At 38.8% G+C, this 922,746-nt stretch carries 876 protein-coding genes, 11 tRNA genes, 3 other RNA genes, 6 pseudogenes and 2 riboswitches (2 of these 898 running past the window's edge); of the genes and pseudogenes, 544 read left to right on the top strand and 352 right to left on the bottom strand.

Translation table 11 applies throughout. From position 1 onward, the window contains the following. From nuoG to AC52J8_RS14635, 10 genes are all read left to right on the top strand, one after another. Nucleotides 1-1,460: the 3' portion of an NADH-quinone oxidoreductase subunit NuoG gene (nuoG, locus tag AC52J8_RS14680; protein ID WP_014205900.1), read on the top strand. The gene continues 1,225 nt to the left of window position 1, outside the view; 1,460 of the gene's 2,685 nt are visible here — the last part of the coding sequence; its start codon lies off the left edge, out of view; its stop codon occupies nt 1,458-1,460. Between the two features lie 3 nt (nt 1,461-1,463). Further along, nucleotides 1,464-2,480: an NADH-quinone oxidoreductase subunit NuoH gene (gene nuoH, locus AC52J8_RS14675; protein WP_004703499.1), complete on the top strand. Its 1,017-nt coding sequence runs from the start codon at nt 1,464-1,466 to the stop codon at nt 2,478-2,480. 18 nt (nt 2,481-2,498) lie between these two features. Beyond that, on the top strand, nt 2,499-3,041 hold the full coding sequence (gene nuoI, locus AC52J8_RS14670) for an NADH-quinone oxidoreductase subunit NuoI (RefSeq protein WP_002120012.1): 543 nt from the start codon (nt 2,499-2,501) through the stop codon (nt 3,039-3,041). Beyond that, a complete protein-coding gene (nuoJ, locus tag AC52J8_RS14665; RefSeq protein ID WP_014205902.1) occupies nt 3,041-3,559 on the top strand; it encodes an NADH-quinone oxidoreductase subunit J in 519 nt (172 codons plus the stop codon). The genes nuoI and nuoJ overlap by 1 nt, the downstream gene beginning before the upstream one ends. Continuing rightward, nucleotides 3,559-3,867, top strand: a complete 309-nt coding sequence (gene nuoK / locus AC52J8_RS14660; RefSeq protein WP_000529822.1) for an NADH-quinone oxidoreductase subunit NuoK — start codon at nt 3,559-3,561, stop codon at nt 3,865-3,867. The genes nuoJ and nuoK overlap by 1 nt, the downstream gene beginning before the upstream one ends. Continuing rightward, nucleotides 3,864-5,753: an NADH-quinone oxidoreductase subunit L gene (gene nuoL, locus AC52J8_RS14655; RefSeq protein ID WP_002120008.1), complete on the top strand. Its 1,890-nt coding sequence runs from the start codon at nt 3,864-3,866 to the stop codon at nt 5,751-5,753. The genes nuoK and nuoL overlap by 4 nt, the downstream gene beginning before the upstream one ends. A gap of 1 nt (nt 5,754) precedes the next feature. After that, nucleotides 5,755-7,353: an NADH-quinone oxidoreductase subunit M gene (nuoM, locus tag AC52J8_RS14650; protein WP_002120006.1), complete on the top strand. Its 1,599-nt coding sequence runs from the start codon at nt 5,755-5,757 to the stop codon at nt 7,351-7,353. A 2-nt stretch (nt 7,354-7,355) separates the two neighbouring features. After that, nucleotides 7,356-8,849, top strand: coding sequence for an NADH-quinone oxidoreductase subunit NuoN (gene nuoN, locus AC52J8_RS14645; protein WP_104075502.1), 1,494 nt, complete (start codon nt 7,356-7,358; stop codon nt 8,847-8,849). Between the two features lie 100 nt (nt 8,850-8,949). Beyond that, a complete protein-coding gene (upp, locus tag AC52J8_RS14640) occupies nt 8,950-9,585 on the top strand; it encodes a uracil phosphoribosyltransferase (RefSeq protein ID WP_002120045.1) in 636 nt (211 codons plus the stop codon). Between the two features lie 115 nt (nt 9,586-9,700). After that, nucleotides 9,701-9,994: a cold shock domain-containing protein gene (locus AC52J8_RS14635; RefSeq protein WP_032004297.1), complete on the top strand. Its 294-nt coding sequence runs from the start codon at nt 9,701-9,703 to the stop codon at nt 9,992-9,994. Between the two features lie 19 nt (nt 9,995-10,013). Here AC52J8_RS14635 and gigC read toward each other — a convergent pair whose 3' ends face one another. After that, nucleotides 10,014-10,898, bottom strand: a complete 885-nt coding sequence (gigC, locus tag AC52J8_RS14630) for a LysR family transcriptional regulator GigC (RefSeq protein WP_002120024.1) — start codon at nt 10,896-10,898, stop codon at nt 10,014-10,016. Nucleotides 10,899-10,984: 86 nt separating this feature from the next. Here gigC and AC52J8_RS14625 point away from each other — a divergent pair, with 86 nt between their 5' ends. After that, a complete protein-coding gene (locus AC52J8_RS14625; protein WP_002120057.1) occupies nt 10,985-11,746 on the top strand; it encodes a ferredoxin--NADP reductase in 762 nt (253 codons plus the stop codon). A gap of 48 nt (nt 11,747-11,794) precedes the next feature. Here AC52J8_RS14625 and AC52J8_RS14620 read toward each other — a convergent pair whose 3' ends face one another. Continuing rightward, a complete protein-coding gene (locus AC52J8_RS14620) occupies nt 11,795-12,214 on the bottom strand; it encodes a hypothetical protein (protein ID WP_014205905.1) in 420 nt (139 codons plus the stop codon). A 290-nt stretch (nt 12,215-12,504) separates the two neighbouring features. Here AC52J8_RS14620 and AC52J8_RS14615 point away from each other — a divergent pair, with 290 nt between their 5' ends. The 3 genes from AC52J8_RS14615 (at nt 12,505) to AC52J8_RS14605 (ending at nt 14,958) form a co-directional block, all read left to right on the top strand. Next, nucleotides 12,505-12,732 (top strand): hypothetical protein, encoded by a 228-nt coding sequence (locus tag AC52J8_RS14615; RefSeq protein ID WP_014205906.1) that lies wholly within the window; start codon nt 12,505-12,507, stop codon nt 12,730-12,732. 225 nt (nt 12,733-12,957) lie between these two features. After that, nucleotides 12,958-14,661 carry a mechanosensitive ion channel gene (locus AC52J8_RS14610; RefSeq protein WP_017481287.1) on the top strand — a complete coding sequence of 568 codons (1,704 nt, stop codon included), beginning with the start codon at nt 12,958-12,960 and terminating at the stop codon, nt 14,659-14,661. Nucleotides 14,662-14,787: 126 nt separating this feature from the next. Then, a complete protein-coding gene (locus AC52J8_RS14605; RefSeq protein WP_002120038.1) occupies nt 14,788-14,958 on the top strand; it encodes a hypothetical protein in 171 nt (56 codons plus the stop codon). 12 nt (nt 14,959-14,970) lie between these two features. Here the strand turns inward: AC52J8_RS14605 and AC52J8_RS14600 are convergent, their stop codons facing one another. The 5 genes from AC52J8_RS14600 to AC52J8_RS14580 all read right to left on the bottom strand — a co-directional run bounded on the left by AC52J8_RS14600 (nt 14,971) and on the right by AC52J8_RS14580 (nt 20,611). Continuing rightward, entirely contained in the window at nt 14,971-16,170 is a 1,200-nt protein-coding gene (locus AC52J8_RS14600) for a BaiN/RdsA family NAD(P)/FAD-dependent oxidoreductase (protein ID WP_086399074.1), read from the bottom strand. A 117-nt stretch (nt 16,171-16,287) separates the two neighbouring features. Further along, nucleotides 16,288-17,169, bottom strand: coding sequence for a 1-aminocyclopropane-1-carboxylate deaminase/D-cysteine desulfhydrase (locus tag AC52J8_RS14595; RefSeq protein WP_086399075.1), 882 nt, complete (start codon nt 17,167-17,169; stop codon nt 16,288-16,290). Nucleotides 17,170-17,233: 64 nt separating this feature from the next. After that, a complete protein-coding gene (locus AC52J8_RS14590; protein ID WP_086399076.1) occupies nt 17,234-18,361 on the bottom strand; it encodes an HlyD family secretion protein in 1,128 nt (375 codons plus the stop codon). A gap of 40 nt (nt 18,362-18,401) precedes the next feature. Beyond that, nucleotides 18,402-20,045: an MFS transporter gene (locus tag AC52J8_RS14585; RefSeq protein WP_086399077.1), complete on the bottom strand. Its 1,644-nt coding sequence runs from the start codon at nt 20,043-20,045 to the stop codon at nt 18,402-18,404. Beyond that, nucleotides 20,042-20,611: a TetR/AcrR family transcriptional regulator gene (locus AC52J8_RS14580; RefSeq protein ID WP_208753166.1), complete on the bottom strand. Its 570-nt coding sequence runs from the start codon at nt 20,609-20,611 to the stop codon at nt 20,042-20,044. Before AC52J8_RS14580 ends, AC52J8_RS14585 begins: the two co-directional genes overlap by 4 nt. A gap of 180 nt (nt 20,612-20,791) precedes the next feature. Between AC52J8_RS14580 and AC52J8_RS14575 the strand changes: the two genes are divergently transcribed. The 3 genes from AC52J8_RS14575 to AC52J8_RS14565 all read left to right on the top strand — a co-directional run bounded on the left by AC52J8_RS14575 (nt 20,792) and on the right by AC52J8_RS14565 (nt 22,082). Then, nucleotides 20,792-21,415 (top strand): LysE family translocator, encoded by a 624-nt coding sequence (locus AC52J8_RS14575; protein ID WP_068936154.1) that lies wholly within the window; start codon nt 20,792-20,794, stop codon nt 21,413-21,415. Nucleotides 21,416-21,577: 162 nt separating this feature from the next. After that, on the top strand, nt 21,578-21,766 hold the full coding sequence (locus AC52J8_RS14570; protein ID WP_214285100.1) for an NF038215 family lipoprotein: 189 nt from the start codon (nt 21,578-21,580) through the stop codon (nt 21,764-21,766). Then, nucleotides 21,747-22,082: an EF-hand domain-containing protein gene (locus AC52J8_RS14565; protein WP_202733360.1), complete on the top strand. Its 336-nt coding sequence runs from the start codon at nt 21,747-21,749 to the stop codon at nt 22,080-22,082. The genes AC52J8_RS14570 and AC52J8_RS14565 overlap by 20 nt, the downstream gene beginning before the upstream one ends. An 84-nt stretch (nt 22,083-22,166) precedes the next feature. On the opposite strand, the gene metG is transcribed toward AC52J8_RS14565, so the two are convergent. After that, the gene (gene metG / locus AC52J8_RS14560) at nt 22,167-24,233 is read right to left on the bottom strand and encodes a methionine--tRNA ligase (protein ID WP_208753488.1); all 2,067 of its coding nucleotides are present in this window, start codon (nt 24,231-24,233) and stop codon (nt 22,167-22,169) included. Between the two features lie 284 nt (nt 24,234-24,517). On the opposite strand from metG, the gene AC52J8_RS14555 reads away from it, so the two are divergent. The 3 genes from AC52J8_RS14555 (at nt 24,518) to AC52J8_RS14545 (ending at nt 27,370) form a co-directional block, all read left to right on the top strand. Next, a complete protein-coding gene (locus tag AC52J8_RS14555; protein WP_017386611.1) occupies nt 24,518-25,018 on the top strand; it encodes a hypothetical protein in 501 nt (166 codons plus the stop codon). Between the two features lie 145 nt (nt 25,019-25,163). Continuing rightward, nucleotides 25,164-26,354, top strand: coding sequence for an iron-sulfur cluster carrier protein ApbC (gene apbC, locus AC52J8_RS14550; RefSeq protein WP_199985127.1), 1,191 nt, complete (start codon nt 25,164-25,166; stop codon nt 26,352-26,354). Between the two features lie 143 nt (nt 26,355-26,497). Beyond that, nucleotides 26,498-27,370, top strand: a complete 873-nt coding sequence (locus AC52J8_RS14545) for a 5'-methylthioadenosine/S-adenosylhomocysteine nucleosidase (RefSeq protein ID WP_282463938.1) — start codon at nt 26,498-26,500, stop codon at nt 27,368-27,370. A gap of 32 nt (nt 27,371-27,402) precedes the next feature. On the opposite strand, the gene AC52J8_RS14540 is transcribed toward AC52J8_RS14545, so the two are convergent. Then, on the bottom strand, nt 27,403-27,969 hold the full coding sequence (locus AC52J8_RS14540) for a DUF2062 domain-containing protein (RefSeq protein ID WP_016802582.1): 567 nt from the start codon (nt 27,967-27,969) through the stop codon (nt 27,403-27,405). A 362-nt stretch (nt 27,970-28,331) separates the two neighbouring features. Here AC52J8_RS14540 and AC52J8_RS14535 point away from each other — a divergent pair, with 362 nt between their 5' ends. From AC52J8_RS14535 to AC52J8_RS14505, 7 genes are all read left to right on the top strand, one after another. Continuing rightward, nucleotides 28,332-28,925 carry a LysE family translocator gene (locus AC52J8_RS14535; RefSeq protein WP_032004285.1) on the top strand — a complete coding sequence of 198 codons (594 nt, stop codon included), beginning with the start codon at nt 28,332-28,334 and terminating at the stop codon, nt 28,923-28,925. Between the two features lie 114 nt (nt 28,926-29,039). Beyond that, nucleotides 29,040-29,609 carry a dCTP deaminase gene (gene dcd / locus AC52J8_RS14530; protein WP_003653416.1) on the top strand — a complete coding sequence of 190 codons (570 nt, stop codon included), beginning with the start codon at nt 29,040-29,042 and terminating at the stop codon, nt 29,607-29,609. A gap of 303 nt (nt 29,610-29,912) precedes the next feature. After that, complete coding sequence (locus AC52J8_RS14525) at nt 29,913-31,262, top strand: hypothetical protein (protein WP_039756282.1); 1,350 nt, start codon at nt 29,913-29,915, stop codon at nt 31,260-31,262. Between the two features lie 228 nt (nt 31,263-31,490). Beyond that, nucleotides 31,491-33,581 (top strand): hypothetical protein, encoded by a 2,091-nt coding sequence (locus AC52J8_RS14520; protein WP_208753168.1) that lies wholly within the window; start codon nt 31,491-31,493, stop codon nt 33,579-33,581. Between the two features lie 15 nt (nt 33,582-33,596). Continuing rightward, complete coding sequence (locus tag AC52J8_RS14515; protein WP_208753169.1) at nt 33,597-34,322, top strand: DUF6160 family protein; 726 nt, start codon at nt 33,597-33,599, stop codon at nt 34,320-34,322. Between the two features lie 32 nt (nt 34,323-34,354). Next, nucleotides 34,355-36,766, top strand: coding sequence for a DUF6160 family protein (locus tag AC52J8_RS14510; protein WP_214285101.1), 2,412 nt, complete (start codon nt 34,355-34,357; stop codon nt 36,764-36,766). A 161-nt stretch (nt 36,767-36,927) separates the two neighbouring features. Continuing rightward, entirely contained in the window at nt 36,928-37,881 is a 954-nt protein-coding gene (locus AC52J8_RS14505; protein WP_208753171.1) for a DUF6160 family protein, read from the top strand. A gap of 82 nt (nt 37,882-37,963) precedes the next feature. On the opposite strand, the gene AC52J8_RS14500 is transcribed toward AC52J8_RS14505, so the two are convergent. Beyond that, complete coding sequence (locus AC52J8_RS14500; protein WP_213069700.1) at nt 37,964-38,908, bottom strand: tRNA dihydrouridine synthase; 945 nt, start codon at nt 38,906-38,908, stop codon at nt 37,964-37,966. An 84-nt stretch (nt 38,909-38,992) separates the two neighbouring features. After that, the gene (locus AC52J8_RS14495; RefSeq protein ID WP_002120294.1) at nt 38,993-39,802 is read right to left on the bottom strand and encodes a cytochrome C assembly family protein; all 810 of its coding nucleotides are present in this window, start codon (nt 39,800-39,802) and stop codon (nt 38,993-38,995) included. A 140-nt stretch (nt 39,803-39,942) separates the two neighbouring features. On the opposite strand from AC52J8_RS14495, the gene ffh reads away from it, so the two are divergent. Next, entirely contained in the window at nt 39,943-41,355 is a 1,413-nt protein-coding gene (ffh, locus tag AC52J8_RS14490) for a signal recognition particle protein (protein WP_002120334.1), read from the top strand. A gap of 49 nt (nt 41,356-41,404) precedes the next feature. Here the strand turns inward: ffh and AC52J8_RS14485 are convergent, their stop codons facing one another. Then, the gene (locus tag AC52J8_RS14485) at nt 41,405-42,139 is read right to left on the bottom strand and encodes a pantothenate kinase (protein WP_005803245.1); all 735 of its coding nucleotides are present in this window, start codon (nt 42,137-42,139) and stop codon (nt 41,405-41,407) included. Between the two features lie 15 nt (nt 42,140-42,154). Beyond that, nucleotides 42,155-42,907: a biotin--[acetyl-CoA-carboxylase] ligase gene (locus AC52J8_RS14480; protein ID WP_019767930.1), complete on the bottom strand. Its 753-nt coding sequence runs from the start codon at nt 42,905-42,907 to the stop codon at nt 42,155-42,157. Nucleotides 42,908-42,937: 30 nt separating this feature from the next. On the opposite strand from AC52J8_RS14480, the gene AC52J8_RS14475 reads away from it, so the two are divergent. The 7 genes from AC52J8_RS14475 to AC52J8_RS14445 all read left to right on the top strand — a co-directional run bounded on the left by AC52J8_RS14475 (nt 42,938) and on the right by AC52J8_RS14445 (nt 53,534). Beyond that, nucleotides 42,938-43,741 (top strand): sulfite exporter TauE/SafE family protein, encoded by an 804-nt coding sequence (locus AC52J8_RS14475; protein ID WP_005803243.1) that lies wholly within the window; start codon nt 42,938-42,940, stop codon nt 43,739-43,741. Nucleotides 43,742-43,997: 256 nt separating this feature from the next. Continuing rightward, nucleotides 43,998-44,693 carry a GntR family transcriptional regulator gene (locus tag AC52J8_RS14470; RefSeq protein ID WP_002120391.1) on the top strand — a complete coding sequence of 232 codons (696 nt, stop codon included), beginning with the start codon at nt 43,998-44,000 and terminating at the stop codon, nt 44,691-44,693. A gap of 10 nt (nt 44,694-44,703) precedes the next feature. After that, entirely contained in the window at nt 44,704-48,153 is a 3,450-nt protein-coding gene (smc, locus tag AC52J8_RS14465; protein ID WP_086399086.1) for a chromosome segregation protein SMC, read from the top strand. A gap of 1 nt (nt 48,154) precedes the next feature. Then, nucleotides 48,155-49,201 carry a cell division protein ZipA C-terminal FtsZ-binding domain-containing protein gene (locus AC52J8_RS14460; protein WP_086399087.1) on the top strand — a complete coding sequence of 349 codons (1,047 nt, stop codon included), beginning with the start codon at nt 48,155-48,157 and terminating at the stop codon, nt 49,199-49,201. Between the two features lie 94 nt (nt 49,202-49,295). After that, entirely contained in the window at nt 49,296-51,335 is a 2,040-nt protein-coding gene (ligA, locus tag AC52J8_RS14455; protein ID WP_068613161.1) for an NAD-dependent DNA ligase LigA, read from the top strand. Nucleotides 51,336-51,587: 252 nt separating this feature from the next. Next, nucleotides 51,588-52,052 (top strand): heteropolymeric bacterioferritin subunit Ftn, encoded by a 465-nt coding sequence (gene ftn / locus AC52J8_RS14450; RefSeq protein ID WP_001214863.1) that lies wholly within the window; start codon nt 51,588-51,590, stop codon nt 52,050-52,052. Nucleotides 52,053-52,340: 288 nt separating this feature from the next. Continuing rightward, entirely contained in the window at nt 52,341-53,534 is a 1,194-nt protein-coding gene (locus AC52J8_RS14445; protein WP_079381147.1) for an MFS transporter, read from the top strand. A gap of 69 nt (nt 53,535-53,603) precedes the next feature. On the opposite strand, the gene AC52J8_RS14440 is transcribed toward AC52J8_RS14445, so the two are convergent. Continuing rightward, nucleotides 53,604-55,037, bottom strand: coding sequence for an alpha,alpha-trehalose-phosphate synthase (UDP-forming) (locus AC52J8_RS14440; RefSeq protein ID WP_197738941.1), 1,434 nt, complete (start codon nt 55,035-55,037; stop codon nt 53,604-53,606). Next, complete coding sequence (otsB, locus tag AC52J8_RS14435; protein ID WP_140157899.1) at nt 55,025-55,876, bottom strand: trehalose-phosphatase; 852 nt, start codon at nt 55,874-55,876, stop codon at nt 55,025-55,027. Before otsB ends, AC52J8_RS14440 begins: the two co-directional genes overlap by 13 nt. Nucleotides 55,877-56,232: 356 nt before the next feature. Between otsB and AC52J8_RS14430 the strand changes: the two genes are divergently transcribed. The 5 genes from AC52J8_RS14430 to bioD all read left to right on the top strand — a co-directional run bounded on the left by AC52J8_RS14430 (nt 56,233) and on the right by bioD (nt 60,888). Beyond that, nucleotides 56,233-56,964, top strand: coding sequence for an alpha/beta fold hydrolase (locus AC52J8_RS14430; protein WP_086399089.1), 732 nt, complete (start codon nt 56,233-56,235; stop codon nt 56,962-56,964). A gap of 93 nt (nt 56,965-57,057) precedes the next feature. After that, a complete protein-coding gene (bioA, locus tag AC52J8_RS14425) occupies nt 57,058-58,338 on the top strand; it encodes an adenosylmethionine--8-amino-7-oxononanoate transaminase (protein WP_208753173.1) in 1,281 nt (426 codons plus the stop codon). Nucleotide 58,339: 1 nt separating this feature from the next. Beyond that, nucleotides 58,340-59,497: an 8-amino-7-oxononanoate synthase gene (locus AC52J8_RS14420; RefSeq protein ID WP_086399090.1), complete on the top strand. Its 1,158-nt coding sequence runs from the start codon at nt 58,340-58,342 to the stop codon at nt 59,495-59,497. Then, nucleotides 59,494-60,243, top strand: a complete 750-nt coding sequence (bioC, locus tag AC52J8_RS14415; protein WP_086399091.1) for a malonyl-ACP O-methyltransferase BioC — start codon at nt 59,494-59,496, stop codon at nt 60,241-60,243. Before AC52J8_RS14420 ends, bioC begins: the two co-directional genes overlap by 4 nt. Next, nucleotides 60,244-60,888, top strand: coding sequence for a dethiobiotin synthase (bioD, locus tag AC52J8_RS14410; RefSeq protein WP_032063849.1), 645 nt, complete (start codon nt 60,244-60,246; stop codon nt 60,886-60,888). A 61-nt stretch (nt 60,889-60,949) separates the two neighbouring features. On the opposite strand, the gene rluB is transcribed toward bioD, so the two are convergent. The 5 genes from rluB to AC52J8_RS14385 all read right to left on the bottom strand — a co-directional run bounded on the left by rluB (nt 60,950) and on the right by AC52J8_RS14385 (nt 64,894). Continuing rightward, nucleotides 60,950-61,873, bottom strand: a complete 924-nt coding sequence (rluB, locus tag AC52J8_RS14405; RefSeq protein WP_002120431.1) for a 23S rRNA pseudouridine(2605) synthase RluB — start codon at nt 61,871-61,873, stop codon at nt 60,950-60,952. A gap of 41 nt (nt 61,874-61,914) precedes the next feature. Continuing rightward, complete coding sequence (gene scpB / locus AC52J8_RS14400) at nt 61,915-62,511, bottom strand: SMC-Scp complex subunit ScpB (protein WP_002120355.1); 597 nt, start codon at nt 62,509-62,511, stop codon at nt 61,915-61,917. After that, nucleotides 62,508-63,299, bottom strand: a complete 792-nt coding sequence (locus tag AC52J8_RS14395; RefSeq protein ID WP_017387236.1) for a segregation and condensation protein A — start codon at nt 63,297-63,299, stop codon at nt 62,508-62,510. Before AC52J8_RS14395 ends, scpB begins: the two co-directional genes overlap by 4 nt. A gap of 224 nt (nt 63,300-63,523) precedes the next feature. After that, nucleotides 63,524-64,141: an L-threonylcarbamoyladenylate synthase gene (locus AC52J8_RS14390; RefSeq protein WP_002120255.1), complete on the bottom strand. Its 618-nt coding sequence runs from the start codon at nt 64,139-64,141 to the stop codon at nt 63,524-63,526. A 90-nt stretch (nt 64,142-64,231) separates the two neighbouring features. Further along, complete coding sequence (locus AC52J8_RS14385) at nt 64,232-64,894, bottom strand: elongation factor P hydroxylase (protein ID WP_002120452.1); 663 nt, start codon at nt 64,892-64,894, stop codon at nt 64,232-64,234. Nucleotides 64,895-64,990: 96 nt separating this feature from the next. On the opposite strand from AC52J8_RS14385, the gene AC52J8_RS14380 reads away from it, so the two are divergent. The 6 genes from AC52J8_RS14380 to lysM all read left to right on the top strand — a co-directional run bounded on the left by AC52J8_RS14380 (nt 64,991) and on the right by lysM (nt 68,661). Then, nucleotides 64,991-65,551 carry a YceD family protein gene (locus AC52J8_RS14380; protein ID WP_002120393.1) on the top strand — a complete coding sequence of 187 codons (561 nt, stop codon included), beginning with the start codon at nt 64,991-64,993 and terminating at the stop codon, nt 65,549-65,551. Between the two features lie 74 nt (nt 65,552-65,625). Beyond that, complete coding sequence (gene rpmF / locus AC52J8_RS14375) at nt 65,626-65,811, top strand: 50S ribosomal protein L32 (protein ID WP_000290730.1); 186 nt, start codon at nt 65,626-65,628, stop codon at nt 65,809-65,811. Between the two features lie 151 nt (nt 65,812-65,962). After that, nucleotides 65,963-66,949, top strand: coding sequence for an ACP S-malonyltransferase (fabD, locus tag AC52J8_RS14370; RefSeq protein ID WP_002120357.1), 987 nt, complete (start codon nt 65,963-65,965; stop codon nt 66,947-66,949). Further along, a complete protein-coding gene (fabG, locus tag AC52J8_RS14365; RefSeq protein ID WP_002120395.1) occupies nt 66,946-67,680 on the top strand; it encodes a 3-oxoacyl-ACP reductase FabG in 735 nt (244 codons plus the stop codon). Before fabD ends, fabG begins: the two co-directional genes overlap by 4 nt. Before the next feature lie 84 nt (nt 67,681-67,764). Further along, nucleotides 67,765-68,001 carry an acyl carrier protein gene (gene acpP / locus AC52J8_RS14360; protein ID WP_001279871.1) on the top strand — a complete coding sequence of 79 codons (237 nt, stop codon included), beginning with the start codon at nt 67,765-67,767 and terminating at the stop codon, nt 67,999-68,001. 186 nt (nt 68,002-68,187) lie between these two features. Next, nucleotides 68,188-68,661: a peptidoglycan-binding protein LysM gene (gene lysM / locus AC52J8_RS14355; protein WP_002120434.1), complete on the top strand. Its 474-nt coding sequence runs from the start codon at nt 68,188-68,190 to the stop codon at nt 68,659-68,661. 44 nt (nt 68,662-68,705) lie between these two features. On the opposite strand, the gene AC52J8_RS14350 is transcribed toward lysM, so the two are convergent. Next, nucleotides 68,706-69,473, bottom strand: coding sequence for a hydroxymethylpyrimidine/phosphomethylpyrimidine kinase (locus AC52J8_RS14350; protein WP_016144494.1), 768 nt, complete (start codon nt 69,471-69,473; stop codon nt 68,706-68,708). A 97-nt stretch (nt 69,474-69,570) separates the two neighbouring features. Here AC52J8_RS14350 and AC52J8_RS14345 point away from each other — a divergent pair, with 97 nt between their 5' ends. Beyond that, nucleotides 69,571-70,245: an HAD-IA family hydrolase gene (locus AC52J8_RS14345; RefSeq protein WP_014205944.1), complete on the top strand. Its 675-nt coding sequence runs from the start codon at nt 69,571-69,573 to the stop codon at nt 70,243-70,245. A 58-nt stretch (nt 70,246-70,303) separates the two neighbouring features. On the opposite strand, the gene ribB is transcribed toward AC52J8_RS14345, so the two are convergent. Then, nucleotides 70,304-70,963, bottom strand: a complete 660-nt coding sequence (ribB, locus tag AC52J8_RS14340; protein ID WP_005070969.1) for a 3,4-dihydroxy-2-butanone-4-phosphate synthase — start codon at nt 70,961-70,963, stop codon at nt 70,304-70,306. 90 nt (nt 70,964-71,053) lie between these two features. After that, a riboswitch (FMN riboswitch) is annotated at nt 71,054-71,204 on the bottom strand. Nucleotides 71,205-71,380: 176 nt separating this feature from the next. Between ribB and AC52J8_RS14335 the strand changes: the two genes are divergently transcribed. Both AC52J8_RS14335 and AC52J8_RS14330 read left to right on the top strand, forming a co-directional pair. Beyond that, a complete protein-coding gene (locus tag AC52J8_RS14335; protein ID WP_060466117.1) occupies nt 71,381-73,165 on the top strand; it encodes a DUF2157 domain-containing protein in 1,785 nt (594 codons plus the stop codon). Then, a complete protein-coding gene (locus AC52J8_RS14330; RefSeq protein ID WP_086399092.1) occupies nt 73,162-73,722 on the top strand; it encodes a GDYXXLXY domain-containing protein in 561 nt (186 codons plus the stop codon). The genes AC52J8_RS14335 and AC52J8_RS14330 overlap by 4 nt, the downstream gene beginning before the upstream one ends. 45 nt (nt 73,723-73,767) lie before the next feature. On the opposite strand, the gene panD is transcribed toward AC52J8_RS14330, so the two are convergent. The 11 genes from panD to AC52J8_RS14275 form a co-directional block, all read right to left on the bottom strand. Beyond that, the gene (gene panD, locus AC52J8_RS14325; protein WP_002120296.1) at nt 73,768-74,148 is read right to left on the bottom strand and encodes an aspartate 1-decarboxylase; all 381 of its coding nucleotides are present in this window, start codon (nt 74,146-74,148) and stop codon (nt 73,768-73,770) included. 131 nt (nt 74,149-74,279) lie between these two features. Next, nucleotides 74,280-74,861: an aminoacyl-tRNA hydrolase gene (gene pth / locus AC52J8_RS14320; protein ID WP_002120328.1), complete on the bottom strand. Its 582-nt coding sequence runs from the start codon at nt 74,859-74,861 to the stop codon at nt 74,280-74,282. A 20-nt stretch (nt 74,862-74,881) separates the two neighbouring features. Beyond that, nucleotides 74,882-75,178 (bottom strand): 50S ribosomal protein L25, encoded by a 297-nt coding sequence (gene rplY / locus AC52J8_RS14315; RefSeq protein WP_002120443.1) that lies wholly within the window; start codon nt 75,176-75,178, stop codon nt 74,882-74,884. A 96-nt stretch (nt 75,179-75,274) separates the two neighbouring features. Beyond that, nucleotides 75,275-76,225 (bottom strand): ribose-phosphate pyrophosphokinase, encoded by a 951-nt coding sequence (locus AC52J8_RS14310; RefSeq protein WP_002120445.1) that lies wholly within the window; start codon nt 76,223-76,225, stop codon nt 75,275-75,277. Nucleotides 76,226-76,261: 36 nt separating this feature from the next. Then, a tRNA-Gln gene (locus AC52J8_RS14305) sits at nt 76,262-76,336 on the bottom strand. A gap of 91 nt (nt 76,337-76,427) precedes the next feature. Next, nucleotides 76,428-76,502: transfer RNA gene (locus tag AC52J8_RS14300), tRNA-Gln, on the bottom strand. 20 nt (nt 76,503-76,522) lie between these two features. Further along, nucleotides 76,523-76,597 (bottom strand) — tRNA-Gln (locus AC52J8_RS14295). A gap of 26 nt (nt 76,598-76,623) precedes the next feature. Next, nucleotides 76,624-76,698 (bottom strand) — tRNA-Gln (locus tag AC52J8_RS14290). Further along, on the bottom strand, nt 76,697-77,530 hold the full coding sequence (gene ispE / locus AC52J8_RS14285; protein ID WP_086399093.1) for a 4-(cytidine 5'-diphospho)-2-C-methyl-D-erythritol kinase: 834 nt from the start codon (nt 77,528-77,530) through the stop codon (nt 76,697-76,699). The genes AC52J8_RS14290 and ispE overlap by 2 nt, the downstream gene beginning before the upstream one ends. An 18-nt stretch (nt 77,531-77,548) precedes the next feature. Then, complete coding sequence (lolB, locus tag AC52J8_RS14280; RefSeq protein ID WP_005070955.1) at nt 77,549-78,127, bottom strand: lipoprotein insertase outer membrane protein LolB; 579 nt, start codon at nt 78,125-78,127, stop codon at nt 77,549-77,551. Nucleotides 78,128-78,131: 4 nt separating this feature from the next. Further along, nucleotides 78,132-79,841, bottom strand: a complete 1,710-nt coding sequence (locus tag AC52J8_RS14275) for a tetratricopeptide repeat protein (RefSeq protein WP_025468422.1) — start codon at nt 79,839-79,841, stop codon at nt 78,132-78,134. A gap of 88 nt (nt 79,842-79,929) precedes the next feature. Between AC52J8_RS14275 and hemA the strand changes: the two genes are divergently transcribed. Next, nucleotides 79,930-81,213 (top strand): glutamyl-tRNA reductase, encoded by a 1,284-nt coding sequence (gene hemA, locus AC52J8_RS14270; protein WP_032004255.1) that lies wholly within the window; start codon nt 79,930-79,932, stop codon nt 81,211-81,213. Here hemA and AC52J8_RS14265 read toward each other — a convergent pair. Together AC52J8_RS14265 and AC52J8_RS14260 are read right to left on the bottom strand one after the other, a co-directional pair. After that, complete coding sequence (locus AC52J8_RS14265; RefSeq protein WP_002120311.1) at nt 81,210-83,078, bottom strand: DNA primase; 1,869 nt, start codon at nt 83,076-83,078, stop codon at nt 81,210-81,212. The genes hemA and AC52J8_RS14265 overlap by 4 nt on opposite strands. A gap of 157 nt (nt 83,079-83,235) precedes the next feature. Then, entirely contained in the window at nt 83,236-84,399 is a 1,164-nt protein-coding gene (locus AC52J8_RS14260; protein ID WP_086399094.1) for an outer membrane protein assembly factor BamD, read from the bottom strand. Nucleotides 84,400-84,470: 71 nt separating this feature from the next. On the opposite strand from AC52J8_RS14260, the gene rluD reads away from it, so the two are divergent. The 3 genes from rluD to AC52J8_RS14245 all read left to right on the top strand — a co-directional run bounded on the left by rluD (nt 84,471) and on the right by AC52J8_RS14245 (nt 87,012). Beyond that, complete coding sequence (gene rluD, locus AC52J8_RS14255; RefSeq protein WP_005075271.1) at nt 84,471-85,523, top strand: 23S rRNA pseudouridine(1911/1915/1917) synthase RluD; 1,053 nt, start codon at nt 84,471-84,473, stop codon at nt 85,521-85,523. A gap of 10 nt (nt 85,524-85,533) precedes the next feature. Beyond that, nucleotides 85,534-86,271, top strand: coding sequence for a peptidoglycan editing factor PgeF (gene pgeF, locus AC52J8_RS14250; RefSeq protein WP_005070942.1), 738 nt, complete (start codon nt 85,534-85,536; stop codon nt 86,269-86,271). A 189-nt stretch (nt 86,272-86,460) separates the two neighbouring features. Next, nucleotides 86,461-87,012, top strand: a complete 552-nt coding sequence (locus tag AC52J8_RS14245) for a flavodoxin family protein (RefSeq protein WP_032004250.1) — start codon at nt 86,461-86,463, stop codon at nt 87,010-87,012. A 48-nt stretch (nt 87,013-87,060) separates the two neighbouring features. On the opposite strand, the gene smpB is transcribed toward AC52J8_RS14245, so the two are convergent. After that, nucleotides 87,061-87,537, bottom strand: coding sequence for an SsrA-binding protein SmpB (gene smpB / locus AC52J8_RS14240; RefSeq protein ID WP_002120348.1), 477 nt, complete (start codon nt 87,535-87,537; stop codon nt 87,061-87,063). A gap of 134 nt (nt 87,538-87,671) precedes the next feature. Between smpB and coaD the strand changes: the two genes are divergently transcribed. The 5 genes from coaD (at nt 87,672) to AC52J8_RS14215 (ending at nt 90,285) form a co-directional block, all read left to right on the top strand. Then, entirely contained in the window at nt 87,672-88,163 is a 492-nt protein-coding gene (gene coaD, locus AC52J8_RS14235; RefSeq protein WP_005070938.1) for a pantetheine-phosphate adenylyltransferase, read from the top strand. A gap of 1 nt (nt 88,164) precedes the next feature. Next, on the top strand, nt 88,165-88,428 hold the full coding sequence (locus tag AC52J8_RS14230) for a YfhL family 4Fe-4S dicluster ferredoxin (RefSeq protein WP_005070936.1): 264 nt from the start codon (nt 88,165-88,167) through the stop codon (nt 88,426-88,428). A 27-nt stretch (nt 88,429-88,455) separates the two neighbouring features. Beyond that, nucleotides 88,456-88,811, top strand: an RNA gene (gene rnpB, locus AC52J8_RS14225) — RNase P RNA component class A. A gap of 64 nt (nt 88,812-88,875) precedes the next feature. Continuing rightward, nucleotides 88,876-88,952: transfer RNA gene (locus AC52J8_RS14220), tRNA-Met, on the top strand. Nucleotides 88,953-89,100: 148 nt separating this feature from the next. Continuing rightward, nucleotides 89,101-90,285 (top strand): porin, encoded by a 1,185-nt coding sequence (locus AC52J8_RS14215; RefSeq protein ID WP_017399807.1) that lies wholly within the window; start codon nt 89,101-89,103, stop codon nt 90,283-90,285. 52 nt (nt 90,286-90,337) lie between these two features. Here AC52J8_RS14215 and AC52J8_RS14210 read toward each other — a convergent pair whose 3' ends face one another. Further along, nucleotides 90,338-91,318 (bottom strand): LysR family transcriptional regulator, encoded by a 981-nt coding sequence (locus tag AC52J8_RS14210; RefSeq protein ID WP_086399095.1) that lies wholly within the window; start codon nt 91,316-91,318, stop codon nt 90,338-90,340. 103 nt (nt 91,319-91,421) lie between these two features. Here AC52J8_RS14210 and AC52J8_RS14205 point away from each other — a divergent pair, with 103 nt between their 5' ends. From AC52J8_RS14205 to AC52J8_RS14175, 7 genes are all read left to right on the top strand, one after another. Then, entirely contained in the window at nt 91,422-92,534 is a 1,113-nt protein-coding gene (locus tag AC52J8_RS14205; protein ID WP_086399096.1) for a tartrate dehydrogenase, read from the top strand. A 20-nt stretch (nt 92,535-92,554) separates the two neighbouring features. Beyond that, complete coding sequence (locus AC52J8_RS14200) at nt 92,555-94,207, top strand: BCCT family carnitine transporter (protein WP_080749776.1); 1,653 nt, start codon at nt 92,555-92,557, stop codon at nt 94,205-94,207. A gap of 11 nt (nt 94,208-94,218) precedes the next feature. After that, on the top strand, nt 94,219-95,193 hold the full coding sequence (locus AC52J8_RS14195) for an alpha/beta hydrolase (RefSeq protein ID WP_044099498.1): 975 nt from the start codon (nt 94,219-94,221) through the stop codon (nt 95,191-95,193). A 42-nt stretch (nt 95,194-95,235) separates the two neighbouring features. Beyond that, nucleotides 95,236-96,351 (top strand): carnitine monooxygenase subunit alpha, encoded by a 1,116-nt coding sequence (gene cntA, locus AC52J8_RS14190; RefSeq protein WP_086399097.1) that lies wholly within the window; start codon nt 95,236-95,238, stop codon nt 96,349-96,351. Between the two features lie 63 nt (nt 96,352-96,414). Then, nucleotides 96,415-97,866, top strand: a complete 1,452-nt coding sequence (locus AC52J8_RS14185) for an NAD-dependent succinate-semialdehyde dehydrogenase (RefSeq protein WP_086399098.1) — start codon at nt 96,415-96,417, stop codon at nt 97,864-97,866. 47 nt (nt 97,867-97,913) lie between these two features. Next, nucleotides 97,914-98,870, top strand: a complete 957-nt coding sequence (gene cntB, locus AC52J8_RS14180) for a carnitine monooxygenase, reductase subunit CntB (protein ID WP_068929915.1) — start codon at nt 97,914-97,916, stop codon at nt 98,868-98,870. A gap of 157 nt (nt 98,871-99,027) precedes the next feature. Next, nucleotides 99,028-99,104, top strand: a tRNA-Met gene (locus AC52J8_RS14175). 43 nt (nt 99,105-99,147) lie between these two features. Here the strand turns inward: AC52J8_RS14175 and AC52J8_RS14170 are convergent. The 5 genes from AC52J8_RS14170 to AC52J8_RS14150 all read right to left on the bottom strand — a co-directional run bounded on the left by AC52J8_RS14170 (nt 99,148) and on the right by AC52J8_RS14150 (nt 104,603). Continuing rightward, complete coding sequence (locus AC52J8_RS14170) at nt 99,148-100,176, bottom strand: hypothetical protein (protein ID WP_086399099.1); 1,029 nt, start codon at nt 100,174-100,176, stop codon at nt 99,148-99,150. Further along, nucleotides 100,169-101,794, bottom strand: a complete 1,626-nt coding sequence (locus AC52J8_RS14165) for an NAD+ synthase (RefSeq protein ID WP_014205965.1) — start codon at nt 101,792-101,794, stop codon at nt 100,169-100,171. Before AC52J8_RS14165 ends, AC52J8_RS14170 begins: the two co-directional genes overlap by 8 nt. Before the next feature lie 385 nt (nt 101,795-102,179). After that, complete coding sequence (locus AC52J8_RS14160; RefSeq protein WP_086399100.1) at nt 102,180-102,740, bottom strand: hypothetical protein; 561 nt, start codon at nt 102,738-102,740, stop codon at nt 102,180-102,182. A gap of 162 nt (nt 102,741-102,902) precedes the next feature. Further along, nucleotides 102,903-103,355 carry a protoporphyrinogen oxidase HemJ gene (hemJ, locus tag AC52J8_RS14155; protein ID WP_002120291.1) on the bottom strand — a complete coding sequence of 151 codons (453 nt, stop codon included), beginning with the start codon at nt 103,353-103,355 and terminating at the stop codon, nt 102,903-102,905. 18 nt (nt 103,356-103,373) lie between these two features. Beyond that, a complete protein-coding gene (locus AC52J8_RS14150; RefSeq protein WP_002120440.1) occupies nt 103,374-104,603 on the bottom strand; it encodes a beta-ketoacyl synthase N-terminal-like domain-containing protein in 1,230 nt (409 codons plus the stop codon). A gap of 300 nt (nt 104,604-104,903) precedes the next feature. Here AC52J8_RS14150 and AC52J8_RS14145 point away from each other — a divergent pair, with 300 nt between their 5' ends. The 8 genes from AC52J8_RS14145 (at nt 104,904) to rimI (ending at nt 113,797) form a co-directional block, all read left to right on the top strand. Beyond that, nucleotides 104,904-106,223: an EcsC family protein gene (locus tag AC52J8_RS14145; protein ID WP_198912073.1), complete on the top strand. Its 1,320-nt coding sequence runs from the start codon at nt 104,904-104,906 to the stop codon at nt 106,221-106,223. A gap of 200 nt (nt 106,224-106,423) precedes the next feature. Continuing rightward, nucleotides 106,424-106,798 (top strand): 30S ribosomal protein S12, encoded by a 375-nt coding sequence (gene rpsL / locus AC52J8_RS14140; RefSeq protein WP_002050319.1) that lies wholly within the window; start codon nt 106,424-106,426, stop codon nt 106,796-106,798. Between the two features lie 160 nt (nt 106,799-106,958). Continuing rightward, complete coding sequence (rpsG, locus tag AC52J8_RS14135) at nt 106,959-107,429, top strand: 30S ribosomal protein S7 (RefSeq protein ID WP_001138055.1); 471 nt, start codon at nt 106,959-106,961, stop codon at nt 107,427-107,429. 177 nt (nt 107,430-107,606) lie between these two features. After that, nucleotides 107,607-109,745: an elongation factor G gene (fusA, locus tag AC52J8_RS14130; RefSeq protein WP_002120436.1), complete on the top strand. Its 2,139-nt coding sequence runs from the start codon at nt 107,607-107,609 to the stop codon at nt 109,743-109,745. Between the two features lie 95 nt (nt 109,746-109,840). Then, entirely contained in the window at nt 109,841-111,031 is a 1,191-nt protein-coding gene (gene tuf, locus AC52J8_RS14125) for an elongation factor Tu (protein WP_005065785.1), read from the top strand. 204 nt (nt 111,032-111,235) lie between these two features. After that, complete coding sequence (locus AC52J8_RS14120) at nt 111,236-112,117, top strand: metal-dependent hydrolase (RefSeq protein WP_086400219.1); 882 nt, start codon at nt 111,236-111,238, stop codon at nt 112,115-112,117. A 235-nt stretch (nt 112,118-112,352) separates the two neighbouring features. Continuing rightward, nucleotides 112,353-113,228 carry a metal-dependent hydrolase gene (locus AC52J8_RS14115; protein ID WP_002121736.1) on the top strand — a complete coding sequence of 292 codons (876 nt, stop codon included), beginning with the start codon at nt 112,353-112,355 and terminating at the stop codon, nt 113,226-113,228. Between the two features lie 107 nt (nt 113,229-113,335). Further along, nucleotides 113,336-113,797, top strand: a complete 462-nt coding sequence (rimI, locus tag AC52J8_RS14110) for a ribosomal protein S18-alanine N-acetyltransferase (RefSeq protein ID WP_086400218.1) — start codon at nt 113,336-113,338, stop codon at nt 113,795-113,797. On the opposite strand, the gene AC52J8_RS14105 is transcribed toward rimI, so the two are convergent. From AC52J8_RS14105 to trxB, 3 genes are all read right to left on the bottom strand, one after another. Continuing rightward, nucleotides 113,783-114,598, bottom strand: a complete 816-nt coding sequence (locus tag AC52J8_RS14105) for an arginyltransferase (protein WP_004703325.1) — start codon at nt 114,596-114,598, stop codon at nt 113,783-113,785. The two genes, rimI and AC52J8_RS14105, sit on opposite strands and share 15 nt — an antisense overlap. Before the next feature lie 18 nt (nt 114,599-114,616). Beyond that, nucleotides 114,617-115,348 (bottom strand): leucyl/phenylalanyl-tRNA--protein transferase, encoded by a 732-nt coding sequence (gene aat / locus AC52J8_RS14100; protein WP_005070905.1) that lies wholly within the window; start codon nt 115,346-115,348, stop codon nt 114,617-114,619. Between the two features lie 122 nt (nt 115,349-115,470). Next, on the bottom strand, nt 115,471-116,418 hold the full coding sequence (gene trxB, locus AC52J8_RS14095; RefSeq protein ID WP_005803159.1) for a thioredoxin-disulfide reductase: 948 nt from the start codon (nt 116,416-116,418) through the stop codon (nt 115,471-115,473). A gap of 269 nt (nt 116,419-116,687) precedes the next feature. Here trxB and AC52J8_RS14090 point away from each other — a divergent pair, with 269 nt between their 5' ends. Together AC52J8_RS14090 and rhtC are read left to right on the top strand one after the other, a co-directional pair. Then, nucleotides 116,688-119,741 (top strand): DNA translocase FtsK, encoded by a 3,054-nt coding sequence (locus AC52J8_RS14090; protein ID WP_208753174.1) that lies wholly within the window; start codon nt 116,688-116,690, stop codon nt 119,739-119,741. 151 nt (nt 119,742-119,892) lie between these two features. Next, nucleotides 119,893-120,513: a threonine export protein RhtC gene (rhtC, locus tag AC52J8_RS14085; RefSeq protein WP_086400217.1), complete on the top strand. Its 621-nt coding sequence runs from the start codon at nt 119,893-119,895 to the stop codon at nt 120,511-120,513. A gap of 41 nt (nt 120,514-120,554) precedes the next feature. Here the strand turns inward: rhtC and AC52J8_RS14080 are convergent, their stop codons facing one another. From AC52J8_RS14080 to yihG, 6 genes are all read right to left on the bottom strand, one after another. Beyond that, entirely contained in the window at nt 120,555-120,842 is a 288-nt protein-coding gene (locus AC52J8_RS14080) for a PA4642 family protein (protein ID WP_069035917.1), read from the bottom strand. A gap of 83 nt (nt 120,843-120,925) precedes the next feature. Further along, nucleotides 120,926-121,198 (bottom strand): cell division topological specificity factor MinE, encoded by a 273-nt coding sequence (gene minE, locus AC52J8_RS14075; RefSeq protein ID WP_000896934.1) that lies wholly within the window; start codon nt 121,196-121,198, stop codon nt 120,926-120,928. Nucleotides 121,199-121,200: 2 nt separating this feature from the next. Further along, complete coding sequence (minD, locus tag AC52J8_RS14070; protein ID WP_002121719.1) at nt 121,201-122,013, bottom strand: septum site-determining protein MinD; 813 nt, start codon at nt 122,011-122,013, stop codon at nt 121,201-121,203. Nucleotides 122,014-122,079: 66 nt separating this feature from the next. Then, a complete protein-coding gene (gene minC / locus AC52J8_RS14065; protein WP_005075304.1) occupies nt 122,080-122,808 on the bottom strand; it encodes a septum site-determining protein MinC in 729 nt (242 codons plus the stop codon). A gap of 120 nt (nt 122,809-122,928) precedes the next feature. Beyond that, nucleotides 122,929-123,975, bottom strand: coding sequence for a hypothetical protein (locus AC52J8_RS14060; RefSeq protein ID WP_005803142.1), 1,047 nt, complete (start codon nt 123,973-123,975; stop codon nt 122,929-122,931). A 16-nt stretch (nt 123,976-123,991) separates the two neighbouring features. Continuing rightward, entirely contained in the window at nt 123,992-124,918 is a 927-nt protein-coding gene (gene yihG, locus AC52J8_RS14055; RefSeq protein ID WP_017398885.1) for a 1-acylglycerol-3-phosphate O-acyltransferase, YihG family, read from the bottom strand. A 246-nt stretch (nt 124,919-125,164) separates the two neighbouring features. On the opposite strand from yihG, the gene AC52J8_RS14050 reads away from it, so the two are divergent. The 10 genes from AC52J8_RS14050 to AC52J8_RS14005 all read left to right on the top strand — a co-directional run bounded on the left by AC52J8_RS14050 (nt 125,165) and on the right by AC52J8_RS14005 (nt 135,171). Further along, nucleotides 125,165-125,818, top strand: coding sequence for a YiaD family glycine zipper/OmpA-like lipoprotein (locus AC52J8_RS14050; RefSeq protein ID WP_009390536.1), 654 nt, complete (start codon nt 125,165-125,167; stop codon nt 125,816-125,818). Between the two features lie 193 nt (nt 125,819-126,011). Next, nucleotides 126,012-128,051 (top strand): UvrD-helicase domain-containing protein, encoded by a 2,040-nt coding sequence (locus AC52J8_RS14045; RefSeq protein WP_005070868.1) that lies wholly within the window; start codon nt 126,012-126,014, stop codon nt 128,049-128,051. Between the two features lie 24 nt (nt 128,052-128,075). Continuing rightward, on the top strand, nt 128,076-128,528 hold the full coding sequence (gene dut, locus AC52J8_RS14040) for a dUTP diphosphatase (RefSeq protein WP_086400216.1): 453 nt from the start codon (nt 128,076-128,078) through the stop codon (nt 128,526-128,528). A 199-nt stretch (nt 128,529-128,727) separates the two neighbouring features. Next, the gene (locus tag AC52J8_RS14035; protein ID WP_086400215.1) at nt 128,728-130,146 is read left to right on the top strand and encodes a phosphomannomutase/phosphoglucomutase; all 1,419 of its coding nucleotides are present in this window, start codon (nt 128,728-128,730) and stop codon (nt 130,144-130,146) included. A gap of 15 nt (nt 130,147-130,161) precedes the next feature. Next, complete coding sequence (gene argB / locus AC52J8_RS14030) at nt 130,162-131,067, top strand: acetylglutamate kinase (RefSeq protein ID WP_002121716.1); 906 nt, start codon at nt 130,162-130,164, stop codon at nt 131,065-131,067. A 122-nt stretch (nt 131,068-131,189) separates the two neighbouring features. After that, the gene (locus AC52J8_RS14025; RefSeq protein ID WP_016144532.1) at nt 131,190-131,972 is read left to right on the top strand and encodes a GNAT family N-acetyltransferase; all 783 of its coding nucleotides are present in this window, start codon (nt 131,190-131,192) and stop codon (nt 131,970-131,972) included. 108 nt (nt 131,973-132,080) lie between these two features. After that, entirely contained in the window at nt 132,081-132,929 is an 849-nt protein-coding gene (locus AC52J8_RS14020) for a class II glutamine amidotransferase (protein WP_086400240.1), read from the top strand. Between the two features lie 251 nt (nt 132,930-133,180). Next, a complete protein-coding gene (locus AC52J8_RS14015; RefSeq protein ID WP_086400214.1) occupies nt 133,181-133,636 on the top strand; it encodes a bacteriohemerythrin in 456 nt (151 codons plus the stop codon). A 153-nt stretch (nt 133,637-133,789) separates the two neighbouring features. Next, a complete protein-coding gene (locus AC52J8_RS14010; RefSeq protein WP_347749224.1) occupies nt 133,790-134,857 on the top strand; it encodes an SLC5/6 family protein in 1,068 nt (355 codons plus the stop codon). Next, on the top strand, nt 134,857-135,171 hold the full coding sequence (locus AC52J8_RS14005) for an RnfH family protein (protein ID WP_086264827.1): 315 nt from the start codon (nt 134,857-134,859) through the stop codon (nt 135,169-135,171). Before AC52J8_RS14010 ends, AC52J8_RS14005 begins: the two co-directional genes overlap by 1 nt. Nucleotides 135,172-135,235: 64 nt before the next feature. Here the strand turns inward: AC52J8_RS14005 and AC52J8_RS14000 are convergent, their stop codons facing one another. After that, the gene (locus AC52J8_RS14000) at nt 135,236-135,634 is read right to left on the bottom strand and encodes an outer membrane protein assembly factor BamE (protein WP_002121740.1); all 399 of its coding nucleotides are present in this window, start codon (nt 135,632-135,634) and stop codon (nt 135,236-135,238) included. A gap of 111 nt (nt 135,635-135,745) precedes the next feature. On the opposite strand from AC52J8_RS14000, the gene fur reads away from it, so the two are divergent. After that, on the top strand, nt 135,746-136,183 hold the full coding sequence (gene fur, locus AC52J8_RS13995) for a ferric iron uptake transcriptional regulator (RefSeq protein ID WP_016141990.1): 438 nt from the start codon (nt 135,746-135,748) through the stop codon (nt 136,181-136,183). Nucleotides 136,184-136,252: 69 nt separating this feature from the next. Here the strand turns inward: fur and AC52J8_RS13990 are convergent, their stop codons facing one another. Together AC52J8_RS13990 and AC52J8_RS13985 are read right to left on the bottom strand one after the other, a co-directional pair. Next, a complete protein-coding gene (locus AC52J8_RS13990; protein WP_032037409.1) occupies nt 136,253-137,371 on the bottom strand; it encodes a PilT/PilU family type 4a pilus ATPase in 1,119 nt (372 codons plus the stop codon). A gap of 19 nt (nt 137,372-137,390) precedes the next feature. Next, the gene (locus tag AC52J8_RS13985) at nt 137,391-138,428 is read right to left on the bottom strand and encodes a type IV pilus twitching motility protein PilT (RefSeq protein WP_002121749.1); all 1,038 of its coding nucleotides are present in this window, start codon (nt 138,426-138,428) and stop codon (nt 137,391-137,393) included. Between the two features lie 126 nt (nt 138,429-138,554). On the opposite strand from AC52J8_RS13985, the gene AC52J8_RS13980 reads away from it, so the two are divergent. Then, on the top strand, nt 138,555-139,247 hold the full coding sequence (locus AC52J8_RS13980; RefSeq protein WP_208753176.1) for a YggS family pyridoxal phosphate-dependent enzyme: 693 nt from the start codon (nt 138,555-138,557) through the stop codon (nt 139,245-139,247). A 200-nt stretch (nt 139,248-139,447) separates the two neighbouring features. Here AC52J8_RS13980 and AC52J8_RS13975 read toward each other — a convergent pair whose 3' ends face one another. Both AC52J8_RS13975 and AC52J8_RS13970 read right to left on the bottom strand, forming a co-directional pair. After that, nucleotides 139,448-143,044 carry an AAA family ATPase gene (locus AC52J8_RS13975; RefSeq protein WP_208753177.1) on the bottom strand — a complete coding sequence of 1,199 codons (3,597 nt, stop codon included), beginning with the start codon at nt 143,042-143,044 and terminating at the stop codon, nt 139,448-139,450. Between the two features lie 9 nt (nt 143,045-143,053). Continuing rightward, nucleotides 143,054-144,322, bottom strand: coding sequence for an exonuclease SbcCD subunit D (locus tag AC52J8_RS13970; RefSeq protein ID WP_167564031.1), 1,269 nt, complete (start codon nt 144,320-144,322; stop codon nt 143,054-143,056). Nucleotides 144,323-144,486: 164 nt separating this feature from the next. Here AC52J8_RS13970 and AC52J8_RS13965 point away from each other — a divergent pair, with 164 nt between their 5' ends. Beyond that, a complete protein-coding gene (locus AC52J8_RS13965; RefSeq protein ID WP_197738940.1) occupies nt 144,487-144,960 on the top strand; it encodes an OsmC family protein in 474 nt (157 codons plus the stop codon). A gap of 75 nt (nt 144,961-145,035) precedes the next feature. Here the strand turns inward: AC52J8_RS13965 and AC52J8_RS13960 are convergent, their stop codons facing one another. After that, nucleotides 145,036-145,413: a VOC family protein gene (locus AC52J8_RS13960; protein WP_046812996.1), complete on the bottom strand. Its 378-nt coding sequence runs from the start codon at nt 145,411-145,413 to the stop codon at nt 145,036-145,038. A gap of 380 nt (nt 145,414-145,793) precedes the next feature. Between AC52J8_RS13960 and AC52J8_RS13955 the strand changes: the two genes are divergently transcribed. Together AC52J8_RS13955 and AC52J8_RS13950 are read left to right on the top strand one after the other, a co-directional pair. Beyond that, entirely contained in the window at nt 145,794-146,246 is a 453-nt protein-coding gene (locus AC52J8_RS13955; RefSeq protein WP_208753178.1) for an ABZJ_00895 family protein, read from the top strand. 83 nt (nt 146,247-146,329) lie between these two features. Then, nucleotides 146,330-147,235, top strand: coding sequence for a TIGR01777 family oxidoreductase (locus AC52J8_RS13950; RefSeq protein ID WP_208753179.1), 906 nt, complete (start codon nt 146,330-146,332; stop codon nt 147,233-147,235). On the opposite strand, the gene AC52J8_RS13945 is transcribed toward AC52J8_RS13950, so the two are convergent. Then, entirely contained in the window at nt 147,227-148,342 is a 1,116-nt protein-coding gene (locus tag AC52J8_RS13945) for an NAD(P)/FAD-dependent oxidoreductase (RefSeq protein WP_208753180.1), read from the bottom strand. The two genes, AC52J8_RS13950 and AC52J8_RS13945, sit on opposite strands and share 9 nt — an antisense overlap. A 25-nt stretch (nt 148,343-148,367) precedes the next feature. Then, nucleotides 148,368-149,381, bottom strand: a complete 1,014-nt coding sequence (gene hemB, locus AC52J8_RS13940; RefSeq protein ID WP_004748084.1) for a porphobilinogen synthase — start codon at nt 149,379-149,381, stop codon at nt 148,368-148,370. A 142-nt stretch (nt 149,382-149,523) separates the two neighbouring features. Between hemB and AC52J8_RS13935 the strand changes: the two genes are divergently transcribed. From AC52J8_RS13935 to AC52J8_RS13895, 9 genes are all read left to right on the top strand, one after another. After that, nucleotides 149,524-150,021 carry a thioesterase family protein gene (locus AC52J8_RS13935; protein WP_214285102.1) on the top strand — a complete coding sequence of 166 codons (498 nt, stop codon included), beginning with the start codon at nt 149,524-149,526 and terminating at the stop codon, nt 150,019-150,021. Between the two features lie 267 nt (nt 150,022-150,288). Further along, complete coding sequence (locus AC52J8_RS13930; protein WP_002121732.1) at nt 150,289-151,440, top strand: EmrA/EmrK family multidrug efflux transporter periplasmic adaptor subunit; 1,152 nt, start codon at nt 150,289-150,291, stop codon at nt 151,438-151,440. 6 nt (nt 151,441-151,446) lie between these two features. Further along, the gene (locus tag AC52J8_RS13925) at nt 151,447-152,970 is read left to right on the top strand and encodes a DHA2 family efflux MFS transporter permease subunit (protein ID WP_032057659.1); all 1,524 of its coding nucleotides are present in this window, start codon (nt 151,447-151,449) and stop codon (nt 152,968-152,970) included. Nucleotides 152,971-153,274: 304 nt separating this feature from the next. Continuing rightward, nucleotides 153,275-155,260 (top strand): gamma-glutamyltransferase, encoded by a 1,986-nt coding sequence (ggt, locus tag AC52J8_RS13920; protein ID WP_214285103.1) that lies wholly within the window; start codon nt 153,275-153,277, stop codon nt 155,258-155,260. Between the two features lie 160 nt (nt 155,261-155,420). Beyond that, nucleotides 155,421-155,780: a transfer-messenger RNA gene (gene ssrA / locus AC52J8_RS13915) on the top strand. A 175-nt stretch (nt 155,781-155,955) separates the two neighbouring features. Next, the gene (locus AC52J8_RS13910; RefSeq protein WP_496538845.1) at nt 155,956-157,110 is read left to right on the top strand and encodes a tyrosine-type recombinase/integrase; all 1,155 of its coding nucleotides are present in this window, start codon (nt 155,956-155,958) and stop codon (nt 157,108-157,110) included. Next, nucleotides 157,107-157,988, top strand: a complete 882-nt coding sequence (locus AC52J8_RS13905; protein ID WP_496538844.1) for an endonuclease/exonuclease/phosphatase family protein — start codon at nt 157,107-157,109, stop codon at nt 157,986-157,988. The genes AC52J8_RS13910 and AC52J8_RS13905 overlap by 4 nt, the downstream gene beginning before the upstream one ends. Then, entirely contained in the window at nt 157,985-158,461 is a 477-nt protein-coding gene (locus AC52J8_RS13900; protein WP_496538843.1) for a hypothetical protein, read from the top strand. Before AC52J8_RS13905 ends, AC52J8_RS13900 begins: the two co-directional genes overlap by 4 nt. Before the next feature lie 95 nt (nt 158,462-158,556). Then, nucleotides 158,557-159,549 (top strand): FRG domain-containing protein, encoded by a 993-nt coding sequence (locus AC52J8_RS13895; protein ID WP_496538842.1) that lies wholly within the window; start codon nt 158,557-158,559, stop codon nt 159,547-159,549. A gap of 6 nt (nt 159,550-159,555) precedes the next feature. Here the strand turns inward: AC52J8_RS13895 and AC52J8_RS13890 are convergent, their stop codons facing one another. The 10 genes from AC52J8_RS13890 to AC52J8_RS13845 all read right to left on the bottom strand — a co-directional run bounded on the left by AC52J8_RS13890 (nt 159,556) and on the right by AC52J8_RS13845 (nt 165,652). Further along, entirely contained in the window at nt 159,556-159,726 is a 171-nt protein-coding gene (locus tag AC52J8_RS13890) for a GntR family transcriptional regulator (protein ID WP_013198745.1), read from the bottom strand. Further along, nucleotides 159,727-160,449 (bottom strand): hypothetical protein, encoded by a 723-nt coding sequence (locus tag AC52J8_RS13885; RefSeq protein WP_496538841.1) that lies wholly within the window; start codon nt 160,447-160,449, stop codon nt 159,727-159,729. It lies immediately after the preceding gene. Next, nucleotides 160,442-161,215, bottom strand: coding sequence for a DNA translocase FtsK (locus AC52J8_RS13880; RefSeq protein WP_336016575.1), 774 nt, complete (start codon nt 161,213-161,215; stop codon nt 160,442-160,444). Before AC52J8_RS13880 ends, AC52J8_RS13885 begins: the two co-directional genes overlap by 8 nt. A 2-nt stretch (nt 161,216-161,217) precedes the next feature. Continuing rightward, nucleotides 161,218-161,463, bottom strand: a complete 246-nt coding sequence (locus tag AC52J8_RS13875; protein ID WP_077170192.1) for a hypothetical protein — start codon at nt 161,461-161,463, stop codon at nt 161,218-161,220. Between the two features lies 1 nt (nt 161,464). Beyond that, nucleotides 161,465-162,469: a hypothetical protein gene (locus tag AC52J8_RS13870; RefSeq protein WP_336016573.1), complete on the bottom strand. Its 1,005-nt coding sequence runs from the start codon at nt 162,467-162,469 to the stop codon at nt 161,465-161,467. After that, a complete protein-coding gene (locus tag AC52J8_RS13865; protein WP_336016571.1) occupies nt 162,466-163,587 on the bottom strand; it encodes an ATP-binding protein in 1,122 nt (373 codons plus the stop codon). Before AC52J8_RS13865 ends, AC52J8_RS13870 begins: the two co-directional genes overlap by 4 nt. A gap of 11 nt (nt 163,588-163,598) precedes the next feature. Then, entirely contained in the window at nt 163,599-163,925 is a 327-nt protein-coding gene (locus tag AC52J8_RS13860; protein WP_336016569.1) for a hypothetical protein, read from the bottom strand. Then, nucleotides 163,918-164,208, bottom strand: coding sequence for a hypothetical protein (locus tag AC52J8_RS13855; RefSeq protein ID WP_336016567.1), 291 nt, complete (start codon nt 164,206-164,208; stop codon nt 163,918-163,920). The genes AC52J8_RS13860 and AC52J8_RS13855 overlap by 8 nt, the downstream gene beginning before the upstream one ends. After that, nucleotides 164,208-164,648 carry a hypothetical protein gene (locus AC52J8_RS13850; protein ID WP_496538840.1) on the bottom strand — a complete coding sequence of 147 codons (441 nt, stop codon included), beginning with the start codon at nt 164,646-164,648 and terminating at the stop codon, nt 164,208-164,210. Before AC52J8_RS13850 ends, AC52J8_RS13855 begins: the two co-directional genes overlap by 1 nt. A gap of 215 nt (nt 164,649-164,863) precedes the next feature. Then, nucleotides 164,864-165,652, bottom strand: coding sequence for a LexA family transcriptional regulator (locus AC52J8_RS13845; RefSeq protein ID WP_086611670.1), 789 nt, complete (start codon nt 165,650-165,652; stop codon nt 164,864-164,866). A gap of 130 nt (nt 165,653-165,782) precedes the next feature. On the opposite strand from AC52J8_RS13845, the gene AC52J8_RS13840 reads away from it, so the two are divergent. The 54 genes from AC52J8_RS13840 to AC52J8_RS13575 all read left to right on the top strand — a co-directional run bounded on the left by AC52J8_RS13840 (nt 165,783) and on the right by AC52J8_RS13575 (nt 201,468). Then, the gene (locus AC52J8_RS13840; RefSeq protein ID WP_057070176.1) at nt 165,783-166,004 is read left to right on the top strand and encodes a hypothetical protein; all 222 of its coding nucleotides are present in this window, start codon (nt 165,783-165,785) and stop codon (nt 166,002-166,004) included. 8 nt (nt 166,005-166,012) lie between these two features. Beyond that, the gene (locus tag AC52J8_RS13835) at nt 166,013-166,369 is read left to right on the top strand and encodes a transcriptional regulator (protein WP_086355078.1); all 357 of its coding nucleotides are present in this window, start codon (nt 166,013-166,015) and stop codon (nt 166,367-166,369) included. Between the two features lie 60 nt (nt 166,370-166,429). Next, nucleotides 166,430-166,702 carry a hypothetical protein gene (locus tag AC52J8_RS13830; protein ID WP_086611668.1) on the top strand — a complete coding sequence of 91 codons (273 nt, stop codon included), beginning with the start codon at nt 166,430-166,432 and terminating at the stop codon, nt 166,700-166,702. Next, nucleotides 166,699-166,995, top strand: coding sequence for a hypothetical protein (locus tag AC52J8_RS13825; RefSeq protein ID WP_496538839.1), 297 nt, complete (start codon nt 166,699-166,701; stop codon nt 166,993-166,995). Before AC52J8_RS13830 ends, AC52J8_RS13825 begins: the two co-directional genes overlap by 4 nt. Then, complete coding sequence (locus AC52J8_RS13820; RefSeq protein WP_496538838.1) at nt 166,992-167,354, top strand: hypothetical protein; 363 nt, start codon at nt 166,992-166,994, stop codon at nt 167,352-167,354. Before AC52J8_RS13825 ends, AC52J8_RS13820 begins: the two co-directional genes overlap by 4 nt. Then, nucleotides 167,347-168,228: a phage replication initiator YdaU family protein gene (locus tag AC52J8_RS13815; RefSeq protein ID WP_496538837.1), complete on the top strand. Its 882-nt coding sequence runs from the start codon at nt 167,347-167,349 to the stop codon at nt 168,226-168,228. Before AC52J8_RS13820 ends, AC52J8_RS13815 begins: the two co-directional genes overlap by 8 nt. Nucleotides 168,229-168,230: 2 nt before the next feature. Next, nucleotides 168,231-169,031, top strand: a complete 801-nt coding sequence (locus tag AC52J8_RS13810) for a hypothetical protein (RefSeq protein WP_496538836.1) — start codon at nt 168,231-168,233, stop codon at nt 169,029-169,031. Further along, nucleotides 169,028-169,174, top strand: a complete 147-nt coding sequence (locus AC52J8_RS13805) for a putative phage replication protein (protein WP_496538835.1) — start codon at nt 169,028-169,030, stop codon at nt 169,172-169,174. The genes AC52J8_RS13810 and AC52J8_RS13805 overlap by 4 nt, the downstream gene beginning before the upstream one ends. Beyond that, nucleotides 169,167-169,490 (top strand): hypothetical protein, encoded by a 324-nt coding sequence (locus AC52J8_RS13800; RefSeq protein WP_350589618.1) that lies wholly within the window; start codon nt 169,167-169,169, stop codon nt 169,488-169,490. Before AC52J8_RS13805 ends, AC52J8_RS13800 begins: the two co-directional genes overlap by 8 nt. After that, the gene (locus tag AC52J8_RS13795; RefSeq protein ID WP_350589617.1) at nt 169,490-169,888 is read left to right on the top strand and encodes a DUF559 domain-containing protein; all 399 of its coding nucleotides are present in this window, start codon (nt 169,490-169,492) and stop codon (nt 169,886-169,888) included. Before AC52J8_RS13800 ends, AC52J8_RS13795 begins: the two co-directional genes overlap by 1 nt. Then, a complete protein-coding gene (locus AC52J8_RS13790) occupies nt 169,885-170,382 on the top strand; it encodes a hypothetical protein (protein ID WP_496538834.1) in 498 nt (165 codons plus the stop codon). Before AC52J8_RS13795 ends, AC52J8_RS13790 begins: the two co-directional genes overlap by 4 nt. Before the next feature lie 143 nt (nt 170,383-170,525). Then, nucleotides 170,526-171,275, top strand: coding sequence for a hypothetical protein (locus AC52J8_RS13785; protein WP_496538833.1), 750 nt, complete (start codon nt 170,526-170,528; stop codon nt 171,273-171,275). Between the two features lie 66 nt (nt 171,276-171,341). Continuing rightward, the gene (locus tag AC52J8_RS13780; protein WP_496538832.1) at nt 171,342-171,560 is read left to right on the top strand and encodes a hypothetical protein; all 219 of its coding nucleotides are present in this window, start codon (nt 171,342-171,344) and stop codon (nt 171,558-171,560) included. A 35-nt stretch (nt 171,561-171,595) separates the two neighbouring features. After that, the gene (locus AC52J8_RS13775; RefSeq protein WP_496538831.1) at nt 171,596-171,787 is read left to right on the top strand and encodes a hypothetical protein; all 192 of its coding nucleotides are present in this window, start codon (nt 171,596-171,598) and stop codon (nt 171,785-171,787) included. 67 nt (nt 171,788-171,854) lie between these two features. Then, nucleotides 171,855-172,154: a hypothetical protein gene (locus AC52J8_RS13770; RefSeq protein ID WP_151302897.1), complete on the top strand. Its 300-nt coding sequence runs from the start codon at nt 171,855-171,857 to the stop codon at nt 172,152-172,154. A 345-nt stretch (nt 172,155-172,499) separates the two neighbouring features. Next, nucleotides 172,500-172,778, top strand: coding sequence for a hypothetical protein (locus tag AC52J8_RS13765; protein WP_284089001.1), 279 nt, complete (start codon nt 172,500-172,502; stop codon nt 172,776-172,778). Between the two features lie 51 nt (nt 172,779-172,829). Continuing rightward, the gene (locus AC52J8_RS13760; RefSeq protein ID WP_496538830.1) at nt 172,830-173,258 is read left to right on the top strand and encodes a hypothetical protein; all 429 of its coding nucleotides are present in this window, start codon (nt 172,830-172,832) and stop codon (nt 173,256-173,258) included. Next, nucleotides 173,227-173,868 (top strand): putative metallopeptidase, encoded by a 642-nt coding sequence (locus AC52J8_RS13755; RefSeq protein ID WP_496538829.1) that lies wholly within the window; start codon nt 173,227-173,229, stop codon nt 173,866-173,868. The genes AC52J8_RS13760 and AC52J8_RS13755 overlap by 32 nt, the downstream gene beginning before the upstream one ends. Before the next feature lie 75 nt (nt 173,869-173,943). Continuing rightward, a complete protein-coding gene (locus AC52J8_RS13750) occupies nt 173,944-174,147 on the top strand; it encodes a hypothetical protein (RefSeq protein ID WP_199976251.1) in 204 nt (67 codons plus the stop codon). 54 nt (nt 174,148-174,201) lie between these two features. Continuing rightward, nucleotides 174,202-174,672 carry a DUF2280 domain-containing protein gene (locus tag AC52J8_RS13745; RefSeq protein ID WP_496538828.1) on the top strand — a complete coding sequence of 157 codons (471 nt, stop codon included), beginning with the start codon at nt 174,202-174,204 and terminating at the stop codon, nt 174,670-174,672. After that, nucleotides 174,662-176,089 (top strand): phage terminase large subunit, encoded by a 1,428-nt coding sequence (gene terL / locus AC52J8_RS13740; RefSeq protein WP_496538827.1) that lies wholly within the window; start codon nt 174,662-174,664, stop codon nt 176,087-176,089. The genes AC52J8_RS13745 and terL overlap by 11 nt, the downstream gene beginning before the upstream one ends. Then, nucleotides 176,086-177,528: a DUF4055 domain-containing protein gene (locus AC52J8_RS13735; RefSeq protein ID WP_496538826.1), complete on the top strand. Its 1,443-nt coding sequence runs from the start codon at nt 176,086-176,088 to the stop codon at nt 177,526-177,528. Before terL ends, AC52J8_RS13735 begins: the two co-directional genes overlap by 4 nt. 10 nt (nt 177,529-177,538) lie before the next feature. After that, nucleotides 177,539-178,642: a minor capsid protein gene (locus tag AC52J8_RS13730; RefSeq protein WP_269019122.1), complete on the top strand. Its 1,104-nt coding sequence runs from the start codon at nt 177,539-177,541 to the stop codon at nt 178,640-178,642. A gap of 9 nt (nt 178,643-178,651) precedes the next feature. Next, nucleotides 178,652-179,080: a hypothetical protein gene (locus tag AC52J8_RS13725; RefSeq protein ID WP_496538825.1), complete on the top strand. Its 429-nt coding sequence runs from the start codon at nt 178,652-178,654 to the stop codon at nt 179,078-179,080. A gap of 98 nt (nt 179,081-179,178) precedes the next feature. Next, on the top strand, nt 179,179-179,415 hold the full coding sequence (locus AC52J8_RS13720; protein WP_078224800.1) for a hypothetical protein: 237 nt from the start codon (nt 179,179-179,181) through the stop codon (nt 179,413-179,415). Nucleotides 179,416-179,436: 21 nt separating this feature from the next. Further along, nucleotides 179,437-179,652 carry a hypothetical protein gene (locus AC52J8_RS13715; RefSeq protein WP_078224801.1) on the top strand — a complete coding sequence of 72 codons (216 nt, stop codon included), beginning with the start codon at nt 179,437-179,439 and terminating at the stop codon, nt 179,650-179,652. Between the two features lie 52 nt (nt 179,653-179,704). After that, nucleotides 179,705-180,019 carry a Gp49 family protein gene (locus AC52J8_RS13710; RefSeq protein ID WP_078224802.1) on the top strand — a complete coding sequence of 105 codons (315 nt, stop codon included), beginning with the start codon at nt 179,705-179,707 and terminating at the stop codon, nt 180,017-180,019. A 115-nt stretch (nt 180,020-180,134) separates the two neighbouring features. After that, nucleotides 180,135-180,902 carry a DUF6651 domain-containing protein gene (locus AC52J8_RS13705; protein ID WP_496538824.1) on the top strand — a complete coding sequence of 256 codons (768 nt, stop codon included), beginning with the start codon at nt 180,135-180,137 and terminating at the stop codon, nt 180,900-180,902. 28 nt (nt 180,903-180,930) lie between these two features. Beyond that, nucleotides 180,931-181,884 carry a major capsid protein gene (locus tag AC52J8_RS13700; protein WP_269019125.1) on the top strand — a complete coding sequence of 318 codons (954 nt, stop codon included), beginning with the start codon at nt 180,931-180,933 and terminating at the stop codon, nt 181,882-181,884. Between the two features lie 66 nt (nt 181,885-181,950). Then, complete coding sequence (locus AC52J8_RS13695; protein ID WP_269019126.1) at nt 181,951-182,616, top strand: stress-responsive nuclear envelope protein; 666 nt, start codon at nt 181,951-181,953, stop codon at nt 182,614-182,616. A 4-nt stretch (nt 182,617-182,620) separates the two neighbouring features. Further along, nucleotides 182,621-183,010 (top strand): hypothetical protein, encoded by a 390-nt coding sequence (locus AC52J8_RS13690; RefSeq protein ID WP_269019127.1) that lies wholly within the window; start codon nt 182,621-182,623, stop codon nt 183,008-183,010. Between the two features lie 3 nt (nt 183,011-183,013). Then, nucleotides 183,014-183,382: a glutamate 5-kinase gene (locus tag AC52J8_RS13685; RefSeq protein ID WP_269019129.1), complete on the top strand. Its 369-nt coding sequence runs from the start codon at nt 183,014-183,016 to the stop codon at nt 183,380-183,382. A gap of 37 nt (nt 183,383-183,419) precedes the next feature. Continuing rightward, complete coding sequence (locus AC52J8_RS13680) at nt 183,420-184,133, top strand: hypothetical protein (RefSeq protein ID WP_496538823.1); 714 nt, start codon at nt 183,420-183,422, stop codon at nt 184,131-184,133. A 74-nt stretch (nt 184,134-184,207) separates the two neighbouring features. Continuing rightward, complete coding sequence (locus AC52J8_RS13675) at nt 184,208-184,597, top strand: hypothetical protein (RefSeq protein WP_496538822.1); 390 nt, start codon at nt 184,208-184,210, stop codon at nt 184,595-184,597. Between the two features lie 182 nt (nt 184,598-184,779). Then, a complete protein-coding gene (locus AC52J8_RS13670) occupies nt 184,780-185,148 on the top strand; it encodes an HK97 gp10 family phage protein (RefSeq protein ID WP_496538821.1) in 369 nt (122 codons plus the stop codon). Further along, the gene (locus AC52J8_RS13665) at nt 185,105-185,548 is read left to right on the top strand and encodes a hypothetical protein (protein ID WP_496538820.1); all 444 of its coding nucleotides are present in this window, start codon (nt 185,105-185,107) and stop codon (nt 185,546-185,548) included. The genes AC52J8_RS13670 and AC52J8_RS13665 overlap by 44 nt, the downstream gene beginning before the upstream one ends. A gap of 1 nt (nt 185,549) precedes the next feature. Further along, a complete protein-coding gene (locus AC52J8_RS13660; RefSeq protein WP_496538819.1) occupies nt 185,550-185,771 on the top strand; it encodes a hypothetical protein in 222 nt (73 codons plus the stop codon). Then, nucleotides 185,768-185,989, top strand: coding sequence for a hypothetical protein (locus AC52J8_RS13655; RefSeq protein ID WP_496538818.1), 222 nt, complete (start codon nt 185,768-185,770; stop codon nt 185,987-185,989). The genes AC52J8_RS13660 and AC52J8_RS13655 overlap by 4 nt, the downstream gene beginning before the upstream one ends. Before the next feature lie 97 nt (nt 185,990-186,086). Beyond that, the gene (locus tag AC52J8_RS13650) at nt 186,087-186,437 is read left to right on the top strand and encodes a hypothetical protein (RefSeq protein ID WP_496538817.1); all 351 of its coding nucleotides are present in this window, start codon (nt 186,087-186,089) and stop codon (nt 186,435-186,437) included. Beyond that, the gene (locus AC52J8_RS13645; protein ID WP_496538816.1) at nt 186,437-187,390 is read left to right on the top strand and encodes a phage tail fiber protein; all 954 of its coding nucleotides are present in this window, start codon (nt 186,437-186,439) and stop codon (nt 187,388-187,390) included. Before AC52J8_RS13650 ends, AC52J8_RS13645 begins: the two co-directional genes overlap by 1 nt. 52 nt (nt 187,391-187,442) lie before the next feature. Continuing rightward, nucleotides 187,443-188,360, top strand: coding sequence for a phage tail tube protein (locus AC52J8_RS13640; protein WP_150378108.1), 918 nt, complete (start codon nt 187,443-187,445; stop codon nt 188,358-188,360). Between the two features lie 70 nt (nt 188,361-188,430). Further along, nucleotides 188,431-188,946: a phage-derived protein YdaY family protein gene (locus AC52J8_RS13635; protein WP_150378109.1), complete on the top strand. Its 516-nt coding sequence runs from the start codon at nt 188,431-188,433 to the stop codon at nt 188,944-188,946. Nucleotides 188,947-189,292: 346 nt separating this feature from the next. Continuing rightward, complete coding sequence (locus AC52J8_RS13630; RefSeq protein WP_150378111.1) at nt 189,293-189,640, top strand: hypothetical protein; 348 nt, start codon at nt 189,293-189,295, stop codon at nt 189,638-189,640. Nucleotides 189,641-189,737: 97 nt separating this feature from the next. Further along, nucleotides 189,738-190,139 (top strand): surface-adhesin E family protein, encoded by a 402-nt coding sequence (locus AC52J8_RS13625; protein ID WP_150378112.1) that lies wholly within the window; start codon nt 189,738-189,740, stop codon nt 190,137-190,139. A gap of 98 nt (nt 190,140-190,237) precedes the next feature. After that, nucleotides 190,238-190,582, top strand: coding sequence for a hypothetical protein (locus AC52J8_RS13620; RefSeq protein WP_336016061.1), 345 nt, complete (start codon nt 190,238-190,240; stop codon nt 190,580-190,582). Nucleotides 190,583-190,671: 89 nt separating this feature from the next. Continuing rightward, the gene (locus tag AC52J8_RS13615) at nt 190,672-190,998 is read left to right on the top strand and encodes a hypothetical protein (RefSeq protein WP_496538815.1); all 327 of its coding nucleotides are present in this window, start codon (nt 190,672-190,674) and stop codon (nt 190,996-190,998) included. A gap of 97 nt (nt 190,999-191,095) precedes the next feature. After that, a complete protein-coding gene (locus AC52J8_RS13610; protein ID WP_150378115.1) occupies nt 191,096-191,413 on the top strand; it encodes a hypothetical protein in 318 nt (105 codons plus the stop codon). 121 nt (nt 191,414-191,534) lie between these two features. Next, nucleotides 191,535-195,632, top strand: coding sequence for a tape measure protein (locus AC52J8_RS13605; RefSeq protein WP_496538814.1), 4,098 nt, complete (start codon nt 191,535-191,537; stop codon nt 195,630-195,632). A gap of 47 nt (nt 195,633-195,679) precedes the next feature. Next, nucleotides 195,680-196,078, top strand: coding sequence for a hypothetical protein (locus tag AC52J8_RS13600; RefSeq protein WP_496538813.1), 399 nt, complete (start codon nt 195,680-195,682; stop codon nt 196,076-196,078). Next, nucleotides 196,078-196,584, top strand: coding sequence for a DUF1833 family protein (locus AC52J8_RS13595; protein ID WP_496538812.1), 507 nt, complete (start codon nt 196,078-196,080; stop codon nt 196,582-196,584). The genes AC52J8_RS13600 and AC52J8_RS13595 overlap by 1 nt, the downstream gene beginning before the upstream one ends. After that, a complete protein-coding gene (locus tag AC52J8_RS13590; protein WP_032052862.1) occupies nt 196,581-196,943 on the top strand; it encodes a hypothetical protein in 363 nt (120 codons plus the stop codon). Before AC52J8_RS13595 ends, AC52J8_RS13590 begins: the two co-directional genes overlap by 4 nt. Continuing rightward, the gene (locus AC52J8_RS13585; RefSeq protein WP_496538811.1) at nt 196,936-200,373 is read left to right on the top strand and encodes a host specificity factor TipJ family phage tail protein; all 3,438 of its coding nucleotides are present in this window, start codon (nt 196,936-196,938) and stop codon (nt 200,371-200,373) included. Before AC52J8_RS13590 ends, AC52J8_RS13585 begins: the two co-directional genes overlap by 8 nt. A gap of 117 nt (nt 200,374-200,490) precedes the next feature. Further along, the gene (locus AC52J8_RS13580; RefSeq protein ID WP_496538810.1) at nt 200,491-200,880 is read left to right on the top strand and encodes a hypothetical protein; all 390 of its coding nucleotides are present in this window, start codon (nt 200,491-200,493) and stop codon (nt 200,878-200,880) included. A gap of 42 nt (nt 200,881-200,922) precedes the next feature. Then, a complete protein-coding gene (locus tag AC52J8_RS13575; protein ID WP_496538809.1) occupies nt 200,923-201,468 on the top strand; it encodes a glycoside hydrolase family 108 protein in 546 nt (181 codons plus the stop codon). A 106-nt stretch (nt 201,469-201,574) separates the two neighbouring features. On the opposite strand, the gene AC52J8_RS13570 is transcribed toward AC52J8_RS13575, so the two are convergent. The 9 genes from AC52J8_RS13570 to AC52J8_RS13530 form a co-directional block, all read right to left on the bottom strand. Continuing rightward, nucleotides 201,575-202,516, bottom strand: coding sequence for an FRG domain-containing protein (locus tag AC52J8_RS13570; RefSeq protein WP_496538808.1), 942 nt, complete (start codon nt 202,514-202,516; stop codon nt 201,575-201,577). Nucleotides 202,517-202,824: 308 nt separating this feature from the next. Then, complete coding sequence (locus AC52J8_RS13565) at nt 202,825-203,310, bottom strand: hypothetical protein (protein WP_496538807.1); 486 nt, start codon at nt 203,308-203,310, stop codon at nt 202,825-202,827. Between the two features lie 53 nt (nt 203,311-203,363). Continuing rightward, nucleotides 203,364-204,029 carry a hypothetical protein gene (locus AC52J8_RS13560; RefSeq protein ID WP_496538806.1) on the bottom strand — a complete coding sequence of 222 codons (666 nt, stop codon included), beginning with the start codon at nt 204,027-204,029 and terminating at the stop codon, nt 203,364-203,366. Next, on the bottom strand, nt 204,029-204,250 hold the full coding sequence (locus tag AC52J8_RS13555; protein WP_396232996.1) for a hypothetical protein: 222 nt from the start codon (nt 204,248-204,250) through the stop codon (nt 204,029-204,031). Before AC52J8_RS13555 ends, AC52J8_RS13560 begins: the two co-directional genes overlap by 1 nt. 19 nt (nt 204,251-204,269) lie before the next feature. After that, entirely contained in the window at nt 204,270-205,565 is a 1,296-nt protein-coding gene (locus AC52J8_RS13550; protein ID WP_496538805.1) for a Y-family DNA polymerase, read from the bottom strand. Beyond that, nucleotides 205,562-206,059 (bottom strand): LexA family protein, encoded by a 498-nt coding sequence (locus AC52J8_RS13545; protein ID WP_304594540.1) that lies wholly within the window; start codon nt 206,057-206,059, stop codon nt 205,562-205,564. Before AC52J8_RS13545 ends, AC52J8_RS13550 begins: the two co-directional genes overlap by 4 nt. Nucleotides 206,060-206,200: 141 nt before the next feature. Continuing rightward, on the bottom strand, nt 206,201-206,728 hold the full coding sequence (locus tag AC52J8_RS13540) for a hypothetical protein (protein WP_496538804.1): 528 nt from the start codon (nt 206,726-206,728) through the stop codon (nt 206,201-206,203). An 8-nt stretch (nt 206,729-206,736) separates the two neighbouring features. Further along, a complete protein-coding gene (locus AC52J8_RS13535) occupies nt 206,737-207,594 on the bottom strand; it encodes a PIN-like domain-containing protein (RefSeq protein ID WP_496538803.1) in 858 nt (285 codons plus the stop codon). Nucleotides 207,595-207,668: 74 nt separating this feature from the next. Next, nucleotides 207,669-208,292 carry an SOS response-associated peptidase gene (locus tag AC52J8_RS13530; RefSeq protein WP_496538802.1) on the bottom strand — a complete coding sequence of 208 codons (624 nt, stop codon included), beginning with the start codon at nt 208,290-208,292 and terminating at the stop codon, nt 207,669-207,671. A gap of 524 nt (nt 208,293-208,816) precedes the next feature. Between AC52J8_RS13530 and AC52J8_RS13525 the strand changes: the two genes are divergently transcribed. From AC52J8_RS13525 to AC52J8_RS13515, 3 genes are read left to right on the top strand one after another with little or no spacing between them, the layout of a single operon-like run. Next, the gene (locus tag AC52J8_RS13525) at nt 208,817-209,419 is read left to right on the top strand and encodes a hypothetical protein (RefSeq protein ID WP_496538801.1); all 603 of its coding nucleotides are present in this window, start codon (nt 208,817-208,819) and stop codon (nt 209,417-209,419) included. 12 nt (nt 209,420-209,431) lie between these two features. Next, nucleotides 209,432-209,932: an ImmA/IrrE family metallo-endopeptidase gene (locus AC52J8_RS13520; protein ID WP_208753182.1), complete on the top strand. Its 501-nt coding sequence runs from the start codon at nt 209,432-209,434 to the stop codon at nt 209,930-209,932. Between the two features lie 8 nt (nt 209,933-209,940). After that, nucleotides 209,941-211,047, top strand: a complete 1,107-nt coding sequence (locus AC52J8_RS13515) for a beta family protein (RefSeq protein WP_208753183.1) — start codon at nt 209,941-209,943, stop codon at nt 211,045-211,047. A gap of 8 nt (nt 211,048-211,055) precedes the next feature. Here the strand turns inward: AC52J8_RS13515 and AC52J8_RS13510 are convergent, their stop codons facing one another. From AC52J8_RS13510 to AC52J8_RS13490, 5 genes are all read right to left on the bottom strand, one after another. After that, nucleotides 211,056-211,784, bottom strand: a complete 729-nt coding sequence (locus tag AC52J8_RS13510) for a sce7726 family protein (RefSeq protein WP_208753184.1) — start codon at nt 211,782-211,784, stop codon at nt 211,056-211,058. Between the two features lie 194 nt (nt 211,785-211,978). Then, nucleotides 211,979-212,263 carry a hypothetical protein gene (locus AC52J8_RS13505; RefSeq protein ID WP_208753185.1) on the bottom strand — a complete coding sequence of 95 codons (285 nt, stop codon included), beginning with the start codon at nt 212,261-212,263 and terminating at the stop codon, nt 211,979-211,981. A 636-nt stretch (nt 212,264-212,899) separates the two neighbouring features. Continuing rightward, complete coding sequence (locus AC52J8_RS13500; RefSeq protein WP_496538800.1) at nt 212,900-214,246, bottom strand: OprD family outer membrane porin; 1,347 nt, start codon at nt 214,244-214,246, stop codon at nt 212,900-212,902. A 78-nt stretch (nt 214,247-214,324) separates the two neighbouring features. Further along, nucleotides 214,325-215,710 (bottom strand): MFS transporter, encoded by a 1,386-nt coding sequence (locus AC52J8_RS13495; RefSeq protein WP_032048034.1) that lies wholly within the window; start codon nt 215,708-215,710, stop codon nt 214,325-214,327. A gap of 172 nt (nt 215,711-215,882) precedes the next feature. Continuing rightward, on the bottom strand, nt 215,883-216,827 hold the full coding sequence (locus AC52J8_RS13490) for a dihydrodipicolinate synthase family protein (RefSeq protein ID WP_000050876.1): 945 nt from the start codon (nt 216,825-216,827) through the stop codon (nt 215,883-215,885). 187 nt (nt 216,828-217,014) lie between these two features. Between AC52J8_RS13490 and AC52J8_RS13485 the strand changes: the two genes are divergently transcribed. The 9 genes from AC52J8_RS13485 to AC52J8_RS13445 all read left to right on the top strand — a co-directional run bounded on the left by AC52J8_RS13485 (nt 217,015) and on the right by AC52J8_RS13445 (nt 227,478). Then, nucleotides 217,015-217,905 carry a LysR family transcriptional regulator gene (locus AC52J8_RS13485; protein WP_208753187.1) on the top strand — a complete coding sequence of 297 codons (891 nt, stop codon included), beginning with the start codon at nt 217,015-217,017 and terminating at the stop codon, nt 217,903-217,905. A 136-nt stretch (nt 217,906-218,041) separates the two neighbouring features. After that, nucleotides 218,042-218,563, top strand: a complete 522-nt coding sequence (locus tag AC52J8_RS13480) for a sigma-70 family RNA polymerase sigma factor (RefSeq protein ID WP_080758527.1) — start codon at nt 218,042-218,044, stop codon at nt 218,561-218,563. Then, nucleotides 218,564-219,580: a FecR family protein gene (locus AC52J8_RS13475; RefSeq protein ID WP_208753188.1), complete on the top strand. Its 1,017-nt coding sequence runs from the start codon at nt 218,564-218,566 to the stop codon at nt 219,578-219,580. Between the two features lie 139 nt (nt 219,581-219,719). Next, nucleotides 219,720-222,893, top strand: coding sequence for a hemophilin receptor HphR (gene hphR, locus AC52J8_RS13470; RefSeq protein WP_275548691.1), 3,174 nt, complete (start codon nt 219,720-219,722; stop codon nt 222,891-222,893). A 192-nt stretch (nt 222,894-223,085) separates the two neighbouring features. Next, the gene (locus AC52J8_RS13465; protein WP_013198675.1) at nt 223,086-223,877 is read left to right on the top strand and encodes a Slam-dependent surface lipoprotein; all 792 of its coding nucleotides are present in this window, start codon (nt 223,086-223,088) and stop codon (nt 223,875-223,877) included. 79 nt (nt 223,878-223,956) lie between these two features. Then, nucleotides 223,957-225,447 (top strand): hemophilin secretion modulator, encoded by a 1,491-nt coding sequence (gene hsmA / locus AC52J8_RS13460; RefSeq protein WP_430516342.1) that lies wholly within the window; start codon nt 223,957-223,959, stop codon nt 225,445-225,447. 10 nt (nt 225,448-225,457) lie between these two features. After that, on the top strand, nt 225,458-226,378 hold the full coding sequence (locus AC52J8_RS13455; RefSeq protein ID WP_208753189.1) for a TonB family protein: 921 nt from the start codon (nt 225,458-225,460) through the stop codon (nt 226,376-226,378). A gap of 32 nt (nt 226,379-226,410) precedes the next feature. After that, entirely contained in the window at nt 226,411-227,010 is a 600-nt protein-coding gene (locus AC52J8_RS13450; protein ID WP_002062720.1) for a biliverdin-producing heme oxygenase, read from the top strand. A 27-nt stretch (nt 227,011-227,037) separates the two neighbouring features. Then, nucleotides 227,038-227,478 carry a YbaN family protein gene (locus AC52J8_RS13445; protein WP_496538799.1) on the top strand — a complete coding sequence of 147 codons (441 nt, stop codon included), beginning with the start codon at nt 227,038-227,040 and terminating at the stop codon, nt 227,476-227,478. A gap of 2 nt (nt 227,479-227,480) precedes the next feature. Here AC52J8_RS13445 and AC52J8_RS13440 read toward each other — a convergent pair whose 3' ends face one another. Beyond that, entirely contained in the window at nt 227,481-227,756 is a 276-nt protein-coding gene (locus tag AC52J8_RS13440; protein WP_000061143.1) for a hypothetical protein, read from the bottom strand. Nucleotides 227,757-228,077: 321 nt separating this feature from the next. Between AC52J8_RS13440 and AC52J8_RS13435 the strand changes: the two genes are divergently transcribed. Then, complete coding sequence (locus AC52J8_RS13435; RefSeq protein ID WP_014206013.1) at nt 228,078-228,785, top strand: YoaK family protein; 708 nt, start codon at nt 228,078-228,080, stop codon at nt 228,783-228,785. A gap of 149 nt (nt 228,786-228,934) precedes the next feature. Next, the gene (locus tag AC52J8_RS13430) at nt 228,935-230,848 is read left to right on the top strand and encodes an alpha/beta hydrolase (protein WP_064784306.1); all 1,914 of its coding nucleotides are present in this window, start codon (nt 228,935-228,937) and stop codon (nt 230,846-230,848) included. A gap of 55 nt (nt 230,849-230,903) precedes the next feature. Here AC52J8_RS13430 and AC52J8_RS13425 read toward each other — a convergent pair whose 3' ends face one another. The 7 genes from AC52J8_RS13425 to betI all read right to left on the bottom strand — a co-directional run bounded on the left by AC52J8_RS13425 (nt 230,904) and on the right by betI (nt 239,894). Next, nucleotides 230,904-232,238 (bottom strand): basic amino acid/polyamine antiporter, encoded by a 1,335-nt coding sequence (locus AC52J8_RS13425; RefSeq protein WP_496538798.1) that lies wholly within the window; start codon nt 232,236-232,238, stop codon nt 230,904-230,906. A 5-nt stretch (nt 232,239-232,243) separates the two neighbouring features. Next, complete coding sequence (locus AC52J8_RS13420) at nt 232,244-233,122, bottom strand: homocysteine S-methyltransferase family protein (RefSeq protein WP_130118744.1); 879 nt, start codon at nt 233,120-233,122, stop codon at nt 232,244-232,246. Between the two features lie 216 nt (nt 233,123-233,338). Further along, nucleotides 233,339-233,809, bottom strand: coding sequence for a hypothetical protein (locus tag AC52J8_RS13415; RefSeq protein WP_208753192.1), 471 nt, complete (start codon nt 233,807-233,809; stop codon nt 233,339-233,341). Nucleotides 233,810-233,900: 91 nt separating this feature from the next. Then, the gene (mqo, locus tag AC52J8_RS13410) at nt 233,901-235,541 is read right to left on the bottom strand and encodes a malate dehydrogenase (quinone) (RefSeq protein WP_032056881.1); all 1,641 of its coding nucleotides are present in this window, start codon (nt 235,539-235,541) and stop codon (nt 233,901-233,903) included. A 510-nt stretch (nt 235,542-236,051) separates the two neighbouring features. Beyond that, nucleotides 236,052-237,710: a choline dehydrogenase gene (betA, locus tag AC52J8_RS13405; protein WP_002117700.1), complete on the bottom strand. Its 1,659-nt coding sequence runs from the start codon at nt 237,708-237,710 to the stop codon at nt 236,052-236,054. Between the two features lie 95 nt (nt 237,711-237,805). After that, nucleotides 237,806-239,278, bottom strand: a complete 1,473-nt coding sequence (gene betB / locus AC52J8_RS13400; RefSeq protein WP_086400187.1) for a betaine-aldehyde dehydrogenase — start codon at nt 239,276-239,278, stop codon at nt 237,806-237,808. Beyond that, nucleotides 239,271-239,894 carry a transcriptional regulator BetI gene (gene betI / locus AC52J8_RS13395; RefSeq protein ID WP_005070763.1) on the bottom strand — a complete coding sequence of 208 codons (624 nt, stop codon included), beginning with the start codon at nt 239,892-239,894 and terminating at the stop codon, nt 239,271-239,273. Before betI ends, betB begins: the two co-directional genes overlap by 8 nt. Before the next feature lie 264 nt (nt 239,895-240,158). On the opposite strand from betI, the gene AC52J8_RS13390 reads away from it, so the two are divergent. The 4 genes from AC52J8_RS13390 (at nt 240,159) to AC52J8_RS13375 (ending at nt 245,360) form a co-directional block, all read left to right on the top strand. Then, nucleotides 240,159-241,781: a BCCT family transporter gene (locus AC52J8_RS13390; protein ID WP_086400186.1), complete on the top strand. Its 1,623-nt coding sequence runs from the start codon at nt 240,159-240,161 to the stop codon at nt 241,779-241,781. A 120-nt stretch (nt 241,782-241,901) separates the two neighbouring features. Continuing rightward, complete coding sequence (locus AC52J8_RS13385; RefSeq protein ID WP_086400185.1) at nt 241,902-243,968, top strand: choline transporter; 2,067 nt, start codon at nt 241,902-241,904, stop codon at nt 243,966-243,968. Nucleotides 243,969-243,979: 11 nt separating this feature from the next. Further along, nucleotides 243,980-244,594 (top strand): MarC family protein, encoded by a 615-nt coding sequence (locus AC52J8_RS13380; RefSeq protein WP_002117499.1) that lies wholly within the window; start codon nt 243,980-243,982, stop codon nt 244,592-244,594. Nucleotides 244,595-244,844: 250 nt separating this feature from the next. Then, nucleotides 244,845-245,360 (top strand): acyl-CoA thioesterase, encoded by a 516-nt coding sequence (locus AC52J8_RS13375; protein WP_005070756.1) that lies wholly within the window; start codon nt 244,845-244,847, stop codon nt 245,358-245,360. 130 nt (nt 245,361-245,490) lie between these two features. Here the strand turns inward: AC52J8_RS13375 and AC52J8_RS13370 are convergent, their stop codons facing one another. Beyond that, on the bottom strand, nt 245,491-245,691 hold the full coding sequence (locus tag AC52J8_RS13370; protein WP_000761577.1) for a hypothetical protein: 201 nt from the start codon (nt 245,689-245,691) through the stop codon (nt 245,491-245,493). 500 nt (nt 245,692-246,191) lie between these two features. Here AC52J8_RS13370 and AC52J8_RS13365 point away from each other — a divergent pair, with 500 nt between their 5' ends. After that, nucleotides 246,192-247,190 carry a CobW family GTP-binding protein gene (locus AC52J8_RS13365; protein ID WP_140157922.1) on the top strand — a complete coding sequence of 333 codons (999 nt, stop codon included), beginning with the start codon at nt 246,192-246,194 and terminating at the stop codon, nt 247,188-247,190. A 45-nt stretch (nt 247,191-247,235) separates the two neighbouring features. On the opposite strand, the gene dctA is transcribed toward AC52J8_RS13365, so the two are convergent. Next, on the bottom strand, nt 247,236-248,498 hold the full coding sequence (dctA, locus tag AC52J8_RS13360) for a C4-dicarboxylate transporter DctA (protein WP_086394370.1): 1,263 nt from the start codon (nt 248,496-248,498) through the stop codon (nt 247,236-247,238). A gap of 189 nt (nt 248,499-248,687) precedes the next feature. On the opposite strand from dctA, the gene AC52J8_RS13355 reads away from it, so the two are divergent. The 5 genes from AC52J8_RS13355 to pgaD all read left to right on the top strand — a co-directional run bounded on the left by AC52J8_RS13355 (nt 248,688) and on the right by pgaD (nt 253,657). Beyond that, on the top strand, nt 248,688-249,218 hold the full coding sequence (locus tag AC52J8_RS13355; RefSeq protein ID WP_005075397.1) for a YaeQ family protein: 531 nt from the start codon (nt 248,688-248,690) through the stop codon (nt 249,216-249,218). 86 nt (nt 249,219-249,304) lie between these two features. Beyond that, on the top strand, nt 249,305-249,643 hold the full coding sequence (locus AC52J8_RS13350) for an FKBP-type peptidyl-prolyl cis-trans isomerase (RefSeq protein WP_002117532.1): 339 nt from the start codon (nt 249,305-249,307) through the stop codon (nt 249,641-249,643). 243 nt (nt 249,644-249,886) lie between these two features. Next, nucleotides 249,887-251,881 (top strand): poly-beta-1,6-N-acetyl-D-glucosamine N-deacetylase PgaB, encoded by a 1,995-nt coding sequence (pgaB, locus tag AC52J8_RS13345; RefSeq protein WP_086400184.1) that lies wholly within the window; start codon nt 249,887-249,889, stop codon nt 251,879-251,881. Between the two features lie 13 nt (nt 251,882-251,894). Beyond that, on the top strand, nt 251,895-253,154 hold the full coding sequence (pgaC, locus tag AC52J8_RS13340; protein ID WP_002117710.1) for a poly-beta-1,6-N-acetyl-D-glucosamine synthase: 1,260 nt from the start codon (nt 251,895-251,897) through the stop codon (nt 253,152-253,154). 83 nt (nt 253,155-253,237) lie between these two features. Continuing rightward, on the top strand, nt 253,238-253,657 hold the full coding sequence (gene pgaD / locus AC52J8_RS13335; protein WP_044100554.1) for a poly-beta-1,6-N-acetyl-D-glucosamine biosynthesis protein PgaD: 420 nt from the start codon (nt 253,238-253,240) through the stop codon (nt 253,655-253,657). Nucleotides 253,658-253,759: 102 nt separating this feature from the next. Here the strand turns inward: pgaD and AC52J8_RS13330 are convergent, their stop codons facing one another. Beyond that, nucleotides 253,760-254,548, bottom strand: a complete 789-nt coding sequence (locus tag AC52J8_RS13330; RefSeq protein ID WP_197738938.1) for a crotonase/enoyl-CoA hydratase family protein — start codon at nt 254,546-254,548, stop codon at nt 253,760-253,762. Between the two features lie 247 nt (nt 254,549-254,795). On the opposite strand from AC52J8_RS13330, the gene pnuC reads away from it, so the two are divergent. Then, nucleotides 254,796-255,377 (top strand): nicotinamide riboside transporter PnuC, encoded by a 582-nt coding sequence (pnuC, locus tag AC52J8_RS13325; RefSeq protein ID WP_086400183.1) that lies wholly within the window; start codon nt 254,796-254,798, stop codon nt 255,375-255,377. A 74-nt stretch (nt 255,378-255,451) separates the two neighbouring features. Continuing rightward, on the top strand, nt 255,452-255,691 hold the full coding sequence (locus AC52J8_RS13320) for a hypothetical protein (protein ID WP_228715376.1): 240 nt from the start codon (nt 255,452-255,454) through the stop codon (nt 255,689-255,691). A gap of 45 nt (nt 255,692-255,736) precedes the next feature. Here the strand turns inward: AC52J8_RS13320 and AC52J8_RS13315 are convergent, their stop codons facing one another. After that, nucleotides 255,737-256,549: an IclR family transcriptional regulator gene (locus AC52J8_RS13315; protein WP_005075410.1), complete on the bottom strand. Its 813-nt coding sequence runs from the start codon at nt 256,547-256,549 to the stop codon at nt 255,737-255,739. 273 nt (nt 256,550-256,822) lie between these two features. On the opposite strand from AC52J8_RS13315, the gene AC52J8_RS13310 reads away from it, so the two are divergent. The 14 genes from AC52J8_RS13310 (at nt 256,823) to AC52J8_RS13245 (ending at nt 270,275) form a co-directional block, all read left to right on the top strand. Next, nucleotides 256,823-257,128, top strand: a complete 306-nt coding sequence (locus tag AC52J8_RS13310; protein ID WP_044100558.1) for a non-heme iron oxygenase ferredoxin subunit — start codon at nt 256,823-256,825, stop codon at nt 257,126-257,128. A 27-nt stretch (nt 257,129-257,155) separates the two neighbouring features. Beyond that, the gene (locus AC52J8_RS13305) at nt 257,156-257,455 is read left to right on the top strand and encodes a recombinase-like helix-turn-helix domain-containing protein (protein WP_005070730.1); all 300 of its coding nucleotides are present in this window, start codon (nt 257,156-257,158) and stop codon (nt 257,453-257,455) included. Between the two features lie 16 nt (nt 257,456-257,471). Next, nucleotides 257,472-258,539 (top strand): Rieske 2Fe-2S domain-containing protein, encoded by a 1,068-nt coding sequence (locus tag AC52J8_RS13300; protein ID WP_005070727.1) that lies wholly within the window; start codon nt 257,472-257,474, stop codon nt 258,537-258,539. Further along, on the top strand, nt 258,532-259,296 hold the full coding sequence (locus AC52J8_RS13295; RefSeq protein ID WP_086400182.1) for an SDR family oxidoreductase: 765 nt from the start codon (nt 258,532-258,534) through the stop codon (nt 259,294-259,296). The genes AC52J8_RS13300 and AC52J8_RS13295 overlap by 8 nt, the downstream gene beginning before the upstream one ends. An 11-nt stretch (nt 259,297-259,307) precedes the next feature. Then, nucleotides 259,308-260,237 (top strand): VOC family protein, encoded by a 930-nt coding sequence (locus tag AC52J8_RS13290; RefSeq protein ID WP_086400181.1) that lies wholly within the window; start codon nt 259,308-259,310, stop codon nt 260,235-260,237. Nucleotides 260,238-260,265: 28 nt separating this feature from the next. Next, the gene (locus AC52J8_RS13285; RefSeq protein ID WP_086400180.1) at nt 260,266-261,477 is read left to right on the top strand and encodes an NAD(P)/FAD-dependent oxidoreductase; all 1,212 of its coding nucleotides are present in this window, start codon (nt 260,266-260,268) and stop codon (nt 261,475-261,477) included. A 42-nt stretch (nt 261,478-261,519) separates the two neighbouring features. Further along, the gene (locus tag AC52J8_RS13280) at nt 261,520-262,743 is read left to right on the top strand and encodes an MFS transporter (RefSeq protein WP_017399048.1); all 1,224 of its coding nucleotides are present in this window, start codon (nt 261,520-261,522) and stop codon (nt 262,741-262,743) included. Between the two features lie 22 nt (nt 262,744-262,765). Continuing rightward, the gene (locus AC52J8_RS13275; protein WP_002117566.1) at nt 262,766-263,287 is read left to right on the top strand and encodes a cupin domain-containing protein; all 522 of its coding nucleotides are present in this window, start codon (nt 262,766-262,768) and stop codon (nt 263,285-263,287) included. Nucleotides 263,288-263,322: 35 nt separating this feature from the next. Continuing rightward, the gene (locus tag AC52J8_RS13270) at nt 263,323-264,147 is read left to right on the top strand and encodes an alpha/beta fold hydrolase (protein WP_086400179.1); all 825 of its coding nucleotides are present in this window, start codon (nt 263,323-263,325) and stop codon (nt 264,145-264,147) included. Nucleotides 264,148-264,162: 15 nt separating this feature from the next. Continuing rightward, nucleotides 264,163-264,957: an SDR family oxidoreductase gene (locus AC52J8_RS13265; protein ID WP_057086308.1), complete on the top strand. Its 795-nt coding sequence runs from the start codon at nt 264,163-264,165 to the stop codon at nt 264,955-264,957. Nucleotides 264,958-264,972: 15 nt separating this feature from the next. Further along, complete coding sequence (locus AC52J8_RS13260; RefSeq protein ID WP_032063609.1) at nt 264,973-265,764, top strand: aspartate dehydrogenase; 792 nt, start codon at nt 264,973-264,975, stop codon at nt 265,762-265,764. 13 nt (nt 265,765-265,777) lie between these two features. After that, nucleotides 265,778-267,244: an aldehyde dehydrogenase gene (locus AC52J8_RS13255; RefSeq protein ID WP_017387116.1), complete on the top strand. Its 1,467-nt coding sequence runs from the start codon at nt 265,778-265,780 to the stop codon at nt 267,242-267,244. Between the two features lie 38 nt (nt 267,245-267,282). Then, on the top strand, nt 267,283-268,923 hold the full coding sequence (locus tag AC52J8_RS13250) for a thiamine pyrophosphate-binding protein (protein ID WP_086400178.1): 1,641 nt from the start codon (nt 267,283-267,285) through the stop codon (nt 268,921-268,923). 155 nt (nt 268,924-269,078) lie between these two features. After that, nucleotides 269,079-270,275 (top strand): putative porin, encoded by a 1,197-nt coding sequence (locus AC52J8_RS13245; RefSeq protein WP_032005862.1) that lies wholly within the window; start codon nt 269,079-269,081, stop codon nt 270,273-270,275. Between the two features lie 61 nt (nt 270,276-270,336). Here the strand turns inward: AC52J8_RS13245 and AC52J8_RS13240 are convergent, their stop codons facing one another. Next, nucleotides 270,337-271,635 (bottom strand): MFS transporter, encoded by a 1,299-nt coding sequence (locus AC52J8_RS13240; protein WP_086400177.1) that lies wholly within the window; start codon nt 271,633-271,635, stop codon nt 270,337-270,339. Nucleotides 271,636-271,869: 234 nt separating this feature from the next. Here AC52J8_RS13240 and def point away from each other — a divergent pair, with 234 nt between their 5' ends. Next, entirely contained in the window at nt 271,870-272,352 is a 483-nt protein-coding gene (def, locus tag AC52J8_RS13235) for a peptide deformylase (RefSeq protein WP_016802807.1), read from the top strand. A gap of 179 nt (nt 272,353-272,531) precedes the next feature. Further along, nucleotides 272,532-273,854, top strand: a complete 1,323-nt coding sequence (locus AC52J8_RS13230; protein WP_002060167.1) for a glutaminase — start codon at nt 272,532-272,534, stop codon at nt 273,852-273,854. Here the strand turns inward: AC52J8_RS13230 and AC52J8_RS13225 are convergent. After that, nucleotides 273,821-274,609: an AraC family transcriptional regulator gene (locus AC52J8_RS13225; protein WP_086400176.1), complete on the bottom strand. Its 789-nt coding sequence runs from the start codon at nt 274,607-274,609 to the stop codon at nt 273,821-273,823. The genes AC52J8_RS13230 and AC52J8_RS13225 overlap by 34 nt on opposite strands. A 106-nt stretch (nt 274,610-274,715) precedes the next feature. Here AC52J8_RS13225 and AC52J8_RS13220 point away from each other — a divergent pair, with 106 nt between their 5' ends. Beyond that, complete coding sequence (locus AC52J8_RS13220) at nt 274,716-275,936, top strand: MFS transporter (RefSeq protein WP_086400175.1); 1,221 nt, start codon at nt 274,716-274,718, stop codon at nt 275,934-275,936. A gap of 66 nt (nt 275,937-276,002) precedes the next feature. Here AC52J8_RS13220 and AC52J8_RS13215 read toward each other — a convergent pair whose 3' ends face one another. Then, nucleotides 276,003-277,148 carry an aldose epimerase family protein gene (locus AC52J8_RS13215; RefSeq protein ID WP_086400174.1) on the bottom strand — a complete coding sequence of 382 codons (1,146 nt, stop codon included), beginning with the start codon at nt 277,146-277,148 and terminating at the stop codon, nt 276,003-276,005. A gap of 193 nt (nt 277,149-277,341) precedes the next feature. On the opposite strand from AC52J8_RS13215, the gene AC52J8_RS13210 reads away from it, so the two are divergent. Further along, nucleotides 277,342-277,788, top strand: a complete 447-nt coding sequence (locus AC52J8_RS13210) for a hypothetical protein (protein WP_005139903.1) — start codon at nt 277,342-277,344, stop codon at nt 277,786-277,788. Between the two features lie 11 nt (nt 277,789-277,799). Here AC52J8_RS13210 and AC52J8_RS13205 read toward each other — a convergent pair whose 3' ends face one another. Then, complete coding sequence (locus AC52J8_RS13205; protein ID WP_086400234.1) at nt 277,800-278,675, bottom strand: LysR substrate-binding domain-containing protein; 876 nt, start codon at nt 278,673-278,675, stop codon at nt 277,800-277,802. A gap of 184 nt (nt 278,676-278,859) precedes the next feature. Between AC52J8_RS13205 and AC52J8_RS13200 the strand changes: the two genes are divergently transcribed. The 4 genes from AC52J8_RS13200 to AC52J8_RS13185 all read left to right on the top strand — a co-directional run bounded on the left by AC52J8_RS13200 (nt 278,860) and on the right by AC52J8_RS13185 (nt 282,869). Continuing rightward, nucleotides 278,860-279,609 carry an SDR family NAD(P)-dependent oxidoreductase gene (locus tag AC52J8_RS13200; protein WP_017399062.1) on the top strand — a complete coding sequence of 250 codons (750 nt, stop codon included), beginning with the start codon at nt 278,860-278,862 and terminating at the stop codon, nt 279,607-279,609. Nucleotides 279,610-279,687: 78 nt separating this feature from the next. Continuing rightward, nucleotides 279,688-280,989 carry an MFS transporter gene (locus AC52J8_RS13195; protein WP_174724409.1) on the top strand — a complete coding sequence of 434 codons (1,302 nt, stop codon included), beginning with the start codon at nt 279,688-279,690 and terminating at the stop codon, nt 280,987-280,989. A gap of 19 nt (nt 280,990-281,008) precedes the next feature. Continuing rightward, nucleotides 281,009-281,854, top strand: coding sequence for a transketolase (locus AC52J8_RS13190; RefSeq protein ID WP_086400233.1), 846 nt, complete (start codon nt 281,009-281,011; stop codon nt 281,852-281,854). 10 nt (nt 281,855-281,864) lie between these two features. Beyond that, nucleotides 281,865-282,869, top strand: coding sequence for a transketolase family protein (locus tag AC52J8_RS13185; RefSeq protein ID WP_086400172.1), 1,005 nt, complete (start codon nt 281,865-281,867; stop codon nt 282,867-282,869). 78 nt (nt 282,870-282,947) lie between these two features. Here the strand turns inward: AC52J8_RS13185 and metH are convergent, their stop codons facing one another. Then, entirely contained in the window at nt 282,948-286,634 is a 3,687-nt protein-coding gene (metH, locus tag AC52J8_RS13180) for a methionine synthase (RefSeq protein ID WP_086400171.1), read from the bottom strand. 462 nt (nt 286,635-287,096) lie between these two features. On the opposite strand from metH, the gene AC52J8_RS13175 reads away from it, so the two are divergent. Both AC52J8_RS13175 and dsdA read left to right on the top strand, forming a co-directional pair. Continuing rightward, nucleotides 287,097-288,728, top strand: a complete 1,632-nt coding sequence (locus AC52J8_RS13175; RefSeq protein ID WP_005070664.1) for an inorganic phosphate transporter — start codon at nt 287,097-287,099, stop codon at nt 288,726-288,728. 165 nt (nt 288,729-288,893) lie between these two features. Beyond that, a complete protein-coding gene (gene dsdA / locus AC52J8_RS13170) occupies nt 288,894-290,228 on the top strand; it encodes a D-serine ammonia-lyase (protein ID WP_086400170.1) in 1,335 nt (444 codons plus the stop codon). Between the two features lie 47 nt (nt 290,229-290,275). On the opposite strand, the gene AC52J8_RS13165 is transcribed toward dsdA, so the two are convergent. The 5 genes from AC52J8_RS13165 to AC52J8_RS13145 form a co-directional block, all read right to left on the bottom strand. Continuing rightward, a complete protein-coding gene (locus tag AC52J8_RS13165; RefSeq protein WP_086400169.1) occupies nt 290,276-291,823 on the bottom strand; it encodes a hypothetical protein in 1,548 nt (515 codons plus the stop codon). 554 nt (nt 291,824-292,377) lie between these two features. Further along, nucleotides 292,378-292,542 (bottom strand): hypothetical protein, encoded by a 165-nt coding sequence (locus AC52J8_RS13160; RefSeq protein WP_000854552.1) that lies wholly within the window; start codon nt 292,540-292,542, stop codon nt 292,378-292,380. A gap of 109 nt (nt 292,543-292,651) precedes the next feature. Beyond that, the gene (locus AC52J8_RS13155; RefSeq protein WP_198912072.1) at nt 292,652-293,656 is read right to left on the bottom strand and encodes a formylglycine-generating enzyme family protein; all 1,005 of its coding nucleotides are present in this window, start codon (nt 293,654-293,656) and stop codon (nt 292,652-292,654) included. After that, nucleotides 293,653-295,329: an arylsulfatase gene (locus AC52J8_RS13150; protein WP_496538797.1), complete on the bottom strand. Its 1,677-nt coding sequence runs from the start codon at nt 295,327-295,329 to the stop codon at nt 293,653-293,655. Before AC52J8_RS13150 ends, AC52J8_RS13155 begins: the two co-directional genes overlap by 4 nt. Nucleotides 295,330-295,498: 169 nt before the next feature. After that, entirely contained in the window at nt 295,499-296,116 is a 618-nt protein-coding gene (locus tag AC52J8_RS13145) for a rhomboid family intramembrane serine protease (protein ID WP_002117778.1), read from the bottom strand. A gap of 158 nt (nt 296,117-296,274) precedes the next feature. Here AC52J8_RS13145 and nfuA point away from each other — a divergent pair, with 158 nt between their 5' ends. After that, nucleotides 296,275-296,913, top strand: coding sequence for a Fe-S biogenesis protein NfuA (nfuA, locus tag AC52J8_RS13140; protein WP_002117617.1), 639 nt, complete (start codon nt 296,275-296,277; stop codon nt 296,911-296,913). Nucleotides 296,914-297,078: 165 nt separating this feature from the next. Then, complete coding sequence (locus AC52J8_RS13135; RefSeq protein WP_086400167.1) at nt 297,079-299,118, top strand: ligand-gated channel protein; 2,040 nt, start codon at nt 297,079-297,081, stop codon at nt 299,116-299,118. Nucleotides 299,119-299,140: 22 nt separating this feature from the next. On the opposite strand, the gene AC52J8_RS13130 is transcribed toward AC52J8_RS13135, so the two are convergent. Both AC52J8_RS13130 and AC52J8_RS13125 read right to left on the bottom strand, forming a co-directional pair. Continuing rightward, nucleotides 299,141-300,148: a hypothetical protein gene (locus tag AC52J8_RS13130; RefSeq protein WP_086400166.1), complete on the bottom strand. Its 1,008-nt coding sequence runs from the start codon at nt 300,146-300,148 to the stop codon at nt 299,141-299,143. A 25-nt stretch (nt 300,149-300,173) separates the two neighbouring features. Beyond that, complete coding sequence (locus tag AC52J8_RS13125) at nt 300,174-301,199, bottom strand: alpha/beta fold hydrolase (RefSeq protein WP_197738937.1); 1,026 nt, start codon at nt 301,197-301,199, stop codon at nt 300,174-300,176. A 284-nt stretch (nt 301,200-301,483) separates the two neighbouring features. Between AC52J8_RS13125 and AC52J8_RS13120 the strand changes: the two genes are divergently transcribed. After that, nucleotides 301,484-302,098, top strand: a complete 615-nt coding sequence (locus tag AC52J8_RS13120; RefSeq protein ID WP_002117769.1) for a carbonic anhydrase — start codon at nt 301,484-301,486, stop codon at nt 302,096-302,098. A 35-nt stretch (nt 302,099-302,133) separates the two neighbouring features. On the opposite strand, the gene AC52J8_RS13115 is transcribed toward AC52J8_RS13120, so the two are convergent. Beyond that, nucleotides 302,134-302,757 carry an arylesterase gene (locus tag AC52J8_RS13115; protein WP_005129345.1) on the bottom strand — a complete coding sequence of 208 codons (624 nt, stop codon included), beginning with the start codon at nt 302,755-302,757 and terminating at the stop codon, nt 302,134-302,136. A 44-nt stretch (nt 302,758-302,801) separates the two neighbouring features. Between AC52J8_RS13115 and AC52J8_RS13110 the strand changes: the two genes are divergently transcribed. Both AC52J8_RS13110 and AC52J8_RS13105 read left to right on the top strand, forming a co-directional pair. After that, nucleotides 302,802-303,494: an ABC transporter ATP-binding protein gene (locus AC52J8_RS13110; RefSeq protein ID WP_005070633.1), complete on the top strand. Its 693-nt coding sequence runs from the start codon at nt 302,802-302,804 to the stop codon at nt 303,492-303,494. A gap of 3 nt (nt 303,495-303,497) precedes the next feature. Then, nucleotides 303,498-305,957 carry an ABC transporter permease gene (locus AC52J8_RS13105; protein WP_086611507.1) on the top strand — a complete coding sequence of 820 codons (2,460 nt, stop codon included), beginning with the start codon at nt 303,498-303,500 and terminating at the stop codon, nt 305,955-305,957. A gap of 1 nt (nt 305,958) precedes the next feature. On the opposite strand, the gene AC52J8_RS13100 is transcribed toward AC52J8_RS13105, so the two are convergent. Beyond that, the gene (locus AC52J8_RS13100; protein WP_086611505.1) at nt 305,959-306,768 is read right to left on the bottom strand and encodes a rhomboid family intramembrane serine protease; all 810 of its coding nucleotides are present in this window, start codon (nt 306,766-306,768) and stop codon (nt 305,959-305,961) included. A gap of 76 nt (nt 306,769-306,844) precedes the next feature. Between AC52J8_RS13100 and mtgA the strand changes: the two genes are divergently transcribed. Next, the gene (gene mtgA / locus AC52J8_RS13095) at nt 306,845-307,522 is read left to right on the top strand and encodes a monofunctional biosynthetic peptidoglycan transglycosylase (protein ID WP_002117784.1); all 678 of its coding nucleotides are present in this window, start codon (nt 306,845-306,847) and stop codon (nt 307,520-307,522) included. A 105-nt stretch (nt 307,523-307,627) separates the two neighbouring features. Beyond that, on the top strand, nt 307,628-309,706 hold the full coding sequence (gene ppk1 / locus AC52J8_RS13090; protein ID WP_002117516.1) for a polyphosphate kinase 1: 2,079 nt from the start codon (nt 307,628-307,630) through the stop codon (nt 309,704-309,706). A 58-nt stretch (nt 309,707-309,764) separates the two neighbouring features. Here the strand turns inward: ppk1 and AC52J8_RS13085 are convergent, their stop codons facing one another. Then, a complete protein-coding gene (locus AC52J8_RS13085) occupies nt 309,765-309,893 on the bottom strand; it encodes a hypothetical protein (RefSeq protein ID WP_081309849.1) in 129 nt (42 codons plus the stop codon). A gap of 57 nt (nt 309,894-309,950) precedes the next feature. Here AC52J8_RS13085 and AC52J8_RS13080 point away from each other — a divergent pair, with 57 nt between their 5' ends. Next, nucleotides 309,951-310,541, top strand: coding sequence for an SPOR domain-containing protein (locus tag AC52J8_RS13080; protein ID WP_198912093.1), 591 nt, complete (start codon nt 309,951-309,953; stop codon nt 310,539-310,541). 28 nt (nt 310,542-310,569) lie between these two features. On the opposite strand, the gene oxyR is transcribed toward AC52J8_RS13080, so the two are convergent. From oxyR to rubA, 4 genes are all read right to left on the bottom strand, one after another. Then, nucleotides 310,570-311,478 carry a LysR family transcriptional regulator OxyR gene (oxyR, locus tag AC52J8_RS13075; RefSeq protein WP_005070616.1) on the bottom strand — a complete coding sequence of 303 codons (909 nt, stop codon included), beginning with the start codon at nt 311,476-311,478 and terminating at the stop codon, nt 310,570-310,572. Between the two features lie 6 nt (nt 311,479-311,484). Next, complete coding sequence (estB, locus tag AC52J8_RS13070; RefSeq protein ID WP_017403152.1) at nt 311,485-312,429, bottom strand: esterase EstB; 945 nt, start codon at nt 312,427-312,429, stop codon at nt 311,485-311,487. Between the two features lie 52 nt (nt 312,430-312,481). Further along, nucleotides 312,482-313,663 carry a rubredoxin reductase RubB gene (gene rubB / locus AC52J8_RS13065; protein ID WP_044100605.1) on the bottom strand — a complete coding sequence of 394 codons (1,182 nt, stop codon included), beginning with the start codon at nt 313,661-313,663 and terminating at the stop codon, nt 312,482-312,484. A 94-nt stretch (nt 313,664-313,757) separates the two neighbouring features. Continuing rightward, nucleotides 313,758-313,922, bottom strand: coding sequence for a rubredoxin RubA (rubA, locus tag AC52J8_RS13060; RefSeq protein WP_000760495.1), 165 nt, complete (start codon nt 313,920-313,922; stop codon nt 313,758-313,760). Nucleotides 313,923-314,368: 446 nt separating this feature from the next. On the opposite strand from rubA, the gene AC52J8_RS13055 reads away from it, so the two are divergent. Then, nucleotides 314,369-314,809 (top strand): SRPBCC family protein, encoded by a 441-nt coding sequence (locus tag AC52J8_RS13055; protein ID WP_086400163.1) that lies wholly within the window; start codon nt 314,369-314,371, stop codon nt 314,807-314,809. A gap of 15 nt (nt 314,810-314,824) precedes the next feature. Here the strand turns inward: AC52J8_RS13055 and AC52J8_RS13050 are convergent, their stop codons facing one another. Further along, on the bottom strand, nt 314,825-315,313 hold the full coding sequence (locus tag AC52J8_RS13050; RefSeq protein WP_086400162.1) for a YqiA/YcfP family alpha/beta fold hydrolase: 489 nt from the start codon (nt 315,311-315,313) through the stop codon (nt 314,825-314,827). Nucleotides 315,314-315,569: 256 nt separating this feature from the next. Between AC52J8_RS13050 and lysS the strand changes: the two genes are divergently transcribed. The 5 genes from lysS to cysN all read left to right on the top strand — a co-directional run bounded on the left by lysS (nt 315,570) and on the right by cysN (nt 321,657). Beyond that, nucleotides 315,570-317,099, top strand: coding sequence for a lysine--tRNA ligase (gene lysS / locus AC52J8_RS13045; protein ID WP_002117806.1), 1,530 nt, complete (start codon nt 315,570-315,572; stop codon nt 317,097-317,099). Between the two features lie 185 nt (nt 317,100-317,284). Continuing rightward, nucleotides 317,285-318,727, top strand: coding sequence for a capsule assembly Wzi family protein (locus AC52J8_RS13040; RefSeq protein ID WP_086400161.1), 1,443 nt, complete (start codon nt 317,285-317,287; stop codon nt 318,725-318,727). A 253-nt stretch (nt 318,728-318,980) separates the two neighbouring features. Then, nucleotides 318,981-319,112, top strand: a complete 132-nt coding sequence (locus tag AC52J8_RS13035; RefSeq protein ID WP_002117520.1) for a hypothetical protein — start codon at nt 318,981-318,983, stop codon at nt 319,110-319,112. Continuing rightward, nucleotides 319,105-320,013 carry a sulfate adenylyltransferase subunit CysD gene (cysD, locus tag AC52J8_RS13030; protein ID WP_000140408.1) on the top strand — a complete coding sequence of 303 codons (909 nt, stop codon included), beginning with the start codon at nt 319,105-319,107 and terminating at the stop codon, nt 320,011-320,013. Before AC52J8_RS13035 ends, cysD begins: the two co-directional genes overlap by 8 nt. Nucleotides 320,014-320,043: 30 nt before the next feature. After that, on the top strand, nt 320,044-321,657 hold the full coding sequence (gene cysN, locus AC52J8_RS13025) for a sulfate adenylyltransferase subunit CysN (RefSeq protein ID WP_086400160.1): 1,614 nt from the start codon (nt 320,044-320,046) through the stop codon (nt 321,655-321,657). A 51-nt stretch (nt 321,658-321,708) separates the two neighbouring features. On the opposite strand, the gene AC52J8_RS13020 is transcribed toward cysN, so the two are convergent. Then, nucleotides 321,709-322,257 carry a DUF2239 family protein gene (locus AC52J8_RS13020; RefSeq protein WP_068529225.1) on the bottom strand — a complete coding sequence of 183 codons (549 nt, stop codon included), beginning with the start codon at nt 322,255-322,257 and terminating at the stop codon, nt 321,709-321,711. Nucleotides 322,258-322,479: 222 nt separating this feature from the next. Between AC52J8_RS13020 and AC52J8_RS13015 the strand changes: the two genes are divergently transcribed. After that, nucleotides 322,480-322,992, top strand: a complete 513-nt coding sequence (locus tag AC52J8_RS13015) for a hypothetical protein (protein ID WP_002117749.1) — start codon at nt 322,480-322,482, stop codon at nt 322,990-322,992. A gap of 42 nt (nt 322,993-323,034) precedes the next feature. On the opposite strand, the gene AC52J8_RS13010 is transcribed toward AC52J8_RS13015, so the two are convergent. From AC52J8_RS13010 to AC52J8_RS13000, 3 genes are all read right to left on the bottom strand, one after another. Further along, a complete protein-coding gene (locus AC52J8_RS13010) occupies nt 323,035-324,372 on the bottom strand; it encodes a CitMHS family transporter (RefSeq protein WP_086400159.1) in 1,338 nt (445 codons plus the stop codon). A 569-nt stretch (nt 324,373-324,941) separates the two neighbouring features. Beyond that, nucleotides 324,942-326,267: a polyamine export protein PaeA gene (paeA, locus tag AC52J8_RS13005; RefSeq protein WP_002117726.1), complete on the bottom strand. Its 1,326-nt coding sequence runs from the start codon at nt 326,265-326,267 to the stop codon at nt 324,942-324,944. Nucleotides 326,268-326,390: 123 nt separating this feature from the next. Continuing rightward, nucleotides 326,391-327,380: a LysR family transcriptional regulator gene (locus tag AC52J8_RS13000; RefSeq protein WP_004703082.1), complete on the bottom strand. Its 990-nt coding sequence runs from the start codon at nt 327,378-327,380 to the stop codon at nt 326,391-326,393. Between the two features lie 587 nt (nt 327,381-327,967). Here AC52J8_RS13000 and AC52J8_RS12995 point away from each other — a divergent pair. Continuing rightward, complete coding sequence (locus AC52J8_RS12995; protein ID WP_002117581.1) at nt 327,968-329,572, top strand: isocitrate lyase; 1,605 nt, start codon at nt 327,968-327,970, stop codon at nt 329,570-329,572. Nucleotides 329,573-329,627: 55 nt separating this feature from the next. On the opposite strand, the gene AC52J8_RS12990 is transcribed toward AC52J8_RS12995, so the two are convergent. Further along, nucleotides 329,628-330,098 (bottom strand): copper resistance protein NlpE, encoded by a 471-nt coding sequence (locus AC52J8_RS12990; protein WP_044100614.1) that lies wholly within the window; start codon nt 330,096-330,098, stop codon nt 329,628-329,630. Between the two features lie 187 nt (nt 330,099-330,285). Beyond that, nucleotides 330,286-330,609 carry a hypothetical protein gene (locus AC52J8_RS12985; RefSeq protein ID WP_496538796.1) on the bottom strand — a complete coding sequence of 108 codons (324 nt, stop codon included), beginning with the start codon at nt 330,607-330,609 and terminating at the stop codon, nt 330,286-330,288. 201 nt (nt 330,610-330,810) lie between these two features. Between AC52J8_RS12985 and AC52J8_RS12980 the strand changes: the two genes are divergently transcribed. From AC52J8_RS12980 to AC52J8_RS12945, 8 genes are all read left to right on the top strand, one after another. Further along, a complete protein-coding gene (locus AC52J8_RS12980; protein ID WP_197738936.1) occupies nt 330,811-331,686 on the top strand; it encodes an urease accessory protein UreD in 876 nt (291 codons plus the stop codon). Between the two features lie 101 nt (nt 331,687-331,787). Then, nucleotides 331,788-332,090 carry an urease subunit gamma gene (gene ureA / locus AC52J8_RS12975; protein ID WP_002117495.1) on the top strand — a complete coding sequence of 101 codons (303 nt, stop codon included), beginning with the start codon at nt 331,788-331,790 and terminating at the stop codon, nt 332,088-332,090. Nucleotides 332,091-332,101: 11 nt separating this feature from the next. After that, nucleotides 332,102-332,410, top strand: coding sequence for an urease subunit beta (locus AC52J8_RS12970; protein WP_086394401.1), 309 nt, complete (start codon nt 332,102-332,104; stop codon nt 332,408-332,410). Between the two features lie 37 nt (nt 332,411-332,447). Further along, on the top strand, nt 332,448-334,148 hold the full coding sequence (ureC, locus tag AC52J8_RS12965; RefSeq protein WP_005075501.1) for an urease subunit alpha: 1,701 nt from the start codon (nt 332,448-332,450) through the stop codon (nt 334,146-334,148). 70 nt (nt 334,149-334,218) lie between these two features. Continuing rightward, the gene (gene ureE / locus AC52J8_RS12960; RefSeq protein ID WP_017387150.1) at nt 334,219-334,701 is read left to right on the top strand and encodes an urease accessory protein UreE; all 483 of its coding nucleotides are present in this window, start codon (nt 334,219-334,221) and stop codon (nt 334,699-334,701) included. After that, nucleotides 334,688-335,353, top strand: a complete 666-nt coding sequence (locus tag AC52J8_RS12955) for an urease accessory protein UreF (RefSeq protein WP_086400158.1) — start codon at nt 334,688-334,690, stop codon at nt 335,351-335,353. Before ureE ends, AC52J8_RS12955 begins: the two co-directional genes overlap by 14 nt. Nucleotides 335,354-335,376: 23 nt before the next feature. Further along, on the top strand, nt 335,377-335,991 hold the full coding sequence (ureG, locus tag AC52J8_RS12950) for an urease accessory protein UreG (protein WP_002117800.1): 615 nt from the start codon (nt 335,377-335,379) through the stop codon (nt 335,989-335,991). A 9-nt stretch (nt 335,992-336,000) separates the two neighbouring features. Further along, complete coding sequence (locus AC52J8_RS12945) at nt 336,001-336,570, top strand: HupE/UreJ family protein (protein ID WP_496538795.1); 570 nt, start codon at nt 336,001-336,003, stop codon at nt 336,568-336,570. A gap of 42 nt (nt 336,571-336,612) precedes the next feature. On the opposite strand, the gene rsmD is transcribed toward AC52J8_RS12945, so the two are convergent. Beyond that, on the bottom strand, nt 336,613-337,164 hold the full coding sequence (gene rsmD, locus AC52J8_RS12940; protein ID WP_017387153.1) for a 16S rRNA (guanine(966)-N(2))-methyltransferase RsmD: 552 nt from the start codon (nt 337,162-337,164) through the stop codon (nt 336,613-336,615). Next, nucleotides 337,164-339,182, bottom strand: a complete 2,019-nt coding sequence (gene mrdA, locus AC52J8_RS12935; RefSeq protein WP_005802923.1) for a penicillin-binding protein 2 — start codon at nt 339,180-339,182, stop codon at nt 337,164-337,166. Before mrdA ends, rsmD begins: the two co-directional genes overlap by 1 nt. 235 nt (nt 339,183-339,417) lie before the next feature. On the opposite strand from mrdA, the gene AC52J8_RS12930 reads away from it, so the two are divergent. From AC52J8_RS12930 to AC52J8_RS12915, 4 genes are all read left to right on the top strand, one after another. Further along, complete coding sequence (locus AC52J8_RS12930; RefSeq protein ID WP_002117557.1) at nt 339,418-339,936, top strand: hypothetical protein; 519 nt, start codon at nt 339,418-339,420, stop codon at nt 339,934-339,936. Nucleotides 339,937-339,997: 61 nt separating this feature from the next. Next, on the top strand, nt 339,998-341,311 hold the full coding sequence (locus AC52J8_RS12925) for a DUF445 domain-containing protein (protein ID WP_005070566.1): 1,314 nt from the start codon (nt 339,998-340,000) through the stop codon (nt 341,309-341,311). 86 nt (nt 341,312-341,397) lie between these two features. After that, the gene (adk, locus tag AC52J8_RS12920) at nt 341,398-342,051 is read left to right on the top strand and encodes an adenylate kinase (RefSeq protein ID WP_002117671.1); all 654 of its coding nucleotides are present in this window, start codon (nt 341,398-341,400) and stop codon (nt 342,049-342,051) included. Nucleotides 342,052-342,122: 71 nt separating this feature from the next. Next, nucleotides 342,123-342,260, top strand: a complete 138-nt coding sequence (locus AC52J8_RS12915) for a hypothetical protein (RefSeq protein ID WP_349913188.1) — start codon at nt 342,123-342,125, stop codon at nt 342,258-342,260. A gap of 37 nt (nt 342,261-342,297) precedes the next feature. Here the strand turns inward: AC52J8_RS12915 and nth are convergent, their stop codons facing one another. Further along, nucleotides 342,298-342,987 (bottom strand): endonuclease III, encoded by a 690-nt coding sequence (gene nth / locus AC52J8_RS12910; protein WP_002117539.1) that lies wholly within the window; start codon nt 342,985-342,987, stop codon nt 342,298-342,300. Further along, a complete protein-coding gene (locus tag AC52J8_RS12905; protein ID WP_032037251.1) occupies nt 342,988-343,779 on the bottom strand; it encodes an RnfABCDGE type electron transport complex subunit B in 792 nt (263 codons plus the stop codon). It lies immediately after the preceding gene. Between the two features lie 272 nt (nt 343,780-344,051). Here AC52J8_RS12905 and gdhA point away from each other — a divergent pair, with 272 nt between their 5' ends. Further along, entirely contained in the window at nt 344,052-345,455 is a 1,404-nt protein-coding gene (gene gdhA / locus AC52J8_RS12900) for an NADP-specific glutamate dehydrogenase (RefSeq protein ID WP_496538794.1), read from the top strand. Between the two features lie 53 nt (nt 345,456-345,508). On the opposite strand, the gene AC52J8_RS12895 is transcribed toward gdhA, so the two are convergent. The 5 genes from AC52J8_RS12895 to AC52J8_RS12875 form a co-directional block, all read right to left on the bottom strand. Continuing rightward, nucleotides 345,509-346,618, bottom strand: coding sequence for an META domain-containing protein (locus tag AC52J8_RS12895; protein ID WP_496538793.1), 1,110 nt, complete (start codon nt 346,616-346,618; stop codon nt 345,509-345,511). A 168-nt stretch (nt 346,619-346,786) separates the two neighbouring features. After that, on the bottom strand, nt 346,787-347,563 hold the full coding sequence (locus AC52J8_RS12890) for a DODA-type extradiol aromatic ring-opening family dioxygenase (protein ID WP_496538792.1): 777 nt from the start codon (nt 347,561-347,563) through the stop codon (nt 346,787-346,789). 112 nt (nt 347,564-347,675) lie between these two features. Next, nucleotides 347,676-348,155 (bottom strand): 23S rRNA (pseudouridine(1915)-N(3))-methyltransferase RlmH, encoded by a 480-nt coding sequence (gene rlmH, locus AC52J8_RS12885; RefSeq protein ID WP_002054393.1) that lies wholly within the window; start codon nt 348,153-348,155, stop codon nt 347,676-347,678. 303 nt (nt 348,156-348,458) lie between these two features. Continuing rightward, nucleotides 348,459-350,888 (bottom strand): endopeptidase La, encoded by a 2,430-nt coding sequence (lon, locus tag AC52J8_RS12880; protein WP_002117591.1) that lies wholly within the window; start codon nt 350,886-350,888, stop codon nt 348,459-348,461. Between the two features lie 444 nt (nt 350,889-351,332). Beyond that, nucleotides 351,333-351,917, bottom strand: a complete 585-nt coding sequence (locus AC52J8_RS12875) for a 5-formyltetrahydrofolate cyclo-ligase (RefSeq protein ID WP_496538791.1) — start codon at nt 351,915-351,917, stop codon at nt 351,333-351,335. A gap of 223 nt (nt 351,918-352,140) precedes the next feature. Here AC52J8_RS12875 and AC52J8_RS12870 point away from each other — a divergent pair, with 223 nt between their 5' ends. From AC52J8_RS12870 to AC52J8_RS12860, 3 genes are all read left to right on the top strand, one after another. Further along, nucleotides 352,141-352,485: a hypothetical protein gene (locus AC52J8_RS12870; RefSeq protein WP_017387158.1), complete on the top strand. Its 345-nt coding sequence runs from the start codon at nt 352,141-352,143 to the stop codon at nt 352,483-352,485. Between the two features lie 112 nt (nt 352,486-352,597). After that, nucleotides 352,598-352,711, top strand: a complete 114-nt coding sequence (locus AC52J8_RS12865) for a hypothetical protein (protein WP_002117788.1) — start codon at nt 352,598-352,600, stop codon at nt 352,709-352,711. A 93-nt stretch (nt 352,712-352,804) separates the two neighbouring features. Then, a complete protein-coding gene (locus AC52J8_RS12860; protein WP_032063126.1) occupies nt 352,805-353,125 on the top strand; it encodes a hypothetical protein in 321 nt (106 codons plus the stop codon). Nucleotides 353,126-353,265: 140 nt separating this feature from the next. Here the strand turns inward: AC52J8_RS12860 and ssrS are convergent. From ssrS to AC52J8_RS12845, 3 genes are all read right to left on the bottom strand, one after another. Continuing rightward, nucleotides 353,266-353,450, bottom strand: a non-coding RNA gene (gene ssrS, locus AC52J8_RS12855) — 6S RNA. Between the two features lie 195 nt (nt 353,451-353,645). Continuing rightward, nucleotides 353,646-353,930, bottom strand: coding sequence for a cell division protein ZapA (locus AC52J8_RS12850; protein WP_002117766.1), 285 nt, complete (start codon nt 353,928-353,930; stop codon nt 353,646-353,648). Then, nucleotides 353,927-354,487, bottom strand: a complete 561-nt coding sequence (locus AC52J8_RS12845; RefSeq protein ID WP_002117619.1) for a hypothetical protein — start codon at nt 354,485-354,487, stop codon at nt 353,927-353,929. Before AC52J8_RS12845 ends, AC52J8_RS12850 begins: the two co-directional genes overlap by 4 nt. Before the next feature lie 64 nt (nt 354,488-354,551). Here AC52J8_RS12845 and AC52J8_RS12840 point away from each other — a divergent pair, with 64 nt between their 5' ends. The 5 genes from AC52J8_RS12840 to AC52J8_RS12820 all read left to right on the top strand — a co-directional run bounded on the left by AC52J8_RS12840 (nt 354,552) and on the right by AC52J8_RS12820 (nt 359,499). Next, on the top strand, nt 354,552-355,181 hold the full coding sequence (locus AC52J8_RS12840) for a UPF0149 family protein (protein ID WP_033848653.1): 630 nt from the start codon (nt 354,552-354,554) through the stop codon (nt 355,179-355,181). Between the two features lie 67 nt (nt 355,182-355,248). Further along, the gene (gene pepP / locus AC52J8_RS12835; RefSeq protein ID WP_496538790.1) at nt 355,249-356,571 is read left to right on the top strand and encodes a Xaa-Pro aminopeptidase; all 1,323 of its coding nucleotides are present in this window, start codon (nt 355,249-355,251) and stop codon (nt 356,569-356,571) included. Between the two features lie 31 nt (nt 356,572-356,602). Then, nucleotides 356,603-357,811, top strand: coding sequence for a 2-octaprenyl-6-methoxyphenyl hydroxylase (gene ubiH / locus AC52J8_RS12830; protein ID WP_086400150.1), 1,209 nt, complete (start codon nt 356,603-356,605; stop codon nt 357,809-357,811). Continuing rightward, entirely contained in the window at nt 357,808-359,040 is a 1,233-nt protein-coding gene (locus AC52J8_RS12825; protein ID WP_068611570.1) for an FAD-dependent monooxygenase, read from the top strand. Before ubiH ends, AC52J8_RS12825 begins: the two co-directional genes overlap by 4 nt. A gap of 207 nt (nt 359,041-359,247) precedes the next feature. Then, nucleotides 359,248-359,499, top strand: coding sequence for a hypothetical protein (locus tag AC52J8_RS12820; protein ID WP_002117665.1), 252 nt, complete (start codon nt 359,248-359,250; stop codon nt 359,497-359,499). Between the two features lie 38 nt (nt 359,500-359,537). Here AC52J8_RS12820 and AC52J8_RS12815 read toward each other — a convergent pair whose 3' ends face one another. Then, the gene (locus AC52J8_RS12815) at nt 359,538-359,939 is read right to left on the bottom strand and encodes a MerR family transcriptional regulator (RefSeq protein ID WP_057068554.1); all 402 of its coding nucleotides are present in this window, start codon (nt 359,937-359,939) and stop codon (nt 359,538-359,540) included. Nucleotides 359,940-360,004: 65 nt separating this feature from the next. Here AC52J8_RS12815 and AC52J8_RS12810 point away from each other — a divergent pair, with 65 nt between their 5' ends. Further along, a complete protein-coding gene (locus tag AC52J8_RS12810) occupies nt 360,005-360,646 on the top strand; it encodes a cation efflux transmembrane domain-containing protein (RefSeq protein ID WP_005075543.1) in 642 nt (213 codons plus the stop codon). Between the two features lie 55 nt (nt 360,647-360,701). Here AC52J8_RS12810 and AC52J8_RS12805 read toward each other — a convergent pair whose 3' ends face one another. After that, nucleotides 360,702-361,304 carry a LysE/ArgO family amino acid transporter gene (locus AC52J8_RS12805; RefSeq protein WP_002117603.1) on the bottom strand — a complete coding sequence of 201 codons (603 nt, stop codon included), beginning with the start codon at nt 361,302-361,304 and terminating at the stop codon, nt 360,702-360,704. A gap of 106 nt (nt 361,305-361,410) precedes the next feature. Here AC52J8_RS12805 and AC52J8_RS12800 point away from each other — a divergent pair, with 106 nt between their 5' ends. After that, nucleotides 361,411-362,301, top strand: coding sequence for a LysR family transcriptional regulator ArgP (locus AC52J8_RS12800; protein WP_005070528.1), 891 nt, complete (start codon nt 361,411-361,413; stop codon nt 362,299-362,301). A gap of 2 nt (nt 362,302-362,303) precedes the next feature. Here AC52J8_RS12800 and AC52J8_RS12795 read toward each other — a convergent pair whose 3' ends face one another. Further along, a complete protein-coding gene (locus tag AC52J8_RS12795; RefSeq protein WP_057062162.1) occupies nt 362,304-362,690 on the bottom strand; it encodes a hypothetical protein in 387 nt (128 codons plus the stop codon). Nucleotides 362,691-362,789: 99 nt separating this feature from the next. Further along, entirely contained in the window at nt 362,790-363,626 is an 837-nt protein-coding gene (rsmI, locus tag AC52J8_RS12790) for a 16S rRNA (cytidine(1402)-2'-O)-methyltransferase (protein ID WP_086400149.1), read from the bottom strand. A 209-nt stretch (nt 363,627-363,835) separates the two neighbouring features. Between rsmI and AC52J8_RS12785 the strand changes: the two genes are divergently transcribed. From AC52J8_RS12785 to AC52J8_RS12775, 3 genes are all read left to right on the top strand, one after another. Continuing rightward, a complete protein-coding gene (locus AC52J8_RS12785; protein WP_057085809.1) occupies nt 363,836-364,237 on the top strand; it encodes a YraN family protein in 402 nt (133 codons plus the stop codon). A gap of 79 nt (nt 364,238-364,316) precedes the next feature. Beyond that, nucleotides 364,317-365,024, top strand: a complete 708-nt coding sequence (locus AC52J8_RS12780; RefSeq protein WP_002117601.1) for a BON domain-containing protein — start codon at nt 364,317-364,319, stop codon at nt 365,022-365,024. A 3-nt stretch (nt 365,025-365,027) separates the two neighbouring features. After that, nucleotides 365,028-365,891: an alpha/beta hydrolase gene (locus AC52J8_RS12775; protein WP_014206106.1), complete on the top strand. Its 864-nt coding sequence runs from the start codon at nt 365,028-365,030 to the stop codon at nt 365,889-365,891. Nucleotides 365,892-365,919: 28 nt separating this feature from the next. Here AC52J8_RS12775 and nudC read toward each other — a convergent pair whose 3' ends face one another. The 3 genes from nudC to dnaQ form a co-directional block, all read right to left on the bottom strand. Further along, nucleotides 365,920-366,663 (bottom strand): NAD(+) diphosphatase, encoded by a 744-nt coding sequence (gene nudC / locus AC52J8_RS12770; RefSeq protein WP_005070517.1) that lies wholly within the window; start codon nt 366,661-366,663, stop codon nt 365,920-365,922. Then, nucleotides 366,663-368,306: a chemotaxis protein gene (locus AC52J8_RS12765; protein WP_086400148.1), complete on the bottom strand. Its 1,644-nt coding sequence runs from the start codon at nt 368,304-368,306 to the stop codon at nt 366,663-366,665. The genes nudC and AC52J8_RS12765 overlap by 1 nt, the downstream gene beginning before the upstream one ends. 130 nt (nt 368,307-368,436) lie before the next feature. Then, on the bottom strand, nt 368,437-369,816 hold the full coding sequence (gene dnaQ / locus AC52J8_RS12760; RefSeq protein ID WP_086400147.1) for a DNA polymerase III subunit epsilon: 1,380 nt from the start codon (nt 369,814-369,816) through the stop codon (nt 368,437-368,439). Nucleotides 369,817-370,049: 233 nt separating this feature from the next. Between dnaQ and AC52J8_RS12755 the strand changes: the two genes are divergently transcribed. From AC52J8_RS12755 to AC52J8_RS12730, 6 genes are all read left to right on the top strand, one after another. After that, nucleotides 370,050-373,265 carry a lytic transglycosylase gene (locus tag AC52J8_RS12755; protein ID WP_086400146.1) on the top strand — a complete coding sequence of 1,072 codons (3,216 nt, stop codon included), beginning with the start codon at nt 370,050-370,052 and terminating at the stop codon, nt 373,263-373,265. Between the two features lie 15 nt (nt 373,266-373,280). Next, on the top strand, nt 373,281-375,116 hold the full coding sequence (locus AC52J8_RS12750; RefSeq protein WP_197738935.1) for an extracellular solute-binding protein: 1,836 nt from the start codon (nt 373,281-373,283) through the stop codon (nt 375,114-375,116). Nucleotides 375,117-375,147: 31 nt separating this feature from the next. Next, nucleotides 375,148-376,200 (top strand): microcin C ABC transporter permease YejB, encoded by a 1,053-nt coding sequence (locus AC52J8_RS12745; RefSeq protein ID WP_197738934.1) that lies wholly within the window; start codon nt 375,148-375,150, stop codon nt 376,198-376,200. Next, nucleotides 376,200-377,210, top strand: a complete 1,011-nt coding sequence (locus AC52J8_RS12740) for an ABC transporter permease (RefSeq protein ID WP_086400145.1) — start codon at nt 376,200-376,202, stop codon at nt 377,208-377,210. The genes AC52J8_RS12745 and AC52J8_RS12740 overlap by 1 nt, the downstream gene beginning before the upstream one ends. Continuing rightward, the gene (locus tag AC52J8_RS12735; RefSeq protein ID WP_086400144.1) at nt 377,185-378,780 is read left to right on the top strand and encodes an ABC transporter ATP-binding protein; all 1,596 of its coding nucleotides are present in this window, start codon (nt 377,185-377,187) and stop codon (nt 378,778-378,780) included. Before AC52J8_RS12740 ends, AC52J8_RS12735 begins: the two co-directional genes overlap by 26 nt. 188 nt (nt 378,781-378,968) lie before the next feature. Further along, nucleotides 378,969-380,213, top strand: coding sequence for an NADH:flavin oxidoreductase/NADH oxidase family protein (locus AC52J8_RS12730; protein WP_086400143.1), 1,245 nt, complete (start codon nt 378,969-378,971; stop codon nt 380,211-380,213). 41 nt (nt 380,214-380,254) lie between these two features. On the opposite strand, the gene AC52J8_RS12725 is transcribed toward AC52J8_RS12730, so the two are convergent. From AC52J8_RS12725 to pyrC, 4 genes are all read right to left on the bottom strand, one after another. Then, nucleotides 380,255-382,369: a TonB-dependent siderophore receptor gene (locus tag AC52J8_RS12725; protein WP_086400142.1), complete on the bottom strand. Its 2,115-nt coding sequence runs from the start codon at nt 382,367-382,369 to the stop codon at nt 380,255-380,257. A gap of 174 nt (nt 382,370-382,543) precedes the next feature. Further along, nucleotides 382,544-382,619: transfer RNA gene (locus AC52J8_RS12720), tRNA-Glu, on the bottom strand. 18 nt (nt 382,620-382,637) lie between these two features. Beyond that, nucleotides 382,638-383,300 (bottom strand): ribonuclease T, encoded by a 663-nt coding sequence (gene rnt, locus AC52J8_RS12715; RefSeq protein WP_002117536.1) that lies wholly within the window; start codon nt 383,298-383,300, stop codon nt 382,638-382,640. Further along, nucleotides 383,285-384,319: a dihydroorotase gene (gene pyrC / locus AC52J8_RS12710; protein WP_005070491.1), complete on the bottom strand. Its 1,035-nt coding sequence runs from the start codon at nt 384,317-384,319 to the stop codon at nt 383,285-383,287. Before pyrC ends, rnt begins: the two co-directional genes overlap by 16 nt. Nucleotides 384,320-384,468: 149 nt before the next feature. Here pyrC and AC52J8_RS12705 point away from each other — a divergent pair, with 149 nt between their 5' ends. Next, nucleotides 384,469-385,731, top strand: a complete 1,263-nt coding sequence (locus tag AC52J8_RS12705; protein ID WP_069036846.1) for a GGDEF domain-containing protein — start codon at nt 384,469-384,471, stop codon at nt 385,729-385,731. A 61-nt stretch (nt 385,732-385,792) separates the two neighbouring features. Here AC52J8_RS12705 and argG read toward each other — a convergent pair whose 3' ends face one another. Beyond that, the gene (gene argG, locus AC52J8_RS12700; protein ID WP_014206117.1) at nt 385,793-387,151 is read right to left on the bottom strand and encodes an argininosuccinate synthase; all 1,359 of its coding nucleotides are present in this window, start codon (nt 387,149-387,151) and stop codon (nt 385,793-385,795) included. A gap of 224 nt (nt 387,152-387,375) precedes the next feature. On the opposite strand from argG, the gene AC52J8_RS12695 reads away from it, so the two are divergent. The 4 genes from AC52J8_RS12695 (at nt 387,376) to AC52J8_RS12680 (ending at nt 390,742) form a co-directional block, all read left to right on the top strand. Beyond that, the gene (locus tag AC52J8_RS12695; RefSeq protein ID WP_228149114.1) at nt 387,376-387,717 is read left to right on the top strand and encodes a hypothetical protein; all 342 of its coding nucleotides are present in this window, start codon (nt 387,376-387,378) and stop codon (nt 387,715-387,717) included. A gap of 128 nt (nt 387,718-387,845) precedes the next feature. After that, complete coding sequence (locus AC52J8_RS12690) at nt 387,846-389,876, top strand: NADPH-dependent 2,4-dienoyl-CoA reductase (RefSeq protein ID WP_016802556.1); 2,031 nt, start codon at nt 387,846-387,848, stop codon at nt 389,874-389,876. 85 nt (nt 389,877-389,961) lie between these two features. Beyond that, nucleotides 389,962-390,051 (top strand) — tRNA-Ser (locus tag AC52J8_RS12685). A gap of 367 nt (nt 390,052-390,418) precedes the next feature. After that, nucleotides 390,419-390,742 carry a hypothetical protein gene (locus tag AC52J8_RS12680; RefSeq protein ID WP_208753495.1) on the top strand — a complete coding sequence of 108 codons (324 nt, stop codon included), beginning with the start codon at nt 390,419-390,421 and terminating at the stop codon, nt 390,740-390,742. Nucleotides 390,743-390,753: 11 nt separating this feature from the next. On the opposite strand, the gene AC52J8_RS12675 is transcribed toward AC52J8_RS12680, so the two are convergent. Next, complete coding sequence (locus tag AC52J8_RS12675) at nt 390,754-391,854, bottom strand: M48 family metallopeptidase (RefSeq protein ID WP_197738933.1); 1,101 nt, start codon at nt 391,852-391,854, stop codon at nt 390,754-390,756. Nucleotides 391,855-391,874: 20 nt separating this feature from the next. Continuing rightward, entirely contained in the window at nt 391,875-392,963 is a 1,089-nt protein-coding gene (locus AC52J8_RS12670) for a YjgN family protein (protein ID WP_086400139.1), read from the bottom strand. A gap of 920 nt (nt 392,964-393,883) precedes the next feature. Between AC52J8_RS12670 and AC52J8_RS12665 the strand changes: the two genes are divergently transcribed. Next, nucleotides 393,884-394,429 (top strand): TetR/AcrR family transcriptional regulator, encoded by a 546-nt coding sequence (locus AC52J8_RS12665; protein WP_198912071.1) that lies wholly within the window; start codon nt 393,884-393,886, stop codon nt 394,427-394,429. Between the two features lie 140 nt (nt 394,430-394,569). On the opposite strand, the gene AC52J8_RS12660 is transcribed toward AC52J8_RS12665, so the two are convergent. Next, nucleotides 394,570-395,040, bottom strand: coding sequence for a hypothetical protein (locus tag AC52J8_RS12660; RefSeq protein ID WP_032063064.1), 471 nt, complete (start codon nt 395,038-395,040; stop codon nt 394,570-394,572). 299 nt (nt 395,041-395,339) lie between these two features. Between AC52J8_RS12660 and AC52J8_RS12655 the strand changes: the two genes are divergently transcribed. From AC52J8_RS12655 to AC52J8_RS12645, 3 genes are read left to right on the top strand one after another with little or no spacing between them, the layout of a single operon-like run. Next, complete coding sequence (locus AC52J8_RS12655; protein ID WP_002120578.1) at nt 395,340-396,011, top strand: CsgG/HfaB family protein; 672 nt, start codon at nt 395,340-395,342, stop codon at nt 396,009-396,011. A 17-nt stretch (nt 396,012-396,028) separates the two neighbouring features. Continuing rightward, on the top strand, nt 396,029-396,397 hold the full coding sequence (locus AC52J8_RS12650) for a DUF4810 domain-containing protein (protein WP_005070471.1): 369 nt from the start codon (nt 396,029-396,031) through the stop codon (nt 396,395-396,397). Next, complete coding sequence (locus AC52J8_RS12645) at nt 396,394-397,074, top strand: DUF799 domain-containing protein (protein WP_002120567.1); 681 nt, start codon at nt 396,394-396,396, stop codon at nt 397,072-397,074. Before AC52J8_RS12650 ends, AC52J8_RS12645 begins: the two co-directional genes overlap by 4 nt. 157 nt (nt 397,075-397,231) lie before the next feature. On the opposite strand, the gene AC52J8_RS12640 is transcribed toward AC52J8_RS12645, so the two are convergent. From AC52J8_RS12640 to AC52J8_RS12600, 9 genes are all read right to left on the bottom strand, one after another. Then, the gene (locus AC52J8_RS12640; protein WP_002120526.1) at nt 397,232-397,591 is read right to left on the bottom strand and encodes a hypothetical protein; all 360 of its coding nucleotides are present in this window, start codon (nt 397,589-397,591) and stop codon (nt 397,232-397,234) included. 364 nt (nt 397,592-397,955) lie between these two features. Continuing rightward, complete coding sequence (locus tag AC52J8_RS12635) at nt 397,956-399,314, bottom strand: amino acid permease (protein WP_086400137.1); 1,359 nt, start codon at nt 399,312-399,314, stop codon at nt 397,956-397,958. A 147-nt stretch (nt 399,315-399,461) separates the two neighbouring features. Further along, a complete protein-coding gene (locus tag AC52J8_RS12630; RefSeq protein ID WP_086400136.1) occupies nt 399,462-400,907 on the bottom strand; it encodes an NAD(P)/FAD-dependent oxidoreductase in 1,446 nt (481 codons plus the stop codon). Nucleotides 400,908-400,925: 18 nt separating this feature from the next. After that, on the bottom strand, nt 400,926-402,257 hold the full coding sequence (locus tag AC52J8_RS12625; RefSeq protein WP_086400135.1) for an APC family permease: 1,332 nt from the start codon (nt 402,255-402,257) through the stop codon (nt 400,926-400,928). Nucleotides 402,258-402,443: 186 nt separating this feature from the next. Beyond that, nucleotides 402,444-403,151, bottom strand: coding sequence for a cache domain-containing protein (locus AC52J8_RS12620; protein ID WP_078220384.1), 708 nt, complete (start codon nt 403,149-403,151; stop codon nt 402,444-402,446). Nucleotides 403,152-403,216: 65 nt separating this feature from the next. Further along, nucleotides 403,217-403,936 (bottom strand): FadR/GntR family transcriptional regulator, encoded by a 720-nt coding sequence (locus AC52J8_RS12615; RefSeq protein ID WP_001277426.1) that lies wholly within the window; start codon nt 403,934-403,936, stop codon nt 403,217-403,219. A 55-nt stretch (nt 403,937-403,991) separates the two neighbouring features. Next, nucleotides 403,992-404,762, bottom strand: a complete 771-nt coding sequence (locus tag AC52J8_RS12610; protein WP_086400134.1) for a nuclear transport factor 2 family protein — start codon at nt 404,760-404,762, stop codon at nt 403,992-403,994. 28 nt (nt 404,763-404,790) lie between these two features. After that, nucleotides 404,791-406,221, bottom strand: a complete 1,431-nt coding sequence (locus AC52J8_RS12605; protein WP_086400133.1) for a gamma-aminobutyraldehyde dehydrogenase — start codon at nt 406,219-406,221, stop codon at nt 404,791-404,793. A gap of 329 nt (nt 406,222-406,550) precedes the next feature. Continuing rightward, nucleotides 406,551-406,973 (bottom strand): Lrp/AsnC family transcriptional regulator, encoded by a 423-nt coding sequence (locus AC52J8_RS12600; protein ID WP_002001056.1) that lies wholly within the window; start codon nt 406,971-406,973, stop codon nt 406,551-406,553. Nucleotides 406,974-407,108: 135 nt separating this feature from the next. Here AC52J8_RS12600 and AC52J8_RS12595 point away from each other — a divergent pair, with 135 nt between their 5' ends. The 4 genes from AC52J8_RS12595 (at nt 407,109) to AC52J8_RS12580 (ending at nt 411,898) form a co-directional block, all read left to right on the top strand. Continuing rightward, entirely contained in the window at nt 407,109-408,344 is a 1,236-nt protein-coding gene (locus AC52J8_RS12595) for an aspartate aminotransferase family protein (protein ID WP_086400132.1), read from the top strand. Next, nucleotides 408,341-409,435: an arginine N-succinyltransferase gene (gene astA / locus AC52J8_RS12590; RefSeq protein WP_086400131.1), complete on the top strand. Its 1,095-nt coding sequence runs from the start codon at nt 408,341-408,343 to the stop codon at nt 409,433-409,435. The genes AC52J8_RS12595 and astA overlap by 4 nt, the downstream gene beginning before the upstream one ends. Before the next feature lie 397 nt (nt 409,436-409,832). After that, the gene (locus AC52J8_RS12585) at nt 409,833-411,296 is read left to right on the top strand and encodes an amino acid permease (protein ID WP_197738932.1); all 1,464 of its coding nucleotides are present in this window, start codon (nt 409,833-409,835) and stop codon (nt 411,294-411,296) included. A gap of 236 nt (nt 411,297-411,532) precedes the next feature. Beyond that, complete coding sequence (locus AC52J8_RS12580) at nt 411,533-411,898, top strand: hypothetical protein (protein ID WP_032037940.1); 366 nt, start codon at nt 411,533-411,535, stop codon at nt 411,896-411,898. Between the two features lie 51 nt (nt 411,899-411,949). On the opposite strand, the gene AC52J8_RS12575 is transcribed toward AC52J8_RS12580, so the two are convergent. Beyond that, on the bottom strand, nt 411,950-413,410 hold the full coding sequence (locus AC52J8_RS12575) for a coniferyl aldehyde dehydrogenase (RefSeq protein ID WP_086400130.1): 1,461 nt from the start codon (nt 413,408-413,410) through the stop codon (nt 411,950-411,952). 129 nt (nt 413,411-413,539) lie between these two features. On the opposite strand from AC52J8_RS12575, the gene AC52J8_RS12570 reads away from it, so the two are divergent. Next, nucleotides 413,540-414,610 (top strand): AraC family transcriptional regulator, encoded by a 1,071-nt coding sequence (locus AC52J8_RS12570; RefSeq protein ID WP_086400129.1) that lies wholly within the window; start codon nt 413,540-413,542, stop codon nt 414,608-414,610. A gap of 15 nt (nt 414,611-414,625) precedes the next feature. On the opposite strand, the gene AC52J8_RS12565 is transcribed toward AC52J8_RS12570, so the two are convergent. From AC52J8_RS12565 to AC52J8_RS12525, 9 genes are all read right to left on the bottom strand, one after another. Next, nucleotides 414,626-415,522, bottom strand: coding sequence for a DMT family transporter (locus tag AC52J8_RS12565; protein ID WP_086400128.1), 897 nt, complete (start codon nt 415,520-415,522; stop codon nt 414,626-414,628). A gap of 143 nt (nt 415,523-415,665) precedes the next feature. Further along, nucleotides 415,666-417,417, bottom strand: a complete 1,752-nt coding sequence (locus tag AC52J8_RS12560) for a tannase/feruloyl esterase family alpha/beta hydrolase (RefSeq protein WP_086400127.1) — start codon at nt 417,415-417,417, stop codon at nt 415,666-415,668. 33 nt (nt 417,418-417,450) lie between these two features. Beyond that, complete coding sequence (locus tag AC52J8_RS12555) at nt 417,451-417,840, bottom strand: PaaI family thioesterase (RefSeq protein ID WP_004702855.1); 390 nt, start codon at nt 417,838-417,840, stop codon at nt 417,451-417,453. Nucleotides 417,841-417,879: 39 nt separating this feature from the next. Further along, nucleotides 417,880-418,416, bottom strand: coding sequence for a DUF3237 domain-containing protein (locus tag AC52J8_RS12550; protein ID WP_025465198.1), 537 nt, complete (start codon nt 418,414-418,416; stop codon nt 417,880-417,882). A 58-nt stretch (nt 418,417-418,474) separates the two neighbouring features. Beyond that, the gene (locus tag AC52J8_RS12545; protein WP_197738931.1) at nt 418,475-419,725 is read right to left on the bottom strand and encodes an OprD family porin; all 1,251 of its coding nucleotides are present in this window, start codon (nt 419,723-419,725) and stop codon (nt 418,475-418,477) included. A gap of 82 nt (nt 419,726-419,807) precedes the next feature. Then, the gene (locus tag AC52J8_RS12540) at nt 419,808-420,947 is read right to left on the bottom strand and encodes an acyl-CoA dehydrogenase family protein (protein WP_086400124.1); all 1,140 of its coding nucleotides are present in this window, start codon (nt 420,945-420,947) and stop codon (nt 419,808-419,810) included. Nucleotides 420,948-421,021: 74 nt separating this feature from the next. Continuing rightward, the gene (locus AC52J8_RS12535) at nt 421,022-422,908 is read right to left on the bottom strand and encodes a feruloyl-CoA synthase (protein ID WP_171293814.1); all 1,887 of its coding nucleotides are present in this window, start codon (nt 422,906-422,908) and stop codon (nt 421,022-421,024) included. 81 nt (nt 422,909-422,989) lie between these two features. Next, on the bottom strand, nt 422,990-424,441 hold the full coding sequence (locus AC52J8_RS12530; protein WP_086400122.1) for an aldehyde dehydrogenase: 1,452 nt from the start codon (nt 424,439-424,441) through the stop codon (nt 422,990-422,992). 37 nt (nt 424,442-424,478) lie between these two features. Further along, nucleotides 424,479-425,318, bottom strand: a complete 840-nt coding sequence (locus AC52J8_RS12525; RefSeq protein ID WP_169538806.1) for a p-hydroxycinnamoyl CoA hydratase/lyase — start codon at nt 425,316-425,318, stop codon at nt 424,479-424,481. A 248-nt stretch (nt 425,319-425,566) separates the two neighbouring features. On the opposite strand from AC52J8_RS12525, the gene mhpT reads away from it, so the two are divergent. The 3 genes from mhpT to AC52J8_RS12510 all read left to right on the top strand — a co-directional run bounded on the left by mhpT (nt 425,567) and on the right by AC52J8_RS12510 (nt 428,140). Next, entirely contained in the window at nt 425,567-426,799 is a 1,233-nt protein-coding gene (mhpT, locus tag AC52J8_RS12520; protein WP_057068634.1) for a 3-(3-hydroxy-phenyl)propionate transporter MhpT, read from the top strand. Nucleotides 426,800-426,868: 69 nt separating this feature from the next. Further along, nucleotides 426,869-427,324, top strand: a complete 456-nt coding sequence (locus AC52J8_RS12515) for a MarR family winged helix-turn-helix transcriptional regulator (protein ID WP_017386391.1) — start codon at nt 426,869-426,871, stop codon at nt 427,322-427,324. Between the two features lie 123 nt (nt 427,325-427,447). After that, nucleotides 427,448-428,140: a GntR family transcriptional regulator gene (locus tag AC52J8_RS12510; RefSeq protein WP_005802836.1), complete on the top strand. Its 693-nt coding sequence runs from the start codon at nt 427,448-427,450 to the stop codon at nt 428,138-428,140. A gap of 43 nt (nt 428,141-428,183) precedes the next feature. On the opposite strand, the gene AC52J8_RS12505 is transcribed toward AC52J8_RS12510, so the two are convergent. The 5 genes from AC52J8_RS12505 to AC52J8_RS12485 all read right to left on the bottom strand — a co-directional run bounded on the left by AC52J8_RS12505 (nt 428,184) and on the right by AC52J8_RS12485 (nt 434,316). Next, on the bottom strand, nt 428,184-429,128 hold the full coding sequence (locus AC52J8_RS12505; RefSeq protein ID WP_086400121.1) for a PDR/VanB family oxidoreductase: 945 nt from the start codon (nt 429,126-429,128) through the stop codon (nt 428,184-428,186). 12 nt (nt 429,129-429,140) lie between these two features. Continuing rightward, nucleotides 429,141-430,217: an aromatic ring-hydroxylating dioxygenase subunit alpha gene (locus tag AC52J8_RS12500; RefSeq protein ID WP_069036816.1), complete on the bottom strand. Its 1,077-nt coding sequence runs from the start codon at nt 430,215-430,217 to the stop codon at nt 429,141-429,143. Between the two features lie 234 nt (nt 430,218-430,451). Further along, nucleotides 430,452-431,639 carry an OprD family outer membrane porin gene (locus AC52J8_RS12495; RefSeq protein WP_086400120.1) on the bottom strand — a complete coding sequence of 396 codons (1,188 nt, stop codon included), beginning with the start codon at nt 431,637-431,639 and terminating at the stop codon, nt 430,452-430,454. A 12-nt stretch (nt 431,640-431,651) separates the two neighbouring features. Continuing rightward, nucleotides 431,652-432,605 (bottom strand): formylglycine-generating enzyme family protein, encoded by a 954-nt coding sequence (locus AC52J8_RS12490; RefSeq protein ID WP_086400225.1) that lies wholly within the window; start codon nt 432,603-432,605, stop codon nt 431,652-431,654. Nucleotides 432,606-432,630: 25 nt separating this feature from the next. Then, nucleotides 432,631-434,316 (bottom strand): arylsulfatase, encoded by a 1,686-nt coding sequence (locus tag AC52J8_RS12485; protein WP_208753196.1) that lies wholly within the window; start codon nt 434,314-434,316, stop codon nt 432,631-432,633. A gap of 371 nt (nt 434,317-434,687) precedes the next feature. Between AC52J8_RS12485 and AC52J8_RS12480 the strand changes: the two genes are divergently transcribed. The 3 genes and pseudogenes from AC52J8_RS12480 (at nt 434,688) to AC52J8_RS12470 (ending at nt 439,796) form a co-directional block, all read left to right on the top strand. Beyond that, complete coding sequence (locus AC52J8_RS12480) at nt 434,688-436,034, top strand: MFS transporter (RefSeq protein ID WP_086400119.1); 1,347 nt, start codon at nt 434,688-434,690, stop codon at nt 436,032-436,034. Between the two features lie 31 nt (nt 436,035-436,065). Then, nucleotides 436,066-437,345: pseudogene (locus AC52J8_RS12475) on the top strand (OprD family outer membrane porin). Nucleotides 437,346-437,597: 252 nt separating this feature from the next. Continuing rightward, nucleotides 437,598-439,796 (top strand): OsmC domain/YcaO domain-containing protein, encoded by a 2,199-nt coding sequence (locus AC52J8_RS12470; RefSeq protein WP_032056762.1) that lies wholly within the window; start codon nt 437,598-437,600, stop codon nt 439,794-439,796. 64 nt (nt 439,797-439,860) lie between these two features. On the opposite strand, the gene choxAB is transcribed toward AC52J8_RS12470, so the two are convergent. The 4 genes from choxAB to AC52J8_RS12450 all read right to left on the bottom strand — a co-directional run bounded on the left by choxAB (nt 439,861) and on the right by AC52J8_RS12450 (nt 444,911). After that, nucleotides 439,861-441,531 carry a cholesterol oxidase gene (choxAB, locus tag AC52J8_RS12465; protein ID WP_086400118.1) on the bottom strand — a complete coding sequence of 557 codons (1,671 nt, stop codon included), beginning with the start codon at nt 441,529-441,531 and terminating at the stop codon, nt 439,861-439,863. A gap of 27 nt (nt 441,532-441,558) precedes the next feature. Further along, entirely contained in the window at nt 441,559-442,452 is an 894-nt protein-coding gene (locus AC52J8_RS12460) for an alpha/beta hydrolase (protein WP_086400117.1), read from the bottom strand. A gap of 72 nt (nt 442,453-442,524) precedes the next feature. Further along, nucleotides 442,525-443,379, bottom strand: coding sequence for an SDR family NAD(P)-dependent oxidoreductase (locus tag AC52J8_RS12455; RefSeq protein WP_086400116.1), 855 nt, complete (start codon nt 443,377-443,379; stop codon nt 442,525-442,527). A 44-nt stretch (nt 443,380-443,423) separates the two neighbouring features. After that, nucleotides 443,424-444,911 carry a flavin-containing monooxygenase gene (locus AC52J8_RS12450; RefSeq protein ID WP_086400115.1) on the bottom strand — a complete coding sequence of 496 codons (1,488 nt, stop codon included), beginning with the start codon at nt 444,909-444,911 and terminating at the stop codon, nt 443,424-443,426. A 135-nt stretch (nt 444,912-445,046) separates the two neighbouring features. Here AC52J8_RS12450 and AC52J8_RS12445 point away from each other — a divergent pair, with 135 nt between their 5' ends. After that, nucleotides 445,047-446,060, top strand: a complete 1,014-nt coding sequence (locus tag AC52J8_RS12445) for an AraC family transcriptional regulator (protein ID WP_086400114.1) — start codon at nt 445,047-445,049, stop codon at nt 446,058-446,060. A 43-nt stretch (nt 446,061-446,103) separates the two neighbouring features. On the opposite strand, the gene ttdB is transcribed toward AC52J8_RS12445, so the two are convergent. The 3 genes from ttdB to AC52J8_RS12430 are packed head-to-tail and all read right to left on the bottom strand — an operon-like array spanning nt 446,104 to nt 448,956. Then, a complete protein-coding gene (gene ttdB, locus AC52J8_RS12440) occupies nt 446,104-446,712 on the bottom strand; it encodes a L(+)-tartrate dehydratase subunit beta (RefSeq protein ID WP_086400113.1) in 609 nt (202 codons plus the stop codon). Further along, nucleotides 446,709-447,608, bottom strand: a complete 900-nt coding sequence (gene ttdA / locus AC52J8_RS12435; protein WP_000356537.1) for a L(+)-tartrate dehydratase subunit alpha — start codon at nt 447,606-447,608, stop codon at nt 446,709-446,711. The genes ttdB and ttdA overlap by 4 nt, the downstream gene beginning before the upstream one ends. A 49-nt stretch (nt 447,609-447,657) precedes the next feature. Further along, on the bottom strand, nt 447,658-448,956 hold the full coding sequence (locus tag AC52J8_RS12430; protein WP_086400112.1) for an MFS transporter: 1,299 nt from the start codon (nt 448,954-448,956) through the stop codon (nt 447,658-447,660). 238 nt (nt 448,957-449,194) lie between these two features. On the opposite strand from AC52J8_RS12430, the gene AC52J8_RS12425 reads away from it, so the two are divergent. Then, nucleotides 449,195-450,115, top strand: a complete 921-nt coding sequence (locus AC52J8_RS12425; RefSeq protein WP_086400111.1) for a LysR family transcriptional regulator — start codon at nt 449,195-449,197, stop codon at nt 450,113-450,115. Nucleotides 450,116-450,172: 57 nt separating this feature from the next. Here AC52J8_RS12425 and AC52J8_RS12420 read toward each other — a convergent pair whose 3' ends face one another. The 4 genes from AC52J8_RS12420 to AC52J8_RS12405 all read right to left on the bottom strand — a co-directional run bounded on the left by AC52J8_RS12420 (nt 450,173) and on the right by AC52J8_RS12405 (nt 454,569). Next, a complete protein-coding gene (locus tag AC52J8_RS12420; RefSeq protein WP_086400110.1) occupies nt 450,173-451,051 on the bottom strand; it encodes a class I SAM-dependent methyltransferase in 879 nt (292 codons plus the stop codon). Between the two features lie 113 nt (nt 451,052-451,164). After that, nucleotides 451,165-452,688 carry a flavin-containing monooxygenase gene (locus AC52J8_RS12415; RefSeq protein ID WP_086400109.1) on the bottom strand — a complete coding sequence of 508 codons (1,524 nt, stop codon included), beginning with the start codon at nt 452,686-452,688 and terminating at the stop codon, nt 451,165-451,167. 22 nt (nt 452,689-452,710) lie between these two features. Further along, the gene (locus AC52J8_RS12410) at nt 452,711-453,544 is read right to left on the bottom strand and encodes an SDR family NAD(P)-dependent oxidoreductase (protein ID WP_086400108.1); all 834 of its coding nucleotides are present in this window, start codon (nt 453,542-453,544) and stop codon (nt 452,711-452,713) included. Nucleotides 453,545-453,609: 65 nt separating this feature from the next. After that, entirely contained in the window at nt 453,610-454,569 is a 960-nt protein-coding gene (locus AC52J8_RS12405) for a metal-dependent hydrolase (protein ID WP_005070390.1), read from the bottom strand. A gap of 524 nt (nt 454,570-455,093) precedes the next feature. On the opposite strand from AC52J8_RS12405, the gene AC52J8_RS12400 reads away from it, so the two are divergent. After that, a complete protein-coding gene (locus tag AC52J8_RS12400) occupies nt 455,094-455,714 on the top strand; it encodes a TetR/AcrR family transcriptional regulator (protein ID WP_002163161.1) in 621 nt (206 codons plus the stop codon). 77 nt (nt 455,715-455,791) lie between these two features. Here the strand turns inward: AC52J8_RS12400 and AC52J8_RS12395 are convergent, their stop codons facing one another. Next, nucleotides 455,792-456,514 carry a pirin family protein gene (locus AC52J8_RS12395; protein WP_086400107.1) on the bottom strand — a complete coding sequence of 241 codons (723 nt, stop codon included), beginning with the start codon at nt 456,512-456,514 and terminating at the stop codon, nt 455,792-455,794. A 604-nt stretch (nt 456,515-457,118) separates the two neighbouring features. Here AC52J8_RS12395 and AC52J8_RS12390 point away from each other — a divergent pair. The 3 genes from AC52J8_RS12390 (at nt 457,119) to AC52J8_RS12380 (ending at nt 460,103) form a co-directional block, all read left to right on the top strand. After that, nucleotides 457,119-457,346: a hypothetical protein gene (locus AC52J8_RS12390; RefSeq protein WP_002163179.1), complete on the top strand. Its 228-nt coding sequence runs from the start codon at nt 457,119-457,121 to the stop codon at nt 457,344-457,346. 322 nt (nt 457,347-457,668) lie between these two features. Next, nucleotides 457,669-458,988, top strand: a complete 1,320-nt coding sequence (locus AC52J8_RS12385) for an NCS2 family permease (protein WP_005070381.1) — start codon at nt 457,669-457,671, stop codon at nt 458,986-458,988. A 116-nt stretch (nt 458,989-459,104) separates the two neighbouring features. Further along, entirely contained in the window at nt 459,105-460,103 is a 999-nt protein-coding gene (locus tag AC52J8_RS12380; protein ID WP_069122646.1) for an adenosine deaminase, read from the top strand. Nucleotides 460,104-460,147: 44 nt separating this feature from the next. Here the strand turns inward: AC52J8_RS12380 and AC52J8_RS12375 are convergent, their stop codons facing one another. Further along, nucleotides 460,148-460,705 (bottom strand): cytochrome b, encoded by a 558-nt coding sequence (locus AC52J8_RS12375; protein WP_065719128.1) that lies wholly within the window; start codon nt 460,703-460,705, stop codon nt 460,148-460,150. Nucleotides 460,706-460,942: 237 nt separating this feature from the next. Between AC52J8_RS12375 and AC52J8_RS12370 the strand changes: the two genes are divergently transcribed. Both AC52J8_RS12370 and rnhB read left to right on the top strand, forming a co-directional pair. Continuing rightward, entirely contained in the window at nt 460,943-461,332 is a 390-nt protein-coding gene (locus tag AC52J8_RS12370; protein WP_005076998.1) for a hypothetical protein, read from the top strand. A gap of 72 nt (nt 461,333-461,404) precedes the next feature. Beyond that, nucleotides 461,405-461,971, top strand: coding sequence for a ribonuclease HII (rnhB, locus tag AC52J8_RS12365; RefSeq protein WP_032056751.1), 567 nt, complete (start codon nt 461,405-461,407; stop codon nt 461,969-461,971). Nucleotides 461,972-462,038: 67 nt separating this feature from the next. Here the strand turns inward: rnhB and csrA are convergent, their stop codons facing one another. The 3 genes from csrA to alaS form a co-directional block, all read right to left on the bottom strand. Then, nucleotides 462,039-462,293, bottom strand: coding sequence for a carbon storage regulator CsrA (gene csrA, locus AC52J8_RS12360; RefSeq protein WP_005135492.1), 255 nt, complete (start codon nt 462,291-462,293; stop codon nt 462,039-462,041). A 246-nt stretch (nt 462,294-462,539) separates the two neighbouring features. After that, a complete protein-coding gene (locus tag AC52J8_RS12355) occupies nt 462,540-463,820 on the bottom strand; it encodes an aspartate kinase (protein ID WP_002115333.1) in 1,281 nt (426 codons plus the stop codon). A 65-nt stretch (nt 463,821-463,885) separates the two neighbouring features. Further along, the gene (gene alaS, locus AC52J8_RS12350; protein WP_039757442.1) at nt 463,886-466,522 is read right to left on the bottom strand and encodes an alanine--tRNA ligase; all 2,637 of its coding nucleotides are present in this window, start codon (nt 466,520-466,522) and stop codon (nt 463,886-463,888) included. 269 nt (nt 466,523-466,791) lie between these two features. Here alaS and AC52J8_RS12345 point away from each other — a divergent pair, with 269 nt between their 5' ends. The 5 genes from AC52J8_RS12345 to AC52J8_RS12325 all read left to right on the top strand — a co-directional run bounded on the left by AC52J8_RS12345 (nt 466,792) and on the right by AC52J8_RS12325 (nt 472,007). Further along, nucleotides 466,792-467,811, top strand: coding sequence for a type I glyceraldehyde-3-phosphate dehydrogenase (locus tag AC52J8_RS12345; RefSeq protein WP_086400106.1), 1,020 nt, complete (start codon nt 466,792-466,794; stop codon nt 467,809-467,811). Nucleotides 467,812-468,122: 311 nt separating this feature from the next. Continuing rightward, nucleotides 468,123-469,289, top strand: a complete 1,167-nt coding sequence (locus tag AC52J8_RS12340) for an ATP phosphoribosyltransferase regulatory subunit (RefSeq protein ID WP_014206187.1) — start codon at nt 468,123-468,125, stop codon at nt 469,287-469,289. Between the two features lie 63 nt (nt 469,290-469,352). Further along, the gene (locus AC52J8_RS12335) at nt 469,353-470,672 is read left to right on the top strand and encodes an adenylosuccinate synthase (RefSeq protein ID WP_002121613.1); all 1,320 of its coding nucleotides are present in this window, start codon (nt 469,353-469,355) and stop codon (nt 470,670-470,672) included. A gap of 122 nt (nt 470,673-470,794) precedes the next feature. Next, entirely contained in the window at nt 470,795-471,112 is a 318-nt protein-coding gene (locus tag AC52J8_RS12330) for a hypothetical protein (protein WP_002121533.1), read from the top strand. Between the two features lie 115 nt (nt 471,113-471,227). After that, entirely contained in the window at nt 471,228-472,007 is a 780-nt protein-coding gene (locus AC52J8_RS12325) for a M48 family metallopeptidase (protein WP_002121572.1), read from the top strand. Between the two features lie 54 nt (nt 472,008-472,061). Here AC52J8_RS12325 and AC52J8_RS12320 read toward each other — a convergent pair whose 3' ends face one another. Next, nucleotides 472,062-473,111 (bottom strand): NADP(H)-dependent aldo-keto reductase, encoded by a 1,050-nt coding sequence (locus AC52J8_RS12320; protein ID WP_063098424.1) that lies wholly within the window; start codon nt 473,109-473,111, stop codon nt 472,062-472,064. 159 nt (nt 473,112-473,270) lie between these two features. Then, on the bottom strand, nt 473,271-473,978 hold the full coding sequence (gene crp / locus AC52J8_RS12315) for a cAMP-activated global transcriptional regulator CRP (RefSeq protein WP_005070320.1): 708 nt from the start codon (nt 473,976-473,978) through the stop codon (nt 473,271-473,273). A 240-nt stretch (nt 473,979-474,218) separates the two neighbouring features. On the opposite strand from crp, the gene AC52J8_RS12310 reads away from it, so the two are divergent. The 3 genes from AC52J8_RS12310 to AC52J8_RS12300 all read left to right on the top strand — a co-directional run bounded on the left by AC52J8_RS12310 (nt 474,219) and on the right by AC52J8_RS12300 (nt 475,363). Then, nucleotides 474,219-474,338, top strand: a complete 120-nt coding sequence (locus AC52J8_RS12310) for a hypothetical protein (protein ID WP_078224862.1) — start codon at nt 474,219-474,221, stop codon at nt 474,336-474,338. Between the two features lie 78 nt (nt 474,339-474,416). Further along, a complete protein-coding gene (locus AC52J8_RS12305; RefSeq protein WP_002121528.1) occupies nt 474,417-474,839 on the top strand; it encodes an OsmC family protein in 423 nt (140 codons plus the stop codon). Between the two features lie 98 nt (nt 474,840-474,937). Further along, nucleotides 474,938-475,363: a GNAT family N-acetyltransferase gene (locus tag AC52J8_RS12300; protein WP_086400105.1), complete on the top strand. Its 426-nt coding sequence runs from the start codon at nt 474,938-474,940 to the stop codon at nt 475,361-475,363. Here the strand turns inward: AC52J8_RS12300 and AC52J8_RS12295 are convergent. Beyond that, on the bottom strand, nt 475,360-476,169 hold the full coding sequence (locus AC52J8_RS12295) for a M23 family metallopeptidase (RefSeq protein ID WP_032037804.1): 810 nt from the start codon (nt 476,167-476,169) through the stop codon (nt 475,360-475,362). The genes AC52J8_RS12300 and AC52J8_RS12295 overlap by 4 nt on opposite strands. Nucleotides 476,170-476,467: 298 nt before the next feature. Between AC52J8_RS12295 and clpB the strand changes: the two genes are divergently transcribed. After that, a complete protein-coding gene (clpB, locus tag AC52J8_RS12290) occupies nt 476,468-479,047 on the top strand; it encodes an ATP-dependent chaperone ClpB (RefSeq protein ID WP_086400104.1) in 2,580 nt (859 codons plus the stop codon). A 51-nt stretch (nt 479,048-479,098) separates the two neighbouring features. On the opposite strand, the gene AC52J8_RS12285 is transcribed toward clpB, so the two are convergent. Further along, nucleotides 479,099-479,593, bottom strand: coding sequence for a CinA family protein (locus tag AC52J8_RS12285; protein WP_086400103.1), 495 nt, complete (start codon nt 479,591-479,593; stop codon nt 479,099-479,101). 268 nt (nt 479,594-479,861) lie between these two features. Between AC52J8_RS12285 and AC52J8_RS12280 the strand changes: the two genes are divergently transcribed. After that, nucleotides 479,862-480,278, top strand: coding sequence for a hypothetical protein (locus tag AC52J8_RS12280; RefSeq protein ID WP_002121561.1), 417 nt, complete (start codon nt 479,862-479,864; stop codon nt 480,276-480,278). Between the two features lie 18 nt (nt 480,279-480,296). Here AC52J8_RS12280 and rlmKL read toward each other — a convergent pair whose 3' ends face one another. After that, on the bottom strand, nt 480,297-482,507 hold the full coding sequence (gene rlmKL / locus AC52J8_RS12275; protein WP_057074211.1) for a bifunctional 23S rRNA (guanine(2069)-N(7))-methyltransferase RlmK/23S rRNA (guanine(2445)-N(2))-methyltransferase RlmL: 2,211 nt from the start codon (nt 482,505-482,507) through the stop codon (nt 480,297-480,299). Nucleotides 482,508-482,746: 239 nt separating this feature from the next. Between rlmKL and AC52J8_RS12270 the strand changes: the two genes are divergently transcribed. The 5 genes from AC52J8_RS12270 to AC52J8_RS12250 all read left to right on the top strand — a co-directional run bounded on the left by AC52J8_RS12270 (nt 482,747) and on the right by AC52J8_RS12250 (nt 487,988). After that, a complete protein-coding gene (locus AC52J8_RS12270; RefSeq protein ID WP_086400102.1) occupies nt 482,747-483,091 on the top strand; it encodes a hypothetical protein in 345 nt (114 codons plus the stop codon). Nucleotides 483,092-483,215: 124 nt separating this feature from the next. Then, on the top strand, nt 483,216-484,232 hold the full coding sequence (locus tag AC52J8_RS12265; protein WP_002121555.1) for an aspartate carbamoyltransferase catalytic subunit: 1,017 nt from the start codon (nt 483,216-483,218) through the stop codon (nt 484,230-484,232). Between the two features lie 12 nt (nt 484,233-484,244). Beyond that, entirely contained in the window at nt 484,245-485,480 is a 1,236-nt protein-coding gene (locus AC52J8_RS12260; protein ID WP_005076972.1) for a dihydroorotase, read from the top strand. A 213-nt stretch (nt 485,481-485,693) separates the two neighbouring features. Continuing rightward, the gene (locus tag AC52J8_RS12255; RefSeq protein WP_086400101.1) at nt 485,694-487,115 is read left to right on the top strand and encodes an OmpA family protein; all 1,422 of its coding nucleotides are present in this window, start codon (nt 485,694-485,696) and stop codon (nt 487,113-487,115) included. Between the two features lie 93 nt (nt 487,116-487,208). Continuing rightward, nucleotides 487,209-487,988 carry a Rossmann-like and DUF2520 domain-containing protein gene (locus AC52J8_RS12250; protein WP_086400100.1) on the top strand — a complete coding sequence of 260 codons (780 nt, stop codon included), beginning with the start codon at nt 487,209-487,211 and terminating at the stop codon, nt 487,986-487,988. 14 nt (nt 487,989-488,002) lie between these two features. On the opposite strand, the gene AC52J8_RS12245 is transcribed toward AC52J8_RS12250, so the two are convergent. The 3 genes from AC52J8_RS12245 to trmB form a co-directional block, all read right to left on the bottom strand. Then, on the bottom strand, nt 488,003-488,629 hold the full coding sequence (locus tag AC52J8_RS12245; RefSeq protein WP_086400099.1) for a glutathione S-transferase family protein: 627 nt from the start codon (nt 488,627-488,629) through the stop codon (nt 488,003-488,005). A gap of 299 nt (nt 488,630-488,928) precedes the next feature. Further along, complete coding sequence (locus AC52J8_RS12240) at nt 488,929-489,303, bottom strand: hypothetical protein (protein WP_017386358.1); 375 nt, start codon at nt 489,301-489,303, stop codon at nt 488,929-488,931. A 172-nt stretch (nt 489,304-489,475) separates the two neighbouring features. Beyond that, the gene (trmB, locus tag AC52J8_RS12235; RefSeq protein WP_002121537.1) at nt 489,476-490,192 is read right to left on the bottom strand and encodes a tRNA (guanosine(46)-N7)-methyltransferase TrmB; all 717 of its coding nucleotides are present in this window, start codon (nt 490,190-490,192) and stop codon (nt 489,476-489,478) included. Nucleotides 490,193-490,337: 145 nt separating this feature from the next. Between trmB and AC52J8_RS12230 the strand changes: the two genes are divergently transcribed. Beyond that, nucleotides 490,338-492,776, top strand: coding sequence for an ExeM/NucH family extracellular endonuclease (locus AC52J8_RS12230; RefSeq protein ID WP_086400098.1), 2,439 nt, complete (start codon nt 490,338-490,340; stop codon nt 492,774-492,776). A gap of 207 nt (nt 492,777-492,983) precedes the next feature. After that, a complete protein-coding gene (locus AC52J8_RS12225) occupies nt 492,984-493,595 on the top strand; it encodes a glutathione binding-like protein (protein WP_002121577.1) in 612 nt (203 codons plus the stop codon). 60 nt (nt 493,596-493,655) lie between these two features. Here AC52J8_RS12225 and AC52J8_RS12220 read toward each other — a convergent pair whose 3' ends face one another. Beyond that, nucleotides 493,656-494,000: a hypothetical protein gene (locus AC52J8_RS12220; protein WP_002121546.1), complete on the bottom strand. Its 345-nt coding sequence runs from the start codon at nt 493,998-494,000 to the stop codon at nt 493,656-493,658. A gap of 172 nt (nt 494,001-494,172) precedes the next feature. Further along, nucleotides 494,173-495,738, bottom strand: coding sequence for an alkyl hydroperoxide reductase subunit F (ahpF, locus tag AC52J8_RS12215; protein WP_086400223.1), 1,566 nt, complete (start codon nt 495,736-495,738; stop codon nt 494,173-494,175). Nucleotides 495,739-495,997: 259 nt separating this feature from the next. On the opposite strand from ahpF (AC52J8_RS12215), the gene AC52J8_RS12210 reads away from it, so the two are divergent. Both AC52J8_RS12210 and AC52J8_RS12205 read left to right on the top strand, forming a co-directional pair. Then, nucleotides 495,998-496,216 carry a DUF1653 domain-containing protein gene (locus AC52J8_RS12210; RefSeq protein WP_032006575.1) on the top strand — a complete coding sequence of 73 codons (219 nt, stop codon included), beginning with the start codon at nt 495,998-496,000 and terminating at the stop codon, nt 496,214-496,216. A gap of 45 nt (nt 496,217-496,261) precedes the next feature. Then, complete coding sequence (locus tag AC52J8_RS12205) at nt 496,262-496,849, top strand: O-methyltransferase (RefSeq protein WP_032037833.1); 588 nt, start codon at nt 496,262-496,264, stop codon at nt 496,847-496,849. Between the two features lie 65 nt (nt 496,850-496,914). Here the strand turns inward: AC52J8_RS12205 and AC52J8_RS12200 are convergent, their stop codons facing one another. Together AC52J8_RS12200 and ahpC are read right to left on the bottom strand one after the other, a co-directional pair. Continuing rightward, a complete protein-coding gene (locus tag AC52J8_RS12200) occupies nt 496,915-497,130 on the bottom strand; it encodes a KTSC domain-containing protein (RefSeq protein ID WP_005070287.1) in 216 nt (71 codons plus the stop codon). A 194-nt stretch (nt 497,131-497,324) separates the two neighbouring features. Further along, nucleotides 497,325-497,888 (bottom strand): alkyl hydroperoxide reductase subunit C, encoded by a 564-nt coding sequence (ahpC, locus tag AC52J8_RS12195; protein ID WP_003652649.1) that lies wholly within the window; start codon nt 497,886-497,888, stop codon nt 497,325-497,327. A 352-nt stretch (nt 497,889-498,240) separates the two neighbouring features. On the opposite strand from ahpC, the gene hrpA reads away from it, so the two are divergent. Continuing rightward, the gene (gene hrpA, locus AC52J8_RS12190) at nt 498,241-502,098 is read left to right on the top strand and encodes an ATP-dependent RNA helicase HrpA (protein WP_086400097.1); all 3,858 of its coding nucleotides are present in this window, start codon (nt 498,241-498,243) and stop codon (nt 502,096-502,098) included. Nucleotides 502,099-502,193: 95 nt separating this feature from the next. Continuing rightward, nucleotides 502,194-503,300: a beta-ketoacyl-ACP synthase III gene (locus AC52J8_RS12185; RefSeq protein WP_060465968.1), complete on the top strand. Its 1,107-nt coding sequence runs from the start codon at nt 502,194-502,196 to the stop codon at nt 503,298-503,300. A gap of 100 nt (nt 503,301-503,400) precedes the next feature. On the opposite strand, the gene AC52J8_RS12180 is transcribed toward AC52J8_RS12185, so the two are convergent. The 7 genes and pseudogenes from AC52J8_RS12180 to benA form a co-directional block, all read right to left on the bottom strand. Next, a complete protein-coding gene (locus AC52J8_RS12180; protein ID WP_086400096.1) occupies nt 503,401-504,657 on the bottom strand; it encodes an OprD family outer membrane porin in 1,257 nt (418 codons plus the stop codon). A 44-nt stretch (nt 504,658-504,701) separates the two neighbouring features. Beyond that, entirely contained in the window at nt 504,702-506,060 is a 1,359-nt protein-coding gene (locus AC52J8_RS12175) for an aromatic acid/H+ symport family MFS transporter (RefSeq protein ID WP_086400095.1), read from the bottom strand. Between the two features lie 476 nt (nt 506,061-506,536). Continuing rightward, a complete protein-coding gene (benE, locus tag AC52J8_RS12170; RefSeq protein ID WP_086400094.1) occupies nt 506,537-507,730 on the bottom strand; it encodes a benzoate/H(+) symporter BenE in 1,194 nt (397 codons plus the stop codon). A 57-nt stretch (nt 507,731-507,787) separates the two neighbouring features. Then, nucleotides 507,788-508,573 (bottom strand): 1,6-dihydroxycyclohexa-2,4-diene-1-carboxylate dehydrogenase, encoded by a 786-nt coding sequence (locus AC52J8_RS12165; protein ID WP_086400093.1) that lies wholly within the window; start codon nt 508,571-508,573, stop codon nt 507,788-507,790. A gap of 21 nt (nt 508,574-508,594) precedes the next feature. Then, nucleotides 508,595-509,611: a benzoate 1,2-dioxygenase electron transfer component BenC gene (gene benC / locus AC52J8_RS12160; protein WP_086400092.1), complete on the bottom strand. Its 1,017-nt coding sequence runs from the start codon at nt 509,609-509,611 to the stop codon at nt 508,595-508,597. A gap of 52 nt (nt 509,612-509,663) precedes the next feature. After that, nucleotides 509,664-510,183 (bottom strand): annotated as a pseudogene (gene benB, locus AC52J8_RS12155) (benzoate 1,2-dioxygenase small subunit). After that, nucleotides 510,180-511,562, bottom strand: a complete 1,383-nt coding sequence (benA, locus tag AC52J8_RS12150; RefSeq protein WP_002119889.1) for a benzoate 1,2-dioxygenase large subunit — start codon at nt 511,560-511,562, stop codon at nt 510,180-510,182. The pseudogene benB and the gene benA overlap by 4 nt, the downstream one beginning before the upstream one ends. Nucleotides 511,563-511,684: 122 nt before the next feature. Here benA and AC52J8_RS12145 point away from each other — a divergent pair. Beyond that, nucleotides 511,685-511,796 (top strand): annotated as a pseudogene (locus AC52J8_RS12145) (hypothetical protein). 44 nt (nt 511,797-511,840) lie between these two features. Further along, nucleotides 511,841-512,800 carry a LysR family transcriptional regulator gene (locus AC52J8_RS12140; protein ID WP_017386346.1) on the top strand — a complete coding sequence of 320 codons (960 nt, stop codon included), beginning with the start codon at nt 511,841-511,843 and terminating at the stop codon, nt 512,798-512,800. Between the two features lie 49 nt (nt 512,801-512,849). Here AC52J8_RS12140 and AC52J8_RS12135 read toward each other — a convergent pair whose 3' ends face one another. From AC52J8_RS12135 to AC52J8_RS12105, 7 genes are all read right to left on the bottom strand, one after another. Then, nucleotides 512,850-513,731, bottom strand: coding sequence for a SphA family protein (locus AC52J8_RS12135; RefSeq protein ID WP_086400090.1), 882 nt, complete (start codon nt 513,729-513,731; stop codon nt 512,850-512,852). A gap of 185 nt (nt 513,732-513,916) precedes the next feature. After that, complete coding sequence (locus AC52J8_RS12130; RefSeq protein WP_069030557.1) at nt 513,917-514,978, bottom strand: NADH:ubiquinone reductase (Na(+)-transporting) subunit F; 1,062 nt, start codon at nt 514,976-514,978, stop codon at nt 513,917-513,919. 14 nt (nt 514,979-514,992) lie between these two features. Beyond that, complete coding sequence (locus AC52J8_RS12125) at nt 514,993-515,355, bottom strand: phenol hydroxylase subunit P4 (protein WP_032055522.1); 363 nt, start codon at nt 515,353-515,355, stop codon at nt 514,993-514,995. A gap of 59 nt (nt 515,356-515,414) precedes the next feature. After that, entirely contained in the window at nt 515,415-516,941 is a 1,527-nt protein-coding gene (locus tag AC52J8_RS12120) for an aromatic/alkene/methane monooxygenase hydroxylase/oxygenase subunit alpha (protein ID WP_086400089.1), read from the bottom strand. A 45-nt stretch (nt 516,942-516,986) separates the two neighbouring features. Beyond that, nucleotides 516,987-517,253, bottom strand: coding sequence for an MmoB/DmpM family protein (locus AC52J8_RS12115; protein WP_000049450.1), 267 nt, complete (start codon nt 517,251-517,253; stop codon nt 516,987-516,989). An 11-nt stretch (nt 517,254-517,264) separates the two neighbouring features. Beyond that, nucleotides 517,265-518,263, bottom strand: a complete 999-nt coding sequence (locus AC52J8_RS12110; RefSeq protein WP_086400088.1) for an aromatic/alkene monooxygenase hydroxylase subunit beta — start codon at nt 518,261-518,263, stop codon at nt 517,265-517,267. A 21-nt stretch (nt 518,264-518,284) separates the two neighbouring features. After that, a complete protein-coding gene (locus AC52J8_RS12105) occupies nt 518,285-518,572 on the bottom strand; it encodes a phenol hydroxylase subunit (protein ID WP_000193471.1) in 288 nt (95 codons plus the stop codon). A gap of 369 nt (nt 518,573-518,941) precedes the next feature. Here AC52J8_RS12105 and mobR point away from each other — a divergent pair, with 369 nt between their 5' ends. Then, nucleotides 518,942-520,612 carry a phenol degradation transcriptional regulator MobR gene (gene mobR, locus AC52J8_RS12100; RefSeq protein WP_086400086.1) on the top strand — a complete coding sequence of 557 codons (1,671 nt, stop codon included), beginning with the start codon at nt 518,942-518,944 and terminating at the stop codon, nt 520,610-520,612. Nucleotides 520,613-520,669: 57 nt separating this feature from the next. Here mobR and AC52J8_RS12095 read toward each other — a convergent pair whose 3' ends face one another. Then, entirely contained in the window at nt 520,670-520,870 is a 201-nt protein-coding gene (locus AC52J8_RS12095; protein ID WP_001985155.1) for a heavy-metal-associated domain-containing protein, read from the bottom strand. 166 nt (nt 520,871-521,036) lie between these two features. Here AC52J8_RS12095 and AC52J8_RS12090 point away from each other — a divergent pair, with 166 nt between their 5' ends. From AC52J8_RS12090 to AC52J8_RS12080, 3 genes are all read left to right on the top strand, one after another. Continuing rightward, nucleotides 521,037-523,508 (top strand): heavy metal translocating P-type ATPase, encoded by a 2,472-nt coding sequence (locus AC52J8_RS12090; RefSeq protein WP_086400085.1) that lies wholly within the window; start codon nt 521,037-521,039, stop codon nt 523,506-523,508. 75 nt (nt 523,509-523,583) lie between these two features. Further along, nucleotides 523,584-523,985 carry a Cu(I)-responsive transcriptional regulator gene (gene cueR, locus AC52J8_RS12085; protein ID WP_001020650.1) on the top strand — a complete coding sequence of 134 codons (402 nt, stop codon included), beginning with the start codon at nt 523,584-523,586 and terminating at the stop codon, nt 523,983-523,985. 27 nt (nt 523,986-524,012) lie between these two features. Continuing rightward, nucleotides 524,013-524,420, top strand: coding sequence for a GFA family protein (locus tag AC52J8_RS12080; protein WP_068563704.1), 408 nt, complete (start codon nt 524,013-524,015; stop codon nt 524,418-524,420). 607 nt (nt 524,421-525,027) lie between these two features. Here AC52J8_RS12080 and AC52J8_RS12075 read toward each other — a convergent pair. Together AC52J8_RS12075 and AC52J8_RS12070 are read right to left on the bottom strand one after the other, a co-directional pair. Beyond that, nucleotides 525,028-525,384 (bottom strand): four-helix bundle copper-binding protein, encoded by a 357-nt coding sequence (locus AC52J8_RS12075; RefSeq protein ID WP_005070246.1) that lies wholly within the window; start codon nt 525,382-525,384, stop codon nt 525,028-525,030. 458 nt (nt 525,385-525,842) lie between these two features. Next, complete coding sequence (locus tag AC52J8_RS12070; RefSeq protein WP_014206226.1) at nt 525,843-526,172, bottom strand: hypothetical protein; 330 nt, start codon at nt 526,170-526,172, stop codon at nt 525,843-525,845. Between the two features lie 441 nt (nt 526,173-526,613). On the opposite strand from AC52J8_RS12070, the gene AC52J8_RS12065 reads away from it, so the two are divergent. Together AC52J8_RS12065 and AC52J8_RS12060 are read left to right on the top strand one after the other, a co-directional pair. Next, the gene (locus AC52J8_RS12065) at nt 526,614-527,207 is read left to right on the top strand and encodes a LysE family translocator (protein ID WP_005802640.1); all 594 of its coding nucleotides are present in this window, start codon (nt 526,614-526,616) and stop codon (nt 527,205-527,207) included. 48 nt (nt 527,208-527,255) lie between these two features. Next, nucleotides 527,256-527,474, top strand: a complete 219-nt coding sequence (locus AC52J8_RS12060; RefSeq protein WP_075382614.1) for a hypothetical protein — start codon at nt 527,256-527,258, stop codon at nt 527,472-527,474. A 253-nt stretch (nt 527,475-527,727) separates the two neighbouring features. On the opposite strand, the gene xseB is transcribed toward AC52J8_RS12060, so the two are convergent. Together xseB and xseA are read right to left on the bottom strand one after the other, a co-directional pair. Beyond that, the gene (gene xseB / locus AC52J8_RS12055) at nt 527,728-527,922 is read right to left on the bottom strand and encodes an exodeoxyribonuclease VII small subunit (RefSeq protein ID WP_002119890.1); all 195 of its coding nucleotides are present in this window, start codon (nt 527,920-527,922) and stop codon (nt 527,728-527,730) included. Further along, a complete protein-coding gene (gene xseA / locus AC52J8_RS12050; RefSeq protein WP_086400084.1) occupies nt 527,912-529,177 on the bottom strand; it encodes an exodeoxyribonuclease VII large subunit in 1,266 nt (421 codons plus the stop codon). Before xseA ends, xseB begins: the two co-directional genes overlap by 11 nt. A gap of 255 nt (nt 529,178-529,432) precedes the next feature. Here xseA and AC52J8_RS12045 point away from each other — a divergent pair. Then, a tRNA-Met gene (locus AC52J8_RS12045) sits at nt 529,433-529,509 on the top strand. A 175-nt stretch (nt 529,510-529,684) separates the two neighbouring features. Next, nucleotides 529,685-529,918, top strand: coding sequence for a hypothetical protein (locus tag AC52J8_RS12040; RefSeq protein WP_002119938.1), 234 nt, complete (start codon nt 529,685-529,687; stop codon nt 529,916-529,918). A 152-nt stretch (nt 529,919-530,070) separates the two neighbouring features. Here AC52J8_RS12040 and AC52J8_RS12035 read toward each other — a convergent pair whose 3' ends face one another. Continuing rightward, nucleotides 530,071-530,742, bottom strand: coding sequence for an XRE family transcriptional regulator (locus AC52J8_RS12035; protein WP_002119885.1), 672 nt, complete (start codon nt 530,740-530,742; stop codon nt 530,071-530,073). 673 nt (nt 530,743-531,415) lie between these two features. Here AC52J8_RS12035 and AC52J8_RS12030 point away from each other — a divergent pair. The 3 genes from AC52J8_RS12030 to AC52J8_RS12020 all read left to right on the top strand — a co-directional run bounded on the left by AC52J8_RS12030 (nt 531,416) and on the right by AC52J8_RS12020 (nt 532,846). Next, nucleotides 531,416-531,670 (top strand): hypothetical protein, encoded by a 255-nt coding sequence (locus AC52J8_RS12030; RefSeq protein WP_017399420.1) that lies wholly within the window; start codon nt 531,416-531,418, stop codon nt 531,668-531,670. Between the two features lie 210 nt (nt 531,671-531,880). Then, nucleotides 531,881-532,270: a hypothetical protein gene (locus tag AC52J8_RS12025; protein ID WP_002119864.1), complete on the top strand. Its 390-nt coding sequence runs from the start codon at nt 531,881-531,883 to the stop codon at nt 532,268-532,270. 30 nt (nt 532,271-532,300) lie between these two features. Beyond that, nucleotides 532,301-532,846 carry a glycoside hydrolase family 108 protein gene (locus AC52J8_RS12020; RefSeq protein WP_068529566.1) on the top strand — a complete coding sequence of 182 codons (546 nt, stop codon included), beginning with the start codon at nt 532,301-532,303 and terminating at the stop codon, nt 532,844-532,846. A 96-nt stretch (nt 532,847-532,942) separates the two neighbouring features. Here the strand turns inward: AC52J8_RS12020 and AC52J8_RS12015 are convergent, their stop codons facing one another. Beyond that, on the bottom strand, nt 532,943-533,560 hold the full coding sequence (locus AC52J8_RS12015; RefSeq protein WP_017399418.1) for a LysE family translocator: 618 nt from the start codon (nt 533,558-533,560) through the stop codon (nt 532,943-532,945). Between the two features lie 239 nt (nt 533,561-533,799). Here AC52J8_RS12015 and AC52J8_RS12010 point away from each other — a divergent pair, with 239 nt between their 5' ends. The 4 genes from AC52J8_RS12010 (at nt 533,800) to AC52J8_RS11995 (ending at nt 536,901) form a co-directional block, all read left to right on the top strand. Then, the gene (locus AC52J8_RS12010; RefSeq protein ID WP_032006555.1) at nt 533,800-534,732 is read left to right on the top strand and encodes an LpxL/LpxP family acyltransferase; all 933 of its coding nucleotides are present in this window, start codon (nt 533,800-533,802) and stop codon (nt 534,730-534,732) included. 343 nt (nt 534,733-535,075) lie between these two features. Then, on the top strand, nt 535,076-535,291 hold the full coding sequence (locus tag AC52J8_RS12005; protein ID WP_005070223.1) for a cold-shock protein: 216 nt from the start codon (nt 535,076-535,078) through the stop codon (nt 535,289-535,291). Between the two features lie 222 nt (nt 535,292-535,513). Then, on the top strand, nt 535,514-535,738 hold the full coding sequence (locus AC52J8_RS12000; protein WP_002117453.1) for a hypothetical protein: 225 nt from the start codon (nt 535,514-535,516) through the stop codon (nt 535,736-535,738). Nucleotides 535,739-536,091: 353 nt separating this feature from the next. After that, on the top strand, nt 536,092-536,901 hold the full coding sequence (locus tag AC52J8_RS11995; RefSeq protein ID WP_017403101.1) for a pyrroline-5-carboxylate reductase family protein: 810 nt from the start codon (nt 536,092-536,094) through the stop codon (nt 536,899-536,901). A 15-nt stretch (nt 536,902-536,916) separates the two neighbouring features. Here the strand turns inward: AC52J8_RS11995 and AC52J8_RS11990 are convergent, their stop codons facing one another. The 3 genes from AC52J8_RS11990 to AC52J8_RS11980 form a co-directional block, all read right to left on the bottom strand. Continuing rightward, the gene (locus AC52J8_RS11990; protein ID WP_002117441.1) at nt 536,917-537,033 is read right to left on the bottom strand and encodes a hypothetical protein; all 117 of its coding nucleotides are present in this window, start codon (nt 537,031-537,033) and stop codon (nt 536,917-536,919) included. A gap of 178 nt (nt 537,034-537,211) precedes the next feature. Continuing rightward, entirely contained in the window at nt 537,212-537,697 is a 486-nt protein-coding gene (locus AC52J8_RS11985) for an Lrp/AsnC family transcriptional regulator (RefSeq protein WP_031944142.1), read from the bottom strand. A gap of 234 nt (nt 537,698-537,931) precedes the next feature. Then, nucleotides 537,932-538,606, bottom strand: a complete 675-nt coding sequence (locus AC52J8_RS11980) for an HAD family hydrolase (RefSeq protein WP_025466697.1) — start codon at nt 538,604-538,606, stop codon at nt 537,932-537,934. A gap of 191 nt (nt 538,607-538,797) precedes the next feature. On the opposite strand from AC52J8_RS11980, the gene AC52J8_RS11975 reads away from it, so the two are divergent. From AC52J8_RS11975 to AC52J8_RS11965, 3 genes are all read left to right on the top strand, one after another. Beyond that, nucleotides 538,798-539,565: a class I SAM-dependent methyltransferase gene (locus AC52J8_RS11975; RefSeq protein WP_039757575.1), complete on the top strand. Its 768-nt coding sequence runs from the start codon at nt 538,798-538,800 to the stop codon at nt 539,563-539,565. Between the two features lie 285 nt (nt 539,566-539,850). Beyond that, nucleotides 539,851-540,189, top strand: a complete 339-nt coding sequence (locus tag AC52J8_RS11970) for a hypothetical protein (protein ID WP_002117449.1) — start codon at nt 539,851-539,853, stop codon at nt 540,187-540,189. Nucleotides 540,190-541,051: 862 nt separating this feature from the next. Further along, nucleotides 541,052-541,612, top strand: coding sequence for a TetR/AcrR family transcriptional regulator (locus AC52J8_RS11965; RefSeq protein ID WP_086400083.1), 561 nt, complete (start codon nt 541,052-541,054; stop codon nt 541,610-541,612). Nucleotides 541,613-541,680: 68 nt separating this feature from the next. Here the strand turns inward: AC52J8_RS11965 and AC52J8_RS11960 are convergent, their stop codons facing one another. Further along, nucleotides 541,681-542,616, bottom strand: coding sequence for a metal-dependent hydrolase (locus tag AC52J8_RS11960; RefSeq protein WP_068930917.1), 936 nt, complete (start codon nt 542,614-542,616; stop codon nt 541,681-541,683). A 300-nt stretch (nt 542,617-542,916) separates the two neighbouring features. Beyond that, nucleotides 542,917-543,150, bottom strand: coding sequence for a DUF2171 domain-containing protein (locus tag AC52J8_RS11955; protein ID WP_086354909.1), 234 nt, complete (start codon nt 543,148-543,150; stop codon nt 542,917-542,919). Between the two features lie 249 nt (nt 543,151-543,399). Between AC52J8_RS11955 and AC52J8_RS11950 the strand changes: the two genes are divergently transcribed. Genes AC52J8_RS11950 through AC52J8_RS11935 form a run of 4 tightly spaced genes read left to right on the top strand, consistent with a single transcriptional unit; the run spans nt 543,400 to nt 546,410 of the window. Further along, nucleotides 543,400-544,413: an acyl-CoA dehydrogenase family protein gene (locus AC52J8_RS11950; RefSeq protein ID WP_140157921.1), complete on the top strand. Its 1,014-nt coding sequence runs from the start codon at nt 543,400-543,402 to the stop codon at nt 544,411-544,413. Then, nucleotides 544,401-545,195, top strand: a complete 795-nt coding sequence (locus AC52J8_RS11945) for a PIG-L deacetylase family protein (protein ID WP_086400081.1) — start codon at nt 544,401-544,403, stop codon at nt 545,193-545,195. The genes AC52J8_RS11950 and AC52J8_RS11945 overlap by 13 nt, the downstream gene beginning before the upstream one ends. Then, nucleotides 545,170-545,769 (top strand): class I SAM-dependent methyltransferase, encoded by a 600-nt coding sequence (locus AC52J8_RS11940; protein WP_086400080.1) that lies wholly within the window; start codon nt 545,170-545,172, stop codon nt 545,767-545,769. Before AC52J8_RS11945 ends, AC52J8_RS11940 begins: the two co-directional genes overlap by 26 nt. Further along, nucleotides 545,766-546,410, top strand: a complete 645-nt coding sequence (locus AC52J8_RS11935) for a glycosyltransferase family 2 protein (RefSeq protein WP_197738930.1) — start codon at nt 545,766-545,768, stop codon at nt 546,408-546,410. The genes AC52J8_RS11940 and AC52J8_RS11935 overlap by 4 nt, the downstream gene beginning before the upstream one ends. 3 nt (nt 546,411-546,413) lie before the next feature. Here the strand turns inward: AC52J8_RS11935 and AC52J8_RS11930 are convergent, their stop codons facing one another. After that, nucleotides 546,414-546,776, bottom strand: coding sequence for a DUF3592 domain-containing protein (locus AC52J8_RS11930; protein WP_086400078.1), 363 nt, complete (start codon nt 546,774-546,776; stop codon nt 546,414-546,416). A 242-nt stretch (nt 546,777-547,018) separates the two neighbouring features. On the opposite strand from AC52J8_RS11930, the gene AC52J8_RS11925 reads away from it, so the two are divergent. Further along, nucleotides 547,019-548,266 carry a mechanosensitive ion channel family protein gene (locus AC52J8_RS11925; RefSeq protein ID WP_005070199.1) on the top strand — a complete coding sequence of 416 codons (1,248 nt, stop codon included), beginning with the start codon at nt 547,019-547,021 and terminating at the stop codon, nt 548,264-548,266. Between the two features lie 87 nt (nt 548,267-548,353). On the opposite strand, the gene AC52J8_RS11920 is transcribed toward AC52J8_RS11925, so the two are convergent. Beyond that, nucleotides 548,354-548,758 carry a hypothetical protein gene (locus tag AC52J8_RS11920; RefSeq protein WP_086400077.1) on the bottom strand — a complete coding sequence of 135 codons (405 nt, stop codon included), beginning with the start codon at nt 548,756-548,758 and terminating at the stop codon, nt 548,354-548,356. A 133-nt stretch (nt 548,759-548,891) separates the two neighbouring features. Further along, complete coding sequence (locus AC52J8_RS11915) at nt 548,892-550,157, bottom strand: MFS transporter (protein WP_086400076.1); 1,266 nt, start codon at nt 550,155-550,157, stop codon at nt 548,892-548,894. A 111-nt stretch (nt 550,158-550,268) separates the two neighbouring features. On the opposite strand from AC52J8_RS11915, the gene AC52J8_RS11910 reads away from it, so the two are divergent. Together AC52J8_RS11910 and AC52J8_RS11905 are read left to right on the top strand one after the other, a co-directional pair. Further along, nucleotides 550,269-550,715, top strand: a complete 447-nt coding sequence (locus AC52J8_RS11910) for a winged helix-turn-helix transcriptional regulator (protein WP_033850501.1) — start codon at nt 550,269-550,271, stop codon at nt 550,713-550,715. 85 nt (nt 550,716-550,800) lie between these two features. Next, entirely contained in the window at nt 550,801-551,130 is a 330-nt protein-coding gene (locus AC52J8_RS11905; protein ID WP_001210983.1) for a hypothetical protein, read from the top strand. 217 nt (nt 551,131-551,347) lie between these two features. On the opposite strand, the gene AC52J8_RS11900 is transcribed toward AC52J8_RS11905, so the two are convergent. Further along, entirely contained in the window at nt 551,348-552,022 is a 675-nt protein-coding gene (locus tag AC52J8_RS11900; protein ID WP_086400075.1) for a hypothetical protein, read from the bottom strand. 236 nt (nt 552,023-552,258) lie between these two features. Here AC52J8_RS11900 and AC52J8_RS11895 point away from each other — a divergent pair, with 236 nt between their 5' ends. Together AC52J8_RS11895 and AC52J8_RS11890 are read left to right on the top strand one after the other, a co-directional pair. Next, nucleotides 552,259-552,825: a DUF6932 family protein gene (locus AC52J8_RS11895; RefSeq protein ID WP_086400074.1), complete on the top strand. Its 567-nt coding sequence runs from the start codon at nt 552,259-552,261 to the stop codon at nt 552,823-552,825. A gap of 4 nt (nt 552,826-552,829) precedes the next feature. Continuing rightward, nucleotides 552,830-553,744 carry a hypothetical protein gene (locus tag AC52J8_RS11890; RefSeq protein WP_086611680.1) on the top strand — a complete coding sequence of 305 codons (915 nt, stop codon included), beginning with the start codon at nt 552,830-552,832 and terminating at the stop codon, nt 553,742-553,744. A 64-nt stretch (nt 553,745-553,808) separates the two neighbouring features. Here the strand turns inward: AC52J8_RS11890 and AC52J8_RS11885 are convergent, their stop codons facing one another. The 3 genes from AC52J8_RS11885 to cysS form a co-directional block, all read right to left on the bottom strand. Next, nucleotides 553,809-554,285, bottom strand: a complete 477-nt coding sequence (locus tag AC52J8_RS11885) for a hypothetical protein (protein ID WP_086400072.1) — start codon at nt 554,283-554,285, stop codon at nt 553,809-553,811. Nucleotides 554,286-554,491: 206 nt separating this feature from the next. Next, nucleotides 554,492-554,567: transfer RNA gene (locus AC52J8_RS11880), tRNA-Gly, on the bottom strand. Nucleotides 554,568-554,630: 63 nt separating this feature from the next. After that, a complete protein-coding gene (cysS, locus tag AC52J8_RS11875; protein ID WP_086400071.1) occupies nt 554,631-556,052 on the bottom strand; it encodes a cysteine--tRNA ligase in 1,422 nt (473 codons plus the stop codon). A gap of 213 nt (nt 556,053-556,265) precedes the next feature. On the opposite strand from cysS, the gene AC52J8_RS11870 reads away from it, so the two are divergent. The 11 genes from AC52J8_RS11870 (at nt 556,266) to AC52J8_RS11820 (ending at nt 567,014) form a co-directional block, all read left to right on the top strand. Beyond that, complete coding sequence (locus tag AC52J8_RS11870; RefSeq protein ID WP_002122342.1) at nt 556,266-557,243, top strand: KpsF/GutQ family sugar-phosphate isomerase; 978 nt, start codon at nt 556,266-556,268, stop codon at nt 557,241-557,243. A 3-nt stretch (nt 557,244-557,246) separates the two neighbouring features. Then, nucleotides 557,247-557,786 carry a KdsC family phosphatase gene (locus AC52J8_RS11865; RefSeq protein ID WP_002122322.1) on the top strand — a complete coding sequence of 180 codons (540 nt, stop codon included), beginning with the start codon at nt 557,247-557,249 and terminating at the stop codon, nt 557,784-557,786. Nucleotides 557,787-557,823: 37 nt separating this feature from the next. Then, nucleotides 557,824-558,372, top strand: a complete 549-nt coding sequence (gene lptC, locus AC52J8_RS11860) for an LPS export ABC transporter periplasmic protein LptC (RefSeq protein ID WP_005070181.1) — start codon at nt 557,824-557,826, stop codon at nt 558,370-558,372. Continuing rightward, complete coding sequence (gene lptA / locus AC52J8_RS11855) at nt 558,356-558,904, top strand: lipopolysaccharide transport periplasmic protein LptA (protein ID WP_002122334.1); 549 nt, start codon at nt 558,356-558,358, stop codon at nt 558,902-558,904. The genes lptC and lptA overlap by 17 nt, the downstream gene beginning before the upstream one ends. Beyond that, nucleotides 558,904-559,647, top strand: a complete 744-nt coding sequence (lptB, locus tag AC52J8_RS11850; protein ID WP_002122331.1) for an LPS export ABC transporter ATP-binding protein — start codon at nt 558,904-558,906, stop codon at nt 559,645-559,647. Before lptA ends, lptB begins: the two co-directional genes overlap by 1 nt. A gap of 274 nt (nt 559,648-559,921) precedes the next feature. Further along, nucleotides 559,922-561,388 carry a TolC family protein gene (locus AC52J8_RS11845; protein ID WP_496538789.1) on the top strand — a complete coding sequence of 489 codons (1,467 nt, stop codon included), beginning with the start codon at nt 559,922-559,924 and terminating at the stop codon, nt 561,386-561,388. After that, a complete protein-coding gene (locus AC52J8_RS11840) occupies nt 561,385-563,526 on the top strand; it encodes a type I secretion system permease/ATPase (protein WP_086400070.1) in 2,142 nt (713 codons plus the stop codon). Before AC52J8_RS11845 ends, AC52J8_RS11840 begins: the two co-directional genes overlap by 4 nt. After that, nucleotides 563,523-564,719, top strand: coding sequence for a beta-barrel domain-containing protein (locus tag AC52J8_RS11835; protein WP_017399974.1), 1,197 nt, complete (start codon nt 563,523-563,525; stop codon nt 564,717-564,719). Before AC52J8_RS11840 ends, AC52J8_RS11835 begins: the two co-directional genes overlap by 4 nt. Before the next feature lie 93 nt (nt 564,720-564,812). After that, nucleotides 564,813-565,412, top strand: a complete 600-nt coding sequence (locus AC52J8_RS11830) for an IMPACT family protein (protein WP_032003907.1) — start codon at nt 564,813-564,815, stop codon at nt 565,410-565,412. Continuing rightward, nucleotides 565,405-566,016, top strand: coding sequence for a DapH/DapD/GlmU-related protein (locus tag AC52J8_RS11825; RefSeq protein ID WP_086400069.1), 612 nt, complete (start codon nt 565,405-565,407; stop codon nt 566,014-566,016). The genes AC52J8_RS11830 and AC52J8_RS11825 overlap by 8 nt, the downstream gene beginning before the upstream one ends. 155 nt (nt 566,017-566,171) lie before the next feature. Continuing rightward, nucleotides 566,172-567,014 (top strand): universal stress protein, encoded by an 843-nt coding sequence (locus AC52J8_RS11820; RefSeq protein ID WP_002115820.1) that lies wholly within the window; start codon nt 566,172-566,174, stop codon nt 567,012-567,014. Nucleotides 567,015-567,130: 116 nt separating this feature from the next. Here the strand turns inward: AC52J8_RS11820 and AC52J8_RS11815 are convergent, their stop codons facing one another. From AC52J8_RS11815 to mutS, 5 genes are all read right to left on the bottom strand, one after another. Then, the gene (locus AC52J8_RS11815; protein WP_002115787.1) at nt 567,131-567,799 is read right to left on the bottom strand and encodes an O-methyltransferase; all 669 of its coding nucleotides are present in this window, start codon (nt 567,797-567,799) and stop codon (nt 567,131-567,133) included. 137 nt (nt 567,800-567,936) lie between these two features. Then, on the bottom strand, nt 567,937-568,659 hold the full coding sequence (locus AC52J8_RS11810; RefSeq protein ID WP_005802595.1) for a D-Ala-D-Ala carboxypeptidase family metallohydrolase: 723 nt from the start codon (nt 568,657-568,659) through the stop codon (nt 567,937-567,939). 130 nt (nt 568,660-568,789) lie between these two features. Then, nucleotides 568,790-569,113: a ferredoxin FdxA gene (fdxA, locus tag AC52J8_RS11805; RefSeq protein ID WP_002051033.1), complete on the bottom strand. Its 324-nt coding sequence runs from the start codon at nt 569,111-569,113 to the stop codon at nt 568,790-568,792. A 344-nt stretch (nt 569,114-569,457) separates the two neighbouring features. Continuing rightward, on the bottom strand, nt 569,458-569,988 hold the full coding sequence (locus AC52J8_RS11800; protein ID WP_086400068.1) for a GNAT family N-acetyltransferase: 531 nt from the start codon (nt 569,986-569,988) through the stop codon (nt 569,458-569,460). A 61-nt stretch (nt 569,989-570,049) separates the two neighbouring features. After that, nucleotides 570,050-572,689, bottom strand: coding sequence for a DNA mismatch repair protein MutS (gene mutS, locus AC52J8_RS11795; RefSeq protein WP_086400067.1), 2,640 nt, complete (start codon nt 572,687-572,689; stop codon nt 570,050-570,052). A 403-nt stretch (nt 572,690-573,092) separates the two neighbouring features. Between mutS and AC52J8_RS11790 the strand changes: the two genes are divergently transcribed. After that, nucleotides 573,093-574,433: an aspartate aminotransferase family protein gene (locus tag AC52J8_RS11790; protein WP_032003241.1), complete on the top strand. Its 1,341-nt coding sequence runs from the start codon at nt 573,093-573,095 to the stop codon at nt 574,431-574,433. A gap of 122 nt (nt 574,434-574,555) precedes the next feature. On the opposite strand, the gene qhpR is transcribed toward AC52J8_RS11790, so the two are convergent. The 3 genes from qhpR to AC52J8_RS11775 all read right to left on the bottom strand — a co-directional run bounded on the left by qhpR (nt 574,556) and on the right by AC52J8_RS11775 (nt 578,300). Continuing rightward, nucleotides 574,556-575,590 (bottom strand): AraC-like transcriptional regulator QhpR, encoded by a 1,035-nt coding sequence (gene qhpR, locus AC52J8_RS11785; protein WP_496538918.1) that lies wholly within the window; start codon nt 575,588-575,590, stop codon nt 574,556-574,558. 308 nt (nt 575,591-575,898) lie between these two features. Beyond that, nucleotides 575,899-577,224 (bottom strand): HAD family hydrolase, encoded by a 1,326-nt coding sequence (locus AC52J8_RS11780; RefSeq protein WP_496538788.1) that lies wholly within the window; start codon nt 577,222-577,224, stop codon nt 575,899-575,901. A gap of 74 nt (nt 577,225-577,298) precedes the next feature. Then, the gene (locus AC52J8_RS11775) at nt 577,299-578,300 is read right to left on the bottom strand and encodes a phosphotransferase enzyme family protein (RefSeq protein ID WP_496538787.1); all 1,002 of its coding nucleotides are present in this window, start codon (nt 578,298-578,300) and stop codon (nt 577,299-577,301) included. A gap of 181 nt (nt 578,301-578,481) precedes the next feature. Between AC52J8_RS11775 and eat the strand changes: the two genes are divergently transcribed. Together eat and AC52J8_RS11765 are read left to right on the top strand one after the other, a co-directional pair. After that, entirely contained in the window at nt 578,482-579,897 is a 1,416-nt protein-coding gene (eat, locus tag AC52J8_RS11770; RefSeq protein WP_032056555.1) for an ethanolamine permease, read from the top strand. 158 nt (nt 579,898-580,055) lie between these two features. Next, entirely contained in the window at nt 580,056-580,682 is a 627-nt protein-coding gene (locus tag AC52J8_RS11765) for a hypothetical protein (protein WP_391486035.1), read from the top strand. Between the two features lie 170 nt (nt 580,683-580,852). On the opposite strand, the gene AC52J8_RS11760 is transcribed toward AC52J8_RS11765, so the two are convergent. The 3 genes from AC52J8_RS11760 to AC52J8_RS11750 form a co-directional block, all read right to left on the bottom strand. Further along, nucleotides 580,853-581,086 (bottom strand): hypothetical protein, encoded by a 234-nt coding sequence (locus tag AC52J8_RS11760; protein WP_024436173.1) that lies wholly within the window; start codon nt 581,084-581,086, stop codon nt 580,853-580,855. 340 nt (nt 581,087-581,426) lie between these two features. After that, the gene (locus AC52J8_RS11755) at nt 581,427-581,543 is read right to left on the bottom strand and encodes a hypothetical protein (RefSeq protein WP_119026689.1); all 117 of its coding nucleotides are present in this window, start codon (nt 581,541-581,543) and stop codon (nt 581,427-581,429) included. A 172-nt stretch (nt 581,544-581,715) separates the two neighbouring features. Further along, entirely contained in the window at nt 581,716-581,868 is a 153-nt protein-coding gene (locus tag AC52J8_RS11750) for a hypothetical protein (RefSeq protein ID WP_081404189.1), read from the bottom strand. Nucleotides 581,869-582,253: 385 nt separating this feature from the next. Between AC52J8_RS11750 and AC52J8_RS11745 the strand changes: the two genes are divergently transcribed. From AC52J8_RS11745 to AC52J8_RS11700, 10 genes are all read left to right on the top strand, one after another. Continuing rightward, nucleotides 582,254-582,574 (top strand): hypothetical protein, encoded by a 321-nt coding sequence (locus AC52J8_RS11745; RefSeq protein ID WP_086354891.1) that lies wholly within the window; start codon nt 582,254-582,256, stop codon nt 582,572-582,574. Nucleotides 582,575-582,804: 230 nt separating this feature from the next. Then, complete coding sequence (locus AC52J8_RS11740; protein ID WP_014206275.1) at nt 582,805-583,014, top strand: cold-shock protein; 210 nt, start codon at nt 582,805-582,807, stop codon at nt 583,012-583,014. 217 nt (nt 583,015-583,231) lie between these two features. Continuing rightward, nucleotides 583,232-583,381 carry a hypothetical protein gene (locus AC52J8_RS11735; protein WP_081410639.1) on the top strand — a complete coding sequence of 50 codons (150 nt, stop codon included), beginning with the start codon at nt 583,232-583,234 and terminating at the stop codon, nt 583,379-583,381. Nucleotides 583,382-583,477: 96 nt separating this feature from the next. After that, entirely contained in the window at nt 583,478-583,948 is a 471-nt protein-coding gene (locus AC52J8_RS11730; protein ID WP_372539009.1) for a hypothetical protein, read from the top strand. Between the two features lie 147 nt (nt 583,949-584,095). After that, the gene (locus AC52J8_RS11725) at nt 584,096-584,284 is read left to right on the top strand and encodes a hypothetical protein (protein WP_014206277.1); all 189 of its coding nucleotides are present in this window, start codon (nt 584,096-584,098) and stop codon (nt 584,282-584,284) included. A 630-nt stretch (nt 584,285-584,914) separates the two neighbouring features. Further along, the gene (locus AC52J8_RS11720; RefSeq protein ID WP_032064002.1) at nt 584,915-585,466 is read left to right on the top strand and encodes a TetR/AcrR family transcriptional regulator; all 552 of its coding nucleotides are present in this window, start codon (nt 584,915-584,917) and stop codon (nt 585,464-585,466) included. Nucleotides 585,467-585,667: 201 nt separating this feature from the next. Beyond that, the gene (locus AC52J8_RS11715; RefSeq protein ID WP_032064003.1) at nt 585,668-586,138 is read left to right on the top strand and encodes a hypothetical protein; all 471 of its coding nucleotides are present in this window, start codon (nt 585,668-585,670) and stop codon (nt 586,136-586,138) included. Nucleotides 586,139-586,453: 315 nt separating this feature from the next. Beyond that, complete coding sequence (locus AC52J8_RS11710) at nt 586,454-587,518, top strand: catalase family peroxidase (protein WP_032064004.1); 1,065 nt, start codon at nt 586,454-586,456, stop codon at nt 587,516-587,518. A gap of 12 nt (nt 587,519-587,530) precedes the next feature. Then, nucleotides 587,531-588,127: a cytochrome b gene (locus tag AC52J8_RS11705; RefSeq protein ID WP_347745986.1), complete on the top strand. Its 597-nt coding sequence runs from the start codon at nt 587,531-587,533 to the stop codon at nt 588,125-588,127. 340 nt (nt 588,128-588,467) lie between these two features. Then, nucleotides 588,468-589,772, top strand: coding sequence for an MFS transporter (locus AC52J8_RS11700; RefSeq protein WP_329759517.1), 1,305 nt, complete (start codon nt 588,468-588,470; stop codon nt 589,770-589,772). 86 nt (nt 589,773-589,858) lie between these two features. Here the strand turns inward: AC52J8_RS11700 and AC52J8_RS11695 are convergent, their stop codons facing one another. Beyond that, the gene (locus AC52J8_RS11695; RefSeq protein WP_017403077.1) at nt 589,859-590,296 is read right to left on the bottom strand and encodes a DUF2147 domain-containing protein; all 438 of its coding nucleotides are present in this window, start codon (nt 590,294-590,296) and stop codon (nt 589,859-589,861) included. Nucleotides 590,297-590,765: 469 nt separating this feature from the next. On the opposite strand from AC52J8_RS11695, the gene AC52J8_RS11690 reads away from it, so the two are divergent. From AC52J8_RS11690 to AC52J8_RS11680, 3 genes are all read left to right on the top strand, one after another. Next, a complete protein-coding gene (locus tag AC52J8_RS11690) occupies nt 590,766-592,763 on the top strand; it encodes an ATP-dependent nuclease (RefSeq protein WP_496538786.1) in 1,998 nt (665 codons plus the stop codon). A 5-nt stretch (nt 592,764-592,768) separates the two neighbouring features. Beyond that, the gene (locus AC52J8_RS11685; protein WP_329759515.1) at nt 592,769-594,625 is read left to right on the top strand and encodes a UvrD-helicase domain-containing protein; all 1,857 of its coding nucleotides are present in this window, start codon (nt 592,769-592,771) and stop codon (nt 594,623-594,625) included. A 482-nt stretch (nt 594,626-595,107) separates the two neighbouring features. After that, nucleotides 595,108-595,578: a Csu type fimbrial protein gene (locus AC52J8_RS11680; RefSeq protein ID WP_329759514.1), complete on the top strand. Its 471-nt coding sequence runs from the start codon at nt 595,108-595,110 to the stop codon at nt 595,576-595,578. 124 nt (nt 595,579-595,702) lie between these two features. Here AC52J8_RS11680 and AC52J8_RS11675 read toward each other — a convergent pair whose 3' ends face one another. Continuing rightward, nucleotides 595,703-596,731, bottom strand: a complete 1,029-nt coding sequence (locus tag AC52J8_RS11675) for a MerR family transcriptional regulator (protein WP_496538785.1) — start codon at nt 596,729-596,731, stop codon at nt 595,703-595,705. Nucleotides 596,732-596,918: 187 nt separating this feature from the next. Then, nucleotides 596,919-597,818 (bottom strand): LysR family transcriptional regulator, encoded by a 900-nt coding sequence (locus tag AC52J8_RS11670; RefSeq protein WP_125739024.1) that lies wholly within the window; start codon nt 597,816-597,818, stop codon nt 596,919-596,921. Between the two features lie 134 nt (nt 597,819-597,952). Between AC52J8_RS11670 and AC52J8_RS11665 the strand changes: the two genes are divergently transcribed. Beyond that, the gene (locus tag AC52J8_RS11665; protein WP_032038359.1) at nt 597,953-599,341 is read left to right on the top strand and encodes an amidohydrolase family protein; all 1,389 of its coding nucleotides are present in this window, start codon (nt 597,953-597,955) and stop codon (nt 599,339-599,341) included. 24 nt (nt 599,342-599,365) lie between these two features. Continuing rightward, nucleotides 599,366-599,824, top strand: a complete 459-nt coding sequence (locus AC52J8_RS11660; RefSeq protein ID WP_214288748.1) for a DMT family transporter — start codon at nt 599,366-599,368, stop codon at nt 599,822-599,824. 105 nt (nt 599,825-599,929) lie between these two features. Here AC52J8_RS11660 and AC52J8_RS11655 read toward each other — a convergent pair whose 3' ends face one another. The 4 genes from AC52J8_RS11655 to AC52J8_RS11640 form a co-directional block, all read right to left on the bottom strand. Continuing rightward, on the bottom strand, nt 599,930-600,628 hold the full coding sequence (locus AC52J8_RS11655) for a DUF1826 domain-containing protein (RefSeq protein WP_032038354.1): 699 nt from the start codon (nt 600,626-600,628) through the stop codon (nt 599,930-599,932). A gap of 154 nt (nt 600,629-600,782) precedes the next feature. Then, nucleotides 600,783-603,314 carry a TonB-dependent siderophore receptor gene (locus tag AC52J8_RS11650; protein WP_496538784.1) on the bottom strand — a complete coding sequence of 844 codons (2,532 nt, stop codon included), beginning with the start codon at nt 603,312-603,314 and terminating at the stop codon, nt 600,783-600,785. A gap of 58 nt (nt 603,315-603,372) precedes the next feature. Further along, the gene (locus AC52J8_RS11645; RefSeq protein WP_496538783.1) at nt 603,373-604,338 is read right to left on the bottom strand and encodes a FecR domain-containing protein; all 966 of its coding nucleotides are present in this window, start codon (nt 604,336-604,338) and stop codon (nt 603,373-603,375) included. Nucleotides 604,339-604,368: 30 nt separating this feature from the next. Further along, complete coding sequence (locus AC52J8_RS11640) at nt 604,369-604,875, bottom strand: sigma-70 family RNA polymerase sigma factor (RefSeq protein WP_141316225.1); 507 nt, start codon at nt 604,873-604,875, stop codon at nt 604,369-604,371. A gap of 363 nt (nt 604,876-605,238) precedes the next feature. On the opposite strand from AC52J8_RS11640, the gene AC52J8_RS11635 reads away from it, so the two are divergent. Both AC52J8_RS11635 and AC52J8_RS11630 read left to right on the top strand, forming a co-directional pair. Next, nucleotides 605,239-606,612, top strand: a complete 1,374-nt coding sequence (locus AC52J8_RS11635; RefSeq protein WP_496538782.1) for an EAL domain-containing protein — start codon at nt 605,239-605,241, stop codon at nt 606,610-606,612. Between the two features lie 144 nt (nt 606,613-606,756). Continuing rightward, on the top strand, nt 606,757-608,703 hold the full coding sequence (locus AC52J8_RS11630) for an acid phosphatase (RefSeq protein ID WP_086265105.1): 1,947 nt from the start codon (nt 606,757-606,759) through the stop codon (nt 608,701-608,703). Between the two features lie 188 nt (nt 608,704-608,891). Here the strand turns inward: AC52J8_RS11630 and AC52J8_RS11625 are convergent, their stop codons facing one another. Then, the gene (locus tag AC52J8_RS11625) at nt 608,892-609,650 is read right to left on the bottom strand and encodes an HD domain-containing protein (RefSeq protein ID WP_086400053.1); all 759 of its coding nucleotides are present in this window, start codon (nt 609,648-609,650) and stop codon (nt 608,892-608,894) included. Nucleotides 609,651-610,325: 675 nt separating this feature from the next. Between AC52J8_RS11625 and AC52J8_RS11620 the strand changes: the two genes are divergently transcribed. The 10 genes from AC52J8_RS11620 (at nt 610,326) to AC52J8_RS11575 (ending at nt 617,140) form a co-directional block, all read left to right on the top strand. Then, a complete protein-coding gene (locus AC52J8_RS11620) occupies nt 610,326-610,880 on the top strand; it encodes a TetR/AcrR family transcriptional regulator (RefSeq protein WP_086400052.1) in 555 nt (184 codons plus the stop codon). 181 nt (nt 610,881-611,061) lie between these two features. Then, complete coding sequence (locus AC52J8_RS11615; RefSeq protein ID WP_086400051.1) at nt 611,062-611,397, top strand: hypothetical protein; 336 nt, start codon at nt 611,062-611,064, stop codon at nt 611,395-611,397. Nucleotides 611,398-611,730: 333 nt separating this feature from the next. Next, nucleotides 611,731-612,435, top strand: a complete 705-nt coding sequence (locus AC52J8_RS11610) for a PA4824 family protein (RefSeq protein ID WP_086400049.1) — start codon at nt 611,731-611,733, stop codon at nt 612,433-612,435. Between the two features lie 175 nt (nt 612,436-612,610). Beyond that, nucleotides 612,611-613,168 carry a hypothetical protein gene (locus tag AC52J8_RS11605; RefSeq protein ID WP_032038331.1) on the top strand — a complete coding sequence of 186 codons (558 nt, stop codon included), beginning with the start codon at nt 612,611-612,613 and terminating at the stop codon, nt 613,166-613,168. Between the two features lie 2 nt (nt 613,169-613,170). Beyond that, nucleotides 613,171-613,863, top strand: a complete 693-nt coding sequence (locus tag AC52J8_RS11600; RefSeq protein ID WP_086400048.1) for a hypothetical protein — start codon at nt 613,171-613,173, stop codon at nt 613,861-613,863. A gap of 160 nt (nt 613,864-614,023) precedes the next feature. Continuing rightward, nucleotides 614,024-614,341 carry a hypothetical protein gene (locus AC52J8_RS11595; protein WP_005070099.1) on the top strand — a complete coding sequence of 106 codons (318 nt, stop codon included), beginning with the start codon at nt 614,024-614,026 and terminating at the stop codon, nt 614,339-614,341. Between the two features lie 174 nt (nt 614,342-614,515). Beyond that, the gene (locus tag AC52J8_RS11590; protein WP_005070097.1) at nt 614,516-614,710 is read left to right on the top strand and encodes a hypothetical protein; all 195 of its coding nucleotides are present in this window, start codon (nt 614,516-614,518) and stop codon (nt 614,708-614,710) included. A gap of 250 nt (nt 614,711-614,960) precedes the next feature. Continuing rightward, nucleotides 614,961-615,419, top strand: coding sequence for a hypothetical protein (locus AC52J8_RS11585; protein ID WP_017387211.1), 459 nt, complete (start codon nt 614,961-614,963; stop codon nt 615,417-615,419). A 311-nt stretch (nt 615,420-615,730) separates the two neighbouring features. Further along, the gene (locus AC52J8_RS11580) at nt 615,731-616,075 is read left to right on the top strand and encodes a hypothetical protein (RefSeq protein ID WP_086265097.1); all 345 of its coding nucleotides are present in this window, start codon (nt 615,731-615,733) and stop codon (nt 616,073-616,075) included. A gap of 120 nt (nt 616,076-616,195) precedes the next feature. Further along, entirely contained in the window at nt 616,196-617,140 is a 945-nt protein-coding gene (locus AC52J8_RS11575) for a DUF4424 family protein (protein ID WP_203079914.1), read from the top strand. Between the two features lie 129 nt (nt 617,141-617,269). Here the strand turns inward: AC52J8_RS11575 and AC52J8_RS11570 are convergent, their stop codons facing one another. Continuing rightward, nucleotides 617,270-617,872, bottom strand: coding sequence for an HvfX family Cu-binding RiPP maturation protein (locus AC52J8_RS11570; RefSeq protein WP_032038324.1), 603 nt, complete (start codon nt 617,870-617,872; stop codon nt 617,270-617,272). Nucleotides 617,873-618,035: 163 nt separating this feature from the next. On the opposite strand from AC52J8_RS11570, the gene AC52J8_RS11565 reads away from it, so the two are divergent. The 18 genes from AC52J8_RS11565 to AC52J8_RS11480 all read left to right on the top strand — a co-directional run bounded on the left by AC52J8_RS11565 (nt 618,036) and on the right by AC52J8_RS11480 (nt 641,054). After that, nucleotides 618,036-618,344, top strand: a complete 309-nt coding sequence (locus AC52J8_RS11565) for an HvfA family oxazolone/thioamide-modified RiPP metallophore (RefSeq protein ID WP_002122109.1) — start codon at nt 618,036-618,038, stop codon at nt 618,342-618,344. Between the two features lie 69 nt (nt 618,345-618,413). After that, nucleotides 618,414-619,277 (top strand): HvfB family MNIO-type RiPP peptide maturase, encoded by an 864-nt coding sequence (locus AC52J8_RS11560; protein WP_086611313.1) that lies wholly within the window; start codon nt 618,414-618,416, stop codon nt 619,275-619,277. After that, nucleotides 619,228-619,983, top strand: a complete 756-nt coding sequence (locus AC52J8_RS11555; RefSeq protein ID WP_086400045.1) for an HvfC family RiPP maturation protein — start codon at nt 619,228-619,230, stop codon at nt 619,981-619,983. Before AC52J8_RS11560 ends, AC52J8_RS11555 begins: the two co-directional genes overlap by 50 nt. A 2-nt stretch (nt 619,984-619,985) precedes the next feature. Beyond that, a complete protein-coding gene (locus AC52J8_RS11550) occupies nt 619,986-620,606 on the top strand; it encodes an RNA polymerase factor sigma-70 (RefSeq protein ID WP_005076757.1) in 621 nt (206 codons plus the stop codon). After that, on the top strand, nt 620,600-620,779 hold the full coding sequence (locus tag AC52J8_RS11545; protein WP_017400102.1) for a zf-HC2 domain-containing protein: 180 nt from the start codon (nt 620,600-620,602) through the stop codon (nt 620,777-620,779). The genes AC52J8_RS11550 and AC52J8_RS11545 overlap by 7 nt, the downstream gene beginning before the upstream one ends. Nucleotides 620,780-620,870: 91 nt before the next feature. Beyond that, complete coding sequence (gene mumR, locus AC52J8_RS11540; protein WP_014206319.1) at nt 620,871-621,782, top strand: LysR family transcriptional regulator MumR; 912 nt, start codon at nt 620,871-620,873, stop codon at nt 621,780-621,782. Nucleotides 621,783-622,126: 344 nt separating this feature from the next. Continuing rightward, complete coding sequence (locus AC52J8_RS11535) at nt 622,127-623,380, top strand: NRAMP family divalent metal transporter (protein WP_086400044.1); 1,254 nt, start codon at nt 622,127-622,129, stop codon at nt 623,378-623,380. A gap of 34 nt (nt 623,381-623,414) precedes the next feature. Next, nucleotides 623,415-624,179, top strand: coding sequence for a LamB/YcsF family protein (locus tag AC52J8_RS11530; RefSeq protein WP_000496072.1), 765 nt, complete (start codon nt 623,415-623,417; stop codon nt 624,177-624,179). Nucleotides 624,180-624,181: 2 nt separating this feature from the next. After that, entirely contained in the window at nt 624,182-624,997 is an 816-nt protein-coding gene (locus AC52J8_RS11525; RefSeq protein WP_086400043.1) for a putative hydro-lyase, read from the top strand. Nucleotides 624,998-625,029: 32 nt separating this feature from the next. Further along, entirely contained in the window at nt 625,030-626,616 is a 1,587-nt protein-coding gene (locus tag AC52J8_RS11520; RefSeq protein WP_086400042.1) for a 5-oxoprolinase subunit B/C family protein, read from the top strand. Next, the gene (locus tag AC52J8_RS11515; RefSeq protein ID WP_086400041.1) at nt 626,613-628,331 is read left to right on the top strand and encodes an acetyl/propionyl/methylcrotonyl-CoA carboxylase subunit alpha; all 1,719 of its coding nucleotides are present in this window, start codon (nt 626,613-626,615) and stop codon (nt 628,329-628,331) included. Before AC52J8_RS11520 ends, AC52J8_RS11515 begins: the two co-directional genes overlap by 4 nt. 303 nt (nt 628,332-628,634) lie before the next feature. After that, nucleotides 628,635-629,855 carry a chloride channel protein gene (locus tag AC52J8_RS11510; protein WP_017400097.1) on the top strand — a complete coding sequence of 407 codons (1,221 nt, stop codon included), beginning with the start codon at nt 628,635-628,637 and terminating at the stop codon, nt 629,853-629,855. A gap of 346 nt (nt 629,856-630,201) precedes the next feature. Continuing rightward, nucleotides 630,202-631,941 (top strand): ShlB/FhaC/HecB family hemolysin secretion/activation protein, encoded by a 1,740-nt coding sequence (locus tag AC52J8_RS11505; RefSeq protein ID WP_086400040.1) that lies wholly within the window; start codon nt 630,202-630,204, stop codon nt 631,939-631,941. Between the two features lie 46 nt (nt 631,942-631,987). Then, on the top strand, nt 631,988-637,684 hold the full coding sequence (locus AC52J8_RS11500; RefSeq protein WP_086400039.1) for a two-partner secretion domain-containing protein: 5,697 nt from the start codon (nt 631,988-631,990) through the stop codon (nt 637,682-637,684). Then, a complete protein-coding gene (locus AC52J8_RS11495; protein ID WP_032038301.1) occupies nt 637,685-638,209 on the top strand; it encodes an SMI1/KNR4 family protein in 525 nt (174 codons plus the stop codon). A 77-nt stretch (nt 638,210-638,286) separates the two neighbouring features. After that, on the top strand, nt 638,287-638,466 hold the full coding sequence (locus AC52J8_RS11490) for a hypothetical protein (RefSeq protein ID WP_228149112.1): 180 nt from the start codon (nt 638,287-638,289) through the stop codon (nt 638,464-638,466). Between the two features lie 138 nt (nt 638,467-638,604). Further along, nucleotides 638,605-639,627 carry a hypothetical protein gene (locus AC52J8_RS11485; protein ID WP_228149113.1) on the top strand — a complete coding sequence of 341 codons (1,023 nt, stop codon included), beginning with the start codon at nt 638,605-638,607 and terminating at the stop codon, nt 639,625-639,627. A gap of 860 nt (nt 639,628-640,487) precedes the next feature. After that, nucleotides 640,488-641,054: a TetR/AcrR family transcriptional regulator gene (locus AC52J8_RS11480; protein WP_086400038.1), complete on the top strand. Its 567-nt coding sequence runs from the start codon at nt 640,488-640,490 to the stop codon at nt 641,052-641,054. A gap of 51 nt (nt 641,055-641,105) precedes the next feature. Here the strand turns inward: AC52J8_RS11480 and AC52J8_RS11475 are convergent, their stop codons facing one another. Then, a complete protein-coding gene (locus tag AC52J8_RS11475) occupies nt 641,106-641,537 on the bottom strand; it encodes an SRPBCC family protein (protein WP_086400037.1) in 432 nt (143 codons plus the stop codon). A gap of 128 nt (nt 641,538-641,665) precedes the next feature. Next, entirely contained in the window at nt 641,666-642,598 is a 933-nt protein-coding gene (yddG, locus tag AC52J8_RS11470) for an aromatic amino acid DMT transporter YddG (protein WP_086400036.1), read from the bottom strand. 204 nt (nt 642,599-642,802) lie between these two features. Between yddG and AC52J8_RS11465 the strand changes: the two genes are divergently transcribed. From AC52J8_RS11465 to uca, 5 genes are all read left to right on the top strand, one after another. Next, nucleotides 642,803-643,753 carry a 3-hydroxyacyl-CoA dehydrogenase NAD-binding domain-containing protein gene (locus tag AC52J8_RS11465; RefSeq protein WP_086400035.1) on the top strand — a complete coding sequence of 317 codons (951 nt, stop codon included), beginning with the start codon at nt 642,803-642,805 and terminating at the stop codon, nt 643,751-643,753. Nucleotides 643,754-643,990: 237 nt separating this feature from the next. Then, nucleotides 643,991-645,154 carry a zinc-dependent alcohol dehydrogenase gene (locus tag AC52J8_RS11460; protein ID WP_086400034.1) on the top strand — a complete coding sequence of 388 codons (1,164 nt, stop codon included), beginning with the start codon at nt 643,991-643,993 and terminating at the stop codon, nt 645,152-645,154. A 186-nt stretch (nt 645,155-645,340) separates the two neighbouring features. Continuing rightward, nucleotides 645,341-645,436: riboswitch (guanidine-I (ykkC/yxkD leader) on the top strand. A gap of 28 nt (nt 645,437-645,464) precedes the next feature. Then, complete coding sequence (locus AC52J8_RS11455; protein WP_086400033.1) at nt 645,465-646,205, top strand: urea amidolyase associated protein UAAP1; 741 nt, start codon at nt 645,465-645,467, stop codon at nt 646,203-646,205. 15 nt (nt 646,206-646,220) lie between these two features. Then, entirely contained in the window at nt 646,221-646,874 is a 654-nt protein-coding gene (locus AC52J8_RS11450) for an urea amidolyase associated protein UAAP2 (RefSeq protein WP_086400032.1), read from the top strand. A gap of 2 nt (nt 646,875-646,876) precedes the next feature. Next, nucleotides 646,877-650,482, top strand: coding sequence for an urea carboxylase (gene uca / locus AC52J8_RS11445; protein ID WP_086400031.1), 3,606 nt, complete (start codon nt 646,877-646,879; stop codon nt 650,480-650,482). A gap of 40 nt (nt 650,483-650,522) precedes the next feature. Here uca and AC52J8_RS11440 read toward each other — a convergent pair whose 3' ends face one another. Beyond that, nucleotides 650,523-651,059 carry an NAD(P)H-dependent oxidoreductase gene (locus AC52J8_RS11440; RefSeq protein WP_086400030.1) on the bottom strand — a complete coding sequence of 179 codons (537 nt, stop codon included), beginning with the start codon at nt 651,057-651,059 and terminating at the stop codon, nt 650,523-650,525. Nucleotides 651,060-651,152: 93 nt separating this feature from the next. Here AC52J8_RS11440 and AC52J8_RS11435 point away from each other — a divergent pair, with 93 nt between their 5' ends. The 5 genes from AC52J8_RS11435 (at nt 651,153) to AC52J8_RS11415 (ending at nt 655,146) form a co-directional block, all read left to right on the top strand. Further along, nucleotides 651,153-651,518, top strand: coding sequence for a winged helix-turn-helix transcriptional regulator (locus AC52J8_RS11435; RefSeq protein ID WP_069031495.1), 366 nt, complete (start codon nt 651,153-651,155; stop codon nt 651,516-651,518). Between the two features lie 220 nt (nt 651,519-651,738). Continuing rightward, nucleotides 651,739-651,864, top strand: coding sequence for a hypothetical protein (locus tag AC52J8_RS11430; protein WP_001000625.1), 126 nt, complete (start codon nt 651,739-651,741; stop codon nt 651,862-651,864). A gap of 4 nt (nt 651,865-651,868) precedes the next feature. Next, a complete protein-coding gene (locus tag AC52J8_RS11425; protein WP_001118705.1) occupies nt 651,869-652,303 on the top strand; it encodes a CopG family ribbon-helix-helix protein in 435 nt (144 codons plus the stop codon). A 12-nt stretch (nt 652,304-652,315) separates the two neighbouring features. Next, the gene (atzF, locus tag AC52J8_RS11420; protein ID WP_086400029.1) at nt 652,316-654,127 is read left to right on the top strand and encodes an allophanate hydrolase; all 1,812 of its coding nucleotides are present in this window, start codon (nt 652,316-652,318) and stop codon (nt 654,125-654,127) included. After that, nucleotides 654,124-655,146, top strand: coding sequence for an ABC transporter substrate-binding protein (locus AC52J8_RS11415; protein WP_086400028.1), 1,023 nt, complete (start codon nt 654,124-654,126; stop codon nt 655,144-655,146). Before atzF ends, AC52J8_RS11415 begins: the two co-directional genes overlap by 4 nt. A gap of 51 nt (nt 655,147-655,197) precedes the next feature. On the opposite strand, the gene AC52J8_RS11410 is transcribed toward AC52J8_RS11415, so the two are convergent. The 3 genes from AC52J8_RS11410 to AC52J8_RS11400 form a co-directional block, all read right to left on the bottom strand. Next, entirely contained in the window at nt 655,198-656,079 is an 882-nt protein-coding gene (locus AC52J8_RS11410; protein ID WP_086400027.1) for an ABC transporter ATP-binding protein, read from the bottom strand. Beyond that, nucleotides 656,079-657,023, bottom strand: a complete 945-nt coding sequence (locus AC52J8_RS11405; RefSeq protein ID WP_086400026.1) for an ABC transporter permease — start codon at nt 657,021-657,023, stop codon at nt 656,079-656,081. Before AC52J8_RS11405 ends, AC52J8_RS11410 begins: the two co-directional genes overlap by 1 nt. Nucleotides 657,024-657,118: 95 nt before the next feature. Next, nucleotides 657,119-657,520, bottom strand: a complete 402-nt coding sequence (locus AC52J8_RS11400; RefSeq protein ID WP_086400025.1) for a hypothetical protein — start codon at nt 657,518-657,520, stop codon at nt 657,119-657,121. A 145-nt stretch (nt 657,521-657,665) separates the two neighbouring features. On the opposite strand from AC52J8_RS11400, the gene AC52J8_RS11395 reads away from it, so the two are divergent. From AC52J8_RS11395 to AC52J8_RS11250, 30 genes and pseudogenes are all read left to right on the top strand, one after another. After that, nucleotides 657,666-660,752, top strand: coding sequence for a DUF2345 domain-containing protein (locus AC52J8_RS11395; RefSeq protein ID WP_496538781.1), 3,087 nt, complete (start codon nt 657,666-657,668; stop codon nt 660,750-660,752). Then, nucleotides 660,752-662,323, top strand: coding sequence for a hypothetical protein (locus tag AC52J8_RS11390; RefSeq protein ID WP_086400023.1), 1,572 nt, complete (start codon nt 660,752-660,754; stop codon nt 662,321-662,323). The genes AC52J8_RS11395 and AC52J8_RS11390 overlap by 1 nt, the downstream gene beginning before the upstream one ends. Before the next feature lie 14 nt (nt 662,324-662,337). Next, nucleotides 662,338-663,351: a PoNe immunity protein domain-containing protein gene (locus tag AC52J8_RS11385; protein ID WP_086400022.1), complete on the top strand. Its 1,014-nt coding sequence runs from the start codon at nt 662,338-662,340 to the stop codon at nt 663,349-663,351. 135 nt (nt 663,352-663,486) lie between these two features. Further along, nucleotides 663,487-664,500, top strand: a complete 1,014-nt coding sequence (locus AC52J8_RS11380; protein WP_086611317.1) for a PoNe immunity protein domain-containing protein — start codon at nt 663,487-663,489, stop codon at nt 664,498-664,500. 279 nt (nt 664,501-664,779) lie between these two features. Then, the gene (locus tag AC52J8_RS11375; RefSeq protein ID WP_171293810.1) at nt 664,780-667,407 is read left to right on the top strand and encodes a type VI secretion system Vgr family protein; all 2,628 of its coding nucleotides are present in this window, start codon (nt 664,780-664,782) and stop codon (nt 667,405-667,407) included. A 1-nt stretch (nt 667,408) separates the two neighbouring features. Next, entirely contained in the window at nt 667,409-668,329 is a 921-nt protein-coding gene (locus AC52J8_RS11370; protein ID WP_086400020.1) for a hypothetical protein, read from the top strand. Next, a complete protein-coding gene (locus AC52J8_RS11365; RefSeq protein ID WP_086400019.1) occupies nt 668,322-671,039 on the top strand; it encodes a T6SS effector BTH_I2691 family protein in 2,718 nt (905 codons plus the stop codon). The genes AC52J8_RS11370 and AC52J8_RS11365 overlap by 8 nt, the downstream gene beginning before the upstream one ends. Nucleotides 671,040-671,049: 10 nt before the next feature. Next, on the top strand, nt 671,050-671,796 hold the full coding sequence (locus tag AC52J8_RS11360; RefSeq protein WP_080749965.1) for a putative type VI secretion system effector: 747 nt from the start codon (nt 671,050-671,052) through the stop codon (nt 671,794-671,796). Continuing rightward, nucleotides 671,789-672,539 (top strand): annotated as a pseudogene (locus AC52J8_RS11355) (putative type VI secretion system effector). The gene AC52J8_RS11360 and the pseudogene AC52J8_RS11355 overlap by 8 nt, the downstream one beginning before the upstream one ends. After that, nucleotides 672,532-673,264, top strand: a pseudogene (locus tag AC52J8_RS11350) (putative type VI secretion system effector). Before AC52J8_RS11355 ends, AC52J8_RS11350 begins: the two co-directional pseudogenes overlap by 8 nt. A gap of 51 nt (nt 673,265-673,315) precedes the next feature. Then, complete coding sequence (locus AC52J8_RS11345) at nt 673,316-674,092, top strand: putative type VI secretion system effector (RefSeq protein ID WP_086400017.1); 777 nt, start codon at nt 673,316-673,318, stop codon at nt 674,090-674,092. A gap of 16 nt (nt 674,093-674,108) precedes the next feature. Further along, nucleotides 674,109-675,014, top strand: coding sequence for a tetratricopeptide repeat protein (locus tag AC52J8_RS11340; protein WP_086400016.1), 906 nt, complete (start codon nt 674,109-674,111; stop codon nt 675,012-675,014). A gap of 684 nt (nt 675,015-675,698) precedes the next feature. Continuing rightward, complete coding sequence (locus AC52J8_RS11335) at nt 675,699-676,388, top strand: hypothetical protein (protein ID WP_032013146.1); 690 nt, start codon at nt 675,699-675,701, stop codon at nt 676,386-676,388. 16 nt (nt 676,389-676,404) lie between these two features. After that, nucleotides 676,405-676,908, top strand: a complete 504-nt coding sequence (tssB, locus tag AC52J8_RS11330) for a type VI secretion system contractile sheath small subunit (protein WP_005041656.1) — start codon at nt 676,405-676,407, stop codon at nt 676,906-676,908. Next, nucleotides 676,901-678,382, top strand: coding sequence for a type VI secretion system contractile sheath large subunit (tssC, locus tag AC52J8_RS11325; protein ID WP_032003316.1), 1,482 nt, complete (start codon nt 676,901-676,903; stop codon nt 678,380-678,382). Before tssB ends, tssC begins: the two co-directional genes overlap by 8 nt. A gap of 49 nt (nt 678,383-678,431) precedes the next feature. Continuing rightward, a complete protein-coding gene (locus AC52J8_RS11320) occupies nt 678,432-678,935 on the top strand; it encodes an Hcp family type VI secretion system effector (RefSeq protein WP_000653195.1) in 504 nt (167 codons plus the stop codon). A gap of 78 nt (nt 678,936-679,013) precedes the next feature. Beyond that, the gene (gene tssE / locus AC52J8_RS11315) at nt 679,014-679,490 is read left to right on the top strand and encodes a type VI secretion system baseplate subunit TssE (RefSeq protein ID WP_002048404.1); all 477 of its coding nucleotides are present in this window, start codon (nt 679,014-679,016) and stop codon (nt 679,488-679,490) included. Between the two features lie 16 nt (nt 679,491-679,506). Next, the gene (tssF, locus tag AC52J8_RS11310) at nt 679,507-681,318 is read left to right on the top strand and encodes a type VI secretion system baseplate subunit TssF (protein ID WP_045126447.1); all 1,812 of its coding nucleotides are present in this window, start codon (nt 679,507-679,509) and stop codon (nt 681,316-681,318) included. Beyond that, nucleotides 681,282-682,280, top strand: a complete 999-nt coding sequence (gene tssG, locus AC52J8_RS11305; RefSeq protein WP_086400015.1) for a type VI secretion system baseplate subunit TssG — start codon at nt 681,282-681,284, stop codon at nt 682,278-682,280. Before tssF ends, tssG begins: the two co-directional genes overlap by 37 nt. Beyond that, nucleotides 682,277-683,686, top strand: coding sequence for a hypothetical protein (locus AC52J8_RS11300; RefSeq protein ID WP_032003318.1), 1,410 nt, complete (start codon nt 682,277-682,279; stop codon nt 683,684-683,686). Before tssG ends, AC52J8_RS11300 begins: the two co-directional genes overlap by 4 nt. Nucleotides 683,687-683,716: 30 nt before the next feature. Next, entirely contained in the window at nt 683,717-687,538 is a 3,822-nt protein-coding gene (tssM, locus tag AC52J8_RS11295; protein ID WP_496538780.1) for a type VI secretion system membrane subunit TssM, read from the top strand. 37 nt (nt 687,539-687,575) lie between these two features. After that, entirely contained in the window at nt 687,576-688,535 is a 960-nt protein-coding gene (tagF, locus tag AC52J8_RS11290) for a type VI secretion system-associated protein TagF (RefSeq protein ID WP_086400014.1), read from the top strand. Between the two features lie 2 nt (nt 688,536-688,537). Next, the gene (locus AC52J8_RS11285; protein ID WP_086400013.1) at nt 688,538-689,305 is read left to right on the top strand and encodes an OmpA family protein; all 768 of its coding nucleotides are present in this window, start codon (nt 688,538-688,540) and stop codon (nt 689,303-689,305) included. Nucleotides 689,306-689,321: 16 nt separating this feature from the next. Beyond that, nucleotides 689,322-689,585, top strand: a complete 264-nt coding sequence (locus tag AC52J8_RS11280; RefSeq protein ID WP_004793184.1) for a PAAR domain-containing protein — start codon at nt 689,322-689,324, stop codon at nt 689,583-689,585. Nucleotides 689,586-689,733: 148 nt separating this feature from the next. Continuing rightward, complete coding sequence (tssH, locus tag AC52J8_RS11275; protein WP_086400012.1) at nt 689,734-692,415, top strand: type VI secretion system ATPase TssH; 2,682 nt, start codon at nt 689,734-689,736, stop codon at nt 692,413-692,415. Nucleotides 692,416-692,437: 22 nt separating this feature from the next. After that, nucleotides 692,438-693,532, top strand: a complete 1,095-nt coding sequence (gene tssA / locus AC52J8_RS11270) for a type VI secretion system protein TssA (RefSeq protein WP_032012867.1) — start codon at nt 692,438-692,440, stop codon at nt 693,530-693,532. 16 nt (nt 693,533-693,548) lie between these two features. After that, nucleotides 693,549-694,913: a type VI secretion system baseplate subunit TssK gene (gene tssK / locus AC52J8_RS11265; RefSeq protein WP_086400011.1), complete on the top strand. Its 1,365-nt coding sequence runs from the start codon at nt 693,549-693,551 to the stop codon at nt 694,911-694,913. Nucleotides 694,914-694,930: 17 nt separating this feature from the next. Continuing rightward, nucleotides 694,931-695,737, top strand: coding sequence for a type IVB secretion system protein IcmH/DotU (gene icmH / locus AC52J8_RS11260; protein ID WP_086400010.1), 807 nt, complete (start codon nt 694,931-694,933; stop codon nt 695,735-695,737). Between the two features lie 12 nt (nt 695,738-695,749). Beyond that, the gene (locus tag AC52J8_RS11255; protein WP_086400009.1) at nt 695,750-696,373 is read left to right on the top strand and encodes a hypothetical protein; all 624 of its coding nucleotides are present in this window, start codon (nt 695,750-695,752) and stop codon (nt 696,371-696,373) included. Nucleotides 696,374-696,380: 7 nt separating this feature from the next. After that, nucleotides 696,381-697,334, top strand: coding sequence for a M15 family metallopeptidase (locus tag AC52J8_RS11250; protein ID WP_044101466.1), 954 nt, complete (start codon nt 696,381-696,383; stop codon nt 697,332-697,334). Here the strand turns inward: AC52J8_RS11250 and AC52J8_RS11245 are convergent. Beyond that, the gene (locus AC52J8_RS11245; protein WP_086400008.1) at nt 697,331-698,188 is read right to left on the bottom strand and encodes a LysR family transcriptional regulator; all 858 of its coding nucleotides are present in this window, start codon (nt 698,186-698,188) and stop codon (nt 697,331-697,333) included. The two genes, AC52J8_RS11250 and AC52J8_RS11245, sit on opposite strands and share 4 nt — an antisense overlap. 147 nt (nt 698,189-698,335) lie before the next feature. Here AC52J8_RS11245 and AC52J8_RS11240 point away from each other — a divergent pair, with 147 nt between their 5' ends. The 4 genes from AC52J8_RS11240 to AC52J8_RS11225 all read left to right on the top strand — a co-directional run bounded on the left by AC52J8_RS11240 (nt 698,336) and on the right by AC52J8_RS11225 (nt 701,971). Further along, a complete protein-coding gene (locus AC52J8_RS11240; RefSeq protein ID WP_214285107.1) occupies nt 698,336-699,004 on the top strand; it encodes an ankyrin repeat domain-containing protein in 669 nt (222 codons plus the stop codon). 16 nt (nt 699,005-699,020) lie between these two features. Continuing rightward, nucleotides 699,021-699,503 carry a nucleoside deaminase gene (locus AC52J8_RS11235; protein WP_032056491.1) on the top strand — a complete coding sequence of 161 codons (483 nt, stop codon included), beginning with the start codon at nt 699,021-699,023 and terminating at the stop codon, nt 699,501-699,503. Continuing rightward, on the top strand, nt 699,503-700,684 hold the full coding sequence (locus AC52J8_RS11230) for a cyanate transporter (RefSeq protein WP_086400007.1): 1,182 nt from the start codon (nt 699,503-699,505) through the stop codon (nt 700,682-700,684). The genes AC52J8_RS11235 and AC52J8_RS11230 overlap by 1 nt, the downstream gene beginning before the upstream one ends. Before the next feature lie 129 nt (nt 700,685-700,813). Beyond that, nucleotides 700,814-701,971: a winged helix-turn-helix domain-containing protein gene (locus AC52J8_RS11225; protein WP_086400006.1), complete on the top strand. Its 1,158-nt coding sequence runs from the start codon at nt 700,814-700,816 to the stop codon at nt 701,969-701,971. 38 nt (nt 701,972-702,009) lie between these two features. Here AC52J8_RS11225 and AC52J8_RS11220 read toward each other — a convergent pair whose 3' ends face one another. Further along, complete coding sequence (locus AC52J8_RS11220; RefSeq protein WP_086400005.1) at nt 702,010-702,465, bottom strand: GNAT family N-acetyltransferase; 456 nt, start codon at nt 702,463-702,465, stop codon at nt 702,010-702,012. Nucleotides 702,466-702,577: 112 nt separating this feature from the next. Here AC52J8_RS11220 and pdxR (AC52J8_RS11215) point away from each other — a divergent pair, with 112 nt between their 5' ends. Further along, nucleotides 702,578-704,053: a MocR-like pyridoxine biosynthesis transcription factor PdxR gene (pdxR, locus tag AC52J8_RS11215; protein ID WP_086400004.1), complete on the top strand. Its 1,476-nt coding sequence runs from the start codon at nt 702,578-702,580 to the stop codon at nt 704,051-704,053. A gap of 274 nt (nt 704,054-704,327) precedes the next feature. Here pdxR (AC52J8_RS11215) and AC52J8_RS11210 read toward each other — a convergent pair whose 3' ends face one another. Beyond that, entirely contained in the window at nt 704,328-704,987 is a 660-nt protein-coding gene (locus AC52J8_RS11210) for an epoxyqueuosine reductase QueH (protein WP_068791266.1), read from the bottom strand. Nucleotides 704,988-705,441: 454 nt separating this feature from the next. Here AC52J8_RS11210 and AC52J8_RS11205 point away from each other — a divergent pair, with 454 nt between their 5' ends. The 3 genes from AC52J8_RS11205 (at nt 705,442) to AC52J8_RS11195 (ending at nt 706,972) form a co-directional block, all read left to right on the top strand. Further along, a complete protein-coding gene (locus AC52J8_RS11205; protein ID WP_005070027.1) occupies nt 705,442-705,735 on the top strand; it encodes a hypothetical protein in 294 nt (97 codons plus the stop codon). Between the two features lie 174 nt (nt 705,736-705,909). Further along, entirely contained in the window at nt 705,910-706,374 is a 465-nt protein-coding gene (gene soxR / locus AC52J8_RS11200) for a redox-sensitive transcriptional activator SoxR (protein WP_496538779.1), read from the top strand. Nucleotides 706,375-706,537: 163 nt separating this feature from the next. Further along, entirely contained in the window at nt 706,538-706,972 is a 435-nt protein-coding gene (locus AC52J8_RS11195) for an I78 family peptidase inhibitor (protein WP_031947948.1), read from the top strand. 101 nt (nt 706,973-707,073) lie between these two features. Here the strand turns inward: AC52J8_RS11195 and AC52J8_RS11190 are convergent, their stop codons facing one another. After that, a complete protein-coding gene (locus AC52J8_RS11190; RefSeq protein WP_496538778.1) occupies nt 707,074-707,667 on the bottom strand; it encodes a hypothetical protein in 594 nt (197 codons plus the stop codon). Nucleotides 707,668-708,137: 470 nt separating this feature from the next. On the opposite strand from AC52J8_RS11190, the gene AC52J8_RS11185 reads away from it, so the two are divergent. After that, nucleotides 708,138-709,517, top strand: a complete 1,380-nt coding sequence (locus tag AC52J8_RS11185; RefSeq protein WP_496538777.1) for an L-serine ammonia-lyase — start codon at nt 708,138-708,140, stop codon at nt 709,515-709,517. A gap of 44 nt (nt 709,518-709,561) precedes the next feature. Here AC52J8_RS11185 and paaZ read toward each other — a convergent pair whose 3' ends face one another. Next, nucleotides 709,562-711,664, bottom strand: a complete 2,103-nt coding sequence (gene paaZ, locus AC52J8_RS11180) for a phenylacetic acid degradation bifunctional protein PaaZ (protein ID WP_000892940.1) — start codon at nt 711,662-711,664, stop codon at nt 709,562-709,564. A 265-nt stretch (nt 711,665-711,929) separates the two neighbouring features. Here paaZ and paaA point away from each other — a divergent pair, with 265 nt between their 5' ends. The 16 genes from paaA to AC52J8_RS11100 all read left to right on the top strand — a co-directional run bounded on the left by paaA (nt 711,930) and on the right by AC52J8_RS11100 (nt 729,265). Further along, the gene (paaA, locus tag AC52J8_RS11175) at nt 711,930-712,868 is read left to right on the top strand and encodes a 1,2-phenylacetyl-CoA epoxidase subunit PaaA (RefSeq protein WP_004887791.1); all 939 of its coding nucleotides are present in this window, start codon (nt 711,930-711,932) and stop codon (nt 712,866-712,868) included. A 32-nt stretch (nt 712,869-712,900) separates the two neighbouring features. Continuing rightward, the gene (gene paaB / locus AC52J8_RS11170) at nt 712,901-713,191 is read left to right on the top strand and encodes a 1,2-phenylacetyl-CoA epoxidase subunit PaaB (protein ID WP_000389648.1); all 291 of its coding nucleotides are present in this window, start codon (nt 712,901-712,903) and stop codon (nt 713,189-713,191) included. Nucleotides 713,192-713,203: 12 nt separating this feature from the next. Then, nucleotides 713,204-713,959 carry a 1,2-phenylacetyl-CoA epoxidase subunit PaaC gene (gene paaC / locus AC52J8_RS11165; protein ID WP_086400001.1) on the top strand — a complete coding sequence of 252 codons (756 nt, stop codon included), beginning with the start codon at nt 713,204-713,206 and terminating at the stop codon, nt 713,957-713,959. A 16-nt stretch (nt 713,960-713,975) separates the two neighbouring features. After that, nucleotides 713,976-714,476, top strand: a complete 501-nt coding sequence (paaD, locus tag AC52J8_RS11160; RefSeq protein WP_086400000.1) for a 1,2-phenylacetyl-CoA epoxidase subunit PaaD — start codon at nt 713,976-713,978, stop codon at nt 714,474-714,476. Between the two features lie 23 nt (nt 714,477-714,499). Beyond that, complete coding sequence (gene paaE, locus AC52J8_RS11155; protein WP_086355191.1) at nt 714,500-715,561, top strand: 1,2-phenylacetyl-CoA epoxidase subunit PaaE; 1,062 nt, start codon at nt 714,500-714,502, stop codon at nt 715,559-715,561. Between the two features lie 8 nt (nt 715,562-715,569). Beyond that, nucleotides 715,570-716,343: an enoyl-CoA hydratase-related protein gene (locus AC52J8_RS11150; protein ID WP_086355190.1), complete on the top strand. Its 774-nt coding sequence runs from the start codon at nt 715,570-715,572 to the stop codon at nt 716,341-716,343. Further along, nucleotides 716,343-717,134, top strand: a complete 792-nt coding sequence (paaG, locus tag AC52J8_RS11145; protein ID WP_086355189.1) for a 2-(1,2-epoxy-1,2-dihydrophenyl)acetyl-CoA isomerase PaaG — start codon at nt 716,343-716,345, stop codon at nt 717,132-717,134. Before AC52J8_RS11150 ends, paaG begins: the two co-directional genes overlap by 1 nt. A gap of 2 nt (nt 717,135-717,136) precedes the next feature. Further along, nucleotides 717,137-718,675, top strand: a complete 1,539-nt coding sequence (locus AC52J8_RS11140) for a 3-hydroxyacyl-CoA dehydrogenase (protein ID WP_086399999.1) — start codon at nt 717,137-717,139, stop codon at nt 718,673-718,675. A gap of 12 nt (nt 718,676-718,687) precedes the next feature. Beyond that, on the top strand, nt 718,688-719,896 hold the full coding sequence (gene pcaF / locus AC52J8_RS11135; protein WP_086399998.1) for a 3-oxoadipyl-CoA thiolase: 1,209 nt from the start codon (nt 718,688-718,690) through the stop codon (nt 719,894-719,896). Nucleotides 719,897-719,936: 40 nt separating this feature from the next. Then, nucleotides 719,937-721,226, top strand: coding sequence for a phenylacetate--CoA ligase PaaK (paaK, locus tag AC52J8_RS11130; RefSeq protein ID WP_000377856.1), 1,290 nt, complete (start codon nt 719,937-719,939; stop codon nt 721,224-721,226). A 53-nt stretch (nt 721,227-721,279) separates the two neighbouring features. Further along, on the top strand, nt 721,280-722,245 hold the full coding sequence (locus AC52J8_RS11125) for a PaaX family transcriptional regulator (RefSeq protein WP_203079912.1): 966 nt from the start codon (nt 721,280-721,282) through the stop codon (nt 722,243-722,245). Beyond that, on the top strand, nt 722,232-722,837 hold the full coding sequence (locus tag AC52J8_RS11120; RefSeq protein ID WP_086611322.1) for a DapH/DapD/GlmU-related protein: 606 nt from the start codon (nt 722,232-722,234) through the stop codon (nt 722,835-722,837). Before AC52J8_RS11125 ends, AC52J8_RS11120 begins: the two co-directional genes overlap by 14 nt. 77 nt (nt 722,838-722,914) lie before the next feature. Further along, nucleotides 722,915-723,298 carry a PaaI family thioesterase gene (locus AC52J8_RS11115; protein ID WP_005041585.1) on the top strand — a complete coding sequence of 128 codons (384 nt, stop codon included), beginning with the start codon at nt 722,915-722,917 and terminating at the stop codon, nt 723,296-723,298. Nucleotides 723,299-723,548: 250 nt separating this feature from the next. Further along, nucleotides 723,549-727,121: an NACHT domain-containing protein gene (locus AC52J8_RS11110; RefSeq protein ID WP_086399996.1), complete on the top strand. Its 3,573-nt coding sequence runs from the start codon at nt 723,549-723,551 to the stop codon at nt 727,119-727,121. A gap of 725 nt (nt 727,122-727,846) precedes the next feature. Continuing rightward, a complete protein-coding gene (locus tag AC52J8_RS11105) occupies nt 727,847-728,395 on the top strand; it encodes a TetR/AcrR family transcriptional regulator (RefSeq protein ID WP_086399995.1) in 549 nt (182 codons plus the stop codon). Between the two features lie 225 nt (nt 728,396-728,620). Further along, nucleotides 728,621-729,265, top strand: a complete 645-nt coding sequence (locus AC52J8_RS11100) for a glutathione S-transferase family protein (protein ID WP_086399994.1) — start codon at nt 728,621-728,623, stop codon at nt 729,263-729,265. Between the two features lie 163 nt (nt 729,266-729,428). Here AC52J8_RS11100 and pobR read toward each other — a convergent pair whose 3' ends face one another. Further along, nucleotides 729,429-730,244 (bottom strand): IclR family transcriptional regulator PobR, encoded by an 816-nt coding sequence (gene pobR / locus AC52J8_RS11095; RefSeq protein WP_017385546.1) that lies wholly within the window; start codon nt 730,242-730,244, stop codon nt 729,429-729,431. A 141-nt stretch (nt 730,245-730,385) separates the two neighbouring features. Between pobR and pobA the strand changes: the two genes are divergently transcribed. Continuing rightward, the gene (gene pobA / locus AC52J8_RS11090; protein ID WP_496538776.1) at nt 730,386-731,600 is read left to right on the top strand and encodes a 4-hydroxybenzoate 3-monooxygenase; all 1,215 of its coding nucleotides are present in this window, start codon (nt 730,386-730,388) and stop codon (nt 731,598-731,600) included. A 148-nt stretch (nt 731,601-731,748) separates the two neighbouring features. Here the strand turns inward: pobA and alr are convergent, their stop codons facing one another. Continuing rightward, complete coding sequence (alr, locus tag AC52J8_RS11085) at nt 731,749-733,041, bottom strand: alanine racemase (protein ID WP_069036047.1); 1,293 nt, start codon at nt 733,039-733,041, stop codon at nt 731,749-731,751. Nucleotides 733,042-734,280: 1,239 nt separating this feature from the next. Between alr and AC52J8_RS11080 the strand changes: the two genes are divergently transcribed. The 7 genes from AC52J8_RS11080 to phnX all read left to right on the top strand — a co-directional run bounded on the left by AC52J8_RS11080 (nt 734,281) and on the right by phnX (nt 742,374). Then, on the top strand, nt 734,281-735,003 hold the full coding sequence (locus tag AC52J8_RS11080) for a UTRA domain-containing protein (RefSeq protein ID WP_086399293.1): 723 nt from the start codon (nt 734,281-734,283) through the stop codon (nt 735,001-735,003). A 91-nt stretch (nt 735,004-735,094) separates the two neighbouring features. Further along, nucleotides 735,095-736,132 (top strand): putative 2-aminoethylphosphonate ABC transporter substrate-binding protein, encoded by a 1,038-nt coding sequence (locus tag AC52J8_RS11075; protein WP_086399294.1) that lies wholly within the window; start codon nt 735,095-735,097, stop codon nt 736,130-736,132. A 22-nt stretch (nt 736,133-736,154) separates the two neighbouring features. After that, nucleotides 736,155-737,357, top strand: coding sequence for an ABC transporter ATP-binding protein (locus tag AC52J8_RS11070; RefSeq protein ID WP_086399319.1), 1,203 nt, complete (start codon nt 736,155-736,157; stop codon nt 737,355-737,357). Then, nucleotides 737,351-739,060 carry a putative 2-aminoethylphosphonate ABC transporter permease subunit gene (locus tag AC52J8_RS11065; protein WP_086399295.1) on the top strand — a complete coding sequence of 570 codons (1,710 nt, stop codon included), beginning with the start codon at nt 737,351-737,353 and terminating at the stop codon, nt 739,058-739,060. Before AC52J8_RS11070 ends, AC52J8_RS11065 begins: the two co-directional genes overlap by 7 nt. Nucleotides 739,061-739,162: 102 nt before the next feature. Further along, complete coding sequence (locus AC52J8_RS11060; RefSeq protein ID WP_496538775.1) at nt 739,163-740,317, top strand: TIGR03364 family FAD-dependent oxidoreductase; 1,155 nt, start codon at nt 739,163-739,165, stop codon at nt 740,315-740,317. 26 nt (nt 740,318-740,343) lie between these two features. Continuing rightward, a complete protein-coding gene (gene phnW / locus AC52J8_RS11055; RefSeq protein WP_025465525.1) occupies nt 740,344-741,531 on the top strand; it encodes a 2-aminoethylphosphonate--pyruvate transaminase in 1,188 nt (395 codons plus the stop codon). A 27-nt stretch (nt 741,532-741,558) separates the two neighbouring features. Continuing rightward, a complete protein-coding gene (gene phnX / locus AC52J8_RS11050; protein WP_309165082.1) occupies nt 741,559-742,374 on the top strand; it encodes a phosphonoacetaldehyde hydrolase in 816 nt (271 codons plus the stop codon). A 215-nt stretch (nt 742,375-742,589) separates the two neighbouring features. Here phnX and AC52J8_RS11045 read toward each other — a convergent pair whose 3' ends face one another. Together AC52J8_RS11045 and AC52J8_RS11040 are read right to left on the bottom strand one after the other, a co-directional pair. Further along, nucleotides 742,590-743,840 carry an MFS transporter gene (locus tag AC52J8_RS11045; RefSeq protein WP_002114364.1) on the bottom strand — a complete coding sequence of 417 codons (1,251 nt, stop codon included), beginning with the start codon at nt 743,838-743,840 and terminating at the stop codon, nt 742,590-742,592. A 61-nt stretch (nt 743,841-743,901) separates the two neighbouring features. Beyond that, nucleotides 743,902-745,053 carry an acyl-CoA dehydrogenase family protein gene (locus AC52J8_RS11040; RefSeq protein WP_005076627.1) on the bottom strand — a complete coding sequence of 384 codons (1,152 nt, stop codon included), beginning with the start codon at nt 745,051-745,053 and terminating at the stop codon, nt 743,902-743,904. A gap of 331 nt (nt 745,054-745,384) precedes the next feature. On the opposite strand from AC52J8_RS11040, the gene AC52J8_RS11035 reads away from it, so the two are divergent. Together AC52J8_RS11035 and AC52J8_RS11030 are read left to right on the top strand one after the other, a co-directional pair. After that, entirely contained in the window at nt 745,385-746,602 is a 1,218-nt protein-coding gene (locus AC52J8_RS11035; protein ID WP_005076625.1) for a CaiB/BaiF CoA transferase family protein, read from the top strand. A gap of 183 nt (nt 746,603-746,785) precedes the next feature. Beyond that, complete coding sequence (locus AC52J8_RS11030; protein WP_025465524.1) at nt 746,786-747,631, top strand: IclR family transcriptional regulator; 846 nt, start codon at nt 746,786-746,788, stop codon at nt 747,629-747,631. A gap of 65 nt (nt 747,632-747,696) precedes the next feature. Here the strand turns inward: AC52J8_RS11030 and AC52J8_RS11025 are convergent, their stop codons facing one another. After that, nucleotides 747,697-748,506: an enoyl-CoA hydratase gene (locus AC52J8_RS11025; protein ID WP_496538917.1), complete on the bottom strand. Its 810-nt coding sequence runs from the start codon at nt 748,504-748,506 to the stop codon at nt 747,697-747,699. Nucleotides 748,507-748,736: 230 nt separating this feature from the next. On the opposite strand from AC52J8_RS11025, the gene AC52J8_RS11020 reads away from it, so the two are divergent. Beyond that, nucleotides 748,737-749,708 carry an NAD(P)H-dependent flavin oxidoreductase gene (locus AC52J8_RS11020; RefSeq protein ID WP_016803125.1) on the top strand — a complete coding sequence of 324 codons (972 nt, stop codon included), beginning with the start codon at nt 748,737-748,739 and terminating at the stop codon, nt 749,706-749,708. 39 nt (nt 749,709-749,747) lie between these two features. On the opposite strand, the gene AC52J8_RS11015 is transcribed toward AC52J8_RS11020, so the two are convergent. The 6 genes from AC52J8_RS11015 to AC52J8_RS10990 form a co-directional block, all read right to left on the bottom strand. Continuing rightward, complete coding sequence (locus AC52J8_RS11015) at nt 749,748-750,920, bottom strand: MFS transporter (RefSeq protein ID WP_086399302.1); 1,173 nt, start codon at nt 750,918-750,920, stop codon at nt 749,748-749,750. A 64-nt stretch (nt 750,921-750,984) separates the two neighbouring features. Beyond that, nucleotides 750,985-751,827, bottom strand: coding sequence for an IclR family transcriptional regulator (locus AC52J8_RS11010; protein ID WP_000081480.1), 843 nt, complete (start codon nt 751,825-751,827; stop codon nt 750,985-750,987). Nucleotides 751,828-751,936: 109 nt separating this feature from the next. Beyond that, the gene (locus AC52J8_RS11005) at nt 751,937-753,142 is read right to left on the bottom strand and encodes a 3-oxoadipyl-CoA thiolase (protein ID WP_086399303.1); all 1,206 of its coding nucleotides are present in this window, start codon (nt 753,140-753,142) and stop codon (nt 751,937-751,939) included. Nucleotides 753,143-753,156: 14 nt separating this feature from the next. Then, a complete protein-coding gene (locus AC52J8_RS11000) occupies nt 753,157-754,680 on the bottom strand; it encodes a 3-hydroxyacyl-CoA dehydrogenase (RefSeq protein ID WP_140157902.1) in 1,524 nt (507 codons plus the stop codon). A 61-nt stretch (nt 754,681-754,741) separates the two neighbouring features. After that, entirely contained in the window at nt 754,742-755,503 is a 762-nt protein-coding gene (locus AC52J8_RS10995; protein ID WP_086399304.1) for an SDR family oxidoreductase, read from the bottom strand. A gap of 29 nt (nt 755,504-755,532) precedes the next feature. Continuing rightward, entirely contained in the window at nt 755,533-756,321 is a 789-nt protein-coding gene (locus AC52J8_RS10990) for an enoyl-CoA hydratase (protein WP_086399305.1), read from the bottom strand. Between the two features lie 311 nt (nt 756,322-756,632). On the opposite strand from AC52J8_RS10990, the gene AC52J8_RS10985 reads away from it, so the two are divergent. From AC52J8_RS10985 to AC52J8_RS10960, 6 genes are read left to right on the top strand one after another with little or no spacing between them, the layout of a single operon-like run. Then, entirely contained in the window at nt 756,633-757,787 is a 1,155-nt protein-coding gene (locus tag AC52J8_RS10985; protein WP_086399306.1) for an acyl-CoA dehydrogenase family protein, read from the top strand. A gap of 58 nt (nt 757,788-757,845) precedes the next feature. Beyond that, on the top strand, nt 757,846-759,129 hold the full coding sequence (locus AC52J8_RS10980) for an MFS transporter (RefSeq protein ID WP_017481548.1): 1,284 nt from the start codon (nt 757,846-757,848) through the stop codon (nt 759,127-759,129). A gap of 47 nt (nt 759,130-759,176) precedes the next feature. Further along, nucleotides 759,177-759,845, top strand: coding sequence for a 3-oxoacid CoA-transferase subunit A (locus AC52J8_RS10975; protein WP_000608696.1), 669 nt, complete (start codon nt 759,177-759,179; stop codon nt 759,843-759,845). Then, nucleotides 759,845-760,498, top strand: coding sequence for a 3-oxoacid CoA-transferase subunit B (locus AC52J8_RS10970; protein WP_021510325.1), 654 nt, complete (start codon nt 759,845-759,847; stop codon nt 760,496-760,498). The genes AC52J8_RS10975 and AC52J8_RS10970 overlap by 1 nt, the downstream gene beginning before the upstream one ends. Before the next feature lie 36 nt (nt 760,499-760,534). Beyond that, entirely contained in the window at nt 760,535-761,851 is a 1,317-nt protein-coding gene (gene dcaP, locus AC52J8_RS10965; protein WP_086399307.1) for an outer membrane trimeric porin-like protein DcaP, read from the top strand. An 18-nt stretch (nt 761,852-761,869) separates the two neighbouring features. Further along, nucleotides 761,870-763,087, top strand: coding sequence for an MFS transporter (locus AC52J8_RS10960; protein WP_086399308.1), 1,218 nt, complete (start codon nt 761,870-761,872; stop codon nt 763,085-763,087). A 20-nt stretch (nt 763,088-763,107) separates the two neighbouring features. Here AC52J8_RS10960 and AC52J8_RS10955 read toward each other — a convergent pair whose 3' ends face one another. After that, on the bottom strand, nt 763,108-763,557 hold the full coding sequence (locus AC52J8_RS10955) for a PaaI family thioesterase (protein ID WP_001984007.1): 450 nt from the start codon (nt 763,555-763,557) through the stop codon (nt 763,108-763,110). 305 nt (nt 763,558-763,862) lie between these two features. Here AC52J8_RS10955 and AC52J8_RS10950 point away from each other — a divergent pair, with 305 nt between their 5' ends. Both AC52J8_RS10950 and AC52J8_RS10945 read left to right on the top strand, forming a co-directional pair. Next, a complete protein-coding gene (locus AC52J8_RS10950) occupies nt 763,863-765,665 on the top strand; it encodes an acyl-CoA dehydrogenase C-terminal domain-containing protein (RefSeq protein ID WP_086399309.1) in 1,803 nt (600 codons plus the stop codon). A gap of 197 nt (nt 765,666-765,862) precedes the next feature. Then, nucleotides 765,863-766,666, top strand: coding sequence for a thioesterase family protein (locus tag AC52J8_RS10945; protein WP_197738925.1), 804 nt, complete (start codon nt 765,863-765,865; stop codon nt 766,664-766,666). Between the two features lie 61 nt (nt 766,667-766,727). Here the strand turns inward: AC52J8_RS10945 and AC52J8_RS10940 are convergent, their stop codons facing one another. After that, nucleotides 766,728-770,210, bottom strand: coding sequence for an indolepyruvate ferredoxin oxidoreductase family protein (locus tag AC52J8_RS10940; RefSeq protein WP_086399311.1), 3,483 nt, complete (start codon nt 770,208-770,210; stop codon nt 766,728-766,730). Between the two features lie 204 nt (nt 770,211-770,414). Between AC52J8_RS10940 and AC52J8_RS10935 the strand changes: the two genes are divergently transcribed. After that, nucleotides 770,415-771,356, top strand: a complete 942-nt coding sequence (locus AC52J8_RS10935) for a LysR family transcriptional regulator (RefSeq protein ID WP_069122879.1) — start codon at nt 770,415-770,417, stop codon at nt 771,354-771,356. A 251-nt stretch (nt 771,357-771,607) separates the two neighbouring features. Here the strand turns inward: AC52J8_RS10935 and AC52J8_RS10930 are convergent, their stop codons facing one another. The 5 genes from AC52J8_RS10930 to AC52J8_RS10910 are packed head-to-tail and all read right to left on the bottom strand — an operon-like array spanning nt 771,608 to nt 778,121. Continuing rightward, the gene (locus AC52J8_RS10930) at nt 771,608-772,510 is read right to left on the bottom strand and encodes a hydroxymethylglutaryl-CoA lyase (protein WP_069122882.1); all 903 of its coding nucleotides are present in this window, start codon (nt 772,508-772,510) and stop codon (nt 771,608-771,610) included. Next, the gene (locus AC52J8_RS10925; protein WP_068528616.1) at nt 772,507-774,498 is read right to left on the bottom strand and encodes an acetyl/propionyl/methylcrotonyl-CoA carboxylase subunit alpha; all 1,992 of its coding nucleotides are present in this window, start codon (nt 774,496-774,498) and stop codon (nt 772,507-772,509) included. Before AC52J8_RS10925 ends, AC52J8_RS10930 begins: the two co-directional genes overlap by 4 nt. A gap of 11 nt (nt 774,499-774,509) precedes the next feature. Next, nucleotides 774,510-775,313 carry an enoyl-CoA hydratase/isomerase family protein gene (locus AC52J8_RS10920; RefSeq protein ID WP_068528619.1) on the bottom strand — a complete coding sequence of 268 codons (804 nt, stop codon included), beginning with the start codon at nt 775,311-775,313 and terminating at the stop codon, nt 774,510-774,512. Between the two features lie 9 nt (nt 775,314-775,322). Further along, nucleotides 775,323-776,924: a carboxyl transferase domain-containing protein gene (locus tag AC52J8_RS10915; protein WP_068528622.1), complete on the bottom strand. Its 1,602-nt coding sequence runs from the start codon at nt 776,922-776,924 to the stop codon at nt 775,323-775,325. 24 nt (nt 776,925-776,948) lie between these two features. Then, entirely contained in the window at nt 776,949-778,121 is a 1,173-nt protein-coding gene (locus AC52J8_RS10910; RefSeq protein WP_029424157.1) for an isovaleryl-CoA dehydrogenase, read from the bottom strand. Between the two features lie 144 nt (nt 778,122-778,265). Between AC52J8_RS10910 and AC52J8_RS10905 the strand changes: the two genes are divergently transcribed. From AC52J8_RS10905 to AC52J8_RS10885, 5 genes are all read left to right on the top strand, one after another. After that, nucleotides 778,266-778,883, top strand: a complete 618-nt coding sequence (locus tag AC52J8_RS10905; RefSeq protein ID WP_002114305.1) for a TetR/AcrR family transcriptional regulator — start codon at nt 778,266-778,268, stop codon at nt 778,881-778,883. Between the two features lie 110 nt (nt 778,884-778,993). Continuing rightward, nucleotides 778,994-780,688 carry an AMP-binding protein gene (locus AC52J8_RS10900; protein WP_075382743.1) on the top strand — a complete coding sequence of 565 codons (1,695 nt, stop codon included), beginning with the start codon at nt 778,994-778,996 and terminating at the stop codon, nt 780,686-780,688. Nucleotides 780,689-780,761: 73 nt separating this feature from the next. Further along, complete coding sequence (locus tag AC52J8_RS10895; protein WP_069030717.1) at nt 780,762-781,433, top strand: class I SAM-dependent methyltransferase; 672 nt, start codon at nt 780,762-780,764, stop codon at nt 781,431-781,433. 276 nt (nt 781,434-781,709) lie between these two features. Then, nucleotides 781,710-782,993 (top strand): DcaP family trimeric outer membrane transporter, encoded by a 1,284-nt coding sequence (locus AC52J8_RS10890; protein ID WP_496538916.1) that lies wholly within the window; start codon nt 781,710-781,712, stop codon nt 782,991-782,993. A 100-nt stretch (nt 782,994-783,093) separates the two neighbouring features. After that, nucleotides 783,094-784,449, top strand: coding sequence for an MFS transporter (locus tag AC52J8_RS10885; RefSeq protein ID WP_086611326.1), 1,356 nt, complete (start codon nt 783,094-783,096; stop codon nt 784,447-784,449). Nucleotides 784,450-784,496: 47 nt separating this feature from the next. On the opposite strand, the gene AC52J8_RS10880 is transcribed toward AC52J8_RS10885, so the two are convergent. Continuing rightward, nucleotides 784,497-785,735 (bottom strand): SGNH/GDSL hydrolase family protein, encoded by a 1,239-nt coding sequence (locus AC52J8_RS10880; RefSeq protein WP_086399313.1) that lies wholly within the window; start codon nt 785,733-785,735, stop codon nt 784,497-784,499. 111 nt (nt 785,736-785,846) lie between these two features. Here AC52J8_RS10880 and AC52J8_RS10875 point away from each other — a divergent pair, with 111 nt between their 5' ends. Then, on the top strand, nt 785,847-786,752 hold the full coding sequence (locus AC52J8_RS10875) for a LysR family transcriptional regulator (RefSeq protein WP_086399314.1): 906 nt from the start codon (nt 785,847-785,849) through the stop codon (nt 786,750-786,752). Here AC52J8_RS10875 and AC52J8_RS10870 read toward each other — a convergent pair. Further along, nucleotides 786,745-787,047: a hypothetical protein gene (locus AC52J8_RS10870; RefSeq protein WP_078220641.1), complete on the bottom strand. Its 303-nt coding sequence runs from the start codon at nt 787,045-787,047 to the stop codon at nt 786,745-786,747. The two genes, AC52J8_RS10875 and AC52J8_RS10870, sit on opposite strands and share 8 nt — an antisense overlap. Nucleotides 787,048-787,952: 905 nt before the next feature. Between AC52J8_RS10870 and AC52J8_RS10865 the strand changes: the two genes are divergently transcribed. The 3 genes from AC52J8_RS10865 to AC52J8_RS10855 all read left to right on the top strand — a co-directional run bounded on the left by AC52J8_RS10865 (nt 787,953) and on the right by AC52J8_RS10855 (nt 789,111). After that, the gene (locus AC52J8_RS10865) at nt 787,953-788,099 is read left to right on the top strand and encodes a hypothetical protein (RefSeq protein ID WP_002114459.1); all 147 of its coding nucleotides are present in this window, start codon (nt 787,953-787,955) and stop codon (nt 788,097-788,099) included. A 266-nt stretch (nt 788,100-788,365) separates the two neighbouring features. Continuing rightward, a complete protein-coding gene (locus AC52J8_RS10860) occupies nt 788,366-788,794 on the top strand; it encodes a hypothetical protein (protein WP_086399315.1) in 429 nt (142 codons plus the stop codon). 95 nt (nt 788,795-788,889) lie between these two features. Continuing rightward, on the top strand, nt 788,890-789,111 hold the full coding sequence (locus tag AC52J8_RS10855) for a hypothetical protein (protein WP_002114549.1): 222 nt from the start codon (nt 788,890-788,892) through the stop codon (nt 789,109-789,111). 84 nt (nt 789,112-789,195) lie between these two features. Here AC52J8_RS10855 and surA1 read toward each other — a convergent pair whose 3' ends face one another. The 3 genes from surA1 to AC52J8_RS10840 form a co-directional block, all read right to left on the bottom strand. After that, on the bottom strand, nt 789,196-789,513 hold the full coding sequence (gene surA1, locus AC52J8_RS10850; RefSeq protein ID WP_000132045.1) for a surface antigen protein 1: 318 nt from the start codon (nt 789,511-789,513) through the stop codon (nt 789,196-789,198). 115 nt (nt 789,514-789,628) lie between these two features. Continuing rightward, nucleotides 789,629-789,856 carry a hypothetical protein gene (locus AC52J8_RS10845; protein WP_016141364.1) on the bottom strand — a complete coding sequence of 76 codons (228 nt, stop codon included), beginning with the start codon at nt 789,854-789,856 and terminating at the stop codon, nt 789,629-789,631. Between the two features lie 279 nt (nt 789,857-790,135). Then, nucleotides 790,136-790,612 carry a CinA family protein gene (locus AC52J8_RS10840; RefSeq protein WP_032062686.1) on the bottom strand — a complete coding sequence of 159 codons (477 nt, stop codon included), beginning with the start codon at nt 790,610-790,612 and terminating at the stop codon, nt 790,136-790,138. 315 nt (nt 790,613-790,927) lie between these two features. On the opposite strand from AC52J8_RS10840, the gene AC52J8_RS10835 reads away from it, so the two are divergent. After that, complete coding sequence (locus tag AC52J8_RS10835) at nt 790,928-792,346, top strand: iron-containing redox enzyme family protein (protein WP_086399316.1); 1,419 nt, start codon at nt 790,928-790,930, stop codon at nt 792,344-792,346. 41 nt (nt 792,347-792,387) lie between these two features. After that, the gene (katE, locus tag AC52J8_RS10830; protein WP_086399317.1) at nt 792,388-794,532 is read left to right on the top strand and encodes a catalase HPII; all 2,145 of its coding nucleotides are present in this window, start codon (nt 792,388-792,390) and stop codon (nt 794,530-794,532) included. A gap of 54 nt (nt 794,533-794,586) precedes the next feature. Here the strand turns inward: katE and AC52J8_RS10825 are convergent, their stop codons facing one another. Together AC52J8_RS10825 and AC52J8_RS10820 are read right to left on the bottom strand one after the other, a co-directional pair. Next, the gene (locus tag AC52J8_RS10825) at nt 794,587-795,465 is read right to left on the bottom strand and encodes an SDR family oxidoreductase (protein WP_000432004.1); all 879 of its coding nucleotides are present in this window, start codon (nt 795,463-795,465) and stop codon (nt 794,587-794,589) included. 139 nt (nt 795,466-795,604) lie between these two features. Continuing rightward, on the bottom strand, nt 795,605-796,006 hold the full coding sequence (locus tag AC52J8_RS10820; RefSeq protein WP_086399318.1) for a DUF6367 family protein: 402 nt from the start codon (nt 796,004-796,006) through the stop codon (nt 795,605-795,607). A gap of 474 nt (nt 796,007-796,480) precedes the next feature. Between AC52J8_RS10820 and AC52J8_RS10815 the strand changes: the two genes are divergently transcribed. Continuing rightward, nucleotides 796,481-797,800 (top strand): KGG domain-containing protein, encoded by a 1,320-nt coding sequence (locus AC52J8_RS10815; protein WP_150378167.1) that lies wholly within the window; start codon nt 796,481-796,483, stop codon nt 797,798-797,800. A 63-nt stretch (nt 797,801-797,863) separates the two neighbouring features. Here AC52J8_RS10815 and AC52J8_RS10810 read toward each other — a convergent pair whose 3' ends face one another. Then, nucleotides 797,864-798,097, bottom strand: a complete 234-nt coding sequence (locus AC52J8_RS10810; protein ID WP_002114518.1) for a hypothetical protein — start codon at nt 798,095-798,097, stop codon at nt 797,864-797,866. Between the two features lie 286 nt (nt 798,098-798,383). On the opposite strand from AC52J8_RS10810, the gene AC52J8_RS10805 reads away from it, so the two are divergent. Further along, entirely contained in the window at nt 798,384-798,995 is a 612-nt protein-coding gene (locus AC52J8_RS10805; RefSeq protein WP_005069871.1) for a LexA family protein, read from the top strand. Between the two features lie 70 nt (nt 798,996-799,065). On the opposite strand, the gene AC52J8_RS10800 is transcribed toward AC52J8_RS10805, so the two are convergent. Next, nucleotides 799,066-799,677 (bottom strand): LysE family translocator, encoded by a 612-nt coding sequence (locus AC52J8_RS10800; RefSeq protein ID WP_032056392.1) that lies wholly within the window; start codon nt 799,675-799,677, stop codon nt 799,066-799,068. A gap of 157 nt (nt 799,678-799,834) precedes the next feature. Between AC52J8_RS10800 and AC52J8_RS10795 the strand changes: the two genes are divergently transcribed. Continuing rightward, nucleotides 799,835-800,290, top strand: coding sequence for an Lrp/AsnC family transcriptional regulator (locus AC52J8_RS10795; protein WP_000376211.1), 456 nt, complete (start codon nt 799,835-799,837; stop codon nt 800,288-800,290). Between the two features lie 57 nt (nt 800,291-800,347). Here the strand turns inward: AC52J8_RS10795 and AC52J8_RS10790 are convergent, their stop codons facing one another. Then, nucleotides 800,348-801,964 (bottom strand): purine-cytosine permease family protein, encoded by a 1,617-nt coding sequence (locus AC52J8_RS10790; protein WP_002114289.1) that lies wholly within the window; start codon nt 801,962-801,964, stop codon nt 800,348-800,350. 195 nt (nt 801,965-802,159) lie between these two features. Between AC52J8_RS10790 and AC52J8_RS10785 the strand changes: the two genes are divergently transcribed. From AC52J8_RS10785 to AC52J8_RS10775, 3 genes are all read left to right on the top strand, one after another. After that, nucleotides 802,160-805,624 carry a hybrid sensor histidine kinase/response regulator gene (locus tag AC52J8_RS10785; protein ID WP_086398868.1) on the top strand — a complete coding sequence of 1,155 codons (3,465 nt, stop codon included), beginning with the start codon at nt 802,160-802,162 and terminating at the stop codon, nt 805,622-805,624. Next, entirely contained in the window at nt 805,621-806,580 is a 960-nt protein-coding gene (locus AC52J8_RS10780) for a response regulator transcription factor (protein ID WP_086398869.1), read from the top strand. Before AC52J8_RS10785 ends, AC52J8_RS10780 begins: the two co-directional genes overlap by 4 nt. Nucleotides 806,581-806,722: 142 nt before the next feature. Then, complete coding sequence (locus tag AC52J8_RS10775) at nt 806,723-807,007, top strand: GNAT family N-acetyltransferase (protein ID WP_496538774.1); 285 nt, start codon at nt 806,723-806,725, stop codon at nt 807,005-807,007. Nucleotides 807,008-807,111: 104 nt separating this feature from the next. On the opposite strand, the gene AC52J8_RS10770 is transcribed toward AC52J8_RS10775, so the two are convergent. Continuing rightward, the gene (locus AC52J8_RS10770; protein WP_081035431.1) at nt 807,112-807,225 is read right to left on the bottom strand and encodes a hypothetical protein; all 114 of its coding nucleotides are present in this window, start codon (nt 807,223-807,225) and stop codon (nt 807,112-807,114) included. A gap of 64 nt (nt 807,226-807,289) precedes the next feature. On the opposite strand from AC52J8_RS10770, the gene AC52J8_RS10765 reads away from it, so the two are divergent. From AC52J8_RS10765 to AC52J8_RS10745, 5 genes are all read left to right on the top strand, one after another. Next, nucleotides 807,290-807,949 (top strand): amino acid ABC transporter permease, encoded by a 660-nt coding sequence (locus AC52J8_RS10765; protein WP_198912069.1) that lies wholly within the window; start codon nt 807,290-807,292, stop codon nt 807,947-807,949. Further along, a complete protein-coding gene (locus AC52J8_RS10760; RefSeq protein WP_000418065.1) occupies nt 807,939-808,604 on the top strand; it encodes an amino acid ABC transporter permease in 666 nt (221 codons plus the stop codon). Before AC52J8_RS10765 ends, AC52J8_RS10760 begins: the two co-directional genes overlap by 11 nt. Nucleotides 808,605-808,606: 2 nt before the next feature. Beyond that, the gene (locus AC52J8_RS10755) at nt 808,607-809,338 is read left to right on the top strand and encodes an amino acid ABC transporter ATP-binding protein (protein WP_086611332.1); all 732 of its coding nucleotides are present in this window, start codon (nt 808,607-808,609) and stop codon (nt 809,336-809,338) included. Between the two features lie 31 nt (nt 809,339-809,369). Further along, nucleotides 809,370-810,230, top strand: coding sequence for a transporter substrate-binding domain-containing protein (locus AC52J8_RS10750; protein WP_086398871.1), 861 nt, complete (start codon nt 809,370-809,372; stop codon nt 810,228-810,230). 82 nt (nt 810,231-810,312) lie between these two features. Continuing rightward, the gene (locus tag AC52J8_RS10745) at nt 810,313-811,179 is read left to right on the top strand and encodes a cysteine ABC transporter substrate-binding protein (RefSeq protein WP_086398872.1); all 867 of its coding nucleotides are present in this window, start codon (nt 810,313-810,315) and stop codon (nt 811,177-811,179) included. A gap of 246 nt (nt 811,180-811,425) precedes the next feature. On the opposite strand, the gene AC52J8_RS10740 is transcribed toward AC52J8_RS10745, so the two are convergent. Beyond that, nucleotides 811,426-812,361 carry a LysR family transcriptional regulator gene (locus AC52J8_RS10740; protein ID WP_005047612.1) on the bottom strand — a complete coding sequence of 312 codons (936 nt, stop codon included), beginning with the start codon at nt 812,359-812,361 and terminating at the stop codon, nt 811,426-811,428. Between the two features lie 91 nt (nt 812,362-812,452). Between AC52J8_RS10740 and AC52J8_RS10735 the strand changes: the two genes are divergently transcribed. Then, nucleotides 812,453-813,091, top strand: coding sequence for a LysE family translocator (locus AC52J8_RS10735; protein WP_077165516.1), 639 nt, complete (start codon nt 812,453-812,455; stop codon nt 813,089-813,091). Between the two features lie 598 nt (nt 813,092-813,689). Here AC52J8_RS10735 and AC52J8_RS10730 read toward each other — a convergent pair. From AC52J8_RS10730 to AC52J8_RS10710, 5 genes are all read right to left on the bottom strand, one after another. Beyond that, nucleotides 813,690-815,651, bottom strand: a complete 1,962-nt coding sequence (locus AC52J8_RS10730) for a family 2A encapsulin nanocompartment cargo protein cysteine desulfurase (RefSeq protein WP_086398874.1) — start codon at nt 815,649-815,651, stop codon at nt 813,690-813,692. Continuing rightward, nucleotides 815,626-816,558 carry a family 2A encapsulin nanocompartment shell protein gene (locus tag AC52J8_RS10725; protein WP_003651215.1) on the bottom strand — a complete coding sequence of 311 codons (933 nt, stop codon included), beginning with the start codon at nt 816,556-816,558 and terminating at the stop codon, nt 815,626-815,628. Before AC52J8_RS10725 ends, AC52J8_RS10730 begins: the two co-directional genes overlap by 26 nt. A gap of 240 nt (nt 816,559-816,798) precedes the next feature. Continuing rightward, complete coding sequence (gene epsC, locus AC52J8_RS10720; protein WP_086398875.1) at nt 816,799-817,740, bottom strand: serine O-acetyltransferase EpsC; 942 nt, start codon at nt 817,738-817,740, stop codon at nt 816,799-816,801. 18 nt (nt 817,741-817,758) lie between these two features. After that, nucleotides 817,759-818,268 (bottom strand): rhodanese-like domain-containing protein, encoded by a 510-nt coding sequence (locus AC52J8_RS10715; protein WP_086398876.1) that lies wholly within the window; start codon nt 818,266-818,268, stop codon nt 817,759-817,761. Nucleotides 818,269-818,505: 237 nt separating this feature from the next. Further along, nucleotides 818,506-819,243 (bottom strand): SDR family oxidoreductase, encoded by a 738-nt coding sequence (locus AC52J8_RS10710; protein ID WP_086398877.1) that lies wholly within the window; start codon nt 819,241-819,243, stop codon nt 818,506-818,508. A gap of 125 nt (nt 819,244-819,368) precedes the next feature. On the opposite strand from AC52J8_RS10710, the gene AC52J8_RS10705 reads away from it, so the two are divergent. Continuing rightward, entirely contained in the window at nt 819,369-820,289 is a 921-nt protein-coding gene (locus tag AC52J8_RS10705; protein ID WP_086398878.1) for a LysR family transcriptional regulator, read from the top strand. 37 nt (nt 820,290-820,326) lie between these two features. Here the strand turns inward: AC52J8_RS10705 and yghU are convergent, their stop codons facing one another. The 3 genes from yghU to AC52J8_RS10690 form a co-directional block, all read right to left on the bottom strand. After that, complete coding sequence (yghU, locus tag AC52J8_RS10700; protein ID WP_086398879.1) at nt 820,327-821,187, bottom strand: glutathione-dependent disulfide-bond oxidoreductase; 861 nt, start codon at nt 821,185-821,187, stop codon at nt 820,327-820,329. Nucleotides 821,188-821,220: 33 nt separating this feature from the next. Further along, complete coding sequence (yfcF, locus tag AC52J8_RS10695) at nt 821,221-821,847, bottom strand: glutathione transferase (protein WP_086398880.1); 627 nt, start codon at nt 821,845-821,847, stop codon at nt 821,221-821,223. 120 nt (nt 821,848-821,967) lie between these two features. Beyond that, nucleotides 821,968-822,873, bottom strand: a complete 906-nt coding sequence (locus AC52J8_RS10690; protein ID WP_086398881.1) for a LysR family transcriptional regulator — start codon at nt 822,871-822,873, stop codon at nt 821,968-821,970. A 110-nt stretch (nt 822,874-822,983) separates the two neighbouring features. On the opposite strand from AC52J8_RS10690, the gene AC52J8_RS10685 reads away from it, so the two are divergent. Both AC52J8_RS10685 and AC52J8_RS10680 read left to right on the top strand, forming a co-directional pair. Then, nucleotides 822,984-823,415 (top strand): CidA/LrgA family protein, encoded by a 432-nt coding sequence (locus tag AC52J8_RS10685; RefSeq protein ID WP_086398882.1) that lies wholly within the window; start codon nt 822,984-822,986, stop codon nt 823,413-823,415. Nucleotides 823,416-823,427: 12 nt separating this feature from the next. Next, entirely contained in the window at nt 823,428-824,117 is a 690-nt protein-coding gene (locus tag AC52J8_RS10680; RefSeq protein ID WP_086398883.1) for an LrgB family protein, read from the top strand. Nucleotides 824,118-824,123: 6 nt separating this feature from the next. On the opposite strand, the gene pdxR (AC52J8_RS10675) is transcribed toward AC52J8_RS10680, so the two are convergent. Then, nucleotides 824,124-825,614, bottom strand: a complete 1,491-nt coding sequence (pdxR, locus tag AC52J8_RS10675; protein WP_086398884.1) for a MocR-like pyridoxine biosynthesis transcription factor PdxR — start codon at nt 825,612-825,614, stop codon at nt 824,124-824,126. 114 nt (nt 825,615-825,728) lie between these two features. Here pdxR (AC52J8_RS10675) and AC52J8_RS10670 point away from each other — a divergent pair, with 114 nt between their 5' ends. From AC52J8_RS10670 to madM, 11 genes are all read left to right on the top strand, one after another. Next, nucleotides 825,729-826,364, top strand: a complete 636-nt coding sequence (locus tag AC52J8_RS10670; protein ID WP_086398885.1) for an FMN-binding negative transcriptional regulator — start codon at nt 825,729-825,731, stop codon at nt 826,362-826,364. A gap of 42 nt (nt 826,365-826,406) precedes the next feature. Continuing rightward, nucleotides 826,407-827,000 (top strand): GNAT family N-acetyltransferase, encoded by a 594-nt coding sequence (locus AC52J8_RS10665; RefSeq protein ID WP_086398886.1) that lies wholly within the window; start codon nt 826,407-826,409, stop codon nt 826,998-827,000. A 166-nt stretch (nt 827,001-827,166) separates the two neighbouring features. Next, on the top strand, nt 827,167-828,846 hold the full coding sequence (gene mdcA / locus AC52J8_RS10660; RefSeq protein WP_086398887.1) for a malonate decarboxylase subunit alpha: 1,680 nt from the start codon (nt 827,167-827,169) through the stop codon (nt 828,844-828,846). After that, nucleotides 828,846-829,730: a triphosphoribosyl-dephospho-CoA synthase gene (locus AC52J8_RS10655; protein ID WP_086398888.1), complete on the top strand. Its 885-nt coding sequence runs from the start codon at nt 828,846-828,848 to the stop codon at nt 829,728-829,730. The genes mdcA and AC52J8_RS10655 overlap by 1 nt, the downstream gene beginning before the upstream one ends. A gap of 2 nt (nt 829,731-829,732) precedes the next feature. After that, nucleotides 829,733-830,032 (top strand): malonate decarboxylase subunit delta, encoded by a 300-nt coding sequence (locus AC52J8_RS10650; protein WP_025468447.1) that lies wholly within the window; start codon nt 829,733-829,735, stop codon nt 830,030-830,032. Beyond that, complete coding sequence (locus tag AC52J8_RS10645; protein ID WP_017481599.1) at nt 830,025-830,876, top strand: biotin-independent malonate decarboxylase subunit beta; 852 nt, start codon at nt 830,025-830,027, stop codon at nt 830,874-830,876. Before AC52J8_RS10650 ends, AC52J8_RS10645 begins: the two co-directional genes overlap by 8 nt. After that, nucleotides 830,873-831,700: a biotin-independent malonate decarboxylase subunit gamma gene (mdcE, locus tag AC52J8_RS10640; RefSeq protein WP_086398889.1), complete on the top strand. Its 828-nt coding sequence runs from the start codon at nt 830,873-830,875 to the stop codon at nt 831,698-831,700. Before AC52J8_RS10645 ends, mdcE begins: the two co-directional genes overlap by 4 nt. After that, nucleotides 831,691-832,299, top strand: a complete 609-nt coding sequence (locus AC52J8_RS10635; protein ID WP_086398890.1) for a malonate decarboxylase holo-ACP synthase — start codon at nt 831,691-831,693, stop codon at nt 832,297-832,299. Before mdcE ends, AC52J8_RS10635 begins: the two co-directional genes overlap by 10 nt. A 12-nt stretch (nt 832,300-832,311) precedes the next feature. Next, nucleotides 832,312-833,244 carry a malonate decarboxylase subunit epsilon gene (mdcH, locus tag AC52J8_RS10630; protein ID WP_032006717.1) on the top strand — a complete coding sequence of 311 codons (933 nt, stop codon included), beginning with the start codon at nt 832,312-832,314 and terminating at the stop codon, nt 833,242-833,244. Nucleotides 833,245-833,297: 53 nt separating this feature from the next. After that, entirely contained in the window at nt 833,298-833,699 is a 402-nt protein-coding gene (gene madL, locus AC52J8_RS10625) for a malonate transporter subunit MadL (RefSeq protein WP_002114391.1), read from the top strand. Between the two features lie 43 nt (nt 833,700-833,742). Further along, nucleotides 833,743-834,504 carry a malonate transporter subunit MadM gene (gene madM / locus AC52J8_RS10620; RefSeq protein ID WP_086398891.1) on the top strand — a complete coding sequence of 254 codons (762 nt, stop codon included), beginning with the start codon at nt 833,743-833,745 and terminating at the stop codon, nt 834,502-834,504. A 54-nt stretch (nt 834,505-834,558) separates the two neighbouring features. Here the strand turns inward: madM and AC52J8_RS10615 are convergent, their stop codons facing one another. The 5 genes from AC52J8_RS10615 to AC52J8_RS10595 form a co-directional block, all read right to left on the bottom strand. Then, on the bottom strand, nt 834,559-835,476 hold the full coding sequence (locus AC52J8_RS10615; protein ID WP_069140328.1) for a LysR family transcriptional regulator: 918 nt from the start codon (nt 835,474-835,476) through the stop codon (nt 834,559-834,561). Between the two features lie 100 nt (nt 835,477-835,576). Further along, nucleotides 835,577-836,995 carry an aminotransferase-like domain-containing protein gene (locus AC52J8_RS10610; protein ID WP_086398892.1) on the bottom strand — a complete coding sequence of 473 codons (1,419 nt, stop codon included), beginning with the start codon at nt 836,993-836,995 and terminating at the stop codon, nt 835,577-835,579. 93 nt (nt 836,996-837,088) lie between these two features. Next, nucleotides 837,089-837,223 (bottom strand): DUF2474 domain-containing protein, encoded by a 135-nt coding sequence (locus AC52J8_RS10605; protein ID WP_197738924.1) that lies wholly within the window; start codon nt 837,221-837,223, stop codon nt 837,089-837,091. Nucleotides 837,224-837,237: 14 nt separating this feature from the next. Continuing rightward, entirely contained in the window at nt 837,238-838,245 is a 1,008-nt protein-coding gene (cydB, locus tag AC52J8_RS10600) for a cytochrome d ubiquinol oxidase subunit II (protein WP_005076463.1), read from the bottom strand. After that, nucleotides 838,238-839,683, bottom strand: a complete 1,446-nt coding sequence (locus AC52J8_RS10595) for a cytochrome ubiquinol oxidase subunit I (RefSeq protein ID WP_000052002.1) — start codon at nt 839,681-839,683, stop codon at nt 838,238-838,240. Before AC52J8_RS10595 ends, cydB begins: the two co-directional genes overlap by 8 nt. A gap of 643 nt (nt 839,684-840,326) precedes the next feature. Between AC52J8_RS10595 and AC52J8_RS10590 the strand changes: the two genes are divergently transcribed. The 4 genes from AC52J8_RS10590 to AC52J8_RS10575 all read left to right on the top strand — a co-directional run bounded on the left by AC52J8_RS10590 (nt 840,327) and on the right by AC52J8_RS10575 (nt 845,804). After that, nucleotides 840,327-841,145 carry a hypothetical protein gene (locus AC52J8_RS10590; protein WP_086398895.1) on the top strand — a complete coding sequence of 273 codons (819 nt, stop codon included), beginning with the start codon at nt 840,327-840,329 and terminating at the stop codon, nt 841,143-841,145. A gap of 134 nt (nt 841,146-841,279) precedes the next feature. Further along, nucleotides 841,280-842,572 (top strand): acyl-CoA dehydrogenase family protein, encoded by a 1,293-nt coding sequence (locus tag AC52J8_RS10585; protein WP_086398896.1) that lies wholly within the window; start codon nt 841,280-841,282, stop codon nt 842,570-842,572. 179 nt (nt 842,573-842,751) lie between these two features. After that, nucleotides 842,752-844,143 carry an LLM class flavin-dependent oxidoreductase gene (locus AC52J8_RS10580; RefSeq protein ID WP_086398897.1) on the top strand — a complete coding sequence of 464 codons (1,392 nt, stop codon included), beginning with the start codon at nt 842,752-842,754 and terminating at the stop codon, nt 844,141-844,143. Nucleotides 844,144-844,337: 194 nt separating this feature from the next. After that, nucleotides 844,338-845,804, top strand: a complete 1,467-nt coding sequence (locus tag AC52J8_RS10575; RefSeq protein WP_086398898.1) for an MFS transporter — start codon at nt 844,338-844,340, stop codon at nt 845,802-845,804. A gap of 61 nt (nt 845,805-845,865) precedes the next feature. Here AC52J8_RS10575 and AC52J8_RS10570 read toward each other — a convergent pair whose 3' ends face one another. After that, complete coding sequence (locus AC52J8_RS10570) at nt 845,866-847,050, bottom strand: hypothetical protein (RefSeq protein WP_086398899.1); 1,185 nt, start codon at nt 847,048-847,050, stop codon at nt 845,866-845,868. 441 nt (nt 847,051-847,491) lie between these two features. On the opposite strand from AC52J8_RS10570, the gene tauA reads away from it, so the two are divergent. From tauA to tauD, 4 genes are read left to right on the top strand one after another with little or no spacing between them, the layout of a single operon-like run. Continuing rightward, a complete protein-coding gene (gene tauA, locus AC52J8_RS10565) occupies nt 847,492-848,532 on the top strand; it encodes a taurine ABC transporter substrate-binding protein (RefSeq protein ID WP_086398900.1) in 1,041 nt (346 codons plus the stop codon). A 9-nt stretch (nt 848,533-848,541) separates the two neighbouring features. Next, on the top strand, nt 848,542-849,336 hold the full coding sequence (locus AC52J8_RS10560) for a taurine ABC transporter ATP-binding protein (RefSeq protein WP_496538773.1): 795 nt from the start codon (nt 848,542-848,544) through the stop codon (nt 849,334-849,336). Next, entirely contained in the window at nt 849,333-850,202 is an 870-nt protein-coding gene (tauC, locus tag AC52J8_RS10555) for a taurine ABC transporter permease TauC (protein ID WP_078220682.1), read from the top strand. The genes AC52J8_RS10560 and tauC overlap by 4 nt, the downstream gene beginning before the upstream one ends. An 8-nt stretch (nt 850,203-850,210) precedes the next feature. Then, nucleotides 850,211-851,092 carry a taurine dioxygenase gene (tauD, locus tag AC52J8_RS10550; RefSeq protein ID WP_001099249.1) on the top strand — a complete coding sequence of 294 codons (882 nt, stop codon included), beginning with the start codon at nt 850,211-850,213 and terminating at the stop codon, nt 851,090-851,092. A gap of 67 nt (nt 851,093-851,159) precedes the next feature. Here the strand turns inward: tauD and AC52J8_RS10545 are convergent, their stop codons facing one another. Further along, a complete protein-coding gene (locus tag AC52J8_RS10545) occupies nt 851,160-851,894 on the bottom strand; it encodes an aspartate/glutamate racemase family protein (RefSeq protein ID WP_086398902.1) in 735 nt (244 codons plus the stop codon). Beyond that, nucleotides 851,894-853,360 (bottom strand): NCS1 family nucleobase:cation symporter-1, encoded by a 1,467-nt coding sequence (locus AC52J8_RS10540; RefSeq protein ID WP_086398903.1) that lies wholly within the window; start codon nt 853,358-853,360, stop codon nt 851,894-851,896. Before AC52J8_RS10540 ends, AC52J8_RS10545 begins: the two co-directional genes overlap by 1 nt. A gap of 401 nt (nt 853,361-853,761) precedes the next feature. On the opposite strand from AC52J8_RS10540, the gene AC52J8_RS10535 reads away from it, so the two are divergent. Continuing rightward, complete coding sequence (locus tag AC52J8_RS10535) at nt 853,762-854,502, top strand: GntR family transcriptional regulator (protein ID WP_086398904.1); 741 nt, start codon at nt 853,762-853,764, stop codon at nt 854,500-854,502. Nucleotides 854,503-854,551: 49 nt separating this feature from the next. Here AC52J8_RS10535 and AC52J8_RS10530 read toward each other — a convergent pair whose 3' ends face one another. Beyond that, complete coding sequence (locus AC52J8_RS10530; RefSeq protein ID WP_086398905.1) at nt 854,552-855,442, bottom strand: LysR family transcriptional regulator; 891 nt, start codon at nt 855,440-855,442, stop codon at nt 854,552-854,554. A 196-nt stretch (nt 855,443-855,638) separates the two neighbouring features. On the opposite strand from AC52J8_RS10530, the gene AC52J8_RS10525 reads away from it, so the two are divergent. The 3 genes from AC52J8_RS10525 to AC52J8_RS10515 all read left to right on the top strand — a co-directional run bounded on the left by AC52J8_RS10525 (nt 855,639) and on the right by AC52J8_RS10515 (nt 858,527). After that, nucleotides 855,639-856,325, top strand: a complete 687-nt coding sequence (locus AC52J8_RS10525) for a hydrolase (RefSeq protein ID WP_001043290.1) — start codon at nt 855,639-855,641, stop codon at nt 856,323-856,325. 109 nt (nt 856,326-856,434) lie between these two features. Next, nucleotides 856,435-858,309 (top strand): amidohydrolase, encoded by a 1,875-nt coding sequence (locus AC52J8_RS10520; protein ID WP_086398906.1) that lies wholly within the window; start codon nt 856,435-856,437, stop codon nt 858,307-858,309. Nucleotides 858,310-858,365: 56 nt separating this feature from the next. After that, nucleotides 858,366-858,527 (top strand): DUF1427 family protein, encoded by a 162-nt coding sequence (locus AC52J8_RS10515; protein WP_000784879.1) that lies wholly within the window; start codon nt 858,366-858,368, stop codon nt 858,525-858,527. Nucleotides 858,528-858,595: 68 nt separating this feature from the next. On the opposite strand, the gene arsC is transcribed toward AC52J8_RS10515, so the two are convergent. Continuing rightward, complete coding sequence (gene arsC / locus AC52J8_RS10510; protein ID WP_086398907.1) at nt 858,596-859,024, bottom strand: arsenate reductase (glutaredoxin); 429 nt, start codon at nt 859,022-859,024, stop codon at nt 858,596-858,598. Between the two features lie 84 nt (nt 859,025-859,108). Between arsC and AC52J8_RS10505 the strand changes: the two genes are divergently transcribed. From AC52J8_RS10505 to arsH, 4 genes are read left to right on the top strand one after another with little or no spacing between them, the layout of a single operon-like run. Then, nucleotides 859,109-859,438: a metalloregulator ArsR/SmtB family transcription factor gene (locus AC52J8_RS10505; RefSeq protein ID WP_086398908.1), complete on the top strand. Its 330-nt coding sequence runs from the start codon at nt 859,109-859,111 to the stop codon at nt 859,436-859,438. A gap of 4 nt (nt 859,439-859,442) precedes the next feature. Further along, nucleotides 859,443-859,916 (top strand): arsenate reductase ArsC, encoded by a 474-nt coding sequence (locus AC52J8_RS10500; RefSeq protein WP_086398909.1) that lies wholly within the window; start codon nt 859,443-859,445, stop codon nt 859,914-859,916. A 10-nt stretch (nt 859,917-859,926) separates the two neighbouring features. Next, a complete protein-coding gene (gene arsB, locus AC52J8_RS10495) occupies nt 859,927-860,973 on the top strand; it encodes an ACR3 family arsenite efflux transporter (protein ID WP_086266135.1) in 1,047 nt (348 codons plus the stop codon). Beyond that, complete coding sequence (arsH, locus tag AC52J8_RS10490; RefSeq protein WP_086398910.1) at nt 860,960-861,673, top strand: arsenical resistance protein ArsH; 714 nt, start codon at nt 860,960-860,962, stop codon at nt 861,671-861,673. Before arsB ends, arsH begins: the two co-directional genes overlap by 14 nt. A 57-nt stretch (nt 861,674-861,730) precedes the next feature. Here arsH and AC52J8_RS10485 read toward each other — a convergent pair whose 3' ends face one another. Then, nucleotides 861,731-862,633, bottom strand: a complete 903-nt coding sequence (locus AC52J8_RS10485) for a LysR family transcriptional regulator (RefSeq protein ID WP_068564295.1) — start codon at nt 862,631-862,633, stop codon at nt 861,731-861,733. Between the two features lie 101 nt (nt 862,634-862,734). On the opposite strand from AC52J8_RS10485, the gene AC52J8_RS10480 reads away from it, so the two are divergent. The 3 genes from AC52J8_RS10480 to ahpF (AC52J8_RS10470) all read left to right on the top strand — a co-directional run bounded on the left by AC52J8_RS10480 (nt 862,735) and on the right by ahpF (AC52J8_RS10470) (nt 865,563). After that, nucleotides 862,735-863,295 (top strand): chromate transporter, encoded by a 561-nt coding sequence (locus AC52J8_RS10480; RefSeq protein ID WP_086266134.1) that lies wholly within the window; start codon nt 862,735-862,737, stop codon nt 863,293-863,295. Next, nucleotides 863,295-863,816, top strand: a complete 522-nt coding sequence (locus AC52J8_RS10475) for a chromate transporter (RefSeq protein WP_000501457.1) — start codon at nt 863,295-863,297, stop codon at nt 863,814-863,816. Before AC52J8_RS10480 ends, AC52J8_RS10475 begins: the two co-directional genes overlap by 1 nt. A gap of 181 nt (nt 863,817-863,997) precedes the next feature. After that, complete coding sequence (ahpF, locus tag AC52J8_RS10470) at nt 863,998-865,563, top strand: alkyl hydroperoxide reductase subunit F (RefSeq protein WP_031946971.1); 1,566 nt, start codon at nt 863,998-864,000, stop codon at nt 865,561-865,563. Between the two features lie 53 nt (nt 865,564-865,616). Here ahpF (AC52J8_RS10470) and AC52J8_RS10465 read toward each other — a convergent pair whose 3' ends face one another. From AC52J8_RS10465 to AC52J8_RS10430, 8 genes and pseudogenes are all read right to left on the bottom strand, one after another. After that, complete coding sequence (locus AC52J8_RS10465) at nt 865,617-867,623, bottom strand: esterase/lipase family protein (RefSeq protein ID WP_086398911.1); 2,007 nt, start codon at nt 867,621-867,623, stop codon at nt 865,617-865,619. 116 nt (nt 867,624-867,739) lie between these two features. Beyond that, on the bottom strand, nt 867,740-868,678 hold the full coding sequence (locus AC52J8_RS10460) for an ABUW_2363 family tetratricopeptide repeat lipoprotein (protein WP_017399898.1): 939 nt from the start codon (nt 868,676-868,678) through the stop codon (nt 867,740-867,742). 105 nt (nt 868,679-868,783) lie between these two features. Further along, the gene (gene cysE / locus AC52J8_RS10455) at nt 868,784-869,596 is read right to left on the bottom strand and encodes a serine O-acetyltransferase (RefSeq protein WP_017403186.1); all 813 of its coding nucleotides are present in this window, start codon (nt 869,594-869,596) and stop codon (nt 868,784-868,786) included. Then, nucleotides 869,589-870,428 (bottom strand): RNA methyltransferase, encoded by an 840-nt coding sequence (locus tag AC52J8_RS10450; protein WP_197738923.1) that lies wholly within the window; start codon nt 870,426-870,428, stop codon nt 869,589-869,591. Before AC52J8_RS10450 ends, cysE begins: the two co-directional genes overlap by 8 nt. A gap of 14 nt (nt 870,429-870,442) precedes the next feature. Continuing rightward, on the bottom strand, nt 870,443-874,006 hold the full coding sequence (dnaE, locus tag AC52J8_RS10445; RefSeq protein WP_086398912.1) for a DNA polymerase III subunit alpha: 3,564 nt from the start codon (nt 874,004-874,006) through the stop codon (nt 870,443-870,445). A 198-nt stretch (nt 874,007-874,204) separates the two neighbouring features. Then, nucleotides 874,205-875,272, bottom strand: coding sequence for a type II asparaginase (locus tag AC52J8_RS10440; protein ID WP_014206524.1), 1,068 nt, complete (start codon nt 875,270-875,272; stop codon nt 874,205-874,207). Between the two features lie 670 nt (nt 875,273-875,942). Next, a pseudogene (locus AC52J8_RS10435) lies at nt 875,943-877,249 on the bottom strand (dicarboxylate/amino acid:cation symporter). Between the two features lie 474 nt (nt 877,250-877,723). Further along, nucleotides 877,724-879,154 carry a pyridoxal phosphate-dependent aminotransferase gene (locus AC52J8_RS10430; RefSeq protein ID WP_014206525.1) on the bottom strand — a complete coding sequence of 477 codons (1,431 nt, stop codon included), beginning with the start codon at nt 879,152-879,154 and terminating at the stop codon, nt 877,724-877,726. 239 nt (nt 879,155-879,393) lie between these two features. Here AC52J8_RS10430 and msrB point away from each other — a divergent pair, with 239 nt between their 5' ends. From msrB to AC52J8_RS10410, 4 genes are all read left to right on the top strand, one after another. Beyond that, nucleotides 879,394-879,813 (top strand): peptide-methionine (R)-S-oxide reductase MsrB, encoded by a 420-nt coding sequence (gene msrB, locus AC52J8_RS10425; protein ID WP_002114184.1) that lies wholly within the window; start codon nt 879,394-879,396, stop codon nt 879,811-879,813. After that, complete coding sequence (locus tag AC52J8_RS10420; RefSeq protein WP_002114194.1) at nt 879,810-880,295, top strand: glutathione peroxidase; 486 nt, start codon at nt 879,810-879,812, stop codon at nt 880,293-880,295. The genes msrB and AC52J8_RS10420 overlap by 4 nt, the downstream gene beginning before the upstream one ends. A gap of 8 nt (nt 880,296-880,303) precedes the next feature. After that, nucleotides 880,304-881,140: an AraC family transcriptional regulator gene (locus AC52J8_RS10415; protein WP_086398913.1), complete on the top strand. Its 837-nt coding sequence runs from the start codon at nt 880,304-880,306 to the stop codon at nt 881,138-881,140. Nucleotides 881,141-881,204: 64 nt separating this feature from the next. Further along, nucleotides 881,205-881,837, top strand: coding sequence for a LysE family translocator (locus tag AC52J8_RS10410; RefSeq protein WP_086398914.1), 633 nt, complete (start codon nt 881,205-881,207; stop codon nt 881,835-881,837). A 54-nt stretch (nt 881,838-881,891) separates the two neighbouring features. Here AC52J8_RS10410 and dapC read toward each other — a convergent pair whose 3' ends face one another. The 6 genes from dapC to AC52J8_RS10380 all read right to left on the bottom strand — a co-directional run bounded on the left by dapC (nt 881,892) and on the right by AC52J8_RS10380 (nt 888,683). Then, nucleotides 881,892-883,061 (bottom strand): succinyldiaminopimelate transaminase, encoded by a 1,170-nt coding sequence (gene dapC / locus AC52J8_RS10405; RefSeq protein WP_025469676.1) that lies wholly within the window; start codon nt 883,059-883,061, stop codon nt 881,892-881,894. 25 nt (nt 883,062-883,086) lie between these two features. Then, nucleotides 883,087-885,750, bottom strand: a complete 2,664-nt coding sequence (glnD, locus tag AC52J8_RS10400; RefSeq protein WP_000608324.1) for a [protein-PII] uridylyltransferase — start codon at nt 885,748-885,750, stop codon at nt 883,087-883,089. Nucleotides 885,751-885,777: 27 nt separating this feature from the next. Next, on the bottom strand, nt 885,778-886,995 hold the full coding sequence (gene purT / locus AC52J8_RS10395) for a formate-dependent phosphoribosylglycinamide formyltransferase (RefSeq protein WP_086398916.1): 1,218 nt from the start codon (nt 886,993-886,995) through the stop codon (nt 885,778-885,780). A 102-nt stretch (nt 886,996-887,097) separates the two neighbouring features. Continuing rightward, on the bottom strand, nt 887,098-887,487 hold the full coding sequence (locus AC52J8_RS10390; RefSeq protein WP_002133453.1) for a tautomerase family protein: 390 nt from the start codon (nt 887,485-887,487) through the stop codon (nt 887,098-887,100). 130 nt (nt 887,488-887,617) lie between these two features. Then, a complete protein-coding gene (gene ygaH, locus AC52J8_RS10385) occupies nt 887,618-887,959 on the bottom strand; it encodes an L-valine transporter subunit YgaH (protein ID WP_002133404.1) in 342 nt (113 codons plus the stop codon). A gap of 1 nt (nt 887,960) precedes the next feature. Then, nucleotides 887,961-888,683, bottom strand: a complete 723-nt coding sequence (locus tag AC52J8_RS10380; protein WP_001111398.1) for an AzlC family ABC transporter permease — start codon at nt 888,681-888,683, stop codon at nt 887,961-887,963. Nucleotides 888,684-888,804: 121 nt separating this feature from the next. Here AC52J8_RS10380 and AC52J8_RS10375 point away from each other — a divergent pair, with 121 nt between their 5' ends. Next, a complete protein-coding gene (locus AC52J8_RS10375; RefSeq protein ID WP_025464664.1) occupies nt 888,805-889,275 on the top strand; it encodes a hypothetical protein in 471 nt (156 codons plus the stop codon). A gap of 75 nt (nt 889,276-889,350) precedes the next feature. Here the strand turns inward: AC52J8_RS10375 and AC52J8_RS10370 are convergent, their stop codons facing one another. Together AC52J8_RS10370 and AC52J8_RS10365 are read right to left on the bottom strand one after the other, a co-directional pair. Next, nucleotides 889,351-889,689 (bottom strand): hypothetical protein, encoded by a 339-nt coding sequence (locus tag AC52J8_RS10370; protein ID WP_086398917.1) that lies wholly within the window; start codon nt 889,687-889,689, stop codon nt 889,351-889,353. 171 nt (nt 889,690-889,860) lie between these two features. Then, on the bottom strand, nt 889,861-890,568 hold the full coding sequence (locus tag AC52J8_RS10365) for a Crp/Fnr family transcriptional regulator (RefSeq protein ID WP_086399042.1): 708 nt from the start codon (nt 890,566-890,568) through the stop codon (nt 889,861-889,863). A 92-nt stretch (nt 890,569-890,660) separates the two neighbouring features. Between AC52J8_RS10365 and AC52J8_RS10360 the strand changes: the two genes are divergently transcribed. Beyond that, entirely contained in the window at nt 890,661-891,182 is a 522-nt protein-coding gene (locus AC52J8_RS10360) for an Mpo1 family 2-hydroxy fatty acid dioxygenase (RefSeq protein WP_086398918.1), read from the top strand. Between the two features lie 46 nt (nt 891,183-891,228). Here AC52J8_RS10360 and ychF read toward each other — a convergent pair whose 3' ends face one another. The 8 genes from ychF to AC52J8_RS10320 form a co-directional block, all read right to left on the bottom strand. Then, a complete protein-coding gene (gene ychF, locus AC52J8_RS10355) occupies nt 891,229-892,320 on the bottom strand; it encodes a redox-regulated ATPase YchF (protein ID WP_002050104.1) in 1,092 nt (363 codons plus the stop codon). Nucleotides 892,321-892,413: 93 nt separating this feature from the next. Continuing rightward, complete coding sequence (locus AC52J8_RS10350) at nt 892,414-893,073, bottom strand: methionine ABC transporter permease (RefSeq protein WP_002114258.1); 660 nt, start codon at nt 893,071-893,073, stop codon at nt 892,414-892,416. After that, a complete protein-coding gene (locus AC52J8_RS10345; protein WP_086398919.1) occupies nt 893,054-894,130 on the bottom strand; it encodes a methionine ABC transporter ATP-binding protein in 1,077 nt (358 codons plus the stop codon). Before AC52J8_RS10345 ends, AC52J8_RS10350 begins: the two co-directional genes overlap by 20 nt. Before the next feature lie 5 nt (nt 894,131-894,135). Further along, a complete protein-coding gene (locus AC52J8_RS10340) occupies nt 894,136-894,969 on the bottom strand; it encodes a MetQ/NlpA family ABC transporter substrate-binding protein (RefSeq protein WP_086398920.1) in 834 nt (277 codons plus the stop codon). A gap of 13 nt (nt 894,970-894,982) precedes the next feature. Continuing rightward, entirely contained in the window at nt 894,983-895,813 is an 831-nt protein-coding gene (locus AC52J8_RS10335; RefSeq protein ID WP_086398921.1) for a MetQ/NlpA family ABC transporter substrate-binding protein, read from the bottom strand. A gap of 14 nt (nt 895,814-895,827) precedes the next feature. Next, the gene (locus tag AC52J8_RS10330; RefSeq protein ID WP_086398922.1) at nt 895,828-897,240 is read right to left on the bottom strand and encodes an LLM class flavin-dependent oxidoreductase; all 1,413 of its coding nucleotides are present in this window, start codon (nt 897,238-897,240) and stop codon (nt 895,828-895,830) included. Further along, nucleotides 897,240-898,463, bottom strand: coding sequence for an SfnB family sulfur acquisition oxidoreductase (locus AC52J8_RS10325; protein ID WP_086398923.1), 1,224 nt, complete (start codon nt 898,461-898,463; stop codon nt 897,240-897,242). Before AC52J8_RS10325 ends, AC52J8_RS10330 begins: the two co-directional genes overlap by 1 nt. A gap of 12 nt (nt 898,464-898,475) precedes the next feature. Then, a complete protein-coding gene (locus AC52J8_RS10320) occupies nt 898,476-899,711 on the bottom strand; it encodes an SfnB family sulfur acquisition oxidoreductase (protein WP_086398924.1) in 1,236 nt (411 codons plus the stop codon). A 344-nt stretch (nt 899,712-900,055) separates the two neighbouring features. On the opposite strand from AC52J8_RS10320, the gene AC52J8_RS10315 reads away from it, so the two are divergent. The 5 genes from AC52J8_RS10315 to AC52J8_RS10295 all read left to right on the top strand — a co-directional run bounded on the left by AC52J8_RS10315 (nt 900,056) and on the right by AC52J8_RS10295 (nt 904,621). Next, a complete protein-coding gene (locus AC52J8_RS10315; protein WP_086398925.1) occupies nt 900,056-900,820 on the top strand; it encodes a glutathione S-transferase family protein in 765 nt (254 codons plus the stop codon). A 533-nt stretch (nt 900,821-901,353) separates the two neighbouring features. Continuing rightward, nucleotides 901,354-902,247, top strand: a complete 894-nt coding sequence (locus AC52J8_RS10310; RefSeq protein ID WP_014206541.1) for an amino acid ABC transporter substrate-binding protein — start codon at nt 901,354-901,356, stop codon at nt 902,245-902,247. 94 nt (nt 902,248-902,341) lie between these two features. Further along, nucleotides 902,342-903,184: an amino acid ABC transporter permease gene (locus AC52J8_RS10305; protein WP_002114400.1), complete on the top strand. Its 843-nt coding sequence runs from the start codon at nt 902,342-902,344 to the stop codon at nt 903,182-903,184. 2 nt (nt 903,185-903,186) lie between these two features. Beyond that, nucleotides 903,187-903,864 carry an amino acid ABC transporter permease gene (locus AC52J8_RS10300; RefSeq protein ID WP_002114551.1) on the top strand — a complete coding sequence of 226 codons (678 nt, stop codon included), beginning with the start codon at nt 903,187-903,189 and terminating at the stop codon, nt 903,862-903,864. 13 nt (nt 903,865-903,877) lie between these two features. Further along, nucleotides 903,878-904,621 carry an amino acid ABC transporter ATP-binding protein gene (locus AC52J8_RS10295; RefSeq protein ID WP_002114298.1) on the top strand — a complete coding sequence of 248 codons (744 nt, stop codon included), beginning with the start codon at nt 903,878-903,880 and terminating at the stop codon, nt 904,619-904,621. A 53-nt stretch (nt 904,622-904,674) separates the two neighbouring features. Here the strand turns inward: AC52J8_RS10295 and AC52J8_RS10290 are convergent, their stop codons facing one another. Further along, nucleotides 904,675-905,988: a DcaP family trimeric outer membrane transporter gene (locus AC52J8_RS10290; RefSeq protein WP_197738922.1), complete on the bottom strand. Its 1,314-nt coding sequence runs from the start codon at nt 905,986-905,988 to the stop codon at nt 904,675-904,677. Between the two features lie 343 nt (nt 905,989-906,331). Between AC52J8_RS10290 and AC52J8_RS10285 the strand changes: the two genes are divergently transcribed. Then, nucleotides 906,332-906,802 (top strand): Lrp/AsnC family transcriptional regulator, encoded by a 471-nt coding sequence (locus AC52J8_RS10285; RefSeq protein WP_002050132.1) that lies wholly within the window; start codon nt 906,332-906,334, stop codon nt 906,800-906,802. Between the two features lie 45 nt (nt 906,803-906,847). Here the strand turns inward: AC52J8_RS10285 and AC52J8_RS10280 are convergent, their stop codons facing one another. The 3 genes from AC52J8_RS10280 to AC52J8_RS10270 form a co-directional block, all read right to left on the bottom strand. After that, nucleotides 906,848-907,597, bottom strand: a complete 750-nt coding sequence (locus AC52J8_RS10280) for a YebC/PmpR family DNA-binding transcriptional regulator (RefSeq protein ID WP_002114471.1) — start codon at nt 907,595-907,597, stop codon at nt 906,848-906,850. 161 nt (nt 907,598-907,758) lie between these two features. Next, the gene (locus AC52J8_RS10275) at nt 907,759-908,304 is read right to left on the bottom strand and encodes a 1-acyl-sn-glycerol-3-phosphate acyltransferase (protein WP_032034782.1); all 546 of its coding nucleotides are present in this window, start codon (nt 908,302-908,304) and stop codon (nt 907,759-907,761) included. Nucleotides 908,305-908,490: 186 nt separating this feature from the next. Beyond that, complete coding sequence (locus AC52J8_RS10270) at nt 908,491-909,063, bottom strand: TetR/AcrR family transcriptional regulator (RefSeq protein ID WP_005076373.1); 573 nt, start codon at nt 909,061-909,063, stop codon at nt 908,491-908,493. 278 nt (nt 909,064-909,341) lie between these two features. Between AC52J8_RS10270 and AC52J8_RS10265 the strand changes: the two genes are divergently transcribed. Then, nucleotides 909,342-910,205, top strand: a complete 864-nt coding sequence (locus AC52J8_RS10265) for a heme oxygenase-like domain-containing protein (RefSeq protein WP_017481649.1) — start codon at nt 909,342-909,344, stop codon at nt 910,203-910,205. Nucleotides 910,206-910,374: 169 nt separating this feature from the next. Here AC52J8_RS10265 and AC52J8_RS10260 read toward each other — a convergent pair. Both AC52J8_RS10260 and AC52J8_RS10255 read right to left on the bottom strand, forming a co-directional pair. Continuing rightward, a tRNA-Ile gene (locus tag AC52J8_RS10260) sits at nt 910,375-910,451 on the bottom strand. A 1,113-nt stretch (nt 910,452-911,564) separates the two neighbouring features. Beyond that, complete coding sequence (locus AC52J8_RS10255) at nt 911,565-912,449, bottom strand: LysR family transcriptional regulator (protein WP_086398927.1); 885 nt, start codon at nt 912,447-912,449, stop codon at nt 911,565-911,567. Nucleotides 912,450-912,538: 89 nt separating this feature from the next. Between AC52J8_RS10255 and AC52J8_RS10250 the strand changes: the two genes are divergently transcribed. Next, entirely contained in the window at nt 912,539-912,976 is a 438-nt protein-coding gene (locus AC52J8_RS10250) for a PACE efflux transporter (protein ID WP_032003483.1), read from the top strand. A gap of 49 nt (nt 912,977-913,025) precedes the next feature. On the opposite strand, the gene AC52J8_RS10245 is transcribed toward AC52J8_RS10250, so the two are convergent. The 3 genes from AC52J8_RS10245 to AC52J8_RS10235 all read right to left on the bottom strand — a co-directional run bounded on the left by AC52J8_RS10245 (nt 913,026) and on the right by AC52J8_RS10235 (nt 916,312). Next, entirely contained in the window at nt 913,026-914,441 is a 1,416-nt protein-coding gene (locus tag AC52J8_RS10245; RefSeq protein ID WP_032034789.1) for a purine-cytosine permease family protein, read from the bottom strand. A 240-nt stretch (nt 914,442-914,681) separates the two neighbouring features. Then, entirely contained in the window at nt 914,682-915,146 is a 465-nt protein-coding gene (locus AC52J8_RS10240) for a hypothetical protein (RefSeq protein WP_069123051.1), read from the bottom strand. A 236-nt stretch (nt 915,147-915,382) separates the two neighbouring features. Beyond that, nucleotides 915,383-916,312, bottom strand: a complete 930-nt coding sequence (locus AC52J8_RS10235; protein WP_198912068.1) for a DMT family transporter — start codon at nt 916,310-916,312, stop codon at nt 915,383-915,385. Between the two features lie 94 nt (nt 916,313-916,406). Between AC52J8_RS10235 and AC52J8_RS10230 the strand changes: the two genes are divergently transcribed. Beyond that, nucleotides 916,407-917,258, top strand: coding sequence for a LysR family transcriptional regulator (locus AC52J8_RS10230; RefSeq protein WP_086398928.1), 852 nt, complete (start codon nt 916,407-916,409; stop codon nt 917,256-917,258). Nucleotides 917,259-917,312: 54 nt separating this feature from the next. Here the strand turns inward: AC52J8_RS10230 and AC52J8_RS10225 are convergent, their stop codons facing one another. The 5 genes from AC52J8_RS10225 to AC52J8_RS10205 all read right to left on the bottom strand — a co-directional run. Next, nucleotides 917,313-917,492, bottom strand: coding sequence for a hypothetical protein (locus AC52J8_RS10225; RefSeq protein WP_057070710.1), 180 nt, complete (start codon nt 917,490-917,492; stop codon nt 917,313-917,315). A gap of 559 nt (nt 917,493-918,051) precedes the next feature. Beyond that, nucleotides 918,052-919,071, bottom strand: coding sequence for a fimbrial protein (locus AC52J8_RS10220; protein WP_086398929.1), 1,020 nt, complete (start codon nt 919,069-919,071; stop codon nt 918,052-918,054). After that, nucleotides 919,068-921,608, bottom strand: a complete 2,541-nt coding sequence (locus AC52J8_RS10215; protein ID WP_471675478.1) for a fimbria/pilus outer membrane usher protein — start codon at nt 921,606-921,608, stop codon at nt 919,068-919,070. Before AC52J8_RS10215 ends, AC52J8_RS10220 begins: the two co-directional genes overlap by 4 nt. Nucleotides 921,609-921,663: 55 nt before the next feature. Further along, a complete protein-coding gene (locus AC52J8_RS10210; RefSeq protein WP_033849813.1) occupies nt 921,664-922,407 on the bottom strand; it encodes a fimbrial biogenesis chaperone in 744 nt (247 codons plus the stop codon). Nucleotides 922,408-922,480: 73 nt separating this feature from the next. Next, nucleotides 922,481-922,746: the end of a fimbrial protein gene (locus AC52J8_RS10205; protein WP_025465521.1), read on the bottom strand. The gene runs 271 nt beyond the window's last position; only the last 266 of its 537 coding nucleotides appear in the window; the start codon falls outside the window, past its right edge; its stop codon occupies nt 922,481-922,483.

Genomic DNA, 922,746 nt, shown 5'->3' with positions numbered 1-922,746 from the left:
CACCAGATTGGTTAGCTGAGCCTGTACAACGTATTGGCCAAGAAGCAAAATCTCCGGTTTACATTTTAGCTGCAACTCAAACTCGTCTTGCTGACGTTGCAACTGGTGAAGTGGTTGCTTCTCCAAATGACATCGCACGTTTAGGCTTTGCAGTTGCTGCGGCAGTGAATGGTGAGGTTGTAAGTGGTTTAGATGAAGATGCAAAAGCATTTGCTCAAACCATTGCTGACACTCTAAAAGCAGCAAACAAACCATTAATTATTGCGGGTACAAGCTTGCAAGATGCTTCTATTATGGAAGCTGCAGCACAGTTGACTCAGAACTTAGGTTCTAAAGCTGGTTTAAGTCTTGTAGTTCCTGAAGTGAACTCTATGGGCTTGGCATTGTTCGGTGGTTTAAGCCTTGAACAAGCATTTGCTCAAGACTACGACACACTTGTTATTGTTGAAAATGACTTGTTCCGTCGCTTACCAGCTGCACAAGTACAAGCTGCATTAGATAAAGCTGAAACAGTAATTGTACTTGATCACAGTGAAACTGAAACTGTGAAACAAGCTGATATCGTTCTTTCAGCAGCAAGCTTTGCAGAGGGTGATGGTACTGTTGTAAGCCAAGAAGGTCGTGCACAGCGTTTCTATCAAGTTTACGATCCAAGCTATTACAAACCTGAATATGCAATTAAAGAATCATGGCGTTGGTTACATGCCATTGAAACTGGCATTAAAGGTAAGGCTGTAGATTGGACATTGCTTGACGATGTAATTGAAAGCATCGTGAAAAATGTACCAGTACTTGAAGCTATCCAAGATGTAGCACCAGATGCGGGTTACCGTGTACATGGCTTGAAAATCGCGCGTGAACCACGTCGTTATTCAGGTCGTACAGCAATGCGTGCACCGTTATCGGTTCATGAGCCTAAACAGCCTACCGATCCAGATTCAGCATTAACATTCTCAATGGAAGGTTATGTTGGTCCGCAAAAAGCATCATCATTAGTACCATTTGCATGGGCTCCGGGTTGGAACTCTCCACAATCTTGGAACAAATACCAAGATGAAGTCGGTGGTCACTTAAAAGGTGGTGATTCTGGTGTTCGTTTATTCGATCGCTTGGCAAAACGTCCTGCACGTAGCTACGTTGCTCCAGTGCCAGTAGTTGCAAATCCTGAAAGTTTCCGCTTAGTTCCAATGCACCATATTTTTGGTTCTGGCGAATTCACCATTAAAACACCTGCAATGGAAACTCGTATTCCTGAAGCTGTGTTTGCAGTTGGCGAACAAGATGCAACTCGTTTGAACCTTCAAGAAGGTCAACGCATTACAGTAAAAGCAGGCGAAACGACTGTAAGCTTGCCGGTACAAGTAATTGAATATTTACCTACAGGTTATATTGGTTACCCAGTTGGTTTAGCACCAATGGTGTCGCTAGCTGAGCCTGTTTCAGTGGCATTAGGAGTGTAATTCATGAATCAAGAAATTATACGTCAAACGCCACTTTGGGCTGAGAACTGGCCGATTGCCTATGCTGTCGTTCAAGCAGTTGTGATTTTGCTTGTTGTAGTTTTAGTTGCAGCGTTGATGTCTTTTATTGAGCGTCGTTTACTTGCTTGGTGGCAAGACCGCTATGGTCCAAACCGTGTTGGTCCTGGTGGTATGTTCCAGATCGTTGCCGACATGCTCAAGATCATGTTCAAAGAAGACTGGACACCAAAATTTGCTGACAAACTTACATTCCGTTTAGCACCAGCTGTTGCAATGGCAACAGCGGTTCTTTCGTTCATGGTAATCCCGGTGAGTCCTTCACTGGGTGTTGCCGACATGAGTATCGGTTTATTGTTCTTCATGGCAATGGCTGGTATTGCTGTCTACGCAGTTTTATTTGGTGGCTGGGCTTCAAATAACAAATACTCGTTGCTTGGTGGTTTACGTTCAGCAGCTCAAACTATTTCTTATGAAGTGTTCTTGGGTATTTCATTGATGGGTGTGGTTGCAATTGCAGGCTCATTTAACCTTCGTGAAATTGTTGAAGCACAACGTGATGTTTGGTTCGTCATTCCACAATTCTTAGGTTTCTTGATTTTCGTAGTTGCTGGTGTTGCAGTAACTCACCGTCATCCATTTGACCAACCAGAAGCAGAACAAGAATTGGCAGAAGGTTACCATGTTGAATATGGCGGTATGAAATGGGGTATGTTCTTCGTTGCTGAATATGTCAACGTAGTACTAATCTCTGCATTGATCGTGACTTTATTCTTTGGTGGCTGGTTAGCGCCATTCAATTTAGAAATTCCATTTGTTCCACCAGTATTCTGGTTTGTGATTAAAACAGCATTTTTTGTAATGATGTTTGTATTGGCACGTGGTTCTTTAATGCGTCCACGTTATGACCAAGTCATGAACTTTGGTTGGAAAATTTGTTTGCCATTGGCGTTGGTCAACTTGTTAGTGACTGGTGCTGTGATTCTGATGAATCAGGCCTAGGACAGCAGGGAGTACAAAATGTATAAATTTCTAGCTGGATTCGGATCAATTGTACGTACGTTACTCATGGTGTTTAGCCATGCAACGCGTAAACGTGACACGATTTTATATCCAGAAGTTCCGGCTGAACAGATTGTGCCGCCACGCTTTCGTGGTCGTATCGTATTAACGCGTGACCCTGATGGGGAAGAGCGTTGCGTAGCATGTAACCTATGTGCGGTTGCATGTCCGGTTGGCTGTATCTCACTACAAAAAGCAGAAACAGAAGATGGTCGTTGGTACCCGGAGTTTTTCCGTATTAACTTCTCACGTTGTATTTTCTGCGGTATGTGTGAAGAAGCTTGTCCAACAACTGCGATTCAGCTCACACCAGACTTCGAGTTAGGCGAATATGTACGTCAAGACCTTGTTTATGAGAAAGAAAACTTACTCATTTCAGGTCCGGGCAAATACCCAGATTACAACTTCTACCGTGTAACGGGTATGGCAATTAACGGTAAAGAGAAAGGTCAAGCACAAAAAGAAAGTGCACCAATCGATGTACGGAGTCTATTACCATGATGTGGCCGTTTTATTTGATGGCACTCGTGGCCATCGTTTCTACGGTTCGTGTAGTGACTAACACGAACCCTGTACACGCTCTACTTAGTCTAATTGTTTCATTGCTTGCTGTTGCTGGTATTTTCATGATCGTGGGGGCGCCTTTTGCAGGTGCTCTTGAAATCATCGTTTATGCCGGAGCAATTATGGTTCTGTTTGTCTTCGTGGTGATGATGCTTAACTTAGGTCAACACACCGTTGAACAAGAACGCAAATGGCTTTCTTCAGATGCTTGGGCATATCCAGCACTCATGAGTTTCTTACTCGGCTTGCTTTTAGTTTGGATGCTTGGTGGTGAATACACCACTATTTCAGCACCGCTTGGGGCACAAGTGATTGGACCAAAAGTAGTTGGTCAAGCACTCTTTACTCACTATTTATTATTGGTTGAAGTTGCCGCGATGTTATTGCTAGCAGCCCTTGTTGCAGCATACCACTTAGGTAAACGTGAACCAGGTGCAGAAGAGGAAAAAGAATAATGGGCCAGATTCCTTTAGAACATGGTTTGATTGTTGCAACCATCCTTTTTGCACTCGGTTTTTACGGTGTAATGGTGCGACGCAACCTATTATTTATGTTAATGAGCCTTGAAATCATGATGAATGCTGCAGCATTGGCATTTGTTCTTGCGGGTAGCGTATGGGCACAACCAGATGGGCAAGTGATGTTCATTCTGATTTTGACCCTTGCAGCAGCAGAGGCATGTATCGGTCTTGCGATTGTCCTTCAGTTCTATCATCGCTTCCATCATTTGGATGTGGATGCTGCTAGTGAGATGCGCGGATGAGTTATTTATATCTAACAGTATTATTTCCGCTAATCGGTTTTATTTTATTGGCGGCAGGACGAGACAAACTCTCTGAAAATGTTGCAGCAGTTATTGGTGTAGGTTCTGTAGGTTTATCTGCATTATTTGCACTCATTGCTGGAATGGCATTTACCACGAGTGGTCAGCAAGTTTTTGTTCAAAACTTGTGGACATGGTTCAATGTTGGTGGTTTTGCGCCGGGCATTAGCTTACATTTAGATGGCTTATCTTTACTCATGATGGGCATGATCACGGGTGTTGGTTTCTTAATCCACATCTTTGCATCATGGTACATGCGTGGTGAAGAGGGTTATGCGCGTTTCTTCTCTTATTTCAACCTGTTTGTTGCAAGCATGCTTGTGCTTGTATTGGGTGACAACTTGGCGTTGTTATTCTTAGGTTGGGAAGGTGTAGGTCTTTGCTCTTACTTGCTAATCGGTTTCTATTATGCAAACCCTGCAAATGGTTGGGCTGCGATCAAAGCGTTTACAGTGACCCGCGTTGGTGACGTATTCTTGCTTATTGCTTTATTCTTGCTTTACCAACAATTTGGTACGCTGAATACTCAGTACATCGTTGAACACGCAGCAGAAGTAATGACGAAGAGTTCGTCACTTACAATCTGGACTGCATTAATGTTGTTCTTGGGTGCTGCTGGTAAGTCTGCTCAAATTCCATTGCAAACATGGTTGGCAGATGCGATGGCAGGTCCAACACCTGTTTCTGCATTAATCCACGCTGCAACAATGGTAACGGCTGGTGTGTACTTATGCTGCCGTCTATTCAGCGTATTTGAACTTGCTCCTGAAGTGATGCAATTCATTTCGGTAACTGGCGCGGTAACTTTGTTAGTTGCAGGTTTTGCTGCACTTGTACAAACGGACATCAAACGTATCTTGGCTTACTCAACGATGAGTCAGCTTGGCTATATGTTTATGGCTGTAGGTGCGGAAGCTTATCAAGCTGGCTTGTTCCACATGTTGGCTCACGCATTCTTTAAGGCATTATTATTCTTGTCTTCTGGTGCGGTTATTTTGGCTTATCACCACGAGCAAAATATTTTCAAAATGGGTGGTTTGTTCAAACGTAACAAATTCCTGTTTGCTTGTTTCGCGATTGGTGGCGGTGCATTAGCAGCGATTCCATTCTTGACTATTGGCTTCTTCTCTAAAGATGCGATTCTTGGTGAAGTTTGGGTACAAGGTCAATCAGTTGCTTTATATCACACCTTATATTGGGTGGGTGTAGCAGGTGCATTCCTGACTTCAATCTATACATTCCGTTTAATCTGGGTTGTATTCTTTGGTCAAGAAAACACGCCTTACCATGAAATTAAAGGTGCAACTTACTGGGCTCCGTTGGGTATTTTAGCTGTATTGTCTACTTTTGTTGGTGCGGTATTAAAAGCACCGGTAGCAGGTATTCTGAATACTGCAAAAATTCCTGAATTCCATGTCGCTGAACAATTTGTGGAAGGCATGCATGGGGCAGAGCACTTAGCAGTAGGTATTGCACTAGTTGGTCTAGTTGTTGGTATAGCATTATTTACATTTGCTTATGGTGCAGTGAAATCATTCGCTCAAACAAGTTTGGGTTCAGGTTTGGCACATATTTGCCGTACCGCTTTTGGTTTTGATGCATTGTATGACATCGTTTTTGTTAAACCTTATTTATTCTTCGCCAAAATCTTTGGCCGTGATCCGATTGACGGTTTGTGGTTAGTTCTTCCTGCGCTCGTGAAAGGCGGAAACAGTTTTACAAGCTCACGTCAAACAGGTTCATTGCGTGAATACGCATCAAGCATGTCACTCGGTGTAGTGGTGTTATTGATGATCTTGATCGTTATTCAGGTAGTGGGGAAATAAAATGGAAAACAATTTAATTTTACCCGCGCTGATCCTTGTTCCGTTCATTGCCGGTTTTATTTGTTGGTTAGTCGATAAGCTCGACAAAACTTTGCCACGCTGGATTGCTTTAATTGGTATGCTCATTACTTTGGGCTTAGGTCTTGCACTTTGGCAAAGTGGAACTTATAGCTACGAGTTGGGTTCTAAAATCCCAACTTGGTCTGCTGAGTTCTATTTACCGTGGATTCAATCACTCGGTATTGGCATTCACTTAGCTGTGGATGGCTTATCTTTACTCATGGTGTTATTAACAGCGTTACTTGGTGTACTTGCTGTTGGTTGTTCATGGGGTGAGATTCAAAAGAACGTTGGTTTCTTCCACTTAAACCTATTATGGAGTTTAGGTGGCGTTATCGGTGTATTCTTAGCGATTGACTTGTTCTTGTTCTTCTTCTTCTGGGAGATGATGCTTGTACCAATCTACTTCTTGATTGCGTTATGGGGTCATAAAGGTTCAAACGGTCGTTCACGTGTTTACGCTGCGACTAAGTTCTTCCTTTACACGCAGATCGCTGGTCTAGTGATGTTAATCGGTATCCTAGGTCTTGTAGTTTATGGCTACATGATGACAGGCATGATCGGTTTTGATTACAACTATTTATTAGCTGTAGCTAACCATTTACCTGCAGGCCTAGCATATGGTTTCATGATCTGTTTCTTCATCGGTTTTGCGGTGAAATTACCAGTATTCCCATTACACGGTTGGTTGCCAGATGCGCATGCTCAAGCTCCTACAGCAGGTTCTGTAGACTTAGCGGGTATCTTGATTAAAACAGCTGCGTATGGCTTGCTTCGTTTTGTTATTCCTTTCTTCCCGACAGCTTCTGCACAGTTTGCAGACATTGCGATTATTTTCGGTTTGATTGGTATTTTCTACGGCGCATGGTGTGCTTACCAGCAAACTGACATGAAACGTTTACTTGCGTATACGTCGATTTCACACATGGGCTTTATCTTACTTGCAATCTATGCAGGTAATATTTTGACCTTCCAAGGTCTAATGATCATGATGTTGGCACACGGTTTGTCATCAGCTGCATTGTTCATTATGTCTGGTCAAATCTACGAACGTTTACATACACGTGATTTACGTTTAATGGGTGGTCTTCGTGGCCAGCTTCAGTACTTGCCATTTTTCTTGATGTTCTTCGTTGCTGCTCTTGTAGGTGTACCAGGTTTAGGTAACTTTATTGGTGAATTCCTGATTTTGATGGGTTCATTTAATAAATATCCTGTCTTCACGATTCTTGCTTCTATCAGCCTTGTATTTGCAGGTTTATATGGCTTGATCTTGATTCACCGTGCTTTATTTGGTGAACCAAATCCTGAACAAAAGCAACATTACACTAGTCCATTGAAAGACTTATCTGCTCGTGAAGTTGGTATTTTGATGATTTGTGCGATTGGTCTCGTTTGGCTTGGTATCTACCCACAAACATTCTTGGATGTATCTCATTCAAGCATGCAGTGGTTGGTCAATAGTTATGTGCCAGTACAAGAAGTCGTTGAAACTGTTCAGCAAACAGCTACTCAACTTGACCATGTGGAGATCCAATAATCATGAACTTCACAGTATCATTCTCTACGCTTATGCCTTTAGCTCCGGTGATGATTGTTGCTTTGACAACAGTCGTCGTCATGCTGTTAATTTCAATTAAGCGTAATCATAATTTAATCGCAACAGCTTCTGTTGTCGGTTTAAACCTTGCTGCACTTTATATTTTATTTGCAGTATTTGGCGGTAAGTTTGTACCGGCAAATGTGATGGGCATGTTTATGGTTGATCCATTTACCATGTTCTATCAATTTATGATTTTGATTGCGGCATTGGCATGTTGTACTTTGTCTCATGCTTATATCGAAACTTATAAAGACAACCGCGAAGAGTTATACCTTTTGTTACTTGCTTCAGTAGCAGGTGCAATGTTGATGGTTGCAAGCTCTCACTATGCATCGTTCTTCATTAGCCTTGAGTTAATGTCGATTCCTGTATATGGCTTACTTGCTTATACTTATCAACGTAGTAACTCACTTGAAGCGGGTATTAAATATCTTGTACTTTCAGCGACAGCTTCTGCAATGTTGTTGATGGGTATGGCATATATCTATGCATATACAGGTTCGCTTTCATTCTATGATTCTGTACAAGCATTATTTGAAGCAATCAAACAGCCAATGGTGTTATTAGGTTTAGCACTTATTATCTTTGCTGTTGCATTTAAATTGTCGCTTGCGCCGTTCCATAAATGGACACCGGATGTATATGCAGGTGCACCAGCGCCAATGGCAACTTTCTTAGCGACTGCTGCTAAAGTTGCAACAATTGGTTTGTTCGTGCGCTATATGCTTGCTTCAGGCGCAATGATGGTGAACTCGTTAGTAACTATTTTGACGATCATTGCTGTATTGTCGATTTTAGTTGGTAACTTACTCGCTGTTCGTCAAGTTAACTTAAAACGTATTCTTGGTTATTCATCTATTGCTCACTTTGGTTATTTGTTAATTGCTTTAATTAGCATGACTTATGCGAGCTTGGGTAGCGTAACTGTATATGTGGTGTCTTATGTATTAACAACTATTGGTGCCTTTGGTGCAGTAGCGTTAATGTCTAGCCCATATAACAACGTAGATGAAGCACAAAGCCTTGCAGACTACCGTGGTTTATTCTGGCGTCGTCCAGTACTTACAGCAACTTTAACAGTCATGATGTTATCTTTGGCTGGTATTCCATTAACAGCAGGCTTCATTGGTAAGTTCTTGGTGGTAATGGCTGCTGTAACAACTCAACACTGGTTCTTAGCTGCAATGATTATTGTGGGTAGTGGTATCGGTTTGTACTATTACTTACGTGTGATGGTTGTAATGTATATGACACCACCAGAAACTCCTCGTATTGATGCAGATGCTCATTGGGGACAAAAAGTGGGTGGTTTAATGGTATTGGCTGCTGCTGCATTAGTTATTATTTTGGGTGTTTACCCAGATCCAATGATTAATTTGGCACTAAAAGCAGAAATTTTATCTCCATTACATTTCATGCTTTCACAACAGTAATTTTGGTGTACAAAAAAGCCTCCAAAACTGGAGGCTTTTTTTTATTGAGCGTTAAAAAAAGATTATAATAAATACGTTTTTATATTTTTAGGTAACATCTGTGGCCATTCAAGAAATTCGTCACCCACTTATTCGTCATAAATTAGGCTTGTTACGCCGTGCTGACATCAGTACTAAAAATTTCCGTGAGCTTGCTCAGGAAGTGACTATGTTATTGACTTATGAAGCAACAAAAGATTTACCAGTTGTGGATTGTGAAATTGATGGATGGGCTGGAACTGTTACTACTCAGCGTATTGCTGGTAAAAAAATAACGATTGTACCCATTTTACGTGCTGGAATTGGTATGTTGGATGGCGTACTTAATCTAATTCCAAGCGCAAAAGTGAGTGTTTTAGGTCTTGAGCGTAATGAGGAAACATTAGAAGTTCGCACGTATTACAAAAAATTAGTTCCGGATGTGGCTAATCGTCTTGCGATGATTATTGACCCAATGCTAGCAACGGGTAATTCGTTAGTTGCTGCTATTGATGTGTTAAAGGCAAGTGGTTGTAAAGATATCCGTGTTATGGTCTTGGTTGCTGCTCCTGAAGGTGTTGCTAAAGTTGAAGCAGCTCATCCAGATGTGCAAATTTATACGGCATCTATTGATAATGGCTTAAATGAACAAGGTTATATTGTTCCTGGCTTGGGCGATGCTGGCGATAAAATTTTTGGTAGTGTACAAAAAGATTAATTTTTTGAAATCGTAATAAAAAGAGACTTCATTCAACCGTATAATTTTAAAACGGAATCGTGAGTCTCTTTTTTATTTACCGCAACAACTGGATTGGAAAAGTAGGGGAAAGATCATGAAGCAAGAGTTTTATACTGGATGGGTAAAACAATATAACGCTGATAAAGGGTTTGGTTTTATTGAAACTAGTGAAGGAGATATTTTCTTTCATATTTCTGATTTCCCTGCATCAGAAGGCGAACCGAAAAGAAATGAAAAAGTGAAGTTTCTTGCCGCAGATAATCAGGGCAAATTTAAAGCGATCAAAATTGAGCGTGTTGACCCGAATCCTGCGAAAACCAAGAAAAATAAAATTGCAGATCACAATAAAGCGATCACAAGCGAATTGCTATCAAATTTTCGACGCTAATCAATGAAAAGATCAGGTTTTAAACCTGATCTTCACAGAATTGTAAGAATGCTTTGAGACCTGGCCCCTGATACTTTTGACGGTGTACCAGCATATAAAGCGGACGGGTAAGCTGCCAGAATGGTGTATCTAAAATTACTAATTGTCCCTTTTCAATTAAAGGTTCAATGGCTAGTTTAGAAATACATGACATACCTAAACCACCAGCAACGATTTTTAAAATTGCTTCATTGTGACCTAGGGTTAAGCGAATATTCGCGTCTGGCAGATCTTGCAATATCGCATTATCAAACACTTCACGAGTTCCTGAGCCTTCTTCACGTAAAATCCATTCGACTTGAAGAAAATCATGCGCTGTTAGAGGTCTATTTAAACGTGCTAAAGGGTGATTTGGGGCGCAGCAAACTGCAAGCTCATCATCACGCCAATGAATACATTGGAGTTGAGGTAAGTGACATGAGCCTTCAATTAAAGCTAAATCAAGTTGGAATTGATTGACTGCTTCAATCATTTGGCGTGTATTGCCCACTTGTAATTGCAAATGCGCTTTAGGGTGATGCTGTAAAAAGTTTGCCATTAAATCTGGCATGAGGTAATCACTAATCGTTAAAGTGGCCCCAATACGTAAATCAATGCTTTGCAATTCACCTTTTGCAGCTTGCTCAAAAGCTTCACAGCGACCTAATATTTCTAATGCTTGAGGCAATAGAAAACGACCTAAATCATTAAGCTGTAATCGTTTACCTAAACGATCAAATAGAGGAGCACCAAGGCCATCCTCTAAATCGGCTAAAGCCATACTTGCTGCACTTTGCGTCAGTCTGACCGCATCACTCGCTTTGGTGACAGTTCCTTCTTGAGCGACTGCTACAAAAACAGCCAACTGGCGTAATGTCATGCGCATGTTTAAAAAGCCTTAACGTTTAAAAGTATTCATTATTTCGGCTGTCATGCTAACATGAGCGCACTATTTCATGCCACGTTGAAATCATGTCAATTGAAAAATTTAGCGTAGAAAAAGTTTTATCTGTACACCGCTGGACTCCAACTCTTTTTAGTTTCACCATGACTCGCCCTGCACATTTTAAATTTACAGCGGGGCAATTCGCACGTATTGGGCTAAAAGTTGGAGAGGAACTCGTTGTTCGTGCTTATTCGGTAGTCTCGTCACCATTTGATGAAACGCTTGAGTTTTTTTCGATTGTAGTACCAGACGGTGCATTTACGTCAAATCTTCAACATTTAAAGGTAGGAGATGAGCTTTATTTAGAAAAAATACCTTATGGTTATTTGACTTTAGCTCGCTATCAACAACCTTTACCGCATGATTTATGGTTATTGGCAACAGGTACAGGTTTAGCTCCATTTTTATCGATGCTACAAGACTTCGATACATGGTCTAAATATCAAAAAATTAATTTGGTCTACAGTGTCCGTACCGCAGCTGAGTTAGCTTATGTTGATCGTATTCAAGAGATTGCTGAAACTTTTGGAGAAGGACATAACGGATTTAAATTTATTCCGATTATTACTCGAGATCCATCTGCGCCATTGCATGATCGTTTGCCGATTCTAATTGAAAATGGTGAATTAGAAAAATCTGCTGGTATAGAGCTGAATCCTGCCACAAGCCACGTCATGCTTTGCGGAAATCCGCAAATGGTAGATGACACGAAAGAGGCTTTAAAACGCCGTGGTTTGACGATGAACCGTCGAGGTGAGGGAAATATTGCGGTAGAAAATTACTGGTAATAAATTGCGGTGAAAACAACTTTATAATTAATTTTATGGATATGTTTATTAGTGGACAAACATATCCATAAATTCGCGAATTTCTGAAATTGCGCTATCTACATCGGTTGAAAGCCAAGTTGGCTCAAAAAGACCTGCATAATGTTCCAAACGATCTTGTGGAACGACTAAGCGAACAGGACAGTCTTCTTCTAGTAAGCGCCAAGGTAAAATCGGAACATCATTGTCTAGAAAAATATTGATATTACGAATATCAACAATCATGGCATTAATACAGTCAGGAAATGGCATGACGGAAAATTCTTCAGTACGACGACGAAAATACTCTAAATCACCCCATTTGAGTTCATAACTTGGTTTATTAAATTCAATAATACCAATGAGATGTTCGTCTCTCGTCTGATGTATATAACATTGATGTGTGACGTCAGTGTCGAGATCAAGTGTTACGTTTTGCTGACGATACATCATAAAATAGAGCAGCTTTAAAACAAGGGGGCTTATTATAGCCTATTTTATAAAAAGTAAGCGCTAAAACATATTGTATTACAAATAGAACCTTAAAGAAGCTCGAGCATAACTTGCCATTATTTTTTAATGGCTAAATATTTTTGCCTAAATTTTATACTGTTTTTATTATTTTAATAGTAGAGTTTTGCAAACACAGACACCTTAGCATAATGCTTTTTCACACAATGCAACAAACCAAATTGCTATGATGATTATAAAGTTAATGATAAAAGAAGAGGGGAAAGAAGATGCATGATTTTTCAAAACCACCTCATGTGACGAGTCCTGAAGAAACTGCGAAAAAAAGAAGATTGCCAGTTTACATTTTAATTATTGTTGGGCTTTTTCTTATTGCACTCATCGTCTACATGGTTGCTGATCACAGCAAAACGCCTAAAGAAGAAGCCGCTTTTCAACATGAGGCCATACCGCATGTTATTAAGAGTACTTCAGATTTGAATATCTATAAAGGGTAATAAGCCAACCAGTATATCTTGATAGAAAGCCTTTGGGATGTGACCTAAAGGCTTTTTTTGCAACCTTTTGCATCAATTTGTTGTATTTATGCAGAAGTGTGTTGATTAGAAAATACTCAAAACATAAGGTGAGATAGACCGCATTTATCGTCATTTTTAACAACGAATGGTGTTTTTCATAATTGATGGCACTGAAAAGAACATAACAATTGAGGACATAACAATATGAATGAATTTTTTGATGGGCCTCGCGGCGCTCAGTTTGATGCGATGTATTACTGGGATCAGTTTCATCCTATTTTAGCTGCAATCGTCATCTTACTGGTTGGCTGGATAATCGCTTTATTAGTTGCGGCAGGTGTAAAAAAACTTCTGCAAAAAGTAAATACCAATGCAAAATTATCTTCAGCAACTGGGCGTGCTCCAAACATAGAAGGTCTTATTTCAAAAGTCGTATTCTGGTTTATTCTAATCTTAGCTGTTGTCGCAGCTCTCAATGTACTTAACATTAGTGGAGTGAGTGGCCCGTTCAGCAATATGGTGAATCAGGTACTCGTCTATATTCCAAATATTATTGCTGCTGTTGTGGTGGGTTTTATTGGTTGGATCGTTGCTCGACTGGTGCGAGCGGGGGTGACCAATGTTTTATCCCGAACTCAACTCGATGATAAGTTAAGCAGTGAAGTGGGTGTAGGTGGAATTAGCCAGAATATTGGTGAAATTCTTTACTGGCTTGTATTGTTACTTTTCCTTCCGATTGTTCTTTCAATATTAGGATTAACAGGCTTACTGATTCCAGTTCAAAATATGGTAAATGATGCTGTAGCATTCTTACCAAATATCTTTATTGCTGGTGTTATCGTTTTTGTTGGTTATATCTTGGCAAAAATTGTACGCGGTATTGTTGAAGGTTTAGTAAATAGCTTAGGTGTTCAGGCTCAAGCTGAAAAAATTGGTCTTTTCAAAAGCTCTAACGTAGGCAAATTCTTAGGTTCATTTGTTTTCGCAATCATCATTATTACAACATTGATTGTAGCGTTTGAAGCTTTAGGGATTGAGACAATTTCTCAGCCAGCAACAGCAATGCTTAATGAAATCTTGCAGGCGATTCCAAACATTATTGCTGCTGGTTTAATTCTACTGGTTGCTTATATTGTTTCTCGTTTTGTTGGTCGCTTAGTAGCCGAATTAATTGCAGGTACAGGTGTTGATGAAATTCCTGCAAAGTTAGATGTACAACGCTTTTTAGGTCAAACTAAAGTTTCTAATGCAGTTGGCTGGTTAATTGTATTCTTTACTATGCTATTTGCAGTTTCTGAAGCTGCGGATCGTCTTGGTTTCGATCAAATTAGTGGTCTAATTGCAATGTTTATCCATTTCGGTGCAAACATTCTATTGGGCGCTGTAATCTTGGTTATTGGTTTCTGGCTTGCCAATGTGGTGGCGAACGTGGTTCAACGCGGCGAATATAATAGCTCGCGTTGGTTAGGTAGTTTAGTTCGTGTGTTAATTATTGGTCTCGTACTTGCGCTTGGTTTAAGAGCGATGGGTATTGCAGATTCAATCGTTAATCTTGCATTTGGCTTGACTCTAGGCGCAGTTGCAGTTGCTTTCGCTCTTGCATTTGGTTTAGGTGGTCGCCAACCAGCAGAAAGACTGTTGAGCGATTTGCTAGATAAAGCTAAAAAAGAAGCGAATGAACCGAATCCGCTTTATCAACCACCGTCTACTACCACAACGAGCAGCCCATCTGCTGGTAGCTCATCTGCAACTACGAGTTCGTCAACATCTACAGTTGCACCAACGACTACAACCTCACCATCAACGGTTTCATCTGATGCAAAACCAGCTGATTCTGCACAAGTAAATCCAGCAGAACCACCAGTAAATAAACCGTTTGGATCTACTGGAGAAAATGACGAAATTTAGTAAGTAAAACTAATTTTCAGATAAACCGTACAAAAAATCTTTGATTTTTGTGATAAGTTCGACCACTCTATATTGAGTGGTCGTTCTTTTTAAGCGTTATAAAAACAAATAAGTGAGGAAAATACGATGAAGAAACCAGGTCGTTTTTTAGCACCGATTGTCATTGCGGGAATTACGGTAGGTTTTTTAGCAAGTGCTTATAAATTTGTGTTTAACAAATCTAATTCATCAAAACAGGCAACAACTCATACACGTAATTCTGAAAAATCTTCAAATGATTCGAAAGCTTCAAATTAGCTTATTCATCATTTAAACATATTGTGCTGCTGCATAAGCAGAAGACCAAGCCCATTGGAAGTTATAACCTCCTAAATGGCCAGTCACATCAAGTACTTCGCCAATAAAAAACAATCCTTTTTGCTTTTTACTTTCCATGGTTTTGGAAGATACTTCACTTGTATCAACTCCACCTAAAGTAACTTCGGCAGTACGATAGCCTTCTGTGCCTGATGGTTTCACAGCAAAACCATGTAGTTGCTCGGCAATATGATCTAGCTGTGCATCACTGATATTACCAATCGCTATTTCGCTCTGCTCTGACCATATAAGTTGTTGTAGCTCTTGGATAATACTTTTCGCAGTAAACTCACTAAGAAGGGTGCGCAATAGAACTTTAGGTTGTGCTTTCTTTTTATCTTTTAAATAAGTTGCTAAATCTTGGCTTGGGAAAAAGTCAATTTTAAAACTTTCACCAGTGTTCCAATAGTTTGAAAGCTGTAGGGAACTTGGTCCACTCAAACCGCGATGCGTAAACAATAATGCTTCAGTAAAACTATTTTTCGAGTTACTTAGAGTCACATCTAAAGCATTGCCACTTAGGCGTGTAGTAACTTCTTTAATATGATCTGAAAAGGTAAACGGGACTAAACCTGCGCGAGTTGGGAAAACCGTATGTCTAAATTTTTGTGCCAGTTCATAGCCAAATCCAGAACCACCCAAAGTTGGAATGGATAAACCACCTGTAGCAACCACTAATGACTCACAGCTAAATCGGCCTTGGTTTGTGTGTACAGTAAAACCGCCTTTTTCTAATGGATCAATCTGTACAGCTTCACATTGAGTTTGGATATCAACGTTATTGGTTTTATCACATTCACTCACTAGCATCTCTAAAATTTCTTTAGCGCCGTTCAGCGTGAATAATTGCCCGTGTTTTCGTTCTTCATAAGCAATTTTATAATCACATACCAAACCGATAAAGTCCCAGTTGCTATAGCGTGATAGGGCAGAAATAACGAAGTGTGGATTATGAGAAATATAGTTGTTAGGCTCTACATAAAGGTTGGTAAAGTTACACTTACCACCGCCTGACATTAAAATCTTTTTACCAATTTTATTGGCTTTTTCTAAAATTAAAACCGAGCGCCCTCGTTTAGCAGCATGTGCAGCCAACATGAGTCCAGAAGCACCTGCACCTAAGACAATGACATCGACATGGCTGTTAGACATAAAAGGTTCTCGATTAATCTTGAAAATTAAAAAGGGGCATATACTATCATGCTGAGCCTTAGTCATGCTAAAGACATTTATCATGGTAGTGAACAATGCGACCTAAAAGCTAGTAAGTTATTGATGTGATTTATTTCTTATATCTGCCTGTAAACCACCAGAATGAATTGCCAAAATGCGAGTTCCTTCAGGGAAGTAATTGTTTTTGATAAGGTCAAACAGACCGAACATCATTTTTCCCGTATAGATCGGTTCAAGGGGCACAGCGTATTGTTCTTCGAAATTTTCTATAAATGCCAGTAAATCAGATGAAGTTTTCGCATAACCACCACAGCAATAAGCATCTGTCAGCGACCAATTCTGTTTTTTAGTCCACTGCATAATATCTTGTTGTAGAAAGTCGCCTTTTAATGCTGAAAATCCTAGAACCTTTTGATGAGAAGTACTTTGTTCAATTAAGCCTGAAATCGTTCCTCCAGTTCCAACGGCACAACAAATGACATCATAGTTTTGTAAATCGCTTTGACTGAGAATTTCCTGACATCCTTGTACTGCTAGCTCATTAGAACCGCCTTCAGGAATAATGAAGGTTTCAGGAAATTGATTGTGTAATTGTTGAAGGTAATTTGCATCATCCCTCAAGCGATATTCAGTGCGCGAGACAAAATGTAGATGCATTCCTAAACTTTGAGCTTTTGCCAAGGTTGGGTTAAGAGGCTGGGTTGCTAATTCTTCCCCACGAATAATGCCTACACTTTTAAAGCCAAAAAGATGAGCTGCATACGCAGTTGCTGCAATATGGTTTGAATAAGCCCCACCAAAAGTCAAAATGCCTGATAATGCTTGTTGTTTTGCGGCAAGCAAATTGTATTTTAATTTGAAAAATTTATTACCTGAGATTTGGGGATGAATTAAATCTAGCCGCTTAATGTCGAGATGCAGGGGATGGGGGAGTTGAATATGTCGATAAGGAACTGATTGAGCAATGTGATCAAACATTAGAAATTGAGAAAATAATGATTGATCACATTGTAACTTTTTAAATAGAACTTTAAAAAGCTGTTTACGAATTTGTATCGACAGAAGTAACCACGGACATGCCAGGACGTAAATGTTCCATTCCTTCCTGATTTGGATCAATAGTAATGCGTACGGCAATTCGTTGTACAACTTTAGTAAAGTTACCTGTCGCATTGTCAGGTTTTAACACACTGAACTCGGAACCCGCAGCAGGCGAGATCTGCTCAACATGTCCTGTAAATTTTTTGTGTTTCATCGCATCGACTGTAAACCATGCTTTCTGACCAATCCGCATATTGGCAATTTGGGTTTCTTTGAAATTGGCAATCACCCAAGTTTGCTGTGGAATGAGGTAGAGTAACTGTGAGCCTGCTGCTACATATTGCCCAACACGAGGGTTAACTTCACCAAGTTGGCCATCCATCGGAGCAACAATAACGCTATAGTCTTTGGTGGTTTGTGCTTGGTCTAACTGTGCTTTAGCACTTGAAACTTGTGCTTCTAAACCAGCTTCTGCAACCTGTGCTGTTTTAAGTGCTTCATTTGCAACTAACACATTGGCTTCTGCTTGCTTCAGTGCTGCAAGGTTATTTTCAGCATCTGCTGCGGCTTTATCTTGCTCAGATTTAGAAGCTGCGCCACTATTTCCTAGCTGTTGATAGCGTCTAAGCTGGGCTAAAGAAAGTTCATATTGAGCTTTGGCTTGATCCACTTTGGCTTGTGCCGCCACAATATCAGCTTGTTTCTGGGCAATGGATTGAGTTTGATTGGCTAAGGTATTTTTAGCTTGTTCAACTCCAGAAGCCGCCTGAGTTACTTTTTGGTCATAAGTAGTCGCATCAATATGCATGAGCACTTGACCTTTTTTGACATGATCAAAGTCTTTAACGACTACATCTTTAACGTAACCATTAATTTGGGACGATAAAATCGTGGTTTTACCTTTGACATAACTATTGTCAGTTTGCTGAACACTCGTTGCAAACGGCCCGATTCTCCAAGCCCATAAAATCACTAAAATACCGACAATAAGAACACCTAACATCCATAACAGTGTTGAGCGTTTTGTCGGAATCAGTTTACTTGCAGGTGCAGGTGCAGGTGCAGGTGTTGGCTCGTTGGCAGGTGCCTGAGCAGGTGTTGGTTCCGGTTTGTTTTGATCATCTGGCATATATCAATCTCAATTTCTATTTCATCAAATACGAAAGCCATTAAGGACGGCTAATTCCTCTGCGTTGTAGATATTTACTACGTGCAATATTAAATCCACCCCATAAGAGTAGGGCGACGGCAAAAATACCGTTTAAAGCAATAACATCATTGTAGGCACGCACTTGGGCTTCACGAGTGACCACTTGATTAAGTGAGCGCATGGATTGAGCTGTTTGTAATGCTGGGTCAGTAGTGGTGATGGATGCACTGCGTTGATAGGTGGAGAGCCTTTGAGAAACTAATGGATCGGATTGTTCTAAATCTTTAATAATCTCTGCCTGATAGTTTTGCGTACGATGTTGTTGATAGGTCGAGAAGAAAGAAGACCCAACAAGACCACCGAAAGTTTGGGTAGCAGAAAATAATACGATAAAGGTCACTACGTAAGATGGGCCTTTAGCAAGCGTTTGCGCAAAGCCAATCAGAAGCAGTGGGCCAATAAATAGACCACCAGCAAAACCGACTAAAAACTGACTTGCAAAGAAATTCACAGGTCGAACATCACTGGTTAGGTGATAATCTAGTCCACAAGCAACCAGAATGAGGAACTCTGCAAAAAGTAAGTGGAAGATAATTCGTTCGCGTGAAAAGGTAAGTGCACTAAAAAGTGTTCCGCTTAAAATCCCGACTAATATGACAACATAAAGTGGCACAAATTGGTCAGGACCCATTCCCATTGTTTTTAAGAAGTTAACAGCAGCATAGCTTTGTTCAGACATTAAAAGTCGAATAGCAAAAGCACCAAAAATGAAACGTAGGGTCGAAGAGGCGCCTAGCCAACGTGTCATAATTAATGGATTGGCACGATAGTGTTCATAGAGCAAACCTAAAACAACTAAGCTAAAACCTGCAATCAAGACATAAGCGAGCCATTCACTATTAAACCACCATAAAATTGGGCCTTGCGTGAGCACAATACACAAGCAGGCAAAACCTGGAGCTAGTAAAGCAAAAGTGAAAAAGTCTTGCTTCTCAAAAACATAAATTCTTAAGCTACGTGGTAACTTCAATGAAACGACCATGGCTAAACAACAAAGTGCTAAGCCGAGCTCAAAGGTATATAGAACAGACCAACTATCTGTATTTACGAGAAATGGAGAAATAATCCAAGCTAACGGCACGCCAAGTTGCTGAAAACCAAAGGCAATATATATACCTTTTGCCATGTCTGCTTTTTTAAAAGCTTGCATGGTGTAATACATACCTAAAGAGCTTAATGGCGCACCAGCTAAACCTGCCACAACCCGTGCGAATAGGGCCATTTCATAGGTATGCACAAAAATATGTAATACCAGAACTGCAATAAAAATCACGAGTCCTATTTCAGAAAATACTCTCAGGCCATACTGTTGACGAGCTTTAAATAAAATCAGGTTTGAACTGACATTTGCCATGACATAAGCAGCAGGCAACCAAGCCGCTTCGGAAGGTGTTAATCCATACTCACCTTGGATTAAAGGTAAATTTGCCGTAATAAAACCATTACTTAAGCTTGCCGAAAGGGCGATAAATAAACCAATAAAAAAGTAAATAAACCGCTTAGGTACAGAGTGTGCAATCGCTGCTGGTGAACCAGGTAAAGTCGGTTGCTCTTCTGGGGTCCAGTCGGGTGGTGTTTCTAAGTAACGAGGCGTTTTACTCATTCTATCCCTCGAATTTTTTGTATTTGAATACCATGAAATAGTAATTCAATTGCTCGTTTTGCTAAGCGAGTCTGTTCTTCTGGCTCATGTCCTTGAAATGAAGAACCCAACATTGCTGTGACCATTGCATAGTCATCGGCGGTCAGATCAGCTCGGCATAATTTTTGTTCTATCGCATTTTCAATCAGTGGGTTAAGTGCATTATTTCGCCGTTCATAAATTTTTAACATAATTGGATCTTGTCGATCAATCACTCTCCAAAAATCTTGCAAAATTGCAAGTTTAGGAAGTTGTGCAATATGTCCTTCAATTAAACGAAATAAACCATCCTCGAATTGTTGAAAATGAGCAGCTTTTTGCTCTAGCTGTGTAATCGCGCGTTCTAAAAGCGCGCTAATTAAAGCCTTGCGGTCACAAAAGTTACGGTAAAAAGTTGCTCTGCCTACGCCTGCATGGTCAATCACAACTTGTAATGGAACATTAATGCCATGAATACGAAAACATTCTTCGGCTGCATTGAGTAATTCATCCCGATTATGGGCAGCAATTTTTTGACGTTTACTCATGTCATTGGTTGGGGCGTTTTAAAGATCGATATATTTAACGGACATTTTTGTCCGTTGTGAAGATATAAATTGTAAAAAACATGAAAATTCAATTTTCATCATTTATATGTTTTCCGTTTTTATATGTGTCATAAAAAGCTGTTAGAATACCGCGCAATTGCATGATGCTAGGTCAATACAATGTTTGAGTCCCTTATTCCTCTTTTTTCAATTGCGATGGCATTGATGCTTGGAGCAATAAGCCCTGGGCCGAGCTTTATTTATGTAGCACAAAATTCAATTTCTAAATCACGTAAACATGGTTTGTTTACAGCTTTAGGCACAGGTACAGGTGCAGCTCTTTTTGGTTTTCTAGCTGTTATGGGGTTGCAGGCAGTTTTACTGGCAGTACCTTCTGCATATTTAATTTTAAAAATTGGTGGTGGGCTGTATTTACTTTGGTTGGCTTTTAAAATTATTAAACATGCCAAAGAACCAATTGCTATGGAAAATGATGGCAAATCAAAAATGACTTATAAACAGGCATATCGTTATGGCCTGATTACCCAGTTAAGCAACCCGAAAATTGCAGTTGTTCTAGCGAGTGTATTTACTGCTTTATTGCCAAAAGAAATCCCAAGTTACTACTATGTCGCATTACCAGTGATTTGTTTTATGATCGATGCAGGTTGGTACTCATGTGTTGCAATGCTGCTCTCTTCAGAGAAGCCTAGAACAATGTACTTAAAAGCAAAAACTGGCGTTGACCGAGTAGCTGGAAGCATTGTGAGCGTATTAGGTTTAAAATTAATTTTCTTCAAATGATAAGCCTTTAATTAAAATATCTAAAAAATCCAAAGCCAGCTATTTATAGTCTGGCTTTATTTTTGAGTAAAATATATACAAATTGAAATATCTTTTTTAGTACTTAAACATTTAAAAAGTGGTAACTTAATAAATAAAACAAAAAGAAATGAGGGTCACGTTATGAAAAAACTAATGGTGAGCATTTCTGTAGTTTTTCTCATCTTAACTACAGGATGTGAGATGAGAACCATGAGCAAGCAACAGCCAGCAAATGAGCGAACTATGAGCCTTGTTGGTACACCTGTTCATGAAAAAGATTACAAAATTTCTGATTTACAAGCCAATAATCATGAGCAATCCAACTATTAAGTTACTCACAGCTTGCATCACTTACTGCATTTTAAATGTAGTAAGTGCATGTGAGCCTGCATCTTTGGATTGGAAGCTTTTTCAGGAAAAATATGATGTAAATCATGATGGCTTGTATAGCTTAAAAGAGTTTCAACAGGTACAAGATTTCTATCCTTATCGTTGGCCTACTGATAAGCGTTTTCAGGGAGAGAATAAGCAAACAGAGCTATTTCATTATTTAGATAAAAATAAGAATGGCTATTTAACCAATGAGGAGTTGGGGAATATACACGTTTTACTTAGTAACCCTTGTGAAGGGCGGCCGTGGTCATAATTTAAATCTTCTTATAGATGTTCCTTGAAAATTTATAGTTAAAAAAAGCTCCCAATTTAGGGAGCTTTTTTATATGCAGGCGGATTAAGACACTTTATCACCAGGTTTCGCACCGCTATCTGGTGAAATAATGAAAATACCTTCACCATTTCCGGCAGCAAGTACCATACCATTTGAAATACCAAAACGCATTTTACGTGGTGCAAGGTTAGCAACCATAACAACCAATTTACCTTTTAGGTCTTCTGGTGCGTATTGGCTACGAATGCCACTAAATACATTGCGTGGTTCAGCTTCACCAACATCTAATGTCAATTGAAGTAATTTATCTGAACCTTCAACTGTACCAGCTTCAAGTACTTGAGCAACACGCAAGTCAACTTTTAAGAAATCTTCAATACCAATAATTTCAGCTTCACCCACTGCTGGAGCAGGGGCAGCTTTTTTCTCGGCAGCTTTGTCCTTTTTCGCCGTTGCTTTAGTTGCTTCTGGAGCAGGAGCACCTAAAAACTCTTTAGAAGCATCAACCATAGCTGCAACAGCTTTTGGATCAACACGCTGCATAAGCGGTTGGAACTGCGCAATCTCATGACTTACAAGAACTTGTTTACGTGACTCGAAATCGAAACTTTCAAGTTTTAAGAAATCTTGAACTTGCTTGGCCAAAGTTGGAAGAACTGGAGCCAAGTACACTGCAAGTTGACGGAATAAGTTGATACCCACAGAACATACATCAAGAACTTGTTGCTCTTGACCTTCTTGTTTAGCAAGTGCCCAAGGCTTTTTCTCATCAATATATTGGTTTGCACGGTCAGCTAGCGCCATAATTTCACGGATCGCCGTAGAGAATTCACGTGCTTCATATGCAGCAGCGATTGAATCGCCAGCATCAATAAAACTTTGTACTAACTCAGTTTCTGCACATTGAGCAGATAACGTATTATTAAAGTTGCTATTGATGAACTTCGCACAGCGGCTAGCAATATTAACGACTTTACCGACTAAGTCTGAATTTACTTTCTGAACAAAGTCATCAAGGTTCAAGTCAGAGTCTTCGACTTTATCTGAAAGTTTAGAAGCAAAGTAATAGCGTAAATACTCTGGGTTTAAATGCTGTAAGTAAGTCTCGGCCTTAATGAAAGTACCACGTGACTTAGACATTTTTTGTCCATTTACAGTCAAGAAACCGTTTACAAAAAGACCAGTTGGAGTGCGATAGTTCGCACCTTCAAGCATTGCAGGCCAGAATAAAGCATGGAAATAAACAATGTCTTTCCCAATAAAATGATAAACATCGTTTTGGCTGTCTTTTTTCCAGAAATCATCAAAGTTTAAGTCTGGGCGTTTAGTTTTGATGTAGTTTTCAAAACTAGACATATAACCAATTGGGGCATCTACCCATACGTAGAAATATTTATTTGGTGCGTCTGGAATTTCAAAGCCAAAATATGGTGCATCACGAGAAATATCCCAGTCTGCTAAACCAGCTTCAAACCATTCATCTAACTTGTTCGCAATTGAAAGAGGTAAACGTCCTTCATCACGCGTCCATTTTTGTAAATATTCAGAGAAGTTTGGAAGCTTGAAGAAATAGTGATCTGATGATTTTTCAACTGGTGTTGCACCACTTAAAGTCGAACGCGGGTTAAGTAACTCGGTTGCATTGTAAGTTGTACCGCACACCTCACATGAGTCGCCGTATTGATCTTCTGACTTACATTTTGGGCATGTACCCTTAATGAAACGGTCAGATAAGAACATCCCTTTTTCTGGGTCAAATAATTGAGTAACAGGACGAACTGCAATATTTCCAGCTTCACGGTTCTTAATATAGATATCTGTTGAACGTGCTTTGTTCGCATCGCTATGTGTAGAATCGTAATGATCGAAATGTACCCCAAAACCGTCAAAATCACGGATGTGTTCTTTTTGAACATTCGCAATTTGCTCTTCTGGGCTAATACCGTTTGCTTCGGCACGTAGCATAATTGCTGTACCGTGAGCATCATCCGCACATACATAAGTCACATCATGACCCATTGCTCGCATGGCACGAACCCAGATATCTGCCTGGATGTAACCGAGTAAATGACCCATATGAATTGGACCATTAGCATAAGGGAGGGCATTAGTGACTAAAATTTTACGCACGGATTTCATTCTCTCATTCGTATTTATAAGGTGGAAGATTTTAACTGATGCAGGGAGATAAGCAAAGATTAATAATCTCCAGCTTGGCATAAGCGATTTCTATTAAAATGGATTTTGGTCAGGCATGGTTTCTCTTTAGAACAGATAAACAAATCAAAAAATATTTGAATCTTCCTGTATTGTCTTTGTTTCAAATTGCAGTTACGGTCAGAAAATAAGCCATAACGATGTATAACTAATAACTTATTCAGGTAATTTTTTAATTAACTATGAGGATAACAACGATGACTACAGAAAATAAATTAGATGAATTAAAGGCAAAAGCGGCTGATGCAAAAGTACAAGGTGAAAAAGCTTTGGACGATTTAAAGGAAAATGTAAAAGAGAAGCAAGCTGCTGGTAAAGAAGCAGTTGAAGATAAGGTAGACCAATTAAAGGCAAAAGCAGCTGATGCGAAAGTACAAGGTGAAAAAGCTTTGGACGATTTAAAGGAAAATGTAAAAGAGAAACAAGCTTCTGGTAAAGAGGCTCTTGAGGAAAAAGCAACTGATTTAAAAGGTAAACTTGAGGATGCTCAGCATAGTCTACAAGATAAGTTTGATCATTTGCGTACAGAAGCAGCTCATAAACTTGACGATGCTAAAGCCAAAGCTGCGGAATTAAAGGAAGAGGCTGCTACAAAATTGGATGAGTTGAAAACACAAGCAACCGCAAAACTTGATGAGTTGAAGAAAACTGCAACCGATAAACTCAATAAATTAAAGAATCATGATTCTGCTGAATAAGCTGATTTAAACTAAAATCTGCACTCCTTACCTAAAAGATGAGATCTGAAGTTAGTAATTATTTATCCCAAGGTGAGCGAGTGCGGAGCAATACTGTTACACTATCTCCATTAAGCTGTAATGATCTGTTTTTGGAGTAAACAATATGTCTTGGCTTTCTTCATTAAAGTCCGTTTTTTCACCCGCACAAGAGGTGAAAGAAGATGAAATCCAAACCGTACTCCAAAATTATTTATTACCGGATTCAAAAGATGCTTTAAAGGAGCGTATTAGTCAGCTTCAAGTTCAGGGTCATGTATTACAACTTACGATTAATACCTTTCCTGATGAAAAAGAGCATTTGCAGCAAATTCATGATGATTTAGCGGGTGCATTAGAAAAGTGCGGTATTGAAGAACTTAATTTACACGTGGTTCAACAAAAGCGCCCTACACAAGAAAGTTTAAATTTACCTCCTGTACTTGACGCCTCACCTAAATCAGAACCAGATCCAAATAATCCACCGATTCAAAAAGCCGCTCCGCAACAAAGAGATGTTCCACTTCACCCTCGCATTAAGAATGTTATTTTAGTTTCATCTGGAAAGGGTGGCGTTGGTAAATCGACAACTACCGTCAATTTGGCGCTTGCCTTGCAAAAAATGGGTCTTAAGGTTGGGGTATTAGATGCTGACATCTATGGTCCAAGTATTCCCACAATGCTAGGAAACGCTGGCAAAACTCCACTTATTGAAAGTGAAAATTTTGTACCTTTAGATGCTTATGGTATGGCTGTGCTTTCTATTGGACATTTAACTGGTGATAACAACACACCTGTTGCATGGCGTGGACCAAAGGCAACAGGCGCTCTAATGCAATTGTTTAATCAAACACTTTGGCCTGATTTAGATGTACTCATGATTGATATGCCACCAGGTACTGGTGATATTCAGCTTACGCTTGCACAGCGTATTCCGGTTACAGGCTCAATCATTGTGACTACTCCGCAAAATGTTGCCTTGCTTGATGCCACCAAAGGAATTGAATTATTTAATAAAGTGGGTATTCCAGTATTAGGTGTCGTTGAAAACATGTCGACTCATATTTGTTCAAACTGTGGTCATGAAGAGCAAATTTTTGGTATCGGTGGTGGTGATAAGCTTTCCGAGCAATACCATATTCCATTGCTAGGCCGTTTGCCTCTCAATGCTCAAATACGTGAACATGCTGATCAGGGTAAACCTAGTGTTGTGGCAATGGATGATGCGGCTGATAGTTATATTGAGATTGCTAAAGCAGTCTGGCAGCAGATTGAAAAAATCCCTCAACGCACACGTGATGATAAGCGTATTTTCTAATTTATTAAAACCCGGCTTTAAGTCGGGTTTTTTATCATCTGATTAAAATAAAAAATTAAATTACTGAATCCTAATAACAAAGCTGAACTTGAAATTGGCATGTAGATTGCTACCTTACACTTTTTAAAAAGAAAGGTTAAAAAATGCAATTTAAGTATAGTTTGGGCGTAATCAGTTTATGTAGCGCTTTATTTTTAGTTGGATGTAACGATGACAACTCATCTGCTTCACAAACACCAACAGTTCAGGAACAAAAACAGAAGTTACAGCCGATCATTATTCAGGGTGCTTTACCCGTAGAGTCGGAAAAAATGGCTTCAAAATTAGAGAATAAGACTATTGAAGAAATTGGTGGGTGGAAATTCTGGAAGGGTACCTATAACGGTTATCCAATGATTATTTCTAAAACCCGCATGGGTATGAGTAACTCTGCCGCAGCAACTGCTCTAGCGATTGAGCGTTATAAACCGATTGCGATCATTAATCAGGGAACCTCGGGTGGACATGATCCTGATTTGCACGTTTACGATATTGTTTTAGGAAAATATACAACCAATATTGGTGCATTTAGAACTCCTAAACAGCCAGTGGGTGGTGGTTCAAACTCACTTACATGGGTTGAGGCCTTTGATGTTTTACCAACTCTGGAATCTGACCCAGAACCGATTGCAATACGCAAATTTGAAGGTGACCAAGAGTTGTTAATGGCAGCACATAAAGTCCGTTATGATAAAGGTGATGTGGTTGAAGGAACGATTGGTTCAGCAGATGTCTGGAATAATGAGCTAGATCGTATTCAATTTTTCCATCAACGTTATGGTACTTCTGTTGAAGAAATGGAAGCGGCTTCTGTTGCACAAATTGCAAGCCAGTTTAATGTTCCTTTCCTAGGCATTCGAATCTTATCTAATAATATTACCAATAACGGAGCTTATGACCCTGGTACAGGAGAGGCTTGCCAAGAATATGTGCTTAATGTGGCCGAAGAATATATGAAATCAAAACTACCGAAATAATGATTTAAACTTATGCAAGAAGAGTGAAGCTTTTATAAAACCTCTTCTTGCTTCTTTTGATGATGTCTACTTTTCCAGTTTTTAACAACCATCCAGCGCCAGAAAATTTCTGTGCATATATATAAAATAACAGCAAATACAAAAGCTTCTACAACAAGTCCAGTCATCAAGATTTTCGCAAGACTAAAATCAATATGGCCATGGCCGAAATGAGTAATCCAACGAGAAATCTGATGCAATACACCTAGCAGCATTTCTTTGTTAATCATATGCACATGAAAAATGTGTGCACCGAACCAAAATCCAATATATAGAATAGGAACTAATGTAAGCGGGTTACTTAACCACGCGAGCATCAAGCTAATTGGTAAATTTACTTCAAATAGCAATACAGCCATCACAATAAATACGCTGTGAAAAGGAATAGGCAGTAAACCAAAAAAAGTTCCGACAAAAACAGCTCGGGTAATTGATTTTCGATTGACATACCAAAGCACAGGATTAAGGGTTTTTTTACCAAAAATCCTTAGAAATTTCATATTTGAAACTTTCTCGGGGGAGGGAAGCCAAGATTGAAAAAAATGCTTTGCCATAATCATTAAGGGTAGTAAAGCGCGATGCTCTATATAAAAAATCAGAAACAATATATGAATTGAAACTTATTAAAAGCTTAAAATTTAAACTTACCAGTGCTATATATTTTTTATTATAAAGACTTTTGATGGAAAAATAGACTTAAAATAAAAATACTTATGTTACTTAACTCAGAATCTATTTGGAAAGTATAACAACTGACCGTAAAGTTTTCTTCTCAACTTTATGTGATAATTTTATAAATATTTGTTTTTATATACTTTATTTTTATTTTGAAAATAATTTGAAATACTTTGTCTTACAATTACCTTTTGCCTTGTGACAGGATATCTATTAATCTGAGATGACTATATTGTGAGGTCATTCAATGATTTCATGGCTTTTTATTGGCTTAGTAGCCACAATTTTACTTACTCCAGGCCCAACCAATACTCTGCTCGCTTCTTCAGGAGTACAAGTGGGTTTAAGGAAGTCAGTAAAACTTATTCCAGCAGAAGTTTTGGGTTATGTCATCTCTATTTCTGCATGGGGAATGCTGATTGGAAAAGTGTCTAGCACACTACCAATGCTGCCGCCTATTCTAAAGCTATTGAGCGCTTGCTATATTATTTTCTTAGCCATCAAGTTATGGCATACAGCAAATCAAGAAGTTGAATTAAATCAGCCAACGATTCGTGCTCGTGAGTTATTCTGCGCCACTCTATTAAACCCAAAAGCATTACTATTTGCCTCAGCAATTTTCCCAGTAGGTGCATGGAGTAATTTTCATATTTATTTAATTCATATGATGGCTTACTTGGCACTTATTACCCCAATTGCGTTGTTCTGGATTTTTTTGGGATCGGTTTTAGCATCTAAGAAAGTGGGTTGGTTAAATCAAACTAACTTGCAAAAAACTGCCTCGCTTGTTTTGGTCAGCTTTTCAATTCCAATTAGTTATTCTGCTTTACTGAACCTTTAAATGTACCGCTGAGCTATTCTTATTTGTTTGAGTAGCTTTGTGTTGTTTTCATAATTGGTTTTTTAAGTTAAAGTACGTCGAAATCAATGAATTTACCTTTTGGATAGAAAATACATGGCCATTAAGTCTGATCGTTGGATTCGCGAAATGAGCGAAAAACACGGCATGATTGAACCTTATGCAGAGAATCAAGTCCGTTTTGATGAAAATGGTGAAAAGTTGATTTCCTACGGGGTCTCTAGCTATGGTTATGATGTACGCTGTGCCCGTGAATTCAAGGTTTTTACAAACGTACATTCTGCAATTGTCGATCCAAAGAATTTTGATGACAAAAGTTTTATCGATATTGAGTCTGACGTTTGTATTATTCCGCCAAACTCATTTGCCCTAGCGCGTACAATTGAATATTTCCGTATACCTCGCAATGTGTTAACAGTGTGCTTAGGTAAATCGACCTACGCTCGTTGCGGTATTATTGTAAATGTGACTCCATTAGAACCTGAATGGGAAGGTCACGTTACGTTAGAATTTTCAAATACGACAAATTTACCTGCACGTATTTATGCTGGGGAAGGCGTAGCACAAATGCTATTCTTTGAAAGTGATGAAGTATGTGAAACCTCTTATAAAGATCGTGGTGGTAAATACCAAGGTCAAACAGGTGTTACGCTTCCTAAAACCTAATGTTTCCTAAATAAAAAGATTTTAAAAATAATGGGTCACTTAGGTGGCCCAATTTTATAAATAAAATTTTTGTGAGAAGCGCTTATCGGAATTATGATAAACGACAGTTTCCTTTTGTAAAAAATGATATAAAATGATCAATAATTGATTTGTTTTTTTGTTCTGCATCACAGAATTTAAAAGCAAATGTGGTTGATATAGGCTCTCTTTGATAATGTTTAGTTAAATACATGATCAAATGTAGATAAGCCAAATAAAAAGAAATTAAACAGGATTATGCCCCCACGGATACGGAGGTCGGCCATGCGACAGTTTACGTCTCTTCGAGTAGCACTTTTGACACTCGGAAGCTTATGTTTTTCTTCAGCTTACGCTGCTTCTACACTGGTGCCTATGTCTGATTCGGAACTATCAGCAACTCGGGGCCAAGCCCTGATGAGTATGTCTTATATTGCACCTAATGATTCGGCAAATCTGGAAAAATTGCGTGATAGCAGTAGTAATGTAGGATTTTATAAATTAGGTTTAGAGGCCGAGTTAGAAATTAATGCCAATATTCGTAAACTTCAGTTAGGTTGTGGTGGGATAAATGGTGCAGGCGGCTGTGATATTGATTTTGATAATGTTAGTTTAAGTGGTGTAGCAGATACACGCGAGGGCCGGGTAGCAAGCGATGCTAAACTGACAAATCCTTTTTTCGAATTGGCAATAAAGAACCCAAATAGTGCATCAACTCGTGAAGTAGCTGGTATTCGCTTGAGTGCTGAAGCAGTTGAAGGGCTTTTAACTATTGGCACAGAAAACTCAGCTACACCAAATGGTATTAATAGTTTAAGTGGTTATATGGTAGTAGCACCCCAAGTAGGTGCGGCGACTGTTGAGGCTGCACGCATCACGCAAACAGGTAGTCCTGCTTGTGGCGTATATCCATCTCCTTCGGGTTGTGGTGTTAACCAAGCAATTACAGGTAAAGCTAGAGGTGAAATTGCATTAGGAGCAGGATTTAATCTTGATTTCCAGACCAAGTCTTATGATATAACACTGTCCCCTACCCAAAAAGCACAGTTATCATTACCACAATCAATTGTATCCGGACACCGGATGAGCAGTGTAAATTTATTAGCCTCTGCTATAGTCAATGGTATTGATTTGTCGGGTACACTGGCAGCTGATGTTGATATCCTTGGGGGAATTACGTTAAATGGTAATCTTCGTGGGACCATTAATAATTTACCTGTAACAGTACCGTTGTTAGAAAATTTAGGTTATATCCATAAAATTGATTTGAGTGGTAGTCCATTATCATTATCGATGCAGGGACAAGATATACGTTGGCCTGGAACAGTATCAACAGCAATGCGTGGTTGGTGGCTAGAGTTATCAAATCCAATAGATATTGGTCGAATTGACCCGACTAATAGCGTCGTTATTAAAACAGATACTATTAGAGATGCACTTACTGAAGTGAGTAAAGAATTAACCCAGAATCCATTAAACTGTGGTTTCTTGGCTGTAAATTGTATTGGTGGTGATTTTAATGTTGGGACAAGGGATTTATCAAACGCGAGACCAGCAGTACTAGAATTACAGAATTTACAATTAGCTAATCAGTCTTTTGCTCCAAACTGCTACGGAAGTTTAAAATTCTGCTAAGTATGAATGCATAGTTTTAAATTTTACATTCATCGGAAAAGTAAGTTTTTAAGCTCTTTTTTTTGCATTCGTGCAAATATTGCGCATAATGGAAATGTGGAAGGGTTGGCAATATCTATTTGGATTTGCCTTCTAGTCTAGGGAGAAAAGGAAAAATTCACCTAGCATCAAGGATTGTTAAAGAAAAATAAATATGGTGCGCGGCATCGTATAAACAGGAAGGTCAAGATGACTACACTTAATTATACGGTAAGGTTTCAAAAAACCGTTCTGGCAAGTTTAATTGGCTTTTGTATAAGTCAGCCAAGTTTTGCTCTTGAAGAACTTTCTGATGCAGGTTTAAGTGAAACCACTGGTGAAGGTATTGCTATCTTGCCACAGAATACTTATATGGTATTTCGTGGAGCTGGAGCGAATGAAACTACAAACCAAATTTTAACTGACCGCACTAAAGATACGGGTTATATCAATTATGTACCCGTAGGTCCATTAAGTATGACTTCGGCAGACACCAATAAAAACGGTTCGGTTGATTCAGGTGACCGTGCAGTGGGTAAAGCTGATATTTATCTTTATGGCCTTGCTTTATCCAAATCTGATAATAATACTAATACACGTATAGCTTCTACTGAGGCAGCAGCAATATCAAGCTGGGGTACAGCTGTTAACCCTTGGATATTTAAAGTTGCAACTGAAAATTCAGTACCGAATTTTAGTGCAAATAATTGTACAGGTGCGACTGATCCTACTTGTCAATTAACCTATCTAGCTTTGGAAGCACCTTTATATGAGATTGGAACAAAAGATACGGCTGGTATAGATGCTTATAAGTTGAAACTAGGTCTATGGTCCGATATCTTTGTTCGAAATCCGAATAAAATAAATGGAGCAGCAGATCAATTTAATTATGGCGACTCAAATGGTTTAATTGGTACAAGTACTGATGCAACTCGTGCAAACCGTCTTCGTTTACAAGGAGTGTGGAATAACTTTAGCTTAAATGGCAGCCGTTTACAGCTTTTCCAAACATTAGGCGGAGCAACATCTGCTGGTGGAATGAGCCCTTTTTATAATAATACTTTGGGGGTTGCCGGAGTTATACGTTTGAATAGCGGAGACAGCAAGGATGTTAAGGCTATTACTACAAGTTCTCTAACTGAGGGATCTACTACTACTCCGTGGACTCTTATTCATGCAGGTGCTAATTCAACATTAAGTACAAGCACAACAGGTGATTGTAATAATGGAGGAACAGGAAGTTTTGGTACCTCAGCGGGATGCCGCTATTATGTAGAAAAACGTACACGTACAGATAGTAAAACTGCCACAAAAACGTGGGATGCTTCAGGTTTATCGAATGCTGGAGTTTTACGTTTGAGTACACGTGAAACGAGCGATAGTGGAAACCTTATCACACCTGCAATTAATGGTGGCGTAGCACCCACTTTTGATGCTAACGAGGGAGTTTACCTTTATAACCCAAATATAAATCTTGTATTAGGTACTTTGTACCAGCCTTTGATTTTAGGTTCTGATGGTAAAAACTTTAGTTTAGAAATTGCCCGTATTGCGAATAAACCAGAAATTTATAAACAAATTTATACTGACTATAGCGGTGTGGATACCTCTTATAAAGGCTCAACTTGTAACGTTTATCAATGTGGTAACCAACTAACTTTAGGCGGTAAAAATTATCAAGGCTATAATGCAACACACAGTAGTATTACCATTGGTACTGCCTTTAGTGAGGATGGCGGAAAAACTCTAAGAGCTTCAACCGATGAAGGAGCAGTAGGTATTTCGTTTGGTAAGTTAAATTCAGGTACGGTTTCACGAACAACTTATTCAAATCAGATGACTGAAGTACATTATAAACAACGTGGAGTAAATACTCAGACGTGGGTTCAGTCTTATAGTTGTACTCTATTTATTTGTGGTGCTGGTACAACAGGATATTTATATCAGTGGGAATATAATAATGGCTCAACACCTTGGGCAATTTTAGCTCCAACAACAAAGCCTGCTGATGCTACATGTTCTCCAACTATTGGTTGTAGTAGCACTTCTGGAACTACACCTATGTATGGTTCAATTGCAAACCGTGTTTGGGCAAACTCATCAGCTGTTTGGTTAACTGCAGCAAATAATGAAGTAAATAATTTAATTGGCGCTAATAATGGAATGACAGGTACAACTTTTCCAACATTAAATCAGGCGCCCACACCTGTTATAAATTCTAGCCCAATAAATAACCTGGGGTCTGCTGTCATTGACGGTGTTTTAATACAGCACTTGAAACTGACAACTAAAGGTCTATAAGAGGAGCAGAATGCTATGAAAAAAATAAGTACTTTAATCCTCGCTCTTTGTGCAACGGTCACTCATGCAGAGCTACAAACGTTAGATAATGAAGCATTACAGGCGATTAATGGTCAGGCGGGTGCTGATTTATCTTTAATGCTCAATTTAAACCAGACAGCTAACGGTGTATTTGACAATGGTAGTGGTGGTGTCTGTGAGAACGTAGAGTTTTGCCATATTGGCTTGGCAGTTAATAAGCGTTTTGTACAAGCAGATGCGAGTAAACCAAGTGGTTGGGCCGAAAATAGTGATAGTGGTAATAAACTTTGGCTCGTATTTAAAGGCGTACAAGGTACTTTAAATATTCAAAAAATAGGTTTGGATGGCGCTGATTTAAAGTATTTGGATAAAAACAATACTGAAATGATTAAGCCTGCTATTCAACTGAGTTTTAGTGCAGCACAGCCAATTTTAATTCGTAACTTTGGTTTTAATGCCTTATCAATTGAGCAAGATAACTTTACCAGCTCAACAACAGCGCAAGGTTCGAGTGCAAATATGTACGATTATGCATATTTCAAAAAACCAACTTATGCGGCGACTGCTAATAGTGCAAACCAGCAAGTTGCTACTGCAACACCATCGGCGTATGACCATGGACGTGAAACTGGTTTTATGGGCTTGATGATGAATGGGAATTTGGCTATCCAAGGAAAAGTCATGGTCTTTAGTTGTGATGGTAGCCATCCTCGTTGTTAAGGGTTAATGTAGATTTCAAAGGAACTGAAGTGATGAAAAAAAATAAAGAAAATCACAGCTCAAAGTTTATTTTAAACGCATTAACAACCAGCATGTTGTTAGTGAGTGGACATGCTTTTGCTTTAGAAGCTTTAACAGATGCTGACATGAGTGCTGTTAATGGGCAAGATGGGATTTCGATTCAAACGACGTTTAATGAAATCAATATTGATAATGCCTACTGGGATGATCATGCAGGTACACCTAGTAGTGCAGATCAGGTCTTAAGAGCTCAAGCGAGCGGGATAAAAGTTCAAAAAAGTAATGCATCTAGTCAGCCTTTAAGTACAAATTACCGTTTAGATGTAGGGAGTAACCCAACTACGGGTAAAACTGGACTCGACTTTTCTATGCAAAGCAGTCCATCACTTATAACTGTAAATAGTTTTAAAGTATGTAATACCTCTGCTACTTGTTCACCAACAATGGGCCAGCTGGCTATTCAAACGACTTCCCCTCTAAATTTGGCACTTACAACCCAAGATGGTCTATTTAATGCAAATAGTCAGTCAAGCATGACGCTTGGTATTAATAATGCCAATATTTATTTAGGGCAATTAGATGCTCGTAGTCAGCTAAATCAGTTAATTTTAAGAAATTTTAACTTTAATTTTGTCGGTAAAGGGGCCATGTTGATTGACCCAACTCGTGGCGTGGTTTTACAGACAAATACTGGAACTAACCTTGCTAGTGTGGGGCAAACTCCAAATAGTACCTATGGCTATGTTGATTTTAACCGTGTAGCAGATTCAGCTTCTGGTCTAACAGCAGGCACATATGTAGATAGTAGTGGAAAAGTAACTAATTCAGGTCTGAATATTGAGGTCATGTTAAGTTCTAATGTCGATAAAACTAACCCTTATGCTTTAGATGCAACCAATAGTCCCCAAAATGCGAAAGGTTTGATTCGTTTAGGTGCTAGTGGACGTATGGTAAATAGTTATTTACAAGTCCGTGGCATGGATGGTACGGCAGATACAACAATATTAGGTACAGCAAATACCGCTACAGGTACGGGCTCAAGTAATAGTATTTTAGGTAATTCTGGGATTGCCTTTCGTATGAAAGGTGAATTCACTAAAGATAATGACTCAATGCTAGGCTCAGATGGCAAAGCAACCACTTTAGAAATTGGTGGAGCAGGTCTGAATGCGTATGGTTTCGAATTTGGTAATTTAACGGGCCTTAACTCAGCTACGCGTGGTTATTTTGACAGCGGAAATATTTATTTAAATCTTGCTGATACAAAAACATTATTAATGCCAAACAACGTGACTTTAAATGCAATTCGTTTAGGGTCGGGTACTTTAACAACAGCTGCTGATTATCAACATAATATTCATCGTGATACGGTCACTAATCCGTTTAGCTTAATTCTTGCGATGCGTGGAGCAGAGTTTCAAGCATTTTCAAGACGCGGTCGTTTTACGACAAGTGCGAATGTTGCTGCTGCCAATCAGTTTGCAGACAATGGTGCGAATAACCAGTGGGGCTTAGCATTACCTTTTTATAACTTAAATGCTAACGCTGCTGTATATGGTTTAGATGCACCAGCAAATAGTGCTTATTACTATACAAAAGATGCAAATGGTAAGCCTATTCGAAATGCTGTGGCTACATCTGGAACCACTTCGCGTTTAGGTTTTGGTATTGCTGCTGGAACTACGGGACGTGATGCGACTGGAACTAAAACAACCTCAATTTTATTAATTGATGGTTCTCCAAATGCTAATAATGGTGGTAGTCCTACTGATTATTACATGGGCTTACGTAATATCGATATGTTCCTCAAAGGTAATGGAAGTATTGGTTTAGAAAATGGCAGTCTTAATATTAGTTTAAAAGAGATGCTACTTGCTTTATCAACAGAAATTGCAGCTGGTTATTTACCAGGGGCTAAATATAAAACTTGTCCAGCGACGGGTTCATGTACTTCACCTATCGATAATTTTGCAAAAAATAATGATGTCTTATTTGGACTAAAACTCCGTTTAGGTGGCGATCTTAACTTATCAATTGTGCCAAATAGTTCAATTGCAGATGGAAGTGCTTTAACTGTACTCGGCGATTTCACAGTGCCTGCGACAGCAACTGGAAATACGGTTCAAATTAGTGATCCGATTGATGGTTCTGCAATTGGTTTTGACAATATTACAGGAAAGCTAGCGTTTAATACCGCTTTGGTTGTGGGTAAAGATACAACAAGTGGTTTAGGTAAAGTTGGGGTAAATACAGCGGTTTATTTCAACCCTGATAAGAGTATTGACGGCGCGTTACGTGTTAAAGATATTAATTTCTATCCGCCTTCAACAGGAGCGGGAGCACGTTTAGGTGAGCTTGCAATTACGGGTGGACGTTTAAATAGTAGCTTTAGTATTGTGCCTAGAAATGGGGCTTTTAACTAATATAAAAAAGAGACGATTATCGTCACTTTTTTATATAAATTTTATTTTAGTGTGATTGGATTTGCATTCGTCGGGTTATAGAGATAATTGCTTTGTACTTGAATATTATTCTGATAGTCTGAACAAATAATAAGCGTTTGTCTCTTAAGGATTAGAGCGACATGAAGAATAAAAATATAGGATTTTGGCTGCTACTTGTCAGTAGTTCAAGTGTTTTTGCAATGCAACCTTTGGATGATCAAAGCCTTGCAGCAACGACGGGCCAAAATGGTTTAACTTTAGGAATTCAGGCCGATAAAGTTAAATTTAATCAAGTCGCACTTATTGATACTAACGGTATTGCTTCAACTTCTTATAACAGTAAGGCTGGTTTTGTCATTGCTGGAAACTCTACTAATCAAGTTCCTGGTATAGAGTTTATTAAAGCTGCTGTATCGGGTAATCCTTCTTTTAATATTGCAATGGATACCGATGCTGGGGGTGGAAATCCTTTTTTAAATTTAGCTATATCTATGGGAAATGATGTAAACGGAATTCGACTTCTACCTTTTTCAGTTTATTTAGCCCCAAGTACATCTTTATCTAGTCCATCCGATTATGCATTAACAAGTTATGCACCCAAATCAATTTTTAGTTCGGGAACGACAGTAAATACGGGTATAAAAGAAATCATTCGTTCTACTGGAAATCTAGATATTAACTTTGTACAAACCAATAAACCCCGTTTAAACATTCAACTGGGTCATGCTGCCCAGTCCGTCATGGTTAAATTTGGTGGGGCAATTCAATCTATTTGTTCTGCTGCTACGGGTTGTCCAATTACTTTAGTGTCCGATAATACAGGTGCTACATTTGGGTTTAAGTTTGCAGGAACAAATACCTCAACTGGTTTTGTGTTAGATGGTTTTTATGCAGGTGTTGAACCAACTGGATTAACTTTTGGGAATACAGGTGCATCTAGTAAATTTGATGCTTCACTTAATAATGTCACTTTAGGAAATATGGCTACTCAAAATACAACAACGTTTAATAATTTACCTAATGGCTCAATGGGGAGTTTTGGTGTCACTGGCGTTTCTGTAACTGACTTTAAAATGAAAGTAAGCGGCTTTTAAAAAAGAATAATAGCTTAACCTGAAATACGAAAGAGGGCAGTTGTGAAAACAATCGCCCTCTTTTTTCTAAGGTTATAGCGAGTTAAATAGTATCTGATCTGGTGTGTGCTAATTGTTGAACAATTTCATCTAAAGCTTTAATACGTTTCACCTGATCCCATAATTCTTTCGCTTGAGGATAGGCTTTGGTCATCATGCCTAACCACTGCTTATAACGACCAACCATCCCAATTTCTGTTTTTGCTTGACCGTTTAAAAAGCGAATTTGTAAGTCAACGAGTTGTTCCCAACTAAATAATGCTTCATCCATATTTTGGCGAATGCATTGGGTTAAATCTGGAGTCGTTACCGCACCACGGCCAATCATTAAGTCTTCACAGCCAGATTGTTGCTGACAGGCTCTAGCATCAGCATTGGTCCAGATTTCACCGTTAGCAATGACATTAATTTTTAAAGCTTCTTTAATAGGTAGAATTTTTTCCCAATAAGCTGGTGGTGTATAGCCATCTGCTTTAGTTCGAGCGTGTACAGTTAACCAGCTTGCACCTGCATCTTCGACAGCGTGGGCATTTTCCATTGTATGGTTTTCATCGAGGTAACCTAAACGCATTTTTGCTGAAACAGGAATATGAGCAGGTACAGCATCTCTCACTGCTTTAATCAGCAGATGTACCACGTCTGGTTCATCAAGAAGGACTGAACCACCACGATGTCGATTAACGGTTTTTGCAGGACAACCGAAATTAAGGTCGATTGCAGGTGCACCCAATTCAACAACTTTTGCTGCATTTGCTGCCAGCATATCTGGATTATTACCTAGGAACTGAACATGAACAGGGGTACCGGCTGCTGTTTTACCATCATTTTTTAGTTCAGGACAAAAACTATAATAGATGTGGTCTGGCAAAATACTGTCTGTAACGCGAATAAATTCGGTCACACACCAGTCGAAATCACCAACAGATGTGAGTGTATCCCGCATGATCGGGTCAGTTAAACCTTCCATTGGAGCGAGTATGAGTTTCACAGTCTGTGTCACCTGAGTAAAACGAAAACAGCGTTATACGGGATATGCATAACGCTGTCTAGTATCGATTAAATTATAATTTCTCTAGCGCCCTAAAATCATCTCAAGTACAAATTTACTGCCGATAAATCCAATCGCTAAAAGTACAAAACCCATTAAGGTAAAACGAATTGCTTTTTGGCCTCTCCAGCCAAGTTTGTAATGGCCGATCAGTAATGAGCCATAGATAAACCAAGAAATAATACTAAATACGGTTTTATGAGCGAGATGCTGAGCAAAGAAGCTATCAATTGTTAAAAAACCAAATGTAAGCGCAATCGTTAATAAAATGAAACCTGTAATGATTAGGTCAAATAATAAAGATTCCATCGCTTGAATTGGCGGGAGTAAGTTGACCCAGAAACGTTTTTTTTGTTTCTTTTTGAGTTCACGATTTTGGAACCACATCAAGATCGCATGTATGGTTGCCATCAGTAAAACTGCATAGGCAGAAAGCGAAAGAATGATATGAGTATCAAGTCCTAACGAATGCTGTTCAATAAATTGATCTGGTCGACTAAAGGCAAACCCTAAAATAAGACCAATAGCTGCGACAGGAATGCCTAACAAATTTAATGGCAGAATAGGGCGAAAAGTACTAAAAATTAAGCTTAACAATAACATAAGCCCTGATGTAAAAGACATCAGGTTAAATACATCGTAGTTAATTCCTGCTGGTGTAAGCATGGCATCGCATAAAACTGTGCCGTGCAGTACTAATGCCAAGATAGTAACAAAAGCAAATAACCATGAGTTTGGTTCACGTTTTGACATTAAACGAATAAACAGATACCAGAAAGAAGTGGTATATGCGATGAGTGCCAAAATTGTATAAACCAAGGGGAGGCTAATCATGTCAAACCTTTTTCAGGATTAATTCATCTATATAAGATATAAATTCGCTGCGAACTAAAGTATCCTATAGCATTCTATGCATAAATTTTCTATTTCGAGAAAGATTTTTTTGCAACTAGCCATTTTAAGCGGATTTTGCAATGTTTGATACCTTAACAGAACGACTCACACAGAGTTTAAGAAATGTTACTGGCTCAGGGCAGCTGACCGAAGACAATATTAAAGATACCTTACGTGAAGTACGTATGGCACTTCTTGAAGCCGATGTCGCGTTACCTGTAACTCGTGAATTTATCGCGAAAGTTAAGGAAGAGGCATTGGGCCAAGAAGTGATGACTCAGTTATCACCAGGCCAGGCATTTGTAAAAATTGTTTATGACGAACTCACCAAGATGATGGGTGAGGCGAATGAAACACTTGATTTAAGTGCGAAACCTCCTGTTGTAGTATTACTTGCTGGTTTACAAGGTGCAGGTAAAACCACAACTGCTGCCAAGCTGGCACGTTTCTTAAAAGAACGTCAAAAGAAAAAAGTAATGACTGTCTCTGCCGACGTTTACCGTCCGGCAGCGATTAAACAGTTAGAAACTGTTTCAAATGAAGTTGGTGCAGGCTTTATTCCTTCAGATCCTTCTGAAAAGCCAATTGATATTGTTAATCGTGCAATTGAACAGGCAAAAATCCAGTTTGCTGATGTATTGATTGTCGATACGGCAGGCCGTCTACATGTCGATGCAGACATGATGGATGAAATTAAAGAATTGCATGCAGCAGTTAAGCCGACTGAAACTTTGTTTGTGGTTGATGCCATGACAGGTCAGGATGCTGCAAATACAGCAAAAGCATTTAATGATGCTTTAGCACTTACCGGTGTGATTCTTACTAAAACTGATGGTGATGCACGTGGTGGTGCAGCGCTTTCTGTGCGTGCCATTACTGGTAAGCCAATCAAGTTCTTGGGTATGGGTGAGAAGCTTGACGCTTTAGAACCATTCCATCCAGACCGTGTTGCTCAACGTATTTTAGGCATGGGTGACGTACTTTCTTTAGTCGAAGAAGTTGAACGTAAAATCGACAAAGAAAAAGCCGAAAAAATGGCGAAAAAATTGCAAAAAGGCGGTAGCTTCAACTTTGAAGATATGCTGATGCAATTTGAGCAAATGAAAAAAATGGGCGGTATGATGGGCTTCTTAGACAAGTTGCCTGGCATGAGCGGTGCAGGAATTCAGCAAGCGATTGAGCAAGCGAACCCTGAAAAACAAGTCAAGAAGATGGAAGCGATTATCCAGTCAATGACTGTTAAAGAGCGCCGTAACCCAGACTTGATGAACCCAAGTCGTAAAAAGCGTATCGCGGCAGGTTGTGGTATGGATGTTGCTGAAGTGAATAAACTTATCAAGCAACAAGCACAAATGGCCAAAATGATGAAGAAGTTTGCCAATCCATCTGGTATGAGCAAAATGATGCGTTCATTAGGCAATATGCAAAAGCAATTTGGCGGTGGCGGTGGCGGAATGGGTCCACTGTTTGGTAACAACGACCAAAAGAAATAAATCCATAAAATAAAAGGCGCATATAGCGCCTTTTATTTTGTTGTGTATTTTAGTCTTTAGGATAATGAGCAATATATTGCTGTAGTCCTTTGAGTAAAAGGTCGGTTTCCACCACAGGCTCATATTTTTGTAAGAACTTGGCAAATAGTTTTGCATCACCACCAGTCAGCAGCAGCTTTTTAGGTGATTGCTGCATAATATTTTCAATGGTACTAATCAGGCCTAATAAAATACCGTGATGTACTGCATCTACAGTGTTATTACCCGGATTTAGATTGTCAAAAGCGGAGTCTGGAATTTTAATACCCTTGGTATTTTGAATAAGAGCATCTCGCTGCAAATACAAATTAGGCAGGATGTAACCTCCTAAATGCTGTTTACCTTGAGTTAGGTCAATTGTGAGCGCTGTTCCGCAACCAATAATGCAATAGTTTTCATCTGCTTGAGCTACAGCGAGTACTTGTAACCAGCGGTCAATTCCGAGCTGACTCGGGACTTCATAACCACACTGTAAACCTGCATATTCAGAATGAACTTTGGCAAAAATTACTGGAATTTCAAGCCATTTTAAAATCTGCTGAATACGTTGGTTATTTTCGGTATCGAGTACCGAAGAAATCCCGATTCGATGCAGGCCTTGATGCTTAAAGTGTTGAATTAAACCAAGTAATAAATCGGCAGGGGACTGTAAATGTAGCTCAGCTGCATGTTCAATAATTTGCTGATTTTCAGTAATCCAGTATTTTAAACGGGTGTTTCCGATATCAAGCCATAAACTTTTCATGGGGGAAATACCTGATTACTGAGTTGTTTGTGGTCTTAGGCGACCTTGATAAAACTGCTGTGGTTCTGGAGTTTCAAGAATTACTGCACCTTCATTGGAGATTCCAACGAAACGGCCATGTACCAGTCCCTGACTATGTTCAAACTGAACTAGCTGATTAATCCATGCCGCATGATGGTTAAAACGTCCCGCTAAATTGTAGCAGCCATGATCAAACCAGCGAGCAGCATTTTGAATGGCAACATAGAGCTCTGAAATTAACTCAAGACGACCCATTTGCTCTAGACCTAAATCCTCTAAAGAGGTAATTGGCTGATCACTATCAGTCACTGGTGGTGTTTTTAAATTAATACCTACACCTACAATAGCCTGATGCTGAGACAGTGGTTCGACTAAAATTCCACCCCATTTGCCCTGAGCACTATATAAATCGTTTGGCCATTTCACTTGCAAATTCAGCGCTTGTAACTGGGGGATTTGCAAAATATTCAGAGCAACTTCAAGTGCTAAGCGACCATCTAAGGGTGTTCGAGTTTGCACCAATGTGCTTAAATAAATGTTTCCTTCAGGTGAAATCCATTGCCGTTGATGTTGACCTCGCCCTTGAGTTTGTTGAGCACTGCAAACCAAGCCCGTTGTAATGCCTTTTTGGGCAATTTCACGAATATCATCATTGGTCGAAGTTGTGGTTGCTTTTAATAAAACCACTTCTGGAAGCTGGTTTTTTGCGCTTAAAAGTTGTTGTAGTTGGCGAGTCTCTAAATCCATGTTGAATATGAGCAGAGTGGTAAAACATTTATGGAGTTAATCATATATTTACTCATTGGCGCAATTGCTGGTTTTACTGCCGGATTGTTTGGAGTTGGTGGCGGACTAATTATTGTACCAATCCTCTATGTCGTTTTTACCCAATTGCACTACGATCCCGCGGTAATCATGCATATTGCAGTCGGAACATCGCTTGCAACTATTATCGTAACGTCTTTTAGTTCTGTTTCAGCTCATCATAAAAAGGGGGCGGTACTTTGGCCTGTTTTTCGTAATTTAGCGCCTGGGTTAGTGATCGGCTCATTTTTAGGGGCGGGCATTGCCGACCTGATGTCTGGTCAGCATTTGCAACTTCTTATTGGTATTTTTGCAGTTGTGATGGCCTATAGGATGTTTAAAGGAGCACATGTAGTTGTTGATCCAAATCGTCAGCTTCCTTCAACACCTATGCAATTCATGGCGGGTGGTGGCATTGGTATTGCCTCTGCAATTTTTGGAATTGGGGGAGGAAGTTTAACCGTTCCATATTTAAACCGTCATGGCGTGATCATGCAAAAAGCAGTCGCGACTTCTGCCGCTTGCGGTTTACCAATTGCAGTTGCTGGAGCGATTGGCTTTATGTGGTTTGGTGCAAAAGAACAAATCTCAGTACCTAACACGATTGGTTATGTACATATCTATGCGTTTATTGGCATTAGTGTCATGAGTTTTGTCACAGCGAAGTTTGGCGCAAAGGTTGCTCATGCGTTGTCGCCGCAGATGTTAAAAAAATGCTTTGCTTGCCTCTTAGTGGTGGTAGGCAGTTATTTTATTTATAAAGGTATTATGCACTAGAGACTAAAATCTTAAATTTATAAGACTGTGGTGTAAAAGCTTGAATTTTTAGGAATTTGAGCTTTTTTTATTTATAAAATATAAGAGCGTTCTAATCTTTTATTCATCTGATTTTGGTGTTGTTTTTAAATGAGTTGGCTTAAAATGCAATAAAATTGTCAGACAATGACATAGTTTTTAATCGATGGGATCAGTTAAAAACAAGGATGCGAAAGAAAAGCATGGATTAATGCATATAAAAAGTAGCGGGTGATTTATGAATCTCGAAGACACAGAAAGTCTTTCTGAGCAAATTGTCAAATATATTAGCGAACAGATCATTAGTGGCGAGCTAGTAGAAGGTGAACGTATTCAAGAACTACGTATTGCCAAAGAACTTGACGTTAGCCGAGGATCAGTTCGTGAAGCATTGTTATTATTAGAGCGTACTCATTTAATTGAGATTTTTCCACGCCGTGGGGCAATTGTTTCAGAAATGTCTGCACAACAAGTTAAAGCGTTGTTTGATACAAATATGATGTTACTGGGGCATATTGTACAACGCATGAGCGAAACATGGCGTGCGCATGAAGCAGATCAATTACAGTTGCTATTAGAGCAACTTCTTGAGCATGTCAAAGCAGGTGATATCGAAAAATTTTATGATGGAGTCTTCCAATATTTAGCTGAACAGCAAGATATGGTGGGTAATCCTTATCTAATGAAATTTTATAAAGAGTTATTACCCTCATTACGTCGTAGTTATTTTTTGACCTTAAATACCTCTAAGCGGGAACTACAAGAAGCATTTGCATTATTTAAACTCGTGACTGATGCAATTTTAATCCGAAAATCACAACAAGCCGCTTTATTTATGGAAGATTTTTGTCGACACTTACGTAACCTTGTGTTGGAATCGCTGACACGAATGAAACAGATTGAATTGGCTTGGGCAAGACGCTCACGCCGCTAGTTAGGGCATTATGCGTTTAAGCAGTTTAAAACTTTCCGGCTTTAAATCTTTTGCAGATAGTACAACCTTAAATTTTAAGGCTAACCGCACAGCAGTGGTTGGTCCAAATGGTTGTGGCAAATCCAATGTAATCGATGCAATCCGCTGGGTGATGGGTGAGTCAAACGCTCGTCAGCTCCGTGGTGGTAGCATGCAAGATGTTATTTTTACGGGGACTTCCAAACGTAAGCCCGTTGGTGTGGCCAGTGTTGAGCTACGCTTTGATAATACTTATGGAAAGTTGGGCGGATCGTATAATGCTTATAATGAGTTAGCTGTTCGCCGTCAGGTCACGCGTGAGGGTAAGTCAGAATATTTCTTAAATGGTACACGTTGTCGCCGCCGTGATATTACCGATATTTTCTTGGGAACAGGCTTAGGACCACGCTCATATGCGGTCATTGAGCAAGGCATGATTAACCGCTTGGTTGATGCCAAGCCTGAAGAAATGCGTGTGTTCATTGAGGAAGCCGCGGGTGTTTCTCGTTATCAGGCTCGTCGTCGTGAAACTTTGCAGCATCTTGAACATACAGAGCAAAACCTTTCACGCTTAGACGATATTGCACTAGAGTTAAAATCGCAGCTTAAAACGCTTAAGCGTCAGTCGGAAGCTGCGGTTCAATATAAAACTTTAGAAAGCCAGATTCGTACGCTCAAAATTGAAATTTTGTCTTTTCAGGCAGAGAAAAGTGTACGCCTACAAGAAGAATATACCGTTCAAATGAATGAATTGGGTGAAACCTTTAAATTGGTTCGCTCAGAATTAAGCACGATTGAACATGATTTGGAAGCAACCAGTGCTTTGTTTCAGCGACTTATTCAGCAATCTTCACCGCTACAACAAGAATGGCAACAAGCTGAAAAGAAACTATCTGAGCTGAAAATGACTCTTGAACAAAAACAGAGTCTATACCAGCAAAATAGTACGACTCTCGTTCAGTTAGAGCAGCAAAGATTCCAAACTAAAGAACGTTTACAGCTTTCTGAATTGCAACTTGAAACACTGAATAATCAGCTAGAAGAACAAACAGAAGCTTTAACTGGAGTTGAGCATACAGCGACGGAGGCTGAACAAAACTTTGCTGATTTACAATCTCAGCAGAAACAAGCACAACAACAGTTTCAGCAAGTAAAAGCTCAGGTTGAAAAACAACAGCAGCAAAAAATGCAGATGTCAGCTCAAATTGAACAGTTGGGTAAAAATGTTCAGCGCATTGAGCAGCAAAAAGAAACGCTGCAACATCAAGCAAACCAAATTCAATCGCATGTTCATGAAGATGAGCAGGGCGAGCTTGAGCAACTGCAACAGAAATTACTTGGCGAAATCGCGTCGCTTGAAACTGAAATTGAGCAACAATTACTGCATTTAGAGCAATCTCAACAGCAACATCAATCAAGTAAAAATCAGCAGCAAACGCTGAAAACAGAAATCCAAGTTTTATTATCAGAGCAGAAAAACTTAAGCCAGCTTGTTGCTAAACAAAATCCAAAGCAAAACCAAGATACGCTACGTTTAATGCAGGCTTTAGAGTTAACCGAGCAAGGTAAACCACATGCGCAGATTGTTGAGAAGTTTTTAGCAAAATGGTTGCAAGCTCATATTCTTGAGACTGAACAAGTCTTTCAAGAAGGAGTTGCCCGCCAGTTAAAACCTTCAGAGCAAACAAGTCAATTTAAAGGGAACTTGGCTTGTTTAAATGAGTGGATTGCATCGCCACAACTATCAATCTTTTCAAATGTAGCGATTGCACAAGATTTGACTCATGCTTTAAATGAACAAAAGCAACTGCAATATGGCCAGTCTATTTTGACTTTAGATGGTTATCATGTCGGGCAGGATTGGGTCATTGCTCTTATGTATGATGACGAAAGTCAAAGTGCGCAAGGTATGCTGAGCCACCGTATTCGTCTAGACGAAATTGAACAAGTTCTTCAAAAGCAGCAACCAGAATTACAAGTATTAGATCAAATTGTAGTTCAGCAAAAAGATGAGCTGGGACAGCTACAAGTTGACTTGCAGCAGAAACAACAAGTCATTAAACAAAAACAAAAAGACTTGCAACAGCTTGATGTGCAAATTGCCAAGCAACAAACCGCAGCACAAGCATTTTTACTGCAAAAACAGCAATTAAAAGATCAACTTGATCAGTTAGACATGCAGCTTGAAGAAGATGCAATGCAAAAAGACGATCTTGAAATTGATTTGCATGCATTAGCAATCAAGCTCGAAACCATTTTACCTGACTATAAAACTTTGCAATTTCGGGTAGAAGAATTAACAGAGCAGCTAGAAGAACAACAACAAGCCCTGCAACATCAGCAACAAGAACGTGAAATTTTACGCCGTAATAGCACGCAGACAACTCAACAGATTGAGTTGCTTGAAAAAGATATCTCATTCTTGCAGAGCCAATATCAGCAAATTGCAGCTCAAATGGAGCAAGCGAAAAAGTTTGTTGACCCTATTCAATTAGAGTTACCAAATCTTGAGTCAGAGTTTCAGCAACAATTTGCTCAAACTGAAAAGTTGCAAAAGAACTGGAATGAATGGCAGCTTGAACTCAATAGTGTGCAGGAAAAACAGCAGACTTTGACTGATCAGCGTCATCAATATCAACAAAAAGATGAGCAGCTTAGAGAACAACTTGAAGCGAAACGATTGGCATGGCAAGCAGCTAAGTCAGATCGTGAGCATTATCAAGAGCAGCTTAAAGAGCTAAATGCCGAACTCCAAACAGGCTTACAAATAGATTTAGCCGAGCACCAGCAGAAACTGGAAAAAGTACAGAAACAGTTTGAAAAAATTGGAGCGGTTAACCTTGCCGCTTCACAAGAGTTTGAAGAAGTTTCTCAGCGTTTTGATGAGCTGAGTCACCAGATTCAAGATTTGGAAAATACGGTAACTCAATTAAAAGATGCGATGAAAAGCATTGACCAAGAAACCCGTAAGCTGTTTATGACAACTTTTGATCAGATCAATCAGGAGTTGCAAAACCTGTTTCCAAAGGTTTTTAATGGTGGTGAGGCGAGTTTAAGTCTTGAAGATGACTGGCAATCTGGTGTTAAACTGATGGCAAGGCCACCGGGTAAGAAAAATAGTTCTCTAGCATTACTTTCCGGTGGAGAAAAGGCTTTAACAGCGTTAGCATTAGTATTTGCGATTTTTAGATTAAATCCGGCACCGTTTTGTGTACTAGATGAAGTGGACGCACCACTTGATGATGCGAATGTTCAGAGATATTGTAATTTGGTAAAAGAACTTTCTGAACATGTACAATTCATTTACATTACACATAATAAGCTGGCGATGACCATGGCAACTGATTTGTTGGGTGTGACCATGCCTGAACCGGGTACATCAAAATTAGTCACTGTCGATTTAGAACAGGCAAAAGAATACGGGTTAGTTTCGGAGTCATAGAATGGAAATCAATACGATTATTGGCATCGTTGTTGCCATTATAATTATGCTAATTGGCTTAAAAATGATTTTAAAAAAGCCAAACCATGCTGAACCCTCATTAGACAGTGATTTGCATATTAATCCTGATAGTAATCAACCGGTTATACCTAGGCACGTGAGAGATCAGCTTGAGAAAAATGAAGCTGAATCTGTAGCGGTGACTAGTGCAGAGCGAGTAGAACCGACTTTAAGCGAAGCTGCGCCGTCACAAGTACCTGAAACAAAACAGTCAGAAATTGAGACCGTAGAACCCGCTAAAGCAATTCAAACTGAACAAACTCAAGCAGTTGTTGAAAACGCTTCTGTAGAAGAAATTAAATCTGAACAAATAGTACCAAGCTCTACCATTCATAAAGATGGTTCAGTTGAATTGGTTGATACAGTTTCTGTTAAACCGGAAGCTGAAGCTTTAGCAAAAGAAAATTTGGAAGCTGAGAGCGAAAAAACTGAGCCTGAGTTGAGTTTAAATCCGAATATTGAAACCGCCGAAATTGCTGAGTTTGAAGGCGAGAGTAATATTCTGGATGTGCATTTACATGAACAGCAACGTTATGATGATGAAAGTGCATTAGCGATGGCTGAACAGATTATTGCGCTAAATGTTTATCCAAACCCTCGTCGTGCATTGTCTGGCGATAAAGCGCTTAAAGTGCTGTTGAAATATGGTTTACGCTACGGCGAAATGTCGTGCTTCCATCGTTATGAAAATACCGATGAGCCGAGTGTACTCATGTTCTCTGTATTGCGTATGACAGACAATGGACCAGCTGGTTTTGATCTTGAAACTCTATCTACTGAACAAGTTCAAGGGTTGGCATTTTTCCTTGCGCTTCCAAACAGTAAAGCCGTGACTGGTTTTGATATGATGGCGAGTATTGCAGGTTTAATTGCTCGCGAAATTGATGGCAAAGTTTACGATGAGAATAATCTTGAATTTACGCCACAGTTAAAAGAGCACTGGCGTCATCATGTGATTGATTATCGTCCGGCACAGGCAACCGCCTAGTTTTAATTTTTTACGTTCGTTGCGATAATTGCAACATATCTAGTCGCAGCTCAGGGTGGAGAAATTTCCACCCTTTTTTATGGTGAATAACATAATGGCAACAACTTCCGTGATCGAACAGATGCGTCAGCTTATTCAACTGATTGCAAAGCATAACCATGCCTACTATGTCATGGATCAGCCGACAATCTCGGATAGTGAATATGATCATTTATTTCACCAGTTAAAAGCTTTAGAAGAGCAATATCCTGACCTTGTTCAATCAGATTCACCGACTACAAAAGTAGGTGGACAAGCACTCTCTAAATTTCAAAGTGTGACTCATGTAGTTCCGATGCTTTCTTTGGGGAACGTTTTTAATCAGGAAGACTTGTTCGCATTTGCACGTCGTGTTGAAGAGCGTTTGCCTAATCAAAAAGTACAATACGAAGTCGAACTAAAACTTGATGGTCTTGCGATTTCTCTCTGGTATGAAAATGGCCTATTAGTACGTGGCGTTACACGTGGTGACGGAGAAACTGGTGAGGACATTACCCAGAACGTTAAAACGATTCGTAATTTGCCTAAAGTGTTACATTCAGATCACTTTGAAATTCCACGTTTGCTGGAAGTTCGTGGTGAAGTACTTATGCCAAAGTCTGGTTTTGAAAAACTCAATGCTGAACAGGAAGCCAAAGGCGATAAAACATTTGCCAACCCGCGTAATGCTGCAGCTGGTAGTTTAAGACAACTTGATCCTAATATTGCTGCGGCTCGACCTTTAGCATTTTATGCTTACGGCATCGCTCAATGTGAACCTAATCATGGCTTAACTACCATGCATGACAGTCTGCAATGGCTCACAAAACTTGGATTTGAAATTGCTGAACGTCAATATCTGTGTAATTCAATTCAAGAAGTACAGCAACGTTATGAGCAAATTCAGCAAGAACGTTCAGATTTACAAGTTGAAATTGATGGGATGGTTGTAAAGGTTGATGACTTAAAGCAACAACAACAACTTGGTTTTTTAAGTCGTGAACCACGTTGGGCAACTGCTTATAAATTCCCTGCACAAGCTGCATTAACTACGGTTGATCAGATTGATTGGCAAGTAGGGCGTACAGGTACTTTGACTCCAGTAGCGCGTTTAAATCCTGTGTTTGTAGGGGGAGTTACGGTTTCCAATGTAACTTTACACAACATTGGTGAGATCCATCGCCTAGATGTACGTGTTGGTGACACGGTGAGTGTTTATCGTACAGGCGATGTTATTCCTAAAGTAGAAAAAGTCTGGCCAGAATTCCGTCCTGTTGATGCTGAAATTGTACATTTACCTGAAAACTGTCCTGTTTGTGCTTCACCAGTTGTAATGCCTGAAGGGGAAGCTTTAGCACGTTGTTCTGGTGGACTGTACTGTGCTGCACAGCGTATTGAAGCGATTCGTCACTTCGTATCACGTAAAGCTCTGGATATTGAAGGCCTAGGCGATCGTTGGGTAGAGTCTTTATTACACCTCGATTTGCTCAAAGATGTTGCCGATATTTACCATTTGCACGAACACCGAGAAACTTTACTCGGGATTGAAAAAATGGGCGAAAAATCGGTACAAAATCTGATTGATGCGATTGAAGCCAGTAAGAAGACAACGCTTGCGCGTTTTATTTATGCTTTAGGAATTCGTGGGGTAGGTGAAACAACAGCTAGAATGTTAGCCAATACTTTCCAAACTTTGGAAGCGCTTAAAGCTGCTGATGTTGAAGCTTTAAAGAAAACACCAGATGTTGGTGATATTACTGCCGAATGGATTGCTGACTTTTTCTTGGCACCGCACAACATTGAAGTGCTTGATCGCTTAATTGCGGCAGGAATTCATTGGGATGCACCGACTGCACCAACACGACAGCCATTAAATGGCGAAAGCTGGGTGTTAACAGGCACATTGGAGCAAATGACCCGTGATCAGGCAACACAAATGCTACAAGCATTAGGGGCGCGTGTAAGCGGTAGTGTATCGAGTAAAACCAAATGTGTTGTTGCGGGCGAGAAGGCTGGTTCGAAATTAGAAAAAGCAGCAAAACTAGGTATTGCTGTTATGAATGAGACTGATTTCTTATCACTTATGGCGAGCTACGGGCAGACTTTAAGCGAATAGATCTACCGAAATAAGAACCATTGATTTTAGTTACAAATTTATAAATTGATGGTTTGAGCCATATTTTAACGCTTGTCTGGACTTATAAATTGGACAAGCGTTTCTTTTTGCAGAGGAAATTTAAATAACTTAAACTGCAAATGCGTATGTTTCTCATTTTAATTTGATAAAAATCATAAACTTAACCATTTTTTGTTTTGCAATCACTTTTAAGATTGCCCATAATAGTTCTCATACGATAGGAGATTTATTATGCGTGGCAATCCAGAAGTCATAGACTATTTAAATATGCTCATTGGCGGAGAATTGGCTGCCCGTGATCAATATCTAATCCATTCTCGTATGTATGAAGATTGGGGTTTAAATAAAATTTATGAACGTATTGATCATGAGATGCAAGAAGAAGCTTCTCATGCTGATGCGATCATTCGCCGTGTATTGTTTTTAGGTGCTAAACCAAACATGCACCGTGAAGATATCAATGTTGGTACAGACGTTGTATCTTGTTTAAAAGCTGATTTGGCGCTTGAATATCATGTTCGTGAAAAGTTAGCGACAGGTATCAAACTTTGCGAAGAGAAGGGCGATTACATTAGCCGTGATATGTTGCGTCAACAATTATCAGATACTGAAGAAGACCATACATACTGGTTAGAAAAGCAATTACGTTTAATTGAGTTGATTGGCTTGCAAAACTATATTCAATCTCAAATTTAATAAAAAACCCAGCTAAGGCTGGGTTTTTTATTGGCTCATTTTAATAAAATGAAGTCTTAACTTAGATGTTGTTTTTGTCAAATTGAACATATTCAAAGCCTTACTATATAAGGCTTTGGCAGTTACAAAAAAGTCAGAAAAATTGTATCGCACCCCCTGTTTTTTTTATGAAATTGTTTATAATTTCGCCAATAAAACCCTTGCCTAGAAATTTAATGAGGCAAGGGTTTTTCTATGGAAAATCGGTTGGTATGGATCGCCAATGATTTTATGGTGAGTTCGCGAAATATGTTATTTACCAAACCTGCTGTTCTAGATACAGCTACTCTCCTAAGCACACAGCGTCTTGCAACACGACTAAGCTTTTTTAGCTTAGGTTTTGCGACTGCAGCTTGGGCACCTCTTATTCCTTTTGCACAGCAACGTTTAAACCTAAATCATGCCGATTTTGGTTTACTTTTGCTGTGTATGGGTATCGGGTCAATGATTGCTATGCCTGCGACTGGTGCTTTAGTAAAGCGCTGGGGATGTCGTCCGTTAATTGCTTTGGCATTGATGTTGTTAATGGTTTTATTGCCTAGCCTTACGATGTGGAGCAGCATTGTGACGATGGCTGTAGCATTGTTTATCTTTGGATCGGCAGCAGGATGTCTTGGAGTAGCTATCAATTTACAAGCAGTAGTTGTTGAAAAACATAGTGTGCGAGCTCTTATGTCTAGCTTCCATGGAATGTGCAGTCTTGGTGGTTTAACAGGCGCTATGCTTGTGACAGCATTATTGGCAGTAGGGCTTTCACCCTTAATGAGTACGTTATCAGTCGTTATGATTTTACTTGTTATTGGTGGTGTTGCGATTCCTTCTTGTTTAACGTCTTTTGAACAGGATGAAAAGCCACATGAAGATACCACTCAAGCACCGAAAAAATTTTATCGTCCTGATGGCATTATTCTGCTTATTGGTATGATGTGTTTTATTGCCTTTTTATCAGAAGGTGCAGCAATGGATTGGGGTGGTATTTATTTAACAAGTAAATATCAGCTTAACCCTGCTTTTGCTGGTTTAGCTTACACTTTCTTTGCACTTAGCATGACCACTGGTCGTTTTGCGGGTCATATCTTGCTTAAGCAATGGGGTGAAAAAAATATTGTGACTTATAGTGCAATTGGAGCCGCTATTGGTATGGCTGTTATTGTAACGGCACCAGTGTGGCAAGTGGTTGTATTGGGTTATGCACTGTTAGGATTAGGTTGTTCTAATATTGTACCAGTGATGTTTTCTCGTGTTGGTCGACAAAACAATATGCCTAAAGCAGCAGCACTTTCTTTAGTATCAACAATTGCTTATACAGGTTCATTAAGTGGACCAGCTTTAATCGGTTTAATTGGGGAATGGACTGGTTTAAGTACAGTTTTAACAGGCGTCGCTGTATTACTATTTATTATTGCTTTACTTAACCGCTTTACATTAGTAAAGACAAATTAATTTATAAATAATAATCACCAAATAGCGAACATCGAGAAATTGAATTTCTCGATGTTCTTTTATTTAGATTTATAAAACCTGATAAATAGATTGATAATTATCTTGTAATAATCGTTGAGGCTTCATTAGTAAAGTTGGTGTCTTTTCTAAATCATCCAAGAAATTATTTCGCCAATGGGTAAGATCGGATGATGTTAATCCCTCTATCAATTGTTGATAACGATTAATACGCTCAGCTTTAGACATTTCTAAAGCCATTTTTAAAGCATCCATCATTGCCGCTCTATCTTGCGGGTCAACAATCAAGGCTTGAGACATCTGCTCAGCAGCACCAGCATATTTAGATAAAATGAGCACACCTGGATTTTCTGGCTCTTGAGCCGCAATATATTCTTTAGCCACTAGATTCATCCCATCACGTAGTGAACTGATCCAGCAAATATCTGAATGACGATAAATGTGCATGAGATTATGGTGCTGTACCGTGTCATAACAACAATCTACAGGTCTCCAGTCTTCATGCGCAAACTCTTCGTTAATTAACTCTAGCTTGGTTTTAAAACGTTGGTATAAGCGTTGATAAGCTGGAATATCGGTACGAGAAGGAATCGCCACTTGAAGATGTCGAACTAGGCCATGATATTCAGGGCTAGTTTCCAAAAAGGTTGCAAATGCATTAAATCTTTCGAGTAAACCTTTTGAATAATCAATACGATCAACTCCAATAATAGTTTTTTGTCGTGGAATTTCTTCAAAATTAAATACCGAAGAGGTCGCCAAATCTTGTTGTGCTTGTTTTTGTATAAGTTCAGGCTGAACACCAATTGGGTATGATTTAATTAATATTTGACGTTTTTTATAGCTAATACTGTTGCTTTGAATTTTTTGAGCTTCGAGTAAATTCAGGCAAGTCTGCATGCAGGCATTTTGGTCAATCTGAGTTTGTAAGCCAATAACATCATATTGGCTCAAGTCTTGAATTAACTCACGGGCTACCGGCATTTTGTGCCAGATATTCAGACTGGCAAAAGGAATATGTAAGAAGAAACCAATTTTGTTTTGCATGCCTAATTCACGGCAATAACGAGCAACACTAAAAAAGTGGTAATCGTGCACCCAAATAAGATCTTCAGGCTGAGCAAGCTCTTTTAGCTTTTGAGCAAATAAGCGATTAACCTTTTGATAGGTATTATATTCTTCTGCATCATATTCAATCAGATCATCTCTATGATGCATTGCTGGCCACAAAACTTTGTTAGCGAAACCACAATAATATTGGGCATATTGCTGATGAGTGAGAGGGCAGGTAATGTAGTCAATTCCTTGAGAATAAGCCTGCGCAAATTCTGGCGCTTCGCTATCGGTAATTTGCTGCCCATTCCAGCCTAACCAGATGCCGTTACTATCATTTAGTGCATCTTGTACAGCTACAGCAAGACCACCTGCTGAAGCTTTACCCGATGGCATACTTATTCTGTTCGATAATACGATTAATTTAGACATAATTTTTCTCCATTCTGATTTTGGCTATTTTTGACATATAAGCTTTTTATTCTGTTTTGAAATAAAAGAAGAAAATCCGCGACATTATCAATATCTTTTAATCTATATTTTGCTTGTGTTTCACCCGGACCTACTTTAATACTAAGGCCAGATTGCTGATTAATGTAAGTGAAACCAGATTCATCTGTTAAATCATCGCCTATAAAAATAGGTAATACAGCAGGTAAATTAAGATGATTTAATATGGTTTCAATTGCTCTACCTTTATCAGCTTGGTTTGGAATTAATTCAACAACAAATTTCCCTCTATTTATTTTTAAGTGGGGGTGATTTAAATTAATTTTCTGCATAATATTAATAGCATTATTTTCTAAATTAGGATTTTTACGATAATGTAAGGCAATAGAATATCCTTTATCCTCAATTAATAATTCGGGATATTTTTCAAAATTTTTGATAATATCTTGTTTTAATTTTTTGAAATTAATACTGCTTAAATCTGGTCGAATATAATTTCCTGAATTAAAATAAATATCTAAACCATGTAAACCAGCAATTGGAACTTCAATAGGATGTAGTAGTTTGCTTGCTGTATCTACATCACGACCTGTTACAGCTATAACAGGTATATTTAATTTAGTAATTTTTTTTATAGTTTCTAATGTGGCGTTTGGAATAAAACTATGCTCAGGATTAATTTGAAAGGGTGCTAGTGTGCCATCAATATCCAAAAATAAGCAGTAATTTTTATCTAAAGATAAGTTGTTTATAATATCATTGGGTGTAACAAAAGATGTATTTTTTTCTCTCCCATCAGATATTGTGTTTTGACTGTTCATATTAGCCTTCCTAATACTTTCTGATCAATAATTAATCTTCTAGCATTAAAATGAATTGATGAGTCATTTCTTTTAATAAAAAAACATAAGTATTAACATTAATTACATTGCATAATGGATTTATAGGCGAAGTGTGGAGTATGTTGTTTTTTGATTGGCTTCAATGTTTAGATAATTAAATTTTTGTATGTTTACTATGAATAATGCGAGTCTTATTTATCAATATATTTCAGAATATTATCTTATTATAAATGCTTAATTTTATGCTTTAAAATTTGCTTTTTATATTGATTTTAAAAGATATTTTAAACCGATAATATTATATAATCCTTATAAGGTTGGCTTTGGACAGGCATATGAAGTTACAAAATAAAATTTTATTAATTACGGGTTGGGGAGTAGGGGTGGAACCTTTGCAATCTCTAAAATTGCATTTGGACAAAAAGGGTTTTGAAACTCAACTTATTAATATTTTTGATATTTTAGATCGTAACTTTCAAGCACAGCTTAATTTAGTTGCTGAGGTTGATGTAGTAATAGGTTGGTCTTTAGGTGGACAGTTAGCAACTCAATTGGTTGACAACTTTTATCAACGAACAGGGCAAACTAAAACGTTAATTACGCTTGCTTCAAATCCTTGTTTTGTTGCACACCCTGATTGGCAAACTGCAATGCCTACTGATGTGTTTAGTCAATTTAAAGCTTCTTTTTTTCAAAACCCGCAAGCCACTTTAAAGCGTTTTTATTATTTAATTACACTCGGTTCATCTCAGGCCAAACAAGATTGGGTAAGGATACAAAATATAGCAAATCCGCCTTCAAGTGAGTTGTTATCAGTGGGTTTGAAAATGCTTGAACAACTAAATTTGGTAGATAACTTAAAAAGCTATCCAGGTCCGCAGCTTCATGTGTTTGCCGAGCAAGATAATGTCGTTCCTTGCAAAATTATTGAAAATTTCAAGAATATCACGACAGAAAACATGAATTATAAAGTGTTAGAAGGCGCTACTCATGCTTTTCCATATCTAGAAGTGGACCGAACAATTGAAGAAATCTGCCAATTTTTAACAATTCATCAGCAAAGTTAATAAGCTTTGGTTGATCTCGCAATTTTCTTTCATTCTTAACAGGTTTAACATGTGCTAAATGAAAGATTTAATTGCTGTTAAAGGGTATAGAGGATGACCGATAATTTTGATTTGGAACATATTTGGCATCCATATACCTCAATGACCCAACCTTTACCAACGTTTAAAGTTAAACGTGCCTATGGGGCAACGATTGAACTAGATGACGGTAAGACTTTAATTGATGGTATGTCGTCATGGTGGTGTGCAATTCACGGCTATAATCACCCTGAACTCAATCAGGCAGTGACAGATCAATTACAGAACATGTCGCATATCATGTTTGGGGGGTTAACTCATGATCCTGCAATTGAACTTGGAAAAATTCTTTTAAAAATTACTCCACCGAATCTCGATAAAATTTTCTATGCAGATTCAGGTTCGGTTGCCGTTGAAGTTGCTTTGAAAATGGCTGTGCAATTCTGGACAGCACAAGGCCAACCACAAAAAACAAATTTTATTACTACACGTTCTGGTTATCACGGTGATACATGGAATGCGATGTCTGTTTGTGATCCGGTTACAGGCATGCATCAAATTTTTGGTACAAGTTTACCGAACCGTCTTTTTGTAGCAGCTCCGCAAACCAAATTTCATGAAGAGTGGAACCAAGAAGATATTGCTGAGCTAGAGCAAGCTATTCAGCAAAATCATGAAAACCTTGCTGCACTGATTATTGAGCCGATTGTTCAAGGTGCAGGGGGGATGCGTTTTTATCATCCTGAATATTTACGTCAGGCGAAAGCACTTTGTGAACGATATAATCTGTTATTAATTTTTGATGAAATTGCGACTGGTTTTGGTCGCACGGGTAAGCTTTTTGCTTGGGAACATGCACAAGTTGAGCCAGATATTATGTGCATAGGTAAAGGGCTAACAGGCGGCTATATGACGTTATCTGCTACCTTAACGACAAAGCATGTTGCAGAAACCATTAGTCGCGGTGAGGTTGGGGTGTTTATGCATGGCCCAACCTTTATGGCCAATCCACTTGCTTGTGCGGTCGCTTTAAAAAGTACCCAATTATTAATTGAGCAAGATTGGCAGGCTAATATTGAGCGAATTGAACAACAGCTTAGCCAATATTTAACGCCTTTAAGTCAGCTTGATTATGTTGCCGATGTGCGAGTGCTGGGTGCAATTGGTGTAGTAGAACTCACCTTTAATGTTGATATGAAAACCTTACAGCAACAATTTGTAGACCGCGGAATCTGGATCCGTCCTTTTGGAAAATTGGTTTATGTGATGCCACCGTATGTCATTACGCATCAAGAGTTAAGCGATTTGCTCGAACAGTTGGTTGAAGTTGTTCAAACGATGCAGGGAGCGAATTAAGATGTCATTGCTTGATCATTTTTCTGCCGAATTAGATGAGTTAAAGCAACAAGGTAACTTTAGGCAATTTACCCCAAATGTGCAGCACGGACGTTTTATTACAATTCAAAATAAAACGATGCTCAACTTAGCTTCAAATGACTATCTCGGGTTGGCTGCTGATATCAATCTTCGTCAAGAGTTTTTAGATAGCTTTCCAATCGAGCGTAGCTATTTTAGTTCTTCATCTTCACGTCTATTAACGGGCAATTTTGACGAATATGAACAATTAGAAAATAGCCTAAGCCAAGCATTTGGTAGTCGGGCGGCACTATTATTTAATAGTGGCTACCATATGAATATCGGTATTTTGCCAGCTGTTGCTGATAGTAAAACTTTAATATTGGCGGATAAGTTAGTTCATGCCAGTATGATTGACGGGATCCGTTTATCTGGCGCTCAGTATGTGCGTTATCGACATAATGATTTACAACACTTGGAACAACTCCTCCAAAAATATCATGATGATGACAAGATTGAACGAATCATTGTGGTCACAGAAAGTATTTTTAGTATGGACGGTGATGAGATGGATTTAGCCGCTTTAGTTCAGCTAAAAAAACGTTTTGCTAAAACTATGTTATATGTCGATGAAGCGCATTCAATTGGGGTGCGTGGTCAGCAAGGCTTAGGGTGTGCTGAACAATATAATGTGATTCAGGAAATTGATTTTCTAGTCGGTACATTAGGCAAAGCATTAGCAGCAGTCGGTGGTTACATTATTTGTGATCCAATTATTAAAGATTATCTCATTAATAAAATGCGCCCACTTATTTTTAGTACTGCACAGCCACCGATTGTTATGGCATGGGCAAACTTTATTTTTCAAAAAGTATTACTCGCTCAATCTCAGCGTGAACACTTAAAAAATATTAGCCAATATCTTCAACAAGCTGTTGTACAGAAGGGCTACGATAGTCCATCGACCAGCCATATCATTCCAGTCATTGTTGGAGAGAGTCAAGCTGCTATCGATAAAGCAAAACAGGTTCAGGAAAGTGGTTTTTATGCTATGCCTGTGCGTCCACCAACAGTACCGAAAAATAGTTCGCGTTTGCGTATTTCTTTAACATCAATGGTGCAGCAACATGAACTTGAAGAATTGGTGAGTTTTCTGTGAGTTTGAATAAAAACTTAGTTGCCCAGCGTTTTGCCAAAGCAGGGCAAACCTATTCAGAGCATGCAATTGTTCAAAAACAAATTTGCCAAAATTTAACAGGTTTAGTTCAGCAGTTCTGCCCGCGTATGATGTCGCGTGTTTTTGAAATTGGTTGTGGTTCTGGCAATTTAACTCGTCTTCTTGCTACATCTTTTCAGTTTGAAGAGTTAATTTTGAATGATCTATATGCAGATGTGCAGCAACACTTTAGTCATCAAGAAAATTTAAAATGGTTGATTGGGGATGTTGAAACTTTAGATTTTCCCCAGCAGCTCGATATGATTGTTTCAGGTTCAGCTTTACAGTGGATGCAAGATTTACCGCACTTGCTCAAACGTTTTAATGAAGCTTTAACTGAGCGAGGTTGGTTATGCTTTTCAACATTCGGCTCTCAGAATTTAATGGAAATTAAAGAGCTAACAGGACAAGGTTTAAGTTATTGGTCAGTTGAAAATTGGAATAGTGCCTTAATTCAGGCTGGTTTTGAGATTTTGCATTTGTCAGAATCAGAAACTCAACTCTATTTCGATTCACCTAAAGCCGTGTTGCAACATTTAAAAGCAACAGGTGTAACAGCAACGGCGCAGCATCGTTGGACTAAGCAAACTTTACAACAGTTTTATCAAGATTATGATCGGTTTAAGTATGCCGAAGGATATTCCCTAACATATCATCCGATTTATTGTATTGCCCGGAGAATGAAGTAAATGAGTGGCCAGATCTATTTTGTGAGTGGGATTGATACCGAAATTGGTAAAACCTATGCGACAGGTTTCTTAGCAAAATTATGGACTGAGCAGGGTAAAAAAGTGATTACCCAAAAACTCATTCAGACAGGTAATACTGATATTTCTGAGGATATTGAAAAGCATCGTGAAATTATGGGGCAGGGTTGGTTTCAAGAAGATCATGACAAGCTAACCATGCCTGAAATCTTCAGTTATCCTGCTTCACCTCATCTTGCAACACGTCTTGATAACCGAGAAATTGATTTTCAAAAAATTGAAAATGCAACCAAAACATTGGCGGAGCGTTTTGAAATCGTATTGTTGGAAGGTGCTGGAGGCTTAATGGTGCCATTAACCACTAGTTTGCTTACCATTGATTATGTCGCTCAGCATCAGTTTCCCGTTATTTTAGTAACATCTGGTCGTTTAGGAAGTATTAACCATACTTTGCTTAGTCTTGAAGCACTTAAGTCTCGTGGGCTGAAGTTGCATGCCTTGGTTTATAATCTAAAAGATGAATCAAAAGATCCATTAATTTCTCAAGATACTTCAAATTATTTGAAAGATTATTTAGCTATTCATTTCCCCGAAGCTGAATGGATTGAACTGGCAAAAATGAATTAAGTTAAACGGCTATAAAAAACCGCTCAAATTTGAGCGGTTTTTTTTACATCTTTTTAATATCTTAGAATTTCTTCGAACCGCGGTTAAAACCAGTCGATTTACGTTGGTTCCCTGTGTTAACAGGAGCTTCTTTTTCATCATCACGACGTTGTTGACGTAAGTATCCGCCACGACGCGCAGCCATTGGTTTTTCAGTCATACGATCAGTACGGCGTTTTGCCATACCAAATAAACCTGTACCTTGACGTGGTTTTAACTCAACCGATTTGGCTAAGTTGTCGATGTCAGTTTTGTCGAGTTCCATCCAACGACCAGTACGTAATTCGCGCGGTAAAATAACTGTGCCGTAGCGTGTACGTAATAAACGGCTGACTTTAAGATCTTGCGATTCAAAAATACGACGTACTTCGCGGTTACGACCTTCTTTTACTACAACTTGGTACCAGCGGTTAATACCTTCACCACCAATTTCAGAGAATGATTCGAATTTGGCAGGGCCATCTTCGAGCTCTACTCCGTTGACCATGTTTTGGCGTAGTTTTGGCGTTACTTCACCCATTACTCGAACAGCGTATTCACGTTCGATTTCATTAGATGGGTGCATTAAGCGGTTAGCAAGTTCACCATCATTTGTGAATAGTAATAAACCAGTACTGTTAATATCCAGACGACCTACCATTACCCAGCGGTCATTGGCAATTTGTGGTAAATGATCAAATACGGTTGGGCGTTTTTCAGGATCATTACGTGAACAGATTTCACCCTCAGGTTTGTAATAAATCAGTACGCGACGACGAATTTCATCTTCAATCTGAAACTGAACTTTACGGCCATCAATGCGTAATTCATCGCCTGGTTCAATGCGCTCACCCACTTGGGCAACACGACCGTTTACACTCACGCGTCCTGCGGCAATAACCTCTTCCATATATCGGCGGGAACCTAATCCGATTCGCGCTAATACTTTTTGCAATTTTTCACTCATGACAGCACAACCTTAGACATAATGATCAACAGTCCACCTCTTTATGATTTCGGTGCATTTGCATCGAGAGCCATAAAGGCTTCCTTGGCGTTCTGTAGGGGAGGCAATTGGCCTAGAGAGGCTAGACCAAAAGCATTCAGAAACTGAGGCGTTGTAATTAGCAACGCAGGTCTTCCGGGTAAATCTCTAAAACCGGCTTCTTTAATCCAGTTCCAGTCAAATAGTGTTCTAAGAATCTGACTATTATTAGATACACCACGAATTTGTTCAATATCAGCTCGGGTAACCGGTTGATGATAAGCAATGACAGCCAGGGTTTCTAGTAATGAAGGCGACAGTTTTGTTGGTCGCTCTGGCCAAATTTGCGCAATAATACTACGATATTTAGATCTTACCTGAAAGCGAAACCCTTGTGCTGTTTCAATCAGCTCAATAGACCGACCATGTTGCAATAGCGCGAGCTGCTGCAAAAGCTGACGAAGCTGTTGTTTATTATATTGATTGTTAAATGCTTCTTTTAAGCGGGCAATTGAAACAGGCGCTTCACTGGCAAAGATAATTGCTTCAAGTTGTAATAAGACTTCATGATGTATGTCAGCTAATGACAAATCACTATTATTTTGTTCAAAACTACTCATATTGAAGATCCTTGAATTGCTAACGGGGCTTCAATACCAGTGGCAATAATTTTAATTTTCTGTTGGCGAGTCAATTCTAAAACTGCCATAAATGTAACAACCATTCCCATACGGCCTTGCTGGGGATTGAGTAATTCTTTAAAACTTAACACGTCACCAGACTCTAATTTCTCTTCAATATATGCAATACGTTCTTCGAGTAAAACAGGTTCTTGAGCGACAACATGGGTAATAGGTTCGGGGCGATTAAATACGCAGAACAACGCATCATGTAGCGCTGAGATATCGTAACCTTCATAAACAGGAGAGATATGCCCTAAGCTTACATTGGCACTAAATGTATCGCGCTCAAGAATTGGCATTTGACCTAAACGCTCAGCTGCTTGCTTAATGCGTAGATAGGTTTCAAGACGATCAATAAGCTCCTGCTTAGGATCTTTTTCAATACTTATAATTGTAGGTTTTGGTAGAAGTAGGCGAGACTTCAAGTCAGCCAATAAAGCAGCCATCACCATATAATCTGCTGTCAACTCGATATTTAAAGATTTCATGCTATCCATATAGGCCAAATATTGAGTCGCTATAGGAGCAATATCGAGTTGAATTAAATCGAAACCGTTTTTTTGAATCAGATAAATTAAAAAATCTAATGGACCTTCAAACCGCTCGAGCAAAATCTCAAATGCAGCTGGAGGTATATAGAGATCTTCTGGAATTTTGTCATGCCACTCATCTAAAACACGGATGTGTGGAGCGTCTTCCATGGATTGATGAAGTGATTGATTCATTACGATTATAAGCCACGCGAATTTTCAAAAGCATGAGACTTGTTATTCAAGTCCTAGACAGCTGTAAGTAGAAGAACAGCAGATAGTGAAAATCATTCTAAATGAATTGTGTCTTTTAATAAATTACTTAACGACTAAAGTGTAAAAAAAATCCAAAATAAATAAAGAGTATTTTTTTGAGTGATAATACTTTTTTTAAAACTATTGGTAAAAAATGTAAGTGCTTATTCAAAAGCACTTACATCGCCAACACCACGGCGGATAATTTCAGGATGTTCGCCCGATAAATCAACGATACTTGTACTGGTCAAGGTACCAAAACCTCCGTCAATAAATACATCAATTCGTTTATCTAACTGATTTTCAATATCGTAAGGGTCATCTAAAGGGTCTTCTTGCCCTGGTAAAATTAATGTACTGGTGAGTAGCGGCTCACCAAGTTCTTGTAATAAAGCCTGACAAATTGGATTACTCGGAATACGTAAGCCAATTGTTTTCTTCTTAGGGTGCATCAATCTACGAGGGACTTCACTTGTTGCAGGTAAAATGAACGTAGTAATAGCTGGTGTATTCGCTTTCAATAAACGATATGTCGCATTATCAACTTTTGCATAAGTTGCAATATCAGATAAGTCACAGCACATAATGGCATATTGATGTTTAGGTCCTAAGCCACGAATCTGTGCAATACGTTCCATGGCATTTTTATTACCGATTTGACACCCAATTGCATAGGCAGCATCGGTAGGGTAGACCACAACATCTCCAGCTCGGATACGTTCAACCGCTTGGGCAATGAGGCGTTGCTGTGGATTTTCAGGATGTACATGTAAATGCATCATATGTTAGAGACTCCATCACGCCAGTGTTAAAAATAATTATTAGGCTTTTTAAATGGCCTAGGCAAGCAATTAACGTAGCTTTTTTGTCAATTAATCAAGGAGTTCACGTTTAAATTCATTTAATTGTAAAGGTGTACCCGAACGTGTACATTGGCAAATAAAACCAATAAATGCTGCTGCATCACGTGGCAACTTAGCTTCACCCGAAAAGTAACGTTGCACTTGAGCATAAACGTTATCTTTAAATAGTTTGCCATCACCGCTATCACCTGTAAGGTTATCGAGTGAAACCCTAAATTTTCGGCCAAAAGATTGTGCAAATAACCATTCAATTGCTTGAGGCTTAATTTCTACTTGTTCAAATAAACTTTGCTGCTCTTGGGTGCGACCATCAGGTGCATACCAATAACCTAAATCTGGTAATAGACGTCTTTTTTCACCTGCAATAGACCAGTGACTAATTTCATGCAAAGCACTATTAAAGAAACCGTGAGCAAATTGGATCTTGGCTGGTTCTTTATTTGTCGCTGGAAAATATTCAGGTTCAAAATCACCACGAACTAATGTCACATTATGGTGGGAAAACCAGTGATTAAAGTGTAAAATAAGCCAATCAACTTGCTCAGACTCCGATTTTGAGCTTGACCATGGTGAGAGTTGCACTAGGTCAGGTACAAGAGTGTTCTGATGAGTTGAATGGGTGCAAACGAGTAATGAAGTGTTAACTTCAGGTTGCGGCTGCAACAGGTGCATTGCTTAATTTACCCCGAGTTCTGTCTAAAGAAGTGCAAAATTGTATCTTAATCTTTGACAGAGTACCGATGAATTTGTAGAATTGCCGCCTTAATTATGTCAGCAAATACCTTTCCGGCACAGATTGAGCCGTTTAAATGGGCTGAACAAGGCTTTACATGGTCAGGTCAACTGCCCTTGTCTCGCTTTGCTCGTATCGCTCGTGAAGCTGTTGGATCAATTGATAACCAATTGATCAACATAGACTGTAAGCTATCAATGGATGCATATCATCGCATTGTGTGGATGGACGGTCACATGGACACGAAAGTTCCAATGGAGTGCCAACGTTGTTTGGAACCTGTTGAAATGCCTCTTGTCTTGGACTTCCATATTGCATTAGTGGATGATGAGTCACTGATAGAGCGCTTGGATGAGGATGCTGATTTCATCGTTTTAGGTGAAAGTGAGTCTTCGACGAAAGGCGATTATGATACGCCTGCCTCGATTAACTTACTCGCATTACTAGAAGATGAACTGTTATTGTTGATGCCTTTATCTCCCAAGCATGATGCTTGTGAACATAAACATCAACCTACCATTCAGAATGTTGTCGAAGAAAAACGGGATAATCCGTTTGATGTTTTGGCAGGTTTGAAGGGTAAACTTAACTCATAATTTGTGTTATAATTATGAGATAAGACAACTGAATTTGTTCTGATCCATTTTTTCGATCTTTGTAAGGAGCCATCATGGCCGTTCAGCAAAACCGTAAAAGTCGCTCTCGCCGTGACATGCGCCGTTCACATGACGCTTTAACCGAGAATGCATTAACAGTAGACCAAGCAACTGGTGAAACTCATCGTCGTCACCACGTGACTAAAGACGGTTTCTACCGTGGTCGTCAATTATTCGCTAAAGCAGCTGATGCTGAATAATTGCATGATATGCATTAAGCGTGATGCTTAAGTATAGAAAAAATGGGAGCGAAAGCTCCCTTTTTTTGTTGTTTTTCGCAATTATAAATATATAAATAACATGTTAAATTTCCGCTCCAGAAATGAGTGAAAACCCAAAAAAGGATTTCTTATGTCTGCTAAACGTCTTGAACAAGTAGCTTTAGCCACAAAAACTGCATTTGTGTTTCCTGGTCAAGGTTCACAAAAAGTCGGTATGCTTGCTGAACTAGCAGAACAGTTTAGTGGGGTCGGGCAAACTTTTGCAGAAGCTTCAGATGCTCTTGGATTTGATCTTTGGCATATTGCGCAAAGTGGCGAAGGTCTCGACCAAACAGAAAATACCCAACCTGTGTTATTAACTGCCAGTATCGCTTTATGGCGTGTATGGCTTGATTTAGGTGGTCTGGCACCTAAATACCTTGCAGGACATTCACTAGGTGAATACAGTGCATTGGTAGCTGCAGGCTCTATGAGCTTGGCGGATGCAGTTAAATTAGTTAACTTGCGTGGCAAGCTCATGCAAAGTGCTGTACCTCAGGGTCAAGGGGCTATGGCTGCAATCCTTGGTTTGGCTGATGAAAAAGTGGTTGAACTTTGTCAAACCGTGAGTGCGTCAGGTGAAGGTTCTGTAGAAGCTGCAAACTATAATTCACAAGGTCAAGTTGTGATTGCAGGAAGTACAGCTTCTGTACAAGAAGTTATGGCTTTGGCAAAAGAGCAGTCAGCTAAAGCAATTGCTTTACCAGTGTCAGTTCCTTCTCATTGTTCGTTGATGAAACCTGCCGCTGAGAAATTTGCAGAAGCTTTGGAACAAACTGCCATTGAGCTACCTACCATTCCTGTAATACAAAATGTCAACGCGGGAATAGCTACCGATGTTGCTCAATTGCGTCAGGCATTAACTGCACAATTGTACCAATCAGTACAATGGACACGTACCATGCAGTCTCTACAAGACCAAGGTATTCAATACATTGTTGAGTGTGGTCCAGGTACAGTATTGAGTAACCTCGCAAAGCGTTTACCAAATATTGAAAAAGCTTTTTCTATTGATAGTAAGAGCAAAATGGAAGATGCCCTAAATGCTGTTTTAGTGGCAGAAGGAAAAATTGCATGACACAAGAACGCAAAGTTGCATTAGTAACGGGCGCGAGTCGGGGTATTGGCGCTGCCATTGCCCAGCAACTTATTCAAGACGGTTATTTTGTTGTAGGTACTGCGACTTCTGAATCTGGTGCACAAAAGTTAAGTGATAGCTTTGGTGAACAAGGTGCAGGTTTGGCGCTCGACGTGCGTAATCTCGATGAGATTGAAGCAGTCGTTTCTCATATTGAACAGAACTATGGTCCTGTACTTGTTCTAGTTAACAATGCAGGTATTACGAAAGACAATTTGTTGCTTCGTATGTCTGAAGATGATTGGGATGACATTCTCAACATTCACCTTAAAGCAGTTTATCGTTTATCTAAACGTGTGCTTAAGGGTATGACGAAGGCACGTTTTGGTCGAATTATAAATATCAGTTCTGTTGTAGCCCACTTTGCAAACCCAGGCCAAGCGAACTATTCTGCTGCTAAAGCAGGTATTGAAGCATTCAGCCGTAGCCTTGCAAAAGAGATGGGCAGTCGCCAAATTACTGTAAACAGTGTGGCGCCAGGTTTTATTGCAACAGAAATGACAGATGCACTTAGTGAAGACATTCGCAAAAAAATGAGTGATCAAGTGGCTTTAAATCGCTTAGGTGAGCCACAAGATATCGCAAATGCGGTGAGTTTCCTTGCAAGTGATAAGGCAGGTTACATTACCGGTACGGTATTACATGTAAATGGTGGTTTATACATGGCCTAACGCCGATGTATAAACTTTTAAAAATTTTTATATTCAATTAAACTAGTGGCAAATTAAACGCCACAAGCAATGAGGAGAATTCCTGTGAGCGATATCGAACAACGCGTTAAACAAGCGGTTGCAGAACAACTTGGTCTTAAAGCTGAAGAGATTAAAAACGAAGCATCTTTTATGGATGACTTAGGTGCTGACTCTTTAGATTTAGTTGAACTTGTTATGTCTTTCGAAAACGACTTCGACATCACTATCCCTGATGAAGATTCTAACGAAATCACTACAGTTCAATCTGCAATTGACTATGTAACTAAAAAACTTGGTTAATTCGCATATTGCTGAATAAAAAGAAGGCCACCGTAAGGTGGCTTTTTTTATTTTAGAAAAAATTTAAGAGATACATATTTTTACAAGATCAACCTCAATTGATAGCAGAGGTATAACTTTTTTGAAGTATAACAATAAAGGTCAGTGTAATGACTTTACTATAAACAATAATATGAGGACTAAAAGATGGGTCTTTTTGATTTTGTAAAAGGTATTGGTAAGAAAAATACCGCACCAGCAGAACCACAACCAGCTCCAGCAACACCAGCAGAACCTTCTGCACAAGAAGTTGCAAATAAATTATTAGGTTTAATTAAAAGTTTGGGCTTAGGGGTAGAAGGCTTATCTGTAACCTATAACGGTACTACTGATACCGCAATTATTAAAGGGCAGGTAAAAAGCCAAGCAGATAAGGAGAAAATTATTCTTATTGTTGGAAACATTGATCATGTGGCTCAAGTAGATGACCAGATGACAGTGGCAACTCCTGAACCAGAAAGTAAATTTTATACAGTGAAATCTGGTGATAACCTTTCAAAAATTGCGAAAGAAGTTTACGGTGATGCAAATCAATATCCAAAAATCTTTGAAGCAAATAAACCAATGTTAAAAGATCCTGATGAGATTTTCCCGGGGCAAGTTTTACGTATTCCTCAATAATCGAGGTTAATAAAAAAGGCGCTTTAAGCGCCTTTTTTGTGCTTTTAAAAACGCTTTGGAATCTTTTGTCCGTTTGGTACAGGGGTGTCTGCATTTTTTAAAACACCAAATAACCATGTTTCAGCATGCTGTACTGCAATTTTTAAAGAATCACCTAAAGCTAAACGGCCAGCGATAAAGCTAGCTAAAGAACAACCTGAGCCGTGATATTCACCTTCAAGGCGAGGACAGCTACTACTCGCTGCTAGTTCACCATCGATATATAAACTATTTTTAATATGATCTGGTGTATCTTCATGTCCACCTTTCACTAGAACAGCTTTAGCACCCATTTCAAAAAGCTTTTGAGTGGCTTGATCTAAATCAGTAATACCTGTTAGAGCACGTAATTCAACGGTATTTGGAGTAATAATTGTGGCTAGAGGAATAAGTTCAACGAACGCTTTAACGAGAGTTGCCTGATCACCTAAAGAGCCGCCACTGTTTGCGACTAAAACAGGATCAAGTACATATTGATAGTCAGGATGAGCACGTAAAAATTCAGCTAGTGCCGCAATATTATCTGTCGTTCCAAGCATGCCTGACTTAACACATTTAATGGGTAAGTCACCTACAACTGCATTTGCTTGTGCTAATAAAAGTTCTTTTGAGGTTGCTTCGAAGCCAAATACTTGTTGTGAGTTTTGAATGGTGAGGGCAGTACATGCAATTGCTGCGTGGGCACCACTTTGTCCAATTGCTTCGATATCGGCTTGTAAACCTGCACCACCTGAAGGGTCTAAACCCGAGAAACAAAGTACGGTTGGACGCACGGTTATTTCCTTTTCAATTTAAATTTACGTTAGTATAAGAGAGTTTGATTAAACTCTCGACCAATTGAATTAAATACTTTACTGGGTTAATGATTGAATGGCTATAAAACATATTCTGATTGATTTAGATGGAACCTTAACAGACCCAAAAGTTGGAATCCATACTTCAATTCGCTATGCAATGGAGAAATTAGGCTATCCATTGGCTGCTGATTTAGATATTGACTGGACAATTGGCCCACCATTAAAGCCATCACTCGCAAAATTATTAGCTACTCAAGATGATGCTTTAGCTGAACAAGCTTTACTTGCTTATCGCGAGCGTTTTTCGGTGGTTGGCCTGTTCGAAAATGAAGTATATCCATCTGTTGCAAAAACGCTTAGCGCTTTAAAAAAAGAAGGATATCGTTTATTTGTTGCAACTGCTAAACCAACGATTTATGCAAAACGTATCTTGGACCATTTTGAATTAAGCCAATACTTTGTACATATCTATGGGAGTGAGTTAACGGGTGAGCGCACAAATAAAGCTGATCTTATCCATTATATTCTTGAGCATGAGCAATTAAACCCAGAAGAGTGTTTAATGGTCGGTGATCGTCAATATGACATTTTGGGTGCTCGTCATAATGGTATTGAGGCGGTAGCGGTGACGTATGGTTACGGAACAGCAGAGGAACTTGCTCAAGCACAGCCAAAGGCAATGATTAAGCAATTTTCTGAGCTTTTGGACTATGTTGAAGAACTGGCAACACAAAAGAAAGTTTCTTAAATATACGTAAGTTTTAATTTGAAGGTTTGGCTTTGATCTAAAGCCAAACCTTTTTTATTTAAATACCGTGTTGCTGGCGGTATTGAACAAGTTCTTCAATCGTAATCACCGTTAAGTGATGAGTTTGAGCATATGCTAAAACTTGAATGCCCGATGCCATCGTGCCATCTGGATTGGTTAATTCACATAACACACCAGCAGGTTTTAAACCGGCTAATCTCGCTAGATCAATTGTTCCTTCAGTATGACCACGTCGAGTAAGCACGCCACCATTACGTGCACGTAATGGGAAAACGTGACCCGGACGATTTAAGTCACTTGCAACAGCACCATCTTTAATAGCAGTTTGAATAGTTGTTACACGGTCTTTAGCAGAAACACCAGTGGTAACGCCTTGAGCTGCCTCAATGGTCACTGTAAAAGCGGTATGAAACTGGCTCGAGTTTTGAGAAACCATTGGAGGGAGTTCTAGATGATCTGCTAGCTCTTCTGTAAGGCATAAACATACGATACCTGAGCCATCACGAATCATACGTGCCATTGTTTCTACCGTTAAAGTTTCGGCTGCAACAATTAAATCTGCTTCATTTTCGCGATCAAAGTCGTCCATAACCAAGACAGGCTTGCCTTGACGGATATCTTCTAATGCTTGTTGAATGCGTTGCTCAGCAGGAGAGAGGGCTGAGAAAAAAAGTTCTGGTTGAATTAAGCTAGACATAATGAAACGCTCTCGTAAAAATACGGTTGAACATTTCAGGACTGATGTAAAAACAGGCTGGCACTGAAATAAAACGGATTTATCCCAGTTCGTCGTCTTCTTTCATCCGGACTATACCGTCGGCTTTGGAGTTTCACCAAATCTGCTCAAATTAAACAATTTAAGCTCGTGGGCTTGTTAATCTATTTATAAAAATTAACTTTACCACCGGTGGGGAATTACACCCCGCCCTGAAGCGATGGGTTTTATTATAGCGCGCTTGGCAAAATTGGCTAGATGCTTTTATAGAATGCTAAGTTTCTTTATGAATAAGCATTTTCATAAATCGAAATAGGCTTTTTAACAAGAGCTTACTTGTTGATATGAAAATGGAATGCTATGTTTTTTATAGAAAATTATAAATAAAATAGGTGTTTCATGCAGATAAGAGATGATTACCCTCTTACCAATAGCTCATTTATTCAGCACCTCCATGTTTTCAGTTATGTATTTATGGCGGTAAGTATTCTGTATTTAATTGCTGCTAACTGGTTTATGCTTCCAGACAGTATTCAACTCGCGATCCCGCCCGTTATATTAGTTGTTACAGCTTGGTTCAGCATAAAAGATACATTAAGTGATGGGGTTAGGCAGACCTTACATAGCGTTAGTGGTTTGATGATAGGTTTAAGCTTGGCTGTAATTGGACAGGTTTATCAAACTGGTGCAGACAGTTATTTGCTTTTTTTAATTTGGACATTGCTTTTATTACCGTGGTTATATCGGCCGAATATTGGAATCTTTGCTTTAATTTGTATTACCAGCCAACTTACACTTTTTTTATTTTTTAAACAGACTTTCTGGTCTGAAAAGTTTCCTTATTTATATTTAATCGCTCTAAATCTATTAAGCCTTATTGAGTTTTGGGTATGTATAAAGAAATATCGTGCTTTAAGGTTTGTCTTTATCGCTTGGTTCGCCGTTATTTCGATTATTGGAATGATTCAATATTTATCGAATGAGAATATTCCTTATCTGATCTCTGCCTTCTTTTCAGGAATAATCGCTTTTTATTATTTCTTCAAAAAAGATGATCAGCTATGTGCTAGTTTGATGGCAGCTGTTCTGGGTGTGACTGCAACCATATGGCTTGTAGATGGGGTTAATAACTTATTTAAAGACTCTAATGAGTTTATATTTTTATTGATTGCAGGCATTATTTTTATTTGGTTTGCGCTGATTAGCTATCTTTTAATAAAAATTTTTCGTCAAAGCCGCTTTTATATCATTCCATTGGCAATTGGTGCTTGGCTTGCTGGCTTGGCACTTGCAGCTTTTACGCTGGTGTTTTGGGAGACTATTTCTTTAGTTATTGGAGTTGTTTTTGTTGGATTGGCATTTATTCTTTTAAAGAAATCACAAAGCTATTTCTTTCGGCAATTTGCCTATTGTTTGTTTATCAGTGGGCAGACCGCTTTCTTGTTTCATCTTGGTTCAGAAACAGATCAAATTCTATGGGTTTTAATTGCACAGATTTTTATTCTATGTATTAGTTATTTTCTTAAACCACATTGGTTCTTCATTTTAAGTCAAATGCTTGCTACGTATGGCATAGCTTTTATCTATTTGCTACAACTGGACCATTCATTATGGTCAATACATTCTACTCAGACTTATTTAAATTTAACTTTGCTCAGTTACTTGGTTTTTAGTTTGGTGCTCTTACCTAAGAGGGAATCAATAGCCCTATATGAGCGTAGTATTTTTTTATACGTGCTGGTCGTAATTCTTGTAGCTTCTTTTTTCAATACTTTTATGGGGTTGGCATCAGAAAATTCGATAAATCAGCAGTTATGGGTTTTATATTTGCTACCTGTTGTCTGGTTACTTTGCTTTAGTGTTCTTCATTTATATCGACAACTTAATACACTCACTTTTTGCGCCTTTTTAATATTTGGTGTGTTACTTATTGTGTTGGGATATTTTGAAATTTTCATCCTGCTTATTATTTTAACGTGGGCATTAAAAAAGAAAGATTATATTGTGTATGGAGTGAGCTTAACAGTATTCGTTTTTGTGTTCTGGCAGCTCTATTACAACTTACAAATAACTTTTCTAGCTAAGAGTGCATCTATTTTTATTTCGGGTATTGTTTTGTTGGCTCTGTCTTGGTTACTTCAACGTAAAAATAAAAATGATCTTGTTAAAGGAGAGAAAGAATGAAAAAGTATTTTTCTCTTATTCTTGCCTTTATTACGCTATTATTTTTTGCAGGTTTAGTGGCGAAAAACGAATGGCATCTGCACCATAGTAAAAGTATTTTCATTGAGCTTAAGCCAGTTGATCCTCGTTCAATTTTACAAGGTGACTATATGGCACTGGCTTATGAATTACATTTACAATCTCTTAAAGCTCTTGCAGGAAGTGAAGGTGAGGCTCTGGAACAGGTGATTTTTAATCGCTCTTCCGTTCCCGCAAAAGTTATTTTGGATTCACAAAATCGCGTAGTTCGTACCATTTTAGATATCAATAATTCATTTGTTGGGCAGAGGTTAATTTTAAAAAATCCTGAAAATCGTTTGCAGGCTTTATATCCTGCCTCTCGCAGTTTCTTGTTTGCAGAAGGCTTGGCTCAATGTTATGAAAAAGCCAAATATGCTGAATTTAAGGTAAATCCTGAAGGAGAGGTGATATTGTTCGAATTACGAGGAGAGCAGCTTCAACCATTAAATTGTGAAAAACAAAAGAACTGGTGGGAAGGAACTATTAAGGATTTATAAAATAATAAGAGCCCGTCAATGCGGGCTTTTTATTCTTAAAATAAATTAGGCAACTTGAACAGGAATGCAATTCGCTGTGTGGTTGACTGTATTATTTGGATTAGCATATACCAAACGTGGTTTATGAATATTTGCTTCAGCTTCAGTAAAATCACCAAATGTAGCAATAATTACTAAATCGCCAACGTCTGCTTGATGTGCAGCACCGCCGTTTACTGAAATAATTCCAGAGTTATCTTCACCACGAATCGCATAAGTTGTGAAGCGTTTGCCATTGGTTACATTCCAAACATGAATTTCTTCATATTCACGAATACCAGCTAAGTCCATCAATACGCCATCAATTGCACAAGAACCTTCATAGTGAAGTTCAGCATGGGTTACAACTGCACGGTGAATTTTGCATTTTAATAAACGAGATAGCATGGCTAGCGTCTCCTGAGTAGACCTAAGATGTAGATCTTATGGTGAAATCTTTAGCTTTTGCGGTTGGCAAAGTGGCTGATGCGCATTTTGCTCCTAAAAAAGCAAGATAGCAAGCATGATTGTTCAACAATTTAAGTGGGTTTATATGCATTAATTTGATTCATGGCCTGTGGAACTTGTCCTTGAACAAGTAGCTTCACTTTAGAAAGGGCATGATCAATTGCTGCATCCATCAGACTTTGTTCACTACTTGGTGCTTTTCCAAGTACGTGACCTGAAACTTTCTCTTTCGAGCCAGGATGTCCGATACCAATACGTAAACGGTGAAAATTTGGACCAATATGAGGGACAATGTCACGTAAACCGTTATGACCACCGTGTCCACCGCCTGTTTTAAGACGAATTACACCTGGGTTCATATCAAGTTCATCATGAGCAATCAAAATTGCTTCGGGAGCAATTTGATAAAATTTTGCAAATGGAACTACACTTTGTCCAGAACGGTTCATAAATGTAGTGGGTAGAAGTAGACGGACATCGTGTCCTTCTATATTACCACGTCCACTGATTCCGTGAAATTTTGGATCATTTTTTAATGTAATGCCATATTTGTCTGCAAGCTGTTCAATGAACCAAAAACCTGCATTATGGCGGGTTTGGGCATATTCTGAACCAGGATTGCCCAAACCAACAATTAGCGAAATATTTGACACTAATCTACGCCTTTAAACACTTATGCGCGTTTGAAGTCAGCGTGCATAGGAGTGTTTTTAGATGGGTGACGTTGTAACGCTTGGATTTTAACGTTTTCAACTTTGTCGCCCACTTTGATTTCTACAACTTCTTCAAAGAAAGCATTGCTTTCTAAAGCTTTTACAAGCTCACGAAGTTCTAAAGTAACAGTTACAGGCTCAGCGTTGCCACCATAAATGATAGCTGGAATTAAAGCTTCGCGACGAAGGCGGCGGCTCGCACCTTTCCCTTGTTTGTCTTCAGCACGCGCTTGAGCGTTTAATACGAAGTTTGCCATGAGTAAATCCTCATTAAAGTTTAAAAGACTAAACTTGCGACCAGTTTAGTGATAGAAAACCCCAGCCAAGGCTAGGGTTTATAAAAAGCTGCAATATTATAAACTATCGAACATTGCACTGATAGACTCTTCGTTATTAATACGACGAATCGTTTCAGCAACCATGCTAGCAACAGAAACCTGACGGATCTTGCCTAAGGTCAATGCTTCTTCAGAAAGAGGAATGGTATCAGTTACAACCAGTTCATCAATAACTGAATTACGTAAGTTTTCAATAGCCTTACCTGATAGTACAGGGTGAGTTGCGTATGCAACTACACGACGTGCACCAAATTGCTTAAGCGCATCAGCTGCTTTACACAATGTACCAGCAGTATCGACCATATCGTCTACGATAACGCAATCACGATCTTTTACGTCACCAATTAAGTGCATAACTTGCGACTCGTTGGCTTTTTGACGACGTTTATCAATAATTGCTAAATCGATGTCACCCATCTGTTTGGCAACAGCACGAGCACGTACTACACCACCAACGTCAGGAGAAACCACCATAAGGTTGTCATGTTGTTGTTGACGTAAGTCAGCAAGCAAAGCAGGAGTACCGTAGATGTTGTCGACTGGAATATCGAAGAAACCTTGAATTTGGTCAGCATGTAAGTCGATCATCACGACACGGTCAATACCAACAGTGGTAAGCATGTCTGCGACAACTTTAGCTGTAATCGGCACACGTGCAGAACGTGGACGACGGTCTTGGCGAGCATAACCAAAATAAGGGATAACAGCGGTAATACGACCAGCACTTGCACGACGCAAAGCATCTGCCATAACCAAGATTTCCATAAGGTTATCATTGGTAGGGGCACAAGTAGGCTGAACGATAAATACGTCTTTACCACGAACATTTTCAGTAATTTCTACTGAAATTTCTCCATCAGAAAAGTGACCGACTGATGCAGCACCTAAAGGGATATGTAAGTGACTTACGACTTTTTGAGCGAACTGTGGATGAGCATTTCCACTAAAAACGACAAGATTGGGCATGAAGCACCCTTGGCGGTTGGTATGTAATGAAATAGATGGCAGGGGCGGCTGGATTCGAACCAACGGATGCCGAGATCAAAACCCGGTGCCTTACCACTTGGCGACGCCCCTAATGCGGCAGAACTTTAATATTTTTGCAATGCAATGTCAAGATTAATCAACAAAAAGCATAGCAATTAAGTCTGTCTTTAAAATAAGAGAATGGCAGGGGCGGCTGGATTCGAACCAACGGATGCCGAGATCAAAACCCGGTGCCTTACCACTTGGCGACGCCCCTAAATTCGATGATATATATGATGGCAGGGGCGGCTGGATTCGAACCAACGGATGCCGAGATCAAAACCCGGTGCCTTACCACTTGGCGACGCCCCTAATATAATCATCATTACAGGTGAGGTTGGCAGGGGCGGCTGGATTCGAACCAACGGATGCCGAGATCAAAACCCGGTGCCTTACCACTTGGCGACGCCCCTAACGTGTAACCTTAAAATGATTAAGAGGAGATTCTTTTAAACTATTTACCAAGTAAGATTTACATGGTGAATGCTTAAGAATTTCATCAATATTCATTTCATTCGTTACTTCAATAAAAACACAAGCACCTGTACCTGTAAGCTTTGCTTGACCAAATTGATCTAAATATTGCATTGCTTCTTCTACTTCAGGGTATAACTGCCGAGCCAGTAGCTCAAAGTTATTTCCAAAATTAGAAGGTTCTAACTGATAGGCGCAAAATTTAGTGGTCTTAGAGTCTCTTGTCAATGTTTTTTGTGAAAAAAGCAATTGAGTGCTGATAAAACAATCAGGTTTTAAAATAATGAACTGTTTTTGATCTAAGTCTATGAATGATAAATGTTCACCGATACCTTCAGCCCATGCATTTTTACCATAAATAAAAATTGGAACATCAGCACCGAGCTTAACACCGTAGTCCGCAAGTTGTTCTTGCTCTAGGCCACATTCCCATAATTGATTTAACACAATAAGCGTGGTGGCGGCATTAGATGAACCGCCGCCTAGACCCGCACCCATTGGAATATTTTTTTCAATTTTGATGTGCAAGCCACAAAGTTTTTTTGCATGTGGTTTTAGTATTTGGGCTGCTCGATAAATCAAGTTTTCTTCAGGTCGAACTTCATTCAATCCATCAATTTCGATTTCTTCGCCCAAAGTCGGTGTAAATATCATCCAATCATATAAATCAATCAGTTGGAAAATGGTTTGTAGCTCATGGTAACCATTTTCACGTCGGCCTGTAATATGTAAAAACAGGTTGAGCTTAGCAGGGGAAGGAACTCGAATCATAGATTTATATAATTAGATTTAACGGTTTTGGATGACCATTGTAATACGGTTTTCTTTATCTTCAGCAAGAGCTTGCTTTAAAACCAGTTTGTTCGGCAAAGTTTGTTCACCATCGTAACTGAAATTAACCGTCCAGCCATCTTCAATGAGTTGGCTCACTCGATTTGCAGCGTCTTTCGTAATTTGAGCATTTAGCGTTGCTGGTTTTGCTAAAATCCAGCTTGTTAAGTGTGTAATTGGTGCTTGCCAACCCGTTGCACGTTCTAAAAGTTCTTCTGGAGAGGCTGCGCTAATAAGTCCTGTTTTAGAACTGTTTAAAGTTACTTCGCCCGGTTTACCCTGAATTTGGGTTTTTCCAACGCCTAAAATACCGCTTAATTCGATATCAAAATTATCTTGCTGTTGAAGCCAAGTAAAAAAAGCACTACCAGTTTGCTGTGGTGTACGAACCCCAATCTTACCTTGCAAATTAAAGTGTTTTTCGTCTTGAACTTGTTGGGTAACCGCAGGTTTTGGTTGAGTAAAATGCTGACAACCGGTTAGAAATAATACACTTGATCCACAGATCGCTGTGCACAGTTGGGCAAATTTGCTCATATATTTAACTCTTTTTTGCAGATGTAGGTAAAATTAACGCATCAAGCTGTTGTAATTGTGGATCATTGGCATGTTTTTGTTTCAGTTGTTGTAACACTGCGCTAAATTGCGTGAGTGACCCTTGCATATACAAAGCTTTAGCATAACGAATGCCAATATTTATATTATGGCTAAGTTCATACGCTTTGCCTAAGGCTTCCGCCGCAGCTTCATAATCGTTCTGTAAAAATGCAATATAACCTAGCGTATCAAGAATTGAGGCCTGTTCAGGCGCATATTCTAATGCTTGCTCTGCATACTGACGTGCTTCTTTTAAACGACGGTTTTGCAGTGCCAGTGTATAAGCATATGCATTTAGATACGTTGGGCTGTTGGGCTCAAGTTGTAATAATTGTTTTAATGTTTTGTCCAGCTTGTCACGGTCCGTATATGGATCAAGTAATAAAACTTCCGCGTAAATTAGTTCTGGGTCGTCGGGTAGGTTTTTAATTGCTTCATCTAATAGATTTAGTGCAGCTTTTTTATTGCCCATTTTCTTTAAGATTTCAGCTTGGGCTTGATATAAGAAACTTGCATGTTGAGGATAATTTACTCGTTCTTGAGTAAGGAACCGTAAAGCATCGTGTAAATTTTCTTGTTTATCATATATTGCGATCAAGTTTCGTCTAGATACCACATATAAACTGCCATCAACTAAACGATAGTATGCTTTTGCAGTTTCATAATGCTGTTTACGCTCCGCATTAATAGCTAAGTAGTAATACGCTTCATTTTGATATTTTGCCGAGTTTCGTAGGTCAACAAGATATTGTTCTGCTTTGTCATATTGCTTTAAATCAATACTCGTTAAGCCTGCAATAAATAAGGCTTCTTCAGCTTTAGGGTTGGTTTCTATAATCTTTTCAAGTTTTTCTAACGCAAGCTGAGATTGGTTAATTTGTATGAGATAGCGGATTTCAGCTAATCGAATATCTAAATTTTTCTTATTTTTACGACTCGACTTTGCATACCATTTAAGCGCACCTTCTTGATCGCTGAGAGCAATAAGTAAGTTTGCTTTCATTAAAATAAAGCTCGTTACTTTAGGACGTCGACGTAATGCTTTGTTAATGTTGGTTAGCGCAGTTTGTAATTGGCCATTTTGAGCCTCTAAATTGGCGATGAGTGCCAAAATAGAAGGATTGTCTTTTTCTGCGCTAGAACGTAAAGCTGTTAATAGTACTTCTCGATCTTGCGCATTTTCTGGAGCAATGCTGGCTAAAATTTGTTCTAAATCAGCAGTGGGATCTATCTTTAAGATTTTATCTAATGTCTCAGCAGCAAGCTGATATTCGTGCGTTTTTAAAGCAATGTGTGACAAATAAAATAAAGCTGGTACATCTTTAGGCTCTTGAGCTACCCAATGAGTAGCAATATTTAACGCAGCTTGTAAATCATTATATTCAAGTGCAACGTCTAAAGCTCTCTGCTTAATTGATGTAGAGTTGCTTTTAATTGCGAGCACTGTGTAATTATGCAAAGCGTTTGGAATATCGTCATAAGCTAGAGCAAATTCAGCGACCATCGTTTGCTCTAGTGCCTGATCAAATGAATGCACGGCATAGGTCTCTTGCACAGGACGTGCATAGACATACGAGGACATGCTACCTAACAACAAGAATGTGGTAGAATACTGTCTTATCGAAGCACCGTTAAAATTAATACGGCTATTCATTTGACGCAATTTTTATTGATCCAAAGTAATGCTTTTTATGACACCGATGTTGCACAATAGCATAAATTTAGCGAAATGATGATCTGATATGTCTTTCTTTGCATTGGGTGTCAACCATCAAACAGCTTCTGTAGAACTCCGCGAACAAATTGCTTTCAATGCAGAGCGATTAAGTCGTTTGCTTGCCGAACAACGCCATCACCAAAGCCTAAAGGATTTGGTGGTCGTCTCGACCTGTAACCGTACAGAAGTTTATGCCATGGCTGAAAACGCCGAAAGCCTTCTAAAATGGTTAGCCGATGCCAATAATATTGATGTAAAGCAGTTAATTCATCATGTTTATCGTTACGAGAACACGCAGGCAATTACACATTTAATGCGAGTAGCGAGTGGTCTAGACTCTCTTATGCTAGGTGAGCCACAAATTTTAGGGCAGGTCAAAAGCGCTTTGGCATTGTCTAAAGAAGCGCAAACGGTCTCTCCTGAATTAAATAGTGTTTTTGAATACGCTTTCTATGCAGCTAAACGGGTACGTTCCGAAACAGCGGTAGGTAGTCATGCTGTTTCAATGGGTTATGCAGTTGCACAACTGGCCTTACAGGTTTTTAGTAAGCCTGAAAAGCTTACTGTTATGGTGGTTGCTGCGGGTGAAATGAATAGCTTGGTGGCTAAACATTTGGCTGAAATGGGTGTCGCGAAGATTATTATTTGTAATCGTAGCCGTGAGCGTGCTGACCAGCTGGCTCAGGAGATTGCACATCAGGTTGAAGTTGAAATCATTGAGTTTTCAGCATTAGCAGAGAATTTATATCGTGCTGATGTCGTGTCGAGCTGTACTGGAAGTTTATATCAAGTTATTGCTTATTCTGATGTTAAGGCTGCATTAAAAAAACGCCGCTACCAACAAATGTTAATGGTTGATTTAGCGGTACCACGTGATATAGATCCTAAAGTTGAAGCACTTGATGGGGTCTATTTATATGGTGTCGATGATTTACAAAGTGTGATTGATGAAAACCTTGCTCAACGTCGTCAGGCGGCTGTTGAAGCAGAGGTCATGGTTAATCAATTAGCTACTCAGCTTATTACGCATCAAAAGGTTAAAGAGGCGGGTAGTACAATTCATGCTTACCGCCAGCACAGTGAAGAGATTAGTCAACAAGAGCTTACACATGCGTTAGAAGCTTTGCATCATGGTGAGAATGCCGAACAGGTGTTACAGCAATTTGCTCATCGTTTGACGCAAAAACTTATGCATCCCACATCTATCTTGTTACGTGAAGCTGCTAAAGCAGAAAATCCTGATTATTTTGAATGGTTACAACAGCATTTACAGGATGTATTTGATCATGAGCGTAAGCCAAAACATTAAGACAACAACTTTAAGCTAATTTGTTTTGTTAACTCATTGAGCTGTTGTCTTAGATTTCTTGATTCAATTAAAGAAATCGGTGATTTCAGCTTCTGACGTAAATATCTTTCTTGCAAACTTAATGAATATTCTTTAGCTAACTTATCAGCTACTTCAGGTGCCTGTGTTAGTGCTTGAATATTGGTTCTTTGCATAATATCGGCGATTTCATGACAGTAACTACTACACGCACCAAGCACATAATAAGTTGCCAGCTCTTGATCATCCGGTAAATCATCAAAAATACGGTTTAAGATTGCCAGTACTTTGGCCAATAATTCATCTTGCTGTATATAAGCCCGTAATCCTTCGAAATGAATATAAAGAAAAGGATGATGCATCAAAATTGCAATCGCAAAGTCTTCATCTTTTGTATGAATATTAAATGAGAGTGAAGCATCGTGACTGATTTGTGGGGTAAAACGTTTACCAAGTCCGAGTTTCTCACGGAAAGATTGAGTAAGTAAGTAACGGAAAGAACCTTGTTTTGGTAATAACTCGGTGAGTTCCCGGAGTTCTCCCATAACCAAACTTTTCCCTTCAGGTGTACTGATATCGTGTTGACCTGTTAAGTGCGCAAACACGAAATCGGACAGAAGAGGGGCTTGTTGTAATAGTTTTTGGAAATTTTCGAGTCCTTCTCGACGGATGAGAGAGTCGGGGTCGTGATCATTGGGTAGAACAAAAAATTTAAGTTCACGACCATCATTAAGAAGTGGTAAAGCAATTTCTAAAGTTCTACGTGCAGCTTTTTGACCGGCTGCATCGCCATCAAAAGCAATCGTAATACGACTATTTTGTTTAAATAAAATATTAAGATGTTCAGTATTACTTGCAGTCCCTAACGTCGCTACAGCTCCAGTAATGCCATATTGCTGAAGCGCAATGACATCCATATAGCCTTCAACCATTAACCAATCGCTAGATTTAAGCTTTCTACCTTCATAAAGTCCATAAAGTAGCTGATTTTTATGAAAGACTTCTGAGTCTGGCGAGTTAATGTACTTAGGTTTAATTTCGTCATTTAAGGCACGCCCACCAAAACCAACCACTCGGCCTTTAGGGTCGCGAATTGGGAAAATGACGCGGTCACGTAACAAATCAAAATCACGCCCATTATCACTTGAGCGGATAAGTCCGAGTTGTTTTAAGCCGTCAATATCATAAGGAAAAGCTTTTTCTAGGTGTTGCCAGTCTTCTGGAGCATAGCCTAAGCGCCAAAACTGAATCGTCTGATTGGTTAGTCCACGCTGTTTAAAGTAATTTTTGGCTTTTTGACTATGAGGTAATTGTTGTTCATAGAACTGAGCAACATTTTCCAGTAAGTCATATAAATTACCTTCTTGAACTGGTTCATCAAAGCTAAACGGCTGTTCGAACTGAGCAAAAGGGTCATCAAAAAATACGGGTTCAAGTGTGTTGTAGCTTTCATCTGATGGCTGCTGTGAAGTTACAGGCTCAGCCGTATTTGTTTTAGTAACAGGTGGCTTTGTAACCTGACGGGTATAAGACAGTTTTTTATTTTCAGTATTATCTTTGGGTAATTCAATTCCAGTACTACTCGATAATTCTTTCATTACCTCAATAAAGTTTCGGTTATCAATATCCATAAGAAAACGGATTGCATTTCCGTTAGCCTGACAACCAAAGCAGTGATAATACTGCTTGTCACGGTAGACATGGAATGATGGCGTTTTTTCTTGATGAAAAGGGCAACAGCCGGAATATGTACGTCCGGTTTTTTTCAATTTCACACGCTGACCAATCAGATCGACAATATCTGTGCGATCTAGAATTTGATCAATCGTATGTTGTGGAATTGCCATAATTCAGATAACCGTATTAAAACTTGATGAGACAGTGAGTCAGAATATTCTGACATGATGAATCGAGATATGCCCAATAAATATTTTAATATTTTATAAAAACAAACAGGCAAGTGATATCACTTGCCTGTTTGTTGATGTTTTTTAAAGCTTAAACTTATTGAGCAGCGTCATCTGCATCTTGTGTTGCCTCATCTGATTGAACATCAGTTGAAGCTTCAGTAGAGCTTACAGCTGGTGCAACAGTTGTATTTTCTGCTGCTTGTGGCTCAGGTTTGTCTAATAAACCGAAGCTTAAACGGTTTGTCCAACTACGTTCAGACTTAGGAGCTTCAACAGGTGTTTGTTCTGGTGCTTCAGTTTCTTCTTTATCTGAATTACCAATTAAACCAAAACTAACACGGTTGAGGAAACCATGTTTTGGAGCTTCTGCTTCAGTTGTGCTCTCTGGCGTTGCAGCAGTCGATTCACGACCGAAAATACCTAAAGTTGCACGGTTGATCCAGTTGCCTTCTTTACGAGCAGCACGCATGTTAACTGTGCCGTCTTTTTTCACAAGGCTTGGATAATTAAGTTTTAAAACTTCAATATATTGTTGCGAAGTAGCTTTATCACCTAACTTGTCATAGCTATATGCCAAAGTGGCTAAAGCTTCTGGAATTTGAGGTGTTTGTGGATAGTGTTCAATCACCCATTGCGAACGTTCTGCAGCTGCGATCCAAGCTTTACGTTTAACGTTGAAGCGGGCAGCAGTCATTTCATTTTCGGCAAGTTCTTGCCCAATGAATTTCATACGCTGAGCAGCATCGACAGAATATTGGCTACTTGGGAAACGACGAATTAAATCAACAAAGTTTTGATACGCAACTTTTAAATAACTCACATCACGATGTGACTGTTGCAAAGAGGTATAACGCATCAAACTGTCGTAGTTTTGCTCCATATTGGCAACAGCACGAACATAATAAGCATAATCCACATTTGGATGTTGAGGATTTAAACGAATAAAACGTTCTGCTAAGGCAATGGCGCCTTCATAATCTTTTTGTTTAAATTTCGAATATAGAAGTTCAAGTTGTGCTTGTTGAGCGTATTGTCCAGTCGGATAATAAGTATCGATTGCCTCTAAAGACTTGGTCGCATCAAGATATTGACCACGGTCAAGCGACTTTTGGGCCTTTTCGAAGTAAGCTTGTTCACTAGATTGAGGGCCAGTATCGACCACTTCTTTTTTACTTGGATTGCTGCTACAGCCCACAAATGCAGACGCTACGCCTAAAGATAAGGCAAGCATCGTAATTTTATAACGTGGTAGCGACATAAAAACTCCTCTGTTATGTTGGGCAATGAGCTACAATTGCGCTATTAAACCACTTTTATCTCAATGATCAAATGACTTCAGCACAATCTTCAAACACAAACTTCTCTGAAACCGACTTCAATTTACTTGAAGATTCTGAGGATGCAGATAACCATACTTCTGATACAACTGCAACACGTTTATCGTTGCAAGTTCAGCTAGATGAAACCTATCTGGGACAACGTATCGATCAGGTAGCAGCCTTGGTATGGAGCGAGTTTTCACGTGAAAAGCTCAAGCAATGGTTGAAAGATGGCCATCTGTTGGTGAATGGTAACATTGTCAAGCCTAAACACCGTTGTGAAGGAACTGAGCTGCTTACGCTCGAAGTAGAGCTCGAAGCTCAGACGACGAGTCAACCTGAAAATATTCCACTTAATATTGTCTATGAAGACGATGATATTTTAGTCATTAATAAGCCAGTAGGCATGGTGGTACATCCAGGAGCAGGCAATAGTTCTGGAACTTTAGTGAATGCTTTGCTTTACCATTTCCCCAAATTGGCCGAACTTTCGCGTGCTGGTTTAGTACACCGTATTGATAAAGATACCAGCGGTTTACTGGTTGTCGCTAAAAGCCTAGAAGCTCAATTTTCTTTAAGTAAACAGTTGGCAAATAAAACGGTTTACCGTGTATATGATTTGGTTGTTTATGGAAATATTATTGCTGGCGGTACGATTGATGAACCAATCAAACGCCACCCAGTTGACCGTGTGAAAATGGCAATTTTACCGGGTGGACGAGATGCAGTAACTCACTACAATGTAAAAGAACGCTTTAAAGATTTTACTCGTGTACAAGCTCGTCTTGAAACAGGACGAACACATCAGATCCGTGTACATTTTAGTTACATTGGTTATGGCTTGATTGGCGATCAGGTTTATATGAACCGTGTACGTGTGCCAGCTGGTGCATCTGAGTTGCTCATTGAAACTTTACGTGGTTTTAAACGTCAGGCATTGCACGCAGCGAAATTGGGCTTGAAACACCCTCGTACTGGTGAAGAAATGCTGTTTGAAGCGCCGTGGCCTGAAGATTTTACACATTTAGTGAATGTGTTGCGTTCAGAAAACGCTGCATATTAAGGACGTGCATATGGAATTTGTTCAAGGTTTACCTCAAGGCGTATTTGTAGGGCAGACACGTGTTCAACATCCTTTGGCATTACCAACGGATCAACTTGAATTATCTGGCTTTAATTTGGCTTTACATGTCAAAGATGAGGCACAACGTGTTCAACAGCATCGAATGATATTGTTAGATGAGTTTGCGAAATTTGGTGTTAAAAAAATGACATGGATGACCCAAACGCATAGTACGATTTGCCATACTGTAAATGAACAAATTCCCTTTAAAGCTTTAATTGGCGATGGTTTGGTCACCCAAACAAAAGGTCATGCTTTAATGATGATGACGGCTGATTGCTTACCAGTCGTGTTGGGAAATGCCGAAGGCAGTGAAGTTGCTAATTTGCATGCGGGTTGGCGTGGTTTAGCAGGTGGCATTATTGAAAATACAGTAGCCGCTATGCAGAATCCTCCAACTTGGGCATGGTTAGGAGCTGCAATCAGCCAACCTTGTTTTGAAATTGGGGCCGAAGTAAAAACTGCTTTTTGTGATAAATATCCAGAGTTGGAAACAGCTTTTGTTGAGGGCGTGGCTCCAAATAAATTTCATGCAGACTTATATGCCATTGCACGCTTTATTTTGCAAAGTCTAGGTGTGCAACAAGTCTTAGGTGGAGATCAATGTTCTTATCAACAGGGTGATGAGTATTTTTCTTATCGTCGTGATGCGAAGACAGGACGTATGGCTACGTTTGTTTTTATGTAAGTTTTGATAACTTCCTTAAATGACTCTCTTATTTTATATTTATTAAAAATAGGAGAGTTTTTTATTTAATTTGAAAATATTTCTATAGTTCGCGGTAGTGAAAACCTTATATTTCATATTTATAGATGAAGGTTTAGCAAGCGTTAATAAAATGATAAAATAGAAAAAATCGCTCAAAATTTTAATCTTATGTCTTTGCCTGAAAAACATCTCTCTATTGTCTACCACAGTCCATATGGTCATACCGCGAAGGTAGCTTCCGCTATTGCTGCTGGGGCAGAGGTGATGGGTGTAAAAGTACATTTAATGAATATTGAACATATTGATTGGGATGCACTTGATGCATCGCACGGTATTATTTTTGGTTCGCCTACCTATATGGGGAGTATGACCGCTGACTTTAAAAAGTTTATGGACAGTACTTCTAAACGTTGGAAAGAGCGTTTGTGGCAAGGAAAGCTTGCAGCTGGATTTGCAAACTCAGGTGGTCTAAGCGGCGATAAATTGGCTGTATTACAACAATTAAATATTTTTGCGATGCAACATGGCATGCTTTGGTCAGGTTTACCTTTAATGACGACTGGGCATAGTGAAAAAGATTTAAACCGATTATCGAGTTGTTTAGGTTTAATGACACAGTCAGATAATGCACCTGTTGAAATTACTCCTCCAAAAGGTGATTTAGATACAGCTAAATGGTTTGGCGAATATATTGCTGGACTCTTATATAGATTAAATTAATAAATTCCGCGATATAAAAAAGCCTCTAAAAAGAGGCTTTTTATTTAATTACTTATGAAATATACGAGCTTTATCACGCTGCCAATCGCGATCTTTTTCAGTCGCACGTTTGTCGTGAAGTTGTTTACCTTTCACAAGCGCGATTTCAAGTTTAACCAAGTGACCTTTCCAATAACATGCCAAAGGAACACATGAGTAACCTTTTTGGTTAACTGAACCTGTTAGCTTTTCTAGTTCTCGGCGTGATAATAATAATTTACGTGTACGTGTAGCTTCAGGTACTACATGAGTAGATGCTGAAAGGAGCGGTTGAATTTGTGCACCAAATAAAAACGCTTCACCATTCTTAAAAATGACATAACTTTCTGTCAAACTCATGCGACCAGCACGTAAAGACTTTACTTCCCAGCCGAGTAAAGACATACCAGCTTCAAATTTTTCTTCGATAAAATAATCATGGCGGGCACGTTTGTTTTGTGCGATGGTTCCGCCATTATGTTTTTTCACTACTGTCGCTTTCGCCATAATTCAAACTTCCACAATTGCCCCTATTGTGCCGTAAACTGATGCTAAGGTGAAGTTTTTCCTGCACGTCAATATTTCGCCTGATGTATAACTTTTGCTAAAATAGGTTCACAATACAATTAGAGTACTAGCGGATGTCTAAAACGCGTGTAATTTATCCTGGAACATTTGACCCCATCACGAATGGACACGTTGATTTAGTTACTAGAGCATCAAGAATGTTTGATGAGGTTGTAGTAGCAATTGCAATTGGACATCATAAAAACCCTTTGTTCAGTCTAGAAGAGAGAGTTGAACTGGCCCAAACATCACTCAGCCATTTATCAAATGTTGAATTTGTAGGCTTTGATGGTTTACTAGTTAATTTTTTCAAAGAACAAAAGGCAACAGCAGTACTTCGTGGTTTAAGAGCAGTTTCTGATTTTGAATATGAATTTCAACTTGCCAATATGAACCGTCAACTTGACCCACATTTTGAAGCAGTATTTTTAACACCATCTGAGCAGTATTCATTTATTTCTTCGACATTGATTCGAGAAATTGCTCGTTTAAAAGGGGATGTAACCAAGTTTGTTCCGCAAGCTGTGGTTGAGGCCTTTGAACGTAAACATCAACAAGGTTGGTAAAGTGTCGTTATATATCACCGATGAATGCATAAACTGTGATGTTTGTGAACCAGTTTGCCCAAATGAAGCTATTTTCATGGGTGAAGTGATTTATGAAATTCATCCAGATTTATGCACTGAATGCGTTGGTCATCATGACCAGCCGCAATGTCAGTTATTTTGTCCAGTGGACTGTATTCCTAAAGATCCGCAGCATGTGGAAACGGAAGATGAGCTATTCGACAAATATAAAAAATTAATTGCTCAAAAAAGCACAAGCAATTAGTAAATAAATTTGTTAATATGCGCCCCTGAAGTGAGCTGGATGGTCGCTGCTGTGGAGGTCTTCGTGACTGAAGCAGGGGAGGAAAGTCCGGGCTTCATAGGGCAGGGTGCCAGGTAACGCCTGGGCGGTGAAAGCCGACGGAAAGTGCAGCAGAGAGTAGACCGCCTCATTCGTGAGGTAAGGGTGAAAGGGTGCGGTAAGAGCGCACCGCGTGTCTGGTAACAGTTCACGGCATGGTAAACCCCACCAGAAGCAAGACCAAATAGGAATCCTGAGGTACGGCCCGTACTGGATTCGGGTAGGTCGCTTGAGCGTATGAGTGATTGTACGCCTAGAGGAATGACCATCCTCGACAGAACCCGGCTTATAGGCTCACTTCACCTCATTTTATTTAAAATTTTTCTTGACGTGCGTTAAAGAAGTTAAGATAATGCGCGCACAGTTTTCGGCTATGTAGCTCAGTTGGTTAGAGCACCGCACTCATAATGCGGGGGTCACAAGTTCAAGTCTCGTCATAGCCACCATTTTATAGACCACGCTCCTGCGTGGTCTTTTTTTATGCTCATTTTTTGATTAAACACAGTTTGTAAAGACCGACTTTATAGTTATGGCATTGTTTGTCTAGATCAATTTCTTCATGTTCTTATAACACTTAACAAGGATGTTGAAGACATGAAAAGGTCATTATTATTTTTAGGAATTTTAAGTTTAACGGCGGGAGTAGAGGCTTCTGCGGCTGATTTAAGTTGGGGAGATCCAACTTTGGATTCGGGACAGTTTAAAGTTTCTGGCGCAGTACGTTCTCGTTATTTGCATAAAGATTATGTGGTTGATGCAAATGAAGGTTCTCAAAATGATGACTGGCGATTAACTGATATTAAATTAGTGCTAGGTTATGAAAATCCAGATTGGATTGCAGGTGCGGATGCCCGTTGTTATCAATATGATCGCTTATGTGATGCGATTTTTCTAAAAAAAGCTTGGGTAGGTTATAAATTATCTGATCAGCAGAGAATCACGGCAGGTTTGCAACCCGTTGATTTTGGCTTTGGTGAATTTTGGGGAAGTAGTTATTACGAAACGCTTTTAAATACAGTCGGTTTAGAAGACATCGATAATCTAGGGATTAAATATAAATTTGCAGATGATAAATATAATTTGACCTTAGGTTTCTATCCAACTGATGGAGGAAACTATAAGGGAACGTCAAAAGACTCAAGTAGATACAGCGGTAATTTCGTTGAAGCTGATGACTTGACGGTAGGAACCAACATTAAAGAAAAAAATATGTGGATTGCGCGGGCCTCTAGAAAATTTGAGCTTGATAAAGCTCAAAAATTTTCGACCGAGTTAGGTGGTTCAGTTTGGTACTCTGATTTAGAAAATAAAAGAACAGACGAAGATGGACACCGCAAGTCATGGAATGTATTTGCTCAAACACAATATCAAGCATGGCAATGGATGTTCTTAGCGGGCAAGCAAGATGTCACGAATGGCGACGATTTATTCCCTAATAGTTCAACGATTGGTGCGTTCGACTATCCATATCAAGTTGCTAATAAAGGCAAATATCTGGTCAATGAAATCAACTATACCTTTGCTCAGCCATTTCACAAACTTGAAAATATTAAACCTTATATTTCTCATAGCCGCTTCTTTAAAGATGAAAATGGTTATAAAGACTCTGAACGCTTAATTGCAGGGGTTTATTTTAATTACAAAGCCATTGGTATTCAGGGTGAATACATTATGAGTAAAAATGATCCAATGGTTGGTGGTGGGGCTGATGGCCTTGCACAAGGTAGCAGTAATGATTGGGATAAATTATTTTATCTTTCAATTGGATATTATTTTTAAAATTTAAAAGCGATTTATTGCCCTAAGTGAATACACTTCACTTAGGGCTTTTTTATAGAAAGACTTTTTCAGGTGGTGGATCTCGTTTGACGGCTGGTGAAATGAGTTGTCCACGACTTAGGTTTTGTACATGCTGTAAACGATTGAGCAATTCGTTTTGAATAAACAAAATGCAGGTTTGTAATTTAGATGAGCTTTTGAGTCGTGATGGATAAACTGCCCAAACATCTGCATCTTGCCAATATTCGGGCAAAATGTGTTGAAGTTGACCTGTAATTAATTCATCTGCAACATCCCAAATTGATCGGAAAATAATCCCGTGGCCTTCTATGGCAAGTTGATGAATAATTTCGCCGTTATTCGAAACAAAACGTGGTTTGATATGCACTGAGACATCTTCAGAAGCATGCCTAAATTTCCATAACACAGATGATTGATCGCGTTCACTAATTGTCAAACAATCATGTGTTTGCAAATCCTCAATGCTGTCTGGTACATCGTGTTTAAGTAAATAACTCGGTGAAGCGCACAAAATTCGAAAGTTAGACGCCAGCTTCTTCGCAATCATATTCGGTGCGATTTCATTACCAATTCTAATGTCCAAATCAATACTGTGTTGAATCAGGTCTTTGGTATTGTCGATGGTGTCAAAATGAATTTGGAGCTTTGGATAAAGCATCATTAATTTAGACAGAATTGGTGCAATATGCTTTCTGCCAAAACCAAAGCTACTAATAATATCCATACGACCTGTAGGCGTACTGAGCGGGTTATTGACCAGCTCACAAACTTCATCAAATTCTTCAAGAATATTTGAAACTCTCTCAAGGATGAGTTTGCCATCTTCCGTTAGGCTGACATGACGCGTGCTGCGATGAAAGAGTTTGCAGCTTAATGTGTTTTCTAAAATATTAATTCGCTTGCTAATAAAAGCTGGCGATGTCCCAAGTTCCTCAGCAGATTCGACAAAACTTTTTAGTTTGGCGACTGTGCAAAAAACCTTTAAATCCGATAGGTTAGGTAGATTGTTCACGATCCGTGTCCATTGGAATGATAGTTCTGTTGTTGATCATTTTTGCTTAAAACATCATGTTTAAGCCATACAAGGATATTAGGCGAAGGTGTGAAGGAAGCTTATGGCAAAAAGATATAAAGTTGCCACGATTGCAGGCGATGGCATTGGTTTAGAAGTTCTACCAGAAGGCATTAAGGTTGTAAAGGCAGCGGCAGAGAAGCATGGCATTGAGCTTCAGTTAGATGCTTTCGATTGGGCAAGCTGCGATTACTACCTTGAGCACAGCAAAATGATGCCAGATGACTGGTTTGAAACTTTGCAGGGCTACGATGCAATTTATTTTGGCGCTGTAGGCTGGCCAGATAAAGTGCCGGACCATATTTCGCTTTGGGGTTCGCTGCTCCAGTTCCGTCGTGGTTTTGACCAATATGTGAATTTACGTCCAGTGCGCTTAATGCCGGGTGTTAAATGTCCCTTAGTAGGCAAAAAACCGGGTGATATCGACTTCTACGTGGTCCGTGAAAACAGTGAAGGTGAGTATTCAGCCATTGGTGGTAAGGCTTTTGAAGGAACAGATCGAGAGTTTGTTTTACAAGAAGCTGTATTTACACGTCATGGTGTAGATCGCATTTTGCGTTATGCATTTGAGTTTGCAAATCAGCGTGACGCGAAAAAAATTACAGCAGCGACCAAGTCTAATGGTATTGCGGTCAGCATGCCCTATTGGGATGAACGTGTGGATGCGATGGCAAAACAATATCCACAAATTCAGGCCGATAAACAGCACGTTGATATTTTAGCAGCTCGTTTTGTTTTACAACCTGAACGCTTTGATGTGGTTGTTGCATCGAATTTATTTGGCGACATTCTTTCCGATTTAGGCCCTGCATGTACAGGAACTATTGGTTTGGCTGCTTCGGCAAATTTAAACCCAGAAAGAAAATTCCCATCATTGTTTGAACCTGTACATGGTTCGGCACCAGATATTTACGGTAAACAAATTGCCAATCCAATCGCTGCGATTTGGTCAGGTGCAATGATGTTCGAATTCTTTGGCGAAGAAGACGAACGTTGCATTCAAGCAGGTCAGGACATTATGCAGGCGATTGAGAATGTATTAATTAATGGGCCAAAGACAGCCGATATCGGCGGTCAGGCAAAAACTTATGAGGTAGGAGATGCAATTGCATCGTGTGTAGCCCAAATTAAAATGGACGTGTTCGCTATGGAATAACGCCATCCAAAAATGGATGTATGGATATGGATAATCAAAACACAAAAATTTATACGGATAAAGTTCTTGCCGTAACCAGTTTACTGTTTGTATTTATTTCAGTTGCTGGTTTGGCGATTTATTCGCAAGAGTCGATCAAGATCGCTGCAACATGGATGCAGTGGACGACATCGGTATTTACCACCCCAGTATTACTGTTTGCTTTTTTAGCCATTATTTTTACTTTTGGTCTAGCTTTTAGTAAATACGGCAAAATTAAACTCGGTGAAGGAAAGCCTCAATACACCACGATGTCATGGATATTTATGTTCATTTTGTCAGGTATTGGGTCTTCTACACTGTACTGGGGCTTTTTGGACTGGGCTTACTATTATCAAACACCTGGTTTGAGCTTACCGCCTGAGTCAGCAGAAGCATTGAAATATAGCGTGGCTTACTCGTTTTTTCACTCAGGTTTAAGTGCATGGGCAATTTATGCTTTGGCATCAATTTCTTTGTGCTACAGCTACCATGTGAGAAAAAACAAAGGTTTAAGTTTAGCTTCAGTGATTGAGGCTGTGACAGGCTTTAAATCAACTGGTGTGGTTGGTCGTTTAGTCGACTTAATGTTCTTGCTTTGTATGTTTGGCGCATTGACGATTTCATTGGTACTCACTGCTGTGACATTTACCAATATTTTGTCTCAGCTCACAGGTATCCCAAATACTTTTATGACTAAGGTCATCATTATTTTGGGTGTTTCGGTTCTGTTTGCACTTAGTTCGTATGTAGGTATGGATAAAGGCATGCAACGTTTAAGTCACATGGTGTGTTTAGGCGTGGTGTTATTTGCGATTTATGTACTGTGCTTTGGTCCAACTCAATTCATTTTGAATAACTCATTAATGAGTTTCGGGTTAATGGCAACCAACTTTGTTGATATGAGTCTGTTTACCGACCCAATGGGCGATGGCAAGTTTACTCGTGAATGGACTGTTTTCTACTGGTTATGGTGGATTTCATATGCACCGGGTGTGGCACTCTTTGTAACGCGTGTTTCTAAAGGCCGTACTATTAAAGAAGTGATCTTTGCCATGGTGATTGGCGGCAGTGTTGGTCTTTGGTTTATCTTTGGTGTGTTTGAAAACTACAGCGTTTATAGCTTTATTCATGGGGCTGTAAATGTACCGCAAATCTTAAGCCAACAGGGTGGTGAGGTTGCAATTGGTCAATTGCTCAGCCTATTACCTGCTGGAAAGCTGATGATGTGGATTTTCCTCGGCATTATGGTGGTGTTCTTGGCAGCACATATGGATGCGGTTGGGTATGCGGTTTCAGCAACATGTACACGCGGTTTAAGTGAAGGGCAAGATCCATCGCCAAATGCCCGTCTGTTCTGGTGTGTCATGCTGACTTTGGTTCCGATTGCCATGATCTTTAGTAAGGCACCTTTAGACACAATGAAAACAGCAACTATTGTGACGGCTTTACCATTCATTGTGATTATTCTGATTCAGACCTATGGCTTAGTGAAATGGTTGATTCAGGATTATGCCAAAGTCCCATCACATTTAATTGAGCAACAAGGTTATGATGATGCGGAAATTGGTTTAAACCAGACTCAAGATGAACATGCAAAACGGATGCAGCTTGAGCTTGCAAGCTCAATCAAACTGGACAGAAAAACCAGCTAGAGGGAACAGTAATGACTACATGTGAACAGACTACCTATGCCTTAAGTGAAGAAATGCAAAGCCTTGTGTATTGGAGCAGCATTTATTCACCAGCAGATGCAGATATTGACTCAGTCCGCGCGGCATATGACGCGATGTGTCGACACTACACTTTGCCTCGTGATGGCAAGATCGAAGTAGAAGATAGAGTTGTTGCAAATGCAGAGCATTCAGTGCCTGTTCGCATCTATTCACCAAAAACTAAACGACCTGAAGCTGGTTGGCCATGTGTATTGTATTTACATGGTGGCGGTTGGATGGTGGGTGGCCTCGATTCACATGAGTTTATTACCAGTTATTTATGTCAGGACTTAAATGCAGTTGTCATTGGTGTGGATTACCGCATGGCACCAGAGCATCGCTTTCCAGCAGCTTTTGAAGATTGTTTAGCAGTTTATCAATGGCTTAAACAGCATGGTTCTGATTGGCAGATTGATAGCGGAAATATCGTTCTAGCAGGCGATAGCGCAGGCGGTAACTTAGCAGCAGCTCTTGCAGTGCATCTACAGCATAGTGGTTTACAAGCTCAAGGTCTGGCTTTGGTTTATCCGTGTTTAACTACAGCACTTGATACACCAGCCGCACAAAAGCATGCCCATGCGTCGTTACTCACAACGGAAGATATGCATTTTTATTTAAAGGAATATGCACCGAATTCACATGAGTGGCAGGATTTACGTCTAGCACCTTTATTGGCAACTGATTTTTCAGATATGCCTATGAGTTTTGTAGCCGTTGCAGAGTATGACCCTTTAAGTGATGACGGTTATTTCCTTACCCAAAAATTGGAACAAGCAGGTATCCCTAACGAGTTCCATTTAGGCAAAGGTTTATTACATGGCAGTTTACGTCTCATGCGTGATTGCCCTGAAGTTCAACAGTTATATCAAAACATGCTTGGTGCAATACGCCGCATGTTTGGCAGAGTCGAAAAGACATCAATTTAATATCGAGTCATTTGGACGAAAAGAATTTAATGGAGTAATAACATGAGTGCAGTTGAAAAATTACCTGAAGATTTTTGCGCAAACCCAGATGTTGCATGGACTTTCCCTAAAGTTTTCTATACTTCATCGCAAGTATTTGAGCATGAGAAAGAAGCAATCTTTGCTAAAAGCTGGATTTGTGTTGCACATGGCAGTGAATTGGCACAACCGAACGACTATATTACCCGTAAAGTAATTGGTGAAAATATTGTCATCATTCGTGGTAAAGATAGTGTTTTACGTGCGTTTTATAATGTGTGTCCACATCGTGGTCACGAGCTTTTAAGTGGCAGTGGTAAAGCAAAAAATGTAATTACTTGCCCATATCATGCTTGGACTTTTAAGCTAGATGGTAGCTTAGCTTTGGCACGTAACTGTGACCACGTTAAATCTTTCGATAAAGAAAATTCAAGCATGGTACCTTTAAAAGTTGAAGAATATGCAGGCTTTGTTTTCATTAATATGGATGAAAATGCGACTTGTGTAGAAGACCAACTTCCGGAATTTGCTGAGCGTTTAAATCAAGCATGTAGCGTAATTAAAGATTTGAAACTGGCAGCACGTTTTGTGACAGAAACTCCAGCAAACTGGAAAGTGATTGTTGATAACTATCTAGAGTGCTATCACTGTGGACCAGCGCATCCTGGTTTTGCTGACTCCGTACAAGTTGATAAATATTGGCATACCACACATCAGAACTGGACATTGCAATATGGCTTTGCTCGCTCATCTGAGAAGTCATTTAAGCTTGATCCATCAGTAACAGATCCTGAATTTCACGGTTTCTGGACTTGGCCTTGCACGATGTTCAATGTACCACCGGGCAGCAATTTCATGACTGTGATCTATGAGTTCCCAGTAGATGCAGAAACGACTTTGCAGCATTACGATATTTACTTCACGAACGAAGAACTCACTCAAGATCAGAAAGACTTAATTGAGTGGTATCGCAATGTATTCCGTCCTGAAGATTTGAACTTGGTAGAAAGTGTACAACGTGGTTTGAAATCACGTGGTTATCGAGGCCAAGGCCGTATTATGACTGATAAGCAACGTTCAGGAATTAGTGAACATGGTATTGCTTACTTCCAACATTTAGTGGCGCAGCATCACAAATAAAACAAATGGATTTATTCAGGTGTAAAGATAACTTACACCTGACTCTTCAATTAGGAAGATAATATGTCGAGTTTACAAAGTACTGGATTATTTCAGCAACAAGCCTATATTAACGGACAATGGTTAGCTGCACAGTCGAATGCGGCGGTTCCGGTAACTAACCCTGCAACAGGCGAAGAAATTGGCACAATTCCAAATATGGGAGCGGCTGAGGCGACTCAAGCAGTTGAGGCTGCTTATACGGCTTTAAAAAGTTGGAAAGCTTTAACTGCCCAAAACCGTGCAGATATTTTATTGGCTTGGTACAAACTGGTTCTCGATCATACCGATGAACTTGCTTTAATCATGACTATTGAGCAGGGAAAACCTTTGGCAGAAGCGAAAGGTGAGGTACGTTATGCTGCATCATTTATTCAATGGTTTGCCGAAGAAGGCAAGCGTATTTATGGCGATGTGATTCCAACCGTCAATAATCAGCAGCGTTTTATTATTAGTAAAGAACCTGTGGGTGTTGTGGCTGCTATTACGCCGTGGAATTTCCCAATTGCTATGATTACGCGTAAAGCAGCACCAGCTTTAGCAGCTGGATGTACGATAGTGATTAAGCCAGCAAATGAAACACCTTACTGTGCTTTAGCGATTGCGAAACTTGCCGAAAAAGCAGGTATTCCAGCTGGTGTAATTAATGTTGTTACCGGTAAATCTCAAGAAATTGGTTCTGTATTTACTTCGCATGAAAAAGTGAAGAAATTGACCTTTACTGGCTCAACGCCAGTGGGCCGTTTATTGATGCAGCAGTGTTCAAGCACCATTAAAAAATTGGCGCTTGAGTTAGGCGGAAATGCTCCTCTGATTGTTTTTGATGATGCCGATTTAGATAAAGCTGTACAAGGTGCGATTTTTGCAAAGTTCCGTAATGCGGGCCAGACCTGTGTTTGTGCTAACCGCATTTATGTCCACGACAATATTTATCAAGCTTTTGCCGAGAAGTTTGTACAAGAAGTACAAAAGTTTAAAGTCGGTAATGGACTTGAAGATGGCGTGCAAATTGGTCCATTAATTAATGAAAAAGCAGTTTTGAAAGCACAACAGTTGATTGATGATGCAGTGAGCAAAGGCGCTAAAATTGCTTGCGGCGGCAAACAGCATGCTTTAGGGCAAACCTTTTATGAACCATCAGTTTTAACTAACGTTGACCGGACCATGGAAATTGTCCAAGAAGAAATTTTTGGTCCAGTTGCGCCGCTCATTCGCTTTACAGATGAAGCAGATGTGGTTGCTCAAGCAAATGACACTATCTTCGGTTTGGCTGCGTATGTTTATAGCGAAAATATTTCACGTTTATGGCGAGTGTCAGAACAGCTTGAATATGGAATGGTCGGCATGAATGCCACAGCAATTTCAAATGAAGTTGTACCATTTGGTGGTGTAAAGCAATCAGGTGTGGGGCGCGAAGGCTCAAAGTATGGTCTTGAAGAGTTTATGACCATTAAATACATGTGTTTAGGGCTTTAAGGATAAGCCCTAACGACAAGAATATGCGGTAAAAGAAGGATTCTAATATGGCTAATCATTATGAAATGTTCCCAGCGGTTGTTACTCATGTGGAGCAGCTTACCCCTTTAATCAAACGGTTTACGTTCAAACGTCAAGATGGGCAGAACTTTCCTCGATTTAGTGGGGGAAGCCATATTATTGTCAAAATGAATGAACAGCTTTCAAATGCCTATTCATTGATGAGTTGTACACAAGACCTATCGACTTACCAAGTCTGTGTTCGTAAAGATGTGGAAGGTAAGGGTGGTTCAGTTTTTATGCATGATCAATGCAATGAAGGCTGTGAAATTCAGATTTCAGAACCAAAAAATTTATTTCCGCTAGCTGAAACAGGCAATAAACATATTTTAATTGCAGGTGGTATAGGTATCACACCATTCTTGCCTCAAATGGATGAACTTGCAACACGTGGTGCTGATTTTGAGCTACATTATGCTTATCGTTCACCTGAACATGCGGCTTTGTTAGATGAGTTAAAGCAAAAACATGCAGAACATGTGTTTAGCTATGTTGACTCAGAAGGTTGTGTATTGAATTTGGATGAATTGATTTCATCACAACCTAAAGGCACACATGTCTATGTATGTGGTCCTAAACCCATGATTGATGCTGTGATTGATTGTTGTAATAAGCATCGATATCGCGATGAATACATTCACTGGGAACAATTTGCCTCAACAGTTCCTGAAGATGGTGAAGCATTTACAGTGGTACTTGCCAAATCTAATCAAGAAATTGAAGTACAAAGTAATCAGACGATTTTACAAGCTATTGAAACATTAAATATTGATGTGGAATGCTTATGTCGCGAAGGCGTATGCGGTACATGTGAAACTGCTATTTTAGAAGGTGAAGCAGAGCATTTCGATCAATACTTAAGTGATGCAGAAAAGGCTTCACAGAAGAGCATGATGATTTGTGTATCGAGAGCTAAAGGTAAAAAACTAGTATTAGATCTTTAATATATTTCTGTGGACGATCAATTGTTTAAAGCAAAAAAATGCTAAAAAAAGAACAAATAATGATGATCTGAATCTTATTTGTTCAATTGATGGGCATTAAGGGTTTTTACCTATTGACCTGCTATACAGAACTATAGATAATGCGCACACAGTTTACGGCTATGTAGCTCAGTTGGTTAGAGCACCGCACTCATAATGCGGGGGTCACAAGTTCAAGTCTCGTCATAGCCACCATTTTAAAAACCACGCTCCTGCGTGGTTTCTTTTTATCTATTTTTTACTCATTAAAATGTTTTTCAATCATATCGAAAGTTTTTGAGCTTTGATAAAAGGGAGCTAAAAGTGCTTGAAGTAAAGGTTCTAAAATACCGTGCTCATTAAAGGCATCCATAACCTTCGGATAAAAACGTAAAGCTTCGGTTTGTAAGTCGCTTTCGGTTAACCCAATCTCACTTAATACTTCAAATAAACTCTGATCTTTATAAAAGTCATAAAAAACTTCCACGCCATACAAAATCAGATCTTGCATAAATTGTGACTGGCGTAATTCTTTCCAGTATTCGTAAATTAAAACAAAAAACTCTTCAACATCGAGAGGAGTGAGCTGCTTCATAAACTCATACATTTTTTTATGTCTAATATCTTCCCAAACATGACGTACTAAACTTTCTAAATCTTCACTCGATAAAAGACTTAATTCTGTAAGTTGCTCATGAATAAAACTGGCAATCCAAGTTTCAAGTTTATGCTCGAGGCGTTGTTGTTGTAAAAAAGAGAATTTTTTGAGCTTATGTTGCCATTCAAAATGGTAGTCATCTATTCTAGATGCAGTTAGAAGTTTTGGTAATTTTTGTTCTAGAGTTGAGGTTGCAATATATTGGCAAAGCTGTTGTACAGAAGGGCTAGTTCTTAAAAACTGATTGAGATAATGAGGAATATGTTCCATTTCTAAAAATTTAGAAAGCCACATTTCAAATTGGTGGTCAGAGACCAAGTCTTGTAACTGAATTGGAGACTTCATAGCAGACAAATAAATACGCTGCGCGATTTCCCCAATAAACTCAAGTAAACCGGCACCTAGCTGCATTTCAAAAGCATAGCGTTTCACAACGGCTTGTAGTTGTTCTAAATCCACAACTTCATGTAGCTTGATTTCGTCAGCATGTTGCATAAATAACTGAATGAACTGCTGGAAATAAATAGGTGAGTTTTCTATAGATAATTGTTTTTTGAAAAATTCCACCTGCTCAAGCAAAAGTGCTTGAGCAAGTGCTGTAGTTTTTGATGAGTTTTTCTGCTCAGTCATTCGCTGTCCAACCGTTGACAATCGGATAACGTCGTTCGCGACTAAATGCACGAGAGGTAATTCTCGGGCCAATCGCACCTTGACGACGTTTGTATTCATTACGATCAACTAAACGGATGACTTTTTCAACAACTTCTTTATCAAAACCTTTGGCAATAATATCGGCCTGACCTAAATCTTCTTCAATATATGCGTAAAGGATGGCATCCAATACATCATATGCTGGTAAAGAGTCTTGGTCTTTTTGATCTGGGCGAAGTTCTGCTGAAGGTGGGCGGGTAATCACACGCTCAGGAATCACAGGAGTTTCGCTTAAGCTGTTACGGTATTTTGCTAATTCAAACACGATAGTTTTATAAACATCTTTTAGAACAGCAAAGCCACCAACCATATCGCCATAAAGCGTACAGTAGCCAACTGAAAGTTCAGATTTATTCCCTGTAGCAAGGACTAAATTACCAAACTTGTTTGATAAGCCCATAAGCAATGTACCACGAGCACGCGCTTGTAAATTTTCTTCAGTTGCGTCAGCTGGTGAATTACCAAAGAAAGGATACAAGGTTTGCATGAAGCTATTTACGATTGAGTGAATTTCAGCAATACCAAAAGTTACACCCATACGGCGAGCTTGTTCAGCCGCATCTTCTACACTAATTTGAGAAGTGTAGGTATAAGGCATCATTACAGCTTGTACTTTTTCTGCACCGATTGCATCAACAGCAATTGCGAGTGTGAGGGCAGAGTCGATACCACCAGAAAGACCCAAAATCACACCTGGGAAGCCTGAGCGCTCTACATAGTCACGAGTTGCCATGACTAAACCTTGATAGATCTCTGCAAATGTTTCTAATGCAGGAGCAGATTCAGTGACTTTATATAACTTTGTATCACGGTCAAATTCAGCAATATAAATGTCTTCTTTAAAGCTTGGAGCTTGTAAAGCAATTTCACCATTTTGATTGCTGACAAAACTTGTGCCATCAAAAATTAAATCGTCTTGTCCGCCCACTTGGTTAACGTACACAATATTTAGGTGAAGTTGTTTTGCAAGTTCACTCAAGGTCTGTATACGGTGTTGTGGTTTGCCGACTTCATATGGTGATGAGTTGAGTACAAGAGCAGTATCAACATTTAATTGGCTCAACTGTTTAACCGTATTAATTGACCAAATATCTTCACAGATTAATACACCAAACTTATGCCCAAGATATTCAAAAACTAAGTGCTGATGGCCTTTTTGGAAATAGCGTTTTTCATCAAAGACGCCATAGTTTGGTAAATTATGTTTATTAAAAACACCCAAAACTTGACCGTCTTTCATGACAGCAGCAGAATTATAACGTTGACCATCTTCTGTCTGGTTTACAAATCCGAAAACCATAACAATATCTTTAACTTCGGCAAGTTGTGCAAAAGCCTTTTGCATACGTTTATTTAAATTTGGACGTAACAATAGATCTTCAGCTGGATAACCAATAACAGAAAGCTCGGGAAAAATAATCAGGTCAGCGTCTTGTTTTTTCGCCTGATTTACTTGCTCAATCATCTTTTGGGTGTTTGAGTCAATATTGCCAATATGCGGAGAAAACTGAGCAAGGGCAACTTTAAAACTTTTCATTCAAACCTAATCCTAGATCATAACGAATATAGATACACACAGTGTTGATTTTTATGGATATAATTTTTCAACGATGTGTATGATACGATAGTAAACAATTAAAATAGTAAACAAAAATGTCAAGATCAATAATATATACCAATCCCATATTTTCTGCGTAAAAATAACGAGATTTTCTGTATAGAATAGAAACAGGCTTCATTATTTTTATTGTTTGTATACTGCCTTATCACAAGCTAATTTGGAATAAGTCTGTTCTATTTTTTTCAATAATTTGAATTGAATAAGCGCACTTTTATAGTTTAGATAAGTATTTATGTTTTATAAGAATCCCCATTTACATTACGCAAGAAATGTTACGTTCAAAGTGAGATTGATTATTTAGTTACAAATGAAGTTGAGGTGAACAGATAATATTCGGGATTTTTCCAGAGCAAATGTCGCGCGCAATTTCGCCTTGCTGTTCAATATTATACGTACTAAATGCCTTGTCAGGGTGATAGGTATATTTGTAGGGATTGTAACTTTTAAAGCTGAGGTAATAGGCTGATTGTAATAAAGCACCTTTAAAGAGTACATGAATGCCTTTTTGATATTGCATGACGTGTGTGAGTTCGTGAATAAAAATACCTTGCATAAACTTAGATTCTAAAGCGTAATTTTCACTGTAATCAGCAGGATTGACATAAATATTCCCATTGGGGGCCATAAAAATACCGCAACTCTGCCAAGGGAGGTAGCGCGTAGCAATAATTTTAGGCCGTTCACAATCAAGCATGTCGCCGAAAACCATTTGTGCTAATAATTTTTCGTGAGCAGTCAGATGTCTAATCGGATAGTTTTTTAAGTGACGGAAAATAAAAAGTGTAAGAAGAATAAATGGTGTATGGATTAAGCGTTTAAAGGCATTAAAAGTTAGCATAGCTTTGCCATTAAATGAGTTCATCTATTTCTTTAGCATAGTATAGATTAGGTATTGCTAAATAAAGAGGTAGGGTATTGATTAATTTTATAGTTCTGTTTTGAAAAAATATAATTGTTTGAATAGATTGTGCATTTTATTAGGATGAATAAAAGAATTCTTGGATAAGAAAAGCAAAAGCCCCAGTTAAAACTGAGGCTTTACAACAACTAAAATCACAACAGCAAATAAAATTAAGGTTGGCATTTCATTAAAGAATCGCCAGAACTTATGTGATTTATAGTGAGCATTTCCGATGAGCTTTTTACGATAATAGCCACATACCAAATGATAAATCACTAATAAAGCCACTAATCCAACTTTGAGGTAAAACCATGTGGCTTGATGGTAATGTCGAGTTGCATCACCCCACTCTACAAGGAAATGGGCGGTAATTAATGTAGCAATCATTGAAGGCCACATAATTCCACGATACAACTTGCGTTCCATTACCTCAAAGCGTTGATGACTTGCAGCATCTTCACTCATAGCATGATAAACATATAGACGTGGTAAGTAGAACAAAGCAGCGAACCAGCAAACCACGGCAATAATATGTAATGCTTTTACCCACAAAAAAGCATCAGAAGGTGCATCCATCGATAATCCTAGGTGGGATTATGCATCCCACTTCTTGAAAATAAGGCAAGCGTTAACACCGCCAAAGCCAAAACTGTTACTCATTACAGTATTCAATTTTGCATCACGTTTTTCAAGTACGATATCGAAAGGTTTTGCGCCTTCATCAAGTTCAGTCACGTTGATGTTTGGTGCAATAAAGTCATTTTGCATCATTAGCACAGAGTAAATAGCTTCCTGTACACCAGCCGCACCCAAGCTATGACCTGTCATAGATTTGGTTGAGCTAAGAGGAGGTACGTTACCTTCACCAAATGCACGTTCCATTGCTTTAAGTTCTGTAATGTCACCAGCTGGAGTAGAAGTACCATGTGTATTTACATAGTCAATTTTCTCTACGCCATGTTGCTTAGCTTCTTCAAGTGCCATTAATACACAACGTGTAGCACCTTCACCACTTGGAGCAACCATGTCCGCGCCATCACTGTTCGCAGCATAACCTACTACTTCAGCTAAAATGTTCGCACCACGTGCTTGCGCATGCTCAAGTGATTCAAGTACTACAAAACCACCACCGCCAGCAATAACGAAGCCGTCACGGTCTGCTGAATATGGGCGAGATGCTGTTTCTGGAGAGTCGTTATATTTCGAGCAAAGTGCGCCCATTGCATCAAACAATAAACTTTGAGACCAGTGATCTTCTTCACCGCCACCAGCAAGCATAAGGTCTTGTTTGCCAAGTTGAATTAAGTTATACGCATAACCAATTGCATCTGCAGAAGTTGCGCAAGCACTTGTAATAGTATGTGAAATACCTTGTAGTTTAAATGCAACACCTACGTTTGCAGTAATGGTGTTTGACATGTTACGTGGTACGAAGAATGGACCCACTTTACGTGCGCCTTTAGTCTCTAATAATTCTGTCATTTCAACAACAGAAGCAGTTGAGCCACCACCTGAACCACCTGCAATACCATAACGTGGATTACCAGCAAGTTGTTCAGGAGTAAGGCCTGCATGTTCAACTGCAGCTACAGCAGCGTTGTATGCATACATCGCACATACGCCCATGAAGCGTTTTAATTTACGGTCGATATTATCAAAGTCTTGTTCTGCAGCAGCGCTGACATGACTTTTAAAATTGAGTTCAGCATAAGTTGGGTTAAAACGTGTCCCGGAGATTCCATTTTGAAGTGAATGAGTAACTGCTTCTAAAGAGTTACCGATACATGAGTTAATACCCATACCAGTGATTACAACACGTTTCATCTACAGGTCCCTTTATGGTGATATTTAAGAGTCTATCGTGTTCAACAGCTATGAAAATGAATAGGAGAATATAGCTGTAAGAAAACGGGACTCATGTTTTTCGTTGTTAACATGATAGCAGAAAGGATTTTTATTTCTTATGGCAAATCTTTATGACAATTTTACATTTAAAAAAAATAACCAAATACATAGTATGTTGCATTTAGGGTTAACTAAAATACACACATTCAAGTTGAGATAAATCCACATTCCACCTAGTATTTATCTCTAATTAGATAAATTAAAAAATCGAGGTACTTGATGACAAAATTTAATAATAATCAATCTGACAATTTGTTTTCTCAGGTCTTCGGAGTGGCTAAAAAGCTCAGTTCTACAGGATTGAGTATCTTGCAACAGAACCAATCAGGTGACGTCAGTAAGGTAATTGAACCAATCCCAACTGGAAAAACTGTTGAAGGTAGATCGAGAACAAAAAGCCCATTTGAAGTTGAGCAATATGAAAGTCCTCAACAAATGCTAAGAGAACATTTACCAAAAGTCACACGTCAGGTATTTGGTCGACATTTTAAAAAAGTAAATGGTGTTGCTACATTTCTTTCGCCAGATTGGGATGAAAAAATCTCAGGCCATTTATTTAATTGGTTAAATGACTTTAGTTCAAAAAGTACCTTAACTGAAAAAATCCTAGAAGAAGCGGGTGCTAAAGATTTATTTGAATTAACTAAAGATACAGGTCGTTCTCAACGTCTAAGTCAGGCGCTTATAGAACAAAACAAGCTCATTGCGACTGTACAAGGTGCAATTACAGGTGTATCAGGCGTCGTTGGTGCAGCTGTAGATATTCCAGTATCATTGGTTTTGGTCTTAAGAACTATTTACCAGACTGGAAGGTCACATGGCTTTGATCTGCTGGAGGTAGCAGACCAAGATGTTGTTGAGTTTATTTTTAAAGAAGTTGATATTAGCTTGATTGCAGAGAAACAAACTCTCTTGTTGGCTTTAAAAACATTACGAAATATGTTGGAAACTCAAGATATTCATCAATTTCAGCAAGTATTAGGTTCAACCACAGATATAGATACTTTAAAGAACTGGCTAACAGATGAAGAAGGGGAGTTTAAATGGGAATGGTTAAATCGTATTCCTAAACTTTCAGCTTTGGGTAAGTTTACTCCAGTTGCAGGCGCTGTTTTAAGTGCAGTATATAGCTGGAAATTACAAGAAGATGTAGGACATAAAGCTCAGGCAATTTTTGGAGCTGCAAGACATTATTTAAATGAACATCCAAGTGAGCATTTATCTCCACTACAGGCTTATTATGCTGCGGTTACACTCATTCAAAAAGCAAGCCCAAGACTTTTAAATGTAGGCGAAGATGGCAATATTCATGCTACTCATCATCATAAAGTAGAAAATCACGAGGTAATCTCGAAAGTATCTATTGTGTTAAAACCTACAGAAAGCGAAAAAAGTGAAGAGAAAGTTCAGGAAAATGTTCATAAGGGCTTAGAAAAACTTGCTGACAAACATGTGACAGAACATGAGCATACTGAACAAAAGCCTGCTTTAACTCCAGAGGATGATGACGAGATATTAGAAGATAAAAAATACTCTTAACAATATGCTTACAAAGTGAAGGTTTAAAAAGTAGAAATAACCTCTATTTAAATTTGTAAATCGTGCTGTCAAACATTGATATGGTCAACATTTGGTAAGTATTGCCATGTTGACCATTTTTGCATCTTGGCTTACAATTATGTGCCCTTAAAAAGAGGTATTTTCTTTTTAAGGTTTTTTAATAACGGGAGAATTGCCATATGGCAACAACGAATCAGTTGATCCGTAAGGGTCGTACGACTTTGGTTGAAAAATCCAAAGTTCCTGCGTTGAAGGCTTGTCCACAACGTCGTGGTGTTTGTACACGTGTTTATACAACTACACCTAAAAAACCTAACTCAGCTATGCGTAAGGTTTGCCGTGTTCGCTTAACTTCAGGTTTTGAAGTATCTAGCTACATCGGTGGTGAAGGCCATAACTTACAAGAGCACAGTGTTGTTCTTATCCGTGGTGGTCGTGTTAAAGACTTACCGGGTGTACGTTACCATACCGTTCGTGGTTCATTAGACTGTGCTGGTGTTAAAGATCGTAATCAATCACGTTCTAAATACGGTACTAAGCGTCCTAAGAAGTAATTCTAGGAAACTAGTCGAATAAGCCCTTTAGCGTTTCGCTTGTTTGAATTCTTCATAGATTTGTAATTCAAGCGACGTATAGTAAGGCCAGCGTCGTGTACATGACACTTGTACAAACTGCTGGATCATCCTGAAGTGTCATATTATTAGGTGTATTAAAATGCCAAGACGTCGCGTAGTCGCTGCTCGTGAGATCCTTCCAGATCCAAAATTTAGCAGCCAAACAATCGCTAAATTCATGAACCACGTAATGCAAGATGGTAAAAAATCTATTGCAGAAAGTATCGTTTACGGTGCTTTAGAACGCGTTCAAGAAAAAAACAAAGTAGACCCAGTTGAATTTTTCGAGACTACTCTTGAAAAAGTTCGTCCTATGGTTGAAGTAAAAGCACGCCGTGTTGGTGGTGCTACTTATCAAGTACCTATGGAAGTACGCCCATCCCGTCGTACTGCCTTAGCTATGCGTTGGTTAGTAGATGCTGCTGCTAAGCGTTCTGAAAAAACGATGGCTTTACGTCTTGCTGGTGAGTTGCTTGATGCAGCTGAAGGTAAAGGTGCAGCAATCAAAAAACGTGAAGATGTGCACCGTATGGCTGAAGCTAACAAAGCCTTCTCTCACTACCGTTTCTAAGCGGATAAAACAGGCCTTATTCAGGAGAATATTCATGCGTACAGCAGCTCGATTCAACATTGCTCTCTATCAAAGTGGGGGCTTTGCAGGTATTTAAGTTGCCTGTTTGGATATTCGCGCGCATCAATTTAATTGGTGCGTCCTGTTTTAAATATAACATTTAGGAATGTAGACATCATGGCTCGCCAAACCCCAATTACTCGTTACCGTAACATCGGTATTTCTGCGCACATTGACGCAGGTAAAACAACTACAACTGAACGTATTTTGTTCTACACAGGTGTATCTCACAAAATTGGTGAAGTACACGACGGTGCAGCAACAATGGACTGGATGGAACAAGAGCAAGAGCGTGGTATTACAATTACCTCTGCTGCTACGACTTGTTTCTGGTCTGGTATGGGTAACCAATTCGAACAACACCGTATCAACGTAATTGACACCCCGGGACACGTAGACTTCACAATCGAAGTTGAACGTTCTATGCGTGTTCTTGACGGTGCGTGCATGGTTTACTGTGCTGTAGGTGGTGTACAACCTCAGTCTGAAACTGTATGGCGTCAAGCGAACAAATATAAAGTGCCTCGTTTAGCATTCGTGAACAAGATGGACCGTACTGGTGCAAACTTCTTCCGTGCTGTTGAGCAAGTTAAAACTCGTTTAGGTGGTAATCCTGTTCCTATCGTTGTGCCAATTGGTGCTGAAGATACATTCCAGGGTGTTGTTGACCTTATCGAAATGAAAGCGATTATCTGGGATGAAGCATCTCAAGGTATGAAGTTTGAATATGCTGATATCCCAGCTGACCTAGTTGATACGTCTAACGAATGGCGTACAAAAATGGTTGAAGCTGCGGCTGAAGCTTCTGAAGAATTAATGGACAAGTACCTAGAAGAAGGTGATCTTTCTAAAGAAGACATCATCGCTGGTTTACGTGCTCGTACATTAGCTTCTGAAATTCAAGTAATGCTTTGTGGTTCTGCGTTCAAGAACAAAGGTGTTCAACGTATGTTGGATGCTGTAATTGAATTCTTACCATCACCTACAGAAGTTAAAGCGATCGAAGGTATCCTTGACGACAAAGACGAAACTAAAGCGTCTCGTGAAGCATCTGACGAAGCTCCGTTCTCTGCGCTTGCGTTCAAAATCATGAACGACAAATTCGTAGGTAACTTAACATTCGTACGTGTTTACTCTGGTGTTCTTAAACAAGGTGATCCGGTTTATAACCCAGTTAAAGCTAAGCGTGAACGTATCGGTCGTATCGTACAAATGCATGCGAACGAACGTCAAGATCTTGATGAAATCCGTGCAGGTGATATCGCAGCGTGTGTAGGTCTTAAAGACGTTACAACTGGTGATACATTATGTGATGAGAAAAACATCATTACTCTTGAGCGTATGGAATTCCCAGAGCCAGTAATTTCATTGGCTGTTGAACCAAAAACTAAAGCAGACCAAGAAAAAATGTCTATCGCTTTAGGTCGTTTGGCTAAAGAAGATCCATCGTTCCGTGTTCGTACAGACGAAGAATCTGGTCAGACAATTATTGCTGGTATGGGTGAACTTCACCTTGACATCATTGTTGACCGTATGAAGCGTGAATTCGGTGTTGAAGCTAACATTGGTAAACCAATGGTTGCTTACCGTGAAACGATCAAAAAGTCTGTTGAACAAGAAGGTAAGTTCGTACGTCAAACTGGTGGTAAAGGTAAGTTTGGTCACGTATATGTACGTCTTGAACCGCTTGATGTTGAAGAAGCTGGTAAAGAATACCAATTCGTTGAAGAAGTTGTTGGTGGTGTAGTACCTAAAGAATTCTTTGGCGCGGTTGACAAAGGTATTCAAGAACGTATGAAGAATGGTGTATTGGCTGGTTACCCTGTTGTTGGTATTAAAGCGACATTATTCGACGGTTCTTACCATGACGTCGACTCTGACGAATTATCGTTCAAAATGGCAGGTTCTTATGCCTTCCGTGATGGTTTCATGAAAGCGGATCCTATCCTTCTTGAACCTATCATGAAAGTTGAAGTAGAAACTCCAGAAGACTACATGGGCGATATCATGGGTGACTTAAACCGTCGTCGTGGTATGGTTCAAGGTATGGACGATCTTCCTGGTGGAACAAAAGCAATTCGTGCAGAAGTTCCTCTTGCTGAGATGTTTGGTTACGCGACTCAAATGCGTTCTATGTCTCAAGGTCGTGCGACTTACTCTATGGAATTTGCTAAATATGCTGAAACTCCACGTAACGTGGCTGAAGGCATCATCGCTAAATTCCAAGCTGGCGGTAAAAAAGGTGACGACGAGTAATCTTTCGATTACTATAAGCCCAAACTAATTTCTTAGTTAAAAACCAAGTGCTCATGGGGTGACCCTCCATGAGTAGTTTATAAAGGAAGATCATCATGGCTAAAGCCAAGTTTGAACGTAATAAGCCACACGTAAACGTGGGCACAATCGGTCACGTTGACCATGGTAAAACAACTTTAACTGCTGCGATTGCAACAATTTGTGCAAAAACTTACGGCGGTGAAGCGAAAGATTACTCACAAATCGACTCAGCACCTGAAGAAAAAGCACGTGGTATTACAATTAATACTTCACACGTAGAATACGATTCTCCAATTCGTCACTACGCGCACGTTGACTGCCCGGGCCACGCCGATTACGTTAAAAACATGATTACTGGTGCTGCTCAGATGGACGGCGCGATCCTTGTGTGTGCTGCGACTGACGGTCCAATGCCACAAACTCGTGAACACATCCTTCTTTCTCGTCAGGTTGGTGTACCTTACATCATCGTATTCTTGAACAAGTGTGACCTTGTTGATGATGAAGAATTACTTGAATTAGTAGAAATGGAAGTTCGTGAACTTCTTTCTACTTATGACTTCCCTGGTGATGACACTCCAGTTATCCGTGGTTCTGCGCTTAAAGCGTTGGAAGGCGATGCTGGTCAATATGGTGAGTCTTCAGTTCTTGCTCTTGTTGAAGCGCTTGACTCTTACATCCCAGAACCAGAACGTGCTATCGACAAAGCATTCTTAATGCCAATCGAAGACGTATTCTCAATTTCTGGTCGTGGTACTGTAGTAACAGGCCGTGTAGAAGCTGGTATCGTTAAAGTTGGTGAAGAAGTAGAGATCGTTGGTATTAAAGATACAGTTAAAACAACTGTAACTGGCGTAGAAATGTTCCGTAAACTTCTTGACGAAGGCCGTGCAGGTGAGAACTGTGGTATCTTACTTCGTGGTACTAAGCGTGAAGACGTACAACGTGGTCAAGTACTTGCTAAACCAGGTACAATCAAGCCGCACACTAAATTCGACGCAGAAGTATACGTACTTTCTAAAGAAGAAGGTGGTCGTCACACTCCATTCTTAAATGGTTACCGTCCACAGTTCTACTTCCGTACAACTGACGTAACTGGTGCGATCCAATTACAAGACGGCGTTGAAATGGTTATGCCAGGCGACAACGTTGAAATGTCAGTAGAATTAATCCACCCAATCGCAATGGACCCAGGTCTACGTTTTGCGATCCGTGAAGGTGGTCGTACTGTAGGTGCTGGTGTTGTTGCGAAAGTAACTGCATAATCACTTTCAGTGAAAAAAAGCGCTCTTTTTAGAGCGCTTTTTTTATATTTAATTGTCTAACAATCACTATAAAGGCTGGCCTTAACTGATATTTCAATGTCCTTATTTCCCCTTAATCCTTTTTATTAACTTTGTATGATAAGAATCAAGAAAACGAACAATAAAGTTTGAGTAACTAGGGTTACTTACTAAGGAGCTTTGGGTATGAATGCTAAAGTGAATATTACGAATCGTGCAGGTGCAAGCTTTCCAGTGCGTCGTATGAATTTTGACTTTAATGATGTACCAGAATATTGGATGAATGGTTCTGCTGGACTCACACATTTTATGACTGCATTGTCAGCATTGTTTCCGGCTGGTGAGAAATTCTTTATAGATAGTGTACGAGCAGTACGTTATCACCCAGCGATTAAAGATGATGAAGCACTCCAAAAAGAGATTAGTGCTTTCATTGGGCAAGAAGCAATGCATACTCAAGAGCATGTAAACTTCAACGCTTCTGCTCAAAAGTTTGGTCATGATGTAGAAACGTTAGAAAAATTTACCGATACGGCAATTCAAACAGCAATTAAAACTTTTGTAAAAATTGTCAAACCTTTCGGTATGACAAAAGAAATGGTTGATTTGACTGCTACAACGGCTCTTGAGCATTTTACCGCTACTATTGCTTCGCAATTATTGGTCAATAAGCACATTCAAGAGCTTATGACAGATGAAACAATGTCAACAATGTGGTATTGGCATGCGATTGAAGAAAATGAGCATAAAGCCGTAGCTTATGATGTATACGAAGGTGTATTTGGTAAAGGTCTAAAAGCCTACGCGTTACGTACAAGTTCTTTAGTATTTGCTATGACTTTAATCTTTTTGATTCAGTCATCTTTTGTGCTTCGTTTATTAAAGCAAGATAACAAATTGAATTTAGATGAATTATTAGTAATTTATAAATACGGATATAGCCCATCTAAAGGTATTATTAGTGGTATGGCTAAAGAAATGTTAGCTTACTTTAAACCTGGCTTTCATCCAAATGACCTAGATACCGTTGGTCTATTGAAAACATGGAAAGCAAAATTAGGTTTATAGATTTAATTCATGATTTATAAAGGGCCGATAGTGGCCCTTTTTTATTTTTCTATAACTATTTTAAAGAGATCGTGGAGCAGTTATTGCCCCTTTATGTGTCTATGAATGACCTCATCTGATATTTCTCTGTCCTCATCTGCACTTAATTGGCACATCGAAAGACGTATGATTATAAATATTAAGAAAATAAATAAAGTTATATGTGAATTAGCTATTCACTTAAAAGGAGTCTGAGATGAATGCTAAGGTAAATATTTCCAATCGTGCTGGCGCTAGTTTCCCTGTGCGTCGTATGGATTTTGAATTTGCTCAGGTCCCACGTTATTGGGCAAATTATGATGCAGCATTAACACATTTTATGACAGCATTATCGGCCCTTTTTCCAGAAGGTGAGCAGTTCTTTGTAAATAGTACGCGTGCCGTTCGAAATGATCCAAAGCTTGCTGATCCAGATCTTCAAAAAGAAATTAGTGCTTTTATTGGTCAAGAAGCGATGCACTCCAAAGAGCATTTAGCATTTAATGCTTCAGCACAGGCTTATGGTTATGATGTGCGTCATATGGAAAAGCAAACAGGAAAAGTCATTAAGATGGGTACAGCTGTTGTAACCAAATTAATGAAACCTTTTGGCTATACCAAAGAAATGATTGATTTGACTGGAACCTGTGCTCTAGAGCATTTCACATCGACCATTGCAGCTGAACTTTTACAAAACCCTGAAATTCAGGCCATGTTCCAAGACGACACTATGTATCATTTGTGGATGTGGCACGCAGTTGAAGAAAATGAACATAAAGCTGTGGCATTTGATGTGTATACAAGTATGTACGGACAAGGTCCGAAAGCTTATTTTATGCGTTCAACAGCCTTGATTATTGCAATGGCATTAATCTTCGCAACGCAGTCTTATTTTACTGCTAAGTTACTTAAAACTGATGATAAATTAACTTGGAAAGATACGAAGTACATGCTTAAGTTCATGTATGGTCGTAAAGGTTTTATGACTCGTCAAATTCCAGAGTTACTTGATTTTTTAAGACCAAAATTTCATCCAAATGATTCGGATACCACTGCATTGCTAGCAACTTGGCGTGAAAAATTAGGTCTTTAAAATTACTTTAAAAAAAGGGCAATTCAATTGTCCTTTTTTTTGCTCGTTTTTTCGTGGGAAGTTTTTATAATACGCACTACTTTAGAATCTTCATTGCGTTGAAACTCATGATTCGTACTATGCAAAACACTGATGTGGATATTGTCGTTCAAATTGAAACATCAGTTCAGACCCATCCGTGGTCAAGACAGCAATTTATTGAATCTTTGAATTCTTATCAATGTACAGTGATTGAGTCACAAAACAGAGTCGTTGGATTTTGTATCTTACAGCCTGTTTTAGATGAAGCGAATTTGTTGCTCATGGCTGTTGATCCTAAAATGCAAGGGCAGGGTTTAGGATATGAGTTATTAAGTGCATCAATTGAAAAATTAGAAAATCAACCAGTACAAATCTTTTTAGAAGTCCGTGAAAGTAATAAAGCTGCTATTGGTTTATATGAAAAAACAGGCTTTCACCAAATTGACCTGCGTCGCAATTATTATCCTACCCAAGATGGTGGGCGGGAACATGCGGTCATTATGGTAAAAACCTGTACAGATGATTTCGCATCTTTATTTAATGATTAAATTATTCCATTCAGAAGGTAACGTGGTCATAAGAGACGTACCTAGCTGTTGAATTTCCTCTGGTGATAATGACCTGTTTAAACGGCGCCATTGTCCATCAAGTAGAAGTTCTAAAGGTGTATATTGCGATTTATAGTTCATTTTGGCTGAATGAGGCACCCAATAGCCTAGGTATAGATATTCTAAACCGAGCGATTTGACATATTCAATTTGGTTAAGAATAGAGTAAACACCAAGTGATCTGCGGTGCTCATCGGGATCAAAGAATGTATAGACAGCCGATAGTCCATCATCCATTAAATCACAAGTAGAAACGCTAATGAGCCGATTGTCTTTCCAAAGCTCAAGAAAAAAACTATCTGTGCAGCTATGTACTAAAAACTTTTCAAACTGATCTAAGCTCGGCGGAAACATATCACCATCTGCATGGCGTTCATTAATATAGCGTTCGTATAAATCATAATGAATTTGTGCTGCTTGTCGCGTAGGCAGAACAGTCATAGTGAGATCTTGATTTCGTTTCCATGCTTTTTTTTGCATGCTGTTCATTTGGAAATCGGCCACTGGGACACGACAAGACAAACATTGTCTACATAAGTGACATTCAGGGCGATAAACAAAGTCGCCACTACGGCGAAAGCCTAAACGAGAAAGTTCTGAAAGAGTGACCACATCAATTCGATGGATGGGATCTAAAAACACCATGCGTGCTGATTTATTTTCTAGATAGCTGCAATCATGAGGTGGAGTAATATAATACTGCAGATCATTTAAAAGGGACTTCGGGTGATATGATTTCATGATTGGTCCCTCCTGTTATCATTCCATTAATTTTGCATCTAATGCTATTGTTTTACTTGAAAATACACGTTCTTGATACTTTTTCCAATTGATAGAGGGGTGAATAATTACATCTTGTAACGATTTTAAGTAGTCTTGACGAGAAAGTGTACTGGCTCCCAGACTAATTAAGTGACTGTTTACGAGTTGGCAGTCTATCCATGGTAGCTGATTTTCTTGTCCAATGAGCATTAATGTATAAAAAGCCATTTTTGAGACATCGGTTTCGTTGCTAAACATTGACTCACCAAAACATCCTTTACCAATCGTAACACCATATAAACCTCCTACAAGCTCCTCTTGTTGCCATACTTCAATACTGTAACCATAACCAGCATTAAACATCTCACAGTAGCCTTGAATAATATCTTCACTAATCCATGTTTCGTCTGCATAACTTCTTGGCAAAGAGCAAGAGCGAATAACTTGTTCAAAGGCATGATTAACCGTAATTGCATAGTCATGTTTTTTCATATTTCTCAGTAATGACTTGCTGGGCTTGTAGTTTTGAGGGTAGATCACGCAACGAGGTTCTGGGCTCCACCAACAAATAGGCTCATCTTCATTAAACCAAGGAAAAAGACCATGGGTGTATGCTTCATATAGGGTAGAAGGGGAGAGGTCCGCTCCGATACAAATTAAACCATGCCCATCTGGATCGGCCTCAATGGGATCAGGAAAAATGAATTGGGAAAGTGGAAGTGTATTCATAAAAATAAAATAAGATGAGCTTTAAGGTTATGCTATAAAAATTAATATATGTCAGCTAGTCATTATTCTAAAAAAACAGCCGTTATAAGAACGGCTGTTTTAAAACTCTAGAAATCTATTAATTAAAGATTATCTAGATATTTTTCAGCATCTAGGGCCGCCATACAGCCAGACCCAGCAGAAGTAATCGCTTGGCGATAAATGCTGTCAGCGACATCACCAGCAGCAAAAACACCAGCTACAGAAGTCGCTGTTGCATTACCAGAGGTACCGCTTTGCACTTGGATGTAGCCATCACGTAGGTTTAACTGGCCTTCAAACATTCCAGTGTTTGGCTTGTGACCAATTGCTACGAACAGACCATGAACCTCTACGTCTTGCTTAGAATCATCTTGAGTTGATTTAAGGCGAACACTGGTTACGCCAGTATTGTCACCCAATACTTCTTCAACTTCGTGGTTCCAGATAATGCTGATTTTGCCTTCTTTTTCTTTGGCAAATAAATGATCTTGCAAAATCTTTTCAGAACGTAAAGTATCACGGCGATGTACTAACGTTACATGTGAAGCAATATTTGATAAATAAAGTGCTTCTTCAACAGCGGTGTTACCACCACCAACAACCATTACTTTTTGGTTTTTGTAGAAGAAACCATCACATGTTGCACATGCGCTTACACCTTGACCCATAAAGTTTTGTTCAGACTCTAGACCAAGATATTGAGCTGTAGCGCCAGTTGCAATAATTAAAGCGTCACATGTGTACTCTTCCATATCACCTTTTAAAACAAAAGGACGTACACTTAAGTCCACTTCGTTAATATGGTCATAGACGAGTTCTGTACCAAAGCGTTCAGCATGTGCTTGCATACGATCCATTAATGCAGGACCTGTTAAACCTTCAGGATCGCCCGGCCAGTTGTCAACTTCGGTTGTTGTTGTAAGTTGCCCACCTAGTTGTAAACCTGCAATTAAAGTAGGTTTAAGGTTTGCACGCGCTGCATATACTGCTGCACTATAGCCCGCAGGGCCAGAACCGAGAATAATTAACCGAGAATGACGAGCACTCATTGAGGGTATCCTTATTTATTTCGAGAATTTTGAAAATTATACGTGAATTTGCCGATCAATAGCGTTAAATCAATGTGGATAATATTGATCAGGTCAATCGAATTAAGTTATATAACAATATAGAAGTGCCTTATGTTAACAACAACTGTAAAGAATCATGCACCTTTTTTGTAAGAACAGGTGCATAATATAAAGTTCATTCGTTGAAGATCTAAAATGTAGTTCTTCACATCTCTAAACCAATAATTAAATGGGTTACAGGACAGTATATGACTGCGGTGTCAAGTGTTTATGCACAGCGCTTATTGATGACATTATTCTTGGTTTCTTTTGGTATTTATATGTTTCTGGCAACAGTAACATATACACCATTTGACCCGGGCTGGATGCATATTTCCAGTGATACTCAGCAAGTATCCAATGCAAGTGGTATTGCTGGCGCATGGATTGCAGATTTGCTGTTTGGTTTTTTAGGATGGGCAAGTTTGCTTATTCCAATTTTCCTTTTCATTGAAGCAATTCAGGTTTGGTGGCCACGTAGTTTCCTAAACCGCCCATTTCGTTATGCTGCACAATTCTTCTTAATTCTAGTTGTATCTAGCTTACTTTATTTACATTGGAATGTGCCGGCAGATACTTTAGATAATGCAGCTGGGGGAATTATTGGTTATGAGTTAGGTCAAAGCCTATCTCAATTGTTAACAATTTACGGTGCGACCTTATTTTTGCTGGTTTTCGGGGTAGTCTTGTTTACACTTGCATTTGGGGTGCAATGGAGTAAAACATGGGTTACGCTCAAAGCGACACCAAGTTATTTACAAGATTTATTTTATAAGAACGTATCTCCGAATGAATCGGATTATGACTTAACAACTCAACCTGCCAACAAAGCAGCCGCGGTTAAAGTTGCTGATAATGCAGAGACGAATGCGAATGCTTCAGATGAGAAAGAAGCATCAGTTCAATCTGAATCAACTCAACCGCAATCTACCACAACGCGACATGATGCGGTTGCTGAGCGCTTATTTGCAGATGTGCTAGCGAAAGAGCAGAGCCGACCTGAACCTGTTGCAGATACACCAGTTGCAAATACTCAGAACTTTGAGCATACGCTTGAACAGGCCCATAAACTTGAACGAGATAGCCAACGTTTAGTTGCGACTGGCGAAGTATGGCGTGCTTTACAGCGTGATGATGCGAGTCATAAGCAAGAAATTGATGCGCTTTTAAGAGCTGCTGATGATTCGACAGAGATAGAACAAGTTCCTACTCATGAGCAATTTCAGCAAACAATTTCTCAAGTAAATCAAAATCAACCATCATCTAAACAAGACTTACATGGTCTTGATTGGAATGATGATGAGATTTTTGATGAGTTGCTTGCCGCGGTTCCAAACAGTAAAACTGCAACAGATGTGCATACACCATTTGTTCAAGATCACCATATAGAGACGGAACCAACTTCGCAATCTGTTAATATTGCGAACGAAACATCTTCAAATATTTCAAATTTAAATCAATCACCTAAAAATTTAGCAAACGAACAAGTCTTTGAAGATTTTGATGATTTATTAATAGATGAAGACATTGCTCCAGCTGAACCTGTAAGAGCAAGTAGTTATGCGCAATCTTCAGCATTTGTAAAAGCTCCTATCCAAACGACTATACAGGCCGACAAACTTTCAAAAGAAGAGTTTATTGAGGCTTGGCAGGAGACTGCTGGGAAACCGCAGGAAAATTCTGATTTTGATGAAGACGATTTCGATTTTGATGCGCCGTTAACAGATGCATCAGGCCGCCCAATGTCTCATGCAATGCAAGTTGCCAAAAAGCGTTTGGATTTGCCAACTTTACCAGGTCTTGATTTACTCGATAAGGTTGATCCAAATAAGAAAGTCAACTTTACTGAAGAGCAACTTTCACGTTTGTCTGAATTGCTTGAAATTAAATTGCAAGAATTTAACGTAAAAGCTCAAGTAGTAGAGGCTCAACCAGGACCAGTTGTAACTCGCTTTGAGTTAGATTTGGCACCCGGTGTTAAAGCTTCTAAGGTCACGAATATCTCGCGTGACTTGGCGCGTTCAATGTCGATGGCATCTGTACGTGTGGTCGAAGTCATTCCTGGTAAACCATATATTGGTATTGAAGTGCCAAACAGTGCCCGTGAAATGGTACGTTTGATTGAGTTATTGGAAACACCAACATATCGCGACCCAAGTGCATTAATTAGTATGGCGATGGGTAAAGATATTTCGGGTAACCCTGTACTCACTGATTTGGCGAAAGCACCGCATATGTTGGTTGCTGGTACGACAGGTTCTGGTAAGTCAGTTGCAGTAAACTCGATGATTTTATCGATGTTGCTTAAATATACGCCTGACCAACTACGTTTAATTCTAATCGATCCAAAACAGCTCGAACTTGCAAACTATAATGATATTCCACATTTATTAACTCCAGTCGTTACTGACATGAAAGATGCGGTAAGTGCGTTAAACTGGTGTGTGAATGAAATGGAACGTCGTTATAAACTTATGTCGTTCTTAAAAATTCGTAAATTAAGTGACTATAACCGTAAAGTTGAAGAAGCGATTGCGAATGGTGAAGACTTAATTGATCCGACTTGGAAGCCAAGTGATTCAGCGACACAAGAACGTGCACCTCGTTTAACGCCATTACCATCTATTGTCATTGTTGCGGATGAGTTCGCCGACATGATTATGCAAGTGGGTAAAAAAGCAGAAGAAATGATTACCCGTTTGGCGCAAAAATCTCGTGCTGCTGGTATTCACCTATTGCTTGCAACTCAACGTCCATCTGTTGATGTTATTACCGGTTTGATTAAAGCCAATATTCCAACGCGTGTAGCACTACGTGTAAATAGTAAAATTGACTCGCGTACTATTTTGGATGCTGGTGGAGCAGAAGACTTGTTAGGTCATGGTGATATGCTGTTCTTAGGACCAGGTAAAATTGAGCCGGAACGTGTGCATGGTGCTTTCATTAGTGATGATGAAGTAAACCGTATCTGTGATGCTTGGCGTGAGCGTGGCGAACCAGATTATATTGATGAAATCTTGACACCATTTGATGAAGAGCCAGCGTCACGTGGCTTTGAAGAGGGTGAAGGCGGTTCTGACCGAGATGCACTTTATGATCAATGTGTGTCATTCGTATTAGAAACTCGAAAAGCATCTACATCTTCGCTACAGCGCAAATTTAGTCTTGGTTATAACCGTGCTGCTCGTATTATTGATCAAATGGAAGAGAACGGCATTGTGAGCTCAATGGGTCCTAATGGTAAGCGGGATATTCTAGTTTAAGACAATACAATTTAAGCCTCTTCGGAGGCTTTTTTATAACTTAAATAAAGTGAACCTATTTATAAATGACTTAAAGATTTTATCGTCTAGTAAAAAAATGCTAATGTATTTTCCCTAAATAAATAACAATGAATTAAATTAGGAGAAAGACATGCTATTAGCTCTGATTACTTTAGCCTTTATTCACTTTTGCGCACTTATTACTCCCGGGCCTGATTTTTTCCTTGTATCTCAAACTGCCATTAGCCGGTCTCGTAAAGACGCTATGCTGGTCGTTGCTGGTATAACGGCGGGTGTTATGTTTTGGGCGTGCTTGGCACTGATGGGATTAAATCTTATATTTGAGAAAATGGCTTGGTTAAAGCAAGGATTGCTCATTGCTGGTGGCTTATATCTATGTTGGTTGGGCTATCAGATGCTACGTTCGGCTTTTTCAAAAAATGAGCAAGAGGGCAATGTTGCTGTTGAGCTCCCAAAAGCACCTTACTTATTTTTTATTAAAGGTTTGATAACCAATTTATCAAATCCAAAAGCTGTTATTTATTTTGGTAGTGTTTTCTCTTTATTTTTAGCTAATCCTCAACTTGATCAAGTTCACTGGCTACTATTTATTATTGTCACGGTCGAGACAATTTTATGGTTCTGCTTTGTGACTTTTATTTTTTCATTACCGAGTTTTAGAGTAGCTTATCGTAATTTTTCAAAATGGATTGATGGTATTTCTGGCGGTATTTTTACAGTATTTGGCATTTTCCTGATTGGCAATCGATAAGCTTAGATAAGAAAAAAGCCTCTTTAAGAGGCTTTTTATTTTTAAGCAAACTTTGTTAGAACTTCTAAAAATGGTGCCGATTGACGCGGAAACTTAGCAATTACATCATGGATGCGTTGGCCTTCAGGGTCTTTAGCATTAATATCGCGTCCATCCGCAATAAATTGCTTTAAAAGACGCTCATAGTCTGTTGGGCGCATATGTTTGAATGCATGGTAGAGCACATGAAAATCTGCATTCACACCACTTGGAGGAAGTTGGTTGAGGTAGGCAAAAACACGCTCATCGGACCATTCTTCATTGAAAGTTGCTGGCTGTGATAATGCCATGACAATCTCCTCATTTTAAAAAAGGCAAAATAACTTGCGTTATTTTGCCTTGATTCTGATTTATTGAATAGTCAGAAATAGAATTATCGTTCTTCAGGTAAATTGATATTCATTTCTAACATTTCGATATTAGCTTCAGAGCGAACTTGCATTTGGATATGCTGTTCACCTACACCGCTAACATAACGACTAACCACTTGCATGATTTCTTTTTTCATCTGATCAATTTTGTCTTGGCTTAAACGGCGGCCTAAACCTTGTTCAGAAGCAACAATAACTTTCAAACGATCTTTGGCAGTTTGAGCACTTGATGGTTTTTCTTCGCTGCTAAATAATTTACTCCAGAATCCTGCCATATCTACGCTCCAAATAGTCGTGCTAACCAGCCTTTAGGTTGAGCTGTGATGTGTCGATAAGGACGGTCTTCGCCAAGGAAGCGTGCAACCAAATCATCATACCCCTGACCAGCTTTAGTTTCTGAATACAGAATAACTGGCTTACCTTCGTTTGATGCTTGTAATACACTTGGACATTCTGGAATAACACCTAATGTCGGTACGCGTAAAATATCTTTAGAAATATCATCAATTGTCAGCATTTCCTGACGGTCAGCACGTTCTGGGTTAAAACGTGTAATACATAAATGTTTACGTATACGCCCTTCGTTGTGTTCAACTTTCTTGGTTTTGCTATCTAACATACCAATAATACGGTCAGAGTCACGTACTGAAGAGATTTCAGGGTTTGTTACAATGATTGCTTCATCTGCATGATACATGGCTAAAATCGCGCCACGCTCGATCCCAGCAGGTGAGTCACAAATGATGTAATCAAACTCTTGAGATAACTCATCAATAACTCGAGCAACACCTTCGTCGCTCAACGCATCTTTATCACGTGTTTGTGAAGCCGGTAAAATATAAAGGTTTTCGATATCTTTATCGCGAATAAGGGCTTGTTGCAGACGTGCTTCATTATTAATAACATTAACGAAATCATATACAACACGACGCTCACAACCCATAATCAAATCAAGGTTACGTAAGCCTACATCAAAATCAATCACAACAGTTTTATGACCACGAAGGGCTAAACCTGTTGCAAAAGATGCGCTCGTTGTAGTTTTACCTACACCACCTTTGCCTGATGTTACGACAACAATTTTGGCCACCGAATCCACTCCTATTATGGTCATACACCCTTAAAAGGGCTGTTTTTTGGTGATTTGCTTAATAAATTAAAGTTCTAGAGCTTCAAATTCAAGCTCTTGCTTTTCATTTAAATAAATATGTACTGGTTTTTTTACCACATGTTTAGGGATATCATCTGCGACACAATACGTTCCGGCAATGGAAACGAGCTCAGCCTCTAAAGATTGGCAAAAAATGCGTGCAGCTGCGTGCCCGCCCGCACCAGCAATGACTCTACCACGAACTGTGCCATAAATATGTATATTTCCTGAAGCGATCACCTCGGAACCACTATTCATGCCAGCCTTTAAAATAATATCGCCGTTATCTTGTACAAGGGATTGGCCTGTACGCAAAATTTCATCATGATAAGAGGTAATATGAGCGACCGCTATCTTGTTTAGTGGTTTTTTTGTTTCTGCTGAAGACGAGGCAGGAGCTGTAGCAGGTTTTTCCACAATAGCCACTTGTTCAGCTGTCGCTTTAATGCGTTGTAATGGTTGATCTGCCGGTAAAACAGGGAATTGAATAGCGCGAGCCTCATCTCCTAAAATACCGTCGATTACCGCCATTGGTTGTAAACCCAAGCTCACCAGAAGTTGAATCAATGCAATTAACTCTTGCTCAACTGTACTGTCAATAATCACTAAAGTTCCTTGATAGGAACCTTCATTTAAAATATTTGATAATTGCTGGCGGATCACATCATGATCATTGGTATCGAAGGTTATCCTGCTAAAGTTAACCATTCTGCCGGTAATCCGTATATCAGCCATAAGTCTTCCTTCAAGGCGTTAAACGAGCTGTAATATCGTTAAGTTTATTGTAAATAGGGCAAATGCTAGAACAATTCGTGCCAATTCTCTAGCGTGATTCATAAAAAATTAAATAAATGCTTATTCTTTGATTCGATCATACTCCGCAAGGGTTTGTTGCCATTGTTTGACCTTGACTTGTTTACGTACAGACTCCAGTGTCTCGAACACGACAGATTCAACCAATTGCTCAAGCTGACGATTATTAATATTGATTTCACTTACTCTTTGAGAAATTAATTGATAAGTAGGATTTGGAGCATCTTGAGATCCCTCAATTAAAGGTTCAATTAAACCTGCACTAATATTTTCACCTAATCTTTGACCAATGCTTTGAATTTGCTGTTCAATGCGGCCGCCCACTAAAGGAATTAATCGTAATAATTGAGTTAGCTCAGGCGTATCAATAATGGCTTGATCTACAATTTTGCCCACACCTTTTGTAATGGCAGGCTTTTGTTCTTTTAAAGCGGTGGCTAAAGATTCTTGTAATAATGCGGTTAGAGCGACAGTAAATTGCTCACGATGATGATTAACCAAGTCATGAATAATCTGTTTATGGCTAGAACTGGTTTCAAGTTCATATCTAATGCCATCAATCACGGTAATTACAACGCGGTCAGATAATTCTTCCATTACGACGCGATAATAAAATAGCCCAGTTTTCCGCCAGCTTTCCGGAACAACTGGATAGCCCAACTCATGTAAACGGTAAGCAATAATCCCAGCGCGGAATAAACGTAAAAAACGGAGCTGAGGAATAATAGCTAAAATTTCATACCAGTGAATAAACGGGAAAAAGAACCAACGCTTATGGTGCTTATTGATGATCGCAATGGCCCAGCGCACAAGCAGCTCAATAATTAAAAAACCAATAAACCAAGCTTCTGATGTAATCACCCACGGATGTAGCGAAGTACGATAAAAGCTGAGTACTTGGGGCAAGTGAATATGTTCGAAGAACCATGCCCCAATACTGCTCATTAAAAAGAAATTAGTTGCAAGACAGAACAAGTTAAAAATGATAATAAACACCATAAAGATGTCGTAGACCAAAAACAGCTTAAATGAAAGGCTGTTTGGGTCTACATGATGGTATTTCGTTTTTTTCCCAGAACTGTTTTGCATAATAACGGGTGCTTTCTTAAATATTTGCAGTGGTATATTGAGACTTCATTTGCTCAATAAGTTGATCTTTTTCGGTCCAAATGTCATGAACCCATTGCTGAAAACGTTCACGATAAGCTGCGTCATCTTCATAGTTGCCGCCAAGTACCCAGTCTGGAATTTCAATTTTACGTAAGTTAACCGCAATTTTAGAAACATCCCCAAGCCAGAAATCGCTATATCCCGGTACGCCATCAGGATAGACGATGGTCATATCAACTAGGGCATCGATTTTGTCACCCAAGATGTTTAATGCAAGCGCCAAGCCACCTGCTTTGGGTTTTAGCAAATGCTTATAAGGGGATTTTTGCTGGTCATGTTTTTCTTGAGTAAAACGAGTACCTTCCAAATAATTTAATAGGGTGAAGGGCTGACTTAAAAGCTGCTCACAAGCTTTACGTGCTTCCATCATGTCACGGTCTTTAAGTTCAGGATTCTTCGCGATCTGTTCTTTAGTGTGACGCTTCATCATTGGGAAGCCTAAAATTTTAAATGCTTGCCCAACAAAAGGAATAAAGATGAGTTCCCATTTAGTAAAGAAACGGGTAAGGGGCATACGGGTTAAACCAAAATATTGATTTACAGTCGTGTCAACCCAACTTTGATGATTACAGGTCATTAAATAACGACCTTGCATATTCAGATCAAGTCCTTCATCAATGGTAATGTCCCATTTTAGATTGGGTAGAACATGGTCAATTAACCAGTTATTTACCCCTAACCAGCTATTTGTAATTTGAATATTAGTTTCATCTATTTTTGATGATTTTTTTAAAAGCTTGGTCAGACCTAATGCAAGAACAGGAGGACCATGAAAAAAAGTACTTCCTGTAATGACTGTACCTACAGTGAGTCCACGTGTAATTTTTTTTAGCGCAGATTGTTTATTGGGTGCAGTTGGCATATAAATGACCCCGAATGTCTCAAATCCATAGAAAAGTTGTTCAACTATAACTGTCATAATATGAAATACAACGTTATCTTAGACAACAATGAAGAAATTGTGATGAGCTAGCATCTTAAAGTGCATCAAAATATTACAAAAACATAACTAAACTGTTTATTATTAACAAAATATCAATGTTTTATACTTCCTTTTTGTTTCATTATTCATTCAGACAACAAAACACACAAAGTGAGGAGGCATGCAATGCGTGCATTAGTTATTTCAACAGTAGTAGGGGCAGCAGTAGTTCTTTCTGGTTGTCAAACAACTGGTAATAATCTTGGTGGCGTTGAATACGATAAAACCGCATTAGGTACTTTAATTGGTGCAGCAGCTGGTTATGGTATTTCTAAATCAAATGCAAACTCTAGCCGTCAAAACAACCGTGCTGCGGCAATTGGTGCAGTTCTTGGTGCTGCTGGTGGTGTATATCTTGACCAGAAAGAGAAAAAACTTCGTCAACAAATGGCGGGTACTGGTGTAGACGTTGGCCGTAACCCAGATGGTTCTGTTCAATTGATCATGCCTGGTAGCATTACTTTTGATACAAACAAATCAAACATCAAGCCAAACTTCTACGCAACTTTGAACAAAGTGGCTCAAACTTTGGCTGAAGATAACAAGAGTGCAATTCTTGTAACAGGTTATACTGATAACACTGGTAATGACTCTATCAACATTCCATTATCACAAGCACGCGCTCAATCAGTACGTAGTTATTTAGCTAGCCAAGGTGTATCTGCTAGCCGTATCGACGCGCAAGGTTATGGTTCATCTAACCCGATCGCAGATAACTCAACTGCATCTGGCCGTGAACAAAACCGCCGTGTAGAAATCAGCATTTATGCTAAACAATAAGATCCAGTTTATTGTTTCAAAAACCACCTTCGGGTGGTTTTTTTATGGGGGCAGTACAAGAAATAATCACGACATTCTGCGGCGCATAAATTGCATTATTAGACATCATTTATACATATCCGTAGATTTACTATTGGGATTCTAAAAAAGAGATGACTATAATCATGCTCGAAAAATTAAGAGGTAATACACGATGTCATCTGCCAGTCAATTGAACAACAAGCAAGAAGAAGCCATGAAATATACTCAGGGCCCTTTATTGGTGCTTGCTGGCGCTGGTTCAGGTAAAACATCGGTAATTACGCGTAAAATTGCCTATTTGGTGCAACATTGTCGTATTCCTGCACATCGTATAACCGCGATGACCTTCACAAACAAAGCTGCCCGTGAAATGAAAGAGCGTGTGACCAAGCTTTTGTCACGTGAAGAAGCAAAAGGTTTATCCGTCTCTACTTTCCATACTTTTGGTTTAAACCTTTTACGTTTAGAACTTAAAAATTTACCTTTAAAAGCTAATTTTTCGATTTTAGATGCAGATGACTGTAAACGTATTTTGATGGATTTGATGCATCGCGATAATTTGTCAGGTGCAGAGAGTAAAGAATTAATTGCTAAAGCAATGAAGAAAATTTCAGATTGGAAAAACGATCTGATTTTGCCAGAACAAGCACATTCGACTTGTGAAACACCTGAAGATGTCCAGTTTGCACATCTCTATCAACTTTATGAACGTAATTTACGTGCCTACAATGCTGTCGATTTTGATGACTTGATTGTTATGCCAACACGCTTATTGCAAGAAAATGCAGAAGTACGTGACAAATGGCAAAACCGTGTCCGTTACTTATTGGTCGATGAATATCAAGATACCAACACCGCTCAGTATATTCTGGTCAAACTGTTAGTTGGGGTAATGGGGCAGTTCACCGCGGTAGGTGATGATGACCAGTCAATCTACGCATGGCGTGGCGCTAAGCCTGAAAATATGGCATTGCTTAAACAAGATTTCCCAAATCTACATATTATTAAGCTTGAGCAAAATTACCGTTCGACCAGCCGTATTTTAAAAGCAGCCAACTGTGTGATTCAAAACAACCCACATATTTTTGACAAGAAATTGTGGAGTGATAAAGGGCATGGGGAAGTCATCCGAATCATTACATGTCGTAATGATGACGATGAAGCAGAGCGCGTGGTAAAAGACTTACTGACTCATAAGCTGATGAACGGTAAGAACTGGAAAGATTATGCTGTGTTGTATCGCGGAAACTTTCAGGCACGTGTGTTAGAAACCCAGCTTCGTCAAATGCAAATTCCGTATAAACTCTCTGGCGGTACATCGTTCTTCGCCCGTGCAGAAATTAAAGACGTGATGAGTTATTTACGTCTTATTATTAACCCAGAAGATGATAGTGCTTTCTTACGTATTATTAATACGCCTAAACGCGCAATTGGACCAGTTACTCTTGAGAAGTTAGGCTTATTTTCACAAGAAAATAATTTGTCTTTACTCGGTGCTTCTGCTGACCAGCGTTTAAGCATGGTGCTTCCTAAAAAGGCAGAAACACAGCTTCATGAGTTTGCCGACTTTATCGCGACATTTACTCGTGAATTGTTAGAAGATGATGAGCCTGTGCCTAAAGTTCGTCAAATGATGAACGAAGCGGGTTACATGGATTACGTTCGAGAACAGTCAGCAACTCCTGCACAAGAGAAAAGTAAACTCGATAATATCGAGAACTTATTTACCAGTATTCAAAATCTGATTAATCGTGCTGAAGATGTTGATGAAAAGAATATTGAAAGTGTCATCCGAAAACTAGTTTTGCTTGATCTGTTAGAACAGCAGCAGGAAGAAGAAGATACAGATAAAGTTAACCTTCTTACTTTGCATGCAGCAAAAGGTCTGGAATTCCCATATGTATACATTATGGGACTTGAAGAAGAACTATTGCCTCACAAGAACTCGATTGCAGCAGAAACGATTGAGGAAGAGCGCCGTCTCATGTACGTGGGAATTACACGTGCACGCCAAGGTTTAACGTTAACTTTAGCGGAACAGCGTAAAAATGGCGGACAGATGAAACAAATGACGCCTAGCCGTTTCCTTGATGAGCTTCCACAAGATGAGCTCGAGTGGTTAGGGCGTAAAAAGAAAATTGCGGCTAATGTTGACCCTAAAGAACAGGCTCAACAATATCTGGCAAATTTAAAAGCTTTATTAAAGCGTTAATTTTTTTAATTTTTAGGAAATCCCATGAAAGTTCAAGTGAAATTGCTCGATCCGCGTTTAGGTAAAGAATGGCCTTTACCTTCATATGCAACAGCAGGTTCAGCTGGTTTAGATTTACGTGCCTGTTTAGATGAAGCAATTGATATTGAACCAGGACAAACTGTTTTAGTTAAAACAGGTATGGCAATTTATATTCATGATGTAAATTTTGCTGGTTTAATTTTACCGCGTTCAGGTTTAGGTCATAAACACGGGATCGTGCTTGGCAACTTAGTTGGTTTGATTGATTCAGATTACCAAGGTGAATTGATGGTTTCAGTTTGGAATCGGGGTCAAACCACATTCCGTTTAGAAGCAGGTGAGCGCTTGGCACAGTACGTTTTAGTACCAGTCGTACAAGCTGAATTTGAGCAAGTAGAAGAATTTGAAGAAACTTTACGTGGCGCTGGTGGCTTTGGTCATACAGGTAAACAGTAAGTTTTTCTAAAATATTAACGAAAATCAAACGCCTGTTGAACAGGCGTTTCTTTTTATATCTTGAATGTTACAATGGATTATATTACAACACGCTTTACTCATATTCTTTTAACTTTTTTAGCAAACAAACCTTTCAAAAATTTTGAATAATCTATGTTTTTGCGATAGATCGAATTGATCTTTAAATAGAAGATACGCTATGAATGTAAGACACTCATTTCCAAAAAGTATTTTTCGTGCTTACGATATTAGAGGCAAACTTTCTTACTTAACCACGGACGTTGTCCGTTCAATTGCCTACGGATTGGCACAACAATACAAACAAGCAAAGCAAACTCAATTAGTGATTGGCTATGATGCCCGTCTCACAAGCCCAGCCTATGCACACTTAATTGAAGAAATTTTAATAGAACAAGGTTTAAAAGTGACTAATATTGGTTGCTGTTCATCACCAATGATGTACTACATTGCACGAGATTTTGGTGGCAATGGCATTATGGTGACAGCAAGCCATAACCCAAAATCTGATAATGGTATTAAGTGGATTTTAAAAGGCGAACCGCCGTCTCCGGAAATGATTCAACAGGTGGGTGAAGAAGCCCAAACTTATGTACCAAGCCATTCAATTTCTGTACTTGAGTTAACCTTACCGCAATTTAAGGCTGAATTTTGCCAGCAATACCAACAAGCCATTTTTAAAGATATTCAGTTAAAACGTCCTTTAAAAGTTGTTTTAGATGGTTTGCATGGTTCAGCTGGGCATTGTTCAAAACTAATCTTAGAAAAAATGGGCTGTGAAGTCATTGCTTTACGCACTAATCCAAATGGAGAGTTTCCAGATCACGCACCAGATCCATCACATGCAGCTCATTTGATTAGCTTGCGAAAAGCCGTGGTCGAGCAGCAGGCTGATATTGGTATTGCTTTGGATGGTGATGGAGACCGCGTTGTTTTAGTTGATGAAAAAGCACAGATATTGACCGCAGACCGCTTATTATCGCTTTTTGCCCAAATGTGCCTTGAGCAGCACCCAGAGCAAGAAATTGTTTTTGATGTGAAATGTTCGCGTATGGTTCAAGAAACTGTCGAGAAACTTGGCGGAAAAGCAAAAATGATCCGCACGGGAAGTAGCTTCCTACGAGCTTATTTATCTCAGTCGAATGGACGTGCCATTTTTGGTGGAGAATATGCAGGTCATTATGTGTTTAATGATGGCCGTGGTTTTGGCTACGACGATGGTTTGTATGCTGCATTACGTGTAATGGAGTATTTTACCCAATCTAATGCCGCTACAATTTCTGAGTTATTTGCCCCATATCCAGAAAGATGTTGTACAGAGGATACTTATATTGGTACGTATCAGTCTGATCCAAAGTATGTATTACAAGATATTGAGATTTTAAGTCATCGCTTAGGGGCGCGTATTAGTAAAATTGATGGCGTACGTCTTGATTTTGATGATGGTTTTGGCATTATTCGAGCATCAAATACTGGTGAATACTTTACAGTACGATTTGATGCAGATAATCCTTTACGATTAAAGGAAATCCAGCAAAAATTTGTAGATATGTTGCAAGAACACTATCCGCAAATTGCACAAGAACTTTCAGAGGCCTAAGTAAGGAGAGGCGTAATGCCACAACATCAGCATATCGGTGTCGACAAAGCAAAAATCTTGATTGAAGCTTTGCCGTATATTCAACGCTTTACTGGTAAAACGCTGGTGGTGAAATACGGTGGCAACGCAATGACTGATCCGGAACTTGAAAGTTCATTTGCTCGAGACATTGTTTTACTTAAAACTGTAGGATTAAATCCGATTGTTGTTCACGGTGGTGGGCCACAAGTGGACTCATTCTTAAAGCAGTTAGGCCGTGAATCTGACCGTATTGATGGTATGCGTGTAACTGATGCTGCAACCATGGAAGTGGTTGAAATGGTGTTAGGTGGGAGCGTAAATAAATCAATCGTTAATTTGATTAATAAACACGGTGGACGTGCGATTGGTTTAACAGGTAAAGACGGTAATTTACTTCGTGCCCGCAAATTGCTCATGGAAAAGCAGGAAGAAGATGGTTCTATCAAACATATCGACTTGGGTATGGTTGGTGAAGTGACAGGCGTTAAAACAGATGTATTGGAAATGTTCACCCAAAGTGACTTTATTCCAGTGATTGCACCGCTAGGTGTAGATGAAGAAGGCAATACTTATAATATTAACGCTGATTTAGTTGCAGGTAAGGTTGCAGAAGCATTAGGCGCTGAGAAATTAATTTTGCTCACCAATATTAGCGGTGTGCTTGATGAAAATAAAAATCTGTTAACTGGCCTTACGACACAAGAAGTTGATCGCCTCATTGAAACAGGCGTGATCTATGGCGGTATGATTCCTAAAGTAGGCTGTGCGCTTGATGCTGTTAAAGGCGGCGTTGTGAGTGCACATATTGTTGATGGTCGCGTGCCACATGCCACATTACTTGAAATCTTCACTGATCATGGCGTGGGAACACTGATTTCTAACCGCACTAAAACAGCTTAAGAAATCCGTTATTCTCAATAAAAAGATCACCCTAGGTGGTCTTTTTTTATACCATTTTGATTTGGTCATTTTTTTGTCATGAGCTTTGACTAGTGTAAGGGGTGTCACTAGGAGCGTTCATTATGCTGGAAAAATTTAATCAATATCGCCAAACCTGGACTTTACCTTTAAATCGTCATAAAGCAATAAATCAGACGCAATTTCGTTTTGAGTGGGTTGATAATTTAAAAGAATTACAAGATGTACAACGGTTTCGTGCACAACAATTTAGCCAACAATTCGGAATCAAGTTTGAAGATAACTTAGACCAAGATATTTACGATTTTGGTTGTGAACATGCGGTCTTGCGTGAAAAGTGGACTGGAGAAATTGTAGCATATACGCGTCTAAAACTATTTCAAGGCCATGAAATAGCGCAGAGTTATAGTGCACATGAGTTTGATATAGTTCCTCAGTTATCGCATCTTCCAAATGTGTTAGAAATAGGCCGTACCTGTGTACATCCTCGCTTTCGTAATGGTAAAGCGTTATCTATGCTGTGGTTAAACCTTGCACCGAAAGTGCTATGGTCAATGCGTGCTAAATATTTAATGGGCTGTGTCAGCATTCATTTACAAGATAATTTGGCTAGAGCATATTACACGCATCGTCAGATTCAACAGTTATCTGAAAGCAAAACAATTGATATTCGATCTAAAAAAATCTATGAACCTGAATATCCTGAGTTTAGCTTCCCACAAGATGAACGTATGCCAAAGCTATTCCAAATGTATCTGAGCATGCAGTCAAAACTATCGAAACAGGCATTTTTTGATGAAGAATTTAACTGTCTAGATTATTTTGTATTTCTTGAGGTGAATAAAGTCGCGACCTCATTTGTCATGAATAAAATGGTGCAGCGTTAATCATATTTCCTATTTTGTAATAGCCAGCACATATTGAGATTTGCAAGCACTTTTACTCTCATGCACAATAGAGCAGATGGGGTAATTAGAAGTAGTTTAAAAAGCGATATGTGCCAGCTATTAGGAATGAATTGTGCAACACCAACGGATATCACTTTTTCTTTCCGTGGTTTTTCACAGCGTGCAGGAATTACCTCAGATCATAGTGATGGATTTGGTATTGCATTTTTCGAAGATAAGGCGTGCCGTTTATTTGTTGATAACCAATCAGCAGTTGAGTCTCCAATTGCCGATCTCATTCGTAATTATCCTATTAAATCACGTAACGTGATCGCTCATATCCGCAAAGCTACTCAAGGCAAAATCACTTTAGAAAACTCTCATCCCTTTATTCGTGAGTTGTGGGGGAGACACTGGATTTTTGCTCATAATGGCGATTTACATGACTTTAATCCGCCGTTAAGTGGACGTTTCACACCAGTAGGTAATACCGATAGTGAGCGGGCATTTTGTTATTTGCTCGATCAACTCGTTGAAGTATTTGGTTATGAAGAGCCAAGTCTTGAACAAATCTTTGAAGTATTAGAAAAGATTTCTCCGCAAATTGCAGAATACGGCACATTTAATTATTGCCTATCTAATGGCAAAGCATTATTTAGTTATGCCATTACTAAATTACATTGGCTCGTTCGCGAATATCCATTTAATCATGCTCATTTAATTGACTTAGATGTCGAAGTCGATTTTAGCCAGGTAACAACACCTGACGATCGTGTGGCAGTAATAACTACAGAACCTTTAACACATAATGAAAATTGGACAGCATATCAACCTGGTGAAATGATTTTATTTCAATATGGTCAACCAATTAAAAATGCTATTACCTTTGTAGAAAGATTAAAGCGCGAACAGGAAAATCCTGAACTTAAACGTATTACGCGTGCAGATCAGTATTAATATAAAATACATTTAAAATATATAAATAAGGAAGTTTATATATTTTATTCATTTAATGTAAAAATAGTTTGTTTAAAAAATACTTTATTATTTTAGTTGGTTAATTTTAATTAAATAATTTAAAAACAATAACTTGTGTTGAATATAATTTTTATATGCTAAAGCCGACAAATTAGGTTTGTTTTTATTTATATTCTTTAAATATATCATACAGTTTATGCAACAATCATTAAGCATCATTGGGGAGATGTATGAAAATGAAATGGGCTTCAGAATATAATACGGGTATTGATGTTATTGATGAACAACATAAGCGGATACTTGATTATATTAATGAAATTGATGATGTAAAAGATGATGAAGATAGACGTCGTATTAAGGATGTTTTAGACAATATTATCGATTATACGCAATCACATTTTACTTTCGAAGAAAGTTTGCAAGAGGAAGCTGATTATAAATATCGTGTACCTCATAAACGTGTACATGATTTATTTATTAAAAAAATAGAATTATATCGTGAACGTTTTGAAATGGGTCATACGATTGAATCAGAGTTACAAGAAATTTTAGCTAAATGGTTAATTAATCATATTCAACATGATGATGCCGATTATGTAGGAGCAGTAAAAGAAAATATGATGGGAATTATTAGAGAAAAAGAAAAAAAGAAAGGGAAAAACTGGTTTGCTCGGTTTTTCTCATAACCTGAAATAAAAATAAATCATAATTTCAGTTAGCGCGGCAAACTATCGTTTCGGTAGTTTGCTTTTTTTATTGAGCAAACTTTGATTTTCAAGCATGACACGGGCAAAATATCTCTAGTCTTTTTCAAGGAATGCATAATGCAGGACATACCTATGTCACGATGGTTATCGCCCCTGATGGCGTTTTGCTTATCTTTCATCATTATGGCGACATTGGCACCCACGATGGGCATCCAGATTGATCGTCAACTCGATTTCTGGTTATTGTGGTTAGGCACAATGTTGTTATTGGCACTACCAGTTTGTTATTTGGAAATTGCGTTAGCAAAACGGTCGAAGACTACAGCCTTAAATGCTTTATCAAGTTTAACTCGTGAAGCAGATAGTTCTCCAAAATGGCGTTTGGTTGGCTGGCTTGCGGTTATTTTTATTCCATTTTTAGCTGGTAATGTATTAAGTACTGCTGGCAATTTACTGACTACACAACTTAATAATAGTGTTTCAGGGCAACTCGTTTTTGCTGGCTTTGCTGTTGTGGCCCTCATTTTATCCCTTATTCCACGTCAGATTTTAATTTTACTGATGACGGTTGGTGTAATTGCTTCTCTTGTTTTAGCTAACACGATGGGAACGACTTTACAGCCTTGGCATTGGACCAATGTTGAGTTTAAAGAGTGGGGTAATGCAACTGTACTTGCACTTGTTGCGAGTGGGTTAGGCTTAGGGCTTTACTGGCAAAATAGTGTAGGTGCTGTTCAGCCACAAGAAGGAGCAACGAAAACTGTTCTTCCAATCTGGTTAGCTCAGTTAATTGCTGTGATTGCCTTCGGCTTCTTTTCTTTACAAGCACAGCTTCCTGTTTTTACTTGGATCTTTACCGCAGTAATGACAACAGCGTTATTTGTGCAATTGGCTAGAGAGCAGCTTGCTCAGCGTCAGCTTATGTCTGTTTTACAGTGGGTGATTATTGTTGTAGCGATTGCTGTTTGGGCTGTGCCTGAGCTTCATAATATCTTTACGCTGATTTTGATGCTTTGGGGATTACTCATTTGCTTGATCTATGCCATTTTTGCTGGCTGGATTATGAAAATTAGCCATTTGCGTAAATCTATGAATTTTAGCAATGAGTTGTTTTATAACTTATGGCGCATTGCGGTACGTATTGTATTGCCGCTTTCAATTGTCATTGCCATGATTGCGGTAATTGGACAAATGATCTGATGGAAAAAGCTCAGCAAGTGTGGGTTGCTTATGCAGCTCCAGAGCAACAGTTTTTAGTTGCTATTCCATTTGAAGCTGGTATGACTGCATTACAAGCAGTTGAGACGAGTGGTTTGCAGACACAGGTCAGTTTGCCTGAGCCATTACAACTTGGCATCTTTGGTGCAAAAGTTGAAGCACATACGATTTTGCAAGCTGGTGATCGAGTTGAGGTTTATCGACCTTTAACGATCAATCCCAAAGATATACGTCGTAAACGCGCTGAGAAAAACCCTGTGGGGCGATATATTAAAAGTAATCGCTTTAAGCAATAAGCCCCATAAACAAAACCCCTCAAAGTATTTCACTTGAGGGGTTTATTTTTATTAGAAAAAACGATTATAGTGGTGGTGCAGTTAAAATCGCTTCTTTAGAAGCAGGTAAACCTGGTTGCGATTCTGGAATAGTTTCTAAACCTTCAATTTTAGTTACAGTACCAGTTCCATCAAAGTAAATTTTTAAATGCTGACCATGTGCTGCGGGGATTTTAGCTTTTTTAGCATAAGTTCCCGGGATATAGTTGTAAATGTAGTCCCAGCGTAGAGGATTTAGAGGATCAGTCACTGTTGGACTACCAAGCAAAAAACGCACTTGCTGGAAATTCATGCCGACTTGTACTTGAGAGGCTTGAGCTTTGGTCAATGGAGTCCCTTGAGGAATATCAACCTTATACACACCAAAGATTGAACAACCAGCAAGGAGTGAAGTGACTAATAACGTCAGCACGAGTTTTTGCATTTTGCTACACTATCCCAATAAATTATGATGCATTTGATCAAAGGATAGATCATACTTCATCTAAATTCTATTGCCTATTCCAACTTGAGATTTGTTGAGAGACCTTTTTTCATGCCTATTTCCAATCAAGATTTGCGCAAAGCTGGACTTAAAGTTACCCTTCCACGAATTAAGATTTTGGAATTATTAGAAAATTCAAAACAACATCATCTTAGCGCTGAAGATATTTACAAGACTTTGTTAGAACAAGGGGAAGATGTCGGCCTTGCGACAGTTTACCGTGTGTTAACACAATTTGAAGCTGCGGGTATCATTCAGCGCCACCATTTTGAAAACAATCATTCTGTTTTTGAAATTATGCAAGAAGATCACCACGATCATTTGGTTTGCCATAATTGCAACAAAGTTATTGAATTTACTAATGATATTATCGAGAAAGAACAGCATGCTGTAGCAGAGCAACATGGGTTTACCTTAACGGGTCACTCATTAAACCTCTACGGTTACTGTAACGAACCTGAATGTCAGGAAGTGCTGCGCAAGAAATAATCGTTTTCACACAAAGAAAACAAATAAAAAAGGAAGGTTACGTTTAACCTTCCTTTTTTTATGAAGAAATTACTGTCGGTCGAAGGTTAAATGCTGATTTGTGCCTGCAATTTGATCAGGACTTTCTTCGGCAAGCTTAATTGTTAAACGCAAATCGTTTGGTGAGTCGGCATGTTTTAATGCATCTTTGTAGGTAATTTGGCCTGACTTATAAAGATCAAACAGTGCTTGGTCAAAAGTTTGCATACCGAGTTCACGTGAGCGTTTCATTAAATCTTTAATTTCATGAATTTCACCTTTACGAATATAGTCTGAAATTAATGGGGAGTTAATGAGAATCTCAATCGCTGCACGGCGCGAATTACCATCAGGCGTTGGAATAAGTTGCTGTGCAATCATGGCCTTTAAGTTAAGTGATAAATCCATGTAGAGCTGGCTATGACGGTCACTTTCAAAGAAGTGAATAATACGGTCAAGTGCTTGGTTGGCGTTGTTCGCATGCATTGTGGCTAATACAAGGTGACCTGTTTCGGCGAAGCCAATCGCGTAGTCCATAACTTCACGAGAGCGAATCTCACCAATCAAGATTACATCGGGTGCTTGTCGCAAAGTATTCTTTAAGGCAATTTCGAATGAGTCTGTATCGATCCCGACTTCACGTTGGGTAATGATGCAGCCAGCGTGTTCATGAATAAACTCAATCGGGTCTTCAATGGTAATGATATGACCTTTAGAGTTATGGTTCCGATAGCTAATCATTGAAGCCAATGATGTCGATTTACCTGTACCTGTTGCCCCTACAAAAATAATGATGCCGCGTTTGGTCATCGATAAATCTTTAAGCACAGGTGGTAATTGCAAGTCATCAATTGAGGGAATTTTAGTTTCAATTCGACGTAATACCATGCCTGGCATGTCGCGTTGCTGAAAAGCACTCACACGAAAGCGGGCAGTTTTATCACGGTTCATAATGGCAAAGTTACATTCACGAGTCTCAGCAAATTCTTTGCGTTGTTTTTCACTCATGATGGAATGTAATAGTTGTCCAATAATTTCGCCTGAAAGACTATTTTTTGAAATGGGAACAATTTGCCCGTTAATCTTCATCGATGGTGCAACGCCATCTGTAATGAAGAGGTCGGATGATTTTTTTTCAACCATTAGGTTGAGTAGGTCATTAAAATCCATATTTATTCTCTAGTTATTTTTATAGGAATGATTCAGGCTGTTTGGCAGCAGTACGAGCTGTTTGAGGGCTGATCACACCGCGAGACACCAAATTTTTTAAGCTTTGGTCGAGGGTGGTCATGCCATGATTTGCGCCAGTCTGAATAGCTGAATACATTTGCGCGACTTTGTTTTCACGAATTAGGTTACGAATTGCAGGAATACCAATCATGATTTCATGGGCTGCGACACGGCCACCGCCATTCTTTTTAAGCAGGGTTTGTGAAATAACAGCCTGTAAAGATTCAGACAGCATGGCACGAACCATGTCTTTTTCTTCTGCTGGGAATACGTCAATTACACGGTCAATGGTTTTCGCAGCAGAAGTGGTATGCAGCGTGCCAAACACCAAATGACCTGTTTCGGCAGCGGTAAGCGCTAAACGAATAGTCTCAAGGTCACGCATCTCACCGACCAAAATAATATCTGGGTCTTCACGCAGTGCTGAACGTAGCGCCTCATTAAAGCCGTGTGTATCACGATGCACTTCACGTTGGTTAATCAAACATTTCTTAGATTGGTGTACAAATTCGATAGGGTCTTCAACAGTTAAAATATGGTCATAACGATTTTCGTTGATATAGTCCATCATCGCTGCAAGGGTGGTTGATTTACCCGAACCTGTTGGTCCTGTAACTAACACAATGCCACGTGGGTAATCACAAATATCTTTAAAGATTTGGCCTAAGCCTAAATCTTCCATGGTGAGTACTTTTGATGGAATGGTACGAAACACTGCACCGGCACCGCGGTTCTGGTTAAATGCATTGACACGAAAACGCGCAACATTGGGAACTTCAAAAGAAAAGTCTGTTTCGAGCTTTTCTTCATAGTCACGGCGCTGTTTATCATTCATGATGTCATAGACCAGGCGGTGAACATCTTTGTGGTCTAAAGCTGGTAAGTTAATGCGACGGACTTCACCATCAACGCGAATCATTGGTGGCATGCCAGCAGATAGGTGTAAATCGGACGCGCCATTTTTCACAGAGAAGGCGAGTAGCTCTGTAATATCCATAATTTCCCCAAGTAAATCAAAATATGTCATTATTTTGTAGAATAATATACGGCTTTCACCGAGGCTTACCAACACCTCGCTTTAGGTGAAAAGCAAAAAAGTTTTTTGAAAATGAGAACCTTGTCAATGAATTACCTGCAAGATGCGCGTCAGCACGTATTACAGCAAATCCAAAGTGCTTGTGGACATGCTCAGCGTGCGCCTGAAACTGTGCAACTTTTAGCCGTATCGAAAACACATCCAAGTGAAAGTTTGCGTGAAATGTATGCAGCAGGGCAAAGAGCATTTGGCGAAAACTATTTGCAAGAAGCTTTGGAAAAAATCGAAGCTTTACACGACTTAGACATTGAATGGCATTTTATTGGTCATGTTCAACGCAACAAGACGAAGCATTTGGCCGAGAAATTTGATTGGGTACATGGTGTAGATCGTTTAATTATTGCCGAGCGATTATCTAACCAACGTGGCGATGATCAATCTGCACTTAATATTTGTTTGCAAGTGAATATTGACGGGCAAGATAGTAAAGATGGTTGTGCACCAGATGAGGTTGCCGAGTTAGTTGCTCAAATTAGCCAGTTACCAAAAATCAGACTACGCGGTTTGATGGTGATTCCAGCGCCAGACAATACTGGCGCTTTTGCAGATGCTAAGCGTTTGTTTGATGAGGTGAGAGAAAAACATGCTCACCCTGTAGACTGGGATACTTTAAGCATGGGAATGTCGAGTGATTTAGAGGCTGCAATTGCTGCAGGCTCAACTATGGTCCGTGTAGGGACTGCTTTATTTGGTGCTAGAGACTATTCGCAAAAAGGATGATGTACGCTATTTCGTACGTTCATTGCGTCCTTTTGCGGCTATGGCGGGAAGTGGTTTTCACTTATTATGAATTCATCAGGAGACAGGATGTTTCTAAGAATAACAATAAACAGTGATGAATGGATGCATACAGGTACGACAGGAGTTATACCAACGCAGAATCTAAAAAAGCCCCGACAGGATGTCGGGGCTTTTTAGTTTTAACCTACTATTTCAATGGTACTTGCACCTGCGCCGAGTGGTTTTACCTGAATTTGTACAGGAATACGCTCATGCATTTCTTGAATGTGTGAGATGAGAATGACCTGACGACCCTGATTTTGCAATTGATCTAAAGCATTCATCACCATATGTAAAGATGAGGCGTCTAAAGTACCAAATCCTTCATCAATAAACAGCGATTCAATTTTCATTGAGCCCGAGGCCATATTGGCAATCGCTAAAGACAAGGCAAGGGCAGTTAAGAACGACTCACCGCCAGACAAAGATGCAACAGAACGGGTTTCTCCATCCATGTCATGGTCAATAATCGCAAGACTTAGAGACTGATCTAGGCGTTTTAGCGTATAGCGTTGAGACAGCGTTGCCAGTTGCTGGTTGGCGTGTTCAACTAAAATATCTAAGTGATATTGCTGGGCATAGTCGCGGAACTCTTTTCCTTTGGCATCACCAATCAAGCCTGAAATTTTGCTCCAGCGATGTTCTTCTTGCTGAATATTTTGAATTTGCTCGGCGTATTGTTGCTGTTTAGCCAGATTTTGCTGATGGACTTCAAGCTTAAGCTTGAGGCGATCACGTACTTCAAGCTGGCCTTTGAGCTCTGTAATATTGTCTTGAATAAGGCTAACAAGCTTTTCATATTCAATATCTGGCTGAGTTTGTAAGTGCTCGCTCAATTGCTCTTGCATAGTTTTAAGGGCAGAAGAGGCTTCACTTAATAAACGCTCGGCATGATTAAGACGGTTACGAATGTCTTGCTCTTGAGCTGAATTAATTTGCATGAGCCCTGTAAGATCAGATGCTTGAAAATCAGCATGAGCTTTTAACCAGTTTTGAATTTGCTCATCAATCTGCTGCTGATGTTGTGCCGTGTGTTGATGTTGATGCTTGAGTTGGTCGAGCGCCTGTTTTTGCTGCTCAAAGTGCTGTCTGGTTTGCTCGAAACGCTGTTTAGCCTCGTGATACGCCGTTTGTTGTTGCTGACGTTTAACGTCATGCTCAATTAACCATTCGTGCGGTTTAATATCAGAGAGGCCCGTCATTTGCTGAATGAGCGACACCGCTTTTTCATTATTTTGTTGGCCTTTAAGCGTAATGTCTTTGAGATTTTGATCGACCTCATCAATTTGCTTGGTCATTTGCTCAAGATTGGCAGCTAACATTTTAAGTTCTTGTTGCTGCTGTTCAAAACGCTGTGAAAGCTGTTCTTGTTGTTCAAGCTGCTTAGCGCGTGCGTCTAAAACTGACCAAGTCTGCTTAGCTGTTTGGCTACTTGCTTGCTGCCATGCATGCTGTTCGGCTTCAGATAAACACTCAACAATATGTTGAACTTGTTGTTGCCATTGCTGTGCTGTATTGAGCAAGCTTTCATTACGTTGAATCGTTTGAACGAGCTGATTATGCTGTTTAATCGCTTGGGCTAAACGCATGTTTTCTGAGTCAAATGAATTTATGGCAGTTTGCGTGGTTTGTCTGAGTTCGTTCAGCGTTAGCAAGATTTGTTCAGGAGCTTGATTAAGCTCAATATTTAACTGATTGAGGTTAAGCGCTTGCTCAAGTTCTTGCTGTAAGTTTGTTTGTTTTGCCTGAAGTTGAGCTAGATATTTCTGAACTTGCTCAAGCTCGGCACGATACTGGGTGAGGGCATGCTGTTGGGTTTGCCACGCATTAAATGTAGTTTGCTCTAGTGCTACTGCCTGTTGCTCTTGTTGTTGCTGCAAATCGAATAAAGCTTTAGAGACTGCACTGTCATCAACACGATAGGGATGATGTGTACTTCCACAAACTAAACACGCTTCACCTTCTTTAAGATTGGCCCGTAACTGCTCAATATTTTCGGTGTGTAGTAAACGCTGCTGTTGCAGGATGTACTGTAATTTTTCACGTTCAGTTTTTGCTGTTTGGTAGTCTTGTTCAGCTAACTGGCAAACAGTTTTAAGCTGCTGCTCTTGGGCTGAGACTTGAGTTTGTTTTTCAGAGAATTGCTGAAGCTCAGCGTATAGTTCATGATAAATTTTTATTTTCTGTTGAATCAGATCTAACTGCGTTATTTGAGCAAGTTTCTGATCTTTGTCTTTACGCTGTTGCTCAAGTTTTAACTCAATTTGTTCAACTGTGCCGAGTGAAGCTGTGAGTTGTTCAACTTCACTTTTAGCTTCCGATAGCTTTTGGCGAGCAAGGGTAGGGTTACCGAGCTGTCGTTCAATCGTTTCGTAATTTTGAATAAATTGCCCAAGTTGATGTAGATGCGCTGAAAGGCCTTTGTCCAATACAGCATATTGCTGAGTCTGGGTAAGTTGTTGTTGTAGATAAACTTGACTCTGCTCAAGTTGTGCAATCTGCTGTTGCACAGTATTTTGCTGCTGTTGCAGTGGACTGAGTTTCTGCTCAAGTACATTTTTCTTTTCTTTGCACTTTTTATATTCATCGGCAATAAAGGCACGTTCTTGAATGGACTGTCGAACTTGATTTAAAGCTTGTTGATGTTGCTGCTCAAAATCGAGTGTCTGTTTGAGCTCTTGTTCTGCGAGTTGATACTGTTTTTGTCCCGTTTCAAAAATTTGCACCAACTCATTAAACTTGGTTTGCACTTGCTGAATTTGCGGCTCAAGTTGTTGTAGGGCTTGTAAATTTTGAGCTTGCTGAAAAACTTGTGGGCGTATTTCAGAGAAAACCTCGAGTCTTTTTAATTGCTCACGCTCACCAGCCAATTGTTGATGGTGATTTTGCTGGGTTTGAAACTGTTGTTGTTTCGCTTGAACTTCTTGTTCAAGTTTTGCTTTACGTTCAAACCATTGTTGCTGTTTGTCTAAAACATTTTTTTGTTGTTCTAACTGTTGATGGTTTTGCTCGGCTTGCTGATATTGTTCGGTAAAAGCCGCAATATCTTCATCAGACAAAATTTCGATATGTCCTAAAAACTCTTCAAGCTGTTTACGCTGCTTTGCAATATCGGCTGTTTTACGAAAAGCCAATTCACCGATTTTGGCGAAAATGCTGGAGTTGGTCAGGTACTCAAGTAACTCACCACGCTCGCTGTCTCGTGCTTTTAAAAACGCGGTCACTTCTGACTGAGCAAGTAGTACAGCACGAGTAAACTGTTCAAAAGAAAGCTGGGTAATTTGTTTAACTTTTTCATCAACCGCTTTGGCTTTATCGGCAAGCACCACACCATCGGTCAGGCATTTTAAATGGCGTTGTACGCTTTGTAATTTACCATTTGGGTTTTCACGCGCACGCTTAATTTCCCAGCGTGCCAAATAGCGTTTTTGATCTTGTGCAATAAAGCAAAGCTCAGCAAAACCATGTCCTGTACCACGGCGTAAGACAGTTAAAGGTGAGTTGGTCAGTAACTCAGAACCATCAACATCTTTTAATTTGCCATCACTGTCTTTCAAGCGAGGCACCCGATTAAACAAAGCCAGACACATGGCATCTAAAATGGTCGATTTACCTGCGCCTGTTTTCCCTACAATTGCAATCAGACCTGCATGGGCGAGAGGCGCGCTTTCAAAATCAATAAAGTGTTCATCAGAAAGAGATGCCAGATTTTTTATTCGAATGGATAAAATTTTCATGACATATCCTTAAGGGGTTGCATCATTTTCAAGATGTTTTTGTGCTTCTTGTACTAGGCTTAGAAAATCTTTTAAGACTGCATCATCGGCGCTGTAACCTTGTTTTTCCCAAATATTTTGAAAGAGCTTTTCTGGAGTAGGTGGTTCAAGACCAATTTGCTGAGTGGTATTTGAATCTGTCGCATCTTTATTCACATATTGACGTGAAATACGTACTAAACGATAGCGGTCAGGAGGTAGGGCCGCTTCAAACTGCTGACGTAAATTAGGCTGTGGCGGCGTTAAACTATAATATTCAATATCCACATATTCACGGTGGTCAATATTCTCAATCACGCCGTTTGGCAATGCTTTGAGTTGTTGCAATACTTCGTTTAACTCACCACGAATACGGTGCAATTGTATGCAACGTGGAATTTCTACAGCTTCAAATTGCAAACGGTTGTCTGTCTCTTGAGCTGGGTCAATTTTGACCTCTACCACTTGATGTTTGTAGTTAATTTCACTAAAAGAAAGCGGAATAGGCGAACCACTATAACGAATGTGTGGCTGGCCTACTTTTTGTGGCTTATGCAAATGCCCTAAAGCCACGTAGTCGACTGCATCTTCAAATAAAGTCGTCGAAAGAGCCTCTTCATTACCAATAATGATTGGACGTTCAGAGTCGGATGTTTCCCCACCTTGCATATGCGCATGCGACATCAAAATAAGGGCTTGGTCTGGCGTTTTACGACGTTTGGCTTCAGCAATGAGTTGTTGGTGCAAATAGGCAATCGCATTTTTACTGTTAGTGGTATGTTCATTAAAACCCGTAATTTCGGCCGAACGTAAAAAAGGTAGGGCAAGACACCACGCAACAATATCTTGATTTTTGTTATAGATAGGTAAAAGTAGTCGATCGAGATCTAGTGTTTTATCTTCATTCCAGCGAACCACACCTACGGTTTTTGCATTGTATTTTTCTAAGAGTGGTTCGACCTGTTCAATACGGTAACCTGAGTCATGGTTACCCGCAATCATGAGTGTTTGCATGTGCGGCGCAAGGCGATGAGCATCTGCTAAAAATTGGTAGAGTTGTTTTTGTGCTTGAGAACCGGGGTTAATCACATCAAAAATATCGCCGGCGATGAGTAGGGCGTGTGGCTGTTTTTCTTGAATTTGAGTGAGTAACCAGCTTAAAAATTGTTGGTGTTCGTAGTGGCGTGAATGATTATAAAAAAACTGCCCCAAATGCCAGTCAGAAGTATGTAGAAAATGTACGGACATAGAAACAGACATCAAGCCAAAATAAACACAGATACGTTAGCATAAATTGGCAGGAGATTTTATCAAGACATTTTAAAGTGCTCGTTATTTAAGCCTAAGTTGAAACTTGAATTAAATTTTTCACTTTAAACGCTCCTTTGTTACTATCGACTTAAATCTTGAACTTTGAGAAAAAAATGACCATTCACGAATACGAAGTAAAAATACAGTGGGAAGGCAATACAGGTACAGGCACTTCATCTTATCGTTCATATAAACGCGATTTTAGTATTCAGCATCCGCAAAAGGCCACCATTCAAGGTTCATCAGACCCTGCCTATTTAGGCGATGTGACCAGATGGAACCCTGAAGATTTATTGGTGGCATCAGCTTCAGCTTGTCATAAGCTTTGGTATTTACATCTATGTGCAGTCAATCATATTCATGTGCTGAGTTATGTCGATCATGCACTTGGCTTTATGGAAGATACAGATTCGGTCAAACGTGGTCACTTTACCCAAATTATTTTAAGACCAGAGATTGTTTTAGAAAAAGGTGCTGACCAAGCGCTTGCAGCAAAACTGCATGAAGAAGCACATCATGAATGCATGATTGCCAATTCGATGAATTTTCCGATTACATGTGAAGCGAGTTTTAGCTTTGCTGAATAATTCATATGAAATAGCCACCGACAACAAAGCGGTGGCTATACATTAAAAAATAAATAGAGTCGTTAAATAAAATCTTTAAGCTGCGTTTTCATCGACTTGAAAAATACCAAAAACGTTGTGGTCTAAATCGACAAAATAGCCATGCCAAGCGCGGCCCGGAATAGCAAATTTATCCATTGCGACAATACCGCCTTGCGCTAAAATTTTTGCAGTCACTTCATCGAAGTTTTCGACTTGAACCGAACAGGTAAATGCATTGGTGCCATATTCCATTGGAGGTGTTTGAGCAGGGCGTTTTAATAGCCCACCCATAATTGAAGGTGTCTCTATGCGGTAATATTCAATTGGTAAGTTTGGATCTAATTTAAATTGCCAACCAAACACAGCTTGGTAAAACTGCGCATCGCGGGCAGGGTTTGAAGACTGGATTTCAAAATAGGCAATAGTGTTCATATTATTTAAATCATATTTTTATGGTGCAAAAAGTATAAGCATAGCCTTTATCGCCACGAAAGCACTATTGTGTATGGTGAGCGTAAAATAAATGAAAGTGCTAGAAAATAAAAACCGACGATTCGAGTGATGAGAGAATCGTCGGTCAAAAACTTCATCAAGGGTTTCGGCTGCTAACAAAACCTAATCCGAAGGAAGGAAAGAGTCGTAATGAAAGGTCACCGAAACAATTTTGCGGATGCCGTGCAAAGGAAGTATTCGGTTGCTGCGACCTTGTTATCCTATATAACGTCAAGAGATCAGGATTGGTTGACAGAAAAATGAAAAAAAATCGAAAAAAATTTATAATTATTTTTTGAACCCATAAATTAGGCAAAAATATGACCAAATTACGTTCTTACTTTCTCTGGTTTTTTGGTTTATGCATCGTACTTACCTTAATTGTAGGTGTGGTTGCAGCACTATTACCAGCGAGTGTAGGTGGTATTTTAACAGCCGTTCCATATTTAAGCGCAATGATTTTTGTCTTATTTAAATTTTTAAAGAAAGAACGCCGTGCCCCGACTGTACCAGAAAAAAAGAAATTTACTTTGGGTTTTACCCTGATTTTTTGGGGCTATAACTTGTGTGGTGTTTTATTTGGTCTGTTTTTATTTGCCAGAAAAGACCCTGAGATTTTGCAGAACTTTATGCTTTACCTCAAACAGCCTCAGTTTTTAAGCATTATGGTGATTATGCTTTTAATGTTAGCTATTCCGCTTTATTTAATTACCTACTGGTTTTATGGCAAACAAGCACAGCGCATGGCTGACAAAATGTTTAACGTGCAATAGATCACTACGAAAACTCATACGATTAAATATAAATGAGTCTTATACAATTAAATAAAACTTGAATCCTCAGCTTAGGAGGAAATATGAATAAGAATGTATTAATCACGGGTGCCAGTGGTTTTATTGGCACGCATTTAATTAAGTTCCTGCTACAAAAAAATTATAACGTGATTGCTGTGACACGGCAGGCTGGAAAGAAATCTGACCATCCTGCCTTACAGTGGGTGCAAAAACTTGAAGATATTACGACCTGTCAAATTGACTATGTGGTGAATTTGGCAGGCGCAAATATTGGCGAGAAACGCTGGACCGAGTCACGTAAAAAACAACTCATTGAAAGCCGTGTAAATACGACCCGAAAACTGTATGCATGGCTCAAGCAGTCTGAAATTTTTCCGGAAGTAATTGTGTCTGGTTCTGCAATTGGTTATTACGGAATAGATGATCAAGAAAAGTGGGCAGAAGTGTGTACTGAACAAAGCCCGCCACAGCCTATTTTTATGTCCGAGCTTTGCCAAGAGTGGGAGCGAGCAGCTTTAGCAGATCCTCAGCAAAATACTAAAATTATTCGCTTAGGTGTGGTGTTTGGGCAGGGCGGTGGCATTTTGCCTAAAATGTTGCTTCCTATTCGACTCAATTTAGTCGGTCAAATTGGTCATGGCCGTCAGCCTGTGGTTTGGGTACATATTGAAGACGTATTAAACGCAATTGAGTTTATATTTAAACATCCTCAATCTGCTCAAATTCACAATGTCGTAGCGCCAGAAAATGTGACTCAAAAAGCTTTTGTTGAACAAGCAGCAGAGGTTTTGAATAAGAAACCATTGTTGTCAGCACCAAGCACTGTTTTTCGCTGTTTGTTGGGCGAACAGTCTCAATTGATCTTAAATGGACAATACGTCAAACCCGCAGCCTTACAAACTGAAGGATTTGAGTTTGCTTATCCTCAGTTAAAAATGGCTTTAGAGAATATACTCACCTCAGGCTAAGATTTTATTTTGCAAACGCTCTGGAGAATATGCTTTGGCATCAACTAATGTCGGTTGACCCAGCATAAGTTGACGGAGCAATTGCGCAGAACCTGCGCCCATACATAAACCATTTCTAAAATGACCAAAGTTTGCCCAGAGATTGTCCATCTCAGGCATTTTGCCAATGTATGGAACACCGTTTGGTGAACTTGGTCTGAGGCCTGCCCAGCGATGTACAACCGGGAAATCGACCAGTTCAGGCACCATTTCTAAACATGCTTCTAAAATATTGTGCTGAGTCGTTTCATCGGTAGAGGTGTCAAAACCACGATGTGCCATGCTAGAACCGCACACGATATGACCGTCCATACGAGGAATCAGATACATCACTCGATTCATACACATGGTCGGTAGCCAGTGAGCAGGGGTTTTAAATAACAGCATTTGACCTTGAACAGGTTCGACTGGAATTTCGAGTTGTAATTGTGAGTTCCAGTAATGGCTCCAAGCACCCGAAGTTATTACAAAATGATCTGCTGTATGTTTGCGGCCATCTTCAGTTTGTAGCGCTTGTATCACATCGCCCTGTTGAATCAGTTTTTTAACAGCAGTGTGTTCAAAAAATTCAACATTTGGATGTTGCTTTAAATAGCTAATCAGGGACTGTAATACGCGCGGGTTGCGAATATTAGACAGTTCAGGGAAATAAATCGCTTCTTGAAACTGATCGGAAATATGTGGGTTGACTTGTTCTAACGCATCTCGCTGTAAATATTCACAGCGCTGCATGGGTTCTTGATGTTGATTTGCATAGGAAAGTCCAACGTCAAAATCTTCTTCATCAAAAATCAGCATGCCTGTGTCATGAATTTCAAAATCAATCCCTGTAACAGGGTAGAGCTTTTGGTTCCATGCTTGATAAGAGGCTTTACCAAATTGAGCAAGTTGGTTCACTGCATGCACATAGCGCCACGGGTACATCGGAGAGAGAATTCCTCCGCCAGCCCAAGAGGCTGCTTGTCCCGCTTGTTGTTGATCAAAAATGCTGACTTTACAGCCTTGTTCAACCAACTCCAGCGCAGACATTAATCCACTTATGCCCGCGCCAATAATTGCAATATGCATGCAGTGTTATCCTTTCTCTGCGAACTTAGTTCATTTCCTTGAGTTTTTCGGCAGCGGTTTCTGCAAAGTAAGTCCAGATCCCGTCTGCACCAGCGCGGCGACAGCACATCAGTGATTCTAAAATCACAGAGTCTGATAACCAGCCATTTTGAATTGCGCCGGCTAACATTGCATATTCGCCACTCACTTGGTAAATGAATGTAGGAACACCAAAGGTATCTTTCACTTCACGTACCACATCCAGATATGGCATACCCGGTTTTACAATCACCATGTCGGCGCCTTCTTGAATATCAAGCGCGATTTCATGTAAAGCTTCGGCACGGTTGGCAAAGTCCATCTGGTAGTTATATTTATTACCACCTTTGAGGTTGGATGCAGAGCCAACAGCATCACGGAACGGACCATAGAAGCTAGATGCATATTTCGCAGAGTAGGCCATGATGTTGGTATAGATGTGACCATTGGCTTCTAAAGCTTGACGAATTGCGCCAATACGGCCATCCATCATGTCGCTTGGTGCAATCACTTCGGCACCTGCTTCTGCATGACTTAACGCTTGTTTAATCAAGCATTCTACAGTCTCGTCGTTTAGCACATAGCCTGTTTCATCAATAATGCCGTCTTGACCATGCGTGGTGTATGGGTCGAGGGCACCATCAGTGATTAACACCATTTCTGGTAATTCTTTTTTAAGTAAACGGCACGTGGTTTGTACTAAACCATCTTCACGCCATGCAGCTTCTGCGGTGAGGCTTTTATCTTCTTGCGGGGTAACTGGAAAAAGAGCCAGTTTTGATACGCCCAATTCCAGAAGTCTTTCAGCTTTTTTCAGTAACAAATCTGCCGACAAACGCTGAATGTTCGGCATACTTGGAATATCTTGGGTCTGATTTTGTCCCGGTAATACAAATACTGGATAAATCAAGTGATTGGTAGTGAGCTGTGTTTCGCTGACCATCGCACGCAACTGGTCATTTTTACGGATACGGCGCATGCGAGTGGCTGGAAATGCAGGACGATTGAACGTATAAGTCATAACAATCTCGATGTTCGGTATTACACTAGGATAGGTTGGCGGATATTCCATTACTGTCAACCGACTGCTGTATTGTAGCCCCATAATGCTGTATTTGTACAAAATTATGGGCGTTTATCATGCTTTTAAATTTAGGCAACATATGAGTGAAGAAAAGAAAAATTGGACTGGGAACATCCATTTAGGTGCAAAAACTGACCTGAGTGTGGTTCTCAACCAATTATGTAAGGCGTTTAATAGCTCTCCTTTTTTTAAGCATAGTGGAATGATTATGCGTGTGGTGGACGGGCACATTGAAGGCTATATCGAGATGCAACCCAACCTGATTGGCAATTTGGCATTTCAGATTTTGCATGGTGGTGTTGCTGCAACTTTGCTCGATAGTATTGGTGGAATTGTGGCAATGGAACACCTATATCGCCGTTCAACTCCCGAAACTTTAACTGAAACCATTAAGCAAGTGTCGCGTTTGGCAACAGTCGACATGCGTGTAGATTATTTAGCACCGGGGCGTGGTAAATATTTTATTGCACGTGCCGAAGTATTACGTTTAGGTCGTAAGGGCTGCACCATGCGCATGACCATGGTCAATGATGAAGATAAAGCGATTGCTGCCGGCATTGCTTCATATGCCTATTAAGCAATGAATTGAACCCTTTGAAAGCGCCAAGTGCGCTTTTTTTAGTGTATAAAAAGCAGAAATTTTTACAAAAACTTTGAGATAAACATTAATTTAATTAGAACGAACGCATTAGTTATAAATTTTTATTCTCATATTATGAGGTTTTAGCGTTAAAATTAGCTCCTTTGACAATGCGGTATGTCTTGTTTATAGAAAAATAAAAACTCTATAACAAGGTGTAGTGCGAGATTGATGGCAAAGCCAACTCATCTTTAGGAACATACCATGACTGATGCACAAAGCAATGTACAAGAAACAGTGCCAACAACATCTGCCTCGGATGAAAACAATCAAAACAAGCGCAAAAAATTTCTTGGTTTTTTTGCGCTGATTTTATTGATCGCCGCTATTTTGTATGCAATCTGGGCATTATTTTTAAATAATTCCGTGAGTACGGATAATGCCTATGTCGGTGCAGAAACCGCGCAAATTACTTCAATGGTGAGCGGACAGGTCGCTCAGGTTGTCGTAAAAGATACCCAAACTGTACATCGTGGTGACGTGCTGGTTCGTATTGATGACCGTGATGCCAAAATTGCATTGGCTCAAGCTGAGGCAGAACTTGCCAAAGCAAAACGCCAATACAAACAAACTGCGGCAAACAGTAGTTCTTTAAACTCTCAAGTGGTGGTACGTGCTGACGAAATTAACAGTGCCAAAGCACAGGTCGCTCAAGCGCAGGCCGACTATGACAAAGCTGCTTTAGAACTCAACCGCCGTGCGCAGCTTGCAGCCTCTGGTGCAGTGTCTAAAGAAGAACTCACCAAAGCACAAAGTGCAGTTGAAACAGCTAAAGCAGGACTAGAGCTTGCTAAAGCTGGTTTAGCGCAAGCCTCTTCGAGTCGTAAAGCTGCCGAAAGTACCTTAGCTGCAAACGAAGCGTTAATTCAGGGGGTAAGTGAAACATCAACACCTGATGTACAAGTTGCACAAGCACATGTTGAACAAGCTCAGCTTGATTTGGAACGTACCGTGATTCGTGCACCAGTTGATGGAGTAGTTACGCGCCGTAATATTCAAGTGGGTCAACGTGTTGCGCCGGGCACCAGCATGATGATGATTGTGCCGCTTAACGATTTATATGTAGATGCAAACTTTAAAGAAAGTCAGTTGAAAAAAGTCCGTCCGGGTCAGGCTGTCACGCTGACCTCAGATTTATATGGCGATGACGTTGAATATCACGGCAAAGTGATGGGCTTCTCTGGTGGTACAGGCTCTGCCTTTGCCTTAATTCCGGCTCAAAACGCAACAGGAAACTGGATTAAAGTAGTTCAACGCTTACCGGTTCGTATTGCACTTGACCCAAAAGAACTTGCTGAACACCCACTACGTGTTGGCTTGTCGATGGAAGCAAAAGTCGACTTATCTGCGAAGTAAACGCTTATGAAAACGCAAACACCTTTTGCCGAACTAAGCGGTGGCCGTTTAATACTGGCAGCGTTTGTTATTGCCTTGTCGAACTTTATGGTCGTGCTCGATACGACTATTGCCAACGTATCTGTACCGCACATTACCGGTAACCTTGCCGTTTCAAGTACACAAGGGACATGGGTAGTTACGTCGTACGCCGTTGCAGAAGCGATTTGTGTACCTTTAACAGGTTGGCTTGCGGGTCGCTTTGGAACCGTTCGGGTTTTTATTTTTGGTCTGATTGGTTTTACCATTTTTTCTTTTTTGTGCGGACTAGCAAACTCGTTAGGCATGCTGGTGTTTTTCCGTATTGGACAAGGTCTATGCGGTGGCCCGCTTATGCCACTCAGTCAAACCTTGCTGATGCGCATTTTCCCTCAAGAAAAGCATGCACAGGCAATGGGCCTATGGGCCATGACTACCGTCGTTGGACCAATCTTAGGACCAATTTTGGGTGGTCTGATTAGTGACAACCTATCTTGGCACTGGATTTTCTTTATTAACTTACCTGTTGGGATTATTTGTGTTTTAGCGGCAATGCGCTTGTTAAGAGTGGCTGAAACAGAAACGATTTCTTTAAGAATCGACACGGTCGGTTTAGGTTTGTTAATTTTGTGGATTGGTGCGCTACAGCTCATGCTTGACTTAGGGCACGAACGCGACTGGTTTAACAGCACCAGCATTATCGTTTTAGCTTTAACTGCCGCCATTGGCTTTGTGGTGTTCCTGATATGGGAGCTGACCGACAAACATCCCGTCGTAGACGTCAAAGTCTTTAGGCATAGGGGTTTTGCAATCTCGGTACTGGCCTTGTCACTTGGTTTTGGCGCATTCTTTGGCAGTATTGTACTGATTCCGCAGTGGCTGCAAATGAACCTTTCTTACACCGCCACGTGGGCCGGCTATTTAACTGCAACCATGGGCTTTGGTAGTTTGACCATGTCACCTATTGTGGCAAAGCTTTCGACCAAACATGACCCACGCGCACTGGCAAGTTTCGGTTTGATTTTGTTGGGCGCTGTGACCTTAATGCGGGCATTCTGGACCACAGATGCTGACTTTATGGCACTGGCTTGGCCGCAAATCCTGCAAGGTTTTGCTGTACCGTTCTTCTTTATTCCACTGTCGAACATTGCGCTTGGTTCGGTACTCCAGCAAGAAATTGCATCTGCTGCGGGCCTCATGAACTTCTTAAGAACCATGGCAGGGGCGATTGGTGCTTCAATTGCAGTCACCGTGTGGGATGACCATGCCAAAGTTGCCCGTAGTGAAATGGTGTCAAACCTTCATACGACTGAAGTGCAAAACACACTTTTGCAAAATGGTTTTACGGCTGACTCGACGCTTGGAATTATTTCAAACCTTGTCGATAAAGAAGCTATTACCATGTCGGCAAACCATGTGTTTTTACTGTTTGCGATCGTGTTTGTCTTTGCGGGACTGGTCATTTGGCTGTGTCCAAAACCCAAACAGGTCAGTGGTATGCCTTCTCACTAAACATAAAAAAGCATCTCTTCGGAGGTGCTTTTTTTTAGGCCAACTACAAAATGAGCGGGTTTATAAATAGGAAATTTTGCCTGTATTTAAAGAAATAAAGCATGCCAGAATTGGGCAAATCAGTTATAAAAGAGTGTGATAACAAACAAGGAGACATTACACAGAGCACAAAATAAACGTCCTCAATCATTTAATATTATTAAAACTTTATTTTTATCAAAGATTAAAAAACTGAAGACCTGAAAACAAAGAAGCTTGCATGGCAATTGCATGGATAGGCAGGCGTATATATTGGAGTTATCACGTGAATAAAAGATATTCATTTTTGTTCAGTAGTTTATTAGCAGTCGGTTTATTACAAGGATGTGGAGATGACTCCTCGTCAGATCAGCCCAAGGATGATTCAAATACAACCCCACCCAATTTAATTGTAGATAATGACCCGACCAGTTGTAGCAAACTGGCCCAAGACGGTTCAAGCGTGGTGGTCGGTTCAAACCAAAATGGTGATCCAGCCGCACCAGAGGGTGCATCGGGTTATAGGCTCGGTAACACGGTTAAATACGCAGATAAATATATGGTGGTGGCAAACACACCACTTGCGGTAAAAGCTGGTTGTGATGTTTTAAGAGCAGGTGGTAGTGCAGTCGATGCAGCCGTTGCGGTACAAGCAGTGTTGGGTTTGGTTGAACCGCAGTCGAGCACGATTGCTGGTAGTGGTTTTATGATGTATTACGATGCCAAAACCAAAAAAGTCACTGCTTATGATGGCCGTGAAACCGCACCAGCCGCAGCTAACGAATATTATTTAATTCGCCAAGATATATATGACCCAAATTCACCAGCGCCTGTGCCAAGTGCGCGCCGTAGTGGTCGCTCGATTGGTGTGCCGGGTGTGATGCGTTTGCTTGAACAAGCGCAACAAGAACATGGCAAGCTTAAGTGGAACCAGCTTTTTGGTGAAGCGATTGGTTTAGCCGACAATGGTTTCCGCATTCCGGGCCGTTTAGCAGATGCAATTGCAAACAATGCAAACAGCTTAGCGCTTGATGCAAATGCAATGGCGACCTATTTCTACCCAGATGGTTCACCTCGTAAAGTCGGTGAAACCATGACCAATAAAGCCTATGCAAAAACCCTAGAAGCACTTGCTTCACAAGGGGCAAATGCGCTGCACACTGGCCCGATCGCACAAGCGATTGTAGCGAAAGCAGGACAGACGTTAGGGGATGACCCAGCACGAACTCCAATTACCCCAAGTTTGATGACCTTGCAGGATTTATCGAACTATCAGGTGAAAAAACGCGACCCGATTTGTACGACGTACCGTGACCGTTACTATGTATGTACCATGCCACCTCCATCGTCAGGAGGAATTGCGGTTGCTCAAACACTGGGTATTTTAGAAAACTTTGATATGTCGCTTTATCCACCTAAAAACCCTGAAAATGAAGGTGGTGTGCCCGATGTCATGGGCGTGCATTTAGTGTCTGAAGCAGAGCGTTTGGCCTACGCCGACCGTGACAAATATGTGGCAGATACCGACTTTGTTCGTTTGCCGGCACAGGGTATTCCAAGCTTTATTGATAAAAATTACCTGAAACAACGTGCAGCACTGATTAACCCGAACCAAAGTATGGGCGTAGCACCAGCAGGTAATTTTAATACAACGGCAGGTGTGGACACCACTGTTGAACATGGCACGACTCAGTTCACGATTGTAGATGCCTATGGCAATGTGGTTTCAATGACATCGACTGTTGAATCGAGCATGGGGTCATTCCATATGGTGGATGGTTTCTTGCTGTCAAACCAGTTAACTGACTTTAGCGCAAACCCGCTAGACAGCACTGGGGCACTGGTCCCCAACCGTGTAGAAGGGGGCAAACGCCCACGTAGTACCATGGCACCAACTTTAGTGTTTAAAGGCACCACACCAGATGAATTTTATATGGCAACAGGTTCACCAGGCGGCGGTACGATCATTCAATATGTGGTTAAAACTTTGGTGGGTGCATTGGACTGGAACTTAAATGCACAGCAGGCTACTTCGCTTGTAAACTTTGGCGCGACCAATAGCAAAAACACCAATGTGGATAGCTCGAATGTACAGCTTTCTTTAGTTGACCTGATTGAAGGCTTAAAAGCAAAAGGGCATGGCATCTCTAACACTGCGCAAACCAGTGGTATTTCAACGATTATGAAAGTAAATATAAATAATCAAAGTAAATACGCAGGTGGGGTAGACCCACGCCGTGAAGGTATTGTGTTAGGCAACGGTGCTTTATAGACCACACTTTAAAAAAAGCTGTCATTTTTGGCAGCTTTTTTATGTGGCCCTTGAAAAAAACAAAAGGCTCTCCATTATGTAAATATGTTCATCAGTAGCGGACTGTTGATAAAATGCACAGCATTTTATTTTAGTTATGCTATGATGTTCAGACATTCATGGGGATGTTATTGGCTTCGACGCCGGTGATGAAACTCATAGATGCATGCCGAGAGCGCATTTTCTCTCGTAAATAAAATTTGCATTTTAATAGTCGCAAACGACGAAACTTACGCTCTAGCTGCCTAAGGGCAGTTTGTCCGCTTCCTAGAATACTTGTGGTTTAGGAACCCGACCGTAGCGCACGCACACAAGTCCGTATAGAGTCAAGCCTCGGGGCTTTATACCAAACTTAGAGGATCGCACCTTGTACCCTGTTCGTCGGGTCACTTGGTGTTAAAACAATAGACGATATCTAAGCATGTAGTATTCTCGAGCGTAGTGCTGGCGGACGCGGGTTCAACTCCCGCCATCTCCACCAAATACTAAGATCAAAGTTAATCACATATGATTAGAGTTGATCAAAAAGCCTTAAATCTTAATGATTTAGGGCTTTTTTAATGCCTTTGATTTAATCATTCTTGATTCAGCTTAATCATTGATAATCAAACTTTATCACTATAAGCTGTTATACAATTGTTATACGGTATAACACTATGCTTTCGGATGCCCAAGTAAAGTCATTAAAACCTAAAGAATCTAGATATTCAGTTGCGGATGGGGAAGGGTTAAACATTTCTGTCTTTCCAAACGGGAAAAAGAAATGGGTTCTGTCATACCGTCAAAATGGAAAGCAAAATCAAAAAATGCTTGGCGAATATCCCGTTATGGGATGTAAGGAAGCACGTCTACAAGCAAGACAATTAAAATTAGAATATCAGGGTAAGGTTGCTAATTCTCCACCAGTCCATAAAGTAGTTGAGGAATGGTTGAGTATCATGAAATCTCAATGGACCAGCAAAAAATACTATGACACAGTCGAATATCGACTAGCATATCTAACCGAAGACTTTAAAAATCTTCCAATTAATGAAGTTGAACGAAAGCACATCTCGAAGAAAATTAAAGAAATTGTAGCAAAGGGTACTTTAGAAACAGCAAGCCGAGCATTAAGACTTGGCAAGCAGGTATTTGATTTTGCAATTGCCTCAGATTATACAGATCGTAATCCATGTACATTGGTAGAGGATGTAATTCCAGAATATGAATCTGATAGCCATCCTTGTTTACCTGCATGTGAAATGCCTGAATTTTTTAGACGCATGCATGCAAGCCATTCAAGTTCTATAGTTAAAATGGCAATGCTTCTAGTTTGTTATACAGGAACGCGTATAACAGAATTATTAAAGGCTAGATGGGATTCTGGCGAATTAGACTTTGAAAATAAGGTTTGGATTATTCCAACGGACAGGATGAAAAGAAGAAAGGAATTAATGGTTCCACTAGTGCCGCAGATTTATGCACTATTTAAAGAACTCGAAAGTGTAAAAACTGATGATGGTTATATATTTAAAAAACGTGGAAAGCCTTATGAGCACATGACCTCTGAATCGGTACTTACCATGATAAAAAGAATGGGTTACGAAGATAAAATGGTTACCCATGGTTTCCGTTCACTATTTTCGACCCATGCGAATGAAAGTAAATTATTCCGTGGCGAGGTAATCGACTATCAGATTGCTCATGTGAATAAGTCTACCAAGGCAGATAAAACTAGCAAAATTTATAACCGCGCTGAGTATTGGGATGAAAGGGTAGAGTTAATGACTTGGTATGCGAATGAAGTTGAGGGGTGGATAAGTATAAAATGATAAAATCAGAACTTTTTGTTGGCTTTTGGAATGTAAACCTCTCTCCTCCGCTTGCGAAAGAATGGAATAAGTCGCCAGATTCAAAAAGACAATTGATAGCTTTAGTTATTGATTCTATGCTAAAAATGAACATTGATTTTTTATGTTTGTGTGAAATTTCCCCTGAAGATCTTGAGTTCATAGATCAATCAATTTCAATAATTGGTAAGGGGTATGATTTCAAAATCAAGTATGAATCATATAAAGGGTTATATTTCGACTTATGTGTCATTTATAAAAATAATTTTGAATTTATTGATATGAAATATCAAATTGATGGAGAAAGTAAAAGTAAAATAAAAACATATCAGAAATTTGAGTTTTACAGTACATCTTTAAATGAGCGAATACTTTTGTACGTTGCACATTGGCCTTCTCATTTAGGAGATAATAATGAAAAAAGACGATCAATTGCTTCTGGTACTAGAAATGATATTGTTAATGAAAAAGAAAAAATCAGTTCAACAAAATTTATTGTTTTAGGTGATTTCAATGTTGAACCATATGACTCTTGCATTCTTAATGGTATAAGAAGCTCACGGGATAAAAATGTTATAAAATCAAATCCCTCTCTTTTTTACAACCCATTTTGGAAATTTTTGCCAGTCAAGGAAGATACTCCTTCAGGTTCACATTATTATAAAAAAGCAGAATATCATCATTGGCATGTGTATGATCAAATTCTTTTTTCTGGTAATTTTTTTAAAGAGGGATGGGATTTAGAGGATAAAAATGTTCAAATACTTGATGAGTTAACAATAATGTCTCTAAATCAAAATTTAGCTTCTAACCCCTCAGATCATTTTCCTGTAATAGCAAAGTTGGAGAAAACCTCTTGAATTTTAATTTTGAAAAAGCGATTCAACAAGGGATTAATGCTTCGATTGATAGAGAAAGAAATATCGAAGAAATAAACAACTTAATTTCTGCAGCTAATCAAGCTGTCTTGGATAGTACGTATGGAAAAATTGGTCTTGCATGGAGATATAAGTCTTACAACACTTTGGGAGCCTTAGCGAATCTCTCTATTAATTTAACCGATGTAAATATTGAGCAAATTTCTAAACAAGAGAGAGTTATTTATATAAAATTAGAATCTGATCCATCTAAGAGCCATGATTTAACATTATTAATTATTCAACCTGATGGCTTTCCATGTGAAATGAATGTGAATGGTAATAAACTTATTGCTCATGATATTGAGGCATTAGGTGAAGGGTTAGAGTCATTATTAGGTAGCGTATTCTTTGGTCAGAAAGTTAGAAATTTGTTAAATGAAAGCGCTAAGCAAAAGAATGAACCTAAACCCTAAACTTAAACCAATACGTTGAAGTTCAATCTCTAGAATTTTAAATTTTATTCTAGATGAATTCCTAATGTGTAATGTTGAATAGTTATCAAATAATTATGAAAAATAAATACTATGGTCAATTAAAAAACAATGATTCTCATTTTGAAATTAGGTTTAATGACTTTGAGGAGTTTTTAACTTTTATTCGTCCAGATAAATTACATGTAAAAGATCTTATGACTCAATTAAGAATGGAATATAACCCAACAACTGTTAATTTTCCTTTTTTTAAGATAAAAGATTTTAAAGGGTATAGCACATTAGACAAGTCGATCATTTATCGGGGACATGGAGAAAGTGATTGGGATTTAAAACCAACATTTTATCGTAATAAAAAAAATATTGGGTGGATTAAGACAAATTGGAGTTTAGATCAAAATTATGAGTCAGAAATTTTATTGAAATTCCAAGATTCCTGTGATTTAGCTGGTGTTCAATTACCATCAGATAATGATCAATTGAGAAGAAGACAAAAAAATAAGTTAAGTAAATATAGGAAATTGTTTGGGAAAGATCCGCTAGATTGGTTTGATGATGATTTTTTTGAGTTAGCTGTGTATGCGCAACATTATGGAGTTGAAACTAGATTGCTGGATTGGACCAAAAATCCGTTTGTAGCTAGTTATTTCGCTTGTTCTCATGCACTCAAAATGAATTACGATCCAAATTCAAAATTTTGCATTTGGGTATTAAATTCTGAAAGTATTACAAATGAATTGAATCAAGTACTCGAAGTGCTTGATCCACCTAAAGGCCTTAATCAGCATATTTCTCATCAACAAGGTGTCTTAACTTACACAAAAAATCACATCAAAATCTTTAATCAATTTGGAACTCGACCATGCTTGAAAGATATTCTAAAGTATTATGAAAGTGGTTACAGGTTATTAAAAATAACTTTAGGATATGAATTAATCGTTGAATTATTTAATTATTGTAATATGCATAATTTCAATGCATGTCACTTATTTCGTGGTGCCAACGGTGCTGCAATGCATACCACTGATTTATTAAATTTTGATGACTATAAATATCCTATAGAAGATTAAAGGCGCTTATTTAGCGCCTTGAATTGCAGTTTTAATTTTAGCTACGGATTGAGAAGTCCATCCTTTATAAGTTTTGGACTCTCGATCTGGCGGGAAATCCTCCAAATAGTATTTTTTAAATGTATTTGGAGCCATACCGAGCTCTTTAGCTAGTTGTCTTAAAGAATACCAAGACATTTAAACCTCCTTACATTCTACGTTTGGCTTAGCCCACCAAAGAACAGGGCCATTTTCTGAATCAAATGCTGCAATTAAAAATAGTCCTTGTTCTGGTGGTTCTGGCTTCCAGTTGGGCCAAACGACTGCATCTTCCGGTATATTTGGTATTTCATCGTAATCTAATAGCTGAGTTTCAATTTCAACTCTAAGATTCACCTGAAGTTGTGCCCATTGTTCTCTTGTATAGGCTTCTGCTCCTTCTTCAAGGGTGTTAAACAATTCAATATCTGGATGAAACCAATTGAAAAGGTTTTCAGGTGGTTCCATTGGCTGGATCTGATATTTAAAACCCGTCTCACTAGATCTATAAAATTGTTTTGCCTCTTCAAAGCTTTTGGTTACAAGGGGACTAGATCCTTTCTTGTAGCAATTCACAATTTCATCAAATTTAAAAACACGTTCAGCTGTCTTCAAATCAAAGCATTGATACATTGCTTGGCTAAACCAGCTTTCTACATAAAATAGTTTTTTCTTATGATCCTTACGGGTGCCATGCCATTTCTGGACTTTGATCACATCATCAAAAATTTCTAAGAAAAAGTTGTTGCCTTCTTTTTCATGCATCTTTCTATAACGTTCTACAGCTCTCTCAGCTATCTCTTTAGAAGCTGCTGGGGTTTGTTTAAAAGGGCTGTAACCTTCTGGTCGCATAGCAACCGCCCACAATGTTGATTTACTCATTAGCATCTCCCGATTCGCTATTACATTTATTAAAGTGAAGGCCTAAAATTTCCGTTCCCACTTCATATTTTGTAAACTCATCTTTTTTGTGGTGTTCTTCTGTAACAACTTCATCAACTGTATACCCAGCTGATGCGATAACAACGCCGTAGCAAAGTTCAAAAAATTCACCTTCATCAGCAACATGATGGCCATCTGCAACTCTATCTCTGTAATAGTCGAGATTAACTTCTGCTTCTTTCTGAGCTTCTTCTAGTGAATCGTGATATTTAAAGCCATCACCATTAAAATCATGGGTAAAGAATTTTTGTGCTGGTACTAATAAATGATCTGTAAATTCATGATCATTTTTAAATGTGGCCAATTCAATTAAATTACTTAAGAATTGATTTAGGTCTAAAGGGGATCCTGATTGCTGGAATCGCTCAACCTCATTCTTAATTAATTCAACTTTTTTACGTTGTTTATATGCTCGTTCAGTCCAGCTAGTAACAGATTTATATGCATAAGCAAAATCACTTTGTGACTCTTTTAAATCGGCAGTTAGAACTTTAATTTGTTGCTGGAGCTCAGCCACAATTTCTGGATAAACTTCACGTTTGCCATTTGCTGACATTGGACTAATTACATAGTCTTCTTCTAATTTATCCATGAGTGGAACGGCACGGTTATAACTGAGGTTAAATGCACGTTGAATATGTGACGTGCTAGCTTTGTTATGATTCCTAACGAAATCTACAACCGATTTATATAATTCCATATCCATTTTTAAGCCCTCAAATATTCTTCTTTAGTCCACTCAACAAACTCTTTATAAAGCTGCTGGGCGGGTTTATTTAACCGGTTGTTGTAGTCGATAGTTATGCGGCGCCAAGCTACAGGTACGGCATAGTGTTTTGTTAAAAGCATTGCTTGGTTTACTCCCTGCCGGACTATTACAAAGCCCAGCAAGTGCAAGTAGTTCGTAAAACCAAGTAAGTGCTTGTTATTCACTTTCTTGAACTGATCTTTCATATTAGAAGTTGCCTCCTAACAGATAATTAGGTTCATCCTCTTGAGGTGCTGTAGATGTCGGGTTCTCTAATTCATAGCGGCGCTTTTTAACGAAATCCATAAGTCTAGGCTGAATCTGTGGATCTCGTGCAGCCACATCAATTTCCAGCGCATCCAATGTCGTAAGGTCAGGTGCGTTTTGGATCTGGACCATTAATGAAGGTGGTTCAGTTGCAGACACTTTAGATTTTTCGAGCTCTTCAAGTCGCTTGTGAGTTGCAAGAAGCAAAGGCTCCATTTGTTTATCTGACCAAGTGCGTGTGTATCGATAAACTGCATTTACTTCTTCTGGCGTTTTTGACTCCTTAACCCGTTGCAGAAGGCTATCGAGGTTTTTTTGATATTCAGGATCAACTTTAGGCTTGTTAGTTTCTGGAACTAACAGATCCTCAGACGTAGTGACATTAGTTTGTTCAGTAATAACAATTACAGGCTGAGTTTCTACAGGAATAACTTCACTAGTCTTTTCTTTAACTTGTGGTTCTTCTGCCTTGACCTGAGGTTCTTTTTTACTACGCTTCTTTGACTGTTTATTCTCAATTTCAAGTTCCGTAGTTTTTAAAGGCACATCTTTTATTGAATTGCCACCAAGTACTTTACAAAGAGCTTCATATTGTAATCTGGCATTATCCAAATCACGTTGAGCAAAACCGCCATCAACCATTGTGACAATGCCATAGCCCACACCTTGATAAACATGCTTCTCAATATAGCCAGCGGGATTAATAACAAATACCTCTGTGCCAACCTCTAATTCATCAACAGTTAAAGGCTTAGTAAAAGTAATGCCAGCAAGTTCAATCACATCAATTTTGATGCAGAATTCAAAACCCGTTTTGCCAAAAACAGACGCAGGGAATTGATCTAAATCTGCAAAGTCCAACATGTCTCCAGCAGGACGACAAAGAACAGTTTTACCTTTTTGAAGAGCTGCAAATGCTTCAGATGCTGTTAGTAAATTATTCATGCTGTCATCCCCGTTTTTGCTAATGTTTCAATGTCTTGTTTAACTGCTGTAAGTTTTGCTGCTTCAATTTGAATAAGGGCATCGATACCAAAGTGTTCACACACTGTTTTTACATCGAGGCCACGTTTAGCAATAAAGTTCTGAAGCTCGTCTCTTTGTTCGTCTGAAATGCCGTTAAATTCAGGAGGGCTAATCCAAGAATTGCGTTCTTTATCGAATGTGCAGTTCAAATTTTTAGCTCGCAAAAGCATTGCTTGGCGCATGTTCTGGTAATACATGTGCTCTTTATCTAGCGATTCAGTTAAATGGTTAAGATCACCAGCATGCTCAGCTTCTTCACAGCTTTGTTTCCAGTTTTCTAACTCTTCTTGAGCTTTGGCTGCAGCAAGTTGTGCTGGTGTTAAGGTGTTGATGTGGTCCTTAGCTTGGGTGATTAGATCGGCTAAGAAAGTAGGATTAGCTTTTAGATCTGGCACCCATACTTCGCCAGTTTCTCCGCCTAGTGCACCCGAGTTTTTTGCATGATGGGTAGGGGACGGTTTAAAGCTGATGACACGGGCATTTTTACCTTCACCTGTGGTTACCGTTGTGAGATAACCCATGACATCTGCTATTCGGTAAAGTTCATTACGGTTTTTACCGCCTAGATCTGGACGGTAAATAATTTGGTCACCATTTTGATCTTCAGAAGCATGCGCGATGAAAACAACATCTTTGCCTAGACTGATCAATGTATTGATGTATTGCTTGAACGTTTGATTCGCTAAACCTTGGGCCTTTAACTTTAAAGAGCCATCTTTCTGACGGTTATTTGCTGTGAGCAATAAATGAGTTTTAATGCTTTCAAGCATTGCCCCAACTGTATCTAGAACAATTGTTTTATAAGGTGCTAGGTCTTGAGGAGTAAGGTTTGCAACATCACTCCATTGTTGGACCTGTACAACCGCACCACGACGTAATTCACCAGTACGATGAGCACCACGGTCAAAGTCAAAAGAAATTGCTTTTTCCGCAGTAAAGCCCATCGATGATTTACCTAAACCCGGATCAGCGTATAGGTACACAATAATTGCTTGAACTAATAGTGTTTGGTCAGCAGTAATAATTGGTAGAGCCATTTTTCTTATCCTTATCTTGAGCCAGTGAAACCGCGAGAACGCTTATAGTTTTTACGGTCAGGTGAAGAGATATTTGTTTCAAGTAGCTTTATTGCGAATTGCTTTCTACGTTGGAAATCAATTTCTTGTGTGAGAACTTCCCAAACTTTCGGATATTCAGTTTTGAACTTTTCAACATCTAAAGGCGTTTTAACTTCGTCTTTAACTTTGTAAAGAACTGAGCCATTAGCATTAGATGCATACACTTGCCAGCCAATTCGAACGGAATAGAGGCTTGTTAAACGGTCAAGACCTAAATATGATTTGTAGCCGTCAGGGTGCTTTTTGAAATTAGACATGATCAGCCTCCTTACATTCACATGTGCCAACAAAGGCATAAGTAAGTGGGCCAGGTGCGCCAGCTGGAGTGACATCCTTAATATTTAAAGGAATAAGCTCTTTGCGATATTTAACTAAAACCACATCACCTTCACGGCAATCGACAATTCCTTCTCTTGAAGAAAAACGAGCAGATTTAGAAGTTTGAGTTACTCTACAAAATGAAACCTTATCACCAGCTTTGATTTCTGAACGGTCAACAGGAATAACTTTATTGCAGGTAGGGCATTTATAATTCTTCATTAAGCTGCCTCCAACCATTTATTACGGTCGATATAGCCAACCAACAAAATATTTATATTTTTATGGTCATCGCGATTGGTGAAATCATTCCAAGGCTTGCCGCTTAGGTCTGTAACTGACTCAATTGCAAGGTTGGTAATTTCTGCAGCTGTAAAGTCAGATCCTGCTACACCGTAGCTATCTGCTACACCGTCAAAATCAAAGCTTATGTTTAATTTAAAGCCGTCAATGCGTATAACAGCTACACCAGTTTTTTCACCAGTCTGCTTAGCACCTAAAAGCTCGTATTCAGAAGCAACTACTTGTTTGCTTTCATATGAGTAATTAGAAGGGACGCTAGAATTAGCGCTTTGATATTCACATGAACCAAGGGCAACAAGTACAGTAATTGCTGTAAGTCCTGCTACCTTATGCTTGTGTGGAATTACTTTTACATTCATAATTGATCTCGCAAGTTGCAAAAGCACATCGGAAGGTAGAAGAGTCGATGTGCTTTTTTGTTGTCTGTAAGAAAAATATACCTGCAAGGTAAAATAAAGTAAATACCTGTGAGGTGAAATTAGATGATTATTTTTTTACTTCCTAGGTGTATTTAATGTAAAGGCCATAAAAAACCCACCAATTGGTGGGCTTAAATAAGGGTATATTAAAATAATTAATGAGCGTTAGGATGCTGTTGTCTGTGTTGGCTAGGAGGTACAATATCGGTAATAGCAGTAATGCTTTCGACTTCATCCATATCAAAAGTTAAGCGTTCGCCGCCGTTTACAGCTAAAAGATTTAAAACATTATTATGAATGCCAATAAATTCTTTAATTGTGCACCTACCATCTTTTAAACAAACTTGCACAAATTCAGTCGGCGTTAATTCTGCATCTGGGTCACAGACTACATACCAGCCATTACGGATAGCGGGGTACATTGAGTCACCAGTTCCTTTAATTGCATATGATCGATCACCAGCAGTGTGAGTCGGAATGTACCCATCGCCAGCGTTTCCATCATACCCCATGTCTGTAAAATAACCGTCCATGCCCATCTTGCTATATGCCTTAACTGGAACCCATCTTTTTGAAATAACTAATGGTTTTTCGATAACATTTGAGAAAAGTACAGCATCTTCGCTGTCAGGAATATTATATTTTTTCTTAAATGCTTCTATGTCGAGTTGCTTAAAACTAGCAGTACCATTTAATTGGTGTGCATTTTCATTTTGATTGTCAGACTGATCAAGGTACCCACGTGGTTTATTAAAAGCTTCTTCAATTTTTAAAGCAGTTTCATCACCAATATTCTTTGTTGGATTCTTTCCAATGTATTGGCTTACCAATCCATAAGACATATCAATCTTTTCGGCGAATTCAGAACGAGTTAGTCCCGATTCCTTCATTAATTTTCTTGTATTTCCAAGCCTAATTTCATGAATAGTCTTTAATTCACTCATTTTTTCAATTCACCTCTAGCGCTGAACTCAAAAATACCCAATAGGTAAAAAAAATAAATACCCTAACAGGTTGTATTTTATTTACCTTGTGGGTATATTTAATATATAAATTTACCAGTGAGGTGTATTAATGCTTACTCTTTATAGCTACTGGCGTGGATTAAGTGAGAGTGAACGTCTCAAATTCTGCAAAGAAGTAAAAGTTACATATGGATATATGGAAACTCAATTAATCCATGCCCGCAAAAACCCAAGAATGGAAACCATTCAAAAAATGGTTGAAGCAAGTAATCAACAACTAACTCACAAAAGCCTGTTTGATTTCTTTTTAGGAACTTCAAAAACGGCTTAGGAACCACCATGAGCAAATTATCAATAGATCTTTCTGCAAGCGCTAGAAATGATGCATCCCGCATATTGCATGGTCTTGATTTAAGCAATCAAAAAGAGATTGCAGAACACTTAAAGGTTGATCCAAGCACAATTACTCGACTTAAAACAGATAAGAAAAACAACGGATTGAATGAAATTGAAATGTTTTGCGAGCTCTTGAGTCTACTTGGTTTAAAGGTTGTACCAAAAGATTATCAAAGCATTGATAAAGAGCGAGTTGCTGCACTTTTAGTTATGTCTAAAAGCTGGATGAATCGAATTGAAACTGTAGATGATCTGTTTCATGACGAAATCAGTGGTCAAAAGGAAAAACTTGGATATTAAAAAAGCCTGATCTCGGAAATCAGGCTTAGTTAATTCAATTACTGGCTAGAGGAATCGAATATGCAAACTAATTTATCAGAACAACCAATCGAACTCAACTCACAAGATTTTTTAATAGGTGACGTTGTAGTGCTTACTAAAGAGTGTCGTACTTTCAAATCAAATGATTTGTTTGAAGTTAAAAACAAAACTTTGACTAGTTTATGGACCATTAAATCAGAGAATCATTTGATTCTGGTTTCTTCAAAAGAAATCCGCACAGCAACAGTTGCTGAACTTAATGCCAAACGCCGACTAACTAGCGCTGAGCAAGCCTTAGCGGAGGTGTCATGAACAGCTTTACACAGCAAATCAAAGATTCTCGTCAGCAAAGTGAAATCCAATCTTTCTATGAGCCTGCATTGCGAGTGCTTGGGCTCCTATTTGAGGTGAAAAAGCAAAATTTACGTAACAAAGGTTATGACGAAAATAATGCGGCGGTAACCAAAGTTGAATTTTCAGAGGCTATGGCTCGCCAATTTCGCATAACGCAGTGGTTAGCACAGCAAATTGTAACTAGCTTAACCAAGGCGTGTTTGGTTGATTCTTTTGGAGGCTATGTTAAGCCAAAGGATGGTGAAAAGTGAGATATGCAGCAAGAAGAAAACAGGATATTTCCGTTTCCACCACACCGCTAGAGGTGGTAATTCCCTTGAAACAACCAGTAAAGATCTATTCGGCTAAAGAATTAGCAGCTATGCCACTTTCAGTCATGAATGCCGCAATTGAGGCTCAGGAAAGATTTTATCAACTTGAGGAATTAACTCATATGGGGGGGCAGGCTATAGCAGTTCGCCGTCTTATGGAGGATGGGCACAAGCTAATTCAGGTGAAAGAAAAGTCTCGCACTCGCTACAAAATCAACAACGAATTTATTCCACCAAGAATCATTCGTCAGTTGGAAATGCGCGGTCTTGTCAAATTGGAGACAAAGTCACATGAGTAATTTTGTACCCAATTCCTTTCAAGTACCTAATGCATTTGTAGATGATGTTTTAAATAAAATATCTGATGCTTCATGCAAAATTTACTTGGTTATTTGCCGTAAAACACGTGGCTGGAATAAGGAGATGGATTCCATCTCTTTGTCTCAATTTGAAGTAATTACAGGTAAGAGTAGACCTACAGTTGTTAAGTGCTTAAACGAGCTTATTAAAGTTGGTTTAGTCGTGGAACAACCAAGCACAGTTCATGGAAATACCTTCAAATTAGGTAACGATACTAGCGTTGGATTAGTAATTAAATTCCCTAGTAAAAAATTTTTACTGCCTAAAATTTACGGTCAAACTAGTAAAAATTCTTTACCACTGCTAGTTAAAAATTTTAACCAGACTAGTAAAAATATTTTACCGCTACTAGTAAAAATTTTTAACACACAAAGTATCACTATCAAAAACAACTCTCAAAGTATTAAAAAAATAAATAAAAAAAGTGAGTCTGTTTCTGAAAAACTTAAATCAGAAAAAACAAATGATTTTGATCCACGTTCAGTTGAACTACCTGAATCTGTAGATCCAGATCTGTGGAACAATTTTGTTGATATGCGTATCAGTATTAAAAAACCACTTTCAGAAAACGCCGTTAAGTTAATCCTTAAAAAACTTAAATCGTTTGGTCCATTGGCAAACCAATCTCTTGAAAACTCAATTATTGGAAATTATCAGGGGGTGTTTGAACCCCGCCAAAATGTGACTCAAGAAAAAACACCTTCTCAAAATATTCCTGAAGAACCGGGTTATTTCACTCAAATGTTTGCTGAGAGCAACCGTTCAAATGTAATTGACGTTACGCCAGCGCAGCGAGATTTTGGAGGTCATTGATCATGAACGAATTAGCACCTTTTGAAAGTTATTTGAAAGAACTAATTGCAGCTTACAGAACTAAGTACGCTGTTCAGTTCAATAAGAATTTTCCTGTAGAAGGAAAAAATGCGGTTCCAATGCAAATTGTTGAACAGCAACTTGCTAAAGCATTGTTTGGTGTTACTCCTAACCAACTACAAAGAGGCTTAGCACTATTTTACGCAAGTACCAATACCTACATGCCTAACTTCGCAGAGTTTCGTGCGATGTGTATGGGTGACGATTGGTGGAGCGCTGAGAAGGCTTGGATAAAAGCTTGTGAATATACGCAAATATCAAATCACAAGAAGGTGACTCTGCCAGATGGCCGTGAGCAAAACCAAGAAATAACGACTTTGACAAAGTTTGTTTTAGATCAGGTTTATTCACTAATTCAAGACGGCGAAATGTACAAAGCCAAAGTGGAATTTATCAAAGTTTATGACGAGTACAAAGCTGAAGCTCAATTGAAGGGAAAAGTCCAAGCTTGGTATCAAGAGCCAATTTTGTTAGCGCATAAAAATGTGCAGAAGGTACATAAGCCGGTTTCAAATGATGAGGCACAAAAACACCTCCATTCATTAATGGACCGCCTAAAAATCAATGGGCGTAAACCTGCACCAGTGCAAAAGCAACAAGCAAAGGAAAAAGAGCCTGAGATTAATCAAGAGTTAGGACCAGATCCTTTTGACAATCCACATGAATATGCAGAGATGTGTCGCCGTGAAGGTATGCCAATCCCTAGAAATATTCAGCAGTTAATTGATGGGGCGAATGCATGAACAAATTCGAGATTTTAGCGTGGGATTCACTCATTTCATTTTTTACAGCAGCAATTTGCGGAGCTGTGGTTTTGTGGTGGTTGGCGAGAAAGGGCAAATATGCGGTGAAGAAAACTAATGTAGGTGGAGAAATAAATGGATAGTAAATGGATTGAAGCGCAACGTCGTGAAATGGAAAAACTTATTTCACTAGAGCTAATTAAGTCGAGAGATTTAGCACGTCAAAGTTACTTCGATCATATGGAAAAAGAAATGGCTGACCATTTATCGCGTTCAATTGAACCACTAAGCGGTAAAAAGCAAAACACTCTGATTGAACTAAGGGAGTCAATTGAAAAACTGGCTAAGAAGTATAAACAAGATGCTCATTCTTCCAGCCTTTTTGGTGATCAGGATAAAGCGCGAGTTTATAACTGCTTTGCTATTCAATTGGACCATTTGCTGAAAGGTGGTTCTTGATGTCATCAATGAGTCTTGCCGATTACAAGCGTCTTTATGCGAAACCACGAAGCAAACCCAAGCGCCGTGTTTCAGTAAAAAAAGAACGAGTCGTAAGTGAAGGTGAGGCAACGCTAGTACAGCACTTAAAAACACACAAGATTGGCTTTGAGCAGGAATACAAATTCCATCCAACACGTAAATGGAGAGCGGATTTTTTAATTACGGGAAAAAAGATTTTGGTAGAGGTAGAAGGCGGGATCTGGAGCGGAGGCCGTCATACAAGGGGCAAAGGTTATTTAGGAGATATGGAGAAATACAACGAAGCAGCAATGATGGGGTTTACGGTTTTACGGTTCAGTACAGAGCAAGTTAAAGCAGGCGTGGCGATTAAACAAATTGAGCAATTGGTGGGATGAAAATGAATATGCCAGTACAACACATATTACAAGCGGTCGATTGGTCTAAATATAGTTTTGAAGAGTGGTGTCGCCAGCTTGGAGCATGGTTAAACGGTGATACTGAAACTATGGTCAAAATCGTTAAAACGATGCCAACAAAACGCATCACTCAAGAGCAGCGTGAGCAATTAATAGCTATGTACATGAGTGATGAAACTCTTAAAGATCGTTTTTGTACTCGCCGTAAGGGTACTTGCTGTCAATTAAACGATAATGAAGCACGTGGGGTACATAGATTGTTTATTGATATGCAGCTAATTGAAGACCATATTTTACAAGAATGGATCTCAGCAATTTGGTCACATCATGTTATGGGTAATTCATTAAGAGATATTGCTCAAAGTAATGAAACATCAGTTAATCAAATTCGACAGGATTTAAAATGTGGTCTAGCTTATATCAAAAGCCGTAATCCACATTTTTCATTTGAAACTTTTGAAAAAACCGCTTGAGTGTGCGCACGGGGTATGGCATATTTGTGTTAACTTGGCGATTTATATATTTAACCGCCGTATTAAAACCTCGCAATGCGAGGTTTTTTTTGTATAGGTAATTAAGTTAATATGAGTTATCTAACGAAATAACTGGGTTTAACTTGGACAAGTTTATTTCTGCGTTTCGCAAAATGCTTGAAAAACTTGATACAGATCTAGAATGTATTAAAGAAGATAGCTTACTAGAAGATTTGGAAAGTATTTCATCTCAATTAACACTAAATATAAGAGAAGATAATGAATCGAATTTGATATTAAGATGTATTATTGCCTTTGTTCTCCATGAATTAGTAAAGAAAAATTATGGCTCCCCTGATCCTTTATACACTTATAACTATCAAGTTGATTTGACTTCATCCAAATGGTCTAAAGTTTGCCCTGTAATGGATGACCATAGTACAGTTGCGATTTGCATAGGGCCTTACATAAAAACTTGGTGGGATCTAGTATATGAGATGGCTCATGAAACGGTTCATACCCTAAATCCAATACTTCAAATTGGTCTGCCTTACAACTCACTTGAAGAAGGTGTTGCTGTTAAATTCGCTGAAGAAGTTTTTGAAAATTATTTAAGCAACTTTGCACCCATGTCAGTAGCTTACTCCTCTCCAAGAAAAGCTTTTGATCAATCGAACAATTATTTGACAGCTTACAAAGCAGCTAAAAAAATACCAAATGAGAAACTAAAAGAAATTAGAGATAAGTTTGGTAGCTTTGGCAAGATCGATAATTTTGAAAATTTTTATGAATTAATTGAAGGTTATGTTAGTACTGAAGAGGCTCAAACGCTATTTAGAAATTTTATAGATCCAGCAAATAGACTAAAGGTAGATCCAAGAGTGGGTTATTAAGCTAAGCTAGGTTCGGGAGGTTTTCATTTGTGCTATAGTCCAGCCTAATTAAAACTGGTAAGTAAAATGAATATCTGTGTTGGTGGTGAACTTGACGGGCAAGTAATAGAAAAAGAAGGAAAGTTACTAAAAGCTTCTGATATCGACCCAACCTTCACTACTGAGTACTACAAACAGATTTTTAACCGCGACAACATTAATTATCAATTTTGGCTGCCTGTTGGATCGGACTTGCATGACATGTCAGAAAAAGTACTAAATATCCTTAGAGCATCTAAAAACTAGTTTTTGTCTCAATTAAATTTTATTGGCTTAAATTAATGCAAAATCAAAATGATTCAATTAATAATATAGAACAAGTAGATGCAGAGGATGAGCAAAAGCAAGAAAACTCAGTGCTTAATTCTGTGAACCCGGATCCAGTTGAAGTAACGGACTTAATTGTAGAACTCGGGAAAGATATAGTTGATTTTGCATCATCTGTTTTTGATAACATCGATATCAATTTTTAACTTAAGAGCTCACTAATAGTGAGTTTTTATGTGTTATAAAAAGATTTCCCATAATAAGGAGATCGAAGTGGAACTTACGCAAATTAAGGTAACAATAGATCGAGAATATGATCTCTTTGTAAATTCACAGGAATTTAAGACGTGTCAGAACGATAAAGAAAAGCAAGCTAGATTTTTAGGCCGTGCATTAACAACATTGAAATATCCTTATACGAACATCATTACTTTAGGCGGTGGTCGATATAAAATTTCAGGGCATCATGATTTAAATGTAGATATTGATCTATTTCAGGCTCCATCTTTTACAGCTAAGCAAGCCTTTAATACTTGGTTGACTAAAATCCTATTTCAAGAAATATTTTCTTAAAATATATTGTAAATACATATTTTAATTTGTATTATCAAAATCAAATACTGCGCTGAAATTTTTTGTTTTTGTGACCCGTTTCTTTTTTAGAAGCGGGTTTTTTGATTTTAAAACCCCACTCGCTTAGGACGCTTTGCGAGTTTACTTGCCGGACGGATTACGGCGCAAATAGCCCCGCTACATACTAGTTATTGGCGGGGCTTTTTCTTTTATTAATTTGATTTAGTTCCCGATAGTAAATAATTTACTATTGAGAACTAAGTATTTGAAAAATAAAATATATTTGATGATTGTCCTATAAATTAGTATAATAAATAAACATTAACTAATTTAATTGGTGAAAATATGCCATTCGAAAGAAAGACAGGTTATAAATTGAAGTTTATCAATGAAAATAACTTTGAAGTTATCTGCCTAGACTGTAACGACACCAATAGTGTGAGACAACAACTTAAAGATGCTGGATTTGTTAGAGATATTAATTCAGTAGATGAAAAGGATGAATACCATCTTCAAAAGATTATTGGAGTAACAAGTAGCAAGGAAGACTTGATTGCATTGCTAGATAATTGGTTTGATTTGTTAAACAGTATGGAGGTTACAGCCTACAAAGATTCTGATTAAAAATGATAGTAATAAAAACCACTTTTGCAGTGGTTTTTTTATGGATGAAATATGGATGATAAAGAATACTTCTGGCTTACACGGAAAAAAGAACCTAAAACAAAACCTAAAAGCAGACCATTGCCTAAAGCTAAAGAAAAATATCTCGAGGCCGAAGAAACTTTATTTCAAGAACTAGAAGAGCATCGAATTGGATATCGAAGAAAATTTCAATTTGAATCAACCAAAAATTGGCGGTTCGATTTTTATATTGTGAAGTTGAATCTTCTTATAGAAATTGCTGGGAGTCCTTGGGCTGTTGGTTGCGGTGGCACAAAGATAGCAAATTCATTTAGTAAGTATGATCTAGCTATAGATCGGGGTTATGTATTTGAGCGCCTTGAACCTCATCAAATTGAATCGGGTTATGCAATTAACTGGATTAAAAACGAATTAGCGAGAATTGAAGATGGAACAAATCAGACCATTCCCACCAACTGACTTTATTGATCAGGCCGAAGAAGAGGAAGCAATTCGTTTAATACCAGCACCAGACTTAAAGAAATGGGTTGTTGCTAATTACTTAACGATTGGTGGACCTCTTCATAACCCTGATCATGATCATATTGCTGAGCTATTGCATGATAAAGAAGAGTTCTTGGCATTTGCTTGGGCTTCTTCTGCTTATAAAAGCAAACAAGCTATGGTATTAGGACAGTGTGAAAAAGTTATGTTTAATGTCGGTGGCTGGCGTAAAGCTAGACAAGAGCAACAAATGCGAGACTGGTTCGGGGCTGTGCCAACATACTTAATTACTGTAGATGCTTCTTTTTGTGAGCGGGCTAACGATACTGAATTTTGTTATTTGCTTGAACATGAGCTGTATCATATCGGGGTTATGAAAGACGAAGATGGTGAGATCCTTTATAGCGATAATACGGGGCTGCCTAAACATTATTTAGCTGGTCATGATGTTGAAGAGTTTATTGGTGTAGTTAAACGGTGGGGACCAAGCAAGAACGTTAAGCGACTAATTGAGGTCGCCAAGAATCCACCGTTTGTTTCGGATCTAGATATTTCAAGATGCTGCGGAAACTGTATGATTAATTAATGTACTAAAAGGATCACATTAAAGATATTCAACACAACTAGTTTTCAGTACGTTTAATAAAACTAGGAGAAAATCATGGCCACTTATAAGCAGCTTCAAGAATACATCAAGGAGCATTATCAAATTACAGCTCAGTCCTGTTGGATTGCTCATGTTAAATCGGAACATGGAATAACAATGCGTAGTAATCGGCAAGGTAAAGAAAGAGTTAAACCATGTCCTTTGAAGCATAGAGATAAAGTTGAAGAGGCTCTAAGACATTTTAAGATGATCCCCTAGAGAGGGGATTTTTTTTGACCTGTTTGCTGTACGTAGCTGTACGAAGGGGAATTTATGGCAGCACTAAAAGAGCCTGCGAAAATATTTATTGTTCAAGCTCTTGCATGCCGTGATACCCCTCAAGAAGTGGTTGAACAGGTCAAGCAAGAGTTTGGAGTTGATATTAGTCGTAGCCAATGTGAATGCTATGACCCAACTAAATATTCGGGCAGAAACTTAAGCAAGAAATTTGTTGAGCTTTTTGAATCGACCAGAGAGAAATTTGATGAAGGCTTAATTGATATTCCAATTGCTAATAAGTACTACCGTCTGAAGCAATATCAAAGACAGCTTGATAGAACTAGAAACGTAAAAACGGCACTAAAAATTCTAGAGCAGGCTGCAAAAGACATTGGTGGACAGTTTACAAACCGCCAAGAAATAACAGGCAAAGACGGCGGACCATTACAAACGGTTAATTCAGATGTGCCTGTTCCAATGGAAGAGTACTTAAAAGCGCGGAGGGAGGTCTTAGATGAGTACTGACGCGGCTCGGGATAAAGCCATCAAGATCGAGGCGCAAGAAGATTTATATTTCTTCACAAGGTACATGTTTAAGGAGCGCCGCAACTATAAATGGATGCAGAACTGGCATCACTTAGAAATCTGTGAAGCTTTGATGAAGGTTTATCGCGGTGAGACTAAGCGGTTAATTATTAACGTACCACCTCGGTATTCAAAAACTGAAATTGCTGTAATTAATTTTATGGCTTGGTGTTTTGGAAAGAATCCTGATTCTGAATTTATTCATATAAGCTATTCGGCAATGCTTGCTGCTAATAATGCTTTTCAGACTCGCAATATGGTTCAAGAAGAGGCTTATAAAAAGGTATTCCCTGATCTTAAATTGCGTGATGATAGTAAAGCTAAGGATTTCTGGCGTACAGCTGCTGGTGGTGTCTGCTATGCAACTGGTACAGGTGGTACCATTACCGGTTTCGGTGCAGGCAAAATGCGTGAAGGCTTTGGTGGTTGCATCATCATTGATGACCCACATAAGGCCGATGAAGCCAAATCAAAAACTATCCGTGAAGGTGTAATTGACTGGTTCCAAAATACACTCGAGTCTCGTACTAACTCACCTGATACGCCGATTATTGTCATTATGCAGAGATTACATGAAGATGATTTGGCTGGTTGGTTGTTAGGGAAGAGAGAAGACGGTTTACCAGCTGAGGGGGGTAACGGTGAGGTGTGGGATCATCTTTGCCTTTCAGCAATTCAAGAGGATGGTTCTGCTTTATGGCCAGCTAAACATAATATTCAAAAGTTGAAACAAATGGAGCAAGCCGCACCGTATGTTTTTGCTGGTCAGTACCGACAAATGCCATCACCGCCTGCAGGCGGTTTTTTTAAGCCTGACAATATTGAAATTGTTGATGCTTTACCTGTTGATATTGTGAAGCAAGTAAGAGCTTGGGACTTTGGTGCAACTGAGAATGAAGGCGACTTTACTGCAGGTGTTAGGGAGGCTTTGGGTGCGGATGGCTTTACTTATATCGTCGATGTAACCAAAGGGCAACTTGGTCCAGACAACGTCAATAAACGCTTAAAACAAGTCACAGAGTTAGATGGAATGGGCGTATCGGTAAGGATTCCTCAAGATCCTGGACAAGCTGGTAAATCACAAGCCAGTTCATTCGTGAAACTTCTTGCAGGATATGACGTCAAAGCTAAACCTGTTTCGGGAGACAAACTCACACGAGCACAGCCTTTTGCGGCTCAAGTTAACGTGGGTAACGTCAGAATGCTGAGAGGCGATTGGAATAAAGACTTTATTGAAGAGCTTCGAAATTTTCCGAATGGAACGCATGACGACCAGGTTGATGCTGGTTCGGATGCATTTAATGAATTGAATGGAGGTTTTGAAGCCTTCTTTGCTGATATGGGATTTGCTCGATGAGTGACGTAACTTTTAAACATCCTGAGTATGTTAAAAACTTGCCATACTGGCAAAAGCTAGATGATGTTTGTGAAGGTGAGGATGCAGTTAAGGCTAAAGGTGAAAAATATTTACCAAAGCCAAATGCGCATGACAAAACGCCAGCAAACAAAAGTGCTTATTTAGCTTATTTGATACGTGCTGTGTTTTATGAAGTTACAGGTACAACGTCAAACAGTTTAGTGGGTGCTGCATTTGCTACAGATCCAAGCTTTAAGTTCCCATCACAGCTCGCTCATTTAGAGCGTAATGCTAACGGCGCAGGCTTAAGCGCTTATCAATTGGCACAAACGGGTATTCGACACTTATTAAAGCATTACAGATGCGCCCTATATGTTGATTACCCAGCAGTTACACCGGCACGAAATCTTGCAGAGTTTAAACAGCAAAAAGCCTATCCGATGATTCACTTATTGAATGCCATTGATGTAATCAATTGGGATTCAATGATGATTGATAACCAGAAAAAGCTTTGCTTAGTGGTTATCCGTGAATTTACTTCTGAACGTGGGAATGATGGCTTTAGTAAAACAGACGTGGAGCAATACCGGGTTCTTCGTTTAGAACCTGATAATGAAGGAAATTACATCTATACGGTTCAGGTTTACACCAAAGGGGATAAAGGTACTTGGGTGGGGGGAGAAAAGAAATCACCAACTGATTATAACGGTGATACCTGGTCATATATTCCTTTCACTTTTGTGGGGGCTATTGATAACTCCGAAGAGATTAAGAAGCCTCCATTGCTCCCATTAGCTAATCTTAATTTAGCTCATTATAGAGATAGTGCGGACTTTCAAGAGTCCGTTTTTTATATGGGCCAACCGCAGTTTTATGCAAAGGGAGTCAATTGGGCTTGGTACGACGAGGCCAAAAAGCGTGGCATTTATATTGGTGCAAAAGTTCTTTTACCTTTACCTGAAAACGGTGATTTGGGGATTGTACAAGCAGATCCAAACACTTTAGCTCGGGAAGCCATGAGGGATAAATGGGAACAGATGAAAGAGATGGGTGCGCGTTTAATCGAAAAGGGTTCAGCGGCCAAAAAGACTGCTACTGAATCTAACAGTGATGACGCCGTGCAGCATTCCGTTCTTTCACTTTGTGTTGTGAATATGAATGAAGCTTTTTCGATGGCTTTAAGATGGGCAGCTAAGTTTGTAACACCTAATGTTGATGTTCTGACTAAAGATGAACTGATGTTCGAAATTAGTCAGGAATTTAATAAACAAGGGTATCAAGCTGAACTAGCTCGACAATTATATGAGGCAGCTTTACAAGGCCGTTCTTCATTTAAATCTTGGTGGGAATATAACCAGACTGGAATGTTCCCAAAACAAAAGTATAAAGAAGAGCTGGTCAATGTCGAAGGTGAAAAAGACGGGACCTTGAATCTATAGGTAAAGTGATATGGCTAAAGATAATAAAAATCTTTTGGAGATACTCACTCAACACCAGGCTTATCTCTATCGTGCTTCTTCACAATCAGTAAATGAATTATTAGGTTTGTTCAATGATGATACAAACGCAATGCTTTCAAAGCTTCGTGACCTATTGGATGAACTTAGTGACTCAGAAAAGATAGCTTTAGCTGGAGGGAAATACACAACTTCAAACCTTAGGGAAATAAGAGATTTAATTTCTCAATGGTTTAGTAGTGTAAATACAAGCTTGCCGGAAGCTTTCGCAGTTTCAGCTACTGCGATGGCCGTATATGAAGCCAGCTATATGGCAAAGTTATTCGGCACAACGATAAATAAACCAGATGGAGAAAAGCTTTATTCTGCAGCTAAAAAGGTTCCACTTACAGGCGGTGCTCTTGTTGATGAGATTTTATCAAGAATTGCAGAAAGTGCCCGCCAAAAAGTTGAATATGCTATTCGTGATGGAATCAGCACTGGCAAAAGCAATCAGGAAATTATTCAGCGTATTCGCGGTACCAAACGGCTCAATTATGAAGATGGAATCTTAAATGGTACCAAGACTGATATTGATCGCACTGTTAGGACTGTAAGAAGTCACGTAGCCAATCAAGCTTATTTAAATAGCTTTAATCAATTGGGCTTTGATTATGTGCGTTTTATTAGCGTTCTTGATGGAAGAACTTCTAAGTTGTGTGCTTCGCTGGATGGCTCAATTTGGGAAATAAACGACCCAGCTAAACGTGTACCGCCGTTGCATCCTCATTGCCGCAGTATTTTGGTACCAGTTGAGAAAGATGGGAAACTTCCAGGAGAACGTCCTTTTGTAATGGATGAGCGCAAAGTAAAGGACATCCCGAAAGATGAGCGCAGCCAATTAATAGGGCAATTGGACGCAAACACCACATTTAAAGAGTTCTTTAAGAAAACAGATGATTTCTTTCAAAAAGAGTGGCTAGGGCCAAAGCGCTTTAAGCTCTATAAAGATGGGAAATTTGATTTTGAGAAGTTCTTTGATCCTGAAGGCCGTTTCTATAGCTTAGATGATTTGAGAAAGTTGGATGAAAAAGCCTTTAAAGAGTTGGGTCTGTAATTTTTTCTTATGTTATATTTTTTAAAACATCAGAATTTATACAATATGAAAACAATAGCTTTTATATCTCTTACTCTCATCTCAATCACTTGTTTAGCTGAGCCAAGTGAAAAATATCTTAAAGAATATGATCGATTGTCTGAAGCTTTAGAGTCAGCAATGGCAAATGCATATTCTTTTGATCCTGAAACTGGTCAAGTAAAACAGGCTACTCAAGATTTAGAAGCTAAAAATAATTTATGTAGAGCTGCCCAGGCGAAACTAAACCTCACCACGTTTTTAAAAGACAATTTAGAGGAATCTAAAGAGCTTTATAAATCTATTGATGGTGCAGAGACTCTAGATAAAAATTATCTTAGTGGACAACAGCAGGAACAACAAACTCTCGTTTCAAATTTGAAAAAAGACCTTGTTGGAACTGGATTTAACTGTGAGTAATTATCGCCGATGACAGGCAATCCTAAATTCACTTTAGACACAATTTTCACCTATAAAAGCGCCGTTTGGGCGCTTTTGTCTTTTATGGAGTTTGGCTTATGATTGAATCAAAAGTTAGGCATTTAGTACTTAAAAGAGTTTCAGATAAATCTTCTAATCTTGCTCTTTGTGACGAGGAAACAGGTATTCCATTAGCTGGATTAACCTCTGTAAAAATGAATTGTAGTGTTTTTGAGGGTCCAGCGACTATCACGGCAACATTTGATGTAGGTGGTCCTCAAGGCATCCGCTTAGTTGGTGATGAACCTAGATCAGAGGTTTGGAATAAAAAGTAAACGTAGCTAAAGGTGGTAAAAATGTCTGAAATATCAGTTGCTGAATATGTAAAGAGAAAAGAAGAGTTAGAAAGAGCACTAACAGGCCATATTGCTGAATTGATCAGTAAATTTGAAAAAGATACAGGCGTAAATGTTCAAGATGTTTATGCGAATTTTTCTAGTGCTACATGTTTGGGTGGTTCAGAAAAACACTTTCTAACTGGTGTGACAGTTAAAACCTCAATTTCTAATTAACCCCTTTTACTAATTCAATAGCACCTTAGGGTGCTTTTTTTGTGAGAAGAAAATGACCAAAGACGTAACAGAGCAAGAGTTAGTTGAAAAGTCTGTGGCACCTCGAGTAACTAAAACTCAAATTGATGCATTGATGGGGCGCGTTACTTATACGGTTGAGCAATGTCCTGGAGACACAACCTCTACTTTTGTTCATGCATTTTTAGATGGAAAGTTTTTTCTAGCTTCTGGTTTTAGTGCATGTGTGAATGCTGAAAACTTTGATGCAGAAATTGGTGAACGTATGGCTCGAGGTAATGCAGAAAAGCATGCTGAAAATAAGCTGTGGGAACTAGAAGGCTACCGTTTATTTGCTTCGAACTTTTAAATTATTAAATTGAATTCAAGCGTCCTTAGGGGCGCTTTTTTATTGCCTGCCGAAAGTGGATGCAGACGGCAAAACCGGGTGGATGCCCATTTTGAAAATATAGGTTGGATGACCAATGAAACTTAAAACAGTAACGATCGACGGTAAGGTATATGCGGTAGTAGAGGGTGATAAACCTATCTATGTTCATGATGATGGTAAAGAGATGCCGCATGATGCCGCTCACTCTGTAGCAACTATTGCACGTTTAAACAATGAAGCAAAAACGAACCGTGAAGCGAAAGAAGCGGCAGAAAAAGCCCTAAAAGCTTTTGAAGGAATCGATGATCCTGCAGCAGCTAAGAAAGCAATTCAGACAATGCAAAACCTTGATGATAAAAAGCTGGTGGATGCTGGTGAAGTTGAGAAAGTGAAAGCTGAAGCTATCAAAGCTGTTGAAGATAAATACGCTCCAATCGTTGAACAACGTGATGCACTTGAAGCTTCTTTACATAAAGAGCTTATCGGCGGTGGTTTCGCTCGTTCTAAGTACATTCAAGACAACATTGCAGTTCCAGTTGATATGGTTCAGGCAACCTTTGGTAATCACTTCAAAATCGAAGATGGCGAAGTAGTTGCCTACGACCAAAAAGGCGAAAAGATTTATTCCCGTGTCCGCCCTGGTGAACTTGCAAATGTTGATGAAGCTTTAGAGTCCTTAGTTGGTGGATACCAGCATAAAGACTTAATCCTTAAAGGTGGTAAAGGAAATGGCGGTGGTTTCCAAAGCGGGGGCAAAGGTGGAGCACCTGCAGGTATGAAGCGCAGCGAGATGTCAGTATCTCAAAGAGCAGATTACATCAAAGAACATGGCCAAGAGTCATTCCTAAAACTACCGAACTAATCATTAAATATTTTGGAGATAAGCAGTTATGACTACAACTGTTAATAGCGACATGATCATCTATAACCAATTGGCACAAACTGCTTATTTAGAGCGTTTGCAAGACAATTTGAATGTCTTTAACCAAGCATCAAACGGCGCAATTATCTACCGTAACGAAATTATTGAAGGAGATTTCAATAAAGAAGCTTTCTATAAAGTTGGCGGTAGTATCAAACATCGTGATGTGAATTCAACGGCCAAAGTGGTTCCTGAGAAAATTGGATCTGGTGAGTCTGTAGGTGTGAAAGTCCCATATAAATATGGTCCTTATACTTCTACTGAAGAGGCATTTAAACGCCGTGCTCGCACACCTGAAGAGTTCGCAATGATTCTTGGTTATGATCTGGCAGATGCTTTAGTGGCAGGACGTTTACAGTACAGCTTAGCCTCATTAAAAGCTGCTATTTCTAGCAACATTGATATGGTTGCAAAAGGTAGTATCGCTGTAGACGGCCGTAAAGCACTAACACGTGGGATGCGTAAGTTTGGTGATAAGTTTGGCCGTATTAGTTTATGGGTAATGAACTCAGATACCTATTTCGATATCGTAGATGATGCAATCACTAAGCAGATTTATGGTGAATCTGAAATCGTTATCTATGGTGGTTTACCGGGCACCTTGGGCAAGCCGGTATTGGTTACAGATGCAGTAGGTGATGATGATGCATTTGGTTTGCAAATGGGAGCAGTTACTGTTACGGAATCACAAGTACCAGGCTTCCGAGCATACGACATCAATGATGAAGAAAACTTAGGAATTGGTATGCGTGCCGAAGGTGCGTTTAACCTAGATATTCTTGGTTATAGCTGGGATACATCAAAAGGTGAAAACCCTGATCTTACTTTACTTGGTTCAAGTGCTAACTGGAAAAAACATGCTACCAGCAACAAAATGACAGCAGGTACATTGCTTGACTTGTCGGGCACAACAACTGGTTAACACGTAAACATCTCACTATTAGAGGGCTATTAAGCCCTCTTTTTTTATTTTTAAGAGTAAAGTGCCATGAAGCTAATCTATACACGTATTGCTGCAGCAGCTGCGTTAGAAGTAGGGACTATTGCAAACCCTGACTATTATGAATATCCAAATCGAAGTGCTGAAGAAGTAATCATTTATGGTAATTATCCAAAAATCCAAAATGACTATGAAGCTTTGGATATTCCTGTAGAAGTTCGCAAACTTGAAGAGCCTGCAAAAACGACTTTGGCCACAGTAAATGTCGCAGTGGGAATTACTCCAGAGCTGCAAGAAGTCATTGATCAAGCAAAAGCTGACTGTGAAAAAGTTGTTGAGGAAAACGGGCAACTTAAACAGAAAATCGAAATCTTGGAACAGGCAAGTGGTGATAGTTCAGAGTTAATTTCAGAAAACTCACGTTTAAAAGATGCTTTATTCCAAGCTGACAATGCTACTAAAGCGGCTGAAGGAAAGGTAGTTAGCATCAAAGCAGAATTTGATGCTTTTAAAAATGATGTTACTGCTATGCAAGCGCGTATTGCTGAATTGGAAGTTGGTAAAGTTGCAGAAAATTCAACAACAGAAACGGCGACAAATGATTTTGAAAATTGGTCTAACGATCAATTAAAAGAATATTTGGCAAGTAAAAACATTGGCTACAAACCATCTGCAACCAAAGCAGAATTATTAAAGCTGATCCCAAAGGAATAATGAAATGAGCTTTATTACTGTAAATGACGCAAATTCAATTTTGGGCAGCGATTTTGCACCAGACAGTGATAAAGCTCGTCTGGTTCAACTGGCAAATGTTTGGATAAAAAAACGAATTGGATTTGTACCGGATCCTATAGATTCACTTCTTAAAGATGCTGCTTGCGAAATTATTAAAGGTATTCTGGCCAAAGTAATTTATAACGGCAAAGAGCCGCTGCTTAAACGAAAGAAAGTTAAAGCAGATTCAGTCGAATCTGAAAAAGAGTATCAAGAAGGTACTGAAGCGATTTCTAGCTTTGAACAGATAGCAATTGATTATATTGATTCGCTTGATTTGAAAGACCCAAATGCAAGTTTTAATGGCTTCGGCATTCCACTTTATAGGGCATAAATAATGGGCTTAAGAGAGGAACTTCAGGCAGATCTTGCTGAAGCATTTAATGAAGATTTGGCTGACGCAGTGCATACTTTTACGTGTGAGCGGATATCAAAAACGAATTGGGATCCTAAAACTGAAACTCATGTTGAAGTTAAAGAAAACTATACTGGTCGTGGTGTTCTTTTTGGCTCTTACAAACAATATGAAATCCAAACCCTTGGAGTACTTGCCACAGATAAGAAAGCGACCGTGCTTCAAAATGAAGTGACTATGGTCCCTAAAATCGATGATGAGTGGCTAACAGCCTTAGGCTCATTTCGAGTAATTCATATTCAGCAAGATTCAGCCAGTACAATCTGGAAATGCCAGTTGAGGAAGGTCTAAATAATTGATCTAATATCCTTCTAAATTAGGGGGATATATGGCAAATAAATCACTTAACGAAAAATTTAAGATTATTGGATTTTGGACATTTGGTGGAATATTTTGGTATTTATTAATTAGTTTCTTTTTGCTGAGTGATTATCCAATTCAGGATTATCCATTTAACCATAAAAAAACATATGAAGTATTAAAAGATGCCTTAAGTCTTGCTGCGGCTTTTTTAGCGCCAGTTGCTGCTTTTGTATTATTCAGTAATTGGCGAGAACAACATATTGAAGTTGAAGTTGAGAAAGTAGGGATTGAACTCTACGAGCGTTTAATGCTTATCAAAAATGAAATTTCAGATATTAATAGTGAAATATGTTTTAATTTTTCTGAAGATAAAAAAGGTCTTGAAGACAGATTAACTATCACTCTTTTTGAAAAAATATTTCAAGTAAATTTAATAAAAAATAGATTAAGAAAAAGAAATAACTCTACAATTACTTTTTGCTCCTTTGCTGATCAAATTGGAAGAGATGTAGATATTTGTTTCGCATGCTTAATGAATATGTATTCAGCTAAAATTAAAATCACTAATTCAAATATATACAATTTCGAATATATAAATGAAAGTGATAAGGAGTTTAAAGAGAGATATCAAGAAAAATTTGATGAATTTGAAAGCCAATATACTGTGGGGTTTAATAAACTTGTAAATGATTTGGAGGCTTTAGATATACTTACTGACACGATTCGAATCCAAATTTAGTTGGTAATTTAATATAAAGCTAAAAAGCCTACATGAAATGTAGGTTTTTTTATGGGCGCATATTAGGAGTATCAATGGTTAGCACAGATTATGTTCCTTTATGGCATATCTCACCATTCCAACATGTTCAATACACTCTTACTAGAAATCAGCTTCACATGGATTTGTTATTCGAGGACATGAATAACGTTGATAAGTTCTTGTCTGTTGAAGGTGCAGCGGCACAAGTTGATTTCTATTCTGAAGGTGCTTATGCAGTTGTTCAGTTGGGAGATACTTCAGAAAGGAAATTAATAGAGATCTATGGCCTGCTTTTACATGAAGCTGTACACGTATGGCAGAAGGTTAAGAAGTTAATGGGAGAAAAAGAGCCTAGTTCAGAATTTGAAGCGTATTCAATTCAAGCGATCGCTCAAGACCTTTTTGAAATGTATGAAGAAAGCGAGATAAGACATGTTCCATAGCGTTAATGATGGCAAAGGCAATCGCAGAATATATGTGAATAGCAATGAAATTAAACGTGTTCTTTGGGCGAATGAGGAACAGGGTTTGGTTTGTTGCTTCCAGTATCCATATAAGGTTAATAAGCGCAAAGGTGGGCTTTGCACAAGAATATTGCGTGGCAAAGTTAAAGTGGAGATGATCAATGGCGTGGACGGGAGTAAAGCCGACTAGCTTTAGTTTTGAAGTTGAGAAACAGGCAGATGAGCTTGTAAAGAAAATCACAATGGATACAGTTCAATCACTTGTTGTTTCAAGTCCAGTTGATACAGGAGCTTATCGGGCATCGCATATTATTTCTGTTGGTTCTGGTGATTACGGTGTGCGAGAGCCTTCTACTAATGCCGTGCAAGATGCCGCGATTCAAGCTGTTAAATTTAAGTTGGGGAGTTTGATCTATATTCAAAACAACCAGCCATATGCTGAGCGCTTAGAGAATGGTTGGTCTGATCAAGCGCCACAAGGTATTTATGGCCTCACTTTTAATTTTATTTCTCAAAAGTACGGTGGCTAAAATGACAATGACTTTAGAGCAGACAAGGCAAGCTATTATTGATCGCATGCAAAGCTTTACGGGTATTTCTCAGGAACGGATTCAGTATCCAAATGCACCAGGCTTTACTGTGCCAAAAGACGGCTTGTGGTGTAGTCTAACTATTGCAGGCGGCCCGAGTTTTACCTCAGGTGTAGCAGATAAGCCTTGTAACCGTCGTACCGGTAATATTATGGTTCAGTGTTTTGATCGACTTCATGTGGGAGAAAAAGCACTAACAATTCTAGGTGATTCTTTATTGGCTCATTTTGAACATTTCTCTTTTGATGATTTAGAATGTTTGAACGGACAAACTATTAAAGCTGGAAAAGACGCTGACTTTGTGCAGTACAATGTGACCATAGGATTTACGGTGAATTGATATGAATGAAGATTACTTGCGTTATTTGACTGAAAGACAAGAATTGATCAGCAACATTAAATTGCTAAGTTCAGACCCATCAAACTTACAACATTTAGAAAACAAAACAATTTCTGAGTTGATGCGTATTTATTACGCTGGTTTTGATAATCATTGTCCACGTTGCGGAGACAAAGTAAGTATTCTTCCTTTTAAATCAATTTATAGGTCAAATGCTTCATGAATGAATATATTAAAATGCTTCGTGAAATTGAAGCAAAAAAGAAGAATTTAGAGACTCGAATTGCTCAGAAAGTGGGTGAAGAGGTTGCTAAATGGCAGTCAGAAAATAAGTTAGCTATACAAACTATATATATTGATTTGGCAGATGAGAGATCACCTGAAGGGCCTAAAAAATACATTGTTACTGGAGCTTCAGTAGATATTGATTACAAACCTTAAATTTTTAATTCCAGTACCGCCTCAGGGCGGTTTTTTTTCGCCAGAAATTTAGTGGTCACCTTCGGGTGGCTTTTTTTTATATCTATAGGAATCACTTATGAGCAATTTTGTTTTTAAGCGTGGTGACACATTCAACTTAAACTTGCAGCTGGTTGATATGGATGAAACTTTACCTTATCCACCCGATGACGTGCGCCGAGCAATTGATCTGACGAGCTACACATTCACATCACAGGTTAAAACTCTAGATGGGCAAACTGTAGCAACGTTAACTTGTGCCCCATTGAATCAAGGTACCCAAAAAGGTTGGTTGAATGTGGCTTCAAGTAGTAGCACTGCAAATTGGGCGTTAGGGCTTGTTCAAATGGATATTAAAGGCACAGTAGGAGGGGTAACTCAACATACTGAGACTTTGACTTTCCAAGTTATTGATGGGGTGACCGCATAATGGCAAATCTTGTTTTTAAATACAGATGGAATCATGGACCTTATCCATTTAACTCGGCACAAGGAAAGCGGCAATTCATGTTGCCTTTCGCTTCGGGGATTCTCAATCTAGCGCCAGCGTTTTCTCAAATTCATGACATTCCAACAACAAACCCTGCATCCAGATTGATAGGTATTCAGTCAGGTAATGTTATGGAGGTGGGTGCTTATGGTTTGGGTCTCACGGCAACCAATCCAGTGAGTTTTAAGAATTTAACTACTGAAGAAGCGAGTAAAGTTAAGTCAGGTTTCTACTCGGATAATGATCATATCGGTGAATTTATTGTTATTAGTGGAAATTCTGGCCAAAAGTTGCTTTTGGGTGGATCTCCTTATAATAACGGTATCCCTTGTTATCAATCTATTGGGTTATTTGAACCAACTCGCAAAGATTTCGCAACAGCTCCAATTCATACATTCAAGACGACACAGAACACTACAATTGACGCAAACGGCTTTATTAAAGCAGCTTCTCCTATTGCCAAGTTATTTGCATATAAAATTGAGTTGAATGATGATGCAGCCAAGCAACCACTTGAATATGAAAAATTAGGTACTGGCGATTACTTACTTAAAGGCTCTTTAGGCTTTGCACAAGAAGGCTGGTATATCGAAGTACCAAAGGATGCGAATGGGAACACAGTCGTAGCAGTTGAATACTCAATGTTGGAAAATGGTGATCTTTCAATCAAGACCTACAAACGTAAGTTTGATTTTGAGCTTGCCTCAGTTGTAGCAGATCATGAAAATCCTATGGATATTCCAGAGGGGCGCTGGATTGATATCCGCCTACATGAAGAACCACTGGTTATTTCTAATACACCTATAAATTTTCAGCCCACAAATTTATCACAGGCAGTGTCAGCAGCACTTGAAGGTATAGAACCGCCTGAAGTGACAGATGAAAACCTTTAACAACCCGCTAACTCAGCGGGTTTTTTAATGCCTAAATTTTGGAGAACTATAAATGAGTTCAGGCGCAAAAATTCGATTATATGCTTGTGAAGAAGCAGTATTAGGAACTACTCCGGCTAATCCAATCTGGTATACCGTTCGTCGTGTTACTGATAGTTTGACTGAAAATGTGACTACTGAAGATAGCAGTGAAGTCGTTGACTCACGTTTTCGCCAAGGTAGTGTCGTAACTGAAGCTGAAGTAACAGGTCAGTTAGAATTTGAATTGTCGTTGGGAACCTTCGATTTATTCTTAAATGTTTTAGCTTTCAATAACTGGGCTGCAAATGCTTTAAGTTTTGGTGGTGGAATTCGAAAATCTTTGACTCTAGTTAAAGTGTTCGAAGATATTGGCCAAGTCTTTATTTATCGCGGTATTCAAGTGAATACAGGTGAAATGACTATCCAGACTACGGGTAAGATCACTGGCAACTTTGGTCTTGTAGGCAGCTCATTCACAAGACAACAAGTCAATCCAGTTATCAATCCTATTCCAGCTTCAACACGCCCACTTGTCAGCATGCCAAATGTTGAAAAGTTACTTATTAATGGGCAGTCGATTCAGGGTAAAGCTTGTCTACAAACGCTCACCATTAACTTTAATAACAATCTTGAAGCTATTCGCTGTATTGGCTCAGGCTCGTACACACCAGAGTTTTATTTAGAGAAAATGATGGATATTGGTGTAAATGCTAACTTCATGTTCTCGGCAACATCTGCAGCTTGGATTGATGCAATTAAAACGCGAGATATCTTCACACTGACTTTTGATATCACAGACAGTAAGGGGAGTAAGTATTCGTTGAACTTCCCGCAGCTTGAAGTCAAGGAAGCTAACCATCCAGATGGTGGCGGTGACGACATCATTACCATTGATATTAACTTTGCTCAGGTACGTACAAGTCCAACGATTATTCGTGCACTTATCTAATTCAAATCATTAATTCTAAAGCTCATGGATTCCCATGGGCTTTTTTATTTTCTAAATTTAAGAGGTTGCTATGGCTTTAAAAGTAGGCATTATTCAAAGTTCTGAAGTATCTAAATGGTGTGAGTTTAAAGATACAGATGGTCAGGTTCAGGCAGAGTTCAAAGTGCGTGGTATCGCCTATAAGCCCTTTCAGGTAGCCATTGAACGTGCGGGTAATCAAATCTCGTCTAAAGGCTATGATGTGATGGTCAAAGATGAAAATGCCAAGCTCTACCACGAATTGTTAATGGATGCATGTGCTGCCCATTTAATTGAGGACTGGAAAGGTGTGGTATTTGCCGAAATCGTAGCTGGTAAAACTGTTGAGTCCGAAAAGCCATATACACCTGAGAATGCCTCAAAGCTTCTTAATCTTGGTGATATTGGCATTTCAATCTGGTTATTCATTAAAGAACAGGCCCAGAAGATTCAGGAAGAAGCCGACAAAGATAAGGCCTTAATTCTGGGAAAGTCGTCGAGCTCTACAAATACCAAAAAACGTATGCGTCGAAAACGCCGCACGAAATCGAACAAATCAAGTTCTTAGGTGGTCGTATTCCAGATCCACCAGAATATTCTTATGCGGCTGATTCCATTCTTTTGGCATTTAGCATTATTTGCAGATCCAGAAGGTATGAGCAAAGCATCCCGTTATCTTTAGATCAGCAGGCAATCAATGTCTATGCTGAGCATAATGATTTGCCTGTTGATGCTCATATCTTTAATGACTGTATTTTTGCTTTAGACAATTTATTTATTGAAGAAGCCCACAAGAAAATTTCAACCAAACCCAAAAAGTAAAAAATAGCTATCTTCATGATGGCTATTTTAGTTAATGTATTTTGATATATTGAAATGTATAATGTTAACAATAATTTATATTGAAAATTAATATGTTAGAAAAACTTTTTTATACATTGGGGTTATCTGTTTTTCTAGTAGCTTTGGTTAGCTGCACTAAACAAGTTGAAAGTAAGGCACTGCCTTCTTCAATTGAAGCGCAATTCGTAAGTGCAGATAAAGAAATAGGGAAGATGCTCGATGACCTAGAAAATCGAGATATTCCACTTCAACGTAAACGGGAGATATTGTGCAAGACCTATCCTGAGGTCTACCAAAAACAGTACATGCCAGCTCTACTTAAGCTTTCTCCTAATACATATACAGAGGAAATTTTATTAAGAGATTTTGAGGCCGTGATTAGCTTTTATAAAAAAGCATTTGTTATTAATTGTGGTTAAAATTGATTTATTAATAAAAATGCTAGAGATGATAATTTTTATTGCCTCAAAAGTATGCGATTGTTAAATTAAAACATTTTTAAAAATGGGTGATTCCGTGAAAGTATTTATTTTAATTATAGGATTTATAACTTCTAATCTAAGTTATGCAGAAGACTGGAAATTAGTAGCGGAATCAACAGATAATGTACGTACATATTTAGATATTGAAACATTAAATTATCATTCAAATGATAATTCTGTAAGCGTTTGGTCTAAGGTAAATAATATAAAAGTACAGTTAGATAGTGGGATACTTACGGAATATAAGACACTAGATTATTATTTTTGCAATTCAAGAACATCTACTACGGTTAAGGGTATAGCTTATGATAAAAAAGGCAATATACTTGAAACTAGTGATACGAAAATTGGGCCTAACAATATAATTCCTGGGTCGGTTGAGGATACAGTTTTTAATTATGTATGTGAAAATTCCAAGTTAGAGGTTGTAAATTAAAATCCAACCAATAAGGACAAGAACCGCTAGAGATAGTGGTTTTTATTGCTTCTCAAATAACCAATTGCTAAATTACCTCTAAACATAAAGATAATTTTATGAAAAAGTTTTATCTATTTATACTCATGCTTACATTAATAGGTACGGTTCAAGCCAAATCACTGGAAGATAGGGAAATAAAGAAAAGGTGTGAGTCATATACAGAACTAGCATTGGTCTATTTGGATAATTATTTCAATGGTCAAAGTCGAGAGGAACAATATAATTTAGTCGAAGATAAGATCCAAGATGAAGTGGGGATTGTTTTCAGTAAGAAATTAATTGACATTGCCTACGACTATATACCTTTTCCGGTGAATGAAAGTGAAAGAAAAGCATACAGGAAAGATTATTCATCAACATTTTTCAATAGATGCATAAAAGGCTTTGAATCTTCAAATTAAATTTTGGAAAAAATACTTAATCACCTTCAGGTGGTTTTTGGGTTTTCTGAACTGTTTAATTTTACTCACTCTTAGTAATTGGTGATTTGATGAAAAAAATACTTTTTTGTTTATTGATAAGTTTTTCGACTATAGCTATAGCTGATAATAGTTCTGAGCAACTGAAATATTGTGATCCAGTTTCAGAATATGCAAACAATATTATGTATAAAAGACAACACGGTACTCAAGCTAAAGATTTATTTTTAACTGTTACAAAGGACTCAAAAGATCAATCATTTACTTGGTACTATGTTGCACTTATAAAGGAAGCTTACATACGCCCTGTTTTTAAAAATGAAGAAGAAAAGAAAAAAGTAGCTAAGGAATTTGCTGACGAGGCTTTAAAGGGGTGCCTCGACTCATTTAACGTTTAAAAGATTTAAGGCAACTAACCTCGCATTGTGGGCATTCTTATTGCGCCACTATTAACCACTTGTTAAATTAACCTCATTAATAACAGTGGTTAATTTCATGAAAAAGATTATCTTATTAGGGTTAGTACTAGGCGTGGTTGGATGTAGTAAGAAAGAACCAACTGTACAAGAAATTAATGCATTCAAAGAAGTGAAGGCTCAGGAATCTGTAAAGGCATTATTAAAGGATCCTAGTTCAGCTGAATTTAGAAATATGAATGGTATGTGTGGTGAAGTAAATTCTAAAAATAGCTTTGGAGCTTATACTGGTTTTGTTCGTTTTATTGGTACACCTGATCTTACAATAATTGAAGGTGAAAACTTTCAAGTAGATCAAGCAACCTTTAACGAAGTTTGGTCAAAAATCTGTAAGTAAACAAAATCTAAAAGTACCCTAGGGGGCTTTTTTTATAGTCAAAAATTAGCTGGTAATTATATTTAACTTGAATAGAACCCACTCCTTGAGTGGGTTTTTTATTGCCTGGAGAAAAGTGAAAATGGCACAAGAATCCCGTTTAGTCATTGTTATTGATTCGCAAAATGCTGAACGTAATGCACGAAATCTAGGCAATGAATTAAACAGTATCGAGAAGAACGGTGACTTTGCTACCAAGTCTATGGATCGTATGTCTGTAGCTACTCGCTCATTAGCAGGTTATATGGCTGGACTGGTAACTGTAGGAACGGCAATTAGTAAGATGGACCTCTATACCGGCATTAACAATAAATTGAAATTAGTGACGAATAACCAAGAAGAGCTAAATCGTGCTATGGAGGATACTTTTGAGATTGCTCAAAGATCAGCTTCATCTTGGAGCGCTGTCAATGATGTGTATTCAAAATACATGTCTAATGCAAAGACACTAAATTTAACTCAGGAACAAACCGCAAAACTTACTGAAATTACATCAAAAGCAGTTGCAATTAGTGGCTCTAGTGCTGAGTCAGCAGCGGCAGCTCTATTCCAGTATGGTCAGAGCCTAGATGGAAATATTCTTCGTGCAGAAGAGTTTAACAGTCTAGTCGATGGCGCTGGTGGTCTCTTAAACGCTATGGCCAAGGGTCTAGGCGTGACCCGTGGTGAACTCCGCCAGATGATGCTAGATAGTAAACTTACTGGAGAAGTTATTACTAAAGCACTTTTAAAAGCTGGCGATAGTGTTGAGCAGCTTTACGGCAAAACTAACAAAACTATTTCTCAATCTTTAGAAATGTTAAATAACGGGATCACTAAATTTGTAGGTGAAGCAGGGCAGGGATCTGGTGCTGCACAGACTTTAGCTGGTTCCATTCAAATTCTAGCAACTAATTTGGATTTGATCGCGGACGGAGCTTTAGTAGTTGGGATTGGATATGTCACCAAAGCAATTACTGCCAAATCATTAGCTGTCTATGCTGATATAGCTGCAACGACTGCAAGTATTCAAGCAAGTCGTTCAAAAGCATTGGCTGAGTTGGCTGAATCATCAGCTGCTGTTAAGTCTGCTCAAGCTCAAGTGGCTAATACTCAAGCTACTTTAACTGCATTGACAGCAGAAAAAGCATTAGAGGCAGAACGCTTAAAATCACAAATTAATTCAGTTGGGCGCACTCAATCTATTACACGGATGGCAGAGCTTAAGAAAATTGAATCTCAAGTTACACGCGAACTTACTGTAGCTGAGACTGCACTAGCAGCTGCTCAGGCTCGTAGTGCAACGGCTCAGAAAGCTGCGGTAGGTCTAACCGGTTCTATGTTGGGTGCAGGCCGTACTTTGTTAGGTGTTTTGGGTGGTCCAGTAGGGATGGGAATAACTGTAGCTACTTTAGCTGCTAGTTATTTAATGATGCGTGATAATGGCAATGAAGCCAATGATATGCTTAAGGATCAGTCGCGTTACGCTGGAATGGCAACAGATGAGCTTACTAAACTCAATGGTGCACAAAAACGTGCTGCGGAGGGAGAGCTAACTAAGCAATTAAATTCACAGTCAGCTCAACTTAAAAAATCCCAAAATGAATTCTTAGCATTGACGCAAACTATTGCAGATAGCAATAAAAAGAGTACAGAGGCATATCGCATCTGGGCAGAACTAACTACTGGAATAATTGGAGTTAATCAGGCTTTTGAAAGACTAAATCAACTAGATTTTATTAATTCAGATCAGATTAATCAGTTGGCCGACAGTAAAAAGAAAGTTGATGAAAATTCGCTTGCAGTAAAGAAAACAAATGCTGAGTTAAACTTAGTTAAAACATCTGGCGCAAATGCTAAATCAGGCTTATCGAATGTAAGTGAGGGAGCAAAGAATGCAGCTCAAGATGTAAGTAATCTTGATACTCAGCTGAAAAAATTGCGGGAAAATGCTAATAAATCAATTTCGGATGACAAATATTGGATAGCAACATATAACCGCAATAAAAAAATGTTGGGTGAGGCTAGTGCAGCTAATTTTGCTGACTTTGCTCAGGCATGGAGGAAAGAAAATAACATTAGCCGTGATGTAAATTTATCAAAAGAGCAAAATCAAATTCTTCAAGAACTATGGGGAGTCCATTTAAAAGTTACAGCAGCTAAGGAAGAGGCAGTTACCGCGACCAAAAAGGAAACTGAAGAGTTAAGTAAACAAGAAAAAATCACTAAACGATTAGTAGGTATTTCTGGCCAGTCAGGTATTGGCACAGGCCCTCATCTCGACGTTAGATATGGCGGCTCAATGTCTGGCCAGAAAGTATCGAATGAACATCTAGCCCGATTACAAGCAGGAGGAAAACCATTATCCTCCTATAAGATCAGTTCTAATTATGGTCCACGAAAAGCCCCCACCAAAGGGGCTTCTTCATTTCATAAGGGTATTGATTTTTCAATGTCTGAAGGCACACCGATCACGACCAATGTCGCCGTGAAAGATATTAAGACATGGTATGACAGCAAAGGTGGTGGCTATGTCAGCGAGGTGATCTTTGAGGATGGTGTATCTCTTAAGTTGCTTCATCAATCTCCAAAGATGCAGAGCAAAGTGAAAGGTGGTGCGAGTAAGGGAAGTGATAAAGCAGCAGGTGACATTCAGTCTCAACTTGATCGTCAATTAGATGCTCAGCGCTCTCTAGAAAATGAAGTAGCTTCTGAAGTACAGCGTATCCAGAATAATTTGAAAGTTAGACTGGAGGATGTTGATAAAGCAAGTTTTACGCCAGAACGTACTGCTGAAATCAAGGCTGAATTACAGCGTCGTGCAGATAATGATATTGCTATCGCCAAAAAAGCAATTATAAGCAAGCTGGAAGACTACAAGGAATTCCAGAAAACCGAGGAGCAGTTACTTGAAGAGAGCTTTAACCGTAAAAAGTTCAATGCAGCTCATGACATTGAATTAAGCAAGTCAGAGCAGAAGCAGGCTGTTGAATTGTTGAATCAACAATTACAGCAAGAGCTAGGGTTTTTAAAACTAGCTCAGGAACAGCGTCTTTTCCAAGCAAAAATTTCATATATGCATGAAGTTGATGCTATGCGTGAAAGATACCGGCTTGAGCGTGAGGAAATTAGTAAAACAGTCCGTGATCCTAAACAAAGAGGTGAACTATTAAATGCTTCGGCACGAGCTGAGGATAATGAGTTCGCTGATAAGCGTAAAAGTGCTTGGGATAGTTATCGACGTACCCAAGGTGAAATGGATGATACATCTGAGTATGTTAATCTTGATATTAATTATGAAGAACAAGCAAAGGTATTGGAGGATGCTAAGAAATATGAACTTATTACCGCTGAAGAACATGAAGCTGCTATGTTTAAAATCAAGCAAGATTACAAGGACAAAAAACTAACCTTAGATCTTGAATATGGCCAACAAGCTATGAGCTCTCTGACTTCAATTTTTGGTTCTATGTTTGGTGAACAATCCAAAGCTTACAAGCTCATGTTTGCAGCAGATAAAGCTTATGCGATTGCAGCAGCAGGTATTGCTATTCAGCAAAATATCGCTGCAGCTTCAAAAGCTGGTTTTCCTTACAACTTGCCTTTAATTGCTGGGGCGGTTGCTCAAGGCGCTAGTATCATTGCAAACATCCGGGCAATCAAAGATCAAGGTTTTGCTGAAGGTGGTTATACAGGTCGAGGTGGGAAATACGATGTTGCTGGCTTAGTCCATAGAGGTGAGGTGGTATTTTCTCAGGAAGATGTTGCTAGAAATGGTGGTGTTGCCGCAGTCGAATCTATCCGTAAAGATGGCATAACGCCGTCTAATAATTCGGATCTATTCCATGATGGCAAAGTTTACTTCTCTTCAAATGGTTTGGTTTCAGATCGTTCAAATCTTGATGATGTGCAGGATTTTACTTTAGGACAATCATCACGACCACAATCTGAGATTATGCCTTCAGTTGCTACTCTTACACCGACGATCAATTTCAAAATTGAAGTTGTGAATCAGGTGAGCGGGGCAATAGTTGAAGCTGAACAACTGGATGATAAAACAGTCCGGATTATCGTAAAGGAAGAGCTGGATAAACAACTTCCAAAAGCGGTACCAAAACTTGTAAGTGAACAAATTGGTAATCCAAACTCAACTATCAGTCGCTCTTTGACTGAAAACACTACCGCAAGACGAAATCGCTAATTAACAGAACCACCTTCGGGTGGTTTTTTATTGCCTGAAGGAAAGTTATGTATAAGTTAAAGCTAAATCCTCAGAACAGCGGCTATGGAGTAACACCGGGAGATGATGTAAAGCGTCAACAGATGGACGGTGGTCGTGGTCGCTACTACATCGATGTGAAGCGTAATAGCCATATTGTCGATGTGAACTGGAATTTAAGTAAAACCGATTTCAGTAAAATGATGGCTTTTTGGCGTGTCTATCAAAACAAGCCGGCTTCTTTCTATGCCGATCTGGTGATTGATCAGGGAGCGCGGCAGCAATATCAATGCAATTTCATTCCGAATTCGTTTAAGACAAATGAAGTGAATGGAAATCTTTACCGAGTAAATGCACAACTAGAAGTTATTCAAAATCAGCCAAACCTTGCAGCTGATGAGGCGCTAATAAGTGATTGGGAGGTCTAATGGATAACGAATATGCGAAGTTTTTTCTCAATCGTAAAGTTGATATTTATCAACTGGAATGTATTGAACTATCACACCCATCATTTCTAAATATTTATCGCGTTGTTCGTAATGATGACCGTGGTGTTTATGTCCAGCACAAAGAAGGTGGGGGGCAGGTCTTTTACGAATATCTGCCTATGTCAATTCAAAGATCCGGGATGTTAGGTGATCTGGACCAGACTTTAACTGTCTCAGTTTCTGGTCTTGGGGATATATTGCCGGATGAGTTGGAGCGAGTTTTAGAAGGTCAATTTGCAGATGTGAAGCCTACTGTCAATTACCGTCTTTATAGTTCAGACAACCTGAATTCACCAATCCATTATTTGTTAGGCCTTCAGCTTGCAGGTGTTTCAATGAACAATAAAGCCGTGACATTTAAAGCTGAGTCCCCTCGTTTAAATATTTCCAAAACTGGTGACATCTTTTCGTTAGATCGGTTTAGCGGACTGAAGGGGGCTGTATGAAAAGTCATGATCATTTGCTTGATAAGCAATACGACGAAGAGCACTACAACTGTGTTCACTTTGCACATGAAGCTGCTCTAGATCTATATGGAGTAGATCGGAGTGAAGCTTTGGATTTGTTCATGCAACCTAAAGGCCATATCAAGTTTAAAGTCTCGCGATTAAAACTCTTAAATCCGCTGCCCATGCCCAAGGAGGGTTGCATAGTTGCCTTCCATCCAAGACAAAGAAATAAGCCCCCGCATGTGGGGCTTTTTCGTGGGCAGAAGGTTTTACACCTGATGGAGAGTGGAGTCACTTATTTAGCTGAAGACGTCATTAAGGCAATGGGGTTTAGTCGGGTTAGTTATTATGATTAAAGTTATTTATAAGCAAGATGCTTTGTCTGAAGAAAAGACAATTGAACATGCCCACACAATAGGGCAGTGGCTAACTTCAAAATATGAACATATGCCTGAGCATGTCCGTATTTTTCATACACCAAGCAATATGGATCATGCAGAAATCTCTTTTGCAAATGAAGTTACACCGAAGAATGCTCACGACTTAAAGCAGCTTGATTTCTTGCCGGGTACTTTTATTGTGATTGAAAACCCGAAAGGGATACCTGCACTTATTGCTGCTATCGTTTCTATTGTTTTAAGTGTGGCGATTGCATTTTTAATGCCCGCGCCGTCAATTGCCCAAACCACTCAGAATAACAATCAATCCTCATCTGCAAATAACGAACTTTCAAACCGCGAAAACAAAATGCGAGTGAATGGCCGTATTGCTGATATTTATGGTGCAGCTTGGGATACAGCTGATCTAATTGCTGTGCCTTACAAGGTTTATGAAAACAACGTTGAGGTAGAACATGTCGTTGGCTGTATTGGGCGTGGTAACTATCACATCAAAGGTGCTTACGATGGTGAAACCAATATTGTCGATATTGCAGGGGCATCGGTCGAAGTCTTTCGTCCTGGTGTTGATATTGTTTCTGGCCAGCCTTATTTTTCGCTTGGTAGCGAAATTACAACACCGCCTTTAACTGTTCAGCACCAAAACTCGGTTAATGGCCAGATCTTGCGTCCAGCTGATACTCAAAGTCTGGAAGGAACCAATTATCTTCAATTTGCTTACCCAAATGAGATCCTTCGAGCAGCTGCAAACAATACCGATTTGACGACTAAGTTTGTCAGCAATGACCGAGTTGAAATCACTAATGCTTCTTTTACTTTTAACGGACAAACATACGATTTAAACGGTACTTATAGCGTCTTATCTGTTGCTGATGACCGAATGGCCTTATCTAACCCGGCAGCAGTAAATCCGAATTGGCTAAAGCTAAAAGAACTCACTAATCAGCAAACTGGTGCTTTATCTCCAAAGCTCTCATCCATTGGCGAAAAATGGATTGGTCCATTTATCCTGGACAATATTGAACGTAGTCGCGTCATTTTCAACTTTGTGGCCAACAATGGACTTTATACCGTTTCTTCAGGAGGCAATCAGGCGGCAGTCAATGTCACTATTGAAGTTGAAGTTACTCCAGTGAATGAGACGGGTGCTGCAATTGGTAACCCAATGCTAAAACAGATCATTCTCAAGGGTTCAGCTAAGTCGCGGCAAACAGTTGGCGCAACGCTAGATATGGTCACATTTCAGGGCCGTTGTAGCGTCCGTGCTCGACGATTAACACCAACCCCAGCAGTGACAACCGTAGTTGATGAAGTGAAGTGGCAAGCGTTATATGGCGCATTTCCATTGCAAAGCACGATGTATGAACATGAAACGGTTTTTCGTGCACGTACATATGCAACGACTGGAGCTTTATCTGTTAAGTCACGCAAGATCAATTTTGATCTTCAGCGCATGTTGCCCACATATAAAAATGGAGCAATGACAACAGAGTTATTTCCAACCTCAAGCTTTGCAGATGCTTTGGTCTCAATGGCGCTCGATGACAAGATTGGCCGTCGTACGATCGACGAGATTGATATTGAAAACATCTATCGTACTTATAACGATATTGTCGATTACTTCGGTACACCTTTAGCGGCTGAGTTCTGTGCCACCATTGATGATACTAATCTTTCTTTTGAGGAGCTGGTCACCAACCTTTGTGATGCTGTGTTTTGTACTGCTTATCGTCAGAACAATAAGCTAAAGATCTACTTTGAACGACCGACCGATAATTCAGTATTGTTATTTAACTTCAGGAACATCATTCCGGATAGTTATAAGCATGATCTAACGCTAGGCATGATGGATGACTATGATGGATTGATCTATGAATATACGGATCCTGCCGACGACACCCGCATAAATATCTATCTGCCTGATAAAGGAGCTAAGAATCCTAAAGAGGTGAAATCTGTAGGTGTGCGAAACAAGTGGCAAGCTCACTTTAATGCGTACCGGCTTTGGAATAAGCTTCGGTTTCAGCGTAAATCCATAACCTTTGATGCAACACCAGAATCCGAACTTTTGGTTTTACGTGATCGTATTGCTGTGGCAGATTATCGAAATGGTATCCATCAAAGCGGTGATGTAGTTCAGCAAGAGGGATTGATTCTTACATTGAGTCATGATGTTGATTTCATAGCTGGCAAGAGTTATGTGATTTATCTGCAAATGGGAGATGGCAGCGTTGATCTAATTCCAATAACTGCTGGCTCCGCTAAGAACAAAGTGGTTTTAGGACGTTTGCCAAACGGTGCTCTCAAATTAAGTGCTGATGATTTTGTTAATACCATTTATACGGTTGTTAATGACGATACAAAGGACTCATTACCTTATCTGGTAGCTAAGAAAGATCCAGTTGATAAGTTTTCAAATACCATTACGGCAGTGAATTATGATGTTCGTTATTACCTTAATGACAAAGACTTTATTGATGTACCAGTTGATGACTCACCGATTTACATCCGTTACGACCAGCTTGATCTTAATTTAGCTCGCTTATATCAGATGCAACGAGGTGACCTACCAACAACCGGTGAAATTAGCTTTATTGTTGAAGCCGGTGCTTTGGTGTCGAGCTCCAGTTCACTTCGACCAGAAACTAGATTTGTCTATTACCCAAAGTATGATGGTAATCCACCTAAACAAGTGTTTACTGTTGCAAGTGCTAATGAGCTTCCTGCTATTGATACGGGAGAATTTCCGTCTGAACTTGTTGTTAATCTTATAATTAAGGGGGCTGTAGTTGGGCGTGGCGGAGATGGGGGATTACCGCATCTAGCATATGGTGGATGGGGTTCTGATCCAGATTACAACTTTACCAAAACCCGCCGTGATGGATTTCAGGGTGCACCGGGTTTAATGAACCGGCACAGTAAATTAAACCTAATTATTGACGGAGGAACTTTAGCTCGAGGCGGCTCTGGCGGTGGAGCAACGCCAAGCGGTATTTATGCAGATTCATCATTTGGAGTTCAAGGCGGTGCTGGTGGTGGTGGTGCACCATTTGGACGTGTTATGTCTGGCCAGCCAATTTACAATGATTCTCAGGATTGGCGACTATACCTAGATGGTTATTTCTTAGTTATGAAAGTCACTGATGCTGATGCCGAAATGCCAGGGAAAGGCTCTAGGTTTGCAAATAGCTATGTTACACCTCCAATATCTGGCGATGGGGGTGCATGGGGGAAACTTGGTACTAAGTCTACAAATAGTGGCACATGGAACTGGCAATATCATGGCACAACTGAGGGCCAGCCGGGGCCAGGCGGTACCGCCATTGTAGGAGTAGCGCCACTCACAACACAATTGATAAATGGAGGGCGAATTTTACAAACCCTTTAATACTTTGAAAGAACTTTTAGCACCCAATTCGGGTGCTTTTTTATTATCGCTCCGATGATGGATTGGACAACGAACAACTACCGCTTCCTAGCGGTTTTTTTATTTCTGGAGATATAAATGGAACCAGTTTCCACTAGCGGTTTAACAGCACTTTTAAAATTTTACGGAGCGGCAATTATGGTGACTTTAGCGGTCGCTTTAGTTGCAGCAGTTGTACTGATGACACGTATGCCACGCTCACCTCAGGAATGGGCCGTTGGGCTCATTTGTACTGTTGTATCAAGTTTGGCTGGTGGTTCATTCATTATTGTGAAGTGGGGGCTTCATGAATGGATTACAGATATTTGGGGGATGATGGCGCTTGGTGGATTCTTCTTTGTTTGCGGAATTCCCGGTTGGGCTTTGGTCCGATGGACTTTTAACTTTATCAACAAACAAGAAGGTAAGACGATTATTGAAGTAATCAAAGAAGTTAAGCAAGCCAGAAAAGACATTGAAAACAGCTAATGCCGCCTTCGGGCGGTTTTTTATTATCTAAGGAAAAGTGAAATGAATATTGAACAATATCTTGAAGAACTTATTAAACGTGAAGGGGGTTATGTAAATAACCCTGCGGATCGAGGAGGAGCAACCAAGTACGGTATTACTGAAGCGGTCGCTCGTGCAAACGGATTTAAAGGGAACATGAAGGATTTGCCGCTTGATATGGCCAAAGCAATTTATCGCAAAAACTATTGGACGGCTCCGCGTTTTGACCAAGTGAATACAATCAGTTCAGCAGTTGCTGAAGAGCTTCTAGACACTGGTGTGAATTGTGGTACCGGCTTTGCTAAACCTCTTTTACAACGTGCTTTGAATTTACTTAACAACCAAGGTAAAGCTGGATATACAGACTTAAAGGTTGATGGTGTTTATGGACCAGCAACGCTTAATGCATTCAAAACTTATCTTGCAAAACGTGGGAAAGAGGGAGAGAAGGTATTAGTCCGAGTACTGAATATCATGCAAGGTCAACGCTACATTGAAATCTGTGAACGTAATCCTAGCCAAGAGCAGTTTTTCTATGGTTGGATTAACAATCGAATTTCCCTATAATTTTTATATTTGCTGTGCACTCTATTATTAGAATGCACAGCTTTTATACCCATCTAACAATATATAAACTCTTTCATTCATAATGACATCTTATTGCTCTGTCTTATCAAAAAGGGATACAACCTCTGATTTGAAGATTATGTTTACTCGCAAATTTAGCGGCAGATATTGACTCTGTTGCATACTTCGCTGCACCATATGGTCCTCGGAAAAGTTTTGCAGCATTAATAGAATAATCTTCACAGAATTCAAGTACTTTTAAGACTTCTGAGTTTTTGATAGTAAATTTAAAAAGACCACTTACTTGTTTGTCATGCATTAAATCTGAAATTAATTTTAACTCATTGATTTTAAAACTTTGATGTGTGAGATTTGCTCTAGCATCTAATGTTTGTCTTACTAGAGTGAAACAACCTTCCTGAGAAGATATATTAATATTATGGGCCCTTGGTACATCTATTATTTCGAAATTTAATTTATCATTACTATTCAATAAATTTTTCTTTTCTGTATCTATAACCCATATTGAAAAGCTATCTTCTAAATTTGAACTACCATTGATCACACCTGTAGCAGCAAAATACATAGCAACTAAAGGGTTGTAACTCCAGTCAAGTAACTCGGTCGGATATCCATAATGTTGTGCAAAAGCTAGCAACTCGAATAGTTGTCTCTGTGGCCAACTTGATGGGTTTAAGAATACTTTATCATGACACTCATTTAGTGTTTCAGTTCTAAAACTATAAGAATCATTTGGAATTGAGACTGCATTAATATCACACCCTTTAACAAATGTTTTTAAATAAGTTAGTTGTAAAAAACACAGATCATTATATGAGTTTGATAGAGTTGAGTGAGCAAATACATTTCTATATAAAGATGGAACTAATTCATGCGTTGAATTTGATTGTCCTCGGTAAATGAAATTATGATTTGCTGAACCAGTTTTTTCTGCCAATTTCATTTTATTTTCAGGTTTGAGAACTTCCTTAAATTCATCAAAAGACACTAAAAATTCTTTGTAACCGTTATGCATTATTTCTTTCAAAAGAAAAACTCCATTGTTGTGATTTCAAAAGATATGTTAAGTAATTCATTTTTTTGAATAATGTATTCTATATTTTTTAATCTATTTCCAATAGGGAATGATCAATAAAATATTAATTTTATTGATAAAAGTTCTTCTCTCTGGAAAAAATCTACTCAATCAATCTCGGCTCAATGACCAAATACGACCTAGTTCATTACTGATACCCACTGTAAAATATTCTTTCTATTTTTTTGTTGACAGTCTTTAGGATGTATTGCTTATACAAAATATGAAAATTAGCACTAATGCTCTTTAAGGAGGGCCTATTATTCAATTTTTGTAATCTTTTTTCCTAAGGTAATCGCTTCATTAAGAATTGAATAGGTTTCTTTATAAGCTTCTATACTCGAGTAAGCAGGATTGTTTAGTAGGCCATTTGAATTTGTGTCGACTAAAACAGATTCTAACAAGGCATAAAACATAACAATTTCAGATGCTAAATCTGCATTAAGTGCACCAATTTTATCAATATTTGATTTATAGACGGGGAAAATATTTTGTTGTTGTTCAATTGAAGCGAGAACTGTACTACTTTCACCAGTTGTAAGTTCTTGTATGCATTCTTGAAGATATTCTGCATATTTACGCTTTTCTATTAACCTCAGTGTCGCCGCAATCTCGCTAATCATTGCTCTTTCGATTGTCTGAGCATGATTTTTACTATCATAACGTTTAAAGAAATACTGTGTAATAAAGCTAATTATTGCAGACAACAAAGCCACTGCTATAGCCGTAAAAATGGTAGAGTTCAATTGTAATATCCTAATATGACAAGATTTAATTTATTAGTGACTAGTGTTTAAATCTAGACACGAAGATCATTCAAAAGTTGGTTTATTTCATTTTTTTTTAATATTTGTATTAAATCTCTATATCCAACTAAGTTTGACTCCCATTCATTTAAGTCATGTCTTAAAGTAGTAGAGTCTAGTTCATAGTAGTTTATTGATACAAATTTGGAATGATAAAAAGACTGTCTTTCATCAAAATTAATATATTGATCCTTAACATGTAAATAAGTTCTAAGTTTAGAAATTAAGCTTAAAAAGTTGATATTTAATTCTGCTTTTTTATTCACCACATTTTGTATGTAAATTAAGCCATCATCTTTGCGTAACGCCTCATAGTCTAACTCGCACTCATAAGAGCCTATTAATATTTCTAGGTCTGAGATATAAGTTGCTAATTCAAGAGTGTTTTTTTCAAACTTAGAAAATTCATCATAAGCCTGTAAGGCTAAAGTGTTTGTAACTTGTTTATTATGTTGTTCCTTCCAGTCATTAAATAAATATGCAGCTACAAATGCTGCAAAAAAAGCAGCACATGCGCCAAGAATAGAACCAAAGGCAGATATAAAGTCAGCAGAGGTAATAAAAAAAATTTTTAAAGAATAATAAGTTAACAATGCTACCGCATATGCAACCATACCCCAAAGTAAAACGGAAAATAATATTACTTTCTTACTTTTCATTAATCACCCACTGTTCCTAGAACTGGAATCATCTGTGGCCCCGTCATGCGAGCCTTACTAATAATCTCGACAAGTTCATCATAAGTTAAATTAAAAGAATCTTCACTATCAAAAACATAGACCATATTTTTACCTTCATATTCAGGTGGTGTAGGGGGAACAAAACGCTTAGGAATAAGAGTTTGCGTTAATTGTTCATCTGTTAGTCTGGTAAAGTTCACTTTTACTTCCTTCAATAAATTATTTAACGATTGTTAGCTGATCCCACATAAATGGGTTTTTAGTGAGTTTATCTCTCGACATCGACCAAGTTCGACCAGGTATATAACAAGGACCAACACCGAGCTTTTTCTTTCCGAATTTTGTGTGCACGTTTTCTAGTGTTTTCATCAATTGTTCTTTCTTTTCTATTGCTTCAAAATCTGTGAGCAAGTCATATGTATGGCCAGCCTTAGGTTCTAAGCCTGTTAATATGACACCGCATTTTTTATACTTGATGCCTTCTTTAAAGATATCTGACACCATTTTAACTGCTGCTCTTACGAAATCAGTTGCACAATCTGTGGGTTCTGAAAATGCGCCCGTAATAGACTTATTATAAAATGGCGCACTTTCATCAAATGGGCTTGATTGAACAAATACAAGTAGACAACCACAAAGCGAATCTTCATCACGCAACCGTTTGCAAGCTTCTTGTGCATGCATGGCTATTGCTTCTTTCAAATCAGTGAGTTCAGTAACTTTTGTACCAAAGGAACAAGATTTTATTATTTGTTTTTTTGAAGGTGGGGTATCTTCAATTTCAATGCATGAGATGCCTTGCAACTCATTAATTGTACGAGCCATGACGATAGAAAACTGCCGCTGCATTTCACGTGCTTCAGTACAAGCTAGATCTAATACTGATTTAACTCCCATTGAATGCAACTTCTTTGCATGTTTACGACCAACTCCCCAAACCTCTGAAACATCAATCAATGAAAAATAGTATTCTTTATTGCATGGATCCATGGACACCAGATCACACACACTGTTAAAACCGGGATTCTTTTTAGCAATGTGATTAGCAATCTTAGATTCTGTTTTACTTCTGCCGATTCCGACACAGACAGGTAGGCCAAGCCATTTCCAAATTTGTTGGCGCATTTGCTGACCAACCTTTTCTAAGTCAAAGTTCTTTTCATAAGCAGAAAAATCAACAAAGCACTCATCAATCGAGTACGGCTCAACTTCTTCATCTGTTACGTATGAACCAAGGATCGTATGAAAACGTCTCGACATTTCTGCATACATTGCATAATTGCTTGAAAGTACAATTACGTTATGTTGCTGAACAATATCTTTGATCTGGAATAGGGGAACACCCATCTTTATGTTTAAAGATTTCGACTCATTGCTACGCGCCACGGCGCACCCATCATTATTGCTGAGAACAATCACAGGTTTGTTGTTTAAACTCGGGTCAAAGACTCTCTCACATGAAACGTACATGTTATTGACGTCAATCAAGAAAAAGACTTTGTTCTCATGTTTCATGAGTTTCTAATCATTTTAATGATGCAGGTGACAACTCCCCAGATAATTAGTTCTTGCCCTTCTTGTAGATAGATATTTTTATATTCTGGATTTTCTGCTTTTAACCATTGGCCTTTTTCATCGATCATTAGGCGCTTAACTGTAAAATCATTATCAATAAGAGCAACAACAATATCGCCATGCTTTGCGTCAAGACTACGATCGACGATCAATTCATCATCAATATCGATGCCTGCATTTAACATTGAAAGAGAAGCAACTTTGACAATGAAAGTTGCAGTTTCATTTTTTATTAAGTGCTCGTTCATATCGAGCGCTTTGTCTATATAGTCTTGTGCAGGAGAGGGGAAGCCAGCGGAAATTTTTTCAAGAGCGTAAGGGACAAGCAGGTGTGTTGATGGTACAACTTGCTTGATTAACAAGGCTTCAGATAAAACAGCGCCTTGTGTGAGGTACGGTTTTATCTGGATAATGGATGCTGCAATTTCGCTCATAGAATATCCCCTAACTTGAATTTGTAACATATTCAAGATGATATGCTAGAGCTTAGTTAAATTTCAAATTTAAAAAGTTGTGGATAAATAATGACTAGTCACAATTTGTCGCACATTATTGTGCATTTGGTCGGAAATTCATCATCTAGCATTAGTATCTATGTCAATTAGTAAGTTGATGATCCGTATAAGCCTTTGAAGTAACTCTAAAAATCCCTCTAATTTAGATTTATTAGATGGGTTATTAATAAGTTCAATTACTCCATTACACTTAAGAACATACTCTTTAATTTCTTCGTACTTCTTATCGAAAAAAGGAAAATTGGGTAATTTTATATTTTCCAAATTGATAATTTCTAACTTATTTAAATTCTCAATTTTTAAATTTAAATCACTTAAATCTTTAAGTAATAAAGGATCAAATGAAAGATTAAGATTAGGATGATTTTGAATAATATTTTTAATTTCTTTTTTTAATATATTATTTATATCTGAATTTGCACTAAAAGAATCTTCCATATCTTGATAAGTTTCATTAACTGAAAGTGAATTTTTAATGTCATTAACAGAATCTGGATTAATTTTTAAATTTAATGAGTTATTTGTGTGCTTTAAAAAGTCATTTATATTATAGATATAAAATTTTTCAACAGATGATTCCTTGAACATCTCTTGCTTTAATTCTGGTCTAGCACCAAGAATTTTTTTCCATTAAGATTTTCAACTATTCGCCAATCCTCTTTAATATCTTCACTGATAAAAACAATATTTTTGATATTCGGGTCTTTTGCATAATCTATGATTTGTTTAAATATTATTAAATCCCCAAATTTTGATTTATAAGTTAATCCATTGAAAGAAAAAACATCATTATCTTTTGCTATTCCATCTTTGTATCCAGGCGGAGTCATATTTTTATATCGTTTCTCACCTTCTTTAAATACTTCTTCTAATAGAACTTGAGTATTATAAATATTTTCACCTAAGCTATTATTTTTAAAAATATTATCAAATTCGTCTCTAATATAGTCTTTCGAGTTAAGATAAATTTTATCTTGATCTATATCAGCTATTAATTTTTTGATATTCTCAATTTCCTCTTTTAGTAAATTTCTAACATCATCAATTTCAGATGAGATATTCGCAATAATACTCTCTACTTTACTGTGAATATTAGGATGTTTGCTTTTAGTAGAGAATTTACTTTTAAATGTTTTAAAAACAGTATCATCAAATGATATTGACTCAAGAAAATCATCAGTTTCTTTTTGCATATCTTGAATATAAATTCTATGATTTTTTATAACTTTTAATCTATTTCTTTGGAACTCAAGTGCCACGTGGTGTGGTATCCATAATCTAGGATTCAAAAATTTCAAAATATTTAAAAAGTCTTCTCTAGTTTCTTTTTGAAATGAATATAGGCTTAATAAGACATTAGTATCTAAAACGAATCGGGTATTAGGACTTTCCCAAATAGATTTTAAATATTCTTCATCATGATTTTCATAAAAAGAGATAAAAGCGTCTTTCATAAGTAATAAATTTTAGTAAATTTTAGTAAAAGAATTTATATGAAGTTTTATTAAAAAACAACAGGAAAAGGGTACTATCTCTTTCTTATAAAACTTGATGTATTAAATTCCCCAACTGGTATTTCAAAGAAAAATTGGTCAGCATCTTCTTTTTTACAGTTTAGCCAATCTTCCCTATATTCATCAGGAATAACAATTATTGACCTTTTCTCATCTTCTGGTTTGTGAAATTGAGACATAAAAGGGTGATTATCTGCATTGATAGTCAACATCGACATAGATCTAACTTGCTGCCCATTGATCACAGTTGAATCATAGATTGCAGCTACCGTAAAAGGTAAGCCGTCTTCACGGTATATTCCCCAGCGTTCGGCTTTACCATTCACATATCGTGGTTCATAGATCTTTTCTACAGGTATTAATGCGAACTGGCTTTTAGCCCAGGCATGTCGGAAGCTCGGCTTTTTATCTACCGTCTCAGTTCTAGCGTTATACGTATACTTTGAGAATTTAAGGTCATGGTTCCATGGTGGAATCATACCGAACTTTACTTGTCGCCATTCTATATGGCCATCTTTAGAAAATATAAGAGGGCAGTCGTAACCCGGATAAACATCAGCCTTATAGTCGAAAGTAGGTTCGAAGAGATCTAGTAGGTGTACCCGGTCTTTACTAATAGGCTCATAGTTTGCACACATAAACTTTCCCCCTTTTTTTCTCCATCTTAGTATTTTTTATGATCAATGGCTATTTTGAAACTTAAGTAAAGTCATTTGAGAGTAGTTTAAAATGATTTATATTAGCTCCTGAGTTCAACTCCTATAGTCTAGTTGAACATAAAAAAGACTGTTGTTAATCATACTTAATCAAAATTAAATGTTATACATGAGTTATACAAGCATGTTATACGTAAAAAAACTACATATAGAATCAATAATTTAAGATATCTGTTCAACTCCCGCCATCTCCACCAAAATTCGTGAAAAGCCCTGAAACGTAAGTTTCGGGGTTTTTTATTGGGGTAAATAATAAAAATATTAGAAATGAGAAAATATAAATATTTTGTCTAAAAGAAAGAAAAATTTTTCTATTTTGTGTTAACAATCTAAATAAGTATAAAAATATTAAAATTTAAAATTATACTTTTTGCTTATAGTATTGGAAAATTGTGTAATTATTATATAATTAAGTAGAACTTAAATTAATCAAAATCTTTATAACTATGAAAAGTAAAATTTATATTTTTCTCATTTTATTTTTTTCGTCTTTAACTAATAGTTATGCTGACGAGGCGAAGCTACCTCTAAGTAATACTCCGAGTTCTAATCATGGGCTTTACTCAGTTGAGAAAAATAAATTAGAAAATTTAAACAAGGAAGAATTACTATCAATTATTTTAAAACAAGATAAGTCTATTGATGATATAAATAAAAAGTATGAAAGTTTAAAACTGGAATTGGCAAATCAGAAAGAGACTAATAGCAATCTTGAGTTTCCCGTTTGGATAAGTATTGTTTTGGGATGTGTAGCTGTATTGGTTACTGTTTTAGGGGTAATTGTAGCCATTTTAAGTATATTTGGATATCAAAAAATTAAGGATAGCGCTACTAAAATCGCAGAAGAAAAGACTTTGGAAACCGCTACTACTGTGGCTAAAGATGTAGTTAATGATCAATTACAAGGTATTGCCTCAACAGAAGTGGCTAGATTAATTGCAGAAGGTGAGTTACGCGAAGAGTTAGAGAGAGCAGTTGATATGATTCTGAGAAGAAATAGAGATACTCAGAATGCAACAGGTTTTAATAAATATCCAGAATTAGATTAGAGTATCTATAATATGAATATTTCACCAGAATGGACTAAAATTGGTACACAGAACCAAAATATTATACAAAAATATCAAAGTGATCTACCAATAAAGTTGGGAGGTTTGGCATCTGAATTAGGGCTTATTGTTAAGAAAGCAACACTACCAGCCAATATTTCAGGAGAGATTAAAGAAGTAAATGGACAAGTTATTATTCGAATCAATCGACATGATGCAAACTCAAGACAAAGATATACGCTTGCACATGAAATAGCACATTTTTTACTTCATAAACATTTACTTAAAGAGGGAATTGCAGATGATGTATTGTATAGATCAGCCCTTTCAAACGAAATAGAAGCTGAAGCGAATAGATTAGCCGCAGATATTGTAATGCCTTTAAATGCAGTTAGAGATTTATGGAAAAAGTTTAGTTCAGATGCCCCTAACAAAGAAATAACATATGAAAGAATTGCAGAAGAGTTAGGAGTTTCAGTTATTGCATTGAAGATTAGACTAGAGAAAATATAAGGTTAAATATGTTTTTTGATACATTTAGTTATATTCCTATTTTAGGTTTAAAACCTGCTGATATGGCTGCCTTAGAAGAGTTACCAGAGAAAGATAAAGATCTTTTATTACCTTTATTGCCATTAAAAAGATGGACAACTGCTGCATCCTTAGATAAAGCTTGTAATAGAATTGAAAAGGCATTTGGTGTAAGAAAAATACTAATTGATATTGATAAAGAATTTTTATTGGAATGTAAAAGTAAGGATACTCCAATTGCGAAAGAGTTTTGTAGTTTAGGGGATTCAACAAATGGATATGAAAATTGGATCAATCTATTTAAAAGAAAAACTAACTATTTGCCAGTTCTACAATTGGAAGATTTAACAGAGTTCATTACACAGGTTAAAGGATTTATAGAGTTAAATTTACCTATTGTTCTAAGAATAGAAATGAAGGGTAAAGATAAAGTAGAAACTGAGAATTTTAAGTTTATTATTAGAAATATTCTTCCTTTATCTAAAGAAATAAATAACCTCTTAATTCTTCTTGACTATACTGATTATGATAGAACTGATTTACTTAATTACTCTGAATCGGCAACTCTTATTAGAGGGCTAGGTAAATATTTTCCAGATGCTAAATTTTCTATTTCTGGTACATCTTTTCCTTATTCATTTGCGGGTAGCTATAAGGGGGAGATCCCTATATACGAAAGATTAATTTATAATAAAATCCAAAATTATCTTGAAGATATGAAGATAATTTATTCAGATAGAGCTAGTACACGTGCGAATAGTATTGATGGTGGAGGAGGGACGCCTTTACCTAGGATAGATTATCCACTAAAAAATGATTGGCGATTTGTTCGTAAAGAGTTCACGACTGATGATGAGAACGAAAAAGATCACTTATATCAAGAAGCCGCTATTGAAGTAGTAAATAGTGATTACTGGGATGAAAACTTACATTTATGGGGTACTCAGATGATTGAGAGAACTGCCCTTAGAGATCCTTATGGTATTAATTCACCTCAAAAAGCAACTTCTGCTCGTATAAATATTCATCTCTATAATCAATTACACTATATGGATAATTTTAGTGATTTAGATACAGATGAGGAGTGGGTGGATTAAGTTGTAGTTTATAAAAGAGTAAGTTCTCTTTCATTCTCTAACTCTTCTAATGCATTCAGTAGATCATTTATATTTTTTGCTGAATTATTGGTAATTTTATTATTTCGATTTATCCGCAAAAGGTTTAAATCTTCTAAACTTGCATAGTTAGCCTTATTAATTTCTTGAAAAAATAAGTCTGTTGTTGGTTGATATCTTTTTTTGAGATATTTAATTGAATATTCTCTTAATTTATTAGCTGGCAAATAAATTAAACCCTTTTCTAAAGTTTTTCTTCTTTTACTTTGGAAAACCAATTTTTCATAACGTGCAATTTGTAATAATTCTGTGCCGTTCAGATATTCTAAGAATCTTAATTTATCCGTAATTTTCTTTACTTTCCCACGCCTTACAATGATAATTTTTTCATTGCGTATTTCCCAAATGGCAACATTAGGAGGTGTTAGGAGTAAAATTTTAGAAATATGCTTTGAAGCAGCTACTACTGTAACTTTATCAAAATATTCTAAATATTTAATAATTTGCCCTTCAAGTCGGCTAAGATTATCTGCCTCACTCTTAATTTCAAATGCGTGTAATTTTTGAGATTTAATAAGAGCTAAGTCGACACGTCGACTATAATTTCCAATAATAAATTCATTAATGATAGTATCGTCTTTGTCTAATAAATTGTTATTTATCAGGTGGTTGAATATTAATGACTTAATATCACCCTCTAAATATCTTTCTTTAGCCATAACTTTAAAATCAAAATTGAGAAATTCATAATGTATAAAATATCATTATTTGAGCATAAAATCTCTTTCGTACAATAACAAAAATTTAGAAATTACTCCCAAGGCCCCCATGCCACAACAGAACTTTAATTTTTTGCGCTGATTTAAAGTCATCCACCATTGCGGCACAGAGATAAGGGAGCTAAGCTAAACGCTTAGCCCATGTCTTCTTTATCGCACCGCCGCATTACGCTAAAAAAAGTAGGGGCAAAGTCCTGTGGGAGAGCAGGACTTTGCAAACTGACATGTTCTAGACGTTGCATAAGCTTATGCGAATACACTTGTTCAAGCCGTTGGTAAATACAGTCGCAACTGGCTTGGGTGTGCCCACCAGACAGACAAATTTCTTCAAAATTCTGCTGAGTGTGAAGGTCACAACCCGAAACGCTGTAATCGCCGATCACTAGGCCTAAAACCAAAATAGTTTTATAAAATTTCATATTATTCTCGTAATGATTGGGGATATATCAATGAGAAAAAATAAACCGCTATATTTTAAGTTTTAAAATCATTTTTAGAGGCAATAGTTAACCTGCCTATAAAAGCAATAAAATAAAATAACTTAAATTTTAAAATAAAAAGAATTTATAGATTTAAAAATTTAGATAATAGAAAACCCAAATTTTAAATAAATAAAAAGTTTATAAGGGAGAGGGGATTAATCTAAAAAAGGTCATGGTTAACTCCTGAAAATTTATGGAGCTCTACCACCAAAAATCACCGTCAATTGATTATGGTGGTAGAACGAAAGGGGGTTAGCAGACTGGGATCCAAGGAACCAGCACGCGCGAGCGCGTCCCCCTCCCGTCCTACCGCAAAGAAAAGGGACGCAAGGGTCTAACGACTTATAGTTGAACTATAACCCGCCATGGATCTACGGTCTGCTAAAACCGACTGGCAATGTAGGCCAGCGAGACCATAATAATCATAAGTTTTTAACAGGTCAATTCAATTTAAATAAAATATTATAAAAATTTTAAATATAAATTTATATTTTAATTAAACTCAAAAGTTAATATATTTAAAGCCGTAAATTAATAAAAATAATAAAGCTAAACTAAACGTTTAGCTTGCTCTTAAAATGTATAACGGTAATTAATAAATACACGGTGCTGGTCCCAATCTTTCCGAGACATGCCATTTATTTTTTCACCTAGGTTTGCATTTTCAAACTTTGACTCATAATGTAAAAATGAATAACGCACATCTAAGTTTTTCACCCACGGCAAGGCATAACTCACCGTAAAGTCAAAGTAGCGCTCTTTACCCTCAATATCACTGCTAATGTTACTTTGGTGCGCACCAAAGCCATAAATATACTTCGCCTCGGTTTTTAAACCTTTCACATAGTCTTTCCAGTTATATTTCAAGCGAAGGGCAACAGCGGTTTCATCGTTATTGGTAAAGTCAGGGCCAATGGTCGCAGAGGTCGGAAACGGATTGGTGCCGTGGTCTTGCGTTAAAACCGAGTTACGGGCGGAGTGCACGGCAAAGTTATCTTCAATCCAAAAACCATCAAACTTTGAAACAGCAATGCCGCCTTCAATATTATTCTTAGCCACATTTACATCGACAAAATAACCATTCCCGCGGTTGTTAATGTCTTGGCCTTTGACACAGTCCAGCTCGGTTTCGGCACCACATTTAAACAGCTTGCCATCATCACGCGAGAAAAAAGCACCTGTGTTAAATGTCCACACCAAGCCATGAAAGGGCAATTTATATTGAGCAATCGCCCCGTACTTTTTTAAATAATCTTTGCTATTTAAATACTCGCCATTCAAGCTCCAGTTTTTGTACTGATACTTGGCACCAAGTAAACCGACATAATCAATTCGCTCGTTATTTTCAGTCACCAGTTTTTCAAAAGAGTCCATGCTGCGCGGTTTCCAGCGGTCATAGTAGGCTATGTAAGTCTGTAGCTGATCATTAAGTTGAAACTGACCACTCGCACCTGAAAAAGTATCGGGTACTGCGCGGTTATTGGTGCTTTTAAGCAACAGCGAGTCTTGCAACTGGCGACCTAATTTAATTTCACCTTTGTCGCCGATTTTTGCTTTGATATAGAGCTGCCCTAAAGTTGCAAAGTTTTGGTCAAGCTTGCCGTTATTTTCGACCTCTAAAAGCTGAGCGCTAGGCTTGCCAGAGTCAAATAACTTGGTGACTGCATAGAGTGAGCCATCTACCCTAAGCCAGTCCCATATGTAGGGTGACTGATAATTTAACTCAAGCCCTAAAGCACTTTGTTCATATTCACTCGACAAAGGCGAAGGGTTAGCGAGCGTGGGGTGGGCAGTGCCTTCATCGTTCCAGTAACGGGTGTTGAGTTTTAATTCTAACTTGCCAAATTCTTGAGGAAGCTCTGCATAAGCATTGCTCACACTGCCTAAGCCAATACAGCCCCATAGCAAATATTTATTCATTTTAAATTCCTTTTTTAAGCATGAATAAGCCCTTTGCCTAACGCTGAGGTTAGGCAAGCTTTTTATGAAATGGATGAATTAAGGAGAGAGTTTTTCGAGCACTTGGCCTTTGGTTTCAATGGCAAACAAGAAGGTCACAAGCCCACCAATGAGCGCCACAACTGCCAGCACACTAAACACATATTGAATGCCGTAGCCACCAACAACGAGGCCGACCATAACAGGCCCAATTGCAGAGCCAGCACGTAACCAAGCGGTACTAAAACCAATGCCCATTGCACGTAGGCGAGTAGGGTAAAGTTCGGCAGCGTAAAGGTATAAAGAGAATGAAATGGTTTGCAAAATGGCATAGCTGAGCGTTGCTAAAATTACAACTTCCATCGCCGATTTTGCGCCTAAAACCGAGAGGCTCATGAGTGGAATAATTGCCAAGAAAAACGCTGCACTGTACCAAGGACGGCGGCCGACTTTATCAATCATTAACGCACAGATAATAGAGGCAATCACACCCACGCCCGAAGTAATCCAGCCATAACCTAAACTGGTTTGCAGCGACAGACCAAAGTGTTGTTTGTAGAGAGATGGCAGCCAAGTCACCATGGCATTGTTCACCATATACACACAAAACCACATGCCCCACAGGGTAAAGGTACGTTTGCGGTAGATGCCACGGAACAGCTCACGCCAGTCGGTTTTTGCCATGCCTTGCGGATTAATTTCTTTAACCACAGGTTCAGCCAAAGTTTTACCGCTTTTGATGGCACCGTCTTCAAAGCTTTTAACCACTTGATCGGCTTCTTTAAAGCGGCCTTTGGAAGCAAGCCAGCGTGGTGACTCAGGCAAGAAAAACCGTAAAGGAATCACCAGTAAAGATGGAACTAGGCCCACAATAAACATGACTTTCCAGCCGTAAATTGGCATCAGGAAAAATGCAGCCATGCCTGCAAACATAAGACCGAGTGGGAACAAAACTTCATAGAGCAAGAAAAACTTACCGCGCTTTTCTGCACCAATAAACTCATTAATATAGGCACTCGCAACAGGCACTTCACCACCTGTGCCAACACCTTGTAAGAAACGGAAAATTAACAGCGACATTCCGCTCCATGCAAACAGACAGGAAATGTCCATTGCTACAAACAGTAAAATGGTAAAAGACAGCACTTTTAAACGACCGACTTTTTCGGCAAGTGAGCCAAAAAAGATCGCACCGACCAGTTGCCCGACATAGCCCGCGGCAATGATCGCGCCGACATAGGCAGGCGTCAGGTGCCATTCGGTAATGAGTTGGGGTAAAGCAAAGGCAATCGCAAGAACAGTATAAGCGTCAAAAAAGGTCGCTATACCAATGGTAATACGCATAAATTGCAATCGACCAGTGACGGGTAGCCGTTCGAGTCTTGCAATAATTTCCGCATTTTTTTGATGATGACTAATTTGTTCTACATCCGCTAGATTTGTCATCTTCTATCTCCTTATTACTACATTCCTCGTAGTTTTTTTGTTCTATTTCGCACTACCTGTTCACCACAGTTTGCATGCTTTTTATTATTGTTTTTAAGAGACATGCCCGATGTTTGGCCTCAGGCAGCGTACAGGAAAAAAAGGCTAGCGTACATGCTAGCCCGAATAGAATTTAAGCAACGGCTTGGGTTAAATCGACCTTGCCAATTCCGGCTTGACGCATCGCATCATGAATTTCTTGCTCAGCACCATCTGCCAGTGGAAGCAGTGGCGAACGCACAGTGGCATGGTCCAAAATTCCGCGAGCAACCAGTGCATGTTTAAGCGCGACCGTACCTTCCATGTGTGATCCGCGGTGATAAACATTGCGAGTCACTGGTAATAATTGGTCGTGAATCGCACGTGCTTTTGCATAATCTTTGGCTTTACCTGCTTTAATCATTTCAATTAAAAGTTCAGGGGCAATGTTGCCGTAGCCAACCAATGCGCCGTCTACATCAAACATGGTGTGAAGCAAATATTCATCGTGGCACGTCAACACCTGTAAGTCTGGGCGTTCACGGCGAATAATTGGAATTTCAACATCCCAACGGCGCATGTTACGCACACCATTTTTCATGGCAAAAACACCTGGCTGTGCAGAAATATCGAGTAGAGTGTCTAGGTCGTAAGTGGCCTTCGTTGCATCTGGATATTGGAATAAAATAGATGGCAAACCACTTTCTTCATAAATCGCTTTATAGCGGTCTTGTGGCGCGCCTTTTTGATAGCCAAAACGCAACCAGCCATGTGAAGGGTAAATCAAACCTGCCGAAGCACCTGCGCTAACCGCACGTTTTGCTTCTTCTGCTGCAACCGAAGTACCTTCGAGTGTAATCCCTGCGATTACCGGAATTTTGTCATCTACCGATTTAACAAAGCTTTCGATGACCTGCATTTGTTCTTTTTGCGACAAGAATGTTCCTTCACCTGCATGCCCAAGAACAACCAAGCCTTTCACACCATCAATACTGCCTAACCATGAACCTAAACGTTGAATTGCATTATGGTCTACTTGTCCGTCACGGGTAAAAGGAGTCACAGGTGCTGGGGTTAATCCACGTAAATCTAAACTCATAATCGTACTTCCTATACAGTGTAATTAAATATTCTCTGGTTCTTAATCTGACTTAAATCGTGTTGTAGAGAACATGAATGGAGTATAGAAATAGGTGAGCTATGTAGGAATTACCAATTCTTGAATTTCAGTTATACTGAAAATGTATGGCTCAAAATGCTGCCTATTTACGATTTAGGAAGAATCGATGAATTATGAATTATGGAAAATATTTTTAGACGCGGTGGAACTCGGTAGCTTAAGCAAAGTCGCGATGCTGCATAACACCAACCAACCGCAAATCAGTCGGCAAATGAACGAGCTTGAAGCGCAATGTGGTGGTCGTTTGTTTAACCGAACCGGACGCGGCGTCGAACTCACCGATTTAGGTCAGCATTTACTTCCTAAAATTCGTTCATGGCTAAACGTGACCGACCAACTCAATAATGAAATTTTGCACTCGACCGATACCCCGATCGGGACGGTTCGTATTGCCAGTTTGCCGTCTACAGCACATCCATTGTTATCGACTCTGTATAAAGTGCTTCAAGAGAAATATCCCTTAATTAAACTGTCGGTACGTGAAGGTCAAGGCGTGCATTTAGAAAAATGGCTGGAAGATGGCAGCGTTGATTTAGCTATTCTCTATCGGTTTAACCCGACACCTAAACAAGGCGATGTTTATCTTAGCCAAGCCGATACTTACTTGGTGGGCTGTGAAGGAGATGCACTCACTCAGGCCAATGAAGTCGACTTTAAAGAAGTAAGTCAGTTACCACTGGTCACGTTTTGCAGGCCAAGTAACTGGCGTAATTTTTTAGACCACATGGCTTATGAAAATGGGGTAGAGCTAAATATTGTGTTTGAAGCTGACTCGATTAGTTTGCAAACCCATTTAGTTTCCGAGTCTCGCATGTATACCATGCTGGGGCCGCAAGCTTTAAAAAAAGCCAGCCAATACACCTCAATTCAAGCCGCAAAAATTATTAATCCCGCGCTCAAGCGTTATATTTCTTTGTCTATTTCTAAGCACGGCTATTTAACACCTGCGTGTAAGGCGGTAATGGAAGAAATTAGAAATCTTGCCGATTTGCTTTAAGAAAAGTGCAGCAAAGCGAGCGGGCAATTAATTCAATTTATTAAACAGTGATTTAAGTTTTACTTGAATTATTGCTTGACTTGTTTAAATGATAATTATTATCATTTGTGGGTTCCTTGTTTTGAGTCCAATTGCTGTGAACAAAACTTCTTTGCTTGTAGATCAGTTATATAGAAGTCACCAAAGCTGGCTTCACCAATGGTTGAGACAAAAATTAGGTAATACTGATCAGGCCGCAGATCTGGTTCAGGACACATTTATTAAACTGCTACAAACCCGAGACGAGCTATTCGGCATTAAGGAACCGCGTGCTTATTTAACCTCGATTGCTAAAAACCTGCTGATTGACCAAGTGCGCCGTAAACGCATTGAACAGGCCTATTTAGATGGCTTGAGTCAAATGGAATATATGCTTGATGCAGTGGCTTCACCCGAAGACCAAATGCAAATTATTCAAGCAATTAACCAGCTTTGCAAAGCACTCGAAGGGGTTTCTGAAAAAGCACAACAAGCTTTTATTTTGCATTACCTTGAAGGCTATACCCATAAAGAAATTGCTGAGCGTTTAAGTGTGTCGACCAAAATGATTCAAAAATATTTGGCGAGCTGTTTAATTCAGTGCTACCAAAACCGACAAGACATGGACGCTTGCATTTAAATGGCCGTGGATAAAAACAAACATCACCAACTGGTTGAAGAAGCCGCACATTGGATTGTTCAACTGAGCTCGGATGATGAAAGCTCACGAAAAACCGCCAAACAAAAATTTGAAGAGTGGAAAAACAACAGTGAGCAACATCGCCAAGTGGCTGCCGATATTGAACAGTGCATTGGGTCAATTCAAAAACTTTCCCAAACCAGCGGACATAAAAAAGTTACCAAGGTTGCCCTTAAAGCTGGCCTAAGCTCAGGCAAAGCCTATAAACATTTGCGCGCAGGAACAGCGTTTGCAGTCGTATTTGTTGCCATGAGTGGGGCATTATTTTATTTAACTGACACCACAGTGGCCTATGTGACTGCCGATATTCAAGGGCAATCGGGGCAGTGGACCACGCAAACCTTACCAGATGGTTCACGTTTAATTTTACGTGGTAAAAGCGCAGTTAATGTTGATTTTAAAACTAACCAGCGAGTGGTTGAGTTGGTGCAGGGGCAAATTTATGTTGATGTTGCCAAAGATAAGACTAGACCGTTTTTGGTCAAAACCAGTCATGGGAAAATTCAGGCACTCGGCACAGCTTTTAGTGTCGGTTATGATCCTTCGGCAACTGAACTCAAAATGTTGCACTCAAAGGTAAAAGTAGAGGCCACACAGGTTAAAACGACCCAATTGCATGCGACTCGACAAGCCATTGTTGAAGCAGGGCAAGCCATTAAAATGGACAAGAATGGTGTACAAAAACTGCCTGCACTGAATGTTTATAACGAACAACAAAAATGGCAAAAGCATCAGCTTATGGTAGAAAACCTGCCGCTGAATCAAGTGCTACAAGAGCTAGACCGCAACTACAAAGGCAAAATTATTTTTAATGATGCGGCACTGCAACATGTGCGGGTCAATGCTGTGTTGCCTTTAGACCAAACCACAGAGTCGCTTAAGCTTTTGGCTACGGTTTTTCCAGATCTGAAAATTAAGCAAATCACGCCGTTTGTGGTCATGGTTTCTTTAAAATAATAAAAAATTAAATTTATTTTCAATTTTAGGTTCCACTTTTTTGAGAGTCGTTCGTCATAGTAAGTAGAAGCAATGAATATGGATCATTTTAATTAGTTTTATTGAATGATTCTTATTACGATTTACTGGGGCGGGGCAAATGAAAAAAGCGGGAACAGGGCAAAAGCGGAATCGATCGATTTTTCGATTCTCAACACTGGCGTTTGCCATACATGCTGTGTCGATGGCTGGGCTTGTTGTGCTTCCTATGCAGCAGGCCTATGCAGAAACAGCCGGAGTCAAAAGCTATAACATTCCCGCCGGCCGTCTTGCTAACGTACTGAATCAGTTTGCCGAACAATCAGGCACTTCAATTGCAATGGATGCCCAACAACTCCAAGGGCTACATAGCCTAGGCTTAAAAGGTAACTTTGCAGTCGAACAAGGTTTTGAGCAGCTTTTAAAAGCAACCGAATTTAATGCTGTAAAAGTTGGGCAGGGCTACACACTCACCAAAAAATCTATGCCGCGAGTCACTCCCGCTAAGGTCCAGGCCGCTAGTCTGCCGCCAAGTAGTGCTGTAATTGAAGAAGATGCGTCGGTACGACTTACGCCAATTGTGGTGTACGGCAAAGAAGACCGTGACACAGAAGGCTATAACAAAGTTTATGACGCAAACCGTTCTTCGGTCTATGCGGGCAAAGACTATGTCGAACGCTTTAAAGGAACCAACCCAGCCGATGTTTTACAAGGTATGGTGGGAGTCTATAGCGGTGATGCCCGTAACAGTGGCGCACTCGACCCAAGTGTACGTGGTGTGCAGGGTGTTGGTCGTGTGCCTTTAACCATTGATGGCACCGAACAGTCAATTGCCGTATGGCGTGGCTACAACGGGGTAAATAACAGAAACTATATCGACCCCAATCTCATTGCGGGCATTGAAGTCATTAAAGGCCCATCTTTAGAGCGCAATACCACAACTTCTGTAGGTGGTGGTGTAGTGGTTAAAACGCTAGAGGCCGATGACATTGTTCGTCCGGGTAAGTCTTTTGGTGCCGAGTTAAAAGTAGAAGGCTCAACTAACTCAATCGATCCATCTTTGCCAGATATGAGTAAAGTGAGCCAAAACTACGATGACACAACGCCTTGGATCGACATGAATGGGTCAAAGTATGACCCCGATATTTATAAAAAGAATCGGACCAGAAGTGATAACTCTCATTTTTCGGGCGACGACTTGGCGGGCCGACTGGCAATTGCCACCAAGCAAGATAAATTTGATTTATTGGCTGTTTATGCAGTACGTGAGCGCGGCAACTATTTTTCTGGCACACATGGCGCGGGCTACTATAAACGAGCAACGCCAGACAGCAGCCTCGATTTTATTCCTTACTTTGCCTATGCCTATCAACCGGGCGATGAAGTTCCTAACACTTCAAGTCATATGGAGTCGTGGTTGTTAAAAGGGACCTATCGCCCAACCGATCACCAGACTCTTAAATTGACTTACCGAGATACCAAAAATATTTTTGGTGAAATTATGCCATCTCGGATTGTGTGGGGCATTACGCCTGACTTGGGGGTTCCGCAGTGGCCTTTAAGCAATATTCATTCTAAAGCCTATAGTCTCGAATATAAGTTTAAGCCTGAGAATAATCGCTGGATTGATTTCTATGCCAACATCTGGCAAACCGACACTGAAAGCCAGACCTATACACGTGGTGGGTGGCCAACCACAATCGATTTTCGAGATAACACCATTATTAACACGGCGATAAGCCATTCTGACAATACGCGTAAAGGCATTACGGTCAGCAATAAAACCCGTTTGTTAGACCAGCTTGATTTGACGCTCGGTGGAAGTTTCTTAAAAGAAAAGCTGACGTCTGACGATATATATGGCGAATTTGGCCCTAGTTATTCGCTCTATCAGGCGCTGCCACGAGCAGGGCGCCGTGAGGAAAAAACGTTCGACTTTAATTTTAATTATCGACCCGTGTCTTGGTTAAGTTTTGATGCGGGCATGCGTTATCGTTCGTATTGGGCTGTTGATGACTTTTTAAATAAGTCTTTGCAGAGCGAAATTGACCCGAGTTTAAATCCGCTGTTTACCAAAAAAAGTAGGCTCAAAGAATATACCTTTGAATATCAGACCATGCCTGAGAGTTACACCTCGACTCAGCAGCGGTTAATCAATGTTTTAAAACAGCGCTATGCCACAAAAAATCCTGATTGGGATGGGCAGCTCGACACTGTGCCTGCATCAGAGAGCACGTTGTATAACATGATCTGGTCACAGAAAAATACGCTGAGCTGGAAAGCAGATGCAAATGGGCAATTGTCGCTTGCCGATAACCCTTTAAAGCAGCTCAATGCCTCTGGCCAAAAGTACGTCGTAACTGGCGGTAACTTTATGTCGGTGGTAGACCAAGTTCCGGTTGAGTCTACCGACAAAGTTAAAGATAGTGGCTGGGCACCGCAATTAGGCACCTCAATTCACCTTACGCCAAACAGCAGAATTTACGCACGCTATGCAGAGGAATATCGCTTACCAAGTTTGTTTGAAAGCACTGTCGGTTTTTCTGCCATGTTGCCATATCAAACAATCAAACCTGAACACGCTTTTAACTACGAAGTGGGTTATGTCTATGACATGCGTGATTGGTTCAGCACAGCGCGCAATGCTGACATTAAGCTCGCCTATTACTACAACAAAACCAAAAATGTGATTGAGCGTGACCAGAACCTTATTTTTACCAATATGGATGAGCAAAAATTATCAGGTCTAGAGTTACAAAGCCGTTTTGATAATGGTGGTTTCTTCACAGACTTGAGCGTGGCTTATAACTTAAAAAATGAAGTGTGTGACACCAATAGTGCCATTAACAAAATGATTTTAGGCGGTACGGTTCAAACAGAGCAGGGCCTTGAGTTCCGCGAACCGTATCAGCGCTGCGTCGATGACGGTTTCCCAAATGGCTACTTGGTGACTATGGCCACTCCTGAACTGAGTTTCCACGGTTTGCTTGGCGCACGCTTTTTTGATGAAAAGTTAGAACTCGGTGCACGTGCAACATTTTATAAAGCTTATGAAAGCCCACTACGCAAAAACAATGATGCTAGCGTCAATAAAGGTTATTACCTCAATGTGCCTTTGGCTTGGGATGACACGTGGATTTTTGATGCCTATGCGCGTTATCAGGTGGATAACTACAACACGGTTGAATTTGTCGGCAGTAATCTTTCTAACCAGTTTTATATCGATCCTTTAACTCGTAGTGCCATGGCCGCACCCGGCCGAACGATGAAAATTAGCTGGACCACTAAATTTTAAACAGAATTTGATTCCCTCTACACATACATAAAAGGGGAGTCAGGTAACGGTAAATAATAAGGTTGAATGATTATTATTTACAAAAAGATCGAGTAGGTTTGCAGCTGGGCCTACTCAATAAACTAAAAATAGCGAAATCGTTATTTTAAATTAAACAATAACTTAGTTTTAAAAAAGATGGAGTAACAACAAATGAAAATCTCTCAATTGTTCTTGGGTCTCGTTGCTTGTTCAACTGCATTTGCTTATGCAGGAATTGATGGTATTTCGAGTAATGAAAGTAACATCAAAATCGGTGCTGCTGCCAATGCAAACCATCCGGGTGGTGTAGCAGCGGTGTCGGTTCAAGCTGCCGGTGCACCATATAACGCTTTTACAGGTTTTAGTTCGTTAAAAGGTTTGGCTCAGGCTTTTGCTGCGCAGGGAACGAGTAATACCAATGTAACGGTTGGCAGCAAAACCTTTAATATTTCGCATATTCCAGTGTCTGCAATGCCACCTTCACACAGTGCGTTAGGTAATTTTAACTTTGGTCAGGTGGGTACACAGGAAGTCTATTTTGGTGAATGGTGGAAAGCGGGCGACACACCGGCAAGCGCGAGCCATACCGTTTACTACGCGGGTGATAACACCAATACCACTGTTCCAACCGCGGGTACTGCAACATATACCGTTGCAGGGATTAATGGTTCTGGAAGCAATCTGTTAAGTGGTACGTTCACGGCAAATTATGGCGCGGGTACACTTGAAGGAACGCTTACCGGAACAGGTACGGCTGTTTCATCATTAAGCCTAGATGGTGTGGCATTTAACCCGGGTACTGCTGCGTTTGCAGGTTTGGCAACGGCTAACGGTACGGCTGGTGTCGACAACTCTGGTGTGGTGCAAGGTCAATTCTTTGGTGCAAATGCTTCGGCTTTAGCGGGTATTGCCCAGTTTGATAACGTGTCTTACAACACTGCTTTTGGCGGTGCTAAAAATTAATGAATGCAAAAGGAATCTACATACGTAGGTTCCTTTTATTTTTTGGGCTTTTGCTTGGTTGCTTCAGGTTTATTGTTTTATGAAACGAACGCTTTTGTGCTGTCTGACATTGTTGAGTTGTCCATTTTTATATGCCGACGAAGACACACAGCTTCGTCTCAATCAAAGCTTGGACCAAACACTTTTACAAGAACAGCGCCAGTTTCATGAGCAGGGAACCATTCGTAGTACCGAGCAATTACCTAAACTTCAAATTAATGGACAAGAATATAGTGTTGAGCAAAACCCGAATGATCTTGCCAAGGCGTTATATTTGGCAGTCATGCAAAAACAGTGGCTCAAAGCCACGGTTTATTTAGAACATTATAAGAAATATGTTGGCTACGATCGGGCTTTAACCGACTTTGCCGAAGGGGCAGTTGCACGTTCTCAGGGGCAACTGAAATTGGCTGAACAAAAATTTCAAAGCAGCCTAAAACAACAACCTCATAATTTAATTTGTGAACTTGAGTTAGCGCGCGTGCTGTTTGAACAACAGAAAAATAAGGAAGCAGCACGCCTTTTTATTTCCATTCAAGACAAACTGAAACAAAGTGATCCTGCGGTAATCCCGTCTGGTGTTTTAACCACAGTAAATACTTTTGTTCAGGCATTAAAAAAACGAGACTCTTGGCAAGGCTCGGTTTCAGCGGGTTACACCTATGTTAGTAATTTAAATAGTGCATCTAAACAGACTAAAACTTGGATGTTTTATCAGACAGATGAGGACGGTAATGTTACTGGGGGGCAGGAAGTTACTAGTAAAAAGCAAAAAGCTGAGTCGGCAACGGGGTTAGATTACGAAGCCAGTCTGATTAAACGCTATGCGATTAAGGGGCATCATGGCGTGGCTTTACGTGCGCTGGCGTTTGGACAGTCCTATAACGACCACGCGGCATTTAATGAATCTACCATTAACATTAATGCAGGCTACAGCTACTTTGACTTAAAAAATCAAATTGGGGTGAGTCCGCTTTTTGAACATAAACGTTATGGCAATGATGGTCTTTATAATGCGTGGGGCGCGCGTGCCGAATGGATGCATTTTATCTCGGCAGATAAAGCCTTTAAGCTTGAAGCTGAAAGAAAAGATTTTAATTATCAGAAATATAAAAACTTTGATGGTATAGAAAATTCAGCTTTTGCCACTTTCTGGAAGATTTTTCCAGACCAGTGGACTGTTTTTGGTGGTCTAGATGTGCTCGACCATTCTGCAAAAGAAAAATATGTAGCTGCCTATGAACAGCAAGGTGCGCGGTTAGGTGTAACCAAAAATTGGAGTACTGGTTTTAACACTACGTTATTGAGTTCTTACCGTTGGCGTCAGTTTGATAAATACGCTGTAAGTTACTTAGCTCGTCGTCATGATTTCGAACAGAACTATACCTTTGTTGTGCAAATGCCTCGCTTTGAGTTTTATGGCATGACGCCTAATTTAACCTATCGCTATAACCATAATAAAAGCAATGTTGATTGGCTGTATTCCTATGATAAACACAACATTAGTCTCAAGCTTGAGTATCGTTTTTAGGGAATAAGTCATGAAATCAAAATCTTTATTCCCTACACATAAGCCGATGGTTATGTTGCCTTTACCACAAGCGTCGAAGCACTTTTATAAGTGTTTAACCGTAGTGGTGGTGATTGGACTGCATGTGTTCGCTGTCTGGATGCTGAGTCATTTAATTGAACCTTATACTTTTAAAGCAACACCCAAAGTAGATGCCTTAAAAGTAAGTTTTGTGTCATTGGCACCCGCTAAAAAGCCGTCGGCTGAAAAGACTGAAAGCCAACCTAAAAACAGTGTAACGCCTCAATCTACTTTAAACAGTTCGGTATCTCATGCGCCCGATCAGCCAAAAAACTCGCCTACAAATGTTCAAACATTAGCGTCAAAAACTGCTTCTAAAGAGGCTGTGCAAAATAATTTAAATGACAAACAGCAAGTACAATCAAAAACGACTTTAAATAATTCAACTTCACTCCAACCAGCGCAGCGTACAGAAAGGCTGGTGACTCATACCGATAAAAAACTGAGTTCGACAGACCTTGAACAAACGCAAACTGAGCAGTTGACACAAAACGCCAATAGTGAAACTAAAAGTGGTGGGGTCAAAACACCCGCAATGCAGCAAGAATATTCCAAAGCCCCTAGCACTCAAGTTGAACACGATGACGTTGTTCAGGTGAGTAGCGTGGATGTGCTGAGTTTTGGTGGGCTTGACTATGATGACCGTGAGTTAAAACAACAAAATCGTTTGGTTGAGCTTCGTATTCGGATTAATGAAAAAGGGCAGCCAATCAACATTCAATTACGTCAAAGTTCGGGCATTCAAAGCCTTGATGAACGGGTCATACAAGCTGTACGTAAATCTAGATTTAAACCCCACAAAATTAACGGTCGAGCCGTGGCCATTGTTGTGGATTTTCCAGTCCAACTCAAACTCAATCGGGGCCGCTAACCGATGAGTAATATCTATTTTGCAGGAGAAAGATGATGAATTCATCTACAGAACAAATCATTAGCAACAGTTTGTCTTTACGTTTGAAACAAGAAACTGCTGCTGAACACGAACGTATGCATCAATTAATGTCAGAGGCAAAGGTGTTTTCAAGTAAAGAAAAATACGCGCAATTTACTTTGTCTCAATATTACTTTCAGCGTGAAATTGAACATCTTTTTGAAAAAGAGGGTGTAGCTGGACTGATTCCGGACTTAGACATTCGTGGCCGCTCAAAACAAGCACTTGCCGATTTAAATGATTTAGGTATTCAACCCAACGGGCAGCAATTACAGAGTGAAAACGTACAGCTACCCGAAGCTTTAGGCTGGATTTATGTGTCTGAAGGTTCAACTTTAGGGGCCGCATTTTTATTTAAAGAAGCTCAAAAGCATTTGGGTTTTTCTGAAACGTTTGCTGCACGTAATTTAGCGGCATATCCCGAAGGGCGCGCGAAAGTCTGGAAACGTTTTGTACAAGCACTGGATGAAGCAGGCTTTGACCAAACCCAGCAAGACCGAGTCGTTCAAGGAGCTTTAGATGCCTTTGGATATTTTGGTCAAGCGCTTGATCAGCTTGATGAATTGAAATAGTAAAAGTGGATAAAGGGAATACCCGATATGGACAAACTCAATCAAGTAAATGTAATCGTAAAACATGAGCAGTCGTTAGCGCCTGCTCAACCAGTCAGTAAGCTTGCCCGTTCTATGTGGGCGCGTTGGGTGTTTATTGGTTTGGCTTGGCTGTGTATTGCACTTGGTATATTGGGTATTTTCATTCCGGGTTTACCCACCGTCGACTTTATAATTTTGGCGGTTTTCTTTGCTGCTCGTGGTTCTGAAAAACTTCATCAATGGTTTCGAAATCATCGCTATGTCGGCCCACTCATTCATGAGTGGCAAGAACATCGGCGTATTCCCAAAAAGGCAAAATACATCTCGACGTTGAGTATGAGTCTGGCTGCGGGACTGATGATTTGGACCATTCCGCATCCGTGGTTTGTCTATCCGGCAATTTTATGTATGGCTGGGGTATTGGCGTGGATGTTGCTTAAAAAATAAAATTATGACTGGCATTTTTGCATGGTACGCATCATGGATTTTACAAAATCACGCGGTATTTCAGGACTTTGTAAACTCAAACTTCCAAGTTTATGCATGAGCTTAGGGGAGTATTGGCGTTCTAAACGATGATAAATGCATGTACAGCTTGCACGGCTATGACCAGCCGCAATACATTTTAGATAGAAATCACGATGAGGACTGTTTTTTTGACCCGCGAAGGCAACAGATACAAATAATAATCCCCCTAAAAAAACTGAAAAATTATAAAGTGACATATATCTACTCGTGATTGTTGTTATTGATTATCCATATTTTGGCATAACTTTTTCAGGTCCAAAACCAGTTGATGTCAACTAGCGGCTTCATCATAGTTAGAACAGTTTTGGAGGTCAAATTGATTTAAGGAGGAGAACAGTTTAGTGTTTTAAAAATAGTCAATTTTGATTGTTGCCATTTTAAAGACAGTGTTACGACATTACGCACCCTATTTTTTTACATGATTTTTTGCTTTCATAAACGCTTTAGTATTATTCATTTTTAAATCATTTATATACAACTTGCTTACTTTAAAGTTTTAATTTAACAGGATATTTTTTATGACAGATACCCCAATTAAAAAAGACACAGAAAGTACCTGGGCAATATGTCGCGATCCTGTTTTACTCACTATGGTGGGTGGGGCAATTGATACTATTGGTTTTATTGCATTGTTTGGTTTTTTCACCGCGCATGTGACGGGAAACTTAGTGTTGGCAGGGGCAGCATGGGTTAAAGGTGGCTCGGGTTTATGGATTAAGCTCGCAGCAATCCCACTATTTATTTTGACTGTTGTCATTACCAAACTGTTGATTGACCGCAGTCAGGTCAAGCACAAGACGCTGTCTTATTTATTTTTATTTGAAGCTATTTTTCTATGTGCCTTTATGGTGGCAGGGCTTTACTTCGAGCCATTTAAAGATCCGGATGCATTAACAGTTGCAGTAACGGGTGGGCTAGGTTTAATTGCTTTGGCTATTCGTAATACTTCAAGCAAAACCCTTATTAAAAATATTAGCCCAAGCACCATGATGACAGGCAACACTACCCAGCTCGGAATTGATATTGCCAACTTACTTAAAAACAATAACGCAGCCAATCGGGCCAGTTTTCTAAAAAGTGCCAGTATTGTAATTGGTTTTGTGATTGGTGCTTTCTTAGGAGCGATCCTCTATGTCTATTTTGATTTCTGGAGTGTAGCGCCGTTTATCTTACCAATTTTGTATTTTTCATATTTAGCTTCACAGCAAAAGTTCAACCAAGCTTGATTTGAAAAAATAACAAATTAGCCTGAATTAAAATGAGTTCAGGCTTTTTTTCGTAATAAAGGAAAACGGAAGCGGACTCGAAATTGTTCGTTCAGTGCTTTACAGGCATAATGACCAGATGGGGAATACATTCGATTAAGGAAGGCAGAATGACAAAGTCTTACCATTATTCAATCATAACAATAATGGCTTTGCTCAGTGGCTGTCAGGTCATTCATTTAAAAGAAAGTAATTTAAGCAATGCTTTAAAAAGTAAGAATGAAAGTATTCTGACCGATGGCACCTTAAGTCATCAAACCCAAAACTTACTGTATTTGGTCAAAGAAGATGAAAAAACTTGCCTACAAAATTTTGATGATTGTTTAAAGAAAATTCAGAGCCTGTCCGAAAATAGTAGCCGAGAAGAACGCTATGCCGCGTTGAGTGAAATTTACTTGGCAAAAGCTTTAGATGTCGGGCGTAGTAGCCAGTGTAACGTCATTAATAAAAGTAACAGTTGCGTTGAGCAAGAGTTAGCGCTGTTCGATAAAAGCTTGCGCTATAGTTATGTCTATTTATTTGATTCTGAAGAGTCACCGTTTGATCGGGTATTTGACCATCGCCAAAATCAGGTACGTATTTTTTATAACGTGGCCTTGTCAAAGCTTATGACCACGTATTTTAATCATTTAAATACGCATCGTTTTCCGCCATTGCTGAAAGCAGATGGGCATGAGTACCATGTCAATTTTGACCACGCGTTAGATGTACAAAAAATTGAAGTCGATACTTTTCGCTCCAGCTATAACATGAACTTTTCCGGTTTTAATACCGTCAACCGTAAGGATGGTTTGGGGGCAGAGTTTATTGTTGGGCGTAAAGAAAATGATGTGAATCACGGCTTCATTTTAGACCCCGATAATTTTTATGCTCACCAAGCCAACCCTAATATTCATTTACCACGCTTCTTTCCAGCCACTGCTATTGCATACCCAAAACAAAAAGCCACAGCCGATCAGGTGATTGCTGGGGCAGAGTTAGAAATTGCGATGTTCGATCCATATCGACAAGACCGTGTAAAAATTGAAGGTGTGGACTATCCACTGACTGCAAACTATTCGGCACCTTATGGGCTGTGGCTATCGAAATATAATTTAGGTGCGGCAGGTTATTGGTCTTTAATTAATAAAGAAGCCAATTTAATCATGCCGCATTTATATATGCTGGAACCTTTTAACCCGAATAAGAAAATTATTGTGTTTGTTCATGGTTTAGCAAGTAGCCCAGAGGCGTGGGTGAGCCTAACCAATGACATTATGGGCGATGCCGAATTAAGGAAAAACTATCAGGTTTGGCAGGTGTTTTATTCAACCAACATGCCAATTTTTGAAAGTCGTTTTCAGATATATTCATTGTTGAATCAGGCTTTTCAAAACATTGCCAAAGACAGTTACGCTGCACATGATGCGGTGTTAGTTGGGCACAGTATGGGCGGCGTGATTAGCCGTTTACTGGTGAGCAATGCCGATGTTTCAGAGCAAGCCATGCAAAAAATGAATGAAGCTCAGCTAAATCGTTTAAAAGAAAATCCAGTCATTCGTGAGCGTTTTCAGTTCAAGGCTTTGCCATATTTTAATCGAGTTGTTTTTGTTTCGGCACCGCATCATGGTACAGACTACGCTGACCGATGGTTTACCCAAATTGCCCGCCGTATCATTCGTTTGCCAGCTGATTTTTTTATTGCAGTTGAAATGAGAGATGAGAAAAATACAAAACTCAGAAAAGGATTAATTGAAAATGGGGCAAGTAATTTAAGCCGTTCTTCCAACTTTATGCAGTTGACTCAAGCTATTCAACCATCATCCCAAGTGGTTTATCACTCGATTATGGGCAATATTCATGGCACGCCAGATAAGTTAAAAAGCAGTGATGGAATTGTGCCGTATCAAAGTTCGCATTTGGGTGGGGAGCAGTCGGAGTTGATCATTAAAGGTGGCCATTCGATTCAAACTAGCCCTGAGGCAATTTTAGAATTACGCCGTATTTTACGATTGCATTTAAAGCAGTCGCAGTCTTCAAAATAGAGAGTTTTATTCTTAGAAAACCACTGCTGAACTGGGTCAACAGTGGTTGAAATAATTAATTTAGCTGATTTTGTTTGAGCGATTTTTTATGCTCAAAGTAGCTGATTGAAAAAATAATCAAGCCGACCAAATACAACACACCAGACAAGAGTAGTAAGTCTAGTCCTGCGGCATAGAGTAACCAAAGCGCATAGATTGAAGCGACGCTTGCAATCGCAATATGAGGCGTGCGTTTATGACGAATGGATTCTTTAAGGTAAAAAGCTGACACCAGAAAATAAGGCAGCAAAATCATGACCGATGAAATCAATAAAAGCTGAGTGTAGTTTTTATTGAAAAAATACACGGCAATGAGTGAGCCTTGTACCACAAGCGTCGTCAGCCAAAGTGATGAGATTGGTACATTATTCTGATTATTCTTTAAAAATAATTTCGGGAAAGCACCATTTTTTGCAGCCAAAAATGGAATTTCAGTGGCAAATAAAGTCCAACTTAAATAAGAGGATGCAACCGAAATAATGAGTCCAATGGTAATAATGATGGTACCCGGCAAGCCGATCAGTTGCTGTAAAATAGTCGCCATTGATGGGTTATGCATGCCTGCAAGCGCTTCACGACTCGCCACACCATAAGCCAATACTGTCACCATGACATAAAAACTTAATGCCAGCAAAACACCTAAAATAGTTGCTTTACCAATATCATGACGTTTTTTTGCACGCGATGATAAAACAACAGCACCTTCAATACCGGTAAATACCCAAAGGGTAATCAACATCAGGTCTTTCACTTGCTGCCAAAGTGGAACTTTTAAAGAGAAGTCATTTAAGTTGAGTTTGAATAGATCAAACTTAAAAGCGATGAAGGTAAAGAAGATAAAAACCACCATTGGAATAATTTTGGCAATGGTTGCCAGTAAATTCACAATCGCAGCTTCTTTAATACCTCGACTCACTAACCAGTGCACCATCCACACAAAAATGCTTGAGCCAATCAGTGAATAGAGCGTATTACCTTCACCAAAAATAATATGGTCTTTGCTGTCGGTAAACATGCCGACGCCTGAAAAGGCAATCACCACATAACCGACAATACCAATGGTAGTACACAACCAATAGCCCCACGCCGAGCAAAACCCGATCAGGTCTCCAAAGCCTTCGCGTGCATAGTTATAAATACCGCCGTCAAGGTCTGGTCGTTGACGCGTTAAATGCAACAACGAGAGGGCCAAGAAAATAATACCGACCCCAGTAATGAGCCATGCGACTAGAAAGGCAGAGCCGTTGGCGACTTGAGCCATATTTTGGGGAAGGCTAAAAACGCCTGACCCCACCATAGAACTAAAGACCAGCGCTGTAAGAGACAATAATCCGATTTTGGCAGCAGACATGGTATTTATTCTTTAAAAAATTTTGAAAGTTCAGCAATGTGTTCTGGTCCAATACCGCAGCAACCGCCCACTAAACTTGCACCTGCTTGTTGCCATTGCTTGGCAAAACCTAGATAAGCTGGAGCATCTAAGTCTTTACGAATTTCATCCAGACCATCGTTGGCAGTAGCGCTTTCATCTTGTGGTGGGAAAGCATTGGCATAAGCACCAATCTGCACAGACTCTGGAATAAGTCCTTTAATTTCATTAATTGCTTGCAAGATCACTTCAGGTTGGCAGCAGTTAAACAACACTGCTTTGGCATTTGATTGTTTGATGAACTCAGCCACTTGCTGCATATTTTCACCAGAACGAAGGAGTGCTTGTTCTTGTTTAATCTCATCTTGCAGCGTAAATGACACCCAATAGTCCTTACCATCTTGTGGTAATAGCGCATGAACTGTTTCGACTTCTTTTAAGCACGATTGAGTTTCTGCTAACCAGAAATCTACTTCTGGTGCCAATGTGTTAATGATCGGCTCAGCAAGGCTTTTAGCTTGTTCTGGTTGGAACAGGTCAGCACGGTAAGAACCAAATAACGGTGGTAAGCAGCCTGCAATTTTGACATTTTTGCCGCTTTCTTTAACTGCATTTTTTGCTTGTTCAATAGCAACTTTAATTAAACGCACGCCGTCAGTTTCAAACCGTTCTTGTCCAATATGAAAAGGCACAACAGCGTAGTTGTTAGTCGTAATGACTTCTGAGCCAGCATTAATAAAATCGAGATGTACTTCTTTTACTGTTTCAGGTGCTTCAATGAGTGCAAGTGCAGACCACTCAGGTTGACGAAATGGAGCGCCACGACGGGCCAATTCACGGCCTAAACCGCCATCTAAAATTTTCATAAATTACAACGTAAAGGGAGAAAAATAATTCAGCTAATCTAGCGTGTAGATGGATTGTGTTCAATCGCGAATATGCTCGATATATTTCTAAATAAATTAGATTGTTATGAATATTTTTTCTTAAAAGGATTTCTGTAGATCATGTTCAGTTTTATTGATGAACTTCATGTGAAAAAGATAAGGTATTTATTTGAAAATGTAGACTAAAAAATAATCTTATAACGCGCCATATTGTTGCCAACTTTCGCCAGTGTGCTGCGTTTTATAATACGCTTTAAGCTGTTCAAGCTGCATAAAGTGTATGCCTGACCAAATTAATAAACTGATGAATATTAAAACTTTAGATAAGCGACGAACTTTTTCTAGGCGAGCAAAAGCTAACAGTACAAAAAATAAGGCAGGTAAAAATATAAAGAATTGAACAGGGGAGAAAAATAAATGAGCAGTACTAAAATATAAAGCCACTGCACTCATCAGCACATTTAAAACAGAACATAGCTTTTGATATTTACCGAGCTTAAATGCATAAGCCGTTATGGCAAGTAACAGGGCTGAGCTGACGTAAATTGCTGTACCGCCAATCATCCACATATAAAACCCGCTTACCAAAAGATAAGCCAGTAGCAAAACAAGCACGAGCTTAAAACCAAATGACAAGAGGCGAGGTGATGATTTTAAAGGCTTCATAGTGAATCTAAATATCTCAACTGAGGTCTTAAAAAACAAAAGGACGAATCGAAATTCATCCTTTTGGAATTTTACTTATACATCGTCAAACTTAGTTTGCTTTTGCAACTGGGGCAGCAGCAGTTTCATCGTTTGCAGCTTTGAACGGAGATGTATAGTTCAAGCCAAGCGTAGAACTTGTGTATTGACGAACTTTGTCGAGTAACACAGGATCTTTGCTTAAGTCTTGTTTATAAGAAACCACAATTTCATGAAGCTTCTGATTCCACTTACCTTCAGTTTGCTCAGGGAAAGCTTTTTCAAGCAAGTTAAGCATGATGTATGGAGAAGTCGAAGCACCCGGAGACGCACCTAACAATGCAGTTACAGCACCATCTTTAGATGCAAAGATTTCTGTACCGAATTGAAGTGTTGCAGGTTTACCCGGTTCTTTCTTGATGATCTGAACACGTTGACCACCTTGGCTTAAACGCCAGTCTTCAGCTTTAGCATCTGGGTAGTACTTACGAAGTTCATTTAGACGGTCTTCATCTGACATCATGACTTGGCTAACCAAGTATTTAACAAGATCAAGGTTTTCCAAGCCAACAGTGGTCATTGGTAAAACGTTGTTTTTGTTGGTTGATGCCAGTAAATCAAGCTGAGAACCATTTTTCAGGAACTTGTTTGAATACGTTGCAAATGGGCCAAACAATACATATTTTTTACCGTCGATATAACGTGTATCAATATGTGGTACAGACATTGGAGGCGCACCAAGTTCAGCACGGCCATATACTTTCGCTGTGTGTTCAGCAGTAATTTTTGGATTGTCAGTAATTAAGAACTCACCACCCACAGGGAAGCCAGCATATTGTTTCGCCTCTGGTAAACCAGTAAGTTGCAATAATTTAACTGCTGCACCACCTGCACCGATAAATACAAAACGTGTTTTAACGTGATCTACTTTACCAGTTTTCAAATTTTTGAAAGACACAGTCCAAGTTTTGTCATCATTTTGGCTGATGCCAGTCACTTCAGTTGATGTCTGTAATTTGAAATTAGGATTTTGATTTAAATGACCCACTAATTGTTTAGTGATTGAACCATAGTTCACGTCAGAGCCAACATCCATACGAGTCGCTGCAACTTTTTGACTAGGGTCTCGGTCATTCATCACTAAAGGTGCCCATTGTTTAATTACAGCTGGGTCTTCAGTAAATTTCATGCCTTTGAACAACGGGCTTTGGATCATGGCAGCATAACGTTTTTCTAAGAATTGAACGTTATCGCCCCAAACGAAAGCAATGTGTGGAACTGGATTAATGAATGATTTTGGTTCAGCTAAAACGCCTTGTTTTACCTGATATGACCAGAACTGTTTAGCAACTTCAAATTGAGAAGCAACTTTTTCAGCTTTGGCAATTTCCATCTTACCGTTTTTCTCTTCGGTATAGTTCATTTCCATAAAGCCAGAGTGGCCTGTTCCGGCATTGTTAAAGCCGTTTGAACTTTCTTGAGCAACTTGGTCAAGACGCTCAAACATACGAATTTGCCAGTTTGGTTCAAGCTCAGTGAAATAAGTACCGAGAGTGGCACTCATGATGCCGCCGCCAACAAGAACAGCATCAACAACTGGCTCATCTTTTGCAGTTTCAACTTGTTTTGACGTTGTTGGTCTAAACAAGAATGCAATACCTGCAATTAGAATAAGAATGATTAATACCAGAAGGTATTTCAAAAACTTTTTCATGTAAGGGGGACCTTAAAATAAGTTATTTGAGTCACTTAAGGTGTGAGGAAACCTAGACAGCGTATCCAGACAAAACGGATATAAATGCGAAAGTAAATTCTCAAAATTAGAGAACTTCGAAAAAAATAAAAATTACTTGGGATTATCGCAAACACTCTATATTTTAGACTAATTTTGCATTGACAAGACAATTTTTATAATAAATGGGGTTCATCAAAATCATAAATATGATTTATATTTAACCAAACTGAGCTTTAAAAAGATAATTTAAGCTCATTGTTTTTATTTAAACATTTGAAATTAAATTAATAATTTTAATTTGATTAAAGTTAAATCATTTGAAGAATATTTGCCTATAAAAATCGATTAATTTTTATTTCATACCATATTTATGTAAATAAGCTGCTCGTAAGTGCTTATTTTCTGTCATACATTGTTCTTATTAATATTGGTTCTATAAAGATTAAATTAAGGGCATATCTCTGCATAAGAAATATGCCCTTTCAGATTTTATGATGCTACATAGAACGGTGCAGTTGAACGTGGTAACGCTTCGCGTCCACGAATTTGGTCTGCAATTTTCTCGGCAATCATAATGGTAGTTGCGTTTAAGTTACCGGTAATAATGAGTGGCATGATAGAGGCATCAACTACACGTAAACCCTTCATACCGTGTACACGACCTTGACCATCTACAACAGCCATTTCATCTTCACCCATCTTGCAGCTACAAGATGGATGGTAAGCTGTTTCTGCATGGTTACGAACAAAGTCATCAAGCTCTGCATCAGTTTGCAAATGTTTACCCGGGCTAATTTCATCACCACGATATGGATCAAGCGCAGGTTGCTGCATGATTTCACGAGTAATACGAATTGCATCGCGGAACTCGCGCCAGTCTTGCTCAGTCGACATGTAGTTAAACAAGATACTTGGATGCTCAAACGGATCCTTCGATTTAAGTTTGATACGGCCGCGTGAAGGCGAACGCATTGAACCTACGTGTGCTTGGAAACCATGTTCTTTCACTGCATTACTACCGTTGTAGTTAATGGCAACTGGCAAGAAATGATACTGGATATTTGGCCATGTAAACTCATCCGAACTACGGATAAATCCGCCTGCTTCAAACTGGTTACTTGCACCAATACCTGTACCGTTAAATAACCACTCGGCACCAATTGCAGGTTGGTTATACCATTTCAAGGCAGGGTATAAAGAAACAGGTTGCTTACATTTATATTGTAAGTACATTTCTAGATGGTCTTGCAGGTTTTCACCTACACCTGGCAAATCATGAACCACATCAATGTCCATTGATTTTAAGAAGGTACTTTGACCCACACCTGAACGCTGTAAAATTTGTGGTGACGCAATTGCGCCTGCGCATAGTAAGACTTCGCGTTTAACCAATGCACGTTGCAAGTTGTTTTGGTCAGCACCAATAATGTATTCAACACCAATCGCTTGCTTTTGATTAAACAAGATTTTATTGGTTGTAGCATGGGTCAAAATAGTCAGGTTTGGACGACCTTTTGCCATATCCAAATAACCACGCGCAGTGCTTGAGCGACGACCTTTAGGTGTAACCGTGCGGTCCATTGGACCAAAGCCTTCTTGTTGGTAACCGTTTAAGTCATCAGTACGCGGATAACCTGCTTGTACACCAGCTTCAACCATGGCATGGAACAACACATTGTTGCCATTTTTAGGGGTAGCAACGGACACAGGACCATTGCCGCCATGGTAGTCATTTTCACCAATGTCACGGGTTTCTGCTTTTTTGTAGTATGGCAAACAGTCGGCATAAGACCAGTTTTCAAGGCCTTTATGAGTTGACCATTGCTCTAAATCCATTGCGTTACCGCGGATATAGCACATGCCATTAATTAAAGATGAACCACCTAAACCTTTACCACGACCACATTCCATACGACGGTTATTCATGTGTGGTTCTGGGTCGGTTAAATAAGCCCAGTTATAGCGACGGCCTTGAAGAGGGTAGGCCAAAGCTGCCGGCATTTGTGTACGAAAATCCAAGCGATAATCTGGTCCACCCGCTTCTAATAATAAAACGGTGGTATCTTTGTCTTCAGTAAGACGCGCAGCGAGTACATTTCCGGCAGATCCTGCGCCAATAATAATGTAATCATATTCTTTAATATTCATAACTATCCTTTTTTTACTAACAGTTTGCCTGAGCAATCTATAAAGACTGCTCGGCATATGTGATTTAGGTTGAAGTGTTTAAAGCGATGGAGGCATTAAAAAATGCTTTGATAATCGCCAAGTTCAACTTGAATAGATTTGATACGGGTATAGTGCCCAAGCGTGGTCAAGCCATTTTCGCGGCCCACACCAGATTGTTTATAGCCACCGACTGGCATCTCGGCAGGCGATTCGCCCCAAGTGTTAATCCAGCAAATACCAGCTTCAATTTGGTGAATAATGCGATGAGCACGGCTGATGTCTTGAGTAACAACGCCAGCAGCTAAACCAAAGGTGGTGTCGTTAGCACGACGGATGACTTCTTCTTCGGTTTCATAGCTTAAGATGCTCATGACAGGTCCAAAAATTTCTTCTTGAACAATCACCATCTGGTCAGTGCAGTCGCTAAATACTGTCGGTAGTACATAAGCGCCTTTGGCAAGTTCGCCCTCAGTTGCGCGGCCACCGCCAATTAACACTTTAGCGCCTTGTTGTTTGCCTGACTCAATGAAGGACAACACTTTTTCCATATGAGGGAAGCTAGTGAGCGGACCGAAGTTTGTGTCTTCAGCCATTGGGTCGCCAATGCGAATACGTTTTACACGCTCTACAACGGCTTTTCCAAAGTCGGCTAAAAGTGATTTTGGAACAAATACGCGTGTACCGTTGGTACATACCTGACCTGAGCTAAAGAAGTTCGCCATGACTGCAATATCTGCGGCACGATTAAGGTCGGCATCTTCACAAATAATGAGTGGAGATTTACCACCAAGTTCCATAGTCACTTCTTTTAGCGTAGAGCCAGCAGCGCTTGCCATAACTTTTTTGCCAGTTTCCACACCGCCAGTGAATGAGATTTTTTCAATCACAGGATGTTCAGTGAGCCACTGACCAATTTCACGGCCAGCACCTTGTACAACGTTAAATACGCCGTCTGGTAAGCCTGCTTCTGTATAGATCTCTGCAAGTTTAAATGCAGTGAGTGGAGTGGTTTCACTTGGTTTGAAAATCATGGCATTACCCGCAGCAAGGGCAGGGGCAGATTTCCATAAAGCAATTTGAATTGGATAGTTCCAGGCACCAATACCAGCAACTACACCTAACGGTTCACGGCGTGTATAAAAGAAACTTGATTCGCGAAGTGGAACTTGTTCACCTTGAATGGCTGTTGCAAGTCCTGCGTAGTATTCGAGTACATCTGCGCCAGTCACAATATCGACTGTAGATGTTTCGCTAAAAGCTTTACCTGTGTCGAGTGTTTCAAGACGGGCAAGCTCATCATTACGTTCACGAAGAATGTCGACAGCACGACGTAAAATACGTGAACGTTCCATGGCAGTCATGGCAGCCCAGATTTTTTGTCCTTGTTGGGCACTTTGTACAGCAGCTTCAATATCTTGTTCAGAAGCTTGCTGAAGAGTCGCGATTGTCTCGCCGTTGGCAGGGTTAATACTATTAAATGTTTTACCACTGGTTGCTTTAACGTAGCGTCCATGGATATACAATTGATGAACTTGTACATCACTCATTTTGTCTCTCCTGCAAAGGCTTGTTCGCAAATTGCAATTGCGTTTGTACATAATCGTAAGCAATGGAACGAGCAAGGTTGCTGTCAAATTCGTTATGACGGCTTAAACTGCCTCGTAACCATAATCCATCAATCAATGCTGCCAAACCTCTAGCGGCAACACTGGCCTGTTGTTCATCCATTAACTTAAGAAAATAAAATTTCAAGTTGGAGTACAGGCGTTGATCATTAATCTTTTGTAAGCGGCTTAAGTCTGGTACATGCATACTTGCTGACCAAAAGTCCAACCAGACCCGCATTGCTTTTTCATTGACCTGACTAATGTCAAAGTTCGAGTCGATAATGGCCTTAATTTGGCTCTCTGGATGCGAATCTGCTTCTGCTCTGTACTGTTCGGTTTTACGACGCAGAACATTTAACATTTCTTGCATACAGGTATTTATCAACCCTTGTTTGTCGCCAAAATAATGGCTGACAATGCCGGTCGACAGCTCGGCTTTTTTTGCAATTTGAGCAATGGTGGTATTGGATAACCCCACTTCATAAATTACGTCGAGTGCAGCGTTCATGATTTCTTCACGTCGCACATGTTCTGGTTTTACTCTGCGTTTTGTCATGGTTGTCCACATCAGCACTTTTATGGGTGCTTAAAATTCAACATGTTAACTTGCAGAGCATCATAGCACTTTTTTATCATACTTGTTATTGATTGAACGTTCAATCAATAACAAGTATGATATGTAAAAATCAATGAATTTTTGAACAAGCTTCTAAAAATAAAGAGGTGAAATCAAAGGTTCTTAAGGATAGGATGATGCGCATAAGTACATTACTTATCACGTTATTTTGAGAAAAATACACCGATTGCAAGGAGCAATAAGATGGTGTTGAAAAGTGATGGATATTCTTCAGACCATATTCGGTTAAATCATTTCGTATTTTGGAGTTCAGCAATCAGTATCGGTATTTTTGGCCTACTTTTTGTGCTGTTTCCAGAAAAAAGTCAGTTTTGGCTGACCTATGTACAAGAGCAGGTAAATCACTTTTTTGGGTGGTATTACATGCTGGTTATTGTGCTGTGTTTGGGTTTTGTTGGTTGGCTCGCTTTTTCGAAAGTAGGGCAGATTCCTTTGGGAAAAGATGACGACAAACCTGAGTTTAGTTATTTGGCTTGGACTTCAATGTTGTTCTCGGCAGGGATTGGTATTGCGCTACTTTATTATGGTGTGGCCGAACCGGTTGACCATTTTTTAAGACCGCCAGAAGGTGAGGCAGGAACGATTCAGGCAGCCCGTAATGCGATGACTTATAGCTTTTTGCATTGGGGGATTCATGGCTGGGTGCTCTATGCATTGCTCGGAGTTACTTTAGGCTACTTTGCTTTTAGACAAAACTTGCCATTAGCACTGCGTTCAGCGCTTTACCCAATTTTTGGAGAGCGAGTGCATGGCTTGGTGGGTGATTTTGTCGATGGTTTTGGAATTTTAGCGACAGTTATTTCCTTGGTTACCAACTTGGGAATCGGAGCGTTAGTGCTTGTATCGGGCATTTGTTATTTACTTCCGCAAATTCCGGATAACTCTGCGACTTTAATTACTGCCGTGCTCATCATGATGTTCGTTGCCACGATTACGACAGTGGTGGGTATTGAAAAAGGTTTGGCGTGGTTGTCGCGTATTAATTTACGTCTGCTATATGCCTTACTTTTATTTGTATTTTTAACGGGTCCGACAAACCATTTATTAAATGGTCTGGTACAAAATACGGGTGATTATCTCAATAATTTTATTGGTAAAAGTTTTGATATGTATTTGTACAATCAAAAAGCCAGTGGCTGGCTAGGTTCGTGGACCGTATTTTATTGGGCTTGGTGGATTGCTTGGGCGCCTTTTGTCGGCATGTTTATTGCGCGCATTTCAAAAGGACGTACGATTCGTGAGGTTGTATTAGGTGTATGCCTGATTCCTCTAGGTTTTACACTGGCTTGGATCTCAGTTTTTGGAAATACTGCCATTTACTTTATCTTGAACCAGAAACAAAAAGTTTTGGGTGATATGGTTTTAACTGATCCGGCATTATCTTTATTTAAGTTACTCGAATATCTGCCGTTTAATCCGTATGTTGCTGGCATTGTTGTTGTAATTTGTTTCGTTTTATTTTTGACACCAGTTGGCTCTGGTACACTAATGATCGCTAATTTGTCCTCAAAAGGGGGCACCAATGATAGTGATTCACCGATCTGGTTACGCGTTTTTTGGTCTGTGGTAATTACCATTGTAAGTATTGGCTTGCTTTTAGCCGGTAGTTTTAACTCCATGCAAAGTGCTGTGGTGTTATGTGGTTTACCATTTTCAGTCATTATTTTGCTCTATATGTTTGGTTTAGCCAAAGCGTTAAAGCAAGATGATTTTGACCCTCAATTAGTGAAAAAACAGTTAGCTGTTTCAAAAGACATTTCGGTTCCGTCGAATTGTGACCAGAATAAAGTGACTGAGGTTTTATAACCTCAACCGATCACATCTATATATTATTTTTTGCGTTTAAAGTCGTCTTTTCATTGTTTTAAATAAGAGTGAAAAGACGAAATTAAATATTTTGTTTTTATTTTATTCCTTGAGGATTGTATGGCAACAGATAATCCAAGAGCAGTTGATGATTTAACATTATCTAAATCTAAAAAAGACCCGCTCAACCGTGTGGTTTTTTATTTTTCAGCTGTACTTATTTTAATTTTTTCTCTCGTCACGTTTTTGTTCAACGATTTTGCAAATCGAGTCATGAATGCCGTGCTTCAGTGGGTAACTTCAACCTTTGGTTGGTATTATCTGCTGGCTGCAACACTATATATGGCCTTCGTGATTTTCATTGCTTGCTCAAGATATGGCAGTATCAAATTAGGACCTAAGCATTCCAAGCCTGAGTTTAGTTTACTCAGTTGGTCTGCCATGCTGTTCTCGGCGGGTATTGGTATCGACCTCATGTTCTTCTCGGTCGCTGAACCACTATCTCATTACATGCAACCTCCGGTCGGAGCAGGGCAAACCTATGAAGCAGCACGCCAAAGTATGGTTTGGACATTGTTTCACTATGGTTTAACTGGCTGGTGTATGTATGCCTTGATTGGTATGTCATTGGGATATTTCAGCTATCGTTATAATTTGCCGCTTACCATTCGTTCTGCACTTTATCCAATCTTTGGACAAAGAATTAATGGGGCAATTGGGCATAGTGTTGATACAGCTGCCGTGATTGGGACAATTTTTGGTATTGCGACGACCTGCGGGATTGGAGTAGTACAGCTGAATTATGGCCTACATGTGTTATTGGGGTTACCAGAAAATATCTGGATGCAATTTATCCTGATTGCTGTTGCGGTCGGTATTAGCGTTATTTCGGTGACATCCGGGGTCAATAAAGGCCTGCGGATTTTATCTGAAATTAATATTTATGTTTCGGTCGGGTTATTGCTGTTTATTTTATTCTTGGGAAATACTGAGTTTTTACTCAATGCCCTTGTCCAAAATATTGGTGACTATTTAACTCGTTTCCCTGCTTTAGCATTACAAAGTTTTGCTTTTGAACAGCCTAAAGAATGGATGAGTAGTTGGACTTTCTTCTTCTGGGCGTGGTGGATTGCTTGGTCTCCATTTGTAGGACTCTTTCTGGCACGTATCTCAAGAGGGCGTACCATTCGTGAGTTTGTATGCGGTACCTTAATTATTCCACTTCTATTTACACTCACGTGGTTATCTATTTTTGGTAATAGCGCATTGCATAGCGTTATTTTTGAAGGCAACCAAACCTTAGCAGCGACGGTGTTAGCAAATCCGGCTCATGGTTTTTATGACTTGTTAGCACAATATCCGGGCTTTACCTTTATTGCTTCAATTGCCACCGTAACAGGGCTTTTGTTCTACGTGACTTCTGCCGATTCGGGAGCTCTGGTTTTAGGTAACTTCACCACTAAACTTACTAATATTGATAATGATGCTCCACGTTGGCTAAGCGTTTTTTGGGCTGTGGCGATTGGTTTACTCACATTAGCCATGCTCATGACCAACGGTATTACCGCCTTGCAAAACGCAACTATTATTATGGGTTTACCGTTTAGTTTTGTGATGTTCCTTGTGATGGCAGGGCTTTATAAGTCACTCAGACTTGAAGATTACAGGCATGCTAGTCGCAGTATGAATGCAGCGCCAGTCGTAGGAAACGTTGATATTCTGAACTGGAAACAGCGTTTAACTCGAGTGATGCATCATCCGGGAACCACTGAAACACACCGCATGCTAGATACGGTGTGTTTGCCAGCTGTTCAGGCTGTTGCTGATGAGTTGATTAAGCAGGGTATGAATGTGGACGTGCAGCAAACCCCGCTTGAAGATGAAGATACGCTTTACCATCTAGATCTCACTGTCCATTTGGAAGAGGAGCAAAACTTTGTTTATCAGATCTGGCCTGTACGTTATAGCGCGCCTAACTTTAGCCAGCGTGTAAAACGAGGCAAGCAGTTCTATTTCCGACTTGAAACCTATCTTTATGATGGCTCACAAGATAACGATCTGGTCGGTTACAGTAAAGAACAGGTCATTAACGATATTTTAGATAAATATGAAAGACATATGACATTCTTACATATTAATCGTATTAGCCCCGGGAATCGTCCATTGTTCCCAGATCCACAAGCTTAAGAGGAAAATGCATGGCTTCTCCTTATCTACATTCTTTTGCTTTATTTTTCTCGTTGCTCAATCCATTTTTAATGAGCATTTATATGATTGGCCTGATCCGCCATTCAGAAGCTAAGGTGTTTAACAAAGCACTGATTCAGGGAAGTTTGATTGCTTTTGTCGTGTTCATGCTATTTGCATGGGGCGGCGAAACAATTTTTAGTAAATATCTGAATGTACGTTTTGAAGCCTTTCAGATTTTTGGAGGCCTTATCTTTTTGGTGATTGGCTACCGCTATGTGTTTCAGGGTGCCGACACCATTGGAGAAATGCGTGGTGCTCCAGAACATCTGGCTGGCACCATTGCCATGCCGTTTATGATCGGTCCAGGGACTATTAGCGCTGCGGTAGTCACAGGGATTGAAATGTCAATTGGTGAGGCAGCGCTAGTGATTGCTTTCACCTTGTTTTTAACTTGCAGTATTTTGATTTTGATGAAATTTTCACATGATCATTTACGCTATAAACATGCCAAGCATATCGACCGCTATTTTGATATTGTCGGGCGTTTATCTGCTTTATTAATTGGTACGATCGCCATTGATATGATCATTAATGGTGTGACAGGCGTCATTAATAAAGTTTAGCAATTCACTCATAACAACCTGCTATGCCATTGAACATGGAATAAAATGGCATAGCATCTTCTAAAAAATTCTAAGATAAATAGAACAGCTTTAAAAAATAACTTTAAAAATAGTGCCTTAAAAAATTAAATTTTAAAAAACAATCAAAGATATTAAAAAATACGATGCTATGTTGTGGATTTAAGCATGTTTTTTTTGTGAATTATCAACCATAATGTTGACTGAGCTTGTTTTAAGACAGAGTTGAGCTATGCCTACATTAGATGAAATGACCACAGCAACTGATGATCAGTCTGAATTGACGATGTCAGTTTTGATGACGCCTGATATGGCAAATTTTTCAGGTAATGTTCATGGTGGTACGATTCTAAAACTACTAGACCAAGTCGCTTATGCTTGCGCAAGTCGTTATTCGGGTGGCTACGTGGTGACTTTATCTGTAGATAAAGTAAATTTTAAAGAACCTATTTATGTAGGTGAGTTGGTAACCTTCTTGGCAAGTGTGAATCATGTAGGTCGTACTTCAATGGAAGTCGGTATCCGTGTTGAAGCGCAAAATATCCAGAAGCGCACAGTGCGCCATACCAATAGCTGTTATTTCACGATGGTTGCTGTTGATGAACAGGGCAAGCCATGTGAAGTACCTCAATTAAATCTCAATACAGAATGGAAGCGTTGCCGCTTTGAAGCTGCTGAGCACCGTAAGGTTTTACGTCTGCAAGAAAACCATAATCCATCTTGTAGCATGTATAAGAAAACTTCTTAAAAAAATAGATCGAATTAAAAAAGGACCGAACCGCAGCATGGTTCGATCCTTTTTTTCTTTACCAAAATTCAGCGTCCATTTTTCATTTCAGTAAAATTATCTCTGAGCTTGGAGGAGAATGCTGAGAGAATTAACGAGTTGCAGGAGCAGCTTCAGAAGCAGAACCTACAGCATCAGATGCAGCATTTGCAGTGTTTGCTTGTTCTTGAGTTGAAACAACAACTTTTTCTTCACCAGCAGTGTTATGTGCTTGGTCGTGCTTAGAAGCAGCAAAAGTTGAAGCAGCAGTTAAAGCAAGTGTTGTAGCGAGTAAAGTTTTAGCTAATTTCATTTTATGGCATCCTTAAATTTCATTTAAAAATAAATTAAACCTAATCGTTCATACATACCTGAAACCTGTATGGCTGAATGACTAAGCTAGGACACATGCTAAGCCGAGGTTTGGATTACATCAATTAACTTAACAATCTATTACGGCTATCTTAACAATATGAAATATACGGACCATTTATGTGAGCAATCTGTAAAATAAAGGGGCTTAAATACACCTTAAAATGTGAAAAAATATTTCTTTTTGAGTGAAAAAAAACCAACTCTGTTACGTAAACCTAACACTCTGGCATGAATTGTGAATGTGCTTGAATAGGATATTTCGTTTGAGTTATAGATGTTAAAAGCTAATTTAGATAATTGATGAGATGCCTGTCACAAATTGAGAGCTTTAGCCTGATAATTGAAAAGTATATCTTCAAAGTTAAAAATCATTTTCATGCTACTTAAACAGTGATATACCTTTCTTAGTTTTTTAAACCTTGTTGATTTGAGCCGCTTGTGAAACTGATTGCCCCAAAAACTGTTCCTACCCATATTATTTCCGGTTTTTTAGGGGCAGGAAAAACCACATTATTACAGCATTTGTTAAGCCAAAAGCCTAAAGATGAGGTGTGGGCTGTATTAATGAATGAGTTTGGACAAATTGGAGTAGACCAACAACTCTTACCTCAAGATGAAGGATATGCAGTCAAAGAACTATTAGGCGGTTGTCTATGTTGTAGCAGTCAATTGCCGATGCATATTGCTTTAGCACGTCTTTTGAGTGAACAAAAGCCAGATCGACTCTTTATTGAGCCGACTGGACTTGGGCATCCTTCTCAGTTATTTGACCAACTGACTGAACCTCATTGGCAAAGTAGTTTAGCCATGCGGGCACTGATTACTGTGGTAGATGGTAGTCGTTTGCATGATACTAATTGGGTTAAACAAAACCTTTATGAAGATCAGTTAAAAGCTGCCCAAATTGTAGTGGTGTCACATACAGATGTGATGAATTTTGAAGATGATCAGGCGCTTGAGCTATTAAAAGACGAATACCAACCTTATCACCAAGAGTGGATTAAGATTGAACATGGTCAGTTAGCTTTAAATAAAATTGATATAGCTGCTCGTTTAACTGAGCGATCTATACAACCTTTACTTAAAATTCAAAAGCAAATGACTGAAACCGAAGTCGCAAAGGAAATTAATCAATTACCTTATCATTATGTCGAGTCGGCACAAGGTTATATTGTGGCAGGTTGGAAATTACCTAAGCGCTGGAAATTCGAGTTTTATGCTTTGCTAGATTTATTATGTGCACAGCAAGACTGGCTCCGAATTAAGGGAATTTTTAACACAGATCAAGGATGGAAAGTTTTTAACTTTAATCCTGATCAGTTTAATTATAAGTCTGGTGAAGAGGGCATTGATAACCGTATTGAAATCATTAGCGAACATAACCATGATTGGTTAGCTTTTGAAACATCATTACTTGCCTGTCAGCTTGAAGAGTAGAGAACATTAAACCAAAAGTAATTCAATGTTCTCTGAAGAGTGGGATTAAGGTTTGCTATCTAACACAGCTTTAGCTTGCCCATGGTCAATATCTTTTTCCCAATGAGCAATCACTACGGTTGCGACACAGTTACCAATTAAGTTGGTACAGGCACGAATAATTCCAATAAACCAATCGACTGAAAGTAGCAGCACTAAGCCAATTGCAGGGAGACTTGGTATCACTGAAAGTGTGGCTGCAAGAATAACTAAGGCTGACCCTGGTATGCCGTGCGCTCCTTTAGAAGTAATGAGCGAAACCAGCAAAATAGCCAGTAAGTCATGCATAGACAAATCAATATTGCAGGCCTGTGCAATAAAGATCACGCCTAAAGTTAAGTAAATTGAAAAGCCATCTAAATTAAATGAATAACCAGTTGGAATAACCAAACCGACAGTTGAATCCTTAATTCCCAAATTTTTGAGTTTTTTCATAATTTGTGGAAGAACAGAGTCAGAAGAAGCTGTACCTAAAACAATAGCGAGTTCATCTTTAAAATAGCCCACAAATTTGAAAATATTGAGACCAGCAAGTTTTAAAATCGAACCTAAAACAATAACAACAAATAAAATGCAGGTTGCATAAAACAGTAAAACCAAATAACCCAATTGTAAGAGTGAATCTAAACCAAATTTAGCAGTGGTATAGGCCACTGAGCCGAATACACCAATTGGAGCTAAACGAATAATAAGTCCCATAATTTTAAAGAAGACTTCCGAAAAAGCTTCCAGCGCTTGACGTACTAGCTCTGCTAAATGCTTAGGAATTAAAAGTAGGGAAACACCAAATAGAATAGCGATCAATAAAACCTGTAAAATATCGCCGTTTGCAAAAGCTGCAGTGAAGGTCTTCGGAATAATATTGAGTAGAAATTCCGAACCTGTATGCATTTCATGGGCACGTTCGGTATAGGTACTTAAATCTTTTGCATCTAAATGGCTAATATCGATATTCATACCGACGCCCGGTTTAAATACATAGGCCACAATAATGCCTAAAATTAAGGCAATACTGGTGACGACTTCAAAGTAGAGAATCGTTTTTGCACCGACTTTGCCCATTTTTTTAATGTCGTTTGCACCATAGATTCCCAGTACAACAACACAAAACACAATTGGTGCAATCAGCATCTTAATTAAAGAAATAAAACCATCACCTAATGGCTTTAAAGATAGGGAGAAATCATGAAAGCCGATTCCAACTGCAACCCCAAGAAAGAGAGCACAAAGAACCTGTAAAAATAAACTACGCTTGAGCTTTAGCCACATAAGTCATCAATTTTAGCAAGAGGAAAATATCTCTCTCTAAAGCAAAAAGCCGGCCAACTATAAAATAAGCTGAGCGTTTTGGAAGAATATGCAAATTTCACATGACTATGCTTTGCATTGTTCAGTTTTTTTATAATTTTTTACCTAAAATCGAGTATCCTTAGCGCCAAATTTTTGGACATATTAATCATGGCGCTTAAAGCAACAATTTATAAGGCAGACTTGAATATTGCCAATATGGATGACCATATTTATGGTGATTATCAACTGACGCTTGCCTTGCATCCTTCGGAAACTTTAGAACGCTTAATGGTTCGTTTGATGGCTTTTGCCCGTTTCGCAAGTGATGAGCTTGAGTTTACTAAAGACCTTTTTGAAACTGATGAGCCAGCATTATGGCAAAAAGATTTAACGGGTCAGTTAGAAACATGGATTGAAGTTGGCTTACCGTCTGAAGATAAAGTCAAAAAAGCTAGTGCGCGATGTAAAACAGTTGCGCTTGTTGTGTATGGCACACAAGTCGAAGACTGGTGGAAACGAAACAGTAAAATTAAAACGTTAAGTAATGTTCAAGTGTGGCAAATTGCCCCTCAAAGTACAGCAGAGCTTGAACAACTTTGTGAACGTACGATGCAGCTTCAATTAAATGTCATGGACAACGAGTGGACGCTTTTAGGTGAAAAGGGTCAGGCAAGCGTTGTGTGGACACAGTTACAGTAACATAGAAAAGCGCAACAAATTCTACAGATTCAGTTGGTACACTAAGTACCAGTTGCGATTGAGAGCTTTAGATTAAGGGGTAAACCATGTCAAATGAATTAGAAATTATTGATTTAAAAGTAGGTGAGGGCAAAGAAGCGGTTAAAGGTGCTTTGATTACAACTCACTACACAGGTTGGTTAGAAGACGGCACAAAATTTGATTCTTCAATTGATCGCGGTAATTATTTTGAATGTGTGATTGGAACAGGCCGTGTAATTAAAGGTTGGGACCAAGGCATTATGGGAATGAAAGTTGGCGGCAAGCGTAAATTAATCGTACCTGCTCATTTGGCTTATGGTGAGCGTAAAATGGGTAAGATTATTCCCGCTAATTCTAATTTAATTTTTGAAATTGAATTATTCGATGTCAAAACTCGTGACTAGTGAAAATTTAAAGCCCTTTAGGGGGCTTTCTTGTTTATATGAGCTTTAAATATAAATACATTATTAATTTATATTTTAGCTTTTTAAATATTTAAGATTATTTTCAGATTATTTGATTATAAATGCTGACTGAGAAACTGTTCATTTATGGGCAGGCTGACATTAAGACCAAATTCCAAAAAGTTTGCGTCTTAAAATCAAACTTCGCATAAATAATCTATATTGTTATTGAGACGCTATTTCATGATTATCCGCTTTGCATCTCCTTTGTTGAACATATCACTTGGCTTAGCTCTGGCAGGTTTGTCAGGCATGGCATTAGCCAAACCACCTAAACTGGACGCGTCAACACTTACGGTGATTGGTTATCATGAAATTACCGATACTAAAAATGCATTAATTCCTCAATATGCAGTGACGACTCAACAATTTACACAGCATGTTGAATGGCTGCAAAAAAATGGATTCCATTTTATTACGGTTGATCAGTTGATCCGTGCTCATCAAGGTAAATTTCAATTACCTACAAAACCTGTTCTATTAACTGTAGACGATGGTTATCAATCTTTTTATCAAAATGCTTATCCTGTCATTAAAGCTAAAAAAATCCCTGTAGTACTCGCAGTAGTAGGTTCATGGTTAGAGCCAAAAGCAGGGCAGAAAGTCGATTTTTCAGGGGAAGAAATTCCACGTGATAAAATCTTAAGCTGGCCTGAGCTGAAAGAAATGCAAGATAGTGGCTTTGTTGAGATCGCAAGCCATAGCTATCATTTGCATCGCGGTATTACAGGCAACCCGCAAGGGAACTCTGAACCTGCTGCAACTACTCGTTTTTATGATGTAAAAACTCAAACCTACGAGAACGATGCACAATATCAGTCACGTATTTATAACGACTTAAAGAAAAATAACGAACTACTCAAAGCGCATGGCTTACGTTCACCACGTATTATGGTATGGCCTTATGGTCGCTATAATATGCAAACAGTTCAAATTGCTAAAAAGCTTGGTATGCCAATTACCATTACACTTGATGATGGGGCTGATCACGCAAAACAATCTCTCCAAAATATGAGCCGTATTTTGGTAGAAGGCGATATGACGACTGATGATTTGGCTCAAGAAATTAAAAATCGTGAATTGAATTTAACAGATAACAACCGTCCGCAAAAAATTATGCATATTGATCTGGACTATATTTATGATCCAGACCCGAAACAGCAAGAACGTAATTTAGGTCATTTGTTAGACCGAATTAATGCGATGGGTGTAAATACAGTCTATTTACAAGCATTTTCAGATCCAGATGCGAATGGCTCTGCTGATATGGTGTATTTCCCGAACCGTCATATTCCAATGCGTGCCGACTTGTTTAACCGTGTAGCATGGCAAATTCAAACCCGTACGCCTGTAAGTCGTATTTACGCGTGGATGCCTTTATTGGCATGGGAACTACCAAAAACTGATCCAGTTTCTAAGGATTTGGTGGTGACAGAGCAGGCAAAAGCTGGTGAACACCTCAACATGGGGTACATCCGTTTAAGTCCGTTCTCAGCAGACGCACGCCAAACTATTCGTGAGATTTATCAAGATTTGGCTAAGTCATCTTCATTTAACGGAATTTTATTTCATGATGATGTCACCTTATCTGACTATGAAGATGCAAGCCCAGATGCCTTAAAAGCCTATGCAAAACAAGGCTTGCCAACAGATTTGGCAAAAATCCGTGATAATGATCAAGATTTGCAAAAATGGACGGCATATAAGACAAAATATCTAGATGATTTTGCAATGCAACTTGTTGATGACGTGCGACAATATGAACCATTCTTGATGACTGCACGTAATTTGTATGCGCAAGTTGCTTTAAAACCATATGCAGAAAACTGGTATTCACAATCGCTTGAAGAGTCATTAAAACGTTATGACTTTACGGCTATTATGGCAATGCCTTATATGGAACAGGTCGATAATGCTGATCAGTTCTATAAAGATATGGTTGATCGCGTGAAACAATATCCAAATGGCATTAAGAAAACCGTTTTTGAATTACAGGCAACCGACTGGCGTAAAAACGAAAAGGTACCTTCAACTGAAATGGCCGCAACAATTCATTCTCTTTATCAGCAAGGTGTAATGCATGTCGGATATTACCCAGATGATCCAATTAAAGATCATCCGGATGTGGACACTATGCATAAAGCATTTGCTGAAAAATCATCTCGTCTTGTGCCGTAGTTGAGGCTAAAACATGACAATCTTTGCTGCAATATGGTCGCATGCCTTAAAATTCGTTTTCTATTATCCATTATTCATGTCGTATTTATGGATGATTGGCGCGATCATTTTCTATTGGAAAGAACGTCAGGCTCCGCCTTACGATCAACCTGCTCCGTTAGAGAGTTATCCAAAAGTCGCTGTGTTAATTCCTTGTTTTAATGAAGGGGATAATGCAGAAGAAACCATTAGCCATGCATTAAAACTGGACTATCCTCATTTTGAAGTGATTGCGATTAATGATGGTAGCTCGGACAATACAGGAGAGGTACTCGACCGTTTAGCAGCACAACATGAAAAACTACGTGTTGTTCATTTGGCGCAAAACCAAGGTAAAGCCATGGGGTTGCAAGCCGGAAGCTTAATGACCGATGCCGAGTTTTTAATTGGTATTGATGGCGATGCTTTACTTGATCCTCATGCAGCAAAGTGGATGATTCGTCATTTTCAGGAAAATCCAACAGTTGCAGCAGTTACGGGTAACCCGCGTATCCGTACTCGCTCAACTTTGCTAGGGCGTATTCAGGTCGGGGAGTTTTCTTCGATTGTTGGCATGATTAAACGTGCACAACGTACCTTTGGGCGCTTATTTACCGTATCGGGTGTGATTACCGCTTTTCGTAAGAGCGCTGTTCACCAAGTGGATTATTGGTCTCCAAATATGTTGACTGAAGATATCGATATTACTTGGAAATTGCAGCGCGCAGGTTGGGACATTCGTTTTGAACCGAATGCCTTGGTCTGGATTTTAATGCCTGAAACTTTAAACGGTTTGTGGAAACAACGTTTACGTTGGGCTATGGGTGGGGCACAGGTATTAATTAAAAATATTGATGTGTTCACCAAACCAAAATTAAATTTTTTATGGCCTTTAATGTTTGAGCTTTGCTTAACCTTAGTTTGGTCATATTTAATGCTGGCGATGGCTTTATTATGGTTGGTACATTTTATTTTACCGGTCCCTGCTTTAGCCGTTGTGAGCTCTCCATTTTTACCGTATGGTAGCGGTATTTTATTGGGGGCAACCTGTCTCATTCAGTTTGCTTTAAGCAAATGGATGGATAGTCGTTATGAACCACATCTAGGAAAAAACTATTTCTGGATGATCTGGTATCCATTGGTCTTTTGGCTAATCACCATCTCGGCAACTATTGTGGCATTTCCAAAAGTTTTAAAACGTGGAGATGAGAAACGTGCGCGTTGGGTGAGCCCGGATCGGGGCATTCGTGGATGAAATGCAAGAGTCATGAGATTTTAAAGATCGTGCTGTATTGATGTCTGGGGAAAACCACAGCACTTCGTTAGGTAAAGAGAGAAATGAAGACAAATTCGTTGATTATTGATTTACGCCGTCAATTACCATGGCATAAGCGCTATGCTTCTACAACAAGCACAGCCATGATGTGGGCGGTTTGGTTGTTGCTGTGGCGTCCATTTGTACTAATCTGGGTTTTGGCTGAGCTCCAAAAAACACATTTGGTTCACCGTTTGTTTAGTGCCTTTGGTTTAGGCATTGAACATGGTATTACTGCGTTAATTGCTTGTGCAATTTGCTTATTGTTGTGGAGTCATGTGCTGCCTGAGCATCGTGTTGGTGGTAATGCGCTTAAAGCAAAACAGACTGATGATTATGCGCGCTATTTTGATTTACCTGAACATGAAATTGAGCAGGGACGTAGTCAGAAAATTACAGTCGTTCATCATGATGAACTTGGTAAAATCATTAGAGTTGAATAAAGCCAATTAATTAAAAAAGCCCGCATCATGTGGGCTTTTTTTTACGCTAATTTCAGTATATCCATAAGTTTTAAACTGTAGAGTGCAGTGCTTGTGCAGGTATTATTTACCTTTGAAAACAGGAGGTCTTTTTTGCAACATGGCAAAAACACCTTCTTGAACATCTTCTGTGGTGAGCAAAGGTTGAAGATGGTTTTGCAATTGCTTAAAGGCAACCTCATAACCTTCGTTAATAGCTTCGCGAGCAGAGGCGAGAGTCGCTTTTACAGCAAGAGGAGCAGCTTGCGAAACATGTTCAGCAAGTTCTATTGCACGGTTGAGCTGAGAGCCTTCTGGGCATATTTCGGTAATCAGGTTCATGTCAAATGCTGCTTTTGCATCGAAAGAGTCACCAGTGAGTAAATAACGCATGGCTTTGGCCCAACCGGCAGCTTGAGTAAATCGTGCTGTAGCTCCACCAAAGGGTAAGATGCCACGTTGAACTTCCATTTGAGCAAATTGTGTATTTTCACTCGCAATCGTAATATCTGCGTTGAGGAATAGTTCTATACCAGCTGTATAACAATAACCCTGTACTGCCACTATCAAAGGTTTACTCAGTTTCCGGCCTATTGTGCCCCAAGGGTTAATTTCATTTTCACTAAAATCAAAAATACCTGTAGCGAGTTTAGGTTGTAACTCAACTAGGTCTAAACCAGCTGTAAAATGATCCCCATGAGCAAAGATAACCGCACAGCGCAGGGCATCATTATTTTCATATTCGGTGAGCGATAGTGATAAGTCTTTGATCATGTGACTATCAAAAGCATTACGTTTTGCTGCCCGATCTAGACCAATTAAAAAAATATGTCCACGAGTTTCACGGCTGACTTTTCCTGCTTGATTTGACATATTGTCACGCTCTTTATTTGTCTTTAATCATGTTTTAAACAATCGTTTAAAAACTAGCAAATATAATTTGTTCGCGACTCGATCGGTATTTCTTTTATCTGTGCATTGAAATAAATCGATGACATTAGAAAAGAATAAAACCTCAGACAATGCCAATTTGCATCATTTATTTAAATTAGCAGTTTGCTTCGCTTTATATTTTTCTCATAATACTTAGTCAAATTGATCTCAATAAGCAGCTGTTTTTATGTCACCTCTAGAAATCTTTGCAGTCTTGATTAGCCTGATTGGAGTCGGATTAACGGTAATCCGTAATATGTGGTGTTGGCTGTTTAATTTCTTTGCCTTTGTTTTATATGCCTATTTGTTTTACGAATTTAAGCTATATGGCGAAACGATTTTGCAGTTCTTTTTTATGGTCGTAAATTTTTATGGCTTTTACTACTGGCTCAAAGGAAAGCAGCAAGATCACGATATTCGAATTGAGCCGATAGTAGTTCAAACCGCTATCATCCAAATGATCATTGCCGCGGTAGGTGGCTTGCTTTTTGGCTTAATTCTTAAAAACTTTACTGATGCAGCAGTTCCTATGCTCGACTCACAACTTGCCGCATTTAGTTTGCTTGCAACGTATTGGACCAGCCGAAAACATATTGCGACTTGGATACTCTGGGTATTTGTCGATATTATTTATGTTGGCATGTTCATCTATAAAGATTTATTTTTAACAGCCGCTTTGTATGCAGCATTTGTTTTGATGGCAGCTTATGGTTGGTATCAATGGGAAAAAGTTAAAAAGAAACAGCTTTTAGCCTCAAACCAGCTTTAATTTGGAGAGCGATCATGCTGTTGAGCTTATAGGTCTATAAACAACAACAGTTTGATCAAATTGCTGCAAAAATAATGGCAGAGCCAAAACAGTATTGTGAATTTAATTCTGTATCAGATTTTTATAACGCTGCATGGCTTAAGGATTTTCCACGAGGCAGCCAGATTTCTGCGACAGGTTTAGATGATGGTGCAGAAGAGTTTTATGCGGTAATCCAGTTTAAACAGCAGTATTTAAAATTTGATATTAAAGAAAATGATTCGACAATTATCTTTAAAGATATGAATGAGAACGTTTTAAAAAGTAATTTTTAATTTATGAAATAAAATCTAAAAAAAAGCGACTTAACGTCGCTTTTTTTAATAAATAAATTTGGAAATTTTATTTGCTGTTTCAACGACTAGGCTTGCGATATCTTCTTTAAATGTTCTTTCATCATAAGTCGTAATTGGACAACTTACAGAGATAACAGCCACCATTTTACCATTTGACTGTTTAAAAATAGGCGCCGCACAGGCTGCCATATCATGGTTGTAATGACCCCAGCTCACCATAGTTTTTTGAGTTTTTACGAAAGAGAGTCTTTGCAATAAAGCTTTTAAATTGGTTGGCGTCAGTTCAGAGAAACTGTCCCAATCACTAAAATTGCGGTAACGCTGACGTACTTCAGTTTCAGGTAAATCAGATAAAAGCATTTGACCAATGACGGTTGCATGGGCAGGCCAGCGAGTTCCTAAGCTAATGTTGCTCGTAAAGGTTCCCATCGACTGGATATTATTTACAAAGACAATATGAGTGCCTTCTAAAATAGAAAGATGTACCGCGAGTTTGGTCTGGTCACGTAGTTCTTTCATTAAAGGTGTCGATAAATCAAGTAATGAAAGTTTAGATAAACTGTTAAAACCAAGTTCCATGACTTTGGAATCGAGAGCATAAGTTTTTTGAGATGCTTTTCTTAAATAGCCACAAGATTCGAGTGTATAGATCAGACGAAATGCACTAGAACGGTTCACTTCTAAAATTTCAGCAATTTCTGTAATGGTCATTTCTTGCGCTTGTTGGTTAAATGCTTGCAAGATAGCTAAACCCCGTACAAGTCCGGGTACTAAATATCGATCATCATTTTTTGTTGTTTCCGATTCTTGCGAATCTTCATCAATTGCTATGCTCATTCGTGTCATTTTCCTATAAATAAAACATGATTCAATTTGGGGCATGCTGCTTTATTTTATAACTATTGTAATTGTTAAAAATGCATAAAACAATTTTTATATTTAAAACTTTGTTTCCTTCTTGAAACGTAACAAAATATTTAAAAATTAATAAACAAATGAATTTTATATGTATTTTTACTTTGACAAAAAATGATCAAGGGGATTATGCTTAGCTTGTGTTTTGAAAATCAAATTATGTTTTGTATATAAAACAAAATGAGGACGCAAGGTATGAGTTGGATCTCAGTTTGTCAGCAGGGTGACGTTAGCGAAGATGAGCCGAAAGCCATCGAAATTGAAGGGAAAAAAATAGGCGTATTTTTCGTCGATGAAAATTACTTTGCTATCGAAAATGTTTGCCCTCATGCGTATGCCTTATTAACCGAAGGATTTATCGAAGATCAGACTGTTGAATGTCCATTGCACGAAGCAATTTTTGACATTCAGACAGGTGAGCTAAAAAGTGGACCCGGGTGTAGAAACCTATGTACGTACCCAGTTCGTGTTGAAGGACAGAATATTCAAATTCAACTCTAGTCCTCACATGTACAAGGAAGCAGAACAATGAAGACATTTAATGAAAAGTTGGCAAGCTGGATTCATGCAACGCCGGCAACCGAAGCAGGTATCAACAATATTCAAATTCCAGGTCAATCTGAATTGTTGGTTTGGCAGACACGTTATAAAGAGCCAACTCTCTATGAACAGGATTTTGTAAAAAACTTGATTCAGGCATTTTCTGCGGGCGCAACAGAGTTAGATGACGTTGTTTCTGCACTTAATCAACAGGGTTTCCGCTGTGAATCTGGTGATGAATGGACTTCTGCAAGCTTTACAGAAGAAATGCAACGTTTAGGTTATTGATTCAAGGAAGAATAAAATGAACGCAATCGTATCAACTTCACAAAGCGCTGAAGAATATTTAGAACTTGGTTTACGTGACCAATGGCACCCGGTTTTAGCAAGTTGGGAAGTCGCTGCTAATCCAGTCGGAATTACTCGTTTAGGCGAAAATATTGTAGTTTGGCGTGATGCTGAAGGTCAGGTTCATGCGCTTGAAGATCGCTGTCCACATCGCGGTGCTCGTCTTTCACTGGGTTGGAATTTGGGTGACCGAGTTGCTTGCTGGTATCACGGTGTTGAAGTTCGTGCTGACGGTGTTGTTGCTGATGTGCCAGCCGTTCATGAATGTCCAATGACTGGTACTAAATGTTTAAAGAACTATCCTGTCATTGAGCAACATGGCGCAATCTTTATCTGGTTTGGTATTGATGCAAATGAACAACCAGCGCCGCTTGAGTTTCCAGAACAACTTGCAAGCGAAGAGTGGAGTGCGTTCCTTTGCCAAGCAGACTGGAAAGTAAACCATCAATACGCGATTGATAACGTGATGGACCCAATGCATGGGACCTATTTACATGCGACATCGCACTCGATGGCAGATGGTGAACGTACTGCAGAGATGAAGCACCGCACGACCGATAATGGCTTTGTTTTTGAAAAAGAAGGTCAAACAGGTGTGAACTTTGACTGGGTTGAATATGGTTCAACAGGTGCAAGCTGGTTACGTCTTTCAATTCCATACCGTAAACAATTTGGCCCAGGTGGTGAATTTTGGATTGTAGGTTATGCAACGCCAATTGATGCCAATAATACTCGCGTATTTTTCTGGCGCTGCCGTAAGGTGAGTGGCTGGCAACGTAATGTATGGCGTTTCTTATATCGCAATCACTTAGAACAATTGCATTGGGATGTATTGGAACAAGACCGAATTATTTTAGAAAACCTTGCGCCAAATGCGCGTGAAAAAGAGTTCCTCTATCAACACGATGTAGGGCTTGCACGTTTACGCCGTTTAATGAAAAAAGAAGCTGAAAAGCAATTAAAGAAAATTGCTGCGCTAAATGCATCAAACCGTATCGAGATGCAGGAAGAAGCTCATGGCTAATATAGCGTTGTTGCAAGGCAAAAAAGTTTTAGTAACTGGTGCAGCGCGTGGTTTAGGTCGAGATTTCGCTCAAGCTATTGCCGAGGCAGGCGCTGAAGTTGTGATGGCAGATATTTTATCTGACTTGGTGCAACAAGAAGCACAAGCTTTACAGAAACAAGGGCTAAACGTTCATGCTGTCACCGTTGACCTTGCCAATGCAGACTCTATTGAAAATGCGGTTGCAAAAAGCGTGGAAGTTTTAAAAGGACTAGACGGACTTGTGAATTGTGCGGCACTGGCAACCAATGTCGGTGGAAAAAATATGATTGATTACGATCCTGAACTTTGGGATCGGGTCATGAATATTAATGTGAAAGGCACATGGCTCATCAGTAAGGCATGCGTTCCCCATTTAAAGCAATCGGCTGCTGGCAAGATCATTAATGTTGCTTCCGATACAGCACTTTGGGGCGCACCCAACCTGATGGCTTATGTTGCAAGTAAAGGTGCAATTGTTGCCATGACGCGTTCAATGGCAAGAGAGTTGGGACAATCTAATATCTGTGTCAACACATTGTCACCGGGCCTTACTCTGGTTGAAGCAACCGAATATGTGCCACAGGAGCGTCACGATTTATATGTGAACGGAAGAGCGATTCAACGTCAGCAACTTCCACAAGATTTAAATGGAACAGCATTATATCTACTGTCGGATTTGTCCTCTTTTGTGACAGGTCAAAATATTCCGGTCAATGGCGGTTTTGTCTTTAACTAAGGAGTAGTCAAATGATTACAGGGATCGAGATTTTAAAGTTTGGAGTTGAAGATAGAGCCGCTTCAAACAAGTTTTTGGCAGATTTTGGTTTAAGCCAAAGTAGTTCGGATATTGAAGGCACTGATCTTTACCAAACCCAAAATGGTAGCAAGATTTATCTATTTAATTGTGATGATAACCGTTTGCCGCCTGCTATTGAGCAAGGTTCAACTTTACGTGAAGTGACTTGGGGTGTTGAAAGTACTCGAGACCTTGATGAGTTGGCAGCTCGTTTGGTCGATGTAGAAGGTTTTAAACGTATTGAAAATACAGTTCAGTGTCTTGACCCAAATGGCATGACCATTCGTTTTGAACAAAGTTTTGTTAAAGAAGTACCTGAACTTAAAACGGAAGGTATTAACCAATACGGCAACATTCAACGTGTTAATGCAGCAAGTCCTGTCTATGAAAAAGGTCAGCCTGTTGCGATTGGACATGTGGTGTTCTTCACACCAGATTTGGCAACAACTGAAAACTTCTATATTGAAAAAGTAGGTTTTCATTTATCTGATGCCTACAAAAATCGCGGTGCATTCTTACGTTGTCGCGGTGAAGGTTATCACCATGATTTATTCTTGCTCAGTGTTCCAAATAAACCTGCTGGCTTAAATCACGTTGCGTTTGTAGTACGTGATATCCATGAGGTGATTGGGGGCGGTTTAAATATGAATCGTTCGGAGTGGTCAACTTTTATTGGACCGGGACGTCACCCAATTTCTTCTGCTTATTTCTGGTACGTCAACTCACCATTAGGTGGTGCATTTGAATATTACACCAATGATGATTATTTGACAGAAGAATGGCAGCCGCGTGTAGAAGAACATCGTCTAGAGCTTTTCACCGAATGGGCGATTGAAGGTGGTCTTGATGACACAACCCGCCGTCAGGTGAAGCCTGTTTAACAGGGATTGCTGAACAAGGAAGATGGCTATGGAAAAGATCGTAATTGTAGGTGCCGGACAGGCAGCGGGTTGGGCAGTAAGTACCTTGCGTCAAAATGGGTATGTGGGTGAAATTCACGTGGTTTCAAATGAAGACCAAGTGTTTTATGAGCGTCCGCCACTGTCTAAGCAAGTACTTTCAAAAGAAGCAACGTATGAAAGTTTGAATCTGTTCTCTCCTGAACAGGTTCAAGAGTTCAACGTTCAATGGCATAAACCGGAAATTGCGACAAAAGTCGACCGTGAGCAAAAACAGGTTCATTTAGAAAGCGGCCAGATCTTGCCGTATGACAAATTGTTGATTGCAACCGGAAGCCGTGCCCGTGTACCGGTCAATACATGGCAGTTTATTCCAAATGTTGTGACTTTACGCAATGTGCATGACTGTGAACGTTTGGCTGAAATTTTAAAGAATGCAAAAAATGTCGCTGTGATCGGTGGTGGCTGGATTGGTTTAGAAATTGCTGCAACTGCACGTAAGCAAGGTAAAGATGTTCATATTTTTGAATATGGTGACCGCTTATGTGCAAGAAGTGTGAGTCCGGAAGTTTCTGCATTTTTAAAAAATATGCATGAAGCCCAAGGTACAAAAATTCATTTAGACAGCAAGAGCCTTCATTTGGTTGAAGCGCCGAATCAGAAAGTTGAAGTAGTGAATCATCCACAAAATAGCCAGTTATTTGACTGTGTCGTGGTAGGTGCAGGCGCTGAGATTGCCAAAGAGTTAGGTGTACATGCTGGTCTCGATGTGAAAGATGGCATTGTGGTGAATTGTTTTGGGCAAACTTCAGATCAAAACATTTATGCCGCAGGTGATGTCGCGATTCATCCGGGCTTGGGTTATTGCATTCAGTCTTGGGCAAATGCACAAAATCAGGCAATTGCAGCAGCAAAGTCGATGCTCGGCATTGAAACTGAATATAGCGATATTCCATGGCTTTGGTCAGATCAATATCACTTTAATATCCAGATTTTGGGTACTTATCAACCTGAAAAAACGAAGGAAGTAGTCATTCGCCAAGGCGGTGAAGATCAGGTGAGTTATTTATATCTGGACCATGAAAATTGTTTGCTCAACATGATTGCCATTAATGATTCTAAACTGGTCAAACTGGCAAAACGTTGGATGCAAGCCAACACCGTTTTAGATCCAAAACTATTAGCAGATGCTGAATTTAATGTCATGAAGTTAAAACCGTAAACATTAAATCTGGTTCTCATTACCAAATCGAAGGAATGACACATGAGTAATGAAGAAAAAAGTGGATTGAAGCATTGGGTACCTGCTTTTGTCCTTATGGTGTGTGTGGTACTGGCGTTTTTCGACAAGATTAGTATTGCGGTTTTATTTTCAGATCCTCATTTTCAAAGTGCAATGGGAATTGCTGAAGATAAGGCCAAGCTCGGATGGCTCATGACAAGTTTCTTACTTGCTTATGGTTTTTCATCAGTCTTTCTAAGCTTTTTGGGTGACATTTTTAACCCAAAGAAAATGCTGTTCTGGAGCGTAACGTCGTGGGGCGTACTCATGTTCTGTATGGGGTTCACCACCAGTTATTCAGGCATGTTGATTTTACGTGTACTGCTCGGTTTAGCAGAAGGTCCGTTATTTGCCCTGGCATACACCATTGTTAAGCAGACTTATACGGACCGTCAGCAGGCACGTGCTTCTACCATGTTCTTACTTGGAACACCGATAGGTGCATTCCTTGGATTCCCGATCACTGCAAATGTTTTAGCTCACCACGACTGGCACACCACTTTTTTTGTGATGGCTGCGCTAACCCTGATTGCGATTTTTAGCATTGTTTTTGGTTTACGTAACTTGCAGCTCAAGAAAACTGTCGAAATTGAGGGCGAGAGTAAACGCACCAACTTCAAAGGTCACATTACCAATACTAAATTGCTGCTCAGCAACAGCGCATTCTGGTTGGTTTGTCTCTTTAACATTGCATTGATGACGTATTTGTGGGGCTTAAACAGCTGGGTTCCTTCTTACTTAATGCAAGACAAAGGATTCAATCTCAAAGAGTTTGGGATGTATTCAAGCTTTCCGTTCATTGCCATGTTAATTGGCGAAATTATCGGTGCGTTTTTATCTGACAAGTTAGGCCGCCGCGCAATTCAAGTATTTAGCGGTTTATTACTCGCGGGCATCTTCATGTATGTGATGGTCATTATGACTGAGCCACTATTGATTATTGCTGCCATGTCTTTAAGTGCTATGGCGTGGGGTTTTGGAGTAGCAGCTGTATTTGCTCTGCTTGCAAGAGTAACGACCTCAAATGTAGGGGCGACTGCGGGTGGAATATTTAACGGTTTAGGTAATTTTGCAAGTGCAATTGCGCCTGTTCTTATCGGTTACATCGTGATGCAAACACATAGTTTTAATTTAGGAATTACCTTCTTGGCTGCCGTCGCTGTCATTGGGTCGTTGTTCTTGGTTCCTCTTTTAAAACGTTATTAATTCACTGTATAGGAGTTTAAAAATGACTACACAACAATTCGAATCATGGGCACAACCAGAGGGAGCTTCTTTAGAAGATTGGTTAAACACACGTATTGCTCGCTTTGAGACACGTAAATATGACTTCGATGCTTTGAAGTTCCAAGCTGATTACGACCCGAAATATCGCCGTGCACAAATGCGTTATATGGGTACGGGTGCAACAGGTGTTGCAAATGACGGTAACACTGTACCAGCAGAAAACTTCACGTTTTCAACCATGGTTCTGCCACCACAGTGTGAAGGTCCTTTGCACATTCACCACGATGTTGAAGAAGTGTTCTTTATGCTTCGCGGCGAAATTGATTTGTTCATTGAGCACAACGGCGAAAAATTTGAAACTCGTTTAAAAGAGCGTGACCTGATTTCAATTCCACCGGGAATCTACCGTGGTCTATTTAACCCAGGTCAGGAAGATGCCTTGATGTGTGTGATGTTGGGAACAGGTAAACCAACCATTCCGAACTATCCACCAGAGCATCCGTTGTCTCAAATCAAACGTTAATTGTTTGATGAAGTGAATGAAGGAAAGAATTGAAAATGATGACACTCATTGAAAAGTTAGCAGAATTTCCGGTGAAAACCGTTACTGTTCAAGGCCAGCAGCAAGCCTATCGGGAAGCCGGTCAGGGCGAGTACCTTGTACTGTTGCATGGCATTAGTTCAGGTTCTGCTTCATGGGTAAACCAACTTGAAGTGCTGTCTCATCATTTTCATGTCATTGCCTGGGACGCACCGGGCTATGGCAAATCAGATGAACTTTTAACTGATCAGCCCAATGCTACCGACTACGCAAAGCGTTTGGCAGCGTTATTCGATGCTTTAAAAATTGAAAAAGCAATAGTGGTGGGACACTCATTAGGTGCCTTACAGGCCAGTGCATTTGCTGCACTTTACCCAGAGCGAGTGAAACACTTGATTGTTGCTAACTTAGCTCAAGGCTACCAACGCCACGATGAGCAGACACAAATTCAGGTTTTTGAAAAAAGACCAAAAATGTTGAAAGAACTAGGCGCTAAAGGAATGGCCCAAAGCCGTGGACCTCATTTGATTTATAAACAAGAGCCACAAGCCTTAGCTTTAGTTTCAGAGGTGATGCAACAGTTGACCCTAAAAGGTTTCACACATGCATCGTACTTACTGGCATATGACGAAATACGTAATTACTTAACCAATTTAAAAGTCCCATGCACAGTCATTGCAGGGCAGCAAGATCAAATCACTCCTGCGTTAGGTATACAAGAGCTTGCTCAGGAATTGCAGTTGGAACAGCGCTTCGTCATAGAAGATGCAGGACATTTAAGTTATGTCGACCAACCGCAAGCATTTAACCAAATTATGTTGACGATTCAGGAACAATCGTAAGAGAGATTAAGGATTATGAGCTTCCAAGTTGAAGGAAAAGTTGCAGTTGTTACCGGTGGCTCATCTGGGATTGGGCTGGCTGCTGTTGAAATACTGGTTGCAGAGGGTGCAAAAGTTGCTTGGTGTGGTCGCGATGAAGAACGTTTAAATGCTTCTAAGCAGTATATTTTAGAAAAATTTCCACATGCCCATATTTTTACCAAAGCATGTAATGTGTTGAAAAAAGAAGAAGTTCAGCAATTTGCCAAAGAGGTCAAACTCAATTTGGGCAATGTGGACATGCTCATTAACAATGCTGGGCAAGGCCGTGTTTCAAATTTTGAAAACACACAAGATGAAGACTGGATGAAAGAAATTGAGCTGAAATATTTCAGTGTTTTACATCCGGTACGGGCTTTTCTTGATGACTTAAAACAGTCGGCAAATGCCTCAATTACCAATGTGAACTCGTTACTGGCATTGCAACCGGAACCGCACATGATTGCGACGTCATCTGCACGCGCTGCACTGTTGAACTTAACCCATTCTCTGGCACATGAGTTTACCCAATATGGCGTTCGTGTGAACTCGATTTTACTCGGAATGGTTGAGTCTGCGCAGTGGAAACGCCGTTATGAAACCCGTTCAGATTTAAATCTGTCATGGGAAGAATGGACGGGGAATATCGCAAAAAATCGTGGCATTCCCATGCAGCGCTTAGGCCGACCAGAAGAGCCCGCACGTGCTTTGGTTTTCTTGGCATCACCATTGGCATCTTACACCACAGGTTCGGCAATAGATGTCTCAGGTGGTTTTAACAAACATTTATAAATATCAGGTGCTGTCATGAAAAAGTTGATGATGATTGGTTTTGGCGCAATGGCAGCAGAAGTGTATGCCCACTTGCCTCAAGATCTGCAACTCAAATGGATTGTCGTGCCATCTCGCAGTATTGAAAAAGTGCAGTCACAAGTCTCGTCTGACATTCAGGTGATTTCAGATATTGAGCAATGCGATGGTACGCCAGACTATGTCATTGAGGTGGCAGGTCAAGCAGCAGTGAAAGAGCATGTTCAAAAAGTTTTAGCGAAAGGCTGGACCATTGGTCTGATTTCGGTGGGTACTTTGGCTGATAGCGAATTTTTGGTTCAGCTTAAGCAAACTGCCGAAAAAAATGATGCACATTTGCATTTGCTTGCAGGGGCTATCGCAGGTATTGACGGTATTTCTGCGGCCAAAGAAGGTGGTTTGCAAAAAGTCACTTACAAAGGCTGTAAAAGTCCAAAAAGCTGGAAGGGTAGTTATGCAGAGCAATTGGTCGATCTAGACCATGTTGCTGAAGCTACAGTCTTTTTCACAGGAACTGCGCGTGAAGCTGCCATGAAATTTCCAGCTAATGCCAACGTTGCAGCAACCATTGCACTTGCAGGACTTGGTATGGATGAAACCATGGTTGAGTTAACTGTTGATCCAACCATCAACAAAAACAAACACACCATTGTGGCAGAAGGTGGCTTTGGGCAAATGACCATTGAACTGGTGGGCGTGCCATTGCCAAGTAACCCGAAAACATCAACTTTGGCTGCGCTTAGCGTGATTCGTGCTTGTCGCAACAGTGTAGAAGCAATACAGATTTAAGAAGGATTTGATCATGGCAAAGGAAATTTATATTGCAGGTGAATGGCGATTAGGCCGTGGTGCAGTCATTCAAAGCCTGTTTCCGGCAGATCAGTCGGTAAACGCTGAGCTTTCAACAGCAACGCTTGAAGATGTAAATGAAGCAATTGAAAAAGCGGATCAGGCTTGGCGTGAGCCGAGCTGGAGAAACAGTTTGCCGCATGAGCGCGCACGTATTCTCTACAAAGTTGCAGACATTATTGAAGCGCGTGTAGATGAGTTAGCAAAATTACAAACACGTGATAATGGTAAGCCTTTAACCGAAACTCGTGGCTTGGTCATGAGCGCTGCGGCGACTGCACGTTATGTTGCTGCGGCATGTGAAACGTTGAACGATGAGCTCACCACTCAACGTGCTCCAGACTTTATGACCATGAGTGTGCATGAACCTGTAGGAGTTGTAGCAGCCATTACCCCTTGGAACTCTCCAATTGCGAGTGAAGTTCAAAAGCTTGCTCCAGCTTTGGCAGCAGGAAATGCCGTGGTGTTAAAACCAGCAGAAGCGACTTCACTGATTGCTTTAGAGCTTGCCAAAATTTTTGAAGAAGCAGGCTTACCAAAAGGCTTACTCAGCGTGCTAGTTGGGCGCGGTTCTGTGATTGGTGATGCAATTGCTCAGCACCCATTGGTTCGTAAAATTTCCTTTACAGGTGGAACAACCACGGGGCGTCATTTGGCACATATTGCCGCTGACAAACTCATTACCACTTCGCTTGAGTTAGGTGGTAAGTCACCAACCATCGTTCTGCCGGATGCAGATGTCGAACTGGCAGCTAAAGGTGTCGCGTACGGTATTTTTAGCTCGGCAGGCCAAGCGTGTATCGCAGGTTCTCGCTTGTTTATTCATAGTAGTCTTTACGATCAGTTTTTAACACGTTTGGTTGAAATTACCAAAGGCTTACGTGTGGGCCATCCAGAGCAGGCTGGTGTGCATTTAGGACCACTGGTTAATGACAAACATTTGCAGTCCGTTGACCGCTATGTGCAGCTTGCTAAAAGTGAAGGTGGTCAGGTTCTGATTGGTGGTGAGGCACTTACGACTGGTGACTATGCCAAAGGAAGTTATTACTTACCCACCATTATCACGGGCTTAAACAACAGTGCTCAAACCTGTCAGGAAGAAATTTTTGGCCCTGTTTTAGTTGTTATGAAATATGACAACGAGCAAGATTTAATTGCCCAAGCCAATGACAGTTGTTTTGGTCTTGCCGCAGGTATCTGGACTGAAAGCTATCGCAAAGCTTGGCGTATTGCACGTGCATTAGAAGTGGGAACGGTATGGATTAATACCTATAAAAAATTCTCGATTAGTGCGCCGTTTGGTGGCTTTAAAGACAGTGGAATTGGGCGCGAGAAAGGCCGTTTGGGCATTTTATCGTACATGCAACAAAAAAGTATTTATATGGGGCTGAATGAACAGCCTAACCCTTGGTGCGATTAATAAATTCAAGGACTGAAAACAAATTTTGAGGAACAGACATGACTGAACGTGTAAATGTAGGCGAAGCAATCGCAAGAGTTTTAGAAGCGCACCAAGTTGATAGTATTTATGGTGTTATTTCCATCCACAATTTACCTATTGCAGATGCGGTAGGGCGCCGTGAAAAAATGCGCTTTGTTGCAGCTCGTGGTGAAGCGGGTGCGGTTACTATGGCAGATGCACACTCACGCTTTAAAGGCCTAGGGGTAGCGTTAACCAGTACGGGTGCTGGTGCAGGTAATGCCGTAGGTTCACTCATTGAAGCAATGAATGCGGGTAGCCCTGTATTGCATTTAACAGGTCAAGTTGAGCGTGAATATCTCGACCGTGATGCAAGCTTCATCCATGAAACTAAAGACCAACTTACATTCTTGCGCGCATCAAGCAAAGCGGCGTTCCGTATTACCAGCCCAGACAATGCTGTTGGTGTAATACGTGAAGCCATCCGTGTAGCAACCACAGTTCCAATGGGTCCGGTAAGTGTTGAGCTGCCGATTGATGTGCAGGCAGCAGAAATTGATTTGCCACTTAACTTAGGGCCAGTCAAAGCACTTGAGTTACCACAGGCAGAGCAAGCAGAAATTGACCATCTTGTCAGTGAAATCAAAAAAGCAAAACGTCCGATTTTCTGGATTGGCGGTGGAACTTTAAATAGCGTTGCCGAAGTTAAAGCAATTGCAGATTTAGGTATTCCGGTTGTTTCATCGACTCATGCTCGTGGGGTGTTGGCAGATGATCATCCACGTAGTTTAGGTGCGTTCCATAACTCGGCGGGTGTTGAGCAGTTATTAAAAGATGCCGACCTGATGGTGGTAGTGGGTTCTCGTTTACGTAGTAATGAAACAAAAACTTATTCGGTTGAATTTCCTGAAAACATTATTCAGGTAGATGCCAACCCAGTGGCTCAGCAACGTAATTACAAAATCCGCAACTTCATTTGTGGCGATGCCAAAGATGTCTTAACACGTGTGTTAGAACAGCTTCAAGGAACTTCAAAAATCGATGCCGATTACGATGCTGCTGTAGTAGCGGCTAAACAGGCTGCAATTGATGCGCTGCATAAGCAAATCGACCAATACGCTTTAATTTGTGATCACTTACGTGCAGCTTTACCTCAAGACGGCATTTTTGTACGTGACATCACCATGTCGGGTAGTACATGGGGCAGTCGTTTATTCCCTGTACAAGCACCAAACCAAAATATCCACTCACTTGCGGGTGCAATTGGTTTGGGCCTTGCAACAGCAATTGGTGCTTCGGTTGCTAACCCTGACAAAAAAGTAATTGGTTTAGTCGGCGATGGCGGCTTAATGCTGGGTATTGGTGAAATTGCAACTATGGTGCAAGAAAACACCAACATGGTCTTAATGATTATGAATGACGGTGGTTATGGTGTAATGCGTGGCATTCAAAATAACTACTTTGGTGGTCGTCAGTACTTCAATGAGTTGCATACACCAGACTACAAACTTCTTGGCGAATCTATGGGTGTGAAGAGCTGGAAAGTCGGTAGTGCAGATGAGTTTAAAACGGTTATTCAAGAGGCAGTCGCTTTTGAAGGGCCAACCGTGATTGAGCTCGATATGAACTCGATTGGACCATTAAACTTCGCGGGTCCACCGCAAAAGAAACTGTATTAACCAGTTTGGATGGTTTAGTACATATGCGATGGGAGCTGCTAAGCCATCCTTTTTTTAGATAAATTTTTTTATCTAAAAAACAATAAAAACGAAGTTTTACAGGTAAAACAAATAAAGTTCCAGCAGGACGCTGGAACTCAATCAAGGATGTAGAGATGAAAAAGACTTCATTGATCATGGCATTCATTGCACCGCTTACGCTGGGGGTAAGCGTCAATGCATTTGCAAAAGATTCATTGCTTGAATGGAAAAGTGATGACGGCACCGACTCATTAAAGTTAGGTGGGGTGGTTCGGTTAAATCAACGTTATGAAGATTGGGAAGGGCCAAACCGTGGTTTTGGAAAACTTCATTTTGATATTTTCAGGGTAGACCTCAAAGGTAAATTTGATGATGCCTACATCAATGCCAGTTATATGTTTCAAGACCAACAGAAAACGTCCATTGAAAAAGCATATGTTGGCTATAACTTAGATGCCAATAACAGCATTGAAGCAGGTCTAGTTTATAAACCTTTTACGATTTATCCTTATCCGCAAAATGGTTGGACCTACCACATCCCATTCTTTTTAGGTTATGGCAACAATATTGCGCCAGGGATTAACTGGAATTATCACGACAAAGATTGGGATGTAAAACTCGGTTATTACCCGCAGATGTTAGAGACGAACCTGCGCTACTCACCAGAAAGTGCAACTTATGATGACTTGGCAGGAAATGCATTTCCATCTCAAAAAGCCTATCAAAATGAAAAGCGCAATCAGGTGAATACCCGCATTGTTCGCAAGTTAGAAACTGATTTCGGTAAGCAAGAGTTTGGCGTGTCGGGTGCAATTGCCCAGCTTCATAATGATATTACCGATAAAGACGGTAAATATTATGCAGTCGGTTTGCATACTGAAAATAACTATAAGCGCTTTAACTTACAAAGTTCGCTCATCCACTATCAATACGATGCTAAAAATCCAGATGGTGTAAATAGTGATATGACTTTGATGGGGGCAAATGGTCTTACGCCAGCTTATTTCATTGCTTCGGAAGGGACGATTGCCAGTTTAAACCTTGCCTATACGTTGCCTGTGACCAATATGGGCAAGCTAAAAGCCATTAAGTTTTATAATGACTATAGTTATCTCGATAAAAAACGTGATGATTGGTCAGATTCGCAAATGAATACCACAGGAATGATGTTTATTGCTTCACCATTTATGGTTTGGGCAGATTATACGTGGGGTAAAAACTCCAACATTATTGGTGGCTCGACCAACTCAACGGGTTATACCTCTGCTACGTCGCCAAACAGTGATAAATGGCTATACCGTATTAATTTTAATATTGGCTTTACTTTCTAAAGTAAGCAGCAATAAAAAACCACGCAATCGGCGTGGTTTTTTATTTAATAAGTTAAAGCGTTTAATACCTGTTTTTTTCAAACTTATTCCAAAACACAAAGGCAGTCACAAAGGCCAAAATGGTTAGCGCGAAAATATAATACATCGCACCAATATCACTATATTGACTGAGCCAATGCACTAAAGGCAGGGTCATACCGCCAACAATTGCATATGACAAATTATAAGAAAATGAAATGCCCGAGAAACGCACAGGCGCGGGGAACATTTTGACCATACTGCTCGACACCATGCCGACGGTACCAGAGCATAGACCCAACAACATATATAAACCAAAAATGGTTGAATGTGCCGCGTGCCCCAAACTGTTATAAAAAACTGCTGCTGTAAGTGCCACGGCAAGCGCACCGACCATCATGACTTTGCCACAGCCAAAACGGTCAGCAAAATAGCCTGCCAAAATACAACCGACCATTTGCATGATAATAGCTGCACTTTGCATTTCAAAAGTCTGTGCGCGCTCAAAGCCAAACGTACCAGTTAATAAATTTGGCATGGCTAAAATCACCACCACCACGCAGCCCGTTAAAAACCACGTAAATAACATACCAATCGCAACGGCTGTTTTATGCGTTTTTAAGACTTGTTTTACGGGCATTTCTTTTGAGATTTCTTTACGAGCCTGCATGGCTTTAAACACAGGCGTTTCTTTTAAATAAGTTCGTAAATAAAGTGCAACCAAACCAAAAATACCACCTGCAATGAAAGGAATACGCCATGCCCAGTCATGGATTTGTCCTTCACTAAAATTCAGTGAAATCCATAAAGACATGAGCGCGCCTAGTAAAATTCCTAAAGACAGCCCAGCGGTGAGTAACCCATTTGCCAGTCCGATTTTTCTTTCAGCTACATGTTCAGACACAAAGGTCCATGCGGCTGGAATTTCCCCCCCAATTGCAATACCTTGTACTACACGCATGAGTAATAAAAGTAGCGGTGCCAAATACCCAATATTTTCAAAAGTTGGCAAAATCCCGATAAACAAGGTAGGCAGTGCCATCAGTAAAATAGAAAGCGAAAATAGTTTTTTACGCCCGACCAAGTCACCAAAATGGGCCATGACGACCCCGCCTAAGGGCCTAAAAAAGTAACCTGCCGCAAAAATACCGTAAGTATTAAGCATGGCCCAAAACGGACTAAGTGTGCTGGGGAAAAAGAGGTCGGAAATGATTTTGGCGTAAAATACATAAATCACAAAATCATAAAACTCTAAAGCTCCACCCAATGAAGAAAGGGCGAGGGTTCGTTTATCTTCTTTATTAAGATAGTTCGCATCCTGCAAAGTTAATTCCTGATCCATTTTTTACTTAATTGTTGTAATTGAAGTTTGGATATTAATGGAAAAGTGAAGTAAAAGTAAATGGAGGAAATTTGTTCTATAGGGCAATGCCGACTGGACTTACTCAGAACAAAAAGCTTTCAAACAAAAAACGCTTTAGATAAAACAAAAACAGATGTAGGAATGACTTTTCTTTTGAGTCGTTCAGCGACACAATAAAACTTGTCATAGCCAGTTTAATGAGAGATTCAAAGGATGAGTGTAGTTCTACCTGTCGCGAAGCGTGGCGAAGATATTTTAAAACTAATTGCGGCTCCCGTCTCGGCAAATGAGTTAAACAGTAATTGGCTTTATCAGCTTGCTGACGCTATGCATGCGACAATGCTCGAACGTAATGGAGTAGGGATTGCTGCACCGCAAGTTTATATCTCTAAACGTGTCATTATTGTGGCGTCTCGACCAAACCTGCGTTATCCAGACGCACCCGAAATGGAAGCAGTGGTCATGGTGAATCCTGAGATTTTAGAGTTCTCAAAAGAAGTTTGTTTAGGTGAAGAAGGCTGTTTAAGTGTGCCGGATGAGCGTGGACAAGTTGAACGTGCAGAAATGGTGAAGGTTAAATATTTAACACTACAGGGTGAAATGGTTGAGACAGTTTTTCATGGTTTTCCTGCTCGTATTGTTCAACACGAGGTCGATCATTTAAATGGGATCTTGTTTGTAGAAAGAATAAGCTAATCTTCAGTTTTAAAGTTTTGAAAAACCTATAATGAGCTTGAAAAGGATAAGTCATCGGAATTACAATACTTATAGCGTGATATTTAAATCATTACAAAAGATATAATTTTAATATTATCAGCAGGTTGTGCTGAAATTTTGCGCGATGTTGTAAATCTCCTCATTTAAGGTTACTGACCATGCAAACCCCTCTCCCAGATTATTTGGCAAATGTTATAGAAGCCTGTGACATCGATAACAGCGGTCATCTCGCCGATTATATTCCTGAGTTGGCAAATGCAAACCCAAATCGATTAGCTTTAGCAATGTCTACGGTAGATGGTGAAATTTATTCGGTCGGCGATGATGATGTTGAATTCACCATACAATCAATTTCTAAACCATTTGTATATGCTTATGTTTTACAACAGCTTGGCATTGATGCAGTACTTGCGAAAGTAGGGGTAGAGCCTTCTGGTGAAGCCTTCAATGAAATTTCATTGGGTAAAGATGGTCGTCCAAAAAATCCGATGATTAACTCTGGCGCAATTACTGTACATTCCTTGATTCAGGTCAAGCATGGTTTACATAGTGCAGAAATCCTACGCCGTTTTATGAGCGAGCTTGCTGGTCGTGAATTAAGTTTTGATGAGTCTGTTTATGATTCGGAAGTCAAAACAGCCTACCGTAATCTTTCGATCGGTTATATGTTGCGTACGGTGGGGATTTTGGAAACTGACCCTGTCGATATTGTGAATGGTTACATTCGTCAATGTGCGATCATGGTTACAGTTAAAGATTTAGTACGTATGGGCAGTGTACTTGCCAATGGCGGAGTCGATCCTAGAACTGGAAAACGCCTATTGAATCGATCTGTGGTTAGACAAGTGCTCAGTGTCATGATGAGCTGTGGTATGTATGATGCCGCGGGTGACTGGCTTTCAACTGTAGGTATTCCTGCTAAAAGCGGTGTAGCAGGGGGGATTTTGGGTGTGCTACCGGGGCAGGTCAGTATCGCTGCTTTTTCACCTCGACTAGATGAGCATGGTCATAGTGTTCGAGGAATCGATATTTTAGAACGGTTATCTCGTGACATGGGATTACATCTCATGGAAGGCACACCTTCTGCCCAGACCATTGTACAAAGTCATTACCGTACAGGAAAAGATGCATCGTTAAGTGTGTATGTGCTTCGGGGCGTATTGAAATTTACCGAGGCTGAAATGTTATTGCGTATTTTACAAGACGAGACAACTGACCAAAGCACGATCGTTATTGATTTAACCCAGATTTCACTTATCCACGATGTGGGTAAACGTATGTTTTTAGAAGGCGTGGATCGTCTGATTGATGATGGTCATACTCTTGTTTTAGTCGACCCTGAACAGCGCCTAGATCATGCCAGAACTGGTAAAGATCGAGAACTGCATGTTTATCATGATTTCGATGATTTGCTCGAAAAGCATGACCTCCCTGCAAAAAAAAAGACTTATAGCGACATCGCGGCACTTCTAAACTGCTGAGGTGTTTTTCCTAGATGTCGCTTAAACATTGCACTGAACGCGCTGGGGTTTGTATACCCCAGTGATTCTGAAATTTGAGCAATAGATTCACCATTCGCGATTTTACTTAAGGCAAGTGCAATATGCATTTGCTGTAACCAAGCCCGATATGACAGCCCAGTTTCTTTTTGGAACATACGCATTAAAGTTCTAGAGCTCGCACCAATATCATCAGCCCAATCTGTTAAATCTTTTGACCTGTCAGGAGTATGTAATAACTCTTGGCAAATTTTTAATAATCGTTTGTCTTTCGGCCACGGAATCTGAATAGGCAATAAATTGGCCCGATGTATTTCTTCAAAAATCAAAATTTGTAAAGAACGGGAAAGCTCTTGAGAGGTTGCTGTATTTGGAGTTTCCTCTCGTTCAATTTCATTTAAACGTATTAAGAGTTCATGTAACAGGTTACTGACTCGAATAATAAAGCAATATTGTCCCATTAAAGCTGCTGCATTTACTTCAACCAATGCCGTATTTAACTTAACGTGACTCAGTGAAATCACGCTGTGCTCTACATGTGCTGGAATCCATAATGCACACATGGGTGGCACAATCCACACATGATTAGGTGTAAATACCTGAATGTTGCCAGTGGACGCATATAAAAACTGCGCACGTGTATGCGTATGGGTAGGAGTGATTTCTCGGTAAGAATGCTCGGAAGATAGCCCAATCACCAGTTCAGATAAATCAGACTGAATAAGAGAATCGGACATAAACTATCCTAAAAATTGTCACTTATACGATGATTATTGGAAGATAACTTTATAAGCGACAATTTACAATAAGTATCTCATTTAAAAATATTGGAGTTTTTCAGGTATGACGTCTTCAATACAATTGAAAGATGGTATTGCCAATACCGTTGCAAATGATCAGCCTCAAGGAATGATTATTAAAATTGTAGGCGCCGTGGCAGTCGCACATTTACTAAATGATTTAATTCAGGCGGTGCTACCAGCCATCTATCCAATGCTAAAAGCAAACTTTTCACTGAGTTTTGCCCAAGTCGGCCTGATCTCGTTTGTATATCAAATTACAGGTTCACTGCTACAGCCTTGGATTGGACTTTATACCGATAAACATCCAAAACCGTATCTTCTCCCACTCGGAATGGTCGTCACATTCTGCGGCATTATCTTGTTAGCATTTTCACCAAGTTTTGCTGTGTTGTTATGTGCCTCTGCACTGATTGGGGTAGGATCTGCAACCTTTCACCCAGAAGCTTCGCGGGTGGCACGAATGGCATCGGGCGGGCGCTTCGGTACAGCGCAGTCGACTTTCCAAGTGGGCGGAAACGCCGGTACAGCCATTGGTCCATTGTTGGCAGCTTTACTAATTGTCCCGTTTGGACAGCATGCAGTTGCGGGCTTAGTGATATTTGCACTTTTAGCGATTTGGGTTTTATTTGGGGTAAGCCGTTGGACTGTGAGCCATGCTAAAAATCAGGTAGCTGCACGTGCAACTCAAGCACATACTAAATTGCATGGTCGTAAGCTCATTATTGCTTTGAGCACAATTAGTGTATTGATGTTTGCCAAATTTACCTACATTGCCAGCATTAGTAACTACTTTACTTTTTACTTAATTCAAAAGTTCCATATCAGTATTCAAACAGCTCAATTGCATTTGTTTGCCTTTTTGGCAGCCGTTGCTTTAGGTACATTTGCAGGTGGCCCAATTGGTGACAAAATTGGCCGTAAAGCGGTTATCTGGGTTTCATTTGTTGGTATGGCGCCGTTTGCATTAATGATGCCGTTTGCAAACCTATTTTGGACAACGGTTTTCTCAATTATTGCAGGTTTAGTGTTGTCATCGGCTTTTGCAGCAATGGTGGTTTACGCACAAGAAGCTGTTCCGGGCCGTGTAGGCATGATTGCAGGTTTAATGTTCGGTCTGATGTTTGGGGTCAGTGGTATTGCCGCAGCTGGGTTAGGACATTTAGCTGATATTAACGGCATTGAATGGGTATTTAGTTTATGTTCATTGTTGCCATTACTTGGTTTCGCAACCGCATTTTTACCTAACACAAAAGTTAAATAAATAAAAAGACTCTCAGCTATATTCAGCTGAGAGTCTTTTTAGTCAAATATATTTCTAATTAAAAGACTATTTTTGAACACCAAACTTAAATACGGTAACACTGTTATAAGTTTGGTTTGGGTTTAAACGTGTAGAAGGGAAGGATGGTTGATTAGGGCTGTCTGGAAAATGCTGTGTTTCTAATGCTAGAGCGTCTGCTTGTCGGTAGAGTATGCCATTTGCGCCAACAATATTTCCTAATAAATGATTGGCTGTATACATTTGGACACTTGGTTCAGTGGTTAAGACTTGCATGGTTCGTTTAGATTTTGGATCAACCACAATAGCTGCAAGATTGAGTTTCCCTTGAGACTTTTGATTAATTACCCAAGTTTGGTCATAGCCATATCCATAGGCCAATTGCTGATTATTTGCTCGGATATCTTTCACAATAGCCTTAGGCGTCCGAAAATCAAAAGGTGTACCTGCAACCGAAGCTATTTCACCTGTGGGTAAAGAGTTTTGATCGGTTACCAATATACGGTCTGCATTGAGTTGCACCACATGATCTAGTACACCATAAGGATTATTGCCAGCGCCTGATAAGTTGAAATAACTGTGGTTGGTGAGATTGACGACTGTTGGTTGATCAGTTTTGGCTTTATATTCGATTTGGAATTCATTTTGATCTGAAAGACTGTAGATCACTTCTACATCTAATTTTCCGGGAAAACCTTGATCACCATTTGGACTGGTTAACTTAAGAGAAGCTTTAACGGTTTCACCTTTAGAAACGAGGGGCTTAACTTGCCAAACACGTTTATCAAAACCGGGATTACCGCTATGTAATGAATTCGGCCCATTATTTTTTTCAAGGTTATACGTTTTTCCATCTAAGTTAAATTTAGCATTGCCAATACGGTTCGCATAACGACCAATTAATCCGCCAAAATGAATGCCTTCCTTGGTATCAGTGACTTCATAACCTTTTAGATCATCAAAGCCCAAAACAATATTATTTTGTTTGCCTTGTGCATCGGGAGTCAAAATCTGTGTAATTACACCACCGAAGCTAATAAAAGATACCGAGACTCCTTTGTTATTGCTCATGGTGTATAGATCAACTTTTTGACCGTCTTGAGTCGTACCATATGGTTTTACATTTAATGTTGCTGCATTTGTAAGTTGTGTAAAGCTATAAATCGTAACACCTAAAATTGCTAATTTTTTCATGTTTATACTCTATTTTTTAATCGTAGGACTGGATAAATATAAGATTGATTTTTCATCTTTTTAAAGAGGTTTTTAATATAGATAGTGTTAATGATGATTAGCGCTATTAACTCTAAATATTCAACCAACTTGCACAATTTAAGGTTATAAAGAAATTAATCTTATGAGCAAAATTCAACGGTAAGTTATTTTTATGACTCATCCCGACTCGGTTTTAAAATTTTCACTTGGTCTAAATAGTCTCTCGTTTGATGTAGACAGCCAACACATTCACCTTGAGCAGGGCTTAGGTTTTGTTAATTCAAAAAGTGTCAGCGATGGCGTGATTGATGAACTCGCTATCGAAAAGATGATTTATTTTATTGAAGAAATCATCGAGTCAAAGCCCCTCAGAAATTTAAATATAAGTGGGGTAGCTGTTACGTCTGATGCTGCTATGACACACCTCAGTCAGTTATTTTTTAGTGCTAAAAAGCAAATCAGCCGTATTGAGCTTGAGCATGGATTTAATGATTTTATTGAGCGTTTGAGCTACTACACAAATCAAATGGCTCCAAATCAGCTTTATGTTTTTACCTACTTTGTATTTGTTCGAGAGATGATGCATCACTTAAGAGTTGAGCAAATTCAGATCATTTAAGAAATGATTTCTCAGCCTGCCAACTCATCATGAATCCAGTTTAAAAACAGCTCAATTTTAGGAATAAATTGATGGGTTCGTGGATATACCAAATGATGAGCAGAGATAGGAATCGATAACTCATCTGCAAAAACTCTAACCAACTTTTCAGATTCTAAGTAATTTTGAGTGAGTAAATTACTTTCTAAAACAAATCCTAGTCCGTGTGTGGCTGCCTCAAGTGACATATAAGAGCGGTCAAAACTCAAAGTATAGGGAAACTCAGGAATGCTTAAACCCTGATGGGCAAACCACTGCGGCCAAGTAACTAAGGTTGAGCGCGATAAAATCAGTTCTTTTTTTAATAAATCTTGAGGCTTATGTACCGGACTGCGTTCAAGTAGCTTAGGAGATGCAAGCACTTCTAGTTTTTCATTCCGAATCGTTCTGATTTCTACCCCTGTCCAGTTGGGTAAACCATGACGAATATCAATGTCGATCTTGTCGCGGGTAAAGTGTAAATTTTCATAAGAACATGACAAGTTGACCTGAATCATGGGGAACTTTTCTTTAAATGACTCGAGGCGAGGCAGTAACCAAAGCAAACCAAAACTTGGGGATGAATGAATATATAAACTGTCTTTAGGGCTTTTATCGGCAGCTTTTTCAGTCGCTAACATGAGGTTATGCAAAATGGTGGTGACATCTTGAAAATAGCGTTCGCCAGAAGGGGTCAGTGTCACACCACGAGCACCACGAATAAATAAACTCTGCCCAATCATTTCTTCAAGCTTAGCAATTTGGTGACTCACTGCCGAAGGAGTGAGATTCAAATGCTCGGCTGCCTTGGCAACATTGCCGAAACGGGCGGTTTGTTCAAAAGCCTGTAAGGTTTTAATTGAGGGCATCTGATTGAAATTGTTTTCACTACTATCCATGAAATGATCCGTTTTTATCCCTAAAACTTATTTGAAAATAGCACAGGCATGAATTTTTTTCATGCCTTGTTGAATTCGAGATGATTGCTGGACTTTGTGAAAAAAGAGATTCTAAGTCAGAACTCAGGAAATAAAGCGTAAAAGAGGATTGAATATGTTACTACAAGGAAAAGTGGCATTAATTACGGGTGCAGCATCAGAACGTGGAATTGGGCGAGCAACCGCAGAAATCTTTGCACAACAGGGTGCCAAAGTCATTATTGTTGATTTAGATCTTGCTCAAAGCCAAAACGCTGCAAAAGCGCTTGGTGAAGGACATTTAGGCCTTGCTGCAAACGTTGCGAACGAAGAACAGGTCAAAGTAGCTGTTGAACAAGCACTACAGCACTATGGCAAGATTGATATTTTAATTAACAATGCTGGTATTACTCAGCCAGTTAAAACCCTTGATATTCAACGTAATGACTATGACCGTATTTTAGATGTCAGCCTGCGCGGAACACTGATTATGTCGCAAGCTGTTATTCCATCTATGAAAGCAAACGGTGGCGGAAGTATTGTCTGTCTATCTTCAGTTTCAGCACAACGCGGCGGTGGTATTTTTGGCGGGCCACACTATAGCGCTGCCAAAGCAGGCGTGTTAGGTCTGGCAAAAGCGATGGCTCGTGAGTTTGGTGCTGATCAGATTCGTGTAAATTCTCTTACTCCAGGTCTAATCCAGACTGATATTACTGGCGGTTTAATGAATGATGACCGTCGTCACGACATTTTGGCAGGTATTCCACTCGGCCGCTTAGGTAAAGCGCAAGATGTTGCAAATGCAGCATTATTTTTGGCAAGTGATCTGTCAGCTTACTTAACTGGTGTCACACTCGATGTAAATGGTGGCATGCTGATTCATTAATCGCTCACTATTTCAAAACTAAAAATAGAATGATGGTCACAAGAGGATACTGTGGCCAAATGTAAAGGGATTCGCATGATGGATACAGTATTTTCATCTGAAGTAGATACGGCGGTTCGTAAATCTGCCTATCGAAAAATTGCATTTCGGCTCATGCCATTTTTAATGCTTTGTTATTTTTGTGCCTATTTAGATCGAGTAAACGTGGGTTTTGCCAAGCTCCAAATGATGAGCGATTTACAGTTTAGTGAAGCTGTATATGGTCTAGGCGCAGGGATTTTCTTTATTGGTTATTTCCTCTGTGAAGTACCAAGTAACATTGTACTTCACAAGGTAGGCGCAAGACGTTGGATTGCCCGAATCATGATTACATGGGGCATTTTGTCAGGTTGTTTTGCTTTTGTTCAAACCGAATGGCAATTTTACACCTTACGTTTTTTGCTTGGTGTTGCTGAAGCTGGACTAGCTCCGGGTTTGTTGCTCTACCTCACTTATTGGTTTCCATCTTACCGCCGTGCACGCATGACCGTACTTTGGTTTATCGCGATTCCAATTTCAGGAATGATTGGTGGACCACTTTCAGGCTTAATCATGGACCGAATGAGCGGCGTACATGGCTGGTTTGGATGGCAGTGGATGTTTGTAATTGAAGCCATTCCTACTGTACTTGTTGGCCTGCTTGTACTTGCTGTTTTAAAAGATTCAGTTCAAGACGCCAACTGGTTAACCCAAGATGAAAAGAACTTGGTGAAGCAAGAACTTGCTCAGGATAACCAGCACAAAGAAGGTCATGCTAGCGTCAAAGAGTTCATTGCAGATAAACGCTTATGGCTACTAGCAGGTATTTACTTTTGTGTCGTGATGGGGCAATACGCCATTACATTTTGGCTACCAACTCTCATTCGTAACTCGGGCATTAGTGATAACTGGCATATCGGTTTGCTCACCAGTCTGCCTTATATGTGTGCCATTGTGGTCATGATTTTGGCAGGGCGTAGCGGTGACCATTTTCAAGAACGCCGCTGGCACTTAATTATCCCGATGTGTGCAGGCGCTTTAGCACTTACATTTGCGACTTTATTCGCTTCAAATCTAACGCTCTCTTTAATTTGCCTTTGCATCGCAGCCTCAGGTGTGCTGACGGCATCCTCTTTATTCTGGATGTTGCCGACCAACTTTTTGGGTGGTGTTTCCGCAGCGGCAGGTATCGCAGCAGTGAATAGCTTCGCCAATCTTGCAGGATTTTGCTCACCTTATTTAATCGGTTGGGTCACTACCAACACGGGTTCAAATGCAATCGGCATGTTCTTAATCACAGCAGTATTAATTTTCGGTGCCAGTTTGGTTCTGCGTGTTCCGGCAAAACTGGTCAATCGTTAATAAGGAATAGTAAATGACAATGTTAAATGTTGATAAAGCAGGCCAAATTGCCGAGTTGCAACAACGTGCCTACCACATTCGCCAACATGCTTTACGCATGGGGCAAGTACAAGGCCAAGGCTATGTTGGACAAGCTTTAGGTGCAGCAGATTTGCTCGCCGTGTCTTATTTTCATGCGATGAAATATCAGCCAGAAAACCCTGAATGGGAAGGCCGTGACCGTTTTTATCTTTCTATTGGGCACTATGCAATTGCACTCTATGCAGCCTTAATTGAAGCAAAAATTATTCCGCTTGAAGAGCTTGAAACCTACGGAGCCGATGACAGTCGGTTACCAATGTCGGGCATGGCTTCCTATACACCCGGTATGGAAATTACAGGTGGCTCATTGGGTCATGGTCTTGGAATTGCAGTTGGTGCATGTCTAGGACTGAAACAGAAAAAATCACATGCTTTTGTCTATAACTTACTGTCCGATGGGGAGCTAAATGAAGGTTCAACGTGGGAAGCTGTAATGTCTGCTTCTCATTGGAAACTAGATAACTTGATTGCGATTATTGATGTGAATAATCAGCAGGCAGATGGGCACTCCAGCGAAATTTTAGCGTTTGAGCCAATTGTTGATCGTTGGCAGTCATTTGGTTGGTACACCCAACGTGTGGATGGCAACAACATGGAAGCTTTGCTTGAAGCATTCGATCAGGCACGAAACCATGAGGGAGCATGCCCAAGAGTCATTATTTGTGATACCAAAATGGGTAAAGGCGTGTCGTTCTTGGAAAGCCGCGAAAAAACACACTTTATTCGTGTTGATGAACATGAATGGGACGACGCTTTAAATATTTTGACCCACTACGGACAGTAAGGAGTACACCATGAGCCAGTTAGCTAATCCTCCTAAGAAAAAACTAACCACTTCGGCAATGATTGCTTCTATTGCTGCCGAGGGCCAACCGACCAAACCAGCACCATTTGGACATGCACTGAATGCCTTGGCAAAAGAGCGTGACAATATCGTAGGTTTATCAGCAGATTTATCAAAATATACTGACCTACATATTTTTGCTAAAGAAAACCCAGACAAGTTTTTCCAAATGGGTATGGCAGAACAACTTTTGATGAGTGCAGCAGCAGGACTTGCTCGTGAAGGATTTGTTCCTTTTGCAACAACTTATGCCGTATTTGCATCACGCCGTGCCTACGATTTTATTTGTATGGCAATTGCGGAAGATAACCTGAATGTCAAAATTGTAGCAGCTCTTCCGGGATTAACCACAGGCTACGGCCCAAGTCATCAGGCAACGGATGATATTGCAATTTTCCGTGCTATGCCGAACTTGATGATTATCGATCCATGTGATGCCTTAGAAATAGAACAGGCAATTCCTCAGATTGCCGCTCATAATGGTCCGGTATATATGCGTTTATTGCGTGGTCAGGTTCCATTAGTGCTCGATAAATACAACTACCAGTTTAAATTGGGTAAGGCACAGGTGATTAAACCCGGTAAAGACTTACTCATTATTTCGACTGGTTTATTGACCATGCGTGCGCTTGAGGCAGCCGAAGAGCTTGAAAAAGAGGGCATTGAGGTTTCAGTGCTACATGTACCGACCATTAAGCCTCTAGATGAACAAACTATTTTAGATGAAGTCACAAAAGGTGGCCGACCTGTTTTAACTGCCGAAAATCATTCAGTCATTGGTGGGTTAGGAGAAGCTGTTGGCTCACTACTTCTAAGAAATGGTCAACATCCTCGTTTTGACATGATTGGTTTGCCAGATGCATTTTTAGATGCAGGCGCATTACCCACTTTGCATGATCGATATGGTATTTCAACTGAAGCAGTTAAAGAGAAGATTAAGGCACATTTGAAGTAAAAAGATTAAATTTTCAAATTGAAAAGAGCGTGATGGAATTTCCCTCACGCCCTATTTTTAATTAGGATGATTCAAAATTTAAGCAATAGAATCATCTAAATTCGGCGCTAACCAACGTTTCGCTTCATCCAGTGTCCAACCTTTACGTTTTGCATAATCTTCAAGTTGGTCTTGAGAGATTTTACCCACGTTAAAGTATTCACTTTGTGGATGAGAATAATAGAAACCACTTACTGAAGATGGTGGCATCATTGCAAAGTGTTCAGTCAGTTTAGTACCAATTTTGTCGGTAGATCCTAACCAGTCAAATAACACTGCCTTTTCAGAGTGCTCAGGGCAAGCGGGGTAACCCGGTGCAGGGCGAATACCGACATATTTCTCTTTAATTAGTTCTTCATTGCTGAGCTGCTCATCCGCTTTATAGCCCCAGAACTCTTTACGAATGCGTTCATGCAAGTGTTCTGCAAAGGCTTCAGCAAAACGGTCTGCCAATGACTGCACTAAAATTGCAGAGTAGTCATCACCTTTGGCTTTGTACTCATTGGCCAGTTCTTCTGCACCAAAAATCGATACAGTGAATCCGCCTAAGTAGTCCTGTTGTTCACGGTCATTACGAATGTAATCTGCCAAAGACAAGTTTGGTTTACCTGTCACTTTGTCAGATTGCTGACGTAAGTGCTCAAAAGTATGCGTAACATTTTGACCCGCTTCATCAAATACGCTCACTGTGTCTGCGTCAGTGCGCTGTGCAGGGAACATACCGAATACGGCACGAGCATCAAAACGGTTGTTGTCGATAATATCTTTCAACATCGCTTGAGCTTGGTTGTACAAATCAGTTGCAGCTTCACCAACCACTTCATCTTCTAAAATTTTCGGGAATTTACCTGCCAAGCTCCAAGAAATGAAGAATGGTGTCCAGTCAAAATACTCTACAAGGGTTGCAAGCGGGTAGTTGGTGAGGACTTGTGTTCCTAAAAGATTTGGTTTTGGTGGTACATAGCTTTCGTCAATTTTAAAACCGTTTTCAACTGACTCAGCATAGGTCAATTTTGCAGCTTTTGGCTGTTTGTTGGCTAAGCGCTCGCGAATCTTGGCATATTCAGCACGGTGCTCCGCAATAAAGTTTCCACGCATTTCTTTCGAAAGCAGGGTGGTTGCAACACCCACAGCACGTGAAGCATCGGCAACATAAATCACGGCATCGTTTTGGTACTGAGGGTCAATTTTTACTGCTGTGTGGGCTTTAGAAGTAGTCGCACCACCAATTAATAAAGGAATATTAAAGCCTTTGCGTTGCATTTCTTTCGCAACAAATACCATCTCATCTAAAGATGGGGTAATCAGGCCAGATAAACCAATGATGTCACATTTTTCATCAATAGCAGTTTGCAAGATTTTCTCGCAAGGTACCATCACGCCAAGGTCAACAATGTCATAACCATTACAGCCGAGTACTACGCCTACGATATTTTTACCAATATCGTGTACGTCGCCTTTAACAGTTGCCATCAGGACTTTACCTTTAGATTGGCTACCTGTTTTTTCAGCTTCAATGTACGGATTGAGCCAAGCTACCGCTTGCTTCATAACACGTGCAGATTTCACAACTTGTGGTAAGAACATTTTGCCCGAACCGAACAAGTCACCAACCACGTTCATACCGTCCATCAAAGCGCCTTCGATTACATCTAAAGGACGTTTGGCTTTGAGGCGAGCTTCTTCGGTATCTTCATCAATGTAAGTGGTAATACCTTTGACTAACGCATATTCAAGACGTTTTTCTACAGATTCATTACGCCATTCTAGGTTCTCGGTTTCTTTTGCAGCGCCGCCTTGTCCACGGTATTTTTCAGCCACTTCAAGCAATTTTTCAGTCGCCGCCTGACCAGTCTCACCTTGGTTTTGGTTTAAGATGACATCTTCAACTGCTTCTTTTAGCTCGGCTGGAATATCATCATAAATTGCCATTTGGCCAGCATTCACAATCCCCATGGTCATGCCTTGCTTGATGGCATGGTACAAGAACACAGAGTGAATGGCTTCACGAACAGGCTCGTTACCACGGAATGAGAACGAAACATTCGACACACCACCAGAAATCATGGCGTGAGGTAAGTTTTGTTTAATCCAACCTGTGGCTTCAATAAAGTCGACGCCATAGTTATTGTGTTCTTCAATCCCTGTTGCAACTGCAAACACGTTCGGGTCAAAAATAATATCTTCAGCAGGGAAGCCTACATCGTTAACCAAAATATCATATGAGCGCTTACAGATTTCACGCTTACGTGCAGCGGTGTCGGCTTGACCTGTTTCGTCAAATGCCATGACAATAATCGCAGCACCATATTGACGGCACAGGCGAGCTTTTTCTACAAACTCGTCATAACCTTCTTTTAAAGAAATCGAGTTAACAACGGGTTTACCTTGTACGCATTTTAAGCCAGCTTCAATGATTTCCCATTTTGATGAGTCAATCATGATTGGCACACGTGAAATATCTGGTTCAGAAGCCACAAGATTTAAGAAATGCACCATCGCATTTTGCGAATCGAGCATCCCTTCATCCATGTTAATGTCAATAATCTGTGCGCCAGCTTCCACCTGTTGCTGTGCAACTTCTAAAGCTTCAGCAAAGTTTTCTTCACGAATTAAGCGTAAGAATTTTTTCGAACCTGTAACGTTAGTACGTTCACCTACATTCACGAAAAGTGAGTCATCATAAATATTAAATGGTTCTAAACCACTCAAACGACATGCAGGTACAGTTTCAGGAACTTGACGAGGCGCAATATCTTTTACCGCATTGGCAATCGCGCGGATATGGTCTGGTGTTGTACCACAGCAACCACCAGTAATATTAATTAAGCCGCTTTCTGCAAATTCTTTTAAGAACGCTGCAGTTTGTTCTGGCGTTTCATCATATTCACCAAAAGCATTTGGTAAGCCCGCATTTGGGTGCGCTGAAACAAACGTATCTGCGACATCGGAAATAGTTTTTACGTGAGGACGCATGGCATCTGCACCAAGCGCACAGTTAAAACCAATCGATAGCAAGTCGCCATGACGTACAGAGTTCCAGAACGCTTCGGCAGTTTGGCCTGTTAATGTACGACCCGATGCATCGGTAATGGTCCCTGAAATCATGATTGGTAATTCACGACCAATTTCTTTAAAGACTTCTTTAACCGCAAAAATTGCAGCTTTACAGTTTAATGTGTCAAATACGGTTTCAATCAAAATGATATCTGCACCGCCTTCAATCAGCGCATGCGTCGCTTCAATATAGTTTTCTTTTAACTCATCAAAAGTAATGTTACGAAAGGCAGGGTCATTTACATTCGGTGAAATGGAACAAGTACGCGATGTTGGTCCAAGTACACCTGCTACAAAACGCGGTTTATCTGGAGTCGAATACTTCTCACAAGCTGCTTTAGCTAAACGTGCTGCTTCACGGTTAATCTCTGGAACAAGATCTTCCATGTGGTAATCAGACATAGAAACACGCGTGCCGTTAAAGCTATTGGTTTCAATAATGTCTGCGCCTGCATCAAGATAAGCTTCATGAATACCTTGAATGATTTCGGGTTGAGTTAGCACAAGAAGGTCATTGTTACCTTTTAAGTCATGTGCCCAATCGGCAAAACGCTCACCACGGTAGTCGGCTTCTTCCAATTTATGGCGCTGGATCATGGTACCCATTGCACCATCAATAATCAGAATACGTTTGGCAAGAAGCGCTTTTAGGGTGGCAAGCGTGGACATATAAAACCCCGATATTGTACGAATTTAAAAATGCGGCGCTATTGTAACAGAATAGTTGCGCAATAGATGATCTATGACGACCCACCATTCACCGTAAATTAGTCGTAAAAAAAAGTGTTTTCGAACAAAAAGAGGGTGTTTTTTCATCAAATATTCATAAAATGATCATGATATTGAAATATTTCATCTCCAATATTCGGTTTTATGACAGTTGTAGTGTTTAAAAAGTAGACGTTTAGGTAATTTTTTAGATATTTTTGCTTCAAAAATAGTCATAAAATAGATGGGTGGGGATTTGTGTAAATTATTGTATTTAAATAAAAAAATAAAAATCATAGAGGAAAGGTGCATCAAATGAGGTCAAAATGTGAAAAATTGACTTCATCAGGCGCCGCTTTGTCATATAATTGTCATAATTTAATTTAAGAATACAGAGGATTTTTTTATCCTCTTACCGTCTGCATGAATTCTAATCTACCCCCTGTTTCGGATTCAAAACTTGCGGCAAACCTGCAAGTCAAATCGACGAATGTACATGTCCCGACACCTAAATTTTTTATGCCGGTGTTTCTGACGATTATTGTTGCAACACTTATTTATATTGGATTTCAGGTGAGTGCTGATTTAGCACATGTACCACCTTTGAGTCTTTATTCAGTTATTCTTTTATCAACTGCACTCTTGATTGCTTTAGGCTTTGAGTTTGTAAATGGCTTCCACGATACTGCAAATGCAGTGGCAACAGTGATTTACACCAATGCTTTACCAGCACCGGTTGCAGTCATGTGGGCTGGTTTTTGTAATTTCCTTGGGGTAATGGTTGCAAGCGGCGCAGTCGCTTACGGCATTATTGCATTGTTACCTGTTGAATTGATCATGAATATGGGTAGCGGTGCAGGTTTCGCAATGGTTTTTGCGCTTCTTATTGCTGCGATTCTCTGGAACTTGGGTACTTGGTTCTTAGGTATTCCTGCATCTAGCTCACATACCTTGATTGGTTCAATCTTGGGTGTGGGCATTATGAACCATCTATTGAGTGCATCGACTGGCGTGACGACCAGTGGCGTTGATATGGATCAGGTGATTAAAGTCGGTAAGGCATTATTATTTTCACCTTTAATTGGTTTCGCTTTTGCAGCGATTGTATTCTTGTTGGTTAAAACTATTTTTAAACGCCAATTAGAATTATTCCAGCCACCTGAAGGGAATAAACCACCACCAGCAATCATTCGTGCAATTTTGATCTTTACCTGTACAGGTGTGAGTTTTGCACATGGTTCTAATGACGGTCAAAAGGGTATGGGACTCATCATGCTGATTTTGGTTGGTCTGGTGCCGTTGGCTTATTCATTAAATAAAAATCTTGATACTCAGCAAGTTCAATCATTCCATCAGCTTTCTTCTCAAACTGCCGTATTTTTGAATCAAAATCAGCCAGAATTAACCGATGAAAAAGCACGTGTTATTTTGACTAAATATATTCAAACTAAACAGCAAACTCCGGAAGTTGTGCCTGCATTGGCAAGTATGACTGATCACTTGGGTGAACGAGTTTCTAGCTATAGCAACTTAAAAGATATTCCTGAAGCTGCAATTAGCGAAATTCGTAATGACATGTATTTAAGCACCACGACGTTTAAGCGTTTGGATAAAGCAGATGCTTTACCAAAAATGGATGACTCACAGAAAAAGCTTGTGAAAGAATACCGTAGTAGCTTAGATTCATTCTTACAATACATTCCGACTTGGGTAAAAGTGGCTGTTGCTTTAGCACTTGGTCTAGGCACAATGGTGGGTTGGAAACGTATTGTTGTGACTGTAGGTGAGCGTATTGGTAAGCACCACATGACTTATGGTCAAGGGATGTCTGCTGAGCTTGTTGCAATGAGTACAATTGCAGCTGCTGATGGTTTAGGTATGCCAGTTTCAACAACACACGTTTTAAACAGTGCTGTTGCGGGTACGATGGTCGCGAATAAATCAGGTTTAAACTTTAATACTGTGAAGACAATTCTCTCTGCATGGGTATTTACTCTTCCTGCAACAATCTGCTTGTCAGGTGGTTTGTACTGGTTATTCTTACAGTTTGTATAAAAGCATTTAAAAAATTAAAGCCACTGTTCACAGTGGCTTTTTTATTTGTTTAGTTTTTAAAGTTGAGACTATTTTTCATGTACATTCATCTATAAATTAATAAGTTGTTATAGGTCATTAAACAGCTTTATAGGCTGGGCTTAAACTTTTATATCAGGATATATTATGAATGCGGTTCAAATAGATCAGTTAAAACAACAATTTCCACTTATTGAAACACTTCAAGCCTATCAAGAAACATTTTGGTTTACACCTCATCGCTATCCTTTAACAGAAGCTTTAGAAAAAGTTGGACTAACCGCTAAGGACGTAAATGAAGCAGAAGCAAGACTAGCGCGTTTCGCACCTTATTTGGCACGGGTATTTCCTGAAACTCAAGCACAACATGGAAAAATTGAATCAGATATCGTTGAAATTGCTCATATGCAACAAGTACTTTCTTCAGCGAAACAAGTACAAATTAATGGAAAATTCTGGCTGAAAAAAGATAGTCATCTACCAATTTCAGGCTCCATCAAAGCACGTGGTGGCATTTATGAAGTACTTACACATGCTGAAAAACTTGCCACGCAGGCAGGATTACTCAAACCAGAAGATGATTATAGTAAATTAGATCAAGATTCATTTAGGGCATTCTTTTCTAAGTATCAAATTGCAGTAGGTTCTACGGGCAACCTTGGGCTTTCTATTGGCATTATGAGCGCCAAACTCGGCTTTAGAGTTACTGTTCATATGTCGGCTGATGCTAGACAGTGGAAAAAAGACAAACTACGTTCACTCGGCGTTAACGTTGTAGAATATGCCAGTGATTACGGCGTAGCTGTTGAAGAAGGACGTAAAGCCGCAGAGCAAGATCCACACTGCTTTTTCATTGATGATGAAAACTCAACAACATTATTTTTAGGTTATGCAGTTGCAGGAATACGCTTAAAACAGCAATTTGAGCAAAACCAAATTAAAGTCGATGCTGAACACCCATTATTTGTTTATTTGCCGTGTGGCGTCGGTGGTGGCCCTGGTGGGGTGAGTTTTGGTCTAAAACTGGCTTTTGGTGAGCATGTACATTGTATCTTTGCAGAACCAACACATTCGCCATGTATGTTACTTGGTGTCCACACAGGTTTGCATGATCAGATTTCAGTCAATGATATTGGTATTGATAACGTTACTGCGGCAGACGGACTTGCGGTAGGGCGTGCTTCAGGTTTTGTCGGGCGTGCTATGCAACAGTTAATCGATGGCTACTACACCATTCATGATGAACGTTTATACGAGCTCATAGCGCTTTTAAATCAAACTGAGAATATTCAGCTTGAGCCTTCTGCAGTAGCAGGCATGATGGGGCCGTATTATGTTCAGACGAGTCCTGATTACTTAGCTTTACACCAGTTTACAGCTGAGCAGTTGCAACAGGCAAATCATGTAATATGGGCTACTGGGGGCGGCATGGTGCCTCCTGATGAAATGCAAAAATATCTATCACACTTTCAATATAAATAAAGACACATTAGAAAAAAGCCCAATTCTAGGATTGGGCTTTAATCAAATTATTTTTTAGATGATTTTCTAAAAGGAAGTTTTTCGGTAGCAAAACCATAAATTGCGGCAAAAGGTAGGGCAGTTCGTGCTAAATAAGCGACACGCCATAGACCACCATGATTGGCACCTTCCATCATAAGTTCAAGCGGATGGTCTAAGACAGTTTCAGGATTCGCGACAGAAGACTCATTTCTTAAGTCATGAATCCAGAGTGCCGCCATAATGGCATTGGTGGTTTCAGGACTAAATGCTTCTACATCGAAAAGTTCTGCGCCATTAAAAGCTGCTTTCAATAATGGATTTTTAGTCACTGAGTGAGTCGTTGTCGATGGTGCAATATTAATACTGACACGTTGTCCTTGATGGCGGGCCAAAATAGCACGCCATTGTTGAATACGCTTTGCCAAAGCATAGTTTGGACCTTGTTCAACCACTAAGCAGTCGGCAATACCATAAGTTTTTCCATTTTCACATGTAACCAAGTCTTGGTATGGCGCTTGAAAAAAACGATTGAGCGAAAGAGCAGAAACGCCTTTTACTGCCAATTTTTGCATTTTTCTGCGGGATTTAAATTTCTCTTGAGCAGCCTCTGCAACTTCTTTTGGTACTGCATAAACATCGGTTGGAGTACACATAAACATAAGGCTGGTATCGGACTTATGCTCGCTCACGAATTGCATGATGCTATCCATCGCCATGGAAACACGTACATGCTTTTCACCATCTAAATAGGCGATTGCAGCTAAATCTAATTTTTGTGGAAACTGAACCAACCACTGTGCAATTTCAGGTAGTTGGGTGAGTAAATTTGCTCCCAACTTATCTTTTAATTCAGAGGCTTTTGCTGACGAATCAACGGCTTCAACACATGGAGCAATGAGTGTTGCATTCCCTTGTTGAATCGTATTTAAGATTTTGCCCCAGACTCGTGAGTTTGGTAAATCTACAGCAACAATATTTGCTTTCCATTTGGCTAACCAAGGCAGTGGTCCTGCTTCTGAGGCTGCACCAAACAGCACCATCGTACGGTCAGACAAATCGAACCATTCAGGATGAGCAATAGCTTCACGAAGTGCTTTTGCATGACTTGGCTCAATAATACCAGCCTCTTCCCAGCGTTGAATTTGGTCCAGTAAGCTTTGTCCACTCAGCTTTTGTCCTTTATAAGGGACATACCATTCAGGTGCTGCCTCACTTTCACCTTTAAGTTTTACTGTATAAAGAGGAGTAGATGAAGCAATATGAACTGCATCTTTTAAAAGGTAGTGTTTACCATCACGATAATAATCAAAAATATGGTGAGCTTTATGCAACCCTTGCTTCGCAATAGTAATTGGGTTGTTGATATTAGAAATCCCTTGTTTAACAAGAGCTTTAAAATATAAAGGATAGTTTTTTCGCCAGTTTTTTTCATTCAACACTTGTTGTGCGGTTTTATTATCTACAATAGATAAGGCCTCTGACAAAATCTCTTGGCCTGTAAGAGATGTACTTTGTTTTTTTGTTGAGGCGTGTACCGGAAATTGTAGACCTTCGACTTGACTTGTGCTGGACATAAAATATCTCGTTTATACGACTGGGTTAATATACATGTGTATACATTATCTATGCCAATGAAAGGAAACGAGTGGCAATAACTGACAAAATAATAGTGATTATTTATGTGATGAAACGTGAAAGAGAAAGTTATTATGATAAATTCATCTCATTTTGGCCTTAATTTTTTTCACATTTTTAGAACATTTTTATAGACTTACGTTACATAAATGTTTATTTTGTATTAAGCAAATACATCAGTATTAACCTGAAGGTAAAATGTTCAAAATGTATCAATAATAGAGATACAGAAATGATTAAAAACTAGACTTTTTTCTTAAGCGGTAAGAAAAGTCAAACGGAATAAGAAAGAATTGGGGTGAAACTAGATAGAAGACAACGTAAGATTGTCTTTTAAAAATCTTGGGGATATGGTGATTTTTTTACACCATAATTTTCTAGTTTCATCCCATCTATTTTTGGGCTGGAACCCTCCATTTAGTATTCAATTCATCACTTGATTGAAGCCTATTTCTTTAGAGTAACTTCAAAATTACTTTAAAAGAGGGTATTTCTAACAACGTCCTTTTTTAGCTTGTCCTGGTGGGCAAAAGCCTCCTGGATGTCCGTAATATGGTGAATCAGGGTCAATCACAATACTACCTTCAGGCGTATGGACCGCACAGGCTGATAGTGACATTGTGAAAATTGCTGCGGCACAAAGAAGTAAAGTTTTCATCTTGTTCTCACTTTTTTATCATTCTCACTTGTACTATAAAAATATTTTGATCATTTTTCGATCTAATTTTGGTTAAAAAATATCTTTAATCAGTCGAATTAAGAAGAAATTAAGGAGACCGTAAAATAGTCCGAAATCCAACATGTGTTGCAGCTAAATCAAAATCTTGTGGATAACGGCTACTACTACGATAACGTGAACAATAATTTTGTGCACAAAGAAAAGATCCACCTTTAATTACATATTGAGTGCTGGTGATTTCTTGTTGTCGTAAATCAGAATAATTTCCCATATGCTGGTCATGAGCACCTTGATAAGGAGAAGATGTCCATTCCCATACATTTCCAATCATATCAAATAGTTTGAAATTATTTGCCGTAAAACATCCAACGGGTGCAACACCTTTAAAGTGATCTTGATTCAGGTTTTGAAAAGGGAATTCGCCTTGCCAGTAATTGGCTTGCGGATGTTGATGTTCATCAGTAGGAGCCTGATGTAAAGGAGTATCAGTTTTTGAATTGGCTTTAGCCGCATATTCCCATTCGAGTTCTGTTGGTAAATCATGTCCGAGCCACACTGCATAATGTTCAGCATCATTTTTACTCACATACCTTACAGGCTCATTAGGATTGGCTAAGGGACCATTACTGCCATTTGGAGTTTTCCATGTATATCCTGATTTTAGTTGCCACCATTGCTGTGGATGATCAGGATCAGGAGAAAAAACAGCAGCCTGTTTTTGTTTTTCGGCATCTGTAATATAGCCAGTTGCTTTTACAAAACTTGCAAATTTAGCGACCGTAACTTCAGTTTGGTCAATCCAAAATCCTTTGACTTCGCGCTGCTTTTTTCCAAAATTAAGTTCATCAGGATAGGCCTTTTCAGAACCAAAGTTAAAATTTCCATCGGCAATTAAAACCATTCCTGCTGTAGGCTGTTTGAGCCAACCCTGAGGCAGACCACTATAGTTTTGACACTTTTCAATAGACCCTAAATCAGCTAAAGATGTTTGCTGTTGCGTCGAAGACCTAGATTCAGAAAATTTTGAAGATTCGCTACAGCCTGTCATAATAGACAGGCTGATTGTGGTAACTAAAAATGGCTTCAATTTCATTTGGCGTTATATTCCTGCACACCATTTTTTTCAGTATATTTTTGATAGACCGATAAGAGTTCTTGAACTTTTGCAGGATAAAGCTGAGCAACGTTTTGTCTTTCACCGCGATCTAATTTAATGTTGTATAGCTCCCAAGTCCCTGTGCCTAATTCAGGCCGCCCTTGAAGTGCGATTTTCCATTCACCTTGTTTTGCATATTTGCTGCCATGCAGCTCATCGGCAAAGCTAAAATTTGCAGGGCGAATAGTATCGGTTTTGTTTTCAAGCAAAGGTTTCCATGAAATTCCAGATGGCGTATTAATGGCCCGGCCATTGTATTGACCTTGTGGTACTGGAATATGAGCATATTCTAGTAAGGTAGGGAAAACATCGAGTACAGATGCAAAGCTATGATTTGTCTCTTCCGCTTTTTTCTGATTTGGTAATTTCACAATAGCAGGGGCAGTCGTTGCGCCTTCGCCCGCCGTATCTTTCCATAAGTGGAAAGGTGCCGCACTGACTTCGGCCCAACGTGGCCCAATATAGTGATATGAAGTAGGTGTACCAACATTGGCTACTGAGTTATCAAAACCAGATTCACTGCCATATCCGCCACGTACAAAACCTTCTGCGCCATTGTCTGAAACAAAGAAAATTAAAGTATTGTCATAAAGATTATTTTGTTTGAGATATTGAATAATGCGGCCGACATTGGCATCAAGATTTTCTACCATACCCGCATAGATTTCCATCTTACGAGCTTCTAGTGCCTTTTGTTCGGCTGTTAACTCATCCCATTTCCCATATTTTTGTGGAGCATTTTGAGTCGCAATTGGTTCTGCTGCATCAAAGTTTGCAGGAATAATTCCAAGCTGTTTTTGTCTAGAAATGCGGGCATTACGAATTGCATCGTAACCTACATCATAAACTCCGCGATATTTTTCACGATATTCGGCTGGGGCTTGAATTGGCCAGTGAGGCGCCGTATAGGCAGCATAAGCAAAGAACGGTTTGCCACTATTTTTGCCTGAATCTAAGTAGCTGAGTAATTTGTCGGTAAAATAGTTGGTAGAGAAAAAGTCATCAGGCAATGCCGAAATTGGAATAATTTGCCCATCTTCTGTATAAGTTGAATTTCGTTTAAAGGCACTTAGAGCTTGTTTAAAATGATGGTCTAAACCTTGTAATAAGGTAAATGAATGATCAAAACCCTTAGCATGTGCATTGCTTTCAGGGGTTAAGCCTAAATGCCATTTACCACTAATATACGTGCGGTAACCATTGTCTTTAAGTACTTGGGCAATCGATAAAGAACGTTCGTTTAAATAGCCTTCATAACCTGGTTGTCCCTTCAAATGCTCTGGGGTGAGTTCCGCCATTGCCCCAATACCAGCTAAATGATGATCAGTACCGGAAATAAGTTGAGAGCGTGTTGGCGAACAGGTCGGGGCAGTATGATAATCCGTTAAAAGTCGACCTTCTTGAGCCAGACTATCAATATTAGGGGTATGAATTTCGCCACCAAAAGCCCCTAAATCTGAATAGCCTAAGTCATCAGCCATAATAAATAAGATATTGGGTTGCTTAGGCGTGCTTACGACATTTTCTTGATTATCGTTGTCATTACATCCAGCCAGAGATAAGCTAAATAAGGCAATAGAAAGGCTAGATAAAATTGCTCTGTACTTCATTGTATCATCTGAATTATTAAAAGAATTGGCATGAGTTTAATCAGATGGTTTTTGCAAACAAAACAACGAATTGATCAAAGAAAATCAGAAAAAAGACTGAGAATTTATGCAGATAAATAAATCAGAAAAAAAGAAAAGCCCCAAGAGGCTTTTCTTTGATTTATATCGTTTAGAAAGGAAGACGAGTAAGCTGGTCTAAGAAATGTGGAATAACTTTAGGTTCAAGTAAAATGGTTACGATGATCCCGTAAGCTGCACCCCATAAATGAGCACTATGGTTAATATGACTATTACCACGTTTACCAGCCCAAATACTGTACGCCACATATAAAATAGCAAAAATAATAGCGGGTACAGGAATGAAGAATACAAAAATCAGCTTCCATGGCTGAAACAGAATATAAGCAAATAAAACCGCTGAAACAGCACCTGAAGCACCTAGGCTGGCCCAATTCGCATCATTTTTATGTTGTAAATAGCTTGGCAAAATCGCAAAGATTAAGCCACCTAAATAGAACAACACAAAACCCATGTCATAGAAATATTGGCGGTAAAAACTTTCAATGATACTGCCAAAGAAAAACAGGGTAATCATGTTGAACAGTAAATGTGTTCCGTCGGCATGGATAAAGCCATGAGTAATGAATCGATCAATTTGTCCACGTTGCATTGCAGGCGGCCAAAAAATCAATCGGTTCATTACATTTTGATTGCTAAAAGCAAGTAAAGAGATAATGACCGTAATAATAATAAGAGTAACTGTATGGTTAAACGGCAAATGCAACATAAGAAATATTTAAAAAATGATCAATACTGAGCTCAATAATGCCATTAAAAACTTAACTTGAAACCCTGTTGTGTATAAATCCGACAAATTTAGTTGATTTTTTTTAAATCCACCTCATCTTCGGTTAATATAAAGGCATCAGCTTGAGGAATATTGTTATGTCGACTGAGAACACCAACACTGCTGTTGCAGAAGAAATTCCAAACCTTTTGATTACACCATCTGCACAAGAGTATTTGCACGATTTACTAACGAAGCAAAATACTCCGGGAATTGGCGTTCGAATTTTTGTTGAGCATCCAGGTACGCCACGTGCAGAATGCTGTATGGCATATAGTGCGCCAGAAGAAGTGATCCCAACGGATTATAAGCAGGACTATCCTGATTTTCCTGCGTATATTGATGCGCCATCTATTCCTTATCTTTTAGATGCCGTAATTGATTACAACAAAGACCGTTTTGGTGGTCAGCTCACTTTCCGTGCTCCAAATTCTAAAGTTCCACGTGTTGGTCCAGATGCTTCGATTGAAGAACGTATTACTTACATTCTTCAGGCAGAAATTAACCCAGGTCTTGCAGGGCATGGCGGAAATTGTAGCTTGGTAGAAGTACAAGATGACCCAGAACACGGTTTAACTGCTGTATTGAAATTTGGTGGTGGTTGCCAAGGTTGTTCTGCAATTGATGTTACCTTGAAACAAGGTGTAGAAACTACTTTAAGAGAGAACATTCCTGAGCTTCAACGTGTGGTTGACCAAACAGACCATACACAAGCTGAAGGTGCTTACTTCAAATAATTAAATTATTTGAAAAGTGAAATAAAAAAGCCTCGCAATGAGGTTTTTTTATGGCTTCTCAATTGAAAATAATTATCAATATTATTTATTTTTTTATTTAAATTTGTTACATTTGTTTAAGTAAAACTTAATATTTATTCATAATTTAATATGTTGGAGTAGGGTATGACGAAGAGTATTTTCCAATCTGTATTATCAATTTCGGTACTTACAGTAATGTTTCCTGCGGCTTATGCCGCTGAAAGTGAAAATATTTTAGTTGATTCTTCCATAAAAAATGAAAAAGAAAGCGAAGTTACTCAACTTGAAAAAATTGTCGTAACAGCAAGTGGTTTTGAACAAAATATAAAAAAAGCAGCAGCTTCGATTTCGGTTTTAACTCAAGATGAAATTAATAAAAAAGCATATCGTGATGTAACTGATGCACTTAAAGATGTCCCTGGTGTAGTTGTTACAGGTGGTGGAAGCTCATCTGATATCAGTATTCGTGGGATGGGAAGTGCATATACCGTTATTATGGTTGATGGTAAAAAAGTAAATACACGTTCTGTGCGACCAAATAGTGATAATTCAGGTATTGAGCAAGGTTGGTTACCGGGAATCGAAAGTATCGAACGTATTGAGGTTATTCGTGGTCCAATGTCGGGTCTATATGGTTCGGATGCGATGGGTGGTGTGATTAATATCATTACTAAAAAAGTTGCAGATGTTTGGAACAGTTCTGTTAAGTTAGATACAACAATTCAAGAAAATAATAAATCTGGAAATCTTTACCAAGCCAATACTTATGTGTCGGGACCTTTAATTAAGAATTTACTTGGTTTAAAAGCCAATGGCACATTTTCACAAAGAGATGAAGATGAAATTATTGGTGGTTATAACAAACAAAAAATTCGGGCGGGAGGGGCTACTTTAAGCTTAATTCCTAATGATCAACATACCATCGAGCTTGAATACCAGCGTTCTATCCAAAATCGTAATGCCACAATAGGTAAAACAGTTTCACCTATTCAAACTGGTCGGAACCCACCAGTAGATTCATTAACAGACTATTACCGTACAGAATATAGTTTAACGCACCGTGGGGACATTGGTCCTGTAAAGACCCATTCTTATATTCAGCGCGAAGAAAATAAGAACCCGTCTAGAAATATGGAAGCTGTAAATACTACATTTAACACGATTAACCAGATCACACTTGCAAATCATGCGCTTAGCGTGGGCGGAAGTTATCTAAAAGAAGAATTAGATGATTTAGGTAACCAGTTAAAAGTGGGTGGATCACAACCTGTTTCTAATTTAGATCGTTATAGCTGGGCATTATTTGCAGAAGATGCATGGAATATTATTGATCCTTTCACTTTAACAATGTCATTACGGATGGATCAGGACGAAAAATTTGGAGATCATTTCAGTCCTAAACTATACGGGGTATGGACCTTGAATGATAACTGGATTATTAAAGGCGGTGTATCAACAGGCTATAAAACACCTGCATTAAGAGCGACTGTAGCAGAATGGGGGCAAGCTACGGGTGGAGGACGTTCGGCAGGTGTAATTGTTGGTAATCCGGATTTAAAACCTGAAAAAAGTACAAACTATGAGCTCTCATTCTCTTGGGATAATTTAGATAACTTGAATGCTGGCTTAACGATTTTTAATAGCGAATTTAAAGATAAAATTACAGAAGTTAGAACCTGTTCAGGAGATGCAGGTACTTATAATTGTGATTGGTTAGGTACAAAATTTGATTTTGTCAGTCAACGCACAAATGTGGATAAAGCCAATATGAGAGGAGTTGAAGCGACGTTTGGTTGGCTCATTTCACCTGACTTAAAGCTAAATGCCAATTATACCTATACAGATACAGAGCAAAAAAGTGGTCAATTTAAGGGTCAGCCTTTAAATGAGATGCCGGAACATATGTTTAATACCACTTTAGATTGGCAAGTTAATGACTTAGTCAATATGTGGAGCCGTTTGAATTTCCGTAGCAAAACTTCTGAATATTTAAGCCGTACGTCAATGGCTGAAGGGAAGCCTGCTTATGGACTAGTTGATGTTGGTATGAACTATAAACCAACTGACAAAATCCAAGTTGCGGCTGGTATTTACAACTTATTTGATAAAGATATTGACGTAGCAACTTATAATTATGTTTTAGATGGTCGCCGTTATAATTTAGGTATCATTTATAAATTCTAAGTGGTTAAATAACAAAGGCGCTCTAAGCGCCTTTGTTATTTAAAATATCTAATGTTTTTTCAGAATAATAAAATTTTTCTAGGTAAACACGGGCACGGCGTCTTAAATATCCTGTTGTAATTAACTGCTGTAATACAGGCACAAGTAACGTCGTCAGCTCATGTTGCACTAAGCTTTCATCGATATTGAGGTCACGAAGTAGCAAGTCAAAACTACGCTCTTGATTACGTGCATACCAAGTATAAATACCATCATGTACTTGTTGTTTTAAATAATCAGTTTGGCGAATGTGGTCCCAGATTTCATGCCCTAAACCCACCGTTTTTGATAAATCTTGAGTTTCTATATAATTTTTTAAAACAGAAAGTGGCATAGTTTTAACTTTATGCCAAACATTTGCCTGAAAATGGTAGAGCTTATCATTGTCAAAATGTTGGTTTAAAACACGCTCACTCATTTGGCTGAGTTTTAGAATATTCTTTTGCAAATAATGATTAATCGTATCGTCCAGATTAGAATCGGTTACTGTTTCTAAGACAGATTTCCCCATTTTCATAAAACGACCTACACCTGGTACACGCTTTGACATTGATTCATCTAAATAATCATGCATTGTTTGCTGAATCAGTTGCGTGAGCAGGGCCGAAAAAGCAGGATTATTCACAATCGTTTTAATCAGTTTTTTACGGTGCTCTTCTTTATTTGCAACGTATTGTGCAATTCGGTCAATCGTTAAAACAGGAATAACATCTTCAACAGTTGCGGTTTCATTTGCAGGATGAATCAATGCAAAGCGAATATGCTCAGCAATTTGTTCAATCAGGAAATCAGAAGCAGGCGTATCTAAAATCTGCTTTTGAATAAGCTTTTGAATTTGTTCAAAAGTCCACAGATGTTGTAATTGCCGACTCCCCAACCAATGATAAAATTGCTCAAACTCTTGCTGGATCACCTGAGTCTGAGCAAATTGCTCATCTAAAAAATCTAGATGAGCTTCAATAAGTTTTTCAATAAGTGGTTGGGTAGACATAAGGTCTCACAAGTCCGAAGTTTTATTAAGGTGTGGTCGTTTTTGACGACTGATTTGTTTCTACTTTAAGTAAAAACGGTAGATATTGTTGCATAACCAACTGTTCAGCTTCCAATATTGGCATATGACCTACATTTTCTAAAATAACTGGAGGCTGAGCATTCTTTAAAAGTCGTTTTAGTTCACTTGCTACTTCGACATTAATAATCTTATCTTGTTTGCCCCATAGAATGAGCGTCGGTGCATCAATCGTTTTGGTAAGTACCGCAAAGGAGTCTGGTGTATAGACTTTATTAAGTGCAATCAATTGATCAACCAGTTTTTGTGTTTGAGGTGCCTGATCAATCATCAACTTTTCTTGAGCTTGAAGAAATTCTTTAGGAATAAACGGAGGATTAAACATGGTTTGTTTTAACAAATAGTTAAAGTCACCTTTTTTAGACACTAAAAGTTGTTTGAGGTAAGCAGGATCTTTTAAATAAATTGTATTGGCTGAGCGAAAAATACCGCCGCTATCTACTAAAAATAAACTTTTGGTTTCGAATGGATACTGTCCAGCATAGAGTAGGGCAATAGATCCGCCGAGTGAGTGCCCAGCAATATGAATTGGACCTTTTAAATTTGCAGCCTCAACAAAGCGACGTAATTTTTCAGCAAGATTTGGTACCGAATAATCGAAGTCTTGGGAAACGATAGTTTCACCACTACCCGGCAAGTCCGGAATAATAACGTGGTAATTTGCTGTGAGATAACGCGCAACTCGGTTCCAGTTATCACGGCTACCCGCTAAACCATGAATAAGGAGTAAAGTCGGTTTTGTTGTAGAGCCGCCTTCGCTATATGACCAAGTCACATCACCGACTTTTAAGCTTTTGCTTTGTAGGCCTGCCCAGCTACGTTCTTGCTGTAATACATTCTGGAATATCACATCAATATTATCAGCTGCCTGTGTTTGAGAAATACTCATCACTGACAATACGCTACAAGCCAAAGTCAGGGCGGTAGCAGTTTTTTTCATAGAGGCTATAATTGATGTGGACAGCCTTGTCATAGATTTCATCCTTGAAGCTTAAGCGAGTTTGAAAAATTATTGAAAAACTTTGCCAATGAGTCATTTGCCAAATGTTTAGAATGAAGAAAATTATAGTCAATCCGAGAACCAAAGTATGTCTATTTTTTCACTAAACAGTAGCGAATATGCAGTGAGCTCTACATTAAAACAGGTTAAGTATTTTTAAATTTTTTCATAGAAAAGGATTTATTTTTTGTCAGTGACATTCAAATTTTGACACATTAAAATGATTTCCAACCTTGAAAAAACAATGGAAATATAAAATGCCTACTGCGCAAGAAGTTTTAGATCGTCTGAAAGCCGGTAATCAACGATTTGTAAATGGAAATACTTCCCTTGCAAAAACCTTATCTCATCAAGAACGCGCTGAAATGGCAAAGGATCAAAATCCGTTTGCAATTGTACTTGGCTGCTCAGATTCTCGTGTTCCAGCAGAGATGGTATTTGACCAAGGTCTTGGTGACTTATTCGTAATCCGTGTAGCTGGTAATGTGGTTGCACCTTCACAAGTCGGTAGTGTTGAGTTCGCAGCAGAGCGTTATGACTGCCCAGTTGTAGTTGTATTAGGACACAGCCATTGTGGTGCGATTCAAGCAACAATTGATACGTTAATGAATCCTGATCACCCGCCATCATCTAACCTAATGTCGATTGTGAACCGCGTTCGTCCATCAGTTGAAATTTTAATGCAGACTGATTTAAAAAATGATTTGAAGAAACTTTCATGTCATGCGGTACGTTCAAACGTTTTTGCTTCTGTAAATCAATTACGCCATGGTTCAGCGGTGTTAGAGAGTCTGATTGCAAAAGGTGAATTAATTGTTGTTGGTGCAGAATATTCACTCGAAACTGGTGAAGTTACTTTTTTTGATTTCTGATCATATTAAAAAGAATACTTAAATATAAAAGGTGCCTATAGGGCACCTTTTATATATGGGTAAGCTAAATTAAGTAGTTTTGACTGCGCTTGAGCATTGGGATGAATTAAATCATTTTGCATAAGCTGTTTTTGACCAGCAACACCATCTAGAAAAAACGGTAGTAGTTTCACCTGATATTTTTGACTTACAACTTTATAATTATTTTCAAAAGCTTTGCTATACGCAGCCCCATAATTTGGCGGAATCTTCATGCCAAAAAGAATAACTTTGGCTTTTTGTTTCTGGCTTAATTGAATGAGCTGATCCAGATTTTTTTGAATCATTTGAGGTGGTTGCCCACGCAAGCCGTCATTTCCACCTAATTCAATCACGACCACATTCGGCTTATAGGTCTGTAATAACTTAGGTAATCGGGCTAAAGCGCCGCTTGTTGTTTCTCCACTAACACTTGCATTGACCACTTTGTGTTGTTTGGGATACTGTTGGTCTAAGCGTTTTTGCAGTAATTGTACCCAACCTTGTTTGGGATCAATTCCGTAACCGGCACTAATACTATCTCCTAAAATTAAAATAGTTTTCGCCGATACAAGCATAGGCAGCATACTTAATGAGATGAGCATGATGCTTTTAGAACCAATCAAAAAAGATTTAGACATTTGTACTTCGACCCTGATTCTGAATACATAGGACTTTTCACATCATGCCACAACCCATCATTGCTGCCCATCAAGTTACACAAACTATTCAGATTAACCAAAATCAGTTTACGATTTTAAAAGATATTGATTTAGAGATTTTTGAAGGGGAACAGGTAGCAATTACGGGACGTTCCGGCTCAGGTAAATCAACCTTACTAGGAATTTTGGCGACTTTAGATCAACCGTCTGAAGGAGAAGTCTGGTTGTGTGGTCAAGCTGTTCATCAGTTAACAGAGGAACAACGTGCCCAAATAAGAATGCAGCATATTGGTTTTGTATTTCAGTCTTTTCAACTTCTACCTCAGTTGAGTGCGCTTGAAAATGTGATGTTACCTTTACGATTACGTAAAGACTTTGATTATAAAACAGCTGAGAAAAAAGCTTTAGATTGGTTGCATCGAGTAGGGCTGAGTCGTCAAGTTGAACAAACGCCTAAAGTCTTATCTGGTGGCGAGCAGCAGCGTGTAGCCATTGCACGAGCTCTTATTGCAGAACCACAAATTATTTTTGCGGATGAACCGACTGGAAACCTAGATGGTCAGACAGCACAAGAAATTGAAAGCTTGCTCTTTGATTTAAATCGAGAGTTAGGTACGACTCTGATTTTAGTCACCCATGATCGTAATTTAGCATCCCTTTGTCAGCGTCATGTTGAGTTAGATGATGGCCGACTAAAGACAGTACAGGGTGGTTAAACTATGCGTAATCTTCTCAAACCACTTTTGCTACAGAGTTTTCGTACGGGTGGATTATATCTACTCATTATTGCTCTATCGCTTGCGATTAGTGCAACCACTGCCCTGAAATTTAGTAACGATCAAGTTAAAAATGCAGTAAGTCTGCAAGCTTCACAAATGCTAGGTGCTGATTTAGTTCTGTCGAATAACGAGCCTATCGAACAGCAGTGGAAAAAGAAAGCTGAGCAGCTTGGTTTAAAGCAAACTAATGTCGCTATATTTAGCTCGATGGCACATACCCAAGATCAGTTTGTCATGGTGAATGTAAAGGCAATTGAGCCTTTATTTCCACTCAGAGGACAGTTGGAAATTGAACCAAGCGCTAAAGCGATTCAATCTGGGGAAGTTTGGCTAAGTCAAAGAGCAGCCGATTTACTTAAAGTAAAGCTAGGAGATACTGTTTCTATTGCTGATGGTACCTTCCGTTTTAGTGGCGTGATTGTGCGTGATTCAAATCAGGAACTTGGTTTTTCAGGCTTTTCGCCAACCGTTATTATTCATCAAGCCGATATTGCTAAGACTCATGCGATTCAGACAGGCAGCAGAATTGACTATCGTTTATTAATGGCAGGTAGCCCTGAACAGGTTCAGTCATTTTCAAAGCAATTTAAGCAACAGCATCAACCTTCTAAAGATGTAGATGAAGCGGCTGGCTTGCGTTTACGTGATGCAAGTGAATCGAACAGTAGGTTATTACGTCCGCTTGAAAATTTAGATACCTTTTTGCAATTGGCCAATATTTTAACGATTTTATTGTGTGGTATTGCCATCGCTTTAACGAGTCAAAGATATGTTCAACAAAACCAAGATCACATTGCACTTATTAGATGCTTAGGCGCCAGTAAGTTCCAAATCTTGTGGGCATATATTGGATTGCTTTGTATTGTCAGTGCGATTTCAATTGTGCTAGGAAGCCTATTAGGTTTAATCATGGGGTTTGGTCTGCTGCAACTTATGCTGCAATTGATCCCTCAATTAGAGTTAAGTTTTTCGGTTGTACCTCTTTTAATCGGGCCTTTACCAATTGCGATTTTTACCAGCGTGATTGTGCTGCTTGGTTTTATTTTGCCAAGCATTTGGGAGCTTTTAAATACACCTCCAATTCGTGTTATTCGGGAGCAAGCCAAATCTCGCAAATCTTTATTCTTCATGTTTTTTGCAGGAATCACTAGCCTAGTTGTTTTTAGTTTGGTGTTGAGTGAAAACTTAATACTCAGCATTCTGGTTTTAGCGGCAATTATTGTTCTTTGTATTTTGCTTTACACCGTTGTTTGGCTATTGCTTCGTAGCTTAAAAAAGCTGAAAAATCGATTGTCTTTTTATATTCGTTCGCCATCACAAAGCGCCTTACAAATTACCGCATTGGCTTTAGGCTTAAGCCTCATTACGGTACTCAGTGTATTAAGAACAGATTTATTAGAGCGTTGGCAGCAACAACTTCCAGAAGGGACACCGAATCAATTTGTTTATGGATTACCTCCATTTGATTTAAAAGCATTTGAGCAACAATTAAAGCAGAATGGCTGGCAAAGCACGCCGTTATATCCAAATATTCGTGGCCGACTAGTAGCAAAGAATGATGTACCTTTTTCGGAAGAAGCCATAAAACAAAATAACTCTTTGCGCCGTGAATTGAATTTAACACAATCAAATCAATTACCGAATGACAACGCAATTACAAATGGTCAAGCCCAGTTTAATGGCATTGGGCAAGTTTCAGTCGAAAGTAAAACTGCCGAAAGTTTAGGAATCCAAATTGGAGATAAGCTTACTTTTAGTTTGCCCGAAGGCAACTTACAGGCCAAAGTGGTAAATTTCCGGAGTGTCGAGTGGGAAAGCTTTAGCCCTAACTTTTTCTTTATTTTTTCCCCTAAAACTTTAGATGAAAATGCTGGAAGTTATTTAGGTAGTTTCTATGTGCCTAAGCAAGATCAATCTAAAATGATCAATATTATTCAGCAGTTCTCAAATACCGTATTTATTGATGTTGACCGGATTTTAGATGAAGTAAAACGCTTAATGAATGTTCTAGTCAAAATAGTAACTGTTCTAGCGGCATTAGTTGGTTTTTCTGGAATACTCGTTTTAATTGCTTGTCTAAATTTATTAATGGATGAGCGACGCCGTGAAGTTGCTTTGTTACGTTCATTTGGTTTATCTAAAAATAAAATGAAGCAAATGCTCAGTTTTGAGATTGGGTTTTTAGGTCTGTTAGCAGGCATAGTTGCCTGCTGTTTTGCAGAAGTGATTAGTGCGATCGCGAGCTATAAAATGAATATGGCAATACAGTGGCATATTGAAATATGGCTGATTTTACCTCTTGGCATGATGCTGGTTTGTGCCTTGATTGGTCGTTATCGACTAGATTATCTCTGTAATTTACCGCCTTTACAGAGTTTAAGAGAATTAAACCAATTGTAGTTTAAGGAATAATGTCAGGGTTCTGGATGATGATTTCATGCCATAGTGGAAGTAACGGTGAGTTGATTTGTACACAGTACATATAAAAACCACCTGTAATGATTACTGCTCCTAATAAACCTAAAATTTTAAGTATAGTTTTTAACTTGCTGACATAGCTTAAGTACCACATCAGTGCAAGAAATGCTCCAATAATCATGCCGCCAATATGCGCGGCATTATTAATACCAGTTGCGACAAAACCAAAAATAAGGTTGATGGCCATAACCATTAATAAAGCTTTTTTATCGAGTATGTAGGCTTGATGCGGCAGCGGGGGAAATAGAGAAAGTACTGTTAACGCAGCACCTAATCCCATCACGGCACCCGAAGCGCCTGCACTGACATGCGGAAGTAAGCTCTGATCAAAATTTTGCAGTAATTCATGCCCATTTTGAATAGTCATATAGCTACTGAGAAGGCTACCAAATAAGCCAGCAAGTAAATACATGCCTATAAAATAGAAGCGACCAAATAGAGACTCTGCAACATTACCAAAAATATAAAGGGCCCACATGTTAAGCATGAGGTGAACAAGACCAAAATGAAAAAACATGCTGGTAAATAAGCGTTCGGGCTGCCCAGTAAAAGTAAGTGGTGTAAAATCTGCACCCCAATGAATAGCATCTTTCATGGCTGGGTCGCTAATATCGACACCAGTTGAAATTTGCCAAACAAACAAACCTACGTTAATCAAGATCAATAAGGCGGTCAGCCACCAAGTTTGTACATTGAGTTTACGATTAATGTGCGGAGGCTGATATTGAGTCATGCTATGCTTTTGTTATATATGAACATGCTTAACAGCTTAACATGAAAAAAGTTGAATACAGGAGATCAGGACGAACATGAAAGCTTTTATTGTTCGCGTGTTGTTAATTTTTATTGGGGCAATTCTCCTTATTCAGCTTTGGATTTTCTCAAGTTTAGTTTGGTGGCGTACACATGAAGTTGATACCACCATGTTTATGCGAATTGATTATTGGTCAGATACCTCAGAGCCGATCATTCATGAATGGCTTGACTATGATGATATTAGCGACAATTTCAAACATGCGATTTTAGCTGGGGAAGATGCAAAATTTATTCATCACCATGGTTTTGACTGGGATGGCATTCGTTTTGCACTAGAGCGGAATAATGAAGAAGGCGAAGTAGTTGCTGGTGGTTCTACGGTGTCTCAACAATTGGCAAAGAACTTGTTTTTATACAATAAGCGTTCGTTTATTCGTAAAGGCCAAGAAACTATCGCAACTTGGATGATGGAGCGGATGTGGTCAAAACGCCGAATTCTTGAGGTATATATGAACTCTGTTGAATTTGGCAAAAATCGATATGGTGTAGAAGCAGCCGCGCAATATTATTATGGTAAAAGTGCGAGAAGCTTAACGCGCGAACAAGCTGCTTTTTTAGCCGCATTATTGCCTGATCCGAAATATTATCAAGATCACCGCAACGATCGTAAACTACAATATAGAAAACGCGTTATCCTACGTTATATGAATAGTACCCAGATTCCTGAATAATGATGTTTTAAAGATGTGTAAATTTTTTAGTTTTTACCAAATTGTCATATTTTTGCAGCATACTGTTTTATAGAGATTTTGGCTGGATAGAGAATTGAGTTAGACATGAATACAGCGATTACACCAACGACCCCAACAGAATATAGTTATAATGACCGTTATATAAATCGTGAATTGTCTATTCTTGACTTCCATTTGCGTGTATTGGAGCAAGCGGTAGACCCTTTACATCCATTACTTGAGCGAATGAATTTCTTACTCATTTTTTCACGTAACTTAGACGAATTTTTTGAAATTCGTGTTGCGGGGGTAATGGAGCAATTTTCTCTAGGTAATGAGAGTCGTAGTCCTGATGGTTTGACGCCAAGACAAGTCTTACAAAAAATCTCTGAAACTGCTCACGCTGCGATTGAGCGTCAATATCGTATTTTAAATGAAGAAATCTTACCTAAGTTGCGTGAAGAAGATATTTGCTTCCTTCGCCGTGGTGAACTAACCCCAGCTCAGTCGGCTTGGATTAAGAAGTATTTTCAAGAGCAAGTTGCACCTGTATTAACTCCAATTAGCTTAGATCCAGCGCATCCGTTCCCACGTCTCGTAAACAAGAGCTTAAACTTTATTATTACCCTAGAAGGTAAAGATGCTTTTGGTCGTCAAATTGATTTAGCTGTGGTACCAGCCCCACGTTCATTACCTCGCGTTGTCCGACTGCCAGATGAGTTAACAGGTGGTAAAGAACATCACGTCATGCTATCTGCAATTATCCATGAGCATGTGTCCGATTTGTTCCCTGGCATGACAGCAACAGGATGTTATCAATTCCGTGTTACACGTAATGCTGACTTGGCATTAAATGAAGATGTCGAAGATTTAGCAAAAGCTTTAAAAGGTGAATTAAGTTCTCGACGTTTTGGTCGTGCTGTTCGCTTAGAAGTAACTCATAACTGTCCGCAGCATATTTACGAGTACTTATTAGAAGAATTTGATTTAACCGATGAGCAATTATATAAAGTTGATGGTCCTGTAAACTTGGCTCGTCTGGTTTCAAATTTTAAACGCCCTCATTTGCGTTATGACTCACATACGCCAGTTGTGCCTAAAGTGTTTAAAAAGACCGAGAGCATTTTCTCTGCAATGCAGAAGCAAGACATTTTGCTTCATCATCCGTTTGAATCTTTCGCTCCCGTGATTCAGCTACTTCGTGAAGCTGCTCGCGATCCACAAGTATTGGCAATCAAGCAGACACTTTACCGTAGTGGTGCTGACTCTGAAATTGTACAGATTTTGGCGGAAGCAGCGCGTAATGGAAAAGAAGTGACCGCAGTTATTGAATTGCGTGCCCGCTTTGATGAAGAATCAAATATTGAAGTAGCTAACGTTTTACAAGAAGCGGGGGCTGTCGTTGTTTACGGTATTGTTGGTTATAAAACTCACGCCAAAATGATTATGGTGGTACGCCGTGAAAATAACAAACTTGTGCGTTACGTTCATTTAGGCACTGGTAACTACCATGCAATGAATGCTCGAATTTATACCGATTATGGTCTCATGACGACTGATAAAGATCTGTGTGAAGATGTGCACCGTATCTTCCAAGAGTTGACTGGTATGGGCAAAATGGCGAAATTGAAAAAGCTATTACATGCGCCATTTACCTTACATGCTCAGCTCATCAACTTTATTGATGAAGAAATTGCCAATGCTAAGGCAGGACGTAAAGCTCAAATTATTGTGAAAGTGAATGCCTTAACGGAAGTTCAATTGATCAATAAATTATATGAAGCATCTCAAGCAGGTGTTCAGATTGATCTGATTATTCGTTCTATTTGCTGTTTACGTCCAGGTTTGCCTAACTTATCAGAAAATATTCGTGTACGTTCAATTGTAGGGCGCTTCCTTGAACATACCCGTGTTTATTACTTCAGCAATAATGGCGATGCACGTATTTACTGCTCAAGCGCAGACTGGATGGATCGTAATTTATTTAACCGTGTTGAAGCATGTTTCCCTGTGGAAGATCCTGCATTGAAAAAACGTATTTATCAACAAGGCCTAGTGAACTATTTGCAAGATAACCAGCAAGCTTGGTTGTTACAGTCAGATGGTACTTGGGTGCGTGCTGAGCCAGCAGAGGGTGAAAAATTGCATAATGCTCAAAGAGCACTCTTAGAAATGATTAAATAATAAGTTTTAAATTTAATTAAAAAGCCGACAAAATGTCGGCTTTTTAATTCACTGAAATTCAAAATAATTTAATTAGTTTTTCTAAATGGTTGTTGGGTAAACGATAATAATTTGAAGCATAGCAAGATGTTTTTAAAATATGTGATTCTTTCCATAAAACATTGAATTTTATAAATATACAAATCATGTGAAATCTACTTTAATACGCCGCATTAAATATACTTAACTTCGGTAAATGAATAAGATGCAATGCTTTATTAGAAATTTACTTATTAGAATACTTTTGGGGATAATGCCAGTGACCGCCTACGCAGATCAGAAGTGTTATGGGGATATCATCGTATTTCAAAGGTTTGATGATCAAGCGATATATCCTTATTTTGCGCCCGTTTCCAATGATAAAACTAAAAAGAGTGAGGTAAGGAATAAAACAATAATCATCCAAAAAAGAAAACAAAAGCAAGATGAGTTTTTAGCGCAAAAGAAAAATGAAGAAGTTCACACAAAAAAAGTAGAAGAAAAGAAAAATTCTGAAAATAAAAAACAACTTGATGCTGCGATTGCTAAAGAAATTTTAGAAAATGGTGAAAAAAAATGGATGGTACAAGTTGCGCTAGCTTCTAATCAAAATAAAGCAAATAAGATTCAGTCACAGCTTGAAGCAAAGGGCTATAAGGTCGTAACCAGCTCAACCACTAAAGGGGTACGAGTTATGATAGATCCAGCCAACGACTATGCTATAGCACAGATTATTAGAGAAAAAATTATTGCTGATAATAGTTTGAATATGCAATCTGCTTGGGTGTTTAAGTGGGCATCCCTTACACCTCAATAAAATAAAAAGGAGTCCGAAGACTCCTTTTTTATTCATGTAGGTTTGTCGTGATTTTCTGCATAATTTGCAGTAACACGTCGAATTCACTTTGTAGCGGCGTACTTTTACGAGTGACTAGCGCTAAAGTGCGACTCGGGGCATCTTCAATTGGTTTTGCAGTAATTTGATCATTAAACTTGATCATACTGTTATCAATTGCAATTTCTGGTAAAAGGGTAAAACCTAAATCAGAAGAAACCATTTCAACTAAAGTTGGTAAAGAACTTGCTTTTAAACGGTTGTCGTTTTTACGTTCACCGATAGGGCATGCACTTAAAACGTGGTCACGTAAACAGTGGCCTTCTTCAAGCAAAATTAATCTCGATAAATCAAGATCATCTAGTGAGTTTGCTTGCAAAGCATTTGTATCTTGCTTACTACATACAAGGTACAAATTTTCTTTCGAGATTTCAGCGACTTTTAGACCTCTAGTATCAAACGGTAGAGCAAGAACAATCATGTCTAGATTACCGTGTTCTAGACGCTCTACAATTTTTTCACTTTGAGCTTCATGTAGATGCAACTGAATTTTAGGTAACTGCTGATGCACTTCATCAAGTAACCGTGTCAGGATAAAAGGTGCAATGGTTGGGATAACTCCCAAATGCAAATCACCTGTTAACGGTTCACTCATTTCACGGCTCAATCGCATTAAATCTTGAGCATCTGCTAGTAATACACGGGCACGAGCAACAACTTGTTCACCCAATGGTGTTAAACGCACATTCTGACGGTCACGCTCTACCAGAACGCCACCTAATAATCGTTCAAGCTCCATGATGCCGCCTGATAACGTCGATTGCGTGACAAAAGAGCGGCGTGCTGCTTCAGTAAAATGCAAAGTTTCCGACAACGTAACTAAATATGATAGCTGTCTTAGTGAGGGTAATGCAGCCATAGTGTCCTAGTATGATGATTTAAAATGATGCGCAAATAAACCGCTAAGCTGAGGAATAAAATGTGCAGGGATATCATGCCCCATTCCATCAATTAATTCAAACTTAGCACCGGAAATTGCTTTTGCTACAGCCTTACCGTGACTAGGTGGAAGTAAACGATCACGAGAGCCATGTAAGACTAACGCGGGTTGCTTAATTTCACGGTCCAGTTGAAGTAAGGAGCCTGTACATAATATTGCTAAAAACTGTTGAAGTACACCAGCAGGATAATAGCTACGTTGATAAAGTTTGCGTGCAGTTTGCATTGCTTCAATCTGGTTGACGTAACCAGGTGAACCAATCAATTGAAATAATTTTAAACTGTGATTAACAATACCTTCTTCGTCACGTGACTCGGGTTTGCCAATTAAACTCAAAAGCTGTTTCGGAAAAGGAGGGGGTAAAAAAGGCTGATTATTACTTGTAAACATGAGCCCTAATTTCTCAACCTTTTCAGGATATTTTGCTGCAAGAATTTGAGCGATCATCCCGCCCATTGATGCACCAATGACATGTGTTTTAGTCACGCCTAAGCGGTCAATGAGCATTGATACATCATCTGCCATATCATGCAGAGTATAAGGGGCACCTTGATTACTTAGTCCGAGCGCAAAGCGACCCATCAATTTAACCGTATTTAGCCGTTTACCTTCATGACGTACTTTTGAAGAAAGGCCAATATCACGGTTATCAAAACGAATAACACGAAAACCTTGATCAATGAGTGATTTACAGAAGAAATCCGGCCAGAAAAGCATTTGAGCGCCAAGACCCATAATCAGCAAAATGGTTGGATGTTCCGGTTTTCCACCTACTTCTACATGTAGCTCAATACCATTGCCTAAGTTGACCTTGGTTTCTTGCATGAAGGATGTGTACGGCGAAATGTTAAACTGTAAGGCACTATTCATGTTATTCATTCCTTAAAGGAATACTCACAAAAGAGTATTCCTGATTCAAACCTTATGCTTGGGCTGGAATAAGATCTGGAACAAGCTTTGTTAAAGTTAAGCGTTGTTTACCTGCTGTTGCACCTAACAATACGAAACCACGCAATGTTCCTTCATTGTCAATTGCTTTAGCAAGCATACCATCGTCGAACTCTTCTGTTTCCCAGTTCACTTCTACATCCATTGGAGCTGGTAACACTGTAAGTGGAGCTGCAGGAGTTTTTACTGCAACTGGCATAGCAGGGTAGTGCACGGCAGTTTGTTGTCCGCTGAGGGTTTTTGCAAGAGCACGAGCTTGCTGCATAATCGGCATTACATACGGAAGTAGCGTGCCATTTACTTCAGCGCAATCGCCAATCGCATAAATATCGGCTTGATTTGTTTCAAGTAAACTATTGGTAATAATTCCACGGCTTGTTTGAATATCTGCACTTTTAGCAAGTGAAATATTTGGCTGTAAACCAATGGCTGAAAGAACAATGTCGGCTACCAAAGTTTGGCCGTTTGCGAGTGTAATCGCATAATCTTCGCCATTATTAATTTTGCTGACTTTTTCAACGGTTGTGCCTAATGCAAATTTAACACCAGCCTCTTCGAGATTTTGCTGGAATGCAGAAGCAATATGACCTGGCAATAAGCGACCTAATGGTTGAGGTGCCAAATCAATGACAGTAATGTCATATTCACTGTGAAGTAAGTCATTGGCGAATTCACAACCAATTAAGCCAGCACCTAAAATAACAACACGTTTGTCTTTACGTTGAGCTAGATTTTCACGGAAAGCACGGTAATCAATTAGCGAGTTCACTACATGAATGTCATCGCTGCCATCGCCTGCAATTGCAAGACGAATTGGGTTAGCACCAACCGCTAAAATCAGTTTTGAATAAGGCTGATTCGAAGTTACCCCATCTTTCTCAAGTACAAGCTCATGACGTTCAGCTAAAATTTCTTTTACAAAAGTGAAAGGCTCAATACGCATATTGAGTTGGGTACCCATTTTAGCAGCATCACCTAAAGCAATCTGTTCAGGTGCTTTTTTACCTGCAAATGCATTTGATAATGTTGGTTTTGCATAATTCACTGCATCATCCGCACAAATCATCACAAGTTCTTGCTCTGGGCTAAGCTTACGAAACTCACGTGCTAAGGTATAACCCGCCATGCCTGATCCGATAATGACGATAGGATGCATTTTTCTCTCCAGAGTTAGAATTGTTTGTTTAATACGGTAATTGGGAATATTCGTAAAAAAGACCATGTCAATCATGGCCTTTTGCTTTAAATCATTAGATTTCGATCATTTCGAAGTCAGCTTTTGAAACGCCGCAATCAGGGCAAGTCCAGTCATCAGGGATATCTTCCCATTTTGTTCCAGCTGCAATGCCGTCTTGTGGCCAACCTTCTGCTTCATCGTAAATCCATCCACAAACGATACATTGATATTTTTTCATGAGACTCTCCGCACTGATAAGTTTGCTCAAAGCTGCCTTTCAGTAAAACTATTCCATCTATTAATAATGTAACCACGATCCGGTCAATAATAACCAATGTGCCTTTGATCGGATATCAAATTTTTACGCAGTTCTACATTTAATGTAAAGCAAATAACGGAGTTTAATCATTCGTAAGCAAAGATGAATGGCAGGTTAGGACAAATAAGTGGTTTTTTAGGCAAAACTTGAGCATAAACTAATAATAACTAATACATTCTTAACGTTAATTTTAAACTTAATATTGTTTGTGAAATTATTGAGAGATAAAAAGTGTCTGCTCATTTAAAAGATTTATATAATAAGAAAGCTAAATAACAACAAATAAAGATTCAACAGATGTCATTATTAAACGCGAAAATTAAAATTCGACAGTATAAGAACGGAATAAATCAGGGAACTTAAGTATGGAAAATTTAGTATACGAAGTAGAAATTGAGGCGCCTATAGAAAAAGTATGGGAATTACTTTGGAATAACGAGACATATAATGCTTGGACAAAATTCTTTGCCCCAGACTCTTCAATGCGTACCGATTGGCAAATCGGTGGTAAAACTTATTTTCTAGATGGTGAAGGCAATGGCATGGTCTCCACCATTGAAGAATTGAAAAAGCCGGAAATATTGATTTTTAAACATTTAGGAATGATTAAGGACGGTAAGGAAGATTTAGAAAGTGAAGAAGTTAAAGGCTGGAGTGGTTCTCTAGAAAAATATTTTTTAAGCCAATACGATAATGTAACTACTTTAAAAGTCGAATTAGCCACCTTACCTGAATATATGGGTATGTTGAAAAGTGGCTTCGTTCAAGGATTTGACGTAATCAAGAAATTAGCAGAAGAAAAATAGGCAATCTGCATTAATTTAAGCCAAATATTTTTTATAAATTTTCATAATCAAATCATTGATACGAGAAGGGTAGGCCAAACGATGATGTCCGCCTTCAAAGGTTTCAATATTCATGTAGGGCGCAAGTGTTTCTTGAACCTGATACATATCAAGTTGCTCATCTCCTAATTCTAAATAAGCCATTTTAGGATTAGAGAAGGTAAGTTCCTCTTCAGAAAGCTGAGGATAATCAGGTCGAAAACTAGGCGTAAGACTTGGATTCGCCACAATCACAGCTAATTTATGTTGAGCGGCAGTTTTTAAGGCCCAATATCCTCCAAGGCTGTGACCAACCAGTAAATCTGGTTTGATCGTCTGAATAGCTTGGTGATAAAAGTACTCAACAGATGCATAACTTAGGTTGCGATAATCAACATCAATACAAAACTTTTCAGGATGTAAAATGGCGTGGAACTTTGTTGATTCACGAGAAGAATCCAAGCCATGTAAAAATAGAATTTTCATTATTTACGACACAATCTCATTGATAAAATACAAGGCAAATAGGGCCTTTGAATATCGAGGTTATTTGGATTTTTTTATATTTTACTAAATGCTTTAAAAAATGATCTTAGCGATTGGTCTAAGTCATTTTGCCTTTAAAAAGTACTGCTCGTTTCCATAAATTGTCTTTTTTCATTTTTGTTTGATTGAAATCATTCGAAAAACTCCTGCAATCTGTTAAGCTATGCCACTTCATTTTTACTTAATCGAGGCAGAGATGACGCAACAAAACGCTCAATCGACTTCTGAACCAACTATTTCCGAAAACGATTTAATTGCACAGCGTCATGCCAAATTAAAGCAAATCCAAGATGTTGCGAAGGAAACTGGAAAGAGTCCTTGGCCAAATACTTTTAAGCGTGAACATTACGCTGCTGATCTACAAGAACAATTTAAAGATCAGTCGAAAGAACAAATTGAAAGCGCTGAGCATGTCTATGTAAAAGTGGCTGGCCGTGTCATGTTAAACCGTGGTTCTTTCATGGTGATTCAAGACATGACAGGTCGTATTCAGTTATATGTTGACCGTAAAGGCTTACCAAAAGATATTCTTGAAACTATTAAAGGTTTAGATCTTGGTGACATTATTGCTGCCGAAGGTTATATCGGACGTTCAGGCAAAGGTGACTTATATGTTCATCTTGAAGGTTTTGAACTTCTTACAAAATCTCTTCGTCCGTTACCAGATAAATTTCATGGCTTAAATGACACAGAAGTTAAGTACCGTAAACGCTACCTTGACTTAATTGTGAATGAAGAAACACGTAAAACTTTTGAAATCCGTGCCAAAGTTGTTGCAGGTATCCGAGCATTCTTAAACAATGAACGTTTCATGGAAGTTGAAACGCCAATGATGCATGTGATTCCGGGTGGTGCTTCTGCACGTCCATTCGAAACACATCACAATGCTTTGGATATGCCTTTATTCTTACGTATTGCACCTGAACTTTATTTGAAGCGTTTAGTTGTAGGTGGTTTTGAGCGTGTGTTCGAAATTAACCGTAACTTCCGTAATGAAGGGGTGTCAACACGTCACAACCCTGAATTCACGATGATCGAGTTTTATCAGGCATATGCTGATTATAAAGACTTAATGGCATTAACTGAAAATATGCTTGAAAAGTTGGCTTTGGATATTCTAGGTACAACTGATGTTCCTTACCAAGGTGAAGTATTTAGCTTCAAAGGACCATTCAAGAAAATCTCTATGTTCGATGCAATTTTAGAGAATAATCCGCAGTTCACACCTGAAAATGTAGGTGATCGCGAGTTTCTTGCAAAATTTATTCGTGAAGAGTTGAAAGAAGAGGTTAAGCCAGGTTTTGGTTTAGGTAAGCTTCAAACGATCGTATTTGAAGAAACTGTTGAAACTAAACTTCGTCAGCCAACATTTATTACTGATTACCCAGCGGAAACTTCTCCATTGGCGCGTCGTAATGATGACAATCCACACGTTACAGATCGTTTTGAATTCTTCATCGGTGGTCGTGAGTTAGCAAATGGCTTCAGCGAGTTAAATGATCCGATTGATCAGGCTGAACGTTTCCAAGCGCAAGTTGCTGAAAAAGACGCTGGTGATGATGAAGCAATGCATTACGATGCAGAGTTTGTTGAAGCACTTGAATATGGTTTACCTCCAACAGCAGGTGAAGGTATTGGTATTGACCGTTTGGTTATGTTATTTGCTGACGCACCAAGTATTCGTGATGTAATTTTATTCCCGCATATGCGCCGTAAAGAAGGTTAATCTTCCAAGATGCAAAAAGGCAGTATTTATACTGCCTTTTTTATTACTTTTTATATCTAGAAATTTACCTAATTATACTAACCTTAAGATAGCGTTAAAAAATGTAATTGCACAGTTTAACAATTGCAAAGTTGTGATAAAAAATTTAAGGTGTTGCTCATAAATAACTTTGAGAATTGGCTGGCATGTTTCTAAGAAAAACACTTTCGATTGCAATATTGGCAACTGCTTCATCCGCTATTTTTGCACAAGGTTTAGTGCTAAATAATGAAGACTTACGTACCGACTTAAACTGGTTAAATCAACAAGGTGTTATTAATATCAGCACCTCAACTTGGCCATTAAGTGGTGATGAAATACAGCGAGCACTTTCTCAGGCAAAAGTATCTCATCCAGCTCAACAAAAAGTTATTAATTCAGTTCTTAATGCATTAAAAGCAGATAACAACACAGTTAAAGTGGGGGCTTTTGCTGAAACTGATATCAAAAATATTCCTCAAGCATTTGGTGATAATCAAAAAGCTCAATATCAAGGTTCGTTAGAGTTTAATGCCGGTGGCGAAAACTGGGATGCAAAAATCCGTGTAAATGCAGAAAAAGATCCGCAAATTGATAATGGACAAGACGTTAATGTTGAAGGCTCATATGTCGCTGGTAAACTTTGGAATCAGTGGGTAGTTGCAGGTCAAATTCCAACATGGTGGGGACCTGGACACGATGGTAGCTTAATTCGTGGTGATGCGAGTCGACCAGTATATGGGGTAACTGCACAACGTGCTGTGCAAAATGCTTTTGAGACAAAATGGTTGTCTTGGATTGGACCTTGGCAATACCAAGCATTTGCTGGTCAATTAGATGATTATAAAGCAGTACCTGATGCTAAATTATTAGGCTTACGTGTAACTGCAAGACCGTTACCTTATTTAGAACTAGGTGCTTCCCGAACTTTACAATGGGGTGGTGAGGGACGTTCTGAAAGTTGGGATTCTTTATGGAATGCGATTAAAGGTAATGATAATGTTTATGATGCGTCTGAAGACAGGTCTAACCAAATTGCTGGATTTGATGCTCGTTTGAATCTGCAATCTCTTTTAAATGCTCCTGTTGGTATTTATGGACAATATGTAGGTGAAGATGAGGCTGGGTTACTTCCATCTAAAAAGATGTATTTAGCTGGGGTTGATTATTCGTCAAGCTACAATGATATGCCATATCAACTTTATGCAGAATGGGCTGATACACGCACCAATGGTGATGTAAAAGGTATTTCTTATAACCATTATATTTATAAGGATGGCTATTACCAACATGGTTTCCCATTAGGTCACGCGATGGGCGGTGATGGGCAAATGTATTCGGTGGGTGGCGATATCCGCTTTGATGTCATGAACCGTTTAAGTGGTCGCGCTATGGTGGTTAAAGTTAACCAATCTAACTTGGCAATCAATAAAGCATTCCCTAAAGATGATGAAATTAAAGCACTTGATTTAACGTGGACGCATTTCATCAAACCTGATCTTCCATTAAAAATTAATGGATGGGTAAGTGATTCGGATCTTGAGGGTAATGATGCAGGTGCATCTATTGGTATTGAAATTCCATTAGAACGTAAAATGTTTGGTTTCTAAGATTAGATCATGTTTTAGAAAAGAGAAGCCATCAAAGCTTCTCTTTTTTATGGTTTTTAAAGAAATATAAAGACTAGAACATGATTTGCTTAAGTTGACTACACAAGCTAGGATTACCAAGTTATGCAAGTGAATCAGCATATTACATGTATATGATTAAATCGAATATCAATATGAAAAAACAAGCAAAAGGAATCGGTTTTAAATCACTATAATGCATAACTAATGCTATAAGCCATATAAAGGCTTGTGGTTGGATTATCTATCACGAAAAATTGGAGTTGTTATGGCACTCGTTCCTCCACATGGTCTTCTAGGTGGTGGTTTAATACTACTTCTAGATTTTATGGGCAAAATGGATAGAGAAGGACGTGTTCATGACTGAATCAAGACTCACACATCTCAAACAACTTGAAGCTGAAAGCATTCATATCATCCGTGAAGTTGCTGCAGAATTCGAAAACCCAGTCATGCTTTACTCAATTGGTAAAGACTCGGCTGTTATGCTTCATCTTGCGTTAAAAGCATTTTATCCAGCTAAACTTCCATTCCCATTATTACATGTAGATACGGGTTGGAAATTTAAAGACATGATCGCGTTTCGCGATAACATGGCAAAAACTCATGGTTTTGACTTAATTGTTCATCAGAACAAAGAAGGCCGTGAAGCTGGGATCAATCCATTTGATCATGGTAGTTCAAAATATACCGATATTATGAAAACCCAAGCTTTAAAACAGGCTTTGGATAAATATCAATTTGATGCTGCTTTTGGTGGTGCACGTCGTGATGAAGAAAAATCACGTGCAAAAGAGCGTGTTTACTCATTCCGCGATAGCAAACACCGTTGGGACCCGAAAAACCAACGCCCTGAACTTTGGAATCTTTACAATGGTAAAGTGAACAAAGGTGAAAGTATTCGTGTATTCCCTTTATCTAACTGGACTGAGTTGGATATCTGGCAATATATCTATTTAGAAAATATTCAAATCGTTCCTCTTTATTTCTCTGCTGTTCGTCCAGTAGTAGAGCGTAGCGGTACGTTAATCATGGTTGATGATGAGCGTATGCGTCTAAAAGAGGGTGAAGTTCCACAGATGAAGTCTGTACGTTTCCGTACACTTGGCTGTTACCCGTTAACTGGTGCAGTTGAGTCTGAAGCAGATACTTTACCTGAAATTATCCAAGAGATGCTTTTAGCCACGAGTTCTGAGCGTCAAGGTCGTATGATTGACCATGATGAAGCGGGCTCAATGGAAAAGAAAAAGCAAGAAGGCTATTTCTAAGACAATTTCTAAATTTGTGGAGTTTGAGCAATGTCTCATCAATCAGAATTAATCAGTCAAGATATCTTGGCCTATTTAAAGCAACATGAACAAAAAGACCTTCTACGCTTTTTGACTTGTGGTAATGTAGACGATGGTAAAAGTACGCTTATTGGACGTTTACTCTACGATTCAAAATTGATTTATGAAGATCAATTGCAAGCAGTAACGCGTGACAGTAAAAAAGTAGGAACTACGGGTGATGCACCAGACTTGGCGTTGCTAGTAGATGGCCTTCAAGCAGAACGTGAACAAGGTATTACCATTGACGTAGCTTACCGTTATTTCTCAACAGAAAAGCGTAAGTTTATTATTGCAGATACTCCAGGGCATGAGCAATATACACGCAACATGGCAACAGGTGCGTCAACTGCGGACTTGGCAATCATCTTGATTGATGCGCGTTATGGTGTACAAACTCAAACTCGTCGCCATACGTTTATTGCAAGTTTGCTTGGTATTAAAAATATCGTTGTTGCAATCAATAAGATGGACTTGGTTGAATATTCACCTGAACGTTTCACTGAAATTCAGATTGAATATGATGCTTTCGTAAGCCAATTAGGTGATCGTCGTCCAGCCAATATTCAGTTTGTACCAATCTCTGCCTTAAATGGCGATAATGTTGTGAATCCGTCAGCTCATACGCTTTGGTACAAGGGTCAAACCTTGATGAGCATTCTTGAGTCGGTGGAAATCAGTCGTGAATCGAATAAACACGAATTCCGTTTCCCTGTTCAGTATGTAAACCGTCCAAATCTTGATTTCCGTGGTTTTGCGGGTACCGTTGCTTTAGGTGAAATCAATGTTGGTGATGAGATTGTTGCACTGCCATCAGGTAAGCGTTCAACAGTTAAAGAAATCGTTACTTTTGATGGAAACCTTGAGCAGGCTGTAGCGGGTCAAGCGGTTACATTGACCCTGAATGATGAAATTGATATTAGCCGTGGTAACGTTTTGGTACGTGCTGGCGAGCAACCGTTAATTTCACGTAGTGTTCGTGCTTCAGTGGTGTGGATGAATGAACATCCGCTCGTGAAAGGTAAGTTATACAACGTTAAGATTGGTACCCAGACTGTTCCTGCTAAAGTGACTAATATTCACTATCGTGTGAATGTGAATACACTTGAACATACTCATGTGGAAGAGCTTGAGTTAAATGCAATTGCAGATGTTGTAGTTGAGTTCGACGCGCCAGTTGTGTTTGATCAATATCAAGATTCTCGTTATACAGGTTCATTCATCTTCATTGACCGCTTAAGCAACGTAACTGTTGGTGCAGGTATGGTTGAGGCTGCTGTTGAATGGACTGCACATAGCAATCCTGTAACAGCTGAAGATCGTGCTGCACGTTTGGGCCAAAAGCCAGCGGTGATTGGGATTTCTGCACAGTTAATCGAGAAAGCTCAAGTTTTAGAAAGTTTATTGATCCAACAAGGTGTAGTTGCGATTGCAAAAGCCAACTTAACTGCTGAGCAAATTACTTTATTGCGTGAGACAGGTGTTGTGGTTATCACAACTTCTGTGGAAGATACGGATACAGAAGTTACTGCTGAAACCGTTGAAGAGGCAGCTGAAAAAGTTGTGGAATTAGTTCGTCTTTAATAGACTGAATTGATTTTGAAAAAACCCGCGTAAGCGGGTTTTTTATTGGGTTTAGAAAATACTTTGAGTTTTTAAAGTTAAATATTCTCTTAAATCTTTGGGATAGCTTTGAATCATCTTTAAAAATATATCTCGATCACCTTGATATAAGGCACGTGTTGCTTCTTCGTAATTTGGCATATTGCCCAACATGGCAGACATAAAACGGTCGATGGCTTGTTTAGCGAGCATAATATTACCTTCAGAATTTGGGTTATTTAACTCTTTATCAATTAACTTACGAATTACTGCTGATGCACTCGCACTTTGTTGATCTAACCAATCCCAATGTTTTTTCTGTAAAGTGATTTCACGAGAAATTACTCCGAGTTTAGGTCGTCCAACTTTTTTAATTTCTTCCGGTTCACCATAACGTTGATGAAATTCTTGTTCCGAACCAGAAAGATCAAGATCAATTTGTTGACCTGTTTGATCATTAAAAATCAGAATATTTTCCGTTGTTTTCGAAAGATCTTTGAGTTTTTTTGCAAGTTCAATAAGGGAGTCACTCGCAATAAGTGTGCTTCCAATGAAAGCAGTATAGGTGATTTTAGTATTCATTTTAGCCGCATATTTTTATCAGGGTAAAATAATATTACCAGGGTAAAATAAATTTGGCAAATAGTAAAAATCATAACCAAAGAATTATCTGATTTTATGAGTGTAGTCGATGAAGTTAGGACTATAAAAATAGTCAAGATAATGAGCTATTTAAAATTTTACTCTGCTTTAGTATCGCTTTTATGAGAGAATACGCCTTTAGTTGTATGTATAGAGACTCCTATGTTTGAGCAATCTCCTGAATCTTTAAGCGATATCGAAATTTTAGACATTTTACAGTCGATGAAAAAAGATAAGCTAGATACGGAAGCAAATGAGATCATCCGTAACGGGGGAAAAGCAGGACGTCAGGAAGCACATAAACAGGCTTTAGTGGCACTGAATACAAATTTTGAAGAAAAGTTTGTAGAGGCAGTTACTCTTGCACTAGGTTTAAATGCGGCTCAAGCTAAAAAAATACGCTATAAAAAAGATCGAATTCGTATTTTAAAAGCACGTGGTATTGATTATTTAGCTATTGATGGTGCAGAAACAGCGCAAGTTTTGGCACAAATTTCACAAGCGATTGTTCGAGAAGATGCAATAGTTACTCATGACTTACATGACATCTTCCCATTTTGGAAAGAAGGTTGGCCAATGGTGCAATTTGATAATGCCTATAAAATCTTAGAAGAAGATATTAGCTTGCACTTTCATGCGTTCTTAGACGCCATGATTGAGTATATAAATAAATAAAAATAAAAGCCCCGTTTGGGGCTTTTATTTTTAGGGGAATAATTAAAGTGTACTAAAGAGCGGGAAAACGCCAATCACTAATGCAGTGCCCATCAAAACCATACATGTTATAAATGCCCATTTAAATGTGAACTTTTGATGGTCAGCAAAGTCAACTTTAGCAAGACCGCATAACAAGTAAGTTGATGGAACAAGAGGCGATAGTAAGTGTACTGGCTGGCCTACAATTGAGGCGCGAGCAATAGCTTCTGGGCTAATACCGTAATGAGAAGCCGCTTCAGCAAGAATTGGTAAAACACCATAGAAGAATGCATCATTTGACATAAAGAATGTCAAAGGCATACTGACTAAAGCGGTAATCGGTGCAAGATATGGACCCATGCTTGGAGGAATCATTGCGACGAATTCTTTAGACATCGCCTCAACCATACCTGTACCAGATAGAATCCCTGTGAAAATACCTGCTGCGAAAATTAGACCTACAACAGCTAAAATACTATCTGCATGCATTGCGATACGCTTTTTCTGCATATCAACATCAGGATAGTTAATGAGCATTGCAATACAGAACGCTAGCATGAATAGCACTGACATTGGCAAAATGCCTTTGATTAATGCAATCATGAGAATAATAGTAAGTATCATATTTACTTTGCGTAAATGTGGACGCGTCGCTTCAGGGTCTTTCGACACGGTAATATTGTCACCATGATGACTTTCAAGCTCAATCACGCCTAAACGTTTTTGCTCATAACGGCCATATAAATATGCCAAGAAGAATAACCAACCAATACTAATGATCATTGGAAGGATCATCGGTACGAAAATATGGCTTGGATCAACTTGTAACGCACTTGCAGCACGAGCAGTAGGACCACCCCATGGCGTTAGGTTCATTACACCACTACATAACAGCATAAGCGCAGTCATAATGAGTGTGTTCATTCCTAGACGTTGATAAAGTGGCAGCATTGCAGCCACACAAATCATATAGGTGGTTGAGCCATCACCATCTAAAGAAACGAGAGTGGTTAAAAAGACAGTTCCTAGAGTAATTTTTAAAGGATCGCCTTTAACTTTTTTCAAAATCCATTTAACCGGTGGGTCGAAAAGACCTGCATCGATCATTAAGGCAAAATACAAAATTGCGAATAAAAGCATTACGCCAGTTGGCGCTAATTTTTTGATGCCATCCAGCATCATCTCACTGAGACCTTTAAGTTCAATGTGACTTAAACTTTCAAAATAATGACCTAGGCCCCAAGCAATGAGAGAAAAAATAAACGGGATGAGAATTAAAGCAATAATAGGGCTTAAACGTTTGGACATGATTAAGTACATGAAGCACAAAATCATGCCAACACCAAGTAATGTCAGCATACAATCAATCCTTTGCCTATAGTTTTACTGAACAAGTTTATTCAAAACTCTGACCTTGGTTATTCTTATTAATTTTTATTAAAAAGACAAATAATATATTTAGTTTATTTGGTTAATATATATTCGTTTGGATAGGTATATTTAGATGAAATACTGAACATATATATTAAGATTATAATGGTTTTATAATAAATGAATGCTATTATAAAATAATATAAAGGTATTATAAAAATAAAAATTATATGGCATTTTTTTTAATTATATATATTTTGATGAGTGAAATGAGAAGAAGAAGCATTTAGGGGCTTACTTTGAGCTAAGCTACAGTAAGTTTGTTTGCAATGTAAATGGGGCTTAATCACTTTATAAGCAGTTAAGAGATAGAGATTATTTTATTAATTTTCAGTATTTAAGCTTTAATAGAGTTGTTAAATAAAATAATAATACTTTTAGATTAAAAGAGCAAATTGAATAAATGAATCTAAAATAATTATTACATATATTTAAAAAAGTTATTTAGTTTTAAAAAATACCCCAGCTAAATTGTGGGGCATTTAAATTAATAACGATTAGTTTTCATCAATTGATGAGTGTGTTTCGGTTTGTTCTAAAATCCGAGTTACAAGAAGTTGGTCAATTTTAAAATGGTCGACATCGACAACTTCAAATTTATATCCACCAAATTCTACAAAATCTGCTGGACGTGGAATTTTGCGTAAACGGTACATCATGAAACCTGCAAGCGTCTCATAGTTTTCTTCATCAGGCATTTCATCAATTTCAAGAGCATGTCTTAGATCATCAATTGGTGTACTGCCATCAATTAACCATGAGTTATTATCACGTTTAATGATTTGCTGTTCTTCTTCAATAGGAGTAACCCAATCACCCATAACTGTAATCATGATATCGCTTAACGTAATCACTCCTACAACAAGTGCATATTCATTGATAACGACGGCAAATTTCTCTTTTGTAGAACGAAAACGGTCAAGTAGTTCAGAGAGTGTGAGAGTGTCGGGAATCATGAGTACAGTACGAATGGTAGACTCATTTAATTGAGTTGGTGATTGATTATTTAAAATGCGTACTAAGAAATCTTTAGCATCAACATAACCAATAACCTGATCAATATTTTCATTACACACTAAAAATTTTGAGTAAGGATATTCTGCTAATTTTTGACGAATACTATCTTCATGTTCGTTTAGGGTGAAATAAACGACGTTTTCGCGTGTCGTCATGCTTGAAGGTACAGTACGTTCTTCTAGTTCAAAAACATTCTCAATAAAGTGGTGTTCTTGTTTTTGAAGTACGCCGGCTTGAGCACCTGCATCCATGACTGCTGAGATATCATCAAAAGTAATATTATCTTCGCGTGTTGTATTGACTTTAAATAAGCGAAATAACAGATTCGCAATAGCATTAATTCCCCAAGCTAAGGGTTTACACACCTTAATAAAAACTTGAATCGGGTTAATAACGCTAATTGCAATTTTTTCAGGTGCAATCATTGCCAAGCGCTTTGGCATAAGATCGGCAAATAAAATAAATAGAGAAGTTACTAAAGTGAAGGAAAGAGCAAAACCGATAGTTTGTGTCCATGGACCTTCATAAAAGCGGTCAACTAAAGTGACAAAAAAGGGACGAAAAGCAGCTTCCCCCAAAATACCGCCTAAAATTGCAACTGCATTTAGGCCAATTTGAGAAGCTGCAAAAAAATCGGCAGATTGTTCTTGTAGATCAAGTACTTGTTGGGCACGTTCTTCGCCAGCTTCGGCTAAAATTTTTAACTTTACTTTTCTGGCACCAGCCAATGCAATTTCAGTTAAAGATAAAAAGCCTGCTGCGATGATGAGCAGTACGATGATAATGATATTTTGAAAGAGACTCACAAATCACCCGAGGTTCATCATTATTATGACTATGTTTTAACACAAAAAAGCGCTGAGGTAATCAGATTGATTGCTCAGCGCTTGAAGATAATGTCTAAAATCGACAATTGAATCAAAATTTACTTAATAGTGAGAAAATTGCGAATTGTTGGTTAGAAATTCACGATTTTCTTCTTCAATCATTTGACGAGCAACAAATAAAATAAGTTGGCGCAACCAGCGATGAGCTGGATGATGATGTAATAACGGGCACCAAGCCATTTTAAGTTCAAATTCTGGAATATAAAAAGGAGGATCCTTTATAACCAGTTTTGGGTTTTGAGTTTGTAGGCGTGCCATTCGAGTTGGAAGGGTGGCAATCAAGTCAACATTTTGAGCAAGTAATGCTGGCATTTGGTAGTGGCGGGTAAATACAGAAATTTTACGACGTTGACCAATACGTTCTAATGCCTGATCGATCCAGCCTAAACCACCTTGTTTATCTGGATTTACACCAAAGCCTACACCCATACCTGTTTTAGAAACCCAGATATGCTGTGCATCTAGATAACTTTTGAGATTCAAATGGGTTACAGCAGGGTGTTTGTCATTAAGAATACAGCTGAAACTATCACGCCAAACTAACACTTGGTGGAAACTTTGCGGTATTTCATTAAATCTATTAATCGCAAGATCAACTTTACCTTGTTCCATGTCTCTATAAGACACATCACTTGGTGTAAGAAAGTCGAGTACAACATTTGGAGCTTCAGAGCGTAGAGCTTTGACAAGACGAGGGACTAAAGTTGCCTCGGCATAGTCAGATGTCATAATGCGGAAAACGCGATTACTTGTATAAGGGCGGAATTCGGTACGGGGTTCCAAAATCATGGAAAGATCAGAAAGGGCATCACGAATACGAGGTTGTAATTCAAGTGCACGTTCTGTTGGGGTCATCCCTTCGGAAGAACGGATAAGAAGCGGATCATTAAATAAATTACGTAAGCGACGTAAAATATTACTCATTGCAGGCTGAGTTACCCCAAGCTGTTCGGCTGCGCGCGTAACATTTTTTTCACGAAGAAGTACATCAAGATATATTAATAGATTAAGATCTACTCGCTCCAGATTCATAAAAAAAATACCGAAAATAAAACCCTGAAATTGTTTCAAATTATGCCATATTTAATGATCATTGTGTGAAAAAATGATGAGAAAAGCGACATTTTTTGTAGGAATTAAGTAGGGTGGAAAGGCGTTTCAAAGGCACGATTTTACTGTCTTTGCTCAGTTTTGAATGAAAGAAATCTAAATAGAATATATTTATGAATAACTTCTCAATTTCTAGCATATCAATTGACTTTTTGCATTGGCAAAAATAGCCTAATTTACAATTGACTTTTAGATTTAAAAATGAGTGGAAAATCTCCAAAAATTGTATAAAAATAAGACTTAGTGAGTTTTTAAAATAAAACTCTATACTCCTTTAGGATAATTTTATTTTTATAAACAAAGTGTTAAAGTTTTTGGTTTTATCTATAATATCGATTTATTGGTATATTTTTTAAATAAATACTGAAGATTAACAAAGGATATTGGATTAATTGATTGGCTAAGTCTAAGCTGTGTTCATGAGGAAGCAGCTGGTGTCATAAGAAATTTAAGTAACGTGACTCTAGGCTTCAATCGATGAAATCCTAAAATGAATACAGGACAATATCATGACTACATATCAAACAGCGATTGATGCAGTACGTCAATTAAAAGCAAAATTCGGCAATACTTGGGCAGACATTAGCCCAGAAGATGCTGCTCGTATGCAACTTCAAAACCGTTTCAAAACTGGTTTAGATATTGCTAAGTATACAGCTGCGATTATGCGTCGTGATATGGCTGAATACGATGCTGACTCAAGCAAATATACTCAATCATTAGGTTGCTGGCATGGTTTCATCGCACAACAAAAAATGATTGCGAACAAAAAATATTTCGGTACTACAAGCAAACGTTATATCTACCTTTCTGGTTGGATGGTTGCTGCTCTTCGTTCTGAATTTGGTCCACTTCCTGACCAATCTATGCACGAAAAAACTTCTGTTCCTGCATTGATCGAAGAAATCTATACTTTCTTACGTCAAGCTGACGCAAAAGAATTAAACGATTTATTCCGTGCGCTTAAAAAAGCACAAGAAGCTGGTGATACTGCTAAAGCAGCTGAAATCACAGCTCAAATCGACAACTTTGAAACTCACGTTGTGCCAATTATTGCGGACATCGATGCTGGTTTCGGTAACGAAGAAGCAACTTACTTACTTGCTAAGAAAATGATCGAAGCTGGTGCTTGTGCGCTTCAAATCGAAAACCAAGTATCTGATGCTAAACAATGTGGTCACCAAGCTGGTAAAGTAACTGTTCCACACGAAGACTTCATCGCTAAGATCCATGCATTACGTTATGCATTCTTAGAAATGGGTCTTGAAGAAGGTATCATTGTTGCGCGTACTGACTCTGAAGGCGCTGACTTGACTCAAAAAATCCCAGTGGTTAAAGAGCCAGGTGACATCGCTTCTCAATACATCAGCTACTTAGATACTCAAGAAATTGACATTGCTGATGCTCAAGAAGATGAAATCTTAATCAAGCGTGATGGTAAATTACACCGTCCTAAGCGTTTACCTTCTGGCTTATATCAGTTCCGTGCTGACACGCAAATTGACCGTGTTGTTCTTGACTGTGTGTCTAGCTTACAAAATGGTGCTGACCTTCTTTGGATCGAAACTGCGACTCCAAACGTAGAAGAAATCGCACACATGGTTAACCGTGTTAAAGAAGTTGTTCCAAATGCTAAGCTTGTTTATAACAACAGCCCATCATTCAACTGGACTTTAAACTTCCGTCAACAAGCTTACGATCGTTGGGTTGCTGAAGGTAAAGACGTTTCTGCATATGACCGCGCTAAATTAATGAGTGCTGAATATGACAACACTGAATTAGCTGCTGATGCTGATGACAAGATCCGTACTTTCCAAGCAGATGCTTCTCGTGAAGCGGGTGTGTTCCATCACTTGATTACACTTCCGACTTACCACACTGCTGCTCTTTCTACTCATGAGCTTGCACAAGGTTACTTCGGTTCTGAAGGTATGTTGGCTTATGTTGCTGGCGTACAACGTAAAGAAATCCGCGGCGGTATCGCTTGTGTTAAACACCAAGCAATGGCGGGTTCTGACATCGGTGATGATCACAAAGAAATCTTCTCTGGTGATAACGCTCTTAAAGCACATGACGATGCTAAAAACACAATGAACCAATTCGCAGCTCACTAAGAATTGATTCATAAAAAAACCCGCTCAAATGAGCGGGTTTTTTAATTATTAAAAATTATTTTTTCAAAACATAGTGTTCAGCTAAAGAGCCTTCAACTTTTTTACCTTCCATATCTAAAGCAGTTGCAGTATTTTCACCAATAAAGAATTTACGGTTTTGGCCTTTATCATCTAACGTAATAACTGAAGTATTATCTTTGTCGAAAGTAAAGGTACCATGGGTTTCAAATGGGTTGGTGTCACCTTTACCAAGATAAGTTTCGGTTAGCTCGTAGGTTTTATCATCTTTAAGTTCTAATTCAGTTTTAATACCTTCACAGTCTGCGCATGGGAGAGTGCCTTTATATGTGCCGTCCCAATCGAGTGAGTTTTCAGCTGTGTGTGCGCTATCTACAGCATTATTATTCGCTTCAGTAGTTTGCGCTGGAGCAGATGCTTGAGTTGTCGTGTCGGCTTTATTTTCATTTTTGCTACAAGCGGCAAGAAGGATACTTAAGAGTGCTACTGATAATAATGTTTTTTTCATGATGCTCTAAACCTCGGAAAATAAATAAAAAACAAGTAAACAGGCTATGAAATATAAGAGCCTAATAAAAGTTTAAGTATGTAATTTAATTTTAACAAAAGGTAAAGTGAGTAAAAATTAATCAAAAAGAAAGATATAAAATTAAAAAAAAGGTATCCACTAAAAAATTAGCGAATACCTTTATATATTAAGGTTGAGAAGAAACCCCACCTAAAGAATCACAAGCTGATTTATAAAGTTGATATTGTTGCTTTAAAACTTCATCTAGCGGCATGTCAAATAACTCTTCACCATTTTTATAGCTCTCTACATATGAAGTCACCTTTTCTTTGCTTACCGCTAAAGACTGCTGGTAGTAAGAATTGATTGAGCTTGTTGCAATCTGACTTGTCTCAACATTTTTACATTCAAAATTATGGAGAATTTTTTCTGCACGTTTGACCTCACTAGATTGGCCAAAAATACACCCAGTTAAAAAGACAAGTGGCGTTAACACGAAAAAAAGTTTCATGGAGAGCAAGTATGGAAGCAACGGTGGGCGCTATTGTATAAATAATTCCATGAGTTACTGTGGTTTTATGTTAGACATTGATTGTTTTTTAACTCATTAAAATCAAAAAATTGTATCTAATTTTATCATTTTGCTTATTTTTATATTTGGTGCGTATTTTGCTTATAACTTTAAGCACTTATTTTGAACATATGAACCAGAATGAATCAGGTACAAACGTTTTCAAAAAACTCTTTAGCACCATTTTGGTATGCGCGATTAGAGCTCGGATTTTGTTTTGAAAATTCGCGCACCATAATGAGTCATAGAAAGCACCATGGCCCTGTAAGGGTGCAAAAAATGCTCTGGCCTGAAAAAACAGGCGTATGTCATGCGATTATTGTACATCCTCCAGCAGGAATCGCAGGAGGAGATCATCTTACTTTTCAAATTGAAACCAAAGATCAAGCTCATGCGGTTGTAACGACTCCTGGTGCGGGAAAGTGGTATAAAACCAATGGAAAGCAAGCCTTTCAGCATATTCATCTTCATGTGCGAGATCAGTCTATTTTGGAGTGGGTTCCACAAGAAACGATGCTGTTTGACGGAACTCTAGCACACTCTGAAACTCATATTCATCTTGATCATGCTGCGAGTTTTATTGGCTGGGATATGTTGGTACTTGGGCGACAGGCACGTGCGGAGCGCTTTATTCAAGGGAGTTATCACAACCAGTTTAAGTTGTGGCGAGAACAAAAGTTACTAGTTGCAGATACATTGTTTTTTGAAGGTGAAGACTGTTGGCTGAGTTCATGTTTAGGTATGAATAATCAAGCCGTAATGGGAAATTTTTGGGCAGTCGCTCCTGAAAAGTACCGCTCAGCTTTTTATTTAGAACAGCAGTTAGAACTCATTCGCGAATTGATGATGCGTATGCAAGCACCTGTAACTTTAACATTATTAGATGATGTAGTTTGTGCGCGTTTCTTGGGAAATGATGTCCGACATTGCCATGATGCATTTGCGGCAATAAGAGCAAGATTAAGACGTTATTGGTTTGATTTAGATGAAGAATTTCCGAGAATTTGGAGAACCTAAGTTACGTTAAATTGCGTATTTAAAAAACGATTAAAACAAGTATGCTGCTTTTGAGCACGTATTTTGCTTAAAGAAAGTTAGATGCTATTTAGGAAAGAGATATGGAACTCAATCCAACAGAAAAAGATAAATTACTTATTTTTACCGCAGGGCTAGTCGCTGAGCGCCGTAAAGCTCGCGGCTTAAAGCTAAATTATCCGGAAGCTATCGCTTTTATTTCTGCTGCTTTGCTTGAAGGAGCGCGGGACGGTATGACGGTGAGTGACTTGATGCATTACGGAACAACTTTATTAAAGCGCGAAGATGTGATGGATGGTGTGCCAGAAATGATTGCTGAGGTTCAGGTCGAAGCAACTTTTCCTGACGGTTCGAAGTTAGTCACTGTTCATCAGCCAATCGTATAAAAGGAGCGTTTATGATCCCTGGTCAAATCATTACTCCAGATACAGACATTGAGCTGAATGTTGGACGACAAACTTTAAAAGTTGTGGTGGCTAATCTTGGTGACAGGCCTATCCAGGTGGGTTCACATTTTCATTTTTATGAAGCAAATGATGCACTACAGTTTGACCGAGAAACAGCGAAAGGCTTTCGATTAAATATCGCTGCAGGCACAGCAATACGTTTTGAACCAGGACAAAGTCGAGAAGTAGAGCTTGTTGCTTTAGCGGGGAAGCGAGAAGTATATGGTTTTGCAGGTCGAGTCATGGGCAAATTAGATTAAACATAACAACGATAATGAAAGAGATGAGTAATAAGTTATGAAAATGTCACGTCGTGCATATGCTGAAATGTTTGGTCCAACGGTTGGAGATCGTATTCGCTTGGCTGATACAGAGCTTTTTATTGAGGTTGAGCAAGATTTAACGACTTATGGTGAAGAAGTTAAGTTTGGCGGTGGTAAAGTCATTCGTGATGGAATGGGACAATCTCAACTTTTAGCCGATGAAGTTGCCGACACTGTCATTACTAATGCCTTGATTGTGGATTGGTGGGGGATTGTAAAGGCTGATGTTGGCTTAAAAAATGGTCGAATTTGGAAAATAGGGAAAGCTGGAAATCCTGATATTCAACCTGACATTACCATTCCTTTAGGTGCTGCAACAGAAGTGATTGCGGGTGAAGGGCAAATTTTAACGGCAGGTGGTATTGATACTCACATTCACTGGATTTGCCCTCAGCAAGTTGAAACCGCGCTAATGTCGGGGACAACAACAATGGTGGGTGGTGGTACAGGACCGGCGGCTGGAACTTCAGCAACGACAGTGACTCCGGGGCCTTGGCATATTGCGACCATGTTGCAAGCCATTGATGATTTACCTATGAATATTGGACTGTTAGGCAAAGGTAATTTGAGTTTGCCAGACCCAATTCGAGAGCAAATTAAAGCTGGGGTAATTGGGTTAAAACTACATGAAGACTGGGGCTCAACACCGGCAGCCATTGATAACTGTTTGAGTGTGGCAGATGAGTTTGATGTGCAGGTCGCGATTCACACAGATACTTTAAATGAAGGTGGGTTTTTAGAAGAAACTCTAGCTGCATTTAAAGATCGTACGATTCATACATACCATACCGAAGGCGCTGGTGGTGGACATGCACCCGACATTTTAAAGGCAATTGGACAAAGTAATGTCTTGCCGTCTTCAACTAATCCAACACGTCCTTATACGATTAATACCATTGATGAGCATTTAGACATGCTCATGGTTTGCCACCATTTAGACCCAGCAATTGCTGAAGATATTGCTTTTGCAGAAAGCCGTATTCGCCGTGAAACTATTGCCGCTGAAGATATTTTGCAAGACTTAGGTGCAATTGCCATGATGTCCTCTGACTCTCAGGCGATGGGTCGTGTGGGTGAAGTAATTATACGTACTTGGCAAACTGCTCATAAAATGAAAATTCAACGTGGTCCTTTAGAGGGTGATAATGAGTTTCATGATAACAATCGCGTTAAACGCTACATTGCCAAATATACAATTAACCCAGCCATTACCCATGGTTTAAGTCATGAAATCGGTTCGGTTGAAGTTGGAAAACTTGCTGATTTAGTGTTATGGAAGCCTGCATTTTTTGGTGTGAAACCTTCTATGATTATTAAAGGTGGCATGATTGCAGCGGCACCGATGGGTGACATTAATGCTTCAATTCCGACACCTCAACCCGTGCATTATCGCCCAATGTTTGGGGCTTATCCGCGTGGTGTACATAACACCTGTATTACCTTTTTATCTCAAGCAGCAATCGATGAAAAAGTTGCTGAGAAGCTAAATCTTAAAAAGTTAATTAGTCCATGTAAAAACACTCGTTCAATTACCAAAGCCGATATGAAGCACAACACATATTGTCCAGTCATGCATGTTCATCCTGAAACTTATGAGGTGCGGGCTGATGGTGAATTATTAACGTGTGAACCTGCAGACGTATTACCGATGGCACAGCGTTATTTCTTATTTTGATAAGTTTTATAGAGATGATTTGCCTCATTACTTTAGATATGAATGAAAGAAATAAGGAGAGAAAAGCTAAATGAAAATTTACACGCAACGACTTGAAGATATTTCTCCTGATCAGGCATTTGAAACGGTTGAACTGACTTTTGATACCCGTCAAAAATCCCGCTTTCGAGCGGCTTTAGCGAGTGGCATCGATATTGGTGCTGATTTACCGCGTACCGGTATTTTGCGTAGTGGCTCATATATTGCAACGCAAGAGGGCGATGTATTACGTGTTGATGCCAAACCTGAGCGATTAATGCAAGTCACTGCTCAAACCGATTTTGATTTGCTTAAAGCTGCCTATCACTTAGGTAATAGACATGTACCATTAATGTTGACCCCTACAGCTTTGTATTTTGAGCCTGATCATGTTCTTGCAGAAATGGTGGAAGGGTTAGGACTTACGGTGACAGAAACCGATCATCCGTTTGAACCTGAAAGTGGTGCTTATGCGCAGCATAGTCATGACCATCGTTTAAGCCCAATCAAAGCTTTACATCATGTCCATTCATAGTGCCGCGCAATTACTGCAATTACTGACACTGTCTTCTACGGCATTGCCAGTTGGGGCGTATTGTTATTCACAAGGTGTGGAAACGGCGATTGATATTGGCCTAATACATGACGAAATCTCGGCAATTGCTTACTTTGAAGAAGTACTTGAGATGTTGTTGGTGAGGTTCGAGTTACCCGTATTAAAGCGTCTTATGCAGCATCATGATGACTCAGAACAATTTCTGGTTTGGGCAAATTTGTATAAGGCCAGCAGAGAAAGTAAAGAACTCTTGGCAGAATCTCAACAGCTGGCATTTTCTTTAAATGCGTGGATTAAAGATGTTTTAAAAAGAACAGTTGAGGTTAAAAAGCAGTTTGGTTTCGTGCCGGTCTATGCACAGCTTTGTGGTCGACTCGAACTCAACGACATGGATGTACTTACGGCTTACACCTTTACTGTTTTAGAAAATCAGGTTTTAGCCGCAGTAAAAACTGTTCCTTTGGGACAAATGGCTGGGCAAAGAATTTTATGGCACTTGCATGGTTTAGTACCACAAGCGGTAGAGAAAGCTTTGAAGCTTAATGATGAGCAATTGAGCAGCGCTTTACCTCGTTATGCCATGCTAAGCATGAAACACGAAACACAATATTCACGGTTATTCAGATCTTAAGTTTAGGAAAAAGGATAAAAATCATGACAGAGCGTAGTCCATTACGAGTTGGAATTGGCGGACCAGTGGGTTCGGGTAAAACAGCACTTACACTTAATTTATGTTTAGCCTTGCGTAATAAATACAATATGGCTGTGGTGACAAATGATATTTACACCAAAGAAGATTCAAACTTCTTAACCCGTAATGAGGCGATGTCACCAGATCGTATTGTGGGGGTAGAAACTGGTGGTTGCCCTCATACCGCAATTCGTGAAGATGCTTCAATTAACTTGGCTGCAATTGATGATTTGTGTGAAAAATTTGAAGGCTTAGAACTCATTATCATTGAAAGCGGTGGTGATAATTTAGCTGCAACATTTAGTCCTGAACTCTCTGATTTAACTTTATATGTCATTGATGTGGCTGGTGGTGAAAAAATTCCTCGTAAAGGTGGGCCGGGTATTACCAAGTCAGATTTACTCATTATTAATAAAACTGACCTTGCGCCAATGGTAGGTGCAAACCTTGATGTCATGGACCAAGATGCGAAACGCATGCGCGGAGAAAAGCCATTCTTATTTTCAAACATGAAAACACAAGATGGTCTTGAAGAAATTATTCAGTTTATTGAGAAACAAGGGCTGTTTAAAGCTTAAGGAGAGATTATGGACTTCATGAAAAAATGGAGTGTAGTGCTCCTTTCATTATTGCCAGCACTTGCAATGGCTCATCCGGGACATGACCATGCACATTCTGGTTTTATGGCGGGCTTTATTCATCCCTTTACTGGGTTAGACCATTTAGTGATGGCTTTAGGTTTTGGTGTCTTGTTGTGGTCAGCTGCTAAACAGTGGAAAATTGCTGGAGTTATTGTCTTAAGTATTACCTTAATTATAGGCTTTTTAGTAGGTGCTCAAGGTTTGGTACCAGTTAATATGGCTGAATACGGCATTGTTGCTTCTTTAGTTATTACAGCAATTGCCCTATGGACAAAATCCAATAAAGTTTTACCAATTGCCGCGGCATTACTTGCAAGCTTCCATGGTATGGCTCATGGTGTTGAGTTAGCACATGCGGGGCATATTGTTGCATTAGTAACTGGTATGGTTGCTAGTATGGCGCTCATCTATTTGGGGGGATTGGTGTTGGGTGCTGTGCTTACCCGATATGTGCCATATGGCAAAAAAATTGTTGGCGCCTGTGCAGCAGTTGTTGCAGTGATTGGCTTAAGCTAACTAAAACTTTGCAAAGGAAAAGGTAGCTTTAAGTTACCTTTTTTATTCGTTTACTTTCTGGTAAAGCCCCGCGTGAACTGTACCCGCTTTAGTGGTTTTAACTTGTTGCCATGTTGCTGGAAGATGAAGCTGGGATAAATCTCGGTCAGCTTCAACATAAATATATCCATTTTTTTTAATATGAGGCTCGGCCAAGTTCGAGAGTTCTTGCCATAAATCAAGACTATAAGGTGGATCTAAAAAAACCACATCGAACTGTTCTTTTAAGCGGGGTAGGGCTTGTTGAGCCGTTGTATTAATTAGATGACAGTTTTGGGCTTTTAATAGTTCAATATTATCTTTTAAAAATCGTGCCTGAGCTTTGTCAGGCTCAATCATATAAACAGATGCAGCACCACGTGACAGAGCCTCAAAACCTAATGCACCAGAGCCTGTACAGATGTCGAGAACTTGAGCATTTTGAATATCCCACATGAGCCAGTTAAATAGAGTTTCGCGTACTCTATCTGGGGTTGGGCGTAAGCCATCAATGCTAGCGAAAGGCAGTACTCGTCTTTTCCATTCGCCGCCAATTATACGTAATTGATTTTTCATTATTCATCGGCCTCATTGGTAGCAGGACGAGCAGGAGCAGCTTGCGGTGTTGATGCTGCTGGTTTGTTGGTGGTAGCTGTAGCCGATGCTGGACCAGAACTTTCACCGCCGCTTGGAAGTTCACCCGGTTTAATACCTGCTGTCATTAACCCGCCATTGACTTGGTGATTTGCTGGACGAATCGGGTTTTTCTTACGAGTTAATAGCCAGTAATCAAAGACAGGTCTTGCAAGTTGAGCAGCTGAACCACCATGACGACCATTTTCCCAAATGACTGCAATCGCAATTTCAGGTTTTTCAGCAGGGGCAAATCCAACGAATAAACCATGGTCAAGTTGACGTTCACTCAAGGCTGCTTCGTTATAGCGTTTACCCTGTGCAATACTCTTAACCTGTGCTGTACCTGTTTTCCCTGCAATTTGGTAGAGGGGAGTACGAATACCGCGGCCAGTACCTGATTGAATTACATCAATCATGGCATCACGCATTTGAATCCAGTCTTCATCAGTGCCGTTGAATTTGATTTTGCCATCAGGTGCATTACGTACTGTAAATGGTTTTGCACCATGCGTTGCGCGTAAAACATGAGGCGTTACATGAGAACCATGATTTGCCGTAATTGCTGTTGCCATCGCAAGCTGTAATGGAGTGGCTGTAAACGCGCCTTGACCAATACTGACAGAAATAGTTTCACCCTTCATCCATTTCGCTTTACGCGTACGCATTTTCCATTCAGGACTTGGATAAAGGCCTTCACTTTCACTTGGTAAATCGACACCTGTTTTTTGACCAAATCCAAATTGGCGCATCCATTGGTTCATTTGATCAATACCCATTTGATGGGCAAGAATATAAAAATAGGTATCACATGACATAATGATGGCTTTATGCATGTTCACGATGCCATGACCAGATTTTTTCCAGTCACGGAACTTATGTGAATCACCTGGTAGATGGAAATAACCAGGGTCAGAAATTGCCGTTGACCAGTCTACAATACCGTAGTGTAGGCCACCCATTGCTTCCATTGGTTTAATGGTAGAACCAGGGGGATATACACCCTGCACAGCACGGTTATAAAGAGGTTGGTCTAAATTGTCACGTAGTGAACTGTAGTCAGTATGACTAATGCCTGTCACAAACAAATTAGGGTTAAAACTTGGGCTAGACACTAAAGCTAGAATTTCACCTGTACGAGGATCAATGGCGACAATAGCCCCACGACGACCTGCAAGCTGTTGAGATGCGACAACTTGTAAACCGTAATCTAAAGATAAATAGAGATCATTACCACGAGTAGGGTCTTTACGACCTAAATGACGCAATACATTACTATGTGCATCTGCTTCAACAGATTCGTAACCGGGTGTCCCATGTAGTAGGTCTTCATAGCTTTTCTCAACACCAATTTTTCCAATTAGGTTGGTCCCAGCATATAAGTCTTTATCAATACTTTTTAATTCTTTATCGTTGATACGCCCGACATAGCCAATCACATGAGCAAATAACTCACCGTGTGGATAATAGCGAGTCATTTGTGTCTCGATTCTTACACCTGGAAACTTATATTTGGCTTCACTAAATTTAGCAATATTGGCTTCAGTTAGATTAAGTTTAATCGCGACGCGTTCAGTTTTACGGGCAGTTTTTATACGGCTTTTAAAACGGTCAATATCTTCTTGTGTTAAATCTAAAATAGGTTGTAATTGCTCAATGACACTATCAACATCTTCTACATCTGTTTTACTTAAAGTTGCTGTAAAAACAGGATAGTTATCTGCTAGTAATACACCGTTTCTGTCATAGATATAGCCACGAGCAGGCGGAAGCGGCTGCAAGCGAATTCGGTTTTTGTCAGATGCAGTCGAGAATTCGTCGTAGTGAAAAATTTGTAGATAAGCGTATCGGCTAATTAAGACTAATAAGCAGATGGTCACGATCCCTACGGCAAAAAAGATACGACCTCGATAAATGCGCTTTTCTTGCTGGATATCTTTTAAAGGAAAGTGCTGTTTCATAAGGATCGACTTAATGACATAGGGTAGAAAAATAGCTGCTTATTCTAACGCAAGAGCACTTAAAATATTGCATAATTTTCAAAGTTTCATTGCATTTTAATAAGATACTTTTTGACTTTGCAGACAACAAAATTGTAGATACTTGTATATAAGAAGCAAAATAATTCTGTTAAAGTCTCTCATTCAATAGAATAGGGTTGTTCTCACCATACGATTAGGGAAAATGGAGAAAATAATGAGAAAAATTTATCCCTTACTTGCAGTTTTGACAGTAAGTAGTTGGGCCCATGCTCAAGACTACTCGTTTCTTCCGGAAGCAAAATTAGCAGGACATAATGCATCTACCTGGAATGTGGGTGCAGGCGTTACTCAAAAATTATTACATCTTAACGGTGAATGGGTAAACCCGTATGGGATTGCTTATGCGAAAGCCGGTGCATTTTTGAATGGTGACAAAACCGCTGGTGGTCAAGTTGGCTTCCGATACCCTTATTATCTTACTGGCACAGACAAAAATGGTTACTATATCGGTTTCTATGCTGGTCATCTTGATAGTAAAGAGGTTGATGGTGATTTTAAATCCCGTTTAGGTGCGGGTGTTGATTTGGCCTATGTGTGGTTAAATTCAGAAAGAATTAGCACTTTTAGTGTGGGTATCGGTGCGGCTGAAAAATTAACTGACCAGAACGGAAATGTTGCTGCAGATACTAAACCACAAATTCAATTTTCTTATTCTCTAAGTTTTGGTTTATAAAACAAAGCAGTTTATCGTTAACTCGCCATAAGCAGAGCACAAATAAATACGAGAGTCTTACATGTTAGAGTACGTCAGTGGATTGTGGCAGACCTTTTTACACAGACCTGATTTTTGGGCCGTTTTGAGTATTATTCCCGTAACGGCTTTTGTCACATGGGCACATGTGTGGATGGCTTTAAAAATGGTATTTTACCCAATTAAATTTTGGGGATTCCATTTAGGACCATTGCCAGTAGGTTGGCAAGGTATCGTGCCACGTAAAGCAGGACGTATCTCTGGAATTATTACCGATAACACTTTATCTAAATTAGGCTCATTGCGTGAATTTTTAGAAGCAATGGATCCTGAAGATATGGCCCGTATTATTGGTGAACAAGTCGGTTTTGAACTTGAACATCTTATTGATGAAGTAATGATCGATCGTAATGCTGTGCTTTGGGAAAATCTACCTTATTCAATTAAACGCCGTATTTATGCTCAAGCACATAAGCAATTGCCGGGTGTGCTAAAAGAATTAGTGACTGAGCTGACCATGAATGTAGAGTCACTGGTTAACATGCGTGAAATGGTCGTGAGCCAGATGGAAGGTGATCGCCGTTTAATGGTACGTATGTTCTTAAAGGTGGGTCAAAAAGAAATTAACTTTATTTGGCATATTAGTGCACTGATTGGGATGTTCTTTGGTATTTTCCAAATGGTGGTTTGGTTTGTAGTACCATGGCACTGGACAGTACCATTTTGGGCTGCAATTTGGGGCTTTTTAACTAACTGGATCGCAATCTGGATGGTATTTAACCCAATTGAGCCGCATTATATTCGTTATCCACAGATTTTTAGATTAACAAAAGATCGTAAGTTTCCATGGATTGTACCAGTTCTTCGAATTGGGACCTATAATGTCCAAGGCGCTTTTATGAAGCGTCAAGAGGAAGTCTCTGATGTGTTTTCGAGCGTAGTCACAGAAGATTTGATCACGTTAAAATCGATTATGACCGAAATGATGTACGGGCCGCGTAAAGATAAAACGCGCCGCATTGTTAAGCGTCATATTAACGAAATCATGGAAACCCCGTTAGTTCGCACCTCTTTACAGCTTTCTTTAGGGCCAAGAGAGTACGCAAGATTAAAGACGGACTTGATTGATCGTTCAATTGAAATTACGATGGGACCCGTATGTGACCCAGCACTGAACGCAAGCCGGGCACAGAAGATTTTTCAAATGTTTAAAGAGCGTATTCGTGAACTAACACCAAAAGAATTTCAGAATTTATTACGTCCTGCATTTCAGGAGGATGAGTGGATTCTTATTGTACTAGGTGGGGTAACCGGATTTATTGCTGGTACAATACATTTGTTTGTGGCTTTCTTATAATTCGATGTCAGGCAGGATCTATTGAAGATTAACGAGACTTTTTCTGCCGGACTTCATATTCATTGTTTTAAATGAGGATGTTTTTTATGCGCATTATTTTACTCGGACCACCTGGAGCAGGCAAAGGGACTCAGGCTCAGTTGATCTGTAAGCGCTACAATGTCCCACAAATTTCAACCGGTGATATGCTCCGTGCTGCGATTCGTGAAGGTACTGAATTAGGTCTAAAAGCTAAAAGTGTAATGGAATCTGGTGGTTTGGTTTCAGATGAACTTATTATCGGTTTAGTAAAAGAACGTATTGCTCAACCTGACTGTGCAAATGGCTGCATTTTCGATGGTTTCCCACGTACTATTCCACAAGCTGAAGCTTTGGAAAAAGAAGGGATCAGCATCGATCACGTGATTGAAATTGATGTTCCTGATGAAGAAATCGTAAAACGTCTTTCTGGTCGTCGTCAGCATCCAGCTTCTGGCCGTGTTTATCACACTGTATACAATCCACCTAAAGTGGAAGGTAAAGATGATGAAACTGGTGAAGATCTTGTTCAACGTCCAGATGACCAAGAAGAAACAATCCGTAAGCGTTTAGCGTCTTATCACACTGAAACAGAGCAATTGGTTGGTTTCTACCAAGGTCGTGCTGCTTCTGGTGAAAATGCTCCAACTTATGACAAGCTTGATGGCTTGCGTACAATTGAAGATGTACAAAAAGATTTGTTCAACATCTTAGACAAATAATTTAATATTGTTTGTGATAATGAGCCCTCTTTGTGAGGGCTCTTTTCTTTCATTAAGTGCAGGAGAACAATATGAAAATCATATTGATTTTGGTGGTATTGCTGAGTCTGGCACTAGTAATATTTTTGGCTTTTCAAAGCTACAAAATGCTAAGACAGGTTCAAAGACAAGCAAAAGAAGAGCGTAATGAAAAAAAGCGTCTAAAGTAAGTTTGATTGGGTATGATCCCTATACCCAACCATATTTTTAAGCTTCAATATTTTTAATGGCAATTTGCTTTTGTGCGCCAAATTCAAAGCGATCAGGCCAGTTACAGACATCTGCAACAACACATTCTGCACATTTAGGTTTACGGGCGATACAACAATAACGACCGTGTAATATGAGCCAGTGGTGTGAATCTAAAATAAATTCTTTAGGAATGACCTTAATTAAGCGGTGCTCAACCTCAAGAACATTTTTACCTACTGCTAAGCCAGTTCGATTACCCACTCGGAAAATATGAGTATCGACAGCCATGGTGGGTTGTCCGAAAGCCGTATTTAAAACCACGTTAGCTGTTTTACGCCCGACACCTGGTAAAGCTTCTAAATCTTTTCTGTTGCTTGGAACTTCGCCGTTAAATTGTTCCATTAAAATCTTACAGGTCTTAATGACATTTTCGGCTTTTGCGTTATAGAGACCAATTGTCTTGATATATTCCTTTAACCCATCTACGCCTAAGTTATAGATTTTTTCAGCTGTATTCGCCACAGGGTAGAGTTTATCAGTTGCTTTATTAACACTTACGTCGGTCGCTTGAGCTGACAACATAACTGCAATAAGTAGCTCAAATGGAGATGAATATTTTAACTCGGTTTGAGGTGAAGGTCGTTGTTCGCGAAGGCGTTCAAAGAAAATTTGAATCTGCTTTTTCGTCATATTCTTGACGGCCATTCAGACCTCCTGTAATTGCATGAGTTGCTGTTGAAGTTCTTCAAGTTGAAGACGTTTTTTAGCATCTTCACGTACACTGAGTTGTTTTTCCAGTTTCTTAATTTGCGTACGAATTTTCGCTAACTCAATTGTAGTTTTTGCATCAGTTGACACAACTTCTTTGGGTTTCTCGATGAGCTCGATTGAAGGTACTTCATCAAGTGCCTGAGAGAATTGGGCAAACAGTTGGGTATCAATTTCAGCACGTACTACAGGCCCTTTACGGTGAGTACGACGTTTTTCTTCGCGCTGAATGTGAGCGTAATAACGTTGTCTTAAATCATTTTGTTCAGCGATACGCTGTTGCTCATTTGGTAATGCTTGCGTGTCTTCGACTAAATCAATGCAATCTACCGGACAAGGTGGAATACATAACTCACAACCTGTACATAAGTCAGTCAAGATGGTATGCATGAGCTTACCACTTCCAATAATAGCATCTACAGGGCAAGCACTAATACATTTGGTGCAACCAATACATTCATCTTCTCGAATAATCGCTTTCATTCGCTGAGGGCGCCCATCGGCCTGTACAGGCCATACGCTAGTTTCAGCGGTTAACACAGGACGATTTAATAGATTTGCGAGTGCATCGGCTACAGGCTGACCACCTGGAACACATTTATTTGCTTCTTCACCTTCAGCAATCGACTTTGCGTAGGGTAGACATCCATCACGATGTCCACATAAACCACACTGAGTCTGTGGTAATAACGCATCAATCTCGCGTATGAGAGAAATAGATGAATTCATAGTGGGCAAATAGCTTGGTTAAAACGATGCGATAATGAAGAAAAACCTAAGTAAGGTCAATGGATTTTAACGAATTTATCGGGTTTTTAATTGACCTAAAATGTAGCTAATATTGCACAATAATAGATCAATAAAAATGAAAAGATAAATGACTATTTCTTATTTTTAAGTAGTTTTCCTAAAAATAAGTTTTTGATAATTAAGATAAATAAAATAATTTAAAATAAGTATTGTTAAAATTGATGGAAAGGGATTTAATATTTTGCTGCTAAATGATGCATTTAAAAATGTATTGCACCAATTTAATTCATTACTATGCTGAGGACCGTGCATTGAAATACAACAACCTGAATGAATTCCTGAATTACGTGCAAGCGCGTGATCCGCATCAACCTGAGTTCTTGCAAGCTGTCGAAGAAGTCATGACGAGTTTGTGGCCATTTATTGAAAAAAATCCGGAATATGCAGAGCAGGGGTTGCTAGAACGTTTGGTTGAACCTGAGCGTGTGATTCAATTCCGTGTTTCATGGATGGATGATCAAGGCCAGACTCAAGTTAACCGTGCTTTCCGCGTTCAATACAATTCAGCAATTGGTCCATTCAAAGGTGGAATGCGTTTCCATCCATCGGTCAATCTATCAATTTTAAAATTTTTAGGTTTTGAGCAGACTTTTAAAAACTCACTTACCACTTTACCAATGGGTGGTGGGAAAGGTGGTTCAGATTTTGATCCTAAAGGTAAATCTGATGCTGAAATTATGCGCTTCTGTCAGGCATTAATGATTGAGCTTTACCGTCATTTAGGAGCAAATACGGATATTCCTGCGGGTGATATTGGCGTGGGTGCGCGTGAAGTTGGTTATATGGCAGGTATGATGAAAAAGCTGAGTAATGACACCGCTTGTGTCTTTACCGGTAAGGGAATTTCATTTGGTGGTAGCTTAATGCGTCCTGAAGCAACTGGTTATGGTACCGTTTATTTTGCAGAAGAAATGCTAAAAGCCCGTGGACAATCTTTTGCTGGTAAAACTGTTTCTGTTTCAGGCTCTGGTAACGTCGCACAATATGCGGCGGAAAAAGCAATGTTCTTAGGAGCAAAAGTTGTTACCTTGTCGGACTCAAACGGCACAGTTTATTTAAAAAATGGTTTTACAGATGAGTTACTTGCTGAAGTAATGGAACTGAAAAACGTTAAACGTGGTCGTATTTCCGAGTTTGCTTCTAAACATGGTTTTGAATATTTTGAAGGAAAAACGCCTTGGCATATTCCTGTTGATATTGCTTTGCCATGTGCTACACAAAATGAATTAACAGGTGAAGACGCTAAAACGCTTATTGCAAATGGTGTCATTTGTGTAGCTGAAGGCGCTAATATGCCATCTACACTTGAAGCAGTTGAAAACTTTATCGAAGCTAAAATTTTGTATGCGCCAGGTAAAGCCTCTAATGCGGGTGGTGTGGCAACTTCTGGTTTAGAAATGTCTCAAAATGCAATTCGTTTAGGCTGGACCCATGCTGAGGTCGATGAGCGCTTACATGCAATCATGAAAGACATTCATGCCAATTGTGTTAGATACGGTACTAAAGAAGACGGTACTGTGAACTATGTAGACGGTGCCAATATTGCAGGTTTTGTAAAAGTTGCTGATGCAATGCTTGCTCAAGGTATTTTCTAAAATATAAATAAAAAATCCGATGCATAAGCATCGGATTTTTTTAGTCTAAAAACTTATTTCTTAGGTTTTTTAACTAACTCTTGTTCTACAACCATATCTAATACATCTGCTTGACTAGATTGGTCAGCAGCCGGGTTTTTCACTTCAAAACGTTTCACACGTAAAATTACGCGTTGGTCTGGTTTATGTTCAAAACCTTCAATTTGACCGTAATATAATGACCAGTTTTTGTCAGCGTAAGTTTTAACGCCTTTGTCATCATATTTAATTTCACGAACTTGCATACAAGTTTGTGGCGCAACACCAGTACAAGATTTAGTTTCTGGAGCTACTTCAAGGAAAACAGTTTTTCCTTCAGATTGATATTTTGCTTCAGGTGTCATTTTACCTGTGAAAGTATATTTCTGGCCTTGAGCATCAGATACTGTCAATGTTGGTTGATCAACATTTGTAGTATTAAGTTCAAACGGAATTGCACGTTTTTGGAAGAGGCTGCTAGAGAACTGTTCCTGTTTCATTAAAGCAGGTTCACATGCCATCATTGTCGACATTACGTCAGCTGTTACAATCGTATTATTTTCAACATTCCAAGTTGTTCCTTGGCGGTTACAACCTGTTGCGATAGATAAACGATCATTTGTAAAGTTAAGAACGATTGGCTTTTTAGTATTTTCAGGCTGATATGACCAAGAGTAATCTGTTAAAGCTTGAGTATTAACTGCTTTTTGACCTTGGAAAATGTGTTTTTGACCAGCTTTATCTGTCACCGTTAAAATCACCTGACCATTAGTGTTGCTAATTTCAATTGGTAATTTTGCTTCATTAAAGATGCTATTCGACAATTGTTCTTGTTTCATTAAATCATCTTGGCAAGCCATCATAGTTGAAACTAGATTAGAAGTAACAAGTTGGTTACCTTCAACTTTCCAAGTACCGCCTTGGCCATTACAGCCCGTATTAATGGCTAATTTACCATCTGCATTAAAGTTAAGAATAAGTGGTTTAGAAGCTTTTACATTTTGATAAGTCCATGCATATTCACCCAAAGTGGTTGCAAGGTTTTGTTGTTGCTCAGATACAATTGGAGCAGGATTATTAGTAACTGTTTGACACGCCATCAAAGAAAAAGGTAATAACGCAAGAATTAAATATTTAATTTTCATTTAAAAACTTCAAGTAAAAAAACAACAGTAATAAGCTTAAAACATTCTTAAAAAAAGAAAATGTAAACATTTGATTGTTTCGGTTTTTAAAATGTATAAGTTTGTAAATTATTCTAATTTTCAACAAAAATAATGGTATACCCCGCAAAACGGGGTATTTCTTAATAATTAATCAAAACGATAAATGTCCATTCCTAATGAACCCATTGTGAAGCTACTATGAACAATCGTAAAGCGATTGCCTGTACCCATAGCAAAAAACAAAGGTGCAAAATGTTCAAGCGTAGGGTGGTTGCGTTTTACGTAAGGCAGTGATTGCCAGTCTAAAACTCCATCATAATCTTGATGGGAAAGCTTATTAACGACAGTATTTCTAAAAGTCGAAGCCCATTCAGGAACTTTAGAGTTGTCTCCTTGCCAAGATAACTCTGCAAGATTATGAGTAATACTTCCCGAACCAATGAGTAAAATTTGTTTGTCACGTAAAGGGGAGAGTGTTTGTCCTATACGATAAATTTCTTGTGCACTTAAATTTGATGGCAAAGAAATTTCGACTACAGGAATGTCTGCATCTGGGTACATATGCAATAAAGGCATCCATACGCCATGATCACGAGGACGGGTACTATTGGCATGTGCAACAAAGTGAGCATCGGCCAATAATTTTAAGATTTCTTCTGCTAATGCTGGTTCGCCAGGCGCACTGTAGCGAATTTCATATAATTCTTTAGGAAATCCACGGAAATCATGCCACGTTTCAGGACGAGTCGAAATGCTCACTTCAAGTGCTTTACTTTCCCAGTGCGCAGACATCACAATGATTGCCTTAGGTATAGGAAGATTTGTGCCTAAACGGTGTAGAGCAGGTCCCACTTGTTCTGGATCAAGTGCAAGCATGGGCGAGCCATGGGAAATAAACAGTCCAGGAAGGGTTTGTAGTTCCATTTCATTACACCTGAGTTGAAAAGCAGAATAATAGTCATTATGCCAAAATCAGGACATGTTAAAAGTATCCTGATTTCAACGGATTGTTCTTAAAATGAAACGTTTGTTCTTTTTATGCACGGTGATAGGGATGATTGTGATTAATACTCATGGCCCGATATAGTTGCTCGATTAATAAAACACGTACTAATGGATGGGGCATTGTAAGTTTTGAAAGTGACCAATGCCAAGCGGCAGCTTTACGTACCTGATCTGACAAACCATCTGGACCGCCAATCGCAAGTGCTACATCATTGCCCTCAAGCATCCATTGTTTCATTGTGTCAGCTAATTTTTCTGTACTTAGTTCCCGACCACCAACTTCTAGAGCAATTAACGTTTCATTCGGTTTTAAAGCATTTAAAATGCTTTCGCCTTCAATTTGGCAATACTTTAAAATATCCGCTTCTGAATCATTCTTACCACGTTTGGCCATAGGTAGTTCAATAACTTGGGTTTGAACAAAAGGTTGGATGCGTTTGAAATAGTCTTCAAAACCAGTAAGAACCCAAGCAGGCATTTTTTGACCAATGGTCAGAATACGAATTTTCATGTTATCTATTCATTCAAAAACAGCTGGCGCATTATACCTGAGGAATGAAAGTATCTGACGATCTAAAAAGCTGGCATAAAAAACGCAGTCCAAAAAACAGTGTTGGACTGCGATCAAATGATCATCTGTCTGGAGTTCAGATGATCATAGAGAATAAAAACAAGGCTATCTAAGAATTAGATAGTTAAGAGTACTCATTTATTTAAATACTCTTATTACCTATTATGAGGATGGTTGGATATTTTTCAATCAAATTGTGTAACAAAAAAAAGAGAGCCGAAGCTCTCTTTTTTATATTTTTAATTAGTGACGTGCTGCTTTTGAGCCTTCCACCGGTTTTACAATCGGTGTTTTAGGTAAAGGCTTTGGCATCGAAACTAATGCTAAAGGTAAGATGTCATCAATACTTTTCACAGCTTTGATTTCCAAACCTTCTTTAACATTCGCAGGAATTTCTGCTAAGTCACGAACGTTATCTTGTGGAATAAAGACAAGCTTGATTCCACCGCGGTGTGCCGCAAGAAGTTTTTCTTTTAAGCCACCAATACGCATTGCACGACCACCTAAGCTTGTTTCACCAGTCATTGCAATATCTGGACGAATTGCAATACCTGTAAATGCTGATACAAGCGCAGTTGTTAATGCTAAACCAGCAGATGGACCATCTTTTGGTGTTGCACCTTCAGGTAAGTGAACGTGTACATCAGTTTCTTCAAAACGAGAAGCTTCAATACCTAACTCATCGGCACGTGTACGCACTAAAGTCATTGCTGTAGTAATAGATTCTTTCATTACGTCACCGAGTGAACCAGTCGTAATGAATTTACCCTTACCTTTCACAGCTGCAACTTCAATGGTAAGTAACTCACCACCTACAGATGTCCAAGCTAGACCATTTACGCGTCCTACTTGTGCTTCATCTTCTGCGATACCAAAGTCAAACTTATGTGGACCTAAGTATTCTGGAAGATTGGCAGAAGTCACATCAAGTTGTAAGTTTTTAGACTTTTTACTTACTGCTTCTTTTACCACTTTACGCGCAATTTTAGACACTTCACGTTCTAAACTACGTACACCAGCTTCACGTGTGTAGCGTTGAACAATGTCACGGATCGCTTCTTCATGAATTGTTAACTCTTTTGGACGTAGACCATTGTTCTTAATTGCCTTTGGAACAAGGTAACGTTCAGCAATGTTAACTTTCTCATCTTCGGTATAACCCGGTAGACGAATAACTTCCATACGGTCAAGCAAGGCTTCTGGAATATTCATACTGTTTGCAGTACAGATGAACATCACTTCAGATAGGTCAAGATCAAGATCTAAATAGTGATCGTTGAACTTACTGTTTTGTGATGGATCTAATACTTCAAGCAATGCAGAAGCAGGATCGCCACGGTAGTCTTGCGCCATCTTGTCAATTTCGTCGAGTAAGAACAATGGGTTCTTCACGCCAACTTTTGTTAAAGATTGCACGATTTTACCTGGCATCGCACCAATATAAGTACGACGGTGACCACGAATTTCAGCTTCGTCACGTACACCACCAAGTGCCATACGAACAAATTCACGACCTGTTGCTTTCGCGACAGACTCACCAAGTGAAGTTTTACCTACACCAGGAGGGCCTACTAAACATAGAATCGGACCTTTGAGTTTTTTAACACGAGACTGAACAGCTAGGTATTCAACAATACGGTCTTTTACGTCATCTAAGCCGTAGTGATCTGTATCGAGAATTTCCTGTGCTTTCGCAAGGTTAATACTCACTTTGCTCGCTTTATTCCACGGTGTATCTAAAATTACTTCTAGATAGTTACGTACAACAGCTGCTTCACTAGACGCAGGTTGCATTGCTTTAAGCTTACGGAACTCAGCTTCAGCTTTTTTACGTACGTGTTCAGGTAAATCAGCTTCAGCAAGACGTTTCTCTATTTCAGCAACGTCATCTTCAGCACCGCCATTCATGTCAGAAAGTTCACGTTGAATGACTTTCATTTTTTCATTTAGAAAGTATTCACGTTGATTTTTTTCCATTTGGCGTTTTACGCTGTCATGCAAAGTTTGTTCAATTTGCTGTTCAGCAGATTGATTGACCAAGTAGCTCATAAGCTCTTGCAAATGTGCTTCAAACTCATCGTGCTCTAAAAACTTCTGTTTAATTTCAATATTTAGAGGCACACGTGTTGCTACGAAGAACATGAGTTGTAGCAAGTCTTCAATTTTATTAGCCGCAGCAACGAGTTCGCGTGCATTACGTAATTTTGCTTCAGCATATTGAGCAAATAAAGTACGTAACTCTTGCAAACGAGTTTCTTGAGTAGCTTTATCTACGTTAATTGTCATTGGACTTAAGCTGTGTTCAGCAGTCAAATGGCTATCTTCATCGATAATCTTTTCAAGTTTAGAGCGATGTAAACCTTCAATAAGTACTTTAATGCAGTTTTCATCATTCTCATGATTTACGACTTGAACAATCTTAGCGACAGTTCCGTACTGATAAAGGTTATCGTGATCAATTTCTTCTGTAAGCGAATCTTTTTGCGCAACTACAAATACTAAATTGTCACTGTTACGAGCCACATCAACTGCATTGATCGATTTTTCACGACCCACGAATAACGCAATTTGCATGTGTGGGTAGACCACTACATCACGTAACGCTAAAAGTGGTAATACACTTGGAACCTGAGGCTCTAAGTCAGTTTTTTCATTCATAATAAGTTCAGACATGGGCACTCCTAATGAGTGACAACGAGGTTGCCATGTTTTTTATAGTGATGTGTATTTCAAAAATTACAAGGGCCTCTCTATAGAAAATGTGGAAAAAATGACTAATTTAGTCAACTTTTTTATTAAAATATTATGAATCAATGGATTAATTCTTAAGAAGAATAAAATTTTGTAGAAAGGATAGGTAATTTAGCTTAATAATTATGAAATACTCATATAGTAAAAAAGACGTTTGGATGGAAAATAACCATTTTCTTATGTCATTTGTCGGCATTGTATAATTAACAATAATGCAAAACTTATTTAATATTGAACATTAAATAGCCGTGTTACTATAAGTTGGTAAATCGGTCTGTCACGTAGAAGTAACCATCCTTAGGGTGGTTACTTTTATGATTTTAGGGGCATTAAAAACTTAAGACTAATTTTAATTTTCTATAAATATTATCTTTTAAAATAATAAATATGTTGAGGGGTGAGTAAAGCATCTAAGGGTTGATCCCAACTTTGACGTTTTAAAGTATGTCCAATAAATTGAAATTGATGAGCCATTCCTAAACGATAAGGCTTATGTTTTGCACTTGCCAAGGTACGGTCATAATAGCCGCCTCCCATACCAATACGCGTACCGTATTGATCACAAGCTAAAAGTGGCATTAACAGTAAATCAAGTTTTGATACATGTTTTCCTCTTGTTGCCATGGGTTCTTTCATACCCAATGGATGATGAGAAAAACGTCGATTTACATATTGGTTTTTAGATATTTTTACCCAGACTAAACGTTGGTTCATAGAACAAATCATAGGTAAATAAACTTGTTTATTTTTTTGAAAACATAACTTTATGATCAGATCTGTATGAACTTCTCCGAAGGCATGTAAATATAAACCAATTTTTTTTGATGAATGAAAAATAGCAAGACTGTTTAAATGATGGAGAACATTAAGCTGAGCTTTTTTTTGCTCCAATGGGGACAAAGAGCGTCTTTTAGATCTTAAATTTTTTCTAATAAAACTAAGTTCATTCATGCGTAAATCTAACAAAGATTTGAGATCAGTCGAGCAAAATTATACCTATTTTTCTTAAGATTTATGGAAATAGAGAACTAATTAAGAAATAACTTTAAATTTACTTGATACAAGGTATTTTCTTTAGCGATAAAAAATTCTATTTCTTTACGTATTACCAGTATTTATTTACATTTAATCAGATAAGAATATTTAAAAGGATGAATGTGAAATTGTTAAGCCTATGAAGTTAAAAATTTTAACCATTACAATAAGTGCTGGTCTGCTACTTGGTGGATGTACGAAACAAGCCGAACCTGAAGCGGCGGAAGTTGATTATAAAGCTCAATTTGAAGAATCAGATCGTAAAATAGGAGAGTTTTTAGATCAACTAGATAACCCGAATACACCGCAAGAAATTAAAGTCAAAATCTTATGTCATGACTATCCAGAAGTTTATAAGACCCAATATATGCCTGCCTTAATAAAAATTTCGCCTAAACCTTATACCGAAGAGAAATTATTATCAGATTTGAAAAGTGCAACGGACTACTATAAGGATGCTTTTGCGATTAGATGCACTCAATAAGTTTGTTTTGATTTTAATCTCAAAAAATCCGATAAATGTGAATTGATTGGCATTATTGGGTTGTGATAAATTTTCTTCTATCTTTATAAGTGAAAGTTTAGGGGATTTAGATATGGAAATCTTAAAGTTCTTACAGAGTTTTAATACAGTTGGTACATACTTAACGATCGCTTCAACCGTTTTAGTAGGTCTAATTATTTATTTTTATGTGATTAATCCAGCATAAAAACCTTTAAAAGAAATAGGGATCAATTTCCTATTTCTTTATTAATAATAAAATTCTGTACTTAATTTAAAGCTATAAAAATAAGGTAGGTATATGAAATTTAAATTATTTTTTCTTAGTTTTTTAGCTTTTGGCTGTTATGCCGATGAAAGTGTAAATGACCCCGAAATTTGTAATGTGGTGAAGAAAGTTTCTTATACTGTCATGGAAGCGCGTCAACAAAAAGTCCCATCTGAAGACTTGCAGCATATAGCGAATAGTCTTGAAGATCCAAAGGCAAAACAACTTTATCAAGATTTAATTACTTCTGCTTACTCAACCAAAGTATTCAAGACCAGCTTCTTTAAACGAAAAGCGATAGAAGATTTTCAAACAGCTTGGTATCAAGAATGCCTGAGTAGAAAAGAAAAGTAATTTTGAATGTAGAGACTCATTCATCTCTAAAATAATAATGTGATACTTATTGAATGCTTGAGAAAAAGATCGTACCGACAGGTCTGTATTGAAAAGCTAATTGAAATAAATTTTTGGAATTTTATTATTTAATTAAAAATAAATGCTCCGAAGATGCCGCTGCATGTGTCGTTACCCTGAACCCGATGAGTTCAAGGTGGACGCGACGTATACTTGCTGGGTTTCCTACTCGAAGGTAGGCATACACTCTAAATATACAGAACGCAATCCATAAGTTTAAGTATCGGCAGGGGAATAGACCCGCTGGCGAACATCCCAGAGATAGCTTAAGTATAACCGATCTGACTATGTTGGCAATCACTTGAGTCTATGGAACTGTAAACTTAGTTTGCGTTTGATGAAGCTTTGTACATTGAACGTGGATAAAACGATATTTAACCGTAATGTATAGTCAAAAATAAAAAAGCCTTGCATCTATTATGATTTATAGAGCAAGGCATTTTGTGGTAATCAAAGCTTGTTAAATAACCTGTTCCACATCTTCTAAAATCGCTTGCAGTAAGCGTTCACAGTGAGTGTATTCCTGCAAAGATTTATTAAGACTCAGCACTTCTTGAGTTAACTGTAGAGCGACCATAATGACTAGTTTGTTGTGCTCAACACGTGGGGCACTACGGCGCATATCATTAAATTTCTCATTGAGAAGTTGTGCAGCGCGTTCAAGTTCATCTTTTTTATCTGAGGTAGTCGCGAGTCTAAAAGTCTGCTCAATTAGCCTAAGCTCTACCATGACTTGTTCACTCATGATTGGATCTCCTCACCAGTTTCAGCATTAGGATGGGCAAGTTGCTGGATTTCTTGAGCGTGTTGATCTTGAGCAGTACCTAAAATTCCTAAACGCTGAATAATGGCTTCAACTTTTGATTTGGCAAGCTCATTTTTTTGTAACAAACGGTCACGGTCTTGTTGTAAATCATGCAGCTCTTGTTGGGTTTGACGCTGGTGGGCTTGTAACTTCTCTTTTGCAACACGTAATTCATTTCGTTCGGCAAGAATTTCTTGAAAACGATTTTTTAAATCAGTCGTACTTTTTTCTAATCGGCTATAACGTTCGGCAAGTGTGTTAGCATCTTGATTCAATTGTTGAAATTGGCCTTTTAACTGAGAAAGTTGCTCAGTTACCGACTCAATTTCCTCTTGTTTTTTAGTGATAATACTATTTTTTTGCACAACTTGGGCGTGATGCTCTGTTTCAGCCAGTTCTTTAGCTTCCGAGAGTGCCGCATGTTCACTCTCTAAATGATGTAAGCGTGTTTTTAAAACGCTAATATGCGCTTGTAGCCGCTGTAATTGTTCTAACATAACGAGGTCGCACAGAATTGCAATCAAAGGTAATATATACAAAGTATAGAGATTGGATAAACGAATGCAAGACGATATTTCAGGCTGGACAGATTGGAACGCTCATTTTGAAGGAATTGAAGAAATTTCAAGCCCTAGTGAGTTACATGGTCTATTAACAGGTATTGTTTGTGTGACAGAAGCGCCAACGCGTGAAGAATGGTCACAAATTTTAACAACCCTTAATGTGCCAGAGTTAAGTGAAGATGCTTTAGCGCTTTTGACTGACGAAGCAGAAGATGTGGTTCATGCTTTATCTGAAGATGAATTAGATTATCTACCAATGCTTCCAGATGATGAACATCTACTTCAAGAGCGTGTGCAAGCATTATCTGATTGGTGTGCGGGTGTTGTGTTAGGTTTTGGTTTGGCATCGGGTCATGTTCGTAGTGATGAGCGTGAATTGATTGAACACCTTCAAGATGTTGCTGCAGTAGAATTTGAAGATTCTGACAATGATGAGGAAGGCGAAAGCAGTTACGAAGAATTGTATGAATTTGTACGCTTAATTCCTGTAAGCTTGTCGATTGGTAGAAAAAAAATCACTGTAGCTGAAAGTTCTTTATTGAAAAACGTTCATGCAAAAAGTAAAAATGCTGCTCTAGGTACAGATCAGAATATTGTAGAAATGTTCACACCACATCGTCCAAGCTAATTGAGGCGATGTGTTATTGGTTGTATTTTATTTTTTGACTTTAAAATTCTAAATCAAGTAGATCATTATGAAATTGCCTCAAGCTGATTTTCAACATCGTAGAGACCGTTTAGCAGAAAAAATGGGTCCTAACAGTATTGCTATTATTGCAACGCGTGAGGAGATGTACCGTAATCGTGATTCGGATTATAAATTCCGTGCCGATAGTAGTTTTTTCTATTTGACGGGCTTTGCTGAGCCTGAAGCAGTTGCAGTTATTGAAACCTTTGAGGATGTAACTGACTATAGTTATAGTCTTTTCTGCCGTGAACGTAACCGTGAGATGGAAATCTGGAATGGTTACCGTGCCGGAATTGATGGTGCAATCGAAGACTATGATGCAGATGAAGCCTATGCAATTGATCTGCTTGATGAAGAAATTATTGAAAAGTTATTAAATAAAGAGCGTCTTTATTATCGAATCGGACACAATGCTGCGTTTGATGCACGAGTGAGCCAGTGGATTAAAAAAGCAGATGCTGAGCATCGACATCAAGGTGCTCCAGCTCAACTGGTACAGCTCGACCGTATTGTCGATGAAATGCGGTTAATCAAGTCACCACAAGAACTTGAGCTGATGCAAATTGCTTCAAAAATTAGTGCTCAGGCACATACTCGTGCAATGCAAACTGTTCGCCCTGGCATGATGGAATATGCACTAGAAGCCGAGCTCAATTATATATTTGGGCAAAACGGATGTGTGCCTTCTTACAACAGTATTGTTGGTGGTGGGGCTAATGCTTGTATTTTGCACTATGTTGAAAATAACCAACCTCTTAAAGACGGTGATTTAGTCTTAATTGATGCTGCATGTGAATATGAGTTCTATGCATCAGATATTACCCGTACTTTTCCGGTAAATGGTAAATTTAGTGCTGAGCAAAAAGCATTATATGAAGTTGTCTTGGCTTCTCAATATGCGGCAATTGATGCAGTACGCATTGGTAATTCGTACCGTGAGCCTCATGAAGTAGCAGTTAAAATTTTAACCGAAGGCTTAGTGGATTTAGGTCTGCTCAACGGGGATATTAACGAACTTATCGAAACCGAAGCATACCGTCAATTTTATATGCATGGTACAGGTCATTGGTTAGGAATGGATGTACATGATGTCGGGTCTTACAAAAAAGGTGAAGACTGGCGTCAATATGAAGAAGGTATGGTCGTTACCGTTGAACCAGGCCTATACATTGCACCAGACGATGAAACTGTAGATAAAAAATGGCGTGGTATTGGTATTCGTATTGAAGATGATGTGGTCGCAACATCAAAAGGTCCGCGAGTTTTAACTGCTGATGTAGTTAAAAATATTGCAGATATTGAACATTTAATGGCGCAAGCTAAATCATAATTAAACGTATTCGCCAAAGGAGCACAACTCGATGCAACAACAAGTGATTATTGTAGGTGGGGGAATGGTTGGACTTAGCCTTTCACTCATGCTGGCGAAGGCTAATATTGCAGTAAAGCTGTTAGAAGCTGTGAAATACCCAAACTATGATGATCAAAATGTTGCCCCTTATCATTCCAGTTTCGATGCGCGTAATACGGCTTTATCGCGTCGTAGCGTCCAGATTTATCAGAAGCTGGGGTTATGGGATGCATTACAGCAGCACGCGACTCCAATTCTACAAGTTCACATTACTGAACAAGGTAGTTTTGGTAAGGCACGATTAATTGCAGAACAAGAAAAAGTCGAAAGCTTTGGGCAGGTGATTGAAAATGCTTGGTTGGGTCGTGTTTTATTGACTCAAGTACGTCAGCAGCCTTTGATTGAGCTGATTGATGGCGTTCAAGTGACTGCTTTAACTCAAGATGCTGAGCAAGTACATATTGAGGCCAAGCGTGGTGATGAAGTTTTAAAACTTGAGTCAAAGCTATTAATCGCCGCAGATGGACGTGACTCTTTCTGTCGTCAGGCAATTGGCGTCGGTGTTGATGTTCATGATTATGATCAGGTTGCAATTGTCACTACTGTTCAGACTTCAAAACCCCATGAACAAGTCGGTTTTGAGCGTTTTAGTGCATTAGGCCCTTTAGCTTTATTGCCTTTACCGGGCGAATATCGCCGTTCGGTTGTATGGCCTGTTAAAAAAGGCACTGAAGGTGAGTGGTTAGGTGAAGAAAACGACCAACACTTTTTAGATGCTTTGCAAAAAACTTATGGTGACAGAGCGGGTAAATTTGAAAAGACGGGTAAACGCTTTAGTTATCCGCTTTCACAAGTGCTTGCACATAAACAAGCAGTCGGACGCGTTATTTTAATGGGGAATGCGGCGCATACAATCCATCCTGTTGCAGGACAGGGCTTTAACCTATGTCTACGTGATGCGGATGTTTTAGTGCGTTATTTAGTGAACCAGCTAACTACTTCTGATGATATTGGTAACCCAGATAATTTACTGGCTTATGAACAAGCCCGTTTGTCAGATCAACAGCGAGTGATTAAGTTCTGTGACACCGTGGTTCGTGGTTTTAGTAATCAAAATCCATTATTAAAATTAATTCGTAATACGGGATTAATTGCATTTGATGTCATTCCGGGTGTTAAACCACTGGTAGCGAACTATGCAATGGGGTTAAAAGTATGAGTGAAGTACTAGATGTTGTCATTGTTGGTGGTGGACTGGTTGGTGGTTTAACAGCTTTATTACTTGCCCAAGGTGGTGTACAGCCTACTGTGCTTGATGCTGCTCCTGTACTGGATGTTGAAAAAACACTAAGTGTGATGAACCCGCGTGTTTTAGCACTGAGCCAAGCGACCATTCATTTGCTTAAAACTGTCAATGTTTGGGATGATCTAGCACGTCAAATGCCATATACAGGCATGCAAGTGTGGAATCTGAATGGCTATGGTGAAATTAATTTTGGTCACGAATCCGTACAAAGACCAATGCCAGAACAGACCTTGGGTTCTATGGTTGAGCCAAGTGTGTTGAATGTTGCTATTCAACAAAAAATGCTTGAGCAGTTAACAGACTATCGTACTCAAGTTCGTGTGACTCGCATTGAGCAGGGTGTTGGTTGTTGGCATATTCAATTGGCAGATGGTACGGCACTTAAAACAAAACTGCTGATTGGGGCAGATGGTGCCAATTCATTTGTACGAGAACAGGCCTTTATTGACCTAGATGTCTTAGATTACAAGCAAGCAGCGATTAGTTGTGCCATTAAAACATCTAAACCCCACAATCATGTTGCTCGGCAAATTTTCTTACCTACAGGGCCTTTAGCTTATTTGCCGATGGCTAGTCTTGAAGAAAGTAAAAATGGCTACTGGCAGTCAATTGTCTGGACACTACCTGATGATTATGCCGATGAATATTCTGCTTTAACCGATCATGAATTTATGCAGCTTTTAACTCGTGAAAGCCAACATATGTTGGGTGAAGTATTAGATGTACGTTCAAGAGCCCAATTCCCGCTCAAAGCGCGCGCCGCAAAACAGTATGTGAAAGCTGGTTTAGCTTTAATTGGAGATGCAGCACATGTGATTCATCCACTTGCTGGACAAGGCGTAAATATTGGTTGTTTAGATGCGGCTGTACTCTGTGATGCACTGTTACATGACTTAGCACGCGGCGTATGGGCAAATGAACAGACATTGTTGCGTTATGAGCATCGCCGTAAAGGCCAAAATGATGCAATGATGCATAGCATGTCGGCAATTGGCTGGTTGGAAAGTAGTGAGCTATTTCCATTTATCTGGGCTCGGAATGTGGGACTCAAGCAAGTTGAACAAATTTCTTTCTTAAAAGAGCGTTTTATGCAACAAGCAAACGGTTTAGGGTCTTTACAAAACACCCAGTATAGTCGTTAAAATAATTACGAAGTTTATGCTCTACTGGTCTAAATAAATATCAGTAGATATTTTTTAAGCAATCATTTATATATCATTACCAATTGGGTTGAAAAAGATACACATTTGACCAATTTGGCTCTTTGCTAAATGCAAAGAGATTGCTAAATTTCTGAGGTCTTGGGACCATAGCGATGATGCAATAGAAATCATTCTGGGGAGTGAAAAATGTCAGATATCAATGATTATGAAGATGCAGAAGATTCTGCTGTAGATGAAGATGAAGCGAAAGCAGCTGAAAGCGGTGCAGCTGATGAAGAAGCAAGCAGTATTAATGATACTGATATTGCTGAGGCAGAAACACTGACTGTGACTGCTAAGCAAAAACAGCGCCAAGCGCTGGAAGATGAAGTTGCCGCATTTTTAGCTCGCGGGGGGAGAATTACTGAAGTTCCTCCAGATGAACATAGCGACCATTAATCCTAAAAAGCATCACATGAGTGATGCTTTTTTTATTTTTAAGGTGCGTTTTGAAGTTCTTTCAAAATCCCGCATTCATCTACTGTTCGGTTGGTAGAGCAGTGCTGTTTTAAATCAATCAAAGATTCTTTTAAAAGTAATAATCGTTCGATTTTTTCTGATACTTCTTTTAAGTATTTATCGACTAAATTATCAATTTCTGTGCAGGCCTGTTTAGGCTGAGTTTTCATTTCTTTTAATGTTTTAATATCACTCAGTGAAATATCTAATTCACGGCAGTGCTTAATAAATAAAAGGTCTGCAAGTGTTTGTTCGGTGTAAATACGATAATTATTTTCTGAACGTTGGATGCGATCAAGTACACCTACTTTTTCGTAATAACGGATCGTATCAATTGGAATATCCGCTTTTTTTGATAATTGACCAATAGAAAGACTCATAAGACTTGACTCTGGAGCTACTCGAGGGTTTTTAATCACTATAAAAGAGTTTTTGAGGAAATAAAATGGCTGGATGTGGTTGTGCTTCAACATGTTCTCCTTCAAAGAAAGTGAGTCCACGTTTTAGAAAAGCGTTATGGATTGCACTTGTGATCAATGCCTTAATGTTTGTGGTGGAAATATTGGGAGGTTATAAGGCCCAATCTGTTTCACTTTGGGCAGATGCATTGGACTTCGCCGGAGATGCAGCAAACTATGCACTATCTTTAGTCGTTCTTTCGATGAGTTTATATTGGCGTGCGACAGCGGCATTAGTTAAAGGAATAACGATGGCGGCTTTCGGTGTTTTTGTCATTGCGAAAGTGGTCTGGTCGTATTTTTATGGTGTTTCACCCGAACCAATGGTGATGGGGGCAATTGGTGTAATGGCTCTAATTGCTAACGTTTCTGTCGCGCTTATGCTTTATGCATTTCGTGATGGGGATGCAAATATGCGTTCTGTTTGGTTGTGCAGTAGAAATGACTCAATTGCTAATATTGCTGTAATTTTAGCTGCGGTTGGGGTATTTGGAACAGGCAGTGTATTTCCCGATTTATTTGTTGCCTTTGTCATTGCATACTTGGGTGTATCTTCTGGTTATGCTGTTATAAAACAGTCACAACAAGAAAGAAAACAGGCAAGAGTTATAGTTGCCAGTGAAGCGTAATACTCAAGAGTAATAAAAAAGGATCTTTTATATGATCCTTTTTTATTTTAAGCCGTTAAAACAAGAGGGTTATAGCGATACTCCACATAACGCAACCAATAATGAAATCTAAAATTTTCCAAGCTTTGGGATTGGTAAATAGTGGCTTTAATAATCTTGCACCATAGCCCAGACTAAAAAAGAAAACCCAAGAGGCAAGAATGCTCCCCAAAGCAAAACTCACTTTGTCTTCAAGCTGAGTTGCAACTGAACCAATCAGAACAATAGTGTCTAAATAAACATGAGGATTAAGCCAAGTAAAGGCAAGACAGGTCACTAATGCTTGAGTTAATGTTTGTTTTTGACTGCTATCAAGGTCCATACTTTGGGTAGTCTTAAATGCAGCATAAAATGCTTTGGCACCGTAAACTAATAAAAACGTTGCCCCTAAATATTTAGCTACGGTAATTAAGATAGGTGATGCCGTCATGATTTCGGCAAAGCCTAATACACCACAGGCAATTAAAATTGAGTCGGATAGAGCACAGATTAAGCACAACCAAAATACATATTGCTGTTTAAGTCCTTGTTTTAGGACAAAAGCATTTTGAGCTCCAATTGCTACGATAAGCCCGCTACCAATACCGAAACCTTTAAAAAATATACTAAGAGAGAACATAACAATAAGGTGGAAAAAATCAGATGTGGGAATTATCTGACTTTTTATTAAAAAATAAGTAAAATTAAGAATATTTAGGTTTGGCTAAAAAAAATTTAGGTTTGATATGTTAGATAGCAAACAATGTGAAGCCTTTCTTGCAGTCGCAGAATTGGGAAGTTTTGATGCGGCAGGGGAGCATTTATATATTACACCCTCGGCAGTGTCCTTACGCGTACAGGCTTTAGAAAAGTATTTAGGACAAATTCTAATTATACGAGGTCGCCCTTGTGTGCTCACTCAAGCGGGGCAAACTTTATTGCAACATTTACGTCATACGAGATTAATGGAGCAAAATTTATTACAAGGTTTGATGGGAAAATCATCAGAATCTGAATTTTATAAAATTGCTCTAGCTTCAAATGCAGATTCATTAGCTACTTGGCTTTTACCAAATATTCAGCAAACACTTTTTAAAGAAAAAATAGTCTTAGAACTAAAAATTGATGATCAATCTCACACGCACACTTTATTGGAGACAGGACAAGTCAATGCCTGTATTTCGGCAGAAGAGCAGGTCATGTCAGGTTGTTTAGCTCAACCACTAGGAAAAATGCGTTATAAAATGTTGGCCTCTGCTGAATTTGTAAATAAATGGTTTAGTGCCGGAGTGAATAGAGACGCATTAAGAAAAGCACCAGCAGTTATTTTTAATCATAAAGACTTAATGCATTCAGAGGTCTTACTAAAAGGATACGGTTTACCGATGCAAAGTTATCCTTATAGTTTTATTCCAGCAACAGATGCTTTCGTCAAAGCAATTCAATTAGGTTTAGGCTATGGCATGGTGCCCGAGTTGCAGGTTCAGCCACTACTCGGAAATGGAACACTTGTTGATATTATGCCTGAAGCCGAACTTGATGTTCCTTTATATTGGCACCACTGGAAAAGACAGTCACAGCAACTTGATGTATTAACTGAAACAATTGTTCAATCAGCAAAAAAGATATTGAGATAAATTTAAGTCCCTGAGCGGGCATAAAAATTTGAAACATGCTGAATATAAAACTCTATATCTTGTGTTGAGTAACCTAAAAGTTGTCCGATTCTACGGTCAAGTTCTAAGCGATCTTCGAGTTGAGTCTCCTTTAGTGATTTTTCAATACATAACACAAGTTCATTTAAATCTGCTAAAGGAGCATTTTTATAGATCAGCATAATTGAAAATGGTAAAGGTAAAGAGGTTTCAATATCTTTACTCAGCATAGATAAAGTACCTTGCTCGAGATGCTCTAAAAACTCGGTAGGTAATAGATCATAAAACAAAGCGATGGGTTTCTCGCCTGAAAGTAGTAATTCTAGTTCACACTCTTCATGCGGCCCAAGTTTTCCAAGCTGTACATTCATGTAAATACTCTTATTTTTATCTTTAATATTATTATGCAAAATTCATGCACAGTGATGATGAAGGCTATTTATTGTTCATCACTGTGCTTAATCAAAAGATTAAGATTGTGTTAACTCAAGCGCACGTTGATAAGCGACTTTTTTCTTAACTCCTGTTAAATCAGCAGCCAGTTGAGATGCCGCTTTAACAGATAAATCTTGAAGTAAGCGCTTTAAAAGCTCATCTAGTTTTTCTTGTTCCAGATCTGTTTTTTCTGGTGCACCGCCAACTACAAGAACAATTTCGCCTTTTTCTTGGTTGTGATCATTTTCTATAAAACTGACCAAATCTTTTAAAGTCATTTTTTTGATGGTTTCAAAGGTTTTGGTAATTTCACGTGCGAAACCTACAGGACGATTTTCACCAAATACCTCAGCCATATTTTTTACACATTCTAAAATACGATGTGGTGCTTCATAAAAAATTAAGGTCTGAGTTTCATTTTTGAGTTTTTCTAATTGAGAAATACGTTGAGAAGCTTTTGATGGCAAAAATCCTTCAAAACTAAAACGATCACTCGGTAGGCCTACTGCACTTAAAGCGGCAATCGCAGCACATGCGCCAGGCACGGGAACAACCCTAATACCATGTTCTTGAGCAGCTCGAACTAACTTAAAACCAGGGTCACTAATAAGCGGTGTACCCGCATCACTAATTAAAGCAATATCATCGCCTGCAAGTAATTTTTGAACTAACTGCTCAATTTTATTACTTTCATTGTGATCATGACATGCAGTAAGTTGAGTCGATATATTATAGTGCTTAAATAATTGTGCTGATTGACGCGTATCTTCGGCAGCTACAATAGAAACTGATTTTAAAATATCAATTGCACGGAAAGTCATATCATCTAAGTGCCCGATTGGGGTGGCTACAACGAATAACTGAGCACTCATTTGGTTTTACTCCGTACAGATAAACAATTTTAATGGGGTAGTTTACCCGAAATTATGATTTGGGCGTGAACAATGTCTGCCAACCTTTGCTTTTCCAAAATGATCTGATTTTCATTTGTTCAATTTAGATCAGAAAGTACGGGTGGATTTAACGAAATAATTTAAGCATCAAAATATGTATTGCTACTTTTAATTTGGGGAAGATAAGAATGCTATTAGCGCAGCAGTTGGGTAAATGGGCAGAGCAAACGGCTTTAAACCTGTTACAAAAGCAAAACTATGTATGGGTAACCAGTAATTACCATTCACGCGGTGGTGAAGTGGATTTGATTGTTAAAAGAGGGCAAGAGCTGGTTTTTGTTGAGGTAAAGGCGCGTACTATAGGAAATTATGGACAAGCTTGCGAAATGGTGACGAGAACAAAGCAGAAAAAAATTATTAAAACCGCGATGCGTTTTTTACAGCGCTACCCATCTTATCAGGATTTTTATTGTCGTTTTGATGTGATTTGTTTTGATTTTCCACAGAAAATTGCAAAAACAGTACAGCAAGACTTTTCAAATTTCCATTATGATCTGCAATGGATCGAAAATGCATTTACTTTGGATTAAGAGTTCATTACTCTTTTGAGCAAATTAAAACCGATGTTTTATGATCAAGCCAAGAAGAGATTGATAGGAGTCTGGTGGAGTGTTGAAACGTATTGCTGTAACAGCGCTTTGTGTCGCAAGTTTGTCAGGTTGCGCAAGTTTTATTTCTGGTGGAACAGGTACAGCTCCAGTCGGAACAGATAGTGGTGTACGTAGCTTAGGTCAGGTATTCATTGATTCTTCAATTAAACGTACAGCGAATATTAACCTCTATAAGCTTGATCAGCGTTTTAAACAATCACGTATTAATATCGAAAGTTTCCATAGTACTGTTTTATTAACAGGACAAGTGCCAGACCCATACTTGAAACAATTGGCAGAAGACAATCTTAAAGCCATGAGTGATGTAAAAGCTGTACATAACTACATTACCGTGGGTAATAAGGTCAGCTATAACACGATCATGCAAGATGCTGGTGTAACTGCAAATACACGTGCTCTTTTAATGAAAGCGCCAGTTGTATCGGACAGTAAAGTACTTGTCCATACCGAAGATGGTGTTTTATATGTGATGGGCCGTTTAAATACAGCTGAAATTAATGATTTAAATAATGTGCTTCAAAATGTTGGTAACGTGACCAAAATTGTGACACTCATTGATAACGTTGATTTAGCACCTGCGCCAGCGGCGAGTACTGCTAGTGCAACGACTACACCAATTATTAATAACGTCATTGCTCAACCAACAGTTCAAACTCCTGTTGCAATTGATCCTGACCAAACAGATCCAGCTTCGAATGCACAGTAATATATGAATCTGATTGAACAACTACAAAGTAAAATTGAACAGGCGCGAACTCTTTATAAAGAGTTCCGCCTTTATGATTTGGGGAGTTTTGCTTTAAACCGTTTTACGCCAAAAGATGGTTTTGAACAGGTCGCAAATGTACGTTATGGTCTAAAGCCGCGTCACCGTTTGGATATTTATCGATCTGTTAAAAAACTAGCACATCAGCCTCTTATTGTTTTTGTACATGGTGGTGCTTGGCAACATGGTAATAAGCGAGATTATCTTTTTATTGGTGAGACGTTTGCTAAAGAAGGCTATGACGTTGCAGTTATCAACTATCAATTAGCTCCTAAAAATATTTTTCCGAGTTTTGTTGATGACCTGACTCAGGCATTGAATTATTTACATCAAAACCAAGACAAACTAGAAATTTCTACAGAAAATGTTGTGCTTATGGGACATTCGGCAGGAGCATTTAATGTAATGTCTGCTGTTTATCACCCAACGCCAAATCCTATTCAATGTTTAGGTAATATTAAGGCGATTTTTGGTTTAGCTGGACCTTATCATTTTGATTATAAGGGTGATCCACTTGCAGAAGATGCTTTTGATCAAAGTATTTCTTATCAAGAGGTGATGCCATACTATTTCGTCAATCAAAATAGTATTAAACATTACTTGCTCATGGCTGAAAATGATCAGCTTGTCGGTAAAGAAAATACGTTGGATTTGGATCGGGCTTTAAGACAGAGTGGAAATCACAGCCATATCGCTGTGATTCCTAAAACTGGACATATTACAATTTTGGCCAGTCTTTCTAGCTTTATTAGCCACTATTTCAGAACGAAAAGAACGATCTTACATTTTCTCGAAGAAGTGTTTTAAACGAGAGTCTCGTTTAAAACACGGCAGATTACCCAGCTTGGGTAATCTGCATAATCATTGAATGAGCAATACTTCCTTTAAACGGAATCTCAGGTAATTGATCAATTTTGAAAAATTGGGCATCTGCAATTTCTTCTTCTTGAAGCTTAATTTCACCCGACTCATATTCTGCCCGAAATGCCACCATAAGGTTACTTGGGAATGGCCAAGGCTGGCTGGACATATACTGAATATTTTTAAGTTTTAAACCGACTTCTTCAAAGGCTTCACGTTGTACTGCCTCTTCAAGTGTTTCGCCCACCTCAACAAAACCTGCAATCAAACCATACATATTGGTTTTGTTATGAACTGATTTAGCCAGCAAGATTTCATCATCACCACGAGTAATGACGGTAATAATGCAAGGGTTTACACGAGGATATTGGTGGTAGCGACAAGAAGGGCATACCATTGCATATTCGGTTGGATGAACTTCTGTCGGATGTCCACAGTGACTACAAAACTTATGGTTACGTCGCCATTCAAGTAATTGAACAGCACGGCTCGCTTGCAAAAACTGTTCTTTCGACCAGCTGGTAATAAGCTGGCGAATTGGGACAAGTTGTAAGCCTTCGGGGATAGGTTCCTCAGCAAGCAAGTCACGTGCAATGACCTGCTCATCATGAGTGAAAAGTAAATCACTTGCTAACTTTTCGACTTTGGGTAGTTGGAGATTCTGGTCAACCAGTAATTGTTGATGATGGAAAATATAAGCAAGTGATAATTCAGACATTAAGCTGCCTTTTTTTGAAGTTGTTGACTACTCGACAATGCTACATTAAACATGGATTGTAGAACAGGTTGTTTATTTTTTAAATTGTCAACTAACATGTCAATGCCTGCTAATACATTAAAAATACAGTGAATTTGGTCTGTATTAAAAGACTGATTTTGTTCAAGTTGCTCTTGAACAAATTGGGCAGTTTGGAGTAAAGCATGTTGTTGCGTCGTGCTTCCTAAAAATTCGGCTGCACCTGCTAACTCTTTTAATGAACTTGCAATCGCTTCAATATTTTGTGTCTGATCACTGGCATACAACGTAAGACTTTGGCAGATAAAATCAATTAAATTTTTTGTCTCGGTAAGCAAAGCTTGATGAGCTTCATCAAGACGATCTAAAGAAATAGCCGTATTATTCACGCTAAGTTGTAGACGATTTGACGTGTAATTGCGTACCAAAATACCAATTGAGTTCATGGCAGATAAAATGCTGTTCATGAGCTGCTGAGCATAGTTTTCATTACTTAAAATGTTAAGTTGACTTAAACTGCTGGCTTGTTGAGAAAGAGCAGATGCGGCTTCATCAAGGTTTAGGAGTTTAAAAGTATAAGCTAACTGCAAAAGGCTTGTTTGTAGTTGCTGTGCTTTTTCAGGCGACATATTTTGATAGTTGTATTCAATATCGTTCCGCACCTTATTCATTTCATCCAAGATTAATTGGCTGACCGTGTGCATCGTATCAAAGTCAGGACCAAAAAGATGGCGACTTAAAACGAGTAATTGAGTATCAGTCGGTGTTTCATCACCAATATGAAGTTGGTTACGAATATGGTGAGCAATCTCATCTTCTTGAGCGATGACAATACTTAAAATATCTGCGAATGCCGCTAAATTAGGTTCAAAACTTTCGGGTGCTGTCAAAAATAGAGCAATATGACTTTCAATATTAATCAGTACACGTAGGCGTGAATCATTTAAAAGTAGGTCATCAATATGGTTAAAAGCGTAATTGACGAGCTGCCAATATTTTTGGCTTGGCTGAGTGTTCGCCATGCTGACCAAATAGGTTGCAATAAGTTTAAAGGCTTGAAAATTCTGAGCTGATGGTGTCTTGTTTAAAAATTGGTGTAGAGATAGTTTGTATAGTTGATGGATGAACTGAGTTTTTTCACTAATTAATATTTCAGGCAAGGGTAGTTCAAGCGAAGTATTTGCAAGTAAAGGAACAATAGCTTGTCCCGATGTAGTCAGTGGTTTATTTAAAGCTAATTCTAAATTATTTAAGGTCGTAAGAAGAAACTGTGGAACTTGTATTTCGCGCAAACAGATAAATTCAATATAACGCTTTACCATGGTCGTGCCTTCGCTTAGGGCAACAACATCATCCGTATTGATTTGGGCTGGATTCGCAATAATTTTTTGCATCAACTCAGTCGAATATTGAGTGATTTTTGCAAGATAAGGAACATCAATTAAGCGTAGAACTTGAGTGCATTGCTTAAACTGTTCTAATGCATCATCAATACCAAAAGGGAGGGTTTGTTCTTCAATTAAGGTACTTACTGCACCTTCAACCAGTTTTATTGAACGATCAATTTCATGTTTAATGATGAGTAAAGCTGTTGGATCGAAATGAATCGACGTATGCTCAGACATAAACGTTCCCCTTTGCAAAAAAATCAATTGTTATATTCATAGTGCTCAATAATTTGAGCTAAAAATCTATGCGACTAATATAACTTAACTTACAAAGGGGAAAAGCTAAAAACACTAAAGAATCAAAAATTTATTTTGCAAAAAGGCAAGGTTCTCCGTGTTTTTCCTCATATTCTTTGACCCAAGTCTCATGTGTATTTAACTCTTCATCTGAAGGGTAAATTACAGGAAGATCAATTTGAACTCTGCTTCTATTGGTTGTTTGCTGGCTATTTTCACTCTGAGATAAGGCATCAATATCAAAAGAAACCTGACCACCAGTCATTGCCAAGTAAACATCAGCAAGAATTTCAGCATCGAGTAATGCACCGTGGAAAGTACGGTCACGTGCTGGAATTTCATAACGTCTTACAAGCGCATCAAGGGAGTTTTTTTGTCCCGGATGTTTGTTTTTCGCTAAAGCTAAAGTATCTGTTACCTCACATACTTCAGAAAGTGCAGGAAGTCCTACGCGCTTAAACTCCATATCAAGGAAGTTCATATCGAAGGTCGCGTTATGGGCAATAATCTCTGCACCTTTGAGATAATCAAATAAGGTGTCAGCAATGTCCGCATAGAGCGGTTTGTCTTTTAAGAAATCATCGCTGATACCGTGGATGTTTTCTGAGTCTCCCACTGGTTTTTGTGGGTTAATATAAATATGAATCGAGCTACCCGTAAGCTTACGGTTAATCATCTCAATCGCGCCCACCTCAATAATGCGGTCGCCATCTTGGAAATAAAAACCAGTAGTTTCCGTATCGAGAATCAGTTGTCGAGGCCCTTGTAATTTTAATTTGGCTTCGGTCACAACGATTTGAGGATGAATGTTGTTGGTTGACTGCTTACTTTCTTGTTCGGCAGTTTCAACTTCAATAATTTCTTCTTCCACAATAATCATCTCAACTTCTTCAGATGCTTCAAGATGAATATTTTCTTCTTCTGTTGCCTCAGCTAGCTCAAACCCGAAAGGGTCATCTAGCAACCAGTCCTGTTCAGGCTTTTTTATATCTTGCGATACAGTGGCAGACTGTGGTTGCTTGAGTTCTTTCGCAGTTTTGTCTGCACCTAAATTAGCAAGCTGGTCTGCCATTTCATTGCCAGGGTGTCCTGCGTGGCCTTTAATCCAGTTCCACTCAATATTTCTACCTGCACAGACAGCATCTAATTTCTGCCAAAGGTCAGGATTTTTTACATCTTTCCAGTTTTTCTTTTTCCAACCATGAATCCACTCAGTAATACCTTGCTTCACATAATTTGAATCTGTCCAGATAATCAAATGTGCATCGGTTGGACAAAATGAAACACCTTCAATGGCAGCAGTGAGTTCCATACGGTTATTGGTCGTATCAGGCTCACCGCCAAATAATTTATGTTCACCCTGCTCAGTAATGACATACGCGCCCCAACCACCTAAACCCGGATTGCCACGACATGCACCATCAACATACAGTGTGATTGTTTGAGACATAAATCGAAACCTAAACTAAAAGAAAAAGAACTGAATATGGTGTATTGTATACGCAAAAAGTTCGGTTCCATCGTATCAAAGCAAGGTTTTTTTAATTTCTTGTAACATTTCCATGCAAATGACATTAAATTATTGCCTTGTCTATCTTGCATGCTTTACTACAATGGCATCGAAGACCTAGGGTTTGTGGGCAGACCCCAAAAAAATATTACGCGAGTTGTTTGGAAGTTTTTATGTATAAACCAACCACATTTGTGTGGCAGCCATCTGCAGCATCATTGTTTAAAATTACCGTACTTAGCTCTGCGTTAGCTGCGTTGGGTATTACAACAGGCTGTTCATCGACTCCGCAATCTGCAAAAACCTCAAAATCGAAACAGGTCAGTGGTGCAGGTTATTTAGATGCGAGTAGTCTTGATTCATTGGAAGACTTACTTTCAGCAACTGATATGCGTGCTGTAGAGGGTGACCGTCTGCTTATTTTAAAGCATGGTGATGTCTGGAAACGTATGTCTGTTGGTTTCAAAATGGATTTGAACCATTGGGATTCACGTATTGAAGCTCAGCGTAGTTGGTTTATTTCTCGTCAGCCTTATCTTGATCGTTTAAGTGCCCGTGCAAGTCGTTATTTGTACCATACAGTTAAAGAAGCTGAACGCCGTGGTTTGCCGACAGAACTTGCACTCTTACCTGTAATTGAAAGTTCATATGACCCAGCTGCAACAAGTAGTGCCGCAGCAGCAGGTTTATGGCAGTTTATTCCGAGTACTGGCCGTATTTATGGCTTAAAGCAAACAGGCATGTATGATGGCCGTCGAGATGTTGTTGAGTCGACCCGTGCTGCCTATGAGTTTTTAGGAAGCTTATATAATCAATTCGGTTCTTGGGAGCTTGCTTTAGCAGCCTATAATGCTGGACCGGGACGTATTCAACAAGCAATTAACCGAAATCAGGCAGCAGGTTTACCAACTGATTATTGGTCTTTAAAATTACCTCAAGAAACCATGAACTATGTTCCTCGTTTCTTGGCTGTTGCCCAAATTATTAAAAATCCAAAAGCTTACGGTATTTCTTTACCACCAATTGCAAATAGACCCCATTTCCGTGAAGTGACTTTATCTGCACCTTTATCTTTAAATGAAATTGCTTCTGTAGCTGGATTAAGTCGTTCGGAACTCTATGCATTAAACCCAGGATATCGTGGTGAAATGGTAGACCCTGCAAGTCCAATGCGTATCTTGATTCCAGCCGATTTAAGTCCTTCAATTGATAATAAATTAAAAGGTATGAAGTCTGGCGGTGGTTCAGGTTGGTGGGCAAATGTGACTTCACCATCTAAGCCAGATGTAAGTGCTTCAACATCTGTGACAATTAAAACCACGCCTGCAAATCAGGTGCAACCAGTTAAACCGTCAACACCTACTAAAACAACGAGCAGCTCTACCACGGTAAAAACTTCAACTCCTCGTGGGTCTGATGCTTTAGCCGCGTTTGCAGCTTCGGCTGATGTACCAAGTGCTCCACGTATTCCTGTTGCTGTGACACCTGCGGCAAATATTAAGCAAGTGAAGACAGAGCCACCAATCTCGGCTGCAGAACGTGAAAAGATTTTAGCGGCAGTTCGAGCTGAAGGTGAGAAAGAAACAGTTCAACAAGCTTTAGAGCCACAACCAACGCAGGCTGAAAAAGATCAAGTAGTTGCTGAGTTAAAAGCTATTGCACCACAAGGAACAGAAATTGTTGATCCTTATGATGGCAAAATTAAGTTAACTGCGATTCAAACAAGTCAGTCAGTTGCAGAGCAACAAGGTAAAGAAGTAAGTAAAGGTTTTGCATATCCAAAAACTTTAGCTGAAGATGTGACTGTAGCTAACTCTGAAGATGGGCAGCGCAATAAAGACAAGCCTTACATTAAAACTGACACAGATGTAGTGGTTGTGCAGCCAAAAGGCAAACGTAGTACCTATACAGTTTTACCGGGAGATACTTTAGCCGTTATCGCGATGAAAAATGGCGTAAACTGGCGCGATGTTGCTAAGTGGAACCAGATTGACCCTGAAAAGACGTTATATGTTGGTTCAACGCTTTATCTTTATGACGCTAAGCCACAAGAAGCTCAAACGACTTCAAAAAGCACAGCTAAACCAGATGTATATGTCGTTCAGGCTAACGATAGCTTAAGTGGTGTGGCTAACCAGTTTAATTTGTCAGTAAGACAATTGGCTGAATATAACGATTTATCAGTGACTGATGGCTTATTTGTTGGGCAAAAACTACAGTTAAAAGAACCAAAAAATAGTCGCTCAAGTGCTAAAGCAGAACCGAAAGCTGTTCAGGCAAGTGCAAAACGTATAGCAACTAAGAGCTATACTGTGAAGCGCGGTGAATACCTTAAATTGATTGCAGATCGTTATGCGCTCTCTAATCAGGAACTTGCTGAATTAACACCGGGATTAACTGCGGGCAGTAACTTGATGGTAGGCCAAAAAATTAATGTGCCTACACAAGATATTTCTGTAGATGAAGTTGCTGAAACTAAGGCTTCTAGTAAATCTGAGAAAGCATCGGCAAGTGTTTCTTATAAAACAGAAGGCTATAAAGTACAACGTGGTGATACTTTATCTAGTATTGCAACTAAATCAAAAATTAGCCTAGCTGAGTTAGCCGAGTTAAATAACTTAAAAGCAAATAGCCATGTGCAGCTTGGTCAAACTTTAAAAGTACCGGCAGGCTTAAGTGTTCCAGATCAATACGTTGTACAGTCTGGCGATAGCTTAAATGCGATTGCGAGTAAATATAATTTGCAAACAAGCTATTTGGCTGACCTAAACGGTTTGTCTCGTACTGCTGGTTTGCGTGCTGGTCAACGTTTAAAACTAACAGGTACGGTTGAAGAAGCGCCAACTAAATCTTCTAAAAACGCCAAAGAAGAAACACCAGAAACTTATACAGTTAAATCTGGTGATAGCTTAGGTAATATTGCTAATCGCTACCACTTACAGTTGGACTACCTTGCTTCATTAAATGGTCTTTCACGCAACAGTAGCGTTCGTGTGGGGCAGCGTTTAAAGCTAACGGGTGATGTGCCTACAGTTGAAACAGCTAAAGTAGATACTAAGTCTTTAACTAAAACGGTTGCTGCTGGTAAAAACACTGAAAGATATACAGTTAAATCTGGTGAGTCTTTAAATAGTATCGCGAGCCGTGCGGGTATTTCAGTGCGTGAACTGGCTGAAATGAATGCATTAAAAGCAAATGCTAACTTACAGCGCGGTCAGAATATTGTGATTCCAAAAACTGTCGTGGAATACAAAGTGAAGCGTGGTGATACTTTAATCGGTCTTGCGAGTAAATATGGTTTAGAAACCAATTTATTGGCTGAGCTGAATAATTTAACGCCTTCTACTCAGCTTCGCATTGGTGATGTGATTAAAGTGCCTAATTTGTAAAATAATTAGCCACTTATGCATAAATTAAATTTTCAACTGAGCCTGCTAGTCGGGCTCAGTGTCATTTCCCATAGTGTTTTTTCTGCACAGCAAACCACTTCATATATAGCGATTCATTCTAAGCCTAAGTATTTAGAAATGATGGCTATGCCATATGCAAACCCTAATGCACCTAAAGGTGGCCTATTAAGTCAGGCAGCTCAAGGAACTTTTGATAACCTCAATAGTATGAATGGGAAAGGGAATGCTACAGAAGGCGTTAATTATCTTTTTGATACTTTAATGACCCAATCACTTGATGAGGTTGGAGTTTTATATCCGCTTTTGGCTCAGAAAGTGAGTTATGACCCAGAAAAAACGCAATCAGTGACTTTCTATTTAAATCCTAAAGCGCGTTTTAGTAATGGGCAGCCAGTCACTGCGGCAGATGTTAAATTTAGTTTTGATGCTTATCAGACTAAATCTAATTTAGGTTTGCAAATGTATCTTGCTGATTTGGCTAAAACCGAAGTAATAAATACTCATCAAGTAAAGTTTAGTTTTAAGTCTATCCATAACCCTAAAATGCCATTTATTTTGGCTACCTTACCCATTTATTCAAAAGCAGATTGGCAAAAAAGAGATTTTAGCCGCATTACTTTACAACCGATTATTGGTTCGGGACCGTATGTAGTTGAACGAATCGATCCGGGTAGAAGCATTAGTTATAAACGAAACCCGAATTATTGGGCAAAAGATTTACCTATTAATAAGGGGCGTTATAACTTTGACCGATTAAAATATGTCTATTATCGAAATTGGGATATTGCTTTTGAAGGATTTAAATCTGGGCAATACACTTTGCATGAAGAAACTAACCCAAAAAAATGGGTAACAGATTACCGTTTTCCAGCCGTAAAAGCAGGGTTGGTTACTCAATATAAGTTTCGTCATCATAATCCTATCGCCACTGAAAGCTATGTTTTTAATACGCGACGAAAACCTTTAAATGATATTCGTTTTAGACAAGCTTTAACCTATGCTTATGACTTTGAATGGCAGAATAAAGCTTTGTTTTATGGACAATATCAGCGCCTACAAAGTTATTTTGAAAATAGTGAATTAGCAGCAACAGGCCGACCTTCAAAAACTGAATTAGAGTTGTTAAAGCCGTTATTGCCTAAGTTATCTCCAATCATGCAGCAAGGTGTTTTAGCAAATTGGAAATACCCCGTGTCTGATGCGAGTGGATTTAACCGTCAGAATTTATTAACTGCGCGCCAATTGCTTATACAAGCTGGCTATAAAGTTAAAGAAGGGCAGCTCTTTACCCCTGAGGGCAAGAAAGTTCAGCTTGAGTTTTTAATTCAGCAAGATGGTAAACAACGAACACTTTTACCTTTTATTCGTAACTTAAAAAAGTTAGGTATTGCAGTTAATTTGCGTCAGGTTGATGCTCCGCAATATTTAGAACGGACTCGTCGTTACGATTTTGATATGACCACAATGAATTTGCCTCAATCTCTCAATCCGGGAAATGAACAGACTCAATTTTGGGGGAGTATCGCCGCAGCTCAGGATGGAAATTACAATTATGCTGGAATTCGCAATCCAGTAATTGATCAAGTGATTTCAAAACTCGTTGCGAGTAAAAATCGTGAACAGCAGGTTATTTATACTCGCATTCTCGATCGATTGCTTAGAGCTGGTTATTATCAAATCCCGACTTATGGTAAAGGTGAAAACTGGTATGCTTATTGGAATATGTATCAACAACCTAAAATTAAACCAGCACTTTCTTCTGGGATAGAATATTGGTGGAGTGATGCAAACAAAGCCAAAACAGTTGCCAAATATCTACATCAACAATAAAAAGCACCTGCCATAAAGGAAATCCTGTTATATGGGTTCATATATTCTCAAGCGACTTCTTTTAATGATTCCCACATTATTTGTCATTCTATTGATTAACTTTGTGTTTGTGCAAATTGCACCGGGTGGACCAGTTGAGCAAGCAATACATCAGGCACAAAGCGATTTGGGAATTGGTCGTGCATTAAGTGCAGAAACTTATTATCAAGGTGCTCAAGGTTTAAGCCCTGAAATGGTTGAACAAATTAAGGCACAGTATGGCTTTGATCGTTCTGCCCCTGAACGATTTTTTCTAATGTTAAAAGGCTATTTAACTTTAGATTTTGGACAAAGTTTCTTTAAAGATAAACCGGTTGTACAATTGGTGTGGGAAAAAATGCCTGTTTCCATTTCACTTGGGCTGGTGAGTACTTTGCTGATTTACCTCATTTCTATTCCTCTGGGAATTAAAAAGGCAAAGCAGCAGGGCTCTTGGTTTGATCGATCCACTTCTTTAGTGCTTGTGGTGGGGTACGCTGTACCAAGTTTTGTATTTGCTATTTTGTTAGTTGTTTTTTTTGCAGGTGGGTCTTATTTTCAATGGTTTCCATTACAAAACTTAGTATCAGATAACTTCCATCAACTTAGTTTATGGGGCAAAGTTACCGATTATTTATGGCATATGACTCTGCCACTGATTACGATGGTATTGGGTGGTTTTGCCAGTTTAACCTATTTAACTAAATACTCATTTTTAGAAGAACTCAATAAACCCTACGTTTTGGCAGCATATGCAAAAGGTTTGAACAGCCAACAAGTCTTATATAAGCATGTCTTTCGTAATGCCATTTTAGTTGTGCTCGCAGGATTGCCAGAAGCGTTAGCAGGTATTTTCTTTGTGGGTAACCTGTTTGTAGAAATTATCTTTCACCTAGATGGGGTGGGGTTGTTGGGCTTTGAAGCGATTGTTCAGCGCGACTATCCTGTTATTTTTGGTGTCTTATTTTTCTTTACTGTATTTAGCCTGATTTTACGTCTCATTTGTGATGTGTTGTACCAATGGATTGATCCACGAATTCACTTTGATGCGCAAGGAGGCAAATAATGTCCTTGATTGTGCGGACACGATTACAGCGTTTTAGACAGCATAAATTGGGCTGGGCCAGCTTTATTTTATTTAGTCTGATTTTGGTTTTGTCATTAGCCGCGGAGCTGATTGCTAACGATAAACCGTTGTTAGTGAAGTATGAAGATTCGTACTATTTGCCTGTGTTGAAAACTTATCCGGAAACGACGTTTGGTGGAGTGTTTGAAACAGAAGCTGACTATAAAGATCCCGCCGTACAAGCGCTTATTGAAACTAAAGGATGGGCAGTTTGGCCCCTCATTCAATTTTCATATCAAACGCCCAATTTAGATTTGGCAGTTCCTGTGCCATCACCACCCTCCAAGCAAAACTGGTTGGGAACAGATGATCAAGGAAGGGATGTTCTTGCCCGTATTCTTTATGGCTTAAGAGTATCGTTGCTTTTCGGTTTAGCTTTAACCTTTTGTTCCGCTTTATTTGGAATTACCGTGGGTGCCATTCAAGGTTATTATGGCGGTTGGGTAGATTTATTGGGGCAACGTTTGGTTGAGGTCTGGAATGGCTTACCCATGCTTTTTATGGTTATGATTTTAGTCAGTATGTTTGTTCCAAATGTATATTGGCTATTTTTCATTATGCTATTTTTCGGCTGGACCGTTTTGGTGGGCATTGTTAGGGCAGAATTTTTAAAAGCTCGCCAGTTAGATTATGTGCGTGCAGCCCAAGTTTTGGGAGTGACTGATCGTGCGATTATTTTTAGGCATATTTTGCCAAATGCGATCAATTCGAGTTTGTCTCAGTTACCTTTTATTTTAACGACCAATATTAGCGCTTTAACTGCTCTTGATTTTTTAGGATATGGACTACCGCCAGATGCTGCCTCTTTAGGTGAATTATTGCTTCAAGGTAAAAATAATTTAGATGCGCCATGGCTAGCAATTTCAGGCTTTTTTAGTCTGGCGATTGTTCTTTCACTTCTAATTTATATTGGGGAGGCGGCTCGTGATGCTTTTGACCCAAGAAAATAATTTAAATCCCACGTCAACATTATTAAAAGTAGAGCAACTTTCGGTTCAAACTAAAGACGAAAAGGTTTTATTGGAAGATCTGAATTTTTACTTAAATGAAGGGGAAACATTGGCTATTGTGGGCGAAAGTGGTTCAGGTAAATCGATGAGCTGCTTAGCAATAATGGGCTTGCTACAAGATAAATTAGAAATAACGGGGCAGGTCTGGATTGGTTCACAAAATATGCTTGAGCTAGATGAAAGAGCTCAATCAAATTTACGTGGTCGACAAATCGCTATGATTTTTCAAGAGCCTGCTACTGCATTAAATCCGCTCCATCGGGTTGAAAAAATTATAGGGGAAAATCTTCTTTTATCTGGTTTTTCAAAACAAGAAGTTCGACAGCAAATATTAGAACTGCTAAAAGATGTGGGAATTGTTGAACCAGAACAAATGTTAAAACGTTATCCTCATGAGCTTTCTGGTGGACAAAGACAACGTGTCATGATCGCGATGACATTGGCGCTTCGGCCTAAAATTTTGATTGCTGATGAACCTACTACTGCGTTGGATGTGGTTTTACAGATACAGATTTTAGAGCTATTAAAATCTTTGCAAAGCAAATATGGGATGGCACTTATTTTAATTAGCCATGACCTCAATTTAGTGCATCGCTATGCTGAGAAACTTATTGTATTGCAAAATGGGCGTGTCGTAGAGCAAGGTGAACTGAGCCAAATCTTTGCAAATCCTAAAACAACTTATACAGCACAGTTGTTAGATCATGATTTTGGAAAAGTAGAGTCTAGACCTGCTCAACAGAATGTTTTATCAGTTCGACAACTCAGCGTGCAGTTTCCTATAAGAAAAGGAATTTTAAATCGCATTCAAGGGTATTTCACCGCAATAGAAGATTTGAGTTTTGACCTTGCTCAAGGTGAAGCACTTGGGGTAGTTGGTGAAAGTGGTGCGGGTAAGTCATCTTTAGCCCTCGCTTTGGTTCAGCTTATTCAGAGCAAAGGGCAGATTGTTTTTTTAGGTCAAGATTTAAATCAACTACAGCCCAAAGCCCTACGCTTGATGAGATCAGATTTTCAACTTGTCTTCCAAGATCCATTTGGAAGTTTAAACCCGCGTATGACAGTAGGGCAGATTATTGCGGAAGGATTGAAAGTGAAAGCCGTAGCTGATAACGAGATCAAACAGCAAGTTGAATCTGCTTTGGTAAAAGTTGAATTGGCTGAAGATTTTCAATATCGTTACCCACATGAGCTTTCAGGTGGCCAACGTCAACGTGTCGCCTTAGCCAGAGCTTTGGTAGTTCAACCTAAACTTTTAATTCTGGATGAACCTACCTCTGCCTTAGATCGGACCACGCAAAAAGCCATGATCAAATTGTTGAGACAATTACAGCAAACTGAGCAGTTAAGTTATATTTTCATTAGTCATGATCTCAATATAGTAAAAGCACTTTGCCATAAAATGATGGTATTACGTCATGCAAAAGTTGTTGAATATCAGGAAACTGAACTCTTATTTTCTAAGCCTCAAAGTGAATATACGAAACAGTTAATTACAGCATCTCTTTAAATATTTATATTAAGTAATTGTTTTATATAAATAAATTATGGTTAAACTTCTAGTGCAAAAAGTTGCATATTTTAATTTTTTTTAAAATTGACATGTGCTATTGTCAGTTATCGATTATGACTTGACATGCCCAATAACTCATTTAAATTAGAGTAATTGCTCTAAAATTCAAAGAACAGAGGTTAACCATGAACCAGATTGCTCAACCCATCACAATTCGTAATACCACCTTTAAAAACCGAATTATTAAAGGTGCAATGAGTGAGGCACTTGCAAATTATGAAGGCCAACCAAATGACTTACATTTGGGTTTATATGGTGCATGGGCAAAAGGTGAGCTTGGCTGTGCAATTACGGGTAATGTCATGGTAAATGCCAGCGCAAAAAATGAACCGGGTGTTGTTGTTATTGAAACTGAACGTGACCTAGAGCGCTTAAAAGAGTGGGCGGCATTAGGTAAAAAATATGGCATGGTTCAGTTGATTCAATTATCGCATCCAGGTCGTCAGTGTCCAAAAGGTTTAAATAAAGAAACCGTAGCACCTTCAGCCGTACCTTTTAGCCCAGCTTTAGCAACCATGTTTGGAACGCCACGTGAACTTACTCATGACGAAATTCTAGATATTATTAAACGTTTTGCGACAGCAGCTCACATTTGTGAAAAAGCAGGTTTTGAAGGGGTGCAATTACACGGTGCACATGGCTATTTAATTAGTCAGTTTTTATCACCATTAACCAATAAGCGTACAGATCAGTGGGGCGGTTCAGTTGAAAATCGTACTCGTTTTTTACTAGAGGTTTATAAAGCGGTACGTGAAGCGACTTCAGATAATTTTATCATTTCAGTGAAGCTTAACTCGGCTGACTTCCAGCGTGGCGGTATTAGCGAAGAAGATGTAATTTCAGTATTTAAAGCAGTGGATGAAGCTGGTATCGATTTAATTGAAATTTCAGGCGGTACTTACGAAGCACCAGCAATGGCTGGAGCTAAGGCCGACAAACGTAAAGCAAGTACGATTGCACGCGAAGCATACTTTTTAGATTTTGCAGAGAAAATCCGCCAGCATGTTAAGTGTAAACTCATGGTGACAGGTGGCTTCCGTACTGTAGAGGGTATGAATGCCGCACTTGAAAGTGGTGCATGTGACTTTATTGGTATTGCTCGCCCATTTGCAGTAGAAACTGATTTAACTGAGCGTTTAATTGCAGGGCAAGATGTTCGCTATGCAGTAAAACCAATTAAAACAGGCTTACCATTTGTTGATAAGATGGCAATTATGGAAATTATTTGGTATGCAGCTCAATTTAAAACGATTGGCAAAGGTAAAAAGCCAAATCCAAAACTTTCACCACTGGTAGTGTTTTTAAATTACGCCAAAGGCAATATTAAAGCGGTGATTCAAGGACAAGTTAATTCACGTAAGTCTGCATAAATCTGATGCGCCATTTCACTAGCTGAAATGGCGTATTTGTTTTAGAACGTATAGCTCATACCTAATTGAACAGTACGTGATTCACCCGGATATGCATATAGATTGAAAGCGCTTTCATCATAAACTTTGTCAAAAAGATTTTTCAGATCTAAGTTAATACGAAGTTTTGGTGTTGCCTGATAATAAGAAACCAAATCTGTAACTGCATAACCTTTCATTGTATAAGTACTATTAGCTGTTTGACCTGCACGCTTATCAATATATTTTTGATTAATGCCTAGACCTAAGCCTTGTAAAGGACCATCTTGAAATTCATAGATATTTAACAGATTAAAACTATTCTTTGGAATATTGGCTAAAGTGGTTCCTTTTTTCAAAGTATTATCTTTGCTGACTTCTGCATCTGTATAGGCATATCCACCAATAATTTTCCAAGCTGGAGTGATTTGCCCTGCAACATTTAGCTCAATACCTTGGCTACGAACTTTACCAGCAGCAACTTTATAATTTTGAAATAAAGGATCATCCGTCAAGACATTTTCTTTATTGGCATAGAAAATCGCAGAGTCAACCGACAACATATTGTAGAGTGCTTGCCATTTAAAGCCTAACTCATAAGCCATGCCTTCTTCTGGGTCAAATCCCTCTCCATTACGGCTAGCACCAGGGTTAGGTTTAAAAGATTTCGCAGCATTGCCATAGAGTGAAAGGTCATCACGGGCTTTAAAAACCAAACCTAAACGCGGAATAAATGCATCATGACTGGTATTCCAGTTTGCTGTATTCGGTAAAAGATTTTTGTAATCATGTTCGTAGTGCTCAAAACGCAAACCCAGCAGTGCACTTAAACGTTCATTTAATTCGATTTGGTCTTGTGCAAAAACGGCAGTTGTTTTTAAATTTTCGCGGTCATGGGTCGTAACCCGATTAAGCTCAGGCTGTGTTTGTCCTAAAACAGGATCATTAATATTAATAGGGTAGCTACCGATATCTCCACTTGAACGAATAATATATGACTTGTAATCATAGTTTTCATATTCAAGCCCAGTCACTAATGTATGTGTTAAACCTAAAAGCTGGAAATTACCTGTTAAGTTAATTTGGGCATCTATATCTTGCCATTTTAATTCGCGATAGTTGTAATTCCGGCCTAAAGTTTCACCGTCATTTTGAATACCATTTGCTTCTACCGCATAGCCATACAATTTGCCGTTTAAATATTGCACACCAGCATTCAGCTTCCAGTCATTACCAAGGTCGTGTTCGACTCGTAATTGAGTCATATTGTTATCATTGTAGAGTCGGTTGTTGTATTTACCTGTTTCCCACAAATAGGTTTCGGGTGAACTATTAAAAGACTTCTGGCCTGCATAGCGTGTTTGGCCACGATCAAGTGGATGCTGATTTCGTAAAATATCTGCTTCAAAAGTAACTTTGGTTGCATCAGAAGCTTGCCATTGGATGACTGGTGCAATTCCATATCGTTTGGACTCGACATGATCACGATAACTATCACCACCTTCTGCAATCACATTTAGGCGATAACCGATATTTTCTGCATTCGGGATAGTACCTGTTGTGTCTACCGTGGTGCGATATAAACCTTCACTGTTAAGCTGAGCACCTAAAGTGGTTTGTTGTTCAGACTTTGGTGTTTTAGAAATTAAGTTAAACGTACCACCCGGGTCACCACGACCATATAAGCTAGAAGAGGGTCCACGTAAAACGTCTACACGTTCAATAGTGTTGCTATCTGGAGCATTTGGATAACCACGGTTAATTGGGAATCCATTACGATAAAATTCACCGCTAGTGAAACCACGAAGGTTAAAGCCTGTTAACCCTTGACCACCAAAGTTATTAGCACGAGTCACACCGCCAGCTAAATCAAGCGCTTCAATCAAACGTGTTGCGCCAATATCTTCAATTACTTTTTGAGTTACTACACTGACGGATTGAGGCGTATCTTTTAATGCGACTTCACTACGTGTTGCGCTACCTGAACTATCGACTTTATAAGTTTGGTCAGCTGCCTGTTGAGCTTTAATCTTAATCGTAGCGAGCGTTGTTGAGGAATTATTGGTTTCTGCGAAAGTACTTGAGATACAACAGAGTTGAGCGATGCTCAGGGAGAGGAGGCGAAGCTTAAGATCCATTTAAAACCTTGTTGATAATAAATATCAGTATAAAAATAAGAATTATTATATTGTAAATCTATGTAAAGGAAATACTGGCTCGGTGATATATATGCACAAGTGTATTTTATTTGGAAATACAGAAAATTAGAAATATAAAAATAAAATAGAAAGGAATTTTATAAGAAGAGAATATGGCGTCCCTACGGGGATTCGAACCCCGGTTACCGCCGTGAAAGGGCGATGTCCTAGGCCTCTAGACGATAGGGACGTTGAGGATGGCGGTATCTTAAGAAGCCGCCACCAAACTGTCAAGGAGGTAAGGTGACAGTTTGTTCAAAATATAGCAAAACAGTTCAGCAGTCTTCTGAGTATCGTACAAAGCAGAGTGTGCTTCTTTGCCATCGAACTCAATTCCAGCTTGAATACATGCTTTCGCAAGCACAGTTTGTCCAAACATAACAGCACTTAAAGTAACCGTATCCATCACTGAAAAGCTATGAAATGGGTTTTGGTTTTTTGTGCTTGTACGCGCAATTGCTGCTTGTACAAAACCAAGGTCAAAATGCGCATTGTGGCCCACTAAGACAGCATGTGTACAGTGTTGCTGTTTACGGACTTCATTCACCGATTTAAAAATACGGCGTAATGCAGTGCGCTCATCTTCAGCCATTGCAATACGCATTGGATTGAATGGATCAATACCAATAAAGTCTAGCGAACGACGATCGAGATTAGCCCCTTCAAACGGGTTAATATGTGCATGAAATGCTGGACCAGGGACAAATTGTCCCTGAGCATCATACACAATTGGAATGCACGCAATTTCTAGCAATGCATCTGTCTGGGCATTAAAACCTGCCGTTTCAACGTCAACAACAACAGGTAAGAAGCCACGAAAACGTTGGCCAATGACCGGGACAGAGGTTTCTTGTGTCACACTTTTCTCCATTGCAGCGTTTTCCCGGCATGCAGCGGGATAATTTTTTGATCATCTAAATAATCAAAAGATTCTGGAACGAGGTTATCTTCTTTTACCAAGGTAATGGTAGAAGTATTACGTGGTAGGCCGTAGAAGTCTGCGCCAAAGTGGCTAGCAAAACCTTCTAAACGTTCTAGTTTACCTACTTGATCAAATGCTTGAGCATAAAGTTCAATTGCATTAGGCGCACTATAACAGCCCGCACAGCCACACGCATTTTCTTTTGCATTTTGCGAGTGAGGAGCACTATCTGTACCCAAGAAAAATTTAGGGTTACCGCTCGTTGCAACTTCAAGCAAAGTGGTCTGGTGAGTTTGACGCTTTAAAATTGGTAAGCAATAGAAATGCGGTTTAATACCACCAACCAACATATCATTACGATTAAATAATAAATGCTGAGGTGTAATCGTTGCAGCCACATTGCGGTCTTGTTCTAAAACAAAGTGTGCAGCATCGCTTGTTGTGATGTGCTCAAGTACCACTTTAAGTTTTGGAAACTGTTTTAATAACGGTGATAGAACTTCATCTAAGAAGCGTTTTTCACGGTCAAAAATATCAACGTGGTTATGAGTCACTTCACCATGAAGTAATAACGGAACTTGATGCTCTTCTAGTTGCTCAATGACTGCATAAACTTTACGGATGTCACTTACTCCGTTATCAGAGTTGGTGGTCGCACCTGCTGGGTAAAGTTTAATAGCATTTACATGTCCAGATTCTTTAATTTTACGAACTTCATCTGGTGAGGTGAAATCAGTAAAATAAAGCACCATACGTGGGTCAAAGTTAAGACCCTCTGGAACATGAGCAAGAATACGTTCACGGTAAGCCAATGCTTCTTCCACAGTTTTTACAGGTGGAACAAGGTTTGGCATACAGATCGCACGAGCAAATTGTTTGGCCAAATCAGGTACAGTACGTTTTAATGCTAAACCATCACGTAAATGTGCATGCCAGTCATCTGGCTGGAGCAGGGTAATAGAGTCCAAGGCAGTTCAAACTTCGAAATAAAACAAATGATAATCGATAAAGTGTGAAAATGGTAACGGGAATTACGGACAAATGGCAAAATAAAGCGCCAGAGGTCTTAAAAAATAATGTTATATTTTGTTAATGTGTGAGAGGCAGGAATCAAGTAGTGGCAAATAGGGGAAATGTACATGAATTACTCAAAGCAAAAGAAGAAATAGAATATTTAGTAACTCTACATACCCATCGTTATGCCAATATACCTCTGCCACATCAATTAGAAAAAAAATTTTGGTGTCTAAATCTTGAGCGAACTAAACAGAATATCTCAAAGTTTTTAGCAAGTGGCGTTTTAACCTATCTCATTTTCATATTGCTGGCTCTACCTACAGACTATTTGGTCATAGGCGTACCTTATATTACTTGGGATTTTATTTACTGTTTACTTAGCGCAATTAATATTGCTTGTGCACTGCTGTTATTTTGGGTTTTTGCAAAGTTTAAAAAACTCACTGAATATTTTTATATCGCTGCATGTGGCATTGTATTTTTGACTATTATTATCAATGCAATGTTGCTCCTTAGCGTAGGAAATGTCGCTCTTAAAAACCAGTCGATGTTACTACTTTCCTTCTTATATATGCTTGGTTTCATTTTAAGCGGTATAAAGCCTCTACATATGCTGTATGTAGGTTTAACAGCAGCCTTTTGTGTTTTTTCCCTACTGATTTTATGGCAAGCGAATTGTGATTTTATTGCTTTGGGAAGAGCGCTGTTTGGAAGTTGTATTTTAGGTTTTTCAATTAGCACGATGCTTACCTCTAGAGAAAGAAGTCTCTTTTTAAATAATCAGCTTGCTGAGCTTAACGAACAGATTTTACGTATTGAGGCATCTGAATTGCTTCATTTAAGCCAGCAAGATGCACTGACTAATATCTCAAATCGACGTACTTTTGATGAGATGTTCGACTTTTTTTACTATCGTGCAAAGCAAGAAAAGCGTCCATTGGCTGTTTTATTTATTGATATCGATTTTTTTAAAAATTATAACGATTTTTATGGACACCAAATGGGGGATAAAGTCATCTCATCTATTGCCGCTGCAATTAAAAATTCGATTCGGCATGTTGATTTTGTTGCCCGTTATGGTGGAGAAGAGTTTGTCGTACTGTTACCGAAAACACCTGCTCAAGGCGCCTATGCCGTCGCTGCAAATATTTATAAAGCGATTGAGCGACAAGCGATTCCTCATGCAGCATCTTTAGTCTCTAAGCATGTCACGATTAGTTTAGGTTTTACTGTTTATACAGAAGGTTTTAAAGTAAATCAGGAAAAATTAATTCATGCTGCGGATCAAGCTTTGTATCGGGCTAAGCAGCTTGGACGTAACCAGATTTATTATCAACCTTTGGAAGTGACAGAACTTGTTTAAGAGCAAATATTTGAAATAAAAAAGCCACCTTTGTCGGTGGCTTTTTTATTAAGTAAGAAAATTATTTCTTCTTGCTATCGAGTTGTGGCACAGCAGAACCTTGACCGATTGAAAGCAAACCAGCATCTGTATAGATACCAAGTTTTGCACGTGTATCGGTAATGTCGAGGTTACGCATCGTCAATTGACCAATACGGTCCATTGGCGTAAACATTGAATCGCCTTTTTCCATTGTTAAACGTTCAGCTTCGTACGTTAAGTTCGGAGATTCAGTGTTCATGATGGTGTAGTCATTACCACGACGAAGCTCAAGAGTTACTTCACCAGTAATCGCTTTAGCAACCCAACGCTGTGCAGTTTCACGCAACATAAGTGCTTGAGAGTCGAACCAGCGGCCTTGGTAAAGTAAACGACCTAAACGTAAACCGTTAATGCGGTATTGTTCGATCGTATCTTCGTTATGAATACCAGTAACCAAACGCTCATAAGCAATATGAAGAAGGGCCATACCCGGTGCTTCATAAATACCACGAGATTTTGCTTCGATAATACGGTTTTCGATTTGGTCAGACATACCTAAACCATGACGGCCACCAATACGGTTTGCTTCAAGAATAAGCTCAACCGGATTGTCAAAAGTTTGACCGTTTAAGGCAACAGGTACACCTTCTTCAAAACGTACAGTCACTTCTTCTGGAGTAATTTCAACTTCATCTTTCCAGAAAGCAACGCCCATAATTGGGTCAACGATTTTGATACCAGCATTTAAGTATTCAAGATCTTTTGCTTCGTGAGTTGCACCCAACATATTTGAGTCAGTCGAGTACGCTTTTTCTTTTGACATTTTGTAGTCAAAACCGTTGTCGATCAGGAACTGTGACATTTCAGCACGGCCACCGAGCTCGTCGATGAAGTTTTGATCTAACCAAGGCTTATAAATTTTAAGATTCGGGTTAGTCAACAAACCATAACGATAGAAACGTTCAATATCGTTACCTTTATAAGTTGAACCGTCACCCCAGATGTTTACGTCATCTTCTTTCATTGCGGTAACTAGCATTGTGCCTGTTACTGCACGACCGAGTGGAGTCGTATTGAAATAAGGAACACCACCTGTACTGATATGGAATGCACCACACTGAATCGCAGCAATACCTTCAAGCGCAAGTTGTAAGCGGCAGTCAATTAAGCGAGCTTTTACAGCGCCGTATTGTTCTGCTTTCTTTGGAATTGCATCGTAGTCATCTTCATCAGGCTGACCTAAGTTTGCAGTATATGCATAAGGTTCTGCGCCTTTTTGTTTCATCCACAATAAGGCAGCTGAAGTGTCTAGGCCTCCAGAGAAGGCAATCCCAACTTTTTTGCCTACTGGTACATGCTGCAAGATAGTTGCATTATCAGTCATTGCTAATCCTAACATTTATGAAAAAGACCCCATATAGGCGGTCTTGAGAATTCTGAATGGCGGCTATTGTAGCACTATTCATGGTGCTTTTTTTCGCAAAAAAAGCATTAATTCACTTGTTCTGATTTGAAGTTTTAATTTGATAAAAAATATAAGGCTATTTATAGAATAAGAAGAGTTAAATGAAGTATGGTTGTCCAAATAAGAAAAGACTTTTAATAACTTAAAAAGAAAACAGGATGAATATGAAGAAAAATATTGGCTTATCACGTGCACACTATGTTGTGGCTGCGATCACAGTACTCGACGCGATTTATATGATTTACCATTACATGGCATTAAATGACCCTATTCCTACATATTTACTTGGTGGAATTATTGGAAAAGGGGTAGTTATTGGACTCCATATATACGCTGCAAAACGAGTTTTAGATGGCACAAAAAATTCTAGATATATTTCTCTTTTTCTAACGATATTTTTACTTTTTGCATTTCCTATTGGAACCATTCTTGGCGTGATTATGCTGTTTTTATTATATAAATGGGAGAAAGAGCTAGATTTCATTAGCGTCATTAAATAAAAGCAATAGGAGCTGTTTTACTGGATTGACCATAAGCTCCGATAAATTTCTTTGCATGGTCATCCAAAATTATCAAAAAAGTATTAAAGTACTATGCAACAAGTTGCAAAAAATTATTGGGACGCAGCATGACAAGTTACGCCAATTTATTAAAACCATTACATCTAGGCTTTACCACCATTAAAAACCGTGTGGTGATGGGTTCCATGCATACGGGGCTTGAAGACCGTTTTTACAATTATCCAAAACTGGCAGCTTATTTTGAAGAGCGTGCAAAAGGTGGGGTTGGCCTGATTGTGACAGGTGGTATTTCACCGAACCGTCAAGGATGGTTAGCACCTGCTGGCGGAACCATGAATAGCTTATTTGATATTCCACAGCATCGTCTGGTTACACATGCTGTGCATAAACATGGTTCTAAAATCTTAATGCAAATTTTGCATGCAGGTCGCTATGGTTACCAGCCGTTTGTTGTGTCTTCAACTGCAATTAAATCTCCTATTTCACCGTTTAAACCACGCCAGCTTTCTGAAAAAAATATTCTGAGCACAATAGAAGATTACGCACAGTGCGCTGACATTGCCAAAAAAGCAGGTTATGACGGCGTCGAAATTATGGGCTCGGAAGGTTATTTAATTAACCAGTTTTTAAGTCGCCACGTGAACCAGCGTACTGACCGTTGGGGTGGTGAAATTGAAAACCGTATGCGCTTTCCAGTCGAGATTGTTAAAGCGATTCGTGCCAAAGTCGGTGAGAAATTTATTATCTGTTTCCGCTTGTCTTTACTTGATTTAGTCCATGACGGTAACACCATGCAAGAGGTGGTGACTGTAGCCAAAGCTTTAGAAAAAGCAGGGGTGACTTTATTAAATACCGGCATTGGCTGGCATGAAGCTCGTGTGCCGACCATTGTAACATCTGTGCCTCGTGCAGCTTTTGTCGACTACACTGCTCATGTAAAACAACATATTTCTATTCCGATTATTGCGTCAAACCGTATTAACATGCCTGAAACTGCCGAAGAAATTTTGGCAACTGGCAAAGCAGATATGGTTCAAATGGCACGTCCTTTATTGGCCGATGCATTTTGGGTAAATAAAACTGCGACTAACCGCGTTGATGAAATTAATACCTGTATTGCATGTAACCAAGCCTGTTTAGACCATGCTTTTAAAAATAAGCGTGTATCTTGTTTGGTTAACCCTCGTGCAGGCCATGAAACTGAACTGGTCTATTTAAAGACTAAACAGCCTAAGCGAATTGCAGTTGTTGGCGGTGGAGTAGCGGGTATGTCGGCGGCAACTGTTGCGGCAAGCCGTGGCCATGCAGTGACGCTGTTTGAGGCAACTTCGGATGTAGGTGGTCAATTTAACTTTGCCAAAGTTGTACCAGGCAAAGAAGAATTTCACGAGACAATCCGCTACTTTAAAGTCCAACTGGAAAAAACTGGAGTGGACGTACGTTTAAATACTCGCGTAAATCGTGAGCAGCTTGAACGCGAAGGTTTTGATGAAGTGATTGTTGCAACAGGTGTAATCCCTCGTGCATTAAAAATTGAAGGAAGTGACGCGCCACAAGTCCTTTCTTATGCTCAAGTTTTGAAAGGGGCAGAAGTCGGGCAAAAGGTTGCAGTGATTGGTGCGGGTGGTATTGGTTTTGACGTGTCAGAATTTTTACTTAAACCGCCACATCAACCACAGCCTCAACCTTTAGCAGATTGGCAACGTGAATGGGGTGTAGACCCAGATCCGAACTATGTTTCTGAAGGTGGTATGCAGCCCCCAGAAGTTGAACCAGCAATCCGTGAAATTTATTTACTACAACGTAAAACCACACCACTCGGTATTGGCCTTGGCAAGACTTCGGGTTGGGTACACCGTGCACAGCTTAAAAAGCATGGCGTACGTATGCTGCGTGGTGTGCAATATAAAGCAGTCACTGATGAAGGACTTTGGATTGAGCACAATGGGCAAGATCAACTTTTACGTGTAGATACAGTTGTGGTGTGTGCAGGTCAAGAGTCGGTAAAAGACTTGATGCCAAAAGAAGGTGAGTCGACTATAGCGAACTATCATATTATTGGTGGTGCAAAGCTCGCAGCAGAGCTAGATGCCAAGCGTGCGATCAAAGAAGGAGCAGAATTGGCTGCTCAACTGTAAAATTGATGAAACAATATGCACTTGAACACAAAGCAATGATATTTTTCTTGAATAAAATGAATAAGCTTTGTATTCTTACGCACATGGAAGCGTGGCAGAGCGGTTTAATGCACCGGTCTTGAAAACCGACGAGGGTGTGAGTCCTCCGTGAGTTCGAATCTCACCGCTTCCGCCAAATTCGAAAAGCCCTTGTTAAAAACAGGGGCTTTTTTTATATCTATTATTTTACCCCTCATTCTACCCCACATAAAAATTTGGATTGAGTTAGACAGATTTTGATTTCAGTTTAATTTTATATTGTGTAGTTAATCGCACCCTCATAATGGTCAATATCTTATAATTGTTTGATGAATTCTTTCGGGGCGACTATTGCTGCTATATGTATAATTATGGGTAGAATAGCTCCTTATAATACTAAGCCCTTTGCATCACTAACTTGCAAAGTAAAATCGCCTGATATGTACCAAATTTAAATTAAGAGATATGGATAGTTCATGAATTTAATAAATCACCGTAGTAAGTTATTTCTTGCAATTTTTCTTATGATGAATCTTTCAAATACATATGCAGCAAAGATACAGGCTGTAGGTGCTGAAGTACAGGAGAGTGCTGGAGACGCAATGGAAGCCGCTGAAGCAGAAGCTGTAGAGGTTGGTGGGCAAGAGGCTATATGTCGTGCTGATGAGGCTTGTGATGTTGCATCTGCTGTTTCTGAGGATGAAATGTACGGTGGTATTCAACAGGAATATGTCGTAAAAGGCTGCAAGGTAACAATCTACAATGATGGACCTGTGAAAATGGTCAACGTAAAGACAGATCAACCATGTGATGCCCCACTTCCTAAAGACCATAAATTTTCTAGATAGACTCTGTGTACCTATAAATTATTTTGTGCACCTTTCTGTTTTTTCTCAAAATCATGAACCATTCGAATACGCTCTTCGGTTGCAGGATGAGAGGATAAAGCATCAAGAACAGCTGTAGATAATTTATTAGCTGAAGATTCTTCTTGAGAAGTTGCTGGGTTGGCCTGATTCTTTTTATCGATACCTTCTTCTGTTGTATCGCTTAAACGTTGTAAGAAATTTGCAAAGTGGGAGACTTCGATATGCTTCTTATCCATTAACTGTAAAGCATATAGATCGGCTTCGGATTCAAATTTACGTGAGTAATTTGCACCAATCATAGCGGCAGGTAAGGACGTAAATAAGTCTGAATTATCTCCTGTCATTGCAATGTATAATATACTTAGGCCTAAACTCGTTAACCCTTGTTGCAAACTATGGCGATAAACCAAATGGCCTTGTTCATGGGCTAATACGCCTAAGATTTCTTGATTCGTATGTGCCAATTTGATCAGTTCATCTGTGATGATAATCGTATTATTGGGTAGCGCTACAGCATTAGCCCCTAACTGATCGCCTTTACGGAAGACTAATTTAGCTGGTTTGTTTTCAGCAACAGTATTCAAATACTGTTTAGTAATTTGATCTTTTTGAGTTTGTGCTAATTGGCTGGGTGCAGTCCAATTATTTAATACATAATTCTCTGCTTCATCACCTAGTTTCTTTAAAGTATTCTCAGGTAATTGAAAAGCGAGATAATGGGACGTTGCTGGAACCCCCCATTTCACTAGACTGATCGCAAAAGTAATCACAAAAATTACACTAAAAAGAATAAGACCCGGAGAACGTTCAAACTTCCAGATCGAATGTTGAACCTTTTTAGTTGAGTAATTAAACCATTCAGGTAATGCACTATGAAATTCAATCCGTGCATCATCAGATAATTCAATTACTGGGTGTAACTGTCCCAGCGCACCAATCAATTTCATATCACTATATTGATAATGACGCTGAAGTTCTAATTGCTCACCATACCGAATTAGAACTTCAGATTCAGATTGAGCTGAAATCTGAGCAGGGTATGGTTTAGACACTAGGCCATCATAGAAAGTGATATCTACTGCGTGGGACATAAATTATTAAACTCAGATTGTTATAAAGAGATGTCGATATCAAAAATATCACTGATTTCTTCAGCTAAAGCACTTTGCTCTTGTTGAGCGAGATTCATCATTTGATCTGGATCATCTAATAAAATTAAACTCATCGATTCAATTTTGTATTTGTGAATACGAACTGCAGCCCAAGCAGACATTAAACCTAGGGATAAGATTTTTACAATCCAGTTCGAGGCTACAATCCATGCGAAACGCCATTGGTTACAGTCTGTTTTAAATTGACTGTTCCCAATTGTAGTATTGTTCCATGTCGTAATAAAAATACGAGCAGAAATTAATGGATAAATAAATAATCCAATAAATGCATATACCGTAAATATTCCGAAGAATATAGCGTTTGGTGAGACTCCAGCAATTGTTCCTGCCATAGCAAAGTAAATGATTGAAAAAATAGCAATTACACCAATTGCAATAAAAACTGGTATATAAACTGCAGCCATATATGCAGACCATTTCGCGTTTAATTTAAAATTTAATTGTCCAGCATATAAGTTGTTAAGATAATATTTTTTATATAGCCAAATAGCGACAGGTGTAAAGATTCCTAAAGTGAAAATATATACCAATATACTCAAAAGAAAGACTTTATAAGATTCTTTTATCGTTCCACCAAAATAAAAACGTGCGTTGCCGAACTTACTATTTCTTGCAGTAAAACGCAAAGTAGCGCGAATTAGCCAAGGTACTGCTGCATATAGCGCAACTAGTCCAACCACAGTCGCAATCATTGAATACTGTGATGAAATTGCAAATACGACGTAAATTCCTAATGCAATTAAACGTCCAATCAAAATCTTGGTTGGAATCCCTGTAAAATCAAAGCGGCGTTCAAAAAATTCTGTATTGCCATAAAAATAGCGTAGGCGACGAACTTTGGCCCAAGGTGCATATAAGCTCAAAGTAATAATAGTCAAAAGAATATTAACGATCCAGATTCCAAAATATTCTGAGGCATTCCCATGAAATTTAAAATGATGAATTCCTGAATGTGAAATTGGTGGAGTTGTAATATTTTGATCCTCATTTACATCTTGAGGAAGAGAGGTTAAAGCTTGGTCTTGCATTTTATTCTCTTTATTGAAAATATATGATCTTGATTGAATGTAATAGATAATTAGAAAACTATTGAGAATATTATATATTTTTTATAAATTGAAATAAATAGAATGAAAAGCAAACAACTATTTTTACCATTATATTCTTATTGAGTTGTTTCGAGCAGAAAGCTTATCGCGAGAAGTATAAATAATAGGTTTAAAGGCATCGGTGACTTATTGTGATTGTAAATTTAGTAGTAATTCTAAGGAAAACTTTCTACATCATTAATTTCATCATTTACCATTTTTTATATTCTAATCTTACCTGTTGAAACTAATATATCTATATAAATTTCAATCCCGTTATAAACCCCACTTTAACAATAACTCATTCATTATTTATCCTTACTTTTTAATGATCTAATTTAAAACAAATGTCATTTTGTGTGCTTGACTGTAAGAGAGTTGAATACTATTCTTCGCATGCTGGCCACATTGCCAGTCGGTTGTCGCAGACCGTCTCATAGAAGCATTAAAGGTTTTATACCTTTAGTGTCTAGCCCCTCGTGCCCCCTCTACGGTGGAACGGGAGGGGGACACCCACGGGTGTGCTGGATCTATGACCAGTCTGCGAACCCCCTTTCGTTCTGCCACCATAATTTTAATGATTTGGCAGAACTCCCAATAAAAAAGGAGTTGGCTTTGCACATTCATTATTTCTTGGCAGCCTTTGCCAAAAGCTATAACGACACAACTTAAAAATTTAAAGCAGTTTGAATGCCATAAGGTTTTCAGGCTTTAAGTCATTTTTACTTAAAACTTAGCAAAACAAAACTTGAGATGTGCCAAGCACCGTCTTACGGCATTGCTGCGCCTTTTTTTCTCCCAGAAAGGGCACAGGCTTTTTATCTCATTTAGACACAACAAGAATTTATAACGGTAAAACGATGCCAACTTTAGAAATATCTTCCAAAAAATTACAGGTTGTTCAAACTGCCATCCAACTCTTTACCACGCATGGATTTCACAATGCAGGCGTAGACCTGATTATTAAAAAATCTAAAATTCAAAAAGCCACGTTTTATAACTACTTTTTTCACTCGAAAGAACGCCTTGTTGAAATGTGTCTAATCTTTCAAAAAAGCCGACTCAAAGAAGAAGTACTGGCAATTGTCTACTCACACCGCTACCCAAACGCAGCCGATAAACTCAAAGAAATTGTTCGCTTACATGTCGATGTGAATAGCTTTTACCATCTTTTATTTAAAGCCATTTTTGAACTAAAACTGCTTTATACTCGAGCTTACCGCATGGCGATTGAATATCGAAAATGGTTACTTAAAGAACTTTTTGATTTGATATTTAGTCTAGAAAGTCGTGGCTTAAAACCTGATGCCGATATGGTTTTAAATCTAATAGATGGTTTGATGTTTGGGTTTTTAAGTACCAATAGTTTGAGTGAGAGGGATGAGGTGTTGGAGCGGTTTTTTTAAATAACTTGAGGAATAGTGCTTTGGAACAAGATGCTTTTGAAAAGGTAGTTCAAAAGCATCTTGCTCACTTAGTTTATATGGGGCTGATATTTTAAGCTAAACAGGAATATTGGCTCTTATTTTCAGAGTTTAATTTTGACTTATTGAGACTCATCTAAATCACGTTCGCGGCAGGATAATTCATAGTAATTACCTTTTGGTAGAGAACTAATTTTAAACCCATAGTAAGTGCTATCGGTTTCTATCGGAGCGATATTACATTGATTCTTTTTTGCAAATTTTTCAATTAATATTAAATTGGTGGTTTGCTTAAATACAGCTCCCCAACCTTCACTCACACAACAGCCCACATATTCAGACATATATTCATCTGAAATAAGCACAACGTTTTGTCCCATAAATTCATAAGGTTTTTTGAGTTTGTATATATCGTTATAGTCTGCTCTTGAAATATTAGGTTTTTTGGCTAGGAAACCTTTTTGTTTAAGAATTTGAAACTTTAAAAAATCTTCAGGACCAGTACCAAGTCCCCGATAAATCGAGCTATTGTCCTCTGCAAAACTATATGAGCTGAAAATGCTAACTAAGCTTAAAAGTAATAATTTTTTCATTTGTAATTTCAGAAGTTGTATTAGGGCATAATTGTTTCATATCTTCTTTAAAGCGTAAAGTAAGTGGCTGATTTTTATATCATAGATAGATTTTTCTATACCACGGCAAACCATGATTAATTTACTAATAATAGGTTTCATATAATTAACTATCTATAGAATAAATTTTTTGCTTCTTTAAAAATTATTTAAACGAATTAAATAAATTTTTTATTAGAGTCCTAATTTATTCGCTTATTTGATAGTCTTTTTGTATATAATATGTATTCTTTGTATTTATTTATCTTTATAGAGTAAACATGAAAAAAATATTAATCATTACTACTTTGAGTTCTTTCGGTTTAATTGCTTGTTCAACTACTGAAACTTCAAGAACGATACAAAGCCCGCAAGTAACTGTAGCTACATCACAAATTAAATATACGGGAGTAAAGGCTCCTGTTTCTATCGGTAAGTTTGATAACCGCTCTAGTTATATGAGAGGTGTTTTCTCTGACAATGTAGACCGTCTAGGCGGACAGGCGAAAACTATTCTTGAGACACATTTACAGCAAACTGGTTATTTTACAGTTTTAAATCGAGACAATTTATCTGAGATTAAACAAGAAGTTGGGTATAGTAATACAAGCCAATCTATTAAAGGTGCTCGTTATGTTCTCACAGGTGACGTATCTGAGTTTGGTCGCAAAGAAGTAGGTGATCAGCAATTATTTGGTATTTTAGGTCGCGGTAAACAGCAAGTTGCTTATGCAAAAGTTAATCTAAATGTCGTTGATGTAAAAACATCTGAAGTCGTGCATTCCGTACAAGGTGCGGGTGAATATGCCTTAGGTGCTCGTGAAGTATTAGGTTTTGGCTCTACAGCTTCTTATGATTCGACTTTAAATGGCAAAGTACTTGATTTAGCTGTTCGTGAAGCAGTTAATAATCTTGTAACAGATATTCAAAATAACCGTTGGTCAATTCAATAATTTTGGATATGTGTTAAATGAAAAAAATTCTTTTAAGCAGTTTTCTTGCTATGGGATTGGTTGGGTGTGCCGCTGGTCCTCAACCTTTATATAATTGGGGAACTTATACTCATCAAACCTATTTGATGTATAACTCACCTGAGAAAGCGACACCAAGTACGCAAATCACAAAATTAGAAGCTGAAATTGAGAAAACTAAAGGCAAGGGCTTAGCCGTTCCGCCAGGTTTATATGCGCATTTAGGATTATTGTATTTACAAGAGAATAATTCTCAAAAAGCAATTGAGTATTTCCAGCTTGAACGACAAGTATATCCAGAATCTACAGTTTTAATGGATCGCTTATTGCAAAAAATGAATGCTAATGGTGGGAATGCAAAATCATGATGAAGAAATTTCTAATTGCTGGTTTGGTTATCTCTAGCCTTGCATTTACTGGATGTGCCGTTACTCCACAACCTAATAAAGATATTACAGCTTATAAAGCTCATATGCCAAAATCGATTTTGGTATTGCCTCCAGTCAATGATTCGCCTGATGTAAAAGCGACTTATAGTTATTGGCCTACTGTGGTGGCACCTGTGGCAGAAGCTGGTTATTACGTTTTCCCAATCTCTGTCGTAGACAATATGTTTAAAGAGAATGGGGTTACTAATGGTAGTGATGCTCAGTCTATTGCACCCCAGAAATTACAAGAGATTTTTGGTGCAGACGCAGCTTTATATATTCGAATTAAAGAATATGGTTCTAAATACCAAGTGATTCAGAGTGTCGCGACAGTAAGTGCTGATGCAAAGCTTGTTGATTTAAAAACTGGAGATGTGATTTGGACAGGTGAGAAAAAACTTGTTCAAGCAAGTAATGATGGTAATGCGGGTTTAATCGGAATGGTCGTCGGTGCTTTAGTTGAACAGATTGCTGGCAGCTTTACTGATCGGGCTTATCCATTAGCGAGTATGGTAAATACTCAACTTTTTACCCCGACGACTTATAATCCGGGTATGGGGTTGTTATATGGTCCACGTTCACCAAAATATCAACAAGATGGAGTAGTAGCTAAGTAAATTAAAGTCTTAACTAAAGTTTTACTTTATTAAAAATAGGCTGCTATCTAGATTAATTATATGAAATGCTAGATAAAAATTTATTATTCCAGATAGTTTATAAATTTTTTGATTAGGTAGGAGAGCTAGAGCAACTAGTTCTCCTATTTAATTTAAATTACTTCTTTTGCTTAAAGCGGTATTTACATTTTAAACAGCGATAATCTTGAAAAATATTCTTGTCGATTATTACGCCAGCTTTCTTACCAAAAATATTACCAACTACACCGCCAGTAATTCCTGCACTAATGGCACCAACGAAAGTCCCTACAGTTCCGCCAACAATTACACCTAAAGGACCAGCAACAGTACCAATAGCTGCTCCAACAGTAGCACCAGTCGCAGCGCCACCTACAGTGCCTGCCGTTGTACCGGCAGCTGTGAGTAAAACACCGCCAGTTGTTCTAAGTAATTTGTCATGGTCACGTGCTTCAATTTCTGTAGAACCACACTTAGGACATTGCAGAGCTTTTTCCATAAAATTTCCTGTCTTCATCATTGAGTGACACAGTTGAGAGCTAAATCAGTTAAGTGGGTAAAGAACCTGTCTTGCGATGCAGTATCTTTTGCCTATTGAGTGATCGTAACGATAAACTGGTCTGTTTTGATTTTAGCTGAACATTGACACAAATATTTATAGATCATGTAAACACTTGTACTTTAATAATTATCTCATTAAATACCAATGTTTAGAATGACTAAGGCTTACATATCCATGTGTCTAGTAGAGAACAATTTAATAATGATGAATAGAATGTGAATGGTTTTTCTAAAGTTACTTAGAGTGACAAGCTGTTAAATGATAAAAGGCTTATCCTGTTTGAATAAGCCTTTTTTGAATATTAGAGTGCTTTTTTCCAACTCAGAAATTTATATAATCCAAACATGAATGTAATCCAGATTGGAATTAAAATCACCGATTTTTCAAATCCTTGAGTCCACATGATATATAAAATCATGCCAATAAAAATCAAAACGATATAGTTGCTTAACGGTGAAAATAGAGCAGGGAACTTGGCAACTTTACCTTCAAGTTTCATGGCACGTTTAAACTTCAAATGAGTAAAGCTAATGATTGCCCAGTTTAAAACTAAAGCTGCTACAGCCATGTACATGAGATAGCTTAAAGCTTCTTCTGGGATAAAGTAGTTCAGTAATACGCAACCAAAAATTAGGATAGAAGAAAAGATAACAGCAGGCGTTGGAACCCCTTGTTTACTGACTTTTGTAAAAATTTTGGATGCATGGCCTTGTACTGCTAGGCCATATAACATACGGCTGTTTGCGTACATGCCGCTGTTATAAACAGACAGTGCGGCTGTTAAAATAATAAAGTTAAGCAAATGCGCTGCCCAGCCAATCCCAAGTTGGCTAAAAATCATCACAAATGGACTTTTATCTAAACCACCGAGGTCAAGCTGATTCCACGGAATGAGTGACATGATGATAGCAAGCGAAGCCACATAGAAAACCAAGATTCGAAAGATGACTTGGTTAATGGCTTGTGGAATGCTTTTTTCAGGATTTTCGGCTTCAGCAGCAGTCATCCCAATCAGTTCAATACCACCAAATGCAAACATTAAAAAGGCGAGCATATAAAATAGGCCTGAAAACCCGTGCGGGAAAAATCCGCCATGCTGCCATAAGTTTGCAAAGCTAGCGATAGAGTCACTACCCGCGGTAAGCAATAAATATAAGCCAAACACGATCATGGCAATGACCGCCGCAACTTTAATAATAGCTAACCAAAACTCAGATTCGCCATAAAATTTAACGTTGCCTAAGTTCAAACATGTGACCAAAACAAAGAAAAATAAGGCTGATATCCAAGCAGGAATGTGGGGCCACCAGTAATGCACATATTTAGCAACTGCTGTCAGTTCGGTCATCGCGACCAGAATATAAACCACCCAATAGTTCCAGCCCGATAAAAAACCGGGGAATTTCCCCCAATATTTTTGTGCAAAGTAACTAAAGGAACCGACCACAGGTTCTTCTACGATCATTTCACCCATTTGGCGCATAATTAAAAATGCGACCAAACCGACGATGGCATAACCTAAAATAATAGAAGGACCAGCAGACTGGATGACTTGTGCAGAGCCTAAAAATAAACCTGTCCCGACAGCACCACCCATAGCGATTAACTGGATATGGCGATTTTTAAGTCCGCGTTTTAATTGGGAAGATGAATTGCTCAAAATATATGCGCTGAATAAAAAAGCTGGCGCTATTGTAATAGATTGGTTAGGGATAACCTAGATTGAAAAGAATTTTACTCAGCTAAATAAAAAAGGGATCCGTACAAAGCTATACGGATCCCTTTTTGAAATCGGTTATTTTATAAATTAGAAAGATACCATTTTGCCCGGATTAATCATTGCACCAATGCCATACATGCTTTTAGCGAGTGGAATAACAACGGGAGCAAGGGTACGACCAAAAATAATATTTTGATGGTCAATTTTAGATAACATTTCGAAGTCGTTAGATTGCCCAACAAAGTCATTCGCGATGGCTTTACCAATACGTACCGTCTGAGCAACGCCGTGACCACTCCAGCCATGAACAGCATAAATTGGGAATTTATTGCCAAACTTACGGCTATCGACTGCACCATTTACGGTTAAATCAGTGGTGCCACTCCAGACAAAATCCATCTCTAGATTTTTAATTTGAGGGAAAACTGTATGAATTCGATGTTCTAGATAATTTAAAGTTTTCTCTGGTCCCCAGCATGTGCCAGTGCCTTGGCCACCAAACAATAAGCGGTTATTAAACACAGGGCGGTAGTAATCAATTTGGAACTGTGTGTCATAAACAGGGTGCCCAAACGGTAAAATCTCTTTTGTATCAAACTCGAGCGGGGCTGTCGTTGCAACATAAGTATAGAACGGAATAGTAGTATTGTTTTGCTCTGATAAAAGTTTAAAAGAAGCATGGTGCACGGCTAACACCACAGACTTTTTAGCTTTCACGACAGCATTTGCAGTTTGAACATAAATACCATCTGCTTTTTCTTCTATTGAAATGACTTCTGTTTGTTCATAAACAGTGCCGCCATTTTGGCAAAAGCCATAAATTAAGCCACGGTTTAAAGCTAAAGGATGAATTTGTCCCCCTAACTCATCAATTAAACCACCTGTGTAATAATCAGACTTAATAAAGTCCATGAGTTCGTGTTTACCTACAATGCGCGTATGGTCTTCACCTAAGTATTTTCGTGCATCGGCGCCTTGTGTTAAACCAACTAAATGTCCTTCATGAACAGCGGCAGTAATGTGGCCGTATTTGCGGTCAAAGTTGAGTTGGTATTTTTCCGAGATGTCATCAATGAGTTGCATCGCTTCCGTAGAGGTAAAATGCCAGAGTTTTTTAGCATCTTCATAACTCAAGCGATCGGCCATTTCTTGAGCTTCCCAGCGAGCTAAACCAGGGGTGAGTTGTCCGCCATTGCGTCCAGAAGCTGCGCTACCTATACGGTTTTTTTCTAATAAAATAGTTTCTACGCCTTGTTCAGCTAAATGTAAGGCTGTAGATGAACCTAATAAACCACCGCCAATAACTACCACATCACATTCAATATCAGCTTTTAAACTGTCAAAAGTATGCCAATCAGAAAGTGAGCTTTCATAATAGTTTGCAGGGTTATCTACCGAGGTACCATTAACCGTGGATGTATCAAATTTTGCATGTTTTGGATTTAACCAGCTCCACTCTTTACCTACTTGTAGAGATTTACTCGGTTTATATTCCACGTCTTTTAAAAGTTGAGGTTTAGAAATAATTTTCATGACAAAGTTCCTTAAAAATTAATAAGCATTACTAATAGCAATACTTTGTTTTTTAATCGTTTTATAGATAAATAGGAGAATACCTAAAGCTAACCAGAAACAACCAAACATGAGTGAAGATGAATCGAGATTAAGCCAGAGACAAATAATGCTAAAGACTGATATAAGCGGTAAAAACAGGTTTAGAAATTTATTTTTAAACCCTGAACGCTGTTTATCTTTAATATAAAACTTCATAAAAACTGAGAAATTTACGGCTGTAAAAGCGACTAGAGCACCAAAGCTGATGAGGCTTACGACTTGGGCTAAATCTAGAAAAACCGCTGACATTGAAATAAGACCAACAAACAAAACCGAGAAAAACGGTGTACCTAATGAAATATGAATTGTCCCAAAATACTTTTTAGGGAAAATATTATCGGTACCCATTATATACAGTAAACGTGAAGCACTGGCATGAGAGGCAAGGCCAGAGGCGACAGTGTTCATAATTTGTCCGCATAAGAATACAGATTGGAAAAAAGCACCACCCACGTAAAGCACAATTTCAGGCAACGCTTCAGATGGATGCTGAAAGCGTAGATTGTTTGGAAAATAAAGTTGAATAAACCAAGCTGCTGTGAAGAAAATAAGTCCACCCGCAAGAGTCGTTAACATGACTGCGCGGGGAATATTTTTGGTGGGTTGTTTGGTTTCATTAGAAAGCGTGGTAACCGCATCAAAGCCCAAAAATGAAAAGCACAAAACTGAGGCACCGGCAACGAGGGGGAGTAAAGATTGGTGCTCATGCCAGAGTGGCGCCAATGTAAGCACATGCTCATAACCTTGAGTGGAGCCAATACCCTTAATCACTAAATAAACAAAAATGATCATGAGTATGATGGGTGCAAACACAAACAACAGGCTTAAATTGGCGAGTAACCGAATGCGGAAACAGTTTACTAAAGTGACTAGGCTTGCCGATACAATTACCCAGAACCAGTAAGGCAGACTTGGGATAAGTGCGGTCAGATAAATCGCAGCTAGCAAAACATTAATGAGAGGTAATAACAAATAGTCGAGCAGAGAGCACCAACCGACAAAAAAGCCACTTTTAGGCCCTAAACTTTCAGCTGTATAGCTATATGCCGAGCCTGATTTTTCAGAATTTTTACTAAATCTTGCATAGCTCCAAGCAGTGAGTAACATGGCGCCAAGAGCGAGTAAATAGGCCAGTGGTACGTGTCCATTGGTAATGCCAGAGACAATACCGAAAGTGTCAAACACCGTCATGGGAGTCATGTAGGCAATACCAATAATCGTGACTTGCCAAAGAGACAGTTTTTTTAAGGAAGACGTTTTATTTTCCATGTCATTTCAACCTCAAATTCGTTGTTTTGCTTTTCATCCGGAAAAGCGATGCTATTTTTGAGCCAAAACTTCCCCTAGACTTGATTAAACACGTCTATTTGGAGAAAGTTTGTACAAAAGTGGGTGGCTGTTTCGCCTTGGTGATGCCCTAAAGCAAGATCAAATACTTATACCTTTGATATAACTCTAGATCACGACCAGTTGAAAAGATTGACACGGTCGTGAGAGAACCTGCTCGGGGCCTTGGCCTTTAAATAATGTGCCTGTTCTGATGGTGATGTCATTTGAAGTAATCACTCGAGAAGAGTCGTTAATCACAATTGCTTTTTGTTTAATGTTTTTAAGCTTCGGCATAAGAATTTTTTCGAGTGCGGAAACTAAAATATCGGTAGCAATTACACCGATAAATTGATCACGAATCATGACCGGATGGGCAAGGGTGATGGTGTATGCGCCATTGCAAATATAGTCGACATATGGCCCATGGATGCACGGACTTTTATTTTGAGCAGGTTTATGGAACCATTCAAAAGAGCGGAAATCTAAAAATCGCTGAGCATTTTGATAGTTTTCAAGCTTGGCTTGTTGCAACTGATCTTCTTTTTTATACCACCATTCGAGTGTCCAATAATCTTGCTCTTCTTGCGTTGCAGGGCTATAACTTGCAAAACCAATGCCTTGACTGTAATGGCTTTCCTGTAATGCCTTTTTAATTTCCTTTTGCAAAGCTGTGCGTTCTGAACCTGAAAGCTTAACGTCTTTTGTTTTTTCAGGTTCATGTTTCGAAAGAATTTTGCTCGCTTTAGTTGCCAGCTTTTCTGTAATGGCTGTCGTTTCTTCAACCACCGTCTTTAACAAATTTTGAAGCTCTTCTATATCTAAATGTTGGGTCATTCCTATAACTCCTAAAATTCCGTATTTCTCACTCGATATTTTATAAGTGCTCTACTTTATTGTTTTTATTCAATAGATAACTTATATCGAAGCATTTGGTCTGTTAGCATCGAAATGATTTTTCGCGCTTGAATAACAGCATCATCTTCATTGCCTTGAACAAAAGATGATAAAAGTTGGTGGTATTGTGCGACGACCAATTGATGAAATTGATCATCTTGATAAAGCACAGCAATGAGCGGTGCCCATTCGGCTTGTATGGTTAACTCTTGATTTGCCAGTCGAGCTGATTGAGCAAAAGAGGTAAGTGTTAACAAACAACGTAAATCAAGTTGGGCACGTGTGTCTGGTTCAACGGCCTGTTCAAATTGATCAATAAGCTCTTTGATTTTACCCAGTTCATATTCAGTAGTTCTTTGTGCTGCCAAATATGCACCATGACTTAAAATTGCACTATGAAACTCGCCTAAATCAGCTAGATATTCATTGGAAGCTTGACGTAGAGGATGCTTATTTAAAAGTAAATCTGAGGGCAACTCACAAACAAAGCTTCCGCCGTTTCGCCCGCGTCGTGTATCAATCAGACCCTTTACGCGTAAAGTATTTAACGCTTCACGGACCGTAATGGGTGACACTCCCATTAAGCGAGCTAGATCCGCCTCGTTAGGAAGCTGTTCATTGCTTTTGAGCAATCCAGAGATAATTGCATTTTCCAAGCGTTCTACAACTTGTTCCGATCGAGTTGCCTGAGCGATAGGTGCAAAAATTATCGTATATGCTGACATGGCGAATTCTCTAAAAGCTAAGTCAGAGACTTAGCTTAATGAAACGGATAAATGATTAAAACACGCCATATTGATGGACGGCCTGTTCATCTTCAGGCACAGCTGGTATTGCATCCCAAAGTTCGACAATTTTGCCATTATCGACTCGCCATAATTCAAAATAGGCATGTCGATTTCCGGCAATACTTCCTTCGGAATGTGTCAAGACAAATTGACCATCAGCAATGGAGCGATGCGTTTTGGAGTATACCAAACCTTGTCCTTCATTACGGATATTGTTCAAAAAATCAATGACTGCTTTAACACCATCGCCAATGTCTGGACTATGTTGAATGAACTGATCGTTGTGAGTGTATTCTTTAAATGCTTCGTAATTGCCATCAATTAATGACTTCTTAAAGAAAGAGGTCACAATCTCACGATTTTCCTCTGGGTCATGGTGAGTGACGATTTCAGTCGGACCATCTAATTGAGTTCTACCACTCACATTTGGCGCGGCTTCTGCCACCAGACCATCCCAGTGTTCCACAATTTTGCCGTCTTTTACTCGGTAAATATCAAAACCGACTAAAGGGTTCTCATCTAAGCCTTGAAAGCGGCCATGAATTGCAACCAAGTCACCATCTGCTAGTACACGTACAGCTTCATGTTGCATGTCGGGGCAGTCTTCTACCAGTTGGCGGAGGCCCGAAATGCCATTTGCAACGAGTGGTGAGTGCTCTATAAAGTCTTCAGAAAAATAACGGTCCAAAGCAGTGGTGTCGTGCAAATTAAATAGCTCGTGATGGGCTTTAGTCACCAAGGCTTTCATTTCTTGCTTATTCATTTTGATCTCCTTTCAAAACGCATTGTTATTATTCGTTTGAACTCATCACATGTTTAACGCGAGTATATTCTTCAAAACCATAGCCAGATAAATCTTTACCATAACCTGATTTTTTGAAACCGCCGTGTGGCATTTCTGCGGTTAAAGGAATATGGGTGTTAATCCAAACTGTACCGAAATCGAGTTCACGAGAAAGACGAGTGGCGCGGGCATGGTCTTTGGTCCAAACACTTGAAGCTAGGCCATATTCAACATCGTTGGCTTTTTCAATTGCATCGTTTTCATCTGTAAATTTTTGAACGGTAATCACTGGTCCAAAAATTTCATTTTGAATGGCTTCATCGTGTTGTTTTAAGCCACTAATAACGGTTGGTTCAAAATAAAAGCCTGGACGGTCTGCTTGTTTTCCACCTGTTTCAACTTTGGCGTGAGCAGGTAAGTTTTCGATAAAGGCTTTAACATTTTTTAATTGGTTGGCATTGTTGAGTGGGCCATAAAGTGCGTCTTGATCATCGGGTTCACCAAAACGGGTATTTTTTGCAGCTTCAACTAACTTGCTTAAAAATTCATCATGAACAGATTCAGCCACAATTACACGCGTTGCTGCAGTACAGTCTTGGCCTGCGTTGAAATAGCCTGTTAAAGCAATCATTTCAACTGCTTTGTCGAGGTCAGCATCTTCAAAAATCACTACAGGTGCTTTACCACCAAGCTCAAGATGCGCTTTCGCTAGATTTGCTGCGGCAGAAGCTGCAACTTGTAATCCCGCACGAACTGAGCCTGTAATAGAAACGAGTGCAGGGGTCTTATGTGATACAACTTTTGAACCCACCTGAGCTTGGCCTAACACCACGTTAAATGCACCTTTAGGGAAAAATGGTGCAGCAATTTCAGCAAGTAAAAGCGTACTTTCCGGCGTCGTATCACTTGGTTTAAGTACCACGGTATTACCTGCGGCTAAAGCTGGAGCAATTTTCCAAACAGCCATCATGAGTGGATAGTTCCACGGTGTAACTTGTCCAACTACACCGACAGGTTCGCGGCGAATAGAAGAGGTTAAACCTTCTAAATATTCACCTGAAGCAGTGCCATTGAGTAGGCGAGCAGCACCTGCAAAGAAACGAACCTGATCTGCTGATGCACCTACTTCCTCAGATGCGATTAAATGTTTTAACTGACCCGTATTACGACTTTGTGCTTCAATTAAACGCTCCGCATTTGCTTCAATAGCATCTGCTAAATTCAGTAATGCTTTTTGACGAGTCGAAGGTGTACTGCGTCCCCAAATTTTAAATGCTTCTTTTGCAGCGGCATAAGCTGCATCAACTTCTGCCTCGGTTGCATTCGGTGATTGTGCATAAACTTCACCAGTCACTGGGCTGACCAAATCGAAATAATCATTTCCTTTGCTAGCAACATATTCGCCGTTAATGAAGTGTTGTAGTTGAGTTTTAGCCATTTTTTATACCTTGTCCTTAGGTTTTAACATATAACATATAATACTATATGTATTATGTTTTAAATTTTCTGTCAAATGCTTTGATGAGGGGAGTGAGCGAAAAAAGTTGGGATTTAAATCAAATTGGATTTTAAGTTTTTGATTTTGATTGTTTAAAAAATATTAAAAATTTATTGAAGATTTTTAAGAGAGGTTGATTGTCGTACTAGTTAAGTCGATTTGATGAAAGATAATTGAATAATTTTCTAATCGAGAGCAGCTTGAGGAGCCAAGATTTATACTTAGCTCATCAATTTCGAGTTCTTATTTATTGAAATTAAAGTGAATGATTAAGTTTTATGACTCGCAAGCAGAATGCTAGTTTCACTGTTATAAATACCTGAAATATTCCTGATTCTTTCTAATACTTTATCGAAGTTTTCTAAAGTGTCAGAGCGTAGCTCAACCAAAATGTCCCATTTGCCATTGGTTTTATGCAAACATTCCACGGCACTTTCTAAGCGTAATTCTTTAATTACAGACTGTGCTTTAGTGCCTTCGACCATAATGCTCATCCATGCACGGATGACGTTGCGTTCAGCATTCGGTTTAAAACGAACCGTATATCCGGTAATAATGCCCGAAGACTCAAGATACTCCATTCTCTTCTTGATAGTTGCTCTTGAAACGTGAACTTTTTCGGCTAACTCTGTAACAGACATCCGTGCGTTATCTTTAAGTAAACCTAAAATAATTTGATCAATGTTATCCATATTGTAATTGTCAATTATCAAATTGGTAAAAAATAATTCATTTTTGACTGAATTACAAATTTTGTGAATCAATTTGATTTTGAATAATAGGGTCATCAGTTAAGCCTAATAATTCAATTTAATGGACTAGATAAGATGAATAATTTTGCAGTTTCTCGTAATGACTTTAACGAGTGGATGGTTCCAGTTTTTGCGCCGGCAAATTTCATTCCGGTACGTGGAGAAGGTTCACGTATTTGGGATCAAGAAAATAAAGAATATATCGATTTTGCAGGTGGGATTGCAGTAAACGCATTAGGTCATGCGCATCCAGTGGCAGTGAATGCTTTAACAGAACAAGCAACAAAACTTTGGCATGTAGGCAACGGTTATACAAATGAACCCGTTCTACGCCTTGCAAAACAACTCACCGAAAATACATTTGCAGACAAGGTTTTCTTCTGTAACTCAGGTGCAGAAGCGAACGAAGCGGCATTAAAACTGGCGCGTAAAGTTGGACTCGACAGCGGCGTTGCTGGCAAAAGTGGCATTGTGGCATTTAACAATGCGTTCCACGGCCGTACCTTATTTACCGTTTCGGCGGGTGGTCAACCTAAATATTCACAAGACTTTGCACCTCTTCCAAATGGTATCAACCATGTTGCCTTTAATGATTTAGAAGCTGCAAAAGCGGTCATTAATGAACAAACTTGTGCCGTGATTGTTGAGCCGATCCAAGGTGAAGGCGGCGTTATCCCTGCTGATATTGAATTTTTAAAAGGTTTACGTGCACTGTGTGATCAGTTTGGTGCCTTACTGATTTTTGATGAAGTACAAACCGGTGTTGGCCGTACAGGTGCACTGTATGCCTACATGAACTCTGGTGTTATTCCAGATGTGTTAACGACTGCAAAAGCACTAGGTGGTGGTTTTCCAGTCGGTGCAATGTTAACAACTGATAAATTTGCACAGCATCTTTCTGTCGGTACACATGGTACGACTTACGGTGGTAACCCGTTAGCAAGTGCGGTTGCTGGTGCAGTATTTGAGTTTATTAATACACCTGAAGTGCTGAATGGCGTTAAAGAGCGTCATGACTACTATAAAAAAGCTTTAAATCAATTAAATGAAAAATATGAAGTCTTTAAAACGATTCGCGGTGAAGGCTTATTAATAGGTTGCGCGTTAAAAGAAGAATTTGCTGGTAAAGCAAAAGACATTAATAACCTTGCGGGCGAAGAAGGTTTGTTGAGTCTTATTGCAGGTCCGAATGTTGTACGTTTTACACCTTCTTTAATCATTCCATTTGCTGATATTGATGAAGGTATAAAACGCTTTGAACGTGCGCTTGCTCGCTTTGTAGAAATGCAAAAGGATGAACAAGCAGCATGATGATTATTCGTTACATTGAACCTAAAGATGTTAATGGCCTTTATCTCTTGGCTCAAAAAGCGGGTTTTGGTTTGACATCTTTGCAGCCAAATATGGAAAAACTTGCTGCTCGTATTGAACGGGCGTGTAAGACAGTCGCAGGCGAACTTCCAAAGGCAGATCAGGTTTACTTATTTGTTTTAGAAGATACTGAACTCAACAAAGTTGTCGGTGTTTGCGGAATTGAAGTTGCACTTGGTTTAAAAGAACCTTGGTATAACTTCCATGTAGGAACACAAGTTCATGCATCTGAACCCTTAAGTGTTTATAACGCTTTACCTACTTTATATTTGAGTAATGACCATACCAACTGTAGTGAGCTTTGTACTTTATTTTTAGACCCTGACTATCGCTTAAATAAAAATGGCAAATTTTTATCTAAAGTCCGTTTCTTATTTCTCTCAGCATTCCGTCAATATTTTGAAGAAACGATTGTTGCCGAAATGCGCGGATATTCTGACGCCAATGGGCAGTCACCATTTTGGAATGCGGTAGGTCATAAGTTTTTTAATATCGAATTTACCAAGGCTGATTATTTAAGTGGAGTCGGGCAAAAGGCTTTTATTGCTGAGCTGATGCCAAGACATCCGCTCTATGTCGATATGCTGCCTGACGATGCTAAAGCTGCGATTGGAATTGTTCACCCAAATACCCGACCAGCCTACAACCTCTTGCTTGAAGAAGGACTGCGCTACAAAGGCTATGTCGATATTTTTGATGGTGGCGCAACGCTGCAAGCAGATATCGAAAATTTACGGGCAATTAAAGAAAGTCAGTCTGTAACGGTTCAAATTGAACAACCTGAAAATATCGCTGTAGGGGATGAAGCTTACATTGTGGCTAATGATGACTATGAAAATTATCGCGCCATTCTTGTGTATAGCCAGCCTCATCAGAACATATTGCAGTTAACAAAAGAACAGGCAAACCAATTGAATGTTGAAAATGGCTCTTTAGTTCGGGTGCTCAGTGTTCAAGTTAAACAAGTTTCGAGCCCAGAAGTGGTCAATAAACTCAAAGAGACTGAACATTTGCGAATGGCTGTTAATTAAGCGGAAATTACTATACATTTCACCAATTTTAAGAGGGAATAATATATTATCGCTAGCGCAAGATTGGTATATGGATAAATACAATCTTGCTCTCTGAGCTGGAATTAATTAGCCTGCTTTTTTATATAAAGGGTAAATCAATAAAATATTAATTAGTTTATATATTTTAATTGTTTATTGAAATTATATTTTGGAAAGTAGGCTAATATAATAATGAAGGAAAGGATTGATGAATAATTTTTATTGTTATAGGTGATGGCTTTTAAAAAGGAATTTATAAGGTCTTAAGTGATTTAATAATATTTTAGAATGGTTTAATGGACTAAATTAATAATCATATAATTTGTTTATTATTAAAGCATTTACGACGGTTGCTATAAATTGGAGTAAATATTACATGAGTAAGAATAACGGAAAGCAGTTTCTGGAAGGAGATCTTCTTGGTAGTCAACATATGACTGAGCAAGAAGAAGAGAAATTGCAGCGCTCATTGACAAATCGTCATATTCAAATGATCGCAATCGGTGGTGCAATTGGTACTGGATTATTTATGGGTTCCGGGAAAACATTAAGTGTTTCGGGTACTTCAATTGTTTTAACCTATTTAATTATTGGTTTCTTCTTTTTCTTCGTGATGCGGGCAATGGGTGAATTGTTGCTTGCCAACACGAATTTTAAAACCTTCGCCGATTTTGCAACAGCTTATCTCGGTCCATGGGCGGGGTTTTTCCTTGGTTGGTCCTATTGGTGTAACTGGATTATTACTGCGATTGCCGATGTAATTGTAATCGGAGGGTACATGCAGTTTTGGTATCCCGATTTACCCGTTTGGATTCCGGCATTTACATCATTGGCCATCTTAACCATACTTAACTTTGTGGCCGTTCGATTGTTCGGTGAACTTGAGTTTTGGTTCTCACTCATCAAAATTACTGCAATTATTCTATTTATTCTGGCTGGTATTTATTTAATTGGGACCGGGTTTACTTCTCCAAATGGGGTTAAGGCTTCAATGAGCCATTTGTTTGAAACAGAATCAATGTTTCCTTATGGCGTAACAGGTTTCTTGGCAGGTTTTCAAATTGCCATATTTGCATTTGTGGGTATTGAGCTGGTTGGTACGACTGCTGCTGAAACTAAAGATCCGCATAAATCACTTCCAAAAGCGATTAACTCTATTCCTTTACGCATTTTATTGTTCTACGTGGGCGCGTTGGTTTGTATTATTGCCGTCACATCTTGGGCAAAAGTTTCACCAGAAAAGAGCCCATTTGTAGAAATGTTTACCTTGGTTGGATTACCAATTGCCGCAGGTTTAATCAACTTTGTTGTTGCGACTTCAGCTTTATCTTCTGCAAACAGTGGAATCTTTGCGACTAGCCGGATGTTATACGGTTTGGCTTTAGACAACGATGCACCTAAAAGCTTTAGTAAGCTGTCAAAAAGAAAAGTTCCAATTAGAGGACTCATATTTTCAATGGCGTGCGTAACGGTTGGAACATCTATTTTATTTATCGTTCCAAATGTCATGACAGCATTTACGATTATTTCAGCGCTCACTTCAATTTTATGTATTTTTACATTTATGTTGATTGTGCTTTCATATATTTATTATCGTAAGAAAAGTCCTGAGCTACATATCCAGTCAAAATATAAAATGCCGGGTGGTTTATTTATGGCATGGATGACCATGTTGTTTTTAGTGTTTACTATCGTAATTTTAGCTTTAGACCATGATACTTTAATTGCACTTGAGTGTTCACCAATCTGGTTTATTGGTTTATTTATTGCCTATAAATATAAAAAGAAAAAGATGTTGCAGCTTGATATCTTGAAAGCTCAAAAGGTTGATTATATTTAAGCTAGAAGATGAAATGTTTTTAAAGCTAGGCGTGTGTCTAGCTTTTTTATTTTTAAAATAATAATTTTTAGTTAAGATAATTTGTTTATGGTTCCAACATTTAGTAGTAAACTTACTCAGAAAATTTTTGTAAGGTCTGAAATGTTTTTCAGGATTCTAAATATAGTCATAAATATTAAAATGAATTAAATTGATTTTAAAAATAAAGATTACAAAGTAAAAGGAATAGTAATCCCATGATACTTAAGTGTAATGATAGTGATTTGTACGATTTTACTATTGGGAAAAGATACATCTGTTTTGGGGTGCAATTTAATGAATATCGAAATGAAACAAAAGTATCTGTTCGCCGCGATTCAGATGGTACCCCTGTTATTGTAGAAATTTCTAAATTTGAAATAATTAATCCCAGTATACCTGAAGGTTGGGAAATTTCATTTTATAAGCAGGAAGATACTATAACTACGACTATTGAACCTAAAGAATTTAGTGGAGAATTTTGGGATGACTATCATGATGGGAACCCTAAAATGGAAAAATTATTTGAAGATACTTATTTAAAGATCTGTAAATTTCATAATTTTTCTATTACGTCCGGTTGATTAATTAAAAGCCAATAAAAAAGCCTCATTACGAGGCTTTTTTTATATTCATTATTTAATACTTGGATCGCCTTTCTTCAAGAAAAAGCGAATCGCTAACTTTTGTAAAAATGTTCCATAAGGAGGGTGGAAAAGCTGAGTCGGGAAAAACCGATGACGTATAAACACAGTTTTTGCATGTGAAAGTTCACGGAAGCCTTCTTCACCATGATATGACCCCATACCTGAGTTGCCGATACCACCAAAAGGAGCATCATGGTTAACTACATGCCAACCCCAGTCATTGATGGTCACGCCACCTGAATGAGTTTCACGTAAAATACGATCACGCTCTACCGAGCTATGTGTAAAGAAATAAAGCGCTAAAGGTCGTTCGTCCGATTTCACATAGGTAATCGCATCATCTAAAGAATCATAAGCCACCACAGGTAAAATAGGGCCAAAGAGTTCTTCTTTCATAATGTGCATATCTGGCGTGCAATTCAGCACAATCTGTACAGGCATCCTACGGCCTTGTTGGTCAAAGCTGTAAGTGTCACAAGGAATAACACGAGCACCTTTTTCTTGCGCATCGGTCAAAATATCTTGAATACGTTTTAAATGACGGTCATTTACAATCGATGTGTAATTCTCATTGTTTGTGATGTTTTGACCAAACATTTTTATAAAGCTTGATTTCGCTGCATCCACAAACTCATCAATACTTTCTTTAGGAACCAACGCATAGTCAGGCGCTACACAGATTTGACCACTATTAGTTGCTTTGCCATGGGTAATACGTTTTGCTGCATCGGCAAGTGGGTAGTTGCGGCTTACAATTGCTGGTGATTTACCACCTAACTCAAGTGTAACAGGTGTTAGATTTTCAGCAGCAGCTCGCATGACGACTTTGCCAATGGTAGGAGAACCTGTAAATACAATATGGTTAAATGGCAAAGAGGTAAATCTTGCTGGGTCTGTAATTTCTTCACCAAACACGGCCACTTCATCTTCATTAAAAACTTCGGCAAGCATGCGTCGAAGCATGGCATTAGTATTCGGTGTAATTTCAGGCAGTTTAATCATGACTCGGTTGCCTGCAGCTAAGGTGGCAATGAGGGGGCCAAGTGCTAAATAAACCGGGAAATTCCAAGGAACAATCACACCAACCACGCCTTTAGGTTGGTATTGCACACTTAAACGGTTTGATAAAAATAAAAGCTCGGTACGGCGTTTACTTGGACGCATCCAGCGGCGTAAATGATGAATCGCATGATCAGCCTCTAACACAGAACCAAGCAAATCTAGTAGTTTAGATTCATCAAATGATCTAGAACTAAAATCGGAATTAATCGCGGCAGCTAAAGCATCTTGATAACGAATAATTTGTTTTTTAAGTTGATGCAGTTTTGTGCGGCGTGCTTCAAGACTTGGGTAAGGATCTGCTTCAAAATTGGCACGTTGTTTGGAAAAAATAAGTTCCATATGTTCAGTGGCAGAGCCGCTATATTCTTTTAAGGTGGACTGTTCCATTATTATTCCTTCCATACTTTTGCTTATCATACTTTATGCTTGAAGCGTCGTATGGTCGATGTTAAATTGAGACAACAAGAGGTAGTTTAGTGCCATTATGCACGTCACTCTAGGGATGGTGTGAATTAAATGCCTAATAATGTTTATAAAAATACAAATGCGGTTATCGAAGGAAATTATGATAATACACTCTTAGGTGCCAATACATATTTGCTAGGTTTAACCAGTTTATTTGATGAAATGGGGTCGCAAGGCCATTCAATATCAGATGTTCTATCTGGCACAAATATTTCGCCAGATGCGATGAATCAATCCTCTTTATATATTTCTCAAGTTCAAAAAATTCAGTTATTTCAAAATATTCAAAAGCTATCTCATGATCCCTTAATTGGACTACGAGCAGGACAAAAGCAGCGGTTGTCTGATTTTGGGGTGTATGGTTATGCGTTATATTCCTCACGTAATTTTAGACAAGCGGTAGAGCTTGGCATTCGACATATTAAGCTTGCAGGGCCTATTTTAAAGAAGTCATTTTATATTCGGGATGATGTTGCCGTTTTTGAAGGGCAGGACATTATTGTACTGGGTAAGCTTCTGCCTTTGGTGTGCGAGTTTTGGTTTAGTTCCATGCAAACCTTAATTGAACGGGTGCTTGAAGGACCATTTCAAGCGAAGAAGCTTTTGTTGCCCTATCCAGCGCCTGACTATGCAGAAGAATATGAAAAAGTTTTTCATTGTCCCGTTCAGTTTAATGCGGGGGTAATGCAATGGCACTTTGATTTAAAGTGGCTCGATGTACCTTGTCCAAATGCCAACCCGATTACCGCGGATATGTGTAAATCGTTTTGTGAGCGGATGTTGGGTGCTGCTGAACTTGAAGAGCCCGAGCTGGTGAAAACAATCCGTTTAATATTATTGGATGGAACAGGACTTTTTCCATCAGCTCAAGAAATGGCTGAACGGTTACATATGTCAAAACGGACCTTACATCGACGCTTGGCAGGTTTTGATTTAACTTATCAGGAGTTATTAGATGAGACTCGGCGCCGTCTTGCGGATGAATATTTGCGAGAAACAACTTTAACCGTAGATGAAATTGCCGAGAGAATTGGCTTTTCAGATACTTCTAATTTTAGAAAAGCCTATCGTCACTGGACAGGCATTTCACCAAATGAATATCGAATACAGTACCTAAATTAGAATTAGCTTTGACTGCTACTTAAATTGAGAGAGTAACTTTTTCTGCAAAAATGGATTACAGAGCAAAATCGCAAATAAAATAATAAATATGCCGATAATGCTAAACAGATCAGGTAATTCATGCCAAAAAACAAATCCCCAAATTCCTGCAAAAATAATGGCAATATAATTCATGGGGCCAATTTGTCCTGCTGGAGCTAGGCTATAAGCATAAGACATAAATAGTTGGCTAATGTTTGCTAAAAGTCCTGCGGCAATGAGTAGTGCTAGTTCATGCCAAGTGAAAATACGCCAATGCCAGAACATTGGAATAGAGGAAATTAAACTACCGAAAACACAGAAGTAAAAAACAATACGTTCAGGCGGCTCTGTACTGGTTAAAGCTCTTACGGTGACAAAGGCCATTGCTGATAAAAAGCATGCACCCAAGCCAATAAAAGATAGTGCGTTAAATAGACCTTGGTCGGGTTTAGCGACAAATAAAACCCCAATGAGTCCAATCACAGCGGCAAAAATCATCGATTTGGTAATTTTTTCTTTTAAGAAAAGCCATGCAATCAGTGGAATAAAGATAGGAGATGAATAACTAAAAACCATGGCATTTGAGAGTTTTAAGTTCGCAATGGCATAGAAAAAACCATACATTGCGGCAAGCCCGACAATACTTCGCCAAGTATGCATCCAGAGTTTATCGGTTTTAATAAAATCTAGCCCCTGTTTAAAGAGCATCGGAATAAAAATAAATAAACCTACTGCATTTCTAAAAAACACGACGGTCGTATTGTCTACTGTTTGTGAAGCAAAACGAATGCACACTCCCATAATGGAAAATAATAATGCCGATGTCATAAGACAAAGCAGTGCTTTTCCAAGTTGAGTTGAGGGGAGGTTTGGAGCAGTCTGATTTTGCATAGAGAAATGAGTTTTTAGTTTTCGGTGTTATATTAACAGCGATGCAGGTATTGGATGAAATATCATTTGATAATGATTCAATAGTGGTACTTAGTAAAATAAAAAAGAGAGCCTGTTTAGCTCTCTTTTAATTTTATAGGGTGCTATTTACAGCTAAAGTTCTCAGCTTTCTCACTATCACCTTGACCATTGTAACGAGCAATCAGTGGGTAAGGGCAAAGTGGGCGGGTACGGTCTGGTGCCCAGTTTTGTGGAAGCTCAGTATTAATTTGACCACTTGGGTTACCTGCGCCGCGTGCAGCCGCAATGATTTTGTCAGGTGCTTGCCCATATTCGACCCAGTTGACTAAGGCAGTCAATGCATCAAATTGGTCGGTCGCAATGCCATCACGGGTATGGTTCATACCCGGAACTCTAAAGAAACGTGCGAATTCAGGTGCTGTACCTTTTGCATCATTTTTATAGTGTTGTAGCAGTTGATCGTACCAATTTTGGGTGTCATCTACAGAGAAAACGCCGTCTGCTGTGCCTTGTACCACAATCATTTTTCCACCGTGATTACGGAGTTTATCTAGATTAAGTTCATCAGGTGGCATCATGAAAGATATCGAACTTTCAGTATAAACATCATTGGTTGCCGAGAGTTTTGGATAGTCGGTATCGAAGTTAAAATTAAAGGCAAATTGTCTAGAATTTTGAGTCACAGTTGGGTCTTGTGGGACTTGAAAAAGAATGCCGACTGCAACGGGGTCACGTGCTGTTCCCACCGAAGATTCGAATTTCCAGCTTGCCCAGTTACTGCCGACTAAACCGGGGTCGAAAGGCTGGGTTGCATAGAGCGCTTGTCCAGCCGAATTTACAGGACCACGGTAAATGTTGGCTAATACATCAATTTGTTCGGTGCTTAAACAAGTACCATCTCTTGTGCTTGAGCAAACGGGTACATCTTTGTGAATATCAAAAGCCTTACGGCAAGCCTCGACGTCTTGAACCAGTCCATCTGCAACACCGTCTAAAGCATCGCATCGATCTAAAATCGCTTTTGCTAAAACTTTACGCTCTGGAAGAGTTAGAGCAGTACTTAGGTCATTTTCATCTGTTGCGACACGACGAAGCTGCTGTGCTGTATAGAGTTGAGCCGCGGCTGCACGAGGTAGGTGAAAACCTGGTGTACTCGCTAGAATTCCATCATATTGGTCGCCCAAACGGGTTGCGGCAATCATGGCATGACGTCCGCCGTTCGATGTGCCACCTGCATAGGAGCGATCTGGCAATTTGCCATATGCGGCTTTAATTAGGTTTTTTGCCATAGGCGTGAGTTTGGTAATCGCACCGTAGCCGTAGTTAATTCTGGCTTGAGGGTCTAAACCAAACATTGGATTTTGTGAAGCATTATGTCCAGCATCGGAAGAAATGACCGCAAAACCATCATGCAGGGCATTGGTCAGTGGGCCACCGCTACCAACCTGACCTGTTGCAGGGACTAAATTACCATCGGTTCCGCCATTGCCTTGATAGAGGAAACGACCATTCCAGTCTATTGGTAAGCGCATTTCAAAACCAATTTGATAGGTTTGTCCATCGACAGGGCTTACACGTTGGTCCATATAACCTTTAACCAAACAATGAGCGCCAATCGGTTTGTTGGCGACAGTCAATGTACCTGCTTCTTGAAGGGTAGCTGAGCTAATGACTGTATTGTTGTATTGAAATCCGACTAAGTCCGTACAGCTTCCTGTCATTTTTACGCCCACAGCAGGAGACAACTGTGGTGGTTTGGTTGTTGAGGAAACCGTTGTGTCATCATTATCACTTCCACAGCCTGCCAAAGCACCAAGCATGGCAAGCACTAAAGCGGAGCGGGTCAAAATTCGTTTATTGTTGGTGTAATTCATTTATTCATATCCTTATTGAATGAATGTTTGTAATTAATCTAAAACCAAAAAATTAGCTGTGCTTCGTGCGATCATTTTGTTGTTTTGCCAAGCTTCACTTTCGAGATTCAGTACAGTTTTGCCTTGTTTAATGAATCGGCATTTTGTAATGACTTCGCCTACAGCACAGGGCCTTAAAAAATCCATCGTTAAGTTAATGGTGGTAGCGGGTTTATGGTCATTGGCGAGATATGCAAAAAGTCCCATCACGTCGTCAAGCATGGCGCAGATCATGCCACCTTCAACGGTGCCGCGTGGATTGGTAAAGCTTTCTAGTGCTGTGTAGTGGATGGTGAGTTCAGTGTTTTTGTCATTCCAATGGATATTGTGTCCACCCAAATGGTGATGGATGGGCGGTAAGTGTTCTAAAGTTTTTTGATCCATAATGAAGTGTCCATCCTTTTGTAAGTGTTATAAAAATTATTATTTCACCGTGTAGGCATCATAAATAACCGCTTTGCCCAAGCGCATTGCACTACCTACTGCAACGGTCTGGTTAAGCCATGCATATTTAGGTGAGCTGGTTTCAAACTGCATGGTAATTTTGAAATAGTAATTTTTCGGGTCGACATCTTTGCCTTGAGCAAGCTGTTTTAGTGTTTCTGCCGAGCCATGTCGGTAACCTTTGGTTTGAAGATAAATAAGTGCACCGTCATCAGTTTCTAGCAAATATCGTGTATCAATAATCGCTAGTCCTTTACTGTCAACGATTTGCCAATCTGCGCCATTATTTAAAATACGGCCTTTAAGTGTTTTGCCTTCGAATGTCCCACCCGTAATAGGAATAATTCGGCGTTTACCAGCGTCACTGGTTGTGCCTAACTCCCAAACAGGCGCATTTAAATCAACACTAAATTTTGCTAAAGGCTCAAGCTGAATAGGTGGAGGGCTATATTGAGTTTCAGCGTGAGTCAGGGCAATCAGACTCATTGTGCAGAGTAGCGTTACAACTTTCTTCATGATGAATTTCTCGAAATTAAAAAGAGGTTCTATATGTGACAGAACCTCTTGTTTTGAATTATTTAAATTTCCATGTGTAGTCGATGTTGATACGCGTTTCGTTTACAGGTTTGATATTTGCTGTAGAGAGCATGTTATTGTCATAAATGGCATATCGTGCGCGTAACCCTAGATTTTTTAACCAGCCACTCTGAACGGTGTAGCCTAAATCGAAGTCTGTTTCTCGCTCTTTCAAATTGGTTCCACCTAAGTTAGGTGCATAAATATTGTGACCTGTGGTGTAACGGGTCATAAAACGTAAACCCGGTACATAATCTTTAAAGTCATATTCATAACGGAAACTATAGGCTTTTTCTTTTGGGTTTAAAAACTCGCCCGGCCATGTGTCAATGAGAAGTCCAGTTTCACCTCCCGTCAAATACGGAAAAGCGGTGTCGCCGTGATGTTGGAAGGTGCCAAAAATAAATTTATGGTTTTGATGTTTGAGTTCGAAATGCGCATGATAAAGATCATTATCGACTAAACCTGCTTTTGCTTGTCCGTCATCTCGGCTGCGGTAGTAACGTAATTGCGAACTAAAGTTGGTGGTGTCGTTAATTTTAAATTGGTGTAAAGCACCGACCATGGTTTGGTTATAAAGATCATCAACATCCATATAAAAAGCGGTGAGTTTGAGTGCAGGATTAAACTGATAGTTTCCACCTAAATAATAAAGCCCATCAGTTTCGGCACTTTTAAATCGTCCATTTACGCCTGAAATTTTAATTTTTTCATAGTTGGTCGAATCACGATGATTCACTTTATCGAGGTAGGCTGCCTGTAAATCAAAATCTTTAATATCTTTACTGGTCAGTGAAATTCCTCGATAGGTTTGAGGCAGCAAACGAGCAGGTGAAGCTACTAAAACTGGGTTCATCGGCATTAGCGTACCAATACGTAGCTCGGTCTGGCTCATTTTCGCTTTTGCTGTGACCCCAATTTCGCCATAAGAGTCAGCAGGTTCATTGGTACGCGTGTCTCTAGGTAAGTTTCCTGTACCGCCATGCTCTGCGTCGGCATCGAGTTTAAAACCCGCCGTCGCAAGTACATCCAGTCCAAAACCGACAGTCCCTTCGGTATAACCTGAATTGGCTTTAAGAATAAAACCTTGTGTCCAGTCCTTGGCAGCAGGGTAAGCAGATTGCTCTTGATAGTCGCGGTCAAAATAGAAATTTCGCGTGGTGAGTTCTACTGAACTGTTGTCAATAAAATTGCCAGCCCACACTGAACCAGAGAGCATGAGGGTAGAGTACATCCATAATTTCGACATAGCATTTCTTCCTGAAATAACATTTTTTTGTTTTCAATAAGGCTTAGTTGTTGTGTCCGCCTTGTTTGGTTTTTAAATCGAATTATTTTCCGAGCAGTTCTCGGGCCACGATTTCTTTCATAATTTCATTGGTTCCCCCATAAATTTTTTGTACCCGTGCATCCACAAAAAAGCGTGAAATCGGATATTCCTGCATGTAACCGTAGCCACCAAAAAGCTGAAGTAATTGATCAATCACTTCACATTGAACATCGGTAATAAAGCATTTCAATGCGGCAACTTGAGTGACGCTTAACTGGTGTTGTTGATACAGCGCTGCACATTGATCTACAAAAGCTTGAGCGGCTTTTGCTTTGATGTGTGCATTTGCGAGCACAAAGCGTGTGTTTTGCATTTGACTTAACTGTTGTCCGAAAGCTTTACGTTCCAGTACATAGTCTTTGGTGATTTCAATGGCGCCTAAAATTGATCCCAAAGCCATCATAGAAATGCTCAAACGCTCACGCGGTAACTCTTGCATTAAATAAGCAAAGCCTTGTCCTTCTTCACCCAAACGCTGAATTGCAGGCACACAAACATCATCAAAAAACAGTTCGGCTGTATCTTGGGCATGGAGTCCGATTTTTTGTAAGGAACGGCCTTTTTTAACGCCATCTAAAGCAGCATCAACTAAGAAAATTGAAATGCCTTTTGCTTTAGCTTGCGGATCAGTTTTCGCAACCAGAACGATCAGGTCGGCATGCAATCCATTTGAAATAAACGTTTTTGAACCATTAATACGGTAGTAGTCATTTTCTAAAATGGCTTGAGTGCGTATGGCTTGTAAGTCTGAACCAGCATTGGCCTCTGTCATGGCAATTGCAGTGACGACTTCACCTGTCACCATTTTCGGTAACCAATAACGTTTTTGCTCTTCAGTTCCAATATTTTGCAGATAAGGAGAGACCAGCTCATTTTGCCCTCCAATGGCAACCGCCAAAGATGCAAAACCAGCTTGAGCAGTTTCTTGAACCAGCATGAGTGAGTAATGAACAGGAGCACCGTAGCCACCATATTCTTCGGGTACATCGACGCACAAAAAGCCATTTTCCCCAAGACGAAGCCACAGATCACGAGGGATGAGGCCATCGTGTTCCCACTGTTCATAATACGGAGCAACCTGTTCTTTTAAGAACCTGCGGTAGCTGTCTCGAAATAGTTCAAATTCTGTATCGTGTGGCATGTTGAACCTTTTTTAGGCAAAATTGAGGCTAAGGCCCAAACCGAAGTTTGAGCTTCCTTTTTTATTTCAATTGCTTATTGCTTTAAGGTGGGTACCCGAATAATCAGTGGGTTATCAGTCTGCTTTTGATAAAGCTCATCAATTAAAGCGGCACGACGTTTCGTAATACTGCTTTGATTGAGGTTGCCTTTATCGGTTACTTCACCGGCATCTAACTGAGGTGGTTCGGTCATTAAATAAAGCATTGAGACTGTATTTGAACTGCCAGTCGCATCTTTATTAAAGGTCGTTAAAAATTGGCGGAACCATTGCTGGACTTTAGGATGCTGTAATATCTCTGTTGCAGAATGATCACCAAGCTTAAGACCTGCATATTGAGTACAAGCTTCTAATTTTGGAAAAATCAGAAAACCAACAGCATTCAGGTTTGAACCAGTAATACAAACATCTTGAACCAGTAAATTACCTTGAATCAGTACTTTGTTGCGTAGTGTGCCCACATTCACAAAAGTACCCGTATTGAGTTTAAAGTCTTCAGCAATTCGTCCGTCGTACATTAGACCTTTAGTTGGATCATTGATATCGACTAAACGCACCGCATCACCCGTATGGAAAAAGCCTTCATCATCAAACACAGTGCTTTGCTGGTCTGCTTTTAAGCGCCAATAGCCTTTCATGACATGTTTGCCACGAACACAAAATTCTAGTTTGTCACCACATGGAACTAGCTTAATTTCGCATCCCGGAGCAGGATAACCAATAAAGCCAGCCATCACGCGTGGGCCAGTTGTAAAAGCACAAGAGGGAGCAGTTTCAGTCATACCCAATCCGCTCATTATGCGAATTTTTTCTCCGCAATGTTGCTGAGCAATTTTATCGAGTCTGTTCCAGCCCGCTTCTGAAAGCGCTGCACCTGCAAAGAATAAAATTTTAACTTTGGCAAAAAAGCGGTCTCTTAATTCTTCATCTTTTTCTAAAGCCTCGGTGAGCTCTTCCCAACCTTTGGGCACATTTAAATAAACGGTTGGAGAAATTTCTTTGAGGTTACGAATGGTTTCGTCAAATTTTCCTGCAACGGGTTTGCCATCATCAATGTAAATGGTGCCGCCGTTATAGAGCGCAATGCCGACATTGTGACTGCCGCCAAAGGTGTGGTGCCAAGATAGCCAGTCGAGTAGGACAGGCGGCGTTTCTTCAAACTCAGGGAAAGTCTGCAATAACATTTGCTGATTGACACACAACATTAAATGCGTGGTCGGTACAGCTTTAGGCAATTTGGTTGAACCTGACGTAAATAAGAATTTGGCAATTTGGTTTTCATCAAGAGTTTGATAAAACTCTTGAACATTTGAAACTGGCGTATCTAATAGCGACTGAAAAGATGTGCAAATCTGATCGCCCACAATCCCTTTATTGGTTACCACTTCAATATCTGATGTACTACATGCCTGAATCGCTTTAGCAAAAGCTTGTCCATCGCTGGCATAAACCATACCAGGTGTGAGTACTTCAAACACATGTTTGAGTTTGCCAAAGTCTTGAGAAATCAGAGAGTAGGCGGGTGAAATAGCTGAGAAAGGTACACCTGCCAGCATGGCAGCCATAGACAGAGTTAAATGTTCAAGATCATTACCACTTAAAATAACGAGTGGCCTCTCTTGGCTTAACTTACGTTCATGTAAAGCTTGAGCAATGTGCCATGCACGTTGTAAAACTTCTGCATAACTCAGTTTGACCCATTCACCTTGAGCATTGCGTTTTGCTGCAAAAATATGGTCTGGTTTAGTTTGTGCAAAATGAATTAACCGATCTGTCAGTTTTTGTGGATACGGTTTTAATTGCTCTTTTGGGCTGATATAGAGCGTGTCATCTTTATGGTGATAATGAATATCATGTTGCCCTAATTTTACGAACCGTTCGCGGTCTTGTGATTGAGTGGCATTCATTTGCATTTCTTTCACTCCATGGAAAGCGCATCACTGCGCTTTATTTTTTGCATCATGCAATTTTTATTTAATATGTCTGTGTTCGCATTAGCCTGACTAAATCGGGTAATGACGTGATTGGGTCTGAATGGTGATCCAGCGTAGGTCGGTAAATTCGGCAACAGAGACTTTACTACCAAAACGTCCATAACCACTCGATTTTGTTCCGCCAAATGGCATTTGAGCTTCGTCATGTACGGTTGCGCCGTTAATGTGACAAATACCCGAATCAATCTGTTGAGCGACTTCCAGTGCTTGCGAAATATTTTGGCTAAACACTGCTGAAGAAAGACCGAACTCGCTGTCATTTGCCAGTGCTACACCTTCTTCAATGCTTGAAAAACGTTGAACTGTGCATACAGGTCCAAATGATTCTTCGCGGTAAAGCAGCATGTCAGGTTTAATATTGAGCACCAACGTCGGTTGCATGGTGGTGTCTTCAATATGGATGCCTAAAGGTAAGTCAGCCCCTTTGTTTTGGGCATCTTCTAGCAAATGTTGAATACGGTTTGCAGCACGGCGACTTTCTAATACGCCGAGTACATTGTCTTTTGAAGTTGGATTACCTGCTTGAATAGAGCGAGTTTTTTCAATCAGTTTTTCAATAAATTGGTCGGCAATATTGTCTTGAACCAAAACACGTTCGGTCGACATACAGATTTGACCCTGATTAAAGAATGCTCCAAAAGCAACTGCATTTACGGCTTCATTAATGTCAGCTTCATTTAAAACCACAACAGGGGCTTTCCCACCGAGTTCGAGTAAAACTGGTTTTAAATATTTGGCAGCAGTCTCGGCAATAATTTTCCCGACCTTGGTTGAGCCGGTAAAATTAATGCGTTTCACGGCTGGATGAGACACTAAGCGCTCCACGATTTGTGGTGCATCTTCAGCAGCATGCGTAATCACATTCACGACACCTTCACCTATACCTGCCTCATGTAACACTTCACCAATGAGACGATGTGTTGCTGGGCAGGCTTCTGAGGCTTTTAACACTACCGTGTTACCACACGCCAAAGGCATGGCAAGTGCACGTGTTGCCAAAATCACAGGAGCGTTCCAAGGTGCAATCCCTACAATCACACCACAAGGAACCCGTACACCCATTGCAAGATTGCCCGGCACATCTGACGGAATCAGGCTTCCGTCAATTTGTGTAGTCATTGCTGCTGCTTCACGTAACATGTTGGCAGCAAGGTGAACGTTAAACCCATACCATGTCGCAGTTGAACCTGTTTCTTGCATTCCAGTTTGAATGAATTGCTCGGTTTTTTGGTCCATTAAATCGGCTGCTTTTAATAAGCGTAAGCGACGTTCGGTAGGCGAGAGTTTCGACCATACTTTAAAAGCTTGTTGTGCCGATTCGATTGCACGGTCAACATCTTCCAGTGTTGCGGCAGCAGCTTTACTGGCTACTGATCCATCAATTGGGCTAATACGCTCAAAAGTTGCCTGATTTGATGCATCAACGGATTGACCGTGAATAAGTAACTGTACATTTTGCATGGGTTGCGTCCTTACATTGCCATTAAAGTATCAAAAGTTAACCAGTACGTTTGTAGCTCTGTAAACCCGGTTTAATTGATTTTTCATCTAAGAATTGTTTCAAACCTTCTTGGCGGCCATTTTCTGTATCGCGGTGGATACATTGATCAAGTTTGGCATATAAGTAGTCTTCGTTTTGGTCCCATGTCAGTTCACGGCAACGCTTAAAGCCATTTTTAGCGGTACGAAGAACCACAGGATTTTTCTCAAGTAAGCAATTTGCAAGTTCAGTCACTTCTGCTTTTAATTGAGCAAGCGGTACGCTTTTATTCACAAGGCCCATGGTTTCAGCTTCTTTACCGCTAAAGGTTTTGCCCGTCATGATGTAATACAAAGATGCACGGTGACCTACGGTATCTGCCATTGCTTTACTTACAAGGTTGCCCGGTGGGATACCCCAGTTAATTTCAGATAAACCGAAAGTTGCTTCATCTGCTGCAATTGCGAGGTCACAAGCCACTAAAGGTGAGAAACCGCCTCCAAAGCACCAGCCGTTGACCATGGCAATGGTGGGTTTTGAATACATACGAAGAAGTTGCCACTGCCAGCGACAAGAGTCACGGCGAATACGTTCTTGGAAAATTTCAGGCTGAGTGTCGACTTCACGGAAATATTCCTTCAAATCCATACCCGCTGTCCAAGAGTCACCAGCACCCGTCAACACTAAAACACGCGCATCTTGATCAAGCTCAAGAGTTTCGAGCACATCAATCATTTCGCGATTGAGTGTTGGGCTCATGGCATTTTTCTTTTCTGGGCGGTTTAGGGTGACCCATGCAATTCCATCTTCAACTTTAACATCTACTGTTTCCCAGCGGTTTTCATAACTCATCTTCATACTCCTTGAATGATTTTTTGCTGTTCTGGGATTTAATCTAATATCAGTTAAACTTACATTCAAGTCTTTTTTATAAAATTTCATAAATATTTTTTAATTCATTGTATTTTAAATGTTAATTATTTTTTAAATTAATTTAATATAAAAATATGTTGATTTTTTAGTAAGTTTAACTGATATTTTTGGTGTGTTTAAACAACAATACACAAAGGGCTAAATGGAACGACTAGTCAATAAAGGACAACACAATGGAAAAAATATCAGGACAGCCTTCAAGGGCAAAAATAACGTTGCTACTGTGCTTTGCCATAGCAATTTTTGAAGGGTTTGATCTTCAATCAATGGGGGTAGCCGCTCCACGAATGCGGGCTGAGTTTATGTTAGACAATGCCCAGATGGCGTGGGCATTTAGTGCTGCAATTTTAGGGACGTTACCAGGTGCGATATTAGGCGGTCGGTTTGCTGATATTGTAGGGCGTAAGAAAATTCTGATTTTTAGTATTTTACTTTTTGGAATTATGTCTTTGCTAACGGCTTATGCAGCTAACTTCAGTTTGCTATTACTCATTCGTTTTTGTACAGGTTTAGGAATGGGTGGGGCATTACCAATGATGATTACACTTGCCTCTGAAGCTGTACCTGACCAGCACAAAGGCACTGCAGTAAGCATTATGTATAGCGGCATTCCTTTTGGCGGATTACTCACTTCTGTGGTTGCTATGTCATTGGCAGGCGATGCAGAGTGGCGTCATATTTTCTATATTGGTGGGATTGCACCTATTTTACTCATTCCACTGATTATGCGCTTTTTACCAGAGTCAAATGACTACCTGCAACGAAAAGTTCAAGCGCAAAAAACGACACCATTCTTTGAAGTTTTATTTGCCAAAGAACGTCGTATGTCAACCATTCAGCTTTGGATAAGCTTTTTCTGTACGCTGGTGGTACTGTATTTCTTGTTGAACTGGTTGCCATTGCTGATGGGTGCGCAAGGTCTATCAAAACTACAGGCAAACTATGTACAGATGGGCTACAACGTTGGCGGAATTTTAGGTTCAATCCTCATGGGCGTATTGCTTGATAAATTACGCATGAGCTTTGTGATTAAGCTGATTTATCTCGGCATTTTATTCTCACTGTGCTGTTTAGCAATTTCTCCAACAGTGGCTTTACTAGCACTTTCGGCAGTGGGTTGTGGCTTATTCATTGTGGGTGGACAATCGGCGTTGTATGGTCTGGCAGCCATGTATTATCCAACCGAAATGCGTGGAACTGGAGTAGGTGCAGCAGTTGCAATCGGGCGTATTGGTTCTTTTGCAGGGCCTTTAATGGCTGGTTTTTTACTCTCGCTTGGACAAAGCTCGACCATCGTGATTGGTTCAAGCATTCCAGTGATTTTAATTGCAGCGATCTCTGCATTACTTCTTGTCAAAAAACCTAAACAGCCTGTACATTTAGTACAAAGCTCAGGTGCTCGCTAAGTTTTAACGAAAGTATGGGGTAGATCCTCATACTTTCACTACAGTTTTTCTTATGATGATTGAAAGGTTATGGTACGTTCGAATTTAGTTCCAAAAAAAGTAGAAGATGAGCCTAAGTTAAGTTACATGATTGCTCGTGTTGACCGAATTATTAGTAAACATTTAACAGAACATTTAAAAGAGCTTGAAATTACCTTACCGCAATTTACTGCACTTTCTGTTTTAGCTTCAAAAAGTAATTTATCCAATGCCAAGCTTGCTGAGCGCTCTTTCATAAAGCCGCAATCTGCCAACAAAATTTTGCAAGATTTACTGGTGAATGGCTGGATTGAGAAAAAACCTGACCCAACACATGGACGCCGTATTTTAATTACACTGACAGACAGTGGTATTGATAAGCTAAATAAATGTAATGAAGTGGTTTTGAAAGTTGAAGAAAAAATGCTTGAAGGCATTGATATTAACTTGGCTTATTTAATCCGTAATAACCTCGATATTATGGTCAATAATCTTAAAAATCTTTAATTGAATGTGGTTTGTAAATTAATTTTTTAAAATCTACAGAAATGCTTAAGCACTGATTCACACAGAAAATTTATTTCATTTTGCAAATGAACTTGCTAGCATCGAAGAGACGTTTTTGGTGATGTGTGGCAGCGAATGTCTTCAGGACAACAAGTTTTACTTAAACTAAGAAAAATGATTATTTCAGGGGAACTTGAGGGCGGTGCCAGAATTGCCGAAATTCCGACTGCCGAGTTACTTGGCGTTTCAAGGCAGCCTGTTCGTATTGCCTTTCGGTTGCTCGAGCAAGAAGGCCTCCTCATTAAAAACCCAACTCGTGGTTACACGGTTCGTGAAATTTCAGAACAACTCGTTCATGATGCGCTCGAAGTGCGCGGTGTGCTGGAAGGGTTGGCTGCAAAAACTTTGGCAGAACAAGGCTTAAGCGAAGAGCAGAAAAAGACACTGCAACATTGCATTCAAGAAACTGAAAAACTATTTAATGAAACAGACGAGTTTGGTGATGCTGAACTGGAACGTTATCACCATTTCAACGTCATTTTTCATGACACGATTATTGAAGGCGCGCAAAACGTCGCACTCATCCAAGCCTTAGCGAAAAACAATCAATTGCCGATGGCGTCTGCCCAAGCCATTACCTATGACCAGAACCAAGCTTTATCGGAATATCGTCGTTTGCACTATGCGCATTTACAGCATTGTTCGATTTTCGATGCATTGGTACATCGTCAGGCAGGGCGTGCTGAAACTTTAATGCGTGAACACAGTAGTGTGGTGATTTTAGGTGAAACGCTAAGAAATGTTCTCAGCGCTTAAGTTAAAAGAAGTTCCTTTATTTTTGAATAAAGGAACTCAAGAATTAAAGCTCAATCACAAGATTTTTAGTTTTTGCACGAGAACAGCAGGGCGTAAATTGGTCATTTCGTGCATGTTCTTCATCGGTCATAAATAGATCCCGATGATCAGGTGTGCCTTCTACTACGCGGGTAATACAGGTCCCGCAAATGCCTTGTTCACATGAAACAGGAATATCAAAACCATTTGCAATTAATGCCTCCGTAGCAGTCTGCTCTGGTAATACTTCAATTCGGCGGCCTGTACCTTTCACTTCAATGGTAAAAGCTTCATCGTTGGACGTATCTACCTTTTGAGCGACAAAATGCTCTTGATGTAACTGTTCACTATACCACCCAGCTTGTTCAGCCGAGCTCATGACAAACTGCATAAACCCTGTAGGTCCACACACATATAAGTGTTTATCAGATGAAGCTTGGCCTAAAACCTCTGCCATTTTACATTCGGTGTCGGGTTGATCTTGAATATGAAAATGAACTTGGTCACCAAAGTGCTCGGTTAAGTTGCCATAGAAGGCAATCATTTCATGACTACGAACGAAGTAATGTAATTCAAAAGGAATATTGGCCGACTTAAGCCGATATGCCATCGACAAAATAGGGGTAATACCGATACCACCCGCAAATAAAACGGCCTGTTTTGTTTGAGGGTGAATTTCAAATAAATTACGCGGCTCACCAATCTTTAAAAGGTCACCTTCACGATATTCGGTGTGGATGCAACGTGAACCACCGCGTGAATTGGCATCATTTAAAACACCAATGACATAGCGATGTTTTTCAGTGCAGCAGTTTGAAAGTGAATATTGGCGGGTGAGACCATTTTTAAGATGCACATCAATATGTGCACCTGCCTCAAAATTAGGTAGCTCCGTACCATTTGCTGCAACCAATTCAAATGCACGAATGGTCGGGGTAAGCTGGTGAATTTTTTGAATAATAACGTCCATGTTCATACTCCTTTAAATAATCCGAATGTTTGGAAACTTCTGTGCGGATGTTTCAGGAGGCGTTTTATTTTCTTCGGCAAGTAGTCGGTCAATGACCTTACGAGACTGGACACCGCCTGCGTCGATATTAAGCATCAGTAACTTGCGATGTGGGTTGTTTAAAATGTTTTGCTGCTGTTGCTCCAGCATTTCTAAATCTTCAGTAAAGATTTTGCCTTGTCCTTCACGAATTTGATCGGTGAGTTCAGCATTATCTGGCTGGAAATTACGCGCCATTCCCCAGAAATACCAGTGAGAGGTTTCAGTTTCCGGTGTAATAAAATCGACCACAATTGAGGAAACTTTTTTGTCTTTCGGTGCGTGGTAACCACCATGTCCAGCATGTGCGACACCCACTTCAATATGAACATTACTTGGAGCAAAGAAGTGACAACGTTGCCAACGATCAACTGGTACATCATCTGCTAAGTGGTTGCCGCGAAGGGCCATTTGCCAAAATGGAGGTGCGATCACATTTTCCATATAGCGTTCGGTAATCACATGGTCACCGTCAACTTTAGTCACAGGCAATGATTCATCAATCTCTTTTTGCCCAATACTGCTTGAGTGAACATAGGTCTCGTGGGTTAAATCCATCAGGTTGTCGACCATTAGGCGATAGTCGCACTGAATGTGAAACAGGCCTCCGCCATAGCTCCATTCAGGATGATCTGCCCATTCTAAAGTTGGCAGTTTTGCTTCATCTGCTAAAGCTTTCTCGCCTGGCCATATCCAAATAAAACCGAATTTTTCGACAACTGCATATGATTTATTGCAAGGGAAACCATTTACACGTTGAGCTGGCATTGAAACGGTCTTTCCGTCACACCCCATCACTAGTCCATGATAACCACACACGAGGTTGCCATCTTCGACATAGCCAAGTGAAAGAGGGGCACCACGATGCGGACAAAAATCTTCAACGGCTGCAACGTGGTTTTCTTTACCGCGATAAAAAACAATTTTTTCACCACAAATAGTGCGACCTAATGGTTTATCTTGGATTTCTTCTGGGCGGCAGGCAACATACCAAGCATTTTTAATAAACATTTGTGACGACTCCTTATCACTTATTGGATCCAATTTATAATAAATAAAAATATTGGTCAATTGATAGGCAGTATATTTTTTAAAAATATTGATCTTTAGGTTTGGTTGTTTTTGTATATTTTTAATTGCTATTAAAGACTTTGGCTATTCTTTGGGATTTTAGAGTGAAATTTTTATTAGTTTTTATTTGGATCCATAATGACTTCAGTTAAGCCATTATGGGAGTGTAGAGATTTAGAAATTAACCGTGTAGTGAAGCATCATGCGCTGTTCATCCAGACTTTTGCCGTGTTTGGTGTCGTAATTTATATTTAAGAAAAGAAACTTAAGATTTTTAACCCAAGCATTTAGATCGTACTGAATCAACACATCACTTTCTTGCTCAAAATCATTTTGATTCATGGTCTGAAATGAATCGCCATAAATATATTTATAGGTGATTTTTAAACCCTTGATATAGTCTTTAAAGTCATACGAGGCAACGAAATGATAAGACTTTTCATCTGCTTTGGTAAATGCGCCTAAGGTCCAGTTCACCATGTGAGGAATGGGCATATTGTCGAGTTTTGGAATACCATCTTTGCCAAAGTTTTCTTGATAGCCAATTCCGGTTGTAAAGTTGCCATGTTTAATGAAATGCATAGCGCCTATGGATGTATTGTCATATTCACCAAGCTTTGATTTCCCGACATCGTCGTGGCGAAACACACGTAATTTTGTGGTGTGCTGCTTTGTCCATTGATAATCAAAAGCAAAGTAACTTTGATTGATGAGATCTGTTAAGTAACCATTATAAAATTTCCAGTGGTACCGAGGTGTATTGCCGTCCCATTGAAAGAAATAGAGCCCGTCAGATTCATGTTTTGATATGGCGAGTTTGTGGTAGTCCTCCTCATTTTTTGGTGAATAACGGTTAATCAAACCCAGCTCGAAATTTTGTTGCGGTGTCTTATATTTTAATTCCAAGCCTTTATAGTTCACGCGTAATTGATGTGTATCCACTTGTGGCGTAAGTGGTGAATCGGGAGTGATTTCACCTACATTCATGCGAAAGTTTTGATATTCAACTCCAGCACCTAAGCCATATTTAACTTGGTCTTGTGCTTGTTTCTTGGTGTTAGGGTCAAAGGGTATGACCATATCATTGGTGTGTTGGTCGCTACTTAGACGATAAGCATATTGAATGCTTGGATTGAGGTGTAGTTGAACCTCATTCAGTTTGGTTGACCAGTTGCCACGATAGATCAGACCTTGGCTCAAGCTATGAGTATCGGGGCTAGTACCATTTTCATATTGTCTGTCGAAGTTGAATGTTTTGAGTGTGAGTGTATTTTGAAAGTTAACATCTACTTCACTGTGAGCTAAACAGCAGGCAAGGGTTGTCCCTGAGAAGAAAATCCCATAAATAAAAATATGCTTCATTTTTAAATCCGTTTAAAAGCGTTTTACTGTTCTAAATCCGACATGGCTAGTTGCAAGGTCGAGTTCCTGTGGATGCCTCGCGGCAGCGCGATAACGTGCGCAATAATTGGTTGCGCATAAATAAGATCCACCTTTAATCGTATATTGCAAAATCTGTTCGTGACTTTGCCGATATTTCGATGGATCTCCCATATGATAGTCTCGTGGTCCTGTATAGGGTGTTTGCGTCCATTCCCATACATTGCCAATCAGGTCATACAAACCAAAGGGGTTTTTACTAAAACAACCCACAGGGGCAATATCCTTAAAACCATCTTCCCTAATGTTTTTATAAGGAAATTCGCCTTGCCAGAAATTGGCTACAATATGGCCTTCGTGGGTAGGGCCAATATCGGAATTTTGCTGAAAACCTTTGGCTGCATATTCCCACTCAAGCTCAGACGGTAAGTCATGGCCCAACCAGTTCGCATAAGCGTAAGCATCATTCCATGTCACCATGCGAACAGGCTCATGAGGCGCGGGTTGTTTTGGGTTATTTAAGCCCCATGGGTGTTTCCAATTGGCGCCTTTTTCAAATTTCCACCATTGTAATTCTTCAACTGGATGCTCAGGTTGTACAAACATTGCTGAGCCGCCTTGCTTCTCTGCATCGGTGACATAACCCGTTTGTTTAACAAACTCTTGAAATTGGGCATTGGTGACTTCAGTTGCATCAATTAAAAAAGCGGGAACGGAAGTTGCCTCTAAATTTAATGGGCGTTCATCTTCATAACCTTGTGTAGTGCCTAAAACAATTTTTCCTTGCGGAAGCTTGACCATGCCTGCTTCTTTATTGTTAGGCCATCCCGAAGGAAGGCCTGAATAAGAAGTACATTTAGCTTTGCTGCCTAAGTTGGGCAAGGTGGTCTGTTCTAGTTGAGGTGTATTTTTTTGGCATGCACAAAGTAAGAGAAACGATGAAAGCATTATGATCTGTTTCATCTGGTTTTCTCTACTTTTTGTTGTATTGCTCAAAATCTACAACACCATTTTCATCGGCATATCTTAAATATTTATCATTTAAGACTTTGACAATCTCAGGATGTTCTGCATAAACATTATGTTGCTCATTAAAATCTGTTTTTAAATTGTAGAGTTCCCAACTGTGGCTTTTAAATTTAGAAGGTGAGTTTTCAATAAGTTTCCATTCGTCAGTTTTGGCGTAGCGGCTGCCATGCAATTCTTTAAAGTCATAATAATTAACAGGACGAATACGGGCAGTATTATCTTTAAACGCAGGAATTAGGCTAAAGCCCGACGGTTTAATTTTGGTGCTTGAGGTTGGATAAACCTGATTATTTTGAATACCCGCTAGTTCCATCACAGTTGGGAATATATCTCTGACTGTTGCAAAGTTATTGTTAATTCCACGTTGTTTGGAAATCTGCACAGGCGATTTAACAATAAATGGAACTCGTACTCCGCCTTCTGAAGCAGCTGACTTCCAGTGGGTAAATGGTGTGCTGCTCACTTCGGCCCAGCGTGGCCCCATGTAAACATATGAGCTGGCATTGCCTATATTTTCATAGCGATTGTCTGCATCCCCCATTGGGAAATTATGATCGCCGCCTTCAGCGCCGTTATCTGACATAAATACAATTAAAGTATTGTCATATAAATGATGCTTTTTAAGATATTGAATGACATCACCCACGCGGTCGTCTAGCTGGGTAACCATGCCCGCATAAACTTCCATTTTACGCGCTTCATATTTGCGCTCTTGTGGGGTGAGTTCATTCCAGCTTTTGGTGCCTAAAGCTTGGTTGCCACGCTCTACTGGGTATTCTGCATTTGCAGGAATTAATCCTAATTGCTTTTGTCTAAGAAAGCGTTGTTTACGAATTGCATCGTAGCCTTGATCGTATTTACCTTTATATAAGTCTCTATAATGAGCAGGTGCTTGTAGCGGCCAGTGTGGAGCGGTATAGGCTAGGTAGGCAAAAAATGGTTTTTGCGCTTTATTTTTGTCTAAGTACTCAAATGCTTTTTGTGTAAAAAAGTCGGTTGAGTAGTAGTTGTCTGGCAATGTAACCTTTTGACCATTTTCTGTGTATTGAGTATTGCGCGGATAGTTTTTAGGCTGGTCTTTAAAGTGTAAATCGAAACCATCGAGCAGGGCAAAAGATTGATCAAAACCACGGGCTTTAGGGTTTTGTTCGGGCGCATAGCCTAAGTGCCATTTACCAACCATGAAGGTGTAATAATCTTTTGTCTTTAAAATCTCTGCGAGTGTATACGCATTTTGCGTTAAGTGCCCTGAATAGCCATCAATTTTGAGGAGTGCACGCGGGCTATCGGCTCCAACCAGTTTTTCTTGTCGTTTTGAAGTTTCATACATCGCACCTAAACCTACCAAGTGGTTATCGGCACCTGTCATAAGCTGTGCACGAGTAGGTGAGCACATTGATGAAGCATGAAAATTAAAAAGCATTTTTCCTTGCTTTAACAGGCTATCGATATGAGGGGTTTTAATTTCGCCACCATAAGCACCAATATCTGAAAATCCAAGATCATCGGCCAAAATAATCATGATATTAGGTGGTTGTTGATTTTTTGGAGGTGCTGCTTGCGTTGTGTAAAACAATTGGCTGGCAAAAAAAAGTCCCAATGTAAGCTGGCTTACTCTTTTGAGTTTCATAACAACAATCCTTTGATGTTTTAAAAATGCATCTTGCATTTCCTAGAAATAGACTAAGCTTTTTTGGCTAAAAAATGCTCTGGAATCGATCATAATGGATTTTTTAATATGGATCCATAAAAATATTCAAGCATCCTAATTTTATGTCTTTAATAATTTTATACTTATATAATTTATGTGTTTATATACTTTTTAATAATCCGTTTATAATTTTAGTTGCTTTTTTGGATCCAAATATTCAGTATAGAAAAAGAGCAGGATGCTCAAAAACAAATATTCCTCTAGGTCATTATGGATACGGATATGCATAACCACCCAATCGCTCATATCAGCAATGTCGTGTGTATGTCTTATCCAAGGGAGATACACAAATGGAAAGAGACGTTCTAAGTGAGATCCATCAAAACAACATGAGCCGTTACCAATGGTTCGTCATTTTGATCTGTATTTGTCTCAATATTATTGATGGTTTTGACGTGATGGTAATGGCTTTTACCGCGCCATCGGTATCAGCAGAATGGTCACTTTCAGGGGCACAAATAGGCTTGTTGTTAAGTGCTGGCCTTTTTGGAATGGCTGCTGGTTCCATTTTTTTAGCGCCTTTAGCCGATAAAATCGGTCGCCGTTTACTCATCTTAGTTTGTCTTGTAATTGCAGGTCTGAGCATGTTGGGCTGTGCTTTGGTACAAAGCCACGGCATGTTAGCAGCACTTCGGTTTATTACCGGAATTGGGGTAGGCGGCATTCTTGCGAGTAGTAATGTACTGGCAAGTGAATATGCCAACGCTCGTTGGCGTAGTCTCGCAGTGAGCTTAATGTCTACAGGTTATGGAATTGGCGCGACACTTGGCGGAGTACTATCACTGGCATTGATTGAGCATTTAGGTTGGCGCTCAATCTTTTTAGCAGGAGGGGTGACTACCATTGCAATGCTGCTGATCAGCGCATGGTTATTACCTGAATCTTTAGATTATTTACTCGCGAAACGACCAAAACAGGCACTAGAACGAATTAATACAGCTGTAAATCGTATGGGGCTAAACGAATTACCAGTTATGCCGCGTTATGAAAAAATCAGCACGCAAAATGGTAGTGAACTGGGCAAATTATTTGCTGGACAACTTGGATTTCAAACACTTTGTTTGTGGTTTGCATTCTTTTTAGTGATGTTTGGCTTTTACTTCGTGATGAGCTGGACACCAAAAATTCTTATTTCAATGGGGATGTCGCCACATCAAGGCGTAAGTACCGGAATTTTAATTAGTATTGGTGGGATTTTCGGAGCAGCCATTATTGGTTTATTGGCGTCACGCATGAAAATTTTCTATGCCTTAAGCCTGTTTTTAGGGTTAACGTCTGCATGTGTTTTCCTATTTGTCGCAGTCTCATCTCAAGTCAGCATTGCACTCATGGTGGGTTTATTACTCGGCACTCTCATCAATGGCTGTGTAGCAGGTTTATATTCGATTTCTCCAACAATTTATGATGCCGAAATCCGTAGTCGCGGCGTGGGCTATGCAATTGGTTTTGGTCGTATTGGGGCAATTTTATCGCCAACGGTCGCAGGCATTTTTCTGGATAAAGGGATAGCACCCGCAACGCTATATGCTTATTACGGTGGGGTGTTTATTTTGGCTATTTTCCTGATTTTAAGTTTGGGTAGTGCTTTTTACCGCAGTAAGAAAGAGCAGAACTACTCGCTTAAAACAGCACCTTAATCCATTAAAAATTAAATAGTTGAGATAAAAAATGAAAAACACACCATTATGGGTGGGGGTATGCTTGTGCCCATTATTTAGTCAAGTTGTGCATGCCGAGTTTATTGCAGACAGTAAAGCTGAGCTGACACTACGTAATTTTTACTTTGACCGAGACTATAAAAAAGACCCATATACCTATACAGCAGGCAGAGATTGGGCGCAGGGTCTAATTTTTAAAGGACAGTCGGTTATACTGAAGGTGCGGTTGGGTTTGGTGTTGATGTACTGGCAATGGCAGGTTTTAACCTGATGGGAAGCCGTGCTGATGACTATGCGCGTAGTGGCTTATTACCAGTGAATACCGATAACTCGCGTGATGATTATTATGGAAAAATAGGCATTACAGGAAAGGCTAAATTTAGGAAAAATGAGCTTTTTGTGGGGGACTTAGTTCCACAATTACCGACTATTTTTTCATCGCCAGCGCGTTTGTTCCCTCAGACTTACCGTGGTATCCGTTTTGTTTCAAATGAAATTCCAAATCTTCAACTCGAAGGCTTTTATGTCGATGAAGTACGTCAACGTGATTTGATTCGTTATACCGATGTTGGAACAGACAATATCAACCATCGTTTTGACAAAGCGGCAACCACCGATTCTTTTTATACGTTGGGAGGAAGTTATCAGTTAAAGGATTACCGTTTGCGTGCTTATCATGCTGAACTCAAAGACATTTACCAGCAACAATTTTTAGGTTTTAACGGCAAACAACCTTTAAATGATCAACTTAATTTTTTAAGCGACGTGCGTTTTTTTAATAGTGAGGAAACTGGAAGCAAAAAAATAGGAGAGGTCGATAACCGCCATATTAGTGGCTTATTTGGTTTGAACTATCAAAACCATACAGTTTCTTTGGGCTACATGCAGTCATTTGGCTCGACTGGTTTACCATTTTTGTCGGGAACCGAAAGTCCGGTTGTGCTTGATTTTATGAGCTCTGACTATTCAAATAAAGACGAAAAAGTCTATTCGATTCGTTATGAATATGACTTTAAAAATGCGCGGGTAGGTGATGTTTCATTAAACGGACTGCGTTTTATGACTCGCTACGCAAAAGGTGAAGACATTGATTTGTTGCAATATGGCGATCAGCGTTTTAAAGAAGAGTCGATGGAATTTGATTTGGGCTATAAAATTCCTGAAGGTAAGTTCAAAGGCTTAGGTATGCGAGCTCGTTTTTCTCACTACCGCAACGATATGCCAAGTAATATGACATTTCATTCGACCAATGAAACGCGGTTGAATGTTGATTACACCTTTAAATTTTAACGTTCAATATTTAACTAAATTCAAGACAAGTTAAAACATTGTGAGCAGCAATGTTTTAACTTTAGTTATCAACTGCACAAAATCCCTCTATAATACCGCCAATCTTATTAAAGCCACTTGAGTCTCTCATTAAACACATGGCTTTAATCTCTCATTTTTTTAAGTCAATTTCTTCGCTGTGATTCGGCTTATTTTTCAATATTTAGAATTTTATGTGTCTGTGCTGACACATAAAAATATTTAGGTGCCAGCATGGAAATCAAGGTTAATTATCTCGACAATCTTCGACAGGAAGCTAAGTTCGATGACTTTACGGTAATTGCCGATCAACCAATTCGCTACAAGGGTGACGGTTCGGCACCGGGCCCATTTGACTATTTTTTAGCATCGTCAGCATTGTGCGCAGCGTACTTTGTAAAAGTGTATTGTGCAGCTCGAGATATCCCAACCGATAATATTCGTTTATCGCAAAATAATATTGTTGATCCTGAAAACCGCTATAAGCAAACCTTTAAAATTCAAATTGAATTACCAGCCGATATTTCAGAGAAAGATCGCCAAGGGATTTTACGTTCGATTGACCGTTGTACTGTTAAAAAAGTGATTCAAACGGGTCCCGAATTTATTATTGAAGAAGTTGAAAGCATCGACGCAGATGCGCAAGCATTGTTATTGCCAAGTCTAACTTCAGAAAGCCATACCTATATTCAAGGTAAAGACCTGCCATTAGAAGAAACCATTGCCAATATGTCTGCTATTTTGGCAAATTTGGGCATGAAGATCGAGATCGCATCTTGGCGTAATATTGTTCCAAATGTATGGTCGTTACATATTCGTGATGCCCAGTCTCCGATGTGTTTTACCAATGGTAAAGGCGCGACTAAAGAAAGTGCTTTAGCGTCTGCATTAGGCGAGTTTATTGAGCGTTTAAACTGTAACTTCTTCTATAACGACCAGTTCTGGGGTGAAGATATTGCCAATGCTGAATTTGTGCATTATCCAGATGAAAAATGGTTTAAACCGGGTCCAAATGGTGAATTACCTAAAGAAATCTTAGATGAATATTGTCTTGAGATTTATAACCCAGATGATGAGTTACTGGGCACGCATTTATATGACACCAACTCAGGTAACGTAGAGCGTGGCATTTGCTCGCTACCTTTTGTGCGCCAGTCTGATGGTGAAGTTGTCTATTTCCCATCAAATTTAATTGAAAACTTGTACTTAAGTAATGGTATGAGTGCGGGCAACACTTTGGCAGAAGCCCAAGTTCAATGCTTGTCAGAAATTTTTGAACGTGCTGTTAAACGTGAAATTTTAGAAGGTGAAATTGCACTTCCAGACGTTCCTGAAGACGTATTAGCAAAATACCCAAGTATTGTTGCTGGTATTAAAGGTCTAGAAGAGCAAGGCTTCCCAGTATTAGTTAAAGATGCATCGCTAGGTGGTCAGTTCCCAGTAATGTGTGTGACTTTAATGAACCCGCGTACGGGTGGGGTGTTTGCATCTTTCGGTGCGCATCCAAGTTTTGAAGTTGCGTTAGAACGTAGTCTGACTGAATTACTTCAAGGCCGTAGTTTTGAAGGCTTAAATGATTTGCCTCAACCGACTTTCCAAAGTAATGCGGTAACTGAGCCGAACAACTTTGTTGAGCACTTTATTGACTCAAGCGGTTTGGTATCTTGGCGTTTCTTTAGCTCTAAATCTGACTATGACTTTGTTGAATGGGATTTTTCAGGCGAAGGCGAAGAGTCGAATGCAGAAGAAGCTGCAACATTGTTCGGCATTCTCGAAGAGATGGGCAAAGAAGTATATATGGCAGTGTACGAGCACTTAGGTGCGACTGCTTGCCGTATTTTAGTACCAGATTACTCAGAAATTTATCTGGTTGAAGATTTGATTTGGGACAATACTAATAAAGCGCTTTCATTCCGTGAAGATATTCTAAATCTGCACCGTTTAGATGATGAACAGCTTGAGGCATTGGTTGAGCGTTTAGAAGAATGCGAGCTAGATGATTACACAGAAATCACCACGCTGATTGGCATCGAGTTTGATGACAATACAGTTTGGGGACAGCTCACAATCTTAGAACTGAAATTGCTGATTTATGTTGCTTTACAACAGTTTGAAGAAGCAAAAGAGCTTGTCGAAACTTACTTGCAATATAACACCAACACCGTTGAGCGTGGCTTGTTCTATCAGTGCATGAACGTGGTGCTTGAAGTGATGTTAGATGAAGAACTCGAGCTTGAAGACTACTTGACTAACTTCCGTCGTATGTTTGGTGACACACGAATGGACGCGGTATTAGGTTCTGTCGATGGTAGCGTTCGTTTCTATGGTTTAACACCAACAAGTATGAAACTAGAAGGACTTGATCGCCATTTACGTCTGATCGAGAGCTATAAAAAGTTGCATGCAGCTCGTGCTAAAGCCGTAGCGATGTAATTTAAAAAGCGAAATAAAAAAGCCTATTTTTAAATAGGCTTTTTTTATAAAACAAATTTCTATTTTAGGCAGAAGCTTTGGTGATCTCTATGGTTTCTGCATCTGCTCTATAACCTTGTTGCTCATCCAAAGTATGTTTAGCCGGAATATAAGACATTGCACGTTCCGCAAGAGCTGTAATGGTAAGACTTGGATTAACGCCCAAATTTGCACCTAACATTGAACCATCCACAACGTATAAGTTTTTATAGTTAAAGACACGGTTTTGTCCATCTACCACGCCACGCTCTGCACTTGAAGCAATTGCACAGCCCCCCATACAGTGCGCTGTAAAAGGCACGTTAAATAAAATTTCGGTAATAGTCGTCATTGGATGGCCATTAAACATTTTGGCAACTTTTTCGGTAAAAGCATTGGCCTGCGGAATATAAACAGGTAGCTTTTTACCTTCGCTCGATAACACCTTACCAAAAGGCCAGAACCAATTACGTTTCAAGCGCATATTAATGGAGGCATCAGCTGTTTGCATCACCAAGAAGATTAAAGTTTGACGTGCAAAACTGACAGGATTACTCATGCGAAGGAAAATAAATGGATGGCAAATAAGTGCCCATAACCAAAAGAAGATACGCGTCCAACCCGGTTTACCTTTAGCCATGTAAGTACACATGAGGCCCATGGCATCTGAACCAGTTTGGTAACGCGTCGCTTCAATGTGAGTGTCATGGTCAATGTAAATACTTGAACCAATGGCAACACCTTTACTCATGTCGACATCTTTACCAAAAAAGCGAACGCCTAAAATCGACTCGGCATTAGTACGAACCCGATTACCCAAATCATCAGAAATATTTGGCAGAGAACCTGATTGTTTTAAACGGAACAACATTTCTTGGGTTCCCAAAGAAGATGCCGAGAAAATCACGTTACGAACACGCCATGTACGGCGTTGTTTGTTAAACCATGAGCTCGAACATTCAGTCGTAACTTCATAGCCATCGCTGCCATCGGCTTTACCATTGAGTGGTTTAACGTCAACGACTTTGGTTTCTTCGTAAACCTTGGCGCCATTTTTTTCGGCAAAGTACAAATAGTTTTTATCTAAGGTATTTTTTGCGTTGTGTTTACAACCTGTCATACAACCGCCACATGCCGTACAAGTTCCGCGGTCTGGACCTTCGCCGTTAAAATAAGGGTCAGGGTAGGTCTTGCCACCTTGTTCACCTTCGGGTGGAAAGAAAGTTGCAACGCGCGTCGGCTTAAACGTATGCCCAACACCAACTGCATCGCCCATTTTTTTGAGCATGTGGTCGGCAGGACCGAAAATTTTATTATCCGTCACACCAAGCATGCGTTCTGCTTCAGCATAGTGCTGCGGCATTTCATTTTTCCAGTCCGCGGCATCTGCCCACGTGCCTTCATCCCAAATATGTTCAGGTGGAACCAGTAAGGTATTGGCATAGGTGATTGAGCCGCCGCCTACAGCATTACCGCAAATAATGGTGACATGGCGAAAAAAACGCATGTTGAAATAACCGAAAAGTTTCATGCCCGGGCGCCAAATCCAGCGACGGGTATTCCAGTTATTTTTAGCAAAATCTTTAGCTTCCCAGCGTCGCCCCATTTCCATTACAGCAACAGAGTAGCCTTTTTCGGTTAGACGGCAAGCAGAAACACTACCACCAAAGCCTGAACCAATAATGAGGTAATCATAGTCATAATTGTTTGTTGTCATGCCGAGGACTCCTCTCTGGCGATATTTTTATATTGACTGTGTATGTTTATCAATGAATTGCCCAATGCGCTCAATCGAGTCATTAGATTCATTTAGTATACCCGCGTGGAATTGAAAAACATGTCCGACTCGGTCATAAACCTTCAAATTCGTCGGAATACCATACTTTTCGGTTTGTTCGGCGAGACGTTTTGCATCGTCTAATAAAACTTCTTCGGTACCGACATGAATTAGAATAGTAGGTAATCCTGTTAAGTCGGCATAGAGTGGAGAACAGGTTGGATCGGTTGCCGATTTTTGTCCGCAATAGTTTTTTGCACACCAAGCTAACCAGTCTTCTGACAGCATCGCATCTTGAGCAGCATGAGTTTTAATCGTGCTTCCAGAGAGGCTTAAGTCAACCCAAGGTGAAAGTAAAACTAATGCTGCTGGTAACGGTAACCCTGCATTTCGTATCGCAATTGCAGCACTTAAACTCAGTCCACCGCCAGCAGAATCGCCAGCAATCACGAATTTTTTCGGGTCTTGTCCTTGAGCAAGTAAAGCTTTATAGACAGCAACGGCGTCTTCAATAGCAGCAGGGCTTGTGTGCTCAGGGGCTAGGCGATATTCAGGTAACCAGACTTGTGCTTGAGCTGCATGTCCGATTTGAGCAGCAAGCTTGGTGTGACTTATTGAGCTACCCACCACATAGCCTCCGCCATGTAAGTACAAAATGCCGCGTCCTGATTGAGTCGTTTTGGGCTGAATATGGACTGTCGGTACTTGAGCGATGGTTTGCTTTTTTGTTTTATAGCCACGTGGCCCAAGCACAATAGCACTGGCTGCATCGCTACATAAGCGCTGAAGTTTTAGGGGTGTTTTAGAGGATAAAGCTGGACGTAGCGTAGTACGGATGGTCCATGCAAGAAGCTGCTTCATAATAAGGACTCATACTAAGCATGTTAGATTAATCAGCATCTCTTAAGATTAAGAGCATGCTGACCACTATTTTTATTTTGCTGATTTGTTGAGTAGGCGAGTTTGCCAAGCAGTCGCGGCTGCAAAGATCTTTTGATAGCCTTGCGGAAGAATACGCTGAATCACATCAACGGCTTTTGCATCGGCTCCAATAAGTAAACGGCGGCGGTCCTTACGAACAGCTTCTAAAATTTGTTGAGCTGCATCATCAGCAGGGGTGCGAAGTAATTTATCGAAAGCATCCTGACTTTTTAGAGGATCCATTCCTAAAGACTGGACGCTATTATTCATGCGGGCAGCTTTGGCAATATTGGTACGAATACCACCCGGATGCACACAGGTCGCACTCACTCCAGCATTTTGTAGATCTAGTTCTTGGCGTAGGGATTCAGTGAAGCCACGAACGGCAAATTTACTAGCGTTATAAGCACTTTGAGTTGGTTGAGCTGTTAAGCCGAACATACTAGAAATATTAATAATATGCCCATCACCACTTTGCTTTAAGTAAGGCAAAAATTCTTTGGTGCCATAAACCACGCCCCAAAAATTAATCCCAATGAGCCATTCAAGATCTTCATAGCTCACACCTTCAGCCGTACTACCTATTGCGACACCAGCATTATTAAAAATCAGGTTAACTTGGCCATGTTCGTCTACAACTGCCTTTGCCCAAGTTGCAACTTTATCACGCTTAGCCACATCGACTTTTTGTGTGGTTACTTTGACTGAATAAGGCGTTAACAGTTCGACTGTTTTAGCTAATCCCGCTTCACTAATATCGGAAAGTGCCAGATGGCAACCTTGTTTTGCGAGTGCAATGGCAAGTGCTTGTCCAATACCAGAGCCCGCACCTGTCACAGCTGCGACTTTATTTTTAAAAGACTTCATAAAATTCTCCGTTTATTTTTCTCATTTCCTATGGTGAAGCTTGTTTAAGAAATAGCCGAAACCTGAGTGTAGTTTTCAATATCGAAGCGACGAGTACGTTGTCGATATTCAAGGGTAAAACCTGGCCAGTTATTGGTATTTTTGCCGTCAGCAGTTTGATACCAACTGGTACAACCTTGCGCCCAGACAGTTTTTTTCATTTTTTCTTGAATGCTTTGATTAAACTCATGTTGAACTTCTGCACGAACATTGGTGAACAGAAGTTTGTTTTGTAGGGTTGTTTGAATGGCATCTAAAATATAATTCACTTGGCTTTCAATCATATACACAATTGAGTTGTGCCCAAGATTGGTATTTGGACCATAGAGCATAAAGAAATTTGGAAAGCCGCTAACAGTTAAGCCAAGGTATGCTTCTGCACCATCTTTCCATGTGTCTTTTAAGGTGCGACCATCAAGACCTGTAATCTGCATGGGCGCCATAAATTCCGTTGCGGCAAAGCCTGTACCATAAATAATGGTATCGACTTCACGCAGATTTCCTTCCGTATCTAAAATGCCATTTTCAGTAATTTCTTGAATGCCCGTATTAATCACATCGACATGAGGCTGGGTCAGTGTTTCATACCAGTGGTTAGAGATTAAAATACGTTTACAACCAATTGGGTAATCTGGCATTAAGCGGTGGCGTAACTTCCCATCTTTAACGACTTTACGGATGTGACGCTGGAATAAATATTCCACCAAAGGCATTTCATTTAAAGAAGTTGTAAAAGCAAGTAGGCGAATTTCATGGTGTCCATATTGCAAAGCACGGTCTAGACTTTGCAAAATTGGTAATTTACGGAACGCCTTTTTCTCTAAAGGTTGGTAAACCCGATCTGGTTTAGGAATCACGTAGGGTGCAGAGCGTTGGTAAACATCGAGATGGGCAACCTGTTTTGCAATTTCAGGTACAAACTGAATTGCACTTGCACCTGTACCGATCACTGCAACATGTTTACCAGTTAAATCATAGTCATGATCCCAACGAGCTGAGTGGAATGCCTTACCTTTAAAGTTTTCAATACCTTTAAGTTTTGGATAGGCAGGGCGGTTGAGTTGGCCTACAGCACCCACTAAAAATTCAGCTTCAAATTGTTCGCCAGTCGTGCTTTGAATGTGCCATACACCTTGTAGGGCATCAAATTCGGCACTGGCTATTTCAGTATTAAATTGAATATGTGGACGAATATCATATTTATCCGCACAGTGGCGTAAATATTGATAAATCTCTTGAGATGTTCCGTAGCGATTTTTCCAGCCTAGCTCTTGCTCAAAAGAAAAGGAATACAGATGAGAAGGCACATCACAGGCAGCGCCCGGATAAGTGTTGTCACGCCAGACACCGCCAACATCAGCAGCTTTTTCAAAGAGGGTAAATTGTCTAAAACCTGCTTGTTTGAGACGAATGGCAAGTCCTAGACCACCAAAACCAGTGCCAATAATGGCGATGCGTACATTTTTATTTGAATTAGACGACGAATTAAACATGGGCTGCTCTAAATCCTTAAAAACAGTGAGCGAAAAAATTGCAATTTCCTGTATGCAGAATAGACGTTTATTTGCTTGATTTAGAGGATGGATGAGGACAAAATATTGTGATTCGAGGACATTCTGAGCAATACAGTGAAGTATGCATGGGCTTTTGAACGCAGTGTACATAGTGTTCGGTTAATGGCTGATTTTGCGGTGGAATCGGGCATTTCTTATCAGACGATTTTGCAAGGGACAGGGCTTAGCCAACAACAATTACTCGACCCTAATATGGTGGTGACAGGCCATCAGGAATTACAGCTCATTCATAACTTGGTTGAGCAACTGGGAGACAGACCAACATTAGGTTTAGAGGTAGGTACGCGCTATCATTTCACCACATTTGGGCCATTAGGTATGGCTCTGATGAGTAGCGCCAGCATTCGTGAAGCACTAGATTTGGCATTGACCTATTTTACATTAACCTTTGCTTTTACCCGCTTTGATGTATCGGATACACCGCAAGGAATCCGTATCGAAATTGATGAGCAAGATATTCCATCTTCAGTGCGTCAATTCATTATTGAACGCGATGCCGCTGCGCTTATTACGGTACAGCGAGATTTGGTACAGGACAATTTTTGCCAGTATTTGGCTTTTTCTTTCCAACTCAAAGGTGATGCCGAGCCTTATCAGGACTTATTTGGTGTGATGCCAGAATTTGGTGCTGCGAAAAGCTTTGTAATTCTTGACCCGCAAAAAGTAGATCAAAAGCTACTTATGGCAAATGATTTGGTGCTACATACAGCTGAAGAACAGTGCCGACAAATATTAGAGAAACGCCAATCACAAAATAAATTTACAACCTTAGTGCAACAGCAGCTTATGAATGTGCGAGGGGAAATGCCTTCTATGCAAATCGTGGCTGACCGATTGCATTTAAATGCACGAACTTTACGCCGTCACTTGGCATCAGAAAGGATGACTTTTATTCAGATACGTGAAGAAGTCAGGCAAGTTCTAGCTGAGCAATATTTGGCATTACCAAAAGCTTCGGTTGAGCAAATAGCCGAGTGGTTAGGTTATGCAGAACCTGCCAGCTTTATTCATGCTTATAAAAGATGGCATGGGAAAACACCTCATGCCATGCGTTTAGTACAAAAATAAAAAAATGAAGGGTGCTTTTGCTTTCCCTTCATTAAAGAGCAGTTTATTTAATAAAGCTTAGTTGCTTACTGATTTTTTCTAAAATCGGTGCTTTCTTGGCTTGAAATTCAACTTTGTTTTGTTGAATCAGGTTGTTGCCTTTGGTGTCGATAGAAATAATGAGAGGACCAAATTCTCTCACACGGTTAATCCAAAGGGTTTCTGGCATACCTAGGTCTTGCCATTCAGCGCCTTCAATCTCTTCAACTAAGGTTGCTGCGAGAACTGCGCACCCACCTGGGAAAATGGCATGAACGGCAATATTTTCCTGACATCCAGCAGCTGTTTCTGGTCCCATGCCACCTTTACCCACAATAAGCTTTACGCCAGTTTGCTTGATAAATTCCCGTTCGAATTTTTCCATCCGCATACTGGTTGTTGGGCCAATCGAAACCATTTCGAAGTCGTTTTTACCTTTTTTGCGCACAATAGGGCCGGCATGAAAAATCGCTCCGCCTTCAAGGTTAACTGGCAGTTCTCGACCTTGTTCGATCAGTCTGCGATGAGCGACGTCACGACAAGTCACCAAGCGGCCAGTCAAGTAAACCACATCACCCACTTTAAGATCTAAAAGGTCTTCATCTTTAATAGGAGTTGTCAGAATTTTTTTCATAGTACAACTCCTTCATGAGACAAGATTTCATACGACATATCTGGGTTAATCTTAATTTTGCCACGGCGATGTGCCCAGCAACCTGTATTTACGGCAACCCCAATGGTTGATGGGTGGCGTGCAGAAGATTCAATATTGACTCCCATTACGCTGTTATTCCCTGTGAGCCCCTGAGGACCAATACCAATTTCATTAAGACCTTGTTCTAACAGTTGCTCCATTAAGGCAGCGCGTGGGTTTTCACTTGTTGAGTCAACTGGACGCATAATCGCGAGTTTAGAAAGTCGAGCTGCGGTTTCAACCGAAGTTGATACGCCAACACCAACCAGTAAAGGCGGACAGGCATTTACACCGCGTTCGGTAATAACATCCATCACAAATTCAGCAACACCTTCATAGCCTTGACCTGGCATTAAAACTTTTGCTGCACCCGGTAGGGTACAACCACCACCAGCCATATAGACATCAATGGTACAAGTGTCGAGTTCAGGCACAATACGCCAGTCTAACCATGGAATTTGAGTACCTGTATTGGTGCCCGTATTTTTTTCATCGAAGGTTTCAACAGCGTTGTGACGTAATGGACCTATGCGTGTTGCTTCAGCAGTTGCTTCGCTCAAAATATCTTGAAGTTCGCCAAGCAAAGGGAAATTGGCACCTGCTTCAACAAAATATTGAATGACACCCGTGTCTTGGCAGCTTGGGCGGTTGAGTTTATCGGCAGCTTGCTGATTTTCTTCCATCGAGTCATAAACTGATTTAGCCAATGGATTAGTTTCTAAAGTACGAAGTTCAATTAACTTGCTTTTCACATCTTTGGGTAAGCGTTTTCCAATATAAGCCGTAAATTTGGCCATGGTGTCCGTAAGGGACTGGACTGCAATATCTTTGTCCATGTTGTGCTCCTTGAAGAAACTTATTCAGATCTAATTGATGTAAATAGGGTTAGTGGGTGGCTTTGGCAGTGTTTACTTTCACCTTTTGGGAGAAGCTCAGCACTAGTGTCAGTAAGGTCGAAATAATGAGTAGGCCTGCCACAAAATAGAGTCCACCTGTGAAGTCTCCAGTTTGATCTTTAATCCAGCCGATCATCGCAGGGCCTGCAAACCCACCTAAATTTCCGATTGAGTTAATCGTGGCAATGCCTGCTGCTGCGGCTGATCCTGATAAGAACATGGTTGGCATGCTCCATAGAGGTGGTTTGGCACAGCTAATACCGACATTCACAATGGTAAGTGCTGCAATTAATCCAATGACATTGTGTGTTCCAGCTGCAATTGCGAGACCAACTGCTGCGGTTAAACATGCAAGAGCAACATGCCATGTACGTTCATTGGTGCGGTCAGAGTGTCGAGACCATAAAACCATGGCAATGACAGAAACGATTGGTGGAATGGCATTTAAAAGCCCGACAGTCATAGACGTTACGCCAAGCTGTTTAATAATTTGTGGTGCCCAGATGCCGAGGGTATAAAGCCCAGCTGACGTTCCGAAATAAATCAATGCAAGGGCAAGTACTCGTGGGTTGGCAAGACCGCGAAGAATGCTGTGATGCTGAGGTGCATTTTTCCCTACATCTTCTTCCTTCATGGTTTTTACAAGCCATTCGCGTTCATCCTGTTTTAACCAAGTGGCTTGTTCAGGACGGTCAGTCATATATTTAAAAACCACAACGCCTAAGATGAGTGCTGGTATTGCTTCAATAATGAACATCCATTGCCAGCCAGCGAGTCCCCAAATTCCATGCATTTCAAGTAACGCGGCTGAGATTGGTGAACCAACTGCTGTGGCAATTGGGGCGGCTGCCATAAATAAAGCAATCACACCAGCGCGATGGCGTGCAGGAAACCAGTAAGTTAAGTACAAAATAATGCCGGGAAAGAAACCCGCTTCGGCAACACCGAGTAAAAATCGCATAACGTAAAAGCTGGTTGAGCTTTCTACAAATGCCATTCCCGCTGCAATCAGACCCCAAGTCACCATGACTCGAGCAATCCAGATACGGGCACCGACTTTATGCAAAATAATGTTGGATGGGACTTCAAATAAGAAATAACCCAAAAAGAAAATTCCGGCACCAAACCCGAGAACTGAGGCTGTAAAGCCTAGGTCTTCTTTCATGGTGAGTGCTGCAAAGCCAATATTGACGCGGTCGATATAGGCTACAAGGTATAACAACATAATAAACGGTACGATTCTCCACGTGATTCGACGTAACGTCCGCTTTTCAATATCCATTTCCATGTCATGACTCCATATTCATGACTACCAATCCTGATTGGTAGTTTTCGCTTTCTTTACCGCTATTCATACGGCTAGATGGCTTTTTCCCGTTCATCCACAGCATTCCTTCTGCGGACGTTTCTATGCTCTTAAACAAGAGACGGCTTATGTCGGGAAACAATGAAATGGATGTTAAACCATTTAAAAAACTGATGAATCGATATAAAGTTAAATCACTATTGCAAAAAACTTAATAATCATGAACGCAGATACGGAATTAGCTTTCTTTTGTTTATTGGTTAAACAAGGAAGTCTTGTCGCGACGGCACGAGAGTTAAACTTGACCCCACCTGCGGTTTCCAGACGTTTAACTCAACTTGAAGAGCGTTTAGGTGTAAGGCTTTTAAATAGAACAACACGGCGAATTAGTTTAACCAGTGAAGGTGAGGTCTACTTTGAAAATGCAGTTCGTATTTTAAAAGAGATTGATGAAATGGAGCGTTTGGTTTCAAGTAGTCGGGCAGCGCCCAAAGGCGTATTGCGTGTGAATGCACCTTTAGGCTTTGGTCGTTCTTATATTGCGCCAGCGATTTCTACATTTGCCAAAATCTATCCTGATGTGGATGTCCAACTGCATTTAACTGACCGCCCGATTAATCTGCCTGATGAAGCCATTGATGTGTCAATCCGCTTTGGTGAAATACCCGATTCACGTTTAATTGCCAAAAAATTGACAGCCAACCGCCGTTTATTATGTGCATCACCTAGCTATTTAAAAATGGCAGGGCAACCGCTCACTCCCCATGATTTAACGCAGCATCAGTGTATTGTGATTCGGCAAAATGATTCAGCTTATGGGAATTGGCGGTTGAGTCATGGCAAACAAGTTGAAACTGTTAAAGTTCATGGGCAACTGAGTACCAATGATGGGGCAGTCGCATTAAATTGGGCTTTAGAAGGCTACGGAATTTTGATGCGAGCAGAGTGGGACGTAGCGAAATATTTAAGAAGTGGTAGATTGGTTCAGGTGTTAGCGGACTATGAAACACCACCAGCAGATGTCTATGCGGTGTATTTAGAGAGACTTAATCTGTCACCTAAAGTCGCGCACTTTTTAGATCATTTGCGCCAATTTTTAAATCAGCATGTCGATGGGCCAGAGCCGCGTTCAAGCTGGTAATGATGGTATTAATCTTGATTAAAAAAGCCAACTTAAAGTCTAAGTTGGCTTTCAACATTATTTTCTATTTAAACGTAAATGCAATAAACGCGTTGCTGAGGTGTGGCGAATTTCATCAATTCGTGCATTAAAATATCGTTCAGTAATGGCTTCGCCTGATAAGTCTTCGACCACTTCAAATCCCATCTGCTCCACTGCATGATGTAAATCTCTTGGTTTAAATTGGCCCAATAAAGGCTCTTTCAGCAAATAGGTAAATTGTGCAACGCCCATACTTCCAAGTCGCTCAATACCGTTTAATTCCTGAAAATCGGTCGAATAGTCGAGTACTACTTCGCTACCGTTTGCAGCAAATTCAGCAATACTTTTTAAAGTTTGTAATGTCGTTTGCGGGTTTAAATAGTGCGTTGTGCCTAACCACGAAAAAAATGCAGGAGCAGATGAATCATAGACACTTCTGGTCAAGGCTTCCGAAATAGACTCTTTTTCAAAGTTAATCGCAACAAATTCAACGGTAGTAGGAATATTTCCTAACTTTTTTAGCTTGGCTTGTTTGGCCGTTTGAGTATCAGGATGATCAACTTCAAAAATTTTCAAAGTAGGATAATGGTGTGATTCACGTAGTGCAAAAGAGTCTAGGCCGGCACCCACTAATACATATTGTTGAGTATTTTGTTGAACTGCCTGAGCAAGTAAATCTTCGGCATAACGAGAGCGTCCGACCACTTGTCCAGTAAGTAAACCTAAAGTGCGGTTTAAAACCGCAGAATTCATTACTTTAACAATCAGTGAATTAGAGAGAAGTTTTTTCCAGCCTTTACTGGTCAGCTCAAAAGCATAAGGATCTGAAAATACAGGGTCCTGTGTATTTTGAAAATGATTGGCTCGTAAGGCAGCAGCGGCTTCAGCAGTACGACTTGATTGTCCTTCTTTCATCTTTATCCTGTTTTTTTATTTCTTGAAGATATTCAACGAAGAAGGCAGTGTATTTCATGGAAATCTAAAATACACTGCCTATTTCTTACAACTGATTTGATCGAAAATACAAATTAGTGAGTTTTTGTCGTTTGATACGTCACTTCATAATCTTTCAAATCTACTTTTTTCAAACGTTGTTTAAGTTTTTTCAGTGACCAAGGCCATGCAGCAAAGTTACGCCCGTTGGCATCAAGGTAGTAACTCTTACATCCGCCGCTATTAAATACGGTTGTTTGTAAGTGCTTTTGTACTAAATCATTATGCTTTTTAATCACATCAGATTTAACATTTAATTTGCTAATTCCTTTGTTTTTAATTTTCAATAAGCCATCTACGATATAGTCGAGCTGTGCTTCTGCCAAACCAATGAAAGAATCATAGACCAATACGTTTGGACCCAAAACTAAAAATGCATTCGGTACATTTTCAATATTGGTCCCTAAGTAAGCCTCTGGTGAAGTATTTTTCCATAAATCATTTAAACGTTGTCCTTTTTCATTAAACACACGTTTACCGATTGGTGGGTGAGATACTTCAAAGCCTGTACCCCAAATAATCACATCAACTTCGTGGCGTTCACCATTGGCAGCAACCACTGTATTGCCTTCAACTTTCACTAAACCATGAGGAATGAGTGTGGTGTTCGGTGCTTGTAGTGCTGGATAATAATTGTTAGCGAACAAAATACGTTTACAACCAATGTCAAAGTTCGGCGTTACATTTTTACGTAGCACTGGGTCATTAATTTGCAATTTAAGTAATTGCTTACCCAATACATTTACTGGTTTGAGCGCAAGAGGGTTACGTAAACCAAAGTTAATTGCATTCAGTGTTAACGCTACACTTTTACGCCAGCTCGCCTGAATAGCCGGATATTTAGCAATCACTGATTTACTAAATTCGCCCAAGTCTGTATCTGGTTTTGGTAATACCCAAGGTGCTGTACGTTGGAACACAAACAGTTCTTTCGCTTTTGGTTGAATTTGTGGCACAAACTGAATAGCAGATGCACCAGTACCAATCACGGCAATGCGTTTACCAGTTAAATCATAATCATGGTTCCATTTTGCTGAATGGAACATTTCGCCTTTAAATGTTTCTAAGCCCTCAAGACGTGGAATTTGAGCTTCGGTAATTGGACCTGTGGCAAAAATAACGGTTTTAGATAAATATTGACCAGTGGTGGTGTCAAGTACCCACACATGACGTGATTCATCCCACGCGGCATTCAGCAATTCATTATTAAATTCGATTTTAGAGGTAACATTAAATTCGTTACTTACATCTTCCAGATAACTTAAGATTTCTGGTTGGCGTGCAAATAAATGGCTCCATTTTGCACTTGGTGCAAATGAGTAAGAATAAAGAGCAGAAGGTACATCGCAACCACAACCTGGATAGGTGTTCTCACGCCATGTTCCACCCACGCGGCCAGCTTTTTCAATAATTTTATAATTGGTATAACCAACTTGATCTAGGCGAATGGCAGCAGCGATCCCTGAAATGCCCGCACCCACAATAAAAGTATCGAAAATATGGCTTGGTGATTTGACAGCTTTTTTTGCTGATGCATTTGTTTTCATTTGCGCAGTCATATGTGTACTACCTATAAATTTCTTATTTAAATAATTTGTACGATGTACCAAGGAACTTGGTATACAAGCTTGGGGATGCACGCTTCATGAGCCAGAATAACTTCGCATCAATTTGAGGAATGGTATACATCTCATCCTGATCAAGACGGTTAAGGGTTAATCTTGCAACATCATCACTTGTGGTCAGCGCATAGTTCATCAGTGCATGGTCTGCAAGCTTTGAATAGCGTCCGGGAATTCGACCATTTTTAATGATATTGGTAGGTACCAGCGTCGGGCAGAGCACGTTCACCTTAATGTTAAACTTACGCAGTTCGGCAGAAAGCGTTTCTGAAAGCGCACGCACACCCGCTTTAGTCACGTTATAAGCAGTCATTTCTGGTGCAGCCGTGTAAGATGCCGCAGATGCCACATTAATAATCGCGCCGTAACCTAACTTTTTAAACTTGGGAACAAATGCATGACAGCCATGAATAACTCCCCATAGGTTAATATTCATGACCCAGTTCCAGTCTTCTAGGCTGAGTTCGTCAAACTTGCCACCTAAACCTACTCCAGCATTATTAATGACAAGAGTCACAGGGTGCCCAAGTAAGATTTCAGCAGTTTCAGCGAGATGGTTAACTTGTTCAGCATTACCCACATCACAGCGCATAGCAAAAGCTTTTGCACCTTCTTGTTCAAGAAGTTTTACTGTTTCTTCAGCAGCTTCGAGATTAATATCTGCACACACTACGCTACCACCACGGTTCGCAAGTTCAATTGCAAAACTTCGACCAATCCCACTGCCTGCACCCGTCACTACGGCATAAGCTTTTTGGCTTGGTTTAACTTTCTTTTTGCCAAATAAAATCATGATTCATCCATAAATAGCTTGAAGAGATACCAGCTACCTCTTTGATAGCTGGAAATGCAGGACGATTAAGACATGCGTACTGGTGGGGTAAATTCTTTAACAAAGTAAGGAGCAATTGCGCCGCCTTCGGTCAGCAATTTCTTTTTGTAATACTCAAGATATTCAGTTGTATCATGATCATTTGGATGAAAATCTGGGCGTAAGTAGTCAAGAATTTGACCAATCGTACTGCCGAAAACTCCATCTTTTGGACCAAAGATTAAGCCTACACCGCGACGAGCATCTTTCCAGAATTTCAAAGTCAGCATCTCTTGTGGCTTTCTTAACACAGGCACAAATAATGTAGTCGCAGGGATTAAACCTAAAATGGTAAATAACGCGAGGAAGAAACCAGACGCGCGTAGTGCATAGCTACCATTTAAAAGTTGATAGACATCGTAGGCAATATCTTTATGCTCAGATTCTTCAAGCATATGCCACATCCACAATGCACGGCTTTTTTCGTCATCTGAATAATAGAAGTTCTTTTCGTGCTTCATCATGTATTCAGCAAGTACCGCAGTAAAATGCTCAATACCTGCCATCATTGATAATTTGAGTGGCTGTGGAAACTTTAAGAAAACATACTTAAAGAAGTTTGAGCCAAGAAAGCGATATAGTGCAACAGGATATTCAGCATCTTGAAGGGCATCGTTATATTCATTGTGCAATTTAGAATGAATTGCTTCTTGGCCAATCAACGACGTTACTCGCTGCTTTAATATTGGATCTTTAATAAACTCACGGTGATGGCGAGCGGTTTCAATCACCAGATCTTCACCGTAAGTTAAAAACACCGAAAGTGTGGCAAAAAACAAAGTAGCAAATTGATTGTCCATATAGAATCTGACATCAATTTCTTTACCATCAAAACCAATATTTAAATGTCTGATTGGAATTGAGCTTTTGCTAGCAAAATCTGGTAGCTCAATTTCACGCTGAAATTTAAGTTTGTTGAATGATTTTTTAACTGCGGTCGAGATCATGGCGACACCCTGAGGCAAAGTAGTGGTGCATTTTGATGAAAATCAATAAACTCAATGATCAACAAAGCACTGTAAAATTCCATTTTCAAAAACAGATGATTCTCTGCATTGACTACGGTGTTGTTGCTCCGTTATTTGTTTGATTATTTGGCTGAATAACGGAAGAAGAACCGAGGCAGACAAGAGCTGCTGAACGAGTCTTCTTTAATTTTTTCATATTAATCTGACATTATGTTCGGATTCAATTCGGGTAAATTCTTAAATATATAGAAGTATTTTATAGACATTCTTTGTAATAATAATTTTAAATAAATTGGATTCATCTTTTTGAAAAATAATAAATTAAATCTATTCCTAATCTCTGGAAATAATAAATTAAAACATCAATTGATTGATAAATTGAGATCTATTTTTCTCAGTTTTTTTACTTAAGTTTGACAACTATTCGGATTTTGTTTTTTTATTTCTACCTACTCAGATTACATGCTAATCTGACTTTATGTTCGGATTATTAATTAGACCGTATGACTACGCGTAAACCACGTCAAACTCGAGCTAAAGTCACTGTCGACACGATTATTGAAGCAGGTTTTATTGCCGTGGCACTTCATGGGCCGAGTGGAACCACGACACGTCATATTGCAGAAATTGCAGGAGTGAGTGTCGGGTCTTTATACGAATATTTTAAAAATAAAGAAGAAATTTATGATGCGATGAATCACTTTTTTGTTCGGGAAATTCTGGACATGATTACAGAGCTTACACCGACAATTTTACAGTTGGAGTTAGAGCCTGTTATTGAAATGATTTTTTATACTTTTAGTGATTTATTAAAGAAAAATAATGACCGTTATTTGACTGTTTTACGTTATGCAGGAGAATTGCAATACGACAAATACATTCCCAAAATTGAACAGGCTTTAATGGAAGTCATCATGAAATATATGATGCATAATCCAAAATACCTAAAAATCAATAATTTGCCTGTAATTACCTATATCTGTATCAATAGTGGAATTTTTAATGTCGCACGGCATCTTATTTTGCCAAACCCTTATATTAGTTTTGATGAAATGGTGCAGGGGCTAACCACTATGATCATGAGTTATATCAATACAGAGATGGCACGTTCAGAAGAGCACTGAGCAGAGTTAGAATTTTTATAAGTCCAAGTAACGATAAAAAGCCCTCACATAAAGTTTATGTGAGGGCTTAATTGATCTTATGGCATGGTTGGAACTTCTTCAGGACGCATATCGAAAATCAAAATTTCGGCGTTATCACCATTAGTAAACGATAAGCTTCCACCTTTACGAATACGTGCAGCATCGCCGGTGTTAAAGGTTTTACCATTTACATCAACACGACCTTTAGCAACGTGTAGGTACACATATCGACCATCAGGAATCACAAAGTCAGCAGTTTCTTCACCATCAAAAAGACCTGAGTAAATATTAATGTCTTGTTTGATCGATAAAGTTTTCTCGCCACCTTTTGGTGAGATGATCAAATGCAATTTACCACGTTTGTCTGCTTCATCAATATGAACTTGTTGATAGCCTGGCTCTGTATTCACTTCATTTGGAACAACCCAAATTTGCAAGAAATGAACGCCTTCTTGAGCTGAGTGGTTAAATTCACTATGAGCAACACCACGACCTGCACTCATCAGCTGAATGTCACCCGGCACAATCACAGAGCCTGTACCCATCGAGTCTTTATGCTCTAATGCACCTTCAAGTACATAGGAAATAATTTCCATATTACGGTGAGGGTGAGTACCAAAGCCTTTAGATGGAGCAACGTTATCATCGTTAATTACAAGCAGATCCGAAAAACCAACTTGTTTAGGATCCCAATAGTTAGCAAATGAAAAGCTATGTTTTGATTGTAACCAACCATGATGTGCTGCACCACGCTCGTGAGATAAACGCATATCAAACATGATGTATTCTCCTGATTTAATTTTCTATCTGAGCGTAGTTTATCGTAGCGTTTATTGGAATGAAGCTAAGAAAATAGAAAGCTTGGTGCGATTTATAGAACGATGAAACTTGGACGTAATTTTGCTAGTCAACCAATAGAGTTAAAGGAGAAAAATATTTTTAAATAAGATGAAGATTTCTTTGAGATGAATTTTTACTTTTAAAGCTAAACATACAACATAGAAATTAGTCGCTAAAGAAACAATTTTAAAGAAAAGTACATTAACGAAAATAGCTCCTTTTTATCTAATTTAAAGCTTAGCAAATAAAAAGAAATTTCAAGCCATATACACATTTGTCTATGCTCTATCTTTAAAATAACTTAAGAGTTAAAACCGATAAAAAGATAATATTAAAAATAACTAAAATAAGCTCTTATTAAATAAAGTTACTTTTCAATGGAAAAGTTTAGTATTTATTAGATTTTTTAATGATATTTTTAAAATAACTTTTATTTTCAATAATTTGAATAAGAGTGTGTTATTGTAAATAAATGTGAAAATATTCACAAAGCTATAATTTTTTGTTAAGATCATTAACATTAAAAACATAGAGATAATAATAATGATCAATAAAGTATTAATAGTGTTGTGTGTGGGTATCGTCTTTGTATTAGGGTATTGGGCTTATTTAGATACTCAAAATAAAAGACATCAAGAACTAATGCAGATCATACAAGAAGCTGAAAAAAACCTGCAAAGTATCGAACGAAATCCGAATCATGCTCATCACAGCAATTTAGCTTCTTTTCATATGCAACAATATATAGGCGAGAAAAAAATTATTTTCTAGCAATAACGAGCTATAAATTTCTAACTTTTTACATTGTCATTGGTCATATCTTTTCATAAATTTTGATCATGTTTCTGTTGAATCTGTTAAACTTATTGAACGTATAGTAAAAAAGCTGCATAGGGGTTATGCAGCTTTTTTGTGTTTCAAGAGGGGCTGTGGTTGTTTGCTATGTATAAAGCTAGAAATCAAATGAGTGGCATATTTGTTGCTTCTTAAATTTGAGATTCTTGTTTATAGGACTGAACAGAAAAACAATATTGTTCAGAGACCTACATAGACGTAAATATTCCACAGTTCAGATTTTGTATAGAGGCTACTTATGGCGGCGCCCAATTCTTCGGCAGGCTGGTTAGAGCGTTTATTTAAGCTAAGCGACAATAAAACCACTTTCCGAACTGAAGTTCTTGCTGGTGTAACTACATTCCTAACGATGTGTTACATCATTATTGTCAATCCACTCATTTTATCTGAAACCGGCATGGATCATGGTGCCGTATTCGTTGCGACCTGTTTGGCAGCAGCAATCGGATGTTTAGTAATGGGGATCATTGCTAATTATCCAATCGCACTGGCCCCTGGTATGGGTTTAAACGCTTACTTTACCTACTCGGTTTGTATGGGGATGGGCGTGCCATGGCAAACAGCTTTAGCCGCTGTTTTTGTTTCAGGCCTTGTCTTTCTTGCAATTAGCTTCTTTAAAATTCGTGAAGCGATTGTTAATGCGATTCCAATGTCACTTAAGTTTGCAATCGGTGGTGGTATTGGTTTGTTCCTAGCACTGATTGCACTAAAAAATGCTGGAATCATTGTTGATAACCAAGCGACCTTAGTCGGTTTGGGCGATATTAAACAGCCTACAGTATTATTAGCACTATTCGGATTTTTAATGATTGTGGTTTTACACCAATTAAAAGTTCGTGGTGCAATCATTATTAGTATTTTAGTGGTTACGGCCATCGCTACTGCTTTAGGTTTAAATGAGTTTAAAGGTGTAGTGGGTCAAATTCCTTCAATTGCACCAACATTCATGCAAATGGACTTTGAAGGTCTATTTACAGCAAGTATGGTCGGCGTCATTTTCGTATTCTTTATTGTCGACTTGTTTGACAGTACAGGTACTTTGGTTGGTGTTTCACACCGTGCTGGTCTTTTACAAGACGGTAAATTACCTCGTTTGAAGAAAGCATTATTTGCAGACTCTACTGCAATCGTTGCAGGTGCAGCATTAGGTACATCTTCAACTACACCATATATCGAATCAGCTTCAGGTGTAGCAGCAGGCGGACGTACTGGTTTAACTGCTGTTGTAGTTGCAGTCTTATTTATCTGCTGTTTATTTTTAGCACCTCTTGCTCAATCTGTACCAGGTTTTGCAACGGCGCCAGCTTTATTGTTCATTGGTGTGTTGATGATACAAGGGATCACTCACATTGATTGGGATGATATTACTGAAGCTGTTCCAGCATTTTTAACCATTGTATTTATGCCATTTACCTATTCTATTGCTGATGGTATTGCAATGGGCTTTATTAGCTATGCATTAGTTAAATTATTCACGGGTAAGGCAAAAACTGTACCGTACATGGTATGGATTATTGCTGCGCTTTGGGTATTTAAATTTATCGCGTTTGGCGGTTAATATGATTTTTTATAATTTTCTTCTTGAGCTATCTTAGACATAGTTTTCAATAAGAAGAAAATTATAAAAGGGTGTGATTTTGACCACACCCTTTTTTCTTTAGACGTGGAGTTAATATGAATCAAGTCGAGCTGATTCGCGCCTTACCAAAAGCCGAATTGCATGTGCATATTGAAGGGACTTTCGAACCTGAATTAATGTTTGCAATTGCCCAGCGCAATCAGATTCAGATTCCTTACAAATCTGTTGAAGAAGTAAAGCAAGCTTATAACTTTCATAATCTTCAATCATTCTTAGATATTTACTATGCTGGCGCGAATGTTCTTGTACATGAACAAGACTTCTATGATTTAGCATGGGCTTATTTTGAGAAATGTGCCGAAGATCATGTCGTTCACACAGAAATGTTCTTTGATCCGCAAACCCATACAGACCGTGGTGTTGCGTTCTCAACTGTGATTAATGGTTTAAAGCGTGCTTGTGTAGATGCCAAAGCTAAGTTTGGTATCAGCTCTCAACTGATTATGTGTTTCTTACGTCATTTAAGTGAAGAAGCTGCATTTGAAACGCTTGAACAAGCGCTGCCGTTTAAGCAAGATATTATTGCTGTAGGCCTTGATTCAAGTGAAGTAGGGCATCCGCCAGCTAAATTTGAACGTGTGTTTGCTAAGGCGCGTGAAGAAGGTTTCTTAATCGTTGCTCATGCTGGTGAAGAAGGTCCTCCTGAATATGTATGGGAAGCTTTAGATCTACTTAAAGTGAATCGTATTGATCATGGTGTGCGTTCTGAAGAAGACGAACAATTAATGGCACGTTTAATTAATGAAAAAATGCCATTAACAGTTTGTCCTTTAAGTAACTTAAAGCTATGTGTTGTTAAGGATATGAAAGATCATAATATCCGCCGTCTTTTACAAAAAGGCGTACATGTGACGGTTAACTCAGATGATCCTTCATATTTTGGTGGATATATGAATGATAATTTCTTTGCCATCCAGCAAGCATTAGACTTAAACAATGATGAATTGAAACAACTCGCAATTAATTCTTTTGAAGCTTCTTTCATTTCAGATGAAGAGAAACAAAAGTGGATTGCAGAAATCCAAAAAATCTAAATAAAAAAACCGCCTATCTCGGGCGGTTTTTTTATATATCAGGTTTATTTAGGCTGTTTGGTCATACTATTTAAAATATTGTCTTTATCAATAAAGTGATGTTTCAAAGCTGCAAGTACATGCCCTACAATAAGAAAACCTGCAAACCAAGAAATATAAATATGTAATGGTTTAACAACAGCTAAAAGCTCTGGGTTATCTTGCACTAAACGTGGAATTTCAAACAAATATAAAACAGGGGCAGGGTGACCAGCACTCCAACTAAACAAGCAACCCGTAACAGGTAAAGCAACCAAAATCACATAAAGGAATAGATGACCAACGTGTGCCAGAGTTTTCATCATCGGTGACATGGTGTCAGGTAGTTTTGGAGCTGGATGTGTATAGCGCCATAAAATCCGGATAATGACTAAAAAGATAATTGTGGTTGCAATGTTCTTGTGCAACGTAATCACATCACCTTTAAAGCTGCCATCAACGTCATAGCTTAAAAAATTTCCACTATAAAAGCCAATAACCCATGCGACGATGAAAATAATTGCCATCACCCAATGCAGAATTTGTGCTGTACGGGTGTAATACTGAGAGGAAGCAGTAGGCATAAAAGACCCTTTTTTTGTCGTTTTGATTTGTGATTTTAGGGGAAAGCACAGATTTTGAGAAATGTTTTATATGTGACAGAGCGTGCTAAAAACAGAACGTTTTACTCCAAAAAGCATTTGATGAGCTGAATTTCACTCGGCAAAATAGTTTGCATAAATGCATCAAATTATTTGTTTCTTCTAAAGTTGAGTTTAGGCACAATACGCGCTGCCAACGTTCAATCAAAGGAAAAAATGATGAAAAAATTGATGCTCGCTCTAGCGCCAGTTGTTTTAGCTTTAACAGCATGTGCAACAACTACAGGCACTGGTACAGGTGCTGCTTCTGCACAAACCACAACTCAACAATTAGGCGTTGCTGCGTTAAAGGTTGCTGTAAATGCGAAATGTATTACAGAGATTAATAATGTTGCAGCTTGGAAAACAGCAACAAAATATATGACTGCTGAGCAACGTGATAGCATCCAAACGAATGTGTGTGGTTGTGTGAGCGAAAAAGCTCCAAACAGTGTGACAGCAGTAGAATTAGCTGCAGCTGCACTTGATGTAAATACACGTGCTACAATCGTAAACCAAGTGGTTTCTAAAACTGTAAACGCTTGTGTGGCAGAAGCTTTACAAAAGTAATTAATAAATTATGTGTTAAAGAAGGCTGATTACTATTGATCAGCCTCTTTTATTTAAAGGTAGTGAGTTGATATGTTTATTGCTGGTGTAGATGAGGCGGGACGGGGGCCTTTAGTAGGTTCGGTTGTGGCAGCAGCCGTTATTTTAGATCCGAATAATCCAATTTTAGGATTAAATGATTCTAAAAAATTAACTGAAAAGAAACGTGAAAAGTTGTTTATTGAAATACAAGAAAAAGCCTTAGCTTGGTCAATTGCTGAAGCAACTCATGCTGAAATTGATGAGCTAAATATTTTACAGGCGACTTTTTTGGCTATGCAACGCGCTGTTGATGGCTTGAAAACTCAACCTCAAAAAGTGATCGTTGATGGTAATCAAATTCCGAAAGGAATTATTATTCCTTGTGAAGCCATTATTGGTGGAGATGCAAGCCATGCTGAAATTAGTGCAGCAAGTATCTTGGCAAAAGTGACACGAGATCGACAAATGGCAGAATTAGATCAGCAATATCCGTTATTTGGTTTTGCCAAACATAAAGGATATCCAACCAAAGCACATTTTGAAGCGATTGCCGTGCATGGCGTGATTGATCAGCATCGTCGTAGTTACGCACCTGTTAAACGTGCTTTAGGTCTATAAATACAACCACTTAAAAAATTTAAAGCGACTATAAAGTCGCTTTAATTAGGGAGAGAACAACTTCATACTAACGATTGAAGTTTTTCTGTACATAATTATCATCTTCATAAGAAACTTGATAATCTTGATCAAGATGTTGAAGGTGTTCATGCATTGCACGTTCATGTTGAATACGTTGATAAATTTCTTCGCGATGAACAGAAACCTCTTTTGGTGCATTCACACCAATACGAACCTGGTTTCCTTTGACGCCAAGCACAGTAACACTGACTTGATCCCCAATCATTAATGTTTCCCCGACACGGCGGGTCAGAATCAGCATGTTTATCTCCTTGCTAAACGCTTAAAACTGCAATATTGGTACCCAAATAAAAAGCTCAACCTCAGTTTTCAGTCAGATTCTAACAGAAATATGAGAACAAAGTCATATTTTGATAATCTCTGCCAAAAAACTTTCCGTTTAATATAACAGAGCCGCTATAAAAAAAACTATAGCGGCTCTGTGTTTTCTTTGATTATTGTCGGACAAGTAAACATTTTTTAATGAATTCTTGACCGGTTGGTAAAATTAAGCGCGGGCGCTGCTTTCACCATGTTCACGATCCAAACCAAAAGCGGTATGTAAGCAGCGAACAGCAAGTTCAAGGTATTTCTCGTCGATAATCACAGAAACTTTAATTTCAGAAGTTGAAATCATAAGAATATTGATACCTTCATCAGCAAGGGCAGTGAACATTTTGCTCGCTACACCTGCGTGTGAACGCATACCTACACCAACGATAGATACTTTAACGATGTCATCACGTGTTGAAACTTCACGTGCGCCAATATTTTTAGCAGTTTCGTTTAAGATTTTTTCAGCTTTCGCTAAATCAACACGGTTTACAGTGAAAGTGAAATCTGTTGTGCCATCTTCTTCAACATTTTGCACTATCATATCGACTTCGATATTGGCATCACTTACTGGTGATAAGATTTTAGAAGCAATGCCTGGTTCATCAGGTACACCTAAAATCGTTAATTTTGCTTCGTCACGGTTAAAAGCAATACCTGCAATAATTGGCTGTTCCATAGTATCTTCTGCCTCAGTAGTAATGAGTGTACCAACATTTTCTTTAAATTCGTCGTCAAAAACGCCGTCGTCGTCATTATCAAAGCTTGATAATACACGTAAAGGAACTTGATATTTCCCGGCAAACTCTACTGAGCGAATTTGTAAAACTTTAGAACCTAATGATGCCATTTCTAGCATTTCTTCAAAAGAAATACGGTCGATTTTTTTGGCTTTAGGAGCAACGCGAGGGTCAGTAGTGTAAACACCATCTACATCAGTGTAAATCTGGCATTCGTCAGCTTTTAAAGCAGCAGCAAGAGCAACACCTGAAGTATCTGAACCACCTCGACCTAGTGTTGTGGTATTTCCATTAGCATCAAAGCCTTGGAAACCGGCAACCACAATAACACGGCCTGCATCTAGGTCATTGGTCATGACATCTGTATCAATAGACTCGATACGCGCCTTGGTAAATGCACTGTCAGTTTTAATACCGACTTGACGTCCGGTATAGGATTTAGCTTCCACACCAATCGAATTAAGTGCCATAGCTAACATGGAAATCGTCACCTGTTCACCGGTTGAAACCATTTGGTCTAACTCACGTGGGTCAGGTGTTTCGGTAATGGCTTTAGCGAGAGCAAGTAAGCGGTTTGTTTCACCACTCATTGCAGATACGACCACAACAACCTTGTGACCGTGATCATGCCAACGCTTCACACGACGAGCAACATTTAAAATGCGCTCGGGGGTACCCATAGAAGTACCGCCATATTTTTGAACGATTAATGCCATAGTTGTTCCATATAAGCCATGACCCTGAGAGGCTTTTCAGGGTCAGTTACACAAAAAGTGAAGTCTTATTTTTGTTCAAGCCATGCAGGCAATGCTGCGATAACTTGTCCAAACTTCTCGTTAAGTGGCGCGCCACCTTGTGCTAAGTCAGGTTTACCACCACCTTTACCACCTAACTCGGTTGCTAGATGTTTGATGATGTCACCTGCTTTTAGAGTTGCAGTGTATTGTGATGCAACTGAAGCAAGTAGGCTGACTTTGTCACCCTCTACACCAGCTAACACAATAACTGCATTCTCTAATTTCGATTTAACACTGTCGTGTAAGTTGCGAAGTGATTTTGCATCTACACCTTGAACAGTGGTAATAAGCGTTTGACGACCAGCAATGGTTTGTACCTGATCAATCAATTCTGACGCTTGGAAGTTTGCCAATTTCTGATTGAGCTGTTCAATCTGCTTTTGTAATGCAGAAACCAATTCAACATTGGCTTGTACACGCTCAACAGTTTGGTCTTTCTGTGCTTTTAATAAGCCATTAATGTGCTGGATATCAGCATCAGTTTTTTGTACTACATCTAGCGCTTTAGTACCTGTAACAGCTTCAATACGACGTACACCAGCAGCTACACCACCTTCAGAAGTGATTTTGAATAAACCAATATCACCTGTACGTTTAACGTGGATACCACCACAAAGTTCAATTGAGAAGTTTTTCTCATCAATAATTGAACCCATAGAAAGTACACGTACTTCATCACCATATTTTTCACCGAACAACATCATGGCACCTTTAGCTTTTGCAGCCTCGATATCAAGAAGTTCGGTTGTTACAGCACTATTTGCAATAATTTCTGCATTCACTAAGCGCTCAACTTGTTGTAACTGTTCAAAAGTTACAGGTTGGTCATTAGCAAAGTCGAAACGTAAGATATCGCTTGCAACTAAAGAACCTTTTTGTTGTACATGTGAACCTAAGATTTGACGAAGGGCAGCATGTAATAGGTGAGTTGCAGAGTGATTACGTGCAGTTGCTTCACGAATGTCTGCTTTAACAATCGCTTCAACATTTTGATCTGCTTTAAGGCTACCAACGGTCACAATACCTTGATGAACAAAGGCACCACCTGACTTTTTAGTATCTTGAACTTCAAAAATACCAGTTTCGTTTTTGAAGATACCAGTATCACCAATCTGACCACCACTTTCAGCATAGAAAGGAGTTTGGTTTAAAACGATAAGCGCTTCATCACCTTCAGAAACTTCGTCAACTTGTACCCCATCTTTATAGATCGCTACAATTTGACCTTGACCAGTAGTGTTGATGTAACCATCAAACTGAGTTTCGCCTTCAACTTTTACAATGTTGTTGTAATCAACGGCAAACTTACCAGCATCACGAGCACGTTGACGCTGTGCTGCCATTTCCACTTCAAAACCAGCTTCATCAATAATAAAGTCACGTTCACGTGCAATATCCGCAGTTAAGTCTGTCGGGAAGCCGTAAGTGTCGTAAAGTTTAAATACAGTGGCACCAGGAATCGTCTTATCTTTTAATTGAGCAAGCTCACCTTCAAGTAGTTTTAAGCCTTGCTCAAGTGTTTTAGCAAACTGTTCTTCTTCACGAATTAAAGTTGCTTCAATCACATCTTTACGAGCTGCAAGCTCTGGATATGCATCACCCATAACTTCAATTAAAGGTTGCAACATTTTGTAGAAGAACGTACCAGTTGCACCAAGTTTATTACCGTGACGAACAGCACGGCGGATAATACGGCGAAGTACATAACCACGACCTTCATTACTTGGATTTACACCATCAGCAATGAGGAAACAGCATGAACGCGCATGGTCTGCAACAACACGTAAAGAAGGCTGACCTTGGTCTTCGATACCAATAATATTTGCAGCAGCTTTTAATAAGTGTTGGAACAAGTCAATGTCGTAGTTCGAATTAACATGTTGCAATACAGCAGAGATACGCTCTAAGCCCATACCTGTATCAACAGACGGAGCAGGAAGAGGGTGAAGCACGCCATCAGCAGTACGGTTAAACTGCATGAAAACGTTGTTCCAGATTTCAATGAAACGGTCACCGTCTTCTTCAGGTGAGCCTGGTAAACCACCCCAAATGTGATCACCATGGTCAAAGAAAATCTCAGAACATGGACCGCATGGGCCAGTATCACCCATTGCCCAGAAGTTATCAGATGCGTATTTTTCGCCTTTATTATCACCAATACGGATAATACGTTCTGGTGCTAAACCGATTTCTTTGTTCCAGATGTCGTAAGCTTCGTCATCGGTGTGGTAAACCGTGGCATAAAGTTTATCTTTTGGTAAAGCAAGCCATTGTTCGCTGGTTAAAAATTCCCATGCGAATTTAAGCGCATCACGTTTGAAATAATCACCGAATGAGAAATTACCTAACATTTCAAAGAATGTATGGTGACGTGCAGTGTAGCCAACGTTGTCTAAGTCATTGTGTTTACCGCCAGCGCGTACACATTTTTGAGATGTAGTTGCACGCACATAGTCACGTTTCTCAAGACCTAAAAAGCAGTCTTTAAACTGGTTCATCCCAGCATTTGTAAATAATAAAGTTGGGTCGTTGGCAGGAACAAGAGAACTCGACGCGACACGTGTATGCCCTTGCGTTTCAAAGTAGCGCAAAAATGCTTCACGAATTTCAGCAGATGTCATTAAACGAGTACTCACAACCAAGTCACTCCATATTTTCGAATTTGGCTAAATGTATCAATGCCTGTTTGTTTTATGCCAAACCTTGCATGTGATACGGGGCTTATTTTTTAAAAACGCTAAATTGTAGCGGAAAAACCCCACCGAACCAACGATTTTAAAAGGAATATCTTACAAAACTGTGATTTGGCTAAAAATCTATATTCAATTGGCCTTGACGTGCTTTACTATATGCCTTCTTTAGTTTGTAGTTTTGTTGATAAGGATAGGTCATGCAACGTATCGCCATTAATGGGTTTGGTCGGATTGGACGTAATGTTTTACGCGCCTGGTTCGAAAGCCCAAAACAATTTCATTTTGAAATCGTGGCGATTAACGATATAGCAGATGTCCAGACATTAGTGCATTTATTTAAATATGATTCTACGCACGGCCGCTTCAATGGAAATGTAGATATATTCATTGAAAATGAAAAAGTTTTTTTGAATATTCAGTCAAATCAACGAACGCTAAAAGTTGAGGTTTTAAAGCAGAAACAACCTGAACTTTTACCATGGTCTAGTTTAGATATTGATGTGGTACTTGAATGTACAGGACTGTTCCGTTCTCATGCGGATGCGACACGTCATCTACAAGCAGGGGCGAAGCGGGTCATTATTGGGGCGGCACCTTTTGATCATGTTGACGCAGCCATTGTTTATGGTGTGAACCACAATGAAGTCAAAGTGACTGATCAAATCATTTCGAGTGTGTCGTGTACTACTCAAGCTTTGGTTCCATTAGTCAAAATCATTGATGATGCTTTTGGTATTGAAACCGCACTTATGACAGAAATTCATGCAGTGACAGCAGATCAATCTGTTCTTGACCACGCACATCGTGATTTACGTCGTGCTAGAGCTTCAGGGCAAAATATTATCCCGACCACGTCAAGTGCACTCGGCGCATTAAAACGTGTTATGCCTAAAATGGAAGACCGTATTGATGGTTATTCAATTCGTGTACCGACTATTAATGTGGCGGCAATTGACTTAACTTTTATCGCTCAATCTCCAATTACTGTGCATCGCATTAATGAAATACTAATTAAAGCTTCTCAAACAGATTATGCGGAAATTATGGCGGTAACAGATGAGCCATTAGTTTCGAGTGATTTCAATCATTCACCTTATTCACTCATTGTTGATTTAACTCAAACTATGGTTGTAGGGCATCAAGCTAAAGTATTCGCTTGGTACGATAATGAATGGGGCTATGCAAATCGTTTATTGGATCTGTGTAATTCTTTCTAAATTTAAAATACCTTAAGAAAGCTATTCAAAGATTAAATCTGATTAACTGGCAACAAGGAGATAGCTCAGATATTGGCCCATTCTTTGGTCGAAGAACTTTTGTCTATGATATGAGTGAATGAGAATAAGATATTGAATATTATTGTTAATTCATAAAATCTTCTTTTTGACTTTAGAGTTTATTAAGAAAGATTTATGCAAATTGTCAGGTGCATGGCACAAAGTATCATGCTACACTAAGAGAAATCGGGTGTGTTCCCGATTTTTTTATGTGGGGTCGTTCCACGTTGATCAGATTTTAGGCTTGAAATATGACCATTTCAGAGACATGGTTGCTGCCTGACGGGGTAGCAGATGTATTGCCGGAACAGGCGCAAGTCATTGAAAAACTTCGCCGTGAAGCTTTAGATTTCCTCGCGGTACGAGGTTATCAATTGGTATATACACCATTTATCGAATACATCGAATCGTTGTCTTCATTATCAGAATCAAATCAAGACTTAGATTTAGTAACTTTTAAGGTCATTGATCAGCTCTCAGGCCGTTTACTCGGTGTTCGTGCTGATATGACACCGCAAGTTGCACGTATCGATGCACATGTAAGACCAGTTGAAGGTGTTGCACGTTACTGTTATTCAGGGACTGTATTACATACTAAACCACAAAATTTTAATGCCACACGTGCACCTCTACAATTAGGTGCAGAGTTATACGGGCATGACAGTATCGAAGCTGATGTCGAAATGGTCGATGTTATGCTGGGGTTGATCGAGAATATCTACACTTTACAAGGCGCACATCTAGATTTGGGCCATGTAGGGTTGTTCCGCAGTTTAGTAAAATGTGCTGGACTGTCAAAAAATGAAGAGCATGAGCTTTCAGATCTTTATCAAAGAAAAGCGTTACCAGAGTTAGCTGAATTTACTCAAAACCTCAATATGGGTTCTGATTTCTATGCACTTGGCCGTTATTCTAGTGATCTAGAAGCATTACAGGCGAATTTAAGTGCAAACATCTTACAAGATGCTGAATTTAAGTCAGCATTAGATGCACTTAAAACTACACTTGCGCAAATTAAAGGCCGTTGGCCAAATCTCAATATCGGTATTGATGTTGTAGAGCTACGTAGTTATCACTATCACACTGGCTTAATGTATGCGGTTTATGCACCGAATCGAGCTGCGCCTTTAGCACAGGGTGGCCGTTATGATGGTATTGGTGAGCACTTTGGCCGCGCACGCCCTGCTACTGGTTTTAGTTGTGATTTATATGCCTTAGGTGCAAATCAGTTCGCGGAAATCGAAACTGTTGTTGCTCCAAAAGGCTCAGAACAGGATTTACTCTCAGCAATTTCGAATGCACGTGCTCAAGGTTTACGTGTGGTTCAATTGTTAGGTAATGATGATTTAAGTTCTATTCCATATGCGACCCATCAACTCGTGTCGCAAAATGGACAGTGGAATATTGAAAAGATTTAATCGCCAACGGTAAATTTTTACTGGTGGTTTCCAATTTTAACAGCATGATGTAATGAGGCTATTATGGGCAAAAATGTTGTGGTACTTGGTACCCAATGGGGCGACGAAGGTAAAGGTAAAATCGTCGACCTGCTCACAGATCAGGCGGCTGCGGTAGTACGTTATCAAGGCGGACATAACGCAGGTCATACTCTTGTCGTAGGTGGTAAAAAGACTGTATTGCACCTCATTCCATCAGGCATTTTACGTGAAAACGTATTGTGCTTAATTGGTAATGGTGTAGTACTTTCACCAGCCGCGTTAATTGAAGAAATGGGAATTTTGGAAGCGGAAGGTGTTCCTGTTAAAGAACGTCTACGTATTTCTCCAAACTGTCCACTCATTTTGCCTAACCACATTGCACTTGATCAGGCACGTGAGAAGAAACGTGGTAATGCTAAAATCGGTACTACAGGTCGTGGTATTGGTCCTGCATACGAAGATAAAGTAGCTCGCCGTGCAGTGCGTGTTGCTGACCTTGTTCGTGGTGGTGCAGCATTAGAAGAAAAACTTCAAGAAATGCTTGAGTTACATAACTTCCAATTAACTCAGTTCTACGGTGTAGAAGCTGTTAAATTTGAAGATGTATTGGCTCTTTGCAACCAATGGCGTGAAGTGCTTGCTCCATTAGTGATTGACGTGACTAAAGTGTTGCATGACTATCGCAAAGAAGGTAAGGCTGTAATGTTTGAAGGAGCTCAAGGCTCACTTCTAGACATTGACCATGGCACTTATCCGTATGTTACAAGTTCAAATACAACTGCTGGTGGCGTAAGCTCTGGTTCAGGTATGGGACCTTTACATCTTGATTATGTATTAGGTATTACTAAAGCTTATACAACACGTGTAGGTGCTGGTCCATTCCCAACTGAATTAGTTTACGATGCAGCTGCTGATTCTGGTGACCCAATTGGTAAACACCTAGGTACAGTTGGTCATGAATTTGGTGCTTCTACTGGCCGTCAACGTCGTTGTGGTTGGTTTGATGCTGAAATTCTTCGCCGTTCTGTAGATGTAAACTCACTTTCAGGTATTTGCTTAACTAAACTTGACGTTTTAGATGGTTTGGAAGAAGTAAAAATCTGTGTAGGTTATGAAAATACAGATTCAGGTTGTGTCGGTTCTTCAGATGCGGTTTCTTTTGAATGCTTGAAGCCAATCTATGAAACTATGCCTGGTTGGAGCGAGTCGACTGTTGGTTTAACTAGTATCGATCAATTACCAGCAAATGCTTTGGCTTATGTTAAGCGTATTGAACAATTAATCGAATGTCCGATTGATATCGTTTCAACTGGTCCAGATCGTGCAGAAACAATTGTTTTACGTCATCCATTCTCTGCTTAATTAGCAAAGATTAAAAAGGCCTCCTGAAAGGGGGCTTTTTTTATACCCGACTAAAGTGCAGTTTTCGTTTTATTAGATTCAGATTAAAACGTTATATATAGATAAGGAAGGATGGGCTCAGGATGAAGCTGCAACCAACTATTTCAAAAACAATTTTTTATTCTTTTTTATTTGCTATTGGTGGTTCACCCACGCTGGCGATGTTGGTTATTTATGGACAGGAGTATCATGAAGATTTCTTTATGACTGCTTTTATGAGCTTGTCGGTTTTGTTCGCATGTGTGTTAATTCCTGTTGTACTCATACAAAATAGTTATTTACTCTGGAAACGGGAAAGTCCTAATCTTGAAGAGAAAGTTAAAACCTTAAGTCATGTTTATCTGGGTTTAAATGTAATCTGTTTAATTTTCTGGATTTATTTGATGACTTTATCTACTTGATCGTTACATAAATACTATGATCATGAAGAAATGAGACATTCAAAGCATGAGTGGTATTTCTTATAATAAGTGCAAAAGAATAAACAGCTTTTTATCGATTTAGGTGATCCGTGTTATGAATAAAAAACTCTTTTTAAGCTTGTGTGCAGCAAGTGTGATGACCATTTCTGGCTGTGCAACAGTGGCGGACATGGCTGGTGCAGATACTGCAACCTTAAATGCTCAATCTGCTCAAGGTTTTAATAAGATGGTGCAGGAAGCACGTGGTAAGGGTGCTCTCGATACAAGCTCTAGTACATATAACCGTATTAATGCTGTATTCAACCGTTTAAAACCATATGCTAACCAGATGAATCAGACTGGTCAACCATTTAGCTGGCAGTTAGCGGTGTTGAAATCAGATACGATTAATGCTTACGTTGCACCTGGTGGCAAGGTCGTGTTCTATACAGGTATTGTGAATAAGTTGAACCTGACAGATGCTGAAATTGCAGCTGTTATGGGACATGAAATGACACATGCTTTAGAGGAGCATGCAAAAAGTAAAATCGGTGCACAAGCTTTAACTGATTTAGCTCTAGGCATCGGTTTAAGCTATGCGGGTAATAACGTAGGCCAGCTTGGTACTGCTGCCGCTCAGTTAGGTACACAAGTGGGTGTGGGCTTACCATATTCTCGTAGCTTGGAAAGTCGTGCTGACCAAGGTGGTTTAATGTTGATGGCGCGCGCAGGCTATAATCCAAATGCAGCGATTACACTTTGGGAAAAAATGAATAAGCTTGAAGGTGGCGGTGGTTCATCATTCTTGTCTACTCACCCATCTAACTCACAACGTATTGGTGATATGCGTAAAAACTTACCTGCGGCAATGGCAGTTTATAATAGCCGTAAATAAGATATAAATTTTATATAGATAAAGAAAACGGATGCTTAAGCATCCGTTTTTTATTTAAGGAGCAGGGTTGGGCTGTTGGGTATGGATGGCCTCAATACCTTTTAGAACTTCACTTGGTAGTTCAATCTCAAATGCCTGAATATTTTCTTTGAGTTGATCTAAATTAGTGGCACCAATAATTGTGCTTGTCACAAAAAATTGTTGCTTAATAAAAGCTAAGGCCATCTGAGTTAAGCTTAGTCCATGCTTTTCTGCTAGCTGTGCATATTGTTCAGTTGCCCACTCACTTTGAGGGTTACTGTAGCGGCTAAAGCGAGGGAATAGTGTCACACGAGCATTAGCGGGACGTGCACCATTTCTAAACTTGCCAGTTAGGTAACCAAAAGCCAGAGGAGAGTAGGCGAGCAAGCCGACATCCTCATATTTAGCAATCTCTGACATACCTATTTCATAAGTACGGTTAAGAAGACTATAAGGGTTTTGAACACTTACAAATTTACTGACACCTAGCTTTTCGGCCAAATGTAAAAATTTCATGGTGCCCCACGGGGTTTCATTTGATAAACCAATATAGCGAATGCGCCCGCGATTAATCTCTTCTTGTAGAGCAAGTAAGGTTTCTTCTAGAGGTGTTGTGTCGTAATCATTTTCAGCTTGCTGATTGCCATAAGCGAGCGTACCAAAAAAGTTGGTATGACGTTCAGGCCAATGCAGTTGATAAAGGTCGATATAGTCCGTTTGGAGGCGTTTAAGTGATCCATCTAGAGCTTTGGCAATATGGTCACTGTTAAAGCGTGTATTGCCTTCTCGGATGTGTGTTCCTCCAAAGCCAGGACCTGCAATTTTAGATGCAAGAAAGACTTTGTCACGTTGTCCATGCTGGGCAAACCAATTGCCAATAATCGTTTCAGTTGCTCCATAAGTTTCAGGTTTTGGTGGAACGGAATACATCTCTGCCGTATCCCAAAAATATAAGCCATGCGCCAAGGCGTAATTGAGTTGTTCAAAAGCTTCTTGTTGGGAGTTTTGCTCACCAAATGTCATGGTGCCTAAACAAATTTCTGGAAGTTTAAGGCCTGTGCGACTAAGAGGGTTAAATTGCATACAGCGGAATCCTTGGAAATTTTGAGTTAGCCTAACGGAGAATATGTATTCAACTTAAATCATAAAATTAGAATAGTTTGTAAGTTTTGTGTATTAACTCATTGTTGCATATAAAAAAAGCAAACCGAAGTTTGCTTTTTATTAAAAATTTAATGAATATTATTCTTCATCGTCGTAGTCATCATCAGAAACAGTGTTTTCTTCTAATGATGCATCAAAAATAAGAATGGCTTTACCATCAGTTTGGATCATACCTTGATCTTCTAAGGTTTTGAGTACACGGCCAACCATCTCACGTGAACATCCAACAATACGGCCAATTTCTTGACGAGTAATACGAATTTGACGACCATTCGGCAAAATCATTGCTTCTGGTTGAGAAGATAGATCGATTAAGCAACGTGCAATACGACCAGACACATCAATGAACGCAAGATCTGTCATTTTACGGGTCGTATTTTTTAGACGGCGAACTAATTGTGCAAAAACAGCATAGCTTAAGTCTGGGTATTGTTTGCTAAGTTCGTGGAAGTTGTCATAAGAGATCTCTGCAATTTCACAGACATCACGAGTTCGAACTTCGGCTGTACGTTGAGGGTTCGGTTCGAAAAGCCCCATTTCCCCAAAGAAATCGCCCGGATTTAAATACGCAACAACAATTTCACGTTCGTCATCTTCACGCAAAATAATTGAAACTGAGCCTTTTAAAATTAAATATAAAGATTTTGACTCTGTTCCGGCATCAACAATTGTGGTTCGTTTTGGATATCTGTTGATGTGAGCACGTTTTAACAATGCTTTAACGGATTCAGGTAGTTGCCCCGGAGATAAAGCATCTGTGCTGAGTTGTGAAAAATTTGAAGTCATGCTTAATATGTTCCGAATAGGGTAAACAATTCACACAAGCTCGAGATGAGCTATTACACAGAAGAGATGAAATTCCTTATCAACTCATTTTATGTTAGTGTACAAAACAAGGGCCTGTTGACATTTCACAGATGGTTGCAACATAAGACAATTCTTTTAGACGTACCAAATAAGAACTATGAAATTTAGCGATTCTAAATAAATAGATCTTAACAATGGAACGTACAAAATAACTTGGTCTTGCGCTATGCCTGCGCTGCTTTAATTGCAACTCAGATTATGGCTGAAATTTCACAAATTTTATTACAAAACTGGACAAAGGATTGCCATTGTCTGGGTTTTGCGTCTTATTTGGATTAATTTTTAGCTATAACGCAATCCATAGATGAAATGTCAACAGACCCTGCTTAAATTTATAATTTTTTTTGGGTAGTTGCAATGCAAACAAGTGTACATTGGCTAGAGAATGTTGCTTTTGAAGCGAAATCGGATAGTGGGCATAGTGTCATCATGGACGGCTCACCTGAGTATGGTGGTGAAAACCGTGGTCCACGTCCTATGGAATTGATATTAATGGGACTTGGTGGGTGTGCTTCGTTTGATATTGTGACTATTTTAAAGAAATCTCGCCAAGATGTGACGAATGTTGTATGTAATTTAAAAGCTGAGCGCGCTGACGCAATTCCGGCTGTGTTTACTAAAATCCACTTACATTTTGTGGTAACTGGTAAAGCTGTGAAAGAAAAGCAGGTTGCAAAAGCAGTTGAATTGTCTGCCGAGAAATATTGTTCAGCGAGTAAAATGCTTTCCGATGGTGGTGTAGAAATTACACATGACTTCGAAATTATTGAAGCGGAATAAGGCATTTTTTGATACCTAGAAATTAAAAAAAAAAGCTGACATGAGAGTTGGCTTTTTTTATTGTCAAAAATAACTAAAAAATAATAGAGAGAAGAAAGGTGAATATTCGTTCTGCTAAATCAGAAGATACTCAAGCTATATGTGATCTACTTAAACAGATGGGATACCCACAGCCTCTTGCTCTTATTCAAGAAAAATTTGAGACACTCCATAATAACTCTAATTCACAAATTTTGATTGCTGAAGAGAGGGGTAAAATTTATGGTTTTTTATCTCTCTACTTTATTCCGCAAATTGCCTTACAAGGTGACTTTGCCAAAATATGCTATCTGTGTGTTGATGAGAATATGCGTAGCAAAGGTGTAGGGCATTTACTCGTAAAGGAGGCTGAGCAACAAGCCAGACGCCGAGGGTGTGATCGAATGGAACTTCATTCTGGAATGCAAAGACCTTTGGCACATCAATTTTACCTAAGAGAAGGCTATATCGAAGCGCCAAAGTATTTTCGTAAAGCTTTAAATTAACGAGCTGTATTTAGAAAAAGCTGAGGATCTACCCGAGCATTATTAAGGCTCATGCCCCAATGCAGATGAGGGCCTGTCACGCGTCCTGTTTTGCCTACTAAACCTAGTGTTTCTCCTTGGCGGATATGTTGGCCTTTCTCTACTTTAATTGCGCTTAAATGGCAGAACATGCTGACTAAGCCTTGGCCATGATCAATCAACACGGTTTGTCCATTAAAAAAATAAGATCCAGTTTGGATAACAACACCATCTGCCGGAGCAACAACTTTTTGTCCTACTGGCGCAGGAATATCTAAACCTGAGTGAGGCGCGCGTTCCTCGCCATTGAAAAAGCGCTTTCTTCCAAAAGAGTTGCTAAATTTCCCTGAAGTCGGGCGTATAAATGTGGGTAGGGTTTGCCATGAGCTCTGTGTAAATGAGGTATACACATCATTTTGTTCTTTTGCTTCTTGAGCGTAGCGGTCTAATTGACTTTGGTTAGGGTTCACATAATCTTGGTTCGTGACTTTAATCCGTTGTTCTGCGTAAGGATAAGACTTAACTTCTATTTGAATCGGGGCTTTATTTGTGTCGAGTTGAATACTGCCGATTGGAGTAGATAATGGAATGCCAAGCACGGCATAACGCTGCTGACCTTCTTGGCTAATTAAAACAGGCTTTTGTTGAAAAGTGACCTGAGTAATATCAGTAGTTAGAGGAACAACTGCAATTCCACCAGGTCGTCTGGAGTCTTGTGGAAGCTGAGCGATTGCTAGTGCCGAAGTAAAAAGACAAGTTGTTGTTAATATAATGTGTTTAAAGTGCATTTTCATTTCAAAATGAGTAGGAAACTAGCAAGATAAACTAAAGCTTAATCACTAAATTCTCAATGAGGACTTTGTGAAAAGCGTAGTAAGAATAAGCATGAATCTAAATATTCAATCATTTTAATAAAATGTAGCTGAACTGTACTTGAAATATATACAAAACAATCCCATATTATAATGGAGTTTTACTCATTGTTATTTTGTAACATTATGAAAAATATATAAAAATTTATTTGAAATTCGAAGAAGTGTTCCCATCTATTAGACAAGTACAAATTTGTTGTGAGGAATAACAAGAATGCGTTTTGAGAAATTTACAAACCGCTTGCAGCAAGCCCTCTCAGATGCTCAATCTTTAGCGATGGGTAAAGACCATACCGCTATCGCAGGTATTCATATTTTGTCTACCTTGTTAGTAGAGCCATCAAATATTAGTTTGTTGCAACAAGCAGGTGCACGGTTACCTGAACTTAAACAAAAACTTGAACAGGCTATAAAAGATGCGCCGACAATTGCCAACCCAACGGGTGATGTCAACTTAAACCCAGAAGCCGTTAAAGCGCTTAATTTGGCAGACAGATATGCGCAAAAGGCAGGTGATGAATTTTTATCAACTGACTGGGTTTTATTAGGTTTGGCAGAGACAGGCGAAACTAAAAATATTTTAAGTGCGGTAGGTGTAACTCCCGACAGCTTACGCAAAGTAATTGAACATATTCGAGGTAATGACAAAGTCATGAGTAATAATCACGAAGACCAACGTGACTCACTTAATAAATATACGATTGATTTAACAGAGCGTGCTTTATCTGGAAAACTTGATCCGGTGATTGGGCGTGATGATGAGATTCGCCGTACCATTCAAGTCTTGTCGCGTCGTACAAAAAACAACCCTGTTCTTATTGGTGAGCCGGGTGTAGGTAAAACCGCTATTGTTGAAGGTTTGGCTCAGCGTATTGTGAATGGTGAAGTGCCAGAGGGATTAAAAAATAAACGTGTTTTATCCCTTGATTTAGGTTCATTACTGGCTGGTGCTAAATATCGTGGTGAGTTTGAAGAACGTTTAAAAGCTGTCTTAAAAGACTTAGCAAAACACGAAGGCGAAATCATCCTGTTTATTGATGAGTTACATACACTCGTAGGTGCAGGTAAAGGTGATGGCGCGATGGATGCAGGGAATATGTTAAAACCTGCATTGGCTCGTGGTGAATTGCGCTGTGTGGGTGCGACGACCTTAGATGAATATCGTCAATATATTGAAAAAGATGCAGCTTTAGAGCGTCGTTTCCAGAAAGTACTGGTTGATGAACCAAGTGTTGAAGATACGATTGCAATTTTACGTGGACTTAAAGAAAAATATGCCACTCACCATGGTGTACAAATTTTAGACTCTGCGATTATTGCTGCGGCGAAAATGTCTCATCGTTACATCACCGATCGTCAATTACCAGACAAGGCAATTGATTTGATTGATGAGGCAGCTTCTCGTATTAAAATGGAGATTGACTCTAAACCTGAAGCACTTGATAAGCTAGATCGCCGTTTAATCCAGTTGAAAATGCAATTGGAAGCTGTGAAAAAAGATGAAGATGTCGGCAGTAAAGCTGAAGTCACTCATCTTGAAAAACAGATTGCTGAAGTCGAGAAAGAATATAACGATCTTGAAGAAATCTGGAAGTCTGAAAAAACTTTGGTAGAAGGTACTAAACAGGCTCAGGTGGAACTTGATAAAGCGCGTATTGCTTTTGAGAAAGCTCAGCGTGAAGGTGATTTGGCTGAGGCAGCACGTTTACAGTATGGCGTAATTCCAGAGTTGCAAAAACAACTGGAGCAAGATGAAGTTGCAGAGGAGAACGAAGAGCCAAAACTCATTCGTACTAAAGTAACTGAAAATGAAATTGCTGAAGTTGTTAGTGCTGCAACAGGTATTCCGGTTGCTAAAATGATGCAAGGCGAACGTGAAAAACTTCTTAATATGGAGGAGTTTTTACATGACCGCGTAGTTGGGCAAGATGAAGCAGTTGTTGCGGTATCGAATGCTGTTCGCCGTTCACGTGCCGGTTTGTCTGACCCGAATCGTCCTAGTGGATCATTCTTGTTCTTGGGTCCAACAGGTGTTGGTAAAACTGAGTTGACTAAAGCTTTAGCTAACTTCTTGTTTGACAGTGATGATGCCATGATTCGTATCGACATGAGTGAATTCATGGAGAAACATTCTGTTAGCCGTTTGGTTGGAGCACCTCCAGGATATGTTGGTTATGAAGAAGGCGGTGTTTTAACTGAAGCTGTTCGCCGTAAGCCATATAGTGTTGTGTTGTTTGATGAAGTCGAAAAAGCGCATCCTGATGTATTCAATATCTTGCTACAAGTGTTGGATGACGGACGCTTAACCGACTCACAAGGTCGAGTAGTAGACTTTAAAAATACGGTAATTGTGATGACTTCGAACTTAGGTTCACAAGATGTACGTGAGCTAGGTGAGGGTGCAACAGACGATGAAGTGCGTACCATTGTAATGAATGCGGTAAGTCAGCATTTCCGTCCGGAATTTATTAACCGGATTGATGAGCTTGTGATTTTCCATTCACTCAAAAAAGCACAAATTCGTGGTATTGCCGATATTCAGTTGGATCGATTACGTTCGCGTCTTGTTGATCGTGACATGAGTCTAACTGTAGATGATACCGCTTTTGATTTATTGATTGATGCTGGTTTCGATCCTGTCTATGGCGCGCGTCCATTAAAACGTGCTATTCAACAACAGATTGAAAACACATTAGCACAAAAAATCTTGTCGGGTGATTTTGTCGCAGGTGATACTATTCTAGTTAAAGGCGAAAATGGGCATTTAGTCTTCGATAAAATGAAACTCAGCTAAGCTTTGTCTGCTAAAACCAAAAAGAGAATATGGAAACATATTCTCTTTTTTTTATGGTGAATCAGTTTTTAGGGTTGATGTGAGCAAAGCAATTATGGCATCTGAAACTTTCTGAGTTAATGTCTTTAACTTTTGTTCTGAGTGACCAGATAAAAAATAACGATAATGATAAATATGCTGTTGGTAAGAAATGCAAATAAAAAAGGTGCCCACAGGTTTTTCTGGGGTTTCACTTCCGCCAGATTTTAATAGCCCAGTACAACTGACAATAATATCAGCTTGTTGAAATAAGCTTTGACCCAGCCTACACATTTCCTCTGTGACTTGAGGTGACTCTGCTGTGTAAGTCTCTATTAACTTTGGATCGATATTTAAAATACTAATTTTAATGCTTGGGTCGTAGCTAACTAAAGCACCCAGTAAAATATCTGCACCACTATTTTTATGAATAGAAAACTGACTTGTTAAATAACCCGAACTCGCACTTTCAATAAAAGCAATTTTGAGCTGGCGATCTTCTAATAGTTGGCAGCACTGCTGAAGCATTATTTCACCTCGAATGGTGTTTATTTATAAATAGAATCGATTTACAGATAAATTATAAAATTACAGTAAGTGATTTAGCAGTGTCGTACAAGTCTGAGATAAAAATCTATAAAACAACTTGAATATTCACTAAATGCTTGTGTAATAGTTCAGGTTTTAAAATGATCAATGTTAATTGTCGGGAAGTCTATTTATAACATTGCGACATGTTTAAAAAATTGTTAATTTTGTTCGATATAACGAACAATAACAATTTAGGATAAATGCAATGAACAATAAACAAGGACCTGCGCTGTGTATTTTAGGTTGTATTATACTGATACCAATTAACGTATGGGGTGCGCAGCCTCTAAGTGAAGGGGCCTTAGCAACACAAACAGGGGCAGTAAATGCAGCTTTACCTGTGATTATTGCGAAAGCTCAAGACGATGCTAAGAAACCAATGATAGAACAACAACAAGCACGTCAGGTGTTAGGTGATAATTATTTACAGCAAGTTCGATGGGATGCACTTAGAACAAGTGTACTTTCACCTTATCAAGAACAAAAACAAAACCATGTTATCGATAGTAAAGAAAAGAAGAAACTGGAAATGATGGCATTACCCGAAAGAGCAGACCGATTTACCAAATATGATTTTGAATCAAAAAATGTTCATGGTGAGGTTATTATTACCGTGAAGTAATAATAACCTCTAATCTTATTAATATTGATCTAGACCAGGATGCTGGATTTTCCATGCACGGTGGATTTTCTGATTACGTTTAAAATCAGGGCCAATGGTTTCAGAAGTGATTTCTTCAACCTGAAAAATAGCTTCGATCTCTTCATCCATTTCAAAACCACGATAGTTGTTTGAGAAATAGAGCGTTCCTTCACTGTTTAAACGATTCATTGCACGTTTAATGAGTGAAACATGGTCACGTTGGACGTCGAAAGTACCATAGAACTTTTTAGAGTTTGAGAATGTCGGTGGATCGATAAAAATAAGGTCATATTGTTCGTGACCTTCTTTTAACCACTCAAAACAGTCGCTCGCAAAGAACATGTGCTGTTCATCTGCGTGATCTACAGTCAGGCCATTTAAAACGAAGTTTTCTTTTGACCAGCTTAAGTAGGTATTAGATAAGTCTACACTTGTCGTGCTTGCAGCACCGCCTAAAGCAGCATGTAAGCTTGCTGTAGAGGTGTAGCTATATAAGTTCAAGAAGTGCTTACCACGAGCTTCTTGAGCAATACGTAAACGCATTTGACGGTGGTCGAGGAATAAACCTGTATCTAGGTAATCTGTCAGGTTAACTAAAATTTTAGCTTTACCTTCCTGAACGATAAAACGTTTTGAAGCTGTGCTTTGTTTTGTATATTGATTTGTACCAGTTTGGCGCGCACGTGTCTTAATGAAGATAGCATCGCGGTTTAAACCAGTAACAGCACGAATTGCAGCGAGTGCTAAATTAAAACGTTTTTTTGCTTTTTCAGGATCGATTGTTTTTGGTGGTGCATATTCCTGAACATGTAAGCGATCGCCGTATAAGTCAACAGCGACATTAAAGTCAGGTAAGTCTGCATCATACAAACGTAAGCAATAAACATTTTCTTTTGTTGCCCATTTTTTCAAGGCAGTCATATTTTTTTGCAAACGATTAGCAAAATCTTGAGCTTCTTCCATTTCAATAGGTTGAGCTTGCCAAGTTGCTAAGAATGGCTGAGTTACTTTTTCTGGCTTAATTGAACCAAAACGAATGTAAATCGGTAACTTACCATTCATTAAACGTAAAGTTTCAGGTGCTTCAAACGCTAAAACATCGGCTTGTTCAATTTGAGCTGCAATAATTGCTGCATATTGATTAGGGAAATGTTTTTGTAAAAGCGCAGATAAACCTAAGTAAAGAGAGCGGTTAGATGCTTTATCACCTAAACGTTCACCATATGGAGGGTTAGTCACAATAAATGCAGTTTTGCCTTCAGCTGAAAAATCAGGCCAGTCCGCTAAAGTACGTTCTTCAATTTGAATTTGGCCTAACTGTTTTTCAAAGCCTGCCGCAATAATATTTTCACGAGTAGCTTTGACAGCTTCCCAGTCTGCATCGTAGGCATAAAATTTAGGTAAAGGTAATTCAAGCGCCTTTTCGTGACGTTCTGCTGCTTCAGCTTTAAGTGAAAGCCAAAGTTCACGGTCATGACCATGCCAACCATTAAAACCAAAACGGCGAACAAGGCCTGGTGCACGGTCAGTTAAAATCATTAATGCTTCAATAATAAATGTACCTGAACCACACATCGGGTCGAGCACAATTTCTGGGTTGCGCTGTTGAAGCTGAGCTTTTTGTAAGATTGCCGCAGCAAGGTTTTCTTTAATTGGCGCATCCGTCATATAACGACGGTAACCACGTTTATGTAATGAATCACCTGATAAATCTAGGCAATATGTATGCTCAGTTTTACCTGCTAAAACATATAACGTAATTTCTGGTTGTTTAGTATCAATGCTCGGACGACGACCTACAGCTTCCATAAAGGAATCTACAACACCATCTTTTGCTCTAAGCGTTGCAAATTGAGTGTTAACCTTAATTTCACGTTCTGCATGTAAGCGAATAGCGAAGGTACTTTGTGGTGCAAAAATAAGTGACCAGTCAAAACTAATCGCACCTTCATAAAGCTCTTCTGCTACATCACGTGCATCGTGTGTATGTTCAAGTTCATAAGTATGAATAGGCAATAAAACACGAGAAGCAAGGCGCGACCACATACAGATGCGGTAAGCATGTTCAAGCGTCCCTTCAATGATTAAACGTCCTGCTTTACGTTCTGTCACTTTGGTGCCAAGCTGTTCTATTTCTTCTTGTAAGAGGGCTTCTAAACCATCAGCACAAGTAATCCAATAGTGGTTTAAACGTAAAGAGGTATTCATAAACTCGATTGACCAAAACATATAAATATTAACGATGCAAAGTTTAACTTATTTTGATGTGTAAAGGTTTTTAAATTATTGCAACCTATCATAATCCAACCAATAAACTGATTTTTAAAGATTAAAACAATTAAAGTGGTATGTATTTTGCTAACTCAATCCTATCAATGGTTATTTAATTAACAAACATAGCCAGTTTTTAACCATTTTATTATTTTAAATTGATGGGGTAATTATAAATGAAAGACATGATGGGGAATGGTTTTATTGCTAATGCGGATGCTTTCTCAGTAGCGACACAAATATATGTACGCATGCGTAGGGTGACGGGGCGGGTAATAGATGCAATGTACGTTGTCCAAAATAAAGATTATGCAAAATATGTCATTGCGCTTGCACTAGAAACAGAGGATGACGAATTAAAACGAAGTGTTGAGCGATTGAAATCGTTGGTTGATACAATACCAGAGCCTTCTCAAAAAGAAAAAATCGCTGTTGTTAAAGTCGATGAAGAGTCGGAAATTACCGCTGAGGATATTTATCGGGCTCAAGTTCCGCACCATTACATTGGTGCATTAAGGTAATTGCCAATAAGGTTCTAAATTTTCTGGTCAATTTAGGGCCTTATTCTGTAAAGTTCTTCTGCGAAAAGAGCGGAATTCAGCTACACTATGCACGTTTTCGCGATTCGACCCATAGGAATCCATTATGCATATTGCAGCGTTGCATCAACCGAGCCAGGTTCAGCTCAATCAAGACGGAAATTTAAAACATTTTTTAACGATTGAGGGACTTTCAAAAGAAAACCTCACCAAGATTTTAGATACCGCACAAAGCTTTTTAGATGATAATAATAATTTAATTAACCGTCCGCTCTTAGAGGGATTGACGGTTATGAATCTCTTCTTTGAAAACTCCACACGTACCCGTACTACTTTTGAAGCAGCAGCAAAACGTTTGTCTGCCAATGTACTGAACATTGATATTGCTCGTTCAAGTACTTCAAAAGGTGAAACTCTGCGCGATACGCTCTGGAACCTTGAAGCAATGGCAGCGGATATCTTTGTTGTTCGCCATTCATCTTCGGGTGCTGCACATTTCATTGCTAAAGATGTATGTCCAAAGGTCGCGATTATTAATGCAGGGGATGGACGTCATGCTCATCCGACGCAAGCGATGCTTGATATGCTTACTATTCGCCGTGAAACTAAAAAACCATTTGAAGATTTAAGCGTTGCTATTATCGGGGACATTAAACACTCTCGCGTAGCACGTTCGGATGTAGCTGCATTACAAACCCTAGGTTGTAAAGATATTCGTGTGATTGCACCGAATACATTATTGCCAGTGGGCTTTTCGGAATATGGCGAGCACGTTCGCTTGTTTAACAAGATGGATGAAGGCATTACCGATTGTGATGTGATTATTGCCTTACGTATTCAAAACGAACGTATTGACTCTCCAGCGTTATCTTCACAGTCTGAATTCTACAGAATGTATGGTTTAAACAAAGAACGTCTTGGTTTAGCTAAACCAGATTGCATTGTGATGCATCCGGGACCAATGAACCGTGGTGTAGAAATTGATTCAAGTGTTGCTGATGGAGATCAGTCGGTTATTTTGAAACAAGTAACCAATGGTATTGCAGTTCGTATGGCCGTATTGGCGTTATCGATGCAAGGCCAACTCCAAGAGCAAGGTTTAATTGAAGCGATTACGTTGTAAGGAATGGATCACATGAGTATTGTAAAAATTGAAAATGTACGTGTGTTAGACCCAATCCAAAAAACAGACAGCGTACAAACTGTATATATTGAAAATGGCAAGTTAGTTGCTCCAGTTGAGCAAGTTGAGCAAACCATTGATGGCCAAGGTAAATGGTTAATGCCAACCATGGTTGATTTGTGCGCGCGTTTGCGTGAACCGGGTCAACAGCAACATGGGACATTGAAATCGGAAGGTAAGGCAGCACGTGCCAATGGTATTTTGCATGTGATTACACCACCTGATTCAAAGCCGATTGTACAAGACAACGGTGCTCTCATTCATGGCTTGATTGAAAAGGCATGGCATGATGGGGGCATTCACATGCATATCATTGGTGCTCAAACCCAAGGTTTAAATGGTAAACAACCTGCAAATATGGCGGGCCTGAAAAAAGGCGGTTGTACTGCTGTTTCTAATGCAAATGCTGCTTTTGAAAATGACGATGTAGTTATTCGTACCTTGGAATATGCAGCGGGTCTCGGTTTAACAGTCGTGTTTTATGCTGAAGAGCCACAGATTGCTAAAGACGGATGTGCACACGAAGGCTTTATTGCTTCTCGCCAAGGTTTGCCGATGATTCCTGCAATTGCTGAAACTGTAGCGATTGCAAAATATCTGCTTATGATTGAAGCAACTGGCGTAAAAGCTCACTTTGGTTTGTTATCTTGCGGTGCATCGGTTGAATTAATCCGCGCAGCAAAAGCAAAAGGTTTACCTGTGACTGCCGATGTAGCAATGCATCAATTGCATTTAACTGAACACTTAACTGATGGTTTCAATTCACTTGCGCATGTTCGTCCACCATTGCGTTCTGAGCAAGATAAAGAACTTTTACGTCAAGGCTTAAAAGAAGGCGTGATTGATGCAATTTGTACGCATCATGAGCCTTTAAGCAGTTCAGCAAAAATGGCACCATTTGCTGAAACTCAACCGGGCATTACTGCTTTTGATACTTATGTATCTTTAGGCATTCAGCTCATTAATGAAGGTTTATTTGAACCTTTAGAGTGGGTTGAAAAAGTGACTAGCGTACCTGCGCAGGTTGCCAATATGACTACGCGTTGGGAAGATGAAGCAGGATGGGTATTAGTAGATCCTGAATTAAACTGGACAGTAAGCAAAGACACAATTTTATCACAAGGGAAAAATACTCCATTGCTGGGTCAAAACCTTACCGGTAAAGTACTTCAAACTTTTGCTAACTGATAAAACGGTTATTTAAAGTAAATTTAAAATATAAACAGGTAGATCAATAAGATCTGCCTGTTTTGTAAATACTAGATGGAAATTTGTATATAAATTATTTAAAAAACAACAAATGATTGAGCGCACATTAGAATAAAAAACTATCAGCAAAGAGAAGTATTTGAATAATCAAAAGTTGCTGGTTACGACGTATAAAATTCGGGAGAATAACCAATGTCGATAAACCCTATAGAACTGCTTAAAGAAAAAGTATCATCAACAATATTAGATAATCAGGATGGATACCTAGGCGAAAAATCGAATGCTTTATCTAAGTTTTATCCAATTTTGCTTTCACTATTAGCTGCTAAACCTGATCTTATTGGACAATTAAAAAACAGTTTGGCTCCCTCATTATCAGACCTTTTCTCTCATAATGACCAAATCAAGAATACTGTACTGACTCACTTAAGCGGTACAGCACCAAATAATGAAATAGAAGGTACACTCAACAGCGCGATTAAACCTAGTCTTAATGCAATTTCGGACGTTGCCGGAAATGATCAACAGAGTATTGTAAATTATTTACGTCAGCATGCAGAAACAATTCGTTCACATTTGCCGGGATGGGCAGTGGGTTTATTAGCTCCTTTAGGACTTGGTGCGGGCTTGTCTTCTGTTACTCCATCAACAGCACCTCCACTTGCCGCTGCGACTGAAAATACAGGCAAATCTCGTGGATTCTTGCCTATTATTGCACTTATTATTCTGGGTCTTATTATTGCTTGGTTGTGGCGTTCTTGTCAGCATAAAGAAGCTGTGCCAGCACCAGAACCAACGGCTGCCAGTGGTGTTGAGGCTACTTCCGCAGCTGCACCTGCGAGTTTAACTTTAAGCACAGATGATAAAGGTGCTGTTAGCCAGTGTCAGGCAGGTATTGGCGATCAAGGATTCTTAGCAACCCTACAAACACAAGTTAAGCAGGTTTTCTCATCAACTCAAGATTGTAACGTTGATACTAGTCAAACATATGCAGCTGGATTTACAGATAAAGATGCACTTGCTGGCGTGCTTGGTGCCTTAAAAGGTGTGCCAAATGCATCTTTAGAATGGATAGGTGACAAAATTACTTTGAAAGCAGGGGACGCAGCAGCGTTATCAGCATTAACCGCAAAAGTAAAAGCTCTTGTTCCTCACACTGAAGTTGTTTCTACGGCACCAGAAACAACTGAGCAATCCGTAAGTAATAGTTTAAGTGCTTCACAAACAGCTTTAAGCTCAATTGACCCGAACAATGTCGATGTAAATGCATTAGTAAAAGCACTTAACTTGCAAATCATTAACTTTGCGAGTGGCTCAAGTGATATTCCAGCAGACAACAAAGCTATTCTTGATCAAGCTGCAACACTTTTAAATAAAGTCAGTGGCGTGAAATTAAATGTAGGTGGTCACACTGACTCTACGGGTAATGCAGCAGCAAATAAAGCTTTATCACAACGCCGTGCTCAAGCAGTGGTCGACTATTTAACATCTAAGGGTGTAGACGGATCTAAATTAGTTGCACAAGGCCATGGCTCTGATCAGCCTGTTGCAGAGAACACGACAGAAGAAGGACGTTTTAAAAATCGTCGTATTGAGTTTTCAGTAGCTCAATAATGTTCTGATTTATGAAAAATTAGATATTTAAATTTGAAAAAAGCTTCTCATTTTGAGAAGCTTTTTTGTTGAAATAAATAGTGTTGGATTGATATGAAAATCAGTTTGGTGGGAAGTGGGCGAGTTGCCTTTCATTTGGCAAAGGCTTTATTGGGCCAAGGTCATCACATCGTACAAGTGTATGCGCGTGATTTTGAGAAAACCCAAAAGTTTGCAAAGCAATTTCAGGTAAAAGCATGTCAGTCTCTTCGCGAATTTCAACCGACCGATTTTATCATTTTAGCGGTTTCAGATAGTGCGATTGCAGAGCTTGCAAAACAAGTTCATGAATTCTTTCCTGACACACTTATGGTTCACACCTCTGGTAGCACAGATATTGAAGTCATCAGTCAGGTACATGGAAAAGCAGGGGTGTTTTATCCATTACAAACATTTAGCCTTGAAAGAGACGTTGACTGGTCAGCAACACCATTATTTGTGGAAGCGGTAACAGATACTGATCAAGAACTACTTTCAGATTTAGCAAATAGCCTAAGTAATCGAGTATATCAATACACCTCAAAACAGCGTTTAAGTTTGCATTTAGCAGCAGTATTTGCCTGTAATTTTAGTAACTATTGTTTTGATATGGCAAAGCAGGTAGTAGATAAAGAGCAGGTCGACTTTAGTTTGCTCTATCCTTTAATTATAGAAACAGCAAAAAAAGCGACTGAAAATGATCCAAAGCAAATGCAAACTGGGCCTGCGGTAAGGGGAGATCAGAATATCTTGGTAATGCATCAAGACTTATTGGCTCAAGGAAAACGGGATGATTTAAAACAGGTGTATCAACTTTTAAGTGATGGCATCGTAAAGCGCCATCACTCGGTTTAAAGCTTATTTAAAAATTAAGGTTCGCCGTTATTGCCCCATTTTAAGAAACCCGCACGTTGATTTAAACGTTCAAAATATTGGTCAACCTGCTTAAGCATTGGATGGTCAAAAGGAGTGGCTTTCCAACGTTGTACAGACAGGCCAATTGGAATATCGGCCAAGCTAAATTGTGAACCAGCAACATAGGCTTGGGTTTTTGCAAGTTGCTGATTGAGAATCTGCATATGATGATTCCAGTCATCAATACCTTGTTTTAATAAGTTTGGATCTTGATGATCTGGTGAATGTCTAAGTAAAGACATAATAGTATAAGTCCAGCTGTTATTCAGCTCGATCGCTTGCCAATCAATCCATTGGTCAACAAAAAATCTTTCTTTTGCTTGAATAGGGTAAAGCTGATGTTCTTTATCATACGCATTTACCAAATAACGGATAATACTGTTGGACTGCCAAAGGACTAAATCGCCATCTAAAACAACAGGAATTTGACCATTTGGATTTAATTGTAAATATTCAGGTGATTGAGCAGAGCGAAAGCCTCGTCCCCAGTCTTCTCTTTCATATTCAAGATTTAATTCTTCGCACAGCCATAAGACTTTGCGAACATTGATGGAATTATCGCGCCCTAAAATTTTTAACATAGTATTTTCTGACTTCTCGTGAGTTTAAGTAATTAGTTGTTGAAGCGTTCATTTTTATATTTTTAACATGATTTATGAATATTAATAAGTCTAGAGAATAGCTAAAGTGACATTTAAAGAAAATTATAATGATTGAGAGCTTTTTATTTTAGGGGGGGAATAAAGGAAGATAATATACCTCAAGAAGGGGATGCTGGTAATTAGAAGTAAAATAAGTATCTGCTTGTTACGTTGTCTGTATCCGCTTTTAGTAGGTAATAAAAAACCGCACTTCACTTCGGCGGTTCATTGAATTTTGTTTATTTACATTTGTTCTCTGGCTTGTCTAATTGCTCGCGCAGCCATTCAGAATCCTCCTGTAGATTTTCTTTAGTATATCCCATTGTTCTAACCTCTTCTGAGGCTGATTCATATTCTTTAAATCTACTTAAGATAAAGTCAAAAAGTTCAATATTTTCTTTCCATCCTTTGCAATCAAGAGCTTTGAGTTTATTAGACCTAACAAGATCTTCTTGCTCAGTTTTCGCTTCTGTGGAAATGATTTGATTTCTGTCTGATTGTGTTTGAATGTATCGTTCCATTAACTTGTAATATTTAAGTTCAAAGTCTTCTTGAGTTGAGGCAAAGCAGCCACTTGAGACAATTATGCAAATTAGAAATGCGAAAAGCTTCATTGTTATTTTCTGTCTAGTTAAAATGGTGGTTATTATTATATTTATATAACTAATAATTCAAAAGTTATTTTCATTTAAATCTTTATACTCAGTTAATTTTTAATTCTACTTATTCACTAGATTGGTTTTAAAATAAAAAAGGCCTAGTAATAAACTAGGCCTTTTTTATTATTTACTTTATCTTTTTAAAGATAAAGTCATTAATCTTATGACCTGACTCAATACCACGGCGTTCAAACTTAGTCACTGGGCGCCATTCTGGACGTGGGTAGCTGTTACCTTTACCCGCCAAGTTTTCAAGGTCTGGACGGTTGTCTAAAATATCAAGCATCCATTCAGCATACGGTTCCCAGTCTGTTGCTGCGTGGAATGTACCACCGAGCTCAAGTTTCTGTTCAACCAATTGCATACGCTCGTGAATAACAAAACGACGTTTGAAATGACGTTTCTTTTGCCAAGGGTCTGGGAAGTAAAGTTGTACACAGTTAATACTGTTGTCTGGCATTTCACGTAAAACCTGAATCGCGTCTGCATCAAGTACACGTAAGTTTTTAAGTTCCGCCATACCTGCTTCATAAAGACACTGAGCAATACCAGGTACGTGAACTTCAATACCCACATAGTTGCGTTCAGGGTTTGCTTTTGCCATAAGCACTAATGAACGACCCATACCAAAACCGATTTCAACAGTTAAAGGACGTTCTGGATGTTCGAAGTGCTGACGTAAGTCACCAACAGGATATTCCAAAATTAAATCGCGATGTTGTTCTAATGCCGTGCGTTGAGACGTATTAAGTGGTGCTGAACGACGCATAAACGTCACAATTTCACGGTGTTCAGGCAAATTGTCTAAGTCTGCAATTTGCGTTTCTAACTGATCGATCGACATAACCTTGGCAATATTGAAATTCAAATGCGGTATTTTAAGTCTTCATGTGGTCAAGTCAAATGTTTCGGTGTTTTTCTTCATGTAGATGTCATGTTCAATATTTAATCTAAGAATCTATATAAATTTCAAATGAACATATTTACTCATGAAAACTTTTCAATTACGCACACTTTCTGTGCTACTAGGGGCACTTGGTGCTTTTACATATAGTCCTTGGGCACAAGCACAGCTCATGTTTAGTCAATATGTTGACGGCAGTAGTAACCGCAAAGGTTTGGAAATTTATAATCCAGATGGGACTACAGTTAATTTAGCCGACTATGAGATTCAACAATTTAATAATGGCGGTACAGCAAAAACAGCAGTTTTCCGTTTACAAGGATCGTTAACCAGTAAGCAGAAGTTTTTGGTAGGTCGTTCTGAGTTACAGGCTGAACTTGGTAGTAAAGTCAATCAGGTCGCTGCATTATCTTTTAATGGAGATGATGCGGTTGTACTTGTTTATAAAGGTACGCCTGTAGACCGTTTTGGGCGTATTGGTGAGCGACCGGAAGCTGGATGGGGAACAGCTGTTTCAAGCTTGGGAAATAGTTTTAAGCGTATTGAAACTGAGAACCCAGCTTTAAGTATTGATGCAACTGCAGCATTTGATTTGGACCGTTCATGGTCAGCTTGGACAAATCGAAATGACTTTTCAAATTTATCGGGTTCTACAACACAGCCACCTGTTGAAACGGTGAGTTGTTCAAGCTCGGATACACCAATTGCTGATTTAGCAACCGCAGCACAAAACCAGAGCTATACCGTACGTGGGGTAATTACTGCCGACTATCGCTATGCCAATGGTTTCTCTGGTTTTTATGTTCAAACACCTGACACCAAAGCACGTGCGAATGTCAGTAATGCTATTTTTGTTTATGTTCCAAATAGCAGCGTTGTAAAAGGTGGTCAAGTTGGCGATGAAGTTATTTTGCGTGGTCGTTTAACGACTTATCAAAATCAGCTACAGATCGATCAATTACAACAAGATATTCAAACTTGTAATAGCAATATGGCAAATCAGGTACAGCCAATTAGCCTTGAACTTCCATTTGCTAGCTTAACAGGTGGTTCAACCCATTCTCCACAGCGTTATCAAGGTATGTTGGTTAAATTACCTCAGACTTTAACGGTAAGCGAGAACTACAATTACGGCCGTTATGGTGAACTATCTCTAAGCCTAGGTCGTTTATATATTCCGACTAATTTATATCCTGCACTATCTCCAGAAGCCAAAGCTCTTGCTCAGAAGAATTTATTGTCGAAAATTATTTTTGATGACGGCTATAACAACCAAAACCGTACTCCATGGTTACCGACAAATTTTAGCGCTGTCAATACGCTACGTTCGGGTTATCAACTTAAAAATGCTGAAGGGATTTTAGAATATCGTTTTAATGGTTGGCGTGTGCAACCAGTGCTTGGACGTAATCAACCTGAAGTAATTACTCAAACAAACCCGCGTCAAAATGTCATTACCAAAAATGCTAATCACATTCGTGTAGCTTCATTTAACGTTTTGAACTATGACAATGGTGCAACGGGTTTCCCAACAGAGCGTGGTGCAACCACACAAACTGAGTTTGATAAACAGCACCGTAAAATTGTGAGTGCTCTCAAAGCAATTGATGCCGATGTGTATGGTTTAATGGAAATTGCGAACAATGGTTATGGGCCTAATAGTGCAATTGCCAATTTGACCAAAGCTTTAGGTAGCGATTGGAAATACGTCGTTCCTGAAAATCTAGACCGTTTAGGTGGTGATGCAATCGCAGTTGCTATTATTTATAACAGCAAGCGTGTTAAACCTTTAAATAAACCCGTTGTGCTTGATTTGGGCGACAAGAACCGAACAACATTGGCGCAAAGTTTCCAAGCCGTTCGTGGTAATAAAACCTTTACCGTTATTCCAAATCACTTGAAATCGAAAAGCTGTAGTGGGGTGGATGCTAGCTCTATTGATGCAGACCAAAAAGATGGTCAAGGCTGCTGGAACCCGACTCGTGTGAAAGCTGTTGATCAAATTGTGCAGTGGTTGGCGAAAAATCCAACTCAAGTCCCTAAGCAAAATGCTTTACTTGTAGGGGATATGAACAGCTATGCAAAAGAAGAACCTATTTTGTCATTTGAAAAAGCAAACTACAAAGTTTTGCTTAATGACGCTAAGGTAGGACAGGGTGCAGAGGCATATAGCTATGTGTTTGGTGTTGCGAGTGATGCCAACGGTAATGGTGGAGCAGGTAATTTAGACCATGCAATTGCTGACGCAGCTCTATATCCAAAAGTAGTGAGAACCTTTGCATGGCATATCAATGCAGATGAGCCAACCGTTTTAGACTACAACGAAGAATATAAAACGGATGAGCAAAAGGCATTGTTCTATGGTGAAGATGCTTATCGTTCTTCAGACCATGATCCGGTAATTGTTGATCTGGATTTAAATGGTAAAGATTCAAGCCAGCCTGATGATGATAAGAAAAACGGTATTTTTGATTTCTTAACTGAATTAGTGAATTGGCTTAGCCAGCTTTTTAAACGTAATTAATAGAAAAATTGCGTGACGTAAATGTGTTTTATCATATTTTAAACAATCGTCACGCAAGACAACTTGCAAGGAATAAATTTTTCAAGAATATTAGATGGTATAAGTATTTTATAAGTTTACGCTTTTTTACAATTAAAGAATTGTGCAAACCTTGCAGGTTTTCTAGAAGCAATTTAAAACGTTAATATGAGATAACAAGGATCAGATATGAAATTATATTATTCGCCAGGCGCATGTTCTTTAGCTGCACATATTATTTTAAATGAAATTAATGTTGATTTTGACTTAGAACGAGTAAATTTAAAAACACATAAAACAGAAAAAGGTGCAGATTATTACGAGATTAATCCAAAAGGATATGTACCAGCTTTAGAAATTAATCCGGGTTTAATGTTAACTGAAAACGTTGCGATTTTACCTTTCCTTGCTCAGCACGATCCTAAGCAGGATTTAATTCCGCCATCAGGGATGGGCCGTGCGAAAGTATTGGAATGGTTGGGTTATTTGAACTCTGAATTGCATGATGCTTATGCAGTTTTCTTTGGGGCACCGTTAACAAGTGATGAAAAAACCAAAGCTTATGCAGAAATCGACCGTCTTTTAAAATATATCGATAACTATTTGTCTGAATCTGATTACGATTATTTGGTAAATGATAATTTTGGTCCAGCAGATGCTTATCTATTTGTTTTAACAAATTGGTCAAACTCAATTGAGCACGACTTAACACCGTATAAGCACATTATTGCATTACGTAATAAAGTTGCAGAGCGTCAATCTGTACAAATTGCGATGCGTGACGAAGGCTTAATTTCATAAAAGATTTTAAGAGCCAAAAAAAGCCCCTAATCAATAGGGGCTTTTTTATACTAAAGACGATTAGTGTTGAGCGTCTTTTTTCACTTCAGCAGCGGTATTTTCAACAGCTTGAGCTGTATCAGCAGTCGCTTTACGTGCAGTCGCTTCTGTTTCAGCTGCAGCTTTAGCAGTCGCATCAGCAGCGTGATCGGTTGCAGCATCGATCTTCTCAGCAGCATTATCAGTTGCAGTTGCAATATCGTCAGCAGCTTTATCACCAGCAGATTTGATATCAGCACTTGCTTGTTGAGCAGCATTTTCTAAGTGTTCACCTGTAGTTGCGCCAGTTTCTGGAGCTTTATCTTTATTACAACCAACAAGGGCAACAGTCGCAGCAAGACCTAAAGCAACAAGTAATTTATTCATTGTGTTTTTCCTTCTAATTCATGGCATCCAAATATGGATGTCTAAAATATAAACATAAAGTAAATGATTAATAAAGATCGAAAATTGTTAAAAAGTTGTAACTCTAGTATTAAAAAAGCCTAGCATTTTGTAATGCTAGGCTTGAAATAAATAATAATGATTTTGACCGATTTTACTGCCCAGAACGTATGATGTAATCAAACGCAGAGAGCGATGCTTTAGCGCCTTCACCTGTAGCAATAATGATTTGCTTGTAAGGTACAGTGGTACAGTCACCCGCAGCAAATACACCTTGTACATTGGTTTCGTTGCGGTCATTGACAATGATCTCGCCACGGTTGGTTAACTCAACTTCACTGTCTTTCAAGAAGTCAGTATTTGGCAGTAAACCAATCTGTACAAAGATCCCTGCAAGCTCGACCACATGCTCTTCATCAGTCGCACGGTCTTTATATTTAAGACCAGTCACTTGTGAACCATCACCTAACACTTCTGTACTTAAGGCATTCATAATCACCGTTGTGTTTGGCAAGCTATGCAATTTGTTTTGCAACACTTGGTCTGCACGAAGTTTAGTATCAAACTCAACTAAAGTGACATGCTCAACAATCCCTGCAAGGTCAATCGCAGCTTCAACACCTGAGTTACCGCCACCAATCACGGCAACACGTTTGCCTTTGAACAACGGACCATCACAGTGTGGGCAGTACGCGACACCACGGGTACGGTATTCTTGCTCACCCGGTACATTCATTTCTCTCCAACGTGCACCTGTTGAAAGGATTACGGTTTTCGATTCAAGTTTCGCACCGTTTTCAAGTTCAACTTCAACCAAGCCATTTGCAGTCTGGTTGGCACCTGTGATTTTGCTGACACGTTGCAGGTTCATGATATCGACATCATATTCACGGACATGGGCTTCCATCTCGGCAGCAAACTTAGGACCTTGAGTCTTTTGCACAGAAGTGAAGTTTTCAATGTCCATGGTGTCCATGACCTGACCACCAAAGCGTTCAGCCACGATACCGGTATTAATACCTTTACGTGCAGCATAGATTGCTGCTGTTGCGCCCGCAGGACCACCACCAATCACCAACACATCAAAAGCATCTTTGGCATTGAGTGCCGCTGCATCTTTTTCAGCTGAGTTAGTGTCGAGTTTCGCCACTATCTCTTCAAGCGTCATACGACCTTGACCAATGTGTTCGTTGTCTTGGAATACCATCGGTACTGCCATGATTTTGCGTTGTTCCACTTCGTCTTGGAAGAATGAACCGTCAATCATGGTTGCCGTGGTGTTCGGGTTATAAATGGCAATCAGGTTAAGCGCCTGTACCACGTCCGGACAGTTATGACAGCTGAGTGATACAAACACATCAAAGTTGGCTTTGAGGTTTAAACCTTTAATCTGGTTAAGTACTTCATTTGACACTTTAGGTGCATAGCCAGACACCTGTAACAGTGCCAAGATCAAAGACGTAAACTCATGGCCCATAGGTAAGCCTGCAAAGAACACACGAGGTTGTTCACCTGCTTTACCCACACCAAAGCTTGGACGACGTGTATTATTACCGTCAAAACGGGCAGTCACCTTGTCAGAAAGCTCAGCGATTTCACTCACCAACTCTTTAATTTGAGCTGCTTTGTCTGATTCATCTAAGGCAGCAACTAATTCGATTGGACTTTCTAGACGTTCTAAGTAAGCTTTTAATTGAGTTTTAATGTTTTGATCTAACATCTGTTTTTTACTCCAATGCATCCAAATTCTTTCAATAGATGCATAGTACGTGAAAACACAGAATAGGTGAAACAGTATGTTTTTATAGATTTAATCGGTTTTTTGAATTATTGAGGCTATTAATAAGTAAGATCAATAATTTATCTCTAAAATGTTCTTTTTTATGTTTTGTAGTGTTTTAAAGTGAAAGTATTTAAAAATTTATATATATGTTATATGGCTGTAAAGATTTTATGTCATAACATTAAAAGGTACTTTCATGTCATTGCAACGCGGCATTTATCAGCATTATAAAGGTAATCTCTATCAAGTTTTTTCTGTGGCAAAACACAGCGAGACTGAAGAAGAGTTAGTCGTTTATCAGTGTCTTTACGGTGACTATTCAACTTGGGTACGTCCGCTAAATATGTTTACTGAAACGGTGCAAATGGCTGATGGAAGCATCGTGCCGCGTTTCAAGTTAATTCAAAGCACTTAACTCAAACGACTTTTATATAAAATAACGATTTTAAAGGGTGAATATATGCCAAATACTTTTTTCTTACAAAGAGTTGCCGATTTATATGACACCTTTAAACGACATGATGCACAGCAGACAGATCGTTTGCTGCGGTATCGTAATATTGAGGCGGAGTCTGCAAAATTACTATCGCAATTTATTCGGATGCAGCAAGCTAAATCAATTTTAGAAATTGGGACTTCAACAGGTTACTCTACTTTATGGCTTGCTGAGGCTGCTCAAGCTACTCATGGAAAAGTAACCACGCTTGAAATTGATGCCAATCGTAGTAATGAAGCTAAACGCCATGCGACTGAACTGGCATTAGATGAATTGGTAGATTTTTGGGTTGGAGATGCAGCCGACTATTTAAAAGAAACTCATGAAACTTTCGATTTTATTTTGTTAGATGCTGAGCGTCCTGCGTATGAGAATTATTGGCCAGATTTAAAACGGCTGATGAAGCCAAAAGGTGGCGTACTCATTATTGATAATGTTATTTCACATGCGGCTGAAGTCAGCTCATTCTTAGCTTTAATTAAAAAAGATGAAAATTTTATGAGCAGTATTTTGCCTGTAGGCGCTGGTTTATGCATTGTAGTGGCAAGGTAAGCCATTTAAAAATCTGATTTATTCATTCATAAAGGCCTGTTCAAAGCAGGCCTTATTTCATTATGTTATGAAGCATTCACTAAAGATAGGCGAGTAAAGTGTAAGTCGAATTCTAAATATTTATGTACAAAAGCAGCTTTGTCTGTTGATCGTAATAAGTTGTCATAAATAAATTCTGGTACAGGATGATAAAGTTCGCCTGAACCATCGCTATAAAATATTTTTAGATGACGTGAAGTCGCATTGTATTTCCATGAAGTGACTGCCACAGTATTCGCCATAAATTTTTCCCCTTTTATTTCATATTACTTAAGCTCAAAAAACATTGGTTGTTTATTCGACATTACTCAAACTTCATGTAATGGGGAAGGGCATAATTGTAAAAGTATCAGTAGAAAATGTGATGTGCTTATTCAAAACAAAAGAACCATCCGATGAGGGATGGTTCTTTGAGTTTTTAAAATCTAATAAGAGATTAGATTTTACCAACTAGGTCGATAGATGGAGCAAGAGTAGCTTCGCCTTCTTTCCATTTAGCTGGGCAAACTTCACCTGGGTGAGCGTGTACGTATTGAGCAGCTTTTACTTTACGAAGAAGTTCAGACGCGTCACGGCCGATACCACCAGCGTTGAGTTCAACGATTTGGATTTTACCTTCTGGATCGATAACGAAAGTACCACGGTCAGCTAAACCTTCAGATTCGATAAGAACGTCGAAGTTTTTAGAAAGAGTCCAAGTTGGGTCACCAACTAATGGGTATTGGATTTTTTTGATTTCTTCAGAAGTGTCGTGCCAAGCTTTGTGAGTGAAGTGTGTATCAGTAGATACAGCATAAATTTCAACACCAAGTTTTTGGAATTCAGCGTAGTTGTCAGCTAAGTCACCAAGTTCAGTTGGACAAACGAAAGTGAAGTCAGCTGGATAGAAGAATACAACAGACCATTTACCTTTAAGGTTAGTTTCGTTAACTTCAACAAATTGGCCGTTGTGGTAAGCAGTTGCTTGGAATGGTTTAACTTCAGTATTAATCAAGCTCATCATTGTCTCCATGATTGAGGTTTATATTTAAACTTGTTTACGAGATGTAGAATAAATAAAAATTCTTTATTGGGGAAATAGTATTTTTACATGACTAAAATCGGAAAATCGAATAAGTGATAAATTTACGATTTTTAAGTCCCCACACACTGTATTCGATTTGACTGCAAAAACATGTAAATCAAATGACAGTTATCGTAAAAGAAACTTGCCTAACAACATGAAGTCTAGTGAATCAAAATTCAAGGGTAAAATTTTAAAAAATTAAAAATATATAAAAAACCAACTATTTTACCTTATGGTCATTAGAGCGTAAAATAGAGGATTGTTGTATTTTCAGGAAAATTTGTCTGTGCAGAATGATTTAAATATTGATCAGTGGGTGATGGCAAGAGATCGTTACCGTTTAAATCGTTTGCGTAAAGATAAAAAAGCCAATACAGCAGAGATTGAAAAATTATTTGAACAATCTAATGCCAAAGTAAGGCAGCGATTTGAACGTCTTCCTAAAATCAAACTGAATCAGGATTTACCTGTTTCCCAATATGCAGACCGTTTAATTGATGCGATTCAAAAGCATCAGGTGATTATTGTGGCAGGTGAGACGGGTTCAGGTAAAACCACCCAGCTTCCTCAGATTGCAATGCTAGCGGGCCGTGGTTTAACGGGAATGATTGGTCATACCCAGCCACGTCGTTTAGCTGCACGTAGTGTTTCTCAGCGTATTGCAGAAGAAGTCGGCGAAAAGCTTGGCGAATCGATTGGTTTTAAAATCCGTTTTAATGAACAAGGTTCGCAGGACTCTATCGTAAGGTTAATGACCGATGGTATTTTGCTTGCCGAGTTAGGTAATGACCGTTATTTGTCTAAATATGACACGATCATTATTGATGAAGCGCATGAACGCTCACTCAATATAGATTTTATTATGGGCTATCTAAAGCAGTTACTACCAAAACGCCCAGATCTAAAAGTTATCGTGACTTCGGCAACTTTAGATGTAAATCGCTTTAGTAATTACTTTAATGACGCACCTATTTTTGAAGTAGAAGGGCGTAGTTATCCTGTCGAAGTACTTTATCGCCCAATTTCAGAAATGAATATTGGTGGTAGTGATGACGATGAGTTTGATGATTTTGAAGAAAACCTTCCGCGTGCAGTGGTACAAGCGGTAGAAGAATGCTTTGCTGATGCAGAAGCAAAAGGTCACCCTGAACATGCCGATATTCTGATTTTCTCAAGTACCGAACAAGAAATTCGAGAATTGCAGGAAACCTTGCAAAAGTACGGGCCAAGACATACCGAAATTTTACCGTTGTATGCGCGTTTAGCTGTTTCTGAACAACAGAAGATTTTTAGTCCGGGTGGAAAAGGTCGTCGTATTATTATTGCGACGAACGTGGCCGAAACTGCACTTACGGTTCCAAATATTCGCTATGTGATTGATAGCGGTTTTGCTCGTATATCGCGTTATAACTACCGTTCTCGTGTACAACGCTTACCAATTGAAGCAATTTCTCAGGCTGCGGCCAATCAGCGAAAAGGGCGTTGTGGTCGTATTGCTCCGGGTGTGTGTATCCGTTTATATAGCGAAGAAGACTTTTTAAGTCGTCCTGAATTTACCGAACCTGAAATTAAACGAACCAACTTAGCATCTGTTATTTTGCAAATGCAGAGTTTAGGGTTAGGTGAGTTAGAAAACTTCGATTTTATTGAGCCGCCAGATTTCCGCCTAGTCAATGATGGCCGTAAGTTGCTGATTGAGTTAGGCGCACTTAACGAGAAGAAAAACGAACTGACTAAAGTCGGTCAAATGATGGCTCGTATGCCAATTGACCCGCGACTCGCTCGTATGATCGTGGGCGGTGCTCATTTTGGCGTACTCAAAGAAATCTTAATTGTAGTAAGTGCTTTAGCTGTTCAGGACCCGCGTGAGCGTCCGGCAGATAAACAAATGCAAGCTGACCAAAAGCATGCATTATTCAAAGAAGCGGATTCAGATTTTCTGTTTTATTTAAAACTTTGGGAGACTTTAAATCCTAAAGGCGAAGCAGGAATGTCTGAAAATAAACGGCGTCAATTTGCCAAGCAGCATTTCTTAAGCTGGTTGCGTTTACGTGAATGGAAACAGACACATCAGCAATTGGTTGAGTTAGCCGAAGGCTTAAAACTGAGCTTTAATGAAAAACCTGCGAATTATGAAAACTTGCATCGTGCATTGCTGACAGGTTTATTATCCTTCATTGCCAATAAAACTGATGAACGTAATACCTTTATGGCGGTGCGTCAGCAAAAGGCCAAAGTTTTCCCTGCAAGTACGCTGCATAAAACCAATACCTCTTGGGTGATGGCTTTTGAGATGGTCGAAACCTCTCAAGTGTACTTACGTACTTTAGCCAAAATTGACCCTGAATGGATTTTGCTTGCTGCACGCGACTTGTTGAAATATCACTATTTTGAGCCACATTGGTCTAAGAAAGCGGGAATCATCAATGCGTATGCGCAAATTTCTTTATTTGGTTTAATTATTGAGCCAAAGCGGTTAATTAATTTTGAGAAAGTTGACCAACCTGCTGCTCATGAGATTTTCTTACGCGATGCATTAACTACGGGTAACTTGGGTACAGTTCCACCATTTTTAAAACACAACTTACTTAAACTTGAAGAAGTAGAGCGAGTTGAAGATAAATTGCGACGCCGTGATTTGGTGGTGGATGAAGAAACAATTTATCAGTTTTATGCGTCGAAAATTCCTGAGGAAATCGCGAGTCGCCGTAGTTTTGAAGACTGGCGTGCAACGGTAGAAGCAAATAATCCTCGTTATTTATTTATTGACGATGATGCGCTCTGGCTCAATGATCGGCCAACTACGCAGCAATTCCCAGATCATTTACACAATGGGCAGCTGCGTTTAGCAACCACATATCATTTTGACCCGAGCCATGACGAAGATGGTGCCACTGTTCAAATTCCTGTACAGGCGCTGCCTCAAGTTGATGAAAATATCTGGTCATGGGGAATTCCAGGTTGGCGACAAGATTTAATTGAGGCTTTACTCAAAGCTTTACCTAAAGACAAGCGTCGTAATGTGGTGCCAATTCCTGATACAGCTCGTAAGCTCATGCAAGGGGTTGATGCGGTACATTTACGTGAACATATTTTTAGTTATTTAGCTTTTGCCTTGCGTGGTGAGCAAATTACTGAAAAAGATTTCTCGTTTGAACGTATTGATCCATATTTGGTACCTTTCATTAAAGTGATTGATGAAAAAGGTAAGCTGATTGCGAAAGGGCGTGATTTACCTGAGTTAAAAGCACGTTGTCGCGTAGAAACGCATCGTCCAGTTAAACAGCAAAAAGGTGAGTTTAAGGACTTTCCTGAAAACTTTACTTTCGAGGCTTCTCATAAAGTTACGGGCGTTGTAGTAAAGCAATATCAGGCTTTAGTTCCGACCAAGGCTTTTGCTGACCTCGAGGCTAAAGATGAGTCAGGCATTGTTATTCAAACGTTTAACGATCAGGCTGAGGCGATTAAACAGCATCGTGAAGGTGTTATTCGTCTAGTCCATATGCAACTTGGCGATTTGGTTCGTCAGTTGAAAAAGCAGATTTCAAAACCGCTCGCGTTGGCTTATTCACCTTTGGGCGATAAAGCTAAGCTTGAGCAGATGTTAGTCTATGCAACCTTGCAAATGGCAATTACGACTTTGCCAATTAACGCTGACGAATTTAATAAGCTGCTAGATCAGGTCAAAAAACAATTTTTGAGTTATGGTCAGCAAGCACTTGAGCAATTAAGTGATATTTATATTCAGTGGCAGCAAATTCGTCGTCAGCTTTTAGTACTTGATCCAGACGTATTTGGACGCAGTATTGATGATATTGAAGATCAGTTAGATTTAATGTCACTTGGCAATTTTGTTTACCGTCAACCAGTCGATCTTTGGCAGGAATATCCGCGATATTTAAAAGCACTGCTATTGCGTTTAGATCGATTGCCAAATAATCTACAGCGAGATCATGCTGCAATTGACGAAGTCGATCCATGGATGGACAAGGTGTTTAAATTCAAAAACGATCCAAAAATCAAAGAATTGTATTTGATGTTGGAAGAATTCCGCATTTCTTTATTTTCTCAACCGATGAAAACCAAGATGCCTATTTCGCCAACTCGACTGCAAAAGTTATGGGATCGTTTGGGAATCAGTTAAGATAGATCGGGGTCTGTTTATGCTGTTGTTTAGCCTACAACGCAATTTATAAATGAAAGATTAACAGACCCTATTCATTTTTTTAGGAGTTTTACATGGGCATTCGTATCACAGGTACTGGGTTATTTCACCCAACAGAAATCATTTCTAATGAAGAACTGGCCGACAGTTTAAATGCTTATGTGGAACAATATAACCAAGAGAATGCAGAGAAAATTGCAGCAGGTGAGCTAGAAGAGTTACGTGGTTCTAGTGCTGAATTTATTGAAAAAGCGTCTGGTATTAAGCGCCGTTACGTGATTGAAAAATCGGGTATTCTCGATCCAAATCGCTTGCGTCCTCGTTTGTCTGAACGTTCAAATGATGAACTTTCACTTCAAGCAGAGTGGGGTGTTATTGCTGCGAAACAGGCAATGGAAAATGCAGATGTAACTGCTGAAGATATCGATGTTGTAATTTTGGCATGTTCAAACATGCAGCGTGCTTATCCAGCTGTAGCGATTGAAATTCAATCGGCACTTGGCATTCAAGGTTATGCCTACGACATGAACGTTGCATGTTCAGCTGCCACTTTTGGTTTGAAACAAGCGGCTGATGCAATTCGTTCAGGTGCTCGCCGTGTTTTATTGGTAAATGTCGAGATTACTTCTGGTCACCTAGACTACCGCAACCGTGATTGCCACTTCATTTTTGGTGATGTTGCAACGGCTTCTATTATTGAAGAAACCACTACTAAGACTGGTTTTGAAATTTTAGATATTCATTTATTTACTCAATTTTCAAACAACATTCGCAATAACTTTGGTTTCTTAAACCGTAGCGAAGATGCGGTCGTTGATGACAAGTTATTCCGTCAAGATGGCCGCAAAGTATTTAAAGATGTTTGTCCGTTAGTGGCAAAAATCATTAATGCGCAGTTGGAAAAAATGCAGTTAACTGCAAACGATATTAAGCGTTTCTGGTTACATCAAGCGAATGCCAACATGAATGAACTAATCTTGAAATATGTTGCTGGTAAAGAAGCTGATTTAAGCCGTGCACCAATTATTTTAGATGAGTTTGCAAATACCTCTTCAGCAGGCGTTATTATTGCTTTACATCGTACAGGACACGAAGTAGATAATGGCGAGTATGGCGTGATTTCATCTTTCGGTGCTGGTTATTCAGTAGGCTCAATTGTTGTACAAAAGCATGTTGCTTAAGCTACAAGATTAATTAAAAACGCTCGTAAGAGCGTTTTTTTATGGGTCGAAAATAATAAAGCGGACTAAAATTAGCCCGCTTCAATTGAATCAAAAATGATTAAAACTTTTTGGTGTAGTTTACAAACAGGCGATCTTCACCAAAGTCATTGCCATGTTTAACGTTGTAATCAATTCGAATATATTGCAGAGCGACGCCTTTTAAGAATGACTGCTGAAACGCATAATTTAAAATCACATTCGATTCGGTTTCGTGGTTTTTTTCACCATTGGCTGCTTTAAAATCATGGCCATAGACATATTTCACCATCGCATTTAGGCCCGGTACATAATCTTTAAAGTCATAGCCATACATGACATGGTAAGACTTTTCGTCTTCTTTAAAGAATCCAGTTGCGTTCCAGTTAATGAAATACGTCTCTGGTAAGAAACCATCCGGTAATGGATAAGCCGACTCACCCATAATTTGTTGATAACCTAAACCAAAGGTATGATTTTTTACTTTAAGTGTTTCTAACACCCCAATGTTTTGCGCATCAATATCAAAAGTATTGCCGTCATCTTTTGCATTGAAATATTTAAACTTAGACGTAAGCGCAAAATTAGGTTGTTTCCAATTATGCTCAAGCCCTACATAGTGTTTGTTGTAGAGGTCTTCTAAATTACCAAAATAGTATTCACCCTTGAGTGATGGCGTAAATTGATAGCGCAGATCTATGTAATTTAAACCATCAGATTCTTTAGTTATTCCATTTGCCGTGAATGAAAACTTTTTAAAGTCTTCTTCATTTCGTGGAGAGACTTTTTCCACTCGGCCAATTTCTGCATACAGCTGATCTGAAAGTTGCGATTTAAGGTTGGTTCCCCAATAAGAAGCAAGCAATTGTCGGCTGGCATCCACAGCCGTTACAGGCAAGTCTAACCAGAGTTCACCGACACTTAAAAGTGTTTTGTCATATCCCAGTTTTAAAGTGGCGCCGTATTTTAAGAAGTCAGATGCTTGTGATTGAGTTTCTTTATTAAAAGGCAAAACCGTGTCCGCAACATGTTTGTCTGAACTCAAGCGCACGGCGTATTGTACAGAAGCATCTGCACCAATCGTAATAGGCTTGTCTGCTATGACTAACGGGGTGTCATGCATTTTCGATTTATAAAATAATGACGCTGCCTGAGACCAACTACCAGTATCTTTAAGTGCATCATTATCAAAATTACGGTTGATATAGGCGTTTTTTAAAGTGAATTTCCATTCATCTTCAGTTTGCTGATTTGGATTCGCAGCGAATGAATTGCCATACATCAACACTAAGGTTGCGAAAGTTAAAGCACATGGCTTAAAGCGATGTAATAATTCCATAATCCATTTCCAAAAAGATGCGCCAGTCCTCGGCGCATTTATGTTTACTGCTGGGTAAGCGTGTTTTGAGGGTTAAAAGTTGATGGCGTTTGTGCGGCGACAGAGGCTTTTAGATTGACCATAAATATTGCAAGTGCAGCAATCACACCCGGAATTGCAATCGCTAAGAAATTCATTTGGTGAGGAAGCTCAAGTGTGAGTAGGGCTCCGGTTAAAACTGGTCCAATAATTGCGCCAATACGACCAATTCCAGATGCCCAGCCCATGCCAGTTGAACGAAGTGCTGTTGGATAGAACTGTGCCACGAAAGTGTAGAGTAAGATTTGTGAACCAATTGTTGCAGCCCCAGCAATCGCAATTAGGCTATATAAAATAAATTGTGGACTATTAATGCCAAGCAGAATTAAAGCTGCTGATCCCACAATAAACATAATGGTAATGACAGGTTTTAAATGGAATCTGTCTGCTAAAGCACCGCCACCAATTGCACCGACCATACCGCCAATATTGAGTGCAAAGAGGAATAACATGCTCGCACCTAATGAGTAGCCCGCTTGCAGCATGAGTTTAGGTAACCAGCTTCCTAAGGCATACACCATGAGTAAGCACATAAAGAAAGCAATCCAGAACATAAATGTGCTGAAGGTACGACCTTGTTGGAAAAGCGCACGGACAGGTGCATCTGTTGTTGTGCTTTCGTTTAATACCAGTTGAGTATTGGCGTTTACCTGAGTTTGAGGTGCAATTTTACTCACAATACCTTTCGCCTGTTCGCTATGGTTCGATTTCACTAAAAAGGTGAGAGATTCTGGCAAAAATTTCCAGATGAGTGGGAGCAGCAACAGGGGAATACCCGCAATTAAAAACATGATTTGCCAGCCCATATCTTTTACTAGCCATGCACCGAGTAGAGCAGATGTCATGCCACCAATTGCATAGCCACTAAACATGATTGCCACTAATGTACTGCGGATTTTTTTTGGTGCGTATTCGGTCATAAGCGCAACGACGTTTGGCATAACGCCACCAATACCAAGGCCTGCAATAAAGCGTAAAATAGCAAACTCAGTTGGCCCTTTGGCAAAGGCACCTATAAAGGTAAATCCGCTAAATAAGGTGACACAAATCAGGATGGTTTTTTTACGTCCCAGTTTGTCTGAAAGTGTGCCGAAAATCATGGCACCAAACATCATCCCAAATAGCGCAGCACTGGCGAGTAAACCAGCTTCAACAGCAGTTAATGACCATTGCTGCATTAACAGCGGAAGAGCAACCCCATAAATAACTAAATCATATCCATCAAAAATAATAATAAGTAAGCACCATATTAAAACTTTCCAATGAAAAGAGGTAAAACTGGCTTTATCAATTAACTCATTAATATTAACTTTGCTCGTATCCATTTTCTTCACCTCCAATTTGTGAAGCATCGCGTTATTTTTAAATAAACTATTTTGTTATTGGATTAGAGTCAAAAACCTAATTGATATATCTTTATGTCTTTAAGGTATTGTGCTTAAATTAATACAAGTAATTGAAAAATATAATTTGTTTTATTGACTTTGTGAGGGTTTTTGTTGTGTTTAAAATAGGGTTAAATATTGTATAGTGAGAATTTTAAGGGTTTTATAGATACTTTTTTATAGATTTTATTGATGAGAATCACGCTTGAAAATATCGCTAAATTTATATTATAAATTGAAGTGAAAATATAAAAACAAAATACTAAATTCTATTATTTAATTGTTTTAAAGATTCATCTTGAAAATGAAATTTACTCTATATTCAATAAAAAATCGACAAATCAGAATTAGCAAATTATTTGCATCCTGATGTGACGATTGAGGCTTTATTTTAGTGGGAGCGCTTAGATAAAAAATTAATTTGTGGCTGGCGTTGAGCGTGGTGTGAGAATGAAATGGGCGATTACACCAATACAAATGCCCCAAAAAACTGAGCTTAATCCAAGGAAATGCATGCCTGATGCTGTCGCTAAAAAGGTAATAAGTGCAGCATCACGTTGATTGTCATTTTTCATGGCAACAGAAATATTGGTGGCAATGGCACCTAACAAAGCTAAACCTGCCAGTGCTGCAACCAACTCTTTAGGAAGTAAGCTAAATAGCATGACAATACTGCCAGCAAATAAGCCACCTAAAATATAAAAAATTCCGTTGGCGATTCCTGCGATATAGCGTTTTTCTTTCAGTTCATGTGCATCTTTGCCCATACATAAAGCTGCGGTAATTGAGGCAAGCACAATGGTAATACCGCCGACACAGGCAACGGCTAAAGAAGCAATACTGGTGACAGTAATAATGGGTTTGGCTGGGGTGTCGTAACCGCTGAGTTTCATAATCGCCATACCTGGTAAAAACTGACCAGTTAGACTGACTAAAATGAGAGGGACAGCGAGGTTCAGTGTTGAGTTCCATGTCCATTCTGGGCTAATCCACTGCGGGATCGCTAAACTAAAACTCACATCAACTGGGTTCATTTTGCCTAAAATGAGGCTTAATAAAACTCCAGCAGCTAACACCCAAATCATGGTGTAGCGTGGCATTAAACGCTTGGCAATTAAAAAGACAATGAGCATGCTAAAAACAATAAAAGGCATGCTATCAGATGCGGTAAATAGGCCAATACCAAATTGAAAAAGAATACCAGCCATCATGCCCGCAGCGACGTCTTGCGGAATCCATTTAAGTAACTTGTCGAAGTAACCTGTAACGCCAATTAAAAAAATAACGATGGCAGAAGTAATATAGGCGGCTACCGCTTCATTCAACGAGACGTTTGGAAATAAGGTAACTAACAGGGCAGTGCCTGGTGCGGACCACGCGGTTATGACAGGCGTTTTATATTTAATCGAAAGATAAATACCTGAAACGGCAGCACCAATTGAGATTCCCCAAATCCATGACACTATCATGTCGGTGGATACATGGGCACGCTGAGCAGCTTGGAAAAAAATAATCAGTGGGCCTGAGTAAGAAATTAAAACCGCAAGAAAGCCAGCAACTGTTGCTGATATGGACCAGTCATTTTTTAATGTCTTTAACAGGGTTGCCATGTGTGATTGCCTCCATGCAAATCATGTTATTTACCCAATCATGCAAAAAGATCAGGGTTAACCCTGATCTCCACCTCCGACTGAAATAACCGAGCCAGTCATATATGATGCTTCGTCTGATGCAAGAAATAAAATTGCATTGACTTGTTCTTGAATTGTGCCATAACGGCCCATAAATGTTCGATCTATTGTTTGATCAACCACTTGCTGCATCCAGTCTTTTTCATTTTGACTTAACGGGTTGGCGTTACGTGGCACTTTACGAGGTGGCGCTTCGGTTCCACCCGTCGCAACAGCATTGACTCGAATTCCGTCTTTCGCATGTTCAAAAGCAAGCGATGCCGTTAAAGCATTTACACCACCTTTAGATGCAGAGTAGGGAATACGGTTAATACCACGGGTTGCAATTGAAGAGACATTTACAATAACACCCGCTTGTTGCTTAATCATGGCGGGTAGCACAGCGCGGCAGCACCATAACGTTGGAAACAATGAGCGATTGACTTCCTTAATGATTTCTTCTTCGGAAAACTCTTCAAAAGGTTTCATCCAGATCGCGCCACCCACATTATTAATCAGGATATCTACCCGACCATAATGTTCAATGGCTTTTGCAACAACTGCTTGCGCGCCTGCATAGGTTTCTAGGTCAGCATTAACCGTGACAGCATCACCACCTGTACACTGAATTTCTGTGAGAACCTCTTGAACATATTCAGAGCGGTCAGCCATGATGACTTGTCCGCCCTCAGCCGCGACTTGTAATGCCACGCCGCGACCAATACCTTGGGCACTACCCGTAACAATCACAACTTTATCGGTAAATCTTTGACGATTTGACATAGATAATTTCTCCACCTTAAGTTAGTTTGCAGAGAATTTTTCAAACAAGAAGTTTGCTGGTTTGATATTTTCAGTTTCTAACCAACCACGTACAGCCTCTACCATCGGTACTGGGCCACATAGATAAACATCGACGTCGCCACCGTTTAACCATTCACTTTCAATATGACCAGTGACATAGCCTTTGCGTTCATGGTTACTCTCAGGGCTTGCAACTACAGTGCGGTATTCAAACCATGGGAATTTCGCCTGCAACTCATTGAGTTTTTCTAGAGCAACCAAATCAAAGTCATTGGTGACACCAAAAACCAAGCGAACAGGCTGTTCAGAACCTTTTTCTTCAAGCACTTGTAACATCGACATAAATGGGGCAATGCCAGTACCGCCTGCAAGCATCAACACTGGACGAGCTACATTACGTAAATAGAAGCTACCGAATGGACCGGTAAAAGTCATTTTGTCGCCAGTTTTGGCATTCTTACTTAAGAATTCACTCATTTTGCCATTTGGTACATTACGTACCACAAAACCAGTTAAACGATTACCCGGTTTTGAGCTAAATGAATATGAACGGGTTTCGCCGGTTTCTGGAATTGCAACATTCACATACTGACCTGCAAGGAAATGAATATCCGGTTGGCCTTCATCAAGTTGAATATCAAATGTGATGGTTGAGTCTGATAAGTTTTCAACGCGGGCTAAAGTACCTTGGAAACTATGAATTTCTGTTTTACAGACATCTGATGAGGCTTGAATTTGGAATACCGCATCGGAAGTTGGGCGACATTGGCAAGCAAGAATATAGCCTTGCTCAGCTTCTTCAGGGGTTAATGCATCTTCAATATAGGTTTCTTCTGGCATGTCATAACTACCGGATTCGCAAAATGCGCGGCAAGTTCCACATGCACCATCACGGCAATCCAAAGGAATATTAATTTTTTGGCGATAGGCTGCGTCAGATAGGGTTTCGCCTTGAGCTACGTTAATGAAACGTGTAACACCATCTTCAAATTGAAGTGCAACATTGTGGTTTGACATGGCATGTATCCTACAAAATATTTGAAACTTTTACCCTCAGCCAACAGTCCGTTTAACTGAGGGGGTATGTCTTAAAGGTGGTAGATATCAATGACTTGATTGATGTAGTCATTTTTCAAAACGACATACTTGCTCAAGATTTTTGGTTGATCACCTGAAAAATCGATCACATAACGTGACATACCGAAATAGCTGTAATTTGTCTTGTAACGGAAACTCAAGGTATTCCAGTTAAAGCGAACAGTAACTTTGTCGCCATCGCGCTCAACAACTTCAACGTTGGCAATATTGTGGCTTGTGCGTGTGTCTGGCATGGTTGCCGATGAGCGTTCAGTTTTAATACGGAACACACGATCTTCTAAACCTTGACGGTCTGGATAATAAATAAGTGAAATTTCAGATTGTGGATCTTCAGTTAATCTATCGTCGTCGTCCCAAGCTGGCATCCAGAAAGAAGCTTCCGGTGCGTAACATTCAAGCCAGTCATCCCATTGTTCATCATCTAAAAAACGAGCTTCACGATAGAGAAACTGAGCAATATTTTCTAAAGTTGCTTTGTCTTGAGCACTCATGCTGTTTCTCCCTGATCAGCAATTTCTTTCTCTGATGCAATCGCATGTTTCATGGTGTGTAACCAATATTGATGTTGGGCAAGATAAAGTCCCTCATCTTCAGTTTTTATCCCACTTAACATGGGTTTTAAACCGATTTCATTCGCTGCATCGTCTGGTCCATAAATCCAGTGTTTTGAACCACGACACATGTCATTCCATTCAAGGGCAATACCTGCGTAGCCTGCCTGACAAGCACGGAACTCTTCTAAATCGTCTGGTGTTGCCATGCCTGAAGCATTAAAGAAATCTTCATATTGGCGGATACGACGTGCGCGAGCTTCGGGTGCTTCGCCTTTAGGCGCGATACAGTAAATGGTGACTTCAGTTCGATTAACCGAAAGTGGGCGAAGTACACGAATTTGCGAACCGAACTGATCCATCAAATAAACGTTTGGATAGAGACACAAGTTACGTGAGCGCTCGATCATCCATTTCGACATCGCTTCACCGTATTTTTCGGTGTATTCATCTGCTTTCGGGAAGTTTGGACGGTCTTCTGGGTTTGCCCATTGTGTCCAAAGCAACATGTGGCCATTTTCAAAGCCATAGGAGCCACCGCCTTGTTTACCCCAAGAACCTGCACTCATCGCACGGATATTGTCGGCAGCTTGAGTTTCTTTACGGTGCTGAGTTGTTGCTGCGTAGTTCCAGTGCACAGCAGAAACGTGATAACCATCGGCACCATTTTCAGCGGTGAGTTTCCAGTTACCTTCGTATGTATAGGTAGATGAACCACGTAAAACTTCCAAACCATGTTCAGACTGATCAACAATCATGTCGATGATTTTGGTGGTTTCACCCAAGAATTCTTCAAGTGAAGGAACGTCAGGATTTAAGCTACCAAATAAGAAACCTTTGTAACTCTCAAAACGAGCCACTTTTTTAAGGTCGTGTGAACCATCTTGGTTAAAACAGTCAGAATAGCCTGCTTCACTTGGATCTTTAACCTTGAGCAATTTACCTGAGTTGTTAAACGTCCAGCCGTGGAAAGGGCAAGTATACGTTGCTTTATTACCACGTTTGTAACGGCAAAGTTGTGCTCCGCGGTGTGAACACGCATTGATCATGGCATTCAATTCACCGTTACGGTTGCGGGCAATAATGACAGGCTGACGACCAATGTAAGTGGTGTAGTAGTCATTATTGTTTGGAATTTGGCTTTCGTGTGCTAAGTAAACCCAATTGCCTTCGAAGATATATTTCATTTCGAGGTCAAAAAGAGCTTCGTCAGTAAACACTGAGCGATGAAGTTTAAACTCACCTGTATCGATGTTATCGACAAGTAATTCATCAATACGGTCAAGATGGCTAGTATTGATTACAGGAATACGTGGCATGTCCGTTCTCCGACTTTCCAAAAGTGTGGAAGTCACCAAGGCCTTAGCTACGATCTACAAGGTCTTGATATCCTAATATTGTCAATGAAGCGCATGAGTGCGCTGGGTTTAACCGTGAATTGATGAAGATGAATAACTGGAAGATTGGCAAGAAGGCTTGTTCACAAAGCAATTCATCACTTCATCGGTTTGTTGCTTGTATATACCTTAAAAGAATGGTTAAACTGTGTCTAAGACTGAATTTGCATTTTTTTATATCTTAAAGGTATGGAAACCTTATGGAACTAAGACATTTACGGTATTTTGTGGCGGTTGTTGAAGAGCAGAGCTTTACAAAGGCAGCCGAAAAACTATTTATTGCTCAACCACCTTTGAGTCGACAGATTCAAAATCTGGAAAGCGAGCTTGGCATTCAACTGTTTGAGCGAGGAAGCCGTCCTTTACAAACCACACAAGCAGGGCATTTCTTTTATCAGCACGCCGTTAAACTTTTGTCGAATGCTGAAGAAATAAAAAGTATGACCAAGCGTATTGGTCTCATCGAAAGAAGTATGACCATTGGTTTTGTTGGGTCTTTACTCTATGGTTTACTGCCGCGAATCATTTATTTATTTCGTCAGCAGCAACCCCATTTGAATATTCAGCTCATGGAGTTAAGTACGACTGAACAGCTACAGGCATTAAAAGAAGGACGTATTGATGTCGGTTTTGGACGTTTAAGAATTAGTGATCCTGCTGTTAGACGAATTCTTTTACGTAAAGAGCGTTTGGTGGTTGCTGCGCATACGAGTCATCCCATTGCACAGCGTACGGAAGGGGTATATCTGGCCGATCTCATTGATGAAAAGATGTTTATGTATCCCACTTCACCAAAGCCTAATTTTTCAACTCAGCTTTTGAATATTTTTGCCGAACATAGTTTGGTTCCAAAAAATATGCATGAGATACGAGAAATTCAACTGGCTTTGGGCTTAGTGGCAGCGGGAGAAGGGATCTGTATTATTCCGGCAAGTGCCGATACCATTCGATTTCCACACTTAAACTATATTCCGATTTTAGATAACGGTGCGGTCAGTCCAATTTTTATTACAGCACGGGCAATGGACAGAAGTGAAGATTTACAGTCACTGTTTGATTGTATTTATCAGGTTTATGACTTAGAAGGGATACCTTATCAACGGACGGTTTTTACACTAGATCAGAACCCGATTGATGATTCAAACGGTATCGACTTTTAAATAACGGAAGTGCATAGCCTCAAAAGCTGAAGCTATGCGTTGATGTGTTCTAGAAAGCCCAAATTAGTTTTAGCCAGCTGGTATGGCCTTCGGGACGATATTCGACTTCGGTTTCTTTTAAAAATTTGGCTTCAATAGACCAGTTTTTATCGGCATATTGAATGCCTGGACCAATTGCAAAAGCTTGTCCTTTAAACCCAATGTCACTTCCGTTTACTTTGTCATCTGTAGTTTGTTTAAAAGCATAGCCTTCAACTGCAACTTTGAGTTTGGGGTTAATGCGATAACCTAAGCTATAGTCACCCGCAATGTATTGTCCAGACTTATAGTCGGTTGCGTCGTTACGCGTATTCCAGCTATAAGACAGTTTCGTAGAAAGATCTAAGCCTGCCGCGTTGGCATAACTATAGGCAATAATCGGTCGAATGGTGTGATAGTTTTTCCCGAGATTGGCTTCAACTGGATGTGTCGTACTTGGAGTGTCGTATTCACCTGTCCCAAGTACCGTTTCGAGGGCTGCAATCCAGTGATGATTTCCTTGATGCCAGCCGAGCATACCACCCAAAATCAAGTCTCCGAGACCTTGGTTTGAGTCAGCCATTCCATTTACTTTTAGTCTTAGATCAACCAATGGCTGGGCTACATAAAAACCGAGTTGTCCATCCATAATTTTTTGATCGGTCATCCAGACCAACCGCGGAACCACGGCGTTGACATCAACATGGAACTGATCGGGACCATTTTGAAACTCTGATGCGTGATAATTCTGATAATAACTAAGTAAGTAGACCCCTGCAGGTGGTAGGGCACCCGCCATCATACCTTCGGCACCTAAAGCAAAAGAGTCCGAGCCATTTTCTGTCGCAAATGCATAAGGAAGGTAAAGGGTGCTGATTACACCACATATGATTGCAGCAATTTTGTTATTCATAGAATGTCCTATTCTGTGTTGTTTCGCTTTTTACTGAAAAAACGTTATTCCTTAACGGTCTTTAAAAATTTGAGTCTGTTTAACCTGTAAATTTTGAATGCAGAACTCCTGTGAGCCTTGTATTTGCTTTCTAAATTACAAATACAAAGCTCATTTGAAAAAGCGGAGTGCTTAAAGGTTTATCTTTAAATATGTTTGAATAAAGCTGAACGCGATTGTCCGGCAGCACCATCGGCTGCACTTAAGAAGCGTTCAGTGTGAATGTCCCTTTCGAATAAGCGACTTTGCATGAGAGTTGAAATTGCCGAGTCGATCATGATTGGTGGGCCGCACAAATACGCTTTGTGTCCACCACATCGATTTTCAAAGTAATCGGCAACAGCCTCATGTACAAATCCGGTAAATCCAGTCCATTGGTCTTCTGGTTTTGGTGCATTCAGGGCAGGGATATAACGGAAGTTCGGATAGTCTTTTACGAGTTGTTCAAATAATTCTCGGTTGTATAGCTCTGCCAAGTCTCGTGCTCCTTGGAAGAGGTAAATCGTGCGACTATCTCCAGACTCAAGTAAATCTAGAATCATCGATTGTGGACTTGAAAGACCTGAACCACCCGCAATGAAAATGGCATTTTGATCATCTGACTTGCGTACGAAAAATTGACCATAAGGGCCTGAAATATCAAGCTGATCGCCCGTGGCAAGTTGTTCATGCACATAAGTCGTCGCTGCACCGCTTTCAACTTTACGAATATGCAGCTCAACAATACCCACTTCACTTGGTGAATTGGCAATTGAAAACGCTCGAGTTCCTTCAATGTTTGGGAACTGGACATTGATATATTGGCCAGCTTGGAATTCGATTGGCCGATCTAGTTGTAGTCGGATTCCTTTAATGGTTGGCGATAAGTCTTTTATTTCAATTACGGTCGCTTGATAGTCTTGAACCAAATGACCTAAGAAATCTGGATCTTCATCAACATCGGCTTCAATGACCATATCGGATTGTGGTTTACAGCAGCAGGCAAGCACCTTATTTTCATCACGTTCAATATCCATGAGTGCAAATGGCGAGGCTTCACCGACATCATAAAAACCGTCGGTGACTTGAACCTTACATGTCCCGCAAGTGCCATGACCACAGGCAAAGGGTAACCAAACGCCTTGACGTAAAGCGGCATCTAAAATGGTTTGGTCTTCTTCTACTTCAATCGTTGTTCCGATCGGTTCAATGGTGACTTGATAACTCATGACACACCTCCGAATTAAACGTAGCTGTCGTTATAGCCATTTAACTCTGGCGTAACGAAACGAAGTAATGACTTATGTCCAAAACCAAGCTCTGCCAAAGTTTTTGTACTCTCTGGTTCGATTGTTTGACCATCTAAGGTGTATTGCACTTTTGACCAATCAATTTTGGCAAAATCTGGATGTTGGGCAAAACCACCTGTAATTTGTTGCTCAATCAACTGTCCAAAAGTTTGTTGAGGGGAGGCAAGCATGGCATGTGCCGAGCAAAAAAGGGTGTGATGATCCCAACCCACGTAAAGTAAGAATTGATCGCCATAATTTTTTTGTAGATCAAGCGGTTCAAATTGATAGTTGTTGTGTATTGCGCGAACAGTCATGTTCAATCTCCTTATTTCCTATCAGGCAGCTTGATGACTGCCTGAACAATTCCTTGTGCTTAAGCTGCGTTGCCTTTCCATTTTTTCCAGCGCTGTTGGTCTGGAGAACCTTCAATATCTAGATTGTCAGCACCAACATTCATGCGGTAATAATCGCGGAGCATGGTTTCGAGGTCACCGCCACCACAGTTGCCTTGCAAAATTTGATTTACAGGTAACCATGCTTGTATATATTTCTCAGGCTCGCGTTCGAAAATGTCATGACAGCCATCTGAACAGGTGTGGTAGCGTTCGCCTTGGTAAATGGTATGGCGATAACTGAACTGAGTCGGGTCATCGCCCATTTCGGTAAAGGTCATTGGAATCTGACAAACCTGACAAAGCTGTGGTAAACCTGCGCTATAGAAGCGTTTACCTTCGGCTTCCATTTGGCGAGCCAACTCCCATTTTGGACGGTAGTATTTATCGAAAGTGTCTGGATATTTAGCCGATAACCAATCCATTTCTTCGTCGGTTGGAATCCATGTATGGAAACCGGCAGCATGACCAAAGTTATAGAAAATCCACCATGCCTGATGTGAGACATGCTCTTTTTCTTTCACAATAACATCGCTATATTTCGGCATACGGATGCCATAACGGCTTAAATCTTTAAATAGCGCACCGCCTGCCTGTTCAAAATAAACTTCCCAAGCTTCTTTCCACGACATCACTTTGTTTGGCAGCATGTAATCCATCATCATGCCCACAATTGAAAGCAAACGCGTCCCACGCCAGAACCATTTATCAATCCATTCCTGCACAATCGGCACGTTGTCTTCATGTTGTTCGAGCAAGAATTTTACGATTTCCAGACCAAGCGTCATGTGGCGCGCTTCATCTGACTGTGCACTAAAACCAAAGGTTACGGTTGCCATATCGCCGTTATAAGCTGCTCCAGACATAAACGGAACAAACAGCAAGTTGGTAAGTACATATTCAAAAGCAAAACTAATCGCTAATAAAAACTCGAAAGGGCCAGCAGAACGGGCATCTTCAAAAAATGATTTAGGCACAGACAAATACCAAACGCGGTCATGCATATGCGCCCAGTCCTGAAAACCATCAAAGAACTTGTTGTAATGGCTCATGGCATGAATTTGGGTCTGTACATGACGCAGCTCATCAATCGACTGCATCTGAGAAGCAATACGTGCTCCAATTCCACTAAACTGGCGGCCTACATGGGCATAACCTTGATAAGCTTGATATTCAAGTGGAGTCACCGCCGTTAAAAAGAGTTTGATCGCATTTAAGTAGCGTTCATTACTGACATTCATCTGACCGTTGTTTTGAGCAAACGCATCAAAAATGGCATAAAGTTTTTTCTCTTTTTCTGCCTGATATTTCCAGTAAGCATCCATAGTTAAACGGAATGGATCTTCCCATTTAGACCAGTCCGTAATTTTGATGCCTTCAAACTCTTCATAAGGGAAGGCATCTTTACGGTCAGCATAGGAAAAGTCCCAGTCCAGATCACGGGTTAATGCACGGTAACGATCTTTCGCATTTAATTTTTTGCTGGTTTCTTTCGTTTGAGTTGTCATGATTGATCATCCTTAAATCTTTGTTAAACAACGTCTATGTTGTGATTAATTCCAATGAAGGCGGAAAGTATCGTCATCTTCTTCGACGTTGCCGCCCAGCGTAATCATGTTGAGTTGTAATGATTGGATGTCCCAATCTTGGCCTAGTTTTTCAGATACGGTTTCGGCTTTAATCACCAAATCAGTTTCACTTTCAATTCGGATCATGGCGGGTAAATACTGAATTGAAGCTTCAGGGTTATCTTCTTCAATCGCTTCGAGGATGTAGCGTGAAGTATCGTTGTCTTGTAACGCGAGATAGACTTTAGACATGTTGCTTCTCCTTAAGCATTTGTAAGTGGTTGTAGGCCGAGTTTTTTTGCACGTTCAATAACGGCTTGTTCTGCTTGATCAATTGCCTCTGCTGTTAAGGCTGCTGTTGCCCAAGGTGTAAAGGCTGCTTTCACTTGAGCTAGAGACTCAGTGAACCATTCATTTAATAGCTGTTTGTTATGATCGGATTCTGCTGCCGCAGTTTTAATGACGGTATCTGACCACTTACGTAAATCACCTAAAGTGTCTTTCATAAATTCAGTCAGCATGGCTAAGTCGCGAGCATTTTGAGTGACTAACCACTGATCAAACTGTTGATAGACGAGCTCTGTCACAAAGCAGTCAATCACAAGATTTTGTAATAAGAAAAGTTTGAAGTAGTCTTGCTCGGTGAGGCTTTCTTCACACAGACGGCGTAAGCCTTGCCATGCAGGATGTTGCATCCAAGCCTGTTTTGCCTGCTGTAGTGAGTCGCCGCTGTTGCCATCTAAAGCTAAGCCAATACGCGAGATGTACTGCGCAATTCCTAAACGATCCATCGCGGCATAAATACAAGCTTGGGTAAGCACGGTGCCATAACCATAGGCACTGCCAGACATCATGTGTAAGTTTGCAGTTTGTTCAACGTGGCGAAATGGCAATAGGCACTCAATGACCTTAGCTTTGACTTCATCAGACAAATGTTCTGCAAGCTGACGTTTTTCGAAAAAAGCAAAATTACTTTCGGCAGTGTCTTGTAAACGCGCACGGTGCTGAACATAAGTTCCATAATAGAATTGACGTGGATCTTTGAATGCATACCAATCTTGCATTTGCAGGGTAGTATGGGTTTTGTCATTTAAAGTCTTTTCAGGTTTCCACAAAGGACGATAGTGAAAGTTAGTTTCTGCCTGTACATCGAAACTTACTTCTTGATATCGAGTAGCTGGCTTACTACCAAATCGTCTTTCGATATAGGCGTAGTTCTGGCGGATAGGTTCGACATTTGACGTTTTGATTTCTAAAGTCATGGCTTTATCTCCTTATATTTTTTACATTTGATCATCGTGATCGTTGCTATTACGTTGCGTGCCGACTAAGGTTGCTTCAGTGCCATAGCGCCATTTTTCTTCCTGAGCATCGTTAAAAGCTTGCTGCTCTTGGGTCATTTCAACCACTTGATTGGTCTTACAAAAATCATTAAATGCATGTTTAGGCAAAACCAGTTCCACAAATAGACTTGGATCGTGAATGGCAAAATCGAATTCGATAAACTCTGCGTTTAAGTCGCCAGTGACCCGAATATATTTGGTTAATGCTTCGACTTGAGGTTGCGTCATGCTGTACTCCATCAAGACATGGTCTTGAAATTGATGAATGCTCCTTGCTCTCGCTATAAGCTTTACAAAAGCTATGCCAACTTTATTTTTATTATTAAAAACAATTAATTAAGATTTTTATGGAAAATGAGGAATTTTTTAAATTCACCATTTCATGAATTTTTTTGAATGGTGAAATAGAGATATTCATGATTTGATGAATAGGGTCGTAAAAATTTCTTTTTAGATTGTTTGAGGCTTTAAATGGAGAGATTTAGAAATACTTTTTTAGTATGAAGTTATGTCTTTAAGATACTAGGACATTTATCTGGTTCTTCGATAAGATGAGATAAAACCCAAATGTGTTTAATGGATTAAAACAGATCACTCATGGCTCGAGTAAAATACGATACAACAGGACGATACGCAGATCATCCGCAAGAAATTCACGATTTGCTGTCTAAATTGCACTTTGATACTGCCCACGGCCAAATCTGGTTTGATGAATATCGGATGCTGCTTTTACACACCAGCATTATGGGATATTTGCGTAAAGACTTAGCGCACATGATTGGGCTTGAACGGACCAAGCGTTTTTTTATTCGTTTAGGTTATCAAGCTGGGTTAAAAGATGCAGAAGTTACTACAAAAATGCGTCCCGATTTAAATGAACACGATGCTTTTATGGCGGGTCCACAAATGCACGCCATTCGTGGAATGGTGCAAGTACAGGCCAACCAGCTCAATTTAAGCCACGATAAAAAACAGTTTTATGCCGATTTAAATTGGCTCAATTCTTTTGAAGCCGATGTGCATTTAGAGCATTTTGGCCCAAGTGATGAACCTGCGTGCTGGATGCTTCTGGGTTATGCGTGCGGCTACAGTAGTTTTGCGACGGGCATGACCATTATTTATCAAGAAATAGAGTGTAAAGCTTGCGGCGATGAGCATTGCCGTATTATTGGTAAGCCTTTAGAAGAGTGGGAAAATGCTGATGAACTGATTCAGTTCATGTCTCCCGAACCTATGGAAAAAGAACTGATTGCGTTGCAGGCTGAACTTTTTGAACTTAAAAAATCAATTTATAGCGACAGTGAAGCCGATTACCAATTATTTAGTTCTGTGGGTAAGTCAGCATCTTATAAACAGGTCTGTGCATTATTAACAAAAGCAGCAGGTTCGAAAGTTTCTATTTTGCTACAAGGTGAAACCGGCGTTGGTAAAGAAGCTTTTGCTCGAGGAGTTCATGCAAATAGCCAAAGAAAAGACCAACCTTTTATTGCAGTAAACTGTGCAGCGATTCCACCAGAGTTAATTGAGTCTGAATTATTCGGGGTAGAAAAAGGTGCTTATACAGGAGCGCATCAATCTCGCTTGGGGAAGTTTGAACGAGCCAATGGTGGTACGATTTTTTTAGATGAAGTGATTGAGCTTTCTCCTCGTGCACAAGCAGCACTATTACGCATTTTGCAGGAAGGTGAATTTGAGCGAGTCGGAGATTCACAGACACGTATTTTAGATGTCCGTGTAATTACAGCAACCAATGAAGATCTTGAGCAGGCTGTAAAAACAGGGCGATTTCGGGCAGATTTATATTATCGCTTAAATATTTTCCCAGTACAGATCCCGCCTTTGCGAGAGCGCCGTGAAGATATTCCTTTATTGGTTGAACACTTTCTTCGTCGCTTTGAAAAAATGTACGGCAAAACCATTCAGGGTGTAAGTGAAAAGACCAAAGTTTTTATGCAGCAATATGAATGGCCGGGAAATATTCGTGAGTTGGAAAATTTATTAGAAAGGGCTGTTTTATTAACGGATGATCAGCAACTGATTAAGTTAAATGCCATTTTCCCACAGATCAAGCATGAACCAGAGCAGGCTGTAGTTGTTGAAACCGACTTTGAGCAATTGTTGCAGGCAGCGTTTAATTTAGAAGAACACGAGAAGCAGTTAATTTTAACGGCTTTAAAAAAGGCAAATCATAATGTGTCTGAAGCGGCACGTTTATTGGGGCTAACTCGGGCAGCACTGGATTATCGAATTAAAAAATTTCAGCTTTGAGTCAATATCAACAAGCTCAAAAATAAAGGCCTAACTTTAAACGTTAGGCCTTATCGACTATTGCACTTTCGCTGGGAAACCATCTTCTTCAAGTGCTTCGGTAATTTTATCGACACTTTCACTGCTTTCAACAGTCACGATTTTGGTCGCTAAGTCTACATCTACTTTTGCATTTGGATCGACATCTTGAATCGTTGCAGTCACACCACGTGCGCAGCCACCACAAGTCATATTTTCAATAAGTAGTTTCATATTCATACTCCATCAAGAATGAGATGTTTGTTTGGATAACACTGAGTCTAAACCTTGTCATGATTGTAAGGTCAAGACCAAATTTTTAAAAAAATATGCTTGACCTTCCCATGATGGGAATCTGTATGCTCAATACAGAATATTAAATTTTGCAGATTTGCAGAGGTGTTTGATGGACTCAAAAACCACAAAATTGCCAGCATATAGTGAAACACTCTCAATTGAGGGCATGACTTGTGCCTCCTGTGTAGGACGTGTCGAAAAAGCACTTAAGAAAGTTGAAAATGTAGAGATTGCCAACGTTAATTTGGCAACAGAAAAAGCCGTTGTTTATTCAAATCAACCGATTCAGCGCGAAGCACTGGTTAAAGCAGTTGAACGTGCGGGTTATGATGTTCCAAAAGCTGCACCAGTGGAGTTGTCTATTGAGGGCATGACCTGTGCATCTTGTGTTGCACGTGTTGAAAAAGCCCTCAAAAAAGTAGACGGTGTTCAAGAGGCAACTGTCAACTTAGCAACAGAGCAGGCTTGGGTACAAGCAGATGCATCAGTCAATGTTGAAGACTTAATTCGTGCTGTTAAAAAAGCAGGTTATGACGCGAAAGCAGCTGAAAAAAAACAAGATGAGCAACTCGATAAAAAAGCTTCAGAGTTAGATCAGCTTAAAAAAGATTTGATCATTTCGATTGTGTTGGCCTTACCTGTGTTTATTTTGGAAATGGGTTCACATCTAATCCCAGCTTTTCACATGTGGGTCATGCACACCATTGGTCAATACAATAGCTGGCTTTTACAGTTTGTTTTGACCACATTAGTACTCGTTTTTCCTGGACGCCGTTTTTACCAAAAAGGGATTCCAGCCTTATGGCGTTTAGCACCAGATATGAACTCGCTAGTGGCTGTTGGAACTTTAGCTGCCTACAGTTTCTCAGTCGTGGCAACCTTTATGCCGCAGGTTTTACCACAAGGTACGGTCAATGTTTACTTTGAAGCGGCTGCTGTAATTGTCAGTTTAATTTTACTCGGGCGATATTTTGAAGCAAAAGCTAAAGGACGTACTTCGCAAGCGATTCAACATTTAGTTGGAATGCAGCCCAAAACAGCTCGTATTCAGCGTGACGGTCAAGTGGTTGAAGTTGAAGTTGCTGAAGTGGTCAGTGGAACTATCGTAGAAATTCGTCCGGGTGAACGTGTGCCAGTCGATGGTGAGGTGGTTGAAGGGCACAGCTACATTGATGAATCTATGATTACGGGTGAGCCAGTCCCTGTTGAAAAGAGAATAGGACAGCAGGTGGTTGGAGGCACGGTCAATCAAAACGGAACACTGAACATTCGGGCAACCGCAGTGGGTAGCTCATCTGTACTTTCACAAATTATTCGTATGGTTGAACAAGCTCAGGGTTCTAAACTTCCGATTCAGGGCTTAGTCGATAAAGTCACCATGTGGTTTGTACCGGCTGTCATGCTAATTGCTGCAATTACTTTCTTGGTGTGGTTTATTTTTGGGCCAGAGCCTGCGCTGACTTTTGGTTTAGTGAATGCTGTTGCGGTACTGATTATTGCGTGTCCTTGTGCGATGGGACTTGCAACACCAACTTCTATTATGGTCGGTACTGGACGTGGTGCTGAGTTAGGTGTCTTGTTCCGTAAAGGTGAAGCTTTGCAGCTTTTACAAGAAGCGCAGGTCGTTGCAGTTGATAAAACGGGTACACTCACCGAAGGCAAACCGACACTGACTGACTTTAATGTGCAACAGGGCTTTGAACGCAAACAAGTGCTGACTTTAGTTGCCTCAGTCGAAGCCAAGTCTGAACACCCGATTGCACTCGCGATTGTTCAAGCAGCAGAAAGTGAAGGCCTAAACTTATTACCAGTAACAGCATTTAATTCGATTACAGGCTCAGGTATTGAAGCGGAAGTTTTAGGTCAAAAAGTACAAATTGGCGCAGATCGTTATATGCATCAACTTGGTTTAGACACCAACTCATTCCAAGCGATTGCTGCTCAATTGGGTGAAGAAGGCAAAACACCGCTATACGTTGCTATTGATCAGAAACTTGCTGCAATTATTGCCGTGGCAGACCCAATTAAAGAAACAACCTATGCTGCGATTGAGGCCTTGCATCAATTAGGTCTCAAGGTTGCTATGATTACAGGAGACAACCGTCATACGGCGCAAGCAATTGCCAAAAAGCTGAACATTGATGAAGTTGTGGCAGAGGTTTTACCCGAAGGCAAAGTGGACACAGTTCGCCAACTGCAAAAACAATATGGTCGTTTGGCCTTTGTAGGTGATGGCATTAACGATGCACCAGCCTTGGCGCAAGCAGATGTCGGTTTAGCCATTGGTACAGGCACAGATGTTGCCATTGAAGCTGCAGATGTGGTGCTGATGTCAGGTAGTTTAAAAGGCGTGCCGAATGCAATTGCATTAAGTAAAGCCACCATGCGGAACATACGTCAAAACCTGTTCTGGGCATTTGTATATAACGTAGCCCTAATTCCAATTGCAGCAGGGGCATTATATCCAGCATTTGGTGTGTTACTTTCACCGATGTTTGCAGCAGGCGCGATGGCACTTTCTTCGGTCTTTGTTTTAGGCAATGCATTACGCTTAAAACGCTTTCATGCGCCAGTAGAGTAAGCGTGCTGAAAATCAACTTTTGGTTTAAGATCATGACAGCAGGCCTTAAACCAAATTTAATATTTGAGGTGTGAGATGAATATCGGTCAGGCATCCAAACATTCGGGCATTTCGGCGAAAATGATTCGCTACTATGAAGAAATCGGTTTACTTGAAGCAGCTCAGCGTTCTGCTTCTGGCTATCGCATCTATTCAGAAACAGACCTTAAAACTTTAAACTTTTTAAAGCATGCCAGAGAGTTAGGTTTTTCATCTGAACAGATGAAAGAACTTATTTCACTTTGGAAAAATACCGATCGGCATAGTGCAGAGGTGAAAGCCTTAACCGTCAAACACATTGCCGAGTTAAAACAAAAAATTGCCCACCTACAAGAAATGGTTAATATTTTGCAGGCTTCTGCCGATGATTGCTGTGGCGATCAACAGGCTTCTTGTGCCATTTTAGATCATATTGAAAAAGGGGTGGGTGTAAGCTAAATCCCATAAAAATAAAAAGGTAGAATCATGATTTATACAGCTTCTTGTCTTTGCAATGGCGTTCAACTCAACATTAATGCTGAATTAAATCCCATTATGGTTTGTCACTGTAAGCAATGCCAAAAAGCACAAGGAGCTGCTTTTGCAGCTATTACACAGATACAAAAAAGTGATTTAAACATTGTGCAGGGTGAAAATCTTTTACAGGCCTACTTTGCTTCTCCAAACAAGAAGAGAGTGTTCTGTAAAACTTGCGGTTCACCGATCTGGAGTGAACGTCTAGATAAGCCAGAAGTGGTACGCCTGAGGGTCGGACTTATTAATGAAGAAATATCGACACCAGTCATCTCTCATGCTTTTGTCAATTCACAAGTGAAGTGGTATCCAATTTGTGATGACGCTCGCCAATATCTAAATGGGGTAGAAAACCCTTAAATATTAAGGATAGATCGTATTTTGTTCATTTGTAAAAAAACGTGAACAACACTAGTCATGAATAAATAATGTGCTATAAATGTACTTAAGGTAATCGTAATATCTCCTCGCTCCACAGGGAAACTTGGGACAGGGCAAAAGATACGATAAAACCTTACATATAGCTAGCAAAGAGCAAACAAGAGTTGGATAGACACAACGCTTATATTGCTCACCGTTGCAGAAAAGCCCGTGAAACGGGCTTTTTTAATGCCTGTAAAAAACTATTTCTTATTTGGAAATATCTTATATTTTTAAACTATTTATGAAAAAGTAATGTAAAAATAATAAAATATTTCAAATATACAGACTCTTCTGTATTGCAATTTGTTTTTATTAAGGGTACATTTGGTTAACGGTTTAAAGTTCAAGTTTAATAATGAACTCATGGTCGTTGTGGGAGATCTAAGAGCCTGCATTTTCCCCAAGATGCGGGTTTTTTTTATGCCTATAAAAAAGTAAAAATTGTAATTAGTTTAAATAAAGAATATTTAATTCAATGTTATTTAAAATATTTTAATGAGCCTACGATCTAAAGATTGCGTAGGCTTAAAGTTGTAAATACCACTTAGGCACGATATGCCAGACAAGCTTGTGCGCAAGCAAGGCACGCTTTAGCACAAACTTGGCAGTGTTCATGGTCATGTTTACTGCATTCTGCTGCACAAAGTTGACAAGCGTTCGCACAAAGTTGCATGGCTGATTCTGCTAGTTCAGAGTTTCTGAGTTCTAAAGACGTACAAAGTTGGCAGGTTTCTACACATGTCATGCAATGCTTAATACATTCACGCATCATGTGCACATGTTCTTCTTGCAAACATGCAGCTGCACATGTTTTGCAGGCAATCATACATTCAATACATGCTTGAATTGAGGTAGAAGCATTACAAAATAAAGAAGAGTTGGTTTCTTGTTGAGTTTCCATAAAAGTTCTCCTGTCGAAGACTATTATTAAAAAACAGAATATTGTTATCTCTTTTCATTTTATAAAATCATTTCTTTGGTAGGTGAGTTTGAAATGAAAGGTCTACAAACGCTCAATAGGGTTTAACCTCGTATAAGAATGTTACATCTAGCTACTTCAGTTATAAATTTCAAAACTACTTGCCCAGCATTAGATTTAAAATTTGATTCGATATAATACTTTTGGCTAATTTCTTATTGTGTGAAAATTGTGCAAATTATCAGTGTGAACTTTAAGGGCACACGAAATGGAAAACGTTAATCAATTTGCTCACGGAGCTGAGCATGAAGTCCACATACATTGCAAACGATCATTAAGCACTTTAATACTGAGTATGCTCGTATTAATTACAACTGGTCGTTAAAAGAAAAAGCACCTAAGGGTGCTTTTTCTATATGTGTTTAAAGTGAAACCTTTACTTAAGAGTCTATAAAGCCACGCCGTTTTTTGTAGGCTTTACGGTCATAAGAAGGGATGTTTGATTGCTGGAGATCAATCGCAAGTTGTTTCTTGCGTTGAAACTGAACTTCACTTAGAAGAGCAGCATAAATTTTGGGGCGATCAGTTTTAAACTTTTCTACATCCAACGGAATCGTATCTTCGTTCTTAACAATGTATAGCACAGAGCCATTGCCATTCATTTCATAAACCGTCCAACCAACTCGTACAATGTAGAGTCCGGTTTTCTGATTCTTGCCTAAATAAGATTTAAAACCATCTGGATGAGGGCGAACATAAGCATTCATCATGCATCCTCCATCATCTGATTTATTTGATGAAAGCGACAATCAAAGAATTGATGGGGAACGGGACATCATATTCAGTAAAATCACGATTTCTAGTTGTTTATATATTGATCATTTTTCAAATTTCAAGTCAGAAAAAAGCATTTATTAAATAAGCTAAATAAGGGTTAAATATTAAAAATAACGGCTTATTTTTCTGTGAAAAAAAGCTTGATTTAATTATTTAGCGAGCAGAAAAAATAGCGCTTATTCTATGTTTCTGTGATCGATTTTGCATATTTAAAATTATTAAAATAGTAAGTGAATTTGTAGTCAGGTGGAGTTAATTATTTGTTTTAAAATTAAAAAAATAAAATTCAATATTTCTTGTTACAACCATTATGTCGACAATAGATATTCCTTTTTGACATATTTCGCCTAGCATAACTAAAGAGTTCGTTGCCTATGGTGTCATTTATGTTTATTGGACTTGTGGTCACCATTTTGTTGACTCCAGGCCCAACAAATACATTGTTAGCCTCGGCTGGAATACAAGCAGGGGTGAAGCAGTCTCTTAAACTTATTCCTGCTGAAGTGATGGGTTATCTCATTGCAATTACTTCATGGGGTGTTTTGCTTGAGTCAGTTTCACATTTTATCCCTTGGCTTCCTGCCTTATTAAAGTTAATAAGTGCAACTTTTATTCTCTACCTTGCATTTAAACTTTGGATAACATCAACAAATGACATCAAATTAGACAGCCCACTGATTACACCTAAGGCTTTATTTGTTGCAACACTTTTAAATCCTAAAGCTTTACTCTTTGCTTCTGCTATTTTTCCACATGCAGCATGGGAAGTGCTTCACGTTTATTTTGTGCATATTGCTATTTTTTTATCATTAATTACACCCATTGCATTTTTATGGATTGCTTTTGGAACCGTATTAATTTCAAACAAAGTAACTTGGTTAAACCAACGTAATTTACAACGTACGGCTGCATTTATTTTAACTTTTTTTGCGATGCCAATCGGCTATTCTGCGATTAGCTCATTTTAAACTTAACCCTTTATTTATATTAAAAAATTTAATTTTCAGGAGATTTTCATGACAAGATTAAAAGTAATTATCAAGGATCAGTTTGATAAAGAATCAATTGCTTTGGCAAAAGTTAGACCCATGAATGACCATGCGCTTGAGCTTCATAAAAGCGTTGAACATATTGAAATTAATGACGATATTATTTTACCCAATATGGATTTGCTCTATGAAAACCCTAAAGACGGCAGAATTTATCAGTTAATTGGTCCATTCAGTGAGGAATAACTCTTAAATTAAATTTAACAATAACCATGAGCAGAGTTTGTATTTTGTATGGTCTTAATAGAAGTCATTTAGTTAAGAGATGGTGAAAATTAAGCCAAACTAACGTATAGACACAATTAAAATATTGAACATCTAAAATGGTTATGGGACTATGCCTGTGTAAAAATGTGACCTAATCCACATTTTTGCATTTCAGGATTAAGTGGATTTCACTAAGCCCATTCCTTCAATGAGAAGTAGGAGTGGGCTTTTTTTATTCTTTAAATGTCTCATCTAAAGCCTGTTGAACGGCTTCAATTCGTGATTTACACGCTTTATAAGCCGTAATAGATTCTTCAACAATCTTCATTAAATTATCGATATCCGGGCTTTCTTGAGATTCAAGTAATTCGGCATTTTTCTTCAAAATGTCATGACCATCTTTAAACGTTAACTCTTCATTCTTCATTTGGAATTACCTGCATAATGTTGGCTTCAACTACACCATCTTGCATCTCAATAGCAATGGCGGGGCTTGAAATTTGATGTATAGAGCGAATCGCTTTTCCTTCTGATCTAACAATTGCATAGCCCTTGGCCTGAACCTGTTTCGGGTTTTGCAAAAGAATTTCTTTCATCAAAGATTCAATTTGGGCTAATGAAAATTTAACTTGTTGCTGTGAGCTAAACTGAATACGTTCTTTCATCTGGTCAAGCAAACGATGTGCCGAGCTAAGTTGACTCTGGGCGGATGACTTAATGTGATGAAGCAGTTGATCATTCTTGCTTTGATAGGTCGTGATTTGATGTTGAGAAAGTAGCTTAATCGTTTGTAGGCTATCTACAGCTTCTTGTACGCGTTCAACAATGTGGTTGCGAATACCAGCAATCACTTTACTTGGTGTGTCAAACGAACGGTGTGCAATCTCATCTAAGATAGTACGGTCTTTTTCATGACCAATTCCCACCCAAATCGGTACACTGCGTTTGCAGAGCAGGGCGGCAAGCTCATAATCATTTAAATAAGCCAAGTCATTGACAGCACCTCCACCACGAATAATCACAATCAAATCTGGTGGAAATGTAAATGTGCTGGCCCATTGTCTTAAACCTGAACCTAAAGATTCAATCAAACTGGTTGCAGCCGTGTTTCCTTGAAAAGTAGCGGTGTGATACACAAAATGGCAAACCCCATTTCGCTCAAGTGCATCTGCATCTTTTTTAAAGTCACCAAGGCCGGCAGCATTTTGAGGGGCAATGACTAAAACATTTTGAATATCAAAAGGAGTGGGGAGAAGTTTATTTTTATGAATTAAACCTTCTTGAGTAAGGCGTTCAATAATTTGCTGATAACGTTTAGCAATTTCACCCAATGTAAAACTTGAGTCAATTTCTTCAATGTTGACTGAAAATCCATATTGAGGATCAAAACGTGCTCTAATTTTGATGAGCACATTTAAGTCGCTAGAAATCTCAATCCCAGTTTCACGTTCAAACTTTAAAACAATTTTACTCGCTGAAAATTTCCAGATCGTGGCTTTACAGCTGGCAATGACTTTATCCGTCTCTGCATCTTTTTCTGCGAGCTCTAAATAGTAATGACCGCCCTTAATATTTAAATTTCGAATTTCTGCTTTTACCCAAACTGGCTCATCAAAAGCCACACGTATGACTTCCTGAACTGTGCCGAGATATTCACTAAGGGAAAACTGAGGTTCAGACATACGAACTAAAAATTAAAGGGCCAAACTAGATAGTATAAAAGCCATCCAACCAAGGCAATTGTTGTCTATGAATATCGGGTTCTATTTAAAATAAATACAACAATTTAAAGAATTAAAAATTAAAATTGATATGTAAATTTAGACTGAATGGTTAAAATGAAAAAATAATAAAAAGAGAATTGTTAATAATTACAACCGATTAAAAAATAAAGTTTGCTTTATAAAATATATGAGCGTATAAAGCTTACTTCCAATTGCGGGGTGGAGCAGTCTGGTAGCTCGTCGGGCTCATAACCCGAAGGTCGTTGGTTCAAATCCGACTCCCGCATCCAAAAATATTATGCTCTGTGATGTACCACTTTTCATAATACGAAAATTATGAAAAGCAATTAGCTTATAAATAACCCTATATAAAGCTAAATATTAAATTCTAGACGAACTGTCCATACCTTAAATCTAGCGTTCTAATTACATACCGTAAAATCACATGAGCTCAGTGATGAGTGAATGATTGTGAATATAGTAAATGAGTGGCACATTGCCACAGCCGTAAATGGCAACGAAATTAATGTGAGGATTGTTCCTCATGTACGTAAACAAAACTCTCTCGATGGATATCGTTGGGTCGAAGTTGGTAAAAAAATTCAACTTCAATCTGGTGAAGAAATTGAGTTAAACCAAGATGGTAAAAGCTTCTATGCTGGGTTTAATCAACTTTATCGTTTAAATACATATTGTTGATAAAACTATGGTAATAAAGCGAGAAAACCTATCTCTTTTAAAGGAGATAGGTTTTTTTATGTCTACAGGTTATATAAATAATTAAAGTTATAAAAAGGCTGAAGTGATTAAAAATAAGTGCATTATTATTTTAATTATATTTAATAACTAAATTAGCCTGCTCGCCAGAACTGGCGACCCATAACCTTAAAGTTTTTACCGTTCTCTTCTGTTACGCGTCGATCTCTAAATTTTTCATTTAAGCTATGCAAAATTAAAGAGCCATCTGCCTCTTTAAAAATCTGTTTAATCATTCCTTCGCCAGCAAAGTAAACCGCATAAATCTCGCCATCAATGACTTCTGTTTGAGAGATATCAATACCCACCAAATCTCCGTCTTTAATGTAGTCGGTCATGCTATCGCCTTTAGCTTTAATAATACGCATGCATTCTTGAGCAACGCGTTTTTCTTTAAAGAATGAAGCAGGGAATGGAATTTTTCCATTAATAGCATCAAAGTGAAATTCAATAGATTCGCCAGTCCCGCAAGAAAAGTTAGCTTCTACAACTTCAATCCAGACATATTGATCGGTAGATTCTGCACTTACTACAGTCGGGCTAAATACATCACTTTCTCTAAAAGAATCTTCAGTATTCCCCGTCGTTAACCAATAACCATCCACTCCTAAAAATTGAGCAATTAAAGGAAGAAATGCAGATTTTAAATTTTTCCCTGACTCTAAAGCCTGATAGGCAGGTTGCGACATCTTTACAGCTTCTGCCACTTCAGCCTGAGTTTTTTTGGCTTTAATTCTAGAGTCTTTTAAACGGTCTTTAAGAGCCATAATGGTTACACCAGTAAACTTATAACAAATATATAACTTAAGTTATATCTAGTAAAACAACTATAGTTATTGACTAATAATAACTATAGTTATAATATCAGTTATATCTCAAGATGAATAGAGAAAATTTAAATGGTACCTAAGTCACTATTTATCGCTTTATCAAAGCTTTGAGATGGAAGCTAAATTTATTTTGTTTCTACAGGTAGCAGAATAAAAGGGAGATAGCTCAATTATTATTTGCAAACAGGCTATCAAAACAAAAATTGGAATAAAAAAAAGCCCGATTCCGTGGATCAGGCTTAATGTTCGTCGATAAAGGGTATCAAGAACATGAAGAATTTAACAAAGATTGTGAGACCTAACAAAAGTTTCCGATATACGGCAAAGCCTTATATGAACTTTTTGGTCAAAAAATTAAGGCGTGTAAAAAGCTTAAATCCACAAAATTTAATACTTTTTTACATTTTTAGAAAAGGAAATATTTGTTTATAAATTAGTGGCTTAATTGCATATAGTTGGGTTCTTTATGATTGTTGTACCAGATGAAACGTTTTGAACACACATTTGTAGTCATAGCTTAGCTATATTGCTCAAAGAATGTATCAAAACCTCAAGAATAACAAATGATAAAGACGCCTTACTAACGAGTACATTGAGTTGGAGATAGTGAATGACTACAGCAATGCAGAACAGAGCTAAACAACTTAAAAATGCAAAACGTGGAGGGTATATCCCGACAATTGCCAAAGACGTAAACAAATATAAGGTACAAAAAATAAAAAGGGCACTTGAGGAGGCCAAGCAGATTGTAAATGAGCTTGAAGATGACGCATTCGAATTCGATGATCAAGTCTCTATGCAAAAAGCGATTGGTGCAATCACAGTGATTGAGTTGATTGAACAAGCCTTAAACAGTGCACACTAACAGGCTTTAGCATACAAACATTCTTTCTCGGACCCCTGAAATAAATGGGGTCAAGGATAAGTTCGTCTTGCAATTTAGCGCTGCTTTAAAGCGTTAGTGTTTTTTATTGACTGTAATAAAGAAAACGAAGGGATTAATAAACATTGAAAAACCACTAGCTGGTCAACGTAGTGAGTTTTCAAGTTTTACCCTTTAGCGCAGGACAAAGTCATGGAAACAGTTTCTAGCAGTGGGTTAGCCACATTTTTAAATTTTTATAGTATTGCAATTATGGTGGCTCTAGCAGTCAGCTTAGTTGTCGCAGTTGTATTAATGATGCGTTTTCCTCGTTCTCCACAAGAATGGATTGTTGCTCTCATCTGTACCGTAGTTTCAAGCCTAACAGGCGGCTCATTCATTATTATGAAATGGAACCTGCATGAATGGGTATCCGATATTTGGGGAATGATCACCCTATCTGGATTCTTCTTCATTTGTGGTTTACCAGGCTGGGCTATTGTGAGATGGATATTTAACTTCATCAATAAACAAGAAGGTAAAACGATTGTAGAGGTCATCAAAGACCTAAAAAAAGCAAAAGATGATCTGCAAAATAGCTAAAGACAGCTTTAAATATAAAGGTAGAATAAAATGAATATTGATCAATACTTAGAAAAAGTTATCAGCCGTGAAGGCGGGTATGTTAACCATCCATCAGATCATGGCCATGCGACTAAATTTGGCATTACAGAAGCAGTCGCTCGATCGAACGGATATCAAGGCAACATGCAAGACTTGCCCTTAAGCGTCGCTAAATCTATTTATAAGCAAAAATACTGGCTTGAACCCCAGTTTGACCAGATTAATGCGATTAGCCCAGCTATTGCAGAAGAGTTACTGGATACAGCTATAAATTGTGGCGTCAATTTTACAAAGCCTTTATTACAACGTGCTTTAAATCTGCTGAATAAGCAGGGGAAGGAAGGTTGGCCAAATCTTGTGGTAGATGGTCAGTACGGATCTCTTACTTTGCAAGCACTAGCTATGTACTTAAATAGACGTAATAAAGAGGGAGAAAAAGTATTTGTGCGCATTTTAAATATTATGCAAGGGCAGCATTATATTGAAATTACCGAGAACAACCCTAACTACGAAGATTTCTTTTATGGTTGGATATTAAACAGAGTAACACTCTAAAAATGTATTAGAAAAGAATATGTTTAAAGATCTAATGAGTTAAAAAGCCTAACCATGAGTTAAGGCTTTTTAACAAATAATAGGTCGAGCAATGCTTTATTGTGCGATAAGTAAAATGGCAAGTAGAAAGAAAATAGCACCACTAATTTTATTGAGTATCGTGAAATTATTTCCAGCTAACATTTTCTCTTTAAAAATTGAAGAGAAGTTTGCGTAAACTAAATGAATTAAAAAACCAATAAAACAAAAGGTTAAAGAAAGAATTAAAAATTGATTTAAAATCTCTTTCTTGATATCAATAAATTGAGGGAAGAGTGCGATAAAAAATACGATTGTTTTAGGATTAAGCAAAGATGCGAATAGGCCCTGATAAAACAATTTAGATTTACTTACAGCTTTATCTTTTTGTTGATCGGTCATTAACTCTTGGGTTGCAAGTTTTTTAGTAAAGTTTTTATATCCGAGATACATTAAATAAAATGCACCAATAAATTTTAAAACCGTAAAAATAGTAGGGTTACTAGTAATAATAAGTCCTACACCGCTGGCAGAAATTACAGCAATCACAAACATACCAATAATTAAACCACTTATTCCAAACAAAGCAGTTTTAACACCATAGTTAATTGAATTTGTGACAGTAAATAAAACTCCCGGTCCTGGGCTTAATAGGGTAAGAAATGCTATTGTTATAAATACTAAAAGACCGCTCACGCTGATATATCCTATTTATCAATTGAGGCAAGATTGTGCGGTTACTTTAAATGAGAAAATAATCGTTGTATACAGAAGGTTATGTATATTTAAGTCTTACATAGATTAAATATTTAAAATATAGATTTGTATAAATAAATAGGGCATATAAAACTATAAAAGTGAAAGCAACATAAACACACAACGTTAAAAATTGAGCATGTTAGTATACTAAGTCTATACCTCAAGAAATCTATAGTATGACGAAAAATGAACGGCAGTTTAAATCTGGCGAGTTTCAATTTTCCTTTTTAGCGTTTAAATATTGGGGTATATGGTTTTTAGCTTTTATTCTAATGTTATTTGCGATGTTACCTTGGGCTATTCAATGGCGCCTTGCTGATTTTCTATCAAAAATAGCGTGGAAATCTTTAAGTTCTCGAAGAAAAACTACACTACGTAATTTACAAGCATGTTTTCCAGAAAAAACACCTTTGCAAATCGAGGCAAAAGCTAAACAGGTTTTTGTTGATACTTTAACGGGTGTATTTGAAGCTCTCAATGCTTGGTATTGCCCAAATTGGTTTAAAAGCCGTGTCCACATAGATGGTTTAGAAAATTTAACTAATAATCAGGAAAATGGCGTACTTTTATTAGGTACCCACAGTACGCTTTTAGATGCAGGTGGAGCGGCGTGTACTTTATTCTTTAATATGGACGTGGTTTACCGACCTCAAAACAATCCGTTTTTAGATTTTCTGATTCATCGTAGTCGTGCGCGAGTGTATAAAAACCAAATTGCTCGAGACAACATGCGTGGACTCATACAAAACCTTAAACATGGGCATGCGATATGGTATAGCCCAGATCAGGATTTTGGCTTAAAACAAGGCGTAATGGCATCATTTTTTGGTATTCAGGCAGCTACTGTTACAGCGCATCGCAGACTAATGGATATCTCAAAAGCAGCAGCCGTGCCTTTATATTTTTACCGTAGTGGTGATATTCGTAATCCGCAATATCATGTTTTAGTAGAACCTAAATTAGAAAATTTCCCAAGTGGCTGTGAAGTCAGTGACGCTGAAAGGGTAAACAAGATTATTGAAAACCAAATTCGCATTGCCCCTACACAATACATGTGGTTTCACCGACGCTTTAAAACACGCCCTGCTGGTGAACAGAAATTCTATTAATGGCATCAGTAACTCAAGAATTAAAAGTACTTCTTTCAATTAAAATATAAAATATTAGATTTTTAATTGAAAGGATCTTTAATCAAATCAAGATGAAAGATGTTGAGTCAACACTATAAAATTTTTCTTGCTTTAATTATTTTGAATATCGATTGCAAATGATTTTGAAGCGTGTATAGTCGAGCATAACTAACAAAATATTCTTGTCATCATAAATTTCTATTTCGCAGTTTTATTTATAAGTCTTCGGTTCATTCAGATATTTAAGTTTTCACGTCTATTTTTTAGTTAAATTGGTTTCCCCAATAATAAGTTATAATATTTTAAAATTTAGGATAAATATATGTCTACTTCTACTGGTACAGTAAAATGGTTCAATGAAACTAAAGGTTTTGGTTTTATTGCGGCTGATGAAGGTAAGGATATTTTCGCTCATTTTACCGATATTCAAACACAAGGTTTTAAGGTTCTCTTAGAAGGCCAACGTGTTGAGTTTACTGTAGTACAGGGTAAAAAAGGCCCACAAGCTTCAAATATTGTGATTCTTCAGAATTCATAATTTCATAGAGCGACTAGAGTTGTTTTAAATATATTATTTAAATAGAATATGTTTAAGGCTAAAGCGCTTTAGAAGAGTTTAAAAACCCACTCTATGTTGTGGGTTTTTTATAAGTTTTAATTAAACTTATCTTTAAAAATAAAAAGCAGAATAAAAATATGCTCTTAAAAGTGCTTCTAAATTTTTTGTTAAAATATAAGTAATTAGGTGTATGGTACTAAAATGGATATTTGTATTGGCGGTATTTTAGACGGTCAAAAGATAGAAAATCATAATGATGTTTTTAAGATAGAAGAGCACTATTCGGACAATAGCTCTCAGTATGTTAAACAGCATTTCCACCTATTTGGAAAAATTTTTACCTTTTGGGTGTGCGAAGATATTGATTTACAACAGGCAATCAGAAAAGCCGAGAGAATTTTAGCGAATAAGAAAGAAACTCTTTAGTTGTTTGAACTAGAACACTTCCGTGCCTTAATTTGGTTTAAAGATTTTCTTATTAAGTAATAGATATTTTTTATATTAGCTTAATAGAATTCGTTACAGAATTTTTTACAATACTCTTGTATATGTTACACAGCTTAACATTTTTTTGTGGTATTTACTAACAATAGTAATACATTAGGCTTAATCTAAAGTTGTTTTATTTATTGCGCGAATAAAACAAAACCCACTTTAATAATATATCTTATTAAAGTGGGTTCTTTATTCAGACGGTCATCATTAATTCAATATACATAATTAAATTATAGATAATATTTGTTGTTATAAACCTCTCTTAAGAAAGGAAAACATTTTAAATGTTAAGTGCAGTACAACCTAATATTTGTTTTATTGGCAGTAGTAATCTAGCTTTAGCGTTAATAGGAGGGTTGGTTTTAAAAGGATTTAAAAAAGAAAAAATACACCTCATTGAAGAGAAAAAGATTAATGATACAAATGCTTTAAAGCAAAAAGAAAATGGACTAAAAAAAGCTGAAATTGTTGTTTTGCTACTAGAGCCTAAACAGTTAAAAGAGACACTTATACCGCTAAAAAAATGGTTAGCTAGTAAAATTATAGTTTCTATGATGGCGGGAGTAGATATTGCAAACTTGACTCGTTTTACGGGTTCGAAAAAAATTGTTCGTGTAATTTCAAATCCACCTGTGCTGACGCATACGGGGACACATGTGCTTATTGCTTCAGAGCAAATGGACCAACTTGATAAAGACCTAATCGAAATGCTGTACTCTGCAACGGGTCAGACTTTTTGGGCGCCGTCTGAAACGCAGTCAGACGCAATTATTGCTTTGTCTGGTTCGGGGCCAGCTTACTTTTTCTATATTTTAGACAGCATGATAAAGACAGGGGTTTCTTTAGGACTTGATAAACAATTTGCTCTAGATTTAGCACTCCAAGCGGCTAGTGGCGCAGTTGAAATGGTCCGTAAAAGTAATGTCCCGCCAGCGGATCTGTGTGGCAAGGTGACGTTGGCTAACGGGATTACCGAATCAGCACTCAGAATGTTTGAGCTAGGAAATGTATCTGATGATATACGTTTAGCTATGAAGGCCGCATATCATCGTAGTAAAGAAATCACTTCAGAAATTATTACTGAGGTGAGTTAAGTATTCTTTAGCAAACTAGGCCTTTAAAAAGTATTCCCAAATAACGAAGCCTAAGCCAAACCCAATAAACGAGTAGAGAGTAATAATAAAGAATACAAAACTGGCCTTATTTTTTTTCTTCAAAATGTTCATGGCGATGCCTCCAATTCAGATTAATTACATTTTGAAGAAGTGAAGGCTGTAATCATAGATACAGAATTTTTTAAAAAAAATATAACAGAGCTATCATCTGTTATATTTTCTAGGTTTTTCCTTAATAAAGATTTTAAAATCAATAAATTAAAGATTTAACTGTCAGCGTTTAACCTTTTTATTCAATTAGCATTAAATCGGCTGTATTAGCAGATTTGAGAGGGCGTAGAGCAAAGGTCGAACGGGTATGGCGTATTCCTTTAATTGAATAAAGCTTTTTCCTTAAAAACCGTTCGTAATGGTCAGCATCTTTGACTGCTACTTTAACCAGGTAATCATAGTCACCTGTGACGAGATGCGCTTCCACTACTTCAGGTATATCTGCTAATGCTTCACTGAAATTTTCTAGCATTTCGTCATCATGGCGCTCTAAAGTAATTTCAATAAAAAAAACTTCATGAATGCCAATCGCTTTTTGGTTTACGTTTACCGTATATCCTTCAATAATTTTTAAAGTTTCCAGACGTTTCAGTCGAGTCCAGCATGGAGAAGATGAAAGACCTACTTCTTCGGCCAGTTGAGCAACGGTTAAACGGCCATTTCCACGTAATGCAGATAAAATTTTCCGATCTATACGATCTAGTGTGTATTCTGTTCTGTTCAAAATATAAACCAAAGAAGAATCTTCTGATAAAAATTAATATACTTCATTTTTATGCTGTGAATGTTTAAAAATTTTAAAAAATACAGGAAACATTTTGAGTCAAAGGTACATACACTATTTCTATGCATCGAACCTTTCTGGATAGAGGTTGGGATGGAGCAAAGAGCACTGTTTCAGTAAGGGTGACTAAACAGTGCTCTTTGCGGATTTAATAAAAAGAACAAATATCCTTTTCTAAAGAATGAAATCCTCTAATGTATTAATTGCTGTTTCTAGTTGGTCGTAATGGTGAATTCTTTTATCCGCTACAGTCGAGCAGATAGAAGGATCTGGGTGAAAAAATATAGTTTTCATTCCTGCGTTATTAGCACCCTCAATATCGGCTTTATGATTATCTCCTACAAAAATACATTCATTAGGAGTACAGCCAAGTTCTTTACATGCATACTCAAATATCTGTCTATCTGGTTTTCGCATACCTACGGCTTCTGAGACGATAATTGTAGAAAAAAACTCTTTGAGACCGAGTGCATAAAAATTATTTTCTTGGAAGGGGGATTTACCATTAGAAACTAAGCCTAATTTATATCCTTTGTTATAAAGATTTTGAATTGTTTCTAGAACTTTCTCAAAAGGGCGGCAAAACTTATTAAAGTCGTTAATGTACGATTCAAGTAGGCTCTCAACACTAAAGTTTTTTATATTAAAATCTTCTAATAATTGAGAATAAACAAAATCTTTCCACACACTTCCATTGTTATCTAATTCGATAAATCTAGTTATAAAAGCTTGTTTATTTTCTTGTGATACCAATTGAAAAAAGTTTACTTGCCACTCAACAAATTTTATAAGGGATGTATTTCGGTCAAGTAGAGTTTGATCTAAATCAAATAAAATAATATTTGGCATTTTGGAGTGTTATAAAATTTTTAGATAAACACAGTATAGCTGTCTATTGGATTTAAGAATTTTCAATTTTTGTGCTTACTCTGTATTCAATCAAATAATAACTTTTATTTATCAATTGAAGAAAAACTAATCATTATTTTTTATCTAAATTTTCCTTTAATGTAATTCCATTACAAAGGAGGAGCAAGGTTATGATCACCCAGCATGATATAAATCAAAAACAATATCAAAATAAATCTCTCGACTATTTAAATAGCCAAGCTCATTCTGAAGGGGTTGAATTTAATAAATTTGTTAATGAAGTTCAGAAAATTGAAAAGGCTGTTATCCTTGATTTAGGCTGTGGTGGTGGGCATGTTTCCTACAATGTTGCTCCGCATGCCGACCTTGTTTTTGCTTACGATTTATCTCATGAAATGTTAGACACCGTGTCTAAGACGGCTAGCCAACGTAAATTAAAAAACATTTTTGTGCAGCAGGGCATTGCTGAGGACATGCCTTTTAGTGATCAGCAGTTTGATGTGGTCATTAGTCGATATTCTGCACATCACTGGCAACATGTTCCGACTGCCATGAAAGAAGTAAACCGCGTGCTTAAGCCAGATGGCATTGTTATTTTTGTAGACATTATTAGTTCTAGCTCGCCTATATTAGATACATTTTTACAGACCATCGAAACGATTCGAGACCCAAGTCATGTACGAAACTATAGTGTGAAAGAGTGGGTCTATTTTATTGAAGATGCAGGCTTTGACTTAGTCGGCCTAGACAAACAAACGCTTTCGTTAGACTTTGATAGTTGGGTAAAGCGCATGAAAACGCCTGAAGATCAAATCAAAACTTTACGTTATTTGCAGGAAGGTTCATCTGACCTTGTGAAGAAATATTTCAAAATTCAAAATGACGGTAGCTTTGAAAGCCATGTGGGTTATTTTGTCTTTAAGAAATTAGGGTTTTAACGTAGTGTTATGAATAAGGGTTTTAGTAGATTAGAAATGGATTAAATATCACTAAAACTCTTTTTTCGAATAACTCGAATAATATTAAAGATGGTTATAAAACAAATTTAATATCATTCACTTGATAAAAATTAATCACCCAATTTTATTAAGGTGATTAAGTATTCAAAAGAGAAGGGGTTTTATCCCATTTTCTTTATTATTAATAGACACTTATAAATAATTATTATTTAATACGCCCGCAATATTATCACTAATACTTTTAATAACTTTGTCGGGGAAATAATGCGTAATATTTTAGTAACGATTTTCACTTTATTCTTAGCAACATCAATTTATGCTGCTCAAGAGTCTAGAAATCTTCTAGAGCAAACTCAGTGTGAGAAAGCAGTGGAATTACATGGTTTTTTAAGCCGTGCTCAGCTCGATTGTAATTATCACTATTATTCAGAAGAGTTAAAGGATGCTGCCGCAAAATGTACTAAACATGATCTTGGTGAAAAATACGGTAGAGAGGTTATGAAATTTGGTATGAAGGAGTTTGAAGAGCGTAAGAAAGCGGATACACAGGGCCACTTTTGCCATAAGGTTTTAAAAGAGTTCCCAAAATATATTAAACAATAAAAAAATAAGGTTTTAAAAACCGATTCTAGCAAGCCGATAAGATGGATTTAATTATCCATTTTATCGGTGTATCATTAAATATAATCTGCCAACAAACTAGAAAAATAAACTTTAGAAATCTGCCTAATATCACCTTGACACATAAAATCACTCTTATTATTCTTCGTTTCAGAAGGAGAGAGGGACGCTTTATGCGTGCTGATCTTTTGGGTATTAGTCTGTCAACCCTTTCTCGTTCTATTATTATTTTTACTAAATAATGAGTTTTAATAAATTAGTTAAATATTTTAATCCAATAAAGAACAATATTTATTTAATTATTTTCTAGCCAATATCACATTGACACCTAAAACCCCTCCGATTATCCTTTGCCTGCTGGCCACATTGCCAGCCGGCTTTGACAGGCTGTTTTTCATCTAGGGCACCAAGAAAGTAATTTTTTGGTGGCGAACTCGTTCGTCCCCCCTTCGTAGCGGTAGGACGGAGGTGGGACGCCTTGTGCGTGCCGGTTCCTAGATGACTGGTCTGTCAACCCATCTTCGTTCTGCCACCATAATTATTTGACAGTAATTCGGTAGAACTTCTATTTTATCTAGGAGTCCGCTATGCGTACTATTTCTTCTTTATTGGCTTTTGCCAAAGTCTCTCTATTCATACCACTCGAGCAATCTATAAAGCGGTTCAATCGACTCTAGGTTTTCTACACCTTAAGAATCTAAAACACAGCAACTATAAAACTTGAGATAGGTCAGCACGCCATTTTGTGCGGCTTTTGCATGCCTGTTTTTAGCACTCATTTTAAGAGTGACGGCATTTCTATCTCATTTAGATACTACAAAAAATTATTTTAAGCGGTATATCTATGCCAAATTTACAATCTTCCTTTAAAGCATTAAAAGTGCTTCACGTAGCAAAAGACTTATTTAATCAATATGGGTTTCATAAAGTTGGTGTCGATCGAATTATTAGTGAAGCCAAGGTTTCCAAAGCCACTTTTTATAATGCCTTTCACTCAAAAGAACGGCTAATCGAGAGGTGTATCAGTTTCCAAAAAGACACGCTAAAAGACAAAGTGTTTTCAATTCTCTATTCTTACAATGAACTCATGGTGCTGGATAAACTTAAGCAAATTTATTTTTTACATGCGAGTTTAGAAGGGCCATATCATTTACCCTTTAAGGCATTGTTTGAAATTAAAAGAGTCTATCCCAAGGCCTATGGCGTTACGATTGAGTACCGAACTTGGCTCATTAATGAAATTTATAAGCTACTTTTATCTGTCAAAACTACTGCCTCAGTCGAAGACGCTTACATGTTTTTATGCATGATTGACGGGGCGATGTTCCGACTTTTTGAAAAAAACAGCATTGATGAAAGCGCGCTAGTTCGATTGTTTCTTTTTAATCTGTGTCGGTCTAGATAACACTTAAACGAAAGAAAGCCTTCCAAAAAGGAGGCTTTACTTTGTATTGAAATAAGCGCTTAGCTTGATTACACAGGTTTTGCAGCCTGTGCCATTCCTTCAAAATATTGAACTGCAGGCGAGCGAGCCATATAAGCTAGAGCTTGCTCGGTGTCTCCCTCATGAATTGGGTTAAATTTTGGAGAAGCCCATCTTAACGTCGCTTTCCACAAATATTTAATAGTCGGTAAGTTGTCTGAGCGAGTCGCAGTTTTTTCAAATTCTCGAATAATTTTGAAGTAGCCACGGCGCATCAATTTTTGAATATCTTCATGCTCTAAATCTTGCTTACCTAAACTACGGGCAAAGTCAGCAAGGAAGTAAATAAACAGTGGGAAAACCGCCGCCATAATCACTTGGCGCGACACATAAAACCCAAACTTGTTTGTTAAAAGGTGCTCAAATAAATCGTAAGCAACACAGCGATGTTCCACTTCTTCAGCCAAATGCCAACGGAACAAATCTGCCATAGCAGGGTCAGCTTGGTCCCAAGTCTTACTGTCCAGCGTCCATTGACCAATGGTTCCCGTAAAGTGCTCGATTGCAGCAATCACGCCTACTCGGAAAAGTAACCAATATTCATCAAGCTTTTCGCCTTTTAAAAAAGGTATGCCTAGAGGTTTGTCACCCAACAAAATGTTAAAAACAAAATGGGCACGGTTGAGTGTTTCTTGAATGTCGTAACCATTTTCACGTAAGAAGTCCTGTGCTTTTTCATGTGCACGTGCATGAGCTGCTTCTTGACGGACAAATCCAATCACTTCTTGTTTTAGTGCTTCATCGGTAATTAAGGGCAGGGTTTTATTAAATACACGGCAAAACCAAAATTCACCAGCGGGTAAGAGCATGTTAATGCCATTGGCGACATGCGAACATAGCGGATCATTCGGCATCCAACAGACCGAAGATTCGGTAAAATCGAAGTGGACCTTTCTTGCTTTAAGCTGATGATTCCCTGTGATCATATACGTCACCCTATTCATAATTGTTCATTTAATGCGAATGGACAATTTTTAGCATTAAGTAAAATTGATCACCATGTGCTTAAGGGACAAAATGAGACTCAAAAAGGTTTATAGAGATAAAAGCAGCTCTATTAAAGATTGGATATATTTAACACAACACGAGGGTAAGCTTTTTTATTTTAAATATGAGATGAATAAAAAAAGCTCCTTAATAAAAAGGAGCTTTGGTTTTTATAATTTAAATTTTTAATTATAAATTTATTTTATTTTAATCTAGCTAAAACTAGCTAGCTTAGAAGTTTAGATCTCTTGCCACTGATCTTTAACTTCCTCTGAATTTTTATTCAGAATAACCTGATCTTCTTTTACTTCCCCAATCCACCCAGTAGGGATGAGGTGATGTTGACCACTTTCGTCTCGGGTGAGTTTTAACTGGTTTTCACCATCGAGATGGTCCACAGTACCTACTTTAGTACCACAAGAAGCAATAACATCTGCGTGTTTTTTAATATCATTAATATTTAAAGTGTTCATTTTAGACCTCTTCTGTAGAAATAGAAAAACGGTAAGAACTAAACTACTTTAAATAATCGATTAAATGTGGGGTTTTTAATAAACCTTACATGATCGGATTATAAGTTCACTTAATCGTGATATTTGAGTAACAATGAAATAATTAGATATAAAACTAATATTATTTATCTTTTTATTACAATTTATATGTTTATCTAAACAGAAATCTTTAGTTATGGTTGGGTTAAGTCTTATAAATAATTATTTGCAATGAATATTAAAATACCTATAAAAATGACGATACTGAGCAGTTTGAGTGAATTTGAAAATGCCTTGGCTGAAGATAAAAGTAAGCTTCGTATAAATTTACTTTTTCAGCTTGTAAATTTAACTCAAAATTTGCCTCATCCAGCTTCGGGTCAAACCTATCAACGTTGGCAACTTTTTGCGCAGATTGCTGGAGTCGACTTAAGTCTAGCCAAGCTTTTTGAGTCTCATTGTGATGCTTTAAGCATTTTAAATGATTTGGGTTATCAACAAGAAATAGATGACCAGACTTGGGCAGTTTGGGCAGCAGACGGTGGACCAGCACCATTGCAAATAAAAGACAATCTTTGTAATGGCATAAAACCTTGGTGCTCTGGTGCTGAATTCATTGAAAAAGCTTTAATAAGTTATAAAGATCAGCAAGGGCAGGCGCAGCTTTGTATTGTCGACTTAAGTCATCCATCCATTACAACCGACTTAAGCCACTGGAACGCTGTAGGTATGCATGCGACACAGACTGCGCAAGTAACTTTTAAAAATACACCTGTTAAATTGATTGGTCAGCCAAATAGTTATTTAAAACGCCCAGGTTTTTGGTATGGTGCAGCAGGTGTAGCGGCCTGTTGGTATGGTGCCGCCGTGCGCCTAGCTAACTTTTTGCAAGAAAGCTGTCAGGCAACTCCGAATCCTTATAAAAAATTATATTTAGGTGAGGTCGCTCAGCAGCTAGAAATCACTAAGCAGTATTTTCAATATGTTGCCAAGCTCATAGACCATAAACCAACGCTAAGTCATGAGCGCGAAATACGCATATTACGTGCTCAAGCAGAACAATGCTGCCTGAGCGTTATTGAACGAGTAGGGAAAGCTTTGGGTGCTCGTCCTTTTTGTGAGGATGCGACATTTGCTCAGCTCATGGCTGATCTGCCTGTGTTTATCAGGCAAAGTCATGCTGCTTTTGACTATGAACAAATTGCAGAACTCTGTGTGTCGGAGCAAAGCCTATGGGAACTTTAAAACATCCTTTGGTTGAAGACCGAGTTATTTTTGGTGAGGGCACGGCCAAAGAGCAATGGTTAAATGTATTTAAAGAACATCCGCTAGCGCCTTTAGACCTTGAGTTATTTCGCTCAAAAAGAGTGGTGATTGTCGCTCCACATCCTGATGATGAAGTGCTTGGCTGTGGCGGGTTAATGCAGCAACTGATCACGCTGAATTGTAAAATAGTGGTTTTAGCTGTCAGTAACGGCACACAAAGTCATCCTAAATCTACAAAATATTCTCCAGATCAGCTTAATACTCTTCGTCCGCAAGAAAGCTTGGCGGCCTTAAATTGTCTGGGCGTAGCAGAGTCAACCGAGCATTTAGAGCTTAATTTGTTAGATGGCCAGATCCATTTGCAAACCGAACAACTGTGGCAGAGTTTAGACAAGTTGGTTCAAGCCAACGATATTCTAATTTGTAGTTATGAATTTGATGGTCATCCAGACCATGAAGCCGTGGGTAAAACCGTACAAGCCTATGCAACTGCTAAGCAACTCCTCTGTTTACACGTATTAATTTGGGCTTGGCATTGGGCAGAGCCTTTAGACCAACGCATTGATTGGCACCGAGCAAAAGCATTTTCCTTAACACCCGAACAGCTAGCTAAAAAACATCAAGCAATTTTGCAGTTTAAAACCCAACTTGAAGCAGATGAAACTACGGGTAATGCCGCCGTTCTCTCTCCAAATGCGATTAAACGTCTTTTAATGCCTTATGAGGTTTATTTGAGTGATTCATTCTCGCGTGTACTTTGAAGATTTATATCGTCATAACAGTGACCCATGGGGCTATGACTTTCATTGGTATGAAGCTCGTAAAAGACAAATTTGTCTCGCGCTGCTGACAAAACCCCGCTACCCAAAAGTGTTAGAAGTGGGTTGTTCAAATGGACATTTAAGTTTTCATTTGGCACAAAGAGCTGAGGAGTTAGTGTGTATAGACGTCTCTGATAGTGCTGTTCGCTTGGCGTCCGAGCGTTTAAAAGAATTTGAGCATGTGGTGGTTGAGAACTGGAAAATACCCGAAGACTACTCAATTCAAAAGTTTGACCTGATTTTAATTAGTGAGATGGCCTATTACTTATCGGCAGATGAATTGCATCAGTTTATTGAAAAGTTAAAGCTTAGTTTAAATGATGATGGCGAGATTCTGTGTTGTCACTGGCGTCATGAAATTCAAGATTTTGAATTAAACGCAGAGCAAGTCCATCAAGCTTTTCAGCAACATTTTCCATTTCATCACTACCTCAGCTTAAACGACCCAGACTTTATGATTGATCTGTGGACGGCGAACACTTCCTCTTTAGCGCAGCAGGAAAAACTAAGATGAAAATAGGTATCGTCATCCCAGCGCATAACGAAGAGTATTATCTATCGGCCTGCTTGCAATCTATTCAGGTCGCCATAGATAATATTTCTGGTTATGAGGTAGAAGTGCTTGTTGTACTCGATAGCTGTACAGATCAGTCGCGGTTGATTGTCCAAAGCCATCAAATCAACTCGATTGAATGCAACTATGAATGTGTCGGCAAGGCGAGGGATTTAGGAATCCGTCATTTAATCGGGCGTGGTGTAACTTGGATTGCATGTACCGATGCAGACACCGTGGTGAGTCCTGATTGGTTGCGCTATCAAATCCAGCATCAACCCACAGATGCAATTTGCGGTACTGTAACGCTAGACGATTTTAGTCATCTCTCTATAACGAAACAGCAAAAATATTTAGCACACTATAAAGATGAAATGGACCACGCGCATATTCACGGAGCAAATTTAAGTTTTAGTGCAGAGGTCTATCTGTTGGTTGGTGGCTTTGAGCCTATTTCATGTCATGAGGATGTATCTTTAATCAAAAAATTGATCCATCATTGTTGCAATATTACTTGGAGTAATCTGGTTCGAGTAACCACAAGTAGTCGTTTAAATGGACGCGCACCTCAAGGTTTATCGTACTTTTTAAATAATCTCTAATGCTTAAAGCATTACCTCGCCCAATATCGAAATATTCTTTAAGTTTTTAGGGTCATATTTAATTTTGATAATACTACCCAGTTTATATTTATAGTGATCTTGCTTAGCAATAAGCACCTTTAGATTTTCAGTAATGACTTGGCCTTGCTCAGTTTGAAATTTCAATTTGATATAACATAAAGGGCGATATTGTACCTTAGCTAATGAGTCTTGAAAATATACGACCTCGGCAGAAGCAATCTTTCCTCGTTTATAAATTAAAAATCTTTGAACCTGACTTTTAAGAAAAAATGTCCAAGCAATATAGATAAACAATAAGCTGAACCAGACTGTTCCAATAAAAGTCAAAAAATCAGAAAATTTCACTCACTCAAACCAGAATTATTCGTTTAACGCATTATTCTAAATGAACCGATAAGCCCGATCTAGTTTATATAATTGGTCTGAAACATAAGCAGATGAAGCTTAAAAATTAACGGATCATAATTAAATTTGGGCAGGGTATATAACTTAGTTGTTGTATTTATGACTACATATGTAAACAAACCTTATGAGAAACGTTCTTAACCCCTAAAATTCTACAAAAGAAATTTTAAAGGTGTATAGGTTTGGATTTTTTAAATTTTTTCCGTGATATTCGGGGTGAGTTAAGTCAATATCCTTGGCTAGAAATGTTGGTTTCACTCACGATTTTGATTTTATTTGCTGCAATAGCAAATTTTATTGCCAAACGCATTATTGTTCGGGGCGTTCGACATTTAGTCACAAAACTCAAATCACCAAATCAGTCTATTTTTGCTCAGCATAGCGTTATAAAGAAATTTGCAAATATTGTTCCTGCTGTTGTGATTATGAACGGTATTGCAACGGTTCCTCATCTATCTCCAAAGTTCATTGCTTTTGTAGAGATGGCAGCACAAGCATTCATTTTTCTTACACTCGCGCTTACGGTCAGCGAGCTGTTAAATATCTTTAATCTTATTTATCAGCGTAATCCAAAATCTAGAAACAAGCCGATTAAAGGTTACTTACAACTGGTTAAACTCATTTTATTTGTTGTGTGTGGTCTCATGATTTTGGGAACATTTCTTAAAAAGGATGTGTTCACTTTACTCGCTGGTTTTGGTGCAATGGCAGCGGTATTAATGCTGGTTTTCCAAAACACTATTTTGTCTTTGGTGGCGAGTGTACAAATTGCATCTTATGACATGGTGCGTATTGGCGACTGGATTGAAATGCCATCACTCAATGCAGATGGTGATGTAATTGATATTTCACTGCATACCGTGACTGTTCAAAACTTTGATAAAACCTATACCACCATTCCAACCAATAAACTCGTGACCGATACATTTAAAAACTGGCGAGGCATGAGCAATTCGGGTTGTCGTCGAATGAAGCGCTCACTTTTTATCGATCAAAGTAGCGTTCATTTCATGAGTGATGAAGAACAACAAAAGCTCAAAGACTTTTTATTGTTAGATCAATACTTAAATGCAAAGAACTCTGAAATTGAAGAATTCAATAAGCATTTAAGCAATCAATCTCGTTACAACAAGCGCCGTCTAACCAATATTGGTACATTTAGAGCCTATGTAGAGTTTTACTTACGTCAGCACAAGGGCATTGCTCAAAATCAAACTATTATTGTTCGTCAGTTACAGCCGACCAGCCAAGGTTTGCCGCTAGAAATTTATGCATTTACCAACACGATTGCATGGGTTTCTTATGAAGCAATTCAGTCAGATATTTTTGACCATTTAATTGCAATTCTTCCCGAGTTTGGTTTACGTGTTTACCAAGCACCTTCGGGTCATGACTTGCAAAGATTGACGGCAGAAATTCACCCAAGTTAAGTTTTTAAGCTGTAAATAACAGCGCATAAACTATTTGGAAAAAGCTCCTAAACGGGGGCTTTTTTTACTCATACTCTTCACAAAAGATTATCCTGCAAACCAAATATTCTGATGATCACACATGGGACTCAAATGCTTAATACGTAGATTTTCTTGCTCAAAATTACCAATACTTCCAGCAATATCTAATATGCCCCCTAAGCTGATCTGCTGACCTTTATAACTTAAAGTGTTTTTTTCAGCATCCCACTGAGCGCTATGTTCTGGAAAGACAATGAGTATATCTTTCACATAAAGACATCCTTGCTTGAACTCCAAGGTTCCTTTCAAGCGTGCTGAACCAGAGAAACCATCGTACTGATAGGCTGGGAGTTTTACAGCATTTGTACTGTCGTTTGCTTCTTGCTGGTGGCATCCTGCAACAAGGGCAAATACAACCGTGTAAAGCAATTTATTATTAATACCCAATTTTGTTCCTATAGGGATTTGCATATATTTGATAGTAATTGTCTAAAGTTGCATATCAATCTTTAGATTGTTAAAGAAGATTTCATTCTATTACCGCTCGAACTTAACATTTAAAGACTAAACTTTCTTATTCATAGGCTTATAAAACTTTGGATTATTATATTTTATTTATTTGTATATTGTTATCTTTTTCATAAGTGATTTGAGTCACGATATGGTGTGTCATCCTCCAAAATAATAGGGCCAAGAAACTTACACCTGCACCGAGTGCACACACGCCAAGCCAACCTGCATAAGCATAAGTCGCTGTTGTGCTGATTGCACCCAATCCGCTACCTACCGCATAAAAGAGCATATATAGACCAACAAGACGGCTATGCGCTTCTGGACGAGTACGAAAAATCATACTCTGGTTGGTCACATGCAGAGCTTGTCCGCCCAAGTCTAGCAATACGATGCCAATCACGAGTGCCCAGAGCGAGTAGGCCATGAGTGAAAGTGGGCCCCATGCGAGCAGTAATATTAACAGTGCCGCCAAGCTTGTGCGCTGAGCATATCCACGATCGGCCCAGTAACCCGCACGTGCAGCAGCCAAAGCACCAATCACTCCAACGAGTCCAAAAGACCCAATTACAATATGCGAGAAGCTATAAGGCGGGCCACTTAACGGCAGTACCAATGCGCTCCAGAAAATATTAAATGCCGCGAACATGAGTAAAGCTAACACACCGCGCACTTGTAGCACTTTTTCTTGGCGTAGTAGTTTTAACATAGAGGCTAGAAGCTGCGGGTAGCGCATGGCACTAGGTTGAATATTTAAATGAGGCAGACGTTTCCAAAGCGGCAATGCAATCATGAGCATGATGATGGCTGCGCAAAAGTACACGCCGCGCCAACCAGCCACATCACTAATTCCTCCTGAAAATACGCGAGCAAGCAGTAAGCCAATGAATACACCACTTTGTGCAGTACCGACTACATGTCCTTGCTCATGTGGGGCCGCAGCACTCGCAGCATAGGCAATAAGCCCTTGAGTCATGGCTGTGCCGAGTAAACCCACCGCAAGCATTCCTGCTAAAAGAATAATCGTAGAATGGGCAAAGCCAATTGCTAGCAAAGCAAATATTAAGGCTAGTAACTGTAAAGCCATTAATCGACGTCGATTGACCAAATCACCCAGCGGCACTAAAAAGATTAAAGCTAGGGCACAACCTATTTGAGTGGCGGTCACCACACCACCAATAGCGGCATGACTAACATTAAAGTCCTTGGCTAATATGTCGAGCAAGGGCTGCGCATAATAGACATTTGCTACGCTTGCACCACTAGCAATCGCAAATAGCAAAATTACGCCACGAGGCATGCTTGGAAGCGGTTTATCACTTTCGGCGGATGAAGTTGAAGATACAAGAGAAGCTTTCATTGTCCTAACTCTATTCAATCTAGTTTTAAAATGCAACTACTTGAATATTAGATCGACTGGTTTTAAAATGCAACTAGATAACTTGTTGCTGATGATTGGTTAGGAAACTCAATGGCGAACTCTACACTGATAAAAGATGAACCTTGTCCTGTTGCGCGCTGTGTCAATCTCATAGGAGATCGTTGGTCACTGCTTATTGTGCGTGATGCTTTTGATGGAATGCGCCGTTTTGGAGATTTTCAGCGGAGCTTGGGAGTGGCGCGAAATATTCTTTCAGATCGCCTAAAAAAGTTGGTAGATGCTGGTGTTCTTGAACTACAAGATGCTTCGGATGGCACGGCTTATCAGGAATATGTATTGACCAATAAAGGGGAGAGACTGTTTCCAGTGATTGTGGCTTTACGACAATGGGGAGAGCAAAACCTATTTGAAAGTGGTGAGCGCCATTCTCTGTTAATTGATAAAACTACAGGTCAGCAAATTCCATTTATGGCACCAGTCGCGGCGGATGGAACAGTGCTGAGAGCCTCTAATACTGAAGTGCAAAAGGTGAAATAAAAGAAGAGAAAACAAAAATAACCTTTTTTAACTTAAATTTGGGCAGATTAATTGATAACCTTGCGCGTCAAATTAAGGTGAGATTATGAGATTTATATTCCTCTTTATAAGCGCGATTTCAATTCAATGTTATGCAGCATCAGAAGCTATGGAACTTCATTACTGTGAAACTGTGAAAAAAGCAGCGAGTGGTGTGATGGATGCTAGACAACATGAAGTGCCCGCTAAAGAGTTACACGACATCGCCAATCATCTTGAAGAGCAACAAGCCAAACAACTTTATCAAGAGCTTATCAAATCTGCATATTCTTCAAAGCTATTTGAAGATCCTCTCATTAAGTCAAAAGCTGTCGAAAATTTTCAAACCACTTGGCATGAACAATGTTTGGCAAAAGAATTAGCTAAAAATATGTGAGTGTTAGGGGGAAATAGTTTATGGGTAGACAATAGAAAACTACCTAATTCTTTTGTGAATAGCTAATTTTCTACAGTATATAGCAAGTATCAAACAAGAAAATGAGTTTATAGAGCAAAACTATTTTCTATATTGATGCATAAAGATATGACTACATACTAAACCACCCTTGGGTGGTTATTTCATTTGAACTTAATATAGCCCGAAAGAGCTTATCTTATGGTCTAATTATAATTGGTCCGAACATACCTGTTTTAATTAAAGATTCCCATATTTTCTTTATTGTTTGTCCTGTTTCTTGATTAACAAATAAAGATGAACGTTTACCGTGTGGTGCTCCCAAAAAGTAAGAGCTCATGGAGTCCCATGTTTCTCCAACTTGAGCAGTTTTCCAGTTAGGTAATTCATTTTCTAATAACAATGGAACGGCAATTGATGCTGGGATTGTGCCATCCTTGCATAATGATTTTTGCCAGATACATCTTACAAGTATAGGTGTTGCACTTGATGAGTAAAGCTTTACATCTAGACGTTCTGCAGTTATGTCTGCAATTTCATTTAGATTTAGTTTAAGAACCGAATCTAACACTTTTTGTCCATCATCATAAGGACATGTGATAAATCCATTAGCGAAACAAACTGTATGATCTAAGCCTTGATACCCACATTCTTTACTGGGGGTTATAGTGTCATAATCTACTCTTTTATCACTTACTAAAGGGTGCCAACTTGGGTAAGTATAAATAACAGGACCTAATTCATCGAATAGGTCCATTAATTTTTCACGGCTTTTAGCTAGATCTTTAGAATCTAGATCAGTTAAATGAGAGAGTAGATACTTTTCAACCGAAAGACGTCCGTCTTTTGCTGCTTCATCTGCACGAAATGCCATAGTGTTGCCTTTTAATATTGAGAAATTCATAATATTAAAATACTATGCATGAAACAATTATATTGCGCATAATATTTGTGTTTTATGCTTAAAATATTGGAGTTATTAAATTTTTTTTAAATAGTACTTAATATTAATCCAAAGTGGGATATATTTATGCTAATGATTAAATATTATAAACCGTGACTTGATACGGTTCTTTTAAATAGTTCGATAGCAGAGGGGACTTCGCAGTTATGAATGTCAAGCCAAATATATTTAACATGGCTGGTGTGATTCCTCCTGTAAATGATATCGATGGAAGCAGTCTAAATAGATCGCCTTATATTATTTCTATAAGCCAGTTGATTGATCTTTTCTCTTTTACATCTGAAAGAGTGACTATCCTAAATGGATTGCTTGAGTATAGGGCTGAATTATATCGTGTGGGTATAGTTTCTGGTTATCAGTGGCTTGATGGCAGTTTTACTACAGATATAGAAATTCTTGAAAAGCGAGCTCCAAATGATATTGATGTTGTGACTTTTTTTTATTTACCTGACGGTGAAACACAGCAAAGTTTTTTACCAAAAACTGGAAAATTGCTTCTTACAAAATATACAAAAGCCAACTTTAAAGTGGATGCTTACCCTGTGATCCTTGGGCAGAATTTGACGCCCGAGCTAATCAGTAGGATAACTTACTGGTACAGTATGTGGTCACATCGCAAAGGTGATAATATATGGAAAGGCTTCTTTCAGGTTGAACTCTCTCCGTTAGAAGATGCGGCCGCCCTTAAAATCCTAAATAGCATGGAGGGATAGAGTGATGAATGCAATACTGTATACAAACCTTTCCTCTGAGGCTAACACCCTCAAAGAATTATTAAAAAATATTCCAGAGGAAAATGTCATAGATAGACTTGGCATACAAAGTAGGCTTGAAGAGGTAGAGCAAGAGTTACGTTGTGTAAATCCTTTTCATATTAATAAAAGAGCAAAGCTAACATTTAGAGGTCAACCTGTTGAGGGTAGTCAAGCTATATCGGCAACTTTTGCAGCTAAAGCGACTAAATTCTTCTCAGATGCTGTATCTGCTGTATCTGCTGGTTTAACTGGAAAATTAAACTTCAAAGGACCTGTTCCAGATAGTAGTTTAAACCAACTAATGATTACTGGCACCGCTATAGGCTCATTTGGCTTCGAATTTGAATTACCAAAGCCTGATAATTTTGATTTATGTCCTGAAGAGTCTATTGTCGAAAAAGCAGTTGATGATATTAGACAATTATTTGAATCAGCAGCTTTAGGGACGGATGATGAGTTGAATGATTTAGTGGAAGAAATCCACCCTAGAGCTGTATCAAAAATTTATGATTTTTTAAAATTTTTGGAAGAGCAAGATGCAAAATGTGGCTTGGAGTTCAATAATAAATTCTTTAGATTCAATGATAGAGATCAGTTGGAGAATGCAATCCATCGATTGGATGACAATAATATCCATGAAGAAATCGTGACTTTTAAAGGTTTTTTTCAAGGAGCTCTACCTTCTGCTCGAACGTTTGAATTCAAGACTGAAATAGAGGGTGAAATTATAAGAGGCAAAATTGGGAAGGATATAACTAATCCAGAAAAGCTTAATTCAGATTGGTTCCAAAAAGCAGCTCAAGTAAAATTTACTGTTATTCGTGTAGGTAATAGTCGTCCTAAATTTATACTTGAATCACTTGCAGATATTAAATAAATAGGAATTTTTATTTAATTAACCCGCGTTGAGCAAGTTTTGTTTGCTTAAAGAAGAAAGCACCCTAGGGTGCTTTAGCCAAGCGGTTCACTGCTGCTTGAATAATATCAGGTAAAAGCTCTTTTTTCGGACCTTCTCGGTCAGCAATAATTTTTACAATATTCTCACTATTTAGAATCCAACAATCACTTGGAATGAATTGGATCTGAGGTTTTCCATCAAAATGATTAATAGTTAAAAACATCCTTTTAAACTGCACCATTCTTGTAATCACTGCTCTTACAATCTCTTCTTCATTAAATTCTGGGCTGTCGGGTGTTACTCCTCCTAACCGAGTGATCTCTCTATGTAAGCTCCAGTAGTGGTCTATGATTTTATTGCAGATTTCTGATTCTATTAAATCAAAAGAAGAGGGCGTATCAGTTTGGATAGATACCTCATTTGTTTCTGTTGAGTATGATGTGGGTGCACCACACTTAGGACATGCATAAGCAAGATTGCTAAATTTTTTCTTACATTCTTTACAATTAATTAAGGCCATTTTTTCTTTCTTTAAAGTGGTTCTAGAACCTATAAATTTACTTTGAAATAGTTTCAGATTAATTTTTTTGGTTATGTCAGAATAATTTTAAATATTAGTTATTAAGATGCATTAGATAAGAAACAGTCGGGCGTAGCTGATTTTTTCTAATTGAGAACCAATAAAAAAACCACCTAATTCTTTCGAATTAAGTGGTTTTTAAATTTTGGAGCGGGAAACGAGACTCGAACTCGCGACCCCAACCTTGGCAAGGTTATGCTCTACCAACTGAGCTATTCCCGCAATGTGAGCACATTATAGAGTGTTTCATTAAAGTGTCAACACTCTTGTGATCTAATTGAACGTTTAATCAGCACGGCGCCAAACTGTACCTTGACGTGTATCTTCAAGTACCACACCTTGGTCGAGTAGAGACTGACGAATACTATCTGCTTTAGCAAAGTCTTTTGCTTTTTTCGCATCAACACGTTGTTGAATGAAATCTTCAATTTCCGCATCAGACAAAGCAAGCGCTTCTTGTCCAATATCCGATTTTAAGAAATCATCTACATTGTGTTGTACCAAACCTAAAATGTTGGTGAGGTGACGTAAAGTTGAATAAAGCACAGTCGCTTGGTCAGCTTGCTCTTCTTTTACGGCACGGTTTAACTCTTTGTTCAGTTCAAATAATACAGCCATTGCTTCAGCAGTATTGAAATCATCACACATTGCATTGTTAAAGCGTTCAATAAAGCTTTGATCAAGCGTTTCAGTTGTCGTTTGACCATACACTTGTTGGTAAGCTTTAAATGAATGGTAGAAGCGAGTTAAAGAAGTTTTTGCTTCTTTGAGTGCCACATCAGAGAAGTTCACAGGACTACGATAGTGTGAAGACACAATAAAGTAGCGGATCACTTCAGGGTGGAACTTCTCCATCACGTCACGAATCGTAAAGAAGTTGCCTAAAGACTTAGACATCTTTTCACCATCAACGTTAATGAAGCCAACATGCATCCAGTAGTTCACATATTGCTCACCAGTCGAAGCTTCACTTTGCGCAATTTCATTTTCATGGTGCGGGAACATTAAATCTGAACCACCACCATGAATGTCAAAGTGATTGCCTAAGCAGCAAGTCGACATTGCAGAACATTCAATGTGCCAACCCGGACGGCCATTACCCCAAGGAGATGCCCAAGACGGTTCATTTTCTTTGGCATGTTTCCAAAGTACAAAGTCAAAAGGATGTTTCTTTTCAACTTCTACATCTACACGCTCACTCGCACCAGCTTGCATATCATCAAGCTTACGGCCAGAGAGGCGACCATATTTTTCAAATTTGGTCACTTCAAAATAAACATCGCCGTTTGAAGCAGGGTACGCAGCGCCTTTATTCACCAAATTGCCAATCATATTTTGCATCTGGTCGATATATTCAGTTGCTTTAGGTGCTTCATCAGGAGCTAAACAGCCTAGGTTCGCTGCATCTTCATTCATTGCATCGATGAAACGAGTGGTGAGTTGTTGGATTGTTTCACCATTCTCATTCGCACGTTTGATGATTTTGTCGTCAATGTCGGTAATGTTGCGAATGTAGCGAACATTCCAGCCCTGACTACGTAAGAAACGAATAATGTAGTCAAATGCAACCATAACTCGAGCATGCCCGATATGACAGTAGTCGTAAACGGTCATACCGCAGACGTACATATCGATGTGACCTTCTTTGCGAGGTACAAATTCAACTTTTTTTCGTTGCTCAGAGTTATATAAAACAAACGGTTGCATAAGGGTTTTCAAACACTCAACAAAAACAGTGTTACATCATAACTGATGCATCATTTTTCACAAAGGTTTATGCAAGAATTTTATAAGCTTGTGAAATCTTATACATTTAAAAACGTGTAGATGATTGAGTTATGTTAGAATGCCCCCAAATCTTTTGATTAAAATCACCGATCTTCACAAGAGATCAGATCAATTATTTTGAGTCAAACTCGTATGCCCAATCCTACAGATTTCCAAAGCAGCGCATTAGCAACATTGCGTATTGAGCAACAAGCCTTAGACGTGTTAGCAACACAAATTGGTGACAGTTTTAACCGAGCTTGTGAAATATTGTTACAGTGTAAAGGCCGTGTTGTGATTACTGGCATGGGTAAGTCAGGGCATATTGGCCGTAAAATGGCTGCTACTTTCGCCTCAACTGGTACACCATCTTTCTTTATGCATCCGGGTGAAGCTGGACATGGCGATTTGGGAATGCTGGTTCGTGGGGATGTTTTAATTGCGATTTCCAACTCTGGAAAAAGTGATGAAATTATGATGTTGATGCCACTCATCAAACATCTTGGCGTTCCTCTTATTACCATTAGCCGTGATGATAAAGGCCCAATGCCACAAAATGCTGACATCGCTTTAACTTTAGGGGAGTCTGACGAGGCATGCCCATTAGGTTTAGCGCCTACGTCGAGTACGACAGCAACTTTAGTATTGGGTGATGCACTGGCTGTCGCTTTACTTGAAGCACGTGGTTTTACCGCAGATGATTTTGCTCGTTCGCATCCAGCAGGTGCGTTGGGTAAACGCTTACTTTTACATGTAAAACATCTGATGCATACAGGCGATGAATTGCCAAAAGTTTCACCAGATACACCAATGAATCAAGTGCTTTATGAAATCTCTAATAAACGTTTGGGCTTGACAACAATTGTAGATGAACAAGAACATTTGCTTGGTATTTTCACCGATGGTGACTTGCGCCGTTTAATTGATAAACAGCAAGGTTTCGATGTGAATTTGCCTGTTTCAGAAGTGATGACAAAAAAACCATCAACGATTTCTCAAGAAGCACGTGCGGTAGAAGCTCTACAACAGCTTAACCTGAAAAAAATTAGTCAGTTTGTGGTGGTAGATGACCAAAACAAAGTGATTGGTGTAATTAGTATGCATGACCTTATTCAGGCAGGGGTAAATTAATCAATGGCATCTTATGCATTGTTAGAACAAGCACGTCATTTACAGGCATTGGTTCTGGATGTTGATGGTATTTTGAGTGATGGCTTCGTAACCTTAACCAATAGTGGCGATGAAATTAAATCATTCGATATTCGTGATGGTTTAGGAATGAAGCTTGCACAGCAAGCCGGCATGAAAGTCATCATTATTACAGGCCGAAAAAGTAATATTGTTGAAAAACGTATGTCTGATTTAGGCGTAGACCTCGTTTTTCAAGGCCGTGAAGACAAAGGCTCAGCACTTCGTGAAGCTTGTGCGCAGTTTAATATTTTGCCGTCTGATTGCTTATATATGGGTGATGATTGGCCTGATTTATCTGCTTTTGCAATCGCAGGTATGAGTGTTACTGTGCCAAATGGTCATGAAGAAGTACGTCGCCGTGCGCATTTGGTTACGCAGTCGATGGGTGGGCGTGGTGCTGTGCGTGAAGTCTGTGATATGTTGCTGATCGCAAAAGGCATTTACCAAGAACTTCTTGAAAAATATCTTGCAGTACCGCATTAATAATAAGATTACTTAAAAAGGTAGGCTATTCCTGCTCATGGATACCAGAGTTTTATCAATTGTTGCTGTAGTGGTTGCTGCTATAAGTGGTGGTTACTACTACTATAGTGGCAAGGCAAAAAAACTAGACATTGGTTCTGCGAAGAATATGACATATTCAGCGCAGGGCGTCCATTTGACTCAAACTGATGATCAAGGCAATTTGTATATCCGTGCTGAAGTTCGTCAGCTTGAACAGGATATGCAACAAAAAACATCAAAGTTGGATCAACTTAATGCCTCGATGTATAAAGATGGCAAAGTTGATGCGACATTCTTTGCAAAACAGGCAAATGGTTACGATGATAACCGTAAAGTTATTTTATCGGGTGATGTGGTCGCAACTAAACTGGCGCCACAAGGGAAGATTGAATTCCAAACTGATGAGTTAACTGGATATCCAAAAACCAGAGAAATTGAAACCGATCACCAAGTGGTTGTTCAATCTCCGCAAGCCGAGTTTGTCAGCAAAGGGTTAAAAGCTAATTTGAATAATGGTCAGTACGAATTTTTTAATATTCGAGGAAAGTATGCACCAAAGTCTTAATTTAAAACGTTCTTCAGCTTTCCTAAAACAAGCTGCGGTAATTACATTCGTTGCTTTATCATCTGCTTCGACTTTTGCTTTACCGTCTGACCGTAATCAACAAATTTCGTTAGTGGCAGACCGTGCAACTTATAATGAGAAAACGGGTTTAACGACTTATACTGGTAATGTCGTGATTGAACAAGGTACGATGAAGCTTCAAGCCGATTCAATTGTTGCTACGCTAAACTCTAAACGTGAAATTCAAACGATTACTGCCAAGGGTAGACCGTCTAAATTCCAACAGCAAATTAGTGCTGATAAGGGCGTTGCACGAGGCGAGGGTCAAACCATTGTTTATAATGCAGATACAGGCATTATTACTTTGACTGGTGGTGCATATCTATATCAAGATGGTTCAAGCATCCGTGGTAACTCATTGAAATATAGTATGAACAAAGGAGATGTTGAAGCTCAAGGTTCTTCATCAAATCGTGTTCAAATTATTATTCCGCCATCAACTTCAAAAAGTTTCCCAGGAGCGCGTGACTAATGCAACAAGCTCTTCAACCCCAAACTTTGTGTATTAAGCACTTAGCAAAAAACTATAGTAAACGTTGGGTCGTCAAAGACGTATCTTTTAGTATGCAAAGTGGACAGATTGTTGGTTTGCTTGGCCCTAACGGTGCAGGAAAAACAACAAGCTTCTATATGGTTGTTGGGCTAGTGCGTATGGACAAAGGTGAAATTCACCTTGATGATCTTGATATGTCCGATTTGGCAATGCATGAACGGGCACGTAAAGGAATCGGATATCTTCCGCAAGAAGCTTCTATCTTTAGAAAGCTGACAATTGCTGAAAATATTATGTCTATTTTAGAAACACGCAAAGATTTAAATAAACAACAGCGCCAACAACGTCTTACTGAATTGTTGAATGACTTTAAAATCAGTCATATTAAAGATTCATTGGGAATGAGTGTGTCTGGTGGTGAGCGTCGCCGTGCTGAAATTGCACGTGCATTGGCTGCTGATCCTAAGTTTATGTTACTTGATGAACCGTTTGCCGGTGTCGATCCAATTTCGGTAGGCGATATTAAAGATATTATCCAGACCTTAAAAGATCGTGGTATTGGTGTGCTTATCACAGACCATAACGTACGTGAAACTTTGGCGATCTGTGAACGTGCATATATTGTGAGCGAAGGTGCGGTAATTGCAGAAGGCACTCCACAAGAAATTCTGGATAACGAACAGGTACGTAAAGTCTACTTAGGTGACGATTTTACAGTTTAAATAAAAAAGTTAATCTATTTGGCTAAAAAGAGGTCAATGCTTCTTTTTAGCTTTTTTATATTTAATTATTAAAAAACAATAAATTACACGGTTCACTTGATGAAAAAATAATGTGTGAATTATTCCTGCATTTATGCTTCTTTATGCAAAAAAATATGTAGAATGTAAAAGCTTTTAAACGATAACAAACAAGATCAACAAGACAAGCATGATTGGATATAACCAGAGAAGAGTAAAAAGGACATGTAAAAAGCCAGCTTTCCTGAAAGGGTTGATGCTTTTAACTTCACTGCATGTACCTATGGTGATATATGCCGCTAAACCAAGTGAGCAATATCACACATTAAAAGACAACTTATCACAACTTTTTGCCCCTAAAAGTAGTGATGAATTTAAAGTCGCTAAGATGCAAGAGTTGAGTAATTTTAGGCTAGATCGTTCAAGAGTGCAGGAGTTTCCGACTGTTCAACTCAATGATAGAGCAGCTTCATCTTATTCAAATTTGCCATCAAGGAAAATGACTCTGCAGGAAGCGGTGAAAATCGCCATCCAGCGTAACCCTGATATTTCCCAAGCCATTTCAACTTTAGCTGGCCAAAACGCCGGTATTGATGTTGCAAAGGCAGGTTACTATCCTCAAATTTCAGGTGGTATTACCACGGGTGACTTGAGCAGTGGTGAGCGTGGTCGGCAGTTATTGACTTTAAACGCAACTCAAATGCTTTATGATTTTGGTAAAGTCAAATCAGGTGTATCGGTTGAGAAAGCCAAACTTCAAGTCGAACAGGCGAATGTGTTGGTCAGCATTGACGATATTGCACTTGATGTGGCTCAGTCGATTATCAATATTCAGCGCTATCTCCAATTAAATAAAATTGCCGAGCAGCAAATTGCAGGTATTCAGCGAATTCAGGAAATCGCTAATTTACGTGCAAATGCTGGTATTAGTAGTCAGGCTGACCCGATCCAAGCTCAATCTTATTTACAAGCTGCGCAGTCCGGCTTGATTGCACAGCAATCTTTATTACGTCAGTACCAACAACATTTAAGAACATTGTTGGGTGGTGATGTTTCACGTACAGGTTGGATTATTTCAGATGATTTGGTGAAAGTATCTGATCTATATGGTGAACCTGAGTTTAATACCATTCCAAAAATGATCGCAGCACAAGCGGGCATTGAAGAGGCTAAAGCTCAAAAGGAACAGACCCGTTTAACACGTTATCCAACTTTGGCAGTGAAAGGCTCTTTGAGTCAGGCCATTAATGGAAAAAACCCAAACAATGATGAAGACGACGGTTTATATAGTTCCATCATGCTTGAGGCCACCAGTCAGTTTTATCAAGGTGGGGCAGTTTCTTCTCAGGTAAAAATGGCAAGTTATGCAGAGGAAGCCGCTAAATCTAAAGTGAATTCTGTGTATCTGGATGTGCTCGATCAGATCAGAACCAGCCGTGAGCAAATTGAAAATAAACAACGTCAAATGCAGGTTTTAGCAAACCGCCAAGCGACAACAGTTCGTACACGCGAACTCTATCAAGAGCAGTACAAACTCGGTACCCGTTCATTGGTTGACTTATTGAATGCTGAACAGGCGATTCATAGCGCCAATTCAGAACTTGAAACTGCACGTTATGACATCTACAGCAGTATTGTTCAGTACATTGCAGCAACAGGACGTTCCCGCCAAGCTTATGACTTAAATAATATTTCAATTCAGGGGTTCGAAGTACAACCATGATGACAAAAATAAATTACCAGCCCTGGTTACAGGCGGTCTTAACGATTGCTAAACATTATAGAATTGAGCCTTCAGAAGAAAGAATTCGTTTACAACTTGACTGGAACCAAAATCAAAACCTTGATGATGTTTTGCAGTTAATGACACGTCAGGTTGGACTCAATTTACGTAAAGTACCTTTTTCATTAGATTTACTTAATCCGTGGCGTTTACCTGTCATGGTCGAGTTTAATGACGGACAAGTTGGTGTAATTGATAAGGCCGATACTCAAGGAAATGTCAGTATTCAGTTTAGTGGAGATCACGGCCTTTCCCAAAATTTAAGCTTAGATGTCTTAAAAACAACAATTAACAATGTCTACATCCTACGTCCTGAAACGTCTATTCCCGATGCGCGTATTGACGAATATATCAAACCATACGAAGCAAGCTGGTTCTGGTCGATTGTTTTAAGAGACTGGAAACGCTACGTTGATATTATGTTTGCCTCACTGATTGCCAACGTATTGGCACTGGCAACCATTATTTTCTCAATGCAAGTGTATGACCGTGTTGTTCCATCTCAGTCTATCCCGACTCTATGGGTGCTGGCAGGTGGTGTACTCATTGCAGCACTTTTTGAGTTTACCTTGCGTATATCACGGGTGTACTTATCCGATATTATTGGTAAACGTGCTGACTTACGGGTGTCTGACCGTGTATTTGGTCATGCATTACGCATCAAAAATAAAGACCGTTCAAAATCTACCGGTAGTTTTATTTCCCAGATTCGTGAGCTCGAAGGTGTGCGTGAGCTGGTGACTTCAACCACCATTAGTGCAATTGCCGATTTCCCATTCTTTTTCTTGTTCCTGATCATTTTTGCGATTATTGGCGGGAAACTGTTTTGGGTAATGTTGCTGGTTGTGCCACTCATGCTTTTGCCGGGTATTCTGGCACAGAAGAAGCTAGCGCAACTCGCACAAGAGGGCATGAGAGAATCTTCAATCCGTAACGCCATTCTTGTTGAAGCGGTACAAGGTATTGAAGACATTAAGCTATTACGTGCTGAGTCTCGCTTCCAAAACCAGTGGAACCACATGAACGAAGTTTCAGCCGATATCGGGATGAGACAGCGTAAAATTGTTGGCACCTTAATGGCATGGACTCAAATGCTTCAAGGTTTGACCTATGCAATTGTGGTGTTGGTAGGATGTTTTGCCGTGATGGAAGGTGAAATGACTACAGGTGCGTTAGTAGCTTGTTCAATTTTATCTTCACGTATGTTGGCACCGATTGCTCAAATTACAGGTGTGTTAGGACGTTTACAGCAAGCAAAAGTCGCAAAACAAAGCCTTGATGAACTCATGCAACGTCCGATCGATCAGGCAGATCGTTCGCATCTGGTACACAAAGCAGTTTTAAATGGCGATTACGAATTAAAAAATGTCTTATTCCAATATGGCGAAGAAGACCCAAAACCAAGTTTGGCAATCCGTCATTTAAAAATTCGTGCTGGTGAAAAAATTGCCATATTAGGGCGTAACGGTGCAGGTAAATCAACACTGCTCCAGCTTCTATCTGGTATGCAAGTTCCAACTCAAGGCGCAGTACATTTAGATGGTCTCGATCTTTCATTAATTGATCCATCTGATGTACGTCGTGATATGGGTTTACTTAACCAGAATGCGCATCTTTTCTACGGTACGATTCGTGAAAACCTCACTTTAGGTGCGCCGCTTGCAACGGATGAAGAGATCCTTCGTGCGCTAGTAGTGACTGGTGCATTACCTTTTGTTCAAGAGAAAAAAGAAGGGCTAGATCACCTGATTTTAGAAGGTGGTGTTGGTTTCTCTGGTGGTCAGAAACAAGCGTTGTTACTGGCTCGTCTATTGATTCGTCAACCTAACATTTTATTGTTAGACGAACCGACAGCAGCCATTGATGACGTGGCAGAGAAACAACTGATTGATCATTTAAAAGGTTGGCTGGCGCATCGGACCTTGGTCGTTGCGACCCACCGCCGTGCTGTATTAGAACTTGTAGACCGTATTATTGTCGTGAACGAAGGCAAAATCGTGATGGACGGTCCAAGAGATCAGGTACTCAATCAATCAACAGCCCAACAAAAACAAGTGAGCCAAGGGGGTAATTCATGAGCGAACCACAACAAGAACAACAACTCACCCGTTCAATGAATGTCTCTTATAGTGAGCCACCCTTACCTCGTGCCAGTTTAGTGATCTGGATTGTGGGCATTGGCTTGGTTATTTTCTTTATCTGGGCGTGGGTATTTAAACTTGAAGAAGTTTCTACTGGTACAGGTAAAGTCATTCCATCTTCTAAAGAACAGGTCATCCAGTCTTTAGAAGGCGGTATTTTAACCAAGCTGAATGTACAAGAAGGTGACATCGTTCAAAAAGGCGAAATTCTTGCACAGCTTGATCCAACCCGTTTTGCATCAAATGTCGGTGAATCAAAATCTTTACTGATCTCTGCTCAAGCGACAGCAGCGCGTTTACGTGCGGAAGTAAACGGTACACCTTTGGTTTTTCCTGAAATTGTGATGAAAGAACCAAAGTTAGTACAAGAAGAAACTGCATTATATCGCTCGCGTCGTGCTGATCTTGAACAAACGCTTGCAGGTTTAAGACAGGCGTTGCAACTTGTGCAACAAGAACTGGCGATGACAGAGCCTTTGGTTGCTAAAGGTGCAGCAAGTGAAGTTGAGGTTTTACGTTTACGTCGTGAAGCAAATGATTTGCAAAACAAAATGAATGATGCGCAGAACCAGTACTATGTGAAAGCGCGTGAAGAGTTATCTAAAGCGAATACGGATAGCGAAACGCAACAGCAAATTGTACTGGGTCGTAGTGACAGTTTAGATCGCGCAGTGTTCAGAGCACCGGTGCGTGGTGTCGTCAAAGAAATTGCAGTCACTACTCGTGGTGGTGTTGTTCCACAAAACGGTAAATTGATGACCATTGTACCGATTGATGAACAGCTGCTTATTGAAGCACGTATTTTACCGCGTGACATTGCCTTTATTCGTCCGGGACAAGAAGCACTGGTTAAAATCACTGCCTATGACTACTCAATTTATGGTGGTTTAAAAGGTAAGGTTACGGTTATTTCACCAGACACGATTCGTGATGAAGTGAAACAGGACCAATTCTATTATCGTGTTTATATCCGTACTGATTCCGACAAACTTTACAATAAAGAAGGTAAAGCGTTTGGTATTACACCGGGTATGGTGGCAACAGTAGATATTCGTACTGGTCAAAAAACAGTACTTGATTACTTACTTAAACCATTTAATAAAGCCAAAGAAGCGCTACGAGAAAGATAATAAAAAAAGCCCCGAGATTCGGGGCTTTTTTTATAGGTTTGATTCTATTAAATTCACGTTATAATTTGATTTTTATTGTGCTTTATCTTATTTATGGCTTTTACGATTGCATCACAGATTACATTTGAAGAAGAAATTAAAAAAAGTAGATTTCAGGCGATCGCTGCGCCAGTAGAAAATGAACAGCAGGTTAAAGAATTTTTAGAATACAACAAGGATATCTCGACCACTCACCAATGTTGGGCTTGGAAAATTGGGCATAACGTACGCTTTAACGATGATGGTGAACCGTCAGGAACAGCAGGCCGTCCAATCTTGGCGACTATTGAAGGGAATGACCTGACGAATATTATTGTGATGGTTAACCGCTGGTATGGCGGTATAAAACTGGGAACGGGTGGCCTTGTTAGAGCATACGGTGGCTGTGCTGGACAATGTTTATTATTGGCTGAACGTATTGAACTCATTGCAAAGAAGACGATTCACTTTTCTTGTCATTTTAATGAGTGGGCGATATTTCAATATGAACTGAATCAACAACAGATTGAATATCAGGAAACCTACACGGCAACAGGGGTAGATATCGAAGCGAGACTACAGATACATCAAATTGAACCGCTCGCCTTAAAACTCAGAGACGTAACACGTGGTCGTGAAGAATTAAAAATTGAAGAGGAATTAACAGATGACTGATTCCTTACTGAAATATCGTGAGCAACATAAGCACCGCTTAAACTATATGCCATGGTTATATTGGAGTTTAAAACCTAAAAACCGTGCTTGGGCTGAAGAGTGGCAAAAGGAATATCAAGCTTATTTAATGGATATGGAAACTGTCGAGATTGGTGAAAATTGTTTTATTTCACCGCTAGCACATATCTTTGCTGAACCAGGCCGCAAAATTATTATTGGGGATAATAGTTTTATTGCGGCTGATTGCACATTGCATGGACCACTCGAAATCGGCAATGAAGTCGCGATTAACCATCATTGTATTTTAGATGGGGGACGAACGGGCATAAAATTGCATGACCAAGTCCGTATTGCCGCGTATTGTCATTTATATGCATTTGACCATGGGATGCAACTAGACCGTCCACTTTACCAGCAGCCAGTTACGTCCAAAGGAATCGAAATTGAGCAAGATGTTTGGTTGGGTGCACATGTGGGGATCAAAGACGGTATTAAAATCGGTAAACATGCTGTAGTCGGGATGAATAGTATGGTGACTAAAGATGTTGAGCCGTACCATATTGTCGGCGGAAATCCCGCAAAATTTATTCGTTTAAGAGAATAATGCAGTCTTAAGAATGTAATAAAATGTTTGATCTTTAAACAAAAAAGTTGATTTTTATACATAAACCTTAACATACCAATTTTTATCTATGTTAAGTTAAAGCTAAGTTTTAATAATAATCTCCAAGGCAATAGACCTGAAGAAGAGAGGCTAACATGAACCGTGTTATTGCGTGTATTGACTCATCACCGTGTATTAATGCTATTGCTGATGCAGCAGCATGGGTTGCTAAAGCAACCGGACGGGAACTTGTATTATTACAAATTCTGGACTATTACCCAGCCAGTTATCATCTTGGTGAAATTAGTGGGGTAATCGGCTTTGAAAGCAATGCAATGCTGCTAAAAGAGTTAGCTGAGCTAGAGCAAAAACAAAGTGAACTCGCGTTAGATTATAGTAATAATTTACTCCGCCATATTTCTGATCTTATTCAAGAAAAACACGGAATTACCAGCTCAAAAATTCAAGAAAAAGGTGATTTTTTAGAACAAAGTTTTAATCTCTTGCATGAAAATGACATCGTTATTTTAGGTCGAGTCGGGGAAAGAGCAGCCGAGAAACATAAACCAATCGGTAGCAATGTTGAAAACTTCATTCGTGGTGCAAATTGTACTGTTTTGACCATTGGTGAAAACTTTAAAGTGCCAACACGATTTATATTTGCTTATGAATATTCGCCAACTTGTCAAAAAATGATGCGCCGTATTGCCCAAAGTGACTTATTGCGAACACTGCAATGTCATTTGGTGTATGTAGGTGATCATCCAGAAATATTAAATGAACCAGAACATTATCTTAAACAAGCGGGCCTAGATGTAGTCACCGTTTACCGTTATGGCGATGTTGCACAAAATATTTTAGAGTACCAACAAGAACACGGTATTCAAATTATTGTGTTAGGGGCATTTAGTCATAGCAAAATTCATCAATTCTTCTTGGGAAGTATTGCGACAACTATATTCCGAAATGCGACTGTACCATTACTTGTGGCTAAATGATGAGATTTGCATATAGTTATCCGCAAATCTTGTGGATAACTATATGGAAAAGCAACAGTAATAAAAGTAATTAATTGATTATAAATAATAAAATAAAAAAGATGATTTTTTAACCATTATTTCACAATTGCAATTGCGAAGCCATCATGACCTTTTGAGCCAACTGTTTGTAAGGCTGTACAAGACAAGATTTGCGGATGATTTTCTAAGGCTTTAAACATTTCACGGATGCCTTCAATACTCGGTTTTTTATTGTCAGGATTTAAAATATCACCTGCGCGAATTACATTGTCGAGTACGATAATCGTACCTGATCTTGAGAATTTCAGACTCAATTCTAAATATTCAGGATAACCCTGTTTATCTGCATCAATGAAAATAAAATCAAAAGGCTCGATAGATTGAGGATCAATTGCAGAAAGGATATCTGCAGCACGGCCAGCTCGAAGATCAACTTTTACAGGAAGATTGGCATGATCGATATTTTTCTGTGCCATTTCTGCGTGAGTAGCACGGCCTTCTATGGTGAGTAAGTAACCGTCTTCAGGTAGGGCACGGCCTAACCAGATGGTACTATATGCAGCAAAGGTTCCGATTTCTAAAACTCGTTTGCATTTATTCATTTGAATAAGCATCTGCAAGAACATTCCTTGGTTAGGAGCTACTGCAAGATGATTTGAAAAGCCGTGTTCGTCGGTATTCTTTAATGCATATTCAAGTCGCGGGTCTTCGGGAATTAAATGTGAATCGATATATTGGTCAATGTCTGTCCACATCTGCTGCATAATCAAATTTACCTATATGTTGATCGGGCTATTTTAAACATTTATGCCTAGAGTGCAAAAATCTTCGGTTCAAGAAATTTTGGTTGATTGGGAAATGAACAATAAAAAAACTCCTTTCAGTTGAAAGGAGTTTTTTATTAGAAATTACACATCGAACTGTTTCGGGTGAGGTCAGGTCCCCAAGTACGATAGCCTTGAGTATCAATATGAATCTGCCCTGAACTATATAGACCAATACCCATATTTAAGCTTTGACCATGCTGAGCCCAGAACTGACAAAGTTTAAACTTGGTATTTTCGATAAATGCATAATCTTGAGCTTGTGGGAACTCAGGACCAATACGGAAATCGATTGCCGAGTTAAATAAATGTTTAGATGAGCTTGCGCCGCCTGCACATTCATTTAAAGGTAAATCTCGGTAAACCGAGGTCACTTCAAAGTCGGTAAGAACTTTTGCTGCTACTAAATATTTAAATACGCGTAGGGTAGATAAAGAATTTCCCCATAGCTCGCGATTAGGTACAGCATATTCAGAGCGGCCACATTTTTGCCAATCACGTGCTGAACGTAATAACTCAAAGCTTGGCACAATGCCTGCGACGTTATTTCGGGTTAAGAATTTTTCGTATTCACGAACACGTTGGTAATTTTCACCAGAACTTAACCAACTTCGATAAGATGCAGGCTCAACTTTAGGGGGAATTGGGCGCTCGATAATAACGCGCTCTTGTGGAATAAAGATTCGTTTACCACTTGGAGAGGTTTTGCCTGTTGTTGTGTGTTGGGGAGAGCTGACACAACCTACCATAACCGCTGGGATTATGCATAAGGGCACCAGACTCTGCAAAAACTTCCGCATAAGAAAAATTAAGCACTTATAAATATTGCGGGTATTTTAATGCAAAACAGTGCACAAATTACGAGGAATTTGCAATGAAATGTTTGAATAGGGTATAAAAAAAGATCAGCGATTGCTGATCTTTTTGAAATTACTTTTCAAGATATTGTAATTTATCAGGTTTGCCGTTCCATTCTTCACGGTCAGCTGGCTGATCGCCAATTTGAGTAATGTTAGGCCATTTTTGGGAAAGTTCAGCATTTAATTCAATAAATACTTCTTGACCTTCAGGTAACTCATCTTCAGAGAAAATTGCATTTGCCGGGCACTCTGGTTCACATAATGCACAGTCAATACATTCATCCGGATTAATCACTAGGAAATTCGGACCTTCGTAAAAACAGTCTACAGGACAAACTTCTACGCAATCTTGGTATTTACATTTAATACAATTTTCAGTGACAACAAAGGTCATGGCGACAGCTACCTAAAAAATATGGTTTCATTTCGAATAGCTTATTTTAGGCAAAAAAGGGGTAAACAAACAATTGCTTTTATTGATATTCTTTATTCATGCATATGAAGATAAGTTAATACGTTGATAATCAAACATATCTTATAAACTTAGTAGAGCGTAGTCTATAAAATTAAAATAATAATATATTTTATAAAACAATAACTTAAAAAATATTTTATTTAATTATTTAGATGTCATTTAAGTCAAGGCATCTATTTTAATAAATACCTTAACTTTTCATTTTTTGTTTTACAAATTTTGATTTACGGCTTTTTTGCTTAGAAAACCTTAAATTTTTAGAGCTAAAGCTTACATAGTAAATGAATATCTTCAGGTTCGAGCTGCCAAAGTTGTTGATCTGGAGCACTTAACGGTTGCGCGCCATGCTTCATATAGAAGTCTACAGTGCGTCGACTTGGGGTTGCTGAAATATACAGTTGATTTGCACCGAGTTGTTTAGCGGACTCTTTTGCGGCTTGCATTAGCTTGAAGCCAATGCCTTGACCTTGTTGGTTTGCATCGACATAGAAATAATGGAGTAATTTCGCTTGGGGGTAATTCGCTATAAGTTGATTTGAGACTACGCTTACACCAACTAGTTTTTCTGTGGCATCAAATGCGCCTACAAATATTGAACCTTGTTCAAAGAGCTGTTTTAGTTTAGGTGGGTCATTTTCTAGATGGTATGAATCCCAATTTTGTACATCAAAAAAACAATCAACCAATTCTAGCTTTTGCTGTTTTTGTATGTAGTTTTGAGTAATTAATTCACGGCGGCTAATCTGCTGCCAAATAAGATCAATTTCTGAACTTTGCAAAGATCTTAAGATCATATAAATATTATTCTCCGATATGAATAAGCAGACCTAAGCCTGCTTATTCGGAAGTGCTTTATTAAGATTTGAGTGCAGCTTTCAGCTCGTAGAGTTGTTCAAGTGCCTGACGAGGCGATAAGTTATCGACTTCAATTTGCTTAAGTAAATCTAGAGCAGGGGATGAAACTTCGATCTCGACAACTTTCTCTATGATTTGTGAACCAGAGTTTGCATCTGGTGGAGCAAACAAATCATTTTGAAAGCTGGTTTGTAGATGTTGCTGCTGCTGTTTTTCTAAAATGCGTAAACGCTTCTGCGCTTCTTTAATAACATTGGCAGGAATACCCGCTAATTTTGCAACTTGTAAACCATGACTTTGACTTGCAGGGCCTTGCTGAACTTTATGTAATAAAATCAGATTGCCGTTCAGCTCTTGCGCCGTGACATGATAGTTATCAATTCCTGCTTCACTACCAAGTTCGGTCAACTCAAAATAATGAGTCGCGAATAAACATAAACATTTTACGCGCTTGGTTAAATCGACCACACATGCCCATGCTAAAGATAAACCGTCATAGGTACTGGTTCCGCGGCCAACCTCATCCATTAACACCAACGACTGATTTGTAGCATGGTGCAGAATTTGCGAAGTTTCAGTCATCTCGACCATAAAGGTTGATTTGCCTGTAGATAAATCGTCGGCTGAACCAATACGTGTAAAAATTCGGTCAATTGGACCAAGTTTGACGGCTTTAGCCGGAACATAGCTACCGCAATAAGCAAGTAAACTGATTAATGCCGTTTGGCGCATGAAGGTTGATTTACCGCCCATGTTTGGACCGGTAATAATGGCCATGCGGTGCTGAGCATCAAGGAAAGTATCATTTGGGGTAAATGGTGCTTTATTTAATGCTTCAACGACAGGATGACGACCAGCCTGAATTTTAATGCCCGTTTCCGGGGTAAATTCAGGGCGCGCCCAATTGTTTAAACGTGCTTGATGAGCAAAGTTTGCAATGACATCAATTTGAGCAATTGCTGAACTCATCATTTGTAGGTGAGCGATATTTTCGCGAAGGTTTTCAAGCAAAGCTTCGAATAGTGCTTTTTCACGTGACAGCGCACGTGACTCGCTCGACAGGACTTTATCTTCAAAACTCTTAAGCTCAGGGGTAATGTAGCGTTCAGCATTTTTTAAAGTTTGACGACGGATATAGTCGGCTGGCGCTTGTTCTGCTTGAGCACGAGTGAGTTCAATGTAGTAACCGCTTACACGGTTATAACCGATTTTAAGGGTATTAATCCCTGTACGTTCACGCTCTTTAATTTCTAGATCAATTAAGAATTGACCTGCATGATCACGAATTTGGCGTAATTCATCAAGCTCAGCATCATATCCTTCTGCAATTACATTGCCATCACGAAGTAATACCGGTGGGTTTTCAACAATAGCTGCCATTAAATGCTGATGAAGCGCTTTGAAGTCTCCAAGTTCTTCATCTAGTTGAACTAATAATTTAGATTTCTTCGCTTGAATGACTGGAGTTAACGCCGTTCTTAAAGCTGGAATTTGTGCACATGCATGGCGAAGTTGTACCAAATCACGTGGTCGCGCACTGCCTAGCGCAACGCGGCTAAGCACACGTTCAATATCACCAATTTCTTTAAGCACTAAACGAACTGGGTTTTCGTGATATCCCTGAATGAGTTGCTCAATCGCATCTAAACGAGCATCAAGCAATGCAGTATCACGTACAGGTTGCATTAGTGTGCGGCTTAATAGACGGCCACCCATTGCAGTTTGGCAATCATTTATCAGTTGAAATAATGATGTTCCGTGTTCAAATAATGGTTCAATAATTTCTAAGTTGCGACGTGTAATTGGGTCGAGCGCAATAAAGTCGGTACTTTGTTCAAGTTGGATTGAACGAATATGCGGTAATGCAGTTTTTTGGGTTTCTTTTGCATAGTGAATAAGTGCAGCGGCAGCAGCTTTGGCTAAAGGTAATGGGTCTAAACCAAAACCTGAAAGGGTTGATACCGTAAACTGGTCACATAAGGTTTTTTGTGCATTATTTAGGTTGAAGTCTACATTTGGACGTTTAGTAACAGGGCAATCTAAATGCTTTTTAATTTGTTCGATAATATTGGTGTCGACCAAATCTTCATCAATCAAGATCTCACTTGGCATTAAACGCGCAAGTTCAATAGGTAATTGTTCTGGCTTGTAATCTTGTTGTTGAACTTTAAAAATGCCTGCACTTAAGTCGAGTAAAGCAAAACCGATCTGGTTTTGATGAATGCACAATGAAACGAGATTAGATGATTGATAACTGCTGAGTAATGCATCATCAGTTAATGTACCCGGGGTCAGAATACGAACAACTTTACGTTCAACAGGGCCTTTGCCTGTTACTTCTCCAACTTGTTCGCAAATAGCTACCGTGCGCCCAGCTTTAACAAGACGCGCCAAATAACCTTCTGCCGAATGATAGGGAACACCTGCCATTGGAATAGGTCGGCCACTGGCTTTGCCACGATGGGTTAAGGTAATGCCTAAAAGTTTGGCTGCTAAATGAGCATCTTCAAAGAAGAGTTCATAAAAGTCACCCATACGGTAGAACAGCAACGCATGTTGATAGTCCGTTTTAACTTTGAGATATTGCTGCATCATAGGTGTGTGAGAAGATAAGTCAGCCATGATTTCAGCGCTATTCATGCGTATTAAACCCTTAAAAAATCAGTAATATTTTACGTTTGGTCATCTAACCAATTTCAAGTCTTTTAAAAATGAATGTCATTCAAGAAAAGAACACAACTGGATGAACTTTGAAAATTGGCATCCATAGTATAAAGCGAATTGGAGTCACTCCAGATGTGTAATGGTAACAAATTTGAGTTATTGAAAAAAAGAGTAGTGGAGCTCTGAAGTATAAGACCAATAAGTTGACTTCAAATTGTGGCTTAAGTGGTCTGAGGTCAAGTTTTTTTCAAGATACTTAAGCAATATGGTTTGCGTAACTTCAATCAAATACTGAAATATGTTGAATCAGAGTATGAATTGCCTACGTCAGTCATTGTCTTGTGCAAAAGTATGCTGAATATAAATAGAGGAGTCATTCATGGGTACGCGTTCAACCATTATGGATACCAATAGCTTTCGTCCAGAACATGCTGCTGAGCTGGATCATGCTACCCGAAAACTGACAGATAAAAGAAATAAAATTTTAGGTGAATCCTATCGCTTGTTTTATCGTAATCCCGTGCATCTGGTGAAAGGTCAGGGTCAATATTTATGGGATGCAGCAGGTCATCAATATCTGGATGTTTACAACAATGTTGCCAGTATTGGACATTGTCATCCTGCGGTCATTGAAGCGGTAAATGAGCAAATGAAAATGCTCAATACCCATACCCGTTATTTACATGAAAATATTTTGGATTATACCGAAGAACTCTTACAAACCACTCCCGATGAAATTGACCGTGCCATGTATATGTGTACGGGTTCGGAAGCGAATGATTTAGCGATTCGTATTGCCCGTGAATATAGCGGTGGTACAGGAATTATTGTTTCTCAAGAAGCCTATCATGGGACCAGTAGTTTAACATCAGGATGTTCTCCAGCACTTGGAACTGAACAACCTTTAGATGATACAACTCGCCTAGTTCCGGCACCTGATTATTATCGGATTCAAACTGATGATTTAGGTGAATGGTTTGCACAGCAGATTCAACAGCAAATTGACGATATGAACGCAAAAGGCATCAAGTTTGCAGGTTTTTTGGCGGACTCAATATTTTCTTCTGATGGTGTGATGCCTAATCCTGTTGGGTTCTTACAAAAAGCGGTTGATGTCGTGCATGCCAATGGGGGAATCTTTATTGCTGATGAAGTACAACCGGGGTTCGCGCGCACTGGCGATTCTTTCTGGGGCTTTGGCCGTCACAACGTTGTTCCTGATGTAATTACCACAGGTAAACCAATGGGTAATGGTGTTCCAGTGTCAGGGCTTTTAGCCAAGAGTGAAGTCCTTGCTGCTTTTAGTGATAAAATTCCATATTTTAATACCTTTGGTGGTAATCCTGTTTCTATGGCAGCCGCTCAGGCTGTACTTAAAGTGATTCAGGAAGAAGAATTGCAAACCCATAGTAAATATGTGGGAGGGCTACTTCTAAAAGAACTCACTAAGCTTATGGATAAACATGAGGTGGTTGGCGATGTCCGTGGCGCAGGTTTGTTTATAGGGTTTGAACTAGTTAAAGACAGAACCACTAAAGAGCCGAATAAAGCATTGGCTTTGAACCTTATTGAAGAGCTCAGAAATACTCATCGAGTTTTAACCTCAGTTGCAGGTCCTTATGGCAACGTATTGAAACTGCGTCCACCTTTGGCTTTCCAAACAAAAGATATCGATTGGTTAGTCGGTGCTTTAGATCAAGCCTTAACAAAATTAAAGTAAGACCTTCTATAAAAAATACCCCTCAAGTTGGATGTTAAATCTAATTTGAAGGGTATTTTCTTGTCTAATTTGCTCAGCTATTAAAATGAAGGCCTTTATTCAAGGCCTGTATTTGCAATGATTTAGTGTCTTAATTGACGTGGTGTAACACCAAACCAGCGCTTAAATGCACGAGATAAAGCACTTACTTCTGAATAACCTAATAAGAATGCCATTTCTGAAATTGGAATATTTTTCTGCTTAATATAATGTTCGGCCAACTCACAACGAACCTGATCGACTAAATGGGTGAAGGTCAGTCCTTCAGTTTTTAAACGGCGGGTAAGGGTGCAACTAGTTAAACCAATATCATGAGCGATTTTTTCAAGGTTTGGTTCACCTTCACTGAGTTCAAGTTGTATGTGAGAGCGTACTTGATCTGCAAGACATTGACTTGGTGAAGCGCGATTGAGTAGGTGCAACGTATCTAGAATCACTGTTAATAAAATAGAATCGCGTCCCGGCATAGCATGCTGGACGTCTTTTTTTGAAATGATGATGGAGTTAAAAGGTTGATCAAAATAAACAGGGGCGTTAAATAGTTTGCTGTGTTCTTGCCAAAATTCAGGCCGAGTATGCTCAAAGTGAATTGCGCGTGGTGAATAATGAGGACCCATTACTTCACGGATCACATTCATAAACATGCCCATGGTCAGTTCGGCATCTTGGCGTCGAGTTAAAATCGCGCCGTGTTGAACCTGATAATCTATGCGCCAGCTATCTCCTAAATCTACCATTCGATTGAGGGTATCTTTCTGATGCAAATAAAAATTATTGGTCATGTTCATGAGTGCAGATTCTAATGTGTTTGAACAAAGACCGATGTACCCAATAAGCCCTAATGATTTCGGTTGAAACTGTTGACCATAATGCAGACCAAAATTATCACAGCCTGAAACCAATGCTGCCTGTTCTAGCACTTTGCAATAATTGGGGAGTTGTAAGCTCAACGTTGGGCTGATGAGAAGTTCAGGATTAATACCACTAATTCCTAAAACACGATCAACATCTGCACCTTTTTGATGAATAAACTCGCTTAATCCAGAGGCGGCTGCAGACAATACACCTTGATTACACATATTTGAATCGACAAGATGAGCTGGATTAAGATGTAACATGTCAAGTCTCATGATATTTATTCCTAACTATTATTATATTAAGCAAAAGCCATACCAGTTTTTGCTTACGTCCTTGATTTTGTGTTGTTAAAAGTTTTTATAAAATAATAACTTATGTGTTGCTGTTTTAAGTTTCAGGCTTGATTCTTTAAGAAGAGATCAAGAGTTGTATTTAAGGTTGAGTAGCGAACTAAAAGAAGGCAGAAAATGCATTAGAGATAGGCAAAAAGGGCAGAACTAAAACAAGAAATTAAGCGGCTTCTCATGCATACAACATGTATTGTAGGCATGAGAAAATAAGTGAAATACTAATTTTTTGTAGTTTTTGCCGTTTGCGCACCATAACTTAAACTGGCCATTGAAGGTCTAAATTGACCTGTATTGGCATCGCGGCCCTGTAGTAAGAACTTAGTATTGGCTTGACCGTAGCTCTGCACAGCCTGCTGAGAAAATTTTCCAATATCAGAACTCGGACTGCGCAATCGATTGATAATTAGTACCTTCTGAGTCGCCGCAAAATCTTGCATCATATTTTGATCGCCCTCACTGTCACCCGCGATAAAAATTGGCCCATAACCATATTTAGAGACTAAAAAACGCTGGATGGTTGCGGTTTTGCCTTTACCTTGTGTTTGCGCATAACCATGACGAAACTCAGGTAAAACTCGATTTTGTGCATCTCGTTCTAACTCCATCGCGTAGGCATTTTTTTCATTAATGTTATAGCCAATCTCTGGATTAGAAATAATTTCCTTAATCACATCAATAAAAGATGCCGAACAGACATAGACATCAATGCCATTGTCCTGAAAGGCCTTAAATAGATTTTGCATTTCACGGTATGGCCTTAAACCATTTTCCCAAGTGGTTTTCACAACGCCTGCTTGGCCCGAAAGTGCTGCGGGAGACGTCCATGTCACGGGTCCAATCGGTTGCTGCATTTGCCAAGCCACCGTTGCTTTTACCAAATTACGGACTTGTTGTTCGGTAAGCCCAGTAAATAAATAGGTGACCCACGGATATGCAACTTCGTGATCAAACGTGTCTCCAATCGCCGCATATAGATATCTCATTTTAGTAATGAAATCGAGATAATGAGGATCTTGTTTAATTTGATCGAGACTTTGCTTACCTTTTAGACCGCTATAGTGGTGATAAAGCCATGAGTAGCTGGCAATAATATCTGGGGCGATTTTATCAATATTGACGGCTTGGCCTTGCTGGTTATTGTAGGCCGCTTCAAAATTTTGCGAGCTAATTCCTTTACGAATAATCTGATTAAGCTGCTCTGGCGTGACATTAAACGCTAAGTGTTCAAGCTGATAAATTAACGTTGCTTCTTCGATGTCTAAAAATACCGAAGTATTGTCAAAGTCAGTGACAATATATGGGCGTTTTTCAGGGTTATAGTTAAGGCTATCTTTTCCGTAAGTAGCAATCAATTGGTTAAGTTGGTCAAAGTTAAAAGTGTCCCATTGACCTTTTTGTATATATTCCTTTTTGGGAATAGCGATTGCGGGAGATGTGCTTTGTAGAGGGGTGTAGTTACATGCGCTTAGAGCAATCATACTTGCCAGACTACTGGTGAGTAATAGTGCTTTGGCAACTTTGCTCAGTTGATGGGTAGCTTGCATAAACCCTTCCTTTAAATTCTATAAAATTTAAAAACTAAAAATTGAAAATGAAGAAAAGCGATCTAAATCACTTTTCAAATTCCTACAGGCATTTGACCGTTTAGATATTTTTTACAAAGACGCACAGTTTCATTGGACCATTGATCACCAAGACTTTGAGCCATTTCTGTTTGTGCGTGAGAACCATTCCAAGCCATCATTTGAATGCGGCGTTGCATGATAAAAGTCGGGATCATTTCATATTCTTCAGATTGAATATGACCTACGCGCTCGTAGCCTTTTAACCAGTAATCAACCCAATGAGGTGCATTTGCATAATGTTCATTGAAGCTAATTGCAGCAGCGAGGTCATGCATAAACCAACTCATGCCGCAGTCATCAAAATCGATCACACCGATACGTTCTTGTTGTAGTAATAGATTAGTTAAACGCAAATCGGCATGAATCAGGCCATAACGTTCTTGGGTTTTGCCAAAGAAATTTAAATCTTTCGAAATTTGTGCAATGGCTTCTTCAATCACGCCGTGATCTTGAGGTCTTAAATGAGGTGCATTTTTCCAGTTTCCCCAGTGTCCATCCGCACCGATCATGGTTTCATGATTCCACACAATACGTTGAAAGTTTTCAGGCGCTTGCCATGTCTTACTATGTACATGTAGCTTTGCGGTAATTTGTCCTAGTTGCTCAAATGCAGTGGGGTCAACTTCAACAGTTGGCATATCGCCCTCAACCCAGTTGAAAAGGACTGCATAACGATAAATATCATTCGATAGTTTTAAAGTAATGACACACTCACCTGATTGATCTGCAATCGCAACAGGAACTTGAATACCACTCGCATTTAAAGCATCTAACCATTCAAGCTCGCTTTGTATATCGAGTTTGCTGTGGTAGTTGGGACGGTGAATTCGAAGCGCATATCGGGTAGAGCCAGTTGAAATCTGAAAGGTTGCATTTTCAGACTGACACAGCAGTTTGACCTGTCCTTGATATTCCGAGGGATATTGCTTAATTGCTTGTTCTGCCAGTATTTGTAATTGAACTTGGCTTAAAAATTCATTTTGTTCTACAGACATAACCCAACTCCTCAATTTAATTTTTAAACACGTTCTGTGTTGAGATGCCGTCGATCTTATAAAAGAAAAAATGAATCAACTTGACTTCAAGTGGTCGTGGAGATGTTTTGCTGTCAAGTTTTATGAATATCTTTTGCGCAACTATTGGTGGTGTAAATTTAGTCGATAAGGCAATACGACAATGAAAGAGTCAGAATTAAGCGTAGATGTGGGTGCTCTACAACAGGACGCAGAGTATTTTGCAAAACGTCAGTTAAAAAAGGGGGCAGTAGGTTGGTTACTTTTAGTGGGGCTAGGTGTTTCTTATGTCATTTCGGGTGACTTTGCGGGTTGGAATTTTGGGTTGGCACAAGGCGGCTGGGGTGGGCTCTTTATTGCAACAGTCATCGTCGCGTTTATGTATCTCTGCATGAGCTTTGTAATGTCTGAGATGTCGACGATGTTACCTACCGCTGGCGGTGGCTATAGTTTTGCCCGCGTTGCATTTGGTCCTTTTGGAGGTTACCTCACAGGGACTGCGATTTTAATTGAATATGCAATTGCACCTGCTGCCATTGCCGTATTTATCGGTTCTTATTGCGAATCACTCTTTGGAATTGGCGGCTGGGCTGTTTATCTAATTTGTTATTTAGTTTTTATGGGTATTCATCTGAAAGGTGCAGGTGAAGCACTTAAAATCATGTTTGGAATTACCGCCGTTGCTTGTATTGCACTGGTCGTATTCATTGTTGCGATGCTTCCACATTTTGACAGTGCACGTTTATTTGATATTCCAGTCAGTTCTCATGCAGGTGCAAGTAGCTTTTTACCTTTTGGCTATATGGGAATATGGGCCGCAGTACCGTATGCCATCTGGTTTTTTCTTGCAGTTGAAGGGGTACCACTAGCAGCCGAAGAAGCAAAAGATCCAGTACGTTCATTGCCACGAGGTTTGATTGGTTCAATGTTGATATTGGCATCGTTTGCACTTTTAATCTTATTTTTGGGAGCAGGTGCAGCGGGTTCAAATGCTTTAAAAAATTCGGGAGCACCTTTAGTTGATGCACTCATTGCTGTGTATGGTCAGCACACATGGTTAGCGAGCTTTGTTAACTTTGTAGGTCTTGCTGGACTTGTCGCAAGTTTCTTCTCAATTATTTATGCATATTCGCGTCAGATTTTTGCATTGTCACGTGCTGGATATTTGCCAAAAAACTTATCACTTACCAATGAAAATAAAGCGCCGTATTGGGCCATTATCATTCCGGGCATTATTGGTTTTTTACTCTCTTTAACAGGTGAGGGTGACTTACTCATTTTAATGGCAGTATTCGGTGCAACAATTTCTTATGTGTTGATGATGCTTTCACATATCAAGTTGCGCTTATCTCGTCCTGAATTACCACGCCCGTATAAAACGCCTGGTGGAATGTGGACGTCTTGTATTGCCTTGATTCTTGCTGCTGTTGCAGTAGTGGCAGGGTTAATGGTGAATCCAAAAGTTTGGTTATTGGCCGCGCTGATTTATGTCGGATTTATACTCTATTACTTGTTATATAGCCGTCATCATTTAGTGAAAGGCACGCCTGAGCAAGAGTTCGCCATGATTGATGACTAATTTTAAGTGGGTTAAAAAAAGAGGCTTCGGCCTCTTTTTTAAGCTTTATACTTCTGTACAAAAGAATATAAAAACAGTAAGTAACACTTACTCAAGTATCATTTTAATCTGATCGATATTTATACAATATAGTTACCAGATCACAAGGATATGAACTCATGAAATTTCTAAAATTTCTAACTTTTAGCACCATTCTTACTTTATCCGCACATAGTTATGCGACAGTGGGCGGTGGACAAAAAATTGAAGTATTGGGCTATCAGCAAAAAGAGAAGAAACTTTATGTATTAAGACATTATGAAGATGGTCGAGGACGTCTACCACAACTCTATTATTATCTATTAAATAGTAAATCGCCTGATAAACTGATTGAAGTTAAATCTCTCTATATCAATCCAAAAACACATAAGATTGATTATGATCAAGATAGTAGAGCGTTTGATAAAGCTCTAAATAAAATTAAAAAGAATTTAACTCCTTTGATCGTAAGTAATGGTAAGACCGTAAAAATTCAAATATTAAAAGCTCATCAGAATCAAGTATCGTCTTGGTTTGATCCTTCAGGAAAGATCACGCAATATAAAACAGAATATGTTGTAAAATCGCCGTCCTTACAAAGTAAGCCCCATGTTGCGGTTCATTACACCAAAGCAATAAAAGTTTCCCAAAATTATAGCGTGCCTAAACACAATAAGAGGTTAGTTGTCGTTAAATATCTGGGGGTTCCAGAAGAAACTGGTTACGATATTGAAGACCCTGTTTTACTACTTCCTGTGAAAAAATAAGTTTAAGAGCAAATTATTTTCTGGGTTCAAAGCGGCAGCAGTAGGGCATCACTATCTAGATGTTTACAACAATATTGCCGGCATTGGTCATTGTCATTGTCATTGTCATTTTACGATCATTGAAGCGGTAAATAAGCACAAGGAAATATTCACTTGTTACTTAGATTGATTCATTCAAGGTCGAGTTGGTCGTCATCTTTGGTGACTTTAATTTTTAACTTCTTATATTTCCGTTTATTGGGGTCAATTGCAGAATTTATAACTTCATCTGAAAAAGCTGAACATAACATCAATTTTGCATATGCTCGGTAACCTATCAAAATTCTTCGTAGTGGATAGTCTGTTCTTGTAGAGTAATAGTCGATTCTGGAGTTCAATTCTTGTAGCAGAGTCTGCTGTGACATTGGAATAATTTCTGTAAGAGGTGTATGCAGCATATAGTGATTTATCTACTGTAAGAAGAATTATTTTGAAAATGTTATAAATTTTAGATAAATCAATATTTATATTACATATCAAAGCATTTTAGATATGCAAAATATATATTTATTCTCTTTAAATTTAAGGAGATATGCTGCAAACATAAATTTTTGATGATGCTGTAAAGATAATAGTAACAACTCTTTTTAAAGCCACAGTGCACTATGTGTTATAGTCAATTTCGATTAATTATTGGAATTAAAATGGATATCTGTATTGGCGGTATACTTGATGGGAAAAAAAGAAAAGACGATCAAAATCATTTCAGAGTAGATAGTCATTATTCTGATCATGGATCCGAATATAATAAAGAGCATTTTCATCTACATGGGCAGCTTCATACATTTTGGATAAGTGAAGAGATTGATTTTTGTGATGCACAAAGAAGAGTTGAATTAATATTAAATAAAAGATTAGAACTTGTTTAAATTAAAAATAAATATATGTATTAGCGTTTTTTAGGTTCACTGTGGGAAATGAATAAAACGTTTTAATTAATATGATGTTAAACAAAAGCTCTATTTAATATAGAGCTTTTGAGCTATCAATTATTTTATTCCTTTTTTTCTTCATTATTATTTTCTTTAGGATTATTTTCTTCTTCAGGCGATTGTACAGGTTTTTCAGTTTTATCCTCATTAGGTTGCACATTGGAATCATTTTGGTTTTGTGTGGTTTTTTTTGAAAATTCTTTGAAATCAGACATTTTAAACTTCTTAATAATAGTAAGGAAGCTTTATGGTAGGCCTTTAATTCGCTTACATTGCGGTGATTATGAGAACTCTATGTAGAGATATGTGCCTGAAAGTGCTTAATTCTCGACATAATGTTTCTTTGAATCAAATAGACTGTTGATATATAAGTGGAAGAAAATTTTAATCAAATACAAGAGTTAACATATAGCTAGAGAGCTATTGTTTTCAATGGTTTTTTGATAATTATAATTTATTTAAATATATTATTTTAATTTCTTAATTGGAGGAAATATTTTTAATTAAAGTGGGGGATTCGATCTGTAAATATATTTATACAACATAAAGATACAGTTTTACATGCATACTCAATCAAATTAATTAAAAAATGAGGGAAATATGGATGATGAAATGAAAAAATATTTTGATGTGGCTGAAAGTGTTTACAATAATATTCACTTTAAAAATCAGTACTCTAAGGATTTAATTGACTGTCTGAATAGACTGTTAATTGAAATTAAAAAAGAAGCAGCTATAAACAATTTACAATTAAAATATCCTGTTATTGATTTTGAAAGTTGTTTAAATAGGCCAATGAAAGAGCGTATTGTTAAAATTGATTTAAGCCTTCTCCCTAATTTTGATAATGAACATGAATTTATTCTTTGGTTGGCGGGATTTGTAAAAAGTATTTCTGTATCTAGGAGTTATTATTTTTAAATAACGGTACGAAAATAAATATTTTTTAAATGTGTTGTATAAATATTTATTTGGCGTATACTCGATTTAACTAGAAAAAAAGACTTATTAGTAAATCCTCTTTTAGTATCGTAGTTTTATTCATAATCCTTCGTTTTTTTAAGATCTTAAACTCAATTCGTTATTATTTTTTCAAAGTTTAATGAGTCATAAAATGTGACTTTATATTATTAAAAATCAAAGGATATATTATGTCTAATACAGCAATCGGTACAGTGAAATGGTTTAATGAAACTAAAGGTTTTGGTTTTATTCAACAAGATACAGGCCCAGACGTTTTTGCACATTTTAAAGAAATCAGTAGCTCTGGGTTTAAAACCTTATATGAAGGTCAACGTGTTAGTTTTAATATAGCTCAAGGACAAAAAGGTCTTACAGCTACTAATATTATTGCCCAATAATATTTTGAAAATAAAAAAGCATCTTAGGTGCTTTTTTTGTTTTTAGTATATTAATCATAAAGATAATTTTAAATAAATTAAAAATATAAATTATTATAATGATAAACAACAATATCATATTCAGATACACTTGCGTTGTATCTATATAAAGGTAAAAGGACTATGTTAACTAAGTGCTAGATAATCATCTACACAACATTAAATAGGAGAGACTCTAATGTCTCAACAAAACCAAGTTAAAAGCGATCAAGACAAATCAAAAGAGCAACAACAGCAACAGCAAGATGGTAAAGAGTTTGAGCCTAAAAGCCCTGATCAGAATGCTGTAGAAAAAGTGGATCAAAATGATAAAAATGAGAAAAAATAATATTATAATAAATTTATTTTTTCTTAAATGATGGGTTGGTAGAAAGAATAATGATTCTTTTTGCCAATTTATAAAATTAAGAGGAATGTTTTTAATATGTCTTTTATTATAATAATTTTTATTTTGTTTGTTTTTGCTTATATTTTGTTTAAATTTTTTTCTAAAGTTAGTCTAGAACTTCCCGAAAGTACCCTAAAAATAGCTGGTAAAATATTTACAGAGAACAAAAACTTTTTTGAGCATGAAATACTTGTAACTTTATACCAAGAAGAACTGATAACTTTAGTCGGTAACCAAAATGGTGGTAGGACTAAGGTTTTTAAAAATGCTGTAATATGCCTAGAAAAAGAAACAGATAAAATTGCTGTCTATATAGATACTTTAAGAGTTGGATATCTTAATAAAATAAATGCCTCAAGTTTTGTTAATTTTTTAGAAATAAAAGGTTTCAGTGATAAGGATGCTTTTGAGGTTGATGCAGTTATAATAAGTGAAAAATCAAGCAAATGGAGTGTGAAGCTAGATATACCGTATGATATGAAAAAGTTTAGATTTGATAAGTATTAATTTTTAATGACCATTTAATAAATGTTGCTATAAGATATATTTTGGAACACTTTTTTAGTATTTAAAATAGAAAAAGAGATCATAATAATTATATCAATAATAAGAAGGACAAATGAAATGGAACTTAGAGCCGTAAAAATGCATAAAATGTTTAGAGATTTTCATGAAGAAAAGGAACGTGGCTATATAGGGGAATATGATGAAAAACATAACCTTGTAGCAATATATAATACGTTTAAAGAAAAAATGCAGAAAATAGAAGGAACTTATCAATGGGTTTTACCCTCATCGGGTGAGGTTTTTTTTGTTGAGGAAGATCCGCTATATAGTCGTTAGTGAATTTTGCCTCCTACTTTAAGCAGGGAAAGGCCTGTTTATAAATCCCAATTTAACAATAAGTTGCTAATTATTTATCCTTACTTTTTAATGATCTATTTTAAAACAAATGTCATTTTGTGTGCTTGACTGTAAGAGGGTTGGACACTATCCTTTGCGTGCTGGCCTACATTGCCAGTCGGTTTTGACGGACCGCTTCTCAGAGCATTAAAAGAGCTTTCTTTTAGTGTTTAGCCCCTCGTGCCCCCCTCTAAGGTGGAACGGGAGGGGGGACACCCTCGGGTGTGCTGGCCTCTGAGACCAGTCCGTCAACCCCTCTTTCGTTCTGCCACCATAAATTTAATGTCTGGCAGAACTCCCAATAAAAAGGAGTTGGCTTTGCACATCCATTATTTCTTGGCGGCCCTTGCCATAAGCTATTACGACACAGCTTAAACGTTTAAAGCAGTTTGATCGCCCTAAGGTTTTCAAGCTTTAAATCGTCACGACCAAAAAACTTACTCAACAATAAACTTGAGATGTGCCAAGCACAGTCTTTATAGGCTTTGCTGTGCCTTTTTTTTCTCCCAGAAAGGGCACAGGTTTTTTATCTCATTTATATACAACAAGAATTTTTATAACGGTAAAACTATGCCAAAGTTAGTTCTCTCAACACGTGCTATTCAAGTTATTAATACGTCGATTGATTTATTTCATCATCACGGCTTTCATACGGTTGGGGTCGACAGAATTGTGAAAGAGTCAAAAATTACTAAAGCGACCTTTTATAACTTTTTTCATTCAAAAGAGCGGTTTATTGAAATTTGTCTGATCGTACAAAAAGAACGTCTAAAAGAAAAAGTGGTTTCAATTGTTGAGTACGACCAAGGCTTAAGCGTGAAGGAAAAACTTAAGAAACTTTATTTCTTACATACCGATTTAGAGGGACTGTACTATTTATTGTTTAAAGCCATGTTTGAAATAAAACTGACCCATCCAAAAGCCTATCAAACCGCGTTGAGATATAGAACGTGGCTCATTAATGAAATCTATAGCCAGCTTAGAGCAATCAAGAAAGATGCGACTTTTCAGGACGCCAAGCTATTTTTATATATGATTGAGGGTGCAATTATTCAGCTTTTAAGTTCAGATGGGGGAATCGATCGGGAAAAGGTGATAGATTTTTATATAATTTATGTCTAACAGAGACGAATTAATCTTTATTTTTTGTGATCTATTCATCATTAATTTTTATCCCTGCGGACGGTTTGGGGCAATAGATTGCAAAAGTTTTATATTAATTACTTAATAACCAAAATCCCTTACATTTTGTAATGATTAATTCATCATAATTCCTTAAAAGGCAAAAGATATAAGAATGCCTATAATAAAAGGGAAATAGGGATGACAAAATTTATAGCTATCGCAGAAAAGGTTTACGAAGAATTCGAGAAAAAAAATTTATTTTCTGAAAGCACTATTGAGCAGCTCAATAACTTAGTGAGTGCGATAAGAAAAGAGCTCAAGGGTTCTTCATGTAAACTAAAAAGTAATTACTTTGATTTCGAAGCGTGTTTAAACAAACCGCCCGATCAGTGCTTAGTTAAGTTAGATATCAGTTTAATGCCCAAATATAAAAATAAGCTTGAATACATTATGTGGTTAGCCAGCTTTATAGAAAGAATTACAGTTGGAGGCAGACCTAAGCTTCCACCACTCACTAGCTTGGTTCCTGCTGAATATCAAGCCAGACAAGAAGTTAAAGTTGATTTAGAAGAAGAAAAAAGAAAGTCAGAAGAAAGTGCCAATATGATTAGAAGCTATTTTGATTCTGACGATTATAAAAAAAATGAAAAAAGTTTGGCAATTTCATAAGATGAAGCGCTAAATTTTATTTACAAATGGAAATCTCAAGCAGCTGTTTATGAGAACAGTTGCTTGTTTATGTTAAAAATCTAAAAATGATTATCAGCCGTAAAAGATGATTAGGACCCGTAAGTGGGTGCGTACCTTATATGACCCAGAAATAAATATTATATTAGGGCTTATCGCCATATAGGATCCAGAACTTTCGAGATTTTATTTACTCAGCTAATTTTGAATTTGGTTCCATCAATGTAAGTAATACTCTTTTTACATGACCAAACTCTTTTTTAGGGATGCAGCCATACAATTTACACAGGATGAAGAATGAATAATTTGAATTTTAAAACTCTAAAGAAGTATTGGCTGCGATTCGTGGGTATTGCTGTAATCGCGGGCTCTTTAGTATTGGCATTTGCTTGGGTCGCTGGTCTATTTGGACATCGCACCACAAGCAAAACTTTTTTGGGAGACTCATTAAATAACTTTGATCCCGGATATCGACGTGCACACGGTAAGGGTATTTGTTTTGATGGCACTTACCACAGTAATGGTGCGGCAGCGGCACTCTCTAAAGCCACTGTATTTGCCAAGTCTGATATACCTGCGATTGGCCGTTTTTCTATTGGAAGTGGTAACCCGCATGCGGCAGATAATTCGACAGCAACAGTAAGTATGGCTTTATTACTTTCCGCAGCTGATCATTCACAATGGCGCATGAAATTAAACAACTTTCCCTATTTCCCTACACGAAATGCTGAAGGTTTTTTGGCACAGCAAAAAGCATTTAAACCAGTTCCAGCTACTGGCAAACCTGATCCAGCCCTAGTTGAGGCTTTCTTAAAAGAATATCCAGAAGCACGTAAGTCTATTGAGCAAAAGGCGAAGATGCCATTAACCGGTAGTTTCAGCGGTGCAGAATTTTATGTCGTAAATGCTTTTATATTGCGGGCTGCCAATGGACAAGAACAGCCAGTCCGTTGGTCTATGCGTCCTCATGCAAAATTTATTAGCCTGACGAAAGAACAACGTGATCAAGCTGGCCATGATTTTTTATTTAAAGACATCAAAAAACGTTTAGCTGAAGGGCCGCTCTATTGGGATTTAGTTTTGCAACTTGCCGAGCCGGGAGACCCAGTGAATGACCCATCTCAACCTTGGCCAAAAGAACGTAAAGAAGTGATAGCAGGAACATTGGAAGTCAAAAATGTAACTGAACAGGTAAATGGCGTTTGCCGTGATATCAACTTTGACCCAACACTAGTTCCACCCGGAATTGAGTTATCAGATGATCCGGTACTCGCCGCACGAGCAAGCATCTATTCACAATCTTACAATGCTCGCTTACGTGAAATTGGATTTGGCAAAGCAACGGATGCCGTGGGCAAATAGGAGAGATCAGCCATGCAAAATAAATCTAACAATAATGCTCCACGTCATTTTAATTTGACTGCTCGAATACTACATTGGCTTATGGCAGTAGCGATTTTGGCCATGCTATTTATTGGTGTGGGAATGACAACCTCAATCACTTGGCGTCCGTGGTTAATCGATATCCATCGTCCTTTAGGAATCGCAATCTTATTATTGGTCATCATTAGATTAATAAATCGACTCTATTTTCCAATTCCCCCTTTGCCGCCGACTGTACCGCGCTGGCAGGCGTTTATGGCCCATGCATCACATTGGCTGCTTTATATTTTGATGTTTAGTTTGCCATTGCTCGGATGGGCAACGCTATCGGCAGGTAACTGGCCTGTAACTTTATTTCCTGGTTGGGACCTTCCACCTATAGCACCTACTAACTCTACGCTTTACGCTTGGTTCCGTACTCTACACGGAATTTTGGCTTGGTTATTATTTGCTGTGGTTATTGGTCATCTGTCTGCTGCGTTATTACATGCATGGATTTATCGCGATGGCGTATTCTCAAGTATGGCTTTGGGCTCTTCTAAACCATCAAGTAATGGGTCTTCTGCTGAAAAGAAGAATGCTGATTGAGGGGAATTATTTAGCTCAGATCAGGCGGACGAGAGGGAAAAGATTTTCGATTGTTTTTTTAATCATCTGTTTGAATATAAAAATAATTTAAATAATAGAATGTATGGTTTGCTTGTTTTTTGTTAGATGAGCAGACCATAGCCCCTGTGCAATAAGATGAGATCATTACTCCGATAGAATCAAATCATCCGATCTAACTTTTTGTTTATATTGTAAAAAAATAATATTTTGACTTTATTGGCATATTATTGCTATTTTATTTTACGTTAATCGTAAATTGATTACGTATTGCATAATTAAAATGAATTAATTTAAAGCATGTCATGGAGAAGGGAATACCATGAAAGAAGTTGCATTAAGTGATTTGATCAATCAGCAGAAAGTTGGACGCTATCAAAAATTTATTCTGATCACCTGTTTATTACTGATGATTATGGATGGCTATGACATCCAGTCTATGGCTTACGCAGCCCCAATGATTATAGAAGAATGGGGTGTTCAAAAATCCATGCTAGGAATTGTGTTTAGCGCCAGCTTATTTGGTTTGTTTGTCGGATCATTTTTATTAAGTTCACTCTCTGATCGTTTTGGCCGCCGTCCCATCTTACTGATCTCGACTTTTATGTTCTCGGTATTGATGCTGGTGACACCACATGTAGGCAATATTGAGCAATTGACTGCAATCCGCTTTGTTACAGGAATTTTTTTAGGAGGGATCATGCCAAATGTTATGGCTTATAGCTCCGAAATTGTTCCATTCAAATCTCGTATTTTTACCATGATGGTCATTTCTTGTGGCTATACGGTAGGGGCAATGTTAGGGGGCGGTATATCCGCCTTACTAGTTCCTTGGGGAGGCTGGCAGGCAATTTTCTATTTTGGCGGTATTGTTCCTTTAATTATTTTCTTTATTACATACTTTAAGCTGCCAGAATCTTTATATTTTTTGAGTGAAGATAATAAAAATACTCCTAAGATTTTATTTTGGTTAAAGAAGTTTTATCCCGCATTAACATTCAATTCAGAAATAAAAATCATCAATAACACTGAAGTTGAGGTTAAAAAGTCGCCGCTTGAGTTATTTAAAAATCAGCGCGCGTTTTTTACCTATTCCATCTGGATCATCAGTATTTTAAACATGATCAGTCTATATTTTCTGGCAAACTGGTTACCGACTTTGGCCAAAGAATCAGGACTCTCACTAAATCAGGCATTGATGATCGGTTCCACTCTACAATTAGGCGGTACGGTTGGTAGTGTTGTGATGGGCCTTAAAATCGATAAGACAGGATTTTATAAAGTATTAATTCCTGTTTTTTTGGTAGCAGTGATGAGTGTTGCTTTAATTGGCTATGCGGTTAGCCATATTGTTTTATTATTTATTATCATTTTTATTGCTGGCTTTGCCATTGTTGGTGGGCAACCTGCCATTAATGCACTGTCTGCCAGTTATTACCCAGTTTCACTTCGTACTACAGGGGTGGGCTGGAGTATCGGAATTGCCCGTTTGGGTTCGGTCATTGGGCCGCTATTTGGTGGCTACCTTTCCCAATTTCTGGTCATTACCCATTTATTCGTGATTGCTGCAATACCTTCGCTACTCGTCATTATCATGCTGATGGTTCAGGCTAAGTACCGATCATAAAAACTATTGCATACATCATGCACATATTGATTGTAATTATGATCGGTAAGTAGATATAAGAAGTTGGTCACATGCTACTTCATGAGCTATTTAACTCGATACCACGTTTGATTTCGGCCAATCGCAGAGATACCAATGTATCCACGAGCAGTAAGTTTTTCACCATCTGGTGATACTGTTAGGCTAAAGCGATAGGTCTTATCTGACTGTGGGTCGAGGATAGATCCTTTGTCATATTTATTTTGACCCACACTTTTTAAATTTTTGACGATGGTTAAACCAATCAAAGATTTATTTTTATAAGTACCTTCGCACATCGTACATTTGTTAGCCTCACTTGGAACAAGTATTTTTTCGATGTTTGCAGAGAGGTTGCCATTTTTATCTTGGCTAAATCTTACCAATGCTCGAGGTTGATTAGTTGCGTCATCAATGGTTTTCCAAACACTGCCATGTAATTTGTCCGATGCAAATGAATGAACCGAATAAAAGCTGAATAAAATTAATAATAAATATTTTTTCATATCAATGGTTTCTCGAATTAAAAATAAATGGTTTTAAAGGCCAGAATTATTCATTTTAAATTTAACTTCACAATTTTCTTAGTATTGAATCTATAAGTTAAACAATATGTAAAGTTATAATCTATTTGTTTGGATATTATTTTGATTAGTTTTTTTATGCAATTGCGAGAATGGACAGAATGATTAAATTTATAGTGCTTTAATTTATCATTTTGATAAAAAATATTTTATAGGTTTTTGTGATCTTAGGATTTACATAAGTTTGCTAGAAATGTAAGTCAAAGAGACCAAGATCAGAAACTGAATATCTGAACAGTGTTCTATAAATTTCGAAATAATTATATTTAGTGGAAAGTTCAACTAAAATATGATTCATAAATTAATTTTTTTTTATTTAATATTGATTTATTGTTTATATATAGATAAATAAATATATGAATAATTATGGAAAATAAAGTGAGCAATATAAATGAGAATTTCAAATTTAAAAATTAAGGGGTTTAGATCTTTTGGAAGTACAGGGGTAAACATCTCTCTAAATGAAGATTTAGCTGCCTTTATTGGTCTGAATAGTGCTGGTAAAACTACGGCTCTTGAAGCACTCAGAAAAATATTTGGACATTCTATTGCAGAAAGAGAAATAAATCGTCAGGACTTCCATATTGGGAAAAATGAGAACCCAGATCAAATAAGTGAGCGAGAGTTATCTATAGAAGTAAAAATAATTTTCTCAGAAGATGAACAAGAAGCTGTTCCTCATTTTTTTTCCAATTTAGTAGTTGATGGACTCGGTGAAGAACCTTATCTTCGTATAAGATTAGAAGCAACATGGAAGAAGTCTGAAATTTTGCCGCAAGGTGAAATTGATGTAAAAACTTATTTTATATGTGTGCCGGAAGTAGAAAAAGAGGATTCTGCAAGTAAACGTAGTTTTCCAAACCATTTTAGAAGTCTAATTGAAGTTTTGTATGTTCCAGCTATCAGAAGGCCAGCGGAACAACTCAGATATGCTTCTGGTAGTATTTTATATAGAGTTCTAAGAAAAATAAAATGGCAAGATGAATTTAAAGAAGATTTCGATAAGAAAATTAATGAAATCAATGAGTCTTTTCAAAGTTTAAAAGAGTTTAGTACAGTACAAAATTCTATAACTGAATTTTGGAAGCGATTTCACAAAGATGAACGCTATAAAGATACTTTATTAGGATTTAGTGGAAGTGACGTTGATTCTATTCTAAAAAAGTTAGAAATTTCTTTCAGTCCTACGGGAACTCATAAAACTTTTGGAATAGATGAATTAGGTGATGGGTATCGTTCTCTATTTTATTTAACTTTGGTATGCTCTCTCTTAGATGTTGAAGAAAAATTAGCAAAAAATGATGAACAAACAATAGGTATTACAAGACCTCTCCTAACTATATTAGCGATCGAAGAACCGGAAAATCATATTGCACCGCAGTTGTTGGGAAGAGTGGTTCAGATATTAAAAGTTATAGGTGAAAAACAAAATTCACAAGTATTATTATCTTCGCATACCCCTTCTATAGTCAAAAGGTTAAAACCTGAAAGTATAAGCCATTTCCGCATTGCTGAAAATTATGAGACCGAAGTAAATAATATTTTACTTCCGAAAGAAAGTAACGAGGCTTATAAATATATAAAAGAAGCCATACATAATTATCCAGAAATATATTTTGCTAAATTGGTTGTTATTGGAGAGGGTGATAGTGAAGAAGTTATTTTTAATCGTTTAATGAATATAATGAATGTTGATTTTGATGATAATATTATAACTTTTGCTCCTTTAGGTCATAGATTTGTAAGTCATACTTGGAAATTACTAAATGCTCTACATATTCCTTATATTACATTACTTGACTTGGATATAGAGAGAGAAGGTGGAGGGTGGGGGCGAATTAAATATATTCTAAAGGAATTAATTGCAATAGGATTTAAAAAAGAAAAGTTACTGAAACTTAGTGATGATACTATTTTACCAGATGAAAGTTTTAATAATATGCATAGTTGGAAACTAAATACAAAAGATGAGGTGAAAAATCTTAATAGTTGGGTTGATTTTTTAAAGAACTATAATATTTTCTATTCTAACCCTTTAGATTTAGATTTCCTAATGCTTACGCATTTTAAAGAATTTTATAAAAAGGCTATACCTGAAAATGGAGGTCCAAGAATACCTGATAAAACTTTAGAGATTGATAAATTCAATGAAAAAGTAAAAACAGCTATACAAGCTACTTTAAAATCAGAACAAGCTACGGCAGTTACATATAGAGATGAAGAGAAAGAACTTATGATTTGGTATAATTATCATTTTTTGGGTAGAGGTAAGCCAGTAACACATATTCAAGTGTTATCTTCAATGACAGACTCTGAGCTAAAAGATAATTTACCTGAAGTTTTTCAAGAGGTTTTTGAAAAAATAACACTACTATTAAATGCAGAATAATAATTATGAATAAGATTAGATTAGAAGATTGGCAACCAGCCGATGGTATAGTTCTTGAAAAGAACGCGCTAAAAGTAGCGAAAGGTAAAGATAATAATTTAGTCGTAGCTGGTCCAGGTTCGGGTAAAACTGAGTTGTTAGCTCAAAAAGCAAGTTTCCTATTACAAACAAATACTTGTATATTTCCTTATAAAATATTAGCAATCAGTTTTAAAAGAGATGCCGCTTATAATTTAAAGGAACGAGTACGTTTACGCTGTGGTGATGAATTATCAAAAAGATTTGAATCATTAACTTTTGATTCATTTGCAAAGCAAATATTTGATAGATTTAAGCACGCATTACCTGACGACTACAAAGTTAAAGGCGAATATAATATTATTCTTAGTGATAAATTTATTTTAGATTTTTATGAATCTGAAGATATTTCTTTCTTTAATACAGTTGATAAAGAAAAAATTTTAGAATTACATTATTCAAAACTACCGCATTCTTTATTATTAAGAGAAGAACAAATTAGAAAAGCTGTTTGGGATAAAATGCTGAAAAGCTCTCCTGTAAACTTATCTTTTAAGATGATAATGAGATTAACTGAATATATTGTTAATACTAATCCAAAAATAAAAGAATACTTACAGAAAACATATCATTATATTTTTTTAGATGAATTTCAAGATACTACAGAAGTACAATATGATCTTTTTAAAAGCTGTTTTTTAGGTAGCAAAAGCTTTCTTACAGCTGTAGGCGACGATAAGCAAAGAATTATGTTATGGGCAGGAGCCCAACGTTCTATTTTTGATGATTTTCTGCTTGATACAGGAGCGATACGCACTCCTCTTACAATGAACTTTCGTTGTGCTCCACGACTAGTAACCTTGCTAAATTACCTCACTGAGCATCTTTTATGTAAAACTGACTTCGCTACACCGTCACCTAAATGGAACGAAGATCAAGGAGAGTGTTCAGTTTGGGTTTTTAATAATCCTGATGAAGAGATGCAAATACTATTTCATGAAATTAAAAATTGGATTGATAAAGAGGGAGTTGATCCTAGAAATATTTGTCTTCTTGTGAAACAACAGTTAGTACAATATGCTGGAAATTTAATTGATTATTTTAATAAAAATGGATTAAAAACCAGAGACGAAAATAAATTTCAAGATATACTAACCGATGAACTTTCTATATTTATTATTAATCTACTTTATTCAATTTTTGATATTAGAAATATTAATGCTAGAAATGATTCTTTTTCATTTTTGAGTAATCTTCATACTGAGTTAGAAGATCAGCAATTATTAATTTTAGAAGATAGTTTGTCTAATTTTATTAAAGAAATGAGAAGTGATTTTCTTACTGCTATATTAACAGTAAGCTCTATTGAAACAATGGTATCAAGGATAGTAAATTTAGCAGATAAAGACCGTTTGAGTTCTTATTATTCAAACTATAAAAATAAGGGTATGCTTGATTCGATAGTTCAGAACCTACAGGATGAGTTGGTAGAAAACTATATGATTACTTCTGCATTACTTCCTGCTTTAGATATGCTTATAGGGAAAGATACTATCCCAGTTATGACAATACATAAAAGTAAAGGATTAGAATATCAAAGTGTTGTTTTTATTGGTTTGGAAGATGGGGCATTTTGGTCATTTCAAAAGCAGCCAGATGAAGACAAGTGTGCATTTTTTGTAGCTTTATCAAGAGCTAAAGAGCGAGTAATATTTACTTTTAGCCATCAAAGGGAAGGGAGATTTGGTATGCGAAGACAATCAACTGAAAATATCGGTATAATAATTACAAACCTTCAAGGTTCAGGTGTTGTTAATACAGTTAAAAAAAGTCTTCAGAGCTAATTTAAAGAGTTAATTAATTTTCTAAATTGAAAAATATTTAGGCATGTTTTTAATTTTTAAATCATGCCAAGTATCAATTTTACTATTAATTGAGGTTTTAAGGGGGGATAAAGTCAATGTGAATATATGTATGACTTTTATGCAGCTCATTAAAGTAACATTAATAAATTTATCTGAGTAACCCCAATAAAGAATTTGATTTATGAGTTACTCATTAAATTAAGAAATCAAACAGTTTGTTGGTTAAATTTAGCATAAGTAGAATAAAAAAACATCCACTACTTTTTAAATTAGTTAGATTGCGTGTAACTCATCACAAATTATAAAAATAATATGCAAATCATGTGATTAGTATAGATTGACACTGTGCAATATTAAGTCTTATAACTAAACAATCCTGAAAGCTGTTTCTTTAAAAGGAACAGAAAAAACACAATATAAAGATGAATAGACATTAGAACAAAAAGTTAAGGAGAGAAGAAATGAAAGTCATTAGACATGCTTTATTTTCTCTGATGGGAATGTTGACAATAAATAGTGCAGATGCTGGAAATGCATCTACATCATTGAGGGTCAGTTTAACCATTCTAGAAACTTGTGAAGTTTCCACACAAGGAAACTTAGATTTTGGTTCGGTTGAACGTGCTCAGCCAGTTCCTACTGCAAGAACGGATGTAACTGTGCAATGCAGCAAGAATACACCTTATCAATTGGCAGTAACTTCAGACAATAATTTTGAACTTAAATCTGCTGACAGCCCAGCATCTGTTGCATATGTACTGTATCAAGATGCGGGCCATACTCAAATTTGGGGAGGGGTAGCGGATAAAATACCTTCACGAATCGCGACAGGAATGAAAGAAAATATTCCCATCCATGGAGCGATCATATCAACTACGAATGTTCAGGCGACCAAGTATGAAGATTGGGTTCGTGTGAATGTTATATATTAATTTTGAAAACCAAAATAATCATAAATATCAAAACTAATTTATAAAAAAACTGTTTTTAGGGCAGAATAGAATATTTTAAAAAAAGCTACACCAAAATATGGTGTAGCCAGTTGTTTTGATAGAACTAAGCACCACGCATTAATGCTGCTACTGCTTTTTCTAGAAATTGTAGCGTCACTGGTTTGAGCCAAGTACCGTCAGCAAGGCTTGGTTCACTTTGCATTGCTGTACGGATTTTTTCTTGAGTAGTTGGATTTTTGCCAGCATAGCCTTGTAGCATAGAGAGCCATTGTTGTGCCAAATGCTTTGCTCCATCACTATCTGGCGCGACCTCGGCATCAATCAATTTTTCAATTTCGACCAATAATTGAGGCCATTTTTTCATCTCACGAATATAATTCTCTTTTAGAAAAATAAACTCATCGTCAGATAAATAACGGGCAAAAATACTCAGCTTACTCTCAGAAAAAGCTTTAAGTAAAAACTCAACAACTTCTGGCGTTACGCCTAATTTTTCCTGAAATTCAGGCTCGGCTGAGTTTATGGCATTTAGTTTAACTAACCATTCTGGGTTAGCTCGCGTATTGTGCTCAAGAGTTTTCATCCACTTTCGAGCCAAGTCTTGAGCTGCTTCACTGTTAGATGGTTCGCCAGCATTAAATAGTGCATTTGCTGCTTGAGTTAACTCTTGCCATTCTTGGTGGCTTTTAGTGCCTGCTTGTAAGAAAGTTAGTTTTTCAAGCTCTTCTTTTGTAAAGTATTTTTCAAACATCGCTATAAGCTCCAGTGTTTTTAGCCAATCCTCCAAACCAAGCTCTTCACCACTTATGATCTGAGATTTAAGTTTGCTGAGCTGATTTCGCAATTTCTTTTGCTCTGTCAGCCTTTGATCAATTGCTTGAATCTGCTGATCAATAATCGGTAAAAGTGCAAGATTGGGGTCTTCAAGAACCGTATGGATTTCGGCTAACGACATTCCCAGTCCTCGTAATGCTTGAATCTGATGCAAACGAGTAATGTCTTTACGGGTATATAGTCGATAACCAGCATCGGAACGGACCGAAGGCTGAAGTAAACCGATATCGTCATAGTGATGAAGAGCACGGACAGTAAGTCCTGTTTGCTTAGCCAATTCACCAACTTTTAACAGCATCTTTTTAGCTCCTTCTTCCTTAGGCGTGTTTTATGCTAGGGGCTTACGTTACGTGAGGGTCAACTACTTTAAATCATAATTTTCATTATTTTTGATTTGCTAGATATCCGAATTTATCTCTTTATTTCAATAATTACCTGAGTTTCATTGCGAGATCTTAAAAAAAGGTCTTTTAAAGTGAGTTGGTTTAATAATTCCTAATGAGCTCGTCTATCCAGTCAGAAAACACCCGTACTGCTGGTGAAAGAAAACGCTGATGTGGATAAAGTAAAGTCACGGCAACAGGTGGTGGACACCAGTCTTGTAATACTGCGATTAGTCGTTTTTCTTTTAAGTGATCTATCACAAGTCTTTCTGCAAGTTGAGCGAGGCCATATCCTTCAAGGCACATTTTGATATAAAGCTCAGTTTCATTAACGGCAACAGTACCATTCATTTGTACGGTTTTTTTTTCTTCATTTCGTACAAAGCGCATTTCACCAGCGTGTCTGTTGCTCCCTGAGAAATAATGAATAGCTCGGTGATGTTCCAAATCATTGGGAGTTTGTGGAAATCCATTTTCTTTTAAATATGCAGCTGAAGCGCATGTGACCCAGTGAAACTCACCAAGAGGGCGGGCTACCAGCGTGGAGTTCTCTAAATTTCCCATGCGGATTACACAGTCCACGCCTTCCTTAATCAGGTCTACTTGTCTATCGCTGACACCTATCATGAGATAAATATCAGGGTAACGCTGTTGAAACTCTTGCAGATTGGGCATGATGACCGAATGAGCAATGCCCGCAGGCATATCAACTCGTAATCGGCCCTGTGGCTGTTTGATGGCGTTAGTCAGGTTGGATTCGGTGTGTTCAATGAGGTCGATTATTTCTCGGCACTGGATGAGATATTCTGCTCCCTCTGGAGTCAGGCTAACCCGTCTCGTTGTCCTATTTAACAGGCGTACCTGTAAATACTTTTCAAGATTTTTAACTGTGCTGGTGACTGTTGAAGCGGGTAGTGAAAGTGCTTCTGCCGCGTGGATAAAGCTCCCAGCTTCTGCCACCCGAACAAAAATCTGCATTGCCTGAATACGATCCAATCTCATACCTTTGTTCCAATACTATACTCACACTCTTAGATTATTCGTTTTTACTGAATAATAAAAACAGTTTAACCAGCTTTTTCAGCATTATCACTTCAGATAGATTTTCAGCATACATTTGAGAAGTTGGAATAATGATGACTGATTACAACAGAAACATAGTGCAGCTGACTGAGTCTTCGCCAAATAGAACACTGATTCGCGGGGCGACGATCCTAAGCATGGATAGCGTAATTGGGAACATGGTTCGCGGAGATATTCTTATCGAGAACGGTACGATTATCGCCGTTGGTGAAAATTTAGAAGCCGAAGGTGCAGCTATTATTGATGCATCCAATATGATCGCGATGCCGGGTATGGTTGATACTCATCGACATTCATGGGAAGGACAATTACGACGGATTAATCCGAATGCCGAAAGCTTAGAAGACTATTGCAACGCGACGCATTATTCTTTTGCCAAGTATTATCGCCCAGCAGATATGTACATCGGTAATTTGCTTACAGCTCTAGGTTGTATAGATGCGGGTATCACAACATTGATTGATAACTCACACAATAGTCGCAGTGCGGCCCACTCTGATGCGGCTGTTGAAGCTTTACTAGATGCTGGTATTCGGGCTGTACACGCTTCTGGTGCACCAGTAACAGGAGATTGGGATAGAGCGAACTGGCCTAGTAATCTCGAACGTCTTCAAGAAAAATATTTTAAAAATAGTAAAAACGGTTTGGTATCATTAGCTGCCATGGCTCAGTTAGAACCCGAATTATGGGCTGAGGCACGCAGATTAGGGCTACCAATCATTACTGAATTTTTTGGTGGGGAAATGGCTGCTGCATTAGAGGGTCTGCATCAACAAGGTCTGTTAGGGCCAGATAATATCTTTAACCACTGTACCTCGCTGCCAGATGCTGGATGGAAAATTTTGCGCGAAGCTGGAGTGCGAGTAAACGTATGCCCACGATCAGATGCTCACTATGGTATCGAAGACGGTATGTTTGCCATGCAATCGGCTCTACGTCATGGCATTAGACCTGGTTTGAGTGTAGATAATGAAACGTCTTATAGTGGCGATATGTTTATGGAAATGCGCGTAGCATTTTACTTACAGCGTGTAATGGGCATGCACCAAAACAAATGTTGTGGTTCGGCACATTCGCCAGTGACCTTTCAGGCGCAAAACCTTCTCAAAGCTGCAACGGCTGATGGTGCTACTTGTGCAGGTCTGCAAGAAAAAATCGGCAGCCTGACACCCGGTAAACAAGCTGACCTGATATTAATTCGAACGGATGACATTAACCTTTATCCGTCTGGTAATGCATTTGGCACGGTTGTTCATGCAACTGAACGCAGCAATATCGATACGGTGATGATTGGTGGAAGAATCGTTAAACGTGACGGTAAAGTGTTGGGTGTGGACAGTGAGCAACTTCGTGCAGCGATTGATGAATCTCGCCAGCATCTTTTCGTTGCGGCTGGTTATACTCCAGATATTTTTACCGAGACGTTTCTACCTCTGGAATAAGTTGTCTAAGAGGGAGCAAACAATATGTCTATAAATGTTATCTATTACCTCATGGCTTTTGGTGCGGGGCTGGGGATTACTCTACAAACCACATTGAATGGCCAACTGGCTAAAGGTATAGGCGGGAATTCTGTCGCTGCGGCATTATTTTCATTTACTGCTGGTGCGGTATGCCTTGGGATTTATTCTCTAATGCGAGGAGGAATAGCTACTTCGCTGATCGCTATTCCAACCCAGCCGTGGTGGACCCTTTTAGGTGGGGTTCTAGGTTCTTGCGCATTACTGAGCTACGTAGTCCTTGCACCTAGAATCGGGTTATCGGCTTTGCTGGGGCTGGCAATTGCTGGACAAATTATCTCGTCATTGTTGATTGATCATTTTGGATTACTAGGGGCGGCCGAACGACCAGTTTCCATGTTTAAACTATGTGGAACACTGGTCATGCTGATAGGTCTAGGGATTGCTCTTTTCGGTGACAGATAAGAGGCTTTAAAACCAATATTGTTGATATAAAGTGACTTCAAGCCATTCCAGTCATGGGGTGGCAATATATTTCAGTCATTAAAGACCAGTGAGCCACCTAAACATTTAACAAATCAACAGCAATCGATATTCACCATCTTTTTCAACAGGTGCTCGATGAACACAAGGCAAAACCTTTTGAGTTGGATGATCTACGGCCAAACGCCAAATATGTCCCGTGCCTAAATTTACAGGTTGGGCAGCGGGTTTAGGCTGATAATGCAAATCAAAAAAATACTCTGCCAAAAATGCTTCAAATTCAGCTTCTGGGCCATCATGTAATTCTTTGAGCTTTTCTCTAATTTCGGGAATTAAAACTTTTTGTTCAACCTGATTATTGGGCACAATATCACTGGCAGCGCCGTGATAGGTACATAAGAATGTATCGGTTTCAATTGGAGAGCGATCAACATGAAATGAATATACATCTGTTGAAATGAAGCCTAGCTCTTCATCGCGTTCATAATGTTTAAGTAAGTTAAGTACTGGCGATGCGCCGAAATCAGTTAACTGCTCGATATCTTCTAAAATAGTTTTTCTTGCCAGATTGCCTTTTTCTGAAAGTTGTAGCGCTAAAAGGTCTTCAACAGAAACTTCTGTAATATTTTCTTTTAAATGAAGTTTACTCACAATCTCTTTAAAGTCGCCAACCAAATTTCTGTGCCAGCAAATCGCATTTGTCTCTCCTTGAAACTTTGTATTTACAAGTTCAGGGAAACTAGACACTTGTCTAATTTGTTTGCTGTCAGAAAACGCATTCTTCATAGGAGAATTAAATAAAATAATAGAGCATGTCTAATATTATAGCCTGAGCTTAGCTAAAAAATATTCCCTTGCAATTTATTACGCCAGCTTAAACTTACTTCAGAAGAACATTATTTGCCTCTGAAGTAAGGTCTTTAAAGGTCGAGTAATTTATTTACCACTCATATTTAACACCCACTCGAAAATTAGTCGGAGCGCCGTAATAGCTATTTGTGGTGCCTAAATGGTATTTCTCATTAAATAAGTTATTAACATTAAAGTTGAGCATTAGATTATTGTTGACCTTATAACGTGCCATTAAGTCGACTAAAGCGTAACTTTCTTGAGTAAATCTACCTGTTGCAGAGACCGCATTTTTTTCATAGATTTCGCTTTGCCAACGAACACCGCCACCAATGGTCAGGGCTTCATCAAGATAAGGCAGGGTATAGGTGGTAAACAGTTTGACTGTGTTATTTGGCACACCGGTATTTAATCGGTTGTCTTGGCTATCTTTTGATAAGTTACGGCTAAAGCTTGTTGAAACTTGCCATAAATCAGTCAACTTACCTGTCGCTTCAATTTCAAAACCGCGACTTTTGGCGCCAGATTCTGTTCGATACGCTTGAGAACCATCTGGGGCAAATACATTAGTTAATGCGATCGCTGTATTGTCTTCTTCAGTTTGATAAATAGCAGCTCCGATATTCAACTGATTATCAAAAAACTCACCCTTAATACCCAGCTCGGTACTATTACCTATTAATGGGTCTATATATTCGCCTGTAACGGCTTTCTTATCTTGTGGTGAAAAAATATTGGTGTAGTTTGCGTAAGCAGTCCAGTTGTCAAAGAAATCATAGGTAATGCCCACATAAGGAATTACCTTGCCGCTTTCTTCTTGGGTTGTGTAGGTAGTTGTATTATCTGCATCTGAATGGTTGCCCGTTACGCGTTCCCAGTCTTCAATCCGTGTACCTAAAATAACCGCAAGATTGTCGGTGGCTTTAAGACGAACAGCACCAAAAATAGATTGGCTACGATCATCTCCACTGTACCAACCATCTATTTTTGTTTCGGGGCGGTTAGGTGTATTGCCATCCCAAGCAAAAATATTGTTTAGAGTGCCGTCCCATGTCATTCCGTTATTCCAGCCAGAATAGGTAGGACGTTTATTTTTACTTTTTGTGTAAGTCGTACCTAACACCACGTCATGAGTTTGATTAAACAAATCAAATGAACCATTCAAGGTTAAATTGAACAAGTCTTGAGTTGGACGATAATCCCAACGGGTTGCGTATAACATCGCTCCACTACCAGTAGCTTTATCGATCCCTTTACTTGAGAAGGTATAACCTACAATTTCATCTGAATCTGTAATGGTTCTAGACACTACACCTTTTAATTTCCAACGGTCATTAAATTGATGTTCAATATCAGCAAAGTAAGATGTCGTTGAGCGGTCTGAACCCGTCCAACTTGCTGCCGCTGAATCTGAACGGGACCAATTAATGAGCGTGCCATCTGTATAAAAGCTTGGCAAACCACCTCTAGCGACACCAGACAAGTCGATTTGTTGGTAACTTGCACCTAAACTTGCTTTGGTTCGGTCAGTTAAATCAGCTTCTACGACTGCATAAGCAACTTTGCGTTCTTCGTTGTAGCGGTCGAGATAAGAGTCAGACTTTTGGTAGGCAAAAAGAGTACGACCACGAATACTTCCAGACTCATTAAGAGGTGCGGAAACATCAATATCGGTACGATAAGAATCCCATGAACCAATGTCAGCACTCACCGAAGCCTTAAAGTCCTGTAATGGTTTTTTTCGGACCAGATTAATACTTGCGCTTGCACTGCCAGCACCTGTCATTAGGCCATTTGCACCTCGCACGACTTCGACACGGTCAAATAAAGCCATGTCTTGACTCTGGAAAATACTTGCATATGAACTCATGAGCTTCACGCCATCGAGTAAATAGCTATCTACTTCTTTGCCGCGAGCGTAAAGAGGTGAATTATCACTACCAATATTGCCGCCTTGTTTAATAGAGAGTCCTGCTGCTTGACTGACAACATCGGTTAATTGGGTGAGATTCTGATCTTTCATTTGTTGGTTGGTGATTACGCTGACCAGCTGAGGTGTCTCTTTTAAACTTAAAGCTAAGCCTGTAGAGGCAGTAGTGGCTTTCGCGGTATATAAACCTGAACCTTCGGTTGTTAAATTTTCACCATGATCAGCATTAACATGAATCGTTGCTAAATGAGCCGTACCTGTTTCACTGCCTGCCGTATCAAATTCATTATTGTTATTCGCTTTTGTTTTAATGGCTTCTAACTGAAAAACTTTGGGTTCAATTGGAGCGGGTGGAGCCTTCACTCGGATGCTGTAACCACCATTGTTGACTTTAACGGCTTCAAATGGGTGACTTTGTAATAACAGACTTAAAGCATCTTCAACAGCGTAATTGCCGTTAAGCGCTTTGCTTTTTGTTTTTGAAAGACTGGCATTATCGTAGCTAATGGTTGTGCCTGTTTGAATTGCCAGTTGCTTAATGGCCTGATTAAGCGTGCTCTGCCGAATTGAAATACTGTAAGTTTGCGCAGCGTAAATAGACGTTGAGGTAAGCGCCGTGACCACCAATGGCGTACTCCATAGCACTGTACGTATAGCCAAAGCCAATTTACTTTTTGCTTGATAATCCTTCATGTGGTCTTCTCGACAGGGAGTTTATTTCTCTATAAGTCGAACCAGATCAAAAAAAGGGTCACATTTTTTTATCTTTTTTAATATTTAACAAATAGGGACTGTAATAGGTCAGCTCAAGTTGATGGCTATAGGCCAAAGTTTCTAAGCTTTGCTCAGGGTTCTTTAGAGAAAATACGCCAGAAATTTTTATATTTTTTAATTCAGGGTCAAGATGGTAAGTTCCTTTTTTATAACGAAATAGCTCATCCAGCACTTTTTGAAGTAGCCACTGATCTACGACCAAAAGCTGTTGGGTCCAATAGGGCTGATCGTTATCGAGAGGAAGAGCTTTTGAAATATATTTTTCATCAAAAAAAGCACGTTGACCTTGTTTTAATATTTGGCGTTTAGATGACTTCTCGGGTTCAATTGCGACCGCATGTTTATAGACTTTGACTTTGGTCTGTTCGCTATTTTCTTGGCGAACCGTAAATTGAGTACCTAAGGCTTCTACTGAACCATTCTTGGTTTCGACAATAAATGGCCGATGTTGAGCATCCTTTGCTGTTTCAACATAAATTTCCCCATCAATCAGTTTTATCTGACGTTTCTCTTGCGTGAAATGTACATCGACATAGCAATCACTTGCCATAATCAGTTGTGAGCCATCTTTTAACGATACTTTTCTAATTTCACCCACTTTGGTGTGGTAGTCCGACTGCCATTTTTCCCAAGGTATGAAATAGGCAGACAAACCAACGATGACTAAACCTGAAAGGCTTAACAGCATATTGCGTTTTGCAGCAAGATTAAATTTTTGATTAGACTGAACTAAAGCTTCGGAAGGGAAGTTACCTGCAAGGTTTGATAAACCGTGGCTAAATTTTTCCATTTGCTGGAGTGCTAACTGGTGTTCTTTTTTTTCGGCTTTCCACTGCTCAAATTGTTGTTGCTGTAATGCTGTCATTTCACCCGAATGTAAGATTACCAACCAGTCTGCGGCTGCATCTAAAACATGAGGAGGAATTTTATTAATAGCTGACATACAGTAGAAATTTGAGCGCGTTGAAAGGGGTTAATTATAGAGGTCTATACAAGCCAAAAAAGCTTGTTTCATATCTCTTTTCACAGTGGCTTCAGAAATATTCATTTTTTCACTAATTTCTTTATAAGTCATGCCGTCTAGCTGAGACATCAAAAAGACCTGAGCCGTGCGGGTAGGCAGTTTTTCTAATATTAAATGAACCTGATATAGGGTTTCTTGAATATAAACTTCATGTTCAGCAGAGGGATAATATTCTTCTGGAAGATGCTGTAGGGCATGAAGATATAGGTTTTCAATATGCTGACGACGCCAATAGTCAATCATGACATGTTTGGCGATGCCCATAAGCCATGCCTGTGGTTCCTTAATTTTTTTAAAACAATATTCACTTTTTAAAGCACGATAAAACACTTCCTGACTCAGATCTTCAGATTGATGATGGTGCTGAAGTTTGTGTTTAAACCATGATAAAAGCGTAGTTTGCTGAGAACGGTAAATTTGGCTAAACCATACCTGTTTCTCTACATTGAAGTTCATAGCGGCGGAGTCCACAAATTGGCAATGAGTAGCACAATTAAACACACAGTTAAATTATTCTTAAATAGTAATGATAATTATTATTAATATCAATAAATAGAGTTCTATATTCTAAAAATTCTTATGCTCTAATTTTTCGCTACTTAGGGCCTGTACCTTAGTCTCAGACGCATGTATCGTTAGGGGATAATACTTTAAAATAATAAGGTGACTGAAAAACAAAATTATTCAATTAAACAACCGGACTGTGCCACCACAATTAAAACAACACCCACCTCAAGATGAGTCATATAAAAATAAATAAAACATGAGGTTTTATTGATGAAAACTGACAGGGTATATCACTGATCAAGCTTGGGGTTTATGAAGAAATATTTTACGGTTGATTTATTTATGATAGCTTCGTCTTACTTTAAAAAACGCAAAAAAAATTACTGTACCGTAAAAGATCAGCAGCTTACAATCGCAGCAAAAGCAAACATCTTTATTTGTATTATTTTTTGTTTGTTTTGGACCATATATTTTGCATTTTCACAAATGTGGTTAATTGTTTATATGGACATCTTTTTTACACTGATCTCCATATTTAGCCTTTTTCTCATTTATATAAACCGCATTTCAGCGGGTATTCTCCTCTCACAATCGGTTCTTCTCGTTTTTCCAGTCGTTTTTTGCCTATTTTTTGATATAGCTACCGTTGATCGTCCACAGGTAGCTCATTTGTTTTTACCCGCTGGGGCGATATTGGGGTATTTGAATTACCGCAGAGACCCAAGTTATTTACAATTCATTTTAATTTTATTGTCGATTGGGTGTTTTATATTTTTTAGTGGCAGCTCTTTTAATCTTGAGAGTGCTATACCGCTATCTGAAGATATTCGTGATCATGGCGGATGGATTGCAACTTGTGTTGCGACACTCATGATTTGCATTTCAATTTATACCATGCAATTAGAGATACAAATAGAAAACAGCATGGTGAAAGACTTACGATTAGCGCTTGCTAAACAACAGTTTGAGCTTTTTTATCAACCACAAGTCAATGCCTCTGAAACACTGATAGGTGCGGAAGCCTTATTAAGATGGCATCATCCTGTTTCAGGATATATTCCTACAAAAGATTTTATTCCATCGGCACAAAGTTTTGGCTTAATGCCAGAGATTGGGGAATGGGTATTGGCTCAAGCCTGCAAAATTTTACAAGACTGGAGCAAAAAAGCCGAGACTAAAGATCTTACGCTTTCAATCAACATTAGTCCTGATCACTTCATGCAACCAAAGTTTGAGCAAACTCTGATTGGGTTGATTCAGCAATATGACATCAATCCATCTCGGCTCATATTAGAAATTACTGAAAATATTGCTTTAACGAATTGTGTGAGTATGATCGAAAAAATGCAGTTCTTATCTAAACAAGGAGTTCAGCTTTCTCTTGATGATTTTGGTACAGGTTATTCATCTTTAAGCTATCTACAAAAAATGCCCATCAGCCAAATCAAAATTGATCGTAGCTTTGTACAGGCAGCATTGGATGATAAACGCAGTAATAAATTAGTCACTGGCATTATTAAAATTGGTCTGGATTTAAACCTTCGCGTGTTAGTAGAAGGCATTGAAACTCATGAACAATTTAGTGCTTTTAAAAGTAATGGATGCACTGAGTTTCAAGGCTATTTGTGGGGATGCCCCATGCCTTTAAATGACTTTTTAAAACTGTTATCTCATTTCAAAAAATAGGCAAAACAGGTATTTCAGCAGTTAAGTATAGAAAGTAAAAAGAGAGTTAATATTGTTTAGAAAAATTTAAATTAATTTTAAATATGTAATACCAGCTAAACATTCATGGTGAAAGATACGGATATTTATTAAACGGATCACATCATGTCAAGCTTTAAAATAAATACACTTCTACTTTCTCTTATCTCTTGTTCAGTCTTTTTTACGGGGTGTAATGATAGCAATAGCTCAGATGATAATTCCGCAGCAAACCAAGAAATACCAGCGGTGCCAAAGGGTATTGGCTTTGAAGATACTGCTCCAGTTCCATCAAATATCACCACCATTGTAGATTCGTGGACGACCAATCAACGTGGTGATGCACGATATGCCACGGTTGAAACAAATGCTGGCGTACGTGTGCTGAGCGGGTTTTTAGATGTATGGACGCCTTCAAGTTTATTTGTAGATGCAGGCCAATCTGCTGAGGCAAGAGATGGTTTTCCGGCTGTAGTCGAATCAAACTGGACAGGTTTACCGGGCGACAGTACGGACGGTATAAAAAAGAATGCAGATGTATTGAATTACAACATTAACTATTCAATTCAAACTACGCATAAACGTACAGATGAAGAAGCTATTCGGGCCTATTTAGATGATAGACGTGGAAAAAGTTATAGCGTAACGACAGGAATGGGAGCATTAACCGATCCTTGGAGAAAACTCACAGGGCAGACCACCACAATCAATTCAGTGCCAGCCGACGCTGCACAAGTAAAATATGATGACAAAGGAAATAATAGTGGGCTGACTACGGCCGATGGAAATGCCAATTTTGGTAAAGTCGTTGAATTTGTGCAAGCGATGGGAAATAACTCATCGACAGAGCCAGCAAAACGTTTTTATAAATATGCTCGTCCGTGGCGCTGGAGTTCAGAAGTCATTGTTGTACCTAGTTTAGAATCGGCAAAAAGTAGTTCACCTACAACTGACGGTGGTTTCCCAAGCGGACATACTGCCGAAGCTGGCCGAAATGCAATTGCGATGGCCTATTTAGTGCCTCAACGCTATCAGGAACTCGTTGCGCGTGGTCTAGACTTGGGTGATTCACGTATTATCGCGGGAATGCATTCAGCGATGGACGTGATTGGCGGACGACTTCAGTCGATTGCTGCAGATGTTGCAAACTTAAATGCGATGACTGTTGAGCAACGAAAAGAAGCTTATCTACAAGCTCAAACACAGCTCATGAAAGAAACCAACAGCTCAACATTTGAATCGTTTTATAGTTTGGCTAAAACACCTTATGACGCGAAAGACCGTTTCGCCGATCTTGAAAAATTAAAACAGCAGGTTAGCCACTGGATGACTTATGGTTTTAATCAAATTGGCGATAAAACAAAAATAGCGACGGTGCCTAAGGGAGCTGAAGTTTTATTGGAAACTCGACTTCCTTATTTAACTGCCGATCAGCGCCGTGTAGTTTTGAAATCGACTGCGCTTGCGTCAGGTTATCCAGTCATGGATGACGTCGAAGGTTATGGTCGCTTAAACCTGTTTAGAGCGGGTGCAGGGTATGGCAGTTTTGATGGTGATGTAAATCTGGCCATGGATGCCAATTTAGGTGGCTTTAATCAATATGACCAATGGAGTAATGATATTACGGGTGCGGGTAAACTGACCAAATCAGGTACAGGAACTTTAGCACTGACAGGAAATAACTCATTTACTGGTGGTATTGATTTAAAACAGGGTGGTTTAGAAATATTGTCTGAGCATGGTGGTGGTCAAGGCGATATTTACATGCATGAAAACAGCTTATTAAAAACCAACTCAGCTAAAACAGTTATCATTGCGGGTAATTTAACTCAGCTTGCAGGGACCACATTTAACATCACTTTTAAATCGAATGTACTTCCAGCAGTTCAGGTGGCAAATACCCTTACTTTAAATGGAACATTGCAGCTCGTCACAAAAGATAATTTAGCAGCAGGAACTTATACGGTGTTATCAGCTAAAAAAGTCCAAGGCACCTACAAAAAAGTGACACTCAACGGCAAGGATATTACGCCAATCTATCAAAATAATAGTGTTAAGTTTACGGTGTCATAAGTTGAGTATTGAAGCTTATTCTTTGCATATTGACCTATAGGGTTAGTCTGCTAAGACTCTTTGGTTCTGCCACTATAACTTTAATGTAGTGGCAGAACTCTAAATCTAAGAGATATGTCTTTGTCACAATGAATCCAACTCAGGATGTTCCAATACTTGGTGTAAGCACTTTATAAATATTAATATTTCTACTCTTTAAATAAATTTGAATTAATCATGAGTGGTAAACCAAGACTACTTAATAGACTAGTCCGAGAATTTGGTACATTCTTGCTTTCTAAATCAATAAGCTCAATAAATTCTTTATTAAACTGTTTTCTAGGATACTTTTCTAAAATTTCCTTTTGAAAAGATAGAGGGAGTTTATATAGACCATCGCTAATCACATCACAGGATGCGCCTTGTTGTAATAGCGCAATTTCTACAGGGTCAGAATGATCTATATAGCCGTTCATATGTAAGCAGATAGCATCTTTAATGACTTCACTTTTCTTCTCATCAAAGCTTTGTTCTTTAGCCTTTAGCTCAAATTGTTTAGCACTCTCATAGGTAAAACAGTTACAACCTTTACTATGAATATGTTGCTCAGTTAAGCCAATATCATGAAAAAGTGAGGCTATTAAAAGTGATTCATCATCAAATTGCTGTTTTTGTATATGGCCTAGGGCAGCTCCCCAGAAATAGGTTCGCCATGAATGATTATAGATAGATATACTTGCTTTAGTTTCGAGCTCATCAAGCGCGACTTTAACCATTTGACTATCTGGTATTACGATCTGATCAATATCAAAATCATGAGAAGTTTTGAATCGAAAGTAATTTATTTTTATAGAAGCCATAACACTTGGCAGTATAATTTTTTGAATTAACTTAATTTTATCTTTGAAGCTGAGCTGACCATTGGTAGCTTGCATCCAGTGATACGAACCAATTCTTTTAGTTTTCATTATTAGATCTCATTTTAGAGTAATTGCTCTAAAATATTGCTATAAATGATTTTTTGCAAGTTGTATCTTTTAAGACCTCGATGGAGCTTTGATTGATAGGCGTTTTATAAACCTCAATTTAACAATAAATTTTAATTATTTATCCTTACTTTTTAATGATCTATTTTAAAGCAAATGTCATTTTGTGTGCTTGACTGAAAGAGGGCGGGCTACTATCCTTTGCCTGCTGGCCTACATTGCCAGTCGGTTTTAGCAGACCGTATCAAACGTACATTAGAAGTTTCGTGCTTCTAGTGTTGAGCCCTCGTGCCCCCTCTATGGCGGAACGGAGGGGGACACCTTCGGGTGTGCTGGCCACGTTTGACCAGTCTGCTAACCCCTTTCGTTCTGCCACCATAATTCTAATGTCTGGCAGAACTCCCAATAAAAAGGAGTTGGCTTTGCACATCCATTATTTCTTGGCAGCCTTTGCCAAAAGCTATAACGACACAGCTTAAACGTTTAAAGCAGTTTGATCGCCGTAAGGTTTTCAGGCTTTAAATTACTTCGTCTTAAAACTTAATCAACAATAAAACTTGAGATGTGCCAAGCACAGTCTTACGGGCTTTGCTGTGCCTTTTTTCTCCCAAAAAAGTATCTCATTTAGAAACAACAATAATTTCTAACGGTAAGACTATGCCAAATTTAGTTCTCTCAACACGTGCTATTCAAGTCATCAATAAGTCGATTGATTTATTTCACCATCGTGGCTTTCATACCGTTGGGGTAGATAGAATCGTTAAAGAGTCAAAAATTCCGAAAGCCACTTTTTATAATTATTTTCACTCTAAAGAGCGATTTGTTGAAATCTGTTTGATCGTACAAAAAGAACGTTTAAAAGAAAAAGTAGTTTCAATAGCTCAGTACGACCAAGGCACAAACGTGAAGGATAAACTCAAGAAACTTTATTACCTACACACAGATTTAGAGGGAATGTACTACCTATTATTTAAAGCATTTTTTGAAACGAAACTAGCCTATCCAAAAGCCTATATAACGGCAGTGAGATATAGAACATGGCTGCTTAATGAAATTTATAGCCAGCTTATAAAACTCAAAACCGATGCTACCTTTCAAGACGCTAAGCTATTTCTATATATGATTGAAGGTGCAATTATTCAGCTTCTAAGTTCGGATGTGGCAATCGAGCGGGAGAGAGTGCTTGAGTGTTTTTTTGTGGGGGGTGGGTGAGGGGAAATATTATAAGTTTATTGATCAGAAACTCTGTGTAATGATTAGAAGTTATAAAAGTATATCAATAGTGAAGAGAGTTTAGAGCTTAGTGAGCAATCAAATATTGAAAGATGAAACGTTCTTAAGTGAAATATCAACTTACAGCATATTTTATGCTTTTCATAATCAGAGTTAAAAAATGATATGTTTAATTGTTCCACATGATCAAGAAGCTGTTAAAAAACATGATTATGGTAAAGATGATCCAAATACCATGACAATAGTCCCCCTAGAAGAAGATAAGATTAATAGCTTATGGGATATAGGATACTTCGATGAATTAAATAATAAATTTGGATTAATGATTAGCACAGGCGAGGACGAAAAAATTACGGGTCAAGAGGTTTTGAAAGATGTACTTAGTACTACAAATCAATATATAAGTGATTATCCAGATATTGAATATTTATTTATTCTGAAGTCTTTACTTGAAATGGCATTAGAAAAAGAGACAGAGTTGAATATTTATATATAGAGAATATTAGGATTCTAGTAAGCAATTATTTTTAATTGAAGAGTATAAGTGAATGTTTTATAACCTAGATTGTCATGAAATTTTAACTTGATATTTAACAACGGGAATTTTAGAATCCGCCCAACTAATTTTTAGGAGCTTCAATGTGAGTACTTGCTCGAGTGACAATAGTCGATCGGTAATAGTCTAAGTATCCACTGAAGTCCTGACAGACCTCTTTTTGTGGATGCAAGAAGAGGTTTTTTATTTTCATCTTTTCATTTCTATTATTAACCCATGATCTAATTATGTTGGGTTGCAGTACTTGCATGTGCTCCATGACTTATGGGAGTGATGCCAGTGTTATTTACTTTAAAGAAACGCTCACTTATTTCTAGTTTCTGTTTATTCGTATTATCTAATGCAAGCTATAGTGGACGACCTATGGTTGTTGACGATGCGGCTCTTGTTTCTCCAAAAACTTGTCAGCTAGAAATATGGGCACAGCATAACTCTGACAGCAAAGAATATTGGGCAACACCAGCCTGTAATTTTGGTGGCAATTTTGAATTTGCTGTAGGGATGGGGAGAGTAAATGATGATACTGAGCATGTCAGTTATGCAACTCTACAAGGTAAGACCTTATTAAAGCCTTTAGAAACGAATGATTGGGGAATCGGCTTTTCTTTTGGCACTCAAATCAATACTAAGGATTCTTCAAAGAAAGATTGGACGGTTAATGTTCCTTTAAGTCTTTCTACTTTGGATGATAAGTTTTTAATCCATGCCAATATGGGATGGTTACGTGAAAATACCACACATAAAAATCAAACCACGTGGGGAATTGGAACCGAAACACAACTTACTCATCCATTAACGCTCACTGCCGAAGTATATGGTAATGATCGAAATGATGCCTTTTACCAAACAGGTATTCGATACATGGTCTATAAAGACTTAGTTCAAATAAACGCAAGTTATGGCGACCAAATTTCTCATCACGATAATACTTTTTTCTCTGTCGGGTTTGTATTTCTCACAAAGCCATTTTTACCTTAATAACTTAGAAATATCGCAAAGTTTCCTTCAGAAAGTGCTCTTTTAAACATAAAAGAGCACAGTAAAAATAAGTATATATTTCATATAAGGAAACTTTCTCTCTCATCTTTTGATTTCATCTAAAACATAGAGTAAAGTTCGTTCACAAGATATTAAATAAAATGAATGGCTTGTTATGAATATTATAAAAGGTACTAATTTTTGGAGATTACTTTCTATTATATTAGGTTTTATTATTTTTCTAGGATTGTATTATTTTTTTATTGTATATCCTAAGGATACAGAGCAAGCCAGAATAAGATTTTCAGAAGAAGTCATGGCTTCTTTTTTTTGGATGGACTTATCTGATGAAGTGGAAATAAACAGTATTATTTTAAAAGAAGGGCTAGAGTTAAACTCCATTAATGATGAGATATACATTAACGATTTGAATGGATTAAGCTCATTTTATGTTTGGAATGGTGAACATAAAGAAATGAAAGATGTCTTAAATAAATATTCTGAGTATTCATATTTTGGTAATAAGGGCATTCGAGGATTATGCTTAAAGCTTATGTTTGTACAACAATATAATCAAAAAATTCAGCAGAAAAATTATTCTTCACCAAGGCTATTAGCATCAAAAAATATTAATAAACGTAATCTGGAAACTATCTCTCCATGGTTAAATGATATGAAGGCTTTTGATGAGTTTTATAAAGCTAAGCACATGATTCCAAATTGTAAAATATAGATATGTCTTCTAAAAATTTTCTTTCTACGATTGCACGGAAAAGTAAAGAAAATAGAGGAAATATAGCCTTATGCTCTATTCTTTTTATTATTCCTTTATTTGTATTTCCTGCTTATCCAAAAAATGAATGGCAGTACGAGCTATATCAATACATCACACAAACTATGCATGTGACTATTGGTACAAAAGGCCCACTACCGTTTTTTACGATTCTTTATAGCATTTATATAACCATAGTCATGTTCTTTTTAGGCTGTGCAGTATGCTATTTTTTTATTAAAGAACACGGGATTAATAAAGCTTATCAAGAAGAAATTTATAAATTCTTTTTTAAAGCCGAGTTTGAATCTTCAAAAAAATACCCTTGGTTAGAAAAGCCTTTAGTTAAAAAGACATTGGTCTCAATTACATTTGCTATATGTTTGATTATGGGAGTTTTTCACTTTATTGATGATGATATTTCTCAGCACAGACCTAGACGTAAAGGTGGACTTATAGCATTTAGTTATAATTACAGAGTGGGGGTGATGTTCTGGGAAATAGCAGTCAGCTTATTTAGTATTTTCCCGATTTTTTATTTTGGCTTGTTATTCTTATATATCATTAATTATTTTTTCCGCGGGTTGGGTACGGGTAAGGTGGTTATTCCTTTAGAAGTGCCAAGCAAAAAACGAAAGAGAACTAGAAAGGTCTGATATTTTTCTTTTGAACTGGTTAAACGCATTTCACTCAATCTATCAACAAATGTGACAGAATCTAACTTTTTATATCGTGTAAATAACGCTATCTTGATTGGACTTGAGCACATCCTTTTGAAGTGTTCGTCTTTTCGTTAGATTTTTAGGTATTTAAAAAATGAATAAAATGCACGTAACTTTAGCGGTCATTATTGGTTTAATTGTTGGTGGTGTAATCGGTGCTCTAGGCTACTCTAAAACTGCTGCGCGTTATGACGCGATGACGACAGCATGTGTCATGGTAAACCAAGCAGTTGAACATGGCATCTTGAAACCAGAACAAGTGAAAGAGCTTGGTGAGCTAACAGGACAAAGCCTTAAAAAAGATTATGAGTCAGTTGCCTCTAAATTTAAATTTTCTGAAAAACAATTAGGTAATGCATCTGAAGGTTCTAATTGTAGTCAGTTTATTGTTGGGGTAAATGCCGCACAATAACCATTTAGAAGCCCACAGTAAGTGGGCTTTTTTATAATGTTTAGTTAGGGCAGCTACAATATTAACTGAACATATCATGTATAGACTGCTATAATAATGATCAATTCAAAATCTGAAATATAAGCTTGCCTAAAGGCAGGCTTTTTGTATATGTAAACAAGTCTGCTAGGAAATATGAAACGCTATTTAAAACAAACTGAATCGGCTACGACTAATTGGACAACAGAGCAAGACTGCTTTTTGATCGAAAATAATTCTCTCTCAATTTGCGAGCTCATCGAGCATTTACCTTTTTCTGAAGAAGAAATACGAGTGCGTCGAGCTGTTCTGGGTTTAGTGAGACGAGATAAGCAAATGAAAGCATATTAATTTTACCAAATGGTAAAAATAATATGAAAATAAATGTTTCAAACTTTCTCTATTCAACCATGCATTTTTGCGGATGAGTTATCAAAACCATAATTTTTTTCGATATTTTATTGGTGCGATTTACATAAAACGCCAACTACTTACAAACAAGTTTAATAAGGTTACCTTTAATTACACGCGTTTAAGCATAATCAAATACATAAGACATTCATAGATCAGAACTTTATAACAATAGGACGGAGAGAGGTTAATGCCAAAGTATCTAGCTGTAGCCGAAAAGGTTTATAAAAATATAAAAAAAGATAGCTTATTCACTGATGACATTACTCAGAACCTTAACTGTTTAATTAGTCAGATTCGAAAAGCCATCAAAGGAACTGAGTTTAAGCTCAAGTTCAACTATATCGACTTTGAAGAAAACTTAACGAAACCGTTAAGTGAATGCAAAGTTCAAATTGATCTGAGTGTTATGCCAAAGTTCGTAAATGAAGGTGAATATCTTCTTTGGTTAGCTGGATTTATTGAGCGAATCACAGAAGGTGGAAAACCAAAGTTACCGCCAATTTCGCACTTTTTACCACCAGGTTTTAAGATGTCGAAAGATGCGTTTCCGGTCACTGTTGCTCCTCCAAAAGAAGAGCATGCAGACATGATTATCAATTATTTTAAATCTGAGGATTTTATTAAAACCAATAAAACTCCTTCATAAAAGAATATAGAAGTAAACGTCCACCTTACTTCTATATCTGCTGGTTTAAATTCAGCGACCGCCTTCTGGGGCGGTTTTTTTTGACTTAAAATTGATCATTGCTTAATTGTGATAACTAGAAAAATTTAACTTCAACAAAAGTCTTAAATGTATATAAATATGAAAATAAAAAATGTTTTTAATAAATATCAATTGCTTAATTATATTTGTCGGTAAAGTAAAAAATACATTTTTCACATTACTAATGTACCAAGTAACGCAATTAAACATTTAGCAGTTCATAATCTTTAAAAAAAGAGAAAGTGAACGATATGAATGAAAATGCAGAGCTTATAAAATACATTGACGTTGCTGAAAACGTCTATGAACGTGTCTATGAGAATAATCAAGTTTCAAATAATTTGATTGTTAACCTTAACCGCATCATGGCGGAAATCAAAAAACAGGCCCAAGAAAAAGACCTAAAGTTAAAATATAAGTCGATTGACTTTGAATATTGCTTGAGTTTGCCTTTGGCAGATCGAGATATAAAAATTGACCTTAGTTTGATGCCTCACTTTGAACATCGTGATGAATGCATTTTATGGCTAACCAACTTTATTGGAAAAATTAGTGTGCCTAAAAAGATGACGAGACAAAAGCTAAATTTTCATTAAAGTTTTTAGATTTAAAGCGATATAAGTCATTACTAAAAAACTAACTGCCTCTATGCTTAAACAGTTATGCTTTATTACAGATCGATATTTCATAATTAGAAAATGACAGAGTGCTTTAAAATGAAAACGTTTGCATTAACCTTTGCTGTTTTAGCCTCGTTATCTACCTATGGTCTAGCCAATGACTCTACGGGTTACATGGGTACAGGTGGGATTCAATATCTCAAAAACTCACAGATTGCTATGCAAAGTGAAGATCTATTCATCAGTAAAAAACTGATTAAGGTCGACTACCTCTATAAAAACTTAAGCAATAAAGACGTAACGGAAACGATCTTATTCCCGTTACCACGCATTGATAATTTTTTTGAGTCTGATTTTGCTCACACTGAACAGCTTTTAAAAAGTTTTAAAATTGTGGTGGATGGTAAAAATATAAAACCTGAGATGCATGTCAGAACTTTTATTCAAAAAGATGAAAAATCTCCCCTGATTGATGCTACGGATGAGTTTAAGCAATGCGGTTTTAGTGAAAAAGAGATGCTAAATCCGTGGACTCGTACTAACTATGATTATGAGTATTATGTAGATAAGCTAAAACAATGTAATAAGCCGCAAATACAGAAAATTTTAGCCAAATTTAAAAAAGATGATGTGATTCCGTGGTCATCTCAAGTGATCTATAGTTGGAAGCAGACCTTTAAAGCAAATGGTTTGACTAAGATTCATCATGAATACAAACCTTTGGTCGGTGGCTCTGTAGCTCTCTATCCAGATGAATATAACCAGCAATTTTGTATGGATAAACAATTTAAGCAGGGCTTAAAAAAAGCCAGTGCAGAAAATTCGCCGTTTAGTGCTTTGGGTTATATTTTAACGACGGGTGCAAATTGGGCAAAGCCAATTGAAAACTTTAAGCTCACCATTGAGCGTGATAAGGATGAACTGGTTTCATTTTGTTGGGATGGGCCAGTTAAAAAAATTAGTCCAACTCAATTTCAAATGACCAAGACTAAGTTTGTACCTAAAAAAGACCTAGATATTATTTTTGTCAGAGTTCGATAATTTGATACCAGCTTCTGGTTTGATCATATTGTCTCACTATCAATTGTGTGTCATGAACCAGACATGGCACACAATAAGAAAAAAGATGCTCTATGTTGCTGCATGTAGGATTGTTGGCGTAATGATTAATTAGAGCAGTTTCTTTTTAATCCAATAATCTAAACTGAAATAACGGCCGCCTCCAAGAACAAGCAGTGCGAGTAGCATGACCAAATACGTAGCGGCAAACTCAATTCCATTATTTAAAATTACAAACGAGCCACTGGAAGTAAGCCAGTCATAATTGCCGTAGGTTTGTAATATTTCACGAGCTTTCTCTAACTTTTCAGCCGAGGCCAAGACCTGCATGTTTGCAAAGGGTGCATTTGGATCAGCAATGGCTTGCCATCCGTTCGGTAGATGGACCGTAAATATGGCAACCAACATGGTAATCATGAGCGGGATGCTAATTAAGCGTGTAAAGAGGCCAAATGTTAATAGTATTGCACCTGCTAGCTCCGCCGTTGTTGCAAGTAATGCCATTAAATATGGAAAGGGAAGTCCTAAACCTCCATCTGAGTTGCCAAACCATTCTACAATGTCATTAAAGTGCATTAATTTATTTGTGCCAGCCATCCAAAATATAGGAACTAAATACAATCGAAGAGCCAGAGCTGCGATGCCGTCTGCATGTTGTAGAGTTTTACCCAGTTTTTGATAATATTGAGATAAGCCATAAATAAAATTCTTCATGATAATTTCACATCCGATGCGATTGAATATTAATTAGTCGGATAAAAACTGTATTTCTTACATAAAAAAAATTTTATTTACGGTGTAATAAAAAAGGATTTGGTCCGTCTAACTATACGTACAAATGTACAAACCGAGAATTTATCTTTAAAGGAATACTAACATGAACAAGCTCAATTCAATGACTTCGGTAGCGGCATTATTAGCACTTTCAGTTGCTGGCGCTACACAAGTGGCGGTAGCAGCAACCCATACAACAACCGAAGCACATGCAACCAAAGCAGCAGATGGAAAATGCGGTGAAGCAAAATGCGGTGCTAACAAAATGAAAAACCACGAAAAGTCTGCCGAAGCAAAATGTGGTGCAGATAAAAAAGCAGCTGATGGTAAATGTGGAGCAACCAAAAAAGCAGCGGATGGCAAGTGCGGTGCAGATAAAAAAGTCGCTGACGGTAAGTGCGGCGCTAAGTAAACAATCTGATCATGGATGATGTCGGCCTTCTAGTAAGTGCCGGCATCGTTTCCAAAAGGAGAAATCACCATGATGGATTTGTCAGGCGTAGGGCTGGGTTTAAGGCGTGATTTTATAGATTCGTTTTTAGATGCAAAAACATGTCCCGATTTTATCGAAGTTGCTCCTGAAAACTGGCTAGGTTTTGGTGGTCGACATGCGAAATTACTCGCACAGTGTGTTGAAAAAGCCCCATTAATTTGTCACGGCCTGTCATTGTCTATTGGCGGTCCTCATCCACTCAATCTTGAATTTATCGGAAAAATAAAAAGCTTTTTAGAACAATATGATGTCTCTATTTATTCTGAACATTTAAGTTATACAAATGATGGGGGCTATCTATATGATTTGTTGCCAATCCCCATGACCGAAGCGGCTGTTAAATATGTCGCTGAACGTATTTTACGTGTTCAAGATATTTTAGGAAGACGATTAGTCATAGAGAATGTTTCTACTTATTTAATGCCCAATGCCCAAATGGGTGAGGCGGAATTTATCCGTGAAGTCCTTCTATATGCAGACTGTGATTTGCTTCTGGATGTAAATAATGTCTATGTCAACAGTATTAATCATGGCAGTGATGCATTTGCATTTATTCGGGACATGCCAAAAGAAAGAATCCGTTATTTACATATTGCTGGACATGAACAAGTTCAGAAAAATTTATTAATTGATACGCATGGCGCAGAAGTTTGTGATCGCGTATGGGAACTATTGAGATATACCTATCAAGTGTGTGGTGTGAAGGCAACTTTACTTGAACGCGACTTTAATATTCCATCATGGCAAGAGCTAGAAGAGGAGCTAGCCAAAATTAAAATAATTCAACAACAGGAGAGTGGCTATGAAGGAAAATCAAATATCCTTTCAGACCATGCAACAACAGTTTTGTGACTGGATTAGAGATCCTGATTTGGAATTACCTCAAGCTCTTCCTGCCGGACGAATGCATATTTATCGAGACTTACTTTTTAATAATGTCTGTTCATTTATTGATTTAGTTTATCCCGTGGCTCGTGCGATGTTGCCAGAGTTAAAGTGGCAACAATTACTCTCGGAGTTTTTTCAAAAAGCCCAGTGTCGCTCGCCTTTGTATAATGATATTTCTCTTGAGTTTAGAGAGTATTTGACAGATCAGCAGCACCCGATATTGCAAGAATACCCTTGGTTGGCTGAGTTGTTGCAGTTTGAATGGCTTGAGTTGTATTTAGACACTGTTGAAATTGAAAAAATAGTTTTGCAGGAAAACTGTGATTGGCAGTTAACCACAAAGGTATGGGTATTGGTTTATCAATATCCCGTTTATACATGGACAATTTTAATGACTCCAGAACAGGCCGAGCCTATGCCTGGAGCAATTATGGTTTGGCGAGATGAACAAGACAAAGTGTGTATTGAACAGCTTTCGCCTTTGTTTGCTATGGTGATTGAACAGTTGACTCAAAATGTAAAGTTAACTGACCAAGATATTCATACACTGATTCAATCTGTACTCACTGATTTATCTGAACATGATATTTATTTGCAGATTCAAGAACTAAAAGCACTGTTAACTCGAATGCGATTGATTCAAACTCCCCATGATTTTAAAGAGGTATAAGGATGACTTCAGCCGTGGCATCAGATCATGAAGAAATAGGGGATCAGCTGCATAATCCAGCCTTTTTACAAGACTTAAGACAGCAAATGATAAAATTTGCTTTTTTACAGCTTTCTTCTCTTCCTCAAGCTGAAGATGTGGTGCAAGAGGCATTAACGAGTGCTTTCCAGCATTTAGATTCATTTAAAGGACGTGCTGCGTTTAAAACATGGGTGTTCGCGATTTTAAAAAATAAAATTATTGATGTGATTCGGCAAAAATCGCGTTTGGTCTCAATGACAGAATTATTTAAAGATGAGGAAAGTGAACTGAGTATTGATGCACTGTTTGATGCTTCCGGACATTGGCATAAATATGAAGCGCCTCAAGCATGGCAAAGCCCTGAAGAAATGATGGAGCAGGCAGATTTCTGGATGATTTTTGAAGCTTGTTTAAATCATTTACCTGCCAAATATGCTCAAGTTTTTATGATGAGAGAGGTGATAGAGCTGAGTTCTAATGAGATTTGTAGCAAGTTGGAATTGTCTATCTCAAACTTTAATGTGTTGATGTATCGGAGTCGTACCCGACTACGTGAATGTTTAGAAAATAAATGGTTATTGAAGGAGGATTGTTCATGCTGACATGTCGACAAGCCACTCAACTGTTGTCTGAAAAGCAAGATAGACCATTGTTATTACGTGAGCAAAGTGGTTTACAACTACATTTATTGGCGTGCCGCTCATGCCGCCGTTATTCAAAACAGATCAAAACAATTAGTCAGCTTTCTAAAGCATTTAAAAATTTGGATGGCTAATTTTATTTAAAAATTTATTTATTGCTAGCCTAATCACGCTAACAACTCCCATACTATAAAAGTAAAGGAGTTTTTTAAGACAGGATGAAACGTGAATTTAAAGAATCTTGAAGCATTTTATTGGGTTGTGACTTTAAAGAGCTTCAATAAGGCCGCGACTAAATTACAAACCACCCAGCCTGCGGTCTCTCAAAAAATCACATCTCTTGAAAATGAATTAGGCTTTAAAGTTTTAGATCGAAGTTATCGGCAGCTTAAACCAACACACAAAGGCTTAACTTTATTTAAGTACGCCGAAAAATTTATGCGACTAGAGACCGATCTGGTGGCTGAACTGACTGAAAATCAGCACCTGACTGGCACCATTCGTTTGGGCGTTTCCGAAACTATTGTTTATACATGGTTGGTTGAATATATCGAAAAGGTTCAGCAAGAGTTCCCAAAAATTTCAGTAGAAATTGTGGTAGACCTTACGCCTAACTTACAAGAAGGTGTTCGGACAGGTGACTTAGACATGGCTTTTTTACTTGGGCCTACTTTAGCTTTTGAGTGTATTGAACAAGCCTTGTGTGACTTTGAACTCAGTTTCTTGGCTTCACCGTCGTTTAAAGGTGGAGTTGCTCAAATGTCTTTTAAAACTTTAATGTCACATACCATTTTAACTTATCCAAAAATTACCTATCCCTATAAAGAATTGAAAGCACGAATGAAAGAGCAAGGGATTGATGAACCACTTTCAATTACCAGTTATTCATTGGCAACGCTGTTGCGTTTAGCCGAGCAGGGCTTAGGTATTGCTGTGGTGCCGACCTTAACAGCACTAAAAGAAATTACTGATGGGCGACTAGAAATATTAAATACGCCTATTCAGTTAAAGACGTTTCATTTCACCTCGATCTACATTCAAGGAAACGATGTTGCCTTAAAAGAGAAATTGACCGAAGTTGCGGTTAAGGTCTCTGAATGCGCTATGAAAAGACTCAATGAGCAAATTAAAAAATAAGCTGTTTTTGTGTGTCTTTTATCCCTATTTTTTCTTATTTAAAAAAGCTGTTTTGTATGTAAAACCATAAAAGCAGCTTATTAACTTCAATAAGTAAAGCTTATCCTGATTTTCTAATAATTAATAAATCATTAAAAATCAAATATTTGATTTTTTAATTTTATGTAAAAAGTCTTATTGTCCGTAGGGATTAGCTATGTTTTTATTTTAGACACAAGATTTGATCACCGATTGTGTTAATTGGGGAACAGGGAATCTTTGTCATTTTAAAGGATTAAAGAATATCGTTTGGGACGAAAAATGGTGTTCTTGGTTCAACTTGAAAATAGCGTTGTTAAGCTCAAATGGATGAGGAACGCATTAATATGTCTTTACTGAAATCTTCTATTTTATCAGATCGCCAATGGGCCATTGTGGCCTCGATCTTTATGATGGCGACCTCTGCAATGGGGCCTGGATTTTTAACCCAAACTGCTGTATTTACAGTCAAGTTAGGCGCGGCATTTGGCTTTGCCATTTTAGTTTCCATTCTGATTGATTATGTGGTTCAACAAAACATTTGGCGTGTGGTGACACTTACTCAAATGCGTGCATCTGATATTGCCAATAAAGCATTACCGGGTAGTGGTTATTTACTGGCGTTTCTGGTGATTTTAGGCGGGTTTTTCTTTAGTGTCGGTAACATTGCCGGTGCAGCTTTAGGTTTAAATGCGCTTTTTGGCCTAGACACAAAGTGGGGCGGTATTTTAAGTGGTGCATTAGCCATTTTGATTTTTGCATCAAGAAAAGCAACGCTTGCCATGGATAAAAGCATGATCGTGTTGGGATTGCTTAAAATCCTCCTGATTATTATCGTTGCTGTCATTGTAATGCCCCCTGTTGGGCAAGCTGTACATCAAACCTTTGCTCCAGATCAGATCGACTTTGCCATTATTACCACCATTGTTGGCGGTACGGTTGGTGGCTATATCTGCTACGCGGGTGCCCATCGTTTACTCGATAAAGGCGCTGTTGGCCCTGAAAATATTGATGAAGTTGCTAAAGCTGCAACCAAGGGCATTGTTGTAGTCGGCATCATGCGCTATGTGTTGTTCTTGGCTTTTTTAGGTGTGGTGGTGAGCGGGGCAACCATTGATTTAGCCAGCCATGACGCCAATCCGGCAGCTCAAGCATTCCAATATGCAGCGGGTACATTCGGTTTTAAATTATTCGGCTTAATTTTCTGGGCAGCGGGTATTAGTAGCACGATCGGCGCAGCATATACTTCAGTGTCATTCTTTACTGCTTTTAAAAAGAACTTAACACCAAAACAAACCAACTATACGACCATTACCTTTATCGCATTGGCTCTATTGCTCTATGTATTATTGGGTGCGACTCCGGCAGGTCTACTCATTTTCGTAGGTGGTTTTAACGGTTTGGTGTTGCCAATTGGCCTTACAATTTTTGTGTATGTTGCCGCGTGCCGTAAAGATTTAATGGGTAATTATAACTATCCAAAATGGTTGCTTATTTTAGGTGGATTAACATGTCTGTTAACGTGGTGGATGGGCTATATGTCGTTTACGGCTGTATTTAACTATTTGACCAAGCTTTAAGCCAGACGTTGTTAAGTAATAAAGGAATAATGCCATGTTTGTAGATTTAAATAGTGATTTGGGTGAAAGCTTTGGCTCATGGAAAATGGGTAATGATGACCAGATTTTACCTGTCGTGACCAGTGCCAATATTGCTTGTGGTTTTCATGCGGGCGACCCACTCGGCATCTTAAAAACGGTTCGTAAAGCTGTTGAGCTTGGTGTGACTATTGGGGCCCATGTGTCTTACCCAGACCTTGTAGGCTTTGGCCGCCGTAATATGGATTTGTCACGTGACGAATTGATTGCCGATGTGCTTTACCAAATTTCTGCACTCGATGGCTTGGCGAAAGTGGCAGGCTCAAAAGTGCAATACGTTAAACCACATGGCGCGCTCTACAACACCATTGCACATGACCAAGCTCAGGCAGCAGCCGTGATTGATGCGATTAAAATGTATAACCCTGAACTGGTCTTAGTGGCTTTGGCTGGGTCGAACTTAGTCGAACAGGCACGAGCTGCGGGTTTAAAAGTTGTATCTGAAGCATTTGCAGACCGTGCTTATAACAGCGATGGTTCATTGGTTTCCCGACGTCTAGAAGGTGCGGTTTTACACGACTCGGCATTTGTTGCGAGCCGTGTGGTGTCTATGCTTAAAAATGGTGGAGTTGAGTCAATTGATGGTGTATTTACCCCAATTCAAGCCGACACCATTTGCCTACATGGCGATACCGACGGTGCGCTAGAGATGTCGGCTGCCATTAAAGCCGAGCTTGTAAAAAACAATATTGAAATCCGCCCATTTGTAAATAAAGCATAAGGATGAGCACCATGTATAAGGATATTAAAGTCGACCCAGCTCAGCTTGAAGCCGCATTAGATGCGCGTTTAAAAATCCGAGCTGGTTTTGATAAACCGACAGCAGGCATGGCTGCGGGCATGACGCAGGTCAATATGATTTCGGTGCCAAAAGAGTGGGCATATGACTTTTTGCTCTATGCACACCGTAACCCTCAAAGCTGCCCAGTGCTTGATGTGCTCGAAGAAGGCATCTATGCAACTAAGCTTGCAGCAGACTCAGACATTCGAACCGACTTCCCACGTTATCGCATTTGGAAAAATGGCCAAATGGTCGATGAAGTGACCGATGCAAGAGAGATTTATAACGCTCATCCTGATTTGGTGACTTTCTTAATTGGCTGTAGTTTTTCGTTTGAAACAGCTTTGCAAGAAGCGGGTATTGAAGTTCGCCATATTCATGACGATACCAATGTGCCGATGTATTTGAGCAATATAAAGTGCCAACCAGCAGGGCGTATTTCAGGAAACATGGTGGTTTCCATGCGACCAATTCCATCGCATCAAATTAGTGAAGCGGTAAAAATTACTGCACGTATGCCAAGTGTACATGGTGCGCCTGTACATATTGGTCACCCTGAAAGCTTAGGAATTTTGGATGTAAATAAGCCCGACTTTGGCGATGCTTCTCGTATTGAAGCAGGTGAAATTCCAGTATTTTGGGCGTGTGGCGTAACACCGCAAGCGGCTGTCATGAACTCGAAAATTCCTTTTGCGATTAGTCATGCACCGGGTCACATGTTTATTACCGACATTCCTGACCGTGCTTGGATTGGCTAACTGGACTAAAGAAGAATTAAAAGGATAAGCAAATGCGTTTTTTATCGGTAAACGCCGATTGTTTTCTAATTGAGCTTGCGAGCTTAGAGGAAACTTTGGCGTTGTACAATAAATTGCAAAATACGCAATTGAATGGAATTAAAGACTTAGTCCCCGCTGCAAAAACAATTTTGGTTTTCTTTAACGAGATCGAAACCAACTTTAAAACGCTGGTTGCTTCAATTCAGAGCCTCAAAATTGATTCTGGATTTGAGCGTAGCGGCCAAGAAGTGATTATGCCGATTCGTTACGATGGCGAAGACCTTGCTCAGGTTGCCGAGTTACAAGGGCTGTCTGTGGCTGATGTGATTAGAAAACATCACCAAAGCGTGTGGAATGTGGCTTTTATTGGTTTTGCGCCGGGCTTTGCGTATATGAGCAGCCCCGATAAGCCTTTTACCGATATTCCACGCTTAACGGTTCCTCGTAAAAAAATACCGTCAGGCTCTTTGGGCTTGGCTGGAAAATACTCTGGTATTTACCCAAAAGACAGTCCGGGTGGTTGGCAGCTGATTGGAACCACATCAGAAAAAATGTGGGATTTAGAGCGTAAAAATCCTGCATTACTGTTACCGGGCATGACCGTTCATTTTGAAGATGTGACGCATAACCCAACGACTGTGACTGTACCGCAGCAAATCACACGTAAGGTTGAGCCGAAACAATCTGTGCAACTGTTTAAGATCACTGCGCCAAGTTTACAAATGCTTATTCAAGACGAAGGGCGCTTAAACCAGACCAATATTGGGGTTGGCGTAGCGGGTGCAATGGATTTATCTGCCATGCACAGTGCTAACCGTATTGTCGGTAATCCAACCGATACACCAGTCATTGAAGTTTTAAATGGTGGTTTAAAAGCCAAAATGCAGCATGCAGGCGTTATTGCGGTGGCAGGTGCCATTTCAAACATTCGTGTGAAATTTGCTGACGGACAAACCGCAGACTTTGCAAGCTATCAACCGATTGATTTGGATGAAGGCGATGAATTTCAAATTCAGCCACCGACCGCAGGCTTAAGAAACTATTTGGCAGTCCGTGGTGGTATAGACGTTGAACCAGTACTCAATAGTGCCTCATTTGACAGCTTGGCAGTGTTAGGTCCAGAGCCTTTAAAGCTCGGAGATACCATTTACCAAGGACAGGTTCAAGTAGCCAATATTAGCGTAAATGAAGTTGGTAAAACCGATTTGCCACAAGCTGACGAAGTAGTTGAGCTAGATATTGTGATGGGCCCACGTACCGATTGGTTCGAACAAGACAGTATTGAACTACTGTGTCAGCAAGAGTGGCTGGTAACAAATGAAAGCAACCGAGTCGGGCTAAGACTTTCAGGTGCGCAGTCTTTAACTCGCAAAATTACCCATGAACTGGAAAGTGAAGGCACTTGCATTGGCGCTTTACAGATTCCACCGAATGGTCAGCCTGTTTTGTTTATGAATGATCACCCTTTAACGGGCGGATATCCGGTCATTGGCTCTGTTGCTAAACACCATTGGGATTTGGTGGCACAGATTCCGGCAGGTTGCCGCATCAAATTTAAAAAAATTGCCGAATTTACAGATTTTGAGAATGAAAGATGAATACAGAAAAATTATTGATTGCTAACCGTGGTGAAATTGCCGTTCGTATTATTCATGCTTGCCGTGACATGGGAATTTCTTCAGTCGCGTTATATGCAGATGACGATATTGGTAGCATGCATGTCGAACTTGCAGATGAAGCATGGGGCTTGGCTGGTGCGACTGCCAGTGAAACCTATTTAAATATTCCAGCCATTATCGAGGTTGCAAAAAAATCAAAAGCGACCATGGTGCATCCGGGTTATGGCTTTTTATCTGAACGTGCTGAATTTGCCCAAGCCGTGATTGATGCGGGCTTAAAATGGGTAGGGCCATCACCAAGTGCCATTGAAAAATTGGGCGATAAAATTGAAGCACGTAAAATTGCTGCTTCGGTCGGTGCGCCTTTGGTTCAGGGTACGCAAGATCCACTCAATAATGCAGAGGAAGCTTTAAAGTTTGCCAAACAATATGGTTTACCCATTGCCATTAAAGCTGCGTTTGGTGGTGGTGGCCGTGGCTTAAAAGTCGCGTGGAAACTCGAAGAAGTGAAAGAGCTTTATGAGTCAGCAGTACGTGAAGCAAAAGCTGCCTTTGGCCGTGGTGAATGTTTTGTCGAGCAATATCTCGATAAACCGCGCCATGTAGAAGCGCAAGTGATCGCCGACCAACATGGAAACATTGTGGTGCTTGGCACACGTGATTGTTCATTGCAACGCCGTAACCAAAAGTTAGTCGAAGAAGCACCAGCACCATTTATTAGCGATGAGATTTATCAGCAAATTTTAACCTCGGCAAAAAATATTTGTCAGGCTGCAAACTATGTGGGTGCAGGTACAGTTGAATATTTACTCAGTCGTGATGGCAAGCTTTCATTCTTAGAAGTAAACACACGCTTGCAAGTTGAGCACCCAGTGACTGAAGAAACCTCAAAAGTCGATTTGGTGGTGGAACAAATTCGCGTGGCACAAGGTGAAGCGCTTTCTATTAAAGAAACTCCAAAAGCCCAAGGCCATGTCATTGAGTTTCGTATTAATGCCGAAGACCCAGCACGTGGGTTTATTCCAGCGTTTGGTGTGTTGAGTTTATTTGAAGCACCGTTTGGTAACGGTGTACGAATCGACACAGGTGTTCGAACTGGGTCATTAGTGTCTAGCCATTTTGATTCACTCATGGCAAAACTGATTGTCACTGGTCCAACCCGCGAAGTTGCAATTGCTCGCGCTAAACGTGCTTTAAAACAATTTAAAATTGAAGGCGTAGCTTCGGTTTTAGATTTTCACCGCGCGGTACTTAATGAACCTGACTTTACAGATGAATTTAATGTACATACACGCTGGATTGAAAATGACTTTAAACAAGAATTAAAGCCAACCAAACGTGGCATTCCAAACCATCAACAACCAATGCTACTCAGCTACATTGAAATTGATGGCAAGTTACACCGTCTAGGTTTACCAGCAGGCATGTTTGCACAAGGTCCAGCAACCGCAGTTCAAGCACAAACCGCTGAGCCAGAAGTGAGTGCCGAGCATTTACTTGCTCCAATTAATGGTGTGATTAGCGCTTGGAAAGTCGAAAATGGCGAGCAAGTCACCGAAGGTCAAGTGGTTGCCATTATGGAAGCCATGAAAATGGAAGTACAGGTACTGGCGCACCGCAGTGGCGTTATTCAGATTGGCGCAGAGAAGGGCGCGACCTGTCATGCGGAAACTGTGATTGCGAGTATTAATTAAGACTTCATTAAATAATTTGACCCGATTAGGCATTAGTTTGATTGGGTCAAATCGAATGCTTATTTATTCACTTAGTTCGTTATTTTTCGCAGTACTCGTTAACCATTTTCAGCTTGAAAATCAGCCCTAATTGTGAGATATTTATCACAGTTTAGTGATATGAAAATTAATCACTGTATTGAAAGCTCGCTTATGCGGGCTTTAATTTTTAGCCCAGTTTAAGCATTTCTCACTTAATGAGCTGGCAGCATAAAAATAATTTGAGAATTTGGCACTCACTCAAAGGCGAATTGAAGAAAGCGAATGAAAATTCTACCTTCATCTGAATATGATCAAATTCTAAAATACAGTGTCTATTGGCTCGTCATCTCGATTGTGATTGGAGTCGTCGCGGGGTTGGCATCGACTTTAATTTTTGTCGCTTTTGATATTTCAAACAAAGTCAGAAGCCTGCATCACTGGCTCATCTACTTTTTGCCTTTTGTGGGTTTTGGTATTGGCTATCTCATTAAAAAATATGGATCACCGATTGAACGGGGAACCCATTTACTGATTGATGAAATTCACCAGCCTAAGTCGTTTATTCCAAAACGAATGAGCCCCATCATTTTTATTACTTCAATTTTAACGCAGTTATTCGGTGGTTCGGCAGGGCGTGAGGCCCCAGCGGTTCAGCTTTCAGGTGCCTTAATTGACCACTTAAGCCATATATTAAAAGTCTCGGAAGATAACCGAAAAATCTGTTTAATCGCCAGTATTGGTGCAGGCTTTGCAGGGGTGTTTGGTTTGCCTTTGGCGGGTGCAATCTATGGGTTAGAAATTACTGCTTTAGGTAATTTAAGATACTCTGCTATTTTTCCATGTTTTGTATCGGCGCTGATTGCATCGGCTATCCCTGAGCTATTTGATATTGTTCATCCGCATATTTTTTATGTGATTAGTGAGTTTCCAGCCATTCATTTTGGCACGCTCATGAACTTAATTGTGGCAGGTCTGATCTTCGGTCTAGTCGCACGTTTCTTTATTGCGGCCATCCATTTTGCGAGTGACGTCTTTTATAAATATGTTCGTTATTTGCCATTAAGAACGATGGCGGGTGGTATTGTCATTATGCTACTTACGTTGTTCACTGCGCATCAGCAATACAACGGTTTGGGTACAGATAAAATCATTTCATCTTTTTATGTACCGATTGAGTTTTACGACTTTTTTAACAAGACTATTTTTACAGCCATTACTTTAGGATCTGGTTTTAAAGGTGGCGAAATTACGCCACTCTTTTATGTAGGTGCGACATTAGGTAATGCTTTAGGGGCGGTTTTAAATCTGCCAATTTCATTGCTTGCAGGATTAGGGTTAGTCAGTTTATTTTCAGGGGCAAGTAAGGCACCATTAACGTCTATTATTTTAGCTGTTGAGCTATTTGGGATGAATGTTGCGACTTATGCCATTATTACTTGTTTGTTGGCGGCGTTATTTTCTGGGAATTGTGGGTTGTACCGTCGTAAGAAATTGATGGATTGATTAAGCCTTTCTAAGGAGTTGAGTGGTTTTAGGTTGCTTAACTCCTATTAAATCTTCTTTTTTTAATAATGATAAAAATTGGCCTAGTAAGTGAAATACTTCTAAAAATATGAAAAGAATTGAATTTATATCTTTATAAAAGAAGATGGAAATTAATTTTAATGAACAACTATTGTTTCCTAAATATTTAAACCACAGGTATACATTAATAAAAATTAAAAATATTTAAAAAATTTCCAAAATGTTTCAATTATGAATTTTTTATGACATTTATTGTTGATTGTGAATGATTCATGTAGTTTTTGTTTGATTTTTTATCCATTTGGTAAATTAAAAATAACATTTTATGCAAAACAAAATTTTTTTTACTCACGCTTTTTTTCTTTTGTATGGGGTAGCTACACATGCTTATGCTATCGATGATATTTCTTTACCAGATCGTATACGTCAGGAACAACGTTTAAAAGAGCTTAATCAACAATTAGAAGAGCAAATCACTCAGCTTGCACCTAAACCTGTCACTACCCAATTGCAGGATTTTAAAACTATAGTCGTTTCGGAAGAGCCATGCGTTAAGGTCAAGAATATTGATTTTGATAGAAAGACGTTACAGGACCCTGAACACTATAAATTTCACTTTATGCTTCGGGCAATCTGGAATCATCCGCAGAAGATTATTGGCAAGTGTATCGGTACGCAAAGCTTACGTAACCTCGTTAATTTCGCCCAAAATGAATTGATTAAAAAGGGTTTTATTACCAGTCAGGTTACTGTTGATCCTCAAGATATTCAGCAAGGTTCTTTGCGACTTGGTGTGCAGATTGGGCGTTTACGTAAGATCATCGTTGAAGGTGAGCAACTCTCTTTATTACAACTTAAAGCATCTTTACCATTTAAAGAAGGCGATGTCCTTAATCTACAACAACTTGATCAGGGTCTCGAAAACTTAAAACGAGCTTATACGGTAGATATACAAATTGTGCCATCAAATGAGTCTGTTCAGGAAGCTAAAGGGTATAGTGATCTGATTATTAAGTTACAGCCACAATCAAAAATCAATTTAAATTTTGGTCTGGATAATTCAGGGAGTAAAGATACAGGTCGTTATATAGGTAGTCTGGGACTCAATATTAATAATCCATTCTATTTAAGTGATTCTCTTTCTTTTAATTTTAGTCATTCATTAGATAACTTACATCGAGACTTAAATAAAAACTACTTTGTAAGTTATCAGCTTCCGTTAGGAAATTATGATTTCAGTACTAGCTATAGCCGTTATCAATACGAACAAAATGTATTGGGTGCAAATGGTGTACTGCGTTATCACGGCTTAAGTCAGCAGGGTAATTTGAATGTATCTCGTGTACTTAGCCGAAGTGGGCAACATAAAACCAGCCTCTATGGCAAGCTCTACCATAAGCAAAATTCAAACTTTATTGATGATATTGAAATCGGAGTACAACGTAGAAAAACTTCAGGCTGGAATGCGGGGATACAACATCGCCAATATCTGGGTGATGCTGTATTAGATGCTGGTTTGGATTATCGGCATGGCACAGGCGCATTTGATGCGTTGTTAGCACCAGAAGAACAAATTAAGGACATTGATAAAAATCCATTACCGTCAGAAGGGTATTCCCGTGCACCGATATGGAGTGCCGATTTACGTTTTCAAATGCCATTTTTGCTTTTAGATACGCCTGCTCAATACCGTTTGAACTGGCGTGGACAATATGCTCCACGAGTTTTAGTACCTAATGATCGTTTTTATATCGGTGGTCGTTATAGCGTTCGAGGTTTTGATGGTGAACTGATGCTATCAGGCGATAACGGACAGTATTTACAACAGGAAATCAGCGTAAATACAAAAATTCCAAATACACAAATGTATGTTGCCGTAGATCAGGGCTGGGTTAACGGTAAGAACAGTATTGCTGGGCAGCGTCATCTGATGGGAAGTGTCGTAGGTCTACGAAGTTATCTGAACCATTTTTATATTGATGCCTTTACAGGGCGAGGCCTAATCGCTCCGCAGAGTATAAAAAAAGACTGGATATTTGGATTTAGCCTAAATGCTTTTTATTAAGTTTCCTTAAGAAACAAAATTAATTTTAATTAGAGAAAACTGACTTATGAATAAAAATCTTTATCGAATTGTTTTTAACAAAGCTCGTAACATGTTTATGGCTGTTGCGGAGAATGTTAGAAGCCAGAGCAAGGCGGCAGGACAATCTACCTCCTCAGAAATAGAGCGTTCGGGACAATCATCAGGACAAGAAAAATCATTTCATCAACTGTGGCATGTCAAGGCATTAGTAGCAAGTATTAGCTTATTAGTACCATTTGCTCCTGTCTATGCTGCTATTGTCGCAGATAGTGCAGCAAATGCTGCGAATAGAGCAGTCATTGGTGCTGGTAAGAACTCAGCAGGCACAACAGTTCCAGTGGTTAACATTCAGACGCCCAAAAATGGTATTTCCCACAATATCTATAAACAGTTTGATGTATTGGCTGAAGGTGCTGTTTTAAATAACAGTCGAACAGGAGCAACCACCAAAACAGTAGGGGCCGTAGGGGCAAACCCATTTTTAGCGACTGGTGAAGCGCGAGTTATTTTAAATGAGGTAAATTCAACAGCTGCTTCAAGATTTGAAGGTAACTTAGAAGTCGCAGGGCAAATGGCAGATGTGATTATTGCCAACCCGTCTGGTATTAACATTAAAGGCGGTGGCTTTATTAATGCCAATAAGGCAATTTTTACTACGGGTAAACCTCAATTAAATGCTGATGGCAGTATCAAACAGTTCACAGTTGATCAAGGAAGAATTACGGTTTCAGCAAATCCTAACTCTAAGTTTGGATTAGGGGGAAATAATAATGATACAAACTATGTGGACCTCTATGCTCGTGCATTAGAACTTAGTGCTGAACTACGTGCCAAAAATGATATTCAGGTGATTGCCGGGGCAAATAATGTCAGTGCAGATTTGCAGGATGTTACCTCTAAAACAGGTACTGGAACTGCACCGACATTGGCTGTGGATGTTAAAGCTCTGGGTGGGATGTATGCCAACAACATCTATTTGATGGGAACTGAAAAAGGTTTGGGCGTGACTAACGCAGGGACCATTCAGGCAGTCAACAATATGGTAATTACAAGTGCAGGGAAAATTGAAAATAGCGGAACCATCAAAACTACAGGTAGCCAAAATTCTGTATTAAATTTATCTAGTCAAAATAATGGAGATTTTACCTCTTCGGGGGCAATCCAATCAAATGGCAATATATTTATAAGTTCAGATAGAAACTTGGCATTGAATGGAGGGAAAATAGATAAATTAGGAACAACGATAAGCTCTATTTTCTTATCGGCTAAAGGAGATGTTAGCTTACAAAATGGTGTAAATGTTCAAAATGTTGGAGTCGGAGGGGGCATCTATAGTGACTCATTGAATTTCAACTTAGGAAAGGACAGCAACATCTTAAGTCAAGGTGATATTTCTCTATTAGCAAACAATAATATTGATATACAAAATGGAAAAGGGATCACTAGTAATAATGATCTTAGCATCCAATCAAAAAATAATTTAAATATTGCTAACTCCAGCATTGAGTCTAAAGCTGGAAATGTAAATTTAATAAGTTTGGGTAATACTGCAAGTTCTTTGTTAGGTATTAATAATACCAAGCTTTATGCTGGAAAAGATTTTAATATTAAGGGCGCAAAAAATATAAAACTAAATAGCTCTATTGTTCAGGAAAATTCTAATAATATAAATCTATACGCTGATAATGATATTGAGATCGGTAATGATGTCAGTCCTGTGAGCTTAAAAACACAAGGTACGATAAATATAGCTGCAAAAAATAATCTTATCCTTCGCACCGATACAAGCTTACTGACAAAAAAAGATATTGATGTGCAAACTGACATCGGGAACCTGTATGCAAAAAGTCTCAATGTAAGCTCATCTGAAGGTAAAGTTTCAATTTTGGGGAATGGGAATGTAAATTTTGAGACTCAAAATGATGGATGGTATACCCTAAAAAATAGAATAAATGCAAAAAATGGAATTGTCCTAGGGTCAAAAGGCGAAAATGCTATTACAAAAATAAATACGGTGGATCTTAAGTCTACAGATGGAAATGTATTACTTCTTTCTGGCGGGGATCTAACACTAGATGGCAATAATGGCTATACCACGGGTATGAAAGCTGCAGTTGCATCAGGTTTTATTAATGCAAAAGACGTAATTTTGTGGAGTAAAACCGGAGTTTTAGATATAAGCAGCGGTGTAATTAATGCATCGAATGGTGGAATATCAATTCGGGCAGGAAACAATGCTCAAGTACATGATATTGATTTAAACTCCACAAAAAATATTGAAATAAACTCTGATAAAGATCTTATATTAGAACGCACAAATACCAGAGCAAATCAACATATTGCCCTAAGCTCGAAGGGGAATATCAATGCTTATCAAAATTATATTTTAGATGCTAAAGGTGTTTTATCTGCAATTAGTAGCGGAAGTATTGATGGGCAAGGGTATGGTGGAGCAGTTATTGTTGAGGCAAATCAACTGTCAAATAATGGAATAGATTTTAGAGCAACTGGAAGTGAGTTACTTCAATTAGATACTAAACTAAAAAATATAAACGGTAACTTGTCGATTCAGCTTGATAAAGACTTTGTCATTAAACCAACTCATGGGCATGACACAATCACATTAGTTGCAGAAAATGATATTGATGTTCGGTCTAAACAAGGAGCCATAAGGATTGAGGGTGAAAATTTTGCACCTAATCTAAATGAAGCAGGTTTTGTTGGCATCATCTCTAGGAAAGGTGGTCTTAGCTTAGAAGGTACAAGCGTCGATATTAAAGGAACAAAAATAAATGTTCAAAAAGATATCAATATCGTTTCAACAAAGGGAGACCTTGTGATTGATGGGATTGCTGATAAAGTCAATGGCGTATCCAAGAAGAAAGATTTAATCAACAGTCAGGATGATCAGGAAAAGAAGAATTTTATCGCGAATACGATCACTGGAGTGGAAAACTTCAATAGCGAGTTATCCTCTAATGCTGGAAATATTAATATTTCTTCAAAAAAGGGAGTTTCAATTACCGGAGCAAATATTGATGCAAAACAAGGGATAGTCAATATTCAAGCTCAGAGTGTTTTAAATGGGAAATATCGAGCCACTGCAAAAAAAGAAGGTACTGCTGCTAAAGAAATAAGTGCAAGTATCATTATTGATGGTAATTTAGATGTGTATGAAAAAGGTAAGGATACTGACCAGAATTATAGTTATAGAGAGTATGTAAACCCAACAAATATAAATGGAAATAAAGGGGTAAACATACGTGCTATAGGGAAAACTGTTAATGACAATTTAGTACTGCAAGGAGTAGGGATTAATTCTGCTCAAGGTGATGTAAATATTGAAGCAGATAAAAGTATATTGTTTGATACGGCACTTGAAACTTTATATGACCGTAGTACAAAAACAGAAACGAAAAGATCGTGGTATGGTAAGAAAAAAACTACCACCACAACAACGATTGGAGATGTTGTAACACCTGCTTCTGTTGATATTTATGGTAAGAATATTAACGTTATCAGCCAATTTAAAAACCCGTTACGAGCAGATGGTACAAGAGATCCTGCTCTGAATACATCTGTAGATATTTATTCTGCACGATTTAATGCTAATGGTGGAAAAATTTCAATTCGATCTGGCGGAGACCTGAATTTTTTAACTGTAGCTGCTGTGAATAACTCAAACGTAAATCAGGTTAAAAAATCTTCATGGTTAGGGATTAATCTTGGTACATCAAAAACCAATGCAACCAGAAATCAAACTACAGAAATACCTGCAAAATTAAAAGCTGATTATATTGGTACAAAATCAGGATATGACACAAGACTTGAAGGGACCGAGTTTACGTATCTCAAAAGTGCCACAATTGAGGCAGGGGGAACGATTACTTTAGTTCCTGCAAAGAATCTAGTTGAAGAAAGCCTAAATAGAAAAAAGAACTCTGTTGTCTGGCAGTCTATGCAGGACAAAGGATCAATTACTGAAACTGCGCAGCTCCCTAATTTTAAAGGACCACAACCCCCAGTTTTTAATGCAGCAGGTGGTTTAAGTGTACAAGTTCCTATTAGTGAAAAAGATGTTAATAAAGTCGAATTACGTGATGCAATTTTAAAATTAGCAAATCAACCGGGAAGCGCCTATCTTAAAGATTTAGTAAACCGCAAAGATGTAGATTGGCAAACAGTTTTATTAACCCAAAAGGATTGGGATTATAAATCACAAGGTCTCACAGCGGCTGGAGCTGCCATTATTGTTATCATTGTGACAATTGCTACGATGGGTTCAGGTACTGCTGCAGCGGCTGGAGCAGCGGGGGGAACCGCAGCAAGTGGTACAACTGTAGGACTGGGTGCAAGTATGCTTGGAACTGCTGGAGTGACGACCACAGCAGCAGGAGCAATTGTTCCATCAACATTAGGGGTAATGGCAAATGCAGCAGTTACGAGTCTAGCTGCTCAGGCAAGTATTGGTCTGATTAATAACGGTGGGGATATTGGTAAGACCCTAAAAGAGATGGGAAGTAAAGACTCCATTAAAAATCTGGCTGCATCTGTGGTAACAGCAGGTTTATTAAGTCAAGTTGGTACTGCTCTAAATTTAAAACCAGACAGTACTCTTCTGTCAGACAGATTGGCAAACAATTTTGCATCTTCAGTAGGATCAACTTTAGTACAAACTGCAATTAATGGTGGAGATCTGGGAGATAATTTACAGGTTGCCTTACTTGCAGGTCTAGCAGGGGCATTACAAGGAGAGTTGGCTAGTCAGATTGGAACGAGTTTAGATAAAGTCGATCCGAACATATTTGAATATACAATTCATAAAATTGCCCATGCTGTTGTGGGGTGTGCTACGGCGGCAGCTACAAAACAGAGTTGTGAAGCGGGTGCAATTGGAGCAGGGGTTGGTGAAATAGTTGCAGAGCTTATGATTCCAGCGGATAAAACTGCACTCGACCTAACAGATGCCGAAAGAACAAAAATTAAGGATACAAGTAAACTTATTGCGGGTACGACAGCTGCTTTTGCTGGATACGATGTTAATACTGCGGCAAATAGTGCGAATATAGCTGTTGAAAACAACACATTGGGTAAGCTTGCAACAACCGCAGGAAAAGCGGCATATAGAGTAGCTAAAAGAATTACTGATATGCCAGCCTCAGTAAGAGCAAATCTTAAACCCGACGATGTTATTAAGATTTTTAAGGAAGAAGGTGTTCAGGGAGTAATTGATATTGGGGACAATATCAAAACATTGATTAGCCCTACATCCACACCTGGGGATAGAGCATTTGCAGCAATTGATTTGCTAATAGGTATTGATTTAAAAGCAGGCAAGAATGTTGATATTCTGAAATCCGAAAAGAATATAATTGGAAAAAATTATTCTGCTGGGCTAAATCGTGAAATTTTAAATAAGGCAGGTGATTTTTATCCGAATGTACCCGATTTAAGAACAGGAAGAACTATATCATTTCCAGTTGGTGACTTAAAAAAAGTACCTGAATTAAGTCGTGTTTCTTGGGGAGCGCAAGAACGTGGTAAGTTTATTCAGGAGTGGTATAAACGAGGTTATGAAACTCCGCGTGGTGGTTGGTCTGAATATGATATTCATCATATTAAACCTAGAGAGTTTGGTGGAACAAATGAATTCTGGAATTTAACACCTGTGCAAAGAAAAACACATCAACAGGAGTTTAATTCTTTTTGGAGAAATATGTAAATGAAGCTGTTAAATGAAGCATTAAGAAAAATAGAGACTCTTTGGAGTAAAGAGCCAAAGCATGCTGTTCATAGAGGAGAAAAAACTTTTTTTCAGTTTCGTTGTATTTTGAATAATGGTATTTCACCAGATAGATTTGGTGATATCGATTTGCAATTACCAACAGAGTTTAAGGAGTTCCTCTTAGTTAGTAATGGGGCTGATTTATTCAAGGATGAGGAATATGGGCAATGGGGAGCGAGAATATTTAGTATTGATGAGTTACAGTCATCTAATAAATATTATAGAGAGTTAAGACCTAAAGACTTCACTAAGGGGGATTTGATAATTGGTGAGTTTTATGGTGATTCAGATTTGTTACTGTTAAGGTGTGATCCTGAAAGTAAGGATTATGGCGCTGTACTTATCGCTTTACCTTTTGATAATCGCTCAGATTGGTATTGTTCAGCCAACTTTGAAAATTTTATAACGGACTATGTTAATTCTGAAGGCGATAAATTTTGGGAGATACGAACAAAAACATAATTTTATAGAAGCTCAATGAATCGTTCAAAAGACTCTCTGAGTTTAATTTAAATCTTTAATAAAAGTGAATATTTTTTATGCTTTATAATCACATAAAACTATTACCCCTAGCACTTTTTTCTCTTCTTTTAGCTGCATGTGGTGGAGGTGGTGGGGATGATTCAGCGACATCAGATACACCTTTACCGAAGCCTATTGTAGAAGCGTCTGTATTAAGCCCAGATTTGGCACATGGCTATTTTGAAATTGAAAATTGAGGAGTTACTAATAACTCAACTATTAAGTTCTCACCATTTCATACAAACAGTGTAATTGAGGCATCCGCTTCAAATAATAGTATGTGGGATTTATAGATTCTTACTCCAAGTAATGATTTATCTGCGCATATTAACAATTTGGCTGGTCTTTATTTTTATCCTAAAGGTGATAAGGTTGGAGTTTTTAGCTATTCAGAGAATGATAAAGGGCATTTGGCTGTCCAGTGCCGAAACTCATGTAGTGATACATTCTCTTATAAGTTCGAAAAACAAAGTGATGGTAAAACTTACTTTATTATAAGCGCAAATGGTGCTGTATCAGGACGTTTAAATAATATTGGCTTTGCTTCGACTGCCAAAATTAACGGCTCTATTAAATTCGAAGTAAATTCTGATTGGCCAGTATGGAACACGAAACGTTTTAATGAATATCCAGCTAAATCAGATTTAGTCGTTAATGGTAAGCTGGCGACAATACAAAGATTTATGAATTGGACAACCAGTTCTGTCTTAACTTTTAACACAGATAAAGAATATTATTTTAACTTTTCTAATCCTCTGGATCCTGAACATGATAGGTTCATATTAACAGAGGGGAATTATTTTAGTAATGAACAGCCTAAAGAAGTTTATATATACAAAGGATATTTTAATCGGGATTTCACATTAAACACGGACTATGAAAATGGTTTAACCACTTTTAAATTTATCAATAATTCATTTACGAACCCTATTGAATATGTTGCATCTCCTGAATTAAATGTCTCAGGCGGTTTCGAGAAAAAAATTCCTTATGGGCAAGTTACAGTAGGAAGTGAAGTTTTTAAAATTGATGAAACAGTTGCGGCAGCTGCATATGCAGAAAATGAAAGTAAATATTTTCGTTTTATGAGTAGAGATCATAAGTCTGATCTCGAGTTTACGGTGAAATACGATACTATTACTAAAAAAGCAAATGTAGCGTATCAAAGACCTAAAAAGGATCAATTGAATGTAAATATTCATTTGAAATGGAATTGTAAATTGACAAATGATCATTGTACTGGTGTAACTGTCAATGAATCAGAAGGAACCATTGAATTTAAAAATGTGCAGTTAGATGATGGTCGTACCATAAATGGTAAATTTGCCCATCTAGGGGTAAATGATCTGGTAGGCTGATAAGTTTTTATTTGTGTGAAGATTGAAAAACTAGCTCTAATAAGGGCTAGTTTTTTTAAGTATATCCCTTTTTACTATTCTGGTTACGTTAAAAAGACTTATGTTTAAAATAAGCCAATACATAATTCATCTCTAAAGTTAATCTATAGTTTGCTATGTAGCTATGAAATTAATAAAGCATGAAAGCTATATTCTTTTTTTATGAATATATAAGCCCATTTTCGATAGTCAATTTCTGTATTTTATAAACTAATTTTTAACGGGAAAAGCTGAATTACGTCCCCATACTTTTTAACGATCTATTTTAAAGCAAATGTCATTTCCCACGCTTGACGCCAACAAAAGCGAATACTATCCTTTGCGTGCTGGCCACATTGCCAGACGGTTTTAGCAGACCGTTTTCATCTAGAACATCAAAAAAGTAATTTTTTGGTGGTGAACTCGTTCGTCCCCCTTCGTAGCGGTAGGACGGAGGAGGGACGCCTTCGGGCGTGCCAGTTCCTAGATGACTGGTCTGCTAACCCTTCTTCGTTCTGCCACCATAATCATTTAGCAGTGATCTGGTAGAACTTCTATTTCATCTAGGAGTCCGCTATGCGTACTAATTCTTCTCAATTTTTGGCCTTTGCCAAACTCTCTCTAGCCATACCGCTTAAACAGTCTATAAATCGGTTTAATCGACTCTAGGTTTTTGCGCCTAAACATCGTTACGACTAAAAAATCATAGCAACAATAAACCAGAGATAGGCGAGCACACCATTTTGTGCCGCTTTTGCATGCCTGTTTTTAGCACTCAATTTAAGAGTGACGGCATTTCTATCTCTTTTACATACAACAAAAAATTATTTTAAGCGGTATATATGAACAATTTAGAATCTTCCTTTAGAGCACTACGAGTGCTACACACAGCAAAAGATTTATTTACTCAAGATGGGTTTAACACGGTGGGGGTTGACCGAATTATTGCTGAAGCCAAAATCCCCAAAGCGACTTTCTATAACATCTTTCATTCAAAAGCACGACTGATCGAGATGTGTCTAACTTTTCAAACGGATGCGCTCAAAGTAAAAGTTCTTTCAATTATCAATTCATACAGCGAACTTATGGTGTTCGATAAACTCAAGCAAATTTACTTTTTACATGCCAATTTAGAAGGCTTTTATCGTTTACCATTTAAAGCAATTTTTGAAATTGAAAAGTGTTATGCAACGGCTTATCGAGTGGTTGTTGCTTATAGAAACTGGTTTATAAATGAGCTTTATAAGCTACTTCTTACTGTAAAAACTACCGCTTCAATAAAAGATGCCCACATGTTTCTATTTGCAATTGATGGGGCAATGGTTCAACTTTTAAGTAAAAACAGTGTAGATGAGCGAGACAAGTTACTAAATTATTTTTTAATAATGCTATCTGAGCATTCAACTTAAACCTTAAAACAAAAAGCCCGTGATTGGGCTTTTTTTGTGGATATTAGTCGATTAAAACTTAAGTTTTTTAAGCCCGCGATTCACACCATTTTGTAGAGCGGCTTTAATAATAGGGCCAATAAATGGTACGCGGCCTTTAAAGCTAATGGTGTAATCCAAACGAGTTCGATTATTTCCCAAGTCAGTAAATTTCATGACACCACGGTGACCCTTAATTGGGCTAATGCCACTGGTAATTGCATATTCAATTAGTTCATTTTCTTTGTAGACTAAATTGGTTTCTACAAATGAAGGGGTCAATGGAATAGACATTTTGCGCGCAGAGCCAACACCATTACGAGCGTCTTTTCCATTGCTAATGCGAGTCACTTTAGCAGGAGCGAAAAGTTTACTTAGGTTTTCATGCTCACTTAAAGTCGCAAAGACCTTGTCTACGGGTGCATCAAATTCTTGTACGATGTTGATTTTTTGAGTTTTTAACATCTTATTCCCTCTAGAAATTATTTTGACATTGGTAATTGTCAGAATTTGGATGTTAGCACGCTTTAGGCAATGGGGGAATTCTTCTTCGTCGGAGTTATCGCATACTTAAAAAATTCACTTTGGTAAATCTACAATACTTTTTGACCTTTTCTTAATTTTTTAAAGAAGGGCTGAATCATAGACCAATTGGTTGAAACCCAGCAAATAAAGGAACCCGCCGTCACCATTGCTGTTCCTTGCCAAAAGCTCATCGATAATTGAGTTTGTAAAACAAACATCGCCAAAATAGACGAAATAATCGGGGTGAAATAAGAGGCCACCACAAGCACGGTAATGTTTCCATGAATGATGCCAATGTTCCAAGCAGCATAACCAAAACCCATGGCAGCAGAAGCAACTAAAAGGGTCATGACTGTTGGAATATCCATTGAAGGGATGGCAAAGTGCCCCGATACAAGCAGCTTGAACCATAGTGTTAGCGCGACACCAACAAAGAAAATGGAAATTGGATTTTGCCCATTACTTAATTTTTTGGTGAGTACACAGTAAAAAGCCCAAATGATGGCACCTGAAAATGCCAAAATATAGCTGAGTGGGTTGCTATGAAAATTATCGGCAAGACTATTTAGACTAAAATCACCGCTACCAGTTTGAATAAAAATAATGCCGAAAATTGAAAGCATTAGACCTAAAATAATAAGGAAATTAAACTTTAATTCCTTAAAAATAACAAAAGCTAAAACCGTTAAACTCGGCCACAGATAGTTAACAATACTAATTTCAATTGCTTGTCTTGCTGTCTGAGAATAAGCAATTGCAAATGAGAAGCACACTTCATAAGCCACGAACAGAATTGTGCCAAAAATTAAGTATTTTTTAGAGATCTGCTTAAAATCTGGAACTTTGAAAATGGCAAGCAACAGTAGCGCACTTAAAGAATAAATAAAGGTAACACCTAGCTCAGGCCCAATGGCGGCACTGACTTGTTTCATTAAGCCCACCAGAGATGCCCACATGAGAATGGCGCTTAAACCAATCAATGTTGCTAGATTTTTTGACATAAAATTCAGTAAATAACGGTTAAAAAATGGTAAAAGATTAAGTTGTACTAATGAAAGGAATCAATTTTCAAGCTAAGGAATATAGGACAAATTATATAAAATATAAACAATTAAATTTATTGATTGGTTGAATCTGCTATGTTTATTTAAGCATTCATATGAGTAAAGAAATTTCGGATAAAACAACATTTGTACGAGGAAAATATGGAAGTCATTAAAACGGTTGGTGTTGTTGGAGCAGGTGTAATAGGTGCAAGTTGGACGGCCTTATTTTTATATAAAGGATTTAAAGTTAAGGCCTATGACCCATATCCTATAGATGAAGCGGTCTTTAAAAAAAGAATTTCTGCAAATTTAAATGATTTATTGGCTTTAGACCAAAACGCGGAACACACATATTCTCAGCAAGATGTACTGCTTCATCTGGAAATTTTTAGTAATTTAAAAGATGCGGTTTCAGATGTAGATTTTATTCAAGAAAATGCCCCAGAACGTCTGGATGTAAAACAACAGCTATATCAAGAAATCACAGCATATTGTCCTGAACATACCATTATTGCTTCAAGCTCATCGGGCTTAAAAGTGTCTGATTTTCAAAAAGAGGCGCAGCACCCTGAACGTATTTTATTAGGTCATCCTTTTAATCCACCTCATCTTTTACCTTTGGTCGAGATCGTTGGCGGTAATTTGACTGATCCTCAAATTTTAAAACAGGCTTCTGAGTTCTATAAACAGTTGGGCAAGAACCCAATTGTTTTAAATAAAGAAGTAAAAGGGCATGTCGCAAACCGTTTGCAGGCTGCGTTATGGCGAGAAGCTTTTTCATTGGTTGAACAAGGCGTGTGTTCTGCCGAAGATGTTGATGTCGCGATTACCAGTGGGCCGGGTTTAAGATGGGCACTATTTGGTCCTTACATTAATATGCAGCTTGCCAACCAAAAGGGCTTTAAAGAAGCAATTCATCATTTAGGCCCACCAATGACAGAATGGTGGAATGATATGCACGCATTTCAACATTCAGACGAGACAACAGAGTTATTGGAAGCACAAACCAACCAGTTATTAACACAATATAAAGATATCGATTTATATGAAACCAGAGATAAAGGTCTGGTCGATATCTTAAAGCTCAGACAACAACTTAAGTTAGATTAATTCAAAATATTAGAATAGAGCCAATCATTTTATTGCAGAGATGATTGGCTTTTTTGTTGGGGTAAATAACAAAAACATTCCTACCTGAAACAATCCTATATTCATTAAATGTTACTGAAATTCCTATCGCGTTGCATTTGAACTATATGCCTTACGTGAAAAGTAAGAATCGTTGCAAACCGTAAAGAAAGCCTCCTCATAATCAAAGGACATGATAGAAAATAGAGGAATAACAATATGCGTGCTCTAACTTACCACGGTGCCGAAGATGTTCGAGTAGAAACAGTAGCAGACCCTATTATTCAAGAACCAGATGACATTATTTTACGCGTGACTGCCACAGCGATATGTGGCTCTGATTTACATTTATATCGAGGCAAAATCCCTAGAACCGAGCAGGGTGATATCTTTGGGCACGAATTTATGGGCGTGGTTGAAGAGGTCGGCCCAGCTGTCACCGCAGTCAAAAAGGGTGATCGAGTGATTGTTCCTTTTGTGATTGCCTGTGGCGAATGTTTCTTTTGCCAACTTGACCTAACTGCTGCTTGCGAAACCACGAATACAGGGCGCGGCGCAATTATTAATAAAAAGCAGATTCCACCAGGCGCAGCTTTATTTGGCTATAGTCATCTTTACGGCGGTGTACCGGGCGGACAAGCAGAATATGTGCGTGTGCCAAAAGCCAATAAAGGCCCTTTTAAAGTACCCACTTCATTATCAGATGAAAAAGTACTTTTCTTGACTGATATTTTACCGACTGCTTGGCAGGCAGTGACCAATGCCCAAGTGAAGCGTGGCTCGACCGTTGCAATTTATGGTGCTGGTCCAGTCGGACTGTTAAGTGCTGCTTGTGCCAAGATGCTCGGTGCTGAAAAGATATTTATGGTTGATCACAATGACTATCGATTGAATTATGCAGCGGCAACATACGGTGCCATTCCAGTGAATTTTGACGAAGTCGATGCTGCCGAATTTATTATTCAACATACCGATAATTACCGCGGTGTCGATGCTGTGATTGATGCAATTGGTTTCGAGGCCAAAGGCAGTGTGATTGAAACAGTCCTAACCAATTTAAAACTAGAAGGTTCAAGTGGTGCAGCACTGCGTCAATGCATTGCGGCAGTTCGCCGTGGTGGGGTGGTCAGCGTACCAGGTGTCTATGCAGGCCCAATTCATGGTTTCTTATTTGGCGATGCTTTTGATAAAGGCTTAACTTTTAAAATGGGCCAAACCCATGTGCATCAATATTTACCGCAACTCTTAGAATTGATTGAGCGTGGCGAATTAACACCTGAAACGATTATTACCCATCGAATGAAATTAGATGATGCCGCAGAGGGCTACCGCATTTTTAATGAAAGAGAAGAGGATTGTCGTAAGGTGATTCTGCTTCCTTAATACGCTCTCTTATAATTTAGTCTTAAGCCTCTTAGTGAAAGGGGCTTTTTTATTTTGAAATGCACAACTTTGAGTGCAGATTTTTATTTTTGAACTTAAACCGCACCCAAACAGCTCAAGTTTAGTATTACTTTTAACCAAAACCGTAATACTAAGCTGGCATGTCCTTTGCATAGTCTTAAGCAATCAAAAGTGATCTAGGGTTCCGATACTTTATGTGTGACTGGACCGAGAGTTCACGGTTCCTAGCGAACTACACGGAGGGATAAAAGCCCGGGAGGAAGTCTAAAATTATCCGACAGGAGTAGCTATGAACACTGCAAGTTATCATAACAATCAGGCGATTTGGACCGAACTTTTACCCGGCGGACATCACTGGTCGGGTCGTATTCAAAAAGGAACTATTCTTAGATTTACATCGCTTGGCGCTCAGGCAAATGTTTCTTTGTTTTGTGTAAATGCTGCCGATGTGCTTGAACGTTTTAACATGCCGGACAGCTTAAAGGGGCAACACACAGCCTATTTAAAAGCTTCCAATGTATTGTATTCAGACCTTGGCCGTGTCATGGCTTCCATTATTCATGATGACCATGGTTGGAATGACGCGCTTTGTGGCCCAAGCCGACCTGAGCAAATTGAAAAGCAATTCGGTACGCGTACATTTCAAGATGCCCGCAATGATATGTACCAAAACGGCTTAGACAGCTTACTCATTGAAATGTGTAAATACGGACTTGCCAGTCAAGACCTGAGTGCCGCCGTTAATCTATTTTCTAAAGTTGTGCCAGACGAAAACGGCGCTTTGTCTTATGTCAGTTCTGACAATACTGATCAAAGCATTGAACTGCGCTTTGAAATGGACTGTTTGCTATTTTTATCTGCTGCACCGCATGGTTTAGACACCAGCCCAATCTATCAACCTGCTGATATTCAACTCAGTCTATTTAAAGCCAACTCTCTAACAGACAGCGATATTTGTCGTGATGCGTGTTCGCAAAATCAGCGTGCGTTTCAAAACACAGCCCGCTACTACGTGCTTAGTAATATTTAAATCAGGAGAAGCATCATGACAGTTTTACAATCATTTGAAAAAGCAGTTTTAAATGAAGTTTGTCCTGCGGGTGAAGCGTGGATGTGCGAGGTTAAAAAGGGCCAATATTTTCGAATTATTGACCTTGAGGGAAACCAAGCGGTCGATACTTTGTTTATGAGTGCTGAAAACCCAACTGAGCGTTATAGCGCAATGGACACTTTGGCTATCAACCAACAGATTTATTTAGAAAAGGGCACCAAGCTCTACAGTAACTTTGGCCGCCCAATTGCCGTCATTCATGATGATAACTGTGGTCGCCATGACACCATTGGCGGTGCCTGTTCTTGTGAAAGTAATACGGTTCGCTATGCACATGAAACATACCCTATGCATAGTTGCCGTAACAACTTTATGTATGCCTTGGCAAAACATCCGATTGCAAAAAAGCATGGTTTAAATGTCCGTCATATCGGTCCAAACATTAACTTTTTTATGAATGTGCCTGTGACACCAGACGGTCAGCTTAAATTTGATGACGGAATTTCAGACCCCGGTAAATATGTCGAAGTTCGGGCGGAAATGGATTTAATTGTTTTAATTTCCAATTGTCCTCAGCTCAATAACCCATGTAATGCCTATAACCCAACCAAAATTCAACTGGTTGTCCGTGAAGCGGAAGGGGTGTAAGCATGTTTAAAAAAGTTCTGATTGCCAACCGCGGTGCAATTGCCTGTCGCGTCATTCGCACCCTTAAAAAACTCGGGATCGCTTCGGTTGCAGTTTACTCCGAAGCCGACCGTGATTCTTTACACGTGACTTTGGCCGATGAAGCTTTCTTGATTGGACCTGCGCCCGCTCATCAAAGTTATTTAAATATTGAAAAAATCCTTGAGGTTGCAAAACAATCTGGTGCGGAAGCCATTCATCCCGGTTATGGTTTTTTGTCTGAAAATGCCGAGTTTTGTGATTTGTGCGAAAGCCAAGGCATTGCGTTTATTGGGCCAACTTCAAGCCAAATGCTCGATTTTGGTTTAAAACATACTGCACGTGAACTTGCTATTAAAAGTAATGTACCTCTACTTCCGGGCAGCTCACTACTTGCCGATGAAGCCGAAGCCTTGTTTGAGGCAGCCCGTATTGGTTATCCGGTCATGCTGAAAAGTACCGCGGGTGGTGGCGGTATTGGCATGCGTCTGGTGTGGAATGAAACTGAATTAAAAGATGCCTATCAAACCGTGTCTTATTTGGCGCAGGTCAATTTTAAAGATGCGGGTTTGTATTTAGAGAAATTTGTACAACACGCGCGCCATATCGAAGTACAAATTTTTGGTGATGGGCAAGGGCAAGTTTTAGCGTTGGGTGAGCGTGATTGTTCAGTGCAACGCCGTAATCAGAAGGTGATTGAAGAAACACCCGCCCCACACTTAAATGAACAGCAACGTGAGTATCTTCAAAAAGTTGCGATTCAACTCATGCAGTCGGTGAACTATCGCTCGGCGGGCACAGTTGAGTTTGTCATGGACACTGAAACCCAAGAATTTTATTTCTTAGAGGTCAACACGCGTTTGCAAGTTGAACACGGCGTGACCGAGCAAGTTTTTGGTGTCGACTTAGTCGAGTGGATGGTTACCTTGGCAAGCGGTGACTGGTCAGCACCGACTGAAAAGTTAGAGCCAACAGGACATTCCATTCAGGTTCGTCTTTATGCTGAAGATCCGATTAAACAGTTCCAACCAAGTGCGGGCTTACTTACCCATGTTAAATTTGACCCGCAAGCACGAGTCGAAACATGGGTAGAAACAGGGTCAACGGTGTCGTCTTTTTATGACCCAATGATTGCCAAAATCATTGTGACTGCTGCAACACGGGACCAAGCCATACAGGCAATGAGTGCTAGTCTTGCCAACACGCAGGTAGCAGGTATTGAAACCAATCTGGAATATTTGCAAAACATTATTGCTTGCGATGTGTTTGCTTTAGGTACTCAAACCACCCGATTTTTAAATACATTTGAATGGAAAACTCAAAAAATTGAGGTGTTGCAGGCTGGTATTCAAACCGCCATTCAGGACGTAACAGGTCGACTAGGTTATTGGGATGTCGGTGTACCGCCATCAGGTGCCATCGATCCACTCAGTTTAACTGTGGCAAACCAGCTTTTAGCCAATGAACCAAATACTGCAGGGCTTGAATGTACCTTGCAAGGGCCAACTTTAAAGTTTCACTGCGACAGCCAAATTGTCATTACGGGCGGTGATATGCCTTCAAAACTTGATGGCGAACTTGTGCCGATGTGGCAAACCGTCAATGTAAAAAAAGGCCAAGTTTTAAAATGTGGGCTTATCCGTTCAGGTTGCCGTAGCTATATAGGTGTGAAAGGTGGATTTGATGTTCCTGACTATTTAGGGTCACAGGCGACTTTCACTTTAGGGCAGTTTGGTGGGCATGCAGGCCGTAATTTATTAATTGGCGATATGCTGCCGATTACTGAATATTCCGCTCAATCGACCACAGCTCTAGCTCAAGCACAAATTCCTAGCTTTACCCAAAACTGGGAAATTGCAGTCATGTATGGCCCACATGGCGCACCAGATTTTTTCACCAAACAAGATATTGATACCTTCTTTGCCAATGAGTTTGAAATTCACTATAACTCAAGTCGTACAGGTATTCGTTTAATTGGTCCAAAACCTGAGTGGGCACGTGAAGACGGCGGTGAGGCAGGCTTACATCCATCTAATATTCACGATAATGCTTATGCGATTGGGGCAATTGATTTTACGGGCGATATGCCAATTATTTTGGGTCCGGATGGTCCGAGTTTAGGTGGCTTTGTTTGCCCTGCGGTAGTCATTCATTCCGAGCTTTGGAAAATTGGGCAGCTAAAAGCAGGCGATAAAGTTAAATTTGTACCTGTGAGTTATGCGCAAGCAAAAACACTCGATCAAAAATATCATCAAAGCTTAAACACGACCGATACAACTCAGATCAATTTCAACCCATCCATTCAAGCAGAACCCGACACTTTAAAAGATGCAGTTTTAGCTACTTTAGAAGGTAAAACTGATTTACCAAGCGTGACCTATCGACCAGCAGGAAATAGCTATTTATTGGTGGAATATGGTGAGTTAGTCCTCGACCTAAACTTACGCTTCCGTATTCATGCGCTCATGCAATGGGTCAAAGATCAAAACATTCGAGGCATTATCGACTTAACACCAGGCATTCGTTCACTGCAAATTCATTTTGATTCAATCCAGCTCGATCAAGTTGAACTTTTACAGAAACTTCAACAAGCAGAAGCCGAATTACCTGACATTCAAAATATGCAGGTGCCTTCACGGACGGTCTATTTGCCTTTGGCTTGGGAAGATTCTCAAACTCAACTTGCCACCGAGCGCTACACACAAATTGTTCGTCCAGATGCGCCGTGGTGCCCAGATAACGTCGAGTTTATCCGCCGTATTAATGGCTTAGCGTCAAAGCAAGCAGTTAAAGATGTGGTCTATAGCGCAAACTATTTGGTGATGGGTTTGGGTGATGTGTATTTAGGTGCACCAGTTGCAACGCCACTCGACCCACGCCAACGGTTAGTCACTACAAAATATAACCCAGCACGAACTTGGACACCTGAAAACGCCGTGGGTATCGGCGGAGCGTATATGTGTGTGTACGGTATGGAAGGGCCGGGTGGCTACCAGTTTGTTGGCCGTACCACTCAAATGTGGAGCCGTTACCGTAAAAATGCCGACTTTGAAGAAGGCAAACCGTGGTTATTACGCTTTTTTGACCAAGTTAAGTTTTATGAAGTTTCTGAGACTGAACTTTTGCAAATGCGCGAAGACTTTAAGGCGGGCCGCCTACAACTTCGTATTGAAGATGGCGTGCTCAACTTAAAAGAATACAACGAGTTTTTAAAAACACATCAAGACAGCATTCAAGCCTTTAAAGACATGCAACAAGCCAATTTCGAGGCTGAGCGTCGCCGTTGGCATGAAGCAGGTTTGCAGGAATATATTTCTGAAAGCCTTGATGCGATTGATGAAGGTGAAACCGTAGTTATTCCTGAAGGGGGCTGTGCAGTCGAATCACACATGCCGGGCTCAATCTGGAAAATCGAATGTGCATCGGGAGATATAGTTGAAGAAGGTGCAACCCTTGCAGTAATTGAAGCAATGAAAATCGAAATTCCGATTATTGCACCCGAACGCATGAAGGTTGAAACCATTACCATTGAAAAAGGGCAAACTGTGAAAACAGGACAAGTGCTATTTACCTTGGCACCTGTGGCCTAAATTAAAAAGAGAGCATCAATATCGATGCTCTCTTTAAATCTTATGCTTCGGTCAAATGCTTTAATACTTTATGACCATGTTCAACTGCTTCTAATTTAATTTTCGTCTCTGGGTTACCTGATAAAGGCGATACGTCATAAAGCAAGTAAGTGGCGCTTAACTGCATTTGCGTATATTGAATTGAATATTGAACTGCTTTTAAAAAGCTATCGATTAAGTTTTCTTGGTCGTTCACCATGTTGGCTTCTGTTTGGCCGACCGTCATACTAATAATGACTTTTTTGTCTTTTAATTTATCGCCCTGAGAGCCATAGGCAAACTGATAAGTAAAAACTTCATCAAACCATAATTTCAAAATTGCAGGCATATTAAACCAGAACATTGGATATTGCAGAATGATGGTGTCGTGGCGTAACAAGGCTTCTTGTTCAGCACTCACGTCAATTTGGTAGTCTGGATAAAGTTGGAAAATATCTCGGACTTCAAGGTCTGGATAGGTTTTTACGAGTTCATTCACAATCGTTTTATTTGCAATCGATTGAGCGTAGTAGGGATGAGCTAAAATCAGTAAAGCCATGAGAGTGCCTTTAAACTATAAAAATAATAGTCACTATAATTTTTATAGTATTGGCGTACAATAACTATCAAAGTTGATAGGTAGCATTAAAAAATGGCAAATACTGAAAATACATGTGAAGTCACAGTAAATGGAAAAACTTATCCATGTCATATCAGTATGGCTATGGACTTGGTGGGTGGAAAATGGAAATGCGTGATTTTGTATTATTTAAAAGATAAGCCGAAACGCTTTAATGAAATCAAGCAACTCATTCCTACAATTACTGAAATGACATTAAGTCTTCAACTCAAGCAGTTAGAGCAAACCGGCTTAATCTCTAGAACGGTTTATGGTGAAAAAGCACCGATCAAAGTTGTCTATGAAATGACAGATTTTGGAAAAACTTTTAGGCCAGTTTTAGATTCTTTATATGTCTGGGCTCATAGTTTGATTAGTTTATCTGAGGTTTCAGAATAAAATTTCGATTCACAATTATTATAATTAATATAAAAGATTGATTTTTTAATGCTCGCTTCAATTAGCCCCATCCCTGTGCACGGGGCTTTTTTTTGCCCAAAAATCACTCATAAATATCCATAAAGCCTATCAAAACAACGCTTAAAAACTGGCACATTTTCTGCATCTCTTATTAGTAATACAAAAACTGAATTTGGTAATACCAAACTAGAGGTGAGATATGAACGATGTAAAACCTGTGGTTCAACCAAAGCCAACTTTAAAAGCTTTTTTAGTCGAATTGCTCAGCGTACGTGCAGGCGTATATATCAAGCAAAACAATCAGCCGCCTAAAACAAAAGGATAAGACTGTGGCAAAACAAAAGTTGGCTCGAATCAGTATTACCGTACCTGAAACGACCCTCAACGCACTCGATCAAAAAATTGTCGAGCAGAACTATGAAAGCCGCTCGCAAGCGATTGTCGACATGATTAATAAACACCTGATTGCAGAGCAAGCACAGGCCAATGAAGTCATGGTAGGCACGTTGACGCTGCTTTATGACGCTAGCCAAATGACCTTGCGTAATCAATTGGTCGATTTACAACAACAGTTTTTAGCACAGGTGATTAGTTCACTTCATATCCAGCTCGACCAACAAAAGATATTGCAAGTCATGTTAATGCAGGGCGCAAGTTCTGAACTCAGACAAATTAGCCAGCAATTTATTGTGCTGAAAGGGGTGATTAAAGGGCATTTAGAACTTATGGATGCCGTCATGCCGCCTATACAGCAAAATGACTAAATGAGGAGTAACGTGTTGAAAAATTTATGGACGATTCAAGACTGGAAAACAGCATATCAAAACGAACAAATCCATCTTGAAGATTTGATTGGTTACGTTGCAGAAATTAAAAATGATGATAATGCGTGGATTGAAATTGCATCGAACGAGCAGATTCAATCGCAAATTGATATTTTAAAAGACCAGAATATTACTGACTTACCTCTATATGGTGTGCCATTTGCAGTTAAAGACAACATTGATGTCGCTGACTTTCACACCACTGCTGCCTGTAAAGAGGTTCAATATTTAGCGACACAAGATGCTGCCGTAGTAGCCAAGCTAAAAAAAGCAGGGGCACTTGTGGTTGGTAAAACTAATCTCGATCAGTTTGCAACGGGACTAGTTGGCGTTCGCTCGCCCTATGGTGCAGTAAAAAATAGTTTTAACCCCGAATATATCAGCGGTGGGTCAAGCTCTGGTTCATCTGTAGTGGTTGCCAACGGCATTGTGCCTTTTAGCTTGGGAACAGATACGGCAGGGTCAGGGCGTGTACCTGCGGGTCATAACAATATTGTGGGCCTGAAACCAACAAAGGGCTGGTTTTCTACCACAGGTTTAATTCCTGCATGTCGAACTATTGATGTCATTTCTATTTTTGCGCTGCATATTGATGATGCGTGGACCATTGCGAATTTAATGCAGGGCTATGATGAAACAGATGAATATTCACGAGCACATCCAGCTAATGTACCGACTCAATTTTCTAAACGAAAAATAGCTATTCCAGCTCAGCTTGAGTTTTATGGTGATCTTGAATCTGAAAAAGCCTTTTTAGTGGCAATTGAGCGCGTAAAAAAACTGGGCTATGAAGTTGAGAGTATTGATTTCAGCGCGTTTAATGAGCTTGCTGCCGCATTGTATAACGATGCTTGGGTAGCTGAAAGAACAGTCGCCGTTGAACGCATGACAACACGTGAAAAGGCTCATCCTGTTATTGCTCAAATTATTGCGCAGGCAGATAAATTCAAGGCAACAGATGCACTTCAAGCCGAATATAACCGCGCCGTGCTTGCTCGAAAAATTAATGTGGCATTACAACCTTTTGATGCCTTGATGGTTCCGACAGCATCAACCATTTACACAATTGCCGAAGTTGAAGCTGACCCATTGACTAAAAATGCACACATGGGGGCTTATACCAACTTTGTCAATTTTGCAGATCTTTCGGCTTTAGCTTTACCAAATGTACTCCGTAAAGACGGCCTACCAAGCGGCGTAACCTTTATTGCACCAGCTTGGTACGATCAGGCACTCGCCAATTTTGCGCAGCTTTGGCAAGCCGAAACATCGCTGAGTTTAGGTAAATCAACTCAACATTATCAAAAAAGTATAAACATCCAGTCGAATCATTCAGTGCAGCTAGCTGTGGTGGGAGCGCACTTAACAGGCATGCCGCTTAATTTTCAGCTCACTAGTCGCAATGCCACTTTCCTTAAGAAAACCCAGACAGCAGACACTTATAAACTCTTTGCCTTAAAAAATACCACACCACCAAAACCGGGGCTGCAATGCGACGCGACAGGTACGTCAATTGACGTCGAAGTGTGGGATGTTCCCTTAGCAAATTTTGGAGCTATTGTGGCTGAAGTGCCTGCACCACTTGGTATTGGGAACCTGAAACTAAAAGATGGAACATGGGTCAAAGGCTTTATTTGCGAAGCGTATGCCATTCAAGATGCAACCGATATTAGCCATTTTGGAGGCTGGCGAGCTTATATACAGTCACTCAATCAAAACGCTCAAAGTGTTGTTAGTAAAAATGTTGGGGAAGTTTCTATATGATTAAAAAAGCGTTGTTATCCGTATCTATTTTATCGGCAGTTGTATTGGGTGGGTGTGACAATACCGCTAAAGTGCCTGAGGCTAAACAAGACACTCAGGCATCCACAAATACAAAACCAATTACCATTGGATATAGCGATTGGCCGGGCTGGGTGGCTTGGCAAGTGGCTATTGAAAAAGGCTGGTTAAAAGAAGCAGGCTTAAATGTAGAGTTTAAATGGTTTGATTATTCGGCTTCTCTTTCAGCTTTTTCGGCAAATCAGCTCGATGCTGTGTTGGTCACCAATGGCGATAACTTGGTAACTGCTTCTGGCGGTACGCAAGGCATGATGATCATGGCAACGGATTATTCTGCGGGGAATGATGTCATTATTGCAAAAGAGGGTATTAACACCATTCAAGACTTAAAAGGAAAATCAATCGGTGTCGAAAAAGGCTTGGTTGATCATCTTTTACTAGCAACAGCTTTAACCGACCATAACATTAAAGCCAATGAGGTGAAGTTGGTGAATTCGGCAACGAACCAATTACCTCAAGTGTTTAATAGCCCAGATATTTCTGCAATCGCTGTTTGGCAACCCGTTGCAGGTCAGGCATTAAAAGCAGTGGCAGGCTCTAAAATTATCTACACTTCAAAAGACAAGCCGGGTTTAATTTACGACACCTTAACAGTCAACATGAGCCATTTAACAGCTCATCAAGAAGAATGGAAAAAAGTCATTCAGGTGTGGGATAAAACAGTTAAATATATTAATGACCCTGCAACCCATGCAGATGCAGTTAAAATCATGGCAAATCGTTCAGGGGTCGACCCAAAACAATATGAGTTGATGGTCAGCGGTACGCATCTATTAGATATCAATGCCAATAAAAAGGTATTTGCTAAATCTCAAGGCTTTGACTCAATTTATGGTTCTAGCTATCACGTCAATAAATTTAATGTCGAAAATGGGATTTATAAAACCGAACAAAATGTAGATGGGCTGATTTATCCCACACTCATAGAACAACTCAAATAAACCCCATAAATTAAAAAGCCCAAGATGAACTTGGGCTTTTTAATGCCTTTCTTATTTTTCTGTACTGACCTGAGTCATACGTGGAATTTTTGGTAAGTCTTGTAAAGCAGGGTCAAGCTCATCTTCTTCAGCGTGAACTAAATAATCTACCCGTGCCCGAAGTTGTTTGAACTCAGGTGTACTCATTAAATCGAGTGAGCGTGGGCGAGGTAAATTAACTTCAATAATTTCCTTAATTTCACCGGGATTGGCTTTGAGTGCCACAATTCGGTCTGCTAGTAAAATGGCTTCATCCATATCATGGGTGACAAAAATAATGGTGATATCAATGTTGTGCCATAAATCCATTAAGTGCTTTTGCATTTTTTGACGTGTGTGTGGGTCGAGTGCACCAAAAGGTTCGTCCATGAGTAAAATTTTAGGTTGATTAACTAAAGCTCTAGCAATCGCAACGCGCTGTTTCATGCCACCAGAAAGTTGGTGTGGATACTGATTTTCATATTTTTCCAAACCAATAATATTAATCCATTCACGTGCTTGAGCTTCGGCTGTCATTTGACTAGCGCCGCGCATTTGAGGGCCAAACATCACATTTTCTTTTACAGTTTTCCACGGAAAAAGGGTATAGCCCTGAAACACCATTCCGCGTTCAGGGCATGGACCCGTAATGCATTCGCCGTCTACTAAAACTTCTCCACTATGGTATGGGTCTAAACCTGCGATAACACGGCTCAGTGTTGACTTACCGCAGCCAGAAGGGCCAATCACACAAATAAATTCTCTTTTATGAATTTTTAAATCGAGCTTATTTAAAACGGTGCGTTCGCTTTGACCATGCTTAAAGACTTGGCTCAGTTGTTTAGCTTCTAAAATAACAGGACGTTCATAAATTTTTTGAAAGTATTCATGCGCGTTAAATGTTGAATCGTTCATTATTTTGCTCCTACTTTCCAAGTGAACATCCGCTCACCTAACTTCATTAATACCCAGTCACAGACCAGACCAATCACCCCAATAATCAAAATAGCCGCATAGACATTGTCAAAGTTTTGGTAGCGTGCCTGTTGGGTAATGAACCATGTAATACCCGAGGTCGTACCAATCAACTCTGAAACAATTAAATAGGTCCAAGCCCAACCTAATAGCACGCGTAAATCACGGTAAATATCAGGTATGGCAGCAGGAATCACCACGTGAAATAAACTTTTGAGCTTATTGGTACCAAGCGTATAGCCAGCTTCAATTAAGCTTCGATCTACCATTCGGGTGGTATTGGCAATAATGAGAATTTGCTGAAATAGCGTACCAATCACAATAATCGCAATTTTAGGCGCGTCATTAATCCCTAAAATTGCCACTGCAAGTGCACCAAACGCAGGTGCGGGTAAGTAACGGAAAAACTCAACAAACGGTTCTGTTAGTAGGGATATCCGCTTAGAAAAACCACACAAAATACCCAGTGGAATTCCAATCAATGAAGAGATAAAAAAAGCTGAAAAAACCAGTTTGATACTGTGCCATAAACTTTGATGAAACCACGGCGAATCAGGTTGTTCAGGTGGCGTGGTAAAGGCGGTGACCAAAGCTTTAGCGACTTCATGGGGAGCAGGTAAATAAATCGGATTGACCAAAAGACCTTGTGGTGGTGCAGAATCTCGATTGACTGCATTTTGTGCTTCGAGATAGAACACATTTTTATCAATGCGACTTCCTACTTGTAAGTAAGAAACACTTCCCGAACTCGTGATTTGTACTTGAGGATGCCAAACAAAAGGTAAGTAACTGATTGCGCACCAAAGACATATTGGAATAACGAAAGAACAAATACTGAGAATCAGCTTGTTCTTTCGCGTAAATTCCTTTGCAACATAACCCATATCGAGAGCTCCCCATTTTGGTCAGTATTACGATTTTCATGAAACGTAATATTGTTAAGCAAAATAGGTGCCATCTTTAAGGTGCTTTAGATGAGTTAAGAAGATGAGGGAACTAAAGTTTCATGTAAATACACCCAATAACATTTTTCGTCTTCTACTTTAATGCAGGCTGTAGAGGTACGTACTGTCTCGGTTTCATCAGTTTGCTGATGTTCGTGATATTGTACCCAACAATAATTTTCAAATTCGTATAAAGCTGTATTCTTAATAATGTTGATTTTTAAAGAAGGTTTTTTTCCGATATTCTGACTAAATAAACTATTCACTTCTGCGAAATCAATGCTGTGCCCTTGAACGGTGACCATCTTAAAATTTTGATCAAAGCTATCTAAAAGCGGGCTCAGACTTTGCTCTGTATTTTTTCCTGTAAATACATTTTCTATTAAAATATGTAGGTCAATGACACTTTGAATGGCTTGATCCATTTGATTAGACATGGGTTTTCTCCTTTAAAACCTTATCTTATCTTTTAGATAAACTAAAAAGTATGTAAGTTAAGGGAAGATAAGCTATTTTATATAAATAGACAATTCTGTCTGTTTTTTATAAAATATCGATGATTATGACTCAGTTTTTATAATAATGATGTCCCATAAAATATTTCAAATTTTAGATAGTTTAGGATTGGTCGCACAGAACCGCGCTCTTCATGTGCAATTTTCCAACGCATCATTAAACAATCAAATCTTCTTACAACGCATTGAGGGCGAGCATACCCTTAACCAAGGTAGCGTTGCTGATTTACTGTGTCTGTCGACAAACGCGCATATTGCATTAAAACAATTTATTGGCTGTCAGGTTGCTGTCGATCAGGTGACGGACACAGGCCAGTTTTTTAGAACAACAGGAATTATTACCGAAGCGAGCCAAGGTCAAAGTGATGGCTCACTCACCATTTATAACCTCACCTTAAAAGACCCAACTGCACTTTGGCATAAACGCCGTAATAGCCGCGTGTTTATGAACAAAAGCGTGCGGGATATTAGCGAAATTCTATTTAAGGAATGGCAGGGTAAAAGCCCGTTATTTGCCTCAAGCTTAACACTCGACACAGCCGGTTTAACGAAAGACTACGATGTGCGTCCATTTGTGATGCAGTCAAACGAAAGTGATTATGACTTTTTAACCCGTTTGTGGCGTAGCGAAGGCATTAACTGGTTAATTGATGAATCGCAACTTTTTGTCACCGACCCGAATGTTGCCATCCAGCCTCAAGTGCTTCGTTTAATTGATGAGAATCAGAATTATCAAGCCCTTGAGCGCCGTAGCCTCCGTTACCAACGCAGCAGTGCCACAGAACAGTTTGATACCATTACTCAAGTCAAGGCAGAGCGAAGCTTGCAGCCAACGTCTGTTCATATTCAACGTTGGCAAGCCGATGCGCTGCAACAAGAAGAAGGCAGTGGTAGCGTACAAGGCACGCAAAAGCACAGTGAACACTATGACAATGCGAGCTTAAACCTTGAAGATGCATGGCACGTTAGCCCTGCTTGGATGCAGGACTTAAACGGTGAAGACCAAGCCACCGCTTCAGGCAATAGCCAGATTGAACAGTTCAATCAGAACATCAATGCGTACTATCACCTGAGTTCTAAACAGTTTACCGTTTCGGGTAACGTCCGTGATGCACAGGTCGGTTACTGGTTTGAACTTAATGACCATCCTGAACTCGACCAGCATGACAGTGTCGATAAAGAATTCTTAATCTTAAGCAAGCACTACTACAACCAGAATAATTTACCGAAAGAATTACAACAGCAACTTGAGCGTCTGTTGCCAAAAGACAAGTTCAAGGCAGCCCAACTCGACAGCCAAAACCCTGAGCAACGCCACTTTGCTGAGCTGAATGTTGTTCGACGTAACATTAAAGCTGTGCCTGAATATAACCCGCTAGAGCACCGACCAGCAGCTTACCCGCAGCGCGCTAAAGTGGTGGGATTAGAGGGCGAAAGCATTCATGTCGACCAGTGGGGGCGCATTAAAGTCCGTTTCTTGTTTACCCGAGCTGATGACCATAGTCATGACGGTGGAGCGGGAAGTAATGATAATGACACCGACTCGGCTTGGGTTGATGTGCTGACTCCTTGGGCAGGCGCGGGTTATGGCGCACGCTTCTTGCCACGTGTTGGTGAAATCGTGGTGATCGACTTCTTTGACGGCAATATTGACCGTCCATTTGTGGTGGGGCGTATTCACGAAGCTGAACGCCACCCAACGCAATTCGACCAGAAAGGCCAGCTACCTGACACTAAAAAACTGAGCGGCATCCGCTCAGAAGAAGTCGACGGCAAAGGTTTTAACCAACTGCGGTTTGATGACACCACAGGCCAAATTAGTGCCCAGCTCCAAAGTAGCCATGCGGCCAGCCAGCTCAACTTGGGTAACTTAAGCCATCCAAAAGACAAAGCCGAAAGTGATGGCCGAGGTGAAGGTTTTGAGCTCAGAACAGACCAGTGGGGTGCGGTGCGAGCGGGCAGTGGTTTACTTGTTAGTACCCACAAGCAGGACCAAGCTCAAGGCGTACACCTAGATGCAAATGAGGCCAAACAACAAATAGAAGGAGGCCTCAACAATGCCAAGGCACTCAGCGAAGTTGCCAAAAATCAGCAAACTGATCCATTGGAAATGCTGGAGAACCTAAAAACGTTCATAGAGCAAATTGAAGAAAAAGATCAAGACAAAGCTGCTGCTTTTAAGCAAGCCTTGATGATATTAACTGCACCCAACATTATTGCTCTAGCCAGTAATGAAAACATTCATCTCAGCGCAGATGCTCAGTTAAGTCTAACTGCTGGTGATAGCATTAACCTGACTACTCAAAGGAACCTGATTGCACACGCCCAAAATAAAATTAGCCTTTTCGCAGCACAAGAAGGGACAAGACTCTATGCAGGCAAAGGTAAAGTCGAGATACAGGCGCAAGGCGATGGAGCAGATTTAATTGCCCGTAAAGCTGTCCAGATTATTTCAACAGAAGACAAAATTGAAATTAGTGCTTCTAAAGAAATCGTTATCACGGCGGGTGGATCTCAAATTAAGATTAATGGCTCGGGAATTTTCCCTGTCACTGGTGGCAAGTTTGAAGTAAAAGCTGGGCAGCATTTATTTATGGGGGGAGGAAGTGCTTCTGCTACTTTGCCTGCTTTGCCTGCTTTGCCAGCAGTAGGAAAAAATACGGGTTCAATAGAGCTTAATTATGTTTATGAAGATTTATCTCCTGTAAAACAAGCAACATACGAACTTTTATTTGAAGATGGTACCAGTAAAAAAGGTGTGTTGGATGTAAATGGTTACGCTAAAATTGACAATATCGAGTTAGGTAAGAAAGCTAAAGTTTTATATGGTGAAGATATTAGAGTTAAACCAGAACATTTTATAGATCTTTTGGAAAATCCTATTGCTGAGCAAAAAATACGTACTGAAGAAGATGTGTTATCTGCTAGGGCAACATTTTCTGATACATACAATGCTTATCTAAAAGATAATTTTTTTGATGATGAAATTGAAGAAATGCAAAATAGCAGCGAAATTATACATGACTATTATGATGATTATATTTTAGAAAATGAAATTACACCTGAGACAAAACCATATAAAGAAATGCATTCGCAAGATTTAACAAGTGACGAAGCTGAATCCGAGCGTAGTTATCAAGAAGGTGATATTTAATGGCGACTTTACCTTCTGTACCAGCAAAAGCAACTAAACAACCTGTAACACAAAGAGTAACACCTCAGCAGTTAAAAAAAGCAGATGATGATGTGGGGAAGTGGTTTTTAGGCTTACTAGATGGGAGCGGTACAGGGCCTAGTCAAATTATTGTTACAGCAATTTTAGGATGTGTTCCGGTTGTAGGACAATTATTTGATTTACGTGATTTAATTAAGGGGATTATCTTAGTAGCCACAAATCCGGCTAATATAATGGGATGGGTAGATTTAGTCATAACTTTAATTGGATGTATTCCTGGATTTGGAGATGCATTCAAAGCAGGGTTTAAGCTTGCAAGAAGTGGTGCAAATGCAGAGCGTGTATTTGATGCTATGCGTAAATATGCCAAGATAGATCCTAAAAAAGCATTAAAAGAAATGGATTGGAATCAACTTAAAAACAAATGCCTTTCTTTACTTAATAAAATGATTGATGAATTTGTAGATGTTCTGGATTCTTGGTTGGCAAAACAAGTAATGGGTAGACCCAAAGTAAACGAAGTAATTCGTATGCTTCAACAAGTAAAAAAAGATGCTCCAAAATATATGAATTCTGCGTTTGCAGAAATTCAAAAAACAGTTAATCAAATGTTGAATATGCACCCCCCATTACCGAGTACAGCAGCAGCTAAGACGACACGTCAAGTTCCGCCTAGACAGACGACAGTTGCAGGGAAAGGAAAAAACTCATCTCAACAACCTTCAAGTCATCAACGAGGTGGAGCACAGCAGCAAGTAAAAGATAAAGCTCCGACTGTTCAGAGTTCTGCTGCTAATAAAACAAAGCGTAGTCAAGAAATTAGGCAATCGAAAAAAAAGCGTTGGTCTACGGGGGTGCCTGCTGAGCATATTGTGGATTATTATTCAAAAGAAAGACGAAAGAGTTTACGTAAAATTAATGATAATGGACGTTTAATAGAAGAACATGATCGTTTAAAGCGTAATGCAGTGGGTGACCGGATACGTAAACAAGATATTAACCAAACTGGTATAGATCATTTGTGGTTTGGAAGTCATAAAGGTCGTAAATATTTGGTTGGTGAAACAAAGGGAAGCATTTTTGGTCATTTTGCTTTTTTAGCGGGAATGGCAGATTCTGATGCTAAAGCCATTGAAGGTAATCGGAGCGAGATTGGTAAAATTTTTGATGAGAAGACTGAGTACAATGAACAGTCAGGGTTAGGTAAAAGATCGACTAGTGCAGAAACTTCTATAAAAAATGAAGGGGCTCTAACGGGTAGTCAAGGGAAAGCTGGGTTAAGTGGTACTAAGTCTAAAGGTCGTCAGATGAGTCATCGATGGATATATTCATCATTAGAATCGGATAATACTATCCCTGCTTCACATAAAGACTATCTAACGGACTCTATTCAAAGTGCACGGATAGGTAGAAAGAATCCAACTATATATAATCGAGAAATTTATATGGTTACAGGAAAACAATATGAACAACATGACCGCTCAAAAGGAAAATTACATAATATTCAGATGCCATTAATTTTTTTACCTGATAATATTTTACCTGAGTAATAGGGTTGCATCATATGTTAAAAGTTTTGAATAAATCTGAATGGGATATAGTTAAACGTGAACCATACCAAAAATTTTCAGATTATCAAAAGCGATTGGATTTTAATCTTAAAAATATTCAAATAGGTTTAAATAATCTAGAGAATGATTTTGATCATGGACCTGATGATTATTATGTTGGGTTGATGAATGCTTCAAATGCTATTGCTCAGCTATCCCTTAAAAGTGTTTTTTTTAGTTATTCTGCTGGTCTAACAGTAGAAGAACTTGCTGACTTTTTTCCAAAGGTAGTGGAATATTGGCAGCTTTATGCAAAGCATCATATCAATTTTCATCAAAGTTCAGAATGTGATGGGCATTTAGTACCACATTTAGAATTGGTAACTGATGAATATTGGGAAGCTTTACAGTTAGTTTGTTTCTCTATTTTATTTGCTCAACCTGAGCATTTAAAAATAATTATGGAAATTTTGGCTTATGAAAATGATGAGCAAGATGCCTTACTAGATAAACTAGTTTCTCCATGGTTACCAGATCGAGAAATCTCGGAAGTCTATTTAAGACAACTTCCATATAGAAAGCTTGAAAAAGTATTTACGGCGGATGAAGCTGACCGTCCAGCTCTAATGTCAGCTTATATGGATGAGTGGTATGGTGCAAGTAAAAGAGAACCCTATCATGATCGTCATAAAAGTAGTCAGTTTCCGGGTTACTGGTCATTAGAGGCGGCAGCAATTACAGTTATTTTACGAATAGATGATAGTAGTTATCGAGATAAACCATACTATCCAAAAGACTTAGTTGATTATGCTCGAAGCCAGTATACAGTTCTAGATGAACATGGAAATATAGAGGGAGAAGCTGACCGTTTACGTTGTGAAGCTGGTGAACCTTGTCCTCAGTCTGGAGAATGGTATAGCCCAGCGAATGACATGCAAAAGCGTCATTTTAATCAGGGCGAAATTATGCCAGAAATTAAAGATAACTCTTGGGGTGAAACCATTTGGTATTTAGATCTAGAAAATTAATAATATTTTATTTTTTGATCTTTTAATATAGGGCCTATCTAACGGATAGGCTTTTTCGTAATTTATTAGATTTAAATAGTATTCAGCAGCCTATAATTTTATTACCCGATAATGTTTTGATGGAATAATAATTAAATGATTACCCTATTAAATGAGAAAGACTGGAAAAAATTAAGACGAGAACCTTATCAGAAATATAAGGATTATCAGATGGTTGTTTCCTCTGCAATTGATGGTATTCCAGAAACTATCAGGGCCATAAATGATAATAGCTTATCTGTAGAGGGATATCATTTTAGTGGTTTAAGGAATGCCTCAAGTCTTTTGTTTAAAGAAAGCTTAGAGCTGATTTTTTATAGTTATTCTGCTGGTCTAACAGTAGAAGAACTTGCTGACTTTTTTCCAAAGGTAGTGGAATATTGGCAGCTTTATGCAAAGCATCATATCAATTTTCATCAAAGTTCAGAATGTGATGGGCATTTAGTACCACATTTAGAACTGGTAACTGATGAATATTGGGAAGCTTTACAGTTAGTTTGTTTCTCAATTTTATTTGCTCAACCTGAGCATTTAAAAATAATTATGGAACTTCTGGCTTATGAAAATGATGAGCAAGATGCCTTACTAGATAAACTAGTTTCTCCATGGTTACCAGATCGGGAAATCTCGGAAGTATATTTAAGACAACTTCCATATAGAAAGCTTGAAAAAGTATTTACGGCAGATGAAGTTGACCGTCCAGCTCTGATGTCTGCTTATATGGATGAGTGGTATGGTGCAAGCAAAAGAGAACCTTATCATGACCGACATAAGAGTAGTTTTTTCCCAGGCTATTGTTCGCTAGAAGCAGCAGCTATGACTGTCATTTTGCGAATAGATGACAGTAGTTATCGAGATAAACCATACTATCCAAAAGACTTAGTTGATTATGCTCGAAGCCAGTATACAGTTCTAGATGAACATGGAAATATAGAGGGAGAAGCTGACCGTTTACGTTGTGAAGCTGGTCAATCTTGTCCACAGTCTGGAGAATGGTATAGTCCAGCGAATGACATGCAAAAACGTCATTTTAATCAGGGAGAAATTATGCCAGAAATTAAAGATAACTCTTGGGGTGAAACCATTTGGTATTTAGATCTAGAAAATTAATAATATTTTATTTTTGATCTTTTAATATAGGGCCTATCTAACGGATAGGCTTTTTCGTAATTTATTAAATTAAAAATGAATTTCTTAGAATACTAAAATATTAACAATTTTTAAAAGTGAATTAATAGCTTAAGTTTTTAATTCACTTCATATCTTTATTACGTTTATTATCTTCATTCACTCTTGTATTCATATGGTTAAGTTTTTCTTTATAAAATAGACAGATGTTTCTGTATTTTATAAAATAATGCCAATCCTGACAAAGTTTTCATAAAAAAGATGTTATCTCATATACATAGAATTCTAGAAAATTTGGGTATCAGCTCGCAAAAACGCGTGCTTCATGTTCAGTTTTCTAATCCATCGTTGAATACTCAAGTCTTTTTACAAAGTATTGAAGGGCAGCATCAGCTAAATGAAGGACTGACTGCCGATTTATTTTGTCTTTCTACCAATGCCCATATTTCATTAAAACAATTTATTGGTTGTCAGGTTGCAGTAGATCAAGTGACTGATCAGGGGCAGCTATTTAGAACTACGGGAATTATTACCGAAGCCAGTCAGGGGCAGAGTGATGGTTCATTAACATTGTATAAACTGAGATTACAAGATCCGACCGCGCTATGGCATAAACGCCGAAATAGCCGTGTATTTATGAATAAAAGTGTACGGGACATTACTGAAATTCTATTTACTGAGTGGCAGAACAAAAGCCCATTGTTTGCGTCTAGCTTAACTTTGGATTTAAAAAACCTAACTCAAGACTACGATGTTCGACCTTTTGTCATGCAAAGTAGCGAAACAGATTATGAGTTTTTAACCCGACTTTGGCGTAGTGAAGGCATTAACTGGTTAATTGATGAAGCTCAGTTGTTTGTTACTGATAGCTCGGATGAGATTCAATCACAAAAGTTACGTTTAATTGATAATAATGAATCATATTTAGCATTAGACCGAAGAAATATCCGTTATCACCGCAGTAGTGCTGTTGAACAACAAGACAGTATGACAAGCCTTGTGCCAACTCGGAGCTTGCAATCTACAGCCGTGCATGTGCAACGCTGGCAGGCTGATGCTTTAAGTCAAGAAGAAGGCATGGGCAGTGTTCAGTCAAAGCATAGTCATAGTGCTAATCAGGATAATGCGAGTTTAAGTCTAGAACATGCATGGCATATCAGTCCTGCTTGGATACAAGACTTAAATGGGGAAGACCAAGCCACTGCATCGGGCCACCAGCAGCTAGAAAAACTCAATCAAAATCTATCTGATTATTATGCATTTCAATCAAAATACTTTCATGCACAAACCACGGTACGTGATGCACAAGTTGGCTATTGGTTTGAATTGAATGAACATCCTGAAATAGATACGCATAGTGGATCAGACAAAGAATTTCTGATTATTGGGAAAAGCTTCTATCTGCAAAATAATTTGCCTAAAGATTTGCAACAGCAAATCAATCAACTTTTTAGCCAAAGCCAATGGCAAAACAATCGATCAGGGCTAAATGACCAGACTGAGCGTCAGGGTAATGAGCTCATTCTGTCGCGTAGAAATATTAAAACTGTTCCTGAGTACCATCCGTTAGAGCACCGTCCAGCCGCTTACCCGCAGCGCGCTAGAGTAGTGGGGCTAGAAGGTGAAAGTATCCATGTTGACCAATGGGGACGTATTAAAGTCCGTTTCCTATTTACCCGAGCTGATGACCATAGCCATGATGGTGGAGCAGGAAGTAACGACAATGACACCGACTCTGCTTGGGTCGATGTATTGACCCCATGGGCAGGTGCAGGTTATGGTGCACGCTTCTTACCTCGCGTAGGTGAGATCGTGGTGATCGATTTCTTTGACGGCAACATTGACCGCCCATTTGTAGTCGGACGCATTCACGAATCTGAACGACATCCAACTCAATTCGACCAGAAAGGCCAGTTACCTGATACCAAAAAACTGAGCGGCATTCGCTCTGAAGAAGTTGATGGCAAAGGATTTAACCAGCTACGTTTTGATGACACTACAGGCCAGATCAGTGCCCAGCTACAAAGTAGCCATGCTGTAAGTCAGCTAAACTTGGGTAACTTAAGCCATCCAAAAGACAAGGCTGAAAGTGATGGTCGTGGTGAAGGTTTCGAACTCAGAACAGATCAGTGGGGCGCGGTGCGAGCAGGTAGTGGCTTACTCATTAGTACACATAAACAGGACCAAGCTCAAGGTGTACACCTGGAGGCAGCTGAGGCCAAACAGCAAATCGAAGGCGGCCTCAAGAATGCCAAGGCACTCAGTGAAGTTGCTAAAAATCAGCAAACTGATCCCTTAGATATGCTTGAGAATATTCAGACTTTCCTAGAAGTTCTTAAACAAGAAGATCCTAAAAAAGCTGCTGAGTTTCAATCAGCAGTGATGTTGCTTGCATCTCCAAAAAGTATTGCTGTAAGTAGTAATGAAGATATACATCTCAGTGCAAATGGTCAGCTCACTCAAAGTGCCGGAGATAGTATTAATATTAGTACGCAAAAGAATATAGTAAGTCATGCGAGTCAAAAAATAAGTCTATTTGCCGCCCAAGAAGGTGCTCGACTTTTTGCTGGCAAGGGCAAAGTAGAAATTCAGGCTCAAGGTGATGCCTTAGATGTCATTGCTCGAAAAGGTGTACAGATTACTTCAACCGAAGACACAGTCTTTATTACTAGCCCAACTGAAATTAATCTGACAGCAAACGGATCTCAAATTAAGCTGAATGGTTCGGGTATTTTCCCTGTTACGGGCGGTAAGCTTGAGGTGAAAGCAGGGCAGCATTTATTTATGGGGGGCTCATCAATAAATCCACCTGCATTAGATTTACCAGACTGTTCTGCTAAACAGTCAGATGCAGCAAAAAATGGATCAGCAAAAGTGATATTAGACTAAGATGAAGCTTTTATTTTCTAAAGATGAATTAAATTCTAAAAAGTTAAGTGATTTAATATCAAACTTATTTGAACAAAATGGCTATATTAGTTTTTTATGTGATGAGACTTTATTGAGTGGATTCTTTGATGAGTTTATTGAAAAGCTAAAAGATTATGAATTGGAATCAATAGAGATTGCAGCTGGTGCTAAAAAAAATAGCCGTCCAGCTCTTTTCTTTATAAAAATAAAAGTGAAAGAAGATCTAGTAAATTCATTAGAGTTTATTACTCATACATTATTAATGAATTTGGATCAAAATGAGGATGGTTACTTTATTCATGGATTTAGCAAAATTGAAGATCTAAAAATTGCAGTTCAAACTTTTAAAAAACTTGTTATTGCAAAAGATACAAAGAATAAATTTATTTTTCGTTGGTATGATCCACGAGTGTTAGTTTACTTGCCAGCAATAATTGATAAGAAAAGCGAACGAATTGAATCATTTTTAGAGAATTGGTATTTTGTTTTTTTTAACGGTTTGTATGAGGTAAAAATTCAGGAAAAAAGGTCGCTTTTTCCTCTTACTTTTACCAATGCTGAGTCAGCAAAACTAGATTTAATTGAGTTATCGAATACAGTAATTAAACAATCACTTATATATGACGAGAAGTTATTGATTCGTCAGGATGAGATATTGGATTCACTTCATCAAGCAATAACACATTATGGAATTTTACATGTAACGGATCTTATTGCTTATGGAATGTATTCCGTTATTTTGCATAGAAATTTTATAAAAAGTCGTTTGATTTCAGACATACTTGATCATTATTGGGTTGATAGAAGTGAGGCCAACTCATTTACCAAAGCAATGGACTATTTAGAAGAAAATCAATATTCACAAGTTATAAGAGAATGTAAAGAGAGCTACCATGGCTAATGATAAACCGACTTTTGCGAAACAAATGAAAAAATTTGGGACGCCAGCACAACAAGAGCAGAAAGTAGTTCAAAAGTTAGGTGTTAGTCCAAACCCAAGCAAAATTAGTCAGCAGGCTGCTGCATCGACGACTCAGAATAATAAAATACCAGTCACTCAGATGTCTAAAAAGGAATGTACTAACTTTTGTCGTCCTACAGGTATAAACATATTACCTCTTAAATATTCGGTAGCTCGTTTAGGAGTAAAACCATTACCGGCACAATTAGGGGCCAATGTTACTAATGTTCCACTTAAGGAATATAAATATACAGTTCGAATGATTAATTCAGGATATATTTACTTACTTATAAAAAGAAAATCCGGGGAAAAAGAGTGGGTTGCGTATATTACTAATAAAAAGGGGTTTCATCAGGAGTTTCCTATAGGGAGTAAAGCTCCAATTGTTGCTCAAGATTTTGCTTGTAATAAAGCTGGGCATAGTGCTAACGCTTCTTTAATTACCATTCCTTCTGTAAATAATGATGATGCCCAGACGGTCTATTTGCTTCATGCTCACGCTCCACTCACCAAAAAAATGAGAGAAAAATTTGAAAAAAATGCTGATCAGTATGCGACTTCAGGCTACTGGCAAAAAATTGATGTAACAAAAGGAGCTGTCCAGCAACATTGTCTTTCTAGTGCCCAGTTAAGTGCTGTTGCATTACCTTTGGAATCATATGGTTCTGCTCGTTGGGGAGCAATAAACAAGAAATTTAGTGAGAAACCCAAAGAGCATATTGGTGTTGCGCTCTATGATCCGATTGGAATTACTTCTAAATTAAATGAAGATCGTAATATATTAAGCTTTAAAGGGGTTGATAGCTTCTTAAAAGAAAATAAAGACGGCTTTAGCAACGAACATAAGCTTCAAACTATGACTTTGATTGATAATATCGAGTCTACTTTGAAGCAAAATTTGATAAGTGCAAAATTTAAAAACATTGAAGCTAATAAAAATACAACGTTAGGTCATTTGCAATATGACCCAAGAATTACAGCACATTTAGATAAGAAAACTTTAGATCAAGTCAAGAAGAATGTTGAGAAAACTGCCGAACAACATAAGGTTAGCGCACATCAAGAAGCAATCGTGCAAGGGAATAAAGCTTGGGGGAAATATCGAGAAGAACTCGATATGGATGCTCTAGATAAATTTCGCAAGGATATCGATAAAAAATCTGAAGAAAGTTATGCTGCTGCGGCTCGCTATGTAGATGATCATTATAACTGGTTGGTTTCTTCTAATCTTTTAAAAGGTCTATTCTATTTTGATCAAAGTGAAGAATTGAAAGAGGGTAAAGTATCAAAAGAAAGCAATGGCTTTATTTTTCATGCAGTCATTATGGATTTAATGTATGGCATGAATTTATTACAGAAAGGTAAAGATTTATTAAATAAATGGATATGCGAAAAAAAGGTTCCAGATAAAAACTTGTTCTTGAGAGCCTATTGTTTTAATAATAAAGTCTTGATGGATGAGTATGCCAAAATATTTGAAAGTCCAAGTTCAGCAAAAGATTTACTAGATTATAGTAAACAAGGTTTCACTATATTTAAAGAAGCCGATGCTGCCTTTGATAGTTGGTTGAGTAGTATTGAGGGGAGAAAATTTATCTCGGCAAATGATTTTAAATGGCCAGATAAACTGTTTTACTGGATATCTTTGATGCTGAATACGGCTCTAAAAGAGTTTAGTGATATACGTTTAAAAACGATACATATTAGTCAAATTAGTGTCATGGCAACTCAAGGTGCACAGCGTCATACAGCACAACTATTATATTTAAGATCAGGGAATTTAGCTCAACAAGTCCCATTAATGAGATTGATGTATAACCTAGAATTTAGAAACGCTGCAAATGCATCTTTACCGCAAAGTGGTATAGCTTATAATTATCGTAATACTAGGGCGATAGAAATTAAAAACTCAGTATCCTTAGCAGTTAAAGGGCAATCTGATATTACCAAAAACCGAATACTTGCTATAGTGGGAGTTTTTGAGCTACTGAATTTTTATTTCCAATATGATGCTTGGAAATCTGATATTAAAGATAAACCAGAGCTATCCGTACAATTAGTAGGGTCGCTTTTCTCGGTATCTGCTGTTGCTTTTGATATGTTAGGGGAAAGTTGGGGGCGTAAGACTACCGTGGATGCAGCGGCCTCAGCTGCAAAATTTAGGCTAACTGCTGGAAGTCTTGGAACTTTAGGAGGTATAACAGGTTTATATGTTGATTATAAAAATATTAAAGAGGCATCTTCTGACATTTTGGCCACAATATTAATATTTAGACTCACTATTAATGTTGCTTTGACAATTGGGCAAGCTGGTGTATTGGCAAGTGCAGTTATTCAGTATACCAAGTATACAGTAGTTAAAAGAGCTTTGACCAAATTTACATCAAATGCTCTAGTTGCTTTTTTAATGGGTGCTCGAGTAATTGCTGGATTAAATCTATTGACATTAGGATTAATGGCGATAGAAGTTGTGCTTAAAAAGTGGGTCTTGGATGATGCATTGAAAGATTGGTGTCAGAAAACAGCTTTTAAACTACCGTCTGACCCTAAAAAAGAATCGTTATTTAAGTCTGCATCTAGAAATGAAAAAAAATTCCAAAATGCAGATGAAGAATATGAAGAGTTTATGAAAGCAATAGTGAGTGTTTAGAATGTATGAGATGCTAAAATTTGAAGGTCAGATTCAAAGACTAGAAATTTATGATGACTCTTTAAGTGCATTTGGAAAGTCTGGTGATGCTCAAATTGTATCATCAGCAATTCTAAGCGGCGTAGCAGAAAGTATTTCATTGTCTGCGCAAACTATATTTCTCGCCTCACATAGTCGTTTACATGTTAAATCAATTGTTTTGGAAATCAATGGAAAGGTTTGTGTAGGTCAATTTCACCGTGCAGTTTTTGAACAAGGTGAATATGTTATTTGTATAGTAAGACGGCTTGAAAATAACCTATATGAGCTTTATTCAGTATTAAGTCCTAAAACAGGTTTGCTGCATATGCAGGTAGGTATGGGAGCCTCACCCAAAACTCATAATATTTCAATTATGAAAGGTGGGTTAATTTGGTATTCTATAACAATAATTGTAACAAGTCTGATTGTTTTTCTTGCACGTGGTATAAATTTAAATACTTTATTAATTTTAGCTTTTGTATCTATTTTATTTTATTTTATTTTATTTTTTATTATAAAAAATTCTTCAAAATCTTTAAGACATCTTTCAGAAAAGTCAGAACAAATTTTTAGTTTGTATGGTTTTAAAAACCCGCAAGAAGTTTTTTTATTGCCAAGTCGTTATTTAAGTGAAAAAGATCATTTGTTACTAGAATCTGTATATGAATATAGAAAAGCTATTGAAAGTGATCCATATCCAGAAAGCTATATAGAGCAAAAAGAACGGAATGTATGATTTAATTAAACTTGAAGGGCATATTCAAAAACTAGAGTTGCACGAGGGTATCCTGAATACCTTAGATCAAACTGGAGATAAACAAATCACTTCATCTGCTATTTTATCTACTGTTTCTAACAATACATCCTTAAGTGCACAAACTGTATTTCTAGCATCACAAAGCCGTTTACATGTACAGTCTGTTGTTATGGAAATAGATGGAAAAATCTGCATAGGTAAATTTCATCGTGCTCTAATAGTTGAAAATGAATATGTTATTTGTGTCGCTAGGCGATTAGAAAAAAATTTATATGAACTCTATTCTATATTGAGTCCTAAAACAGGCTTACTTTATATGCAAGTCGGTATGGGGGCTTCCGTTAAGAAGTATAAGGCCTCAGCTACGAAAGGAGCTAAATTTTTATATGCTCTTACTGTAGTTATGATGATAGGACTATTTATATATATAGATGATTATTCTGTAGATAACTTTATAATCTTTGGTGGAGTTATTATTTTATTTTATAATTATTTTTATTATGAAGGGGACTGTCAAATCCCTCAAACATTTTTCAGAGAAATCAGAAGAAATATTTAAAATTTATGGTTTCGAAAATCCAGCAGAAATTTTTTTATTATCTGGACGCCACTATAGTGATGATTATAAGATTCTTTTAGAGTCTGTATATGAATATAGAAAAGTTATTAAAAAAGATCCATACCCAGAAAACTATATAGAGCAAAAAGAACGGAATGTATGATTTATTAAAATTTGAAGGTCAGATTCAAAGACTAGAAATTTATAATGGCTCTTTAAATGCATTTGGAAAGTCTGGTGATGCTCAAATTGCATCTTCAGCGATTTTGAGTGGTGTGGCAGAAAATGTTTCATTGTCTGCACAAACTTTATTTCTCGCTTCACGTAGTCGTTTACATGTCAAATCAGTTGTTATGGAAATCGATGGTAAAGTTTGCGTAGGGCAATTCCATCGTGCGTTATTTGAACATAATGAATATGTCATTTGTGTCGTAAGACGTCTTGAAAAAAATTGTATGAACTTTATTCAGTATTGAGCCCTAAAACAGGCTTACTTCATATGCAGGTTGGGGTGGGAGCTTCTGTTAAAGCTCATCAGACTTCTATAGCTAAAGGTAGAAATGTTTGGTACGCAATAACAATTTTATTAGGATCTTTAATTTATTTTCGGGCAAGAGGTTTTAATCAGGTTGATATATTAATTTTTTTAGGAGTGGCTATTTTATTTTATTTTTTATTATTAAAAATGCATCCAACTCATTAAAATATTTTTCAGAAAAGTCAGAACAAATTTTTAGTTTGTATGGCTTTAAAGATCCGCAAGAGGTTTTTTTATTGCCAAGTCGTTATTTGAGTGAAAAAGATCATTTGTTACTAGAATCCGTATATGAATATAGAAAAGTTATTGAAAGTGATCCATATCCAGAAAGCTATATAGAGCAAAAATAAAAGAATGGGGCCAATAACTAAAGGCTAAAAGGTTATTTAAAGGTAAAGATTTTGAAATTACATCTTCAACTGGTTCAGGGCCCAATCCATTCTCTAGATAAAGCCAAATCTAAAATACCTGTAAATCAGGATGTGGGCGGCATCGCAGCAGGTACCGCTTTTGCAGGTGTACTTGCTGGAAGCAGCTCCTTACTTACAAGCTCACCTATTTTATTAATGGCTGGAAAAGCAAAAGATGGTATAACTTTTATAGGTGAAATAGATAAGTATCCATTAGTAGGGCAATTTACGACAGCACGTTTTGAAGAAAATGACGAATTGATTGTTGTAATTAGCGAAAAAACTATTGATGGACGTCATCAAGTTTATGCAATTGTTGATCCTAAATCAGGTCTATTGTATATGATCTATGAAATGGGTCGTTCAGTAAAAATGGGATATAGAGCTATTATGATGCAGACTTGTTTTTTTAGTGCTCTGTCATTTGGCTTGTTCATGGTGATACTTATATTTAGTTTTATCTCTTCTTCTGATTATTCTGGTGAGAGTATAATATTCTTCTTTGAGGCAGTGCTTATAACATTTTTTATTTCAGTTTCATTTTCTGCATTCATAAATTATTTTAGTTTTCGAAAATCATACGAGAATTTTGGCAATTTATCTGAACAAATATTTGAAAAATTAGGTTTTGAAAATCCTAAAGAGCAGGATTTTTATAATGATTTTTTAACTGATGATGGTGTTCAGATTAGTGTAATGAAGTATAGAAAAAATTTAAAAGGCCAAGATCCTTATCCAGAAGATTATTTTGATAAGAAAAATTTTTGAAGTAAAAGGTTAATTAATGAAGCTTAGATTGTTTGTCATTACCTTAATATTATTCACATCTGCATGCACTCAAGACAAAGAAGAACACACTCACGGAACTTTGACTAAAGATTATAAAGATGTGTCTGAATACAAGTCTAAACATGATCTGGAAAAGGCTGTGAAGGCGAATGATCCTGAAGCATTGTTTGTGTTGGGTTCTATGTATGCAACAGGTGAAGGTGTTGAATTTAGCCAGAAGAAGGCATTCGAATTATTTGAAAAATCTGCAAAACTCGGTTCTTCTAATGCCATGTTACAATTAGGATTAATTTATCGGAATGGTAATGATTTAATAAAAAAAGATGATTTAAAAGCATTAAAGTGGTTTGAAGAGGGGGCTAAGAAAGGTAATCCTTCAGCTATACATAATTTAGGCGTTTCATATTATAAAGGATTAGGTATAACAAAAGATAAAGCGAAAGCTTTTAAGTATTTTAGTCAATCTGCAGAATTGGGCTTATTACAATCACAGGTAATAGTTGCGGGTCTTTTATACAACGGTGAAGGTGTAACTAAAGACCACAAAAAGGCTTTTGAGTGGGCATTAAAGGCAGCCAATCAGGGGGATGTTGAGTCACAAAACAATATCGGTTTAGCTTATGAAAATGGAGATGGGGTTGCAAAAGACCCTGTGCTTGCAAAAAAATGGTTTGAAAAAGCAGCTAATAATGGGTCTGTATTAGGGCAATATAACCTTGCTCTTAAGTATTTTGACGGTAATGGTGTAGAGCAGAATTTTTCAAAATCAATTGAGTATGCAGAAAAAGCAGCTAATGCACAGAATAAAGCTGCCATACAATTGTTGGTTGATATCTATTCAAATGATAGAAACCCTAAATATAATCCTGAGAAAGCTAATTATTGGAAGTCTAAAATCTAAATTTATACTTAAATAAAAGGCTCTTTTGAATAGAAGAGCCTTTCCAAACTTAAAAATCGCAATATCCTTAAAAAATATAAAGTCAAATATTTTAATTTTCTTGATATCGAATATGGTTTTGGGTTATGCAAGAGCTTGACCCTAAAGCAAAGATGGTTATTTACAAATCTATGGGCTTTATTGGTTCTACTTGCTCTCACAAAGTGAAATGAAAAATATACTAAATAGACCGATTAGTCTTGACAATTTTATTTTTATTAATTTTGAGTTTCTACTTTCATAAATTTGAAATGTATCTTTTACAATCATTTAATTTGTTTATTTTTTAAATCAACTAAAATCTTTTTAAGAAAATGTTTCATAAATCTTAACTAAGTGATATTTATGATAATTTTTAGTTTAGTTTTAATTTTTATTTAATTGTTAAAATTCAATAATTTATTTTTAATTACAAAAAATAACAATATTATGTTTTTATAAGAATAACTTTATTAAGCTATATTTTATAAGCATCTTAACTATTTACTTTTAGTTTAAGTTGATATGATTTTTATATAAAATATGTTTGTTTATATGATAAACTGTGCCTAAATTTTTTGAATATAAGGTTTTTAGACTGATTTTTTAATGTTTTAAGAATATTAACTTTTCGGTAAAGCCTTGAATAAATAAGAAAACAGAGGAATGAAAGTTGTGTTGAAACGAAGTATTTTGATACTTTTTTTGACTGGAAACATTATCGGTCTATCATATGCTCAAGCAGCAGAACTAGAGCCTGTAAAACTTAAAAAAAGTTGTATTAAGAAGAACCCTCTAGCAGAAGGTCAAAATGATCCTGAGCTATTGAATATTTTTAAACAAGTTTGTGATAGCGATAATGCAACTCAAAAAAATGATTTATTAGCTAAAGCTGCTATGCGGTTTTATCAAACCAATCAACCAGTTAAAGCATTGAATTTAGCAAGTCAATTGCAAAGTCAAAATATACGCGGTTCATTAATAACAGATGTCTTGTTTTTATCCGGTGTGAGCATTGCAAATAACTCTTTACAGCAAATGCGTACTCAGGAACTGAGATATTTAAGCAATGATGTGACTTATCCTCCTGCAAAGCAGTTAATTGAAAATATTCATACTGCCATGCCTGCCCCGGACCCATCGAGCTTTAAAGCTAGTTCAGAAAGTAGCTCAGATGATAACGAAAAAAGAAGTTATAAAAAACAGTATGTAACGCGTAATAAAGCGAGTACTTCTAGAACGTCAAATAAACGAGTATCAAGCCCAGCAAAGACGACTACAGTAAAACCTAAAGCTGCACCTGCAGCCACTGTTAATAAATCAAAAAGTTCGCCTTTTGACCCTTTAATTAAATAATCCGGAATAGAATCTTATGGCTAAGAGAGAGAGCGTACAAAAGAAGCTTCAGCGAATTCGACCTCCACGTGTTCAGCTTACATATGATGTCGAAATTGGTGATGCAAAAGAAGCGAAAGAACTACCATTCGTTGTGGGTGTGATGGGTGATTTTTCGGCTGCATCTGAGCTTGAGCGTACAAAATTAAAAGATAAAAAATTCATTAATGTTGATTTAGATAATATTGATGAAGTTATGGAGTCATTATCTCCAAGAGCTGCTTTTCAGGTAGATAATACGTTGACAGAAGAGGGCGGTAAGATCGCTGTTGATTTAACATTTAAGTCAATGGAAGATTTTCGTCCAGAAAATGTTGTTCAACAGGTTGATCCATTAAAGAAACTTGTGGAAGCTCGTGAGCGTTTAACTGACTTAAGAAACAAAATTTCTAACAGTGAACGTTTAGAAGACTTACTTGATGAAGTTCTTAAAAATACAGATCAGATTCGTAAATTAAGTGCGGAGGCTGATCATGAATAATACTCAATCTGCAGCAATGCCTCTTGTTGAAAATGAACAGGTTAATCTCTTAGACTCGATTGTCGAAGAAAGTCGTATTGCCCGAAATGAAGAAGAACATTCACGTGCAAAAAGCTTAATCGGTGAGCTTGCTAAAGAAGTAATGGCAGGAACAATTACCGTTTCTGAAAATATGACTTTATCAATTGATAAGCGTATTGCAGAAATTGATGCGCTGATTTCAAGTCAATTAAGTCAGATCATGCACAATGAACAATTCCAAAAAATTGAGTCAACTTGGCGTGGTCTCTATTATTTCTGTCAAGAGACACCATCTAACCCTCTTATTAAAATTCGTATGTTAAATACGACTAAGAAAGAGTTGGTAAAAGATTTCCAGGGCGCTACAGACTTCGATCAAAGCACCTTATTCAAAAAAATCTATGAGGAAGAATACGGGTCTTTTGGTGGTGCACCATATTCAGCGCTCATTGGTGATTTTGAATTCGACCGTACGCCTTCTGATATGTATTTGCTTGAGCAAATCTCTCATGTTGCTGCAGCTGCTCATGCGCCATTTATTTCGGCCGCTAGCCCAAGCATTCTTGGTCTAGAGTCATTTACAGATATTGATCGTCCTAGAGATGTTTCAAAAATCTTTGAAACAGCTGAATATGTACAATGGCGTTCATTCCGTGACAGTGAAGATGCTCGTTATGTTGCTTTAACCTTGCCACATGTGCTTGGTCGTCTTCCTTATCATCCAAAGGAAGGAACAGCTACTGAAGGCTTCAACTTTGCTGAAGATGTTTCAGGCGCAAACCACAATGAATATTTGTGGATGAATGCTGCTTATGCTTTCGGTACTCGTTTAACAAATGCATTTGATATGCATGGTTGGTGTGCTGCAATTCGTGGTGTTGAGGGTGGTGGTTTAGTCGAAGGCTTGCCTGTACACACTTTTAAAACACAAGATGGCGAAGTGGTATTTAAATGCCCAACCGAAATTGCAATCACTGATCGCCGTGAAAAAGAATTAAGCGATTTAGGCTTTATTCCTTTAGTGCATTGTAAAAACACTGATTACGCTGCTTTCTTTGGCGCGCAATCAACTCAAAAACCTAAAAAATATGACAATGATACAGCAAATGCTAACTCTGCTTTATCGAGTCAAATTCAGTACATTATGGCCGTTTCACGCATTGCTCATTATTTAAAAGCAATGATGAGAGATAAAGTGGGTAGCTTTGCTTCTGCTGGAAATGTTGAAGCATTCTTAAATGAGTGGTTGTCACAGTATGTATTACTTGACGATGGCGCTTCTCAAGAAGCAAAAGCTCAATACCCTCTACGTGAAGCGTCTGTAAAAGTTGTAGAAGACCCTGCTCAACCAGGTCACTACAAATCTGTGGTTTTCTTGCGACCACACTTCCAGCTGGACGAGTTGTCAGTTTCTTTACGACTTGTCACTGAGTTACCTCAGTCCTCAAATTAATAAAGGTCAGCGAAAGAATAACTTTAAATTACAAATAGGAAAGTTCTAAATGAAAGATATATACGTTGAGTTTCGCGGTAAATACAAAGTTGATGGAGAGTCTCGTGACTCTGAGCACAAAGGCTGGTTAGAAGTTAACTCTTGGTCTCATAATATTCGTCAACCTAAATCTGCTACTTCAAGTAGTGTTGGTGGTCATACTGCTGAACGTGTTGAACATTCAGATATGGTTTTTGTTAAAGATCTAGATGCAACTAGCCCGAAATTATGGGAAGCATGTTCAGCTGGTTATACATTTGATGAAGTACAAATTGACTTCTACCGTGCAAATGGTGATAAGCGCATCAAGTACTTACAAATCAAATTGAAGCATGTTCTAGTTTCTAGTGTAACTCCAACAGTTAATGAAGAAGGTGTTCCAACAGAAGCGTTTGGTTTGAAATACGCAGCTGTTGAATGGACTTACAATCAACAAGATATTAACGGTACTGCTAAAGGTGCTGTTACTAAGAAATGGTCACTTTCTAACAATACTGCTTCTTACGCAGCGTAATTGTTTAAGTGAATATTTGGTGGAGGCTGACTTAAAGTTAGCCTCTGCTGTCTTTAAGCATGCTTGTTGTGAACTCGAATGAATTTAGATCGGCTTTATCCATATGGATTTCGTTCAACTTTGTTTGACCGCTTAATTCCTGAAAGTGAAGATTATGCAAAAGGTCTTTCTATTCAGCAATTAAGAGAATCGGTAGCAAAAGATTTAGAAGACTTACTTAACAGTCGAGTCGCTAAATTGGATCATGTAGTTGATGATTACCCGCTAGTTAAAAAATCTATACTTCAGTTCGGTATTATTGATTTTGTGGGGCTATCTACAGCCAATCCGCTAGATCGTGACAAGATTTGCCAATCTATTGAACAGTCAATTGCAGCTCATGAACCTCGGTTAAGACAAATACGGGTAGAGATGTTGTTGGATGGGCACAATATGGGGGCATTGTGTTTAAGCATTCAGGCGTATCTAAATATTCATCCACTGTATGAACCTGTCGTTTTTGATGCATTGTTAAAACCGACAACGCAGCAATATGTAATTTCAGCGAGAACCTAGGCATAGTGGGTGTGTTGTGATAGAAGAGCTTTTACCTTTTTACGAAAAACAACTACAGGAATTTGGTCAGCAATCTCGTGAATTTGCTCAAAAATATCCGAAAATTGCTCAGCGTTTATCTTTAAATCAAGAGCAGATTGATGACCCGCATATCGAACGTCTTATACAGGCATTTTCATTAATTTCTGCTCGTATTGATAAGAAACTTGCTGATAGTTATGACGTATTTACACGTTCTTTATTTGAGGTGATGTTCCCTCAATACTTACGTCATTTTCCGGCTTGTTCAGTAATAAGCTTTGAAGATATAAATAAAATAAAACAGCTCACAGAAGCGCATATTGTTCCTGCACACACAGTTTTGAAGTCTCGCAGTTTTAAAGGCGTTCAGTGTGAGTTTAATACCACGCAAGAAGTCAAATTACTCCCGATAAGCTTGCAAGCGCTAGAATTCAAAAGTACACCTAGTGCCCATATGCATTTAAGTCAAAATGCGACTTTAACTTTTAAATTTGAAATTTTTAATCATGCTCATGTATGTTTAATAAATGAAAAACTACCTATTTATTTAGATGCAATTTCTAATTTTCCACTTCAAGTACTAGACAGTATTTTTAAGAAGGGAACATCTTTTGCCATTAAAGTAGGGCAGAAAATTGTTGAACTAGATGAAAATCCATTTGAGTTAACAGGTTTTTCCGAGCAAGAAAGTTTGTTGCCACTGGATCAGCATACTCATCATGCTTATCGTTTGCTGATGGAGTATTTTTGTTTTCCTGAAAAATTTAATTATCTAAAACTTGATTTAGGTTTTTTAAAGCGCTTATCTCTAGAAGATAGTAATTTTGAGCTGCTTATACATTTTAAATTAAATTTAAATGATCAAGCTGTAGTGCGAAATTATTCGGAATTAAATGTCGCTAATTTTAAATTGTTTACTACACCAGTTATTAATTTATTTGAAAAATACGCTGAACCACAAAAAATTGTACATAAGCAATTAGAATATCCGCTGATTACAGATGCTCATCATCCTGAGTTTTATCAGGTGTATTCAATTACTGAAATGAATATGGTTCGTGAAAAAACGAGTCAAGAAGAAAGCTATGTTCCGGTGTTGCCTTTTTTTGCCATGAGTCATTATCATGCTGACACCGCACGTTTTTTCTATTCTGTGAACTATCAAAAGCTACAGCCCAATTTTGTCGAAATGGGTTATTCAATTATTTCTAAAAATTTAAATCCTTCGTCAACACGTTCGGATTTTATTAGCACAAAACTATTATGCTCAAATCGTGACTTGCCGCATGAAGCATTAGGGCAATCTAATAATATATTAAACCTTAATGATAGTAGTCTGGCTCGCCGCGCTATTGTTTTAAAAAGACCTACAAAACCTTATCAATTTGGTCAAAGCCAGAGTGAGCAGTGGCGTGTTATTTCACACCTTTCATTAAATAGTTTAGCTTTAATGAAAGGTGATGCGGTATCTCATATTAAAGAATTACTTGCTTTATATAACTTACCTTTATCAAAAGAAAATTATCTAATTATTGAATCAATCAAACATCTGGAATTTTCACTTACTCACAAACTTGTAGATGGAAAGCCATTTCCAATGTTTGTAAGAGGAGTAAAGGCAGAGTTACAAATTGATTCATCCGTATTTAGAGGTCATAGCCTATACATTTTTAGTCAGTTATTAAGTCGTGTTTTTAATTTAAAGGTTCAAATTAATAGTTTTGTTGATTTGGTTGTTAAGGATTATTCATCTCAGCAGGAGTTATACCAATGCAGTCAGAACGTTGGTGGCAAGACTCTTCTGTAACAGCTGAGCTCTTTACAAAGCCAAAGTCTTTTGAGTTTATCCAAGCAACACGGCTATTAAGGCACGATTCAAGTCGTACAGTTAGTTCATCTTGGAGTGATCATTTTAAGTTTGAGACATCTTTTAATTTAAATTTTCCTGCTACAGAGATTGAAAATTTAGAATTAACGGACGAGCGGATTTATATCACGAATTTAATTGTTGGTCTTACTGGTATACAAGGTGCTTTACCTTATACGTATACGAATAAGATTAAGCAAGCTCCACGTCAGCAACGAGCTGAGACTAAAGAGTTTCTAAGCTTATTTAATCATAAGCTTACTGCTCAATATGTAGATTCTAGTATTACTTATAATCTACCGATTAGATATGAGATAGAACATAAAAATGACTATTTAGATATTTTGCATGCTTTGAATGGTTATGTGCGTTCGCAGCATCAACAAGCCGATCTTGATGAATATTTTGCAGAATTTTCTGGATTAATGCAGGGACAAAATAATACAGTTCATGCATTAAAAACGATGCTGTCGTGTATTTTTAAACATGAAATTACGATTAAAGAATTTGTACAAGAATCCTTTAAGTTAGCGAGTGATCAGTTAACAACTTTAGGTGGAAGTCAGCCGAGCCTACTTGGTGTTAATACTTTTTGTGGGGAAACCATTCAGCAAATTGATGGAAAAATTGAAATTCAAATTGGACCATTAAAACGTCAGCAATATCTCGGTTTCTTACCAAATCAAGAGTTAAGCCTAAAGCTAAAAAAGCTTGTAGAAACGTGGTGTAGTCCAACTTTATCAATAGATTTACGGCTTATCTTGGATGAATCAGAAATACAACCTATTTGTCTCACTCATAAGAATCAGAGTGGGTTAGGCCAGGGTTCTTTTCTCATATCACGACAACCTAAAGTACATAGTCATGAAACCTGCTATAGCCTTATTGGAGAGACAATATGATTAAAAAAATATTACTCTCATTCATTGCTATTTTTTCAGTAGTTAGTGGAATTATTATTTTCTACTGGCGTGATGTTCAATATAATCCTGATAAAGGAGATTTTTTCCTTTATTTCTTAGTTTTACCAGCAATAATTACATTGGTGATTTTATCACCGTGGTTAATTTATAGCGCTTATACAACGTATAAAGACAAAAAAGAGCAAGCAATAAATCAAGATAAAGATGACGTTAACTCAAAACAAACTGCGGTAACTGATCAACCATTAGAACAGCTAGATTTCAATATTTATTCTGCTTTTGCTTTACATGCTTTTGGTGAGAACGAAAGCATTATTGAGCAGCTACAAAACTTTAAAAGTCCAGAGCTGGATAATCAATTGTTAAATTCTTACGGATTACCTCTTTTATCTTACCGTATTAAAGATTTTGATGAAGAGAATCATGAGGAGAGTGATTACTCATCTCCACGACAAGTTCGTATGATGTCATTAATAAGACAGCAACTCGAACAAAATATAGAAAATCTATATCTTCTAGCTGAGCATTTAAAGCGTTCAACTTTATTTTATGAGTCGCAGCAAGCCCTTGAATATCATATGCATCCGGCATGGGTAAATCCTGAGTCTGAATATGACGATGTAGAAATGCCGATCGTAGAAGTTTATCGCTTAAATCGCTTAAATCTACACATCCTTCTTTCGGAGGATTTATTACATATCTGGAATGATGACCACAGTAATGAATTAATTTTAGAATTTTTTACTGAAATTGGTATTCCTGCTCAAAAGCTTCATATTGAATATCATTTTTTTGGAGAGCAACTGGCTTACCAAGAGTTAATGCATTTATTAAAGGGTATCCATAAAAGAGAGCATGAGATGTTCTTTTTGGTTGTGGCTGATTCGGAAATTGATCAAGATCTAATTGATGAAAAATCTTGGATGATTAAAGATTATATTCCTGCTGAATTTGCAGCAAGCTGTTTGCTCGCAGATCCTTTAGTTAAAATTCAAGAATTAGAACCGACTAAAGCACTGAAAGTGGTAGTGGGTCAACAAGATACAGCGAAGCTTTTTAATAATTTTGAATTTAATGATTTACCTCAGCATGAAGGTGATGAGCCTTATGTACTGATTTTGTCAGATCAGACCGATATAAAAGTTTCGAAGAAATTGCAGCAACACTTTCTTCAAACGCCTGTAGAACCGCATCACTATATTTATGTGAAATCTTCATTAGGGCATACCCAACATTTAGCTGATATTTACGGCTTTATGCTGAGCATGCATTTCCCTGAACATATCATTCCTTTTGTCTTTGGAGAAAATACGGTGTCAGCACATACGTTTGTGCAGAGTATCACTGAAAACTCAGAAGATGATGCGATGGTGTTGGATAACTAATTTAAACTTTGGACTTAGAACGAGAATAGAATGCATACAATTTTAGGCTACTTGTGGCAGTACATCACGAATCCTAAAGCAATTATCGCCTTGTCATTGTTCGTGGCATTGATGTCTTCATATACTTCAATTCCTCGTCATATATTCTGGGCTTTAGCAACTGCCTATGCTTTGGGTCTTATTGTTTATGGTATCTATTGGCTTATTCAACGAAGAAAGCATGCTGCCCAAGGTGAAGAGTTAGCTGAGGCGATCGAAAAAGATAACCAAGCTGAATATGGCAAAAATAAAGATAAAGAAGAGCTTCAGCTGGTTAGTCAACAAATGAAAGAATCAATTCAACTGATTCGTAAATCTAAGTTGGGTGATAAAAAAGGGAATGCTGCATTATATGAACTTCCTTGGTATATGGTTATTGGTAACCCAGCGGCAGGTAAAAGTTCAGCTATTTATAACTCTGGTTTAAAGTTTCCTTTTGAAGAAACGCATCAGAAAATGGTATCAGCTGGCTTAAGTGGTACTCGAAATTGTGACTGGTTCTTCTCTACAGAAGGTATTTTGCTCGATACAGCGGGTCGTTATTCTGTTTATAGCGAAGATCATTCTGAGTGGTTAGGTTTCTTAAATATTTTAAAAAAGAACCGTTCTAAAGCACCAGTTAATGGTCTGATTCTAATTGTTAGTATTGCTGAGCTAATTAGTCAAAGTCCTGAAAACTCATTAAAGCTTGCTAAAAATTTACGTGCTCGTATTCAAGACCTAACCGAACGTCTAGAAGTGGTTGTACCTGTTTATTTGGTCTTTTCAAAAATGGATTTGATTGCAGGTTTTACTGAGTTTTTTGAATTTTATGAAGCTCAAGAATATAACCAAGCTTGGGGAGCAACGCTTCCATATGAGCAAAATTCTTCTCATAACGCAGTAGATTTGTTCGAAAAACATTACACCATTCTTTACGATGGTCTAAAAGGGGTAAGTTCGACTCATTTAAGTCGCCGTCATTCGCAAAATATCTCACCAAGTGTAATGACTTTCCCATTAGAGTTTAAAACATTAAAACCAGCTTTAAAGAGCTTTATTGGTACACTTTTTGAAGATAACCCATATCAATTTCAACCTGTTTTCCGTGGGTTTTACTTCACTAGTGCTTTGCAGGAAGGTGTAATTGAAAGTCCAATGACTGAACAAATTGCACAAGAATTCCAACTTACACAAATTGCTCAAAATGATTTAAAAGACCATTCAAAAATTACTGCTAACCATGGCTATTTCTTAAATGGTCTATTCTCAGATGTTATTTTAAAAGATAAAGATCTCGTTAAGCAGCATGTAAATACGGGCAGAAAACGTCAACGTTACATTGCATTTATTGGTGCTTTAGCGGGTGTTTCAATTATTTTGGGTGTATGGGTTTGGTCTTATCGTAATAACCAGCAATTAATTGGTGAAGTTCAAGCAGATTTAAATAAAGTCGTTCAATTAGAAAGAGCCTCTGGTCAGCAACTATCTACTCAATTAGAAGCTTTATTGATTCTTCAAAGACGTTTACAGCAGTTAGATGAGTTTGATGAAAATAGACCACTTAAGTTTAGTTTTGGTTTATATCAGGGTAATGAGCTTCGTGAAAAGTTAAAAGCCGAATATTTAAAAGGTGTTAAGCAGATTGTATTAACACCGACGCAGCAAAATATTGCTCAATATTTGCAACGCGTAAAAAATAATGAAGCAACATTAAAAGCAAACCATACGAATGTTGAGATCAAGCAAACTGCTCAATCTCAACAATATCTGGAACCTTCAGATACCAATCCTCAAGATGCTTATAATGCATTAAAAGCTTATTTAATGATGAGCAATCCGCAATATATGGATGCTAGTCATCTAAGCGATCAGGTTACGCGTTTCTGGCGTTCTTGGTTAGATGCAAATAAAGGCCAAATGCCACGTGCAGATATGATTCAAGAAGCTGAACAGATCTTGTCGTATGCAATGACCTTAGCAAATGACAAACAATTCCCAGTTTTGGAAGCAGATTCGCAAATTGTTGATCAAACACGTCAAGTATTGCTCTCTGTTGTTCGAGGGATGCCCGCGCGTGATCGCGTTTATAACGAAATAAAAATGCGTGCTGCGGTGCGTTTCCCAGCGCTGACTGTAAGTCAGATTGTGGGTGAGGCAAATAAAAATATTGTATTGGGTAGTTATGCATTACCAGGCGTATTTACCCAAAAAGCTTGGAATGACTATGTAGAAAAAGCAATTGAGGAAGCTGCAGATAAGCCAACAGACAGTAAAGACTGGGTGTTAAATAGTCGTCAATCTGATGATTTAACTTTCTCAGGTAGTCCAGAGCAAATTAGAAAGCAGCTAACAGCGCTCTATAAGCAAGAATACATTGCTGAATGGAGAAAATTCTTAAGTGGTATTCATTATGCTAAAGCTGGCCAATTTGCTCAGCAAGTAAAAAATATTGATGTTTTAGGTGAACCACAAAACTCTCCAATTAGAACATTAATTGAAAGAGTTGCAGTCGAAACAAATTGGGATAATCCGGTTGTTCAAGCTGAGCTTGCAGCTCCACAAAAAGGATTTATTGCCTGGTTTAAACGTAAAGTTTTAAATCATGATGACAAGCAAGTTGCTAATCAAGTGGCAAACAATGCCCAAGGCGCTATTTCTCAAGAATATCAAATGTTCTACCAGTTGGTTCGCAAACGTGATGATCAACAAGGTAAGTCATTGCTTGATGAATATATGACAAATTTAGCACTCGTTCGTAGTAAGTTTAATGAGCTTAAAAATGCGGGCGAAATTGGGCCTAATGCGATGACATTAGTCAAACAGACCCTAAATGAGCAAACGTCTGTATTTAACCAAACTCAAAAAATTGTAGATGAAAAAATGGCGGTTGGTTTCAATGAAATTGATCAGCGTTTACTGCAAAAATTAGTAGTTAGCCCACTGACACAGGCTTTTGAGAGTTTAATTACACCGACCCAAGACGAAATTAATAAATTATGGGTAATGCAAGCCTATCAACCATTTACAGCAAATCTTGCTAAGAAATATCCATTTAACTCATCAGCTTCTTTACAAGCAACAAGTAGTGAAATTGGTCAAATCTTGGGTGAGAACGGTAGTATTTCTCGCTTTGTAAAAGAAAGTCTTGATCCATTTGTGATTCGTCGTGGCTATACGTTAACGTCTAAAACTTGGAAAGATTTAGGTATTAGTTTAAATCCTCAATTCGTTATGAATTTCCAAAGATATGTGGCACCAGCCAATGGTATGGCAACTGGTGAGTTGAATGCTCAAGCGCAAGCGGCGCCAGCAACTAACCAATCTAACTTCCAGTTTTACCCAATTCCAAACCCACAATTACTTTCATATACCGTTGATATTGATGGTCAGCGTATGACTTATGAAAATGGTGTTCAGCAATGGGTTAACTTCATTTGGCCAAACCAAGGCAGTATTCCGGGTGCTCGTATTACCGCTGTAGATTTACAAGGCCAAACCCACACGATTTTTGATGAGCCAGGTGAGTACGGTATTAACCGTTTAATTGATAGCGCTCAACGTAAGGAACAAAATGGCGGATTTGAAATGCTTTGGCGTAGTAAAACTGATCCATCATTATTTGTAAAAATGAATTTCCGTCTAATTAGCAGTAATTCAGGCAGTATCGGTTCAAGCCGTGGTTATGCAGGTATGCAACTGGTTGATAAAGTCACTGCCGACAAAGCTGCTCGTGTGGTGTCTGCTCAGCAAGCACCAGCTCAAGCTGCTCCAGCAAGAACTGAAAATCCTGTTTCTGCACTTGCTCAGCCTTCTGCGGGAGTTAAACCATGACATGGAAAATAACCTCTATGCGAAAGGAGGAGCAGTAATGCAAACATTAAAAACAACTCCTTTGTATTACGGCAAAAGTCCTGCACGAGGCGACTTTTTAAAAACAAAAGGTCAGAATGCTCTAATACAGTTGCTTGATCAGTGGATTACTGAAGCATTGGAATATGCAATGCAATCAGGCAGCTTTAAAGAAGCTTATAACACGTTGCCTTCGCTGGATTTCTTTATTGCGAATCCGAAAGAAAATATGTTTTTAGCGGCGAACCTTCTTGCAAGTGAAGATAGTTCGGGTCGATCTTTTCCAATGGTACTGAGCCATTTATTAGAAATTGATTTACCGTATGATAATTTGTTGTATGCGCCCTATAGCTATAAACATGTACTCGTTGATTTATTTCAAAACAATCGTGCTTTAAAAGGAATTAAAGATTCAGATCTGTTACTTGGAAAATTAGGTCACTTACAAAATCAAATTCAGGTTTTAACTGAACGTGAATGTGTGGGTTTCTATGAAAATCATACGATGCACTCATTTGCTCAGTTAATGAAGATAAGTATTTATGAGTTAGCGCAAAGTATGATTGGGCTGGGATTATTGCTACAGCCAATTTTACAAAATGGAACCAGTCGATTAAATAAAGTTTTAATTTTGCCTATTAATAATCCTGCTTACAGTTATGAAATAGCAGCATTTTGGGTCAGTATTATTTGTCGCTTTTTAAAAGAGCATAATACTGAGGTGCTGATAGGTTTGTTACATCGAGAGCAACCTGTATTATTCTTCGGTTTTCAAGGGGCGGATATTTTGGCCCTGAGCGATATTTTTACTCAGAATATGGATAGTAAACACTGGGTTTCTTTAATAGAAGCACAATGGATTGATACTTATTTGGAGCAGAATGCTGGTTTAGCTACGCTAGAACAATCATTATGCCAACGCCAACTAAGTTTAAATCAAGGTTTAAAACTATTTAGACAGACTTTTTTGGGTGAATAATAATGAATCAACGATATCAAACTAAACTTTCACAGCTCATAAAAGGCTGTTTTATCTATACAATCGCTAACTATGCTTTAGCTCAGCCGATTGTTGTAGAAGGTGTGGTTCCTAACGAAGCGAGTAAACAGGCCATCTTATTAAAAATGCAATCTGTTTATGGTGCTGATCAGGTTGTAGATAAAATACAAGTAAGACCCGTAGCTGCTCCAAATGGATGGAGTGATTCCGTAACTCGAGTGATTACCCCTGATCTTAAAAAGGTTTCACAAGGCAAATTAAGCGTAAATGGTACTCGGTTTGAGTTGAGTGGAAAAATGCTGAACCCAGCAGATATCCAGCCTACAATTCAATCTTTTCAAGGACTAGTGCAGCCACCGTATCAACTGTATTCACAGTTATCAGTCAATCAGGCTGAGCAGAAAATCATTGATGATGCACTTAAAAATCGAATTATTGAGTTTGAATCTGGTAGCGCAGTTTTAACTGATGCGGGTCAAAAAATTCTTGACGAGATGGCTATTGCTTTAAATAAAGTTGGCGGCAAGAAAGTCAAAATCGTAGGACATACAGATAGTTCTGGTGATGCGAATAAAAACTTAAAACTTAGTCAAGACCGAGCATTGGCAGTTAAAAACTATTTGATTAGTAAGAGTATTCCTGCCGACCATTTATCTACTGAAGGTTTAGGTTCATCTAAGCCAGTTGCAGATAACACTTCTCCAGAAGGAAGAAAGAAAAACCGTCGGATTGAGTTTACTGTTCTATAAATATAAGGAGAAGAACATGGCTAGCCCTTACATTACGATTGGATGCCCAACAACTGGTGGAGGGCAAGTCATTTCAGGAAACAGTACATTTTTAATTGATGGAATTGCAATTGCTTGTGTAGGAGATAAGGCTACTTGTCCGTTACACAAAACGGTTTCTACGATTGTATCGGGAGACCCCAATATGCTTGTCATGGGAAAATCCGCAGCGCGTGTAAATGATTCATTATCATGTGGCTGTAAATTATTGCCAAAACAGAGTTTAGTTAATCAAGGGTAAGGGTAGAGATATTTTTATATAGATATAAATATCTACTAAAACATATTAACGCTTGAAATGATGAGTAGTTTGTCTGATAAAGCTGAATTTTGTTAATATACAGGCATTATGATTTTAAGCATTAAATTATTTAAAAATATTGAGAGTAATGATGAGTAATTTAAAAATTTTAATTACAAAACTTTCTACAGTTGCACGAACTGCTTTAGAAAAATCGGCTAATGCTTGTGTTATTCAACAAAATTACGAAATTGAAATTGAACATCTATTTTTAGAATTACTTAATCAATCTTTAGAGAATGATTTAAAAATTTTATTAAAGAAATATAAAATTTCATCTGAAGCTTTAGCTGATGATTTAAAAGAAACAATTTCTCAATTACCAAAGGGTAATACTCGAACTCCTATTTTTGCTAAATCTATTGTTCGTTTGTTTGAACAAGCTTGGTTATTAGCTTCGGCTGAACAAAATCCCGTTATTCGTAGTGGTCATTTATTAGTTGCATTATTAACTGCACCTGATTTATATCAAATTGCAACAAGAGCTTCGAGTTTATTTGATCTTTTACCAATTGATTCAATGAAACATAAGTTTCTTGAAATTTGTGAGAAGAGTGTTGAACAACAAGATGAAACAAAAACACCTTCAGATGAAGCTGAACCTACAGACACAACTGCAGCAAATACCAAAGTAGCTAAAATACCTGCACTTGATCAATATACGATTAATCTCACTGAAAAAGCGAAAAAAGGCGGTATAGATCCAGTTATTGGACGTGAATATGAAATTCGCTTAATGCTCGATATTTTAATGCGTAGACGCCAAAACAATCCGATCTTAACCGGAGAGCCAGGTGTTGGTAAAACAGCTGTAGTGGAAGGTTTGGCTTTAAAAATTGCTCAAGGTTTAGTACCAAACGCCCTAAAAAATGTCCATTTACATGTGCTGGATATGGGACTTTTACAGGCGGGTGCAAGTGTTAAAGGCGAGTTTGAAAACCGTTTAAAACAGGTTATTCAAGAAGTTCAAGCTTCTACTCATCCTATTATTTTATTTATTGATGAAGCGCATACTTTAATTGGTGCAGGTGGACAAGCAGGACAAAATGATGCTGCAAATCTTTTAAAACCAGCACTTGCACGTGGTGAGTTGCGCACGATTGCTGCGACTACTTGGGCAGAGTACAAACAATATTTCGAAAAAGATGCTGCATTGAGCCGACGTTTTCAGGTAGTAAAAGTAGAAGAGCCAACTGAAGAGGTTGCAGTAGATATGTTGCGGGCGATGATTCCAGTCATGCAGCAGCATTTTAAATTGCAAATTGATGATGAGGCCATCGTTACTGCAGTTCATTCTTCACATCGATATATTAGTGGACGCCAACTTCCGGATAAAGCAATTAGTGTGCTTGATACGGCTGCAGCACGTGTTGCGTTGACTCAAAATGCTCAACCTGTAAAGCTTGATCAGTTAAAGGCCCAAGAGCATAACTTAAAGCTTGAGCAGCAAATTTTAGAAAATGAGCATCGTCAGATTCCAATTCATCATGAACGATTGGAAGCTTTAAAAGCTAATTTAGAATCTTTGCAAAAAGAGATCCATGAAACCGAAGAGCAGTGGCAAAAAGAATTAGAACTTGTTCATAAAATTCAAGAGTTAGAAGCGCAGAATCATGCTAATGAGTCTGAAGCTTTCGATCAGATTAATCTACTGCGTAAAGATCTTGCTGATATTCAAGGCCAGCAACCATTAGTATTTGAAAGAGTAAATTCTCAAATCATTAATGAAATTATTTCTGATTGGACAGGTATTCCTGTTGGAAAAATGGTTAATGATGAAATTAAACAGATATTAACGCTTGAAGATAAATTGGGCGAGCGTGTAATGGGGCAAGATTATGCACTTACACAATTAGTTCAAGGGATTAAAACTTCAAAAGCAAAGCTTGAAGATCCTAATAAGCCACAAGGTGTATTTCTTTTAGTGGGGCCGAGTGGTGTAGGTAAAACTGAAACTGCATTAACTTTGGCAAATGAGTTATATGGTGGTGAGCAGCATTTAATCACAATTAATATGTCTGAATATCAAGAAGCTCATACTGTATCTTCGTTAAAAGGTGCACCTCCAGGATATGTCGGATATGGTCAAGGTGGAGTTTTAACAGAAGCTGTTCGCCGTAACCCATATAGTGTTGTGTTGCTTGATGAAATTGAAAAAGCTCATAGTGATGTTCAGGAACTGTTCTATCAAGTATTCGATAAAGGTACTTTAGAGGATGGTGAAGGACGAGTAATTGACTTTAAAAACACGACTATTTTGTTAACTTCAAATGCTGGTTCAAGTGCCATTATGCAGGCTTGCTTAAATAGACCTGTAGAAGAGTGGCCTACAGCTGAAGAGTTGATTGAGCACTTAAAACCAAGTTTATATAAACAATTTAAGCCTGCATTTTTAGGCCGAATGAGAGTTGTACCTTATTTCCCACTGCATGATGATCTACTTGTACGAATTATTAAACATAAGTTAGGCAAAATCACAGCAAGAATTGAGAAACAATACGGTACACAAGTCCAGTATTCTGAAGATTTGGTAGAGCTCCTCTTAAGCCGTTGTACAGAAGTCGATAGTGGTGCACGTAATGTTGATAATATTTTAAATTCTACGGTGTTACCTGCATTGGCTACAGAAATTTTGGTGGCTTTAGCAGAGCAAAAGTTGCCAAAAATTATCATGATTGATGCTAAAGATGACGAAATTCAATATGTACTAGACCCAGTTGCAAAAGCTGCTAAAAAAAGGACTAGTAAAAAATTGAAGTCAGAAGTTTAAAATTGAATAGAGCTAAAATTAGATGAATATTGATATTTCTGAACTACTCGAACCCATTAGTGATAGTTTGCCTTGTGGTGATGACTTTTCGTTTTCTAATGAATTTCATGAAATAAAAAAAGCCAAGACACAAGATGATCTATTACTAGATCAAGGTGATTGGGTTGCTGAGCGCAAACAAGCCGATTGGGACTTTGTAGCAAAGAACACGAGTGTTTTGCTAAAAGATAAAACGAAAGATATTCGTCTATTAACTTGGCTCTTAGAGGCTTGGACTCATCTTTATGGTTTTGAAGGTATGGCTAAAGGTTTAACTTTAAGCCATACCATGCTGAATCAATACTGGCAGGAAATTCACCCTGTTATTGAAGATGATGACTTAGATCAACGCATTGGTTTATTACAGGGTTTAATTAATCAACTTCCGATGTTGTTAAAGAAAGTTTCTTTAACTAATACGGCTCCTTATTATAATTTGCTTGATTACGATAATTTTCTATATCACGAAAATGTTCGCCGTAAACAAACTGAAGAGTATGACAGCCAGTCAGGACCATCTGAATTAGAACAATTCGACCAAGCCATTTTTAATACTTCTAAAACTTTTCAATACTCTAATTATCAAGATTTTAGTTCAGTCTTAACCGAGTGGGATGTTTTAAAACAGACTCTTGATCATTTAATGGGATTAGATTCGCCGAGTTTTGCTGCTATTGATTCGGCATTTGAGACTATTCACAGCACATTACGTAAGATTTATAAAGCAGAAGCTTTTGGTACAGGGCTTGCGCCAATCCAAGAACAAGCTACTGTTATCACGAGTTCATCTATGGAAAATCAAGTGCCTGTACAAGTTGTTTCAGATCAGCCAGCTTTTCAGCCTCAAGCACAAACGCACTTGGCTAACCGTGAGCAAGCAATGAAAGTATTGCAAGAAATCGCAGATTACTTCCAAGCAAATGAACCTCATAGCCCTGTGAGCTATATGCTTCAAAAAACAATTAAATGGAGTCAAATGCCATTACACGAGTGGTTAGCGCAAGTCATCAAAGATGAGCATCCATTACAAATGGTTCAGGAAATGTTAGGTGTGCAGCCTAAAAATGAATATGAATAAAGATTGGTAAAGACATATGTTTAAAGCTGAAAAAGTCCTGTGGGGCGAAGGTTTATTTTTAAGACCTCAACATTTCCAAATTCAAGATACGTATCATGAACAACGCCTAAATCATACGGTTCGCGCAGTTGTACCTTTTTCGTATGGTATTCAAAAATTGAGTTTCGATGAGGCTCAGTTGAGTACGCATATTCTTGCTCTTGAGTCTGTAGAGATGATCTGGCAAGACGGTGAAATTTATCAGGCACCGGCATATGATCTATTGCCTGAACCAATTTTATTAGATGATCTTAATTTACGTGGTGAGATGCTAATCTATTTAGCATTGCCGCTTTTACAAGCAAATAAGCAAAATCTAATTGATCAAAACCAAGTGCAAAAGGGTAGATATCAATCGCACCTTGTCGAAACGCATGATCTATTTACGAATGCTACCGAAGCAGATATTAGTTTGCTACGCCGACGTGCTGTTTTTAAATTATTAGATGTACATAGTAATCCAGACCACAATCTAGATGGTTTCTTATATCTGCCGATTGGAAAGATTAAGCGCCAAAGCTCCGGCGCTTTTGAAATTGATCGAAAGTTTATTCCGCCAATTTTGCATGTGGATGCCTCTGAATCACTCATTTCAAACTTAAAAAGAACACTCAATGTTATTAAGGCAAAAATTAAGACGATTCAAACCAATAACCGAGAAAATGAACAGAAATTAATTGAATTCCGTTCAGGTGATATCGTTTCATTCTGGTTGGTAAATGCCTTAAACACAGCTCATGCTGGCTTGAATCATTTTGTGCAATATCCACAAATCCATCCAGAACGGTTGTTTTTCGAATTGTTACGTTTAGCAGGTTCATTATTAACTTTCTCGACGGCGTATGATGTTGATCAGTTGCCTGCTTATAAACATCATAATTTACAAGAAAGTTTTACTCAGTTAGACACGATTCTACGTGATTTACTCGATACGATTATTTCGAGCCGTTACATCAGTATTACGCTTAAAGAGATCCGACCTTCATATTGGGTGGGAAGTCTTGAAACCGATAAGATTACTCGAGACACTCGACTTTATATTGCTGTATCAAGTAGCGCAATGCAGACACATGAGTTGATCCAGATCGTACCTTTACGATTCAAGATTGGTAGCACTTTAGATGTAGAGCAACGTGTAGTTGCAGCATTACCTGCAATTCCATTGCATCACTTGATTCAGGTTCCAACAGCGATTCCTGTACGTTCTGGTGTGAGCTATTTTGAAGTTGAACCGCATCATGAATTATACCAACGTATGTTAGATTCAGAGACGATTTGTATTTATGTTCCGGCTGGCTTCCAAGATATCAGTATTGAACTGATTGCGGTTATGAACGCTTAAGGGTAAAGGAGAGAAAAATGTCACAATCCACTGGTGCTCCTTCTTTATTTGACGATGGGCAAATTGGAACGGGTGGGAACAATAATAGCCAGTCTCAGGCAAAGCTACAGGCAATCAATCTTATTGATTTATTGCATGATGGCTTTTATTTGGTTTTTTTGATTCGAAATCAGTATGTGCCGGCAGACGCTCAGCAGTTTCGTGAAAAAATCTTAAATTTACTCAATCAATTTGAGCAGCAAGCTAAAAAGTTGCAATTTTCAGCTGATGATATTCATGATGCTAAATATGCATTTTGTGCTTTGATTGATGAAACTATCGTAACGCAACAAGACCCAAGCTATTTTAATTTACAAAATGCTTGGTTAATTAGCCCATTGCAATTGAGCTTGTTTGGTTCTCAGTTAGCTGGGTATCGTTTCTTTGAAATTTTGGAGCAATTGCGAAGTCGTGGAAAAGAACGACTAGCTGCGTTAGAAGTATTTCATTACTGCCTTTTGCTCGGTTTTCAGGGTAAGTACCGAATTGAATCTATTGAAAGTCTCAACCACCTAGTATCAAGAGTTGGTGATGAAATTGACTATTTAAAAGGGAAAAAAGTTGCGTTTTCGCCGTTCTCGGCAATTCCCGATCAAATACGAAATATTATTCATCGCGAAGTACCTTTCTTTTGGATTTTGATCTTTTTATTGATTTTTGCATTACTTACCTTTGCGGGTTTAAGATTTATGCTGAACAATCAAAATGATAAAGCATTATCTAACTATCAAAATGTGATTTCTGCTCCTCAAGAGCAAGCAAATATTACAATTTATTTACCTTGATGATGGAACGAAATGGCTCAGGAAAAACCAACTTCTATTCGAGTTTTACAATCGAATAAAAAAAAGCCGAAATCACCAGTACTTTATATTGTGATTGGTGTGATTGCAGGGGTGTTTGTCAGCATCTCGCTATTCCTGTTCTTGTCTCAACCGAATTCGCCAGAATCAGCAGCAATTGAGAGTAAATCAACGGAAGAGCAAATTTTAAATCAAGATGCTGTACATTCTTCAGATGAACAAAATCAGGTTGCTGTAAGTCAAGACAACGAGACGGACTCAATGAGTCGTGATGGCTTTGAACAGCCAAAAGATAATGAGTTAAGCAATATTTTTAAACCTGTTCCACATAAACCTGTTGCTACGAATGAACAACGAGTTTCACCATTTGATGAACAGCTAACAGGTGAAAAGAAAGTTCAGGTTGTGCCTCAACTACAGACGAGTGCAGCTAAAGCGGTTCAACCTAAAATACAGCCAGCTCAGCAAAAGCCTGTAAGTAAGCCGCAGCAGCAACAAGTGGTGCAGGCTAAACCCGTAGTTGAGAGTAAAGCTCCAGCCGAACCAGAACCTGAGGTTGAGCCACCTAAGGCATCGGTAGATATTAAAATTACACGAAGTCCTTTTGCCGTGAATTAATGAACTGATGATGATCTTTCTCATATTCTTTTGCTTTACATGTTTGGCAATTGGTTTAGCGTTTTTAATGTCTTATGAACTCAGGAGTAGAAGCAAAGATTTTGTTTTGTCATTACTGCCCCAAGGGCGTAAACAGCTTAATCAGGTTAAACAATTTGCTCAAACCATGAATCAGGCAGCTGCTCCTGAAAAATTACAATCTCATTGGCATTTACAGCAATGGTGGATTGTAATTGCAGGCTTTTTCTTGTTTGCCAGTATATTAGTTTTTGCTTTTACTCGTCCGATTAGTTCAACCCGAATTGAAGCTGAATATCTGAAAAAAACAGATCCTCAAATCTATGCACTTTTAAATGGTGAAATATTATCGCCACCGCCAGAAGTAGATGAAAGCCTAATTGAAGCCGCAATTGTTGAGGCGACGCAGTTAGAGCAGCAATATTCGTCTCAAAATAGTGGAGCTATTAATTCTTCACCGATTGATAACGTCAGTTTCGATGGTCGAGCTATTCTGGACACAAATTTAGTTGATCGTAAATGGGACAAAATGAACCCACGATATAAACAGCGTTTACTCATGGTCTTTAAAATCATGAAAGAACAATATGGTTATGAGTTGGTTCTATTAGAAGGCTATCGTAGCCCAGCACGTCAGAATATGTTGGCGGGCAATCCAAATACGACTAGAGCGAGGGGGTATCAAAGCTATCACCAATTTGGTTTAGCAGCTGATGTAGCATTTAAGCGAAATGGAAAAGTGGTTATTTCTGAGCGAGATCCGTGGGCAATGCAAGGCTATCGATTATATGGTCAAGTCGCCGAATCGGTTGGTTTGACTTGGGGTGGACGTTGGAAATCTATCCAAGATTATGGGCATACCGAGTTCCGTATGCCAGGCTTAAGAAAAACTCAAGAAATGGCAGAAAAACTGATTGCTGAAAGTTCGAATGATATAAGTTAAATATTTATTGAGGATTGAAAACGTTCTTGTAAAACAGTCGTCATTTTATCTACAAGCTGGGAAATTATCCCAGCTTTTTCCCATGTGTAAATTGAAACGGTCATAGGCGGCACAGCTCCTAATGCATCATATCGACGTACTCTCCGGCCATTGGTCGTAGCTACAGGCAATAAAGATAATCCTAATCCTGTTTCAACACTGACTAACACGCTTTCTAGACTACTACCCGTAAATGCAATATACCAACGTCGCCGTTCGCGCTCTAAGGTTGTGAACATTTCGTCCCGATAAAGTCCGCCTTGAGGAAAGGTCACTAAACTTATGGGATCAGACCATGCAGTTGTTGAATTCTCACTTTCAAACCATGCCATTTCTTCTGGGAATGTAGCGTGGTGATCAGCACTGGCCGCAGGTTCTTTGACAATAATAATATCGAACTCACCATTCCGATAACGTTCTGTTAAGTTGCGACTCAAGCCAGAGGTTACGTCTAAACGAATGGAACGATGCTCTTTGGCAAATATACCAAAAACTTCGGCCATTGCTTGGCTCATCATATCTTCTGGTAAACCAATACGAATGGGAATACTTCCTGCTGGATCTTTAAGTAGCGCTTCAGCTTCTTGTTGGAGAGTCAAAATCCTTTGCGCATAACCAATTAGATATTCTCCAGATGCCGTCAAGTTGAAAGGTCTTGCTGTCCGATCTATAAGGGCATGACCGACAGATTCTTCAAGTCGTGCTAACTGCTGACTAACTGTTGATTGAGTCAGGTGTAATCGTTCGGCAGCTGCGGTAAAACCGCCAGTTTCAAAAATAGTGACGAAAGCACGTAAAAGGCGAGGATCAAACATATTAGGTACCGCCACACTAAAAAGCCAATAAGATAAGTATTTATAATCTTAATACTATCGATTAAATAATTTAATTTCCAAATACTTTTGGTGATCTTTATTCTATTTATAAAATGTTTAGCCAAAAATTTCTATTGGGAGGCCACCATGCGTAAGTCACTAATATGGATGAATCTGATTGTCGCATTAGGGGCGTTGGGTTTTACAAATATGACGAATGCAATGGGTGAGTATCCTTTACATCAGGCAGTGATAAATAATGACACACAATCTATCAAACGGATTTTATCTCAAAAAGCTTTAATTGATGAGCGAGATGAAACTGGTTCGACTGCTTTGATGGTCGCTACAAGAGCAAATAATGTACATGCTGCTCATATGCTGATAGAGGCGGGTGCCGATGTAAATGCAAAAGACAATATTCAAGACAGTCCATATTTATATGCTGGTGCACAGGGATATTTAAAAATTCTAAGAATGACACTCATGCATGGTGCCGATTTAAAAAGTATTAACCGTTACGGTGGAACTGCGCTAATTCCAGCAGCGGAACGAGGCCATGTTGAAACAGTCCGTACATTAATTGCGGCCGGTGTAGATGTTAATCATGTGAATAATTTGGGTTGGACAGCATTACTTGAGGCCATCATTTTGGGAAATGGAGAACCTAAATATCAACACATTGTAGAGCTTTTATTGAAAGCAGGTGCTGATCCGAACTTGGCAGATAAAGACGGGATAACTCCCTTAGAACATGCGCGGTCACGAGGATACCTCGAAATTGAAAAAAGACTTCTTGCAGCTGGTGCAAAATAGAAAGTGAGAGTATGTGATGGAAAAAGGTGAACAGTTTTTACGTAAGGCGATTGAGCTTGCCTATAACAATATCGAAAAAGGTGGCAGGCCATTTGGTGCTGTGGTTGTAAAAAATGGAGAAATTATTGCTTCAGGCGTAAATCAGATTCTGGTAACGAATGACCCAACCGCACATGCTGAATTACTGGCGATTCGTGCAGCCAGCCAAGTTTTAGGATCTGCCAATTTAGAAGGCTGCTCTGTGTATGCAAGTGGCCATCCATGCCCAATGTGTATGGCTGCGATGCGTTTAGCTGGTATAAAGTCGGTGAGCTATGCTTATTCTAATGAAGACGGAACACCATTTGGTTTGTCTACAGCTGAAATATATATTGAGCTTGCCAAGCCCTTTGCTGAGCAATCAATGAAAATTCAATATATACCGATCAGAGTTGAAAACCGCACTGATCTTTATGCGCATTGGAAGAATTATCAAGCCAATCATTCAGGCTCAAAATAATGAAGCAGTCTGGAGCTTTTTTGACCCAGCCGATGCTCATTGTAACTGTGGCTTTAGTTGGCCTTAATTTAAGACCATTTATAACGAGTATTGGACCATTGATTGCCAATATTCGAACAGCCACTGGTTTAAGCTTACAAGGGATAGCACTACTTACTTTGCTACCGATGATGCTTATGGGAGTCATTGCATTTGTTGGCCCAATATTGCAGAACTATGTCGGCGAACGAAAAGCTATTCTTGGTGCATTGCTGGCCATTTGTGGAGGATGTGCTGTCCGATTTTTATTGCCTACATCCGAAGGATTAATTCTTAGTGCAATATTAATTGGATTCGGAGTTGCGATGATACAAGCGGCTTTTCCCGGTATGATTAAACGAGAATTTAGCCAATATATTGGGCCGATGATGGGGCTTTATTCGGCTATGCTCATGGGAGGAGGAGCACTAGGTGCATGGTTAGCTCCCATAATTTCAAATATAACGGATGTCTGGTCGATTGGCCTAGCTTTTTTTACCATTCCAGCTTTATTTGCATTTATATTGGCGCTTGTCTTTTTACCTATAAAAGTTAGTTCATCCATTCATCATGCGCCTGTACGCAAGTTGTTAAATCAACCTCGAACATGGTTATTAATGATGTGCTTTGGACTTGTAAATGGTGGCTACTCGTCCGTAGTAGCGTGGTTGGCACCTTCTTTTCAAGATCAGGGTTGGAGTGCAGCACAAAGTGGAAAATTATTCGCTTTGCTGGCCTTGAGCCAAGCAGCTTCAGCGCTAATTTTGCCTGTTTTAGCTAGGAAATATAAAGACCGACGTCCATGGTTATGGTTTACGTTGGCAATGCAGCTAGTCGGTTTCTCTGGAATGGCTTTTATGCCTGATTTTGCCTCTATACTTTGGGCAATTTGTTTGGGCGTAGGTTTGGGGGGATGTTTTGCATTAATGCTTATCGTTGCATTAGACCATTTTGATGATCCGACTCATGCAGGTGCTTTATCTGCACTGATGCAGGGTGGTGGTTTTTTACTGGCAGCAATCCCGCCGTGGATTATTGCAATTTTGCATGATCTTACGGGGGTTTACAAAGCAGGATGGCTTTTCCATTTAGCCAGTGTGATATTAGTAGTTGTTTTAGTAATTAGATTGAATCCCAAAAGTTATTTTAAAGTAAGTCTGTAAAACGTTGAGTTAGCCGAGATTCATTTTTTAAGAATTGTTGCTCCTATAATCACAAGCAAATGAGGAAATAGTGATAGGATAGAACTGAAAATTTCCTCTTTTAAATGAATACAACAATATTTGATTTCTATGACTTCTTTTTTGAAACAGCTCACTTTATTTAATCAAGGCCTAGGAAAAACCAGTCGATTTGCAAAAGGCATGGATGGAACTTTACAGGCTATTGAGCATTTAGGATATGTGCAGATAGATACCATATCGGTTGTAGAGCGAGCTCATCACCATATATTGTGGAGCCGAGTGCCTGATTATGAGCTAAGTCATCTCAATAGTTTGGTTTGTGAGCGCCAGATTTTTGAATATTGGTATCATGCCGCATCGTATCTTCCTATGAAAGATTATCGCTATGCATTGCCAGCCATGATGTCTGTCAGAAACGGAGAAAGCCGTTATTTCAATAAAGGTGATCAACACCTTATGAATGAAATTTTAGCCCGTGTTCGTGCTGAAGGTAAAATTCGATTAAGAGATATTGATAAAAATAATAAAAAGAGTTTGGGAAACTGGTGGAATACCGGACCAGGCCGCCGTGCTTTTGAGCAGTTGTATATGCAGGGTGACCTGATGATCTGTGAGCGTAACGGAATGGAAAAAGTCTTTGATTTGACGGAGCGCTGCCTACCTGAAAATATTGATTTAAGTATGCCTACGCTTTATGAATATGCGCAGTATTTATTTAATAATACGCTTCGAGCACATGGTGCATTTACATGGAAACAATTAGTTTATCTAAAGAAAAATGATTTAAAAGAAACTATGCGTGTCGTTCTGAAGGAGCAAATTGACGCAGGTGTTGTATCAGCAATTAAACTTGAGAATGGTCAAACTTTATATGTTGATGTTGCTGCAATAGAAAAAAAGGTTAGTACTGATTTTGGTTTAAAAATACTGTCACCTTTTGATAATTCTCTTATTCATCGTGACCGTCTAGCTTCTTTATTTGAATTTGATTACCGCATTGAATGCTATGTACCAGCGGCCAAACGTGTATATGGTTATTTTTGTTTGCCGATCCTATATCAAGATGAGTTAGTCGGTCGAGTAGATTGTAAAGCGCATCGGTCTATCAAAGAATTAGAAGTGATTAGCCTGCATCTTGAAAAAACAGTAAAAAATAAGGAGCTCTTCTTCTTCGAACTGGAACAAGAGCTCAAGCGTTTTGCTGCGTTTAATCAATGCTTAACTATTAATGACAAAGTGATTCAGCGTATTCGTACTAAAATTTAGACACCAAAAGCACTCCAGCTTTTGGTGTTTTCACTTTTTTAGTTCAAAGGCATACGATATTGAATAACTCCTGGTTTTTGTGCAATCCAGTCATAAAGCTTTTGCGCTGTTACATTGGTTTCTTGAGTATGCCAATATAAACGGTCACAGTTGTGTTCGATAGCTTGCTTCTGCACATATTCAATGAGTTGCTTACCAATATGCTGTCCACGAACTTCAGGTGAAACATACAGGTCTTCTAGATAACAGTAATTATTTTCTGCCCACGTTGAACGATGAATAACATAGTGCACAATTCCTAAAACCTGCTCACCTTGTTTAGCAACGGCACAGTACATAGGTTCATTCTCATCGAAGAAACGTTCCCATGTTACTTTTGTGACATGATGGGGTAAATTCACTTGATAAAAATTTTGGTAAGCAAGCCAATATTTTTCCCATTGTGAATAATCTTGCTGCTGAACAGGAACGATTTGAAGACCTTGATTTTGCATAATAATTACACTCTGTTTTAAAGTAATAAAAAATCGACAACTAGAGTGTAGTTTTGATAGTGGTATTTTTATAAGATACACTTTTGATATTTTTCACAGTACCAGTTTTGATATGGCAGCTTCGATTTCTGCATCTTTTCCCCATTTAATTTTGCCAAAAGGCCAGATTAAAGATGGGTTATATACGGCTTTGCGTGATGCCATTTTAGATGGAAGGTTAACTGCCGGAACAAAATTACCCTCAAGTCGTGCTTTGGCAGAGATGATGTCAATTTCAAGAAATTCTGTATTGGCGGCTCTTGAACGATTACTGGATGAGGGATATTTATTTACCAAACCAAGTTCGGGTACGTATGTTGCTGAGGTTGTGCCAGATCAGTTAATACACGTTCAAAAAAATTCAAAAGAAACGTCTAAAAATACTCATCGTTCCTTAAATATTAATCCAAATCTTGAAGCTTTATTGGATTCATGGCGCAAGCAGTCATGGTTAAGTAAAAAGAAAAAAATGTTTCATGTAGGGGTAGGCTGTATTGATTTATTTCCTCATCAACTGTGGGGCAAGCTATTAACACAAGCTTGGCGGCAGTCGTATTATCAGCTTGGTCAATTTTACGACCCGCGTGGCTATCTACCTTTGCGTCAGGCAATTTGTGAATATGTCCGCTCCACCCGAGGACTAAACTGCAACGAAGAGCAAATTATTATCGTAAATGGAACGCAGCAGGCTATTCATTTAACGGCCTATGCCTTACTTCAAGCAAATGATGAAGTGTGTTTGGATGAGCCGGGATATGATGCAGCTTTTAAGATTTTTCGAAGTTTTGGTGCTCAGATAAATTTGATCGAGAGTGATGAGGAGGGAATGCAAGTCTCTGACATTATAGATCATTACTTTAAAAGCAAACTGGTCTATACAGCACCTTCACATCAGTTTCCTTTAGGGGGAACTTTAAGTTTAGCTCGCCGTTTTACTTTATTAGATTGGGCAAACAAACAAGAAAAATGGATTTTTGAAGACGATTATAATAGTGAGTTTCGCTATGGCACTCACCCAATTCAAGCACTACAAGGTTTAGATCAGCAGCAAAGAGTCATTTATTCTGGCACTTTTACCAAGATGATGTTTCCGGAGTTTCGTTTAGGGTTCATGGTTGTACCTGAAGCATTAATTGAAACCTTTAGTGCAGCTAAATACTATACTGATGTACGAAGTTCATATTTAGAGCAGGTCGCTTTAGCTCTATTCATTCAACAAGGCCACTATGCTCGACATGTACGTAAAGTTCGAAAGGCATGCTATGAGCGTCAACAAGTATTGATTAACGCTATTAATGAATACCTCTCAGATGTACTCGACGTTCGGCCTACAGATTCAGGCATTCATCTTATATGTTGGTTAAAAGCACCATGGACTGAGCAGGAGTTTATTTCTTATTGCTCGACATTGAACTTAGAGATTCAACCTCTATCAAGATATTGTCAACTTGAGCCGAAAAAAGCAGCAGTTCTGTTGGGCTATGCTGCACATCAACCTGAGGAAATGGTAGAAAATATTAAGAGACTAGCCATCAGTATCAAAAAGTAAAATAGCTAAACTTTTCAAAATTATATCTGGATTTTAGAGTGATTTTATTTGTAATGAGAAGGGAAAAATATTTATTCGATTTTAATAGTTTGATGAAATTTTAAAAAATTTAAATTTAAAAGATTTATTAATCTTATTTTAAGCTAACTTCATTATTCTAATAATATCAAAGCTCAGTACAGTACACCTTTTGGCCACATTCTCCAGATGTGGCCTTTTTTTACTAGGAATAAATATAGCTTAGAATGAATTAATTTTTTAAAGAAAATAAGATTTAATCTTCTTCCATGGCATTACTATAAAACTTAACACCTAGTTTAATTCGGTCTCGACCATTACTCATACGCCAACGGTTGGTGTCACGTAAAGAATATACACAACCACAATATTCCTGTTGGTAAAATTCCTCTCGCTTACTGATTTCAATCATTCGACTAGAGCCACCATTTTTTCGCCAGTTATAATCCCAATATTGAATATCTGGATAATTGGATGCTGCCCGAATTCCGCAATCATTAATTTGAGCCATATTTTTCCAACGAGAAATTCCTAATGAACTACTGATGAGACTAAAGCCGTGTTCATGTGCATACAGGGCAGTTCGCTCGAAACGCATATCGAAACACATGGTACAACGAATACCGCGTTCTGGTTCATCTTCCATACCTTTAGCTCGAGCAAACCAATTATCCGTGTCATAATCTGCATCGATAAATGGAATATTATGCTTTTCTGCGAAACGAATATTTTCTTCCTTACGGATGAGATATTCTTTTACCGGATGAATATTAGGATTATAAAAAAATATCGAAAATTTAATTCCAGAATCAATTAATGCTTCCATAACTTCTCCTGAACAAGGAGCACAACAAGAATGAAGTAATAATTGACCATGTCCAGATGGGAGTTCTAATTTTAAACGTTGAGTTGACATAATAAAAAATTAAATTGTAATTCTAATGATTATATATTTTTATTTTGTATAATGTGAACTGAATTATTTTCAATTAAACATGAAATTAATTTAAATATCTTAAAATTTATTTATTAATTTATTTGTGGTTTAGTTGAATATAATGAAATAATTAGATTGTTAAATATTAAAATTATTTGTATAGGCGCTTTTAAATTTATTAACCGAAATACTATATAGTAATATAAAATATGGATAAATTTAATATTTTTTAAAATAATAATATTAAAAAATAGCTAGGTAAGTAATTGATGTTTCTAGATATAATTTGAAATTTTTTATGTTTTATTGTGATGTGTGTCACAAATAAACCTTATTTTTTCAATTAAAATATTTCTTTAGATTTGTAGCTTTAATAAATCTATACTATAAAATTCGGTGAGTTTTTAAATTTAAGTGTGTGATTATTTAAGATATGAAAGATTGGCAATGTAAGTATTGTAATGGTTACATTATGGTTAATCATTCAAAGATCAGTGTAGGAGAAAAAGTTTACTTTTTGGTATATAAATTTGATGCAAAGAATGAACGGAAAAAATTATATAAAAAGGGAATTGTAGTTGCTCGCTACGATAATATACTTCACATTGAGTCACGTAAAAAAACTTATAAGATCGAACAAGCTAAGGTCTATCCATTAGGAGCACCAATGCCTTTCGTTTACAACATGTTTTGGGTTTGCGGGTGCCCATGTACCCTACAAAATTAGTTTCTTAAATTTAATTGAATTAATAATCGCATCAAATTTATTTTCACAGCGCTTATAGAAAAGCCAAGACAGATAAGCTCATAAAAGCGGCTTTTAGCAGTTAAGGTGTTTGGATTTTCATTTGACAAAAATAATAGGCTCTCTTATAAACCTCGAGTAAAGTTGAGGTTAATCATGATAAGTGAAAATAAAAAAGCTGACTGTAGTCGAGTTTTGACTGTGGGTGAAGTTGCAAAAAGGAGTGGAGTTCCTGTCTCGACCCTACATTTTTATGAGGCGAAGGGGCTGATAAAAAGTATAAGAACCAATGGTAATCAGCGCCGCTTTCCATTAATTGTTTTAAGGTATATTGCGATTATTAAAGTTGCTCAAAGAGTAGGAATTCCTTTAAATGAAATTAAAGAGGCTCTTAGTGCATATCCTATGGGGAGCAAATTAACAGCTAAACAGTGGAAAGAGTTATCAAGCCATTGGCGAAAAGATCTCGATGATCGTATTCAAAAATTAACGAGGTTACGGGATGAAATGGACTGGTGTATTGGTTGTGGTTGCTTATCACTAGAGCAATGTCCGTTAAGAAATCCAGAAGATGTTTTAGGGCAAGAGGGATCTGGAGCACGAATTTTGGAAAGGCTATGATCGCAATATTTTGATAATTATTTTTAGAAAGGAAAATCTTAAATTCCAATCAATTAAAGAAATGGTGAGTAGAACTCCCAAGTGAGTTTTTTATTGTAAACAAGACACATGAAACATGAATTTTTTTGATATCTTTAGTTTTTTTATTAAGAAGCAAAAATTTATGAAAAAAATTATCTTTCTTGGTTTAGCGCTTGTTTCGTTAACGGCTTGTTCATCTGTACAACATAAAGATTCAACTCCACCAAAAATTGGTTCACCAAACCCAGCTAGTCAATATTGTGTTGAACAAGGCGGGAAATTAGAAATTAGAAATGAAGCAAATGGTCAGGTTGGGTATTGTCACTTACCAAATGGCCAAGTCGTGGAAGAATGGAAATTATTCCGTGATAACCAAGCGAACTGTGTAGCAGAAGAAGCTCAAAAATTAGTGGGTCAATCTGGCCTTACTGATGATCAAATTAAACAAAAAACTAAATCAGAAATTGTGCGCAAAGTGGCTCCAGGTCAACCAATGACTATGGATTATCGTACAAACCGAGTTACAGTTACTATTGATCCTGCTTCTAAGAAAATTACTCAAGCAACCTGTGGTTAATGTGTGTAATTAAAGTTTGGTAAATCAAATTTTAAAGAAAAGAGCCTGATGAAAATGCAGGCTTTTTTACTTTAATTTTGGGAATAATGGATAACGGGATACTATTTTTGTTGTGACAGTTGCTGTAAAGCCTGATTAATTTTGATGAGAAAAATATCGACTTTGTCTTGGCTTGGATTGTTGGTGTTGTATGACGCTCTTTCTTGGTAGTTAATTCCGCATCCAATAATTTTCATATTTGCAGGATTAAAGCTCCAATCATTTTTATTTTTGATCGAGATATCTAAATCACTATCACATTCTTTCCAGAGTTTTAAAAATTGATTGGAATATACAGCTGGAGCTTCTTGTGCTCGGTAGGCTGTAAATCCTTGCATTTCGGGATTAGCAAACTGAAGGAGATGATTAGTAGGCATTCCTCCCCAAAGTATAGTGGTATCTTTTGGTAGCTTTATTCCTGTTATATGTTCTTCTTTAAGTGGTGCAGTTTGCTCATCTTTCTGTTTGGACTTTTGAGATTTGTAAACTAGTTTTGTTCCAACAGGAACCGTTACACCTTTGATTTGAGTTATTTGTGTTGTATAGAAATAAGGCGAATCATCACGGTTACAGCCTGTTGGGTTATAACAACCAATACAACCACTTAATAATAAAATAGGGCAACTTAAAACACTTAATTTTAAAATTCGATTCATTTTTCTTATCTTTAATTATGTCTAGAAATTTAATATATCAGCTTTTAAATCAATAATAAAAAAAGCCCCTAGCGGACTAGAGGCGGAAAAACATCAGATGCAAGAACAGGTGAATTATGCATCTGAGTTAAGTAGGTTGTATCAAACCATGTAAAGCACTTTACCAGCAAAAATGAATAAAAATAGGGAGGTGCGACTAATGGCTAATATTTGTAGTTTTTTATTTGTACAACTTCCTGTACTTGTTTTAAGGAAGGGGGCGCTAATACATTTATATTTGTTAATAAAAACTACAAAAGTTATGGCTGTGAACAAAGTTATTTATAGTGATTGTTCAACCGTTGTCTTTTTGTGCTACTGCCGAAGAGTTATTCGTGATTTGTACTTGGCTTAATGATAATTTTAGAGCTATCCGAAAGGACACAATAATGACGAACATACGAATAATAATGAATCGAAGGTAGGACCACGTGTTTATTAGTGTATTTGATCTTTTTAAAATTGGCATCGGTCCATCTAGCTCCCATACAGTTGGCCCCATGCGAGCGGCATATAGTTTTGTGGATGATTTATTGAAGCAAAACAATTTACAAGCAACGGTTAAAGTTCAGGTGAAGTTATACGGTTCGCTGTCGGCAACCGGTGTTGGTCATGCGACAGACAAGGCTGTTCTATTAGGTTTAATGGGTTTTGACCCTGAACATATTGATACCCAAGTAAGTACAAGCTTGATTGAAGATGTTTTTGAAAATAAAGCCATCCAGCTTAATCAGCAAAAGACTATTTCTTTTGACTATAAGCATGATGTGCTTTTTTTAGATGAATCTTTGCCTTATCACCCCAATGCAATGGAATTGATTGCGTATAACGATGCTCAAGAAATTTTATACGCAGAAACTTACTATTCGGTTGGTGGTGGCTTTATTGTCAGTGAAAGACAATTAACACATACCCAAACTGAAACCAACGACGTTAAAGTTCCATATCCATTTCACAGTGCGGCTGAACTTTTAAGCTTATGTAAGACTCATCATTTATCAGTGAGCGAGTTAATGCTTGAAAATGAAAAAAGCTGGCGTAGTGAAGCTGAAATTCGCAGCAAGATTATGGAAATCTGGAAAGTGACGCAGCAATGTATTCATAACGGATTAATTAATGAAGGCATATTACCGGGCGGATTAAACGTAAAACGTCGGGCTAAAAAAATTCACGATAAGTTATTAAATAAGAAAAACTTAAACCTGATTGTGACGACTTTTCATGCGATGGAATGGGTCAATTTATTTGCCTTAGCGGTAAATGAAGAAAATGCTGCTGGCGGTCGAGTAGTGACGGCACCCACAAATGGGGCAGCAGGAATTATTCCGGCAGTTTTATATTACTACGTGACTTTCTCTAAAGACTTTTCCGAAGATAAAGTGGTTCGTTTCTTTTTAAGTGCAGCAGCCGTTGGCATTTTATGTAAACTCAATGCTTCTATTTCTGGTGCAGAAGTAGGGTGTCAGGGCGAAGTCGGTTCGGCATGTGCGATGGCTTCGGCGGGTTTAGCCGAAATTTTAGGAGCATCACCTGAGCAAGTGGAACATGCGGCTGAAATTGGGCTTGAACATAATTTGGGTTTAACGTGTGACCCGATTGGTGGTTTGGTTCAGGTGCCTTGTATTGAACGAAATGCAATTGCGGCTGTAAAAGCCATTAATGCAGCCCAAATGGCACTTCATGATGACGATGAACACTTTGTCACGCTCGATAAAGTGATTCAAACCATGAAGGAAACAGGCAAAGATATGTCTGAGAAATATAAAGAGACTTCAAAAGGTGGTCTCGCTGTTAACGCAATTGAGTGCTAAAAAAAATGAGATGGGGACGAGGTGACCCCATCTCAATTTAAACATTAAGCCTCACGAGCAACTAAGGTTAAAATGTCGTAAGTTGCGACAAGTTCACCACGTTGGTTTTTGACTTTAATATCCCATACCACAACGCCATGCGCTGGCTGAGACGGGTCTTTTTGTGGTTTAGGGGTTTTCTGTTTACAGGTGAGTTCAACCTGAATCGAGTCACCAATTTTAACCGGTTCAACAAAGCGTAAGTTGTCCATACCGTAGTTGGCAATCACAGGGCCTTGTGCTGCATCGACAAATAGACCTGCTGCGGCAGATACAATGAAGTAACCATGTGCCACACGCTCACCAAAGAAAGACTCGGCCGCTGCGATTTTGTCGGTATGTGCATAGAAATAGTCACCGCTTAAACAAGCAAAATTGACAATATCTGCTTCGGTGACTGTACGACGCGCTGTTAATAAACGTTCACCAATCACTAACTCATCAAAAGACTTTTTAAATGGATGTACGCGGTCTTCATTAACTTTTGAGCCAGCAGTCCATGAGTGAGTAATTTGCGTCAAACTGTTTGGAGAGCCTTGAATTGCAGTGCGCTGCATATAATGTTTAACCGCGCGAATACCACCTAACTCTTCACCGCCACCTGCACGACCAGGGCCGCCGTGTACTAAATGTGGAAGTGGTGAACCATGTCCTGTACTTTCTTTTGCCGATTCTGCATCGAGTACATGCACACGGCCATGCCAAGGTGCAATTTTTTGAATAATCTGCTCAATATTCTCATCGTTATTTTTAACGACAGAAGCCACTAAGCTACCTTCACCACGTGAAACAAGGTCAGCTAGTTCTTCAATGTTTTGATATGGCATGAGTGTACATACCGGACCGAAAGCTTCCGTGGTATGAACATTTGTCGCTTGTAAAGGCTGTTCGCACACCAATAAAGTTGGAGCGAAAAAAGCACCTTTTTCAGGATGGTCTGCATTAAATGTAAAACTATCGTTTCCACCAAAAACAATTTTTGCATCTTTGCTGAGTTCGGCAACTTTTTCTGCAACGTCATGTTTTTGTTTAATGCTCGCTAAAGCCCCCATGGTGGTTTCTTCTTTTTGAGGGTCGCCCACCACAACTTTAGCAAGTTTGGCAGTCAGCTTCTCTTGTACAGTCGCTAACAAATTTTCAGGAACGAAAGCGCGACGAATAGCAGTACATTTTTGGCCTGCTTTTGTAGTCATTTCACGGAAGACTTCACGCACAAATAAATCGACAGTCTCTTCATTTGCCTCAGGGCTTAAAATTGCACTGTTTACAGAGTCGGCTTCCATGCTAAATGGAATCGAATATTTATTGAGGTGAGGGTGGTTACGTAGTTTTTGACCTGTGTAAGCAGAACCCGTAAAAGTGACACAGTCTTGTGGGCCTAACTGTTCTAACAGGTCATAAGTCTGACCACAAATGAGTTGTAGCGAGCCTTTTGGTAATACATGTGCCTCTTCAATGGCTTTTACAACCGCTTGAGTTAATTGGGCACCATCGGTTGCTGGTTTCACAATACATGGCACGCCTGCAAGTAGCGTCGGTGCAATCTTTTCAAGCATTCCCCAAATTGGAAAGTTAAAAGCATTAATGTGAACGGCAACACCTGCTTTAGGACTTAAAATGTGCTTAGCACCGAAAGTCCCATTTTTAGAGAGTTGAATCCAGCTGTCTTCAGTAATAATTTTTTCATCATTGAGTTCACGGCGAACCAGACTTGAATAAGCAAATAATGTCTGGATCCCGCCTTCAATATCAATCCACGCATCTTTACGAGTTGCGCCTGTCGCATAAGCAAGTTTGTAGAAGTCTTCCTTACGTTCAAGTAAATGTTGGGCAATTTGTTTTAACGCATTAGCACGTTGGTGAAACGTCCAGTTAGCCAGTTCTGAACCATTCTGTTTGGCATACTGAACAACACGTTTCATATCTATGCCATGACTACTTACGGCATAAATCGATTCACCTGTAATGGCATGATAAACGGTACGTAATTCTTCGTCAGACGAATGCCATGTTCCATAGACATAAGAAGCAAGATGAGGCAGTTGATGCTCAGACTGCTGAAAATCTGTGTCAGTTGAGGTTCCTTCTAGGTGTGCTTGTTCAAGCATGACCAAACTCCTTTTTTATTTGATACATCAATTATAAAAATTGCAAAAATATGATTCATAATTTCAGATTAATTTGTATAAAAGTCAACTTTATTTTGATTTTTAAAAGTAAAAAAGTTTTTTACATTTAACTTAATTTTATAAATTTCAATAGCTTGATTTGTTTTGCTGTTGTAGATTTAATTTGATACTAAAAAATTAGTTGACTTTGTTTTTTGTGTATCGAAAAATAGATTTAAGGGTGATACCTACAGGGAATGAAAGAATGGAAAACAATTACCAGAAATTTGAACAAAATATTGCCAATGAAATTACGATCGAGGCTAAGGATCAAATGCCTGATGCCTACCGCAAAACATTGATTCGTCAAATCGGGCAACATGGCCATTCTGAAATTGTAGGTATGTTGCCTGAAGGAAACTGGATTACTCGTGCGCCAACTTTAAAACGCAAAGCGGTTTTGCTCGCGAAAGTACAAGATGAAGCGGGTCATGGTTTATATCTGTATAGCGCAGCAGAAACCTTAGGTGCTGACCGTGATGACATGATGGAAAAGTTGATTAATGGGAAAATGAAATACTCATCAATCTTTAACTATCCAACTTTGACTTGGGCAGATGTCGCTGCAATTGGCTGGCTTGTCGATGGGGCAGCCATTGTGAACCAAGTTGCGCTTTGCCGTACTTCATATGGGCCATATGCACGTGCGATGGTACGTATTTGTAAAGAAGAAAGTTTCCACCAACGCCAAGGTTTTGAAGCCATGATGGCTTTGGCAAACGGTACGCCAGAACAAAAACAGATGGCACAAGATGCGGTAAATCGCTATTGGTGGCCAGCACTGATGATGTTTGGTCCAAGTGATGAGCATTCTCCAAACAGCGCACAAAGCATGGCGTGGAAAATCAAACGCTTTAGTAACGATGAATTACGTCAAAAGTTTGTTGATAACACCGTGCCACAAGTGTTGCAACTTGGCTTGGAAGTACCGGACCCGGATTTAAAGTTCAATGAAGAAACAGGCCACTATGAGTTTGGCGAGATTGACTGGCACGAATTTAATGAAGTGATTGCCGGACGTGGACCATGTAATCACGAGCGTATCGAAGCACGCCGTAAAGCATGGGAAAACGGCAAATGGGTTCGTGATGCAGCAGTGGTCTACGCGAAAAAACAGCAGCTTGAAGCGAACAAAGTGGCTTAACAAGATTTATGGAAAAATTTGAGGAAATCAAAATGGAAGATAAAAACAACTGGTCGCTCTACGAAGTATTTGTACGTAGTAAACAAGGCTTAAGCCACCGTCATGTAGGCAGCTTAAGAGCACCTGATGATGAAATCGCATTGCAACATGCTCGTGATGTTTACACGCGCCGTAATGAAGGAATTAGCATTTGGGTGGTTCGTTCTGAACTGATTAAATCATCACAGCCAGATGAAAAAGCTGAATTTTTCGATCCTTCTCTAGACAAGGTTTATCGTCACCCGACTTTTTACCATATCCCAGATGGCATTGAGCACATGTAAGGGGAATGGCAAATGAATCATTCAGTTTTATCTAAATTCTTATTACATATTGGCGACAGTCAACTGGTTTTATCTCAGCGTTTGGCTGAATGGTGCGGGCATGCACCTGAGCTAGAAATTGATATTGCCTTAGCAAATATCGGTTTGGACTTGTTAGGTCAGGCAAGAAACTTTCTGACGTTGGCAGGTCAATATGATGAAGCTCAACGTGATGAAGACCAACTTGCGTATTTCCGTACAGAACGTGAGTTTTTAAACCTCTTGTTGTGCGAACAGCCAAATGGTGATTTTGCACAAACGATAGTACGCCAGTGGTTGATGGATCATTATCATCTTCATTTATTTACTGCTTTAGCGCAAAGCTCACTTCCTGAATTAAGCGCCCTTGCTGTCAAATCTTTAAAAGAAGTGAAGTATCACATCCGCTTTTCGACAAGCTGGATGGAACGTTTAAGTTTAAGCACAGATGAAGCACATCAACGTGTACAAGGCGGATTAAATAATTTATGGCGCTTTACCGCTGAGTTATTTGAACTTAATGCAGACGAAAAAGCACTAGTTGCACAAGGCGTGATTCCAGATTTTTCAAATGAAAAAGAACAATGGAACCAAACCATTGCAGATGAGCTTAAGCGTTTTGAATTAAATGTTGCTGTAAATGGTGCTTATCGCCGTGGTGCGAAACAAGGATTGCATACCGAGCATTTGGGTTATTTGTTGGCTGAAATGCAATGTATTCAAAGAACTTATCCGGGAATGACCTGGTAAGACAAGGAGGTGAGCCATGCAAATGATTCGTCATTGCATCGACCAATGTTGGGATGTTCTACAAACGGTAAGTGACCCTGAAATTCCGGTTTTATCTGTTGTGGATTTAGGCATGATTCGCGGTGTAGAGATTAACGATCAACAAGAAATTATTGTTCGTCTAACTCCGACATATAGCGGTTGCCCAGCAACAGATATGCTCAAAGCACAAATTGTGGAGGCATTTGCCGCAGAAGCTTTGACACCGGTCAAAGTCATGGTCGATTTATCAGAAGCATGGACCACGGACTGGATGTCTGAAGCGGGTAAAAAGAAACTGCAAGTTTATGGCATTGCACCACCTGAAGGGTTGGCGCATCAATGTGGAACTCATGTTCACTTAACAAATGGTGTCGAGTGCCCACGTTGTAAAAGCCGACATACCCGACTGTTAACAGAGTTTAGTTCTACCGCCTGTAAAGCACTTTATAAATGTCAGGACTGTCTTGAGCCTTTTGATTACTTCAAATGTATTTAAGTCTTTAGATAAGGAAATCAGCCATGAGCCAATTTGTACCATTAAAAGTAAAAAGTATTACACCGCAAACCGATCAGGCAATTTGTATTGCATTTGACGTTGTACCTGAACAACAAGAACAATTTCAATTTCAACCGGGTCAACACTTAACCATTCGCCATTTAACCGAAGCGGGTGAAATCCGTCGTTGTTATTCAATTTGTAGCTATGCGGGCAAAGAAGACATCAGTATTGCGGTTAAAAAAATTGATCAAGGGCAATTTTCAAACTGGGCAAATGACCATTTAAAAGTGGGTGATGTGCTTGAAGTGATGCCACCACAAGGTGTGTTTTTTCAAAAAGCAGCCAAGATCGGTGGACAAAACTATTTAGGCGTTGCTGCGGGCAGTGGTATTACCCCAATTTTATCGATTGTTAAGCAAGTTTTATTTGAACAACCTGAAGCGAAATTTACCTTGCTCTATGGCAATCGCTCATGGAAACAAACCATGTTTGCCGAGCAAATTATGGATTTGAAAGATCAGTTTAAAGAACGCTTTCAGCTCATCAATATTTTTTCTCGTGAGTTCAACGATAGTGAACTGATGAATGGTCGTATTGATGAAGAAAAGCTAAAACAGCTTTTTGATTTTGATGTGCTTGAAACGAGTTTTGACCATGTGTTTGCCTGTGGTCCAGACGAAATGATGAATGCCGTAGAAAGCACTTTGCCAAACTATGGTATTGCAAAAGAAAAAATCCACACTGAACGTTTCCACACAGGCCAAGCGCGTAAACGTAGTGTTGAAGCGGATGCAAATCGTAAAGAAGAAAAAGTAAACATCATTTTAGATGGTCGTGAGCTGATTGTTTCTGTGGCTCAGGACGATGAAAGTATTCTTGATGCGGCTTTACGTGCTGGTGCCGACTTACCGTATGCCTGTAAAGGTGGGGTGTGTGCGACTTGTCGTTGTAAAGTTGTTTCTGGTGAAGTCGATATGTTCCTTAACTATAGCCTTGAAAAAGACGAAGTTGAAAAGGGCTATGTGCTGAGCTGTCAAACCTTACCGAAAGGCCCAAATGTTCGTTTGAGTTTTGATGAGTAGAGGCTGTCATGCAAGAGTTGATCAAAGCCAGCACAGCAACTGACGGTGTTTTGTTATTAACCCTAAACCGTCCGGAAAAAAGAAATGCTTTAAACAATGCAACATTGCAGTGTTTATGCGATTTGCTCGAAGAAGCTGAACACAATGCTCAAGTCAAAGCGGTGGTTTTAACGGGTAACTCACAATGTTTTGCGGCTGGAGCAGATCTTAGCGAGTTGGCTGCAATGGACGCCGTGACTTTGCAACTCGATATTCGCCCGAAGCTTTGGCAAAAAATTGATGCGTTTAGTAAGCCACTCATTAGCGCAGTTAATGGTTATGCCTTAGGTGCCGGGTTTGAGTTGGTTTTACATTCGGATATGGTGATTTGCGGTGAAAATGCCCGTTTTGCTTTACCTGAAATTGGCCTTGGGATGTTGCCGGGTGCAGGCGGAACACAGCGTTTAGCGCGCTTGGTTGGACAACAACTCACCATGCGCTGGGCCATGACAGGTGAGATGATTTCGGCAAAACAGGCGGAGCAACATGGCATTTGCAGTCAAGTGGTGCCGACTGAATTAACCGTTGAATATGCGGTTCAACTTGCAGCCAAAATTGCCAAACAAGCACCATTAGCGATTCGCGTGATTAAACAATCAATTAAAAGTATTCATGAAACGACTTTAAGTCAGGGACTCAAGTTTGAACGTCAAAACTTTGTCTGGTTGGCGGCTACAAAAGATCGAAACGAAGGGATTAATGCTTTCTTTGAGAAAAGAAAGCCAGTGTTTAGAGGTGAGTGATGGACTATCAAAATATTATTGCTGAAGAAAAAAATGGTGTTGGCTACCTGACATTTAACCGCCCAAAAGCACTGAATAGCTTTAACGTTGATATGCACCGTGAAGTGGCTGAGGTTTTAAATCTGTGGACTAAAAATCCGGAAGTTCGCTGTGTTGTGATTAGTGGCGAAGGTCGCGGCTTTTGTGCAGGGCAAGATTTAGGGGACCGTGTAGTTGACCCAAACGCTGAAGCTCCAGATTTAGGATATTCCATTGAAACTTACTATAACCCGCTCATTAAAACGATTGTAAATATGCCAAAGCCTGTCATTTGCGCGGTAAATGGTGTGGCAGCAGGTGCAGGGGCAAATATTGCACTGGCGTGTGACTTGGTGATTGCAGCTAAATCGGCAAACTTCGTACAAGCATTTTGTCGCTTAGGTTTAGTTCCAGACTCTGCGGGTACATGGTTTTTACCACGTGCTGTAGGTCATGCGCGTGCGATGGGTTTAACTTTGTTAGGTGACAAGCTCCCAGCAGAAACCGCAAAAGAATGGGGCATGATTTGGGATGTCGTTGAAGATGCTGAACTTAAAACAAAGGTGACTGAAATCGCTGAACGTTTAGCGAAACAGCCTACTTTTGGTCTATCTCTTATTAAAAAAGCCATTCATCAATCAAGCAATAACACCTTTGATGAGCAAATGCTGTTAGAGCGAGATTTACAACGTATTGCGGGTCGTTCCGAAGATTATCGTGAAGGGGTACAAGCCTTTATGAATAAACGTGAACCAAATTTTAAAGGGCGCTAAGCATGACAGATTTAGATTTATCTTGTGCCCGAATTGCCGTCATTGGTTCTGGCACCATGGGCATCGGCATTGCCCAGTTAGCCATCGTCAATGGCCACTCGACCGTTTTATATGATCTGGACGCTCAAAAAGCGCAACAAGCCGCTCAAGGCTTAGGGCAGACGTTTAAAAAGCTGGTTGAAAAGAGCAAGCTCACTCAGCAGCAAGCTGATGAAGCTTTAGCACGTTTAACGGTGGTCAATCAAATTGAAGCGCTGCGTGATGCTGACTTGGTGATTGAAGCAGTTGTTGAGAAAAAAGAAGTTAAACAGTCTTTATTTAAACAGCTTGCTGAAATTTGTAGTGCGCAAACTATTTTTGCAAGTAACACATCTTCAATTTCAGTGACTGCAATTTCGGCTGGCATTGCTCACCCTGAGCGCGTAGTGGGTTTACACTTTTTTAACCCTGCGCCAGTCATGAAACTGGTTGAAATTGTACAAGGCTTAAAAACTCCAAACAGCTTATGTTTGGCTTTAAAAAACTTAATGTTGAATTGGAAAAAAATTCCGGTACTCACCAAGTCGACTCCTGGTTTTATTGTTAACCGAATTGCACGTCCGTTTTATGCAGAAGGCTTTAGAGCACTGCAAGAACAAGTCACTAGCTACGACCAGCTAGACTATGCCTTAAAGCAATGCGGCGGTTTTGCGATGGGGCCGTGTGAACTCACCGACCTCATTGGGCAAGATGTTAACTTTTCGGTAACCCAAAGTGTTTACCAAGAGTTCTTTTACGAACCACGCTACCGCCCAAGCCTCATTCAAAAAGAATTGGTCGATGCGGGTGCTTGGGGCCGTAAGTCAAAACAGGGATTTTATAGTTATAACGAAAAAAATCAGTACGAGACATTTCAGCCTCAAGCTGTAGTTGCCAAACCAGTTGATGCTCATATTCAGCTAAAAGGGACTTGGTCTCAGCTACCAGCTTTTTTAATGCGTTTAGGTTTAAAAAGCGGATCTGCGAGTGACGACAATATTCTTCAAATTGATGATATCGACTTGCGTTTAAGCCAAGGTGAGTCGGCCAATATTCATTACTTAAGCCGTAAAGTGGTTTTAATGGATTGGCATCATGATTTTGAGCAGGCAGAGGCTTTAGTACTCAGTCATAACGAACTTTGTGAAGCAAGTGATCTAGCTAAAGTTGAAGCTTACTTTGCACAGTTTGGTATCAGCGTGATGTGGATTAAAGACCATCCGGCACTATTAACCTTACGCACCATCGCTTTACTCATTAATGAAGCCTGCGAAGCAAGTTTACATGGAGTTGCGAGTCTGGAAGATATTGATAATGCCATGAAATATGGAGTGAATTATCCTAAGGGTCCTTACCAGTGGTTGACACAAATGGGCGGTGCTTATGTGCTCCAAACCTTAAATAATTTATATGCACTGTATGGAGAGGAAAAATATCGCGCGAGTATCTACCTCAAGCAATACGTAGCGAAAACTCAAAACATTGCTACTCAATATTCACGTGATATGACCGAATTTGCATAATCAGGAGTCAACATGGAAGACGTTTTAATTTGCGATTTTATTCGTACCCCAATTGGACGATATGCAGGTGCCTTAAGTGCTGTACGTGCAGATGATTTAGCTGCATTGCCCATCAAATATTTAAAAGATAAACACCCGAACTTGCCGTGGAATACGGTAGACGAAGTATTTTTGGGATGTGCTAACCAAGCAGGTGAAGACAACCGTAACGTTGCACGTATGGCAACACTGTTAGCAGGCTTACCTGATACAGTTCCTGCCATGACCGTCAATCGTTTGTGTGCATCGGGTTTAGATGCGGTGGGACTTGCTGCACGCTCAATTAAAGCAGGCGAAGCGCAGTTTGTGTTGGCAGGTGGTGTTGAGTCAATGAGCCGTGCACCATTTGTACAATCTAAACCGACAGAGGCTTTTAGTCGTACACCTGAAATTTATGACACAACCATTGGCTGGCGCTTTGTAAATAAACAACTTAAAGCACAATACGGCACCGACAGTATGCCTGAAACTGCCGAAAATGTAGCTGAAAAATACCAGATTAGTCGTGAAGACCAAGATGCGTTTGCCTTGCGTAGCCAACAAAAAACCGCTGCGGCACAACAAAACGGTTTCTTTAACGATGAGATTTTGCCTGTCGAGATTGTAGACCGTAAGAAAAATGTGAGTGTGGTGAATCGCGATGAACATCCGCGTGAAACGACACTTGAAGCACTGGCAAAACTAAAAGCGCCATTTAAAAAAGAAGGTGGCTCGGTGACTGCCGGAAATGCCTCTGGTGTAAATGATGGCGCTGCTTGTGTGTTAATTACCAACCGTGAATTTGCAGATACACATGGTTTAAAACCTTTAGCACGTGTAATTGGCATTGCAAGTGCAGGGGTTGAACCCAAATATATGGGTATAGGTCCTGTTCCGGCTGTGCAGAAAATTTTAAAGCAAACAGGTTTAACGCTAGATCAGATGGATGTGATTGAACTAAATGAAGCATTCGCAGCCCAATCTTTGGCTTGTATGCGTGAACTTGGTCTAAAAGATGACGATGAACGCGTGAACCCAAATGGTGGTGCGATTGCGTTAGGCCATCCGTTAGGTATGAGTGGTACACGTTTAGTGATTACCGCAACACGTGAGCTAAAAAAACGCGGTGGACGCTATGCACTTTGCACGATGTGTGTAGGTGTTGGACAAGGCGTTGCACTGATTTTGGAAAACTTAAATTAATTCAGACGGTTTTTAAAATTACATAATGAGGAGAGAGGCGATGGACAGCCTTACAATGGATAATGTTGAGCAATTAACACTTGCAGAGCTTAGAGAGCTGCAAACTAAACGGTTAAAGCAAACCCTGACTTTTGTATATGAAAATAGTCCGGTCTATAAGAAAAAGTTCGATGAGGCAGGTGTACATCCTGATGACTTCGTCACTTTAGACGATCTGGCAAAGTTTCCATTTACCACCAAACAGGATTTAAGAGATAACTATCCGTTTGGGATGTTTGCTGTGCCACAAGAGCAAATTGTGCGTTTACATGCATCATCAGGCACAACGGGTAAACCGACAGTGGTGGGTTATACCCAAAAAGATATTAATACTTGGTCGGACATTGTTGCGCGTTGCTTACGCATGGCAGGTTTAACTGCGAAAGATATGGTTCAGGTGGCTTATGGCTATGGACTATTTACAGGTGGTCTAGGCGCACATTATGGTGCCGAGCGCTTAGGTGCAACGGTTATTCCAATGTCTGGCGGGCAAACTGAAAAGCAAGTTCAGCTTATTCAAGACTTTAAACCGACTGCAATTATGGTTACGCCATCCTATTGCGTGAGTATTATTGAAAAGCTCGAGCAACAATTTGGTACTGCACGTAATACGTCTTTAAAAGTCGGTATTTTTGGTGCCGAGCCGTGGACCAACGAACTGCGCCGTGAAATTGAAGAACGCCTTAATATTAAAGCGCTCGATATTTATGGCTTGTCTGAGGTCATGGGGCCGGGCGTTGCCATGCAATGTCTAGGCGAGGGTGAGGGATTAACCATTTGGGAAGATCATTTCTACCCAGAAATTATTAACCCTGAAACGGGTGAAGTCTGTAAAGATGGCGAACTTGGCGAGCTAGTCTTTACAACCATTACCAAAGAAGGCTTACCGATTATTCGTTACCGTACTCGTGATTTGACCCGCTTACTACCGGGTGAAAATCTGGCTATGCGTAAGATGGATAAAATTGTGGGCCGTAGTGACGACATGCTGATTATTCGCGGTGTGAACGTTTTCCCGACCCAAATTGAAGAGCAAATTTTGCAAGTTCCGCATTTAGTTCCAAATTATGAAATTTTGGTGACTAAAAAAGGCCATATGGATACTTTGCATATTCGTACAGAGATGTGTCATAACTGTACTATACAGGCCAATCAACTTGCTCAGGAGTTGATGAAACGCATTAAAACCATGATTGGGATTAGCGTTACTGTAGAAGTAGTGACAGAAGCGACCTTACCTCGTTCGGAAGGTAAGGCAAAGCGGGTAATCGATATGCGTCAGATTGCTTAACATCAAGATCATTCAGGGTATAGAATCTATACCCTGAAACTAAACGCCAAGACATGAGTATGAGTGCAAAAATACAGCAAATAATTGATTCTGTTGTAAAGAATGAAACCTTAAGTGGAACTTCGCTTATTTCGACAATTTTTGGAGATTCAGTACTTCATCGGGGTGGAAATATTAGTCTTGCAAGCCTGATTCAGTTATTAGAGCTATTTGGTTTTAATGACCGTGCTGTAAGAACCTCTGTTTTTCGTTTAGTTAAAAATGATTGGTTATGTTCAGACAAAATTGGCAGAACCAGTTTTTATCGAATTACCGATTCAAGCCGTTCGACCTATTTGCAGGCCGAGCAACGCATTTATAACGACCAGATGAAAGAGTGGGACCATTATTGGGATCTTATTCTGATGTCTAGCCTCGACACTGAAAATAAAGCGTTGTTAAAGAAAGAACTCGAATGGTTAGGATTTGCCAATATTTCGATAAACTTAATGGCTTATCCGGGTTGTAACCGTATTGAACTGCAACGCTTGTTGGTTGATTTAAATATGAGTGAGCAAGTGGTGGTGTTTAAAGCCGAAACCTTGCAGCTCTTTAATAATTCGGTCGATACCATTGGTCGTATGCTCAGAACCAACTGGCCCATCGATGAATTACGCCAAAGATATCTACAGTTTCTCGATATTTTTAGAGAAATTGGTGTGTTGCTGATGCAGGAAAATGAACAACTCGAACCTGTTCAGGCCTTTCAAATTCGAACTTTGCTAATTCATTATTATCGACGGATTTTATTGAAAGACCCTGCATTACCGCTTGAGTTATTGCCAACTGACTGGCCTGCGATTAGTGCACGAACTTTATCAATGAATATTTATAAAAAAGTATTTGAACCTGCCGATGAATACTTCTTGTCTGTTGCCGCAACAGCAGAAGGACCAATGCCAAATGCCACAGCACATTATTGGCGCCGTTTCGGAGGTTTGGTTGCGACAAATGAGAGGTTAAATCATGCCTTGTTATAGTATTGACGGTGTTATTCCAGTCGTTAGTCCAGAGGCTTTTGTACACCCAACGGCTGTTTTAATTGGTGATGTGATTATTGAAGCGGGCGTATATGTGGGGCCATTTGCTTCATTGCGTGCCGATTTTGGACGTATCCATATTAAGCAAAATGCCAATGTACAAGATAGCTGCACCGTACATGGTTTTCCGCAAAGCGTGACCTTAGTTGAGGAAATGGGCCACATTGGGCATGGCACAACTTTACATGGTTGCCGCATTGGAAAAAATGTTTTGGTGGGCATGAACAGCGTAATTTTGGACTACGCAGAAATTGGTGAAAACACCATTATTGGCGCAAATAGTCTGGTCAAAACCAAAGATATTATTCCGGCAAATGTATTGGCAATGGGCAGTCCTGCCAAGGTTGCACGTGATTTATCAGAACAAGAAAAAAAGTGGAAAACTAGAGGCACGCAAGAATACATTGAGCTTGCACAGCGCTGCTTAAACTCAATGCAAGAAGTTCAGCCTTTAAGCTCAGAGTCAGATGACCGCCTGACCTATAAGGATTTTAGTTCTTCAAACTATCAGATTAAACAAGATAGCGTTTAACGGCTTTTAATCAGTCGATTTCAATATAGATAGATTTATAACACTTAAGGAATACTCGCACGAGTAGGGAGACGTTTGTGCAAAAAATGGAAAATACTGCGGTTGATCAATTCGCAGAATTATTGGGTGTACAAGTGCTGCATCGCAGTTTTGATGAAGCGCGTTGTCAGCTTAATGTAAAAGACGAGCACATGAATGCATTGGGCGGCGTGCATGGCGGAGTCATATTTTCTTTAGCCGATATCGCTTTTGCGATGGCTTGTAATGCAGGGGATGCGCCATATACTGGCTTACAGGCTGATATTCGCTATATGAGCGGTGCAAAAGATAAGGTGTTATTTGCAACGGCAACTAAGGTCGGAAGTAGTAAAAAATTTGCGCATTATGAAGTGTTAATAACAGACGGTTTGAATAATAGAGTCGCTTTATTTACCTCTACGTGTTACAGGCTTGCACCGTGATCTGGGGTATCAAGCTCATTCCACTGCTAGGCATTTCGGAGTAATTAGATACTATGTAATTCAATCCAATTAAACGTAAGTCCTCCATCGTAGTTGAAGAAGGGGGTAATAATTCGAGTTATTGAAGTAATAAAAAAGAATAAATATTGTTTACATTTGAATCAGCTACTTAAAAGAAAAAAGACAGCCCATAATGGTGATTTTTTATTATACTAATCAAAAATATATGAATTATTTAATATCATAAACTATGAATGAAACTAACATAGCTTTAGCCAATATTACTGATGCAGGTTTATTTGAACGTTTGGCTTCAGATGTACTGAGATTTGCTGAGCCTGAAATTTATAAAAGTATTTCTCATCAAGGCATGAATCCGCAAGGTAAAACAATTAAAGCACCTTTGGATAATGTCGGTTGGAGTTATGTGAATGGTGACAATAGGGTAGTTGCAGTAGCACATACCACGACTTCGCGCAATGATTTAGACATAAAATGGTTAAGAGATTTAGATAATGTTACGCCTAGAAAGGGAAGTAAACCTACAGGAAGTGATGGCGATTTAGTTAAAGCAATTAAAGAGTTAGCTAAGATTAGACAAGGAAGTACTAATTTAAAAGCTAGATTAGCCTTGATGTGTAATAGTGAAGAACCTCAAGAAATACGTATTCAGGCCCATGAACTTGCTTCGCAACATCATATCGAACTTGACATATGGTCAAACTCAAGAATTGCATCATTTTTGGATAATGATCCGAATGGACAAGTAATTCGACATAAATATTTTGATGTTTTACCCACGGTTTTATCTTATGAAGAGCTTCTGAGAATAGGTAGCTTAAGTACTTTACATTTGGATTTTAAGCAGGAGCTTTTCGTTGAACGTGATGATATAAAATTTCAAAGTTTAAATTTAGTTATTGGAACTTCTGGTTCGGGGAAAACTACGATTTGTACAAATCATATCCTTAAGAAACTAGATAAACGACAGCCAGTTTTAGTACTTAGAGAAGAAAATATACAAAACTCTTTAAATCTAGATGAGGCTATTGAAAAAGAATTACTTAGATATTCTGATCGCTTGATAAAGGGGGCTGGAGGAAAGGCTTTAGAGCTATGTTCTTCGGAAAATCCTTTAATCCTATTAATTGAGGATATTAATAATACAAATAATACTGAACAATTAATTCAAAAAATTAACTCATGGGCAAGTAATGAAAAAAGAATAAATATTCTATGTCCTGTATGGTATCAAAAAATAAGTACACTTTCACTGAAGCTTAAAGAAGAGTTATCTATAAATGGATTTTCATATCTTTACTTAGATAATTATACAGATGAGCAAGCATTAGAAGCATTAAAAAAGCGATGTCAATTAGATGAGGTTGATATTGATGATTTAACGTTAAAGCATATTGCAAAACAAGTCGGTAATGACCCACTACTACTAGATTTATTCAATTATAGAGTGAGGGGAGCTACTGATAAAATTCTTGAAGATTTTATTGTAAATACATTAGAAAATATTGCAAATCAAAAAGAAAAATTTCGTTATGATCTAGAAAAAACTCTTTTAAAAAGTATTTCATATAGTATCTTTAATAAGATAAATGAAATTAATTTGAACCAATTATCCAGTTCTTTAACTCGTGATGAAAAATCAGATCTTAGAAATATACTTGATGATGGAAGAATTATAAGGCTTGATGATAAGAATAATATTATTTTTCGTCATGACAAAATTAAATTTCTTCTTATGGCTCAAGCTATACAGCATACTTTAGAAGCAGATGAATATTTAGAGGTTTTGACAGATCCATATTTTTCAGAAACAGTCGGTTTATCGTGTTTCCTAGCATTGTTGGATATCCAAAAACTTAACTTACTGATGCATAAAAATTTTTTGATAGGTATATATGCTTATTATTATGCTATTAAAAGTAACTCTGCGTATGGTAATACTTGTTTAAACGCTATTTCAAATTGGCTAAAAAAAGAAGAAAATCAAAACTTAGGCAAGAGAACCTTACGGTTTAAGTCGCTCACGATTTTAAATGAATTGGTACATCCATCAATTTTAAAATTACTTAAATTATATCCTAAGCAAGATCATCAACATGTCTATTATGAGTGTGGTTTTAAAAATGGTAATTTAATTGATGGTATAAAATGGATAAAATTCTTTAGTTTTGGTGCAAATTATTTACAAGTTCCATTGGTTATTGAATTTATTGTAAAAAAATATAAAAATAGCTTAAAAGATAAAATAATTGAACTACTTAAAGATAAAAATACAGATATTTTTATTGTTAATTCGCTATTTATTATGATTGGCTATATAGGGGATAAGATTTATTTGGAGTCTGTAAAATTAGCAATAGATAATATTAAGGAAGAGGAAAAGGATTATCTTTATATATTCTGGGTTTTATCACGAATTTGTGATGAAAGTTCAGTTGAGTTATTAGATATAGTTCTAGATTATTGGAATAATTTATCGGAAGAAAAAAATGAGTATCAAAGGTCTCCTAAAAATTCATTCACAAGATACACATTAGATTTTAAATTTAAATACTATTTGCCAACCCAGTCGAGTATTGAGTATTTACTAAATTATGCAAAGAAGAATGATTTAAAAAATTATATTCTGTTTTTATTAAGATTAGTAGATCACCCTGATGTTTTAGAAGCTCAAGTGAATAAACTAGCAGATTGGGATAGAAGAGGAAGTCATACTTGGGGGTTGATAGCTGATGATGTGGTTCGTGCTTTTGACGAAGGTAAATCATTATGTCACTCCTCCAAAAATAGATTAAAAGAAATATTTATAAACGAAAAAAATAATTCTTTTGCACGAAAGCATGCTTTAAGTATTTGGGTTAGTAGTCCTGATGATGGAGATCTAGAAATTCTTCAAACTATTTCGAATGAAGATGAAATTTATGACCGTGTCTTAATGGCAAAAGCTCAATATAAAGATTTAAGTATAGTGGATCAGTTAGTAGTAAAAATAAGAGAAAGTGATTCAAATTATTGGTGGCAAGTCATTCGCCATATCTGGCATGAGAAATTTGAATTAATATTAGAAGACCAAATTTCAACAATCAATGAGGATAACTGTTGGTTACTAGATGAAATTTTTGAAAAAATATCAATTTCAAAATCAGAAAAATTACTTGAAAAATATTGGGAACATATAAATCAATATGATATTTTTATACATATTGCACTACTAGTGGCAACTGAAAAAATGGTGTCATTAGTGAGTAATTCTTTACATGGAAGAAATTTGAATGAATGCTTTAAATATTTTAGTTTTCGCTGGGGTTTTAAAGATAAAGATCGAAAAGGAATTCATCGTTACGAACAGGTAGTGGCAATAAAGCCTTATATTCAATATTTAGATGATGTGTCTAAATTAGATTTATTCGAAATTTGTTTGGAAAAAGGATGGAAAGATTTCGCAATACAAGTTATTGGGCCTTTACTACCAAATGACCGCCCGAACTATTTAAACATTGATACAACTATTCTTTCACAGGAACTTGATGAAGGTAAAGTTTTCAGAGCTGATAGATGGTTAGATGATTGTATTAGACAGGGTTGGAATAAAAATGAATCTATAACGATAATGTTTGATTGGTTGAAAAATAATTATAGTGATCTAGCAGTAGATATTATTTCATCAAATCTTGAGTATTTAGGCACTAGAAGCGATTTTTTAATATTAAAGGAAATATGTAACCTAAAAGGTAAAAGTCCTAAAATTCAAGAAATATTAGAAAGAACATATTGGTCAGTTTATTTAAGGGCGTTAGAGTGAGTAAAACAATATTTCTAATTTTTTATTTCTTCACTTATATACAAGATTAATAAAGTGTTAACGAACTTCTAATTTCCCACTTACATTTCAAAATTAGCACCGCATTAAGCCTAGAAAATCCTCTCTCTACAATCCCCACTTAACAATAACTCCTTCATTATTTAGCCTTACTTTTCTAATGATTTAATTTAAAACAAATGGCATTTTGCGTGCTTGACTGCAATAGGGTTGGGCACTATTCTTTGCCTGCTGGCCTACATTGCCAGTCGGTCGTCGCGGACCGCTGTAAGATCACATCAGATTTATTCCTTTCTGAGGGATAGTCTTATGTGTAGACTCCTCGTCTCCTCCCGTTGCGGTAGGACGGGAGAGGGACACCTTCGGGTGTGCTGGTTTATCTTACCCAGTCCGCGAACCCTTTCTCGTTCTGCCACCATAATTTTAATGTCGGCAGAACTCCCAATAAAAAGGAGTTGGCTTTGCACATCCATTATTTCTTGGCTCTCAATGCCAAAAGCTATAACGACACAGCTTAAAAATTAAAGCAGCTTGAACGCCTTAAGATTTTCAGGCTTAAAGTCATTTTTACTTAAAACTTAGCAACAACAAAACTTGAGATGTGCCAAGCACAGTCTTTACGGCTTTGCTGTGCCTTTTTTTCTCCCAAAAACGGCACAGGCTTTTTTATCTCTACATACAACAAAAATTTTTATAACGGTAAAACTATGCCAAAGTTAGTGCTTTCTTCCCGTGCCATACAAGTCATCAACAAGTCGATTGATTTATTTCACTATCGTGGCTTTCATACCGTTGGGGTAGATCGAATTGTGAAAGAATGCGAAATTACTAAAGCGACTTTTTATAACTTTTTTCACTCCAAAGAGCGGTTTATTGAAATCTGTTTAATCGTGCAGAAAGAACGATTAAAAGAAAAAGTGGTCTCAATTGTTGAGTACGCCCAAGACACAAGCGCGGCCGATAAACTCAAACAGCTTTATTTCTTACATACCGATGTAGAGGGGATGTACTATCTATTATTTAAAGCCATGTTTGAAACGAAACTGACCTATCCAAAAGCCTATATCACCGCAGTGAGATATCGCACATGGTTGCTGAATGAAATCTATAGCCAGCTTATAAAACTAAAAACTGATGCGACCTTTCAAGATGCCAAACTATTTTTATATATGATTGAAGGCGCAATCATTCAGCTTTTAAGTTCAGATGGGGCAATCGAGCGGGAAAAGATGTTGGATTGTTTTTTTGCAGTTTAGGTAGGTGATGTAATTTGATGCCGCAGAATGCGCTAAACAATCGATAAAATTAAAAACCGTTTGTCACCATATCTACGGATGTGGTTTTTAGACTTTTAAGACATTTATTTTATTGCTTAATCAGACAAATGCAGGGCTGATAACAAAAAATATTAGACCGGTCGTCTACTAATCTATATAGTGAGGCCTTACTTTGTTGACCTTCTAGTTTAAAAGAGAAAATTAATGTCTATTATTCTTCATCATTTAAATGCTTCACGCTCATTTCGCATTCTGTGGTTACTTGAAGAAATTAATCAACCTTATGAATTAAAAAGTTATTTTCGAGATAAAGCTACAAATCTTGCACCTCAAGAATTAAAAAATATTCATCCTTTAGGAAAATCACCAGTGATTGAGCTTAATGGAAAAGTAATTGTAGAATCAGGTGCAATTGTAGAAATTTTGATTGAAAAGTTTGCTCCTCAACTTATGCCCGTAAAAGATTCAGATAGTTATCTTGATTATTTACAATGGGTTCATTTTTCAGAAAGTTCGGCTATGGTTCCATATTTATTAAATATTTTTAATTCGATTGAGTTAAAAAATGGCACTCAATTAAAGTTCTTGGACCAATATGCGCAAACTGAGTTGGATAAAGTATTTTCGTATTTAGATCAACAATTAGTAGGCAAAAGATTCTTAGTAGGCGATAACTTAACGGGTGCCGATTTTATGATTGGTTTCGTAGTCTATGGTCTAATTAATTCTTTAAATATTCGATCAAAATATCTCAATATTGAGCAATATGTAAAAGGTCTCGAAAACCTAGAAAGTTGGCAAAAAGCCATGTCTATTGAACAAAATCTTCATCAACATACCAATGCCTAAAAATTGCTGTAAGTCATTTTTCCAATATTGTTTAGCTGCTCAATTGGCTCGTATTCATTATTTCATGAGTTCTGCTAAACCAGCGAGTTAAAGAATTCGCCATTTAAAATCATGAGCTGAAACTCTTGTACCTCTAATTGATGACAAGAGTTTCTAAGTCTATTTAAATCACATTTCTAAGTTCATTTGCCGTGTTACGCAGTAATGGCAAAATTTGCTGAACTAAATAATCTTCTTGTACACGGTTGGTTTGAGACATACAGTTAAGCGCTGCTATGGCTTGACCTTGGGCGTTAAATACGGGCACTGCAATCGCAATCACGCCAAGCTCATGTTCTTCTTTAGAAAGGCAATAATCCGATAACGAAATACCCTTAAGCACTTCAAAAAACTTTGACTCATCTACAATGGTAAAAGGGGTTAAGCGCTTTAAACCATAATTTTTTACCCACGTATGTTGAGCTTCTTCGGGCAGTGCTGCCAGCAATACTTTACCCGTGGAAGTGGCATGGGCAGGCAGTCGGTTTCCTAAGTGCATACCATAAGGGCTTACACGTAAATTATCTTGCTGTGGTAAATAGCTACGCGCAATTGGCACCACTTCGTTATCGTCTAATACCACAATCGAAAAAGTAAGAGATGTCTGCGCACACAAAAGATTTAAAAATGACTGAGCAACTTTAGGCAGATGGGCAGAGCTTAAATAAGAACTCGAAAAGCGCAGCACGCGATGAGTGAGCCAAAAGTAATGTTCATCGGTTTCTAAATAGCCTAAGTATTTTAAAGTTTTTAGATAACGCCTTGCCGCTGTACGGCTTATACCGGTTCGTTCAGCCACTTGAGTGACATTGAGCCGTTGCCGATCTGTTCCAAAAGCTTCCAGTAAAGCTAAGCCTTTTGCTAACCCTGCAATGTAGTCTTCTTGACGAATTTTCTCATGCGAGTTCGGGTGCTCTAAAAAAGCATCGAGAGAAGGCATCCTTTCATTCCTGTTATTTTGGTTTTTTCTGTCCGCTATTCGGACAAACTAAATGATAAACGGTTATTTTCGTCTTGGATACATAGTGCACAAAACTTAAAGCCAGTAATTTAAAAGTCAGGATGAAACAAGGATGAAGTTATGGATATTTTAAAGACACAGGTTGCAATTATTGGATCTGGACCAGCTGGTTTATTGCTTGGGCAACTTCTATATAAAGCTGGCATCGACCATATTATTGTTGAGCAACGTAGTGCTGAATATGTGGCTTCACGGATTCGTGCAGGAATTTTAGAGCAAGTTTCGGTCGACTTACTGAAACAAGCAGGCGTTGACCAAAACTTAAAAGACAAAGGATTACCGCATTCGGGCATTGAAATCTTAACCAATGGTGAATTGCATCGCGTTGATTTGGCAGCACTCACTGGTGGTAAACAAGTGACCGTATATGGTCAGACCGAAGTCACCAAAGATTTAATGACTGCGCGTGAAGCAGAGCAGCTCACTTCATTTTATGAAGCTCAAAATGTACAAGTAAAAGATTTTTACACTGCACCAAAAGTTGAGTTTGAGTATCAAGGTAAAGCTTTTCAAATTCAGTGTGATTTTATAGCAGGGTGTGATGGCTACCATGGTGTCTGCCGTGCCAGCGTGCCAGAAGATAAAATTAAAACCTTTGAAAAAGTTTATCCGTTTGGCTGGTTAGGGGTGTTGGCCGATGTGCCACCTGTAGCCGATGAACTCATTTACGTACAGTCAGAGCGTGGATTTGCTTTATGTAGTATGCGTTCAGAAACACGTAGCCGTTATTATTTACAAGTCCCTTTAACAGATCATGTGGAAGATTGGTCAGATGAAAAGTTCTGGGATGAGTTAAAAAACCGCCTAGACCCTGAAAGTCGTGAAAAGTTAGTCACAGGACCTTCTTTTGAAAAAAGTATTGCGCCGTTACGTAGCTTTGTGACCGAACCAATGCGTTTTGGAAAACTATTTTTAGCTGGCGATGCTGCGCATATTGTTCCCCCGACAGGAGCAAAAGGCTTAAACCTCGCGGCTTCTGATATTGCTTATTTATCAAGTGCGCTTGTTGAATATTATGTCGAAGGTTCCGAGCAAGGTATAAATGAATACTCTGAAAAATGCCTACAACGTGTATGGAAAGCTGAGCGTTTTTCTTGGTGGATGACTCATTTATTGCATCGTTTTGAAACTGAAAGTGAGTTTGATCACAAGATTAAACAAGCCGAGTTAAGTTATGTGCTTGGCTCGATTGCAGGTAAAACCACATTGGCCGAAAACTATGTTGGTTTGCCTTATGAGATTAAGCAAATTGATAGTTTCAAGCACGCAAGCTAAAGGCTAGATAAGAAATAAAAAGAGCATGCAAATGCTCTTTTTTTATGTAAAAAACTGGATGGAATAAAATCGCTTAAAAGATGTAATTCGGCTAAAAGTAGCCCGATACTTTTCAAAATATAGGGCTACCTATCAATTCACCTAAAGTTTATTCAGCGGTTGCCGTAACTTTATTATTGGTTAATATCACTTGTTGCTGAGATTGAAGGGGTTTAATCACTTGTGGATTAGAGTTACTCCAAGGGATATAGGCTTCTGTCAAAATATGGCCTGTAAGGCTGGTTAAATCACTCGTTTTAACTTCCGCATTGCCTTGATGACCAAATAATACAACTTCATCACCTGCTTTTGCCTCTGGAATATCTGTTACATCAACCATAACTGTATTCATTGAGACTCGACCAACCACTGGCGCTTTTTGTCCATTGATTAATACAAAAGCTTTATTACTAAAACTACGACGGTAGCCATCCGAATAACCTACAGGGAGGTTTGCGAGTCTAGAGTCACGTTTCAAAGTATAGGTTTGGTCATAACCTACAGTTGAATCTTTCAGGTAATTATTAACCGCGGCAATTTGTGTTTTAAATGCCATCATGCCTTTAAATTCAGGGTGATTAGGAAAATCACCATATATAATTGCGCCTGCACGAACCATATCTAAATGTGATTCAGGAACATTTACAGTAGCAAATGAATTAGCCGTATGTAATGTTAATTCTTTACGATTCAGTTTGGCTTTTTTAATCAACCATGCGGTTTGTTCATTAAATTGCGCCAGACGCTCACGAACAAATTTTTCATCTTCTACAGCATAGTGGGTCATAATGCCGTCAATTTTAAGATGGGGAAGTTTGGTGATCGCCACAGCTTGTTCTTTGCCTAAAGCCGTAGACATTTCAAGACCATTACGATCCATACCGCCTGAATTTAAAGCCAAGCTGTAATGAACAGTTGTATTGTTCGCTTCTGCCCATTTAGACATACGAGCAGCTTGGTCATAATTACCTAAAAGCTCTTCAATATTTAACGCCTGTGCATTGATAATTTCACTATCTGTGGCGGTACGTAAACGTGTAATTTTGCCTTTATAGCCATGCTTACGCACCATAGCCGCTTCAGCATTACTGGTAATGCCAATACAAGATACGTTTAACTTCATAACACTTGGCATAAGTAGATCAATACTATGGCCGTATGCGTTAGCTTTCATGACTATACAAAGTTGTGTTTTGCCATTAAGTAACTGATTTGTCCTTTTAATATTATCTTCAAAAGCTTGAGTATCAATTTCAATCCATGCATTTGCTGTAGGAGCAGGGCTTACTTCATTTGTAACATGGGGAGTAAGTAAAGGCGCTGCATGAGCAAATTGTACCGAACCGAATAATATTAATGCACAGCTATAAGCGAGATGAGAAAATTTTGTTTTAAGTTTCATGAGTTTTTAATCTTTCCTGGCTAAATATAATTTAATGCTGGGTGGATTTTTATGGTTAAGTACTGAAATATAATTGATTTAAAATGTCACACGATTTGGTCTTAATAATACTTTCTCCTTAAAATATTATAGTCGCTGTTAAGTAAAGTTTAATTTTGCTTAAACTAAATTGAAAAAATGCAAATCTAATTTCAATTAATCTTAATTAAATCTAAATATACATTCATAAAAAAACAAGAAGAAAAATTATTATAATTTTTTGAATGTTATTTTTTTAATCTATTTATTGGTGCTGTTTTTAATAAAATTTTTTAAAATATAACATTTGGTAAATAATTAACTTTATTATTACATAAGATTTTTTTATTTTTTTAAATACATTTGATTGTATTTTTATCAGTTGGTAAAATATAAAAAATTGGGTGAATAAATATCCATAATTTTATTCAATAGAATATAAAAATTAAAATTACTATATTTTTCATAAGCTTATTTATTATTTATTAAAGCTGTTTTAAAATTTTGGATTATGTCATGTCAATTTTTAAGCATCTAATGTCATGTTTAATAGTTTTTAATAAGTTAATTTAAATTTTATAAATAAAATATTAATTAGATTGAATGAATAATTGGATGGTATTTAGCCGTAGGTGTTTGGTTTTGGTTTTGTGTAATAAATGAACTGGTGTGTCTTATATTCTTTTTTTAATTCGATTTATTGTTTAAGGTTTTAGTTAAATTAAAATTTTATGTCTGTTTTGAGGTTAAGTAATTTTCTTAATATTTTAGTTTTTATTAAATGAATAATTTTGTATTAAGACTTTATAAATATAAGATGATGAGTATGTTTTTTTATTGCTCAGAATAGTTTGGCTTTTTCTTGATCATATTATTCTAATTCTACAAGGATGTAATATAGGAGGGCTGATATTGATTTTTAGTGCAAACCATCAATTCCTGTGTAAGAGTCCGTACAGAAATATGAATTTTTATCTTAAAAAGTTTCTAACTAAATATGATGTAATGGCTATGCGATGCCGATTTTTATTGATGAACAAATGAGCTAAGGAAGGTTTTTCGAAGCCATTGGTACACCCACCATTTTTTATGAAAAAATGAATTGGAAAAAAGCGGGGAATAGGACGCGTTTTGCTTAAAAGATCAGCATTAATAAAAGCTTTTGTCACATTTTTTCAGTATATTGCTATTAATTTCTTTATTTATAAATTCTAAGTTTGTATGGAACAGGACCAAGCTCGCATACCTAAATATATTCCTATCCGCGATGCAATTGCCCACGATATTGAATTTGGCGTATTAGAAGCCCACGCAAAACTCCCTTCGGAAAGAGTGCTTTCTGAACAATTCCAAACCACTCGGGTTGCTGCACGTGAAGCTTTGCTGGCTTTGGAAACTGATGGCCTGATTTATCGCTTAGACCGCCGTGGTTGGTATGTTCGCTCTCCTCGTATTATTTATCACCCGCAATCGACCAAAAACTTTAATCAGTTTGTGATTGAACAAGGCTATGAACCTTCGACCGAAGTGATTTCAAGTGAGCTAACGACGGCCACTTCTTGGGATGCCAAGCATTTAAAAGTTGAAAAAGGGCATCCGATTTATTCGGTTTGGCGACGTCGTTGTATTAATGGACGACCTGTTTTGGTTGAACATTTACGTGTGAATGCCGAGCTTTTTCCTGAGTTTTTAACTCATGATCTTAAGCAATCGATTACTTTACTGATGGCAAATCAATATAACTGCCATATCACCAGAGCCGATATTAATCTGTATCCAACAGCTTTATCGGAACAGCAGGCTAAAGCACTGCATGTCAATGTGGGCGCACTGGGTTTATATATTTGCCGTAGCAACAGAAATGAAGAGGGCGTGATTACCGATGTTGACCAAGAATATTGGCTACATGATGTTTTAGATTTGCATTTCGAAGCGCGAGCATAAAAATACAATCTGGTTTAAACCAGATTAATTAAACTGTCATATAAAGCTGTTGAAATACGATCATCAAATAATTGCATTCGATGGTTTGCAGATGAAAAAGTATATTCAACAGACAATTAAATTCGGCACTGCATCAGTTTTAGGTGTAGTGGTCGCTATTCAAATGGGATGTTCATCAGCAACATCAAAACAATCAGAAGAAATTACAGTTTATACGGCAGTGGAAGCCGACCAGCTTAAGCAATACCAAGAAGAATTACACAAAGCCTATCCTGAACTCAAAGTAAAATGGGTACGTGATTCAACTGGTGTAATCACGGCTAAACTTTTGGCAGAGCAGAAAAACCCACAAGCGGATGTGGTTTTTGGTGTGGCTTTAACCAGTTTGCTGGTCATGGAAAAGAAAGACATGCTTGAGCCTTTTAAACCTGAAGGTGTGCAAAATTTAAAACCGGAATTTGTAAGTCAAAAATCTGTACCAACGTGGACAGGTATGGATGCATGGGAATCTGCAATTTGTGTAAATAAAGTCGAATTAGAAAAGCGTAAATTACCGATTCCAAAAACTTGGAAAGATTTAACCAATCCCATTTATAAAAACCTGATTGTGATGCCAAATCCAGCCTCGAGTGGCACAGGCTATTTGGATGTCACAGCTTGGATGCAAATTTGGGGTGAAAAGCAGGCATGGGACTATATGCAGGCTTTGGATAAAAACATTTCACAATATCCTCACTCTGGTTCAAAACCTTGCAAGATGGCAGCTCAGGGCGAAATCCCAATTGGAATTTCCTTCGGTTATCCAGCCTTTAAATTAAAAGCAGAGGGTGCACCTTTAGAAGTGGTTTATCCAACTGAAGGTTTAGGCTGGGAAATGGAAGCCTCAGCAATTGTGAAAGGAACCAAGAAATTAAGTAGCGCACAAAAATTTATAAATTGGTCGGTAAGCAAACCGGCAAATGAAGCCTATGCCCATAACTTTTCAATGGTGGCCTATAAAGGCATTGAAAATACCACTATGGACTTCCCGAAAAATCTTCCCCAAATGCTCGTAAAAAATGATTTTTATTGGGCGGCCGAGCAGCGTGAACGTATTTTGGCTGAATGGTCAAAGCGTTTTGAAAAGTGATCTTTTAGATAAAGGCCTCATTATGCAAATACCTTCGTCATTGCAGTCATCGCTGCTGGGTCAAAACCAAAAGGCCGAGTTAGCAGGGCATTTATTGTCGACCTTAACGACCTATAAATATCCTGAACATGGCCCCTCAGTTTTAGAAGTGGTGGATATTCAAAAAAAGTTCCAACACTTTCAGGCCCTAACGCATATTAATTTAGACCTGAAAGCTGGCGAGTTCGTGAGCTTTTTAGGGCCTTCAGGATGCGGTAAAACCACATTGCTACGCATAATTGCGGGTCTAGAAAAACCTGATTATGGAAAGGTTATAAAAAAGGGCTCAGACATTACGTTGTTGAGTGCTGAAAAGCGTCACTGTGGAATTGTGTTTCAGAACTATGCGTTATTTCCAAACTTAAACGTTGAAGAAAATATTGCTTTTGGCTTAGATAAAAAAAAGTGGGATAAAGTACAGCGTAGTCAAAGGGTTCAACAGTTATTAGAACTGATTGAGTTACCCGATATTGCTAAAAAATATCCAAATCAATTATCAGGTGGGCAGCAGCAACGTGTTGCGCTGGCTCGGGCAATTGCGCCGAAGCCTGATATTTTACTGCTAGATGAACCATTGTCTGCACTCGATGCTCAGGTACGTCTAAACCTAAGACAAAAGATCCGTTCGATTCAATCGCAGCTTAACTTGCCAACCATTATGGTCACGCACGACCAAGAAGAAGCATTAAGCATTTCTGATCGTGTTGTGGTGATGAATCATGGTGTCATTGAGCAAATTGATACGCCGTACAATATTTACTACAAGCCACAAACTCAATTCGTTGCCAAGTTTATTGGCACCATGAATTTTTTAAAAGCCACTTGTGCTGTACCGAATCAGCTCGAGGTTCTAGGTTTTATTCCTCTAAATTTGGAGCAACAAAAACTTAAAGCAGGGGAAAATTACAGCATTGGTTTTAGACCCGAAGCTGTCGAGTTGGTTGATGATTTTGGTAGTGATAAAGAGTCGTTGTATTTGCCAGTTAAAGTATTAAGCACTGAATTTTTGGGCGCCAAGCGTCGTTTGTTTTGCGCTATTCATATCGATGGAATTGAGCAGGCAAAACACCTGTTGCAAATTGAAATTGAAAATACCAAGTTCAAATCTTTGCAAGAACTCATGTTTATAAAAGTGCCTAATCAGCTCATTCATGTCTTTGACGAACAAGGATACGCACTATGTTAAATGAAGCTGCTTCAGCGGTTTTAAAAACACAGCCGCTTCGAAAAACTGAATATTCATTAAGATCAAATATTGCTTTGGTAGCCGTTGCAATCGCTTTAACTTTAGCGATTATTGCTCCATTAATGATGCTGTTTGAAACTGCATTTTTTGATGAAAATCAAAATTTTGTTGGTCTTGAAAATTTTTATAATTATTTTGATAGTCCAGCTTTACTCAGTTCTGTATTTAACTCGGTGTGGGTTGCTTGTACTGCTACTGTCATTACAGTATTTCTTGCCAGTATTTATGCTTTTGCTCTCACCAATGTAAATATAAAAGGCAAAGGTTTCTTTAAATTGGTTGCTTTCTTACCGATTTTAGCACCGTCACTTTTGCCTTCTTTGGCATTGGTTTATTTGTTTGGTAAGCAAGGTGTGTTTAAACCTTTACTGGGCGATATACAAATTTATGGTCCAATCGGTATTTTAATCAGTTATTGCTTTTGGCTATTTCCAGCAATTTTAATGTTGATGATAGTGTCTTTTCGCAGTGTCGATCAGCGTTTAATTGAGGCGTCTTTGTCGCTCGGCAAAAATATCTGGAAGACGCATTATCACGTCACATTACCTGCAATTCGGTATGGGCTCATGAGCGCAAGTTTAGTGGCGTTTATTTATGTACTGACCGATTTTGGGATTCCGAAAGTCATTGGCGGTTCATTTAATATGATGGCGCTTGATGTCTATAAACAAATTATTGGTCAACAAAATATGAGCATGGGGGCGGTCATTTCCATCTTGTTATTGTTACCAGCAGTGTTCGTCTTTATTTTCGATCGTATTCAAAGCAAACGTCATGCACGTTTTCAAGCTTTTCAGGCTAAACCTTATGTTTCAGCATCGAATAAAAAACTTGAAGTCGTTCTGGGCTTATTTTGTGGTTTAGTTTCAGGTGCGATTTTACTGATTATCTTTACGGCTGTGCTCGCTTCATTCATTCAGTCTTGGCCTTATGATTTGTCTTTGACCTTAGCACATTACAGTTTTGAATATGTCGATGGCGGCGGTTGGGCAGCGTACTTTAACTCGGTTCGCATGGCACTCTTTAGTACGGTTTTTGGAACAGCACTGATTTTTATGGTGGCACTATTAACCGAACGTTTTAAGGCACATCCACTCATTAAAAATTATGTACAGGCTTTAGTTTTATTACCCCTTGCTGTGCCGGGGCTAGTCTTGGGTATTGCTTACATTTTGTTTTTTAACCAGCAAAGCAACCCGTTAAATGTGCTGTATGGAACCATGACCATTTTGGTGATTTCAACCATCGTGCACTATTACACCGTGCCACATCTCACTTTAACCAATGCCATTAAACAGATTCCGCTACAGCTCGATCAGGCAGCACAAACTCTAGGAACATCGAAGTGGAAAACCTTTTGGAAAGTATATTTGCCCATGTGTTTTCCAGCGCTATGTGATGTGTCGGTCTATGTTTTTGTGAATGCCATGACCACTGTGTCGGCTGCCATTTTCCTCTATTCACCAGACACCAGTTTAGCGGCGGTAGCCGTTTTAAATATGGATGATGCAGGAGACACGGTTGCTGCTGTTGCCATGAGCATTCTAATTTTAACCACCTCATGTGTTGTAAAACTCATTCACTGGTTATTTACCCGAAAAATTATGGCAAGAAGTCAGCAATGGCGTGAAAGCGCTCATTAAGTTTTAGCTAAACACAATTTTTATTTAACCGACTGAAATGAAAATGCTTTGTTCAACAAGGCAAGGGTTTATTCATCCTAAATTTCGCAAATTGGAAGTCTTATGAATAACGCACAGTTTGATTTAATTGTTGTCGGAGCCGGTATTTTAGGTCTATCCGCTGCCATACAGGCACAAGAGCAAGGTTTAAAAGTCTGTATCTTCGAGAAAAATGCCAAACCAGTGGGGGCAACTCGTCGTAATTTCGGCATGGTCGGAACTTCGACATTAACCCATCCAGAGCAACAGTGGCGAAAGTACGCGCTTGAAACGCGTTCTTTTTATCAGCGTATTCAAGCTGAAACCGATATTTCGTTTGCTCAACGACAAGGTGTTTATCTCGCAAACACTGCACTTGAATGGCAGGTTTTAAATGAGTTTGCCGAGCGTGCAAATAACTATCAAATTCCAGTTCATTTGCTAAAGCATGAGGAACTGGTCACCCAATTTTCTTATTTAAACCCCGAGCAGCAGTTTCAAGGCGGCTTGGTTTTTGAAGAAGATTATTCGGTCGAACCGCATGTGGTTGGGCAGCGACTATTGGCATATGCCGAAAGAAAAGGCGTAAAGATTTATACCAATGCTTGTGTCGTTCAAACCCAATATCAACATGAAATTTGTCAGGTTCGCTTGGCAAGTGGCGAGGCATATCGGGCAAATAAAGTTTTGATCTGCCACGGTGAAATCATCGATGTTTTATATCCAGATCTCTTACAAAGTTTGAACTTGAAACGTTGTGGCTTACAAATGGCCCTGACTCAACGGTTTCACCAAAACTTAAATGCTTCTCTTTATTCGGGCTTATCCATTTCACGTTATCCAGCTTTTGAAATTTGCCCAAGTCATGCAGAGCTGGTTAAAGCATCACAACAGGGTTTCATTAAAGAATTCGGTATTCATATTCTGATTAAACAAAATGAATTTGGCGAACTGATCGTAGGAGATAGTCACGAATATCATTCTATTAACGAAGCGCCTCAGTTCGAGCAACGCGAAGAGATTAATGAGTTTATTCAAACGTACTGCCACGAAAAACTAGGGCTGACTTTACCTCCAATTCAAAAACGTTGGAATGGTTATTACCTGGCCCATGAACATGAGTTGGCCTGTGTCGCTGAAGCTGAAAAAAATATCTTTCTGGTGAGTGCGATTGCTGGCAAAGGCATGACTACAGGGGCTGGCTTTATGAAAGAAATATTAGAACAAAATATTTACTAGTTTGTCATCTGGTTTAAACCAGATTGGTGTATATTGAAATTAACGCAAAAGAAATGAGTAACATTATGAACATGCAACCCCAACTCGATATGGATTTAGAGAACAAGTATTTGCTTCTTACTCCAGGACCATTATCAACATCGGCAACAGTACGCCGTACCATGCAAAAAGACTGGTGTACTTGGGACCAAGAATACAACTCACTGGTACAAGATATCCGTTCTCGTCTAGTCAACTTAGCGACCAGGCAACCTGAAAAATATACGGCTGTGTTAATGCAAGGCAGTGGAAGTTTTGCTGTGGAGTCTGTACTTGGTTCAGCTATTCCGCGTGATGGCAAAATCTTGATCATTAATAACGGCGCATATGGTGCACGTATGGTGCAAATGGCGCGTTGCTTAAATATTGAAGTTGTAGAGCTGAACTATTTAGAAACCCAAACACCAGATCTACTAGAGATTGAGCGCGTTTTAGAAGATAAAACCATTAGCCATGTTGCTTGTGTGCACTGTGAAACCACCACTGGTATTTTAAATCCGATTCAAGACATTGGCCGTTTAGTTAAAGCAGCAGGAAAAATCTGGATTGTGGATGCCATGAGTTCATTTGGTGGAGTACCTATGGATATGGCTGAGCTTGAAATTGATTTTCTAATTTCAAGTGCAAATAAATGTATTCAAGGTGTTCCGGGTTTTGGTTTTATTTTGGCAAAGCGTGATTGCCTAGAAGCATGTAAAGGTTTAGCTCGTTCGGTAAGTCTCGATTTGTATGACCAGTGGAATACGATGGAGCAGCATAACGGTAAATGGCGTTTTACCTCGCCAACCCATGTGGTACGTGCATTTTATCAAGCATTACTTGAGCTTGAGACAGAAGGCGGTGTTGCTGCACGTTATCAACGTTATTTACAAAACCAACAAACCTTATCTAAAGGTATGCAACAACTTGGCTTTGAGTTGGTACGTGGTGAAGAGAGTCCACAATCACCCATCATTACCACTTTTCTTTACCCAACAGCCGAGACATTTAGCTTCCAGTCCTTCTACGAAACCCTGAAAAAATCAGGCTACGTAATTTATCCGGGCAAAGTCACTGACCTTAACTGCTTCCGTATTGGCAATATTGGCGAAGTTTATATTCATGACATTGAAGGGCTTCTTGCTGCGATTGCGAACTACTGTGAAAACCACCTAAACCAAGCTGTAACAGCATAATTTTTATTAAATTAAAGGAAATACATCATGACAACCAACAATACACAAATTCAGGCTGTGGTTTTTGACTGGGCTGGCACAACTGTAGATTTTGGCTCACGTGCACCAATTTTGGCTTTTATGGCTTTATTTAAAGACAATAAAATTGAAATTACGGTTGAAGAAGCTCGAGCGCCAATGGGTTTAGAAAAACGTGACCATATTGCTGCCGTTTTAAAAATGCCGCGTGTCGCAGCGGCATGGCAGGAAGTCTATGGGAAGCCTGCAACTGAAGCAGATATTGACCGTTTATATAAAGACTTTATTCCCTATCAGTTAAATTCTATTCCAACATGTTCTGCTTTAATTCCGGGCGCATTGGAAACGTTTGAAAATATTAAAAAGCGTGGTGCAAAAATTGGGAGTAACACGGGTTATGCATCCATGATGATTGGTCGTTTGGTCAAAGATGCTGCCGATCAGGGCTATCGACCGGACTGTATCGTTACGGCAAGTGACGTGAAATATGGCCGGCCATATCCTGAAATGCTATGGAAGAACTTAATTCAACTCGACGTATCCGATATCAAAACCGTTGTAAAAGTAGATGATACCGTGGTGGGTATTGACGAAGGTTTAAACGCAGGGTGCTGGACAGTAGGACTTGCGATTAGTGGTAATGAAGTCGGTTTAAGCTATGAAGAGTGGAGTTCGCTATCGGCCGATGAACAGATTATTCTAAAAGATAAGGCATACCAAAAAATGAATGCGTCGGGCGCTCATTATGTGATTGATAGTGTCGCTGATTTGCCAAATGTACTAGATGATATTGAACGCCGTTTGGGGCAGGGTGAACGACCTTAAACAAAGTTTAGGTCTATATCTTTTTAAGCTTAGCTCCCAAGGGAGCTAAGCTTACCTAAAAAATTAAAATGAAGAGTAGATACACTCTACATATGTGAAAATAAGGATTAACTTTGAGGAGTAAATTCCTTATTTTTGGCTAACGATTTAAAACACATGTTTCGATCGTTAGCACCATCAACCAGATAGGCATATGACCTATTTGATAGATCTATTTATGACTTTTGAGGGTCATATAATTTTTCTTTAATAAATAGGGCTGGTATCACGCCACAAATCAGGTAGGCAGCACCCATCACAACAAAACCTAAACCAATTGACCCGCCAGAGGCTAAGAAACCAATCGTTGCAGGGGCTAAAGCAGCACCTAAACGTCCAACATTATAGGCTCCACCAATGGCTGTACCGCGAATAGCGGTCGCAAAGCTTTCGGTCATGTAGGTGGCATTTACGCCATACGGAATGCCGTAGAGGAAACCAAAAGTGACCAGTAAATATAGAATGTTGCTTGGCGAGTTATAAAAAACAATTAAAGGTAGGAAAATAGCAGTACCAATTGCACCAAAGGCATAGGTAAAGCGACGCCCTAATTTATCGGCCATCATGCCCGCAAGAACTTTACCTAAAATCATGGCGGTATATGTACCTACCATATAGGCAGTCATTTCTTTAAACTTCATACCGAGTTCGCTTTCAAGGTATGACGGCATCCAGTTATTTACGCCATAGTAACCAAACTGTAAAAAGCCAGCGGTTAACGCCCACAAGATAAACATATTGCGGTTTCGTTTATCTTGGAAAATAAGCTTAAATGCCGAAGTTTTTGATGCGTTTTGAGCTACAACAGGTTGTTGTAGTCGAGATTTTTGCCATGCTTCTGGTTCGGGTACAAGAATATGCATGAGGACAGCAATAACAACAGGAATAATCGCAACATAAAACAGCATGCGCCAGCCATGATCAGGAATAATCCAGCCTGCAAGCAAAGTCGCAACAATATAGCCAACCGTCCAACCTGCTTGTAGGGTACCCAGTACTGTGGTGCGGTAACGGGTTGGGACATATTCGGCCATGAGGGTATTACAGGCGATATAGAGTGAACCCAAACCCAGTGATGCAAAAAATCTTAAAATACCAAACTGAAGAAAGCTTTGAGTGAAACCTAAGCCACAGGTGAGGAGTGAGAAAGTTAAAATAGAAATAACAACAATGCGCACGCGACCAAATTTATCGCACGCCCATCCCCCAAAAATCCCACCAACAGCCATGCCTGCCAATGTGAAACTGCCAAGCATACCTGCTTGTACTGAACTTAATCCAAAATCTGCCTTAATACTATTTAAGCTATAAGACAGCATCATCAAATCTGCACCATCTACCAACAGTGCTAGAAAAGCAAAAATAAAAGCTATTTTCCACGTATGAGGCTGTATACGAGAAAGACCTTCTTTGTAATTTGTAGCCATAATCCATTACCTACATTTGATAAAAAGCACTTCAAGTCGTTTTGAAGTGCTTAAAATTTGATTAAGACGCAGCGCGAATCATGTTTCGGGCAATAATCACTTGTTGAATTTGAGTAGTCCCTTCATAGAGACGGAACAAACGAACATCTCGATAAAAACGTTCAATGGCATATTCACTGATGTAACCCGCACCGCCGTGAATTTGTACGCAGCGATCAGCAACGCGGCCACACATTTCGGTTGCAAACATTTTTGCGCATGAGGCTTCAGTGCTAACGTTTTGTCCTGCATCGCGTAGGCGTGCAGCGTCTAAGACCATACATTTAGCGGCATAAATTTCAGCTTTTGAATCGGCAAGCATGGCTTGAATGAGTTGGAATTCGGCAATCGGTTGTCCAAATTGCTTGCGTTCGATGGCGTAATTTAAAGAGTCGTCTAGCATTCGTGTTGCTGCGCCGACACTCAAAGCCGCAATATGCAAACGGCCTTTATCGAGTACTTTCATGGCCGTTTTAAAACCAACACCTTCTACACCACCAATGAGCGCTGAGGCTGGAATGCGACAATTTTCAAAAATAACGTCACAGGTATGGGCGCCTTTTTGTCCCATTTTTTTATCGCGTTTGCCAAGAAAAATGCCCGGAGTTTGGCTATCGACAATAAAAGCAGAAATGCCCCCAGCACCTTTAATATCAAAGTTTGTACGAGCCATGACTGTAAATACACCAGCGTGAGGGGCATTGGTAATAAAGCGTTTAGTACCATTTAAAATATAAAAGTCACCCTCTTTTACAGCGGTGGTTTTTAAAGAGGCAGCATCAGAGCCTGCATCTGGTTCGGTTAAGCAAAAAGAACTGATCACTTCACCACGTGCTAAACGTGGCAAGAAAAATGATTTTTGTGCTTCGGTCCCATCAATAATCAGGCCACTTGAGCCAATGCCATTATTGGTCCCAATGAGAGAGCGAAAAGCCGGAGAGGTACGACCTAATTCAAAAGCCACATAGACTTCTTCTTCCATCGTCAGGCCAAGACCTTCGTATTCTTCAGGAATGGTTAAACCAAATAAACCGAGAGCTTTCATTTGCTCAACGATATCTTGAGGAATTTCATCCGTTTCAGCGACTTCATTCTCATGAGGAATTAATACACCTTCAACAAATTGTCGAATCATATCAACAAGTTGATCTAAGGTTTCCTGTTCTCGAATCATAGTCTCGTCCTTTTACTACATACTAAAAACATCAATGTGATGTTCGTAAAATCACCAATATTTGAAGCGATAGTAATCAAAGGATAAACGCAAAACAATACATTTTGAAAATTAATTTCGCAATGCGATACTTTGTTGTTGATTTGTGTTTGGCTAATTTATTGATTTATTTAAGCTATATTTCCTTATAAAAAATCATTATTTTTAGTGGAAAATTAAAGTTTGATTTTTAAAAAGAGCTGTGTATATTAAAAATATATATCGCTATGCGAAATTTTAAATGGATAAATTTTCCTATAGGAAATGAGTCACAAAATATAGTGGGATGAAGATGGGTGCTTTAAATGGAATTCGGGTGCTTGACTTAAGTCGGGTATTGGCTGGACCTTGGTGTGGGCAGATTCTTGCCGATTTAGGCGCAGAAGTCATCAAGATTGAACGACCGAAAGTCGGTGATGATACCCGTTCTTGGGGGCCGCCTTGGATGAAAGATGACTCAGGCCAAGACACTCAAGAAGCCGCTTATTATCAGTCGACCAACCGCAATAAACTATCGGTTGCCATCGACATTGCGAGTCCTGATGGTCAAGAATTGATTAAAGCCCTCATTCAAGACACCGATGTCGTGATTGAAAACTACAAAGCGGGGTCTCTAAAAAAGTACGGTTTGGACTATGAGTCTTTATCTGCGATTAACCCTAAACTGGTGTATTGCTCGATAACAGGTTTTGGTCAAAATGGTCCCAGAGCAGAAGAGCCCGGTTATGACTTTATTATTCAGGGCATGGGCGGTCTTATGTCAGTTACGGGTGAGCGAGATGATTTGCCGGGTGGCGGTCCACAAAAAGTAGGGGTCGCATTTTCTGATTTAGCCACGGGACTTTATTCTACGATTGCCATACAGGCTGCTTTACTCAATCGCCATGTGACAGGTTTAGGCCAATACGTTGATATGGCTTTGCTTGATGTTCAAATTGCCACAATGGCAAATCAGGGAATGAATTATCTTTCATCAGGAAAAATCCCTAAACGTTATGGCAATGCACACGCTAATATTGTGCCTTATCAAGTGTTCAAAGCTTCTGACCGTGATTTTATTATTGCATGTGGAAATGACACTCAGTTTATTCAACTCTGTCGAAGTATTGGGTTACCCGATTTACCAAATGATGCACGTTTTGCTCGAAATGCGGACCGAATCAAGCATCGTGATGAAATTATCGAAATTTTACAAACTCACTTTTTAACAAAAACAGCAGATGAATGGGTAGGTGCAATTTATGCCGCTAAAGTTCCCGTCGGTGTGATTAATAACTTGGAACAAGCTTTTCAAGAGCCGCAAGTCATTGCCCGAGAAATGTTAGTCGAGATGAACCATCCTCAACGTAAAAAATTGAAGGTAATTGGCTCGCCAATCAAACTTTCTAGAACACCCGTTGAATACAAAACAGCACCTCCGCTGTTGGGTGAACATACGCAGGCGGTTTTAGGTCGAGTAGTTTCTCCAGAAAAACTGGCTGAGCTCAAAGAAAAAGGTGTAATTGGGTAGGTGGCTTAAAAGCGGAAGGTTAAAATTATATTTAAAATCAGAAAATAAAATATTTAATCTTTCGCTTTAATGAGTTAGAAGTTATCTTTTAGATGCAGACTCGGATGTTTGCTCTTTTGCTATTTATAGAAAAAATAGATTATAATTTTCGCAGTGCGAAACAAAATATGGATTGGTATGACAATGAACGATGCAGTAGATGCAGAACAGACAGAAAAATTATTAGCGCCTTTAAGGCATGAATTATTACATCCGATTGAAGACATGCAGGATGAAAATGATCGCCAATTTATTACTGCATTAGCACGTGGTTTAGAGCTATTACGTTGTTTTACTCCTAAGCATCAGCATTTGGGTAACCAAGAGCTTGCTCAGATGACAGGTTTACCAAAACCAACCATTACTCGCCTTACACATACCTTGTCGCGTTTGGGTTATATCAAACAAGTACCTAACTCAAGCAAATTCCAGCTTTCAGTAGGGGTTCTTGCGTTTGGTTATTCCATGCTGTCTAACGTATCGATTCGCTCTATTGCTCATCCATATATGAAAAATTTGGCAGACTATGCTGGCGCTGCTGTAGCGATGGCAACACGCGATCGACTGAACATGATTTATCTTGATGTGGTACAGGGTAAAGGCAATATGACCATGCGCCGTCAAGTTGGAACTTATTTACCGATTCATTTAAGTTCTATGGGGCGTGCATGTTTAGCTGCAATGCCTGAAGACGAAAGAAAATTTTTACTTGATGCCATCCGTAGCAAACACAAAGAAGACTGGATCAAAATTAACCGTGATCTAGACAAAGCGTTTAAAGACTACCAAGATTTCGGATATTGTTTTTCAATCGGTGAATGGCATAAAGATGTAAATTCGGTTGCAGTCCCACTTATTCATGAACAACATGGTTTGCTGGTGTTTAACTGTGGCGGTCCAAGTTTCATTATGAACCGTGAAAAACTCGAAGAAGATATTGCACCGCGTCTTTTACACATGGTGAATAATATTCGTACTGAGATTAGTTAAACGTATTTAATTTATTTATAAGAGCCAGCTTTGTTTTTCAAGGCTGGCTTTTTAATGGGCGAGTTTTAGGTTGTTTGGCTGTGAAAGTTCGGTTTTCGTTTTTCTTTGAAAGCATTTAATGCTTCTTTAAACTCGGAACCCTGTAAACAGTGTGAGAAAATAGTCGACTCATGATCAATACGATTGAGTAGATCATCAATTGGTATATCTCTTAGTAACTTTTTACTGAGCTGTAAGGCTTGGCTTGGTTTGTGAGCAAGTTTAATAGCCACATCTTCAACCGCTTGATCCAGCTCAGTTGCCTCAAATATTTCATTTACCAGACCATAATTCTTTGCTTGGTCTGCCGAAAACTTTTCACCCAATAAAATAATCTCAGAAGCACGAGCAAAGCCCAATAGTCTTGGCAAGATGTAACTTGAACCCGCTTCAGGTACAAGTCCCAAATTCACAAAGGGGAATTGGAAAATAGAGTTTTGGCTTGCATACACAAGGTCGCAATGTAGAAGCATGGTGCTGCCAATACCAATTGCTACACCATTTACTTTAGCAATAATCGGTTTTGGAAACGTTGCTAAGCTTTTTAAGAAAACAATCGAAGCGGGTGGTTCTGAAGTGGTGGTATCGCGTTTTTCAAATGCGTTTACATCATTGCCGCTGGTAAATGCGGAGTCTTCACCAGTCAGCACAACCACATGAATGTCTTGATTAGTTGAAGCCTCATCTAATGCCTGACTTAGGGCCGCATACATTTCGTAATTAATTGCATTCTTTTTAGTGGGATTACTGATGGTGAGCGTTAGTATATTTTTATCAAAATACTCATGAATTGTGCCTGTTTTAAGCTCGTTTTGAGTTTTGTTGTTCTGCTGCATCATTCATTCCTTTAAATAACTTTCCGTTTAAAATTTCAACTGATTGAAATGATGCTATCGAAAAATAATTCCGTTAGCAATTATTTTGTTTTATATTGTGGTATAAAATTTTGTATTGTGAAATTTTTAACTTAAACTACTTTAAATACTGATAGGATTTATGAGTAAATAAGCATCTAGCTCTGCGAAGGAAATGAGAAGCTAGCTATAGAACAGTGAGTGGGAATAATATGAAGACCAAAATTACAGAACTATTTGAAATCGAGCATCCAATTATTCAAGGCGGTATGCATTATGTTGGTTTTGCAGAGCTGGCTGCTGCGGTTTCTAACGCGGGTGGGTTAGGTATTATTACTGGCTTAACTCAGCGTACACCTGAAAATCTGGCAAAAGAAATTGCACGTTGCCGTGAAATGACTGATAAGCCTTTTGGGGTAAATTTAACCTTTTTGCCTACGGTGAATACCCCTGATTATCCGGGTTTTGTAGAAGCAATTATTAAAGGTGGAGTCAAGGTCGTAGAAACAGCAGGGCGTAATCCTGAACAAGTCATGCCGTATTTAAAAGCTGCTGGCATTAAAGTAATTCACAAATGTACTTCGGTTCGACATAGCTTAAAAGCGCAACAAATTGGATGTGATGCGGTTTCTGTAGATGGTTTTGAGTGCGGAGGTCACCCTGGTGAGGATGACGTGCCAAATATGATTTTATTGCCTTTAGCAGCCGATGCATTAGAAATCCCATTTGTTGCCTCTGGTGGTATGGCAGATGGACGTTCGCTTGCTGCTGCTTTAGCAATGGGAGCCGATGGAATTAATATGGGAACACGCTTTATTGCGACTCAGGAAGCTCCCGTACATGCAAATGTGAAACAGGCGATTTTGAATGCAACCGAAAGAGATACGCGTTTAATTATGCGTGCTTTGCGTAATACAGAACGTGTCATGAATAATGCGGCCGTAGAAAAAATTGTGGCAAAAGAAAAAGCACTCGGCGATAACATTAAGTTTGAAGATATTATTGAAGAAGTTGCAGGGGTTTATCCAAAAGTCATGATTGATGGCGATGTAAATGCAGGTGCATGGTCATGTGGGTTAGTGGCAAGCTTAATCCATGATATTCCGACATGCGATGAACTGGTTAACCGAATTGTCAAAGATGCAGAAGATATTATTCGTGGTCGATTATTAGGACTTTTATAACGAACCATTAGCCTACTTTATATAAGATCAGCACAAGCTTTAATTGTGCTGATTTTTTGCATCATGTGCACAATAATAAAGACATAAAACGGCAAAAATTAAACCCAAAATACAGACACCTGTCCATCCGAAGTGTTTCCAAGCATAACTTCCTGCCGTTGTGCCTAAAGCGCCGCCAGCAAAGTAACCCGTCATATAAATCGCGTTAAAACGTGAGCGTAGTTCTTGATTAAGTTTAAATACAATACTTTGGTTGGTGACATGCACAGCAGAAAGAGAAGCGTAGAGAATGAGTAAGGCAATAATATAAAAAGCGAAATGGTAGGGTAAAAGTGAAAAAAGAATCCAACTTAAAATAAGGCCAATGCCGCAATAAATTGAAATTTTATGAATGTAGCCTTGATCAATAAATTTACCTGAAAAATTGGCAACGAACGTCCCTAATACCCCAACAAAACTGAAAAGGCCAATGGTAAAGTCGCTAAAAAAATAGGGTGCTGGAGCCAAAAGCAACGACATGGTGGTAAAGGTTAAACTTACACAAGCAAATGTAAAACCACCAATATAAGTTCTGGTTCTTAACCGCCGATTTTGAATAAAAATCTGTGGTAAAGAGCGAATAGTTTTTGCATAGTTTTCAGATTTGGTTGGTGGAAATAACCCGATATTACGATGCAAAATAATGGCAATGATAAGTAACAAAAAGCCACTGACCAGATAAATAATATTCCATGCAAAAAGTGTAGACATCAGCCCTGAAAGAGAGCGGGCGAGTAAAACCCCCATCATCAGTCCACTCAGTAGAAAGCCAACGACACGACCGCTTTGTTGAATTGGAACCAGACTTGCAGCAAGCGGTAACAACAGTTGGGCTGCACTAGAAAATAGGCCAGTAATGACAGTACCAAGCAGTAAAAGATAAATATTGTGCGAAAAACCGCTAATAATTAATCCACTTGAAGCTAATAACATAAAGATAAATAGCAGCTTGCGCTTTTCTATTATGTCCCCTAATGGCATTAAAAAGAGTAAGCCACATGCGTAGGTGATTTGGGCTAGAGTTGGCACCCACGCTGTAGTTGTTTCAGTTAAATTTAGGCTTACACTAATTGAGTGAATAAGTGGCTGACTAAAATAATTTCCACCTGTACAAATGCCTGCGGCAATTGCCATTAAAATAATGGTTGGGGTATAGAGTGCGTTTTTCATCATGCCTATCGTCATAATGAAAGTGGAACTTTAATCAACACAACCATGACTGTTTTAAGCAAGATTGTTAGTGCGTTTCATTCAAAGCATCTTGAATATTGTGCACCATGTGGATTAAACGTGGTCCAATTTCACCTTCAAGTTTTTCCGGATTTAAATGAAAACTTGGCGCACCACAGTTAAAAACATAAAGACCGTGTTTCGAGCTGACCAAAGGTACAGCCACCGAGTTCACTTCTTTATGCCACTCACCTAAAGACAAACAATATCCATAATCTTGATAATCACGGAAAGCTCGTTCTAATGAGCGTTTTATGGCTGGCCAGTTTTCGGGATTTTTTTGTTTCAACGCATCAAGTAGAAAATTGCGCTCACGTTCAGGGGTCGCAGCCAAGCATGCTCGGCCCATAGAACTACTATGAATTGGCAAAGTCGAACCAATTGGACGGCGCATATTTAAGGCTGTTTCAATTTGCACAACATCGATATACACCATATTTAAGCGATCACGCGTTGCCATCGCCACAGGCGCTTGAACATACTGGCTCATCTCTTCCATATATTGATGAGCAATATTACGAATCGAGATGTTAGATAATGCTGCGTATCCTAAAGATAAGACACCAATATCTAATGTGTACTTGGTCGAGTTAGGCAATTGTTTTAAATAACCTAATGACACAAGAGTATTGGTAATACGTGCAATGGTCGGTTTAGGTAAACCTGTCATTTTTGCTAATTCTTGGTTGCCAAGCACCTGATTATTTGCAGAAAAGCATCTTAAAAGTTCTAAACCGCGTGCTAAAGAAGCAATAAATTGAGGGTTGTTTTCCCGATGTATATGCGAAATAGGATCTAAACGTATCTCATCAAAATTTATTGGTTTTTCAGTTTCCGTGTTTTGAGACATTCGATCCTCAAATATAATTAAAGCAATAGTTTTGCCATTATATTTCGCTCTGCAAAATAAATCCATTCATCACTGCGCTGTTGTGATGAATGGATATCTGGTTCAATGGTTATGAAACGTTTTCAATCACCATTGCAAGACCTTGGCCTACACCAATACATAGGCTCACCACGGCATATTTTTTCTTACGGCGTATTAGCTCACGAGCTACTGTTAACGCAAGACGAGCGCCAGATGCACCAAGTGGATGACCAACTGCAATCGCACCACCGTTCGGGTTCACACGTGGGTCATTAAAATCAACATTCAAACCTTTTAAACAAGATAAAACCTGTGAGGCAAAGGCTTCATTAATTTCAATAATATCCATGTCATCTAAAGTAAGGCCAGCACGAGTAACTGCTTTTTTAATGGCTTCGATCGGGCCTGCACCCATAATACGTGGCTCAATACCCGCAGCTGCCGCTGATAAAATTTTTGCCATTGGTTTTAGGCCATATTTTTGACCCGCAGCTTCTGAACCAATTAACAGGGCTGCTGCACCGTCATTAATACCTGAAGCATTACCAGCTGTAACCACGCCACCTTCAAAGAGTGGTTTTAACTTTGTGAGTGCTTCAACAGTTGAACTTGGGCGAGGGTGTTCATCTTCTGAAACGAGTTTGGGCGGTAATTTTTTGCCTTGGAAAACCTCAATTGGAGTAATTTCATCGGCAAAGAAACCTTCTCCTTTGGCTTTTTGATATTTGGCTTGTGATTGAGCTGCAAATAAATCAGCTTGCTCACGGCTAATACCAAAGTCGGCTGCAACGTTATCGCCTGTTTCAGGCATTGAATGACCGCCGTACTGAGCAATAATTTTTTTATTTGGAAAACGAGAGCCAATTGTGGTGTCATAAATTTTTGCATCACGGCTATAAGCACTTTCGGCTTTACCCATCACAAAAGGTGCGCGAGACATACTTTCTACACCACCTGCGATATAGAGTTCGCCTTCACCACAAGTAATGGCACGTGCTGAGTCAATCACAGCACCTAAACCACTAGCACATAGGCGGTTTACCGTCTGGCCCGGTACAGTAACAGGTAAACCTGCAAGTAATAGCGCATTTCGTGCCACATTACGGCTATCTTCACCCGCTTGGTTGGTGTCGCCTAAAATCACATCTTCAATATCAGCACCCGGAACACCAGTTTTTTCTAGTAGTTTTTGAATGACAGTTGCGGCCAAATCATCAGGACGAATTGAGGCAAGTTCACCTGCATGACGGCCAAATGGGCTACGTAAACCATCATAGATATATGCATTTAACATTGAGAAATTCCTTTTCAAGACTCGTGAGTAAAAGTAAGAGGTAAACGAAGTGCGACACGACGCTGTAACCACGGGCTAGGGCGGTAACGCGGATCATGTGTAAGTGCTGTTATACGGTTCAGAATGAGTAAAACTTTTTCACTGCCGACTTGATCGCCCCATTCAATTGGGCCAAATGGATAGCCTAAGCCCAGACGTACTGCGGCATTAATATCATCTACAGTGGCAACATTTTGCTGCGCAATATCACAGCCTAAATTAATGACCATTGCTAAAACACGCTGTGCAACAAAGCCAATACTTTCAGCAATCATGCTGACCAGATTTCCATCTAGATTGAAAATAGAGTGAGCCGCTTGTCGGTATTCAGATTTAGTAATGAGTGAAGGCATCAAGGTTCGATGCTTTGCAATGCCATAAAGCATGTCTATAGCAACAGCTTGTTCGGGGTTAACCCCTAGGCGGGTCGCCGCTTGGGTTGTGTCTTCACCGTAACAAGCGAGCAAACATAAGCTATCTGTTTGTGGTTCAGGACTAGCATCTAAGGCAATATTTTGCTGAGTCAAATAATCTTCGAGCTGTTTTTTATCGTCTAAAAAATCTGCCGCAATCCAAACTTTTGGATATTGTGCTAACCGCTCTACAAACTTTGCAGGTTGTTCACCTGTTTTTGAACCAGTTTCATAGTTATAAAAACCTTGATTAACCTTACGTCCAAGTTGCTTGGCATCTAGCATCTGTTTGGTTAGCGGGTTTGGTTTGTAGCGGGCTTCTTCATAGTATTGGTGATAAATCGACTCCATCACAGGATGCGAGACATCAAGGCCAGTTAAATCGAGTAATTCAAAAGGACCCATTCTAAAACCAACGCCGTCACGTAAAATTCGGTCAATTTCACTAATATCACAGACATTTTCATTTAAAATTTTGAGCGCTTCGGTGCCATAAGCTCGACCAGCGTGATTAATAATAAATCCAGGGGTGTCCTTCGCTACAACAGGGCGGTGACCAAATGCACGAGATAAATCGTTTAAAGCCTCAATAATAAGTGGATCTGTTTTTAAACCACGAATGACTTCAACCACTTTCATGAGTGGAACTGGGTTAAAGAAGTGATAGCCCACAACACGCTCAGGCTTTTTACAGTTTGCAGCAATGGCTGTAATAGAAAGGGAAGAGGTGTTTGAGGCTAAAATAGTATTATCCGAAACAATGTCTTCAAGCTGTTGCATCAAACTTTGTTTAATATCGAGACGTTCAACAATTGCTTCTACAATGAGGTCGCAATTTTTTAAATCTTCAATTTGATGAGCAACAATTAAATGGTTATTTGCCGCTGCTGCTTGCTCAGATGTAATTTTATTTTTGTCGACTAACTTTTGAAATGTAGCAGCCAGTTTTTCTTTAGCCTGTTCTGCTGCACCTGCTTTGGCATCATATAAATAAGTGGTATGACCTGACTGTGCAGCAATTTGAGCAATACCACTGCCCATAATACCGACACCAATCACAGCCATGCTTTTAATATCATAAGTCATGTCGATCATCCTGATGATTAATCTATATTTGAAATTAAATGGAAAAATAGGGTTGGGTGATTTAGCTTAAGCATTGTTTATCACCATCAATTGGTAAGATTTGCCCTGAAATTGAGCGGCCACTATCTGATGCTAAAAATAGGCATAAATCTGCAATATGTTTTGGATTGACAAAATATTTGAGCGACTGATTTTTCAGTGCATTTTGAGTCACTTCTTCAAGTGAGGTATGCGCTACATCGGCACGGGCCTGTAATACGCGTTGAACCCGATTACCATCGACTGCGCCCGGAAGAATAGCGTTAACTCGAATATTATCTGCACCGAGTTCCATAGAGAGCGTTTTGGTAAAACCGATCAGCCCCCATTTCGAAGTGGAATAGGCTAATCGGTACGGATAGCCTAAGCGTCCGGCAATAGACGACATATTTATAATCACGCCTGCCTGCGCTTGCTTTAAATAGGGAATGGCTAACTGGGTAATTAAAAAAGTGCTATTCAGATTTAAATTAATGACCGTATTCCAATCTTCAAAACTTAACTCATCTGCTGCAATGGTCGGGCCTGAAATGCCTGTGTTATTAACTAAAATATCAATACCGCCAAGTTTCTGAACTACATGACTAAACATGAGTTTAATTTGCTCATGATCAGCCAAATCACATGTATATATATGTAGTTTTGGATAATCTTGTTGAAATTTTTCTAGGCTTTTAGCATTAATATCACAAACGAAAACTTCATCCTGATTGTTTAAAAATGCTTCTGCAATGCATCGTCCAATCCCTGAACCACCTGCACTAATCAATACTTTTCTGGTCATATTCATTCCTTTGTTATTATGGTTTTGAGTTATTTACCTTGATAAGACGGTTTACGTTTTTCAATAAAAGCTTGAACGCCTTCATTTTTATCTTCGGTAGAAAACAGTAACTGGAATGCTTTTCGTTCTAGCGTTAAGCCTGCATTTAATGGAACGTCTTCGCTCATCAGTGCAACTTCTTTAATTTGTTGCAGGGCAATAGGAGGCATTTTTGCGAGGCTTTGTGCCATTTGAATCGCAGTTGGAATGGTTTGGTCATCTTCTGTGACTTGTGAAACAAGACCGATGATATAAGCTTCTTCGGCTTTTACCATGGCACCTGTCATAATCATGCGCATGGCATGGAATTTACCCACAGCACGGAATAAACGTTGTGTACCACCAGCACCCGGCATTAAACCGACTTTAATTTCTGGTTGGCCAAAGGTTGCGCCTTTACCTGCAATAATAATGTCAGCATGCATTGCAAGTTCACAGCCACCACCTAACGCATAGCCATTTACAGCAGCAATGACTGGTTTAGGACACTGAGCAATCGCATTCCAATAACGTTCGGTATGGCGCAATAACATTTCTGTTGAAGTTGCGGTTGCCATTTCTTTTAAATCTGCACCTGCGGCAAAGACTTCTTCACCACCTGTGAGCACAACCGCATTGATCTCATCATTAAAACTTAATTCGGTAAAAGCTTGTGCTAGTTGTTTGCGAACCTCTGTATTCAGTGCATTTTTTGCTTCAAGTCGGTTTATTTTTACAATCGCTATTTTTTGAATAGAAAAGTCGACTTCTACGAAATTATTCCCTATTGATATACTCATTTTTGAATTCCTTGTTTCGCACATCAAAACTATATTCCTTTTATGATGCTTATTTTGGAATTTATTTCAAGTCTTATTTAGTCCATTAGAGCAATTATGATTTATTAAATAAGCTAAGTGTTTGATATTGCGTAATGGTGTATTTTTAAATTTCGTTTAACGAAATTAATTTTCAAAAAAACTTGAAATTTGTATTTTTGTTCTCGTACTATGAAACACATCCGCAGTAAACAAGATTTAAAACATGGTATCCAGACAAGCTGGAGATGGCTGATGGGTGCGATGGAAATACATAAAAAGGGAGATCACAGATGATCCGTGATGAAGGCATGTTGGAGCAGTTACTTTCAACAATTCGAGATTTTGTAAAAAATGAATTGATCCCTCGTGAAAACGAAGTGGTAGAGAAAGACAAAATTCCGGATGACATTGTGCAGCAAATGCGTGAGCTTGGTTTGTTCGGTCTTACAATTCCCGAAGAATATGGTGGCCTAGGCATCACCATGGAAGAAGAGGTCAGAGTTGCATTTGAACTTGGACAAACTTCACCGGCTTTCCGTTCTTTAATTGGTACCAATAACGGGATTGGCTCAAGTGCAATTTTGATTGATGGCACAGAAGAGCAAAAGCAGAAATATTTACCGCGTTATGCAAGTGGCGAAATTATTGGTTCATTTTGTTTAACCGAGCCTGAATCTGGCTCTGACGCTGCCTCATTAAAAACCAGTGCAATGAAAGATGGCGACTTTTATGTATTAAACGGCACCAAACGTTTTATTACCAATGCACCCCATGCTGCAACTTTTACCGTAATGGCGCGAACCAATCCTGAAATTAAAGGGTCGGGTGGCATTTCAGCTTTTTTAGTCGAGGCCAATACATCAGGCATTACGTTAGGCAAAATTGACCAAAAAATGGGCCAAAAGGGCTCACACACTTGTGATGTGATTTTTGAAAATTGCCGTGTGCCTGCTTCTGCATTGATTGGTGGCGTAGAAGGTGTTGGTTTTAAAACGGCCATGAAAGTTCTTGATAAAGGGCGTTTGCACATTGGTGCCTATAGCGTGGGTGTTGCTGAACGTATGTTAAACGACGCATTGCACTATGCGATTGAGCGTAAACAGTTTGGTCAACCTATTGCAAACTTCCAGCTTATTCAAGCCATGCTTGCCGACTCAAAAGCCGAGATTTATGCAGCTAAATGTATGGTCCTAGATGCAGCTCGCCGCCGTGACAATGGCGAAAACATTAGTACAGAAGCATCTTGCGCAAAAATGTTTGCGACTGAAATGTGTGGACGTGTTGCTGACCGCTGTGTACAGATTCACGGTGGTGCGGGTTATATCAGTGAATATGCCATCGAGCGTTTTTATCGCGATGTGCGTTTGTTCCGTTTATATGAAGGAACCACGCAAGTTCAACAAATTATTATTGCTAAAAACATGATTAGGGAAGCTACAGCCTAATAAAAAATCAAATGCCATGAGGCATTGGATGCCTCATGTTCCTTCTGAGGATATGGACATGACAACAGAAACAGTTACCCAAAATACGGCTAGCAGTGAAGCTATCCAAACACCAAAAAAGATTTGGATTACCGCATTTATATTCGCTTTTTTAACATTGTTGTGTGATGGGGCAGACTTAGGTTTTTTGGCATTGAGCCTGACCAGTCTTAAAACAGAATTTCATTTAACCGGCGTACAAGCCGGAACGTTAGGCAGTTTAACGCTTTTTGGATCGGCAGTGGGTGGTCTGATTGGTGGCTGGGCGTGTGACCGTTTTGGGCGAGTTCGCATTATTGTGTTCTTTATTGCTTATTCTTCAGTTTTAACTAGTGCGCTGGGTTTTACTGATTCTTATATGCAATTTGCAGTTTTAAGAACATTTGGAGCGATGGGTTTAGGCGCACTTTATATTGCCTGTAATATCTTAATGTCTGAAATGGTGCCAACCAAACATCGCTCGACTGTTTTAGCTACTCTCATGACGGGGTACACCTTAGGTTCATTACTCGCGACCTTATTAGCTGGACATATTATTCCTGAACATGGCTGGCGTTTTCTTTACTGGATTGCAATTGCGCCTGTGGTGTTGTCAGTTTTGATGCACTTTTGTGTACCTGAACCTGAGTCATGGAAAAAAGCCCGTCAACTAAAAGCGCTAGAAGTCGCTCAAAGTAACCAACCTAAAAAACGTCAAAATCCATATCTTGAGATTTTAAGAGATAAGAAACATGGCACCATGTTTGTGCTTTGGATTATTAGTACTGGTGCATTGCAGTTCGGTTATTACGGTGTAAGTAACTGGTTACCGGCTTATTTAGAGTCTGATCTAGGCATCAAATTTAAAGAAATGGCCATGTATATGGTCGGTACTTTCCTGATTATGATGTTTGCCAAAGTGATTGCAGGGATCGTTGCCGACAAATTAGGGCGCCGCGCTGTATTCGCTTTCGGAACCATTGGCACAGCTTTATTTATTCCGGTCATTGTCTATTTAAATACGCCTACGAATATTTTGTGGATGATGCTGTTCTTCGGTTTCCTTTACGGTATTCCATACGCAATTAATGCCACCTATATGACAGAAAGTTTCCCGACTTCTATTCGAGGCTCGGCAGTGGGTGGTGCTTATAATATTGGCAAAGTACTTTCTATTTTCTCTCCATTAACAATTGGTTTTCTATCGCAAAACGGTTCTATTGGCTTAGGGCTCTTGGTGATGGCTGCGGCTTATTTTATCTGCGGTGTAATCCCATTGTTATTTATTAAAGACCGACTATTTAACCCGCAAAAGGCAGAGTGACAGATCAATCTGTCACCTTAAATTAAGGATGAAAAGGGACAAGTGAGATGATAAATAAAATCACCAGTGACATTGAACCGATTTTAAAAGCTATTCCTGATGGGGCAACCATCATGACCGGCGGGTTTGGTGTGACGGGGCAACCTGCTGAATTAATTGAAGCCTTAATCGATTTAGGAAAAAAAGAACTTACCATTGTAAATAACAATGCGGCTTCTGGTGACCGTGGCCTAACCAAGCTCATTATTGCTGGCTGTGTTAAAAAAATGATTTGTTCATTTCCGAAATCTGCTGGATCAACCGTTTTTCAAGACTTATATAGAGCGGGAAAAATTGAGTTAGAACTGGTTCCACAAGGTAATTTGGCTTGTCGTATTCAGGCTGCTGGTGCAGGTTTGGGCGCTATTTTTACGCCGACTGGTTATGGCACTAAAGTTGCCGAGGGTAAAGAAACCCGCACCATCAACGGTAAAAACTATGTACTTGAATATCCACTTGAAGCTGATTTTGCACTGATTTATGCCGATAAAGCTGACCGCTGGGGCAATTTAACTTATCGCAAAGCAGCCCGCAATTTTGGGCCAATTATGGCAAAAGCCGCCAAGACCACGATTGTTCAAGTGAATGACACCGTAGAGCTAGGAACGCTTGACCCAGAGTGCATTATTACACCGGGAATTTTTGTTCAGCACGTTGTAAAAGTAGGAGATATCTAATGTCAGTTCAAAAGCGTTCTCGTGAAGATATTGCCAAACTCATTGCCAACGACATTCCTGAAGGTTCTTATGTCAATTTAGGTATTGGCTTACCAACCAACGTTGCTAAATTTTTGCCTAAAGACAAAGAAATCTTTCTACATTCGGAAAATGGGGTTTTAGCTTTTGGTCCACCACCACAACCTGGTGAAGAAGACCAAGATTTGGTTAATGCCGGAAAAGAACTTGTCACTTTGTTAGATGGTGGATGCTTTATGCATCATGGCGACTCGTTTGACATTATGCGTGGTGGCCATCTGGACATTTGTGTGATTGGTGCATTCCAAGTTGCGGTAAATGGAGACTTGGCAAACTGGCATACCGGTAAAGCAGATGATGTACCAGCAGTCGGCGGTGCTATGGACTTGGCGGTCGGCGCAAAAACGATTTATGTCTATATGGAACATGTCACTAAAAAAGGTGAGTCCAAAATTGTAAAAGAGCTGAGCTATCCAATGACGGGTGAGCAGTGTGTAGATCGTATTTATACCGATTTATGCATTATTGAACTCAAAGACCAAAAAGCTTATGTCACAGAAATGGTGGAAGGCTTAACTTTTGATGAGCTACAGGCAGTCACAGACTGTGAACTAATCGATGCACGTGTAGCCTAAATACACACGGAAAAACGCTTCTTTAAGGATTAAAAGATGAAAAAATTAATATTAGCTGCAGCTTGCGCTGCGGCTTCAGGGACTATTTTTGCAAATTCTTCAGATACCACGGAACAAAGAATTAATTTGCTAGAAACCGAGCTGCAAAAATTAAAAGCAGAACTTGCTGCTCAGAAACAAACTCAAAATAATTTACAGGTCAAACAGGTAAAGATTGAAGAAAACATTGAAAAAACTAAAGCAACGGTTACAGAGAAGCCTGTTGCTCCTTCATGGGTGACTTGGACAGATAATGTTAAGGTTTACGGTATTGCCCGTATTGATGCAGCGGTTGATTTTAAATCATCGCCTGATTCGGGGGGTAGAACGACCAGCAGCCTGTATCGAACACCTTTTGAAAGTGAAAAGCGTTCAAACCATGCACGCTCTGATGCGATGATTAATGCCAGTCGACTCGGTGTTTATTTTAATAGCCCAAATAAAGCTGTGACTGGAAATATTGAAGCTGATTTCTTTGATAGCTCTAACATGGGAACGGGAGATGGTAAATTCCGCATCCGTCATGCATTTTTTACCTATAAAGACTGGACCTTTGGCCAAACATGGTCACTCATGTCTAATATGGAAACTCGTACAGAAGCTGTTGATTACACCCAATTTGTGGGAACTTCCTATACGCGTACTCCTCAAATTCGTTATGACTGGAAAATTGATGCCAATAATGATTTAAAAGTAGCTTTGGAATATACAGGTTCGAGAGTCTCGGCATTTCCAACTTTAACGGGTCGCTATACCTTTAAACAAGGTCCTTTAACAGCACTTGCGCAAGGCTTTATTAATGAAAAGTCTACAGATGTCGCAACTGCCACGGTTAAGAAAGTAAGCTGGGGGGCAGGCGGCGGCTTAAAATATCAACTCACGCCACAACAATCGGTACAGGCAAATTATCAATATATTGTCGGTGATCAAAAATTTATGCCGTACACCACTCAAAGTGGATTGGCAAATTCAGCAAGTTTAAATGCCGCGGGTGATTTCTCTTTAAACGAAGACAAAACAGATTTGGTTATGAATAAGTTGAATAGCATCAATATTGGTTATTCATATAAATTTAATGAGCAATGGCGTGCAAACTTATCGGCTTCAATGTTTGATTATGATGACGACACGGCTTATGCCAAACTTAACCCAGATGCCAACAAACGCTTAACGGACTACGCAGCTAACGTTTTCTATTCACCAATTGAGCAAATGGATATTGGGATGGAATATCACCAAGGCAAACGAGAAATATTTGACGGCAGAACCGCTGATGTATCACGTGTAAACTTTGTATCGATGTATAAATTCTAAAATGGGGCGTAGTTAAAAATGGAAAAAATAGTTGAGCCCAATGCAGAAAATATACTGTCAAAAAGCTTTATTTTTATCATGGCAATGACATGTGGAATTTGTGCGGGTTCAAACTATTATAACCAGCCCTTAATCTATTCGATTGCTGAAGCATTAAAAGTTAATGCCGATCAAGTCGCTTTAACTATTGTGATTAGCCAACTGTCCTACGCAGTTGGCCTTTTTATATTGGTTCCCTTAGGCGACTTTTTTGAAAAGCGAAGTTATATTTGCTTGCTCATGTGTTGTACAGGCCTTGCCCAAGTAGGGCTATCTTTAAGTCAAACCTTGCCAGCTTTATATGGCTTTACCTTTTTAGCGACATTCTTTTCGATTGCGACTCAAGTTTTGGTTCCTTTCGCCGCAGGTCTAGCTAGTCCGAAAAAAAGCCCTCAAGTTGTAGGCACTCTCATGAGTGGTTTGTTTTTGGGAATATTGTTGGCGCGTTCTATTGCAGGCTTACTTTCTACAGTTTGGTCTTGGCATGCGGTTTATTTAATTAGCGGAATCGTCATTTTGGTGTTTGCATGGGTAATGTGGGTGAAGTTACCAGTTGCGCGCAAATCCCACCAACTCAATATTCTACAGATTTATGGTTCATTATTTTCATTAGCTGTTCACCAGCCGCATTTATTACGCCGTGGTTTTGCTGGTGGAATTGGCTTTGGAATTTTGGCTCTGATTTTTACCACCATGACTTTTATTTTGGCGAATGAGCCTTATCACTTTAATGATTTCCAGATTGGTTTATTTGGGATTGTTGGACTGGCAGGTGTATTTGCGACCCCTTGGGCAGGTAAGAAAATTGCGGCAGGGCTTGAGAATAAAATTGCAGTGATTTGTATGGGACTATTAATAAGTGCATGGATACCACTATTTTTTGCGCAGCAGTCTCTGGTGGCCTATGCTGTTGGTGTGATCATGGCGTACTTTGGTTTATCGGCATTTCATGTGCTTAACCAAAATCTGGTCTACCGAATTTCGGCTGAGGCACGTTCTCGTATTAACTCAATTTATATGACCTTATATTTTGGCGGAGCCGCCTTAGGTTCTTTTATTGCGGTGTATGCTTGGAAACACTGGGGATGGGAAGCATGTGCAGCCTTAGGTTTAGCGATGGCAATGTTAAGTTTCGTGATTGATCGCTTTGATTTTTATGAAATGAACAAAATTGCAAAGCAAGAAAAAGCTCCATAAATAGGAGCTTAGATATTTTATTATTTGCGAATAATCATTAAGGTTGCCGAAGCAAAAGCATACACCTTACCGTTCTCATCTACGATTTTACCTTGGGTACTAATAATATTGCGGCCCGCATTAATCAACTCGGCCGTCGCATAGTACGAAGTATCAACTTGCATGGGGCGGATCATTTTTACATTTAAATCAATGGTTCCATAGCCAACACCATGTTCAAGTAGGGTATGGGCCGCACTGCCTGTCGCCGTATCTAAAGCTGTGGCACAAAAGCCGCCGTGTACACCGCCTTGAATATTTCTATGTTCTTTGCGAGGAGTAACTTTATAAGTTGCTTTACCTTCAGAAACTTCAACGAGTTCCATTGGTATGGTGTGAGCCATAGGTGATGGAGAAACTTCACCATTTTTTAAAGCGGTTAAAAATTCAAGACCTGTGTATTTCGGGCTTTCCATAAATCGTCCTTGCATGATTAAGCAATCTAATCACCATACTATAAATTGATTTTTTACGGAATAAAATTTTGCAATACAAAATATAAATTTATTCTAGTTAAATAAGACCAACTACTTTTTATATTACATTTACATTTAAAAACATATGTTTATATTTTATCTTTATGGCTAAGTTAGGATAATTTTATTAAATTAGTGAAAATATATTTTGCTATAAGAAATTTTTTGATATTTTGGTGAGATTGAAACAATAAAAGTCCATTTCAAGGAAAAACGATATCTGCCCATGATATAGGCAGTGAAGTGAAAGGAAAAAAACGATGCCTTTATACAAAGCTCCATTACGCGATATGCAATTTGTACTGCATGAAATGCTTCAAACAGAACAAAACTATCAAGGTTTAAGCAAATATCAGGAAAGCGTAAATCGAGAATTAATTGATCAATATTTAGAGGCAGCAGCAGATTTTTGTGAAAATGAATTGGCGCCCATAAATCAAAATGGTGATCAGGAAGGCTGTCATTTAAATCAAGGCGTAATCACAACGCCGAAAGGTTTTAAAGAAGCCTACCAAAAATATGCCGAGCTTGGGTTTACTTCATTAACCGCCGATCCGGAATATGGTGGGCAGGGCTTGCCGACCTTATTACGGATTGCGATTTCTGAAATGTTATGTGGTTCTAATTGGGCTTGGGCGATGTATCCAGGCTTGTCTCATGGGGCAATGAGAACCATTGAGCACCATGGTACTGAGCAACAAAAACAGCAGTATTTGACTAAACTCATTAGCGGTGTCTGGACGGGAACTATGTGTTTAACCGAATCACATGCGGGCTCGGACCTTGGGTTAATTAGAACGAAAGCCGAACCAAATCCGGATGGTAGCTACTCAATTACGGGTGAAAAGATTTTTATCTCGGCGGGTGAACATGATCTTTCTGAAAATATTATTCATATTGTTTTAGCCCGTCTACCTCGGGCACCTGCAGGGACTAAAGGTATTTCTTTATTTATTGTGCCTAAATTTAATGTGAGTGACGACAGTCAGGTGCTGGACCGTAATAACGTCGTTTGTAGCGCGATTGAACATAAAATGGGGATTCATGGTAATGCGACCTGCGTACTTAATTTTGATGGCGCCAAAGGTTATTTGATTGGTCCTGAAAATCGCGGGCTTAATTGTATGTTTACCTTCATGAATACCGCACGTATTGGAACGGCAGTACAAGGGCTTGCTGCTTCTGAAATTTCATTTCAAGGCGCATTAAGTTATGCCAAAGAGCGACTCGCCATGCGTTCGCTATCCGGTCCTAAATATCCTGAGAAAAACGCCGACCCAATTATTGTGCATCCTGCTGTGCGTTCAATGTTAATGACACAAAAAGCGTTTTCTGAAGGCGGCCGTGCACTGGCTTACTTTTTAGCTCAGCATGTCGATATTGTGGAAAGTTCAAATGATCAGGAACAGCAAAAACACTCCGATGAATTACTGGCTTTTTTAACGCCAATTGCCAAAGCTTTTTTAACAGAATCAGGCAATGAATCTGCAAAGCATGGCGTTCAAGTATTTGGCGGCCACGGCTTTATTGTTGAGCATGGAATGGAGCAAATTGTACGTGATGCACGTATCTCAACATTGTATGAAGGAACGACCGAAATTCAATCTTTAGATCTACTTGCACGTAAAGTCCTCAAGTCGGAAGGCAAACTTTTAAAGAATATGACTGATTTAATTGATCAGTTTATTAGCCAGCACCAATCCAATGAAGTGCTGAAACCTTATCTAGAAAAATTAGCTGAGCTTAAGCAGCAATGGCTGTCACTGACCAAATCGATTGCAGAGAAAGCCAAGCATAACCCGGAAGAAATAGGAGCCGCTTCAGTAGATTATCTTTATTTTTCCAGTTACGTTGTGTTCGCGTATTTGTGGGCCCGAATGGCACAAGTTGCCCATGAAAAATTAGAATCGGGTACACAAGAGGAAGATTTTTATAAAGCAAAATTAACGACAGCTAAGTTTTTCTATCAAAAACTTTTACATCGTACACAGAGCCATGCTGCTTCTATTGAGTCTGGCGCTGACGCTGTGATGGAGCTCGATCAAGATGCTTTTGCATTTTAGTGAATAGTCATTTTTAGAATCACTAGATGAAATTTATGTGTGGAAATTTTACCTAGTGATTAAATTTGTAATTTTAGACTCATCAGTTTTTGGTAGGAAAAACCAGTTGAGCCAAAGAATTAGAGGGTTAACATAAGCATTAAAACGTGAATTTTCATCAAATATTGATGTTGGATAAGGACTACGGAAAGAAAATCATGAATGCTTATTATCAATTACTGAATAGAACAATTGGTCCTCAAGGTGAAGTCATTGCTCATTATTGCTCAACTGTCCATGCACAAGGGGCTTGGAACCCTCATGAACAGCACATGGCGCCCGCAAGTGGTGTAATCGCAGCAGAGTTAGAGCAATTTTCACCACGACAAGATATGCGAATTGGTCGAATTAGTTTTGATATTTTTGGATTGATTGCTTTTGGTGAGTTTACGATTAAGACACATGTGATTCGTGCCGGTAAAACCATTGAACTGATTGAAGCTGAAATGCAAGCACAAGGTAAAACCTGCATTGTGGCTAGAGCATGGCGCATGTGTACTCAAGATAGTTCCGATATTGCTGGGCTTGAAGATCAGCCAGTTCACCATCCAGATACTTTTACAGAATGGACGGGTATGAAAAGATGGCCAGGTGGCTTTATTCAAACGCTAGTCACTAAAACGGATGATCAGCATCGTGCGGGTAAAGGCATTGTTTGGCTAAACAATGATAAAGAAATAGTTCAAGGGCAGCCGACCACAGATTTTGCCCATTTAATTGGCATGGTAGATGCGGCAAACGGCATTGTCCCAAGACAAGAAGGCGAATTTACTTGGGGCTTTCCAAATCTTGATTTACAAATCCACATGCACCGTTATCCGCAAGGGAAATGGCTAGGTTTGGAAACCGTTCAGCAATATGGTTCGGATGGTATTGGTTTAACCAGTGCAGTTTTACATGATGTATATGGCCCATTTGGACGAAGCGAGCAGATTTTGACTTTGCGTAAAATGACTGAATAAATTTTTTAGCCAATAAAAAAGTCATCCCTAAGGATGACTTTTTTATTTTGAGATTTAATTTTTAGTTACGGACTTTTAGCAGTGTTGGTGTAAGTTCATCCCAACGTTGTTTTGCAGCGTCCATTGCTTTCATTTTGATATGTCCATAACCACGAACTTCTGCCGGTAATTTTGCAATTTGTTCAGCAACTGCCAAGTTATGATTGTCTGGTGCTTCAACAAGTGCTTCAACAAATGTAATGTAACGATCACGCCATGCTTGTTCGTGTTGACGCTCTTCTTGACGTGCAAATGGGTCAAGGAAAGTTTCACGAAGCCATTGTAAGCGAGCAAGCATCATCATTGGGAAGCGCATCCAGTAACCAAACGCACGTTTACGGACATTTTTCAGACCACCAAGTAACGCTGGTGGAGCAAGATGATACGTTAAACGTAAGCCTTTACCGAATTGGGTTTCAATCGATTCTTTGAAGCTTTTACCTGTTAGTAGACGAGCAACTTCATATTCATCTTTATAAGCCATGACTCTATAAAGCTGAGTTGCAATGGTACCCGTTAATTCTTCTGGTAACTTTTTAGCTGCCAATTCTACAAGTGTGCGGTATTTAGCTGCATAAGCTTCATTCCAGTAGTCTGTTAAACGAGCAGAACGATCTTCAACAAGTTCAGCCAAAGTTTGCGGAGTTTTGGTTTTTGGCATTGCCGCAACTAAGCGTGCAGCTAAAGTTGGGTCACTTGCAAGATGACAACCCACACGGAAAGCTTCGAGGTTCTTTTCAACAGCAGTACCATTTAAACGAATTGCTTTTTCAATGCTTTCACGTAATAACGGAATACGACCAGATTGCCATGCCATACCGAGTAATAACTGGTTGGTATAAATTGAATCACCTAACAGTTGTGTTGCAATGCGAGCCGCTGGCAGAGAAACCAGTTGACCTTGACGAACACGACCACGAAGACGATCAATTAAATCACTAATAGGCGCATACCAGTCACGAGATTTAATAAACTCAGAAGTAGGCGTACTGTCTTCATTCACAATAACTAAAGCATCATCTTTTAAGCGAGATAGAGCAGCGCTACCACCAGCGACTACCGCATCTGCACCAATCAATAATTCACATTGGCCCGCCGGAATTTTGGTAGAAGAAATTTGCTCATCACTTGCTGCAAGTTGAACGTATGAATAAACCGTACCGCCTTTTTGCGCAAGACCAGCCATGTCCATAACACGTGTTGCTTTACCTTCTAGGTGAGCCGCCATACCAAGCAGTGCACCAATAGTCACAACACCTGTACCACCAATACCACCGACCATAATACGGCTTGGAACGTCATATAACTGAGGAATAACGGGTGATGTTGGCCAGCCCGCACCAATACCTTCAAATTTAGCTGGACGTTTCATGTCGCGTGTATGAACAGTCACAAAACTAGGGCAGAACCCTTCGGCACAAGTGAAGTCTTTATTACAGCTACTTTGGTTAATTTGACGTTTAGTACCTAAAGCTGTTTCTACAGGTTCAATAGATAAACAGTTTGATTTTTTCGAACAGTCGCCACAGCCTTCGCAAATATCACTATTAATGTATAAACGCTCAGCCGGATCAGGGTACGCATCACGTTTACGACGACGGCGTTTTTCGCTGGCACAGGTTTGTACATAGATTAAAGCGGTGACACCTGTAATTTCACGAAGCTCACGTTGAACTGTATCGAGTTCATTACGGTGGCGAATTTCGACACCTGGTGCAATACCGTCTTCTTCATTTAATAGTTTAACTTCATCAGTGACAATAACTTGTTTTTTAATACCTTCGGCAGCAAGCTGACGAGTTAACTGCGCAACGCTCAAATGACCATCTACATGCTGACCACCTGTCATAGCGACTGCATCGTTGTAGAGGATTTTGTAGGTTATATTAGTTTTTGCAGCGATAGACTGACGAATTGCTAAGTAACCTGAGTGGAAATAGGTCCCATCACCAAGGTTAGCAAAAATGTGTTTTTCATTGGTAAATGGTGATGCACCGACCCAGCTTACACCTTCACCGCCCATTTGAGAGAACGTTTCAGTACCACGGTCAAGTGAAACAGCAATATAGTGACAACCGATACCGCCTAATGCACGGCTACCTTCAGGAACGACTGTTGAAGAGTTATGAGGGCAACCACTACAGAAATAAGGTTTACGTTCAGCAAGATCAATAACACGTTTTGATTCTTGCTCTGCTTTTAGCAGTAAGTCGATTCTGCTTTGGATTTGTGCTTTTAAGCTTTCTGGAATATCGAGTTTTAAGAAGCGAGCAGCCAGCATTTTTGCAATCGGTTCAGGCTGGTACTCATAGTGACCAATAAGCGGCGCTTCTTCAATAGAAGTACTCCATTCACCCTTACCATCAGTTGCTTTACCAATCACACGAGGACGTTTTTCATCAGGCAGTGAGTACAGCTCATCTTTAATTTGTGTTTCAAGAATTGGACGTTTTTCTTCAATAACGATTAGCTCTTCTAAACCTTCGGCAAACTCACGAATGCCTTGTGGTTCTAAAGGCCAAATCAGACCAACTTGATAAACACGTAGCCCAAGCTGTTGGGCAGTTTCATCTTCAATACCTAAAATGCGTAAGGCTTCAATCGTATCTAAATAACCTTTACCACTTGCGGCAATACCGACACGGGCATTTTCACAAGGCCATGTAACGGTGTTGATTTTGTTGGCACGGGCATAGGCCAAAACAGCAGGTAAGCGATATTTATAAAGGCGCTCTTCTTGTTGAATGCCGTGGTCTGGCCAACGAATGTTAACGCCACCTTCTGGGAAATTGGCATCTTCTGGTATAACTGGAGTAACACGGTCTAGGTCAACATGTACAGAAGCAGAAGTTTCAACAATTTCACTGACTAGCTTCATTGAAGACCAAAGGCCAGAAAAACGTGAAACTGCAATCGCGTGAACACCAAAGTCTAAAATTTGTTGAACGGATGTTGGGTAGAAAATTGGAATACCACAACCAATCATGACATGTTCAGACTGGTGAGGGATTGTAGAAGATTTACATGAGTGGTCATCACCAAATAAAGCAACGACACCACCACGTTCAGAAGTACCAGCTAAGTTAGCATGGCGGAGTACATCGCCTGAACGGTCAACACCCGGGCCTTTACCATACCACCAAGAAGACACTCCATCATATTTGCCTTGGCCTGAAAGGTTAACTTGTTGGGTACCCCAAATTGCGGTAGCAGCCAAGTCTTCGTTTACACCAGGTTGAAATACAACATTATGGGATTTAAGTAATCCTTGAACTTGCCAAAGGAAACTATCATAGTTACCAACAGGAGAACCGCGATAACCAGAAATAAAACCAGCAGTATGATAACCATTCATCGCGTCACGGCGAGTTTGGGCAAGAGGCAAACGAACAAGCGCCTGAATGCCGGTCATATATGCTGTACCGTTATCACTTACATATTTATCTTCAAGTGACACATCCTTTGTTGCAATAATATTTGGAGTGACTTTTGTAGCTATATTCATTTATATCTCCTTAGAATTTTTAGTAGCTCGGACTACTTTCTTTTTTCAACATCCAGTTGAATATTTGGAGCAAGTGACATACGAAATAAAAAAAGATCGGTTCCTCTTCTTAAAAAGAATTAGTGCCAATGTATGTACATTTAGTCATTGTGGTTGATCTAAACTGGTGCAACAATCCGTAATTTAGGAAAACATATTTACGTTATGCGCAAAAATCTCGATGGTGGACTATTGCATGCAATGCATGCATTCCTGAAAGTGATTGATAGCGGGAGTTTCACAGCAGCAGCTGAGCAGATGGATCTGACCACAGCACAGGTTTCACGTCTTATCAGCGAGCTAGAAACACGCTTAGGTACAAAATTAATACAACGCTCAACGCGCCAGCAGGCACTGACCGATATTGGTGCGACTTACGCAGAGCGGTGTCGTCAAGTCATTTTAATGGTGGATGAAGCAGAGTCGGAAGTAACAGGAACAGCATCTAAACCCAAAGGCCGTTTACGTGTATTAAGCATGGGAAGCTTTGGGCATCATTATGTTTTTCCAGTGATGGCTGAGTTTTGTAAGCATTATCCCGAATTAACCGTGGAATATACGACTTCACAATACGTTCCAGACTTGTTGGCAAAAGGTGTCGATGTCAGTCTTTATCTAACTGAATCATTAACAGATTCTCGGTTTGTTGCACGCAGAATTGGCACTATCTTTTCTGTTTTATGTGCTTCACCTGCTTATCTCGAAAAACATGGTGTGCCGAAGTCCCCAGAAGACTTAAAAGATCATGCCTGTTTACGCTTGGTAAACCCGTCTATTACACCAGATTGGCACTTATTAAATACAAGTGGTGAGTCTTACCAAATCGACATTGGCGGACAACTCATTGCAGATAATCCTGAGTTATTATTAGATGTGGTGCAACAGGATATGGGCATCGCATTATTGCCGATGTTTTCAGCTTTAGATGCGGTTCAAAATGGAAGATTATGTCATATCTTGCCTGAGTGGCGTTCACCCGACATCGGAGTTTATACCTTGTTGCCTTCACGCCATTTTATCGATGCCAAAACACGTGCATGGTTAGATTGGGTGGAAGAATATATTTCCCCAAGAATTGAAATGGATGCATCTTATTTTTATAAATAATCAGATAAATTTTTAAGGACTACAATTGAAAAAGGATGAAGAATAATACGGATTTAGAACAAAAATAGGGTAGAGAATGCTTCTTTTAAAAGAGGCATTTAATACAGAGATAAATAATAGATTTTAAAAAAATTGCATGAGGGATTTAGTCCCAATTCCTGAATGAAATGAGATAAAGATGAGATAGGATGATCTGGTACTTAGCCTTATATTAAGCCTTATACCAGATGCTGACCTATTTTAATTTATGACTAGGCACACTTGGTTTGCCAATAAGCATTTGCATAATTCGACAAGCTTTTTCGGTTTAATACATTGCTAATATTTTGGCTGGCTTGCATCAGTTTCTCTAAGTCAATGCCAGTTTCAAAGCCCATGTGTGACAGCAAATAAAACAAATCTTCGGTCGATACATTACCCGAGGCACCTTTGGCATAAGGGCAACCGCCAAGGCCAGCAAGAGACGAGTCAAAAACACGAATGCCTTGCTGTAAAGACTGATAAATATTGGCAATTGCCATGCCGTAAGTATTGTGGAAATGCCCAGCTAAAACCTTGCTATCGAGTTCAGCAAGGCATGCTTGCCAAACCTTTTGAACGCGATCTGGTGTTGCTGTGCCAATGGTTTCACCTAAAGACACTTCATAGCAGCCCATTTCATAGAGCCGTTTAACAACTTTTACGACTTGCTCAGGGGCAATTGCGCCTTCATAAGGACAATCGACAATACAAGAGACATAACCACGCACACGTATGTTATGTGCTTTTGCTGCGGTCATGACATCGCTAAATTTTTCGAAGCTTTCGTCAATAGAGCAGTTGATATTTTTGCGGGTAAAACTTTCAGAAGCTGCGGTAAACACCGCAACCTCTTTGCATCCTACCGCTTGAGCAGTTTCAAAACCTTTGATATTGGGGGTGAGCAGGCTAAATTGCACATCAGTTGTTTGGGGTAACAGCTTAAATAGCTCATCACTTTGAGCCATTTGCGGTACCCATTTTGCCGAAACGCATGAACCGACTTCAATCGATTTCAGACCTGCATTAATAAGGTCATTAATAAAGTTTAAGCGTTGTTCGACAGTTAAAGCCTGCTTTTCATTTTGGAGGCCGTCTCTGGGACCGACCTCCACGATTTTGACAAACTCACTCATGCAACTTCCTCCTGTGCAGGCTGAAATTCAACAAGCTCGTCGCCAGCTTTGACCTGATCACCGACTTGGAAATAGGAGTCTACAATCACGCCGTCTTTAGGCGCACGAATGGTATATTCCATTTTCATGGCTTCAAGCGTCATTAAAATATCATCTTTCTTTACGCTATGATTTGCACTGACTAGCACTTGCGTGACTACACCCGGCATCGGTGCTTTTAAGTGACCTTCATCGGCTTGGCTATCTGCCTGATTAAAGTCTTGGCGAATATATGCAAACTTATAGCTTTGTCCATTTTGGAACAAGGTAATGCCTTGCTGACTTTGGTTAAAAGATAGCTTTTGCTGAGTCCCACCAATTTGAACAGATGCCATATGCGCATCAAGCAATTGACCTGAAATCGGGTAGCTTTGACCGTTATATTCTGCGGTGAAGCCATGTTCACTTGAGGCAAACTTGATTTGGATATTTTGGTTTAAATAATTCAGTTTGATGCTGTGCTGATAAGCAATATTTAAACGCCAAAGTGGCTGAGTTTGCCAAAGCTGTTTTTGGTTTGAGCTGTTGTTATTAAGTTGGCTTAAAAACTCAATAAATGCTGCTGCTACCACCAGTTCCGGTTTAATTTCTTCAGGACTAAACAAGAAGTTTTGTTCACGTTGAATCAGGTTGGTATCAAGCTTGGCTTGTTTAAAAGATTCACTACGAACAATCTTTTCCAGAAAGGCAATATTGTTGCCTAAGCCATCGACATGGAATTGGCTTAAAGCGTGTTGCATTTGAATGAGCGCAGCTTCACGGTTTTTACCCCATACAATGAGTTTGGCAATCATTGGGTCGTAATAGGTCGTGATTTCATCGCCTTCAACAATACCGCTGTCTACACGCACATATTGGTTTTGAGTTGGGTAACGCAAATAGTCAATTTTACCAATGGCAGGTAAAAAGCCTTTTTCAGGTTCCTCAGCATAAATCCGTGCTTCGAGCGCATGTCCGTGAATCTGCAATTCGTTTTGTAGTTTAGGTAAAGGTTCACCATAAGCCACACGAAGTTGCCACTCAACCAAGTCTTCACCTGTAATCATTTCGGTGACAGGGTGTTCGACTTGTAAACGGGTATTCATTTCCATGAAATACGCCGTTCCATCTTGTTCCACAATAAACTCAACTGTACCAGCACCGACATAATTTACCGCACGCGCAGCATCAATTGCAGCTTGGCGCATTGCATCGAGCTTCTCGCTTGGCATTTGTGGAGCAGGGGCTTCTTCTAACACTTTTTGATGGCGACGCTGTACCGAACAATCACGTTCAAACAAATGTACATAATTGCCATGTGTATCGCCAAACACTTGTACTTCAATATGGCGAGGTTGAATCACATAACGCTCAATCAAGACATCATCATTACCAAAGCTCGATTTGGCTTCACGTTTACAAGAGGCTAAGGCATGCAGAAAGTCTTCACTGCGTTCAACCAGACTCATGCCTTTACCACCGCCGCCAGCACTGGCTTTAATTAAAACAGGATAGCCAATTTGGTCTGCTCGTTGCTTTAAAAAGTCAGCATCTTGGTTGGTTCCATGATAACCCGGTGTTAAAGGAACGCCAGCTTTTTCCATTAAAGCTTTAGAGGTTGCTTTTAAACCCATCGCTAAAATGGCATCCACTGGCGGTCCAATAAAGCAGATGTTGTGTTGTTGGCAAGCGAGTGCAAACTGGTCATTTTCAGAAAGGAAGCCGTAGCCTGGGTGAACCGCTTGGCTACCTGTCTCAATCGCTGCTTGAATAATGCGGTCGGCTTGCAAATAACTTTGAGTTGCAGGGGACTGACCAATATAAACCGCTTCATCTGCAAGTTTGACATGTTGTGCATTTGCGTCTGCATCTGAGTAAACGGCAACTGTTGCAATACCTAATTTTTTAGCTGTACGAATTACGCGGCAGGCAATTTCGCCACGGTTCGCAATTAAAATCTTTTCAAACATGATGATCGTCCTTAATTGTTGTTATTAGAGTTAGAAACCCAAGCAGGCTGTTGCTTATTTAAAAAGGCACTCAGACCTTCTTTTGCCTCACAGCCTTGACGAACTTGAGCAATATGATGGGCTGTCTGTTGCAGCAAGTCATTGCTCATGGTCTGGTTGCTCACCATTTGAATGAGTTGTTTTGAGGCCGCTTGAGCATGCGGGCCACCGAGTAATAGCGCATCAATAATTTCTTGAACTTTTTTATCTAAGTCTTCGGCATCTGCAACCTCATGTGCCAAACCAATATGTTTGGCATCACGTGCTGAAATTCGCTCGGCAGTTAAGAAATAGCGAGAGGCTTGTCTTGCGCCAATTGTACGAATTACATAGGGACTAATGGTGGATGGAGCAAGTCCTAAACGAACCTCGGAGGTTGCAAACTTGGCATCAGTGCTGGCAATACAAATATCACATGCCGACGCTAAACCCATGCCCCCGCCAAAAGCAATGCCATGCACTCGGGCAATGGTCGGTTGTTTAAGTGTTGCGAGTGCATCCAACATTTGCGCAAGTTTTAATGCATCTGCTTCATTTTCTGCTGAAGAGGCCTGACCTGCCTGTTTCATCCAGTTGAGGTCGGCACCTGCCGAAAAGCTTTTGCCGCGACCAGCTAAAACTACAACACGAATGTCATCACGGGTATTAATTTGCTTAAAGCAAGCATGTAGTTCTTCAATGACTATGGTGTTGAATGCATTGTGTAGTTCAGGGCGGTTCAGCCAAACATAGGCAACCTGACCTTGTTGTTCGAGTTGTAAAAATTGATAGCTCATATACACCTCTTACATGCGGAACACGCCAAATTTGGTTGGCTGGATTGGGGCGTTCATGGCCGCAGCCAAACTTAAACCAAGTACCTGACGAGTTTGCGCTGGGTCAATGACACCATCATCCCAAAGACGAGCAGAAGCATAGTACGGATGGCCTTGACGTTCATATTGTTCACGAATCGGTTGTTTAAATTCATCTTCTTCTTGTGCTGACCACTGGGCACCTTTTTGCTCAATCTGATCACGTTTTAAAGTTGACAGTACACTCGCGGCTTGTTCGCCGCCCATCACTGAAATACGAGAGTTCGGCCAAGTCCATAAAAAGCGTGGTGAATAAGCGCGGCCACACATACCGTAGTTACCTGCACCAAATGAACCACCAATAATTAGGGTAAGTTTTGGTACATTTGCGGTTGCAACTGCCATAACCAATTTAGCGCCATTTTTTGCAATCCCTTCATTTTCATACTGGCGACCAACCATAAAGCCCGTAATGTTTTGTAGAAATAACAATGGAATATTGCGCTGAGTACATAGCTCAATAAAGTGTGCACCTTTTTGTGCAGACTCTGAAAATAAAATCCCGTTATTAGCAATAATCCCGACTGGCATACCATAGAGTGAAGCAAAACCCGTAATTAATGTTGAACCAAAACGTGCTTTAAACTCATCAAAACGAGAGCCGTCTACAATACGTGCAATGACTTCACGCACATCGAAAGGTTTACGCGCATCGCTTGGCACTACACCATACAGTTCCGAGGCATCAAATAGCGGTTCATCAATTTGCTTGTTTAACTCATTTGGCTTTTTATTTAAGTTCGCAACAATGTTTCGCGCAATCGCAATTGCATGTTCATCATTTTCAGCTAAATGGTCAGCTACACCTGAAAGACGTGTATGCACATCACCACCACCTAAATCTTCACTGCTCACGACTTCGCCCGTTGCAGCTTTTACCAGAGGAGGACCGCCTAAGAAAATCGTACCTTGGTTACGTACAATAATCGTTTCATCAGACATGGCAGGTACATAAGCACCACCAGCGGTACAGCTTCCCATTACCACAGCAATTTGGGCAATCCCTAGGCTCGACATGCGTGCCTGATTATAGAAAATACGTCCGAAGTGATCACGGTCTGGGAAAACCTCATCTTGCATTGGTAAATAGGCACCGCCTGAGTCCACCAAATAAATACAAGGCAAGTGATTTTGTTCGGCAATTTCTTGTGCGCGTAAATGCTTTTTAACCGTAAGTGGGTAGTACGTTCCGCCTTTAACCGTTGCATCGTTGGCAACGATCATGCAAGTGATGCCATTGACCTGACCAATACCAGCAATCACACCCGCGGCAGGAACATCATCTTCATAAACGTTGTACGCTGCCAATTGACCAATTTCTAAAAATGCCGTACCGACGTCAATCAGTTGATCAATACGTTCACGAGGTAAAAGTTTGCCTCGATCCAAATGTTTTTGACGGGCATTTTCACCGCCGCCTAACGCAATACGCTGGGCAACTTGTTTGAGATCTGTGACCAATGTTTGCATGGCTTGCTGGTTTGTTTTGAAGTCTTCGCTTCGAACATTAATCTTGCTTTGTAATTGGTTCATAAGATGCGTCCTTATTTATAATTATTATTTGGTTTCATTGAAGAGTTCGCGGCCAATCAGCATGCGGCGAATTTCAGAAGTTCCTGCACCAATTTCATAAAGTTTTGCATCGCGCCATAAACGGCCAGCAGGGAATTCATTGATGTAACCGTTGCCACCTAGACTCTGGATTGCTTCACCAGCCATCCATGTTGCTTTTTCGGCAGAATATAAAATGGCACTTGCAGCATCTTTGCGTAGGCTGCGGTCATGGTCAGCTTTGTCACAAGCAGCACCAACAGCATATACAAGAGCTTTACATGCCAACCAAGTTGAATACATATCGGCAAGCTTGCCTTGCATAAGCTGGAATTCACCTAAAGCCTGACCAAACTGTTCACGTTGGTGCAAGTATGGAATTACCACATCTAAACAGGCATCCATAATGCCTAAAGGTCCAGCACTTAAAACTGCACGTTCATAGTCTAGGCCGCTCATCAGTACTTTTGTACCATTACCGACACCACCAAGTACGTTTTCAGCAGGGACTTCTACATTGTCAAAAAATAGTGGGTATGTGTTAGAGCCACGCATACCAAGTTTGTCTAAGTGGTTGCCGTGACTAAAGCCTTTCATGCCTTTTTCAATTAAAAAAGCTGTCATGCCTTTCGCGCCAGCTTGCGGATCAGTTTTAGCGTAAACCACGAGTACATCTGCATCACCGCCGTTAGTGATCCACATTTTTGAACCATTTAAAACGAAGTGATCACCTTTTTGCTCAGCACGTAATTTCATGCTAACAACATCAGAACCCGCATTCGGTTCAGACATCGCAAGGGCACCCACATATTCACCGGAAATCAATTTTGGTAAATATTTCTGTTTTTGCTGCTCGTTACCGTTACGGTTAATTTGGTTTACACATAAATTAGAATGAGCACCGTATGACAAACCAATTGCTGCCGAAGCACGGGAAATTTCTTGCATAGCAATAATATGAGCCAAATAACCCATATTGGCACCGCCATATTCTTCAGAAACCGTCATGCCTAAAAGGCCCATATCTCCGAATTTTTTCCAGAGATGTGCAGGGAATTTGTTGTCTTGATCAACTTGTTGGGCAATTGGTGCAATTTCCTTTGCACAAAATGCTGCCACTGAATCTTGAAGCGCAATTAAAGTTTCATCTAGACCGAAATTCAAGCTGCGTAGGTTCATGATATCTTCATCCTATTGGTTATATTTGTTGTCCATAAAATATTTTGTGGGTATTTGATAATTACCATACAATGATTTTTTAAAAAAGTGAATACTGATTCATAAAATGATTTACAATTCATTTTATTTGTTAGAGAATAAATTATGAGCTATAAACGATCATCTTTAATGCAAGAGCGGATGGAGCAAAATCGTAAGTCGATTTTGAGTTCAGCCAGAAAGTTAATTTCAGAGGGAGGGTTCAAAGACGCGCAAATACAAACAATTGCAGAGCAAGCGGGCGTATCAAGTGGTCTGGTTTATCGCTACTTTGACAATAAAAGCCAAGTGCTGATTGAGGTTTTGTCCGAAGCCATTAATACAGAGCTATTGGTGATTGATTCGATTACCGAAAGTGACTTATCGGCAAAGCAGAAATTGCATAAGGCTGTGGCAACCTTTGTAAAAAGGGCACTGAATAGTCCTCAGCTTGCATATTCACTCATGTTTGAACCCGTCGATTCAACGGTTGAACATGAGCGTTTTCGTGTGAAGCAATTGATTAAGCAAAGTATTAAAAAAATACTTGCGGATGGAAATGCAAGTGGTGAGTTTGTCTTGGATGATTTAAATACAGCAGCACTCTGTGTTGTCGGTGCTATGACCTATGTGGTAGTTGAACCTCTAGACCCAGCTCAAAATACAAAGTTTGATCATGCGCATAAAGACTATTTTTCAAAACAGATTGCTGATTTTTGTGTAGATGCTGTGCAGAGGAAATAGAGCATATAAAGGATAAAACAACACAAAAAAGGCGGTTTAGAAAAATAGTTGCAGTAACAACAATTAGATCAGGTAAGAAGAGAATTAGAAGAATCAAGGAGAATGATTCAATGCAACAAGAACGGTTAAGCTACGCCTCGGGACCAAGCACACAGCCCTTATTGGGTATGACCATTGGTGAACAATTTGATCAGGCCTGTCGGCAATATGCTGAAAAGGAAGCAATCGTTAGTTTTCATCAAAACAGACGATTAACCTATAAAGCTTTACAAGATGAAGTAAATGCTTTTGCTTGTAGCCTTTTAAAATTGGGATTAAGAAAAGGAGATCGATTAGCGATCTGGTCACCTAATTGTGTGGAATGGACGATAACCCAATTTGCAGCTTTTAAAGCAGGGATTATTTTAGTCAATCTCAATACAGCTTATAAAAGCCATGAACTTGAATATGTGTTGAATAAAGTCTCATGCAAAGGATTGATTATTGCTTCTCAATTCAAAACGACTGATTATCAAGAATTACTGACAAAAATTGCCCCTGAGTTAACCACCTGTACTGACAAAGTGCTCAGTTCAGCACGATTACCACATTTAAAATTTGTCATTAAAATTGATGACCAGCAACATACGGGTATTCATCGCTTTAGTGATTTAGTCACTACACCAACTTCTGAACAGCTAGAACAATTAAAACTATTAACCAAGCAGCTTCAGTTTGATGAAACTATTAATATTCAATTTACATCAGGTACAACAGGTAACCCTAAAGGGACCATGTTGACCCACCATAATATTTTAAATAATGGCTATTTTGTCGGTGAAGGCATTCGTTTGACCCCTCAAGATAAAGTCTGTATTTCTGTACCGTTGTTTCATTGCTTTGGCATGGTCATGGGGAATTTAGCCTGCGTTACACATGGGTCAACCATGGTCTATCCATCAGCTGTATTTAATCCTTTAGAAACTTTAAAAGCGATTCATCAAGAGCGTTGTACGGCAGCTTATGGCGTGCCAACCATGTTTATTGCCACCTTAGAACATGAACAGTTTAATGAGTTTGACTTGTCGAGCTTAAGAACAGGCATTATGGCAGGTAGTCCTTGTCCACGTGAAATTATGCAACGTGTTATAGACCGAATGCATATGTCTGAAATCACGATTTGTTATGGTATGACTGAAACCTCGCCTGTGAGTGTACAAAGTTCGGTAAATGATTCGATTGATAAGCGAGTAAGCACAGTTGGACATGTTCATCCGCATGTTGAAATTAAAATTGTCGATTTAGAAGGGCAGATTGTTCCGCAAGGCACTTTAGGTGAGCTATGCGTTCGCGGTTATTCAGTGATGGCTGGCTATTGGGGCGAAGAAGAAAAGACCAAAGAAGTCATTGATGCTGCTGGTTGGATGCATACAGGTGATATTGCCGAAATGGATCAAGACGGTTTTATTAAAATCAAAGGCCGTATTAAAGATGTGGTGATTCGTGGTGGGGAAAATCTCTTTCCAAAAGAAATTGAAGACTTCTTATACACTCATCCCGATGTAAGTGATGTCCAAGTCATTGGCTTACCAGACGCCAGATATGGCGAAGAACTCTGTGCTTGTATTATTTTGCATGAGCATCATCAAATTGATGAAGACAGCATTCGCCAATTCTGCAAAGAGCATATTTCTCATAATAAAGTGCCGCGCTATGTCCGATTCTTTAATGAGTTTCCAATGACAGCTTCAGGCAAAGCGCAAAAGTTTAAATTGCAGGAAATTATGCGAGCTGAACTTAACTTAACTGGAAATGTCTTTGACTAAAGAGGTTAAAAGTTTGGTCAAAGAACAGCAAACTATAAGTTGAAAGGCAGCTTAAATAGAGGATATAAGCAAAATGGCAAAAGACTTTAATAGCCCAAAGGTAGTCGAAGGATATGACGAACATATTCGTAAATTAATTCCGGGTTATGAAGTGATCCATCAACAGGTGGATGCCATTTTGCAATCAGCGTTACCACCAAATGCTCATATTTTAATTGTGGGTTGTGGCACGGGGTATGAACTCGAATATTTACTTAAACGTCATCCAAACTGGAAATTTACAGCAGTTGATCCATCTTTGACTATGCTGCAAAAAGCTCAGGAACAGGTTGAACTTTTAGATAAATCTTCTCAAGTCACCTTTGTTCATGGTGAAACGTCAGTTTTACCTCTTGAGAATTGCTTTGATGCTGCACTTTCTATTCTCGTGGCTCATTTTATTGCAGATGACATAAAACCTGTTTTTTTTAAGGATATTTATGATCGCTTAAAAGAAAAAGCGATTTTGCTGACCTACGATTTAATGACGTGTGTAAATCCACAACATCTTCAAGCTTTACGTTATTTATGTTTGGCACAAGGCTTAACAGAAGAACAATGTCAAAAAATGTTAGAGCGTATGGCGCAAGACTTTTTTAGCCTAACCACTGAAGGATATATAAAACTTTTAGAAAAAACTGGTTTTGAAAGTGTGCATCCTTATACGCAAATTTTGACGTATCAAGGGTTTATTGCAAAAAAATAATGGATTTGGGAAAGCATTAATACGGATATAAAACCTGCATATTCTCAATGAGGAAGAGAATATAAAAACTGAAAAGAATTAGAAGATTTAGCTTTACTTAAAACAAATTAAAAGCGGTTTTCAGGCCGCTTTAGGGAGGTTTTGTCTAAAAAATATGATCGAAGGTTTTTCTTGTGAAAGAAAGACAAATTTTAAGCACTTATTTTAGATAGGTACATAACAAAAAGGATGTCGAGATCTTTAAGTCGAATTAAAGATCAAAAGGAAAATTTCATGATGAAAGTTTTAAATACAACGGTTCAAAAAAGCCTGTTGGCTGTTTCTGTGACCCTGTTTATGTCTTCCGCTTTGGCAGGTCAAACAGATCCTGAAATAGCACAACTTCGCCAAGAAGTGAAAGAACTTCGGGCTATGTTACAAGCCAATATGCAGGCGCAAAAATCTTTATCGCAAGGACGAGTGGAACTAGCAAATTCAGCGACTCCTCAAGCCGTATCACTAATACAGCAAGGTTTAACCAAGTCTGGTGCAGAATTTAACTTATATGGTTATATACGGGCAGATGCTTCTTATCAAATGAAGGGCGCATCTACCATGTATAACAATATTAGCGGTGTTCCACTTGAAAACACGCCGGAAGAATCTGCACAAAAAGACCAGTTGCACAGTACGGTTAATGTGACACGTTTCGGGTTGAATTTTAAAACCCCGACGGCCGCGGGTGATGTGGGCGGAAAGTTAGAAATGGACTTCTTTGGGGCAGCCACTCGTGATCAGTTTCGGATACGCCATGCTTATTTAACTTTTGATAAATGGCTTATCGGTCAAACGTGGTCAACATTTATTGCACCCGAATATTATCCGGAAACGATTGATGCGGGCACATTTGTAGGCAGTGCATTATTAAGATCACCGCTCGTACGCTATATCGATAACTTAACGGCAAATACAAGTTTTGCAATATCGGTTGAAGACCCAAAATACACTGTGACCTCAGATCCTGACAATAAAATGCGTTTACCAGCCTTGGTAGGGCGCTTAAATCATAAATTTGCCAATGGCTCGATGTTGTCGGGCCGTAGTTTTGTTGCCGAAAAGAGAACGAATAATGATGAAGAAATGTCTTGGGGCGTAGGCTTGGGCGGTAAATACCAAATTACGCCCGATACATTACTCAAAGCCGATTATTACCATGTCAAAGGAGATGGGCGTTTCCTACTATGGAGTAACAGCGGCTATGCAATAGATGATCAAAACAATATGCATAGCAATGAATTTGACACCGTTTCTTTAGGTATTACTCATCAATTTACACCGCAAATTCGTTCAACCTTAGCTTATGGCTATATGAAAGCCAAAGATGATAACCGTTTTGCTGAATTACAACGTAATAGCACCACCCAAAATAAAGAGCTTTGGCAGGGCTGGGTGAATGCACTTTATAACCCATACAAACCAATTACCATGGGCGTCGAATATGTGTATGGCGAACGAGAAACTTTTGATGGACGTAACGGGATTGATAACCGCTTCAATATGATGGCGAGTTATGACTTTTAATTTATTCAACAAAACCTTGAATAATCTGTTTTTTCTTTAGGGTGCAGTATGTCGTTTTAAAAAATTGAATATGAATTTATCTCACAAAGGAGGTGAGTAAATGACAACATCTAAATTAAATGTAAATGAAGTTATTGATCAGGCCAGATTTACCCCTTTTCACTGGAGTATTTTACTTTGGTGTTTATTAATTATTATTTTTGATGGTTATGATCTGGTGATTTATGGCGTGGTACTGCCTTTGCTAATGCAAGAGTGGTCGTTAACAGCTGTACAGGCGGGGATGTTAGCAAGTACAGCACTATGCGGAATGATGTTTGGGGCAATGTTTTTTGGAACATTGGCAGACAAAATAGGCCGTAAAAAGGTAATTTTAATCTGTGTGACTTTTTTTAGTGGTTTTACTTTTTTAGGTGCTTTTGCATCAAGCCCACTTGAGTTTGGGGTACTTCGGTTCTTGGCGGGATTAGGCATTGGTGGGGTTATGCCAAATTTAGTTGCACTTACATCAGAATATGCGCCTAAACGTATAAGAAGTACTTTGGTGGGGAGTATGTTTAGTGGTTATGCAATTGGGGGGATTCTTTCAGCATTGATCGGTAGCTATTTGGTTGAAAGTCAGGGGTGGCAAATTATGTTTTTAATTGCCGGTATTCCATTATTTTTATTACCTGTCATTTGGAAGTTTTTACCTGAGTCTTTAACCTTTTTAGTTAAGACGGGTAAGACTGAGCAAGCACAGCGCATTATTCAAAAAATTTCGCCTGAACAAAACCTAACGATCAATACGCAATTAGTGCTTAATGAAGATAATGTTCCAACAGGTAGTTCTGTAAAGGGATTATTTCAACAAGGCCGTGCTTTCAATACACTCATGTTTTGGCTCGTGTTCTTTATGTGCTTACTCATGGTGTATGCCTTAAGTAGCTGGTTACCAAAACTCATGCTGGCAGCAGGTTATTCACTTGGAAAGAGTATTTTGTTCTTGCTTGCTCTAAATGTTGGCGCAATGATCGGTTCAATCGGTGGCGGTATTTTGTCTGATAAATTCCATTTAAAACCTGTAATTATGGGAATGCTACTGGCGGGTGTTGTTGCTTTAGTCGGTTTAGGTTTTAAGTCACCAGCCTATGTTTTATATGGTTTGGTGACTGTGGCAGGAGCAGCAACGATTGGTACTTCAATTCTTCTGTATAGTTACGTTGCACAATATTATCCACTAAGTGTGCGCTCTACTGGAATTGGTTGTGCTTCTGGTGTAGGTCGAATTGGGGCTATTGTTGGACCTATCTTAACGGGCCTATTATTAGGGTTGGAATTACCACATAAAATGAATTTTGTGATGATCGCAATTCCTGCAATTTTAGCGCTTTTCGCCGTCATGGTTTTAAGACGATATGCCGCTGAAAAACAGCCTATTACACCAAAACTTAATGTCGAGTTAGAGGGGAATTAATCCATATGGATACAGGTAGGGAGCAAATTCCTACCTGTATCTAGACATTAATTATGGAGTAACTGGTTTACATCAACCAGATTTGCCATTTGTTGATTACCACGGTCATTCGGATGTAAATGATCTCCTGAATCATAAATTGGATTTAATCGATCGGAATGTTTTGAATCTTTTAAACCTTGCTCAAGATCAAGTACTCCATCAAATGTATGGTTGGTTCTCATCCAGTGATTAATGCGCTGGCGTAATTCATCTTTATTGGGTTGATAGTAGTTATCTAACGGTGTATTGGGTAAAGCTCCCGAAAATGGTAATAAGGTTGCTCCAATCACTTGAATACCTTGGCGATGTGCTTCATCTACAACACCTTTATAACCTTGAGTGAGTGCTTCAAAAGTCGGTATTTGTTGTTTAGGTGCAAAAGCAGTACCAGGCCATGAAATATCATTAATACCCACCAGAATAATTAATGTTTTCACACCTGAATATTGAAATACTTCTTTTTCCAAGCGCTCTAAAGCACTGTCACCCATACCGTCTGTGAGTAGTCGATTTCCTGAAATTCCACTATTAATGACCGCGACTTGATGTGGTGATAAGCGCTTAGCTAAAAAGTCGGTCCATCTTGCATTTGCGTCTAAAGTTGCAGTTGCTCCATCGGTAATGGAGTCTCCAATGACTGCAACAACATGTGCTTTACGCTTTGGTTTTACTTCGATAGCCGATAATAATAATCGCGCAGTGGTGGTTTTGGCACTGCTAGGCGTATTTAGGTTCGCAGTCTGGTTGCCCGTAATGAGCCAACTAGTTTGTTTCGCATCCCAATGAAAAGTTTTAAATGTAGTGGGCTTTTGAATAAAGGTATTTACCATTAACTGTGCATGATCTGGAACAGGAAGCGGGATTGGATCACTTATCAGTTGTTTGCCTGGTAAAATTTTTGCTTTAAGCTTTCCAGAGAAATAAACTGGATAAGCACTCTTTGATTTAAGACTTTGTCCTTTGATTAGCCCCACAGTCGTTTTATCAATATAAAGCGGTTGATCCCCATATTGATTTGTAAAAACGAGCCTAACCGCTTCACCACCTAAACTAATTTGACTAATTTGTTTGATGGTCTGATTCGATATTTGATTGGGAATATTGGTCGGGAAAACGAAATCTTTATTCCAGACTTTTTGTGGACTAGCTGCCCAAGTGGTAATCCATTCGCTCTTTTGTACTTCTGCTTGTGCAAAGCTCGTAAATAAAACAAGAGAGAATAGGGTGGGTTGATAAAGTTTCATCTCGTAAACTCTTTAAAACGAATTAAAGTTATCTTGAAACAAATTGCTGGCTTGTTATAGCGACATAAGCGGAATAAGATTTGTGAATGAAATTCATAAATAGATTTTGTTATGTCATATTTTGATATTAATCGGTCTGGGGAGTTAGCAATTTTTATTCGAGTGGTCGAGTTAGGAAGCTTTTCAGCAGTCGCAAGAGCTTGCGACATGACGCCGTCTGCGGTGAGTAAGTTAATTTCTCGGTTGGAAAAAAGACTTGGCGTTAGGTTGCTTAATCGCTCAACACGTCAGTTCCAACTCACCAGTGAAGGATGTCAATTTTATGAGCAAGGTAGTCACATACTCAATAACTTAGATGAACTAGAACAATCTGTTACTGTAAATCACATGCCGCAAGGGCGAATTAGAATTCATACCAGTCTTTCATATTGGACACACTTTTTATTACCTTGTATTTCTCTATTTAACGAGTGCTATCCACAAATTGAATTAGAGGCTCATTTGAGTGATGAAGTCATTAATTTAGTTGAGCAAAGAATTGATATCGCAATTCGCACGGGACCTTTGAAAAGCTCAAATTTGGTTGCTCGCTCACTCGGACGCACTCAGAAACATTATGTATGTTCACCTACCTATATTGAAAAGAATGGTTATCCGCAACACCCAGAACAGTTATACGAACATCAACTTTTAGACGTAAGTTACCAACGTCAAAATAAAACGTGGCTTTTTAAAAAAGACGATCAAGAAATCACACTTGCTCCCACTAAGGTTTTAAGAGTAAATCATGGAGAAGCCATCTTACAGTTAGCGCTTGCAGGTGCTGGTATTGCACAGCTTAACCAGTTCCAAGTCAAAAAAGCTTTAGAACAAAAACAGTTGGTCAAAATCCTTGAAGACTGGAATATCAAGGCTTCAGAAGAATTTCATGCTGTTTGGATAGGACATGATAAATATGTCCCTAAGCGCGTAAGGGCTTTTTTAGATTTCTTGGTAGAGCATGCAAAAGTTAGTTAATGGGGTCTTTTCTTGCGCTTAACTGACATTGGTGCATAGTTTCATTCATAGTTTCCACAAAGTGCATATTCGCATTAATATTTTGTAAGCTTACTTTGGGTAAGTTCTCTACAAACTGCGGCGAATAATGTTTTTCTAAAGAGTTATAAATACAGTTGCATTGTGAAAGTGCACGACCTGCCCAAACACAATGTGTATTAAATTCATTTTTACTGATAGACCTGCAACCTAATAAACTTATAGAACTTATTAATAGGGTGCAGATTAAAACAATACGATATAAAAAAAACATCATTATTGCTCTTCATTGGTTGTTGTTATCGTTAAGTCATGTTTATAGAAATTTTCTAGTCTTTATCGAGCGTTAAATATGAAAATATTTACTCTGAAAAGATAGGAAGGCAGAAACATATAACTGTAGGATATTTTCTTAAAAATAGTTTCAGTGAAGTCGATAACGTGATGAAGAGTAGAAGAAAAAACACGATATAAAATAATAGTCATTAGAGACTCCTTGATGAAAGAAGTTGCGCCCAATCACTGCTATTAATTATGGTGGTGAAACGAAAGAGGGTTAGCAGACTGATACCTAAGAAACCAGCACACCCGAAGGTGTCCCACTCCCGTTCCTCCGTCAAAGGCACGAGGGGCTACACACCAAAAAACTTGTTTTTAGTGCGCTTAGGTAGACGGTCTGCTAAAACCGACTGACAAAATAGGTCAGCCGGAGCATCATAAGCTGAGCCTTAAAGCGGGTCAATTGCAAAAATAAAAGATTGGTTTATATAAACAAATATTAATATTTTTAAATTTTCATTAATAAAATAATGAGTTATTTAGAATTGAAAATATTGAATAATGGTTCAATAGAGGTTAAAAAATAATTTTTAATGTTTATATATCAAATATTTATTAATTGTTTATTTATATAGTGTTTGCAAGTAATGACTTATTTCAACATAAGTTAAAAAAGAGCGGGAAATTTTGATTTTATGAATATCATGTAATTAAATAAATAGCCGTTGCCAAATTTTAATTAAAATATCAATTGCAAGAAAAGTAATTTTTTAACATTTATATTATTTAGATTTTTACAAAAGCTTGCACAACCTACAAAACTTAAGAGAACCACAGCGGTAGGCCAACATAAGATAATGTTATTCATAAGCCTACATCTTAAGATTTATAAGGGTGACCTCAATGTTAAGAATTTTTTGTGCAGTGAGTATGGTAGTTGCAATCGCAATGGGTATGAGTGCATGCCAAGATCGAAACTCAACAGATGATGATGGAACACATGGCTCTAATGATCCAGCAACTACTCAACAAATGGATAAAAATTCATAATTCTTTTGTTTAAGAAAACTCACTTTTAAGTGAGTTTTCTTATCGTTATTTTCTATAAAATATGTAACATAATAAAAAAAGCAATTATATAAAAATATAAAATTAATCAATAAATTAGTCTGTTATAGTCTTTACATCAATTTGTTGTTATTGAATTGTTGCGCCAGTAAATTATAGTTTCAAAAAATTAATAAAATAAACACAAGAAATTACTTATATTCATCCAAAATTCATTTTAGTGAATACAATTTTTTAAAGGTAAGGATATGCCCCAGTACTTAAGAATAGCTGAGAAAATCTATCAAAATGTTAAGGAAAAAAAGGGGTTTACAGATGACCCTATGGAAGATCTTAACAATTTAATGATTGAGCTCAGACATGAGATTAAGGGGACAAAGCTTAAACTTTTATACAATTATATTGATTTCGCTGAATTGCTGATTAAGCCTCTTCAGGAATCTAAAATTAAATTGGATTTAAGTATTATTCCGAAGAGTAAAAATACGCAAGAATTTGTGTTATGGCTTGCAGGTTTTATTGAGCGTATTACTACAGGTGGCCAAGAAAAGTTACCTCCAATTCGCGATAAAGTTGCATTGCCTGCATATGCTTATGAAGAAACATATCCTGCTCAAGAGACTCCCGTGAATAACGGAGAAGAAATTATTGAATATTTTAAGAAAAACCAAAACTGATATTTTGTTTACGTATGGCTCAAGTCTATTGTTAGGCTTTTGCGTTAAATAAATGGGAAAAACCAGTAACTTCAGTCAAGAAATAAGGTGGCGGTATGTTTGTATATTTTACTGATGGAACTTGCATTAATGATTCTGAAATTTATGGTGTAAAAGCTAAGCAAGAACAAAACAGATATGTCGTAGAAGTTACGATCAAGCCAACACATACACTATCTACAACGCCAGATGTACAATTTAAAAAAGAAATTTTTGATGATCCGCACCAAGCCAATCAATATCTTAGTAATAATTTTAATATGCCGCCGTTTTTCTAATTTATAAATATTTCAAATAATAAAAAAGCTTATTTCCCAGGGCCAATAGGAAATAAGCTATATGCTTTGGACCAATTAAGGATGTTACATGTCATCCCATGCATCTTTAATGGCTTGTTTTGCATGTTCCCATTTTAATCGGGATTCAGCTTTGAGTTCTTCCCACTTTTGTTGCAAGCTACCTTCCATATCTTCAAACTGAGTTCCTTCTTTAGATTCTGAACGGGCACGGTGACCTAGTTCATAAGCAGCAGAAAAATCACGATCATAATCCAGATCTGGCGTAGTTAATTGAGCTTCTTGATAATAAGGTCGAGTAAGATAACTTTCTCGCCAGCGAGAGTCAGAATAATTATGGTCGCCAGCTACTAGTTGAGCATGGTCTGTATTTTGATCTGTCATCAGTTTTTCCTCATCTCTTATTTAATTTTATGCTTATGTTAAATTTAGGAAGGTGAGGGCACCTTCCTAAATAAAATGAATGACCGCATCAAATGACATTTAAGTCAGCAACGGATTAGCGTTGCTGATTGTTGTTATTTGAGTTTTGTTGGCCTGAATCTTTTTGATTCGAACCTTGTTGTTGACGGCGGTTGTCATTTTGCTGTTGTTGCTGATTGTTTTGTTGCTGTTGATCGTTTTGCTGTTGGTTGCCTTGTTGCTGCTGGTTGTTACGGTTGTCGTTTTGCTGTTGTTGTTGCTGTTGATTATCGCGTTGATTGCTTTGATTATTAGTAGTGCTCATCTTTAATTACCTCATATCATTTATGATGTGTGTTTTATCTGAGAGCTTCAGATAGGTTCATTTAAACATGAAATTTTTTAATGTGTAGCTTTGGGGTGTTACCCTATATTTAAATGTAAATTTAAAAATTAAATAAAACCTTGATTTCTATAAAATGTAATTTTAATGATTAAACATAATTAATATGAATATAGTTAAAATTACATTTGGGTACATAGAGGTTAAATAAAAGCTATGATCATTTCTAAATATGTATTTGTTATCTTTTATGAAGGAAAGCTATTTTTTATTATCTAATATTATATATTCTATATCTTGAGTAATGTAATAGAGCAGTTGTCTAAGTTTAAGATAGGGTAATCCTTTAAATATACGTCTGAAATTATAAAAATTATCTTTATAATAAATGGAATAAAAAAAGGTACCTACAGGTTTTTCTTGAGTTTCAGAACCTCCTTTTTTTAATAACCCGGTACAGGCAATATAAAGATCGGCATTTAAGAGTTCTTTACCTTTTTTGATCATCTCTACAGTGACTTGCATCGACTCAGGCGTATATTTTTCAATGAGTTCGGGTGAAATATGAAGTGTATTTTCTTTGACACGTAAGTCGTAGCTGACCAAACTACCAATCAGAATATCACCTGAATAGGGACTCAAAGAAAAGCGATAAGCTAAATAACCTGCCGAAGCACTTTCAAAAAAAGCGATTTTAATTTTTTCTTGTGCTAGTAATTTACAACATGAGTTAAACATTTGTATTCTCCTTACAATTGTTTTTAATTTAGTTATAAGATTATTTTTAATTTCTTTTTGTTAAGTTTTTAGTCTTTATAATTTTAAAAGTAACTCAAATGTAAATTTAGTTTGTTATTTATATATTTTTTATAAAAACAGATAGTTAAATTATTCTAAAGTTGAGAATGTAAGTTTGTGTTATTTTTTATGTTATTGAATTTTAAAGATTTAAAAATATATTAGATTTCTTAATAACGTAATATAACAAAGCTAGGCTGGGATTATAGTTTGGTTAAAGTATGGTAATTTATATCTCACTAAAGGAGAATAGAAATGCCTGTTGTAGTGAAAAAAAGATTATTAGACCTATTACAAGATAATCAACAGAACTATTACGAATTATTCGTTTTTTTCCTTGATCCTGATATTTCTAGTTTTGAAAAAGAGAAGAAAGCAAGAGATTTCCTTGTTAAAGAAATAGATAAAATAAATGAAAATGAAATAGATTTTCCTGCAACTATAAATACGGTTAAAGAATGGTGTGTAAATGACAATAAACAAAATTGTGAGTTATTTCAGGCTTATTTAAACCGTAGACAAAGTGGGGGTGAGAGAGAATACTTCCAGAATGTCGGTCAGGCATTTGAATTTTTAATTAAGGTCTCTCCAACTAAAAAAGTAGATGGTGCATGGCTATATAGCTCAGTTCACTACTGGAACGATCCGGTTTTTCATGACCTTATTATTACCTATCTAGAAGAGCTTGGACTCGGTGAGCCGAAAGCAAATCACGTCTGTATCTATGAAGACTTGCTGCGTAGTCTAGGACTCGATAGCTTTGATCTGCTTTTAGAGGATGAATACTATCATAATGCCGTGATTCAGCTGGCGCTTGGCTATGCTCCACCTGAGTTTATTCCCGAAATTGTCGGCTTCAATTTAGGTTATGAGCAACTGCCACTGCATTTACTCATTAGTAATTATGAGCTGGCAGAACTGGGTATTGATTCTAAATATTTTAATTTGCACATCACTATCGATAATATTGATAATGGACATGCAGATAAAGCAATTAAAGTTATAGAAAATATTTACGATAAATACAGAGATAAAGAAGCTTTCTTTAATAAATTAAAACGTGGTTTTGCTCTTAATAATCATGGTGTTTCTTCTTCAAAAATTATTAAAAATTTAAATCTTGAAGATTTAGTCCTTAAAATTTTAAAAAGAAAAGCGCTCGTGGGGCAGCTTATTCATAACGAAACTAGACAGTTTGGATGTAAAACCATTAACCAATGGTTATCAAACCCAGAAGACGTTAAAGGTTTGGTTACACATCTTATTGATCACAAATGGATTAAATTTAATACCGACCCTGAGCAGAGCGTGTTCTGGCGGATGATTAATGAAGAAAATGGAAAAATGTTTGGGGTATTTAACCCTGTGGAACGTCAAATTATTCATGACTGGATTGCTGGTACTGATCATTCTTCTAACTACTTGGCCTACAGTAGAGAACTTAAGAATAGCCAGCGTATTCAAGATTATCTGTTTAGCTATATTTCTGATGGCGAACTCGATGCACTCCAAGAGCGTATACGTCAGACACCCGATCTTGCCATAAAAATATGCAAGCTGACTCCGTTTTTGGCCCCAGATTCACACCATAAAAGCATTGGTCTCTGGAGCACACGTAAATATGTCGAACTCCTTTTTCCCTATTTAAGTTCCTTTAACAAAACTAACTCTTGAAGTTTTTAATTCACCCCACGTTTAACTTTAAAACATAGGTAATGAACATGACTGATAATGTTAAATCAACAAATAAAACAAGTGAAATGGCTGGTGCTGACGCTGCAAATAAAGCCAATACTACCCAAAAAACTGAACAATTAGACTCAGTCAGAGACGATGCAACCAATGAAGCCTTAACCACAAATCAAGGGGTTAAAATTGCTGATAACCAGAATAGTTTAAGAGCAGGTATTCGCGGTTCGACACTATTAGAAGATTTTATTTTACGAGAAAAGATTACTCATTTTGACCATGAACGTATTCCTGAGCGTATTGTGCATGCACGTGGCGTGGGTGCTCATGGTTACTTTCAGGCTTATGAAGGAAATGAGCGCTTAACAAAAGCTGGTTTTTTGACTGACCCAACCATTCAAACTCCAATTTTTGTACGCTTCTCAACAGTGCAGGGACCACGTGGTTCTGCTGACACCGTTCGTGATATTCGTGGTTTTGCCATTAAATTTTATACCCAAGAGGGTAATTTTGATTTAGTCGGCAACAATGCGCCTGTGTTTTTTGTGCAAGATGGAATTAAGTTTCCAGACTTTGTTCATGCAGTAAAACCTGAGCCAGATACAGAAATACCAACAGGAGCAACTGCACACGATACTTTTTGGGATTTTGTGTCTTTAGTACCTGAGTCAGCACACGCGGTGATTTGGGCTATGTCAGACCGTGCAATTCCACGTAATTTACGCTCAATCCAAGGGTTTGGGGTTCATACATTCCGTCTTATTAATGCCGAAGGAAAATCACATTTGGTGAAATTCCACTGGACCCCTAAACAAGGTTTAAGCGCTTTAGTTTGGGATGAAGCTCAAAAGCTTGCTGGTAAAGATCCGGATTTCCACCGTCGAGATCTTTATGAAGCGATTGAGAATGGGGTTTATCCTGAATGGGAGCTCGGTGTACAAATTGTTGAAGAAGAAGACGAGATGAACTTTGACTTCGACTTATTGGACCCGACAAAAATTATTCCTGAAGAGCTGGTTCCAGTGACACCAATTGGCCGATTTGTTTTGAACAGAAATGTAGATAACTTCTTTGCAGAAACAGAGCAGGTGGCTTTCTGTCCGGGACATATTGTGCCGGGGATTGATTTTACAAATGACCCGCTTCTACAAGCACGTCTATTTTCATACACCGATACCCAGTTAAGCCGTTTAGGTGGACCAAATTTCCATCAAATTCCGATCAATAAACCTGTGTGTCCATTCCATAATAATCAACGTGATGGTATTCACCAGCATACGATTCATAAAGGGCAGGCTTCATATCAACCAAACTCAATTGATAATGATTGGCCAGCCGAAACCCCACCTGCTGCTTCAAACGGCGGTTTTGAAAGCTATCCTGAACAGATTAGCGGACATAAACTTCGTCAAAGAAGCGAGACTTTTTCTGATCATTTTTCACAACCACGCCTTTACTACAAGAGCCTTGCACCTCATGAGCAAAAGCATGTGGTCGATGCCTACACTTTTGAGTTAAGTAAAGTGCAACGAAAACACATCCGTGAGCGTCAAGTTCAACAAATTTTGGCAAATATTGATCTCGACTTAGCACGACAAGTAGGCGCTAATTTAGGAATTGAAGTACCTGATTTAACGCTAGATTATAAAAAAACCGCAGTTGAAAAATCGGCGAAATTATCTTTCTTAGCTTTCCCACCCCAAGATATTCAAGGTCGAAAAGTTGCAGTACTTATTCATAATTTAGTGAAATCTGATGCATTAGAAGCTATGAAAAACTGGGCAATTAAAGAAGGGGTGACTCTTCATTTATTAGCGCCAAGCTTAGCTCCTGTAAAAGATCATCAAGACAGTATTATTACGGCTGATGGCATGCAAATGGCTGAACCGTCAATTGCGTATGATGCAGTGATTATTCCTGATGGCGATAACTTAAACGCTGTCATGCAAGACGGAGTGACTCGCCATTATCTATTAGAAGCCTACAAGCATTTAAAACCAATTGCATTTTTAGGTAATAAATCTGATTTACTTGAACCGCTAGGTTTAGTTCCCGATGAAGGCACTCTAGTTGGAGATGAATTCCAGCCGATTGCTGAAAAGTTCAAAAACCTGATTATGGCTCATCGTGTTTGGTCACGAGAACCAATAGCTGCCCACATACCAGCTTAAAAAACAAAAAGCCCTGAAAGTTTTAACTTTCAGGGCTTTTTTATATTTTAGGGGTTAACCATTTACGATTTGACCACCATTTACATGAATGACCTGACCTGTAATATAACTTGCATCATCTGAGGCAAGAAAAAGATAGGCGGGAGCAACTTCACTTGGTTGTCCCATTCTTCCCATTGGGGTATCTTTACCAAATTCTTTAACGGTTTCTGCATCGAAACTGCTTGGAATTAATGGTGTCCAGATGGGTCCTGGCGCAACACCATTTACCCGAATTCCTTTTTTCTGTTTCATTAAATTGTTCGATAAGCTACGCGTAAAAGTTGTAATCGCACCTTTGGTACTTGCATAATCAATGAGCTCATCATGGCCTTGATAGCTGGTAATACTGGTTGTATTAATAATACTGTCGCCTTCTTCCATATAAGGAATGGCTTCTTTAGTAAGATAAAACATTGGGAAAATATTAGTTTTAAATGTCTTTTCTAATTGCTCATTACTAATACTTTCAATTTCTTTTTGCTGATATTGCACACCAGCGTTATTCACTAAAATATTAATTTTGCCGTAATGTTGTAGAACTTTATCAATATCGAGTTTTGCAACATCTGGGTCAGAAATATCACCTTTTAATAAAAGACAATGTTGTCCTTCTCTTTCAACGAGTTGTTTAGTGATTTCAGCGTCTTGATCTTCTTCGAGATAAAGTATCGCAATATCAGCGCCCTCACGAGCAAACAATACTGCGACAGAACGACCTATACCGCTATCGCCACCACTAATAACGGCAACTTTATCTTTTAGCTTATCGCTACCTTTATGGGTACTTTTTATTATCTCAGGTTCAGGGTGCATTTTTTCCTGATCACCTGGTTGATGAGATTGAACTTGTGCGGGGGCAGATGTTGGATACTGGTTTGTTGAGTTTTCCATTTTTAAATACCTCGGTTGTAATATCTAATTTTTATATAGTGAGCTGTTACCGCGTAAATGTGAGTAAAATGAATTTTTTAATAAGTTGTCTTTGTTATTTTATTTGTAAGGATGTAAAAAAATATTTTATATTTGAGGGCTAAATAATATCAATTAACTTGATTTTGTTTTTATCAATCATGCTTTCAATAATAGATCTATTTCCTGTGTCTTCTAACCAGTTTTCAATCGGTATATTATTAGATAAGTCTAATATTTTTTTAATAATTTCTTTTGCTCCATCTATATTTTCTGAATTTTTATTATTTTTAACAGCTATATTATCTAACAACAGTTTTATATCTTCATGTTCTATATTTTTTGACTTAATAATATATAAGTCTCTTTGGAAGGGATGACTTGCATGAGGTGGGTCCAATCTATAGCTCCATTCTTTGTCATAGTTCTGCCATGAGTTTTTGGACTTAATATGTCCTAGTAAAATTTCAGGGATAGAAATATGGATATATTGTAGAGCTGACTGTTGATTTTTTAATTGCATAGTTAAGTTACTCAAACCATCTTATTAAAATTAGTTTTAAATATTCATATTAATCTCTCAAGTAAATTAATTCTGAAAATGTAATGATATATGTTATTGTTTTTTAATTAAAATAATTGTTTGCTTGTTATTTTCTCAATAGATCTGGTGTTGTGTTAGTTTACTGTTTTGTACATTTTGAAATTTTTTGTTATCAGTTAAAATATTTTAACTGTGTTTGTAAAAATATATTGTAGTGTACCCTTAGGTAATAAAGAGTATATCCAATATTTAAAGAGTAAAATTATTAATAATTAAAATTTTTAAAATATTTTAAAAATAATATGTTTATAAGAAATTTCATTTTTTGATTGATATACATTTAAAAGGATTGATACATCACTTGGGTGGGAAAATATTATAGATATTCTATTGTTATTAAATCCGTTAACTAAAAGCGGTAGTGACTATAATTAAATATAGGAAGATATAACTATGGCTAATACTAGATATGAAGATGATGATAACAATAGAACAGGTACTTCAAATCGTGGATTTGCAAGTATGGATCCTGAAAGAGTACGAGAAATAGCCAGCAAAGGTGGGCGAGCTGCTCACGCGAGTGGTAATGCACATGAGTTTACCTCTGAAGAAGCTCGTGAAGCTGGCCGAGCAGCCCATGCAAGTGGTAACGCTCATGAATTTACGTCTGAAGAAGCGCGTGAAGCGGGTGCATTAAGCCATAAAAATGATGGCCGTAATGGTCGTGGCCGCGGTCGTGATGATGACGACGATGATGACGATCGCGGTAGCCGCTCAGGTGGTCGAGGCCGAAGCCGTTACGACGACGATGATGACGATGATCGCGGTGGCCGTTCAAGCGGACGAGGCCGAGGTCGCAGCCGTGATGACGACGATGATGATGACGATCGCGGTGGCCGTTCAGGCGGACGAGGCCGTGGCCGCAGCCGTGATGACGACGATGATGATGACGATCGCGGTAGCCGTTCAGGTGGACGAGGCCGTGGCCGCAGCCGTGATGACGACGATGATGATGACGATCGCGGTAGCCGTTCAGGTGGACGAGGCCGTGGCCGCAGCCGTGATGACGACGATGATGATGACGATCGCGGTAGCCGTTCAGGTGGACGAGGCCGAGGTCGCAGCCGTGATGACGATGATGATGACGATCGCGGAGGCCGTTCAGGCGGACGAGGTCGTGGTCGCAGCCGTGATGACGACGATGATGATGATCGCGGTGGTCGCTCAGGCGGACGAGGTCGTGGCCGCAGTCGTGATGACGATGATGATGACGATCGCGGAGGCCGTTCAGGCGGACGAGGCCGTGGCCGCAGCCGTGATGACGATGATGATGACGATCGCGGTGGTCGCTCAGGTGGTCGAGGCCGAGGTCGCAGTCGTGATGATGACGACGATGATGATCGTGGTGGCCGTTCAGGCGGACGAGGCCGTGGCCGCAGCCGTGATGATGACGACGATGATGATCGCGGAGGCCGTTCAGGCGGACGAGGTCGTGGTCGCAGCCGTGATGATGACGACGATGATGATCGCGGAGGCCGTTCAGGCGGACGAGGCCGTGGTCGCAGCCGTGATGACGATGATGATGACGATCGCGGAGGCCGTTCAGGTGGACGAGGCCGTGGTCGCAGCCGTGATGACGATGATGATGACGATCGTGGCCGCTCAGGTGGACGAGGTCGTGGTCGCAGCCGTGATGACGACGATGATTATGATGGCCGTGGTCAAAACTCTCGTAATCAAAAACGTGATGCCTACGGACGTTTTACGTCTTAAGCAGAATGTTTTAAAAACAAAGGAGGCTTTTGCCTCCTTTGTTTTTTAGCTTACTTACTGTATTTACTGAGGGAGAGGTTGTAGGCCTTTTACAATATCAAGGTATTCAGAACCGTTTAACCAAAAAGATTTTTTCAAAAAAAGTGTCGTCATAATACTTTCGGCTGCTTCGCTATCTGGATTTTCACAAAATAATCCGTAGCTTTCACCTAAAACCGCATCATTTTCAATTAGGCGGATATAGTAAGCATGTTGCTCATTTGCATAACCTAAAACCGCATCACGTTGATTTTTCATTTCGCATGTCTCCATACCAAAAACTGAATTTAACCAGAATGTTAAGTGTTCAGAATCTCATTTGATAAAAATCAAAAAACAGTCAGCGATAACGACTATTTCGAAATAGGTTTTGATTTTCTTCAAATTGCCATTTTGGTTAAAACATCCCTGTTAAAAACAAAATGGATTAAAATCTGATCATGAGATTTATTGTTATGCAAAAAAAATATTTCGTCAACTTGAAAATGTAACTTTTTCAAGTTACATTGTTTGTGTAGGATTTGAACAGTGGAATGGAGGCAATATGCCAAAGAAAAAAGAGTTCGAGCATGGCGGTGCACGAGAAAATGCCGGACGTAAAGCACAGTTCAATGAACCCACCAAAGTCATTCGTGTTCCCGAGTCTCAAGTTAACTTTATCAAAAATTGGTTACTGAATAATGTCAAAACCAATAACTTGACCGACTTTAACTCAAAACTTAATGTTCAGCAGGTCCACCCGAATAACGATAAAATTTACCACATTCCTTTGGCAACTGAACGTGTTGCGGCAGGTTTTCCTTCACCTGCGCAAGATGATATTGAGCAAGCACTCGATTTAAATGAATATTTAATTAGAAATGAAAATGCAACGTTCATTGTCAAAGCCAACTCTTTGTCAATGTTAGATGCTGGAATTGATATTAATGATCCGCTTATTGTGGATCGTAGCATTCCCGCTAAATCGGGTGATATTGTGATTGCACTCATCGATAATGATTTCACTGTGAAGCGCTTAATGATTGATAGTCAATTTCATCCACCTAAAGTTTGGCTAAAAGCAGAAAATCCTGATTATCAGAATATTTATATTGAAGAGGGGCAAGAACTGGTTATTTGGGGAGTCGTGACTTATAACCTCAAACGAATGAGATAATTTTTTCTTATATTTATTATTTAAGTTACTGACCTGAAATCGAGGCCAGTAACTTTTTCCTAAGTGACTTTTAAATTTGCCCAATCAATAAGCACGTTGCGATAACAACCATCAAACCACCTGAAAAACGGCCGACTAATTGTGCTGCTTGTGGTCTGGTTTTTAAAATGGCCTCTGAACCATAACCCACCATTAAGTAAATTATCGCGCAGCTAATCATGTGGACAACACCGAAGGCAAGAATTTGTGTTGTCACTGTCCATGAAGCAGTAGTGTCAATAAATTGAGGAAGCAGTGCTAAAAAGAGCAAAAAAACTTTCGGGTTTAAGCCACTTACATAAACGCCTTTGGTTGCCCAGCTCAACCATGACTGAGCTTTTTCAGAACCAGACTCGTTCGGAGTAGGAGGGGTAAGTAATAAGTTTATTCCCATCCATAACAAATAAGCAGAACCTGCAATTGTTAGGATCATCAGAGCAGTTGGATTATTTGCTACAAGCAGGCCAACACCAGCCGCTACCAATAAAATCGTAATAAAGTGCCCAAATAGCATACCTGCAACAGCGGGTACGACGACTTTGCCTTTAATCCCTGCCGAAATGGCATAGGCCCAGTCTGCCCCTGGCGTAATAATAAAAAGAATGGAGACACTCCAAAATGCAATAAAAATGTTAAAAGCCATATGCTTATCTCGGCGAACTATTTTTCCAAAGGTTTCACTCGTGGTTTAGAAAAAATCCCTATTTATTCGAGCTTGTTGAAAATAATATGCTCATGTATTTAGAATGTGCTTTTAAATATTTGCTCATATCACACTCATTTGGGGTAAATTTTTCTAAATGGATCGCACAGATAAAAAGATTCTTGCTGAATTGCAATTAAATGGCCGATTATCTATTACTGAATTGGCAGAAAAAGTCGGTTTGAGCATTTCACCTTGTCATAGACGAGTGAAGGCTTTAGAAGAGTCAGGAGCTATCAAAGGTTATCGGGCAGAGCTCGACCCAAACTTAGTGGGATTTGAATTTTCAGCGATTGTTTTTATTACGCTTAAAGAAGGCGATAAACAGGCAGTCGAGAAGTTTGAAAATGCCGTGATAGACATCCCACAAATTATTCAGGCACAGCGTTTGTTTGGTGAGCCAGATTATTTACTACATGTGGTGGCCAAAGATTTACCTGCTTTTCAGCGTTTGTACGATGAAAAATTATCTGCTATTCCAAGTGTGCAACGACTCATCTCAACCATTGTGATGAAAGATGTAGTGCCTGAACGTTTATTCCCGATTGGCTAAGAATCATCAGATATAAAAAAAGAAGCTTTAAAGCTTCTTTTTTAGTTTTAAGAATATTTAAGCATCGAGTGTTTTACACAAAGAACAGATCGTACCGTTATGTTTGTGAGAGAACATAATATCTGGGCGCTCATAGCCTTGCTCACATACACGGCAGTGATAGACGGTAGCAACAGGAGTGCCTTCAGCATCATAACGTGGTTCTTTAATACCGTCATCGTGTGACTTGATGTAGTATTTTCCTTTGGTTAGTAAGCCCATGATTGGTGTTAATACAAAAGCAAGCACAAGTGCGATAAGCGGTGAGTAAGGTGCCAAGAAACTACCGAGTAAGCCGAAGAATGCTGCAATTGATAAGCCTGCTGATACAAGGAACGCAACCATACCGACAGGGTTTACGTTGTATAGCATGTCACGGCGGTATTCTGGCTCTTTCGGTGAAAGTTTTAATACATATTTATTAATTGAAATATCTGTTGCAACAACCACAACCCAAGCAATCGCAAAGTTTGAATAGAACCCTAAGATTTTACCCAGTACCGCGAACATATTGCCTTCCATTAAAGCAAGCGCAATTGCTAAGTTCACCATCACAAAGACAATACGACCAGGATAATGTTTGCTAATACGAGTGTAGGCACTTGTCCATGCAAGGGAACCAGAGTAAGCATTGGTCACATTAATTTTAATTTGAGAAATAACCACCAAAATCACTGCAAGTGTTAAAGCTGCCCAGCCCGGAAGCATGTCATGAAACGCTGCATTAAACTGTTGAACAGGTTCAGTGCTGTTTACGCCCGGTATTTTAGTAAGTAAATAGAAACCTAAAAATGCCCCGATAATTTGTTTAATCGCCCCTAAAATCACCCAACCCGGACCCGCTGAAATAACCGCAGCCCACCATGCTTTGCTATTTTCTTTTGTTTTAGCAGGCATGAAGCGTAGGTAGTCAATTTGCTCACCAATTTGCATAATCAAAGATAGACATATACCAGCACCCAACATGATTGCTGCCATGTCTACAGTTGCGAAACCTTCGTTACCTGTGAAAGTTGCAAACTGGCTGACTAAGGTAGGTTCTTGATAAATCAGATAGGCCACAGGACCAATCATCAGAACCAGCCAAAGCGGGGTAGTCCAGACTTGTAATTTACTTAAGGCTTTCATGCCGTAAATTACCAGCGGTATGACCATAACTGTTGAGATGAGATAACCTGCCCAAAGCGGAATACCTAAACCGAGCAATAACCCTTGCGCCATGATTGAACCTTCAAGGGCAAAGAAAATAAAGGTAAAACTGGCGAAAATGATACTGGTCAGGACTGAACCGATATAACCGAAACCTGCACCGCGGGTAATCAAGTCAAGATCGATGTTATAGCGCGCTGCGTAGTAGGCTAAAGGAATGCCGGTTAAGAAGATAATAATCGCTGCAAATAAAATGGAGAAAACAGCATTGGTTGTTCCGTAAGACATACCAATACTGGCGCCAATAGAAAAGTCAGCAAGATAGGCAATACCACCAAGTGCAGTAATAGCGACAACTTTGGGACTCCAGCGCCGAAAGCTGTGTGGAGCATAACGTAAAGTATAATCTTCTAAGGTTTCATTCACTGCTTTTTGTGAATCTGTACCTTGCACAGTGTCCAGATTTGGATGTTCAGATACACTCATAACATCAATCTCCCAATCATTTTCGGTCAATCAACACAAATATTGATCATTGTTTTTTGATGGATTTGAGTGTGTGATTTTTGGGAAAAATTGAAAATACGTTATTTTGCGTATATGTGCGTATTCGAGAAAATCGCCATGATAATTGACTTTTGGCATAAGGATTGCTGGGTTTAATGCAGCCCTATCCAAAACATGAGTGTTATGCCAGATTCTTCACGCCCCCAACAAGCGCCACAACGTGTGATCAAAACACGCCGTGAATATAATATTTGGGTGGCAGATGAAAGTATTGAAGATTATGCGCTCCGCTATGCACCCACCTCTGTACGTAAATGGTCACCTTGGACAGTTACCAACACCGCAATTTCGACCGTTAGCTTTTTGGCGATGGAAGCCATTGGGGCGACCATGCTTTGGCAGTATGGCTTTAGCAATGCAGTATGGGCAGCAATAGTCGTATGTACGATTATATTTTTAACCAGTTGGCCGATTAGTTACTACGCCGCAAAATATAATGTAGACGTCGATTTGCTTACTCGTGGTGCAGGTTTCGGCTACATTGGCTCAACCATTACATCTCTGATTTATGCCAGCTTTACCTTTATTTTGCTTGCGTTTGAAGCCGCAATTATGGCGATGGCACTTGAGCTGGCTTTAGGTATTCCACAAGTCATTGGTTACTTAATTTCGGCATTAGTGATTTTGCCTTTAGTGGTCAAAGGTATTGGTTTTATTAATAAAGTTCAGGCAATCACACAGCCAATCTGGCTCTTATTGCTGTTGTTACCATGGTTTTTTGTACTTTGGAAACAACCACAAATTTTAAGTAGTAGCCTGCATTTTGTTGGTGCTGTTTCAAACTCGACCGATTTCAATTTGTATTACTTTGGTGCGGCCTGCACTCTTATTTTTTCATTTGTGATCCAAATTGGTGAGCAAGCTGACTATTTACGCTTCTTACCGCAAAAAGAAAAGAACAGAACCGCATGGCGTTTTGCCGTTTTTCTAGGTGGTCCATCTTGGATTATTTTTGGATTTCTAAAAGTTTTGATGGGCATGCTGCTGATGGTGTTGGCTTTTCAGCTATTTATTCCTGTCTCTGAACTAGACAATCCGACTTATCTGTATTGGGTTGCCTATCAACAATTTATTCCAAACCCTCAGCTAGCGTTAATATTGACTCTAGCACTGGTTTGCTTGGCGCAAATTAAAATTAATATGACCAATGCCTACGCTGGCTCATTGGCATGGTCCAACTTTTTTGCGCGCTTAACTCATAGCCATCCGGGGCGAATTGTTTGGCTTCTTTTTAACGTGTTTATTGCCATTGTTTTGATGGAAATGGGCATTAGCCATGCTGTTGAACGTATTTTGGGACTATATAGCAACATCGCTTTGGCATGGATTGGCGCCGTTGTTGCCGATTTAATTATCTGTAAACCTTTAGGATTAAGCCCAAAGGGAATTGAATTTCGCCGTGCTTACTTATATGACATTAACCCCGTAGGCGTTGGCGCCTTACTGATTGCTTCAGTGTTATCGATGCTTAGTTATTTGGGCTTTTTCGGTCTTATGGCGAAAGGCTTGGCGAGTTTTATTGCTTTGGGGAGTGCGGTGTTATGTGTTCCTATTATTGCTTACTTAACCAAAGGCAAATATTACATTGCACGCCAGCCTGAAAAAATTCAGGCGACTTCGGTTGCTAACTGCGTGGTATGTGAACGGGACTATGAGCTTGCCGATATGGCGGGTTGCCCAGCCTATAACGGTACGATTTGCTCTCTATGCTGTTCACTTGAAGCACGCTGTCACGATTTATGTAAACCCGATGCACGTTGGTCAGTACAGCTCAAAAAAGCCATTTGGCACTATTTACCAGAACGTTGGGCTAGTCGTCTAAATAGCAGGGTCAGTTTGTATCTATTGTTGACTCTAGGGCTGTCGATCGTTTTGGCAGTGAGTTTAAGTCTGGTTTATATCCAAGAAAAAACCTATTTAGAAACCATTAATGCGGCAGCCGTTCCGCAGTTATTTACGCTGTTTGTAAAAATCTACACCATTTTATTTTTATTAATGAGTGTTGCTGCATGGTGGTTAGTGTTAAACGATGAAAGTCGTCGTAATGCCGAAATCGAAACGCATCAGCAAACTGCATTATTGATTGATGAAATTGCTGCCCATGAAGTCACTTCAAAAGACCTGCAAGATGCCAGAATTTCAGCAGAACGGGCAAATGATGCAAAAAGCCGTTATGTCATTGGCATTAGTCACGAACTAAGAACGCCTCTAAATAGTATTTTAGGCTATAGCCAATTACTCCAAAAACAAGAGCAGCTTTCAGAACAAGGCAAAATGGCGCTCGGTGTGATTAGCCGTAGTGGGCAGCATTTAACTTCACTGATTGATGGTTTACTAGATTTAGCACGAATTGAAACAGGCAAGATTTCTTTAAATGTAGTGGACGTTCATTTCCCAAATTTTATTGAACAAATTATTCAAATGTTTCAGCCACAGTTTGAACAGAAGAATTTACAGTTTGTTTATGAAATTGGAGATAACCTGCCGCACTATGTTCGTACCGACAAAAAACGCTTAGAACAGATACTTATTAACTTACTAGGCAATGCTTTAAAGTTTACAACGAGCGGCACAATTACTTTGAAAGTCGAGTACCGATTTCAAACAGCATATTTTGAAATTAGAGATACGGGCTGTGGTATTGCCGAGGCAGATTTAGAACGAATCTTTAACCCGTTTGAACGGGGCAGCAATGTAGTGCAAGGTGGATTTACCGGAACAGGGCTAGGCCTACCCATTGTAAAATTATTAGTCGATTTACTTGGTGGCCAGCTATCTGTGACTAGTCAGCTCAATCAGGGTTCACAGTTTAATATTAAGTTTTATTTACCTTCAAAAGAAGTGGTTCATCCAATTTCTAATGTTTACTCCAACCAAATTACAGGCTATCAAGGCGAACGAAAACGAATTTTGGTTGTCGATAATGAAGCGGTGGACCGAGGATTAGTTGCTAATTTTCTCAAACCTTTAGGATTTATGATTGAAGAAGCCGAGTCTGGCATTGATTGTTTAAGACGTGTACCTATTTTTCAGCCGAACCTGATTTTGATGGATTTAAATATGCCTTTGATGGGTGGGTGGGAAACTGCGCGATTATTGCGTCAGAATAATATTACCAATGTACCGATCTTAATTATTTCGGCCAATGCAGGCGAGCGCGAAGTCAATCCACAAGATGCGGTCTTAAGTGAAGACTTTATGTTAAAACCAATCGACCTGAATTTGTTGCTCAGTAAAATTGGAGATAAGTTAGGTTTGATATGGATTGATTTTAAATCGGAAGCACACCTTGAAAATAATGAAGTTCAAGCATTGGATGTAAAAGTGTTTAAGCAAGAGCAAGCCACTGTTCATACATTAATTACACAACTAGAAAATAATGATCTTCTCGATTTACCGCAAAGCTTGCAGCATTTAAATGATTTAATTGGACAGGGGTACATTCGTGGAATTCAACAGACTTTAACGCAATGCCGTCAAAATTTTCCAGAGCATAACGAGTTATGGGAACAGCTTGAACACGCTATTCAAAAGTTTGATTTAAAACACGCGCAACGATTAATTCAGGATAAGCAATGAGTACGCAACATGTTTCTTTTCAGCAAGCTTCGCCAAACGAGCAGGCTGTTATTCTGATTGTGGATGATGTGCCGGAAAATTTAGGCTTGCTACATGAAAGTCTGGATCAGGCAGGTTATCGCGTGCTTGTCACAACTGATGGGTTAAGTGCAATTGAAATAGCTCATCGATGCTTACCAGATATGATTTTGCTTGATGGCAATATGCCCCATATGGACGGTTTTGAAAGTTGCATACAGCTTAAAGCAAGTCCGATTACGCAGTTTATTCCCGTTATTTTTATGACAGGTTTGTCTGAGACAGAACATATTGTGCGTGGTTTTCAGGTCGGCGGGGTGGACTATGTAACCAAACCTTTGAATATTGAAGAAGTATTAGCAAGGGTAAAAACACATTTGGCACATGCTAAACTATTGCAACAGCAAAAACAGGTGATTGACGCAACGGAAACAGCCATTCTTGCGCTAGACGTTCACGGTAAAATTGTTTGGAAAACCCAAAAAGCCAGTGATTTACTGAATCAATATTTACCCGAATTAGAGGGTTTTGAGGCAGGTTTAAAAGCTTGGTTTTCAGACTTAGAAAATGAAAAAGACCCTAAAAAATTAACCAGCTGTTCTTATTCGACACCATCTCAGCAATTACAGCTTTTATTGCTTACGCCGTGGGAAACTGAACCAAGTGTGGCAAAAAATTATCTGATACAGATTAAGACTTCTACGCCGGCTTTGGAAATGGCTGATATTTTGAAATATTGCCCACAGTTGACTCAACGTGAGGCAGAAGTCATGCACTGGTTATTGTTAGGGAAAACCAATAAAGATATTGCAGAAATATTGGAGCTTAGCCCACGGACCGTGAACAAGCATTTAGAACATATTTTTGAAAAACTTTGCGTTGAAAATCGAACTGCTGCCGTGGCGCACATTAATAGTTTGGTGCAAGAGTTTCACTAATTTAATTGACGATTGTATTTAAAAAGCATACAGACTCACTGCTAAAAATAGTCTATTTTTTTACACTTAAATTTGTTCTTATAGATAAAGATATATAAAGTCATTTTTAAATAAATTTGAGCCATAATATGAGGAATTCATTGTGAATATTCAACAAAAAGATGATGCAAAACACGGCAGCTTTAGCTTACTTGATGGTGAAACTGTTGCAGGCGAAATGACTTATACATGGGCAGGCGAAGGCATGCTGATTATTGATGCTACAGATGTAAATGAAAATTATCGGGGACAAGGCGTAGGTCGCCAATTACTGGATGCTTTGGTGGCTTTTGTTCGTGAAAAAGACGTAAAGGTGATTCCGCTTTGCCCATATGCTAAATCGGTTTTTGATAAAGACCCAAGCATTGGGGAGGTACTGAGAAAGTAAAGAATAGATTAAAAATCATTTAAAAAAATCGGGCGTTGGTGTCCGATTTTTATTGGTTTTATTGTTCATCTTTGTTTTAGTGAATATGTTTTAAGCAGTTGTATTCAACTGATTTGAAGGTTTTCGATTGGTATATCGAATTTATCAAACTTATAGAAAAGCTTATCTAATAAAAATAGTTTTAGACCAATTGGGAAAAAAATAAACTTCTTACACAAATATTTAATGGCTGACGAAAGCTAAATATTTATAACGTTTTAATATTATTTTTTGGAATTTTCCTTGAACTGGCAGTATATCCATAGTGTGTTGCCGCAATTTTTCTCTGCAACTTTGACCACGCTGAAAATTTCAATTATCAGTATTATTTTGGCAATTATTGTAGGGCTAATTTGCAGTATTTTAATCACATATCGTGTGCGGGTACTAAATAGAATTGCCCAGTCGTATATTGAGTTATCTCGAAATACCCCCTTATTAATTCAACTGTTCTTTTTGTATTACGGTTTACCAAAGCTTGGCATCAAAATCGATGGTTTCGCTTGTGGTGTGATCGGACTGACCTTTTTAGGTGGAAGCTATATGGCTGAAGCTTTCCGAGCGGGTTTGCAATCTGTTGCAAAAGGGCAGATTGATTCTGCAAAAAGTATTGGTTTGCAACCGACTCAAATTTTTAGATATGTCATTTTTCCTCAAGCACTTGCCATTTCAATTCCGGCAATAGGGGCAAATTGCCTATTTCTGATTAAAGAAAGTTCTGTGGTTAGTGCTATTGCTGTCGTTGAACTGCTTTTTGTCACTAAAGACTTAATTGGTATGGACTATAAAACCACCGAAGCTTTGTTCTTACTCATCATGGCTTATCTCATTATTTTATTGCCCGTGTCTATTTTAACCAGTTATCTGGAGCACAGAAGTCGGAAGGTGAGCCATGGAACTTGATTATCTATTTCAAGCGAGTCACCTCGAACGTTTAATGTGGGGACTTTGGGCAACTGCAAAAATTGCATTTATTTCGGTGTTCTTCTCTGCAATTTTCGGCACAGTTTTCGGCGTAATTATGACTTCTAAAAACATAGTCGTTAAAGCACTGTGCCGGTTGTATTTAGAAGCCATTCGAATCATTCCGATTTTAGTTTTGCTGTTTGTGTTTTATTTCGGCTTTGCGACATGGTTTAACTGGCAATTTTCTGCAATGTGGGTGTGCATTGTTGTATTTGTTTTGTGGGGTACGGCTGAAATGGGCGATTTGGTTCGTGCAGCCATTACCTCGATTGATCAGCATCAACGCGATTCGGCCTATGCGCTCGGACTTACCCATGTTCAAGCCTTGGTGTATGTCATTTTCCCGCAAAGTCTAAAACGAGTAACGCCAGGTGCGATTAATTTATTTACTCGAATGGTGAAAACCAGCTCTTTGGCAGTCCTGATTGGTGTGGTTGAGGTGATTAAAGTTGGCCAGCAAATTATTGAAAATTCGCTGTTAACCGTACCCAGCGCTTCTCTTTGGATTTATGGCTTTATTTTTATTTTGTATTTTCTGATTTGCTATCCCTTATCTCGTTTGGCGGCACATTTAGAAAAGGTCTGGGAGTAATTATGCCTTTGTTATCGATACAACAATTACAGAAATCATTTGCACAAAGTCATATTTTACAGGGCATTGATCTGGATGTAGAACAAGGAGAGGTGGTTGTTATTTTAGGCCCATCGGGCTGTGGTAAAAGTACCTTACTTCGCTGCATTAATGGCTTAGAACCGATTCAAGGTGGTGAGATTCGTTTAACAGGCTCGGGTGTGTTGGGTAAAGATGTTGACTGGACTAATGCTCGTCAAAAAATTGGTATGGTTTTTCAAAACTATGAGCTGTTTGGGCATATGAATGTCATTCACAATATTTTGCTTGGACCACTCAAAGTGCAAAAACGCCGCCGTGATGAAGCTGAACAAGTTGCAGATGAGTTGTTAAAGCGCGTCGGACTCTTTGAACGAAAACTTGATTATCCGCGACAACTTTCCGGTGGACAAAAGCAGCGTATCGCCATTGTCCGTTCACTGGTCATGCAACCTAAAGTCATTTTGCTCGATGAAATTACCGCTGCGCTTGACCCAGAAATGGTTAGAGAAGTGCTCGATGTTGTTTTGAAACTAGCCAATGAGGGGATGACCATGTTGATTGTGACACATGAAATGTCATTTGCCCGAAAGGTTGCCGATCGAATTATTTTTATGGATAAGGGCAAAATTATTGAACAGGCGCCACCTGAAGAGTTTTTTGAACAGCCGAAAACAGAACGAGCTAAAACCTTTTTAAATATTTTGTCGTATTAAGTCTTTTATTATTTGAATCATGAGGAAGTGAATGTTTAAACGTAATTCAATAAAAATATTAAGCAGTATTGCTGTTGCTGGGGTGTTATTAACGGCATGTAGTAAAACGCCATCAACTGAGCAAGCAAGTAATACTCAAGAAGACCAGTCTTTAGAGCAAGTCAAAAAAAATGGGGTGTTACGAGTTGCTGTTTTTGCTGATGATCCGCCGTTTGGTTATGTAGACAGTGCTGGCAATAATCAGGGCTTTGATGTGGCCTTAGCAAAACGAGTCACTAAAGATCTGCTCGGCGATGAAAAGAAAGTTGAGTTTATTGTGACGGAAGCTTCAAATCGGGTGGAGTTTTTAAAATCAAACCGTGCCGATGTTGTGTTTGCGACATTTACAGTAACGCCTGAACGTAAGGAGGTTGTAGATTTTGCCGAGCCTTATTTAAAAGGTGCTTTCGGTATTGTCTCGCCTAAAGTTAAGCCGATTACTGACATTGCTCAATTGGAAGGTAAAACGTTAATTGTAAATAAAGGTACCAGTTCAGATACCTATTTTACCAAGCACTATCCGAAAGTGAATTTACTGAAGTTTGAAAGAAACTCAGATGCGTTCAAAGCCTTGACCGACGGTCGTGGCGACGCAATTTCACAAGACAGTACTTATGCTTTAGCGTGGGCCGCGAAGAACCCAAATTATGTGGCGGGTATCCAGTCTATTGGTGATCAAGAGTTTATTGCACCAGCAGTTAAAAAGGGCAATACCCAATTATTGAATTGGCTCAATACTGAAATTAAGCAGCTAAGAACAAGCGGTGAAATTAAGAAAATTTATGATGAAACCTTAAAACCAATTTATGGTGAATCGGTTAATCCTAATGTGTTTTTAGATGTAGGCCAATAATTTTCGATATCGCTGGAGCAGTGTCTAAAAGTAGGCACTGTGATTTTAAATAAGACTTTTACAAGAACGATAGGGTGAAATAATGACAACACTAACTTTACAAAATATAAAGCATGTCCTCGCTGCATCTTTGCTGAGTTTAGGTTTGGTTGCATGTGATAAAGGCACGCAATCTAATGAAAAAACAGCTGACAGCACTCAAACTGTGTCGAGTATTGAGCAGATTAAAAAGAATGGAGTCGTGCGTATTGGTGTATTTAGCGATAAACCGCCGTTTGGATATTTAGATGCTCAAGGTAAAAATCAGGGTTTCGATGTTGAGATTGCCAAGCATGTTGCTAAAGACTTGTTAGGTGATGAAAACAAGGTAGAGTTTGTTTTAACTGAAGCTGCAAATCGTGTCGAATATTTAAAAGCCAATAAAGTGGATATTATTTTTGCCAACTTTACGGTTACACCAGAACGTAAAGAAGTAGTCGATTTTGCTAAACCTTATTTAAAAGTTGCTTTGGGTGTGGTGTCTCCTAAAACTCATCCAATTACAGATATTGCTCAACTCAAAGATAAAACTTTGTTGGTGAATAAAGGTACTACGGCTGATTCATTCTTCACTAAGACTCATCCTGAAATTAAACTGCAAAAGTATGAGCAAAACACTGAAACCTTTGATGCTTTAAAAGATGGTCGTGGTGCTGCGCTTGCACATGATAACTTGCTGGTTTTAGCTTGGGCTAAAGAAAATCCAAATTACACTGTTGGCATCACAAGTTTAGGTGAGCAGGACTTAATTGCACCAGCAGTGAAAAAAGGCGATAAAGAGTTATTGGACTGGTTGAACCAAGATCTAGAAAAATTGGCAAAAGAAGGCGTGATTCATCAGGCTTATGAAAAGACGTTGAAACCAGTGTATGGCGATACGATTAATCCAAAAGATTTATTGGTTGAGTAGTCGTACTCATAGCCCCTAATGACTAGGACTCTAGATAGTATTTGCTTGAGCTAGTATTCATCTACAGCCTGCCCATAATTTATAAAGATAATGTTTTTGCAATATTTTTTATAGATGGAAACAGTGGTCAGGTTCTGTAGATGAAGAAGTTTTTTGGTTACTTTTTCCAAAAAAAGTAACAGAATTAGCTGATTGCTTTAGAGATAGAAAGCTAGAATTCTATCGTGTTAATTCCTCGATTCTATATTATTTGAACTTAAATAAAGTCGGCTCGGCTGCCAATTTATCCGCCAAATATTGAATAAACACACTTAATTTCGGTGGTACGTGGCGTGTTGGCGGATAGAGTAACCACAAGCCTCCACTGTAATAGGTCTTAAAATCCCAGTCGGGTAAAACTTGAACCAAAGTCTGTTGTTGTAAGGCATGTCGCGCAACAAAGTAGGGTAAGCTGGCTACTCCCAAATGCTGTAGGGCTGCGCTTAAACGAACACCTGTATGATTTGCAGCATAACGACCCCGCACGGTAACACTAATCGACTTATTCCCTTGTTGAAATTTCCATTTTGAATCACTGATTTGTTCACCCAAATAGATACATTCATGCTGTTTTAAGTCATGAGGATGGGTTGGTATGCCATGTTTTTCTAAATATTCAGGTGTAGCACAAATTAAGTGATCGATATCAATGAGTTTTCGTCCCATTAGGCCGCCAGAGGGTTGCTCGGTAATTCGAAGCGCTAAATCAACTTCATCATCAATTAAGTCAACGTAACGGTCTTCTAAAAGCATTTGAATATCAATTTTTGGATAACGTTCTAAAAACTCTGGTAAATGTGGATGAATCATAAAATGTCCAACGGCTTTTGGAACACTTAGGCGAATGATTCCTTGCGGTTCAACATGAAATTGGCCCGAACTTTCCATCACTGCCTGTGCCGCATTGACCATATCTAAACAACGTTGATAGACCTGTTGACCACTTTCACTCAAGCGAAGCTTTCGTGTGGTTCGATAAAGTAAGCGGGTTCCTAAAGCACGTTCTAAGCGAGCAATCGCACGGCTTATCGCAGAGGGTGTAGTACCGAGTTGTCGAGCCGTTTCAGAAAAACTCCCTGACTCGACTACTTTCACGAAAGTCGCCATTTCATTTAAAAGAACTAAACTTTGATTTGTGCTCATGAGGCAAAAGTTATTTGGATTTTGATTGGATTATCGCGTCTAAAAAATCGCAATACAATCTTTTAGGTGATTTTCAGGAAACTAAATTGTTATGTGGCAGTTGTATGGACATGAGTTTTTAACGCTAGCTCTTATTCATTTTATGGCGGTGATTTTACCGGGACCAGATTTTGTGATTACGGTCAGACAAAGTGTACGTTATGGTTATTTGATTGGATGTCTAACCGCAATTGGTATTGGTGTTGGGATTTCGGTTCATGTCTTTTATACCTTGGTTGGGATTGGTTTTTTGATTCAACAAAGTGAATGGCTCATGTCGCTTATTAGAGCAGCGGGAGCAGTCTATTTAATTTATTTGGGGTGGCAGTGTTTACGTAGCCAGCCGAATACCAATATTGAAATTAATGGCCAAGCAGGCAGTGATAAGCCGAGTTTATTTAAAGCTTTTACAATGGGTTTTCTTACCAATGCGTTAAACCCAAAAGCCACTATCTTTTTTCTGGCAATTTTTACGACGATTGTAAGTACAACTACACCAATGAAAGTTCAGGTTTTTTATGGGGTCTGGATGTGTATGGTCAATGCCATCTGGTTTATGGTGGTGAGTGTAATGTTTGCTCAGCCTATTGTACGTAAACGTTTTTTAGAATTTGGAGTTTATTTTGAGAGGGTGATGGGAGTTTTATTAATTGGGATTGCGTTGAGATTGATTTGGAGTTTGTTTGTTTAAGTTGGTTTTATTTATAAGTGGATGGGGTAGCACGACGGAGTCTTACCGTTTATACATCAGAAGAACGTAGCTAATTCTGTTACTTTTTTTGGAAAAAGTAACCAAAAAACTTTGTCATCTACAGAACCTGTTCACTGTTTTCATCTATCAAAAAATGTTGCAAAAACATTATTTTTATAAATTATGGGCAGGCTGTAGATGACTCTTAGCTCGAGCCGAAGCTTAATCCAGAAATCGAATTTAAAATAACAAGACTCCGCAGTGATAACTACTTTGAGTTGTCCGAATTATTGATGACTCTTAATTCGAGCTAAAATCATCTGCAACCTGCGTGGTATTAAATAGTTTATGTTTCTGCGATATATCGATTAGATATAAGAAGAGGACAGGTTTTGCAGATGAAAATGCTTTTGCTTACTTTGGGCGAAACCAAAGTAAGTCTAGCCGAAGGCTAATTCAGAAATCGAATTTAACATAATAAGACTCCGCCGTGATAGCTACTTTGACTTGTTCCTATATATGAAGTTGAGCTCAAGAAGTTTCAGTAAATAATTTATAAAAAAGACCGCTCGAAAGCAGTCTTTTTTCCAAAATAGATTTAAACACTACGCTTGTTACGTGTTAACTGGTGTAAAACAGACACCAATAAATCAATTTCTTCAGTCGTATTATAAAAAGCTAAAGACGGACGCACGGTCTGTTCTACACCAAAACGACGTAAAATTGGCTGTGCACAATGGTGCCCAGAACGTACCGCAATACCATGTTGATTTAAAGCTTTACCGACTTGTTCAGTTGAATAGCCTTGTAAAGTAAAGGACATAACACTGGCTTTGTGATGCGCTGTTCCGATCAAGCGTAAACCAGACACACTGCTAAGCGCATTTTGACCATATTCAAGCAAATCATGTTCATAGCGCGCGATGTTATGAATACCTAAACTTTCGACATATTCAAGAGCCGCACCTAAACCGACTGCATCAGCAATGTTCCCAGTTCCAGCTTCAAACTTGTTTGGTGCAGGTTGGTAAACCACCTGTTCGAAGGTGACGTCCTGAATCATGTTGCCGCCACCTTCCCAAACTGGCATGGTATCTAACAGTTCTGGTTTCGCATAGACTGCACCAATGCCTGTTGGACCAAACACTTTATGTCCAGAAAACACAAAAAAGTCTGCATCGAGAGCTTGTACATCGGTAGGGATGTGCGAAACAGATTGAGCGCCATCAACCAATACACGTACACCTTTGGCATGGGCAATTTTAATCACTTCAGCAACAGGGGTAACTGTTCCCAAAGCATTAGAAACTTGAGTAATAGACAGCAGTTTAGTGCGTTCATTAATCAGTTTTGGCAACTCTTCTAAAATAATTTGCCCCGTATCATCAACAGGAATGACTCGTAATTTTGCTCCAGTTTTTTTAGTTAGTTGATACCAAGGCACAATATTGGCATGGTGTTCTAAGTGAGAAACAATAATTTCATCACCTTCACCAATATTTTGTTCGCCCCATGTTTTTGCAATTAGGTTAATGCCTTCAGTGGTTCCTCGAACAAAGATAATTTCTTTGGAAGAAGGTGCACCGATAAAACGGGCAACTACATTTCGCGCATGTTCATAGGCGTCGGTCGCACGAGCTGCTAACTCATGTGCAGCACGGTGAATGTTCGAGTTTTCATGCTGATAAAAATAAGCAATTCGATCAATCACACGCTGTGGTTTTTGCGTAGTAGCAGCATTGTCAAGCCAGACTAGCGGGCGACCATTGACGCGTTCCTGCAAGATTGGGAAATCACGACGAATGGCATGCACATCTAAGGGCTGAGCACTGCTTGCTACAAAGGTAGGTTGAGATGGTTGATAGTGACTATAACTTTGCCCGCTTTGTGGTAAGTCTAAGAAATAAAATCTAGAGCTTGGTGAGGTTTTTGCTGGTGTATCAGCTGCAAAACGATCTTCAACGAGCAAGGATTTCAACTGGTCGCCATGCGGCAACTGAAAAGACTGCGCAATTGAATAGTTATCTTCAACACCAGTAACAGAAGGTTCTGCTGCATTTGGAGCAGAAAAATCATTTAAAAAATAATAAGGTGATTCACCAGCACCTGTCGGTAAGTTTGGTTCAATACGTGGCACATTCGGCTCATGATGTACCGCTTGTGGCAAATGTGGCTCAAATGGTGGGCGTGGCAAATTAGCTCCACCAATCACAGGTGCAGACGCTACAATTCGGCGTTCAGGGTAGTCTGGCAAATTTGGAATATGCTCAGGAAATTCCGGATTGAGACTTTTCTGAAACGCGATATTGGGCGCACGACCACTCAGTGCAGAAAATGGTTCACCCGGTTGCGGTGGGTGCGGTGGCGCTCCGACAGGTAAGTCCAAGTTAAGGCCCGATGGAGAAGCTGAACTGCTTGAGCTTGGCAATGCTGAAAAAAACTCATTGGCAAGACGGGCAATGGTGGACTCATCAGGGAAGTTGGCTGGTGGGTTAACACCAGTCACTTCAGGCCCCATTGGACTACCTTGCAGATTACTTGTAGTTAACTGGGTAGTCATGATATTTGTCCACCTCCACATCATCTAATACTGCCAAAGCATCATCAGTCAATACTGCAAGCGAGCAATATAACGAGATCAGATAAGATGCAATCGCGTTACGGTTAATGCCCATAAAACGTACTGAAAGCCCTGGTGACTGTTCACCAGCAAGCCCCGGTTGGAACAAACCAACAATCCCTTGACGCTTTTCACCGACACGAAGCAGCAAGATTTTAGTTTTGCCATCTTCTACAGGAATTTTATTTGATGGAATGAGGGGAATCCCGCGCCATGTAATAAATTGCGAACCGAATAAACTCACTGTTGGAGGCGGTACGCCACGACGTGTACATTCACGGCCAAATGCTGCAATTGCATCTGGATGTGCTAGGAAAAATCCTGGTTCTTTCCAGACTTTACGTAATAAATCATCAAGATCATCTGGAGTTGGTGGGCCATTTAAAGTTGGTATACGTTGGTCATCTGTCACACTCGCCAATAAGCCATATTCAGGGTTATTGATGAGCTCACTTTCTTGACGTTCTTTAATGGTTTCAATCGTTAAACGGAGCTGTTCTTTAATTTGATCGTGGGGGCTGCTGTAAAGGTCAGCAACACGTGTATGTACATCCAGAACAGTCGATACACCATTCAAAAAGTATTCGCGTGGCTGTGGATCATAATCAACAAAAGTTTGAGGTAAAGTTGCTTCATCACGCTGTGTGCAAGCCACCTGAATATCATCGGTATTATTTACACGGTTTAGGCGATAAATACCTGCTTCAACAGGAAGCCATTGAAGTAAGTGAGTCAGCCATCGGGGAGTAATTGTAGAAAGTTGAGGAGCTGTCTTGGTTGCATTGGCCAGTTGGCGGGCCGCATGGTCCCCAAGCGCAAGTTGGGCTTTATCTGTATTTTTCGCCATGAATCATTTTTCCTTATTACATTGGCTTTTTGAAAATAAAAATTCTAGGATGCATATAAACTAGAATTAGTTCTGGTTTTAAAATTAAAATCGCGTTATAAATTTTTTAAATACTGAGCTTATTAATGAGTTATATATTTTCTAAATAAAAATATATTTAAACTAGAAATAAGCATTTTATTAATCTGCACGTTCTTTGTTTATTTATCTCCTTATCTATTTATTTCACATCTATAGTTTTTAACCGGCAATATGATTTTTTTGATAAGACTCATTCGGTGACTGTAAAATCTGGCTACCTGCGGCCACACTATGGGTTAGCCAAACATTCCCCCCAATAATTGACCCTCGACCAATGGTAATACGGCCTAAAATAGTTGCGCCTGCATAAATCACGACATCATCTTCAACAATCGGATGGCGTATATAGTCTTTTTTCAAACCACCATCATCATTGGTTTCAAAGCGTTTTGCTCCAAGGGTAACTGCCTGATAAATACGAACGCGTTCCCCAATCACACAAGTTTCGCCAATCACCACACCCGTACCATGATCAATGAAAAATCCTTTACCGATTTGTGCACCCGGATGAATATCAATGCCTGTTGTAGAGTGGGCCAACTCGGAAATAATGCGCGACAATAAAGGCACTTGGGCATACAGTTGATGCGCAATTCGGTGATAAATAATCGCAAATATGCCCGGATAGCAGAGCAATACTTCATCCACACTATGCGCCGCTGGATCACCTTCATAAGCCGCTCGCACATCGCCGTCTAAAAGGCGCCGTATAGAGGGCAAAGTGTTGGCAAAATCCTGCACAATAGTTTGAGCAAGTTCTTGTGGCTGCTGTACTGGGCTTGAATGACCCAAATGACGTTTTGCTTCATAATTTAAAGCCAGTTGCACTTGAGCATGTAAGGCTGTCAGCACCCGATTTAAAGTATAGGCAATATAAGAATCTTCAGTTTCCTGACGTAAGTCAGCAGGGCCTAAACGCATTGGAAATAAAATGCCGCACAGGTCATCTAAAATGACCTTTAAAGCTTCTTTAGATGGAAGTTCGCGGCCCCCAAATTCTTTTGTCCTGTGCTGTTGCTGACGCCAGTCATGCCTTGCTTGTTGTAAACCTTGTACAACCGCATTAATGTTCCATTGAGTCACAAGCTTTCCTTGATTCACTGATAATTGATTGAAGTATTAGTCTTGTTGCCAAGGAAGTTGGTGGATGCGCCAGCCATTTTTCTGATTACGCTGTTGCTGATCATTTAGATCGCCTTCGAAGCCTTCAAGAACGTTATAAATATGCTCAAAACCTGCATTAAATGCGGCTTCGGCAGCTTGTGCTGAACGGTTGCCACTACGGCATAGCAAAAGAATGGTTTTGTCTTTGCCAACTTTTGATTCGAGTTCTTTTAAAAAGCGTGGATTACGGTTAAACGATGTGCCTGTTGCCCAAGCGACATGAACACTTTCAGGGACATAACCTACAAATTTACGTTCTTCATTGGTACGTACATCAACTAAAACGGCTTCTCCTTGTTGTACGAGTTGCCATGCATCAACAGGTGATAAACTGCCACTAAAATTTAGTTCGTGTTTTTGTGCATATTGCTGTGCTTTATAAAGAATTTCTTCGGCTGAAAAGGATGCATTTGAACCATTTGAGATAAAGCTTTGCGGAGCTTCTGTATTTAATTTAGCATTCATTGAATATATCCTTATCTTTGATTTAGATTGTTAAGGTTCAATTTACGCGTTTTTAAATATAAGCAAAAATAAGGAATATCTATTTATATATATTATTTTTATAAATAAGAGCGGCGAATATTTTATATAAAACAGTATTAGTTAATCTTATAAAGTTATTAAAATAAAATAGATTTAAGAAAATTTATTATTTAGTAAAAACCGTGCAGATTAAAATAATCCGCACGGTTTTAAAAATTAAGCAAATCCACCATTTACCCGAATGACTTGAGAATTTACCCAGCCCCCATCTGGGCCAGCCAGCATGGCCACTACGCCAGCAATTTCTTCAGGTGTTCCGATTCGTTCCAATGGAGCAAGTTTTGCAATAGCTGCCACTTGCTCGTCAGTTTTTCCATTGTAAAAAAGGTCAGTGCCTGTCGGACCGGGCGCAACGGCGTTTACAGTGATATTTCGTCCACGTAACTCATTTGCTAACACATGTACCAAACCTTCGACACCTGCTTTTGAAGCAATATAAGGACCATATGCCGGAAAAGATTTGGCAATTACACTGGTTGAAAGCGCAATAATCCGACCACCATCTGGCACTGTTTCGGCTGCATGCGCCAATATTAAAAACGCGCCACGTAAATTGGTCTGAATCACTTTATCGAAATCTGGCAGGCTTTCAGGTGTAATTTTTGCCATAGGCATAATACCGGCACTATGAACTACCACATCTAACTGACCGTTAATCGCTTTAGCTTCTTGAAACAAACGGCTCACCTCATGTTCATTTGCGACGTCCGCTTGAATAGCTGAGGCTTGACCACCTTGCTCAATAATATGTTCTACAGTGGCTTGAGCATGCACTTTATTGCCAGCATAATTAACAATCACATAAAAACCATCTTGAGCTAAGTGTTCTGCAATAGCACGGCCAATACCACGTGATGCACCAGTAACTAGAGCTGTTTTTCTTGAAATATTCATTTTTAGATTGCCTGTTTGAGTAGGTATGGCTTATTTTAATAATATAGAAATATGGGATAAATCATCAGAATTGGATAAGATAATTCCATATACATTAATAATGGGTAGGGTTAAAAGATAACACCATGGATAAATTTGATACCTTGCAACTTTTTACCCGCATAGTAGAGCTGGGTAGTTTTAGTCAGGCAGCCGATCAGCTAAATATCCCACGTGCTACAGCAAGTAACGCCATTAAAGAGTTAGAGAGTAACTTACAGTGCCGTTTATTAGAGCGGACGACTCGGCATGTAAGGCCATCACTAGATGGACAGGCATTTTATGAGCGTTGTACACAAATATTATCGGAACTTGATGATGCTGAATCATCTTTACGCAATGTAATTGCTCAGCCCCGTGGTTTATTACGTGTCGATTTATCAGGCGCACATGCGACTAAAATTGTTTTACCCAATATCGATCAATTTCATCAACTGTATCCCGACATTGAACTGGTAATCAGTACGGGTGATCGCTTGGTTGATCTGATTCGGGAAGGGATAGACTGTGTGGTGAGAGCGGGGCGTTTGGATGATTCCACTTTAATTGCTAGACATTTGGTCGATATGCCACAAGTCATTTGTGCAAGTCCTGACTATTTAAATAAATATGGAACACCACAACAACCAGAGGATTTGTTATCACATTATTGTGTTAATTTCTTTTCGACATCAGGCGGGCGGAATTATCCATTTGAATTGATGGTGAATGGTAAAAAACAAGATTATTTTTTGAAAAGCTGGATCGCGGTAAATGGTGCTGAAAACTATGTATTATCTGCTTTACGTGGGGCAGGTTTAATTCAGGTCCCGCGCTATCATGTAGCGAATGAGTTAAAAGACGGGCAGTTGGTTGAGGTTTTATCTGAATGGCAAATCCCGAAGATGTCAGTTTCTGCTTTATATCCGCAGCATCGGCAGCTCTCGCCACGCGTACGAGTTTTTGTCGCTTGGCTGAATGAGTTATATACGGGTTATTTTGCTAATTTTGAATACCCGCAAAAATGAAATATCTTGCGGGTAAGTCAAAAACTGAATGATATTTTTAAGTCTGATTCTGCAATTTATCTTGAGTCTTGGTCTCAAAATCACTCGAATCATGGCGTTCATGCAACTGGGTAGCTAAATCACCAAAAGTACGGTTGACCATACGCCCGCGTTGAACTGCAGGGCGCGCTAAAATCGCATCTGCCCAGCGCTGAACATTTTTATATTGATCGACCCCTAAAAACTCCGCGCCGTTATACACCCAGTTTTTAACAAGACCACCATACCAAGGGAATGCTGCAATATCAGCGATGCTATATTCAGAACCTGCTAAATATTCATGCTTTGCTAGATGCTGATCTAACACATCAAGTAAACGTTTCGTTTCCAAAGCAAAGCGGTTAATTGCATATTCAACTTTAACAGGTGCATAAGCATAAAAATGTCCAAAACCGCCACCTAGGTAAGGCGCGCTACCCATTTGCCAGAATAACCAATTAAGACATTCAGTACGTGCAGCAATATCAGTTGGAATGAAAGCTTTAAATTTTTCAGCCAAATAAAGCAAAATTGAACCAGACTCAAACACTCTTAATGGCGGGTTTTGGCTATGGTCGACCAATGCTGGAATTTTAGAGTTGGGATTAATTTCTACAAAGCCACTACCAAATTGCTGTCCTTCACCGATTTTAATCAGCCATGCATCATATTCAGCATCTTTATGACCCAATGCTAAAAGCTCTTCAAGCAAAATAGTGACTTTTTGACCATTAGGCGTTGCTAAAGAGTAGAGCTGGAGCGGATGTTTACCGACAGGAAGTTTATGTTCGTAACGCGCACCTGAGGTAGGTTGGTTTAAATCGGTTTTTTCTCCAGTCCATTGCCAAACTTGTGGAGGAATATAGTTTGAATCGCTCATTTTTTATCTCGTGTTTGGTGTAAATATAAGGATTTATTTATGTCGCAAGGCAAGCCATTTTTGTACGGTCGGACGTTGCCATTGCTGTAATGCATAGTTTTTTAAACGTTCTGGTACAGCATCACCATTTTGAATAAGGCGTTGCAACATCAGGGCAAGTTCAGCATCCACAATGCTCCATGAACCAAAAAGAAATTCGGCATCAGACGCAAGAAGTTTTTCTGCAACAAAGAAAAGTTTCTCCGCAGCTTTTTTGCCTTCTTCTGAAAGTGGAGTGGACGTGGGCTGAATAAAAACAACATCGGTTGGACGCTCAGTTCTTAGTGCCACTAAGTCTGATCGGAGCCATGCCTGAATTTGTCTTGCTCTTGCGCGTGCTTGAATATCTTTTGGATAAATAGATGTGTTTGGATAAAGCTCCTCAAGATATTCCAAAATGGCGGAGGATTCTGATAAGGCAAAATCGTTATGTTCGAGTACAGGCACTTTGGCAGTTAATGACTTTGCTACATAAGACTTTTCAAACTGGCCTTGCTGGCCTAAGTTGATGGCCGCTATTTCAAATGGAATTTGTTTTTCATGTAGCCCTACAAAAACTGTAAACGCATAGGGGCTTAGAAATTGTGAATCTGTGTACAGCTTAAAATGTTCATTATTCATTGTTATTGTCCATGTCATAAAACAATCGAATCTAGTCTAAGTGAGCTGATCCAAGATTGGGTAGCTTTTTTGTGGAAAAGCTTTATTAGTTTTTGAATTAACCCATTTCAGTGTTCAACGCTAGGGCTTAATGTGCTGAAAATGCTGACGAACAATACTAAGCCACGCCTGTACCGCTGGTGAAACAGGAAGATTTTTTTTCCAAGCCATGACTAAGTGCCATTGAATATTTGGTTTTTCGAGTGGCACTGCTGCAAATAAAGTCGGGTCAAGCATGTCGGTATAATATTGCGGGAGAAGCGCAATCCCCATTCGTTGTAACACCATGTCTGCCAAGAGATGCCATTGGCTGGTCCGGCAAGCAATGGTTGGGTAGAAACCATGCTGCTTACAGGCATCGAGAATAATACTGTTTAAAGAGAAATTTTCTGGAAACATTAAAAATGATTGGTGTTGTAGCTCTTCTAAATTTATTTTTTTGCGTGTTGCCCAAGTCGCATCCCGACGTAAAAGAACCATTAAAGGGTAGTCACATAGCTCAATGCTATTAAAGATTTGCTTATCAAAAGGCTGCAATAAAACGCCAACGTCTAGTTCATTGTTAAGCAAAGCTTGTTCAATACCACGTGAACCCACTTCCATAAAAGCTAATTCAATATCTGGCAATTGCTGATGATAATCAAATAGGGCAGTCGTTAAGAGCTGCGAACCTAAAGGCGGAACGCCAAGTTTTAAAGTACCTGTTTTTAATTGTTGATAGTTTTCTATTTCAAGAAAGATGTTTTGCTCTGCCTGAAGAAGCTCGACCGCATGTTGATAAATGCGCTCTCCAATTTCAGTTAACTCGATTTGTCTTTTACGGCCATGATCGGGTTTAATCAAAAGCTGTACCTGAAGTTGCTCTTCAAGCTGCTGTAATATTTTACTAATAGTGGGTTGAGTCAGATACAACTCTTCAGCAGTACGGGTAAAACTTTTAGTTTTAACCAGAGTAACAAAGCACTGTAATGATTTTAGAGAAAGCATAATAAAGAATAGATTATTCCATTTTGGAATAATATTAACATAAATAATTCATATTTAGCAGGTTTAACCAAGATAGCATAATAGTGTAGTTAACCATTTAATTTCGCAAAATGAGTACTGAATCTGCTTCTGGAACACCCAAACAACCTTCATTTTTAGTTTTAGTTAAACAAATTTTGATTTTGGCTGGATTTTGGTGGGTCGGATATCTCTTACATCAAAAACTCGGTGTGCCTGTATCGGCAGGCATTTTGGGTATGTTTTTATTGCTTCTATGCCTGTTCTTTAAAATTATCAAAATGGATCAGGTGGCAATGGGAGCAACCGTTGTTTTAGGTGAGCTATTACTGTTTTTTGTGCCTGTAGTCGTTGCCGTAGTTCAGTATAAAACCTTGTTTATGACCGAAGGATGGCAAATTGTCTTGAGCATTGCGGTTGGGACCATTTCAGTCATGCTCAGTACCTGCCTCACGATTCACTATTACAATCGTTTGAAAGCTTATTTACAGGCCCGAAAACGTCTTCAACATAAGCATATCTAAAGAGCGAACGACATGAATATTTGGTCAATTCTTTGTCTGATCTGGACTTTGGCAGCCTATATTGTGGCAAAGCGGATCTATCAGAAAAATCCAAAACTTTGGTTGTCACCCGCGATTAGTGTGCCTGTACTCACCATCATTTTGATGACAATTTTTGGAATTTCATATCAAACTTATGCTGAAGATACGCAGTGGATTGTTAATTTATTAGGGCCTGCAACGGTTGCGTTTGCTGTACCGATTTATGGTTATCGGGAAACGATTCGTAAAAACCTTGGAGTCCTTTCGATTGCGATTATTGTAGGCATGAGTGTAGGTGTGATGTCAGCCTATGAGATGGCGCAGTGGTTCCACTTTAGCCCAGAAGTGACCAACAGTTTAATGGCACGTTCTATTTCAACACCTTTTGCCATGATTTTAGCGGAAGATATTCACGGTTCGGCAGCATTGGTTTCACTATTTACCGTTATTACTGGTTTGGTCGGTATGATTTGCGGCGATGCGATTTTAGCGATTACTAAAATCCGTTCTAACGTAGCAAATGGGGCGGCCTTTGGTAATGCAGCCCATGGTTTTGGTACAGTCAGAGCACAGCAGCGCAATAGTGAAGAAGGTGTAATTGCCAGTTTAACCATGGTTATTGCCGGTATTTTAATGGTACTGATTGGACCATTTGCGATTCATCTATGGTTGCTTTTGTAGGTTTGTCTAAGTCGGCTTGTCATGTTGTTGAATAATCTTTGATAGTTTTTTTATGGCCTGTCTCATTAGTTCGGGTTCAAAATCGCCTAAGCCGACAATTAAACCCGAACGTTGCCGCTCTTTTGAAAATGTCGGTGAAATTGCTTTGATGGCAATGCCTGCATCGATTGCCGAACTTGCAACGTCAATATCATTAATATGCTGAGCAAGCCATAACACCATATGCATGCCTTGATCGCCCGGCTGTAACCAAGCCAGTTCTTGGGGTATATATTTTTCAATCAAGCCAATAATGTATTCTCGAACTTCTGCATAGACATTTCGAGTACGTCGAATATGTCGTTCCAAATAACCCTCTTGAATAAAAGCAGCCAAAACGTGCTGGTCAGCTGCAGGTGGATGTCGATCAATTAAGACTCTAAGCCCACAAAAAGGTGCTACCAATTCTTTAGGTAACACAGCATAGCCAAGTCTAAGAGACGGAAATAGGACCTTACTGAAAGTGCCAAGATAAATGACTTGATCGGGTGCCATGCCTTGTAAAGAAGGGAAAGGCTGCCCGTTATAACGAAGTTCACTATCGTAGTCATCTTCAATGATCCATGCATTTTGTTGTTTTGCCCAAGTTAATAAAGCTGTACGTCTTGCTAGACTCATTGGCATACCAAGTGGATATTGGTGAGACGGTGTCACAAAAGCAGCACGGGCATGTTTAGAAAGCTTAATCCCAGTTTCAACCTGAATGCCTTCTTCATCAACAGGAACACGCACCATCCGAATGTTTTGTACAGCATGCTCAAAAATAGCCGTTGTACCCCGATAAGCTGGATCTTCTATCCAGACTTCATTTTTTGCTTCAAATAAAATCTGGCTACAAATATAAAGTGATTGCTGGATGCCAGGTGTAATCACAATTTGGTCAGGTTCGCAGTGGACAGAGCGTGACCGTCGGACATAGTCGGCTATAGCAACTCTTAGTGATAGCACGCCTTGAGGTTCGCCATAACCCGAGGGAGCACCTGCACCTCGTGATCTATATTTATTACCAAATTTACGCCAGATATCACTTGGTTGAGTACGACCGACGGGGACAGATACCGCAAAAGGAACATGAGGAAGTGGCTTAAATTCATCAAGCACTTTGGCATAAGAACGTGCCGATTTGGTCAAAGATATCGAGTTAGGTTTATTTTCTTTTGATGAATGTTGTATTACAGATGTTTTAACCAAAGCATGAGACACATAAGTACCAGTTCGTGGTTGAGAGTCAAACACACCTTCAGCTAAAAGCTGATCGTAAGCTTCAATAATGGTTCCGCGAGCGACCCCAAGTGTTTGAGCCAATTCGCGTGAAGAAGGCAAGGGATCGCCGGACTGTAAATCACCACTTTGTACAGCTTCGCGTAAAGCTTGAGTCAGTTGAGCACTTATCTTTCCTTGGCTTTTATCAATCTTTGCAATCGACGGAAGTTCAACAACTTTTGCCATTCTTGCCATAATTCTGGTCTACTTAAAAAAATACAAAGTGGTTCTTTTTAATAAACCACAGAAACCAGAAAATTTACAACACAAAATATAAATAACCCTGATATTTACAGTGAGGTTTTAGTCATGTATATCCCTGATGATTTTGCAGAAAACTGTTTGGATGTGTTGCATTCTCTTATTACCGAACATCCATTTGGAGTGCTTTTTACTCATGGAAGTAATGGCTTAGATGCAAATCATCTTCCATTCGAGTTGCAGGAAAATGAAGGGGAATTTGGCATGCTACATGCCCATGTGTCACGAAATAATTCTGTTTGGCAGGACATTAAAAATGGAGATGAGGTAATTGTCGTGTTCCAAGCAGGCGATGCTTATATTTCACCAAACTGGTATCCATCTAAACATGAACAGCACAGACAAGTACCGACATGGAACTATAGGGTTGTGCATGCTTATGGCAAAGTGACAATTCGAGATGATGAACGTTACGTTCGGGGTGTTGTGGCTCGTTTAACCCGTACTCATGAAGCATCTCAACCTGAACCATGGAAAATGTCCGATGCACCAAAGGACTATCTTGAACCGATGTTAAAAGCCATTGTAGGTATTGAGATTGAAATTACCAAGCTACGAGGAAAATCAAAACTTGGGCAAAACAAAGAACGCCGAGATATTTTAGGCGCGGCAGATGGCCTATCGAAATCTGGTCATCAAACCATAGCGAATGCCATGTACAGTGTGGCTGAGTTAAATAAATAATTTTGAAAATATAAAAGCTTAATATCAATTGAGGAGATAAAGATGCCTTTGACTACACCTGTTGAGTTATTGGGTGAACACGTTATTTTAAAGCCGCTAAATGTAACTCAAGCTGAAGCGCTCAAAGAGGCCGTTTGTGATGGGGAACTTTATAATCTTTGGTATACCCGTGTGCCAAGACCTGAACAGATGACTGCGGAAATTGAAAGACGTCTCGGTTTGCAAAAATCTGGTTCTATGCTGCCATTTTATATTGAAGACCGAAAAACGGGGCGGGCGTTGGGCATGACAACCTTAATGCATATTGAAGAAGCCCATCGCCGTGTAGAAATTGGTTCGACGTGGTACCGCAAATCTGCACAGCGTACGCCTGTAAATACTGAATGTAAAAAGCTATTGTTGGCTCATGCATTTGAGACTTTAAACTGTATTGCTGTTGAGTTACGCACATCTTCTTTAAATGTTCAAAGTCAAGCCGCGATCGTACGTTTGGGTGCAAAGCTCGATGGCGTGCTGAGAAGCCATCAAATTGTGAAAGACGATATTTTGAGGGATACCCATGTTTATAGCATTTTAAAACATGAGTGGCCTGCGGTTCGCCAAAATCTGGAATGGATGTTGAATAAACCGCGTTAAAATAATTTTAAGCAAGCTGTTTTTCTCTTTTTTGGCTCAGCCAGAAGAGAGAAGCTGTGACAATCATTAACCTGAAGTTAATAACTGCTGATTTAGGTTGATTGATCAAAAGTCCATAAAGCGTTTTTATAGATTCAGAACAAAACTGCGATCTATAGGTAAGCACATGGAAGGATCAGTTCAGAATAAAGAACGGTTATGGACAAAGCGGCGTCATGCCAAACAATTAAAACTAGAGATGGCAAACCAATATACTGATGGTGTGGTCATTCCAACTCAGGACATTATTAAAGTTTTAGAAACCTTAATTACACCGGGTGACAAGGTTGTACTCGAAGGGAATAACCAAAAACAAGCAGATTTCTTATCGCGCTCTTTGGCTCAAACCAATCCAGATATTTTGCATGATTTGCATATGATTATGCCAAGCGTTGGGCGTTCGGAACATCTTGATCTGTTTGAAAAAGGGATTGCGCGTAAGATCGATTTTTCTTTTGCTGGCCCACAAAGTTTACGTATTAGTCAGTTGATTGAAGATGGACTATTAGAGATTGGTGCCATTCATACCTATATCGAGTTGTATTCACGTTTGGTGGTCGACCTCATTCCAAATGTGGTGCTCTCAGCGGGCTTTATGGCAGACCGTCAAGGCAATATCTATACAGGTCCAAGTACCGAAGATTCTCCAGCACTTATTGAACCCGCGGCTTTTAGTGATGGTATTGTGATTGTTCAGGTCAATGAACTGGTTGATGATGTCTCGGAGTTACCACGTGTCGATATTCCTGCTTCTTGGGTGGATTATGTGGTGGTGGCAGATCAGCCATTTTATATCGAACCGTTATTTACTCGTGACCCCAAACACATCAAGCCAGTGCATGTGCTTATGGCGATGATGGCAATTCGCGGAATTTATGAAAAGCATAATGTGCAATCGTTAAACCATGGTATTGGTTTTAACACTGCAGCGATTGAATTGATTTTACCGACTTATGGTGAGTCTTTAGGTTTAAAAGGAAAAATTTGCCGAAACTGGACACTGAATCCGCATCCAACTTTAATTCCAGCGATTGAAACAGGTTGGGTTGAAAGCGTGCATTGTTTTGGTACTGAACTCGGTATGGAAAAATATGTTGCAGCTCGTCCCGACGTGTTCTTTACAGGTCGTGATGGTGCTTTACGTTCCAATCGTATGATGTGTCAACTCGCGGGTCAGTACGCCGTTGATCTATTTATTGGCGCAACTTTGCAAGTTGATGGCATGGGGCATTCTTCGACTGTCACCAAAGGCCGTTTAGCTGGTTTCGGTGGTGCACCAAATATGGGGCATGATCCGCGTGGTCGTCGTCACGATACGCCAGCATGGTTAGATATGCGTTTGCAAGGCGCCAATGAAACAGAAACTTATTTGGCACGTGGTAAAAAACTGGTGGTGCAAATGGTGGAAACCTTCCAAGAGGGTGGCAAGCCAACTTTTGTAGATCGCCTTGATGCGATTGATGTGGCTAAAACAGCAGGCCTACCTTTAGCACCGATCATGATTTATGGCGATGATGTGACCCATTTACTCACGGAAGAAGGCATTGCTTATCTATATAAAGCAAGCAGTCAAGAAGAGCGCCAAGCCATGATTGCTGCTGTGGCAGGTGTGACCAGTATTGGTTTAACTCAAGACCCTAAAACAACAGCACGCTTAAGAAGCGAAGGCTTGGTGGTATTCCCTGAAGATTTAGGTATCCGCCGCACCGATGCAACACGTGAGCTTTTAGCAGCGAAAAATATTGCCGACTTGGCGACATGGTCTGATGGTTTATATCAACCCCCTGCAAAATTCAGGAGTTGGTAATGATGGCACAAGTTCAATATCAAACATTTAGCGAAAGTCAGCTTTTGGCAAGTTTAGCGGTCGAAGCGTTAATTGATGAAGTTAATCTGACACCGAAACCAGCTTTGGTAGATCGCCGTGGCAGTGGTGCACACAATGACCTGACTTTGGAGTTAATGGAGCGCTCTGCAAAAAGTTTACGCCCGATGTTTGAAGAAATGGCTCAAGCAGCCATACATCATGGTGAGATTTGTTTAGCCTTACGTGAAGATATTGGTGAAATTGGCCGGCAAGGTGAAAAGACCATGATGTTGGCGACAAATGGTGTCAATACACACCGCGGTGCAATTTGGGCATTAGGATTAATGGTAACGGCAGCAGCATTGGCGCGCACGACTCAGCAATATTTATCGGCTGTTGAGCTATGTCAGTTAGCAGGCCAGATTGCTCAGCTTGAAGATCGTTTTATTCCTAAGAAGGCTTTGAGTCATGGTCAACAAGTACAGAAAAAATTAGGTATCTTAGGAGCCAAAGAACAGGCTCAACAAGGTTTTCCAACTATTGTGAATTTTGGTTTAAAGCAACTTTATCAAAGTCGTAGTAAACCAATGAAAGAAGAGTTCGCTCGTTTAGATGCCTTACTTGCGATGATGACTGATCTAACTGATACCTGTGTGCTTTATCGATCTGGAACATCTGGCTTAAAGCTTATGCAACAAGGTGCTCAGCAAGTACTTGATTTGGGCGGTAGCTCAAGCTTGGAAGGTCGACGTGCTTTACATCTTTTAGAGATTGATCTGCTTAGGATGAAAGCTTCCGCTGGTGGCGCCGCAGATTTGTTGGCAGCAACCTTGTTTATAGATCGTGCTCAGCAGTCATCTTTAAAAAATAAAAAGGGATTTTGATGATGGAAACACTTCATTTTGAATTTGTGGCCACAGAGCCACCTGTAAAAAAAGCACTGGTAGGATGTGTAGGCTCTGGCGATTTAGAAATTTTGATGGAACCCGGTGAAAAGGGAAAGACCTCTATTCATGTCGTTACCTCTGTAGATGGCAGTGCAGCACGTTGGCACAATCTTTTTGAACGAATTTTTACTGCGCAAATACCGCCAGCGGTCAATATTGATATTCATGACTTTGGTGCAACTCCCGGTGTTGTTCGCTTACGTCTGGAACAAGCATTAGAGGAGATTGCTCATGACTGATATCGAGAGCTTGTTAAATAAACAAGATTTTATTGAGCTGAGTGCGAGAAAGCGTGCTAAAGCGCTATTAGATGAAGGGACTTTTCGGGAGTTACTCGACCCATTTGCACGTGTTATGTCGCCTTGGCTCGTTAAACAGAACATTGTGCCGCAAGCCGATGATGGTGTAGTGATTGCAAAGGGAACTATTCAAGAACAGCCAGTAGTTTTAATTTCTATTGAAGGTTTATTTCAAGGTGGCAGTTTAGGCGAGGTGGGCGGTGCCAAAATTGCGGGTGCCTTAGAACTTGCGGTTGAAGACAATCTAAAAGGTATTCCAACAGCTGCAATTTTATTGTTGGAAACGGGTGGCGTTCGTTTACAAGAAGCAAATCTAGGCTTGGCTGCAATTGCTGAAATTCAGGCTGCAATTGTGAACTTACGTCAGTATCAACCCGTGATTGCTGTGGTCGCAGGCAGTGTAGGGTGCTTCGGCGGTATGTCAATTGCGGCTGGCCTATGTAGCTATATTGTAATGACACAAGAAGGACGTTTAGGCTTAAATGGCCCGCAAGTAATTGAACAAGAAGCTGGTGTACAAGAATATAACGCCAAAGATCGTCCATTTATATGGAGTATTACTGGTGGTAATCAGCGTTTCGCTAGTGGTTTGGCAGATGCTTATGTTGACGATGATCGCCAGAAAATTCGTCAGCAAGTCACCTATTATTTAACTCAAGGGGTACCTCATCAGCATCGTAGTTCAAATTACACATTCTATTTAGAAAAGCTACAACAAGTTGATACTGCTGAGCAGATTACCCCAGCACAAGTTAAAGCTTTGTATCAAGGAGAGCAAGCATGAATATCGCCGTTGATACATTAAAAGCATCTACTCGTGGTGCACATTGGTTTAAAGCATTTACACAGGACTTTAAGACAGTTGAAGGTTTTCCAGCTTCGGTTTGGGTGTCTGATGGTCAGATTGACCAGCAAGCGGTACGTGTAATTGCCGTTGTTCAAGACAGCAATAATCTGTTCCCTCGGGCAAAACAAGGGGAAGTTGGACTCTTAGAAGGCTGGAGTTTAGCAAAAGCAGTTGATGACGTGGTTCAAGCCGATGCACAGACTGAAACTAAACGCGCTATTTTATGTTTGGTTGATGTTCCAAGTCAGGCCTATGGGCGCCGCGAAGAATTATTAGGTATTCATCAAGCTTTAGCGGGTGCAGTAGATAGCTATGCCAGAGCCAGATTGGCAGGTCATCCTATTGTGAGTTTATTGGTAGGTAAGTCGATGTCGGGTGCTTTCTTGGCGCATGGATACCAAGCCAATCGTATTATTGCCTTAAAAGATTCAGGTGTTATGGTGCATGCAATGGGTAAGGAATCTGCTGCACGCGTTACCTTACGATCGGTTGATGAGTTAGAGCAATTGGCATCAAGCATTCCTCCAATGGCCTATGACATTGAAAGTTATGCAACGTTGGGTTTGTTATCTGAACTGTTATCTATTGAAAACCCTGAACAACCGACAAATGATGATCTTCTGTTAGCGAAGCAGGCAATTGCTCAAGCGTTTAAAGAAATTAATGCTGATCAATCGAGAGGACTTGAACAAAGACTTCATGGCCAAAACCGTCAAATGTCTAAAAAAGTCCGTGAATTATTGCGTGAGCAATGGTCATGAAACTTAAGCTCGAAGCCCATGATTTGTTGTGGGGTATGACGGTCGATTGCTTGGTCGATGATGCCCCACTTTGGGTGAAAGAGGTGTTACTACGCGGTGATCCCGTTGTAGTTCGACGGGAAATTACTCCTGAAGATCAGGTGGCTGTGGGTATAAGAGGACAATTTCGCTATCAACGATATGCAGCTCAAATGCGACTATCAGCAATCAGCAAACAGCTTAAGCCAGAAGCGCTGACTCGCATAGATACGCAACAGTTTGCACACTTGGCAGAACGTTTACAGAGCATTTCCAGCATTATGAAAAAATTTTCAGGATGTTGGGGATATACGGGAAGTTTCGGGTTTGAACTGGCAACGGGCATTAAAACAGTAACCGAGCAAAGTGACATAGATCTGTTGATTCGAGCTGAACAGCCTTTTGCCAAAAAGCAGGCGGTTGAGCTACTCGAAAATTTTCAGCAAGCAGGGCTGAATGTGGATATACAGCTTCAACTTCCACAAGGCGGTTTGGCATTAAAAGAATGGGCTGGGAACAGTGGAAAAGTTCTATTGAAACGTCCTGATGGTGCTGTTTTAGTAGAAAACCCATGGAATTAGGGAATAGATATCATGGCTTCAATTTGGGTATATCCGGGGCAAGGGGTGCAACGAAGCAATATGTTGCACGATTTACCTCAAACCGCTCTGGTTAAAGAATACCTTGAGCGTGCATCGGATGCACTCAAAGAAGATGTCTTGATGCTAGATAGTCCGGCTGCATTGCAGTCGACACGTGCAGTACAGCTGTGTTTACTTATTTCAGGTGTGGTGAGTTCAGCCCTATTAACTGCTGAAAACTTAACACCAGATTATGTTGCGGGTTTGTCGATTGGTGCATGGTCGGCGGCGGTTGTAGCAGGAGTTTTAGCCTTTGAGGATGCAGTCCGTTTCGTTGCCTATCGAGGTGAACTTATGCAAAACGCTTACCCCACTGGATATGGCATGACAGCTCTGATTGGTACAGACCGTGCAGCTGTTGAAACATGGGTCAAACAGATTTATGAAATAACGTCAGAGGTTTATGTCGCAAATATTAATGCACATAACCAGATCGTTATTTCAGGAAGCTTTACAGCCATGAACCAAGTTGCTGCTTTAGCAAGGCAACAAGGCGTGGTGGCAAAAAAACTAGATGTATCGGTGCCATCGCACTGTGAATTATTAAGTCAGCAAGCAAAGCAACTTGCAGCGTCTATGGAGGGAGTGACGTTAAAGCAGCCTAAAATACGTTATTTAAGTGGTACAACTGCTCGTACACTGGGCAGGCCAGAACAGATTGGTGATGACTTAGCTTTTAACATGAGTCGAACTGTAGATTGGGAAAGTACCATCCAAGCTGCATGGGAGCGAGGTGTAAGATTGCAGATCGAAGCTTTACCGGGAACGGTGCTTACTACACTTGCACGTCGAATATTTAAAGAAGGAACTGTATTGTCATTTCAGGGAACACGTTTAGACAGCATTCAGTTAGCAATGCAAAATGAAAATAACGCTTCTTTGTAATTACAATATAAATTAAAAATTCAGTAATAACCCAAGGATATGAGGGATTTACAATGATTATATATGGAACAGCAATATTAGCGATCTGCCATTTATTAGGCGACTATCTTGGCAACACATTAGGCATGGTATTAGGTGTTAAAGCGAATGTCGGTGGCGTTGCTATTTCAATGATTCTGTTGATCTTATCTAAAGAACTATTGGCAAAAAAAGGTTATTTACCTCAAGTCACACAGTTTGGCGTCTTGTATTGGTCAGGTATGTATATTCCGATCGTTGTTGCGATGTCGGCAGGTCAAAATGTCGTTGCAGCTTTATCGGGTGGCATGTTAGGGCTGATTGTCTCTATTGCATCGTTAATTGGCACGGTTTTAGTCATCCGTTATTTAAATAGAATTAGTGGTGACTATGAAACCTATGAATGGACAATAGAATCTAAGGAAAAAATAGCCTAAGCAACATAAACTACAAAAAGTTCAATCAAAAAGGATTTAAATGATGGACGCTATAATTGCTGTGTTATCAAAAAATGCATTAGTCACTGCTCTTGCCGTAACGGGTTTAATGATGTTTGTTTCCCATTTACTCTCAAAATATTTGACGAAGGGAAAACTACAAAGCTCTGCAATCGCGATTACTTTAGGTTTGGTTGTTGCTTACTTTGCAGGGGTTTATACGCAAGGAACCAAAGGCGTTTCTGACATCGCTATTTTTTCTGGTTTTGCGCTGTTGGGCGGAGCCATGATTCGTGATTTAGCTATCGCTTCAACTGCATTTGAAGTTGATGTGAAAGAAGTGAAGAAAGCAGGCAAAATTGGTCTAATTGCATTAATGCTTGGTTGTGTTGTGCCTTTTGCAATTGGGGTTCTGGTCGCATGGAGCATGGGGTATCGAGATCCAATTTCGATGACAACGATCGGTGCAGGCGCAATGACTTATATTGTTGGTCCGATTACAGGAACCGCAATTGGTGCAAGCTCTGATGTGATCGCACTTTCTATTGCAATTGGATTAATCAAGTCAGTTTTCTTTATGGTAGGGACGCCATTGCTTGCGAAATTTATGTATCTAAAAAGTCCGCGCTCTGCAATGGTCTTTGGTGGTTTGGCTGGAACAACCAGTGGTACAGCAGCAGGCCTAGCTGGCACTGATGTACGACTTGTACCTTATGGCGCGTTGGTTGCAACCTTCTACACAGGACTTGGCTGTTTACTTGGACCTTCTATCTTTTTCCTAACGGTTAATGCAATTTTTGGATAAATTTTTGAAAATCGCACAACGGCAACTCATTATTCTTTAATAAGTTGCCGATATTTATCTTTTAAAATTAGTCGCAAACATACGACATTCAGCAATCAGAGCAAGTAAGTTAGGGTCGCGCTCTTTACTTTTTAAAAAGACGAGACCGATTTCTTGTTGCATGTGATATTGCTGTTTTAGTGGAATAAGTTTTACTGAACTTTCATAAACTGCAGAAATACGACCGGGTAGTAGAGCAAAACCGACACCTGAGCTGACCATACTAATGAGGGTAAAAATATCATTGACCTGTAAAGCAACTTTTGGTGAAAAACCAGCTTTTTTAAAAATGATGTCGCTGTCGTTATGAGTTGCAAACCCCTTAGTTAAAGTTAAAAAAGTTTCTTCTTTTAAAAGGCTTAAATCAATATCTTTAAAATCGGCATATTTTGAATCTTTATTGACTGCCAGAAAGATATCGTCTGAAAACATTGGCAAAATTTCAAAGTCATCATCTTGAGTGGTTTCATTTAAAGCCACAATAATGGCATCAAGCTCAGTTGCTTTAAGCTTTTTCACCAAATCCTGATTTGAACTCAGCAACAGTTGAATATCAAGCTCACTGCGTCTGATTTTAAGGCCGCTAATCACATTTGGAATCGTATTTACAGTTAAAGAATAAAGAGAACCTAAATGTAAAACCTTGGCTGCAAAGCCTGCGGCTTCTCTGGTTTTATTTACGGTAATAAAAATGTCTTGTACGATTTTTTGTGCCCGTTCTTCAAAGACATAAGCACTTTTTAAAGGAATGAGGTTACGGCCTTCATTTTTAAAAAGAGGGCAACGTAAAGCACTTTCTAAAGAATGTAAGGCTTTATGAACACTGACATTACTCAACTGCATTTCTGTGGCTGTTTTAGATAAATTTCCACAGCGCATAAAAGCTAAAAAAATCTGTATTTTTTTAAGGGTGAGTTCCTCATCAATTTCCATATTAATCCTTTGAACCTGTTTCCCTAAAAACTATAGATTTGAGCTATAAAGTTACCACAAAATAAAGTCTATAAAATTGTGCTTAGGTCGAAGCATTTCTTTAGAGACTTGCTTCAACTCTTTGTTGAATGGTTTTGATAACCTGATCTAATGCGCTTTGAATTTTAGTGTTCCATTCAAAAGAACAGTTAATTCTCAAATAATGCTGCTGTGAGGGTAAAACACTAAACAGAGGACTTGGGGCAACGCCAATGTCTTGCTGAATCAACTTTTCATAAACTTGCATACTGTCCAGCGTACTAGGAAGTTTGACCCATAGAAAATAGCCACTTGGGTAGTAATACACTTCGCAAGAGCTAGGTAAATGTTGCTTTAAATAGTGATAAAACTGCTTTTTATAACGCTCAAGTGAAAGTCTAAGTGTACGCAAGTGCTTTTCATAATGATGATGAGATAAAAACTCAACCAATGCATTTTGAATAAGTGCATTTACTGAAATGGTACTCATGAGTTGCAAGTGTTGAATATGATCTGAAAACTTACCCGCATAAACCCAACCGATCCGAAAACCTGCACCTAATGTTTTAGAAAAAGACGAGCAGTGAAGCACCAAATTTTGTTGATCAAAATACTTCATTGAAAGTGGTTTTTGGCCGCCATAAAAAAGCTCTTCATAGACATCATCTTCAATCAAATAAATTTGGTGTTCGTGAAGCAACTTGGCAATTTTATATTTAATGTCATCACTGACGGTAAAACCAATCGGGTTATGGGCATTCAGCATGAGCCAACACACCTTGATTGGATATGTTTGAATAACCTGTTCAAAAGCCTCTAGGTCAAAACCATGTTGAGGATGTTCAGGAATGGTAATCACTTTAAGCCCTAAACGCTCGGCGGCTTGCCAAGCCCCATAAAACACGGTTTGCTGTAATAAAATATAATCGCCGGGTTGAGCGACAGCTTGTAGCGAAAGGTTCAATGCATCTAAACCTCCAGATGTAATGACAATGTCATCTGGGTCTGTCTGTATACCTTGCATACAGTAGCGTTGAGCAATTAGTTTTCTTAAGGCTAAATTACCGGGAGGCAAACTGGTTGTCTGGTCATAACTTTGTCTTTGACGGGCAAGCTGTCCCATAATTTGAATAAGTTTGGGTGCTGTTAAAAGCTGACTGTCCGGAAAAGCTGAACCAAAAGGTACGACGGACTCATGTTGAATTGACTTAAGATATTTAAAAACTAATGAATTAATTTCAATTTTAGAGTTCAGTGAAACAACTGAATATTGTTCGAGTGGCTTTAGTGCAATTTGCTCGGCAACGAAGTAGCCAGATTTTTCTTTTGAATAGATCAGACCTTGTGATTCAAGCTCCTGATAAGCATTCATGACGGTCATTAAACTAAAACCAGAACGTTGTACCTGATCTCTCAATGACGGTAATTTTTCATGTGCATTTAAAGTGCCGCTCTCAATGAGTTGGCGAATGCTGTGAGCGAGTTGTTCTGATTTATACATGTATGAGCTGCACGAAATAAAAAAAGATGCACTGAATCAATAATAAATGCCGTTTGCAGAATCTACAAACGGCATTTGTTTAGAACAATAGATTTACTTTAAGTAAGGGGCTGCATAAATCAATATCACTTTAAACAATCCCGCAATCACAGCTAAAGCTAAAAAACCACCGATCCATAGCAGAATAAACCATTGGATTTGATTGAGTTTAACGGATGACTTTTTCATAAAACCCTCCATACTTAATGATAGCCTTCATCACCTACACGAACTTTGTCACGGAATACCCAATAAGAGACAATGGTGTAAGCAATAATGATTGGAATCAAAATAAGTGCACCGACCAAAGCAAACATCTGGCTTGAATGCGGTGCTGCAGCCTGCCAAATGGTGACTGATGGCGGAATAATATATGGCCATAAACTAATCACAAAACCAGTAAATGCAAGGAAAACGAGCGCCAATGTATATGCAAATGGTTTGAGGTCATGATCCTGCTTTTTACATGCCGATAAAATCAGGCCAACAAATAACAAGACCAAAATTGGTACAGGACTAAAATAGAACAGGTTTGGTAACGAGAACCAGCGATCTGCAATTTCAGGATGCGTTAACGGCGTATATAAACTCACGCCACCAAAAATAATGAGCAGTGCAATAATCAGCTTTGGCATAAGCTCATACATACGTTGCTGCAAGCCTTTTTCAGTTTTTAAGATGAGCCAGCCACAGCCCAAAGTTGCATACATCGCAACTACACCAATACCTGTAAAGATCGTAAACGGGGAAAGCCAATCAAAAGACCCACCAGCAAAAATACCATTTTCGGTTTTGATTCCTTGAATATAAGCACCCAAAATAATCCCTTGAAGGAAGCTGGTTAAAACTGAACCCCAAATAAAAGCTAAGTCCCACAGATGCTTGGTACGATGAGCTTTAAAACGGAATTCAAAAGCAACTCCACGGAAAATCAAGGCAATGACCATGAAAATGATAGGCAGGTAGAGTGCTGATAAAACTGTTGAATAAACCAGCGGGAAGGCTGCATACAGACCCGCACCACCGAGAACCATCCAGGTTTCGTTACCATCCCAGACAGGAGCGACGGTATTCATCATGACGTCACGTTCTTGGCTATTCTTAATGAAGGGGAACATAATCCCGATTCCTAAGTCAAAGCCATCCATGACCACGTAAATTAAAACACCTAAACCGATAATACCGACCCATATTAAAGAAAGATCAATCATGACGGTTCTCCCCAGAGTTTTGTTTGCTGTCAATATTTTCATCAACTGCACTAAGTGGACGCATCGGTGTTTTAAAGTGTCCTACGCCGCCTGCTTCCATATTTGGCGTGTCGATAAATACAGGGCCTTTATTAATGAGTTTTAAGGTGTAGTAAATTCCACTACCAAAAACGATGGTATACACCACCACAAAAATAAAGAGACTTAGACCCACCTGATCTGCCGAAACAGTATGCGATAAACCATCTTTGGTTCGCATAATACCATATACTACCCAAGGTTGACGGCCTACTTCGGTAGTGATCCACCCAGCCAGCATTGCCACATAACCTGCAGGCCCCATCACTACAGCAAATTTATGAAACCATGATGTTTCATAGAGTTTTCCTCTTTTACGTAACCAAAGAGCAATGAGTGATAAGGTGACCATAAGGACGCCAAGACCCACCATGACACGGAAACTCCAGAAAATAATGGTCGAGTTTGGACGGTCTTCAGGTGCGAATTCTTTTAAGCCAGTCACTTGCCCATCTAAACTGTGAGTTAAAATTAAGCTACCCAAATATGGAACGCCCACTTCAAAGTGATTTCGTTCTTCTTTCATATCCGGTATGGCAAATAATAGTAACGGCATAGGCTCGTTATGATTGGTTTCCCAGTGACCTTCCATAGCAGCAAGTTTGGCCGGTTGATGCTCACGAGTATTTAAACCGTGGTTATCGCCAATTACCACTTGTAAACAAGAAGTCACAAGCACCATCCAAAGACCCATCGAGAATGATTTTTTCACCAATTCATCACGACGGCCTTTTACCAAGTGCCAAGCAGATGTACCCACTACCAATAAAGATGAAACCAAGAAGGCAGCAGCACCCATATGTGCAAAGCGGTAAGGGAAGGACGGGTTGAAGACAATAGCTAGCCAGTCTTTTGGCACAATAATGCCATTTTCGATGGCAAAGCCTTGAGGTGTCTGCATCCAGCTATTAGAAGATAGAATCCAGAACATGGAAATACATGTTCCGATGGCAACCATAAGTGTTGCGAAGAAATGGGCTCGAGGACCAACACGTCCCCAACCAAATAACATAATGCCTAAGAAACCTGCTTCTAAGAAGAAGGCACTCAAGACTTCATAGGTAAGTAAAGGACCAGTAATACTTCCGGCAACGCGTGAAAATTCACTCCAGTTCGTACCGAACTGGTAACTCATAACCACGCCCGAGACCACACCCATACCGAAGGCAACAGCAAAGATCTTAATCCAGTATTTAAAGAGATCTTTATAAATCGGGTTTTGGGTTCTTAACCATTTCCACTCTAAGACTGCTAAAAAGCAGGCAAGACCGATGGAAGTGGCCGGAAAAATAATATGGAAGGATACTGTAAAAGCAAATTGTATTCGCGCTAATTCTAGAGCGGTTAGACCGAGGCTCATAAACTTTCCCCCTGTGAACTAGCTGATGATGATTGAATGAGTTAAATACTTATTTTCAGGCAACAAAGTATTTTGGCGATTAAACTTACTTCTGTGATAGATCTTCTTAGCAAGTAAAATGCCAACAGGGTTAAGCAATATAATTGCTTGATATTCCAAGAGAATAGACTGATTGATTGTTCTCAATCTGTTAACAAAGTTTATGCTTGATGTTGCATTTGTAAAAAAGCATGTTGCATTGAAACATTGATGAAATATCTGGTGATATGCAATAGATCGTCTCATGAAAACTACCTACCTTAAGAATTTTCCTTAATCATGCACTTACTATTTTTGTATATGTAGATACAGAAATTTTTTATAAAACTATAACAGTCTGGAGCAGTCATGAGGTGTGCTATAGTTTTTTTTCAATTATCTGTAGCTATGTATCCATTCTTCAAAAGTCCAAAATAAATGAACAAGATTTACGAATGGCCAAAATCACTCTCCAAAATACAGCGAATGCGACTTTGGGTAATAAGCGCAGAATAGTTTCTTCTCTTTTATTCCTTTGTTGTTTTGCGTGAGGTCTGGTTGTTACGTAGGTTATTAAAGACCTGATTTAAGTGTAGCTCTTCTAAAATAGCTTGGATGTTAAAAAATGTTTATTACTTCTCAACTAAATGTTCTACATAAAATTATTAAAAATCAGCCTGTTCCTGTTTCTATATTGGCTCAGTTAGAGCAAACCTATGTTAATTTTGAAGCTACTTTATTAAGAGCGAAAGTACTCAGAGACTTTTCTAAATCTGAAACTGTATATTTAGTCCAATCTCATATTGAGCCACAGCAAAGTAGTGTGGCTTATCTATTTTCACCATTTATTTTTGCCAACTTAAACAAGGCTGCTATTTATACAACGCCTGCGACAACGCCTGTGCTTTCTATTCTTAATAAATATTACCAAGCTGAGAAAAAAGCACTATTCAAAGTAGATGATGTTTTAGACAGCTTAAAAATTTATATCGACTTGGAGCTTGCTAAGCTTAATGAAGTTGAATTTATCTATTTAAGCCTAATCAAAGCACTATGCCGAAGTGATCTCTCTACCGTTTTTTTAATTACGAGTTTAGACGTAGATGTCGAGCATTTAAAAGCACTGGAGCAATTTTTAAAGGTCAAAATTTATTGGATTAAAACCACAAAAGATGATGACTTAAAAAACCTAAATAGCTTAGAAATGCGGAAATTATTATTCAAAAATAAAGATGAAACTTATGTCAAATTATGCGCGGAATTTGCTCAAATGAACGCAGAGTTGGTAGGGCTGTGTGACACTTTCACGACACCTCAAATGACACATTTAATTGATGATATGTTTTATTCAGAACATATTTTCGAGAAACTATCTGTCTATTCAGAATATATACAAACCTTATTACAAAGCCAGCAGAGCATTCGGCAAAAAGAGGCGTCTTAGACTTTGAGATGCGAGCTTTTTATCTTTGTGTTTGGGTTCTTATATAAAGAATGAATACAGTTATAAAAAAATAATCGTTTTCATGTGAAATAAATATTTTATGGTAAAAGCAAAGCAATATTGGTTTTACTTACATGACAAATTTAAATTTTGAGCATCATCTCGGTTCACTAACGCATGCAGCACTTAGTCAGGCCTCAATTATTTCTCGTGTGTGGGGTGAAGGGCCTTCAGAACGTTATGATGAATTGGCAAAAAATTTCAGACCGACTTTTGCCCGTATTAAAGAAGGGGCTTTAATTCGTGAGCAACAGCATATTTTGCCCTATGAACAACTTCAGTGGCTTAAAGATATTGGTTTTACACGGTTAAGACTTCCCAAAGCTCATGGGGGCTTTGATGCAACCATTCCTGAACTATTTGCATTGCTCATTGAACTTGCCGAGGCCGATTCAAACTTACCGCAAGCTTTGCGTGTGCATTTTGGTTTCACTGAAGATGTCTTGGTAAGTAAAGACAAAGCGTTTCAACAGCGTTGGCTTAGCCGAATTGCCAATGGCGAAACAGTCGGTAGTGCATGGTCTGAAGGCGGGAAAGAGTCAATTGATCAGTTCGAAACTCATTTGTATCGAGACAGTGAAGGAAAAATTCGCGTTAAAGGGAAAAAATATTACACCACAGGGAGTCTATATGCAGACTGGGTGGACGTTGGTGTAACAGATTTAAAGGGTGAGTCTGGCTCGGTCGTTGTGCGCCGTGAAGATGAAGGTGTCGAAATTGTTGATGACTGGAATGGCTATGGTCAGCAACTCACCGCGAGTGGTACAGCATATTTCAATGATGTATTGGTCGATGAAACTGAAATTTTACCTGACGATGACCGTTTTAAATATTCAGCGGCTTACTATCAACTGGTCCAACTGGCAATTATTACAGGTCTAGGGCGTGCTGCAAGCTATGATGTTTCTCAAGCTGTTGCTAAACGTACCCGAAACTACACGCATGCAAATGCTCAATTTGTAAAGCAAGATCCGCAAATTTTACAAGTCGTAGGCCAAATCCGTGGCGCGGCTTACAGTGCAGGAGCGATTGTTGAAAAAGTTGCACAAAGCTTACAACGTGCTTACTTGGCTGCATTTCAAAATAATGAGCAGCTTGAAGAAGAGCAAAATGCGCTTGCCGAGCTTGAAAGTGCACAGTCTCAAACGGTCATTACCGACTTAATTTTAAATGCTTCTACAATTTTATTTGACGCTTTAGGTGCTTCTGCAACAGACAAAGATTTAGGCCTAGATCGATACTGGCGTAATGTACGGACTTTATCTTCACACAACCCGAGAGTATTTAAAAATCGAATTATCGGTGATTTTAGTGTAAACGGCACATTACCACCGTATCAATGGAGAATAGGGAATGTTGCTAAATAATAAATTATAGTTTTAGATATTAAGCTGCTACTTTTAGCGGCTTAATATTATTTTGATTGTTTAAATTAAATTTTAAAAATCTATTAGAATAAAATCATATTTTGTTTGGGGTATATATTATAAAGAAAATGTAAAAATTGCTTTAGTATAAAAATAAATAAAATGCTGGCGAATATTTTATGACTAAAAAAATTAGTTTTAATGCTTTTGAAATGAATTGTATTGCCCACCAATCTCCTGGATTATGGCGACATCCTCAAGACCGATCTGTTGAATATAAAGATTTAGAATATTGGACAGATTTAGCACAAATTCTTGAGCGTGGTTTTTTTGACGGTATTTTTATTGCAGATGTGCTTGGTATTTATGATGTTTATCATCAAAGTGCTGAACATGCTTTAACAGGTGCAGTACAAGTTCCAGTCAATGATCCGCTACAGATCGTGCCTGCGATGGCAGCAGTCACCAAGCATTTGGGCTTTGGTGTCACGACCTCTATTTCTTTTGAACATCCTTATCCTTTTGCTAGACGTATTAGCACGCTAGACCATTTAACCAAAGGGCGAGTTGGTTGGAATATCGTGACGTCTTATTTGGAAAGTGGTTCGAAAAACTTGGGTCTAAAAACTCAGGTTAATCATGACAATCGTTATGATATTGCTGATGAGTATTTAGAAGTTCTTTACAAACTTTGGGAAGGGTCTTGGGAAGAAGGTTCGGTACTTCGTAATCGTGAAAGTGGTATCTTTGCTGACCATAAAAAAGTGCATCCAATTCAACACGAAGGTAAATACTTTACTGTACCGGGCATCCATATTTGTGAGCCATCACCGCAGCGAACGCCAGTACTCTACCAAGCAGGCGCATCTTCACGCGGGCAGAAGTTTGCTAGTCAAAATGCCGAGTGCGTATTCATAGCAGCGCCGTCTAAAATTGCCACTAAAAAAGTGGTACAAGGCATTCGCCAAAAATTGGCTCAAGAAGGCCGAGATCCGTACTCAGTTAAAATTTATGCACTTTTGTCGATTGTCACTGATGAAACCGATGCAAAAGCACAGGCTAAGTTTAAGGAATATCAAAGCTATGGAAGTTATGACGGCGCTTTAACTTTGCTGTCTGGCTGGTCTGGTGTCGATTTTTCACAATATCAACCGACTGATAAAGTTGAATATATTCAAACCAACGCGATTCAATCTTTATTAGATTCTTATGTAAATGCGGACCCAGAACGTGTTTGGACCATTGAAGAAATTGCAAACTGGAACAGCTTAGGCGGTAATGGGCCTGTGTTAGTGGGTTCGGGAGAAACCGTTTCGGATGCTCTACAGCAATGGGTTGAAGATACAGATGTCGATGGCTTTAACCTTGCCTATATTTTGGCGCATCAAACCTTTGCCGATGTAGTTGAGTTTATTGTGCCAGAGTTGCAAAAACGTGGGGTATATCAAACCTCATATGCACAAGGAACATTAAGAGAAAAATTATTTGGTGCTGGGCCATATTTGCCTGAAAATCACCGCGGTGCAAAATATCGTAATCTAAAGGAATTAAAACTTGCTGAGGCGAGTTAATATTTTAGGAAGCCTTTAAATAAAAAGCTGGTTAAATATCAGCTTTTATTTTGTCTTTTTATATCGATTTTACTGCTGAGTTAATAATGAAAAGATAATTATATAATTTAGATTAAAACATCAGATTAATTTGTTTTTGTATTATGTGAATAATCATTATTTTGTTCCTGTTATTAAAATTCAGGAATTATTAAGTGAGCACACAAGAACTCGATCATAACCATCGTTATGAAATTAAATCTCCCGATGATGTTTCACAATTAATTTCAAAATTTGCAGGGAAGGGTAAATCGAATAAAGTTATTTGGTTGGCACTAATTGGCGTATTTATTGATGCCTATGATTTAACAACGCTCTCTTTTGGTATTGAGCAAGTCATCTCAGAGTTTTCTTTAAGCCCTGTGATGACCGGGGTGGTGGCTTCAGCAATTGTCTGCGGAACCATTGTTGGAAACCTGATTGGTGGTTGGCTGACAGATAAAATTGGCCGTTATCGGGTCTTTATGGCGGACATGGTGCTGTTTGTCATTGCGGCAATTGTCGCAGGCTTTGCACCAAATGTCTGGGTTTTGATTTTAGCCCGATTTATTATGGGAATTAGTGTTGGTATTGATCTGCCTGTTGCAATGTCATACTTATCTGAGTTTTCCAAGTTTAACGGTAGGAGCAACAAGGCAGCCCGTTTAGCTGCATGGTGCCCAATGTGGTATGCCGCTTCTTCGGTGTGTTTTGGTCTGGTTTTGGTGCTTTACTTTCTTTTACCTCCTGAGCATAGCAACTGGTTATGGCGAGCATCTTTAATTTTTGGAGCAGTGCCAGCGTTACTCATTATTTTTATTCGCGGTAAATATTTAACTGAGTCACCCATTTGGCTTGCAAATCAAGGCGATTTAAAAGGTGCAGCTAAAGTTCTACAAGAATCCTATGCAATTCATGCAGTTGCTACAGTTGAAAAAGTAGAAAGAACTGCTGAAAAGAAAAAGCGCGAGGGGTTTGCGGTTTTATTTAATAAAACCTATTTGCCAAGAACTATTGTGGCAATTGTGATTCACATTTCGGTGGCATTTCAGTACACGACCATTGCCTTCTTTTTACCTTCTATTTTAACGCGTTTTTTTCATACAGATGTCTTGACGACCATTACCACTACACTTGGGCTTAATTTATTGTTTGCATTTACGGGCGGGCTGTTAGGCGTATTTGTTGCTAGCAGATTTAAATCTCGTCATGTGTTGCTTACAGGCTTTTTACTCCAGTTTATAGCCCTTATTGCCTTAGCATTCATTGGTGAACCCGGTAATAGCTTTTTACTCTACACCGCAATTGGCATGCTAGGTTTGTGGCTTTTTGCCGAAGGCTTTGGGCCTGGGGCACAAATGATGGTTTATCCAACCATGGCTTATCCAGCTTCGATTCGTGGCGTTGGTGTTGGCTTTAACCGTGCGGTAACGGGTGTTGCTCAGGCAATTGCTTTGTTTGTTTTACCGATCTGGATGGCGGGATATAAAACTGATGTTTACCTGATTATTTCTATCTTTGCATTTATTCCTTTAATTGTGATTGGGCTACTGATTAAGTTTGAGCCTACCGCCCAAGATGTTGATGTTATCGATGAAGATAAAACAGAACTTCCTCTCAATAATTCACCAGTAATCGACTAGAGTAAAAATAGATATCTAAATGAAAATAAAGGCCAACAATTGTTGGCCTTTATTTTGGGAGTTAGAAGTAATAAGCAAAAATTACAAATGCTTTTTTATTCCATTTATCATTGCTTCCACCAGCCGCAAGGCCCTCACTGTCTCCTAGATATGGGTCGTGTTTACCCATCAGCAATTCAGCTTGTACCGTCAATTTTTGATAGTTAAAGGCAATGCCGGGAATAAAACGGGTTGAATCTTTAAAGCCATCTTGCTCTTTTCGATAAGAACTATAGTTTAGGTAAGGGCGAAGAGAGGTAATGGGGCCAAATTGCTGAGGAAATAGATAGCTCAATTCGGCTGAATAAATCTGACCTTTGGTTGCCGAATTAAATGAATAATCGAAACCGCCCAAAGTCAGATGATCTTTATATTCACTGTCGGCATTATCAATGTCTTGATAACCAGCCAAAAGCTGTAAATTCCATTGGTTATAATTGGTATTGCTAAAAACCGAATAAACTTGGCGATCGCCATCTTGCCCTGAACGTTTATTTTCAATGGTGGAGTACCATGCAGAGGCGCCCAGTTGGGTAGAGAAATTTTCTTGGCCTAAGACATTTTTAAAGGTATGAGCACCGCGAACAACAATGGAGTTCTTTTCTTTAGTATTGGTGCCTTGTGGTACTGAGTCATCCGCATTGACAGGGTTGATACTAAATCGACTCGAGTCTTTGCTTTTACCTCTATAGGTGCCACCATCGGTAGGATAAAAGGCGAGTTGTGCTTCATTGATTCCATCATTGAAATCATATTTCACCCCAAGGTTGTGTACATCTTCCCAACCGGCACTATTGGCAATGCCTAAATAATAAGTATTTCCCCAAAAGCGACCCAAGCCAAAAGGAACGGGGTTTAAGCCAGCAATAATTTTACTGTTGTCATTAATTTTATAACCCATCCATGCATCGGTGAGCCAATTGGCATCGCCTAAATGCCCGTAATATTCATAAACCCGATAATCTAAGCGGCCAATCCATTTCGGGGAGTTGTAATCTAGCCATAATACGGCGTCATTAAAAGAAAATTTACTGGTAGAGGGTTCAGAGTCAAAATCATAAACATATTTAGCCCGAACAGTACCACTTACTTTAAGCTGACCTTCTTCAGCATTGCCAAAGGTAAGCGCTGCATGACTTGAGAGGCTGAATGTAATTAAAGACGTTGTAATTAATGTTTTTTTCAAAATTTGAGAATGTTTAAACAAAAGAATTTTTCTCCTCTTAAAAATAAAAATTAAATTTGCGTCATGTATAAACCAGAAAAAGATTTGCCCAAATCTCAATATTTGCAGAAGATTTAAGATAAAAAGATAATAAAATCTGAACTTTATATAAAAGAATGAAAATTAATTAGATGCAAAACTCTGGATGCAATATGCAAAAATAAAAATGATCAAATATGAGAGGATAAAATACTTAGAGGGCATCTGTCAGGTTTTCCTAATCATATGATTTGTGAATATCGTTTTTAGTTATTGATATATAAGTATTTTAATTTTTATTTTAATCTGTAAGTTTACTTAGAATTTGCTTTTTACCAAAAGATAAAAACTTATAAGGAAAAGTTATTTATAAAAATTAGATAAGCAACTCATATTTTTTTATTTTTCATTATAAAGCCGGCTGCATACCATGGGCTTATATTATTGAAAGATCATGAAATTATGAGCACAAAGACCAAACCGTTGATTATCACGGCAATTGTGGTTGTAGCAATTGTTGCATTTATCGTATGGCAAAATAAGAAAGATAATAATACGGGTGCTTCAGTTCGTGACAACAAACCTGTCGTGATTGCTTATCAAACTGGGGTTGACCCAAGCAAAGTTGCACAGGCCAACGGAGATTATGAAAAACATAGTCAACGGACCATTCAATGGAAAAAATTTGATGCGGGTTCAGATGTAGTTAATGCACTTGCTTCAGGTGATGTGGTACTTGGCAATATTGGTTCAAGCCCACTTGCTGCTGCGGCAAGCCGTGATTTACCGATTGAAGTATTCTTAATTACTTCAAAACTTGGTGGGTCTGAAGCATTAGTGGTGAGTAATAAATCAGGCATTAAAACCCCTCAAGATTTAATTGGCAAAACCATTGCTGTACCTTTTGTTTCAACAACCCATTACAGCCTTTTGTCTGCACTTAAACATTGGAACATTCCAGAAGACAAAGTAAAAATTATTAACTTGCGTCCACCTGAAATTTCAGCGGCGTGGGAACGTGGTGATATTGATGCTGCCTATGTTTGGGAACCTGCATTAAGTAAAGCTAAAGCATCTGGTACGGTTTTAACTGACTCGAAACAAGTCGGTGAATGGGGTGCTCCAACTTATGACTTATGGGTTGTACGTAAAGATTTTGCAGAGAAAAACCCTGATTTCTTAAAAGCTTTTGTTAAAACTACGCTTGAGCAGCTTGAAAAATATAATCAAGATCCAGCCGCTTACGTTAAAGATGCCGATAACGTGCAAAAAATTGCGCAGCTTACAGGTTCTAATCCAAAAGATATCCCGCTTTTATTAAGTGGAAACATCTACCTTGACCATGCTCAGCAAAAACAAACGTTAGATGGTGAATTTGCACAAAATATTTTTGATACAGCGAAGTTCTTAAAAGGTCAGGGTAAGGTCGATCAACTGAAAGCCGATTATAAAGGCAATGTGAATTCTTCATTTTTGCAGCCTTAAGGAGTTGTCATGAGTGTACTTGAAGCCAAACATATTCATCTGAATTTTCCTAAACAGCAAAAGCCAGTTTTACAAGACATTAACCTAACCATTGAAGAAGGTTCTTTAACCGTGATTTTAGGCGAGTCAGGTTGCGGCAAAACAACTTTGCTTAATATCTTGGCAGGGTTTCAAAAGCCGAGTTCTGGTGATGTGCTTGTAAATCATGAGGTCGTAACTGGTCCAGATGTAACCCGCGCTGTGGTGTTTCAGGATCATGCCTTACTTCCTTGGTTGAATGTTGCAGATAATGTTGGCTTCGCTTTGCAGTTAAAAGGTTTAAAGCGTGCAGAGATTGAGAAACAAGTGAGTGCAATTTTAAAAATTGTGGGTTTAAGTCACGTTGAAAAAGCCAATATTTGGGAACTTTCTGGCGGTATGAAACAACGTGTTGGTATTGCCAGAGCTTTGATCAGCCACGCGCCGTTTATTTTATTAGATGAACCTTTTGCTGCCTTAGATGCTTTTACGCGTGAAAACATGCAGCAGTTAGTGCTCGATTTATGGATTCAACAAAATAAAAGCTTCTTTTTAATTACACATGATATTGAAGAAGCATTATTGCTCAGCAATCAGTTAGTTCTGATGACGGCGCATCCAGGCAAAATTGTAGAAACTCTACATCTCGATTTTGCTCAACGATATCGTCAGGGCGAGTCTATTCGTTCGATTAAATCTGACCCTCAGTTTATTCAGCTCAGAGAACAGCTATTTGAAAGTTTAAGGGCTCAAAAACAAAGCGATAAGGAGGCGTTACCTACATGAACACTAAAGATAACGTCTATGAATATGACAAAGCAGAGCTAAAACTTAAGTCAGATGTGCAAACAGAAAAAGCTTCATTTCTATCGTCATTTTTTGAGAAGCATCGCACCTTAGCGGTCAGCATAATCAGTGTAGGAAGTGTGGTTGCACTCTGGTTTCTCATTACTGCTTTGCATGTCGTACCTGAACTGTTTTTACCGAGTCCACAGGCAGTCTGGCAAAAATTTATATCGGTCAGCCAAGAAGGCTTTATGAAAGCAACTTTGTGGCAACATTTGGCAGCCAGTATTTCTCGTGTGTTTTTAGCTTTGATTGCTGCCGTGGTAATTGGTGTTCCACTGGGTTTGTGGATGGGGCTGAACAAATGGGTTCGTGCTGTTCTAGATCCTTTGGTTGAATTATTACGTCCAATTCCACCGTTAGCTTATTTGCCGTTACTTGTTATTTGGTTCGGTATCGGCGAAACCACAAAAGTACTTTTGATTTTCTTCTCGATTTTGGCGCCTGTTATTATTAGCAGTGCGCATGGTGTGTTAAGCCATCAGCTAAATCGTGAACGTGCGGCATTGTCGTTAGGGGCAAGTCAGTCACAAGTCTTTTGGCATGTCATTTTACCAACAGCTTTACCTCATATTATTACCGGTATCCGTATCGGTCTCGGGGTAGGTTGGTCAACATTAGTTGCAGCAGAGTTGGTTGCAGCGGACCGTGGTATTGGTTTTATGGTGCAATCGGCAGCACAGTTCTTAATTACCGATACGGTGATTCTGGGCATTATTGTGATTGCGATTGTCGCAGTTAGTTTTGAGCTGTTTTTACGTTGGTTACAAAAACAGTTTTCACCTTGGTATGGTCAGCAGTTGTAGTAAAGAAGATGAATACAGTAGTAGCAAACTTAAATATAGAAGTGATCAAGCCTACCATTGGCGCAATTATTCACAATATTGATTTGAATGCGTTAAATGAACAGACAACGCAACAAATCCAGCAGGCTTTGCTTGATCATCAGGTCATTTTTTTTCGAAAGCAACAATTAGCGCCACAAGCACAAGCAGACTTGGCCCGTAGTTTTGGCACCTTACATGTGCACCCGATTTATCCTTCAATTGAAGATGTTCCGGAGGTAATGGTGCTCGACAGTTGGAAACAAGATTTGCGTGACAATGAACTTTGGCACACAGATGTGACTTTTAGTAAAACCCCGCCTTTAGGTTGTGTGTTGCAAGCTATTAAAATTCCACCTGTAGGCGGTGACACGTTGTGGTCGAGCAACACAGCAGCTTTTAAAGGGCTTCCGCTTGAGTTGCAGCAAAAATTGCGTGGCTTAACTGCAACGCACGATATACGTAAGTCTTTTCCGCTTGAACGATTTGCTCATAACGAAGAAGAGCGTGAAAAGCTTTTGCAAACCTTTAAGCGTAACCCGCCAGTGGTTCATCCAGTGGTGCGTACCCATCCGGTCACAGGCGAGCCTTTGTTGTTTGTAAGCGAGGGTTTTACCACACACATTAATGAGTTACCCGAACAAGAAAGTGAGCAATTACTTAATTTCTTGTTTGAACATGCGACCCAAGAGCAATTTCATTTACGCTGGAAATGGCAAGACGGTGACGTCGCGATTTGGGATAACCGTTGCACACAACATAAAGCATTATTTGATTATGGCGACGCCCATCGAATTATGCACCGCGCAACTATTAATGGCGATGTGCCATTTTATAAAGAAGAACAACAGCCAGAGTTAGCAGAGGCTTAATTCCTTTAATTATTCTTTGTTTCAATTCCAACGTAGCGTTTTGAGTTGGAATTGAAACAATAACTCTTTAGTTCATTCCAAATCCTGACAATATGCCTGTGTAGTTCTTTACAGGAGGTGAGGCCCAATCACCAACTTTGCTGGTTTTTAAATTTAACTGAACTAACATTTCAGCTTGTTTAACGGCTGCTGTAACGCCGTCAATAACAATCACTCCCAACTCGTTTTGCAGTTTTAGGCACAAATCACTCATACCTGCACAGCCCAAAACAATTGCATCACTTTTATCTTCTACTAGTGCTTTCTTGCATTCATTTCGTACGGTCCGATAGGCATCTGAGCCTGGAAGCTCCAACTCTTCAACTGCAATATCACAAGCTCGAATATTTTTGCAAAATGGCGTAGCCCCATAGCGATGAGCCAAATGCCAACTCATATTCACTGTACGTTGTAAGGTGGTGACTATACTAAACCCAGTACTGATATAACTTGCAGTTCGCATAGCTGCTTCGGCAATTCCAATCACAGGTGCTGACGTCATTTCACGGGCAGCATAAAGTGCAGGGTCACCAAAACAGGCAATAATATAAGCATTTACACCTAGATGCTCACCTTGGCGAATTTCCTCCAACACACCTACGGCACTTAGAGCTTCATCATAATAACTTTCAATTGTTGCAGGGCCCATTTGAGGACTCACTGCAATAATTTGAGTACCAGAACTGGCGACTACTTTTGCTGATGCAGCAATTTTGTCAGTCATACTTTGGGTGGTATTGGGATTAATAATTTTTATTTTCATTATACTTTTGCCTTAGTCAGTGCCGATTTAGCATGAGCAAGCGGTTGATTAAGAAATCGGTAAATGACAAAACCGAATCCCATACCGATAAACCATGTGAAATTAGCCAGCCCAGACAGTTGTGGTAAAAGTACGCAGAGAATAGGAATTAATGAAGCTGGAATTAAGGCATAAAAGGCAGAGTGGTTATAACCATTTTTGTACCAATACAAGCCTTTAGTATCTAAGGTATATAAATCATCTACCACGATTTTTTGTTTTTTAACGAGGTAAAAATCGGCGAGCAATACGCCAAAAAGTGGACCGATAAATGCGCCTAAAATATCAATGGTGTAATGGATCACTTGAGGATTATTAAACAAATTCCATGGGGTAATGAAAATTGAACCTACTGCCGCAATCATTCCACCCATGCGCCAGCTAATTTTGCTGGGTGAAACATTAGAAAAATCAAAGGCAGGTGAAACAAAGTTAGCGACAATATTAATCCCGATGGTGGCAATCATTAAGGTCAAACTACCTAAAATCACCACAAAGGTGTTATCCAGTTTACCGACCATCTCGACAGGGTCTGTAATGAGCTTGCCGTACACTGGAAGCGTTGCTGCAATACACACCACAGTAAGTAAAGAAAAGCCTAAGAAGTTAATCGGTAAGCCAAGAAAGTTGCCCATTTTAATCGCGTTAAAACTTTTACCATAACGAGAGAAGTCACCAAAATTCAGCATAGGCCCTGAAAAATATGAGACAACAAGCGCAATAGCACCAATCATGACAGGTACAACCGCAAAGCCGTCGTATTGAACACCGCTCAAGTTTAAATCAATATTTTGCCAGCCAGCTTTCCAGATGAGCCATACTGCCATCGCAAACATCACAACATAGACAGCTGGGCCTGCCCAGTCAATGAACTTACGAATACTGTCCATGCCAGACCAGAAAACAATCGCTTGCAGTAGCCAAAGCAGCATGAAACCAACCCATCCTAAATAGGAAAGCCCGAGAAAGCCGTAAGTTGAAACATCAGCATAGGCTGACCATTCTGGAAAGAACTTTAAAATGACCAATAAAAAGGCACTGGAGGCCAAATAAGTTTGAATGCCATACCATGCGACAGCAATAAGACCACGGATAACAGCAGGAATATTTGCACCAAGCACACCGAAAGTGGCACGACAAATAACAGGATAGGGCGTACCTGTTTGTTGGCTAGACTTGGCAATCAGGTTTGTAAAAAATTGAACTATAGCAATGCCGATGAGTAAAGATAAAAGTACCTGCCAGCTATTGAGCCCTAGTGCAAAAAGGCTCCCAGCCATGACATAACCGCCGACACTATGAACATCAGACATCCAGAAAGCAAAAATATTATAAGCGCCCCAAGTTTGCTTTTTTAAAGGAGCTAAGTCTTGATTTGTCAGTTTTGCATCATAAGAAGGTTTAATTATTGCTTCGGTATTATTCATCTTGAACACTCACTTCCCTTATGTTGGGCTGGCACGTTCTTCAGCAGCTTGAAATTCTGGCTAAAAGAATGAAATTAAAATTGTGCACAATGTGATATTTTTATTGTGCACAATCTTAATTCAGCAAAAGTTATGCCAAATTTGCGAAGTAGCGCTTATGAGTCATTTAAACTGGTATGGATTTTGGATATGCAGAGACAGATTTATAAAATGGGAAGTGCTTAATTTTTTATAAAAAGTAAGTAAAGTTAGGTGTATAAGTGGATATTTAGAAGTCTAATATCGAATTGTTTAGCTCAACATTAGTGTTTTGGAAATGAGAGCAATATTCCAAAATGCTTAAGTTAAACTTACACTACAGTTATTAGATAAAGTTTTAGAAAGAGGAGGCGTTAATAAAAATGGAGAAATCAATGCCATCAAATGCACCAAAAAAAGCCGTAGAAATGAGCAATGATGAAATTGATGACCATATATATAACGCTATTGTAGATGCTATTTTAAATCGACAACTCGTTCCTGGCGCACGTTTAGTTGAAGCACCTTTGTGTGAGGCATTTGGTGTAACGAGGGGAGTGTTAAGACGTGTTTTCGTCAAACTTGCACATGATAAGGTTATCGAAATTCAGCCCAATCGTGGGGCACTCATTGCAAAACATAGTGTTCATGAAACAAAAGAGGTCTTTGAAGCACGCAGCATGCTTGAAATCGCCACTGTAAAAAAGTTAGCTCAAAAGTCACATAACCTAGATTTTAGTGAGCTTCGAGGCTTAGTAGATCAAGAGTCTCATGAGCGTTTAGCTGGCAATTGGGCCGAGTGGATTAAGCTATCGGGGCAATTTCATTTAAAGCTGATTGAAGCAAATCAAAATACGATTATGACCAGTTATTTGCAGACACTTATTGCAAGGACTTCATTATTAATTGGCTTATATGAAATTCCAAAACATAATAATTGTTCGGCAGATGAACACCGTGCAATTTTAGATGCGATTGAACAAGGCGATGAAAAACGAGCAACTCAATTGATGGAAGAGCATTTAGAACATTACGCGACGACCTTTATTGAAGAAGACAGCACAGCGTCAGCAGAACAAAATTTATTAAATTTATTTAAAAATAAGAAGATTGAATCCATTTAAACTAACTAAAAATAATGGGGCCAATTCTTCTGGAAAAGGCCCAGATTGGTTATTTTATGGGAACGATTTGACGTGTTAGAAAATCAATAAATAATTTTACTTTCTTCGATAAAATCTTACGGTTTGGCCATGTGACATATAAGTGAAGTGGCTGACTGGTGTAGTCCTCCAAACATTTCTGTAATTTACCTTCTTTGTAGTAAGGCTCTGCAATAAACTCTGGAAGAAAAACAATACCGTGGTCTTTTAAACACATATCTAATAATAATTCACCATTATTACAGGTCATCACAGGGAAACAATTGAAAGACACTTCCTTTTGATCTTTTTGGAAAATCAATTTCTTATGTCGACTATCTTGATAGTAAATCAGAAATTTATGATCTTTAAGTTCTTCTAATGAGTCTGGTAATCCATGCTGATTGAAATACTCAGGTGTTGCATATAAATAGCGTTGATAGGTATTTAATATTTTACTATTTGCTAAGTTTGGAGGAGAGCCATCTACACGAATGGTTAAATCAAATTTATTATTATTCATATCTAATAGCTGATCAGTCATGAATAAATCAATTTTGATGCTGGGATATTTCTCTATAAAGTCCGAAATAATATTTTGAAGAAAAATATTGCTAAAAGACATGGGCGTATTGAGTTTAAGTTCACCTTCAGGATATTGCTGGTTATAGCTAATTTCGTAGGCAGCCCATTCGAATTCACTTAAAATGACTTTACTATGCTGATAGAACTTTTCCCCACAAGAGGTGAGATTCATCTGTCTGGTGGTGCGGGTTAATAGTGTGGTTTTTAGGTCATTTTCGAGGTAGCAAACACGTTTTGCCACTAAGTCACGAGAGATATCGAGAGCTCTGGCTGCACTACTAAAATTCCCATGTTCTACGACACTTACAAAAGTGGAAATACAATCTAATCGATCCATGGATAAGCAAAAGTTAAAAAAATATATATCAATGATTAAACTATAAAAATTAAAAAGCAATCATTGATTTTATTGTATTCGTACAGCATACAGATTCGTGCCGTTTTACTGTCTATGCTTTTACATTTTTATTTGTTTTGATAATAAGCACAAGGCAATTTTAAAAGCCTTAAATAACGAAGAATGGAGTTTACCCGTGAATAAATCACTTTTAGAACAACTATCACCAACAAATTGTCAGGTTATTTTTATTGATCATCAGCCACAAATGGCTTTTGGGGTACAGTCAATAGACCGCCAAGTATTAAAAAATAATACGGTAGGGTTAGCAAAAGCAGCTAAAACATTCAATATTCCTGTCACCATTACCACGGTTGAAACTGAAAGCTTCTCTGGTCATACCTATCCAGAACTTTTAGATGTATTTCCAGATGCTCCATTACTAGAACGTACTTCAATGAATTCGTGGGATGACCAAAAAGTACGTGATTCACTTGCAAAAAATAATCGTAAAAAAGTGATTGTTTCAGGTTTGTGGACAGAAGTGTGCAACAACACCTTTGCTTTTGGGGCCATGCTTGAAGGGGATTATGAAATTTATATGGTCGCGGATGCTTCAGGTGGTACATCGAAAGAAGCTCATGACTATGCCATGCAACGTATGATTCAAGCTGGTGTTGTTCCGGTAACTTGGCAACAAGTATTACTTGAATGGCAGCGTGATTGGGCACACCGTGATACGTATGATGCAGTTATGGCAATTGTACGCGAACATTCTGGTGCTTACGGTATGGGTGTGGATTATGCTTATACGATGGTACATAAGGCACCTGAGCGTACAACATCAAAACATGAAGTACTTGCACCAGTTCCTGCAAAATAAAACACTACTGATTTAGGTAAAGGCATGTCTAGTATTCAATATTTAAGTGATATTAATACAGATATGCCTTTATTTTTTAGAACGATAATTCACAAGAATGGAGTTCAGAATGACCGAAATAAACCTCATACTCATAAACGGTAAAATCACAACATTAGACCCCAAAAGTCCAGAAGTACAAGCAATTGCGATTGCAGATGGTAAAGTGTTACGCACGGGTACAAATGATGAGGTTATGAAGCTCGCAACACCAACAAGCAAAGTTGTAGATTTAAATGGCCGTCGCGTTATACCAGGTCTAAATGACAGTCATTTGCATATTATTCGTGGTGGCCTAAATTACAATATGGAGCTGCGCTGGGAAGGTGTGCCATCCGTTGCCGATGCGTTACGCTTACTCAAAGAACAAGCAGACAATACTCCAGCTCCACAATGGGTTCGTGTCGTAGGCGGTTGGACTGAATTCCAGTTTGCCGAAAAGCGTTTACCGACTTTAGAGGAAATTAATAAAGCTGCACCAGATACTCCAGTATTTGTTTTACATCTATATGCCAGTGCTTTGTTGAACCGAGCTGCACTTGATGTATTAGGCTTTAACAAAGATACACCGGACCCACCAGGTGGCAAGATTGTACGAAATGAAAAAGGTGAGCCAACAGGTCTGTTGCTCGCTACGCCATCCGCTATGATTTTATATTCGACTTTAGGGAAAGCGCCGAAATTGCCAGTTGAAGATCAAGTCAATTCAACTCGTCATTTCATGCGTGAACTGAACCGATTAGGCATTACTTCAGCAATTGATGCAGGTGGCGGTGGGCAAAACTATCCTGAAGATTATGATGTGATTAAGCAATTGCACGATCAAAATCAAATGACGGTTCGAATTGCTTATAACCTATTTGCTCAAAAAGCAGGCCAAGAGCTTGATGATTATCGCCGTTGGACAGAAATGACATTTCCGGGTGATGGTGATGAGCTATTTAGAATGAATGGAGCAGGTGAGAACCTGACGTGGTCAGCGGGTGACTTTGAAGATTTCTATGAGCCACGTCCAGATTTACCAGACAAAATGGAAGGCGAACTCGAAGCTATTGTAGAACACTTGGCTGAAAAGAAATGGCCATTCCGTATTCATGCAACTTATGATGAAAGTATTAATCGCTTACTGAATGTATTTGAGCGCGTCAATTCAAAACAGCCATTTGCGACACGATTTATTATTGACCATGCCGAAACTGTATCTGAGCGTAATATTGAACGTATTGGCGCGTTGGGTGGTGGTATTGCCATTCAACACCGTATGGCATATCAAGGTGAGATTTTCGTAAAACGCTATGGTGCCGAAGCCGCTCAGGCAACGCCACCAGTTAAGAAAATGTTAGAACTCGGTGTTCCTGTGGGTGCGGGGACAGATGCGACTCGTGTTGCCTCTTATAACCCTTGGGTGTGTTTGTATTGGCTAAGTACAGGTAAAACAGTCGGCGGTTTACCTCTCTATGAGGAAAAAAATCTATTAGACCGTCAAACAGCACTCAAACTCTGGACTAAAGGTTCAGCTTGGTTCTCAGGTGAAAAAGATGTCAAAGGTTCACTCACAGCAGGGGAACTTGCCGACTTAGTTGTGCTGTCAGATGACTACTTTAAAGTTGAAGCAGAAGATATCCAGTGGATTGAGTCTGTACTCACTGTTTTAGGCGGCAAAGTGGTGTACGCAGGGGCAGAGTTTAAGCACGACGATCCGCCGTTACCGCCAGCATCTCCGACATGGTCGCCGGTAAAACGCTTCGGTGGTCAGTGGCGGTTATCCGAAAACCGTAATGCTCCTTCCAATCAATCATTACAGTCACAAAGTGCATTGTGTGCATGTGCTAGCAGCTGTGGAATGCATGGACACAGCCACGCTTGGATGCTTGATGTTCCTGTAAATGATAAGGACAAAAAATCTTTCTGGGGCGCACTTGGGTGCTCGTGTTTTGCATTTTAAATAAAACAGTATGGGAACCTGCTGATTAAATGGCTTGATTCTCTAAGGTATGTACGATGAAAATGTACTTGTTATCTTTGGCTGTAGGGTTGCTTGTTGGTGTCTTATATTACGTCTTAAATGTTAAGTCACCAGCTCCACCTCTTGTTGCATTAGTCGGTTTATTAGGCATGGTAATAGGAGAGCAACTGCTTCCTTTTATCAAATCCTATTTTTAATCCATTTCACTCAAAAAAGCTAAATGGTGCCATGCCATTTAGCTTTTTATATTAATAAATATCTTCAATTACTTTATACGGCGGCCTTGTTCATCAATGATTACTTCACCATCTTCTTTTGCAAAATAGCTTAAGTTTTGTGTATCTAAAATATCCAATACAATCTCAGAAGGGCGGCAAAGTCGCGTGCCTTTTGGTGTAACCACAAATGGGCGATTAATTAAAATTGGGTACTGAACCATAAAATCAATTAACTGTTCATCGGTCCAATGGCCTTGTTCCAACTCTAACTCTTTGTAGGGATCAACATTTTTACGAATTGCTTCACGTACAGTTAAGCCTGAATCCTTAATGAGTTGAATCAATTCATCTTTACTTGGTGGTGTTTGCAAATATTCAATAACGATAGGCTCAAACCCAGCATGACGAATAAGCGCCAATGTATTGCGTGAGGTTCCGCAAGCAGGGTTATGGTAAATTTTCACTAGCTCAGTCATGGTAAATTTATTGTCAAATTAAGATATTGCATTTATATATGGATATCCGTATATTTGCAATAACGAATATATTCTGTTGAAGATATGATCAATCAAGTCGATTTCTTTAAATGTCTATCTGACCAAACTCGGTTAAACATTCTTAAATTAGTTCTTAGCAAACAAAATATTTGTGTCTGTGAGTTAACTGAACAGCTTGAGTTGAGCCAACCGAAAATCTCCAGACACTTAGCTTTATTAAGAACTCATGGCATTTTACTTGATGCACGACAGGGGCAATGGGTGTATTACAGCGTCAATCCAGATTTACCCAATTGGGCTGTTGAAGTTTTGAAAACTATAGCAAGCCAAGATGAAAATTTAGTGAATCAATCATCTTTACAGTTTTCTTCTATTTCTACCTATTGTGAGTAACACCATGAAATTTTTATTTTTATGTACTGGAAACAGTTGCCGTAGCATTTTGTCAGAAGTTTTATTTAACAGCCGTGCACCAGAAGGTTGGAAAGCTTATAGCGCTGGTAGTAAACCATCAGGACAGGTACATCCATTAACCATTGAAACACTTGAAAACTTAGGTCTTTCCACAGATGGGCTATGGAGTAAAACTATTGATGACTGCGAGCAGTATCAACCAGATGTTGTGATTACAGTCTGTGATTCTGCTGCACAAGAAGTATGCCCACTTTATTTAGGTGGCGCAATCAAAGCACATTGGGGTTTAAGTGACCCATCTCACTTAGACTTGCCGAAAGAAGAAAAGCTTAAAGCATTCCAAGAGACTGTAGCTCATATTAATCGTCGTTTAGATGCATTGTTTGCACTTGATGTTGCGAACCTAAACCGTTCACATTTGATTGCTGAGATTAATGAAATCTCTCATATTGAGTAAGAAAGCAGACATGACTAAGCAAAAACTTTCCTTTTTAGACCGAAATTTGACGCTATGGATTTTTATAGCCATGGCTTTAGGTTTGGCAATTGGAGTTTTCTTTCCTCAGGCCTCGGTTTCTTTGAACCAGATGAGTGTGGATAACGTTAATATCCCAATCGCAATCGGCTTAATTTTGATGATGTATCCACCTTTAGCAAAGGTTGACTACGCTACGTTACCAGAAGTATTTAAAGATAAGAAAACTTTAACTTTGTCATTGGTTCAAAACTGGTTGATAGCTCCAGTTTTAATGTTCGCACTTGCGATTGTTTTTCTGCATAGTTATCCAGAGTATATGACTGGTCTTATTTTAATTGGTTTGGCACGTTGTATTGCAATGGTTTTGGTCTGGAATGGTCTTGCTTGTGGTGATAACCAATATGTTGCAGCGTTGGTTGCATTTAACAGTATTTTCCAAATCTTATTTTTCAGTACCTATGCATGGTTATTCTTAACCTTTTTGCCGCCTTATTTTGGTGTGGCAGGGCAAGTCATTGATGTGAATTTCTGGACTATTACACATGCGGTTTTGGTGTACTTGGGTATTCCATTTTTGATGGGGTTCTTGACGCGTTTGATTTTAGTCAAGTCGAAAGGTTTGGAATGGTATCAAACTAAATTTTTACCTAAAATTAGTCCGATTAGTTTAATTGCTTTACTTTTTACCATCGTGGCGATGTTTAGCCTAAAAGGTGGTGATGTCGTGAGCTTACCTTTAGATGTATTACGTATTGCAATCCCATTGACGATTTACTTTGTGGTGATGTTCTTCATTAGCTTCTTTATGAGTAAACGTATGGGAAATAACTATCCACGTACCACTGCTATTTCGTTTACTGCGGCTGGTAACAATTTTGAGTTAGCTTTAGCGGTTGCCATTGCAACATTTGGTTTGGCATCACCTGTGGCATTTACCACAGTGATTGGACCATTGGTTGAAGTTCCCGTTTTAATTTCACTCGTTACCGTTTCTCTTTGGTTAAAGAAAAAGTATTTCTCAGATGAACAGTCTTAATAATGAATTATCAAATGTAGCATTAGATCTTCTTGATAAGCCTACATTTGAGCAAGTGCAAGCACAGCAGCTTGAGCATCCACCTCGCATTTTATTGCTATATGGTTCTAATCGTGAACGTTCTTATAGTCGTTTTGCTGTGCTGACTGCTGGTCGAATCCTTGAATACTTAGGTGCTGAAGTCAAAATCTTTCATCCTAAAGGTTTACCTTTACCTGAGGATGCAGGAACTGATCATCCGAAAGTTCAAGAATTACATGCGCTTTTGGCTTGGGCAGAAGGTATGGTGTGGTGTTCACCAGAACGTCATGGTGCAATGAGTTCAATTTTAAAAGCCCAGATTGACTGGATTCCTTTGGCAGCCGGAGCAATCCGTGCAACTCAAGGTAAAACCTTAGCAGTCATGCAAGTTAGTGGTGGTTCGCAGTCATTTAATGCGGTCAATCAAATGCGTATTTTAGGGCGTTGGATGCGCATGATTACCATCCCAAATCAGTCTTCGGTTGCTAAAGCTTTTTTAGAGTTTGAAGAAGATGGCAGTATGAAACCATCCTCTTACTATGACCGAATCGTTGATGTTATGGAAGAATTGTATAAGTTCACTTTATTAACACGTGGGCAAAAACAGTATTTGACAGATCGCTATTCTGAGCGCAAAGAATCAGCAGAAGAGCTGTCAAAACGAGTAAATCAAAAATAAACAGTTTCATAAAAAAGTGCTCCACTCGGGGCACTTTTTATTGCTTAGCTTTTACACTCAGGCCATTGTGGGCAAAAGTTTTTGTAATAGTTCAATAAAATTTGAAACTTTGGCAGAGCTCTCATTTTCTCGTGTAATCAAGTAAATAGGCGCATTCATTTTTATTGAATCATCAAAATCGCGATACACAATTTCATGTTCCCAAAAGTTATGCATTGAGGCTGGCACAATCGTTATACCAATTCCAGCAGCAACTAAATTTAATGTTGCAGTTGGCCGAGGTGCTTCCTGAATAATGCGTGGACTAAAACCTGCTTGGTAGCAACTATATAAAATATTGTCATATAAACCTTGTCCTGAAGAACGACGGTATAAAACAAAATTTTCATTTGATAAGTCATTTGAGCTAATTTTTTCTTTTTGTGTAAGTGGATGGCCTATAGGCAATGCCACCATCATTGGCTCATCTAATATATGAAGATGTTTTAACCCGATGTCACGGCTGATCGGTGCTCTTAAAAAAGCAATATCAAGTTTCTCAGAGATTAAACGATCTAATTGTTTTTGACTGCCTGCTTCTTCAAGTTTGGTTTGTACCTTGGGATATATTTCTCGATATGAGCGCAATACTAATGAAATGAGCGGATGCAAGCCCGCAGAACTTGTAAAACCAATATTGAGTTGACCAGTTTTACCTTGGCTAACATCTTGGACTAATTTCGGAATATGTCTGGCATGTTCTAATAAAAGTTGTGCTTCTTTAAATAAGGCTAAACCAGCCTCAGTTGGTTCAATTCCTCGAGGCTGGCGAATAAGTAATTGTGTACCAAGTTCTTCTTCGAGTTTTTTAAGTAAACGCGTTAGAGGCGGCTGTTGAATAAACAATCGGTTTGCAGCATGCGTAATATTCCTTTCTTCAACTACCACAACAAAGGCATGGAGCTTATGTAAATCGAGCATAGGAATACCTTTATGGTATGGTTAATGAAAATAAAAGCATTTGTAGATATATCACAAAAGTATCATTCTATCTTGGTCAGATAAAGTGAAAAGTAACGAAAATGAACCATGTTGAGATTGCTGTGCAGAAGGAGAGTGTCCCGACCAGCACAGAGTTATTTTTAGGTTTTTTAACATTAGGTTTAATTGGGTTCGGTGGCGTGCTGCCTTTAGCCCGTAAAGTTATTGTAGAGCAGAGACAGTGGTTAAGCCCTGAAAAATTCACTGAGTTACTTGGTCTGTGTCAATTTTTACCAGGCGGCAATATTATTAATTTATCGGTTGCGATTGGCATGGAGTTTCGCGGTGTTCGTGGGGCAGTGAGCTCACTCATTGGTCTGATCCTTGCACCTACGATAATTGTTGTACTTTTACATTATGTTTATGAGCAGTTCCAAGATAATTTAATGGTTAAGCATCTTTTTGAAGGTTTAGCTGCTGCGGCGGCTGGGCTACTAGTTGCAACAGGTTTAAAAATGCTTAAGCCATTGTTACGTAATCCATTAGCGATTTGCGTAGTGGTTGCTGCAATTATCAGTATTGCTTTTCTAAAAATCTCTTTACTAGTGACGATGCTGATTTTGTTGGCATTTTATTCAGCTATCATTTGGAGACGTGTGTAATGGGTGCAGTTCTACTTACTTTAGCGATCATTTTTACTCAATTGTCTCTTATTGCATTTGGTGGCGGGAATACAATTTTGCCTGAGATGCAACGCCAAGTAGTTGATATTCATCACTGGATGACTGCACAAGAATTCAGTGCATTGTTCGCCATGGCTCAAGCTGCCCCTGGTCCGAACATGATGATTGTACCTTTGGTGGGATGGCATGTAGCAGGGTTGTCAGGTCTACTTGTAACGTCTACTGCTAAATTTTTACCTTCCTCTCTTATTACTGTATTTGTGATGAGAGGCTGGTCAAAATTTAAAGATAAGAAATGGCGTCGTGTTTTACAGCTTGCTTTACAACCTGTCACTGTGGGAACTGTACTTGCCAGTGCGTGGATTATTTCTGAGGCAGCGGCAATAAATACTTTACTCATTATTATGGTAGTCATTGCAACTTTATTATCTTTAATTAAAAAGGTTCATCCTTTACATGTTTTGATTGCTGGGGCTGTATTTGGTGTGGTCTTACTCTAGTTTAACCAGTTTGCCGACCTGCGCTGGATGAGTTCAGGTTGGCTTTTTTTAATTTGAAGTAAATAATAATTAAATCTAAAAAACCGATTAAATCTATAAAAACATACTGTTTCACCTATTCTGTGTTTTCACGTACTATGCATCTATTGAAAGAATTTGGATGCATTGGAGTAAAAAACAGATGTTAGATCAAAACATTAAAACTCAATTAAAAGCTTATTTAGAACGTCTAGAAAGTCCAATCGAATTAGTTGCTGCCTTAGATGAATCAGATAAAGCAGCTCAAATTAAAGAGTTGGTAAGTGAAATCGCTGAGCTTTCTGACAAGGTGACTGCCCGTTTTGACGGTAACAATACACGTCGTCCAAGCTTTGGTGTCGCTAAAGCAGGTGAACAACCTCGTGTGTTCTTTGCAGGCTTACCTATGGGCCATGAGTTTACGTCTTTGATCTTGGCACTGTTGCAGGTGTCTGGCTATGCACCAAAAGTTTCTGATGAAGTACTCAACCAGATTAAAGGTTTAAATCTCAAAGCCAACTTTGATGTATTCGTATCGCTTAGCTGTCATAACTGTCCGGACGTGGTACAGGCACTTAACCTGATTGCGATTTATAACCCGAACACCACAGCAACCATGATTGACGGTTCATTCTTCCAAGACGAAGTTGAGCAACGCAAAATCATGGCAGTACCGATGGTATTCCAAGACAACGAACACATTGGTCAAGGTCGTATGACGCTTGAAGAGATTGTGGCAAAACTTGATACCAACTCAGCTGAAAAAGATGCGGCAGCACTCAATGCTAAAGATGCTTTTGATGTATTGGTGATTGGTGGCGGTCCTGCGGGTGCAACGGCTGCAATTTATGCTGCACGTAAAGGCATTAATACTGGTATCGTGGCTGAACGCTTCGGTGGTCAGGTCATGGACACCATGGACATTGAAAACTTCACTTCTGTGCAAAAGACTCAAGGTCCTAAGTTTGCTGCCGAGATGGAAGCCCATGTTCGTGAATATGATGTCGATATCATGAACTTGCAACGTGTCAGCAAAATCACGGGTGCCAACCAGACTGCAAATGGCTTGGTTGAAGTTGAACTTGAAAACGGTGCAAAACTTGAATCGAAAACTGTGATCCTTTCTACAGGTGCACGTTGGAGAGAGATGAATGTACCGGGTGAGCAAGAATACCGTACCCGTGGTGTTGCGTACTGCCCACACTGTGATGGTCCATTGTTCAAAGGCAAACGTGTTGCCGTGATTGGTGGTGGTAACTCAGGTGTTGAAGCAGCGATTGACCTTGCAGGGATTGTTGAGCATGTCACTTTAGTTGAGTTTGATACTAAACTTCGTGCTGACCAAGTGTTGCAAAACAAATTGCATAGCTTGCCAAACACAACGGTGATTATGAATGCCTTAAGTACAGAAGTGTTAGGTGATGGTTCACAAGTGACTGGTCTTAAATATAAAGACCGTGCGACTGATGAAGAGCATGTGGTCGAGCTTGCAGGGATCTTTGTACAGATTGGTTTACTACCAAACACTGACTTCTTGAAAGACAGTGAAGTTGAATTAACCAACCGTGGCGAGATCATTGTGAATGACCGCAACGAAACCAATGTACAAGGTGTATTTGCGGCGGGTGACTGTACGACTGTACCTTACAAGCAAATCATTATTGCTACAGGTGAAGGCGCTAAAGCATCACTCTCAGCGTTTGATTACATCATCCGTTCTGGGCAATAAAATTTAAGTCCAAAACGAAAGAGCCAAAGGATAACCTTTGGCTCTTTTTCTTTTTATGGTTTATATAAACCGTGTTCGACTAAATGCTCTCGTAAAATACGACGTAACTCTAATACAGCTTGTGGTGTCAGTTGGATTGAATGACCACCTGGAAGAACTTTCTCAGATTTTGCACCTTCTAAGTGAGCACTCTTATAAGGGACAATACCATCGGTAATCACATTTGGATCATCACTCTTGGTGATGTTACCCATAATAGAGTGGAAAACTAATCCTTGGTGTGGATTAATATCTTTTGTGAGTTCCATAAATTTAGATTGATGACTTAGATCGCTCGGTCCATTTTGAATCAAACCATTATCAATATTACTCAAGAAATCTTTAACATCTAAATTTTCAGTTGTCAGTGAAGTCGCTACAGCCGACAAAAATGCACCCGGTAAACGAATAATTTTACGTGCTGCCAAGGTAAACCAACGATCCGCATAATCTGTACCGCGATGAGGAGAAGCCAAGAAAATTGCACGATCAAAATTATTGATTGAATGCATTTGCAATCGTTCAGTAACCATTGGATGTTTTTTAAAGCGGTTTTGCTGACGAATCGTCATCAACTCTAAGGCAGGTTTAGTAATATCTCCATCACTGACCAGTAAACGGCTGATAATACCTCCCATACTATGTCCAACAAGGACCGCATCATGCGCGGCAGGGTCACTTGGGTTTAATGAACCAAAAGCTTGTTTCAAGAGAGCATAAATCTGAAAACGACTTTCCAAAATTGGCATGTTGGTCGAATAGAAAACTTGCCAAACTTGGTAATTGTCTCTTAAAACCGTATCGCCCATAACATCATTGGTCAGCGCAATCCATGCCTCGGGGCTACTTGCCAAACCATGTACTAACACAATAATTTTCTTATTTGGGTTGTATGGTTCAAGCATATAGAGATGCGGCATAGTTAAATGCTGATCGCGGTCAATCAGAGTTAAATAAGCTGCAACCCCTAAATTGTTTTCGGCTAACCATAGGCCATAAGGTGCTGAAAAGTTAGCTGCTAGAGGATATTGTTTGCCTGCTACATTAATATTATCTGTTCGATATGGGTCATAAACCCGAATGACGAATTCTGGATTATTAATAATTTCTTCGACAGTGGTCGCGTGCTTGGGTTCAGCTACAATAGTCGCAGCTAAGTAGCGTGCATTATGAATATTTGGATTAACACCATTTTTATAATTATATTTAAGTGGGTCTAGGATATATTCATTAATATCTTCATTTCCTGAACTCGGAAAAACAGCCACAAATTCGGAGCCAAAACCATCGCGGCGGTTAATGGTTCTTAAGCCAGAAAAATTCAGGTTATAACTTGAAATTAATTTTTCTAGTTTTTGACCCGTTAATTGTTTATGAAATTCAAAATCGATTGAATAAATACTTTTACCAATATGAATTTGTGGTTCAACAACATTTTTCTTTGGATGTCTTAAGTCATAAACACCGACCATTTTGGCGATTGCTTGATTATAGAAATCGCGAATTTGAACTTGTCTATTATCAAAAATACGGTCATTAGGCTTACGTTTTGTGGAAAATAGATAGGCATAGCTATAGCGAATACTTTTATCTAATAGGGTCAATTGCTGGTCTAAGCAATCAGCATATCTATTCAGAATATTCTTTTGTTCTTCTTCAGATTTATGTTTAGTAAATCTACTTACTTTACAGTCAGATGTATCTGATAAAGCCATTGCTTTTGCGAGATACATCTCGCTTGCTGCTGATAAGAACTGTTCATCTAAAATTTGAGGAAGGTTTTTGAGTTGATTTACACAGGTTTCAGGTGTATCTGTACAAACTTTAGCTTCCTGACCAGACATTGATAAAACATTCAGACTCGCTTCGCTAAGTTTATCTTGGGTAAGAATACTATTACGTTCATTTGCAATCGTTACATTCAAAGCTTGCTGTTTAACATTTACGACCTGACAACCACTCAGAATTGAACCGAGTAGTATGACCGTCAACAGTGTTTTGCTTCTTTTTATTGAAAACATTATGGTCAAAATATAGTGGCTCAATGGTAGGTAGATCATACAAATTTTAAAATATTTTTCAAATGATCAAATATAAAAAAGGGCTGTCAAAACAGCACTTTTTTATAGAATTAAGCTTATTTTTTAGGTGCAGCAGGAGTAGTTGCTGACATTGCTGGGTTAGTTAAAACTTGCCATACGTTCCAACGACCTTGTTTTTCAATTTCTTGAATTAAACGGTCAGCAATTTCCGCTTCATCTGGATATTTAACTTTATAGTTCTTTAGCGTCTGGATCGCGTTTTTCTTTTGCTCCATTGCAATATAGTTATTTGCAGCAGCTAAATATGCTTCTTGAACATTACCTTTAATGGCTTTGTCTAAGTATGGAATCGCTTCACGTTGACCGCCACCTTCAGATAAACCAAAACCGAACCAGAAATTTGTTTCCGCATCATCTGGATTAATTTTTAAAAGTCTTTGAGCATATTCTAAAGATTTAGTGGTATGAACAGTACCTAAATCAAGGTTACGTGCAAGAACACTTGCTTTAAAAGCACGAATTAAAATATCAAATGATGCATTTGGATTTGCAGCAAGTGTATCAAGTTGTTGTGTTACTTCTTTAAGTTTACTTTCAAAGCCTTTACGTTCTTGACGGTCAGTAAAGCGAGGTGGGTAGTGACGTGCTTTACCTTCCACTAACTGTAAGAAGTCATCAATAGTAGTCACGTCAATTTCATTTTCACCGGCTAAAACTGCGTATTTCATTGAACGTTGTGAATTATTGACAGTCGGAACGATCAGTTTATTGACGTCGAGAGTAAGCTGTTTGGTTGGATCATCTTGACGATTAACGACCATTTTGGTTACAGGCTGTGCAGCAGCGTCTTTTAATGCAACTTCAAATGCTGGTGGCTGATCATAGTTAAAAGGGTTTAGCGCATAAAAAGGAGGAGTAAGCTCTGGTTCCTTGAAAACAAAAGGCTCAATTTTTTGTTCTTTTACGGGTGCCATTGTACAAGCGGTTAAACTTGAGGTCGCAAGGATTATATATGCCAAAGGCTTAAAATTCATAGGATCTTCCGTTCATTTTAGTAAAGTCAGATTTGGTACAGGTAAGTCTAGGAAAAGCTAAACAGACATGCAAGGGTAAGCGTGTTACATTATGAATCAAGAATATTACGTTTTTGATGTCTTATCTTGCGCACCGCATTCACGACGAACTTCTTCAATAATTTTCAGTTCTTCATCACTAAAAGGCTGTTCATCCTGACTTTCTTTTTTGAAGCTCGGGTCTAGCTCTGATAAACGTTGGCATAAATTATTCATACGCGTTTCATTATGCTGAATACGATCAAGTAAAACGCGCATACCCTCTAAAATAGGGTCAGACTGATCAGCAGTTGTCGCATATGGAGCGAAACCAATACTTTGCGCATAATCACGGCGACGTTCTTCATCTTTATTCTTGTCAGGTGCATCTTTATAAATATAGCGGGCAGGGTTCCCTACAGCGGTCACGCCAGCAGGAACAGCTTTAGTTACCACAGCATTTGAACCGACTTTAGCACCTTTGCCTATGGTAAATGGACCTAAAATTTTTGCACCAGCACCAACAACAACGCCATCTTCTAAAGTTGGGTGGCGTTTACCTTTATTCCATGTTGTTCCACCTAGGGTAACACCATGATAAAGCGTAACATCATCGCCAATTTCAGCCGTTTCACCAATCACAACACCCATACCGTGATCAATAAAAAAACGTTTACCGATTTTAGCGCCAGGATGAATTTCAATTCCTGTTGCAAAACGACTAAATGAAGAAAGTAGGCGAGCAGCACCTTTACAATCTTTTTGCCATAACTCATGTGCGACACGATGCATCATAATCGCATGAATGCCAGGGTAGGTCGTGAGAACTTCGAGTGTATTGCGGGCAGCAGGATCTCGCGCAAATACAGCCTTTATATCTTCTTTCAGCTGTTTAAGCATTGGGTTGATCCTCCTTGTCAGATAATGCTTTTTTCCATTTACCAGTGGTTAGGGCTTGTACTCGACTAAAAATACCGCGAAGTAAATGATATTCCATACGATCTAATTGTATACGACCAAATAAACGACGCAAGCGTAAAGGTAACAAACGTGGATTATCTGGATCTAAAAATTCAATTTCGGTCAGCATTTTCTCTAGATGAGGGTAAAACTCTTCCATTTGTTGCTGAGTCACCAATGGTTCATCCCATTGCATGCTTTGACCTTGAACTAATGGCATTTCATCTACTTCTTGATCGACTTTCTCTTGCTCAAGAGCAGACATGCGAAGCTCGTAACATACGACTTGAATCGCTTGCGCAACATTTAATACGCCATAGTCTGGATTGACAGGAATTGTTAAATGATAATTTGCCAGTGCTAATTCTTCGTTAGTTAAACCACGATCTTCACGGCCAAAAACAATCGCAATTTGTTGCCCTTGAGTAGTGGCCTTAATAGCTTCTTTGGCAGCTGGTCTTACGTCAAGTAAAGGCCAAGGAATAGTACGGCTACGTGCACTTGTTCCAAATACTAAATGGCAATCTTTAATAGCATCTTCTAAGGTATCGACAATCTCAAGATGTTCAAATAAATCCTGGGCACCAGCAGCAAGCGCTTGTATGTCTGGGTGAGGATATGTTTTAGGTGCAACAAGAACTAATTTAATTAGTCCCATTGTTTTCATGGCGCGTAAAGCACTGCCAATATTAGCTGGCAAGGTAGTGTTTACCATGACAATACGCACTTGTGCTAATTGTTTTGACACAGTGTTGTGATCAAACGAACTCATAAGATTTCCAGAAATTACGAATATTGAGAAACTTCGCTTTGGTATAAATCCAATGCATCGTCCATAGTCATGTCCGCAGGAGGGGAAGCAACGGTTTGCGGACGAGCAGGTTCTGCTGCTTTAGCTGCTTTCGACTTTACTTGATATTCAATATAAATATTATCTTTACCAAAATAATCTCTGAGTTTAGCAAGTAATTCATCGAGAGGAGCAACTTTCCATTGCGGACCAAGTTGAAGCTCAGCTTGAGCATAAGGTTGATCAATCTGTAGCTGTAGAGTGATATGTTGATGCATATCTACATTGCAAAATGGCAAGATTATGTTTTGTAAATCTTTTGCCAAAGTGGCTTGCATAAACTCTTCTGCTAATTTGATCTGAATACTGTTAGCACGTTTTTGTCGTATTTCATTTAAAGTAAAAGCCTTGGTTAAACGGCCCATTGGACGTTCAAAGCCTTCTCTTTCATAAATTTCGCCTTCAAAGACGACAACACGCTCAACTTGGATAATATCTTTAAAACGTTGGAAACGTTCATGGTTGCAACTTACTTCAATACGAGCTGTACCATCATCTAGTACAATAACTACCCGATTCGGGAAGTTTGCGACGTCAATAACTAAACCTGCATACACTGTTGTAACACCGCGACGTGTAGCCGTAATTTCATTTAATTTTACCGGAATAAAAGCTTTAAGTTCTTGTCGGTAAACATCAATTGGGTGACCAGTGAGATATAGGCCAAGCGTGTCTTTTTCGCCTTTTAGACGAACTTCATCACTCCACGGTTTTACTGGTTTAGCTGGCTTACGCTGAACTTCTTCAACCTCACCAAATAAATCCATAATACCGCTTTCACGGTTACTTCGCGCTTGTTCAGCAGCTTGAACAGCTTCAGGCAATTGTGCCATTAAGCTTGCACGTTCAATTCCCAAGCAATCGAGTGCACCTGCACGAATCAACGCTTCAAGAGTACGCTTATTGATTTTCTTCAAATCAATACGATGGCAAAAATCGAATAGATCTGTATAAGGACCAAATTGTCGACGAGAGTCAATAACTGACTGCATCGCTTGTTCGCCGACACCTTTAATTGCACCTAAACCATATACAATAGTTTTATCATCGCTCGCATGGAAATGATAAGTCGACATATTGACTGATGGTGGTAAAACTTCTAGGCCATTATTTCGGCAGTCATCAATTAAAAATACAACACTGTCGGTGTTCTGCATTTCCGATGACATTACCGCTGCCATAAACTCAGCAGGATAATGTGCTTTTAACCATGCAGTATGGTAAGCAACTAGGGCGTAAGCGGCAGCGTGAGATTTGTTGAAACCATAGCCTGCGAACTTTTCCATATAGTCAAAGATATGGTTGGCTGTACTTTCATCAATTCCTTTTTCAGCAGCACCTGCCAAGAAGATTTGGCGTTGTTTCACCATCTCCTCAGGTTTCTTTTTACCCATTGCACGGCGAAGTAAGTCCGCGCCACCTAATGTGTAACCTGCACAGATCTGTGCTGTCTGCATCACCTGTTCTTGGTAAACCATAATCCCGTAAGTTGGCTCTAATACACCTTCAAGAAGTGGGTGAAGATATTCAAAATCTCCACCATGCATACGGTGAATAAAGTCAGGAATAAGATCCATTGGACCAGGACGGTACAATGATACGAACGCAATAATCTCTTCAAATTTACTTGGACGTGCTTCTTTAAGCATTCGTTTCATGCCGACGGATTCAAACTGGAATACCGCTGTTGTATTTGCATCGGCAAAGACAGAATATGCTTTAGCATCATCAAGTGGAACATGCGAAATTATGAGTGGATCATTACTATCGCGATTTTTATTAATATTTTGAATTGCGTCTTCAATAACGGTTAAGTTACGTAAACCCAAGAAGTCGAATTTGACGAGACCTGCTGCTTCTACATCGTCTTTATCATATTGAGCAACACGGCTTGTTCCATCTTCCTCACAAAGTACAGCCGAGAAATCGGTAATCTTGCCGGGTGCAATAACAACACCGCCGGCATGTTTACCGGTATTTCGGGTGATACCTTCTAATTTTAATGCCATTTCCCAGATTTCACTCGCATCATCATTATCTGGGTTAGATGGGTTGGTAACGATATCTTTAAGCTGGGGTTCCATCTCGATAGCAGTGGCTAAGTCCACACCGAGCGGTTTAGTTGGTACCATTTTTGAGATACGGTCAGCTAAACCGTAAGATTTACCTAAAACACGCGCAACGTCACGAATTGCACCTTTTGCTGCCATCGTACCGAAAGTTGCAATTTGTGATACGGCTTCACGTCCATAGGTACGGGAAACATAATCAATGACGCGGTCACGTCCGGCAATACAGAAGTCGACATCAAAGTCAGGCATCGAAACACGTTCTGGGTTTAAGAAACGTTCGAAAAGTAGATCGTAACGAAGAGGATCAAGGTCAGTAATTTTTAAGCTATAGGCAACGAGTGAGCCCGCACCTGAACCACGTCCAGGTCCTACAGGAACGCCATTATTTTTTGCCCACTGGATGAAGTCCATGACGATAAGGAAGTAACCCGGGAATCCCATTTTGAGGATAATGCCGACTTCGTAATCAATTCGTTCATCATAAGGTTTACGAATTTCTGGCCAGTCTTCGCCACGTTTTTCGACAGGGTAGAGATAATCTAAACGTTCTTCTAGACCTACTTTTGACAAATGCTCAAAGTAAGTGTCGATGGTAAAGCCATCTGGAATTGGATAGTCAGGTAAAAAGTAAGTGCCGAGTTGTAGGCTAACATTACAGCGTTTTGCAATGTTATAGGTGTTTTCGATAGCACTTGGGATATCTGAAAACAACTCGATCATTTCGTTCGAGGTTTTAAAATGTTGCTCAGGGCTATATAAACGTGGACGACGGTCATCTGCTAATACATAGCCATCAGCAATACAAACACGGGCTTCGTGGGCTTCAAAATCTTCTTTTTCTACAAAGTGCACATCATTATGTGCAACTACACCGACATTATATTGGGCAGCAAGTTTAGCGGCTTCTTGAATAAAGTCTTCTTCACCAGGACGATCGGTACGTGTTAAAGCCAGATAAACACGGTTACCAAATTTTTCGATCCATGCTTCTAAAAGCGGAGCTGCTTTTTGAGGGTTAGATGAGCAAAGCATCTGACCCACATCACTATGTTGACCAAGTAAAACAATAATATCTTGATGCTGTTCAAGTACCCATTCTTTTTTTACACATGGAATACTGAGTTGTTGCCCTTCAATAAAACCGCGTGAAACGATTTCGGTGAGACTTTTCCAGCCTACATTACTCATTGCAAGTAAAGTTGCACGATGTTGAGCATCGTCAAGGCGAATTGTGCTACCTAAAAGCGGCTTAATCCCTTTTTTTAAACAAGAATTATAAAATTTTACTGCTGCATGAAGGTTTGATAGATCGGTTAATGCCAGTGCAGGCATTTGGTCTTTAACCGCAGCGTTGACCAAGTCAGGTATGCGAACTATCGACTCTGTAATCGAAAATTCTGTATAAATACCGAGATGAACAAACTGCATAAACCAATCCTTAATACGACTGCAGCATAGTTTAGCACGCAAAGTTAAAACGAAATGCTTAATATTTTGGCAAACTGTTAAGGATTTTATTATTTAAGAAGAATGATTTGAATATCTATTGTACAGATTTAATATAAAAGAGCTTATTTTTAAGAAATAGGACCAACCCAAACTTTGTGTTTGGGCTGGTTGAAAAACTTAGTACTGCCAGAACATGCGCTGAATTTCTTTCGTGTCATTAGTCTTAGTAAGAGCTAAAGCTGCAAGAAGACGCGCTTTTTGAGGGTTTAAATCATGTGCTGCTACCCAACCATATTTAGAGTCAGGTTGTTCTGCATCACGTAATACGAAGCCTTGTGCGACACGTGATGAACGGATAATTTGAATACCGTTTTTGTCGTGAAGATTTTGTAAGGTTGGTACGATATATTTTGGTACAGAACCGTTACCAGTACCTGCATTAATGATCGCTTTAGCACCAGCTTTTGCATACGCCTCATATGCATCTGGAAGCATAGAGTCCGAACCATAAACGATCTGTACAGTTGGAAGTGCATCGCCTTTAATATTTTCAATATTAAATTCTGAAGCATTTGTATGGCGTTTTACAGATTGTCTGAACCAGTATGGTTTGCCTTCAACTAATGTACCTAAAGCGCCCCATTGGCTAACAAAAGCATTGGTATGAATGTTAATACCTTTAGTTACATCACGTGCAGCAAAAATAGAGTCGTTCATAAGAACCATAACGCCTTTATTTTTTGCATCATCAGAAGCTGCTAAAGCAACTGCACTATAAAGGTTAAGTGGACCATCAGCTGAAAGAGCAGTTGAAGGACGCATTGAGCCAACAAGTACAATCGGTTTATCAGTATGAACAACCAAATTTAAGAAAAATGCTGTTTCTTCTAAAGTATCTGTACCGTGTGTAATTACGACACCATTAACAGATGGCTTTTTAACAAGCTCATTCACTTGACGAGCAATTTCTAATAATTCCTTGTCAGTAATACTCTCAGAAGCGATTTGTAATGCTTGAATACCAGTTACATTTGCCAAATCTTTGATTTGTGGAACTGCGTTAATTAGCGTATCAACAGGAACTTTTGCAGCAGTATAAGTTGCACTATTTGCCGAGCTTGCGCCAGCACCAGCGATAGTACCGCCAGTCGCAACTACAACAACATTATTTTTTGCATAAAGTGGGAGAGAGCAGGCTAATAAGCCCATCGCTAAACCTAAAGATTTAACAGTTTTAGTCAACATCGAAAATATCCTTATGAAGTGACGAAGTAAAAGTTTGTTGAATATGGCTGCTTTTCCTAAGCAAAATACATACCATGTAAAACATATTCATAACTTGTTTGAATAAGAAGCATCCTTGAATAGCATTTTGTTTCACCAACAACCGCTTAATCATTGCTTTTATTTAGCGCTAATAAATAACATGAATAAAATAAAAAATCTATTAAGTTTTTCTAATTTATCTTGATTTGTTTACTTTTTAATATAAATAAAACGAATGATTTTTTTATCTGTATAAAATTAAAAAATAATAGATGTGTTTAAGCAATTTTTTGCCATTTGATATTTTTATATTGTTGATTTTTATTGTTATAATTTAATATTAGGATGATTTTAAATTTTTCAGTATGAATTGAAAAATAATTCCATTAATTTAATATAATTTAATTGTTGTAAATTGAATTAAAATTTAATCACTTGGTATTTATTTTTAAAAATATAAAATTTGTTTGAATAATTTTCATTCTATTTTTAAGGTTTGATTTAAGAAAATTTAATAGCAGTTTAAAGTCATTATTTAATATAAAAATATATGTGAATTTCCGCCATCAATTTTAAAATAAAAAAAGAGCAATTTTATAAGGTCATATAAAATTGCTCTTAAGTTGGGAGAGTGGGAGAAAAGAGAAACTTAAGCGGTCGTTTGTTCTTGAGTTGATTTAATTAATACTGGTTCTGGTAGTTCTTCACTATCAGCCACTTTATCGCCTTCAAGCTTGGCAACAACTGCGGTAGCAATACTGTTACCTACTACGTTTGTTGCGGTACGGCCCATATCAAGGAACTGATCGATACCGAGCAATAAAAGGATGCCAGCTTCAGGTAAGTGGAACATAGTGAGCGTCGCTGAAATAACTACAATAGAAGCTCGAGAAACACCTGCAATACCTTTACTTGTTACCATTAGAGTTAACAAAATTAAGATTTGTTGAGTGAAACTAAGGTCAATATTGTAGGCCTGAGCAATAAAGAGTACTGCAAACGTGGTGTACATCATTGAACCATCAAGGTTGAATGAATAACCTAAAGGTAATACAAAGCTCGTTACTTTTTTAGGCACACCAAATTTATTTAGTGCATCCATTACTTTAGGATAGGCTGATTCACTTGAAGCTGTAGCAAAAGCAAGCGTTACAGGTTCACGAATTAATTTCCCTAAAGGAAAATATCTTTTTTAAGTACGATTGCACCTACGGAGAATAAGATGATCCACAGTAATAAAAGACCAAAGTAGAACTCTGCGATTAAAATGCCATAGTCAACAATCAAGCCTAAACCTTGTACTGTAATTGCTGAAGCGATTGCTGCAAATACTGCAACAGGTGCAAACATCATGACGTAATCAGTAATACGGAACATGATTTTGCTGAGTTCATCAGTCAAACGAATGATAACTGAATCTTTTTCTTTGCCTTGATTTACAAAAGCAAGGGCTGAGCCAAAGAAAATAGAGAAAACAAGGACTTGCAAAATATCGTTATTTGCCATTGCTTCGGCAATACTGCGTGGGAAAACATGGCTTAAAAATGATTGTAGAGTGAAGCCTGTAGTCGCTGGAGCAGAAGAGCTACTCAATTGTTGCGCAGTTGGTAATACTAAATCTAAAGCTGCACCTGGTTGGAAAAAGTTTGCCAGACCCATACCGATAGCAAGCGATACGAACGAAGCAGTAATAAACCAAGTCATTGATTTAAGGGTGATACTGCCGATTGATGTCGATTTCCCCATTGATACAATGCCTGAAACAATAGTGGCAAATACCAATGGAGCAATAATCATTTTGATAAGGCGTAAAAAGATATCTGTAGGTATGTTGAGATAAGAAGCGATTTGCTTCAATTGTTCACCCTCATTAAAGAAGTGGTGACAAATCCAACCTGTCAGTATGCCAAGTAAAATAGCAACAACAATATACTTGAGCAATTTCTTTTGCTTCATATGAACCTCTATCCATTTGATTCAATCATCCTTTGATGGGATTTGAATGATTGAAAGCTTTCCTTGTTAGTTCAGTTCGGTCGTTCTAACGATGTTATCTTCCTAGATCTGTATCTTTTTTAACCGAATCGAATATGGCGATGTTGTTATGGAGATGGATTGTTGCTCGATTTTGAAGCAGTGTGAAATGCAAAAAAATATTGATCCATGCATTTTTTGCATAATAAAGGTTAAGTAGATTGAAGGAAATCAAGTAATTTAAAACGTATGGTAAAAAATATATAAATCAAAAAATTAACTAATTCTTGAAGTCGAAAGAATCATAAAATTTATAAAAATAATTTAAATACAATAACTTATTTTTTGTTGGTAACGTTGTTATGTGGTTAGGAGATTCTTCTTTTATAAAAATGAAAAAAATAGAATTATAAAAAAAGCACCTAGTTTAAGATGCCTTTTTTATTATGTATTTTTTTAACGACGATTGGCTAAGAAACGTCCTAGTCGTGTAATTGCTTCACGTAATTCATTTTCAGCAGGTAGGAAAACCACACGGAAATGATCTGGAGTTGGCCAATTAAAGCCTGTACCTTGAACCAATAAAACTTTTTCTGCACGTAGCAAATCAAGCATTAACTTTTCGTCATCTTCAATTGGATAGATGTTCGGGTCGAGGCGAGGGAAACAGTACATTGCTCCATCTGGTTTTACACAGCTTACACCTGGAATTTCATTAAGCATTTCCCAAGCAATATTGCGCTGTTCGTATAAACGGCCACCAGGACGAATCAAGTCATTAATTGATTGATAACCGCCTAGGGCAGTTTGAATCGCATATTGAGCTTGAACGTTTGCACATAGGCGCATTGATGCCAACATGTCTAATCCTTCGATATAGTCAGCAGCACGGCTTTTATCACCCGTAATTGCCATCCAACCTGAACGGAAGCCTGCAATACGATAAGCTTTTGATAAACCATTAAAAGATACACAAAGCTGGTCGCCAGCTAATGATGCTACTGAAACATGTTCAATACCGTCATAAATAATTTTGTCGTAAATTTCATCAGCAAATAAAATTAGATCATATTTTTTTGCAATCGCTACAATCTGTTCAAGAATGTGGCGTGGATATACCGAACCCGTAGGATTGTTTGGGTTAATGATGACAATACCGCGAGTATTCGGAGTAATCTTACTTTCAATATCAGCAATATCTGGGTACCAGCTATTTTCTTCATCACATTTATAATGAATTGCCGTGCCGCCTGAAAGATTAACTGCTGCTGTCCAAAGCGGATAATCCGGCATTGGAATCAGCATTTCGTCTCCGTCATCTAATAAGCCTTGCATAGCCATTACGATGAGTTCAGATACGCCATTGCCAATATACACGTCATTGACATGCATATTGAGAATTCCTTTTTGCTGGTAATACTGACAAATTGCTTTACGAGCAGGGAAGATACCTTTTGAGTCAACATAACCAATTGCGTTTGGTAAGTTTAAAGCAACATCATTAATAATTTCTTGTGGTGCTTCAAATCCAAAAGGAGCTGGGTTACCAATATTCAACTTGATAATCTTATGTCCTTGCTCTTCCATTTCATTGGCGGCTCGTAAAACTGGCCCACGGATGTCATAACAAACATGCTCAAGCTTCGATGATTTTTTGATTTCTCGAGTAGATGGCATGGAATGGATGGTAGCAGTATTTTTAGACATAACGGGATTCACTTTTGCATATCGGTATAAATAACTTTTAAATGTTTTAACTGTTACCAAATTTAGATCATGTTGATCTTTCAATAGTTCAACAATTTTTTCATGGGTAAAACCCGATTGTTGATATTGTTTAATAATTGGTAGTAGTTGTTGGAAAACCACACTTTTTTTCTGAGACATGTTCTGTCCTATACAACCGTGCGCACTTAGAATAGCACTATGTTTGCTTGCTTTAAAGAAGATTAGTAATAAATTTGCTTACTTTTGATTTTGTATTTTGCTTACTTTTTGCTTTTTGTTCTTTATATGTTTAAATTCCAACAAATTTTACGTTCAGAGACTAGTGTTTTTGTGATGAATGGCGTAAATATAAAACTCGATCATCAGAAATGTTTACTTCAGAATAAAAGGTGTATGTCATGGGAAAAGTCAATAAAACAGACCGGGAATGGCAAAGAGAGTTATCACCAGAAGAGTATCGGATTACACGACAAAAAGGCACTGAACCTGCATTTACGGGGCAATACTGGAATACTAAGCAACATGGTACCTATGTTTGCCGTTGCTGCGGCGCAGAGTTGTTCTCATCAGATACCAAATATGATAGCGGTTGCGGTTGGCCAAGTTTCTTCCGTCCGATCAATGGTGCTGTCATTGATGAACATGAAGATTTAACGCATGGTATGGTCAGAACTGAAATAGTTTGTCATGATTGCGAAGCTCATTTAGGGCATGTATTTGAAGATGGACCACAGCCGACAGGTTTGCGCTACTGTGTAAACTCGGCATCATTACAACTGAAAACAGAAGAAAAAAATGATGAGGAAACCTATCCATGAGTAATATTTATCAGTTTGAAGCTGAGCTGTTAGAGGGTGAAGTTAAGCAATTGGCTGATTACAAAGGTAAAGTTTTACTAATTGTAAACACTGCCAGTAAATGTGGTTTTACACCACAATTTGCTGGTCTCGAAAAACTTTATGAAAAATATAAAGATCAAGGATTAGAAGTTTTAGGTTTTCCCTGCAACCAGTTTGGTGGGCAAGATCCAGGAAGCAATAAAGAAATTGGTAGCTTCTGTCAGCGTAACTATGGGGTGAAATTTCCCATGTTTGCTAAAGTTGATGTAAAAGGCCCGGAAGCCCATGTGATTTTTAGATATTTAACACGTGAAGCTAAAGGTATTTTAGGTAGTAGTAGCATTAAATGGAACTTTACCAAATTCTTGGTAGGCAAAGATGGCGCTGTTTTAAATCGCTATGCACCTACGACTAAACCAGAAGCTTTAGAAGCTGATATTGAAAAAGCGTTAGCGAGTTAATTGTTTAAATGAACGCTATTCCTCAACCTTTTGAGTTTTGGCAAGATGGGCGAATGCCGTATGTTGAAACCAGAAGATCTTGTTTTAGCCGAACGTGTTATAAGTCTCATAGTCATCCAACGTTTTCTATCGGGGCTATAGACGAGGGGAATAGCGTTTTTCAAAGTTCATTTGGTATACCCCAACAGATTGATGCTGGTACTTTGGTGATCGTACCCGCACATATTGAGCATTCATGTAACCCTTTGCCAGATAAGGCTTGGAGCTACCAAATGCTACATTTGGATATAAGGTGGTTAAATCAGCTTTATTCAGAATTTCAAGAGCAAGGTCTGAATTTACATCTGCCACAGCATAAGCCGCTCATAATAAAAGAAGAAACTTTATATCAGGCTTTTTCTGATATGAATGAAACTTTGTTTGATCCTGAAAAATTAATTATTGAAAAAGAACAGTCGCTGATCTATTGCCTTACTCAGTTGTTACTCCCACATTTCGTATTAGAAGAAATACAAAAAACTGAATATTTGTATGAAGATTTTTTGGACTTAATTCATATTATTAAATCGTCAGAACAATTTATTTCTCTTGAAGAGCTTGCAGAGCAGGTTGGTCTTAGTCGATATGCAATCATTCGTTTATTCAAGGCCAATGTTGGTTTAACTCCACATGCATTTCAAATTAATTTAAAGATTAATCAAGCCAGAGCTCAATTAAAGCAAGGGATTTCACTCGCAGAGCTGGCTGTCAATTTAGGCTTTAGTGATCAAAGCCATTTTCATAAAGCTTTTAAAGCACATACGGGAATTACTCCTCGACAGTTTCAACTTGCAGCCGCGCAATAATTTACAAGAAATTATTTTTCTCTATTTTTAAGCTACTCCATACAATTTTAAAGATGAAATCGTTATGGAAGTTTTTTTGGTTATCGCCTTTACTCACTTTTTAGCACTACTATCTCCAGGTCCAGATTTTTTTCTTATTTTGACCAGTCTTTTGCAAAAAGGAGCGCGTTATACCTATGGCGTTATTCTGGGAATTACTTTGGGTAATGCTGTTATCTTAATGGTGTGTATATTTGGATTTATGGTGCTTGGCAATTTAAGCACAACGATTCTTTTAGTACTTAAATGGCTGGGGGCTGGATATTTAGTTTATTTGAGTTTTCTTTGTTTTAGAGCCACTCAAGGAACAAACTTAAATATTACTGTTGCTGAAAATAGTTTGGTTGAACAAGAGTCTAATTATAAGAGTAAAGCTAAAAGCTTGGCTCTGGGTTTGCAATCCAGTCTTCTTAATCCTAAAAATATTATGTTTTATAGTAGTTTAATGCTACTTATTCAACAGGAATTTAGCTTATTTCAAAAATTACTAATGAGTATATGGATGACAGGAGTGGTTTTCGGGTGGAATTTATTATTAGTTCGTTTATTGCGTCAAGAGCGTGTATTAGCACAGATTAAACGCTCTGCTAGAGGAATATATTATTGCTCCAGTCTGGCTTTCGTTTTTTTCGCAGTGTTATTGGTTGCCTATAGTTAAAGCAGATCGCATAGCCTTCTAAATAAAACTGAAGGCTATGCAATTTTGCTGGGTTTAAAGAATCGCTTTTAAACGTTTAACAACTTCTTCACATTGTGCCAAATCTGCTACTAAAGCCATACGCACATGATTGGCACCAGGGTTACCTTGTTCGGTATCACGAGATAGATAACGACCCGGTAAAACTTTAATGTGTGCTTTTTCCATCAGCATCTTGGCAAAAGTTTCATCATTATCGACTTTTAACCAGTAATAAAAACCGGCATCAGGTTTTTGTAATGGGAGGAGATGACCTAGCTCAGATTGGAATAAATCAAACTTTGCACGATATTGCTTACGGTTTTCTTCAACATGGTTTTCATCGTTCCACGCTGCGATTGAAGCAAGCTGGTGTTGTACTGGCATTGCAGCGCCGTGATAGGTGCGGTATTGCAAATATGGCTTTAACAGATCGGCATCACCCGCTACAAAACCTGAGCGCAAACCCGGTAAGTTTGAACGCTTTGAAAGTGAATGAAATACGATACAGTTTTTGTAGTCATCACGTCCAAGCTCTGCACAAACTTCTAATAGACCAGTAGGTGCTTGGTCAAACCAAAGCTCTGAATAGCATTCATCAGAAGCAATAACGAAATTATATTGATCAGATAAGGCAATTAACTTTTTAAATTGTTCTTTAGAAAGCACAGTACCTGTTGGGTTACCCGGTGTACATACAAAAAGAAGGGCTGTCTTTTCCCAAACTTCGGCTGGTACAGCATCAAAGTCGCCTAAATAGCCATTTTCTTCCGTGCAATTAATGAAGTATGGCTTTGCACCTGCAAGTAAAGCTGCACCTTCATAAATTTGATAAAACGGGTTCGGCATCACCACATAAGGTGCATCTTCACGATTAATTAATGCCTGTACAAAAGAGAAAATGCCTTCACGTGTACCAGAGACAGGCAAGATGTGGTTTTCAGCACTAATGCTGTTAAGTTTAAAGCGCTTAGTTAACCAATCTGCAATACTTTGGCGAAGCTCTGGTAAGCCTTTACTGTTTGGATAAGTTGATAAATGGTTAAAGTTATCAATAATAGCCTGTTTAACAAACTCTGGTGCTGGATGCTTAGGTTCGCCAATTGATAGAGGAATCAAGGGAAGGTTAGCAGGAGTAGTATCCTTAAAAAGTTGGTTTAACTTTTCAAATGGATACGGGTGTAATAACGACAAGCTAGAGTTCATTAAACAGTTACCAAGTAGTTGAGTTTCAGTGCTGACAAATTTGATTAGATGCTTCATCTAATGCAGCTTTCAGTTTTTCCGAGAAGAGTTTGACCTCTTCGTTATTCAGCGGTTTTCCATCTTTTTTGGTGACAAAGAAAATATCTTCGGCACGTTCACCTAAAGTTGCGATTCGAGCTGAATGGATATCTAAACCTTGCATCATAAATAAACCACCCACGCGTGCAAGTAGGCCAGGGTGATCGAGTGTTGAAATTTCGACCATATTTTGCTGTAAGGCTTCATTTAATGTTACGTCGACTGTATTTTCAATATCAAAGTGACGTAATTGACGTGGAATACGACGTTGCATGAGTCCCGGATATTGGTCTGGTTGGCTAAGGGCTTTCACTAATGCATTTTTAACCGTTTCTTCACGTTCTGGGTCGGTAAGTAATGTACCGAAACGATCGAGTACAACATAAGTGTCTAAGCTAAATGCTGTACTGGCCGTGATAATTTTTGCGTCCTGAACGTCTAAGTTCATTCGGTCTAAAACGGCAACAGTTGTGGCAAATAGGTTTGGTTGATCGCGAGTATAAATAAAGATTTGCACCGCATCTTGAGCTGCTTTACGGTGAGCACGTAAGAGGACTAATGGCTCTGGATTATCGCCGTGTTTTAAAATTGCTTGTGTGTGCCATGCAATTTCATCTGCCGATTCTTTAATGAAGTATTCATCACCAAGTTCTTGCCAAACTTTTTCGACATCTGCCAATGCGAAGTTATTTACCAGCAATTCACTTGCTGCAAACTTAGTGTCTTCAATCAGCATTTGGTAGTCAACGGGACGGCCTAAACCTGTACGGATTACATCACGAGCATGCGTATAAAGTTGACGCATGAGAGAAGCGCGCCATGTGTTCCATAGTTTTGGATTTGTCGCGTTAATATCGGCAACCGTTAAGGTATATAGATAATCAAGATGCTCCATATCGCCCAGTTTTTCTGCAAAATCTTTCACGACATCAGGATCAGAAATATCTTTTTTCTGAGCTGTGAGTGACATGAGCAAATGATTTTGAATGAGCCATGCAATTAATTTGCATTCACGCTCTGTAAAGCCATGTGCACGGCCAAACTCAATCGCGTCTTCTGCGCCGAGTTCGCTGTGGTCACCACCGCGACCTTTTGCAATGTCATGGAATAAAGCAGCAATGAACACAATATCTTGACGAGCAAGACGTTGGAAAACTGAACTTACTACAGGGAATTCTTTGGCAAATTCAGGTTCTCTAAAACGATTTAAATTACGCAGCAATAATAATGTATGAGCATCGACCGTATAGATATGGAATAGGTCATATTGCATAAGGCCCATAATTTGGCCAAAAGCAGGAATATAGTTTCCTAAAACACCATAACGTTTCATTGCAACCAAGGTATCGTATAAACGATATGGTGAGCGAATAATCGACATAAACAGTGCTTGATGCTCTGGATTATCGCGATAACTTTGGTTGATTCGTTTCGCGGCAAGAATAAGTAAGCGTAAAGTCCGGGCGCGAATACCTTCAATATCTGGTCGATTGGCTAAAATATAGAACAGCTCTAAAATTGCGCTTGGATGTTCTGCGAATATTTTATGATGTTGTACGGCAAGTTTATTATCGACAATTTTAAAGTGATCGTTAACAACTTCAATTTTGCGTTCATAGTTGGGCAGTCGAGGAGTAATCACTGACTCGCTAAAATACGCAAGCAACATTTCATTGAGTGTTGAAACTTGCTGCGCCGTACGGTAGTAGCGTTTCATGAATTGCTCAACACCATAATTTACAGGTTGGCCTTCTTGACGAACATAACCAAATTTAGCGGCAATTTCCCTTTGATGGTCAAAGAGTAAACGGTTTTCATCACGTTTAGCTAAACGGTGCAAATGGTGACGAATTTCCCAAAGAAAACTTTCAGCTTCTTCTAAAACTGCCAATTCAAACTCTGAAATGAAACCTAAATGCACTAAGTCATAAATACGATTTACACGAAAGTGACGTTTGGCTATCCAGCCAATTTGGTTAATGTCACGAATACCGCCCGGTGCATTTTTAATGTCAGGTTCTAAATTACTTTCAGTATTGTTGTGTTGGTGATAACGCTTGGCTTGTTCGGCCATTTTTGCGTCATAAAATGTTTTGTCTGTCCATGTCTGCGAAACAATACGGCGAGGCCATTTCGCAAGCTGACTATTGCCAGTAATTAACCGTGCCTCAATTAAAGTTGTTGCAACGGTTAAATCGGTAGCGGCCTGTTCAACACAGCTTTGAATCGTGCGAACACTAATGCCGGGTTTGAAATTGCCAACGTCCCATAAAGAAGAAATAAATGTAGAGATACGTTTTTCGTTTTCTTCGTTAATTTCATGCTCCGATAGGATCATGATATCGACGTCGGAATAGGGCAACATTTCACGGCGCCCATAACCACCTACAGCAAAAAGGCCCAGTTCTGTCTGATCGAGTTCAGCATGTTTCCATAAAAAGATCAGTGCTTCATCTACTAAATCTGAACGGGCTTTAATGATTTCACGAATAGATTGCCCATTTTCATATGAATCTTGCAACTGCTTTTCTACATCCGTTCGCCATTGATTAATGGCTTTAATATCATGATGACTTGAGACATAGTTCAACAATGGCGATATATTGATCATGAAAATGGGTCTACCAATAAGTAAAAATTAAGAGTTTGTTTGAACGCTTACTTGATCAGCGGTTTCTTTCGCTAAAGTACGAGCAAGATCAGTATTTTCAGCACGAGCGGTTGCTACCCCCATACGACGACGTTTGAAACCTTCTGGTTTGCCAAATAGGCGTAAATCGGTGTCTGGGTGTGTTAAAGCTACATTGAGATTGCTATAACTTAAATTGCTGGCATCAACTCCAGCATAAATTACTGCACTTGCTGCAATACTGTGGCGTGCTGTGTTTACAGGTAAACCTAAAATTGCACGTGCATGCAGTTCAAATTCACTTTGAAACTGAGATGCTAAAGTTACGAGCCCTGTATCGTGTGGGCGAGGTGAGACTTCACTAAACCAAACCTTGTCGCCTTTAATAAACAGTTCTACACCAAAAATACCACAGCCACCAAGTGCAGTTGTCACTTTATTTGCAATACGTTTTGCTTCTTCGAGTGCCGCCGCCGTCATTGGTTGAGGTTGCCAGCTTTCTACATAATCCCCGGCATCTTGGCGGTGACCAATTGGGTCACAGTAATGAGTTTCGATTTCACCAGTTTCAGGGTTTTTAGCGCGAACGGTAAGTAATGTAATTTCAAAATCAAAATCAATTTGAGATTCAATAATAACCGTGCCTTGGTTAACACGGCCACCTTGCATCGCATATTCCCAAGCTGCATCGACTTCATCGAAACTTTTTACACGAGACTGACCTTTACCTGAAGATGACATGACTGGTTTTACAAAGTTTGGATAACCAATGTCATCGCAAGCGGCGCGGAAGCTTTCGAGCGTATCAGCAAAACGATAAGCAGAAGTAGGTAGGCCAAGTTCTTCAGCCGCAAGACGGCGGATGCCTTCACGGTTCATTGTGAGGTTTACAGCTTTAGCAGAAGGGATGACAGTTGCTGTTTTGCTCGCTTCAATTTCAAGTAAAACTTCTGTCGCAATTGCTTCAATTTCTGGAACAATTAAATTTGGTTTAATTTTCTCGATGAGTTGTTTTAATTGGGCAGAATCTGCCATGTTTAATACATAAGAAAAATGTGCAACTTGCATTGCTGGTGCGTGATCATAACGGTCGGCTGCATGTACTTCTACACCAAGGCGTTGTAAGGAAATTACAACTTCTTTGCCAAGCTCTCCTGAACCTAACAATAAAACTTTAAATGCAGAAGATTGAAGTGGGGTACCGAGTGTCACGCTCATGCGAATCATCCTGACAAAATTATTTTTTTAAGCATAGCAGAACTTATGGTGGAGTTAAGCCTTATCATGCATAAAAAAAGTAATTTTGTCGGACAATTAAAAAAGTGGTTTTTAGATATTAACCTGATAGTTTAAAAGCAATTCATCAGCATTTTTACCACGGATGCCCCAATTTTCTTTAGGTGTTTCAAAAATAGTAATTTCAATGTCTTGTGGAGAAATTTTGCATTGTTCTTGAATATTACGGAATAAGGTTTGAATAAGCTGCTTTTTAGTGGCTGCACTGCGGCCTGCAAACATTGAAAGTTCGATAATAATGTAATGCTGGCTTCTGTCAGAAGGGTAAATGAAATTTCCTGGGTTAAGGCTAATAAAACGTTGAAATCTTTTCTCAACAGGATATTTCAATTCTTCAATAAGCGCCTGATGGATTGCATGAGAAAGTAATTCTCGGTACTGCATAATGGTTTGTTCATTTGCATAAATTTTAACTTGTGACATTTTTATCTCTATTAAGTAGCTAAGGTTATCTTTTTAATCAATTCAAAATTAGATTTTTCAGGCCAGAAGTTTCAATCTTAAACACTTCTGGCTAGGGTTTATTTTATATAAGGAAGATAAGTTTATCTATTTATAAAGGTAAATAAGTATAGATCAGACCATAAACAATTGCGGCAGTTAAAGTTGCTGGTACGATTTTCTTAAATTTAAAATAAAGACCTGCTAAAACTAAAAAACCGATAAGCATTGCGAAACTCTTATTGGGAGTTTCAAGGAGAGGTGGAAGAGTAGCAACTACAAGCATGGCACTAATTGCAGATATTCCAATACTTCCTAAGGCAATTTTGATCCAGATTGAGCCACGTCTTTGCTGTGAACCCTGTAATTTTTGTATTACGAAAAAAGGTCCAAAGCGTGAAGCAAAATTGGCTATGCCTACAATAATGCCGACCAGAATAATTTCTAGGTTCATATTAAGCCTCAACCTCATCATGCTGTTTCAGCACATAATGTTTAAATAGACCAGCTAAAATGCCTGAAAAAATACCAATAAAGATAGCCGCTGATAAGTTAATCCAATAACATGCCAAAGCTGAAACCACTAATGATACAGCAACGACAAGGCTATGCTTTCGTTCAAATGCAGCTAATAAAAAACTTAAAAATAAAGCAGGTAATAAGAAGTCTAAAGCTGCTTGTAAAAACTTTGGTAAATGAGCAACTTGATCGGCAAATAATCCACCTAACAAAGAGCCACTTGCCCAAGCCATCCAACTAAATAGACTTAAGCCTAACATCCAAGACTCGGACCATTGTTGTTTGCGCTGTGAAAGTTGGATCATTCCACTGGCAAAAACTTCATCGGTTAAGCCCCAAGCCCATACTGCAGTTTTCTTAAGATTTAATTTGTTTGGAATCAGGTTGTATAGAGCAGGTCCATAAAGGACATGGCGAATATCTAGTGCAATAACTGTTAATGCTGTTAGCCAGATGGATGAACCGCTAGCCAAAAGAGCGACAACCAAAAATTGGCTAGCGCCAGCATACATTGAACAAGATAGAAAAAAGGCTTCCCATGGTGTAAAACCAAACTGAGATGCAGAAACGCCAAAGGCAAAAGAAACGGGTAAATAAGTGAGTACGATAGCTTGACTATCTTTGGCGCCTTGCCAAAAAGTTGCTGTTTGGGCAGGCATCAATTGTTGTTCGGACACAATACACCTTGGCAATAAACCAAATGATAAAAATACTTGAAAGATTGAGTATTGTAGCCGAATTTAATAGCATAGTGCCGAAATGTTTAATCGGCAGTTTGATATGTTCAAGGCAAAGATTCGTTTAGTTTATATCGCCATGATGAGTGCAGGTATTTTTACATTGCAGGGCTGTGATAATGGTAATCAAGGTGCAGAAAAAAAAGTAGAAATTAAGCCAGCACCGAAACTAACCAATGATGCAACTGTTTATGCTCAAAAAGCATGGACATTAATTAACACGGTTGAGCATTTAGTTTATGAAAAACAACTCAGCCAAATTGATGACAAAGTTCGTAAACCTTTACGTCAATTGAGTACAGACTGGCGCATTAATGTAAAAATGACGGATTCAGTGACAGAAGGGAAATATGCACTCTGCCGTAAGGCTCTGACAAGTTTAGATATATGGGCACGCGAAACACTAGAAAACAATAGTTCAGTTGCCCAAAAACAAGCGGACTATGAGCGAGATAAGGCTCAATGTAAGGATGCGATCGATACACCAAATCTTGGAAATACGTCGCCAAAATAAAACTAATGAATCTAAAAAAAGCGAGATGATCAATCTCGCTTTTTTTGCTTTTAAACGATAATGAGTGAATATGAATTACGGTTTTGTGGCAGCTTTAGCGGTGTTTGCAGTCTTCACAGCATCTTGTTTCATTTGATGAGTCATTTGCTGTGATTCATGTTGAGCATGAGTCGCGCTGGTCATTGCATCATGTTTTTGAGTGCTTAAGTCTTTTTTAACATCCTGTTTAGTTTTAGTTACCTCTTTCTTGGCTTTTTGAGCTGTAGTTTTTCCTCCATGTACCGCTACACATTTTCCACCTTTGTGATTTGGTCCTCTACCGCCTTGTAGTTGAGTTCCTTTTGGACATGCAAATGCCGAAACACTTAGCATAGCCAATACGCCTGTTGTAAGAATTGTTGATAATTTTTTCATGTTAATCAGCGCCTTGTTGAGTATTATTGCTCAGCTTGAGTGTAGGCTGAAAATATCTGCTTTAACACATTTATTTTGTGGAAATAGAGTTTGAACAATGTTTTGATTTGCAGTGTTATCTAATTTTTTAATTTAATTTTAAGTTTTTATTATTTAGCCGCTTTTAAAAAATTAGGATTGTGCTTTAGCAACTACTTTCAATTTCTCAATATCTAGAATCTCAATTTTTCTAAAAGCAATTTTAATGATTTTCTGTTTTTCGAGCAGGCTCAGTTCATGATTGATCGTCTGTCTAGATGTGGTCAGCATATTTGCCAATTGTTCTTGAGAAATATGAATTTGATGATCTTGAATAAGAATATGATTCCCATATCCTTCTAAAATGAATAGAAGACGCTGAGCCAGCCTTTGAGAAATACTACGTGTTTGGATAGCAATCTGTTCTAAGAAAACGTACCTGAGTTTTTGACTGGTTAAACGTGCAAAATAGTACCAATAATATGGATTATCCTTGAGTAGCTCATTTAAAGGCTTCGCTGGAATATGTAGAACTGTACTTTTTTTCAATGCAATCGCATCGTGTGAGCGCGGTTCATGATCAATCAATGATATTTCACCAAACCACATGATTGGCTCAGCAATAGCAGAAAGAGCTTCATTACCATTTACATCGACATAACCCAAGCTAATCGAGCCTTCAAGTACGGTATAAATGCCATCAAATAGATCTTGAGCATGGAAAACATAGCTATTTTTCTCAAAGGTGATTTGTTTGCCATGTTCTAAAATAAAATTTTGGAATGTTTCCGGAAGCACACTAAACCATGTGTTTTCTTTTAGTCGATTAATATAAATTAGGTCCAATATTCGGTCATCCATGAAAAAATTCATTATTTTGTCAAATAGCTGACAACTTTAAGTTTTCCTTATATGTACAGTATGACTATATGTAAGTGAATAGGGAATAACTCATGTCAAATCTGGAGCAAGAGCTTAGCAAATATGCGGCTTACCACTTAAATCATAAAAATATTTTGACGCACTTTATCGGTATTCCGCTCATCGTGTTTTCAATTTTGTGTTTAACCGCAAGAGCTGGAGTCGATATTGGTAGTTTTAAACTGACTTTAGCCATAGTCCTGATTGCAGCTAGTACGATCTATTATTTTATTTTAGATAAAGTATTTGGCTTACTCATGCTCGTTCTTTTAGCTGCTGTGTATCCACTGGCGAGCCAAATTGCACAGTTATCTTTTGGAGAATGGTTAGTAGCAAGTATTGGTTTCTTTGTGGTGGGTTGGGTCTTTCAGTTTGTGGGACATTATTTTGAAAAGAAAAAACCTGCTTTTGTTGATGATGTGATAGGACTTGCGATAGGACCATTATTTGTATTGGCAGAATTTATATTTATGCTAGGTTTTAGAAAGCCTTTGCATACGCGTATTTTACAAGAGGCGCGTAGTAAACGAGAGACGATGGATTTAAGTCATTAAATGTAAAAAAGCCCCAACATATTGGGGCTTTTTCTTAAGCTTTAACTTAAACGTTAAAACGGAAGTGCATTACATCGCCGTCTTGAACAACGTAAGTTTTACCTTCTAAACGCCATTTACCAGCTTCTTTAGCGCCGTTTTCACCGTTGTATTGTACGAAGTCATCATATGCAACAACTTCAGCACGGATGAAGCCTTTTTCGAAGTCGGTATGAATCACACCAGCGGCTTGAGGAGCGGTTGCGCCAACTTTTACTGTCCATGCACGTACTTCTTGTACACCAGCAGTGAAATAAGTCTGTAAACCTAAAAGTGCATAACCTGCACGAATAACCACATTTAAGCCTGGTTCTTCCATGCCCATTGCTTCTAGGAACTCAGCACGATCTTCATCTTCTAATAATGAAATTTCAGCTTCGATTTGGTTGCAAAGAGGAACAACAATTGCGTTTTCCTCAGCAGCAAGTTTTTTAACTGCTTCTAAGTGTGGGTTGTTTTCAAAACCGTCTTCTGCAACGTTTGCAATATACATAGTTGGTTTTAACGTCATTAAACCAAAACCACGAACTAATTTGCGTTCATCATCAGATAAATCAGCTGCACGAGCTGGTTTACCTTCGTCAAGTAACGGTTGGATTTTTTCTAAAACTGCTTTAGTTGCTACAGCTTCTTTGTCACCGCCTTTAGCAACTTTAGTTAAGCGTAAAATTGCTTTAGCAACAGTTTCAAGATCGGCAAGCGCAAGTTCAGTATTGATGGTTGCGATATCGTCTAACGGATCAATTTTACCATTTACGTGAATCACGTTTTCGTCTTCGAAACAACGTACAACGTGTGCAATTGCATCAGTTTCACGAATGTTAGCAAGGAATTGGTTGCCTAAGCCTTCACCTTTTGATGCACCAGCAACAAGACCTGCAATGTCCACAAATTCCATTGTAGTTGGCAAAATACGTTGCGGCTTAACAATTGCAGCAAGTTTGTCTAAACGTGGATCTGGTACAGGAACAATACCTGTGTTTGGTTCAATGGTACAGAAAGGGAAGTTTTCCGCTGCAATCGCTGCTTTCGTTAATGCATTGAAAAGGGTAGATTTCCCTACGTTTGGCAGACCAACAATACCGCAATTAAAACCCATGAAAACCACTCACAAATGTGTAAATTAAAAATTGTCGCTGATTTTACATGAAAGCCATGACAAAGTCATGGCTAGAGCAGGGTTGTATTGCGTTTAAACTTTACGTTTATCAAGTTGCTGGGCTAATGCATCGCCAGCCGCTTGTACCAACATGACTAAAACAATTAAGACTAAAATGACAGCCACCATAATTTGCATATCAAAACGTTGATAACCATAACGATAAGCAATATCTCCTAATCCACCTGCACCAATAGCACCGGCAATTGCAGAAGAGTTAATCATAGTCACAATAGTCACGGTAAAACCCGCCACAATACCTGGCAAAGCCTCTGGTAAAAGTACATGCCAAATAATTTGCTTACGGTTACAACCCATGGCTTGTGCAGCTTCAATTAAGCCTTGGTCGACTTCACGTAAACTGACTTCTGCAATACGCGCAAAAAAGGGAATTGCTGCAATAGTTAAGGGAACAACCGCTGCCCAAACCCCATAACTTGTCCCGACAATCCAGCGAGTAAGCGGAATAAGCGCAACCATTAAAATAAGAAAGGGTACAGAGCGAGTAATGTTGATGACCCAACCTAAAGCCTGATTAATCTTTTGTGACGGATGAATGCCGTGCTCAGAAGTACTGACTAAAACAACAGCAATCGGTAAGCCAATTAAAAAAGCAATAAATGCAGATGCACCTACCATGAGTAAGGTATCTACAGTTCCAGTAATTAATAAATCAATGAGCTGGTCGTGCATAGCCAAGTACCTCAAATTGTGCAATTGCAGTTAATGCATCTTGTCGTATAGATGAAATATCAATTTCTACGTTAGGAATACCGACTAAAAGTGAACCAATAATATGCCCTTGAATGGTATCGACCTGACTTTGATATAAATTGATGGGTGCTTTAAATCTAGCTAGTAGTTCTTGAATATCTGGAACCTGATGTGCTTCAGCCTCATATTTCAGTTTTACAATAATATGAGTCGAATCTTCATCGGGTAGAGGACTGATTTTAAAAGGCAGGGTAATTTGCTCAAGGTTTAACAATTCTTGAGTAATTTGTTGTTCTGGTCGTGAAAATACAGACCAGACTTGTCCAGCCTCTACTATCTCACCTTGATCAATCACCACCACTTGATCACAAATTTCTCGAATGACCTGCATTTCATGAGTGATGAGTACAATCGTTAGACCCAGTTCCTGATTAATCTTTTTAAGTAAAGCCAAAATAGTCGCGGTACTTTCAGGGTCAAGTGCCGAGGTGGCTTCATCACAAAGTAAAATTTCTGGGTGGTGAACAAGTGCACGTGCAATACCGACACGTTGCTTTTGTCCGCCTGAAAGTTGCGATGGGTAGTAGCCAGACTTATCTGCAAGACCTACGAGTGCCAAAACTTCATTTACACGTTGGTCGATATCTGCTTTGTTGTAATTGGAAACTTTTAAAGGCAATGCCACATTTTCCCAGACTGTTTTTGCAGACATTAAATTAAAATGTTGAAAAATCATTCCAATTCGTTGGCGAGTTTGAATAAGCTCGGCATGACTCAATTCAGCAATGTTTTGTTGATGAATATGAATGCTACCAGTATTTACTTGTTCTAAACCATTTAATGTACGAAGTAAGGAAGATTTTCCTGCACCACTTTTACCAATAATGCCTAAAATCTTACCTTGAGGAATATCAAGGTTAATCTCTTTTAAAGCATGCAGTTTTTGACCTTGTGATTGGTAAAACTTATTTAAACCGCGAATTTTGATATGGGGCAGAGAAAAATCAACTTGTGATCCAAAACTCACCATTGTCATTCTCCTTATTTCCAGCCTTGAAACCACATACCTTGGCCAAAGTCTTTATCCAGAATATCTTGTACTTGTTTTGAGTTCTGGAATGCTTTAACAAAGGTTGCAAGTTTTTGGTTTTTATCTTGGTAATCGCGACGGGTCACAAACAAAATTGCATATTTTTTATCGATTGGATCTAAAAATAATGCGCTATGTGGGTCGGTTACCTTTGCCATTTTTAAGTAGTGAGGGAAGCCGAAAATTAAATCGACATCGTTATATGTATGTGCTGTCTGCGGACCTTCAACTTCAACAAAACTTAGCTCTTTAGGATTAGCAATAATGTCTTGAGTGGTTGAAAGTTCATTATTAATATCTTTCAGCTGAATTAGACCAGCACGGTGCAGTAAAATTAAAGCACGGGCTAAATTGACCGGATCGTTTGGAATAGCTACACGTGCTTTTGAAGGTAATTCTTCAAGTGATTTATATTTTTTTGAATATAAACCCACATGACTTCCTGAACCCACACCAAATGCGTGTAAGTCATAACCCGTTTCTTTAACAGCATTACGTAGAAATACGCTTTGCTGGAAAAAGTTTGCATCAATATCACCGTTTTGTACGGCAACATTGGGTGCTCGCCAATCAGAAAATTCAACGAGTTTGACATGAACACCTTGCTTTTCTACTTCATTGGCAATGCTTTGTAATAGCTCAGCATAAGGCGGGCTAATCCCGATCGTTAAAACATCATTGGCTTGTTTATTTTTAATATAACGGTAACCTACGAGGCCCAGAACTACGATTAAAATCGTAATTCCGAGTAACCAAGGTTTATGCTGTTTGAACTGAATCGCCATAATCTTTCCGTTATTACTTCCAGCCAGGGAACCAAAGTGTTGGCCCAATCTCAGCATCTAACACAGCTTTAACTTTTGGCGAGTTTTGATAGATCTCAACAAATTTCTTTAATTTGTCGCCCTTATCTTGGTAGTCATCACGCACTACAAATAAAATTGCATAACGTTTATTGGTATTGTCATCAAGTAAAAGTGCACTTTCAGGGTCAGCTGTTTTTGCTAAGCGTAGGTAATGCGGATAGCCAAAAGCCAAGTCAACATCATCAATTGCACGAGCAGTCTGTGGTCCTTCAACTTCGATGAATTGCAAATTTTTAGGATTTGAAACTACATCTTTTAGTGCAGATAAATGATTATTTGAATCTTTAAGCGTAATTAATTTAGCTTGCTGTAAGAGTAGCAGGGCACGACCTTGGTTCACTGGATCATTTGGAATGACTACACGTGCGTTTTGCGGCAATTCATCAAGGCTTTTATATTTCTTTGAATAAAGTCCCACATGTGATGCTGCACCCACTGCAAATGCCTTTAATTTAAAGCCTGTTTCTTTAATTGCATTGTCTAAGAAAGGTTGGTGCTGGAAAAAGTTCGCATCAATATCCCCGTGATTTAAAGTAATGTTTGGTGTATTCCAGTCAGAAAATTCGACCAGTTTTACATTTAAACCCTGTTTCTTTGCTTCATCGGCAGCAGCTTGTAAAGTTTTTGCAAATGGTGGGCTAATACCAATCACAAGTTCATTTGAGCCACTTTGGCGATGTTTATTCCAAAAGAATAAAGCAACAATAAGGACTACAACGACTAAGCCTACGCCTAGCCATTTTTTTGAGGCTGTTTGAGCCATGTCTATCTCCAAATTTAAGCGGTTATTTCTTCAATTGTTGTTAAGTTTTCGCTGTTGTTATAGGGACTACATCGGAACGCTTGAACAGGGTGTTGTTTTGGTAATTGATCACCCCGATTAAAAATTTTGTTCCGCAGTGAACCCGTTTTATATGCAGTTTTATAGCGACCACGTTGTTGTAGCTCAGGAATGACCAAGCGAATAAAGTCGTGGTGAGACTCAGGTGCAACTGTACGTGTCAAATTAAAGCCATCAATATCTGTGTCATCTAAAAGATGAATTAAGTATTCAGCAACTTCTTCACCACTACCCACGATGAGGGGATAACGACCACCTAAAACATGCTGAGCTTTTAAGTCATTTTTCGTGATTTGTTGCTCTTTAAACTTTTCGGTAATCGAAACAATGCTGTTACTTTTTTGGTAAGGAATCGCTTCATCGTCGGCAAATTTACTTAAGTCGATGCCAGTTGAACTCGCATAATGCGCTAAGCCAGCTTCAGGGCTTGCATACTGACGATATTCATTCAGTTTCTGTACAGCGAGACCATGTGTTTCGGCCACAACAACAGTTATACCGACAAAGACTTTAATGTCATCTGCTGAACGGCCTTGCTGTTCTGCAAGAGCACGAATCTTTTTCACTTGTTCGCGTATTTTGTCGGGTTTGTCGCCGCCAATAAATACACACTCAGCATGACGAGTCGCAAACTGCATACCTTTGGGTGAAGCACCTGCTTGAAACAGTGTTGGGGTGCGTTGAACAGAAGGAGATACCTGAAACACACCTTCACTTTGGTAATATTTTCCGTGGTGGTGAATGGTGTGAACTTTAGACGGGTCTGTAAAAACACGCTGTACTTTATCTTTTTTAACGGCGTCGTTTTCCCATGAACCTTCCCAATATTTATAGCAAAGCTCTAAAAATTCTTCAGCTTGTTCATAGCGAGCATCGTGGTCTTTTAAACCTTTTTGACCAATTAAGCGTTCCGCACTATCTAGATAACCTGTCACGATATTCCAGCCAATACGACCTTGAGTTAAATGGTCGAGACTCGCAAAGCGGCGGGCAAATTGATACGGATGCTCATAGCTTAAGTTCACAGTGACCCCAAAACTTAAGTTTTGAGTAACTGCTGCCATAGCTGAAATAAGTGTAGATGGGTCATGGCTTGGAAGTTGAATGGACTCTTTTAAAGTGAGGTCTATACCGTTTTGATAGACGTCATACACACCAGTAATATCGGCTATAAACAAGCCGTCAAATAAACCACTTTCTAAGGTCTTAGCTTGTTCTGTCCAATAGCTCAGTTCATTAAAGCGGTGTGATTCATCACGTGGATGTGTCCATAAGCCATGATTGATATGCCCAACACAGTTCATGTCAAAGGCGTTTAATAAAATCTCTTTTGCTTTGAAATCTGCCATTACAATGTCCCCCGACGAGGTGGAAGCACACCGTTAAGAACGTAGTTCCCAATAAAGTAATATTTCCATCGTGCGGCATCATGCAACGTATGTACACGCGCATTACGCCAGAAACGGTCTAGGCCATCTTGAGACTGACTACCACGACTACCAGCAAGTTCAATCAGCTTAGACGATGCTTTTAGGGCGATATCTGTACTATGAGCACGCACTTTAGCCACATCAATTGAAGCTTTAGCAATGCTTTCAGGTGTGGTTTCAATTTTTGCAGCATCAATTGATTGCGCAGCTTGTTTTAATAACACTTCACTTGCTCGTACATCTACAGCAATGCGTCCTAGCTCATAAATCGTTAATGGATCTTGGTTGGCTGTTTCTACTTGTGAATCAATCCATGGGCGAGCTTGATGCACTCTTTGCAAACTTTCTTCAAAGGCTGCACGTGCAATGCCTACCTCAATTGATGCATGCATAATTTGAGCAAAAGGGCCCACTAAGGTTGGTTGTAAAAATGCAGTATCAAAAGGAATAACATCATCTGCATCGACAAAAACCTGATCAAACTTGACCGTGCCGCTGCCTGTCGTTTTCTGTCCAAAGCCAGACCAGTCATCAACAAGTTTTAATCCTTGTGAACCACTTTTTACAAATGCCAGATACTCTCGACCTGCATCGTCTAAAACTAAGGTTGGAATACGGTGAGCAAATAAACTTCCTGTGCAGTAAAACTTTTCACCCTGAATGAGATATCCATTTTCGTATGGACGAATATTGGTTTGTTTATGAGTTGAAGTTTTGGTCTTAAACTCAGCAAGTGCATTACCAAAGCGAGTGCCATTTAAAACTTCGCCATATAAACGTTGTTTTTGAGCTTCTGTGCCTGTATTTCGTAATACTTCCAACGCATAGAAATGGTTTTGTGGAATTTGTCCGATTGAACCATCGGCACCGCTTAAAAGAGCGATTACTTTAGCAACGGTATGGCTTGAAACTTCGGCACCGCCATATTGCTTAGGTACTGTAATTGCCCAAAGACCAGATTGGCTCAAAGCATCGATTTCGGTATACGGTAAAATTCGTTGAGCGTCTCGCTCAACGGCGGTTTTTTTAAATTGCTCAGCAAACTGTTTGGCAACTTCTAATGCTTCAGCATCATTTTGAATAATGTGCGCTTGGCCAGATGCCGATGTTTGTTTCGTTTGAACAGATTGATATGAAGTCATGACAATTTCTCCTTAAATCCAAGCATGGCGGGCAGGGAAATGACCATTAAGGTAATAATTGCCAATGGCATGTAATTTCCAGCGAACAGGGTCGTGTAAGGTATGTACACGGGCATTTCGCCAATGTTGATCTAAATTGTGTTGGCTTAAACTTGAACGACTACCGCCTAGCTCTAGTAGTTTTTCAGAGATTTGTAGGGCAGCATCATTGGCATAGACTTTCGCTTCAGCAACCAAAATTGAAGCTTTAGCTACTTGTTCATCAGTCACCGTTTGAAGTTGATCAAGTTCATCTAAATACTCAGCAGCTTCATCAAGCAGTAAAATTGCAGCATCGAGCAAAATATTTAACTTACCTACCTCTTGCAGTGTGTAATGTTCAAAGCTGGCTTTTTCAACATTTGCATCAATAATTGGACGTGCTTTATGAATAGTCGATAAAGTATCGTCAAAAGCAGCTTCTGCAATACCTACATCAATTGCTACTTGTAATAACTGCGAATAGGCACCCCGATAGGTTGGGGTTTGGGTCAATAATCGCTCATCAAAAATAAGTTCAGGTTTAACTTCAACTTGATTTAATTTAACTGTACCGCTCGCTGTAGTACGTTGACCAAACCCATTCCAGTCATTAATGACTTCAATGCCTTGAGCATCTCGGTTAACAATGACTAAAACCACATGACCTTCAGGATGAATTGCTTTAATCGCGAGCCAATGCGCAAAGCTCGTACCTGTAGAATAAAACTTTTCGCCGTTTAAAATATATTTGCCGTTCTCAACAGTAAGATTGCTTTTTAATGTTTTTGAATCATGGGTATTACGTTCTGGTCCACCGTTGGCAAGACGTTTACCTGCTAATATTTCTGAAAAGATGAATTGTTTTTGTTGTTCTGTGCCCATGATTTCGATCAGGTTTAAAAGGCTAATCTGATTTTGTGGAATCTGACCAACATTCGCATCACCTTTACTCAAAATACGGAAAACTTGAGCCAAAGTTTTATTGGAAATAAAAGCACCGCCATATTTTTTTGCAATGCGAATACCACCTAGGCCTTTTTGGCTAAAGTTTTCGATTTGCTCATGCGGTAATAAGCGTTGTTGATCACGTGTATTACGACCCTCTAAAGCATAATCCGCCACTTGATAAGCAGCATTAATCGCTTGTTGATCATTTTGAATGATTTGGACGTATGCAGTCGTTTTTGATAGAGAATTAGACATAATGACACCTTGTATTGCTGTCATTACCTTACAAAAGAAATATTTTTCCACTAAACGAGGACTTATGCTCAGCTTATGAAATAAAGTGCAAAGCATTTTTTTTGCTTTTTAATGAAAAAATAGAGATATTGAAAGATTATAAAAAACAATAGTTTAAGGTTGATATGCGGAAAAATAATAATAGAATTGGTTTTAATATGAAAAAGAGCAATAAGTACGGTAAAAAAAGATATAAAAAAATAGACTTAAGTGTCAGTGAAAAATGAGCACAATATCCATTGTTTTAACTAAAAATAGCTTCTAAAGTATCTACTTACCGACGACCATTTTTGTACAAATAGTCAAATAAAAATAAACGTGGAGATTTTATGCGGGTTTTGTATCAGTTTCCTTTGTCCCATTATTGTGAAAAAGCTCGCTGGTTGTTAGACCATAAAGAACTTGATTATGTGGCTCATAACTTAATTCCAGGCTTTCATCGTGCTTTTGCACAACTCAAAACAGGCCAAAATTTACTGCCTATTTTGAAAGATGATCATCAATGGATCGCTGAATCGACTAAAATTGCACTTTATCTGGATGATACTTATCCGGAGCATTCACTGTTACGTCGTGATGAACAATTAAGACAGCAAACATTAAAAATAGATAGTTTGGCTGATGAGCTGGGTATTCATGTCCGCCGTTGGGCTCTAGCTCACACGTTGGCACATGGAGACCATGCTTTAGAAATTATGATGGGTGAACAAGGCTATTTACGTCAGTTTGAAAAAATATCGAAGCCATTCCTCAAAACACTGGTAAAGAAGAACTATAAACTTGAAGAAGAGATAGTCAACCAGTCAAAAGAGCGCATGGATGAACTCATAACTGAACTAAATAGCTGCTTAATCGAAAATCAGGCACGTTATATGGTAGGCGATCGCTTAAGTCTTGCTGATATTTCTGTATGTTCTATGCTTGCTCCTTTATTAGAAATAAAGGGTACGCCGTGGGAGCGGGAAGAGGCTGAAGGTGTTTCGGAAGAATGGAATAACTATCAACAAAATTTACTCGATTTACCTCTAGGTCAGTATGTTTTAAGAATATATCAAACTGAGCGTAATGCGCGAGTAGATTGGCGCGGAATTTAAAATTATAAAATGCCCTGAGAAAATCGGGGCTTATTTTTATCTTTGCTAGTTATTTTATTAATGTAGATATTACTATCAATTTTCTAAATGATTTTTATTATGCCATTTGTTTATATTATTTTGATGTCAAAATTACTTTTTACAATATAAATTCCATTTTATCTAAATGACTAATAACTTTAATTTTTATGATTTTTTGGAAAATACAATTTTTCTAAATACTATTTTTAGCCAAAGTTAAGCCACTTTATTGTGCATGTGTTTACAATGTAATCAATAATTGCCACATTTAAGTGTAAATAGATGAGCTTAATAATAGACAGAAGATTAAAACATAGATTAAAGTAGAAACATGTGAGCAGTTTTAAAGGTATTAATTCTGCAAAACAGATTGAATAGAATAAGTGAAGCAAATGGATGGGTCCGACTTGGAAAAGTTGGCTCGATAATTGCAATTTAATAAAAAATCACTCTATTGCTCTATATGAATGATTCTATAGATAAATAGAGAGAATGATCATCAAGGAGTTCTTATGAAACGTTCTGCAACCTCTCTCATTATTTCAACAGTTATGCTTTGTACGGTTGGCGCTACTTCCCAAATTCAAGCAGCAGATACATTAGCTAAAATTAAAAGTACCGGAAAAATCGTAATTGGTCATCGAGAATCCTCAGATCCAATTTCATATGTTGTTGCAGGTAAACCAGTAGGTTATGCAGTCGATATCTGTAACCAGTTTGCAAATGACATTAAAAAAGAATTGAAAATGCCTGGCTTAAAAGTTGAGTATAAGGCAGTAACTTCATCAACACGTATTCCTGAGCTTTTGGCAGGCAATATCGATATGGAATGTGGTACCACTACAAACTCTAAACAACGCCAGCAACAAGTTGGGTTCTCAACTAACTACTATGCAACAGAAGTGCGCATGGCTGTTAAAGCAAACTCTGGCATTAAGAGTTTGGCGGACTTAAATGGTAAAGCAGTTGTTACTACTCAAGGCACTACATCTGACAAATACATCAAGATGAATGAAAAAGGTCAGGCAGTTAATGTTCAAAATATTTATGGTAAAGATCATGCTGATTCTTTTGCCATGATGGCATCTGGCCGTGCTGCTGCATTTGTAATGGATGATAATATTTTAGCAGGCTTGATTGCGAAGTCTTCTACACCTAAAGCTTTCGCAATTGTAGGTCCGGTACTTTCATCTGAACCTTACGGAATTATGCTTGCTAAAGATGATCCAAAATTTAAAGCGATTGCAGACCGTACTGTAAATAACTTGTGGAAAACTGGTAAAATGGACGCTTTATATAAGAAGTGGTTCTTATCTCCAATTCCACCAAAAAACACAAATTTGAACATGCAACAAAGTTCATCTTATAAGAAATTAAAAGCTAACCCAACAGATGCAGGAATCTAACTGGATCTTTTTGTCCTAAATTTACTTGTGTAAGTGTAAAGATTCATTTGCACAAGTGGTCTATTTTCTAAAGATATTAATTTAAGGGGCAAACATGTCAGTCGGCTCGCTAAACTGGACTATATTCTGTGCGGAGTCTAATGAATATGGTGTCGATAAAGCCGCATGGGCAGAATCAGTTTGTAAAGCTATTGGTAGCTCAAGCTACAATGCTTATGCTGAGGCACCCACATGGTTACAAATGTTAGGTTCAGGCGTGTTCACTATGGTTTGGACAGCTATTATAGCCTTTCTTATCGCATTTTTATTAGGTTCTCTCCTAGGGGTAATTCGTACATTACCCAACAAACCTCTCGCATTTATCGGCAATTGTTACGTTGAAATTTTCCGTAATATTCCACTTATTGTGCAACTTTTCTTCTGGGCTTTTGTTTTTCCCGAGTTTTTACCGGACAGCTTAAGTGCAGGTAGTGGGGATGTAGTTGCTGGTGGTTGGTGGAAAAATATTTTAAATCAGCAACCTGCGGTTATTGGTGTTTTTGCATTAGGTCTCTACACGGCTGCCCGTGTATCTGAGCACATACGTGCCGGAATTAATACCGTGTCTCGTGGACAGAAGTTCGCAGCTTCCGCTATGGGTTTTACTACTGCACAAAGCTATCGTTATGTCATTTTACCGGTTGCATATCGTACAGTATGGCCAACGATTACATCTGAAGCAATGAACGTTTTTAAAAACTCAGCTGTTTTATATGCGTTGAGTGTGTTGAATTTCTTTGCTTACACGAAAACCATGCGTGAAGAAACTTCTCAGGACATTATCATTCTTATTCTCTCTACACCTGTTTATTTGATTATCACTTATAGCATTAAGTTTGTGATGGCATGGATTGAGAAACGAATGGCTGTACCTGGCTTAGGTTCAGGAGGGAAGTAATCATGGATTTTTCTTTATTACAAAACCCTGATGTGATCGCGGCACTCAAAGAAGGTTTCATTTTTACGCTTACCGTAACGGTATTAGCAATGATGGGCGGTATCCTAATTGGAACCCCATTGGCAATGATGCGTTTATCTAGTAATGCCATCGCAAGTAATTTTGCAAAATTTTATGTTGATCTGTTTCGTGGTATTCCACTGATTCAGGTGATCTTTATCTTCTATTTTTTGTTGCCGAAAGTATTTGAGTTTCAATCTGATACTTATTGGGGACCGTTGTTTTCGAGTGTTGTAACTTTTGCCATTTTTGAAGCAGCTTTTTTCTCGGAAATTGTACGTTCTGGAATTCAGTCTATTTCAAAAGGTCAGGTACATGCAGGCTATGCGCTAGGTTTTACCTACGGTCAATCAATGCGCTACGTGGTATTACCTCAAGCCTTCCGTAACATGCTCCCAGTATTGTTAACTCAAACAATCATTCTATTTCAGGACATCTCTTTAGTTTATGTGATTAGTGCACCAGACTTTTTAGGCCGTGCAGATACATTGGCTAATACTTATGGACCTGAAACAAAAGCAACATTCTATTTAATCGTCGCTGTAGTGTATTTCTGTAGCTCGTTTGTGCTGTCGCATTTAGTCAAACGCTTACAGCAAAAAATTGCCATCATTCGCTAATTGGAGATTTTAAATGCCAATGATAGACATCCAACATATCTCTAAATGGTATGGTGATTTTCAGGTTTTAACAGATTGCACGACGAGTATTGAAAAAGGTGATGTCGTTGTTGTTTGCGGACCATCTGGTTCAGGAAAATCAACACTCATCAAAACAGTAAATGCTTTGGAACCATTTCAACAAGGTGACATTATTGTTGATGGAATTTCGCTTAAAGATCCAAAAACAGATCTGGCTAAATTCCGTTCAAGAGTAGGAATGGTCTTTCAGCACTTTGAGCTTTTTCCGCACATGACTGTTTTGGAAAATTTGACGATTGCTCAAGTTAAAGTGTTAAAGCGTTCAGTTGCAGATGCTCGTGCAAAAGGTTTGAAATATTTAGAGCGTGTAGGCTTACTTGCTCATAAAGATAAATTTCCGGGGCAGTTGTCGGGTGGTCAGCAGCAACGTGTAGCGATTGCACGTGGCTTGTCTATGGACCCAATCTGTATGTTGTTTGATGAACCAACTTCTGCACTTGATCCTGAAATGGTCGGTGAGGTTCTTGAAGTTATGGTACAGCTCGCACATGAAGGCATGACCATGATGTGTGTTACGCATGAAATGGGCTTTGCTAAAAGAGTATCTAACCGTTTAATTTTTATGGATGAAGGTAAAATTTTAGAAGACTGCCCAACCCATGAATTCTTTGATAATTTAGAAGCTCGTCATGAGCGTGCTAAACTTTTCTTAGAAAAAATTCAGGCGATGCATTAATAACTTTAATAAAAAAAAGAGCCATTAAAGGCTCTTTTTTTTATATCTAATTTTTAGAAACTATACTTTGCTAGCAGGTTGATACGTGAATAATCACCCTTGTCACCTGCAAAAGTTTCACGTTGACCGTAAGTATATTCTGCTCCTAAATCAATATTTTTAGTTGGGTTCCAGATTAAATTGACTAAAGCGTTATAAATTTCTTTGTTATAGCTGGTATTGGTTAAATTGCTATCTGCATACACATTATCATCTTTATATTGAATCCCACCTACAGCAAAAGTAGAACGCAGAATAGGGCTCCATTTACGTTGATATCCAATTACTGCACTATCGAATTCTCCTAAATTAATATCTTGTGTTGTTGTGTCATAGTTATAAGCCGAATTGCTATAAAGTAAATAACGGCCATCGCCTTTAACATGATAGTAGTTAGCAACCACGCTATCTTGAGGCGTTAAATCATATTTACCACCAACGCCTACACCCCAGCCAAATTTTTCTTCAGAAGTACTATCTTTTGGAGCCACACGGTTTTCATGGGCAAGACCATGTAGCTGTAATAGGCCTTTGTTATCCGTAGTTTTGAAATCATATCGTGCTGTTAAAGCAGGAAAACGGCTTCCACCGGCAGCATTACCAGCTTTTTCAACATCGCCACCCTCTAAGGCAACTAATATTTTTTGTTGTGCATTAATTGGCTGGGTGTAACGAACCTGTACTGTACGTGTAGTACCTGTACCAATAGCGCCATTAAAGTCTACTGTTTCTGGTGATGTATCTGTGTTTACAAACGGTGAGGTTGTTTGACCAGCTAGCCATTTTCCTAAAGACATATAGGCATGACGAACACGGAAAGTACCATTGCCATTATCTCCATTGCCACCCATGAAATCGGCTTCAATTTTACCTGTTAAATCTCCATATTGAGTTGGACGAGTAATATCTAAGCCAATTCGTGAAGTTGCTGCAGATACATTTAGTGAGTCTTGTTTTGGATCATCTTTATTGAGTGGATAATTGGCACCATTTGAAATACTGCCATTTGAACCTTTAAAGTCATAGGTTGCATCTGCGCGAACACTACCATAAAGCTTGACTTGAGTTTGCCCATCGGCCATAGGCATCCAACCCGGTTTTGATGCAGGAGGTGTAGGGGTAACTGGTGCTGCGGGAATTGTTGCTGGAGCAGTGACAGTTAAAGCTGTTTTTTGTTGATCAGATAGTTTCTGAACAAGTTGTTTTAACTCCTTTACTTCATCACGTAAGGCGTTAACTTCAGCATCTGTAGCGGCATGCACAGGCATCGTCACGCTCATTGCACCTAAAGAACTCATTGCTAACACTAGTGTTTTGATCTTATTCACAGGAACTCCCCCGACATGGATAAAAATTTTCCTGCAAATACATAACAAAAATGATGCCAACTTTAAGAAACTTGAAAAATAGTCAAATTTTGATGATTACTTCCTTTTTAGAGTTAAATAGTAGTGAGAATAAGGAGTTTGCATCGATAAAACAGATTTAAGCATAAACCGACTCTCTAAAATGAATCGCCCTGACACTACTTGCACGTTTAAAAGGCATAAAAGAATTAGGCTCTATAAAGGAAATAGAGTTTTACTGTTTATAAACCTTTGTATTTTCAATGCAGAGGTGGTGGTATAGGGTTATACTGTCTTTACTGTGAAATTCTGGCTGGAGATAAGAGTGGAGTTAGATCGTTTTGATAAACAAATTCTAGAAATTTTGTCTCATGAAGACTTAAATTTGAATGAACTTTCAGAACGGATCAATCTGTCAGTCAGTTCTGTACATCGCCGTATTAAGCACCTGATTGAAGCCAATATCATGGGGCAGCTCAAAAGGGAAATTAATTTTAGTAAGCTTGGTTTTACTTTACATATTTTATTGCAAGTTTCGCTGAGTAAACATGATAGTGAAACATTTGATAAGTTTCTGTCTGAAATAGAAGCAATTCCAGAAGTAACTAATGCATTCTTGGTAACGGGACAGAGTGCTGATTTTATTTTAGAGCTTGTAGCACGCAACATGGATGACTACAGTGAAATTTTATTAAGACGTATTGGAAAAATCGACAATGTAGTTGCTTTGCATTCTAGCTTTGTCATTAAAGAATATAATGTATTTAATTGCTATAACTTGCTGAACAAGCTATAAAAAAACGCACCAAATGGTGCGTTTTCTTTGATTCAAATGTTTGATTTAAGCATCAAGTTGAGCCAAAACCTCATCCGAGAATTCAACGTTAGTATAAACGTTTTGTACATCGTCAAGATCTTCAAACATATCAATCATTTTAAGAATTTGTTTTGCTTGGTCAACATCGGTAATTTCAGCTTTTGTAGATGGACTCATCACAACTTCTGCGTTATCAGATTTTAAACCAGCAGCAGTAAGGGCATCTTGTACTTCACCGAAAGTTTCTGGTGAAGTGATTACCAAAATTTCATCTTCTGAAACTTCAATATCTTCAGCGCCAGCTTCTAAAGCAACTTCCATGATTTTATCTTCTAAAGAAACATCTTCAAAAGTAATCTCACCACGTTTAGTAAATAGATAAGATACAGAACCCGCAGTTCCTAAGTTACCATTTGTTTTACTAAAACAGTGACGTACGTCTGGTACTGTACGGTTTAAGTTATCTGTCATTGTTTCAACAAGAACAGCAACCCCGCCAACCCCATAACCTTCATAAGTTACTTCTTTTAAATCATCATTATCTTCACCACCAGCACCACGTTGGATAGCACGGTTAATGGTGTCACGTGTCATATTAACTGAGAGAGCTTTTTCAACTACTGCACGCAGACGAGGGTTGCTAGCAGGATCTCCACCACCAAGTTTGGCAGCAGTCACAATTTCACGAATATATTTAGTAAAAACTTTACCGCGACTTGCATCTTGTTTAGCTTTACGATGCTTAATATTGGCCCATTTAGAATGACCCGCCATGGACGTGAACTCCAAAAAAAGAAAATGCAAAAGTGCTGGAATATTAGCATAGGCTTGGTTTTGTTGAAAACTGTTGCCCTGCGTTTTGTTAGCCAATTGAATAAGAACAATAAGCTTAAGACCTAATGAGTGAGATTAGGTCAAATCAAGTCCAATTTGATTTAGTTAATTTTTACATCTATACCAAATTGAGCGTACAGCTCTTTAATGGTTTCCAAGTCTTTTTGTAAATCAGTCGGGTAAATTTTACCTAAAATCCCACCTTGTTTACTTCGAGCATTGGCATACATTAAAACAATAGGAACATTGGCTGCTTTTGCAATATGCCAAAAACCTGTACGGATAGGCTTACGTTCAGAGCCATCTTTAGCACGTGTAGCTTCTGGAGCAATTACTAAATTAAATGTTTCATGGGTTTGAAATTGTTCAACCATTTGCGAAACGATATCTTTACTTCCTTTACGATCAACAGGAATGCCACCCAATTTTTCTAAAATTGGCTTAAGGGGGCCTTTGAAAAGTTCTTTCTTTATTAGAGTATGAATTTTGATGTCTAACATTTGGAAGAGGGCAATCGAGAGCACTGCATCTAGATTTGAGGTGTGTTCAAAGCCAATAATAACTTGTTTTTTCTCAAGAATTTGTGGGTCTACATTGTAGGTCCAACCAACGGCTTTAAAGATAGAGTTACCTAGAAATTTTTTCATAAATCAGTGCAAATTGATAAATTTTCAGGATTCTAATATGAGTTTGTAAAAAAGCCTAGAAAAATTATGAAAGCTAAAGTAGAGCACAAAAGTTAAGGATTATCTAAGTTCTAAAATAATTAAAAAGTTCTTTTTTTATTTTTCTCAAACTTCGTCTTAAAGTAATAAACCTAGATAATTTTAAAATTAAGATACTGGCTGTGGTATCTCTTCATTAATTAAATATTCAATATATTTCCAAATTTTTTCAGGGTTAATAAGGTTTTTATCGGTCGTTCCATCAATAATCATCCCATCAATAATAGAAATAATGATATGAACAAGGGGAGTTGGGTTTTCTATACCTAACTGAGTAAGTTTTTCATGTAACAGATTAGTCAACCATTTTGTATATTCATAAAATGGTTCACGAATTGAAGTATATTGTTTAGATACTTCAATAAATGCCTTTTTAAATAAACAGCCATTAAATGTTTCGCTATTGATCCATTCAATATACCAATTAAAAATAATATGAATTTGCTCAAGAGGACTAGCATCTTGATGTAAACTTAATTGTTCATTGATTGAGTTTTGAATATTTATATTTCGATGTTGCAAGCATTCCATAATTAAATTTTCCTTTGACGGAAAATATTTATAAAAAGTCATTTTTGCAACATTTGATTCAGCAATAATACGGTCAACACCAGTAGCATTGTACCCAATCTGATTAAATAAATTTAAAGCAGTATTTATAATATCTTCTTTTTTTGACATTACTATTCCATATAGTTAAAACTAATTATAACTTAATCTAAAATATTAAATTTTTAATACAAATTATGATAATAAAAAACTGATTTTGATTCAAGTTGAGATTGTGATAATGATTATCATTAATTGGAGTGTTTTTAAATTTTTTATTTGATTTCGTACGATTTTAATTCTAATATTAATCAATGAAGGAACATATTTAAATATTAATTTAAGTCATTGTTTTTATAATAAAATATGTAAAAATCGATCATGCTTCAATAAGTTTAATGAGAGCGGATATGCCTAAGAAATTTGAGAATTTTAATAATCCTAGAAAGAAAGCACTCGCAGGGATGAAACAAAGCATTTCAGCTGAACTATGGGAAAAAAATTCAAACTTTTTGACCCGATTAAGAGCAAAGATTGCGAAACATCCTGTATCTCATCATCCTGCAATCGATACTTTAAATAATGGCGAAATTAATAAAGAAGATTTAAAAAAAATTCATTTAGAGTATCGTCATGCAATTGTGCAAACTTTTACTGATGCATTGCTCATGGCCCAATTTCAAACTAAACAATTAGAGCCGAGATTGCATGCTGGTGCAAAAATGTTCCCGCGTTTTCTTTTGAGTTTAAATATTTTTGATGAGTTTGGATTTCGGCCAGGATTGGATAAAGACGGCTACTATCAGGGAAATCCTGAATATGCTCATTATCCTTTATTTGAAGATATATTGAATGATTTCGGTATTACAGAACAAGATCGTCTAACTTATCATCCGACTGAAATTGCAGATCAGGTTAGAGTATTTTTAGAAAATGCTTATGATGACTATAAAGCTGTTTCAGCCTTATTAGCAGTCGCAGAAGAAGAAGTCATTCTGTATAGTCCACCTTTACGTAGAGCTACTAAAGCAGTTGGTCTAGATGTGGAGGGTGGTGGTTATTATCATGTACATGGTATCTCTGAGGATGAAAGTGCTGAAGCAGCAGATGATGATCATGAAGAAGATTTATGGTATGTCTTGATGCAAGCTTGTACAGAAGAAGACTATAACTATATTGAAAAATTGTGCTTAGAGTATTGTGATTTATGGGAAAAGTTCTGGGATACACAATTAGATAATTCTGAGCCAATGCGAAAGCAAATCTTAGCTTAATAGATGAAAGATGGATATTTAGTACGGAACGTAAGTGTATTTTAAAACATCTAAAATTTAGGGATAAAATAAATTTAAATTTTGAGTATTTTTTATAAGAGTAAAGCATATTTTATTTGGATATATATTAAAAAACCCCATAAACTTTTTGTTTATGAGGTTCGGTATTTGGTGGGCCCACACAGACTTGAACTGTGGACCAACGGATTATGAGTCCGCTGCTCTAACCAACTGAGCTATAGGCCCTATAAGTCAGAAAAGCTTTTAATCTCAATGCTTTTCAGTGCGTGCAATACTAATCAATTTTTTAATTAAACACAAGTCATTTTCTGAAGTAGACGCAAACTAAACCCAAAAATATTGTGTCTTATTGGTTAATATTTCAAGCGATAGTGATTCTAGCTTATGTGTACTTCAAGAGTAAAGTGGGAGAAGTTATTTATCGATCAATTAGAATTTATTCCAACAATCTATTGTGACGATGACTTAATTGTATTTGTAGTTTGAGACATTAATTTATATAAAATAAATTTTGTTTAAAATATAAGCAGAGTGTATGGGTGTATTGTTTGAATGTTTTGAAAATCTAGAGTTGGATAAAATTATTTAATATAAATGGAAATCAAAAATACTATATAAAATTTTCTATATTTTCATATTTTAATTAAACTTTGGATATATCGTAGCTTGTCTTTTTAATTATATCTTTCAAAAAATAATAGTTGCAATAACTCTCTCAATAAGGTTCTAGCCTATATGTAGAAAAAATATAGGCTATTAGATCCAAATTACTGAAGAAAATAGTATTATTAATTTTTAGATTAGCTTGAAATTTAAAATCAGCTTAAAAAAGTAAACATTAAGATATAAATTTAGCAACTTTAATAATGAAACATAAAACTAACAAATAAAGGGATTTAATATTTTTGAGGTAAATAAATTTAATTAAAATATAATACTTTTTCTTAAGGTATTTGTTGTGTTTTTCTAAAAAAAGCTGTTAAGGGCGGTAATAGAAATTTTTATCATTAAACTATCTTTCCTTCTCTAAAGTATTTTCTATATAAAACCTAAATTGTGATTGTTTTCACAATAGTGTAAATGTTTGTATCTTATAAATTTTATTCTTGACTAAAACACTTGGTTTTAATAAAGTATAAGTGTATTTTTTACAAAACAAAATATTATTGCTTAATCCTGAAATACAACAAGAGGCCTACTTTCTAAGTAGGCTTTTTGTTTTTAGTAGTATTTAGAGAGATGGCGCAGAGTAATAAGCTTAAGCTTTAAATAAACTAGATTTAACAAGAATAAAAATTATAAAAAATCTTTAGACTTTCAGAACTATCCTATAAAGTTTTATAAATTTTCTTGAATAATTTGAATCAACTCTCTAGCTGCTTTAGGTAAAGGGCGATCTTGGAGCCAAATTAAATAAATCGATAGAGGTAAATGATTTTTTGTATTTTTAAAATCTAAAAGGACTAGGTGACCTTGATCAATTTTATCTTGTACTAATGATAACGGAAAATTTCCCCAACCAAGTCCAGCTTCAACCATATTAATTGCTGTTTGTAGACTATTGGTTTTCCAGTACATTGCACCAATAATTGAACGGGGATCTTTCATTTCATGTTCACTACTTGCCACAACAATTTGTCTAATATTGATTAATTCCTCTATAGAAAACTGCTTTGTTTTATCTTGTAGTAGAGCATGGCTAGAAGAAATCGTAGCGGCTACTGTTTCAGTCATTACCAATTGTAGATTCTCGCGCATTTTTATATTGAGGTCTGAACCCGCTAAGCAAAGACTGATTTGCTCCGTATAAAGTAAATTAACAATGTCGTCTTGGGGAGCAGTAATAACTTCTATGTTCAGTAAAGGGAATTTATCGGCTAGTTTCTTTATTGAATGGAATAATAATTTTGTATTTACATCGGAAACAACTCCAATACGCAATTTACTTTCAAGTCCTAAAGAAAGTTCATGTGCATGAGTGCTAAATAGCCTAAGTTGTTCAGAAATGATCCGTGCTTGAGGTTCCAAGGCTAATGCTGTAGCGGTAGGAATGACCTTTCTAGGAGTCCGTTCAAATAATATATAACCCAATTCTGCTTCTAAATTAGCAACGGCCATACTTACTGCTGAGGGGACTCGATTTAGTTTACGAGCAGCCGCAGAAAAAGAACCCATATCGAGTACGGTTATGAAAAGTTCAATATTTTCACTGTTAAAATTCATTTTGATATCAGCTGAACTGAAAGCTATTAACTTTATATATGATTTTGACTGAAATTAAAATATAAGGAATTAAGCAGAGTTTAGTGATTATGCAAGGTATAAAGCGTCGAATAGTATATGTTTCTTCCTATGAAATAATCGGAATGGTTATTTCATCAGTAGGATTAGCGATTTTGGCAGGTGATAGTGTTGAACATACTGGACCACTATCTGTCATGATTACGACCATCGCTGTAACTTGGAATTTTATCTACAATATTTTATATGAGAAATGGGAAGCTAAACAAAGCAGTCATATCCGTACAGTTAAGCGTAGAGTTGGACATGCCATCGGTTTTCAGCTTACTTTGGTTCTGTTTTTAATTCCTCTTATTTCATGGTGGATGGATATTTCCTTGATTGCTGCTTTTTGGTTAGATGTGGCCTTTATTATCATTATTCCTATCTATACTTTTATATTTAATTGGAGTTTTGATAAGTTATTTGGATTGCCTATTTCGGCACAGGCTAAAGCGCTATCAGAATAACCGTAAAAAGCTATCAAGGTAATCGACGTTGATAGCTTATCTAGTTTCATTATTTGATTTGATCAATGACTAACTGTTTTGAAAACTTTAATTGAGCTTTCTTGGCGAAAATGTAATAAATCAAAGCAGTAGAAATAAGACCTACGAGCCACGATAAATCGATTCCTCCTAGCATTGCCGCAATTTGTCCCGTATAAAATTTACTATCAATAAATGGCAGTTGAATCAAAATACCTAGAAAGTAGCAGGTAATTCCAATCCGATTCCAACGGCCATACTTACCATTTGGATCATAGAGTGCATCTACATCACATTCTTCTTTAGAGATAAAGTAGTAATCAACAAGATTAATGGCACTCCACGGAATAAAAAAGGTGAGTAAAAACAAAATAAATGCTTTAAAGGCGCTTAAAAAAGTATGTTCACCTATAATTGCAATAAAGGTTGAGACTACAACCATAGCAAGGACAATCAATAATCTTGTTATTTTTGAGATTTGATTTGTCGATTTGAAACTATTCCAAATCGTAGCAATACACATAAAACTGCCATAGGCATTTAAGGTTGTCAGAGTAACTTTCCCAAAAGCGATACTAAAATATAGAAAGGTCACGACAAGGGCAATTGGGTTCATACCAACAACATATTGAACTTCATTTCCGACAAAATTGCCGTTTGCAACCTGAGCGATTAAAACGCCTAAGCTCATAGAAATTTGTGAGCCAATTAAAGAACCTAAGCCGACAGCCCAAAAAACACGAGATGAAGATGTTTTAGTTGGAAGATATCGAGAATAATCTGCAACATAGGGGCCAAAAGAGATTTGCCAAGAAGCAGAAAGGGAAACTGCTAACAAGAATGAAGACCAGCTGAAATGACGTACTGCTAAGAGTTCAGAAAAATCAGAAAGTGCGAAGATCTGAGTCAAAATAATCACAAAAGCAATCAAACCAATAATACTGGCTACTTTGCCTACCAAATGGATTAAACGGTATCCAATCGTTGCGAATAAAATGATTAAACTTGCATAAATTAAGATACCAGTTGTATTGCTGACATGTGCCAAATGTGCAATTGCTTTACCCGCTAATACCTCTCCAGTTGCGGTAAAACCAATATACATAAGGCAAACGAGTATGATTGGAATACAAGCGCCATAAACCCCAAATTGCACACGACTTGAAATCATTTGAGGGAGACCAAGTTTAGGACCTTGGGCAGCATGCAGTGCCATGACGGCAGCCCCAAAACATTGTCCTACTAATAAGCCGATAATAGACCAAAAAACATCTCCGCCTAACACAACGGCTAGCGCGCCAGTCACAATGGCTGTGATTTGTAAGTTGGCGCCGAACCATAGGGTAAATTGAGCAAATACTCCGCCATGTCTTTCATTTTCAGGAATAAAGTCGATGCTTCGGTTTTCTATAAAACTACTATTAGGTTTCCCAGCCGATGAGTCCATTTCACTCTCCTTATCCTTTAAGAGCCATCCTATTCTTATTCATTCATATTTGTATAAGCAAATATAAACATGTATATACAAGTAATTTTAAGAAGAATCAAATATTTTTGAATTGTAGGATATTAAAATTTAATTAAATAATTAATAAATAAAAGAAAAAGTATTTGACTGATTTTATTTTTTAAAAGTTAAATGATAAAAAAATAATATATGAAAAAGCCCTCTGCAGAGGGCTCGATTTTATGCATTTGCGTCTAAAACAAGTTGGAAATAAGTGGGAAGTTCAGAAAATTGTACCAGTTGGGTCTTATCCTCTTGCTTAAAATAATACTGATAATTTGGAGTATTTAAATGGTTATCTAGATATTGGGTTGCATCTGTAAACTGTGCTTTTGCAATAGGCTTATCTTTCTTGCATTTAATAATAACAGGATTTACGGAGTTTAATTTTACAGGAACGCCATTTTCAAATTTAGCAGTTTCAATCAATAAGGAAATTTTGAAATCTCCGAAGGTTACACAGAAGTGGCCTCCATTTTCTGTCTTAATTTCTCTGTCAGAGAAAAGATCTTTAAATAAATTCTTAAGGGATTCTCTATGTTTATCTAAGGCAACTTGAAATTCATGATCTCGTTGCTCGATCTTTTCTTGCTCTTCTTGTAGCAATTTGGCTTGCTTTTCAATTGTTGTAAAATCCAGCTTCATTTTAATATCTCCTTTGGTTGTTTTAAAACTATATATGGCAATCTTTTATTAAGTTTTAAAGAAACATACAGTATTTGTTACAACGGAATAATTAAGATGAGCTTTTGTATAAACCATCACAAATGTAAAAAAATTTTGAAAATATAAGAATTTAAAGAAATTATTGAGGAATAATTTTTATATTTGAAAATGCTGCTACATATTAAGGATAAATTTTTAATGTAGCAGCACATTTCTTATTTTGTACAAGGTTTTGCTATAAGTGTAGTGCTTTTAATTTTAAAAAATCCTCCGCTACTCATTACACCAAGCATCACTAAAACTGTTCCTACTAACTGCCAAATATTGAGGGCTTGTCCAGTAAGTAGAGCAATTATCATACTGAACACTGGCACAAAGTTAAAAAAGACAGAAGCACGACCAGCACCTAACTTTTGTATACCATTAAACCAGAATAGATAAGCAATCATGGTAGAGCAGATAACAACATATCCCATGGCTAAGTGCGCATTTATTGGGGCAGATGCAATTGCTGTAAGAGGATCTTCAAATATCACGCTCAACAAACCAAGTGTTATTGCCCCGAACAGCATAGAAAAAGTTGTTGTTTCTAAAGGGGTAGCATTTTTTACATAACGGCGAGACAGTACATTTGCTAGGCAAAATCCAAATGCGCCCAATAATATAAATAAATCTCCAATGTCTATTTTAAGGTGCAGTAAAGTTGTTATATGTCCCTGACTAATCACCAGTAACACACCACTTAAGCCAAATAAAACGCCTAAGAATTTATTAGTGGTAAGTTTTTCACCATCTAAAAGGATTGTCATTAATAGAGTCATTAATGGCGTGGTTGCCATAATTAAAGCACCGTTAACAGCTGATGTGGTTTGAAGTCCATAAAAACAGCCGATGTTGAATCCCGCAATTCCGATAATACCAATAATCAGATAGATAGCTATATTCTGTCTTAAGGCTGTCCATCTAAGCTGGCCTGTTATTGAAAAGATTAAGAGTAAGCCTAGACTTGCAATAAAAAAACGTTCAGACGCAGCAGATAACGGGGGCATATGTTGAATAATATAAGACATTGCATTAAATGCTGATCCCCAAAAAAACATCGTTAAGACAACACCAGCATAGGCATAAGCCACCGTTCTGTTCATGGACAGGCTCCCATTAAGAAAGGTTTTATTCTCGACAAATCTATAAAGGTGTACAATTCCATATTAATACACTTCTAATGTGAAAATTTGCACAATGATTGATTGGGAAAATTTGCATTACTTTTCAGTTTTTACAGAAGAAAAGTCACTTTCTGCTGCTGCCAGAAAATTGGGAGTAGATCATGCAACTGTATCTAGAAGAATTGCCCAGCTAGAACAAAATTTAAAACTTAAATTAGTTGATCGTAGGCCACGGACATACATTCTGACTCCTGACGGAGAACGTCTTGCACAAGTAGTTGCTCGTATGATGGAAGAAACTTTTTCTATTGAACGTTTAACTCAAGCAGGTCAGCAAGAAGTAATGGGAAGTGTCTCTATTAGTATGCCTCCTTTAACTGCTGCACATCTCATCATGCCTCATTTGGGTAAATTTTATCGCCATTATCCGCAATTAAAATTACGGGTACTCGGTGATGTTCATTATGTTTCTTTACAGCATAGTGAGGCCGATATTGTGGTACGATTTGGACGTCCTAAGGATGAAAATTTAGTTGCTCGAAAAGTAGGTGAAATACCTTTTGGAATATATGCAGGTCCAAATTATTTAGCTTCAACAGATCCTGAAAATTATGAATGGATTAGTGTAGAAGTGGGGGGAGTGCATGGTCAAAAACAGCAAAAGTTAAAAGAAAGGTTAAATCATAAAGAACCTATAATGGTTACCAATAATCCCGAGTTACAGTGGAGAGCTGCATGTGGGGAAATTGGTTTAGCGGTCTTACCTGATTTTTTAGGAGCTATTAGCAATTTGGTCAGATTACAAGATGATTATCCGATGAGTGCTGAAATATGGTTAGTCACACACGAAGATTTACGGCATAGCCCTGCAATACGTGCAGTAATGGATTTTCTAGTAAGCTGCTTCGAACCTTTCAAAATATAAATTTTCTTTAATAAACAAGGTGAATATAGATAATTATATCAAAGTGGTTTTCATCTAGTTATCAGAAAAAAAGCCTGCATCTTCACGTGCCTGTTTTAAAGCTAAAATAAAAGATATTAGTAAAAGTAGTCCTATGAGGAAAAGAAAAAGATCAATTTTACTGATCGCGTAACCTATACTTATAGCTCCTAGACTTAGTAAAACAATACATAATATTTTCCAAAAAATGAGCATGTTACGTTCTGATAAAAGCCTAAGAATATTGTTTGTAATTGAAGGGGATTTCTAAATTTATTTATGTTTTTTTTATTATAGATTATGTAATTCTTTATAATTTTATAAAATTCGTTTTTTATTAAGCTTTTGAAAAATAAAATAAATTATTTTTAGGTCATGTATATCGATTTCTTTCTTTTTCCTTAAAATTAAGTTTTTATTAATTAATAGAATGATAATTCTTTAGAAACACTATAAAATAGGAATGTAAAAAATAAATTTAATTTTTTAAATAATATAAAACAATAGCTTACTGTGATTATTTAAATTTTTGTTAAAAAAAAGACTTGATTTTTAAGCTAAATTTTGGAATTATAGTTATGCAAATTGTGATCTATTTCCCACAATTTGTATTTCAGGTTAAGTGGTTATCACTAATGCTCATTTGCTATTTTTGCTTATGAGCATTTTTTTATGTGACTTTTTAATATAACTACAAAATTTCTGAAACGTTAAATTTTAAGATTATTTAGCTGAGCTAAGCTTAATTATTTTTTAATAAATTTTAAGAGATAAATTAATCATATTGAATAGTTACAGTTGCTGTTGCCGTAACCTCGCCCGCGCTTACATTAGCCGCTGTTTGATAGTAACGAGCAGTTAAGGGGATGTCGTACTCTATAGTCTGATTAGAGCTGACTATGCCTATATTTTGTTTTATTGTTTTTTGAATTGGGTTATTGGTACCATTCATATTCCATAATAGTTCTACACCTACACCATTGGCTTTGGTTGAGTTCGCGGCACTATTATTAATGACCTGATTATTTTGGGGATCAGAATTGTAGTCAAAACTTAAGCTGATGGTGTTACTTGTTGCTATACCCGAGTTGTTTTCGCCGCCATTACATAAAATCGATAGATTAAAACTCTGCTCGCCTTGTGTTGAACCAATCGCTTTAAAACCTGACTTTGTAACAGTCGGGAGTTGAATAGGTATATCTACACCATTTTGAATTTCACACGATGAAGACGCGATCAGAATAGGAGCATTACTTAATACTGTAGTAGTTAAAAATGGTCTGTTTTGTTGACCTGATACATAATAGGTGCTGTAACGTCCTGCTACTAATGCTCCTGAACCTGTGGTCATGGATGTTTTAATAACTTCCATAACAAAATATCCTGGTGAAAGGGTATATGCAGTATTTGGGGTTAAAGTACGTCTATATGGATAATACCCAGAAAAATCTGAAGCATCTGCTGCTTCACGATAAAGACGAATACCAATACCGGGAATATTGGTTGCATATACATTATTACCTATTGGGCTAACTGGATAATTTAAGGGGAGAGCCGCAATAATTTGATCACTAGCACGACTACATGTTGCAGTGGAATTATTGGGAGAAATTGTAAAAGTATTCCTTTGTAAGATAGTCCCTATAGGGTCAGTCGGTTTTACGACGATTTTACCAATGTTCATCGGGATATCGACGGTGGTAAATCCCTTACTTAAATTACAATTTGCATTTGTATGGCTATAAGCAAATAGACTCACTGCCAAAAATCCAATTTTTTTTAAAATCTTATTCATTTACAGACTGCCTTTGTCATAATAATTGATTGATTGTTATGCTTTATTTGATCCGTGATATCGTATTCAAGTTCGCATTTTTCAGTACTCCTTTCTCCCCATTTCACATATAAACGGTCATGGGTTAAGGGGGTTCGTAAATAAATACGGCTGCCTTGCGCAACCATACCTATTACTTCGTTATTTTGGTTATATACCTGTGCGGCAAAAGGCAAATGTGAGCCATCTAAAGTTGTTGGGCTGATAAAAAGTGCATAACCTTTTTTTGTTGAGAATTGAACTTTAGTGATTGAGCCTGCATAGGGAGCAATACGTAAGCTACTTTCAGCTAGTTCAACCTGTGTGGACATGTTTTGCGGATCAAGGCTAATGTCATTCATATGGTAAGGCGTAACATAGGGGATAACCGCATATCCATTTTTGTTTATGCTGAGACCTGGTGTATTACTGACTTGTGCTCCTGTTGCATCTGGTGCATAAACTAAAACCATTGTTTGAGCTTGATCTGGACCAAACAGAATTCCTTGGGGGTGAGCAACGATATTGCCACTCAAGTTAAGCATTTCTTGTTGATATGAGTCAGCGTAACTAAATGAAGCACCTAATGTTGTGTAGTTTGTCTTATAGTTGCCATTGATATTGAGATTCGTTTGCCCATGGTTTTGACTGGAAATTGATGCGCCGTAATTCAACCGGTTTCCTGTAAAACCGCTAAAACTCAGAATTTGGCTATTTTCACTTATAAGACTATTAAAATTTAAAGAGCTTTTCTTAAAATCTAAGGGAAAGGATAGAGAAATGAGGTATTGAGTATCTTGGTTAGCTCGCCCGCCAGCTTCAATAGTTTCACTATTAATTGCAGAGAAACTATAAGTTAAATCTTTAAATTGGTTGCTATAACCTAATTGGAATTGCTTATTAGTAGTAGACTGGTTCCAATAGTTTGTCCACGAACCTACTAAATAGAAATTTCCCCATTGGTTTGGAAGAGCTTGATTTAAATTAATCTGGAATTCACTTTTTTGCTTACCTACCGAAAAACTATCAATGTTTTGCTCTTGTAAGTCCCGAATTAAAATTGCATCACGTAGTTTGAGATAGTTTTGCGTTGAATAACGATAAGTTGCTAGTGTTAAGTTAGTATGCGTTGGAGAAAATACCTTATTGTAACTTAAACGATAACTTTGCCCTGTCATTTTAGGTTGATGGGAAAAATTGGCATTTGAATGTGATGCATCAAAAGAAATAGCGCCAATAGGCGTTGAAAAAGCTGTACCTAACAATACAGAGAAATACTGCTGTGTTCCTTGAATTGCGCTATAAGTTGTAAGGTAATTGTTGATTCCGCGTTGATATTTACCCTGTATTAACCATGGAGTTAACTTAATGTTTGGGTCTCGAAATTGTCCTAACGTGAATGAATATCGGCTCATTTGAGGGCGTAGCATTTCAATTACAGAAGCATATGGAATAGAATATTTTTGAACTATTCCATTAGATTCAAGTACCGAAACTTGTAATTCACCTCCAAATCCTGTGGGATAGAGATCATTAATTTCAAAGTTCCCAGGTGGAACAGTGGTCTGGTAAATTAAATTACCTTGTTGTCTAACTTCGACTTTTGCATTGGTTTTGGCATAACCTCGAACTCTTGGAGCATAACCGAGCATGCTATTTGGAAGCATTCGGTCATCACTTGAAATATTCATTCCACGATAGGGCAAAGAGTCAATAAAATCGCTATTAGTAAAATAATCTCCTAAAGTCACAACACCGTGAATATCGGGAAACGCCTTTTGTACATATGTATTTGTCGAGGTATAAGAAGAATTATTAGATTGAGAATTAGATTGGCTTTGCCATTTCCATTGTCCATTATGGCGAAACTGCCAATTTGCTAAATTTGCTCCAAGATTGGTTCCCATAAAAGCATAACTATTTTCATGTTGTTCATTGACTATTCGATATGCTGTGGCGTTATAGCTTAAAAAAGCTGCATTAATACCGCGATCCCACAAATGTGGATCGATATAGCCTTGCGGATTTTTTTCTAAGATGACTTGCGGGATCGAAATATCAATTCTTAAACGGGAACTATCAAATACATAAAAAGCACTATTTATCCATGATGCGAGAGCTTTACATGAAAGTGATGAATTAGAGTTATGTTGACTTAGAACATCAGCTTTTACACCATATTCAAGCAACATGGCCTCTGTAAAACATGTTTCAGCATTTGTGTTAGGAGCTGAGGCAGTAAATCGCATACGCCGTTTACCCAGCCATTGACCATTAATATAAACATCTAAGCTATATTCACCAGGCAAGATCGGGTTTCCGTATTTGAAGCGAGCTATATCAATTTTTTGTGCATTACCTACTAAGAAATTGCTATCAAATTCAGCCTTTGTAAAATGTGGAGCATCAGTAGTATTTTCAGCATATATAGCCATAGGCATGAATAGCGTAATACTTGAGACGACATACCAAGTAAAGGGGCTTTTTAAACATATATAAGGTATAAACCATTTAGACATAGCTCTAGAGCCTATTCACGATAGGTTTTAAATTTTCTTAAGTAATACAAAGGGGTTAGAATTTTATTGGGTGCTCAACTCGTCCACCGTAATCATTGATATATACAAAGCTCATATCGGCTAAGTTTTTATTTTTTAGTTTAATTTTATCCTCTGAAAAAGGGGCAATCATTAAGCCTTGTTGCAATAAGTCTGTTTTATGGCTTTCACTTCCTTGAAAAATGGAGGTAATAGTAAGAAAAAAAGGTGTCGGATTTTTTATCATTAGATATTGATCATTTATTTCCCACACGACTTTGTCACTTAGTTGATCAATATTTTCTTTTAGATCTATAGGGCGGTAAAAAAATTTAATTCGCGAACGAACAGCGAGTTGCAAAAAATTGTTAGAGGTTGTTGTGGTTTGACCTTGTTGAGTTCTCCCTTCAGGTTTAGGAGGGATATCTAAAACATTAAGCCAAAAAATAGATTCTTGTTGTTGGCTTAGTTGAGATGTAGTAGGTAAAGCTGTAATTCTTAAGGTTTGCCCCTTAGTTGCCTCTACTCGTGAAATTGGGGGAGTAATAATGAAAGGTACATTTGTTTCATCTGGTGTTGACTTTGCATTTCCATCATCGATCCATGCTTGAACAAGAGACGGGGCCGTGCCGTTATTACTCAGTTGTAATGTGATCTCACGGGCATTTGAAGGATAAATGACACGAGTACCATGTAAAACAATCTCAGCATGACCTGTAGTAGTGAGCGCTACTTGCAGACAAACTAATCCCCAAAAAAATTTACGACCACGAAAAAGCATCAGTCATATTCTCAATAACAAATAATAGGAAGGAGATAGCTTCTATTCATGAATAGAAGCTTCATTTTTAAGTTTATTGATAAATGATCGTGTATTTTACTTGCGATGTTACCGTACCAGCAGTAGAAGCACCTGTAGCATAATATTCAGCATAATAGTTAAGATCAGCACTACCGCCTGCTGAAACATTTACCCATTGTGAGTTCGTTTGAGTTTCATTTGTGCTTGTAGCAAGTACAGGAATTACAGCGTTATTACTGCCAAGTAACTGAATATTTACATTTGTTGCTGCACCAGAAGTTGCTTGGTTTAATAAACGACCCGTATTAAAGTCAACGG

This window comes from Acinetobacter sp. S-1 (genome assembly GCF_059579785.1).
This window is presented reverse-complemented; position numbering and strand designations above follow the sequence as displayed.

Coding starts and splice junctions, on each gene's coding strand:
- AC52J8_RS11790 (WP_032003241.1), top strand. CDS start 573,093: ATGGGTACGCGTTCAACCATTATGGATACCAATAGCTTTCGTCCAGAA.
- AC52J8_RS12125 (WP_032055522.1), bottom strand. CDS start 515,355: ATGACTGTTCGCGCAATACACAACAACTATCAATTTGAACCGCTTGAT.
- AC52J8_RS12035 (WP_002119885.1), bottom strand. CDS start 530,742: ATGGCTCTTAAAGACCGTTTAAAAGACTCTAGAATTAAAGCCAAAAAA.
- AC52J8_RS11845 (WP_496538789.1), top strand. CDS start 559,922: ATGCTTTTAACTTCACTGCATGTACCTATGGTGATATATGCCGCTAAA.
- AC52J8_RS13350 (WP_002117532.1), top strand. CDS start 249,305: ATGTCAAATGAATTAGAAATTATTGATTTAAAAGTAGGTGAGGGCAAA.
- yddG (WP_086400036.1), bottom strand. CDS start 642,598: ATGTCAAAAAATCTAGCAACATTGATTGGTTTAAGCGCCATTCTCATG.
- AC52J8_RS11870 (WP_002122342.1), top strand. CDS start 556,266: ATGCCCAATCCTACAGATTTCCAAAGCAGCGCATTAGCAACATTGCGT.
- AC52J8_RS13150 (WP_496538797.1), bottom strand. CDS start 295,329: ATGAAGTACAGAGCAATTTTATCTAGCCTTTCTATTGCCTTATTTAGC.
- AC52J8_RS12525 (WP_169538806.1), bottom strand. CDS start 425,318: ATGAAGATGAGTTATGAAAACCGCTGGGAAACAGTAGATGTTAAAGTT.
- AC52J8_RS12755 (WP_086400146.1), top strand. CDS start 370,050: ATGTATAAACCAACCACATTTGTGTGGCAGCCATCTGCAGCATCATTG.
- AC52J8_RS10215 (WP_471675478.1), bottom strand. CDS start 921,608: ATGTCTAAATGGTTTATACCTTATATATGTTTAAAAAGCCCCTTTACT.
- AC52J8_RS11195 (WP_031947948.1), top strand. CDS start 706,538: ATGAAAAAAATTATCTTTCTTGGTTTAGCGCTTGTTTCGTTAACGGCT.
- AC52J8_RS11915 (WP_086400076.1), bottom strand. CDS start 550,157: ATGAAAGCTTCTCTTGTATCTTCAACTTCATCCGCCGAAAGTGATAAA.
- purT (WP_086398916.1), bottom strand. CDS start 886,995: ATGATTCGCATGAGCGTGACACTCGGTACCCCACTTCAATCTTCTGCA.
- nth (WP_002117539.1), bottom strand. CDS start 342,987: ATGGCCGTCAAGAATATGACGAAAAAGCAGATTCAAATTTTCTTTGAA.
- AC52J8_RS12765 (WP_086400148.1), bottom strand. CDS start 368,306: ATGTCTGAGCATACGTCGATTCATTTCGATCCAACAGCTTTACTCATC.
- AC52J8_RS13540 (WP_496538804.1), bottom strand. CDS start 206,728: ATGTTCAAGGAATCATCTGTTGAAAAATTTTATATCTATAATATAAAT.
- AC52J8_RS11400 (WP_086400025.1), bottom strand. CDS start 657,520: ATGTCTAATCAAATGGATCAAGCCATTCAAAGTGTCATTGACCTACAT.
- AC52J8_RS11500 (WP_086400039.1), top strand. CDS start 631,988: ATGAATAAAAATCTTTATCGAATTGTTTTTAACAAAGCTCGTAACATG.
- AC52J8_RS10865 (WP_002114459.1), top strand. CDS start 787,953: ATGTTAAGAATTTTTTGTGCAGTGAGTATGGTAGTTGCAATCGCAATG.
- AC52J8_RS11815 (WP_002115787.1), bottom strand. CDS start 567,799: ATGCAGCAGATGTGGACAGACATTGACCAATATATCGATTCACATTTA.
- AC52J8_RS12655 (WP_002120578.1), top strand. CDS start 395,340: ATGAAAAAAATATTAATCATTACTACTTTGAGTTCTTTCGGTTTAATT.
- AC52J8_RS12115 (WP_000049450.1), bottom strand. CDS start 517,253: ATGTCTAAAGTCTATCTCGCGTTACAAGACAACGATACTTCACGCTAC.
- AC52J8_RS14390 (WP_002120255.1), bottom strand. CDS start 64,141: ATGATGCATTTACATGTACATCCTGAAAATCCACAGCAACGCCTCATT.
- pobR (WP_017385546.1), bottom strand. CDS start 730,244: ATGCCTTCTCTCGATGCTTTTTTAGAGCACCCGAACTCGCATGAGAAA.
- AC52J8_RS12070 (WP_014206226.1), bottom strand. CDS start 526,172: ATGATGAATGCTTATGTTCGCCCTCATCCAGATGGTTTTAAATCTTAT.
- AC52J8_RS12550 (WP_025465198.1), bottom strand. CDS start 418,416: ATGAAGAAAGTTGTAACGCTACTCTGCACAATGAGTCTGATTGCCCTG.
- AC52J8_RS11655 (WP_032038354.1), bottom strand. CDS start 600,628: ATGAAGAATGCGTTTTCTGACAGCAAACAAATTAGACAAGTGTCTAGT.
- AC52J8_RS12610 (WP_086400134.1), bottom strand. CDS start 404,762: ATGAATAAGCAAGAAATGAAAGCCTTGGTGACTAAAGCCCATCACGAG.
- AC52J8_RS13830 (WP_086611668.1), top strand. CDS start 166,430: ATGCAAACTAATTTATCAGAACAACCAATCGAACTCAACTCACAAGAT.
- AC52J8_RS11605 (WP_032038331.1), top strand. CDS start 612,611: ATGAATATTATAAAAGGTACTAATTTTTGGAGATTACTTTCTATTATA.
- def (WP_016802807.1), top strand. CDS start 271,870: ATGAGTGTAGTTCTACCTGTCGCGAAGCGTGGCGAAGATATTTTAAAA.
- dnaQ (WP_086400147.1), bottom strand. CDS start 369,816: ATGTCTCAAACAATCACACTGTATGTTGATGGTGCATGTCGTGGCAAT.
- AC52J8_RS14115 (WP_002121736.1), top strand. CDS start 112,353: ATGAATGCTAAGGTAAATATTTCCAATCGTGCTGGCGCTAGTTTCCCT.
- AC52J8_RS12345 (WP_086400106.1), top strand. CDS start 466,792: ATGCAACGTATCGCCATTAATGGGTTTGGTCGGATTGGACGTAATGTT.
- AC52J8_RS11515 (WP_086400041.1), top strand. CDS start 626,613: ATGAATACAGAAAAATTATTGATTGCTAACCGTGGTGAAATTGCCGTT.
- rubA (WP_000760495.1), bottom strand. CDS start 313,922: ATGAAAAAATATCAATGTATCGTTTGTGGATGGATTTACGATGAAGCA.
- AC52J8_RS13580 (WP_496538810.1), top strand. CDS start 200,491: ATGGAACCAGTTTCCACTAGCGGTTTAACAGCACTTTTAAAATTTTAC.
- AC52J8_RS10610 (WP_086398892.1), bottom strand. CDS start 836,995: ATGTATAAATCAGAACAACTCGCTCACAGCATTCGCCAACTCATTGAG.
- AC52J8_RS10560 (WP_496538773.1), top strand. CDS start 848,542: ATGAGTGTACTTGAAGCCAAACATATTCATCTGAATTTTCCTAAACAG.
- AC52J8_RS10725 (WP_003651215.1), bottom strand. CDS start 816,558: ATGGCGAAAAATACAGATAAAGCCCAACTTGCGCTTGGGGACCATGCG.
- AC52J8_RS14535 (WP_032004285.1), top strand. CDS start 28,332: ATGATTTCATGGCTTTTTATTGGCTTAGTAGCCACAATTTTACTTACT.
- cysN (WP_086400160.1), top strand. CDS start 320,044: ATGTCTCATCAATCAGAATTAATCAGTCAAGATATCTTGGCCTATTTA.
- AC52J8_RS10300 (WP_002114551.1), top strand. CDS start 903,187: ATGGATTTTTCTTTATTACAAAACCCTGATGTGATCGCGGCACTCAAA.
- AC52J8_RS13160 (WP_000854552.1), bottom strand. CDS start 292,542: ATGAAAACTTTACTTCTTTGTGCCGCAGCAATTTTCACAATGTCACTA.
- AC52J8_RS12200 (WP_005070287.1), bottom strand. CDS start 497,130: ATGGCGAATACTGTGGCAGTCACTTCATGGAAATACAATGCGACTTCA.
- metH (WP_086400171.1), bottom strand. CDS start 286,634: ATGTCCACGCTTGCCACCCTAAAAGCGCTTCTTGCCAAACGTATTCTG.
- AC52J8_RS12340 (WP_014206187.1), top strand. CDS start 468,123: ATGACCATTTCAGAGACATGGTTGCTGCCTGACGGGGTAGCAGATGTA.
- AC52J8_RS12860 (WP_032063126.1), top strand. CDS start 352,805: ATGAAATTTAAATTATTTTTTCTTAGTTTTTTAGCTTTTGGCTGTTAT.
- AC52J8_RS11460 (WP_086400034.1), top strand. CDS start 643,991: ATGCGTGCTCTAACTTACCACGGTGCCGAAGATGTTCGAGTAGAAACA.
- AC52J8_RS11650 (WP_496538784.1), bottom strand. CDS start 603,314: ATGAAGGATTATCAAGCAAAAAGTAAATTGGCTTTGGCTATACGTACA.
- AC52J8_RS13390 (WP_086400186.1), top strand. CDS start 240,159: ATGGTGTTGAAAAGTGATGGATATTCTTCAGACCATATTCGGTTAAAT.
- AC52J8_RS12810 (WP_005075543.1), top strand. CDS start 360,005: ATGGCTGGATGTGGTTGTGCTTCAACATGTTCTCCTTCAAAGAAAGTG.
- AC52J8_RS12095 (WP_001985155.1), bottom strand. CDS start 520,870: ATGAATATGAAACTACTTATTGAAAATATGACTTGTGGTGGCTGCGCA.
- AC52J8_RS12165 (WP_086400093.1), bottom strand. CDS start 508,573: ATGTCAAATCGTCAAAGATTTACCGATAAAGTTGTGATTGTTACGGGT.
- AC52J8_RS14005 (WP_086264827.1), top strand. CDS start 134,857: ATGGAAAAAGCTCAGCAAGTGTGGGTTGCTTATGCAGCTCCAGAGCAA.
- AC52J8_RS12105 (WP_000193471.1), bottom strand. CDS start 518,572: ATGACGCAACCTCAAGTCGAAGCATTAACCAAATATATTCGGGTCACT.
- AC52J8_RS12400 (WP_002163161.1), top strand. CDS start 455,094: ATGACTACGCGTAAACCACGTCAAACTCGAGCTAAAGTCACTGTCGAC.
- AC52J8_RS12980 (WP_197738936.1), top strand. CDS start 330,811: ATGAATCAGGTACAAACGTTTTCAAAAAACTCTTTAGCACCATTTTGG.
- AC52J8_RS11715 (WP_032064003.1), top strand. CDS start 585,668: ATGACAAAATTTATAGCTATCGCAGAAAAGGTTTACGAAGAATTCGAG.
- tssC (WP_032003316.1), top strand. CDS start 676,901: ATGAATAATACTCAATCTGCAGCAATGCCTCTTGTTGAAAATGAACAG.
- nuoI (WP_002120012.1), top strand. CDS start 2,499: ATGTATAAATTTCTAGCTGGATTCGGATCAATTGTACGTACGTTACTC.
- eat (WP_032056555.1), top strand. CDS start 578,482: ATGAAAGAGTCAGAATTAAGCGTAGATGTGGGTGCTCTACAACAGGAC.
- mobR (WP_086400086.1), top strand. CDS start 518,942: ATGGCTCGAGTAAAATACGATACAACAGGACGATACGCAGATCATCCG.
- AC52J8_RS12665 (WP_198912071.1), top strand. CDS start 393,884: ATGCCAACTTTAGAAATATCTTCCAAAAAATTACAGGTTGTTCAAACT.
- AC52J8_RS14445 (WP_079381147.1), top strand. CDS start 52,341: ATGTTATTTACCAAACCTGCTGTTCTAGATACAGCTACTCTCCTAAGC.
- AC52J8_RS11105 (WP_086399995.1), top strand. CDS start 727,847: ATGCCAAAGTTAGTGCTTTCTTCCCGTGCCATACAAGTCATCAACAAG.
- AC52J8_RS10295 (WP_002114298.1), top strand. CDS start 903,878: ATGCCAATGATAGACATCCAACATATCTCTAAATGGTATGGTGATTTT.
- AC52J8_RS10235 (WP_198912068.1), bottom strand. CDS start 916,312: ATGAACAGAACGGTGGCTTATGCCTATGCTGGTGTTGTCTTAACGATG.
- AC52J8_RS12805 (WP_002117603.1), bottom strand. CDS start 361,304: ATGTTCTCTCTTAGTATATTTTTTAAAGGTTTCGGTATTGGTAGCGGG.
- AC52J8_RS11570 (WP_032038324.1), bottom strand. CDS start 617,872: ATGAAGAATTTTATTTATGGCTTATCTCAATATTATCAAAAACTGGGT.
- AC52J8_RS12845 (WP_002117619.1), bottom strand. CDS start 354,487: ATGTTAGAACAATTACAGCGGCTACAAGCGCATATTAGCGTTTTAAAA.
- AC52J8_RS13780 (WP_496538832.1), top strand. CDS start 171,342: ATGAATATCTGTGTTGGTGGTGAACTTGACGGGCAAGTAATAGAAAAA.
- soxR (WP_496538779.1), top strand. CDS start 705,910: ATGATAAGTGAAAATAAAAAAGCTGACTGTAGTCGAGTTTTGACTGTG.
- AC52J8_RS12090 (WP_086400085.1), top strand. CDS start 521,037: ATGGACTCAAAAACCACAAAATTGCCAGCATATAGTGAAACACTCTCA.
- AC52J8_RS13380 (WP_002117499.1), top strand. CDS start 243,980: ATGGCTTCTCCTTATCTACATTCTTTTGCTTTATTTTTCTCGTTGCTC.
- AC52J8_RS14120 (WP_086400219.1), top strand. CDS start 111,236: ATGAATGCTAAAGTGAATATTACGAATCGTGCAGGTGCAAGCTTTCCA.
- AC52J8_RS11065 (WP_086399295.1), top strand. CDS start 737,351: ATGTTAAATGAAGCTGCTTCAGCGGTTTTAAAAACACAGCCGCTTCGA.
- AC52J8_RS13960 (WP_046812996.1), bottom strand. CDS start 145,413: ATGAACACTATTGCCTATTTTGAAATCCAGTCTTCAAACCCTGCCCGC.
- ureE (WP_017387150.1), top strand. CDS start 334,219: ATGAAAATTTACACGCAACGACTTGAAGATATTTCTCCTGATCAGGCA.
- AC52J8_RS12060 (WP_075382614.1), top strand. CDS start 527,256: ATGACAAGATTAAAAGTAATTATCAAGGATCAGTTTGATAAAGAATCA.
- AC52J8_RS10250 (WP_032003483.1), top strand. CDS start 912,539: ATGCAAGGTATAAAGCGTCGAATAGTATATGTTTCTTCCTATGAAATA.
- AC52J8_RS11670 (WP_125739024.1), bottom strand. CDS start 597,818: ATGAGATTGGATCGTATTCAGGCAATGCAGATTTTTGTTCGGGTGGCA.
- AC52J8_RS12320 (WP_063098424.1), bottom strand. CDS start 473,111: ATGCAATTTAACCCTCTTAGTCGCACAGGCCTTAAACTTCCAGAAATT.
- AC52J8_RS14200 (WP_080749776.1), top strand. CDS start 92,555: ATGGATATGGATAATCAAAACACAAAAATTTATACGGATAAAGTTCTT.
- AC52J8_RS11905 (WP_001210983.1), top strand. CDS start 550,801: ATGAGATTTATATTCCTCTTTATAAGCGCGATTTCAATTCAATGTTAT.
- pgaD (WP_044100554.1), top strand. CDS start 253,238: ATGAAGACAAATTCGTTGATTATTGATTTACGCCGTCAATTACCATGG.
- lon (WP_002117591.1), bottom strand. CDS start 350,888: ATGTCTGAACTTATTATGAATGAAAAAACTGACTTAGAGCCTCAGGTT.
- tuf (WP_005065785.1), top strand. CDS start 109,841: ATGGCTAAAGCCAAGTTTGAACGTAATAAGCCACACGTAAACGTGGGC.
- AC52J8_RS13265 (WP_057086308.1), top strand. CDS start 264,163: ATGAGCTTCCAAGTTGAAGGAAAAGTTGCAGTTGTTACCGGTGGCTCA.
- AC52J8_RS14170 (WP_086399099.1), bottom strand. CDS start 100,176: ATGACTGAGCAGAAAAACTCATCAAAAACTACAGCACTTGCTCAAGCA.
- betB (WP_086400187.1), bottom strand. CDS start 239,278: ATGAGTGATGTACAAGTTCATCAATTGTATATCCATGGACGCTACGTT.
- AC52J8_RS11935 (WP_197738930.1), top strand. CDS start 545,766: ATGAAAATAGGTATCGTCATCCCAGCGCATAACGAAGAGTATTATCTA.
- AC52J8_RS13280 (WP_017399048.1), top strand. CDS start 261,520: ATGAGTAATGAAGAAAAAAGTGGATTGAAGCATTGGGTACCTGCTTTT.
- minC (WP_005075304.1), bottom strand. CDS start 122,808: ATGGCTGATATACGGATTACCGGCAGAATGGTTAACTTTAGCAGGATA.
- ispE (WP_086399093.1), bottom strand. CDS start 77,530: ATGATTCGAGTTCCTTCCCCTGCTAAGCTCAACCTGTTTTTACATATT.
- AC52J8_RS13930 (WP_002121732.1), top strand. CDS start 150,289: ATGACTGATGCACAAAGCAATGTACAAGAAACAGTGCCAACAACATCT.
- AC52J8_RS14620 (WP_014205905.1), bottom strand. CDS start 12,214: ATGTATCGTCAGCAAAACGTAACACTTGATCTCGACACTGACGTCACA.
- AC52J8_RS14610 (WP_017481287.1), top strand. CDS start 12,958: ATGAATGAATTTTTTGATGGGCCTCGCGGCGCTCAGTTTGATGCGATG.
- AC52J8_RS11100 (WP_086399994.1), top strand. CDS start 728,621: ATGTCTATTATTCTTCATCATTTAAATGCTTCACGCTCATTTCGCATT.
- AC52J8_RS10780 (WP_086398869.1), top strand. CDS start 805,621: ATGAGTACGCAACATGTTTCTTTTCAGCAAGCTTCGCCAAACGAGCAG.
- AC52J8_RS13120 (WP_002117769.1), top strand. CDS start 301,484: ATGCCTACTGCGCAAGAAGTTTTAGATCGTCTGAAAGCCGGTAATCAA.
- AC52J8_RS13630 (WP_150378111.1), top strand. CDS start 189,293: ATGTTAGAAAAACTTTTTTATACATTGGGGTTATCTGTTTTTCTAGTA.
- AC52J8_RS10365 (WP_086399042.1), bottom strand. CDS start 890,568: ATGGATGACCGAATATTGGACCTAATTTATATTAATCGACTAAAAGAA.
- AC52J8_RS10755 (WP_086611332.1), top strand. CDS start 808,607: ATGCCTTTGTTATCGATACAACAATTACAGAAATCATTTGCACAAAGT.
- AC52J8_RS13695 (WP_269019126.1), top strand. CDS start 181,951: ATGAAGCTAATCTATACACGTATTGCTGCAGCAGCTGCGTTAGAAGTA.
- betI (WP_005070763.1), bottom strand. CDS start 239,894: ATGACAAAACGCAGAGTAAAACCAGAACATGTGCGACGTGAAGAAATC.
- AC52J8_RS11990 (WP_002117441.1), bottom strand. CDS start 537,033: ATGAACATTTTGAAGAAAAAAAATAAGGCCAGTTTTGTATTCTTTATT.
- AC52J8_RS11920 (WP_086400077.1), bottom strand. CDS start 548,758: ATGCAAATCCCTATAGGAACAAAATTGGGTATTAATAATAAATTGCTT.
- AC52J8_RS12565 (WP_086400128.1), bottom strand. CDS start 415,522: ATGCAAAATCAGACTGCTCCAAACCTCCCCTCAACTCAACTTGGAAAA.
- AC52J8_RS12615 (WP_001277426.1), bottom strand. CDS start 403,936: ATGTCAGCATATACGATAATTTTTGCACCTATCGCTCAGGCAACTCGA.
- AC52J8_RS13085 (WP_081309849.1), bottom strand. CDS start 309,893: ATGATTTGTATATTTATAAAATTCAATGTTTTATGGAAAGAATCACAT.
- csrA (WP_005135492.1), bottom strand. CDS start 462,293: ATGCTGATTCTGACCCGCCGTGTCGGGGAAACATTAATGATTGGGGAT.
- surA1 (WP_000132045.1), bottom strand. CDS start 789,513: ATGACAGATCAAAATACAGACCATGCTCAACTAGTAGCTGGCGACCAT.
- AC52J8_RS13520 (WP_208753182.1), top strand. CDS start 209,432: ATGAATATTTCACCAGAATGGACTAAAATTGGTACACAGAACCAAAAT.
- AC52J8_RS13440 (WP_000061143.1), bottom strand. CDS start 227,756: ATGTCACTTTATAATTTTTCAGTTTTTTTAGGGGGATTATTATTTGTA.
- rpsG (WP_001138055.1), top strand. CDS start 106,959: ATGCCAAGACGTCGCGTAGTCGCTGCTCGTGAGATCCTTCCAGATCCA.
- AC52J8_RS12425 (WP_086400111.1), top strand. CDS start 449,195: ATGAACGCAGATACGGAATTAGCTTTCTTTTGTTTATTGGTTAAACAA.
- AC52J8_RS12750 (WP_197738935.1), top strand. CDS start 373,281: ATGCATAAATTAAATTTTCAACTGAGCCTGCTAGTCGGGCTCAGTGTC.
- AC52J8_RS14020 (WP_086400240.1), top strand. CDS start 132,081: ATGTGCCAGCTATTAGGAATGAATTGTGCAACACCAACGGATATCACT.
- AC52J8_RS13450 (WP_002062720.1), top strand. CDS start 226,411: ATGATGAATTCATCTACAGAACAAATCATTAGCAACAGTTTGTCTTTA.
- AC52J8_RS14580 (WP_208753166.1), bottom strand. CDS start 20,611: ATGAGTAAACGTCAAAAAATTGCTGCCCATAATCGGGATGAATTACTC.
- AC52J8_RS14060 (WP_005803142.1), bottom strand. CDS start 123,975: ATGCAAAACAGTTCTGGGAAAAAAACGAAATACCATCATGTAGACCCA.
- AC52J8_RS14480 (WP_019767930.1), bottom strand. CDS start 42,907: ATGGATTTAGAGACTCGCCAACTACAACAACTTTTAAGCGCAAAAAAC.
- nudC (WP_005070517.1), bottom strand. CDS start 366,663: ATGTCTGAATTATCACTTGCTTATATTTTCCATCATCAACAATTACTG.
- AC52J8_RS13980 (WP_208753176.1), top strand. CDS start 138,555: ATGAATTACCTGCAAGATGCGCGTCAGCACGTATTACAGCAAATCCAA.
- AC52J8_RS11965 (WP_086400083.1), top strand. CDS start 541,052: ATGCCAAATTTACAATCTTCCTTTAAAGCATTAAAAGTGCTTCACGTA.
- hsmA (WP_430516342.1), top strand. CDS start 223,957: ATGAAACGAACGCTTTTGTGCTGTCTGACATTGTTGAGTTGTCCATTT.
- AC52J8_RS10975 (WP_000608696.1), top strand. CDS start 759,177: ATGATAAATAAAATCACCAGTGACATTGAACCGATTTTAAAAGCTATT.
- AC52J8_RS12185 (WP_060465968.1), top strand. CDS start 502,194: ATGGGCATTCGTATCACAGGTACTGGGTTATTTCACCCAACAGAAATC.
- AC52J8_RS13755 (WP_496538829.1), top strand. CDS start 173,227: ATGGAACAAATCAGACCATTCCCACCAACTGACTTTATTGATCAGGCC.
- AC52J8_RS11895 (WP_086400074.1), top strand. CDS start 552,259: ATGAATGTCAAGCCAAATATATTTAACATGGCTGGTGTGATTCCTCCT.
- AC52J8_RS13550 (WP_496538805.1), bottom strand. CDS start 205,565: ATGAAACATGAGAACAAAGTCTTTTTCTTGATTGACGTCAATAACATG.
- AC52J8_RS11360 (WP_080749965.1), top strand. CDS start 671,050: ATGCTAAAATTTGAAGGTCAGATTCAAAGACTAGAAATTTATGATGAC.
- AC52J8_RS10710 (WP_086398877.1), bottom strand. CDS start 819,243: ATGAATATTTCAAGAAAAACAGCTCTAGTTACTGGTGCATCACGTGGT.
- AC52J8_RS12580 (WP_032037940.1), top strand. CDS start 411,533: ATGATACTTAAGTGTAATGATAGTGATTTGTACGATTTTACTATTGGG.
- AC52J8_RS12395 (WP_086400107.1), bottom strand. CDS start 456,514: ATGTTTGATATGCGTTTATCTCACGAGCGTGGTGCAGCACATCATGGT.
- AC52J8_RS10440 (WP_014206524.1), bottom strand. CDS start 875,272: ATGTTGACTAAAACTGTTAAATCTTTAGGTTTAGCGATGGGCTTATTA.
- AC52J8_RS12800 (WP_005070528.1), top strand. CDS start 361,411: ATGTTAGATAGCAAACAATGTGAAGCCTTTCTTGCAGTCGCAGAATTG.
- AC52J8_RS13685 (WP_269019129.1), top strand. CDS start 183,014: ATGGGCTTAAGAGAGGAACTTCAGGCAGATCTTGCTGAAGCATTTAAT.
- AC52J8_RS12270 (WP_086400102.1), top strand. CDS start 482,747: ATGAAAGACATGATGGGGAATGGTTTTATTGCTAATGCGGATGCTTTC.
- paaD (WP_086400000.1), top strand. CDS start 713,976: ATGCAAATGATTCGTCATTGCATCGACCAATGTTGGGATGTTCTACAA.
- bioA (WP_208753173.1), top strand. CDS start 57,058: ATGACCGATAATTTTGATTTGGAACATATTTGGCATCCATATACCTCA.
- dcd (WP_003653416.1), top strand. CDS start 29,040: ATGGCCATTAAGTCTGATCGTTGGATTCGCGAAATGAGCGAAAAACAC.
- AC52J8_RS14380 (WP_002120393.1), top strand. CDS start 64,991: ATGTCAGCAAATACCTTTCCGGCACAGATTGAGCCGTTTAAATGGGCT.
- AC52J8_RS11665 (WP_032038359.1), top strand. CDS start 597,953: ATGACTGATTACAACAGAAACATAGTGCAGCTGACTGAGTCTTCGCCA.
- nuoJ (WP_014205902.1), top strand. CDS start 3,041: ATGTGGCCGTTTTATTTGATGGCACTCGTGGCCATCGTTTCTACGGTT.
- AC52J8_RS12865 (WP_002117788.1), top strand. CDS start 352,598: ATGGAAATCTTAAAGTTCTTACAGAGTTTTAATACAGTTGGTACATAC.
- AC52J8_RS13670 (WP_496538821.1), top strand. CDS start 184,780: ATGGCGTGGACGGGAGTAAAGCCGACTAGCTTTAGTTTTGAAGTTGAG.
- AC52J8_RS11550 (WP_005076757.1), top strand. CDS start 619,986: ATGACTTCAGCCGTGGCATCAGATCATGAAGAAATAGGGGATCAGCTG.
- AC52J8_RS11970 (WP_002117449.1), top strand. CDS start 539,851: ATGCGTAATATTTTAGTAACGATTTTCACTTTATTCTTAGCAACATCA.
- AC52J8_RS13370 (WP_000761577.1), bottom strand. CDS start 245,691: ATGAAATTAGCTAAAACTTTACTCGCTACAACACTTGCTTTAACTGCT.
- AC52J8_RS10845 (WP_016141364.1), bottom strand. CDS start 789,856: ATGAGCACTACTAATAATCAAAGCAATCAACGCGATAATCAACAGCAA.
- AC52J8_RS11625 (WP_086400053.1), bottom strand. CDS start 609,650: ATGAAAACTAAAAGAATTGGTTCGTATCACTGGATGCAAGCTACCAAT.
- AC52J8_RS10240 (WP_069123051.1), bottom strand. CDS start 915,146: ATGAAGCTGGATTTTACAACAATTGAAAAGCAAGCCAAATTGCTACAA.
- AC52J8_RS14595 (WP_086399075.1), bottom strand. CDS start 17,169: ATGTTTGATCACATTGCTCAATCAGTTCCTTATCGACATATTCAACTC.
- AC52J8_RS14050 (WP_009390536.1), top strand. CDS start 125,165: ATGCGTGCATTAGTTATTTCAACAGTAGTAGGGGCAGCAGTAGTTCTT.
- AC52J8_RS10515 (WP_000784879.1), top strand. CDS start 858,366: ATGAAAATGTACTTGTTATCTTTGGCTGTAGGGTTGCTTGTTGGTGTC.
- AC52J8_RS13635 (WP_150378109.1), top strand. CDS start 188,431: ATGGCTTTAAAAGTAGGCATTATTCAAAGTTCTGAAGTATCTAAATGG.
- AC52J8_RS13735 (WP_496538826.1), top strand. CDS start 176,086: ATGAGTGACGTAACTTTTAAACATCCTGAGTATGTTAAAAACTTGCCA.
- AC52J8_RS10905 (WP_002114305.1), top strand. CDS start 778,266: ATGAGCTATAAACGATCATCTTTAATGCAAGAGCGGATGGAGCAAAAT.
- AC52J8_RS10825 (WP_000432004.1), bottom strand. CDS start 795,465: ATGGAAAACTCAACAAACCAGTATCCAACATCTGCCCCCGCACAAGTT.
- AC52J8_RS11220 (WP_086400005.1), bottom strand. CDS start 702,465: ATGCAAAATCAAGGTCTTCAAATCGTTCCTGTTCAGCAGCAAGATTAT.
- AC52J8_RS10225 (WP_057070710.1), bottom strand. CDS start 917,492: ATGCTCATTTTTTGGAAAATATTATGTATTGTTTTACTAAGTCTAGGA.
- argB (WP_002121716.1), top strand. CDS start 130,162: ATGCCACAACATCAGCATATCGGTGTCGACAAAGCAAAAATCTTGATT.
- AC52J8_RS13155 (WP_198912072.1), bottom strand. CDS start 293,656: ATGAAATTGAAGCCATTTTTAGTTACCACAATCAGCCTGTCTATTATG.
- AC52J8_RS12680 (WP_208753495.1), top strand. CDS start 390,419: ATGATGAATCTTTCAAATACATATGCAGCAAAGATACAGGCTGTAGGT.
- AC52J8_RS12495 (WP_086400120.1), bottom strand. CDS start 431,639: ATGAAGCATATTTTTATTTATGGGATTTTCTTCTCAGGGACAACCCTT.
- AC52J8_RS10275 (WP_032034782.1), bottom strand. CDS start 908,304: ATGAAAAAATTTCTAGGTAACTCTATCTTTAAAGCCGTTGGTTGGACC.
- otsB (WP_140157899.1), bottom strand. CDS start 55,876: ATGAACAGTCAAAACACAATATCTGATGGGAGAGAAAAAAATACATCT.
- mutS (WP_086400067.1), bottom strand. CDS start 572,689: ATGAATAGCGCTGAAATCATGGCTGACTTATCTTCTCACACACCTATG.
- AC52J8_RS10685 (WP_086398882.1), top strand. CDS start 822,984: ATGAGTACTGAATCTGCTTCTGGAACACCCAAACAACCTTCATTTTTA.
- AC52J8_RS13790 (WP_496538834.1), top strand. CDS start 169,885: ATGAAAATGAATATGCCAGTACAACACATATTACAAGCGGTCGATTGG.
- AC52J8_RS13080 (WP_198912093.1), top strand. CDS start 309,951: ATGCAATGCTTTATTAGAAATTTACTTATTAGAATACTTTTGGGGATA.
- AC52J8_RS12640 (WP_002120526.1), bottom strand. CDS start 397,591: ATGGAAAAAGCTCTGCAATGTCCTAAGTGTGGTTCTACAGAAATTGAA.
- AC52J8_RS10890 (WP_496538916.1), top strand. CDS start 781,710: ATGAAAGTTTTAAATACAACGGTTCAAAAAAGCCTGTTGGCTGTTTCT.
- AC52J8_RS13575 (WP_496538809.1), top strand. CDS start 200,923: ATGAATATTGAACAATATCTTGAAGAACTTATTAAACGTGAAGGGGGT.
- terL (WP_496538827.1), top strand. CDS start 174,662: ATGAGTACTGACGCGGCTCGGGATAAAGCCATCAAGATCGAGGCGCAA.
- ahpC (WP_003652649.1), bottom strand. CDS start 497,888: ATGAGCTTGATTAATACTGAAGTTAAACCATTCCAAGCAACTGCTTAC.
- AC52J8_RS13315 (WP_005075410.1), bottom strand. CDS start 256,549: ATGAGCATAGCAATTGATGAAGATTCGCAAGAATCGGAAACAACAAAA.
- AC52J8_RS11125 (WP_203079912.1), top strand. CDS start 721,280: ATGAGTATGAGTGCAAAAATACAGCAAATAATTGATTCTGTTGTAAAG.
- AC52J8_RS14185 (WP_086399098.1), top strand. CDS start 96,415: ATGTCGAGTTTACAAAGTACTGGATTATTTCAGCAACAAGCCTATATT.
- AC52J8_RS11750 (WP_081404189.1), bottom strand. CDS start 581,868: ATGTCTGATTTCAAAGAATTTTCAAAAAAAACCACACAAAACCAAAAT.
- AC52J8_RS13645 (WP_496538816.1), top strand. CDS start 186,437: ATGGCAAATCTTGTTTTTAAATACAGATGGAATCATGGACCTTATCCA.
- AC52J8_RS13840 (WP_057070176.1), top strand. CDS start 165,783: ATGCTTACTCTTTATAGCTACTGGCGTGGATTAAGTGAGAGTGAACGT.
- rnhB (WP_032056751.1), top strand. CDS start 461,405: ATGTTTATTGCTGGTGTAGATGAGGCGGGACGGGGGCCTTTAGTAGGT.
- AC52J8_RS13305 (WP_005070730.1), top strand. CDS start 257,156: ATGAAGACATTTAATGAAAAGTTGGCAAGCTGGATTCATGCAACGCCG.
- paaZ (WP_000892940.1), bottom strand. CDS start 711,664: ATGCTTGAACAAGCACACCTAGAAGGAACCTCAACTGACACAGATTTT.
- AC52J8_RS12180 (WP_086400096.1), bottom strand. CDS start 504,657: ATGGAATTATTACATCGCTTTAAGCCATGTGCTTTAACTTTCGCAACC.
- AC52J8_RS12390 (WP_002163179.1), top strand. CDS start 457,119: ATGATCAATAAAGTATTAATAGTGTTGTGTGTGGGTATCGTCTTTGTA.
- AC52J8_RS11080 (WP_086399293.1), top strand. CDS start 734,281: ATGGAACAGGACCAAGCTCGCATACCTAAATATATTCCTATCCGCGAT.
- AC52J8_RS13990 (WP_032037409.1), bottom strand. CDS start 137,371: ATGGATTTTAATGACCTACTCAACCTAATGGTTGAAAAAAAATCATCC.
- AC52J8_RS10955 (WP_001984007.1), bottom strand. CDS start 763,557: ATGCAAGGACGATTTATGGAAAGCCCGAAATACACAGGTCTTGAATTT.
- tssE (WP_002048404.1), top strand. CDS start 679,014: ATGAATTTAGATCGGCTTTATCCATATGGATTTCGTTCAACTTTGTTT.
- tssB (WP_005041656.1), top strand. CDS start 676,405: ATGGCTAAGAGAGAGAGCGTACAAAAGAAGCTTCAGCGAATTCGACCT.
- AC52J8_RS11725 (WP_014206277.1), top strand. CDS start 584,096: ATGTTTAGAGATTTTCATGAAGAAAAGGAACGTGGCTATATAGGGGAA.
- katE (WP_086399317.1), top strand. CDS start 792,388: ATGAACATGACTGATAATGTTAAATCAACAAATAAAACAAGTGAAATG.
- AC52J8_RS11365 (WP_086400019.1), top strand. CDS start 668,322: ATGGCTAATGATAAACCGACTTTTGCGAAACAAATGAAAAAATTTGGG.
- AC52J8_RS14145 (WP_198912073.1), top strand. CDS start 104,904: ATGACAAAATTTAATAATAATCAATCTGACAATTTGTTTTCTCAGGTC.
- AC52J8_RS13485 (WP_208753187.1), top strand. CDS start 217,015: ATGAATTATGAATTATGGAAAATATTTTTAGACGCGGTGGAACTCGGT.
- AC52J8_RS14395 (WP_017387236.1), bottom strand. CDS start 63,299: ATGAATCAATCACTTCATCAATCCATGGAAGACGCTCCACACATCCGT.
- AC52J8_RS11000 (WP_140157902.1), bottom strand. CDS start 754,680: ATGACTTATGATATTAAAAGCATGGCTGTGATTGGTGTCGGTATTATG.
- AC52J8_RS10900 (WP_075382743.1), top strand. CDS start 778,994: ATGCAACAAGAACGGTTAAGCTACGCCTCGGGACCAAGCACACAGCCC.
- AC52J8_RS11615 (WP_086400051.1), top strand. CDS start 611,062: ATGATATGTTTAATTGTTCCACATGATCAAGAAGCTGTTAAAAAACAT.
- AC52J8_RS12130 (WP_069030557.1), bottom strand. CDS start 514,978: ATGAGTTATCAAGTCACCATTGAACCGATCGGAACAACGATTGAAGTA.
- cntA (WP_086399097.1), top strand. CDS start 95,236: ATGAGTGCAGTTGAAAAATTACCTGAAGATTTTTGCGCAAACCCAGAT.
- AC52J8_RS10665 (WP_086398886.1), top strand. CDS start 826,407: ATGCCTTTGACTACACCTGTTGAGTTATTGGGTGAACACGTTATTTTA.
- AC52J8_RS10605 (WP_197738924.1), bottom strand. CDS start 837,223: ATGAAAAAGTCATCCGTTAAACTCAATCAAATCCAATGGTTTATTCTG.
- AC52J8_RS12000 (WP_002117453.1), top strand. CDS start 535,514: ATGGATATTTGTATTGGCGGTATTTTAGACGGTCAAAAGATAGAAAAT.
- AC52J8_RS10930 (WP_069122882.1), bottom strand. CDS start 772,510: ATGAGTGAGTTTGTCAAAATCGTGGAGGTCGGTCCCAGAGACGGCCTC.
- mqo (WP_032056881.1), bottom strand. CDS start 235,541: ATGAAAAAGTTTTTGAAATACCTTCTGGTATTAATCATTCTTATTCTA.
- AC52J8_RS12285 (WP_086400103.1), bottom strand. CDS start 479,593: ATGCTTCAGCAGTGCTGCCAACTATTAGAAGATCGCCAGCTCAAAATT.
- AC52J8_RS10530 (WP_086398905.1), bottom strand. CDS start 855,442: ATGGATCGATTAGATTGTATTTCCACTTTTGTAAGTGTCGTAGAACAT.
- AC52J8_RS11010 (WP_000081480.1), bottom strand. CDS start 751,827: ATGTCTCAAAACACGGAAACTGAAAAACCAATAAATTTTGATGAGATA.
- AC52J8_RS13610 (WP_150378115.1), top strand. CDS start 191,096: ATGAAAAAGATTATCTTATTAGGGTTAGTACTAGGCGTGGTTGGATGT.
- AC52J8_RS10745 (WP_086398872.1), top strand. CDS start 810,313: ATGACAACACTAACTTTACAAAATATAAAGCATGTCCTCGCTGCATCT.
- paaK (WP_000377856.1), top strand. CDS start 719,937: ATGGACAGCCTTACAATGGATAATGTTGAGCAATTAACACTTGCAGAG.
- AC52J8_RS13895 (WP_496538842.1), top strand. CDS start 158,557: ATGAAAAATAAATACTATGGTCAATTAAAAAACAATGATTCTCATTTT.
- AC52J8_RS12140 (WP_017386346.1), top strand. CDS start 511,841: ATGGAACTAAGACATTTACGGTATTTTGTGGCGGTTGTTGAAGAGCAG.
- ttdA (WP_000356537.1), bottom strand. CDS start 447,608: ATGGACAAAGATATTGCAGTCCAGTCCCTTACGGACACCATGGCCAAA.
- AC52J8_RS10325 (WP_086398923.1), bottom strand. CDS start 898,463: ATGACTTCATATCAATCTGTTCAAACGAAACAAACATCGGCATCTGGC.
- xseB (WP_002119890.1), bottom strand. CDS start 527,922: ATGAAGAATGAAGAGTTAACGTTTAAAGATGGTCATGACATTTTGAAG.
- AC52J8_RS11955 (WP_086354909.1), bottom strand. CDS start 543,150: ATGAACACTTTAAATATTAATGATATTAAAAAACACGCAGATGTTATT.
- AC52J8_RS13810 (WP_496538836.1), top strand. CDS start 168,231: ATGAACGAATTAGCACCTTTTGAAAGTTATTTGAAAGAACTAATTGCA.
- AC52J8_RS11235 (WP_032056491.1), top strand. CDS start 699,021: ATGGAAAAAGGTGAACAGTTTTTACGTAAGGCGATTGAGCTTGCCTAT.
- tauC (WP_078220682.1), top strand. CDS start 849,333: ATGAACACTAAAGATAACGTCTATGAATATGACAAAGCAGAGCTAAAA.
- AC52J8_RS13700 (WP_269019125.1), top strand. CDS start 180,931: ATGACTACAACTGTTAATAGCGACATGATCATCTATAACCAATTGGCA.
- AC52J8_RS11475 (WP_086400037.1), bottom strand. CDS start 641,537: ATGTTAAAAACTCAAAAAATCAACATCGTACAAGAATTTGATGCACCC.
- AC52J8_RS11595 (WP_005070099.1), top strand. CDS start 614,024: ATGAATAAAATGCACGTAACTTTAGCGGTCATTATTGGTTTAATTGTT.
- AC52J8_RS13505 (WP_208753185.1), bottom strand. CDS start 212,263: ATGAAATTTTATAAAACTATTTTGGTTTTAGGCCTAGTGATCGGCGAT.
- AC52J8_RS14510 (WP_214285101.1), top strand. CDS start 34,355: ATGAAAAAAAATAAAGAAAATCACAGCTCAAAGTTTATTTTAAACGCA.
- smpB (WP_002120348.1), bottom strand. CDS start 87,537: ATGGCGAAAGCGACAGTAGTGAAAAAACATAATGGCGGAACCATCGCA.
- AC52J8_RS13775 (WP_496538831.1), top strand. CDS start 171,596: ATGCAAAATCAAAATGATTCAATTAATAATATAGAACAAGTAGATGCA.
- AC52J8_RS13805 (WP_496538835.1), top strand. CDS start 169,028: ATGAACAAATTCGAGATTTTAGCGTGGGATTCACTCATTTCATTTTTT.
- AC52J8_RS10875 (WP_086399314.1), top strand. CDS start 785,847: ATGTCATATTTTGATATTAATCGGTCTGGGGAGTTAGCAATTTTTATT.
- AC52J8_RS10615 (WP_069140328.1), bottom strand. CDS start 835,476: ATGGAAATTGATGAGGAACTCACCCTTAAAAAAATACAGATTTTTTTA.
- AC52J8_RS11865 (WP_002122322.1), top strand. CDS start 557,247: ATGGCATCTTATGCATTGTTAGAACAAGCACGTCATTTACAGGCATTG.
- AC52J8_RS12335 (WP_002121613.1), top strand. CDS start 469,353: ATGGGCAAAAATGTTGTGGTACTTGGTACCCAATGGGGCGACGAAGGT.
- AC52J8_RS14035 (WP_086400215.1), top strand. CDS start 128,728: ATGAATGTAAGACACTCATTTCCAAAAAGTATTTTTCGTGCTTACGAT.
- AC52J8_RS13250 (WP_086400178.1), top strand. CDS start 267,283: ATGACTGAACGTGTAAATGTAGGCGAAGCAATCGCAAGAGTTTTAGAA.
- AC52J8_RS11975 (WP_039757575.1), top strand. CDS start 538,798: ATGATCACCCAGCATGATATAAATCAAAAACAATATCAAAATAAATCT.
- AC52J8_RS13600 (WP_496538813.1), top strand. CDS start 195,680: ATGTATAAGTTAAAGCTAAATCCTCAGAACAGCGGCTATGGAGTAACA.
- ureA (WP_002117495.1), top strand. CDS start 331,788: ATGGAACTCAATCCAACAGAAAAAGATAAATTACTTATTTTTACCGCA.
- ubiH (WP_086400150.1), top strand. CDS start 356,603: ATGCAACAACAAGTGATTATTGTAGGTGGGGGAATGGTTGGACTTAGC.
- AC52J8_RS12930 (WP_002117557.1), top strand. CDS start 339,418: ATGAGAAAAATTTATCCCTTACTTGCAGTTTTGACAGTAAGTAGTTGG.
- AC52J8_RS12740 (WP_086400145.1), top strand. CDS start 376,200: ATGTCCTTGATTGTGCGGACACGATTACAGCGTTTTAGACAGCATAAA.
- lysM (WP_002120434.1), top strand. CDS start 68,188: ATGGGTCTTTTTGATTTTGTAAAAGGTATTGGTAAGAAAAATACCGCA.
- AC52J8_RS12575 (WP_086400130.1), bottom strand. CDS start 413,410: ATGGAACAGTCCACCTTAAAAGAATATAGCGGCTCTGCCACTGAACAT.
- AC52J8_RS13585 (WP_496538811.1), top strand. CDS start 196,936: ATGATTAAAGTTATTTATAAGCAAGATGCTTTGTCTGAAGAAAAGACA.
- rplY (WP_002120443.1), bottom strand. CDS start 75,178: ATGGCAAACTTCGTATTAAACGCTCAAGCGCGTGCTGAAGACAAACAA.
- ureG (WP_002117800.1), top strand. CDS start 335,377: ATGACAGAGCGTAGTCCATTACGAGTTGGAATTGGCGGACCAGTGGGT.
- rnt (WP_002117536.1), bottom strand. CDS start 383,300: ATGGAGAAAAGTGTGACACAAGAAACCTCTGTCCCGGTCATTGGCCAA.
- AC52J8_RS13500 (WP_496538800.1), bottom strand. CDS start 214,246: ATGAATAAATATTTGCTATGGGGCTGTATTGGCTTAGGCAGTGTGAGC.
- AC52J8_RS10680 (WP_086398883.1), top strand. CDS start 823,428: ATGAATATTTGGTCAATTCTTTGTCTGATCTGGACTTTGGCAGCCTAT.
- AC52J8_RS13855 (WP_336016567.1), bottom strand. CDS start 164,208: ATGAAGAATTATAAATGCCCTACCTGCAATAAAGTTATTCCTGTTGAC.
- AC52J8_RS13115 (WP_005129345.1), bottom strand. CDS start 302,757: ATGTCTAAATCTTTTTTGATTGGTTCTAAAAGCATCATGCTCATCTCA.
- AC52J8_RS14485 (WP_005803245.1), bottom strand. CDS start 42,139: ATGAAAAGTTTATGGCTTGATATCGGAAACACCCGTTTAAAATACTGG.
- AC52J8_RS12670 (WP_086400139.1), bottom strand. CDS start 392,963: ATGCAAGACCAAGCTTTAACCTCTCTTCCTCAAGATGTAAATGAGGAT.
- AC52J8_RS10790 (WP_002114289.1), bottom strand. CDS start 801,964: ATGAGTGTATCTGAACATCCAAATCTGGACACTGTGCAAGGTACAGAT.
- tssM (WP_496538780.1), top strand. CDS start 683,717: ATGCATACAATTTTAGGCTACTTGTGGCAGTACATCACGAATCCTAAA.
- AC52J8_RS11735 (WP_081410639.1), top strand. CDS start 583,232: ATGTCTCAACAAAACCAAGTTAAAAGCGATCAAGACAAATCAAAAGAG.
- AC52J8_RS11340 (WP_086400016.1), top strand. CDS start 674,109: ATGAAGCTTAGATTGTTTGTCATTACCTTAATATTATTCACATCTGCA.
- AC52J8_RS13495 (WP_032048034.1), bottom strand. CDS start 215,710: ATGACAAATCTAGCGGATGTAGAACAAATTAGTCATCATCAAAAAAAT.
- tssG (WP_086400015.1), top strand. CDS start 681,282: ATGCAGTCAGAACGTTGGTGGCAAGACTCTTCTGTAACAGCTGAGCTC.
- ribB (WP_005070969.1), bottom strand. CDS start 70,963: ATGTCTAGCTTAATTCAACCAGAACTTTTTTTCTCAGCCCTCTCTCCT.
- AC52J8_RS12795 (WP_057062162.1), bottom strand. CDS start 362,690: ATGAATGTACAGCTTGGAAAACTTGGGCCGCATGAAGAGTGTGAACTA.
- AC52J8_RS13275 (WP_002117566.1), top strand. CDS start 262,766: ATGACTACACAACAATTCGAATCATGGGCACAACCAGAGGGAGCTTCT.
- rhtC (WP_086400217.1), top strand. CDS start 119,893: ATGCTATTAGCTCTGATTACTTTAGCCTTTATTCACTTTTGCGCACTT.
- AC52J8_RS13660 (WP_496538819.1), top strand. CDS start 185,550: ATGAATGAAGATTACTTGCGTTATTTGACTGAAAGACAAGAATTGATC.
- AC52J8_RS11645 (WP_496538783.1), bottom strand. CDS start 604,338: ATGTCAGCTATTAATAAAATTCCTCCTCATGTTTTAGATGCAGCCGCA.
- smc (WP_086399086.1), top strand. CDS start 44,704: ATGCGTTTAAGCAGTTTAAAACTTTCCGGCTTTAAATCTTTTGCAGAT.
- dctA (WP_086394370.1), bottom strand. CDS start 248,498: ATGTGGCTAAAGCTCAAGCGTAGTTTATTTTTACAGGTTCTTTGTGCT.
- AC52J8_RS12265 (WP_002121555.1), top strand. CDS start 483,216: ATGCATATTGCAGCGTTGCATCAACCGAGCCAGGTTCAGCTCAATCAA.
- AC52J8_RS13665 (WP_496538820.1), top strand. CDS start 185,105: ATGGCCTCACTTTTAATTTTATTTCTCAAAAGTACGGTGGCTAAAATG.
- AC52J8_RS10860 (WP_086399315.1), top strand. CDS start 788,366: ATGCCCCAGTACTTAAGAATAGCTGAGAAAATCTATCAAAATGTTAAG.
- AC52J8_RS13795 (WP_350589617.1), top strand. CDS start 169,490: ATGTCATCAATGAGTCTTGCCGATTACAAGCGTCTTTATGCGAAACCA.
- panD (WP_002120296.1), bottom strand. CDS start 74,148: ATGCTATCTCGTTTATTAAAATGCAAAATTCACCGTGCAGTTGTAACC.
- AC52J8_RS12025 (WP_002119864.1), top strand. CDS start 531,881: ATGGAAACAGTTTCTAGCAGTGGGTTAGCCACATTTTTAAATTTTTAT.
- AC52J8_RS13175 (WP_005070664.1), top strand. CDS start 287,097: ATGAATTCTAATCTACCCCCTGTTTCGGATTCAAAACTTGCGGCAAAC.
- yfcF (WP_086398880.1), bottom strand. CDS start 821,847: ATGAATAATGAACATTTTAAGCTGTACACAGATTCACAATTTCTAAGC.
- AC52J8_RS12250 (WP_086400100.1), top strand. CDS start 487,209: ATGAAAATCAGTTTGGTGGGAAGTGGGCGAGTTGCCTTTCATTTGGCA.
- arsC (WP_086398907.1), bottom strand. CDS start 859,024: ATGACTGAGCTAGTGAAAATTTACCATAACCCTGCTTGCGGAACCTCA.
- AC52J8_RS13205 (WP_086400234.1), bottom strand. CDS start 278,675: ATGCCCTCAATTAAAACCTTACAGGCTTTTGAACAAACCGCCCGTTTC.
- AC52J8_RS14635 (WP_032004297.1), top strand. CDS start 9,701: ATGAAGCAAGAGTTTTATACTGGATGGGTAAAACAATATAACGCTGAT.
- AC52J8_RS10730 (WP_086398874.1), bottom strand. CDS start 815,651: ATGACTACCCAGTTAACTACAAGTAATCTGCAAGGTAGTCCAATGGGG.
- AC52J8_RS10450 (WP_197738923.1), bottom strand. CDS start 870,428: ATGAGTTCGTTTGATCACAACACTGTGTCAAAACAATTAGCACAAGTG.
- AC52J8_RS11385 (WP_086400022.1), top strand. CDS start 662,338: ATGTTAAAAGTTTTGAATAAATCTGAATGGGATATAGTTAAACGTGAA.
- AC52J8_RS13015 (WP_002117749.1), top strand. CDS start 322,480: ATGTTTGAGCAATCTCCTGAATCTTTAAGCGATATCGAAATTTTAGAC.
- AC52J8_RS14310 (WP_002120445.1), bottom strand. CDS start 76,225: ATGCCCAATCTTGTCGTTTTTAGTGGAAATGCTCATCCACAGTTCGCT.
- AC52J8_RS12010 (WP_032006555.1), top strand. CDS start 533,800: ATGACGAAAAATGAACGGCAGTTTAAATCTGGCGAGTTTCAATTTTCC.
- AC52J8_RS13055 (WP_086400163.1), top strand. CDS start 314,369: ATGGAAAATTTAGTATACGAAGTAGAAATTGAGGCGCCTATAGAAAAA.
- AC52J8_RS12585 (WP_197738932.1), top strand. CDS start 409,833: ATGAGTAAGAATAACGGAAAGCAGTTTCTGGAAGGAGATCTTCTTGGT.
- AC52J8_RS12785 (WP_057085809.1), top strand. CDS start 363,836: ATGCTATTAGCGCAGCAGTTGGGTAAATGGGCAGAGCAAACGGCTTTA.
- AC52J8_RS10705 (WP_086398878.1), top strand. CDS start 819,369: ATGGATAAATTTGATACCTTGCAACTTTTTACCCGCATAGTAGAGCTG.
- AC52J8_RS10950 (WP_086399309.1), top strand. CDS start 763,863: ATGCCTTTATACAAAGCTCCATTACGCGATATGCAATTTGTACTGCAT.
- alr (WP_069036047.1), bottom strand. CDS start 733,041: ATGAAACTTAAAACAAAATTTTCTCATCTCGCTTATAGCTGTGCATTA.
- AC52J8_RS13675 (WP_496538822.1), top strand. CDS start 184,208: ATGGTTAGCACAGATTATGTTCCTTTATGGCATATCTCACCATTCCAA.
- betA (WP_002117700.1), bottom strand. CDS start 237,710: ATGAATATTAAAGAATATGATTACATTATTATTGGCGCAGGATCTGCC.
- AC52J8_RS12815 (WP_057068554.1), bottom strand. CDS start 359,939: ATGAGTCTTTCTATTGGTCAATTATCAAAAAAAGCGGATATTCCAATT.
- AC52J8_RS12385 (WP_005070381.1), top strand. CDS start 457,669: ATGGCGGCGCCCAATTCTTCGGCAGGCTGGTTAGAGCGTTTATTTAAG.
- AC52J8_RS12175 (WP_086400095.1), bottom strand. CDS start 506,060: ATGGATACGAGCAAAGTTAATATTAATGAGTTAATTGATAAAGCCAGT.
- AC52J8_RS11440 (WP_086400030.1), bottom strand. CDS start 651,059: ATGGCTTTACTGATTTTAGCTCATCCCTACTACGCTCAATCGATTGCA.
- AC52J8_RS10595 (WP_000052002.1), bottom strand. CDS start 839,683: ATGAGCCTCGGTCTAACCGCTCTAGAATTAGCGCGAATACAATTTGCT.
- AC52J8_RS10375 (WP_025464664.1), top strand. CDS start 888,805: ATGTTCAAGGCAAAGATTCGTTTAGTTTATATCGCCATGATGAGTGCA.
- AC52J8_RS13655 (WP_496538818.1), top strand. CDS start 185,768: ATGAATGAATATATTAAAATGCTTCGTGAAATTGAAGCAAAAAAGAAG.
- AC52J8_RS13420 (WP_130118744.1), bottom strand. CDS start 233,122: ATGAAAATTTTAGATGGCGGTTTAGGCCGTGAATTGGCCCGTCGTGGC.
- ftn (WP_001214863.1), top strand. CDS start 51,588: ATGCGTGGCAATCCAGAAGTCATAGACTATTTAAATATGCTCATTGGC.
- AC52J8_RS13510 (WP_208753184.1), bottom strand. CDS start 211,784: ATGGCTAAAGAAAGATATTTAGAGGGTGATATTAAGTCATTAATATTC.
- benA (WP_002119889.1), bottom strand. CDS start 511,562: ATGCCACGTATTCCTGTAATCAATACTAGCCATCTTGACCGTATTGAT.
- rlmKL (WP_057074211.1), bottom strand. CDS start 482,507: ATGAATACCTCTTTACGTTTAAACCACTATTGGATTACTTGTGCTGAT.
- AC52J8_RS13835 (WP_086355078.1), top strand. CDS start 166,013: ATGAGCAAATTATCAATAGATCTTTCTGCAAGCGCTAGAAATGATGCA.
- AC52J8_RS11255 (WP_086400009.1), top strand. CDS start 695,750: ATGGCTCAGGAAAAACCAACTTCTATTCGAGTTTTACAATCGAATAAA.
- AC52J8_RS12325 (WP_002121572.1), top strand. CDS start 471,228: ATGAATAAAAAACTCTTTTTAAGCTTGTGTGCAGCAAGTGTGATGACC.
- AC52J8_RS11765 (WP_391486035.1), top strand. CDS start 580,056: ATGAAATTTCTAAAATTTCTAACTTTTAGCACCATTCTTACTTTATCC.
- ffh (WP_002120334.1), top strand. CDS start 39,943: ATGTTTGATACCTTAACAGAACGACTCACACAGAGTTTAAGAAATGTT.
- scpB (WP_002120355.1), bottom strand. CDS start 62,511: ATGAGTAGTTTTGAACAAAATAATAGTGATTTGTCATTAGCTGACATA.
- AC52J8_RS13925 (WP_032057659.1), top strand. CDS start 151,447: ATGAAAACGCAAACACCTTTTGCCGAACTAAGCGGTGGCCGTTTAATA.
- AC52J8_RS13465 (WP_013198675.1), top strand. CDS start 223,086: ATGAAAATCTCTCAATTGTTCTTGGGTCTCGTTGCTTGTTCAACTGCA.
- AC52J8_RS12970 (WP_086394401.1), top strand. CDS start 332,102: ATGATCCCTGGTCAAATCATTACTCCAGATACAGACATTGAGCTGAAT.
- AC52J8_RS11045 (WP_002114364.1), bottom strand. CDS start 743,840: ATGGCTACAAATTACAAAGAAGGTCTTTCTCGTATACAGCCTCATACG.
- AC52J8_RS11495 (WP_032038301.1), top strand. CDS start 637,685: ATGAAGCTGTTAAATGAAGCATTAAGAAAAATAGAGACTCTTTGGAGT.
- AC52J8_RS13130 (WP_086400166.1), bottom strand. CDS start 300,148: ATGTCTACCCAACCACTTATTGAAAAACTTATTGAAGCTCATCTAGAT.
- mhpT (WP_057068634.1), top strand. CDS start 425,567: ATGGAAAAAATATCAGGACAGCCTTCAAGGGCAAAAATAACGTTGCTA.
- pepP (WP_496538790.1), top strand. CDS start 355,249: ATGAAATTGCCTCAAGCTGATTTTCAACATCGTAGAGACCGTTTAGCA.
- AC52J8_RS13300 (WP_005070727.1), top strand. CDS start 257,472: ATGAACGCAATCGTATCAACTTCACAAAGCGCTGAAGAATATTTAGAA.
- AC52J8_RS12240 (WP_017386358.1), bottom strand. CDS start 489,303: ATGAAGCTTTTCGCATTTCTAATTTGCATAATTGTCTCAAGTGGCTGC.
- AC52J8_RS14105 (WP_004703325.1), bottom strand. CDS start 114,598: ATGAAATCATATCACCCGAAGTCCCTTTTAAATGATCTGCAGTATTAT.
- AC52J8_RS12120 (WP_086400089.1), bottom strand. CDS start 516,941: ATGACAACTCAAACGAAAGAAACCAGCAAAAAATTAAATGCGAAAGAT.
- AC52J8_RS14625 (WP_002120057.1), top strand. CDS start 10,985: ATGTCAATTGAAAAATTTAGCGTAGAAAAAGTTTTATCTGTACACCGC.
- AC52J8_RS12455 (WP_086400116.1), bottom strand. CDS start 443,379: ATGAAGTCTTTTAAAAATAAAGTCGCAGCTGTGACAGGTGCGGGCTCT.
- AC52J8_RS14245 (WP_032004250.1), top strand. CDS start 86,461: ATGTCTTTGCCTGAAAAACATCTCTCTATTGTCTACCACAGTCCATAT.
- mrdA (WP_005802923.1), bottom strand. CDS start 339,182: ATGAAACAGCACTTTCCTTTAAAAGATATCCAGCAAGAAAAGCGCATT.
- AC52J8_RS10335 (WP_086398921.1), bottom strand. CDS start 895,813: ATGGCTCAAACAGCCTCAAAAAAATGGCTAGGCGTAGGCTTAGTCGTT.
- AC52J8_RS14570 (WP_214285100.1), top strand. CDS start 21,578: ATGAAAAAACTAATGGTGAGCATTTCTGTAGTTTTTCTCATCTTAACT.
- AC52J8_RS13375 (WP_005070756.1), top strand. CDS start 244,845: ATGCCTACATTAGATGAAATGACCACAGCAACTGATGATCAGTCTGAA.
- benE (WP_086400094.1), bottom strand. CDS start 507,730: ATGGCAACCCTGTTAAAGACATTAAAAAATGACTGGTCCATATCAGCA.
- AC52J8_RS11430 (WP_001000625.1), top strand. CDS start 651,739: ATGAACGATGTAAAACCTGTGGTTCAACCAAAGCCAACTTTAAAAGCT.
- hemA (WP_032004255.1), top strand. CDS start 79,930: ATGTCTTTCTTTGCATTGGGTGTCAACCATCAAACAGCTTCTGTAGAA.
- AC52J8_RS13245 (WP_032005862.1), top strand. CDS start 269,079: ATGAAAAAGACTTCATTGATCATGGCATTCATTGCACCGCTTACGCTG.
- AC52J8_RS14215 (WP_017399807.1), top strand. CDS start 89,101: ATGAAAAGGTCATTATTATTTTTAGGAATTTTAAGTTTAACGGCGGGA.
- hemJ (WP_002120291.1), bottom strand. CDS start 103,355: ATGGATGCACCTTCTGATGCTTTTTTGTGGGTAAAAGCATTACATATT.
- AC52J8_RS10590 (WP_086398895.1), top strand. CDS start 840,327: ATGTTTATTACTTCTCAACTAAATGTTCTACATAAAATTATTAAAAAT.
- AC52J8_RS10580 (WP_086398897.1), top strand. CDS start 842,752: ATGACTAAAAAAATTAGTTTTAATGCTTTTGAAATGAATTGTATTGCC.
- AC52J8_RS13880 (WP_336016575.1), bottom strand. CDS start 161,215: ATGGATATGGAATTATATAAATCGGTTGTAGATTTCGTTAGGAATCAT.
- AC52J8_RS10785 (WP_086398868.1), top strand. CDS start 802,160: ATGAGTGTTATGCCAGATTCTTCACGCCCCCAACAAGCGCCACAACGT.
- AC52J8_RS11980 (WP_025466697.1), bottom strand. CDS start 538,606: ATGCCAAATATTATTTTATTTGATTTAGATCAAACTCTACTTGACCGA.
- mdcA (WP_086398887.1), top strand. CDS start 827,167: ATGGAAGGATCAGTTCAGAATAAAGAACGGTTATGGACAAAGCGGCGT.
- AC52J8_RS13200 (WP_017399062.1), top strand. CDS start 278,860: ATGTTACTACAAGGAAAAGTGGCATTAATTACGGGTGCAGCATCAGAA.
- AC52J8_RS10835 (WP_086399316.1), top strand. CDS start 790,928: ATGCCTGTTGTAGTGAAAAAAAGATTATTAGACCTATTACAAGATAAT.
- AC52J8_RS10320 (WP_086398924.1), bottom strand. CDS start 899,711: ATGACAGCAATACAAGGTGTCATTATGTCTAATTCTCTATCAAAAACG.
- AC52J8_RS13295 (WP_086400182.1), top strand. CDS start 258,532: ATGGCTAATATAGCGTTGTTGCAAGGCAAAAAAGTTTTAGTAACTGGT.
- AC52J8_RS11415 (WP_086400028.1), top strand. CDS start 654,124: ATGATTAAAAAAGCGTTGTTATCCGTATCTATTTTATCGGCAGTTGTA.
- AC52J8_RS10750 (WP_086398871.1), top strand. CDS start 809,370: ATGTTTAAACGTAATTCAATAAAAATATTAAGCAGTATTGCTGTTGCT.
- AC52J8_RS13455 (WP_208753189.1), top strand. CDS start 225,458: ATGAAATCAAAATCTTTATTCCCTACACATAAGCCGATGGTTATGTTG.
- AC52J8_RS11640 (WP_141316225.1), bottom strand. CDS start 604,875: ATGAACTTCAATGTAGAGAAACAGGTATGGTTTAGCCAAATTTACCGT.
- paaE (WP_086355191.1), top strand. CDS start 714,500: ATGAGCCAATTTGTACCATTAAAAGTAAAAAGTATTACACCGCAAACC.
- tagF (WP_086400014.1), top strand. CDS start 687,576: ATGCAAACATTAAAAACAACTCCTTTGTATTACGGCAAAAGTCCTGCA.
- gigC (WP_002120024.1), bottom strand. CDS start 10,898: ATGCGCATGACATTACGCCAGTTGGCTGTTTTTGTAGCAGTCGCTCAA.
- AC52J8_RS14265 (WP_002120311.1), bottom strand. CDS start 83,078: ATGGCAATTCCACAACATACGATTGATCAAATTCTAGATCGCACAGAT.
- tssH (WP_086400012.1), top strand. CDS start 689,734: ATGATGAGTAATTTAAAAATTTTAATTACAAAACTTTCTACAGTTGCA.
- bioD (WP_032063849.1), top strand. CDS start 60,244: ATGAGTGGCCAGATCTATTTTGTGAGTGGGATTGATACCGAAATTGGT.
- AC52J8_RS11825 (WP_086400069.1), top strand. CDS start 565,405: ATGACTGATTCCTTACTGAAATATCGTGAGCAACATAAGCACCGCTTA.
- aat (WP_005070905.1), bottom strand. CDS start 115,348: ATGAATACACTTCCACTTTCCCAATTCATTTTTCCTGATCCCATTGAG.
- AC52J8_RS10915 (WP_068528622.1), bottom strand. CDS start 776,924: ATGAACCAATTACAAAGCAAGATTAATGTTCGAAGCGAAGACTTCAAA.
- cysD (WP_000140408.1), top strand. CDS start 319,105: ATGACTGAATCAAGACTCACACATCTCAAACAACTTGAAGCTGAAAGC.
- lptC (WP_005070181.1), top strand. CDS start 557,824: ATGGATACCAGAGTTTTATCAATTGTTGCTGTAGTGGTTGCTGCTATA.
- AC52J8_RS11245 (WP_086400008.1), bottom strand. CDS start 698,188: ATGTTTGATCCTCGCCTTTTACGTGCTTTCGTCACTATTTTTGAAACT.
- AC52J8_RS11020 (WP_016803125.1), top strand. CDS start 748,737: ATGAAGACCAAAATTACAGAACTATTTGAAATCGAGCATCCAATTATT.
- AC52J8_RS10870 (WP_078220641.1), bottom strand. CDS start 787,047: ATGATGTTTTTTTTATATCGTATTGTTTTAATCTGCACCCTATTAATA.
- rpmF (WP_000290730.1), top strand. CDS start 65,626: ATGGCCGTTCAGCAAAACCGTAAAAGTCGCTCTCGCCGTGACATGCGC.
- AC52J8_RS11370 (WP_086400020.1), top strand. CDS start 667,409: ATGAAGCTTTTATTTTCTAAAGATGAATTAAATTCTAAAAAGTTAAGT.
- AC52J8_RS10935 (WP_069122879.1), top strand. CDS start 770,415: ATGCGCAAAAATCTCGATGGTGGACTATTGCATGCAATGCATGCATTC.
- AC52J8_RS11835 (WP_017399974.1), top strand. CDS start 563,523: ATGAGCGAACCACAACAAGAACAACAACTCACCCGTTCAATGAATGTC.
- AC52J8_RS11700 (WP_329759517.1), top strand. CDS start 588,468: ATGAAAGAAGTTGCATTAAGTGATTTGATCAATCAGCAGAAAGTTGGA.
- AC52J8_RS10945 (WP_197738925.1), top strand. CDS start 765,863: ATGAATGCTTATTATCAATTACTGAATAGAACAATTGGTCCTCAAGGT.
- trmB (WP_002121537.1), bottom strand. CDS start 490,192: ATGTCGATCGATCAGTTAGAAACGCAAATTGCAGACTTAGACAATTTG.
- ahpF (WP_086400223.1), bottom strand. CDS start 495,738: ATGTTAGATCAAAACATTAAAACTCAATTAAAAGCTTACTTAGAACGT.
- AC52J8_RS12820 (WP_002117665.1), top strand. CDS start 359,248: ATGTCAGATATCAATGATTATGAAGATGCAGAAGATTCTGCTGTAGAT.
- AC52J8_RS11210 (WP_068791266.1), bottom strand. CDS start 704,987: ATGTCAACTCAACGTTTAAAATTAGAACTCCCATCTGGACATGGTCAA.
- AC52J8_RS11060 (WP_496538775.1), top strand. CDS start 739,163: ATGAATAACGCACAGTTTGATTTAATTGTTGTCGGAGCCGGTATTTTA.
- AC52J8_RS12355 (WP_002115333.1), bottom strand. CDS start 463,820: ATGGCATTAATCGTTCAAAAATATGGCGGTACTTCTATGGGTACCCCC.
- AC52J8_RS11230 (WP_086400007.1), top strand. CDS start 699,503: ATGAAGCAGTCTGGAGCTTTTTTGACCCAGCCGATGCTCATTGTAACT.
- AC52J8_RS11410 (WP_086400027.1), bottom strand. CDS start 656,079: ATGAACGATTCAACATTTAACGCGCATGAATACTTTCAAAAAATTTAT.
- AC52J8_RS10855 (WP_002114549.1), top strand. CDS start 788,890: ATGTTTGTATATTTTACTGATGGAACTTGCATTAATGATTCTGAAATT.
- AC52J8_RS11140 (WP_086399999.1), top strand. CDS start 717,137: ATGACAGATTTAGATTTATCTTGTGCCCGAATTGCCGTCATTGGTTCT.
- AC52J8_RS13190 (WP_086400233.1), top strand. CDS start 281,009: ATGTTAAATGTTGATAAAGCAGGCCAAATTGCCGAGTTGCAACAACGT.
- argG (WP_014206117.1), bottom strand. CDS start 387,151: ATGTTAGGATTAGCAATGACTGATAATGCAACTATCTTGCAGCATGTA.
- AC52J8_RS13165 (WP_086400169.1), bottom strand. CDS start 291,823: ATGTCCAGCACAAGTCAAGTCGAAGGTCTACAATTTCCGGTACACGCC.
- AC52J8_RS10255 (WP_086398927.1), bottom strand. CDS start 912,449: ATGAATTTTAACAGTGAAAATATTGAACTTTTCATAACCGTACTCGAT.
- AC52J8_RS12875 (WP_496538791.1), bottom strand. CDS start 351,917: ATGAATGAACTTAGTTTTATTAGAAAAAATTTAAGATCTAAAAGACGC.
- AC52J8_RS12895 (WP_496538793.1), bottom strand. CDS start 346,618: ATGAAAATTAAATATTTAATTCTTGCGTTATTACCTTTTTCTTTGATG.
- AC52J8_RS12075 (WP_005070246.1), bottom strand. CDS start 525,384: ATGGAAACTCAACAAGAAACCAACTCTTCTTTATTTTGTAATGCTTCT.
- AC52J8_RS11710 (WP_032064004.1), top strand. CDS start 586,454: ATGAATAATTTGAATTTTAAAACTCTAAAGAAGTATTGGCTGCGATTC.
- AC52J8_RS11380 (WP_086611317.1), top strand. CDS start 663,487: ATGATTACCCTATTAAATGAGAAAGACTGGAAAAAATTAAGACGAGAA.
- AC52J8_RS13910 (WP_496538845.1), top strand. CDS start 155,956: ATGCTTTCGGATGCCCAAGTAAAGTCATTAAAACCTAAAGAATCTAGA.
- AC52J8_RS13185 (WP_086400172.1), top strand. CDS start 281,865: ATGAGCCAGTTAGCTAATCCTCCTAAGAAAAAACTAACCACTTCGGCA.
- AC52J8_RS12995 (WP_002117581.1), top strand. CDS start 327,968: ATGACTACATATCAAACAGCGATTGATGCAGTACGTCAATTAAAAGCA.
- alaS (WP_039757442.1), bottom strand. CDS start 466,522: ATGACATCTGCTGAAATTCGTGAAGCATTTTTGCGCTACTTTGAAACG.
- AC52J8_RS12225 (WP_002121577.1), top strand. CDS start 492,984: ATGAAATTATATTATTCGCCAGGCGCATGTTCTTTAGCTGCACATATT.
- tauD (WP_001099249.1), top strand. CDS start 850,211: ATGAATACAGTAGTAGCAAACTTAAATATAGAAGTGATCAAGCCTACC.
- AC52J8_RS11675 (WP_496538785.1), bottom strand. CDS start 596,731: ATGCTGTTAAAAGTTGGTGAATTGGCTAAGCAAACAGGACTTACTGTC.
- AC52J8_RS13270 (WP_086400179.1), top strand. CDS start 263,323: ATGATGACACTCATTGAAAAGTTAGCAGAATTTCCGGTGAAAACCGTT.
- AC52J8_RS10535 (WP_086398904.1), top strand. CDS start 853,762: ATGGAGAAATCAATGCCATCAAATGCACCAAAAAAAGCCGTAGAAATG.
- trxB (WP_005803159.1), bottom strand. CDS start 116,418: ATGAGTGCTCGTCATTCTCGGTTAATTATTCTCGGTTCTGGCCCTGCG.
- AC52J8_RS13705 (WP_496538824.1), top strand. CDS start 180,135: ATGAAACTTAAAACAGTAACGATCGACGGTAAGGTATATGCGGTAGTA.
- madM (WP_086398891.1), top strand. CDS start 833,743: ATGGACGCTATAATTGCTGTGTTATCAAAAAATGCATTAGTCACTGCT.
- AC52J8_RS12775 (WP_014206106.1), top strand. CDS start 365,028: ATGAATCTGATTGAACAACTACAAAGTAAAATTGAACAGGCGCGAACT.
- AC52J8_RS14460 (WP_086399087.1), top strand. CDS start 48,155: ATGGAAATCAATACGATTATTGGCATCGTTGTTGCCATTATAATTATG.
- AC52J8_RS14430 (WP_086399089.1), top strand. CDS start 56,233: ATGAAGTTACAAAATAAAATTTTATTAATTACGGGTTGGGGAGTAGGG.
- AC52J8_RS13110 (WP_005070633.1), top strand. CDS start 302,802: ATGCCACAACCCATCATTGCTGCCCATCAAGTTACACAAACTATTCAG.
- AC52J8_RS13355 (WP_005075397.1), top strand. CDS start 248,688: ATGGCGCTTAAAGCAACAATTTATAAGGCAGACTTGAATATTGCCAAT.
- yghU (WP_086398879.1), bottom strand. CDS start 821,187: ATGAGCGATTCAAACTATATTCCTCCACAAGTTTGGCAATGGACTGGA.
- rsmD (WP_017387153.1), bottom strand. CDS start 337,164: ATGAAAAATCAATTACGTATAATTGGCGGCGAATGGAAAAGACGAGTA.
- AC52J8_RS13935 (WP_214285102.1), top strand. CDS start 149,524: ATGAGTGAAGAAAAGAAAAATTGGACTGGGAACATCCATTTAGGTGCA.
- AC52J8_RS13230 (WP_002060167.1), top strand. CDS start 272,532: ATGCAAACCCCTCTCCCAGATTATTTGGCAAATGTTATAGAAGCCTGT.
- AC52J8_RS13330 (WP_197738938.1), bottom strand. CDS start 254,548: ATGTCAAATCAAGCAGGAAAAGTCAGCCGTGAAACTCGTGGACATATT.
- AC52J8_RS14470 (WP_002120391.1), top strand. CDS start 43,998: ATGAATCTCGAAGACACAGAAAGTCTTTCTGAGCAAATTGTCAAATAT.
- AC52J8_RS10970 (WP_021510325.1), top strand. CDS start 759,845: ATGTCAGTTCAAAAGCGTTCTCGTGAAGATATTGCCAAACTCATTGCC.
- AC52J8_RS11405 (WP_086400026.1), bottom strand. CDS start 657,023: ATGGGTTATGTTGCAAAGGAATTTACGCGAAAGAACAAGCTGATTCTC.
- AC52J8_RS11520 (WP_086400042.1), top strand. CDS start 625,030: ATGCGTTTTTTATCGGTAAACGCCGATTGTTTTCTAATTGAGCTTGCG.
- AC52J8_RS14045 (WP_005070868.1), top strand. CDS start 126,012: ATGTCATCTGCCAGTCAATTGAACAACAAGCAAGAAGAAGCCATGAAA.
- AC52J8_RS10985 (WP_086399306.1), top strand. CDS start 756,633: ATGATCCGTGATGAAGGCATGTTGGAGCAGTTACTTTCAACAATTCGA.
- AC52J8_RS12515 (WP_017386391.1), top strand. CDS start 426,869: ATGGTACGTTCGAATTTAGTTCCAAAAAAAGTAGAAGATGAGCCTAAG.
- paaC (WP_086400001.1), top strand. CDS start 713,204: ATGAATCATTCAGTTTTATCTAAATTCTTATTACATATTGGCGACAGT.
- AC52J8_RS10485 (WP_068564295.1), bottom strand. CDS start 862,633: ATGCTCGATTTACATAAGCTCCATGCCTTTGTTGTGGTAGTTGAAGAA.
- AC52J8_RS13905 (WP_496538844.1), top strand. CDS start 157,107: ATGATAAAATCAGAACTTTTTGTTGGCTTTTGGAATGTAAACCTCTCT.
- AC52J8_RS13950 (WP_208753179.1), top strand. CDS start 146,330: ATGAATAAGAATGTATTAATCACGGGTGCCAGTGGTTTTATTGGCACG.
- AC52J8_RS11545 (WP_017400102.1), top strand. CDS start 620,600: ATGCTGACATGTCGACAAGCCACTCAACTGTTGTCTGAAAAGCAAGAT.
- AC52J8_RS12955 (WP_086400158.1), top strand. CDS start 334,688: ATGTCCATTCATAGTGCCGCGCAATTACTGCAATTACTGACACTGTCT.
- AC52J8_RS13240 (WP_086400177.1), bottom strand. CDS start 271,635: ATGGATCAGGAATTAACTTTGCAGGATGCGAACTATCTTAATAAAGAA.
- AC52J8_RS13100 (WP_086611505.1), bottom strand. CDS start 306,768: ATGACTCAATATCAGCCTCCGCACATTAATCGTAAACTCAATGTACAA.
- AC52J8_RS13725 (WP_496538825.1), top strand. CDS start 178,652: ATGTTATATTTTTTAAAACATCAGAATTTATACAATATGAAAACAATA.
- AC52J8_RS12370 (WP_005076998.1), top strand. CDS start 460,943: ATGAAAAAATTGATGCTCGCTCTAGCGCCAGTTGTTTTAGCTTTAACA.
- AC52J8_RS12620 (WP_078220384.1), bottom strand. CDS start 403,151: ATGACCCAACATTTAGATATAGAAGAGCTTCAAAATTTGTTAAAGACG.
- AC52J8_RS14525 (WP_039756282.1), top strand. CDS start 29,913: ATGCGACAGTTTACGTCTCTTCGAGTAGCACTTTTGACACTCGGAAGC.
- AC52J8_RS11820 (WP_002115820.1), top strand. CDS start 566,172: ATGAACCGTGTTATTGCGTGTATTGACTCATCACCGTGTATTAATGCT.
- oxyR (WP_005070616.1), bottom strand. CDS start 311,478: ATGGCTGCATTACCCTCACTAAGACAGCTATCATATTTAGTTACGTTG.
- AC52J8_RS13220 (WP_086400175.1), top strand. CDS start 274,716: ATGACGTCTTCAATACAATTGAAAGATGGTATTGCCAATACCGTTGCA.
- AC52J8_RS11840 (WP_086400070.1), top strand. CDS start 561,385: ATGATGACAAAAATAAATTACCAGCCCTGGTTACAGGCGGTCTTAACG.
- AC52J8_RS13535 (WP_496538803.1), bottom strand. CDS start 207,594: ATGAAAGACGCTTTTATCTCTTTTTATGAAAATCATGATGAAGAATAT.
- AC52J8_RS14555 (WP_017386611.1), top strand. CDS start 24,518: ATGACTACAGAAAATAAATTAGATGAATTAAAGGCAAAAGCGGCTGAT.
- AC52J8_RS13290 (WP_086400181.1), top strand. CDS start 259,308: ATGATTACAGGGATCGAGATTTTAAAGTTTGGAGTTGAAGATAGAGCC.
- AC52J8_RS14345 (WP_014205944.1), top strand. CDS start 69,571: ATGGCTATAAAACATATTCTGATTGATTTAGATGGAACCTTAACAGAC.
- AC52J8_RS10655 (WP_086398888.1), top strand. CDS start 828,846: ATGATGGCACAAGTTCAATATCAAACATTTAGCGAAAGTCAGCTTTTG.
- AC52J8_RS11005 (WP_086399303.1), bottom strand. CDS start 753,142: ATGTTAAATGCATATATCTATGATGGTTTACGTAGCCCATTTGGCCGT.
- AC52J8_RS11780 (WP_496538788.1), bottom strand. CDS start 577,224: ATGCAAGCTACCCATCAACTGAGCAAAGTTGCCAAAGCACTATTACTC.
- AC52J8_RS13050 (WP_086400162.1), bottom strand. CDS start 315,313: ATGAAAATTCTATTTTTACATGGCTTGGATTCTTCTCGTGAATCAACA.
- AC52J8_RS13310 (WP_044100558.1), top strand. CDS start 256,823: ATGAGTTGGATCTCAGTTTGTCAGCAGGGTGACGTTAGCGAAGATGAG.
- AC52J8_RS13285 (WP_086400180.1), top strand. CDS start 260,266: ATGGAAAAGATCGTAATTGTAGGTGCCGGACAGGCAGCGGGTTGGGCA.
- AC52J8_RS14205 (WP_086399096.1), top strand. CDS start 91,422: ATGGCAAAAAGATATAAAGTTGCCACGATTGCAGGCGATGGCATTGGT.
- minE (WP_000896934.1), bottom strand. CDS start 121,198: ATGGCAGGATTCTGGAGTAAATTATTTAGCAGCGAAGAAAAACCATCA.
- rpsL (WP_002050319.1), top strand. CDS start 106,424: ATGGCAACAACGAATCAGTTGATCCGTAAGGGTCGTACGACTTTGGTT.
- AC52J8_RS12530 (WP_086400122.1), bottom strand. CDS start 424,441: ATGCAAAATGTACAGTTACTTATTCACGGTCAATCCGTTGATGCATCA.
- AC52J8_RS10370 (WP_086398917.1), bottom strand. CDS start 889,689: ATGAAAAAATTATCAACAATTCTTACAACAGGCGTATTGGCTATGCTA.
- AC52J8_RS10460 (WP_017399898.1), bottom strand. CDS start 868,678: ATGAATTTTAAGCCTTTGGCATATATAATCCTTGCGACCTCAAGTTTA.
- AC52J8_RS12545 (WP_197738931.1), bottom strand. CDS start 419,725: ATGTCGAAATTATGGATGTACTCTACCCTCATGCTCTCTGGTTCAGTG.
- glnD (WP_000608324.1), bottom strand. CDS start 885,750: ATGATCAATATATCGCCATTGTTGAACTATGTCTCAAGTCATCATGAT.
- AC52J8_RS10690 (WP_086398881.1), bottom strand. CDS start 822,873: ATGCTTTCTCTAAAATCATTACAGTGCTTTGTTACTCTGGTTAAAACT.
- AC52J8_RS13215 (WP_086400174.1), bottom strand. CDS start 277,148: ATGAAAAAATTAGCAATTTTAGGTGTTACGATTTATAGCTTTACACAA.
- nuoM (WP_002120006.1), top strand. CDS start 5,755: ATGGAAAACAATTTAATTTTACCCGCGCTGATCCTTGTTCCGTTCATT.
- AC52J8_RS13475 (WP_208753188.1), top strand. CDS start 218,564: ATGGCCGTGGATAAAAACAAACATCACCAACTGGTTGAAGAAGCCGCA.
- ygaH (WP_002133404.1), bottom strand. CDS start 887,959: ATGAACCTAGAAATTATTCTGGTCGGCATTATTGTAGGCATAGCCAAT.
- AC52J8_RS13870 (WP_336016573.1), bottom strand. CDS start 162,469: ATGAATAATTTACTAACAGCATCTGAAGCATTTGCAGCTCTTCAAAAA.
- pdxR (WP_086398884.1), bottom strand. CDS start 825,614: ATGGCAAGAATGGCAAAAGTTGTTGAACTTCCGTCGATTGCAAAGATT.
- AC52J8_RS13800 (WP_350589618.1), top strand. CDS start 169,167: ATGGATAGTAAATGGATTGAAGCGCAACGTCGTGAAATGGAAAAACTT.
- AC52J8_RS12460 (WP_086400117.1), bottom strand. CDS start 442,452: ATGAAGCAGCTTCTTGCATGGACCATCCGTACTACGCTACGTCCAGCT.
- AC52J8_RS13195 (WP_174724409.1), top strand. CDS start 279,688: ATGGATACAGTATTTTCATCTGAAGTAGATACGGCGGTTCGTAAATCT.
- AC52J8_RS10995 (WP_086399304.1), bottom strand. CDS start 755,503: ATGACCAGAAAAGTATTGATTAGTGCAGGTGGTTCAGGGATTGGACGA.
- AC52J8_RS12730 (WP_086400143.1), top strand. CDS start 378,969: ATGAACCAGATTGCTCAACCCATCACAATTCGTAATACCACCTTTAAA.
- tssA (WP_032012867.1), top strand. CDS start 692,438: ATGAATATTGATATTTCTGAACTACTCGAACCCATTAGTGATAGTTTG.
- AC52J8_RS13745 (WP_496538828.1), top strand. CDS start 174,202: ATGGCAGCACTAAAAGAGCCTGCGAAAATATTTATTGTTCAAGCTCTT.
- AC52J8_RS12850 (WP_002117766.1), bottom strand. CDS start 353,930: ATGAGTGAACAAGTCATGGTAGAGCTTAGGCTAATTGAGCAGACTTTT.
- msrB (WP_002114184.1), top strand. CDS start 879,394: ATGGGAAAAGTCAATAAAACAGACCGGGAATGGCAAAGAGAGTTATCA.
- AC52J8_RS10280 (WP_002114471.1), bottom strand. CDS start 907,597: ATGGCGGGTCATTCTAAATGGGCCAATATTAAGCATCGTAAAGCTAAA.
- astA (WP_086400131.1), top strand. CDS start 408,341: ATGATGATTATTCGTTACATTGAACCTAAAGATGTTAATGGCCTTTAT.
- pgaC (WP_002117710.1), top strand. CDS start 251,895: ATGACAATCTTTGCTGCAATATGGTCGCATGCCTTAAAATTCGTTTTC.
- AC52J8_RS10330 (WP_086398922.1), bottom strand. CDS start 897,240: ATGGCAGATTTCAAAGCAAAAGAGATTTTATTAAACGCCTTTGACATG.
- AC52J8_RS11070 (WP_086399319.1), top strand. CDS start 736,155: ATGCAAATACCTTCGTCATTGCAGTCATCGCTGCTGGGTCAAAACCAA.
- AC52J8_RS11025 (WP_496538917.1), bottom strand. CDS start 748,506: ATGCAGCAGAACAACAAAACTCAAAACGAGCTTAAAACAGGCACAATT.
- AC52J8_RS13105 (WP_086611507.1), top strand. CDS start 303,498: ATGCGTAATCTTCTCAAACCACTTTTGCTACAGAGTTTTCGTACGGGT.
- rlmH (WP_002054393.1), bottom strand. CDS start 348,155: ATGAAAATTCGTATTCTGACCATTGGTCAAAAAATGCCTGCTTGGGTT.
- hemB (WP_004748084.1), bottom strand. CDS start 149,381: ATGACTTATACGTTCAATCGTCCTGCATTTCCAGCCACTCGCATGCGC.
- AC52J8_RS10980 (WP_017481548.1), top strand. CDS start 757,846: ATGACAACAGAAACAGTTACCCAAAATACGGCTAGCAGTGAAGCTATC.
- AC52J8_RS12040 (WP_002119938.1), top strand. CDS start 529,685: ATGATTGTGAATATAGTAAATGAGTGGCACATTGCCACAGCCGTAAAT.
- AC52J8_RS13710 (WP_078224802.1), top strand. CDS start 179,705: ATGACCAAAGACGTAACAGAGCAAGAGTTAGTTGAAAAGTCTGTGGCA.
- AC52J8_RS12430 (WP_086400112.1), bottom strand. CDS start 448,956: ATGGAAATGGATATTGAAAAGCGGACGTTACGTCGAATCACGTGGAGA.
- cydB (WP_005076463.1), bottom strand. CDS start 838,245: ATGATTGATCTTTCTTTAATATGGGTCGGTATTATCGGTTTAGGTGTT.
- AC52J8_RS14330 (WP_086399092.1), top strand. CDS start 73,162: ATGAAAAAGTATTTTTCTCTTATTCTTGCCTTTATTACGCTATTATTT.
- nuoN (WP_104075502.1), top strand. CDS start 7,356: ATGAACTTCACAGTATCATTCTCTACGCTTATGCCTTTAGCTCCGGTG.
- fabG (WP_002120395.1), top strand. CDS start 66,946: ATGACACAAGAACGCAAAGTTGCATTAGTAACGGGCGCGAGTCGGGGT.
- AC52J8_RS11685 (WP_329759515.1), top strand. CDS start 592,769: ATGAATAAGATTAGATTAGAAGATTGGCAACCAGCCGATGGTATAGTT.
- AC52J8_RS12110 (WP_086400088.1), bottom strand. CDS start 518,263: ATGACTTTAGAAATCAAAACGTCAAATGTCGAACCTATCCGCCAGAAC.
- AC52J8_RS11015 (WP_086399302.1), bottom strand. CDS start 750,920: ATGATGAAAAACGCACTCTATACCCCAACCATTATTTTAATGGCAATT.
- AC52J8_RS13650 (WP_496538817.1), top strand. CDS start 186,087: ATGAGCAATTTTGTTTTTAAGCGTGGTGACACATTCAACTTAAACTTG.
- icmH (WP_086400010.1), top strand. CDS start 694,931: ATGTCACAATCCACTGGTGCTCCTTCTTTATTTGACGATGGGCAAATT.
- AC52J8_RS10520 (WP_086398906.1), top strand. CDS start 856,435: ATGACCGAAATAAACCTCATACTCATAAACGGTAAAATCACAACATTA.
- AC52J8_RS10645 (WP_017481599.1), top strand. CDS start 830,025: ATGACTGATATCGAGAGCTTGTTAAATAAACAAGATTTTATTGAGCTG.
- AC52J8_RS10880 (WP_086399313.1), bottom strand. CDS start 785,735: ATGAAACTTTATCAACCCACCCTATTCTCTCTTGTTTTATTTACGAGC.
- AC52J8_RS11590 (WP_005070097.1), top strand. CDS start 614,516: ATGAAACGCTATTTAAAACAAACTGAATCGGCTACGACTAATTGGACA.
- AC52J8_RS10670 (WP_086398885.1), top strand. CDS start 825,729: ATGTATATCCCTGATGATTTTGCAGAAAACTGTTTGGATGTGTTGCAT.
- pobA (WP_496538776.1), top strand. CDS start 730,386: ATGGATATTTTAAAGACACAGGTTGCAATTATTGGATCTGGACCAGCT.
- AC52J8_RS14605 (WP_002120038.1), top strand. CDS start 14,788: ATGAAGAAACCAGGTCGTTTTTTAGCACCGATTGTCATTGCGGGAATT.
- AC52J8_RS11035 (WP_005076625.1), top strand. CDS start 745,385: ATGGGTGCTTTAAATGGAATTCGGGTGCTTGACTTAAGTCGGGTATTG.
- AC52J8_RS10270 (WP_005076373.1), bottom strand. CDS start 909,063: ATGTCAAAAAAAGAAGATATTATAAATACTGCTTTAAATTTATTTAAT.
- mtgA (WP_002117784.1), top strand. CDS start 306,845: ATGAAAGCTTTTATTGTTCGCGTGTTGTTAATTTTTATTGGGGCAATT.
- AC52J8_RS12600 (WP_002001056.1), bottom strand. CDS start 406,973: ATGGATAACATTGATCAAATTATTTTAGGTTTACTTAAAGATAACGCA.
- AC52J8_RS12030 (WP_017399420.1), top strand. CDS start 531,416: ATGACTACAGCAATGCAGAACAGAGCTAAACAACTTAAAAATGCAAAA.
- AC52J8_RS14540 (WP_016802582.1), bottom strand. CDS start 27,969: ATGATTATGGCAAAGCATTTTTTTCAATCTTGGCTTCCCTCCCCCGAG.
- adk (WP_002117671.1), top strand. CDS start 341,398: ATGCGCATTATTTTACTCGGACCACCTGGAGCAGGCAAAGGGACTCAG.
- AC52J8_RS11680 (WP_329759514.1), top strand. CDS start 595,108: ATGAAAGTCATTAGACATGCTTTATTTTCTCTGATGGGAATGTTGACA.
- crp (WP_005070320.1), bottom strand. CDS start 473,978: ATGACTTCAAATTTTTCACAACTCAGCACAGATGCTTTATCTCCGGGG.
- AC52J8_RS12695 (WP_228149114.1), top strand. CDS start 387,376: ATGAATATGAAGAAAAATATTGGCTTATCACGTGCACACTATGTTGTG.
- AC52J8_RS13590 (WP_032052862.1), top strand. CDS start 196,581: ATGAAAAGTCATGATCATTTGCTTGATAAGCAATACGACGAAGAGCAC.
- AC52J8_RS11300 (WP_032003318.1), top strand. CDS start 682,277: ATGATTAAAAAAATATTACTCTCATTCATTGCTATTTTTTCAGTAGTT.
- AC52J8_RS11285 (WP_086400013.1), top strand. CDS start 688,538: ATGAATCAACGATATCAAACTAAACTTTCACAGCTCATAAAAGGCTGT.
- AC52J8_RS12485 (WP_208753196.1), bottom strand. CDS start 434,316: ATGAAACTCAAAAGAGTAAGCCAGCTTACATTGGGACTTTTTTTTGCC.
- AC52J8_RS11600 (WP_086400048.1), top strand. CDS start 613,171: ATGTCTTCTAAAAATTTTCTTTCTACGATTGCACGGAAAAGTAAAGAA.
- hphR (WP_275548691.1), top strand. CDS start 219,720: ATGAAAAAAGCGGGAACAGGGCAAAAGCGGAATCGATCGATTTTTCGA.
- cysS (WP_086400071.1), bottom strand. CDS start 556,052: ATGCAACCGTTTGTTTTATATAACTCTGAGCAACGAAAAAAAGTTGAA.
- AC52J8_RS14335 (WP_060466117.1), top strand. CDS start 71,381: ATGCAGATAAGAGATGATTACCCTCTTACCAATAGCTCATTTATTCAG.
- mdcE (WP_086398889.1), top strand. CDS start 830,873: ATGAATATCGCCGTTGATACATTAAAAGCATCTACTCGTGGTGCACAT.
- AC52J8_RS13125 (WP_197738937.1), bottom strand. CDS start 301,199: ATGACAAGGCTGTCCACATCAATTATAGCCTCTATGAAAAAAACTGCT.
- AC52J8_RS14475 (WP_005803243.1), top strand. CDS start 42,938: ATGGAGTTAATCATATATTTACTCATTGGCGCAATTGCTGGTTTTACT.
- AC52J8_RS13825 (WP_496538839.1), top strand. CDS start 166,699: ATGAACAGCTTTACACAGCAAATCAAAGATTCTCGTCAGCAAAGTGAA.
- AC52J8_RS11075 (WP_086399294.1), top strand. CDS start 735,095: ATGAAAAAGTATATTCAACAGACAATTAAATTCGGCACTGCATCAGTT.
- AC52J8_RS10480 (WP_086266134.1), top strand. CDS start 862,735: ATGAACCATGTTGAGATTGCTGTGCAGAAGGAGAGTGTCCCGACCAGC.
- AC52J8_RS10735 (WP_077165516.1), top strand. CDS start 812,453: ATGTGGCAGTTGTATGGACATGAGTTTTTAACGCTAGCTCTTATTCAT.
- AC52J8_RS10925 (WP_068528616.1), bottom strand. CDS start 774,498: ATGTTTGAAAAGATTTTAATTGCGAACCGTGGCGAAATTGCCTGCCGC.
- AC52J8_RS12840 (WP_033848653.1), top strand. CDS start 354,552: ATGCAAGACGATATTTCAGGCTGGACAGATTGGAACGCTCATTTTGAA.
- AC52J8_RS11455 (WP_086400033.1), top strand. CDS start 645,465: ATGAACACTGCAAGTTATCATAACAATCAGGCGATTTGGACCGAACTT.
- AC52J8_RS11660 (WP_214288748.1), top strand. CDS start 599,366: ATGTCTATAAATGTTATCTATTACCTCATGGCTTTTGGTGCGGGGCTG.
- AC52J8_RS14015 (WP_086400214.1), top strand. CDS start 133,181: ATGAAAATGAAATGGGCTTCAGAATATAATACGGGTATTGATGTTATT.
- cueR (WP_001020650.1), top strand. CDS start 523,584: ATGAATATCGGTCAGGCATCCAAACATTCGGGCATTTCGGCGAAAATG.
- AC52J8_RS12605 (WP_086400133.1), bottom strand. CDS start 406,221: ATGGCTAAAACTCAACTACAACACTTCATTAACGGCGAATATGTTGCT.
- AC52J8_RS10795 (WP_000376211.1), top strand. CDS start 799,835: ATGGATCGCACAGATAAAAAGATTCTTGCTGAATTGCAATTAAATGGC.
- pdxR (WP_086400004.1), top strand. CDS start 702,578: ATGGCAGCTTCGATTTCTGCATCTTTTCCCCATTTAATTTTGCCAAAA.
- nuoH (WP_004703499.1), top strand. CDS start 1,464: ATGAATCAAGAAATTATACGTCAAACGCCACTTTGGGCTGAGAACTGG.
- AC52J8_RS10920 (WP_068528619.1), bottom strand. CDS start 775,313: ATGAGCTATCAATTTTTACAACTCGAACAACAAGGTCAGGTTGCCTAT.
- AC52J8_RS13255 (WP_017387116.1), top strand. CDS start 265,778: ATGGCAAAGGAAATTTATATTGCAGGTGAATGGCGATTAGGCCGTGGT.
- AC52J8_RS13885 (WP_496538841.1), bottom strand. CDS start 160,449: ATGAGTAAATCAACATTGTGGGCGGTTGCTATGCGACCAGAAGGTTAC.
- AC52J8_RS11580 (WP_086265097.1), top strand. CDS start 615,731: ATGAATGAAAATGCAGAGCTTATAAAATACATTGACGTTGCTGAAAAC.
- AC52J8_RS13010 (WP_086400159.1), bottom strand. CDS start 324,372: ATGCTGACATTACTTGGTGTTGGCATGATTTTGTGCTTCATGTACTTA.
- AC52J8_RS11740 (WP_014206275.1), top strand. CDS start 582,805: ATGTCTAATACAGCAATCGGTACAGTGAAATGGTTTAATGAAACTAAA.
- AC52J8_RS12905 (WP_032037251.1), bottom strand. CDS start 343,779: ATGAATTCATCTATTTCTCTCATACGCGAGATTGATGCGTTATTACCA.
- dut (WP_086400216.1), top strand. CDS start 128,076: ATGAAAGTTCAAGTGAAATTGCTCGATCCGCGTTTAGGTAAAGAATGG.
- AC52J8_RS12560 (WP_086400127.1), bottom strand. CDS start 417,417: ATGAATTACACCAACAATAAACGAATTTTGACCCGCTCCGCTTTAGTG.
- ureC (WP_005075501.1), top strand. CDS start 332,448: ATGAAAATGTCACGTCGTGCATATGCTGAAATGTTTGGTCCAACGGTT.
- AC52J8_RS13850 (WP_496538840.1), bottom strand. CDS start 164,648: ATGAATGTAAAAGTAATTCCACACAAGCATAAGGTAGCAGGACTTACA.
- AC52J8_RS11945 (WP_086400081.1), top strand. CDS start 544,401: ATGGGAACTTTAAAACATCCTTTGGTTGAAGACCGAGTTATTTTTGGT.
- AC52J8_RS13865 (WP_336016571.1), bottom strand. CDS start 163,587: ATGGCTCTACCAATTATTACTGCTGACCAAACACTATTAGTTCAAGCA.
- AC52J8_RS14505 (WP_208753171.1), top strand. CDS start 36,928: ATGAAGAATAAAAATATAGGATTTTGGCTGCTACTTGTCAGTAGTTCA.
- AC52J8_RS14260 (WP_086399094.1), bottom strand. CDS start 84,399: ATGTCGCTACCACGTTATAAAATTACGATGCTTGCCTTATCTTTAGGC.
- AC52J8_RS10430 (WP_014206525.1), bottom strand. CDS start 879,154: ATGTCTCAGAAAAAAAGTGTGGTTTTCCAACAACTACTACCAATTATT.
- AC52J8_RS12255 (WP_086400101.1), top strand. CDS start 485,694: ATGTCGATAAACCCTATAGAACTGCTTAAAGAAAAAGTATCATCAACA.
- pcaF (WP_086399998.1), top strand. CDS start 718,688: ATGGAAGACGTTTTAATTTGCGATTTTATTCGTACCCCAATTGGACGA.
- AC52J8_RS13985 (WP_002121749.1), bottom strand. CDS start 138,428: ATGGATATTACAGAGCTACTCGCCTTCTCTGTGAAAAATGGCGCGTCC.
- AC52J8_RS10415 (WP_086398913.1), top strand. CDS start 880,304: ATGAACGCTATTCCTCAACCTTTTGAGTTTTGGCAAGATGGGCGAATG.
- AC52J8_RS13965 (WP_197738940.1), top strand. CDS start 144,487: ATGACCATTCACGAATACGAAGTAAAAATACAGTGGGAAGGCAATACA.
- AC52J8_RS14010 (WP_347749224.1), top strand. CDS start 133,790: ATGTCACGATGGTTATCGCCCCTGATGGCGTTTTGCTTATCTTTCATC.
- AC52J8_RS14520 (WP_208753168.1), top strand. CDS start 31,491: ATGACTACACTTAATTATACGGTAAGGTTTCAAAAAACCGTTCTGGCA.
- AC52J8_RS14565 (WP_202733360.1), top strand. CDS start 21,747: ATGAGCAATCCAACTATTAAGTTACTCACAGCTTGCATCACTTACTGC.
- AC52J8_RS12480 (WP_086400119.1), top strand. CDS start 434,688: ATGGAAAGAGACGTTCTAAGTGAGATCCATCAAAACAACATGAGCCGT.
- AC52J8_RS13425 (WP_496538798.1), bottom strand. CDS start 232,238: ATGTCTGCTGCCAAAATCGGATTATTGTCTCTTACAGCGCTGGTCTTT.
- AC52J8_RS12080 (WP_068563704.1), top strand. CDS start 524,013: ATGATTTATACAGCTTCTTGTCTTTGCAATGGCGTTCAACTCAACATT.
- pnuC (WP_086400183.1), top strand. CDS start 254,796: ATGTCACCTCTAGAAATCTTTGCAGTCTTGATTAGCCTGATTGGAGTC.
- AC52J8_RS13760 (WP_496538830.1), top strand. CDS start 172,830: ATGGATGATAAAGAATACTTCTGGCTTACACGGAAAAAAGAACCTAAA.
- AC52J8_RS12470 (WP_032056762.1), top strand. CDS start 437,598: ATGGAAATCAAGGTTAATTATCTCGACAATCTTCGACAGGAAGCTAAG.
- AC52J8_RS10390 (WP_002133453.1), bottom strand. CDS start 887,487: ATGTCACAAGTTAAAATTTATGCAAATGAACAAACCATTATGCAGTAC.
- AC52J8_RS13730 (WP_269019122.1), top strand. CDS start 177,539: ATGGCTAAAGATAATAAAAATCTTTTGGAGATACTCACTCAACACCAG.
- AC52J8_RS12505 (WP_086400121.1), bottom strand. CDS start 429,128: ATGGACGTTATTATTCAAAAAATTCACCAGCTTACCCCGACCATTCGT.
- AC52J8_RS10500 (WP_086398909.1), top strand. CDS start 859,443: ATGAAATTTTTATTTTTATGTACTGGAAACAGTTGCCGTAGCATTTTG.
- AC52J8_RS10585 (WP_086398896.1), top strand. CDS start 841,280: ATGACAAATTTAAATTTTGAGCATCATCTCGGTTCACTAACGCATGCA.
- phnX (WP_309165082.1), top strand. CDS start 741,559: ATGACAACCAACAATACACAAATTCAGGCTGTGGTTTTTGACTGGGCT.
- AC52J8_RS12065 (WP_005802640.1), top strand. CDS start 526,614: ATGGTGTCATTTATGTTTATTGGACTTGTGGTCACCATTTTGTTGACT.
- AC52J8_RS13525 (WP_496538801.1), top strand. CDS start 208,817: ATGAAAAGTAAAATTTATATTTTTCTCATTTTATTTTTTTCGTCTTTA.
- madL (WP_002114391.1), top strand. CDS start 833,298: ATGATTATATATGGAACAGCAATATTAGCGATCTGCCATTTATTAGGC.
- AC52J8_RS13545 (WP_304594540.1), bottom strand. CDS start 206,059: ATGAGCGAAATTGCAGCATCCATTATCCAGATAAAACCGTACCTCACA.
- AC52J8_RS14585 (WP_086399077.1), bottom strand. CDS start 20,045: ATGAGTAAAACGCCTCGTTACTTAGAAACACCACCCGACTGGACCCCA.
- AC52J8_RS11800 (WP_086400068.1), bottom strand. CDS start 569,988: ATGATCTTAAGATCTTTGCAAAGTTCAGAAATTGATCTTATTTGGCAG.
- AC52J8_RS14090 (WP_208753174.1), top strand. CDS start 116,688: ATGACTGCGGTGTCAAGTGTTTATGCACAGCGCTTATTGATGACATTA.
- AC52J8_RS13970 (WP_167564031.1), bottom strand. CDS start 144,322: ATGTCTGTTTCTATGTCCGTACATTTTCTACATACTTCTGACTGGCAT.
- AC52J8_RS10540 (WP_086398903.1), bottom strand. CDS start 853,360: ATGAATAATACCGAAGCAATAATTAAACCTTCTTATGATGCAAAACTG.
- AC52J8_RS12205 (WP_032037833.1), top strand. CDS start 496,262: ATGCCAAATACTTTTTTCTTACAAAGAGTTGCCGATTTATATGACACC.
- AC52J8_RS11190 (WP_496538778.1), bottom strand. CDS start 707,667: ATGAATCGAATTTTAAAATTAAGTGTTTTAAGTTGCCCTATTTTATTA.
- fdxA (WP_002051033.1), bottom strand. CDS start 569,113: ATGACCTTTGTTGTCACTGAAAATTGTATTAAATGTAAATACCAAGAT.
- dsdA (WP_086400170.1), top strand. CDS start 288,894: ATGAATGCGGTTCAAATAGATCAGTTAAAACAACAATTTCCACTTATT.
- yihG (WP_017398885.1), bottom strand. CDS start 124,918: ATGCCAACTGCACCCAATAAACAATCTGCGCTAAAAAAAATTACACGT.
- AC52J8_RS10815 (WP_150378167.1), top strand. CDS start 796,481: ATGGCTAATACTAGATATGAAGATGATGATAACAATAGAACAGGTACT.
- AC52J8_RS11575 (WP_203079914.1), top strand. CDS start 616,196: ATGAAAACGTTTGCATTAACCTTTGCTGTTTTAGCCTCGTTATCTACC.
- AC52J8_RS12570 (WP_086400129.1), top strand. CDS start 413,540: ATGCCTAATAATGTTTATAAAAATACAAATGCGGTTATCGAAGGAAAT.
- AC52J8_RS11450 (WP_086400032.1), top strand. CDS start 646,221: ATGACAGTTTTACAATCATTTGAAAAAGCAGTTTTAAATGAAGTTTGT.
- AC52J8_RS11240 (WP_214285107.1), top strand. CDS start 698,336: ATGCGTAAGTCACTAATATGGATGAATCTGATTGTCGCATTAGGGGCG.
- AC52J8_RS11585 (WP_017387211.1), top strand. CDS start 614,961: ATGCCAAAGTATCTAGCTGTAGCCGAAAAGGTTTATAAAAATATAAAA.
- fabD (WP_002120357.1), top strand. CDS start 65,963: ATGTCTGCTAAACGTCTTGAACAAGTAGCTTTAGCCACAAAAACTGCA.
- AC52J8_RS10805 (WP_005069871.1), top strand. CDS start 798,384: ATGCCAAAGAAAAAAGAGTTCGAGCATGGCGGTGCACGAGAAAATGCC.
- AC52J8_RS12005 (WP_005070223.1), top strand. CDS start 535,076: ATGTCTACTTCTACTGGTACAGTAAAATGGTTCAATGAAACTAAAGGT.
- uca (WP_086400031.1), top strand. CDS start 646,877: ATGTTTAAAAAAGTTCTGATTGCCAACCGCGGTGCAATTGCCTGTCGC.
- AC52J8_RS11810 (WP_005802595.1), bottom strand. CDS start 568,659: ATGCGGAAGTTTTTGCAGAGTCTGGTGCCCTTATGCATAATCCCAGCG.
- AC52J8_RS11560 (WP_086611313.1), top strand. CDS start 618,414: ATGATGGATTTGTCAGGCGTAGGGCTGGGTTTAAGGCGTGATTTTATA.
- dcaP (WP_086399307.1), top strand. CDS start 760,535: ATGAAAAAATTAATATTAGCTGCAGCTTGCGCTGCGGCTTCAGGGACT.
- dapC (WP_025469676.1), bottom strand. CDS start 883,061: ATGAACTCTAGCTTGTCGTTATTACACCCGTATCCATTTGAAAAGTTA.
- arsB (WP_086266135.1), top strand. CDS start 859,927: ATGACTAAGCAAAAACTTTCCTTTTTAGACCGAAATTTGACGCTATGG.
- ligA (WP_068613161.1), top strand. CDS start 49,296: ATGGCAACAACTTCCGTGATCGAACAGATGCGTCAGCTTATTCAACTG.
- AC52J8_RS11480 (WP_086400038.1), top strand. CDS start 640,488: ATGAACAATTTAGAATCTTCCTTTAGAGCACTACGAGTGCTACACACA.
- AC52J8_RS12305 (WP_002121528.1), top strand. CDS start 474,417: ATGCAAACAAGTGTACATTGGCTAGAGAATGTTGCTTTTGAAGCGAAA.
- AC52J8_RS12925 (WP_005070566.1), top strand. CDS start 339,998: ATGTTAGAGTACGTCAGTGGATTGTGGCAGACCTTTTTACACAGACCT.
- AC52J8_RS10360 (WP_086398918.1), top strand. CDS start 890,661: ATGTCAAATCTGGAGCAAGAGCTTAGCAAATATGCGGCTTACCACTTA.
- AC52J8_RS11395 (WP_496538781.1), top strand. CDS start 657,666: ATGATGTCCCATAAAATATTTCAAATTTTAGATAGTTTAGGATTGGTC.
- AC52J8_RS13875 (WP_077170192.1), bottom strand. CDS start 161,463: ATGAAAGATCAGTTCAAGAAAGTGAATAACAAGCACTTACTTGGTTTT.
- AC52J8_RS14600 (WP_086399074.1), bottom strand. CDS start 16,170: ATGTCTAACAGCCATGTCGATGTCATTGTCTTAGGTGCAGGTGCTTCT.
- AC52J8_RS11690 (WP_496538786.1), top strand. CDS start 590,766: ATGAGAATTTCAAATTTAAAAATTAAGGGGTTTAGATCTTTTGGAAGT.
- rsmI (WP_086400149.1), bottom strand. CDS start 363,626: ATGAGTGCTCAGTTATTCGTTGTAGCCACCCCAATCGGGCACTTAGAT.
- AC52J8_RS12410 (WP_086400108.1), bottom strand. CDS start 453,544: ATGATTTTATTTGGCAAAAAGAAAGTTAAACCAAGCCAAAAAGCTTAT.
- AC52J8_RS11110 (WP_086399996.1), top strand. CDS start 723,549: ATGAATGAAACTAACATAGCTTTAGCCAATATTACTGATGCAGGTTTA.
- AC52J8_RS10840 (WP_032062686.1), bottom strand. CDS start 790,612: ATGTTTAACTCATGTTGTAAATTACTAGCACAAGAAAAAATTAAAATC.
- AC52J8_RS14275 (WP_025468422.1), bottom strand. CDS start 79,841: ATGAATAGCCGTATTAATTTTAACGGTGCTTCGATAAGACAGTATTCT.
- pgeF (WP_005070942.1), top strand. CDS start 85,534: ATGGAATTTGTTCAAGGTTTACCTCAAGGCGTATTTGTAGGGCAGACA.
- AC52J8_RS13860 (WP_336016569.1), bottom strand. CDS start 163,925: ATGTCTAATTTCAAAAAGCACCCTGACGGCTACAAATCATATTTAGGT.
- AC52J8_RS13415 (WP_208753192.1), bottom strand. CDS start 233,809: ATGAAGCCTTTAAAATCATCACCTCGCCTCTTGTCATTTGGTTTTAAG.
- AC52J8_RS11490 (WP_228149112.1), top strand. CDS start 638,287: ATGCTTTATAATCACATAAAACTATTACCCCTAGCACTTTTTTCTCTT.
- AC52J8_RS13605 (WP_496538814.1), top strand. CDS start 191,535: ATGGCACAAGAATCCCGTTTAGTCATTGTTATTGATTCGCAAAATGCT.
- qhpR (WP_496538918.1), bottom strand. CDS start 575,590: ATGTTACATCTTAATCCAGCTCATCTTGTCGATTCAAATATGTGTAAT.
- AC52J8_RS10545 (WP_086398902.1), bottom strand. CDS start 851,894: ATGAAAATAAAAATTATTAATCCCAATACCACCCAAAGTATGACTGAC.
- AC52J8_RS10350 (WP_002114258.1), bottom strand. CDS start 893,073: ATGCACGACCAGCTCATTGATTTATTAATTACTGGAACTGTAGATACC.
- rubB (WP_044100605.1), bottom strand. CDS start 313,663: ATGCATCCTATCGTCATTATCGGATCAGGCATGGCGGGTTATACCTTA.
- AC52J8_RS10220 (WP_086398929.1), bottom strand. CDS start 919,071: ATGAATAAGATTTTAAAAAAAATTGGATTTTTGGCAGTGAGTCTATTT.
- AC52J8_RS14195 (WP_044099498.1), top strand. CDS start 94,219: ATGACTACATGTGAACAGACTACCTATGCCTTAAGTGAAGAAATGCAA.
- AC52J8_RS12415 (WP_086400109.1), bottom strand. CDS start 452,688: ATGACTGCGCAAATGAAAACAAATGCATCAGCAAAAAAAGCTGTCAAA.
- AC52J8_RS12650 (WP_005070471.1), top strand. CDS start 396,029: ATGAAAAAAATTCTTTTAAGCAGTTTTCTTGCTATGGGATTGGTTGGG.
- AC52J8_RS13225 (WP_086400176.1), bottom strand. CDS start 274,609: ATGTCCGATTCTCTTATTCAGTCTGATTTATCTGAACTGGTGATTGGG.
- AC52J8_RS11960 (WP_068930917.1), bottom strand. CDS start 542,616: ATGATCACAGGGAATCATCAGCTTAAAGCAAGAAAGGTCCACTTCGAT.
- AC52J8_RS13975 (WP_208753177.1), bottom strand. CDS start 143,044: ATGAAAATTTTATCCATTCGAATAAAAAATCTGGCATCTCTTTCTGAT.
- AC52J8_RS10410 (WP_086398914.1), top strand. CDS start 881,205: ATGGAAGTTTTTTTGGTTATCGCCTTTACTCACTTTTTAGCACTACTA.
- ahpF (WP_031946971.1), top strand. CDS start 863,998: ATGTTAGATCAAAACATTAAAACTCAATTAAAAGCTTATTTAGAACGT.
- AC52J8_RS10505 (WP_086398908.1), top strand. CDS start 859,109: ATGATCAATCAAGTCGATTTCTTTAAATGTCTATCTGACCAAACTCGG.
- AC52J8_RS11890 (WP_086611680.1), top strand. CDS start 552,830: ATGAATGCAATACTGTATACAAACCTTTCCTCTGAGGCTAACACCCTC.
- AC52J8_RS12295 (WP_032037804.1), bottom strand. CDS start 476,169: ATGCACTTTAAACACATTATATTAACAACAACTTGTCTTTTTACTTCG.
- AC52J8_RS13640 (WP_150378108.1), top strand. CDS start 187,443: ATGAGTTCAGGCGCAAAAATTCGATTATATGCTTGTGAAGAAGCAGTA.
- AC52J8_RS11390 (WP_086400023.1), top strand. CDS start 660,752: ATGGCGACTTTACCTTCTGTACCAGCAAAAGCAACTAAACAACCTGTA.
- AC52J8_RS11225 (WP_086400006.1), top strand. CDS start 700,814: ATGACTTCTTTTTTGAAACAGCTCACTTTATTTAATCAAGGCCTAGGA.
- cysE (WP_017403186.1), bottom strand. CDS start 869,596: ATGCTTAAACAGCTGAAAGAAGATATAAAGGCTGTATTTGCGCGAGAT.
- AC52J8_RS11335 (WP_032013146.1), top strand. CDS start 675,699: ATGAAAGTTGTGTTGAAACGAAGTATTTTGATACTTTTTTTGACTGGA.
- AC52J8_RS11435 (WP_069031495.1), top strand. CDS start 651,153: ATGGCAAATACTGAAAATACATGTGAAGTCACAGTAAATGGAAAAACT.
- AC52J8_RS10635 (WP_086398890.1), top strand. CDS start 831,691: ATGGTCATGAAACTTAAGCTCGAAGCCCATGATTTGTTGTGGGGTATG.
- AC52J8_RS13620 (WP_336016061.1), top strand. CDS start 190,238: ATGAAAAAGTTTTATCTATTTATACTCATGCTTACATTAATAGGTACG.
- AC52J8_RS12375 (WP_065719128.1), bottom strand. CDS start 460,705: ATGCCTACTGCTTCCTCTCAGTATTACACCCGTACAGCACAAATTCTG.
- AC52J8_RS12260 (WP_005076972.1), top strand. CDS start 484,245: ATGAGTATTGTAAAAATTGAAAATGTACGTGTGTTAGACCCAATCCAA.
- AC52J8_RS11510 (WP_017400097.1), top strand. CDS start 628,635: ATGAAAATTCTACCTTCATCTGAATATGATCAAATTCTAAAATACAGT.
- lptA (WP_002122334.1), top strand. CDS start 558,356: ATGCACCAAAGTCTTAATTTAAAACGTTCTTCAGCTTTCCTAAAACAA.
- AC52J8_RS12690 (WP_016802556.1), top strand. CDS start 387,846: ATGACAAGTTACGCCAATTTATTAAAACCATTACATCTAGGCTTTACC.
- fusA (WP_002120436.1), top strand. CDS start 107,607: ATGGCTCGCCAAACCCCAATTACTCGTTACCGTAACATCGGTATTTCT.
- AC52J8_RS12210 (WP_032006575.1), top strand. CDS start 495,998: ATGTCATTGCAACGCGGCATTTATCAGCATTATAAAGGTAATCTCTAT.
- AC52J8_RS14150 (WP_002120440.1), bottom strand. CDS start 104,603: ATGAAACGTGTTGTAATCACTGGTATGGGTATTAACTCATGTATCGGT.
- AC52J8_RS11610 (WP_086400049.1), top strand. CDS start 611,731: ATGCCAGTGTTATTTACTTTAAAGAAACGCTCACTTATTTCTAGTTTC.
- AC52J8_RS12990 (WP_044100614.1), bottom strand. CDS start 330,098: ATGAAAAAAACATTATTATCAGTAGCACTCTTAAGTATCCTTCTTGCC.
- AC52J8_RS10230 (WP_086398928.1), top strand. CDS start 916,407: ATGATTGATTGGGAAAATTTGCATTACTTTTCAGTTTTTACAGAAGAA.
- ppk1 (WP_002117516.1), top strand. CDS start 307,628: ATGAATACAGCGATTACACCAACGACCCCAACAGAATATAGTTATAAT.
- choxAB (WP_086400118.1), bottom strand. CDS start 441,531: ATGACAACAAACAATTATGACTATGATTACCTCATTATTGGTTCAGGC.
- paaG (WP_086355189.1), top strand. CDS start 716,343: ATGGACTATCAAAATATTATTGCTGAAGAAAAAAATGGTGTTGGCTAC.
- AC52J8_RS12450 (WP_086400115.1), bottom strand. CDS start 444,911: ATGTTTAATTCGTCGTCTAATTCAAATAAAAATGTACGCATCGCCATT.
- AC52J8_RS10820 (WP_086399318.1), bottom strand. CDS start 796,006: ATGCAATTAAAAAATCAACAGTCAGCTCTACAATATATCCATATTTCT.
- AC52J8_RS13690 (WP_269019127.1), top strand. CDS start 182,621: ATGAGCTTTATTACTGTAAATGACGCAAATTCAATTTTGGGCAGCGAT.
- paaB (WP_000389648.1), top strand. CDS start 712,901: ATGGAAGATAAAAACAACTGGTCGCTCTACGAAGTATTTGTACGTAGT.
- AC52J8_RS10895 (WP_069030717.1), top strand. CDS start 780,762: ATGGCAAAAGACTTTAATAGCCCAAAGGTAGTCGAAGGATATGACGAA.
- AC52J8_RS13595 (WP_496538812.1), top strand. CDS start 196,078: ATGGATAACGAATATGCGAAGTTTTTTCTCAATCGTAAAGTTGATATT.
- AC52J8_RS11775 (WP_496538787.1), bottom strand. CDS start 578,300: ATGTCTGTAGAACAAAATGAATTTTTAAGCCAAGTTCAATTACAAATA.
- AC52J8_RS12540 (WP_086400124.1), bottom strand. CDS start 420,947: ATGCCACACGATACAGAATTTGAACTATTTCGAGACAGCTACCGCAGG.
- rimI (WP_086400218.1), top strand. CDS start 113,336: ATGATTCGTACTATGCAAAACACTGATGTGGATATTGTCGTTCAAATT.
- AC52J8_RS11465 (WP_086400035.1), top strand. CDS start 642,803: ATGGAAGTCATTAAAACGGTTGGTGTTGTTGGAGCAGGTGTAATAGGT.
- AC52J8_RS11565 (WP_002122109.1), top strand. CDS start 618,036: ATGAACAAGCTCAATTCAATGACTTCGGTAGCGGCATTATTAGCACTT.
- AC52J8_RS14160 (WP_086399100.1), bottom strand. CDS start 102,740: ATGAACTCATTTAATGGCAAAGCTATGCTAACTTTTAATGCCTTTAAA.
- AC52J8_RS10715 (WP_086398876.1), bottom strand. CDS start 818,268: ATGAATGCTAAATTAAATACAGAAGCTCCGCAAAGCTTTATCTCAAAT.
- lysS (WP_002117806.1), top strand. CDS start 315,570: ATGACGCAACAAAACGCTCAATCGACTTCTGAACCAACTATTTCCGAA.
- benC (WP_086400092.1), bottom strand. CDS start 509,611: ATGTCAAACCACAATGTTGCACTTCAATTTGAAGATGGTGTTACACGT.
- AC52J8_RS11910 (WP_033850501.1), top strand. CDS start 550,269: ATGGCGAACTCTACACTGATAAAAGATGAACCTTGTCCTGTTGCGCGC.
- AC52J8_RS10990 (WP_086399305.1), bottom strand. CDS start 756,321: ATGAGTATATCAATAGGGAATAATTTCGTAGAAGTCGACTTTTCTATT.
- AC52J8_RS12915 (WP_349913188.1), top strand. CDS start 342,123: ATGAAAATCATATTGATTTTGGTGGTATTGCTGAGTCTGGCACTAGTA.
- AC52J8_RS10245 (WP_032034789.1), bottom strand. CDS start 914,441: ATGGACTCATCGGCTGGGAAACCTAATAGTAGTTTTATAGAAAACCGA.
- rluB (WP_002120431.1), bottom strand. CDS start 61,873: ATGAGTGAAAAATTGCAAAAAGTATTAGCGCGAATCGGATTAGGTTCC.
- AC52J8_RS12405 (WP_005070390.1), bottom strand. CDS start 454,569: ATGATCTCGACCGCAGTTAAAAAATCATTCAACAAACTTAAATTTCAG.
- AC52J8_RS13720 (WP_078224800.1), top strand. CDS start 179,179: ATGATTGAATCAAAAGTTAGGCATTTAGTACTTAAAAGAGTTTCAGAT.
- AC52J8_RS13320 (WP_228715376.1), top strand. CDS start 255,452: ATGGCAGAGCCAAAACAGTATTGTGAATTTAATTCTGTATCAGATTTT.
- AC52J8_RS12420 (WP_086400110.1), bottom strand. CDS start 451,051: ATGAAAGAAGGACAATCAAGTCGTACTGCTGAAGCCGCTGCTGCCTTA.
- AC52J8_RS10265 (WP_017481649.1), top strand. CDS start 909,342: ATGCCTAAGAAATTTGAGAATTTTAATAATCCTAGAAAGAAAGCACTC.
- AC52J8_RS13680 (WP_496538823.1), top strand. CDS start 183,420: ATGGCAAATAAATCACTTAACGAAAAATTTAAGATTATTGGATTTTGG.
- tssK (WP_086400011.1), top strand. CDS start 693,549: ATGTTTAAAGCTGAAAAAGTCCTGTGGGGCGAAGGTTTATTTTTAAGA.
- AC52J8_RS12675 (WP_197738933.1), bottom strand. CDS start 391,854: ATGTCCCACGCAGTAGATATCACTTTCTATGATGGCCTAGTGTCTAAA.
- gdhA (WP_496538794.1), top strand. CDS start 344,052: ATGATGCATTTAAAAATGTATTGCACCAATTTAATTCATTACTATGCT.
- AC52J8_RS12625 (WP_086400135.1), bottom strand. CDS start 402,257: ATGGAAAATAAAACGTCTTCCTTAAAAAAACTGTCTCTTTGGCAAGTC.
- AC52J8_RS13145 (WP_002117778.1), bottom strand. CDS start 296,116: ATGTTGCATTTGCCGTTTAACCATACAGTTACTCTTATTATTATTACG.
- AC52J8_RS14515 (WP_208753169.1), top strand. CDS start 33,597: ATGAAAAAAATAAGTACTTTAATCCTCGCTCTTTGTGCAACGGTCACT.
- AC52J8_RS10810 (WP_002114518.1), bottom strand. CDS start 798,097: ATGAAAAATCAACGTGATGCGGTTTTAGGTTATGCAAATGAGCAACAT.
- AC52J8_RS11530 (WP_000496072.1), top strand. CDS start 623,415: ATGTTTGTAGATTTAAATAGTGATTTGGGTGAAAGCTTTGGCTCATGG.
- AC52J8_RS12870 (WP_017387158.1), top strand. CDS start 352,141: ATGAAGTTAAAAATTTTAACCATTACAATAAGTGCTGGTCTGCTACTT.
- AC52J8_RS11030 (WP_025465524.1), top strand. CDS start 746,786: ATGAACGATGCAGTAGATGCAGAACAGACAGAAAAATTATTAGCGCCT.
- AC52J8_RS12230 (WP_086400098.1), top strand. CDS start 490,338: ATGAAAACTTTTCAATTACGCACACTTTCTGTGCTACTAGGGGCACTT.
- AC52J8_RS10340 (WP_086398920.1), bottom strand. CDS start 894,969: ATGGCGATTCAGTTCAAACAGCATAAACCTTGGTTACTCGGAATTACG.
- AC52J8_RS12890 (WP_496538792.1), bottom strand. CDS start 347,563: ATGGAACTACAAACCCTTCCTGGACTGTTTATTTCCCATGGCTCGCCC.
- AC52J8_RS10800 (WP_032056392.1), bottom strand. CDS start 799,677: ATGGCTTTTAACATTTTTATTGCATTTTGGAGTGTCTCCATTCTTTTT.
- AC52J8_RS13955 (WP_208753178.1), top strand. CDS start 145,794: ATGACCAAATTACGTTCTTACTTTCTCTGGTTTTTTGGTTTATGCATC.
- AC52J8_RS13845 (WP_086611670.1), bottom strand. CDS start 165,652: ATGAGTGAATTAAAGACTATTCATGAAATTAGGCTTGGAAATACAAGA.
- AC52J8_RS12945 (WP_496538795.1), top strand. CDS start 336,001: ATGGACTTCATGAAAAAATGGAGTGTAGTGCTCCTTTCATTATTGCCA.
- AC52J8_RS11040 (WP_005076627.1), bottom strand. CDS start 745,053: ATGATTCGAGAACAGGAAACCTTAGATCAACTTGTTGATATGATTCGA.
- AC52J8_RS11695 (WP_017403077.1), bottom strand. CDS start 590,296: ATGAAAAAATATTTATTATTAATTTTATTCAGCTTTTATTCGGTTCAT.
- AC52J8_RS11320 (WP_000653195.1), top strand. CDS start 678,432: ATGAAAGATATATACGTTGAGTTTCGCGGTAAATACAAAGTTGATGGA.
- AC52J8_RS11730 (WP_372539009.1), top strand. CDS start 583,478: ATGTCTTTTATTATAATAATTTTTATTTTGTTTGTTTTTGCTTATATT.
- AC52J8_RS12220 (WP_002121546.1), bottom strand. CDS start 494,000: ATGAATAAATTACTTGTTGCTTTAGGTCTTGCTGCGACTGTTGCCCTT.
- AC52J8_RS12490 (WP_086400225.1), bottom strand. CDS start 432,605: ATGCTTTCATCGTTTCTCTTACTTTGTGCATGCCAAAAAAATACACCT.
- AC52J8_RS10885 (WP_086611326.1), top strand. CDS start 783,094: ATGACAACATCTAAATTAAATGTAAATGAAGTTATTGATCAGGCCAGA.
- AC52J8_RS13890 (WP_013198745.1), bottom strand. CDS start 159,726: ATGTCTTGGTATTCTTTAAGACAACTAGCTAAAGAGCTCGGTATGGCT.
- AC52J8_RS10960 (WP_086399308.1), top strand. CDS start 761,870: ATGGAAAAAATAGTTGAGCCCAATGCAGAAAATATACTGTCAAAAAGC.
- AC52J8_RS12660 (WP_032063064.1), bottom strand. CDS start 395,040: ATGAAAAAATTATTACTTTTAAGCTTAGTTAGCATTTTCAGCTCATAT.
- estB (WP_017403152.1), bottom strand. CDS start 312,429: ATGAATAGTGCCTTACAGTTTAACATTTCGCCGTACACATCCTTCATG.
- AC52J8_RS14420 (WP_086399090.1), top strand. CDS start 58,340: ATGTCATTGCTTGATCATTTTTCTGCCGAATTAGATGAGTTAAAGCAA.
- ychF (WP_002050104.1), bottom strand. CDS start 892,320: ATGGGTTTTAATTGCGGTATTGTTGGTCTGCCAAACGTAGGGAAATCT.
- AC52J8_RS11205 (WP_005070027.1), top strand. CDS start 705,442: ATGAAAGATTGGCAATGTAAGTATTGTAATGGTTACATTATGGTTAAT.
- nuoL (WP_002120008.1), top strand. CDS start 3,864: ATGAGTTATTTATATCTAACAGTATTATTTCCGCTAATCGGTTTTATT.
- AC52J8_RS11555 (WP_086400045.1), top strand. CDS start 619,228: ATGAAGGAAAATCAAATATCCTTTCAGACCATGCAACAACAGTTTTGT.
- AC52J8_RS10650 (WP_025468447.1), top strand. CDS start 829,733: ATGGAAACACTTCATTTTGAATTTGTGGCCACAGAGCCACCTGTAAAA.
- AC52J8_RS12135 (WP_086400090.1), bottom strand. CDS start 513,731: ATGAATAACAAAATTGCTGCAATCATATGTGGTGTAATCAGCACCCTT.
- AC52J8_RS10940 (WP_086399311.1), bottom strand. CDS start 770,210: ATGAATATAGCTACAAAAGTCACTCCAAATATTATTGCAACAAAGGAT.
- AC52J8_RS12500 (WP_069036816.1), bottom strand. CDS start 430,217: ATGTTTATTAAAAATGCTTGGTATGTTGCCTGCCGCCCAGAAGAAATC.
- AC52J8_RS12825 (WP_068611570.1), top strand. CDS start 357,808: ATGAGTGAAGTACTAGATGTTGTCATTGTTGGTGGTGGACTGGTTGGT.
- AC52J8_RS12595 (WP_086400132.1), top strand. CDS start 407,109: ATGAATAATTTTGCAGTTTCTCGTAATGACTTTAACGAGTGGATGGTT.
- AC52J8_RS11950 (WP_140157921.1), top strand. CDS start 543,400: ATGAATATTAAAATACCTATAAAAATGACGATACTGAGCAGTTTGAGT.
- apbC (WP_199985127.1), top strand. CDS start 25,164: ATGTCTTGGCTTTCTTCATTAAAGTCCGTTTTTTCACCCGCACAAGAG.
- AC52J8_RS11885 (WP_086400072.1), bottom strand. CDS start 554,285: ATGGCCTTAATTAATTGTAAAGAATGTAAGAAAAAATTTAGCAATCTT.
- AC52J8_RS11995 (WP_017403101.1), top strand. CDS start 536,092: ATGTTAAGTGCAGTACAACCTAATATTTGTTTTATTGGCAGTAGTAAT.
- AC52J8_RS12630 (WP_086400136.1), bottom strand. CDS start 400,907: ATGAAAATTATTTCTAAACCTCAACTTTTAAAAGACGTGGAATATAAA.
- AC52J8_RS10210 (WP_033849813.1), bottom strand. CDS start 922,407: ATGCTTTTTCGTGGTCGTAAATTTTTTTGGGGATTAGTTTGTCTGCAA.
- xseA (WP_086400084.1), bottom strand. CDS start 529,177: ATGTCTGAACCTCAGTTTTCCCTTAGTGAATATCTCGGCACAGTTCAG.
- AC52J8_RS13040 (WP_086400161.1), top strand. CDS start 317,285: ATGTTTCTAAGAAAAACACTTTCGATTGCAATATTGGCAACTGCTTCA.
- AC52J8_RS13385 (WP_086400185.1), top strand. CDS start 241,902: ATGGCAACAGATAATCCAAGAGCAGTTGATGATTTAACATTATCTAAA.
- AC52J8_RS10740 (WP_005047612.1), bottom strand. CDS start 812,361: ATGAGCACAAATCAAAGTTTAGTTCTTTTAAATGAAATGGCGACTTTC.
- AC52J8_RS13815 (WP_496538837.1), top strand. CDS start 167,347: ATGAGTAATTTTGTACCCAATTCCTTTCAAGTACCTAATGCATTTGTA.
- AC52J8_RS13490 (WP_000050876.1), bottom strand. CDS start 216,827: ATGAGTTTAGATTTACGTGGATTAACCCCAGCACCTGTGACTCCTTTT.
- AC52J8_RS11760 (WP_024436173.1), bottom strand. CDS start 581,086: ATGTCACAGCAGACTCTGCTACAAGAATTGAACTCCAGAATCGACTAT.
- AC52J8_RS14590 (WP_086399076.1), bottom strand. CDS start 18,361: ATGCCAGATGATCAAAACAAACCGGAACCAACACCTGCTCAGGCACCT.
- AC52J8_RS11720 (WP_032064002.1), top strand. CDS start 584,915: ATGCCAAAGTTAGTTCTCTCAACACGTGCTATTCAAGTTATTAATACG.
- AC52J8_RS13765 (WP_284089001.1), top strand. CDS start 172,500: ATGCCATTCGAAAGAAAGACAGGTTATAAATTGAAGTTTATCAATGAA.
- AC52J8_RS14545 (WP_282463938.1), top strand. CDS start 26,498: ATGCAATTTAAGTATAGTTTGGGCGTAATCAGTTTATGTAGCGCTTTA.
- AC52J8_RS12555 (WP_004702855.1), bottom strand. CDS start 417,840: ATGGATCAAAAAACTTTAGAACACTTACCGCCCATCCATCACCATTTG.
- AC52J8_RS11250 (WP_044101466.1), top strand. CDS start 696,381: ATGATGATCTTTCTCATATTCTTTTGCTTTACATGTTTGGCAATTGGT.
- clpB (WP_086400104.1), top strand. CDS start 476,468: ATGCGTTTTGAGAAATTTACAAACCGCTTGCAGCAAGCCCTCTCAGAT.
- AC52J8_RS12330 (WP_002121533.1), top strand. CDS start 470,795: ATGAAGCTGCAACCAACTATTTCAAAAACAATTTTTTATTCTTTTTTA.
- AC52J8_RS10910 (WP_029424157.1), bottom strand. CDS start 778,121: ATGAACCTACGCAGCTTGAATTTCGGTCTAGATGAAACTTTAATTGCG.
- AC52J8_RS12725 (WP_086400142.1), bottom strand. CDS start 382,369: ATGGATCTTAAGCTTCGCCTCCTCTCCCTGAGCATCGCTCAACTCTGT.
- AC52J8_RS11705 (WP_347745986.1), top strand. CDS start 587,531: ATGCAAAATAAATCTAACAATAATGCTCCACGTCATTTTAATTTGACT.
- AC52J8_RS14615 (WP_014205906.1), top strand. CDS start 12,505: ATGCATGATTTTTCAAAACCACCTCATGTGACGAGTCCTGAAGAAACT.
- AC52J8_RS11535 (WP_086400044.1), top strand. CDS start 622,127: ATGGATGAGGAACGCATTAATATGTCTTTACTGAAATCTTCTATTTTA.
- AC52J8_RS12645 (WP_002120567.1), top strand. CDS start 396,394: ATGATGAAGAAATTTCTAATTGCTGGTTTGGTTATCTCTAGCCTTGCA.
- arsH (WP_086398910.1), top strand. CDS start 860,960: ATGAACAGTCTTAATAATGAATTATCAAATGTAGCATTAGATCTTCTT.
- AC52J8_RS13260 (WP_032063609.1), top strand. CDS start 264,973: ATGAAAAAGTTGATGATGATTGGTTTTGGCGCAATGGCAGCAGAAGTG.
- AC52J8_RS12020 (WP_068529566.1), top strand. CDS start 532,301: ATGAATATTGATCAATACTTAGAAAAAGTTATCAGCCGTGAAGGCGGG.
- nuoK (WP_000529822.1), top strand. CDS start 3,559: ATGGGCCAGATTCCTTTAGAACATGGTTTGATTGTTGCAACCATCCTT.
- AC52J8_RS13000 (WP_004703082.1), bottom strand. CDS start 327,380: ATGAATCTGGAGCGAGTAGATCTTAATCTATTAATATATCTTGATGTA.
- AC52J8_RS13530 (WP_496538802.1), bottom strand. CDS start 208,292: ATGTGTGCAAACTATGAGCCTATTAGTAAAGACCGGGTACACCTACTA.
- ttdB (WP_086400113.1), bottom strand. CDS start 446,712: ATGAAAAAAATTCTGACAACTCCTATTAAAGATGAAGACCTTTTAGAT.
- AC52J8_RS13515 (WP_208753183.1), top strand. CDS start 209,941: ATGTTTTTTGATACATTTAGTTATATTCCTATTTTAGGTTTAAAACCT.
- AC52J8_RS11745 (WP_086354891.1), top strand. CDS start 582,254: ATGGATGATGAAATGAAAAAATATTTTGATGTGGCTGAAAGTGTTTAC.
- AC52J8_RS12245 (WP_086400099.1), bottom strand. CDS start 488,629: ATGTTAAAAATTTTAGGGCGCGATAATTCCATCAATGTTCGCAAAGTC.
- AC52J8_RS13750 (WP_199976251.1), top strand. CDS start 173,944: ATGGCCACTTATAAGCAGCTTCAAGAATACATCAAGGAGCATTATCAA.
- AC52J8_RS10420 (WP_002114194.1), top strand. CDS start 879,810: ATGAGTAATATTTATCAGTTTGAAGCTGAGCTGTTAGAGGGTGAAGTT.
- AC52J8_RS10310 (WP_014206541.1), top strand. CDS start 901,354: ATGAAACGTTCTGCAACCTCTCTCATTATTTCAACAGTTATGCTTTGT.
- dnaE (WP_086398912.1), bottom strand. CDS start 874,006: ATGCAGTTTGTTCATCTCGGTATTTATACAGAATTTTCGATTACAGAG.
- AC52J8_RS14000 (WP_002121740.1), bottom strand. CDS start 135,634: ATGCAAAAACTCGTGCTGACGTTATTAGTCACTTCACTCCTTGCTGGT.
- lptB (WP_002122331.1), top strand. CDS start 558,904: ATGCAACAAGCTCTTCAACCCCAAACTTTGTGTATTAAGCACTTAGCA.
- AC52J8_RS14080 (WP_069035917.1), bottom strand. CDS start 120,842: ATGGCATTATCACAGCCAGCAACTTTCAATGAAGAATGGTCCGATGAG.
- AC52J8_RS13430 (WP_064784306.1), top strand. CDS start 228,935: ATGACAAAGTCTTACCATTATTCAATCATAACAATAATGGCTTTGCTC.
- AC52J8_RS13135 (WP_086400167.1), top strand. CDS start 297,079: ATGACGAAGAGTATTTTCCAATCTGTATTATCAATTTCGGTACTTACA.
- AC52J8_RS10465 (WP_086398911.1), bottom strand. CDS start 867,623: ATGTTTTCAATAAAAAGAAGCAAAACACTGTTGACGGTCATACTACTC.
- AC52J8_RS10380 (WP_001111398.1), bottom strand. CDS start 888,683: ATGCCTGCCCAAACAGCAACTTTTTGGCAAGGCGCCAAAGATAGTCAA.
- AC52J8_RS13615 (WP_496538815.1), top strand. CDS start 190,672: ATGAAAAAAATACTTTTTTGTTTATTGATAAGTTTTTCGACTATAGCT.
- paaA (WP_004887791.1), top strand. CDS start 711,930: ATGGAAAACAATTACCAGAAATTTGAACAAAATATTGCCAATGAAATT.
- fur (WP_016141990.1), top strand. CDS start 135,746: ATGCCTATTTCCAATCAAGATTTGCGCAAAGCTGGACTTAAAGTTACC.
- pgaB (WP_086400184.1), top strand. CDS start 249,887: ATGATTATCCGCTTTGCATCTCCTTTGTTGAACATATCACTTGGCTTA.
- AC52J8_RS10315 (WP_086398925.1), top strand. CDS start 900,056: ATGCGGGTTTTGTATCAGTTTCCTTTGTCCCATTATTGTGAAAAAGCT.
- AC52J8_RS10475 (WP_000501457.1), top strand. CDS start 863,295: ATGGGTGCAGTTCTACTTACTTTAGCGATCATTTTTACTCAATTGTCT.
- AC52J8_RS11630 (WP_086265105.1), top strand. CDS start 606,757: ATGTCAAGCTTTAAAATAAATACACTTCTACTTTCTCTTATCTCTTGT.
- AC52J8_RS11830 (WP_032003907.1), top strand. CDS start 564,813: ATGGCTTTTACGATTGCATCACAGATTACATTTGAAGAAGAAATTAAA.
- AC52J8_RS13445 (WP_496538799.1), top strand. CDS start 227,038: ATGGACAAACTCAATCAAGTAAATGTAATCGTAAAACATGAGCAGTCG.
- AC52J8_RS13715 (WP_078224801.1), top strand. CDS start 179,437: ATGTCTGAAATATCAGTTGCTGAATATGTAAAGAGAAAAGAAGAGTTA.
- AC52J8_RS13560 (WP_496538806.1), bottom strand. CDS start 204,029: ATGAAAAGTAAGAAAGTAATATTATTTTCCGTTTTACTTTGGGGTATG.
- AC52J8_RS10760 (WP_000418065.1), top strand. CDS start 807,939: ATGGAACTTGATTATCTATTTCAAGCGAGTCACCTCGAACGTTTAATG.
- AC52J8_RS13210 (WP_005139903.1), top strand. CDS start 277,342: ATGACTCATCCCGACTCGGTTTTAAAATTTTCACTTGGTCTAAATAGT.
- AC52J8_RS10305 (WP_002114400.1), top strand. CDS start 902,342: ATGTCAGTCGGCTCGCTAAACTGGACTATATTCTGTGCGGAGTCTAAT.
- AC52J8_RS11900 (WP_086400075.1), bottom strand. CDS start 552,022: ATGGCATTTCGTGCAGATGAAGCAGCAAAAGACGGACGTCTTTCGGTT.
- AC52J8_RS13020 (WP_068529225.1), bottom strand. CDS start 322,257: ATGAATACTAAAATCACCTATACTGCTTTCATTGGAAGCACACTTATT.
- AC52J8_RS14025 (WP_016144532.1), top strand. CDS start 131,190: ATGCTGGAAAAATTTAATCAATATCGCCAAACCTGGACTTTACCTTTA.
- rluD (WP_005075271.1), top strand. CDS start 84,471: ATGACTTCAGCACAATCTTCAAACACAAACTTCTCTGAAACCGACTTC.
- AC52J8_RS12280 (WP_002121561.1), top strand. CDS start 479,862: ATGAACAATAAACAAGGACCTGCGCTGTGTATTTTAGGTTGTATTATA.
- AC52J8_RS11150 (WP_086355190.1), top strand. CDS start 715,570: ATGCAAGAGTTGATCAAAGCCAGCACAGCAACTGACGGTGTTTTGTTA.
- AC52J8_RS11120 (WP_086611322.1), top strand. CDS start 722,232: ATGCCTTGTTATAGTATTGACGGTGTTATTCCAGTCGTTAGTCCAGAG.
- AC52J8_RS11620 (WP_086400052.1), top strand. CDS start 610,326: ATGCCAAATTTAGTTCTCTCAACACGTGCTATTCAAGTCATCAATAAG.
- AC52J8_RS11375 (WP_171293810.1), top strand. CDS start 664,780: ATGTTATCTCATATACATAGAATTCTAGAAAATTTGGGTATCAGCTCG.
- AC52J8_RS10345 (WP_086398919.1), bottom strand. CDS start 894,130: ATGACAATGGTGAGTTTTGGATCACAAGTTGATTTTTCTCTGCCCCAT.
- AC52J8_RS11505 (WP_086400040.1), top strand. CDS start 630,202: ATGCAAAACAAAATTTTTTTTACTCACGCTTTTTTTCTTTTGTATGGG.
- AC52J8_RS14575 (WP_068936154.1), top strand. CDS start 20,792: ATGTTTGAGTCCCTTATTCCTCTTTTTTCAATTGCGATGGCATTGATG.
- AC52J8_RS14165 (WP_014205965.1), bottom strand. CDS start 101,794: ATGAAAAGTTTTAAAGTTGCCCTTGCTCAGTTTTCTCCGCATATTGGC.
- coaD (WP_005070938.1), top strand. CDS start 87,672: ATGTCTAAAACGCGTGTAATTTATCCTGGAACATTTGACCCCATCACG.
- AC52J8_RS13945 (WP_208753180.1), bottom strand. CDS start 148,342: ATGCATATTGCAATTATTGGCGCGGGCATAAGTGGATTAATGTCTGCG.
- AC52J8_RS14440 (WP_197738941.1), bottom strand. CDS start 55,037: ATGTCTAAATTAATCGTATTATCGAACAGAATAAGTATGCCATCGGGT.
- AC52J8_RS13435 (WP_014206013.1), top strand. CDS start 228,078: ATGACAGATACCCCAATTAAAAAAGACACAGAAAGTACCTGGGCAATA.
- AC52J8_RS12380 (WP_069122646.1), top strand. CDS start 459,105: ATGAATCAAGTCGAGCTGATTCGCGCCTTACCAAAAGCCGAATTGCAT.
- AC52J8_RS11635 (WP_496538782.1), top strand. CDS start 605,239: ATGAAGAAATATTTTACGGTTGATTTATTTATGATAGCTTCGTCTTAC.
- cntB (WP_068929915.1), top strand. CDS start 97,914: ATGGCTAATCATTATGAAATGTTCCCAGCGGTTGTTACTCATGTGGAG.
- AC52J8_RS14385 (WP_002120452.1), bottom strand. CDS start 64,894: ATGCACCTGTTGCAGCCGCAACCTGAAGTTAACACTTCATTACTCGTT.
- AC52J8_RS14495 (WP_002120294.1), bottom strand. CDS start 39,802: ATGATTAGCCTCCCCTTGGTTTATACAATTTTGGCACTCATCGCATAT.
- AC52J8_RS12745 (WP_197738934.1), top strand. CDS start 375,148: ATGGGTTCATATATTCTCAAGCGACTTCTTTTAATGATTCCCACATTA.
- AC52J8_RS11280 (WP_004793184.1), top strand. CDS start 689,322: ATGGCTAGCCCTTACATTACGATTGGATGCCCAACAACTGGTGGAGGG.
- lolB (WP_005070955.1), bottom strand. CDS start 78,127: ATGAGCAAATTTGCCCAACTGTGCACAGCGATCTGTGGATCAAGTGTA.
- AC52J8_RS11525 (WP_086400043.1), top strand. CDS start 624,182: ATGAGCACCATGTATAAGGATATTAAAGTCGACCCAGCTCAGCTTGAA.
- mdcH (WP_032006717.1), top strand. CDS start 832,312: ATGGCTTCAATTTGGGTATATCCGGGGCAAGGGGTGCAACGAAGCAAT.
- nfuA (WP_002117617.1), top strand. CDS start 296,275: ATGTCGACTGAGAACACCAACACTGCTGTTGCAGAAGAAATTCCAAAC.
- AC52J8_RS12985 (WP_496538796.1), bottom strand. CDS start 330,609: ATGAAACTTTTTTTCGTGTTAACGCCACTTGTCTTTTTAACTGGGTGT.